Source organism: Nocardia sp. XZ_19_385, assembly GCF_015355755.1.
Taxonomy (GTDB): Bacteria; Actinomycetota; Actinomycetes; order Mycobacteriales; family Mycobacteriaceae; genus Nocardia.
This window is the reverse complement of sequence record NZ_JACVEE010000001.1, coordinates 1137789-2056301: the sequence shown is the minus strand read 5'-3', so window position 1 is coordinate 2056301 and position 918513 is coordinate 1137789. Positions and strand designations below refer to the sequence as shown.

The 918513-nt window shown below is 66.9% G+C and carries 869 protein-coding genes, 16 tRNA genes, 8 pseudogenes and 1 riboswitch (2 of these 894 running past the window's edge); of the genes and pseudogenes, 493 read left to right on the top strand and 400 right to left on the bottom strand.

What is annotated here, in order from left to right:
- Positions 1-426: the final stretch of a M14 family zinc carboxypeptidase gene (locus tag IBX22_RS09735; RefSeq protein WP_194814964.1), read on the top strand. 1050 nt of this gene lie to the left of the window's left edge; the window shows 426 of its 1476 coding nt (coding positions 1051-1476); its start codon lies beyond the left edge, outside the window; its stop codon occupies positions 424-426.
- 55 nt (positions 427-481) lie between these two features.
- Positions 482-1099, top strand: a complete 618-nt coding sequence (locus IBX22_RS09730) for a TetR/AcrR family transcriptional regulator (protein WP_194814963.1) — start codon at positions 482-484, stop codon at positions 1097-1099.
- Between the two features lie 4 nt (positions 1100-1103).
- On the opposite strand, the gene IBX22_RS09725 is transcribed toward IBX22_RS09730, so the two are convergent.
- Positions 1104-1922: a bifunctional allantoicase/(S)-ureidoglycine aminohydrolase gene (locus IBX22_RS09725; protein WP_194814962.1), complete on the bottom strand. Its 819-nt coding sequence runs from the start codon at positions 1920-1922 to the stop codon at positions 1104-1106.
- Between the two features lie 123 nt (positions 1923-2045).
- Positions 2046-3212 carry an epoxide hydrolase family protein gene (locus IBX22_RS09720; protein ID WP_194814961.1) on the bottom strand — a complete coding sequence of 389 codons (1167 nt, stop codon included), beginning with the start codon at positions 3210-3212 and terminating at the stop codon, positions 2046-2048.
- A 103-nt stretch (positions 3213-3315) separates the two neighbouring features.
- On the opposite strand from IBX22_RS09720, the gene IBX22_RS09715 reads away from it, so the two are divergent.
- Both IBX22_RS09715 and zomB read left to right on the top strand, forming a co-directional pair.
- The gene (locus IBX22_RS09715) at positions 3316-3885 is read left to right on the top strand and encodes an ABATE domain-containing protein (RefSeq protein ID WP_194814960.1); all 570 of its coding nucleotides are present in this window, start codon (positions 3316-3318) and stop codon (positions 3883-3885) included.
- Between the two features lie 138 nt (positions 3886-4023).
- The gene (gene zomB / locus IBX22_RS09710; RefSeq protein WP_375540230.1) at positions 4024-5925 is read left to right on the top strand and encodes a flagellar motor control protein ZomB; all 1902 of its coding nucleotides are present in this window, start codon (positions 4024-4026) and stop codon (positions 5923-5925) included.
- A gap of 9 nt (positions 5926-5934) precedes the next feature.
- Here the strand turns inward: zomB and IBX22_RS09705 are convergent, their stop codons facing one another.
- The 9 genes from IBX22_RS09705 to IBX22_RS09670 all read right to left on the bottom strand — a co-directional run bounded on the left by IBX22_RS09705 (position 5935) and on the right by IBX22_RS09670 (position 14455).
- Positions 5935-7449, bottom strand: a complete 1515-nt coding sequence (locus IBX22_RS09705) for a DUF4153 domain-containing protein (protein WP_194814959.1) — start codon at positions 7447-7449, stop codon at positions 5935-5937.
- A 602-nt stretch (positions 7450-8051) separates the two neighbouring features.
- On the bottom strand, positions 8052-8441 hold the full coding sequence (locus IBX22_RS09700) for a hypothetical protein (RefSeq protein ID WP_194814958.1): 390 nt from the start codon (positions 8439-8441) through the stop codon (positions 8052-8054).
- A 58-nt stretch (positions 8442-8499) separates the two neighbouring features.
- Complete coding sequence (locus IBX22_RS37405) at positions 8500-8775, bottom strand: hypothetical protein (protein ID WP_228538274.1); 276 nt, start codon at positions 8773-8775, stop codon at positions 8500-8502.
- A 29-nt stretch (positions 8776-8804) separates the two neighbouring features.
- The gene (locus IBX22_RS09695; protein ID WP_309234510.1) at positions 8805-9503 is read right to left on the bottom strand and encodes an ABC transporter substrate-binding protein; all 699 of its coding nucleotides are present in this window, start codon (positions 9501-9503) and stop codon (positions 8805-8807) included.
- A gap of 21 nt (positions 9504-9524) precedes the next feature.
- Positions 9525-10484: a nitroreductase gene (locus IBX22_RS09690; protein ID WP_194814957.1), complete on the bottom strand. Its 960-nt coding sequence runs from the start codon at positions 10482-10484 to the stop codon at positions 9525-9527.
- The gene (locus tag IBX22_RS09685) at positions 10481-11557 is read right to left on the bottom strand and encodes a hypothetical protein (RefSeq protein ID WP_194814956.1); all 1077 of its coding nucleotides are present in this window, start codon (positions 11555-11557) and stop codon (positions 10481-10483) included. Before IBX22_RS09685 ends, IBX22_RS09690 begins: the two co-directional genes overlap by 4 nt.
- Complete coding sequence (locus IBX22_RS09680) at positions 11554-11997, bottom strand: DUF4188 domain-containing protein (protein ID WP_194814955.1); 444 nt, start codon at positions 11995-11997, stop codon at positions 11554-11556. Before IBX22_RS09680 ends, IBX22_RS09685 begins: the two co-directional genes overlap by 4 nt.
- On the bottom strand, positions 11994-13562 hold the full coding sequence (locus IBX22_RS09675; protein WP_194814954.1) for a phenylacetate--CoA ligase family protein: 1569 nt from the start codon (positions 13560-13562) through the stop codon (positions 11994-11996). The genes IBX22_RS09680 and IBX22_RS09675 overlap by 4 nt, the downstream gene beginning before the upstream one ends.
- A gap of 56 nt (positions 13563-13618) precedes the next feature.
- On the bottom strand, positions 13619-14455 hold the full coding sequence (locus IBX22_RS09670; RefSeq protein WP_194814953.1) for an alpha/beta fold hydrolase: 837 nt from the start codon (positions 14453-14455) through the stop codon (positions 13619-13621).
- Between the two features lie 164 nt (positions 14456-14619).
- Here IBX22_RS09670 and IBX22_RS09665 point away from each other — a divergent pair, with 164 nt between their 5' ends.
- Positions 14620-15306: a L,D-transpeptidase gene (locus IBX22_RS09665; RefSeq protein ID WP_228538273.1), complete on the top strand. Its 687-nt coding sequence runs from the start codon at positions 14620-14622 to the stop codon at positions 15304-15306.
- Here the strand turns inward: IBX22_RS09665 and IBX22_RS09660 are convergent.
- Genes IBX22_RS09660 through IBX22_RS09645 form a run of 4 tightly spaced genes read right to left on the bottom strand, consistent with a single transcriptional unit; the run spans position 15303 to position 19632 of the window.
- On the bottom strand, positions 15303-16646 hold the full coding sequence (locus IBX22_RS09660; RefSeq protein ID WP_194814952.1) for a hypothetical protein: 1344 nt from the start codon (positions 16644-16646) through the stop codon (positions 15303-15305). The genes IBX22_RS09665 and IBX22_RS09660 overlap by 4 nt on opposite strands.
- Positions 16643-17182 (bottom strand): GNAT family N-acetyltransferase, encoded by a 540-nt coding sequence (locus IBX22_RS09655; protein WP_194814951.1) that lies wholly within the window; start codon positions 17180-17182, stop codon positions 16643-16645. The genes IBX22_RS09660 and IBX22_RS09655 overlap by 4 nt, the downstream gene beginning before the upstream one ends.
- 9 nt (positions 17183-17191) lie before the next feature.
- Positions 17192-18313 carry a non-hydrolyzing UDP-N-acetylglucosamine 2-epimerase gene (gene wecB / locus IBX22_RS09650; RefSeq protein WP_228538272.1) on the bottom strand — a complete coding sequence of 374 codons (1122 nt, stop codon included), beginning with the start codon at positions 18311-18313 and terminating at the stop codon, positions 17192-17194.
- Positions 18310-19632 carry a glycosyltransferase gene (locus IBX22_RS09645; RefSeq protein ID WP_194814950.1) on the bottom strand — a complete coding sequence of 441 codons (1323 nt, stop codon included), beginning with the start codon at positions 19630-19632 and terminating at the stop codon, positions 18310-18312. Before IBX22_RS09645 ends, wecB begins: the two co-directional genes overlap by 4 nt.
- 145 nt (positions 19633-19777) lie before the next feature.
- On the opposite strand from IBX22_RS09645, the gene IBX22_RS09640 reads away from it, so the two are divergent.
- Entirely contained in the window at positions 19778-20167 is a 390-nt protein-coding gene (locus IBX22_RS09640; RefSeq protein WP_228538271.1) for a DUF1801 domain-containing protein, read from the top strand.
- Positions 20168-20176: 9 nt separating this feature from the next.
- Here the strand turns inward: IBX22_RS09640 and IBX22_RS09635 are convergent, their stop codons facing one another.
- Both IBX22_RS09635 and IBX22_RS09630 read right to left on the bottom strand, forming a co-directional pair.
- The gene (locus tag IBX22_RS09635) at positions 20177-21181 is read right to left on the bottom strand and encodes a hypothetical protein (protein ID WP_194814949.1); all 1005 of its coding nucleotides are present in this window, start codon (positions 21179-21181) and stop codon (positions 20177-20179) included.
- Positions 21182-21223: 42 nt separating this feature from the next.
- Positions 21224-22147, bottom strand: a complete 924-nt coding sequence (locus tag IBX22_RS09630; protein WP_194814948.1) for a LysR family transcriptional regulator — start codon at positions 22145-22147, stop codon at positions 21224-21226.
- A gap of 131 nt (positions 22148-22278) precedes the next feature.
- Here IBX22_RS09630 and fdxA point away from each other — a divergent pair, with 131 nt between their 5' ends.
- Positions 22279-22632 (top strand): ferredoxin, encoded by a 354-nt coding sequence (gene fdxA, locus IBX22_RS09625; RefSeq protein ID WP_194814947.1) that lies wholly within the window; start codon positions 22279-22281, stop codon positions 22630-22632.
- Positions 22633-22638: 6 nt separating this feature from the next.
- On the opposite strand, the gene IBX22_RS09620 is transcribed toward fdxA, so the two are convergent.
- Positions 22639-23220: a GNAT family N-acetyltransferase gene (locus tag IBX22_RS09620; RefSeq protein ID WP_309234509.1), complete on the bottom strand. Its 582-nt coding sequence runs from the start codon at positions 23218-23220 to the stop codon at positions 22639-22641.
- A gap of 23 nt (positions 23221-23243) precedes the next feature.
- A complete protein-coding gene (locus tag IBX22_RS09615) occupies positions 23244-23873 on the bottom strand; it encodes a TetR/AcrR family transcriptional regulator (RefSeq protein WP_194814945.1) in 630 nt (209 codons plus the stop codon).
- A 72-nt stretch (positions 23874-23945) separates the two neighbouring features.
- Between IBX22_RS09615 and IBX22_RS09610 the strand changes: the two genes are divergently transcribed.
- On the top strand, positions 23946-25382 hold the full coding sequence (locus IBX22_RS09610; protein ID WP_194814944.1) for a carotenoid oxygenase family protein: 1437 nt from the start codon (positions 23946-23948) through the stop codon (positions 25380-25382).
- A gap of 75 nt (positions 25383-25457) precedes the next feature.
- Complete coding sequence (locus IBX22_RS09605) at positions 25458-26315, top strand: nuclease (protein ID WP_194814943.1); 858 nt, start codon at positions 25458-25460, stop codon at positions 26313-26315.
- Between the two features lie 12 nt (positions 26316-26327).
- Here IBX22_RS09605 and IBX22_RS09600 read toward each other — a convergent pair whose 3' ends face one another.
- The 5 genes from IBX22_RS09600 to IBX22_RS09580 form a co-directional block, all read right to left on the bottom strand.
- The gene (locus IBX22_RS09600; RefSeq protein ID WP_194814942.1) at positions 26328-27443 is read right to left on the bottom strand and encodes a hypothetical protein; all 1116 of its coding nucleotides are present in this window, start codon (positions 27441-27443) and stop codon (positions 26328-26330) included.
- A gap of 134 nt (positions 27444-27577) precedes the next feature.
- The gene (locus IBX22_RS09595) at positions 27578-28300 is read right to left on the bottom strand and encodes a hypothetical protein (protein ID WP_194814941.1); all 723 of its coding nucleotides are present in this window, start codon (positions 28298-28300) and stop codon (positions 27578-27580) included.
- A gap of 256 nt (positions 28301-28556) precedes the next feature.
- Entirely contained in the window at positions 28557-28988 is a 432-nt protein-coding gene (locus IBX22_RS09590; RefSeq protein ID WP_194814940.1) for a helix-turn-helix domain-containing protein, read from the bottom strand.
- Positions 28989-29030: 42 nt separating this feature from the next.
- On the bottom strand, positions 29031-30053 hold the full coding sequence (locus tag IBX22_RS09585) for a hypothetical protein (RefSeq protein ID WP_194814939.1): 1023 nt from the start codon (positions 30051-30053) through the stop codon (positions 29031-29033).
- A gap of 4 nt (positions 30054-30057) precedes the next feature.
- Positions 30058-30594, bottom strand: a complete 537-nt coding sequence (locus IBX22_RS09580; protein WP_194814938.1) for a hypothetical protein — start codon at positions 30592-30594, stop codon at positions 30058-30060.
- Positions 30595-30745: 151 nt separating this feature from the next.
- On the opposite strand from IBX22_RS09580, the gene IBX22_RS09575 reads away from it, so the two are divergent.
- The 3 genes from IBX22_RS09575 (at position 30746) to IBX22_RS09565 (ending at position 33012) form a co-directional block, all read left to right on the top strand.
- Positions 30746-31189 (top strand): hypothetical protein, encoded by a 444-nt coding sequence (locus IBX22_RS09575; RefSeq protein WP_228538270.1) that lies wholly within the window; start codon positions 30746-30748, stop codon positions 31187-31189.
- Between the two features lie 62 nt (positions 31190-31251).
- Complete coding sequence (locus tag IBX22_RS09570) at positions 31252-31860, top strand: hypothetical protein (RefSeq protein WP_309234508.1); 609 nt, start codon at positions 31252-31254, stop codon at positions 31858-31860.
- Between the two features lie 57 nt (positions 31861-31917).
- The gene (locus IBX22_RS09565; protein WP_194814937.1) at positions 31918-33012 is read left to right on the top strand and encodes an alpha/beta hydrolase family protein; all 1095 of its coding nucleotides are present in this window, start codon (positions 31918-31920) and stop codon (positions 33010-33012) included.
- 76 nt (positions 33013-33088) lie between these two features.
- Here IBX22_RS09565 and IBX22_RS09560 read toward each other — a convergent pair whose 3' ends face one another.
- The 3 genes from IBX22_RS09560 to IBX22_RS09550 form a co-directional block, all read right to left on the bottom strand.
- Entirely contained in the window at positions 33089-33289 is a 201-nt protein-coding gene (locus tag IBX22_RS09560; protein ID WP_194814936.1) for a DUF397 domain-containing protein, read from the bottom strand.
- Between the two features lie 228 nt (positions 33290-33517).
- Positions 33518-34060, bottom strand: coding sequence for a YaeQ family protein (locus tag IBX22_RS09555; RefSeq protein ID WP_194814935.1), 543 nt, complete (start codon positions 34058-34060; stop codon positions 33518-33520).
- Positions 34061-34081: 21 nt separating this feature from the next.
- Entirely contained in the window at positions 34082-35683 is a 1602-nt protein-coding gene (locus IBX22_RS09550; RefSeq protein ID WP_194814934.1) for an alkaline phosphatase D family protein, read from the bottom strand.
- Between the two features lie 109 nt (positions 35684-35792).
- On the opposite strand from IBX22_RS09550, the pseudogene IBX22_RS38515 reads away from it, so the two are divergent.
- Together IBX22_RS38515 and IBX22_RS09535 are read left to right on the top strand one after the other, a co-directional pair.
- A pseudogene (locus IBX22_RS38515) lies at positions 35793-36113 on the top strand (hypothetical protein); the annotation flags it as partial.
- A gap of 564 nt (positions 36114-36677) precedes the next feature.
- Positions 36678-39884, top strand: coding sequence for an arabinosyltransferase domain-containing protein (locus IBX22_RS09535; protein WP_309234507.1), 3207 nt, complete (start codon positions 36678-36680; stop codon positions 39882-39884).
- A 3-nt stretch (positions 39885-39887) separates the two neighbouring features.
- Here the strand turns inward: IBX22_RS09535 and IBX22_RS09530 are convergent, their stop codons facing one another.
- The 3 genes and pseudogenes from IBX22_RS09530 to IBX22_RS09520 all read right to left on the bottom strand — a co-directional run.
- Positions 39888-41327, bottom strand: a complete 1440-nt coding sequence (locus IBX22_RS09530; RefSeq protein ID WP_194814933.1) for an MFS transporter — start codon at positions 41325-41327, stop codon at positions 39888-39890.
- A 73-nt stretch (positions 41328-41400) separates the two neighbouring features.
- Positions 41401-41859, bottom strand: coding sequence for an SRPBCC family protein (locus IBX22_RS09525; protein WP_194815709.1), 459 nt, complete (start codon positions 41857-41859; stop codon positions 41401-41403).
- 117 nt (positions 41860-41976) lie between these two features.
- Positions 41977-42303 (bottom strand): annotated as a pseudogene (locus IBX22_RS09520) (NUDIX domain-containing protein); the annotation flags it as partial.
- A 94-nt stretch (positions 42304-42397) separates the two neighbouring features.
- Between IBX22_RS09520 and IBX22_RS09515 the strand changes: the two are divergent.
- Entirely contained in the window at positions 42398-42730 is a 333-nt protein-coding gene (locus IBX22_RS09515) for an MmcQ/YjbR family DNA-binding protein (protein WP_194814932.1), read from the top strand.
- A gap of 4 nt (positions 42731-42734) precedes the next feature.
- Entirely contained in the window at positions 42735-43253 is a 519-nt protein-coding gene (locus tag IBX22_RS09510) for a DUF1990 domain-containing protein (protein WP_194814931.1), read from the top strand.
- 8 nt (positions 43254-43261) lie between these two features.
- Here the strand turns inward: IBX22_RS09510 and IBX22_RS09505 are convergent, their stop codons facing one another.
- A complete protein-coding gene (locus IBX22_RS09505) occupies positions 43262-44002 on the bottom strand; it encodes a tyrosine-protein phosphatase (protein WP_194814930.1) in 741 nt (246 codons plus the stop codon).
- Between the two features lie 39 nt (positions 44003-44041).
- Here IBX22_RS09505 and IBX22_RS09500 point away from each other — a divergent pair, with 39 nt between their 5' ends.
- From IBX22_RS09500 to IBX22_RS09480, 5 genes are all read left to right on the top strand, one after another.
- Entirely contained in the window at positions 44042-44185 is a 144-nt protein-coding gene (locus IBX22_RS09500) for a hypothetical protein (protein ID WP_194814929.1), read from the top strand.
- 96 nt (positions 44186-44281) lie between these two features.
- Positions 44282-46144 carry a hypothetical protein gene (locus IBX22_RS09495; protein WP_194814928.1) on the top strand — a complete coding sequence of 621 codons (1863 nt, stop codon included), beginning with the start codon at positions 44282-44284 and terminating at the stop codon, positions 46142-46144.
- The gene (locus IBX22_RS09490) at positions 46141-46314 is read left to right on the top strand and encodes a hypothetical protein (RefSeq protein ID WP_194814927.1); all 174 of its coding nucleotides are present in this window, start codon (positions 46141-46143) and stop codon (positions 46312-46314) included. The genes IBX22_RS09495 and IBX22_RS09490 overlap by 4 nt, the downstream gene beginning before the upstream one ends.
- Positions 46314-46697: a hypothetical protein gene (locus IBX22_RS09485; RefSeq protein WP_194815708.1), complete on the top strand. Its 384-nt coding sequence runs from the start codon at positions 46314-46316 to the stop codon at positions 46695-46697. Before IBX22_RS09490 ends, IBX22_RS09485 begins: the two co-directional genes overlap by 1 nt.
- On the top strand, positions 46694-48016 hold the full coding sequence (locus tag IBX22_RS09480) for a hypothetical protein (RefSeq protein WP_194814926.1): 1323 nt from the start codon (positions 46694-46696) through the stop codon (positions 48014-48016). The genes IBX22_RS09485 and IBX22_RS09480 overlap by 4 nt, the downstream gene beginning before the upstream one ends.
- Before the next feature lie 6 nt (positions 48017-48022).
- Here IBX22_RS09480 and IBX22_RS09475 read toward each other — a convergent pair whose 3' ends face one another.
- The 5 genes from IBX22_RS09475 to IBX22_RS09455 form a co-directional block, all read right to left on the bottom strand.
- Complete coding sequence (locus IBX22_RS09475) at positions 48023-48394, bottom strand: hypothetical protein (protein ID WP_194814925.1); 372 nt, start codon at positions 48392-48394, stop codon at positions 48023-48025.
- 139 nt (positions 48395-48533) lie between these two features.
- Positions 48534-49229, bottom strand: coding sequence for a hypothetical protein (locus IBX22_RS09470; protein ID WP_194814924.1), 696 nt, complete (start codon positions 49227-49229; stop codon positions 48534-48536).
- A 161-nt stretch (positions 49230-49390) separates the two neighbouring features.
- Positions 49391-50713, bottom strand: coding sequence for a serine hydrolase domain-containing protein (locus IBX22_RS09465; protein ID WP_309234505.1), 1323 nt, complete (start codon positions 50711-50713; stop codon positions 49391-49393).
- A 122-nt stretch (positions 50714-50835) separates the two neighbouring features.
- Positions 50836-51900 (bottom strand): hypothetical protein, encoded by a 1065-nt coding sequence (locus IBX22_RS09460; protein ID WP_194814923.1) that lies wholly within the window; start codon positions 51898-51900, stop codon positions 50836-50838.
- Between the two features lie 149 nt (positions 51901-52049).
- Positions 52050-52301: a hypothetical protein gene (locus IBX22_RS09455; protein WP_194814922.1), complete on the bottom strand. Its 252-nt coding sequence runs from the start codon at positions 52299-52301 to the stop codon at positions 52050-52052.
- 50 nt (positions 52302-52351) lie between these two features.
- Here IBX22_RS09455 and IBX22_RS09450 point away from each other — a divergent pair, with 50 nt between their 5' ends.
- Entirely contained in the window at positions 52352-53311 is a 960-nt protein-coding gene (locus tag IBX22_RS09450) for a DNA polymerase domain-containing protein (RefSeq protein ID WP_194814921.1), read from the top strand.
- 50 nt (positions 53312-53361) lie between these two features.
- On the top strand, positions 53362-54534 hold the full coding sequence (locus tag IBX22_RS09445; protein ID WP_194814920.1) for a serpin family protein: 1173 nt from the start codon (positions 53362-53364) through the stop codon (positions 54532-54534).
- Between the two features lie 4 nt (positions 54535-54538).
- Here IBX22_RS09445 and IBX22_RS09440 read toward each other — a convergent pair whose 3' ends face one another.
- Together IBX22_RS09440 and IBX22_RS09435 are read right to left on the bottom strand one after the other, a co-directional pair.
- The gene (locus tag IBX22_RS09440) at positions 54539-56035 is read right to left on the bottom strand and encodes an MFS transporter (protein WP_194814919.1); all 1497 of its coding nucleotides are present in this window, start codon (positions 56033-56035) and stop codon (positions 54539-54541) included.
- Positions 56036-56098: 63 nt separating this feature from the next.
- Entirely contained in the window at positions 56099-57076 is a 978-nt protein-coding gene (locus IBX22_RS09435; RefSeq protein ID WP_194814918.1) for a YafY family protein, read from the bottom strand.
- Between the two features lie 91 nt (positions 57077-57167).
- Here IBX22_RS09435 and IBX22_RS09430 point away from each other — a divergent pair, with 91 nt between their 5' ends.
- The 4 genes from IBX22_RS09430 (at position 57168) to IBX22_RS09415 (ending at position 61911) form a co-directional block, all read left to right on the top strand.
- Positions 57168-59453, top strand: coding sequence for an excinuclease ABC subunit UvrA (locus IBX22_RS09430; protein WP_194814917.1), 2286 nt, complete (start codon positions 57168-57170; stop codon positions 59451-59453).
- Positions 59454-59839: 386 nt separating this feature from the next.
- Positions 59840-60544, top strand: a complete 705-nt coding sequence (locus tag IBX22_RS09425) for a hypothetical protein (RefSeq protein WP_309234504.1) — start codon at positions 59840-59842, stop codon at positions 60542-60544.
- 127 nt (positions 60545-60671) lie between these two features.
- Positions 60672-61106: an anti-sigma factor gene (locus IBX22_RS09420; RefSeq protein ID WP_194814916.1), complete on the top strand. Its 435-nt coding sequence runs from the start codon at positions 60672-60674 to the stop codon at positions 61104-61106.
- Positions 61096-61911: an RNA polymerase sigma factor SigF gene (locus IBX22_RS09415; protein ID WP_194814915.1), complete on the top strand. Its 816-nt coding sequence runs from the start codon at positions 61096-61098 to the stop codon at positions 61909-61911. Before IBX22_RS09420 ends, IBX22_RS09415 begins: the two co-directional genes overlap by 11 nt.
- Here the strand turns inward: IBX22_RS09415 and IBX22_RS09410 are convergent.
- Together IBX22_RS09410 and IBX22_RS09405 are read right to left on the bottom strand one after the other, a co-directional pair.
- On the bottom strand, positions 61908-62678 hold the full coding sequence (locus IBX22_RS09410) for an SDR family NAD(P)-dependent oxidoreductase (RefSeq protein ID WP_194814914.1): 771 nt from the start codon (positions 62676-62678) through the stop codon (positions 61908-61910). The genes IBX22_RS09415 and IBX22_RS09410 overlap by 4 nt on opposite strands.
- 59 nt (positions 62679-62737) lie before the next feature.
- On the bottom strand, positions 62738-62941 hold the full coding sequence (locus IBX22_RS09405; protein WP_194814913.1) for a hypothetical protein: 204 nt from the start codon (positions 62939-62941) through the stop codon (positions 62738-62740).
- A gap of 177 nt (positions 62942-63118) precedes the next feature.
- Between IBX22_RS09405 and IBX22_RS09400 the strand changes: the two genes are divergently transcribed.
- The 3 genes from IBX22_RS09400 to IBX22_RS09390 all read left to right on the top strand — a co-directional run bounded on the left by IBX22_RS09400 (position 63119) and on the right by IBX22_RS09390 (position 65482).
- Positions 63119-64033, top strand: coding sequence for an NADP-dependent oxidoreductase (locus IBX22_RS09400; RefSeq protein WP_194814912.1), 915 nt, complete (start codon positions 63119-63121; stop codon positions 64031-64033).
- Positions 64034-64059: 26 nt separating this feature from the next.
- Complete coding sequence (locus tag IBX22_RS09395) at positions 64060-64821, top strand: MBL fold metallo-hydrolase (RefSeq protein WP_194814911.1); 762 nt, start codon at positions 64060-64062, stop codon at positions 64819-64821.
- 322 nt (positions 64822-65143) lie between these two features.
- The gene (locus tag IBX22_RS09390; protein WP_194814910.1) at positions 65144-65482 is read left to right on the top strand and encodes a transglycosylase family protein; all 339 of its coding nucleotides are present in this window, start codon (positions 65144-65146) and stop codon (positions 65480-65482) included.
- Between the two features lie 66 nt (positions 65483-65548).
- Here the strand turns inward: IBX22_RS09390 and IBX22_RS09385 are convergent, their stop codons facing one another.
- Both IBX22_RS09385 and IBX22_RS09380 read right to left on the bottom strand, forming a co-directional pair.
- Positions 65549-65992 carry a nuclear transport factor 2 family protein gene (locus IBX22_RS09385; RefSeq protein WP_194814909.1) on the bottom strand — a complete coding sequence of 148 codons (444 nt, stop codon included), beginning with the start codon at positions 65990-65992 and terminating at the stop codon, positions 65549-65551.
- Positions 65993-66062: 70 nt separating this feature from the next.
- Positions 66063-68795, bottom strand: coding sequence for a discoidin domain-containing protein (locus IBX22_RS09380; RefSeq protein ID WP_309234502.1), 2733 nt, complete (start codon positions 68793-68795; stop codon positions 66063-66065).
- A 269-nt stretch (positions 68796-69064) separates the two neighbouring features.
- Between IBX22_RS09380 and IBX22_RS09375 the strand changes: the two genes are divergently transcribed.
- Positions 69065-70576, top strand: coding sequence for a bifunctional phosphatase PAP2/diacylglycerol kinase family protein (locus IBX22_RS09375; RefSeq protein WP_194814907.1), 1512 nt, complete (start codon positions 69065-69067; stop codon positions 70574-70576).
- A 27-nt stretch (positions 70577-70603) separates the two neighbouring features.
- On the opposite strand, the gene IBX22_RS09370 is transcribed toward IBX22_RS09375, so the two are convergent.
- The 4 genes from IBX22_RS09370 to IBX22_RS09355 form a co-directional block, all read right to left on the bottom strand.
- A complete protein-coding gene (locus IBX22_RS09370; protein ID WP_194814906.1) occupies positions 70604-71653 on the bottom strand; it encodes an ABC transporter ATP-binding protein in 1050 nt (349 codons plus the stop codon).
- Positions 71650-72501 (bottom strand): molybdate ABC transporter permease subunit, encoded by an 852-nt coding sequence (modB, locus tag IBX22_RS09365; RefSeq protein WP_375540229.1) that lies wholly within the window; start codon positions 72499-72501, stop codon positions 71650-71652. The genes IBX22_RS09370 and modB (IBX22_RS09365) overlap by 4 nt, the downstream gene beginning before the upstream one ends.
- 67 nt (positions 72502-72568) lie before the next feature.
- Positions 72569-73348: a molybdate ABC transporter substrate-binding protein gene (gene modA, locus IBX22_RS09360; RefSeq protein ID WP_228538267.1), complete on the bottom strand. Its 780-nt coding sequence runs from the start codon at positions 73346-73348 to the stop codon at positions 72569-72571.
- A gap of 2 nt (positions 73349-73350) precedes the next feature.
- Positions 73351-73749: a molybdopterin-binding protein gene (locus tag IBX22_RS09355; protein WP_194814905.1), complete on the bottom strand. Its 399-nt coding sequence runs from the start codon at positions 73747-73749 to the stop codon at positions 73351-73353.
- A 184-nt stretch (positions 73750-73933) separates the two neighbouring features.
- Between IBX22_RS09355 and IBX22_RS09350 the strand changes: the two genes are divergently transcribed.
- The 8 genes from IBX22_RS09350 to IBX22_RS09315 all read left to right on the top strand — a co-directional run bounded on the left by IBX22_RS09350 (position 73934) and on the right by IBX22_RS09315 (position 82557).
- Positions 73934-75301, top strand: a complete 1368-nt coding sequence (locus IBX22_RS09350; protein ID WP_228538266.1) for a glutamine synthetase family protein — start codon at positions 73934-73936, stop codon at positions 75299-75301.
- Positions 75282-76013 (top strand): gamma-glutamyl-gamma-aminobutyrate hydrolase family protein, encoded by a 732-nt coding sequence (locus tag IBX22_RS09345; RefSeq protein ID WP_194814904.1) that lies wholly within the window; start codon positions 75282-75284, stop codon positions 76011-76013. The genes IBX22_RS09350 and IBX22_RS09345 overlap by 20 nt, the downstream gene beginning before the upstream one ends.
- Before the next feature lie 86 nt (positions 76014-76099).
- Positions 76100-77461 carry an aldehyde dehydrogenase gene (locus tag IBX22_RS09340; RefSeq protein ID WP_194814903.1) on the top strand — a complete coding sequence of 454 codons (1362 nt, stop codon included), beginning with the start codon at positions 76100-76102 and terminating at the stop codon, positions 77459-77461.
- Positions 77409-78236: a 3-oxoacyl-ACP reductase gene (locus IBX22_RS09335; protein ID WP_228538671.1), complete on the top strand. Its 828-nt coding sequence runs from the start codon at positions 77409-77411 to the stop codon at positions 78234-78236. The genes IBX22_RS09340 and IBX22_RS09335 overlap by 53 nt, the downstream gene beginning before the upstream one ends.
- A gap of 52 nt (positions 78237-78288) precedes the next feature.
- Complete coding sequence (locus IBX22_RS09330; RefSeq protein WP_194814901.1) at positions 78289-78510, top strand: hypothetical protein; 222 nt, start codon at positions 78289-78291, stop codon at positions 78508-78510.
- Positions 78511-78577: 67 nt separating this feature from the next.
- Positions 78578-80038, top strand: a complete 1461-nt coding sequence (locus tag IBX22_RS09325; protein ID WP_194814900.1) for a nitrilase-related carbon-nitrogen hydrolase — start codon at positions 78578-78580, stop codon at positions 80036-80038.
- Positions 80039-80274: 236 nt separating this feature from the next.
- Positions 80275-81639, top strand: a complete 1365-nt coding sequence (locus IBX22_RS09320; RefSeq protein ID WP_194814899.1) for an MFS transporter — start codon at positions 80275-80277, stop codon at positions 81637-81639.
- Between the two features lie 21 nt (positions 81640-81660).
- Positions 81661-82557 (top strand): TIGR03619 family F420-dependent LLM class oxidoreductase, encoded by an 897-nt coding sequence (locus IBX22_RS09315; RefSeq protein WP_194814898.1) that lies wholly within the window; start codon positions 81661-81663, stop codon positions 82555-82557.
- Between the two features lie 8 nt (positions 82558-82565).
- Here IBX22_RS09315 and IBX22_RS09310 read toward each other — a convergent pair whose 3' ends face one another.
- On the bottom strand, positions 82566-83453 hold the full coding sequence (locus IBX22_RS09310) for an NmrA/HSCARG family protein (RefSeq protein WP_194814897.1): 888 nt from the start codon (positions 83451-83453) through the stop codon (positions 82566-82568).
- Positions 83454-83567: 114 nt separating this feature from the next.
- Between IBX22_RS09310 and IBX22_RS09305 the strand changes: the two genes are divergently transcribed.
- Positions 83568-84398: a helix-turn-helix transcriptional regulator gene (locus IBX22_RS09305; RefSeq protein WP_194814896.1), complete on the top strand. Its 831-nt coding sequence runs from the start codon at positions 83568-83570 to the stop codon at positions 84396-84398.
- A gap of 198 nt (positions 84399-84596) precedes the next feature.
- On the top strand, positions 84597-85127 hold the full coding sequence (locus tag IBX22_RS09300; protein ID WP_194814895.1) for a hypothetical protein: 531 nt from the start codon (positions 84597-84599) through the stop codon (positions 85125-85127).
- Here IBX22_RS09300 and IBX22_RS09295 read toward each other — a convergent pair.
- The 3 genes from IBX22_RS09295 to IBX22_RS09285 are packed head-to-tail and all read right to left on the bottom strand — an operon-like array spanning position 85106 to position 86427.
- A complete protein-coding gene (locus IBX22_RS09295) occupies positions 85106-85444 on the bottom strand; it encodes a hypothetical protein (protein WP_194814894.1) in 339 nt (112 codons plus the stop codon). The genes IBX22_RS09300 and IBX22_RS09295 overlap by 22 nt on opposite strands.
- A 30-nt stretch (positions 85445-85474) precedes the next feature.
- Positions 85475-85822, bottom strand: coding sequence for a hypothetical protein (locus IBX22_RS09290; RefSeq protein ID WP_194814893.1), 348 nt, complete (start codon positions 85820-85822; stop codon positions 85475-85477).
- A gap of 35 nt (positions 85823-85857) precedes the next feature.
- Positions 85858-86427 carry a TetR/AcrR family transcriptional regulator gene (locus IBX22_RS09285; protein WP_194814892.1) on the bottom strand — a complete coding sequence of 190 codons (570 nt, stop codon included), beginning with the start codon at positions 86425-86427 and terminating at the stop codon, positions 85858-85860.
- A gap of 99 nt (positions 86428-86526) precedes the next feature.
- On the opposite strand from IBX22_RS09285, the gene IBX22_RS09280 reads away from it, so the two are divergent.
- Entirely contained in the window at positions 86527-86964 is a 438-nt protein-coding gene (locus IBX22_RS09280) for a DoxX family protein (RefSeq protein WP_194814891.1), read from the top strand.
- Between the two features lie 161 nt (positions 86965-87125).
- On the opposite strand, the gene IBX22_RS09275 is transcribed toward IBX22_RS09280, so the two are convergent.
- Together IBX22_RS09275 and IBX22_RS09270 are read right to left on the bottom strand one after the other, a co-directional pair.
- Positions 87126-87875, bottom strand: coding sequence for an SDR family oxidoreductase (locus tag IBX22_RS09275; protein ID WP_194814890.1), 750 nt, complete (start codon positions 87873-87875; stop codon positions 87126-87128).
- A gap of 18 nt (positions 87876-87893) precedes the next feature.
- The gene (locus IBX22_RS09270) at positions 87894-88265 is read right to left on the bottom strand and encodes a hypothetical protein (protein ID WP_228538265.1); all 372 of its coding nucleotides are present in this window, start codon (positions 88263-88265) and stop codon (positions 87894-87896) included.
- A 222-nt stretch (positions 88266-88487) separates the two neighbouring features.
- Between IBX22_RS09270 and IBX22_RS09265 the strand changes: the two genes are divergently transcribed.
- The 5 genes from IBX22_RS09265 (at position 88488) to IBX22_RS09245 (ending at position 95241) form a co-directional block, all read left to right on the top strand.
- A complete protein-coding gene (locus IBX22_RS09265) occupies positions 88488-88976 on the top strand; it encodes a sigma-70 family RNA polymerase sigma factor (protein WP_375540228.1) in 489 nt (162 codons plus the stop codon).
- A gap of 74 nt (positions 88977-89050) precedes the next feature.
- Positions 89051-90337 carry an acetyl-CoA carboxylase biotin carboxylase subunit family protein gene (locus IBX22_RS09260; protein ID WP_194814889.1) on the top strand — a complete coding sequence of 429 codons (1287 nt, stop codon included), beginning with the start codon at positions 89051-89053 and terminating at the stop codon, positions 90335-90337.
- On the top strand, positions 90338-92380 hold the full coding sequence (locus IBX22_RS09255; protein ID WP_194814888.1) for a CocE/NonD family hydrolase: 2043 nt from the start codon (positions 90338-90340) through the stop codon (positions 92378-92380).
- A gap of 214 nt (positions 92381-92594) precedes the next feature.
- Positions 92595-94103: an N-acetylmuramoyl-L-alanine amidase gene (locus tag IBX22_RS38510; protein WP_375540210.1), complete on the top strand. Its 1509-nt coding sequence runs from the start codon at positions 92595-92597 to the stop codon at positions 94101-94103.
- Between the two features lie 100 nt (positions 94104-94203).
- Positions 94204-95241 (top strand): GTP-binding protein, encoded by a 1038-nt coding sequence (locus IBX22_RS09245; protein WP_194814886.1) that lies wholly within the window; start codon positions 94204-94206, stop codon positions 95239-95241.
- A 154-nt stretch (positions 95242-95395) separates the two neighbouring features.
- Here the strand turns inward: IBX22_RS09245 and IBX22_RS09240 are convergent, their stop codons facing one another.
- From IBX22_RS09240 to glp, 4 genes are all read right to left on the bottom strand, one after another.
- Positions 95396-96379, bottom strand: coding sequence for an AraC family transcriptional regulator ligand-binding domain-containing protein (locus tag IBX22_RS09240; RefSeq protein ID WP_194814885.1), 984 nt, complete (start codon positions 96377-96379; stop codon positions 95396-95398).
- Between the two features lie 81 nt (positions 96380-96460).
- A complete protein-coding gene (locus tag IBX22_RS09235) occupies positions 96461-96889 on the bottom strand; it encodes a molybdenum cofactor biosynthesis protein MoaE (RefSeq protein ID WP_194814884.1) in 429 nt (142 codons plus the stop codon).
- A complete protein-coding gene (gene moaCB, locus IBX22_RS09230; RefSeq protein WP_194814883.1) occupies positions 96882-97946 on the bottom strand; it encodes a bifunctional molybdenum cofactor biosynthesis protein MoaC/MoaB in 1065 nt (354 codons plus the stop codon). Before moaCB ends, IBX22_RS09235 begins: the two co-directional genes overlap by 8 nt.
- Positions 97947-97973: 27 nt before the next feature.
- Positions 97974-99167 (bottom strand): gephyrin-like molybdotransferase Glp, encoded by a 1194-nt coding sequence (glp, locus tag IBX22_RS09225; protein ID WP_194814882.1) that lies wholly within the window; start codon positions 99165-99167, stop codon positions 97974-97976.
- 181 nt (positions 99168-99348) lie between these two features.
- Here glp and moaA point away from each other — a divergent pair, with 181 nt between their 5' ends.
- The 4 genes from moaA to IBX22_RS09205 all read left to right on the top strand — a co-directional run bounded on the left by moaA (position 99349) and on the right by IBX22_RS09205 (position 102693).
- Positions 99349-100407: a GTP 3',8-cyclase MoaA gene (moaA, locus tag IBX22_RS09220; protein ID WP_194814881.1), complete on the top strand. Its 1059-nt coding sequence runs from the start codon at positions 99349-99351 to the stop codon at positions 100405-100407.
- Positions 100400-100642, top strand: a complete 243-nt coding sequence (locus tag IBX22_RS09215) for a MoaD/ThiS family protein (protein WP_194814880.1) — start codon at positions 100400-100402, stop codon at positions 100640-100642. Before moaA ends, IBX22_RS09215 begins: the two co-directional genes overlap by 8 nt.
- Before the next feature lie 93 nt (positions 100643-100735).
- Positions 100736-101452: a YciI family protein gene (locus IBX22_RS09210; RefSeq protein WP_194814879.1), complete on the top strand. Its 717-nt coding sequence runs from the start codon at positions 100736-100738 to the stop codon at positions 101450-101452.
- A complete protein-coding gene (locus IBX22_RS09205; protein WP_194814878.1) occupies positions 101449-102693 on the top strand; it encodes an RNA polymerase sigma factor in 1245 nt (414 codons plus the stop codon). Before IBX22_RS09210 ends, IBX22_RS09205 begins: the two co-directional genes overlap by 4 nt.
- 16 nt (positions 102694-102709) lie before the next feature.
- On the opposite strand, the gene nadE is transcribed toward IBX22_RS09205, so the two are convergent.
- Together nadE and IBX22_RS09195 are read right to left on the bottom strand one after the other, a co-directional pair.
- Positions 102710-103534, bottom strand: coding sequence for an ammonia-dependent NAD(+) synthetase (nadE, locus tag IBX22_RS09200; RefSeq protein ID WP_194814877.1), 825 nt, complete (start codon positions 103532-103534; stop codon positions 102710-102712).
- Between the two features lie 6 nt (positions 103535-103540).
- Positions 103541-104197, bottom strand: a complete 657-nt coding sequence (locus IBX22_RS09195; RefSeq protein WP_375540209.1) for a TetR/AcrR family transcriptional regulator — start codon at positions 104195-104197, stop codon at positions 103541-103543.
- Positions 104198-104284: 87 nt separating this feature from the next.
- Here IBX22_RS09195 and IBX22_RS09190 point away from each other — a divergent pair, with 87 nt between their 5' ends.
- The 4 genes from IBX22_RS09190 to nrdE all read left to right on the top strand — a co-directional run bounded on the left by IBX22_RS09190 (position 104285) and on the right by nrdE (position 108174).
- Positions 104285-104854: an NAD(P)H-dependent oxidoreductase gene (locus tag IBX22_RS09190; RefSeq protein WP_194814875.1), complete on the top strand. Its 570-nt coding sequence runs from the start codon at positions 104285-104287 to the stop codon at positions 104852-104854.
- A 450-nt stretch (positions 104855-105304) separates the two neighbouring features.
- On the top strand, positions 105305-105538 hold the full coding sequence (locus IBX22_RS09185) for a redoxin NrdH (RefSeq protein WP_194814874.1): 234 nt from the start codon (positions 105305-105307) through the stop codon (positions 105536-105538).
- A 33-nt stretch (positions 105539-105571) separates the two neighbouring features.
- Positions 105572-106027: a class Ib ribonucleoside-diphosphate reductase assembly flavoprotein NrdI gene (nrdI, locus tag IBX22_RS09180; protein WP_194814873.1), complete on the top strand. Its 456-nt coding sequence runs from the start codon at positions 105572-105574 to the stop codon at positions 106025-106027.
- A 65-nt stretch (positions 106028-106092) separates the two neighbouring features.
- A complete protein-coding gene (nrdE, locus tag IBX22_RS09175; protein ID WP_255526434.1) occupies positions 106093-108174 on the top strand; it encodes a class 1b ribonucleoside-diphosphate reductase subunit alpha in 2082 nt (693 codons plus the stop codon).
- A gap of 64 nt (positions 108175-108238) precedes the next feature.
- Here the strand turns inward: nrdE and IBX22_RS09170 are convergent, their stop codons facing one another.
- From IBX22_RS09170 to IBX22_RS09130, 9 genes are all read right to left on the bottom strand, one after another.
- Positions 108239-109231: an LLM class F420-dependent oxidoreductase gene (locus tag IBX22_RS09170; RefSeq protein WP_194814871.1), complete on the bottom strand. Its 993-nt coding sequence runs from the start codon at positions 109229-109231 to the stop codon at positions 108239-108241.
- Positions 109232-109297: 66 nt separating this feature from the next.
- Complete coding sequence (locus IBX22_RS09165) at positions 109298-109624, bottom strand: ferredoxin family protein (RefSeq protein ID WP_194814870.1); 327 nt, start codon at positions 109622-109624, stop codon at positions 109298-109300.
- Positions 109621-111195 carry an FAD-dependent oxidoreductase gene (locus IBX22_RS09160; protein WP_194814869.1) on the bottom strand — a complete coding sequence of 525 codons (1575 nt, stop codon included), beginning with the start codon at positions 111193-111195 and terminating at the stop codon, positions 109621-109623. Before IBX22_RS09160 ends, IBX22_RS09165 begins: the two co-directional genes overlap by 4 nt.
- Positions 111192-112424: an MFS transporter gene (locus IBX22_RS09155; RefSeq protein WP_339401686.1), complete on the bottom strand. Its 1233-nt coding sequence runs from the start codon at positions 112422-112424 to the stop codon at positions 111192-111194. Before IBX22_RS09155 ends, IBX22_RS09160 begins: the two co-directional genes overlap by 4 nt.
- A 58-nt stretch (positions 112425-112482) precedes the next feature.
- On the bottom strand, positions 112483-113823 hold the full coding sequence (locus IBX22_RS09150; protein WP_194814868.1) for an LLM class flavin-dependent oxidoreductase: 1341 nt from the start codon (positions 113821-113823) through the stop codon (positions 112483-112485).
- A 17-nt stretch (positions 113824-113840) separates the two neighbouring features.
- The gene (locus tag IBX22_RS09145) at positions 113841-114716 is read right to left on the bottom strand and encodes an ABC transporter permease (protein ID WP_194814867.1); all 876 of its coding nucleotides are present in this window, start codon (positions 114714-114716) and stop codon (positions 113841-113843) included.
- The gene (locus tag IBX22_RS09140) at positions 114709-115566 is read right to left on the bottom strand and encodes an ABC transporter ATP-binding protein (protein WP_194814866.1); all 858 of its coding nucleotides are present in this window, start codon (positions 115564-115566) and stop codon (positions 114709-114711) included. Before IBX22_RS09140 ends, IBX22_RS09145 begins: the two co-directional genes overlap by 8 nt.
- Positions 115563-116642 (bottom strand): ABC transporter substrate-binding protein, encoded by a 1080-nt coding sequence (locus IBX22_RS09135; protein ID WP_194814865.1) that lies wholly within the window; start codon positions 116640-116642, stop codon positions 115563-115565. The genes IBX22_RS09140 and IBX22_RS09135 overlap by 4 nt, the downstream gene beginning before the upstream one ends.
- A 316-nt stretch (positions 116643-116958) precedes the next feature.
- Positions 116959-117714: an IclR family transcriptional regulator gene (locus IBX22_RS09130; RefSeq protein ID WP_194814864.1), complete on the bottom strand. Its 756-nt coding sequence runs from the start codon at positions 117712-117714 to the stop codon at positions 116959-116961.
- A gap of 149 nt (positions 117715-117863) precedes the next feature.
- On the opposite strand from IBX22_RS09130, the gene IBX22_RS09125 reads away from it, so the two are divergent.
- The 6 genes from IBX22_RS09125 (at position 117864) to IBX22_RS09100 (ending at position 122329) form a co-directional block, all read left to right on the top strand.
- Positions 117864-118355, top strand: a complete 492-nt coding sequence (locus IBX22_RS09125) for a hypothetical protein (RefSeq protein WP_309234499.1) — start codon at positions 117864-117866, stop codon at positions 118353-118355.
- A gap of 279 nt (positions 118356-118634) precedes the next feature.
- Positions 118635-120014, top strand: a complete 1380-nt coding sequence (gene mgtE / locus IBX22_RS09120) for a magnesium transporter (RefSeq protein ID WP_194814862.1) — start codon at positions 118635-118637, stop codon at positions 120012-120014.
- Positions 120015-120174: 160 nt separating this feature from the next.
- A complete protein-coding gene (locus IBX22_RS09115) occupies positions 120175-120990 on the top strand; it encodes an intradiol ring-cleavage dioxygenase (RefSeq protein ID WP_194815699.1) in 816 nt (271 codons plus the stop codon).
- A gap of 94 nt (positions 120991-121084) precedes the next feature.
- Positions 121085-121354 carry a hypothetical protein gene (locus IBX22_RS09110; RefSeq protein ID WP_194814861.1) on the top strand — a complete coding sequence of 90 codons (270 nt, stop codon included), beginning with the start codon at positions 121085-121087 and terminating at the stop codon, positions 121352-121354.
- 184 nt (positions 121355-121538) lie between these two features.
- Positions 121539-121790, top strand: coding sequence for a hypothetical protein (locus tag IBX22_RS09105; protein ID WP_194814860.1), 252 nt, complete (start codon positions 121539-121541; stop codon positions 121788-121790).
- A gap of 29 nt (positions 121791-121819) precedes the next feature.
- Positions 121820-122329 carry a hypothetical protein gene (locus IBX22_RS09100; protein WP_194814859.1) on the top strand — a complete coding sequence of 170 codons (510 nt, stop codon included), beginning with the start codon at positions 121820-121822 and terminating at the stop codon, positions 122327-122329.
- 70 nt (positions 122330-122399) lie between these two features.
- Here IBX22_RS09100 and nrdF read toward each other — a convergent pair whose 3' ends face one another.
- Complete coding sequence (nrdF, locus tag IBX22_RS09095; RefSeq protein WP_194814858.1) at positions 122400-123362, bottom strand: class 1b ribonucleoside-diphosphate reductase subunit beta; 963 nt, start codon at positions 123360-123362, stop codon at positions 122400-122402.
- Positions 123363-123771: 409 nt separating this feature from the next.
- Here nrdF and IBX22_RS09090 point away from each other — a divergent pair, with 409 nt between their 5' ends.
- Both IBX22_RS09090 and IBX22_RS09085 read left to right on the top strand, forming a co-directional pair.
- A complete protein-coding gene (locus tag IBX22_RS09090; protein ID WP_194814857.1) occupies positions 123772-125895 on the top strand; it encodes an MMPL family transporter in 2124 nt (707 codons plus the stop codon).
- Positions 125896-125908: 13 nt separating this feature from the next.
- Entirely contained in the window at positions 125909-126781 is an 873-nt protein-coding gene (locus IBX22_RS09085; protein WP_194814856.1) for a glycosyltransferase family 2 protein, read from the top strand.
- Between the two features lies 1 nt (position 126782).
- Here IBX22_RS09085 and IBX22_RS09080 read toward each other — a convergent pair whose 3' ends face one another.
- The 3 genes from IBX22_RS09080 to IBX22_RS09070 all read right to left on the bottom strand — a co-directional run bounded on the left by IBX22_RS09080 (position 126783) and on the right by IBX22_RS09070 (position 129750).
- A complete protein-coding gene (locus tag IBX22_RS09080; protein ID WP_194814855.1) occupies positions 126783-127802 on the bottom strand; it encodes a TIGR03617 family F420-dependent LLM class oxidoreductase in 1020 nt (339 codons plus the stop codon).
- Positions 127803-127831: 29 nt separating this feature from the next.
- A complete protein-coding gene (locus IBX22_RS09075) occupies positions 127832-128881 on the bottom strand; it encodes an ABC transporter substrate-binding protein (protein WP_194814854.1) in 1050 nt (349 codons plus the stop codon).
- A gap of 71 nt (positions 128882-128952) precedes the next feature.
- Positions 128953-129750, bottom strand: a complete 798-nt coding sequence (locus tag IBX22_RS09070; RefSeq protein WP_194814853.1) for a VOC family protein — start codon at positions 129748-129750, stop codon at positions 128953-128955.
- Positions 129751-129990: 240 nt separating this feature from the next.
- On the opposite strand from IBX22_RS09070, the gene ctaD reads away from it, so the two are divergent.
- Complete coding sequence (ctaD, locus tag IBX22_RS09065; protein WP_194814852.1) at positions 129991-131730, top strand: cytochrome c oxidase subunit I; 1740 nt, start codon at positions 129991-129993, stop codon at positions 131728-131730.
- 121 nt (positions 131731-131851) lie between these two features.
- Positions 131852-133099: a phosphoserine phosphatase SerB gene (serB, locus tag IBX22_RS09060; RefSeq protein WP_194814851.1), complete on the top strand. Its 1248-nt coding sequence runs from the start codon at positions 131852-131854 to the stop codon at positions 133097-133099.
- 40 nt (positions 133100-133139) lie between these two features.
- On the opposite strand, the gene IBX22_RS09055 is transcribed toward serB, so the two are convergent.
- Positions 133140-133283, bottom strand: a complete 144-nt coding sequence (locus IBX22_RS09055; protein WP_194814850.1) for a hypothetical protein — start codon at positions 133281-133283, stop codon at positions 133140-133142.
- Positions 133284-133358: 75 nt separating this feature from the next.
- On the opposite strand from IBX22_RS09055, the gene IBX22_RS09050 reads away from it, so the two are divergent.
- The 4 genes from IBX22_RS09050 to IBX22_RS09035 all read left to right on the top strand — a co-directional run bounded on the left by IBX22_RS09050 (position 133359) and on the right by IBX22_RS09035 (position 136522).
- Positions 133359-133676: a protease inhibitor I42 family protein gene (locus IBX22_RS09050; protein WP_194814849.1), complete on the top strand. Its 318-nt coding sequence runs from the start codon at positions 133359-133361 to the stop codon at positions 133674-133676.
- Positions 133676-134467 (top strand): aminoacyl-tRNA hydrolase, encoded by a 792-nt coding sequence (locus tag IBX22_RS09045; protein WP_194814848.1) that lies wholly within the window; start codon positions 133676-133678, stop codon positions 134465-134467. Before IBX22_RS09050 ends, IBX22_RS09045 begins: the two co-directional genes overlap by 1 nt.
- 367 nt (positions 134468-134834) lie before the next feature.
- Entirely contained in the window at positions 134835-135668 is an 834-nt protein-coding gene (locus IBX22_RS09040) for an ABC transporter ATP-binding protein (RefSeq protein ID WP_194814847.1), read from the top strand.
- A gap of 83 nt (positions 135669-135751) precedes the next feature.
- Positions 135752-136522, top strand: a complete 771-nt coding sequence (locus IBX22_RS09035; RefSeq protein WP_194815698.1) for an NUDIX domain-containing protein — start codon at positions 135752-135754, stop codon at positions 136520-136522.
- 330 nt (positions 136523-136852) lie between these two features.
- On the opposite strand, the gene IBX22_RS09030 is transcribed toward IBX22_RS09035, so the two are convergent.
- Complete coding sequence (locus IBX22_RS09030) at positions 136853-137680, bottom strand: GNAT family N-acetyltransferase (protein WP_194814846.1); 828 nt, start codon at positions 137678-137680, stop codon at positions 136853-136855.
- A 94-nt stretch (positions 137681-137774) separates the two neighbouring features.
- On the opposite strand from IBX22_RS09030, the gene IBX22_RS09025 reads away from it, so the two are divergent.
- From IBX22_RS09025 to IBX22_RS09015, 3 genes are all read left to right on the top strand, one after another.
- Complete coding sequence (locus IBX22_RS09025) at positions 137775-138551, top strand: enoyl-CoA hydratase-related protein (protein ID WP_194814845.1); 777 nt, start codon at positions 137775-137777, stop codon at positions 138549-138551.
- Between the two features lie 198 nt (positions 138552-138749).
- Positions 138750-139727: a class I SAM-dependent methyltransferase gene (locus tag IBX22_RS09020; RefSeq protein WP_194814844.1), complete on the top strand. Its 978-nt coding sequence runs from the start codon at positions 138750-138752 to the stop codon at positions 139725-139727.
- Positions 139727-141118: a class I SAM-dependent methyltransferase gene (locus IBX22_RS09015; protein ID WP_194814843.1), complete on the top strand. Its 1392-nt coding sequence runs from the start codon at positions 139727-139729 to the stop codon at positions 141116-141118. Before IBX22_RS09020 ends, IBX22_RS09015 begins: the two co-directional genes overlap by 1 nt.
- A gap of 15 nt (positions 141119-141133) precedes the next feature.
- On the opposite strand, the gene IBX22_RS09010 is transcribed toward IBX22_RS09015, so the two are convergent.
- Positions 141134-142438, bottom strand: a complete 1305-nt coding sequence (locus IBX22_RS09010) for a PQQ-binding-like beta-propeller repeat protein (protein WP_309234498.1) — start codon at positions 142436-142438, stop codon at positions 141134-141136.
- A 137-nt stretch (positions 142439-142575) separates the two neighbouring features.
- On the opposite strand from IBX22_RS09010, the gene IBX22_RS09005 reads away from it, so the two are divergent.
- Both IBX22_RS09005 and IBX22_RS09000 read left to right on the top strand, forming a co-directional pair.
- A complete protein-coding gene (locus tag IBX22_RS09005; protein WP_194815696.1) occupies positions 142576-143325 on the top strand; it encodes an acyltransferase in 750 nt (249 codons plus the stop codon).
- Between the two features lie 30 nt (positions 143326-143355).
- Positions 143356-143907, top strand: coding sequence for a DUF1697 domain-containing protein (locus IBX22_RS09000; protein WP_194814842.1), 552 nt, complete (start codon positions 143356-143358; stop codon positions 143905-143907).
- Positions 143908-143917: 10 nt separating this feature from the next.
- On the opposite strand, the gene IBX22_RS08995 is transcribed toward IBX22_RS09000, so the two are convergent.
- Genes IBX22_RS08995 through IBX22_RS08985 form a run of 3 tightly spaced genes read right to left on the bottom strand, consistent with a single transcriptional unit; the run spans position 143918 to position 147533 of the window.
- Positions 143918-145180, bottom strand: a complete 1263-nt coding sequence (locus IBX22_RS08995) for a glycosyltransferase family 4 protein (protein WP_194814841.1) — start codon at positions 145178-145180, stop codon at positions 143918-143920.
- Positions 145177-146739 (bottom strand): glycoside hydrolase family 57 protein, encoded by a 1563-nt coding sequence (locus IBX22_RS08990; protein WP_194814840.1) that lies wholly within the window; start codon positions 146737-146739, stop codon positions 145177-145179. The genes IBX22_RS08995 and IBX22_RS08990 overlap by 4 nt, the downstream gene beginning before the upstream one ends.
- A complete protein-coding gene (locus IBX22_RS08985) occupies positions 146736-147533 on the bottom strand; it encodes a bifunctional 2-polyprenyl-6-hydroxyphenol methylase/3-demethylubiquinol 3-O-methyltransferase UbiG (protein WP_194814839.1) in 798 nt (265 codons plus the stop codon). The genes IBX22_RS08990 and IBX22_RS08985 overlap by 4 nt, the downstream gene beginning before the upstream one ends.
- Before the next feature lie 217 nt (positions 147534-147750).
- Here IBX22_RS08985 and IBX22_RS08980 point away from each other — a divergent pair, with 217 nt between their 5' ends.
- The 3 genes from IBX22_RS08980 to IBX22_RS08970 all read left to right on the top strand — a co-directional run bounded on the left by IBX22_RS08980 (position 147751) and on the right by IBX22_RS08970 (position 150579).
- The gene (locus tag IBX22_RS08980; protein WP_194814838.1) at positions 147751-148536 is read left to right on the top strand and encodes an electron transfer flavoprotein subunit beta/FixA family protein; all 786 of its coding nucleotides are present in this window, start codon (positions 147751-147753) and stop codon (positions 148534-148536) included.
- A gap of 35 nt (positions 148537-148571) precedes the next feature.
- A complete protein-coding gene (locus IBX22_RS08975) occupies positions 148572-149528 on the top strand; it encodes an electron transfer flavoprotein subunit alpha/FixB family protein (protein ID WP_194814837.1) in 957 nt (318 codons plus the stop codon).
- Positions 149529-149628: 100 nt separating this feature from the next.
- Positions 149629-150579: an aminoglycoside phosphotransferase family protein gene (locus IBX22_RS08970; protein ID WP_194814836.1), complete on the top strand. Its 951-nt coding sequence runs from the start codon at positions 149629-149631 to the stop codon at positions 150577-150579.
- Here the strand turns inward: IBX22_RS08970 and IBX22_RS08965 are convergent.
- Positions 150560-151414 carry a LysR family transcriptional regulator gene (locus IBX22_RS08965; RefSeq protein WP_194815695.1) on the bottom strand — a complete coding sequence of 285 codons (855 nt, stop codon included), beginning with the start codon at positions 151412-151414 and terminating at the stop codon, positions 150560-150562. The two genes, IBX22_RS08970 and IBX22_RS08965, sit on opposite strands and share 20 nt — an antisense overlap.
- A 113-nt stretch (positions 151415-151527) precedes the next feature.
- Between IBX22_RS08965 and IBX22_RS08960 the strand changes: the two genes are divergently transcribed.
- From IBX22_RS08960 to IBX22_RS08950, 3 genes are all read left to right on the top strand, one after another.
- Positions 151528-152802 carry an NAD(P)/FAD-dependent oxidoreductase gene (locus IBX22_RS08960; protein WP_194814835.1) on the top strand — a complete coding sequence of 425 codons (1275 nt, stop codon included), beginning with the start codon at positions 151528-151530 and terminating at the stop codon, positions 152800-152802.
- Between the two features lie 231 nt (positions 152803-153033).
- Positions 153034-153855 (top strand): GNAT family N-acetyltransferase, encoded by an 822-nt coding sequence (locus IBX22_RS08955; protein WP_194814834.1) that lies wholly within the window; start codon positions 153034-153036, stop codon positions 153853-153855.
- A 6-nt stretch (positions 153856-153861) separates the two neighbouring features.
- On the top strand, positions 153862-154893 hold the full coding sequence (locus IBX22_RS08950; protein ID WP_228538261.1) for a 1-acyl-sn-glycerol-3-phosphate acyltransferase: 1032 nt from the start codon (positions 153862-153864) through the stop codon (positions 154891-154893).
- Here the strand turns inward: IBX22_RS08950 and IBX22_RS08945 are convergent.
- The 18 genes from IBX22_RS08945 to IBX22_RS08860 form a co-directional block, all read right to left on the bottom strand.
- Complete coding sequence (locus tag IBX22_RS08945; protein ID WP_194814833.1) at positions 154877-155872, bottom strand: YeiH family protein; 996 nt, start codon at positions 155870-155872, stop codon at positions 154877-154879. The two genes, IBX22_RS08950 and IBX22_RS08945, sit on opposite strands and share 17 nt — an antisense overlap.
- A 96-nt stretch (positions 155873-155968) precedes the next feature.
- Positions 155969-156616 (bottom strand): response regulator transcription factor, encoded by a 648-nt coding sequence (locus IBX22_RS08940; protein ID WP_194814832.1) that lies wholly within the window; start codon positions 156614-156616, stop codon positions 155969-155971.
- A complete protein-coding gene (locus IBX22_RS08935) occupies positions 156613-157785 on the bottom strand; it encodes a sensor histidine kinase (RefSeq protein WP_194814831.1) in 1173 nt (390 codons plus the stop codon). Before IBX22_RS08935 ends, IBX22_RS08940 begins: the two co-directional genes overlap by 4 nt.
- A 5-nt stretch (positions 157786-157790) precedes the next feature.
- Entirely contained in the window at positions 157791-158630 is an 840-nt protein-coding gene (locus tag IBX22_RS08930; RefSeq protein ID WP_194814830.1) for an ABC transporter permease subunit, read from the bottom strand.
- A complete protein-coding gene (locus tag IBX22_RS08925) occupies positions 158627-159565 on the bottom strand; it encodes an ABC transporter ATP-binding protein (RefSeq protein WP_194814829.1) in 939 nt (312 codons plus the stop codon). Before IBX22_RS08925 ends, IBX22_RS08930 begins: the two co-directional genes overlap by 4 nt.
- A 9-nt stretch (positions 159566-159574) precedes the next feature.
- Complete coding sequence (locus IBX22_RS08920) at positions 159575-160774, bottom strand: FAD-dependent monooxygenase (RefSeq protein WP_194814828.1); 1200 nt, start codon at positions 160772-160774, stop codon at positions 159575-159577.
- A 25-nt stretch (positions 160775-160799) separates the two neighbouring features.
- Positions 160800-162152 (bottom strand): acetyl-CoA carboxylase biotin carboxylase subunit, encoded by a 1353-nt coding sequence (gene accC / locus IBX22_RS08915; protein ID WP_309234497.1) that lies wholly within the window; start codon positions 162150-162152, stop codon positions 160800-160802.
- Positions 162149-162646 (bottom strand): biotin/lipoyl-containing protein, encoded by a 498-nt coding sequence (locus IBX22_RS08910; protein WP_194814827.1) that lies wholly within the window; start codon positions 162644-162646, stop codon positions 162149-162151. Before IBX22_RS08910 ends, accC begins: the two co-directional genes overlap by 4 nt.
- Positions 162643-164313, bottom strand: coding sequence for an acetyl-CoA carboxylase carboxyltransferase subunit alpha (locus tag IBX22_RS08905; RefSeq protein ID WP_194814826.1), 1671 nt, complete (start codon positions 164311-164313; stop codon positions 162643-162645). Before IBX22_RS08905 ends, IBX22_RS08910 begins: the two co-directional genes overlap by 4 nt.
- Positions 164310-165083: an alpha/beta fold hydrolase gene (locus IBX22_RS08900; protein WP_194814825.1), complete on the bottom strand. Its 774-nt coding sequence runs from the start codon at positions 165081-165083 to the stop codon at positions 164310-164312. Before IBX22_RS08900 ends, IBX22_RS08905 begins: the two co-directional genes overlap by 4 nt.
- On the bottom strand, positions 165080-166177 hold the full coding sequence (locus IBX22_RS08895) for a 3-oxoacyl-ACP synthase III family protein (RefSeq protein WP_194814824.1): 1098 nt from the start codon (positions 166175-166177) through the stop codon (positions 165080-165082). The genes IBX22_RS08900 and IBX22_RS08895 overlap by 4 nt, the downstream gene beginning before the upstream one ends.
- 33 nt (positions 166178-166210) lie before the next feature.
- Entirely contained in the window at positions 166211-168544 is a 2334-nt protein-coding gene (locus IBX22_RS08890) for a beta-ketoacyl-[acyl-carrier-protein] synthase family protein (protein WP_309234496.1), read from the bottom strand.
- A 13-nt stretch (positions 168545-168557) separates the two neighbouring features.
- Complete coding sequence (locus tag IBX22_RS08885) at positions 168558-169826, bottom strand: beta-ketoacyl synthase (protein ID WP_194814823.1); 1269 nt, start codon at positions 169824-169826, stop codon at positions 168558-168560.
- On the bottom strand, positions 169823-170296 hold the full coding sequence (locus IBX22_RS08880; protein WP_194814822.1) for a 3-hydroxyacyl-ACP dehydratase FabZ family protein: 474 nt from the start codon (positions 170294-170296) through the stop codon (positions 169823-169825). The genes IBX22_RS08885 and IBX22_RS08880 overlap by 4 nt, the downstream gene beginning before the upstream one ends.
- On the bottom strand, positions 170293-171546 hold the full coding sequence (locus IBX22_RS08875; protein WP_194814821.1) for a beta-ketoacyl synthase: 1254 nt from the start codon (positions 171544-171546) through the stop codon (positions 170293-170295). The genes IBX22_RS08880 and IBX22_RS08875 overlap by 4 nt, the downstream gene beginning before the upstream one ends.
- Complete coding sequence (locus IBX22_RS08870; protein WP_194814820.1) at positions 171543-171989, bottom strand: 3-hydroxylacyl-ACP dehydratase; 447 nt, start codon at positions 171987-171989, stop codon at positions 171543-171545. Before IBX22_RS08870 ends, IBX22_RS08875 begins: the two co-directional genes overlap by 4 nt.
- 12 nt (positions 171990-172001) lie before the next feature.
- Entirely contained in the window at positions 172002-172400 is a 399-nt protein-coding gene (locus IBX22_RS08865; RefSeq protein WP_194814819.1) for an acyl carrier protein, read from the bottom strand.
- Between the two features lie 32 nt (positions 172401-172432).
- Positions 172433-173227 (bottom strand): SDR family NAD(P)-dependent oxidoreductase, encoded by a 795-nt coding sequence (locus IBX22_RS08860; RefSeq protein WP_194814818.1) that lies wholly within the window; start codon positions 173225-173227, stop codon positions 172433-172435.
- A gap of 304 nt (positions 173228-173531) precedes the next feature.
- Between IBX22_RS08860 and fabD the strand changes: the two genes are divergently transcribed.
- The gene (gene fabD, locus IBX22_RS08855) at positions 173532-174743 is read left to right on the top strand and encodes an ACP S-malonyltransferase (protein WP_309234583.1); all 1212 of its coding nucleotides are present in this window, start codon (positions 173532-173534) and stop codon (positions 174741-174743) included.
- 85 nt (positions 174744-174828) lie between these two features.
- Here the strand turns inward: fabD and IBX22_RS08850 are convergent, their stop codons facing one another.
- The 4 genes from IBX22_RS08850 to IBX22_RS08835 all read right to left on the bottom strand — a co-directional run bounded on the left by IBX22_RS08850 (position 174829) and on the right by IBX22_RS08835 (position 178343).
- Entirely contained in the window at positions 174829-175368 is a 540-nt protein-coding gene (locus IBX22_RS08850) for a PadR family transcriptional regulator (RefSeq protein WP_194814816.1), read from the bottom strand.
- A gap of 246 nt (positions 175369-175614) precedes the next feature.
- Complete coding sequence (locus IBX22_RS08845; protein ID WP_194814815.1) at positions 175615-176613, bottom strand: LLM class F420-dependent oxidoreductase; 999 nt, start codon at positions 176611-176613, stop codon at positions 175615-175617.
- A 30-nt stretch (positions 176614-176643) separates the two neighbouring features.
- A complete protein-coding gene (locus tag IBX22_RS08840; protein ID WP_194814814.1) occupies positions 176644-177435 on the bottom strand; it encodes an ABC transporter permease in 792 nt (263 codons plus the stop codon).
- Positions 177432-178343 (bottom strand): ABC transporter ATP-binding protein, encoded by a 912-nt coding sequence (locus IBX22_RS08835; protein ID WP_194814813.1) that lies wholly within the window; start codon positions 178341-178343, stop codon positions 177432-177434. Before IBX22_RS08835 ends, IBX22_RS08840 begins: the two co-directional genes overlap by 4 nt.
- Positions 178344-178487: 144 nt before the next feature.
- Here IBX22_RS08835 and IBX22_RS08830 point away from each other — a divergent pair, with 144 nt between their 5' ends.
- A complete protein-coding gene (locus tag IBX22_RS08830) occupies positions 178488-179465 on the top strand; it encodes a GlxA family transcriptional regulator (RefSeq protein WP_194814812.1) in 978 nt (325 codons plus the stop codon).
- 87 nt (positions 179466-179552) lie between these two features.
- Complete coding sequence (locus IBX22_RS08825; protein ID WP_309234495.1) at positions 179553-180164, top strand: isochorismatase family protein; 612 nt, start codon at positions 179553-179555, stop codon at positions 180162-180164.
- 41 nt (positions 180165-180205) lie between these two features.
- Here the strand turns inward: IBX22_RS08825 and IBX22_RS08820 are convergent, their stop codons facing one another.
- A complete protein-coding gene (locus IBX22_RS08820) occupies positions 180206-181135 on the bottom strand; it encodes a zinc-binding dehydrogenase (RefSeq protein WP_194814811.1) in 930 nt (309 codons plus the stop codon).
- Positions 181136-181241: 106 nt separating this feature from the next.
- On the opposite strand from IBX22_RS08820, the gene IBX22_RS08815 reads away from it, so the two are divergent.
- Both IBX22_RS08815 and IBX22_RS08810 read left to right on the top strand, forming a co-directional pair.
- Positions 181242-181874: a TetR family transcriptional regulator gene (locus tag IBX22_RS08815; protein ID WP_194814810.1), complete on the top strand. Its 633-nt coding sequence runs from the start codon at positions 181242-181244 to the stop codon at positions 181872-181874.
- Complete coding sequence (locus IBX22_RS08810) at positions 181871-182407, top strand: NUDIX hydrolase (RefSeq protein ID WP_194814809.1); 537 nt, start codon at positions 181871-181873, stop codon at positions 182405-182407. The genes IBX22_RS08815 and IBX22_RS08810 overlap by 4 nt, the downstream gene beginning before the upstream one ends.
- On the opposite strand, the gene IBX22_RS08805 is transcribed toward IBX22_RS08810, so the two are convergent.
- Entirely contained in the window at positions 182398-183324 is a 927-nt protein-coding gene (locus tag IBX22_RS08805) for a MerR family transcriptional regulator (protein ID WP_309234494.1), read from the bottom strand. The two genes, IBX22_RS08810 and IBX22_RS08805, sit on opposite strands and share 10 nt — an antisense overlap.
- A gap of 52 nt (positions 183325-183376) precedes the next feature.
- On the opposite strand from IBX22_RS08805, the gene IBX22_RS08800 reads away from it, so the two are divergent.
- Positions 183377-183997 (top strand): maleylpyruvate isomerase family mycothiol-dependent enzyme, encoded by a 621-nt coding sequence (locus tag IBX22_RS08800; RefSeq protein ID WP_194814807.1) that lies wholly within the window; start codon positions 183377-183379, stop codon positions 183995-183997.
- Between the two features lie 6 nt (positions 183998-184003).
- On the opposite strand, the gene IBX22_RS08795 is transcribed toward IBX22_RS08800, so the two are convergent.
- Positions 184004-184354 carry a hypothetical protein gene (locus tag IBX22_RS08795; protein ID WP_194814806.1) on the bottom strand — a complete coding sequence of 117 codons (351 nt, stop codon included), beginning with the start codon at positions 184352-184354 and terminating at the stop codon, positions 184004-184006.
- Between the two features lie 122 nt (positions 184355-184476).
- The gene (locus tag IBX22_RS08790) at positions 184477-184983 is read right to left on the bottom strand and encodes a MarR family winged helix-turn-helix transcriptional regulator (protein ID WP_194814805.1); all 507 of its coding nucleotides are present in this window, start codon (positions 184981-184983) and stop codon (positions 184477-184479) included.
- Positions 184984-185027: 44 nt separating this feature from the next.
- On the opposite strand from IBX22_RS08790, the gene IBX22_RS08785 reads away from it, so the two are divergent.
- Together IBX22_RS08785 and IBX22_RS08780 are read left to right on the top strand one after the other, a co-directional pair.
- Positions 185028-186218 (top strand): MFS transporter, encoded by a 1191-nt coding sequence (locus IBX22_RS08785; RefSeq protein ID WP_194814804.1) that lies wholly within the window; start codon positions 185028-185030, stop codon positions 186216-186218.
- A gap of 35 nt (positions 186219-186253) precedes the next feature.
- Positions 186254-186496 carry a hypothetical protein gene (locus IBX22_RS08780; protein WP_194814803.1) on the top strand — a complete coding sequence of 81 codons (243 nt, stop codon included), beginning with the start codon at positions 186254-186256 and terminating at the stop codon, positions 186494-186496.
- A gap of 13 nt (positions 186497-186509) precedes the next feature.
- Here the strand turns inward: IBX22_RS08780 and IBX22_RS08775 are convergent, their stop codons facing one another.
- Positions 186510-187154 (bottom strand): SRPBCC family protein, encoded by a 645-nt coding sequence (locus IBX22_RS08775; RefSeq protein ID WP_194814802.1) that lies wholly within the window; start codon positions 187152-187154, stop codon positions 186510-186512.
- 134 nt (positions 187155-187288) lie between these two features.
- Here IBX22_RS08775 and IBX22_RS08770 point away from each other — a divergent pair, with 134 nt between their 5' ends.
- Positions 187289-187930 (top strand): TetR/AcrR family transcriptional regulator, encoded by a 642-nt coding sequence (locus IBX22_RS08770; RefSeq protein ID WP_194814801.1) that lies wholly within the window; start codon positions 187289-187291, stop codon positions 187928-187930.
- A 69-nt stretch (positions 187931-187999) separates the two neighbouring features.
- Here IBX22_RS08770 and IBX22_RS08765 read toward each other — a convergent pair whose 3' ends face one another.
- Positions 188000-190165 carry a catalase gene (locus IBX22_RS08765; RefSeq protein WP_194814800.1) on the bottom strand — a complete coding sequence of 722 codons (2166 nt, stop codon included), beginning with the start codon at positions 190163-190165 and terminating at the stop codon, positions 188000-188002.
- A 284-nt stretch (positions 190166-190449) separates the two neighbouring features.
- Here IBX22_RS08765 and IBX22_RS08760 point away from each other — a divergent pair, with 284 nt between their 5' ends.
- The 9 genes from IBX22_RS08760 (at position 190450) to IBX22_RS08720 (ending at position 200006) form a co-directional block, all read left to right on the top strand.
- Positions 190450-191670: a cysteine desulfurase family protein gene (locus IBX22_RS08760; protein ID WP_194814799.1), complete on the top strand. Its 1221-nt coding sequence runs from the start codon at positions 190450-190452 to the stop codon at positions 191668-191670.
- Entirely contained in the window at positions 191670-192788 is a 1119-nt protein-coding gene (gene mnmA, locus IBX22_RS08755; RefSeq protein ID WP_194814798.1) for a tRNA 2-thiouridine(34) synthase MnmA, read from the top strand. Before IBX22_RS08760 ends, mnmA begins: the two co-directional genes overlap by 1 nt.
- Before the next feature lie 161 nt (positions 192789-192949).
- Positions 192950-193975 (top strand): methionine synthase, encoded by a 1026-nt coding sequence (locus tag IBX22_RS08750; protein WP_194815690.1) that lies wholly within the window; start codon positions 192950-192952, stop codon positions 193973-193975.
- 96 nt (positions 193976-194071) lie between these two features.
- On the top strand, positions 194072-194515 hold the full coding sequence (locus tag IBX22_RS08745; protein WP_194814797.1) for an excisionase family DNA-binding protein: 444 nt from the start codon (positions 194072-194074) through the stop codon (positions 194513-194515).
- Positions 194516-194528: 13 nt separating this feature from the next.
- Positions 194529-195119, top strand: a complete 591-nt coding sequence (locus IBX22_RS08740; RefSeq protein ID WP_194814796.1) for a PIN domain-containing protein — start codon at positions 194529-194531, stop codon at positions 195117-195119.
- Positions 195120-195272: 153 nt separating this feature from the next.
- On the top strand, positions 195273-197348 hold the full coding sequence (gene ligA / locus IBX22_RS08735) for an NAD-dependent DNA ligase LigA (RefSeq protein ID WP_194815689.1): 2076 nt from the start codon (positions 195273-195275) through the stop codon (positions 197346-197348).
- Positions 197349-197501: 153 nt separating this feature from the next.
- Positions 197502-198041, top strand: a complete 540-nt coding sequence (locus tag IBX22_RS08730; RefSeq protein ID WP_194814795.1) for a hypothetical protein — start codon at positions 197502-197504, stop codon at positions 198039-198041.
- A gap of 176 nt (positions 198042-198217) precedes the next feature.
- Positions 198218-198943, top strand: coding sequence for an SDR family NAD(P)-dependent oxidoreductase (locus IBX22_RS08725; protein ID WP_375540208.1), 726 nt, complete (start codon positions 198218-198220; stop codon positions 198941-198943).
- Between the two features lie 34 nt (positions 198944-198977).
- Positions 198978-200006: an S-adenosylmethionine:tRNA ribosyltransferase-isomerase gene (locus IBX22_RS08720; protein ID WP_194814794.1), complete on the top strand. Its 1029-nt coding sequence runs from the start codon at positions 198978-198980 to the stop codon at positions 200004-200006.
- 6 nt (positions 200007-200012) lie between these two features.
- Here the strand turns inward: IBX22_RS08720 and IBX22_RS08715 are convergent, their stop codons facing one another.
- Together IBX22_RS08715 and IBX22_RS08710 are read right to left on the bottom strand one after the other, a co-directional pair.
- Positions 200013-200342 carry a hypothetical protein gene (locus IBX22_RS08715; RefSeq protein WP_194814793.1) on the bottom strand — a complete coding sequence of 110 codons (330 nt, stop codon included), beginning with the start codon at positions 200340-200342 and terminating at the stop codon, positions 200013-200015.
- A 118-nt stretch (positions 200343-200460) separates the two neighbouring features.
- The gene (locus tag IBX22_RS08710; RefSeq protein ID WP_194814792.1) at positions 200461-201015 is read right to left on the bottom strand and encodes a Uma2 family endonuclease; all 555 of its coding nucleotides are present in this window, start codon (positions 201013-201015) and stop codon (positions 200461-200463) included.
- A gap of 246 nt (positions 201016-201261) precedes the next feature.
- On the opposite strand from IBX22_RS08710, the gene IBX22_RS08705 reads away from it, so the two are divergent.
- The 3 genes from IBX22_RS08705 to IBX22_RS08695 are packed head-to-tail and all read left to right on the top strand — an operon-like array spanning position 201262 to position 203439.
- Positions 201262-202506: an ATP/GTP-binding protein gene (locus tag IBX22_RS08705; RefSeq protein ID WP_194814791.1), complete on the top strand. Its 1245-nt coding sequence runs from the start codon at positions 201262-201264 to the stop codon at positions 202504-202506.
- A 23-nt stretch (positions 202507-202529) separates the two neighbouring features.
- The gene (locus tag IBX22_RS08700; RefSeq protein ID WP_194814790.1) at positions 202530-202889 is read left to right on the top strand and encodes a hypothetical protein; all 360 of its coding nucleotides are present in this window, start codon (positions 202530-202532) and stop codon (positions 202887-202889) included.
- Between the two features lie 43 nt (positions 202890-202932).
- Complete coding sequence (locus IBX22_RS08695) at positions 202933-203439, top strand: GNAT family N-acetyltransferase (protein ID WP_194814789.1); 507 nt, start codon at positions 202933-202935, stop codon at positions 203437-203439.
- Positions 203440-203452: 13 nt separating this feature from the next.
- Here the strand turns inward: IBX22_RS08695 and IBX22_RS08690 are convergent, their stop codons facing one another.
- On the bottom strand, positions 203453-204103 hold the full coding sequence (locus tag IBX22_RS08690; RefSeq protein ID WP_194814788.1) for an amino acid-binding protein: 651 nt from the start codon (positions 204101-204103) through the stop codon (positions 203453-203455).
- Positions 204104-204386: 283 nt separating this feature from the next.
- On the opposite strand from IBX22_RS08690, the gene gatC reads away from it, so the two are divergent.
- Entirely contained in the window at positions 204387-204686 is a 300-nt protein-coding gene (gatC, locus tag IBX22_RS08685) for an Asp-tRNA(Asn)/Glu-tRNA(Gln) amidotransferase subunit GatC (RefSeq protein WP_194814787.1), read from the top strand.
- Positions 204683-206155 carry an Asp-tRNA(Asn)/Glu-tRNA(Gln) amidotransferase subunit GatA gene (gene gatA, locus IBX22_RS08680; RefSeq protein WP_194814786.1) on the top strand — a complete coding sequence of 491 codons (1473 nt, stop codon included), beginning with the start codon at positions 204683-204685 and terminating at the stop codon, positions 206153-206155. The genes gatC and gatA overlap by 4 nt, the downstream gene beginning before the upstream one ends.
- Before the next feature lie 141 nt (positions 206156-206296).
- On the opposite strand, the gene IBX22_RS08675 is transcribed toward gatA, so the two are convergent.
- Positions 206297-207181 (bottom strand): SDR family NAD(P)-dependent oxidoreductase, encoded by an 885-nt coding sequence (locus IBX22_RS08675; RefSeq protein WP_194814785.1) that lies wholly within the window; start codon positions 207179-207181, stop codon positions 206297-206299.
- A gap of 111 nt (positions 207182-207292) precedes the next feature.
- Between IBX22_RS08675 and IBX22_RS08670 the strand changes: the two genes are divergently transcribed.
- Complete coding sequence (locus IBX22_RS08670; protein WP_194814784.1) at positions 207293-207880, top strand: TetR/AcrR family transcriptional regulator; 588 nt, start codon at positions 207293-207295, stop codon at positions 207878-207880.
- A gap of 177 nt (positions 207881-208057) precedes the next feature.
- Here IBX22_RS08670 and IBX22_RS08665 read toward each other — a convergent pair whose 3' ends face one another.
- The 3 genes from IBX22_RS08665 to IBX22_RS08655 form a co-directional block, all read right to left on the bottom strand.
- Positions 208058-208501 carry an SRPBCC domain-containing protein gene (locus IBX22_RS08665; RefSeq protein WP_194814783.1) on the bottom strand — a complete coding sequence of 148 codons (444 nt, stop codon included), beginning with the start codon at positions 208499-208501 and terminating at the stop codon, positions 208058-208060.
- 38 nt (positions 208502-208539) lie between these two features.
- On the bottom strand, positions 208540-209988 hold the full coding sequence (locus IBX22_RS08660; RefSeq protein WP_228538260.1) for an alpha/beta-hydrolase family protein: 1449 nt from the start codon (positions 209986-209988) through the stop codon (positions 208540-208542).
- 235 nt (positions 209989-210223) lie between these two features.
- Positions 210224-210997: a hypothetical protein gene (locus tag IBX22_RS08655; protein WP_194815796.1), complete on the bottom strand. Its 774-nt coding sequence runs from the start codon at positions 210995-210997 to the stop codon at positions 210224-210226.
- A 168-nt stretch (positions 210998-211165) separates the two neighbouring features.
- Between IBX22_RS08655 and IBX22_RS08650 the strand changes: the two genes are divergently transcribed.
- Both IBX22_RS08650 and IBX22_RS08645 read left to right on the top strand, forming a co-directional pair.
- Positions 211166-212380, top strand: coding sequence for a sensor histidine kinase (locus tag IBX22_RS08650; RefSeq protein ID WP_228538259.1), 1215 nt, complete (start codon positions 211166-211168; stop codon positions 212378-212380).
- A gap of 84 nt (positions 212381-212464) precedes the next feature.
- Complete coding sequence (locus IBX22_RS08645; protein WP_194814781.1) at positions 212465-213130, top strand: response regulator transcription factor; 666 nt, start codon at positions 212465-212467, stop codon at positions 213128-213130.
- Here the strand turns inward: IBX22_RS08645 and IBX22_RS08640 are convergent, their stop codons facing one another.
- Complete coding sequence (locus IBX22_RS08640; protein WP_309234493.1) at positions 213131-214030, bottom strand: hypothetical protein; 900 nt, start codon at positions 214028-214030, stop codon at positions 213131-213133. It lies immediately after the preceding gene.
- A 220-nt stretch (positions 214031-214250) separates the two neighbouring features.
- On the opposite strand from IBX22_RS08640, the gene IBX22_RS38265 reads away from it, so the two are divergent.
- Complete coding sequence (locus IBX22_RS38265; protein WP_194814780.1) at positions 214251-215525, top strand: serine/threonine-protein kinase; 1275 nt, start codon at positions 214251-214253, stop codon at positions 215523-215525.
- Here the strand turns inward: IBX22_RS38265 and IBX22_RS08630 are convergent.
- The 3 genes from IBX22_RS08630 to IBX22_RS08620 are packed head-to-tail and all read right to left on the bottom strand — an operon-like array spanning position 215426 to position 218989.
- Positions 215426-217915 carry an FtsX-like permease family protein gene (locus IBX22_RS08630; RefSeq protein ID WP_228538649.1) on the bottom strand — a complete coding sequence of 830 codons (2490 nt, stop codon included), beginning with the start codon at positions 217913-217915 and terminating at the stop codon, positions 215426-215428. The two genes, IBX22_RS38265 and IBX22_RS08630, sit on opposite strands and share 100 nt — an antisense overlap.
- Positions 217915-218640 carry an ABC transporter ATP-binding protein gene (locus IBX22_RS08625; RefSeq protein ID WP_194814778.1) on the bottom strand — a complete coding sequence of 242 codons (726 nt, stop codon included), beginning with the start codon at positions 218638-218640 and terminating at the stop codon, positions 217915-217917. Before IBX22_RS08625 ends, IBX22_RS08630 begins: the two co-directional genes overlap by 1 nt.
- A 31-nt stretch (positions 218641-218671) precedes the next feature.
- A complete protein-coding gene (locus tag IBX22_RS08620) occupies positions 218672-218989 on the bottom strand; it encodes a hypothetical protein (RefSeq protein ID WP_194814777.1) in 318 nt (105 codons plus the stop codon).
- A 156-nt stretch (positions 218990-219145) separates the two neighbouring features.
- On the opposite strand from IBX22_RS08620, the gene IBX22_RS08615 reads away from it, so the two are divergent.
- The 7 genes from IBX22_RS08615 (at position 219146) to gatB (ending at position 228593) form a co-directional block, all read left to right on the top strand.
- Positions 219146-220534: a sensor histidine kinase gene (locus IBX22_RS08615; protein WP_194814776.1), complete on the top strand. Its 1389-nt coding sequence runs from the start codon at positions 219146-219148 to the stop codon at positions 220532-220534.
- Positions 220531-221244 carry a response regulator transcription factor gene (locus IBX22_RS08610; protein ID WP_309234492.1) on the top strand — a complete coding sequence of 238 codons (714 nt, stop codon included), beginning with the start codon at positions 220531-220533 and terminating at the stop codon, positions 221242-221244. Before IBX22_RS08615 ends, IBX22_RS08610 begins: the two co-directional genes overlap by 4 nt.
- Positions 221245-221294: 50 nt before the next feature.
- Positions 221295-223637 carry a protein kinase gene (locus IBX22_RS38505; RefSeq protein WP_375540207.1) on the top strand — a complete coding sequence of 781 codons (2343 nt, stop codon included), beginning with the start codon at positions 221295-221297 and terminating at the stop codon, positions 223635-223637.
- Positions 223627-224508 (top strand): hypothetical protein, encoded by an 882-nt coding sequence (locus tag IBX22_RS08600; RefSeq protein ID WP_228538258.1) that lies wholly within the window; start codon positions 223627-223629, stop codon positions 224506-224508. Before IBX22_RS38505 ends, IBX22_RS08600 begins: the two co-directional genes overlap by 11 nt.
- Before the next feature lie 17 nt (positions 224509-224525).
- Positions 224526-225560, top strand: coding sequence for an ATP-dependent 6-phosphofructokinase (locus IBX22_RS08595; protein WP_194814774.1), 1035 nt, complete (start codon positions 224526-224528; stop codon positions 225558-225560).
- 66 nt (positions 225561-225626) lie between these two features.
- On the top strand, positions 225627-227006 hold the full coding sequence (locus tag IBX22_RS08590; protein ID WP_194814773.1) for a S9 family peptidase: 1380 nt from the start codon (positions 225627-225629) through the stop codon (positions 227004-227006).
- A gap of 75 nt (positions 227007-227081) precedes the next feature.
- Complete coding sequence (gene gatB / locus IBX22_RS08585; protein WP_194814772.1) at positions 227082-228593, top strand: Asp-tRNA(Asn)/Glu-tRNA(Gln) amidotransferase subunit GatB; 1512 nt, start codon at positions 227082-227084, stop codon at positions 228591-228593.
- A 52-nt stretch (positions 228594-228645) separates the two neighbouring features.
- Here the strand turns inward: gatB and IBX22_RS08580 are convergent, their stop codons facing one another.
- On the bottom strand, positions 228646-229755 hold the full coding sequence (locus IBX22_RS08580; protein WP_194814771.1) for a sorbosone dehydrogenase family protein: 1110 nt from the start codon (positions 229753-229755) through the stop codon (positions 228646-228648).
- Positions 229756-230006: 251 nt separating this feature from the next.
- On the opposite strand from IBX22_RS08580, the gene IBX22_RS08575 reads away from it, so the two are divergent.
- A complete protein-coding gene (locus IBX22_RS08575; protein WP_194814770.1) occupies positions 230007-230834 on the top strand; it encodes a DoxX family protein in 828 nt (275 codons plus the stop codon).
- A gap of 153 nt (positions 230835-230987) precedes the next feature.
- On the opposite strand, the gene ilvD is transcribed toward IBX22_RS08575, so the two are convergent.
- Both ilvD and IBX22_RS08565 read right to left on the bottom strand, forming a co-directional pair.
- The gene (gene ilvD, locus IBX22_RS08570) at positions 230988-232829 is read right to left on the bottom strand and encodes a dihydroxy-acid dehydratase (RefSeq protein ID WP_194814769.1); all 1842 of its coding nucleotides are present in this window, start codon (positions 232827-232829) and stop codon (positions 230988-230990) included.
- Positions 232830-232962: 133 nt separating this feature from the next.
- Positions 232963-233409, bottom strand: a complete 447-nt coding sequence (locus tag IBX22_RS08565; RefSeq protein ID WP_309234491.1) for a PH domain-containing protein — start codon at positions 233407-233409, stop codon at positions 232963-232965.
- A gap of 423 nt (positions 233410-233832) precedes the next feature.
- Between IBX22_RS08565 and IBX22_RS08560 the strand changes: the two genes are divergently transcribed.
- The 4 genes from IBX22_RS08560 (at position 233833) to IBX22_RS08545 (ending at position 238418) form a co-directional block, all read left to right on the top strand.
- Positions 233833-235752 carry an acetolactate synthase large subunit gene (locus IBX22_RS08560; RefSeq protein WP_194814767.1) on the top strand — a complete coding sequence of 640 codons (1920 nt, stop codon included), beginning with the start codon at positions 233833-233835 and terminating at the stop codon, positions 235750-235752.
- On the top strand, positions 235749-236252 hold the full coding sequence (gene ilvN / locus IBX22_RS08555; RefSeq protein WP_194814766.1) for an acetolactate synthase small subunit: 504 nt from the start codon (positions 235749-235751) through the stop codon (positions 236250-236252). The genes IBX22_RS08560 and ilvN overlap by 4 nt, the downstream gene beginning before the upstream one ends.
- 84 nt (positions 236253-236336) lie before the next feature.
- Positions 236337-237338, top strand: coding sequence for a ketol-acid reductoisomerase (gene ilvC, locus IBX22_RS08550; protein WP_194815683.1), 1002 nt, complete (start codon positions 236337-236339; stop codon positions 237336-237338).
- A gap of 174 nt (positions 237339-237512) precedes the next feature.
- Positions 237513-238418, top strand: coding sequence for a triacylglycerol lipase (locus IBX22_RS08545; RefSeq protein WP_194814765.1), 906 nt, complete (start codon positions 237513-237515; stop codon positions 238416-238418).
- A gap of 59 nt (positions 238419-238477) precedes the next feature.
- Here the strand turns inward: IBX22_RS08545 and IBX22_RS08540 are convergent, their stop codons facing one another.
- On the bottom strand, positions 238478-238897 hold the full coding sequence (locus tag IBX22_RS08540) for a VOC family protein (protein ID WP_194814764.1): 420 nt from the start codon (positions 238895-238897) through the stop codon (positions 238478-238480).
- A 729-nt stretch (positions 238898-239626) separates the two neighbouring features.
- Between IBX22_RS08540 and IBX22_RS08535 the strand changes: the two genes are divergently transcribed.
- Together IBX22_RS08535 and IBX22_RS08530 are read left to right on the top strand one after the other, a co-directional pair.
- Positions 239627-240634, top strand: a complete 1008-nt coding sequence (locus IBX22_RS08535) for a DNA cytosine methyltransferase (protein WP_194814763.1) — start codon at positions 239627-239629, stop codon at positions 240632-240634.
- The gene (locus IBX22_RS08530) at positions 240631-241977 is read left to right on the top strand and encodes a DNA cytosine methyltransferase (protein ID WP_194814762.1); all 1347 of its coding nucleotides are present in this window, start codon (positions 240631-240633) and stop codon (positions 241975-241977) included. The genes IBX22_RS08535 and IBX22_RS08530 overlap by 4 nt, the downstream gene beginning before the upstream one ends.
- Here IBX22_RS08530 and IBX22_RS08525 read toward each other — a convergent pair.
- From IBX22_RS08525 to IBX22_RS08480, 10 genes are all read right to left on the bottom strand, one after another.
- Entirely contained in the window at positions 241949-242833 is an 885-nt protein-coding gene (locus IBX22_RS08525; protein ID WP_194814761.1) for a DUF6339 family protein, read from the bottom strand. The genes IBX22_RS08530 and IBX22_RS08525 overlap by 29 nt on opposite strands.
- Positions 242830-243786 carry a hypothetical protein gene (locus tag IBX22_RS08520; RefSeq protein ID WP_228538256.1) on the bottom strand — a complete coding sequence of 319 codons (957 nt, stop codon included), beginning with the start codon at positions 243784-243786 and terminating at the stop codon, positions 242830-242832. Before IBX22_RS08520 ends, IBX22_RS08525 begins: the two co-directional genes overlap by 4 nt.
- Before the next feature lie 32 nt (positions 243787-243818).
- Complete coding sequence (locus IBX22_RS08515; RefSeq protein WP_228538255.1) at positions 243819-245954, bottom strand: transcriptional regulator; 2136 nt, start codon at positions 245952-245954, stop codon at positions 243819-243821.
- 44 nt (positions 245955-245998) lie between these two features.
- Entirely contained in the window at positions 245999-247816 is a 1818-nt protein-coding gene (gene drmB / locus IBX22_RS08510; protein ID WP_194814759.1) for a DUF1998 domain-containing protein, read from the bottom strand.
- A complete protein-coding gene (locus IBX22_RS38260) occupies positions 247803-250952 on the bottom strand; it encodes a helicase-related protein (protein ID WP_194814758.1) in 3150 nt (1049 codons plus the stop codon). Before IBX22_RS38260 ends, drmB begins: the two co-directional genes overlap by 14 nt.
- Positions 250949-252460 carry an NERD domain-containing protein gene (locus IBX22_RS08500; RefSeq protein WP_194814757.1) on the bottom strand — a complete coding sequence of 504 codons (1512 nt, stop codon included), beginning with the start codon at positions 252458-252460 and terminating at the stop codon, positions 250949-250951. Before IBX22_RS08500 ends, IBX22_RS38260 begins: the two co-directional genes overlap by 4 nt.
- A complete protein-coding gene (locus IBX22_RS38255) occupies positions 252457-257175 on the bottom strand; it encodes a sacsin N-terminal ATP-binding-like domain-containing protein (RefSeq protein ID WP_309234490.1) in 4719 nt (1572 codons plus the stop codon). Before IBX22_RS38255 ends, IBX22_RS08500 begins: the two co-directional genes overlap by 4 nt.
- 503 nt (positions 257176-257678) lie before the next feature.
- Positions 257679-259259 carry an integrase gene (locus tag IBX22_RS08490; RefSeq protein ID WP_194814756.1) on the bottom strand — a complete coding sequence of 527 codons (1581 nt, stop codon included), beginning with the start codon at positions 259257-259259 and terminating at the stop codon, positions 257679-257681.
- A 146-nt stretch (positions 259260-259405) separates the two neighbouring features.
- Complete coding sequence (locus IBX22_RS08485) at positions 259406-259858, bottom strand: hypothetical protein (RefSeq protein WP_194814755.1); 453 nt, start codon at positions 259856-259858, stop codon at positions 259406-259408.
- 97 nt (positions 259859-259955) lie between these two features.
- Positions 259956-260267, bottom strand: coding sequence for a hypothetical protein (locus IBX22_RS08480; RefSeq protein WP_194815795.1), 312 nt, complete (start codon positions 260265-260267; stop codon positions 259956-259958).
- Between the two features lie 297 nt (positions 260268-260564).
- Between IBX22_RS08480 and IBX22_RS08475 the strand changes: the two genes are divergently transcribed.
- From IBX22_RS08475 to IBX22_RS08460, 4 genes are read left to right on the top strand one after another with little or no spacing between them, the layout of a single operon-like run.
- Complete coding sequence (locus tag IBX22_RS08475; RefSeq protein ID WP_194814754.1) at positions 260565-260894, top strand: type VII secretion target; 330 nt, start codon at positions 260565-260567, stop codon at positions 260892-260894.
- Positions 260894-261040 (top strand): hypothetical protein, encoded by a 147-nt coding sequence (locus tag IBX22_RS08470; protein ID WP_194814753.1) that lies wholly within the window; start codon positions 260894-260896, stop codon positions 261038-261040. The genes IBX22_RS08475 and IBX22_RS08470 overlap by 1 nt, the downstream gene beginning before the upstream one ends.
- Entirely contained in the window at positions 261041-261514 is a 474-nt protein-coding gene (locus IBX22_RS08465) for a hypothetical protein (RefSeq protein ID WP_194814752.1), read from the top strand.
- Positions 261511-262086, top strand: a complete 576-nt coding sequence (locus IBX22_RS08460) for a hypothetical protein (protein WP_194814751.1) — start codon at positions 261511-261513, stop codon at positions 262084-262086. The genes IBX22_RS08465 and IBX22_RS08460 overlap by 4 nt, the downstream gene beginning before the upstream one ends.
- Before the next feature lie 43 nt (positions 262087-262129).
- On the opposite strand, the gene IBX22_RS08455 is transcribed toward IBX22_RS08460, so the two are convergent.
- On the bottom strand, positions 262130-262441 hold the full coding sequence (locus tag IBX22_RS08455; protein WP_194814750.1) for a hypothetical protein: 312 nt from the start codon (positions 262439-262441) through the stop codon (positions 262130-262132).
- A gap of 283 nt (positions 262442-262724) precedes the next feature.
- Between IBX22_RS08455 and IBX22_RS08450 the strand changes: the two genes are divergently transcribed.
- The 3 genes from IBX22_RS08450 to IBX22_RS08440 are packed head-to-tail and all read left to right on the top strand — an operon-like array spanning position 262725 to position 266381.
- Positions 262725-264089 carry a DUF2252 domain-containing protein gene (locus IBX22_RS08450; protein ID WP_194814749.1) on the top strand — a complete coding sequence of 455 codons (1365 nt, stop codon included), beginning with the start codon at positions 262725-262727 and terminating at the stop codon, positions 264087-264089.
- A gap of 22 nt (positions 264090-264111) precedes the next feature.
- The gene (locus tag IBX22_RS08445; RefSeq protein ID WP_194814748.1) at positions 264112-264999 is read left to right on the top strand and encodes a MoxR family ATPase; all 888 of its coding nucleotides are present in this window, start codon (positions 264112-264114) and stop codon (positions 264997-264999) included.
- Positions 265000-265019: 20 nt separating this feature from the next.
- A complete protein-coding gene (locus IBX22_RS08440; protein WP_194814747.1) occupies positions 265020-266381 on the top strand; it encodes a VWA domain-containing protein in 1362 nt (453 codons plus the stop codon).
- Here IBX22_RS08440 and IBX22_RS08435 read toward each other — a convergent pair.
- The 5 genes from IBX22_RS08435 to IBX22_RS08415 all read right to left on the bottom strand — a co-directional run bounded on the left by IBX22_RS08435 (position 266367) and on the right by IBX22_RS08415 (position 270120).
- Complete coding sequence (locus tag IBX22_RS08435; RefSeq protein WP_309234489.1) at positions 266367-266849, bottom strand: GNAT family N-acetyltransferase; 483 nt, start codon at positions 266847-266849, stop codon at positions 266367-266369. The two genes, IBX22_RS08440 and IBX22_RS08435, sit on opposite strands and share 15 nt — an antisense overlap.
- A 47-nt stretch (positions 266850-266896) precedes the next feature.
- Positions 266897-267187, bottom strand: coding sequence for a hypothetical protein (locus tag IBX22_RS08430; RefSeq protein WP_194814745.1), 291 nt, complete (start codon positions 267185-267187; stop codon positions 266897-266899).
- A gap of 156 nt (positions 267188-267343) precedes the next feature.
- Entirely contained in the window at positions 267344-268048 is a 705-nt protein-coding gene (locus IBX22_RS08425; RefSeq protein ID WP_194814744.1) for an endonuclease/exonuclease/phosphatase family protein, read from the bottom strand.
- A 14-nt stretch (positions 268049-268062) separates the two neighbouring features.
- Positions 268063-269079, bottom strand: a complete 1017-nt coding sequence (locus tag IBX22_RS08420; protein ID WP_194814743.1) for a Gfo/Idh/MocA family oxidoreductase — start codon at positions 269077-269079, stop codon at positions 268063-268065.
- Positions 269080-269118: 39 nt separating this feature from the next.
- On the bottom strand, positions 269119-270120 hold the full coding sequence (locus tag IBX22_RS08415; protein WP_194814742.1) for a LacI family DNA-binding transcriptional regulator: 1002 nt from the start codon (positions 270118-270120) through the stop codon (positions 269119-269121).
- A gap of 263 nt (positions 270121-270383) precedes the next feature.
- On the opposite strand from IBX22_RS08415, the gene IBX22_RS08410 reads away from it, so the two are divergent.
- The 12 genes from IBX22_RS08410 to IBX22_RS08355 all read left to right on the top strand — a co-directional run bounded on the left by IBX22_RS08410 (position 270384) and on the right by IBX22_RS08355 (position 283372).
- Positions 270384-271298: a TIM barrel protein gene (locus IBX22_RS08410; protein WP_194814741.1), complete on the top strand. Its 915-nt coding sequence runs from the start codon at positions 270384-270386 to the stop codon at positions 271296-271298.
- A gap of 8 nt (positions 271299-271306) precedes the next feature.
- Positions 271307-272284 carry a sugar ABC transporter substrate-binding protein gene (locus tag IBX22_RS08405; protein ID WP_194814740.1) on the top strand — a complete coding sequence of 326 codons (978 nt, stop codon included), beginning with the start codon at positions 271307-271309 and terminating at the stop codon, positions 272282-272284.
- Positions 272285-272299: 15 nt separating this feature from the next.
- Entirely contained in the window at positions 272300-273349 is a 1050-nt protein-coding gene (locus IBX22_RS08400; RefSeq protein ID WP_194814739.1) for an ABC transporter permease, read from the top strand.
- Positions 273346-274131 carry an ATP-binding cassette domain-containing protein gene (locus IBX22_RS08395; RefSeq protein ID WP_309234488.1) on the top strand — a complete coding sequence of 262 codons (786 nt, stop codon included), beginning with the start codon at positions 273346-273348 and terminating at the stop codon, positions 274129-274131. The genes IBX22_RS08400 and IBX22_RS08395 overlap by 4 nt, the downstream gene beginning before the upstream one ends.
- Before the next feature lie 58 nt (positions 274132-274189).
- Entirely contained in the window at positions 274190-275146 is a 957-nt protein-coding gene (gene iolC / locus IBX22_RS08390; RefSeq protein ID WP_194814738.1) for a 5-dehydro-2-deoxygluconokinase, read from the top strand.
- Positions 275147-275179: 33 nt separating this feature from the next.
- A complete protein-coding gene (locus IBX22_RS08385; RefSeq protein WP_194814737.1) occupies positions 275180-276073 on the top strand; it encodes an aldolase in 894 nt (297 codons plus the stop codon).
- Positions 276070-276957, top strand: a complete 888-nt coding sequence (gene iolB / locus IBX22_RS08380; RefSeq protein WP_194814736.1) for a 5-deoxy-glucuronate isomerase — start codon at positions 276070-276072, stop codon at positions 276955-276957. Before IBX22_RS08385 ends, iolB begins: the two co-directional genes overlap by 4 nt.
- Positions 276958-276969: 12 nt before the next feature.
- A complete protein-coding gene (gene iolD, locus IBX22_RS08375; RefSeq protein WP_194814735.1) occupies positions 276970-278820 on the top strand; it encodes a 3D-(3,5/4)-trihydroxycyclohexane-1,2-dione acylhydrolase (decyclizing) in 1851 nt (616 codons plus the stop codon).
- Positions 278821-279053: 233 nt separating this feature from the next.
- Positions 279054-279257 (top strand): cold-shock protein, encoded by a 204-nt coding sequence (locus tag IBX22_RS08370; protein ID WP_194814734.1) that lies wholly within the window; start codon positions 279054-279056, stop codon positions 279255-279257.
- A gap of 97 nt (positions 279258-279354) precedes the next feature.
- Entirely contained in the window at positions 279355-279561 is a 207-nt protein-coding gene (locus IBX22_RS08365) for a cold-shock protein (RefSeq protein ID WP_194814733.1), read from the top strand.
- A gap of 958 nt (positions 279562-280519) precedes the next feature.
- Positions 280520-282118, top strand: coding sequence for a phosphoglycerate dehydrogenase (serA, locus tag IBX22_RS08360; protein ID WP_194814732.1), 1599 nt, complete (start codon positions 280520-280522; stop codon positions 282116-282118).
- A 246-nt stretch (positions 282119-282364) separates the two neighbouring features.
- Entirely contained in the window at positions 282365-283372 is a 1008-nt protein-coding gene (locus IBX22_RS08355) for a 3-isopropylmalate dehydrogenase (protein WP_194814731.1), read from the top strand.
- Between the two features lie 1056 nt (positions 283373-284428).
- On the opposite strand, the gene IBX22_RS08350 is transcribed toward IBX22_RS08355, so the two are convergent.
- From IBX22_RS08350 to IBX22_RS08335, 5 genes are all read right to left on the bottom strand, one after another.
- Positions 284429-284893: a hypothetical protein gene (locus tag IBX22_RS08350; RefSeq protein ID WP_194814730.1), complete on the bottom strand. Its 465-nt coding sequence runs from the start codon at positions 284891-284893 to the stop codon at positions 284429-284431.
- 99 nt (positions 284894-284992) lie between these two features.
- Positions 284993-286432 carry an FAD-dependent monooxygenase gene (locus IBX22_RS08345; RefSeq protein ID WP_228538253.1) on the bottom strand — a complete coding sequence of 480 codons (1440 nt, stop codon included), beginning with the start codon at positions 286430-286432 and terminating at the stop codon, positions 284993-284995.
- A 124-nt stretch (positions 286433-286556) separates the two neighbouring features.
- Positions 286557-287267, bottom strand: a complete 711-nt coding sequence (locus IBX22_RS08340) for an ADP-ribosylglycohydrolase family protein (protein WP_255526419.1) — start codon at positions 287265-287267, stop codon at positions 286557-286559.
- Positions 287224-287634 (bottom strand): ADP-ribosylglycohydrolase family protein, encoded by a 411-nt coding sequence (locus tag IBX22_RS37905; protein ID WP_309234487.1) that lies wholly within the window; start codon positions 287632-287634, stop codon positions 287224-287226. The genes IBX22_RS08340 and IBX22_RS37905 overlap by 44 nt, the downstream gene beginning before the upstream one ends.
- A 72-nt stretch (positions 287635-287706) precedes the next feature.
- Positions 287707-288894, bottom strand: a complete 1188-nt coding sequence (locus IBX22_RS08335; RefSeq protein WP_194814729.1) for an MFS transporter — start codon at positions 288892-288894, stop codon at positions 287707-287709.
- A gap of 391 nt (positions 288895-289285) precedes the next feature.
- Here IBX22_RS08335 and IBX22_RS08330 point away from each other — a divergent pair, with 391 nt between their 5' ends.
- The 4 genes from IBX22_RS08330 (at position 289286) to IBX22_RS08315 (ending at position 291971) form a co-directional block, all read left to right on the top strand.
- Positions 289286-290059 carry a fumarylacetoacetate hydrolase family protein gene (locus IBX22_RS08330; protein WP_194814728.1) on the top strand — a complete coding sequence of 258 codons (774 nt, stop codon included), beginning with the start codon at positions 289286-289288 and terminating at the stop codon, positions 290057-290059.
- Positions 290060-290074: 15 nt separating this feature from the next.
- Positions 290075-291547, top strand: coding sequence for a glutamate--tRNA ligase (gene gltX / locus IBX22_RS08325; protein ID WP_194814727.1), 1473 nt, complete (start codon positions 290075-290077; stop codon positions 291545-291547).
- Positions 291548-291672: 125 nt separating this feature from the next.
- Positions 291673-291744: transfer RNA gene (locus IBX22_RS08320), tRNA-Gln, on the top strand.
- Between the two features lie 154 nt (positions 291745-291898).
- A tRNA-Glu gene (locus IBX22_RS08315) sits at positions 291899-291971 on the top strand.
- Positions 291972-292211: 240 nt separating this feature from the next.
- Here the strand turns inward: IBX22_RS08315 and IBX22_RS08310 are convergent.
- The 3 genes from IBX22_RS08310 to IBX22_RS08300 all read right to left on the bottom strand — a co-directional run bounded on the left by IBX22_RS08310 (position 292212) and on the right by IBX22_RS08300 (position 293712).
- Complete coding sequence (locus IBX22_RS08310) at positions 292212-292403, bottom strand: DUF5302 domain-containing protein (RefSeq protein WP_194814726.1); 192 nt, start codon at positions 292401-292403, stop codon at positions 292212-292214.
- A gap of 73 nt (positions 292404-292476) precedes the next feature.
- On the bottom strand, positions 292477-292977 hold the full coding sequence (locus tag IBX22_RS08305; protein WP_194814725.1) for a PPOX class F420-dependent oxidoreductase: 501 nt from the start codon (positions 292975-292977) through the stop codon (positions 292477-292479).
- Between the two features lie 33 nt (positions 292978-293010).
- The gene (locus IBX22_RS08300; RefSeq protein ID WP_194814724.1) at positions 293011-293712 is read right to left on the bottom strand and encodes an IclR family transcriptional regulator; all 702 of its coding nucleotides are present in this window, start codon (positions 293710-293712) and stop codon (positions 293011-293013) included.
- A gap of 156 nt (positions 293713-293868) precedes the next feature.
- Here IBX22_RS08300 and leuC point away from each other — a divergent pair, with 156 nt between their 5' ends.
- From leuC to IBX22_RS08285, 3 genes are all read left to right on the top strand, one after another.
- Positions 293869-295293 (top strand): 3-isopropylmalate dehydratase large subunit, encoded by a 1425-nt coding sequence (gene leuC / locus IBX22_RS08295; protein WP_194814723.1) that lies wholly within the window; start codon positions 293869-293871, stop codon positions 295291-295293.
- A 35-nt stretch (positions 295294-295328) separates the two neighbouring features.
- The gene (gene leuD, locus IBX22_RS08290; RefSeq protein ID WP_194814722.1) at positions 295329-295937 is read left to right on the top strand and encodes a 3-isopropylmalate dehydratase small subunit; all 609 of its coding nucleotides are present in this window, start codon (positions 295329-295331) and stop codon (positions 295935-295937) included.
- Between the two features lie 157 nt (positions 295938-296094).
- Positions 296095-296727, top strand: coding sequence for an HU family DNA-binding protein (locus IBX22_RS08285; protein WP_194814721.1), 633 nt, complete (start codon positions 296095-296097; stop codon positions 296725-296727).
- A gap of 160 nt (positions 296728-296887) precedes the next feature.
- On the opposite strand, the gene IBX22_RS08280 is transcribed toward IBX22_RS08285, so the two are convergent.
- The 3 genes from IBX22_RS08280 to cofC all read right to left on the bottom strand — a co-directional run bounded on the left by IBX22_RS08280 (position 296888) and on the right by cofC (position 300782).
- The gene (locus IBX22_RS08280) at positions 296888-297859 is read right to left on the bottom strand and encodes a bifunctional NUDIX hydrolase/histidine phosphatase family protein (protein WP_309234486.1); all 972 of its coding nucleotides are present in this window, start codon (positions 297857-297859) and stop codon (positions 296888-296890) included.
- Entirely contained in the window at positions 297856-300033 is a 2178-nt protein-coding gene (locus tag IBX22_RS08275; protein WP_194814720.1) for an RNA degradosome polyphosphate kinase, read from the bottom strand. The genes IBX22_RS08280 and IBX22_RS08275 overlap by 4 nt, the downstream gene beginning before the upstream one ends.
- 71 nt (positions 300034-300104) lie before the next feature.
- Complete coding sequence (gene cofC / locus IBX22_RS08270; protein ID WP_194814719.1) at positions 300105-300782, bottom strand: 2-phospho-L-lactate guanylyltransferase; 678 nt, start codon at positions 300780-300782, stop codon at positions 300105-300107.
- A gap of 43 nt (positions 300783-300825) precedes the next feature.
- Between cofC and IBX22_RS08265 the strand changes: the two genes are divergently transcribed.
- Both IBX22_RS08265 and IBX22_RS08260 read left to right on the top strand, forming a co-directional pair.
- The gene (locus IBX22_RS08265) at positions 300826-301839 is read left to right on the top strand and encodes an NAD(P)H-dependent glycerol-3-phosphate dehydrogenase (protein ID WP_194814718.1); all 1014 of its coding nucleotides are present in this window, start codon (positions 300826-300828) and stop codon (positions 301837-301839) included.
- A gap of 51 nt (positions 301840-301890) precedes the next feature.
- Positions 301891-303003 carry a D-alanine--D-alanine ligase family protein gene (locus IBX22_RS08260; RefSeq protein ID WP_194814717.1) on the top strand — a complete coding sequence of 371 codons (1113 nt, stop codon included), beginning with the start codon at positions 301891-301893 and terminating at the stop codon, positions 303001-303003.
- Between the two features lie 24 nt (positions 303004-303027).
- On the opposite strand, the gene IBX22_RS08255 is transcribed toward IBX22_RS08260, so the two are convergent.
- The gene (locus IBX22_RS08255) at positions 303028-303681 is read right to left on the bottom strand and encodes a DUF3515 domain-containing protein (RefSeq protein WP_194814716.1); all 654 of its coding nucleotides are present in this window, start codon (positions 303679-303681) and stop codon (positions 303028-303030) included.
- Between the two features lie 167 nt (positions 303682-303848).
- Between IBX22_RS08255 and IBX22_RS08250 the strand changes: the two genes are divergently transcribed.
- The 4 genes from IBX22_RS08250 (at position 303849) to IBX22_RS08235 (ending at position 306789) form a co-directional block, all read left to right on the top strand.
- Entirely contained in the window at positions 303849-304820 is a 972-nt protein-coding gene (locus IBX22_RS08250) for a thiamine-phosphate kinase (RefSeq protein ID WP_194815677.1), read from the top strand.
- Between the two features lie 68 nt (positions 304821-304888).
- A complete protein-coding gene (locus IBX22_RS08245) occupies positions 304889-305575 on the top strand; it encodes a uracil-DNA glycosylase (RefSeq protein ID WP_194814715.1) in 687 nt (228 codons plus the stop codon).
- Between the two features lie 45 nt (positions 305576-305620).
- A complete protein-coding gene (locus tag IBX22_RS08240; protein ID WP_194814714.1) occupies positions 305621-305863 on the top strand; it encodes a hypothetical protein in 243 nt (80 codons plus the stop codon).
- Between the two features lie 56 nt (positions 305864-305919).
- Positions 305920-306789 (top strand): alpha/beta fold hydrolase, encoded by an 870-nt coding sequence (locus IBX22_RS08235; protein WP_194814713.1) that lies wholly within the window; start codon positions 305920-305922, stop codon positions 306787-306789.
- A gap of 1 nt (position 306790) precedes the next feature.
- On the opposite strand, the gene IBX22_RS08230 is transcribed toward IBX22_RS08235, so the two are convergent.
- Complete coding sequence (locus IBX22_RS08230; RefSeq protein WP_228538252.1) at positions 306791-307894, bottom strand: serine hydrolase; 1104 nt, start codon at positions 307892-307894, stop codon at positions 306791-306793.
- Positions 307895-308053: 159 nt separating this feature from the next.
- Here IBX22_RS08230 and IBX22_RS08225 point away from each other — a divergent pair, with 159 nt between their 5' ends.
- From IBX22_RS08225 to IBX22_RS08215, 3 genes are read left to right on the top strand one after another with little or no spacing between them, the layout of a single operon-like run.
- On the top strand, positions 308054-308710 hold the full coding sequence (locus IBX22_RS08225) for a DedA family protein (RefSeq protein ID WP_375540227.1): 657 nt from the start codon (positions 308054-308056) through the stop codon (positions 308708-308710).
- A complete protein-coding gene (locus IBX22_RS08220; protein WP_194814711.1) occupies positions 308707-309846 on the top strand; it encodes a sensor histidine kinase in 1140 nt (379 codons plus the stop codon). The genes IBX22_RS08225 and IBX22_RS08220 overlap by 4 nt, the downstream gene beginning before the upstream one ends.
- Positions 309837-310493, top strand: a complete 657-nt coding sequence (locus IBX22_RS08215; RefSeq protein WP_194814710.1) for a response regulator transcription factor — start codon at positions 309837-309839, stop codon at positions 310491-310493. Before IBX22_RS08220 ends, IBX22_RS08215 begins: the two co-directional genes overlap by 10 nt.
- A 7-nt stretch (positions 310494-310500) precedes the next feature.
- Here the strand turns inward: IBX22_RS08215 and IBX22_RS08210 are convergent, their stop codons facing one another.
- Entirely contained in the window at positions 310501-311277 is a 777-nt protein-coding gene (locus IBX22_RS08210) for an enoyl-CoA hydratase/isomerase family protein (RefSeq protein ID WP_194814709.1), read from the bottom strand.
- Positions 311278-311313: 36 nt separating this feature from the next.
- Complete coding sequence (locus IBX22_RS08205; protein WP_194814708.1) at positions 311314-311805, bottom strand: GNAT family N-acetyltransferase; 492 nt, start codon at positions 311803-311805, stop codon at positions 311314-311316.
- Between the two features lie 319 nt (positions 311806-312124).
- Between IBX22_RS08205 and IBX22_RS08200 the strand changes: the two genes are divergently transcribed.
- Genes IBX22_RS08200 through IBX22_RS08190 form a run of 3 tightly spaced genes read left to right on the top strand, consistent with a single transcriptional unit; the run spans position 312125 to position 316197 of the window.
- Entirely contained in the window at positions 312125-313057 is a 933-nt protein-coding gene (locus IBX22_RS08200; protein ID WP_194814707.1) for a glucosyl-3-phosphoglycerate synthase, read from the top strand.
- Positions 313058-313091: 34 nt separating this feature from the next.
- The gene (locus tag IBX22_RS08195; protein ID WP_194814706.1) at positions 313092-314510 is read left to right on the top strand and encodes a condensation domain-containing protein; all 1419 of its coding nucleotides are present in this window, start codon (positions 313092-313094) and stop codon (positions 314508-314510) included.
- Positions 314511-314520: 10 nt separating this feature from the next.
- On the top strand, positions 314521-316197 hold the full coding sequence (locus IBX22_RS08190) for an MFS transporter (RefSeq protein WP_194814705.1): 1677 nt from the start codon (positions 314521-314523) through the stop codon (positions 316195-316197).
- A gap of 55 nt (positions 316198-316252) precedes the next feature.
- On the opposite strand, the gene rpmB is transcribed toward IBX22_RS08190, so the two are convergent.
- Positions 316253-316441: a 50S ribosomal protein L28 gene (gene rpmB / locus IBX22_RS08185; RefSeq protein WP_194814704.1), complete on the bottom strand. Its 189-nt coding sequence runs from the start codon at positions 316439-316441 to the stop codon at positions 316253-316255.
- 319 nt (positions 316442-316760) lie between these two features.
- On the opposite strand from rpmB, the gene IBX22_RS08180 reads away from it, so the two are divergent.
- Both IBX22_RS08180 and recG read left to right on the top strand, forming a co-directional pair.
- Positions 316761-318413, top strand: coding sequence for a DAK2 domain-containing protein (locus tag IBX22_RS08180; protein ID WP_309234485.1), 1653 nt, complete (start codon positions 316761-316763; stop codon positions 318411-318413).
- A gap of 24 nt (positions 318414-318437) precedes the next feature.
- Positions 318438-320708 (top strand): ATP-dependent DNA helicase RecG, encoded by a 2271-nt coding sequence (recG, locus tag IBX22_RS08175; RefSeq protein ID WP_194814703.1) that lies wholly within the window; start codon positions 318438-318440, stop codon positions 320706-320708.
- A gap of 11 nt (positions 320709-320719) precedes the next feature.
- Here recG and IBX22_RS08170 read toward each other — a convergent pair whose 3' ends face one another.
- On the bottom strand, positions 320720-322186 hold the full coding sequence (locus IBX22_RS08170) for an MFS transporter (protein WP_194814702.1): 1467 nt from the start codon (positions 322184-322186) through the stop codon (positions 320720-320722).
- Between the two features lie 170 nt (positions 322187-322356).
- Here IBX22_RS08170 and sigJ point away from each other — a divergent pair, with 170 nt between their 5' ends.
- Positions 322357-323271: an RNA polymerase sigma factor SigJ gene (gene sigJ, locus IBX22_RS08165; RefSeq protein WP_194814701.1), complete on the top strand. Its 915-nt coding sequence runs from the start codon at positions 322357-322359 to the stop codon at positions 323269-323271.
- Position 323272: 1 nt separating this feature from the next.
- Here the strand turns inward: sigJ and IBX22_RS08160 are convergent, their stop codons facing one another.
- On the bottom strand, positions 323273-324694 hold the full coding sequence (locus IBX22_RS08160) for a short-chain fatty acyl-CoA regulator family protein (RefSeq protein WP_194814700.1): 1422 nt from the start codon (positions 324692-324694) through the stop codon (positions 323273-323275).
- 153 nt (positions 324695-324847) lie between these two features.
- On the opposite strand from IBX22_RS08160, the gene prpD reads away from it, so the two are divergent.
- On the top strand, positions 324848-326365 hold the full coding sequence (prpD, locus tag IBX22_RS08155) for a 2-methylcitrate dehydratase PrpD (protein ID WP_194814699.1): 1518 nt from the start codon (positions 324848-324850) through the stop codon (positions 326363-326365).
- Positions 326366-326373: 8 nt separating this feature from the next.
- Here the strand turns inward: prpD and IBX22_RS08150 are convergent, their stop codons facing one another.
- Positions 326374-326553, bottom strand: coding sequence for a DUF1737 domain-containing protein (locus IBX22_RS08150; RefSeq protein WP_194814698.1), 180 nt, complete (start codon positions 326551-326553; stop codon positions 326374-326376).
- Positions 326554-326579: 26 nt separating this feature from the next.
- Here IBX22_RS08150 and prpB point away from each other — a divergent pair, with 26 nt between their 5' ends.
- From prpB to IBX22_RS08135, 3 genes are all read left to right on the top strand, one after another.
- On the top strand, positions 326580-327494 hold the full coding sequence (prpB, locus tag IBX22_RS08145) for a methylisocitrate lyase (RefSeq protein ID WP_194815674.1): 915 nt from the start codon (positions 326580-326582) through the stop codon (positions 327492-327494).
- Positions 327491-328615: a bifunctional 2-methylcitrate synthase/citrate synthase gene (locus IBX22_RS08140; RefSeq protein ID WP_194814697.1), complete on the top strand. Its 1125-nt coding sequence runs from the start codon at positions 327491-327493 to the stop codon at positions 328613-328615. The genes prpB and IBX22_RS08140 overlap by 4 nt, the downstream gene beginning before the upstream one ends.
- Positions 328616-328704: 89 nt before the next feature.
- Entirely contained in the window at positions 328705-329079 is a 375-nt protein-coding gene (locus IBX22_RS08135) for a nuclear transport factor 2 family protein (protein WP_194814696.1), read from the top strand.
- A 26-nt stretch (positions 329080-329105) separates the two neighbouring features.
- On the opposite strand, the gene IBX22_RS08130 is transcribed toward IBX22_RS08135, so the two are convergent.
- The 4 genes from IBX22_RS08130 to metE all read right to left on the bottom strand — a co-directional run bounded on the left by IBX22_RS08130 (position 329106) and on the right by metE (position 333750).
- Entirely contained in the window at positions 329106-330005 is a 900-nt protein-coding gene (locus IBX22_RS08130; protein ID WP_194814695.1) for a hypothetical protein, read from the bottom strand.
- Positions 330006-330310: 305 nt separating this feature from the next.
- Positions 330311-330841: a hypothetical protein gene (locus IBX22_RS08125; protein ID WP_194814694.1), complete on the bottom strand. Its 531-nt coding sequence runs from the start codon at positions 330839-330841 to the stop codon at positions 330311-330313.
- The gene (locus IBX22_RS08120; RefSeq protein ID WP_194814693.1) at positions 330838-331407 is read right to left on the bottom strand and encodes a TetR/AcrR family transcriptional regulator; all 570 of its coding nucleotides are present in this window, start codon (positions 331405-331407) and stop codon (positions 330838-330840) included. The genes IBX22_RS08125 and IBX22_RS08120 overlap by 4 nt, the downstream gene beginning before the upstream one ends.
- Before the next feature lie 90 nt (positions 331408-331497).
- Positions 331498-333750, bottom strand: a complete 2253-nt coding sequence (gene metE / locus IBX22_RS08115; protein WP_309234483.1) for a 5-methyltetrahydropteroyltriglutamate--homocysteine S-methyltransferase — start codon at positions 333748-333750, stop codon at positions 331498-331500.
- 151 nt (positions 333751-333901) lie between these two features.
- Positions 333902-334119: riboswitch (cobalamin riboswitch) on the bottom strand.
- Positions 334120-334371: 252 nt separating this feature from the next.
- Between metE and IBX22_RS08110 the strand changes: the two genes are divergently transcribed.
- From IBX22_RS08110 to coaD, 3 genes are read left to right on the top strand one after another with little or no spacing between them, the layout of a single operon-like run.
- On the top strand, positions 334372-337776 hold the full coding sequence (locus IBX22_RS08110) for a pyruvate carboxylase (RefSeq protein WP_194814692.1): 3405 nt from the start codon (positions 334372-334374) through the stop codon (positions 337774-337776).
- A complete protein-coding gene (gene rsmD, locus IBX22_RS08105; RefSeq protein ID WP_194814691.1) occupies positions 337773-338330 on the top strand; it encodes a 16S rRNA (guanine(966)-N(2))-methyltransferase RsmD in 558 nt (185 codons plus the stop codon). The genes IBX22_RS08110 and rsmD overlap by 4 nt, the downstream gene beginning before the upstream one ends.
- Before the next feature lie 50 nt (positions 338331-338380).
- Positions 338381-338866 (top strand): pantetheine-phosphate adenylyltransferase, encoded by a 486-nt coding sequence (coaD, locus tag IBX22_RS08100; protein ID WP_194814690.1) that lies wholly within the window; start codon positions 338381-338383, stop codon positions 338864-338866.
- A gap of 49 nt (positions 338867-338915) precedes the next feature.
- Here the strand turns inward: coaD and IBX22_RS08095 are convergent, their stop codons facing one another.
- Positions 338916-339428, bottom strand: coding sequence for a GtrA family protein (locus tag IBX22_RS08095; RefSeq protein ID WP_194814689.1), 513 nt, complete (start codon positions 339426-339428; stop codon positions 338916-338918).
- Between the two features lie 201 nt (positions 339429-339629).
- Here IBX22_RS08095 and IBX22_RS08090 point away from each other — a divergent pair, with 201 nt between their 5' ends.
- The 11 genes from IBX22_RS08090 (at position 339630) to IBX22_RS08040 (ending at position 348975) form a co-directional block, all read left to right on the top strand.
- Entirely contained in the window at positions 339630-340376 is a 747-nt protein-coding gene (locus tag IBX22_RS08090) for a DivIVA domain-containing protein (protein ID WP_194814688.1), read from the top strand.
- 109 nt (positions 340377-340485) lie between these two features.
- On the top strand, positions 340486-341091 hold the full coding sequence (locus IBX22_RS08085; protein ID WP_194814687.1) for a DUF177 domain-containing protein: 606 nt from the start codon (positions 340486-340488) through the stop codon (positions 341089-341091).
- Between the two features lie 41 nt (positions 341092-341132).
- The gene (gene rpmF / locus IBX22_RS08080; protein ID WP_014987105.1) at positions 341133-341315 is read left to right on the top strand and encodes a 50S ribosomal protein L32; all 183 of its coding nucleotides are present in this window, start codon (positions 341133-341135) and stop codon (positions 341313-341315) included.
- A gap of 25 nt (positions 341316-341340) precedes the next feature.
- Entirely contained in the window at positions 341341-342063 is a 723-nt protein-coding gene (rnc, locus tag IBX22_RS08075) for a ribonuclease III (RefSeq protein WP_194814686.1), read from the top strand.
- Between the two features lie 31 nt (positions 342064-342094).
- Positions 342095-342955, top strand: coding sequence for a bifunctional DNA-formamidopyrimidine glycosylase/DNA-(apurinic or apyrimidinic site) lyase (gene mutM, locus IBX22_RS08070; protein ID WP_194814685.1), 861 nt, complete (start codon positions 342095-342097; stop codon positions 342953-342955).
- Between the two features lie 110 nt (positions 342956-343065).
- A complete protein-coding gene (locus IBX22_RS08065) occupies positions 343066-343971 on the top strand; it encodes a hypothetical protein (protein WP_194814684.1) in 906 nt (301 codons plus the stop codon).
- Between the two features lie 92 nt (positions 343972-344063).
- Positions 344064-344645: a dihydrofolate reductase family protein gene (locus IBX22_RS08060; RefSeq protein WP_194814683.1), complete on the top strand. Its 582-nt coding sequence runs from the start codon at positions 344064-344066 to the stop codon at positions 344643-344645.
- Between the two features lie 25 nt (positions 344646-344670).
- Positions 344671-345696 carry a PHP domain-containing protein gene (locus IBX22_RS08055; protein ID WP_309234482.1) on the top strand — a complete coding sequence of 342 codons (1026 nt, stop codon included), beginning with the start codon at positions 344671-344673 and terminating at the stop codon, positions 345694-345696.
- An 89-nt stretch (positions 345697-345785) separates the two neighbouring features.
- Complete coding sequence (locus tag IBX22_RS08050; protein WP_309234481.1) at positions 345786-347342, top strand: substrate-binding domain-containing protein; 1557 nt, start codon at positions 345786-345788, stop codon at positions 347340-347342.
- Between the two features lie 63 nt (positions 347343-347405).
- On the top strand, positions 347406-347846 hold the full coding sequence (locus IBX22_RS08045) for a carboxymuconolactone decarboxylase family protein (RefSeq protein ID WP_228538251.1): 441 nt from the start codon (positions 347406-347408) through the stop codon (positions 347844-347846).
- Positions 347847-347889: 43 nt separating this feature from the next.
- Positions 347890-348975 (top strand): winged helix DNA-binding domain-containing protein, encoded by a 1086-nt coding sequence (locus IBX22_RS08040; RefSeq protein ID WP_194814681.1) that lies wholly within the window; start codon positions 347890-347892, stop codon positions 348973-348975.
- A gap of 1 nt (position 348976) precedes the next feature.
- On the opposite strand, the gene IBX22_RS08035 is transcribed toward IBX22_RS08040, so the two are convergent.
- Complete coding sequence (locus IBX22_RS08035) at positions 348977-349450, bottom strand: VOC family protein (protein ID WP_194814680.1); 474 nt, start codon at positions 349448-349450, stop codon at positions 348977-348979.
- A 73-nt stretch (positions 349451-349523) separates the two neighbouring features.
- Here IBX22_RS08035 and IBX22_RS08030 point away from each other — a divergent pair, with 73 nt between their 5' ends.
- The 3 genes from IBX22_RS08030 to IBX22_RS08020 all read left to right on the top strand — a co-directional run bounded on the left by IBX22_RS08030 (position 349524) and on the right by IBX22_RS08020 (position 352034).
- On the top strand, positions 349524-350099 hold the full coding sequence (locus tag IBX22_RS08030) for a YdcF family protein (RefSeq protein ID WP_194814679.1): 576 nt from the start codon (positions 349524-349526) through the stop codon (positions 350097-350099).
- Positions 350100-350418: 319 nt separating this feature from the next.
- The gene (locus IBX22_RS08025; RefSeq protein ID WP_194814678.1) at positions 350419-351252 is read left to right on the top strand and encodes an SDR family oxidoreductase; all 834 of its coding nucleotides are present in this window, start codon (positions 350419-350421) and stop codon (positions 351250-351252) included.
- Positions 351249-352034 (top strand): MerR family transcriptional regulator, encoded by a 786-nt coding sequence (locus IBX22_RS08020; RefSeq protein WP_194814677.1) that lies wholly within the window; start codon positions 351249-351251, stop codon positions 352032-352034. The genes IBX22_RS08025 and IBX22_RS08020 overlap by 4 nt, the downstream gene beginning before the upstream one ends.
- A gap of 4 nt (positions 352035-352038) precedes the next feature.
- Here the strand turns inward: IBX22_RS08020 and IBX22_RS08015 are convergent, their stop codons facing one another.
- The 5 genes from IBX22_RS08015 to IBX22_RS07995 are packed head-to-tail and all read right to left on the bottom strand — an operon-like array spanning position 352039 to position 356905.
- Positions 352039-352908 (bottom strand): potassium-transporting ATPase subunit C, encoded by an 870-nt coding sequence (locus IBX22_RS08015; RefSeq protein WP_194814676.1) that lies wholly within the window; start codon positions 352906-352908, stop codon positions 352039-352041.
- Between the two features lies 1 nt (position 352909).
- Positions 352910-355048 (bottom strand): potassium-transporting ATPase subunit KdpB, encoded by a 2139-nt coding sequence (kdpB, locus tag IBX22_RS08010; RefSeq protein ID WP_194814675.1) that lies wholly within the window; start codon positions 355046-355048, stop codon positions 352910-352912.
- A gap of 1 nt (position 355049) precedes the next feature.
- Positions 355050-356720: a potassium-transporting ATPase subunit KdpA gene (gene kdpA / locus IBX22_RS08005; RefSeq protein ID WP_194814674.1), complete on the bottom strand. Its 1671-nt coding sequence runs from the start codon at positions 356718-356720 to the stop codon at positions 355050-355052.
- Positions 356721-356807, bottom strand: a complete 87-nt coding sequence (gene kdpF, locus IBX22_RS38500) for a K(+)-transporting ATPase subunit F (RefSeq protein WP_194815670.1) — start codon at positions 356805-356807, stop codon at positions 356721-356723.
- On the bottom strand, positions 356804-356905 hold the full coding sequence (locus IBX22_RS07995) for a potassium-transporting ATPase (protein WP_228538250.1): 102 nt from the start codon (positions 356903-356905) through the stop codon (positions 356804-356806). Before IBX22_RS07995 ends, kdpF begins: the two co-directional genes overlap by 4 nt.
- 376 nt (positions 356906-357281) lie before the next feature.
- On the opposite strand from IBX22_RS07995, the gene IBX22_RS07990 reads away from it, so the two are divergent.
- From IBX22_RS07990 to IBX22_RS07955, 8 genes are all read left to right on the top strand, one after another.
- Positions 357282-359840: a sensor histidine kinase KdpD gene (locus IBX22_RS07990; RefSeq protein ID WP_194814673.1), complete on the top strand. Its 2559-nt coding sequence runs from the start codon at positions 357282-357284 to the stop codon at positions 359838-359840.
- The gene (locus tag IBX22_RS07985) at positions 359837-360571 is read left to right on the top strand and encodes a response regulator (RefSeq protein ID WP_305082251.1); all 735 of its coding nucleotides are present in this window, start codon (positions 359837-359839) and stop codon (positions 360569-360571) included. Before IBX22_RS07990 ends, IBX22_RS07985 begins: the two co-directional genes overlap by 4 nt.
- A gap of 72 nt (positions 360572-360643) precedes the next feature.
- Complete coding sequence (locus IBX22_RS07980) at positions 360644-361069, top strand: OsmC family protein (RefSeq protein WP_194814672.1); 426 nt, start codon at positions 360644-360646, stop codon at positions 361067-361069.
- Entirely contained in the window at positions 361070-361345 is a 276-nt protein-coding gene (locus IBX22_RS07975) for an acylphosphatase (RefSeq protein ID WP_194814671.1), read from the top strand.
- A 109-nt stretch (positions 361346-361454) separates the two neighbouring features.
- On the top strand, positions 361455-361994 hold the full coding sequence (locus IBX22_RS07970) for a hypothetical protein (RefSeq protein ID WP_309234582.1): 540 nt from the start codon (positions 361455-361457) through the stop codon (positions 361992-361994).
- On the top strand, positions 361994-363160 hold the full coding sequence (locus IBX22_RS07965) for a glutathionylspermidine synthase family protein (protein WP_194814670.1): 1167 nt from the start codon (positions 361994-361996) through the stop codon (positions 363158-363160). Before IBX22_RS07970 ends, IBX22_RS07965 begins: the two co-directional genes overlap by 1 nt.
- Before the next feature lie 21 nt (positions 363161-363181).
- Positions 363182-363631, top strand: a complete 450-nt coding sequence (locus IBX22_RS07960; RefSeq protein ID WP_194814669.1) for a DUF350 domain-containing protein — start codon at positions 363182-363184, stop codon at positions 363629-363631.
- A 70-nt stretch (positions 363632-363701) separates the two neighbouring features.
- The gene (locus tag IBX22_RS07955; RefSeq protein WP_309234480.1) at positions 363702-364610 is read left to right on the top strand and encodes an endonuclease/exonuclease/phosphatase family protein; all 909 of its coding nucleotides are present in this window, start codon (positions 363702-363704) and stop codon (positions 364608-364610) included.
- Here the strand turns inward: IBX22_RS07955 and IBX22_RS07950 are convergent.
- The gene (locus tag IBX22_RS07950) at positions 364607-364747 is read right to left on the bottom strand and encodes a hypothetical protein (RefSeq protein WP_194814667.1); all 141 of its coding nucleotides are present in this window, start codon (positions 364745-364747) and stop codon (positions 364607-364609) included. The genes IBX22_RS07955 and IBX22_RS07950 overlap by 4 nt on opposite strands.
- 67 nt (positions 364748-364814) lie before the next feature.
- On the opposite strand from IBX22_RS07950, the gene IBX22_RS07945 reads away from it, so the two are divergent.
- Positions 364815-365243, top strand: a complete 429-nt coding sequence (locus tag IBX22_RS07945; protein ID WP_194814666.1) for a hypothetical protein — start codon at positions 364815-364817, stop codon at positions 365241-365243.
- Positions 365244-365338: 95 nt separating this feature from the next.
- Here IBX22_RS07945 and IBX22_RS07940 read toward each other — a convergent pair whose 3' ends face one another.
- Both IBX22_RS07940 and IBX22_RS07935 read right to left on the bottom strand, forming a co-directional pair.
- Positions 365339-365962 (bottom strand): MBL fold metallo-hydrolase, encoded by a 624-nt coding sequence (locus IBX22_RS07940; protein WP_194814665.1) that lies wholly within the window; start codon positions 365960-365962, stop codon positions 365339-365341.
- A complete protein-coding gene (locus IBX22_RS07935; protein WP_194814664.1) occupies positions 365959-367044 on the bottom strand; it encodes an S-(hydroxymethyl)mycothiol dehydrogenase in 1086 nt (361 codons plus the stop codon). Before IBX22_RS07935 ends, IBX22_RS07940 begins: the two co-directional genes overlap by 4 nt.
- 158 nt (positions 367045-367202) lie before the next feature.
- Here IBX22_RS07935 and IBX22_RS07930 point away from each other — a divergent pair, with 158 nt between their 5' ends.
- Entirely contained in the window at positions 367203-368030 is an 828-nt protein-coding gene (locus tag IBX22_RS07930) for an SDR family NAD(P)-dependent oxidoreductase (protein WP_194814663.1), read from the top strand.
- Here IBX22_RS07930 and IBX22_RS07925 read toward each other — a convergent pair.
- Positions 368020-368781, bottom strand: coding sequence for an alpha/beta fold hydrolase (locus tag IBX22_RS07925; protein ID WP_194814662.1), 762 nt, complete (start codon positions 368779-368781; stop codon positions 368020-368022). The genes IBX22_RS07930 and IBX22_RS07925 overlap by 11 nt on opposite strands.
- A gap of 130 nt (positions 368782-368911) precedes the next feature.
- Here IBX22_RS07925 and IBX22_RS07920 point away from each other — a divergent pair, with 130 nt between their 5' ends.
- Together IBX22_RS07920 and IBX22_RS07915 are read left to right on the top strand one after the other, a co-directional pair.
- Positions 368912-369346: a DUF1707 domain-containing protein gene (locus IBX22_RS07920; RefSeq protein WP_194814661.1), complete on the top strand. Its 435-nt coding sequence runs from the start codon at positions 368912-368914 to the stop codon at positions 369344-369346.
- A 35-nt stretch (positions 369347-369381) separates the two neighbouring features.
- Positions 369382-369867 (top strand): hypothetical protein, encoded by a 486-nt coding sequence (locus IBX22_RS07915; protein ID WP_194814660.1) that lies wholly within the window; start codon positions 369382-369384, stop codon positions 369865-369867.
- On the opposite strand, the gene IBX22_RS07910 is transcribed toward IBX22_RS07915, so the two are convergent.
- Positions 369816-370955, bottom strand: a complete 1140-nt coding sequence (locus IBX22_RS07910; RefSeq protein ID WP_194814659.1) for a hypothetical protein — start codon at positions 370953-370955, stop codon at positions 369816-369818. The two genes, IBX22_RS07915 and IBX22_RS07910, sit on opposite strands and share 52 nt — an antisense overlap.
- Before the next feature lie 338 nt (positions 370956-371293).
- Between IBX22_RS07910 and smc the strand changes: the two genes are divergently transcribed.
- On the top strand, positions 371294-374902 hold the full coding sequence (gene smc, locus IBX22_RS07905; protein ID WP_194814658.1) for a chromosome segregation protein SMC: 3609 nt from the start codon (positions 371294-371296) through the stop codon (positions 374900-374902).
- Between the two features lie 3 nt (positions 374903-374905).
- Here smc and IBX22_RS07900 read toward each other — a convergent pair whose 3' ends face one another.
- The 3 genes from IBX22_RS07900 to IBX22_RS07890 all read right to left on the bottom strand — a co-directional run bounded on the left by IBX22_RS07900 (position 374906) and on the right by IBX22_RS07890 (position 376846).
- Positions 374906-375328 (bottom strand): nuclear transport factor 2 family protein, encoded by a 423-nt coding sequence (locus IBX22_RS07900; protein ID WP_194814657.1) that lies wholly within the window; start codon positions 375326-375328, stop codon positions 374906-374908.
- A 68-nt stretch (positions 375329-375396) separates the two neighbouring features.
- Entirely contained in the window at positions 375397-375879 is a 483-nt protein-coding gene (locus tag IBX22_RS07895) for a pyridoxamine 5'-phosphate oxidase family protein (RefSeq protein WP_194814656.1), read from the bottom strand.
- 70 nt (positions 375880-375949) lie between these two features.
- On the bottom strand, positions 375950-376846 hold the full coding sequence (locus IBX22_RS07890) for an NmrA family NAD(P)-binding protein (RefSeq protein ID WP_194814655.1): 897 nt from the start codon (positions 376844-376846) through the stop codon (positions 375950-375952).
- Positions 376847-376961: 115 nt separating this feature from the next.
- Between IBX22_RS07890 and IBX22_RS07885 the strand changes: the two genes are divergently transcribed.
- Positions 376962-377735: a TetR/AcrR family transcriptional regulator gene (locus IBX22_RS07885; RefSeq protein ID WP_194814654.1), complete on the top strand. Its 774-nt coding sequence runs from the start codon at positions 376962-376964 to the stop codon at positions 377733-377735.
- A 33-nt stretch (positions 377736-377768) separates the two neighbouring features.
- On the opposite strand, the gene IBX22_RS07880 is transcribed toward IBX22_RS07885, so the two are convergent.
- Complete coding sequence (locus IBX22_RS07880; RefSeq protein ID WP_194814653.1) at positions 377769-378158, bottom strand: DUF2237 family protein; 390 nt, start codon at positions 378156-378158, stop codon at positions 377769-377771.
- A gap of 156 nt (positions 378159-378314) precedes the next feature.
- Here IBX22_RS07880 and ftsY point away from each other — a divergent pair, with 156 nt between their 5' ends.
- The 7 genes from ftsY (at position 378315) to IBX22_RS07845 (ending at position 387378) form a co-directional block, all read left to right on the top strand.
- Entirely contained in the window at positions 378315-379658 is a 1344-nt protein-coding gene (gene ftsY / locus IBX22_RS07875) for a signal recognition particle-docking protein FtsY (protein WP_194814652.1), read from the top strand.
- Between the two features lie 259 nt (positions 379659-379917).
- The gene (locus IBX22_RS07870; protein ID WP_194815665.1) at positions 379918-381237 is read left to right on the top strand and encodes an ammonium transporter; all 1320 of its coding nucleotides are present in this window, start codon (positions 379918-379920) and stop codon (positions 381235-381237) included.
- A gap of 5 nt (positions 381238-381242) precedes the next feature.
- The gene (locus IBX22_RS07865; RefSeq protein WP_194815666.1) at positions 381243-381581 is read left to right on the top strand and encodes a P-II family nitrogen regulator; all 339 of its coding nucleotides are present in this window, start codon (positions 381243-381245) and stop codon (positions 381579-381581) included.
- An 89-nt stretch (positions 381582-381670) separates the two neighbouring features.
- Positions 381671-384073 (top strand): [protein-PII] uridylyltransferase, encoded by a 2403-nt coding sequence (locus IBX22_RS07860; protein WP_309234479.1) that lies wholly within the window; start codon positions 381671-381673, stop codon positions 384071-384073.
- Positions 384074-384188: 115 nt separating this feature from the next.
- Entirely contained in the window at positions 384189-384503 is a 315-nt protein-coding gene (locus IBX22_RS07855; protein ID WP_309234478.1) for a hypothetical protein, read from the top strand.
- A 90-nt stretch (positions 384504-384593) separates the two neighbouring features.
- Complete coding sequence (ffh, locus tag IBX22_RS07850; RefSeq protein ID WP_194814651.1) at positions 384594-386162, top strand: signal recognition particle protein; 1569 nt, start codon at positions 384594-384596, stop codon at positions 386160-386162.
- Between the two features lie 121 nt (positions 386163-386283).
- Positions 386284-387378, top strand: a complete 1095-nt coding sequence (locus IBX22_RS07845) for an amidohydrolase family protein (protein ID WP_194814650.1) — start codon at positions 386284-386286, stop codon at positions 387376-387378.
- Here IBX22_RS07845 and IBX22_RS07840 read toward each other — a convergent pair whose 3' ends face one another.
- Positions 387379-387978, bottom strand: coding sequence for a hypothetical protein (locus tag IBX22_RS07840; protein ID WP_194814649.1), 600 nt, complete (start codon positions 387976-387978; stop codon positions 387379-387381).
- A gap of 265 nt (positions 387979-388243) precedes the next feature.
- Between IBX22_RS07840 and IBX22_RS07835 the strand changes: the two genes are divergently transcribed.
- Positions 388244-388423: a hypothetical protein gene (locus IBX22_RS07835; RefSeq protein WP_194814648.1), complete on the top strand. Its 180-nt coding sequence runs from the start codon at positions 388244-388246 to the stop codon at positions 388421-388423.
- Positions 388424-388537: 114 nt separating this feature from the next.
- Entirely contained in the window at positions 388538-389092 is a 555-nt protein-coding gene (locus IBX22_RS07830; protein ID WP_194814647.1) for a dihydrofolate reductase family protein, read from the top strand.
- Positions 389093-389096: 4 nt separating this feature from the next.
- Here IBX22_RS07830 and IBX22_RS07825 read toward each other — a convergent pair whose 3' ends face one another.
- Positions 389097-389255, bottom strand: coding sequence for a hypothetical protein (locus IBX22_RS07825; RefSeq protein ID WP_194814646.1), 159 nt, complete (start codon positions 389253-389255; stop codon positions 389097-389099).
- Positions 389256-389528: 273 nt separating this feature from the next.
- On the opposite strand from IBX22_RS07825, the gene rpsP reads away from it, so the two are divergent.
- The 4 genes from rpsP (at position 389529) to trmD (ending at position 391497) form a co-directional block, all read left to right on the top strand.
- Positions 389529-389966 carry a 30S ribosomal protein S16 gene (gene rpsP / locus IBX22_RS07820; protein WP_194814645.1) on the top strand — a complete coding sequence of 146 codons (438 nt, stop codon included), beginning with the start codon at positions 389529-389531 and terminating at the stop codon, positions 389964-389966.
- Positions 389966-390208 (top strand): RNA-binding protein, encoded by a 243-nt coding sequence (locus IBX22_RS07815; protein ID WP_194814644.1) that lies wholly within the window; start codon positions 389966-389968, stop codon positions 390206-390208. The genes rpsP and IBX22_RS07815 overlap by 1 nt, the downstream gene beginning before the upstream one ends.
- On the top strand, positions 390208-390732 hold the full coding sequence (gene rimM, locus IBX22_RS07810) for a ribosome maturation factor RimM (RefSeq protein WP_194814643.1): 525 nt from the start codon (positions 390208-390210) through the stop codon (positions 390730-390732). Before IBX22_RS07815 ends, rimM begins: the two co-directional genes overlap by 1 nt.
- 81 nt (positions 390733-390813) lie before the next feature.
- Positions 390814-391497: a tRNA (guanosine(37)-N1)-methyltransferase TrmD gene (gene trmD / locus IBX22_RS07805; RefSeq protein ID WP_194814642.1), complete on the top strand. Its 684-nt coding sequence runs from the start codon at positions 390814-390816 to the stop codon at positions 391495-391497.
- A 1-nt stretch (position 391498) separates the two neighbouring features.
- Here the strand turns inward: trmD and IBX22_RS07800 are convergent, their stop codons facing one another.
- On the bottom strand, positions 391499-392668 hold the full coding sequence (locus tag IBX22_RS07800) for a PQQ-binding-like beta-propeller repeat protein (protein ID WP_194814641.1): 1170 nt from the start codon (positions 392666-392668) through the stop codon (positions 391499-391501).
- A gap of 106 nt (positions 392669-392774) precedes the next feature.
- On the opposite strand from IBX22_RS07800, the gene IBX22_RS07795 reads away from it, so the two are divergent.
- From IBX22_RS07795 to IBX22_RS07700, 20 genes are all read left to right on the top strand, one after another.
- Entirely contained in the window at positions 392775-394442 is a 1668-nt protein-coding gene (locus tag IBX22_RS07795) for an AMP-binding protein (protein ID WP_194814640.1), read from the top strand.
- Positions 394443-394496: 54 nt separating this feature from the next.
- Positions 394497-396890 carry a Tex family protein gene (locus tag IBX22_RS07790; protein WP_375540226.1) on the top strand — a complete coding sequence of 798 codons (2394 nt, stop codon included), beginning with the start codon at positions 394497-394499 and terminating at the stop codon, positions 396888-396890.
- A 32-nt stretch (positions 396891-396922) separates the two neighbouring features.
- On the top strand, positions 396923-397810 hold the full coding sequence (locus tag IBX22_RS07785; protein WP_194814638.1) for a hypothetical protein: 888 nt from the start codon (positions 396923-396925) through the stop codon (positions 397808-397810).
- A 216-nt stretch (positions 397811-398026) separates the two neighbouring features.
- Positions 398027-398368 carry a 50S ribosomal protein L19 gene (gene rplS / locus IBX22_RS07780; protein WP_194814637.1) on the top strand — a complete coding sequence of 114 codons (342 nt, stop codon included), beginning with the start codon at positions 398027-398029 and terminating at the stop codon, positions 398366-398368.
- Positions 398369-398451: 83 nt separating this feature from the next.
- Positions 398452-399246 (top strand): signal peptidase I, encoded by a 795-nt coding sequence (lepB, locus tag IBX22_RS07775; RefSeq protein WP_375540206.1) that lies wholly within the window; start codon positions 398452-398454, stop codon positions 399244-399246.
- Between the two features lie 44 nt (positions 399247-399290).
- Positions 399291-400055 (top strand): ribonuclease HII, encoded by a 765-nt coding sequence (locus IBX22_RS07770; protein ID WP_309234476.1) that lies wholly within the window; start codon positions 399291-399293, stop codon positions 400053-400055.
- 67 nt (positions 400056-400122) lie between these two features.
- A complete protein-coding gene (locus IBX22_RS07765; protein ID WP_011210678.1) occupies positions 400123-400428 on the top strand; it encodes a DUF2469 domain-containing protein in 306 nt (101 codons plus the stop codon).
- A gap of 148 nt (positions 400429-400576) precedes the next feature.
- Positions 400577-400933 (top strand): YraN family protein, encoded by a 357-nt coding sequence (locus IBX22_RS07760; protein WP_194814636.1) that lies wholly within the window; start codon positions 400577-400579, stop codon positions 400931-400933.
- Positions 400933-402441: a YifB family Mg chelatase-like AAA ATPase gene (locus IBX22_RS07755; RefSeq protein ID WP_194814635.1), complete on the top strand. Its 1509-nt coding sequence runs from the start codon at positions 400933-400935 to the stop codon at positions 402439-402441. Before IBX22_RS07760 ends, IBX22_RS07755 begins: the two co-directional genes overlap by 1 nt.
- A 457-nt stretch (positions 402442-402898) precedes the next feature.
- Complete coding sequence (gene dprA / locus IBX22_RS07750) at positions 402899-404260, top strand: DNA-processing protein DprA (protein WP_228538248.1); 1362 nt, start codon at positions 402899-402901, stop codon at positions 404258-404260.
- A 331-nt stretch (positions 404261-404591) separates the two neighbouring features.
- Positions 404592-405002 carry a hypothetical protein gene (locus IBX22_RS07745; protein WP_194814634.1) on the top strand — a complete coding sequence of 137 codons (411 nt, stop codon included), beginning with the start codon at positions 404592-404594 and terminating at the stop codon, positions 405000-405002.
- A gap of 65 nt (positions 405003-405067) precedes the next feature.
- A complete protein-coding gene (locus tag IBX22_RS07740; RefSeq protein ID WP_194814633.1) occupies positions 405068-405991 on the top strand; it encodes a tyrosine recombinase XerC in 924 nt (307 codons plus the stop codon).
- Positions 405992-406115: 124 nt separating this feature from the next.
- On the top strand, positions 406116-406811 hold the full coding sequence (locus tag IBX22_RS07735; protein WP_194815659.1) for an acetoacetate decarboxylase family protein: 696 nt from the start codon (positions 406116-406118) through the stop codon (positions 406809-406811).
- A 70-nt stretch (positions 406812-406881) separates the two neighbouring features.
- Positions 406882-407238, top strand: a complete 357-nt coding sequence (locus IBX22_RS07730; protein ID WP_309234475.1) for a DUF202 domain-containing protein — start codon at positions 406882-406884, stop codon at positions 407236-407238.
- Positions 407235-407546 carry a DUF202 domain-containing protein gene (locus IBX22_RS07725; RefSeq protein WP_194814632.1) on the top strand — a complete coding sequence of 104 codons (312 nt, stop codon included), beginning with the start codon at positions 407235-407237 and terminating at the stop codon, positions 407544-407546. The genes IBX22_RS07730 and IBX22_RS07725 overlap by 4 nt, the downstream gene beginning before the upstream one ends.
- Before the next feature lie 14 nt (positions 407547-407560).
- A complete protein-coding gene (locus IBX22_RS07720) occupies positions 407561-409459 on the top strand; it encodes an alkyl/aryl-sulfatase (protein ID WP_194814631.1) in 1899 nt (632 codons plus the stop codon).
- A complete protein-coding gene (locus IBX22_RS07715; protein WP_309234474.1) occupies positions 409456-409800 on the top strand; it encodes a hypothetical protein in 345 nt (114 codons plus the stop codon). The genes IBX22_RS07720 and IBX22_RS07715 overlap by 4 nt, the downstream gene beginning before the upstream one ends.
- Before the next feature lie 67 nt (positions 409801-409867).
- Positions 409868-410584, top strand: a complete 717-nt coding sequence (locus tag IBX22_RS38250) for a GAF and ANTAR domain-containing protein (protein ID WP_194814630.1) — start codon at positions 409868-409870, stop codon at positions 410582-410584.
- Between the two features lie 107 nt (positions 410585-410691).
- Entirely contained in the window at positions 410692-411408 is a 717-nt protein-coding gene (locus IBX22_RS07705) for a GAF and ANTAR domain-containing protein (RefSeq protein WP_194814629.1), read from the top strand.
- A gap of 212 nt (positions 411409-411620) precedes the next feature.
- Complete coding sequence (locus tag IBX22_RS07700) at positions 411621-412226, top strand: sigma-70 family RNA polymerase sigma factor (RefSeq protein ID WP_194814628.1); 606 nt, start codon at positions 411621-411623, stop codon at positions 412224-412226.
- Positions 412227-412272: 46 nt separating this feature from the next.
- Here the strand turns inward: IBX22_RS07700 and IBX22_RS07695 are convergent, their stop codons facing one another.
- The 4 genes and pseudogenes from IBX22_RS07695 to IBX22_RS07680 form a co-directional block, all read right to left on the bottom strand.
- Positions 412273-412785, bottom strand: a complete 513-nt coding sequence (locus IBX22_RS07695) for a DUF1990 family protein (RefSeq protein WP_194814627.1) — start codon at positions 412783-412785, stop codon at positions 412273-412275.
- A 733-nt stretch (positions 412786-413518) separates the two neighbouring features.
- Positions 413519-413763, bottom strand: a pseudogene (locus IBX22_RS38495) (hypothetical protein); the annotation flags it as partial.
- Positions 413764-413861: 98 nt separating this feature from the next.
- Complete coding sequence (locus IBX22_RS07685; RefSeq protein WP_228538614.1) at positions 413862-414365, bottom strand: M23 family metallopeptidase; 504 nt, start codon at positions 414363-414365, stop codon at positions 413862-413864.
- Positions 414366-414517: 152 nt separating this feature from the next.
- Entirely contained in the window at positions 414518-415576 is a 1059-nt protein-coding gene (locus IBX22_RS07680; RefSeq protein WP_194814626.1) for a hypothetical protein, read from the bottom strand.
- Between the two features lie 395 nt (positions 415577-415971).
- On the opposite strand from IBX22_RS07680, the gene rpsB reads away from it, so the two are divergent.
- The 5 genes from rpsB (at position 415972) to IBX22_RS07655 (ending at position 420312) form a co-directional block, all read left to right on the top strand.
- A complete protein-coding gene (gene rpsB / locus IBX22_RS07675) occupies positions 415972-416847 on the top strand; it encodes a 30S ribosomal protein S2 (protein WP_194814625.1) in 876 nt (291 codons plus the stop codon).
- A 101-nt stretch (positions 416848-416948) separates the two neighbouring features.
- Positions 416949-417773, top strand: a complete 825-nt coding sequence (gene tsf, locus IBX22_RS07670; RefSeq protein ID WP_194814624.1) for a translation elongation factor Ts — start codon at positions 416949-416951, stop codon at positions 417771-417773.
- A gap of 182 nt (positions 417774-417955) precedes the next feature.
- On the top strand, positions 417956-418696 hold the full coding sequence (gene pyrH, locus IBX22_RS07665) for a UMP kinase (protein ID WP_194814623.1): 741 nt from the start codon (positions 417956-417958) through the stop codon (positions 418694-418696).
- Positions 418697-418764: 68 nt separating this feature from the next.
- Entirely contained in the window at positions 418765-419322 is a 558-nt protein-coding gene (frr, locus tag IBX22_RS07660; protein ID WP_194814622.1) for a ribosome recycling factor, read from the top strand.
- Between the two features lie 48 nt (positions 419323-419370).
- Complete coding sequence (locus IBX22_RS07655) at positions 419371-420312, top strand: phosphatidate cytidylyltransferase (RefSeq protein WP_228538247.1); 942 nt, start codon at positions 419371-419373, stop codon at positions 420310-420312.
- Here IBX22_RS07655 and IBX22_RS07650 read toward each other — a convergent pair.
- The 4 genes from IBX22_RS07650 to IBX22_RS07635 all read right to left on the bottom strand — a co-directional run bounded on the left by IBX22_RS07650 (position 420309) and on the right by IBX22_RS07635 (position 425372).
- Complete coding sequence (locus IBX22_RS07650) at positions 420309-420755, bottom strand: lipopolysaccharide assembly LapA domain-containing protein (RefSeq protein ID WP_194814621.1); 447 nt, start codon at positions 420753-420755, stop codon at positions 420309-420311. The two genes, IBX22_RS07655 and IBX22_RS07650, sit on opposite strands and share 4 nt — an antisense overlap.
- A 124-nt stretch (positions 420756-420879) precedes the next feature.
- Complete coding sequence (locus tag IBX22_RS07645) at positions 420880-422424, bottom strand: long-chain-fatty-acid--CoA ligase (RefSeq protein WP_194814620.1); 1545 nt, start codon at positions 422422-422424, stop codon at positions 420880-420882.
- A gap of 150 nt (positions 422425-422574) precedes the next feature.
- Positions 422575-423789: a lipase family protein gene (locus tag IBX22_RS07640; protein ID WP_228538246.1), complete on the bottom strand. Its 1215-nt coding sequence runs from the start codon at positions 423787-423789 to the stop codon at positions 422575-422577.
- 50 nt (positions 423790-423839) lie between these two features.
- Positions 423840-425372, bottom strand: coding sequence for a class I adenylate-forming enzyme family protein (locus IBX22_RS07635; protein ID WP_194814619.1), 1533 nt, complete (start codon positions 425370-425372; stop codon positions 423840-423842).
- 184 nt (positions 425373-425556) lie between these two features.
- Here IBX22_RS07635 and IBX22_RS07630 point away from each other — a divergent pair, with 184 nt between their 5' ends.
- From IBX22_RS07630 to IBX22_RS07595, 8 genes are all read left to right on the top strand, one after another.
- On the top strand, positions 425557-426744 hold the full coding sequence (locus IBX22_RS07630; RefSeq protein ID WP_194814618.1) for a lipid-transfer protein: 1188 nt from the start codon (positions 425557-425559) through the stop codon (positions 426742-426744).
- A gap of 2 nt (positions 426745-426746) precedes the next feature.
- The gene (locus IBX22_RS07625; protein ID WP_194814617.1) at positions 426747-427205 is read left to right on the top strand and encodes a MaoC family dehydratase N-terminal domain-containing protein; all 459 of its coding nucleotides are present in this window, start codon (positions 426747-426749) and stop codon (positions 427203-427205) included.
- Entirely contained in the window at positions 427202-427612 is a 411-nt protein-coding gene (locus tag IBX22_RS07620) for a MaoC/PaaZ C-terminal domain-containing protein (protein ID WP_194814616.1), read from the top strand. Before IBX22_RS07625 ends, IBX22_RS07620 begins: the two co-directional genes overlap by 4 nt.
- Positions 427613-427627: 15 nt before the next feature.
- The gene (locus IBX22_RS07615) at positions 427628-428458 is read left to right on the top strand and encodes an SDR family NAD(P)-dependent oxidoreductase (RefSeq protein WP_194814615.1); all 831 of its coding nucleotides are present in this window, start codon (positions 427628-427630) and stop codon (positions 428456-428458) included.
- A gap of 8 nt (positions 428459-428466) precedes the next feature.
- Entirely contained in the window at positions 428467-429618 is a 1152-nt protein-coding gene (locus tag IBX22_RS07610; protein WP_194814614.1) for an acyl-CoA dehydrogenase family protein, read from the top strand.
- Between the two features lie 51 nt (positions 429619-429669).
- The gene (locus IBX22_RS07605; RefSeq protein WP_228538245.1) at positions 429670-430854 is read left to right on the top strand and encodes a TetR/AcrR family transcriptional regulator; all 1185 of its coding nucleotides are present in this window, start codon (positions 429670-429672) and stop codon (positions 430852-430854) included.
- A 71-nt stretch (positions 430855-430925) separates the two neighbouring features.
- The gene (locus IBX22_RS07600; protein ID WP_194814613.1) at positions 430926-431822 is read left to right on the top strand and encodes an MOSC domain-containing protein; all 897 of its coding nucleotides are present in this window, start codon (positions 430926-430928) and stop codon (positions 431820-431822) included.
- On the top strand, positions 431819-432937 hold the full coding sequence (locus tag IBX22_RS07595; RefSeq protein WP_309234473.1) for an NAD(P)/FAD-dependent oxidoreductase: 1119 nt from the start codon (positions 431819-431821) through the stop codon (positions 432935-432937). Before IBX22_RS07600 ends, IBX22_RS07595 begins: the two co-directional genes overlap by 4 nt.
- 46 nt (positions 432938-432983) lie before the next feature.
- Here IBX22_RS07595 and IBX22_RS07590 read toward each other — a convergent pair whose 3' ends face one another.
- On the bottom strand, positions 432984-434198 hold the full coding sequence (locus IBX22_RS07590) for a lipase family protein (RefSeq protein WP_194814612.1): 1215 nt from the start codon (positions 434196-434198) through the stop codon (positions 432984-432986).
- Between the two features lie 68 nt (positions 434199-434266).
- Between IBX22_RS07590 and IBX22_RS07585 the strand changes: the two are divergent.
- From IBX22_RS07585 to IBX22_RS07545, 9 genes and pseudogenes are all read left to right on the top strand, one after another.
- Positions 434267-434827 (top strand): annotated as a pseudogene (locus IBX22_RS07585) (23S rRNA (adenine(2503)-C(2))-methyltransferase RlmN); the annotation flags it as partial.
- A gap of 46 nt (positions 434828-434873) precedes the next feature.
- Positions 434874-436391, top strand: coding sequence for a recombinase family protein (locus IBX22_RS07580; protein WP_194814611.1), 1518 nt, complete (start codon positions 434874-434876; stop codon positions 436389-436391).
- 631 nt (positions 436392-437022) lie between these two features.
- On the top strand, positions 437023-437259 hold the full coding sequence (locus tag IBX22_RS07575; RefSeq protein WP_162958354.1) for a hypothetical protein: 237 nt from the start codon (positions 437023-437025) through the stop codon (positions 437257-437259).
- Between the two features lie 148 nt (positions 437260-437407).
- Entirely contained in the window at positions 437408-439360 is a 1953-nt protein-coding gene (locus tag IBX22_RS07570; protein WP_194814610.1) for a ParB N-terminal domain-containing protein, read from the top strand.
- 108 nt (positions 439361-439468) lie between these two features.
- Positions 439469-440590 carry a DUF932 domain-containing protein gene (locus IBX22_RS07565; RefSeq protein WP_194814609.1) on the top strand — a complete coding sequence of 374 codons (1122 nt, stop codon included), beginning with the start codon at positions 439469-439471 and terminating at the stop codon, positions 440588-440590.
- Position 440591: 1 nt separating this feature from the next.
- On the top strand, positions 440592-440849 hold the full coding sequence (locus IBX22_RS07560) for a hypothetical protein (protein ID WP_194814608.1): 258 nt from the start codon (positions 440592-440594) through the stop codon (positions 440847-440849).
- Between the two features lie 42 nt (positions 440850-440891).
- A complete protein-coding gene (locus tag IBX22_RS07555; protein ID WP_194814607.1) occupies positions 440892-441110 on the top strand; it encodes a hypothetical protein in 219 nt (72 codons plus the stop codon).
- Positions 441111-441211: 101 nt separating this feature from the next.
- Positions 441212-441601 carry a hypothetical protein gene (locus tag IBX22_RS07550; protein ID WP_194814606.1) on the top strand — a complete coding sequence of 130 codons (390 nt, stop codon included), beginning with the start codon at positions 441212-441214 and terminating at the stop codon, positions 441599-441601.
- A gap of 34 nt (positions 441602-441635) precedes the next feature.
- The gene (locus IBX22_RS07545; RefSeq protein ID WP_194814605.1) at positions 441636-442127 is read left to right on the top strand and encodes an LPD29 domain-containing protein; all 492 of its coding nucleotides are present in this window, start codon (positions 441636-441638) and stop codon (positions 442125-442127) included.
- A 196-nt stretch (positions 442128-442323) separates the two neighbouring features.
- On the opposite strand, the gene IBX22_RS07540 is transcribed toward IBX22_RS07545, so the two are convergent.
- A complete protein-coding gene (locus tag IBX22_RS07540; protein WP_194814604.1) occupies positions 442324-442569 on the bottom strand; it encodes a hypothetical protein in 246 nt (81 codons plus the stop codon).
- Positions 442570-443676: 1107 nt separating this feature from the next.
- Here IBX22_RS07540 and IBX22_RS07535 point away from each other — a divergent pair.
- From IBX22_RS07535 to IBX22_RS07520, 4 genes are all read left to right on the top strand, one after another.
- Complete coding sequence (locus tag IBX22_RS07535; RefSeq protein WP_194814603.1) at positions 443677-444066, top strand: hypothetical protein; 390 nt, start codon at positions 443677-443679, stop codon at positions 444064-444066.
- An 85-nt stretch (positions 444067-444151) separates the two neighbouring features.
- Positions 444152-444511 (top strand): hypothetical protein, encoded by a 360-nt coding sequence (locus tag IBX22_RS07530; protein ID WP_194814602.1) that lies wholly within the window; start codon positions 444152-444154, stop codon positions 444509-444511.
- Between the two features lie 106 nt (positions 444512-444617).
- On the top strand, positions 444618-445307 hold the full coding sequence (locus IBX22_RS07525) for an NYN domain-containing protein (RefSeq protein ID WP_228538610.1): 690 nt from the start codon (positions 444618-444620) through the stop codon (positions 445305-445307).
- A complete protein-coding gene (locus IBX22_RS07520; protein ID WP_194814600.1) occupies positions 445304-445585 on the top strand; it encodes a hypothetical protein in 282 nt (93 codons plus the stop codon). Before IBX22_RS07525 ends, IBX22_RS07520 begins: the two co-directional genes overlap by 4 nt.
- Positions 445586-445619: 34 nt before the next feature.
- Here IBX22_RS07520 and IBX22_RS07515 read toward each other — a convergent pair whose 3' ends face one another.
- Complete coding sequence (locus IBX22_RS07515) at positions 445620-446042, bottom strand: hypothetical protein (protein WP_194814599.1); 423 nt, start codon at positions 446040-446042, stop codon at positions 445620-445622.
- A gap of 117 nt (positions 446043-446159) precedes the next feature.
- Complete coding sequence (locus IBX22_RS07510; protein WP_194814598.1) at positions 446160-446852, bottom strand: hypothetical protein; 693 nt, start codon at positions 446850-446852, stop codon at positions 446160-446162.
- A gap of 672 nt (positions 446853-447524) precedes the next feature.
- On the opposite strand from IBX22_RS07510, the gene mobC reads away from it, so the two are divergent.
- On the top strand, positions 447525-448022 hold the full coding sequence (mobC, locus tag IBX22_RS07505; protein ID WP_194814597.1) for a plasmid mobilization relaxosome protein MobC: 498 nt from the start codon (positions 447525-447527) through the stop codon (positions 448020-448022).
- Entirely contained in the window at positions 448022-449695 is a 1674-nt protein-coding gene (locus tag IBX22_RS07500; protein ID WP_194814596.1) for a relaxase/mobilization nuclease domain-containing protein, read from the top strand. Before mobC ends, IBX22_RS07500 begins: the two co-directional genes overlap by 1 nt.
- A 68-nt stretch (positions 449696-449763) precedes the next feature.
- On the opposite strand, the gene IBX22_RS07495 is transcribed toward IBX22_RS07500, so the two are convergent.
- Positions 449764-450483, bottom strand: coding sequence for a hypothetical protein (locus IBX22_RS07495; RefSeq protein WP_194814595.1), 720 nt, complete (start codon positions 450481-450483; stop codon positions 449764-449766).
- 311 nt (positions 450484-450794) lie between these two features.
- Between IBX22_RS07495 and IBX22_RS07490 the strand changes: the two genes are divergently transcribed.
- A complete protein-coding gene (locus IBX22_RS07490) occupies positions 450795-451151 on the top strand; it encodes a DUF6907 domain-containing protein (protein ID WP_194814594.1) in 357 nt (118 codons plus the stop codon).
- An 85-nt stretch (positions 451152-451236) separates the two neighbouring features.
- Here the strand turns inward: IBX22_RS07490 and IBX22_RS07485 are convergent, their stop codons facing one another.
- A complete protein-coding gene (locus IBX22_RS07485; protein WP_194814593.1) occupies positions 451237-451992 on the bottom strand; it encodes a DUF4145 domain-containing protein in 756 nt (251 codons plus the stop codon).
- Positions 451993-452531: 539 nt separating this feature from the next.
- Positions 452532-452843, bottom strand: coding sequence for a GFA family protein (locus IBX22_RS07480; protein ID WP_194815651.1), 312 nt, complete (start codon positions 452841-452843; stop codon positions 452532-452534).
- On the opposite strand from IBX22_RS07480, the gene IBX22_RS37900 reads away from it, so the two are divergent.
- The 5 genes from IBX22_RS37900 (at position 452731) to IBX22_RS38245 (ending at position 456761) form a co-directional block, all read left to right on the top strand.
- Entirely contained in the window at positions 452731-453462 is a 732-nt protein-coding gene (locus IBX22_RS37900) for a helix-turn-helix transcriptional regulator (protein ID WP_309234580.1), read from the top strand. The two genes, IBX22_RS07480 and IBX22_RS37900, sit on opposite strands and share 113 nt — an antisense overlap.
- Entirely contained in the window at positions 453459-454259 is an 801-nt protein-coding gene (gene modA / locus IBX22_RS07470) for a molybdate ABC transporter substrate-binding protein (RefSeq protein ID WP_228538244.1), read from the top strand. The genes IBX22_RS37900 and modA (IBX22_RS07470) overlap by 4 nt, the downstream gene beginning before the upstream one ends.
- Positions 454260-454283: 24 nt before the next feature.
- Complete coding sequence (gene modB / locus IBX22_RS07465) at positions 454284-454958, top strand: molybdate ABC transporter permease subunit (protein ID WP_194814591.1); 675 nt, start codon at positions 454284-454286, stop codon at positions 454956-454958.
- Complete coding sequence (locus IBX22_RS07460; RefSeq protein ID WP_194814590.1) at positions 454943-456028, top strand: ABC transporter ATP-binding protein; 1086 nt, start codon at positions 454943-454945, stop codon at positions 456026-456028. The genes modB (IBX22_RS07465) and IBX22_RS07460 overlap by 16 nt, the downstream gene beginning before the upstream one ends.
- Positions 456029-456134: 106 nt before the next feature.
- The gene (locus IBX22_RS38245; RefSeq protein WP_309234471.1) at positions 456135-456761 is read left to right on the top strand and encodes a cation transporter; all 627 of its coding nucleotides are present in this window, start codon (positions 456135-456137) and stop codon (positions 456759-456761) included.
- Positions 456762-456906: 145 nt separating this feature from the next.
- On the opposite strand, the gene nhaA is transcribed toward IBX22_RS38245, so the two are convergent.
- The 19 genes from nhaA to IBX22_RS07360 form a co-directional block, all read right to left on the bottom strand.
- Positions 456907-458049 (bottom strand): Na+/H+ antiporter NhaA, encoded by a 1143-nt coding sequence (nhaA, locus tag IBX22_RS07450; protein ID WP_255526418.1) that lies wholly within the window; start codon positions 458047-458049, stop codon positions 456907-456909.
- A gap of 242 nt (positions 458050-458291) precedes the next feature.
- Positions 458292-458468, bottom strand: a complete 177-nt coding sequence (locus IBX22_RS07445) for a hypothetical protein (protein ID WP_194814588.1) — start codon at positions 458466-458468, stop codon at positions 458292-458294.
- A 115-nt stretch (positions 458469-458583) separates the two neighbouring features.
- Entirely contained in the window at positions 458584-458994 is a 411-nt protein-coding gene (locus IBX22_RS07440) for a MerR family transcriptional regulator (protein WP_194814587.1), read from the bottom strand.
- A 1-nt stretch (position 458995) separates the two neighbouring features.
- The gene (locus tag IBX22_RS07435) at positions 458996-460516 is read right to left on the bottom strand and encodes a SulP family inorganic anion transporter (RefSeq protein ID WP_194814586.1); all 1521 of its coding nucleotides are present in this window, start codon (positions 460514-460516) and stop codon (positions 458996-458998) included.
- 340 nt (positions 460517-460856) lie between these two features.
- Positions 460857-461171 carry a multidrug efflux SMR transporter gene (locus tag IBX22_RS07430; RefSeq protein WP_194815648.1) on the bottom strand — a complete coding sequence of 105 codons (315 nt, stop codon included), beginning with the start codon at positions 461169-461171 and terminating at the stop codon, positions 460857-460859.
- A gap of 281 nt (positions 461172-461452) precedes the next feature.
- On the bottom strand, positions 461453-461830 hold the full coding sequence (locus IBX22_RS07425; protein WP_194815647.1) for a GFA family protein: 378 nt from the start codon (positions 461828-461830) through the stop codon (positions 461453-461455).
- Between the two features lie 177 nt (positions 461831-462007).
- Entirely contained in the window at positions 462008-462304 is a 297-nt protein-coding gene (locus IBX22_RS07420) for a hypothetical protein (protein WP_194815794.1), read from the bottom strand.
- A 573-nt stretch (positions 462305-462877) separates the two neighbouring features.
- Positions 462878-463522: an NUDIX domain-containing protein gene (locus IBX22_RS07410; protein ID WP_194814584.1), complete on the bottom strand. Its 645-nt coding sequence runs from the start codon at positions 463520-463522 to the stop codon at positions 462878-462880.
- Complete coding sequence (locus tag IBX22_RS07405; protein ID WP_194814583.1) at positions 463519-463956, bottom strand: NUDIX domain-containing protein; 438 nt, start codon at positions 463954-463956, stop codon at positions 463519-463521. The genes IBX22_RS07410 and IBX22_RS07405 overlap by 4 nt, the downstream gene beginning before the upstream one ends.
- 61 nt (positions 463957-464017) lie before the next feature.
- Entirely contained in the window at positions 464018-464317 is a 300-nt protein-coding gene (locus IBX22_RS07400; protein ID WP_194814582.1) for an NUDIX domain-containing protein, read from the bottom strand.
- A complete protein-coding gene (locus tag IBX22_RS37365; protein WP_228538799.1) occupies positions 464268-464417 on the bottom strand; it encodes a hypothetical protein in 150 nt (49 codons plus the stop codon). Before IBX22_RS37365 ends, IBX22_RS07400 begins: the two co-directional genes overlap by 50 nt.
- A 31-nt stretch (positions 464418-464448) precedes the next feature.
- Positions 464449-465435: a UDP-glucose 4-epimerase GalE gene (gene galE, locus IBX22_RS07395; protein WP_194814581.1), complete on the bottom strand. Its 987-nt coding sequence runs from the start codon at positions 465433-465435 to the stop codon at positions 464449-464451.
- A 27-nt stretch (positions 465436-465462) separates the two neighbouring features.
- Entirely contained in the window at positions 465463-466269 is an 807-nt protein-coding gene (locus IBX22_RS07390; protein WP_194814580.1) for a class I SAM-dependent methyltransferase, read from the bottom strand.
- Positions 466266-467462 carry an amidohydrolase family protein gene (locus tag IBX22_RS07385; RefSeq protein ID WP_194814579.1) on the bottom strand — a complete coding sequence of 399 codons (1197 nt, stop codon included), beginning with the start codon at positions 467460-467462 and terminating at the stop codon, positions 466266-466268. Before IBX22_RS07385 ends, IBX22_RS07390 begins: the two co-directional genes overlap by 4 nt.
- Complete coding sequence (locus IBX22_RS07380) at positions 467459-467800, bottom strand: cupin domain-containing protein (RefSeq protein WP_194814578.1); 342 nt, start codon at positions 467798-467800, stop codon at positions 467459-467461. The genes IBX22_RS07385 and IBX22_RS07380 overlap by 4 nt, the downstream gene beginning before the upstream one ends.
- Positions 467797-468960 carry a hypothetical protein gene (locus IBX22_RS07375; protein ID WP_194814577.1) on the bottom strand — a complete coding sequence of 388 codons (1164 nt, stop codon included), beginning with the start codon at positions 468958-468960 and terminating at the stop codon, positions 467797-467799. The genes IBX22_RS07380 and IBX22_RS07375 overlap by 4 nt, the downstream gene beginning before the upstream one ends.
- Positions 468957-469817, bottom strand: coding sequence for an NAD(P)-binding domain-containing protein (locus tag IBX22_RS07370; protein WP_194814576.1), 861 nt, complete (start codon positions 469815-469817; stop codon positions 468957-468959). Before IBX22_RS07370 ends, IBX22_RS07375 begins: the two co-directional genes overlap by 4 nt.
- Positions 469810-470568: a ferredoxin gene (locus tag IBX22_RS07365; protein ID WP_194814575.1), complete on the bottom strand. Its 759-nt coding sequence runs from the start codon at positions 470566-470568 to the stop codon at positions 469810-469812. Before IBX22_RS07365 ends, IBX22_RS07370 begins: the two co-directional genes overlap by 8 nt.
- Positions 470553-471737 carry a cytochrome P450 gene (locus IBX22_RS07360; RefSeq protein ID WP_228538243.1) on the bottom strand — a complete coding sequence of 395 codons (1185 nt, stop codon included), beginning with the start codon at positions 471735-471737 and terminating at the stop codon, positions 470553-470555. The genes IBX22_RS07365 and IBX22_RS07360 overlap by 16 nt, the downstream gene beginning before the upstream one ends.
- A gap of 197 nt (positions 471738-471934) precedes the next feature.
- Between IBX22_RS07360 and IBX22_RS07355 the strand changes: the two genes are divergently transcribed.
- On the top strand, positions 471935-473050 hold the full coding sequence (locus IBX22_RS07355) for a helix-turn-helix transcriptional regulator (RefSeq protein WP_194814574.1): 1116 nt from the start codon (positions 471935-471937) through the stop codon (positions 473048-473050).
- Positions 473051-473065: 15 nt separating this feature from the next.
- Positions 473066-473644, top strand: coding sequence for an HD family hydrolase (locus IBX22_RS07350; RefSeq protein ID WP_194814573.1), 579 nt, complete (start codon positions 473066-473068; stop codon positions 473642-473644).
- A gap of 130 nt (positions 473645-473774) precedes the next feature.
- Here the strand turns inward: IBX22_RS07350 and IBX22_RS07345 are convergent, their stop codons facing one another.
- From IBX22_RS07345 to IBX22_RS07330, 4 genes are all read right to left on the bottom strand, one after another.
- Positions 473775-473957, bottom strand: coding sequence for a hypothetical protein (locus IBX22_RS07345; RefSeq protein ID WP_194814572.1), 183 nt, complete (start codon positions 473955-473957; stop codon positions 473775-473777).
- Positions 473954-474208 carry a hypothetical protein gene (locus IBX22_RS07340; protein ID WP_194814571.1) on the bottom strand — a complete coding sequence of 85 codons (255 nt, stop codon included), beginning with the start codon at positions 474206-474208 and terminating at the stop codon, positions 473954-473956. Before IBX22_RS07340 ends, IBX22_RS07345 begins: the two co-directional genes overlap by 4 nt.
- Positions 474205-474582, bottom strand: coding sequence for a hypothetical protein (locus tag IBX22_RS07335; RefSeq protein WP_194814570.1), 378 nt, complete (start codon positions 474580-474582; stop codon positions 474205-474207). Before IBX22_RS07335 ends, IBX22_RS07340 begins: the two co-directional genes overlap by 4 nt.
- An 83-nt stretch (positions 474583-474665) precedes the next feature.
- Positions 474666-475505 (bottom strand): hypothetical protein, encoded by an 840-nt coding sequence (locus IBX22_RS07330; protein WP_194814569.1) that lies wholly within the window; start codon positions 475503-475505, stop codon positions 474666-474668.
- A 129-nt stretch (positions 475506-475634) separates the two neighbouring features.
- On the opposite strand from IBX22_RS07330, the gene IBX22_RS07325 reads away from it, so the two are divergent.
- Positions 475635-476930 (top strand): hypothetical protein, encoded by a 1296-nt coding sequence (locus IBX22_RS07325; protein WP_194814568.1) that lies wholly within the window; start codon positions 475635-475637, stop codon positions 476928-476930.
- Here IBX22_RS07325 and IBX22_RS07320 read toward each other — a convergent pair.
- The 21 genes from IBX22_RS07320 to IBX22_RS07220 form a co-directional block, all read right to left on the bottom strand.
- Positions 476927-477961 (bottom strand): NAD-dependent epimerase/dehydratase family protein, encoded by a 1035-nt coding sequence (locus IBX22_RS07320; protein WP_194814567.1) that lies wholly within the window; start codon positions 477959-477961, stop codon positions 476927-476929. The genes IBX22_RS07325 and IBX22_RS07320 overlap by 4 nt on opposite strands.
- A gap of 19 nt (positions 477962-477980) precedes the next feature.
- A complete protein-coding gene (locus IBX22_RS07315) occupies positions 477981-479117 on the bottom strand; it encodes a M20 family metallopeptidase (RefSeq protein ID WP_194814566.1) in 1137 nt (378 codons plus the stop codon).
- A gap of 60 nt (positions 479118-479177) precedes the next feature.
- A complete protein-coding gene (locus IBX22_RS07310) occupies positions 479178-481427 on the bottom strand; it encodes a hypothetical protein (RefSeq protein WP_194814565.1) in 2250 nt (749 codons plus the stop codon).
- A 62-nt stretch (positions 481428-481489) separates the two neighbouring features.
- Positions 481490-481999 carry a DUF4913 domain-containing protein gene (locus IBX22_RS07305; protein ID WP_194814564.1) on the bottom strand — a complete coding sequence of 170 codons (510 nt, stop codon included), beginning with the start codon at positions 481997-481999 and terminating at the stop codon, positions 481490-481492.
- Complete coding sequence (locus tag IBX22_RS07300; RefSeq protein ID WP_194814563.1) at positions 481996-483777, bottom strand: type IV secretory system conjugative DNA transfer family protein; 1782 nt, start codon at positions 483775-483777, stop codon at positions 481996-481998. Before IBX22_RS07300 ends, IBX22_RS07305 begins: the two co-directional genes overlap by 4 nt.
- Positions 483774-483953, bottom strand: coding sequence for a hypothetical protein (locus IBX22_RS07295; protein WP_194814562.1), 180 nt, complete (start codon positions 483951-483953; stop codon positions 483774-483776). The genes IBX22_RS07300 and IBX22_RS07295 overlap by 4 nt, the downstream gene beginning before the upstream one ends.
- Before the next feature lie 600 nt (positions 483954-484553).
- The gene (locus IBX22_RS07290) at positions 484554-485129 is read right to left on the bottom strand and encodes a hypothetical protein (protein ID WP_194814561.1); all 576 of its coding nucleotides are present in this window, start codon (positions 485127-485129) and stop codon (positions 484554-484556) included.
- The gene (locus tag IBX22_RS07285) at positions 485126-486262 is read right to left on the bottom strand and encodes a C40 family peptidase (RefSeq protein WP_228538242.1); all 1137 of its coding nucleotides are present in this window, start codon (positions 486260-486262) and stop codon (positions 485126-485128) included. The genes IBX22_RS07290 and IBX22_RS07285 overlap by 4 nt, the downstream gene beginning before the upstream one ends.
- A complete protein-coding gene (locus tag IBX22_RS07280) occupies positions 486259-486570 on the bottom strand; it encodes a hypothetical protein (RefSeq protein WP_194814560.1) in 312 nt (103 codons plus the stop codon). Before IBX22_RS07280 ends, IBX22_RS07285 begins: the two co-directional genes overlap by 4 nt.
- Positions 486567-488297, bottom strand: coding sequence for a hypothetical protein (locus IBX22_RS07275; RefSeq protein WP_228538241.1), 1731 nt, complete (start codon positions 488295-488297; stop codon positions 486567-486569). Before IBX22_RS07275 ends, IBX22_RS07280 begins: the two co-directional genes overlap by 4 nt.
- Complete coding sequence (locus tag IBX22_RS07270) at positions 488294-489778, bottom strand: SCO6880 family protein (RefSeq protein WP_194814559.1); 1485 nt, start codon at positions 489776-489778, stop codon at positions 488294-488296. The genes IBX22_RS07275 and IBX22_RS07270 overlap by 4 nt, the downstream gene beginning before the upstream one ends.
- Positions 489775-491235, bottom strand: a complete 1461-nt coding sequence (locus tag IBX22_RS07265; RefSeq protein WP_194814558.1) for a hypothetical protein — start codon at positions 491233-491235, stop codon at positions 489775-489777. The genes IBX22_RS07270 and IBX22_RS07265 overlap by 4 nt, the downstream gene beginning before the upstream one ends.
- Before the next feature lie 59 nt (positions 491236-491294).
- Positions 491295-492152, bottom strand: coding sequence for a hypothetical protein (locus IBX22_RS07260; protein ID WP_194814557.1), 858 nt, complete (start codon positions 492150-492152; stop codon positions 491295-491297).
- Positions 492149-492787: a hypothetical protein gene (locus tag IBX22_RS07255; RefSeq protein WP_228538240.1), complete on the bottom strand. Its 639-nt coding sequence runs from the start codon at positions 492785-492787 to the stop codon at positions 492149-492151. Before IBX22_RS07255 ends, IBX22_RS07260 begins: the two co-directional genes overlap by 4 nt.
- 59 nt (positions 492788-492846) lie before the next feature.
- Positions 492847-493104: a hypothetical protein gene (locus IBX22_RS07250; protein WP_228538239.1), complete on the bottom strand. Its 258-nt coding sequence runs from the start codon at positions 493102-493104 to the stop codon at positions 492847-492849.
- A complete protein-coding gene (locus IBX22_RS07245; RefSeq protein WP_194814556.1) occupies positions 493104-493385 on the bottom strand; it encodes a hypothetical protein in 282 nt (93 codons plus the stop codon). Before IBX22_RS07245 ends, IBX22_RS07250 begins: the two co-directional genes overlap by 1 nt.
- Positions 493382-493984 (bottom strand): hypothetical protein, encoded by a 603-nt coding sequence (locus IBX22_RS07240; protein ID WP_309234470.1) that lies wholly within the window; start codon positions 493982-493984, stop codon positions 493382-493384. The genes IBX22_RS07245 and IBX22_RS07240 overlap by 4 nt, the downstream gene beginning before the upstream one ends.
- A complete protein-coding gene (locus tag IBX22_RS07235; RefSeq protein WP_194814555.1) occupies positions 493981-494169 on the bottom strand; it encodes a hypothetical protein in 189 nt (62 codons plus the stop codon). Before IBX22_RS07235 ends, IBX22_RS07240 begins: the two co-directional genes overlap by 4 nt.
- Before the next feature lie 72 nt (positions 494170-494241).
- The gene (locus tag IBX22_RS07230; RefSeq protein WP_194814554.1) at positions 494242-494973 is read right to left on the bottom strand and encodes a hypothetical protein; all 732 of its coding nucleotides are present in this window, start codon (positions 494971-494973) and stop codon (positions 494242-494244) included.
- A 109-nt stretch (positions 494974-495082) separates the two neighbouring features.
- Complete coding sequence (locus IBX22_RS07225) at positions 495083-495979, bottom strand: hypothetical protein (protein ID WP_194814553.1); 897 nt, start codon at positions 495977-495979, stop codon at positions 495083-495085.
- A gap of 68 nt (positions 495980-496047) precedes the next feature.
- Positions 496048-497721, bottom strand: coding sequence for a cutinase family protein (locus tag IBX22_RS07220; protein WP_228538238.1), 1674 nt, complete (start codon positions 497719-497721; stop codon positions 496048-496050).
- Between the two features lie 535 nt (positions 497722-498256).
- On the opposite strand from IBX22_RS07220, the gene IBX22_RS07215 reads away from it, so the two are divergent.
- From IBX22_RS07215 to IBX22_RS07205, 3 genes are read left to right on the top strand one after another with little or no spacing between them, the layout of a single operon-like run.
- Positions 498257-498745 (top strand): ImmA/IrrE family metallo-endopeptidase, encoded by a 489-nt coding sequence (locus IBX22_RS07215; RefSeq protein WP_162958371.1) that lies wholly within the window; start codon positions 498257-498259, stop codon positions 498743-498745.
- The gene (locus IBX22_RS07210; RefSeq protein WP_194814552.1) at positions 498742-499893 is read left to right on the top strand and encodes a DUF6545 domain-containing protein; all 1152 of its coding nucleotides are present in this window, start codon (positions 498742-498744) and stop codon (positions 499891-499893) included. Before IBX22_RS07215 ends, IBX22_RS07210 begins: the two co-directional genes overlap by 4 nt.
- 2 nt (positions 499894-499895) lie before the next feature.
- Positions 499896-501254, top strand: coding sequence for a cytochrome P450 (locus IBX22_RS07205; protein ID WP_194814551.1), 1359 nt, complete (start codon positions 499896-499898; stop codon positions 501252-501254).
- An 18-nt stretch (positions 501255-501272) separates the two neighbouring features.
- Here the strand turns inward: IBX22_RS07205 and IBX22_RS07200 are convergent, their stop codons facing one another.
- Positions 501273-501665 (bottom strand): hypothetical protein, encoded by a 393-nt coding sequence (locus tag IBX22_RS07200; RefSeq protein WP_194814550.1) that lies wholly within the window; start codon positions 501663-501665, stop codon positions 501273-501275.
- 8 nt (positions 501666-501673) lie between these two features.
- Positions 501674-502345, bottom strand: a complete 672-nt coding sequence (locus IBX22_RS07195; RefSeq protein WP_194814549.1) for a helix-turn-helix transcriptional regulator — start codon at positions 502343-502345, stop codon at positions 501674-501676.
- 332 nt (positions 502346-502677) lie between these two features.
- Between IBX22_RS07195 and IBX22_RS07190 the strand changes: the two genes are divergently transcribed.
- From IBX22_RS07190 to IBX22_RS38480, 13 genes and pseudogenes are all read left to right on the top strand, one after another.
- Positions 502678-502914, top strand: coding sequence for an AlpA family transcriptional regulator (locus tag IBX22_RS07190; RefSeq protein WP_194814548.1), 237 nt, complete (start codon positions 502678-502680; stop codon positions 502912-502914).
- Positions 502915-503053: 139 nt separating this feature from the next.
- Positions 503054-503782, top strand: coding sequence for a hypothetical protein (locus IBX22_RS07185; RefSeq protein ID WP_194814547.1), 729 nt, complete (start codon positions 503054-503056; stop codon positions 503780-503782).
- Between the two features lie 129 nt (positions 503783-503911).
- Positions 503912-505018: a 23S rRNA (adenine(2503)-C(2))-methyltransferase RlmN gene (rlmN, locus tag IBX22_RS07180; protein ID WP_194814546.1), complete on the top strand. Its 1107-nt coding sequence runs from the start codon at positions 503912-503914 to the stop codon at positions 505016-505018.
- 138 nt (positions 505019-505156) lie between these two features.
- Positions 505157-505726 (top strand): annotated as a pseudogene (locus IBX22_RS07175) (radical SAM protein); the annotation flags it as partial.
- A gap of 112 nt (positions 505727-505838) precedes the next feature.
- Positions 505839-506003 carry a hypothetical protein gene (locus IBX22_RS07170; protein ID WP_194814545.1) on the top strand — a complete coding sequence of 55 codons (165 nt, stop codon included), beginning with the start codon at positions 505839-505841 and terminating at the stop codon, positions 506001-506003.
- A gap of 173 nt (positions 506004-506176) precedes the next feature.
- The gene (locus tag IBX22_RS07165; protein WP_194814544.1) at positions 506177-506422 is read left to right on the top strand and encodes a hypothetical protein; all 246 of its coding nucleotides are present in this window, start codon (positions 506177-506179) and stop codon (positions 506420-506422) included.
- Positions 506355-506495 carry a hypothetical protein gene (locus IBX22_RS38490; protein WP_375540205.1) on the top strand — a complete coding sequence of 47 codons (141 nt, stop codon included), beginning with the start codon at positions 506355-506357 and terminating at the stop codon, positions 506493-506495. The genes IBX22_RS07165 and IBX22_RS38490 overlap by 68 nt, the downstream gene beginning before the upstream one ends.
- 67 nt (positions 506496-506562) lie before the next feature.
- Positions 506563-506784 (top strand): annotated as a pseudogene (locus IBX22_RS38240) (hypothetical protein); the annotation flags it as partial.
- 198 nt (positions 506785-506982) lie between these two features.
- Entirely contained in the window at positions 506983-507777 is a 795-nt protein-coding gene (locus IBX22_RS07160) for a hypothetical protein (protein ID WP_194814543.1), read from the top strand.
- A gap of 33 nt (positions 507778-507810) precedes the next feature.
- Entirely contained in the window at positions 507811-508701 is an 891-nt protein-coding gene (locus IBX22_RS07155; protein WP_194814542.1) for a fructosamine kinase family protein, read from the top strand.
- Positions 508702-508775: 74 nt separating this feature from the next.
- The gene (locus IBX22_RS07150) at positions 508776-509984 is read left to right on the top strand and encodes a serine/threonine-protein kinase (protein WP_194814541.1); all 1209 of its coding nucleotides are present in this window, start codon (positions 508776-508778) and stop codon (positions 509982-509984) included.
- A 95-nt stretch (positions 509985-510079) separates the two neighbouring features.
- Positions 510080-510427, top strand: a pseudogene (locus tag IBX22_RS38485) (serine/threonine-protein kinase); the annotation flags it as partial.
- Complete coding sequence (locus IBX22_RS38480) at positions 510426-511616, top strand: hypothetical protein (RefSeq protein WP_339401693.1); 1191 nt, start codon at positions 510426-510428, stop codon at positions 511614-511616. The pseudogene IBX22_RS38485 and the gene IBX22_RS38480, both read left to right, overlap by 2 nt.
- Positions 511617-511625: 9 nt before the next feature.
- Here the strand turns inward: IBX22_RS38480 and IBX22_RS07140 are convergent, their stop codons facing one another.
- Positions 511626-512039, bottom strand: a complete 414-nt coding sequence (locus tag IBX22_RS07140; protein ID WP_194814540.1) for a DUF5997 family protein — start codon at positions 512037-512039, stop codon at positions 511626-511628.
- A 72-nt stretch (positions 512040-512111) separates the two neighbouring features.
- Between IBX22_RS07140 and IBX22_RS07135 the strand changes: the two genes are divergently transcribed.
- From IBX22_RS07135 to IBX22_RS07125, 3 genes are all read left to right on the top strand, one after another.
- Entirely contained in the window at positions 512112-513071 is a 960-nt protein-coding gene (locus IBX22_RS07135; protein WP_194814539.1) for a LysR family transcriptional regulator, read from the top strand.
- Positions 513072-513196: 125 nt separating this feature from the next.
- A complete protein-coding gene (locus IBX22_RS07130; RefSeq protein WP_194814538.1) occupies positions 513197-514360 on the top strand; it encodes a BTAD domain-containing putative transcriptional regulator in 1164 nt (387 codons plus the stop codon).
- Positions 514361-514559: 199 nt separating this feature from the next.
- The gene (locus IBX22_RS07125; RefSeq protein ID WP_194814537.1) at positions 514560-514757 is read left to right on the top strand and encodes a hypothetical protein; all 198 of its coding nucleotides are present in this window, start codon (positions 514560-514562) and stop codon (positions 514755-514757) included.
- On the opposite strand, the gene IBX22_RS07120 is transcribed toward IBX22_RS07125, so the two are convergent.
- From IBX22_RS07120 to dxr, 5 genes are all read right to left on the bottom strand, one after another.
- Positions 514758-516548: a penicillin-binding transpeptidase domain-containing protein gene (locus tag IBX22_RS07120; protein ID WP_194814536.1), complete on the bottom strand. Its 1791-nt coding sequence runs from the start codon at positions 516546-516548 to the stop codon at positions 514758-514760.
- Between the two features lie 63 nt (positions 516549-516611).
- Positions 516612-517475, bottom strand: coding sequence for a GNAT family N-acetyltransferase (locus IBX22_RS07115; protein WP_309234469.1), 864 nt, complete (start codon positions 517473-517475; stop codon positions 516612-516614).
- 56 nt (positions 517476-517531) lie between these two features.
- Positions 517532-518686: a flavodoxin-dependent (E)-4-hydroxy-3-methylbut-2-enyl-diphosphate synthase gene (ispG, locus tag IBX22_RS07110; RefSeq protein WP_194814534.1), complete on the bottom strand. Its 1155-nt coding sequence runs from the start codon at positions 518684-518686 to the stop codon at positions 517532-517534.
- A 129-nt stretch (positions 518687-518815) separates the two neighbouring features.
- Positions 518816-520018: an RIP metalloprotease gene (locus IBX22_RS07105; protein WP_194814533.1), complete on the bottom strand. Its 1203-nt coding sequence runs from the start codon at positions 520016-520018 to the stop codon at positions 518816-518818.
- 158 nt (positions 520019-520176) lie between these two features.
- A complete protein-coding gene (gene dxr / locus IBX22_RS07100) occupies positions 520177-521319 on the bottom strand; it encodes a 1-deoxy-D-xylulose-5-phosphate reductoisomerase (RefSeq protein ID WP_309234468.1) in 1143 nt (380 codons plus the stop codon).
- Between the two features lie 140 nt (positions 521320-521459).
- Between dxr and IBX22_RS07095 the strand changes: the two genes are divergently transcribed.
- The gene (locus IBX22_RS07095; RefSeq protein WP_194814531.1) at positions 521460-521747 is read left to right on the top strand and encodes a DUF2631 domain-containing protein; all 288 of its coding nucleotides are present in this window, start codon (positions 521460-521462) and stop codon (positions 521745-521747) included.
- Positions 521748-521805: 58 nt separating this feature from the next.
- Here the strand turns inward: IBX22_RS07095 and IBX22_RS07090 are convergent, their stop codons facing one another.
- From IBX22_RS07090 to IBX22_RS07080, 3 genes are all read right to left on the bottom strand, one after another.
- Complete coding sequence (locus tag IBX22_RS07090) at positions 521806-522324, bottom strand: peroxynitrite isomerase (protein WP_194814530.1); 519 nt, start codon at positions 522322-522324, stop codon at positions 521806-521808.
- 47 nt (positions 522325-522371) lie between these two features.
- A complete protein-coding gene (locus IBX22_RS07085; protein WP_228538236.1) occupies positions 522372-522656 on the bottom strand; it encodes a helix-turn-helix domain-containing protein in 285 nt (94 codons plus the stop codon).
- Between the two features lie 122 nt (positions 522657-522778).
- Positions 522779-523045 (bottom strand): GIY-YIG nuclease family protein, encoded by a 267-nt coding sequence (locus tag IBX22_RS07080; protein ID WP_228538235.1) that lies wholly within the window; start codon positions 523043-523045, stop codon positions 522779-522781.
- 86 nt (positions 523046-523131) lie between these two features.
- Here IBX22_RS07080 and IBX22_RS07075 point away from each other — a divergent pair, with 86 nt between their 5' ends.
- Together IBX22_RS07075 and IBX22_RS07070 are read left to right on the top strand one after the other, a co-directional pair.
- The gene (locus IBX22_RS07075) at positions 523132-523419 is read left to right on the top strand and encodes a hypothetical protein (protein ID WP_194814527.1); all 288 of its coding nucleotides are present in this window, start codon (positions 523132-523134) and stop codon (positions 523417-523419) included.
- A gap of 140 nt (positions 523420-523559) precedes the next feature.
- Complete coding sequence (locus tag IBX22_RS07070) at positions 523560-524042, top strand: hypothetical protein (protein ID WP_194814526.1); 483 nt, start codon at positions 523560-523562, stop codon at positions 524040-524042.
- Here the strand turns inward: IBX22_RS07070 and IBX22_RS07065 are convergent.
- From IBX22_RS07065 to IBX22_RS07050, 4 genes are all read right to left on the bottom strand, one after another.
- On the bottom strand, positions 524039-524527 hold the full coding sequence (locus IBX22_RS07065) for a hypothetical protein (RefSeq protein WP_194814525.1): 489 nt from the start codon (positions 524525-524527) through the stop codon (positions 524039-524041). The genes IBX22_RS07070 and IBX22_RS07065 overlap by 4 nt on opposite strands.
- Positions 524528-524631: 104 nt before the next feature.
- Positions 524632-526041, bottom strand: a complete 1410-nt coding sequence (locus tag IBX22_RS07060) for an APC family permease (protein ID WP_194814524.1) — start codon at positions 526039-526041, stop codon at positions 524632-524634.
- A gap of 105 nt (positions 526042-526146) precedes the next feature.
- Positions 526147-527007, bottom strand: a complete 861-nt coding sequence (locus IBX22_RS07055; RefSeq protein WP_194814523.1) for a helix-turn-helix transcriptional regulator — start codon at positions 527005-527007, stop codon at positions 526147-526149.
- Between the two features lie 102 nt (positions 527008-527109).
- Positions 527110-528420, bottom strand: coding sequence for a family 1 glycosylhydrolase (locus IBX22_RS07050; RefSeq protein ID WP_309234467.1), 1311 nt, complete (start codon positions 528418-528420; stop codon positions 527110-527112).
- A 672-nt stretch (positions 528421-529092) separates the two neighbouring features.
- Between IBX22_RS07050 and IBX22_RS07045 the strand changes: the two genes are divergently transcribed.
- Complete coding sequence (locus IBX22_RS07045) at positions 529093-529452, top strand: DUF4254 domain-containing protein (protein ID WP_194815638.1); 360 nt, start codon at positions 529093-529095, stop codon at positions 529450-529452.
- 207 nt (positions 529453-529659) lie between these two features.
- Here IBX22_RS07045 and IBX22_RS07040 read toward each other — a convergent pair whose 3' ends face one another.
- Positions 529660-532968 (bottom strand): hypothetical protein, encoded by a 3309-nt coding sequence (locus IBX22_RS07040; protein ID WP_194814522.1) that lies wholly within the window; start codon positions 532966-532968, stop codon positions 529660-529662.
- A 104-nt stretch (positions 532969-533072) separates the two neighbouring features.
- Positions 533073-533801 carry a GntR family transcriptional regulator gene (locus tag IBX22_RS07035; protein ID WP_228538598.1) on the bottom strand — a complete coding sequence of 243 codons (729 nt, stop codon included), beginning with the start codon at positions 533799-533801 and terminating at the stop codon, positions 533073-533075.
- A 136-nt stretch (positions 533802-533937) separates the two neighbouring features.
- Between IBX22_RS07035 and IBX22_RS07030 the strand changes: the two genes are divergently transcribed.
- The 8 genes from IBX22_RS07030 to IBX22_RS06995 all read left to right on the top strand — a co-directional run bounded on the left by IBX22_RS07030 (position 533938) and on the right by IBX22_RS06995 (position 542634).
- Positions 533938-535065 carry a TIGR03364 family FAD-dependent oxidoreductase gene (locus IBX22_RS07030; RefSeq protein WP_194814520.1) on the top strand — a complete coding sequence of 376 codons (1128 nt, stop codon included), beginning with the start codon at positions 533938-533940 and terminating at the stop codon, positions 535063-535065.
- 8 nt (positions 535066-535073) lie between these two features.
- A complete protein-coding gene (locus tag IBX22_RS07025; RefSeq protein WP_194814519.1) occupies positions 535074-535763 on the top strand; it encodes a phosphonatase-like hydrolase in 690 nt (229 codons plus the stop codon).
- A 51-nt stretch (positions 535764-535814) separates the two neighbouring features.
- On the top strand, positions 535815-536870 hold the full coding sequence (locus IBX22_RS07020) for a 2-aminoethylphosphonate ABC transporter substrate-binding protein (RefSeq protein ID WP_194814518.1): 1056 nt from the start codon (positions 535815-535817) through the stop codon (positions 536868-536870).
- Between the two features lie 107 nt (positions 536871-536977).
- Positions 536978-538189 (top strand): ABC transporter ATP-binding protein, encoded by a 1212-nt coding sequence (locus IBX22_RS07015; protein WP_194814517.1) that lies wholly within the window; start codon positions 536978-536980, stop codon positions 538187-538189.
- An 829-nt stretch (positions 538190-539018) separates the two neighbouring features.
- Entirely contained in the window at positions 539019-539915 is an 897-nt protein-coding gene (locus tag IBX22_RS07010) for a 2-aminoethylphosphonate ABC transporter permease subunit (protein WP_194814516.1), read from the top strand.
- A gap of 2 nt (positions 539916-539917) precedes the next feature.
- A complete protein-coding gene (locus tag IBX22_RS07005) occupies positions 539918-540715 on the top strand; it encodes an ABC transporter permease (protein WP_194814515.1) in 798 nt (265 codons plus the stop codon).
- A gap of 421 nt (positions 540716-541136) precedes the next feature.
- Positions 541137-541979, top strand: coding sequence for an EamA family transporter (locus IBX22_RS07000; protein WP_194814514.1), 843 nt, complete (start codon positions 541137-541139; stop codon positions 541977-541979).
- A gap of 52 nt (positions 541980-542031) precedes the next feature.
- Positions 542032-542634 carry a DUF4126 domain-containing protein gene (locus IBX22_RS06995; RefSeq protein ID WP_194814513.1) on the top strand — a complete coding sequence of 201 codons (603 nt, stop codon included), beginning with the start codon at positions 542032-542034 and terminating at the stop codon, positions 542632-542634.
- On the opposite strand, the gene IBX22_RS06990 is transcribed toward IBX22_RS06995, so the two are convergent.
- Positions 542635-543645, bottom strand: coding sequence for an LLM class flavin-dependent oxidoreductase (locus tag IBX22_RS06990; protein ID WP_194814512.1), 1011 nt, complete (start codon positions 543643-543645; stop codon positions 542635-542637).
- Between the two features lie 131 nt (positions 543646-543776).
- Here IBX22_RS06990 and map point away from each other — a divergent pair, with 131 nt between their 5' ends.
- The 4 genes from map to IBX22_RS06965 all read left to right on the top strand — a co-directional run bounded on the left by map (position 543777) and on the right by IBX22_RS06965 (position 549373).
- Positions 543777-544640: a type I methionyl aminopeptidase gene (map, locus tag IBX22_RS06985; RefSeq protein WP_194814511.1), complete on the top strand. Its 864-nt coding sequence runs from the start codon at positions 543777-543779 to the stop codon at positions 544638-544640.
- Positions 544641-544824: 184 nt separating this feature from the next.
- Positions 544825-546735, top strand: coding sequence for a cobyric acid synthase (locus IBX22_RS37350; protein WP_375540204.1), 1911 nt, complete (start codon positions 544825-544827; stop codon positions 546733-546735).
- A 927-nt stretch (positions 546736-547662) separates the two neighbouring features.
- On the top strand, positions 547663-548226 hold the full coding sequence (locus IBX22_RS06970; protein ID WP_194814510.1) for an alpha/beta hydrolase: 564 nt from the start codon (positions 547663-547665) through the stop codon (positions 548224-548226).
- Between the two features lie 100 nt (positions 548227-548326).
- Complete coding sequence (locus IBX22_RS06965) at positions 548327-549373, top strand: hypothetical protein (RefSeq protein WP_194814509.1); 1047 nt, start codon at positions 548327-548329, stop codon at positions 549371-549373.
- 4 nt (positions 549374-549377) lie between these two features.
- Here the strand turns inward: IBX22_RS06965 and IBX22_RS06960 are convergent, their stop codons facing one another.
- Positions 549378-550400, bottom strand: a complete 1023-nt coding sequence (locus tag IBX22_RS06960) for an alpha/beta hydrolase (RefSeq protein ID WP_309234465.1) — start codon at positions 550398-550400, stop codon at positions 549378-549380.
- Positions 550401-550657: 257 nt separating this feature from the next.
- Between IBX22_RS06960 and mqo the strand changes: the two genes are divergently transcribed.
- From mqo to IBX22_RS06930, 6 genes are all read left to right on the top strand, one after another.
- Positions 550658-552154, top strand: a complete 1497-nt coding sequence (gene mqo / locus IBX22_RS06955; protein WP_228538232.1) for a malate dehydrogenase (quinone) — start codon at positions 550658-550660, stop codon at positions 552152-552154.
- A gap of 45 nt (positions 552155-552199) precedes the next feature.
- Positions 552200-552649 carry a GNAT family N-acetyltransferase gene (locus IBX22_RS06950; protein ID WP_194814506.1) on the top strand — a complete coding sequence of 150 codons (450 nt, stop codon included), beginning with the start codon at positions 552200-552202 and terminating at the stop codon, positions 552647-552649.
- Between the two features lie 134 nt (positions 552650-552783).
- A complete protein-coding gene (locus IBX22_RS06945) occupies positions 552784-554874 on the top strand; it encodes a magnesium chelatase subunit D family protein (RefSeq protein WP_309234464.1) in 2091 nt (696 codons plus the stop codon).
- 262 nt (positions 554875-555136) lie between these two features.
- Positions 555137-555751, top strand: a complete 615-nt coding sequence (gene cobO, locus IBX22_RS06940) for a cob(I)yrinic acid a,c-diamide adenosyltransferase (RefSeq protein WP_194814505.1) — start codon at positions 555137-555139, stop codon at positions 555749-555751.
- 259 nt (positions 555752-556010) lie between these two features.
- Entirely contained in the window at positions 556011-557471 is a 1461-nt protein-coding gene (locus IBX22_RS06935) for a cobyrinate a,c-diamide synthase (protein WP_309234463.1), read from the top strand.
- Entirely contained in the window at positions 557458-557874 is a 417-nt protein-coding gene (locus tag IBX22_RS06930) for a cobalamin biosynthesis protein (RefSeq protein ID WP_194814504.1), read from the top strand. Before IBX22_RS06935 ends, IBX22_RS06930 begins: the two co-directional genes overlap by 14 nt.
- 150 nt (positions 557875-558024) lie before the next feature.
- On the opposite strand, the gene IBX22_RS06925 is transcribed toward IBX22_RS06930, so the two are convergent.
- Positions 558025-559146, bottom strand: coding sequence for a hypothetical protein (locus IBX22_RS06925; RefSeq protein WP_228538231.1), 1122 nt, complete (start codon positions 559144-559146; stop codon positions 558025-558027).
- An 8-nt stretch (positions 559147-559154) separates the two neighbouring features.
- Positions 559155-560285, bottom strand: a complete 1131-nt coding sequence (locus tag IBX22_RS06920) for a phosphotransferase family protein (protein ID WP_194814502.1) — start codon at positions 560283-560285, stop codon at positions 559155-559157.
- A 354-nt stretch (positions 560286-560639) separates the two neighbouring features.
- Here IBX22_RS06920 and IBX22_RS06915 point away from each other — a divergent pair, with 354 nt between their 5' ends.
- Positions 560640-562010, top strand: coding sequence for a DoxX family protein (locus IBX22_RS06915; protein ID WP_309234462.1), 1371 nt, complete (start codon positions 560640-560642; stop codon positions 562008-562010).
- 22 nt (positions 562011-562032) lie between these two features.
- On the opposite strand, the gene IBX22_RS06910 is transcribed toward IBX22_RS06915, so the two are convergent.
- Positions 562033-562794 carry an ABC transporter permease gene (locus IBX22_RS06910; protein ID WP_194814501.1) on the bottom strand — a complete coding sequence of 254 codons (762 nt, stop codon included), beginning with the start codon at positions 562792-562794 and terminating at the stop codon, positions 562033-562035.
- A complete protein-coding gene (locus IBX22_RS06905; RefSeq protein ID WP_194814500.1) occupies positions 562791-563582 on the bottom strand; it encodes an ABC transporter ATP-binding protein in 792 nt (263 codons plus the stop codon). Before IBX22_RS06905 ends, IBX22_RS06910 begins: the two co-directional genes overlap by 4 nt.
- Positions 563583-564115: 533 nt before the next feature.
- Between IBX22_RS06905 and IBX22_RS06900 the strand changes: the two genes are divergently transcribed.
- Positions 564116-565030: a hypothetical protein gene (locus IBX22_RS06900; protein ID WP_228538230.1), complete on the top strand. Its 915-nt coding sequence runs from the start codon at positions 564116-564118 to the stop codon at positions 565028-565030.
- Between the two features lie 22 nt (positions 565031-565052).
- On the opposite strand, the gene IBX22_RS06895 is transcribed toward IBX22_RS06900, so the two are convergent.
- Positions 565053-566006: an alpha/beta hydrolase gene (locus IBX22_RS06895; RefSeq protein WP_194814499.1), complete on the bottom strand. Its 954-nt coding sequence runs from the start codon at positions 566004-566006 to the stop codon at positions 565053-565055.
- 171 nt (positions 566007-566177) lie between these two features.
- Between IBX22_RS06895 and cobA the strand changes: the two genes are divergently transcribed.
- From cobA to IBX22_RS06875, 4 genes are all read left to right on the top strand, one after another.
- Positions 566178-567437 (top strand): uroporphyrinogen-III C-methyltransferase, encoded by a 1260-nt coding sequence (cobA, locus tag IBX22_RS06890; protein ID WP_194814498.1) that lies wholly within the window; start codon positions 566178-566180, stop codon positions 567435-567437.
- Positions 567438-567641: 204 nt separating this feature from the next.
- Positions 567642-569126 carry an MFS transporter gene (locus tag IBX22_RS06885; RefSeq protein ID WP_309234461.1) on the top strand — a complete coding sequence of 495 codons (1485 nt, stop codon included), beginning with the start codon at positions 567642-567644 and terminating at the stop codon, positions 569124-569126.
- 32 nt (positions 569127-569158) lie between these two features.
- The gene (locus IBX22_RS06880) at positions 569159-569593 is read left to right on the top strand and encodes a helix-turn-helix transcriptional regulator (protein WP_194814497.1); all 435 of its coding nucleotides are present in this window, start codon (positions 569159-569161) and stop codon (positions 569591-569593) included.
- A 20-nt stretch (positions 569594-569613) separates the two neighbouring features.
- On the top strand, positions 569614-570024 hold the full coding sequence (locus tag IBX22_RS06875; protein WP_194814496.1) for a VOC family protein: 411 nt from the start codon (positions 569614-569616) through the stop codon (positions 570022-570024).
- Here IBX22_RS06875 and IBX22_RS06870 read toward each other — a convergent pair.
- The gene (locus tag IBX22_RS06870) at positions 570021-570944 is read right to left on the bottom strand and encodes a LysR family transcriptional regulator (RefSeq protein WP_194814495.1); all 924 of its coding nucleotides are present in this window, start codon (positions 570942-570944) and stop codon (positions 570021-570023) included. The two genes, IBX22_RS06875 and IBX22_RS06870, sit on opposite strands and share 4 nt — an antisense overlap.
- Positions 570945-571069: 125 nt before the next feature.
- Here IBX22_RS06870 and IBX22_RS06865 point away from each other — a divergent pair, with 125 nt between their 5' ends.
- From IBX22_RS06865 to IBX22_RS06855, 3 genes are read left to right on the top strand one after another with little or no spacing between them, the layout of a single operon-like run.
- A complete protein-coding gene (locus IBX22_RS06865; protein ID WP_194814494.1) occupies positions 571070-571360 on the top strand; it encodes a hypothetical protein in 291 nt (96 codons plus the stop codon).
- Between the two features lie 56 nt (positions 571361-571416).
- Positions 571417-571896, top strand: coding sequence for a nitroreductase family deazaflavin-dependent oxidoreductase (locus IBX22_RS06860; protein WP_194814493.1), 480 nt, complete (start codon positions 571417-571419; stop codon positions 571894-571896).
- 46 nt (positions 571897-571942) lie between these two features.
- Positions 571943-574336 (top strand): excinuclease ABC subunit UvrA, encoded by a 2394-nt coding sequence (locus IBX22_RS06855; RefSeq protein ID WP_228538229.1) that lies wholly within the window; start codon positions 571943-571945, stop codon positions 574334-574336.
- A 107-nt stretch (positions 574337-574443) separates the two neighbouring features.
- Here IBX22_RS06855 and IBX22_RS06850 read toward each other — a convergent pair whose 3' ends face one another.
- The 4 genes from IBX22_RS06850 to IBX22_RS06835 all read right to left on the bottom strand — a co-directional run bounded on the left by IBX22_RS06850 (position 574444) and on the right by IBX22_RS06835 (position 577449).
- A complete protein-coding gene (locus IBX22_RS06850) occupies positions 574444-574851 on the bottom strand; it encodes a PPOX class F420-dependent oxidoreductase (RefSeq protein ID WP_194814491.1) in 408 nt (135 codons plus the stop codon).
- A gap of 38 nt (positions 574852-574889) precedes the next feature.
- Positions 574890-575567: a cutinase family protein gene (locus IBX22_RS06845; protein ID WP_194814490.1), complete on the bottom strand. Its 678-nt coding sequence runs from the start codon at positions 575565-575567 to the stop codon at positions 574890-574892.
- 108 nt (positions 575568-575675) lie between these two features.
- Positions 575676-577166 carry a CoA-acylating methylmalonate-semialdehyde dehydrogenase gene (locus IBX22_RS06840; RefSeq protein ID WP_194814489.1) on the bottom strand — a complete coding sequence of 497 codons (1491 nt, stop codon included), beginning with the start codon at positions 577164-577166 and terminating at the stop codon, positions 575676-575678.
- A gap of 112 nt (positions 577167-577278) precedes the next feature.
- The gene (locus IBX22_RS06835; protein WP_194815793.1) at positions 577279-577449 is read right to left on the bottom strand and encodes a hypothetical protein; all 171 of its coding nucleotides are present in this window, start codon (positions 577447-577449) and stop codon (positions 577279-577281) included.
- A gap of 291 nt (positions 577450-577740) precedes the next feature.
- Here IBX22_RS06835 and IBX22_RS06830 point away from each other — a divergent pair, with 291 nt between their 5' ends.
- From IBX22_RS06830 to IBX22_RS06820, 3 genes and pseudogenes are all read left to right on the top strand, one after another.
- Positions 577741-578367 (top strand): metal-dependent phosphohydrolase, encoded by a 627-nt coding sequence (locus IBX22_RS06830; protein WP_194814488.1) that lies wholly within the window; start codon positions 577741-577743, stop codon positions 578365-578367.
- 26 nt (positions 578368-578393) lie between these two features.
- Positions 578394-579092: pseudogene (locus tag IBX22_RS06825) on the top strand (NADPH-dependent F420 reductase); the annotation flags it as partial.
- A 112-nt stretch (positions 579093-579204) separates the two neighbouring features.
- Positions 579205-579657 (top strand): hypothetical protein, encoded by a 453-nt coding sequence (locus IBX22_RS06820; protein WP_194814486.1) that lies wholly within the window; start codon positions 579205-579207, stop codon positions 579655-579657.
- A gap of 11 nt (positions 579658-579668) precedes the next feature.
- Here IBX22_RS06820 and yaaA read toward each other — a convergent pair whose 3' ends face one another.
- A complete protein-coding gene (gene yaaA, locus IBX22_RS06815; protein WP_194814485.1) occupies positions 579669-580412 on the bottom strand; it encodes a peroxide stress protein YaaA in 744 nt (247 codons plus the stop codon).
- Positions 580413-580514: 102 nt separating this feature from the next.
- Here yaaA and IBX22_RS06810 point away from each other — a divergent pair, with 102 nt between their 5' ends.
- Positions 580515-582263, top strand: a complete 1749-nt coding sequence (locus tag IBX22_RS06810; protein WP_194814484.1) for a proline--tRNA ligase — start codon at positions 580515-580517, stop codon at positions 582261-582263.
- A 196-nt stretch (positions 582264-582459) separates the two neighbouring features.
- Positions 582460-583146, top strand: a complete 687-nt coding sequence (locus IBX22_RS06805; protein WP_194814483.1) for a maleylpyruvate isomerase family mycothiol-dependent enzyme — start codon at positions 582460-582462, stop codon at positions 583144-583146.
- A gap of 37 nt (positions 583147-583183) precedes the next feature.
- Here IBX22_RS06805 and IBX22_RS06800 read toward each other — a convergent pair whose 3' ends face one another.
- Together IBX22_RS06800 and IBX22_RS06795 are read right to left on the bottom strand one after the other, a co-directional pair.
- On the bottom strand, positions 583184-584473 hold the full coding sequence (locus IBX22_RS06800; RefSeq protein ID WP_194814482.1) for an NAD(P)/FAD-dependent oxidoreductase: 1290 nt from the start codon (positions 584471-584473) through the stop codon (positions 583184-583186).
- Between the two features lie 19 nt (positions 584474-584492).
- Positions 584493-584978, bottom strand: a complete 486-nt coding sequence (locus IBX22_RS06795; protein ID WP_194814481.1) for a MarR family winged helix-turn-helix transcriptional regulator — start codon at positions 584976-584978, stop codon at positions 584493-584495.
- Positions 584979-585125: 147 nt separating this feature from the next.
- Here IBX22_RS06795 and IBX22_RS06790 point away from each other — a divergent pair, with 147 nt between their 5' ends.
- Entirely contained in the window at positions 585126-586877 is a 1752-nt protein-coding gene (locus IBX22_RS06790; RefSeq protein WP_194814480.1) for an acyl-CoA dehydrogenase family protein, read from the top strand.
- 116 nt (positions 586878-586993) lie between these two features.
- Here the strand turns inward: IBX22_RS06790 and IBX22_RS06785 are convergent, their stop codons facing one another.
- Positions 586994-587551, bottom strand: coding sequence for a TetR family transcriptional regulator (locus IBX22_RS06785; RefSeq protein WP_194814479.1), 558 nt, complete (start codon positions 587549-587551; stop codon positions 586994-586996).
- Between the two features lie 63 nt (positions 587552-587614).
- A complete protein-coding gene (locus IBX22_RS06780; RefSeq protein WP_194814478.1) occupies positions 587615-588076 on the bottom strand; it encodes a small multi-drug export protein in 462 nt (153 codons plus the stop codon).
- A 73-nt stretch (positions 588077-588149) separates the two neighbouring features.
- Between IBX22_RS06780 and IBX22_RS06775 the strand changes: the two genes are divergently transcribed.
- Entirely contained in the window at positions 588150-588551 is a 402-nt protein-coding gene (locus IBX22_RS06775; RefSeq protein ID WP_194814477.1) for a PPOX class F420-dependent oxidoreductase, read from the top strand.
- 217 nt (positions 588552-588768) lie between these two features.
- Here IBX22_RS06775 and IBX22_RS06770 read toward each other — a convergent pair whose 3' ends face one another.
- Entirely contained in the window at positions 588769-589203 is a 435-nt protein-coding gene (locus tag IBX22_RS06770; protein WP_194814476.1) for a ferritin-like domain-containing protein, read from the bottom strand.
- Positions 589200-589775 (bottom strand): hypothetical protein, encoded by a 576-nt coding sequence (locus IBX22_RS06765; protein ID WP_309234460.1) that lies wholly within the window; start codon positions 589773-589775, stop codon positions 589200-589202. The genes IBX22_RS06770 and IBX22_RS06765 overlap by 4 nt, the downstream gene beginning before the upstream one ends.
- 193 nt (positions 589776-589968) lie before the next feature.
- Here IBX22_RS06765 and rimP point away from each other — a divergent pair, with 193 nt between their 5' ends.
- The 7 genes from rimP to IBX22_RS06730 all read left to right on the top strand — a co-directional run bounded on the left by rimP (position 589969) and on the right by IBX22_RS06730 (position 597256).
- Positions 589969-590598 (top strand): ribosome maturation factor RimP, encoded by a 630-nt coding sequence (rimP, locus tag IBX22_RS06760; protein WP_194814475.1) that lies wholly within the window; start codon positions 589969-589971, stop codon positions 590596-590598.
- The gene (nusA, locus tag IBX22_RS06755; protein ID WP_194814474.1) at positions 590595-591623 is read left to right on the top strand and encodes a transcription termination factor NusA; all 1029 of its coding nucleotides are present in this window, start codon (positions 590595-590597) and stop codon (positions 591621-591623) included. Before rimP ends, nusA begins: the two co-directional genes overlap by 4 nt.
- 80 nt (positions 591624-591703) lie before the next feature.
- A complete protein-coding gene (locus IBX22_RS06750; protein ID WP_194815631.1) occupies positions 591704-592078 on the top strand; it encodes a YlxR family protein in 375 nt (124 codons plus the stop codon).
- A 109-nt stretch (positions 592079-592187) separates the two neighbouring features.
- Complete coding sequence (gene infB / locus IBX22_RS06745) at positions 592188-595211, top strand: translation initiation factor IF-2 (protein WP_194814473.1); 3024 nt, start codon at positions 592188-592190, stop codon at positions 595209-595211.
- A gap of 161 nt (positions 595212-595372) precedes the next feature.
- Positions 595373-595663 (top strand): DUF503 domain-containing protein, encoded by a 291-nt coding sequence (locus IBX22_RS06740; RefSeq protein WP_194814472.1) that lies wholly within the window; start codon positions 595373-595375, stop codon positions 595661-595663.
- 21 nt (positions 595664-595684) lie between these two features.
- Entirely contained in the window at positions 595685-596125 is a 441-nt protein-coding gene (gene rbfA, locus IBX22_RS06735; protein WP_194814471.1) for a 30S ribosome-binding factor RbfA, read from the top strand.
- A gap of 150 nt (positions 596126-596275) precedes the next feature.
- Complete coding sequence (locus IBX22_RS06730) at positions 596276-597256, top strand: bifunctional oligoribonuclease/PAP phosphatase NrnA (RefSeq protein WP_194815630.1); 981 nt, start codon at positions 596276-596278, stop codon at positions 597254-597256.
- 26 nt (positions 597257-597282) lie between these two features.
- Here the strand turns inward: IBX22_RS06730 and IBX22_RS06725 are convergent, their stop codons facing one another.
- Positions 597283-597495: a GNAT family N-acetyltransferase gene (locus IBX22_RS06725; protein ID WP_194814470.1), complete on the bottom strand. Its 213-nt coding sequence runs from the start codon at positions 597493-597495 to the stop codon at positions 597283-597285.
- 315 nt (positions 597496-597810) lie between these two features.
- Here IBX22_RS06725 and IBX22_RS06720 point away from each other — a divergent pair, with 315 nt between their 5' ends.
- Positions 597811-599127, top strand: a complete 1317-nt coding sequence (locus IBX22_RS06720) for an MATE family efflux transporter (protein WP_309234578.1) — start codon at positions 597811-597813, stop codon at positions 599125-599127.
- A 26-nt stretch (positions 599128-599153) separates the two neighbouring features.
- Here IBX22_RS06720 and IBX22_RS06715 read toward each other — a convergent pair whose 3' ends face one another.
- Positions 599154-599621 carry an SRPBCC family protein gene (locus IBX22_RS06715; protein WP_228538226.1) on the bottom strand — a complete coding sequence of 156 codons (468 nt, stop codon included), beginning with the start codon at positions 599619-599621 and terminating at the stop codon, positions 599154-599156.
- 127 nt (positions 599622-599748) lie between these two features.
- Here IBX22_RS06715 and IBX22_RS06710 point away from each other — a divergent pair, with 127 nt between their 5' ends.
- Together IBX22_RS06710 and IBX22_RS06705 are read left to right on the top strand one after the other, a co-directional pair.
- Positions 599749-600750, top strand: coding sequence for a permease (locus IBX22_RS06710; protein WP_194814468.1), 1002 nt, complete (start codon positions 599749-599751; stop codon positions 600748-600750).
- Complete coding sequence (locus tag IBX22_RS06705; protein WP_194814467.1) at positions 600747-601469, top strand: TIGR03943 family putative permease subunit; 723 nt, start codon at positions 600747-600749, stop codon at positions 601467-601469. Before IBX22_RS06710 ends, IBX22_RS06705 begins: the two co-directional genes overlap by 4 nt.
- Before the next feature lie 57 nt (positions 601470-601526).
- Here IBX22_RS06705 and grpE read toward each other — a convergent pair whose 3' ends face one another.
- Positions 601527-602093: a nucleotide exchange factor GrpE gene (gene grpE, locus IBX22_RS06700; protein ID WP_194814466.1), complete on the bottom strand. Its 567-nt coding sequence runs from the start codon at positions 602091-602093 to the stop codon at positions 601527-601529.
- 104 nt (positions 602094-602197) lie between these two features.
- Between grpE and IBX22_RS06695 the strand changes: the two genes are divergently transcribed.
- Together IBX22_RS06695 and IBX22_RS06690 are read left to right on the top strand one after the other, a co-directional pair.
- Positions 602198-603880, top strand: a complete 1683-nt coding sequence (locus IBX22_RS06695) for an Hsp70 family protein (protein ID WP_194814465.1) — start codon at positions 602198-602200, stop codon at positions 603878-603880.
- 6 nt (positions 603881-603886) lie between these two features.
- Positions 603887-606274 (top strand): Ig-like domain repeat protein, encoded by a 2388-nt coding sequence (locus IBX22_RS06690; protein ID WP_194814464.1) that lies wholly within the window; start codon positions 603887-603889, stop codon positions 606272-606274.
- Here IBX22_RS06690 and IBX22_RS06685 read toward each other — a convergent pair.
- The gene (locus IBX22_RS06685) at positions 606267-606611 is read right to left on the bottom strand and encodes a hypothetical protein (RefSeq protein WP_194814463.1); all 345 of its coding nucleotides are present in this window, start codon (positions 606609-606611) and stop codon (positions 606267-606269) included. The two genes, IBX22_RS06690 and IBX22_RS06685, sit on opposite strands and share 8 nt — an antisense overlap.
- A gap of 95 nt (positions 606612-606706) precedes the next feature.
- Here IBX22_RS06685 and IBX22_RS06680 point away from each other — a divergent pair, with 95 nt between their 5' ends.
- From IBX22_RS06680 to truB, 3 genes are read left to right on the top strand one after another with little or no spacing between them, the layout of a single operon-like run.
- Positions 606707-607663 carry a metallophosphoesterase gene (locus IBX22_RS06680; protein ID WP_194814462.1) on the top strand — a complete coding sequence of 319 codons (957 nt, stop codon included), beginning with the start codon at positions 606707-606709 and terminating at the stop codon, positions 607661-607663.
- Between the two features lie 45 nt (positions 607664-607708).
- Positions 607709-608377 (top strand): 4'-phosphopantetheinyl transferase Npt, encoded by a 669-nt coding sequence (gene npt / locus IBX22_RS06675; RefSeq protein WP_194814461.1) that lies wholly within the window; start codon positions 607709-607711, stop codon positions 608375-608377.
- The gene (gene truB / locus IBX22_RS06670) at positions 608377-609291 is read left to right on the top strand and encodes a tRNA pseudouridine(55) synthase TruB (RefSeq protein ID WP_194814460.1); all 915 of its coding nucleotides are present in this window, start codon (positions 608377-608379) and stop codon (positions 609289-609291) included. Before npt ends, truB begins: the two co-directional genes overlap by 1 nt.
- Before the next feature lie 32 nt (positions 609292-609323).
- On the opposite strand, the gene IBX22_RS06665 is transcribed toward truB, so the two are convergent.
- Positions 609324-609956: a TetR/AcrR family transcriptional regulator gene (locus IBX22_RS06665; protein WP_194814459.1), complete on the bottom strand. Its 633-nt coding sequence runs from the start codon at positions 609954-609956 to the stop codon at positions 609324-609326.
- Positions 609957-610077: 121 nt separating this feature from the next.
- Here IBX22_RS06665 and IBX22_RS06660 point away from each other — a divergent pair, with 121 nt between their 5' ends.
- Positions 610078-610506, top strand: coding sequence for a DUF4345 domain-containing protein (locus tag IBX22_RS06660; protein WP_194814458.1), 429 nt, complete (start codon positions 610078-610080; stop codon positions 610504-610506).
- 239 nt (positions 610507-610745) lie between these two features.
- Here the strand turns inward: IBX22_RS06660 and IBX22_RS06655 are convergent, their stop codons facing one another.
- Positions 610746-611552, bottom strand: a complete 807-nt coding sequence (locus IBX22_RS06655; protein ID WP_194814457.1) for an alpha/beta fold hydrolase — start codon at positions 611550-611552, stop codon at positions 610746-610748.
- Positions 611553-611731: 179 nt separating this feature from the next.
- Here IBX22_RS06655 and IBX22_RS06650 point away from each other — a divergent pair, with 179 nt between their 5' ends.
- Positions 611732-612151, top strand: a complete 420-nt coding sequence (locus IBX22_RS06650) for an EF-hand domain-containing protein (RefSeq protein ID WP_194814456.1) — start codon at positions 611732-611734, stop codon at positions 612149-612151.
- A gap of 173 nt (positions 612152-612324) precedes the next feature.
- Positions 612325-613140, top strand: a complete 816-nt coding sequence (locus IBX22_RS06645) for a hypothetical protein (RefSeq protein WP_228538225.1) — start codon at positions 612325-612327, stop codon at positions 613138-613140.
- Positions 613141-613199: 59 nt separating this feature from the next.
- On the opposite strand, the gene IBX22_RS06640 is transcribed toward IBX22_RS06645, so the two are convergent.
- Positions 613200-613856: a metal-dependent transcriptional regulator gene (locus IBX22_RS06640; protein WP_228538579.1), complete on the bottom strand. Its 657-nt coding sequence runs from the start codon at positions 613854-613856 to the stop codon at positions 613200-613202.
- Positions 613857-614101: 245 nt separating this feature from the next.
- On the opposite strand from IBX22_RS06640, the gene IBX22_RS06635 reads away from it, so the two are divergent.
- The 4 genes from IBX22_RS06635 (at position 614102) to IBX22_RS06620 (ending at position 619510) form a co-directional block, all read left to right on the top strand.
- Entirely contained in the window at positions 614102-615070 is a 969-nt protein-coding gene (locus IBX22_RS06635) for a bifunctional riboflavin kinase/FAD synthetase (RefSeq protein ID WP_194814455.1), read from the top strand.
- A gap of 117 nt (positions 615071-615187) precedes the next feature.
- Positions 615188-615457: a 30S ribosomal protein S15 gene (gene rpsO / locus IBX22_RS06630; protein ID WP_194814454.1), complete on the top strand. Its 270-nt coding sequence runs from the start codon at positions 615188-615190 to the stop codon at positions 615455-615457.
- 382 nt (positions 615458-615839) lie between these two features.
- Positions 615840-618116, top strand: a complete 2277-nt coding sequence (locus tag IBX22_RS06625) for a polyribonucleotide nucleotidyltransferase (protein ID WP_194814453.1) — start codon at positions 615840-615842, stop codon at positions 618114-618116.
- 68 nt (positions 618117-618184) lie between these two features.
- Positions 618185-619510 (top strand): pitrilysin family protein, encoded by a 1326-nt coding sequence (locus IBX22_RS06620; protein WP_194815626.1) that lies wholly within the window; start codon positions 618185-618187, stop codon positions 619508-619510.
- A 120-nt stretch (positions 619511-619630) separates the two neighbouring features.
- Here the strand turns inward: IBX22_RS06620 and IBX22_RS06615 are convergent, their stop codons facing one another.
- Positions 619631-619942, bottom strand: a complete 312-nt coding sequence (locus tag IBX22_RS06615) for a helix-turn-helix transcriptional regulator (protein ID WP_194814452.1) — start codon at positions 619940-619942, stop codon at positions 619631-619633.
- Positions 619943-620033: 91 nt separating this feature from the next.
- Here IBX22_RS06615 and IBX22_RS06610 point away from each other — a divergent pair, with 91 nt between their 5' ends.
- Both IBX22_RS06610 and IBX22_RS06605 read left to right on the top strand, forming a co-directional pair.
- Positions 620034-621248, top strand: a complete 1215-nt coding sequence (locus IBX22_RS06610) for an MFS transporter (protein WP_194815625.1) — start codon at positions 620034-620036, stop codon at positions 621246-621248.
- A gap of 110 nt (positions 621249-621358) precedes the next feature.
- Positions 621359-622783, top strand: a complete 1425-nt coding sequence (locus IBX22_RS06605) for a pentapeptide repeat-containing protein (protein ID WP_228538224.1) — start codon at positions 621359-621361, stop codon at positions 622781-622783.
- 3 nt (positions 622784-622786) lie between these two features.
- On the opposite strand, the gene IBX22_RS06600 is transcribed toward IBX22_RS06605, so the two are convergent.
- Positions 622787-623182, bottom strand: a complete 396-nt coding sequence (locus tag IBX22_RS06600; protein ID WP_194814451.1) for a VOC family protein — start codon at positions 623180-623182, stop codon at positions 622787-622789.
- Positions 623183-623379: 197 nt separating this feature from the next.
- Here IBX22_RS06600 and IBX22_RS06595 point away from each other — a divergent pair, with 197 nt between their 5' ends.
- The 7 genes from IBX22_RS06595 (at position 623380) to IBX22_RS06565 (ending at position 628360) form a co-directional block, all read left to right on the top strand.
- Entirely contained in the window at positions 623380-624483 is a 1104-nt protein-coding gene (locus IBX22_RS06595; protein ID WP_194814450.1) for an alcohol dehydrogenase catalytic domain-containing protein, read from the top strand.
- A 138-nt stretch (positions 624484-624621) separates the two neighbouring features.
- Positions 624622-625506 (top strand): NAD(P)-dependent oxidoreductase, encoded by an 885-nt coding sequence (locus IBX22_RS06590; protein WP_194814449.1) that lies wholly within the window; start codon positions 624622-624624, stop codon positions 625504-625506.
- 310 nt (positions 625507-625816) lie between these two features.
- Positions 625817-626140 (top strand): type II toxin-antitoxin system Phd/YefM family antitoxin, encoded by a 324-nt coding sequence (locus IBX22_RS06585; protein WP_194814448.1) that lies wholly within the window; start codon positions 625817-625819, stop codon positions 626138-626140.
- Between the two features lie 2 nt (positions 626141-626142).
- A complete protein-coding gene (locus tag IBX22_RS06580; protein ID WP_309234459.1) occupies positions 626143-626592 on the top strand; it encodes a type II toxin-antitoxin system VapC family toxin in 450 nt (149 codons plus the stop codon).
- 82 nt (positions 626593-626674) lie between these two features.
- On the top strand, positions 626675-627421 hold the full coding sequence (gene dapB / locus IBX22_RS06575) for a 4-hydroxy-tetrahydrodipicolinate reductase (RefSeq protein ID WP_194814447.1): 747 nt from the start codon (positions 626675-626677) through the stop codon (positions 627419-627421).
- On the top strand, positions 627418-627903 hold the full coding sequence (locus IBX22_RS06570; RefSeq protein WP_194814446.1) for a hypothetical protein: 486 nt from the start codon (positions 627418-627420) through the stop codon (positions 627901-627903). Before dapB ends, IBX22_RS06570 begins: the two co-directional genes overlap by 4 nt.
- Positions 627904-627907: 4 nt before the next feature.
- Positions 627908-628360, top strand: a complete 453-nt coding sequence (locus IBX22_RS06565; protein ID WP_194814445.1) for a flavodoxin family protein — start codon at positions 627908-627910, stop codon at positions 628358-628360.
- Between the two features lie 376 nt (positions 628361-628736).
- Here the strand turns inward: IBX22_RS06565 and IBX22_RS06560 are convergent, their stop codons facing one another.
- A complete protein-coding gene (locus tag IBX22_RS06560) occupies positions 628737-628874 on the bottom strand; it encodes a hypothetical protein (RefSeq protein ID WP_194814444.1) in 138 nt (45 codons plus the stop codon).
- A 311-nt stretch (positions 628875-629185) separates the two neighbouring features.
- On the opposite strand from IBX22_RS06560, the gene IBX22_RS06555 reads away from it, so the two are divergent.
- From IBX22_RS06555 to IBX22_RS06540, 4 genes are read left to right on the top strand one after another with little or no spacing between them, the layout of a single operon-like run.
- Positions 629186-629866, top strand: coding sequence for a response regulator transcription factor (locus IBX22_RS06555; RefSeq protein WP_194814443.1), 681 nt, complete (start codon positions 629186-629188; stop codon positions 629864-629866).
- A complete protein-coding gene (locus IBX22_RS06550; protein ID WP_228538223.1) occupies positions 629830-631158 on the top strand; it encodes a sensor histidine kinase in 1329 nt (442 codons plus the stop codon). The genes IBX22_RS06555 and IBX22_RS06550 overlap by 37 nt, the downstream gene beginning before the upstream one ends.
- Positions 631151-632179 carry a hypothetical protein gene (locus tag IBX22_RS06545; RefSeq protein ID WP_194814442.1) on the top strand — a complete coding sequence of 343 codons (1029 nt, stop codon included), beginning with the start codon at positions 631151-631153 and terminating at the stop codon, positions 632177-632179. The genes IBX22_RS06550 and IBX22_RS06545 overlap by 8 nt, the downstream gene beginning before the upstream one ends.
- A 48-nt stretch (positions 632180-632227) precedes the next feature.
- Positions 632228-633430 (top strand): winged helix-turn-helix domain-containing protein, encoded by a 1203-nt coding sequence (locus IBX22_RS06540; protein ID WP_194814441.1) that lies wholly within the window; start codon positions 632228-632230, stop codon positions 633428-633430.
- A 4-nt stretch (positions 633431-633434) separates the two neighbouring features.
- Here IBX22_RS06540 and IBX22_RS06535 read toward each other — a convergent pair whose 3' ends face one another.
- A complete protein-coding gene (locus tag IBX22_RS06535; protein WP_194814440.1) occupies positions 633435-633911 on the bottom strand; it encodes a hypothetical protein in 477 nt (158 codons plus the stop codon).
- Between the two features lie 149 nt (positions 633912-634060).
- Here IBX22_RS06535 and dapA point away from each other — a divergent pair, with 149 nt between their 5' ends.
- Together dapA and IBX22_RS06525 are read left to right on the top strand one after the other, a co-directional pair.
- Positions 634061-634969 carry a 4-hydroxy-tetrahydrodipicolinate synthase gene (gene dapA, locus IBX22_RS06530; RefSeq protein ID WP_194814439.1) on the top strand — a complete coding sequence of 303 codons (909 nt, stop codon included), beginning with the start codon at positions 634061-634063 and terminating at the stop codon, positions 634967-634969.
- Positions 634966-637035 (top strand): RNase J family beta-CASP ribonuclease, encoded by a 2070-nt coding sequence (locus tag IBX22_RS06525; protein WP_194814438.1) that lies wholly within the window; start codon positions 634966-634968, stop codon positions 637033-637035. The genes dapA and IBX22_RS06525 overlap by 4 nt, the downstream gene beginning before the upstream one ends.
- A 55-nt stretch (positions 637036-637090) precedes the next feature.
- Here the strand turns inward: IBX22_RS06525 and IBX22_RS06520 are convergent, their stop codons facing one another.
- From IBX22_RS06520 to IBX22_RS06510, 3 genes are all read right to left on the bottom strand, one after another.
- The gene (locus IBX22_RS06520) at positions 637091-637651 is read right to left on the bottom strand and encodes a hypothetical protein (RefSeq protein ID WP_194814437.1); all 561 of its coding nucleotides are present in this window, start codon (positions 637649-637651) and stop codon (positions 637091-637093) included.
- 61 nt (positions 637652-637712) lie between these two features.
- Positions 637713-638093, bottom strand: coding sequence for a DUF4189 domain-containing protein (locus IBX22_RS06515; RefSeq protein ID WP_194814436.1), 381 nt, complete (start codon positions 638091-638093; stop codon positions 637713-637715).
- A gap of 145 nt (positions 638094-638238) precedes the next feature.
- Complete coding sequence (locus tag IBX22_RS06510; RefSeq protein WP_194814435.1) at positions 638239-638634, bottom strand: DUF4189 domain-containing protein; 396 nt, start codon at positions 638632-638634, stop codon at positions 638239-638241.
- Between the two features lie 181 nt (positions 638635-638815).
- Here IBX22_RS06510 and IBX22_RS06505 point away from each other — a divergent pair, with 181 nt between their 5' ends.
- A complete protein-coding gene (locus IBX22_RS06505; protein ID WP_194814434.1) occupies positions 638816-639439 on the top strand; it encodes a TIGR03085 family metal-binding protein in 624 nt (207 codons plus the stop codon).
- A gap of 103 nt (positions 639440-639542) precedes the next feature.
- On the top strand, positions 639543-642197 hold the full coding sequence (locus IBX22_RS06500; protein WP_194814433.1) for a DNA translocase FtsK: 2655 nt from the start codon (positions 639543-639545) through the stop codon (positions 642195-642197).
- Positions 642198-642215: 18 nt separating this feature from the next.
- Here the strand turns inward: IBX22_RS06500 and IBX22_RS06495 are convergent, their stop codons facing one another.
- The 11 genes from IBX22_RS06495 to IBX22_RS06445 all read right to left on the bottom strand — a co-directional run bounded on the left by IBX22_RS06495 (position 642216) and on the right by IBX22_RS06445 (position 647624).
- Positions 642216-643220: a hypothetical protein gene (locus IBX22_RS06495; protein WP_194814432.1), complete on the bottom strand. Its 1005-nt coding sequence runs from the start codon at positions 643218-643220 to the stop codon at positions 642216-642218.
- Positions 643221-643433: 213 nt separating this feature from the next.
- Positions 643434-643504, bottom strand: a tRNA-Gln gene (locus IBX22_RS06490).
- A 6-nt stretch (positions 643505-643510) separates the two neighbouring features.
- Positions 643511-643583 (bottom strand) — tRNA-Gln (locus IBX22_RS06485).
- Position 643584: 1 nt separating this feature from the next.
- Positions 643585-643659 (bottom strand) — tRNA-Arg (locus tag IBX22_RS06480).
- A gap of 22 nt (positions 643660-643681) precedes the next feature.
- Positions 643682-643755 (bottom strand) — tRNA-Leu (locus IBX22_RS06475).
- 4 nt (positions 643756-643759) lie between these two features.
- Positions 643760-643832: transfer RNA gene (locus IBX22_RS06470), tRNA-Arg, on the bottom strand.
- A gap of 28 nt (positions 643833-643860) precedes the next feature.
- A tRNA-Leu gene (locus IBX22_RS06465) sits at positions 643861-643934 on the bottom strand.
- 4 nt (positions 643935-643938) lie between these two features.
- Positions 643939-644011, bottom strand: a tRNA-Arg gene (locus tag IBX22_RS06460).
- A gap of 31 nt (positions 644012-644042) precedes the next feature.
- Positions 644043-644120: transfer RNA gene (locus IBX22_RS06455), tRNA-Leu, on the bottom strand.
- Positions 644121-644416: 296 nt separating this feature from the next.
- Positions 644417-645766 (bottom strand): serine-threonine protein kinase, encoded by a 1350-nt coding sequence (locus IBX22_RS06450; RefSeq protein WP_194814431.1) that lies wholly within the window; start codon positions 645764-645766, stop codon positions 644417-644419.
- Between the two features lie 25 nt (positions 645767-645791).
- A complete protein-coding gene (locus IBX22_RS06445; protein ID WP_228538222.1) occupies positions 645792-647624 on the bottom strand; it encodes a S8 family peptidase in 1833 nt (610 codons plus the stop codon).
- A gap of 631 nt (positions 647625-648255) precedes the next feature.
- Here IBX22_RS06445 and IBX22_RS06440 point away from each other — a divergent pair.
- The 4 genes from IBX22_RS06440 to IBX22_RS06425 are packed head-to-tail and all read left to right on the top strand — an operon-like array spanning position 648256 to position 650667.
- A complete protein-coding gene (locus tag IBX22_RS06440) occupies positions 648256-648579 on the top strand; it encodes a WXG100 family type VII secretion target (RefSeq protein WP_194814429.1) in 324 nt (107 codons plus the stop codon).
- 56 nt (positions 648580-648635) lie between these two features.
- Positions 648636-648929, top strand: coding sequence for a WXG100 family type VII secretion target (locus IBX22_RS06435; RefSeq protein ID WP_194814428.1), 294 nt, complete (start codon positions 648636-648638; stop codon positions 648927-648929).
- 5 nt (positions 648930-648934) lie between these two features.
- Positions 648935-650302 carry an EndoU domain-containing protein gene (locus IBX22_RS38235; RefSeq protein ID WP_194814427.1) on the top strand — a complete coding sequence of 456 codons (1368 nt, stop codon included), beginning with the start codon at positions 648935-648937 and terminating at the stop codon, positions 650300-650302.
- A gap of 14 nt (positions 650303-650316) precedes the next feature.
- Complete coding sequence (locus tag IBX22_RS06425) at positions 650317-650667, top strand: hypothetical protein (protein WP_194814426.1); 351 nt, start codon at positions 650317-650319, stop codon at positions 650665-650667.
- Positions 650668-651024: 357 nt separating this feature from the next.
- Here the strand turns inward: IBX22_RS06425 and IBX22_RS06420 are convergent, their stop codons facing one another.
- From IBX22_RS06420 to IBX22_RS06410, 3 genes are all read right to left on the bottom strand, one after another.
- Positions 651025-651285, bottom strand: a complete 261-nt coding sequence (locus IBX22_RS06420; protein ID WP_194814425.1) for a recombinase family protein — start codon at positions 651283-651285, stop codon at positions 651025-651027.
- Positions 651286-651598: 313 nt separating this feature from the next.
- Complete coding sequence (locus tag IBX22_RS06415; RefSeq protein WP_194814424.1) at positions 651599-652558, bottom strand: hypothetical protein; 960 nt, start codon at positions 652556-652558, stop codon at positions 651599-651601.
- Positions 652559-653051: 493 nt separating this feature from the next.
- The gene (locus IBX22_RS06410; RefSeq protein ID WP_194814423.1) at positions 653052-654356 is read right to left on the bottom strand and encodes an alpha/beta hydrolase; all 1305 of its coding nucleotides are present in this window, start codon (positions 654354-654356) and stop codon (positions 653052-653054) included.
- Between the two features lie 180 nt (positions 654357-654536).
- On the opposite strand from IBX22_RS06410, the gene IBX22_RS06405 reads away from it, so the two are divergent.
- Complete coding sequence (locus IBX22_RS06405) at positions 654537-660455, top strand: bifunctional trypsin-like peptidase domain-containing/SEL1-like repeat protein (protein ID WP_194814422.1); 5919 nt, start codon at positions 654537-654539, stop codon at positions 660453-660455.
- A 251-nt stretch (positions 660456-660706) separates the two neighbouring features.
- On the opposite strand, the gene IBX22_RS06400 is transcribed toward IBX22_RS06405, so the two are convergent.
- A tRNA-Leu gene (locus IBX22_RS06400) sits at positions 660707-660780 on the bottom strand.
- Between the two features lies 1 nt (position 660781).
- Positions 660782-660854 (bottom strand) — tRNA-Trp (locus IBX22_RS06395).
- Positions 660855-661345: 491 nt separating this feature from the next.
- Here IBX22_RS06395 and IBX22_RS06390 point away from each other — a divergent pair.
- A complete protein-coding gene (locus IBX22_RS06390; RefSeq protein ID WP_194814421.1) occupies positions 661346-662329 on the top strand; it encodes a TerC family protein in 984 nt (327 codons plus the stop codon).
- 51 nt (positions 662330-662380) lie between these two features.
- Here IBX22_RS06390 and IBX22_RS06385 read toward each other — a convergent pair whose 3' ends face one another.
- Both IBX22_RS06385 and IBX22_RS06380 read right to left on the bottom strand, forming a co-directional pair.
- Entirely contained in the window at positions 662381-662668 is a 288-nt protein-coding gene (locus IBX22_RS06385; protein ID WP_194814420.1) for a YciI family protein, read from the bottom strand.
- Positions 662669-662684: 16 nt separating this feature from the next.
- Positions 662685-663194, bottom strand: coding sequence for an amino-acid N-acetyltransferase (locus IBX22_RS06380; RefSeq protein ID WP_228538570.1), 510 nt, complete (start codon positions 663192-663194; stop codon positions 662685-662687).
- Between the two features lie 182 nt (positions 663195-663376).
- Here IBX22_RS06380 and pgsA point away from each other — a divergent pair, with 182 nt between their 5' ends.
- The 11 genes from pgsA (at position 663377) to IBX22_RS37335 (ending at position 673397) form a co-directional block, all read left to right on the top strand.
- Positions 663377-664021 carry a CDP-diacylglycerol--glycerol-3-phosphate 3-phosphatidyltransferase gene (gene pgsA, locus IBX22_RS06375; RefSeq protein ID WP_194814418.1) on the top strand — a complete coding sequence of 215 codons (645 nt, stop codon included), beginning with the start codon at positions 663377-663379 and terminating at the stop codon, positions 664019-664021.
- Positions 664018-664521, top strand: coding sequence for a CinA family protein (locus IBX22_RS06370; protein WP_194814417.1), 504 nt, complete (start codon positions 664018-664020; stop codon positions 664519-664521). Before pgsA ends, IBX22_RS06370 begins: the two co-directional genes overlap by 4 nt.
- Positions 664522-664676: 155 nt before the next feature.
- The gene (locus IBX22_RS06365) at positions 664677-665126 is read left to right on the top strand and encodes a helix-turn-helix domain-containing protein (protein WP_194814416.1); all 450 of its coding nucleotides are present in this window, start codon (positions 664677-664679) and stop codon (positions 665124-665126) included.
- Between the two features lie 204 nt (positions 665127-665330).
- Entirely contained in the window at positions 665331-666149 is an 819-nt protein-coding gene (pspA, locus tag IBX22_RS06360) for a phage shock protein PspA (protein WP_194814415.1), read from the top strand.
- 54 nt (positions 666150-666203) lie between these two features.
- Complete coding sequence (locus IBX22_RS06355; protein ID WP_228538220.1) at positions 666204-667142, top strand: hypothetical protein; 939 nt, start codon at positions 666204-666206, stop codon at positions 667140-667142.
- A gap of 98 nt (positions 667143-667240) precedes the next feature.
- The gene (locus tag IBX22_RS38230; protein ID WP_194814414.1) at positions 667241-667714 is read left to right on the top strand and encodes an MmpS family transport accessory protein; all 474 of its coding nucleotides are present in this window, start codon (positions 667241-667243) and stop codon (positions 667712-667714) included.
- A gap of 140 nt (positions 667715-667854) precedes the next feature.
- On the top strand, positions 667855-668031 hold the full coding sequence (locus IBX22_RS06345; RefSeq protein ID WP_194814413.1) for a hypothetical protein: 177 nt from the start codon (positions 667855-667857) through the stop codon (positions 668029-668031).
- A 79-nt stretch (positions 668032-668110) separates the two neighbouring features.
- Positions 668111-668821 carry a PIG-L deacetylase family protein gene (locus IBX22_RS06340; protein WP_194814412.1) on the top strand — a complete coding sequence of 237 codons (711 nt, stop codon included), beginning with the start codon at positions 668111-668113 and terminating at the stop codon, positions 668819-668821.
- A gap of 772 nt (positions 668822-669593) precedes the next feature.
- Positions 669594-670757 carry a glycosyltransferase gene (locus tag IBX22_RS06335; protein WP_194814411.1) on the top strand — a complete coding sequence of 388 codons (1164 nt, stop codon included), beginning with the start codon at positions 669594-669596 and terminating at the stop codon, positions 670755-670757.
- A gap of 961 nt (positions 670758-671718) precedes the next feature.
- Positions 671719-671910, top strand: coding sequence for a DUF3046 domain-containing protein (locus tag IBX22_RS06330; RefSeq protein ID WP_194814410.1), 192 nt, complete (start codon positions 671719-671721; stop codon positions 671908-671910).
- Positions 671907-673397, top strand: coding sequence for a phosphotransferase (locus IBX22_RS37335; protein ID WP_309234458.1), 1491 nt, complete (start codon positions 671907-671909; stop codon positions 673395-673397). Before IBX22_RS06330 ends, IBX22_RS37335 begins: the two co-directional genes overlap by 4 nt.
- Here the strand turns inward: IBX22_RS37335 and IBX22_RS06315 are convergent.
- Complete coding sequence (locus IBX22_RS06315; protein WP_194814409.1) at positions 673394-673903, bottom strand: CGNR zinc finger domain-containing protein; 510 nt, start codon at positions 673901-673903, stop codon at positions 673394-673396. The genes IBX22_RS37335 and IBX22_RS06315 overlap by 4 nt on opposite strands.
- Before the next feature lie 152 nt (positions 673904-674055).
- Between IBX22_RS06315 and IBX22_RS06310 the strand changes: the two genes are divergently transcribed.
- The 6 genes from IBX22_RS06310 to recX all read left to right on the top strand — a co-directional run bounded on the left by IBX22_RS06310 (position 674056) and on the right by recX (position 678446).
- Entirely contained in the window at positions 674056-674508 is a 453-nt protein-coding gene (locus IBX22_RS06310; RefSeq protein ID WP_194814408.1) for a VOC family protein, read from the top strand.
- A 44-nt stretch (positions 674509-674552) separates the two neighbouring features.
- Positions 674553-674831: a hypothetical protein gene (locus IBX22_RS06305; protein WP_194814407.1), complete on the top strand. Its 279-nt coding sequence runs from the start codon at positions 674553-674555 to the stop codon at positions 674829-674831.
- Between the two features lie 76 nt (positions 674832-674907).
- A complete protein-coding gene (locus IBX22_RS06300; RefSeq protein WP_194814406.1) occupies positions 674908-675792 on the top strand; it encodes a pyridoxamine 5'-phosphate oxidase family protein in 885 nt (294 codons plus the stop codon).
- Between the two features lie 56 nt (positions 675793-675848).
- Positions 675849-676301: a nuclear transport factor 2 family protein gene (locus tag IBX22_RS06295; RefSeq protein ID WP_194814405.1), complete on the top strand. Its 453-nt coding sequence runs from the start codon at positions 675849-675851 to the stop codon at positions 676299-676301.
- Between the two features lie 181 nt (positions 676302-676482).
- Positions 676483-677523, top strand: coding sequence for a recombinase RecA (recA, locus tag IBX22_RS06290; RefSeq protein WP_194814404.1), 1041 nt, complete (start codon positions 676483-676485; stop codon positions 677521-677523).
- A gap of 335 nt (positions 677524-677858) precedes the next feature.
- Positions 677859-678446 (top strand): recombination regulator RecX, encoded by a 588-nt coding sequence (recX, locus tag IBX22_RS37330; RefSeq protein WP_309234457.1) that lies wholly within the window; start codon positions 677859-677861, stop codon positions 678444-678446.
- A 224-nt stretch (positions 678447-678670) separates the two neighbouring features.
- On the opposite strand, the gene IBX22_RS06280 is transcribed toward recX, so the two are convergent.
- A complete protein-coding gene (locus IBX22_RS06280; protein WP_194814402.1) occupies positions 678671-679417 on the bottom strand; it encodes a TetR/AcrR family transcriptional regulator in 747 nt (248 codons plus the stop codon).
- A 137-nt stretch (positions 679418-679554) separates the two neighbouring features.
- On the opposite strand from IBX22_RS06280, the gene IBX22_RS06275 reads away from it, so the two are divergent.
- The 3 genes from IBX22_RS06275 to IBX22_RS38225 all read left to right on the top strand — a co-directional run bounded on the left by IBX22_RS06275 (position 679555) and on the right by IBX22_RS38225 (position 683376).
- The gene (locus IBX22_RS06275) at positions 679555-680970 is read left to right on the top strand and encodes an MFS transporter (RefSeq protein ID WP_309234456.1); all 1416 of its coding nucleotides are present in this window, start codon (positions 679555-679557) and stop codon (positions 680968-680970) included.
- Positions 680971-680997: 27 nt separating this feature from the next.
- Complete coding sequence (locus IBX22_RS06270; RefSeq protein ID WP_309234455.1) at positions 680998-681981, top strand: 2OG-Fe(II) oxygenase family protein; 984 nt, start codon at positions 680998-681000, stop codon at positions 681979-681981.
- A gap of 156 nt (positions 681982-682137) precedes the next feature.
- Positions 682138-683376 carry a cytochrome P450 gene (locus IBX22_RS38225; protein WP_309234454.1) on the top strand — a complete coding sequence of 413 codons (1239 nt, stop codon included), beginning with the start codon at positions 682138-682140 and terminating at the stop codon, positions 683374-683376.
- Positions 683377-683437: 61 nt separating this feature from the next.
- Here the strand turns inward: IBX22_RS38225 and IBX22_RS06260 are convergent, their stop codons facing one another.
- From IBX22_RS06260 to IBX22_RS06245, 4 genes are all read right to left on the bottom strand, one after another.
- Complete coding sequence (locus IBX22_RS06260; RefSeq protein WP_194814400.1) at positions 683438-684328, bottom strand: amino acid ABC transporter permease; 891 nt, start codon at positions 684326-684328, stop codon at positions 683438-683440.
- Complete coding sequence (locus tag IBX22_RS06255; RefSeq protein ID WP_194814399.1) at positions 684325-684996, bottom strand: amino acid ABC transporter permease; 672 nt, start codon at positions 684994-684996, stop codon at positions 684325-684327. The genes IBX22_RS06260 and IBX22_RS06255 overlap by 4 nt, the downstream gene beginning before the upstream one ends.
- 98 nt (positions 684997-685094) lie before the next feature.
- Positions 685095-685928: a glutamate ABC transporter substrate-binding protein gene (locus tag IBX22_RS06250; RefSeq protein WP_194814398.1), complete on the bottom strand. Its 834-nt coding sequence runs from the start codon at positions 685926-685928 to the stop codon at positions 685095-685097.
- Between the two features lie 34 nt (positions 685929-685962).
- On the bottom strand, positions 685963-686691 hold the full coding sequence (locus IBX22_RS06245) for an amino acid ABC transporter ATP-binding protein (protein WP_194815618.1): 729 nt from the start codon (positions 686689-686691) through the stop codon (positions 685963-685965).
- 306 nt (positions 686692-686997) lie between these two features.
- Here IBX22_RS06245 and IBX22_RS06240 point away from each other — a divergent pair, with 306 nt between their 5' ends.
- Positions 686998-687465 carry a hypothetical protein gene (locus tag IBX22_RS06240; RefSeq protein ID WP_194814397.1) on the top strand — a complete coding sequence of 156 codons (468 nt, stop codon included), beginning with the start codon at positions 686998-687000 and terminating at the stop codon, positions 687463-687465.
- Here IBX22_RS06240 and IBX22_RS06235 read toward each other — a convergent pair whose 3' ends face one another.
- Positions 687466-688761, bottom strand: coding sequence for a hypothetical protein (locus tag IBX22_RS06235; protein ID WP_194814396.1), 1296 nt, complete (start codon positions 688759-688761; stop codon positions 687466-687468).
- 153 nt (positions 688762-688914) lie between these two features.
- Between IBX22_RS06235 and miaB the strand changes: the two genes are divergently transcribed.
- The 3 genes from miaB to IBX22_RS06220 all read left to right on the top strand — a co-directional run bounded on the left by miaB (position 688915) and on the right by IBX22_RS06220 (position 691736).
- Positions 688915-690450 (top strand): tRNA (N6-isopentenyl adenosine(37)-C2)-methylthiotransferase MiaB, encoded by a 1536-nt coding sequence (gene miaB, locus IBX22_RS06230; RefSeq protein ID WP_194814395.1) that lies wholly within the window; start codon positions 688915-688917, stop codon positions 690448-690450.
- A 206-nt stretch (positions 690451-690656) separates the two neighbouring features.
- Positions 690657-690929 carry a PASTA domain-containing protein gene (locus tag IBX22_RS06225; protein WP_194814394.1) on the top strand — a complete coding sequence of 91 codons (273 nt, stop codon included), beginning with the start codon at positions 690657-690659 and terminating at the stop codon, positions 690927-690929.
- A gap of 228 nt (positions 690930-691157) precedes the next feature.
- Complete coding sequence (locus IBX22_RS06220; protein ID WP_194814393.1) at positions 691158-691736, top strand: hypothetical protein; 579 nt, start codon at positions 691158-691160, stop codon at positions 691734-691736.
- 1 nt (position 691737) lies between these two features.
- On the opposite strand, the gene IBX22_RS06215 is transcribed toward IBX22_RS06220, so the two are convergent.
- Both IBX22_RS06215 and IBX22_RS06210 read right to left on the bottom strand, forming a co-directional pair.
- A complete protein-coding gene (locus tag IBX22_RS06215) occupies positions 691738-692121 on the bottom strand; it encodes a VanZ family protein (RefSeq protein ID WP_228538217.1) in 384 nt (127 codons plus the stop codon).
- Positions 692122-693563: 1442 nt separating this feature from the next.
- The gene (locus IBX22_RS06210) at positions 693564-695009 is read right to left on the bottom strand and encodes a DUF349 domain-containing protein (RefSeq protein ID WP_194814391.1); all 1446 of its coding nucleotides are present in this window, start codon (positions 695007-695009) and stop codon (positions 693564-693566) included.
- Between the two features lie 287 nt (positions 695010-695296).
- Between IBX22_RS06210 and IBX22_RS06205 the strand changes: the two genes are divergently transcribed.
- The 9 genes from IBX22_RS06205 (at position 695297) to IBX22_RS06165 (ending at position 706174) form a co-directional block, all read left to right on the top strand.
- On the top strand, positions 695297-696145 hold the full coding sequence (locus IBX22_RS06205; RefSeq protein WP_194814390.1) for a class III extradiol dioxygenase subunit B-like domain-containing protein: 849 nt from the start codon (positions 695297-695299) through the stop codon (positions 696143-696145).
- A gap of 58 nt (positions 696146-696203) precedes the next feature.
- On the top strand, positions 696204-697211 hold the full coding sequence (gene miaA, locus IBX22_RS06200) for a tRNA (adenosine(37)-N6)-dimethylallyltransferase MiaA (protein WP_194814389.1): 1008 nt from the start codon (positions 696204-696206) through the stop codon (positions 697209-697211).
- Complete coding sequence (locus IBX22_RS06195; RefSeq protein ID WP_309234453.1) at positions 697208-698086, top strand: TrmH family RNA methyltransferase; 879 nt, start codon at positions 697208-697210, stop codon at positions 698084-698086. Before miaA ends, IBX22_RS06195 begins: the two co-directional genes overlap by 4 nt.
- 29 nt (positions 698087-698115) lie before the next feature.
- The gene (dapF, locus tag IBX22_RS06190; RefSeq protein WP_194815616.1) at positions 698116-698997 is read left to right on the top strand and encodes a diaminopimelate epimerase; all 882 of its coding nucleotides are present in this window, start codon (positions 698116-698118) and stop codon (positions 698995-698997) included.
- 111 nt (positions 698998-699108) lie between these two features.
- Complete coding sequence (locus IBX22_RS06185; RefSeq protein ID WP_194814388.1) at positions 699109-699576, top strand: hypothetical protein; 468 nt, start codon at positions 699109-699111, stop codon at positions 699574-699576.
- A 564-nt stretch (positions 699577-700140) separates the two neighbouring features.
- Entirely contained in the window at positions 700141-701736 is a 1596-nt protein-coding gene (gene hflX, locus IBX22_RS06180; RefSeq protein ID WP_194814387.1) for a GTPase HflX, read from the top strand.
- 1017 nt (positions 701737-702753) lie between these two features.
- Positions 702754-703563, top strand: a complete 810-nt coding sequence (locus tag IBX22_RS06175) for a lysophospholipid acyltransferase family protein (RefSeq protein WP_309234577.1) — start codon at positions 702754-702756, stop codon at positions 703561-703563.
- A 242-nt stretch (positions 703564-703805) separates the two neighbouring features.
- Positions 703806-704870, top strand: coding sequence for an alpha/beta hydrolase family protein (locus tag IBX22_RS06170; RefSeq protein ID WP_194814385.1), 1065 nt, complete (start codon positions 703806-703808; stop codon positions 704868-704870).
- 158 nt (positions 704871-705028) lie between these two features.
- Positions 705029-706174 carry an acyl-CoA dehydrogenase family protein gene (locus IBX22_RS06165; RefSeq protein WP_194814384.1) on the top strand — a complete coding sequence of 382 codons (1146 nt, stop codon included), beginning with the start codon at positions 705029-705031 and terminating at the stop codon, positions 706172-706174.
- Positions 706175-706528: 354 nt separating this feature from the next.
- Here the strand turns inward: IBX22_RS06165 and IBX22_RS38130 are convergent, their stop codons facing one another.
- Entirely contained in the window at positions 706529-707449 is a 921-nt protein-coding gene (locus IBX22_RS38130; protein ID WP_309234452.1) for a hypothetical protein, read from the bottom strand.
- Between the two features lie 479 nt (positions 707450-707928).
- A complete protein-coding gene (locus tag IBX22_RS06155; protein WP_194814383.1) occupies positions 707929-708333 on the bottom strand; it encodes a hypothetical protein in 405 nt (134 codons plus the stop codon).
- 430 nt (positions 708334-708763) lie between these two features.
- Here IBX22_RS06155 and IBX22_RS06150 point away from each other — a divergent pair, with 430 nt between their 5' ends.
- From IBX22_RS06150 to entS, 7 genes are all read left to right on the top strand, one after another.
- The gene (locus tag IBX22_RS06150; protein ID WP_194814382.1) at positions 708764-709489 is read left to right on the top strand and encodes a hypothetical protein; all 726 of its coding nucleotides are present in this window, start codon (positions 708764-708766) and stop codon (positions 709487-709489) included.
- 84 nt (positions 709490-709573) lie between these two features.
- The gene (locus IBX22_RS06145) at positions 709574-710608 is read left to right on the top strand and encodes an iron chelate uptake ABC transporter family permease subunit (RefSeq protein ID WP_309234451.1); all 1035 of its coding nucleotides are present in this window, start codon (positions 709574-709576) and stop codon (positions 710606-710608) included.
- Positions 710609-710693: 85 nt separating this feature from the next.
- The gene (locus IBX22_RS06140) at positions 710694-711752 is read left to right on the top strand and encodes an iron chelate uptake ABC transporter family permease subunit (RefSeq protein WP_194814381.1); all 1059 of its coding nucleotides are present in this window, start codon (positions 710694-710696) and stop codon (positions 711750-711752) included.
- A 28-nt stretch (positions 711753-711780) separates the two neighbouring features.
- Positions 711781-712626 carry a siderophore-interacting protein gene (locus IBX22_RS06135; protein WP_194814380.1) on the top strand — a complete coding sequence of 282 codons (846 nt, stop codon included), beginning with the start codon at positions 711781-711783 and terminating at the stop codon, positions 712624-712626.
- Between the two features lie 116 nt (positions 712627-712742).
- Positions 712743-724211 (top strand): non-ribosomal peptide synthetase, encoded by an 11469-nt coding sequence (locus IBX22_RS06130; RefSeq protein WP_309234449.1) that lies wholly within the window; start codon positions 712743-712745, stop codon positions 724209-724211.
- Positions 724212-724268: 57 nt separating this feature from the next.
- On the top strand, positions 724269-725273 hold the full coding sequence (locus IBX22_RS06125; protein WP_228538213.1) for a Fe2+-enterobactin ABC transporter substrate-binding protein: 1005 nt from the start codon (positions 724269-724271) through the stop codon (positions 725271-725273).
- Complete coding sequence (gene entS / locus IBX22_RS06120) at positions 725270-726529, top strand: enterobactin transporter EntS (protein ID WP_194814379.1); 1260 nt, start codon at positions 725270-725272, stop codon at positions 726527-726529. The genes IBX22_RS06125 and entS overlap by 4 nt, the downstream gene beginning before the upstream one ends.
- Positions 726530-726625: 96 nt before the next feature.
- Here entS and IBX22_RS06115 read toward each other — a convergent pair whose 3' ends face one another.
- Positions 726626-728269, bottom strand: a complete 1644-nt coding sequence (locus IBX22_RS06115) for a (2,3-dihydroxybenzoyl)adenylate synthase (RefSeq protein WP_194814378.1) — start codon at positions 728267-728269, stop codon at positions 726626-726628.
- Between the two features lie 55 nt (positions 728270-728324).
- Between IBX22_RS06115 and IBX22_RS06110 the strand changes: the two genes are divergently transcribed.
- The 3 genes from IBX22_RS06110 (at position 728325) to IBX22_RS06100 (ending at position 730804) form a co-directional block, all read left to right on the top strand.
- Positions 728325-729128, top strand: a complete 804-nt coding sequence (locus tag IBX22_RS06110) for an SDR family oxidoreductase (RefSeq protein ID WP_194814377.1) — start codon at positions 728325-728327, stop codon at positions 729126-729128.
- A gap of 41 nt (positions 729129-729169) precedes the next feature.
- A complete protein-coding gene (locus IBX22_RS06105) occupies positions 729170-729817 on the top strand; it encodes an isochorismatase family protein (RefSeq protein WP_194814376.1) in 648 nt (215 codons plus the stop codon).
- Between the two features lie 117 nt (positions 729818-729934).
- Positions 729935-730804: an AMP-binding protein gene (locus IBX22_RS06100; RefSeq protein WP_194814375.1), complete on the top strand. Its 870-nt coding sequence runs from the start codon at positions 729935-729937 to the stop codon at positions 730802-730804.
- On the opposite strand, the gene IBX22_RS06095 is transcribed toward IBX22_RS06100, so the two are convergent.
- The gene (locus IBX22_RS06095; protein WP_194814374.1) at positions 730718-732643 is read right to left on the bottom strand and encodes a sigma factor-like helix-turn-helix DNA-binding protein; all 1926 of its coding nucleotides are present in this window, start codon (positions 732641-732643) and stop codon (positions 730718-730720) included. The two genes, IBX22_RS06100 and IBX22_RS06095, sit on opposite strands and share 87 nt — an antisense overlap.
- 130 nt (positions 732644-732773) lie before the next feature.
- Positions 732774-733853 carry an isochorismate synthase gene (locus IBX22_RS06090; protein WP_309234448.1) on the bottom strand — a complete coding sequence of 360 codons (1080 nt, stop codon included), beginning with the start codon at positions 733851-733853 and terminating at the stop codon, positions 732774-732776.
- A 213-nt stretch (positions 733854-734066) separates the two neighbouring features.
- On the opposite strand from IBX22_RS06090, the gene IBX22_RS06085 reads away from it, so the two are divergent.
- The 4 genes from IBX22_RS06085 to IBX22_RS06070 all read left to right on the top strand — a co-directional run bounded on the left by IBX22_RS06085 (position 734067) and on the right by IBX22_RS06070 (position 737421).
- Positions 734067-734315, top strand: coding sequence for a phosphopantetheine-binding protein (locus IBX22_RS06085; RefSeq protein ID WP_194814373.1), 249 nt, complete (start codon positions 734067-734069; stop codon positions 734313-734315).
- Positions 734315-735604 (top strand): lysine N(6)-hydroxylase/L-ornithine N(5)-oxygenase family protein, encoded by a 1290-nt coding sequence (locus IBX22_RS06080; RefSeq protein ID WP_194814372.1) that lies wholly within the window; start codon positions 734315-734317, stop codon positions 735602-735604. Before IBX22_RS06085 ends, IBX22_RS06080 begins: the two co-directional genes overlap by 1 nt.
- Before the next feature lie 19 nt (positions 735605-735623).
- Positions 735624-736232 (top strand): histone deacetylase, encoded by a 609-nt coding sequence (locus tag IBX22_RS06075; protein WP_309234447.1) that lies wholly within the window; start codon positions 735624-735626, stop codon positions 736230-736232.
- A gap of 376 nt (positions 736233-736608) precedes the next feature.
- Positions 736609-737421, top strand: a complete 813-nt coding sequence (locus IBX22_RS06070) for a class I SAM-dependent methyltransferase (protein WP_194814371.1) — start codon at positions 736609-736611, stop codon at positions 737419-737421.
- A gap of 2 nt (positions 737422-737423) precedes the next feature.
- Here the strand turns inward: IBX22_RS06070 and IBX22_RS06065 are convergent, their stop codons facing one another.
- Together IBX22_RS06065 and lexA are read right to left on the bottom strand one after the other, a co-directional pair.
- The gene (locus tag IBX22_RS06065; protein ID WP_194814370.1) at positions 737424-737828 is read right to left on the bottom strand and encodes a DUF4440 domain-containing protein; all 405 of its coding nucleotides are present in this window, start codon (positions 737826-737828) and stop codon (positions 737424-737426) included.
- A gap of 93 nt (positions 737829-737921) precedes the next feature.
- Positions 737922-738644 carry a transcriptional repressor LexA gene (gene lexA, locus IBX22_RS06060; protein ID WP_194814369.1) on the bottom strand — a complete coding sequence of 241 codons (723 nt, stop codon included), beginning with the start codon at positions 738642-738644 and terminating at the stop codon, positions 737922-737924.
- Positions 738645-738843: 199 nt separating this feature from the next.
- Between lexA and IBX22_RS06055 the strand changes: the two genes are divergently transcribed.
- The 3 genes from IBX22_RS06055 to nrdR all read left to right on the top strand — a co-directional run bounded on the left by IBX22_RS06055 (position 738844) and on the right by nrdR (position 741217).
- Positions 738844-739296 carry a hypothetical protein gene (locus tag IBX22_RS06055; RefSeq protein ID WP_194814368.1) on the top strand — a complete coding sequence of 151 codons (453 nt, stop codon included), beginning with the start codon at positions 738844-738846 and terminating at the stop codon, positions 739294-739296.
- Positions 739297-739430: 134 nt separating this feature from the next.
- Positions 739431-740678, top strand: a complete 1248-nt coding sequence (locus tag IBX22_RS06050) for a hypothetical protein (protein ID WP_194814367.1) — start codon at positions 739431-739433, stop codon at positions 740676-740678.
- A gap of 71 nt (positions 740679-740749) precedes the next feature.
- Complete coding sequence (nrdR, locus tag IBX22_RS06045) at positions 740750-741217, top strand: transcriptional regulator NrdR (RefSeq protein WP_194814366.1); 468 nt, start codon at positions 740750-740752, stop codon at positions 741215-741217.
- A 117-nt stretch (positions 741218-741334) separates the two neighbouring features.
- On the opposite strand, the gene hrpA is transcribed toward nrdR, so the two are convergent.
- The gene (gene hrpA, locus IBX22_RS06040) at positions 741335-745318 is read right to left on the bottom strand and encodes an ATP-dependent RNA helicase HrpA (RefSeq protein ID WP_194814365.1); all 3984 of its coding nucleotides are present in this window, start codon (positions 745316-745318) and stop codon (positions 741335-741337) included.
- A gap of 137 nt (positions 745319-745455) precedes the next feature.
- On the opposite strand from hrpA, the gene IBX22_RS06035 reads away from it, so the two are divergent.
- The 3 genes from IBX22_RS06035 to IBX22_RS06025 all read left to right on the top strand — a co-directional run bounded on the left by IBX22_RS06035 (position 745456) and on the right by IBX22_RS06025 (position 748046).
- A complete protein-coding gene (locus tag IBX22_RS06035; RefSeq protein ID WP_194814364.1) occupies positions 745456-746091 on the top strand; it encodes a Pr6Pr family membrane protein in 636 nt (211 codons plus the stop codon).
- 93 nt (positions 746092-746184) lie between these two features.
- Positions 746185-746826, top strand: coding sequence for a Pr6Pr family membrane protein (locus IBX22_RS06030; protein WP_309234446.1), 642 nt, complete (start codon positions 746185-746187; stop codon positions 746824-746826).
- Entirely contained in the window at positions 746823-748046 is a 1224-nt protein-coding gene (locus IBX22_RS06025) for an aspartate aminotransferase family protein (protein WP_194814362.1), read from the top strand. The genes IBX22_RS06030 and IBX22_RS06025 overlap by 4 nt, the downstream gene beginning before the upstream one ends.
- A 4-nt stretch (positions 748047-748050) precedes the next feature.
- Here the strand turns inward: IBX22_RS06025 and IBX22_RS06020 are convergent, their stop codons facing one another.
- From IBX22_RS06020 to IBX22_RS06010, 3 genes are read right to left on the bottom strand one after another with little or no spacing between them, the layout of a single operon-like run.
- Complete coding sequence (locus tag IBX22_RS06020) at positions 748051-748638, bottom strand: hypothetical protein (protein ID WP_194814361.1); 588 nt, start codon at positions 748636-748638, stop codon at positions 748051-748053.
- Positions 748639-748692: 54 nt separating this feature from the next.
- Positions 748693-749253 carry a hypothetical protein gene (locus IBX22_RS06015; protein ID WP_194814360.1) on the bottom strand — a complete coding sequence of 187 codons (561 nt, stop codon included), beginning with the start codon at positions 749251-749253 and terminating at the stop codon, positions 748693-748695.
- A 37-nt stretch (positions 749254-749290) separates the two neighbouring features.
- The gene (locus IBX22_RS06010; protein ID WP_228538212.1) at positions 749291-749764 is read right to left on the bottom strand and encodes a GNAT family N-acetyltransferase; all 474 of its coding nucleotides are present in this window, start codon (positions 749762-749764) and stop codon (positions 749291-749293) included.
- Between the two features lie 129 nt (positions 749765-749893).
- Between IBX22_RS06010 and IBX22_RS06005 the strand changes: the two genes are divergently transcribed.
- A complete protein-coding gene (locus tag IBX22_RS06005) occupies positions 749894-751516 on the top strand; it encodes an acyl-CoA synthetase (RefSeq protein ID WP_228538553.1) in 1623 nt (540 codons plus the stop codon).
- A 5-nt stretch (positions 751517-751521) separates the two neighbouring features.
- On the opposite strand, the gene IBX22_RS06000 is transcribed toward IBX22_RS06005, so the two are convergent.
- A complete protein-coding gene (locus tag IBX22_RS06000) occupies positions 751522-752250 on the bottom strand; it encodes an SDR family NAD(P)-dependent oxidoreductase (RefSeq protein ID WP_194814358.1) in 729 nt (242 codons plus the stop codon).
- Between the two features lie 316 nt (positions 752251-752566).
- Between IBX22_RS06000 and IBX22_RS05995 the strand changes: the two genes are divergently transcribed.
- The 9 genes from IBX22_RS05995 (at position 752567) to IBX22_RS05955 (ending at position 762003) form a co-directional block, all read left to right on the top strand.
- A complete protein-coding gene (locus IBX22_RS05995; RefSeq protein WP_309234444.1) occupies positions 752567-753640 on the top strand; it encodes an AraC family transcriptional regulator ligand-binding domain-containing protein in 1074 nt (357 codons plus the stop codon).
- Positions 753641-753754: 114 nt separating this feature from the next.
- Positions 753755-754792, top strand: a complete 1038-nt coding sequence (locus IBX22_RS05990; RefSeq protein ID WP_309234443.1) for an AraC family transcriptional regulator ligand-binding domain-containing protein — start codon at positions 753755-753757, stop codon at positions 754790-754792.
- A 66-nt stretch (positions 754793-754858) separates the two neighbouring features.
- A complete protein-coding gene (locus tag IBX22_RS05985) occupies positions 754859-755899 on the top strand; it encodes an AraC family transcriptional regulator ligand-binding domain-containing protein (protein ID WP_309234442.1) in 1041 nt (346 codons plus the stop codon).
- A gap of 76 nt (positions 755900-755975) precedes the next feature.
- The gene (locus IBX22_RS05980) at positions 755976-757016 is read left to right on the top strand and encodes an AraC family transcriptional regulator ligand-binding domain-containing protein (protein ID WP_309234441.1); all 1041 of its coding nucleotides are present in this window, start codon (positions 755976-755978) and stop codon (positions 757014-757016) included.
- An 87-nt stretch (positions 757017-757103) separates the two neighbouring features.
- Entirely contained in the window at positions 757104-758162 is a 1059-nt protein-coding gene (locus IBX22_RS05975) for an AAA family ATPase (RefSeq protein ID WP_194814355.1), read from the top strand.
- Positions 758162-759979, top strand: a complete 1818-nt coding sequence (locus tag IBX22_RS05970; protein WP_194814354.1) for a hypothetical protein — start codon at positions 758162-758164, stop codon at positions 759977-759979. The genes IBX22_RS05975 and IBX22_RS05970 overlap by 1 nt, the downstream gene beginning before the upstream one ends.
- A 125-nt stretch (positions 759980-760104) precedes the next feature.
- Positions 760105-760896 carry a DUF5134 domain-containing protein gene (locus IBX22_RS05965; RefSeq protein ID WP_194814353.1) on the top strand — a complete coding sequence of 264 codons (792 nt, stop codon included), beginning with the start codon at positions 760105-760107 and terminating at the stop codon, positions 760894-760896.
- 61 nt (positions 760897-760957) lie between these two features.
- Entirely contained in the window at positions 760958-761371 is a 414-nt protein-coding gene (locus IBX22_RS05960; protein WP_194814352.1) for a phage holin family protein, read from the top strand.
- Positions 761368-762003 carry a DUF3618 domain-containing protein gene (locus IBX22_RS05955; RefSeq protein ID WP_194814351.1) on the top strand — a complete coding sequence of 212 codons (636 nt, stop codon included), beginning with the start codon at positions 761368-761370 and terminating at the stop codon, positions 762001-762003. The genes IBX22_RS05960 and IBX22_RS05955 overlap by 4 nt, the downstream gene beginning before the upstream one ends.
- A 65-nt stretch (positions 762004-762068) precedes the next feature.
- Here the strand turns inward: IBX22_RS05955 and IBX22_RS05950 are convergent, their stop codons facing one another.
- From IBX22_RS05950 to IBX22_RS05940, 3 genes are all read right to left on the bottom strand, one after another.
- On the bottom strand, positions 762069-762743 hold the full coding sequence (locus IBX22_RS05950; RefSeq protein WP_194814350.1) for a PhzF family phenazine biosynthesis protein: 675 nt from the start codon (positions 762741-762743) through the stop codon (positions 762069-762071).
- 112 nt (positions 762744-762855) lie between these two features.
- Positions 762856-763395: an alkyl hydroperoxide reductase gene (locus IBX22_RS05945; RefSeq protein WP_194814349.1), complete on the bottom strand. Its 540-nt coding sequence runs from the start codon at positions 763393-763395 to the stop codon at positions 762856-762858.
- Positions 763396-763445: 50 nt separating this feature from the next.
- A complete protein-coding gene (locus IBX22_RS05940) occupies positions 763446-764033 on the bottom strand; it encodes a peroxiredoxin (RefSeq protein WP_194814348.1) in 588 nt (195 codons plus the stop codon).
- A 168-nt stretch (positions 764034-764201) separates the two neighbouring features.
- Here IBX22_RS05940 and IBX22_RS05935 point away from each other — a divergent pair, with 168 nt between their 5' ends.
- On the top strand, positions 764202-765110 hold the full coding sequence (locus IBX22_RS05935) for a hydrogen peroxide-inducible genes activator (protein WP_194814347.1): 909 nt from the start codon (positions 764202-764204) through the stop codon (positions 765108-765110).
- A 7-nt stretch (positions 765111-765117) separates the two neighbouring features.
- Here IBX22_RS05935 and IBX22_RS05930 read toward each other — a convergent pair whose 3' ends face one another.
- Both IBX22_RS05930 and IBX22_RS05925 read right to left on the bottom strand, forming a co-directional pair.
- Complete coding sequence (locus IBX22_RS05930) at positions 765118-765846, bottom strand: PE-PPE domain-containing protein (RefSeq protein WP_194814346.1); 729 nt, start codon at positions 765844-765846, stop codon at positions 765118-765120.
- Entirely contained in the window at positions 765843-766613 is a 771-nt protein-coding gene (locus IBX22_RS05925) for an N-acetylmuramoyl-L-alanine amidase (RefSeq protein WP_194814345.1), read from the bottom strand. The genes IBX22_RS05930 and IBX22_RS05925 overlap by 4 nt, the downstream gene beginning before the upstream one ends.
- A gap of 295 nt (positions 766614-766908) precedes the next feature.
- Between IBX22_RS05925 and IBX22_RS05920 the strand changes: the two genes are divergently transcribed.
- The 7 genes from IBX22_RS05920 (at position 766909) to IBX22_RS05890 (ending at position 774735) form a co-directional block, all read left to right on the top strand.
- Positions 766909-767352 (top strand): DUF4231 domain-containing protein, encoded by a 444-nt coding sequence (locus tag IBX22_RS05920; RefSeq protein ID WP_194814344.1) that lies wholly within the window; start codon positions 766909-766911, stop codon positions 767350-767352.
- Between the two features lie 23 nt (positions 767353-767375).
- A complete protein-coding gene (locus tag IBX22_RS05915) occupies positions 767376-771611 on the top strand; it encodes a TIR domain-containing protein (protein WP_194814343.1) in 4236 nt (1411 codons plus the stop codon).
- 197 nt (positions 771612-771808) lie between these two features.
- Positions 771809-772582: an MBL fold metallo-hydrolase gene (locus tag IBX22_RS05910; protein WP_194814342.1), complete on the top strand. Its 774-nt coding sequence runs from the start codon at positions 771809-771811 to the stop codon at positions 772580-772582.
- 72 nt (positions 772583-772654) lie between these two features.
- The gene (locus tag IBX22_RS05905; RefSeq protein ID WP_194814341.1) at positions 772655-773080 is read left to right on the top strand and encodes a gamma-glutamylcyclotransferase family protein; all 426 of its coding nucleotides are present in this window, start codon (positions 772655-772657) and stop codon (positions 773078-773080) included.
- A gap of 44 nt (positions 773081-773124) precedes the next feature.
- Positions 773125-773715, top strand: a complete 591-nt coding sequence (locus IBX22_RS05900; protein ID WP_194814340.1) for a TetR family transcriptional regulator C-terminal domain-containing protein — start codon at positions 773125-773127, stop codon at positions 773713-773715.
- A 79-nt stretch (positions 773716-773794) separates the two neighbouring features.
- The gene (locus IBX22_RS05895) at positions 773795-774532 is read left to right on the top strand and encodes an SDR family NAD(P)-dependent oxidoreductase (RefSeq protein ID WP_194814339.1); all 738 of its coding nucleotides are present in this window, start codon (positions 773795-773797) and stop codon (positions 774530-774532) included.
- Complete coding sequence (locus tag IBX22_RS05890) at positions 774532-774735, top strand: 4-oxalocrotonate tautomerase family protein (protein ID WP_194814338.1); 204 nt, start codon at positions 774532-774534, stop codon at positions 774733-774735. Before IBX22_RS05895 ends, IBX22_RS05890 begins: the two co-directional genes overlap by 1 nt.
- Before the next feature lie 20 nt (positions 774736-774755).
- On the opposite strand, the gene IBX22_RS05885 is transcribed toward IBX22_RS05890, so the two are convergent.
- Positions 774756-775058, bottom strand: coding sequence for a GNAT family N-acetyltransferase (locus IBX22_RS05885; RefSeq protein ID WP_309234440.1), 303 nt, complete (start codon positions 775056-775058; stop codon positions 774756-774758).
- Between the two features lie 207 nt (positions 775059-775265).
- Entirely contained in the window at positions 775266-776003 is a 738-nt protein-coding gene (locus IBX22_RS05880) for a hypothetical protein (protein ID WP_194814337.1), read from the bottom strand.
- A 380-nt stretch (positions 776004-776383) separates the two neighbouring features.
- Here IBX22_RS05880 and IBX22_RS05875 point away from each other — a divergent pair, with 380 nt between their 5' ends.
- From IBX22_RS05875 to IBX22_RS05845, 7 genes are read left to right on the top strand one after another with little or no spacing between them, the layout of a single operon-like run.
- Complete coding sequence (locus IBX22_RS05875; protein ID WP_194814336.1) at positions 776384-777616, top strand: ATP-grasp domain-containing protein; 1233 nt, start codon at positions 776384-776386, stop codon at positions 777614-777616.
- Positions 777613-779046, top strand: coding sequence for a radical SAM protein (locus tag IBX22_RS05870; protein ID WP_194814335.1), 1434 nt, complete (start codon positions 777613-777615; stop codon positions 779044-779046). The genes IBX22_RS05875 and IBX22_RS05870 overlap by 4 nt, the downstream gene beginning before the upstream one ends.
- On the top strand, positions 779043-780278 hold the full coding sequence (locus tag IBX22_RS05865) for an MFS transporter (protein WP_228538211.1): 1236 nt from the start codon (positions 779043-779045) through the stop codon (positions 780276-780278). Before IBX22_RS05870 ends, IBX22_RS05865 begins: the two co-directional genes overlap by 4 nt.
- Positions 780265-781479, top strand: coding sequence for an acetyl-CoA carboxylase biotin carboxylase subunit family protein (locus IBX22_RS05860; RefSeq protein ID WP_194814334.1), 1215 nt, complete (start codon positions 780265-780267; stop codon positions 781477-781479). The genes IBX22_RS05865 and IBX22_RS05860 overlap by 14 nt, the downstream gene beginning before the upstream one ends.
- Entirely contained in the window at positions 781476-781862 is a 387-nt protein-coding gene (speD, locus tag IBX22_RS05855) for an adenosylmethionine decarboxylase (protein WP_194814333.1), read from the top strand. The genes IBX22_RS05860 and speD (IBX22_RS05855) overlap by 4 nt, the downstream gene beginning before the upstream one ends.
- Positions 781859-783160, top strand: coding sequence for a hypothetical protein (locus IBX22_RS05850; protein ID WP_194814332.1), 1302 nt, complete (start codon positions 781859-781861; stop codon positions 783158-783160). Before speD (IBX22_RS05855) ends, IBX22_RS05850 begins: the two co-directional genes overlap by 4 nt.
- Complete coding sequence (locus tag IBX22_RS05845; RefSeq protein WP_309234439.1) at positions 783157-784179, top strand: methyltransferase; 1023 nt, start codon at positions 783157-783159, stop codon at positions 784177-784179. Before IBX22_RS05850 ends, IBX22_RS05845 begins: the two co-directional genes overlap by 4 nt.
- Positions 784180-784236: 57 nt before the next feature.
- Here IBX22_RS05845 and speD (IBX22_RS05840) read toward each other — a convergent pair whose 3' ends face one another.
- The 4 genes from speD (IBX22_RS05840) to IBX22_RS05825 form a co-directional block, all read right to left on the bottom strand.
- Positions 784237-785439: an adenosylmethionine decarboxylase gene (speD, locus tag IBX22_RS05840; protein WP_194815604.1), complete on the bottom strand. Its 1203-nt coding sequence runs from the start codon at positions 785437-785439 to the stop codon at positions 784237-784239.
- 11 nt (positions 785440-785450) lie between these two features.
- Positions 785451-786551: a type III PLP-dependent enzyme gene (locus IBX22_RS05835; RefSeq protein WP_194814331.1), complete on the bottom strand. Its 1101-nt coding sequence runs from the start codon at positions 786549-786551 to the stop codon at positions 785451-785453.
- A gap of 114 nt (positions 786552-786665) precedes the next feature.
- Complete coding sequence (locus tag IBX22_RS05830) at positions 786666-789164, bottom strand: RNA helicase (RefSeq protein WP_194814330.1); 2499 nt, start codon at positions 789162-789164, stop codon at positions 786666-786668.
- Positions 789165-789218: 54 nt separating this feature from the next.
- Positions 789219-790154 (bottom strand): PAC2 family protein, encoded by a 936-nt coding sequence (locus IBX22_RS05825; RefSeq protein ID WP_194814329.1) that lies wholly within the window; start codon positions 790152-790154, stop codon positions 789219-789221.
- Between the two features lie 399 nt (positions 790155-790553).
- On the opposite strand from IBX22_RS05825, the gene IBX22_RS05820 reads away from it, so the two are divergent.
- Both IBX22_RS05820 and IBX22_RS05815 read left to right on the top strand, forming a co-directional pair.
- Positions 790554-791261, top strand: a complete 708-nt coding sequence (locus IBX22_RS05820) for a sensor domain-containing protein (protein ID WP_309234438.1) — start codon at positions 790554-790556, stop codon at positions 791259-791261.
- 274 nt (positions 791262-791535) lie between these two features.
- On the top strand, positions 791536-792789 hold the full coding sequence (locus IBX22_RS05815; RefSeq protein ID WP_194814327.1) for a DUF4192 domain-containing protein: 1254 nt from the start codon (positions 791536-791538) through the stop codon (positions 792787-792789).
- 5 nt (positions 792790-792794) lie between these two features.
- Here the strand turns inward: IBX22_RS05815 and galE (IBX22_RS05810) are convergent, their stop codons facing one another.
- Both galE (IBX22_RS05810) and IBX22_RS05805 read right to left on the bottom strand, forming a co-directional pair.
- Positions 792795-793775: a UDP-glucose 4-epimerase GalE gene (gene galE / locus IBX22_RS05810; RefSeq protein WP_194814326.1), complete on the bottom strand. Its 981-nt coding sequence runs from the start codon at positions 793773-793775 to the stop codon at positions 792795-792797.
- Positions 793776-793778: 3 nt separating this feature from the next.
- Positions 793779-794465 (bottom strand): metal-dependent transcriptional regulator, encoded by a 687-nt coding sequence (locus tag IBX22_RS05805; protein ID WP_194814325.1) that lies wholly within the window; start codon positions 794463-794465, stop codon positions 793779-793781.
- A 207-nt stretch (positions 794466-794672) separates the two neighbouring features.
- On the opposite strand from IBX22_RS05805, the gene IBX22_RS05800 reads away from it, so the two are divergent.
- The 3 genes from IBX22_RS05800 to IBX22_RS05790 all read left to right on the top strand — a co-directional run bounded on the left by IBX22_RS05800 (position 794673) and on the right by IBX22_RS05790 (position 799032).
- Complete coding sequence (locus tag IBX22_RS05800) at positions 794673-795911, top strand: acetoin utilization protein AcuC (RefSeq protein ID WP_194814324.1); 1239 nt, start codon at positions 794673-794675, stop codon at positions 795909-795911.
- 79 nt (positions 795912-795990) lie between these two features.
- Positions 795991-798681 (top strand): GNAT family N-acetyltransferase, encoded by a 2691-nt coding sequence (locus IBX22_RS05795; protein WP_194815603.1) that lies wholly within the window; start codon positions 795991-795993, stop codon positions 798679-798681.
- 57 nt (positions 798682-798738) lie between these two features.
- Positions 798739-799032 carry a DUF4333 domain-containing protein gene (locus IBX22_RS05790; RefSeq protein ID WP_194814323.1) on the top strand — a complete coding sequence of 98 codons (294 nt, stop codon included), beginning with the start codon at positions 798739-798741 and terminating at the stop codon, positions 799030-799032.
- Positions 799033-799156: 124 nt separating this feature from the next.
- Here IBX22_RS05790 and IBX22_RS05785 read toward each other — a convergent pair whose 3' ends face one another.
- The 4 genes from IBX22_RS05785 to IBX22_RS05770 all read right to left on the bottom strand — a co-directional run bounded on the left by IBX22_RS05785 (position 799157) and on the right by IBX22_RS05770 (position 804000).
- A complete protein-coding gene (locus IBX22_RS05785; protein ID WP_194814322.1) occupies positions 799157-800125 on the bottom strand; it encodes a sigma-70 family RNA polymerase sigma factor in 969 nt (322 codons plus the stop codon).
- A gap of 193 nt (positions 800126-800318) precedes the next feature.
- Complete coding sequence (locus IBX22_RS05780) at positions 800319-801836, bottom strand: methyltransferase (RefSeq protein ID WP_194814321.1); 1518 nt, start codon at positions 801834-801836, stop codon at positions 800319-800321.
- A gap of 233 nt (positions 801837-802069) precedes the next feature.
- Positions 802070-802816 carry a VOC family protein gene (locus IBX22_RS05775; RefSeq protein WP_194814320.1) on the bottom strand — a complete coding sequence of 249 codons (747 nt, stop codon included), beginning with the start codon at positions 802814-802816 and terminating at the stop codon, positions 802070-802072.
- Between the two features lie 176 nt (positions 802817-802992).
- Positions 802993-804000, bottom strand: coding sequence for a GlxA family transcriptional regulator (locus IBX22_RS05770; protein WP_194814319.1), 1008 nt, complete (start codon positions 803998-804000; stop codon positions 802993-802995).
- An 88-nt stretch (positions 804001-804088) separates the two neighbouring features.
- On the opposite strand from IBX22_RS05770, the gene IBX22_RS05765 reads away from it, so the two are divergent.
- The gene (locus IBX22_RS05765; RefSeq protein ID WP_375540203.1) at positions 804089-805402 is read left to right on the top strand and encodes an MFS transporter; all 1314 of its coding nucleotides are present in this window, start codon (positions 804089-804091) and stop codon (positions 805400-805402) included.
- On the opposite strand, the gene IBX22_RS05760 is transcribed toward IBX22_RS05765, so the two are convergent.
- Positions 805399-805818 carry a DUF3099 domain-containing protein gene (locus IBX22_RS05760; protein ID WP_194814317.1) on the bottom strand — a complete coding sequence of 140 codons (420 nt, stop codon included), beginning with the start codon at positions 805816-805818 and terminating at the stop codon, positions 805399-805401. The two genes, IBX22_RS05765 and IBX22_RS05760, sit on opposite strands and share 4 nt — an antisense overlap.
- A 67-nt stretch (positions 805819-805885) precedes the next feature.
- Here IBX22_RS05760 and IBX22_RS05755 point away from each other — a divergent pair, with 67 nt between their 5' ends.
- Entirely contained in the window at positions 805886-806122 is a 237-nt protein-coding gene (locus tag IBX22_RS05755; RefSeq protein ID WP_194814316.1) for a DUF3039 domain-containing protein, read from the top strand.
- Between the two features lie 54 nt (positions 806123-806176).
- Here IBX22_RS05755 and IBX22_RS05750 read toward each other — a convergent pair whose 3' ends face one another.
- Complete coding sequence (locus IBX22_RS05750) at positions 806177-807304, bottom strand: YihY/virulence factor BrkB family protein (protein WP_194814315.1); 1128 nt, start codon at positions 807302-807304, stop codon at positions 806177-806179.
- A 295-nt stretch (positions 807305-807599) separates the two neighbouring features.
- Here IBX22_RS05750 and IBX22_RS05745 point away from each other — a divergent pair, with 295 nt between their 5' ends.
- Positions 807600-809261 (top strand): DEAD/DEAH box helicase, encoded by a 1662-nt coding sequence (locus tag IBX22_RS05745; protein WP_228538535.1) that lies wholly within the window; start codon positions 807600-807602, stop codon positions 809259-809261.
- Positions 809262-809461: 200 nt separating this feature from the next.
- Here IBX22_RS05745 and IBX22_RS05740 read toward each other — a convergent pair whose 3' ends face one another.
- Positions 809462-810040 (bottom strand): TetR/AcrR family transcriptional regulator, encoded by a 579-nt coding sequence (locus IBX22_RS05740; RefSeq protein WP_194814313.1) that lies wholly within the window; start codon positions 810038-810040, stop codon positions 809462-809464.
- A gap of 130 nt (positions 810041-810170) precedes the next feature.
- Here IBX22_RS05740 and IBX22_RS05735 point away from each other — a divergent pair, with 130 nt between their 5' ends.
- Both IBX22_RS05735 and IBX22_RS05730 read left to right on the top strand, forming a co-directional pair.
- Positions 810171-811868, top strand: a complete 1698-nt coding sequence (locus tag IBX22_RS05735; RefSeq protein ID WP_194814312.1) for a nitroreductase family deazaflavin-dependent oxidoreductase — start codon at positions 810171-810173, stop codon at positions 811866-811868.
- 49 nt (positions 811869-811917) lie between these two features.
- Complete coding sequence (locus IBX22_RS05730) at positions 811918-812553, top strand: LysE family translocator (protein ID WP_194814311.1); 636 nt, start codon at positions 811918-811920, stop codon at positions 812551-812553.
- Between the two features lie 6 nt (positions 812554-812559).
- Here IBX22_RS05730 and IBX22_RS05725 read toward each other — a convergent pair whose 3' ends face one another.
- From IBX22_RS05725 to IBX22_RS37315, 3 genes are all read right to left on the bottom strand, one after another.
- Complete coding sequence (locus IBX22_RS05725; RefSeq protein ID WP_194814310.1) at positions 812560-813108, bottom strand: SWIM zinc finger family protein; 549 nt, start codon at positions 813106-813108, stop codon at positions 812560-812562.
- On the bottom strand, positions 813108-814883 hold the full coding sequence (locus tag IBX22_RS05720; protein ID WP_194814309.1) for a DEAD/DEAH box helicase: 1776 nt from the start codon (positions 814881-814883) through the stop codon (positions 813108-813110). The genes IBX22_RS05725 and IBX22_RS05720 overlap by 1 nt, the downstream gene beginning before the upstream one ends.
- A 187-nt stretch (positions 814884-815070) precedes the next feature.
- A complete protein-coding gene (locus IBX22_RS37315; protein WP_228538208.1) occupies positions 815071-815265 on the bottom strand; it encodes a hypothetical protein in 195 nt (64 codons plus the stop codon).
- A gap of 272 nt (positions 815266-815537) precedes the next feature.
- Here IBX22_RS37315 and IBX22_RS05715 point away from each other — a divergent pair, with 272 nt between their 5' ends.
- Positions 815538-815897 carry a DUF952 domain-containing protein gene (locus tag IBX22_RS05715; RefSeq protein WP_194814308.1) on the top strand — a complete coding sequence of 120 codons (360 nt, stop codon included), beginning with the start codon at positions 815538-815540 and terminating at the stop codon, positions 815895-815897.
- Here the strand turns inward: IBX22_RS05715 and IBX22_RS05710 are convergent, their stop codons facing one another.
- Positions 815898-816545 (bottom strand): response regulator transcription factor, encoded by a 648-nt coding sequence (locus IBX22_RS05710; protein ID WP_194814307.1) that lies wholly within the window; start codon positions 816543-816545, stop codon positions 815898-815900.
- 60 nt (positions 816546-816605) lie between these two features.
- On the bottom strand, positions 816606-817679 hold the full coding sequence (locus IBX22_RS05705; protein ID WP_375540225.1) for a calcium:proton antiporter: 1074 nt from the start codon (positions 817677-817679) through the stop codon (positions 816606-816608).
- 93 nt (positions 817680-817772) lie between these two features.
- Here IBX22_RS05705 and IBX22_RS05700 point away from each other — a divergent pair, with 93 nt between their 5' ends.
- From IBX22_RS05700 to eutC, 4 genes are all read left to right on the top strand, one after another.
- On the top strand, positions 817773-818366 hold the full coding sequence (locus IBX22_RS05700; protein WP_194814305.1) for a hypothetical protein: 594 nt from the start codon (positions 817773-817775) through the stop codon (positions 818364-818366).
- A 126-nt stretch (positions 818367-818492) separates the two neighbouring features.
- Positions 818493-819917 (top strand): ethanolamine permease, encoded by a 1425-nt coding sequence (eat, locus tag IBX22_RS05695; RefSeq protein ID WP_194814304.1) that lies wholly within the window; start codon positions 818493-818495, stop codon positions 819915-819917.
- Entirely contained in the window at positions 819914-821326 is a 1413-nt protein-coding gene (locus IBX22_RS05690; RefSeq protein WP_194814303.1) for an ethanolamine ammonia-lyase subunit EutB, read from the top strand. Before eat ends, IBX22_RS05690 begins: the two co-directional genes overlap by 4 nt.
- Positions 821323-822123: an ethanolamine ammonia-lyase subunit EutC gene (eutC, locus tag IBX22_RS05685; RefSeq protein ID WP_194814302.1), complete on the top strand. Its 801-nt coding sequence runs from the start codon at positions 821323-821325 to the stop codon at positions 822121-822123. Before IBX22_RS05690 ends, eutC begins: the two co-directional genes overlap by 4 nt.
- Here the strand turns inward: eutC and IBX22_RS05680 are convergent.
- Positions 822061-822558 (bottom strand): DUF6653 family protein, encoded by a 498-nt coding sequence (locus tag IBX22_RS05680; protein WP_228538207.1) that lies wholly within the window; start codon positions 822556-822558, stop codon positions 822061-822063. The genes eutC and IBX22_RS05680 overlap by 63 nt on opposite strands.
- A 25-nt stretch (positions 822559-822583) precedes the next feature.
- Complete coding sequence (locus IBX22_RS05675) at positions 822584-823768, bottom strand: histidine kinase (protein ID WP_309234436.1); 1185 nt, start codon at positions 823766-823768, stop codon at positions 822584-822586.
- A gap of 108 nt (positions 823769-823876) precedes the next feature.
- On the opposite strand from IBX22_RS05675, the gene IBX22_RS05670 reads away from it, so the two are divergent.
- From IBX22_RS05670 to IBX22_RS05660, 3 genes are all read left to right on the top strand, one after another.
- Positions 823877-824572, top strand: coding sequence for a GAP family protein (locus IBX22_RS05670; RefSeq protein ID WP_194814301.1), 696 nt, complete (start codon positions 823877-823879; stop codon positions 824570-824572).
- A gap of 68 nt (positions 824573-824640) precedes the next feature.
- Entirely contained in the window at positions 824641-825123 is a 483-nt protein-coding gene (locus tag IBX22_RS05665) for a cation:proton antiporter regulatory subunit (protein WP_194814300.1), read from the top strand.
- A 4-nt stretch (positions 825124-825127) separates the two neighbouring features.
- The gene (locus tag IBX22_RS05660; protein ID WP_194814299.1) at positions 825128-826306 is read left to right on the top strand and encodes a cation:proton antiporter; all 1179 of its coding nucleotides are present in this window, start codon (positions 825128-825130) and stop codon (positions 826304-826306) included.
- On the opposite strand, the gene IBX22_RS05655 is transcribed toward IBX22_RS05660, so the two are convergent.
- The 4 genes from IBX22_RS05655 to ppgK form a co-directional block, all read right to left on the bottom strand.
- Positions 826303-827058: a rhomboid-like protein gene (locus IBX22_RS05655; RefSeq protein ID WP_194814298.1), complete on the bottom strand. Its 756-nt coding sequence runs from the start codon at positions 827056-827058 to the stop codon at positions 826303-826305. The genes IBX22_RS05660 and IBX22_RS05655 overlap by 4 nt on opposite strands.
- Positions 827059-827235: 177 nt before the next feature.
- Positions 827236-828366: an MHYT domain-containing protein gene (locus tag IBX22_RS05650; protein WP_309234435.1), complete on the bottom strand. Its 1131-nt coding sequence runs from the start codon at positions 828364-828366 to the stop codon at positions 827236-827238.
- A 217-nt stretch (positions 828367-828583) separates the two neighbouring features.
- Complete coding sequence (locus IBX22_RS05645) at positions 828584-829939, bottom strand: RNA polymerase sigma factor (protein ID WP_194814297.1); 1356 nt, start codon at positions 829937-829939, stop codon at positions 828584-828586.
- A 186-nt stretch (positions 829940-830125) separates the two neighbouring features.
- The gene (gene ppgK / locus IBX22_RS05640) at positions 830126-830884 is read right to left on the bottom strand and encodes a polyphosphate--glucose phosphotransferase (RefSeq protein WP_194814296.1); all 759 of its coding nucleotides are present in this window, start codon (positions 830882-830884) and stop codon (positions 830126-830128) included.
- A gap of 94 nt (positions 830885-830978) precedes the next feature.
- Between ppgK and IBX22_RS05635 the strand changes: the two genes are divergently transcribed.
- Entirely contained in the window at positions 830979-831890 is a 912-nt protein-coding gene (locus tag IBX22_RS05635) for an inositol monophosphatase family protein (RefSeq protein ID WP_194815600.1), read from the top strand.
- Between the two features lie 4 nt (positions 831891-831894).
- Here IBX22_RS05635 and cei read toward each other — a convergent pair whose 3' ends face one another.
- Positions 831895-832569, bottom strand: coding sequence for an envelope integrity protein Cei (cei, locus tag IBX22_RS05630; RefSeq protein WP_194814295.1), 675 nt, complete (start codon positions 832567-832569; stop codon positions 831895-831897).
- 424 nt (positions 832570-832993) lie between these two features.
- Here cei and IBX22_RS05625 point away from each other — a divergent pair, with 424 nt between their 5' ends.
- On the top strand, positions 832994-833296 hold the full coding sequence (locus IBX22_RS05625) for a DUF4193 domain-containing protein (RefSeq protein WP_194814294.1): 303 nt from the start codon (positions 832994-832996) through the stop codon (positions 833294-833296).
- Positions 833297-833345: 49 nt separating this feature from the next.
- Here the strand turns inward: IBX22_RS05625 and IBX22_RS05620 are convergent, their stop codons facing one another.
- Positions 833346-833834, bottom strand: coding sequence for a DUF3093 domain-containing protein (locus IBX22_RS05620; protein ID WP_194814293.1), 489 nt, complete (start codon positions 833832-833834; stop codon positions 833346-833348).
- A 74-nt stretch (positions 833835-833908) separates the two neighbouring features.
- Here IBX22_RS05620 and dut point away from each other — a divergent pair, with 74 nt between their 5' ends.
- Together dut and IBX22_RS05610 are read left to right on the top strand one after the other, a co-directional pair.
- Complete coding sequence (gene dut, locus IBX22_RS05615) at positions 833909-834385, top strand: dUTP diphosphatase (RefSeq protein ID WP_194814292.1); 477 nt, start codon at positions 833909-833911, stop codon at positions 834383-834385.
- A 9-nt stretch (positions 834386-834394) separates the two neighbouring features.
- Positions 834395-835237 (top strand): DUF3710 domain-containing protein, encoded by an 843-nt coding sequence (locus IBX22_RS05610; RefSeq protein ID WP_194815599.1) that lies wholly within the window; start codon positions 834395-834397, stop codon positions 835235-835237.
- Between the two features lie 58 nt (positions 835238-835295).
- On the opposite strand, the gene IBX22_RS05605 is transcribed toward IBX22_RS05610, so the two are convergent.
- Complete coding sequence (locus IBX22_RS05605) at positions 835296-835991, bottom strand: alpha/beta fold hydrolase (protein ID WP_194815598.1); 696 nt, start codon at positions 835989-835991, stop codon at positions 835296-835298.
- A 198-nt stretch (positions 835992-836189) separates the two neighbouring features.
- Between IBX22_RS05605 and IBX22_RS05600 the strand changes: the two genes are divergently transcribed.
- The 3 genes from IBX22_RS05600 to IBX22_RS05590 all read left to right on the top strand — a co-directional run bounded on the left by IBX22_RS05600 (position 836190) and on the right by IBX22_RS05590 (position 838063).
- Positions 836190-836567 (top strand): OB-fold nucleic acid binding domain-containing protein, encoded by a 378-nt coding sequence (locus IBX22_RS05600; RefSeq protein WP_194814291.1) that lies wholly within the window; start codon positions 836190-836192, stop codon positions 836565-836567.
- A gap of 160 nt (positions 836568-836727) precedes the next feature.
- Positions 836728-837312 carry a DUF3159 domain-containing protein gene (locus IBX22_RS05595; RefSeq protein ID WP_228538523.1) on the top strand — a complete coding sequence of 195 codons (585 nt, stop codon included), beginning with the start codon at positions 836728-836730 and terminating at the stop codon, positions 837310-837312.
- A 115-nt stretch (positions 837313-837427) separates the two neighbouring features.
- A complete protein-coding gene (locus tag IBX22_RS05590) occupies positions 837428-838063 on the top strand; it encodes a sigma-70 family RNA polymerase sigma factor (RefSeq protein WP_194814290.1) in 636 nt (211 codons plus the stop codon).
- Here the strand turns inward: IBX22_RS05590 and IBX22_RS05585 are convergent.
- Positions 838053-838724 (bottom strand): TrkA family potassium uptake protein, encoded by a 672-nt coding sequence (locus IBX22_RS05585; RefSeq protein WP_194814289.1) that lies wholly within the window; start codon positions 838722-838724, stop codon positions 838053-838055. The two genes, IBX22_RS05590 and IBX22_RS05585, sit on opposite strands and share 11 nt — an antisense overlap.
- A gap of 2 nt (positions 838725-838726) precedes the next feature.
- A complete protein-coding gene (locus IBX22_RS05580; RefSeq protein WP_194814288.1) occupies positions 838727-839392 on the bottom strand; it encodes a TrkA family potassium uptake protein in 666 nt (221 codons plus the stop codon).
- 204 nt (positions 839393-839596) lie between these two features.
- Between IBX22_RS05580 and IBX22_RS05575 the strand changes: the two genes are divergently transcribed.
- Positions 839597-841609, top strand: coding sequence for an APC family permease (locus IBX22_RS05575; protein ID WP_194814287.1), 2013 nt, complete (start codon positions 839597-839599; stop codon positions 841607-841609).
- A complete protein-coding gene (locus tag IBX22_RS05570) occupies positions 841602-843014 on the top strand; it encodes a class I SAM-dependent RNA methyltransferase (RefSeq protein WP_194814286.1) in 1413 nt (470 codons plus the stop codon). The genes IBX22_RS05575 and IBX22_RS05570 overlap by 8 nt, the downstream gene beginning before the upstream one ends.
- Here IBX22_RS05570 and IBX22_RS05565 read toward each other — a convergent pair.
- A complete protein-coding gene (locus tag IBX22_RS05565) occupies positions 843011-843757 on the bottom strand; it encodes an SIMPL domain-containing protein (protein WP_309234434.1) in 747 nt (248 codons plus the stop codon). The genes IBX22_RS05570 and IBX22_RS05565 overlap by 4 nt on opposite strands.
- 268 nt (positions 843758-844025) lie before the next feature.
- Here IBX22_RS05565 and dxs point away from each other — a divergent pair, with 268 nt between their 5' ends.
- The gene (gene dxs, locus IBX22_RS05560; RefSeq protein WP_194814285.1) at positions 844026-845924 is read left to right on the top strand and encodes a 1-deoxy-D-xylulose-5-phosphate synthase; all 1899 of its coding nucleotides are present in this window, start codon (positions 844026-844028) and stop codon (positions 845922-845924) included.
- A 94-nt stretch (positions 845925-846018) separates the two neighbouring features.
- Positions 846019-846423, top strand: coding sequence for an SRPBCC family protein (locus tag IBX22_RS05555; RefSeq protein ID WP_194814284.1), 405 nt, complete (start codon positions 846019-846021; stop codon positions 846421-846423).
- Here IBX22_RS05555 and IBX22_RS05550 read toward each other — a convergent pair.
- The gene (locus IBX22_RS05550) at positions 846420-847697 is read right to left on the bottom strand and encodes a ribonuclease D (protein WP_194814283.1); all 1278 of its coding nucleotides are present in this window, start codon (positions 847695-847697) and stop codon (positions 846420-846422) included. The two genes, IBX22_RS05555 and IBX22_RS05550, sit on opposite strands and share 4 nt — an antisense overlap.
- Positions 847698-847719: 22 nt before the next feature.
- On the bottom strand, positions 847720-848271 hold the full coding sequence (locus IBX22_RS05545; protein ID WP_228538518.1) for a DUF3000 domain-containing protein: 552 nt from the start codon (positions 848269-848271) through the stop codon (positions 847720-847722).
- A gap of 203 nt (positions 848272-848474) precedes the next feature.
- On the opposite strand from IBX22_RS05545, the gene hemE reads away from it, so the two are divergent.
- From hemE to IBX22_RS05525, 4 genes are all read left to right on the top strand, one after another.
- The gene (gene hemE / locus IBX22_RS05540) at positions 848475-849545 is read left to right on the top strand and encodes a uroporphyrinogen decarboxylase (protein ID WP_228538206.1); all 1071 of its coding nucleotides are present in this window, start codon (positions 848475-848477) and stop codon (positions 849543-849545) included.
- Between the two features lie 69 nt (positions 849546-849614).
- The gene (locus IBX22_RS05535; protein ID WP_194814281.1) at positions 849615-850961 is read left to right on the top strand and encodes a protoporphyrinogen oxidase; all 1347 of its coding nucleotides are present in this window, start codon (positions 849615-849617) and stop codon (positions 850959-850961) included.
- Between the two features lie 220 nt (positions 850962-851181).
- Entirely contained in the window at positions 851182-851877 is a 696-nt protein-coding gene (gene hemQ, locus IBX22_RS05530; RefSeq protein WP_194814280.1) for a hydrogen peroxide-dependent heme synthase, read from the top strand.
- Between the two features lie 48 nt (positions 851878-851925).
- A complete protein-coding gene (locus IBX22_RS05525; protein ID WP_194814279.1) occupies positions 851926-852756 on the top strand; it encodes an SDR family oxidoreductase in 831 nt (276 codons plus the stop codon).
- 82 nt (positions 852757-852838) lie between these two features.
- On the opposite strand, the gene msrB is transcribed toward IBX22_RS05525, so the two are convergent.
- The 4 genes from msrB to IBX22_RS05505 form a co-directional block, all read right to left on the bottom strand.
- Positions 852839-853270, bottom strand: a complete 432-nt coding sequence (gene msrB, locus IBX22_RS05520; RefSeq protein WP_194814278.1) for a peptide-methionine (R)-S-oxide reductase MsrB — start codon at positions 853268-853270, stop codon at positions 852839-852841.
- A gap of 76 nt (positions 853271-853346) precedes the next feature.
- The gene (locus IBX22_RS05515) at positions 853347-854666 is read right to left on the bottom strand and encodes a glycosyltransferase family 87 protein (protein WP_194814277.1); all 1320 of its coding nucleotides are present in this window, start codon (positions 854664-854666) and stop codon (positions 853347-853349) included.
- A gap of 67 nt (positions 854667-854733) precedes the next feature.
- Positions 854734-856296 carry an alpha/beta hydrolase gene (locus IBX22_RS05510; RefSeq protein WP_194814276.1) on the bottom strand — a complete coding sequence of 521 codons (1563 nt, stop codon included), beginning with the start codon at positions 856294-856296 and terminating at the stop codon, positions 854734-854736.
- Positions 856297-856321: 25 nt separating this feature from the next.
- Entirely contained in the window at positions 856322-857083 is a 762-nt protein-coding gene (locus IBX22_RS05505; RefSeq protein ID WP_194814275.1) for a pyrimidine reductase family protein, read from the bottom strand.
- Between the two features lie 35 nt (positions 857084-857118).
- On the opposite strand from IBX22_RS05505, the gene zapE reads away from it, so the two are divergent.
- The 3 genes from zapE (at position 857119) to IBX22_RS05490 (ending at position 859815) form a co-directional block, all read left to right on the top strand.
- A complete protein-coding gene (gene zapE / locus IBX22_RS05500; protein ID WP_194814274.1) occupies positions 857119-858138 on the top strand; it encodes a cell division protein ZapE in 1020 nt (339 codons plus the stop codon).
- Between the two features lie 43 nt (positions 858139-858181).
- Entirely contained in the window at positions 858182-858967 is a 786-nt protein-coding gene (locus tag IBX22_RS05495) for a tyrosine-protein phosphatase (RefSeq protein ID WP_194814273.1), read from the top strand.
- A gap of 92 nt (positions 858968-859059) precedes the next feature.
- Positions 859060-859815, top strand: a complete 756-nt coding sequence (locus IBX22_RS05490) for an alpha/beta fold hydrolase (protein WP_194814272.1) — start codon at positions 859060-859062, stop codon at positions 859813-859815.
- Here the strand turns inward: IBX22_RS05490 and IBX22_RS05485 are convergent.
- Together IBX22_RS05485 and IBX22_RS05480 are read right to left on the bottom strand one after the other, a co-directional pair.
- Positions 859812-860369, bottom strand: a complete 558-nt coding sequence (locus IBX22_RS05485; protein ID WP_194814271.1) for a GNAT family N-acetyltransferase — start codon at positions 860367-860369, stop codon at positions 859812-859814. The two genes, IBX22_RS05490 and IBX22_RS05485, sit on opposite strands and share 4 nt — an antisense overlap.
- Positions 860366-861598 carry an MFS transporter gene (locus IBX22_RS05480; protein ID WP_194814270.1) on the bottom strand — a complete coding sequence of 411 codons (1233 nt, stop codon included), beginning with the start codon at positions 861596-861598 and terminating at the stop codon, positions 860366-860368. Before IBX22_RS05480 ends, IBX22_RS05485 begins: the two co-directional genes overlap by 4 nt.
- 147 nt (positions 861599-861745) lie before the next feature.
- Between IBX22_RS05480 and IBX22_RS05475 the strand changes: the two genes are divergently transcribed.
- On the top strand, positions 861746-863047 hold the full coding sequence (locus IBX22_RS05475; protein ID WP_194814269.1) for a cytochrome P450: 1302 nt from the start codon (positions 861746-861748) through the stop codon (positions 863045-863047).
- Between the two features lie 82 nt (positions 863048-863129).
- The gene (locus tag IBX22_RS05470; protein ID WP_194814268.1) at positions 863130-864674 is read left to right on the top strand and encodes an NAD(P)/FAD-dependent oxidoreductase; all 1545 of its coding nucleotides are present in this window, start codon (positions 863130-863132) and stop codon (positions 864672-864674) included.
- A 4-nt stretch (positions 864675-864678) separates the two neighbouring features.
- Here the strand turns inward: IBX22_RS05470 and IBX22_RS05465 are convergent, their stop codons facing one another.
- Together IBX22_RS05465 and IBX22_RS05460 are read right to left on the bottom strand one after the other, a co-directional pair.
- Positions 864679-865404, bottom strand: a complete 726-nt coding sequence (locus IBX22_RS05465) for a class I SAM-dependent methyltransferase (protein ID WP_194814267.1) — start codon at positions 865402-865404, stop codon at positions 864679-864681.
- A gap of 170 nt (positions 865405-865574) precedes the next feature.
- Positions 865575-866819 carry a hypothetical protein gene (locus IBX22_RS05460; RefSeq protein ID WP_194814266.1) on the bottom strand — a complete coding sequence of 415 codons (1245 nt, stop codon included), beginning with the start codon at positions 866817-866819 and terminating at the stop codon, positions 865575-865577.
- 535 nt (positions 866820-867354) lie between these two features.
- On the opposite strand from IBX22_RS05460, the gene IBX22_RS05455 reads away from it, so the two are divergent.
- On the top strand, positions 867355-868311 hold the full coding sequence (locus IBX22_RS05455) for a hypothetical protein (protein ID WP_309234432.1): 957 nt from the start codon (positions 867355-867357) through the stop codon (positions 868309-868311).
- Positions 868312-868356: 45 nt separating this feature from the next.
- Here the strand turns inward: IBX22_RS05455 and IBX22_RS05450 are convergent, their stop codons facing one another.
- The 3 genes from IBX22_RS05450 to IBX22_RS05440 all read right to left on the bottom strand — a co-directional run bounded on the left by IBX22_RS05450 (position 868357) and on the right by IBX22_RS05440 (position 871349).
- A complete protein-coding gene (locus IBX22_RS05450) occupies positions 868357-869574 on the bottom strand; it encodes a hypothetical protein (RefSeq protein WP_194814265.1) in 1218 nt (405 codons plus the stop codon).
- 102 nt (positions 869575-869676) lie between these two features.
- On the bottom strand, positions 869677-870441 hold the full coding sequence (locus IBX22_RS05445) for a glucose 1-dehydrogenase (RefSeq protein WP_194814264.1): 765 nt from the start codon (positions 870439-870441) through the stop codon (positions 869677-869679).
- Between the two features lie 68 nt (positions 870442-870509).
- The gene (locus IBX22_RS05440) at positions 870510-871349 is read right to left on the bottom strand and encodes a helix-turn-helix transcriptional regulator (protein ID WP_194814263.1); all 840 of its coding nucleotides are present in this window, start codon (positions 871347-871349) and stop codon (positions 870510-870512) included.
- A gap of 124 nt (positions 871350-871473) precedes the next feature.
- Between IBX22_RS05440 and IBX22_RS05435 the strand changes: the two genes are divergently transcribed.
- From IBX22_RS05435 to IBX22_RS05425, 3 genes are all read left to right on the top strand, one after another.
- Positions 871474-872337: a CPBP family intramembrane glutamic endopeptidase gene (locus tag IBX22_RS05435; RefSeq protein WP_194814262.1), complete on the top strand. Its 864-nt coding sequence runs from the start codon at positions 871474-871476 to the stop codon at positions 872335-872337.
- Positions 872338-872397: 60 nt separating this feature from the next.
- The gene (locus IBX22_RS05430) at positions 872398-872769 is read left to right on the top strand and encodes a hypothetical protein (RefSeq protein ID WP_194814261.1); all 372 of its coding nucleotides are present in this window, start codon (positions 872398-872400) and stop codon (positions 872767-872769) included.
- 374 nt (positions 872770-873143) lie between these two features.
- The gene (locus tag IBX22_RS05425; protein WP_194814260.1) at positions 873144-873341 is read left to right on the top strand and encodes a hypothetical protein; all 198 of its coding nucleotides are present in this window, start codon (positions 873144-873146) and stop codon (positions 873339-873341) included.
- A 49-nt stretch (positions 873342-873390) separates the two neighbouring features.
- On the opposite strand, the gene IBX22_RS05420 is transcribed toward IBX22_RS05425, so the two are convergent.
- The 3 genes from IBX22_RS05420 to IBX22_RS05410 form a co-directional block, all read right to left on the bottom strand.
- Positions 873391-873465 (bottom strand) — tRNA-Val (locus IBX22_RS05420).
- Between the two features lies 1 nt (position 873466).
- A tRNA-Cys gene (locus IBX22_RS05415) sits at positions 873467-873537 on the bottom strand.
- A 40-nt stretch (positions 873538-873577) separates the two neighbouring features.
- Positions 873578-873649 (bottom strand) — tRNA-Gly (locus IBX22_RS05410).
- Between the two features lie 410 nt (positions 873650-874059).
- Between IBX22_RS05410 and IBX22_RS05405 the strand changes: the two genes are divergently transcribed.
- A tRNA-Val gene (locus IBX22_RS05405) sits at positions 874060-874134 on the top strand.
- A gap of 432 nt (positions 874135-874566) precedes the next feature.
- Here IBX22_RS05405 and IBX22_RS05400 read toward each other — a convergent pair.
- The gene (locus IBX22_RS05400; protein WP_194814259.1) at positions 874567-875025 is read right to left on the bottom strand and encodes a hypothetical protein; all 459 of its coding nucleotides are present in this window, start codon (positions 875023-875025) and stop codon (positions 874567-874569) included.
- Positions 875026-875202: 177 nt separating this feature from the next.
- Here IBX22_RS05400 and IBX22_RS38220 point away from each other — a divergent pair, with 177 nt between their 5' ends.
- Entirely contained in the window at positions 875203-879033 is a 3831-nt protein-coding gene (locus IBX22_RS38220) for a DEAD/DEAH box helicase (RefSeq protein WP_194814258.1), read from the top strand.
- Positions 879034-879314: 281 nt separating this feature from the next.
- Here the strand turns inward: IBX22_RS38220 and IBX22_RS05390 are convergent, their stop codons facing one another.
- The 8 genes from IBX22_RS05390 to IBX22_RS05355 form a co-directional block, all read right to left on the bottom strand.
- Positions 879315-881459: a DEAD/DEAH box helicase gene (locus tag IBX22_RS05390; RefSeq protein ID WP_194814257.1), complete on the bottom strand. Its 2145-nt coding sequence runs from the start codon at positions 881457-881459 to the stop codon at positions 879315-879317.
- On the bottom strand, positions 881456-882763 hold the full coding sequence (gene brxD / locus IBX22_RS05385; RefSeq protein ID WP_309234576.1) for a BREX system ATP-binding protein BrxD: 1308 nt from the start codon (positions 882761-882763) through the stop codon (positions 881456-881458). The genes IBX22_RS05390 and brxD overlap by 4 nt, the downstream gene beginning before the upstream one ends.
- Positions 882764-882806: 43 nt before the next feature.
- Entirely contained in the window at positions 882807-885692 is a 2886-nt protein-coding gene (pglZ, locus tag IBX22_RS05380) for a BREX-2 system phosphatase PglZ (RefSeq protein WP_309234431.1), read from the bottom strand.
- Positions 885689-889567 carry a phage resistance protein gene (locus tag IBX22_RS05375; RefSeq protein WP_194814254.1) on the bottom strand — a complete coding sequence of 1293 codons (3879 nt, stop codon included), beginning with the start codon at positions 889565-889567 and terminating at the stop codon, positions 885689-885691. The genes pglZ and IBX22_RS05375 overlap by 4 nt, the downstream gene beginning before the upstream one ends.
- A 2-nt stretch (positions 889568-889569) precedes the next feature.
- Positions 889570-893247: a BREX-2 system adenine-specific DNA-methyltransferase PglX gene (gene pglX / locus IBX22_RS05370; RefSeq protein ID WP_194814253.1), complete on the bottom strand. Its 3678-nt coding sequence runs from the start codon at positions 893245-893247 to the stop codon at positions 889570-889572.
- Positions 893244-897836, bottom strand: a complete 4593-nt coding sequence (pglW, locus tag IBX22_RS05365; RefSeq protein ID WP_194814252.1) for a BREX system serine/threonine kinase PglW — start codon at positions 897834-897836, stop codon at positions 893244-893246. Before pglW ends, pglX begins: the two co-directional genes overlap by 4 nt.
- Positions 897837-899172: 1336 nt before the next feature.
- Positions 899173-899505 carry a hypothetical protein gene (locus IBX22_RS05360; protein ID WP_194814251.1) on the bottom strand — a complete coding sequence of 111 codons (333 nt, stop codon included), beginning with the start codon at positions 899503-899505 and terminating at the stop codon, positions 899173-899175.
- Between the two features lie 11 nt (positions 899506-899516).
- On the bottom strand, positions 899517-900686 hold the full coding sequence (locus IBX22_RS05355; RefSeq protein WP_194814250.1) for a WXG100 family type VII secretion target: 1170 nt from the start codon (positions 900684-900686) through the stop codon (positions 899517-899519).
- A gap of 830 nt (positions 900687-901516) precedes the next feature.
- On the opposite strand from IBX22_RS05355, the gene IBX22_RS05350 reads away from it, so the two are divergent.
- Positions 901517-903061 (top strand): UDP-N-acetylglucosamine 1-carboxyvinyltransferase, encoded by a 1545-nt coding sequence (locus IBX22_RS05350; protein WP_194814249.1) that lies wholly within the window; start codon positions 901517-901519, stop codon positions 903059-903061.
- A gap of 109 nt (positions 903062-903170) precedes the next feature.
- Here the strand turns inward: IBX22_RS05350 and IBX22_RS05345 are convergent, their stop codons facing one another.
- Together IBX22_RS05345 and IBX22_RS05340 are read right to left on the bottom strand one after the other, a co-directional pair.
- The gene (locus IBX22_RS05345) at positions 903171-903500 is read right to left on the bottom strand and encodes a hypothetical protein (protein ID WP_194814248.1); all 330 of its coding nucleotides are present in this window, start codon (positions 903498-903500) and stop codon (positions 903171-903173) included.
- 12 nt (positions 903501-903512) lie between these two features.
- Positions 903513-906221 (bottom strand): hypothetical protein, encoded by a 2709-nt coding sequence (locus tag IBX22_RS05340; protein ID WP_194814247.1) that lies wholly within the window; start codon positions 906219-906221, stop codon positions 903513-903515.
- A gap of 289 nt (positions 906222-906510) precedes the next feature.
- On the opposite strand from IBX22_RS05340, the gene IBX22_RS05335 reads away from it, so the two are divergent.
- Positions 906511-907341 (top strand): SDR family oxidoreductase, encoded by an 831-nt coding sequence (locus tag IBX22_RS05335; RefSeq protein WP_194814246.1) that lies wholly within the window; start codon positions 906511-906513, stop codon positions 907339-907341.
- An 8-nt stretch (positions 907342-907349) separates the two neighbouring features.
- Here IBX22_RS05335 and IBX22_RS05330 read toward each other — a convergent pair whose 3' ends face one another.
- The 9 genes in view from IBX22_RS05330 to IBX22_RS05290 are tightly spaced (at most 20 nt apart) and all read right to left on the bottom strand, a layout consistent with a single transcriptional unit that may run on beyond the window.
- Positions 907350-907565 carry a hypothetical protein gene (locus IBX22_RS05330; RefSeq protein ID WP_194814245.1) on the bottom strand — a complete coding sequence of 72 codons (216 nt, stop codon included), beginning with the start codon at positions 907563-907565 and terminating at the stop codon, positions 907350-907352.
- 1 nt (position 907566) lies between these two features.
- The gene (locus IBX22_RS05325) at positions 907567-909774 is read right to left on the bottom strand and encodes a hypothetical protein (RefSeq protein WP_194814244.1); all 2208 of its coding nucleotides are present in this window, start codon (positions 909772-909774) and stop codon (positions 907567-907569) included.
- A complete protein-coding gene (locus IBX22_RS05320; RefSeq protein WP_194814243.1) occupies positions 909756-911585 on the bottom strand; it encodes a hypothetical protein in 1830 nt (609 codons plus the stop codon). Before IBX22_RS05320 ends, IBX22_RS05325 begins: the two co-directional genes overlap by 19 nt.
- A 16-nt stretch (positions 911586-911601) precedes the next feature.
- Positions 911602-913269, bottom strand: a complete 1668-nt coding sequence (locus IBX22_RS05315; RefSeq protein WP_194814242.1) for a phage tail protein — start codon at positions 913267-913269, stop codon at positions 911602-911604.
- 4 nt (positions 913270-913273) lie between these two features.
- Complete coding sequence (locus IBX22_RS05310; protein WP_194814241.1) at positions 913274-915430, bottom strand: baseplate J/gp47 family protein; 2157 nt, start codon at positions 915428-915430, stop codon at positions 913274-913276.
- Positions 915427-915816 (bottom strand): GPW/gp25 family protein, encoded by a 390-nt coding sequence (locus IBX22_RS05305; RefSeq protein ID WP_194814240.1) that lies wholly within the window; start codon positions 915814-915816, stop codon positions 915427-915429. The genes IBX22_RS05310 and IBX22_RS05305 overlap by 4 nt, the downstream gene beginning before the upstream one ends.
- Positions 915817-915836: 20 nt before the next feature.
- Positions 915837-917447: a phage baseplate assembly protein V gene (locus IBX22_RS38215; RefSeq protein WP_194814239.1), complete on the bottom strand. Its 1611-nt coding sequence runs from the start codon at positions 917445-917447 to the stop codon at positions 915837-915839.
- 11 nt (positions 917448-917458) lie between these two features.
- The gene (locus IBX22_RS05295; protein ID WP_194814238.1) at positions 917459-918151 is read right to left on the bottom strand and encodes a LysM peptidoglycan-binding domain-containing protein; all 693 of its coding nucleotides are present in this window, start codon (positions 918149-918151) and stop codon (positions 917459-917461) included.
- Positions 918152-918153: 2 nt separating this feature from the next.
- Positions 918154-918513, bottom strand: partial view of a DUF4157 domain-containing protein gene (locus IBX22_RS05290; RefSeq protein WP_194814237.1) — the 3' end only. The gene runs 504 nt beyond the window's last position; 360 of the gene's 864 nt are visible here — the last part of the coding sequence; its start codon lies off the right edge, out of view — the gene reads right to left on this strand; the stop codon is at positions 918154-918156.

The window sequence follows — 918513 nt, the reverse complement described above, 5'->3', positions numbered from 1 at the left end:
GACACCGCAACCGATGTGCTTGCGCGGGCGGGCGGCCTGCTGAGCCGGACCAATCCCTTCCAGGCACTGGTCGAAGCATCCATCCCCGCAGCACGAGCCACGGCCGCGGCCAAGCGTGCCGCCCGCGCGCTCGAGCGACAAGCCACGCGATCCGAGGTTGCGACCGAGCTGTACGGCTGGTCGGCCACGCTGCGACTACGCATCGCCGGCCCGCTCGCTCGGCTGCTGCGTGAGGAGGCGAGCCGCAGTGGATCGTCCGAACTCCACGCCGAGAGCGCGCGTTTCGACGCGGTCTTCGATCGATGGTGCGCTGAGATCGAACGCGATGCACCCGGGGAGTTGGTTCCGCTGAATCGACTGGTCGCAATACAGGCATCGTCTGTCCTCACGGCGGTGACCCGGTTGCGCGATCAACGGCCGGTGTAGACGGGGCCGTAATGTCGGCCGGACCGAGCTTTTAGCAGAAAGGACAAGGACGCCGATGCGCCTGACCCGGGCCGAAACCCGTCAACGAAAGCGCGAGTCGTTGATCGATGCCGCGATCGCCGAGATAGCGGCCAAAGGCTACGCGGCGGCACGGTTGGACGACATCGCCGACCGCGTCGATGTGACGATCGGCTCGATCTACTCGATTTTCGGTAGCAAGCAACAACTGCTGGTGGCGGTAGTGGACCGGCTCGGCACCGAACTCATCTCCGCGACAGCCGATCTGGAGGATCCGGAGCTGTCCTTGGATCAGGTGCTACGCGGTATCGGCACCGCTTGGTTCAGCGCCGCCACCGCACCGTTGGCGCGCCAGGCTTTCGCGTTCGAAATGGAGCTTCTCAGTACGGTTTTGCGTGATCAGTCGATCAATTCCGTACTGGGCGAGACATTCAGCGCGCGCGACCATGCACGCTTGTCGCAGCTGCTGACCGACCGTGCGGTCACCGAAGACCCCACCGGACCCCGCACAACCACCGACCAGGCGCGACATCTCGCCCTCATCTTGACGGCATGGATGACGGGGCTGGCACAACAGGCGCAACTCATCCCCGAAGCGCTCCAGGAGGACGATTTCGTCCGATCCGCGGCCGCGGCCGTCACACTGCTGCGATAGCCGGTCAGGTCAGCTTGATCTGGCGATTCACGTCCTTGTACAGCAGGTAGCGGAACTTGCCGGGGCCGCCCGCGTAGCACGCTTGCGGGCAGAAGGCGCGCAGCCACATGAAGTCACCCGCCTCGACCTCGACCCAGTCGTCGTTGAGGCGGTACACCGCCTTGCCTTCGAGGACGTAGATGCCGTGCTCCATCACGTGTGTCTCGGCGAACGGGATGACCGCGCCGGGCTCGAAGGTCACGATATTGACGTGCATGTCGTGGGCGAGATCGTTCGGGTCGACGAACCGGGTGGTGGCCCAACCACCGTTGGTGCCGGGCATCGGCGTCGGCTCGACGTCCTGCTCCTGCACCGCGAACGCCCGCGGCGTGTAGCCCGCCAGCGGCTCGTAGGCCTTGCGGACCCATTGGAAGGCCGCCACCTCGGTGGTCTCGTTGGACACCGACCAACTCGCGCCCGCGGGCAGATAGGCATACCCGCCCGGAGTGAGCAGGTGCTTATCGCCCTCGATGACGACAGTCAGGGTGCCGGTCAGCAGGAACAACACCGACTCGACCCCACGCTCGGGCTCGGGCTCCGAACTGCCGCCGTCTGGTGATACCTCGACGATGTACTGCGCGAACGTGGTGGCGAACCCGGCAATGGGCTTGGCGAGGATCCACGCCCGGGTGTTGTTCCACCCGGGCAGGTTGCTGGTCACAATGTCACGCAGGACGCCACGGGGAATGACCGTGTACGCCTCCTTCACGATGGCGCGGTCGGTCAGCAGCGTGGTCTGTGACGGCAAGCCGCCCTGGGGTGTGTAGTACGTCGGCTCGCTCAAGTGTGTGCCAATTCCCATCATGTCGACAGCTCATACGCGCCGTGCAGCGTGTCTGCCACGGGCGTCAGCGAGACCACGGTATTGACCACCGGCAGGTGGGCGCAATCGTAGGAATCGACAGCTTCAAACCCCGGCTACCGCCGCGAGGCCTTCTTGCAGGTCCTTGACGAAAAATTCGGGAACCTCCAGGGACGGGAAATGTCCACCGGTGTCGGGCTCGCTCCATCGGACGATCTGGCGGTATCGCTCCTGTGCCCAGGGGCGCGGACACTTCTCGATGTCGCGGGGGTACATGGTGATCGCGGATGGGACGTCGACTCGAAGTTCGGGGTCGAGGGAGTTGTGGCTTTCGTAGTAGATGCGGGCCGCCGATGCGCCGGTCCGGGTCAGCCAGTACAGGGTGACGTCGTCGAGAACGCGGTCTATGGACAGCGTTTCGAACGGGCTGTCTTCGGTGTCGGTCCACTCGGCGAACTTGTCGAGGATCCAGGCGAGCAGGCCGACCGGTGAGTCGACGAGCGAGTAGCCGATGGTCTGAGGGCGGGTCGCCTGCTGCTTCGCGTATGCCGCGCGGTGGCGCCAGAAATGGCGGGTTTCCTCGGTCCATTGGCGTTCGGTGGCCGTCAGCCCGTCCGTTGTCAGGCCGGGCGGCGCCTCCGCGAACAGGGTGTGGATGCCGAGGACGTGCTCCGGGAACCTGCCGCCGAGGACTGTGGTGATATTGCCTCCCCAGTCGCCGCCGTGGGCTGCGAACTTGCTGTAGCCGAGCCTTCCCATCAGTTCTACCCATGCGGCCGCGATCTTCTCGGTTCCCCACCCGGTGGAGGCCGGTTTGTCGCTGTAACCGAAGCCCGGTAGCGACGGGACCACGACGTGGAACGCCGGCGCGTTCGCATCTTTCGGATCTGCCAGCTCGTCCACTACATCGGTGAACTCGGCAATGCTGCCTGGCCAGCCGTGCGTCAGGATCAGCGGAGTGGCATCTGCGCGCTCGGATCGGCGGTGCAGGAAGTGGATGCCCAGATCATCGATGGTCGTGCGGAACTGGCCGATGCGGTTGAGGCGCTCTTCGAAGGACCGCCAGTTGTATTCGGTGCGCCAGTAGTTCACGACATCGACGAGGTCGGTGCGCGGAACGCCCTGATCCCATCGGCGCGGGTCGGGCGCGGGGCGATAGACCGTCTCAGCTTCTGGTAGGCGTGCCGCGGCTAGTCGTGCGCGCAGATCGTCGAGGTCGGCGTCGGTCGCGTGGGCGTCGAATGCTTGAACGTCGCTGGTCGGACGGGGCATGAGACCTCCTGGTCAATGCGGTATCGGTCGAGACCTTTAGTGAACCGTCATAGACGGTTCTAACACGTCTTCAGGCCGAGCCGCAACCGGCTAAGGTGGTTCCATGCATGCTGGGTTCCCTGACTTTCGCCTCGGTAGCGTGCTGGCGACCAGCTTCACGGCGACTCTGACGGAGCGTTGTGGCGAGGCTGTGGAGCGCATTCCCACACCGCAGCGACTCGTCGACTGGCTGGCGGTGAACGGTCTCGCCGTGGACTCCTGTACCGCCGCTCAACTCGAACTCGCTCGGGGACTGAGGGAATCAATTCACGCCGCCGCTACAGCGGCCGCGATGCAAGACGCTCTCCCTGCGTCTGCTGTCCGAGTCATCAATGACTGCAGCATCCAGGGTCGGGCGGCGGCTGTCCTGACGCCCGAGAACACTCGGCAATGGCGACTGAGCTCGGCTTCCTGCGTAGAAGACGCCCTGGGCGTGATCGCCGCCGACGCGATCAGCATCATCGCGGGCGAACGGGACGGGAAATTGGCCTTGTGCGCCTCGCCGACGTGCCGAGCCGCCTTCTTCGACACCAGCCAAAGTCGCACCCGCAAATGGTGTGACATGAACACGTGCGGGAATCGGCAGAAGAAGGCGCGATTCGCTGCCAACCAGCGTAAAAACGCCAGCGGCTGACACGCCCGGCTGAGTGGTCCACACTGCGGCTGAGCAACACGGCCCGGTTTGCCGTGACCCCAGAACTGCGGTTTTGGGCCCTTGTTGGAGCGCGCGGTATGGTTCGCCCGTGCCAATAATGGGGAAGTTCCGTTGACGCTGACGATCTTGCCCGATGTTGTTGCGAGCGAAGAGATCACGGTCCGCCCGGCGGCGCGGTGGCGGCCACGTCCTGTCTTTGTCGGCGGAATCGTGCTTACCGCAGTGCTTTTCGCGATCGGCGGGTGGGAGCGGCGTTGGATCGCTGACGATGGCTTGACCGTGTTGCGTACGGTGCGGAATCTGCTGGCGGGCAATGGGCCGGTGTTCAATGCCGGTGAGCGCGTGGAGGTCAACACCAGTACGGCGTGGACCTATCTCATCTGGTTCTTCAGTTGGCTGACGCATGCGCGGCTGGAGTATGTGGTGCTGGGTATCGCGCTGACGCTGTCGGTTGCGGCGATTGTTTTCGCGATGGTGGGCGCTGGCTTGCTGTGGGGTGGCGGCAAGTCTCAATTGCTGCTTCCCGCAGGCGCTTTGGTGTTCATCGCGCTTCCCCCGGCGCGCGACTATGCCACCTCGGGGCTGGAGTCCAGCCTGGTCATCTGCTGGCTGGCGGTGTTGTGGTGGTGGCTGATTCGCTGGAGTCGGGCCGAGAAAGTCAGTGGGGGCGGTCTTTTCGGTCTGGTCTTCTTTGCCGGACTGGCGCCGTTGATCCGGCCGGAGATGACGCTGGTCGGTGCGCTGGCGCTGCTCATGGTCTGGTGTGCGCCGCTGCCGGAGATTCGGATGCGGCCGTGGGTGTTCCGTGTCGTGATCGTGGCGGTAGCGGGCCTGGTGCCGGTTGCCTATCAGATCTGGCGCATGGGCTATTACGGTCTGCCGTACCCGAATACGGCGGTCGCCAAGGATGCGGGCGGGTCGAAGTGGCGGCAAGGGTTCGTTTACCTGTGGAATTTCGTTGGGCCGTACTGGCTTTGGGTCCCGCTCGTAATGCTCGCTGTTGCGGCGGCACTGGCGATGCGATCCCGGAGTATTCGTGCAGTCAGCCCGTTCGGCAACAATCCGAAACCCGCTCTCCGTGAACGCGTTCACCGATTCCGCAGATGGTTGCGGACTCCATCGGCGGTGGTCGTACTCATGCTCGGCAGCGGTGCCCTACTAACCGTCTACGAGATCCGCGTCGGCGGCGACTTCATGCACGGCCGCATGCTGCTGCCGCAGCTGTTCTGCGCGTTGCTACCGGTCATGGTGCTGCCGCTGAAATCCAAAGCCGTGCAGGCTGGCTCGCGCCAAGCAGTACTCATCCTTCTGATCGCCGGAACCGTGACCTGGGCGCTGAGTGCGGCGGGGATCACCGCCATCGAGTCCGACAGCAGGATCAGCTCCTCCGGCATCGCGGACGAGCGGCTGTACTACATCCAGGCCACCGGCCGCGATCATCCGATCCGCGCCGAGGACTACCTGGGTTACCCGCGCATTCGCGCCATGGTCCGCGATGTCGCCGCCAGCCCGGACGGTGGCCTGCTCATCAATTCGCCGTCCTTCACCTACTGGCATGTCGTCCCGCCGCCGAAACCGATCCCGGACGGCGGTGCCGGGCACACGGTGTTCTACGTGAACCTCGGCATGATCAGCATGAACATGCCCCTCGATGTCCGGGTCATCGATCCGATGGGTCTGGCGTATCCGCTTGCCGCACATACTTTCCGGTTCCTGGACGCGCGGATCGGCCACGACAAGAACCTCGACTCCGACTGGGCGGTCGTGGACGCCGGAATGGTGAATCGGCATCCCTGGCTGCCTTGGTTCCTCGGCGAGGACTGGGTGACCCGGATCCGGACCGCCATGAGCTGCCCGGAAACTCGGGATGTGCTGGCCGCCACCCGGGAGCCGCTCACCGCCGACCGGTTCCGGCGCAACTTCCAGCAGTCACTGGAGTACGCCGGCTACCGGATCGATCGGGTGCCGGAGTTCGAGATCGAGCGGTGCCGACTGGTCGACCCCATCCCGCCGAACTAGTACTCGGGATCAGCGTGCGGCCGCGCGCGACCAGTTCCAGCCCTGCCAGGTGTCCGCTTCGAGGTCGGCGCGGATCGTGGCGGCGATCTGGCTACGCCGGGGTTCGGGCAAGCGCTCGACGGCGGGCAGGGCGTCGGCGGACAGTCCGCTCAGATAGTCGAGATCGAGGTCGGGTTTGACCTGACGGCCGCCAGTCGTTGTGACGGTCTTGCCTGCGAGCCAGCGATCGATATTGCGTTCTGCGATAAGGCCTTCCGGGTTCACGCCAGCCAATGCGAGCAAGGTTGCGGCGGCCGCACCCACCGCCGCGCGCGGCACCCAGTCGCGGCGCAGCTTCACCAGGCTGGCCAGCACCAGCAGGTAGACGAAACCGATCCACAGTTCGAAAACCTCGACCAGCAGCCGCAGCACGGTGAATCCGTATGCCTGCTGGTAGGTCCACATGCGGTGCAGGGCGGAGGCGACGATCACCAGCGTGAGCACGCTGACCGCCGAGACCAGGATTCGCAGCCACCGGCGGTCGACCGCCGATTCCTGTGCGGCCCAAGCTTGTACGGCCGCGATCACGGCCAGGGTGAGCATGCTGACGATGGACAGCTGCCAGAACCCGCTGCGCGCGTATTCCGCGTAGGTCAGCTCCGCGGTGCGCTGCACATATCCGTTCCCACCGAAGAGTACTGCCAGCTGCGTGGCCACGAACACCGTGAACAGCACCGTCAAAGCGCCCAGCGGCAGCGCCCACTCCAGCCGCGACCAGTGCTTCCGGATCAACCGGGCTGCAACAGAATTCGACTCCCCGGCCGCGAGTGGCGGGGCCGCCAGCAGATACAGCGCACCCGCTACAGCGAGCGCAGCGACGGTGAAGACGAAGACCCATCGCGCTCCGGAAGCACCATCGAACTGCGGAGTCACGCTCTCGATGAGCTGCGCGAACACCGCATCCGCACCGGCCAGCAACGGTATGAACACTGCCAGCAGCAGCACAGTCGCCAGCACCGACCACCCCACCCGCTGTGCCGAGGAGGACTTGCGCACCGGCAGCCGCTGGATCCCGCGGTACAACCACGGCACCGACTCGAACGCCGACAACGGCACCGCGATCACGTCGTACAGCAGCCCACTGGCGGATCGTCGGACCACCGCCAGCGATGCGGTCACCGCCGCGCCGAGTGGGCAAAGAACGAACAGCCATTCCGCCGCGCGAAAAACGCCGACTGCCAAGAGCCCCAACGTGATCGCGGTCCACCACACCACGCCCTTCCAGCGCGATGGCGTCTCCTGCTTCAGCGTGGACGCGCAATCGTCTTTTGGTGTTGCACTGCGTGATTCGTCCTCACCCGGTGCGGGGGACGGCACATCGTGCGTGCGGCGAGCCCTGCGGTCGACCGTGTACACCGCGCCGGCGGCTGCCAAACCGGCCAAGCCCCAGCCGATGCCCGGGCGATCGAGCGGAATGAACACCGCGGCAGCGATTCCCGCGATCACCGTGGCCAGCAGTGTGCCGCGTGGCAGGGGTACGCGCATCGATTTCGGTGGGATGCGTTGCGGCCGTGAGGCTATTGGAAATTGGCGCGGTCGGGGGACCGCTGGGCTTGGGGTGGTGTTGCTACTGACGCCAGGTGCCGCGGGGCCGATCCCGGCGGCGGAGACCGCGGACTCGGGGTGGCGCGACGCAGTCGGGACCGCAGACCTGGGCTGGCGGGCCACAGTGTGGGCCGCGGACCTGGGCTGGCGCGACACAGTGGGGACAGCGCCACCCGGCTCGGTAAGTACGGCCGAATTCGGTGCCAGATCAGTGGTTTCCGAAGGTGTTGCAGAAATCAGCGGCGCTTTGTCGACAACGGCAACCTGGGTTTTCTGATCAGTCGGGGCGACCACTGGCTCGGGTGTGTCGGCTGCCGCCACTCGGGGCGCGAGGCGTCGAATCGGCAGAACCGGCGGGCGTTTTCGCTTGGGCCGAACCGATAGGTTCGGCCCCGAGCTATCGGGATCGTCGGCCGTCGAGGCGTCGGGCATATGTGCTCTCCGTTGGATATGCGGGCCGTTACCGTCTAGATCTAAGCCCGCGTCCGTGGAGAAGATGTGTAGGTGCCGCGCTGACCTCGTAGCTGTTCGAATCCGGCCCGCTACAGGTTGGCGACCTTGGCCTGGCCGGTGATGACGTTGTCGGCGTTGTCGACGAGCGCGATTCGCACCTGCACGGTCTGCCCGGGCGACAGTGACGCCCCGTCCAGGATGACCACTGTGTTGTGCCGGTTTCCGTCGCAGGTGAGGCCGCCTTGGGTGCCGATGGCCGAGGGGCGGTCGGCGTCGGGGGCGCCCACCATCGCCTTGATGGCGGTGACGCCGGCCGCGGGATCACAGCTGTAGTCGGCCGCGATATTGGCCGGGCCGAGGGCGGTGGCATCGATGCTGTTGGCGGCCAGCGCGGGGGCGGCGGTCGCGACGACGGCCGCCCCTATCGCGCCGAAGATGGACATAGCTAGGGCAGGGCGGAAGTTCTGGATTGTTGCCATGGATCTTGGTCCTCCTGAGTCGGCGGAAGCAGATCGGCACCATCCATCGTGCCACTAGTTACTTGAAGCGGCTCGCGAGCAGATCGAGGGTGGCCATGGCGTGGCGGTAGTCGGGACGCTGGCTGGTTGCCGGGAGCTCATAGACCTGGCCCGAACGGAACGCGGGGAGCGCGGCCAGCATCGGGTCGTCCTTCAGCTGGGCGATGCTGCGGCCGCCGTCGAGCTGCACGACGAACAGCGCGGGGGCGTCGACGACAACACTGGTCAGTTCCGGGCTGAACGAGACCCAGTCCGCGGCCGTGGCCCGCGCCGGGTTACCGGCTTTGGTTTCCACCTTGGCGTCGACGGTGAAGCCGACCTCGGTCAGCAGTGCCGCAGCGGGGTGCTGGGTGCGATGACCGAGGGCTTGTTGTCCTTGCGCGACTGGAAGACCGAGACCGCACCCTGCGGCACCTTGATGGCCGCCTTCACCTCGGCGACCTTGGCGTTGTACGACTTGATCAAGCCGTCGACCTTGCCGGACTTTCCGACCACGTCGGCGACCGCTTTCAACTGGTCCTGCCAGTTGGTGAGTTTGGACGAGATCAGCACGGTCGGTGCGATCGCGGACAACTTGTCGTAGGCGTCGATGGACTGCTGGCCCGGGAAGCCCTGGCCGCCGCCGATGATCAGATCCGGTTGCTGGGCGGCGATGAATTCCAGATTGATGTTGTCGGCGGAGGGCAGCACCACGGTGCCCTGTGCTTTGGCGTCCGCGGCCCAGGCCGCCGGGAACTCGCCGGGCGCGAGGGGGACGCCGAGCAGGCGCGGGTCGGCGGCGTTCACCTTCGAACCCAGGTCGAAGAGGTAGCCGGCGAGCGAGCCGTTGACGACGGCGATGCGCTGCGGCTCGGCGGGCACCGCGACCGCGCCGCGGTCGGTTTGCACCTCGCGAGTGCCGGCGGCCTGGGCCTCTTCCGAGCTGGAACTGCTGCATCCCGCGACGACCGCGACCAGCGCGAGAACGAACAGGGCGATGGCGGCGCGCACGCGACCTGCCGTTTGGTTTAGGCTAACTCTCACGAGCCGAAGGTTAGCCTAACTTTAGTTTGCTGGGAAACCTCCGGCGGGACGCCGGAACGACGGCGCGGGGAGCGTGGCGGGTCGTCCGGCCCTGGCGATGTGCAGCATGCTGTCCGGGTCGGCGATGCCGAGGAGGTCGCCGAGGTCGGCGCGGGTGGCGGGGCAGTCGATGATCTGGCTCAGTGGGTGGGTGGTGTGGTCGTGGCGGGATAGTTCCAGCCAGATCCGCAGCAGCACCCGGCCTGCCTCGATCGGGTCGGCAGGGTCGGCTATGAGGACGAAAAGCTCTCCGTCGTCGTCGAATCGGGTTTGCGCGGCCAGCAGCCGTGGCAGGCCGAGCGGGCGCAACACCGGATAGCCGGTGAGTGCGACACGCAAGCCCCGGGATTCGAATCGGGTCAGGCCCAGGGCCGCGGCGGTCAGGCCGTCCCGGCGGTAGCGGGGATGATGCGGGGTGAGACGCAGCCAGTCGCGCAGTTCGCGAACCACTGGAGGAGTGCTGAACAGGTGCCGGTCCGCCTGTCGCACAAGTGAACTCGCGGCGTCGCAGGGTAGGAAGCGGAGTTCGGCGTGCGCCGCGTTGGCGATTCCGGTGAGCCGGGAACGCAGGGTTTTGCTCAGCGGGCCCGGGCGGTATCTGCCGCGGTGGGTGGTCCGGCGGTGCAGATCGTCGCTGCTGTAGGGGGTTTCGTAGGTCACCGGGGCCGCGACCAGGCGGCCGATCCGCCGATCCGCGGGATCGGACTCGAAGGCGATCGCGAGGCCGCTGTCCGCGCAGGCGATCAGGCAGGATTCCACGAACGCGCCGAGGGACATCATGAGATCACGTGCGCCGGAGTCACTTACAGGTAATGCGCGATCCGGCTCCCAGCCGATCTCGACGTGGTCGTCGCGGTAGGTGAGAGTCCAGGGCTGGGTGTTGTGCGCGCTCGGTGCGCGGCAGAACGTGGGTTCGAGAGCGCGCACGGCTTCGATGTTCATCGCAGATCCCTTTCATAAAAGGTGTAGCCGTGCAGCGGACGGCCGCCCATCGCGCGATAGTGCGCCGCCGAGGCGGGATTGGCGTGTTCGACAAAGGTGCTGCGCAGCTGCTGGTAGCCGCCCGCGCGCAGGTTGCGCAGGAGTTCCCGCGACAGGTAGCGCATATAGCCGTGGCCCTGCTGATCGGGGACGGTGCCCTTGATGACGAGCACCGCCTCGCGCCGGTAGCGAGATCTGGTGGCCAGCAAGCGAAGCTGGTTGCGGACACCCAGGTCGCCGCCGATCTTGCCGAGGAACTCGGAGATGTCGGGGACGCACAGGACGAACGCCACCGGGCGGCCCGCCTTGGTGAGGTAGAGCAGCAGCGACTCGTCGAGCAGGTAGGCGAGCCCGTCGGTCTGGGCGGCCAGCTGCTCGGCGGAAATGCTTGTGTAGTAACCCAGTTGATCGAAGGAGGCATTCAGCATCTCGCGCAGGATCGGCAATTGGGTTGCGATGCGCTTCTTGTCGCCGCGATGCAGGCGCAATTGCTCGGTCGCCAGACGGCTGTCGTCGAAGCCGAATACCGCCGACGGCTCGGAGGTGGTCGGGCAGATCCAGGTGTCCGCTTCGAAACGGCGTGTGAATCCGAAGGTTTCGTACTCCAGCGGATAGTGCTCGGGATTCCACGCACTGTCGATGAATCCGCGTTCCTCGAACCCGGAGGTGATGACACCACCCGCCTGGTTCGGCAGCAGCGACACCGGTCCGAAGACCGCGTCGCGCCCGTTTCGGCGTGCGGCGGAACAGATCTCGTCGAACAGCGCGCCGCCCGCTCCGGGCCGGAATTCAGTGAGCCCGAACAACTGCGACCGGCGGCCCAGCTTCGCGTCGAACGCGGCGTCGGTGTGCAGGGTGGTGCGGGCGATCACCCGGCCCGAGTTGTCCCGCAGCAGGTACAGCCCGACGCCGTCGCGATACCACTGCTTGATCGTCTGGTGCGGTGTCGGCACGTACCGGTGGTCGTGCAGCCGTTCCGGCAGCGCCAGGAAGTCCCGCAGCGCAGGCGAATTCGATACTTGCTCGAACCTCATCGCCGCACCACCGGCGGGCCCGTCCGCTCCGTGGACAGCGGCGTGAAGGTCGGGATGTGCGCCATCTGATTGCCCTCGGCGCGCCAGATGCCGTTGCTGTAGCCCGCCGGATCGGCGTAGTACAGCCGGATGAAGCCGCCGGTGGCGTTCTTCGTCTCGTCGGTCACCCAGACCATCAGCTTGCGATGCTGCTTGCTGCGCGCGAAGGTGAGCAGAGCGTCGCGGTCGTCGAAGAAGGCGATCGTGCCCAGGGTAAATGGGAACTCGTAATAGACCTTGTGCCAGCGGTATCCGCGCATGCGCCGCATATCGCGCACCAGCCGGACCCAGGTGCGGGTCAGCGTGAGGATCGAGCGCGGGCCGCGGTAGCGGGTGGCGCCAATGAACATCGCCGACGCCTGCCCCTGCGGCGGGGCCTTGCTGAAATCGGTGGTTCTCATGACGCCTCCACCAGGTACGAGTTCTTGAGTTTGGTCATGGCGGCGAACGGGCCGGTGCCGGGCTCGAACAGTCGTACCCGCAGGTCGGCGGCGCTCGGGTCCTCGCGCAGCGATTCGGCGAAGTCACGCGAGACGTGCGCCAGATGGTTCAGCACGCCGCTGCGGCAGGATTCGGACAGCAGGAGTCGCTCGCCGGTGTCCAGGCCGGTGTCGCGCAGTTCCAGGTTGACCACCGGGCGCGATTCCAGGTCGGGCAATTCCTCGAGGGTCAGGCAGAACCGGGCGATTCGGTCGGCGTACGGATTGCCCTGGTAGAGGCCGTATTCGACGTCCTGCGGGTAGAGGTTCGCGCCCATGTAGGAGACGGTGCTGTCGGCGCGCCCGAACAGGAACAGCAGGGGCAGGTTCATCCGGTCCGCGCCGCGGTGGCGTTCGAATTCGGCCCAGCGCAGCGGATCCCGGCGCAGCGCCCGCAAGACCGCGGGCAGCGTGTGTACCCGGGCCTCGTCGCCGATGTTGTAGCGCAGCTTGGGTTGCAGGCAGTGCCGGGAGGTGATGGTGCACAACAGCTCCGAGTGCGCGTTGACCTCCAGATACGTTTCCAGCGGGTTGTAGTGGAAGATCATCGGCAGCCGCTGCTCGTCGGCGCCCAGTAGTTCGCGCCGCAGCGCGGGATCGGCGGCGAGCTGCTTGCGCAACCAGACGGTGAAGGTGGTCTCTGCGCCGATACCGATCGACAGATCGCTCGCACCGTAACCAGACCGCACCCGGTCGAAGCGCTGCTCCGGGTAGTCGCGCAGCGCTTCGGTCATCGACTCGCCGCCCACCATGCCCTGCAATCGGTATGCGCCCCAGTCGAATCCGAGCTCGTCGAGGCGGTCCCGCAGGTGCTTGAGGAACGGCGGGTACGCGGCGACGATGTAGTCGTAGCGGGGCCCGAAATGCCGCAGCGTGTCGACAATCTTGTCCAGATCCGGCCCGGTGTTCTTCACCATCGCGATCCGCGCCATGGCCGCGCCGGTGGTGGTGCCGGTCGCCCACGCGCCCATCGAGTACGCGTTGATGACGAACAACCGGTCGCCGGGAAACGCCAGCTGCACGTAACCGGCCGCATTCCGGTAGATCGTGCGCAGTTCCTTCGGGCCACGCGCCCAGTTGAACGGTGTTCCGGTCGAGCCCGAGGATTCGTCGACGATCACGCCCGGACGATGCAACCGGCCTTTGCGGCAGCGGCTCTCCTCGTCGTAGCGGCGCGCGTAGGTGATCTTGCCCGTTTCGGGGAAGTTCCTGAGCCGCTTGGCTTTTCCAGCGCCGGATCGATGCAGGAAGTCCCGGTAGGCGGGCACCTCCACAGCCGCCAGCCGGCAGGCCGCTTCGGCGTGCTGGGCTGCCACCCGGGCCAGGCTCGGGTGATAGGTCCGTGCCATCCGCCGCCACAGCGCCGGGTGCACCGACGCCGCATGGTAAGTCCCCGTCAGCAGACCTGAAACTGCCCGCAGCCGAACACTTCTCGCCCGCTCCCGCGCCGTCGCCCGCCGCGTCCCCCCGGTGAAAGTTCTGTTCATGCGTCAAGCCTCGCTGAGCGGCGGCTGCGCCGAATCTGTGCACCTACCCGAGTGGATTAGGTGGCATTACTCATCAGGAATGGAACAAGGTGCGCGGCGACGGCCTCGGGGTCGTCGGCGAACGGCCAGTGGCCGAGCCCGGGCAGGATCTGGATGTCGGCGGCGGGCCAGATCTGGGATTGGCTGTGGGCGTAGCGGGCGGGCAGCCACGGGTCGTCCTCGCCCCAGAGGATCAGGGCCGGGATCTCGCGGGGGATGGCGGAGGCCGATTCGGCCAGCATGCCGGAGGGGTCCCGGGCGGCGCGGTAGAGCTCGAGCACGGTCCGGCGGGTGTACCGGTCGTAGCCGGTGTACATGCGGTCTATGAACTCGTCAGGCAGCCGAGGGTTGGCCCGTTGCAGCAACCAGCGCATTCCGGCGCGGTTGGTCACGGCCTGGGTGAGTTCGCCGAGGACGGGCGTCTGCCAGATCCGGGCATAGGTGTGCCAGTGGTAGTCGGGCAGCGCGCCCGCGTTGATCAGTGTGAGCGAGGCGACGCGCTCGGGTTGGGCTGCGGCCCAGGCCAATCCCCAGGGGACGCCGAAATCGTGCCCGACCAGGTGGACCCGTTCGAGGCCGAGCGCCTCGATGGCGGCGACGAGGAACGCGCGGTAGCCGCCTTCGACGCGGTGATCGAAACTGGGGAAGGTGCGGGCGGCACCATAGCCGGGCATGTCGAACGCGATCGCGCGGGCGAATGCGCCTACCCGCGGCAGGAATTGGAGCCAGTCGGTGGAATTGCCCGGCGTGCCGTGCAGGAAGACGACTGCCTCGGTGGCGCTGCTGTCGCCGGATTGCAGCATCCTGCTGGTGATTCCTGCGGCGCGGAGCTTTCCGGCGGAGATGGGTTGCATGAGTTCGGCTTTCCCTCGGTGCTGGGCTACCAATCTGCCCTGTGCGCGCAGCCGGCGACACCTACCAGGGGACGAAGTTCGCTACCTACCGGAGGCGGAGGCCGCGACACGCGGCCCACGCGGGAGGTCGGCCCGCGCACCCGGTTCGGTGGAGAAAATGCCGGATGACCATTGACGACTCTCGCTTCCGGCTCCGGTCGGTGCTGTGTCTCGCCCTGGCGATGGTGGCGCTGTCGGGTGCACCGGCCCAGGCCGCGGCGTTGCCCGTGCCCTACGACGGCCCGGCCGGACAGGTCGTCACCGTCCTCGCTCCCGGCTCCTCGTCGACCACCGCCGTGCTGGAGGCGTGGGAACGGCAGGGCTCCAGGTGGATTCGCGCGCTGGGACCGTTTCCGGCATTCGTCGGCGCGGAGGGCGTGGGGGAGGCCCGCGAAGCTGTCGCACGCACACCGGCGGGAGTGTGGGCGCTGAGCCACGCGTTCGGCAACCGTCCGGGCAACGGCACCCGCCTGCCGTATCGCCAAGTGACGCCGTGGGATTGGTGGGTCGGCGACTCCCGCTCACTCCTCTACAACATGCCGTTTCTCTGCCCGCCGGGTTTGTGCCCGTTCAACGAAAGCGTCAGCGAGCGGCTCGGGGCGGTCGGCTATGCCTACGACCGCGCGGTGGTCATGGACTACAACCGCTGGCCCGCGCGCCCGGGCCACGGCTCGGCCTTCTTCCTGCATGTGTCTACCGGCGAGCCCACCGCGGGCTGTGTGGCTATCGCCGCTCCCGATCTGGATGCCGTCATGCGCTGGCTGGACCCGGCCGCACATCCGGTGATCGCCATCGCCGCTCAGCAGGGCTAGCGGAAGCCGAACAGCGGTGGGAAGACCAGCACCACGATCCACGCCCAGGCGGCGTAGACCAGGAGGTAGCTGGTCTGCCACCGTTCCAGGCGCGCGAAAGGCGTTCGCCCACGCAGGAATCCGAAAAGCAGCCAGGCCGACCAGGCGAGGTTGGCCAGCAGGATGAGGTTCTCGCCGAGGGCGGCGATCTTGTTGGGGGTGGTTCCGTATTCGGTGATGCGGCCGGTGATGGCGGTCAGCACCAGCAGGTCGACGAGCAGGGCGCTGACCACCAGGGCCAGTTGGAGTTTGTCGAAGAGCTTCGGTTCGTCCGGGCGGTCGGTGGCGGAGATGGCGTAGAGCAGCAGGCCGAGGATCACCGCGAGCAGCAGGTCGAACAGGATCAGCACATCGCGGTCGACTTCGAGGCCGGTGCGGCTCAGTCCGAAACCGATCAGCAGCGCGAGCAGTACGACGGTGAACAGCGGAGTGAAGATCTTCGTCAGCATCGGCGCGATGGTTTCCAGGACGCCCTGCTTGGTCTCCACCAGCCAGGCCGCGACCACCATGGCCGCGACCGCGCCACACGGCACGAGCCACTCGCCGACGAAGGTTTCGACGTCGATGCCGATGGCGTCGAAGGTGCCGGCCGTGATGGCGGTGAGCACGCCGCCACCCAGATAGATCAGGACGAGATAGATGATCCATTCGCCGGTGAAGCGGATGAAGTCCATGCGCTTGGGAGCTGAGCGCCACTCGCCGCCGGCGTAGGCCACGCCCGTTGCGAGCCACAGCGCCAGCGGCAGATGGATGGCCGATAGCGCGATCGATTGCGAATCACTGTCCAGCCCATAGGCGTTGGCGGCGACCGCACCGAGCACGAACAGCCCTGCGACGATCGCGATGGCGGCCGGGCCGAGCCGGCGGCGGAGGCCGAAGTAGACCGCGAGCGGTGTGAGCGTGAACAGTGCGAGGTTGCGCAGGTAGAACTCGGCGCTGTCGTCGAAGTCGGCGCCGAACAGCGCGGGCGCCTTGATCGCGACTGCCGCTCCCACCGCGCACACCAGCATCGTGAGCAGAGCGGGCCGGTTACCTGTGCGATTCGGCTGGTCGGTGAGCACCAGGTCGCGCCACAACCGCGTCGACTGGGTGCGGGCGAATTCGCGCGCCGGACCGTCCTGCGCGGCCAGCCGTTTCAGCGCGATGAGGAAACTCTCCTCGGGCCGCAACCCCGTGGCGGTCAGTTCCTCGATGCTGCCCCGCAGTTGCCCGTCCAGCCCGTCCGCGTCGGCTTGTGAGCCGTGTTTACGCAGGTAGGACTGCCACTGTTCGAGCTGTCCGTCGATCCCGTCCGCGCTCATGTCGTCATCACAGGCTGATCGAAACACAGAATGTTGTAGTTTCTGTGGTCTTTCGGGTGGGGGTTGGTGTAGCCCGCCGGCCGCCAGCCCCAGGCCCGGTAGAGCGCATCGGCGGGAGCGGCCGGGTCGACGGACAGGACCGCGAGCGGTTCGGTGCGAGCCCGCAGCAGCGTGTCCAGCAAGCCACGGCCGAGCCCGCGACCGCGATGGGATCGGCGCACAGCGAGTTCCATGATCGCGAACTTCGGCACCTCGAGTGCACCGGGCGGTGGTGGCGTAGCCGCATTGGGCCACCACGTACCGGCCGCGAGAGTGAACCCATAGGCCATGCCGATGAGCTCGTCGTCCTCGACCGCCCGGACGAGATCGAATCCCGGTTCCGCGAGTTCGGCGGTCAGCAACTCCCGGAACCGGGCCACGTCCCCCGGACGCTCATGGTAGGGCGGCTCCGCGAAAACCTCGGCGTACAAATCGATCAGCGCTTCGGATTGTGCTGCCGCCGAAGTGGAATCGTCACGGATGAACTGTGCGGTCATTCCGCCTATTCAAACACCCACCGGTGCCCGGACCAGGTCGGCACAGTCGGCCGACAGTTGGGTGACGATGCGCCCGGCGGCCTTTCCGTCGCCGAACGGGTTACCTGCCTTCGACATTCGGGTGTAGGTCGCGTGATCCTCGAGGACGGCGGTGGTGGCGGCGACGATCGCGTCGGGGTCGGTGCCGATCAGCTGTGCCGCCCCCACGTCCACGGCCTCCGGGCGTTCAGTAGTGGTGCGCAAGATCAGGACTGGCTTGCCGAGGGTCGGGGCCTCCTCCTGGATGCCGCCGGAGTCGGTGAGGACGAGGTCGCAGGCGGCGAGGGTGGCGGTGAAGTCGAGGTAGTTCAGCGGCTCGACGACACGGATATGCGGGTGACCGGCGAAATGGGGGAGCAAGGCTTCACGGACGGCCGGGCTCTTGTGCAGCGGCAGCAGAATCTCGAGATCGCCGCGGTCGGCGAGGCGGCGGATCGCTGCCCCCATCCCGCGCATGGTGGTGCCCTGGTTCTCCCGGCGATGCAAGGTGAGCAGGACCCGGCGCGAGGCGGTGGCGAAATGGTCGCGGCCCTCGCCTCGGTCCAGCACCCAGCGGAGATTGTCGACGGCGGTGTTGCCGGTGACGAAGACCGAACCCTCGGGCACGCCTTCGGTTTTCAGCTGTTCGGCGGCGCGGGCGGTGGGAGCGAAGTGCCAGCGGGCGACGCGGGCGATCAGGGTGCGGTTGAGTTCTTCGGGAAAGGGATTGTCCACCACGCCGGTTCGAAGGCCGGCTTCGACGTGCGCGACAGGCACGCGTTCGTAGAACGCGGCCAGTGCGCCGGTCAGCGCGGTCGTCGTATCACCTTGCACCACTACCAGATCGGGCCGGTGCGCGCGGATCACCGCGCCGAGGACATCGATCAGCCGGGCAGTCAGCGTGGACAGCTGCTGGCGGGTGCGCATGACATCGAGTTCGGTGTGATCGCAGGCGGGAAAAAGATGCAGCATCTGCCGCAGCATTTCCCGATGCTGTCCGGTGGTGACGAGTAGCGGTTCCCACAGCGGATCGGCGGCCATCGCGCGGGCGACCGGAGCCAGTTTGACGGCTTCGGGCCGGGTGCCGAGGACGAGCATCGCGCGCACGGTCATCCGGTCACCGGGACTTCTTCGGTGCGTTCGGTTTTCGCCCAGTTGACGCGTCCGGTGACGATTCGCCAGGCGGCTCGCCACACGGCGATGAAGCTGACGTAGTTCCACAGGATTTGGGCGTGGGAGTAGAAGAGCGATCGGTACAACGCCAGATCGTCGGTGCGCCGCCAATACACCACCGCCCAGATCACGTAGCCGGAGAAGGACACCAGATACCAGGCCACGCCGCTGAGGACGCGTACCCACAGCGGTCCGTCCGCGAGGGTGAACATGTTGTCGTCCCCGAATATCAAGCGCAGCAGGAGATATTGCTGAATCAGCGACCACGGCAGCGTGATCAGGAACGGGATGAACAGATATCCGGTGAGCTCCAGCCGGGTGCCCAGCCGGATCCCGCGGCCGGTCCACAATTCGGGCAATCGGCTCATCGCGCTCATATGGCCCTGGAACCAGCGGGTACGTTGCCGCAGCAGGCGGCGCGCGTCGGTCAAACCCTGTTGTGACACAAAGGCGCCCATGGTGGAGGTGACCCGCCACCCGGCAACCGCCAGGCTGATGCCGAGATCGAGATCCTCGGTGAGCGAATCCGACCACGGTCGCTCGCCCACCATATCGAGCGCGGACAGCCTGCTGAACTGCCCGTTCCCCGCCATACTCACCGAACCGGTGGCGACCCGGCCGAACTGGCTGAGCGCACTGAGCCCCCAGAACTCCCAATCCTGGAATCTGAGCGCGACGTGTTCGCGACCACGAATCCGCACCGCCAGCTGTGCACCGCCCACCCCCGGATCCTCGAACAGTCCAGCCACTTTCGCGGCCGCGCCCGGTGTCATCCGCCCGTCGGCGTCCAGCACACACACCAGCACCCGCGCCGGGTCCAAACCCTGCTTCCGCACACACGACCGGAGGTGCCGCAGACCCGCGTTCAGCGCCGCGCCTTTCCCGCGCCGTGCGTCAGGCAGGGTCCTCCGCACCACGAAAATCTTTCCCGCACCGGCTTTTTCGGCGAGTTCCGCGGTGTCGTCGGCACTGCCGTCGTCGATGACGATCACCTGCGCGCCGGGCTGGTGCTCGCGCAGGCTGTGCACGGTATTCCCGATGACCTTCGCCTCGTTCAGGCAGGGCACCAGCACGAAGACACTCCAGCCGGGCGGTATCTCCACCGGCGAGCCCGCTTGCAACGCCAACTGTGCCCGCAGCGAGTTGTCCGAGCGACGGGCGAACAGCACGCCGATCACAACGAGTGGCACGGTATAGCCCAGAGCGATCACCATGACGCCGAATGCGGCGGCACGCACGAGTGCATCCAAAGAGGTCACGGGACTGCGAAGACTAAGACGGCAAACGATCGGCTACTACGCATGCACTCATCCTGTTCGCCCGCGTACCGATGACCTGGGCGCGACACGCAGCCCCCGCTGGTGGTCACTCCGGCCCGCGCGGCGATCGGTGAGAATCCCTCACATGACCCCAGCGATGAGTGGTTCGGACTTGTCTCCCTCTCAGCTGATAGACGCGCGAATCAAGGAATTGGGTGATTGGCGTGGGGAGGCCCTCGCTCGGATCCGCAAGCTCGTCCGAGACGCCGACCCCGAAGCGGTCGAGGAATGGAAGTGGCGCGGTGTCCCGGTGTGGTCGCATGCCGGAATGCTTTGCACCGGCGAAACATACAAGGATCACGTTAAGGTCACCTTTCCCAAGGGTGCTCAACTCGACGACCCGTCGATGCTGTTCAACTCCAGCCTCGACGGCAACACTCGGCGCGCCATCGATATCTATGCGGACGACAAGCTCGACGAGGAGGCTTTCGTGGCTCTAGTGCGTGCGGCCGCGGACCTGAACACCGCCGGGTAGGCGGAACTCTCAGCCTGCGGGCTGCAGGATGACGGCGGATTGTTCGAGGCGGGCGAGGGTTTCCGGGGTGGGCCAGCTGCGGATTTCGTAGCGGGGTGGGTCCAGGCCGGGGATCGGGGTGAGGCCGGTGATTTCGGCGGCGGTGGCGAAGGGGACGTCGAAAAGGTGCTCTATGTCGCCGGATTCGGTGTTGCGGCAGAAAGCGATGTAGTCGGAGTGGGGTAGCAGGTATTCGACGTCCTCGCCCCAGGCGGTGACGGTGCACGGACCGTCGGCGAGGTCGGCGAAATTCAGCGCGGCTATGTAGGCGGGTTCCAGGTCGTAGCCGGGGATTTCGTAGTGATCTTCGAGAGTTGCACTGAGCCAACGGGTTTGGGTTCCATACTCGGCGGTGGCTAGGCCGGCGCGGGCGCGGCGGGCGGCGGGAAGTTGCTCGTGCGGCCCGGCGTGGTCGAAGGGGATCACATTGTCGTCGGCGTCGAGGGTGTAGCCCTGTGGAGAGAGGGAACGGGGCGATTGGCGGTATTGCTCCTCGGCCATTTCGTACATGCGGCCCAGCAGTTGCGGGACGTCGGGGACCACGATCAGGGTGTCGATGTCGGGCATGAACGCGACCGGGCGGCGGTGACCGTAGCGGGCGCGGAAGGAGGCGAGCCAGCCGGGAACCAGTGGCCAGGAGGCGAAGTAGGCGTTGCCGTCGTCGACGTAGCGGAGGATGGCGTTGCCGTCGCTGTCGTGCGGGTGGACCATGGCGGCGAGGTTCTCCCGGGCCGCGGCGAAGGCCTCGTCGGCCGAGACGCCCCACCGCTCGAGGGAAGCGGCGGAGATGATGGCGCGGGATTCCGGTTTGTCCACCGCGACAAGCTCGTTGACGAACGGGAAGGCCGGTCGGGCGAGCGGGCGCGAATCCGCGAGCTGGTCGATCCCGTAGGTGACCGGTCGCAGGACCGGGCGCAGTCGGGGACGGACCGAGGGCCAGTCGTCCGGTTCGCCGGAGTCGCGCAAATCCACCACCCGGCCACCGTAGTCCGCACGGCACCGGCGTGCACGGCCGAGTTACCCCGGGCCGCGCTTCTGTTCGAATCGTTCCGCGTAACGGATGAGCAGGTCACCGGGGTCGGCGGGCGGGGACTGGCGGCGCCAGACAGCACGGAACTTGCGGGTGAGAACCGCGTCGGCGAGCGGGATTTCGATCAGCTCGCCGGCGGCCAGGGCGGCCCCGGCGACGAGCCGGCTGAGGACGGCGGGTGCTGTGCCGGTGCGCGCCGTTGTCAGGATCGCCGCGGTCGAACCCAATTCGGCTGCGGGGGAGCGAGGTTCGGATTCGGCCGCGAGCAGCTCCCAGATGGTGTCCCGAGTGCCCGAACCGGGCTCGCGCCACAGCAGGGCGGTGCCCGCCAGTTCGCGCACGGTCAGCGGTTTGCGACGGCGCGACCACGGATGACTGCGTCCGACCACGACCACCAGGTCGTCGGCGCCGAGCACGCGGCTGGCGAGTTCGGCTGGGGCATGGGGTCCTTCGACGAACCCGACATCGGCCTGCGCCTGCTGCACCCAGGCTTCGACCTGGCGGGAGTTGCCCACCTCGAGCGCCACCGTCACCTCGGGCCGGGCCGCGCGCAAGGCCGCCAGCCAGTGCGGCATCCGGTGGTCGGCAATGGTTTTCGAGGCCGCGATGCGCAGTTTCGGCCGGTCGGCGGCGCGCAGGGTGGTGAGGTAGTCGGTGAACGTGCGCGCCGCCGCGAGCACCGGGCGGGCGTGGTCGACGACGGCGCGTCCTGGCTCGGTGAGGACGGAGCCGGTGGGCCCGCGGTCCAGCAACCGCAGCTGTAGCCGCCGTTCCAGCGCGGCGATGCGCATGCTGGCGGCCGGTTGGGTGATGCCGTGCCGGCGGGCGGCGGCGCCGAGACTGCCCAGCTCGGCGACCGAGACGAGCAGATCGAGCACCTCCAGGTCGGGTGTGCCCGGTGGAAGCGTCATGCAGGGATTATGCGCCATGCACCCATAAGGCGGCCTGATGAGGTGGTCGGCATTTGGTGTCTACCGGACGCCGGGACCAGCGGTGATCGTTGAACCGTGCCCCTGCGGGCAGCGAAAACCGAGGAGACATCATGACTTTCGTCATCGGAGCGGCCTGCGTCGACGTCCTGGACCGCGCCTGCATCGAGGAGTGCCCGCTCGACTGCATCTACGTCGGCGACCGCATGGCCTACATCAACCCGGCGGAATGCACCGACTGCTCGGCGTGTGAACCGGCCTGCCCGGTGGAGGCCATCTACTACGAGGACGATATGCCCGCGGGCGAGGAAATCTTCGTGACCGAGAACGCGCGCTTCTTCGACGAGGTGCTACCAGGGCGCGAAGGGGCGCTCGGCGATCCCGGCGGTGCGTCGAGCCTCGGCGCACTGGGTGTGGATACGGCGTTCGTGGCGGCCTATCCGGCAGCCACCCCGAATCCGGCGTAGCGCTGACTATCGTTCGGCGCTCGCCCATTCGTCGCTGAGCATCGCGAAATCCAGTTCTGTGGACCATTCGCCTTTGAAGATCTCGTTGTGCACCAACCGGGCTTCCTGCCGCATCCCCAACCGCCGCGCCACCTTGGCGGAGGCGGTGTTGCGTTCGTCGAGTCGCGCGATGATGCGATGCAGGCCGAGGTCTTCGAACCCGAGGCGCAGCATGGCCTGCGCCGCCTCGGTGGCGTAGCCGTGCCCGCCGGCGTCGGGATTCAGCACATAGCCGATCTCGCCGCCGGCATGAATTCGGCTGTGCCAGAACAGGATCACATCGCCGATCAGGGCGCCGGTTTCGGCGACCTCGATGCCGAGGGTGAGTGCCTGACCTTCATCGGTGAGCCCGGGATTCGCCCACTGCGTTTCGAGCCGCTCCGCGATGGCCTCCCGCGTCATCGGCTCGAACGGTACGTACCGGCAGACGTCGGGCACACTGCGATACGCGTACAGGGCTTCCACGTCCGCAATTGTCAGCGGACGCAACAACAGTCGCTTGGTTCGGATCGGATACGTGGGATGCAGGGCTTGCGAAGCGGACGACACGCCGTCCATCGTGCCAGCGGTGCTCAGGTAAGCGGCCCGGATTGCAGTACGCGCAGGCACAGGCGGGTGCATTCGGCGGCGAGTTCGGCGGTGGACAGGGTGATGGCGCCGTCGAGCCAGCCTTCGATGAGCTGGTTGACGCCGCCGGTGATGAACATGGCCGCGCGGCGGAGTTGGGTGGCGTCGTGGGCGCCGAGAACTTCGGGGGCGTGCTGGACGACGAGGTCGGCGATCATGGCCAGGACGTCATGGCGGCGTTCGGCCAGCCCGGGAACACCGGCGGTGTCGCTGGTGACGATGCGCATGATCTGCGGGTCTTCGGCGGCGGTGTCCAGGAAGGCCTGGAGGGCGGCCTGGAGTTTCTCGGCGGCGCCGCCTTCGGCGCCGAGCCCGGCCTGGACCATCGCGGTGAGCAGTTGGTCGCGCACGTCGTCGGCGACGGCGAGCAGGAGTGCGTCGCGGTTGGCGAACTGCTCGTAGAAGTAGCGGTCGGTCAGGCCCGAGAGAGCGCAGATGCCACGCACTTTCACCCCGGCCGGCCCGGACTCGGCCCACGCCTTGCGCCCGGCCGCCAGCAGCCGGGCCCGGCGTTCGGCCCGCCGGGCCTCGGCGCTGACCCCGCCGTAGGGGCGCATCACCTCAGGCCTCGTCATTGACATCACTCTAGGCCCCTCCGTAAATTGGATGACGAACGTCATCAGATTGTTCGGTTCAAAGGAGAACCCATGTCGATCGACGAGGTCAGGGCGCCCGAAGCGGACCTGCATCACCGCGTGTACGAACCGCTGCTGGATGAGCGTGCCTATCGCGTCGAGCAGATCGACGGGACGCTGCCCAAGGATTTGACCGGCACGCTGTACCGGATCGGGCCCGGCAAGCATCGGGTCGGGAACACGTTGCTGCACAGTCTCTTCGACGGCGACGGCATGGTTTCGCAGTTCGTGCTCGACGGCTCCTCGGTGCGCTACCGCAACCGATACGTCCGCACCCGGCACTTCGAGCACGGCCGGCGCTCGGATCGGATCCGGTATCGCGGCGTCGGCACCCAGATCCCCGGCGGTCCGCTGGCCAATATCGGCCGGTTGCCCGCCAACCTGGCCAACACCAATATCGTCAACTATGACGGCGGGCTGCTGGCGCTGTGGGAGCTGGGCAACCCGCATCGGATCGACCCCGATTCGCTGGATACGCTGGGCCCCTTGGATTTCGACGGCAAGCTCGGATTCCTCGGCGCGTTCTCCGCGCACCCGAAATGGGATCCGGTCACCGGCGATATGTACAACTTCGGACTCGACCTGCTGCCCACGCCCCGGATTCGCACCTACCGGGTAGACCGCTCCGGCCGGCTGCATTTGCTCGCGACGGTGCCGATGCTGGACCTGGTGTGGAATCACGACTTCGCGCTGACCGGGAAATACCTGGTCTTCGTACTCGACCCGCTGCTACCGGACCTGCCCAAGATCGCGCTGGCCAGCCATTCCTTCATCGACTCGCTGCGCTTCGACCGGGCCAAGGGCACCAGATTCCTGTTGGTGCCCAAGGCCGGCGGTCGTCCGCGCATCGTCGAGCACGAGGCACTGCTGCACTTCCATCTGACCAACGCCTACGACGACGGCGCGGATGTCGTCGTCGAATTGGTGCGCTTCGACACCCCTTGGGACGAGGTCCGCGGGGCGACCAACTCGATCAACAGCGGTCTCGCGCAAGTTCCGCGGTTCCCGGACTCGCGCCTGATGCAGTACCGGATCACCCGGGGCGGCACGGTGATCGAACGCGAGCTCTCCGGGCGGTCGGTGGAATTCCCGCAGTACGACTGGCGGCAGAGCACGCGCCGGCACCGGTACAGCTATCTCGCGGGCAAGAGCGCGGACGCCCGGGTCTACGACTCGATCGTCAAAGTCGACCAGCGCTCGGGTATGGAGACGCGCTGCGAGTTCGCGCTCAGCAGTGTGGGCGAACCCCTGTTCGTACCGCGCACCCCTGATGCCGAGGAGGACGACGGCTGGTTGCTGTTCCTCAATCATCAACTCGCCGAACATCGTTCACAGCTGGTCCTGCTCGACGCCCGCGATTTGGAGCGCGGCCCGCTGGCCACGGCGTGGCTCGGCCATCACATCCCGTGGGGTTTCCACGGGACCTTCACCCAGCGGATCGCCCGCTGAGAATCTGGGGAGTTACATCCGAGCTGTCGCTGGCGATAATCGAGTAGGGATCTGCCTATTACCTGGAGTGATGTCATGGTCGAGCTCGGTTTCGTCGGTGTCAGCCGTCCCGCTAACGATCATCGGTTCGTCAGCACGACCGATGGTGATACTCCGAATATCGAGATGGCCGTGCGCATGGTCTCGATCGATACGCCCGAGTCGCAGTTCGGCGGTAGCCCGCCGACCGCCCAGGCCGCGCTCGAACGGGCGAAGACGCGGCTGACGGACGGCACGTTCGACGCGCTGCCCAAGGAGCTCCGCGACTACCTGGTCGCCCGGATCACGCCCGACGCCGCACAGCGCCACCTGGCCGCGGGGAAGGCCGCGGCCGAGGTGCACAAGCAGATGGTCGATACCCGGCTCACCCGGCCCGACGGGAGTCGGCGCAAGATGGCGGTCATCGCGACCGGGGAGCTGATCGAGAGCAAAGGCCGGATGCTCGCCTACACCGCGCCCTGGTTCAGTGGATCCGCGAGCGACCCGATGCCGCCGCGCGACGACCCGCGCCGCCGCACCTTCAACCTCGAGCTGGTCGCCGCGGGCTGGGCCGCCACCTTCATCATCTACCCCTCGATCCCGCGCACCAGCGACCTGAACATGCTGCTCGACGCGGCAAAGCTGGCCTGGGACAACAAGTCCGGCGCCTGGACGCACGGCGGCGCGGATCTACTGCTGGCCTACGAGTACCGGGCGCTGATCAAACTCGGCGCCGCGAACCTCGAGAACGCCGCCGCGACAATGGATGAGGCGTTCCAGCGGGTGTGCGTGGACTTGCGGGATCTCACCGAGGTCGGCCTGCACGGCTATCACGAGGTGCCGCCACCGGACCGGTTGTGGTTCTGGGCCAAGGACATCGAGCAGGCGCGCCGGGATCTCCCGATCACGCACTGAGCCGCCCGGCGCTCATTCGCGCGCCGGGTCGGGTTCCCACGGAACGAACGGCCGCCCCTCGGACGCCGCGGCTTTGCGGGCCGACTGCAGCTGGAACGGTGTGATCCCGCCCGGCTGCCACGCGCTCACCGACCCGGCCGCGACAGCCGAGCCGGCTTTCGGCGCGAGGCCGATCTCGTTGCGCACCACCGTGATCGGCCGATCGGCCAGGGTGAACCAGTCGAGGTCGAGGAAGTCGTGGCTGCCCTGGGTCAGCGCACCGCGGCGCATCGCGTCACCGAGCCGGACCGCCATGCCGCTGGAGCGCAGATGGCCCGCGTTGGCTTCGAACAGTCCCGCACCGGCTTTCAAATAGCCGGTTTCGAACAGCGAGATGACCATGGCGAGCAGGCTGAAGGCGCGCGGGTCGTCGTTGGCGCGCGCCATGAACGCGAACACCTCGATCTCGTTCTCTAGCGTGGTGCCGTAGCCCGCCAGCACGTGCACCCAATCATGTTGTGCCAGTAGGGGCGGCGCGGATCCAGGCAGTCCGGGCGTGACGAATCCGCGATCGCGATAGAAGTCCGCGACACCGCGCCCGAGCGTGCCGACCGGCAAGTCCCACAGCTGCGCCCAGCGGGCGGCCAGCGCCGGATCGTCGGCGACCTGGCCCCAGGAATTGTCCAGCTCCGCGGTGTGCAGCGCGTTCAGCCGATCCGCCTGCAGGCCACCGAGGTAGCCGTTGCGGTCGAAGTCGGCCGCCGCCAGATCCGCTGCCCCGTCGGCGTATTTCTGGGCGACCGCGATCATGTCGTCGTCCACGCCCAGCGCGTCCGCGAACTCGCGCAGCCGCTGCGCCACCGTGGCGGGCAGGGGCCGCACTACCAGCGCGGCCAGCAGCATGGTTTGCACGATCCGTTCCCGGAAGATCCGGTTGCGCCGCGCCAGCTTGTCCGCGAACTCCACGGCCGTGATCGGCGTCAGGGCTTCCAGTTCCACCGCATGCCCGGTCATCGACAGGAACAACGACGGAATCAGTAGCTGTTGCAGGGGCGTCGGGCCTTCTTCGCCGGCCGCGGCGGCGAGCACGCCGCGCGCCAGCGTGCGCACCTCGTCCGCGTCGGGCGGAGTGAGCAGTACTTCAACCATCCGGGCACCCTTCGATCGCTCACGCTATTCTGCGGCCGAATTATCCCCTGCCCGTAGCGATTTCGCTCAGGGCGTGAAAGCGGCGAGGGCCCGGTCCGCCGTAGCGGACCGGGCCCTCGAGATCGAAGCGGTGACTACTGGTTCTCGGGCGCGTTGATCCGGTTGTAGAAACCGATGCCGACCACGATGGCCGCGGGCACACCGGTCAGCACCAGACCGGCGGCAGCGCCGAGCGGGATGCCGACAGCGGCACCGGCGAGGCAGCCGGCGATACCGGTCGCGCCGCCCAGGTCCAGGACCGGCAGGCCCAGGATCAGGCCGCCCGCGCCGCCGATGGCGCAGCCCGCGCCGCCGCCGACGATGGTGCCGACCAGGGTGCCGATGGCGGTGATGATGCCGAACTGGGTGGCCGCCGCGGACACGGCGTCATCGAAGGCGTCCTGCTTGACGACGTCGTGGCGCAGGCTGGACGGGTGCGCCGCGTTGACGTCCTTCACCGGGGTCAGCACGGCGCGCAGGCCGTCGACGCTGGCGTTGATCGGGTATTCGAGATCGTTCAGGGTGTAGGCGAGCGGCAGGCCGACGACCACGTTGCCCGTCTCGTCGTGCACCTGGAACTGGCCGTTGTCGGTGGTGAGCGAGCCTTTGTCGGTCTCGACGACGACGGAGTCACCCTCGATGGAGGTCTTCCAGTTGATGCCGGGCAGCACCTGCTTGACGCCCTGGTCCACGCCGTCGAGGAACGACGGGAGGACCGGCGCCGGGATCGGAGCCGGCTCGGCGTGCGAAGTACCGGTAGCGATGCCGAGAGCCGCGATAACCAGAGCCGAGGTTGCGGCGATCTTGCTGAACTTCATTTATTTGCTTTCCCTCAGTGGCGCGGTCCCTCATCGAGCCCGCGGGTCCTCGACCGAGCACCCATGGTCAAGTGTCCAAGAGATTGTTGCTGAAAAGTAACTTAACGTTTCATAAGCGGACGAAACGGACTGTGATCTAAATCAAACAGTCTTGGCACGGCCGCTCAGGACGGGATTTTTCCGAGCCCGGAGTCGGGTGTGACTCGCACCACAAAAGGCGCCGAGAGCGCTCAGTTGGCGCAGCGGGCGGCGCAGTTCACGATTGGGACTCGGGCAGATCCGGCGGATCGGCGGGGAGGCCCTCCTGGACGCGCAGAAACTTCAGGTAGTCGATCAGCGAGGCCAGCGACTGCTGGGACAGATCGATGGCGCGGAACGCGATGGCTTCGAGGCCGGGCGCGGTACTGAGCCGCAGGTACTCGATTTCCTGGCGACCGCGCTGCCAGGCCTCGTCGTCGGTGAAGAACCGGATGTCGACGCCGAAGGCCGCGGCCAGCCCGGTGGCGTGCTTCAGCGACGGATTCTGCTTCAGGCCCGAACGCAGTTGTGCCACGTAGACGGCCGAGATCGGATGGCCCTGCTCGGTTGCCCGGCGGGCGATCTCGTCGGCGGTGTACCGCCTGCCGTTGGTGTTGGGCATCGTGCGGAACAGGTACTCCAGCCGGTCTGAGAAGGGCGCTCCTCCCATGCCACGCTCCTCACTGACTCGGGCTCAACGTTGAGTTAGCCGTCATGCTACAGCATATGAAAGGGGGGCCTCGGGCCTGCGGAACCGGCGGGCGACAGCCAATTCATATGCGGCACAGTGGTTGTTGTCATGCGCGGTGGCGCGGATCATCTGGTCGCCCAGCCCGTGGGCCGCCGCCAGGGCCGGTTCATCGCGTTGCAGCAGCCGCAGTGCATCGCTGACCTCGATCAACATATCGGTGACCCGGGTTTCGGCGCGCCTGCCCAGCTGCCTGCGGAAACGGACCTGTGGATAGCGCTGCGTCAGCCAGGCATGCAGGGGCGCGAGCTGGTCGATATAGGACCGGGCCAGGCGAGTGCTCCGGAACGCGCCCAGCACGGCGGGTCCGACGCTGCCCGCCACGAGCAGCAGGCTCGCGACTATCTGGAACACCATGGTGAGCACGCGCGCCCACGGCGGCGGCAGCGCGGGCCACGTGACGACCACGACGATCACCCACATCTCGTACACGGTGTACATCAGGACCACGCCCACCAGGATGCTCAGCAGGACGCGCCGCCACTGGCGCTCGCGGACGCTGGCCCGGGCGGCGACCAGGCCCAGCGTGCAACTCGCATGCATCATCAGTGCCGCTTGCAGGATCCAGTAGAGCTGGATGCGCGGGCTGCCGTCGAATTCGCGGGCGAAGCCCGCGCCGTGCGGTTGCTGCGGCGAGGTCAGGAACAAGAAGACGAGCACGATGACGACCGCGCCGTACACCACGCGGGTCGCCAGCACCCGGCGTCGGCTCGACGGCGTGGCCGAGAGCGCGTGTCCCCAGTAGAAGGTGGTCAGGGCGATCGCGGTCAGGCTACAGAAGTGGCTGAACAGATAGGCGGCGTTGATCCGGATCACATCGAACGCGGCCTCGACGGCCGGTGTCAGCGCGAGAAAGCTGAGCGAGAGCAGCACCAGGATGACGATCGGCGCGCGCTGCCCGCGGGCGCCCTGCGGTGTCAGCTGCCAGACCAGAACACCGGCCCCGAGCAGGATCAGCACGGCCATCGCGGTAACGAACTGTGCCACTGGGTTACTCGATTCGGGTGCGGGGAAAGCCCAGTGCCCCACGAATGTTCGCGGATCCACCGGTGTCGGCGTCGCTCCACAGGATGGTGCGCAGGGTTTGCCGGGCGAAGGCCTCGGCCTCGCGTTCGCAGCTGGAGTCGTACGCCGATCGGTATCTGACCATCGCGAAGTTGCCGATGGCGGCCGGACTGACGACCGAACACAGGGCCTGACCGGCGTCGAGCCGGAGCTCGACGCTGGTGTGGCCGTGCAGGATATGCCCGGCTTCGTGCAGCACGGTGTTGATGCGGGCGATGTCCGGAAGGTCGGCGTCGTATTCGATGAGATCCCCCGAGTGGGTGCGCAACCACCGGCCGGCCACGGCGGGCGGCAGTGTCGTGCTGGCGGCGATGCTGACCGGAATTCCGCTGGCGGCGGACAGGATTCGGCCGAACTCGGGCAAAGTGAACGGTTGCAGCTGAGCTGTGCGTCGTTGTACCACGGCCAGGGTGCGGCGCCGGGCGCGTCGGGTCTTGTTCAAATCGGCTGGGTCCTCGGGCATTTCCCCCATGCACGATATTGCCACAGCCTGCCGCCGGAACCGGCATACGGCCGCGCCCGGAATTTCGGGGTCTTGCCCGCAATAGCACAGCGGCACAGCCGGATTCAATATGATCTTGCTGGCCGAGGCGCGTTTGCGGGAGGATGGCGGAATGGGTAGACGCGCGCGTGAGCCGGATGCGCCCACCGGCACCGCGCCGGCGCGGTCTGTCCTGGCCGAGGTGGTGGTGGCGCTGCACTCCGACCTCGCGGAGTGGATGGGCACGGATGCGCCGCCCAAGGTCTTCGATCGGTTCGCCGAGGCGTTGCACGAGCAGTTCGGCGCGGTGACGGTCGTCGCGCAGGTCGTCGACCGCGACACCTTGCTGACCGGGGTGTGGTCGGTGCGCAACGCACAACCAGGTTTGCGGATCGAGATCTCCGAGTTCGAGGAGATCGCGAGCACCGACACCGTGGCGGTGGTCCGGTTCGTCGCGGAGTATCAGCACGAGCAGATGCGCGCGCGCCGGATGGTGACCGCGGTGCTGATCGCCGGCGACCACGGTTATCGCTGGCGCTCACTGCACGAAACCGCGCCGCCGCCCGCCGGGCTGTGACACGCGCAACGCCCCGCCCAGGCCATTCGTCCCCGGGCGGGGTCAGGCGTTAACTTGTTCGGGTGACGAAGAGCGGTGTATCCACGGTGGCGGCAGCATGGCAAGCGGGCGACGGAACTCCGGTGTCATTGAAGGACGCGACCGTGGCCTGGGCGCTGGCCGCCCACACCGAGCTGGCCGAGATCGCCACCGGATACGGGTATTTCATCACCGTGACGGAATTGGCCGAGCGGGTGCAGGAGGTGTCCGGCGTGCACACCGCCGCGCCGACCCGCACCTGGATGGAGGCGATTCTGCGTAAGGTCGCGCGCCGCTGTCACAAGGCGGGGGAGCCGCCGCTGACCGCGCTGTGCGTGCGGCAGAACCACACCGTCGGCGAGGCGTACAAGTACGTCCTCGAATTGGCCGCGCTGCCGATCCCGGACGACCTCGAGCTGCACGCCGCCTACGCGCGCTGGCAGTGCTACCAGTTCCACGGCGCCGAGATGCCCGAGGACTTCTCCGTCCCGCCGCTCACCCCCAAGGTCGCGAACCGCCGCCGTCCGGTCAGCAAGATGACCACGCAGGTCGCGCACACCGGCGCCGAGATCGCGCAGCCGGTGCGTTCGGCGGTGTGCTCGCAGTGCTACATGCAGCTACCCCGCGCCGGGACCTGCATCAACTGCATCTGAGGCCGCGCGAACCTTACTGCGTCGCATCGGAATTCGGGACGTTGTATCGTGCACGCCATGGGGAGAACGCTCAGACATTTCGGGGTGGGTTTCGTGGCGGCGATACTGCTGCCGTTCGGGGTGTCGGCAGCGCCCGCCACGGCGGAATCCAACCCGGAAGCCTTCGACTTCTTCGTCGATTCCAGCATGGGCCAGATCAAGACGCGCATCCTGCCGGCGGCCGACGGCAACACCGATCGCGTGGTGTACCTACTCGACGGTGAACGCGCCGAAGCCGATATGAACGGCTGGGAGGAATACACCAGCATTCCGGCGGCACTGGCCGAGTTCAACATCAATGTGGTGATGCCGGTCGGCGGCCAGTCCAGTTTCTATGTCGACTGGGCCGAGAAGAGCAGCTTCAACGGCGTCAATCCGGACGGAACCGCTTTGCCCGGTGCGGATTCCGGTTCCGCGGTGTCGGGCTGGACCGAGACCTCGGGCAAGACCAGCCGCTATGTCTGGGAGACCTTCCTGACCCAGACGTTGAAAGCCGCGCTTAGTGATCGGCTCGGCTTCAGCCCGAGCCGCAACGGCGTGTTCGGCTTGTCCATGGGCGGGAGTGCGGCGCTGCTGCTCGCGGCCTATCATCCGGAGCAATTCGTCTATGCCGGTTCGCTTTCCGGCTACCTGTACATGTCGGCGCCGGGTATGCGGGAGCTGCTGGGGGCGGCCATGATCGCCGCCGGCGGCTACAACATCGACGCGATGGCGCCGGCGGGCAGCGCGCAGTGGGCGCGGATGGATCCGTACCAGTTCGCCCCGAAGCTGCTGGAAAACAAGACCCGCCTCTACATTTCAGCGGGCAGCGGACGACCCGCGCAGCCGGATCTCGCCTCGGCCGACGCCGTCATCCAGGGCATGCCGCTGGAGGCGATCGCGCTGGCCAACACCCGCTCGTTCGAAGCGCGGTTGACGGCGCTGGGTTACACCGACAACGTCACCTACGACTTCCCGAGCATCGGCGTGCACAACTGGGGTAACTGGCAGCAGGTGGCCAATCGGCTGGTGCCGGACATCGCCAAGAACATCGGGCGGCCGTTGCCGGAAGGCGGCCCGCCGCCACCGGCGGATGGTCAGCCGCCGGTCGATGGGGCGCCGCCGCCGAGATAGCCAGCGCAGCACCTCCGCGCGCTCAGGGCGACAGTTTGTCATCCTGAGCGGCGCGAAGGAGCTCAGCGGGCTGGGTCTACCGATCGAATGTGCCGGACGCGATGGACTCGGTGAAGGCCGTCCACTCGCCGGGATGGAATACCAGGGCGGGGCCGGAGGGGTTCTTCGAGTCGCGGACGCCGACTCGTCCGGTGTCGAGGAAGGCGACCTCGACACAATCCTTGGTGCCACTGCGCTGGCTCTTGAACCACTTGGCGGCGGACAGTTCTGATTTCACAGCTTCTCCTTTGCAGTCCTGCGAATGAGAGTTGGCGCCTCCCCGCCACATCCAACAGTGCAGACCCGAGGGTCTGCGCAGGACTACGATACGACTGGATCCGTGCGTGCACTATCGATTCCGGCGGAATTCCGATGTCGCTTTAAATAACTCTTGTCATTAACAGAATTAACGAGCGAGCTATTGTTATGCGGCGCAACCTATTTCGCTGATTACGCATTTCCGAGATCATCCGATGTGGTGCTCTTCGACCGGCGTGCTCAGGCTCGCCCCGTTCAGCTCCAGGAACAGCTCCCGCTCGGTGATCGACACGGTGGCGGTGTTGCGGCGGTCGATGGCGGGGACGGCGGCATCGATGAAGGCGCGGTCGAAGCTGTAGACGGGGATGTCCGCGCTCCGGTGGATCCGCTTGCCGGTCAGTTGCGCGAGCACCTTGACGGGATCGCGGTGGGTGTAGACGGCGGCCCGCCCGGCCAGCTTGCTGCCACGATGCAGGCGGTCGGCGTCGGGGGCGCCGACCTCGATCCAGGCGGTGGTCCGCCCGGTGAGGTCGCGCACCAGCACGGCGGGCTGGTCGGTGGAGGAGACGCCGCCCTCGCTGAAGGTGATGCCGTCGGTGTATTCCAGGCAGTAGGCCAGCAGCCGGGTCAGCATGAACTCGGCGGTCTCCGAGGGGTGCCGCGCGACCCGCAACTCCAGATCCTCGTAGACGCCGCGGTCGACGTCGGCGAGCTGGACGGTGAAGGTGTGCAGGGTTGCGCTCAGGGCCATAGCTGCGGAGCCTACTGGGTGCTACGTATTTGCCTCGAGGTCGAGCTCGGCGACCTTGATCAGGCCCTCGTCCGGGAGCGCGGTCTCCAGGGTGAACGTGGCGCTCCGGCCCGCGCTGCTGAAGGAGGCGATGGAATTCCCGAAATGCGGGCCGGTGATCTTCTGCCAGTGCACCGGGTCGGGGGAGATCCCGCGTTTGTCGGCGAGCCAGCGCAGCGCCGAGGCGAGCGGGCGGGCCCAGGACAGCGCGAACAGCAGGTGATACTGCTTCGGTGGATCGTTGTGCACCGGGGAGCACACCAATTGCAGCACTTTGGATTTCGTGGGCTGGGCATATTCGGCACGCGCGGCGTAACTGTGGTGCACGTCGCCGGAGAGGACGCAGATGGTGCTCGGCGCGTCCGGTGCGGTGCCCAGGCGGTGGATCAGGTCGGCTAGTCGTTCGAACGAGGCCCGGAACGCGGGCCAGTGCTCCAAATCCGCAACCTGCCTGACTTTTTCGCCCAGCCGGCCACGGCGGCCCGGCAGGCTCGCGGCGCGCTCGTTGAGGGATTGCAGGTGGCTCACGGCATGGGGCATCAGCCACGGCAGCGAGGAGCCGATCAGCAGATGGTCGAAATCGCCGGTGGCATTGGCCTCGATCCAGTCGAATTCCTCGTCGCCGACCATGAGCCGTTCCCCGTCGAGGATGCGGCCGCTGCGAGTGTCGATGACCAGCAACCGGATTCGGCCGAAATCGCGGCGGTAGGACCAGCGGGTGGGTTTGCGGCCGTCGGCCTCCTTGTCGGCCTGCTCGGCGAAATCTTCCAGCAGCTCTTGAACGTCGGTGCCCGCCTTGACGATCTCGCGGTAGAGGTCGTTGCTTTCCAGGTCGTCCGGGCTGAGGTTGCCGAGATGCTGATACACCCAGTAGGAGGCCAGCCCGGCGCGGATGCGGCCACGCCACCACGGCTTCTCCGCCATCTGCTCGCGCCAGATGCGGGAGGTGTTCCAGTCGTCGCGCACGTCGTGATCGTCGAAGATCATCGAGGTCGGGGTGGTCGACATCAGCCAGCGGATCTCCGGGTCGGACCAGGATTCGTGGTACAGCTCGGCGTACTCGCGGAAGGACACCACCTCCTTCTCGGGCTCCTCGCCGTTGCGGCGTTCCGCCAGCCATTGCTCCACATACGGTGTCGGCTGATCGGCGTAGACCTGATCGCCGAGCAGCATCAGCGCGTCCGGCCACTGCTGTTCGGGCAGGTCGCGCATCCGCATCGCATACGCGTCCAGCGCGTCGGGGCCGACCTTGTCCGCCTCCAGCACGCCGGGTGCCGCCTTGGCCGCGCGGCAGGAGCCGAACAGGATCTGCTGCACCGGATGGGTGCGGATGCGGCAGGGTGGGAAGTCGGAATCCGGTTCCGGCCAGACGGTTTCACCATCCAGGGTGACCTGGTAGGGGATCGACGCCCCGGGTTCCAGGCCATCGATGTGCACCAGGGCGAAGTGCAGTTCACCCACCTGGAACGTGCGGGTTCGGTGCCCCAGCACGTCCACTTCACAGGACATATCCGTTTCTACCCAGACCGTCGCCGAGGTCGCATCGACGTGCCGCAACACCGGGCCCAAGACCAACTCCGCCATAGTCTCGAAGGTACGTCGTTGCGAGCCGCCGGGGTTGAGAAAGTTCGAGTCGATTCCGCCAACCAACTCATAAGGAGTTTCCTGGCCGGTATGGCTAGCATCGTCGATCGTGCGTGCAGATTCACCCAGGTTGTCCCGGGTTCGACTGGTCGCCGTCATCTCCGGGGGTCTCGGTCTGCTGCTGGCGGTGCTGGTTCCGCTGCTTCCGGTGCGGCAGGATCGCACGAGCCTGGATTGGCCGCAGCCCCAGGCGATTCAGGTCACCGCGCCACTGGTGGGTTACGCGCCGCTGGCACTGGACTTCACGATCGCGTGCACGACACTGCGGGATCTGCCGAGCGGGACCGTGGTGTCGACGGTGCCCGCGCAGGCGCCGGGGGAGAAGGGGCTGCTGGTTCGGATCGAAGAACGGTCCGGAATCGGGCGCACCCTGGCGGTTTCGCTGCGCGGTACACCGCTGCTGACCGCTGCGATCGCCGAAATCACCGGCGGTGGGCCGGTATTCGATCACACCGACCCCGAACCGGACCCGGCCGAAGTCCCAGTGCCCCCATCGCCCTCCGGCACCGCCCCGGCACCGGACGGAAGTAGCCCGCCGAGGTCCGCGACCAATCCGCCCGAATCGGGGATCAACCCGCCGCCTGGAGCCCCTCTACCGCCGCCTGGCGCACCCTATCCGCCGCTTACGGCGTCGACTCCATTTCCATCGGGGATCAACCCGGCCCCATCGGGAGTCAATCCGCCGCCATCGGGGGCCAGTGCGCCGACGGCTGGGCAAACACCACCGCCCGGAGCTCCTCTGCCGCCGCCTGGCGCACCCTATCCGCCGCCGGGGGTTGAGCTGCCCTCAGGCACTGACCCGGTTCCTGGCTCGGGGACGACTCCAGTGCCTGGGGTGCAGCAGCCGTCCACTCCAGGTCCTGGTACGGATGCGCCGCCAAGCACTGTGCAGCCGGGTCCGACCTCGCCTGCCAACCCGTCAGCGACTGGTGCCGTGGCCCCTGTCGAGAAGCCCGCGGCGACGGGTCTTTGCGGCGTGCTCACCGTGCATTCCACCGCGTCCGGTACGACCGCTGAACTCTCCGGGCTCACCCGTGCGGACGGCACGCCTTTCCGGAAGACGATCGCAGAGGATATCCGGCCCCAGATCGTGGGCCTGTACACCGATTTGGATCGTGCCCAGCTGGGTGACGCTCGGCTGCACGTGGAGATCGACTCCCGCTTCTCGTCCAGCCCGAGCCTGTGGAAGCTCGCCGCGATCATCGGCGCGGTGCTGTGCACGCTCGTCGCGCTGATCTGCCTGCACCTGCTCGACACCACCGATGGCCGCCGCATGCGCCGCTTCCTGCCCGCGCGATGGTGGCGGTTCAACCGCACCGATGGCGTCGTGGGCGGAACGCTGCTGCTGTGGCATGTGGTCGGCGCCAACACCTCCGACGACGGCTACATACTCACCATGGCCAAGGCTTCCCGCGAGGCCGGGTACACCGCCAACTACTACCGCTGGTTCGGTGTCGCGGAGGCCCCGTTCGGCTGGCCGTACGAAGTGCTGGCCTGGATGACCCGGATCACTGACGCCAGCCTGTGGATGCGACTACCCGCACTGCTCACCGGCCTACTGTGCTGGTGGCTGATCAGCCGAGAAGTGCTGCCGCGCTTGGGCTCCCGAGTCCGAACGAACACAATGGCCCGCTGGACCGCCGGTCTGATGTTCCTCGCGATCTGGCTGCCCTACAACAACGGCCTGCGCCCGGAACCGCTGATCGCCCTGGGAGCACTGCTGACCTGGTGCTCGATGGAACGCGCCATCGCCACCCGGCGACTACTCCCGGCCGCCGCCGCCGTATTGATCGCCACGTTCGCACTAGCAGCCGGACCAAGCGGACTGATCTGTCTGGCAGCACTTTTCGCAGGATCGTGGCAGGTGTCCAAAGGGGTGCTTGCGGGCCGCCGCTATTACGCCACGACCTCAGTCGAGTCCGCCATGGCATCTGGTGATTCTGCTGTGCTCTCAGGCGAGTCCGCCATGGCATCTGGTGATTCTGCTGTGCTCTCAGGCGAGTCCGCCATGGCATCTGGTGATTCTGCTGTGCTCTCAGGCGAGCCCGTCACGGCATCTGGTGATTCTGCTGTGTCCTCAGGCGAGCCCGTCACGGCATCTGGTGACTCTGCCGGGTCCTCGGACGAACCCACCACGGCCCCAGACGAATCTGCCATAACCTCAGGCGAATCTGCCGCAATCCGTTTCGGCGCAGGCCAGACCTCGGCCGAGGGTGAGGGGAAGAGTGCATCCCGTCCAACTCTGAGCGACAAACTCCGTGCCGCGCCGAAATTGTCGCTCAGAGTTGGAAGACCAGGGCCCCGTCAGGTCGCGGCCATGGCGGCCGGTCCGATAAGTCGGTTAAGTCTGGGCGATCTCGCGCTGGTGGCGCCGATCCTGGCGGCAGGCAGCCTGGTGCTGGTTGTGGTGTTCGCCGATCAGACTTTTGGCTCGGTGTTGGAGGCTGTTCGCGTGCGGCGGCTGGTTGGGCCCGATCTGGCGTGGTTCGAGGAGACCACCCGCTGGGAGTCGTTGTTCTCGCTTACCCCGGATGGATCCCTGGCGCGGCGTTTCGGGATTCTGGTGATGCTGCTGTGCTTGGGCTTGTGCAGCTTGGTCGCGATGCGCAGGGGTGGGCGAATTCCGGATACCGCGCGTGGTCCGGTGACGCGGGTGCTGGCGGTGGTGATCATGTCGCTGCTTTTGATGGTGTTCACGCCGACGAAGTGGACACATCACTTGGGGGTGTACGCGGGGTTGGCCGCCGCGCTGGCGGCGGTCGCGGCGGTTGTGCTGGGCAGCAATATGATTCGTGCCCGCTATCAGCGCTCGCTGGTCGCCGCTGCGGTGTTGTTTCTACTGGCGTTCTGCTGTACCGGGTCGAACGGGTGGTGGTACGTCTCCGGGTATGGCGTGGCCTGGCCGAACCGGTCGCCGCAGTTGGCGGGGATCGGTGTCACCACGCTGCTGCTGATCCCGGCGGTGGTGTTCGTGCTGGCTTCGGTGTGGCATTACTTCCGCGAGTCACACCGGAATGATTCGGCCCCAAGCCGTTTCGCGGTTCAGCCGCTGGCTCTCGCCGCCGCAGCTCTGGTGCTGTTCGAAGTTGTCACAATGGCTGCCGCTGCCTGCGCGCAGTACCCGGCCTATTCGGTGGCGCTGTCGAATGTGCGCAGCCTGGCCGGGAACCGGTGTGGGATGGCCGATTCCGTTCTGGTGGAGACGAATACCGCGGATTCGTTCCTGCAGCCCTTCACCGGCTCGGCCGCCGAGGGGCTCGACGCGGAGAACACCGGATTCACCGCGAACGGGGTCGGCGAGCTCGTGCCCGATGGCCCGCCGAGCGGCAATCAGAAGAAGGCCGGTCCGCCGCCCGGCAGCACTGCGTTGCCGTTCGGACTGGATCCCACCCGCATCCCGATCCTGGGCAGCTACACCAGCGGCGCGACGCAGGCAGCGCGCCTGACGACGGAGTGGTATCGCCTGGATCTGACTGCTGTGCAACAGGATCCCGCCTATCGGGTACTGATTCTGACAGTCGCCGGGCGCATCGAGGGCTCGCAGTTGCGCATGGAGTTCGCGGATCGCGCCGGCGACGGCACCATCCGGCCGCTGGGCGAACTGGTGCCGCCGCAGGTCGGTGGCGCTCCGATGTGGCGGAACCTGCCGCTCGCGCTGGATCGAATTCCGGAGGGGACCAATGCGATTCGCTTGGTAGCGGCGGTGGACCAGCCTTCCGGGCAGCAGTGGCTGGCGGTCACTCCGCCGCGCCTCCCGCACCTGGCGACCTTGAACTCTCTGGTCGGCAGCACAGCCCCGGTCCTCACGGATTTCCATGTGGGCTTTGCCTTTCCGTGCCAGCGACCGTTCGGTCACCGTGATGGCGTGGCGGAGCTACCGGTCTGGCGGATCACGCCCGACAAACTCAATTCCCGAGTCGCCGAGACCTGGCAGAACGACACCGGCGGCGGCCCGCTCGGCTGGACCGGCCTGCTGACGCGGTCGCGAACCCTCCCGGCCTACCTGGAGCACGACTGGACCCGGGACTGGGGTGAACTGCAACTGCTGACGTCACTCCTCGACGCACCCTCGGCGACACTGACTTCGCGAACCGAAACCGACTGGGGCCTGGAGGATTACGGCCCCATCGGGACGCGATGACCGCTACGCCTCTTTGGAAGCGCTGAGCGGTCGCGCCAGATCCTCGAGCGACCGCTGCTCGGCCTTCACGCCGAAGACCACTTCCACCAGCCCCGCCAGCAGCATCGCCGTAGCGCCGATAGCGAAAGCCAAAGCGATGCGCCCCGGATCGCCATCCTCGGCGAGCTTGGAGAAGACGAGCGGGCCCGCGATGCCACCCGCCGCGGTGCCGATGGCGTAGAAGAACGCGATCGCCATTGCGCGGGTTTCCATCGGGAAGATTTCGCTCACCGTGAGATACGCGGCGCTTGCGCCACAGGAGGCGACGAAAAGCACCGCCGTCCAGCAGGCGGTGAGTGTCACGGCGCTCAGATGCCCGCCGTTGAAAAGCCATGCGGTGCCGAACAAGAGGATCGACGACCCGATATAGCAGCCCGCGATCATCGGTTTGCGGCCGATCGTGTCGAACAGCTTGCCCAGCAGCAGCGGACCGAGGAAATTGCCGAAACAGATCACCGCGAAGTAGTAGCCGACCTTCGCGTTCTCGATGTCGAACGATTTCGTCAGGATCAGCGCGTAATTGAAGATGATGGCGTTGTACAGGAACGCCTGACCGACGAACAACGAGAACCCGAGGACCGCTCGTTTCGGATACAACCGCAGCAGCACCGAGGCGATCTCCCCGAATCCGGTGGCGCGGCGCTGGGTGATTTCCAGCCGCTGATCGGAGACATCCTCGAGCTCCTTGCCGGTGCCGGCGCGGACCTGATCCTCGATGTCGGTGACCGTGCGTTCGGCAGCGTCCTCGCGGCCGTGGATGAACTGCCAGCGCGGACTCTCCGGCACGGTCCGGCGCACAAATAGAATGATCAGGCCGAAGACCGCGCCGAGCGCGAACGACAGCCGCCAGCCGATGTCGGCCGGGAACAGATCGGTGTTCAGCACCACGATCGACAGCAGCGCGCCCGCGGTAGCGCCCAGCCAGAAAGTGCCGTTGATGACGATGTCGATGCGCCCGCGGTATTTACGCGGAATCAGTTCGTCGATAGCGGAATTGATCGCCGCGTACTCGCCGCCGATACCGAAGCCGGTCAGGAAGCGGAAGAACACGAACCACCACATGTTGAACGACAGCGCCGTCATCGCGGTCGCGAACAGATACACCGCGAGCGTGATCAGGAACAGTTTCTTGCGCCCGAATCTGTCGGTCAGCCAGCCGAAGAACAACGCGCCCGCGGCGGCGCCCGCCACATACAGTGCCGCCGCCAGGCCGGAAACCTGTGCGGCGGTAATGGCCAAGCCACTGCCGGGCTCGGACAATCGGCCCGCCACACTGCCGACGACGGTGACTTCGAGTCCGTCCAGGATCCAGACCGATCCCAGCCCGATCACAATGGTCCAGTGCCAGCGCGACCAGGGCAGCCGATCCAAACGAGCCGGAATATCGGTGGATATGGTTTGCACGGGGCACCGCCTTGGATCGCCATCGGTCTGCTGGGGCGATTACCCGCCGATCGCGTTCACAATCGGTAGTGCCTCAGGACTTTTCGGCGAGCTCCGCGAGACGATCCACCGAAGCCTGCAATTTGTCCGGGGTGGTGGCCCGGGCCCGGGGCAGCCGCTTGGCGTCGGTCAGCTTGGTCCAGTCGTAAGTGTGGGTCACCAGGGTCCGCTTCTCGTCCAACGGTTCCAGCTCCCACCGCCACAAATGCCCGGGCGGCTCGTTGCCGGGTTCGGCAGGCAGCCAAGCGATTCGGCGGCCCTCCTCGAATTCGACCACCCGGTTCTCGCGCACATGCCCCTTGGTGGTGGTCATGGCGAAGACCGCGCCCGCTTCGCGCACGCGTTGCCCCGCAGGCGCTTCGGACAGATTGTCGTTGCCGTCCCAGCGCGGCTGCTGCGCCGGATCCGCGATCAGCTCGAAGATCGCCGTGGCCGGCGCGGCGATCTCCCGGCTGGCGATGACTACCTGTGGCACATCGATGTCGTCCGTCATGGAATCCATCGAACCATGCGTTGACCCGGCGTGCGGGGCCGGTTCGAACCAGGTGGGGCCCGCGGTGACGGCGTGCTCGATGCGGAGTTGCTCGTGCGGTGACATATCGGGGAGTGCGTCGAGCGCGAACCAGGCGACTTCCAGCGATTCGTCGTCGTTGACGCGGGCGGTGCCGCCGACGGCGCGGCAGACGAAGGAGATGTCCATGAACTGGCAAATATCGCCGTTGGGGTAGGTGTGCGGCGGCAGCGCCCGCACATGCGCGATACGGACCGGAACGCAGCGAATCGCGGTCTCCTCGAACACTTCTCGCACCGCGCAGGCGGCGGGCTGCTCGCCGGGCTCCGGGATACCCGCGATCACCGCCCACCGCCCGGAGTCCGCGCGCCGGCCCAGCAGCACCCGGCCTTCGTCATCGAAGACGACCGCCGCCACCCCGGGCATCCAGAGCAGCTGCTGTCCCGCGGTCGCCCGGAGCTTGCGGATGAAGTCAGGAGTCGCCATGCGACGACAGTAGAGCTGTTGGAAAGATACGGGTGTGAGTACCACTGGGGAAGATGTTCGTGCGGTCGCACTGTCGCTACCGGAGACGACCGAAGATTTCGCCTGGGGAATGCCGATCTTCAAGGTAGCGCGCAAACTGTTCCTGACCTTGCCGGAAGCGGAGACCTCGATGGCTGTACGCTGCCCGATCCTGGAACGCGACGAACTCGTCCTCGCCGAGCCGGGCAAATTCTGGATCGCCACCCACGAGGCGAACAACGCCTGGGTCCGAGTCCGACTGGCAGCACTCGAGGACCGTGACGAGCTGTCGGCCATCGTCCTGGACTCCTGGAAACAAGCCGCACCTCCCAGATTGGTGGCGGAGTAATCCCGTGCACGACCTCACCTATGGTCCGCCAGGACAGACCCGTCCTGCCGGTGAGGACTGGTCCGTGGATTGCCCCGGCTTTCGCCGCTTCGAGCGAACTGTGGTGATCGGGCACGGCGAATCCGATTGGGTCAGTGCCGCCGAGGCGGTCTTGCGCTGGGGGATCAAGCGCCGGAGCGGTTTTCGCGTCACCCCGTGCGACGGTGCGGACGAGCGGGTCAGCGCTGGTGCGCGATACCGGATCACGGCCGGCTGGGGTCCTTTCGCTGTCCAGGAACCGGTGCGGGTGGTGGCGGTTGTCGATACCGACTCTCGCTGCGGCTTCGCTTACGGGACGCAGCCGGGGCACCCGGTTTCCGGTGAGGAAGCATTCATCGTCCACCGAAATGTCGACGGCACGGTCTTCTTCACGCTCCGGTCCCTCACCCGGCCAGCGTCCAGCGGATTCTGGCGGCAGGTCTTTCCGCTCCTGCTGGTAGCCCAGCGGTTCTTTCGTCGCCGCTATCTGAGGGCACTGGGGTAATCCCGGTTTCACCGATGTGGATCGGGAACCAAGAGGCGGCTTTTCAGTTGGTCGATCACGTCCTCGCCGAGCCCGGCGGTGCCCGTCAGGTAGTCGCGCGCCGAGCCGTAGGTGGTGGTCAGGTCGTGAAGGACCAGGCGCATCACCTCGGCGGGGGCGCGGCCGTAGCTGGGCCAGCGCAGGACGCGATCGGGGTTGGCGGCCTCCCACTCGGTGATGAAGTGGGCGGTGGCGCGTTCGGTCAGGGCGAAGTCGGCGAGGATCTGGTCTTCGGAGATTTCGAGGATGGAGAGGAGCAGGGCTGCGATGAGGCCGGTGCGGTCCTTGCCGGAGGCGCAGTGGAAGACGGCGGGGCCCGCGGCGGTGGCGATCAGCTCGAGGGTTTCGCGGATTTCGGCGACGCCGTCGGTGGCTACCTCGGCGAAGCGGTCGGCCAGGTAGCGCCACGGGTCGATGTCGGGGTCGATGTCGGCCTGGTCGTAGGGGCGGTGTTCGATGCTGCAGTTGGCGTAGCGGAAGCGTTCGGGCTGGGGGATGCGGCCCCTGGCGTCGATTTCCCAGGGGTAGCGCAAGTCGATGACGGTGTCGACGCCGAGTTCGAGGAAACGGTCCCAATCGTTGTCACGCAGCTTGCCGAGGGAATCGGAGCGGTAGAGCAGGCCCCAGGCGACGGTGCGGCCGTCGGCGGATCGGTAGCCGCCGAGGTCGCGGAAGTTGTGCAGACGATCGAACTCGATGTGCCGCTTCATATCTCGCAGACTGTCATAGTCTGCTCGTAACCTCAGGAGATGACTCTGCTGGAGCAGGGGGCCAGGCCGCACACGCTGGTGGTGCTGTTCGCGCCTACCGGCCCGCTACAGGACCTGTCGATCTCCAGTGGCTGGGCCGAGCGATATCTGGAGCTCGCGGCCCGTTTCGACCAGCTGTTCTGACCATTTCGGCCACGTCTGGATTGCGCTGCATATCGACTCGGATCGGGGGCATACGCCCTTACGAGAGACTCCGGGTTACAGAAAGAGCGGTTCAAGATGAGGCCTGTACTCGCGCGCGGACCGGAGGGTGGCGGCGCCGCGCTGGATCAAGTGGTGATATTGACCGGGGCGGCGACATTGATCGCCGCGGGGCTGATGTGGGTGGCCTATCTGCATCGAACGCGGCGGATCACCTGGCTGGGGAACGCGGCGGACCGGCTGGGGCAGCTCGGGAACCGGCCGGGCTGGGTGGCGCTGCCGATCGGGGTGTTCATCACCACGATCCTCACCGCGATGCTCGGGTTCATCTGGGATGTCAGCCTGCACATCGGGCAGGGCCGCGACGAAGGCCCGCTGGCGAACCCGGCGCACTACTTCATCATGGTGGGCCTGTTCTTCCTGTTCATCGCGGGCATGCTGGCGATCATCCTGCCGCTGGACGAGAAGCCGGGCCCGGCCGCGATCCGGATCACGCGCAATTGGCACGCCCCGATCGGCGGCGTGCTGATGGCGGGCGCCGGGTTGTACGCGCTGATCGGGTTTCCGCTCGACGACATCTGGCACCGGCTCTTCGGTCAGGACGTAACCCTCTGGGGCCCCACCCATTTGATGCTCATCGGCGGCGCGGGCCTGTCGCTGATCGGCGTGCTGCTGCTGGAACTGGAAGGGCGACTGGACAAGCCGGACCCGGACCGCACCGACGGCCCCTTCATGTGGATCGCCCGCAGCTTCGCCTTCGGCGGCCTGGTGATCGGGCTGTCGGTCTTCCAGGTCGAATTCGACTTCGGTGTCCCGCAATTCCGGCTGGTGCTGCAGCCCATGCTGATCGTGGCCGCCGCCACCGTCGCGCTGGTGTCGGCGCGCTACACGCTGGGGCGCGGCTCCACGCTGATCCTGGTGGTGTTCGCGTTCCTGGTGCGCGGGGTCATCGCGGTGCTCGTCGGGCCCGGGCTCGGCGCGCCGTACAACGTGTTCCCGCTGTACCTGGGCATCGCGGTGGTGGTGGAGCTGCTGGCCTTGCTGCCGCTGATCCGTAAACCGGTGTGGTGGGGCGCGATCACCGGACTGGTCGCCGCCACCGCCGGTCTCTGGCTCGAATCACTGTGGGTGGATCGGATGTTCGTCGATCCGTGGCCGGCCTCGATGTGGCCGGAACTACTGGCCATGGCGGTGCCGGTGGGTATCGCGGGCGGTGCGCTGGGTGCGCTGCTCGGCATGGTGCTGCGCGGTGAGCAGTTGCCGCGGCCCTCGATCCGGCGCGCGCTGGTGATCGGCGCCGTGCTGGTCACGGCCATCGCCACGGCCAACGGGCTGCGCCACGACATTCCCGAAAATGCCACCGCGACAGTCCGATTGCAGGATGCCGAACCGGTGAACGGCGGCCGGATGGTGAACGCGGAGATCACCCTCGCGCCGACGGATCTGGTCAGCGCCGACCCCGAGTGGGTGCAGTTGCTGGCCTGGCAGGGCGGCACCGGCCAGGTGCTCGGTCGTTGGATCGGCGACGGAACCGAAAGCCCCGGACGGGGTTTGGTGGTCGATCACCTGCGCCGTGTCGGACCCGGGCAGTACGTGAGTACGAAACCGATTCCGGTGTACGGCACCTGGAAGACCGTGCTGCGCTTGCACGACGGCCGCATGCTGACCGCGCTGCCGGTGTTCATGCCGAACGATCCGGGTATCGGGGCCACCGAGGTCGCCGCGGACAACCAGTTCACCCGGCCGTTCGTCAGCGAAGTCACTGTGCTGCAACGGGAACGGACCTTCGACAGTCCGGGGTGGCTGATGCCCGCGGCATCGCTGCTCGTCCTGGTCTGTTCGCTGCTCCTGATCTGGGCGCTGTCCTGGGGCGCGGCGCGCATCAATCTCGCCTACCGCCGGACCGCGCATCCGGAACCGGTGGACCTGGTTCGCCAATGAGATACGAACCGGGAGTAGATGTTCTGGCGGATCACTCGGCCTTGCTGGCCATCCCGGCGTTCGCGCCCGCGTTCGCGATCGTCGGGGTGGTCGTCTACATCGCCATGCGTGATCGGCGGGCGGAGCGGCGGGAGTCCGACGCCGGGCACACGACCAAGGATGACGAGTGATGAAAGCGCAGTGCGCACTCGGGCTGGTCGCCGTGGCGGCGATCGCGTCCGCCTGCTCGACGACGTCCGAATCGCCGCCGCCGACGACCGGCAGTCCGTCAGCGGCCGCACCGGCAGAGACGTTTGTCGCCATCCGAATCGCCTCCGGCGCAGTGACCCCCACGAACAGCCGAACCGAAGCCCAAGTGGGACAGCCGATCGTGCTGAAGGTCGACAGCGACGCGCCCGATGAACTGCATGTGCACGCCGACCCGCCGCACACCTTCACCGTCGAACCCCGTGCGGGCCAGGAGTTCCGGTTCACCGTTGCCATCCCCGGCCAGGTGGAGGTGGAACTCCACGACGCCGGCAAGACCGTGACCACCCTGCAGGTTCGCCCGTGACGGTGCTGGCGCACGGCCTCGGCGGCGCCGACGATCTGCCGATCCCGTTGTCCTACGCGCTGATCGGCGCCGCCTGGGCGTTGACGTTCTCCTTCGCGATCCTGCTGGTGGCCTGGCGGGAACCCCGGCTGGATCCGGAGGCGCCGGGGCGGCGGTTGCCCGCGATCATCGATTCGCGGATCCTCCGGACCGTGATCGCGGTGCCGAGTGTGGCGATCGCGATCTTCCTCGGACTGGTGTTGGTGCTGGGTTCGCCTGACCCGCAACGTAACCCGATACCGGGCGTCTTCTACATCTACCTGTGGGTCGGCGTCATGACGGCCTCGCTGCTGTTCGGCCCGGTCTGGAAGCTCATTTCACCGCTGCGCGCATTGCACCGATTCGCCTGCCTGCTGCTGCGCCGCGACCCACAGCAGGGCGTGCTCGACTACCCCGAATCCTGGGGATACCGGCCGGCGGTCGTCGGCCTGTTCGCCTTCGTCTGGCTGGAACTCGCCGCACCCGAACCGGGTTCGGTCATGGTGATCGGCTTCTGGTTGCTCGGCTACGTCCTGATCACCGCGACGGGGCTGGCCCTATTCGGCACGGTGTGGGCCGAGCGCGCCGACCCGTTCGAGGTCTACAGCACCCTGCTCTCCCGCCTGAGCCTGTTCGGCCGCAACAACTCCGGCGAACCGGTCCTGCGCGCCCCACTGAACAATCTCGCCGCGAGCCCGGTGCTGCCCGGTGCCGTGGTCCTGGCCGCGACCCTGCTCGGCTCCACCGCTTTCGACAGCCTCTCCGCCCTGCCCGCCTGGCAGAATTTCCTCGACTCCCGAAGCGGCGGAGACGTTCTCACCGAAACCGCCACCCGCACTCTCGGCTTGCTCACCGTCATCGCGATCGTCGGCATTCTGTTCATCCGGGCCGCCCGGGCGGCCCCCGGCCTCAGCCGTCCGGACCGCGATCCCCTCCCACGCCTGCTCGCCCACAGCATCACCCCGATCATCGCGGGCTACCTCGTCGCCCACTACCTGACCTTCCTCCTCGAAAAAGGCCAAGCCACCCTGTTCTTACTCGCCGACCCTTTCGACCGCGGCTGGAACCTCGCGGGCCTCGCCGACCACCAGGTCGACTACTTCCTCTCGGCCCACCCGGCCGTACTCGCCACCCTGAAAGTCCTGGCCGTCCTCACCGGCCACATCCTCGGCGTGACCGCCGCCCACGACCGCTGCCTCCAGCTCCTGCCGCGCGCACACCGCGCCACCGGGCAACTCGCGCTGATGCTGGTCATGGTCGGGTTCACCTTCACCGGCCTCTACCTGCTCTTCGGCGGGTGAGGGCTGCTACCGGCGGACGGTGAGCGCGGTTTCCATGCGGGCGTGGTACTTGCAGTAGAACGGGTGCACGCCCGGCTCGGCAGGGGCGGTGAAAGTGACGGTCTGCCGCGGGAGGACCTCGTAGTCGAAGTAGCCGGTGCGCCGACTGGTGATGCTGTGCTTGACCGGGTCGTGGTTGACGACGGTAACGACCGCGCCCGGCAGGATCGGCGGCACGACGCTGTAGGTGCGTTGGTCGATGGTGATCGTCATCGTGTTCACCGGGGCGGGCGCCGGGAGCGGTGGCGGCTCGGCCGGTTCCGATTTGCCGCAAGCCGCCGTCAGGGCCACGGCGAGGGTTGTCGCCGCGAGAGCGATCCGGTGTCTCGGTGCCGTCATGGCTGCCTCCTGCGCGTTCGGCGAGCCTGCTCTCGATGGTAGATCGCGCACGATCGGCACCGCGCATGATTCGGTCCCGGAGCCCGGTGATCGACCGGTGGGGTCAATTCGGGGCGCCGGGACCGAACTCGTGTTCGCCTCAGGCGGGCGGGGCGGCGGTCATGCCCTCGACGGCGCCCGCGGCGGCACCGACGACCGCGCCGACCGCTGCGAACGGGGCAGCGACCATCGCGTACCCCAGGATCGCGCCGATGACGGGGACGATGACCAGCCCGATGGGTGCGAACGGCAAGCCGGCCACGAGACCCGCGACGACGCCGATCAGCGCACCGGTGGAGGCGACGGGTCCGGCGACGACGGTGCCGACAGCCGCGCCGACCGCGGCGGATCCGAGGACGTCATCGGCGACTCGACCGGCCCGCCACGGTTCCAGCCCGGCCAACTGCAACGCGCTGGACAGCGCCGTTTCGGCGCCGCCGGCAGCGTCGTTGATCTGAGCCGCGGTCTCGACGGGCAGCCACTCCGGCCGGTCGACCTCGGTATCGCCGATACGGATCCGATCGGTGTCGATCGGTGCCGGAGGTTCGTCGATGACGGCGGGGATAGCCTCGACCACCGGTGCCGGTGCGGGCACCGGGATGAGGGTCTGCAGGAACGCGAGCGGATCCGGTGCCGCAGGCGCGGATTCAACGACCTCCGGACCGGGCGGTGGATCTTCGGCGGCGGCGGTGCCCGCCCCGAATACGGCGACTGCCAGGGGTAATGCGCAGACCGCGAGGATGGCGGCGCGCCGGCGGAGGGATCTGACCGAGACTTCGGACTGCTGTACGTCCATGGGCTACCTCATTCGAACGACGATGCTTACACACCAACATTCGGAACAGCGAGCGTTCCGGATTGAAATCCGTTCGTAGAGAGCAGTTTTCAAGATCAACAGGACCTGGTGGCGGGTTCTACTCGGCTGATGCCGCCACCAGGTCCTGTTGATCTCGGTGGTTAGCGGATGCCCGGGGTTGCGGGGTGGGTGCCCACGCAGCCCAGGATGTAGCAGCCCGGGGGCCAGTCGCCGAAGGGGGCGGCGAGGGGTTTGCCCAGGCAGGTGGCGAGGTTGCAGCCGGGGTAGGCGGCGGGGCCGATGCCGAGGGCGCCGAAGAGGGCGTCGGGGTTGGAGATCATCGGGTCGGTGACGCTGACGTCGGGGAGTGGGGTGTAGGGGCCCGGGTCGGGCAGGGTGGGTTCGCGGAAGGCCGCGATGACGGCGCGCAGCACATCGTGCGGGAAGCTCACCGAGTCGCCGGGGACGGTTACTCCGGTCCAGCTGACCATCAGGCCGAGGCTGGGGACGATGAAGTTGTCCTGGCGCATCATGCCCGCCATCTCCACCGCATCCGAGGGCAGTCCGGGGAAGGAGATCGCGCAGCCGGGGCCGTTGACGACCAGCAGGAACCCGAAACATGGCTTGGCAGGGGAGGGTTCGCTGGCCAGCCGGATGTACTCCGCCGACACGACCTGGGTGTCGCCGTATGCGCCCTGGTTGCCGATCAGCAGTCCCAGCTTCACGAAGTCGGCGGGTGGCAGCACCAGATGCGCGTACCCGTAGGTGTTTCCACTGCGGTCTCGCGCCCAGTGGTAGTCATTGGCCGCAATACCCAACGGCGTGAACAGCTTTCGCTGCGCGTAGGCCTGGAAGTCCTCGCCCACCGCCTGTTGCACGACATAGACCAGCAGGTCGACCGCGCGCTGACTGTACTGCCAAATCGTGCCCGGTTCATGATCGATCGGCAGCGCCAGCGCCTGCGCCACCACGTTCGGATCCAGCTGCGCCAGACCCGTAATCCCCTCGGAGGCAACGGCAACCCGCATCCCCGAAGATTCGTCCAACAGGTGCCGGACCTTGATCGCGCGGTGCGCTTCGTCCCCGAGCCCCGGTGGCAGGTAGACCCCGATCGGGTCGTCGATCTTCAGCCGCTGCTCATCGACGGCGATCCCCGCGACCAGCGAAACCACACTCTTGGTGCTGCTCCACATATTCCACGCCACCCCGCCGTTTTCGGCGTTGCGCGCTCCGGTAGCGATCAGGCAGTTGTTGCGGAACACATGCACGGTGCGCCGTGAAGGATCGTTCGCGATCCGCATAGCCTCGGCCATCGCGGCCGAATCCAGGCCCACCTCTTCAGGTTTCGCCGTCTCCAAAGTGCGGCCGCTGCTCACCGTGCAGTGCTTCAACCCCTCCGGTTGCGCTTCGGCCACACTCGGCACACCCCACAACACCGCCGCTGCCATGACGACCGACAGCACCAGAATTTCCAGACGACGCACAGCACACTCCGCTCCCGACAACCTCTGCACGGGACATCGGACGGAGGCACCGCCGAATTACGCTCTGACGTGCCCATACTTGTCGGGGCGTAAGTTGTTGGGGCACTTGACCCCACCCTCGATCACCAGCCGAGGTAGCCGACCGTGGCGGCGTACATCACGCCGGTGAACAAGGGCCAGAACACCAATTTCGGTAAGAGATTCTCCCGCCAGGTGACCAGGGGCGCCAGTTTGCCGGTAATGAGCAGGGTCGCGTTCAGGGCGACGATCAGCGTCATCGAATACAGAGCGAAGAACCACCACTCGATGTAGGCGATGCCGGTAGCCGAGATCTCGGCGCGCGTCGCGTTGTCGTTGACCGCGACGACCAGCACGGTGCTCACCGCGAAGCCGATGATCGCGAAGGCGGTGAAGCCGGAGATCGAGCGGCGGTCCGGGTCGGTGGTGATGACGAACAGGGACAGGAACATCAGCACCGCCAGCAGCAGCACCGGGACGATGCGGCCCAGCAGCGGGCCGAGTAGACCGCGGCTGACTCCGATGTTGAAGTAGAGCTCGTCGGTCTTCTGCAGCCCGGTGGCGCGGACCAGTCCGAAGTCCTTGTGCTGCAGGCTGAAAACGGTGTAGTCGGGTTTCCAATCGGCCAGCACCATACCGGGATCGAGGCCCTGCAGCCGGACGGGATCCCAGGGCGGATACGCGACGAAGTCGGGCACCAGCTGAACCGGGTGGTAGGGATCGGGGGAGGCCATTCGCAGCCAGATGTCCTGGCGGTCCAGCGGATAGTCGCCGTAGTCGAACTTCTGGTGCATGGTGGTCGAGAACGACCACACCTTGACTTCGTCGCCGTGGCTCTCGTACTCGATGAACGGTTCCAGCGGGGTCGCGTCGTCGGCTTCGAGCAGCATCACGCCGCGGGTGACGTCCGCGGGGAGATCGGCGCCGTAGCGTTGCCAGATCTTGCCGTTGATCTTCACGTTGTGTGAGTTGGCGAATTCCACGCTGTGGATGAGTACACCGGTCCGGATCCTCGGAATCGAGCCGGCGTCGGGCGGGACCGTCGCCGCGAGCACTTGGTCGACCGATGCTTGGTCGGTGACCAGGCCGCTGACCTGCGCCATCGAGTCTTCCCGGTTGCGGGCGCCGTTCCAGGCGTAGAACGTGCCGGCGACGAACAGCAGCGCCAAACCGATGGAGCCGAGCCACAGCAGGCTTTGCGGTACGCGCCTGTGCTGCGGTCTCGGCTCGGGTTCCGTTGTGCTTTGTCGATCCCGTCCGTGGTCACCACAGACGGAAGATTAGCTAATAGTTTGCTATTTGCGGAGTGGCGCGCGTGTCAGTTGCGCCCGCCGTTCCCGCCGCTCAAACGCTGAGCCAGCAGGGCCTTGCCCTGTTCGGCGCCCTTGCGGCTCTCGCCCTGGGCCTTGCGGAAGAATTCCGCCAGCTGGCTGTCGCCCTGCCGTTCGGCATCGCGGCAGTACTGCTCCATGCGCAGCGTGTTGCTCAGGCACTGCTCGGTGAACCAGATGAGGTTGTAGTCCTTGTCGATCGTGCCGGTGACCTGACCGGTTTCATGCGAGGTTGTCATACCGCCGCCGTACCCTCGGTGTGCCCCGCAAAACCAGGGAAGGCAGGCCGATGGGTGACGAGGAACGCAACGGCGTCAAGCTGACCAATCTCGACAAGCCGCTGTTCGACGGCGCCGAGGCGACCAAACGCGACCTGATCGATTACCTCGAGTTCGCCGGCGATCGGCTGGTGCGTCAGCTGCGTGATCGCCCCTTGTCGGTCATCCGAATCCGCCCCGGCCAGGAACCTTTCATGCAGAAGAACCTGCCGAAGTACACCCCGGAGTGGGTGCCGCGGGTGCGGGTGTGGGCCGAGAGTTCGCACCGCGAAGTCACCTACGCGCTCTGCGAGGATGTCCGCACCCTGCTGTGGTTCGGCAACCAGCGCGCCATCGAATACCACCCCACACTGCTCCTGGCCGACCATGCCAAGGGCCCTACGCATCTGATCCTCGACATCGATCCACCCGAGGGGCAGCCGTTCGGGCAGGCGGTGCTCGCCGCGAAACTCATTCAGCAGGCGCTGACCGACGACGGCTTGGCCGGCGCCGTGAAAACCAGTGGCGCCAAGGGCCTGCACATCTTCGTCCCCCTCGTCGAGGGCCTCCCCATCGACGATGTCGCCGCCGCCACCCGAGCCATCGCCGCCCGCGCCGAACGCCTGGACCCGTCCCTGGCCACCACCGCCTTCATCGTGGAAGACCGCAAGGGCAAGGTCTTCCTCGACTCCACTCGCGCCGGCGGAGCGACCGTCGTCGCCGCCTACAGCCCCCGCATCCGCCCGGGAACCCCCGTCTCCTTCCCGCTCTCCTGGTCCGACCTCGACAACATCACCCCGGCCGACTTCACCGTCCGCACCGCCCCCGGCCTGCTCGGTGCCCGTGACCCCTGGGCCGACGAAATGCCCGCTCCCCAAACCCTTCCCGCCGATCTCCTCGAAGAGGGCCACACCATCCCCATCGCCCGCGTCCAGGCCATGCACGAAGGCAAACGCCGAGCGCGTGCGGCACGAAACAAGAACGACAGCTAGCTCCCCGGCAGGACCGGGGCCAAACGGTCAGAGCAACTATCGTGGGCCCGGTGCCTACCGGAACCACTCCGAATGTCCTCGCCTCCAACCGACTTACCGCCAAATGGTGCCAGGCCACCCCCGCGGGCGACTTCGTCCTCTCCGGGGTCGGCCTGTGGCCACTACTCGCAGTCCTCGCCGACGCTGCAGATGGCCCTGCCCGCGCGGAGCTGGAACAGGCGATCGGGATCCCGGCCGCCGCGGCACGCGAAGCAGCGCTGGAACTCCTTGCGATTCTGGATGATTCGGCATCCGCATCCGCCGCACTCGGCGTATGGGCCAAAGCTGAGCTGCCGCTGAATCCGGCGTGGGTGCAGAGCCTGCCTGCCGGAGTGGTGGAGCGCCTCGCCGGGCAGGGAGCGTTGGACGCCTGGGCGAACAAGCACACCCACGGCATGATCGAAAAGTTCCCGCTGCAAGTCACCCCGGACTCCGTCCTGGTCCTGGCCACCGCCCTGTTCGCCGAAACCACCTGGCGCACACCGTTTCAACCATCCACCCTCGTCCCCCGCACCGGGCCGTGGGCGGGACACAGCGGCGTCGCCTTGTCGCAGTACTCCCCGGACGCGCAAGCCGCCGCGATCCTGGACGGCGACGTGCAGGTCACCCGCGTTATCGTGGCAGGCGACAACGACCTGGACGTGCATCTGTTACTCGGCGACGCCGAACCGGGCGCTGTCCTGGCGACCGGGCTCGGCGCGATGAACGGCGAGATCCCGATCCGAACCGACCTCCCACTCGGCATCGAAGCCCCCGGCTTGACAGTCAGCGAGGAAAGGAGCACCACACCGATCGACCGGCTTGGAATCCTCTTGCGGCCCTTCGATATCCGATCGACCCACGATCTCCTCGCGCACCGCACCCTCTTCGGCTTGTCCGCGGCCAGCACCGAACTCGACAATTTCCCCGCCATCAGCCCGGTCCCGCTCTACATCAGCCAGGGCAAGCAGGACGCCCTGGCCCAGTTCTCCGCCAAGGGCTTCAAAGCCGCCGCCGTCACCGCCTTCGACATACTCGCCGTCGGCATGCCACCCCCGAACACTCACACCATCCGGCTGATCGAAGCCACCTTCGACCGCCCCTTCGGCTTCCTCGCCATCCACCGCCCCAGCGGCCTCGCTCTCGTTGCCGGCTGGGTAGCCACCCCGCCCATCCCACAGCCGGAGGGCGACGCCGACATCTGAGCAACTATCCGAGCGAAGCTGGAGCGGGTGCATTCGCTGCCGTGGCGTCGGCCTGTGCCGGAGCCTTGCCCGGCAGGGTGAACAGCAGAGCACACATAGCGGTGAAGATGGCCGCGACGTACCACAGGGAGCCGCTGAAAGCGGCTGGCATGGCGTGGGATTGGGTGGCCGGGTCGCCGGGTCCGAGGTGGCCGAAGAAGATCACGGAGGACAGCGCTACGCCGATCGCTTGGCCGAGTTGAATGGTGGTGCTGGTCAGGCCCGAGGCGGAACCGGCGTGTTCGTGCGGGACCTCGGACAGGATCAGGTCGGTGAGCGGGGCGATGATCAGGCCCATGCCGATGCCCATCGGAATCAGCGGAAGCATGGTCTGCCACAGGCTGATGCCGGTGCCCTGGGTGGTCGCGAAGAAGCCGAACAGGACCATGCCCCCAGCGGCCAGCAGGGCGCCGGTTTGCAGTACGGCGCGGCCGAAGCGGGGCACCAGTACCTGCATGGACAGGCTGGCGCCGAGCATCATCGCCACCGACATCGGCATGCCGGACAGACCCGCCTTCAACGGTGAGAAGCCCAGGCCCAGTTGCAGATACAGCGTCCAGGCGAGGAAGAAGACGCCCGAGGCGAGACCGAACAGCAGTTGCACGCCCTGGCCGCCCGCGAAGCTGCGGCGGGTGAAAAGGGAAAGTACGACCAGCGGGGAACCGCCTTGCCGGGTGAGGTGGCGTTCCCATGCGACGAAACCGCCCAGCACCGGCAGCGATCCGGCCATCGAGAGGTAAGTCCAAGCGGGCCAGCCCAATTCGCGGCCCTGGGTGAGTGGAAGGACCAGCATCAGCAGACCGAGGGTGACGATGCCGACGCCTGCGATGTCCAGCCGTTGAGCCTTCTCCGCTTTGGATTCACCGATCAGCAGCCAGCCGGCGATCAGGCCCGCGATGCCGAGTGGCAGGTTCACCAGGAAGATCGGCCGCCACGCCAGGTCGAACAGATTCCATTCGACCAGCAGCGCGCCGACGACCGGACCGGCCAGCGTACCCAGCGCCATGACCGCGCCGTAGATGCCGAACACCTTGCCGCGCTCGGATTCCGGGAAGGTGACGTGAATGATCGACAGCACCTGCGGCACCATCAGCGCCGCCATCGCGCCCTGGGCCAGCCGCCCGGCCAGCAGTAGATCGGGGCTCGCCGCGATACCGCAGATCAGTGAGGCGATCGTGAAACCGGCTACGCCGGTGAGGAATACGCGCTTGCGCCCGAAGAAGTCACCGAGCCGGCCGCCGGTGATCAAGCCGAGGGCGAAGGTCAGGGCGTAGCCACCGGTGATCCATTGCACCTGCGACAGCGAGGCGCCGGTGTCGGCCTGGATATCAGGCAGGGCGATGTGCACGACGGTCACGTCGACGGCGTCCATGAACGCCGCGATCAGCACCACGATCAGTGCCGCCCATCGGCGCGGATCGAGCGGGGTCCGGGGTGCCTCCCCGGTCTTGATTTCAGTCATGCGGCCACGTTATGGGCCTAATAGGACGCTAAATGTCCGGACAGAACCACGGAGTGGCGATCATCACGAGCGGCGTCGGCCGGAGGTGAGGGCTCGGCTCGCACGGTCGGTGAGGGCGCGGAGTTCGGCCCGCACTTCGGGTGGGTCGAGGACGGTGTAGTCGACCGGGAGCAGGGCGATGGCGCGGGCCAGATACTGCGGGCTGTCCGGGTAGGTGGTAAGGCGGCAGGTGCGGGCATCGACGGGCTCCAGGATGCCGTTGCGGCCGGGGACCTGCGCCGCGACCTCTTCGATGGGTGCGTGCAGCAGGACCTGCGCGCGCACGGAACCCGTTGCGGCGATGAGGGATCCGGTGAGCCAGGTAGCGGGATCGACAGCGCCGGGGAGGGTGCGGGCGGGGACGCGCAGGCCGGTGCGGTGGACTTCGGCGATGCGGTCCAGGCGGAAGGTGCGCCAGTCGTTCCGGTCGTTGTCGAAAGCGATGAGATACCAACGCCTTCCGGCCGCGACCACGGTGTGCGGTTCGACGAGGCGTTTGGCCGGGCCGCCCTCGGCTTTGGTGTAGGTGAAGCGCACCTTCTCGTTGGCCACACAGGCCGCGGCGAGGGCGGTCAGCGCCTCGGGGTCGGCGGTGGGACCCGCGCCGGGGGACAGGACGACCTCGGCCTGCGACAGCGCCGTGAGCCGGGCACGCAGCCGGCTGGGCAGCACCTGCTCCAACTTGGCCAGAGCCCGCAGCGAGGCATCCTCGATGCCGGTGATGGCGGCGGTCGCCCCGGTGCGCAGGCCGATGGCGATGGCGACGGCTTCCTCGTCGTCGAGCACCAGCGGCGGCATGGCCTTGCCCGCCGCGAGCCGGTAGCCGCCGATATTGCCCTGGGTCGCGTCGACCGGATAGCCGAGTTCGCGCAGCCGGTCGACGTCGCGCCGGATGGTGCGCGGGCTCACGCCGAGCCGTTCGGCCAGCTCGGCGCCGGTCCATTCGCGGGGTGACTGAAGCAGCGACAGCAGCCGCAGCAGTCGGCCGGAGGGATCACGCATGAACTCATTCTCGCAGGCCAATAGGACGCTGGGTGACCTACTGCCCGATTAGCCTCGGGGAACCACTCGTAGAGCTTCCGGAAGGAGCAGCATGGCCACCCGCGACTGGATCGAGATCGAAGGCGCGCGCGAACACAACCTGCGCAACATCTCGGTACGGATCCCGAAGAACGCGATCACGGTGTTCACCGGCGTCTCCGGCTCCGGGAAATCCTCGCTGGTCTTCTCGACCATCGCGGTGGAGTCGCAGCGCCAGCTCAACGAGACCTACCCGACGTTCGTGCGAAACCGGTTGCCGCGCTACGAGAAACCGGATGCGGACCGCATCGACGATCTGACGACGACGGTGGTGGTCGATCAGAAACCGATCGGCGGCAACGCCCGCTCCACCGTGGGCACCGTCACCGACATCTACTCGATCGTCCGAGTCCTGTTCTCCCGCGCGGGTTCTCCGCCCGCGGGCATGGCGACTGCCTACTCGTTCAACACGCCCGAAGGCGCGTGCCCGGGGTGTGCCGGACTGGGTCGCGCCACCACCGTCGACCTCGACGCGATGTTCGACAAGAGCCGCTCACTCAATGCCGGCGCGCTGCGGTTCCCGCTGTTCAACGTCGGGACCGTGCAGTGGCAGATGTTCGCCAAGGCCGATCTGTTCGACCCGGACAAGCCGCTGCGCGAGTACACCAAGACCGAATGGCGCGATCTCGTCGACGGGCCGGGCCGCGAGGTGAAGGTCCGGCTGGGCGGCAGCGGTGTCGTGTACGAGGGCGTGGTCCCGAAGTTCACTCGCCTCTATCTGAACCGGGATCTGTCGACGCTGGCGGCGCGCACCCGAAAAGCGGTGGAGCAGTTCGTGACTCAAGGTGTATGCCCGGAATGCCGCGGGCAGCGGCTCAATCAGGCGGCACTGCGCACCCGGATCGACGGCTACTCGATCGCCGACTACGCGGCCCTGGAGGTCACCGAACTCATCGAGGTGCTCGAAAAGATCGACCATCCGCTGGGCACCCCGCTGGCGGTGCAGGCGATCGCTGGATTGCGGCGGCTGGACGACATCGGTTTGGGCTACTTGAATCTGGGCCGGGAGACGCCGACGCTGTCCGGCGGCGAAGCGCAGCGACTGAAGATGGTCCGCTTCCTCGGCTCCGCCCTGACCGGAATGACCTACGTCTTCGACGAACCCAGCGTCGGGCTGCATCCGCGCGACGTGGGGCGGATGAACAAGCTGCTGCGGCAACTGCGGGACAAGGGCAACACCGTGCTGGTCGTCGAACACGACCGTGACGTCATCGCGATCGCCGACCACGTCATCGATCTGGGTCCGGCCGCTGGTGTGCACGGTGGCGAAATCGTCTATCAGGGAAGCGTTTCCGGGTTGCGGAAGAGCCACACTCGAACCGGAACAGCGCTGCGGCGGCGCAGTCGGCTGAAGGACGAATTGCGCACGCCCACAGGCCGACTGCGCATCCGCAACGCGAACCTGCACAACTTGCGGGACCTCACGCTCGACATCCCCGCCGGCGTCCTCACCGTGTTCACCGGCGTCGCCGGATCGGGAAAGTCCACGCTGGTCTCCGAGGTGTTCACCGCCCAGCACCCCGACGCCCTCCTGGTCGACCAGCGCGGGCTCGGGTCCTCCTCGCGCTCCACCCCGGCGAGCCACCTCGGCATCATGGATGGCATCCGAAAAGCGTTCGCCGAAGCCAACTCCGCCGACCCGGGCCTGTTCAGCTTCAACAGCAAGGGAGCCTGCCGAACCTGCGGTGGCCGCGGGGAGGTGACCACCGACATGGCGTTCATGGACCCGGTGACATCGACCTGTGAACGGTGCGCGGGCACCCGCTACGACCCCGACGTCCTCGCATACACCCTGCGCGACAAGAACATTGTGGAGGTTCTCGCCCTGACCGCGGAGGAGGCCGCCGAGTTCTGCACCGACAATGCCGTCCGCCGCAAAATCGGCTCCTTGATCGAGGTCGGCCTCGGCTACCTCACCTTGGGTCAGCCGCTGTCGACCTTGTCCGGCGGCGAACGCCAAAGGCTGAAGCTGGCAGGCGAACTCGGAAAGACCGGCGGCATCTACATCCTCGACGAACCCACCACCGGCCTGCACATGTCCGACATCCGCACCCTGCTCGATCTGCTCGACCGGCTGGTCGACGCCGGCAACACCGTGCTGGTCATCGAGCACGATCTGGACGTCATCGAACATGCCGACCATGTCGTCGACCTCGGCCCCGGCGGTGGCCGCCACGGCGGCGACATCGTTTTCCAGGGCACTCCCGCCGAGTTGCTCGACGCCGCGAACTCGGCCACCGCCGAACATCTTCGGCGTGATCTGGGCCGCGCCCCGGCCCCAGAGTTAACAGGGCGCTAGCTCACTTGGGCGTGAAGGCGGCAACTGCTGGCTGGCAAGTTGGCTGATGCGTTGCGGGGCAGTCATTTTCGCCCGGCTCACACCGGATATCTTCCGGCGGTGCGGCTCTTCACACCCATTCGCCCTCCATTTCCCGGCGAGTTATGCAATGTTGGTACTGCGCAACGGCATTGAGGAGATGCCGGGGTCGCCGTGAAGGCGTCGGTCAAGGGAGTGTGGCGAACATGTCGTCGGCGTACGCATCCGAGCCAGGTGGCCGCGCTGGCGCGCGTCAGTTCGGGGGGCGCGCCGGCCAGGGCGGTCGAGGCGTCCCGCTGTGGCCGGGAATGATTCCGCTGCACCAGCAAGCCAGGCAAGCGCAGCAGGCAAAACGAGTCCAACAGCGCGTGGAGCCGCCATCGCGCCCCGAACCCGAACGCGGTGAGATCACGCAGCCACACACGTCCCCGCTCCGTCAGACACCGCAGCGGGCGGCCCCACAGCGGATCGAACCGCGGCAGCCGCTACCGGCGCGCCGGGTCGAACCGCATCAGCGGTTGTGGCCCGCCCGGGCGACGCGTCCGCACAGCCATCGCAAACGCACCCGGCACCCGTGGGTGGTGGTCTCGGTGGCCAGCGGCGCCTCCCTGGCGGCCGTCGCGATCGTCGCCGTCTACACCGCGCAGGCCAGCGGGTCGAGCGAATCTTCGCCCACCGTCGCCGGCGCGGCGCTGGGCGGCGGCCCGGGGTGTGAGGCAGCCCGCACCGAACAGTTCGTGCGGGGGAACGGCATCGGCTCCAGCGAAACCGGCCCCGACGCGATCCTGGCGTTCCAGCACGCCTACTACGTGGAGCGCTCCGGCACCGCCGCTCGTGCACTGACCGCACCCGACGCGTCCGTCCCCTCGGCGGCGGTGATCGACAAGGGCATCGGCTCGGTGCCCGAGGGCACCCGGCACTGCGTGCTGATCACCCCGATGCCCGACGGCCGCTTCGATGTCGTCATCACCGATATGCGCCCGGATGCCACGGTCCGCACCTACCGCCAGTTCGTCACGGTGGCGGTGCGCGACGGTGCGATCGTCATCACGAAGATCGCTCCACCGACCTGACCCATCGCCTCGAGGTAGGCTGACCGCCGCGGTCGGCGTGGTCACCCCCGGGGTTGGCAAGAGGCGCCAACCGACGGGGTGGGCGAGCACAGTGCTCGCCGATGACCACTCAGAGAGCGGTGATGGGATGGACGAGAAGATTTCGGAGTCCTCGACAGGAACGACGACGATCGGGGTACGGGTCCCGGCGGAGCTCGAACAGCTGACCATGCTGCGCGCGCTCGCCGAAACCGTCACCCTCATCGCAGATTTCGGGATCGACGAGGTCACCGACATTCGACTCGCCCTGGACGAGATCGCCACGGCCCTGATGCTGGGCGCGGTGCCCGGGTCCGAGGTAGAGGCCGGTTTCAGCTATCGCGACGGCGCCATCACCGTCCAAGTCTCCGGGGTCTCGGCCACCGATACTTCGCTGGACCAGGGCAATTTCGGCTGGCACATCGTCGAGACCCTGACCGACACCATTTCGGTGGCCCAAACCCCGTTCGACGCAACGGTTTCCGGTTATCCTACGGTCGTCGTCTTCACCTGGGTCAGAGGCGGAACCACCGATGAACGATGAGGCGCGTTCGCCTCGCCCCGACCGCGGACCACGGAAACGCGGCAGCGACAGCTACGACAATATCGAGCCCTTGTTCGCCGAGCTTGCCGCGCTCGACGAGGGCGATCCGCGCAGGCACGAGGTTCGGGAAGAGCTGATCCGGCGGTGCCTGCCGCTGGCCGAGCACATCGCCCGCAAGTTCACCGGGCGGGGCGAGAACTTCGAAGACCTGCTGCAGATCGCACGGGTCGGCATGGTCGCGGCCGTGGACCGGTTCGATCCGGCGCACGGGGCGTCGTTCCTGTCCTTCGCGATCCCGACCATCATGGGCGAGGTCCGGCGGCACTTCCGCGACTACGCGTGGGCGGTGCGAGTACCGCGGCGGCTCAAGGAGATTCAGCAACTCATCGGCCCCGCCGTGGAGACGCTGTCGCAGCGGCTGGGCCGGATGCCCAAGGCCAGCGAGATCGCCGAGCACCTCGACGCCGACCTGGTCGAGGTGACGCAGGCGCTGATCGCCCGCAACGCCTACCAGACCTCGCCGATCGACGCCGCCACCGACAGTGACGACGACAACAGCCCGCTCACCCCGATGGACACCCTGGGCACCGACGACCCGGAATACCGCAATGTGGAGGACTACCTCGCGGTGAAGCCGCTCATCGCGGCGCTGCCCGAGCGCGAACGCAAGGTCCTCATCCTGCGGTTCTTCGAGTCGAAAACGCAGACCGAGATCGCCGAGCAATTGGGCGTCTCGCAGATGCAGGTGTCGCGGATCCTGTCGAAGACGCTGAACGCATTGCGTGAGCAGGCGCTGAAAGATTAGGCGCCGTAGCCGCCGTCTACGTCGAGCTTCTGGCCGCTGATGTAGCCCGCGCGGTCGGAGGCGAGGAAGCAGACCGCTTCGGCGATGTCGTCGGCATCGCCGAAGCGGCGCAGCGGGATATTGCCGCGTGCGATCTCCCGGGCGTGCTCGTCGAAGTCGCCGGAGTCGAACAGTCGGATCGCCATGCCGTCGGTGGTCATGCCCGGCCCGACACAGTTGGCGCGAATGCCGAACCGGCCTTCCTCGGCGGCGATGGCCCGGACCAGTGCCTCGACCGCGGCCTTGGGCGCGCTGGAGAGGCTGTCGCGCACCGGGAATCGCGTGGTGGCGGCCGTCGTTACCGCGACGATATTGCCCTGCGCGCTGCGCAGATGCGGCAGCGTCGCGTGTGCGGCGTTGAAGAACGCGGTCGTGTCCTCGGTCAGTTGCCGTCGGAAGTCGGCCGGGGTGATCCGGCTCAGGTGCACCATCGGCACGTGCGGACCGGCGGCGTAGACCAGGGTGTGGATGCCGCCGAACGCCGCGGCCACCTCGGTGACGACCTCGGAGGTCTGGGCGGCATCGGACAGGTCGAGCTGCCAGGCTTTCGCGGTGCGGCCGTGTTCCTTGGCGGCGGCCCGCAGCGGCTCCAGCGTGCCGGCCGAGCGGAAGTAGGTCATCGCCACATCGCTGCCGCGTTCGATCAGCATGCGCGTGATCGTCTGCCCCAAACCGCCGCTGGCGCCGAGCACCAGCGCGGCGCCGGAGCGTTGTGCGAAATCGTCCATCGGGTCATTGTGAACCGGCGGCGTGGAACCAAGCAAGTGCTTGGGTAGAGTCGTGTCGTTCAGGAGGCTTCGCGCTCACACTGGAAGCGGCCCCGATAGATATCGCGGCCGCGCGGACGCGCACCGAACCGATCGTGCGCCCGGGGCGTGGGCTCCGGGGTGAAAACCGCAGGCGGGTAGCGGAATTCGAAATCGCTCAGGTCGGTGTCGGTATTCCGGATCCGGGCATCGTTGGCATCGGAGTTCCGGCGGGGGATCTGCATGGGCCCAGGTTAGGCCCGCGAGGGCGGGTGTGGCACGAGTAGTACTACCCGGCAGGTGAACGTAATGCACACTAGGCCAAGGGTATTCGGCTATCGGCTAGGAGGGCGTCGGGCGGCGGTTGGAATGCCTCCGTGTTGCGCGACCCAAAGGCGGGCCCGGGGCCTAGGGTGGGCTGTATGCGGGCGATTGCGTACAACGAATTCGGTGGGCCGGAGGTACTGCACGTCGTCGAGGTTCCGGTGCCGGAACCGGTCGGCGACGAAGTGCGGGTCGCGGTGCGCGCCGCCGGGGTGAATCCGGCGGACTGGAAGATGCGTTCCGGCGCACTGGTTTTCGGGGAGCCCAGGTTCCCGCAGTTCCCGGGCGGCGAGATCGCCGGATTCGTCGACGCGCTCGGTCCCGACGCGCACGGGCACGCGATCGGTGACCAGGTATTCGGGTGGGCCCGCAGCGGCGGCTACGCGGAATACGCGCTGAGCAGCGCGCTGGCGCGCAAACCCGAGGGGCTGGACTGGGCCGACGCCGTCGCGCTGCCGGTCGCGGTGAGCACCGCCGCCAAGGTGCTCGACATGCTGAAGTTGCAGGCGGGGGAGACGCTGCTGGTCAACGGGGCGTCCGGGGCGGTCGGCTCGATGGCGGTGCAGTTGGCGATCGCCGAGGGGGTCGTCGTGATCGGCACCGCCTCGGTCCGGAATCAGGAGATCGTGCGCGCGCTCGGAGCGATACCGGCGATCTACGGCGACGGTCTCGCCGACCAGGTCTGGGCCCTCGCCCCGCACGGCGTCGACGCGGTCTTCGATACCGCCGGGCACGGTGGGCTGCCCGCTGCCATCGAACTGCGGGGCAGCACCGACCGGATCATCACCATCGCCGATCCCGCGGCGGCGCAGCTGGGCGTCACCTTCGCCAGTGGGGGGCCCGGACCGCGCCCGGTCGAGCTGGCTCAGCAGGTCGCCGAGCGGGTGGTCACCGGCGAATTCCGCCTGCCCGCCGCGGCCCGCACGTTCACTCTCGGCGAGGTCGCTCTGGCGCAACAGGAGATGGAACACGGCCGTGGGCCGGGCAAGGTCGTCCTGCTCATCAACAACTGAGCCGCCGGTCCTCTTAAGCTCCGGGGATGAGTGCGGGCGATCTTGTTCTGACGGTGCTGGGCAGTGCAACTCCGTATCCGGCTGCCGGCAACGCCTGCTCGGGCTATCTCGTCACGCACGGCGATACCCGGCTGTGGCTGGACGCGGGTACCGGCACGCTGGCACAGCTGCAGCGCTACGTCCGCCTGGACGAGCTCGACGCCATCTGGATCTCGCATCTGCATGCCGACCACTGCGCGGATCTGCTCACGGCCTATTACGGAGCGCGCTACGCCGACGTGCGGCTGCCTGCGCCCATCCCGCTCTACGGCCCACCCGGCATCGCCGGCCGGTTGGCGGACTTCCTGACCAACGGGCCGGTGCGCAGTCCCATCGAGTCGGCCTACGAGGTGCACGAGTTGTTCGACGGGCACCAGGCGGACATCGGTGGTCTGCGTGTCCGGGCCGCCGCGGTGGAGCACGGCATGCCCGCCTTCGCGGCCCGTATCGAGGCGGGCGCCACGGCGCTGACCTACTCCGGGGACACCGGCCCCTGCGCGGCTCTGACCAGCCTGGCCGCCGAGTCCGACCTCCTGTTGTGCGAGGCGGACGGCTCGCCGTCGGAGGGCCTCGCAGTGCACTGCACGCCCGAGGACGCGGGCGCCACCGCCGCGGAGGCCGGAGCGCGGCAACTGGTCCTCACCCATGTCAGCCGATTCCTGACCCCGGACGCCGCCATCGCCCGTGCCCGAACCCGGTACGACGGCCCGATCGGTTACGCCGACCCTGGCCGTTCCTTCGCGATCTAGTGCGCCGGGTCACCATCTCGTAGTGATCTCATCCACATAACGCACTGGTAACGACAAAGATGTAATTTCCGCGCCACGCGTGCCGACTTGCGCCGATGCCGGAATGTCGGAAATTCGTGTCGCACATGCGCGCCGATTCGCGATGTGACCGTTCCGTGATTATTGGCTACCGTCATTGGCGGCCCGGATAACGACGGGCTTTGACTCGACCGCCGAATGCCGGAATCCCTGTCCCGCGGTCTGAGGATCCCCGAGTTCCCCTGGGGGCAGGGACCTGGCTGAAGTAGCGCCGGGACGGTAAACGCAGGGCAGGAATTACTTTATGTCGTTTATGCGTAATGTCAGCACGCGTGCCTTCGGCCTGACCGCGGTTGCCGCCGCTCTCGTGGCAGTCCCGTTCGGCCTGTCCACCGCTACCGCGTCCGCCGAGGGCGGCAACAACTGGGATGCCGTCGCCGAGTGCGAAAGTGGCGGCAACTGGGCGATCGATACCGGCAACGGTTACTCCGGTGGCCTGCAGTTCTCGCCGTCCACCTGGGCCGCCAACGGTGGCTCCGGCAGCCCGTCCGCCGCCAGCCGCGAGGAGCAGATCCGCGTCGCGGAGAACGTGCTCGCCACCCAGGGCCCCGGTGCCTGGCCGGTGTGCGGCGCCAACCTCTGAGGTTCGGCCGCTCCGAATAACTGACCGACGCCCACCGTGCTTCGCAGCGCGGTGGGCGTCGTGTTGTCAGAACCCGGGTGTGGCCGGGGTCAGATACATGTAGCTCTTTTCCTCGGATCGTTTCGCGATGCGCCATTGGCCGTCGATGCGGGCGAATTCGTCCAGATACCAAAGGCCGCAGAACATCAGAGTCTGATTGCCGTCGTGGTCTTTGATGAGCATCGGGTTGTGGCAGATGGTGCGGGCGGTCGCGGAATCGCCGTCGACGGTGATCGAGGAATTACTGATGAGGTGTTGGTAGGCGGGGAAATTCGGGAGTGTCGCGGCCAGGAAGGCCTTGGTCGAGGCGAGGTCACCGGTGGCGCCGCCCATGGCGGAGTAGTCGATGTGGGCGTCGGCGGTGAAGATGTCGTCGAGCAGGTCCCATTGCCTGGTGTCGACGGCGTGGGAGTAGCGGACCATCAGGTCCTGAATTTCCAGACGGTCCGAAATCTCCTGCAACGACAACATAGGGCCTCCGATGTGCTTGGTGCGTGTGCGTAATCGGAGCAGGGTGGGGCGGCTGGCGCAAGAGTCGGGTTCACAGCGGGGCAGTGACGTCGAGTTCGCGGACGCCGGGGTGCTGGGTATCCGAACCGGTGACCTCGAGCCGTACGAACCGCCCGGACGCGGGAGTTCCGAGCCAGCCGGTCGCCGGATCGAGTTCGACTGTTGTCCAGTCCTTTTCGTCGAGGGAAACCGCGACGGTGACGGCCGTGGGCGCGGCATCGGTCCAGTGCGGGACCACGGCGCCGATCTCGGTTTCCCGGCCGAGGTCGACGGTCAGGGTGCCCTGTGTGCCGTCCGGCGCCCAAGCTGTCGCCAGCGTGCCGTCCACGGCGGCGTCGCCGTAGCGACCCGATTCGGCGGTACTGGTGCGGACCGGCTTGCACTGCGAAAGATCCTGGGTGGGTGCCAGATCCGGCCGCCGGGTCTTGACGACGAGCGGCGTTCCGGCGCCGGCGAGGTGCGTGCCGGACGGTGTACGGACCTGCATCGGCGCGCCCTTCGAGACCGAGATCCGAGTTTCGTCAGGCCCGATCTCGGCGTCGAAAACGCGCCCCTGCCAATGTATTCCATGGATCTTCAAGCCAGATTCGAGCTGTGGCGGCAGCAGGGGAGCGATCTCGATCTCGCTGTCGTGCAGGCGCAGTCCGAGTAGGCCGTTGGTGAAGGTCTGCAGGAATCCGCCCGCCGCCGTGGTGAAGGTGAACGCGGGCGCTCCCGCGAGCGGGTCGTGTGCGCCCGCCTTCTCCCCGCGCGACTCGGCGAACTGCGCGAACGGCATCCGGATGAACGGGCGCACCGAGCGTTCCAGATAGGTGCCGGTAGCGCAGCCGGGTGCGCCGATCCGGGCGGCGTCGATGGCGTTCACCGAATCGGTCATCGCCGGGCCGTCGGGATCGGTTCGCTCCGAATAGTATTCGAGCACATTGGCCGCGACCTGCGGTGACATCGGCCAGTCCAGCGGATAGATCAGCAGCACGGTGTCGGCCTGTTTGGTGGGTGTGCCCTGGTATCCGTCGTACTGCCGGAAGATCTGGCGCTCCTGGTCGAACGGCATGCGCAGTCCGTTCGCGATCACCGACCACTCCGAAGGCGCTGGCGCACTGACGATTTCGGCGGCCCGCGCCGCATTGCGCAGAGCCAGTGCCGCACCGCCGTTGGTGTAAACCGCGTCGTTCACGCCGTTGCTGTACTCGTCCGGCCCGGCGACATCGAGGATGGAGTAGCTGCCGTCGGTATTGTGATGCACCCGCGCGGCCCAGAACTCGGCGACATTACGCATGATCGGCCAGATGCGTTCGCGCAGATAGTCTTTGTCGCCGGTGCCGAGGTAGTACTGCCAGGCGGCCAGCGAGATGTCGCCCTGCAGATGGATCTGGGTGCGGCAGTGCGGTGGATCCCAGCTGTGGCATTCGTCGAGATCGCCGCTGGTGGCGCTGGTCCACGGATAGAACGCGCCGCGGTAGCCGAGCCGTTCGGCGTTGGCCTGGGCGGCGGGCAGCGTCTTGAAGCGGTACTCGACAACTGATTTGGCCAGGTTCGGTGCGAGTTGCAGCAGGCCGGGGAACATCCAGATGTCGGCGTCCCAGAACACCAGTCCGCCGTAGTTGTCGCTGCTCAGCCCGACCGGTGAAAGGCTGTTGTCTTGACTGGTATTCGTGGCGGAATACAGGGAGTAGAGGGCGCCGCGGGTCCACGATTGGATCTCCGGATCGCCCGGCACCTCGAAGTCACCGCGCCACAGGTCGCGCCAGACGCCCGCGCTCTGTGCGAGCAGTTCCGCCCACCCCTGGCGCGCGGCGGCTCGGGCGGCGTTCAAGGCGGAGGCGGCGGGAACCGTTGCGGTGTGGGCGGTATCGACACCTACGTACTTGGTGATGGCATAGGACTTGCCCGCCTGCACCGGGATTCGCGCTTGCTGGCTCACCGACAGGTCTTTCGCCTCCGGCTGCTGCGCGCGGTCGGGCTGCACCGAGCCCGAGTCGAGCACGGAGACAAGGCTTCCGGCGGTGCCGGTGCCGTCGGTGCGGAATTCGACACCGATCGCGCTGTCGTCGCGTGCGCCACCGCCGGTCTGCGTGATCCGCCGGGCGCCCGCACCGTCCAGCTTGTCGGTCACCACGAGGTCCCCCGACCATCGCGGCACCGCTGTGAGCCGCACCGCGCCGACATGTTGATCGGTGCGGTCGGTCAGCACCTCATAGGTCAGGTCGGTGGCTTTGCCGTCCGCGGTGGTCCAGGTCAACGCCGTGCGCACCAATCCGCAACGCTGATACAGGGTTTGGCTGAAGTTCGAGATCTGCGCCGCCGGTGTAGCGGGGGAGAACTGCTCCGCATCCACACCCACCAGCAGGCCGGACCAGTTCGGAATGGCCGCCGCGACCTGCCGGTCCTCGGCCACGCCCGCTTGATTGCCGTACAGACCGGCGACGAACGCCCCGTCGTAGGCGGGGGTGTAGAGCGGCCAGCCGGTCGCCTCGTTCGACGCGTAATAGCCCATCCCGCGGGGCGGCACCCGCAGCCCCAGATACCCGTTGCCGACGAACGGATGCCGGTCGATCGCGGCATCGATCTCGGTGTTCGAAGGCGTCCACCCGGCCGCCGGGACGGAGTCGCCCGGGCACGCGGCCTCGGTCCGCTTCGGTGATTCACACCCCGCGACAAGAGTTGCACTGGTCACGAGCAGCACGGCCAGCGCCGATCCGAGTTTCCGCCGCCCGGGGGAGCGCACACCGGCTGGTGTCCGTGACTGGGCTTGTGAACGCACCTGGCACCTCCGGTTGTGGACGAACCCGACACCGGCCGCCCACGCGCGCGGAATCAGCGTCGAAAGCGTTGACACCAACAGTGATTCAGGCGCGGCGCCGCTGTACCGGCAATACCCATCGACTTCTTGCGATACCCCTGCGCGCTCAGATCCGCGGCGGCTCGATGATGCCATGCGGGATGCGCCGATCCGGCAGCGGGTTGGCCGCCGCTGACCAGGGTCGATGGTTCTGACCTGGCGGCGCGGATGATCATGGCTAGGCTGGGACGATGCGTGTTAAACGGGATCGCAAGTCCTCCAGACCGCACGGCCTGGCCAGCGCCCTGGATGTGTGGCTGGTCGACCGCAGCGCGCGGGTTCGGCCCTCGCGCGCCGACCGGATGCTGCGCGGTCTGAGCACCAGTGCGAACTACAACCGGTTGTGGATAGGTGCGGGAGCGGCCATGATCCTGCTCGGCAGCCCCGCCGCGCGCCGAGCCGGCGCGCGTGGGCTCGTCGCGGTCGGTCTCGCCAGCGGTATCGCGAATGGTGTAGCCAAACCACTGTTTCCGCGCAGGCGGCCACCGGACGAGTCGGTGCCGTTCGTGCGGCGGCTGGTGAAACCGCCGGTGTCGTCGTCCTTCCCGTCCGGACACGCGGCCTCGGCAGCCGCCTTCGCGACCGGGGTGGCACTCGAATATCCCGCTGCGGCAGTCGCGGTGGTACCGCTGGCCGCGGCTGTCGGATATTCCCGGGTGCATATCGGCGTGCACTGGCCCTCGGATGTGGTGGCGGGCGCGGCGCTCGGATCCGGTATCGCGCTGGCCACGCACCGGTGGTGGGCGGTGCGTGAGGATGAACCGGCCCTGCTCGGGCCCGCCGAGCGGATCGAGCCGCTGCCGCGCGGCCGTGGTCTGCTGATGGTGATCAACCCGAACGCGGGCCTCGGTAGCGGCGTCGGCACCTACGACCCGGCGCAACTGCGGGACCGGCTGCCGGAAGCGGACTTCGTCGAACTGGACCCGGCCATCGGGCTGGACAAGCAGCTCGAAGAAGGACTCAGCCGCGACCATATTCGCGCGATCGGCGTGTTCGGCGGGGACGGCACGGTGTCCTCGGTGGCGGGTTACGCGGCGCGGCACCGGCTTCCGCTCGCGGTGTTCTCCGGCGGCACCCTCAACCACTTCGCCCGGGACGCGGGCGTCGCGGACATCGAGGCCACCCTCGCCGCCGTCGAGACCGGCCAGGTGGCGGCGTGTGACGCGGCCACGGTGCGGTACGACGACTCCGAGTCGCGCACCTTCGTCAACACCGCCAGCCTCGGCGGCTATCCCGACTTCGTCCGCCTGCGGGAGCGCTGGCAGGAGCACCTCGGCAAGTGGCCCGCCGCCGGCATTTCCATGGTGCGCGTGCTGCTCGGCGCCGAACCGCTGCACGCGGTGATCGACGGCGAACCGATGGCCATCTGGATGCTGTTCGTCGGCAACGGACGCTACGACCCGCCCAACCAGATCCCGCGCTCCCGGCCGGAGTTGCACCACGGCACCCTCGACGTCCGCTATCTGCGCGCCGACGTCCCGTTCTCGCGCACCCGCCTGATCTGGTCCACCCTCACCGGCACCCTCGACCGTTCACCCACCTACGTCCGCCACGAAGGCCACCGTTTCGAAGTCTCGGTCACCGAAGCGTCGGTCTCCCTCGCCACCGACGGCGAAGTCGATTACAAGGGCCGCGATTTCGTCTTCGAAAGCCAGCCCGACACCCTCACCCTCTTCCACCGAGATCCCCGCACCGAAGACTGAACCACACAGGAGTGTGCGGAGCGGGGGTCAGGCGGGGTAGGTGTGGGTTTCGGTGGCTTTGACCGCGGCCCAGAGTTCGGTGCCCGGGTGTAGGTGGAGGTCCGCGACTGTCGCCGGGGTGATGTCGGCGAGGACGGGTGGGTTGCCGTCGAGTCGAACCCGGGTGGTGTGGGCGTGCTGTTCGATGCCCGCGATGGTGACCGGCCAGGTGTTGCGGGGGCTGCCGGCGGGTTGTTCGGGGTGCAGGCTTACCGCGCTCGGCGGGAACGCGACATGTACTGTGCCGCTGCCGGGTTCGGCGACGGTGAAGGAGCCGCCGCCGTCGAGGGCGACGTGGGTGCCGTCGGCGGTGCCGCGGTACAGGTTGAGGCCCACCAGGTTTGCGACATAGTCGGAGCGGGGGCGGCGGGCGACCTCGGCCGGTGGGCCCTCCTGGACGATGGCGCCGTTCTCGAGGATGACCAGGCGGTCGGCCAGCACCATCGCGTCGAGCGGGTCATGGGTGACGAGCACGGTGTGGCCGGGGTAGCCGGACAGGTGATGGGCGAGGTCCGAGCGCACGCGCAGGCGGGTGCTCGCGTCCAGGGCGGCCAGGGGTTCGTCGAGCAGCAGCAGCTGTGGGTCGGTGGCCAAAGCCCTTGCCAGTGCGACACGTTGGGCTTGGCCGCCAGACAGGGCGCGGGGTTTGGCGTCGCGGTGCTCGGCCAGGCCGACACGGTCGAGCCACTGTGCGGCGCGTTCGCGGGCGGCGGCCCGGCGGTGGCCGCGGGCACGGAGTCCGAAGGCGACATTGTCGAGTGCGTTCAGATGCGCGAACAGCAGGTAGTCCTGGAAGACGACGCCGACCTCGCGCCGCTCCGCGGGCACGAACACCTGAGGCGGTGCGTCCCAGAGCTTTTCGCCGACTTCGAGGCGGCCCTCGGTGAGCGGCGTCAACCCCGCCAGCGCCCGCAGCGCGGTCGTCTTCCCGGCCCCGTTCGGCCCCAGCAGCGCCACCACTTCCCCGGCCGCCACCTCGAACTCGATATCGAGCCGGAACTGTCCACGGGCAACACCCAATTCGGCGCGCAGTGTCATGCCGCTCCTCGAATCCAGCGCTCGCGCAACGCGACCAGCACGATCACCGACACCGCGAGCAACACCAGGCTGAGCACGATGGCGGCGTCGGGATCGGTCTCCAGCGCGAGGTATACAGCTAGCGGCATCGTGGTGGTCTTGCCGGGGAAGTTACCCGCGAAGGTGATCGTCGCGCCGAATTCCCCGAGCGCTCGCGCCCAGCAGAGCACCGACCCCGCGATCACCCCGGGCAGCACCGAGGGCAGTGTCACCCGCCGGAAGGTCAGCCACCTGGACGCGCCGAGCGTGGCCGCGGCCTCTTCGAACCGCGGATCCGCCGCCCGCAGCGCACCCTCCACCGAGATCACGAGGAACGGCATGGCCACGAACGCCTCCGCGATCACCACGCCGGTGGTGGTGAAAGGCAAAGAAACACCGAACCATTCGTGCAGATATTGCCCGACCAGCCCGCGCCTGCCGAGCACCAGCAACAGTGCGACACCTCCGACCACCGGCGGCAACACCAGCGGAACGGTCACCAGCGCGCGCAGTAGCCCTCGGCCTGGCACATCCCCGCGCGCGAGCAACCAGGCCAGCGGAATCCCCAGCACCAGGCAGATGACCGTGGCCAGCGTCGCGCACACCAGCGAAAGCCGCAGCGCGGTAAGTACTTCAGCGCTGAACAGCCGATCCGGCAGCGTCGCCCACGGCGCCCGCACCAACAGCCCGACCAGCGGGCCCGCCAGAAACAGCAGCCCGGCCACAGCGGGAATCAGCAGCACCAACGGCCGCCGACCCCGCACCGACCGCTTCCGCGCTGCTCGCTGCCACGGCGAGGAGCCCCCATTCGGGCGAATGTCTGCACGCAGCTCGGTCACGGGTACACGTCACCAGTGCAAGCGCCCCCGACCAAGCAGGCTCGCCGGACGACACGGTTCACGGTGCGTCGAATCCGGCCGCGGTGAACACCGCCCGCGCCTTCTCCGAGCGGATGAACTCGACGAAGGCGGCGGCGGTCGCCGGATTGGGGGCCTTGGCCAGCGGCGCGATCGGGTAGTCGTTGACGGCCTTGGTGGACTCGGGGAAGTCGATTCCCTCGACCTTGTTGCCCGCGGCCTGGACGTCGGTGCGGTAGACCAGAGCGGCGTCCACTTCGCCGAGCGTCACCTTCGTCAGCACCGCCTTGACGTCGGTCTCGCGGGTATCCGGCTGCGGGGTGACACCCGCCGCCTGGAAGACGGTCGCGGCGGCCGCCCCGCATGGCACCTGCTCCGCGCACAGCGCGAGTTTCGGTTCGGTCTTGCCGAAGTCGGCGAGCCCGGTGATGCGGGCCGGATTCCCCTTGGGGACCGCAATTTCCAGCCGGTTGCGCACGAAAGTGACCGGGCTGACGGTGATTTCGCCGTTGTCGACCACCTGCTGCATGTTTTTGGGTGCGGCCGAGGCGAATACATCGGCGGGTGCGCCCTGCTGCAGCTGCTGGGCGAGCGCGGAGCTCGCGCCGAAGCTGTAGGCGACCTTTACGCCGGGGTGCGCGGCCTCGAACTGGGCTCCGAGTTCTTTGAACGTCTCGGTGAGCGAGGCCGCGGCGAAGACCGTGACCTTGCCCGTCACCTGATCCCCGGCTGCGGCCGAATCGTCGGATCCACAGCTCGTCACCAGCGCGGCAGCCAATCCGGCCGTCACCATCACCACGCCCGTACGCGTCATCGTCATCGTCAACTTTCCGGTATCTCCACTACGACATGTGTCGACTTCACCGACGCGACGGCGATGCTGCCGACCTCGAGCCCGAGCTCCTCCACCGATTCCGCGCTGAGCAACGACACCAGCCGGAACGGACCGGCCTGCATCTCCACCTGCGCCATCACCCGGTCCTTGACGACCCGGGTCACGATCCCGCGCATCCGGTTGCGGGCCGAGGCCGCCACCGTCACGCCGGGCTCGGGCGCGTCGGCACGGGTGCGCAGGAACTCCGCCAGCTCGCGCCCGCTCAGCCATTTGCGCCCGTTCTCCAACTGGATCGCGGTGAGTTTGCCCTGGTCGATCCAGCGCCGCACCGTGTCATCGCTGACACCCAGCAGCGCCGCAGCCTCGCTGATCCGCAAATACGACACGGGAAGGACTCTACATCCGCATCTGCGGGGAACAATGCTGGTTATCTCCGAACCTGAGGATCGAGCGCGGGGGCGTGATTGGCGGATGCGACAGCCGGGCGGCGGGGAATTTCGTGTCCGTCCTACGGAGCGGCCGGAATTCCTTTAGCGTGAGCAGCGGATTGGACGCCGAGAGGGGCCTGGGATGCGATCGGGGATGCTGGGACTGGCGGAGTTGCGGGTGCGGGTGGAGTCGGGGGAGATCGACACCGTCCTGGTCGCGATGACCGACATGCAGGGCCGATTGCAGGGAAAGCGCTGCGCCGCACAGTATTTCCTCGACGAGGTGATCGGGCACGCGACCGAGGCCTGTAACTATCTGCTCGCCGTGGACGTGGACATGACCACCGTCGACGGATACGCCATGTCCTCGTGGGACACCGGCTACGGCGATTTCGTGTTGCGCCCCGACCTGAGCACGTTGCGGCTGCTGCCCTGGTTGCCCGGGACCGCGCTGGTGCTCTGCGATGTCGAGCAGGTGCAGCCGAGCGGCACGCCGGTATCGGTCTCGCCCCGGCAGGTGCTGCGAGCGCAGCTGGATCGGCTGGCCGAGCACGGCCTGACGGCCTATGTCGGCACCGAGCTGGAGTTCCTGGTGTTCGACGACACCTACGAATCCGCCTGGAACAGCGGCTATCGCAAGTTGACCCCGGCCAACCAATACAACGTCGACTACTCCATGCTCGGCACCTCCCGCATCGAACCGTTGCTGCGCCGCATCCGCAGGGAAATGGCCGGCGCGGGACTCTATGTCGAGTCGGCCAAGGGCGAGTGCAACCCCGGTCAGCACGAGATCGCCTTCAAATACGACGAAGCGCTGGTCACCTGCGACAACCACAGCATCTACAAGACCGGTGCGAAGGAGATCGCCGCGCAGGAGGGCCGCAGCCTCACCTTCATGGCGAAATACGATGAGCGGGAAGGGAATTCCTGCCACATCCACCTGAGCCTGCGCCGTACCGCCGGCGGGTCGGTGTTCGCAGACGACGACGAAACTACCGAGATGTCCGCGCTCATGCGGCATTTCCTGGCCGGGCAGCTGGATTGCCTACGGGACTTCACTTATTTTCTGGCCCCGAATATCAACTCCTACAAGCGATTCGCGGCAGGCAGCTTCGCGCCGACCGCGCTGGCGTGGGGCCGGGACAACCGAACCTGCGCGCTGCGGGTGGTGGGTTCCGGGCCGTCGCTGCGCATGGAGAACCGGATCCCCGGCGGCGACGTGAACCCCTACCTCGCGGTGGCCGCGACCATCGCCGCGGGCCTGCACGGCATCGAGCGCCGCCTGCCGCTGGAACCAGAATTCCACGGCAACGCCTACCGTTCCCAGCGGCCCCGGGTGCCGAACACACTGCGGGAATCGGCTCGGCTGTTCGGGGAGAGCAAGCTCGCGCGCACCGCCTTCGGCGATGATGTGGTGGACCACTACCGAAACGCGGCGCGAGTCGAGCTGGACGCCTACGACGCCGCTGTCACCGATTGGGAGCGCATTCGTGGATTCGAACGGCTCTGACCGGCGTCCGCTCATCGGCCTGCCCACCTACCGGGAGCGGGCCCGGTTCGGCACCTGGGATACCGAAAGCGCCGTCCTGCCCATCGGTTACGCCGCCATGGTCGAGCGCGCGGGCGGTATCCCGGTACTGCTGCCGCCCGTCGGTGTCGCGCGCCCGGAGCTGGTGCAGCGGCTCGACGGTCTGGTGCTGACCGGCGGCGCCGACATCGAGCCGTCCCGCTACGGGCGGCCGCTGGAACAGGCTCTCGGTTACTCCCGGCCTGATCGGGACGAGTCGGAATTCGAGCTGTTCAGCCTGGCTCGTGCGGCGGATCTGCCGATTCTGGCGGTGTGCCGTGGACTCCAGCTGGTGAATGTGGCACTGGGCGGCACGCTGATTCAGCATCTCCCCGATGTGGTCGGCCACGACGAACACTCGGGCGGCCCCGATTCCTTCACCGTGATGCGTGTGCTGACCACGGCGGGCAGCCGTATTGCCGCGCTCCTCGGGCCGGAGGTGAAGGCGCACTGTCACCACCACCAGGCGATCGAGCAGCTGGCCCCCGGGCTGACCGCCACCGCGCACAGTGCCGACGGCGCCATCGAAGCCATCGAGGTCCCCGGCGATCCGTTGTTGCTCGGTGTGCAGTGGCACCCGGAGGCGAACACCACTGATGACCGGCTGATGCGGGCGTTGGTCGAGGCCGCGGTTGCGCGCCGGGACCCTGGGTGAGCGTCCGCGGCCTATCCGGTAGAACACAGTGGCGGCCTGCCAAACGACGAACAGGTAATGGCGAGAGTGCCGAAGGGAGCGGTGTCGTGACGACTACCGAGGTGATCAATCCGGCGACCGAAAAGGTCGTAGCGACAGTCGAGCTCGTGGATGCGGCAGGAACGGACGCCGCGATCGAACGCGCGCAGCGGGCGGCGAAGGACTGGCGTGAGGTGGCGCCGGGAGACCGCGCTCGTATCCTCCGCCGGTTCGCCGAGGCGATCGACGCGAATCTCGAGGAGCTCGCGCAGCTGGAGGTCGCCAACGCTGGGCACACCATCGGCAATGCCCGCTGGGAGGCGGGCAACGCCCGCGACGTGCTGCACTTCGCCGCCGGGATGCCGGAACGTCTGCTGGGCAACCAGATTCCGGTGGCGGGCGGTGTGGACATCACCTTCCACGAACCGCTCGGCGTGGTCGGCGTGATCGTCCCCTGGAACTTCCCGATGCCGATCGCGGCCTGGGGATTCGCGCCCGCGCTGGCCGCGGGCAACGCCGTGGTGCTGAAACCCGCTGAGCTGACACCGCTTACCGCGATCCGGCTCGGCGAGCTCGCGTTGCAGGCGGGTCTGCCGGAGTACGTCTTCCAGGTGCTGCCGGGCAAGGGTTCGGTGGTGGGGCAGCGGTTCGTCACCCACCCCGGTGTGCGCAAGGTGGTTTTCACCGGTTCCACCGAGGTCGGCAAGCAGATCATGGCGGGCTGCGCCGACCAGGTGAAGCGCGTGACGCTCGAATTGGGCGGCAAGAGCGCCAATATCGTGTTCGCCGACGCCGACCTGGAACGTGCGGCCGCCACCGCGCCCTACGGCGTGTTCGACAACGCCGGTCAGGACTGCTGTGCGCGGTCCCGAATTCTGGTGCAGCGCAGCGTCTTCGATCGCTTCCTCGAATTGCTGGAACCTGCCGTGCAGGGTGTCCGGGTGGGCGATCCGGCCGCGGATGCCACCGAGATGGGACCGCTCATCTCGGCCGCCCACCGCGATCGGGTGGCCGGGTTTCTGGAACCGTCGACCAAGGTCGCCTTCACCGGCGCCATGCCCGAAGGCCCCGGATTCTGGTATCCGCCAACGGTTGTGCTGCCGGACGCGCCCACCGACCGCGTGCTCACCGAGGAGATTTTCGGCCCCGTCGTCGCGGTCCTCCCGTTCGACGACGAAGCCGACGCGGTGCGCATCGCCAACGACACCGAGTACGGCCTGTCCGGCTCCATCTGGACCAACGATGTCGGCCGCGCCCTGCGCGTATCCCGTGGGGTGGAAGCCGGCAACCTGTCGGTGAATTCGCACTCCTCGGTGCGGTACTGGACTCCGTTCGGTGGCTACAAGCAGTCCGGCCTCGGCCGCGAACTCGGCCCGGATGCGGCCCTCGCCTTCACCGAAACCAAAAACGTCTTCATCGCCACTCAGTAAAGGAGAAGTGTTGCAGCGCTTACAGGATCGAGTCGCCGTCGTAACCGGCGGCGGCAGTGGAATCGGTCTCGCCACGGTGCGGCGCTTCGCCGCCGAAGGGGCGAAAGTCGTTGTCGCCGACATCGACGCGGGCACCGGGGAAGCCGCCGCCGCGGAAGCGGGCGGCATTTTCGTCAAGGTCGACGTCACCGACGAAACCCAGGTGCAGGCCATGTTCCAGACCGCCGTGGACACCTACGGCGGCCTCGATATCGCCTTCAACAACGCGGGCATCTCACCGCCGGAAGATGATTCGATCCTCACCACCGGGCTGGACGCCTGGCGGCGGGTGCAGGAGGTGAACCTGACCTCGGTGTACCTGTGCAGCAAGTACGCCATCGAGCACATGCTGGTGCGCGGCAAGGGGTCGGTGATCAACACCGCCTCCTTCGTCGCGGTGATGGGCGCGGCCACCTCGCAGATCTCCTATACCGCTTCCAAGGGCGGCGTACTCGCCATGAGCCGCGAACTCGGTGTCCAATTCGCGCGGCAGGGCATTCGCGTCAACGCCCTGTGTCCCGGGCCGGTGAACACCCCGCTACTGCAGGAACTGTTCGCCAAGGACCCCGAACGCGCCGCCCGCCGCCTCGTGCACATCCCGGTGGGCCGGTTCGCCGAGCCCGAGGAAATCGCCGCTGCCGTGGCGTTTCTCGCCAGCGACGACGCGTCGTTCATCACCGCGTCGCAATTCCTCGTGGACGGTGGAATCGCCGGAGCTTATGTAACACCGCTGTAGCGCAACCGATTCCACAAGTAGAAAGGTGAACTACTCGGGGAGGGTTGGCACCATGGCCGTCCGGTTCTGCGCAGGCGACGGCTGCCGTCGCATGCTCTCGATCTCGGTGATCCCCGGCGGCAACCCCGTGGCGCGTGCCGACCCCGAACACTTCGCCGTCCGCTTCCTCACCTGCACGCTGTGCCGCTCCGGTTTCTGCGATCGTTGCCTGCCCGCGGAATCCCCGTTCTACCGGCTTCGTGCCTGCCCGAAGTGCGGCGCGGACCTGCTCTGATCGATGCACGGGGGCGTAATCCCCGGGATCTAGCACTCCAGGGTGATGCGGGCATGCGATTCGCCCCATGAAGATCCCTCCAGGTGATCTGGAGGGACGTGCAATGAAGTGGTGGTGGGCGGCCGGTGCGGCCGTGGTGTCGGCGGTGCTGTGGCGCTTCGGGTTCGGTTTGAATCCGGTGCCTGGCTTGGCGGTCCTCGCGCCGCTGCCGGTGTTGCTGGTTGCGGCGCGGGTGCCGGCGAAGGTGGCGTTCGTCCTCGGGCTCGGGTCCTGGCTGGCCGGGGCGCTGGTGAGTTTCTGGTCGTACCTGGTCGTGACCCTCGAGCAGCCGGTGCCCAATGCCGTTGCGCTGATCGGTATTTCCGCCCTGGTGTACGGCGGGGCCGTGGCGCTGTGGCGTGCGCTGCTCCTGCGCGGGCACACGGGCCTCGCCGTGGCGGCGTTCCCGGCGGCCTGGGTCGCTTACGAATTCCTGCTCTCGCTGACCGGGCTGTTCGGCGCGTGGTGGAGTATCGCCTACACCCAGGTCGGTGTGCTGCCGTTGATCCAGACCGCGGCGCTGACCGGTCCGTGGGGCATCAGTTTCCTGATCCTGTTGGTACCGGCCGCAATCGGCGCGATTCTGACTTCGGGGCCAACCCGGCGGCAGAGGATCCGTGTCGGCGCTGTGGCCGCCGCCGTGCTGGTGGCCGTCGGCGCGTTCGGCATCTGGCAGCTGGCATTGCCGCAGCCCGGGAAGTCGGTGCGGGTGGGCCTGCTCGCGGTTTCGCAGCCGCCGGAATACGTTCCGGTCGATTCGCCCGCGGGCCGCGACATGATCAGCCGCGTCGTCACCGAGGTCGAACGGCTCGCGGACCAAGGCGCGCAAGTGGTCGTGCTCCCGGAAAAGGCCTGGCGTGCCGATGAATCCACACTGCCGGTGCTCGCCGCTCCGCTGACCGAGGTCGCGACCCGCCGGGACATCCATATCGTCGCGGGTCTGATCCTTACCCGCGACGGTCGCAGCGTGAATGCCGCGATCGACTACCCGTCGGGTGTCGAGTACGCCAAGCACTACTTGATCACCGGCTTGGAGGACGAACTCGAGCCGGGCAGCGAGTGGCAGCAGGTTCCTGGTCAACCATGGGCTCTGGCCATATGTTTCGACCTGGACCGGCCCGCTCTGGTCCGCGAGAACGCTCGCCGCGGCGCGACATTGATGTTGGTGCCCGCCCTCGATTTCACCGACGACGCCTGGCTGCACAGCCGGATGGCGGTCCTGCGCGGCGTCGAATCGGGTGTGGCGGTGGCTCGCGCACCCCAGCTCGGCGAACATGTGGCAAGCGATGCCCGCGGTCGTATCCGCGCCACCGCGGAGACCGGAATCGACGTCACCAGCGCCGCACTCGCCACCCTGCCGCTCACCGAATCCAGGACCGTCTACGCCCGTTTCGGCGACTGGTTCGGCTGGCTCTGCGTCGCCCTGGGTGCGGCTGCCGTCCTCGTGGCCGCCGTGGGTCGAAAGCGCCGGCCCAACGCTCGCGATTAGCCATCGGGTCGATCTTCGGGCGCCAGGCTGACGCATTGGTATGACCGGGCTCACATTTGGACTGGACTCGGCAGGTCAGAACGCATGGGATCCAACCCTCCCCGGTGACCCCCGGGTTTGCTATCCAGCAAACCTGGGTAACGGTTGGTTCGGTGCCGTGCACTCTCGAAATCCGGGAGGCCCGGCCGGGGAGAACCGAGTTAGGTCCGCGGGGGAGCGGGCCGAAGGAGGTACGAATGACCGCGTCCATAGCCGCTGAACCGGACAGTCCGGAGTCCAAGCAACAATTGCGCAAGTCCGTCACCGCGTCGGCGATGGGCAACGCCACGGAGTGGTTCGACTACGGCGTCTACGCCGCTACCGCCACCTACCTCACGGACGCGTTCTTCCCCGGCGAGCTCGGCACCCTGGGCACCATGCTCGGTTTCGCCGTCTCCTTCCTGCTGCGCCCGCTCGGCGGCATGGTCTGGGGCCCCATCGGCGACCGGATCGGCCGCAAAGCGGTCCTGGGCACCACGATTCTGCTGATGGCGGCCGCGACCGGCGCGATCGGCCTGATCCCCACGCACGCCTCCATCGGTGTCGCCGCCCCGATTCTGCTGATCCTGCTGCGCGTCGTGCAGGGCTTCTCCACCGGCGGTGAATACGGCGGCGCCGCGACCTATCTCGCCGAATGCGCCACCGACCGCAAACGCGGCTTCTTCGGCAGCTTCCTGGAATTCGGCACCCTGTTCGGTTTCGTCGGTGGTTCGGCCGTGGTGCTGGCCTGTCAGCTGGTCCTGGGTACGGACGCCATGCACGACTGGGGCTGGCGGATCCCGTTCCTGATCGCGGTGCCGCTCGGCCTGATCGGCTGGTATCTGCGCGCCCGGCTGGACGAGTCCCCGGTGTTCGAGGAGGTGGCCGACCAGCCGCATCCGCCGGGTGGCCTGCGCGAGGTGCTGACCACCTACCGGCGTGAGACCCTCACGCTGATCGGCCTGGTCGTGGCCCTGAACGTGGTGAACTACACCCTGCTCACCTATCAGCCGACGTATCTGCAGAACACCATCGGCGTCAGCGACTCCACCACCACCGCGATGATGTTGATCGGTCAGCTGGTGATGATGGTGGTGCTGCCGTTCTTCGGCGCCCTGTCCGACCGGGTCGGCCGGCGTCCGATGTGGCTGGTCTCGCTGATCGGCTTGATGGTGCTCGCGCTGCCCATGTACTGGCTGATGGGTAAGGGCATCGTCTGGGCCGTCATCGGTTTCATCGTGCTCGGGTTGTTCTACGTGCCGCAGCTGGCGACCATCAGCTCCACGTTCCCGGCGATCTTCCCCACGCATGTGCGCTACGCGGGTTTCGCGCTCGGCTACAACGTGTCCACGGCCGCGTTCGGTGGCACCGCGCCGCTGGTCAACGAGGCGGTCATCGAGAAGACCGGCTGGGCCTTGTTCCCCGCGGCGTACATGATCGGCGCTTCGCTGATCGGCCTGGTGGCCTGGACGTTCCTGCGCGAGACCGCCGGAACGTCGCTGCGCGGCACCGAGGTTCCCGATGTGGAGAACATCGACCCCCCGGTTCCCGGCCCCACCGCACCCGCCAAGGCGCTGGCCTGACAAACCTGGTACGACAGTGCCATGAAGATCGGTTTCTCGTTACCGCAGCTCGGTGCGCACGCGCGGGAGGCGGCCCGGATCCCCGAGTTCGCCGCGGCGATGGAAAAGGCGGGCGCGGACAGCCTTTGGGTGGGCGACCGCCTGATGGCGGCGACCGACCCGAAGGTCGGCTACGCCGGGTCCGCCACCATCCCACCGGAATTCAATCAGGTGCTGGACCCGTTCCTGACCCTCGCGCTGGCCGCGTCGGCCACGGAACGGGTGCGCCTGGGCGCGAATGTGCTGATCGCGCCGCTGTATCCGCCCGCGATCCTGGCGCGGGCGCTGACCACGCTGGACGTGGCCAGCGGCGGCAGGCTGATCCCCGGTTTCGGAATCGGCTGGTCGCCTGAAGAATACGAGGCGGCCGGGGTGCCGTTCACCAAGCGCGGCGCCCGGCTGGAGCAGACGCTGGACGCTCTGGAAGCCATCTGGACCACCGATCCCGCCGAATACTCCGGCAGCTTGGTGTCGGTGCCGCGCCACCGCACCGAGCTGAAGCCCGTGCAGAAGCCGCGCCCGCCAATCCATCTCGCCGCCTTCACGCCGGCGGCGATGGAACGCGTGGGCCGCCGGGGCGATGGCTGGCTGCCGGTGGTGCCGGTGCCCGGTCCGCCGGAGTGGGGCGTCCAGCTGCGCAAGCTGCGCGGAGTGGTCGACCACGCCGCCGAGCAGGCGGGCCGTGATCCGGGAGCAATCGAGACCATCGTTCGGGTCAACGTCAAGTCGGGCACTCCGCTCGAGCATGTCGCGGACGCGGTGCGGCGCACCGCCGGGCAGTCCGGCTTCGACGACTTCTTCATCGACCTGACCTACGTCTCCGCCTCGGTGGACAACCTGCTCGACGACGCCCACCACCTGCTGGCCCTGCTCGACTGACCGCACGGTCACGGCTTCCAGTTGTTCGTGCGCAACCAGGTCTCGAGATCCATCAGATCCGTGTGGTGTTCGCGCAGGGGCGCGGTGTCGATGGGCGCGCCAGCGCCTTCGTTGAAGTAGGCGAACATCTTTCCGACCTGCTCATCGAAGGCCTTGACCTGCTCGACCGGGATCTGGTTGCTGTGGGCGGGGAGATTCGTGATCCGGCCGAAGACCTCGGCAATCTGCGGGGGTGTCAGGCGATCGCCGGAGATGGGCACGGTGCGGCCCAGGTAGTCCGCGGGACGGTCGAAGGCGATAGCGGCGAACGCGCCGATATCGTGCACGGAGATCAGTTCCATCGGAATATCGGGCCGCACCGCCAGATTCACCAGGATGTCGCCGTTCTCGTTGCGGACCGGCCGGTTGAAGGTGTTGAAGTTGTCCATGAAGAACACCGGCCGCAGGATGGTCGCGGGGAGCTCGGCCTCGGTGATGTAGCCCTCGATGGCTTCCTTGGCCGCGTAGTACTCCACTCCGGAGTTCTCGCCCGCGCCTTTGAGTGAGCTGTAGACGAAGTGCTCGATGTCGAGTTCCTTCGCCAACTCGACCACCGCCTTGCCCCGGCGCTGTTCTGCCGCAATGCCTTCGGCGGTGATGTGGACGCCTTCCATCATGGTCAGCATCATGAAGACCCCGTATGCGCCGGTCATGGCGGTCCGCACCGAGTCGATGTCGTCGAGATCGCCGACGGACAGCTCCGCACCCGCCGCACGCAGTGCCTGCGCCGCGGGCGCCTCCGGGTCGCGTATGAAAGCCCGCACGCCCCAACCTCGTTCGAGCAGCTGCTGGGTGGTTGCCCGGCCCTGCTGCCCGGTCGCTCCGATTACCAGAACCGGTCCCTTGTCGTTACTCATGTCATGCTCCTTGTCTGTGGTGATCGGTGCTCGATCACCCGATGACTAGAACGTTAGAGACGGGTAGCGGTCTGGTCCTGGCACCAATACTGCTACCCATAAAGGGATCTCGGGATGAGCAAAAACCATCGCGCCGAGCTGGCCGACTTCCTCAAGGCACACCGCTCCCGACTGCGGCCCGCCGACGTCGGCCTGCCCGGCGACCTGCTGCCCGGCCGCCGGCGCACCCCGGGTCTGCGCCGCGAGGAAGTCGCCGAGCTCGCCGGAGTCAGCCTGACCTGGTACACCTGGCTGGAGCAGGGCCGCAAGATCGCCGCCAGCCCGCAGGTGGTCGACGCCCTGGCGCGGGCTTTGCGCCTGGAGCCGGTGCAGCATCGGCAGCTCCGACGCCTCGCCGGGCTGGCCGACCCGGTGGTGAAATATCAAGTCGGAGACGAGATCTCACGACTACAGCGGATGGTCGACGCACTCTGTCCGACGCCGGCGGTGGTGCACGACGCCCGCCTGGACTTCGTCGTCTGGAACACGGCGTTCAGCCGGATCCGGACCGACCCGGCCGCCTTGCCTCCGGAACGCCGGAATCTGCTGTGGTGGATGTACACCGACGAACGTAACCGCGCCATGATGCGCCGTTGGGAACCCGCCGCGCGGGCGATCCTGAGCCAGTTCCGGGTGTTGCTCGGCAACAGCCCGGGGGACCCGCGGCTGACCCAGGTGGTTTCCGAATTGAGCGCTGCAAGTGCGGAATTCCGCACCTGGTGGTTGGAGTATCCAGTGCAGGATTTCCGCCCCACCACCATCGGCATCGATCATCCCGAAGCGGGCCCGATCGATCTGGAGCTGTTCCAGCTACGGCCGGTGGAGAACCCGGAACTGCTTCTGGTGGTTCAGCTTCCGGCAACCGACGACGATCGCGAACGTATCCGCGCCTATCTGAACGCCTAAAGCTCGAAGCAGGCTCCATTGAGAAGACGCGTCATTGACAGATGGTAAGCAAGTGCTTATCGTCATCGTGCGCAGATGATTCTGCGCCTCTTCGGTCACGTATCGAAGGGCCCCATCTGGTGCCGATTCGAAGGCAAGCTCGGAAGGAGGACGGGGGCGATAGATCCGCGCTGCGGATGGATGCGCCCTTGACCGGCAATGGAACTGACACGCACACCCAAGCGAAATCTGCTCGATATTCGGCTGCCATGGCAGACCTGGTGGCGGCGCCGAGCGGCCGGCTCGCCGCTTGCCGATCTAGTGCTCAACAGCGGGTGGAAGCCCGGCCGTGCGATCCCGGCTGGTGGCCCGCTCATGATCAGCATGACCCAGTACACGATAAAGCATCCCACCGATATCCCGGCCATCTGGCGCGCCTCGGAGCGGCTCGGCGATCAGTTGGCCCAAATCGAGGGTGCCGTAGGAGTGCTGACCTATTTCCGGCCCGCCCGACGCCAGGTCGGGTCGCTGTCGATCTGGGCGGATGACAAGGGATTGGCGGAGTTCATGAGCCTGCCCGATCACGTCCAGATCATGCGGAGGTACCGCCCGCGCGGTCTGCCGATCCGATCCGCCCAATGGTGGTCCGAGGAATTGGACATCGGCGCGGCGCTGATGGAGAGCCTGCGGATGCTCGACACCGACCAGGACCGCCGACGGGTTCGCGCTCACCGTCCTTCTGAATCGTAATCGACTGTCACGCAACCACTTCGGTCCACCGTGATGACGAAGCTGTCCCACGGTTCGTAGTCGTCCATCAGTCGATGCAGCGCCATCATGTCGCCGGTGATCGATCTGGCGTCGCAGACGGGCAGCCGGTCGAGCGCCAAAGCGCGGAAAACTCCTGTCCCGTCATCGAATTCGATGGTCGTGCGCGCCCACTCGTCCCCGACGTCGCCGACCGCGCGGATCCGTACGGCCTCGTCCGGCAGCAGAGCGTGCAGGATACGGCCAACCCGATCGGTGATCTCGGCGGCCGGATCCCCGGACGCGGCTGGTGAACTCATGGTCCCCTCCCAATGCCCGCGGTGGCTCGCTCAGCCCCCGGCGGCACCCGGCCATTCGTCCTCGACGATCAGACCATTGTCGGCGAGTGCCGCGCCATAGCGTTCGGCGACGACTGTGACCGGGTAACTCGGCCAGTATGAGACAGCCCCCGTGGCCTTGTCGATGACCGACACCGGCGTCAGTGGGGGTGCGATGGTCTGGTCGGCGGTGCTGCGCACGATCGCCACCACCGTGAAGCAGGAGTCGAATTCGGTGACCACGTGCTCGACGCCGCCTGCCGCATCCCCCGGATCCGATAGGTGGGAGGCGGCGATCCGCTCGGCCTCGGGGAGTTGCACCGGGACGGTGGCATCGGTCGGATAGGCATGGACTTGCATGGTTCTGCCTATCACAGATAAAAACCGCCTGCGGCTCAATCGAGTTGGACGGTGGCCAGCATCTCGCGGGCCAGCGCCTCCGGATCGCCGGTGGTGGCCAGCGCCGAATTCTGTAGCGCCCCTTCCCGCCACAGCGACGCGAAGCCGTGGACCAGCGACCAGGCCGCGAGTTGGGTGGCCTGTTGACGCTGCCGGGTCCGCGCCGGCGCCAGTTCCGCCACCCCCGAGCGCAGGGCGGTACCGGATCGGTTCCGGGCCGCGGCGAGCTCAGGATCGTCGCCGCGCAACAGGTCTCGGCGATACATCACATCGAAGTGCCCGGGATGGCCTAGCGCGAACCGCACGTAGGCGACCGCGACCTCCCGGAAATCGGTTCCCGCGGCGGTCAATTCGGCTCCCAGGAGATCGAAGCCCTCGATCGCCAAAGCGGTGAGCAACCCTGCCCGGTCCCCGAAGTGGTGTGCGGGCGCCGCGTGCGAGACCCCGGCCCGGCGGGCCAGTCCGCGCAACGACACCGCGTCCACGCCCTCGGTCGCGATCTGCTCGGCGGCGGCGGCCAGGATCGTGGCCCGCAGGTCGCCGTGGTGGTAGCTGCTCTTTGCCATGCCTCGATCATGACCGCCAATCTAGCCATTGACAAGTTATGCGCGCCGAGCTTAATCTAGCCACTGTCAAGATCCACTGCCACAGCTCAGGAGAACCCGATGGCACCGCTGCTCGTCCTCGCCGTCATCACCGCGATCGCCCGCCTCACCGGCTGGCTCGGCGACATCGCCTGGCTCGATTCGTGGGCGCACGCCGCCACCGTGGGCTTGGCCGCCATGTTCCTGCTCACCGCCACCGCGCACTTCGCCGAACCGCGCCGCAGCGCCCTGGTCGCGATGGTTCCGCCGCAACTGCCCAATCCCGGGGTGTGGGTCACGCTCACCGGAGTGCTCGAAATCGCGGGCGCGATCGGCCTGTTGATCCCGGCCACCTCGAAGCTCGCGGCAATCTGCCTGGCGCTCATGATGATCGCGATGTTTCCCGCGAACATCCGGGCTGCCCGCGCCGACCTGGGTATCAAGACGATGCCGCTGCCGGTGCGAACCCTGGTGCAGGGCGTCTTTCTCGGCGCGGCAGCTCTGGTCATGCTCGGCTGAAGGGGCCGAAAACAGAAAAGCTCGGCGGCACTGGTTTGTGCCGTCGAGCTTCTCGTTTCCCCGGTGGCCCTGCTCCCCCCTCCTGGAGCAGGCCCTGCCGGTTGATAAGAACAATGCCTTGGGGTACTTGACAGGCCCTTAAAACACCCTTAAAGGAACGATCAGCCCATCCGGGCGATCACCGATCCCGGTAACCGGGGCAGCAGCACGTCGAACAGCCGCCACGGCCATTCCGGCACACACGCCCGGACCTGCTCTTTCTCGATCGCCCGCACCATCGCGCCCACGCCCTTGTCCAGCGGCGCGACCAGTTTCGCGTCGCCGGCCTTGGCCGCCATGTCGGTGGCGATGAACCCCGGCAGCAACGTCGTCACGGCGATGGGGGATTTCGCCAGCTCCACCGCCAGCGCCTCGCCCAAGGCGGCCAGCCCGGCCTTGCTCGCCGAATACGCGGCCTTCTTGCCAGGCAGCCCGCGCACCGCGCTCATCGAGGACACCAGCACCAGATGCCCCGCGTTCTGCGCCCGGAAGATCTCCATGGCGGCCTCGGCCTGCGCCAGCGCGCTCACGAAATTCGTTGTCGCGGTGGCGATATTCGCGTCCGCGCGGCCGCCGCCGATGCGTGCGCCCTTGCCGATGCCCGCGTTCACGATCACCCGGTCCAGTCCGCCCAGGTCGTCCCGGAGCTCGGCGAAGACCCGCGGCACCGCCGCGTGATCGTCGACATCGAGCGCCCGGACGGCGACGGTGATATTCGGATGGGCGGCAGTCAGTTCCGTGCGCAACGCTTCCAGCGCGTCCAATCGCCGTGCGCACAGGGCCAAGTCGCGCCCCTTGGCCGCGAACTCGCGCGCCATGCCCGCGCCGAGTCCGGCGCTGGCTCCGGTGATCAGAATTTTGGTCCTCGTCATACGAGGACCCTAACTGTCTCAGCCGCCGAACGAACCTGTGCTGGGCTTGGTGGGAACCAGTTGCCAGGGCCCGCAGTTGGTGGTCTTGAACGCCACATCGGTCGGTTTGATCACGGTGCGGATCGGCCGGACCCGGCTGAAGTCGTTGCCGATGATGTAGTACTGATTCGTGTTGTCGCCCTCCACCTTCCACAGCCGCCGGAAGTCGCAGCCGTGGGCGAGGTCGGGGGTGCCGGGCGCCTCCCAGGTGCCGGGCACGATATCGACGCCGACCAGGTAGAGGCCGTCCTCGGGCATGGTGGTCGCGGGCTCGGCCGCCGCCACTCCGGACATGGACAGGGTCATCGCGGACGCCATCGCCCCCACGACCACGAACGTGCGTGCACGCATGATCTGTTCTCTTTCTTCGCGAATCGGGCCCGACCTCAGCGGTCAGAAATACCAGAGTTCGTTCATAGCCGCTGTCGATTCGGGAGATTTCGGTCACGTGCACAAGCCCTAACCGGCTCATTTGTGTTCACAACTTCGGTTGTCATTCGGGCGCTGCGCCGCGATATCGATGGCGTGAAGGGTTGTGACACCACCTGCGCCGGCTTGTGTACCGAGCAGGGCATCTCATCGGTATTGAAAGCCGATCGCGCGCTGCTGCATTGGCGCGCCATGCGCAGTCTCGGCGATGCCGGGCTGGCCGAGCAGGCGGTGCAGGAGACGCTGCTGCGGGCCTGGCGCGCGTGCGCCCGCTTCGACGCGAGCAAAGGCAGCGTGCGGACCTGGCTGCTCGCGATCCAGCGCAACGTGCTGATCGATATGGGCCGGGCCCGCGCCGCCCGGCCGGTGGACGCGGAGTGGTCCGAGCACGGGGAACTGATCGATATGCGGCACGCCAGCCCGGACTTCGCGGACGGCCTGATCGACGGCCTGGTTGTCGACGATCTACTGGCCCGCCTGCCTCGGGTGCAACGTGAGGCCGTGACCGAGGTGATCCTGCGTGACCGCGCTTACCGGGAGGTGGCGGCCGAGCTCGGAGTCCCGGTCGGGACCGTGAAAACCCGTGTGTACTACGCCCTGCAGGCCTTGCGTCGCCTCCCACTGGCCGCGTGATCGCCGACATGACGGTTGCCAGTCGATCGCGGTAGCGAGTGTTTCAGAATGCTTGGCCCGGTTAGCCCCGAAAGATGCCGAAGAATGTTTTCGTTCCTGCCCTGACAGACCTGCAACGCGGTGAGATCGGCACGGTCGACATCCCCGGTGGGATGCGGTTGCACCAGCTGCTCGATTACCAAACCTTGGTCGGAGCCGAGGAGTTCGACTTCGAGAATCTGCTCGACCGTGCCCGCGCCGAACTGCGCGCATTCGACGGCGAGGTCGACGCCATCATCGCCCATTGGGACTTTCCGACCAGCGTGATCGTGCCGATCCTGGCAGCCGAATACGGTTTGCCGACGCCGAGTCTGGAGAGCGTGATCCGTTCGGAGCACAAGCTGTGGAGCCGGGTGTTGCAGCGTGAATCGGTCCCGGAATGCGTGCCGGAATTCTGCGCTTTCGATCCCTTCGATCCCGACGCGCTGGACAAGATCGACGTGCCGTTCCCGTTCTGGGTGAAGCCGATCAAATCGCACTCGTCCCAACTGGGTTTCGTGATCTCCACGCCCGACGAGTTCGCGGCCGCGACCAAGCGCATCAGAGCCGAGATCGGCCGGATCGCGGACCCGTTCGACCAGGCCCTGGCCCATGTGGACGTGCCCGAGGAGGTCCGCGCCGCCGGCGCCCGGACCTGCCTCGCCGAGCAGATCGTCACCGGCACCCAGGCCGCGCCGGAGGGTTCGATGTTCCGCGGCGAGTACCAGGTGCACGGCGTGTTCGATATGCGCAAGGACTCGACCGGCCACAGCTTCGCCCACCTCGACTATCCCGCCCGGTCGATCCCGGAGTCGGTGCAGCAGCAGATGATCGACGTCACCGAGCGCTACCTGCGCCACGCGGGCTACGACAACGGCTGCTTCAACTCCGAGTTCATGTGGGACGCCGACACCGGAAAGCTCTGGCTGATCGAGGTCAACACGCGCATCTCGCAGTCGCACAGTGACCTGTTCGCCAAGGTGGACGGTGTTTCCAACCATGCCGTCGCGATCGATGTCGCCCTGGGCCGTCGCCCTGAAATGCCGCAGCGCAAGGGCGAATTCGCGGTCGCGGCGCAGTGCATGGTGCCCCGGTACGAGGACGGTGTCGTCACCCGCGTGCCCGGCCAGGACGAAATCGCCGCGCTACAGCGGCGCTTCCCGGGCACAGTCGTCCAGATCGATGTGGCACGCGGCGATCGCCTGTCCGACTTGTCCGACCAGGACACCTACCGATACAAGCTGGCCACCCTGTACATCGGCGCGGCCGATCACGCCGCGCTCGAGCAGCGCTATCAGGACTGTCTCGGGGCGCTGACGTTCGAATTCGAGGAGGTCGTCTGAGTGCACACGGTCGAATCGTTCCCCTATGAGGTGCGCGTCACCGAAAACGTCTTCATTCCGATGCGCGACGGAACGCGGCTCGCGGCCCGGCTGTGGCGGCCGGTGACCGACGAGGCGTTGCCCGCCGTGTTCGAGTACATCCCCTATCGCAAGCGCGACATCACCCGGGCGCGCGACTCGCTCAACCACGCGTATCTCGCCGGTCACGGCTATGTCGCCGTGCGCGTCGACCTGCGCGGTAGCGGCGACTCCGACGGTGTCCTGCGCGACGAGTACCTCGAGGCCGAGCACGACGATGCCTGTGACGTCATCGAATGGCTTGCCGCGCAGCCGTGGTGCGACGGCAACGTCGGCATGATGGGCATCTCCTGGGGCGGTTTCAACAGCCTGCAGGTCGCCGCGCGCCGGCCGCCCGCGCTGAAAGCGATCGTCAGCGCGTCCGCCACGGAAGATCTGTACGTCGACAACATGCACTACATGGGCGGCTGCCTGCTCTCGGACAATCTGTCCGAAGCGACGGTGATGCTGGCGTTCAACAGCCTGCCGCCCGATCCCGCGATCGTCGGGGACCGCTGGCGCGAGATGTGGCAGGAACGCCTCGCGGGCAGCGGATTGTGGATCGAACAATGGCTCGAGCATCAACACCGCGACGACTACTGGAAGCGGGCCTCGGTCAACGAGGACTACAGCGCCGTGCGCTGCCCGGTCCTCGCGGTCGGCGGCTGGGCCGACGGGTACACCAACGCGATCTTCCGGTTGCTCGAGCATCTGGAGGTGCCGCGTCGCGGTCTGATCGGACCATGGGGCCACAAGTACCCGCATCTGGGCGTGCCCGGACCGGCGATCGGCTTCCTGCAGGAGCTGGTCCGCTGGTGGGACCACTGGCTCAAGGGCCGCGACACCGGAATCATGGACGAGCCGATGTTGCGCGCCTGGATGCAGGACAGCATCTCGCCGCATCCGTCCTATGCCGACCGCCCCGGGCGCTGGGTGGGTGAACCGCAGTGGCCCGCACCGAATGTCGAACCGCGCCGTTTCGGCCTCGGCCGATACTCCTTGTCCGAAGACCCCGGCCCGGAGGAGCGCGGCCTATCGGTGCAGTCACCGCTGAGCGTCGGCATGTTCGCGGGCAAGTGGGCCTCATATGCGGCGACACCGGATCTGCCCTCCGATCAACGCGACGAGGACGGCGGTTCCCTGGTCTTCGAAACAGATGCGCTGGAGCAGACTTTCGAGGTGCTCGGCCTACCGGCGCTCGAGCTCGAGGTGGCGGCCGATCGGCCGAACGCGATGGTGGCGGCCCGGCTGTCCGACGTCGCACCCAACGGCGAGGCGACCCGGGTGACCTACGGTCTGCTCAACCTCACCCATCGGGACGGCAGCGCGTCACCGGAACCGCTCGAACCCGGCCGGGCATATCGAGTGCGCGTGCCGCTCAATGGCTTGGCGCACTCCTTCCCGGCCGGGCATCGGATCCGGCTGTCGGTGTCCTCGTCGTACTGGCCACTGGCGTGGCCCTCCCCGGAGCCGGCGATGCTGACGATCACCACCGGACGCAGCGCACTGACCTTGCCGCACCGGCCACCTCGCGAGGACGACGATCGGCTGCGCCCGTTCGAGCCTCCCGAGGCCGCGCCCGAAGCGCCCGTTACCCGAGTCGAACCGGGTAAGCATCACTGGAAGGTCGAGCGGGACCTGGCGAGCGGCGTGTCGACCCTCGAGATCGAAAACGACCAGGGCACCCTCGCCCTCGACGACGTCGGCACCCTCGTGCGAGGCGCGACCACCGAGTGGTTCAGCTTCCGCGACAACGACGTCACCTCGGTGCGCGGTGAGACCCGGACGCTGCGCCGGTTCGAGCGCGACGACTGGCGTACCGAGGTCGTCACGAACACCGTATTGCGGTGTACCGCCGCGGACTTCGTGCTGGATGCCCAGCTCGATGCCTTCGAGCTGGAGGATGCGCCGGGGGATCCGCGGGCGGTGCGCAAGCGGGTGTATTCGCAGAACTGGCAGCGCCGGATTCCGCGCGATCTGGTGTGATCGCAACCCGGGTACTGGCCGCCTGACCAGCACGGATAGGCAATCACAGTTCGGTAAAGGTGCTTGCACGCTGTGGCGTATGTTGCCAGAGTGAACCATTGAGTCTGGTGTTACTAGTGGGAAGGGAGGGGTGCTCCGTCCCGGGGCACCGACACCGCACATGAAGCCAAGCACTCTGAAAACTGGTCTTTGCACAGGCGTGGCGGCCGCGGTCGTGGCCACGATATCCGGATTGTTGCCCGCCGCCGCGCACGCCGCTCCGGCGCCCGCGGAGATGGCGACGAAACTGCTCGGCAAGACGATCTTCCTAGACCCGGGCCATCAGGGACCCAACCATGGTGAGAACCTGTCGCGCCAGGTAGACAATGGTCGCGGCGGCACCAAGGACTGCCAGACCACCGGCATGGTCACCGTGAACGGCATCCCCGAGCACACCATCAACTGGAATGTTGCCCAGCTGGTCAAGGCGTCACTGGAGAGCCTCGGCGCGCAGGTCGTGCTGAGCCGCAACGACGACAGCGGCTGGGGTGGGTGCGTCGACGACCGGGCCCGGGCCGCCAATGCCTCGGGCGCCGCGGTCGCGGTGAGCATCCACGCCGATAGCGCCCCACCCACAGCGCACGGTTTCCACCTCATCGTGCCGCAGCTGCCGATCCCGGATCCGGCGGTCGAGCAGGCCCAGTCCGCCGCGGGCCTGACCGCGTCGAAGCTGGTGCGCGACGCCTACCTGCACGCCGGCTTCCCGGCCGCCAATTACGCCGGAGTGCAAGAAGGTTTGCAGACCCGCGCCGATGTGGCCGGGCCGGCGCTGGCCACGGTGCCGACGGTGTTCCTCGAGATGGGCAACGGGGCGAACCCCGAGGACGCGTCGATGCTGGAGAGCGAGGCGGGTCAGCTGCGCCACGCCGTCGCGATCACCACGGGCTTGGCGAGTTATCTGCTCGGCGTTCCGCCGGGCGGCACGGGTTCGGCGGACAGCGCGCCCGCCGCCCCGGTCCTCACGCAGCCGCAGCGCGCGCCCATCACAGCTGAAAATGTGCCGCAGGTCGTGCCGGAGGCGTCCCCCTTGCCGCCGGTGCCGGGCACGCCGATGTCGCAGGGTTATGCGGCAGCGCCGGGCAGGCTCGAGGACAAGAGCCCGACCTCGCCGGGCATCCAGAACCAGGGCGAGAGCCAGATCTCGCCGGACGCGCTGAATCAAGGACAGAGTCAGACCTCACCTGGCAGTCAGAACCAGGGTCAGAGTCAGACCTCACCCAGCATCCAGGGCCAGGGCGGGAGCCAGACTTCGCCGGACGCGCTGAATCAAGGACAGAGCCAGAGTCAGACCTCGCCTGGCATCCAGAATCAGGGCCAGGGCCAGACCTCGCCCAGCATCCCGGGGCAGAGTCAGTCCTTGCCTGGCACCCAGAACCAGGGTCAGAGTCAGACCTCGCCCGGCACCCAGAACCAGGGCCAGAGTCAGCAGGCCGCCCCGGGGTGCCCGACGACTCCGGGCGCGGCGAAGGTCCCGGGCTGCCCGGCCCCAGGTACCCAGGGCCAGAACCAGAAGCAGACCGAGCCCGGCACCGAACAGCTGGACACCAGCACGCTCCTGAATGCCGGTATGCAGCTGCTGCTCCCGCTGATCCGCTCGTTCGGCATGGACAACTCCGCGATCACCTCGGAGTTGATCAACCTGGCCTACACCTTGGCGAGCACCCTGCTCGGTCCCGCCAAGTAGATCTGCGACCTGTCCTGGCCGCCCGGACCGCCGGACGCCTCTCGGAGCTCACCCTCCGACCGTGGCGTCCGGCGTTTCTGGTTCTACTAGGCTCTTGCGGGTGGCTGAGCGGATTCCTGTTCTGATCGTGGCCGGTTTTCTCGGATCGGGGAAGACCACGTTGCTCAACCATCTGCTCCGCAACACCAGGGGCACCCGGATCGGGGTGGTGGTCAACGACTTCGGGGCCATCAATATCGACGCCATGCTGGTGGCCGGGCAGGTCGATGCCATGGTGTCGCTGGGCAACGGCTGTGTGTGCTGCGCGGTCGACGTTTCCGAGCTCGACGACATGTTCACGAAACTGTCCGAACCGCGCGCCCGCATCGATGTGATCGTGGTCGAGGCCAGCGGCCTGGCCGAGCCGCGCAATCTGATCCGGATGGTCGTGGCCAGCGAGAATCCGCGCATCCGGTACGGCGGCCTGGTGGAAGTCGTGGACGCCGAGCAGTTTCCGGCCAGCCGGGCCCAGCATCCGGAGCTGGCCAAGCACCTGCGGCTCGCGGATCTGGTGGTGCTCAACAAGGCCGACCGGGTTCGGGCCGAGGAGCTGGCGGGCCTGCGCGGCGACGTCACCGAGCTGGTCGGGCAGGTTCCGGTCTACGCCACCACGCACGGTCGTATCGAGCCCGGTCTGCTCTTCGACGAGCCGTTGCGGGAAACCCGCACGGTGGCAGAGCAATTGAGCTTCGACGAATTGCTCGCCGAGCACGACCACGACCATGACGACCCGGGTCACCGGCATCTGCACGACGACTACACGAGCGTGTCCTTCAGCAGCGAACAGGAATTGGATCCGCGCCGCTTCGTCGACTTCCTGGAGGATCCGCCCGCCGGACTGTTCCGCGCCAAGGGTTTCGCCGCCTTCGCCGTGGCCGGAGAACACCGGAAGTTCTTGTTCCACATGGTCGGCCACCATCTGGTCTTCGAACCGGGCACGTGGTCCCGCGGCGAACCGCGCACTACCCAGCTGGTGCTGATCGGCGCGGGCCTGGACGCCGAAACCGCGCTGAAACGCCTGCGGGACACCGTCCACACCGCCGGCGAACCGCTGGATCCGCAAGCGTTGCTGAGTGTTTGGCGCTACACCCCGCACTGATCGAAAGTTGGCGCGTTCGCCCGGACCCTGGCGCGTTGGTCCCTGTCGAGCCGCTCCGGCGCCGATGAGAATTGAGCTCTGTCCGGCGAGCCGGGGCCTGTGCAACGACGCACAGACCCCGGCGCACCGGACGCTGCGCGAACCTGGACCGGGTTCACCCGGGCTCCGCGTGCGACCAACGGCGCGCGGCCCGGCGCATCGAGTCCGCGTTCGCGTAGCCGAGTAACTGGGCCTGGCGCGCTCGGTTCAGCTGTCCTGCCGTGGTGGCCTGCCGCAGACGGATGCCGCGCGCCCGGTCCAGTTCCGTACGCCACGTGGTGTCCGCTTCCCGCAGGCGACGTTGCAGGGTGCGTGGACTGATGGCGAGCCGGTGCGCTACCAGCTCCAGCGACACCTCGCCCTCGGACAGGGCCTCCTCCAGCGCCTTCGCGACGAGCTGTGACCATCCGGCGGCCAGTGCCGGCGGTGGCGGCAGCGCCTCGGCCAGCGGCCGCAGCACCGCGGCGAGCATCGGGTCGGCGGTGGTGAGCGGTAGCGCCATGTCCTCGGTGCGGAAGGTGAGGCAGTCCTCGTCCGCGTCGAATTCCAGTGCGGTGGTGCCGAATACCTCGGCGCACCGCTCGAGATCGGGCGGTGCCGATTGCCGCAGCGATACCCGGATCGGGGCCACCGGCGTGGCGAGCGTGCGACGGGCGCGGTGCAGCACGCCGGCCAGTCCGAACTGCAGGGTCAGGTCGCGACCGCGGCCCTCGCCTTCGAACATGCTCAGGCGCAGGCTGGTTTCCCGGTCGCCGCTGACCAACTCGAATCGGTGATTGGTGGAGACCGCCGTGATGTACGGATCGCAGGTCGCCAATCCGGCCCCGAGCGTCGGCGCCGAGGAGAACAGATAGTCGTAGAGCCCCAGCCGGTTCAGCTCGTAGCGCTGCCCCACCCACAGCGCGATGTCGGGGCCGGTGCCGTGTTCGGCGAGTTCCCAGAGCCGGGTAAGGATCGCGCTGGGCACATGCAAATCCGGGCCGGTCTCCAGCGCCCATTCGGGGAAGCCGGAATCCCGGACCAGGTGCCCGCGATCCAGCCCCGCGGCAACGAGTTGGGTGATGACGAATCGAAGCAGCAAAACCTGATTGGAACCCATACGCCCTCCTGCCACCACCGGTGGACACCCTGGGACGACGTTAACCCGGCGACCGGAATCCGGCCACCGGATCAAGGGGGGTCAACCGCAGGCGTTGACCCATTCGGAGAGGCCGTCGGCGAACAGCTGGCGCTTCCAGATCGGCACCTCGTGCTTGATCCGGTCCACCAGCTCCGCACAGACGCTGAAAGCCTCGGCGCGGTGCGGGGCGGCGACCGCGACGACGATCGCGAGATCGCCGATGCCCAGCGGGCCGACCCGGTGCACGGCCGCGACCGGCAGCCCGGATGCGGCCGCCACCTCGGCGCAGCACTTGTGCAGGAAGCGTTCGGCATCCGGGTGCGCGGAGTACTCCAGCGCCGAAACCGTCTGTCCGCCATCATGATCGCGGACCTTGCCGGTGAACACGACGACCGCGCCGTGCGCCGGCCCGGTCACCGCCTGCTCCACCTCGGCGGGATCGAGCAGCTGATCGCTGATCCGGGCGACTCTTACGGCTGTTTCACTCATGGTTGCCGCCTCCGGCTACTTGCGCGAGCAGATGATCGAGGAGCGGTTCGAGGACCGCGATGCCGTCCTTCACCCCGCCTGGGGAACCCGGCAGGTTCACCACCACCGAGCGCCCGGCCAGTCCGGCGACGCCGCGGCTGAGCGCGGCCAGCGGGAACTTCGCGGTGCCGCGCTGCCGGATCGCCTCGGCGACGCCGGGCAGTTCCCGGTCGAGCAGGGCCAGGGTGGCCTCGGGGGTGGCATCGGTGGGGGAGGCGCCGGTGCCGCCGGTGGAAATCACCAGGTCCGGTTCGAAGCGCAGGGCGTCGGCCAGGCCGAAGGAGATGTCGGCGTCGGCGTAGACGAGCGGTCCACGCACCGAGAAGCCCAGTCCGGCAAGCCAATCCACCAGCACCGGGCCGGTGGTGTCGTCCCGGGTGCCGGCGGCCGCGCCGGTCGAGGCGACGAGGACCACCGCGGATCCGGCCTCCGGGGTCTCCGGATCGCGGCGGTGCGCCTCGTGCAGCTGCTCCAGCGGGTCACCGGATTCGCTTGCGCTGTCCTCGGATTCGACGGCCTCGGGTTGGACTGTGCCGCTTCCGTTTTCGTCCGGGCGTTCCCAATGTCCGTGCTTGCCGCCCTCTTTGGCGAGCAGGCGGACGCCGTTCAGTGTCGCCGCCGGATCCACGGCCTTGACCATGTCGTGCAGGGTCAGCCCGGCCACCGCGACGGCGGTCAGCGCCTCCATCTCGACGCCGGTCTGGCCCCTGGTCTTGGCCGCGGCCTCGATGGTGATGCTGGTGTCGGTGAACCCGAACTCCACCTTCACCGATGACAGCGCCAACTGATGGCACAGCGGGATGAGCTCGGAGGTCTTCTTCGCGCCCATGATCCCGGCGATGCGCGCGGTGGACAGCACGTCGGCCTTGGGCATGTCGTCGGCCCGCACCAGCGCCACCACCTCGGCGGTGGTCTGCAGCTCGCCCGCCGCGACCGCGATCCGGGTGGTCTCGGTCTTCGCACTCACATCGACCATGCGGGCCCGGCCCTCACGATCGACATGCGACAACTCACTCATAACTTCCAGCCTCGCATAGTCCCGTTGTCATAGCGCACGCACGCTCACCGCTGTCCCGGCGGGCACCTCGGTGGCCTCGGCCGGGACATCGATCAGCACATCCGCCCACGCCATCCCCGCCACCAGATGCGATCCGGGGCCGGACACCGGCTCCACCCCCTCGGCGGTGACCCGGCCGCGCAGGAACTGCCGCCGACCCGCCGGGGAGCGCACCGCTTCCAGCAGCGGCAGCTCCCGGATCTCGATCTCGGGCAGGCCGCCGAGCTTGCGCAGAATCGGGCGGGCGAACACCTCGAACGACACCATCGTGCTGACCGGGTTGCCCGGAAAACTCAGCACCGGGACACCGTCGGAGACGGTCAGGCCCTGCGGGCCGCCCGGTTGCACCGCGACCGGACCGAACGTCCCGCCGAGCGGTGCCAGCACATCCTTGACGACTTCGAAGTCGCCCTGGGAGACGCCGCCGGAGGTGAATACCAGATCGGCGGAATCGGTTGCCTCGTCCAGCAATTCGTGGAACTCGGTGGGGTCGTCGGTGCTGTGCTCGACCGACACCACCGCGACACCGTTCGCGGTGAGCGCGGCCGCCAGGGCAGTGCCGTTGGAGTTGTAGATCTGCCCGGGACGCAAGGTGGACCCGGCCGGGACGAGTTCGTCACCGGTGGTGATGACCGCGGCGCGGATCTGCTCGAACACCGGCACCTCGGCCAGCCCGACCGCCGCGAGCGCCGCGATATGACGCGGGTTCAGCGCGACACCGGCGGGCACCAGCAGATCCCCGGTGCGCACATCGGTGCCCGCCTCGCGGACGAATTCGCCTGCGGCGCGGCCACGTTCGATGGTGACGGTGGCACCGTCGGAGTGCGTGTCCTCCACCGGCACCACGCAGTCGGCGCCCGGCGGGATCGGCGCGCCCGTCATCACCTTCAGCGCGCCGCCCGGCGGCAAGGGCGTCTCGCCGGGATTGCCCGCGGCGACCACACCCGCCAGCGGCAGCGTCACCGGAGCGGACGCCACGGATTCGGCGCGCACCGCGTACCCGTCCATGGCGGAATTCCGGAAGACGGGCAGGTCGACGGGGGAGCGAACCTCCTCGGCCAGCTGCCGGCCCAGTGCCTCGGGAACCGGGACGGACTCGACCGCACGCGCCGCCAAGGGGCGCAGCAGCTGCTCGATGGTCTCGCGGTACTCGTCGACGGACCTGGCTGGTCGGGAACTCATGAGCAAAGCCTAGGGCCAGCAGGTCCGTGCCCGAGAACATCGGTCCGCGTCGCCGCGCGCTTTCGGTGGTTCGGCCGAAGTGAGCTCACCGTTCGACGGCCCGGATCGTGAGATCGTCCGAACCTGTGCTGGATCCCACGCGCCTCTGCCCAGCAGAGGGTATGCCGTACATAATGAAGGCGTGACGTTGGTCGAAATGGGCATCCCCGCCGTGCGATCAGGGCGCCCCTCGCTCGACGGGCGTCCGGAAACGCCGTTCCTGGTGGACAGATTCGGCCGCACCGCGCGCGACCTGCGGGTCTCCATCACCGAGAAGTGCTCGCTGCGCTGCACCTATTGCATGCCGGAAGAGGGCCTGCCGCCCATTCCGAAAGATGAACTGCTGACCGTCGAGGAGATCGTCCGGCTGGTCGTGCTCTCGGTACGCGAACTGGGCATCCAAGAGGTGCGCTTCACCGGCGGCGAACCCCTGCTGCGGCGCGATCTGGAGCAGATCATCGCGGGCTGCCACGCACAGGTGCCCGAGGTGCCGTTGGCGATCACCACCAACGGCGTCGGCCTGAAGCATCGTGCCCGCGCCTTGGCCGAAGCCGGACTGAACCGGGTCAACGTCTCCCTCGACACCGTCGACCGGCTCGGGTTCGCTCGCCTCACCCGCCGCGATCGCCTGGAATCGGTCTTCGCCGGTATTCGTGCTGCCCGCGACGCGGGGCTGGCGCCGATCAAGGTGAACGCGGTCCTGATGCGCGAGACCCTGGCCGGAGCGGCGGACCTGCTGCAATGGTGCCTCGACGAGCAGTGCGAACTGCGCTTCATCGAGGAAATGCCGCTGGACGCGGATCAGGAATGGGCGCGGTCCAATATGGTCACCGCCGCCGAACTCCTCGACGTCCTGGGCACCCGTTTCGACCTGATCGAGGCCGGTCGCGCCGACCCGTCCGCCCCGGCCGAGAAATGGCTCGTCGACGGCGGCCCCGCCACCGTCGGCATCATCGCCACGGTGACCCGCAAGTTCTGCGACACCTGCGACCGCACCCGCCTCACCGCCGACGGCATGCTGCGCTCCTGCCTGTTCAGCGACCAGGAATACGATCTGCGCGCGACCTTGCGCTCCGGCGCGAGCGACGACGAGATCGCCACGCTCTGGCGCGGCGCGATGTGGAACAAATGGGCCGGCCACGGCATCGATGCTGCGGACTTCGTGCCCCCGGAACGGACAATGGGAGCCATTGGTGGTTGAGATCCGCTATTTCGCCGCCATCGCCGACGCGGTCGGTAAGGCGAACGAAACCCTCGACCTCCCGGCCGAGGCTACCGTCGCGGATCTGCGCACCGTTCTCGCCGACACCTACGGGCCCGACCTGGACAAGATGCTCGGTGTCTGCGCCTACCTGGTCGGTGACGAACTCACCCGTGACCCCTCGACAGTGCTGACGCCCCGCGTCGATGTCTTGCCGCCGTTCGCCGGGGGCTGAGCGCGCAGCGCGTCGATGTAGAGAAGACCGCGCAGTGTTCGTCGTCTAGATAGCGTGGGGTAACGGACCCCGCCATTCGAGGGAGAAGGCGACATGCACTATCTGGCGACGTTGGCAGGACGCGAAGACGACAGCGCGGAGCCGGGCAGCCCCGAGTTCGAGGCCGAAGTCCAGCGGTACGCGGATTTCGAAGCGGCGGCGGGTGCCGCGATCGCCGGTGGTGCGGCGCTGTACCCGGCGGAGACGGCGCTGATCATCCGGCGCCAAGCCGGTCAGGCGCTGGTCACCGATGGGCCCTTCACCGAGCAGGCCGAGGTTGTCGGCGGGTTCCTGATGCTGGACTGCAAGGATCTCGACGAAGCCATCCAGGTGGCGCGCAAGAGCCCGGCCGCCGAGTCCGGAACGATCGAGTTGCGCCCGGCCGTCATGTACTCCCCGCACGAGGTCCCGGGGGCGGATTGGTGGATGGCGCTGCTGTGGGAGCAGCCCGATGCGGTGATCGCCCCCGACACCCCGGAATGGGACGCGGCGGTGGCCGAGCACAAGGCATTCGGCGACAAGTACGGTGCCGCGATTCGCGGCGGCGGGGCGGTGCGTCCACCGTCCACCGCCACCACGCTGCGGGTGCGCGACGGTGAATTGCTGCTCACCGACGGGCCTTTCCCCGAGTACGCCGAGGTGGTCGACGGGTTCTATCTGTTCGCCGCTCCCGACCGGGCGGCGGCGACCGAGATCGCGTCGCAGATCCCCTGCGGTGAAAAGGGGTTCGTGGAGGTGCGTCAGGTCGTGGATCTGAGCGCCTGGCAGTGACCATCGACCCGGCCGGAATCGACGCTGTCTACCGCGCCGAATTCGGCCGGGCACTGGCCACGGTGGCCCGCCTGACCGGTGATATCGGGCTGGCGGAGGACGCGGTGCAGGAGGCCTTCGCCGACGCACTGCGCACCTGGCCCGAGCGCGGTCTCCCGTCGAATCCGGGCGCGTGGATCACCACCGCCGCCCGCAACCGCGCACTGGACCGGCTGCGGCGCGAATCCGCCAGGGCGGCAAAAGAACAGGACGCGGTACGACTCGACCGGAATGGGTTTCCCGCGCCGGACGAGGAGCTCGACATGGCCGCGGTCGCCGACGACCAGCTGCGGATGATCTTCACCTGCTGCCATCCCGCGCTGTCGGCGGAATCGCAGGTCGCCCTGACCTTGCGGCTGGTGTGCGGGTTGCGCACGGCGGAGATCGCCCGGGCCTTCCTGCAACCGGAACACACTGTGGCGCAACGGCTCACCCGGGCCAAGGCGAAGATCCGGCAGGCGGGCATACCGCTGCGGGTGCCGCCCGCGCACTTGCTGCCCGAGCGCACCCCCGCCGTACTGTCCTGCGTCTACCTGGTCTTCACCGAAGGCTACTTCGCCACGTCGGGTTCCTCCGCCATGCGAGATGAACTGTGCGACGAGGCAATTCGCCTCGGTCGCCTGCTCTGCGGGCTGCTCCCGGACGATCCCGAAGTCCGGGCGCTGCTCGCCCTCATGCTGCTCAACGACAGCCGTCGCGACCAACGCCGTTCCCCCGCGGGCGAGTTGGTTCCGCTGGAAGAGCAGGACCGCTCCGGCTGGAACCGCGCGGCCATCGAGTCGGGCCTGCGCTGCCTGATCTCGGCCGCCGCGCACGGCCACAGCGGCCCCTACCTCGCCCAGGCCCGGATCGCCGCCGCCCACGCCGCCGCTCCGCGCTGGGAGGAAACCGATTGGGCCGCAATCGTTTCCGCATACGACGAACTAGCGCAGTACTCCCGCTCACCGGTGGTGCAGGTCAACCGCGCCATTGCCCTCGCCTTCCGGGACGACTTCGACGCAGGCTTGGCCGCGCTCGACGCCGTCGCCGACCATCCGCGGCTGGCCGGCTCCCACGTGGTCGCGGCCACCCGCGCCGACCTGCTGCGCCGCGCGGGCCGCGACGCTGAGGCCGCCGTGAACTATCGCGAGGCCGTCGCGAACGCGACCAACGCGCAGGTGCGGCAGTTCCTCACCAGACGATTGGCCGAGGTAGAAGACTGACGGGTGCGAAAGGTGCTCAGCGCCACCAGTTGTCGAGGGGTGTCACCGGAACGGTGCGCTTGTGCCGGGTGTTCAGGAAGACGGATTCCACCTTCTTCGCCACCTCGTCGGTGACGTCCTTGCCTTCGAGGTAGTCGTCGATCTCGCTGTAGCGGAGTCCGAGGGCTTCCTCGTCGGGCAGCGCGGGCCGGTCGTCTTCCAGATCGGCGGTCGGCACCTTGGACCAGATGGTCGACGGTGCGCCGAGCTCCTGCAACAGCGCCGCGCCCTGCCGCTTGGTCAGGCCCGTCAGCGGCGTCAGATCCACGCCCCCGTCACCGTATTTGGTGAAGAACCCGGTTACCGCCTCGGCCGCGTGGTCGGTGCCCACGACCAGCAGGTTCTCCTGTCCGGCGATGGCGTACTGCACCACCATGCGCTCGCGCGCCTTGATATTGCCGCGCACGAAGTCGCGCAGCTTGTCCACCTTCACCGCGGAGGCCACCTCGGCGGCAACGGCATTGGCGCTGGGCCGGATATTGACCACAACCGACCGGTCGGGCTGGATGAAGCGCATCGCGGTCCGCGCGTCCGCCTCGTCGGACTGCACGCCGTAGGGCAAGCGCACGGCGACGAAGGTCGTTTCATACCCGGCGGCGCGCAGCTCCTCGGCGGCCAGCTGACATAGTCGACCGGCCAGTGCGCTGTCCTGCCCGCCGCTGATCCCGAGCACGAAACCCTTTGCGGGAGTGGCGCGCAGATAGTCCTTGAGGAAATCGACGCGCCGCCGTACTTCTTGCTTCGGTTCGATGCTCGGCTGGACACCCAGCTCCGTGACGATCTGTTCGCGCAGACTACCCATGGCAAATCACTCTACGATGCGCCGCACGAAGGCTTCCCAGTTGTCGCCGATTTGCTCGCGGGTGTAGCCGAGGACGTTCATCTGGTGCATGACCAAGGGGGCGCCGAGGACGGCGAGGAGCCCGTCGGTGAGCAACGGCAGTTCCCCGTGCGCATCCGCTGCCCGCAGCAACATCGCCACGTGCGCCTTGAGCAGGCCGTAGGGCGCGCCGGAGTAGCGGTCGTCGCCCTCGCCGATCTCCGCCGCGCGATGCAGTTCGCCCTCCACTTCGATGTCGAGCAGCCGGGCCCGGCCGAACGCGATGAGCCGGTCCAGCGCGGGCGCGCCCGGCCCGAGCGGCGGCGGCCCGAACATGAACGCGCCCTGGAATTTCTGTTCGGAGTGATCCAGCAGGGCCCGCATGAGTCCGGACCGGTTGCCGAAACGCCGGAAGACGGTCCCTTTCCCGACGCCGGCGCGTTTGGCGAGCGCGTCCATGGTCAGGCCGTCGGCGCCCTGTTCCCGCACCAGCTGCTGGGCCGCGTCGAGCAGCAGTTGCCGGTTGCGGGCGGCATCGGCACGTTCGTGGGCCTCGGCGGTCAGGCCGCCACTCAGCGGTAGCAGATTTCGTACGCCGGCCGCATCGCCGGGGAGCGAGGTGCTGTAGGTCACAGTACTTCTCACACTCTCGAAGGAATGGAACCGGACTGCAGTCCGGTTAGTGTCTGGTGAAAGCATCCCACACACACGCTCAGTACATCAGGAGTCATCATGTCGGAGACCCGGATCCTCGCTCTCGTCGGTAGCCTGCGTGCCGCCTCGATCAACCGCCAGCTCGCCGAGGCCGCGGTACAGACCGCCCCGGAGGGCGTCGAGATCACCTTGTACGAGGGCCTCGGCGATATTCCCTTCTACAACGAGGACATCGATGTGGAAGGCGCGGTACCCGCCGCCGCGCAAGCGCTGCGCGACGCCGTCGCTGCTTCGGATGGCGTGCTGCTGGTAACCCCGGAGTACAACGGCACCATTCCCGCTGTGCTGAAGAACGCCATCGACTGGGCGTCCCGGCCGTACGGCGTGGGCGCGCTGCAGGGCAAGCCGTCGGCCGTGGTGAGCGCGTCGATCAGCTCCAACGCGGGCCGCTGGTCGCACGGCGACGCGGTCAAGGCGCTGGGCGTGGCGGGCAGCACGGTCGTCGAATCGGCCCACGCGCACTTCGGTGTCATCGGCGAGCGGTTCGGCTCCGCGCATCCGCGCGACGACGCCGAGGCGCTGACCGAGCTGGGCGCTACCGTGCACGAGCTGGTGTCGGCGGCGCGAGGTGAACTTGTGTCGGCCTGAGTCCCCAATCGTCTGTAGTAGAGGCCGTCCGGTACCCACTGGGCGGCCTCTTGTCATGGGCGTGTCGCGTGCTCTCACATGAGGAAGACGGGGCGGCCGAGGCGGGTGTGACACAAGTGCCAAGAAAAGTTTGCTGAGAAAGAGCTGCGGTACGAAATTGTGATCTAGACCATTGTCGTGTCGGGTTGCGTATCAAGCGTCCAGGTACTTACCGCAGGGGAATTTCATCTTTGTGACTCGCAACATGTCGTGTTGGATGAATCTGTCGGCCACTAGGTGTAGTGTCTTCACTGCTGGAGGACGACGCGAGACACTCTCCGGGGAGCACCACTTCGAGGCGGTGCGAACAGGGGTTTCGCAGTCGGATCCAGGAGTTTGCGCAGCACACGTTGGACCGCACACTGCTCGGATCACTGGCTGTGGAATCAGAGACTTGGAGAGAGGGACACCATGACGATCACCGTGTACACCAAGCCCGCTTGCGTCCAGTGCAACGCCACCTACAAGGCGCTCGACAAGGCCGGGGTGGACTACGAAGTCATCGACATCTCCGAGAACGCGGAGGCGCGTGACTACGTCATGGCCCTGGGCTACCTGCAGGCCCCCGTCGTCGTCGCCGGCGAGGACCACTGGTCCGGCTTCCGGCCCGACCGCATCAAGTCGCTCGCGACTGTCGCTGCTTGATCTTGTAGTTCCTCCGAGGAAGGAGAGCCGACCATGACCGGTCTGGTGTACTTCTCCAGCGCCTCGGAGGGCACACATCGTTTCGTCGAGAAGCTGGGTCTCCCGGCCACTCGTATTCCACTGCACACCGCCGCTGAGACATTGCGCGTCGACGAACCCTTCGTACTGATCACCCCCACCTACGGTGGCGGTCGGCATGTACTGGGGGGCGCCCGAGACGACAAGGAATTCGTACCGCGGCAAGTCGCCAAGTTCCTCAACGATCCGCACAACCGTGCCCTGCTGCGCGGGGTGGTCGCGGCCGGCAACACGAACTTCGGCGATACCTTCTGCGCTGCCGGTGACGTCATCTCACGCAAATGCGGGGTGCCGTACCTGTATCGCTTCGAACTCATGGGAACCGCTGAGGACGTCGCACGCGTCCGCGAGGGATTGGGATTGTTTTGGCAACAGCAACAACAGCACCGGCAGGCAAGTCAGCTCGTTTAGAGCAGCAGCAGTCGGTCCGTAGCACGGAGGCCGGTGAGGCTTTGGATTACCACGCCCTCAACGCGATGCTGAACCTGTACGGCCCGAACGGCGAGATCCAGTTCGACAAGGACCGTGAGGCCGCGAACCAGTACTTCCTGCAGCACGTCAACCAGAACACCGTCTTCTTCCACAACCTGGACGAGAAGCTGGACTACCTGGTCGAGGAAAACTATTACGAGCCGGAGGTGCTGGACAAGTACAGCCGCGCCTTCATCAAGAAGCTGTTCAAGCAGGCCTACGCGCACAAGTTCCGGTTCCCGACCTTCCTCGGCGCGTTCAAGTACTACACCTCGTACACGCTGAAGACCTTCGACGGCAAGCGCTACCTGGAGCGCTTCGAGGACCGCGTCTGCATGGTCGCGCTCACCCTCGCCGACGGCGACGAGGTGCTGGCGAGCAAGCTGGTCGACGAGGTCATCGACGGCCGCTTCCAGCCGGCCACCCCGACCTTCCTGAACTCGGGCAAGAAGCAGCGCGGCGAGCCGGTGTCCTGCTTCCTGCTGCGCATCGAGGACAACATGGAGTCCATCGGGCGCTCCATCAACTCCGCGCTGCAGCTGTCCAAGCGCGGCGGCGGTGTCGCGTTGCTGCTCACCAACATTCGTGAGCACGGCGCGCCGATCAAGAAGATCGAGAACCAGAGCTCCGGCGTCATCCCGATCATGAAGCTGCTGGAGGATTCGTTCTCCTACGCCAACCAGCTCGGCGCGCGTCAGGGCGCGGGCGCGGTCTACCTGCACGCGCACCACCCCGACATCTACCGCTTCCTCGACACCAAGCGGGAGAACGCGGACGAGAAGATCCGCATCAAGACCCTCTCGCTCGGTGTGGTGATCCCGGACATCACCTTCGAACTGGCGCGCAAGAACGAGGACATGTACCTGTTCTCTCCGTACGACGTAGAGCGTATCTACGGCAAGCCGTTCGCCGATATCGATGTCACCGAGAAGTACTACGAGATGGTCGACGACAAGCGGATCCGCAAGTCGAAGGTCAAGGCGCGCGAGTTCTTCCAGACCATCGCCGAGCTGCAGTTCGAGTCGGGCTATCCGTACATCATGTTCGAGGACACGGTGAACCGGGCGAACCCGATCGCCGGCAAGATCACGCACTCGAACCTGTGCTCGGAGATCCTGCAGGTGTCCACGCCGTCGGAGTTCAACGACGACCTGTCCTACGCCAAGGTGGGCAAGGACATCTCCTGCAACCTGGGTTCGATGAACATCGCCAAGTCGATGGATTCGCCGGACTTCGCCCAGACCATCGAGACCGCGATCCGGGCGCTGACCGCGGTGTCGGATCAGACCCACATCTACTCGGTGCCCTCGATCGAGCAGGGCAACAACCAGTCCCACGCCATCGGCCTCGGCCAGATGAACCTGCACGGGTACCTGGCGCGCGAGCGGGTGCACTACGGGTCCGAAGAGGGCATCGATTTCACCAACATCTACTTCTACACCGTTGTGTACCACGCGATTCGGGCCTCGAACCTGATCGCGCAGGAGCGCGGCACCTACTTCGGCGGGTTCCCCGAATCCAAGTACGCCAGCGGTGAGTTCTTCGACAAGTACACCGATCAGGTGTGGGAGCCCAAGACCGACAAGGTCCGCGAGCTCTTCGCCGACGCGGGCGTGCACATCCCCACCCAGGACGATTGGCGTCAGCTCAAGGGCCTGGTGATGGAGCACGGCATCTACAACCAGAACCTGCAGGCGGTGCCGCCGACGGGCTCGATCTCCTACATCAACAACTCCACCAGCTCCATCCACCCGGTGGCGTCGAAGATCGAGATCCGCAAGGAAGGCAAGATCGGCCGCGTCTACTACCCGGCCCCTTACCTCACCAACGACAACCTCGAGTACTACGAGGATGCCTACGAAATCGGCTACGAAAAGATCATCGACACCTACGCCGCCGCGACCCAGCACGTCGACCAGGGCCTGTCGCTGACGCTGTTCTTCAAGGACACCGTCAGCACCCGCGACCTGAACAAGGCCCAGATCTACGCCTGGCGCAAGGGCATCAAGACCCTCTACTACATCCGCCTGCGCCAGATGGCCCTGGAAGGCACCGAAGTCGAGGGTTGCGTGTCCTGCATGCTGTAGGCAGCACACGCTGAAAGGGCGGCCTCCGTTGGGAGGCCGCCCTTTTCGTTGTATCAGGGACGAATCAGCGCAGGGCCGGGGCGATCTCGCGTTCGAAGAGTTCGATGCCGGAGGTGTCGTAGGCGGACTCGGGGAAGTTGAAGATGGCGTAGCCGAGGCCGAGGTTCTGGAGGGCGGTGAGGTTTTCGATGACCTGCTCCGGGGTGCCGACGGCGAGCGAGGTGCGGAACATGCCGTCGACGTAGCTCTTGGCTTGGTCGTCGCCGATCGCCGTGGCCAGTTTGGCCTGGACGGCCGAAAGGCGTTCCTCGACTTCGGCTTCGGTGGAGCCGAGGATGGTGTTGAAGTTCGAGGAGCGGGTGATGGCGTCGAAATCCGTGCCGACCGTGGCGCAGTGGTTACGCAGGATCTCCGACTTCGCCTCGAACTCGGCCGGGTTGCCGCTGAAGTTGGTGTACTGCGCGTACTTCGCCGCGATCTTCAGCGTCACCTTTTCGCCGCCGCCGGCGATCCACAGCGGAATGCCGCCCTCCTGCAAGGGCAGTGGCCGCACGATGGCGCCGTCCACCTGGTAGTACTTGCCGTCCAGGGTGGCCTCGCCCTTGGTCCAGGCCTGCCGGAAGATCTGCACGCCCTCGTCGAGGCGGCCGAGCCGCTCCTTCGCGGGCGGGAATCCGTAGCCGTAGGCCCGCCATTCGTGCTCGTACCAGCCGGCGCCGATACCCATCTCGGTGCGGCCACCGGAGATCAGGTCCACCGTCGCGGCCACCTTCGCCAGGTAGGCCGGATTCCGGTAGCGCATCGCGGTACACATCTGGCCGAGCCGAATCCGCGACGTCGAGGCCGCGAACGCCGACATCAGGGTCCACGCCTCATGGGTCGCCTCCTCGGTCGGTACCGGGACGGTGTGGAAGTGGTCGTACACCCACAGCGACTCCCAGACCTCGGAAGCGTCGGCGCGCTGCGCGAGATCACGCATCACCTGCCACTGCGCGGCCGGTTCGATGCCGACCAAGTCGAGCCGCCACCCCTGCGGGATGAAGATGCCGAAGCGCACAGATATCTCCTTCGTGTGTTTACTCGAACCTAGCGGCTGCCGTTCGGCTCGGCACGTTGTTCCCGGTCAGGGCAGTTCGGGGCCGATCGCGTCGCGGGCGGTGAGGCGGCCGCCGCCCCAGCCGAGGGCTTTGCGGTAGCTGCCGAGCAGACCGTGCTCGATCAGGTGCTGCTCATCGCGTTGCGGGTCGCCCGGTGGCAGCGGTGCGGTGCGCGGCGCGACGAACAGCGCGTCGACGGGGCAGTAGGCCTCGCACAGGAAGCAGGTCTGGCAGTCGGATTGCCGTGCCAGCACCGGGATTCCGTCGGGGCCGCGGTCGAAGACACGGGTGGGGCAGACCTCGACGCACTTGTCGCATTCGATGCAGCGGTCCGCGGAGACGAGTTCGATCATGCCGCCACCAGCGGCCGCCGGCCGCGGAAGACGGGTTCGGGTGTGGTCCAGATGTCGTCGAGGCCGCCGGTGATCAGGCGATGGTGCTGGGCGGGGTCGAGATCCGGAAAATCCTGGCGTCGCGCCATGCCGCGCGACTCGGTGCGGGCCAGGGCGGCGGTGTACATCCAGCGGGCGTGCGCCGTCATCGCGGCGGCCGACCGGGCCCTCGAGGTGTCGGGTGCGGCCAGGCCGGAGCGGGCGTGCCGCCACAGGTCGTTCAGGGTGGCGAGGGCGGGCCGCAGCCGGTCGCCGTGGCGCAGATAGTTCTTGTCGTATGGCAGCACCTCGGCCTGGACCGCCGCGACCAGGTCCGCCGGGCGCAGCTCGGTATCCGGCCGGTCGAGCGGGCGCAGTCCGGCGCCGCCGGCGCCCAAACGGGGGCGTGCCACCGAATCCCGTTGCCGCAGTGCATAACTGCCCGCGCCGGTCCCCGCCCAACTCCCCGAGGACATGGCCCAGGCCGCATTGTGGCTGCCGCCGCCGGTGAAGCCGCCGCAGATCAGTTCGCGGGTGGCGACATCACCGGCGACATACAGTCCGGGCACGCTGGTCGAGCAGTCCCGGCCCGCGACGCGGACGCCGCCGGTGCCGCGGACGGTGCCCTCGAGCAGCAGGGTGATCGGGAAGCGGTCGGTGAACGGATCGATACCGAGCCGGTCGAAGGTCAGGAAGAAGTTCGGCTGACCGCGGCGCATGGCCTGCCGCTGGGCCGCGTCGGCGCGGTCCAGGGTGCAGTACACCGGTTCGGTGAGCAGCGCCTTGGCGATCGGGGTGCGGGCCTTGCCGGAAGCGCCCGCCAGCGGTTCGCCGTCGCCCAGGTAGAAGGTGGCGAAGGAGTAGTAGGCGGTCTTGGTCACCGAGGTGAATTCCGGGGCGATCGCGTAGGCGTTGGAGAACTCCATGCCCGACAGTTCGGCGCCCGCCTCGACGGCCATGAGCGCGCCGTCGCCGGTATTGACATTGCAGCCCAGGGTTTTCGAGAGGAACGCGCAGCCGCCGGTGGCGAGCACGACCGCCGAGGCCGCGATGTCGACCTGGCTGCCGTCGGCCAGACGTTGCAGGCGGGCGCCCGCGACGGCGCCGTAAGGATCGACGAGCAGTTCCACCGCGGGGGAGTGATCGAGAATGCGCACACCGGCGCGCTGCACCCGAAGCCGTTGGCGCTTCATGTAATCGGGGCCTTGGATCCCGGTGCGGATCTGCCGGCCGTCGGGTCCGACGGGGAACGGGTAGCGACCGTCGGTCGCGAGTTCGTTGACCCGGTCGTAGGTTTCGTCGAGCACCCGCGCCATCCATTCGCGGTCGGCGAGATAGCCGCCGAGGCCTTCGCGGCTGGCCATCGCCTGCTCGCGCAACTCAGGTTCTGGCTGGACATACCAGATTCCGGTGCCCGCGGCGGCGGTCGCGCCGCTGCTGCCGCAGAATCCCTTGTCCGCCAGCAGAACCGAGGCGCCGGTGGCCGCGGCCTGGAGCGACGCCCAGGTTCCGGCGGGTCCACCGCCGAGGACGAGCACGTCTACTTCGATCATGAGATCACCTTCTGTGGAAGAGGTTGCGGAACCGGAGGCCACGGGATGTGGCGGGGGATGAACCGGCCCATCACCGCCGCGCCGAGGGCCGCGACACCGCCGATGGTGAGCGCGGCGACAGTCAGCGGTGCGATGCCGGCCAGGACGGCGAGCAACAGTGGCCCGCCGAAAGCGCCCAGGTCGTGGGTGAGTCGCCAGGCGGCCAGGAACTCCGCGCGCGTGCCCGGCGGCGCGACGTCTGCGCCGAGCACCATGATCAGCCCGTTGCCGATGCCGTTGCCGACACCCAGTGCGACCGCGACCGCGCCCAGCGTCAGTGTCGAATACGTCAGCGGCACAGCTATATACGACGCGGCCAGGATGCCGAGCGACGGCACCGCGATCGGCGCGCGGCCGTAGCGGTCCATGAGATGCCCGGCCGGATAGGCGAAGACGAGCTCGAGGGCGGCGGCGATGCCGAAAAGCAAACTGGCGGTGGCGGCGTCGATCCCGATGTGGTGGGCCCACAGCGGCAGAATCACCTCCCGCGAGGCGCGGGCCGCGCCCATCAGCATCGACCCGGCGCCCAGCGTGCACAGCACCAGGCGATGCTGCCGGGCCACGCCGAGCAGCGAAATCGGCGGGGCCACCGCCGGTTCGGTGTAGCTGCCACCCGGCAGCGGCAGCCGCACCATCATCCAGCCGGCGATCAGGAACGCCAGGAACTGCACCGCGAACCCGCCGCGAATCCCGACGCCGAGGATGGCGGCCGCGCCGAGCAGCGGCCCGACGAAGAAGCCCAGCCGCATCGCGCCGCCGAACAGGGACATGGCGCGGGCCCGCAGCGGCAAGGCGATGGCCTCGGCCATGAAGGTCATCCGGGCCAAACCCCAGACGGCATTGGACAATCCGACGATCAGCAGGCCGACGCACAGCACCGGCACGTTCGGGGCGAACATGCACAGCAGCACGCCCACCAGGCCGACGGCCGTGCCCCAGATGGTCGAGGCGCGCTCGCCCATCCAGGCCACCAGCTGACCGGACGGGATTCCGCCGAGCACCTGGCCGAGGCCGACCAGCGCCACCGCCAGGCCCGCCACCGCCACCGACGCGCCGAGGTCGACGGCGGTGAGCGTCATCACCGGTGCGGCAGCGCCCATCCCGATGCCCCGCGCCAAGGTGGGCACGTAGACGGTGAGCACCAAGGGGCGCAGGGAATCGATCGGGGCGGCTTCGGAACATGCCGTCACGCCCGTGGCTCGGCGGCGCTCGCCGTGCCCGCGGCGGGCCGGAACCTGGTTCGCGCGTTCACGCGCTCACTTCGGCGCGGACCGTCGCGAACTGGCTTTCGACGGGGCCGAGACCGTAATGCCCACGCAGGCTGTCGGATTCGTAGTCAGTGCGGAACAAGCCGCGCTCCTGCAAGATCGGGACGACCTTGTCGACGAAGTCCTCCAGCCCGCCCGGCAGGAACGGCGGCATGATGTTGAAGCCGTCGGCCGCGCCGCCCTCGAACCAGGCCTGCAGTTCGTCGGCGATCTGGGTGGGCGTGCCCGCGAACGAGCGGTGCCCGCGCCCGCCGCCGAGCTTGCCGATGAGCTGGCGCACGGTCAGGTTCTCGGTCTCGGCGAGCTCCTTGACCAGCAGGAACCGGCTCTTGCCGCCTTCGATTTCGGTGACCGAGGGCAACGGCGGGAGCGGTGCGTCCAGGGCATGCTGGGTGAGGTCGACGCCGAGCAGGCGGGAGAGCTGGCTCAGGGCGTAGTCGGGGGAGATCAGGTCGGTGAACTCCTGTTCCAGCGCCTTGGCCTCCGCCTCGGTGTCGGCGATGTAGGGCACCAAACCGGGCAGCACCTTCAGGTCCTCGGCCGAGCGGCCGTACTTGGGCAGCCGCGACTTCAGGTCGCGGTAGAACGCCTGCCCCTCCTCGAGAGTGCGCTGTGCGGTGAACACGGCCTCGGCGTACTGCGCCGCGAATTCCTTTCCGGCCTCGGAGGATCCGGCCTGCACCAGCAGCGGGCGACCCTGCGGACTGCGCGGGGAGTTCAGCGGTCCGCGGACCTTGAAGCGCGGGCCGTCGTAGTCCAGGGTGTGCACCTTGTCCGGGTCGGCGAAAACGCCCGCTTCCTCGTCGAGCACGATCGCCTCCGACTCCCAGCTGTCCCACAGCTGAACGGCGAGATCGACGAACTCCTGGGCCCGCTCGTAGCGGCGCGCGTGCTCGGGGATCGAGTCGTAGCCGAAGTTGAACGCCTCCTCCTCGCTGCCGGAGGTGACGATGTTCCAGCCGGCGCGGCCGCCGCTGATGTGATCGAGTGAGGCGAATTTGCGGGCCAGGTTGAAGGGTTCGTTGTAGGTGGTGGACGCGGTCGCGATGAGCCCGACCTTGGAGGTGGCCGCGGCGATGGCGGCCAGCAGAGTCACCGGTTCGAAGACGGCGAGGGTGTTGCGCTTGATGCGCGGGCCGACCGCCAGGCCGTCGGCGAAGAACACCGAATCCAGCTTGCCGCGTTCGGCGATGCGGCCGAGCTCCTGGAAGTGCGCGACGTCGAGCACGTCGTGCGATGCGGTGCGTGGGTGCCGCCAGGCGGCTTCGTGGTGGCCGACGCCCATCAGGAAGGCGTTGATATGGAACTGCTTGGGGGACATGAGTGTTCCTTTGCGGATCAGGAGTTGGACTGGACGCGCCAGCGGGAGAAGCGGCGCTCGAGGGTGACGAGCAGGCCGTTGAAGGTGAGTCCGAGCAGGGAGATGGCGAGGATGCCCGCGTACATGTCCGGGATCTGGAAGTTCTGCTGCGCGGCGGTGATCAGATAGCCGAGACCGGCTCGGGCGCCGACCATTTCGGCGGCCAGCAGCACCAGGATGGAGCTGGCGGCGGCCATCCGCAGACCGGTGAAGATGGACGGGATCGCCGCGGGCAGGATCACCTTCTGGAACAGCCGGATCGGCTTCAGGCCCAGGGACACAGCCGATTTGACGAGCAGCGGATCGACCGTGCGGACACCGGTGATGGTGTTCAGCAGGATCGGGAACGAGCTGGCATAGAAGACCAGCGCGACCTTGGAAGTCTCGCCGATGCCCAGGATCAGCACGAACACCGGCAGCAGCGCCAGCGCGGCGGTGTTGCGGAACAGCTCCAGGATCGGATTCAGCAGCTCCGAAACCGGCTTGTACCAGGCGATGGCGATACCCAGCGGCACCGCGATCGTCAGGGCGAAACCGAAGCCGGTGACCGAGCGGCCCAGGCTGGTGGAGACGTGGTTCCACATCTCGCCGCTGCGCACCAGGTCGGCGAAGGCCTCGGCGACGACGGTGAACGGCGGCAGGAACACCTCGTCCACCAGGCCGGCGGCCGGTGCGAACTGCCACAGCAGCAGGAAGGCGGCAATCGCCAGCACAGGCTTGGTCGCTCGCCAGACCAGGCGACCGGCTAGCGAGAGCGCCCGAAGCGCCACCGAGGGCTCGGATTTCGCGGACGGCAGGTAGGGGATCGTGGTGGTGCGGACGGGGTGTTCCAGGAGTTCCACTGCGCTATACATGGATCGGCCTTTCGGTCCGGGAATCGGCAGAAGTGCCGCTGTCGGAGAGGGATTCGCGTTCCAGGTCCTGTGCGCGTGCTACCTCGCTGCGCAACAGTGACCAGATCTCGTGCCGGTAGGCGCGGAAACCATCGGTGGAGCGGATGTCCTCGGCGTCCCGGTCGATGTCGACGTCGACTACTGCTTTGACCCGGCCGGGTCGGGAGGTGAGCACCGCGACTCGCTGGCCCAGATAGACCGCCTCGTCGATGCCGTGGGTGATGAACAGGATCGTCTTGCCGGTGGCACGCCAGATCCGTAACAGCTCGTCCTGCAACGACTCCCGGGTCTGCGCGTCGAGCGCGGCGAACGGTTCGTCCATCAGCAGCAGCTCCGGATCGAAGGCAAGGCTGCGGGCGATCGCGACGCGCTGCTTCATGCCGCCGGAGAGCTCGTGCGGGTAGCGGTCGCCGAAACCGGTGAGCCCCACCAGATCCAGGTACTCCTCAGCGCGGGCGCGGCGCTCCTTGCGCCGCAGACCCTTTGCCTCCAAGCCGAATTCGATATTGGCCCGGGCGGTGCGCCACGGGAACAGAGCGTACTGCTGGAAGACGATGCCGCGGTCCAGGCCGGGCCCGGTGATGGGTGCGCCGTCCAGCAGGATCTCGCCCGAGCTCGGCTTGGTCAGACCGCCGAGTAGATCCAGCAGTGTGGACTTGCCAGAGCCACTGGGCCCGACCAGGACCAGGAATTCCCCGGCGTGCACGTCGAGCGAGATTTCCTCGATCGCGGTGAACGTCTCGTTCGTGCCTCGGATCGGGAACTGCTTGCTGACCCGATTGATCGCGAGTTTCGGTGTGCTGGTACTCATTTCGCGGCCACCACCTCGCCGGTCGGGCCGCTGGCAGGCTGGTAGGTGCCGTTGGCATAGGGGTTGAACTTGTTGGTGAACAGGTCGGCGGCCTTGAGTTGGTCCTGCTTCAGCTCACCGTTGCGGACCAGCCAGTCGATCCAGACCTGAATCTCCTTGTCCTGGACCACCGCACCGGGTGTCGGGAGACCGGAGCTCTTCCAGTACTTCAGCAGGTCGGTGTTCTCGTTGCGGCCGCGCTTGGCGATGATCGAGGTGAACCTGGCCAGCACCTCCTCGCGCGGGGTGATCTGCAGCCAGCGGGTGGCGCGGGCGGTGCCCTGCACGAAATCCTGGACCGCGTCGGAGTTCTTGGCGAGGAACTCGTTACGGAACACATAGGTGCCGTAACTGGCTTGACCGAAGATCGCGGTGTCGGTGTAGAGCGGTCGGATGCCGCCGCGTTCCAGGGCGGAGTCGCGGAACACCTGGCCCAGGGTCCCGACCTCCACCTGGCCCTTGCGCAGCGCGTCCTCGGTGTTGGCCGGCGGTACCACCAGCAGTTGCACCTGCTTGATCTCGTCCTCGGTCAGGCCCTGCTTGTGCAGCCATTCCCGGGTGATGAACTCGTGGTGCGCGCCGAGCGTGTTGACCGCCACCTTCTTGCCGATCAGATCGCGGGCGGTCTTGATGGGGGAGTCTTCGCGGACGTAGTAGCCGGTGAAGGTCTTGTCATCGGAACCATAGGAACTCAGCACCGAGGTGACCTTCGCGCCGCCCGCGATCAACTTCACGACCGCGCCATTGAAGGCGCTGCCGAACTCGACCTGATTGGTGGCGGCGGCCTGGATATTGGCCGGGCCGCTGGTGGTGTCGCCCTCCCACTGCAGCGAGATCTTGGTGAAATACCCGAGGTCCGCGGCCAATTCGTAGGGAGTGACCTGACCGGTGGAGCCTTGGTAGCGGACGACGGTCTTGCCGTCGGCGGTCGTGCCGGCATCGGACTTACCGCACGCGGCGAGCACGGAAACGCTGGTGAGCAGGGTGAGTGCGACGGCGAACGCGCGGTGTCGTCGCCGGGGTGCGGTGAAACGCATGGGTGTTCCTTCGAGAAATGCCTGCCGCGCGCCGGAAAAGGGCATGCTGCGGCCGAGGTGAGAAGTCGGGGTCTGCTGCGGGGCCGGTGCGCGGAAAGCTGTGGACCGGACGCGGTGTCAGGTCAGAGTCGACAGATCCCGTGCGGAAGCCGCATGAAGTCGATCGCGCGGCGGCGGATCAACGCGGTGGGTGTCAGCACTGGGTACTTCCTGGGGTGGAGGGGAGTTCGGGGCAAAGCCCGTGGCTTTCATGGTGTGGGTGCGCGCGGTGTCAGACAACGGCCATTCCACATTGTGAAAATCACGGTGAGTCCAATTAGGACCCGGGAGAACTGTTTTGCACGACGGAACCGATGCGCACGGCGAAATGCTGCATGGCGGGCAGGATTTCGCGAACGAGTTCGTCGGTGAGCCGCGCCGACCGCGCCTGCACACTGAGCGCGCCCCAGACCTGGCGGCCCGGACCGAACACCGGCACGGCAATGGCCCGTAGCGGGTCGTCCTCGGGGATCTCCGCGAGCGCGAAACCCTTGTGGCGCACCAGGTCCAGATCGGGTCCAAGCCGGTTTCCCGGCCCGGTCGAGCGACCCGGCAAGCGGTCGCCGGCGACGGCCGCGTAGGCGAGCAACGCGTGCCCGGCGGCGCTGGACCGCAGCGGTTGCCGGGGCTGCGGCAGCTGATGGTGACAGAACAGCACCGGTGGGCGGGCCTGCAGAATCGTCAGGGCATCACCGGCATCGATGACGCTGAGGCTCGCGGTGATCTTGATTCCCGCCGCGAGCGCGTACATATGCGGTGCGGCGGAATCGATGCCGAGCCGGGTCAACGCGGGGCGAGCCAGCGTTGCCAGACCTGCGCCGACCCGATACCGATCGGTGGCCGGATCCTGCTCCAGCAGTCGCCCGCGCACCAGCGCCTTGGCCAGCCGGTGCGCGCTGCTCACCGGTACGCCGGCGAGGTGAGCGAGCTCACTGAGCGAGAACTCGGGGTCATCGCCCTCGAAACAATTGAGCAGATGAATGGCCCGTTCGACGGCTTGTGACCCCGAACGTGGCTGATCGGTGCTGGTCATGGCGTAGATCCTCGGCGCTCGCCCGCTCGTTGGAAAGAGTTAGACGCCGGATGCATCTAATGGTGGTCGCCGGAATTCGCTCGCAATGCCGCCCCGCGCGGGTCATGCTCGAAGGCGTTATGAATACAGATGAAATACCGAGGCTCGGAGTGGATTTCGGGCGAGTGATCCAAGGGGTGCTGCTGGAACCGGGGGACGCCGATACGGCTTTTCTCGATGGGGGATTCGACGAGGCGATGCGAACACCGTCGAGTCCCAATGCTTTTCAAGTATTGACGCGGCTGGTGGCGCGGTTCGAGGGCCGGGTCTGGGTGATCTCCAAATGCGGGGCGCGGGTGCAGAAGCGGACGCTGCAGTGGCTCGACCATCACGAGTTCTATGCCCGGACCGGGATGCCGGAGGGCAACGTTCGATTCTGCCTGGAGCGCGCGGACAAGGCGGGGCACTGCGCCGAGTTGGGCATCACCCACATGATCGACGATCGGATCGAAGTGCATCGGGCGCTGCGCGGTCTGGTCCCGCATCTCTACCTTTTCGGTGCGCAGACCCAACCGGTCCCGGACTGGGTCCGACACGTCCGTACCTGGGACGATGCCGAGCCCGCGATCCTCGCGACGCTGGCGGCGAGCGAGCGTGACTGAGCAGAGCGCCCGGTCGTGGCGAGGTTGTCCGCTGATCCATGTATCCTTCTCGGGGATGCATTCGCATTCGTTCTGAGTTTTCCCGGTAGCGACGCGTAGACCGTCAGGTCCGCGGCACGACGAACAGGAGGTGGGTCGCCATGCGCAGCAGCGAACCTCCGAGTCGAAGGCCGCGCGGCGCCGCCCCCTCGCAGTTCTAGTTCCTCGCGACATCTGGGCTGGCGCCTCGCGGTGTGAAGTACTCGACCTCACATCTCACTCCCCGTGCGAGGACTACTCATGTCGCCGACCGATCTGATCGAAGCACGCCCGCAGATCGACAGCCCCACGCTGTCGGAATCCCTCCAGGACATCGTCGACAGCCACCGCGTCGGCGCTGCCCAGGAATGGCTGGACAACCACCCGCCGCACCTCATCGCCGACCAGCTCGCCCGCATGGACGCCGTCCAGGCCGTCGTGGCGTTCCGGTTGCTCGACAAGGACGCGGCGCTTGCGGTGTTCGAGGAACTCGAACCGGTCGACCAGCAGCAGATCCTGCAGGGCCTGCGCGATCAAAGCTTCCGTGAACTCGTCGAGGAGATGGCTCCCGACGACCGCGCCCGCATGCTGCGCGAGGCCCCCGCGAAGGTCGCCAAGAAGGTGCTCGCCGGGCTGAGCCCGCGGGAGCGCCGCATGACCGCGACCCTGCTCGGCTACCCCGAGGGCTCGGCCGGCCAGTACATGACCCCCGAGGTCGTCGCGCTGCCCCGCAACCTGTCGGTCGCCGAAGCGCTGGCCGTGGTCCGCGCCAAGGGCGCCAGCGCCGAAACCGTCTACACGCTGCCCGTGGTCGACGGCGGCCGGCGCCTCACCGGCATCGTGGAACTGCGCGAACTGGTGCTCGCCGAACCCGGCACTATGGTGGCCGAGCTGGTCGTCACCGAACCCGCGTTCGCCCGCGCCACCGACTCCGCCGAGAAGGCGGCCCGGCTGATGCGCGAAACCAACGACATCAACCTCCCGGTCGTCGACAGCGAAGACCGATTGGTCGGCCTGCTCACCATCGACGACGCGGTCGAGGTCATCGAGGCGGCCGACAGCGAGGACGTCGCCCGCCAAGCCGGCTCCGCCCCGTGGGAGGGCCACTACATGGCGGCCGGTGTCTTCCAGCTCGCCCGCTACCGCGCGCTCTGGCTGATGCTGCTGCTCTTCGCGGCGACGTTGACGGTCAGCGTCACCGACTTCTTTTCCGGAACCCTGGAACAAGCCGCCCACCTGGCCCTGTTCATCCCCCTGCTGATCGGCGCCGGCGGCAACGCGGGCGCTCAAGCGGCCACCTCCTGCGTCCGCGCCCTGGCGGTCGGCGAGGTCCGGGTGTCGGACCTGTTCAAGGTCATCTGGCGTGAATGCCGCGTCGGCCTGGTCCTCGGATCCCTTTTGGCCAGTGCGGGTTTGGTCATCGGCGCGCTGTTCGTCGGCCCGGGTGTAGCGGCCGTCGTCGCCATCACCCTGGTCCTCATCTGTGGCTGGGCAGCCACCATCGGCGGCACCATGCCGCTGCTGGCGAAGAAACTCCGCATCGATCCGGCAGTGGTCTCCGCCCCCATGGTGACCACCCTGGTCGACGCCACTGGGCTGATCATCTACTTCACCACCGCCAAACTGGTCCTCGGCATCTGAGCGTTCCCAGCGGACTCCCAGGGAGGTCCCAGGGTTCGCGGAGCGGACCTGCATAACGTCGCCGGTGTTCAGTAGTAATGGCGACTGTTAGGAGTTGGTTGTGGGAGGCGCGCATCGCGGTGACGAGCATGATCTCGGGCTCGCGCATGATCTAAGGGTGATGTCCCGGCGGCGGGCGCTGTGGTTCTTCGGTGCGGCGGGAGCGGCGACCGTCGCGGCGGGATGTGCGGCGGGTGAGACCGGTTCTGGTGCAACGTCTTCCGTGAGTTCGACGGCTGCCGGCACCGTGGGGGCGATCCCACAGGAGACGGCAGGGCCCTATCCAGGCGACGGGTCCAACGGGCCGAACGTCCTCATCGAATCCGGTGTGGTCCGCTCCGACATCACCGCCAGCGTCGGCTCGTATTCCGGTGTGGCCGAGGGGGTTCCGATGACCCTGACCCTGACCCTGAAGGACCTGGCAAACAACGGCGCCGCCGGTTCCGGCATGGCGGTGTACCTCTGGCACTGTGATCGCGAAGGCCGCTACTCCCTCTACAGCGACGGTGTCACCAACCAGAACTACCTACGCGGCGTCCAAGTCGCCGACGCCACCGGCACCGTCACCTTCACCTCGATCTTCCCCGCCTGCTACGCCGGCCGCTGGCCGCACATCCACTTCGAGGTCTACGACTCCCTCACCACCGCCGTCGCAGGCGAAAACGCCCGCCTCACTTCCCAAATCGCTCTACCCGAGGACATCTGCGACCAGGTCTACGCCCACGACCCCGGCTACTCCGCCAGCCCCCGCAACATGTCCAGCGTCTCCCTCACCTCCGACAACGTCTTCGGCGACGGCTGGGACGCCGAACTCGCCACCGTCACAGGCACACCCGCCACGGTCCTGAACGTCTCCCTCACCGTCGGCGTCGCGGAGAAATCAGCGAACACCCAGCCCGCACCTCCCGCAGCCCCCGGGGGACCGCCGCCCCGCTGATCAGAAGTTGGCTGAACCTCTGGCATAAGCCATATCAACTGGCTATGGTTCGGGCATCATTTCGATGTTCCGCCGGATGTAGGAGGGCTCGACCATGGAGGACACAGGCAAGTCGGAGGCTGAACGGTTGGCCGAAATCGAAGAGTGGCAAGCGTTCCGGGGCGAAGTCGACGCCTGGGCCTTCGACGAAATAGAGTCCCGCCTTCGCAACCTGCGGCTAAAACTGCACGAGTCCGACCCCCCGCCGACCATCGCCGGTATCCGCACTGAAGTCGAGGACCTGCAAGCCGTCATGTACCGACGCCACAAACGCTTGCGCCTGTACCAACGACAAGTCCGCTCCTCCACCCGCAACAACCAATAAGTCGCGACGACCCAGGTTTGCTGAAACCGCCTGTCCAGCAAACAGTCTCAGCGTCCAGTTCACCCGCAGCGAACGTCGGCAAGTCGCCGCAACTTTTCCTTCGAATCGCCTGGCATAAGCCAGGGCAAGTGGCTATTGTTCGAGCATCAGTTCGAAGTTCCACCGGATGAAGGAGGGCTCGACCATGAGTAAGGACGGCAAATCGAAGGCGGAGCGGTTAGTCGAGACCGAGCAGTGGCAGGCGTTTCGGGGCGAGGTCGACACCTGGGCGTTCGAGGAAATCGATACGCGGCTCCGAAAGCTGAGCTTGAAGGTGCGGTCGTATGATCCGCCGCCGGACCTCGAGAGTGTCGACTCCGATATCGACGACGTGCGGGGCATCCTCTATCGACGCAAGGAACGCCTGCGTTCGTATCAACGGCAGGCCACAACATGAACAACGGTCGGGATGGTGTACCGCGACGATTGAAGGAGGTCGAGGACAAGGTGGTGAACCTCGAAAGCCGACTGGATTTCGTGATCGTGCTGGATACTGACACCGTGACGTACTTCGACGAGAAGTTCCAGAAGGTGGACTCCGACATCGCTGGCGTCCAAGCCTGCATCGGCGGCGATCTGCACGGCACCCTTGAAGGGCGCTCGGTCGTCACGAGACTGGATTCGATCGCGATAGACGTTCAGTTGATGAACCAGCGACTCGGGTCGATGGACGAGCGTTTCGGCTCGATGGATAAGCGCTTTGAGTCGATGGATAAGCGCTTCGAGTCGATGGATAAGCGCTTCGAGTCGATGGATAAGCGCTTCGAGTCGATCGATGAGCGTTTCGGGTCGATGGATAAGCGTTTCGAGTCGATCGATGGGCGGCTTTCGATCTTGACTGAGGATGTCGGGACGCTCAAAACCGATGTCGGCTCACTGGCTTCGGGTATGGAAGAGGTGCTGCGGATCCTGCGGGAGCGCGGCGAAGATAAGTAGGTCCGACGAGCCGGTGCTGCTGCATTAGCGGCACCGGCTCGGCGGTTGGTGGACCAGTGGGATCAGGGGGTCAGAACTCCCAGTCCTCGTCTTCGGTGTTGACGGCCTTGCCGATGACGTAGCTCGAACCCGAGCCGGAGAAGAAGTCGTGGTTCTCGTCGGCGTTCGGCGAAAGGGCCGACAGGATGGCCGGATTCACTTCGCACTCGTCCTTCGGGAACAGGCCCTCGTAGCCGAGGTTCATCAGCGCCTTGTTGGCGTTGTAGCGCAGGAACTTCTTGACGTCTTCGGTGAGACCGACTTCGTCGTAGAGGTCCTGGGTGTATTCGACCTCGTTGTCGTAGAGCTCGAAGAGGAGCTCGAAGGTGTAGTTCTTGAGTTCTTCGCGCTCGGCCTGGGAGACCAGCTCCAGTCCGCGCTGGTACTTGTAGCCGATGTAGTAGCCGTGCACCGCTTCGTCGCGGATGATCAGGCGGATCATGTCGGCGGTGTTGGTGAGCTTCGCGCGCGAGGACCAGTGCATCGGCAGGTAGAAGCCGGAGTAGAACAGGAAGGACTCCAGCAGGGTGGAGGCCACCTTGCGCTTGAGCGGGTCGTCGCCGTTGTAGTAGCCCAGGACGATTTCGGCCTTGCGCTGCAGGTTCCGGTTCTCTTCGGACCAGCGGAAGGCTTCGTCGATCTCGCGGGTGGAGCACAGGGTGGAGAAGATGTTGCTGTAGCTCTTGGCGTGCACCGACTCCATGAACGCGATGTTGGTGAGCACCGCCTCCTCGTGCGGGGTCAGCGCATCCGGGATCAGGCTCACCGCGCCGACGGTGCCCTGAATCGTGTCGAGCAGCGTCAGGCCGGTGAAAACCCGCATGGTGAGCTGCTTTTCGTCGGCGGTGAGGGTGTTCCAGGAGGGAATGTCATTGGACACCGGGACCTTCTCGGGCAACCAGAAGTTGCCGGTCAGCCTGTCCCACACCTCGGCGTCCTTCTCGTCGGGGACCCGATTCCAGTTGATGGCCGATACCCGATCGATCAGTTTCATCCTGCCTCCACGCCCTTCTTCTGAAATCAACTCTGCGAGCACGCTGCCGTCCGGTATTACTCGCACTGAACACTACTCCTAGTGGGTGACAAGTCCATGCAGCACAACACCTTGTGTCGCCGTGGGTGTATGTCACGCTGCCGTTGCCGGCGGTGACGACCGCGTGCGGCTCCCTATTGTGCGGTACGGGCTCGGGGGTGGATGCGGCGGTCCGGAGGGGTCCGGATCGATCGCCTGCAGTTTGCCGGTTCGCGGCGTCCGGAGCGGGGAGGTGGTCGGTGCGCCGCCTCGCGATTTGCCGAACCCGCGGCAGCGCCTGGGGCAGCCGTAAAGGTGGGTAGACGACGGCCGGGAAATGTCGGATTCCACCCGTAAGATCGGGCCGTACGCAGCACCGAGGGGGACTGTGATGCCCGCACCAACCGATCCCGATATGACGGATCTGCTCGGCAGAATCGCGCGGATTCCGAGCGGTCGCCGGAGCAAATGGGTGGTGCTCGGTGTGTGGATCATCGCACTGCTCGCCCTGGGTTCGTTCGCGGGCAAACTCACCGGGGCCCAGGAGAACGAAAGCGTCAACTGGCTGCCCGACAGCGCCGAATCCACCCAAGCCTTCAAGCTCGCAGAGACTTTCGGCAACAGCGAACACGTACCGGTCGTACTCGTCTACGAACGCACCAGCGGCATCACCGACGCCGACCGGGCGGCGATCGCCGCCGACACCGCCCGCTTCAAGCAGGTCGAGCACATCGTGGCCGACAAGGTGATCGGGCCGATCCAGTCGCAGGACAGCCAGGCTGTGGAAGTGCTGGCCCCGATCGACATGGGCACGGCAGGCTGGAGCCGGCTGACCCCGGCCGTTGCGGACATCAAGGCCGCGGCGGGCGAGCGGCCGGACGGATTGTCCTTCCACGCCACCGGACCCGCGGGCTACGGCGCGGAATTCGGCGAGGCCTTCGAGGGCATCGACGGCTTGCTGCTCTACTCCGCCGCCGCGGTGGTCGTGGTCATCCTGCTGCTCACCTACGGGCCCATGCTGTGGATATTGCCGTTGCTCGCAGCGGGTTTCGCACTGGCGGTCTCGCAGGCCGCGGTTTACGGGGCGACGCAGCTCGGCCTCACCATGAACGCGCAGAGCCAGGGCATCCTCACCGTGCTCGTCTTCGGCGCGGGCACCGACTACGCGCTACTCCTGATCGCGCGCTATCGGGAAGAGCTACGCCGCCACGAGGATCGGCACGAGGCGATGGCGGTCGCGCTGCACCGTGCCGGCCCCGCAGTGGTCGCCAGCGGGGCGACGGTGATCGTCGCGATGCTCGCTCTGCTTGTCGCGGAGATGAATTCGACCCGGGGCATCGGCCCGGTCTGCGCCATCGGCGTCGCGGTGGCCCTGCTCGCGATGCTGACGCTGCTGCCAGCCCTGCTGGTCATCGCCGGACGCTGGATCTTCTGGCCGCGCCACCCCGGTTACGGCACCGCCGACCATACCGAATCCGGCATGTGGGCCAAGGTGGGCCAGTTCATCGCGGGCCGCCCGCGCATCGTATGGATCGGCACCGCGCTGGCCCTCGGCGCGCTGGCGCTGGGCGCGACCGGCCTGGAAGCCAACGGCATCGCCAACAAGGACTCCTTCGTCGGCGCCTCCGAGGCGGTCGACGGAACCGAAGTCCTGGAACGGCATTTCGAAGCCGGCACCGGCAACCCGGTGATCGTCATCGGACAGGCGGCCCGGTCCGAGGCGATCACCGCGGCGCTGAAATCCACGCCCGGCATCACCACGACCACCGAACCGGTGAGTAAGGATGGACTGTTCTACCTGGAGGGCACCCTCGCCGACCCACCGGACAGCCGCGCCGCCGACGTCACCATCGACAAGGCCCGCGCCGCCGTGCACGCCGCCGACCCGGACGCCAAGGTCGGCGGCCAGACCGCGACCGTGCTCGACATCAAACGCGCCGTCGCACAGGACAACCGGGCGATCGGCCCGGTGGTGCTCGTCATCGTGATGGTCATCCTGATGCTGCTGCTGCGCTCGATCCTCGCGCCCGTCCTGCTGACCGCCACCGTGGTCCTGTCCTATTTCGCCGCCCTCGGCCTGAGCCGCTGGATCTGGGACCTCGCCGGCTTCGAGGGCGCCGACGCGGGCCTCCCGCTGATCGCCTTCGTCTTCCTGGTCGCGCTGGGCATCGACTACAACATCTTCCTGATGTCCCGGGTGCACGAGGAAGCCGGCAAACACCGCACCCGTGCGGGCGCCCTCATCGGCCTCTCGGCCACCGGCGGCGTCATTACCTCCGCGGGACTGGTCCTCGCGGGCACGTTCGCGGTGTTCGCCACCATGCCGGTCGTCACCTTCGCCCAGATGGGCATCCTCATCGCCGTCGGCGTGCTGCTGGACACAGTGATCGTCCGCTCGATCCTGGTAACCGCCCTCACCCTCGATATCGGCGACAAGATCTGGTGGCCGAGCGCCCTCTCCCGTCCGGCCGCGGAGCCCGCGGAACGGGAAGTCAGCCTCAGCAAGTCGGAATGATAGGTTCGCCGGCATGCCGCACCGCGACGATAAAACGGTTGGCCTGATCCTCGTGACGTACCAGTCCGCCGAGGATCTACCGCCTTTTCTGGAGTCGCTGCCCGCGGCGGTCGAGCCGTACACGCTCGAGGTGATCTGCGTGGACAACACCTCGACCGACGGCAGCGCCGACATCGTCGAGGAGTTCGGCGGCCGGGCGATCCGCAACAGCGAGAATGTCGGGTTGTCGGCGGCGATCAATCAGGGCGCGGCCGAGACCGACGCCGAATGGCTGCTGGTTGCCAACCCCGACACCCAGCTCAGCCCCGGCTCGATCGCCGCACTGGTCGAAACGGCGCGAGCCGACTATCGCATCGGGATGATCGGGCCACGTATCGCCCGGTTGGACGGCTCGCCGTACCCGAGCGGCCGCCGCTTCCCCTCGCTCCTGATCGGCGTCGCCCACGCGGTGCTCGGCGGCGTGTGGCCCGGTAACCCCGCGACGCGCGCCTACTTCGGCGATCCCGTCACCACCCCCAGCGACGTCGACTGGATTTCGGGCTGCTGCATGCTGTTCCGGCGCGGCGCCTTCGATTCCGTCGACGGCATGGACTCCCGCTACTTCCTCTACTTCGAGGAAACGAAGATGGCGCTGGACATGCACCGCGCCGGTTGGCGGGTGGTGCTGGACCCGAGCGTGGAGATCCGCCACCGCGAGGGCGGCAGCATGCGCCACGCCCCCTTCCGTAAGGTGCGCACGCATCACCGCAGTGCGCTGCGCTTCTACTGTGATTACCACCGGCGCTCGCCGTGGCTGCTGTTCGCACCCTTGGTCGCGGCCGGTTTGGCTGTGCGGGGCACGCTCGCGGTGCTGCGCACCGCTTTGGCGCAGCGGCTGGAGCGTTAGGTCAGTCGATCGCGCGGATGCGGTCCAGCATGGCGCGGAACTCCGCGTCGTCCGCCGGATCCTGTGGGGGTTCCAGCGAAATCCCCTGGCACAGACCCTGATACCACTGCTCGAGCACGTCCGGAAGATCCGCGTAGGTGGCTTGCGGAACCAGCCGGGCCACCATCTCGTCGGTGAGCAGTTCCGGCAACTGATCCCACCGCTTGGCCTGGGCCGCGGCCGCGAGGGCGGTCGCGGTGTCGCCGAGCCCGAGGCGGTCGAGGGTGCCGCGGTAGGCGGGGGTCGAGTAGAGGAAGGCGAGTTCCTTGCGGATCGTCTGCCGCGCGCGGGCGACCGTGGGCTCGTCGCGTCCGGCAATCACCTTGGGCACCACGACAATTCGAGGCAGGCCCCGACCTCTGGATTTCGCACCCGCGTGCAGCGCGGGCAACACCTGCTCGGTCAGCGAAAGCGGGTGCGATCCCGTGGGGTGTGCGACGAATCCGTCGGCGACCGCGCCCGCGAGTTCACACATGCGGTTGTTGACGCCGCCGAGCCACACGGTCGGCGCGGGAACTGCGAGCGGTCCGGGATTGAAGAACGGCTGCAGCCGCGTAAAGGTGTAGTGACTACCGCGATGATCCAGCGGTGTCCCGTGCTGGAACGCGTCGAAGATGGCGCGCAGGCTGTCGGCGTAATCGCCGAGCTGCGCCACCGGATCGGTCCACGGCATGGCGAAGCGGCCGACGATATTGCCGCGCACCTGGGAGGCGATCCCGAGCTGGAACCGCCCATCGGAGAAGCGCGCGAGATCCCAAGCGGCACAGGCGGTGATCATCGGGCTGCGCGGGAACGCCACCACCATGCTGGTGCGCACGGTCAGCCGACTGCTGTGCTCGGCCGCGAGCGCGCACACCGCGAACGGATCGTGCACCGTCTCCGAGACGTGCACCGTGTCGCACCCGAGCTCCTCGATCCGCCGGATACGCTGCGCGACCTGTGACAGCCCCGTGTCGGCGGGCAGTGAGGTCACGATCTCCATACCGACACTGTGGCAGATCGCCGCGGACCTCAGTCGGTGACGTACCCGTTCAACGTGTTTCGCAGGTCGGTGAGCAGCGCCCGCGCGGCGGTGACGCCATTGCCGTGCCAGACCGAGTCCTCGGCCGCGAACACCCGCTTGTCCGTGGCCGCGCTGAGGTCCTTGAACTCGTCGGAGCGAAGGGTCTTCTCGCCGAAGGTCTTTCCGTCCTTGCCATCGAACATGACGTAGACGACGTCGCCCTCGACCGGTTCGAGATCGGCAAGCGGTACGTCGAAGGAGGCGGCGCGCTGCGCGGTGGGCCGCTGCACGCCCGCGTCGGCGAGCACCTGTCCGGCGAAGCTGTCGGTGCCCTGGATCTGGACGGTGCCCGACGTGAAACGCACCACGGAGGCCTGGCTCTGGTTGGCGGCGATCTCGTTGCCGGTGTTCGCGGCCTCGACGCGATAGTCGGCGAGGGCCTGCTCGGCGGCGGTCGCCCGGCCCAAACCTGATGCGTAACCGAGGAATTCGGCTTGCCAGCCGCCGTCGGTGCCGACCAGGACGGTGGGAGCGATCTGCTGGAGTCCGGCGAAACCGGCAGCGGCATCCGGACTTTCGCCGAGAATCACATCGGGGCGCAGTTCGGCGATCTTGGCGAGATCGGGCTGGGCGGCCGAACCGACGGCCGGGATCTGCACCACGCCGTAGCCGAGGTACTGCGGTTGCGGGCGCGGACCGTCGATGGTGACCGCGCCGACGACGCGCTCCCAGAGCCCGAGCGCGCACGCCGCGTCCAGCGCAGCCGTGGACAGCACCACGATGCGCTGCGGATCGGCCGATACCTGCGAGACGCCGGCGGCGTGGGTGACGCTGCGGGTGCCGCCCGCCTGATCGGGAGCGCTGGGCAGCGGGCAGGCCTTGGCGGTGTCGCGTTCCAACCCGACCACGCCCGCTCCGGCGATGTTCGTGGTGGTGCGGACGATCGAACTGGCGTCGTCCGCTTTGCTGCAGCCCGCGACCAGGGCGACGACGGCCACGGCGCACAACACCAAGGTGCGACTGCGATTTCGGGTGCGATCCAAGACGCTCACCGGCATGCCGGAGAGGGTACATGGGCCCGGAATGGCACCGGTCGCGCACCACAGACCCGTGCGCGACCGGCGACTGTTCAGGCCGCGTCGCCGCCGAGGTTGAAGCGGGCGCCGGTCACGTCGGCGACCGTGGCCATGCGGCCGTACGGGGTATCCATCGGCGGCGAAACCACGCTGCCGCCGAGTTCGACGACCCGCGCGACCGCCTTGTCGACATCGTCGGCGCCGAAGTACACCGACCAGGACGCGGGCTGCCCCTCGGGCAGGAACTCCGTGGCATCCATCACCCCGCCCAGCATCGGGCTGGTCGAATGAATGGTGCTGTAGCGGAATCCGGGCGCCTCCGGCATGGCGAAGATGTCGTTCCAGTCGAACACCTCGCGGTAGAAGTCCAGAGCGCGCTGGTAGTCGCGGGTGTGCAGTTCGAACCAGGAGGGCGCGCCCTCGGCATCGGTCCACTTGCCGCCCTCGACCAGCGCGGCGGTCTCGATACCGCCGAACGTGCCGGCCTGCCAGATGCCGACGCCCGCGCCGCCCGGATCTCCGAGCACCGCCATCACGCCCAGATCGGCGACGTCCATGGGCGGAACGACGATGTCGGCGCCGTGCGCCTTCGCCTTCTCGGCGGTGGCGCGGGCATCGGAGGAGGCCAGGTAGACGGTCCATTGATCAGGGCCGTCCGTCTCGGCGTTCATCTTGCCCATGCCGCCCGCGACGGCCTTGCCGTCTTTGCGGAAGGTGATGTATCCGCCGAATTCCTCGTCGGCGCGTTCGGCGGTCCAGCCGAAAAGCTCGGTGTAGAAGGCGATGCTCGCGTCTGGGTCGGCGGTGAACACATCGACCCAGACGGGGTCGCCGGGCTTGGGGTGAGTCATTGGCGCAATCTCCTATCAAGTGGTGGAACACTCTCTGCGGATAGAGACGACGCGGGTGGCCAGGATTCATCGTCGCACGCCAGACGAGGTGCGAACGCTCAGCACACAACAGCGAGACGACGGCCCTCGGCTCGTCGAATACGACACAACGTAGGACCCGTGCGGATGCCTGTCGCAGCACGGTTTACGATCTCAGGAGCGCAAGCGAACTGTCGTTCGTTCCGAAGTTCAGGAGGATCAGTGACTGCGGTAGAGCCCCAGCCAGTCCAGTTGGAAGCGACTCGGCCGTATCCGGCTCGGACCGGGCCGAAGGGTTCGTTCATCTACAAGGCGGTCACCACGACCGACCCGAAGGTCCTCGGTGTCATGTACCTGACTACCGCGATGACGTTCTTCATGATCGGCGGTCTCATGGCGCTGCTCATGCGCACCGAGCTCGCCCGCCCCGGCATGCAGTTCCTGTCGGCCGAACAGTTCAACCAGCTGTTCACCATGCACGGCACCATCATGCTGCTGTTCTACGCGACGGCCATCGTCTTCGGCTTCGCCAATATCATTCTGCCGCTGCAGATCGGTGCCCCCGACGTCGCCTTCCCGCGCCTGAACGCGTTCAGCTACTGGCTGTACCTGTTCGGCGCGACCATGGCCACGGCGGGCTTCATCACCCCGGGCGGCGCGGCCGACTTCGGCTGGACGGCCTACTCGCCGCTGACCGACATCGTGCACTCGCCCGGCGTCGGTGGTGACCTGTGGATCATGGGTCTGGCCGTGTCCGGTCTGGGCACCATCCTCGGTGGTGTCAACATGCTCACCACCGTGGTGGTTTTGCGCGCCCCCGGTATGACCATGTTCCGGATGCCGATCTTCACCTGGAACATCGCCGTCACCAGCGTCCTTGTCCTGCTGGCGTTCCCGCTGCTGACCGCCGCCCTGATGGGTCTGGCCGTGGACCGCCACCTGGGTGGTCACATCTACGACCCGGCCACCGGCGGCGTCCTGCTCTGGCAGCACCTGTTCTGGTTCTTCGGCCACCCCGAGGTGTACATCATCGCGCTGCCGTTCTTCGGCATCGTCTCCGAGATCTACCCGGTGTTCTCGCGCAAGCCGATCTTCGGATACACCACGCTGGTCTACGCGACGCTCGGTATCGCCGCCCTGTCCATCGCGGTGTGGGCGCACCACATGTACGCCACCGGCGCCGTGCTGCTGCCGTACTTCTCGTTCATGACCTTCTTGATCGCGGTTCCGACCGGTGTGAAGTTCTTCAACTGGATCGGCACCATGTGGCGAGGTCAGTTGACGTTCGAGACGCCGATGCTGTGGTCGATCGGCTTCCTGGTGACCTTCCTCTTCGGTGGTCTGTCGGGTGTCATCCTGGCTTCGCCGCCGCTGGACTTCCACGTCACCGACTCGTACTTCGTGGTCGCGCACTTCCACTACGTGCTCTTCGGCACCATCGTGTTCGCCACCTTCGCGGGCATCTACTTCTGGTTCCCGAAGATGACCGGCCGGATGATGGACGAGCGCCTCGGCAAGTGGCACTTCTGGACCACCTTCGTCGGCTTCCACACCACCTTCCTGGTGCAGCACTGGCTGGGCGCCGAGGGCATGCCGCGTCGCTACGCCGACTACCTGCCCTCGGACGGGTTCACCGCGCTGAACACGATCTCCACGATCGGCGCGTTCATCCTGGGCGCCTCGATGCTGCCGTTCGTCTGGAACGTCTTCAAGAGCTACCGCTACGGTGAGGTTGTCACCGTGGACGACCCGTGGGGTTACGGCAACTCGCTGGAGTGGGCCACCACCTGCCCGCCGCCGCGGCACAACTTCTACGAGCTGCCGCGCATCCGCTCCGAGCGTCCCGCGTTCGAGCTGCACTACCCGCACATGGTCGAGCGCATGCGCGCCGAGGCGCACGTGGGCTGGGGCTCGGGCAAGCACTCGCACGCGGTCACCGAGGACGCGGTAGCAACTAAGTAGTATTCACGACGACTACGTGTGCACCTGCTGGTCATCAGCGGGTGCACACGTGTTTGAAGACCTGGTTACGCCCCTTTAGGTCCGCGACAACGGCGACGCAGCACAGGGAGGGCAAACAAATATGGAGCAGGACTTGGCTGACACCACCGTTCTCGTCACCGTCACCGGACCCGACCGGCCGGGCGTGACGTCCGTGCTGCTCGCGGCGATGTCGCGGCATCGGGTGAGCCTGCTCGATGTGGAGCAGGTCGTGATCCGCGGCCGGCTCACCCTGGGCGTGCTCGTCACGTGTCCGAGCGATCCCGAGGCGCTGCAGGACGAACTCGAAGAGGCGATGAACACCGTCGGCATGCATGTCGACGTGGAGGTCGGCGCGGCTATCGGCCGGCAGCCGATGTCGACGCACGCGGTGGTCATCCTCGGCGCGCCGGTCACCGCGCGCGCGTTCAGCGAGGTGTCGCGGCAGCTGGCCACGCTCGGCGCGAACATCGACACCATCCGCGGGATCGCCGACTACCCGGTCACCGGCATGGAACTGCTCGTCACCGCGACCGACACCGGGGCGGACACCGATTCGCGGCTGCGCACGGCGCTGGCCGAGGTGGCCGTCGCCGAGCAGGTCGACGTCGCGGTGGAACGGGCCGGTCTGGCGCGGCGGGCCAAGCGGCTCATCGTGTTCGATGTCGACTCCACGCTGATCCAGGGTGAGGTCATCGAGATGCTGGCCGCGCACGCCGGTGTCGAGGAAGAGGTCCGCCAGGTCACCGAGGCGGCGATGCGCGGCGAGATCGACTTCGCCGAATCGCTGCGCCAGCGCGTGGCGACCCTGGAGGGCTTGGACGAATCGGTGATCGAGGAGGTCGCCGAGCGGATCGAGCTGACCCCGGGCGCCCGCACGACCATTCGCACCCTGCGTCGCATCGGTTTCCGCTGTGGCGTGGTCTCCGGTGGGTTCCGTCAGGTGATCGAACCCCTCGCCCACGAACTGGAACTGGACTTCGTCCAGGCCAACACCTTGGAGATCAAGGACGGCAAACTCACCGGCCGGGTCGTCGGCGAGATCGTCGACCGCGCTTTCAAGGCCACCGCGCTGCGCAAGTTCGCGGCCGAGGCGGGCGTGCCGATGGAGCAGACCGTCGCGGTCGGTGACGGTGCCAACGACATCGACATGCTGAACGCGGCGGGGCTGGGTGTGGCGTTCAATGCCAAGCCCGCCCTGCGTGAGGTCGCCGACGCGGCCCTGTCGCACCCCTACCTGGACGCGGTGCTGTTCATCCTCGGCGTTACTCGTGACGAAGTGGAAGCCGCGGACGCGCGCGACGGCGGGGTTCGCCGGGTGCCGCTCGTCGGTACTCGAGCCGATACCTGAGGAAGCTCCGACACGGCCCGATCGACGGGTTGCCCAGCGGTTACTCGATGCTCGCGGCGGTAGGCTTGGGCGAGTTGGTCATTCGGCGGACGGAGACGTGGTGCGGAAATCCCTGGTGATACTGCTGCTCGGTCTGACGGTCGCCGCGTGCGGTACCGACACCGGTGACGAACACGCTGGTCACTCCTCGGCTCCGCCGGTGACCTCGGCGCCGGTTACCAGCGGCACATCGGGAACGCCTGTGCCGCAAGGAGGTACGGTGACGGTCACGGATGCCGACAACGGCCAGGAGCGCAAGCTGAGCACCGGGCAGCAGCTGGTGGTGCGGCTGGGCTCGAACCCGTCCACCGGCTACGGCTGGCAGTTGACGGCGCTCGACCAGAATGTGGTGCGGCAGGTCAGCGAAAAGGAATATGTCTCCGATCAGCCGGTTATGCCTGGTACGCCGGGGACCGAGGTGTGGACCTTTGTCGGCAATGCCGCGGGAGTCACCGAGCTGCGGATGGAATACAAGCGGCCCTGGGAGCAAGGTGTGGAACCGTCGAAGACATTTACTTTGGTGCTAGTGGTGGTGTGATGAGTTTCCCGGAGACGGGTGGGGTAGATACCGAACTGCCAACGCCGGACCTGGATTTCGGCGTCCGGCACGCGGAGCTGGCGCGTGGTTACGGTGGCGCGGGCGATCCGGCCGATCCGGATCAGGTGCAGGCCATGCAGATGGTGCTGCATCTGCCCAAGGCGGATCCGCCGCCGCGCAGTGTCCTGCTGGCGGCCGCGGCGACCGCGGTGGTCGCGCTGTGCATGGACCGGCGGGTCGGTCCCGAAGGTCCCTGGGAAGAGCGGTATCTCACCTGGAAGCGGTCGCGGATCCGCAAGGTGGCCCGCCGCGCCCGCGGGGCGCAATGGCTGGCCGCGAACGAGGTGGACGGCGTCACCGTCGAGGTCGGCGGTGCGCAGGCCCGGGCGTTCGTACCGAGCGCGGTGAGCGAGGTCGATCCGCGGATCAAACGTTTGCAGATCGGCGGCACGGATCTCGAGCACGACGAGCCCGGTCCCGCCGATCCGGATCTGCCGGTGCTGTGGGTCAATTCGGCCCTGGAGATGACCCTTGGCAAGGCCGCCGCGCAGGTGGGGCACGCCAGCATGTTGCTTGCGGGCGCGCTGCCCGAGGATCTGGTCAGACGCTGGGCCGACAGCGAATTCCACTGCACGGTGCGCGAAGCCGGCGCCGAACAGTGGCGGGAGTTGTCGGCCAGAGTGACCGCCGGTACGGCGGTGGCGGTACGAGATGCGGGATTCACCGAAGTCGCTCCGGGTTCGCTGACTGTCATAGCGATCCCTGCCGAGGCTTGGGAATCACGGACGTAAACCCCGGTATCCAGGCTATTTTCGGAGTTTTGTCCGATTTATCCCCGGAACGTCGAGTGTGGCGCGCGCGAATCTGGGTAAATTTCACGGGACAGGGGCAGCACCTACGCTAGTTGCGGCCCATGCTGGTTCGGAGGACAAGTCATCATGACCATGCTGATGCTGATTCTTATCGGGTGGGTGGGGTTGTCACTTCCGCTGGCGCTGCTCGTCGCCCGGATGTTCCGGACCACCCCGCCCGCCGATCGTCCGCGTCAGGGTCGCCCGACTGCCCGGGCCCGCATCATGCATGGACTGCGCAACCGAATGCCGCGCTCGGCCCGCCCGGTGTGGGTCGGTCAGACATCGCCGGCGCATTTGGTCCAAGATGGAGCGCGTGCCGCAACCGGATCCCGATCTGCTCATTGATTTCACCGATGTGACCGTCCGACGCTCAGGCCATACCCTGGTCGGTCCGGTCACCTGGCAGGTCGAGCTCGACGAACGCTGGGTCGTCCTCGGACCCAACGGCGCGGGCAAGACCTCACTGCTCCGTATGGCCGCCGCCGAAGTCCACCCCACTTCGGGCCAGGCCAATCTGCTCGGCGAGATACTCGGCAAAACCGATGTCTCCGAACTTCGTCCACGCATCGGACTCTCCTCCGCCGCCATCGCATCCCGGGTGCCGAAGGAAGAGAAGGTCAGCGATCTGGTGATGTCGGCCGGTTACGCCGTAGTCGGGCGTTGGCGCGAACGCTACGACGATGTCGACACCGACCGCGCCATCGACATGCTGGAAAGCCTGGGCGCCGAACACCTTTCCGACCGCACCTACGGCACGCTGTCCGAGGGCGAGCGCAAGCGGGTGCTCATCGCACGCGCTCTGATGACCGACCCGGAACTGCTGCTGCTCGACGAGCCGGCCGCGGGCCTGGACCTCGGCGGCCGCGAGGAACTGGTGGAACGTCTCGGCGATCTCGCGGCGGACCCGGACGCACCGGCCATGGTGCTGGTCACCCATCACGTGGAGGAGATCCCGCAGGGCTTCACGCACGGGATGCTGCTCAACGAGGGCGAGGTGGTCGCGCAAGGGCTGTTGAGCGATGTGCTCACCGCCGAGAACCTCAGTGACGCGTTCCGGCAGTCGATCGCGCTGGACCGGGTGGACGGGCGCTATTTCGCGCGCAGGGCCCGGCGCGCGGGCAGGCACCGCCACCGCTGAGATCCCGGTCACCAAGCACGCGTTAGGGTGCAAACGTGAGTGACAAGACTGAGGCTGTGCCGACCAAGGACGCGTCGACGGTGATGCTCGTCCGCGACAGCGCCGCGGGTCCCGAGGTGTTCCTGCAGCGCCGCGTCGGGGCCATGGCCTTCGCCGCCGGTATGACGGTGTTCCCCGGCGGCGGCGTCGACCCGTCCGACGGCACCGCCGACATCGCTTGGGCGGGTCCCGAACCCGCTTGGTGGGCAGCGCGGTTCGCGACCACCGAGGAGCGGGCCAAGGCGCTGGTGTGCGCGGCGGTCCGCGAGACCTTCGAGGAATGCGGCGTGCTGCTGGCGGGCCCGACCGCGGACACCGTCGTCTCCGACACCACCGAGTATCGCGAGGCTCGCGGCAAGCTGGAGCGTCGCGAGCTCTCGCTGGCCGCGTTCCTGGCCGCGTCGAACCTCGTCCTGCGCGCGGATCTGCTGCGCCCGTGGGCGAATTGGATCACCCCGGTCGTCGAGCAGCGGCGCTACGACACCCACTTCTTCGTAGCGGTCCTCCCCGAGGGCCAGCTCGCGGACGGCGCCACCACCGAGGCTGCCGAGGTCCAGTGGCGCACCCCGGCCCAGGCCCTGGACCGCTGGCGCGCGGGCGAGGACATCCTGCTGCCACCGACGTGGGCTCAGCTCGACGCCCTGAACCGATTCGGTTCCACCGCCGAGATTCTCGCCGCCGACGTCGTCATCGACCCGATCATGCCGGTGCTGACCCAGGTCGACGGCGCGCACGTCCTGACGTTCCCGGACAACAAGCGCTACTTTTCCGGCCTCCCGGACCAGAGCAAACTGCGTGGCTCCCTGCGCAATTGAGCCGGCGGCCCTGCGGTCGACGAGTCGGCTGGGAGGCAACCGGGGCGCTCACGGCGCGGCCGACCGAGACCGGCTTGGTCCCCGCCGTGCGCCCCAGCGCCCGGCTGCGCCCGATTTGGCGACCGGCCGCAGGTCGCTCCACATTTGCGGCGCATCGGGAGCGCGGGAGCGCATGGAGTAATCCGCCCGAGTGTGACATGCGCTTCCTTCCAAGTCCGAGCGACAATCAGCGTCGCTGACTCGAATAGTCGCTCAGACTTGGAAGATCGCGATTTAGCACCGAGGAAGGCGCCGCCGCCGCCGGGAAGTAGCTGCTCGGGGTGGGCACGCTCAGACCAGCGGTTTGTAGCGGCTGTATTGGGTTACCTCGTAGCCCAGGGACTCGTATAGCCGTAGCGCCGGAGTGTTTCCAGCGAATACGTGCAACCCGAGGGTGGTTGCCCCGGCTGTGAGCGCTACCCATTCGGCGAGCAGCATCAGCGACCGGCCATGGCCGCTACCGCGGTGTTCCGCAGCGACTTTCACGTCGTAGACGAATGCCCGGGTTTCGTTCGAGCGCGCCACCCAGACGTGGCCGACAACGGTTCCCTCGTATTCGAGCACCCGGAACCAGGTGTCCGGGGTGGCGAGGCCCTCGGGCAGGTTGTCCCGGTCGTCGGCCTCGGCTTTGGCGCGGGCCTGCTCGGGCGTGAGGCCTCGGTCGATCCAATCCTGGGTGTATTCAGCGAGTTCGGCCCGTTGCCACGGCACGAACTCGGCTTCCGTCATCGGTCGCGCAGCGGCGCCGGCGGGCAGTGCGGGCGGTTCGGCCGGGAGTTGTTTGACCATGTTCCGGCTGCGTTCGCGATACCCGAGGGCGGTGCTCAGGCGGAGCCCCGCGGCAGCGTCGGCCGGGACGGTTACCGTCACCTGGGTGCAGCCCCATTCCTGCAACACCTCCTCGGCGGCGAGTACGGCGATTGCCCCGCGTCCTTTGCGCCGCTCGGCCTCGTCGATGCGCAGCGCGCGGATCGTGCCGACGCCGGGCCCGTAGCGCGGCATGGTGGCGATCCGGATCAGGCCGACGCGCCTGCGGTTCACGCACACGTCGTAGGCGCGGGAGGTGGCGCCGTCGGCGTCGTGCTGTAGCGGCTGCGTGGGCCGAATGGTGATGGTCATCAACGCCGTTGTACCGCGCGCGACGGCTCTTGTCGCGGGATGCGCGTAGTCCGTGATGACAGGGTTGTGAGCGGCGGGCGGTAGCGTGCGTCCCATGGCCGAATTCGTGACCCTCGAGCTGCCCGCTGACGACGCCGCGCGTGGTGTGGCCGTGCTGCGGATGAACCGCCCGCCGATGAATCGGGTCAGCGTGCAGCTGGTGCGCGAGGTGGCGGCGGCCGCGGCTGCCGTGGCGGCGGATCCCCGGGTCGCGGCCCTGGTCGTGTACGGCGACGAGCGGGTGTTCTCGGCCGGTGACGAGCTCGCCGAACTGTCCGAGCTGAGCCCGGCACAGGCCGCCGCGATGGCCGCTGACGTGCAGGCGGGCCTTGGCGCACTGGCCAAGGTCCCGCAGCCGACGGTCGCCGCGATCAGCGGCTACTGCCTGGGCAGCGGTCTGGAACTCGCGCTCGGCGCAGACCGCCGGATCATCGGCGACAACGTGAAACTCGGTCTGCCGCAGATCAAGTCCGGTCTCATCCCGCTCGCCGGCATCCGCCGCCTGTCCTTGCTCATCGGCCCGGGTCCGGCCAAAGACCTGGTCTACACCGGCCGTTTCGTCGAGCCGGACGAGGCGAAGGAACTCGGCCTGGTCGACGAGGTCGTCGCCCCGGACGACGTCTTCAACGCCGCCATGCGCTGGGCGAACCAGTTCACCGACGGCCCGACCCGAGCCCTCGCGGCCGCCAAGGCCGTCTTCGAAGCAGGCCCGCACGGCCTGGATCGCGCCCGCACCGAATGGGCCGACCTCTTCACGACCGAGGATGCTCGCATCGGGACGAAGTCGAACCTTGTCGACGGTCCTGGCTCCGCCACCTTCGTCGGTCGCTGATGTATGCAGACTGTGCATTTTTCTGAGTTTCCGCGCAGAGTCGGCAACTTCGGCCCGCGAACTGCACGATCTGCATACCGTCCGCGCACGCAGACCCGCAGATAGGAACACGTTTCAATCCGGCCAGTTGTCCAGATCGATCTCAATCGGTGGCCCGATTGCTGGCCCGATCTGGGGATTTGGGTAGGCTAACCCGCTATGACGGTACGCCCCGACGACCCCGCGCCGAACCCGCACGCCACCGAGGCCGAGGTCGAAGCAGCGCTCAAGGATACGAAGCTCGCCCAGGTCCTCTATCACGACTGGGAAGCCGAGACCTACGACGACAAATGGTCCATTTCCTATGACGAGCGCTGCATCGAATACGCCCGCGGCCGGTTCGACGCCGCGGTCGGCCCGGCTCCGCTGCCGTACGACAAGGCGCTCGAGCTGGGTTGCGGTACCGGTTTCTTCCTGCTGAACCTGATGCAGGGTGGCGTCGCCAAGTCCGGGTCGGTCACCGACCTGTCTCCGGGCATGGTCAAGGTCGCGCTGCGCAACGCCGAGCACCTGGGCCTGGACGTGGACGGCCGCGTCGCCGACGCCGAGACCATCCCGTACGAGGACGACACCTTCGACCTGGTCTGCGGCCACGCCGTACTGCACCACATCCCCGATGTGGAGCTAGCGCTCAAGGAGTGCCTGCGGGTGCTCAAGCCGGGCGGCCGCTTCGTGTTCGCGGGCGAACCGACCACCATCGGCAACCTCTACGCGCGCCGGCTCGGCCAGGCCACCTGGAAAGTCACCACCGAGATCACCAAGCTGCCGTTCCTGGCCGGTTGGCGGCGCCCGCAGACCGAGCTCGACGAGTCCTCGCGGGCCGCGGCGCTGGAGGCGGTCGTCGACCTGCACACCTTCGACCCGCGCGAGCTCGAAGCGATGGCCAGCTCGGCCGGTGCGGTCGATGTGAAGGCCACGACCGAAGAGTTCGCCGCCGCCCTGTGGGGCTGGCCGGTGCGCACCTTCGAAGCCGCGGTGCCCGACGAGAAGCTGACCATGCGCTACCGCCTGGCCCAGTACAAGGCCTGGCTGGCGCTCAGCAAGCTGGACGAGAAGGTGCTGCGCCATGTCGTGCCGCGCCAGTTCTTCTACAACGCGATGATCACCGGCGTGAAGCCGGGCACCGCGGCCAAGTAGTGGGATACGGCTTCAGCCGCGACGACGTCGCCTTCCTGACCAGCGCGGCCGGTACCGCCGCGCTGGCGGAGGTGGACCGGCTGGAGCTCACCCCCGCGACGCACCTGCGCGACATCGGGCGGGTGCGCCGCGACCACGGGGCCCTTACTGCAGCGCTGATCGACACAGTTCGATTGCGCCGCAAGGCAACAGCGAAACTCCTCGATGCGGGGGAGTGGCTGTTCACCGATGACGCGCTGCAACAGGCCACACCGTCGCTGGTAGCGCGGGCCAGGGCGCAGCGCTTGGCCGGACGCGCCGTGCACGACGTAACCTGTTCCATCGGTGCAGAATTGGCCGAGCTGGCCCGCGTTTGCTCGTCGGTCATCGGCAGCGACCTCGACGATGTGCGGCTGTTGATGGCCGCCCACAACCTGGCCCATTCGACCACCGCGCGGCTGGAACCCGTCGCCGCTGACCAGGATTCGTTCCCTGTCAGCTCAGCTAACGACGGGCGCACGGCCGACGACGGGCGCACGGCCGACGACGGGCGCACGGCCGACGACGGGCGCACGGCCGACGACGGGTACGCGGCCGACGGTGCGCGCATGGCCGACGGTGCGCGCATCGCTGAGGTTGCGCAACCACTTGCCAAACGAAACGTGTTGGTGGCCAAAGCGGATGCGTTGGTCCCGATCAGCCGCGACACCGTTGTCGTTGCCGATCCGGCCCGCCGTGCCGACGGCCGCCGAACTCACGACCCGGCCAAGCTGCAACCTCCGCTGCCGGATCTCCTCGCCGCCTATGCTGGCCGCGATATCGCCGTAAAGTGCGCTCCGGGACTGGATTTCGACAGTCTGGACTGGGCGGGGGAGATCGAAGTGGTCTCGCTGGACGGGGCGGTCCGCGAAGCCTGTCTGTGGTCGCCTGGTCTCACCGAACCGGGCGTAACCCGCCGTGCCACCGTCTTGTCGTCCTCCGGCGATGCTGTCGTCCTGACCGACGCTGAGCCCGACGACATCCCGGAACGCGAACCCGGCGACTGGATCATCGATCCCGACGGCGCGATCGTCCGCGCGGGCCTGGTTCGCCATTACGCTGCGAAACATGGCCTCTGGCAACTGGATCCGCAGATCGCCTACCTCACCGGCGATCGCGTCCCCGACGGCCTGCGTGGCTTCCGCATCATCGATCGCCTCGAACTGCGCGAGAAATCGCTCCGCCAGGAATTGGCCCGCCGCGACTGCGGTGCCCTGGAAATCCTCGTCCGCGGCGTCGACGTCGACCCGGACGCCTTGCGTAAGCGCCTGAAACTCCGTGGCACCCAGCCCTACACGCTGGTGCTCACCCGAATCGGCCGCACCGGCACCGCATTCCTGTGCACCGCGCACCGGACGTCCTCGTCATCCTGACCGGCGCGGTGGACCTCACTGCTCCGGTTCGAAGGTGAAGACTTCGCCGATCCGGGTAGCCACGACAACTTCGCCCTCGGCCCCGACCGAAGTTCCGGTGGTGCTGCCCTTGGCCCCGGGCAGCGGATCCGAGTCCTCGGTGGCACCGGTCTTGGTATCGAAGGTGATGAGGTTGAGCCCGTCGCCGATGGCTGCGGTGGTGTACCCGATCCCACCCGCCGCCTGCACCGGCGTGCCACGCAGTACGAGATCTTTACGCTCCCAGGCGATCTCGGCGGTCTCACCCTTGTCCCGCAGGGCCACCAGGTAACCGTCGTCACCGGCGGGAATGATCAAGCCGTCGTTGGACACCGAAATGCCGTACCGGGGCGCCCATTCCAGGTTGTGCACCCACTTGGTGCGGCCGTCCGCGGCGTCGATCGCGATCAACCGGTTGCTGTTGTCGCCGACGTAGACGGTCTTGCCGTCCGCGGACAGGGTGGGGCTGGTGGCGCTGCCCTCGGACAGCAGCTCCGCGCTCCACTCCTGCTGAATCCGGTTGTCGTGGTACCGCATCGCGACCAGCGCGGCGGTCGGCGCGCCGGGCTTCCACAGCGTCAGGTAGAAGCGGCCGCTGGCTTGGTCGACGGCGGAGATGTTGGCGACCGGGCAGTACGGGCCGCCGGTGCCGCAGTCCTCGAGGCCCTGGCCGGAGGCCGGGCGGGTCAGATCCGGATGCGCGAGGAAATCGGGCTCGCCGAGCAGCTGCAGCGTGGAGACGACGCGCGCGCCGGTCTGGCGGCTGAGCACGTCGACCTGACCGGACTGGGTGACCGTCAGCAGGTTCCCGTCGCCGGTGAACTGCACCGAGACCGGCACACCGGCAACCGGTGTGCGCCAGCGCGGCTGGCCGAGATAGTTGAGCGAGTTCACCCCGCCGTCGTCGCCGGCGTAGACATTGGCGGCGCCGTCGACCACCGAGGGCGAGCTGATCGCGTTGGGGCCCAGCTGGTTACAGAACCGCTTGCGCCCGGTGGGCATCTGCAGCGAGAGCAGCGCGCAGTTGTTCGGGGTGCGGGTGGTGAGGAACATCTGCCCCTTGGGGCCGAGGGTGACGGGCTCCTCGATCGGCCCGCCGACGGGGCGAGTCCAGCTCAGCGCCATTTTGCGGGCCCCGACCACGGAGGTGACGCCGCCGTTGCGGGCGTCGTGGTGGGCGGCGGGCCAACCCGATCCCGAGCCGACTTCGATGTCGTCGACGTCGGTGCCGCAACTGGTCACCGTCATCGCGCCGAGGGCCGCGAGCACGGCCATCGCATGCATCCGGGATCGCGTACGCACCTGGTTTTCTCCCCTCGGGTCGATGGCCGCACGCAAGAGTAGTCGGTAGCTGATAGGGCCTGACCCGCACCCCATTAAGCTGTCAGCCGATGGACATCGCAGGGCTCAGCCCTGCGGAACTCGACGGGAGACGGTTCGTGACGAGCATGTGGGGCGCACCGTTGCGCTCGCGGTGGGCGGGTTCGCGCCGCCGGGATCCGCAGCAGGCGCGATTTCTGACGATGGCCTCGCTGCGCTGGGTGCTCGCCAACCGCGCGTACACGCCGTGGTACCTGGTCCGGTACTACCGTCTGTTCAAGTTCAAGCTGACCAACCCGCACATCGTGTTGCGCGGCATGGTGTTCCTGGGCAAGCGCGTGGAAATCCACGCCACCCCGGAGCTGGGCCGGATGGAGATCGGCCGCTGGGTGCACATCGGTGACGGCAACGCCATCCGCTGCCATGAAGGCTCGCTGCGCATCGGCGACAAGGTGGTGTTCGGCAAGGACAACGTCGTCAACACCTACCTCGACATCGAGATCGGCGAATCCACCCTGGTCGCCGACTGGTGCTACATCTGCGATTTCGACCACCGGATGGACGACATCACCATGCCGATCAAGGATCAGGGCATCGTGAAGAGCCCGGTTCGCATCGGCCCGGACACCTGGATCGCCGCCAAGGTGACGGTGCTGCGCGAGACCCGCGTCGGCCGCGGTTGCGTGCTCGGCGCGCATGCGGTGGTCAAGGGGGATATCCCCGACTACGGCATCGCCGTCGGCGCCCCCGCCAAGGTCGTCAAGAACCGCAAGGCCGCCTGGGAGGCGGGCGCGGAGGAACGCGCCAAATACCTTGCCGCCCTGGAAGACATCGAGCGTAAGAAAAATGGCATCACCCAGCAGGCCTAGTTCGTCGGTGGGGTTGGGTACGGTCGGCGCATGACCGGATACGCGGCGCTGTTGCGCGGGATCGCGCCCAGCCTCCCGAACATGACCAACGACAAGCTGCGAGGCGTCTTCGAAAAGCTCGGCTTCGAGAAGGTGGCGTCGGTCCTGGCCAGCGGCAATATCGTGTTCCACAGCTCCGAGACCGACGTGCCCGCGCTGGAACAGCAGATTCAGCAGGCCCTCAAGGCCGAACTGGGCATCGCGGGCGGCACCATCATTCGCAGCCACAAGGAGCTGCGAAAGCTGTTGGACAGCGACCCTTTCCCCGGCCTCACCCACGGTCGCGGCACCTATCTCACCGCCACTTTCCTCAAGGACAGCACCCCGGTCCCCGTGCAGTTGCCCGACCAGCCCGACCCGCTGGTCCAGGTCGTCGGCTTCGACAAGCCCGCGCGCGTCTTCCTCTCGATCGTCGACAACAGCGACCCCGGCAAGACTCCGGACTTCATGGCCTGGCTGGACAAGACCTACGGCAAGGACATCACCACCCGCACCTGGCTCACCGTCCAGCGCATCGTCAAGAAGCTGGAGGGCCTGCAGTAGAGCGTCCGGCTCAGATCGGGTTGTTCGGATCCCGTTCCGGCAGTGGGCGTTCCACGATGACCGGGCGGCCGAGCGGATTGCGGACGCGGCGCTTGGCCGAGTGGTAGACCTGCGCGGTTTCCGCCGCGACCACGTCCCAGGAGAAGTCCGCGGTGAGGCGATCGCGCGCGGCGTAGGCGCGGGACTGCGCGGCGGCCGGGTCGTCCAGGGTGGCGCAGACGGCGTCGACGAGCCCGTTGACGTCGGCGGGTTCGAAGGAGGCGCCGGTGACGCCGTCGATCACCGCTTCACCCAAACCGCCTGCCGTGGAGGTGATCAGCGGGGTGCCGGCGGCGGCGGCCTCGAGGGCGACGATGCCGAAGGGTTCGTAGCGGCTGGGCAGCACGACGGCGTCGGCGCCGTGCAGCCAGCCGAGGAGTTCGGAGTGGTCGAGCTGGCCGGCGAAGTTCACGGCGCGCGCGACGCGGTGCACGCGGGCGCGTTCGCGGAGCCATTCGAATTGGGTGCCGACACCGGCGATCGTCAGCGTGGTGCCCGGGTGTGCGCGGCGGATGCGAGGGAGCGCGGCGATCGCGTCCTGGACGCCCTTCTCGTATTCGAGGCGGCCGACGTAGAGCAGCCGGGGCGGGCCGCTGCGGGGCGCGCGCGGCCGGAAAGCCCAGGCGCCCACATCGATTCCGTTGCGAATCACCGTCATCGGGATGCGCTCGGGACCGTAGAGCCGCTGCACCTCGTCCTGCATGGAGGTCGAACAGGTGATCAGCGCGTCGGATTCGTTGGTCAGCCACCATTCGACGGAATGGACCTGCTTGTTGACCTTGCCCGCGACCCAGCCGCTGTGCCGTCCGGCCTCGGTGGCGTGGATCGTCGAGACCAGCGGCACGTCGTAGTACTCGGCCAGCGCGATACCGGGGTGCGCGACCAGCCAGTCGTGGGCGTGCACCACATCGGGGGTCCAGCCCTCGCCGATGCCGGGCTTGCCGAGCGCGACACCGGCGCGCACCATCGCGTGGCCCATGGCCAGGGTCCAGGCGAGCATGTCTTCGCCGAAGTCGAAGGACGGCGGGTCTTCCGCGACCGCCACCACCAGTACGCCGTCGGCGACGAAGGAATGAGTGGGGTGGGTCGCGGAGTCGGTGCCGGAGGGCCGGCGGGAGAGCACGACCACCTCATGGCCGGCGCTGGCCAGTTCGGTAGCCAGGTGATGCACGTGGCGACCGAGCCCACCGACGACGACCGGCGGGTACTCCCACGACACCATCAAGATTTTCATGTAATTCCTTCTGAAGCGGAGCCTGGTTCCGCAGAGCTGCTGCCCGCATGTCTCCCGAGTCGTCTGGCATCCAGTCCGGGGAAGAGTCCGTCGGCCGCACCCCATCCTGCCGCCAACTGGTGCGCTTTGGCGAGTTGGCCCGCGCCCACGGCAGCCGCGATTTCCCGGACGGCATGCGCATGCTGGTGCGCGCGTTCCCGGGCATAACCGGCCGCGGAGTCCTTGGAGACCATGAACGCCCAGTCGCTCTGCACGGTGAGGATGGCTTCGCGCAGCAACTGGTCGGCGACCGGATCCCGCAGCGCCGGACCGGTTTCGGCGGCCCGCATCTTGTCGACGGTATCCAGGCTCAGCCGGACGATGTCCGCGTTGAGTTCGACCAGGTCACGGACTTGATCACCGGCCCACACGCGCCAGTCCTTGCCGGAGCCCCAGGACGAGTCGGCCAGCTGTACCGGTTCCCCGACATAGCCGTTGGCCCGGGCATCGGCCAGGGTGCCGACCCGCACGCCCGCTTCGGGCAGTTTGCGCAGCACCTGGGCCAGCCACTGCGGCCCCTCGTGCCACCAGTGCCCGAACAATTCGGTATCGAAAGCGGCCACTACCAGCGCCGGACGCCCGATCCGCGCGGACTCGGAGAGGAGTCGTTCGCGCACGGTCTGCACGAAATCGTCGGCATCGCGCACCACAGCCGTGGCCGCGAGCTCGGGGTCGTAGGGAGCCTTGTCCGGACCTGCCACGGTCTTGCCGGTCACCCGCGCCGGTTTGAGTCCGGTCGCGTGATCATAGTGATGGAAATCACGGTAGGCGCCGTGGCCTGGGTAGCCGGATTTCGGCGACCAAACCCGGTAGCTGACATGCAGATCCCGCCCGAAGGCGACCACATCGGAGTCGCGAACCGGCCGGCCGAGGCTGCTGTCGCCGCGCAGGGAGGGTCCGTCGACCATGAAATGTGTCACACCGGCTTCGTCGTATTCGACCTCCATGCCGGGGGTGAAACCACACTCCGGCGCCCAGATTCCGCTGGGCGTGTGACCCCAGCGATGTCGGGCGTCGGCCAGGCCCTCGGCCAGCTCGAACTTGCGCATCCGGGAATCGAGCAGCGGCTGGAACGGGTGCGCCAGCGGCCCGCCGAGCAGCTCGATCGTCTCGGCGTCGACGAGCTGCCGCCACACCGGCGCCGCCCCGTGCCGCCAGTGCTGCTCGAATTCCGCCAAAGCCGTTGCGGCAAGCCGGTGTTCGTGACGTCCCAGGGCGACGTTGCCCGCCATGGCGGCTTCGTCGGCGCGCAGCTGCCAGTTGCCCAGCCAGTGGTGCATGCCGGAGAGGCAGTGCGGGTCATCCAGCTGCGCCGCCAGCACCGGGGTGATCCCGAGACTCAGCAGGTGCGAACGGCCCTCGGCGGCCAGGGTTCTCAGTACCTCGACGACGGGAAGGTAAGTGGCGGCCCAGGATTGGTACAGCCATTCCTCGCCGACCGGCCACCGCCCGTGATGGGCCAGCCACGGTAGATGGGAATGCAGCACCAGCGAGAACTGGCCCGGGACTTGGTCTTTCACGCCGGTTTCACCGCGATGGCGAGCAGGTCGAGGCTGCCGTCGATGTCCTCCGGGAAGATCGCGAAATCGTCGATGGTGACGCCCGCGACGTCGGCGGTCAGCTCGGCCGGCCACGGCTCGCCGGCCAGCGCCCGCTCGATCTGCGCGTCGATGAACGACCCACCGTGCTTGGCGTCCAGCTCTTTCAGGCTCGGCCCGTGGTGCACGCCGGTCATCACCCGCACCTCGAACCCGGCCTGCACCAGCAGCTCGGTGAGCTCGGCGGCGTTGAGTTCCCTGGTGTGGAACGGATTCAGCGGCGTATCGCGACCCGGCGAGAAGGTGATCCGGTTCGGCGTGCTGATCAGCAGCTCCCCGCCCGGCCGCAGCACCCGCAGGCACTCGCGCAGAAACTGGCCCTGATCCCAAAGATGCTCGATCACTTGGAAATTCACCACGACATCGACCGAGGCGTCTTCCAGTGGCAGGTCGGCGAGGTTGCCCTGGATCATCTCCACCCGCGGGTAGCGCGCCCGCACGTGCTCGACGGCGCCGGTGTCGTAGTCCAGCCCGATCACCTTGGCGGCGACCCCGGCGATCATGTCCGCGCCGTAGCCCTCGCCGGACCCGGCTTCCAGCACGGTCTTTCCGGCGCAACGCTCCAGGAGGCGGGCGTAGACGATCTCGTGCCTGCGGAACCAGTAGTTCTCCTCGGCGATGCCGGGGACGGTGCGCTCGCCGGTCAGCGGCAGCGGTTCGACAGCAGGGTCCGCAGCATCGTCCGATAGTGCGGCAGGGATCACAGCCTCGCTCATTCAACTGACGTTAGCCGAGCCGAAAATGGCCGATACCTGCGGCCGGGCGTTGTGGTTCTGGACACGAGGAGGACAGTTGTGGAAGCGAGGCGACTAAGTTACCCACGGGTAACTTAACGTAGGGTAATGTCACGCCCGAGCTCAATAATTGGACGTACGGCCCAGGTCGTGCGGCCACCGGATACACGCCCCCAGAACAGGAGGTCGACGAAGACCGATGCCGAACATCGTCGTACTCATCAAGCAGGTTCCTGACACCTGGTCCGAGCGCAAGCTGACCGATGGTGACTACACCCTCGATCGCGAAGCCGCCGACGCCGTCCTGGACGAGATCAACGAGCGCGCTGTCGAAGAGGCGCTGCTGATCAAGGAGGCGCAGGGCGGCGAGGTCACCGTGCTGGCCGCCGGTCCGGACCGCGCCACCGAGGCCATCCGCAAGGCGCTGTCCATGGGCGCCGACAAGGCCATCCACATCAACGACCCGGCGATCCACGGCTCCGACGCCGTGCAGACCGCCTGGGTGCTGGCCAGCGCGCTGGGCCAGGTCGAAGGCGTCGAGCTGGTCATCGCCGGTAACGAGGCCACCGACGGCCGCGCCGGTGCGGTCCCCGCGATCATCGCCGAGTACCTCGGCCTGCCGCAGCTGACCCACCTGCGCAAGCTCACCGTCGACGGCGACAAGATCACCGGCGAGCGCGAGACCGACGAGGGCGTCTTCAAGCTCGAAGCCTCCCTCCCGGCCATCGTCTCGGTCACCGAGAAGATCAACGAGCCGCGCTTCCCCTCCTTCAAGGGCATCATGGCCGCGAAGAAGAAGGAAGTGCAGACGCTGACCCTGGAAGACCTGGGCGTCGATCCGTCGACCGTGGGTGTCGGGAACGCGGGCACCGCGGTCACCTCCGCCACCCCCAAGCCCCCCCGCACCGCCGGCGAGAAGATCGCCGACGAAGGCGACGGCGGCACCAAGATCGCCCAGTACCTCGTCGGCCAGAAGATCATCTGACCTCGCCGCCCGAGACTGCTTAGGAGAGAACACAAATGGCAGAAGTACTTGTGCTCGTCGAGCACGCCGACGGTGCGATCAAGAAGGTCAGCACCGAACTGCTCACCGCCGCTTCCGCGCTGGGTGAGCCGGCCGCCGTCGTCACCGGCCCGGCCGGCACCGGCGAGAAGCTGGCCGACGCGCTGGCCGCCGCCGGCGCCGCCAAGATCTACATCGCCGAGTCCGACGATGTGGACAACTACCTGGTGACCCCGAAGGTCGATGTGCTCGCCGGTCTGGTCGAGTCGGTTTCCCCGGCCGCCGTGATCGTCGCCGCCAGCGCCGAGGGCAAGGAGGTGTCCGGTCGTCTGGCCGCGCGTCTCGGCTCCGGCCTGCTGGTCGATGTCATCGACGTCAAGTCCGACGGCTCCGCCGTGCACTCCATCTTCGGTGGCGCGTTCACCGTGGACGCCAAGGCCACCGGCGACGTGCCGGTGATCTCGGTGCGTCCGGGCGCCGTCGAGGCGAAGCTGGGCGCCGCCGCGGGCGAGAAGGTCACCGTCGAGGTGCCGGCTCAGGAAGACGGCGTCGTCAAGGTCACCGCTCGTGAGCCGATCGTGGGCGGCGACCGTCCCGAGCTCACCGAGGCGACCATCGTCGTCTCCGGTGGCCGTGGTGTCGGTTCCGCCGACAACTTCGCGGTCGTCGAGGCGCTGGCCGATTCGCTCGGTGCCGCCGTCGGCGCTTCGCGTGCCGCGGTCGACTCGGGCTACTACCCGGGCCAGTTCCAGGTCGGTCAGACCGGTAAGACGGTCTCCCCGCAGCTCTACATCGCCCTGGGCATCTCCGGCGCCATCCAGCACCGCGCCGGCATGCAGACCTCGAAGACCATCGTCGCGGTCAACAAGGACGAAGAGGCCCCGATCTTCGAGATCGCGGACTACGGCATCGTGGGCGACCTGTTCAACGTCGCCCCGCAGCTGACCGAAGCGGTCAAGTCCCACAAGGGCTGATACGCGGCAAGATCAGAGTGGCCCCGGCTGGAAACAGCCGGGGCCACTTGCGTTCTACCCCGGAGAACGTGTGATTCGGCGCGATGAGAAGGTGGGCGGTATGACGCTGCCTGTGGAGGTCTCCGAGAACATTCGCGACATCTTCGCCGAGCGGGGCGAACGATGGCTGGCCGCTTTGCCGGAGGTGATCGAAAGCCGCTGCGCGGCCTGGAAGCTGGAGGTGATCGGCGAAACCTTCGGTGGCGGTACGCATTCCTGGGTAGCGCCGGTGCGCCGCGACGATGGTGGCGTCGCCGTTTTGAAGATCCCGGTGGTCGACGAGGAGAACATCGGTGAGGCCGCCGGGATGTTCTGTTATCAGGGTGACGGGGCCGTGCGGCTCTACGAGTACGACCCGGAATCCGGTGCGCTGCTGCTGGAATGGGCACGGCCGGGGACGCCGCTGCTGGAGCAACCGGGCTTTCCCAGTCTCGAGGGGCACCCGGAGCACGCCGACAAGATCGAGCTGGCCTGCCGTCTATACCGTCGCCTGCGACGAGAGCCGATCGGCATCCCGGCCGGCTATCCCGCGCTGCCCGCGGCCGCGGGCATGGTGCGCCAGTGGGTCGAGATGTTCGCAGATCCCGAACCGGAAGTGGCCCAGATACTTCCGGTTTCGCTGCGCGACGCCGCGGCCGAGTGGTGCGAGCGGCTCGCCGTGCCGGACGGCCCGCTGCTCGTCGTCAACCGGGACACCCACCTCGGCAATATCGTTGCCGCCGAACGGGAACCGTGGCTTCTGATCGATCCGAAGGCGTACCTGGGCGAGGCCGCGTTCGATGCCGGGTTCCTCGTCATGATCCAGGTTCAGAGCAATCCGGTGCTGGAACATGCGCGCGCTGTCGTCGCACGCACCGCCGCCGGGCTGGGCGTCGACCCCGAGCGCGCCCGCGGCTGGGCGACCATGCGGGCCATGGAGGAGATCGTCTGGGCCGTCGAGGACGAGGAGCCCGATGACCTACGCCTGCACCTGGCGGTCGCGCGGGCGCTGGTCAGCGATGCAGGTTCGTGAGCAACGTGGACAGGATCGGGGAGGGGCGGGCATCGCTGCGGACCACCGCCGAAACCGGGATGCGCAGGCGGTGTTCGGTGAGTTTCAGTACGACCAGGCCTTCGGTGGGGCTCTCGGCGTAGAGGACGGTCCAGGCGTCGGGGCGGTTGAGGAGTTCCATCGTCGCGGTGTGGTCGGGTGGGATCGGCGGACCGTAGGTGGGGCCGGTGGGCAGTTCGGCGAAGGCGGCTCGAATGATGTTGTGCAGCAGCACCTGCTCCTGCTCCGGTGGGAGCAGCAGCGGGTAGGGGCTGAGGTCGGCGAGGGTGGCGGTGTCTCGGGTGGCCAGGGGGTGGCCGCTGGAGGTGGCGATGACGAGGTCCTCGACCCATAGCTGTTGCACCGCCAGGCCCGGCTGATCGACGCTGCCGCGGATGAGGGCTAGATCACAATCGCCGTCGGCGACCGCCGTAATGCGTTGGCGGAACGGCTTGATCACATATTCGATTTCCGCATCGGGGTGCGCGGCGCGGGTGCCCGCGATGGCCGACAGCGAGCGGGTCGCGAAGGACATGTTGGCGGCCAGTCGAATTCGGGGCCCGCTGGTGCGGACGGTGGCGCGAATGGCAGACTCCAGGCTGAGCATCTGTTTAGCCAGGGGAAGTAGCCGAGTGGTCGCGTCGGTGGGGATAACGGCCCTGGTGGTGCGCTCGAACAGCGACACACCGAGGTCTCGTTCGAGCCGGGCGATCTGGTGACTGATGGCCGACTGCGAGATGAAGCACCGCGTCGCGGCTTTGCTGAAGCTCAGTTCCTCGCAGACCGCGACAAAGTATGCCAGTTGGCGCAGCTCCACGGCAAGCTCCCGATTCATGAGTGATCTAGATAAGAGTCATCTCCATTATGCGCCCTAACACCTGAAATATCTGCGCTTCGTATGACGGTTGGTAATGAGAGAAGGAGGCTGTCATGGAACACGCAGATGTGGTTGTTGTCGGATCGGGATTCGGGGGCTTGGCCGCGGCCAAGCAGTTGGCAAAGTCGGGAATCAACTTTGTGCTCATCTCGAGCACGCCGGAGCACCTTTTCCAGCCGTTGCTGTATCAGGTCGCGACAGGTGTGCTGGCCTCCGATGAGATCGCGCCGCCGATCAAGACGGTGCTGCGCCGGCACCGCGAAGCCGATGTGCGGCTCGGCAAGGTGCTCGACCTGGATCCCAACACCGCGGTGCTCACCTATGAGGCGCAGGGGGAGCAGCGCCAGATCCGCTACGGCTCGCTGATCGCGGCGACCGGCGCGAGCCAGTCCTATTTCGGCCGTGACGATTTCGCGGCCAAGACGTTCGCGCTCAAGACCATCGACGACGCCAAAGCGCTGCGCGCGCAGATCGAGCGCGTCTTCACTCAGGCCAAGGCGGCCGACCAGGAGACCCGCGAGCGACTATTGAGCTTCGTGGTGGTCGGCGCGGGCGCCACCGGTGTCGAGGTCGCGGGCCAGCTGAAGGAACTCGCGAAAAGGTACTACCACCAAGAGGTTTCGGTAACGCTGGTGGAAGGCGCCGGCGCGGTGCTGCCGCCCTTCGGCGGTGGGCTCTCGGAGTACGCGAAGCGCTCGCTGGCCGGCAGCGGAGTGGAGGTGCTGCTCGGCACCTTCGTCACCGATATCGACGGCGGCAAGGTGACGGTCAAGGACGGCGACGGCGTGGAGCGCCAGATCGCGGCGGAGACCGTGGTGTGGTCGGCCGGTGTGCAGGCGGGCGGATTCGCCAAGATCCTGGCCGAGCGGACCGGCGTCGAAACCGACCGTGCCGGAAGGCTGCTGATCAATCCGGACCTGACTGTCGGCGGCCACGCCGACATCTACGCCATCGGCGATATGACCTCGCTCAACGGCTACCCCGGCCAGTCGCCGGTGGCCATGCAGGAAGGCCGGCACGCCGCCGACATCATCCGCCGCAAGAAGGCGCCCGGCACCCCGTTCAAGTACTGGGACAAGGGCAGCATGGCGGTGATCAGCCGGTTCAGCGCGGTGGTGAAGCTCAACGACCGGATCACCTTCCGCGGCTTCATCGCCTGGCTGATGTGGCTCGCGGTGCACCTGATGTACCTGGTCGGGTTCCGCAACCGGTTTGCGGCGGTGGCTTCGTGGCTGGTCGCGTTCATCGGGACCGGGCGCCCCGGGTTCGACGAGGTGGATCCCGCCGCCAACGCGGAGACTCAGGAATTGCCACGCTTGGCAGCTTGATCTCGTGATCAATCGCGCTCTCGGCTTACGGCTGGGAGCGCGATTTTTGTTTGTCGCTCTGGCAAGGTAGCCGCGAGGCAAGCAATAGATGCAGGTGAGGCACTATTTCGCGAACCAGGTGCGACAGCCGGGTAAACATCTGGTGTGACCGGCGTCTCGTTCATCTGACTGCCCTCGGCCCGACACTTCGGGGTTCCTTCGACGCAGTTTCTAACTGGCTTCATCGAAGCTATGACTATTTCGTCCGTGTTGACCGCTCCGGCTCCGACGGACTCGGGGGTGGAAAAGTCTACGTATTCGCTCGTCGTCTCCTCCGACGCCGAGCACCGTCAGGCGGCGCAGCGACTGCGCTACAACGTGTTCGCCAACGAGCCGGGGTTCCAGATCCCGGACACCGGCACCGGCCTGGATGCCGACCGCTTCGACGACCACTGCGACCACCTGCTGGTCCGCGAAGACCGCACCGGCGAATTCGTCGGCTGTTACCGGATGCTGCCGCCCGACAAGGTGGCCGCCGCGGGCGGTTACTACACGGCCACGGAATTCGATGTGGCGCAACTGGATCCGGCCGGACGGCAGATCGTCGAGATGGGCCGGGCCTGCGTGGTGCCCGATCACCGCAACGGCTCGGTGCTCACCCTGATGTGGGCGGGCATCCTGCACTACATCCAGCTCACCGGCTACGAATGGGTGATGGGCTGCGTCTCGGTGCCGATGCAGGACGCCCCGGCCGACCCGATCGGTGCGAACGTGCGCGGCGTGCGTGATGTACTGCTCGGTCGGCACGCCTCCGATCCGGAATGGCGGGTGCACCCGCTCAATCCGGTTGTGGTCGAAGGCAAGACCCTCGACGAGCTGACTCCGCCCGCGCGCCCGAAGCTGCCGCCGCTGCTGCGCGGCTACCTGCGCCTCGGCGCGGAGATCTGCGGCGAGCCCGCGCACGACCCGGACTTCGCGGTCGCCGACTTCGTCGCGCTGCTGGGCCTGGACACGATCAACACCCGCTACCTGGAACGGCTGCAGAGCGCTGCGGCCTCGCTCGACGGACGGTGAACCCCCATGGTTTTCGACGCCCCGCCCGCGCAAGCGGTGCACGCGTGGATGCCGTCGAGCCCTTGCGGGCCCGGCTGTGTCGAGGCGGCCGCTGAGGTCGGTACCGCTCGAGTGATCGCCCGCCTGCTGGGCGTCACCGGATTGCTCATCAGTTATCCGCTGCTGAACGCCGCCACGCCCCGCCGGCGTCGCGAGTTTCTCCAGCGCCGCTACGCCCATGCCGTACTCGATTGTCTCGGAATCGAATTGCGCGTCGTAGACCAGCGTCCCGGTACCGAATCGGCCCGGTATGCCGAACCGAACCGCGGCGTCATGATCGTCGCGGGCCACGTCAGCTGGTCCGATGTCGTCGTCATGGCCGCGGTGCAGCCGCTGGGTTTCGTGGCACGCGCGGACATGCTCGAGTGGCCGGTGCTGGGCGGACTCGCCAAGCGCCTGCGGGTCATCCCCATCGAACGCGAACGACTACGTGAACTCCCGGGCGTCGTCGACGAACTCGGCGTCCGCCTGTCCGCCGGCGATCGCGTCGCCGTGTTCCCCGAGGGCACCACCTGGTGCGGCCGCGCCTATGGCCGCATGCGCCCCGCCCTGTTCCAAGCCGCGGTCGACACCGGCACTTTCGTCCAGCCGGTGCGGCTGCGCTACCTCGACCGCCACGGCGCGCAGTGCACGGTGCCCGGCTTCGTCGGCGATGACACCTTCGCCGACTCCGCCAAACGCGTCCTGCGCTCGCGCGGCATGGTGGCCGAAGTCGTTCTGCTGCCCCAGGAATACCCCGGCCTGGACCGCCGCGATCTGGCCCGCCGCTGCGAGCGCGCGGTCCGCGGCACCGGACTCTCGTTGCACGGCAGCACCACCGAGTGGATCGAGGCGAGCACCACCCGCGTACAGGACCCCGCTCCTGCCGCACTCCCGGCCGTACCCGAGATCGCGGACGCTCCGATCCATCACGGTGTGGATCGGCGTGGGTTGCGCGGCCGTGCGCTCGCGGTACTGCGGCGCCGGACCCGCGAGAGCCGAATCACGTCCAGCCGGTAGCGGTCTGGAGCGCGAGGCTGCCGACAGCCAGGATCAGGCCGAGCGCGCCGCCGAACACCAGGGGGCGGGCGCCGTTGGCGCGCAGTTGCCGCCAGGTGAGGGCGGAGCCGATGGCGGCGAGGACCGCCGCGATGAGCCAGGCGCTCAGCCCGCCGAGTGGCGCGAGCCAGGTGGGTGGCACGATGCCCGTTCCGGCGACCACCGAGGCGAGCACGAACAGCACGACGAACAGTGGGAAGCTCTGGCGCAGGGACAGTTTCGTTTGACCGGTGCCGCGGCGGGTGAAATGCAGGCCGAGGCACAGGGGCACGATCATCAGGCTGCGAACGAGTTTGACGATCACCGCGAAATGGGCTGCGGCCGGGCCGAATATCACTCCCGCCGCCAGCACCGAGGAGGTGTCGTTGATGGCGGTGCCCGCCCACAGCCCGAAGGCCCGATCCGACAGCCCCAGTAGCCGTCCGAGGGGTGGAAAGACCAGTACCGCAACGATATTGAAGACGAAGATGGTGCCGAGGGCGTAGGCGACCCGCTCCTTCTCCGGCTTGATGACCGCGGTGGCCGCGGCGATCGCGGACGCACCGCAGATCGTCGTCCCGACCGCGACGAGGGTGGCCGAATCCCGGTCCAGCGCCAGCATTCTGCCGAGGATGACCGCGGCGACCGCGCCGAGGACGAGGGTCCCGAACAGGACCACGGCGGTCTGGCGTCCGACCTCGAGGACCGAGCCCACGGGAAGACCCAATCCGAGCAGCACGATCGCGGCGCCGAGGATCCGCTGCCGGGTCAGCGCCAGGCCTGCCGCGAAGACGCCCGCCTCGCTGACCGATCGGCGGCCGAGGACACCGATCAGGGCGCCGCCGCACAGCGCGATGACCGGCGCGCCCACGACCGGCAGCGCCTTGCCCGCGACCGTCGCCACGCTCGCGACAGCGGCGGCGAGCAAGAGGCCTGGAAGATTGCGGCGGAGCCACGTCATGTGTCACACGATCGCGACTCGGTCGCCCGACCGGTAGCTGGCGAAATAGCAGGACCTCATAAGCGGTGCTGATGAGGCGGGTGCGGCCGACGGTCTTCAGCTGGGTTTGATGAGCAGCGTTTCGTAGGCGTAGATCGCGGCCTGGGTGCGGTCGCGCAGTTGCAGCTTTTCCAGTACCCGGCGGACGTGTGTTTTCACCGTCTGCTCCGAAATCACCAGCTCCTCGGCGATTTCGGCGTTGGACAGACCGCGGGCGATCAGGACGAGAACCTCGGTTTCGCGGGCGGTGAGATCGGCCGGTTTCGCGGCGGCGCGGGGCTGGCTGCGGCGGGCGAATTCGGACAGCAGGCGCCTGGTCACCGAGGGGGCGAGCAGCGCTTCGCCGGCGGCGACGATGCGGACGGCCTCGCCCAGAGAGTGCGCGGAGGATTCCTTCAGCAGGAATCCCGCGGCGCCGGCCCGTAGCGCGGCGTAGACGTATTCGTCGAGGTCGAAGGTGGTCAGCACGATCACCTTGGCGGGGCCGGTGGCGGTGATCTCGCGGGTGGCCTCGATGCCGTCGCAGACGGGCATGCGCACGTCCATCAGGATGACGTCGGGCTGGAGCCGTTCGGTTTCGTGGATCGCTTGCCGCCCGTCGGCGACCTGCCCGACCACGTCGATATCGGGTTGCGCGTCCAGGAGGACGGCCAAGCCCTCGCGGATCAGCTCCTGGTCGTCGGCGATCAGTACGCGGATGCTCATCGGTCTCCGTTCTGGGTCGGAAGTGCCGCGGCGACAAGGTATTCGCCGTTTCCGGTGGGTCCGACAACGAGGGTGCCGCCGAGCATCGCGACACGTTCTCGCATGCCGAGGATGCCGTGGCCGGAACCGGCCCCTGTCGAATCCGTTGGTATGTGCTGATTCTCGACGCGGATCCGGATTTCCGCGGCGGTGGTCGCGATTTCGATCCGGACCGGTGTGCCCGGCGCGTGGCGGATGGCGTTGCTCAGGGCCTCCTGCACGATTCGGAACGCGGAGAGTTCCACGCTGGCCGGGACTTCCGAGGTATCACCGCAGAGCTCCAGGGCGACCTGCGCGCCGGTGGCGCGCACCGACGCGACAAGACCGGGAATGTCGGCCAGCGTCGGTTGCGGCAGCACCCCGGTGTCGCCGGAGCGCAGCACATCGAGGATGCGCCGCATTTCGCCGAGCGCGGCGGTGGCGCTGGAGCGGATCGTCACCAGGCTCGCGGCGGTCTGCGGCGCGAGCCCGGGATCGCGGTACTGCGCCGCCTCGGCCTGGATCGCGATGACCGACATGTGGTGTGCGACCACGTCGTGCAGCTCCCGGGCGATGCGGGCGCGCTCCTCCAGCCGCACCGTGCGCTGATGCTGTTGTTCGGCGGCCTCGCGCTGGCTGCGCAGACTCTGACTCGTCGCGATCAGTGCCCGCACCGCCACCACCGTGGTCAGCAGCAGCCCGGAGACCACGCCGGCCGCGATGAGCCCGACCGGCCAGTCGACCGGCCGCAAATACAGGGCGAGCGCGGTGCCGGTGGTGATCGTCGCACCCCAGGACACCGCGGCCGCCCGCGCGCTGGTCCGGAACGCGGCGACACCGAGCACGACGAAGTGGCTGTTGAGCATGGGGTCGACCCACAACTCCGCACCCGACCACAGCGACGCGAGCGCCACCCCGGCCAGCGACAGACCCCAGGCCAGCGCGGGCACCCGCGGCGCGACGAGAACCGCGGCGCCCTGCGCGAGCGCGAGCCCGATCGCCTGCGGCTCGGACAGTTCGGAGGCCGCGATCAGCGTGATCAGGACCACCGCGAACGCCATGACGGCCGCGGCGATCGTGACGGTACGCAGCGGCCAGCGCCCGATCCGAGCAGGCCAGGTTTCCAGCAGGTGTGCCGCGATATTTCGCATGACACCTAGACCAGGTCGCGTCGGCGGATCAGCCAGACGGATCCAGCGATGAACGCGGTCAGGTAAACACCCAGGGCGACAATCGATTCCGACCGAGTGATGGTAGTGAGCACGCCGGGTGTCGTCTCACCCTGCAGGGTGCGCAGGGCACCGGCCAGTGATCCCGCCGCGGTGCCCGGCAGATAGTTCATGACTACGCCTGCGCTGCCGAGCATTTCGCCGAAGAAGCGCAGCACGTTCTCCAGAACCAGCACCCAGACCAGGCCGAGCCCGACGGCGAGCGCGGGCCCGCGGGCGATGATCCCGATGAGCACACCGAGCATCGACCACATCCCGAGAATCGCGATGCCGCTACCGATCCCGGTCAGTGATCGGCCGACCGAGGGCAGGACGATCGGTTGTGACTCGGCCCAGGCGATGGCCGTGGCGACGGTGAGGTCGACGACGAACGCCCCGAGGACCACGCCGACGACGACGGTGAGCACGGCGATCATGGTTCCGGCGAGCGCCTCGGGCCGCGAAGGTCCCTGCGTGAAAACAGTTTTCCAGGTGCCCCAGCCATACCCGCTGCCGGTGGCCAGCGCACCGAGGATCAGCATGAGCGCACCACCGAACACCACCATGCCGCCGGCGAACTCCTCCGGCACCGCCGCGGGCATCATCTGCGCGAGCAGCTGGTCACGCGGCTGCCCTTCGGTCGCGTTGCTGGAATCATCGGAGACATAACCGATGTAGTTGAGCGCGTACATGAACGTCAGGTTCAGCGTGAACCAGACTGCGATCAGGACCCAGAGTGTGGGCCAGCGCCGCAGGCGCAACGCCTCGGCCCGGATGCTCGCCATCATTTCCCTGCCTCCGCCTCGGTCGTGGTCAGCTCGAAGAACACTTCTTCCAAAGATCGTTCGTCGATCCGCAATTCGTGCAGGTCGGCCCCGGCTTCGACAATCGCACGCGCGACCAGCGGGGCGGCTTCGGCGCCCGCGTCGATCCGGATACCGCCCGTGGTCAGCGCTGCCGAGCCGACGGCCGCGCGCACCGCGTCGAACGCGATCGTCTCCGGCTCGGCCCGAACGAAAACTGTGGCGCTGCCCCGCATCTCGGCAACGGTGGATTCGGCGAGCAGCTTTCCGCCGTTGATCACCCCGACCCGGTCGCAGATCTCCTGCACCTCGGCCAGCAGGTGGCTGGAGAGCAGAACGGTATGCCCGTGCGCGGCGAGATCGGTGATCAGTTCCCGCATTTCGGCCATGCCCGCCGGGTCGAAGCCGTTGGTGGGTTCGTCCAGGATCAGCAGATCCGGGTTGCCGAGCAGTGCGCATCCGACGCCGAGGCGCTGTTTCATGCCGTGCGAGTAGGTGCGGAATTTGTCGTCGCCGCGCGCGGTGAGCGCCACCCGATCGAGCGCTTCCTCGACGGCCGAGTCGGGCAGGCGGCGATAGCGAGCCATCACCCGCAGGTTGTCGCGGCCGGACAGGTACGGATAGAACCCGGGGCTTTCGATCAGCACACCCAGACGCGTGAGCGTCTCGGGATCACCTGGTGCGCAACCGAATACGCGGGCCGTTCCACTCGACGGCCGGATCAGCCCGACGAGCATGCGCAGCGTCGTCGTCTTACCGGCGCCGTTCGGTCCGAGGAAACCGTAGATCTCCCCGGCCCGGACGGTCAGGGCGACATTGTCGACGGCCAGCTGGTCGCCGTAGCTCTTGGTCAGCGCGTCGGTGCGCACGATTTCGGTGGTCGTCACGGGCTCGGAGTTCGAAACAGTCGAAGTGATCATCGTGTCCCCTCAGACGACGGCGGGCAGTAGCGACGGGACCTCGATCTGGAATTCCCCCTCGATCTTGGCGACCTGCTTGTGCCCCACGATCGTCTTCATCATCAGATCCCGGGCCTTGGTCATCGCGAAACCGCGCCACGAGGAGACCGTGCCGATCCGCCACGACTCCTGCTGCAAGGCAGTGCTTTCCGGACGCCGGACCGCCTCGTAGTCGGCGAGCGCGGTGGCCAGGGCGGTCCGATCGCGCAGATCGATCGGCACGATCCGGCGCGCGAGCACGATCGCGTCGACGATGGCCTCGCTGGCGCCGCGCCCCAGATTCGGCGTCACGGCATGCGCGGCGTCGCCCAGGAAGACGATCCGGTCCCGGCTCCAGGACGGCATGGGGCCGAGGGCACGGACGTCGTGGTGCAGCATCGCGGCGGGCGGGGTAGCGGCGATGAGATCCTGCACCGGCTGCGGAAAGACCCCGAAGCGGTCCCGCAGATCGTCTTTGACGAGTTCGTTCGGTTCGTCGATCGAGACCGTGGGGTCGCGCAGCGCCGCGGCCCAGAAGATGTGGTTGCTGCCGCAGTCCTTGATCGCGATGCGGGTGCCCCGGCCGAAGAACAGCGTGAAATTGTTCGGCCCGCACGGCGGCTCGTGCTCGGCCACCGCGTGCACGATGCGGTAATTGGCGGTGAGGATTTCGACTTCGGGGAAGATCGCCTGCCGGGTGCGCGAATTGATCCCGTCGGCCGCCACGAGCAGGTCGGCACGCTCCTGACGGCCGTTCGCGAAGGTCACGGTGACGCCGGTGGCGTCCTGCTCGACCGCCGTCGCACGATGATTGAATTCGACCGGCCCGAGATCGGCGGACCCGGCCAGCGTCTCGATCACCTCCGAACGCCTGATCATCACCGGCATCGGCGCGTTGTGCTTGCGGGCGAACTCGGCCAGCCGCGCGTGATAGAGCGGGGTCCCGTGCTGATTGAAGAACTGCTGCCGGTGCACTTCCGCGCCGCGCCGGCGGATCTCGTCGGCCAGGCCCAGTTCGGCGAACGCCTTCATGCCCTTGACCCACACCTGCAGGGAGGCACCGACGGTGCCGAAGGCGGGCGCTTGTTCGTAGACGGTGGCGTCGATGCCGACTTTCCGGAAGGCGATGCTGGCACAGAGCCCGCCGATCCCGCCGCCGAGGATGATGACTCGTCCATTCGATGTCGTCATGGGAACTCCCGATACTCAGTATGGCTCAGTGGATGGTGTGCACGAGGTCGAGATCGAAGTTGCCCGAGCGGAATTCGGGGTTCGACAGGATCGCGTCGCGATGAAAGGCCGCGCAGGTGGTCAGGCCCGGACCTTCCAGCACGAGTTCGTCGAGCGCCCGGCGCATGCGCTCGATCGCGCCGAGCCGATCGTCGGCCCAGACGATCACCTTGGCCAGCAGTGCGTCGTAGTACGGCGAGACCGACATGCCCTCCTCGAGGTGGCTGTCGACCCGCACCCACGGGCCCGCGGGCGGTCGATAGCGCGCGATCCGGCCCGTGGACGGAGCGAAATCCCGCTCGGGATTCTCCGCGTTGATCCGGCATTCGATGGCGTGACCGCGTAAGACGATGTCGGACTGCCGAATTCGCAACGGCTCACCCTGGGCGATCCGCAGCTGCTCGGCGACCAGGTCCACCCCCGACACCATCTCGGTCACCGGATGCTCGACCTGCAGGCGCGCGTTCATCTCCATGAACCAGAACCCGCCGTCGCGGTCGAGCAGGAACTCCATCGTCCCGGCCCCCTCATACCCGACCGAGCGGGCACCGGCCACCGCGGCCGCCCCGATCGCGGCGCGCTGCTCGTCGTTCAACGCCGGTGACGGCGATTCCTCGAGCAGTTTCTGATGGCGGCGCTGGACCGAGCAGTCCCGTTCCCCGAGGTGCACGACATTGCCGAAGCGGTCGGCGAGAATCTGCACCTCGATGTGGCGCGCACCTTCGAGGTAGCGCTCCAGGTACAGCCCGCCGTCGCCGAAGGCCAGGCTCGCCTCGGCTTGGGTCCGGCTGTAGGCCTCGGCGAGTTCACCGGGCTCACGCACGACACGCATGCCGCGTCCGCCACCCCCCGCTACCGCCTTGAGGATCACCGGATAGCCGACTTCACCGGCGATCCGCTCGGCCTCCTCCGCATTGCGCAGCGCCGCCTGGGTGCCGGGCAGCAACGGCAATCCCGCCGCACTCATGAGCGCCCGGGTCACCGCCTTGTCGGCAAGACTCGACATCACCTCCGAGGAGGGCCCCACGAAGACCAGGCCCTCCTCGGCGCACACCGCGGCGAAATCGGGGTTTTCCGAAAGGAATCCGTATCCCGGGTGGATCGCGTCGGCGCCGGTACGCAAGGCCGCGCCGATGACATTCGGAATATTCAGATAGCTGCGGCCGGGTTCGGGCGGCCCGATGCACACCGCGTCGTCGGCCATCCGCACCGGAATCGAGTCGGCGTCGGCGGTCGAATACACCACCACACTGCGCAATCCGAGTTCCCGGCAGGCGCGCACGACGCGCAGCGCGATCTCGCCGCGATTGGCCACCAGGACCGTCTTGATCTCGGTCACGACGCCATCTCCATCGTGGACTCGGCCGGTTCGAAAACGACCAGCCGCTGGCCGAATTCGACCACCGCGCCATCGGTGGGCAGCACCTCCACGACCCTGCCTGCGCACGGCGCGGTGATCTGATTCATCAGCTTCATCGCCTCCACGATCGCGACGACCTGGCCCTCCTCGACGTAGTCGCCGGGCGAGACGAACGGATCGGCGCCGGGCTCGATCGCGCGATAGAAGTGCCCGACCAGCGGCGATTCGATCGCGAAGGTCGTCGTCGCTTCCTCGTCGAGCGCGGGGACCGCCAAGGTGAGCTGGTCATGGCGGGTGTTGACGATCTCGACGCTGTCGGCCCACTCGATGTCGACGTTGTATTCGCCCGCGCGCACCCGCAGGCGGCGTGGTTGCCGGTCGAGGTCGGCCACGATCGCCCGCACCTCCCGCATCATGTGGGTGAGCGAGGTGTCGAGGTGGGTGTTGTGGTCGGGCTGGCGGAAGGCGGTCATGACTGTTCTCCGATCATCGGGGTGGTGTTCGAGCCGAATTGGCGAAACTTGCGGTACCGCGCCTCGACGAGGTCGGGACCGGGCAGCGCGGACAGTTCGGTGAGCGCGTGCGCCACCGCGCCGCGCAGCCCGGCGGCCGCGGAAATGATGTCGGCGGGCACCGATTCCGGGATGACGCCGTCCACGACGCCGAGCCGCAGCAGTTCCGGGGCGGTCAGTTTCAGCGCCTGCGCGGCGGCTGCCGACGCGCTACGGTCGCCCCACAGAATCGCGGCGCAGCCTTCCGGGCTGATCACCGAGTAATAGGCGTGTTCGAACATCAGCACCCGGTCGGCCACGCCCAGCGCCAGCGCACCACCACTGCCGCCCTCCCCGGTGACCACCGCGACGATCGGCACCGGCAACCGGCTCGATTCCATGATCGCCCGGGCGATGGCGCCGGCTTGCCCGCGTTCCTCGGCGCCGATTCCGGGATACGCGCCGGGCGTATCGATCAGGGTCACGATCGGCATGCCGAACTTCGCCGCATGGTGCATCAGCCGTAAGGCCTTGCGGTAGCCCTCCGGTTCCGGCATGCCGAAGTTGCGGGCGATGGATTCCTTGGTGTCGCTGCCTTTCTCGTGGCCGATCAGCATGACTCGCCGACCGGCGAGGGTGGCCGGACCGCCGACCAGGGCGGCGCTGTCGCCGAACATCCGGTCGCCGCGCAGTTCCAGGAAGGAATCGAACGCGACGGCCGCGAAACTCAGCGTCGTCGGGCGCTCCCGTGCGCGGGCCAGCTTGACGATCGCCTCCGCGGGCCGGGCCGCGATCGCCTCGGGGTCGGTGATCGTCGTCGGTTCGGGGGTCAGGTCGACCGTCGTGCCGACCGTATGCGCGGCAAGCACTTTGGTGAAGAACGAGCGCAGCTGCGCGCGGGGGACGACCGCGTCGAGCATGCCGCACTCCAGCAGGAATTCGGCGGTCTGGAAGCGCGGCGGCAGATCCTCGTTGATGGTTTCCCGGATCACGTTGGGTCCGGCGAACCCGATCAACGCGCCCGGCTCGGCCACCAGCACGTCCCCGAGCATGGCGTAGGAGGCGGTGACGCCGCCGAAGGTCGGGTCGGTCAGCAGGCAGAGCACCAGCAGCCCGTCCTCGTGCATACGGGCGATGGCCTGGCTGGTCTTGGCCATCTGCATCAGCGAGATGCTGCCCTCCTGCATCCGGGCCCCGCCCGACGCGCACACCAGCAGCAGCGGAAGTCGTTCGGCCAGTGCGTGTTCGGCTGCCCTGGTGATGACCTCGCCGACCGCGCTGCCCATCGAACCGCCCATGAAGCCGAATTCCATGGCCGCCACTACGAGCCGATGTCCGCCGAGGCTTCCGGCACCGAAGATCGCGGCGTCCGACCCGCCGGTTCGATCGCGCGCCTCGTCGAGCCGCTTCAGGTAGCTCTTGCGGTCCCGGAAAGCGAGCACGTCGCGGGTCTCGATGTCGTCGTATTCGCCTGGGGCCCAAGAACCTTCGTCGAGCAGCAGGGCCAGCCGCCCGGCCGCGCCGATCCGCAGGTGGTGGCCACATGCCGTGCAGACCTGGAGGTTGCGTTCCAGTCGGCGCCGGTACTGATATTCCGAGCAGGCCGGGCATTTCACCCAGGTGGTTTCCTGGGCGAGCACTTGGGTCATCCGATCTCTCCATTCACCGGTGTCTTCTCGACCTGAGCGGCCAGAAATTCCTGCAGCGCGGCGGCGACGGCGGCCGGTGCGTCCGCGTGCACGGCATGCCCGGCGCCGGGGACGTAGACGTGCGTCCCGTTGTCGAGCAACGACATCGCGCGCTCTACATGCCCTGCTGCCATGAGCGCGCCCGCTGCCGGGTCGCCCTGCACGAGTAGCACCGGGCAGTGGAGCCGCGACAGCATTTCGTCGGGGTCCTGCTCGCGCTGATTGCGGCCCTCGACCCAGCGCTGCTTCAACTCCGGGTCGGCCAGCCGCAGCGAGACCGCGATCGAGCGCATCGCGAAGGTCGGATTCGCGTAGAAGGTCATGGCGTCGCGCTGTTCCTGACGCAGCTGATACAACGCCGAGTCCACGATGACCACGGCGCGCACCGATTCCGGCACGGTGGCGGCCACCATCGAGGCGACCCAGCCGCCCAGCGAATGCCCGACCAGCACCACCGGTTCCGCCACGACCTCGGTGAGGAACTCCGTGATGTCGGCCGCGAAATCGGTGAGCGCGTAATGCCCGCTCGCCCAATCGGATCGGCCGTGCCCGCGCAGGTCGGGCGCGTAGATGTTCCAGCCCGGGCCGAGACTGCGCACGAACGGCCGGAACGTCTGCCAGCGTGCACCGAGCCCGTGCAGCAGGCAGAGCGCCGGGCCGTCGTCGCTGATGTGGGCGTAGTTGAGCATGGCCCCGGCGGCCCGGAAACGCCGCGACTCGATGAGCATCATTGCCCGCCGCTCCACACCAGCGTCATGCCGGCGTACTTCCACTTGCTGGTTTCGATGGCGAGCAACATGACGTTGTCGCCGGCGCGCAGGCGCCCGGTGGTCGCGGCCTCGTCCAGCGCCAGTGGCACCGCGGCCGACCCGGTCGCACCCACCCGTGCGATGTTCTCGTAGACCTTGTCCCGCAACGCGAGCCATTCGTCGGTGAGCAGTCCGGCCGCCTCGAGCTCGCTGGTCATGTAGCCCGCATTGCCCTCGGGCACGACCCAGAGCGCGATGTCCTCGGCCGCCAGGTCGCTAGCTCGCAGCAGGGTTTTCAGCGACCGAGTGATCATGTGCGGGATGAACTTTCCGGATTCGACGACGTCGACCTTCAGTTCCACCAGCCGCTTGGCCAGCGCCTGCTGGTGCAGCGGCGCGTGCGTGGCGCCGCCGATCACCTGCATGCCCGGCTTCTTCAGACCGCCCATGGTTTCCAGCACCGATCCGAGCACCCCGGACCGAGTTCCCGGTACGGACTCCTCGGCGCGGAACACCAGCGCACCCGCACCGTCACCGAAGGTGTAGGCCACCAGCCGATCTCGCATGCGCACCCGCTCCGGGTCCACGCCGCGATACAGCGGCACGAGCAACGGCGAGATGGCCTCGCAGCCGACGACGATCGCGGTGCGATAGGTGCCACGCTCCAGGTAGCCGCGCGCGATATCGGCTGCTTCCACGAAACCCGCGCAGCCGGAACGGATTTCGAGGGTGGCACACTCGGCGATGCCGAGATGCTGCTGGACGAAGGTGACGGCCGGGGGCAGCTGGTACTCCGGGCTCGCCGTCGACATCACGATGAGATCGACATCGGCGGGTCGCAGCCCCGCCCGGTCCAGGGCCTGGGCGGCAGCGCGGGCCGCCATCTCCGAATTGGTGATCAGGTGCTCGCCGGTGTCCGGGTCGATCATCCAATGCCGTTGCAGGACTTGGATACCCTCGAGGATGTCGCCGGGCACCGGTCCGACCAGCGCCTCGATCTGCTTGTTGTCGATCGGTTCGCCGTGCAGATAGCTGCCGGTGCCTACCAGGTGTACCGACAATCCGTTCGTAGCCATGCGGTGGTGTCCTTGGTCTCTCGTGTATCTCGATCAGCTCGGCGCCAGCACGATGCTGAAATGGGTGCCGCCGAGCGAAGAGCTGTTCACCAGCACCGCGCCGTCGCGGGGCCTGGAAGGATGGAACGCGGCCAGCGCCGCCGACAGCAGCCCGCCGACGCCGATCTGCTCGCCCAGCGCCCGCTTCGCCGAAACACGCTGCGGCCCAGCGGTACCGAATATCCGGTCCAGTGCCCGTTGTTCCGGTTCGTCGACCGCCTGCCAGCCGATTTCGTTGGTCCACACCTGTGCGATGTCCGAGACCGCCAGTCCGGCGCTCGCGATCGCGGCCCGCATGGCGCGCTCGCTGCCCGAGCCCTGCGGATCGGTCCGGCCGACTCCCAGCGCGTCGGCGGCGGAGGCATGCCCGAGCACCTCGGCGTAGACGGTGGCGCCGCGACGTCGCGCGTTGTCGATGCTTTCGAGGACGACGGTCGCGGCGCCCTCCGCGAGGGTGAAAGCGTCCTGTGGCCCCATCGGCACCCCGAGTCGGCGGTAAGCGTGTGCGACCAGTTCGGTGAGCGTGTCCGCGGCGGTGGCCAGGATCGCGGTGGCGCGACCGACCGACACCAGGTCGTAGCCGTAGCAGAGCGCGTTGGCGCCGGCGGCATGTCCCGCGGTGACGGTCGAGGTCGGGCCGAGCGCACCGAGCAGGGTGGCGACGCTGCCCGCCGCGGCGTTGTACACGGTGTTCGGGAAGACCGCGGGGTTCGCCGCGGCCGCGCCCTCTTCGCGCAGCGGCCGGACGAACTGCTCCATCGCCTGCATGGGACCGAGACCGGTCCCGAAGACGACGCCGATCTGTGTCGGATCGTCGGCGATGAGGTCGGCCCCGGCGGCCTGCACAGCCTGGCTCGCGGCGAAGGTCGACAGCAGGCCGAGCCGATCCATCCGCCGTGCTTCGCGCCGGGTCAGGTGGTCGGCCGGATCGCTGTCGACCCGGCCGAGCCGCATACCGTCCTCGATTCGGGCGCAATCCCGGCCCGTGGCCAGGGCGCGTAGCGCGGCCTCGATGCCGATTCCGGCGGGTCCGACGGCTCCCGCACCGGTCAGCACCACGCGGGTCGCCTTTGCCGCCGGCCGGACGAGACTGGTCGGGCGGTCGGCGAAGGCAACACTCGCGTTCGCGCCGGCGAAGGCGAAATTGTTCGAGATCGCGTTGCGCGGCTGGCAGATGCGAGGCTCGACGGCGACATGGTCGAGCCGGCACTCGGGATCGGGGACAACCAGATTCGCGGTCGGGGGCAGGACGCCGTTGCGTAGCGCGCCCACCGTGATGATCGCCTCCACCGCCCCGGCCGCGCCGAGCAGATGCCCGATCATCGACTTGGAGCTGCTCACCGGGACCGAGTCGGCGGCGGCGCGCAGGGCGAGCCGGGTCGCCTTGGCTTCGGCGCTGTCGTTGCGCGGTGTACCGGTGCCGTGACTGTTGATGTAGCCGATCTCGTCGTCGTCCAGGCCCGACCACTCCATCGCGGCGCGCATCGCGCGGGCGGCGCCGGTGCCGTCGGGGCGCGGTGCGGTCGGGTGATAGCCGTCCGCGGAGAGCCCGTAACCCCTTATCTCGCAAAGGGGTTCGATATCGGCCGCGGCCACCAGGTCGGCGCGCGCCAGCACGAGCATGCCGCTGCCCTCGCCGAGCGAGAGCCCGGTCCGCTTGTCCTGATAGGGCGCGGCCGGCGTCGGGGAGAGCGAGCCCAGCGAGTTGAAGCCCGCGTAGGCCACGTCGGAGAGCGCGTCGGTGCCGCCCGCCAGCACGATGTCGGCGCGGCCGAAGGCGATCAGGTCGGCCGCGTACCCGATCGCGTTCGCCCCCGCCGCGCAGGCGGTGTTCACCGTCAAGGTCGGTCCCTTGCACTGGAATTCGGCTGCCAGCGACTCGGCGATCGCCTGTGGCGGGCCATACATCGCCAAGGCGGCAGCGCCGTTGCCGGTACCGTCGCCGAGCCACTCCATGGTGCTGAGCAGCCCGGCGTTGCAGGTGCCGAGGACGATCGCCCGGCGCTCCGGGGCGACACCGGAGACCAGCGTGTGCGCGGCGTCCATCGCCTCCTGGGCGGCAGCGAACGCGAAATCGAAAGCGCGATCGCGGAATCCGCCGACCGCGGCCGCGATCGGCGACGGCGGCACCGGTGCGCGGACCTCGCCGCCGATCCGCGTCCGATACTCGGCCATCGGCAGGTGCTCGACCGGGCGGATCGCGACGTGGCCGGTGCTGACCCCGTCCCACAGGGCCTTCGCGGTGTCGCCCTGGGAGGTGACGGCCCCGACAGCGACCACGACAACGGTCTGCATCGGCGCGGTGTCGAATTCTTCTCGTTCCTTCACGACGGACTCCTGTTCAGATGCGCTTGAGGGCCAGCGCCGCGGACTGACCGGACAAGCCCCGGCCGATCGCGAGGCTGTAGTCGGCGGACAGGTCGCGCGCGGTGCCGGGTACCCAGTCCAGGTCACAGTCCGCGGCGGCGTGCTCGAGGTTGAGAGTCGGCGCGACCGCGCCGTCACGCAGCGTCGCCGCTGCCAGTGCGACATTCAATGCGCCTGCGGCGGACAGCAATTGGCCGACCGCCGGTTGCACACTGCTGGCCAAGACGGAGTCCGCGCCGGCCCCGAGTGCGGCCCGGAGCCCGCGGGCTTCAGCCGCATCCGCGCGCGGGACGGCGGCGCCGTCCGCGGCGACGTAGCCGATGGCGGTGCCGTCGATCGAGGCTTCGCGCAGCGCCGACCGGACGGAGTTGGCCAATCCGCTGCCGTCGCCCCAGATCTGGCCTGGCGCAACCGGTTCCCAGCCGCCACCGAAGCCGACGATCTCCGCGTGCGGCTGGATCCCGCGGCGGACGGCGGCGTCGTAGTTCTCCAGCACCAGGACGCAGGCGCCTTCGCCGAGGACCGTGCCCGAGGCGGTCCGGTCGTAGGGCCGGACCGCGCCGGGATCGCGGTCCGCGGTGAGCAGGCCGAGCCGGTCGAGCTTCGACGCGCACCACCAGGAGACGGCGTCGTCGAAAGCTCCGGCGACGGCGAGGTCGGTATCGCCCCGCGCGATGGCGCGATAGGCGTTGCCGATCGCGCTGATCCCCGCGTCACCCGCCCCGGACTGGAAGGCGCTCGGGCCGGCGAACCCGAATTCGTCGGACAGAAAGAACATTTCGGCTGACGGCAGCCCCTCGACGAAGAACAGCGGATACATGTCCGCCGCGGCTTTGCCGAGCCGTTCCATATCGATCGAACCGTCGTCGTCGCGCGCCTCGACCGTCGCGTCCAGCACGTGGCGGGGATCGGCGATCTGGTTCTCACTCGCCAGGAACACCCCGACCGTGTCGTTGCCGGGCGTCTCCGGATCGATGCGCGCCTCGTCGGCGGCGAGCCGGACCGCGGCATGCGCCAGCTGGTTCGCCCGGGTCATCAATCGCAGCGACTTGCGGTTGCGCACATAGGGTTTGGCGTCGAAATCGGCGATCTCGGCGCCGAGCTGTGTGCGCAGCGAGGACGGGTCGTAATGCTGCACGCGGCGTACCGCACTGTGCCCGGCGAGCAGCGCCTTCCAGGTCTGGGTGAAGCCGATCCCCAGCGGCGACACCACACCGATGCCGCTGATCACAACGCGATTCATGGGACTTCCTTAGCTGGAGCCGAGTGGTTGATCATGGCCAGCTCCCGGGCGAGCACGACCACGGTGTCGCCGATGGTGATCCGGCCGGACAGCACCGCGTGTGCGCGGTCGTGCTCCCGGATGTCCACCGCCAGCCGGAGCTGATCGCCGGGGCGCACATAGTGGCGGAACTGCACCCGCCGCACCACCGCGAGCTGCCATTGCCCGCCCACGGTCGCGGCGAGCAGGGTGTCGGCCAGATTCGAGATCCCGTGCAGGAGTAGCACTCCCGGCAGCACCGGGAAGCGCTGGAAGTGCGTGTCGAACACAGTCAGCGTGTTCGGTACGTTCGCCAGCGCGACGGCCCGGGTACCGACGTGCAACTCGACGATCCGGTCCAGGCACAGCCCGCCCGCCAAGGCGAGCTCGTCGGGCGGCACCCGCAATTCGCCGTCCCAGCGCGGGGCGGACAGGATGCTGTCGATGGTCATGCCGCCTCCAGCAACAGCGAGGCGTTGGTGCCGCCGAAGGCGAACGAATTGACCACCGCGACCGAAACATCCACCGCGCGTGCCTGATTCGGGACGTAGTCCAGATCGAGCTGGGGATCGGGTTCGGTGTAGTTGATCGTCGGCGTCACCAGTCCCTCGGCGAATCCCCGCAGTGCGGCAAGCACATTGAGCGCGCCCGCGCCCGCCGTCAGATGCCCGGTCATCGATTTGGGCGAGGTGACGAGCAGCTCGTGCGCGTGAGCGCCGAAGACCTGCTTGATCGCCGCGGTCTCGGAGGTGTCGTTACCCGGTGTGCTGGTGCCGTGGGCATAGACACAGTCGACGGCGTTCGGGTCGACACCGGCGTCGGCGATGGCATTGGCCATCGCGGTGATCGAGCCGCCGCCGTCCGGCGGGGAGTCGGTGATCCGGTAGGCGTTCATCGTGGCCGCATATCCGCTGACCCGCCCGAGGATTCGCGCGCCCCGCGCCAGTGCGGTCCGCTCGTCCTCGAGCACCATGAGCACCGAACCCTCGCCGAGCACGAACCCGTCCCGGTTCGCGTCGAACGGCTTGGATGCCCGGGTCGGGTCGTCGTTGTATCTGGTGGTGAGCGCACCCAGCAACGAGAAACCGGAGACATCCAGCCACGTCGTCAGCGCGTCCTGACCGCCCGCGATCGCCATGGTGATCTCACCGGCCTGAATGCGCCGGAACGCTTCCCCGATCGCGTGCGTGGCCGAGGCGCACGCGGTGCTGATCCCGCTGATCGGGCCGCGGCAGCCGCCGACCTCGGCGATGGCGGCGAGGTCGATGCCCTGATCGCAGCGCAGCGTGCTGTCCGGGTCGCGCCGATAGATTTCGGCCCCGTCGCTGAGCCGGCGGGTGCGGCCGATCTCGGCGAGCTCGGCGGGTTCGGGCCGGCCGACGTGGCCGCCCACGAAGACGCCCCGGTGCTGCGGGGCATGGCTGGCGAGGTCACCCGCGTCCGCGATCGCCTCCGCTGCCGCGACAACGCCGAATCCGCCTGCCCTGGTGAGCAATTCCCATCTCTGCGTGTGCAGCAGCTCGGGGGCGGGTGCGAAATCGCGCACCATCCCGGCGATCTGCACCGAGAACGAACCGGGATCGAAGGTGGCGATCCGCCCGACCCCGCTGCGGCCCGCGGCCAGCGCGGACCAGGTCTCCGCCGCGGTGTTGCCCACCGGAGTCACCGCGCCGATGCCGGTGATGACGACCTTGTTGTTCATGAGTGGTCCCCACTTCGCAGGATTTCTTCGCGACCCCGCACCGTCTCGGTGTCCTCGAGCAGGTCGGCGTCGATCAGTGCGCACATCAGGTCCTCGACCTCGAGGACGGTCCGGTCGCCGACCGAGAGCCGGCCCGAGACGACGATGGTGTCCCCGGCCGACTGGATGTCGGCCGCCGCGACGACGTCGTCACCGGGACCCACCTTCGACCGCGTGTGCACCGCGCCCACCGAGAGCAGCACTGCCCGGTGTTTGCGTTCGGTGCTCAGGTAGACCAGCCAGGCCGCGCTCTGCGCGAGCACTTCGAGCTGGATCGGCAGCGGCATGTAGCGGCCGTAATCATCGGTGGCCCAATAGGTTTCGCTGGAACTGGTGCGCTTGACCGCCTCGATGCGGGTCCACGGTTCGAGGGTGTCGATGCGATCGACCAGGTGGAATCTCATGGTCGCACCGCGTCAGCTCGCCGCGCCGACGTGCGGGGACACCATGTCCGCCAGGTTGCGCACCGTGAACAGGTTCATCACGTCCTCGGCGGCCAGCTTCCCGCTCAGTGCCGCCGGATCGATCTGCGGCATCACCCTTTCCAGCTGCGCCAGGCCGACCTCGGAGACGACGCCGTCGTCGGTGCCGAACTGCTCGTCCGGGATGCCGCCCTGGATCCGTTCGCTCAGCTCGTTGGTCGTGATCTTGACGCCGAGCCGGCGTTCGATCCGGAAGAGGATGTCGAGCAGATCGATCGACTCGGCGCCGACCTCTCCGAAAAGGGTTGCGTCGGCGTCGACTTCGTCGATGTCGAGGGCGACCGCCTCGGCCACGATCTCGCGGACGGCGTCGATGACACTGGTTTCGGACATGGTTGTTCCCTCTATCTGTGGTGTTCGGATGGCTAGCGCCGGGTGGTCTTCTTCAGCGGCTTGCCCAAAAGCAAAGTGCCGCCGCCCATTCCGTCGATCGGGATCAGCGCGCCGCTGAGGTGTTTGGTGTGTGTCGCGGCGAGGAAGGACACCAGTTCGGCGACCTCCTCGACGGAGGTGGCGCCGGGCACGGGCACCTGCCCGATGATGCCGTCGCCGTTGCCGCCGCTGAGCACGTCGGCGATCATCTCGGTCTCCACGAAACCGGGGAGCACGGCGTTCACCCGGATGCCGAACCTGGCGAACTCGAGGGCCGAAGCCATGGTGAAGGAGTTGATGGCCGCCTTGGACGCGGCGTATCCGGAGGCGCCGAGCCAGGCCCGCTGGCCCATGACGGAGGAGACGTTCACGATGGCCGCCCCGTCCTGCTGGGTCAGCGCGGCGGAAGCGGCTCTGGTGCAGTTGAACACGCCGCCGAAGTTGACGCGCATGACCTCGAGCCAGTCGGCTTCGTCCATCTGCATGATCAGCCGGTTGCGGGTGATGCCGCAATTGTTGACCAGGATGTCGAGCCGTCCGGCCTGCGCCAGGGTCTCCTGAACCACCGCCTCGGCGTCGCCCGGGAGCGAGACATCACCCTGTATCGCGACGGCCCTGCCGCCGTTGGTCTCGATTTCCGCGACGAGCTCTTTGGCGGCCTGGTCGCCCCGAAAGTAGTTGACGGCAACGAATGCGCCTTCCGCGGCCAGTCTGCGGCATATCGCTTGCCCGATCCCGCCTGATCCGCCGGTTACCAATGCGGCGCGGCCGGTGTGAATTGATGACATACAGCCCTCCCCGGAGCACTGCTCTCGGAAGTGCGGCACCGTTCGGATCGAACGATCGGATCCACACTTTCCGAAACCGATGATCCAGCTCGAACTAACCTTGTGCAACTGACCAAACCGTGACGCTCGTCACATAGATTTGGAAGCGCGAAAAGTCGCCGGCGACGCCATTTCGGACCGATCGCGCACGATTAATTCCGATGAATTCCCAGGCAGTCGGCATTGTCAGGGCTATCGGCTGGGATCGGGCACAAAGTTTGCCGGATGCCGTTTTTCGTCAGGGCACGCGGGAATTCGACATCTGATGTTCACGATTCTGTATCACTCGCTACCGACCCGACACCGTAAAAAAGCAAACTGGGCGGGTGACTTTTTAGGTATAAAAGTGATACAGGCCACTCTTCACGGGAAATTTCGGCCGTCTGGGCGCATAATCGCATCCGTGGGGGTGGCCCCGATGCCGCGACAAACGACGCGGTCAGTCGTGGCCCGGATTCTTTCGGGTTCTTCGTATGCCCGTATTTCTCGATGGAGTTTCGATATGCAAACCTCGTACTTGTTTCCTGGCCAAGGTTCCCAGCGGGTCGGGATGGGACGCGATCTCCGCGCCGCCTATCCGGACCTGATAGCGCCGATATTCGATACCGCCGACGAGATTCTCGGCTTCGAACTCTCCCGGCTGTGCTGGGAGGGGCCCGAGGAGCGGCTGGAGCGCACCGATATCACGCAGCCGGCCGTCTTCGTCGCCAGCTTCGCCGCCTACCGGGTGCTCGCCGAGATCTTGCCGCCGCCGGTGGTCGTCGCCGGGCACAGCCTCGGCGAGTACACCGCACTGGTAGCTGCCGGAGTGTTGGAGTGGACGGACGCGCTCATGCTGGTCCGGCGGCGCGGGATGCTGATGGCCGGGGTGAACGAGTCGACGCCGGGCGCCATGGCGGCCGCGCTCGGGCTGCCCGCCACCGAGGTCGAGCAGATCTGCGCCGCCGTCCGCGCCGAGACCGCGGAGGTGGTCGAGGTCGCGAATTACAACAGCGCTGATCAGACCGTTGTTTCCGGCAGTGCGGCCGGGGTGGCCGGATTCAGCGCCCGGGTGCTGGCACTCGGGCGCGCGGAGGTGAAGGTGAAGCGCATCAAAGTGGGCGCCCCCTTCCACAGTTCGATGATGGCGGCGGTGGAAGCCGAGTTCGCCGCGGACCTGGCCCGGGTGCGTTTCGCCGATCCGGTGCTTCCGGTCGTCGCGAACGTCACCGCGCGTCCGGTGCGGACGGGGGAGGAGGCGCGGGAGGCGTTGCGTACGCAGCTCGCCGGGTCCGTTCGGTGGAGTGACACCCTGACGACCCTGCTCAGATACGGCATCGACACTTTTCTGGAGGTCGGGCCGGGGCGCGTCCTGACCGGGCTCTGTAAACGCGCGTATCCCGACGTGGCCTGCTATTCCGCGGGGGATGCCCGGCGTATCGAGGCCATTATGGGCGCGGCGGACTTCGGCGTGGATGCCGGGTTGCGGGCATCGTGACGGAGTATTTGTGGTCATTTGTCCAGCTTGGTGGTCGGGCGGTAATAGTCGGTTTGCGTCCGGACTGCCGCCGCGCCGCCGCGAGCTAAATCGGGCGGTCCGCGACCGTGTCCCAGAATTCCACGGCGAGCGACTCGTACCGGATGCCGAACTCCAGTACCAGCAATTCGTTGGCATCGCTTTCCGGGGTGCCGGCCAGCGAGGTGTGTGCGGTGCGGTAGCGGTCGAGGCGTTGCTGATGCGCGGACTTCTCGGCTTCGGCGACTTTCGCGACATCCGCCGGCGCCGACAGACTACCGAAATAGAGCTTCAACAAGCCGCTGTCCCGCAGTTCGTGGGTAGGCGCGTCGGCACTGTGTGAGAGCCATTCTTCGAGTCGTGCCCGTCCGAGTTCGGTGATACTATAAATTCGCCGGCGGCGTCCAGTCGGCTCCTGATATCCGGAGAGCAACTTTTTTTCGGCGAGGCGCTCGGGTTCAGCGTAGATTTGGGAATGGGGAAAGGACCAGAAGAATCCGATAGAACGGTCTACATGCTTTTTGATGTCGAATGGTGTACAAGGGCCGGTGCGTGCCACCAGGCTCAATACCAGATACGACGTCGGACTTAGTTTGAAGTCGGACAAGCAGCTCACTCCTCTCGGGTCGAGGGTTAGCCGCGAATCGAAGCGACGGACCCTTTATCGGTTGTTTGTGGATTCGCGCGTTTCGTAATTCACAATGTCCACTGTCTGGGACTCAACCTGTGGGCCGGACTATACATTTCGGACTGTTGGCGAGTCAACCGGTGTGGGTATCGCGCGCGCTTTGCACCGCAATGGTTTTCGGATCGAATGTCCCGGCGCCGCAGCGGCGCCGGGACATTCGCCGTCTCATACAGTTGTCACCAAGGGGCCCAATGTTTTTCCGGCCAGCTCGACGACGCCGGGCTGATGGCCGTTGGCGACCATGTTGATCACCAGACCGTCGACACCGAGGTCGAGAACCTGCTCCTGGAGCTGCCCGGCGACTTCGTCGGGACTGCCGATGAACAGTCGACCGGCCATGCCCGCGCGGACCCGGTCGACCTTGGCCGGATCGCCCACCCGGCGGGCGAACATCTCGTCGACCGCCCGGTGCGCGCGTTCGGACGACTCGTCCATCGCGACGAACGCGAGATAACTGACGTCCAGGGTCGAGCGGTCGCGCCCGGCCTCGTCGCAGCGTTGCCGCAGCGCTTCCAGCTTGCCCGGCAGCTCGACGGCGTCACAGCCGATGCTGAGGTGATCGGCGTAGCGCGCGGCGAGGGCGAAGGTCTTCTTCTCGCCGGCGCCGCCGAGCATGATGGGCAGGTCGTCGCGGACGCGCGGTTCGTTGATGGCGTTCGCGACGCGATACCACTTGCCCTCGAATGTCGGGCGTTCCCCGCGCAGCATCGGTGTGATGATCTGCAGCGCCTCGTCCAGTTTCTCGAAACGCTCGGTGAACGAACCGAATTCGTAGCCATAGGACTTGTGTTCGAGCTCGAACCACCCGGCGCCGATGCCGAGCATGGCGCGGCCCTGGCTGACCACGTCCAGCGTGGTCACGATCTTGGCCAGCAGCGCCGGATTGCGATAGGTATTGCCGGTCACCAAGGTGGACAGCTGAATTCGTTCGGTGGTTGCCGCGATACCCGCCAGGGCGGTGTAGGCCTCGAGTGTCGGCCCGTGCGGCGGGCCGAAGCGCTGGTAGAAATGGTCGGTCAGGAACGCGGTGTCGAAACCGGCCCGCTCGGCCTCCTGGGCCTGCGCGATGACCGTGGGGAAGAGTTTGTCGACCGACGCGCCGAAGTTGAAGTCCGGCATCTGATATCCGAGGCGAACAATCGCTCGCCCAGCTGTTTTCGTCATCTGCTACTCCGATGGTGATGCGCGGATTTCTCACACGTCTTTGCGAATGAGGGCCCGGCGTCCCCCGAACAGCACGCCGAGGGTGAGCAGGATGACCAGCGCCAATCGCGGCCAGCCGCCCAGCGATCCGATGAGATGATCCGCGGCGTCGGCACTTTGGGACAGCTTGCCGACCACGGCGGTCGGCGCCACGAGCGTCATCAATTTGTGCAATTCGCCAAAAGCGGTGGCTGAGGCGGCTTCCGGCAGCACCACGTGGGCGCTCACGGCGGCTACGGCGCCGGCCGAGCTGCGCAGCATCAGGCCGATGGCCAAGCCGAACAGCGCGACGGCGGGAAACACCAGGTAGATGCCGAGCAGACCGGGAAATGGCTGGCCTGCCGCATATTTCGAGGCGTCGATGGTGGCGAGGCCGACCAGGTAGGCCAAGGTGGTCGACAGCAGACCGGCAATGGTGGAGATGGCAGCGGTGGTGATGACCTTGGCCGCGAACACCGTGTCGCGTTGCGGTGTCGCCGAGAGCACCGGCCGGATGGTGCCGGAGGAGTACTCGGTGGTCATGATCAGCGCGCCCCACGCTCCGATCACCGCCACGGGCAAGGTGAGCGCGGTCAACGCGCCGCCGAGCACCGTGTCGTTGGATTCGAGGCTGTCGGAAATCCCGACCAGTAGTGCGCTGGCCGGGCCGATGATCACGGCCAGCAGCGGCAGAAACCAGAGCGATCGTGCGGACCGGGCTTTCACCAGCTCGGACTGCACTTGAAAGCGCAGCGTCGACCAGGGTCGAACGGGAGAGATCAGGGGGGCGGCAGTGCTGATCATGCGGACTCCTGCATTACTTCATGAGGTTCGAAAGTGTGCTGGCCAGTGACCAATTGGGTGTAGACGTCCTCGACCGAGGCCTGTAGCGGGGTCAGTTCGTCGAGCACGATGCCGCGCACGGCGGCGATCTGCCCGATCTCGCGGGCTCGGGTGCCGCGCACGGTGCCGACATCGCCGCGGATCGAGATCCGGTCGCCCAGCGCCTCGGCCAGTTCGGCCAGACCCGCGCTGCGGACCCGCACCGTCGGTTCTGCGACGCGCTCGACGAAGGACGCGGTCGGCTCGTCCGCGATCAGCTTGCCCTTGCTCATGACCAGTAGGTGATCGGCGACCAGCTCGGTCTCGCTCATCATGTGGCTGGACAGCAGCACCGTGCGGCCCTCGTCGGCCATCGCGCGCAATGTCTGCCGGATCCAGCGGATCCCCTCGGTGTCCAAACCGTTGACCGGCTCGTCCAGGATCAGCACCGACGGATCACCGAGCAGGGCCGCGGCGATCCCGAGGCGCTGCCGCATGCCGAGGGAGAAGCCCTTGACGCGCTTGCCCGCGACATCGGACAGGCCGACCCGATCGAGCACCTCCCCGACGCGCCGGCGGGGAATGCCGTTGCTCGCCGCCAGAAAGGCCAGATGCTGGGCGGCGGACCGCGAGGGGAGCACATCGCCGGCGTCGAGCAGCGCGCCGACGGTGTGCAGTGGATGGATGAGGTCGCTGTATTTGCGGCCGACCACCGAGACGTTGCCGGAGGTCGGAGTGTCCAGGCCCAGGATCAACCGCATCGTGGTCGACTTGCCCGAGCCGTTCGGTCCGAGAAACCCGGTGACGCGGCCGGGTTCGACGGTGAAGGTGAGGTCTTGGATGGCGCGAGTCTTGCCGTAGAGCTTGGTCAAGCTACGTGCTTCGATCATGCTTCGAGCCTATGGACGCAGGCAGCGGGGCACATCCCTCCTCCGAGCGAACTTCGGCAGTCACTCTCGAGAGTGATCCGGGTGGCCGAATCTGACAGGTATCCGTCATTGCGGCCATGATCATCGAGCGTCGATGATGGGTGCATGCCACTGATCCATCGCGTTCTGATCGCGGTCTTCCCGGAAGTCGACCTGCTCGACGTCACCGGGCCGGCCGAGGTCTTCGCGTTGGCCAATCGGGAAGGCGGGGTGCGCTACGAGGTGCGGCTCGCCAGTCCCCAGGGCGGTGCGGTGACCACCTCGGCGGGGGTGCGGCTGCTGACCGACGTCGCGTTCGACGAGGTCGACGGCGGGATCGACACGCTGATCGTGCCCGGAGCGGTGGAACCGTCGCCGGCCGGTCCGGTGGCGTTGATCGACCGTGACGTGGTGGCCTGGGTCGAGCGGATCGCGCCGCGGGTGGGCCGCATCGCCTCGGTCTGTGTCGGCGCGCATGTGCTGGCCGCCGCGGGTCTGCTGGACGGGAAGGTGGCGACCACGCACTGGTCGACCGCCGGCCAGCTCGCGGCCGACCACCCGCGGGTCACCGTCGACCCCGACCCGATCTTCGTCCGCTCCGGCCGGGTGTGGACCGGCGCCGGGATCAGCGCCTGCCTCGATCTCGCGCTGGCACTGGTCACCGAGGATCACGGCGAGGAGCTGGCGCTCGCGGTGGCCCGGCAACTGGTCGTGTACCTGAAACGGCAAGGCGGCCAAAGCCAGTTCAGTGTGCCGCTGAGTCGTCCGGCCGCGTCCCGCCGGGACATCGACGACTTGCGGCTGTTCATCGCCGAACACCTCGACGACGATCTGTCCGTCGCCGCCCTCGCGGACCGAATGTGCTTGAGCGAGCGGCATTTCGCGCGAGTTTTCCGTCAGGAGACCGGCACCGGCGTCGCCGCCTACGTGGAAGCGGCGCGAGTCGAAGCCGCTCGGCGACTCCTGGAAACCACCGATGACCCGCTGGCGGCGATCAGCGCGACCGTCGGCCTGGGCTCGGTGGAAACCCTGCACCGCGCCTTCCGCAAACTGCTCGGCACCAGCCCCGGCGCTTACCGCCGCCGCTTCCGCACCATCGCCTGACCCCAGGCGCTCACCTGTGCCGTAGCCGCCTGGCTACGGATTCACCGAGCCTGCGCTCGGTACCCCACCCCATCGAAAGGGATTGTCGTGTCTACTGTTTCGCCTTCGACGACGCTGCGCGAGGTCATCGGCCTGGACAACCAGCTACCCCGCCTGGCCGACGCCACCCTCATCATGATCGATTTCCAGAACACCTACCGCACCGGCGTCATGGCCCTGACCGGAGCCGAAGAAGCCCTCACCGCCGGCGCCCGCCTGCTGGCGGCCGCCCGAGCCCTGGGCCGCCCGGTAATCCACATCGTCAACGACGGCGGCGAAGGCACCCCCTACGACATCCGCGCCGAAATCGGCGCGATCAGCCCCGAAGTCGCCCCGCTCGCCACCGAACCGGTCGTCGTCAAGCAGGTCCCCAACGCCTTCTTCGACACCGAACTCGAAAAGACCCTGAAAGACCTCGCCGCCGGCCCCGACCTCATCCTCTGCGGCTTCATGACCCACATGTGCGTAACCTTCACCGCCCAAGGCGCTTTCAACCTCGGCTACCGCCCCACCGTAGTCGCCGAAGCCACCGCCACCCGCCCCCTCCCAACCCCCAACGGCCCCACCCTCTCCGCCCCCACCCTCCAATCCGCCGCCCTGACCACCATCGCCGACCTCTTCGGCCGCATCGCCCCCACCGTCGACGACCTGATCGGCTGACCGAGGTCACCCGTGGGCATCGGCGTCATCGGCCGATGTCTTCACCGGAGTTCGAGGACGGCTTTGCCGTGCAGGCGACGTTCTTCCAGAAGGTGGGCGGCCTCGGCGAACTTCGACCAGTTGCCGCGCCAGGAGATGCCGGGGTCGAGGGTGCCGGCGGCGACTTGGGTTGCGAGCCAGGACAGGTCGCGGGCCAGGCCGGTGCAGGAGAGGAGGAAGAAGGTGACGATCGAGCGGTCGTGGCGGGCCTGGTCGCCGAAGAAGGCGCCGAAGTCGAAGTGTTCGGGTTGGCCGGAGGAGTGGCCGACGGCGACCAAAGTGCCGGTCTCGGTGAGGGAGTGGAAGGCGGCGACGAGTTGCGGGCCGCCGACCAGATCGATGACGCCGTCCACGGGTGTGTCCAGTTCGGACGGGGTGGAGATGACGCGGTCGGCGCCGAGGGTGCGGAGGCCGGCGCTGTGGGCGGAAGGGTTTGCGGTGGTGGCGATTACCTGGGCGCCTGCCCGGTGTGCCAGTTGGACGGCGTAGCGGCCGACGCCGCCGGTCGCGCCGGTGATCAGCACTGTTCGGCCCAGGATCGGGCCGAGTCTGTGCAGTGCGCGCAGTGCGGTGGCGCCTGCGACCGGGATCGTGCTGATCGCGGCGAGGTCTGCGCCCTCGGGTACCACGCCGATCAAATCGGTGTCGACAGCGCGTAATTCGGCCCACGCTCCGGCGAGGCCCAATGTGACCACGCGGGTGCCGGCCGCCGGACCCGAACCGTCGGCTGCGGCTCGTTCGACGACACCGGCCGCGTCCCAGCCGAGCACCGTGCCTTCGGGTGCGTGTTTCACCCCGAATCTCAATTCCCCGTCGTTCAAAGACGTCGCCGCCACCCGGACCAGCGCCTGATTCGGGCCGGGCTCGGGATCGGGCGCATCGCCCAGCCGTAAGCCGGCGGGCTGGGAGTGGTCGACAAGCAGAGCGCGCATGAGGGGCAACACCTTTCGGAGGAGTTTGCTGGCGAGCAGTAATCTGCCACTCAGTGGCAAACGGCGTCAAGTGGCAAAAGACAACGACAGGCGTTAGGCTCCGTTCATGCCCGATGTCGCCACCCACCTACCGCTGCGTGAACGAAAGAAGTTGCGCACCCGGCAGGCGCTGATCGACACGGCCTTGGACCTGTTCGCCGAACGTGGTTTCGACAGAACGACTCTGGACGACCTGTGCGACGGTGTGGAGATCTCCAAGCGCACCTTCTTCCGCAATTTCGCCAGCAAGGAAGCGGTGGCCATGGCTCCGCTGCAGGACCTGTGGTCGGCCTTCCTCGAGCAACTCGAACGCAGTGAGCCGCGCAACACCTCCTTGCTGGAATTCCTGCAAGAAGCCCTGGTGGCGGCTGTTCGCGCAACGGCCATCGACGGCTGGGCCCACCGCGCGACCCGCAGCCATCAACTGGCCCAGCACACCCCTTCGATGGCCGCGCACAACCTGCAGTTCTGCGACCAAACCACCCGCAGCGCCCTGCTCGTACTGCACCGCGAACTCGATCTCCCCGACGACCTGCGTCCCCGCCTCGCCCTCGATATCCTGGTCGCAGCTTTCCACCGCGCCCTCGACACCTGGACCACGCGAACAACTTTCGACACCGTCGACCTGCTCACCGACCTGCATGCCGCCTTCGCGGCGATCCCCGGCGCGGTCACGATGACTGCGAAGATCTCCAGATGAGCATCCGCACGTTGTCTTCGAGACTGGTGTACGAGAACCCGTGGTTGTCGTTGCGGGAGGACCACATCGAGCGGGCCGATTGCACCCCGGGGATCTACTCGGTGGTCGACGTTCCGAACTTCGCCATAGTGCTGCCGTTCGAGGACAACGGGTTCCACCTCGTCGAGCAGTATCGGTATCCGACGGGGGAGCGGTCGTGGGAATTCCCGGCGGGCTCGTTTCCGGCCGGAGTGACCGGCACCCCGGAGCAACTCGCCGCCGCGGAGCTGGTGGAGGAGACTGGTTTTCGCGCCGCGAAGCTGGAACGGGTGGGCTTCCTGCACCCGGCCAACAGCATGACCGGGCAGGGCGGCGACGTGTTCATCGCGACGCAGCTTTCACCGGGTCCGGCCCGACGCGAGGCCACCGAGCAGGACATGCGCCAACAATGGTTCGCGCGAACGGAATTCGAGCAGATGGTGCGTGAAGGCGTCATCACCGACGGCCCTACGCTCGCCGCCTACTTGCTGTTCACCATCCGACGTCAGGGCTGAATCGACCGGGCTAACGCTTGGTGCAGCCAGAGCTGTGCGGCGCCGCTGGTGGCTGGACCGATGAGTTCGCCGGTCAGGGTCCAGTAGCGGTGGATCCACGGGTTGGTTTCGTCGGAGGCCCGCAGCAGCGTGCGGCGGAAGTCTCCGGTGTCGCGCATACCTCTGGCTCCGGCGTGGGCGGCGACGAAATAGTCCAGGGCGGGGCCTGGGGAGGGTGGGGCGCCGGTCACGACCAGGGGAGCGACCTGCTCGCCGGATTCGGCCAGACCTACCAGCAGCCTGCGTCGATCCTGGATGTCGGCGGGCCTGGAACGCCAAATGGTTTGGGACATTATGGCTTTGGCTCGAGGCGCGGCCAGGTGCGCGACGAGTTCGGCGTAGGTGAGCAGCTGGTGTGGGGTGGGTTCGGTTGGGAGCGTTGGGATATTCATAAAAGCGAACCCGTCGAACATCTGCGGTGGGAGCGGGCCGAGCAGTCGCCGCCAGAATCTCAGCATTTGGTCCTCGGCTGCGCTCCGATCCTGCACGGCGGCAAGGAGTTCGAGGCGAACACGCTCAGTGCCGGGGACGCTGTCCTCGACAGCGCGCAACGCCGAACGCCGCCATGCCAGCGCCGCGAGTTCATTGTCGATAGCAGCGCGCTCGGCGGCGATCGCCTCGGCTACTGGCAAGCTGCCACTGAGAACCTCCGCGACCGCAGGTAATCCGACACCCACACCCCGAAGCCGGCGCAGCAGCACGAGCTTCTCAACAGCCGTAGGGTCGAACATCCGGTGCCCGCCGCTCGTGCGCTCGCACTCCAAAAACCCTTCGTCGCAATAGAAGCGGATGGTCCGAACCGCCACCCCGGTCCGCCGCGACATCTCCCCGATCCCGATCCGTGCTGTGTCCTCGATCACGTCCTCTTGAACCTCCACCCGGCTGGAGTTCCTACCGTACTGCCGACCGCACAAGGAAGGACCGAAGCCGATGACCGAGAACCACACCATGACCGACTCCCAGATCTGGGACGCGGTGGCAGCCGAACGCCGCAGCCTGCACGCCCTGCTCACCGAACTCCCAGAGTCCGCCTGGGACCACCAGTCGCTCTGCGCCGACTGGCGCGTCCGCGACGTCGTCGCCCACGTCGCGCTCTCCGCCCACGCCAACCTGACCTGGATCCTGCGCGAACTCCTCCGCGCTCGCGGCAACCTCGACCGCGCCATCCGTGACACCGCCATCCGCCACGCCGACCGAACCCCCACCCCCGAACTCCTCGCCGAACTCCAAGCCACCATCCCCACCCGAACCACCGCCCTCGGCACCACCCCCGCCGACCGCCTGATGGACCTCCTCGTCCACGGCCAAGACATCGCCGTCCCCCTCAATCTCCCCTACGAAATGCCCACCCCCGCAGCCCAAGTCGCCCTGAACCGAATCTGGACCACCAGCGCCCCCTTCCACGCCCGCAAGAAACTGCGCGGCTACCACCTGTCCGCCACGGACACCGACTGGGCCGCCGGCCACGGCAAGACCATCGCAGCCCCGGCCGCAACCCTCCTGATGCTCGTGACAGGACGGATAGATGTCGAGGCGATAGTCCAGAACTGAAGACGATTAAAGGGCAGGTCCGGTGTCACCGATCGGGAACGGCGCGCTGCGCCCGCGCGCCTCCAACCGCCCGTCGCCCCAGCTCGCACTGCCGTAGGCGTCGACCTCGATGACGTACTCGCCGGGAGGCACGGTGTCCGGCAATCGCACTGTTGCCGAGGGCTTCCCGTCGACGATGTCGAGGTAGGTGCGCTGGGGGTCGCCAGGCGCGACGAGGAAGATTCGCGCGTACTCGAACCGGCTGCGGGCGGCGATCGCGTCGGCGGGGGACCAGGTGATGGTCGGCGATCGGGTTGTGGTGCTGGTGAATTCGACGGTGACCCGCAGCTGCCCCGCGAGTTCAGCCTGGTGCCCCACGGTTCCTCCTCGACTGCCCGGACCGACCCACACTCGGTCGGGCCGCGCCTCTGAATCCAGGCTGGCACGGACACCCGTCCGGGGCAAATATCGTGGTGCGATGCGAAAACGCTGATCTGGGGCTATCGCGGCAACGTCTGGTTCAGTTTGCGCAGCAGTGCGACCAGGGCTTGGTGCTCGTCGTCGGTGAGTCCGGCGAGCAGTCGCGTCTCGTTGCGCAGGTGGTGCTCGATCGCCTCGTCGATGACCTCGCGGCCCCGGGCGGTGAGTTGGATCAGGCGGCCGCGGGCGTCGTCTTCGGCCGCGCGGCGGTGCACCAGACCGGCGCGCTCCAGCCGGTCGACGCGCTTGGTGACCGCGCCGGAGGTCACCAACGTCGATCCGCGCAGGTCGCCCGCGCTGAGTTCGAACGGCGCACCGGCGCGGCGCAAGGTGGCGAGGACATCGAATTCGCCGCGGGACAGGTCGTATTCGCCGAAGACCCGGACCAGATGCTCTTCCAGTGCCCAGTGCAGGCGGCTGATCCGGCCGATCACCTGCATCGGGCTGGGGTCGAGGTCGGGCCGTTCCCGATGCCACTGGCTCTCGATGCGATCGATGTCGTCGAGCTCGGTGGAGGTGCGATCCATAGCCATACATTGACATATCTTCCGTGGAAACTAATCTGTCTTCCATGGAAACTATTTCTGTGGCATCTCCGCGTTCGGCCACGAGATCGTGGCTGAGTGTCGCCGCGATCACGGCCAGCCTGTTCGTTTTCGTCACCACCGAGCTGATGCCGGTCGGCCTGCTCACACCCATCAGCGCGAGCTTGAGCATCTCGGTGGGCGTGGCCGGTTTGATGGTCACGCTGTATGGGCTCTCCGCCGGCCTGGGCGTGCCGTTCATCGTGGCCTGGACCAGGCGCATCGACCGCCGCGTCCTACTGTCGGCACTGCTGGCGATCCTGGCCTTGGGCAACCTGATCACCGCGATCTCACCGAACTATCCGTTGGTCCTGACGGTGCGACTGATCATGGGATTCGCCAACGGCGTGTTCTGGGCGATCGGCGTCAGCATGGCGATGCGCGTTGTCCCGGAACGGCATTCGAGCCGGGCCGCCGCGATCGCGCTGTCCGGAATCTCGATCGCCACGGTGGTGGGCATACCGCTGGGCACTCTGCTGGAAAACCTGACCGGCTGGCGCACCACCTTCCTGATCTGGAGCGCGCTGAGCGCGCTGGTTTTCGTCGCGGTCGCCGTCCTGGTGCCCGCACTGCCGTCGGAGAACGCGGTCTCGGTCCGCGAAGTCTTCGGTCTTCCGATCAATAACGTGCAGCTGCGGATGGTGATGGTCGCCGTCGCGCTCTACGTGCTCGGCCATTTCGGCGCCTACACCTTCGTGCGGCCCTTCCTGGAGGAAAGTTCTTCCGCCACACCGACCTTCATCGCCACACTGCTGATCATCTACGGCGTCGGCGGCGCGGCTGGAAACTTCCTCGCCGGATACACCGTCACCAAGAACTTGCGCGCCAGCTTCGTCGTCGCCTGCACCGGCCTGGTGGCGTCGCTGCTCCTGTTGCTCACCATCGGGCATTCGAAGGCCGGTGCGATCCTCGCCCTCGCCCTGTGGGGAGTGTCCTTCGGCGCTGCCAACCTGTGCCAGATCAACCTGACTCTGGCCGCCGCGCCCAACACCTTCGAAGCCGCCATGTCGATAAACACCCTGGCCTACAACACATCCATCGCACTGGGCGCACTGTTCGGCGGGCTGTTCGCCGACCGAGTGGGCGTGACCGGCGCTGTCTGGTTCGGCGTGGCGCTGATGGCGGTGTCGCTGCTGGTCACCCTCGGGGCGCGCCGAAAAGCTGTCGAGGCCGGTTGATGTCACAGTCGTCCGGTCTACGTCGTCCTCTGACCATGACGACTACACACGAAACCGCGAAAGTGGCTGCACACCAGGCGAAGTGGAAGTTCTGGCTGCTGACGCTGGCCGGTCTCTACCCGCTGCTGACCATTCTGGTGACGGTCACCGCCCCGTTGGTCGAGCCGCTGCCCGCTCCGCTTCGCCTGGCCTGCATTCTGCCGATCGCGGTCGCCGCGATGGTGTGGGTGATCATGCCGTTCCTGACCCGCCGCTGCGCCGCCTGGCTGGCGCGCTGACGCCCGGTTCGAATCAGGACCGGGCTTCGGCGGCGGCCTTCAGGTCCTTCAGCCAAGCTTCCAGGCCGGCGCCGAGGAAGGTGGTGGAGGTGGGCACGTCGGCTTCGACCTGGGCCCCGGACCAGTTCTCTTCGGTGCGCACCAGGACACCGCCGTCGACCTCGGTGAAGGTCCAGACATGGACGCCGTTGTCGATGCGGAGTCCTTCGCCGATCGCGGGGCCACTCCAGCGCATGCAGTTGTTCTTCTGCAATTGGTGCACCGAAGAAGTGATGACCAGGGTGGTGGCCGGGGTCGTGGGGGAAGCGGGCACCGGAGTCGTCCACTCGAACTGCGAGCCGTCCCGCAGCGGACCCTGATCCAGCCGCTTGATGCCGGCGACGGCCTTCTGCCAGGTGGGCCAGCGCTCCACGTCGGTCTGCAGTTCCCAGATGGTGCTCAGGGGCGCGTTGATCACGGTCTCCGTCCGGTACCGGATCTTGGCCGCGTCGTCGATGCCGAGCCCGCCGCAGGTCAGCGCCGCCGGAGGAGTGGAAGCGACGGTCGTCGTCGCCTTGCTGTCCCCGGTGTCGCTGCCGCACGCGGTGACGACTGTCAGCGCGAGTGCGGCGAGGGGGATCAGGAACTGGGCAACGCGGCGGCTGTGCGAGTGGGGCATGATGCTCCTCGTGCTGAGTGGGTATCGATTTGTTTAGACCATATAAGCGCACGACGCCGAGTGTCAATCAAAAATCTGAGTAGGCTTCGATTTGGTGATAGCCTCTAAATAACTGAATGAGGAGGCAGCCGGCGATGGCAGCAGGTAAAACCGGTTCGCGAGAGCGCTACCGGGCCCAGGTACGCGCGGAGATCAAGCAGCACGCGTGGGACCAGATCGCCACAGCGGGGGTCTCGGCCTTGTCGCTCAACGCGATCGCCAAACACGTGGGCATGAGCGGACCCGCCCTGTACTGGTACTTCGCCAATCGCGACGAGCTGATCACCGAGCTCATCCGCGACGCCTACCGAAGCCTCGCCGATGCCGTCCGGTCCGCGTTCGACTCGGGATCCGGCGTGCCCGGTCTGGCCCACGCCGTGCGCGACTGGGCCCTGGAAGACCCGCAGCGGTACCTGCTTATCTATGGCACGCCGGTCCCCGGCTATCACGCACCCGACGACACGACCGCGATCTCCAACGAGGTCATGACGGTCCTCATCGAGGCGTTCGCCGCGCTGCCCGCCGACCAGCCGGCGACACCGTTCGATGCCCACCTCGAAAGCCATCGGCAATGGGCCCCGGATGCGGTCTCGGCCGCCACCCTGCGCCGCGCGCTGACTTTCTGGACTCGGGTCCACGGCGTGCTCTCACTCGAACTTGCCGGTCACTTCACCGGAATGGGATTCGACCCGGCCCTACTGTTCGCTGATGAAGTGGACGCGCTGCTGACGCACTGAGATCCCGGCGCGTCCCCACAGTAAGACGCGCCACAGGCGAAGTGCCTGTGGCGCGTCGAAACATTGCGCTCAGTGTGAATATTCGGCGGCTCGGGCCCAGACCCGATGTTCAGGCAGCAGGGTGGCGAGCGCGTCGAACGCCGCGGCGAGGGTCGGTGCGGTCTGAACGCCCGCGGAGTCCTTGGCGATGCCGGCTGCCTCGACCGCCGCGGCGCCGCCGGGGGTGTAGGCGATGCCTTTGAGATGGCGATGAGCCTCCTGCAGCAGCAGGTTCAGTCGCAGATCGGGGACGGTGCTCGTGATCAGCAACGCGTCGAATTCGATCGAGCGTGCGGTGTCGAGGGTTCGAGAGATCACGACTTGCTTTGCACCCGAACCCAATTCACCGCCATGCGGTGCGATGACCAACGGCGTCATCGACTGCTTGGTGATGGTGGTGACAGTCGCGGCCAAGTCGGCGAGATCGGTGTGCTCGTCGGCGAAGATGCCGATGATGCGGCCATCGGACGGCCAGGTTCCGCCGAGCTGGGAAAGCGCCGGGGAGACAACGACTTTCGTCTTCGCAGCCGCCTTTCCTGAAATCTGGAGCCCCAAACCGGTCGCGACCTTGGCCGCCAGCTGCTCGTCGATCTGGCGCAACACCGTGATAGCGCGCTCCTTGATCACCTTTTCGTAGCATTTGCCGAGTTCGAAGGTGTACGCCTTGGCGACGTGGGCCTGTTCGATCTCGGTGAGGCTGGCGTAGAACATGCGGGCCGAGCTGAAGTGGTCGTCGAAACTGGCCGCGGCGGCGCGCACCTTCTGCCCGGCCACGTGCTCCGGAAATTCGATCTGCACCGTGTCTTTCGCGCCCGCGAGGAACGGGCAACCGCCATCGAGACTGTTCGGCCGGTAGGGCGCGACGCCGGCATGGACCGCGGTCTGGTGCATGCCATCCCGCAGCATGTCGTTGACCTCGGCGTGCGGCCGGTTGATCGGAATCTGCGCGAAGTTCGGCCCGCCCAGCCGGGTGAGCTGGGTGTCGATGTAGGAGAACAGGCGACCCTGCAGCAACGGATCGTTGGTGACGTCGATGCCGCGAACCAGATGGCCGGGGTGGAAGGCGACCTGTTCGGTCTGGCTGAAGTAGTTGGTGGGATTGGCGTTCAGCGTCATCGTGCCGATGATCTGCACCGGCGCCAGTTCCTCGGGCACGAGCTTGGTGGGATCGAGCAGATCGATGCCTTCGAACATCTGCTCCTCGGTGTCGGGAAACACCTGGATCCCGAGGTCCCACTGCGGGAACGCGCCGGCTTCGATGGCGTCGGCGAGGTCGCGCCGGTGCATATCGGGGTCGATCCCGGCCGCGATCTGCGCTTCTTCCCACAGCAGCGAGTGCACGCCGAGCTTCGGCTTCCAATGGAACTTCACCAGCACCGACGCACCGCGGTCGTTGATCAGCCGGAAGGTGTGGACGCCGAAGCCCTCCATCATGCGATAGGAGCGCGGGATACCGCGGTCGGACATGTTCCACAGGGTGTGCGCGGTCGCCTCGGTGTGCAGGGTGACGAAATCCCAGAACGTGTCGTGGGCGCTCTGCGCCTGCGGAATCTCCCGATCCGGGTGCGGTTTGGCGGCGTGGACGACGTCGGGAAACTTGATGGCGTCCTGGATGAAGAACACCGGAATGTTGTTTCCGACCAGGTCGAAAACGCCCTCATCGGTGTAGAACTTGGTGGCGAAACCGCGGGTGTCACGGACCGTGTCGGCCGACCCACGCGAGCCGAGCACCGTGGAGAAGCGCACGAAAACCGGGGTTTCCTTGCCCTTCGCGAACAAGGACGCACAGCAGACCTTCGCGGCCGCGCCATTGCCGACGAACACCCCGTGCGCGGCCGCGCCGCGTGCGTGCACCGCTCGCTCGGGGATGCGCTCGTGGTCGAAGTGGGTGATCTTCTCGCGCAGATGGTGATCCTGCAGCAGGATCGGCCCACGCGGGCCCGCCTTCAGCGAATGGTCGGTGTCGCTGGGCCGAGCGCCCTGTGCCGTAGTCAGGAACGCGCCTTGCTGGGCTACGGCGTCTTGCGGAAGGCCGGTGGACTTCCCGGTCGGTGTGACCGTCTCCGGCCCGGTCTGGTCCGGTTTCGGTGGCAGCGGCTTGCGTGGCTTCGTCGGTTCTTGCACTGTCGCGGCCTCGCTGGACGGCGCGCCGGGAACGGCAGGCTGCGATTTCGAGCGTCGTGCGGATCCTGCCATCGAGCTACCTCCTGTGAGCGAACAAGTGTCTCCAGACAGCTGGGTGGTGCCCACCGTCGGTCGAGGCAAACCCGAAGTCGTTCGCACGGGGCAGGGACTGCCCGCTCGCCGTCGCCGGCGACTCCGTGCTGGCGTGGGGGTGCGTTGGCCCTGAAAGAGGCGCTCGAGCGGGGGCGACGGGAATATCGGAAGCCGCGCACGGCGTTGCGCATCGTGGGTAAATCGTAGACAGCGGGGGAACCCCCAAGATGTGCAGGTCAAGGCTGGGATAGGGTTATTCGGTCATGAAGTCGGCTCTATCGGGCGGTGCTGCGCCCAAGACGGTCTACCTCGATCACGCGGCCACCACTCCGATGCTGCCTGCCGCGATCGAGGCGATGACGGCTGCCCTGGCATTGCCCGGCAACGCGTCCTCCCTGCACGGGTCGGGCCGAGCGGCCCGGCGCATGCTCGAAGAGGCACGGGAATCCATCGCCGCTGATCTGGGCGCCCGGCCGTCGGAGGTCATCTTCACCTCCGGGGGCACCGAGAGCGACAATCTGGCGATCAAGGGCATTTACTGGGCGCGGCGTGACGCCGAACCGCGGCGCACCAGAATCATCAGCTCGTCCATCGAGCATCATGCGGTGATCGACGCGATCGAGTGGCTGGAGCAGCACGAGGGCGCGCACGTGACCTGGCTGCCGGTCGACGCGGACGGGGTCGTGGCGCCGCGGGTGCTGCAGGCCGCGCTCGCCGCGCACGCCGACGAGGTCGCGCTGGTCACCGTCATGTGGGCCAACAACGAGGTCGGGACCATTCAGCCGATCCGTGAATTGGCCTCGGTGGCACAGGAATTCGGTGTGCCCATGCACAGCGACGCGGTGCAGGCGGCCGCGCAGTTGCCCATAGATTTCGCGGCGAGCGGGTTGTCGGCGGCCAGTTTCGCCGGGCACAAGATCGGCGGACCGCACGGGGTCGGAGTGCTGCTGCTGGGCCGGCAGGTGCCGTGTGTGCCGCTGCTGCACGGCGGCGGGCACGAGCGGGACCTGCGTTCGGGGACCTCCGATACCGCGGCGGCGGTCGGTTTCGCCACCGCGCTGCACCAGGCTGTGACCGAATTGCCCGTGCGTGCAATGGAATTGGCCGCGCTGCGCGACGAGCTGATCGAACGGGTGCTGGAAGCGGTGCCGGAGGCGGTACTCAACGGGCCGCGCGACGCGCACCGGCTGCCCGGCAACGTGCACTTCAGATTCCCTGGCTGCGAAGGGGATTCGTTGCTGATGCTGCTGGACGCGGCCGGGATCGAATGCTCGACCGGGTCGGCGTGCAATGCGGGCGTGGCCGAACCCAGTCATGTCTTGATCGCCATGGGCGTGGAGCCGTGGGAGGCGCGCGGATCGCTGCGCTTCTCGCTCGGGCACACCTCGACCCGTGCCGATGTGAATGCCCTGGTGCAGGTCTTGCCCCAGGTTGTGGAGCGAGCCAGAGCGGCTGGTCTTGCCGGTGCGAAAGGTGGTGTGTGATGCGGGTACTCGCGGCGATGAGCGGTGGTGTGGATTCGGCTGTGGCGGCGGCACGCGCCGTCGACGCCGGACATGAGGTGGTCGGGGTGCACCTGGCGCTGTCGGCGAACCCCGGCACGCTGCGCACCGGATCGCGCGGTTGCTGCTCGAAGGAGGACGCCGGCGATGCCCGCCGCGCCGCCGACGTGCTCGGAATCCCGTTCTATGTCTGGGATTTCGCCGACCGCTTCAAGGAAGACGTGATCGACGACTTCGTCGCGGCCTACGCGGCGGGGGAGACCCCGAACCCGTGCCTGCGCTGCAACGAGAAGATCAAGTTCTCGGCGCTGTCGGACCGGGCGGTGGCGCTCGGATTCGATGCGGTGGTCACCGGCCATTACGCGCGACTGGACGACGGCGTGCTGCGCCGCGCGGTCGACGCCGACAAGGATCAGTCCTACGTGCTCGCGGTGCTCACGGCCGAGCAGCTCTCCCGGGCGATGTTCCCGGTGGGCGACACCCCGAAGCCGCAGATCCGCGAGGAGGCCGCCGAGCGCGGGCTCTCGGTCGCGAACAAGCCCGACTCCCATGACATCTGCTTCATCCCGTCCGGGGACACCCGCGCCTTCCTCGGCGCCAAGATCGGTATCCGGCCCGGTGCGGTCGTCGATGCCGACGGCACCAAGCTCGCCGAACACGAAGGCGTGCACGGGTTTACGATCGGTCAGCGCAAGGGCCTCGGGCTGCCCGGGCCGGGCGCCGACGGCAAGCCTCGCTATGTCACCGGCATCGATCCCGAATCGGGTACCGTCCATGTGGGTTCGGCAGAGGATCTGCAGGTGTGGACCGTGCTGGCCGAACGCGCCATCTGGACCTCCGGTGTCGCGCCGGAAGGACCGATCGAGTGCGTCGCACAGGTCCGCGCGCACGGCGGTACCGCGCCCGCGGTCGCCGAAGCGGTCGGCGACGGCCTGCTCGTGCGCCTGCGCGAACCCCTCACCGGTGTCGCGAAGGGCCAGGCGGTGGTGCTCTACCGCCCGGACTCCGAGGGCGACGAAGTGATCGGTAGCGGCACCATCAGCGGCACCGAACGCGACAACAGCACAATCGGCAGCGAAACCAGCTCTGCCGCCCAGTAATTCGGCAGAGCTGGCAAGGTACGGCAGGTGAGTGGCACATCGCTGAGGCAAACGGCGAGTGGCCCCGCCAAGGTGTGCCACTCGGCGCTCCGTTCAGCGAATACCGACTTGGGTAGGGCGTAGTGAGCGAAACCGGAACAGACGCGACCGGGACGGCGGCGATGAAGTTGCTGCCCGGAGGGATCGCGACCGCGGTGGGATCGTGGCCGGGGGCCGATCCCCGGGAGGCGGCGGCGACCATTGCCGGTGAGCTGCCCGACCTCGCGCATCTGGTCGAATTGCCAGGTCGCGGCGTGGGTGCGGACATGCTCGGGCGGGTTTCGGCCCTGCTGGTGGACATGCGTTTCGACACCACCACCCGCGGCTACCGCCTCGCACCGCGACCGGGCGCGGCATCCCGCCGCGCCCGCGACCTGCTGCGCGCGGACCTGGACGCGCTCGAAGAAGTCTGGGAGACAACGGGTTCGGCGGGTACCGGCCGGGTTGTCAAAGTGCAGGCCGCCGGTCCGCTGACGCTGGCCGCTCAGGTAGAACTCCCCGGCGGCCACCGCATCCTCACCGATCCCGGTGCGGTGCGCGACCTTTCGGAATCCCTCGCCGAGGGTCTGCGCGCGCACGTGGCCGAAGTGCGCAAGCGCCTCGGCGCGGAAGTCGTTGTGCAGCTTGATGAACCATCACTCACCGATGTGCTGAACGGTTCCCTACGTGGCGTAAGCGTGCTCAACACCGTGCGCGCAGTCCCGGAGCCGGAGGCCCTCGCGCTCCTCGACGCCGTCATCACCTCGCAATCCGCACCGGTCCTGGTGCACAGCTGCGCCAATCCGCCCGCAATCGGCTTCCTGCGCGCCAGCGCGGCCGCCGCAATCGGTTTCGACATCACCACCATCGCGACCCGCGACCTGGACCGGATCGGCGAAACCCTAGACGCCGGAAAGCAATTGGTGCTCGGACTGGTACCGACCACAGCCCCGGCCATCCCGCCCACCTGGCGCGATATCGCCGAACCAGCCGTACGCCTGGTCGACCGCCTCGGCTTCTCGCGCCGGACGCTGTCGTCCCAGGTCCTCGTCAGTCCGGCCTGTGGGCTGGGCGCTGCGCCGCTGCCCTGGGCGCGCCGCGCACTGAGTCTGGCCGCCGAAACGGCCCGCGCTTTCGCCGACGACCCCGACTCTCTGACCTTCGAATAGTGCCGGCGGTGCGAGCGGCTGAAGCCGGGTTGTTGCGTTTATGGCGTTTAGCGTTCATACTCGGGTCATGACTGGTACGGCGCAGGGAGGTGCCCGATGACCGTGTCTCATCTGGAGGCCAACGTCTCGCCGTCGGTCCGAATCAAGCTCGAAGACGCCCTGACGACGCTTCGTGGCGCAGTTCCAGATGAATCGGCGATCACGATCGATGGTGTGCGTATCGAGGTCCCGGCGAGCGTGCGCACCGCAGTACTCACCGTGCTCGAGCAGTTGAGCGCCGGACGTGGCGTGGTCATCGGTGCCATCGAGGAATTGGTGACGACTTCCACCGCAGCCGAGTTGCTAGGGCTCTCGCGTACCTATGTGTGCCGGTTGGTCGACGACGGGAAACTTCCAGCCGAGTATCGCGGCACCCATCGTCGAATCCCATTGCGGGCCTTGCTCGATTATCGTGATCAGCGACAGCGTGAATCTGGCGCGGCCCTCGACGAGGTCGCGAGGGTTTCCCGCAAATCGGGTCTTTACGACGACGATTTCTGAGTAGAGTCGCTCGGTGCCGTTCCGAGCCTTCCTCGATGCCAACGTACTGGTCCCCGCACGCCTTCGTGATGTCCTACTGACGCTGGCCGAGGTACGGCTGTACGAAGTGCGCTGGAGCGCAGAGGTTTTGGCGGAAGCGGCCCGGCACCTACCGGAATCCATGGATGCTGCCGATCGTGCGGTGCTGTTCTCCGCAATGGCCCAGGCGTTTCCGGACGCGCTGGTCGAGTGGCCCGACGGTTTCGAAGCGGACGTCCCGAAGCTTGTGAATCAGAAAGATCGCCATGTGGTGGCGGCTGCTGTTTTTGCCCATGCCGAGGTGCTGGTCACCTCAGATCGGCCACTGATCCAAGAGCTGGAGCAGGTGCCGGGACTGATCGAAGCGCAAACCGCATCGGCGTTCGTCGCCTACACGCTCGATTCAGATCTTTCGCGGGCGGGCGCTGCCCTGCTGGCTATGGCAAGGCGGCGGTGGCTGCCGGGCGCGAGTGCGGGAAGCAATGTCGAAATACGGGATCGTTTGGGAATCTGGGCGCGGCGGGAGCTCGGCGATGCAGTCGGTGATTTGATCGCCAGGCCCGAATTCCTGCGGAGGGTCGAGTAGCCGAAGGGGGAGGATCAGCGTCCGCGATACGCCGTGCTTCGCTCGTGAACAGGCCGTCTGACGTGCCCGAATGTGTCGGTGGGGTCGGCTAGGGTTCCTTGTGTGAGTGACAGTGTCGAATCCCTCCAGAACCCCGCCGGTGACAGTGCGCCCGTGCAGGCGTCGGCGGAGCTGCGCGTGCGGTGGCAGCAGTTGGCCGATGAGGTGCGCGAGCATCAGTTCCGGTATTACGTGCGGGACGCGCCGATCGTTTCCGATGGCGAGTTCGACACGCTGCTACGGAAGTTGCAGGCGCTGGAGGAGTCGCATCCGGATCTGCGGACGCCCGATTCGCCGACCCAGATGGTCGGCGGCGGCTTCGCGACCGACTTCACCGCGGTCGACCATCTGGAGCGAATGCTGTCGCTGGACAATGTCTTCGACTTCGATGAGCTGCGCACCTGGGCGAGCAAGGTGGAAGCCGAGGCCGGATCCAACCTGCACTATCTGTGCGAGGTGAAGATCGACGGCGTCGCGCTGAACCTGGTGTACGAGAACGGCAAGCTGGTGCGCGGCGCCACCCGCGGCGACGGGCGCACCGGTGAAGACGTCACGTTGAACGCACGCACCATCGAAGACATCCCCGGTGAACTGACACCGACCGCGGAGTTCCCGGTCCCGGCGCTGCTCGAGGTGCGCGGCGAGGCCTACATGCGGCTAGAGGATTTCGAGACGCTCAACGCCGCCATCGTCGCGGAAGGCAAACCGCCGTACGCGAATCCGCGCAACACCGCGGCCGGTTCGCTGCGGCAGAAGGATCCGTCGGTGACGGCGCGGCGACGGCTGCGGATGATCTGCCACGGCTTCGGCCGCATCGAAGGATATGCGCCGACCTCGCAGCACGAGGCCTACCGGGCGCTCGCCGCGTGGGGGCTGCCGGTGTCCGAGCACACGCGGCTCGTGCAGGGCATCGACGCGGTGATCGAGCGGGTCGCCTACTGGGGTGAGCACCGCCACGACATCGAGCACGAGATCGACGGCCAGGTCATCAAGATCGACGAGATGGCGTTGCAGCGCCGCCTCGGGTCGACGTCGCGGGCGCCGCGCTGGGCCATCGCGTACAAGTATCCGCCGGAAGAAGCGACCACCAAGCTTCGCGATATCCAGGTCAATGTCGGTCGCACCGGGCGGGTTACGCCGTTCGCGGTGATGGAGCCGGTGTCGATCGCGGGCTCCACCGTCTCGATGGCCACGCTGCACAACGCGTCCGAGGTCAAGCGCAAGGGCGTGCTGATCGGCGACACCGTCACCATCCGCAAGGCCGGCGACGTGATCCCCGAGGTGCTCGGCCCGGTGGTCGACGCGCGCACCGGCGACGAACGCGAATTCGTCATGCCGACGCACTGCCCCGAATGCGGCACCGAACTCGCGCCCGCCAAAGAGGGCGACGCCGATATCCGCTGCCCCAACCAGCAGTACTGCCCGGCGCAGTTGCGCGAGCGGGTCTTCCACGTCGCCGGCCGCGGCGCCTTCGACATCGAAGCACTCGGCTACGAGGCCGCGGTCGACCTGCTCAAATCCGGCGCGATCTCCGACGAAGGCGACCTGTTCGACCTCGACGAAGCCGACCTGCTGACCACCACGCTGTTCGCCAACAAGAGCGGCACGCTGTCCGCCAACGGCAAACGGCTACTGGAGAATCTGGAATCCGCCAAGGACCGTCCGCTGTGGCGCGTGCTGGTCGCCTTGTCGATCCGCCATGTCGGCCCCACCGCGGCCCGCGCGCTCGCCGCGGAATTCGCCAGCATGGAACGCATCATGGAAGCCTCCGCCGAGGAGCTCGGCGCCGCCGACGGCGTCGGCCCGACCATCGCGAACGCCGCCGCCGAATGGTTCACCGTCGACTGGCATCGCGCCATCGTCGACAAGTGGGCGGCCGCGGGCGTGCGCATGGAAGACGAACGCGACGAATCGATCGAGCGCAACCTCGAGGGCCTGTCCATCGTCGTCACCGGTTCGCTGCAAGGCTTTACGCGGGACGGCGCCAAGGAAGCGATCCTGCTCCGCGGCGGCAAGGCGGCCAGCTCGGTCTCGAAGAAGACGGCGTTCGTGGTCATCGGTGATTCGCCCGGCACCAAGGCGGCCAAGGCCGAGGAGCTGGGGGTGCCGATCCTGGACGAGGACGGTTTCCGGCGGCTTCTCGACGAGGGCCCGGAGGCGGTGACTCCGCCGGTAGCGGACGCCGAGTAGCGCGGTTGGATGTCCTGCGCCGCTGGGTGGCCTGCTGCGGAGCGCGATGTCGACGTCGAAGTAGTCGCGGACCTCCGCTACGCCTCGGGGCGTAGGCGGGCTGTCGCCGCCAGCCGGATTCATCTCGCAACGCGGGGCGACAGGCTGGGACGCATGTGGAAACTGAACCGCCGCTGGCGTCAGACAACGCTCATTGTTCACATCGTCGCCGCGGGCGCGTGGATCGGCATCGACGTCATCGTCGCCGTGCTGGTCGCCGTCGGCCGGTTCGGCTCGGGCGTCGAGACCAGAAGCCTTGCCTACCAAGCACTCGCGGCCTTCGTGGTGTGGCCGATGCTGATTTCCGCGCTGGTGTGCCTGGCCACCGGATTGCTGCTGGGCCTGGGCACCAAATGGGGTTTGGTTCGCTACTGGTGGGTGCTGGTCAAGCTGGTGCTCAACCTGGGGCTGTGCCTGCTCATCGTGACAGCGCTGCGGCCGGGCATGGCCGAGGTCGGAGGCTACGGCAGGGAGCTGCTGACCGGCGCGCCCGATCCGGCGGCGGTGTCGGAACTCTTCTACCCGCCCGCGGTGTCGCTGACCGCCCTTGCGATCGCGACCGTGCTCAGCGTTGCCAAACCCTGGGGGCGTGTCCGACGCGGGTCGCGCCCACGTGGCGACACCAAACGCCAACTCGTTACCGCGCGCCGTTGATGATCCGCGCGTCACGTCGGCGGCTATTGAAAGAAGTAGCGTCAGTTGCTCGCCGGTGTGGAGAAGGCGCTGTGCGCTCCTTCAGTGTTTTGCCGGAGGCTAGCGCGAGCGAACAAGGCGGCTGGGTACGCGCCGGGCGAACGACGCTTGACCTGAACTATCGTTTAGGTATCACGATGGTGGTGACTGAACAGGAGGTCACCATGATTCACCATCGCAATGCTCTGATCACGGGTGCTTCGGCAGGGTTGGGGCTGGCGCTGAGCCGGGAACTTGTCCGCCGCGGATGGCGGGTGGTCGGCACCGGGCGCCGGGCGGGTCGGCTCACGAGTGTTCGGACGGAGCTGGGTTCGGCATTTCTCGCGGTACCCGGGGATGTCGGGGATCCGGCGCATCGTGCGCGGCTGGCGGAAGCTACCGAGGCGCTGGGGCAGCTCGACCTCGTCGTGAACAACGCGAGCTCGCTCGGGTCGAGTCCGTTGCCGCCGCTCGCGGGGTATCCACTCGACGTGCTGGAGAAGATCTATCGCACCAATGTTGTTGCGCCGCTGGCTATTCTACAGTTCGCGTTGCCGCTGCTGCGGGACGCGAACGGTGTCGCGGTGAACATCAGCTCCGATGCCGGTGTCGAGCCGTACCCCGGCTGGGGTGGTTACGGTTCGTCCAAGGCGGCGCTGGACCAGCTCACCGCGATCCTGGCCGCCGAGCATCCGGAGCTCTCGATCTACGCCTTCGATCCCGGTGACATGCGCACCGAAATGCACCAGGCCGCGTTCCCCGGTGACGACATCTCCGACCGTCCGGCGCCGGAGACCGTGGTACCGGCCCTGCTCCGGCTGATCGAGCAGCGCCCCAAGAGCGCTCGCTACACCGCTGCCGATTTCACCGAGGTCGTCCGATGAACAGCACACTGTCTACAGCGGGCGGAGGAGCTCGATGACCGTCTCGGTGGCCGAACGGGCCTTCGTGTTGCCGCCGGAGCGGAACGCGACGCAACCACCGGAAGCACGCGGGCTCGCCCGCGACGAAGTGCGGTTGCTGGTGGCGCAGGATGGGCTGACGCACGCCCGGTTCAACGAACTGCCGCAGCATCTGCGCCCCGGTGACCTTGTGGTGGTGAACAATTCAGCGACGATGTCCGCCGCGGTCGACGGGTTTCTCGGCGACCGGCCGGTCACCCTGCACTTCTCGACCTGGCTGGACGACGGCCGGTGGGTGGTGGAAGTCCGCTCTCCGGAACGGATTCCGTTTCCGCACCGAGCCCTCGCGCCGGGCGTCACGCTGGAGCTACTGGGCGGCGCTCGAGCCACTCTGGTCGAACCGTGGTTGCCACCGGCCCGGCGTTTGTGGAGCGCTGAGCTCACCGGCGACCCGTATCAGCTGATGCGGAGTCACGGGTATCCGATCACCTATTCGTATGTGCCGCAACGCTGGTCGGCTTCGTACTACACGACAGCCTTCGGCCGTATTCCCGGCAGCGCGGAAATGCCGAGCGCCGCACGGCCGTTCACCGATCGGCTGGTATTGGATCTGCTGACCTCCGGTGTCGGCGTCGCGCCGATCACTCTGCACACCGGGGTGTCCTCACCGGAAACCGGCGAACCACCGAGCCCGGAACGCCGCACTGTCCCCGCCGCCACCGCCCGCCTCGTCAACGACACAAAGGCTGCGGGCGGACGCGTGATCGCGGTCGGCACCACGGTGACTCGCGCCCTGGAATCCGCCGCCGATCCCGCCGGCCGGGTTCATCCGGCGGCGGGCTGGACGGAACTCGTACTCGGCGCGGACAATCCGGCCCGCGTCGTCGACGGCCTGATCACCGGCTGGCACGCACCGGGCGCCTCGCACCTGGACCTGCTGGTAGCGGTAGCAGGCGAAGGGGTGGTGTGTGACGCCTACGCGGCGGCCCTGGACACCGGCTACCTGTGGCACGAATTCGGTGACAGCGCACTACTACTGCGCTGACTGCCCTTAGACCGGCGTCAGCACTACCGACGCGGATTTCTGCGCGGGCAGCGGAATCTGCGCGCAGTGCCCGGGATCGAGCTCACGGTTGAGCGGCCTGGCTCCATATCCGCTGTACTCGACACGCACGGTGACCTTTACCGGCCCCACCGAACACACCTTGGACACCCACCGCGGCGACGAGAAACTCGCCGACCCCGCCTGACAATGATTGTCTCCGCCTTCGAAGAAGATTCGCGCGGTGCCATCCGGACACGGCGACCCCGCCACCGCCTGCGGCACGAAGATCACCGACCCGAGCCCCATCGCGGCGATAACCGCGCTCCGAAGTGCCACCCGCCGTACTGAAATTTCCATCGCTACCTACTCGCTCGAAACTTTCGCACCGCATCGCACACGGCAACTACTGCGCCCAGCATGCTAGTGCGACTTGTCCAGCTTGTCCGCACTTCGGTCAGCCACGATCCGGGTACAGCAACTCGTCGACGGCGATGGCGGTGTCGGCGTAGTGCACTGGAATGAGCTGGCCCGGGTGGTATTCCCGGACGGTGCGGTAGCCGGTGGGCGTGGGGTCGGTGTGCTCGTAGATGACGCCCTCGGTGACGACCCAATACACCTCGTACCCGTCACGGCTGTACAACCTCGCCTTGATTCCGAGGTCCTCGCGAACGGTTTCATGTGAGACCTCGACCAGCAACAGCACATCGGCGGGATGCCACATCGAGATCTTTCGTCCGACCTTCCCGATGGCTTCGCTGCCTTGACGTCGAATCCAGCAATCAGGGTCCGGTAGGGAGTCGCCAGTGGGGAGCGACGCGCCAGTCACCACGACCCCTTCGCCGGGAAGTGTTCTAACGACCCGAAACAGGGTTTCACCATGCCAGTCCCCGATCCCCACTGGCCAAACCTCCCCCTCGATGAGTTCGACCCGATGGTCGAACTCACCCGCCTCCCACGCGCGCACGAACTCGTCGCGGGTCCAGCGGCGTTCGATCGGGGCCTCGGTCATGTGCTCAGGCTATCGCTAACTCGGTGGCGGGAACAGGTCGTTCGCGGCGACGGTGTCGTCGGCGGGGTGTGGTGGTCATGAGCACAACCTACGTCGGGCACAAGGCGCGAAGTTCCTCAGCGGGCGACAAATGCGCAGGTAGGAGCAAGTATTTCAGAGTTATACACAACTGTCGCGGAAGGTTGCTAACAGGAGCGAGCTGCCCTGTATGTCGCACACCCGCCGTGCGCAGGCAAGGATGGCAGCGTGTTGCGGAGCTTTCAGGTGGAGAATCATCGGTCACTGGCCGAACGGCAGGAACTGCGGTTGTACCGGGGGAGTGGGCCGGTGGCGGTGCCGGTGACGGCGGTGCTCGGGTCGCCGGCGGCGGGGAAGTCCAGCCTGATCGGGGCGCTGGGGCAGATGCGGGACGCGGTGCTGAATTCGGTGACGGGGTGGGACCCCTATGCCGGGCCGGTGCGATCGCCGCACCTCGGATTCCCGGATCGGCCAACGGAATTCGTGGCCGCCTTCGTCGCGGAGGGGGTCCCCTATACCTATGGGTTCCGGTTGGACAACGCCGATGTGACGGCGGAGTGGTTGTACACCCATCCGCGGAACCGGAAGCGAATCGTGTTCGAGCGCAACGGCGATCAGATCAAGGTCGGTCCGATGTTCGAGGCGGCCCGCTACGGGATTGCCGCGCTGGTACCGCTGGTGCGCCCGAACGCGTTGCTGCTCAGCCTGGCCGGGCAGATGTACGCCGAGGCGCTGGTGCCCGCCTACCGGTGGTTCTCCGCGCTGCTGGAGGTGCAGGCGGGTGCGCCGGACCCGGCCGAGGTGGCGCATCGGCTGGGCGGGCACGTCTCCCGGTCCGCCGAGAACGCCGCGCGACTGCTCCTGCTGCTCCGTGCCGCCGACCTGGGCATCACGGATCTGCTTGTCGCCGAACATGATCCGATGTACGCCGACTACCTGCGGGACCTGGACGGCGACATCGCCGCGACCGCCGAGCAGGCCGACCTGTGCGCCACCTCGCCCGGCCATGCCGAGAATCTGTTGCGGGCCAACGGAATCACCCCGCTGATGCTGGACCGCGAACTCGCCAATCTGCGGGCCGCACGCGACGCGCTCTACTCCCGGATGGTCGCCCGCCGCGGCGCCGGCCTGAATGTGATGCACGAGGGCATAGCGGCCCCCTTCGACATCACCGACGAATCCGCCGCCACCCTGTCCCTGCTGCGGCTGCTCCCGACGATGCTGGACGCGCTCGACGCGGGCCGCGTGCTCGCGGTCGACGACCTCGGCGCGCACCTGCCCGCCGAACAGGCCGACCGCCTGATCCAGCTGTTTCAGAACCCGGAAACCAATTCCCGTGGCGCCCAGCTGATCTACACCACCAGCAACCGAGCGTTGATCGATCGCGGCAACGGCCGCTCGCAGCGCACCCGCACCGCGGTCTGGCAGGTCCGCCGGACCGAGCGGGGAGCCAGCGAGCTCGCCGTGCTCTAGCCGCGCTGACTAGGATGAATGGCATGTTGCAGTTCGTATTCCTCGTGGTCATGGTGGTCGCCCTGGCCACCCTGGTGGTGCCGTTGCTGCGCCGGCGCGGGGCGTCGGGGCTGGGGGCGGGCCAGCGGGGAGTGCCGCCGGAAAGCGGCTCGGTGTATGTCACCGGTATCAGCCCGCGCCCGCTCGACGGAACCGAGGAATTCGTCACCATCACCGGCAATCTGAGCGGCCCGTCGGTTTCGGAGGCGGTCGTGTACGGCCGCTGGGTGTGGGATGTGAACCAGTGGCCGACGGTCGGCGAATTCATCCCGGTCGTCTACCCGGCCGGGAAGCCGGACCGCTGGCAGCCCGTGCATCCCGGTGCCCGGTCGCTGTGGGGGTAGCCGCGCGTCAAGGGCAGTTGCCGCTGGTGGCAGTATTCCCGGTATGGGTGCACACGACTCCGCGGTCGTCATCCGGACGGCAAACCCGGACGAATACGACGCGATCGGCGAGCTGACGGTCGACGTCTACGTCGGCGAGGGATACGTCCAGGCAGACAGCCTCTACGTCACCGAACTGGGCGATACCCCCAAGCGTGCGGCCGCGGCGCAGATCCTGGTGGCCACGCACGAGGATCGGGTGGTCGGCTCGCTCACCGTTGCCCGGCCCGGCACCCCCTACGCCGAGATCGCCCGGCCGGGTGAGCTCGAGTTCCGGATGCTGGCGGTGTCGAAGACGGCGCGCGGTCTCGGCGCGGGCACGGCGCTGGTGCGAACCGTCCTCGATATCGCCGCGGCGGAATCGTTCGAAGCGGTGGCGCTCACCACCATGCCCGCCATGGCTGATGCCCGCCGGCTCTACGACCGTTTCGGTTTCGTCCCGGTCCCCGAGCGGGACTGGCTCACCCCTTCGGGCGAGCAGCTACGCGTGCTCCGACTGCAACTCTCCTGAGTCACAACCTTTTTCAGCCGAGAACGGTGGCGACGATTCCGGCGAGGTAGCCCAGCCGCGCGACCTCCGACGGCCGGAAATCCGGTCCGCCCGGACGACCGAGCATCAGCACCTTCCCGGTATTGCCGAGCGGCGCGGCCGCGAGCTTGGTGTCCATATCGCGCCAGATCTGCGGCACCCAATCGGCCTCGGGATCGAGCACCGCGGGCTTCTCCAGCGGCATCCAGGGCGCCGAAGCCGCCTGGGTCTGCGGCGCGCTCTGGCTGCCGACCACCCGATAGGCGCCCTGCGGGCCCATGTCGAGGATGGTGGACCAGCCCACGCGCAGCACCCGGGGCGCACCGTCGACGAGGACCTGCATCCGGTCGTCGCGCGCGCTGGCGACCTGATCGATCAGCTCGAGTTCCCGATGGGTGTCCAAGACGCCCGAGTACGGGCGGATCGAATCCACGCGCACGTCACCGATGGATTCCGCCGCGGTGATGAGGGTGTCGGGCAGCGCGCCGGGCGGCACCTCCACGACGAGATCGTCGATCGCGAAGCCGGCCCCGCGCTCGACCACGTCGAGGGAGAGGATGTCGGCACCCACCGAACCCAGGGCGAGTGCCAGGGAGCCGAGGCTTCCCGGGCGATCCGGAAGTTGCACGCGGAGCAGATAAGACACGCGCGTTCCTTTCCTCTGGGCCGGCCGAGCCTGGTGATCGGTTACCCGGGTCTGGCAATACTTACACCCCCGGGCGACGGTTATCGAGTCGAACAGCCGCCAGTGACCAACGCCACGCGGCGTTTTGACGGCGCGGCGGCGTGTCACGCTAGGCGGCGGGGGTGTGTCGATCCGCTGCGGGCTGCGGTGGGCGGCGCACCTCGGCGGGTCGGTAGGCTACCGTCTGGCCGAATCTCTTCGAAAATCCCAGCATCACGCTCAACATGCCGAAAGGGGTCCTGCGGTGCCCGCCATCTCCCGCGACGAGGTAGCTCACCTCGCCCGGCTGTCCCGGCTCGCGCTGTCCGATGCCGAACTGGATCAGTTCGCCGGTCAGCTGGATTCGATCCTGAGTCACGTACGGACCATCAACGAGGTCGCCGCCGCCGACGTCCCGCCCACCTCGTCGCCCAATCCGACGACGAACGTGACCCGGCCCGATGAGGTCCAGCCGAGCCTGACGCCCGGGGAAGCGCTCTCGGGTGCGCCCGCGGTGGAGGAACAGCGGTTCATGGTTCCGCAGATTCTGGGAGAGGGCGCATGAGCGACCTGACCACGCGCACCGCCGCGGAGCTGGCCGAGCAGATCCATGCTCGCGAGGTGACCTCGGTCGAGGTGACGCAGGCGCACCTGGATCGCATCGCCGAATCCGACGGGGAGATCCACGCTTTCCTGCATGTCGCCGGTGACCAGGCTCTGGAAGCCGCCGCGAAGGTCGACGCCGACCTGGCCGCCGGCAAGGCGCCCGCCTCCGCGCTCGCCGGTGTCCCGCTGGCGCTCAAGGACGTGTTCACCACCACGGACATGCCCACCACCTGCGCCTCGAAGATCCTCGAAGGCTGGGTCTCGCCCTACGACGCGACGGTCACCACGCGCCTGCGCGAGGCCGGCATCCCGATCCTCGGCAAGACCAATATGGACGAGTTCGCCATGGGCTCCTCCACCGAGAACTCGGCCTACGGCCCGACCCGCAACCCGTGGGACACCACCCGCATTCCGGGCGGTTCCGGCGGCGGTTCGGCGGCGGCGCTGGCCGCGCACCAGGCGCCGCTGGCCATCGGCACCGACACCGGCGGCTCCATCCGCCAGCCCGCCGCGGTCACCGCGACCGTCGGCACCAAGCCCACCTACGGCACGGTGTCCCGGTTCGGTCTGGTCGCGTGCGCGTCCTCGCTGGATCAGGGTGGTCCGTGTGGTCGCACCGTGCTCGATACCGCGCTGCTGCACGAGGTCATCGCCGGGCACGATCCGCGCGACTCCACCTCCCGCAAGGTGCCGGTGCCGCCGGTGGTCGCGGCCGCGCGCGAAGGCGCCAAGGGTGACCTGCGCGGCCTGAAGGTCGGCGTGGTCAAGGAACTGCATTCCGACAGCTACCAGTCGGGTGTCATCGAATCCTTCGACGCCGCGGTCGCGGTGCTGAAGGAACTCGGCGCCGAAGTCGTCGAAGTGTCCTGCCCGAACTTCGAATACGCGCTGTCGGCGTACTACCTGGTGATGCCTTCGGAGGTGTCGTCGAACCTGGCTCGTTTCGACGCGATGCGCTACGGCCTGCGCGTCGACGACGACGGCCGGCACAGCGCCGACCAGGTCATGGCGGCCACCCGGGCCGCCGGTTTCGGCCCGGAAGTCAAGCGCCGCATCATGCTCGGCACCTACGCGCTGTCGGCCGGGTACTACGACGAGTACTACGGCCAGGCGCTGAAGGTGCGCACGCTGATCACGCGCGACTTCGACCAGGCCTACGAGCAGGTCGACGTACTGGTCTCGCCGACCAGCCCGTTCACCCCGTGGAAGCTGGGCGAGAAGGTCGACGATCCGCTGGCGATGTACCTGTCGGACCTGTGCACCCTGCCCACCAACCTGGCCGGGCATCCGGCGATGTCGGTGCCGTCGGGGCTGAGCAAGGACGACGGGATGCCGGTCGGGTTCCAGATCATGGCGCCCGCGCTGGCCGATGATCGCCTGTACCGCGTCGGTGCGGCGTACGAAGCGGCGCGCGGCCCCATCAACTGAGATCAGATAGCGGCGGGGTGGAACCAGGTTTCGGGTTCCACCCCGTTCTGCTGCACCGGCCAGGTGATCCGGGATCCGCAGGTAGTTGTGGCGTCAGGGGCCGGCGGGGTGGAACCGGGCTTCGGGTCCACCCCCGTTCTGCTATGCGGGCCAGGTGAATTCGGGATCCGTCAGGTAATCCTGGCGGCGGGCGTCCAGGGCCATGGTGACCATTTGGTGGGCGCCGGGGCCAATTACCTTGCGGACCGGAGGGTTCGGCATGGCGACCAGGTCGAGGATCGCCGCGGCGGCGACTTCCGGTCCCGGTTCGGTCGATTCGGGGGCCTCCGCAGGCTCGTGCGTGCTCGGCGCGGATTCGTCTGGGGTGTGCGCGGATTCGGCTTGGACGAGCGGGCCCCAGTAGTCCGGCATACCGAAGAGGGCTTGGCGCTGCTCGGTGTAGGCGGGCAGTTCCGTGCCGAACTTCATGCTCGACTTCGCCCAGTCGGTGTCGAAGCCGCCCATTTGGGCGAGGGTGACATGGATGCCGAAGGGCCGCAGTTCGTCGGCCAGCGAAGCGCTGAACCCTTCCAGGGCCCACTTGCTCGCGTTGTACAGGCCGAACAACGGCAGGCTGCCGACCGCGCCGACCGTCGAGATCTGCACGATGTGGCCGGAACCCTGCGCCCGCAGGTGCGGTACCGCCGCCTGCGAAACCCAGAGGGCGCCATAAAAGTTGGTGTCCATCTGGTCGCGGATCTCGGCCTCGGTGAGTTCTTCGAGGGCACCGACAAGGCCATAGCCCGCGTTGTTGATGATCACGTCGATGGTGCCGACCTTGTCGAAAGCGGCGTTCACCGTGTCGATTACGGCGCCGCGGTCGCGAACGTCCAACGGCAGCACCGTGAGTCGCTCGTCCCGCAGATCTTCCATGGTCTTCGGATCGCGGGCGGTCGCGACGACGCGGTCACCCTGGGCGAGGGCGGCGGTGGTGAAGGCGCGGCCGAGGCCGCGGTTGGCGCCGGTGATGAACCAGGTGCGGGTCATGGTGACTCCTTTCGTCGCGAGACGATCCGTCTCGTTGGAACGAGGACGACACTGCCAGCCGACTTCGAAGTTGTCAAGACGAGACGGTTCGTCTCTCTCTAGACTCGGCGCATGCCCGAAACGCCCAGCGCAGCCCGGCGCAGTGAACGCGCCCGCGCCGCGATCCTGAACGCCGCCACCGAGCTGATTCGCGAATTGCCCAACGCGAAGCTCACTGTGGAGGTGATCGCTTCCCGCGCGGGTGTCGGTAAGCAGACGATCTACCGATGGTGGCCTTCCAAGGGCGCGGTGGTGTGCGACGCCATGCTCGAACTCGACTCCGGCCCGGACGGATTGGCCCTGCCGGACACCGGCGATATCCGCGCCGACCTACTCCCGCAGATGCGCGGTTCGGTCGCCGCACTCACCGACCCCGGCTTCGAATCGTTCCTGCGCGCGATCTACATCGAGATCCAGCAGGATCCCGCACCCGGCGCTCTCTACCGCGAGCGCCTCCTGTTGCCCCACCGTGCCGCCATCGCCGAACGCCTCACGGCCGCAATCGTTTCCGGCGAACTCCGCGCCGATCTGAACCTGGAACTGGCCTTGGATCTGCTACTCGGCCCGATCCAGAGCCGGTGGTCCCTCGGCCTCGGCGGCCTCGACGAAGCCTATGCCGACGCCGCGCTGGACGCTGCCCTCGCCTACCTCCGCGCGTGACGTCGCCTCTCAGGACCTCCGCGCGTGATGTCGCCTCTCGGGACCTCCGCGCGTGATGTCGCCTCTCGGGACCTCCGCGCGTGATGTCGCCTCTCGGGACCGCCGCGCGTGACGTTGCCCCTCGCGACCGCCGCGCGTGGCGTCGCTGTCGTTGCTATGCGCGGCCGACGCCTGGGGTCAGCGGCTGTGCTGGGACTCGGCTTGGCGCTGGACGGCCGCGGTCATGCCTTCGAATCCGTTGCGCAGGTGCTTGCCGAGTGCGGCGCGGACGACCGGGTTGAGCCAGCCGTTGAGTTCGAAGTGGGATTCGTAGCGGGTGCGCTCGGGTGTGACGGCGGTGACGGTGTGTGAGCGCAGGCTGTGCAGGGTGCCGAGGGGGACCGGCTTCATGGTGTAGCTGAATTCACGTCCGGGGGTGTGGCTGCGCATGTATTCGCGCTGGCGCAGGCGTTTGGGGCCGAGTTGTACGAGCATGTCGATCGGTTCGCCCGGGATCAGGCTCGTCTTCGCCTCCAGGCAGAAGGGGTTCCAGTCGCCGTAGTGCGCGAAGTCGGTGAGCACCTGCCACACCACCTCGGCGGGGGCGTCGATGTAGACAGCGGCGTCGATGGTCAGTCCCATGCGAGAAAACTAGAACACGTTTCAGGATGCGTCAACGGTCAGCAGGTCCCGAGGTCTGTGCCCTGGTCGGTGCCGTAGCGGTGGCCGTGCCCGGCGGGTGCGTCGAGGGCGGCGAGCAGGTCGGCTGTGGTCTGGACGAAGCTCGCCACCGGAAGCCACTGCGGGACAGGGGCGTCCACGCGAGTTCCGGACAGATCCGGGGCGCGCCACAGCAGCGACGGCGACCAGTGCACCACCGGGTCGGAGCTGTTGGCCAGCACTGTCGCGCCCGACCGGTACACGTGACCGGCCGGCGGTCCCGCCCACAGGACGGCGCAGGTGCGACGGTCCTGATCGGCGTCATCGGTGAAGACCGAACTGCCGCCATATGCTCCGAGACTCTGGCCATAGACGAACAGCCGGTTCTTCCCGCCGAGCTCGGCGCTGCGCTGCTCCACGGCGGCGAACAACGCGCGCGCGGCGGCGATGGCCTCGTCACGGCCGAAGACGAACGTCACCCAGCTCGGTGCGTAGGAGTACTGCATGCCGACCACCGCGGCGTCGTCACCGAACCGCTGCGCGAATCCTTTCATCGCATTCGCGTCGATCCATCCCGATCCGGTCGGAACCGCGACGACGATGTTCGACTTGGCGAACCCGCCGGACCGCTCCAACTCCCGGATCGTCAGCGCCACACGGGAATCCAGATGAGGCGCGGATTCCACTCCGGCATAGACCCGGACCGGCCCCTCGGCTTGGCCGGAGACGAACTTACGCCCCTCCGCGCCGAGTGACCCCCAGCTGACCGCCGACTCGGCACTGCCCGATCTCGCGAATGAAACCGGCTGCACCAGAGCGGGATCCATCACATGGTTCGCCGCGGCATAGGTACTCTGCCGCCACCCTACGAAACTCGGGACCAGCACGAGATATCCGGCCGCCGCGGCCACCACGGTCAACGCGATACTGCGGGCAAGACCCAACCGCCTCAACGCCCACCGGAATCCACGCGCGATACCGGTGCACACTCCGACAAGCAGTGCCGCACCGAGCGCGCATCGCAACCAGTAATCGGGCCCGATCGGCGGGGTCCCCATCGCAGACCGCAGCGCGTTCTGCCAATGCCCCGCCTGCGCCGCCGCGCCGACGATCAGGAGCGTGCTCAACGCGAACAGCGGACGACGTGCACCTGGGAACCGCGTATTGATATCGAATTTCCAGCGCCGCAGCACCATTCGAAGTAGTCCCGCCACCGCGAGGACGATCACGATCAGCAACGCGGTCAAGATGGCCTGCGCCCCAGGGGTTCTTGGCAAGAGTCCTGGCGACAGTGAAACCAGCGCGCCGATCCCGATCGCCGAGGTGGTGCCGACTCGTGGCGCGCTGGACAGCACCTTCCGCGCTGTCGCCTGCACCCGCTGCGAGCGCTTCCCCGGCTCGGACGCCCGTGTCGGCGCGGCAGCCTCCGCGCCGACAGTGTCTGGTCTTTCGAGGGTGGTCGTCATCATGAAACCTCCTGCAACGTGCCGTGTTTCAACAAATTCGCGGGACCCGCTACCGCGTTCGCCGAGCAATCTCCCTGGTGTCCCGGCCCGCTGTCGGCCGTGCCCGAGGCGTCAACGAGACGACGAGGACTCGGCAGCTCGTAGGCCTTCAGTCGAGCTGTAGCTGCGGGCGCTCGGGTGTCGCCGGAACGCCGGGGCAATTGCGGCCCCGTCTTCCGGCCAGAGGAAAGTTCTGACCTCATGCGAGCGCCCCGGCTGCGGCAGGGGTGACGGGTGCGAGCCGCGGTCGGCGCAGAGCAGGCAGTCGCCCGCCGAACAGCGTGCGTGCCAGTGCGAGGAGTGCCGTGACTCCGAGCCCAGCCAGCGCGAAAATGCCGAAATGCCAACTGTTGAGACCGGATTCGGCAACCGGGGCGCCGTAATCCTGACGACGGGAGTTCAGGTCGACGAAGGCGTCCGCGACATCGGCCATGGTGAAGCACTCGGCGCGGCCGACCGCGGTGGTGCGAGTGGTGCAGGCTTCCTGCATGCGGCGGTCGAGAGTGGAGTCGACGGCCTGGCGCGCCCAGGGGCCGAGGGGCGCTCCGCTGCGATCGGCGTAGCGGAGCAGGTCGTAGCCGAGATCGTGGGCCCGGCAGGCCAGTTCGAATTCCGCGGGGAGCGGGACGGGGGAGGAGCAGCCGCCACTCGGGTTGACCAGGAGCCCGCGCTCGGTGCCCGGCTCGTACCCGATGACCGACGCGAAGTCCGCGGGCAGCTGAGCGGCCGAACCGGGGCCACCCGCCGTGAGATTCACGACCGCCGTTGCCGCCGCGGCATTTTCGATGCGGGGCTCGGCCACCGACGCCGCGTGGGTCACCGGGGCGAGCGCGACAGTCGCCGCCATCGTCGTCAGCACGACGGCGGTCACCGCGGCACACCGCTCCAGCTTGGTGCGGCGCGGGTTCGCGGGGGACATCTCATCGGCCGCTGTTTCAGCGCCGGCCTGCCGGGCGGTGGTCGGGAAGCTCATGATCGGTAACGCTAGGAATCGGCAGCGCCCGCCCACCTCACGCCGAAGTGCGGTTTCGGGTCCCGTGCCTGCGGGGGAGCGGGCCGATGATCTCCCACCGGGGTACGGGGTCGCGGTTCACCCGACGGTATGACGCGGTCCAGGCCGCGGGTTTCTACTGTCATAGGTATGAAGCAGCAAATCCGTGCCCGGAAGAAGGCCCTGCCACCGCGCCTGTTGTTCGATATCGGCAGCGTGGCCGTGGCGCTCGTCTTCTATGTGATCGCGTGGCCGACGCTGCACCTCACCCATATGGTGCCGATCGCGGCACAGCCGGGCGTGGCCGCGCTGGCCGCTTTCCCGGTGCTGTTCGTGCGCGTGAATCCGGCGCTGGGCTGGGCGATTTCCGCGGGTTCGGCGCTGCTCATCGCGTTGGCGATCCCGCATCAGTCCGGCAATGACATGCCGTTCCAGGTGATTCACGTGCTGGCGCTGCTCATTCTGCTGTTGGCGGTGGGGGTGCGTGCGCCGATGCAGCTGGTCGCGGTGGCGTGGGCGGGCACAGCGCTGCTGTTCGCCACGACCATGCCGGGTTCGGGCGCGGGTGCGGCCTGGGGTTGGCCGATCGGGCTGGCCGCGGTGGTGCTGGTGGGTCTGCTGATCCGCTGGCTGGTCGCTTCGCGGGCGCAGTTGCTGCAGCAGGAGGAGGCGAACGAGCTGGAGCGGGCGCGGCGCACGATCCTCGAGGAGAAGGCGCGTATCGCCCGTGACCTGCACGATGTGGTCGCGCACCACATGTCGCTGGTGGTGGTGCAGGCGCAGACCGCGCCGTATCGGGTCGAGGGTGTGACCCCGGCCGCGCGTGCGGAGTTCGATTCCATCGGGGCGACGGCGCGGGAGGCGTTGAACGAGATCCGCGGGATGCTCGGGGTGCTGCGCAGTGACGGTCAGCTGCCGGAAACCGCGCCGCAGCCCAAGGCCAGCGATCTGCTCGGCTTGTTCGAGGGTGCGCGCCGGGCGGGTGTCGACATCGACTGGACGGTCGAGGGTGACCTCGTCGCGGTTCCGGAAACCACCGGGCTGGCGCTGTATCGGATCGCGCAGGAGTCGCTGTCCAACGCTTCCCGGCATGCACCGGGTGCACCGGTCCGAGTCGAGCTGATCAGCGGGGCCGACCTGGTGCTGCGGGTCGGAAATGGTCCGGGCGCGACGCCGGCTCGGCCGTCGGCCAATGGCGGGCACGGCATCGCGGGCATGCAAGCCCGGGCGTTGGCGGCCGGTGGCGAACTGACCGCGGGTCCGCGTCCCGACGGCGGGTACGAAGTTCAGGCCCGGTTGCCGCTGGGCCCGCCGCTCCTGGGCACCCCGGATTTCGCAGTGGGTGCGCCGCCGCTGTCGTCCTGAGCGCTGGGGCGGATCCCTGGTCGGCGAGATCTCGCTGACCAGGGACGCGCGCTGCGGGTGGGTGCGCGCGGTTAAGGTGATCCGGTGGCTATAACGGTTTTGATCGCCGATGACCAGGCGATGGTTCGCCAGGGTTTCGGCGCCCTGCTCGCCGCGCAACCCGATATCAGCGTGATCGGGGACGCGCCGGACGGGAAGGCCGCGGTGGCGGAGGCGAAGCGGCTGCGCCCGGACGTGGTGCTGATGGACGTGCGGATGCCCGAGATGAACGGGCTCGACGCCGCGCGCGCGATCCTCGCGGCCGGGTTCGATCCGCCGGTGCGGGTGCTGATGCTCACCACCTTCGATATCGACGACTACGTTTACGAGGCACTGAGCTTGGGCGCGAGCGGATTTCTGCTCAAGGACGCGCCCGCCGAGGAACTGGTGCGCGCGGTGCGGGTGGTCGCCGAGGGGCAGGCGCTGCTGGCGCCCACCGTCACGCGCCGCCTGATCGCCGATGTCACCAGCCGCCGCAACCACACACGCGCGAAACCCACTCCCGCCCTTGCGTCTTTGACGCCCCGGGAACGGGAGGTGCTGGAGCTGATCGCCAAGGGGATGTCCAATACCGAGATCGCCGAGGCGCTGTTCGTTGCCGAGCAGACCGTGAAAACCCATGTCTCCAAGGTCTTCTCGAAACTGGACCTGCGGGATCGGGCGCAGGCGGTCGTGCTCGCCTACGAGTCGGGACTGGTCACACCAGGCTGATCACCGCGGGCATTTGCCCCCGCGCAGTTCGCCGAGGTGCCGATCCAGCAGCTCGGCGAGGTCGTCGAGCATCGCGGTCGCATCTTCGTAGGTGCCCGAATCGGCTTGCGCGGCAACGGCGATGGCGACCCGGCCGGACTTGGTGGGCACCAGACCGAACTGGCGAACGGTGTAGATGCCGGTGTCGTCGTCGGGACCCCAGCCGCCCTTGAACTCCACGTCGTCGAGTTTGCCCAGCCCCCAAGCCTGTTCGGGGGTGATTTCACCCATCAGCTTGGTGACGGTGCCGGACTCGGCCAGGCAGGGCAGCTTGGCGGCGAACTTTACCTGGTCGGTGAGCGTCCATTCGGTGGCGCCGAAGGCCGACAGGTCCAGCTGGGTGTGCGAGGCGGCGATGTCGGTATCGTCGTCACCGGCTTCGTCGAGGACCTCCTGGACGGCCTTCGCGGCTTCCGCCCCGGCGCCGAGGGACGCCCAAAGTGCGTCCGCCGCACCATTGTCCGACCAGGTGATGGCGGCTTCGACGTCGCTCAGCACCCCTTCGGGGTCATGGCGCAACGCGGCGATGGCCAGCGGAACCTTGATGGTGGACCAGGCGATTCCGGAGGTCCAATCGCCGAGCACGGTCATCTTGCCGCCGCCGACCGGCATGATCGCCAAGCCGACCCGGCCACCGAAAGCTGGCTTCAGCAGCGCGAATTCGGAGGCGAGGGACTCGGAGCGGGCGGCCGACCAGGCCGAACGCCACATGCCGTCGGTGGGCAGTACGACCTTCTGGGGCGCGACTTCCATCCGGTGTTCGGGCACCAGGCCACAGGAGGTCAGGGCGAGTGCCGTGACGGCGACGGCGACACCCCGCAGCGCCACCCGGCCCGCGGGCATCGATCGAGCAGACTTCACTACCGTGTCCTCCCCACCACCACGGCACGATCAATTACCTGGTGATGCAAACTACTCCGCACCCCGCCCGGTTGCCACCGGCCGGTGAGAACATCGCCCTGGCTAACTGGCGAGCGACGTCCCACTGTCAGTTTCCCTGATATTCCGGCGGAATTCGAAATCAAGAGCTGGGCGGTCGCCTTGTAGGCTGACTTCCTGTCTTTACCGGAAGGGGGTCGCGTTGCTGAACAGCGGTGACGTGTTCGCCGGCTACACCGTGGAACGCCTGCTCGGACAGGGTGGCATGGGTTCGGTGTATCTGGCCAGGCATCCGCGCCTGCCGCGGCAGACCGCGCTGAAGTTGCTGAACCGAGAGTTGTTCACCGACGCGGAAGTACGGGCCCGGTTCGAACGTGAGGCCGATCTGGCGGCGCATCTGGACCACCCGAACATCGTGGCCGTCTACGACCGCGGCTCCGAGAACGAACAGCTGTGGATCGCCATGCAGTACGTCGACGGGGTGGACGCGGCGACCGTGAACCCGATGACGCTGCCGCCGGAGCGCGCCGTGCAGATCATCGAAGGCGTCGCGGGCGCACTGGATTACGCACACGGCATGGGCGTGCTGCACCGCGACGTGAAACCGGCCAACATCATGCTGGCCAAAGCCGGTGGCGGGCACGGGGAGCGGGTATTCCTCACCGACTTCGGAATCGCCCGGCTGCGTGAGGATTCCACGCACCTGACCCAGGCGGGCATGTTCACCGCCACCCTGGCCTACGCCTCACCGGAGCAGATGACCGGCCGCCCCCTCGACCACCGCTCGGACCAGTATTCCCTTGGCTGCGCCCTGTATTGGCTGCTCACCGGCATCGGCCCGTTCGACGCCGACAACCCGGCCGACATCATCCGGGGCCACCTGCAGATGGCCCCGGTCCCGGTCTGTGTGCGAAGACCTGGCCTGAACCCGGCCCTGGACCAGGTGCTCGCCGTCGCGATGGCCAAGCTCCCGGGCCAGCGGTTCGGTTCCTGCGCCGAGTTCGTCTCCGTGGCGAAGAAGGCTCTCAAGGCCCCGGTCCAGCAGGTCCCGCACACGGTGACCGGCCCCCTGAATCCGCCCTTCACACCGGGGTTTCCGGTCTATCAGGGAGCTCCCCAACCGCCGCCGTTGCCCGCGCAGGTACTGCCCGCCGCACCGCCCGCCGTCGTGCCCGCGCCGAACTATGGTGCGCCGCACCCGATGTCGCGCCCACCCCGGCGCATCGCGGGTCTGGTCGGCTGGCTCGTCATCGCCTTGATCGCCCTGCTGACCCTGGTGATCTTCTTACTCGTGGTCGCCTCGAACGGGCCGCTCGACAACGAGGGCAGCGGTACCGCACACCAGCTCGACAGGCGCACGGAGGCAGCTCCGGCGATTCAGTCCACCGCCAGCGCGTCCACGATCGGCATCCGCGCCGCGCGCACTGCGGGCGGGATCGAACCCAGCAACGCCAAACCGAGAGCGGCGGCGCCGTAGACCAGGATGAGCAGGCTCGGGTCGTAGATCGGATCGATGGTCATGGCGTGTCCTATCGCGACGATGGCCAGATATTGGATGCCGGTGCCGACGACGAGACCTATTGCCGCGCCGATGAATCCGATGCCCGCCGCTTCGGCGAGCACCGACCGGAGCAGGAATTTGCGGTTGGTGCCCATGGCGCGCAGCACGCCGAGTTCGCGGCGGCGCTCCAGGACCGACAGCATCAGGGTGTTCAGCAGGGCGACGGTGGCGACCAGGACGACGATCCAGAGGATGGCCGCGCTCATCGCCGTGCCTTGGCGCAGGCTGCCGGAGATGGCCTCGACCTGCTGCTGACCGGTGGCGACTCGGATATCGGGCGGTAGCGCCGCCAGGATGGCGGACTTGACGGCGGCCGGGTCGGCGCCGTCGGCGACATCGACCCCGAGGATCGTCTCGCCGGGGCGTTCGTACCAGGCGCGCAAGTGATCGATATCCATGATGACCACGCCCGCGACCGCGCTGAAGTACGGAATGACTTGCAGCACTTGCACAGTGTGGTCGCCGGTCGGGGTCGGCAGCGTCACCTGCGAGCCCGCGGTAACGCCGAGTTCCCGGGCCACATCGCGCGAGATGATGACGCCCTCGCCGGATGCCATGCGGGGCAACAGGGTTCGGTCCACTGCCTGGATGTTGATGTCACCCTCCTCGGCTTCGAAGCCCTGCAGCATCACCCGTCCACTGCCGAGGGTCGCGAAGGCCATCTGTGCCGGGCTGACGTCGGCGACACCGGGCACCCCGGCGACCTTGTCCTTGATATCGGCAGGCAGCAGTGGTCCGGTCGGAAACTGTTCGGCCGCGGTGACACTCACGTTCAGGTCGATACGGCCCAGTTCCTCGAACGTCTTGCTCGCCGAATCGACCATGTCGCGGGACGCCCCGCCCATCGCGACGGTCGCCGCCACCCCGATCATCACCGTCATCGCGGTCGCCCAGACCCGGCGTGGCGCCCGCTCCAGTGTGGTGGCGCCGAGCGCGCCGGGCGGCCCGAACTGCCGGGCGATCGCGGCGGCGGCCCGCACGATGGGCCCGGTGGCGGCGAAGCAGAGCACCACGGCCCCGGCATAGGACATCGAAATGGAAACCAATGAGATGCGGCCCAGATCGGCATTCGCGATACCGATCGCGCCGCCGATGAGCCCGAGGCCCAGCACGATGGCCACGATCCGCAACGCCCGGCTGGTGGTGTCGGTGTGCGCCACTCCGACCGGGACCAGCGCCTCGATCGGCTCCACTTTGTAGACCTGCCGGGCGGCGATGGCCGCCGCTATCACGCTGGCCAGTACACATGCCACGACGGCCACGGGTATCGCGTACCAGGGGACCAGGTATTCGGTGCGCGCCTCCACCGACTGCACGATGCCGACCGGAATCCGGTCGATACTGATGCGGCCCATCAGGATTCCGATGCCCGCACCGATCGCACCGCCGATCACGCCCAGCAGCGCGGCTTCGGCGAGGAGGTCGCGCACCATCGGCCCGCGTTTACCGCCGATCGCGCGCAGCAGCGACAGCATCGGACGGCGCTGCGCCACCGCCATACTCATCGCGTTGTAGATCAGGAACGCGGACACGATCAGCGCCGCGAACGAGGACATGAGCGTCGAGTACCGCACGATCTGAATCGCCCCGCCGGCCTGGGCCGTGCGCAGACTCGGGTCGGCGACCACCGCGCGTCCACCGACCGCTGCGGTCAAAGCGGCACGGAGCGTGGGGATATCGGTGCCCGGCGTCGGGATGATCTGCACCGAGTCGAGCCGTCCGGGGCGGCCGGTCAGGGTCTGCGCCAAACCCAGCTGGGTGGCGACGATGTGACCGCCGTTGAGGTGCTTGGAGGATTCGTGATCGAGCACTCCGGCGACCGTGACGGTCTCATTGCCGAGCCGGAAGGTGTCCCCTTCCTGATGGCCGAGCGCCGCACCGACGAGCACGCCATTGCGCACCGAAAGGAGTTTGAGCCCTTGACTTGCCATCGGACCGGTCAGCCGGCTGCCGAGCGCGGAGATGCTTTGATCGGCGCCGATCAGCATCAAGCGGTTCTCGCCCGCACCAACCTGTGCCCGCAACATCGGTACCGCCGTCTGCACGCCGGGCGTGGCCGAAATCCGGGGCAGCAGTTGCTGTTCGAAGCCCGCGTCGGTGATCCCGCTGACCTCCAGCTCGGCCGCACCGCCGAGGGCGCGGGTGAGTTTGTCCACCGACCCCGTCACCGACCCGGAGATACTCAGCACCGCCACCAGCAGCGCGGCCGAAATACTCATCACCGCCAGCGACATGACGGTGCGGCCGCGGTGCGCGAGCAGTTCACCGATATTGAACAGCCGCAACCGATCCCAGATCGCGGCCATCACGCGCGCACCGCGCCGCTGCCGCGGACCTTGCGATCGACGGCGTCGTTGGACCCGATCTGCCCGTCGCGCAGCGTGATCACCCGGTCGCAGTACTCCACCGCGCCCATATCGTGGGTCACCATTACGACCGAATTACCGTCGCCCGCAATGTCGCCCAGCAGTTTCAGGATCGACGCGCCGGTCTTGGAGTCGAGATTGCCGGTGGGTTCGTCGGCCAGGATCAGCGGCGGATCCATGATCAGCGCCCGCGCCACCGCGACTCGCTGCATCTGCCCGCCCGACAACTCCGAAGGCCGGTGCCCCGCCCGGTCACCGAGGCCGACCCGGTCCAGCAGTTCCAGCGCCCGCGGCTTGGCCTTGCGTAACCCGGTGCCGTCCAGCAACTTCGGGATGGCCACGTTCTCCCACGCGGTCAGCGTCGGCAGCAGGTTGAAGAACTGGAAGATGAAACCGACCTGGTGTCTGCGGAATTCGGACTGGCGCTCGTCGTCCAGCGAGCCGATCTCCTCGCCCCGGAACTGGATCGAGCCCGCGGTCGGGCTGTCCAGCGCACCGAGCAGATGCAACAGCGTGCTCTTCCCGGATCCGGAAGGCCCGATGATCGAGGTGAATTCGCCCGGTTCGATGCGCAGACTCACGCCGTCCAGCGCGCGCACGGACTGGCCGCCCACCCGGTATTCCTTGATGATGTCGGTCAGTTCCAACATGGCCGGCTCCGGCATTGTTTTCCCCCACTCTCTTTCGTTTCTGTGGTCAGCGCGCCATGGCTTCGATCGCCTGCCGGCGCGGCGTGTAGGCATCGAGCACCGCCCGCAGCGCGGGCTGCTCGGCGGCGAGCTCGAGATAGGCGTCGACGGCGGACTGGCCCCGGCTCATCGCCTCCTCCAGCTTCACTTCGAGGTGGATCTTCCAGCGGTAGTAGAGCGCTTGCAGCAACCCCGCGGGTCCGCCGAACAGCCGGTCCAGTTCCGGGATCCCCGAGAACAGGTCGGGACTGGCCGGGTCGAGGACCGCGCGGGTGAGCACGGTGTGCACGATTTCGGTTCGCGTGTGCTGATCTTCCCAGGACATTGGCGTGGCCTTCCGTGATTCGATGGAAATGACGCTACGGAGACCACTACGCGCTGTCGTCGTGCCAGAGCAGCGAATTCGCTTCCTACCCCGGTAGGAGAAGCCGACCTTTCGCAGCACGATGTGGCGGCGGGCACAGGCCGCTAACCTGGCGAGATGGATGTGACTCAAACCATCCCGTCGCCGGGGAGCGCCCGCTCGGCGATTCCGCTGCGGGACATCGGGAGCATCCAGGACCGCTGGCTGGACTTCTGGCGGAATCCGCGAGCCGTGTTCCGGCGCTACCTCGAGGGACTGCCGTTCGACTACCCGCCGGCCCTGATGACCGGCTCCTGGATCGCGATGTGCATCATCGGCACCATCGCGACGATTCAGCGGCACAGCTATTTCCCGAATGTGCTGCCGCTGGTCGCGGTCCTGCTGATGCTCACCTCGATGCCGGTCTTCTGCATATTCCGCATTACGCCGCCCCCGCTCGCGCTGGCGGCATCGGGCGTCGCCGGGACCGCGGTCTTCCTGATGCAGCCGGTCCAGTCGGATTTCGCGCCATTCGTGTTGATCGTCGTCGTCGGCGAGGTCGCCGCGATAGTCCCCAAGCGCTGGAGCGTGCTGTATGCCCTTGTGGCGCTGGCAGAGCTGAGCGCCTTCGACTCGGTGGGCCGGGTGATGTGGAGCGGATCCGGCAATCGGCTGGAGGGTCTGCAGATGTACACCGCCGGGCTCGCGCTCGGCTGGATGGTCGGCGTCATGCTGCGCTATCAGCGCAAATTCCTCTATCAGGAGCGGGAGGGCCAGCAGATCCGGGCGATGCAGGCCGCCGACGAGGAACGCCGCCGGATCGCGCGCGAAGTGCACGACGTCATCGCGCACTCGCTGAGCATCACGCTGCTGCACCTGACCGGTGCGCGGCACGCACTGGAAACCGACCGCGACGTCGACGACGCCGTCGCGGCGCTGGTCGACGCGGAGCGTCTCGGCAGACAGGCCATGGCCGATATCCGGCGCACCATCGGCCTGTTGGACGGCCGGCCCTCGAAACCGATGCCGGAACCGGGGATCGGCGATATCGATTCCCTGGTGGGCGATTTCGTGCGCGCCGGGCTGGACATCCGGTACACCGGCATCGGTGACCAGGCGGCGGTGTCCGCGGCGGTCGGGCTCGCGCTCTACCGCATCGGGCAGGAATCCCTGGCGAACGTGGTCAAACACGCGCCCGGCGCCACCGCGACCGTGCAGGTGGTTGTGGACGCGCACACGGTGACGCTCATGGTCGACAACACCCTGCCCGCCGGACTGCCGTCGAAGCCAGGTAACGGGATGGGCTTGTCGGGCATGCGGCAGCGGGCCGAACTGCTCGGTGGCGTGATCACCGCCGGTCCGGGTGCCGACGGCTGGTCGGTGCGTGCGGCGTTCCCGCTTGCCGCACAACGGAATTGCGTGCTGCCGGAGCTGGTGCAGCTGGCGGTGACGACAATGCGTGACGGTGTGTCACGCGAGGAGCCGCGCGGTGCGAAGGCGTGGCCCACGGTGGAGGAGAGTGCGTGAGCGTGGTTGGTCAGAACGGTGTCGTGCCGGCGAGTACGGCCGAGGACCTGGTGACCGTTCTGGTGGTCGATGATCAGGAGCTGGTGCGCGGCGGTCTGCGCCGAATCTTGCGCCGCCGTGACGGATTCGTGGTCGCCGAGTGCGCCGACGGGGACGAGGTGGTCGCCGCGGTGGCCGCCGAGCAACCCGACGTGGTCTTGATGGACCTGCGTATGAAACGTGTCGGAGGTATCGATGCCACGCGATTGCTACGCGCCAAAGACAGTGCCCCGCCGGTCCTCGTGCTCACCACTTTCGATGATGATCAATTGCTATCAGGCGCATTACGCGCGGGTGCTGCCGGATTCATTTTGAAAGACTCACCCGCCGAGGATCTGATCCGCGCGGTCCGCACCGTCGCGGGTGGTGGGGCCTGGCTCGATCCGTCGGTCACCGGACGAGTGCTCTCCGCCTACCGCACGGTCCGCCCGGTAGTAGCGAAAGCGCATAGCAGGCTTTCGGAATTGACCGCGCGCGAGTACGAAGTGCTCGAACTGATCGCCCGGGGGCGGGTGAACGGAGAAATTGCCAGGGAGCTTGGCATCTCCGAAGTAACGGTGAAAAGCCATGTCGGACACATATTCGGCAAACTCGACCTGCGAGATCGGGCCGCCGCGATCGTCTTTGCGTTTGACCACGGGGTGGTCACCCCAGGAGAATCCACTCCTTGACGGAACGCCTTGCTCGTTGACGGGCGTCCGGGATGTGGAGGTTGTACGGCGTGGACGGACCTGGCTGGAGGGTCGGCAGTCGATTCGGTCCGTACGAGTTGCGTGCGTTGCTGGGCAAAGGCGGGATGGGCGAGGTCTACGAGGCCTACGACACCGTCCGGGAGCGTGTGGTCGCGGTCAAGCTGCTGCCCGAGGAACTCGCCAAAGATCCCGTGTATCAGGTGCGTTTCCGGCGGGAATCGCAGGCCGCGGCGCGGCTGGCCGAGCCGCACATCATCCCGATCCACGACTGGGGTGTGATCGACGGCGTCCTGTTCATCGACATGCGCCTGGTGCCCGGTAGCGACCTGCGCACTCTGCTGCGCGGTCAGGGGCCGATGCAGCCGCAGCGCGCGATCGCCATCGTCGAGCAGATCGCCGCCGCGCTGGACGCCGCGCACGCCGACGGGCTCGTGCATCGCGACGTGAAACCGGCGAACATCCTGGTCACCGACGCGGATTTCGCCTACCTGGCCGACTTCGGCATCGCGCACACCGAGGGCGACGCCGCGGTGACCCAGGTCGGGATGGCCGTCGGGTCGTATGTGTACATGGCGCCGGAGCGCTTCGACGTCGGGCAGGTCACCGGCCGCGCCGACATCTACTCGCTGGCCTGTGTGCTGCACGAATGCCTCACCGGTGCAACGCCGTTCCCGCAGGCCAGCATGAGCGTGCTGATCCGGTCACACCTGACCGAGACGCCGCCGCGGCCCAGCGTGGCCCGGCCCGGGGTCCCGCCCGCGCTGGACGACGTGATCGCCCGCGGCATGGCCAAGGACCCCGCCGACCGCTATCCGACCGCCGCCGCGTTCGCGCAGGCTGCCCGCGCCGCAGTGGGCGCCCCCGCCGCACCCGCACCGAAGTTCGTTGTGCACGCCCCGGATCCGTCCCGCTTCGGCAACCCGGACGCGACAGCGACCCGCAACGCGATAGTGCCGCCGGAGGCTACGGGGGAGTTCTCGGTCATCCAGCCGCCCGCGGCAACCGAGGTGAGTCTCACCGACTTCCACTTCACGCCACTACCGCCCCAGGAACCCGCGGACACCTCATCGGGCCCGGTCCCGATCCGCCCGTTCCCGGACGCCCACCTGTACGAAGAAGTGGAGCAGTTCCCCAGCGGGCAATTCGCCGCGGTGCCCGCCGCCCCGGTGACGCAGAAATACACGGCACCGTACGGGTCTGAGCCCCAGCCGTATTCACCCCCGGAGAACTACCACGCACCTGAGCGTTTCGCGGAGCCGCAGGCCTACTCGGAGTCCCAGGGCTACGAGGAGCCCGGCGACCACTCCGGTGCACAGGGTTACGCGGAGCAGCGCGGCTACCCCCAACAGCAGCCGACCTACTCGGAATCCGAGAGTCACTCGGAGCCGCGCGGTTTCGCGGAACAGCAGCCGTATCCGGAGGCTCATGGTTTCGCGGGCCAGGCGGCGTATTCCGAGTCGACGGGCTACGCGGAATCGCAGGCGTATGAAACGCGGCGCTACTCGGATTCGCCGAACCACCCGGAGCCGCAGGCGTATTCGGATTCGTCGTATCAGCCTGCGCGTGGGCGGAGCTCGGATCAGGATCTGACTCCGGCGGCTCGGGCCTACCCGGTCGAGCCGTATGACGAGCAGTTGCCGGAAGGGCAGTACGCGCCCGAAACCAGGCGCTACCCACAGTATGACGCGGAGCCCGACCCGTATGCGGAGCCGCAGCGCCACTCGGAGGATCCGTATCGCCCTGCGGCGCAGGCCTATTCGGCGTACGAGCCGCCTGCCGCGTCGGCCGTCCCGGATTACGACGACGACCGCTACTCCCCGCGCGGCGGCTACGCGCACCCCGATGACATGGACGACCCTTATCGGCAACCGTCCTCGCGTGGCTCGATCGTGGTGCCCATCCTGGTCGGCGTACTGAGCGTGGTGGTGGTCGCGGTTGTGGGGGCGGTGGGCTGGCAGATGTTCGGCGCCGGCAACTCGCAGCCCGCGGCCGACGCCCCGGCCGGAGGCAGCTCCGTGGCGGCTACTCCGCGACCCGCGACGCCGGGAACGCCCGCGCCGCAATCCAGTTCGGCATCCCCGACCACGACCAGCGGCACCGCCGTGAAGCTGCCCGACGGCGCCAAGGCCTGCTCGACAGGTTCGACGACGGGCAATTACGGCCGGGCGGCCACCGGCAGCGAGGTCACCAGCTGCCAGTTCGCCGAAGCCGTGCGCAAGGCCTATGCCGAATCCGCTGCCGCTACCCGGGCACCCAGCTCGGTGGTGGCGACCAGCCCGGTCACCGGCCGGACGTACACGATGAATTGCGCCGTACAGGGTCAGCTGGTGACCTGCAGCGGCGGTGAGAACGCGGTGGTTTATGTCTATTAGTCGTCTGCGAAAAGCGCTGGGCGGCAGTGCTTTCGCGCTGCTCCTGCTGACCTCGTGCGCGCAGAATCCGGTCAACGACGCCGCCGCCGCCGAACCGACCACCATCACCCAGGCGGCGGCCCGTTCCGAGCAGCAGAACCTGCAGCTGACCCTGCCGGGCACCTTGGCGCACAGTTTCCAGCAGTTGCAGGGGAGCTGGCGCGGGCACCTCGGTCTGGCTGTCATGCCGGTCGGCGGCACCAAGATGGTCACTTTCGGCGACTGGTCCACCGGCCCGGCCTGGTCGACCATGAAAGTGCCGTTGACCCTCGCCGCCGTGCGCCGCAGTGCCACCAACGCGGGGTACACCGGGACCACCGCGATCACCCAGTCCGACAACACCGCCGCCGACGCGCTGTGGCAGTCCCTGGGCGGCGCGCAGGAGGCGGCGAAAGCGGTGGAAGCCGTGCTGCGCGAGGGTGGCGACACCAAGACGATGGTGCCGCCGACCCGCACCCGCGCCGAGCATTCGTCGTTCGGTCAGGCGGAATGGTCGCTGGCCGAACAGGTTCGGTTCGCATCCAAATTGCCGTGTCTGCCGCAAGCCTCGACGGTGCTGACCATGATGGGGCAGATCATCCCGACCCACCGCTGGGGTCTGGGCACGTTCACCAGCGCCGAATTCAAGGGGGGTTGGGGGCCGGACACGTCCGGCGGCTACCTGGTCCGGCAATTCGGATTGATCGACACCGCGGGTGGTCAGATCGCGGTCGCCTTTGCGGCGCAACCGGATTCGGGCTCCTTCAACGACGGTATGACCGCTCTGGACAAGATGGCGACCCTGCTGACTCAGCATCTGGATGAACTGGCCGGAGGTAAGTGCGCGGCGTGAGTGGCATGATGGCGGCCATGCGCATCGGAGTCTTGACCGGAGGCGGAGACTGTCCAGGACTGAACGCGGTGATCCGCGCGGTCGTTCGCACCGCGAACGGCCGCTACGGTGACGCGATCGTCGGCTTTCAAGACGGCTGGCGCGGTCTATTGGAAGACCGGAAGTTCACCATCGCCAACGACGACCGCACCGACCGGCTGCTCACCAAGGGCGGCACCATGCTCGGCACCGCCCGCACCAACCCTGACGTGCTGCGTGCCGGGCTCGGTCAGATCAAGCGCACCCTCGACGACAACGGCATCGAAGCGCTCATCCCGATCGGCGGCGAAGGCACCCTGACCGCCGCCAGCTGGCTCTCCGACGAGGGCGTCCCGGTGGTCGGCGTCCCCAAGACCATCGACAACGACATCGATTGCACCGACGTCACTTTCGGCCACGACACCGCGTTGAGCATCGCCACCGACGCCATCGACCGCCTGCACACCACCGCCGAATCGCATCAGCGCGTCATGCTGGTCGAGGTGATGGGCCGGCACGCGGGCTGGATCGCCATGCACGCCGGCATGGCCGCGGGCGCGCACCTCACCCTGGTCCCCGAGGTGCCGTTCGACATCGACGCGGTCTGCGCCATGATCAAGCGCCGCTTCCAGCGCGGCGACAAGCACTTCATCTGCGTCGTCGCCGAAGGCTCGGCTCCCGCACCGGATTCCGGCTTCACCCTGCGCCAGGGCGGCATCGACGAATTCGGCCACGAACGCTTCACCGGCGTCGCCCAGCAACTCGGCACCGAAATCGAACGCCGCATCGGCAAGGAAGTCCGCACCACCGTCTTGGGCCACATCCAGCGCGGTGGCAGCCCCACTCCCTACGACCGCGTCCTGGCCACCCGCTTCGGCCTGCACGCCGCCGAAGCCGTCCACGCCGGCCACTTCGGCCAAATGGTCGCCCTGCGCGGCACCGACATCGACTTGGTCCCCCTCGCGGAAGCCACCAAACAACTCAAGCGCGTCCCCCAAGACCGCTACCGCGAAGCGGAAGCCTTCTTCGGCTGAGGACTCCGCGGTCCGCCGCCGGTAGGTTTCGGCGTCCCGCGGCGCCGCGTCGGTACTGTGGATCCCATGCGGAACGGGCGACTGATCGCGTTGGTGCTGTTCGTGGTTGCCGCGGTGGTGGCGGGGTGTTCGGAGGAGTCGAACCCGCCGGATCCGACGATCGGGGACTGGCAGGGGGCGATCGAGCTGCCGGGGCAGCCGCTGCCGGTCGGGGTGACGTTCAAGGAGGATGGCACCGCCACTGTCGATATTCCGCTGCAAGGGGTTTCGGGGGCTCCGTTGAAGGACGTGAAGTCCGGGCGGGACGGGGTCGAGTGGGCGATGGCGGATATTCCGGGTGATCCGAAGTTCAAGGGGCGCTACGACTCCGGGTCCGACAAGATCACCGGGGATTTCAGTCAGGCGGGGCAGACGTTTCCGCTGTCGTTGCAGCGCGGCAAGGTCGCGCAGCTGAACCGGCCGCAGGAGCCGAAGCCGCCGTTCCTGTACAAGTCCGAGGATGTGAGTTATCGCAACGGTGAGCTCACCATCGCGGGCACCCTGACCAAGCCACAGGGCGACGGGCCGTTCCCGGCGGTGCTGTTGATCACCGGCAGCGGGCCGCAGGATCGCAACGAAGAACTCATGGGGCACAAGCCTTTTCTGCTGCTCGCCGACACGCTGACCCGCGCGGGTTACGCCGTGCTGCGCACCGACGACCGGGGTGTCGGCGGCACCGGCGGCAAACTCGATGACGCTAATTACGACGATCTCGCCGCCGATGCGGCAGCCGGGGTGAACTTCCTGCGCGGGCGCGCGGAGATCGATAAGGCGCGCGTCGGCCTGCTCGGTCACAGCGAAGGCGGCTACCTCGCACCCCAGGTGGCCGCGCGGCCCGACAGCGGAGTCGCGTTCGTCATCCTGATGGCGGGCCCAGCGGTAACCGGCCGGGACGTGCTGATCGAACAGAACCGCGTCCTGCTCGCCGCGGCCGGGGAAACGCCGGAGGCGATCGAGACCCAGGTGCAGTTCGTCTCCGAATGGTCCAGGTTGCTCAGCGCCGGAGACCTGGCCGGGGCAAAAGCGGTGCAGCAGCGGCACAACGAAACGCTGCCTGTCGAGCAGCGGCAATCAGAGGCGGCCCTGGACGCGGTGAACACGCGGTACATGGGCGCGTTCCTGGGCTACGACCCGGGCCCGGACCTGTCCGCGCTGCGCATCCCGGTCTTCGCCTTCTTCGGCGACAAGGACTTGCAGGTGCCGCCCAGCCAGAGCGAGCAGCCGATGCGCGATCGCCTGGCCGCCAACCCGGATGCGACCGTGCAGACCTTCCCCGGCCTGAACCACCTCATGCAGCCCGCCCCGACCGGCCAGCCCAGCGAATACACCACCATCGAGACGACCATCGCGCCCGAAGTTCTGACTTCCATCACCAGCTGGCTCACACAACGGTTCCCGCCGAAGTAGCGCCACCTCCGTCATCCCGGCGAACGCCGGGATCCAGCTTCGTGGCCGCCAACCGGCTTACATAGGATGGTCGCCATGAGTGCAGCCACGGTCGAGTTGATGGATTATGCCGATGTCATCGCCCGCTACGAGCCGGTGCTGGGCATGGAGGTCCACGTCGAGCTGTCCACCGCGACCAAGATGTTCTGCGGTTGCCCCACCGAATTCGGCGCCGACCCCAATACCCAGGTGTGCCCGGTGTGCCTGGGCCTGCCGGGTTCGCTGCCGGTGGTGAACGAGAAGGCCGTCGAGTCCGCCATCCGGATCGGTCTCGCGCTGAACTGTTCCATCACCCCGTGGGGCCGGTTCGCGCGCAAGAATTACTTCTACCCGGACCAGCCGAAGAACTACCAGATCAGCCAATACGACGAGCCGATCTGCGGCAACGGCTACCTCGATGTCCTGCTCGACGACGGCTCCACCTTCCGCGTCGAGATCGAGCGCGCGCACATGGAGGAGGACACGGGTAAGTCGCTGCACGTCGGCGGCGCCACCGGCCGCATCCACGGCGCCAGCCACTCGTTGCTCGACTACAACCGCGCGGGTGTGCCGCTGATCGAGATCGTCACCAAGCCGATCGAAGGCGCCGGCGAACGCGCCCCCGAGGTGGCCCGCGCGTACGTGACCGCGCTGCGTGAGGTGCTGCGTTCGCTCAACGTCTCCGACGTGAAGATGGAGCAGGGTTCGCTGCGCTGCGACGCCAACGTCTCGCTGATGGAGAAGGGTGCGAAGGAATTCGGCACCCGCACCGAAACCAAGAACGTGAACTCGCTGAAGTCGGTCGAGGTCGCGGTGCGCTACGAGATGCGCCGCCAGGCCGCTGTGCTCGCCGACGGCGGCACCATCCTGCAGGAGACCCGCCACTTCCACGAGACCGACGGCTCCACCTCGCCGGGCCGCGTGAAGGAAACCTCCGAGGACTACCGCTACTTCCCCGAACCGGACCTGGAACCTGTTGCGCCCGACGCCGATTGGATCGACTCGCTGCGCGACACCATCCCGGAGTACCCGTGGCTGCGCCGCGCTCGCCTGCAGGCGGACTGGGGCATGTCCGACGAGGTGTTCCGCGACCTGGTCAACGTCGGCGCGCTCGACTTGATCATCGCCACCGTCGACGCGGGCGCCCCCGTCGACGCCGCCCGCGCCTGGTGGGGCAACTCGCTCGCGGGCACGGCCAAGGAGCGCGAGGTCTCCCTCGAAGACCTGCCGATCACCCCGGCCCAGGTGGCCGAGGTGATCAAGCTGGTCGAAGCGAAGACCATCAACAGCAAGGTCGCCAAGCAGGTCGTCGACTTCGTCCTCGCGGGCGAGGGCGAACCCGCGCAGATCGTGGAGGCCAAGGGTCTCGGCATGGTCAGCGACGAGGGCGCGCTGCAGACCGAGGTGGAGAAGGCGCTCGCCGCGAACCCGGACATCGCCGACAAGATCCGCTCCGGCAAGATCCAGGCCGCGGGCAAGATCGTCGGCGACGTCATGAAGGCCACCCGCGGCCAAGCCGATGCCGCCCGCGTCCGCGAACTCGTCCTGGCTGCCTGCGGCGCCAGCTAGCTCGCACCGAACGAAATGGCGTCCCGCCTCGAGCGGGACGCCATTCGCGTTTCTAGTCCGGCGTGCCGCCACCACCGGACGGCGGCGGAATCTTCACCACGCGGTCGTCGAACGGCCCGTGGTTGTCGTCGTTGTTGACCGTCGCCACCCACACCGCGCCATCATTGGCCGCCGCGGCACCGCCGAGCCGTCCGTACTTGTCCTGGCTGGTGAGCGCGGGCTGCGTGGTGATCGCATGCGATTTCGGGTCGACCTCCGCGATCGCGAGCGCCTTCGCACCCGACATCGCGATCGCCACCATCTCCGGTCCGGCCGCGCAGCCCGCGACGCCGGGACGATCGGGCCAGGTCCACCCGACGCTCACCGAGCCGTCTTTGGCGAGCCGCTGCAGGCGGTCCTCGGTGGCGGTGCGGTCGGTGACCCAGGTGCTGTCCGAACCGTCGAAGCACAGGTCACCACCCATCCCCAGCCCCGACATCACGACCTCCGGACTCGCTCCCGGCGCGGGTGACTTGACCCGCAGCACCTTGCCCGCCAGCGACGACGGCGTCGAGGCCAGCCCCGGATTCCCGGCGTCACCACTCAGGATCAGCAGCTCGGTGTCGGACACGAACTCCAGCGCACCGTGATTGCCGGTGGCGCCCTTGGGGATTCCGGTCAGAATGTCTTTCGGCTGCCCGCCCGCCGCGATGCGCACCACCCGATTGTCGGAGGGCGTGGTGATGTAGGCGTAGATCAGGCCGTCCTCGTGATAGGTCGGCGAGAGCGCGAGATCGGTGATGCCGCCGTCACCGGCGGCGTCCACGTCCAGCTTGGCGATCTCGACCGGCGGGACCTGCGGATCGCTCTCGCCCACCGGCACGCTCTTGAGGATCCGCCCGGTGCGCCGTTCGGCGACCAGCGCGGTGTCACCCAGGGCGACGATGCCGCCGGTGGAATCCAGACAGGTCGACACGACCGCCGGGTCCGGGTCGATGCACGGACCTTCCGGTCGCGGCGGCGGTTTCTGGGTGGACTTCGGCGCCTTGGGGTTCGCGGGCGCGAAGGTGGGTTCGGGTGTGAACGGGCTGGCGGCGGAATCATCGAAACGCGCACAGCCGACCAGCAGGACCGAGCCGAGCGCCAGACTCAGGGCGACGCGGCCCGCGACAACCAAACTCATGGTAGAGACGTTACGGAAATACCGGCGCGCCCGCTGCTCCCGGGTACGTGTTGCCGCGATGCTGTGGGCTGACATCGGCGTTCGCGCGCGTAACAGCGTCGCCCGCGGCTCGCCGGGATTGACACGCCGTGGGGTGTAAGTCTCCCGCCGAACGATCGTGCGGCATAGGGTATTGCCGTGAGTGAGCGTGAGCTAACCATGGAGGCAGCCCCACCGGCGACGGCGGAGCCGATCAGGAGCGAGGTGCGGTCGTGACGGACAAGCCGAAGGACGCCTCTGGTGACCCCGACCCGGCCCCCGGCCGCGGTGTGGGCAGCCCATACGATTCGCCGACCGGGCAGTTCCCGCGCGTCGGCGGCGGGCCCGAGCTGCGCAAGGACGTGCCGCGCACCGAGGAGGACCTGGGCCTGGATCCGGACGTTCCCACGGTAGGGGAGCAGACGAGCACGACCCCGCCCTACTCGTACGCCAGCATCCCGCCGGCCGCGAACCCGCCCGGCGAACCGAGCGCCGCGCTGCGCCGCCGGGCCGCCGAAAACCGCCGCGGCACCCTGGATTTCGGCCTGTTCCTGCTGCGCCTGGTCGTCGGCGGCACCTTCATCTACCACGGGCTGCAGAAGCTGACGGGCTGGTTTCACGGCCCCGGCCTGGACGGCACCCGCGACATGATGTCCACCGGCGGCTGGGACCACGCCACCGTGTCCGCGATCCTGCTCACCACCGGTGAACTGCTCGGCGGCATCCTGCTGGTCCTCGGCCTGGCCACCCCGCTCGCCGCGGGCGCGGTCCTCGCCGTGATCCTCAATGCCTGGATGTGGAAGCAGGGCATGATCCCCGGCTTCCAGTACAGCGCCGCAGTAAAGACCGGCGTCGAAATGGACAGCATCCTCGTCGGCGCGGCGGCCGCGATCATCCTCACCGGCCCGGGTCGCTGGTCGCTGGATCGCAACCGCGGCTGGGCCCTCCGCCCGGCCTGGGGTTCCTTCGTAATCCTGCTGCTGGCCGTCGCCGTCGCGATCCTCACCTTCTGGTTCCTGCACGGCGGCAACCCCCTGACCGGCATCGGCCCCTTCGACTGACCCTCAGGTATGCAGATCGTGCAATTTTCCTCCGGATGTGGCTGAAACAGCCAACTTTCACGCAAAATCGCACGATCCGCATACATTGAAGTCAATAGCAAAACGGTGTCCCCTCCGTGGAGGGGACACCGTTTTGCGATGGAGGGTGAGGTGTTACGGCACGTAGCGGACCGCGCCCTTGTCGGCCGAGGTGGCCAGCGCCGCGTAGGCGCGCAGCGCGGTGGTGACCGGACGTTCCCGGTTGACCGGCTGCCAAGGGCGTTCGGACGCGTCCATCTTCGCGCGCCGCTCGGCGAGCACCGCGTCGTCGACCAGCACCTCGAGCGCACGCGAGGCGACGTCGATGCGGATCTGGTCGCCGTTCTCGATCAGGCCGATCGCGCCGCCCGCACCGGCCTCGGGGGACATGTGGCCGATCGACAGACCGGAAGTGCCACCCGAGAAGCGGCCGTCGGTGATCAGCGCGCACTGCTTGCCCAGGCCCGAGCCCTTCAGGAATGCGGTGGGGTGCAGCATCTCCTGCATCCCGGGCCCGCCCTTGGGGCCCTCGTAGCGGACCACGATCACGTCACCGGGCTTGATCTTCTTGCCGAGGATCGCCGAGACGGCTTCCTCCTGGGATTCGACCACCACGGCCGGTCCCTGGAAGGAGAACAGATCCTCGTCGATACCCGCGGTCTTGAGGATCGCGCCGTCCGGAGCGATGTTGCCGCGCAACACGACCAGGCCGCCTTCGACGGTGTAGGCGTGCTCCTTGTCGCGGATGCAGCCGCCGGCGGCGTCGGTGTCCAGCGAGGACCAGCGGTTGTCCGTGGAGAACGGCTCGGTGGTGCGCACGCCGCCCGGTGCGGCGTGGAACAGTTCGATGGCTTCTTCGGAAGCCTTGCCGGAGCGGATATCCCAGGTGTCGAGCCACTCGTCGAAGCTCTTGGTGTGCACGGTCGACACGTCCTCGTGCAGCAGCCCGGCGCGCCGCAGTTCGCCGAGGATGGCGGGGATGCCACCGGCGCGGTGCACGTCTTCCATGTGGTAATCGGAGTTCGGCGACACCTTCGACAGACACGGCACCTGGCGGCTGATCTCGTCGATGGTGGCCAGATCGAAGTCGACCTCACCTTCCTGCGCGGCGGCCAGGGTGTGCAGCACCGTGTTGGTGGAACCGCCCATCGCCACGTCCAGGGCCATCGCGTTGCGGAAGGCCTTCTCGTTGGCCACGTTTCGCGGCAGCACCGAGGCGTCGTCCTCGCGGTACCAGCGGCTGGCGATATCGACGATCACCGAACCGGCGCGCTGGAACAGCGCCCGGCGCGCGGCATGGGTGGCCAGTGTGGAGCCGTTGCCCGGCAGCGCCAGACCCAGCGCCTCGGTGAGGCAGTTCATCGAATTCGCGGTGAACATGCCCGAACACGAACCACAGGTCGGGCACGCGCTGCGCTCGACCTCGTCCAGGCCCTCGTCCGAGACCGCCGGATTCGCGCTCGCGGAGATGGCGACGACGAGGTCGGTCGGAGCCTGTGCGACACCGTCGACGACCACCGCTTTACCGGCTTCCATCGGGCCGCCGGAGACGAACACGGCCGGGATGTTCAGGCGCATGGCGGCATTCAGCATGCCGGGGGTGATCTTGTCGCAGTTGGAGATGCAGACCAGCGCGTCGGCGGTGTGCGCGTTCGCCATGTACTCGACCGAGTCGGCGATGATCTCGCGCGAGGGCAGCGAGTACAGCATGCCGCCGTGACCCATGGCGATACCGTCGTCGACCGCGATGGTGTGGAACTCGCGCGGTACGCCACCCGCGGCCCGCACGGCCTCGGCCACGATCTCGCCGACCTCCTTGAGGTGCACGTGGCCGGGCACGAACTGGGTGTAGGAGTTCGCGATGGCGATGATCGGCTTACCGAAATCGGAGTCGGTCATACCGGTGGCGCGCCAGAGTGAGCGGGCGCCGGCGGCATTGCGGCCGATAGTGGTGGTGCGTGAGCGAAGCGGTGGCATGGCTGGATCCTCGATGGTCGCGGGGGCTGATTTGCGACTGCGCAGAGCGGGTCTACGGCCGCTCCACGGTACTCCCGGGTGTGATTTCCCCGTCATTCAGGCGGGATTTGGGGTCTCAATATGTGAGACGCGCTCAGTCCTCGGTTTCCTTGGCCTTTTCGGCCGCTTCCGCCGCCTTGCGCTCCTCGTACTCCCGCTGCTCGGCCTCCTCGGCGGCCGCGAACAGATCCGGGATCCGGCCCTTGGAGGCCTCGATCAGGGCGCGCAGCCGGTCGTAACCGACGGCGGGCAGCTTCACCTGAGAGCCATCGTTGAGGTGGGCCCGTACGTACCCGCGCTTGGGGATCGAAACGCCTTTCAGCTCATCCCAATCGATGTGCCGCTTGCGGAAAACGGTACGCAAGTCCAGGCCCGCGTCCGAGACCGTCGTCCGCGTGCGCTCGATCCACAGCACGACTGCCAGCGGAATCAATAGCAGCCACCACAGCCCTTTCGGCCATCCGGCGAAGAAGAAGAACACGCAGAAGAACAGCACGACCACGCCGATATAGGTCGTCTGCGGAATCCGAATGACCTTCACTTCGGACCCACCCGTGGCGGATCCTTCGTCGGAGGTGTGGGACGATTTAGCCGGTGGCACGGACTGATGCGGTGATGACACACCACCATCCTCGCATCCTGGTGAACGGACACAAGCAACCGCACTGTCTCACATAATGAGACGCAAGGGTCAGAAGTTTGACTCACCGGTTCACGCCCGCATAACGTCGTGCGCGTGAAACCAATCGAGCTTCTCGTAATCAGTCGGCGCGTCCAGCGTTGAGCTTGACTCCCTGAGTCGACTACGAAGCTCGCGTTGCGACGCGCCACCCTCGAACAGCCAAAGCTGTCGAGGGTTTTTTTGTGTTCAGGACTAATGTCCGACACGGGGCGTTCCGCACAGCACCACGTGTCAAGCAAGGTTTGTCCGGGGTCTAGAACGAAGTAGTTAGGAACGAAGACGGTGAGTGCACCAACCGCACGGCCCGGGCCCTCGGCCCGCAGGCCAGCGCCTTCGGCTCAGCAGGGTACCGCTGCTAGCCCGACGACCGCGGCCAACCGCCGCCAGGTCCCGCCCGAGCGGGTCAACGGCGCGCAGTCGGTCGTCCGCTCGCTCGAAGAGCTCGGCGTCGACACCGTATTCGGCATTCCCGGCGGCGCGATCCTCCCGGTCTACGACCCGCTCTTCGACTCCACGAAGGTGCGCCACGTGCTGGTGCGCCATGAGCAGGGCGCGGGCCACGCGGCCACCGGTTACGCCCAGGCGACTGGCAAGGTCGGCGTCTGCATGGCCACCTCCGGTCCCGGCGCGACCAACCTGGTCACCCCGATCGCGGATGCCCAGATGGACTCGGTGCCGCTGGTCGCGATCACCGGCCAGGTCGGCCGCAGCCTGATCGGCACGGACGCCTTCCAGGAAGCCGACATCTCCGGCATCACCATGGCGTGCACCAAACACAACTTCCTCATCACCGAGGGCGTCGACATCCCGCGCATCATGGCCGAAGCGTTCTACCTGGCTTCTTCCGGCCGCCCGGGTGCGGTCCTGGTCGACATCCCGAAGGACGTGCTGGTCGGCCAGACCACCTTCAGCTGGCCGCCGGAGATGCGGCTGCCCGGCTACCGTCCGGTCACCAAGCCGCACGGCAAGCAGGTGCGCGAGGCCGCCCGGATGATCATGGAAGCCAAGGCGCCCGTGCTCTACGTCGGCGGCGGCGTCATCAAAGCCGACGCGTCGGCCGAGCTGCTGGAGCTGGCCGAGCTCACCGGCATCCCCGTGGTCACCACGCTGATGGCGCGCGGCGCGTTCCCGGACTCCCATACCCTGAACATGGGCATGCCCGGCATGCACGGCACCGTCGGCGCGGTCGCCGCGTTGCAGCGCTCCGACCTGCTGATCACCCTCGGCGCGCGCTTCGACGACCGGGTCACCGGTCAGCTCGACTCCTTCGCACCGAACGCTCGGGTGATCCACGCCGACATCGACCCGGCCGAGATCGGCAAGAACCGGCACGCAGACGTCCCGATCGTCGGCGACTGCCGCGAGGTGATCGTCGAACTGATCGAGACCCTCAAGGCCGACCCGGCCGTCGGCGAAGCACCGCTGCTGACCCTGACCGACTGGTGGAAGTACCTGGACGGCGTGCGCAAGTCGTACCCGCTCGGCTACGGCCCGCAGGAAGACGGTTCGCTCTCGCCCGAGTTCGTCATCGAGAAGCTCGGCGAGCTCGCCGGACCCGACGCCATCTACTGCGCCGGCGTCGGCCAGCACCAGATGTGGGCCGCGCAGTTCATCAAGTACGAAAAGCCGCGCACCTGGCTGAATTCCGGTGGCCTCGGCACCATGGGCTATGCCGTCCCGGCCGCCATGGGCGCCAAGATGGGCGCGCCGGACAAGGAGGTCTGGGCGGTCGACGGTGACGGTTGCTTCCAGATGACCAACCAGGAACTGGCCACCTGTGCCGTCGAGAACGTGCCGATCAAGGTCGCGCTGATCAACAACGGCAACCTCGGCATGGTCCGCCAGTGGCAGACCCTGTTCTACGAACAGCGCTACTCCAACACCGACCTGGGCACCCACACCCTGCGCATTCCCGACTTCGTCAAGCTCGCGGAAGCTCTGGGCTGCGTCGGCATCCGGGTCGAACGGGCCGAGGACGTGGAGGCCGCGATCCGCGAGGCGCAGTCCATCAACGACCGCCCCGTGGTGATCGATTTCATCGTCGGTAAGGACGCCCAGGTGTGGCCGATGGTCGCCGCCGGCACCGGCAACGACGAGATCATGGCCGCGCGCGGCATCCGCCCGCTGTTCGACGAGGACGAAGCGGCCGCCGAGCCCGCCGTCATCCACGAGGCGATGACCCATAGCGAGGGACAGAAATGAGCACGACCCACACCCTGTCCGTCCTGGTCGAGGACAAGCCCGGCGTGCTCGCGCGCGTCGCGGCGCTGTTCTCTCGACGCGGTTTCAACATCGAGTCGCTGGCGGTCGGCGGCACCGAGATCCCCGAGATCTCGCGCATGACCATCGTCGTCACCGTCGAGGATCTGCCGCTCGAGCAGGTCACCAAGCAGCTCAACAAGCTGGTGAACGTCATCAAGATCGTGGAGCAGGACGCCGACACCTCGGTCGCTCGCGAATTGATCCTGGTGAAGGTGCGCGCCGACGCCAGCGTGCGCACCCAGGTCATCGAGGCCGTGCAGCTCTTCCGGGCCAAGGTCATCGACGTGTCCCCGGACGCGCTGACCGTCGAGGCGACCGGAACCCGGTCCAAGCTCGACGCACTGCTGCGGATGCTCGAACCCTTCGGCATCCGCGAGATCGTGCAGTCCGGCGTCGTCGCCGTCGGCCGTGGACCCAAGTCCATCACTGCGACTCGCTAGTAACCCCGTCCTCCCGGCATGCTTTCGGCCGGGGCCTAATACCTAAGAAGAAATCAGAAGGAGATACCCAAAGTGGCAGTCGAGATGTTCTACGACGACGATGCGGACCTGTCGATCATCCAGGGCCGCAAGGTCGCTGTCATCGGCTACGGCAGCCAGGGCCACGCGCATTCGCTGAGCCTGCGCGACTCCGGCGTCGACGTCCGCGTCGGCCTCGCCGAGGGCTCCAAGTCCCGCCCGAAGGCCGAAGAGGCCGGTCTGACCGTCGGCACCCCCGCCGAGGTCTCCGCCTGGGCCGACGTGATCATGGTCCTCGCGCCCGACACCGCGCAGGCCTCCATCTTCACCAACGACATCGAGCCGAACCTGAAGGACGGCGACGCGCTGTTCTTCGGCCACGGCCTCAACATCCACTTCGGCCTGATCAAGGCTCCGGCCAACGTCACCGTCGCCATGGTCGCCCCCAAGGGCCCCGGCCACCTGGTGCGCCGTCAGTTCGTCGACGGCAAGGGCGTTCCGGCCCTGATCGCCGTCGACCAGGACCCGAAGGGCGAGGGCCAGGCCCTGGCGCTGTCCTACGCCGCCGCCATCGGTGGCGCGCGCGCCGGCGTCATCAAGACCACCTTCAAGGAAGAGACCGAGACCGACCTCTTCGGTGAGCAGGCCGTGCTCTGCGGCGGCACCGAGGAACTGGTCAAGATCGGCTTCGAGGTCATGGTCGAGGCCGGCTACGCCCCCGAAATGGCGTACTTCGAGGTCCTGCACGAGCTCAAGCTCATCGTCGACCTCATGTACGAGGGCGGCATCGCCCGCATGAACTACTCGGTCTCCGACACCGCCGAGTTCGGTGGCTACCTGTCGGGCCCGCGCGTCATCGACGCCGGCACCAAGGAGAGCATGCAGGCGATCCTGGCCGACATCCAGGACGGCACCTTCGTCAAGCGCCTCGTCGCCAACGTCGAGGGCGGCAACAAGGAGCTCGAGGGTCTGCGCAAGGCCAATGCCGAGCACCCGATCGAGGTCACCGGCGCCAAGCTGCGTGGGCTGATGAGCTGGGTCGATCGCCCGATCACCGAAACCGCGTAATTCCTACGCCTGAAAAGGCCCGGCACTCTTCGGGTGCCGGGCCTTTTCGTGTCGCAGGCCGGGTGCGCCGAATTCGCTGGCTATGGTGACAGCTAATTCTTGGCTACTGGCGGTGTGCGCCTCGACCTTCGGAGGATTGAGTTGCGTCGGTTCTGGAGTCGTCTCGGATTCGCTGTGACCGCAGTCCTGCTGGTGCCCGCGGGCCACGCCGCAGCACAACCCGAGCAACTGCCGGTGGTCTATTCGGTTCCCGCCTTCGTCGCCGCCGCGCTGAACGCCAAGGCCCCCTTCGATCCGCCCGGCGGCAACGACTGGTCCTGCGTCCCGACCGCGGAACATCCGCAACCGGTGGTCCTCGTGCACGGCGTCCTCGGCAACGGCGCGGGCTGGCCGGCCATGTCCCCGCTGCTGCACAACAACGGCTACTGCGTCTTCTCGGTCACCTATGGCGTCTACCCTTGGCAGTCCGGCGCTCTCGCCGGGACCGGTGGCCTTGCGCCAATCTCCCATTCCAGCAAGGAATTACGCGATTTCGTCGCCCGCGTCCTGGCCGCCACCGGCGCGGAAAAGGTCGACCTCCTCGCCTGGTCCGAAGGCACCTTGGTGGCCGCGCGCTACCTCCTCGCCGACGGCGGCGCCGAGGTCGTCGACCAGGTCTTCAACCTCGCCCCCATCTACGCGGGCACCAACGTCGCCGACCCGATCGTCAACGCCGCCTACGGCCTCGGCATCCAGGACTCGGTCTTCGCCGAACTACGCACCACCTGCCAAGGCTGCGTCGACATGCTCCCGGTCTCCGACAACATCCACGAACTCCAGGCCGCCGGCGTCTACGCCCCCGAGGTGCAGTACACCAACCTCCTGACCCGCGCCGACACCGAAGTCGTCCCCTACACCAACGGCTACCGCGAGGCCCCCAACGCGACGAACATCGTCCTCCAGGACGTCTGCCCGGTGAACCTCGCCGGCCACAACGCCATCTCTGTCGACCCGACCGTCGCCGCCCTGATGCTCAACACCTTCAGCCCGGGCACCGTCGCCGAAATCCCTTGCGCCCCATCCCCAACCCCCTATATCTGATCTCGGAAATAGGTAAGGCCTGGCACTCAGCGAGTGCCAGGCCTGTCGGCTATTTCTGATCAGTCCTTCTGCACCGGCTGACTGAACCGCACCATGTTCCCAGACGGATCCCGGAACGCGCAGTCCCGCACCCCATAGAACTGATCCGTCGGCTCCTGCAGCACCTCGGCCCCGGCAGCACTGATCCGCTCAAAGGTCGCATCGAGGTCATCGGTTCCGAAAATGACCCCGCGCAGCAGCCCTTTCCCGAGCAGGTCCGCGGCAGCCTTCCGGTCGTCCTCCGAAGCATTCGGATCGGCGACCGCAGGCTCGATCACGATCGTGACATCCGGCTGCGCCTTCGGCCCCACGGAGATCCAAAACATCCCCTGAGCCTGCACATCGTTGCGCAGTTCCAGCCCGAGCACCTCGGTGTAGAAGGCCAGCGCCTCGTCGTGATCGTTAGCAGCTACAAAACATTGTGAGAGTGTGAGTTCCATGGGCTCAACGCTAGGCCCGAGCGTGTGACCAGCGCTTCTTGATTCCTGATCGGTGTTGCGCTCACCCCTGATAGGGCTCGACGGTGAACTCGACCTGCCCAGAGGAACCGATGCTCAACGCATTCACAGTGACCGTCCCAACGAACTTCCCGAACCCCGGCTGGAACACAGTCGTCTTGGGATCACTGATCCAGAACCCCGGCCCCGTAGCCTTAGCGGTCCGCGTCCCGGTTTCCCCGGTGTCAACGTTCCGCCAATGCAGCGTGACATCCAAACTGCACGCCCCGAACCCGGTCATATTGGTACTCACCGTGAACGTAGCCGAACTCGGATACCCCGGCCCATGCACCGACGAATCAACCACGGCAATGCAGGGCCCATTGGTCAACGAGTAGATCGTCTGAAACTTGCCACCGTTGGCAGCCGAAGCAGGCGCCGCGGCAAACGTAAGCACCGCAGCCGTAGCAACAGCACCAGCAGCGGGGAGCGTGAAACCTCTTCTAACCGACTTCATCTGAAACCTCTATAAAGTGGGATGAATTTTCGGGGGACGCGCAGCGAACCATACCCGTTGGGATCGCGTCTGGGGCGTGTTCGGAAGCCATTGGCGCACGGAGTCTTCCGTCCGAGCGCGGTGACGTCTGAAGTTCAAGAGCGACACCGAGCTCGTCTTCCCGACGTAGAGTAGACAGGACGTTAAGGCGGAATTGGCCTACGGAAGGCAGGTCAATGACCGGACTACGATTTGTCGACGTGTGTGCGGGGGCAGGTGGATTGGCGCTGGGGTTGGAGGAGGCGGGTTTTACGCCGGCTCTGCTCCTGGACAAGAAGGCAGTGGCATGCGCCACGCTGCGCCTTAATCGTCCAGGATGGCCTGTGCTGGAGATGGATCTGTTGGACTTCTCTCCGCAGCAGCACCGGGATATTTATGACGTCGATCTGCTCTCGGCCGGTCTACCCAGGGTGAAGTCCAGCGCGACTTCGGCGCGAACCGAGACGGGGGACGAACTCCGACTTCTCGATGCCACGGTCTACCTAGCGCATGCTCTCCGTCCCAGAGCACTGCTCATCGAGAATGTTCCAGAACTCGCGCTGGCGCCCAGCTTCAAAGTGACCCGCGAAGCTGTACGTTCGGAGCTGAACCACCTCGGTTACGAATTCGACTGGTTCACACTTAATGCCGCTGATTTTGGAGTGCCACAGAAGCGGCTTCAAGGATTCCTTGTCGCGCTTGATAGGCAACACTTCAGCGCCTTTCGTCGGCCGAGACCGACTACACTCACGCCTCGGTCTGTTGGCGAAGCTCTGCTGGATTCCATGGCCGCCCGCGGCTGGCAGGATGCTGAGCGGTGGGCTGCCGGGGCGCGCAGTGTTGCGCCCACCCTTGTAGGTGGGTCGGAAATGCGGGGCGGCGCAGACCTGGGGCCAGCAGGTACAAGGAGAGCATGGGCGCGAATGGGTGTCGACGGAAGGGCGATCGCAGATGACCTCCCTGGTCCAGATTTCCATTGGCAGCCGGACACCGGGCAGGGCGGGATGGTAAGAATCACAATCGAACAGGCCGCGCTCCTACAGGGTTTTCCGGCCGACTGGAAGTTCGCAGGGAAGAAGACCGCCCGCTACCGCCAGATTGGACATGCTTCCCCGCCGCCGGTAGGGCGGGCGATCGGTCAAGCCCTACGCGCCGCGTTGACCGGTTCGGAAACCTCGCGCGCCGGCTACACTTCGACCCCATGACCGATCCGGAAGTCCTCGCTCGTCACCTCGACGAAGTCCGCATCCTCGACCTCTTTGCCGGACCCGGCGGGCTGGATGTGGCGGCACACTTCCTGGGTCTGAAGAGCTTGGGAATCGAGTGGGACGGTAACGCATGCGAGACACGTTATGCCGCAGGCCTTCCGACAATCCACGCCGACGTCCGGGTAATGCGCGAGGACCGCTTCGACCAGATCCCGAAGTCGGTTGACATTCTCGCAGGCGGTCCCCCCTGTCAGTCCTTCTCCGTCGCGGGAACCGGTGCTGGGCGGCGAGCGCTGGAGACCGTGAAGCGCTTCATCCACCGCTTGGTGGATGAAGACGAGAACGAGGCCGAGATCGATGAGGATCTCCGCGCTCTCGACGATCCGCGCACCGCCCTTGTCCTCGAGCCGCTGCGCTGGCTGCTGAAGGCGATCGACACCGACGACCGCAATCCATACGAGGTGATCGTTCTCGAACAGGTGCCTGCCGTCATGCCGCTCTGGGAGGTATACGCCCAGATTCTTCGGGGGGGTGAGGGAAGGCTCGGAGGCGTGAAGTACGAAGCGGAATGCTGGCAGTTGAAGACGGAGGAGTACGGCGTGCCGCAAACCCGCACGCGCGCAGTGCTTATCGCGCGCCGGCCTGGGCGAGGGGCTGTCGAAGCGATCCCGACCACTCATCGGCCGTTCGATGTACATCGAGGGAAACGCGTTGTAGCTCAGACGGATTCGCTGTTGGCCGAGACTTCGGTACTCGGGCGCAAACAGAGCTGGGTCTCGATGGCAGATTCTCTTCGCGCGGCGAGTCAGCTGAGCGGCTCTTGCGATAGGGTCTCTCGCTTTAAGTCTCAGCAGTCGTCGGACTCCGAATCGGAACCTCAGTTGGACTTCTTTGTTGTGTCGAATTACGGATCTGGAGGTGACCCGAAGAATCGAGGCAGGCGCCAGGCCTCTGAACCTGCGTTCACGGTGACCGGCAAAGTCTCGCGCAACAAGATCTACAAGTCGGAATCCGACCTCGCGGCCGGACGATACGACCGGTTCACCATCGCCGAATCCGGTGTCCTCCAGACCTTCCCACACAACTTTCCTTGGTCGGGGCAGGACCAGGCACAACAGGTCGGCAATGCCGTGCCGCCGCGCCTGGGCATGCACGTACTGTCTGCTGCGGTGCTCGGGGCCCCGCCGTCGGAGGAAGCGCTGGCAGCCGCTCGCTCCTGGCCGAACGTGCCCGCGACTACATCAGACGAGTTGCGCGCCTTGGGATGTGGTGACCAAAGTCAATGTCCTGCGGGTTCCCACAGGAGCATTGCTATTCGGCAGAATCCCGCTGCCCCCTGACTTGCGTATCCGCGAACAACATCGCGAAGTGATCCGCCAGTCTTTCGACAGCGTCTTCGGGAGCCGCCTCGTCTTCCGGACCGTCAGGCAGCGTGCCCCGGGGTGATGGGCGAGCAGATTCGGCACCCGCAATCCAGTCCCGCAACGATTCGTCCTCGCGAGCATTGTCGGGGGCGATCACGTCATACATCAGGGTTGCCGCGGCCGTGTTGACCGCGGTGGTGAGTGCGTTCACTTCCCGGCCTGTCGAGACTACGCCCCGTTCGATGAGTCTGACGAGGGCAAGGGCGGTCGGCCGATGGTCGATGACGTCGAGCCGAAGGGCTGAATTGAGCATGTCCTGGTTGCTGCACGCCAACACGGCCGGTCGGTAGTCGGGCCCATTGCGGAAGAGTTCTGCTGTCCACCAGAGTCGTGCGAAGGCCTGCTTGAAATGCGAGCCGACAAACCGGTCGCGTGCGATGCGGCCGCGCGTTCCGTCTGCCTTCGGTTCTGGCAAATGTCGCCACACGACATAGTCGGGTGCAACGCCGAGGGCAAGATACGTCCAGAGCTCCTTGTCCGCTGCTTCCCGACGAGTCAGCCGCAGCGTCTCGTGCAGACGGGGGGCGAGCCACGAGTCCGCTGCAGTAGGGCGTTGTCCCTGAAAGGTGGTCAGCGCGTCATCGATCAGATCTCGAACACGATGCAGGGCCAAGCGTGCGTCGTCGCCCGGAAACGGCTCCGCAACCTTGTTGATCGCAATGGACGGAACGTCTTCGCGGCCTTCGAGCAGCCCTGTCGAGATGTACTCCGCAGCCTGCGCATCGGAGATCAGCGCAAGCCGATCCGGCAGGTGCTCGGGGCGGGATGTCACGCGCCTGTCTCCTGATCGAGTCGTTCGATGTCACGAATTGTGGTCGCAAGAGCTTTCGGCACCTCGGCGCGGCGTGCCGCTGCGTATTGGATACGCGGTTGTAGGTCCGCCCAACTCCCTTGACCGGTACGGCGAAGGTGCACTTCTCGGAGGGCATCAGTGGCTTCTCTGCCCGGGATGATGTCTGGCAACATTTCTCTCAGAACCGCACCTCGCCAGTCGGCCGGGAAGACCGGCGTTCCATCCTCCTCGATCTCAAGATCGCCTATGGCGGTGTGGAATACGGCGGTCCACACGTCGGCACACATGTGGGCGAGGAGTATCTCTCCCATCATGCTCTCGACTTTCGAGCCTCGCTCTTCCATGAGCGCGGCCAGCCCCTCGAAATCCGAATTGAGTCGAACGGCGGGCATCCGGCCGGACGTCTCCACGATCCAGGGCGCATCTCGGAAGCTCCGCAGCCACTCGGTGCTGCGCGCGAAACTAATTGTGCTTACGTCGAGTTGGCGATCTCGCAAGGGGGCGTCGGCGGTCAGGTCAACGAGCCAATCCTGTTGCGTGGAGGCGATGATCCGACCATCAGTCGCGTCGACCGTGGCCACCACATGCACGGCGAGAGTTGCGCGGTCGAGATGGTCTTCTCGACGGAGCTCGATTTCCCCGACCCACTCCCGTCCGTCGGTTCCACTGGCCGACAACCGTGCGACGGTCCGTACGTTTGTCGCTCCCTCTGCCAAGACAGCGATCACAGAGATGTTGGACCAAACGCCCTTCGTCTCGATCTCCCGGCTGGGTACGGTGGCCCGCAGGGCTAATCTGGCGGTTCGCCAGTCGTCGCGCTCAGCTCTGCCGAGGGCGACGACCTGCTCGACAACCGAAAAGGCTTTGGTGTCCAACTGTTCGCGGCTGTCATCGACGCCGCGGAGCCGAACGGACGTGACACGCACCGTCACAGATCCGGTCAGCCGGGGATATGGGTATGCCCTCATTCGATACCCGCCTTGCTTTCCTGCAGTTCGACGACTAGTCCGGTTAGTGTGGCACGCACCGGATGTGCCGACACATCGGTCACGCCTCTAAACACGGCTCGGCGGGCACCTGGTGTGAATTGCAGTACGCCGTCGAGCAATTCGCAATTGCTGACTGCGATGAGCTCGGCCCATTTCAGAACCGGGCGGGGGCCGGAACGTACGTCGAGCTTGGCCACCGGACTCATGTGCCATGATTCCGCGCCGGGCGAGAGTTTGATCTCACCGGTCACTTGCCACGCACCGGACGGGTCGATCACCGCTTCCAGGTCGTCGAGCTTCGGTGGCAGCAACGGCCCACTCAATTTGGCGGTAGGTTTGCCTGAAATTTTAAGGCGTTTACGGACTTTCGCCGCACCGTCGGATTTTCCGGCTTCCTTTGCAACCGCCACGATTTCCTGCACTGCTTTGTTGGTGGCTGTCGTCAGGGCGGCGATACGCCGGTGAGCTGAAGGGGAGTACAGGGTCCTCAGCTCCTCTGTTTGACTCCACTTGTTGTGCTCCGGGGGTTCTGCGCAGCGCAGAAACTCCTCTGCCACGTCCGCGAAGGGTGCCGCTTTGCCTCCCGCTAGTCCAGCGAGCAGAACCGCCTGGAAGGGATTGGTCCCGATCGGCAGGCCGGGCACCGAGCTGGTCTTCACAGTCATGCGATTGCCGCGAATCGCGGTCACCTGATTGATTCTGCCGTCGCTATCCGAAGCTTCGGTCACGAGCAGCGCTGCACGATGCTCGCCGCCTGTTCCGGTCCGTCCATCGCGATCGGGAACTTTCAACGGCACTGTAGTGAGCGCTACCTGGCCCGACTCGACGAGACGTTCCACGGTGGTGCCATCGAAAAATGCCTTGAGAGCCCGGGTACGTGCGGGCTGATGGACATGCGGATCAACATGCTCCTCCGCCAGATACTCGGTCCCATTACGCAACGTGCGGACGGACGCTTCGAGCAGCGGCGGCTGCGTGCCCCCCGATGTCATTGCGGCCCAGAAGTTTCGACCGAGCGCACTGACCAACCTTTGATGCATGCGCTCCAAGGTGTCCTCATCGTCGATGGCGTCGGGAGCCCGGCCCGGCACAATCTCGGCAAGGCTGGCGACGTCGTGTGCTCCGACGATCAAGAACGATGTCCCGGGAGCATCGTCCTCGCGGGTGAGGTGCAGCTCCGACGTATAAGTTTCGTCCGCCCACCAGGAACGTGCCACTTCCGCGTTGCCTGCGAGGGAATCCGGGCGCCCGAACCAGGCGGGGCCGGCATACCGTCTGCCGTCGACTTCCCGCCATGGCAATTCGAGCCTGCCGATGAGCCGGCGCTCGGTTCGCCCCTCGTGCGGTTCCGAGAGCGTGGAATTCATCAGGACGAGCCCGAGTCGACTCGCCGCCCACAGGGTGGCTTTCCCGAGCCCATAGGAACCGCCTGCCTTCGTGTCCGTCTTATGGCTGTCGAGTTGGCGTCGCACCACTGCGGCGAATCGGCCGTCCTCGTAGTCGTCGCCGGTCAGCCCATTCGCGTTGTAGTCGTCGACGCGTAGTAGAACAAGCCGGTGTTTTTCGTCGAGATCGCGCAGACCTGATCGGACGACTCGTCCGACTTTCTGGTCCTGTGCAGCCGCCGCTTCGTAGTGTGGGCGAAGGTCGTCCCAGCACATCGCTGCGAGGAATCGGGTCAGGGCCTCGCCGGTGAGCTCGTGCAATGTGTAACGGACCGTGACCGGTCGGTCGTTGCGCCGGTCGCGTTCATCCAGGCTGTTCTGGGTTGCTTCACGAGCCAGAATTTCCAGATCGGCTTCGAAGGCGAAGGCCGCTGCATTGCCGAATTCGCGCCCGCCGTCGACATGTCCAGGCCGGTGGTACCAGGAGACCGGCTGTTGAACCTGCTCCGAGCCGAATGGGGTTGCCGCGCGAATCGCCTGCCGGGACACGAATAGCTTCTGTGCTTTGTCGACCAGCTCTGCGCGGGGCTCCGAACGGTTGTCCAGCCAGGCTTCTACGAGTGCGCGGGTGACACCCAGATGGTGAGCCAGTTCAGATGAATTCAGCTCATGCGTTTGCATTTGCTCGGTCAGCCAAAGACCGAATTCCGCACCCCTGGAGGTCAACGGTTCCTCTTTCTGTTGGAAGTGATCTCATCCGCCGACGGCGGTCAGTCTGCGTGCAGTGATCGCCGCACCTCCGGGAGCACGTCTTGCAGGAATCCACGAACCTCTCGGCCGTCACCGAATACCAACTGACGATCCAGCAGACGATTGCTTGTCTCGCAGGAGGTCTCGCTGACGAGTGCACAGCCGTGGCAGGCCGACATATTGAGCGACGACGAACCTTGACGATCGCTCTCGATGCAGACTGGATCGTTCGAGCACACGTCGGCGTCATCCAATGCGGAGATCAACAGCGGCAGAAATCGCTCGGGTTCGCCGAGCCGAACGAGCCCACCGAGTGTTCCTTGGACGTCGCCTGCGGCGGTGTAGATGAGGATGCCAGCCGTACGGTCGGGCCGATCCGAGTTGGCGTAGATGCGCTCTTGCAACGAGGCCGAAGAATAGCCGCTGGTAAACGCGAGCCGACGGATGAGCAGGTGTGCGATGGTGTGAAGCGCGATGAAACGCGGCTCGGGGACGTCGATCCGATGAGCCCATTTCGACGCACGGCGGCGGTCGCCAAGGATCGCGGCACGGGCTTGCACGGCGGGCTCTCGTTCCCACTGGGCGAGCGCGCCTTCATCGAATCGAAGAAAGATTCCCTCACCGAACATCTCGACCGCTGGATATGTCGGGCGACGAATGCGATCGGGCCCTAGATCGGCCTTGATCAAATCTGCGTCCGGGTCGTGGCGGCGGAACCCTTTGAGTGCCCGGACTTCTCGTACCCGTCGCACCTGGCCTACGCCCGACAGGCAGCGAGTCAGAGACATCGGCCCGGCTGCCTGGTCAGGGAGTGCCCATCCGTCGACCACGAACTCTCCGTCGCTGTGATCGCGACCCTTGCCCAGCTTCTCGACGAACGCTGCCCACTCGCCGTCCTTGAGATCGAGAATCACCGGCTCGGCGGGCCCGCCGTCGCCTGCGGCAAGGGCAAGGACCACCTCTCGTTTAACGCCGACTTCCTCGGCGATCCAGCCCGCCACCATCTCGGCCTGGGGGCCGGCGTTGTCCGCCACCACCTTCTCGAAGTACACGTGGCTTCGAATCAAGTCGATCTGTGCTTCGGATTGCGGACGCTCTTCCGGAATATCCAGGGCGGAGATGCGCTCGGCCATGTAGTTGCTGGTAGCACCTCGCTGAACCGCAACCAGCTGGTGCTCGCACGGCTGCTGCACGTCAGTCGGCTCTTCCCATGGCTGGCGGCTGTCGCACCGGATTCCGTCGCGTTGCAGCGAGCTTTTCATGACAAGCTCGGACAGCGGCCGTGCCCGCTTGCACTTGTTACAGCTCACACGCAATGAAGTGAGGCCTTCGCCGTGTTTCATGGAGCGTACGAAACGGAGCTCATCGTAGGCCCGGCAGAATCGAACCTCTTCCGTCACGCCCGCGTCGTGGCCGCGGTGTGCCCATGCGAACCATGGAATGTCTTGGATATGGCTACCTTTCGAGCACCTAGCGACATACCGCATCGGAACGAGGAACCCGCCACAGGTGCACGTATTCGACCACTTGCCCTTGTGCTTGCCGGTGAACTTCGAGAGCTTTGTGCACCGTTCACAGAACCGCCACATGGGAAAGCGCCAGTAGAGGAGTCCTGGGGTGTCGTTGGCGGCGCGGCCCGCGTGGGTGGGCGGCTGGCGCAGCTGACCGGGGCCGAGTCGTGCGAGCAAACGGTCGCAATGGATCTCTGAGCCCGGCTTCTTAGGCCACCACGACGTGTCGGGCGCGATCAGTGATTCGCCGCGGACGTCGACGATGGCGCCGACGCCGAAGGGGGTGATCGTCTCGGACAATCGAAGGTCATGCTTAATTCTTTGCACCAGAAACCTCCTCGTTCGGTTCCTTGACATCAACGGCGACACTGGGTTCTACCGAGCGCATCGAGTCGCCGACTACCCACCCATCGCCCGATTGGCCGAATCGTTTCAGCAGTGCTTGATCCGCCTGTTTCTGACGTTCGTAGCGCAGGCCGGTCTTCGCTTGGCGTGCGCTCTCGGCGCGGTGATCCCATTCGCGGAGGAGGCGCCAGACTGCTTCCCTGGTCTCCTCCTCCTCGATACCGTCCGATCGGCTGACGCACTCCAGGAATAAATCGATGAGTCGCTCGATCGCGCCGGACGTGCGGTCGTCTCCGAGATCGAGCTGATCTGCTGACGTGTTCTCCGCGAGTTTCTGGAATGACTGGCGTATCAGTGCGACCAGAGCGCCCGCCAGGGAACGGTGTCGGGACGCCAAAGACCACGGGGTGACGCTGGTGGGCTCGACACTTCGGTAGAGAGCCTCGTGATAGCCGCGGAAGGTCTCGAAGTGCGATCGGTCACGGGCACGATTGGACCGAAACAGCGTCGCGACGATGCCGTGAATTTCGCCGCGGCCAACGCGACTGGTCGCCTGAATGTATTCAGCGGTTGTCTTCGGCTGCCCAACCATCAACATGAGCGCAAGGCGCGGAATGTCGATGCCGACCGACAGCATGTTCGATGACAGCACCACATCGATCGCCTCCGGGGACTCGTCGGCGTTGGTCCGAAGCTCTCGCAGATCGTTCGGCAGTTCCTCAGGACCGCGACGACTGGTCAACTCGAGTACGCGCCCGGCCCGCACCGGGCGCAGCGAGAGCCCCAGACGTTCTGCGCGGGTCTCCAGACGGCCGTTCACGTCATCAACGACCAGGGTGCCGGTTCGGCCGAGTTCCCGAAGGCTGTTGTGGTACATCACGAGAGTCCAGAACGAATCGCGCAGGTGTGATGTCTGCTCTCTGATGAGTACGGCCGGCAACTCGATCAGCGGCGTAGCTGCAGCGACCAGCGCGGACGCCTGTGGCACAGATTGCGGCATCATCCCGAGGTACAAGCGGCCGGTGCCATTTTTGACCGGACGGGAGAAGAAGGTTCGGTCCTCATCGAGTCCAGCAGGCGGATAGAGGGCCACGTCGCGCCCGTACAGTCCTCTGACCTGTTCCTGCGAAGCTCGGATAGTGGCGGTCGAGGCGATGATCTTCGGTCGCGAACCGTGCTTGGACGCCAACAGTTGGATAACCGCGTCGAACACCGCCACTGTGGTACCGAGCGGCCCGGACAGCAGATGCAACTCATCCTGGATGATCAGCGACGGTTGCTTGAAGTTCGTGTTCAGCCCGAGAATTTTTCCGGCCTTGGTATTGAACTGAAGTCGTGCGAACTTATCGACGGTCGCCAGGAGAATCGTCGGTGGTTCGTCGTATATGACCGAATCGACGACTGCCAAAGGCAATTCGCGGTTGAACTCACATTCCGTGTTTGTGCAGTGCACGACGACATCCGCACCGACCAGACGCATGCCATAGCGGGTCCGGTCCGATGTCCGCTGTTTGGGCACCAGGGGACTGAGGCACCACGGGCAGCTCTCGACCTGAAACTTGTTCGCTTCCTCCGGTCGATCGGCTCTGTGCAAACGATCGAGTGCCTCTTTCGCCTCGGTCGCGTTCACCGGTGTGACCTCGTTGCCCACCCACAGACCGATCGAAAACGGCGCCATGCCTTGCACTCTCGGATCTGACTTGCGCAGTATCTCCATCGCACAGATGAGCGCCGCGGCGCGCTGGAACTGCTGAGCGGTCAACAGGCGCAGGGTGTATCGGGTGATCACCGCGGTGCCACCGCCCGCCACTCCATATCGCAGTCGACGTCTGAATATCTCGACCGCTGCGAGACCGAGATATGCCTCGGTCTTTCCACCGCCGGTCGGAAACCAGATCAGGTCGACCAACCCCCGGTCCTCGTGTGCCTCATCGACTGTGGAAGCCAGCGAGACCAATAGGAATCCGAGCTGAAAGGGCCGCCAAGCCGGTTGGACGGCTTCCTCCCCCCGAATGCGTTTCAGCTGCTCCATTTGGTGGCCCATCGCTGTCATGGCGAGGGCGAACGCGGTCCGGAGTTCTCCTCGCTCCGGATCGCGTAGCAGATCGACGCCCGCGGCCATTCGGCTAGCGGCAGTCCGCGAGCGATCGGTTATCGTGCGGGCGACGGTTGCTTGGTGTGCGAACTCGTCGACCCGGGCTTCCTGATCGGTTACCCACCGCGAAAAGGCCCCTACAAACGCGTCGAGTAGAGGAAGGACGCGGTCGGGTTCGTCGGCGACACGGGCGAGTTCGTCGAGACGAAGGGCCCGAGCCTCCACCGAGGACGCCTCGAAGCCGGTGGTTTCGACGTTGGGAACCACGAACGCCGGCACCGGCGTCAAAAACACTTTGCTACAACGGTCTTGCCCGCATTCCCAATCCGCCGACATGCCGTGTCCGACGGCGTAGACCTTGCGGTTTCGGTAGCGGAGCCGCAGCTCCCTGGCCTCGTGGTCGATATCGAAGGTACGCGAGGTGTCGTACTCGAGGATCTGGGCGTCGCCGTGGGGACGAACTGAAAGGCCCACCTGGAACAGCATCTGGGGGATGTCGAGCTTGTCGTCGCCAGTCGAATCCGTCGTCAATCGAGCGTGCACGGTGACGAGGTATGCGCCGTCGCCGTACGGCCGCCAGCGAGACCCGATTTGAACGGGTACTGCCCCGGCCGTGAGCGATCGCTGCCTTTGTTCTGCGGTCAGTTCGAGCTCTTTGAACTCGAACGGATGTCGTTGCCATCTGGGCGGACCTTCACCCGAGAGTGCTGCGTAGGTTCCTCCGGAGAACTCGCAGACTATGGCGGGGGAGTCGGTGACGAACGAGATTGCGATCGACGATGGACGCCACTCCTTGGCCAGTGGAACGCTCGCGCCGTCTTCTTCGACGTCCCCTTCGGTTACCGCGGCCGGTAGCTCATCGTCAGAAGGCTCGGGTTCTGTCGACTCCACCGGGAACAACATTCCGACGGAGTACACGAGATGAGGTCTGTTGAACAGGATTTCGTCGGCCTCACCTTCCGGTCCGACATAGGCGGAGCGAAGATGGCACAGTGCGGACTGTTGAGCATCGGTGAGGGTCACTTCCGAGTTCCTGCCTTTCGCGTCAGCTCCTGCAGACGCCGTTTGTCTGCTTCCGAGGCGACGATGTGGAGTGCGACTCGAGCACGGGTCACCGCTACGTAGAAGGCCGCCAGCCCCAGACGATCGAACTCCGCAGGTAGATCGCACACGATCACATGCTCGGCTTCCAGGCCCTTGGCGAATCGCGGACTGGTGACGGTTATGCCATCCGCAGTGACTCGCGGAGCGGCGGTCGAAGTGACACTGATGATCCAGATCGCGGACCTGCGTGCCCCATCGGCAATCAGCCGGTGGGCGACCGCAGTCGCATCGGTGACGTCGGCGGCGCCGGACCAGTGCCATCGGATCTTGTCTCCGTGGACAATTCCGGGATCCCCGATATCGGCGCCCAGGTACTCCTGGACCACGTGCACGATCGCCTTCGTATTGCGAACATTGCGATCCAGTTCGAAGAATAACGCTTCAGCGCTCACCAGTTCGTAGACGTCATTGTCGAAGTGCCCGTCGACGTAGGCTTGGTTGTTCGGATCCAGGCACATTCGCCAGCGACCGTCGGCCCGTCCGTGCTTGATCGCGGTGTCCAGGCGGTCCATCGCCTCGGCGTTCATCAGATCCTGCGCTTCATCAACGAGCACGACATCGTATGACTTGTCACCGATTTCGTCGAACGGCTTCAGATCGATCTCGTGGTCGGCCACGAGCGGACCGAAGAAGCCCGCCAGAGCCGGAGAACGGAAGGTGATCAGGACTGAACGCCCCTCGCCGGCTTCTTGTTTGGCCGCCTCCGCCAGTACCAGCGACTTTCCGGTGCCTGCGCCGCCGAGCACCATCATGCGTGGATTTCGTGCGAGTGCGGCAAGGAACCGCGCCTGCGCCTCGGTAGCCCGATTCTGTTCCTCTAGCACCGCACCGCGTTGTGCGTCGATCACAGGCATACGTGTGAACTCACCGAACAGTCGATCGCGTATATCGCGGGTGCGTGCCTTCGGCACGCCGGATGGAGGACTCTCGCTGCCTTCGACAATGGTGTCGAGAGCTTCTGTCATCCCCGCGATGGTCATGTTGTCCTTGGCGAGCCAGTGTGTCGGCTTCCATCCGATCGCCGGCGGGGGTGCGGCGATGTCCGGAGTGACGACGACTGCTTCACGGGCGAACCAGCCGACACCTTCCTGCCGGAGAATGTCGCGCAGCGCGTACATCGCCGAGCGAGCCTGCTCCATCGGCGACTCCAATTTGTGCCAATCCCCGTGGCTGTCCACGGAATACCACACTCCATCGTGATGGCTGACTCCGCCGCCTTTGACCTCCACCACCACTACGACGCCATTCCAGAGGATGACGAAGTCCGCCTCTGCCTGTTGCTTATAGGGATGGGAACGCAAAGTTTGGGAAAAGAAGGCGACGGCATCCGAAGGGCCGTCGATCCGGTCGAGTATCTGCGCGACGCGCCGTTCCGCGCCGCTACGCGATTGTCGGCGGATATTGGTCAGATCAGGAACGAGGATCATGCGCGTTGCTCCCGCCAGAGATGTTCGTATTCACGGAATCCCAAGAGAGAGTTGATATCTCCGAAGTCATCGACCATGTCGACGATGAGGCACTCTTCTTTGCCTCCGTTCGCCTTCCCACGCAGCCCCCGGCCCGCCATCTGGATGTAGGCGTTCGGACTGAAGGTCGGGCGGGCAATGTAGAGGGCTCTGACGCCCGGGGCGTCGAACCCTTGGATAAGTAGGTCACAGTTGGTGAGGACACGGATCTCGCCCCGGCGGAACTTATCGATGACATCGCGGCGTTGCTGGCGTCCGGTTTGGCCGCTGACCGACTCCGCCGCGATCTTTCGATAGCGGAGCGTCGCGGCGAGTATCTGTGCCGACAGAACATTCGGGGTGAACACGAGCACCGGCCAGTCCGGATCCAGAGTCATGATGTGGTCGACGACGATCGACAGCCGTTTGTGGTCCTTGCCGATCTGATCCAGGACTGTCGGATCGATCAGCCTCGAACTCCGTATCTTGGCGAGCTGCGCCGCGGTAAGCGCGACGTCGACACCGTCCAGGACCTGATGTCGGACCCGTGCCAGGACTCCGAGGTCGACGAGCGCCTTGTAAGGATTCGAGTCGAACGCTCGCAGGATTTGATTGCCGAATCGGGCCGCGAGCCGCTGGGTGGCTTCGGCGGACTTGCCTTTGAACGGCGTAGCGGACAACCCGACAAGTGGACGCATCCAGCCGTGGCCGGCGACTCCGAGCCAACTCAACAGGCGGGTGTATCTTTCGGAATCGCCTGCGCGGTGACCTTCGTCGACGATGACCGCGCTGGCATCGCGCAGCCACTCGTATTCGGGCCGCGAATGGACGCTGTCGAGCATCGCATCCGTTGCGACGATAATGCTGAAGGCAGTATCCGGTTCATGGATGACATTGCTGTCCCACAGCCGGCCTACGGTCAGCGGCCGTTCGTCGCCCAGACCTCGCCAGACCATGCTCCAAGTCTGAACGGCCTGCTCGCACAGTTCCTTCGACTGCGCGATCCACAGGACGGGCCCGCTCAGTCTGCCGTCGATGAACATCTCGAGGACGGTCTGAGCCGCGACACGCGTTTTGCCTGCTCCGGTCGGTAGCTCAACCATGGCCTTGGCCGCGCGACCCTTCTCGTCGCGCTGGGTCAGGACCTCCTGCAGCTTGTCACTGATGTCGCGTTGAAAGTCGTGGAGCGGGCTGAGAATGACTGCGCCGGGAACGACGAACTCGGCATCTTCGGACTGTCCACGCTGACCGGCGTATTCGGATCCAAATCCCATTCTTCGCAACCAGGAGATGGTCTGCGTTCCACCTGCCCAAGTGCTCGGAACGTCAGGAAATCCCTTCTGCTGGAACGCCGGACCGAGCTGCTTGATCGAATCCGAACCAAAAACCGTGAGATACAGATCGCCGACAGATGTCGACGTGTCCACCAATCCCTGGGCTTGGAGCGCTTGCCACAGGCCATTTGGCAGTGCCTCGCGGAGGTCGTCGTCGCCTATATAGATTTCGAGGCGGTCCGCATCTGTGACCGCGGCTTTCGCCTCCTGGCGGAGGCGATCGAGGTTATCGTCGATGCCCTGCTGTCGGACTTCCATGAGCTCGTAGTTGGAGAGGCGAAGATCGAAGGCATCGTTGACGATGTCGAGGACGCGGGCCTCCTCGACATCGTTCTGGATGACGAGTTCCAGCCCGAGAGGGTGCCATTCGAGGGATTGGTCTTCCGTGCCCGTATCCAGGGTCACACGTTTGGTCACCCGCTCCGCTCGCGTCATCGTGGCGTTTGTCAGGAGATCCGCGACCGTCGTCGGACGCAGACCGGTGAAGACGTCGAGGACACGCTCACTCGTCTGCTTTCCCTCGATGAGCATGGAGAAGGCGAAGGTGTCTTCGAATCGACTGCACCCGACCAGGTCGACGAGCTCCTCTACCTGTTCCGCTGTCGCCCTCAGGTATGGCCGCTGTCGTTCGTCGAGAAAGGTGCACTGTTCGTCGGTGACTGCCACGAATACCGTTTTCGGCGAGCGTGCTTCGAGCGCTCGACCTACTCGCGCCGGGACTTTAGGAGCCGACGACTTGGGGTAAGCCCGGTTGCACGCGATGAGGATGAACTCGGTCAGCACGGCATCGTTGATTGTCGGTGGCAGCATCGGACTGCCGAGGGCTGTCCGCAGTAGCTGGGCAGGTACGTGCTCGAGCTCATCGGGGAGATGGAGGACATCGGCCACCGCAGTAGGGCCCGTGAACAACGGCAGCAGGGCACCGTACTTGATCAGGGATGGCGCAACGACTTCATGCGGCGCCCGAACACCGTGCTTGGAGTTCACCAACCCTGCGCGTTCGACCGCCCAGCGGACCGGCGATTTGATCGGGTAGGTCGTCCCCGAATCCGCATCGTGGCAACCCCAGTCCTCGTCCCCGAACATCAGGATGTCCTGCGTCCAGGAAATGCGTGTGCTGGGGGTGGCATTCGCATCCCGCAGGATCAGTAACATCGAGAACGGACCTGGCGAAGCATTGGCTTTCGGATAGAGCCGAACGTTGACCACCGGACGCTCGCCCGGCCCGAGGTTCGAGTTGACGGACTTGATCGCCCACTCTTGATACTCCGACGCGAGCGGTTCATCGGCGAGTTCGTAGTCTTTGACCGGCTTTTGAACGACGCCCAGCTCGAGCGCGATGTCGAGATTGCATCGGCTCGGATCCAACAGGATTCCGGTATGCTGGCTGCCCAGCTTCTCATCGATTGCCACCACGTGCCTGGGCCACGCCCAGCCGCCATCGCGAGTCGGTACTTTGACCGCGTGATGTGGATTCGCTCGCAATGTAGCGATCGCATCCGGGGTCCTGACGCCGTCGACCGCGTCCCAGAACTTGACCTGCGATTCGTCGTCGGAGTCCTTGGCCAGGGCGGCGACGCGAGCAGTCAGAATTGCGAGCGGATCGAGCTTGCGAAATCCGTTTTGCTCGAGATTCTTTCGGATTCCGGGGGATGCTAGGAATCCAGGATCCACGAAGGCCGAACCTTCGATCTCGATGTCCTCCTCCTGCTCGAGGAAGACCATGCTCTGATCGATCAGAGCACACAGACCCTTGTCGGTTGGGATGACCTTGGCCTGCTTGATGTGGGGAAGGTTCAAGTTATCGACCACGAACTTGAAGGCCGTCGCGGCGGACTCCACGTCGCCGTCAGCCCACTCGCGAAGCCAGCTGAGAAGTCCACGCTTCGGAATCTTGTCCAGGATGCGCAGGGCGTCCTGACGGTCGAATTCCGCAGCGGCTGAATCTGATCCGGCAAGGAAAAGATCTCGGAGGCGCGTCTTCCGCTGGTCTGTGGTGTAGCACCGCCAATGCGGAACGTCGTCTCCGGTGTTTGGGGCGGACGTCCACGCCTGATGGTGCTTGGCGGCGATATCGATTGTGAAGTCGAGCGGTCGAAGTTCGGACGCGGGCCGGAGGCGTCCGCTCGGGTCCGGAATCAATGCGACCTGGGCCGAAAGGCGCGGGATCTGTGTGGACAGCACCGAGTCGCCGAAGGAACGCTCCTCTTTACCGCGGGCGGGCAGGTAGTCGAAGTGTGCGGCGGGGTCGTCAAGGCTGCTCAGTCGCGGCAGGATATCGACAAACATCTGGCCAAGAGTTTTGAGGATGTCGCGATTGTAGGTATTCCGGAGCAGGGTCGTGCGATCGTCGTTCACGCTCCAAGGCGCATTAAAGAGGGCAGATGCTGTCGTTTCGTCCAACAACGGAAAATACGACCAGAACTGACCGATGCGGCGTTGGCGTTGCTGCCTGGGCACTGCAACGGTGACCTTGACTTTTTCCCGCGAAACGGCTTCGCCGACCTCGCGGCGTGCTGCGGGCGACGAAGTGTGCATTTGGTCCTCGACGATCCACTCGTCGCCGCTTCCGTCTGGTCGCTCGATCTTGAAGACACCGCCGCCCAGATTTCGGGACGAATGACTCGTTTCGAAACCTTCATCCCCAAGAATGCGGAGTTTGACTTCGCGCACGGAACTCACGAAAAGCAGAAACTCCGAGGAGAAGTCCTTGATCTCCTGCCGAAGGCGAGGAACGTGGTTCGTCCCCGGCAGCTTGACGATGGTCACTGCCCAGGCGGCGAGTTCGGCCAGAATCGGGTCGGAGGCGAAGTGGGCATTCGGGTCGATCAAGGTCGCTGTTCGTAGCACCGGCTGCCGAGTTGCATTGGGGGCGACTCGGGCGATAGCAGCCTTGGATTCGGGGGTATTGAACTCGAAGGATACCGATCGACTGAATACCTGAGGCGAATGTGACACTGCCAGAACGGATTTGAAGCCCAGCCCGAAGCGACCGATCTCATCTCCGCGTTTGCCGCTGATGTGTGCGTGTGCGATGGCGGTGAGGCCCGGTTTCGAGAACGGTCGTCCTGCGTTGGCGCAGTAGAGGGTGCCATGAGTGGCGTCGAGAACAATCTCGACGCGTCCCTGCTCAGGGCCGTCTTCGGTGATGCCCGCCATGGCATCGGCGGCGTTCTGCACCAACTCGAGCAGAGTGCGGTTCGAGTAGCCGCCGATCCGGATCGACTCCTCATGGTTCGCGTGCTCGGCGACTAGATGCGGATTCTCTCGATAGGCCGCGATCGCCCGTCGGAACAGTTCTTCCACCTCGGTGCCGAGACCGGGGTCCGTGGTCCACATGCTTCGCACATGCTCGTCAGTCACTTCTGTCCTTCGGGATCTGGTACCAAGAACGGCTCGCTACCCACATCGCTATCCAGGACGAATCGCTACGTGAACGGGTTTCGGGCCGGTGGCGGGTGCGGCCGCCCTAGACGTGGAGCTCGGCTCGCTGTGTGGACGGCGGTCTGAGATCGGAAGCGATTCAGCGGTAGTCAGAACTGCATTCGGCCCTGGATGGGCTCCACGCCCCTCGCCCCGATGGAGCGAACGTCGGCGGTGCTGCAGAATACGCAACGGCTCCCCTGACATGTTGCTCCCCAACCGGTTTCGAGGACCTTACACTGCCGTTTGGAACTACACCAATGTTACTGTGCATCAAAGTAATTGCGGCGTTCGCGACGGTTGGATGGACCATCCGAACGGGCCAATCACGTTACGCGCAAACCGCTGCCGCATCGCTCGCGCTGACCGGATCGTTGCCAAAAAGTAGCGGTTCGCGAGCCGATTACCGGTGGAGGCTGGGAAGTTGCGAACGAGCCTCAGACTCAAGGTTCCAACATGTCGAGCAGATTCCCGGAGGCGGTGCTCGTTGCGGGCGTTAGGTAGTGCAGCTTGGCCGCGGCGCTGGCCGACAGTTGAATCGGCCTGATCTCGTTCTTCAGGCCGGCATGGACGATGCGATCAATACCCGCACCGATCAACGGGGACATCGTTTCGGTAGTCGCGTGCAGTGTGGGGTTGTGGGTGTGGCCGCCGTGCACGATCAGATTGCGCTTGCGATAAAGACGTACGAATTCCCTGGTCAAGATGTCAGCGATGCGCTTGACTTCCCGTCGAGGGTCGGTGAGGATCGGCTGGATCCGCTGCAGGGCGAGTCGGTCCACCTCCAGTGGCAACGTGACCTGTGCGCCCGTTCGCAGGTGCATCTGAAAACGTTTGGCGCGGTCGATGTTCTGCGCGAATCCTTGCAACTCGATGGCCAAGGGGTCATCGTGCGTGCGGGTGTACTCCCAGGCCAGCGCAGTTAGCTCGGCGCGCGGCACGCTCGCGGCCACGATCAGTGAAAAGCGTTCTGCAGCAACGATGTCGCGTTCGTCTGATGCGCCGACCAGTAGCGATTCGATGGCCGACCATCCGCTCATGACCGCGATGTGGGCGGCGCCTGTGCGCACCGGATGCACCAGCGCAAGCGCACTGGTGATGTATTCGGGCATCGTCAGGTCTTGGAGTCGATCGAGTTTCTCGAACGCACGGACATCGAGCATACGGTTCGTGGATTGTGTCGGGAACACATCTCCTTTCTCCCGCGACCACATCTGGGACGCGATCCGCAGCGGATGGCGACCGAAATGGAGCTTGTTTTCGAGGTCTGCGATCTGGGATCGCGCCCGCTCAGCTGCCGAGTTGATGTCCTTGGCGGCGACGGAGAGCAGAAATGCGCCCTGATGTCTGATCGACGGCGCCGCAGAGGCGTAGGTAAGTTTCCATGTCGCGGTGTCCGAGGCGGTCAGCCAGCCGGGCGCCGTGGCCTGGCTGATGACGAACCGCGGTTTCGTGGTGACCGGGACGCAGAAAGTGTACGAGCGATCCGGGCGACGCAGTCGTTGGCTTGCCTCATCGAGGAATTCGGCGAAAGAGATCTCACGTGCGTCATCGTGGGCCGCATGCAGCCAGCTGTACAGGCTGTTTTTGTGGTATCCGGAGTCCAGGATATGCCCCGCGATACGGCGCGCCGCGCCCTCTACATCGATCTTCTTTGCTCTATCGAGCTCCCGTGCCCACGTGGCGAGATAGGACTCCTCCATCCGTTCCACATGCTCGCGCAGGTTCATCCACGCATGGCTCTCGGTGGTGATTCCAGGTTTGATGGCATCGATCGTCGATTTCACTGCCCTGCCGCGGTCGGCGATTCCGGCATCAGAGGTCAACGCATGCTCGAGATGCTTCCTGCAATCCGCGATCGCGGATGCCGCAACGCCAGGCGTGGCACTGTCCTCGAGCAGTTCGTGGGCGATTTGGAGGGTCCCGCTGCGCCACAATCTGCGATGCCACGGCGCGCGGGTAGAAGCAATCTCGAGAATCCGGGCGGTAACGCCTTGCTGATCGGGCCGTTCGGCGATGGTCACGCTGTGCTAGCCTACAAGAGCTAAATGGGCTACCTCGTCTCCTTCCGGAGGCCAGTAGCCCATTCCCTTTTCTGAGGACTCCTACCATGCGTTCTGCGTGTAGTGCTTTGCTTGCTGCACGCAATTCTCAAGCAGCCGAAGGCGTTTCAGCCACCGCTGCCACTGCTGGTGTTGTTCGACTTGCCGAACCCGCCGCGCACGATCTTGCCGCCAGCCGCTGGCACTCCAGTTTCCTTCAGTCGACCCGTGGTTGGCCGGATGAAGGTGCCGGCGCCGATGATGATGGCTGCGCCGATTGCTGGGTACAGCAGGTTTGGGGTGTGGGAGTACCAGTAGTGGCGGTATTTGGAGGTGTCCTCGTTGCATTGATCGTCGGGGACTCGGATCGAGGTTGTCGGATCGACGCATACCGCCACGTCGGTGGGGTCGTCTGTGCTGGCAGCGCTGGTTGTCGCAACCGTTGTCGGCGCTGTTTGGGTGACGGCGCGGTCGGGGCTGCCGCATCCGGCGGACAGTAATGAGACCGCAACGGCGGCGGGCAATGTGTAGGAAACCCGTCGGGATTTCAGTGTGCGTTTTCCTGCGGATGCGCCAGGCATCGCCACCCCCAAGTGCAATAGGTTGAGCGGGCCCGAGGCTAGCAGCAAACCTGTTTTGCGACAAAGGGGTTCGGCGGTGGTCGGCTTCAGAGCTGGGCTAGATGGTGGGCTGTTGGTACGGGTGGTTCGGGTTGGCGGGGTTGGAAGGGTTGAGGGGGCTCAGGGCGCTCATCGGGTTCGCCGGGTGGTTGAGGTTGAGCGGGCTGAGGGGGTTTGCCGGGTTGTCCAGGCTGTCGGCCCAGCAAGGGTCATTGGGGTCGCAGTTGTCGTACTGGCCGATGGCGGTGGCGTTCGGGGCTGTGGGCTCGGCCGAGGCGGGAATTGCCAAGGCGGACAGCGCGACAGTGGCGAATGCGCCCGCGATTGCGATTCGGGTAAGCGTGCGAGAATTCGATGTAGAGAACACCACGGAACCTTCCTGTCAGATCGGTTTGTGCGGGGCGGCGCGTTCGGTGTTGCCGAATGTCCGTCGCACATCTCAACTCTGACCGACGAAAGCCCGAAAAACGCTGTTACCAGCCAACTCCCAGGGAATGTTCATCCTCGAGAATGATCATTCAGACCCCTGGTACTAGGGGTAGTCCCCTAAAGGAGCGCAGGCGGACGCAAGGCCGTGCCGCTTGCTGGCTGTGGTTGCGCTGAGCAGGCAGTTTGTGTGAGGGTGCTTCGAGGTAACTGTGGGAATGCCGGGAGTAGGGGAGGTCTGATGACGGAGACTTTCAAGGTTGATCCGGATGCGGTGGATACGTTCGCCGCGGCGTTGAAGAAGCTGGCCGAGGCCAATGCGAATGTCGCGACCTATCTGGAGAAATGGCTGGTGCTGGACAACACCGTGTGGGGTGACGGCGGTCTCATCCGGACCGGGCTGAGCGCGGTGGCCGAGGCGCACGAGAAGTTGAAGCCCAATTACGAGACCCTGGGCACCCTGACCGCGGCCGCGGCGACCGAGCTGACCAAGGTGGCGCAGGTGTACCGGACTACCGATCAGGCGCGCGCTGACGAGCTGGACCGCACGTACCCCACGGGCGGTAGCTGATGACGAAGACGCCGTCGGAAAACCTGACCGAACCATCGCTCGCGGACCCGCTCAACGACAGTTTCGAATTCGGTGTAGTCGCGGTGGTCGAGTCCGCAGACATGCCGACGCTGCCGCCCGCCAACTACGACCACCCAGGAGCTTGAGTGAACGCGCCTGAGCCGATTCATGATCTGGCCCGCGGTGATGTCGGGGTCTCGCGGCAGCTGTCCCGCGCGCTTCGGGTGCTGATGGATACCGCGACCGACCCGCAGTTGAAGAATCAGTTGCGCGGCATCCTGGAAGGGAAGGGGAGCGCACGCGATTTGATGCACAGCGAGGCGTTCAATCGGGTGCTCGATCGAACGCTGCCGGCCGCCATGCAGCAGTTCGCGGACATGCCGGAGGAGGAGCGGCAACGGCTCGCCGACCAGGGCGAGGCCGAGCTGCAGCGCCTTCGGTCGGAACCGCTCGCAGAGCAGCAGCAGTCCGTGGCACCGCCGCTCGCAGAGCCGCCGTCGGCTCCCCCTGTGGTTCCGGGGACCCGCAAGCCCAACCGTGAGCGCGTCGTCACCCCGGATGACGAGGACGAGGACGACGAGTATTTCCGCGACCGCGGGCAACGTGGATGGCTGGAGTGACGGTGTCTCGCCAACAGGTCGTCTTCAACACCGAGATCAACCCGAAGTGGACGCCGACGCTCGCGTCTGCGCCGACGGAGCTCGTCCTCACCGAGCCCATGCCCGAGCTGTGCAGTGAGCACGGCCAGCCCGCCCTCGAAACTCGCTCCTGCACAGTGAATTCCACCGGCCCACTCTCGGAGCTGCCAACTATGCGGGCCATGTTGCGCTCGATGGGGCGACGGGAGCCTGCGGTGGCGCGCGTCCGGTTCGAATGCCCGGCCTGTGAGTTCTGTCTGCACGAGATCAGGCGCTTCCGGCGGATCGCGCTGGTGGCGCTGCTGGCGATTCCGCTGACAATCGCGGCGATTCTCACGGCGCGGGTGCTCGAACTCCAACCGCTCTATCTGCCTTTGGCTTTCGCGATCGTGCCAGGATGTCTGCCGATCGCGTTGCTGGTGGCGATGCTGACGTGGAGCCGATCGGGCTATTTCGCCGATGTCTGGATGAACGACACAGCCGACCAGCTGATCGTGTCCGCGCATCCCGATTTCGTGGCCGCGGTCGAGGAACGCCGGGCAGGTAAACACTGAACACCCCACCGGAGGTTCCCGGCGGGGTGTGGAACCAGAGCTGCTAGCTGCTGCCGAACATTCCGCTCGGGCGGTGGTGATGCCCGAAACCGGAGAACGGGTCGTGCGGCTTGCGGCGGCGTTCGCACCTGTCCCAGTACCCGTCCCAGGGTTCGTGCCGGTCGTCGAAGAGGCCCTGTTCCCAGGGCTGCAGGCGGCGGCAATCGTCGCCGTGCCGGACCTCGGTGACGCCGGGGACGGCGGGGGTGGCCGAAGCGGGAACGGCCAAGGCGGTCAACGGGATTGCGGTGAGGACGCCGGCGATGGCGACGCGGGCCAGGGTGCGGCGGGCGGTGGACTTTCTCGTCGTGTGCAACGTAAATCCTTTCGGCTCTTCGGCGAACATCCGCGTTCGCGGTGTTCGCACACCTGACACTGTGCCGCACTCGGGCTGAAAGGTCACTGGTGGAAAGGTATTCGAGTGCAGATCTCACTCTCGGGTATGAGACGTCGTCGGGGTGCACCCTGAGGTTTGGGTGGGGCTACCCCGACTTCATCGAATAGCAACCATGGCGGGGCTGTGCCGCGACAGCGAACTGACTTCGCAGGGGTTGGGCGTGTCCTTGCCGGTCTTCGAAGATCCGCGCAAGACTGGGCGAATGACGAGCGCGACGATCACCCGTGCCGATCATTCCGCGGCTGCGGACGGCCGGGCCGAGCGCAAACAGGTCCCGCGGTCCGCGCACGCCGAATGGCGCACGCCGAAGCGGCGCGGCAACCCGGTCGCCATCCTGGAGAAGCAGGCGAAGACTCGCGTCCCGGACCTGGTTCCGATTCGGTACGCGCGCATGGCCACCGGCCCCTTCCCGTTCTATCGCGGCGCGCCCGCGATCATGGCCGCCGATCTCGCGGCCGGTCCGCGCACGGACCTCGTCGTGCAGCTCTGCGGTGACGCGCACCTGTCCAACTTCGGCCTGTTCGCCTCACCGGAGCGCCAGTTGGTTTTCGACGTCAACGACTTCGACGAAACGCTGCCGGGTCCGTTCGAATGGGATGTCAAACGCCTCGCGGCCAGCGTCGTGGTCGCCACCCGCGCGAACGGCGGCACCGACACCGAGGCGCAGGCGGCGGCCCTCGCGGGGGTGCGCGGCTACCGCGAGGCTATGCGCCGCCTGGCCGAGTTGGACGCCATGACCGTTTGGTACGAGCGCACCGACGCGCAAATGGTCGAGGATCTGATGCACACGGTCCAGTTCCGCAAGGGGGCCGCGAAGATGATTGCCGACGCGCGTGCCCGCACCAGCGCTCAGGCGCTGCACAAACTCACCGAGCCGGGCCCGGACGGGATGCCGCGCATCCGCAACCGCGACCCGTTCGTCGTCGAGACAACCGACGCGGAGAAGACCGGCATCGACGTCGCCTACCTGGACTACCGTCGCACCATCGCCGAGGAACGCCGGCCGCTGCTGCACCGGTACCGCCTCGTGGACTCGGCGCGCAAGGTCGTCGGCGTCGGCAGTGTCGGCACCCGCTGCTACATCCTGCTGCTGGAGGACCTGTACACCGGCAGCCCGCTGTTCTTGCAGGCCAAGCAGGCCGAGGCGTCGATTCTCGCGCCCTATCTGAAGCCGAGCCGTTATCGGCACCAGGGCCACCGGGTCGTCTACGGGCAGCGGCTCATGCAAGCAACCAGCGATATTTTTCTCGGCTGGGCCAGCGCGCTGGAGAAACGCCACTACTACGTGCGCCAGCTGCGCGACATGAAAGGCTCGGTCGTGCTCGAAGAGATGCCCGTCCCGGTCCTCACGGCCTACGCCGAGTTGTGCGGCGCCACGCTCGCCCGCGCGCACGCCCGCTCGGGGGACCGCGTGGCGATCGCCGCCTATCTCGGCGGCGGCGACGTCTTCGACAACGCGATCGCGGAGTTCGCCCTCGCCTACGCCGACCAGACTCTCGCCGACCATCAGACCATGCTCGACGCGATCGAATCCGGCCGTATCAAGGCCGCGCCCAAGGCGTACTGAACCAGCTCTACACTGGTTACCGATGAGTAAGTTCTTTGCGTCGGTGGATGAGGTGACCGCGCGGCTGTCCGCGGCGGGATACCTGCCGTCCACCGACATCGCGACCGCCGTGTTCCTCGCCGGGCACCTGGGCAAGCCGCTGCTGATCGAGGGACCCGCCGGTGTCGGCAAGACCGAGCTCGCCAAGGCGGTGGCGGCGGCGACCAGCTCGGAGCTGGTGCGCCTGCAGTGCTACGAGGGCATCGACGAGGCGCGCGCACTCTACGAGTGGAATCACGCCAAGCAACTGCTGCGGATCACGGCCGAGCGCGAGAACTGGGACAGCACCCGCGATCACGTCTTCACCGAGGAGTTCCTGCTCGAACGGCCCCTGCTCGCGGCGATCCGCAACCCGCACTCGACGGTCCTGCTCATCGACGAACTCGACAAGGCCGACGTCGAACTCGAAGGGCTGCTGCTCGAGGTGCTGGGTGACTTCCAGGTGAGCATCCCCGAACTCGGCACCATCACCGCCGTCCGGAAGCCGTTCGTCATCCTCACCTCGAACGCGAACCGCGATCTTTCCGACGCGTTGAAGCGCCGCTGCCTGTACCTCCACATCGACTATCCGACAGCGGAATTGGAACGCGCGATCGTCCGATTGAAGGTGCCGGAGCTGGACGAGGTCGTCGCCGCGTCGGCGGTCGAGATGGTGGGAGCGCTACGTCAACTGTCCCTGCGGAAGTCGCCGTCCATCGCCGAAACCGTGGACTGGGCAAGGACATTGGTGACCCTCGGTGCGCGGAATCTGACCACTGGCGTGGTGCGCTCCACGCTGGGCGTGTTGCTGAAATACCAGTCGGACCATCGGGTGGCGATCGAGCGCCTCGCCTTGCTCGACGCGGACACGGTGGACAAGGACGCGCGGTGACGCGCCTCGGTAGCCGGTCAATGACCGATCGGCTGGTCGACTTCGTCGGAATCTTGCGTGAGCACGGCATCAACGCGGGTCCGAGCGAGACCGTCGACGCGGCCGAGGCGATTATCGCCCTGGGGCTGTCGGACCCGAACCGGATCAGGTCCGGCCTGGCCGCAACCCTGTTGCGCCGCAACGGACAGCGGTCGGTCTTCGATCAGCTCTTCGACCTGTACTTCCTCGGTTCCGAACTGCCGCAGCAGATTCCGGAGATCCCCCTCGACCAGCTCCGAGACCGCTTGGTGGATGCCCTCGCCCAGGGCGACCCCGCCGCTGTCACCGAACTCGCACGCCAGGCGCTCACCACGCTCGGCGGGTACGGCGGTGTCGGTAGCGGCCAATCGGATCGGCCGGTGACCACCGCGTCCGGCGCGGGCTGGTCTTCCTACCTGACCATGAAAAACCTTCGCCCGGAAGACCTTCAGGATCGCATCGTCGAATCCATGGGCGGCTCAGGCCAACTCGACACCGCGGTGCACACCATCGAAGCCCAGCGCCGCCTCACCGATTTCCGCACTCAGGTCCAAACCGAGGCGCGTCTGCGCTCCGCCGAACTCCGCGGCACCGATTACATCGCCCGCCGCGGCATCGAATCCGCCACCGACCAGATCGATTTCCTCGGTGCCCGCGAACAGGATCTCGCTGAAATGCGCCGCCTGGTAAGCCCTTTGGCGCGCAAGCTCGCGACCCGTCTGGCCGCACGCCGGAAGAAGGCGGTCCGCGGTCAGATCGATATGCGTCGCACCCTGCGCCGCTCCATGGCCACCGGCGGCGTCCCCGTCGACCCGGTGCTGCGGGCCCGCAAACACGGCCGACCCGACCTCGTCGTCCTCGCAGACCTCTCCGGCTCGGTCACCGGTTTCGCCGAATTCACCCTGCAACTCGTGCAAGCGTTGCAGGACCAGTTCAGCCGCGTCCGCAGCTTCGGTTTCGTCGACACCTGCGACGAAATCACCGGCTTCTTCACTCCCGGCGAACCGCCCGAGCCGGGCCTGTCGACGCGCATCCTCCGCGAATCCCGCGTTGCCCGTTTCGGTAGCAGCAACTATGGCGATGCGCTGCAGGGCTTCACCGACAATTACCTCGACGCCCTCGGCCCCCGCACCTCTCTGCTCATCCTCGGCGACGCCCGCACCAACCGCACCGACCCGAATCTCGATGCCCTGCAACAGATGTGCGATCGCGCCAAACACACCTACTGGCTCAATCCGGAACCGGCCCGCTCCTGGCCCACCGGCGACTCCGCCGCCCACCGCTACGCCGAGCACGTGACCATGCACGAATGCCGCAACGTGAAACAGCTCGCGGAGGTCGTCTCCCGCCTACTGCCCAGCTGAAAAGCGCAGGATCATCCATTCCTCCGGGCTCTCCAGCGGGTGGAACCCGATCTTCTCGTACACGCCGTGGGCGTCGCCGGTGGCGAGCAGGATGCGCGGTACGCCGGTTGACTCGAGATGGTCGCGAACGACAGCCACCAGCGCGGAGCCGAACCCCTTCCCGCGAACCGACCGATCGATGTAGACATCGCAGAGCCACGCGAACGTCGCGAGGTCGCTCACCACCCGCGCGTACCCGACCTGTGCGCCGGAAACAGTGTCGTACACACCGAAATTCAGCGATCCGGCGACCGCGGCATCCTGCGTCTCCCGGGACCTGCCCATCGCCCAGTACGAGTCGGTGGAAAGCCACCGGTGCACGCGGTCGACATCCAGACGCGCGGTGTCGGTGGACACTTCGTAGCCATCGGGCAGGGCGGCCGCAAGTTCGGTCGTACTGAGCCGCTTCTCTTCTGGTGTCTTCCGCACCCGCCCACGGTAGGGCGGCGCGGGCGCGAAAGCACCCGAATTTCCGGCTAGTGCGCGCTGTGCAGGTATTGCCATGCGGCCCAGCCGGATATCGCGACACCGACCAGCATCAGCGCCACGCCGGAGGCGAGCAGCCGGAACGCGAGGCGCTGGTACAGGCCGGATCGGGACTGGTTGGTGAAGTACGCGTCGGTTGGCAGATCACCATTGATGAAACAGAATTCGGCGGCGCGAGCGGCGCGATTCGCGCGAACATCGGTGATGACGGAAGCCAGCAGGGCGGCGACGGCGGTAGTAATGCACACGATCGACACAGCGGTGGGCAGGACGTGCGACATGGGAACCCCCCCAAGGTAATTCGGACCAGATCAGCGCGGGCACGCCGTCTACCATCAGTATTCCACCCGGGTACGACATCCCACCGCTCCCGAAGAAGCGGTTAGGTGGGACGTGAGCGCGGTGCTTACTCGACGTTCGCCGCGGTGATGTCCCGGTTAGAAGGTGAGGGTGGCGCTCAGGAGGTTGTGATCGGACAGGCCGGGGGCGGGGTGCACGGCGGCGTCGGTCACGGTGGCGTCTCGGACGACGACATGGTCGATGAACTGGGACTTCGTGCTGGCGGTGCGGGGTCTGGTCGGGGCGGAATCCGGCGGAAGCTGAGCGACGGTGAAACCACTGCCGAGCGCGGATTCGACGGTGTCACGATCCACGTTGAAGTCCCCGAGCAGGACGACCGGCCCCATCGTCGAGGCGAGCTTGGTCAGGTGGGCGAATTGCCCGGTGCGGCGATCATCTCCGGTGACATGGGTCGCTATCACCGTGAGCTCGCCCACCTGCACGACGACGGCACCTTTGCCGGGGTCATTGTCGAAGGGCTCGGCGCTGAGCAGTCGACTAAGGCCGTCCACTACGAGGACGAGATGCTCGGTCGGATCGCTGAGTTCGGCGTTGCCGCGTCGTAGTCTCGGGACGCGCGGATACCGCAGGACGTGAATTGCCCGGTCCGGCAACGCCACCCGCAGCGCCGCGAGCTGATCCCCGCTGACCTCCTGTAGTGCGATGACAGTCTCGGGACGCGAGGCAACCCGGGCGGTGATATCGGCGATGCGCTCGCTCTCGTCCGGCCACTGTGTATCGGCGTCCCGCCAGTTCTCGGCATGGACGCGATGCAGAACATTCCAGGTGGCAACCGTGATCACTCTGGCGATGCTAATCAGTGACGCACCTCGTTCCGGCTGACGGGCCGACCTTCGCGGCGGGACAGTTCACAGGCTTCAGCGATATAGAAGGCCTCCAGCGCGTCGGCGGGGTCGCACGGGCTGAGGATTTCACCGGTCACCACCGACAGAAAGGCGAGGAGTTCGTCGGTGTAGGCCTGGTGGAAGCGTTCCATGAAGTTGGGGTAGGCGGGGGAAGTGGAAGGGGGACAGCCGGGTTCGACCGAGCGCAGGGGCGCGCGATCGTCCAGCCCCACGATGGCGTTCCCGAGCGACCCGAGGGCTTCCAGACGGACGTCGTAACCGGCGCCGTTGTAGCGGGACAGCGAGACCGTCGCGAGGGTGCCGTCGTCGAGTGTCAGGAACACGGCGGCGGTGTCGACATCGCCTGCGGTGCTGAAGAATTCGTCGCCGCGGTTGCCGCCGGTGGCGTAGACCTCGGCGACTTCGCGGCCGCTCACCCAGCGGATGATGTCGAAATCGTGCACGCCGCAGTCGCGGAACAGGCCTCCTGAGCGGGCGACGTACTCCGCGGGCGGCGGGGCCGGGTCGAGGGTGGTGGCGCGCAGGGTGTGCAGCCAGCCGAGTTCGCCCGAGGTGATGGCCGCACGGGCGGCGCGGTAGCCGGCGTCGAAACGGCGCTGGAAGCCGATTTGTACTGGCACCTGCGAGTTTTCGAGGTGCTCGATCACCTCGAGGGTGCCGCGGATGTCGGCGGCGACGGGCTTCTCACAGAACACCGGAATGCCGAGATCGACTGCGCGGATGATGAGTTCGGGGTGCGAGTCGGTGGCCGTGGCGATGACCAGGCCGTCGAGGCCGGCGGCGAGCAGCGTTTCGACATCGGGTACGCACTCGGCGCCGAGCTTGGCCGCGGTGACCTGAGCCCGGGCGGTGTCGGCGTCGGCGACGACTACGGAGCCGACGCCGGGCAGGGATTTGAGGGTCTCGGCGTGGGCGGCGCCGATGCGCCCGGTCCCGGCGAGGCCGATGCGGAGGTCGGTTGTGGTCATCGAATCTCCTTGGGTGCGTGCGCTGTCGGTGCGCGCGGCTCAGGTGATGGCGGCTGTGGTGGAGCGAACGACGAGAGACGGTTCGACGCGGCGGCGGACCGGGGCGGTGCGTCCGTCGCGTAGGCGTTCGGCGAGGGCCTCGAGGGCGAGACGGCCCATTCGGTTGCGCGGTTGATCGATGGTGGTGAGCGAGACGTGACGGAGCGCGGCCAGGGAGGTGTTGTCGTAGCCGACGATCGACACGTCCTCGGGGACCCGCAGTCCGGCTTCCTCGAGCCCGGACATCGCGCCGACGGCGTTGAAGTCGTTGCCGCACACCAGGGCGGTGGGGAAGTCGTTGTGCGAGAACAGGTTCCGTAGTCGCTGGACGGCGGCGAGACCGGCGGAGTCGGTGTGCTCGCTCGGGACGACCATCGGCTCCAGGCCGTGGCGCTGCATGGCGGTGCGGTAGCCGCGCCGGCGGGCGGCGGAGGAGAACGCCGCGCCGCCGTCGAGATGCACGATGCGGCGGTGCCCGAGGGACACGAGATGGTCGACGGCCAACGCGGCCCCGGCTTCCCCGTCGTCGTTGACGGTGTCGACCTCGGGCACGGTCGAGCCACGCGACACCAGCACGACCGGACCCTGTTGTGCCGCTTGCCGAATGGCGGCGGCGGGCAACACCGGGGAGAGCAGGATGATGCCGCCGGGCCGGAAGGCGAGCAGGCTCTCCAGAGCGGTGCGTTCGCGGGCGGCGCTGCGGCGGCCGGTGTTGAGGATGAGTTCGAAGCCGAGCTCCTGCGCCGCGCTGTCCATGCCCTCGACCACGTCGGCGAAGAACGCGTTGCGCAGATCGGAGACAAGGACGCCGACGATATTGGAGGTCCGGCTGGCCAGCGAGCGCGCCATGATGTGCGGCTGATAGCCGAGGTCTTTCGCGGCTGCCAAGACGGCGCGCCGCCGATGTTCGCTCACCTTGGGGGAGTCGCGCATGACCAGCGAGACCAGGGCGCGGGATACACCGGCGCGGGCGGCGACATCCTCCATGGTCGGTCGCGCCATCTCGCCTCCGGTCCGCCGGACCCGGCAGGCGATGCACCCGCTCCGGTGTCCGTGCGGCTCGCACGTTACAAGGTCCGCAATGACTAGGCAATAGAGCGCTCTAATGGATCAGCCGTCCAGCTCCGCTTCGGCTGAACGGCAACATCTTCCGAGGTAACGCGGCTTTCCGGGCTGACCGCACACCCCTTGACACGATGTGGCCTGCGTTACATAGTTGGAGCGCTCCAATTCGCGAGCGCTCGCGCACAGGTCGGAGAGTCCTGATGGCCGAACCGTTCCACCCGCTGCGAATCGCGGGCGCGCCGATCTCCTGGGGCGTCTGCGAGGTTCCCGGCTGGGGTCACGTCCTGGACACCCGGACCGTGCTGTCGGAGATGGCCGCGCTCGGCCTCACCGCGACCGAACTCGGGCCACCGGGCTACCTGCCCATCGACCCGGGGGAGTTGCGCGCGCTGCTGGACGAATTCGGCATGCGCGCGATCGGCGGTTTCCTCGCCGTCCCCCTGCACTATCAAGCCGAGCTCGCCCTCGCCACCGTCCAGCGCACCGCCGCGCTGTACGCCGTGGCCGGCGCCGAAGTTCTGGTCCTCGCGGCGGCCACCGGCCTGGCGGGCTACGACACCCGCCCGCCGCTCACCGGCCGGGAATGGCAGACGCTGATCGACACCGCGGCGCGGGCCCGCGACATCGCCGCCGAACACGGCCTGCGCACCGTCCTGCACCCGCACGTCGGCACCCAGATCGAAACCCAGGCCGAGGTCGAGCACTTCCTGGCCGACTCGGATCTGGACCTGTGCCTGGACACCGGGCACCTGCTCATCGGCGGCACCAGCCCGGTGCGCCTGGCGCGCCGCCACCCCGACCGGATCGGGCACATCCACCTCAAGGACGTGCGCAGCGAACTCGCCGACGAAATCCGTGGCGGCAAGCTCGAATACAGCCAAGCGGTGCGCCAGGGGCTGTATGTTCCGCTGGGTGAGGGCGATGTCGATATCGCGGCGCTGGTACGCGGCATGTACGAAACCGGTTACCGCGGTTGGTATGTCATCGAACAGGACACCGCCCTGGCGCCCACCGGCGCGGCCGACCAGCCCCGCCGGGACACCGAACAAAGCTTGCGCCGGCTCGCGGGCATCAGCACCGCACTGGCTTCGAGTGGAAATCTAGTTGGGAAGTGATGACAACGATGTCGATACAGCGCGTACGCCGGTTGGTGCCGTGGATCGCCGCGGCGGCGGTCCTGGCGGCCTGCAGCGGGCCCGGTTCCGATGAGCCCGCCAAGACCGAATCCCCGGGTGGCCAGGGGAAACTGGAGTCGGTCGCGGTCGTCACCCACGGCAGCGCCGGTGACGCCTTCTGGAACGTCGTGAAGAACGGCGCCGAGCAGGCGGGCAAGGATCTCGATGTCCGCGTCGACTACAACTCCTCCGGCGACCCGGGTCAGCAGGCCAAGCTGATCGACAACGCCGTCGCTCAGGGCGTCGGCGGACTCGTCGTCTCCATGGCCAACCCCGACGCGCTGCGCAGCTCCATCGAAAAGGCGGTCGCGGCGGGCATTCCGGTGATCACCATCAACTCCGGGGAGAACGACAGCGCCAAGTACGGCGCCGTCACCCATGTCGGCCAGAGCGAAACTCTCGCCGGGACGAACGCGGGCAAGCGCCTGGCCGACGCCGGAAAGAAGAAGCTGCTCTGCGTGATTCACGAGGCCGGCAATATCGGTGCCAACCAGCGCTGTGACGGCGCCACCAAGGCGTTCGGCAACGGCAGCACGCTGCAGGTCGACATCAACAACCCGACCGATGCCCAGGCTCGCATCAAGGGCGCGGTCGAGGCGGACCGTTCCATCGACGCGGTGCTGACCCTGAATTCGCAGGTCGCCGCGCGCGCCGTCGACGCGGTCAAGGAAGCGAGCTCGGCCGCGACCATCGCCACCTTCGACCTGAATTCCGATGTGGTGGAGGCGATCAAGGCGGGCAAGCTGCTGTTCGCGGTGGACCAGCAGCAGTACGAGCAGGGCTACCTCCCGGTCGTGCTGCTGAAGCTGTATCAGACCAACCGCAACACCCTCGGTGGCGGCGCACCTGTGCAGACCGGTCCGGCGTTCGTGGACAAGAACAACGTGGAAGCCGTCGCCGCCCTGGTATCACGCGGCACCCGCTGAGCAGGAGGCGATGAAATGACCGTTGCCACCCCGGTTTCGGAGCAGTCGAGCGAGGTGGCAGCCGGTCCCTCGCTGCTGCACCGGATCCTCGTGCGGCCGGAGGTGGGCGCTGCCCTCGGCGCCCTGCTGGTGTTCGTGTTCTTCTCGGTCATCACCGAGCGGTTCCTGAGCCCGATGGGCATCGCGAACTGGCTCGACGACGCGTCCACCCTCGGCATCATGGCGGTCGCGGTGGCGCTGTTGATGATCGGCGGTGAATTCGATCTGTCGGCGGGCGTCATGACCGCCTCGACCGCCCTGGTGACCGCCCTGCTGGCGGTGCACGCCGGGTGGAATGTCTGGGCGGCGCTGCTGGTTTCGCTGCTGCTCGCCCTGGCGGTCGGCGCGTTCAACGGCTGGCTGGTAATGCGCACGGGGATGCCGAGTTTCATCGTCACCCTCGGCACTTTCCTTGCGTTGCAAGGCCTCAACCTCGGTATCACCCGACTCGTCACGGGAACCGTTCAGGTGGCGGGCATCCGGAGCGCGCCCGGCTACGAGTCGGCGGGCTCCGTCTTCGCCTCCACCCTGAAGATCGGCGGCACCAGCGTGCAGGCGTCGGTGATCTGGTGGATCGTGCTCACCGCGATCGCCTCGTTCGTGCTGACCCGCACCAAGTTCGGCAACTGGATTTTCGCCGTGGGCGGATCCCTGCCGAGCGCGCGGGCGGTCGGCGTGCCTGCCGACCGGACGAAGATCATCCTGTTCATGACCACGGCGTTCGCGGGCTGGGTGGTCGGCTCCTGCATGATCCTGCGCTTCACCAGCGTCCAAGCCAATCAGGGTATCGGCCTGGAACTGCACTACATCATCGCGGCGGTGGTCGGCGGGTGCCTGCTCACCGGTGGTTTCGGGTCCGCGGTGGGCGCCGCGATCGGCGCGCTCATCTTCGGTATGGCGCGCCAGGGCATCGTGTTCGCCCGCTGGGACAGCGACTGGTTCATGCTGTTCCTCGGTGTGCTCCTGCTGGCCGCGGTGCTGGTGAACAACCGATTCCAGAAGCGAGCCGAGAGGGTACGCCGGTGAACGCGGCACTTATCGAAACCATCGACATCGGCAAGAGCTACGGCGGTGTGGTTGCGCTGCAAGATGTTTCGATGTCCGTGCGGGCGGGGGAAGTGACCTGCGTGCTCGGCGACAACGGCGCGGGCAAGTCGACGCTGATCAAAATCCTCGCGGGGGTGCACCAGCACGACCGCGGGGAGTTGCGGCTCGACGGCGCAGCCACCCGGTTGTCTTCTCCGCGTGCGGCATTGGACCACGGCATCGCGACCGTGTACCAGGACCTCGCGGTGGTCCCCCTGATGAGCGTGTGGCGCAACTTCGTCCTGGGGTCCGAGCCCACCGTCGGAGCCGGGCCCTTCCGCATGCTCGACAGCCGTAAGGGGCGCGCGGTCGCCCGGAAAGGCCTGTCGGACATGGGGATCGAGATCCGCGATATGGAGCAGCCGGTCGGCACCCTCTCGGGCGGTCAGCGTCAGTGCGTCGCCATCGCCCGCGCGGTGCACTATGGGGCGAAGGTCCTCATTCTCGACGAACCGACCGCCGCGCTCGGCGTCAAACAGGCGGGCGTGGTCCTGCGCTACGTCGTCCAAGCTCGCGACCGCGGGCTCGGGGTCGTCCTCATCACCCACAACCCGCACCACGCCTACCCGGTCGGTGACCACTTCCTGCTGCTCAAACGCGGTACGGTCCTCGGCTCCTACGCGAAGTCAGAGATCGACGTCTCCGACCTGACCAGGCAGATGGCGGGCGGCGCGGAACTCGAGGCGCTCGAACACGAGCTCCAGCGCGTGGTGAACCCGTGAGTGGGCAGCAGCGGTGTCGCTGCCCACAAGTCCCATCGGCCGGCGGGGAGGGTGCGCCATGAGTGAGCTCGAGGTGCTGACGGTAGGTCGCGTCGGAGTGGACCTCTACCCGCAGCAAAGCGGAGTACCGCTGGCCGAGGTGGAGACATTCGCAAAGTCGCTGGGCGGCACCGCAACAAACGTCGCGGTAGCCGCCGCCCGGCTCGGGCGGCGCAGCGCTGTGCTCACGAAGGTCGGCCCCGATGGTTTCGGCGATTACGTGCGGTCGGCACTGGAAAGATTCGGCGTCACTTCGCGTTACGTCGCCACCGCTCTGAATCTGCAAACTCCGGTGGTCTTCTGCGCGCTCGATCCGCCCGAGGACCCGCCCCTGCTGTTCTATCGTTCCCCCCTCGCGCCTGACCTGACGCTCGAATCGCGCGATGTCCCTTGGGATGTGGTGGAGCAGGTGCCCTTGCTGTGGGTTACGGGCACCGGTGTGAGCGCCGAGGCCAGTCGCAGCACCCAGCGTGCGATCCTGCATCGCCGCGCCCGCCGCGGTCACACCGTGCTCGACCTGGACTACCGCCCGATGTTCTGGCCGGACCCGGCGCTGGCTCGCCCGGAGATCGCCTGGATGCTCGACCACGTCACGGTGGTGGTGGGCAACCGCACCGAAACCGAAGTGGCCGTGGGAACTTCCGATCCGGACGAGGCGGCGGACCGAATACTCGCAAGGGGTGTAAGTCTTGCGGTCGTCAAACGTGGCGCCGACGGAGTCCTGATCGCCACCGTGGCTGGGCGCTGGACGGTGCCACCCTGTTCGGTGGATGTCGTCTGTGGGCTCGGTGCGGGGGACGGCTTCGGTGGCGCCCTGATCCACGGCCTGCTCTCGGGCTGGGAGCCGGAACGCATCGCCGTCTACGCCAATGCCGCTGGGGCACTGGTCGCTTCCCGGCTGGCGTGTGCGGACGCGATGCCGACGCACGAGGAGATCGAAGCACTGGCGGGCACCGCCGAACGAACACCCCAGTGAGAGCGCAGGTTCCGGCTTATCCGAGGAGGCGTGATGTACCTGACCGACGCGCGCTGGCGTGAACTGCTGCGCATCCGTGCCACCGATCCGGGCGCGGTCGAACGCGCCTATGCCCGCCGCGTCCGCCGCCCGACATTGATGCCGGACAAGCGAACCCTGTTCCTCGTCGCCGCCGACCACCCCGCCCGCGGCGCACTGGAAGTCGGGGCGGATCGCACCGCCATGGCCGGCCGTCGCACTCTGCTCGAGCGCCTGCTCGTCGCCCTATCCAACCCGGCCGTGGACGGCGTCCTCGGTTCCCCGGACGTCGTCGAGGAACTCCTGCTGCTCGGCGCGCTCAACGACAAGGTCGTCATCGGCTCCATGAACCGTGGCGGCCTGGCCGGTGCGGAATGGGAAATAGATGACCGCTTCACCGGCTACGACGCGGACTCGCTGGTGAAGTACCGGCTCGACGGCGGCAAAATGCTGCTGCGCCTGGTGGATTCGGATCCCGGCACGGTACCGACGCTGCACGCCTGCGCCCAGGCCGTCTCCGACCTCGCGGCCCACGGCCTCATGGCCATGGTCGAGCCGCTGCCATACCGCCGCGACGAATCCGGCGCTCTCGTCATGAGCAAGGATGCGCCCGCGCTGTCCCGCGCCATCACCGTTGCCTCCGGCCTCGGCGTGACGTCCGCTTACACGTGGCTGAAAATTCCCGCACCCGACGACAATTCGGTTCTCGACGCCACGACACTGCCGGTTGTCGTGCTCGGAGGAATCCCGTCGGGCGATCCGGCAGCCGACGTCACCGCATGGGGCAGTGCCCTCACCCACGACGTAGTCCGCGGTCTGGTGGTCGGCCGTTCCCTGCTTTACCCACCCGACGGCGATGTGGCCGCGGCCGTCGACGCCGCGGCGCGGGTGCTCGAGGAGGCTCGATGAGCACCACGAAGCTGCATCTCCCCGCGGGGACACTTGCGGACGGCTCCGACCCGGTTCTGCTGACTCCGGAAAAGGCGCAGTGGCGCTACGCAGGGTTACGGGTGCTGACTGTTCCTGCCGGAAAGTCCAGGACCGTCCACACCGGGGAGTTCGAGGCGTTCGTCCTGCCCCTGGCAGGTTCCGGCACAGTGCGTGTAGACGGCATGGCCTTCGAATTGCAGGGCCGTGAAACAGTTTTCACGCGTGTCACCGACTTCGCATACATTCCCCGTGATGCCGAGGTCGTGCTGTCCAGCCGTGATGGCCTGGAGGTGGCGTTGCCGATGGCGCGCTGTTCTCGCCGCCTGGCCCCGAAATACGGTCCTGCTGAGGATGTTCCGGTGGAGGTGCGCGGCGCGGGCCAAGCGACCCGTCAGGTCACCAACTTCGGCGTCCCCGGGGTGTGGGACCACGCCGAGAAGCTCAACGCCTGCGAGCTGCTCACCCCCGACGGCAATTGGTCCTCCTATCCACCGCACAAACACGATGCGGCCACCGACTGCGAGGTCGTCAACGAGGAGATCTACTACTTCCGCATCGCCGACCGGGACGGAATCACACCGTCCCGCAGCGGTTTCGGCATGCACCGCACCTACGACAGCACTCTCGACGAGAACGTCGCCGTCCGGGACGGCGATGTCTTCCTCATTCCGCACGGCTACCACGGTCCGTGCGTCGCCGCCCCCGGCTACCCGATGTATTACCTCAACGTGCTCGCGGGCCCCGCAGAGCAGCGTTCGATGGCCTTCTGTGACGACCCGGCCCACAGCTGGGTCCGCGAGACCTGGAACACCCAACCCCGTGACCCCCGCTGCCCCGTCACGAATCACAAGGGGCGCCTGTAGAGGACGGTTCCGATGAAGTCGACCACCGCACAAGCCCTCGTCTCCTGGCTGATCGCGCAGCGCTCGGAAACGCTCGACGGTCGCGAAGTCCCTTTGTTCCCAGCGGTTTTCGCGATCTTCGGGCACGGCAACGTCCTCGGTCTAGGCACCGCCCTGCAGGAGCGCCGGGACGAAATCCCCACTTGGCGCGGGCACACCGAGCAAGGCATGGCACTGGCCGCGGTCGGCTACGCCAAAGCCACACAGCGCCGCCAGGTAGGTGTCGCGACCTCCTCCATCGGCCCCGGCGCCCTGAACATGATCACCGCGGCCGGAGTGGCGCACGCCAATCGCCTTCCGCTGCTGCTGCTTCCAGGTGACACCTTCACCGGCCGCGCGCCCGACCCCGTCCTGCAACAGGTCGAGCATTTCCACGACGCCACCGCCACCGTCAACGACGCGTTCCGTGCCGTCAGCCGCTACTTCGACCGGATCACCCGTCCCGAACAGCTCATCGCCACCCTGCCGCAGGTGGCCCGCGTCCTCACCGACCCGGCCGACGCGGGACCGGTCACCCTGGCGCTTCCGCAGGATGTCCAAGCCGAGATCTTCGACTTTCCCGACGCCCTGTTCGAACCGGTGCTGCATCGAATCCCGCGCCCCCGCCCCGATATTCGCGTTCTCGCCGAGGCCGCGGCTATCATCCGCGCCGCCCAGCGGCCGTTGATCGTCCTCGGCGGCGGTGTCCGCTATTCGGGCGCCGCATCCCAGATCCTGGAGTTCGCTGAGCACCACGGCATTCCGGTCACCGAGACCACCGCGGGCCGCACCCTCGTCGTGCACGATCATCCGCTGCACGCGGGCCCGCTCGGCATCACCGGTTCGGAATCGGCGAATACCCTTGCCGCCGAGGCGGATCTGGTCCTGGCCATCGGGACCCGCCTGCAGGATTTCACCACCGCCTCCTGGACCGTCTTCGCCCCCGACGTCCGCCTCGTCACCATCAACACGGCCCGCTTCGACGCCATCAAACACGGCGCCCTGGCCATCGTGGGCGACGCCCAGGCCGCGATCGGCGACCTCGCCGGGCATGTGCAGCGAGATTGGCGCGTGGCCGAATCCTGGACCGAGCGCGCCGCCGCCCTGCGCGGCGCCTGGGACGCCCGCATCGACAAACTCCGCGCCCCCACCACCGGCGCCCCCAGCTACGCCCAGGTCGTCGGTGTCGTCAACGACCTCAGCGCGCCCGCCGACTACGTCATGACCGCCTCCGGCGGCCTCCCCGGCGAGCTCATCGGCGGCTGGCGCGCTCACGGCGGGACCCCGGCCATGGACGTCGAGTACGGCTTCTCCTGCATGGGTTATGAACTGGCCGGCGCGTGGGGCGCGGCGATGGCGCACACCCCCGGCCTGGTGACCACCCTGCTCGGCGACGGCTCCTATCTGATGGCCAATTCCGAGCTCTTCTCCGCCGCGTTCGCGGGCCACCCGTTCGTCGCCGTTGTGTGTGATAACGACGGCTATGCGGTCATCGCCCGCCTGCAAGAGGGGCAGGGCGGAGTTTCGTTCAATAATTTCTATGCCGATTGCCGCACGACCCTGCCGCAACCACCGCGCGTGCATTTCGCCGCGCACGCCCGAGCTCTCGGTTGCGAGGTCTATACCGCCACTGACCTGGACGAATTCCGGACTGCCTATGCGCAGGCCCGGGCCGCGGCGCGCGAGCACTCCCGGCCTGCCGTCGTGGTGGTCGGCACCCAGCCCGCAACCTGGACCGAATCCGGCGCCTGGTGGGAAGTCGGTGTGCCGCAACACCTTTCCGGTCGCGCCGAGTATGAGCCCGGCAAGCGTGCGCAGCTCCGCTACCTCGACCCGCGAGGGTGAAATTTTCACAGCTGCGCCAATGGCTTCCCCACGCAGTATTTCCGGATGGAAATGGCCGCTGAGCGGGGGAAATGCCCGGTGCGAGTCGCCCGCCACACCCCGTGGGCGGCGTCGTTTGCCTCACATCGAGGGCAACTTTCTGTGGCCGAATTCGTCGGATCATGGCATCGTTGATGATCGAGACCAGGGCATTCCGTTTGCCAGAATCTGGCTCGTCAACAAGAAGGTATGAAATGGCTCAGGGTGTAGTTAAGTGGTTCAACAGCGAGAAGGGCTTCGGCTTCATCGCACAAGACGGCGGCGGCCCCGACGTCTTCGTTCATTACTCGGCCGTTAGCGGCGCGGGTTTCCGGTCCCTCGACGAGGGTCAGCGCGTGGAGTTCGAGATCGGCCAGGGCCAGAAGGGCCCGCAGGCGCAGGACGTCCGCGTTCTCTGATCTCGCGATCTAAGCTTCGATACAGCCCCCGCACCGTGCACGGTGCGGGGGCTGTATCGCGTTCGGGGGCAGCTCCGGCCCGTTCTAGGATGGTCTGGTGGCGCAGGGCACGGTGAAGTGGTTCGACACGAAGAAGGGTTTCGGGTTCATCGCCGAAGACGGCGGCGGTCCCGACGTCTTCGTCGACTATCTGGAACTCGACGGTTCCGGCTTCCGAAACCTCACCGAGGGGCAGCGCGTCGAGTTCGAGATCCGGCCTGCCAAGGCCGGTCCGGAAGCCGTCGGCGTCCGCGTTATCGACTGAGCACCGCTTGCGGGTAGCCCCGGGGCCGCAGGCGCAGTGTTCGATCGGCCACATCTTTCGGCGCTCGCCTGACGTGGCGCGGTGATCAACAGAAGGCGCGTCGGGTGTCCGATATGTCAGTTATGCGTACGGGTTCGCATGTCCGATTGCGCCGGTTCGTCTGAATGTTCCGGTCATTGGATGCGGACGTGGATTGCCATCAGGTCCGGGTTCCGGCGGTCGCGTCATCGACGCATAACGTGAGTATCACGGGTGCATCACTACGAATTATCCAATAGCGCGCTAGAGCGCTCTGGACCGTCGGTAACGGCGCTAGGGATTCGACTTTCAAATCGTCTACCTGCAATTCTTAGACGGCTGCCAGAGTTCTCACAGGGGATCGCAAAGGGCTCGCGAGCTGGTCATCTGTCCAGCCCGTAGGCGTCCCATTTCCCCAGGTAAAGCCCCTGATTCTAGGGTCATCCAACCTGGCGTGCCGTGTGCCAGGTCACTTCTTTGGTTCGATTGTGTCCTACGTCACTAATCCTTGGAATTCCGTAACCGCATTCATCCGGACCCCGATGTGCCATGTGCAAGCCAGTTCGCTGGAAACATTCCGACCGAAGAGGTATTCAAATGATCCCCGTTATCATCGACACCGGTTCCGCTGCTCTCGACGGCCTGTTCAACACCTTTGGTGCTGCCCTTTCCGGCATCTTCAAGACCCTGTGGACCGGCTCCTTCGGCGGCTGAGTCGAATATCCGATCGAATAATTCGATCGAACCCGCGCCGCCCGATCGGCGCGAAATGTGGGAAGGCCTCACGCCGGCTGGCGCGGGGCCTTCCGCCGTGTCCGGGCCCGTCCGCGCGGTGCCACACTGACGGCGGGTGCCTACCGGGGGGTAAGGGGACCCAAAATCGATCCCACTAAGCTGGGCGGCGGTAAATGCCGACCCCATTCCCCAGGAGTACTCCATCGTGAGCCAAGCAGGCCGTCCCGTTGTCCTGATCGCCGACAAGCTCGCCCAGTCGACCGTCGACGCGCTCGGTGATGGAGTCGAGGTTCGTTGGGTCGACGGTCCCGACCGCCCGGCGCTACTCGCCGCGGTCCCGGATGCCGACGCACTACTCGTGCGCTCCGCGACCACCGTCGACGCCGAGGTGCTCGAAGCCGGTAAGAACCTGAAGATCGTCGCCCGCGCCGGCGTCGGCCTCGACAATGTCGACGTGCCCGCGGCCACCGAGCGCGGCGTCATGGTCGTCAACGCCCCGACCTCCAACATCCACACCGCCGCCGAGCACGCCGTCACGCTGCTGCTCGCCGCCGCTCGCCAGATTCCCGCCGCCGACGCCACCCTGCGTGAGCACACCTGGCAGCGCAGCAAGTTCAACGGTGTCGAGATCTTCGGCAAGACCGTCGGCGTCATCGGCCTGGGCCGCATCGGCCAGCTCTTCGCCCAGCGCCTGGCCGCCTTCGAGACCAAGCTCATCGCGTACGACCCCTACACCTCCCCGGCTCGCGCCGCGCAGCTCGGCATCGAGCTGGTCACCCTGGACGAGGTGCTCGAGCGCGCCGACTTCATCTCCATCCACCTGCCGAAGACGCCCGAGACCAAGGGCATGATCAATGCCGAGACGATCGCCAAGACCAAGAAGGGCGTCATCATCGTCAACGCCGCCCGCGGCGGGCTGATCGACGAGCAGGCGCTCGCCGACGCCATCACCTCGGGCCATGTGCGCGCCGCCGGTCTGGACGTGTTCGAAACCGAACCGTGCACCGACAGCCCGCTGTTCAACCTGCCGCAGGTCGTCGTGACCCCGCACCTGGGTGCGTCCACCTCGGAGGCGCAGGACCGCGCGGGCACCGATGTCGCCAAGTCCGTGCAGCTCGCCCTCGCCGGTGAGTTCGTGCCGGGCGCGGTCAACGTCACCGGCGGTTCGGTCACCGACGATGTCGCGCCGTGGCTGGAGATCGTGCGCAAGCAGGGCGCGCTGCTCGGCGCCATCGCCGACGAGCTGCCGGTCAGCCTGGAGGTTCAGGTGCGCGGCGAGCTCGCCGCCAACGACGTTGCGGTGCTGGAGCTTTCGGCGCTGCGCGGTGTCTTCTCCGCCCTCATCGAAGATGCGGTCACCTTCGTCAACGCGCCCTCGCTGGCCAAGGATCGCGGCCTCGAGGCCTCGGTCACCACGCACACCGAGAGCCCGACCCACCGCAGCCTGGTCGACCTGCGCGCCGTGTTCGGCGACGGCCGCACCCTGAACGTGGCCGGCACCCTGACCGAGCCGCAGCAGGTGCAGAAGATCGTCAACATCAACGGCCGCAACTACGACATGCGCGCCGAGGGCCTGAACCTGGCCGTCCTCAACTACGAGGACAAGCCGGGCGCGCTGGGCAAGATCGGCACCAAGCTCGGCGAAGCCGGTGTCGACATCCTGGCCGCGCAGCTGAGCCAGGACGTGGACCAGGAAGGCGCGACGGTTGTCCTGCGCGTCAACCAGGATGTGGCCGCTGACGTGCTGTCCGCGATCGCCGAGTCAGTCGGCGCGGCGAAGGTCGTGCTGGTCGACCTGGCCTGAGCCAGCCCGACTGAAAGTCTTTGACTCCGAGTCCCTTCCACTGTCGGTGGGAGGGACTCGGCGTATTCGTCAGCGTGTGTTGCGTTCCCGAGCCTCGGCCCCCGGCGCTCCATCAGGCCTGCCGATCTCACTGTGTGAGAGAGGTTTGCCCTGGTGGCAGGGGTATCCGAGGCGCCAGATATCGTGGCTGGTGTTCACGGGCGCACGCGGAATTATCTAAAAGAACCCGAATGGAGCATTGGTTTCATGAAGCTTGCTGTCATCCCTGGTGACGGAATCGGTCCCGAGGTCATCGCCGAGGCGCTCAAGGTGCTCGACGTGGTGCTGCCCGGTGTCGAGAAGACCGAATACGACCTGGGTGCCAAGCGCTACCACGCGACCGGCGAGATCCTGCCGGAGAACGTGCTCCCCGAGCTCAAGCAGCACGACGCGATTCTGCTCGGCGCGATCGGCGACCCGTCCGTGCCCAGCGGTGTCCTGGAGCGCGGCCTGCTGCTGCGCACCCGTTTCGCGCTGGACCATCACGTGAACCTGCGCCCCTCCAAGCTGTTCGCCGGTGTCACCAGCCCGCTGGCCGGTAACCCCGAGATCGATTTCGTGGTCGTCCGCGAAGGCACCGAAGGCCCCTACACCGGCACCGGCGGCGCCATCCGCGTCGAGACTCCGCACGAGGTCGCCACCGAGGTCAGCACCAACACCCGGTTCGGGATCGAGCGCGTCGTCCGCTACGCCTTCAACGTCGCGCAGTCCCGCCGCAAGCACCTCACCCTGGTGCACAAGAACAACGTCCTCACCTTCGCCGGCTCGCTGTGGCAGCGCACCGTCGACGAGGTCGCCACCGAATTCCCCGATGTCGCAACGGCTTACCAGCACATCGACGCCGCCACCATCCACATGGTGAACGACCCGGGCCGCTTCGACGTGATCGTCACGGACAATCTTTTCGGCGACATCATCACCGACCTCGCCGCCGCCGTCTCCGGTGGCATCGGCCTGGCCGCCTCCGGCAACATCGACGCCTCCGGCACCAACCCCTCCATGTTCGAGCCGGTCCACGGCAGCGCCCCCGACATCGCGGGCCAGTCCAAGGCCGACCCCACCGCCGCCATCCTCTCGGTCTCGCTCCTGCTCAACCACCTGGGCCACACCGAGGCCGCGGCCCGCATCGAGTCCGCCGTCGCCAAGGACCTCGCGTCCCGCACCGGCGCCGCCTCCACCGTCGAGATCGGCGACCGCATCGCCGCCGCCGTCTGAACCTGAGCTATAGCGACAGGCCCCGACCACCCGGTCGGGGCCTTTGTCTTGCGCGTGGCCGTGCTTGGGTTCGACGGATCAGCAATGGGGCCAACCGCTTTTGAAGGTAGCGCCGTGATCGGATTGCTGAATGTAGGTGATGGCGGCGCTCTCTGGCTTATGCGCAGTGAGTTGTTATGCAGTGAGCGGAGGTGGGGTCCGGACCACTTACTTCGCATCCGGTGCGGGCGGGCGTGGCGCATCCTGTGGCGGGGTGGGCTTGTCGCTCTGCGGATGGGGGTGCGTCCGCCAAGACATATCCGGGTGCGAAGAGTGGGGCGTCGGATGTGGTGGGGGAGTTTGCCATTCATAGCCGGAGGGGCCATCGAAGTGAGGGCTCTCCGGGGGCGGAGGCCATCCAGTGCCCGGCGGGGGTGGCCACGGTGCGCCCGGTGGCGGCGGTGGCGGCGGCCACGGTGCGCCGGGCGGCGGTGGTGGTCCCCAATGTGGCTGCTGGGTACGGAGATCCGGGCCTTGGTGTTGTGGCGTCGGTCCTGCATAGGACTGCTGGGCAGGAGAATTCGATTCGGGGTGTGGTGGCGTCGTGCCCCAGTGCGGCTGCTGGCCGGGGGTATCCGAGTCGAAGTGTGGTGGCGTTGTTGCCCAATGCGGCTGCTGAGCGTGGGACTCCGAGCCCGGGTGCGGCGTTCCTGGATGGGGCTGTTGGGCGCAGGAATCCGAGCGCGGGTGCGATGGTGTCATTCCCTGGTGTGGCTGCCTGGCAGGGGAATCCGTGTCTAGAGATGGCGCGGCCGGATCCCAACGCGGCTGCTGGGCAAGGGGATTCGCGTCCAGAGGAGGAGGCGCTGGTGGGCTGGGCGGTCGATGTGGTTGCGGTGCAGAGGGATCGGCGTCCGGAGTTGGGTGTGACGGGTGGCCGGTCGGTGGGTGGGGTGTGGCCGCTTGGTCGAAGGGACCGCAGGGCGGTGGGGTAGGCGGCGCAGGTGGGTTGGGTGGGATGCCGGTCGGGTCGTTGGGTTCGGTGGACATTTGTATCTCCCTGTGCTGGAAGGAAGTTCAGAATGGGCGGCCTGGGCCGGGCGGCATTCCTGGGGCTGGTGGGTGGACCGGGCCCGGTGGCATACCGGGGCGGCCCGGGGTCGGCGGCGGTGGCGGGGTGCGGAAGTTGGGGGCGGCCGGTGGGCCGGGTGGGAAGGGGGGCATCGGGGGGTGCGGGAGTGGGCCGAGTGGGGGCATCGGGCCGCTGAAGCGCTGGAAAGCGGCTTGGCGGGAGGTGCCGAGGAGGTCGCCGAGTTCGGCCCAGGTGTGGCCTTCCTCGCGGGCTTGGCGGGCGAGGGTGTGCAGGATGTCGTCGACCAGGCGGCTCAGGTTGCGGGTTGCGGTGAGGGCGGCCAGGACTGGGACCTTCGGGTCGCCCTCGGCGGGGCGGAGGACTTCGACGACCAGGTCGGCGTTGGCGGACAACAACATTCCGAGGGTCGCCCGTTCGTCCTGGGGGTCGGGGCGCTTTTCTTCGGTCATATGTAAAGGCTGCCTTGACGTGAGCCGCTTGTCAAGACTGGCTTTACATGCGCGTGAAAATGGCCGGGTGGTTACCCGGCCATTCGGTGTTGTCGGTGCTCAGGCGATCGAACCGGCAAGCGCCGCAGGGAAATCGAAACTCTGTGCGGTGCCGGCCCAGGCGATGTAGCCGTCGGGCCGGACCAGCATCGGCTGCTGGTCCGGGTCGGCGGGGGTCACGACCTGGACCCGGTCGGCATGGCCGTCGAGCGCGATCGGTGTGTTCGTCACCAGCGCCAGCTTTCCGTCGCGCAGTGCCGCGTACAGCCGGTCGGCCGTGCCGGTGAGGCCGATATCGGCGGCGCGGGTGCCGACGAGGCGGTCCGCACCGTGTGGGCGGGGATAGGTGAAACCGATGCCGGAGATCGACCCGGCCGCCTTGTGTGCGATCGGCGAGAGCGACAATGCGCCGCCCGCAACGGTATTGCGCACCAGCTGGCCGACCTTCGATTCCAGCATGGCCGCGCGGATGATGGCGCCGCTGGTGCGCACAACCTCCTTGCCGACCGGGTGTCGCTCGGCATGGTAGGTGTCGAGCAGGCCCTCCGGCGCCCAACCCTGCACCGCCGCAGCGAGTTTCCAGCCCAGATTCGCGGCGTCTTGCAGTCCGGTGTTCATGCCCTGCCCGCCCGCGGGCGAATGTACATGCGCCGCATCGCCGGCCAGGAACACCCGGCCCACCCGGTAGGTGGTCACCTGCCGCTCATCGCTGTGGAACCGGGAGAGCCACCGCGGGTCGTGCATGCCGAAATCGGTGCCGAGTGCCCGGTGCGTCACCTCGCGCAGTTCTTCGAAGTCCACCGGTTCGGTATCGGCCACCTGATTGCGCCGATTCCAGGCGAAGATCCGGTACCAGCCGTCACCGAAGGGCGCGACAAAAGCGAACGCGTCGCCAACCCCGTTGGCCGCCAGCACGTCCTGCGGCGGTGCGGCCAACCGGACATCGGCCAGCATGATGGACTTCAGCACCGACTTACCCGGGAACGGCAGCTGCAATGTCTCGCGTACCTTGCTGTGGTAGCCGTCCGCACCGACCAAGTACCGCGCGTTTACCTGTGCGATCGAATCCTCGTGCCGCACATCTGCTTCCACCCCTGACGCGGTCTCGGCGAAGGTGACCAGCTCGGCGCCCGGAATCAGATTCGCGCCGAGTTCGATCGCCCGCTTGCGCAGGACGTCCTCGACATGGGTCTGCGGAGTGATCAATAGATACGCGAAGCGGCTGTCGAGCAGTTCGCCCAACTTCACCTCGGCGTGCTCGAACAGGCGCAGGGTGTCGACGGTGGCGCCGCCTTCGAGCACCTGCTCCGCGATGCCGCGGGCGTCGAACTGCTCGAGGGTCCGCGCGTGCACGCCGAATGCCCGGGTGAGGTCGGATCCGTGGGCGCGCCGCTCGATCAGCGTGACCGCCACGCCCGCGCGGGCGAGGTCACCTGCGAGCAGCAGTCCGGTGGGTCCGCCGCCGACGATCAGAACATCGGTCTGTTCGGGAATCATCATGCCCTCCAAGCTCTTCTACCTGCCAACGTTTGTTGGCCAACGCTTGTAGGCAAGAGTATGCCCACATGCGTCGGGGAGTCAACAGTTGTTGGCCAACACTTGTTGGCTAAGGGCTTGCGGGAGATCAGGGCAGGTGGTCGAAGGGATAGCGGTCGGCGAGGCGGGTGCGGTCGTGGTACCCGAAGTTGACCACCAAATCGTCGGCGACCTGCAGGATCACATCGCGGCCTTCGATGTCGGTGACCCAGTCCATGGGGAGGGCGGCCAGGCCGTGGATGGCGCCGAGCAGGTTGCCGGCGACCGCGCCGGTGGAGTCGGAGTCGCCGGAATGGTTCACTGAAAGCAGCAGGGCGGCACGGACATCCTTGGTTTCCTCGGCTTGCAGAGCGCAATAGACGGCGATGGCGAGGCATTCCTCGGCGATCCAGCCCGCTCCCACCTGCTCCACCCCTTCCGCGGCGGGTTCGGTCGAATCGGCCAGGCCGATAGCGGATTCCAGTGCGGCGATGGTTTCCTCGCTGGACGGGAACTGGCTCAGTTGAGTGATGCTCTGCCGCAGTGCGGTTCGCAGGTCCAGGCCGCCGAGGATACGGTCGAGCAGGGCGGCGAAGGCGCCGGCGGCCAGGTAGCCGGTGGGATGGCCGTGGGTGAGCTGGGCGGCGCGGGCCGATGCGTTGAACGCGATATCGGATCCGTATCCGGCCAGGCCGAACGGCGCCGAACGCATCACCGTGCCACAGCCTTTGGAGTTGGTGTTGACCTTGCCTGGTTTACCCAGCGGCACCGGTGTCTCATAGCCCTTCTGCTGCTGACGCAGGCCCCCCCATGCAGGCATTGCCCGGGGCGCGTACGTCGTACAGGAACTGCTGGGTGGCGAGCCAGCCGTCGGGCGTGGGGCCGGGGCCGGGGTGGTATTGCGTGTCCAGCCACCGCAGATAGGCCCGGCGCAGCGACGGTATCGGGTCGGCGCCTGCGGGACAGCGCAGCAGGCCCTCGGCGGTGAACAGCGTCATCTGGGTGTCGTCGGTGATCCGATGCGGTACAGGACGTCCCGGCAGGAAACCGGTGACACCCGCGGGCCCGTACTCCGAGCGGATCTGAGCCAGTGATTGGAACTCGATCGGCCAGCCGAGCGCATCCCCCACAGCCCCGCCCAGCAGCGCGCCCCGAATCTTATCGACGATCTGTGCGTACTCCTCCACCTGGATGATCCTGTCAGGTAACAGAATTCCCGGCCAGCGGTTCCCGGCCGGCCGGGAGATCCTTCGCCGCGCTCAGGAGGGCGGCGGGTCCTTCGGCACCAGCGGCACGGCGGCGGCGGCGAGGACTGCCGCGGCAATGTAGGCCGCCGGAAACCCGGTGGCGGTGATCAGCGCGCCGAAAACCGGTGGGACGGCCGCGATCACCAGGTTCTGGCCGGTGTTCTGAATGCCCAGCCCACGCCCGCTCCAGTAGGGCCCGGCGATCTCGGCCACGGCGGTGAACGCCAACCCGTTGTCGGACACCGTGATCACGGAAGCGGCGACCAGCAGCGGAATCGCGGCCCACCACCAGTGCGTCCACGCCGTGAATCCCAATGCGGCCATGGAGATGACGGCCGCGATCGCCACCGTCCGCAGCGGCCCCATCCGGCTGCCGACCCGATCCGACCAAGCGCCCGCGCCGATGCGCCCGAACGCACCCAGGACCTGGGTGAACGTCACCAGCAAACCGGCCGCCGCCAGCGACCAGCCCAGATCGCGGTGCAGCCACAGCAGCGCGAAGGTCCACACCGTGGCCTGCGGAACCACCAGCAGCACCGACACCGCGTGAATCCGCCACAGCGTCCTATCGCCGCGATAGGGATTGGCGCGCAACGTCGGATCGGCCTCGGAGATCTTCGGCCGCGGCGGGTCGACAATCCCCGCCAGACATCCGAGCGCCGCCACCCCCGCCATCGCCGCAGGCACCAGAACAGCTGCCGCCACGCCGTATTCGGCCGCCACCCACGGAATCGTCAACGCACCGACGCCGACCCCCAGCGGCTGCGCTGTCTGCCGGATACCCATGGCCAGCCCGCGCCGATGCGGCGGAAACCAGCCGACAATGACCCGCCCACTGGCCCCATTGGTACTGGCCGCACCTATGCCACCGACGAACAACAGTGCGCCGAGGGCGATGTCGTTGTGCGTCATCGCCGCCGCGATACCCGCGACGAACATCAGCAGCGGCCCGCCGATCAGTACTTTGCGCTCACCGATCCGGTCGACCACATAACCCCACACGATCAGGGTGCACACCAGCCCAACGGTGGGCATGGCCACCAACAGCCCGGCGGTCGGCAACGACATACCCCGCGCCGTCAACGCGGGCAGCAGAAAGGGCACCCCATGAATGAAGACCGAACTCGAGGCCTGCGCGAAAACACCGAGCCCGAGCATGGACCACCGTCGAACCTCACGGATCTCCGTCACGGTAGCCATCGGCCTCACCTCGATCTCATTATATGGAACTCAAGTCCCACTCTATGAACAACTGATCGATACGCTACACCCCGGGTGACCGGATCCGTTCCCACGCCCAACTGTCACCCTTCTCACACCGCTGGGCCCGGTCCCCGCCGACCAACCGGTCGCTGTGCCCGCCGCCCGCAGCGGGGAAAGGCTTCACCTCAACCGCTTTCACGCCTGCCCGGAAAATCTGTGCGTGACCTCAGGGCGAACGCCGAGCGCAGCCAGGCAAGCCCGAAGCAGCGCGGCACCGGGGAAGCGAAGCGCCCCCGGTGCCCCTCCGGAACCCGCTGATCAGGACGAAAGCCGAGCGACAGCGAGGCTTCGTCCTGGTCAGCCCCACCCCCTCGATAGACTGCGGGATATGCGCCTAGGTCGAGTTGCAAGTCCCGATGGGGTCGCGTTCGTCAGCATCGACGGACAAGGAAGCGACGCCACTGCGAAGGAAATCGCGGAACACCCGTTCGGTACCCCCACCTTCACCGGACGGAGCTGGCCGCTGGCCGACGTCCGCCTGCTGGCGCCGATCCTGGCCAGCAAGGTGATCTGCGTCGGCAAGAATTACGCCGCGCACGCCGCGGAAATGGGCGGGCCCGCGCCCGAGGAGCCGGTCATCTTCATGAAGCCGAGCACCGCCATCGTCGGCCCGAACGCCCCGATCATCCTGCCGCCCAGTTCTTCTCAGGTCGACTACGAGGGCGAGCTGGCCGTCGTCATCGGCCGCCCGTGCAAGGACGTGCCCGCCGCCCGCGCCAAGGATGTGATCCTGGGCTACACCGTCGCCAACGATGTGACCGCCCGCGATCAGCAGCGCAAGGACGGTCAGTGGACGCGCGGCAAGGGCTACGACACCTTCTGCCCGATCGGGCCGTGGATCGAAACATCTTTGGACGCAACGGATGTCGAGATCGTCACCGAACTGGACGGTGAGGTCAAACAGCGCAGCCGGACATCGCTTCTGCTGCATGACATTCCGAAACTCATCGAATGGGTATCCACTGTGATGACCCTGCTGCCGGGCGATCTCATCCTGACCGGCACCCCGGAGGGCGTCGGCCCCATGAAAGACGGCCAGCAAGTCTCCGTCACCATCGAGGGCCTCGGAACCCTCACCAATCCTGTTGCCACCAAGCGCTGATCGCGAAAGAGAGCCATGACTGACGTACGGGTCCGCTTCTGCCCGTCCCCGACCGGAACGCCGCACGTCGGCCTGATCCGGACGGCACTGTTCAACTGGGCCTACGCCCGCCACAACGGTGGCAAATTCGTCTTCCGCATCGAAGACACCGACGCCGCACGCGATTCCGAGGAGTCGTACCAGTCGCTGCTGGACGCGCTGCGCTGGCTCGGCCTCACCTGGGACGAGGGTCCGGAGGTCGGCGGCCCGTACGAGCCGTACCGGCAGTCGCAGCGGCGTGATCTTCATCTCGATGTGGTGCGCAAGCTGATCGAGGCCGGCGAGGCCTACGAATCCTTCTCCACCCCAGAGGAAGTCGAGGCGCGGCACAAAGCGGCCGGCCGCGACCCGAAGCTCGGTTACGACAACGCCGACCGGTTCCTCACGCCCGAGGAGATCCAGGCGTTCCGGGATGCCGGTCGCCCGGCGGTGATTCGGCTCCGCATGCCCGACGCCGACCTGACGTGGCACGACCTGGTGCGCGGCGAGACGACGTTCAAGGCGGGCACCGTCCCGGACTTCGCGCTCACCCGCGGCAACGGTGATCCGCTCTACACACTGGTGAACCCGGTGGACGACGCGCTGATGAAGATCACCCACGTGCTGCGCGGCGAGGATTTGCTGTCTTCGACCCCACGTCAGCTCGCCCTTTACGGCGCACTGCAGCGCATCGGCGTGGCCGAGTTCACCCCCGAGTTCGGCCATCTGCCGTTCGTGATGGGCGCCGGGAACAAGAAGCTCTCCAAGCGCGATCCGGAGTCGAATCTGTTCGCCCACCGCGATCGCGGATTCATCCCCGAGGGTTTGCTGAATTACCTCGCGCTACTCGGCTGGGGTATCTCCGACGATCACGACCTGTTCTCTATGGCCGAGATGGTCGAGGCATTCGATATTTCGAAGGTCAATTCCAATCCGGCGCGTTTCGATCAGAAGAAGGCGGACGCACTCAACGCCGAGCACATCCGATTGCTGGAGCCCGGGGATTTCGCGCGCCGACTGCGTGAGTTCCTCACCGCACAGGGCCATATCGGCGCCGACGTCGACGAGAAGACCTTCGCCGCCGCCGCCGAGCTGGTGCAAACCCGCATCGTCGTACTGGGTGATGCGTGGGAACTGCTGCGATTCCTGTTCGTTTCGCCGGCGGAATTCGCTATCGACCCGGCGGCGGGCGCAAAGAATCTCGGCGCCGACGCGGTACCGGTATTGGACGCCGCCATTGCCGCGCTGCAGCCGCTGACCGAATGGACCACCCCGGCTATCGAGGAAGCGCTGAAAACCGCGCTCATCGAGGATTTGGGGCTGAAACCGCGCAAGGCCTTCGCGCCGGTGCGAGTCGGGGTGACGGGTTCGCACATCAGCCCGCCGCTGTACGAGTCGATGGAGCTGCTGGGCCGGGGCGCCACCCTGGACCGGCTGCGCGCGGCCCGGGACTGGACCCCAACGGCGTAATTTCGCCAAAAATAGGGCTTTGACCAGGCGATTTGTAGTTTACCGGGAGAGGTTTGGTACTCTTCTCCTCGTTCGGAACACGGCCTCACAGTCACCCAGACGGTGGGGTCAAACGTTCTGGTCATTGGGGTATGGTGTAATTGGCAACACAGCTGATTCTGGTTCAGCCATTCTAGGTTCGAGTCCTGGTACCCCAGCTGGAGAATGTTGATCCTCTCGGTTCGCTACCGAAAGTTGTTCAGCATCCGGCGATTTGGTCGCCGAGCTTCGGTCAGCTAAGCTAACCGAGCTTCCTCAGAGCGAAAGCTCAAAGCGGATGATCCACGAGGGAAACCTCGGGAGATCAGTCCTGGCCCCGTCGTCTAGCGGCCTAGGACGCCGCCCTCTCAAGGCGGTAGCGCGGGTTCGAATCCCGTCGGGGCTACACAAGATGGAAGGCGAGTGCTCGCAAAGAGCGCTCGCCTTTTCTTGTTTCGCATATCTTTTGGGGGCGGAGCCCCCAAACCCCGCCCGGAGGGCTTCGCCCCCGGACCCCCTCCCCGGTTCGCGGATCGCCGCTCGGTTGGGGCGCATTGGTTGTCGGATCATGGATTGTGGGCGGGCCTCTTCAGAGCTGAAAAAGGCCCTCGCAGCGTTGCTGGGAGGGCCTTCTTTGGTGTCTTGCTTATCCGCTCTTGCGGCGGAATTCGCGCTTGTGGCTGGCGTTGCTGTGGGCTCCGGAGGCCTTCGAGCGGCCATCCAGATGGTCGTTCGACTGCGCTTGCTGGGACTTCTTGCGGTCCAGCGCCTCGCGGAACTTGCGCTTCACCTCTTCGGCACTGGTATCCGAACTAGCCGAACTATCCGAATCCGTCATCGCCTGCTCCTCCTCGTCGACCTCTATCGAACTACAGAACGCTATACCCGCCCCACCACCGATGTCATTCCGGTCAGTCGAGGGGGTCGGCGGTGGTGCCGCCGCGGGGGAGGGCGGGGAGGCCGAGTTTGCGGTGGTCCCAGGAGCGGGAGCGGTGGGGGGTGATGCGGACGGCTACGCGCTTGTGCAGCATCTGGTCGACGAAGGGGCGCATTTCCTCGGAGTAGGGGCCGGTGTAGCGCTCCCAGACGCTGACGCCTACCGCGAACAGCTTGTCGGGGTCGTCGATGATCTCGGCGGTGCCTTCGAAGGAGACGCCGCGCAGCTGGTCGTAGGTGTCACCGGCTTCGATCATCACGGTGACGCGGGGGTCGCGGCGCAGGTTGACTGCTTTTTGCGACTTGGCCTTGGTCTCGAACCAGATTTCGCCGTCGATCAGGGCGTACCACATGGCGGTGAGGTGTGGTGTGCCGTGCGCGCTGATGGTGGCCAGTGTCGCGACCCGGCTGCGCTGCAGGAACTCGGCGATCTCGGTCTCGGACATGGTGATTTGTGCCCGTTGATTCACTCCCATGGGCCCACTGTAAAGCCCACGGCCTAGAACGTGTTACAGACGCTTGTGCAAAGCCTCGGCGGCGGCGACGAGATCGGCGGCCCAGCGGGCGCCGGGGCGGCGGCCCATGCGGTCGATGGGTCCGGATACCGAGACGGCCGCGACGATGGTGCCGGCGCTGTCGCGCACGGGGGCGGAGACGCTCGCCACGCCGGCCGCGCGCTCGGCCGCGCTCTGTGCCCAGCCGCGCTTGCGCACCTCGGCCAGGGCGCGCTCGCCGAAGACGGCGTCGGCCAGGATGGTGCGCTGCAACTCGGGATCGGCCCAGGCGAGCAGCACCTTGGCGGCGGAGCCGGCGGTGAGCGGGAGGCGGGCGCCGACGGGCACTGTGTCGCGCAGGCCGACGGGCGGCTCCATCGAGGCGATGCAGACCCGGGAATGGCCGTCGCGCACGTAGATCTGCACGCTCTCGCCGGTGATCTCGCGCAGGCGCGGCAGAATGGCCGCCGCTGCCTCCTGGAGCGGATCGGAGGCGCCCGCGGCCAGCTCGGCCAGGGCTGGGCCCGGACGCCAGAGTCCGTTGCTGTCACGGGCCAGCAAGCGGTGCACCTCGAGCCCGACCGCGAGCCGGTGCGCGGTGGCGCGGGGGAGGCCGGTGCGGGTGCAGAGCTCGTTGAGACCACACGGATGTTCGGCGACGGCGTAGAGCACCGCCACTGCTTTGTCGAGAACGCCGATGCCGCTATGCTGTCTCATAGAACGATATTAGCGTCTCGGATGTTGAGATGGTCAACCCTGGGGGTGATCAAACGGCTCCGGTGTCGCGGTTATCCAAACTCTTGGCAGCCGCCAGCCCGCGTAATCAGCCCAGATCGTGGGAATGACGGCAGCACGTCGGAAAGGTGATCGAACATGGCCGACCGCCCACGCACACTGGCCGAAAAGGTGTGGGAGCAGCACGTCGTCGCACACGGTGACGGCGAAGGCGCCGCGCGCGAACCCGATTTGATCTACATCGATCTGCATCTGGTGCACGAGGTGACCAGCCCGCAGGCCTTCGACGGCCTGCGCGCCGCCGGACGCCCGGTGCGCCGGCCCGATCTCACCATCGCCACCGAGGACCACAACGTCCCCACCATCGATATCGACAAGCCGATCGCGGACCCGATTTCGCGCACCCAGGTGGAAACGCTGCGGCGCAATTGCGCGGAATTCGGTGTGCGGTTGCACCCGATGGGCGATCTCGATCAGGGCATCGTGCACGTGGTCGGCCCGCAGCTGGGCCTGACCCAGCCGGGTATGACCGTGGTCTGCGGCGACAGCCACACCTCCACCCACGGCGCGTTCGGCGCGCTGGCCATGGGTATCGGCACCTCCGAGGTGGAGCATGTGCTTGCCACCCAGACGCTCTCGCTGCGCCCGTTCAAGACCATGGCGATCACCGTGGACGGCGAATTGCAGCCCGGCGTCACGAGCAAGGACCTGATCCTGGCCGTCATCGCCAAGATCGGCACCGGCGGCGGCCAGGGTTATGTGCTGGAGTACCGCGGCGCGGCCATTCGCGCCATGTCGATGGAAGCCCGAATGACGATCTGCAACATGTCGATCGAAGCGGGCGCGCGGGCCGGCATGATCGCGCCGGACGAAATCACCTACGAATTCCTGAAGGGTCGCCCACACGCCCCGCAGGGTGATGACTGGGATGCCGCTGTGACCGCGTGGAAGTCGCTCGCGACCGATGACGGCGCGGTTTTCGATCATGAGGTGCACATCGACGCGAACGCGTTGACCCCCTTCGTCACCTGGGGTACGAACCCCGGTCAGGGTGCACCGCTGGGCACCGCGGTGCCGAATCCGGCCGACATTGCCGACGAGTCGGCGCGCGACGCCGCGGAGAAAGCTCTGCGGTACATGGATTTGGAGCCCGGTACTCCGCTTCGGGACGTCGCGGTGGACACCGTATTCGTGGGTTCGTGCACCAACGGGCGCATCGAGGATTTGCGCGCGGTGGCCAGCATTTTGGAGGGCCGCAAGGTCGCCGACGGCGTCCGAATGCTTGTCGTACCGGGGTCGATGCGGGTGCGCGCGCAGGCGGAAAAAGAAGGACTGGGCGAGATTTTCACGGCCGCGGGCGCGGAATGGCGGCAGGCCGGCTGCTCGATGTGCTTGGGAATGAACCCCGATCAGCTCGATCCGGGTCAGCGCTGTGCTTCCACGTCCAACCGCAACTTCGAGGGCCGGCAGGGCAAAGGTGGCCGTACGCACCTGGTTTCCCCGCTCGTAGCGGCCGCGACGGCGGTCCGCGGAACTCTGTCCTCGCCTGCGGATCTGGCCTGACCGGGCGCGAAACCCTACTCAATCAGGAGAATCTCATGGAAGCCTTCACCGTCCACAAGGGCACCGGGGTGCCGCTGCGCCGGTCGAATGTCGATACCGATCAGATCATCCCGGCCGTGTACCTGAAGCGCGTGACCCGCACCGGATTCGAGGACGGGCTGTTCGCAGCATGGCGATCGGATCCCGACTTCATTCTCAACACTGAGCCTTACAAACACGGCAGCGTGCTGGTCGCTGGTCCGGATTTCGGTACCGGTTCCTCACGTGAGCACGCCGTGTGGGCCCTGTCGGACTACGGCTTTCGGGTCGTGATCTCGTCGCGCTTCGCGGACATCTTCCGCGGCAATGCCGGTAAGGGCGGCGTTCTGGCCGCGCAGATGTCACAGAATGATGTCGAAATGCTCTGGAAGTTGATCGAGGAACAGCCCGGCCTCGAATTGGTTGTAGACCTCCAATCCCGCACCGTAACGGCCGGAACGGTCGTGTTGCCGTTCGATATTGATGACTACACGCGCTGGCGTCTGCTCGAAGGCTTGGACGACATCGGGCTGACGCTACGGCGTAGCGAGGTCATCACCGAGTTCGAAAAGGCAAGGCCGGCTTGGAAGCCCGTCACGCTCCCGGCACGTATTTCGCAGGCGTAATCACACCGGACCGATAGCTGGGTACCACGGGAGAGGGTAGCTAGACGTGTGCTAAACCACGATGAATTTTGGCGTGGCACATAGACTCTTGCCCAATGTGGGTTTACCGTGGTACCTAGTCGGTCCGACGACGGGCCATTAGTCTGCGGAGGATTCAATGAACAAGGCGGAACTGATCGACGTTCTGACCGAAAAGTTGGGTACGGACAGGCGCACGGCTACCGCGGCAGTCGAGCATGTTGTCGACACCATCGTTCGCGCGGTTCACAAAGGCCAGAGCGTCACCATCACCGGCTTCGGTGTCTTCGAACAGCGCAAGCGTGCGGCCCGTGTGGCCCGGAACCCGCGCACCGGCGAAACCGTCAAGGTTAAGCCGACTTCGGTGCCCGCGTTCCGTCCCGGCGCCCAGTTCAAGGCCGTCATCGCGGGTAAGCAGAAGCTCGCCGCGAGCGGTCCTGCGGTCAAGCGGGGCGTGAATGCGCCTGTGGCGGCTAAGAAGGCGGCCAAGAAGACGGCGGCGAAGAAGACCACCGCCAAGAAGGCCACCGGACCGGCCAAGAAGGCTGCGAAGAAGGCTCCCGCAAAGACGGCCGCTCGCAAGGCGACTGCCACCAAGACGGCGGCCAAGAAGGCCCCCGCCAAGAAGACGGTCGCCAAGAAGACCGCTGTCAAGAAGGCGCCGGCCAAGAAGGTTGTTGCCAAGAAGACGGTCGCCAAGAAGACCGCCGCGAAGAAGGCTCCTGCGAAGAAGACCACCGCCAAGAAGGTCACCGCTCGTCGCGGTCGCTGATCGCCTCTTCAGGCAACACCGTTCGACAAACGCGGCACGGTTCCTACTGCGCCGCTAGGTAATTCACTGCCGAGGCAGTCGAATCACCTGATGCACCGACTGAAAGTGGCCCTGAGGTTCATCCTCGGGGCCACTTTCGTTTTGTAAGTATGGAGTCGAATCAGCTTGCGGCGTCGGACTTCACGACGTCGGTGGACAGCGATCGGTCCATATGGTCGGCCGCGACCAGCTTCCCGTCGACGAACGACAGCACCCACGCACTACCCTTGCGGTTGCGCGCGGAGGGCAGCGTCACGCCGTCCCGCTCGGCCCACCACGCCAGCAGATCGGGAATCACCTTGCCCTGACTGCACACAACGCGCACCGCGGAATCTGAAACAAGGCTGACCACGCGGGCCCGGGCCTCGTCTTTCGCTGCCGCATAACCGGTTTCGGAAAGCAGGGGTTCCAGAGTTATTGGTACGCCCAGTTTCTCGGCCAACGGCTGCACCGTCTGCACACACCGCGCCGGATCGGCGGAGAACACCTCGGATGCGCCGAACGCCAACAGGTTCGGCACCAGGCCCTGTGCCTGGCTCTGACCGGCCCGCTCCAGCGGTCGTTCGGCATCGGGACCGTCGAACCGATCGCGCCGGCCGGCCTTCGCGTGCCGCACCAGCAGCAGCGTGCTGGTGCGCGCCGGCAGCCGGGTGAACGAGCGCAGGACCTGCCGATCCATCGGATAGGACAGCTGATCCTGCACCTTGTCCAAGGTGTACCAACTGAGCTGGTCCACTTCGGAATTGGCGCTGAAGGCGCCGCCGGCCACCTCGGCGGACCAGTAGTCCACCCGCTTGAGCTTGCGATGGCCGGGAATCGGATAGGTGACGTGCCCGAGGTAGCGGCCGAGCCGGCAGTCCAGCCCGGTTTCCTCGCCGACCTCGCGCACCGCCGCGATCACCGGGGTCTCACCGGGATCGAGCTTGCCCTTCGGCAGCGACCAGTCCATGTACTTCGGACGGTGCACCACGGCGATCTCCACCGCTCCGGAATCCGCCGCCCGGCGCCACAACACCGCGCCGGCGGCGTGAATGTTGGCGCGCACACGGGGATCCCAGAACGGCTCGCCGTTCTCTTCGTAACCGGTCTTCACCGCTGATCAGGTCTCCGCAATCGCATCAGGAACTCTTGGTGGTCACGCACGCGCACGCCGTTGGGGTTCTCCCCGACTCCGGTCGGCCAGGCGTGCCAACTGCCATCGGACTGGAGTACCCAGCAGCGGGTCTCCGGATTCAACGCCGAGTCGAACACATCGCCGAGTTGGTCGGCCAAGCGCCGATCCTTCACCTGCACCATGACTTCCACGCGCCGGTCCAGATTGCGGTGCATCATGTCGGCACTGCCGATCCAGTACTGGTCCTGAGCCTGGAAGTGCATGACCCGGGAATGCTCCAGGTAGCGGCCGAGAATCGAGCGCACCTCGATGTTTTCGCTCATGCCGGGCACGCCGGGGCGCAGGCCGCAGATGCCGCGCACCACGATCTGCACCGGGACACCGGCCTGCGAGGCACGGTAGAGCGCGTCGATCACCTGTTCGTCGACGATCGCGTTGGCCTTCATACGGATTCGCGCCGGCTCGCCCTGGCGGGCCAATTCGGTCTCACGTTCGATTCGTTCGATGATGCCCTGGCGCACACCCTGGGGTGCGACGAGCAGATTGCGGTAGTTCGCCTTACGCGAGTAACCGGTCAGCGAATTGAACAGGTCGGTCAGGTCGGCGCCGATTTCCGGTGCGGCGGTGAGTAATCCGACGTCCTCGTAGAGCCGCGCGGTCTTCGGGTTGTAGTTGCCGGTGCCGATATGGCAGTAGCGGCGGATGGTCGCGCCTTCGCGCCGCACCACCAGACAGGTCTTGCAGTGCGTCTTGAGGCCGATCAAGCCGTAGACGACGTGCACGCCGGCCTGCTCCAGGGCGCGGGCCCATTTGATGTTGGCCTGTTCGTCGAAGCGGGCCTTGATCTCGACCAGCGCCACCACCTGCTTGCCGGCCTCGGCGGCGTCGATGAGCGCGTTGACGATCGGGGAGTCACCGGAGGTGCGGTACAGCGTCTGCTTGATGGCGAGTACCTGCGGGTCGGCCGCGGCCTGCTCGATGAAGCGCTGCACGCTGGTGGAGAAGGAATCGTAGGGGTGGTGCACCAGCACATCGCCTTCACGCAGCGCCGCGAACACATTGCGTGGGGTCTCGCGTTCGCCGAAGGCGGGCGGGGTGGCCGGAACGTAGGGGAAATCCTTGAGATTGGGCCGATCGACGCCATATACCTGCCAGAGGCAGGATAGGTCGAGCAGGCCGGGCACCTGGATGACATCGCCGGGGTCGACGTCCAGCTCGCGCAGGAGCAGATCGAGCATGTGCTCGGTCATGTCGTCGGAAACCTCTAGTCGGACAGGCGATCCGAAGCGTCTGCGTGCCAGTTCGCGTTCCAGCGCCTGTAGCAGGTCCTCGTCGCGGTCCTCGTCGACTTCGAAGTCGGCGTTGCGGGTGATCCGGAACGAATGGTGTTCCACCACTTCCATTCCGGGGAACAGCAGATCCAGGTGCGCCGCGATGAGCGCCTCCATCGGCAGGAAAGCCGCGATGGGAGAACCGGATTCGGTGCGGCGCACGCGCACGAAACGATCTACGTTGTCCGGCACCTTCACGCGGGCGAAATGCTCGCCGCCGGTCGCCGAATCCTTCACCGTGACGGCGAGATTGAGGCTCAGGCCGCTGATGTAGGGGAACGGGTGCGCCGGATCCACCGCCAGCGGGGTGAGCACCGGGAAAACCTGATCCTGGAAATACCCGGACAGGCGCTGGCGCTCGTCGTCGTCGAGATCGGACCAGTCGATGATCGCGATGCCCTCGTCGGTGAGCGCGGGCAGCACCGAATTCATGAAGACCCGGGCATGCCGGTCGGCGATCTCCTGGGCGCGGGTCGCGATCAGCTCCAGCTGCTCGCTGGGGGAGCGGCCGTCGGCCGAACGCACCGTCAGGCCGGTCTCGGCGCGGCGCTTGAGGCCCGCGACGCGGACCATATAGAACTCGTCCAGATTGGAGGCGAAGATCGCCAGGAATTTCGCGCGTTCCAGCAGCGGCAGCGAGGCGTCCTCGGCGAGGGCGAGCACCCGGGCGTTGAAGTCCAGCCAACTCAGTTCGCGATTGAGGTAGCGATCACGGGGCAACCGCTGCGCCTCGGGGTCGGCCGACAGCCGCGTCGCGGCAGGCGGTGGCGTCGGCAGCAACTGCTGCTTGACGATTTCCGTATCACTCACGCTCTCGATCATCCCTTACTTCGGGCGCTGCGTGCAGGTCGACACCCGCCAATGCAGTGCGTCTCACGTCCGTTGGCGATCAACTAGCACACGCGGCGAACAGCTTCGTGAACCTCGGGCGACCAGCTGATTTCACGCAGGAGAGCACGAGTGGCCGCGCCGGCGCCGAGCGCGACGGCGGCGTCGAGATCGGCCGCGGTGTCGACATCCAGACGTAGCCCTGGCCAGTCACCAACCAGATCGATGGCGCCCGCGGCGCGGTGTGCGCGCGCCGAGTCGGGGCCGAAGCGTGGATCCAGTGTCAAGGTGCCGTCGCCGACGAACAGGGCGGCCGTGCCGGTGCCCGCGTGATCGACGACGACAGAGCGCTTTCCGGCGGGGGCGGTGGACAGCATGTCGGCGAGTTCGTCCGGGCACAGCGCGGGTAGGTCGGCCTGGAGGGCGAGCAGTTCGACAGGTCCGTGCTGGGCCCGCAGGGCTGCGGCCGCATCGGCGAGCGCGCTGTTCAGATCGGCCGCCGTCCGCGGCTCCGGATGGACGACCGCGCCGAGGCCGCGCGTCAGGGCCGCGACCGCCGGATCCGGGGTGACCACGGTGACCGAGCCGATCCGCGGCACCGCCACCGCGGCGGTCACGGTGTCGGCCAGCATGGCGAGCACCAGCCGCGCCCGGTGTTCGGGGCGCAGGCGGTCGGCCAGTCGGCTCTTGGCCAGATCGAGGTTCTTCACGGCGATCACGGCGTGCACGGAGTGCGGACGCATAAGGCCAATCCTTCCATGCCATCCCGCATGGCATATTGGGCAGATGACAAGGGCGGCAGTAATGGGTGCGGGTTCGTGGGGGACCGCGTTCGCGAAGGTATTGGCAGACGCGGGCACGGAGGTGACGATCTGGGCGCGCCGGCCCGAGGTCGCGCACGCACTGGCCACCGAGCATCGCAATCCGTCCTATCTCACCGATGTGCAACTGCCCGCGGTCGCTGCGACTTCCGATCACGAGGAGGCGCTCGAGGGTGCGCAGATCGTGGTACTGGCGGTCCCGTCTCAGACTTTGCGGGCAAATCTCGAGAAGTGGAACAGCGCGCTGGAGCGGGCGGTGGCGGGGCAGGACGCCACCCTGCTGAGCCTGGCCAAGGGCATCGAGACCGGCACTCTGCTCCGGATGAGTCAGGTGATCGAGCAGGTCACCGGCAACGATCCGAGCCGGATCGCGGTGCTCTCGGGGCCGAATCTGGCCGGTGAGATCGCGGCCGGGCAGCCCGCGGCAGCGGTGGTCGCCTGTTCCGACGCCGACCGTGCTGCTGCGGTGCAGCGCGCCTGTGCCACCGGATACTTCCGGCCCTACACCAACACCGATGTGATCGGCGCGGAGATCGGTGGCGCCTGTAAGAACGTCATCGCGATCGCGACCGGTATCGCCTCGGGTATGGGTCTGGGCTATAACACCAGGGCCAGCCTGATTACCCGGGGTCTCGCCGAGGTCATGCGGCTCGGGGTGGCGGTCGGCGCGGACCCGGTCACCCTGGCCGGACTGGCCGGGGTCGGCGATCTGGTGGCGACCTGCACTTCCTCGGACTCGCGCAACTATTCCTTCGGATACGTGCTCGGCCAGGGTAAGTCCATGGACGCCGCCCAGGAAGCCACTCATGGCCAGGTCGCGGAGGGTGTGAAGTCCTGCACATCGGTGCGGGCGCTGGCCGAGGTGCACGGGGTGGAGATGCCGCTGACGAATGCCGTGCACCAGGTCTGTCATGAGGGTGTGTCGGTGGCCGAGGCGGTCGGGATCCTGCTCGGCAGGCAGATCAAACCGGAGCGTTAATCGTCTGGGCCAGGAGGATTACGGCCGCCCAGACCGGGTACGGTTTCAGCCATGACGAACCGGATCCGGGTGGCTGTGGTCTTCGGCGGACGCAGCAACGAGCACGAAGTGTCGTGCCGGTCCGCCGGCAGCGTGCTGCGCAATCTGGACCCGGACAAGTACGAGGCGGTGCCGATCGGCATCACCCGCGAAGGCAGTTGGGTGCTGGGCGGTTCCGAGGTCGCCGCGATGGGACTGCCGGACGCCGACGGTAAGGCCGCGCTGCCGTCGGTGAACGCCGCGGGCGCCGCGCTCACCTTGACCACCGACCCCAAGCGGGCAGGTCAGCTGGTGGCCCTCGACGAGGCGCCGGTCGCCGAACTCGGTTCGGTCGACGTGGTTTTCCCGATCCTGCACGGACCCTTCGGCGAGGACGGCACCCTGCAGGGCATGCTCGAATTGGCGGGCGTGCCGTATGTGGGGCCGGGCGTGCTGGCCAGCGCGGCGGGCATGGACAAGGAATTCACCAAGAAGCTGTTCGCCGCCGAGGGACTGCCGGTCGGCGTCCAGGTCGTGCTGCGGCCCGGCACCAAAACGCTCACCGACACCGAGCGCGACCGGCTCGGACTGCCGGTATTCGTGAAGCCCGCGCGGGCGGGGTCGTCCATCGGCATCACCAAGGTCACCGACTGGGACGATCTGGAGGCCGCCATCGGCCTTGCGCGCGAACACGATCCGAAGGTGATCATCGAGGCGGGCATCGTCGGCCGCGAGGTCGAGTGCGCGGTGCTGGAATTCCCGGACGGTCGCATCGAGGCCAGCGTGGTCGCCGAGATCCTGATGCCCGAAGCCGACGCGACCACGCCGGAGTTCTACGACTTCGACACCAAATACATCGATGACGTCTGCGAATTCGATGTGCCGGCCAAGCTGGACGACGAGATGTCGGACCAGATCCGGGAACTCGCGGTGCAGGCCTTCCGGGCGCTGGACTGCCAGGGGCTGGCGCGGGTGGATTTCTTCGTCACCGCGGACGGTCCGGTGATCAACGAGATCAACACGATGCCGGGGTTTACTTCGATTTCGCTGTACCCGCGCATGTGGGAGGCGACCGGAATCGACTACACCACACTGATTTCCACGCTGATCGATACTGCGATCGCGCGCGGAACTGGTCTTCGTTGATCCAGCGCGCGTTCGCGGGGTAGGTCAGTTGGGTATGGGGCCCGGATCGATTGGCTTCTCCGGCATGGCCTTCTTGATCGTGTCCGAGACCTCTTGCAGTGGCGTGGGGCCGGAGCCGTCGGGGACTGTCAGGGCCACATAGGTTTCGCGGTCGACTGCGAACCAGGTGCTGGTTTTTGCGGTTTGGTCGCGGGCTTCGAACCACTGGACGCCGTTGACGATTTGCAGGCCAGAGGCGCGGTTGAAGTCGAGGGGGCGGTCCAGGCCGCAGCGTAGGACGATCGGGTTGCCGCCTTCGGGGAGCTGCCAGGCGCGGGTGCCTGGGGGTTGTGGGTCGACCAGTTGGGAGTGGGTGTAGTCGCCGAGGGTTGAGGGGAGGGTGGGCAGCAGGGCGGTGCAGGCGGGGCCCTCTGCGGCGGGCGCGGGGACGGGGCCGAGTACCAGGGGGTCGCGTTCGACTGGGCCGCGGCTGGCCATGACCGCTGCGACCAGGACGCCGACGACGAGCATGATCGGCAAGGCGACAGCGCTGGCGACCAAGGCGGGCGGGTACGAGTGCGCGCGGGGCTCCTCGGCCGGGCTGTTTTCCGGCTTGGACAAACCGGGGGCCGACTCCGCCTCGTTGGCGGTCTTGTCGATCCTCGGTTCCGAATCGCTGTCCGGCTCCTGCGCCGCCATGTGTGCCGGTCCTTCCCTGCTCGGTAGTCTCGATTGCCCTGGACAATGTACCGTCGTCCGGATTTCAGCCAGTACGACGCCGGAAGGGGCGGGTCATCAGCGACAGCAGTGGAGGATGGCAAGCCGTGGATCCGACGGAGCCGCTGGGCCGGGTGCGGCCGCAGACGGTGCGGGAGCTCGGGGAGTTCGCGCTGATCGAGCGGATCAACGCGGGGCGCGTGCAGGCGCCGGCGGTGCTGCTCGGTCCGGGTGACGACGCCGCGCTGGTGGCCGCGCCGGACGGCCGGTTCGTGGTCAGCACCGACATGCTCATCGAGGGGCGGCATTTCCGGCTGGACTGGTCGAGCCCGCACGACATCGGCCGGAAGGCAATCGCGCAGAATGCCGCCGACGTGGTCGCCATGGGTGCGGCGCCGACCGCGTTCGTGGTGGCGCTGGGGTGTCCCGCCGAAACGCCGGTGGAGGTGGTCGACGGACTGACCGAAGGGATGTGGGCCGAAGCCGGTCGCGCCGGTGGTTCCATCGCGGGTGGTGACCTGGTGCGCAGCCCCCGCCTGGTGATCTCGGTGACCGCGTTCGGTGACCTGCGCGGTCACCCGCCGATCACCAGATCCGGTGCGCGCGTGGGTGATGTGATCGCGGTGGCGGGCCGGCTGGGCTGGTCGGGCGCGGGTCTGGCGGTACTCGCCGCCGGGGCCGAGATCGAACCGTCCGCGGATCTGGTTGCCGCGCACCGCGCTCCGCGCCCGCCCTACGGCGCCGTGCTGGACGAGCCGTCCCGGCCGAACGCGCTGACCGATGTCTCCGACGGACTGCTCGCCGATCTCGGGCATATCGCCGACGCCTCCGGAATCGCCATCGATCTGGATTCGGCCGCGCTGTGGGATCCGGCGCTGGAGGCGCTGGCCGAACGTCTCGCGGTCGAGGTCGCGCTGGATGTCGATGCGGCGCAATGGGTTCTGGCCGGGGGCGAGGACCACGCGTTCGTCGCGGCCTGGCCGCCGGGCTCCGAACTGCCGCTGGGGTGGCGGCGGATCGGGCGGGCACTGGCCGGTCAGGGCGTCACCGTGGACGGTTTGCGACAGCCCGGCAACGGCGGCTGGGAATCGTTCAGTGGGGCGGACTCGGACCGCCGGTAGGCCTGGCCCCACATCGGATGCGGAGTCGGTTGGACTTCGGCCCGCCGCGCCGATTAGGTTGTGCGGTCATGGGCGCGCAGAAACCATTGGCGGAAATCATGGATCCGGGCTGGGCGCAGGCACTGGAGCCGGTCGCGGATCAGATCCGGACCATGGGTGAGTTCTTACGCACCGAGAACACCGAGGGCCACGGCTATCTACCCGCCGGTGAGAACGTGCTGCGCGCCTTCCAGCGGCCGTTCGAGAACGTGCGCGTACTGATCGTCGGCCAGGACCCGTACCCGACGCCGGGGCATGCGATGGGCCTGAGTTTCTCTGTGGCGCCGGATGTTTCGCCGATTCCGCGCAGCCTGTCCAATATCTTCGCCGAACTGGCCAAAGATCTCGGCCATCCCGCGCCGTCCTGCGGCGATCTGAGCCCATGGTCGGATCAGGGTGTGCTGCTGCTGAACCGCGTGCTGACGGTGCGTCCGGGTGCGCCCGCCTCGCACCGCGGCAAGGGCTGGGAAGTGGTGACCGAGCAGGCCATTCGCGCGCTCGTCGCGCGGGACGCGCCACTCGTGGCTATCCTCTGGGGCCGTGACGCTTCAACTTTGAAGCCGACCCTGACCGCGGCCGAGGTGCCGTTCATCGAATCGGCGCACCCCTCACCGCTGTCCGCCTCGCGCGGGTTCTTCGGATCCCGGCCGTTCTCGCGGGTGAACGAACTGCTCGACGAATTGGGAGCCGAACCCGTCGACTGGCGGCTGCCCTGACCACCGCACGATCGCACCACCGATAACCGATTGAGGAGCTCTTTGATGCAGACCCGAACCGCCCTCCGTGGCGCCACCGCCGCCTTCGCCCTGTGCGCCGCCCTGGCCGGTGGTAGTGCCGCCGCGAGCGCCGAGCCACTGAAGCTCGAGCCCGCCGCGCCCGAAACCACGGTCCCGGTCTCGGAGCAGATGACCTCCACCGGCTCGTCCACCATCTCCGCCTCGGTGAACGCCAGAATCGCCTGCATCTTCCAGAACACCCTGAGCGGCCACAAGCTCGACTGCTGAGTTCCATAGGGTGAGGCTCATGTAAGTCTCGATTCTCGCTGTGCGATGCTCAGATTGTGAGTAACGCGAACAATCTGCTCGAGCCGGATCGGCTGGCGCTGACCGGCTCGGGTGGAATCGAGCTGGCCGCCGGCCAATTCGGTCCGGCGGACGGCCCGCTCGTCGTCTTCCTGCACGGCGGCGGCCAGACCCGGCATTCCTGGAAGCAGACCGGCGCGAAGCTCGGTGCGGCCGGAATGCGCGTGGTCACTCTCGATGCCCGCGGGCACGGTGACAGCCAGTGGGCTCCCGACCGCGACTACAAGCGCTCCACCATGGTCGCCGACCTGCTCGCCGTGCTCGATCAGCTCGGCGCGACCCCCGAGAACGGCGCGGTCGTCGTCGGCGCGAGCATGGGCGGCATCACCGGTCTGATCGCCACCGCGGTACCCGGCGCGCCGATCCGCGCGCTCGTCCTCGTCGACATCGTCACTCGCCCGGAGCAAGAAGGCGTTTCGCGCGTGCTCGACTTTCTCGGCAAGCACCGCGACGGCTTCGACACCCTCGACCAGGCCGCCGCGGCGGTCGCCCAGTACCTCCCGCACCGCCCGCGCCCGAAGAGCACCGAGGGCCTCATGCGCAATCTGCGGGAACGCGACGGCCGCTTCTACTGGCATTGGGATCCGGACATGCTGCGTGACCGCGTCGAGGACCCGACCGCGATGATCGGCGATATGGAAGCCGCTGCCCGCGAGCTCACCATGCCGGTGCTGCTGGTGCGCGGCCTGCGCTCGGACGTGGTCAGCGCCGAGGGCGCGGCGCAGTTCCAGGAACTCGTCCCGCACGTCCAGATCGCCGAAATCGGCGGCGCCGCACACACCGCCGCCGGCGACGACAACGACGCCTTCACCGACGCCGTCGCCCAGTTCGTCTTGGACGCCTCCTAGTTCAGGCGAGGCAGAATGTCGCGGTGACGGTCGCGTAGAGGGGTATCGCGTCCGAGGAATGAGCGGAGGCGATGACCATGGACATGGATCGTCCCGCGACGGACCGATAGGCGAAGGCCAGGTAGCCGAGCAGTTCGCCGCCGTGACCCCAGACCGGCTCGCCGCACGGCGGTTCGAAGCGCTGGAGGCCGAGGCCGTAGTGGAATCCCAGGCCCATCGGCACCGTCCGCATCATCTCGGCGAGCGACCGTTCACTCGTCAGCCTGCCGGTGAGCAGAGCACCGAGAAAAGTGTCGAGATCTGCTGTGGTGGACAGCATTTCGCCCGCTGCCCAGTCCAGTGCGGGATTCATCTCCGTGACATCGGCGGTTGTGCCGTCGTCGAGTGTTCGGTGGGCGCGGATCGCCGGGGCCGGTATGGCTGGGTCGGCACCCGGAATAGTGGTGTGGGACAGCTGTAATGGGTGCAGGATTCGGCGGGTGATCTCGTCGCCATAGCCGTTCCCCGTGACGTGTTCGATCAGCGTCCCCAGCACGATGTAGTTGGTGTTGGAGTAGCGGAACCGGCTACCGGGTGCGAAATAGGGCTCCTGGCGAAAAGCCGAGTCCAGCAGTTGCTGTGGCCGGTATCCGGTGAAGCGCTCGGCGCCGCGCCAGCGATTGGTCGACATGCCAGGGTTCTTCATGTAGTCGTACAGGCCGCTGGTGTGGTTGAGCAACTGCCGCACCGTGATTCGCTCCCCGCCGGGAACAACGTCAGGCAATTGGTCGGCAATCGTGCCGTCCAGCGTGATTCGGCCCTCGTCCACCAGTTGGAGCACCACCGTGGCGACGAAGGTTTTGGTGATACTGCCGATTCGGAAGCGGCTGGTATCACCCAGCGGTCCGTCGTGCGTGACACCGGTGCCGTTCGACACCCACACTTGCGATCGGCCCGAATCCGAAACCCGCAGCACCACGTCGGTATTCGTCCATCCGGCCGTACGCCGCACGGTGAAGGCGAGGACCTGCTCGCGCTGCGTGACGAGGACCAGCACAAATATCAGCACCGACGCGAGGATGGCCGCGCCTGCCAGCATCGCGATTCGAAACAGCTTCTTCCGCATGCCTCGACGCTAAGGACCGGCCGCCGCGATGACGATGCGGTAAGCCCCTCGCCTTACTGCGGAAAACCACACCCCGCCGGGTGCGGGTGCACCGCCGGCGCCGGGTGGCTCGCACCAGTGTCCGGGCCGCACGGCATTCGTAGCGTCGAGAACATGGATATGGCAATGGATTCAACCGGTAGCGAACTCTCCGGAATCGCAGGCTGGGCGGTGCGGGTAATGGAGACCATGGGCAGTCCCGGGGCGGGCATCGCGATCGCCCTGGAAAACTTGTTCCCGCCGTTGCCGAGTGAGGTGATCCTGCCGTTGGCCGGATTCACTGCCAGCCGGGGCGAATTCAGCCTGGCCGAGGCGCTGCTGTGGACGACGGCGGGCTCGGTCGTCGGCGCCCTCGTGCTCTACGGCCTCGGTGCGCTGCTCGGCCGCGACCGGTTGCGGCTCATCGTGGCGCGGATGCCCCTGATGCGTGTCTCGGACGTCGACAAAGCCGAGGCCTGGTTCGAGCGGCACGGCACCAAGGCGGTCTTCTTCGGGCGGATGATCCCGCTGTTTCGCAGCCTGATCTCGATACCGGCCGGCATCGAGCGAATGAACCTGGTCCGCTTCACCGCGCTCACGACCGCGGGCAGCCTGATCTGGAACTCGATCTTCGTGCTCGCGGGCTACTACCTCGGCGAGAACTGGGACGCGGTGCAGCTCTACGCCGACGTATTGCAGAAGTTCGTGATCCTCGCCGTCCTGGTCGCCGTCACGATCTTCGTGGTGCGCCGGGTGCGTGGGCCGCGGCGCGGGCGGCACGAGAGAATCGGGGGATGACGACACCGCCCACCGCGATCCCGCCCCGGGGAGCGCGCCGCGCGGGCCAGGTCGCCATGGGCCTGGGGCTGAGTGTGCTGATGATCCCGGTGGACCTCGCCGGCGCACTCGGCGGGTTGTTCTCACCGCGCGCGTCGGGGCCGGTCGTCGCGCTGGAGCAGGCCAGGCTGGCGCAGCTGGCGAGCGCCGGGCTGCGCGGTCGTCCGGCGGGTCCTCGTGCGGCGGGGTACCTGGCGGTGCGCGCGCTGGTCGGCGCGCTGACCGCGATCATTCTGGCGATGATCGGCGCGGGGATCGTGGTCACGGTGAGCGTGCTGATCGGCGCCGCGACGGGCGGCGCGGTCCCGCTCATGGACGCCCCGGAGCCCGGCCGGGTGACGTGGACGACCGTCGCCGTGCTGATGCTGCCCGGCCTGGTGCTGGGCTACCTGGGCGGGCAGGGGCTCGTCGGCCTGGTCGGCATGGAGGTGCGCCTGTGGAATCTGTTCTCCCGGCCGGGTTCTGGTGAATTGGAGCAGCGCGTCGTCCGGCTGACCTCGGCGCGGGCCGAGGTGATCGACGCGATCGACGAGGAGCGACGGCGCATCGAACGGGATATCCATGACGGTGTCCAGCAACGCGTGGTGGCCCTGTCGATTCTGCTCGGCCGGGCCGAACGTGAAACCGAACCGGGGGAGCGGGCCGATATGCATCGCCGGGCCCTCGCGGAGACGCGCAATATCCTCGACGATCTGCGCGCGGTCTCCTGGCGGATCTATCCCGCCATGCTGGACCGCGACGGACTGCGCAGCGCGTTGGACGCCCTGGCCGATCGCACGCCGGTGCCGACGCACGTCGACTACCGGGTCACACAACGGCCGCCCCGGCTGGTGGAGTCGGCGTGCTATTTCACTGCGAGCGAGGCGATCACGAACGTCATCAAGCATGCCGCGGCGCAGCGCGTCGACATCGCGGTCACGCAGGGTGCGGGTCTACTCACCATGGTCGTCCGCGACGACGGCCACGGTGGGGCGGATCCGATGGGCCACGGCCTCAGCGGCATCGCCGCGCGGATCACCGCACTCGACGGGACGATGGCGATCGACAGCCCGGCGGGCGGCCCGACGACTATTCGAGTGGAGGTGCCGTGCGCATAACGCTGGCCGACGACTCCGCGCTGCTGCGCGAGAGCATCGCCCAATTGCTCACCGCGGAGGGCCACGAGATCATCGACTCGGTCGGCACCGCCACCGAACTGCTTGCCGCCGTGGGGATTCGGCAACCCGATCTGGTCATCGCCGATGTCCGGATGCCGCCCGACCATATCGACGAAGGCATCCGGGCCGCGCTGGAGATCCGGGCCCGCTGGCCGGGCGTAGCCGTTCTCGTCCTCTCGCAGTACATCGAAAGGCGTTACGCGACAGAGTTTTTGACCGGCACCGGCGGCATCGGATATCTGCTCAAGGACCGAGTTTCGGCGATCGACGCCTTCCTCGACGCCATCGAGCGGGTCGGCGCCGGCGGCACCGCGTTCGATCCGGAGGTGGTGCGGCAGCTGCTGCTGCACAGCCGCGCCGAATCGCCGCTGAATCGCCTCACCGAGCGCGAGCGCACGGTACTCACGCTGATGGCGGAGGGGCACAGCAATTCCGCGATCTGCGACGAGCTGTACATCACCCGCAGCGCGGTGGAGAAACACATCAACGCGATCTTCACCAAGCTCGACCTGCCGCCGGGCGCCGCGCACAATCGCCGCGTGCTGGCGATCCTGGAGTACCTGCGCGCCGACGCGTCCGACGGCTGAGCCGCGGCTAGTTCGCCTTGGTGTAGTCCGGCTTGCGCTTCTCCACGAACGCGTCGACGCCTTCGGTCCCCGCCGGAGTGCTCGCGGCGGCGGCGATGGCGTCGCGTTCGGCGTCGAGCTGATTGCTCAACGACGCGGAGACCGACTGGGCCAGCAGGGTTTTCATGGTGGCGTAGGTGGAACGTGGTCCGGCGGCGAGGGTTTGGGCCAGGGTCAGGGCCGTGGCGCGGACTTCGTCATCGGCGACCAAGCGACTGAGGAGACCGAGACGCGCCGCCTCGTCGGCGTCGAGAACCGCGTCGGTGAGCAGGATTTCGCGGGCCCGGCCGAGGCCGACGATGCGCGGCAGGGTCCAGGACATGCCGCCGTCGGGGCTCAGGCCGATACCCGGGTAGGCGGGCCGCAGCTTGGTGGAGGGGCCGCCGATGGCGATGTCCGCGGCGCAGACCAGGCTCATGCCCGCGCCGGCGGCCCAGCCCTGCACCCCGACCACCACGGGCACCGGGGTGGCGTCGAGGGCGCGCACGAAATCGTGCAGCGTCGTGGCGAGGGCGTGGATATGGGAGGAGCGGTCCTCGGCGGCGGCGAATCCGCGCACGTTGCCGCCCGCGCAGAAGTTCGCGCCGGTTCCGGTGAGCAGCACCGCACCCACCTCGGGGTCGAGGCCCTTCAGCGCGGCGGTGCCCGCCTCGATCCCGGCGAAGTCCATGGACGTGCCCGCGGCGGAGGTGGCGATGGTGATCTGCAGGACGCCGTCGGCGATCGACACGTATTCGGTGCTCATGTCCTGCACACTAATGGGCCCGAGGTGGGACGGGTTTCAGCGGCCGGGGCGCACCATGCGGACCTGCATGGCCGGGCTGAATTCCTCCACCTTGCGGGCGCCGTCGAGCTCGAAACCGTGTTTGCGGTAGAAGGCTTGGGCGCGCGGGTTCTCCTCGAAGACCCACAGCGAACACGAGGCTGCCGGGTCGACCGCGGCCTGGAGTAGTTCGTCCGCGACTCCGGTGCCGTGCCAAGGGGACCGCACATAGATGGCGTTGAGCTCGATGGCGGCGACTGCGGTTTCGCCGCGGTTCGGTGCGGCTACGGCGAATCCGATGACGGTGTCGTCGACCACCGCCACATGCAGGCAGCCGGGATTCCTGATCCGGTCACGCTCCCACCGCTGGGTCAGCCGCTCCACGTCGAAGGCCGCGAGCACGTGCTCGGGCACCAGCCCCTGATAGGCCGCACGCCAGCACGCGATGTGGCATTCCGCCAGGCCACGCGTGTGCTCGGCCGTGAGCGGGCGGATCTGCCAGCGGTTCATGGCTGAGAAGTATCCCGCACAGTGCGATTGCCGTCACTCTCGCGCCCCGGCGTCCGTGCCCGAATTGCCGGGACTATACCCAAATTGGTTAATGGAAGGTTACTTCCGCCTGAAAGGTTCCTCTCGCAGATATTCAGCCTTGCAAACGAGTTGTAGTGTCCGATCATCGCAGCGCCGCGATTCTCGATCTCCAATTTCACCGGGCGGCGAAGTGATCAGGGCCACTTCCGAAAACCCTTGCCGTGGTTCGCAATGAGTGCGAGTCTGCGGCTCACCCGGTACCTCCGCAAAAGCACTTCTCTTTTGATAGGTGGTCGAAATGGCCGATCTGTTGATGAATGAATTCCACGGCGATATTCGCACCTGGTCCACACCGCATTGGAGCGTGCCGGACCTGATTGCCGCGAAACGCGGGCGAACGGTGTCGGTGGTGCTGCCCGCGCTGAACGAGGAAGCCACCGTGGGCGATGTCGTCCGCGCGGTGCGATGCCTGCCCGCCGGACTGGTCGACGAATTGATCGTGATGGATTCCGGCTCCTCCGATGCCACGATGCGCGTCGCCGCCGCCGCCGGCGCGACCGTGGTGAGCCGGGAGGCAGTACTGCCCGACCATCCACCCGTGCCCGGCAAAGGCGAGGTGCTGTGGCGTTCCCTGGCGGTAGCCTCCGGCGACATCGTGATGTTCATGGATTCCGATCTCATCGATCCGGATCCGCAATTCGTGCCCAAACTCATCGGGCCGCTGCTGCTGGATGAATCCCTCGTCTTCAGCAAGGCCTATTACCGTCGGCCGTTGCTCGTCGGCGAGACATTCGACGAATCCGGCGGCGGCCGGGTGACCGAACTCGTCGCACGGCCCCTGCTGGCGGCGCTGCGGCCCGGCCTGCGCCATGTGGTGCAACCATTGGGCGGCGAATACGCCGCGACCCGGGATGCGCTCGAAAGGCTTTACTTCGCACCGCATTACGGCGTCGAAATCGGTCTGCTGATCGATGTCTACGACACCTACGGGCCGTCGGCCATCGGACAGGTCGATCTGGGTGTGCGTAAGCACCGCAATCGGCCGCTGCACGAATTGGGTGTCATGAGCCGGCAAATTATGGCGACGGCGCTGGAACGGTGCGGACTGCCCGATTCGGGCGCCGGCATCGTCCAGTTCCCGCTCGGCGCAGAAGGTTTCGCGCCGCGAGAATCCGCCCTGCACACCGAGCATCGGCCCCCGATGAACTCGCTGCTGCGGATCGCGTCCTGAACGCCGGCTCCGGAACGAAAGGAGGACTCAACTCATGATGCAGAGCGGGCTCATCGACGACTGGCGGCCCAAGGGCGGCCGGTTGACGATCATTCGTCCCAGCGAGAACGCGCGAGCGGCGGCCATCCGGGCACGCACCGATGACACGCCACCGTCGTTTCAGCAGGACGCCTACCTGGAAATGGCTCGTACCGCCAAGCAGTCGGGCCGCCGATTCGATCGGCTGATCCTGTGCGCCTTCACCCTCGCGGGTGATCCCGATATCGCGGCACTGGTCCGCGCCACCACCGCGGTCGTGCGCCGGCACGACGCCTTCCACAGCTGGTTCGAAATCGATGACACACTCCGGACTCAGCGACGCGTGCTGGCGGCCGAGGATATCGATCTCGTCGCCGATTCCTGGGGCGAGATCGACGGCTTGCTGATCAGCCGCATCGTGCAGCGGGTGACACCGGGCCCGACCAGCTGGGATTGCTTCAGCTTCGCGATCATCGAGCACGGCGGCTCGTTCACCGTGGTCGTGGCCTGCGACCACCTCAACACCGATGCCGTCTCCGGCGGGATCATCGCCGCGGAAGTCGTCCAGCTGTATTTCGACCCGGCCGCCGCGACGCGGCTGGCCGACGTGCCGGTGGCCAGCTATCTGGAGTACTGCGGGCGGGAACGCGCGCAAGCAGCCGAGCTCGCGGCACAGTCGCCGCAGATCACCCAGTGGGCCGATCGTATTCTGGCCAATGGCGGCAAGTTGCCCAGTTTCCCGCTGCCGCTGCGGGATCCGGAGGCCACCGTGACCGCCTCGGCGGCCTCGGATCGGCGCGTGCTGCTGTCGGGTGCATCCGCCGCGGCCTTCGAGGACGAATGCGCTCGGGCCGGAGTGCGCTTGGTGTCCGGTGTGTTCGCCGCAGCCGCCTACGCCGAGTACCAATTATCCGGCCGCACTCGGTATTTCAACCTGTCGCCGAAGAACACCCGCGCCGGTGCGGCCGAGCAGCGCACCGTCGGCTGGTATGCCAGCCTGATCCCGATCGACTTCGAATTCGATCCGGCCGAAGGCTTCGCTGCGACGGCACAGCGCGCTGACGCCGCTTTCACCGCCGGGAAATGGCTGTCGAACGTTTCCCTGCACCGCGTGGTGGAGTTACTGGAAGCGCAGGAGGGTTTCCACGTCCGGCGCGGCTGGGTCGCTCCGATGTTGTCGTTTCTGGACCTGCGGAAGTTGCCCGGCGCCGAGCTTTTCTCCGCGCTCGACTTCTCCTTCTTCGGCAGCCGGGGCACCTCCGAGGAGGTGTACACCTGGGTACAGCGCACCGACGACATGATCTGGGCCGCATCCCTTTTCCCGGACACCCCACTCGCCGCCGGGGCGATGACGCGCTATTGCGACGTGCTGACGCGGGTCATGGAATCGATCGCGCATGCCCGGATCGGCCCGCTCGCGCGGGATGTCGCGTGATGGGCAACCCGTGAGCGCGTTGGCCACCGCCCTCGAAACCCCGCGTCCCACCCGGAAATCGACCGTGTGGGCCGGGGTGGTGGCGGTGTTCATCGCCGTCTTCATGCAGATGGTCGACGCGACGATCGTGACCGTCGCGATTCCGGATATCATCCGGGAGCTCGGGGCGAGCTCGGCCGAATCCTCGCTGATGCTCACCGGGTACACCGTCGCCCTGGCGTGCGCACTGCTGCCGAGTGCGCGCCTGGGGATGCGCTGGGGTCGCGGCGGGTTCTTCACCGCCGCGCTCGCGGTGTTCGTCGGGGCCTCGGTGCTGTGTGGCTTGGCCCCGACTCCGCTCGCGCTGATCGCCGCGCGGGTGTTGCAAGGGGCCGCGGCGGGCGCGGTGTCAGCGCAACCGATCGCGATCATCAGCGCGCGGTTCGCCGATACCGCGCGCCGCAATCTCGCTTTCGCGCTCTACGGTGCGACGGCGGGGACGGCGGCGATGCTGGGACCGCTGCTCGGAGGTGTGCTGCTCGGCACGAATCCCTTCGACCTGTCCTGGCGTTCGATCTTCCTGGTGAATCTGATTCCCGGTGCGGTGGCGCTCGTGCTGGCGGCCCGGCACCTGTGCGGGTCGGTGGTGCGCGAGCGGTGCCCGCTGGACGCGATGGGTGCGGTGCTGGCGACGGCAGGTCTGTTCCTGCTCATTTACGGGCTCTCGATCGGCCGCGAACACCGTTGGTCGCTACCGATTCTCGCGATGCTGGCCGCGGCGATGCTGATCTTCGCCGCGTTCGTTGTTCATGAACGGCGCGAGTCCGCGCGCGGTGGATCACCACTGATCGATCCCGGATTGTTCACCGAGCCAAGGTTTTTCGGCTGGATCATGGCCTGCCTGGTGGTCTACGGTGTCTTCGGCGCGTACCTGTTCACCATGTCGGTGTCGCTCCAGTTCGGGCTCGGCTACAGCGCTTTGCGCACGGGCGTGGCGACGTTGCCGTTCTCGGCGGGCGCGGTCATCGGCGCACTGTCCGCACCCCGGCTGGCCGGGCGGCTCGGTAACCGGATGATCGGGGTCGGCTGTGCGCTGTTCGGTGTGCTGCTCGTCGGCTGGCTGCTGGCGCTGGACTCGTCACCGGCCACGCTGTCGTGGCCGGTCCTGCTGATCCCGTTGATACTCGGCGGACTGGGCGTGGGCGCGGCGGCCGCGCGATTGCAGATCGCGGTCGTCGCGGCCGTCCCGCCCCGGTCCATCGATTCGGCTTCCGGCCTGGTGCCGACCGCACAGCAGGTCGGGAACTCCCTCGGGGTGGCGCTGATCGGCATCCTGTTCTTCCACGCCATCGCCCTCGCAGCGCCTGCGGCCGTGAGCCAGGAGCGTCCCCAGCTGCAGCAGCAACTCACGACGGTCACTCCGTTCGCGCCGAGCATCGCCGACGAATTCGCACGGTGTGCGACGCTCCAGCTGCAATCGCCCACGCCGGAACGAACACCGGACGGCTGTGATCACTCCAACGCCTCGGCGCAGCAGCCCGGCGCGGCCAAGACCGCCGAGCAGGTGACCCCGGTGGTCCAGGCGGCCGCACGAAGTCTCTCGGGAACGGTCTTCGTCACCGCTTTCCGGGCAACGGTGGTCGTCCTACTGGTGCTTGTCTCGCTGACGAGCCTCGGACTGCTGATCCGCCGACGAAAACAGTTGTGAAAAGGGAAACGCCCCGGCACCCATGAAGGGTGCCGGGGCGTTGCCTCGTAAATGCTTAGCGCGTGACCTTGCCGGCCTTCAGGCAGGAGGTGCACACGTTCATGCGCTTGGTGTTGCCGGGGGCAACCTGCGCGCGCACGGTCTGGATGTTCGGGTTCCAGCGACGGTTGGTACGCCGGTGCGAGTGCGAGACCGACTTCCCGAAGCCGGGGCCCTTGGCGCAAACGTCGCAGACGGCAGCCATAGTCGCGAACTCCTTCATGTCTAGTGGGGACCGCTGCGACCGACGCAGCATGTCCGGAAACAATGTCTTATGCCTTGCCGACTTGCGTCGGCCAGCGCGAACCGGCCAAGGCCGCGCGAGGCAACCCTGCAAGGGTAGCTAACGCGGTCCGGATCCACCAAACCGATGGTCCGGGGGTGGGCCGAAGCGGCCGATGTGCGGAAGCCAGTCTAGCGGGCGGGCATTTGCCCGCCGTCACCCCCTCCTCCTGGTCTAGGCCCGGTCGTGTCGGTAACGCCCGCTAACCTGGCGGGGAGCACGCGGCGACAGGGAAAGTGAGGTGACGGTGCCCGGAGCGCGGGATGTGATCGATGGCGCAGTTCTGCTGCGCTGGGGGCGGATCTGCGTCGACGGCCTGGAGTCGCGGCGTGCCGAGATCAATGCCCTCAATGTCTTCCCGATCGCCGACGCCGACACCGGGACCAACCTGCTGGCGACCATGCGCGCGGCGCTATTGGCCGCGGAAACCGTGGCCGCGGATGTGACGCAGATCCCCGCCGCCGAGGTCGCCGCCGCCATGGCGCGTGGCGCGACCTCGGGCGCACGCGGCAACTCGGGCATCATCCTCACGCAGGTGCTGCGTGGCATCGCGGAAGCGGTGCGCGAAGGCCCGCTCACCGCGGAAACCCTGCGGCTGGCGCTGAGGCGGGGCGCGGCCCTGGTCCGCGAATCTTTGAGCGTGCCGGTCGAAGGCACCATGCTTACCGTTCTGGACTATGCGGCCGGTTGCGCGGCGGACTGCCCCGGCACCGCACTGGCCGACGTGGCGGTAGCCGCCGCCGATGGCGCTGCCAAGGCGCTGGACGACACGCCTGATCAGCTCGGTGTGCTGCGCGAGGCCGGCGTCGTCGACGCTGGGGCGCGCGGATTGCTTGTGCTGTTGGACGGGCTGGTCACGGTCGCCACCGGTGAACCGCCGGATCGGCCCGAGTATCTGCCGGGCGATCGCGACAGCGTGGCCGAGCCGATCGGCGAGCCCGCCGCGGAAAGTGCCGCGGACGACCCGCATTTCGAGGTGATGTACCTGCTGGCCGACACCGACGAGGACCGTGTCGCGCGCCTGCGTGACCGCTTGTCCGAATTGGGGGATTCGGTGGTCGTGGTCGGCGACGGCGCCGGAATGTGGTCCTCGCATGTGCACTGTGTCGACGCGGGCGCCGCCGTGGAGGCGGGTCTGGTCGCGGGCACGCTGAGCCGCATCCGCATCGAGAGTTTCGCCGTCACAGCACCCGTCCACACCGGACCTGGCGACTGTGCGGCCGAGTCGGCGGGTGGTCCGGCCGATCGCGGGATCCTCGCGGTCGCCGCGGGCGCGGGCGCCGCCGCCTTGTTCGAGGCGGCCGGTGCGGTCGTGCTCGGGGACGACCCGGTCACCGCGCAGGCGCTCCTCGCCGCGATCCGGAGCATGCCGAACCGGGAAGTCCTGGTCCTGCCCAACGGTGCGCTGCCCGCCCATGAACTCGTCGCCGTCGGTGTCGCCGCCCGTGACGCCCACCGCGACGTGCTGCTGCTCCCGAGCGGATCGATGGTCCAGGGCCTGGCGGCCGCCGCCGTGCACGACCGGGGCCGCATCGCGGTCGATGACGCCTTCGCCATGTCCGAAGCGGCCGCCGCGACCCGCTGGGGTTCGCTGCGCGCGGCCCAGGAGCGTGCCCTCACCATGGTGGGCACCTGCGAGGCCGGTGACGGTCTCGGCCTGGTCGGCCACGACGTGGTGGTGATCGACCACGATGTGCGCGCGGCGGCCCGGACCCTGCTGGACCGAATGCTCAGCTTCGGCGGTGAATTGGTCACGCTGCTGATGGGCGCGGACGCACCGGACGGGCTGGCCGGCGACTTGGCCGAGCACATCGGGCAGGGTTTCCCCGGTGTCGAGGTGACGGTGTATTCCGGTGGGCAGCATGGTGATCTGGTGCAGATCGGCGTCGAATGAATCAGGCACAGACGGGAATGCGGCATGGCGACACTTGGTGACCGGCTGGACCACGTCCTCGGCGTGAAAGCGGCCGAGAAGCTGGGCGAAGCCTTCGATATGAACACCGTCGAGGATCTGCTGCGCCACTATCCGCTGCGGTACGCCACGCAGGGGCAGCCGCTCACCGAGAGCGAGCCCGAGGACGGCGCGCACATCACCGTGGTCGGGCGGATCGCCAAGACCGAGCTGAAGCCGATGCGCAACCGCCGCGGTTCGCTGCTCAAGGTGCAGCTCGACACCGGGGCCGGGAAGCCGGTCGAGGTTACCTTCTTCAATGGTGACAAGGTGAAATACGTTGTCAAAGAAGGTCTTCGGGCGATGATGTCGGGCACCGTCAGCTACTGGCGGCCCGGCAGCTGGAACCTCTCGCATCCGGGATATCTGATCCTGCCCGAGGCCGAGGACGACTCGGTCGGCACGTTCACCAAGGTGCGCGGCGGCGGTGATCTGCGCGGGCTCGCCGAGAGCGCGAAAGGCGCCGGGGGCGTGGATGTTTCGTTCATGGAGCGGGAGTTCATTCCGGTCTATCCGGCGACGGCGAAGGTGCAGAGCTGGGATCTACTGGCCTGTGTGCGGCAGGTGCTCGAACAGCTCGATCCGATCGATGACCCACTGCCGGAACAGGTTCGGGCCGAGCGCGCGCTGATGGCGGTCTCCGATGCGCTGCGGTTGATCCATCTGCCCGAGCGCAAGACCGATATCGACCAGGCCAAGGAGCGGCTGCGGTTCGACGAGGCGCTGGCCTTGCAGCTGGTGCTGGCCGAACGCCGGCACGAGGTGTCCGGCCGGACCGCCAAGCCGTGCCCGCCACGCACCGAAGGCATCGCCGCCGCGTTCGAGAAGAAGCTGCCGTTCGAGTTGACCGCCGGTCAGCAGCAGGTGATCTCGGAGATTTCCGACGATCTGTCACAGGTGCAGCCGATGCACCGCCTGCTGCAGGGCGAGGTGGGTTCGGGTAAGACCATCGTGGCATTGCACGCCATGCTGCAGGTGGTCGACGCCGGTCAGCAGTGCGCCCTGTTGGCGCCGACCGAAGTGCTTGCCGCCCAGCACTATCGATCGCTGCGCAACATGCTCGGCGAGCTCGGCACGGCGGGGGAGTTGGGTGCGGCCGAGGACTCGACCAAGGTCGTGCTGGTGACCGGGTCGATGCCCGCGGCGACGAAGAAGGCGGCGCTGCTGGATGCCGTGACCGGTACGGCGGGCATCGTGATCGGTACGCACGCGTTGATCCAGGACGCGGTGGAGTTCTTCGACCTGGGCATGGTGATCGTCGACGAACAGCACCGGTTCGGTGTCGAGCAGCGAGACGCGTTGCGCGCCAAGGCGAAGAAGGGCGTCAGCCCGCACCTGCTGGTGATGACCGCGACCCCGATTCCGCGCACCATCGCGATGACGACCCTGGGCGATCTGGAAACCTCGACGCTCACCGAACTGCCCCGCGGCCGTTCCCCGATCACCTCGAAAGTCGTTCCGCGCAAACAGCATCCGGCGTGGGTCGACCGGGCGTGGGAACGCATCCTGGAGGAAGTCGAGGCCGGGCGCCAGGCCTACGTGGTGTGTTCGCGCATTGGCGACGATGAGGAAAAGGAAGCGGGCAAGGGGAAAAAGGGCAAGAAGGACGAGGAGAAGGAAGCCCCGACCACCGCAGCCGCCCTCGACGTCTTCGACACCCTGCGCGCCGGTCCGCTGGCGAACGTCCGGGTCGGCCTGCTGCACGGCCGCTTGCCGTCGGACGAAAAAGACCAGGTGATGCGTGATTTCAACGCCGGGGACATCGATGTGCTGGTCTGCACCACGGTGGTCGAGGTCGGCGTGGACGTGCCGAACGCGACGGTGATGGTCATCGTCGACGCCGACCGCTTCGGTGTCAGCCAGCTGCATCAGTTGCGCGGTCGTATCGGCCGCGGAAAGCATGCCGGTCTCTGCCTGCTGATCACCGATGCCTCGCCGGTCGGTTCGGCCATGGCGCGGTTGGACGCGGTCGCCGGTACCACCGACGGCTTCGAACTCTCCGTGCTCGACCTGCGGCAACGCCGTGAGGGCGACGTGCTCGGCGCCGCTCAGTCCGGCACCGCCCGCTCACTGCGCCTGCTGTCGCTGCTCGATGACCTCGAAGTCATCACCGCCGCACAGGATTTGGCGCGCGAACTGGTCGAGGCCGACCCGGGCCTGAAGAAGCACCCGGGCCTGGCGAGCATGATGAGCGCCGCGGTCGACTCCGAACGTCTGGAATACCTGGCGAAGTCCTGACGCGTCACCGCTTATCCAACGACGACCTCCGTGGGTGCCGCGGCGTCATCCTTTTGCTGACCGCGTGCATCCGCCGTCCACATCCCGATGATCGCGGCAGCTATCGCGATAAGGCCGCCGATCAGCAGTGCACGCTGGAACCCGGACGTCATCGCGTCGAGGGGCGCCTGCCCGGCGGCCACCTGCGCGGCGGTGCGGGAGGTCGCCACGGCGGTGAGTACCGCGATACCGATCGCGCCGCCGATCTGCTGGGCCGTATTCAGTAGCGCCGCGGCCAGTCCCGCCTGTTCGGCGGGCACACCGGCATTGGCGGCGGTGGTGTTCGCGACGAAGACCGCGCCCGCTCCGACGGCCACGACGAGCATGCCGGGCAGCACATGGGTCAGGTAGGAACCGTCGGCCGGAATCCGGGACAGCAGGATCAGTCCCAGCCCGCAGATCGCGGCACCCGCGACGATCACCGGCCGAGTTCCGATGCGGGGGAAGAGCTTCGCGGCCAATCCGGCGGCGATGCCGATGGTGAGGCTGATCGGCAGGTAGGCGTTGCCGGCCTGGAGCTCGCCGTAGCCGAGCACCGATTGCATGTACAGGGTGACGAAGAAGAACATTGCCAGCATGCCAGCGGCGATGGTCAGGTGCGTCAGGTTCGCCGCGACCAAACCGCGGATGCGGAAGACCGACAGCGGGACAAGCGGATTCGCGGTGCGGCGCTCATGGGCCACGAAGCCGATCAGCAGGGCCGCGGCCGCACCGAGGAGGGTGATCGTGCGAGCCGCGCCCCAGCCGTGTTCGGGCGCCTCGACCAGGCCGTACACCAGCAGCATCAGTCCACCGGTGCCCAGTGCGGTGCCGAACGCGTCGAAGCCGCCGCGGATTTCGTTGCGCCGATCGTCGGGAATCAGCGCCGGGACGACCGCCAGCACCAGCAGGCAGACCGGTGTGTTGACGTAGAACACCCAGCGCCACCCCGGCCCCGCACTGAGCAGTCCACCGAGGAAAACCCCTGCGGCCGAGGCCAATCCGGCGGCGCCGCCCCACACGCTGAGCGCGGTGTGCCGGTCCGAACCCTCGCGGAAGCTGGTGGTCAGAATCGACAGCGCGGCGGGCAGCATCAGTGCCGCACCGACGCCCTGCACCAGCCGCGCGCCGATCAGCGGTCCAGCGCTGTCGGCGAGCCCGCCGACGGCCGAGGCGACCCCGACGAGCACCGTGCCCGCGATGAGCACGCGGCGCCGTCCGAGCAGATCGGCCAGCCTGCCGCCCAGCAGCATCAGGCCGCCATAGGTGAGCAGGTAGCCGCTGGTGATCCATTGCAGCGTGGCCACCGACAGCCCGAGTTCACGCTGGATGGTCGGCAGGGCGACATTGACGATGGAGCCGTCGACGAAATCGAGAAAGGCGACGGTGCACAGCAACGCCAGCGTGAGCTTGCCGCGGCGGGTCGCCAGATATGACGGTGTTTCGGTGGGTGACTGCACTGCGAGGGTCCTCTCACGGTCCGGACGCCGATTTCGTCCGCTACGAACCCAGAGCGAGTCCGGCCACGGTGGCGTGACATCGTGAGAGTCGGATCACAGGGGGCGCGCAGATGTCACGTTCCGGGCGGTGAGTTCCCTCTAGGGAAGTGACAGCGGAACAAGGAGGCCAGATGTTCGACAGCGCCGACGACGAGGCGACCCGAGTGTTCGCCGACCATCGGGAACTGCTGTTCTCCATCGTCTACAACATCCTGGGCACCGTCGCCGACACCGAGGACGTGCTGCAGGACACCTGGCTGGCCTGGGTGCCGCGCGCCCGCCGCGGCGGTACCGAGGAGATCACCAGCCCACGCGCCTACCTGGTGCGCATCGCGGTCAACAACGCGCTGGCCCGGCGTACGGCGGTGGCGCGGCGTCGCGAAACCTATGTCGGCCCTTGGCTGCCCGAGCCGCTGGTGACCGATACCCCGGAGGTCCGGGACAGCGCCGACGCCGCCGATCCCGCGCTGCGGGCGGAATCGGTGTCCATGGCGATGCTGGTGGTACTGGAGACGCTGTCGCCGCTGGAGCGCGCGACGTTCGTGCTGCACGATGTGTTCGGCTATGCGCACGCTGAGGTCGGTGAGATTCTCGGGCGGGAGACCACCGCGGTCCGCCAGCTCGCGCACCGGGCCCGCGCACATGTCCAAGCCCGGCGGCCGCGGTATCGCGCCGACCCGCAGATGCAGCGCGCGGTGACCGAACAGTTCCTGGCCGCACAGGTGGGCGGCGATGTGAACGCGCTGCTGGAGCTGCTGGCGCCGGATGTGACCTTCTGGTCCGACGGCGGCGGCAAGTCGCGGGCCGCGCTGCGCCCGATCCAGGGCGCGGACAAGATCGTTCGCCTGATCACCAGCCCGATGATCGTCGGCGTGCCCGATCTCGGGATCGAATACCGATGGGTCGGTGGCGATCCGTCCGCGATGATCCTGTCCGGCGGTTCGCTTTTCGCGGTCGTGGTGCTCGATATCGAGCCGGTCACGGCCAAGATTCGCGGGATCTACGCGGTCCGCAATCCCGACAAGTTGACCCACGTCGGCGCGTGACTCACCGGTTCGCTCCGGGATAAGGCAAATCGGTGCTGGTGTGCTCGGCGACCGACATCGGTGCCCCGATCTGCGGAAAGGCGCGCTGCGGGCAGGCGGGCCGCTCGCACACTTTGCAGCCCGCCCCGATCGGCACCGCCGCGGCCGGCTCGTCGAGTTGCAGGCCGGTGGCATACACCAGCCGGTCGGCGTATTCGATATCGCAGCCCAGTCCGATCGCGAAATTCTTTGTCGCCGTGCCATATCCATGCGGACTGGTGGCGGTCGTGCGGGCGATCCACAGGTAGCGGCGGCCGTCGGGCATGGCCGCGACCTGGGTCAGGACGCGGTCCGGATGCGCGAACGCCTCGTGCACCACCCACAGCGGGCAGCTGCCGCCGACCCGGGAGAAGTGAAAAGCGGTGGCGGACTGCCGTTTCGAGATATTGCCCGCCCGGTCGGTGCGGACCAGGAAGAACGGCACCCCGCGCTGCCCCTGCCGCTGCAGCGTGCTCAGCCGGTGGCAGATGGTTTCGAAGCCGACCTCGAAACGCAGGCTCAGCAGGTCGATGTCGTAGCGCAGTTCCTCGGCCGACCGCAGGAAACGGCCGTAGGGCAGCACCAGCGCTCCCGCGAAATAGTTGGCCAGGCCAATCCGGGCGAGTGTGCGGGATTCGCCCGAGAGTGAGGGGGTTTCGTTGAGCACCGCGTCCAGATCCTTGCCGTAGAGCAGGAATCCGAGGGTGGTGGCGATCTGGAAGGCCCGCTGCCCGGGCCGCAGCCGCCGCGCCAGGGTGAGGGTGCGGCTGTCGGGGTCGTAGTGCCGTTTCGGGATGGACGGGTCCGCGCCGTCGCCGCGCACCAGCACGGTGACGCCCGCGCGTTCGTCCGCGATGCGGGCCAGCTGCCGGTCCAGTGAGCCGATGGTCAGCCCGGATTCCTCGAAGAGGTGTTCGGCGGCCAGGTCGAGGTGCGGGATGTGATTGTGGTGGTCGTAGAAGAAGTCCCGGACATCCTCGTAGGGCATCGGCACGCCGGGTGCACCCGTGGGCGCGGACACCCGGGAGGACAGCAGGTCGAGTTGGTCGGTGGCGGCGCGTAATCGCCGGTGCATGGCGACCAGGATGCGTGCGACTTCCGGCTGCCGGGTGGCCAGTTCCTCCACCTCGGTCAGCGGCGCGCTGTCGCCGCCGGCGGCGTCCACGAGCACCTCGTGCAGGTCCGAGACCAGGCGCGCGTCGGAGTCGGCGGCGAAGAACTGCACATCGAGATCGAACGTCGAATTCAGTTTCAGCAGCACCGGAATGGTGAGCGGACGCTGATCGCGTTCGAGCTGATTGAGATAGCTGGGCGAGAGATCCAGCGACTTGGCCAGCGCCGCCTGGGTCATCCGCCGTTCCTCGCGCAATCGCCGCAACCGGGCTCCCGCGTACATCTTGCGCACGAGGTGGATGGTAGTCGTCGAGCTTCGCAAACATCGCAGAATGAGGCGTTCTCGCCCGCAAAAATCTGCTTGTGCAAGGTGTTTTGCCGATGCCGGGGCATGCGTAGCGTGCGAAGTACGGCGGACGACGCCACCGGAGACATCGGAGGACTGATGAAGACTCATATCGTACGCGCACGCCGTGCGGCGGAACAGTTTCCGCGTTCGGAACATCTGGCAACCAAGATCGCGGAGGTTGCTGTGGATCCGGTCGAGGTGCCCGCTGAGGTCTCGGAGATGATCGTGAACCGCATCATCGACAACGCTGCGGTGGCGGCGGCCTCGGTGCTGCGCCGTCCGGTGACAAGCGCCCGCGCCCAAGCGTTGGCACAGCCGTATCAGGCGCGGGAAGGCCGGTCCGGGGCAACGATTTTCGGCCGGCCCGAGCGGGTGTCGCCGGAGTGGGCGGCCTGGGCGAACGGTGTCGCGGTGCGCGAGCTCGACTTTCATGACACCTTCCTGGCCGCCGAGTATTCCCATCCCGGCGACAACATCCCGCCGATTCTCGCGGTCGCCCAGCACACCGGGCGTAGCGGCGCGGACCTGATCCGTGGTGTGGCCACCGGTTACGAAATCCAGATCGACCTGGTGCGCGGAATCTGCCTGCACCAGCACAAGATCGACCATGTCGCCCATCTCGGGCCGTCCGCCGCGGCGGGCATCGGGACGCTGCTCGGGCTCGGGACGGAGACGATCTATCAGGCGGTCGGGCAGGCGCTGCACACCACCACGGCGACGCGGCAGTCCCGCAAGGGCGAGATATCCAGCTGGAAGGCTTATGCGCCCGCGTTCGCCGGGAAGATGGCGGTCGAAGCGGTGGACCGGGCGATGCGCGGAGAGGGCGCGCCCGCACCCATCTGGGAGGGTGCCGACGGAGTCATCGCGTGGTTGCTCGGGGGTCCGGAGGCGGAATACCGTGTGCCGCTGCCCGGTCCGGGGGAGGCCAAGCGCGCCATCCTGGACAGCTACACCAAGGAGCATTCCGCGGAATACCAGAGCCAGGCGCTGATCGACCTGGCTCGCCGGATGGGTCCGGCCATCGGTGATCTCGGCCAGATCGCCTCGATCGTGTTGCACACCAGCCATCACACGCACTTCGTGATCGGCACCGGATCCGGTGACCCGCAGAAGTTCGATCCGCACGCCAGTCGCGAGACCCTGGACCACTCGGTGATGTACATCTTCGCGGTCGCGTTGCAGGACGGTGCCTGGCATCACGAACGCTCCTACGCGCCCGAACGCGCGCGGCGGCCCGACACGATCGAGCTGTGGCGCAAGGTGTCCACCGTCGAGGATCTGGAGTGGACGCGGCGCTACCACTCGAATGATCCGGCGGAGCAGGCCTTCGGCGCTCGCGCCGTGGTCACCTTGCGGAGCGGCGAGACCATTGTCGATGAACTCGCCGTCGCCGACGCGCATCCGCTCGGTGCGCGCCCGTTCGGCCGGGCGCAGTACATCGAGAAGTTCCGGACTCTCGCGGAAGGTGTGGTCGATCCCGCGGAGCAGGACCGGTTCCTCGACGTGGCGGGGCGCACCCTGGACCTGGGGGCGGGCGAGCTCGATCAGCTGACCTGCGCTGTCTCGCCCGAGGTACTCGGCCGGGCGGCCGTGGTGCGGGAGGGGATCTTCTGATGCCCGGACTACTCCATGAATCCGCCCAAGACCAGCGCTTGGGCGGCAATGACATCGGTGCCGTTGAAGGTCACCGCGGGCGGGCCGTGCAGGCGGTAGCCCTCGTCGAGCAGATCGCTGATCCGTTTGCAGAACGCGGCGTCATCCACGCCGGTGATCAGCCGGTAGCGCAGCGGTTGGTCGGGCATGGGATCAGCCTAGGGCGGTGGGGGCGGTGAACGCGCTCTCGACGGCCGCGATCGGCGCGGCGGAGAAGCGGGTGGCGTTCCGGGCCGGGTTGACCTCCGGGCGGATCCAGCGGTTGCCGGGTGCGTTCAACCCGCTGGTGGCCAAACTGATCCAGGAACTCGGATTCGAAGGGGCGTATGTCTCGGGTGCGGTGGTCTCCGCCGAGCTCGCGCTGCCCGATATCGGACTGACCACGCTGACCGAGGTGACCGAGCGGGGGCGGCAGATCGCGCGGGTCACCGACCTGCCGGTGCTGATCGACGCCGACACCGGCTTCGGAGAGCCGATGAACGCCGCGCGCACGGTGAGCCTGCTCGAGGATGCCGGACTGGCCGGATGTCATCTCGAGGATCAGGTGAATCCGAAACGGTGCGGGCATCTCGACGGGAAGTCCGTGGTGCCGGTCCCGGAGATGGTGCGGCGGCTGCGGGCCGCGGTGTCGGCGCGGCGGGACCCGAACTTCGTCGTCTGCGCGCGCACCGACGCGCGCGGCACCGAGGGGCTGGATGCCGCCATCGACCGGGCCAAGGCCTATGCCGACGCGGGGGCGGACCTGATCTTCACCGAGGCACTGGCCGATGCCGGTGAGTTCGCGAAATTCCGTGCTGCGGTCGATATTCCGCTGCTGGCGAATATGACCGAGTTCGGCAAATCCGCTTTGCTCTCGGCGGGCGAACTGGAGAACCTCGGGTACAACGCGGTCATCTACCCGGTCACGACGCTGCGGCTGGCGATGTACGCGGTGGAGCACGGGTTACGCGAAATCGCCGCTACTGGAACGCAATCGGGTCTGCTGGATCGGATGCAGCAGCGTTCCCGGCTCTACGAACTGCTCGACTACGAGCGCTACAACGAATTCGATTCCGGAATCTTCAATTTCACGCTGACGGGCGAAGCATGACCGAGATCAAGAAGGGCCTCGCGGGGGTGGTGGTCGATACCACCGCCATCTCCAAGGTGGTGCCCGAAACCAATTCGCTGACCTATCGCGGCTACGCGGTGCAGGACCTGGCCGGGCACTGCTCCTTCGAGGAGGTCGCATATCTGCTGTGGTACGGCGAACTTCCGCGGGCCGCGCAGCTGGAACTGCTGTGCCAGCGGGAACGTGCGTGGCGGCGGATCGACCGTTCCATCCTGTCGCTGATCGAGAAGATGCCGGATTCCTGCCATCCGATGGACGTCGTCCGCACGGTGGTCAGTTACCTCGGCACCGAGGATCCCGAGGCCGAGTCCGACGAGCCGCGATCATTGTCGGCCAAGGCTTTACGGCTCACTGCGGTGCTGCCAACCGTGATCGCGGCCGACATGCGCCGCCGCCGCGGCCTGGATCCCGTTGCGCCACACTCACATCTGGGTTTCGCCGAGAACTTCCTCTACATGTGCTTCGGCGAGTTCCCGGACCCGCGTCTGGTCCGCGCCTTCGAGATCTCGCTGGTCCTCTACGCGGAGCACAGTTTCAACGCCTCCACCTTCGCCGCCCGCGTGGTCACCTCCACCTGCTCGGATCTCTACAGCGCGGTCACCGCCGCCATCGGTGCCCTCAAGGGCCCGCTGCACGGCGGCGCCAACGAGGCCGTCATGCACGCCATGCTGGAGATCGGCGATCCCGCGAAGGCGCGAGACTGGTTGCAGGGCAAGCTTTCCGCCAAACAGAAGGTGATGGGGTTCGGTCACCGCGTCTACAAGAACGGCGACTCCCGCGTCCCCACCATGCGCGCCGCCCTCGCGGACGTCGCCGAGGTGACCGGCGGCCAACGCTGGCTACGCATGTATACCGAACTCGAACAGGCCATGGCCGAGGCCACCGGCATCAAACCGAACCTCGACTTCCCGGCCGGCCCCGCCTACTACCTGATGGGCTTCGACATCGACATGTTCACCCCGATCTTCGTGATGAGCCGCATTGTCGGCTGGACTGCCCACATCTCCGAGCAAACCGCCTCCAACGCCCTGATCCGCCCTCTCTCGGAATACACCGGCGTGCCCCAACGGGCGCTGCTCACGGCAGGAGCCCGCGACTGACTGCCCGGCGGGTGATCTCGACGATCCGGTATTCAACCAAGCAATTGTTTGGTTGAATCGAGTCTCAGCCCGACGAAAGTGAGCCTCCGATGACCAGCCCTGACGAACTCGTCCGCGCCATGTGCCAGGCCTGGGCCAACCCGGATCCCGCCGAAATCGCGAAGTTCTTCGCCGAAGACGCGGTCTACCACAACATTCCGATGGAACCGGTAGTCGGCCGCGCCGCGATCGCCGACTTCGTCACCGGCCTCCTCGGCCCCTTCACCGCCATCGATTTCGACATCCACCTCCAGGTCTCCAACGGCGCCACCGTCATGAACGAACGCACCGACACCCTCCGCGGCAAAGACGGCCGCGACACCCCACTCCCCGTAGTCGGCGTCTTCGAAGTCCACGACGGCCTCATCACCGCCTGGCGCGACTACTTCGACATGGCCGCCATCACCCGCGCCTTCGGCGGCTGAGCGGCCTGCCCGCAGTCGGCTCCTGGCTAGCTGAACAGCTCTGAGGGATCCGTGATAGTGATCGCGCGGCGCAGCCATGCCTTGAGCTGATCGACATCGCGGCACTCGGTAATGCGCGCGCGGAGTGCATCAGGGATCTCGAACCCTCGCGTGTCGAGGACAGCCAGGACGGCCTGTGCGGCGCTCTCGGCACGGCCTTCGGCTCGACCTGTGTTCAGACCTTCGGCTCGGCCCTCGGCCATGTACTTGCGGGCGAAGTCGCTTTGGTACTCGTACTTGAAGCCGGCTTTCATCATGAGCTCCCTGAGGAGAGGTTGGAGTGCCTCGGGGATCGAGTTCTCCACGAGGTCATAATACATTTTCGCGTGTTCCTCATCGATGCTGCCGAGGCTCGCGGTGAAGGCGGTCAGCACGTCCTCGGCATGCGGACCGCCGCCGTGTGCGAGCGCGGACAGCACCGCCCGTTCGGGCAGTTCCCTGCCCTCCTCGGGATCGGTGACGACAGGCATGCTGTCCGGCCCGAGCACCAAGGGGCAGAGCACGAGTCCGGGATGGCCGAATCGGATCGGGGTGCGGCACTTGGCGGCAATCTGGTTGGTCGTGCAGATAACGAGCAGGAAGACCGGGCATCTCAATCGGGATCTGAACGTGCTGAGGTAGACGGGCCAGGCCCACGTCTTGTCGTCGTCGTGACTCAGCTGGACCTCGACGATGATCCCGAGCACCGGCGTCCCGGAGCTGTCGGCGAACACGAGGGTGGCGTCGCCGCGGTACTCGTTGGGTTTGACATCGGTGAAGTCGCAAGAGCCGGCCCGTGCCTGTTGGTATTCCGGGACGGGAATGCCGAAGGCATCGTCGAGTAATCCCGCGGCCAGGCTCGGGTTTCGGAACATCTCCACGATCACCTCGTGCAGTTGCGTCGGCATGGCCACGGAAGCTACTCCGGGGCACCGACATTCCCGCGAGCCCAACTTTCTGCGGAAATAGCGGAACCGAATCAATCGCGGGTGCGTCGAAGGATTACAACAGGGGACAACCGGTCTCCGGTGGCTGAGGAGCGTGGCGCATGGTTTGTTGTCCGAGGGATCCGAAGTCGTGGCGGCAGGGGCTCAGTGGGAAAGGGCGGATGCGGCCGGTGGTTCGGTCGGGGGAGGCTTGTGAGAGTTATACGTCTCGGCGGATGCGGCAGCCGCGGCCGAAGCCGGAATCCGATGCCGGTGCGGCGGGGTGATCAACGGGTGGCTTCTTCCGGGAGTAGGTGGGCGAGAAGGAGTTTGACCAGGAGGATCGGGGCGAACCAGGCGGCGATATGGGGCACGGTGAGGATGGTGGTGGCGATCGCTATGCCGAAGACGGTGGCGGCGAAGGCGGTTGGGCGGCGCAGGGGTTGCGGGGCGGCGGTGACGGCGAGGGCCCCGAGCAGGGCTATGGCGTAGATGGCAGCCGCGGTGGACCAGGTGAAGCCGGGCAGCGCCCAGGCCAGGATGAACGGTTGAATGTGGATGGCGACGAAGCCGAGGTGATGGAGCGCGGTTCGGCCCGGGCGGTAGTACCAGAGTTTCGCGGCGCAGGTGGAGTTGACCACGGCGCCGCCGAACAGGTCGAAGGCGACCACGGTGAGTACCGCGACGCGCCAGATGGCCAGGTCGGCGAGCAAGCTCAGCACGAAGATGGTCGCGGCGCCGAGGATGGCGGCGCCGAAGCCGCAGACCACCTCGCCTCGGGACGCGTTCGGTGCGATCAGGCGTTCGGTGAGTGTCATCGGCGAATCCCTTCGACGCAGATTTGGATGACCGGGTCGGCTAGATCCCGCAGGGATAGTTCGGGGTCGACCAGGGCCTGCACCAGACAGCCCTCGATCGCCCCCACGATCACCACCGCGTGGTTCGCGCCGATGCCCGCGCGCAACTCCCCTTCGGCGGCGGCCTCGAACAGGAGATCCGCTATGGCGCTGCGGTATTCGCGGTACGTGGTGGCCATATCGATGGGCGGATTCGACGCCCACACGTCCAGGAGTACCCGCGCGTGGTCCGGGTGCGCGGCCAGCATGTGGATGGTCGCACGGATCAAACGGCTCAATCGGTCCAGCGCCGAGCCGGTACCCAGCTCCGCCAGCACCTGTGCCGACTTCACGGCGTAGCTGTCGAAGACCCCGGCGAGCAACGCATTGCGGCTCTCGAAGTACAGGTAGACGCTGCCCTTGGCGATCCCGGCCTCGGCGGCCACGTCCTCGATGCGCGAGGCGGCAAACCCCTTGCGCGCGAACACTTTCGCCGCGGCGTCCAGGATCTCCTCCTGTCGTGCGGCTCTGTCGACAATCTTCGGCATGGTCTAATTATGAATGACTGGTCAGTCATAAACAAGCCCCCGCCGGGGCGAGCCGACCGGCCGCAGACGCGCTGCGGCCGGCCGATCGAATCAACGCACCGCGTGCGCGGCCGCCACCATGTTGCGCAGCGACGCCTCCACCTCAACCGGCCCGCGGGTCTTCAACCCGCAATCCGGATTCACCCAGAGTCGCTCGGCGGGAACGGCTTTCAGGGCCGCGCGCAAGGAGGCAGTGATCTCCTCGACGCTCGGCACCCGCGGTGAGTGGATGTCGTACACGCCCGGCCCGACACCCAGATCGAACCCTGCCGCGTTGAGATCGTCGAGCACCTCCATATGCGAGCGTGCCGCCTCGATCGAGGTCACGTCGGCATCCAGCCCGGCGATCGCGTCGATCACCTCACCGAACTCCGAATAGCAGAGATGGGTGTGGATCTGCGTGGTGTCCGCGACGCCGGAGGTGGCGAGGCGGAACGCCCGCACCGACCAGTCCAGGTAGCCGGGTTGATCGGCGGCCCGCAGCGGCAGCAGTTCGCGCAGCGCGGGTTCGTCGACCTGAACGATGCGGATGCCCGCCGCCTCCAGGTCCACGGTTTCGTCACGGATCGCCAGCGCCACCTGCGCGGCCGAATCGGCGAGCGGCTGGTCATCCCGCACGAACGACCAGGCCAGGATGGTCACCGGGCCGGTGAGCATGCCCTTGACCGGCTTGTCGGTGCGCGATTGCGCGTAGCTGATCCAGTCGACGGTCATCGGCTCGCGCCGGGACACATCGCCGTACAGGATCGGCGGGCGCACGCAGCGGGTGCCATAGGACTGCACCCAGCCCAGCTCGGTGGCGGCGAAACCGTCGAGCTGCTCGGCGAAGTACTGCACCATGTCGTTGCGTTCCGGCTCGCCGTGCACCAGCACGTCCAAGCCCAGCTTCTCCTGCAGCGCAATCACATCCGCGATCTCGGCACGCATCCGGCGGACGTACTCGGCCTGGTCGATCTCGCCCTTGCGCAGTGCCGCGCGGGCCAGCCGGATCGCGGAGGTCTGCGGGTAGGACCCGATCGTGGTCGTCGGCAGGCTGGGCAGGTGCAGCTGTTCGGCCTGGAGTGCACGGCGCTCGTCGGCGGGGGTGCGCCGGTCGGCGTCCGTCCCGAGCGCGCCGAGCCGGGCCCGCACCTGCGGGTCTGCCAGCCGTGGATCGTTGCGCCGGGACTCCAGAGCCGCACGGACCGTGGCCAATTCGGCGGCGACCGCTTCCGTGCCGGATCGCAGCGCAGTGGCGAGCAGTCGCACTTCGGCGACCTTCTCCGCACCGAAAGCCAGCCAGGACCGCAGCTGGTCGTCCAGGCCGGTTTCGACGGCGAGGGTGTAGGGCACGTGCAGCAGCGAGCAGGAGGTCGAAACCGCCACCGACGCCGCGGAACCGAGCACGGTGCCCAAGGTTGTCTGCGCCCGATCGAGGTCGGTACGCCAGACATTGCGCCCGTCGACCACACCGGCGACCAGCAGCTTGTTCGTCAGCGGGGGCACAGCCGCCACCTCGACGGCGGTGAAATCGAGTGCGACGCCTTCGATGTCGGTTTCCACCAGCGCATCCAGCGCCGCCCGCGGCTGACCGAAGTAGGTGGCCACCAGGATCGCCGGGCGATCGTCCCCGGCCGACAGTGCGCTGTAAGTGCTTCGCACCAGCTCGATTTCGGCGTCGCTGAGATCGGTGACCAGCACCGGCTCATCGATCTGGACCCACTGCGCGCCCGCGGCAGCCAACTGCCGCAACAACTCCCGGTACAGCGGCACCAGTTCATCGAGCCGATCCAGCGCCGCACCACCGGTCGCCTTCGCCAGCTTCAGGAAGGTGAGCGGTCCGATCACCACCGGACGGGCCGGGACGCCCAGCGCGATCGCCTCGGCCAGCTCGTCCAGCAGCTTCTCGGTATGCAGCGAGAAGACTGTCTCCGAGCCGATTTCGGGCACCAGATAGTGGTAGTTGGTGTCGAACCACTTGGTCATCTCCAGCGGTTCGATGGTGTCGGTTCCGCGCGCCGCGGCGAAATAGCGGTCCAGCGGATCTTCGACCCCGGCGACCCGCGGCGGCAGCGCGCCGAGCAGTACAGCCGTGTCGAGCATCTGGTCGTAATAGGAGAAGGTGCCCACCGGCACCGAATCGATTCCGGCGGCGGCCAATTCGGCGTACTGCTGACGGCGCAGGTCCGCGGCGACGCTGTGCAGGCCGGCGCTGTCCAGGCGTCCGGCCCAGTAGGACTCGGTGGCGCGCTTGAGTTCCCGTCGAGGTCCAACTCGCGGGAGCCCGAGAACCGTTGCGGTGAACGGAGCAGAAGTAACAGTCACGATGTTCTCCAGTGCTGTGTTTGGTCGTGAACCATCGCCGTTGGGGCGGGCAGCACCGAGCAGACATCTCGGCAACCGCGAAGAACGGAGCCCGAAATGTCAGCACTGGTGGTCCGCGCGCCCATTCCACGAGGCGGTGGCCGCCGGATACGGCGTATCCGGCACAACTGGCAGGTCTTCGGACTTGCGGGCACGGGCCTTCTGGCCGACCCCAGTTAGGGGCTCACCTACTGGCCGTCGCTTCCCGGATCACTCCAGTGCTTTGTTGACGGCGGTCGTTCCTGCATACCGCTGCGGGACAGTCCCGGATTCTCACCGGGTTCCCTCTCGATCCGGACGGATCTCGACTCCTGCGCGTGACGTCGGGGCTCCAACTCGTCGCGCACCGGAGAAACCAGCTGCGTTGTCCAGCATAAGCCGAGCCGCGAATATTCCGTGCAACCCTGCCGATTTCGCCGTGCCGCATGGCCATCGGCGCTGCGCACCACGGCCGTCGCCGCGCGGTGAGATGTGACGCCACGATTTCCGCAACTTCGCAACCGTGCTAGGCCCGCTTGTGAAGATGGCTGCGAAGCCCGTATCCGTGTCGGAGCCGTGCTCTGCGCCAGGTACCTTGGGTCAATGTTCTCGAAAGTCTTGGTTGCCAATCGCGGCGAGATCGCCATCCGCGCCTTCCGCGCGGCCTACGAACTGGGCATCGGGACGGTCGCCGTCTTTCCGCACGAGGACCGCAATTCGGTCCACCGTATGAAGGCTGCCGAGTCCTACCAGATCGGTGAGGAGGGGCACCCGGTCCGGGCGTACCTGTCCATCGACGCGATCATCGACGCGGCCAAGTCCGCCGGCGCCGACGCGATCTACCCCGGCTACGGCTTCCTTTCCGAGAACCCCGACCTGGCCGCCGCCTGCGCCCGCGAGGGCATCACCTTCATCGGCCCGTCGGCCGAGGTGCTCGAGATGGCGGGGAACAAGGCCACGGCCATCGAAGCGGCCAGGGCCGCCGGGCTGCCGGTGCTGAAGTCCAGCGCGCCGTCGGCCGATATCGACGAGTTGCTCGCCGCCGCGCAGCAGCTGGAGTACCCGATCTTCGTGAAGGCCGTCGCGGGCGGTGGCGGCCGCGGTATGCGCCGCGTCGCCGCCCCCGAACAGCTGCGCGAGTCGATCGAGGCCGCCTCCCGCGAGGCCGAGTCCGCGTTCGGCGACCCGACCGTGTTCCTCGAGCAGGCCGTGGTGAACCCGCGCCACATCGAGGTGCAGATCCTGGCCGACCAGCACGGCAACGTCATGCACCTGTTCGAGCGCGACTGTTCGGTGCAGCGCCGCCACCAGAAGGTGATCGAACTCGCCCCGGCCCCGAATCTGGACCCGGCGCTGCGCGAGCGGATCTGCAACGACGCCGTCGCTTTCGCCCGCCAGATCGGTTACAGCAACGCGGGCACAGTGGAGTTCCTGCTCGACGAGCGCGGCAACCACGTCTTCATCGAGATGAACCCGCGCATCCAGGTCGAGCACACGGTGACCGAGGAGATCACCGATGTCGACCTGGTGCAGTCGCAGCTGCGGATCGCGGCCGGGCAGACGCTGGAAGACCTTGGCCTGAGCCAGGATTCGGTGTCCATCCGGGGTGCGGCGCTGCAGTGCCGGATCACCACCGAGGACCCGGCCAACGGTTTCCGCCCCGACACCGGCCGCATCACCGCCTATCGCACCCCGGGCGGCGCGGGCATCCGCCTGGACGGCGGCGCGAACCTGGGCGCGGAGATCGGCGCCTACTTCGACTCGATGCTGGTGAAGCTGACCTGCCGCGGCCGCGACCTGCCCGCGGCGGCCGCCCGAGCCCGGCGCGCGCTCGCCGAATTCCGGATCCGTGGCGTCACGACCAACATCCCGTTCCTGCTCGCCGTGCTCGACGACCCCGATTTCAAGGACGGCCGGGTCACCACCTCATTCATCGACGAACGCCCGCAGCTGCTGACCTCGCGCGGCTCCGCGGACCGCGGCACCAAGATCCTCAACTACTTGGCCGACATCACCGTCAACAAGCCGCACGGTGAGCGCCGCAGCACGGTCTACCCGCACGACAAGCTGCCCGCCATCGACCTGAGCGTGCCGCCGCCGGACGGCTCCCGGCAGAAGCTGCTGCGCCTGGGCCCGGAAGGTTTCGCGCAGGCGCTGCGCGAGCAGAAGGCGGTCGGCGTCACCGACACCACCTTCCGTGACGCGCACCAGTCGCTGCTGGCCACCCGGGTGCGCACCAGCGGGCTCATGGCCGTCGCCGGACACGTCGCCCGGATGACTCCGGAACTGCTGTCCATCGAATGCTGGGGCGGCGCAACCTATGACGTGGCGCTGCGCTTCCTCTACGAGGACCCGTGGGAGCGCCTGGCCGCCCTGCGCGAGGCCGTGCCGAACATCAATTTGCAGATGCTGCTGCGCGGCCGCAACACCGTCGGCTACACCCCGTACCCCGAAAAGGTTACGCGCGCTTTCGTTTCCGAGGCCGCCGCGACCGGTGTCGACATCTTCCGCATCTTCGACGCGCTCAACAACGTCGACCAGATGCGCCCGGCCATCGACGCGGTCCGGGAAACCGGCACCACCCTGGCCGAAGTCGCGATGAGCTACACCGGCGACCTGTCGAATCCGAACGAAACCCTCTACACCCTCGACTACTACCTCAAGCTGGCCGAGCAGATCGTCGACGCGGGCGCGCACGTCCTGGCCATCAAGGACATGGCCGGCCTGCTGCGCGCACCGGCTGCCGCGAAACTCGTTACCGCCCTGCGCAGTAACTTCGATCTGCCGGTGCACGTGCACACCCACGACACCCCCGGCGGCCAGCTGGCCACCTACCTCGCCGCCTGGCAGGCCGGCGCGGACGCGGTCGACGGCGCCAGCGCCGCGATGGCCGGAACCACCAGCCAGCCGGCCCTTTCCGCGATCGTGGCCGCGGCCGCGCACAGTGAATTCGACACCGGCCTGGACCTGCAGAACGTCTGCGATCTGGAGCCGTACTGGGAGGCGCTGCGAAAGGTCTACGCGCCCTTCGAATCCGGGCTTCCGGCTCCCACCGGCCGCGTCTACACCCACGAGATTCCGGGCGGGCAGCTGTCGAACCTGCGTCAGCAGGCCATCGCGCTGGGCCTCGGTGACCAGTTCGAAGAGGTCGAAGCGAAATACGCTGCGGCGGACCGGCTCCTGGGCCGCCTGGTCAAGGTGACCCCGTCCTCCAAGGTGGTCGGTGACCTCGCCTTGGCGCTGGTCGGTACCGGTGTCAGCGTCGACGAGTTCGCCGCCGACCCGGCCCGCTACGACATCCCCGATTCGGTAATCGGTTTCCTCCGTGGGGAACTCGGCACCCCGGCGGGTGGCTGGCCGGAACCGTTCCGTACCAAGGCCCTTTCCGGCCGCGGTCCCGCGAAGCCGGAAACCGAACTCTCCGCGGCGGATGAAGCCGGTCTGACGGGCACCTCGCTGGAGCGCCGCACCACGCTGAACCGGCTGCTGTTCCCCGGCCCCGCCGCCGAATTCGAGGCGCATCGCGAGAAGTACGGCGACACCTCCGGGCTCTCGGCCAACCAGTTCTTCTACGGCCTGCGCCACGGCGAGGAGCATCGCGTCCAGCTGGAGAAGGGCGTCACGCTGCTCATCGGCCTGGAAGCCATCTCCGAGCCCGACGACCGCGGCATGCGCACCGTGATGTGCATCCTCAACGGCCAGCTCCGTCCCGTCGCGGTGCGCGACCGGTCCATCGCCAGCGACGTCCCGGTGGCGGAGAAGGCCGACAAGACCAACTCCGGCCACCTCGCCGCCCCATTCGCCGGTGTAGTCACTCTCGCTGTGTCCGAAGGCGATTCGGTCGCGGCGGGCGACACCATCGGCACCATCGAGGCGATGAAGATGGAAGCCGCGATCACCGCGCCCCGGGCCGGCACCGTCGCCCGCGTCGCCATCGCGAAGGTGCAGCAGGTCGAAGGCGGAGACCTGCTGGTCGAGCTGGCCGTCACGGGGGCCGCCGCCGAATGACGCGCATCGTCGCGGGACAAGCGGGCGGGCGGCGCCTCCGGGTACCGCCCGCCGGTACCCGGCCCACCTCGGACCGGGTACGCGAAGCCCTCTTCAGCGCCATCGACGCCCGCCTGGACCTCGACGGCGTCCGCGTGCTCGACCTGTACGCGGGCTCCGGCGCCCTCGGCCTGGAAGCCCTCTCCCGCGGCGCCACCCACGCCCTGCTCGTCGAATCCGACCGCAAGGCCGCCGCGATCGTGCAGGGCAACATCACCGACCTCGCCCTCCCCGGCGCGGAACTCCGCCAGGGCACCGTCGCCTCGGTCCTCCAACGCGGCGGCGCAGGCGAATACGACCTCGTCTTCTCCGACCCGCCCTACGACGTAGACACCGAAACCGTCATCGGCGACCTGCTACTGCTCGCCGAGCACAAATGGCTGGCCGCCGACGCCCTCATCATCGTCGAGCGTTCCATCCGCTCACCCGAAATCGTCTGGCCGACCGGCTATACCGCCGCCAAGCCGCGCAAGTACGGCGAGACCCGAATCGAACTGGCCGAATTCACGGCGTGAGGCCGGGTCCCGGCGTTCGCTTCCCGGGGAACGCGCGGTAGCGTCCACTCATGGCTGGAGCACTGTGCCCCGGGTCCTTCGACCCGATGACCAACGGGCATCTCGACGTATTCACCAGGGCAGCGGCGCAATTCGACGAAGTCGTGGTGACCGTCTCGATCAACCCGAAGAAGCAGGGCATGTTCACCGTCGACGAACGGATGGAGATGCTGCGGGAGGCCACCGCGCACCTGCCCAATGTCCGGGTCGCCTCCTGGCAGGGTCTGACCGTGGATTTCGCCACGCAGGAGGGCATCGGCGCGATCGTGAAGGGTGTGCGCGACGCGACCGACTTCGTCTACGAACTGCAGATGGCGCAGATGAACAAGAAGCTCACCGGCGTCGACACGCTCTTCATCGCCACCAACCCGACCTTCAGCTACGTGTCCAGCTCGCTGGTCAAGGAGGTCGCGGCCTATGGGGGCGATGTCGCCGACATGCTGCCGCCCCTGGTCCACAAGCGCCTGCTCGCCCGCCTCGCCGAAAAGCGGGGCTGAGACAAAACAAAGCCCCGGTCCCTTGGGAGCCGGGGCTTTGTCGTCGATGTCAGAAGACGAGACCGCGCAGCGCGAGGAACCGCAACCCGCCGACCGCGGCGGTCAAAGCCAGTACAGCTCCGGCCTGCGCCGCGCCACCCAGCCCGGGCGCCCAGATCTCCAGGGCCGCCAATCCCGCTGTGCTGATGCCGAGTCCGATCAGGGCGAGCCCGCCGCCTTCCCATTGCGCGGTGAACCAGCCGACCCGACCGGCCGCGTGGAAGGTGAGCTGGCGGTGCAGTTCGTTGGCGATGATCGTGCTGACGACCGATCCCGCGACATTCGCGACCAGCGGGCCGATGCCGTGCATCGCGAAGAACAGCAGCACGTAGGCGACATTGCTGGAACCGCCGACCAGCGCGAAGCGGATCAACTGGGCGAAGGCCCGATCGCCGCGCAGGTACCGCATCAGATCTTCGAACCGCGCGCTGGTCAGATCGCCCATGGCGGGGTATGCGACAGCCCACGGTGTGTACATGCTCGGGGGCAGAACCACCTGCCGTGGAGCTTCGAGAACCGTCATGGTCATATCCGATCGAACTGTGCTTAAGAAGATCTTTCTCAGGTCTTCCATAAGAATGTAACACCAAGCGGAGGGTGTATCTCCACTTCTTTTGTGTGGCGTGCGAGACACTGTCGCGACACACCGATAGAGGTCTCGGCGTGGGCGGTGATCGGAGGCACACTGGCTCTGGTAGACACGGCAGAGAAGCGGGAGTGATCCATGTATCGCGTATTCGAAGCACTCGACGAGCTGGTGGCCATCGTCGAAGAGGCGCGCGGCATCCCGCCGACCCGCAATTGCATCGTGCCGCGCGGCGACGTGCTCGAGCTGCTCGACGACGTGCGTGACGCGCTGCCCGGCGAACTCGACGATGCCCAGGATGTCCTCGACCACCGGGACAAGCTCGTCACCGACGCCAGATCCGCGGCCGAAACCACCGTGACCACGGCCAACGAGCAGGCCGAAGAGACTGTCAGCTCGGCCCGTGCCGAAGCCGATCGCATCCTCGCCGACGCCAAGGCACACGCCGACCGGATGGTCGCCGAGGCCGGCGCGCACGCCGATCGCCTGGTGGCGAGCGCCCAGGCCGAGGCCGACCGCGTGGTCGCCGACGGTAACGCCGAATACGAGGACGTCACCGGTCGCGCCCGGGTCGAATCCGAGCGCATGATCGAGGCCGGGCAGGCCTCCTACGACCGCTCCGTCGCCGAGGGGCAGGCCGAGCAGTCCCGCCTGGTGCAACAGACCGAGGTGGTGCGGGCAGCGCACGCGGAATCCGCGCGGCTCATCGATTCCGCCCAGGTCGAGGCGGACCGGATGCGCGACGAGTGTGACCACTACGTCGATTCCACCCTGGCCGATTTCGAGGAAACCCTGAACTCCACGCTGCGCACGGTCGGTCGCGGCCGGCACCAGCTGCGTTCGGGCGCGGGCGCTCCCGAATATGTGAGCGAATACCGCCGCTGACCGCCCGTCCGGTCTTCCGGGCCATCGCCTCCATTTGGGACTGAGCCGTCCATTCCAGTACTGTGGAGTGGTTGCCCATTCTCTTTTCCGATCGTGAGGTGAGTTCGTGATGTCCGCTGACAGCGGTCGTGAATCGCGTTCGCGTGCGGCCTCGCGCCGCGAGCCCGACGCTGCCTTCGTGCTCGACACCCGAAGCCTGGGTCGTCGTCCCGGTGACATGCGGGAGGTGCAGCGCACCGTGACCCTCGCGGATCGGATCGGGCTGGAGATGATCGCCGCCCCCAAGGGTGCCGAGATGCGGCTCGATCTGATGCTGCAGTCGGTATCCGAGGGTGTGCTGGTCACCGGCACGGTGACCGCGCCGACCGAGGGGGAGTGCTCGCGCTGCCTGGAGCCGTTCACCGGTGAGGTGCAGCTGTACCTCACCGAGTTGTTCGCCTACCCGGACAGTGCCACCGAGCAGACCACCGAGGAAGACGAAGTGCAACGCGTGGTCGACGACACGATCGACCTGGAACCGGTGATCATCGACGCCGTCGGGCTGGAGCTGCCGCTGCAGCCGACGTGCGCCCCGGATTGCCCGGGACTGTGCGCGGATTGTGGCGTGCGGATGGCGATTGCGGGATCTGATCACTCGCATGAGATACTTGACCCTCGCTGGGCCAAGCTCGCGTCGTTTGCCGCTGAATCGCCCAAGCAAGACCAAGACCAGTAAGTAGTAAGAAACCCCCCGTTTAGACCTTAGGAGAGTCAGTCGTGGCCGTTCCGAAGCGCCGGATGTCCCGTTCCAACACCAGGTCGCGGCGCAGCCAGTGGAAGGCCACCGCGCCGACCCTGATCACCTGCCCGAACCGCGCCTGCGGCGAGAAGACCCTGCCGCACATCGCGTGCCCGTCCTGCGGCACGTACAAGGGCCGCCAGGTCACCGCAGCCGTCTGACGGTTCGATTTCCACACATACCGCCGTGACCGCCAGCAAGGACGCCACCGGAGCAACCGGTGACCACGCGAGCCTGCTCGCCGCGCTCGGAGTCGACGTACGACCGGATCTGCTACGCCTCGCGCTGACGCACCGGTCGTACGCCTACGAGAACGGTGGGCTGCCGACCAATGAGCGCCTGGAGTTCCTGGGCGATTCCGTACTCGGCCTGAGCATCACCGAGCGCCTCTACCACGAGCACCCGGACAAGTCCGAGGGCGAGCTGGCGAAGCTGCGCGCGAGTGTGGTGAACATGCACGCGCTCGCTGAGGTCGCGCGCGGGCTCGGCCAGGGCGGGCTCGGCCCGCACCTGTACCTCGGTAAGGGCGAAGAGCTCACCGGTGGCCGGGACAAGCCGAGCATCCTCGCCGACGGCATGGAGTCGCTGCTGGGTGCCGTGCATCTCGAGCACGGCATCGATACGGCGCGCGAGGTCGTACTGCGGCTGTTCGCCGATCTGCTGGAGCGTGGGCCCCGCATGGGCGCCGGCCTCGATTGGAAGACCAGCCTGCAGGAACTCACCGCCGAACGTGGCATCGGCGTGCCCAGCTACGAGATCACCTCGACGGGCCCCGACCACGACAAGGAATTCACCGCTACCACGGTGATCGGTGGCAGTTCTTACGGTCAGGGTGTCGGTCGTTCCAAGAAGGAAGCCGAGCAGAAAGCGGCGGGCGCCGCCTATCAGGCCTTGACCGCCGAATCTTGATATAGACGCTGCCTGACGCTGGAGCTGACACGTGCCCGAACTTCCCGAGGTCGAGGTGGTTCGGCGCGGCCTGGACGCGCATGTGGTCGGCCGGGTCATCGACTCGGTCTCGATCACCCACCCCAGATCCGTGCGGCGGCATCTGGAAGGCGCTGCAGACCTGGCCGCCCGGCTGCAAGGGCTGCGGGTCGAATCCGCGCAGCGGCGCGGCAAATTCCTGTGGCTCACCTTCGACGACCCCGAGGCTGCCTTGGTCGTGCACCTCGGCATGAGCGGGCAGATGCTGGTGCAGGCCGCCGACGCTCCGGTCGAGAAACACGCGCACATCCGTGCCACGCTGCATGACGGAACCCAGCTGCGCTTCGTCGACCAGCGCACTTTCGGTGGCTGGGCGCTCGCCCCCATCGTCGAGGTGAGCGGCACCCGAGTCCCCGAACCTGTCGCCCATATCGCCCGCGACCCGCTGGATCCCCTTTTCGATCTGGAACTCGCGGTCGCCGCCATCCGTGCCAAGCACACCGAGATCAAACGGGTCCTGCTCGACCAGACGGTGATCTCCGGTGTCGGCAACATCTATGCCGACGAAGCCCTGTGGCGGGCCAAGATCCACGGCAACCGGGTGGCCTCCGGCCTGACTCGGCCCGCCGTTCGCACCCTGCTGACCGATGCGACCGCCGTCATGCGGGACGCGCTGGAGGCGGGCGGCACCTCCTTCGACGCGCTGTACGTCAACGTCAACGGCGAATCCGGCTACTTCGAGCGAGCGTTGAATGTCTATGGGCGCGAAGATGAACCGTGCCGCCGATGCGGCGCCCCGGTACAGCGGATGAAGTTCATGAATCGTTCCTCCTTCTTCTGCGGCCGGTGCCAACCGAAGCCGCGCGGCGTGTGAGCTGAGCTGTGCGGTGCTAGCCTCGGCGAAAACGTTGAGGGGGCAGTACGATTCGCGCGCTGAGAGTGGTTTTCAGGAACGCACTATGTGCTGTGCTCTCCGGTGTCGCAGTGCTCGTCCTCACTGCCTGCTCCGCGCTGCTGACCGATTACCGCGCCGAAGCTGAAAAGCTCGAGCAGGAGATCTCGGCCATGCCCGGGGTGCAGCGCTTCGAAGTGTCGGTTGCCGACGACTTCTTCGAGGGCAACAGCTACTTCCAAATCAGCGCAAACCTGCCCGACGCGACCGAGCCGCAGATCAGTGACGTCCTCACCCGCCTCACCAAGTCCATGGGCACATTCGACGGCTTACGGGAACGACGCTTCTCATTCACCGTCGGCGACAGAGCAGGGATCGGCGCCACCAAAAATCTCGAGGCGGACTCCTTCCTCGCTGCGGTCCGGAACGTCCGCCAGTACACCGCGTCAGTGCCTGATGGCAGGATCTTCTGGGACGTGAGCCCCACACCGCGCATCTCCGTCTCGGACGTGCAGACCAGCACAGCGGAACCGCTCGCCGCGATCCGGGCGATGATCGGCGCCACGACCGCCGCAGAGGCCTTGATTAAGACCACGGCGCATGAACACTGGAACGTCAGCCTGCCGTTATCCGCCGACCGGGAAGCGGAGCTTCGCCGCCAGCTCTCCGCAATCCCCTGGACTCCTACCTTCGTCGTAATCAGCAACAGCCACATCAACCAGCTGACGGTGCGCAACCCGGAGCCGTCGCCGGTCGACCCCGACCTCGCCTACGACCAGCTGGCCCACACCGTCAGGACGTTGGATCCGACCACCACCCACCCCCTGCGCCTGGAGTGGAACTGGTTCTTCTATTACACCGAAGCAAAACGCAACGAAGGCTTCGTCCACGTCGGCGGCTGCGACTACTCGCCCCCCACCGTCTTCGACGACACGCTCAGCCCCCCGGCCCTCACCGTCCAGCACAGGATGCGCGAGGACTTCGACACCTGCCCCTAAGAACAGAAGGCTCGCGGGGTGTGAGCAAACCGAGCTACCGTTTCTCTAAGGGGCCCGGGCATGAGGCCGGGCGCCCTGGGAGGAAGGACCACATGCGCAAGCTCACGTATTACGTCGCGTCGACGATCGACGGTTTCATCGCCACCGAGGAGGGCTCGGTCGATTTCTTCCCGGTGGGGGGTGACCACGGTCCGGCGATCACCGCGCAATACCCGGAGACGCTGCCGACGAAGGTGCGCGAGGCAAGGGGCGTCACCAAGAAGGCCGCCTACTTCGACACCGTGCTGATGGGACGTAAGACGCACGACTTCGGGGTGCGGACCGGCACGTCGAGCCCATACGCGCATCTACGGCAGTTCGTGGTGTCCACCACGCTGCCCGAAACTCCCGACCCGGCAGTCGAATTGATCGCCGCTGATCCGGTGTCGAAGGTGCAGGAGCTGAAACGTGAGAAGGGGCTGGGGATCTGGCTGTGCGGTGGCGGGGAGCTCGCGCAGGTGCTGCTGCCGGAGATCGATCAGATCTTCCTGAAGCTGTATCCGATCGTGCTGGGGCGCGGTAAGTCGCTGTTCGGGTCCGGGCCGCGACTGCCCGATCCGGCGCGGTTCCGGGTGATCACCAGTCGTGTCTTCGAGGACGGAGTCGCCTTCGTGAAGTACAGCCGGATTCGATAACGCTGTGGCCGACCAGGATTCGACCGTGACGGGCCCCGTACCGGGCCCCGTCGAGGCGCTGCGCGAAATCGGGTTCTGGTTGGAACGCAGTCGCGCCGAGACGCATCGGGTGAAGGCGTATCGGCGCGCGGCTGACGTGGTCGCCGAGCTGTCCGAGGCCGAGCGCGCGAAACATGAACGGGCGCACAGCTGGCAGGAGTTGTCCGGGATCGGGCCGAAGACCGCCGCCGTCATCGAGCAGGCGTGCGCCGGTGCGATCCCGGACTATCTGGTCGGCCTGCGGACCGAGGCGAAACCGATCGGCGCGCCGGGCAAACCGCTGCGCTCGCTGCTGCGGGGTGATCTGCACACGCACTCGAACTGGTCCGACGGTGGTAGTCCGATCAACGAGATGATGGGCGTCGCAGCGGCATTGGGGCACGAGTACTGCGCGCTGACCGATCATTCGCCGCGCTTGACCGTGGCCAACGGGTTGTCCGCGAGCCGATTGCGGCGGCAGCTCGAGATCGTGGCGGAACTGAACGAGCAGCTCGCCCCGTTCCGGATCCTCACCGGCATCGAAGTCGACATCCTCGACGACGGCACGCTCGATCAGGAAGCGGATCTGCTCGCTGAGCTGGATATCGTTGTGGCGAGCGTGCATTCGCATCTGCGGGCCGACAGCGATGTGATGACCAAGCGCATGGTGTACGCCGTCGCGAACCCGAATGTGGACGTGCTCGGGCACTGCACCGGGCGGCTGGTGACCGGCGGGCGCGGCACCCGGCCGGAGTCCTCCTTCGACGCCGAGGTGGTGTTCGAGGCCTGCAAGCAGTACGGCACCGCTGTCGAGATCAATTGCCGTCCGGAGCGCCAGGATCCGCCCTCGCGGTTGATGAAGCTGGCCGTGGAGACCGGCTGCTATTTCTCCATCGATACCGACGCGCACGCCCCCGGCCAGCTGGACTGGCAGGGGTACGGGTGCGAACGCGCGGTCGCCAATGATGTTCCCGCGGAACGTGTCATCAATACCTGGCCGCTGGACGAGCTGCTGGCCTGGCGCACCCGCTAGATCGGCCCGGTGGCGATCCGGTGAACTGTTGGCGAACACTGCCGTAGATCATCGTCGCAGCGGCCGAGCGGGCCGACAATAGGTGGCAAGTGCTGCTGCGGCTGCCGGATCTGTGGGGAGTGGGATTTCTGGTGGGCGACTTTCCGCTCGATACCGTTCTGGCGCTTGTCGGTATCGCGGTGCCGGTCGGCGCGTTCCTGTGGGAGTTCGTCGTGGTCGGACGGCGCCGACTCGGTTACCGCGTGCAGATGGATACGCCCGTCACCGGGGAGATCACCTCGGTGTTCCCCGGCGTGCTCGAGCAATTGCGCTCGGACTCCGCGGAATTGCGCGATCTGTCGGTAGTGCTGGTTCGCATCGAGAACAGCGGCGCGATCGCCATCGAGACCGCGGACTATCTGCTGCCGTCGCCGAGAATCGGTCTGCACCTGCGCTTTCCGCAGCGCCGGGTGATCGGGATGGCGGTGACCGAACTCAGTGACCAGGCCCTGGCCGACAGTCTCGGCAGCAATTCCGGCATCGGGGTGCGCGAGGACACCGGCGGGCACATCGGGGTGATCGATCTGCCCAAGGTGCCGCTGGACCGGTCGGACCACTACAAGATCCTCGCGATTCTGCAGCGCTCGGAGGGCAGTGGCGAGTACCCGGCGCCGGTGCTGGTCGGCGGCCTCAAGCGTGGGCGGGTCACCGAAACCGAGAGCCGGACCGGGATTTCGCGCATGATGCTGGCGCTCGTGGCGTTTCTGGTGCTGGTGATCGTCGTGCAGTTCGCGGTCGCGGTGTTCGAGCCGGAACCGGCGCCGGCGGACTGCGCGACGGGCCGGCTCACCCTGGTCGGATCCTCGGCCTTCGAACCGGTCGTCCGGGAGGCGGCGGCGCAGTACGCGAAACGGTGCACGCGTGCGGAATTCGAATTCGGATTCGAAGGTACCGAGCGCGGTCTGGATCGAGTCACGGTGCAGGGCAAGGACAATCGTGAATTGCTGGCGATCAGCGACGGCTCGAAAGGCGTCGCGTATCCGGCGTTGCGGCATCGGGCGCTGGCGGTGGCGCTGTTCTCGGTGATCGTGCACAAGGATGTGGGGGTGCGCGACCTCACCGTCGCGCAGGTGCGTGACCTCTATCAGGATCGGATCACCAACTGGAAAGAGGTGGGCGGCAGGGATATCCCAGTGGTGCTGGTGAACCGGCTGCCCGGCTCGGGTACCCGTGACACCTTCGATCGGCGACTCCTCGACGCCGCCCAGCAGCCGCCGCGTCGGCACGTGAGCTGCACCGGCATCAAGGATTTGATCGGTACGAAACCCGAGCACTGCGACGTGCAGGTGACCAGCGACATGATCGCGGCCGTCGCCGAACTGCCCGGCGCGATCGGCTACAGCGCGTTCGCCGAGGCGAGCAAGGCCGACGTGGTGCCGGTCACCATCGCCGGCGTCCGAGCCGACCGGGATGCCGCGATCACCCGGACCTATCCGTTCTGGGGCGTGGAGTACGCCTACAGCTACGGTGACCCGCCCGGCGACTCGCTGGCGGCGGCGTTCCTGCGGTTCCTGACCGAGCAGACCGGCCAGGAGGTGCTGCGCGCTTTCGGCAACGCACCCTGTGATGACCTGCCCGACCGGGAACGATGCTTGCCGGACTCTTAGGCGCGTGTCACATTTGCCAGGGCTGTGTCGTCTAGCTGGTGAAGACCGACGAAAGGACATCCTATGCCTCGCCTGAACCTGCCCGGACTCGCCCCCGAGGTCTATAAAGGCTGGTACGACGCCGAGATGGCGATTCGCCGCGGGCCGCTCGACGCCACCGTCCGGGAACTGGTCAAGATCCGGGTTTCCCAGATCAACGGCTGCCTGTTCTGCATCGACATGCACACCACCGATGCCCGGCTGCACGGCGAAACCGAGCAGCGCATCTACTACCTGAACGCCTGGCGGGAGTCGGTGAAGTTCACCGATGCCGAGAAGGCCGCGCTCGCCTACGCCGAGGAGGTGACCACGCTCGGGCCGCACGGTGTGACCGACGAGGTGTGGGCCGGCGTCGAGAAGCACTTCGAGGAAGACGCCCGCGCGGGTCTGGTCGCGGTGACCGCCATGATCAACCTGTGGAATCGGATCGGGGTGCCGCTGCGGATGGAGCCGGCCGCGCCCTGAGTTCGACTGCGAATATGTCGGTGGTCTGAGCCAGGATGGAACTATGACCGAACTATCGCTGCGGGAATTGAACCGGACGCTGCTGGTGCGCCAGATGCTGGCCGAGCGGGTCGAGCTCACGCCGCTGGAGCTGGTCCGGCATCTCGTGGCGGTCCAGGGCCAGGAACCGAACTGGCCCTACGTCGGATTGTGGACGCGGCTGGCCGATTTCGCCCACGCCGACCTGGAATCCCTGCTGCAAGACCGGAAACTGGTGCGCTCCACCATGATTCGCCGCACGGTCCACCTGGCCACGGCCGAGGATTTCAGCTGGCTGCGTCCCACCGTGCAGCCCTGGATCGATGCGATGCTGAAAGCGGCCTACTACCGCGAGGAAATCGAAGGCGTCGATCTGGTCCGGCTGGCGGCCACCGGCCGCGAGCTCCTATCCGGTAAGGCGTTGTCCCGCAGCGATTTCGGCAAGCTGCTCGCCGAACACTTCCCGGAGCGGCACGTCCGCAGGCTCGCCGAATCGGTAGAAGTCATGGTCCCGCTGGCGCACAGCGCCGAAACCGGCTCCTGGGGCCGCTGGCGCAACCGCTACGTCACGGTCAGCCTCGCCGACGAATGGATCGGCACGCCGCTGACCCCGGCCGACCCGCGACAAATGATCCGCCGCTACCTGGCCGCCTTCGGCCCGGCCACCGTGGCCGACATGCAAGCCTGGTCCGGCACCACCAAACTGGCCGAGGTCATCGACGGAATGCGGTCGGAACTAACAGTTTTCACCGACGACCAGCACAAGGTGCTCTTCGATCTCCCTGACGCCCCGCTGGCCGACCCCGACCTGGAGGTCCCGGTCCGCTTCCTCCCCGCCTTCGACAACGCGGTCCTCGGCCACAAGGATCGCCGCCGCATCATCGCCGAGGAAGACCGGCAGAGCATCGCGAAGGAAGCCTCGGCCGGTGTTCCCATGTACCTGGTGGACGGCTTCGTGCACGGCCGCTGGGCCCTCGACGGCGCCACCCTGCGCATCACCCCCTGGCATCCGCTGCCCAGCGCCGACGAGGTAGCGGTGCGGGCCGAGGCGGAAGCGCTGCTGCCGTTCATCGCGCCGGGCGAAGAAAGCAAGGTTGTCATCGAGGGGTGATTCACGAAGTGGGGGCGGTCTTCTTCGGGCGGCGGCGGACTTCGCCCTGCTGGATGCGGACTGTGGTGCCCGACGGGTCGCGGAAGGCGGAGTCGCGGGGGCCCCAGGGGCGGTCGACGGGTTCCTGGAGAACTTCGGCGCCGGAGGCTTTGACGCGTTCGAAGGTGGCGTCGAGGTCGTCGGTGGTGAAGACGAGCATCGGGAGGATGCCCTTGACGAGGACGGCCTGCAGGGCATCGCCGTCTTCCTTGGAGCGGCCGGCGTGCGGGCGGGACAGGACGTATTCCAGGCCGGGCTGGGTGGGGCTGGTGAGGTTGACCCAGCGTTTGTCGCCGGAACCGAGGTCGTTGACGAGTTCCAGGCCCAGGGCGTCGCGGTAGAAGGCCAGGGACTCGTCGAAATCGAGGACCGTGATCTGGACGTACTGCAGAGCCAGGGAGGCCGGGCGGGGCGGTTCAAAAGGTGTGTTGCACATGAGAATTACGGTAGGCGCGCGGAGGGTCCCAGGGCTTCTCGATTCCTGATCACTGGTGTGCTTGGCTGATCCGATGCGGAAACGGACTCGGCTGACGGTCGGCGGTCTCGTGCTGGTGCTGCTGTGGGGTGAGTGGGCGAACTGGCGCGCCGCACGCCGCGGAGTGGGGTCCGCTCGCGGTGATTCCGAGGTCGTGGTGGTGCTGGGGTATCGCAATTCGGGTGCGCGGGCCAACGCCATGAACCGGTGGCGGGTGCGGGCCGGTTTGCGCTCCATCGACTCCGGTGCGGTCGATAGCCGGGTCCTGTTCTGTGGCGGCGCGTGCGCGGGGCCGCACAGCGAGGCGGCGCTGATGGCCGCGTACGCCAGAGATATTCGCGGGTACCGCGGCGCGTTCGTGTTGGAGGAGAAGAGCCGAAGTACCTGGGAGAACATCTCGTTCGCGATCCCATTTCTGCAGGACGCGGATCGGATCAAGATCGTGTCGGTCCCGCTGCACGCGGAGAAGGCCCGGCGCTACCTCGCGCGGCAGGACCCTGATCTGGCATCAAGGCTCGTTCCCGGCGCGGAGTATCGGTTCGGTGAGTGGATGCCACTGAAGCCGCTGCTCGCGCTCTACGGATTACGGAAGGACGCCCCGGGCCGCTAGCTCGGCGGCGCCGGGCTGGTTTCCGGCGTCGGGGTTGTCGTGAGTGGTTTGATGACCACCGGGTGGTTGACCCGATACGGGACGTTCTCCTCCGCTGTGTTCGCGAAAGCGACGACGCCACCGATGAAAATCGCGAGGCAGGCGCAGGCCCCGAGTACAGGTCGGAAGGCGTTTGCATGTCGGAGGACGTCGCTGAGGAAACCTTGTGTGGGCGCGTCGGACCGACCGCCTTCGTTACCCATCGCGACTCCCACCGACGAACCCCTATGGATTCGATCGGGCGATGCCCGGCGATAGTTACGGCCATTAGGCTCGGCGCATGAAATCTGTGTTGGTGACCGGGGCGGGACGCGGTATCGGTAAGGCGCTTTCGCTACGTTTGGCCGAAAAGGGCTGGCGGGTATATGCCGGAGTGCGAAAGATCGCCGATGGGGAGGCGCTGGCCGCCGAACACTCGGCGATTGTCCCGATTGTGCTGGATATCACCGACGCCGGACAGATCGCCGCACTCGATGAGGTACTGCCCGCTGAGCTGGATGCTGTCGTCAACAACGCGGGCATCGTGGTCGATGGCCCGGTGGAGACGCTCACCGTGGACGATCTGCGGCGGCAGTTCGAGGTGAACGTCTTCGGGACGATCGCGGTGACCCAGGCCGTGCTGCCGCGACTACGGACGAACAAGGGCCGGATCGTGTTCGTGTCCTCGCTCAGCGGGCGCATCTCGACCCCGGGGACCGGCGCCTACAACTCCTCGAAATTCGCGCTCGAGGGCATGGTCGACGCGCTGCGAATCGAGTTGCGGCCGTGGGGAATTCCGGTGTCGATGGTGGAGCCCGGCCCGACCGAAACCGACATGTGGGGCGGGGCGCTGGACATGGTCGACGCCGGCCTGGAACGTCTGACGCCCGCACAGCGCGAGCTGTACGGGCCGCAGCTGGCGGGCATGCGCAAGATGGCGGCGCAGGTCCAGAAGATCGCGGCCCCGGTCAAGACCGTCGTCGACGATGTGGAGCGCGCACTCACCGCGCGTAAACCGAAGGCCCGCTACGTTGTTGGACTGGCAGGCAAGGCGCAAGTCGTCGCCGCCTCTTTCACACCGACACCGGTGCTGGACACGCTCCTGTCCTTCGCGAGCGGCATCAAGCGCCGATGAGCAACGGGGTCACGATCGGGCAGGCGGCGGCCTTCGTCGGCGTCACGGTCAAGACCGTGCGGCACTATCACAAGCAAGGCCTGGTCGAGGAACCCGATCGCGACAGCTCCGGCTATCGCCGCTACGCCTCAGCGGACCTGTTGCGCCTGGTCCAGGTCCGGACGCTGGCCGCGGCCGGCGTGCCGCTGGCCGAGATCGGGCCCCTGCTCGACGCCGACGCCGCGCAGTTCGCCGCCGCGCTCGCAGGCGTCGAACGGGACCTCACCGCGCGGATCGAGGAACTGACCGCCCGGCGCGACACCCTGCACCGGCTCGCCGACGGCAACCGGGCGCTGCTCCCCGATCGCGCGGTGGCACTGCTGGAGCGGATGCCCGGCCTCGGCTTCGCCCCGGAGGAGGTCGCGGCCGCCCGGGAGGGTTGGGTGCTGGCCAAGGCCCTGGTGCCGGAAAGTTTCGACGAATACCTCACGCACCTCGGGAAAGCCCTGGAAGACCCGCAGTTCGTCGCCATCAGCCTGCGCGGTTCCCAGGTCGCGACCTGGGAACCGGATGACCCTCGCATCCCCGAACTCGCGGATACGATGGCAGACCACTACCTGGCCAACCCGGAGCAACTGAAGATCCTGACCGGGATGCAAGCCCGCACCGAAGCCGCGACCCGGTATCGGATCATCGCCCACCACGGCGAGGAGCAGGAGTCCGCCGCGGCGCAGGTGGTCGCGCTCATCGAAGCCAAGCTCCGCGCCGCGGGCATCTACATCCCCAGGCCGGACACACCCTGACAGCTCACCCCTTGACCGGGTACCGCCGATCCAGCTCCATGTTCAACTGCAGCACGTTCACCCGTGGCTCACCGAGGAACCCGATGGTGCGGCCTTTGCTATGTGCCGCAACGACTTCCTGCACCTGGTCGAAGGTGATCCCGCGCACCTCGGCGATCCGCGCGACCTGAATGGCCGCGTACTCGGGCGAGATGTTCGGGTCCAGGCCACTGCCACTGGCGGTCACGGCGTCGGCGGGGACGGCGGAGTCGGCGGGTGCGGCACCACGAATGGGCACGATCCGCCCGGCCGAATAGTCCTCGCCCGGCTTCGCGCATTCCACCGGAACACCCCGGTAGGAGCCGAGGAACGGCGTTGCCGGGCAGGCCTCGTTCACACTGACCACGCGGGTCGGACGCGAGACATCGCCATCCTTATCGCGCGGCCCGATGACCGAAAGCACGGCTCCGACACCCTCTTCGGTGCAGAACGGCCGGGATCCGTCGACCCCCTCACGGTCGCCGATCTCCTTGCTTCGCGTGCACACCTGCGTCAAAAGGCTTTTGCGCGAATCGGTATCGATGATGTCCTCGGGCCCGAGATTGCTCGCGGAGCTGGACATCGGGTCGTACCCGTCACCCGCCGCGGACGGCCGGCTCTGGAAGTACTGCGGCAGCGCCTTGCCGTCGGAATCGGTGAAGGACTGCCCGATCAGGCTGGAGCCCACCACCTTTCCATCGACCCGCTGCAGTGACCCCTCGGCTCCGTCGTGCAGTCCGGGGAGCTGGGCGAAGGCGTAAACCGCCAGGGGATAGACGATTCCGGTGATGGCGGTGAGGACCAATAGTGCGCGCAGCGCGGCGAGATGCTGCCGGATCCAGGTTGACAGTCGCATTTCAGGACATCCCAGGGAGGTGTTGGACGATCAGGTCGATGAGTTTGATGCCGATGAACGGCGCGACGATGCCGCCGAGCCCGTAGATCAACAGGTTGCGGCTCAACAGCTTCGACGCGTTGGACGGCGTGTAGTTCACGCCGCGCAGCGCCAGCGGAATCAGCGCGATGATGACCAGCGCGTTGAAGATGACCGCGGACAGGATCGCCGACTGCGGGCTGTGCAGCCGCATGACGTTGAGCAGGCCCAGGCCTGGGAACAGCGCCACGAACAGCGCGGGAATGATCGCGAAGTACTTGGCGATGTCGTTGGCGATGGAGAACGTGGTCAGCGCGCCGCGGGTGATGAGCAGCTGCTTGCCGATCTCCACGATCTCGATCAGCTTGGTCGGATCGGAGTCCAGATCGACCATGTTGCCGGCCTCTTTGGCCGCCGAGGTGCCGGTGTTCATCGCGACGCCCACGTCGGCTTGGGCCAGGGCGGGGGCGTCGTTGGTGCCGTCGCCGGTCATCGCGACCAGCCGTCCGCCGTCCTGTTCGGACTTGATCAGCGCCAGCTTGTCCTCGGGGGTGGCTTCGGCGAGGAAGTCGTCGACTCCGGCTTCGTCGGCAATCGCCTTGGCGGTCAAGGGATTGTCGCCGGTGATCATGACGGTGCGGATGCCCATACGGCGCATTTCGTCGAATCGCTCACGCATGCCCTGCTTGACGACGTCCTTGAGGTGGATCACGCCGAGTACCCGGGCGGTGCCGTCGACGGCCTCGCCGACGACCAGCGGGGTACCACCGGATGCGGAGATGCCGTCCACGATCGCACCGAGTTCCGGTGGGACCGAACCGCCTTGGGCACGCACCCATTCGGTGACCGCGCTGGCCGCGCCCTTGCGTAACTGCCTGCTGTCGACGTCCACACCCGACATCCGGGTCTGGGCAGTGAATTCCACCCAGTCCGCATGTGTCAGCTCGCCGGGGGAGCGCTCCCGCAGACCGTAGGCCGCCTTCGCGTAGACCACGATGGAGCGGCCCTCCGGGGTCTCGTCGGCGAGGCTGGAAAGCTGTGCCGCGTCGGCCAATTCGGCTTCGGTCACTCCGGGGACCGGATCGAAAGCCGAGGCCTGGCGGTTGCCGAGAGTGATGGTACCGGTCTTGTCGAGCAGCAGCGTGTTCACGTCACCGGCCGCTTCGACCGCACGCCCGGACATGGCCAGCACATTGCGCTGCACCAGCCGGTCCATGCCCGCGATGCCGATGGCCGAGAGCAGTGCGCCGATGGTGGTGGGGATCAGGCAGACCAGCAGCGAAACCAGCGCGATGCCGGTGATGCCGTTGCCGTCCAGCGCCAGGGCGTCGGCGACGCCGGGGTTGTTCTGCTTGGCGTAGATCGCCAGCGGCTGCAAGGTCACCACCGCGAACACGAAGATCAGCGTCAACGCGGCGAGCAGGATGTTCAGCGCGATCTCGTTCGGCGTCTTCTGCCGGGACGCGCCCTCGACCAGCGCGATCATCTTGTCGATGAAGCTGGCGCCGGGCTCCTGGGTGATCTGCACGACGATCCGGTCCGACAGCACCGTGGTGCCGCCGGTGACCGCGGAACGGTCACCCCCGGATTCCCGGATGACGGGTGCGGATTCGCCGGTGATGGCCGACTCGTCCACCGAGGCAATGCCTTCGACCACATCACCGTCACCGGGGATGATCTGCCCGGCCTCGACCACAACGTAGTCGCCGCGCCGCAACTCGGGGGCCGCGACGGATTCCTCCTGAGCGGACGCACCTGGCGACCAGTTCACCAATCGGCGGGCGACGGTGTCGGTCTTGGCTTTTCGCAACGAGTCGGCTTGCGCCTTGCCCCGACCCTCGGCTACCGCCTCGGCGAGATTGGCGAAAATCACGGTGAGCCACAGCCATACGACGATCGCCCACGCGAAGAAGGACGGCTGCGCGATCGCGAGCACGGTCGCCCAGACGGCGCCGAGTTCGACGATGAGCATCACCGGATTGCGCCACAGCGTGCGCGGATCCAGTTTGCGGATCGCGTCGGGCAGTGACTTCAGCATCATCTTGGGGTCGAGCAGGCCGCTCTTCTCGTTCCGCGGTTTCTGCGCGGTGGTCTCGGCCTCTTCTACTGCGGTACTGGACATTTCAGTGGATTCCCTCGGCGAGCGGCCCGAGCGCGAGCGCGGGCAGGAAGGTGAGCGCGACCAGGATGAACGTGACTCCGACGACCATGCCGACGAACTGCGGCCGGTGCGTGGGCAGCGTCCCGATCGACTCGGGGGTCTGGCCCTGCTGGGCCAGCGAACCGGCCAGGGCGAGCACGAAGATGATGGGCAGGAACCGGCCGAAGGCCATGGCCAGCCCGAGCGCGGTGTTGTACCAGTCGGTGTTGGCGGACAGGCCCGCGAACGCCGAACCGTTGTTGTTCGCCGCGGAGATGAAGGCGTACAACACTTCCGAGAGCCCGTGCGGTCCGGAGTTCAGCATCGCCGCCCGCTGCCCGGGCATAGCCATCGCAACGGCCGTCCCCACCAGCACGATCAGCGGGCTGATCAGGAAATACGCAGCGGCGAGCTTGATTTCGCGCGGCGTGATCTTCTTACCCAGATACTCCGGCGTCCGCCCGACCATCAGCCCGGCGATGAACACCGTGATGACCGCGAGGATCAGCATGCCGTAGAGCCCGGAACCCACACCGCCGGGCGCGATTTCGCCGAGTTGCATGTTGAACATCGCCATCATGCCGCCGAGGCTGGTGTAGGAATCGTGGAACGAGTCCACCGCACCGGTGGAGGTCAACGTGGTCGCCGAGGCGAAGGTGGCTGAATTCGATACGCCGAAGCGCTGTTCCACGCCCTCCATCGCGGCGCCGGCCGCGGTCGGCACGGTGCCGTGGTGCTGCAACTGGAAGACGTTCATCAGCGTCACGCTCAGCAGCGCGAGGGTGCCCATCACCGCCGCGATCGCGTACCCCTGCTTGGGTGAGCCGACCATGCGGCCGAAGGTGCGCGGCAGCGAGAAGCTGATCAGCAGAATCAGGAAGATCTCGATCCAGTTGATCCAGGTGTCCGGGTTCTCGAACGGGTGCGCGGAGTTGGTGTTGTAGAAGCCGCCGCCGTTGGTGCCGAGCTCCTTGATCACCTCCTGGCTGGCCACCGGGCCGCCCGGAATGGTCTGCGTTGCGCCGCCGAGGGTTTGGGCCACCTGATCGTGCAGGTGGAAGTTCTGGACGACACCGCCCGCGACCAGCACGAGCGCGGACACAAACGCGATCGGCAGCAGGATGCGCAAGGTGCCGCGCACCAGGTCCACCCAGAAGTTGCCGAGTTCCCCGGTGTGCCGGCGCGCGAAACCGCGCACCAGCGCCATCGCCACGGACATACCGACCGCGGCCGACACGAAGTTCTGTACCGCCAGCCCGCCCATCTGCACCAGGTGGCCCAGGGTGGATTCGCCCGCGTAGTTCTGCCAGTTCGTGTTCGTCACGAAACTGATCGCGGTGTTCCATGCCAGTCCGGCCGTCATCGGGGTGCCGGGGTCGTCGAGATGCCAGGGCAGGTGGCCCTGCAGCAGCAGGAAGAAGTAGAGGAAGAAGACGCTGATCGCGGAGAAGGCGAGCACGCTGCGCGCGTACACCGGCCAGGTCTGCTCGACCTCGGGTTGCACGCCGATCAGGCGGTAGACGACGCGCTCCGCACGAGAGTGCTTGCTGCTGTTGTAGACCCGGTACATGTAGTCGCCGAACGGCTTGTGCACCAGGACGAGCGCGAGGACCAGCGAAGCGAGGAAGACGATCCCCGCGGTAGTCGTGTTCACCTAGAACCTCTCGGGGAAGAGCAGGGCCGCGACCATGTAGATCGCGACGCCGATGGCCAGAATCAGACCGATCAGATTCGCGATCACAGCCGTTCCACCCCGCGCTGGATCAGGCCGAGCAGCGCGAAAACCGCCACGGTGACCACCGTGAACACCACGACAGACATGAATTCCACAACCTCCATTCGCGCTCCGGAGGGGAGCGCGCCAGGGCGAGTCAAGCCGTTGCAGGCGTCCCGGCCGGGTGTCCTGACGAGTCCTTAGCGCCGTGCCCGCGCGCATTGACGATTTCTTGACACCCGGGTCGAGATAGCTGAAAGGATGCCGTCAAAGTTCGAGGACAATTCGTCAACACACCGTAAAGATCCTGGGCAACTCGCCCACCGGGCCCGACAGTGGAGTGCTCACCAGGTCGGATTGTTCAGAGGGGTTCGTTGTGTCAGCTGTCACCATCGCCGTGCTCGCCGGGTTCATCGCTTGTGCGCTGATCATTCGCGGGCTCGAAACACGCGGGTCGATGCGCGCGAGCCGATCGACCCGGCGACGCGCAATGATGGATCAGTGAAACGCGGTCAACTTCGGATCTACCTCGGCGCGGCGCCGGGCGTGGGCAAGACCTACGCCATGCTCGGCGAGGCGCATCGGCGGCTGGAACGCGGCCGCGACGTGGTGGCCGCGGTGGTCGAGACGCACGGGCGTCCCAAGACCGCCGGACTGCTGGAGGGTTTGGAGCGGATCCCGCCGAAGCTGGTGTCCTATCGCGGCACCGAACTACCCGAGCTCGATGTCGAGGCGGTGCTGGCCCGCCACCCGCAGGTGGTGCTCGTCGACGAGCTCGCGCACACCAACGCGCCCGGCAGCGAGCACGAAAAGCGCTGGCAGGACGTGGAAGAGCTACTCGCGGCGGGCATCGACGTGGTGTCCACCGTCAATGTGCAGCACCTGGAGAGCCTCAACGATGTGGTCGAGCAGATCACCGGCATCCAGCAGCAGGAAACCGTGCCGGACGCGGTGGTGCGCGGGGCGGATCAGGTCGAACTGGTCGACATCACGCCGGAAGCGTTGCGGCGCAGGATGTCCCACGGCAACGTCTACAAGGCCGAGAAGGTCGACGCGGCGCTGCGGAATTACTTCCGGCCCGGAAATCTCACCGCGCTAAGGGAATTGGCGCTGCTGTGGCTGGCCGATCAGGTGGATTCCGCGCTGGCGAAATACCGCGCGGACCACAAGATCACGGAGCTGTGGGAGGCCCGCGAACGCGTTGTCGTCGCGGTGACCGGCGGCCCGGAATCGGAGACGGTGGTCCGTCGCGCCAGTCGCATCGCGACGAAATCGAGCGCCGATCTGGTGCTGGTGCATGTGGTGCGCGGCGACGGTCTGGCCGGGGTGTCGACCGAGCGGTTGCACCGGCTGCGCGAGCTGGCGGCGAGTTTGAACTCCAGCCTGCACACCGTGACCGGCGACGATGTGCCCACGGCGCTGCTGGAATTCGCGCGTGAGGTGAATGCCACACAGCTGGTGCTGGGCACCTCGCGGCGCTCGCGCTGGGCGCGGATCTTCGACGAGGGCATCGGCTCGGCGGTGGTGCAGCGCTCCGGCAAGATCGACGTGCACATGGTGACGCACGAGCAAGCCAACTCCGGCGCTCGACGGTTGCCGTTCTCCGCGAAGCAACCGGTGACCGCGTGGATCGGCGCGTTGCTGATCCCGTTGCTGGTCTGCGGGATCTGCATGCTGCTCGATCGCGTCCTGGAACTCGGTGGGCTCAGCGCCCTGTTCTTCGTCGGGGTCGTAGCGGTCGCACTGCTGGGCGGCGTTGTGCCCGCGGTGTTTTCGGCCCTGCTGTCCGGGATGCTGTTGAACTGGTTCTTCGCCCCGCCCCGGTACAGCCTCACCATCTCCGAGCCGGACAGCTTCGTCACTGTTGCGGTGCTGCTCATCGTGGCGGTGGCGGTGGCGGCGCTGGTCGAGGTGTCCGCGAAGCAGACCCGGCAGGCGCGCAAGGCGTCGCGGCAGGCCGAACTGCTGACCATGTTCTCCGGCGCGGTGCTCTACGGCGCGGACCTGCCGAAGTTGCTGGAACAGATCCGCGAGACCTACGGACAGAAGTCGGTGAGCATGCTGTGCGGTGACCGGGTGATCGCCGGGACCGGGGAGAACCCGCCGCAACGGGTTACCGACGCGGACACCACGATCGAGGCCGGTGACGCGTCCAGCTTGCTGCTGTTGTCCGGGCGGACGATCGAATCCGGCGACCGGCCCGTGCTCAACGCGGTGGCCAACCAGGCGGCCGCGTTGGTGCGCCAGGCGCGGCTCGCCGAGGAGGCCGGTGCCGCCGCGGCGTTGCTGGAAGCGGACCGGTTGCGGCGGGCGCTGCTCTCCGCGGTCAGCCACGATCTGCGCACGCCGCTCGCCGGGGCGAAGGCCGCGGTGTCGAGCCTGCGCAGCGACGACATCGAGTTCTCCACCGAGGACACCGCCGAATTGCTGGAAACCATCGAGGAATCCGTGGACCAGCTGACCGCGCTGGTCGGCAACCTGCTCGATTCGTCCCGCCTCGCAGTCGGGGTGGTGACACCGCAACTGCGGCAGGTGTACATGGACGAGGTGGCGCATCGGGCGCTGGTGAGCGTCGGCATGGGCGCGCGCGGTCTGCGCCGGGCGGCGATGAATCGGGTGCGGGTGGAGGTCGGCGAGGTGTCGGTACGCGCCGACCCAGGTCTGCTGGAGCGTGTGCTGGCCAACCTCGTCGACAACGCGCTGCGGCACTCGCCCCGGGACACTCCGGTCCGGGTGACCGCGGAAACCACCGGCAACCGGGTGTCGATCGCGGTGGTGGACACCGGACCAGGGGTCGCGCCCGGCAGCGAAGAGCAGTTGTTCGAACCGTTTCAGCGCCTCGGCGACCGCGACAACACCACCGGTGTCGGCCTCGGACTGTCCGTGGTGCGCGGCTTCGTGGAGGCGATGGGTGGCACAGTGCACGCCGAACCGACCCCGGGCGGCGGCTTGACCATGCTGGTGGACCTGCCCGCGGACGACAGTTCGGCCGCGGCCGCCACCGGCGAGTTCGTGGAGCTGCGCGGCGGCTCGGTCCGCGCGGCAAGGAACCGGCAATGACGACAGAGGTGAGTGGACTCGCGATGACAGACAAGACCGCGGCGCCGCCGCCGACCAAGGTACTGGTCGTCGACGACGAACCGCAGATCGTGCGCGCCCTGCGCATCAACCTGTCGGTGCGCGGCTACGAGGTGATGACCGCGGGCACCGGCACGGCAGCCTTGCGCATCGCCGCCGACAAACATCCCGATGTGGTGATCCTCGACCTCGGCCTGCCCGACATCGACGGGATCGATGTGCTCGCCGGCTTGCGTGGCTGGACCTCGACGCCGGTGATCGTGCTGTCGGCTCGCACCGACTCCGCCGACAAGGTCGAAGCGCTGGACGCGGGCGCCGACGACTACGTGACCAAACCCTTCGGCATGGACGAACTGCTGGCTCGGCTCCGGGCCGCGGTGCGCCGCGGCGCGGGCGATCCGGGAACGCACGAACCCGTGGTCGAGACCGCGTCGTTCACGGTCGACCTGGCCTTGAAGAAGGTCACCAAGAACGGCGCCGCCGTGCATCTGACGCCCACCGAGTGGGGCATGCTCGAGATGCTGGTCCGCAATCGCGGCAAGCTCGTCGGGCGCAAGGAGCTGCTGCGCGAGGTGTGGGGACCGGCCTACGCGACCGAAACCCATTATCTGCGGGTGTATCTGGCGCAGTTGCGGCGCAAGCTCGAGGACGATCCCGCGCACCCCAAGCACTTGCTCACCGAGGCCGGGATGGGGTACCGGTTTCAGGAATAGGAATGTGTCAGTTCTGGCCGACGTTCCTACGCGTGCACTGGATGACCTCGACGAGATGGCAGGATCGTGACCATGGCTGAAGAAACCCCGACCACCCTGTGGGTCGAACGCACAGGTACCCGGGCCTACACCGGCCGCAGCTCGCGCGGCGCGGAAGTGCTGATCGCGAGCCAGGGCGTGCCCGGCGCGTTCACCCCGGGTGAGCTGCTGAAGATCGCGCTGGCCGGCTGCTCCGGTCTGAGCGCGGACTTCACGCTCTCGCGCCGCCTCGGCGACAACTTCGACGCGACCATCCGCGTCTCCGGCGACGCCGACCGGGAGAACGAGGTCTACCCGCAGCTGGACGAGCAGTTCGAACTCGACCTCAGCGAACTCGACGACGCCACCCGGGACCGGCTGCTGGTCGCGGTGCAGCGCGCGATCGACAAGGCGTGCACCGTCGGGCGGACCCTGAAGGCGGGCACCAAGGTCAACCTGAACTTCGACGTCGACGCCTAGATGGACGGCGTCCGGCTGAGCGCGTGGGTGCACGGCACGGTGCAGGGAGTCGGGTTCCGCTGGTGGACCCGCTCCCGCGCACTGGAACTCGGGCTGAGCGGGTATGCCCGCAATTCGCGGGACGGACGCGTCCATGTCATCGCCGAAGGATCGCGGGCGGCCGGGGAGAAGTTGCTCGGCCTGTTGCGTTCCGGTGAAACACCTGGCCGGGTGACCCTGGTTGTGGAAAGCTGGGAGCCCGCGCGGGGTGATATGTCCGGATTCGAGGAGCGGTAGTGAGGGCGGATCGGTGAGCACGCAAAACCCGGGCGACGGTGAGCCGGACAAGACGGAACCGCAGCGCCCCGAACTCGCGCTGCCACCCGAGGAACCCCGGTTCGGCAGCATTCAGCGCCAGGAACCCGGCCGTACCCAGCCGCGCCCGCCGACCGTGGCCGAGTCGCGCGCCCGGGACAAGGCGCGCAAGAAGGCCGATCAGGAGCGCCGCGCGGCCGAAGCCGCCGAGGCAGCCAAGAAGAAGACCCGCAAACGCGTACTGATGGGCAGCGTCGCCGTCGTCGGCGTCGCCGGGCTCGTCGGCGGCGGATACCTGGTCTACAAGGCTGTCAACAAGCCCGACCAGGTCACCGCGTCCTGCGTGCAGATCGATCAGAACGGCAAGGAAGTCGTCGTCCCCGACGACAAGTGCGGTCCCGGCCGGCAGAACTTCAGCGACAACGACGGCTGGCACGGCGGACTCGGCGGGCTGATCATCCTCGGCGGCTGGCCGCAGTATCGCTACTACTACGGGGGCACACCGACCATCGGGCAGGCGCCCGCCGGCGGCAGCACCGTCAAACCCAAGGGCGCGGAGATCAAAACCAAGAGCGGCACCACGGTGCAGCGCGGCGGGCTCGGCAGCAAGAGCTCGGGCGGGGGGTCCTAGTGCGGCGGGTACGCGGAACGCCCAGGCCTGGATGGAAGAAGATCATCGAGGAGCAGGGCCTCGTCTACGGTTCGCCCGGCCGCGATGCCAGTGGCCAGCCCCGCCCGTATTGGGACGAGTCGGTGCACTACGAGTTCGACATGGACGAAATCCTCGCGCTGGAAGCGGATGTCGAGCTACTGCACTCAATGTGCCTCAACGCCGTCGAGCAGGTGATCCTGACCGAGCGCTTCCGGGATTTCGGTCTGCCCGAATGGACTTGGGCGCCGATCACCGAATCCTGGCGGCGCAGTGACCCTTACGTGTACGGGCGGTTCGATCTGCGCTACGACGCGCGCCGGCCCGCGAAACTCCTTGAGTACAACGCGGATACGCCGACCTCACTGCTGGAGGCGGCGATCATCCAGTGGCACTGGCTGACCACGCAGTATCCCGGCGACGATCAGTGGAATTCGTTGCACGAGAAGCTCGTCGAGCGGTGGACCGAGTTGCGGGATGTGCTGCCCTCGGCGCAGCTGCATTTCGCGTGGTCGTCGGCCGATGGCTCCGGCGAGGACAACGTCACCACGGCTTACATGCAGGAGACCGCTGCCGAAGCCGGGTTCGACACCATCGCGCTGCCCATCGAGGAAGTCGGATTCGACACCGAGCTGGATCGTTTCGTGGATCTGGCCGAGGCGCCGATCGAGTCCATCTTCAAGCTCTACCCGTGGGAGTGGGTGCTCGACGACGACTTCGGTAAGCGGGTGATCGCGAGCCTGCCCGCGACCATGTGGGTCGAACCGCTGTGGAAGACGCTGCTGAGCAACAAGGCCATCCTCGCCGTGCTGTGGGAGATGTACCCCGGGCACCCGAATCTGTTGCCCGCCTACCTCGATCAGCCCAATGAGCTCACCGAATACATTCGCAAACCGAAACTGGGCCGCGAAGGCGCCAATATGACGATCGTCGGCGCGGGGCTGGAAACCGCGACCGGCGGCGTGTACGGCGCCGAAGGGTTCGTCTACCAATTGCTCGACCCGCTACCGGAATTCGACGATATGCGACCGGTCCTCGGTGCTTGGATGGTCGGGGACAGTTCCGCGGGCCTCGGCATCCGCGAGACCGCGGGCTTGATCACCGACGACGGCGCCGCCTTCGTTCCCCACCGCATCCCCACCACTTAACTGTTCCCGGAAGGACTTTCGATGACCACACTTGCCCTCGAGCAGGACTACTGGCGCCTGCTCGGCGAAGGCGTCGGGGCCATCATCCTGTACGCGATCATCGGCCTGGCACTGATGTTGATCGGCTTCTACGCCATCGATCTCACCACCCCGGGCCGGTTACGCGGCCTGGTCGCCGAGGGCAAGCCCAACGCCATCGTCGTCACCGCCGCGGGCATCATCAGCATGGCGTTCATCGTGGTGATCGCCATCTACACCTCCGGCGGCGACCTGCTCGAAGGCCTCATCGCCTCCACCGTCTTCGGCCTCATCGGCATTGCCGCACAGGTCCTTTCGGTGCGCGTGCTGGAGCGTGCCATCGGCATCGACATCGGCAAGGCGCTGCACGCGGATACCTTCACCCCCGCCTCCCTCGCTGTCGCGGCCGCTCATTTCGCACTTGGCCTGGTAGTTGCTTTCGCGATCTTCTGAGTCGCCTCGCGCGCTTCTGAGATCGAAACCGGTCCGGGTCGGCGGCGACCTGCTCGTCTGGGGCGCCACGGTGGCGGGCGCGGCCGGGATCGCACTGCACTTCAGCCGGTCGTCGTGGCGCTGGCTGGTTTTCGCCGCGTCGGTCGCGCCGTACCTGATGTGCGCCGCACTCGTGGCGGCGCTGGCGTTTACGGTCCTCAGGCGCTGGGCCGGGGCAGCGGTGGCGGTCGTGGTGACCGCCGCCGCGGTGTGGACCCAGCTACCGCTGTACGTCAGCGACTCGGGCACCGAGAACGGCCCCGAGCTGACGGTCATGCAAGCCAACCTGCTGTTCGAAGGTGCTGACCCGCGTGCCCTGGTCGAGGAGGTCCGCACCCGCCGCGTCAGCATCTTGACCGTCAACGAACTCACCCCGGCGGCCCTCGACGATCTCACCCGCATCGGCTTGGATCAACTCCTGCCTTACCGCTATGTCTCCCCGGGTAGAACCGCTACTGGCACCGGCATCTGGAGCGCCTACCCGCTCACCGACACCATCGAATACGACGGCTACGTCCTGAATCAACTCTCCGCCACCGCAACACTTCCCGGCACCGGCCCGGTTACCGTCTACGCCTTCCATCCGGTTCCGCCGATCTACGGCACCGACGTCTGGGCCGACGAACTTTCCCGCCTCCGCGCGATTCTCGACCGCGCCCCCGCCGGCCGACCCGCCATCGCGGGCGGCGACTTCAACGCCACCTTCGATCACTTCCAGTTCCGCGCAATGCTTTCGGGCCGCTTCCACGATGCTGCCGAACAATCCGGTGCCGGACATCTGGTCACCTATCCCACGGACAAGCTCTACCCACCCGTCGTAGGCATCGACCACATCCTCCTTGCCGACGCCCACGCCACCGAGGTGGAAACAGTCTCCCTGCCCGGCGCCGACCACCGTGCCCTGGTAGCTCGCCTCCGGCTGGCGTCCCCCTCCGCCTAGCGTGCCTCCCAGGGCAACTCGACCGAACGCCAGTGCGGCGCATCGAAATCGTCTCCGGCATCGATGCGGTCGCGATGCCGCACCACTTCGGTCGTCGAGCCATTGCCCGTGATCGAATTCGGCTGGGCCTGGGTCAAAGGCCGGACGAGTCGGCCGGGCACCTCGTAGCCTGGTACTCCACGGTTATGCGACTCGGGAGTTGCGATGGCCTACGAACTCAGCGCGGTGATCGGCGAATTGGCGTTGCTCGAAGCGATCGGCCGCGAAAACGGCGTCCCCGTCATCCCGCTCGCGCAGGGCTTCGCCCTGATCCCGCTCACCGACGAAATCACGACCGTCCTGCTGGCGCCGAGCCGCCGCTTCGAAGAAGTGCTGCGCAAATGGTCGACCCGCGGCCCGGTCATCTACGCCTGGTCCGAAATGCATGCCGGCCTAGGCGTTCAAGCCGCCACTATCTGGGAAAACGGCGCCGTCGCTTACCACGAAACCGGATACCCCAGCCACGGCCCGATCTCCATCGCCCTGCAACGCCTGGGCGTGGCCGGTGCCACCGACCGCCGTGACGAATTCGACCTCGTCGGCCTGGGTCGCCATCGCCGCACCAGCGCCTGGCTCCCGGCTCCGCCGGACTGATTCCATCTGCGCCGGACTGATTGCAGCTGCGCGCGCTCCCGGCCGCTGCCCCGTGGCACTGCGGGCAAACGGCTAGGGCGCACGCAGGGGTGCCGTCAGTGGCCGCGCGCGAGCCAGTCGGCGAGGGACGGCTTTTCGGTGCCGATGGTCGTGGTGTCGCCGTGGCCGGTGTGGACCGTGGTTTCCTCCGGGAGCGTGAGCAGGCGGTCGCGGATCGAGTCGATGATGGTGTCGAAGTCGGAGTAGGAGCGGCCGGTGGCGCCGGGGCCGCCGGAGAACAGCGTGTCGCCGGTGAACAACGCCGCAAGGTCCGGGGCATGCAGGGAGACCGAGCCGGGGGAGTGGCCCGGGGTGTGCAGGATGTCGATATCGGTGCCCGCCACCGTGATTCGTTGCTTGTCGGCCAGGGATTGGTAGTCGACGTCGGGATGGGTCATGCGCCAGAGGACTTCGTCGGCGGGGTGCAGAAAGACGGGCGCATCGAAGTGGCGGGAGAGGTTGGGTGCCACTGTGATGTGGTCGTTGTGGGCGTGGGTGCAGAGGATGCCCACAACCTGGCGGTCGCCCACCGCGTCGACGATGGGTTCGGTGTCGTGCGCGGCATCGATGATGAGGACCTCGGTGTCGTCGCCGATCAGCCAGATGTTGTTGTCGACGTCCCAGGTGCCGCCGTCGAGGGCGAAGGTGCCCGAGGTGATGACGCGGTCGATGCGACTCACAGGACCACCACCGAGCGCAGGACCTCGCCCGCGTGCATGGCGTGGAAAGCCTTCTCGACCTCGTCGATGGTGATCCGCTCGGAGACGAAGCGATCCAGTGGGAGGCGGCCCTGCCGGTACAGGTCGATCAGCAGCGGGAAGTCGCGTTCGGGGAGGCAGTCGCCGTACCAGGAGGACTTCAGCGCACCGCCGCGGGAGAACATGTCGATCAGCGGCATCTCGAGCGTCATGTCGGGCGTGGGGACGCCGACCAGGACGACGGTGCCGGCGAGGTCACGACCGTAGAAGGCCTGCTTCCAGGTTTCGGGGCGGCCGACCGCCTCGATGACGACATCCGCGCCGAAGCTGTCGGTGAGTTCCTGGATGCGTTCGACAACGTCCTCCGACGACGCGTCGATGGTGTGGGTGGCGCCGAACTCCTTGGCCCACTCCAGTTTCCGGGCATCGCGGTCGATGGCGATGATGGTGCGGGCACCGGCGAGGCGAGCGCCCGCGACGGCCGCGTCGCCGACGCCGCCACAGCCGATAACCGCCACAGTGTCACCGCGCGAGACGTTTCCGGTGTTCATGGCGGCACCGATACCGGCCATCACGCCACAGCCGAGCAGTCCGGCGACGGCCGGGTCGGTGCCGGGATCGACCTTGGTGCACTGCCTTTCGTGCACGAGGGTCTTATCGGCGAAGGCGCCGATACCGAGGGCGGGGCTGAGTTCGGTGCCGTCGGCGAGCGTCATCTTCCGGCTGGCGTTGCTGGAATCGAAGCAGTACCAGGGGCGCCCGCGCTTACAGGCTCGGCATTCGCCGCAGATCGCACGCCAGTTCAGCACCACGAAGTCGCCGGTTTCGACGTGGGTGACCGCGCTGCCCACCGTCTCCACGATGCCCGCCGCTTCGTGACCGAGCAGGAACGGGAACTCGTCGTTGATCCCGCCCTCGCGGTAGTGCAGATCGGTGTGGCACACGCCGCAGGCCTGCACGCGCACCACGACATCGTGCGGGCCGGGATCCGGGATCACGATATCGACGAGTTCGACAGGGGCGCCTTTACTGCGGGCGACGACGCCGCGCACGGTCTCGGACACGAACAACCTCCTCGATCAACGTGCCAACGGCGGCACCGGTCCCATATTGCCGTGCGCATGCCTGCAAGTCACACCAATCGGACCCGACCCGCGGCGGGGCCCGGTCACGGGCACCAAGATGGAGAAAGCACCACAGGCGTAGTGAAAGGAAACCGCTCATGGGAACTCTGGATGGCAAAGTCGCCCTCGTCTCCGGCTCCGGCCGCGGCATCGGCCGGGAGATCGCGCTGAAGCTGGCCTTCGAGGGCGCGAAGGTGGTGGTCAACGACCTCGACGCCGGCCCCGCCAAGGAGACCCTGGCGGCGATCGACTCCGGTGGCGGCCAAGCGGTTTCGTGCATCGGCAGCGTCACCGACGAGGGTTTCGCCGAACGCTTCGTACAAACCGCCGTCGACGAGTTCGGCGGCCTCGACATCATCGTCAACAACGCCGGCTACACCTGGGATTCGGTAGTTCAGAAGATGACCGACGAACAGTGGGACGCCATCCTCGACGTCCACCTCAAGGCACCCTTCCGCATCCTGCGCGCCGCCCAACCGGTAATCAGCGGCCTGGCCAAACAGGCAAAAGAGAACGGCGAACCGGTGCCGTGCCGCAAGGTAGTCAACATTTCCTCACTGGCAGGCACGGGCGGCAATGCGGGACAGGCGAACTACTCCGCCGCCAAAGCAGGCATCATCGGCCTCACCAAGGCAATGGCCAAAGAATGGGGCCGCTACAACGTCACCGTCAACGCCGTCGCCTTCGGCATGATCAAAACCCGCCTCACCGACGCCCCCGCCGGCGGCAGCACCATCGACATCGAAGGCAAAGAAATCAAAGTCGGCGTCAACCCGAACCTGATCACCGCCATGGAACAGATGATCCCCCTGGGCCGCAGCGGCACCCCTCGCGAGGCCGCAGGCGCCGTCTACCTCTTCACCCTCCCCGAATCCGACTACGTCAGCGGCCAAACCCTGGTCTGCGGCGGCGGCTTCAACCTCTGACGTCGCTGCGCTCCCAATCGACGACCTGATCGATGAGCCATTGCGGCTCATCGGTCGGGAGGTCGTGGCCCGAGGTCGGATGCACCCGCAGGGGTGCGCCGGTCTTTGTTGCGATTGCAACCGAACACTTGTGGGAGACAAGGCGATCGCCGGTCGAGGTGATCACCAGCATCGGCGTGGTCGTCGTCGGAGTCATCCGGAAGGTGATCCCGGCGCGTAGCTGATTGAGCTTGCTGGCGCGGGAGGGCGCGGCTTCGCGCTGCCACTGCGCCCATTGCTTGCCGAGCGAATCCAGTTCGGCGTCTGGCTTGTTCGAGGAGATGCCCAGGACGGTGCGTTCGAACTTGTCGGGGTCGCCGAGCTCGCCGCGCGCGACACTGCGGAAAAGCCTTGTCAGGAACGCGGGTTGGGCACGGTCCCACAGTGTGGCCGTATTGCCCGCCGAACTGTTGATGACCACGGCGCGCTCGAATTCGCCCGGGTAGCGGGCGATCCAGTCCAAGGTCACCATGCCGCCCAGCGAGATCCCCATGATCGACCACTTCTCGGCGCCGCGCAGCTCGCCGAAGCGGGCTCGGATGTCGTCGGTGATGGCGGCGATGCGGGCCGGGGAGGTGCGGTGATGCTGGCTGCCGAACCCGGGCGGGTCGATCGTGTGCACCTCGGTATTCATTGCGGCCGCGAACTTCTCGGGGAAATCACCCCAGTGCCTGGCATCGCGGGTGAGTCCGCGGATGAGCAGCCATTTCATCGAGACATCGTCACATCGTCCGGCTGGCCGGGCAATGGGCATGGTGACAGAACCTATTGACATTCCATTGTGGAGGGTTCAGTATGGAGTCACATTCCAATGTGGAATATGGACTCCGAAGGAACCCAACATGGACATCACCTCCGGCACCCGCGCCTCCGACGCCGAACGCGACAATGTCGTAAACCTCCTCGCCCGGCACATGGCCGACGGCCGCCTCGACCTGGCCGAATACGACAAGCGAGTGGCTCAGGTCTACGCGACCACCACCCGCGAAGACCTCGACTCGGTACTCACCGACCTGCCCAAGCTCTCCAAAGAAGCCCCCGGCGGCTTCGCCAAAGCCGCGTCCGCCCGGCGCTACCCGATCTGGCAGCAGATCGAAGCAAGCTCGTGGCTCGGCGTCAGCCTCCTGGTGCTGGGGATCTGGGCCGCCATCTCTCTCGGCGTCGGTGAGTTGACGTACTTCTGGCCAGTCTGGGTAATCGGCCCGTGGGGTGCGGTGCTGGCGTTCCGCATGCTCACCGGCTTCGAATCCGGCAAGTGTCACGCAGTGCGGCGCTGATCGCCTACCGCTCACAGAATTGGTGGTGACCCACCATGCTGGTAATTCATATCGTCTCCGGCACCCTCGGCCTCCTGCTCGGCCCGGCCGTCATGTGGCTGGACAGCAGAGGCCGTGGTCGCCTCGCCGGTTATGCCTACGTGTGGACGGTCGTAGTCATCTGCGCCTCGGCGACCGTGCTGGTACTGACCGTCCGCCACGACCTGTGGTGGCTGATCCCCGTCTCCGTCCTCACCCTCGGCCTGACTCTCCTTGCCCGCCAGGCCCTTTCGCATCGCGGCACCGGCTGGAGCCATGCCTACGTACACGGGCAGGGCGGCTCCTACATCGCCCTGATCACCGCCACGATCGTGGTGAGCTTTGCTCTCGAGGCCGGCCCGCTGACCGGTCCGAGTCAACTCATCGCCTGGCTCGGACCGACAATCATCGGCACCCCACTGATCGAACTCTGGCGGCGCAAGCTGGACTGTCAGCGTCCGTGGCGCGAACGAGACTGGGTTGCGCGAGGGGTGTCGTCGTAATCCACGTCGTAGTCGTGCCGCGAGTCGAGACGATTGAGCGGGACCTGGACCGGGCGGTCGGTGACAGCTTGGCCGCGGCGTGCGGTGCGATCAGGTGCGGGACGAGCGGGTCGATCGGAATCGTTGCGGCTCGGGCGCTCCCGCCGAACCGGCGCCGAGCGGTCGGACGAGCGCTGCGGGGGCAGGTCCGGTTGGGGACGCCGGCTGCGCCGCGGCGAATCTTCGCGCAGGTCCGGGAGGCGTTGCTCGGGTCGAGCACTCACCTCATCCCGTCGGGGCTGTGAACTGCGACGTGAGGGCGCGGGCTGATCGACGGAGGGGCGTTTCCGCGGGGCTCGCGAGGTGGTCTGCTCGAACTCCGGACGCGAGCGCCGGGGTGGAGTCTCCGGCTCGAGATCCGGTTCGACCTGGCGGCGACGCGGCAGCTCACTCGCCGGCTGGGAATTGCGCTGCCGCTCAGCAGCCCCGGCGCGCTGACGTGGCGCTTCCGGACTCGCGATCCGGCTTCGCGGGGACGCCTTGGGTAGACCCAGCTTCATCACCGGAAGTTCGCGGGTGACCTCGGTGGGGTTGTCACCCTTCTCCCGATACGTCGCGGGCACCTCCTGTGCGCGCAACCACGCACCCGGGTCGTCGCGGCCGTTCCGATCCAGTTGCGGGATGGTCTTTTCCAGCAGTTTCAGCAGGTCACTGCCGTCGTCGCCGAGGGCGGCACGGATGGCGGGGAAGGCGGCGGGGCGGAAGGTCCAGGACCATTCGTAGTCGGTCTCCAGGTCGCGCCCGTGCAGGACGAGGTTCCCCGAGCGGGCGATACGACCGCGGATGATCCGCTCCTCGGTTTCGAAATGCAGGCCTGCGGTGCCGGTCTTGCCATTCCGTGCGGACCGCTCGTCGATCATGATCTCGAACCACGCCGCGCCGATTCCGGCCATGCCGAAAGCCGCCGCGAGCAGGATCTCCACCCAGACGTCGGAAAACATCGAGCTCCTGCTGCTTTCACAGGCATAGAGGAACAGCAGGCTCCCGACGACGAGCGCGGCGATCCGAGCGAGCCGGTAGCTGGTGCTGGTCCCGAACAGGGGTGGCATCGGCGGATACTCCCGAATGACTGACCATTTCGAGCGACCTGACAAGCAGTCGCAAACGGTGCGCTGGCAAATCAGGGTGGATGGTATGTGCCCAGGGTGTCCGGTACCGGGATTTGGTGATCACGGGTTGGCATCGAATCTGAATGTGTCAGCTGACCAGTTTCGGCAAACCTTCCGCACACCGAAATGTGCCTGTGCCCGGGCGAACTCGATAGTCTGGTGCGAGTCGCCGCCGTCGAACCCGTGATGCGCTCCCCGCGTACCAGACGGTCGGTGCGGGGTGGATATCATGGCTGGTCGCCCGCCCCGATCATGCCGACTCCCGAAAGGTCGTCGAATTGCATTTGAAGAGTCTGACGTTGAAGGGATTCAAGTCCTTCGCGTCCGCGACGACCCTGCGGTTCGAACCCGGGATCACCTGCGTGGTCGGTCCGAACGGTTCCGGCAAATCGAATGTCGTCGACGCACTGACCTGGGTGATGGGCGAGCAGGGCGCGAAAGCGTTGCGCGGCGGCAAGATGCAGGACGTCATCTTCGCGGGCACCACGGGCCGCGCGCCGCTCGGTCGCGCCGAAGTCACGCTGACCATCGACAATTCCGACGGCGCACTGCCCATCGACTACGCCGAGGTGTCGATCACCCGGCGCATGTTCCGCGACGGCGCCGGTGAGTACGAGATCAACGGCAGCAGCTGCCGTTTGATGGATGTGCAGGAACTGCTCAGTGACTCCGGTATCGGCCGGGAAATGCACGTCATCGTGGGGCAGGGGCAGCTCTCGGCGATCCTGGAATCGCGCCCGGAGGATCGGCGCGCGTTCGTCGAGGAGGCCGCCGGTGTGCTCAAGCACCGCAAGCGCAAAGAGAAAGCGGTGCGCAAACTCGAGGCGATGCAGGCGAATCTGGCGCGCCTGACCGACCTCACCACCGAATTGCGCCGCCAGCTCAAGCCGCTCGGCCGGCAGGCCGAAGTGGCGCGGCGGGCGCAGACCGTGCAGGCCGACCTGCGGGACGCGCGATTGCGTTTGGCCGCCGACGATCTGGTGACGCGGCGCGGCGAGCTGGAAAGCCAGCAGAGTAAAGAGGCCTACGCGCGCGAGCAGCACATCACGGTGCAATCCGAGCTCGACGCCGCCAACGCGGTGCTGGCGCAGCAGGAATTCCAGTTGTCGCGGCTGACCCCGAGCGCGGAGGCGGCGGCACAGATCTGGTTCCAGCTCTCGGCGCTGACCGAACGGGTGAACGCGACCATCCGGATCGCCGGTGATCGGGCGCGTCATCTGGATACCGAAGTGCAGGTCGGCACCGGCCGCGACCCCGACCAGCTGGAAGCCGAAGCCGCGCGGGTGGAGGCCGAGGAGGCCGAACTGCGGGAGACCGTGGAGATCGCGGCCGAAACCCTGGAGGCGGCGCGCGACGCGCTGGCCGAACGCGAGTACGCCGCCAAAGCCGCCGAGCAGGCGCATCTGGCCGCGGTGCGCGCGATCGCCGACCGGCGCGAAGGTCTGGCGCGACTGTCGGGGCAGGTCGATACCTTGCGCACCAAGGCGCAGTCGATGGACGCGGAGATCGCGCGACTGTCGGGAGCGATCACCGAGGCCCGGCACCGCGGGGAGGCCGCGCAGGCCGAATTCGACACGGTGCAGAGCGAACTCGGTGAACTCGATGCCGGTGAGGCCGGGCTCGACGCCCAGCACGAGCACGCGGTGCAGGCGCTGGAGCTGGCCGATCAGCGGGTCAAGGAACTGCGCGAACAGGATCGCGACGCCAGCAAGCTGGTCGCGTCGCTGAGCGCGCGGATCGAAGCGCTGAGCATGGGTTTGGCGCGTCGCGACGGTGCGGCCTGGCTGGTGGAGAACCAGACCCAGGGGCTGCTCGGCCCGCTCTCCGGATTGCTGCGCGTACACAACGGATTCGAAGCGGCCGTGGCCGCGACACTGGGTCCGCTGGCCGACGCGGTCGCCGCCGACGGCGCTGCCAGTGCGCACGCCGCGGTGCGTTCGTTGAAGGAAGCCGATGGGGGACGGGTCGCGCTGGTCTTCGGAGCGGACAAGGCCGGACCGCTGCCGGATGGTGGGCTGCCGGGTTCGGCGCGCTGGCTCGCCGACGTGGTGGACTGCCCGGACTCGGTGCGCGGCGCCATCGCGGCTTTGACCGCGGGCGTGGCGGTGGTCGAGAACCTTTCCGCCGCAACCGAACTGCTGCGGGCCCGCCCGGAACTGCGGGTCGTCACCCGCGAGGGTGACCTCACCGGTTCCGGCTGGATCCTCGGCGGCTCCGACCGCGCGCCCAGTCAACTGGAGATCCAAGCCGATATCGACACCGCCAAAGCCGACCTGATCGCCGCGCAACGCCACGCCGAGGAACTGGAAGCCGCCCTGTCGGGCGCGCTCGACGAACAGTCCGACCGCAAGGACGCTGTCGACCAGGCGCTGCTCGCCCTGCACGAGTCCGACCAGGCGCTGATGACGATCTACGACCGGCTCGGCCGCCTCGGCCAGGCCGCCCGCGCCGCCACCGGGGACAGTGAGCGACTCACCAAGCAGCGCGCCGACGCCGAAGCCGGGCGCACGGAATCCCTCACCGCCCTGGCCGAATTGGAAGACCGGCTGCGCGCCGTCGAAGTCGAGCAGGACGATTCCGAGCTGGCCGCCGCGGGAACCGAATCCGCGGGCCGCGATCGCGAAGAAGCCGCCGCCGCGCTGGCCGAGGCCCGCTCGATGGAAGTGGAAGCGCGCCTGGCCGTGCGCACCGCCGAGGAACGCGCGGAATCGGTACGCGGCAAGGCGGATTCGCTGCGCCGCGCCGCCCGCGCCGAACGGGAAGCCCGCGCCCGCGCCGAACGCGCGCACGCCGCTCGCAGGCAGGCCGCCGAAGTGGCCGCGGCCGTGGCGGCCGCCGGTGCCCGCATCGCCGCCGAACTGGAAAAGGTTGTCGCCGAGGCGAGTGCCCGCCGCGACGACCTGGTGCGCCGTCGCACCGAAGCCGCCGCGCAGGTCGAGCAGATCAAGGAACGTGTCCGCGCGCTTGCCACGCAGCTGGCCCAGCTGACCGACGCCGTGCACCGCGACGAAGTCGCCAAAGCCCAAGCGGCCCTGCGCATCGAACAGCTCGAAGCCAATATCTCCGAGCAGTTCGGCATCGCGCTCAACGACCTGATCGAGGAGTACGGGCCCGCCGTGCCGCTCCCGGCCAGCGACCTGGAATGGCAGGAATACGACCAGGCCCGGGAACGTGGCGAACAGGTCACCGCGCCGACCGCGATGCCCTACGACCGCGCCACCCAGGAACGCCGCGCCAAACGAGCCGAGAAGGACCTCGCCACCCTCGGCAAGGTGAATCCCCTTGCGCTGGAAGAGTTCGCGGCGCTGGAGGAACGCTACAACTTCCTGTCCACCCAGCTCGAAGACGTCAAGAACGCCCGCAAGGACCTCCTGGACGTCGTCGCTGAAGTAGACGCCCGCATTCTGCAGGTGTTCACCGAGGCCTACGAGGACGTGGAACGCGAATTCGTCGGTGTCTTCGCGAAACTGTTCCCCGGCGGCGAAGGCCGGCTCGTGCTAACCGACCCCGCCGACATGCTCACCACCGGCATCGAGGTCGAGGCCCGCCCGCCGGGCAAGAAGGTCAAGCGCCTGTCCCTGCTCTCCGGCGGCGAAAAATCCCTCACCGCAGTAGCTTTGCTGGTCGCCATCTTCCGCGCCCGCCCCTCCCCGTTCTACGTCATGGACGAGGTCGAAGCAGCCCTGGACGACACCAACCTGCGCCGCCTCATCGGCCTCTTCGAGCAACTGCGCGAAAAGAGCCAGCTGATCGTCATCACCCACCAGAAGCCCACCATGGAGATCGCCGACGCCCTCTACGGCGTCAGCATGCGCGGCGACGGCATCACCCAGGTCATCTCGCAGCGCATGCGCGGCGAGAACCTCGTCGGCGCGGCGGCGAACTGACCGCTACGTGCGGTCAGGGGTTTGCATCGAGCGGCGCATCACCGCGGGATGGCGGAGCATCGTCGGGAGCAGTCGCACGGCCACGAGGGTGAGTGCCAGCCATGGGCGCAGGTGTGGGCCGAAGCGGCGGATTCGGCCATCGGCGTCGAGATCGATGATCATGGCGTCGGTTAGCTGAACCGGGCCGATCTTGGCGTGCCCGATGACGACTCGACGGTCGCCGGTGCCGATCGGGGCTTCCCAGCTGCTGTCGGACAGCGCCGAGTAGACCGCGGTGAGCAGGATCCGGAGATCGTCGTGGCCGCGGAACACCGCGCGCCCGGACAGTGGTGAGACCAGCACCGCGTCCTGGGCGACCGCTTTCATCATGGTGTCGAAATCGCGCGCCGCGGAGGCGGCGCAGTACTGAGCCAGGAAATCTTCCATCACACCGAATCTACGCCTGTCTGTCGTTGTGCCGGTGCGGCTTTCGCAGGCGTAGATCCGGCAGGAGCTCAGAGCTTCAGTACCGCGACGCGCGGGGTGAAATTCACGCCGAAGTCGGCGCCGTCGAGGACCTGCACCCGGTCGGGATCCAGGCGCAGGATATCGAAGTCGGGGCTGTCGTGGCTCGGTGCCGCGAACTGCCGTAAGTCGTAGCCGACCGGTGGTGGGGTGGTCATGAACAGATCCCAGACGTGCTTCTTGGTGTCCAGGTCTTCGACCCAGCTCGCGACGGCCTCGCCCTGCACCACACTTTGTGCCGGGCTCCAATACGAGAACGCCACAACCGGATTGGCGGCCAGGTGGCGCACCTTGATCGGGGTCCGGCCGGTGACGATCCAGCCCACCGGACGGCCGTCGACCTGCTCCCAGAGCGGGTGCAGGATCCGGGACCGCGGCCGGCCGTTGCCGTCGACCGTGGTGATCGTGCACCACACCACCTCCGCGGTGAACCGGAAGAAGTCATCCGCGATATCCCCGAAACTCGTTGTCACACCGACTCCTCACGCCTTGGATCCTGTTCTCGCTCGCATGGTCGCACGAGACACCGACAAGTTCGGATGTTCAGCTCGCGAGGATAGCTTTCAGCTGGGCGGATCCAGTTGTGGTGAGCCAGGATTCGAGGGTCGTCAGGCCCGGATGGATGGCGCGCAGGGCGTGGATATCGGCGTGCCAGCCGCCGGTGTGGCGGCTCAGACGCCAGACATTGGCGATCTCCGGGCCGATGGCCGCCGCGTCGGATTCGGTGAGCTCCTCGTAGCGCACCGGTTGGCCGATGTGTTCGCTGATCAGTGCCGCGGCCTCGGTGGGCTTGATTGCCGCACCGGCGATTTCGAGGGTCAGGCCGTGGAAACGGTCCGGGTCGGCGAAGGCGAGGGCGGCGAATTCGGCGACGTCGGCGACCGCGATCATCTGCAGCGGGCGGTCGGCGGGGAAGAGGTGGCGGTGCACGCCGTCGTTGATGCCGTCCACCGGGAAGCCCTGCATCAGATAGTTCTCCATGAAGCGCACCGGCCGCAGGATGGTGTAGCGCAGGCCGCTGGCAATCACGGCCTGTTCGATGCGGCGCTTGCCGCCGGTGCCCCAGTTGTCGTCGTTGCCCATCGAGGCGATACCGGTGAAGACCAGCTGATCGACCCCGGCCGTGCGGGCGAGGCGCACCAGGAGTTCACCGCGCCCGGCTTCCAATTCGAGATCCCAGCCCCCTGCTCCGTAGGCGGCGGGTGGTACGACGAAGACTGCCCGCGTCCCGGCGAGCGCGGCTTCGAGGGTGTCGGGTGCGTCGAAATCCCCGAGGGCAAGTTCGGCCCCGGCGGCCGCCAAAGCCTGTGCGGCCTCGGTGTTCTGGTCGCGGACCAGTGCGCGGACCGCGACACCCGCGGCCAGCAACCGGTGCGCGGTGGCGCCGCCCTGCTTGCCGGTGGCGCCGGTGACGAGGATCGGATTCTGCGGGAAGGACATTCGGTGCCTGCTTCTGTGAGACTGCTAGATTCAATCGGGTCGGACGACCCGCTTCCGGACCATACGGGTGGTGCGGCCCGCTGAACCAGGCACGAAAACGGAAGGCCGTAACGAAATGTCCACTCCATCCACCGCTCTCGGCCCCGTTTCCCGCACCGATGCCCGGCGCAACCGCGCCTTGGTCCTGGCCGCCGCGCAGCAGGCCTTCGCCGAACACGGAATCTCGGTGTCACTGGCCGAGATCGCCCGCCGCGCCGGTGTCGGCGCGGGCACCGTCTACCGGCATTTCCCCACGAAATCCGATCTGCTGGAAGCGGTTATGCAGCAGCGAATCGACCGGTTGGCTCGCTTTGCCGCCGCACACCAGAACACCGCGGACCCCGGCGCCGCCTTCTTCGCCGTGTGCACCGAGGTAGTCGCCTCCACCCCCGGCAACCAGGCTCTTTGCGACATAGTGCAATCCGATGACGGCTGGCCCCGCGCCCTGATCCAGAGCGCGGGCGCCCGCTTCCACCGCGCCCTCGAAGCGCTTCTCGACGCCGCCCAGCAGCAAGGCGCGGTCCGCCCCGACATCGCTCTCGCCGACGTCCTCGACATCTTCACCGGATGCGTTGCCATCCAACGACATCAACGTCCCGACCGCAGCCTCGTCCGCGGCGCCGCCCTGGTCCTCGACGCCCTGCGCACCACCCCCGTAACGAAACCCGCCACAAACCCCAACTCGCAGAACGAAACCCCACCGCGTAACGAAACAAAAGGCCCGCGCTGCCCGATCTGCGCCACCGAACTCCACCGCCCGCCAACCGGCCGCCCAGCCCGCTACTGCTCGGCGGCCTGCCGCCAGAAGGCACACCGCCGCCGCGCCGCCCAACCGCTTCCGCCGCGCTGACCCTCAGGACGCGCGGAAATCGGCCTTTACGACTTACAGCAGGTCGCTTACGTCGTCCGGCACGTCGACGGCGTATTTGCGCAGGATGTCCATGGAGATGACCTCCAGGGCGTTCTCATGTGTGGCGGCCAGCACAACCGGTGCGGCGACGCCGTCCTCGTGGGCGTGCAACCAGCGCACGGCGACCACGCACCATCTGTCGCCGGGTTGCAGGCCAGGGAAGTTGTTGTCCGGACGGGGGGTGGACAGGTCGTTGCCGATGGAGGCCTGGTGCTCCAGGAATTCGGCCGTGACAACGGTGCAGACGGTGTGGCTGCCGAGATCCTCCGGGCCGGTACTGCAGCAGCCATCCCGATAGAAGCCGGTGAGAGGATCGGCGCCGCATTCTTCGAGCGGCCCCCCAAGCACGTTTCGGTCAGTCACGCTGCCGATCCTATTGTCAGTTCGCGAGAAGTTCCGCAGGACAAGAAATCTCGCTGGTTGTGTTCAGTGCACAACTGGCTTCTGCCTGGCTACAAGCCGCCGCTGCCGGACTCGTCCGGTTGTGCCTAGTCGGCGGCGTGTCGGGGTTCTGCAAGGATGGGGCCCGTGAGTGCCGAAGCATGGATTCTGATCGCCGCGATTGCCGCGCTGCTGCTGGTGGTGCTTGTTGCCGGTTCCGTCCGGTACAAGCGACGCCGGGTGTCGCTTGCGCCGCCGACCCCGGACAAGGAGGTGACCGACCGGTCCGGTGGTTATACGGCCCAGGGTGGGTTCAGCTTCAGTCAGGGCGGTACCGACACCGCGACTCTCGAACCCGTTCCTCTCGAGCGGACCGATGACGAAGGCCAGCCGCACGTCGGCGACGACGCGGCGATCCCGCGGGACGCCCCGAAGCGCGGCATCACCAACGTCACGCTGCCGGACGGCGACGTCGAGTCCGTCGAGACTGTCGAGGTCGTCGAATCCGTCGAGGTTGTCGAGGTCGTCGAAGAGGCTCCCGCGCCCACCCTCGACGAGATCGAGCCCACCGAGGGCCGCTTGTTCCGCCTGCGTGGCCGCCTGGCCTGCTCCCAGAACGCGGTCGGCAAGAGCCTGCTCGGCCTGCTCGGCGCCGGCGACCTCGACGAGGACTCGTGGGAGGAGATCGAGGACACCCTGGTCCTGGCCGATCTCGGCACCGCCAGCACCGCGGCCGTGGTCACCCGCCTGCGCGAGGAGATCGCCGCCCACAGTGTGCGCAGCCCTGAAGAGGCCCGCGCCATCTTGCGCAAGGTGCTGATCGAAGCGCTGCGCCCGGAGCTGGACCGCTCGGTGCGCGCCCTGCCGCACGACGACCACCCCGCGGTCCTGCTGGTGGTCGGCGTCAACGGCACCGGAAAGACCACCACCACAGGCAAACTCGCCCGCGTGCTGGTCGCCGACGGCCGCCGCGTGCTGCTCGGCGCGGCCGACACCTTCCGTGCCGCCGCCGCCGATCAGCTGCAGACCTGGGGTGAGCGCGTCGGCGCGGAGACCGTGCGCGGCAAGGAAGCCGCCGACCCGGCCGCCGTCGCGTTCGACGCGGTCAGCGCCGGCATCGATCGCGGCGTGGACGTCGTGCTCATCGACACCGCCGGCCGCCTGCACACCAAGACCGGTCTGATGGACGAGCTCGGCAAGGTCAAGCGCGTCATCGAGAAAAAGGCCGAGGTCGACGAGGTGCTGCTCGTACTGGACGCGACCATCGGCCAGAACGGCCTCATGCAGGCCCGGGTCTTCGCCGAAGTGGTGGACATCACCGGCGTCGTGCTCACCAAGCTGGACGGAACCGCCAAGGGCGGCATCGTCTTCCAGGTGCAGCACGAACTCGGCGTCCCGGTGAAGCTGGTCGGGCTCGGCGAAGGCGCGGACGATCTGGCCCCGTTCGAACCGGGTGCGTTCGTCGACGCCCTGCTGGGCTGATCGATTACCGGGCATTTGCCGCTCACCGAGCCTCACACCTGCGCTTTCCTGAGAGGTCGGCACTACGAAACGTAGATGCAACACAACTGGCTCATCCGTTCACGCACGCGAAACCTCGCGGCACGCCAGATGAAACACCGAGTGAGGAACCTTTCTGTTCAGGTCCATATCGCCGTTGGTCGGCTGGGCCCGAGATGAGGAGGACTTCAAGGTGGCATTTCCCGTAATCGGCGCGCCGGACGCCGGCGATACCGCATGGATGCTGACAAGCGCAGCACTCGTGCTGTTGATGACACCCGGACTCGCGTTTTTCTACGGCGGCATGGTCCGTAGCAAGAACGTGCTGAACATGATCATGATGAGCGTCAGCGCCATGGGGTTGGTTTCCATCCTCTGGGTGCTCTACGGCTTCTCGATGACCTTCGGTGACGACAAGGGCAACTTCTTCGGCGATCCCGCTCAGTACTTCGGTCTGAAGTCGGTGTTCGGCGGCGCTGACCAGTCCAACGTCTTAGCCGACGTCGAGACCGCGGTGCCGCTGGCCGGAACCATTCCGCTGCCGGTGTTCGTCGCGTTCCAGCTCATGTTCGCCATCATCACGGTGGCCCTCATCTCGGGCGCGGTCGCCGACCGCCTCAAGTTCGGCTCGTGGCTGCTGTTCGCCGGTATCTGGGCGACGGTCGTGTACTTCCCGGTCGCGCACTGGGTCTTCGCTTTCGACGGCATCACCGCCGAGTCCGGCGGCTGGATCGCCAACAACCTCAAGGCCATCGACTTCGCCGGTGGTACCGCGGTGCACATCAACGCCGGTGTCGCGGGCCTGGTGCTGGCTGTTGTCCTGGGCAAACGCAAGGGCTGGCCGAAGACGCCGTTCCGTCCGCACAATCTGCCGTTCGTGATGCTCGGCGCCGGTCTGCTGTGGTTCGGCTGGTACGGCTTCAACGCCGGTTCCGCTGTCGGCGCCACCGCCACCGCGGGCGCCACCTTCCTGACGACCACCGTCGCCACGGCTACGGCCATGCTGGCGTGGTTGCTGGTGGAGAAGTTCCGTGACGGCCACGCCACCTCCCTCGGCGCGGCCTCGGGCATCGTGGCCGGTCTGGTCGCCATCACCCCGGCTTGTTCCTCGGTGAACGCGGTCGGCGCCATCGCCATCGGCGCGGCCGCCGGCGCTCTGTGTGCCCTCGCGGTCGGCCTGAAGTTCCGCTTCGGCTTCGACGATTCGCTCGACGTGGTCGGCGTGCACTTGGTCGGCGGTCTGGTCGGCACCCTGATGGTCGGCCTGGTCGCGACCGAGGAAGCTCCGGCGGCGGTCAAGGGCTTGTTCTACGGTGGTGGCATCGAGCAGTTGAAGCTGCAGGCCGTCGGAGCGTTCGCCGTCCTCGCATACTCGCTGGTCGCGACTACCGTGATCGCTTACATCATCAAGTTCACGATCGGGCTGCGCGCTAGCGAGGAAGGCGAGTCGGTGGGCCTGGACGAGTCCGAGCACGCGGAAACCGCATACGATTTCGCTGCTGTGGGTGGCACGGCACGCTCGGCCAGCTCGGTCCCGAGCTCGCTCGTCAAGGAGGCATGACGACTATGAAGTTGATCACCGCAATCGTCAAACCGTTCACGCTCGAAGACGTCAAGACCGCGCTGGAGCAGGCGGGCGTGCTCGGCATGACCGTCAGCGAGGTGCAGGGTTACGGGCGGCAGAAGGGTCACACCGAGGTCTACCGCGGCGCCGAGTACTCGGTCGACTTCGTGCCCAAGGTGCGCGTCGAGGTCGTGGTGGACGATGCCTCGGTCGACAAGGTCGTCGAGGTGATCGTCGAAGCGTCGCGCACCGGCAAGATCGGTGACGGCAAGGTCTGGGTCACCCCGGTCGAGTCGATCATCCGGGTCCGGACCGGCGAACGCGGTACCGACGCTCTGTAAAGCCAGAACGACAATCGAGCGGCGGCCTCGCTCCTACCGGTTTATCCCCGGTCAGGGGCGGGGCCGCCCGCATTGGATGGTGGTGGGTTGTGGGTCAGTCGAATGGAGCGGCCGAACTGGTCGCGGCACGGAAACAACTGCTCGACGGGGGCGTTCCCCGGAATCCGCGCTTGGACTCCGAATCGGTGCGGGCGGCACTGGTCGATCTCTACGAACTGTGGCTGACCACCAAGGGCGCCGAACTCGGCATCACCGCCGACAGCGGGCTGGCCGTGGTGGCCGTCGGCGGACTCGGCCGCAAGGAGATGCTGCCGTACTCGGATCTGGATCTGGTGCTGCTGCACGACAATGTCGATCCGGCCCGGGTTGCCGAGGTCGCCGACCAGCTCTGGTACCCGCTTTGGGACGCCCACATCAAACTCGACCACAGTGTGCGGACCGTGCCGCAGGCGCTGCGGGTGGCCGCCGACGACCTGATCGCGGCCATGGGCATGCTCGAGGCCAGGCACATCGTCGGTGACGCGGATCTGAGCAATCTGCTGATCGGCGGGGTGCGCCGGGAATGGCGGACCGGGATCCGCGGCCGGTTCGACGAGATCATCGCCCAGGCCGAAGCGCGCTGGCAGCGCAGCGGTGAGATCGCGCACCGCGCCGAACCCGATCTGAAGAACGGGCGCGGCGGGCTGCGGGACATTCAGTTGCTGGACGCGCTGGCTATCGCCCAGCTGACCGATGCCATGCCGGGGCTCGGGCCGGATGTGCCGGGTGGCGGCCTGAAGACCGCTCATCGCCGGTTGCTGGATGTTCGCACCGAGCTGCATCGGGTGGCGGGCCGCGCCCGCGATCAACTCCGCGCCCAGGATGCCGACGAGATCGGCAGCGCCCTGCGGATCGGCGATCGCTTCGATTTGGCTCGCACCCTGAGCGATTCGGCTCGGACGGTGAGCTACTCGGTCGATGTCGGCCTGCGCACCGCCGCGAACGCGCTGCCCCGCCGCGGCCTGGCCCGGCTGCGCCGGATGCCGGTGCGTCGACCACTCGATGAGGGGGTGGTCGAGCACGCGGGCGAGGTGGTGCTGGCCCGGGACGCGCGGCCGCAGCGCGATCCCGGGCTGATCCTGCGGGTCGCGGCGGCCTCGGCGCAGACCGGGCTGCCGATGTCGGCGACCACGCTGAACCGGCTCTCCGAGGACGCGCCCGAGTTGCGCGAGCCGTGGCCCAAGGACGCGTTGAACGATCTGCTCGTGCTGCTCGGCTCCGGTCGCGGCCTCATCGATGCGATCGAGGCACTGGACCGCACCGGGTTGTGGGGGCGGTTGCTGCCGGAATGGGGTGCGGTGCGCGATCTTCCGCCGCGCGATGCCATGCACACCTGGACCGTCGACCGCCATCTGATGGAAACCGTCGCTTACGCAAGCGCTTTGAGCACCCGGGTCGCCCGCCCGGATCTGCTCGCCCTCGGCGCCCTGCTGCACGACATCGGCAAGGGCCGTGCGGGTGACCACAGCGTCGTCGGCGCGGAACTGGCCACCCACATCGGCCGCCGACTAGGCCTGTGGCCGCACGACGTTCGCACCTTGTCCGCGATGGTGCGGCACCATCTGCTGCTGCCCGAGACCGCGACCCGGCGCGACCTCGCCGACCCCGGCACCGTGCAATACGTTGTCGACGCCCTCGATGGCGACATTCAGCTGCTGGAGCTGCTGCACGCGCTCGCCGAAGCCGATTCGCTCGCCACCGGCCCTGGGGTGTGGGGTGATTGGAAGGCCTCGCTCATCGGTGATCTGGTGCGCCGCTGCCGTCTGGTGCTGACCGGCGAGCCACTGCCGACACCCGAACCGATTGCGCCGGAACTGATCGCCGAGGCCGAAGCCGGTGGCGTGCACATCGATTTGCGGCCCGCCGAAGGCAAATACACCTACACCGTCACCATCATCGCGCCGGACAGTCCGGGGCTGCTCTCGGATTCGGCGGGCGTGCTCGCCTTGCATTCGCTGCGCGTGCTGTCGGCCGCGGTCGGCGGGGCGGGGGAGTCGGCGATCAACACCTTCGTGGTCTCACCGAAGTTCGGCGATCCGCCGGACCCCGGTTTGCTGCGCCAGGAACTCATTCGCGCCATCGCCGGCGATCTCGATCTGCCCGCGCTGCTGGCGAAGCGGGAACGCGACGCCGGGATCGGCCCGAGTCCCTACGCGCAGGCCGAGCCGCGCCTGATCTGGTCGCACACCAGCACTCCCGGGCAGTTGCTGCTCGAGTTGCGCGCCGAGGATCGGATCGGGTTGCTCAGCCGGTTGGCCGCCGCGTTCTCGGCCTCCGGCGCCAACGTGCGCTGGGCGAAAGTGGTGACCATGGGTTCGGCCGTAGTAGATGCGTTCTGCCTGGACCTCGGGTCCGAGGACGGCCCGGGACGCCGGGAAACCATCGAAATGGCTGTCATGGAAGTGGTCCCGCGACCCGCGCCGAAGAAGCCGGAGGAGACAGCCGCCACATAAAACGGACCACGCTATCAAACCGTTGCACGCGATTTGCTGGAACCCATAGGCAGAGGCTGTCCCGCGCCCTAGTATCAGAGCGTCTGGCTATCGCGAGCATGAGGGGAGCAGGTCGGTGGCGATTGAAGTCGTTTCGGCGTCGATGATGACGAGCAACGAGACAACGCACATGGCGCGCTGTGTCGGCGGTGACCGCTGGGTCGTTTCCTGGCTGCCCGGCCGCACCCTCACCGGGCAGCAAGCTGTGACCGCGATGACCATTGCCGTCACCACCGCCTCCACCGACGCCCCGACCGATGCCGATTACGCCCTGCTCGACGACCTCGCGCTGGAACTCGGCCTCACCGGCCGCGAAGCCATCTTCATGGTGGGTGCGGAAAATCACGACTACCGCAAGACCGTCAAACCGCGTCGCCGCTCGCTGGACTGATCCGCGCCCCGTGCGCGATCACCGGTGTTCTCCGATTACTCTGGGGTGGTTGACGTCCGACACCCCCGTAGAGATTCAGGAGCGCGATCGGTGTTCGAATCACTGTCCGACCGGCTAACCGGTGCCCTCAAGGATCTGCGCGGTAAGGGGCGTCTGTCACCGGCCGACATCGACGCCACCTGTCGTGAGATCCGGCTCGCGCTGCTCGAAGCCGACGTCGCGCTGCCCGTGGTGCGCGGATTCATCGCCAAGATCAAGGAACGCGCCAAGGGCGCCGAGGTTTCCGCGGCGCTGAATCCGGCGCAGATGGTCGTCAAGATCGTCAACGAGGAGCTCATCGCCATCCTCGGTGGCGAGACCCGCCGCATCGGCTTCGCCAAGACACCGCCGACGGTGATCATGCTCGCCGGTCTGCAGGGTTCCGGTAAGACCACCCTGGCCGGCAAGCTCGCGAAATGGCTGAAGGGCCAAGGGCATACGCCGCTGCTCGTAGCCTGTGACCTGCAGCGCCCCGGCGCGGTCACACAGCTACAGGTGGTCGGTGAGCGGGCGGGCGCGGCCGTGTTCGCCCCGCATCCCGGCACCTCCATCGGCGGCGGCGAGAACCCGCTCGGCATTACCGCGGCCGACCCGGTCGAGGTCGCGCGCGCCGGTATCGAAGAGGCCAAGGCCAAGCAGTTCGACGTCGTGATCGTCGACACCGCCGGCCGCCTCGGCATCGACGCCGAACTGATGGCGCAGGCCGCGGGCATCCGCGATGCCGTGCAGCCCGACGAAACCCTGTTCGTGCTCGACGCCATGATCGGCCAGGACGCGGTGCACACCGCCGAGTCCTTCCGCGACGGCGTCGGCTTCACCGGTGTCGTGCTCACCAAGCTCGACGGTGACGCCCGCGGTGGTGCGGCGCTGTCGGTGCGCGAGATCACCGGCGCGCCGATCATGTTCGCGTCCTCCGGCGAGAAGCTCGAGGATTTCGACGTCTTCCATCCCGACCGGATGGCCTCGCGCATCCTCGGCATGGGCGACGTGCTGTCCCTCATCGAGCAGGCCGAACAGGTCTACGACGCCAAGCAGGCCGAGGAAGCCGCCCGCAAGATCGGCAGCGGCGAACTCACCCTCGAGGACTTCCTCGATCAGATGCTGGCCATCCGCAAGATGGGCCCCATCGGCAACCTGCTCGGCATGCTCCCCGGCGCCGGCCAGATGAAAGACATGCTCGCCCAGGTCGACGACAAGCAGCTCGACCGCGTCCAGGCCATCATCCGCGGCATGACCCCGGCCGAGCGCGACAACCCGAAGATCATCAACGCTTCCCGCCGCCTGCGTATCGCCAACGGCTCCGGCGTCCAGGTCTCCGAGGTCAACCAACTCGTCGACCGCTTCTTCGAAGCCAAGAAGATGATGACCATGATGGGCCGCCAGATGGGCCTGCCCGGCGGCAACCGCCGCAACAACAAAAAGGGCGGCAAGAAGGGCAAGAAGGGCGGCCGCGGCCCAACCCCGCCGAAGGTGCGCGGCGGTTTCCCGGGGATGCCGGGTCTGCCCGGTGGAATGCCCGCGGGAATGCCGGATATCTCCGAGATGCCGCCGGGGCTGGACCAGCTCCCGCCCGGCCTCGAAGGCTTCGACTTGTCGAAGCTGAAGTTCCCCAAGAAGTGATCACCCGCGCGCCCGGCCAACCAGCCGGGCGCGCGTCGTTGGTGCGGCTCTCACGTACGAGAAGCGGGGTGGGGTGGCGGGCGGTAGTTTGGATGCTGCCGACGACGTCCAGGAGGTTGCTGTGCATCTGCGTGGTGTGGTTCTCCCTGATGACGAGGTGCGCGATCTGTGGGTGCGCGATGGGGTGGTGTCGTTCGAGCCCCTGGCCGGGGACGAAACCCTGTGTGGCGCAGGGTGGATCGTGCCGGGGCTGGTCGATGCGCACTGTCACGTCGGGATTCGGTACGGCGGGGGAGACGAGGACCGCGCGGGGGCGATCGCGCAGGCCGAGACCGAACGGGATGCCGGTGCGCTGTTGCTGCGCGACGCCGGATCACCGATCGATACGCGGTTCATCGATGACCACGAGGAACTCCCGAAGATCATTCGCGCGGGCCGGCATATCGCCCGCCCGAGGCGCTACATCCGCGAACTCGGCATCGAACTCGACGACGAACGCGACCTCCCCGAAATCGTCGCCGAGCAGGCACGTTTCGGCGACGGATGGGTGAAGATCGTCGGCGACTGGATCGATCGATCCGTCGGTGACCTGCGCCCCCTGTGGAGCGACGCGATCCTGAAAGAGGCCATCGCCGCCGCGCATGCCAACGGCGCTCGCGTCACCGCCCACGTCTTCGGCGAGGACGCCTTGCCCGGCCTGATCAACGCCGGCATCGACTGCCTCGAACACGGCACCGGCCTCGCCGACGACACCATCGAGATGATGGTCGAGCACGGCACCGCTCTGGTCCCGACCCTGATCAACATCGACACCTTCCCCGAAATCGCCGACAGCGCGGGCAAGTTCCCCACCTACGCCGCGCACATGCGGGACCTGCACCGCCGCGTCCGCGACACCGTCGGCAAGGCCCACGACGCGGGCGTCCCGATCTTCGCGGGCACCGACGCGGGCGGCTCCATCCGGCACGGCCGCATCGCCGAGGAAATCACCGCGCTCGCCGGCGCGGGGTTGTCCGCCCACGACGCCCTGGGCGCGGCCTCCTGGAACGCTCGAACCTGGCTGGGCCGCCCCTCGATCGAGCACGGTGCTCCCGCGGATTTCGTTGTCTATCAGGAAGACCCGCGCACCAACCCGGCCATGCTCACCGACCCGCAGTGGGTCGTCCTGCGGGGCCGCGTGGTGAAGACACCGAACCCCGTCACCGGCCACCGGTAGTCAGAACCGCACGTGCAGGTTCGCGTCGTCGAAGACGGTGACCCACTCCGCGCCGACCGGCCGATACCCGAATTCCCGCCGTAGTTCCCGGACCACGGCGGGCATGTGCCCCGCCCCGTACGCGATGCCCACCACCTCGCGCCGATCCTTGCGCTCGGCGTAGATGCCGGCCAGCGCGTCGAGCAGTACCCGGTCGCGCGCGTCGACCACGTCTTTCGACCGGAATCGTGCCCTGACCTCGGTATTGTCATTAACTACGTAGTGCTGCCGCAGCAGCCAGTCCCGCCCGCCCGCGACCATCACGACCGTGTAGAACGGCGTCATCAACAGCACGTCCAACCAGCCCGCGGCGGACCGCCACCAGCTCCGGCGCGGTGTACCCGACCCTTCCGGCCAAGCCGTCGGCTTGCCCAGAACCGCGTAGTCGATGTCCTGATGCACCAGCGACCATGCCGCCCGCCGCCCGGTCAGACGCATCGCGAGGACCACAGCGAAGCCGAGTGAACTGGCATTGTCCGTACCCTCGGCAACGACCAGGTCGCATTCGCTCAGCCGCCGGGTCACATCGCGGTAATACTCCGGGTTCCCGATATGGACCATCGGAAAAAGCCGGAATCGCAAGGGACTGTTGGGTGTTCGCAGATCAACGATCGACGACCGCAATCCGAAAACGCTGAACTCGGTGATCTGCATATCTGGTCCCCCCGAACCGATTCTTCCCGTTCCCCCAGGATAAGGCCGATTTCGCCGGACGCCACCAATACAGTGGACCTCGAGTGATACTCGGTGAGCGAGCAACGCTGGAGGTCGAGTTCGTATCAACGATGTGCGCTGAAACGCGACGGAAGATCGGACGAATGTGACCATGAGCGCAGAGGTTTCGATGATCCACCCTTTGGGGCCGACCACTGTGCAAGACTGGCGATTCGAAGGCTATCGTCTCGGCGAGATCGGATATCGCCAGGAAGTGCGGGCGGTTGCCGGTGAAACAGTCACCGCACCCGGTCCGGTACCGATCGTGGTCGATACCAGTCAACTGCGCTGATCCCAGCCCTCGGTTCAATCCCTCTGCCCTGCGGCACATTCGGAGGCTCCGGTGAATTCCGTGTGGCCGGACCGTCTGTATTGACAGATCTGTCTCCAACGGAAGGGCCGAATCATGCGGGATCTGGTGGTTACCGAGAACATCACCCTGGACGGGGTGATCGACGCGACCGCGGGCTGGTTCACCGTCGGCAACGATGCCGTCGACGACCAAGCCGACATTCTGGCGGAGCTGGCGGCGCATACCGCGGCTTGTGACGCGATGCTGTTCGGGCGGGCGACGTTCGAGGACATGCGGGGGTATTGGCCCGAGCAGGACGACGATCAGACTGGGATCACCGACGACCTCAACCAGATCGCCAAGTATGTGGTGTCACGCACCATGGACGACCCGCAGTGGCAGAACTCCGTGGTGCTGCGCGGCCTGGACGACGTGCGGGCGTTGAAGGAGCAGCCGGGCAAGGACATCGTCAGCACCGGCAGCATCACCCTGGTGCACGACCTGATGGCGGCGGGCCTGGTCGACGAGTACCGGCTGTTCGTCTACCCGGTAGTGCTCGGGCGCGGCGCACGGTTGTTCCAAGACGAGTGGGAAGCGCCCAAGCTCCAGCTGGTCGAAACCAAGCCCTTCAAGTCCGGTGTGGTGTTGCTGCGCTACCGTCCCGCGTAACCGCTCAGGTCAGGGCGTTGAACAGGCCTCGGACAGCGCCACCGACCACCCGGAACAGCGCGGTCAGGGCGAATTCGCCGCCCATCCACGCCGCCTCCGCGACGGCATCGTCGACCCCGGAGTCGCCTCTGCGACGCTTCTTCTTGCGGCGAAAAATCCCCATGCCTACTTCTACGTTCGCCGGCGCTGTCCGGTTCCGAGCGATCATGGTGGCGTGGGTCACATCACCCCCACGGCGGCCCGGTCGGCGACCGATTTCAGGCTGGGCAAACCCGTCTGGCAGAATGAACCCTCGTCCTTCGAAGGACAAGTGTCAGCCCGTCTCCGGTTACGTACCGCGCGGCGGTCACACACTCCAAGCGTGAAACCGGGCTCGCAGGCCATGCGGGTCGCTGAATTGCGCCGTGACCAAACTACTGAAAGAGGCAGATCAGCCATGGCTGTGAAGATCAAGCTGACCCGTATGGGCAAGATCCGTAACCCGCAGTACCGCGTTGTCGTCGCCGACGCGCGCACCCGTCGTGACGGCCGGGCCATCGAGTCCATCGGCAAGTACCACCCGAAGGAAGAGCCCTCCTTCATCGAGATCGATTCCGAGCGCGCGCAGTACTGGCTGGGTGTCGGCGCGCAGCCGACCGAGTCGGTGCAGCGTCTGCTGGAGATCACCGGCGACTGGCAGAAGTTCAAGGGCCTGCCGGGCACCGAGGGCACCCTGAAGGTGAAGGCCCCGAAGCCGTCCAAGCTGGACCTGTTCAACGCCGCCCTGGCCGCTGCCGACAGCGAGCCGCGCGGCGAGGCCACCACCGCCAAGAAGAAGAAGGCCAAGGAGACCGAGGCCGCCGCTGAGGCGCCCGCCACCGAAGCCGCCGAGTAATGTCGGCCGTCGTGGCTGATGCCGTCGAACATCTGGTTCGCGGCATCGTCACCAACCCCGATGATGTCCGCGTCGAGCTGATCACCGGCCGCCGCGGACGCACCGTCGAGGTGCACGTGCACCCGGAGGATCTGGGCAAGGTCATCGGCCGCGGCGGTCGGACCGCGACCGCGCTGCGTACCCTCGTCGCCGGTATCGGCGGCCGGGGTATCCGCGTCGACGTGGTCGACACCGACGCCTAGTGGAACTCGTCGTAGGGCGGGTCGCCAAGTCGCACGGTGTGCGCGGCGAACTCGTCGTCGAGGTCCGCACCGACGATCCGGAAGCCCGGTTCGCCCCCGGCATCGTCCTGCGTGGGCGGTTGCCGCGGTCCAAAGAGGTTCGTGACTTCACCATCGAGTCGGCCCGGGAGCACTCGGGCCGGCTTCTGGTGTTTGTCGCCGGCGTCTCCGACCGCACCGCCGCCGACGCCCTGCGCGGCACCCTGTTCGTCGTGAACAGCGAGGACCTGCCGCCCTCGGAGGACCCGGAGGCGTACTACGACCACGAGCTGGAGGGCCTGACCGTCCAGCTCACCGACGGAACGCTCGTCGGCACGGTCACCGAGGTGCTGCATTCGGCTGCGGGAGAACTGCTTTCGGTCAAGGCGGCCGAGGACAATCGGGAGATTCTGATCCCATTCGTCAACGCCATCGTGCCGACGGTATCGATCGCGGACAAGCTGGTGGTCATCGATCCGCCAGAGGGTCTGCTCGATCCCGAATAGCGAACAACTGACCGAACTCGACCGGGGGACAACAGGTTCCCCGGTCGAGCTGCATCAGGACCGAGTGAAACCGGAGATTCGATGAAGCTCGACGTGGTCACGATCTTCCCGGAGTACCTCGAACCCTTGCGCACCGCGTTGCTCGGCAAGGCCATCGACAAGGGCTTGATCTCCGTAGACGTCCACGACCTGCGCCGTTGGACCCATGACGTGCACAAGGCGGTCGATGATTCGCCCTACGGCGGCGGCCCGGGCATGGTCATGAAGCCGACCATCTGGGGCGACGCCCTGGACGAGGTCTGCCCCGACGACGCACTGCTCGTCGTCCCCACCCCGGCCGGTGTCCCGTTCACGCAGCGCACCGCCGAACGCTGGGCCACCGAAAAGCACATCGTCTTCGCCTGCGGCCGCTACGAGGGCATCGATCAGCGCGTCTTCGACGACGCCGCCCGCCGGGTCCGCGTCGAAGAGGTCAGCATCGGCGATTACGTCCTGATCGGTGGCGAAGCCGCCGTCCTGGTGATGACCGAGGCGTTCGTCCGCCTCATCCCCGGCGTGCTGGGCAATCAGCAATCCCACCAGGAGGATTCGTTCTCCGACGGCCTTCTGGAAGGCCCCAGCTATACCCGCCCGGTTTCCTGGCGCGGCCTGGATGTCCCACCCATCCTGCTCTCGGGCGACCACGCCAAGGTCGCCGCCTGGCGGCATGAGCAATCCTTGCAGCGCACCCGCGAACGCCGCCCGGATCTACTGCCGCCCGACTGAGCTATTCGGCTGGGATGACAGCGAATTCGCCATCCTTCAACTTGATCAGCACACCCCACGGGGACGGTGGCCCGATCATGCCTTGCTGCAGCGTGGCTTCGAACGCAGGCTTTTCCCCTTGGCCGGTGGCGCCGGGGCCGGCCACGACTGTGCGCTCACCGGTCGCCAAATCGTAGGCCAGCAGCCAGCAGTCGTAATTCCCCAGGCGCTTGCGCATCGTCGCCAAGACCACATTGCCGGTGCCGTTACCCAGGAGGATTTCCTCGGTTTCGGGGAACGGGGCGCGCCAGCGCACCCGCCCGTCGGCTTCTTCGAGGCGGAAGTCCTTGTTGTCCTTGACCGTTGAGCTGTCCATGATCAGGGTTGCGGCGTCGGGCATGGTGAACTGCCACTCAGCTGCCGACTTGGCACGCGAGCCCAGCACCCGTCCGGTCCCGCTCTCGATCACCTCGCGGGTGTCACCGGAAGTGACAATCGCCAGAGTATTGGTCGACCGGGCGAAGCTACGGCGGTCGGGTACCGTGCGCTTCCAGATCAACGCTCCGGTGTCGAGCGTCAGTCCGCCGATGAGCTGTTCGCCTTCGAAATTTTCCGGGCCGGGTTTGACCGGGCACCGGAACAGCGCCGCCTCGCGACTCTCGAACACATACATCGAGTCCTCGGGAAGCCCGGCGGCACAACCCAATGCGGTGTAGTCGAGGTCCCAGGCGCGGACCCCGGTGTGCGGGTCGTTGCGGATGAACCGGCCGCCCTTGGTGTCCAGCTCGAACCACTCCGAGTCGGTGCGCCACAGCTCGCGCCCGGTGTCGGCCGCGTAGGCGATCTGTCCTGGCGTATCCAGCCAGGACACCTGCAGGACCTTCCCGTAGTCCGCCTGATATATCCGTTTGGGATCAGGTCGCAGACCCTCGCGCCGCACCGTCCAGCGCCGCTCGCCGGACAGCGGATCGATCCCCCGCAGTTCGCCATCCGCGACGACGTACAGCCCGTTCGCGGTCGGCTTGATGTCGTCGTGCGGCCCCACCGCGAGTTTGCGGATACCGCCGAGATCCAGGATCGGTGCATCGGGTGTGCCGACCGTCGCGGAATTCGAGTCCGAACAGCCAGCCAGCGCCGCCAGCAGTCCCAGCACGATTACGACCCGCAAATTTTTCCACCCCGAGAGTCTCACCGGGCGATCATCGCACGATCTCGGCACCTCCTTTCAGGGGTGGTGCTAAAACGATGTGAGCCACATCATGTTGGGGACAGTGTCGGTCCGCGGAGGAGATCAAGCTATGCCAGTGGTTACTGGGCAGCCCAGCTACGCGTCGGGTGTTTCGGAAGCACCGTTGCTCGGCGACACGATCGGAGCCAACTTCGACCGCGCCGTCGCCGCGTTCCCCAATAGGGAAGCGCTGGTGGACGTTCCGTCCGGTCGACGCTGGACCTATCGCGAACTCGCCTCCGCCATAGATTCGCTCGCGACCGGCCTGACGGCACTGGGTATCGACAAGGGCGACCGGGTCGGCATCTGGGCGCCGAACTGCGCGGAATGGTTCCTCGTGCAGTACGCGACCGCGAAAATCGGTGCGGTGCTGGTGAATATCAATCCGGCGTACCGCACCAGTGAACTGGAATACGTGCTGCGGCAGGCCGGGGTGCGGCTGCTGATCGCCGCGCCGGAATTCAAGACCTCCAATTACGTCTACATGATCGACGAAGTCCGGCCGAATTGTCCGGGGCTGGAACAGGTCCTGATCCTGGGCACCGTGGCGTGGGATGTACTGGTGCGCTATGAGATCGACGCCGCTCGCCTGACCGAGATCGCGGGCACCCTGTCGATGGATGATCCGATCAACATCCAATACACCTCCGGCACAACGGGCTTTCCGAAAGGCGCAACGCTCAGCCACCACAACATCCTGAACAACGGCTATTTCGTCGGCGAGCTGTGCGGGTATACCGAGCACGACCGGATCTGCCTGCCGGTGCCCTTCTACCATTGTTTCGGAATGGTGATGGGCAATCTCGCGTCCACCAGTCACGGTGCGACGGTGGTGATTCCGGCTCCCGCGTTCGATCCCGCGGCCACGCTGGCGGCGGTCGCGGCCGAACGCTGCACCTCACTGTACGGCGTGCCGACCATGTTCATCGCCATGCTCGGTGAACTCGACGGCGGTGCGGCACCCGACCTATCGAGCCTGCGCACCGGCATCATGGCGGGCTCGCCCTGCCCGGTCGAGGTGATGAAGCGGGTCATCGATCGCATGGGCATGTCCGAGGTCTGCATCTGCTACGGCATGACCGAAACCGCACCGGTGTCCACCCAGACCCGCCGCGACGACAGCCTGGACCGCCGCACCGGCACCGTGGGCCGGGTGCTCCCGCACCTCGAGGTCAAAATCGTCGATCCCGCAACAGGTTTGACGGTGCCCCGGGGCGAACCGGGGGAGCTGTGCACCCGCGGCTACTCGGTGATGCTCGGCTACTGGAATCAGCCGGAGAAGACCGCCGAGGCGATCGACGCCGCCCGCTGGATGCACACCGGCGACATCGGTGTGATGGACGACGACGGCTACCTCGCGGTCACCGGCCGCATCAAGGACATGGTCATCCGCGGCGGCGAGAACATCTACCCGCGCGAGATCGAGGAATTCCTCTACACCCACCCCGACATTCTGGACGCCCAGGTCATCGGCGTGGCCGACCCGAAATACGGTGAGGAACTGATGGCTTGGATCCGGCTGCGCGAGGGTGCGGCCGCGCTGGACGCCGACGCGATCCGGGCATTCTGCGCAGGCAAGCTGGCGCACTTCAAGATTCCGCGCTATGTCCACATCGTGGACGAATTCCCGATGACCGTCACCGGCAAGGTGCGCAAAGCCGAGATGCGGGAAATGGCGAAGACGCTGGTCCCGGCGTCGGGGAGTGTTGCTGCGGGCGAAGGGTTCACCCAGGGGTAGGTCCTTTGTCAGCAGGCGGCGGTAGTGTTGGCGGCCGTGACGACAGCGCCCGAGATCGCCAGTTCAGAGACGAACAGCACCGACACGACCGCCGCCGCGCCCACTCCCCTCGCTAGCGTGGGGCGGCGCATCGCCGACGAGCTAGGAGTGCGGGAGAGCCAGGTCCGTGCCGCCGTGGAGCTGCTCGACGCCGGTTCGACGGTGCCGTTCATCGCGCGCTACCGCAAGGAGGTCACCGACGGCCTCGACGACGCGCAGCTGCGTCAGCTCGACGAACGCCTGAGCTACCTGCGCGAACTCGACGAGCGCCGCGGCGCGATCATCGAATCCATCAAGGGCCAGGGCAAACTGGACAACGCGCTGCTCGGGCAGCTGATGCTGGCCGAGACGAAAGCTCGCCTCGAAGACATCTACCTGCCGTACAAGCCCAAGCGCCGCACCAAGGCCCAGATCGCGCGCGAGGCGGGCCACGAACCGGTCGCCGACGCGCTGATCAACGACCCGTCCACCGATCCGGCGCAGTACACCGCCGAGCAACTCGACGGCGCCCGCGCCATCCTGGTCGAGCGTTTCGCCGAGGACGCCGACCTGGTCGGTGAAGTGCGCGAGCTGATGTGGAACCGCGGCCAGATCAAATCCACCGTGCGCCCGGGCAAGGAGGAGGCGGGCGCGAAGTTCTCCGACTACTTCGAGTTCAGTGAACCGTTCTCCAAGCTGCCCTCGCACCGCATCCTGGCGCTGCTGCGCGGTGAGAAGGAAGAGGTCCTCAGCCTCCAGCTCGATTCCGAGACAGAGGAATTGGCGCCGGGCGAGCGTTCCATCTACGAAGGCCGGATCGCGGTCAAGTTCGGCATCGCCGACAAGGGCCGCCCTGCCGACAGCTGGTTGATGGATACGGTCCGCTGGGCCTGGCGCACGAAACTTCAAGTGAGCCTTGGCATCGACACTCGCATGCGCCTGCGTCAGGCCGCCGAGAAGGACGCGGTCGATGTGTTCGCCGCGAACCTGCGCGACCTGCTGCTCGCCGCGCCCGCCGGCACCCGCACCACCATGGGCTTGGACCCGGGCTACCGCACCGGCGTGAAGGTCGCGGTCGTCGACGCCACCGGTAAGGCCGTCGCCACCGAGGTCATCTACCCGCACAAGCCGCAGGGCCAGACCGAGAAGTCCCTCGCGGTGCTCGGCGCACTGGTCGCCCGCTTCAACGTGGAGCTCATCGCCATCGGCAACGGCACCGCCTCGCGCGAGACCGATGCCCTTGCCACCGAGCTGATCTCGCGCATCCCGGAGAACAAGCCCACCAAGATCGTGGTCTCCGAGGCCGGAGCCTCGGTGTACTCCGCCTCGGCCTACGCCACGCAGGAACTGCCCGATATGGACGTGTCGCTGCGCGGCGCGGTATCCATCGCGCGCCGCCTGCAGGACCCGCTCGCCGAGCTGGTGAAGATCGACCCGAAGTCCATCGGCGTCGGCCAGTACCAGCACGACGTGTCCGAGACCCTGCTGGCCCGCTCGCTGGGCGCGGTGGTCGAGGACGCGGTGAACGCGGTCGGCGTCGACGTGAACACCGCCTCGGTGCCGCTGCTGTCCCGGGTCTCCGGCATCACCGGTTCGGTCGCGGAATCCATTGTGGCCCACCGTGATCAGCACGGTTCCTACCGCAGCCGCAAGGCGTTGCTGGAGGTGCCGCGGTTGGGACCGAAGGCCTTCGAACAGTGCGCGGGCTTCCTGCGCATCCGCGGCGGCGACGACCCGCTCGACACCTCCGCGGTGCACCCCGAGGCCTACCCCGTGGTGCGGCGCATCTTGCAGAAGACCGGCAGCGGCGTCACCGAACTGATCGGCAACACCGGCGTGCTGCGCTCGCTGCGGCCCGACGAGTTCACCGACGAGACCTTCGGTCTGCCCACCGTCACCGACATCATCTCCGAACTGGAGAAGCCCGGCCGCGACCCGCGCCCGGAGTTCAAGACCGCCGAATTCGCCGCCGGTGTGGAGAAGGTCGCCGACCTCGAGCCCGGCATGGTGCTCGAAGGTGTCGTCACCAACGTGGCGGCGTTCGGCGCGTTCGTCGATGTCGGCGTGCACCAGGACGGCCTGGTGCACGTGTCGGCCATGTCGCACAACTTCGTCAAGGACCCGCGCGAGGTGGTGAAATCCGGTGACGTGGTCAAGGTGAAGGTGCTCGAGGTCGACGTGGCTCGCCAGCGCATCGGACTGTCGTTGCGCCTGGACGACGAACCGGGCGGTGCGACAGCGAAACCGGAACGCGGCACCGGAAATCGCGGCGGCGCCCCGCGTGGTCAGTCCGGCCAGGACAACCGGCAGCGGCAGAATGGGCAGAACAAGCAGCCGAGTCGCAACCAGGGCAATCAGCGGCGCGCCAACGCACCCGCGCCGACCGGTTCCATGGCCGACGCGCTGCGCCGGGCAGGCTTCGGTAAGTAGGTTTTCACCAGGCGGGAGGTTGGCAGGCGGCCATGCGCAGATGGCTCGAGAACGATGTGATCGCGCAGGGCCGCCTACCGCTGCTGTGCTTCCTGCTCGGGTTCATCGTCGGGTTCCTGTTCATTCGGATCAGCGTCCGGCTGATCCGTAAACAGGTGCGCTGGTGGCCCGGCAACCTCCGCGCCGGTGACACCCATATCCACCACATGGTCATCGGCGTGGTGCTGGTCCTCGGTTCCGGGCTGGGCCTGATCGCGGTGTACGACAGTGGCGGTGAACCGGCCGTGGCGGCTTTCGCGGCCGCGTTCGGCGTCGGGGCCGCACTGGTCCTCGACGAGTTCGCGCTCATCTATTACCTGCGCGACGTCTACTGGGAAGAACAGGGCCGCACCTCGGTCGACGCGGTCTTCGTCGCGCTCGCCGTCACCGGCCTGCTGCTGCTCGGCTTCCACCCGCTCTCGATCCTCGAGATCGGCGACGTGCGCAGCTCCATCGGCCCCGACGCCAAGGCCGTCGCCACCGTCATCGCCCTGTCGAACCTGCTGCTGGCCGCCATCGTCATCGCCAAAGGCAAGATCTGGACGGGCCTGTTCGGCATGTTCTTCCCGCCACTGCTGTGGATCGGCACCCTGCGCCTGAGCCGCCCCGGCGCCCCCTGGGCCCGCTGGCGCTACGCCGAACGCCGCCGCCTGATGTACCGCGCGATCGTGCGCGAACGCCGGTATCGGCGGCCGGTCATCCGTGCGAAGATCTTCATCCAAGACCTCATCGCCGGAAAGCCGGATGTCGAGCACGTCCGCAGCGCCGCCGAGGCGGAGTTGGCCCGCAAGGTCGTCCCGGCCCCACCGGCCCCACATCCGCATCCCCTGTTCTCGCCGGAGCATTCCCTTTTCGGCCCGGAGCACAAGTCCGACCGCTGAGCACGCTCGCCGGTCAGAGCGGGGATCGGGGGTGCTGACCAGGGGGTGATTTCTGCGGGCGACCCGAGGTCTGGCACAATACTCGGGTTGCCCTAGGGAGATTTCTGTCCCGGGAGCACCCCCTAATTCGGAGCATGAACCGGTCGCGCGTCCTCGGCTATGTCGAGGGAATGCCGCCAGGGTCCTCTGTTCGCGCAAACATCGCAAAGGATGAAAATGAACACCCTCGACTTCCTCGACGAAAAGTCGCTGCGCAGCGACGTCCCGGACTTCCGCCCGGGCGACACGCTGAACGTGCACGTGAAGGTCATCGAAGGCTCGAAGGAGCGCATCCAGGTCTTCAAGGGCGTCGTGATCCGCCGCCAGGGTGGTGGCATCCGCGAGACCTTCACCGTCCGCAAGGTCTCCTTCGGTGTCGGCGTCGAGCGCACCTTCCCGGTGCACAGCCCCAACATCGACCACATCGACGTCGTGACCCGTGGTGACGTCCGTCGCGCCAAGCTGTACTACCTGCGCGACCTGCGCGGCAAGGCCGCCAAGATCAAGGAAAAGCGCTGATCTCGTAGCCCGCTCAGCGGCACAGCAGAACTTCGTAGCCCGGTACCCGCCGTCAGGCAGGGTGCCGGGCTACTCTGTTCGGCGTGGCAGACGAAAGTGGGTCGGTGTCGGTGTCGGGTGCGGATGACGAAGGGGCAGAGCGGAAGACCCCTAGGGCGCGGCGCGCCAAGAAGACCAAGAAGCAGCGGCCGTTCTGGCAGGAACTGCCCATCCTCATCGTGATCGCGGCCGTCATCGCCGCGCTGATGGTCACCTTCGTCGGCCGGCCGTACGTGATTCCCTCCCAGTCGATGGAACCGACGCTGCACGGCTGCCCCGGCTGCGTCGGCGACCGCATCTACGTGGAGAAGCTCAGCTACTACTTCAGTGATCCGAAGCCGGGCGATGTCGTGGTGTTCGTCGGCCCGCCGTCCTGGAACACCCGCTACCAGTCGATCCGCTCGGAAAACACGATGATCCGCGGCGTGCAGAACTTCTTCTCCTTCTTCGGCCTGGTGCCGCCGGACGAGAACGATCTCGTCAAGCGCGTCATCGCGGTCGGCGGGCAGACCGTGCAGTGCTGCGACGCCGAGGGCCGGATCCTGGTCGACGGAAAGCCGCTCGACGAGTCCTACGTGAAGAACGACTACCCGTGGTTCGCCGGTAAGCAGAACGCCACCTACCCCGCCGGCCGGGTCTTCGGCCCGATCAAGGTGCCCGAGGGCAACCTGTGGGTGATGGGCGACAACCGCGACCAGTCCGCCGACTCCCGTGCGCACGTCTCCGATTCGCTGCAGGGCACCGTTCCGGTCGACAACGTCCGAGGTAAGGCGGTGTTCAAGATCTGGCCGCCGAGCCGGATCGGACCGGTCAGTTCGGTCGACCCACAGGTGAACTGACACCCTGGCGAACTGAAAGCGCGCGGCGGCAGGATAATTGGATCGTGGGGTACACCCGGAGCACCACTCTTTGGCCGCCGCGCGTCGTGATGCGCAAGGCGGGTGGTTTGCGCACCCTGGAAGCGGCGCTGATCCGCAGCGGGCTAGGCCCGGTCGCCGGTGTCGACGAAGCCGGGCGCGGTCCGTGTGCGGGCCCGCTGGTGGTCGCCGCCTGCTTGCTCGCCCCGAAGGCCTACGACCGGCTCGGCGGGCTCGACGATTCCAAGAAGCTCACCGAGGCCACCCGGGAGGAGCTCTTCCCGATCATCCAGCGGCTGGCCCTGGCCTACGAGGTCGTGGTGATCCCGGCCTGGGAGATCGATTCGATCGGCATCCACGTCGCCAATATCGAAGGCATGCGCCGCGCGGTCGCCGGACTCGGCCGGACGCCGGGCTATGTGCTCACCGACGGCTTCCGGGTGCCCGGCATCCCCGCGCCGTCGCTGCCGGTGATCGGCGGCGATGGCGTGGCCGCCTGCATCGCGGCCGCCAGCATCCTGGCCAAGGTCACTCGCGACCGGATGATGGTCGAGCTCGACGAGCGCCTGCCCGGCTACGGTTTCGCCGCGCACAAGGGCTACAACACGCCCGAGCACACCGAGGCGTTGCACCGCCTGGGGCCCAGCAGCGAGCACCGGCGCTCTTGGCGCAATGTGCGGGAAACGGCGGGTCTGGTGCCCGTCGATCCGGCGCTGGAATACGCCGACGCGATGCTGGCCGAGGATGCGCGGGAAGGCCGAGTGGCTAGCGACGCGGTCCATGCGAGATGATGTGCTCCAACGACGCCGCTAGGGCTGTGTCTCATCAAGGACCGCGAATTAGGAGGACTTCCACCCGATGAGTGCCGAGGACCTCGAGAAGTACGAAACCGAGATGGAACTCTCGCTGTATCGCGAGTACAAGGACATCGTCGGTCAGTTCTCGTACGTGGTGGAAACCGAACGCCGCTTCTACCTGGCCAATTCCGTCGAGCTGCGGCCGCAGAACGCCGACGGCGAGGTGTACTTCGAAGTACGCATGAGCGATGCCTGGGTGTGGGACATGTACCGTCCGGCGCGTTTCGTCAAACACGTCCGGGTGATCACCTTCAAGGACGTGAATATCGAAGAGCTGGAGAAGCCGGACCTGCGGCTTCCCGAGTAGTTCTCGGCTAGCACGGGGGACCGACAGGTTCTTGTGCTAGACGGCTGGGTGGACGCGAGTTGTCCACAGCTGAACGGTTATCCACACCCTTTCCGTTTCCCCAGGTCGGCTCGGCGGCGCTGTCGCGGCCACCCCGCACGCTGTGCGGGTGACGGATAACAAGGCGCTCGGCGCACGAGGGGAAGAGCTGGCCGCAAAGTATCTGCTGGCCACCGGCTGGGAGATCATTGGCAGGAACTGGCGCTGCCGGTTCGGGGAATTGGACCTCATCGCACACGATTCGAAGGTCACCGCCTTCGTCGAGGTGAAGACCAGGCGCGGCTTGGGTTTCGGCCGCCCCGAGGAGTCGGTCACCTTCGATAAGCGCCGCCGCATTCGGCAACTGGCCCTGCTGTGGCTACAAGAACACGACGGCCCCTATCGCACGGTCCGCTTCGACGTGATCTCGGTGCTGGTGCTCCCCGGCCGGGAGCCGGTCGTCGAACACCTCGCGGCGGCGTTCTGATGGCCCTCGGACGCGCACACTCCGTCGCGGTCACCGGAGTAGACGGCCAGCTCGTCGAAATCGAAGCCGACATCGGCCAGGGCCTGCCCTCGGTGCATCTGGTCGGCTTGCCCGACACCGCTTTGCAGGAATCCCGGAATCGAGTCCGCTCGGCGGTCGCGAACTCGGGGGAGAAGTGGCCGGATGGGCGCGTCATCCTGGCCTTGTCACCGGCGACGCTCCCGAAAGTCGGCAGCGTCTACGACCTCGCCCTCGCAGTATCGGTTCTGGACGCGGCAGGCGCTGTTCCGTCCGAGCGGCTGGCCAAGACGGTGGTCCTGGGTGAGCTCGCGCTGGACGGGCGGCTGCGACGGGTTCGCGGCATCCTGCCCGCGGTGATCGCAGCCCGCAATGCGGGCTGGCCCACGGTGGTGGTGCCCGAACCCGCACTGGCCGAAGCCGGTTTGGTCGACGGCATCGAAGTCCTCGGCGCGACCAGCCTGCGTGCGATGGTCGCCTGGTTGCGCGGCGAGGGCACGTTGATCGAGCCGAACGGTGATCTGCCGTCCGCTATGCCGGTCGGCGGCGATCTGAGCGAGGTTGCCGGCCAAGAGGAAGCGCGCTGGGCGCTGGAGGTGGCCGCGGCGGGTGGTCACCACCTGCTCCTCACCGGCCCGCCAGGAATCGGCAAAACAATGCTGGCACAACGACTTCCGGGCTTGCTGCCGCCGCTGTCGGAAGCCGAGGCGCTGGAGGTGACGGCCATCCATTCGATGGCCGGCCTGCTCTCCGGCGACCAGCCGCTGATCACCATGCCACCGTTCGTCGCGCCGCATCACTCGACATCCGCGGCGGCCATGGTCGGCGGTGGTTCCGGCTCGGCCCGCCCCGGTGCGGTGAGTTGTGCGCATCGGGGCGTGCTATTCCTCGACGAATGCGCCGAGATCGGCACCAAGGTTCTCGAGGCCCTGCGAACCCCCTTGGAGGAAGGCGAGATTCGAATCGCGCGGCGCGACGGCGTGGCAAGGTACCCGGCCCGATTCCAGTTGGTGCTCGCCGCGAATCCTTGCCCCTGCGCGCCCGCCCGCGATGTCGACTGCATCTGCGCGCCGATGGCTCGCCGCCGCTATCTGGGCAAGCTGTCCGGTCCACTGATCGATCGCATCGATATCTGGGTACAGATGCGCGCCCACTCGGGTGCGAGCTTCAGCTCGGACAAGGCCGAGCCCAGTGCGGTAGTGCGCGCCCGGGTCGCCGCCGCCCGCCAAGCCGCCGCGGCCCGCTGGCAGGACGACGGCTGGACCACCAACGCCGAAGTACCAGGACACGTGCTGCGCCAACGGTTCCGCTTGCCCCGCGAGTCCATCGACCCGGTCGAAACAGCCCTGCGCATGGGCCGGATGTCGGCCCGCGGCGCCGACCGCGCCATCCGTGTCGCCTGGACCATCTCCGACTTGCGCGGCGCGGACATGCCGAGCGCCCAGGACGTCATGCTGGCACTGAATTTCAGGCAGCGGGGTGCGCAGTGAGTGGACGATGCGATCGAATCGTGTGCCCCTCACGGGCTTCGGCACGCGGCGCCGACCGCGCCATCCGTGCCGCCGGGACTTATCTCCGACTTGCGCGGGGCGGATATGCCGAGCGCCCAGGACGTCATGCTGGCACTGAATTTCAGGCAGCGGGGTGCGCAGTGAGCGGACGATGCGATCGAATCGTGTGCCCCTCGCAGGCGTCGGCCCACAGCACCCAGGTAGCGACGATGACGCAGGTCTTCCGGCAGCGAGGCGAGCGAGCACAGGATGATCGCGATCGAAGTTTGGGTCGTGCACTGGTCTCCCCGCAGCGAGGTGATCGAGCAAGTGACGATGGCGATCGAAGTTTGGGTCGTGTACCGGTCTCCCGGCAGCGAGGTGATCGAGCAGGGGATGATCGCGATCGAAGTTTGGGTCGTGCACGTCAGATCCTCAGCGCTGGCGAGGCGCAGACATGAGCGAGGTGGGGGAGCAGGCTGGGCCAGGCGCGATGGCGCAAGAGGCTGGGCAGCCAGTGCACGGGGCGTGGCTGGCCCGCGCGGCTGGCAGCGGGGCTCGCATGATCGAGCTGGACGCCGGGCCGTCCGGTCTGGTCGGTTGCTCGGGCCGATCGCTGGATCCCAGTGCTGCGGTGCCGGGTTCGAGCAGCGGGTGGCCATCGGCGGCGGATGACGAGCGGCGCTTGGCGTGGGTTTACCTGTCGCGGGTGGTCGAAGGGCCGTGTGCGGCGTTGTCGTCGCTGATCGAGTCGGTTGGGGTGGTGGAGGCGGCGCGGGCGGTGCGGGAATGCGCATTGCCGGAGTCGCTGCGTGGCCCGACGGAGCGGCGACGTGGAATGGATTGCGCGGAAAAGGATCTGGAAATCGTCGAGCGACTCGGTGGGCGGGTGGTGACGCCCGACGATCCGGAATGGCCGGCTTGGCGGATGTTGGGCCTCACGCAGTTGCAAACGGGCCGTGATCAAGACGGGGCTGTGCCCTTGGTGTTGTGGGTGCGGGGCCCGCGGTCCCTGCTCGATGCCAGCGAGCGTGCGCTGGCGGTGGTGGGGGCGCGCTGCAGCACGTCGTACGGCCACCAGGTGACCCGGGACATCGTGAGTGATCTTGCGGTAGAGGGGTGGACGATTGTTTCCGGTGCGGCGTACGGCATCGATGCGATGGCGCATCGTGCGGCACTGGCCAGCGGTGCTCCGACCATCGCCGTGCTCGCGTGCGGCGTGGATCGCCCGTATCCGGTCGACCACGATCGGCTGCTCGCCGAAATCGCCGACATCGGACTGGTCGTCAGCGAGTACGCGCCAGGCACTTCCGCGCGCAAGCATCAGTTCCTCGCTCGCAATCGGCTGATCGCCGCGCTGGCGGACGGGGTGCTGGTGGTGGAGGCCGGGCTGCGCAGCGGTGCACGCAACACCGTGAAATGGGCACGCCGCATCGGGCGTCCGGCTCTAGCGGTCCCCGGGTCGGTCAACTCGGCGTCGTCGGTCGGCTGCCACCACATGATCCGGGACGGGGAAGCACTACTCGTCACCCGAGCGGAGGAGGTGATCGACGAAGCCGGTCCGCTGCGGTTGTCGCTGCCGGGCACTGCGGGCACTGCCACGGGGTCGGCGGACGCGCTGACCGGTGACGAGGCCACCGTCTTCGGCGCACTCCCGAAGCGCGGGTCCCGACAGCCTGTCGAACTGGCCAGTCGCACCGATCTGCCGCTGCCCATCGTGCGTGCAGCGCTGGCCGCACTGGAGTTGGCCGAGCTTGTCGGTGTCGGCGAACGCGGTTGGTACCGGCTCGCCTCCACCCGCAACAAGAACGCACGGTAGGAGGGTCGATCGGAACCACTGATGTCGGCCTCCGCCGCTGGCGCGTTCCCACCGTCTGGTGCGTCGAAGCGGGGGCCTCCGATCGCCCCGCGACCTCACCCTTCGCTGGCGCGTTCCCACGTGTGGTGCGTCGAGGCGGGGCCTCCGATCGCCCGCCACCGCACCCTTGGCATCGGGGGAGGGCCTCGAGTCGGCGGCCACCTCCGACGCTCAATGACCAGAAGGGAGCTCTGCCTTGGGCCAAAATGATGTCAATCGCTGATCCGCCCCGAGACCGATCGCTGCACCGCATAACCTCTGATTTCGGATGTAGCGCAGTAGAATTCGGCAGGTGAATCCGTTCGGGTGGGCCCGGCGACGGGCGGGACGATTGCCGGAGCAACTTCGGTCCGAGCTCGAGGCCGAAGGTGTGCGGGTGGCGGCAGAAGAGCTGGTGGGGACGTTGACGCTGCGCGATTACCGGGCGCCGTGGCGCTATACATCGTGGAGCAAGGAAACCGTGAGCGGTGCGATCGCGGTGACGGAGCAGCGGCTGGTGGTGTGGGCGCAGGGGCGGTCGGTGCTCGATGTGACGCGCGGTGCGAAGTTGGCCGGGCTCGAGGTGACGGTGCACGGGTCGGACGAGGTGTGCTTCGGGTTCGAGGCGGGCGACTTTCACGAGGGACGGTCCGGGCGGGTGGAGTTTCGGCTGCGCACTGCGGAGGCGGTGCGCATAGCCGAGCTGCTCGGGGCCCCTATGTGATCGGAGCGTCCGGGCACGGCGCGGGGACTTGCCAACGAAAGGGTGTGCGCGCGACGGTGGTCCATATGGAAGACCTGCCTGAGGATCTGGAAGCCCTGCTGGCCGAGTATCAGCGGTATCTGCGGCTCGGGCAGAACCGGTCGGCGCATACCGTGCGGGCCTACCTCGGTGACGCCCGGTCGCTGTTTGCCCACCTGTGCGAGCGGGCGGCGGATTCGGCTGTGCGGGAACTGGATTTGGCGCTGCTGCGATCCTGGCTGTCCGCGCAGTCGGCGAAGGGAGCGGCGCGAAGCACCATGGCGCGCCGGGCGTCGTCGGCTCGGACGTTCACGGCGTGGCTGACCAAGAATGGGCATCTCGCCGTCGATCCGGGATTGCGGCTCGGCTCGCCCAAGGCACAGCGCACGCTGCCCGCCGTGCTGGGCCGGCAGCAGGCTGTGGAGGCGATGGAAGCGGCGGAATCGGGTGCGGCGCAGCGCGACCCGATGGCGTTGCGGGATCGGTTGATCGTGGAGCTGCTTTACGCCACCGGTATCCGGGTGAGCGAACTGTGCGGTCTGGATCTCGACGACATCGACCGCGAGCGGCGCCTGATCCGGGTACTGGGCAAGGGCAACAAGGAGCGGTCGGCTCCGTTCGGCGGCCCCGCCGACCAGGCCATCGAACGATGGTTGCGCTACGGCAGGCCCGCCCTGGCGAATCCCGAGTCCGGGCGTGCGCTGCTGCTCGGCCGACGCGGGCGCAGGCTCGATCAGCGCCAAGCCAGAGATGTTGTGCACGAAGTGATTTCGGCGATCCCGGGCGCGCCGGACATGGGCCCGCACGGCTTGCGGCACAGTGCCGCCACCCACCTTCTCGAAGGCGGGGCCGACTTGCGCGTGGTTCAGGAACTCCTGGGGCACGCCAGCATGGCGACCACCCAGATCTACACCCACGTGTCGATCGAACGCCTGAAGAAGGTGCACGACCAGGCACATCCGCGCGCTTGAGCACGGTCGGCCGCAAAGCCTTTGCCGGAGCGCCGTAGCACCCTATTCTGAAACGAGTTCTAGTTTGGGAGGCTTCGTGAACGACGCAGGCGCCGTGCACAACGTGCTCGGCAAAGAGATCCAGATGCCGGTCCGGATCCGGCAGGCCCGCGCCTTCATGGCGTCCTACCTGGTCCCCGCCGATCCGGCACAGCGCGCCATCGATTACTCGGGGCTGCAAGTCATTCGGGTGCCCGGCAACCGGGCGCTGTGCACGCTCGTTTTCGTCCAGTACGTCGACGGCGACCTCGGGCCCTACCACGAGTTCGGGGTCTCGTTCTCGGTCCGCCACCACACCGCCACGGCCACCGGCGCCCTCGCCGACGTGCGCGCGCTGGCCGGCGGCAAGGCGGGCGTCTTCATCCATCGACTGCCCGTCGACGGCGAGTTCACCCTCGCCGCCGGCCGCGGAATCTGGGGCTTCCCCAAGGAGATCGCCGACTTCCGCATGGATTACGAGGGCGTCAACCGGCACGGCGTGCTGCACCACAACGGTGAGCTGGTGGTCGACCTGACGGTCCGCCCCGGTTTCGCCACACCGGCCAGGCGCGGCGCGGGCGCCTCCTTCGACGCCTACTCCCACATCGACGGCGTCACCCGCTGCACCCAGTGGGAGATGGAGCCGGAGGGCATGCACGCCCGGGTGGGCGGCGCGGATCTCGTCCTCGGCGAGCACCCGTGGGCGCGTGAACTGGCCGGGCTCGGGCTGCCGAAGCGCGCCTCGATGAGCTCGACGATCGCCCGGCTGCGGATGACCTTCCAGGACGCCACTCCGGTGTGATCCCCGGGGTCACGGGCTTTGCGCCTTCCGGACGTTAGGGTGAAATCCCCGGCCGGATTGGAGAGGTGAGGTGAACCCCGAGTCGCAGGCACCAGCGGGCGAAACACAGCTCGACTACCGCTTCGACCTCGCCAACGAACGCACCTTCCTGGCCTGGATGCGCACCTCCCTCGGTCTGCTCGCGGGTGGTGTCGCGGTGCACACGCTGGTTCAGCCGTTCAAGACCGCCGGGTTCCGGCGGGCGCTCGCGGTGAGCTGCATCCTGCTCGCCGTCATCGTGGCGGTCGGCGCATACGGACACTGGCGCCGGGTCGGTATCGCGATGCGGCGCGGGGACCGGCTGCCGCGCACGGTGATGGTGCCGATCCTGTCCGGCGGCATCGCCATCATCTCGATACTGGCTTGTATCGCGGTGCTGCTCAAATGACCCGCGATCCCGGGCTGGCGGCCGAGCGCACCGCCTTGGCCTGGCGCCGCACCGCGGTCTCCGCGATGATCTGCGCCGCACTGTTTCTCAACCACGCCGTGGGTAGCAGCTGGCGACCGGCCCAGTTCGCGCCGCTCGCCGCCGCCGTCACCATGGGGGCGCTGGCCGCTCTGTGTTACGTCCGCAATCGCACCTTGCACGAGGGCCGGCACGGCCATGCCCGCGCCGCCGTCGCGACCACCGCCCTCGCGGTGGTCGCCGTAGCCTGCGTCGCGCTCACGCTCGGCGCCACCATGCCACGCCCCTGACCACCACCAGGAGGATGAAGATGACCGAGCCGAGCAGCTTCATCGTCGCGCAGCAACAGCGTGCGGCGGCCGAACTCCCGTTCTCCGATGACGCCGACCGCGCCGACGCGCAGCGCGGGTTCATCGCCGCACTGGAGCCCGGCGTGGTCACCGCCACGGACGGAACCGTGGTGTGGGACAACGACTCCTACGCCTTCCTGCGTGAACCCTGCCCCGCCTCGGTGCATCCCAGCCTGTGGCGGCAATCCGGGCTGGTGATCGAGCAGGGGCTCTATGAGGTGACCCCCGGCATCTATCAGGTTCGCGGCTTGGATCTGTCGAATATGACCCTGATCGAAGGGGATACGGGCGTGGTCGTCATCGATCCGCTCATCTCCGCCGAGACCGCGGCGGCGGGTCTGGCGTTGTACCGGGTGCATCGCGGCGATCGCCCGGTGACCGGCCTCATCTACACCCATTCGCATGCCGACCATTTCGGCGGCGCCATGGGCGTCACCACCGCCGACGAGGTGGCGGCCGGGCGCTGCCCGGTGCTCGCGCCCGCCGGATTCCTGGAACATGCTGTAGCCGAGAACATTTACGCAGGTACCGCGATGACGCGGCGCGCGGCCTACATGTACGGCGCGGTGCTGCCGCGCGGCCCGCTCGGGCAGGTCGGCGCGGGCCTGGGCCAGACCACCTCGCTCGGTACGGTGACGCTGATCCCGCCCACCCTCGACATCACCACCACCGGGCAGACCGAAACCATCGACGGCGTCAAGATGGTCTTCCAGATCACCCCGGGCACCGAGGCGCCCGCCGAGATGAACTTTTACTTCCCGGACCATCGGGCGCTGTGCATGGCCGAAAACGCTACGCACACACTGCACAACCTGCTGACGCTGCGTGGTGCCCTGGTCCGCGACCCGCACGTCTGGGCCAAGTATCTGACCGAGGCGATCACCATGTTCGGGCGCGACTCCGATGTCCTGTTCGCTTCGCACCACTGGCCCACCTGGGGCGCGGATCGACTGGTGGAATACCTTGCGCTGCAACGAGATCTATACGCGTACCTGCACGATCAGACGCTGCGAATGCTGAACCAGGGGTATGTGGGCGCCGAGATCGCGGAGCGGATCCAGTTGCCCCCCGCCATCGAAAAGTCTTGGCATACAAAGGGTTACTACGGCTCGGTGAGTCACAACGTGAAAGCCGTCTATCAGCGCTACATGGGTTGGTTCGACGGGAACCCGGCACATCTGTGGGAGCACCCGCCCATCGAAAATGCCCGGCGGCACGTGGAATTCATGGGCGGCGCGGAGGAGGTGCTGCGCAAAGCGCAGCAGTCCTACGACGCGGGCGACTATCGCTGGGTCGCACAGGTGCTCAACTACGTGATCTTCGCCGACCCGGACAATCGCGCCGCACGGGACCTGCAGGCGAGCACGTTCGAGCAGCTCGGCTACGGCGCCGAGAACGCCACCTGGCGCAACTTCTACCTCAGCGGCGCCTACGAACTCCGCTACGGCTCCTTCGGCACGCCCACCAAAACCAACTCGCCCACCATGCTGGCCGCGCTCACCGTCGACCAGATCTTCGACGCGCTGTCGTTGCGGGTCGACGGGCCCAAGGCCTGGGACCTGCGAGTCGTCACCGAATGGCGCATCACCGACGAAAACCGCACGCACCGCGTCGAATTGGGCAACGGCGTGCTGACCCACTACGACCGGCCCGAGGGGGCCACCCTGCCCGATCCGGACGCCACCTTCACGCTGACCCGCGCCACCCTCATCCGAATTCTGCTGACGGGCGCGGACTTCGGCGTCGCGGTCGCGGCGGGCGATATCGCGATCGACGGCGATCCGGCGGGCCTCGCCAAGCTGGTCGGTGTCTTCGACGAGCCCGACCCGGATTTCGCCATCGTCACGCCGTGACCGGCGGCCTGCGAGACCGGCTGCGTAGCGCGCTGACCGTGGCGATAAAGGCTCGCGACCGTACGTCCGTCGCCGCGCTGCGGTCCGCGCTCGGCGCTATCGACAACGCCGAGGCGGTCGACATTTCAGAGGCGCGTGCGGGCGCAATCGAAGGGTCGCCGGTCGGGCTCGGCGCCGCTGAGGTGGCGCGTCGCGATCTCACCGAATCCGGCATCGCCGCGATCGTCCGCGCGGAGATCGACGAGCGCCGCAGCGCCGCAGCGGAATACGACAGCCGGGGTCGCTCCGAGCACGCCGGAAGGTTGCGGGCCGAGGCCGACGCGCTGGCAGCGCTTTTGTAGGACAAGAGTCGGGTAATTTCGGCTATCCTGACGCTGCCGGTCAAGCGCAAGCGGTTCGTAGGATGGCGTGGCACAGAGCGATCAATTGACCGAGCGGTTCAGCTCGGCACTGCGACTCGGTGGGGGCGATATCTCCGCCGCGTGCCAGGCGTGTGTGCAAGTCCTGCCCGTGCGCGGCGCCGCGATCCTCATCGGCGAACGACATCTCGGCCTATGGCCGTGGTCGGTCACCGGCGCGGACGCCGCGCGGATCGAGGGCTTACAGGCGGTGGCCGCCGCAGGTCCCGCGGTCTACGCGTTTGCCACCGGAGTGCCGGTGCCGCTGCCCGATCTCACCACCCCCTGCCCGCGGTGGCCGGAATTCGCCGCCGCCATGACCCGGGAATCGATCACCGGTGCGATGGTGTCGGTGCCGCTGCGGCTGGGCATGGCCCGGCTGGGCACCCTCGACCTGTTCGACCCGGATCCCGAAATGGCGGCGCCCCCGACCATTTCGGCGGCCCGCCGACTCGCGGAACTGCTCACCGCGCAGCTGGTTTCGGCGCAGTCCACGCGGGCGAAGGGCTGGCTGACACCGCCGCGCGGCAGCGTCCTGATCCACCAGGCGGCGGGTATGGTGATTGCTCACCTGCACGTCGGCGCACCGGAGGCTTATGCGCGGTTGCGGTCTCTGGCTGCCCGCCAAGGCCTTTCACTGTCCGAGGTTGCTGAGCGCATCATCGAGCGCCGGCTACCGATCGCCGCCGCACTCGACGCACATTCGCCGAATACCCACGGCAACTGAAGGTTTCGCAGGAGGCCCATTGGTCCATACCATGGTGAGTTGGGCAGGATGCGGCGCAGGATCTCCGTGGCGGATACCAAGGGTTCGCCGGTACAGGGGTAATTCGGATGTCTGACAGCGAGCTGCTGGTGACGGCACTGGCGAAGCTCGCGCGTCTGATGGCCGCCGACGACACCGCCGCCGTGCTCCAGCACGTGATCGACAGCGCCACCGACCTTTTGGACCTGACCGGCGCTACCGTGCTGCGGGTGTGGGACGGGCTGGAGCTACCGGAGGGCCAACCGGCAGCGATCACCGCGTCCACCTCGCCGCTGGCGGAGCTGGAACGTAGCCAGCTGGACGCGGCACGGGGCCCGGCACTGGAAGCCATGCGCCACGGCGAACCCGCCATCGTCACCGAGATCGGCAAATACCTCGACGTCTGGCCGGAATACGCGAGTGCTGCCGAGCAGCACGGCATTTCCTCGGTGGCCAGCACCCCGCTGCGGCACGGTGACCTCAGCTTCGGCGCGCTCTGTATCTATTCGGCCGAGCGCCGGGACTGGGCAGCGCCGGACCTATCGGTGGGCGAATTGCTGGCCCAGCTGATCGCCGGTCATCTCGTCACCGTGGACCGACTACGCGAAAAGCAGCAACTCGCAGACCAATTGCAGCATGCCCTCGATGCGCGCATCGTCATCGAACAAGCCAAAGGCGTAATTGCCAACGCCCGCAACATCGCTCCCGACGCCGCCTACAAACTGATCCGGGCACACGCGCGGCGCAATCGGATCAGCGTGCAGGCGGTCGCCACCGGAATCGTCGAGTTGCGGCTGCGGATCTGATCGCTCCGGGCTTACCCACTCCGCCGGCTGCATGTCCTCCGTGCCCGAGCAGATCGTGCAAATGAACTAACAGAGCTGTCCACCGCTCGGTAATCTGGCGAATGGCGGATTTCGAAACCCCTGTCCCCGGAGCGGAATCCGAACGCCGACGTTGAGCATCCTTGCCCCCCGATGGTCGGTTCCCACGCCGATCTCGCAGCCATGGGGGCTTCATGGTCTCGCACGTCTCTTCCACCCGCCGCTACCGGCACCGTTCTGTCCATCGCGGCGAAGCCGACAACCTCGTCCAGCTGATGCAGCGCACCGGCGCCGGCGACCGCGACGCCTACGCACAGCTCTACAACCGCACCCGCGACCTCGTCTTCCACCGGGTCCTGGCCATCGTGCGCGATCCCGGCTACGCGGAGGAAACCTGTCACGAGGTCTACCTGCAGGTTTGGCGCAGCGCGGCAACCTATGACGCGCGCCGGGGTTCCGTGGTGACCTGGCTGTGGACGCTCGCGCACCGCCAAGCGGTGGACCGGGTTCGCCGCGAACGCGCCGCCGTCGCCCACAATCTGGCTTGGGCGGTGGGCGATTACGGCCCGCCGGTCGACACCGTCACCGAGGAAGTCCTGCGCCGCCACGAATACCGCAGCGTCCGCCGCGGCCTGGTCGCGCTGACCCCGCTGCAGCGCGAATCCGTCATCCTCGCCTACTACCACGGCCTCAGCTATCCCCAGGTCGCCGCCGAACTCGGCATCGGCCTGGCCACCGTCAAATCCCGTATCCGAGCCGGCCTGGCTCAACTGGAATCGGCGCTCTCCAGCGCCGCCTGAGCTCGCACACCCGTTCTATCCGCTGCCACGACGGGTGTGCGAGCTCCTAGGCGGTCGGCAGCGTGCCGATATACCAACCGGCGACGATCCGCTGGACAACCCGCACCACCGGCCCGCCGAGCCGGGTGTACCAGGTGCCGGGCCGAGAGAAGGCGACAACCACCCCGTACACACTGTCGTCGGCGCAGTCGTACTCCACCGCGAACAGCTCCTCTCCCGACTCGGGATGCCCCGGCAACGTTCCGTACGCGAATCCACGCCGATCCGGCTCATCCAGCACATACACCACCTGGCACGGCGCGATGATCCCCACCGGTCCCACCCCGAGCCGCACCGTCAACACCGTCCCCGGCTCCGCCACAGCCGTACTCGCCTCCCGAAAGATCCTGGTGCCCTTCTGCATCCGATACGCCAAGATCTCCGCCCCGGCCCGCTCGAACAACTCCCGCCCCCGCCCGATCCGCCGCCGCAACCGAAACTGGTGATACCCCTCCGGCATCTCCCCGCGCGTAGCGCCGACCTCGGCATAAGTGAGCGATGAACCACCTGCGTTCTGCATGCCTTGATCATCGCCCCCCGCTCTGCGAGAAGAAAGCCTGCCCCAGCCCATCCGGCGGCCTCACCCCAAACCACACGGGCCCAGTTGGCCTCCCCGCAGCCGCCCTACTCGACAACCCACGCCGCAACTGGCTGGAACATCCACTACGCCACCGCCCGACGGTGACCACCACCCCACCGCTTCACTGAGCCCATCCGTCACGCAATCCATGGGAGTCATTTCGGGGCAATCTGATCTTGTAAGGCCCCGATATGACTCCCGTGGGAATCACCGCCTCGCCCCGTCGGTGGCACCCGGCGCATTCCACTGCGGCAGAACCACGGGCGGACGTCGCTCTGGGGCACCAGCGTGCCCGTCGTAGCGACCGAGTGGGGACGGTCGTGTTGCGTAGAGCTCATGGCGAGCTCAGTCCGGGGGTGCGCCAGGTTTGTCTCGGATCAGCGAAATATGCAGCAGCGTTGGCAGATTCACAATGCCCGAAAACTCCGATATGACGCCGTGGAATCACCGCATCACGCCGCTGGTGGCACTCGGCGCACTCCACGGCAGCAAGAGCCACGGGAGCAGACTTCGCGCCGGTCACCAGGGCGCCGTTCGTAGCGACCAGCGGGCACGGTCGAGTTGCGCAGGGGCTCATGTCAGGTCCAGTTCTGCGAGTGCGGCGGCGATGCGATGGAGCGGCGAAATATGGAGCAGTGCAGGTGGATTCACATCTACCCGCTTGCTGTGAGTGCTCGACTCGCGCCGGGCGCTCGAAAGCCTGGATGCCGAGGCGGTGCAGGGTGGGCGCGCGGTTCAGCAGCACCGGGTGCTCGGCGATGACCTCTTCGAGGACATCCCACACCTGGGGACGCTGACGCTCGACCATCCGGTTGGCGGACTTGATGTTCTGCGTGTGGTTCAGATCGACCAGACGCTTCATGACGACGGCTTGAACAGCTCGAGCGTCATCAGCTTCGGCAGACCACACTGGCGCACAGTGGATCCCTGCCGCGGCTGGGCAGCTCCGGTCGCCGGCCTGCGAAGTGTCGGTTGGAAGTCGGCTCTGTTGGTGTGAAGGGGTTTGCACGGGGATCTCATCGCGAGCTCTTTTCTCCGGGCGCTACCGGTTTCAGGCGGATCGGCGAAATATGGAGCAGTGCAAGGGGATCCACGTATTCGCGCTCGCTGTGGGTGCTCGACTCGCGGCGGGCGCCCCAGTGCAGGCAGGCGGCGACTGTGCAGCCTTCGTGCCCGGCCCGCAGGGTGCCGATCGGGCTGCCGCGCGTGACCCGGCGGCCCACGGTGACCTCGGCTTCGACAGGCTCGTAGGTTGTGCGCAGCCCGCCGGGGTGATCGATCGACACCACGGGTTTTCCTGCCACTTCCCCTGCGAACACCACGATTCCGTCGCCGGCCGCCAGGACCGCCTGCCCGGGTGTGCCCGCCAAGTCGACGCCGCGATGCCCGGGTAGCCAGTTCCGTGGCGGCTTTTCGAAGCGTCGTTCGACTGTCGGTCGAGGATGCAAGGGCCAACCGAACTCGCCCGCCGGGGCTGCTGCCGCCGGTGGCTCGGCGCGATCCGAACAGGTCACCGCCATGCCGGCCAGGATCGCCACGAGCATGCGAATACGCAGGCGGCGGCCCTGGCTGACAGTCGGTGAACCGGTGCGTTCAGCCACCGGCGTCGCTATTGGGGTGGTCAGTGCGAGGGCGATCGGTGCGATCGAGGAGAGATCGGCAACCCCTCGCTTCAGCGGGATCCCCACGACAGCGTAATCAGGACGGTGACCTCCTCCGGCGAACACGATTCGTTCGGCGGGCAGACCGTGACACCCGCACCCGCACCCGCATTCGCGCCTGCACCCGCATTCGCGCCCGCGCCTGCGCCCGCATTCGCGCCCGCGCCTGCGCCCGCATTCGCGCCCGCGCCTGCACCCGCATTCGCGCCCGCACCCGCGCCCGCGCCCGCGCCCGCACCCGCACCCGCACCCGCGTTCGCACCCGCATCCGGATCCGCATTCGGATCGGAGCCGGACAGTCGCAGCACCAGCGGGGGAGACTGGCGAGCCGGTGATGAGGGCTCGCCCGATTTTGACCGAGGGGCCGGAGGCTTGGGGGTGCGCGTCCGAGTATTGGTTGGGCGGGAGCCCGGTTCCGAGTCGGTGGACGGCTGCCCCGTCGTCGGCAGTGGTTGTTCCTGCCGCGGCTGCGTGACCTGTCCGATCAAGCTGCTCACCAGTTCCGCGGTCAGCGGCACCAGCTGCGCGAGCGGCGGGCCGAGCTCCGCGACGAGGCGCTCGATATCGCCTACCTGGACGCCCAGCGCCGCCGCGATGCGCGGGACCAGCTCGGCTGTCAGCGGCACCAGTCGGGCCAGCGGCGGCCCGAATTCCGCGACGAGACGGCTGACTTCGCCGGCGGGGATGCCGAGCGCCGCCGCGAGGCGGGGGACGACCTCGGCTGCCAGTTCAGTCAGGGGCGGGCCGAATTCCGCTATCAAGCGGTTCACCTCGCTCGCGGAAACACCGATTGCCGCCGCGATCCGGGGCACAGCCTCCGCCGTCAGCGGGGCCAGTTGCCACAGGGGCGGCCCGAATTCCGCGACGAGACGCTCGACCTCGGCGGCGGAAAATCCGGGCACGTAAGGGGAGTGGTCGATCCGCCGTGGCGTGCTGCACACCGAGCCTGCGCACTGCCCGGCCACGGGATCGGGCGCATCGGGCACCGCCCGCGCTGGTGCGGCGGTGACTACCGCTGCCGCGAAGGCCAAGGGGACAAGCATGGTCGTGGTGATCGAGGTACGGTTCATGTCGTCGAGATTCGTCTCGCCGGCAGGTGTGTCGTAACCCCCGCTTCGGCGAGTGGGGACAACTTTCCGCACTGTGGATATCCCGCGTTTCACCTGGTCAGGAGAACGGGACCGGGTCGATTTAGAGCTCGGGGCACCCACGCCGTAGACTGATCAAGCGGTCTGTGCCTGGCATCGGCCGACTTCGCGCGCCATCCGTGCTTGTTCGTAACGGCGCTGTTCGAATCAGAGCTCCAGTTCATTCTGTGGGTTCGGTCGCGGCAGCGTAATCGCGAAACAGGGAATCGTCGGCTGGTCCCGAGCTCAACGGCCCGGGTCCGACGGTTCGGAGGCGCCAGGGCTTCGGATCACCGATCCGTAGCGTCAACCGGCAAAGAAAGAAGGATACGGGAGCAATGGCTGTCGTAACTATGAAGCAGCTGCTTGACAGCGGCGCGCACTTCGGGCACCAGACTCGTCGGTGGAACCCGAAGATGAAGCGGTTCATCTTCACCGACCGCAATGGCATCTACATCATCGACCTGCAGCAGACGCTGACCTACATCGACAAGGCCTACGAGTTCGTCAAGGAGACCGTCGCCCACGGTGGCACCGTTCTCTTCGTCGGTACCAAGAAGCAGGCCCAGGAGTCGATCGCGGCCGAGGCCACTCGGGTCGGTATGCCGTATGTCAACCAGCGCTGGCTGGGTGGCATGCTCACCAACTTCTCCACCGTGCACAAGCGCCTGCAGCGCCTCAAGGAGCTCGAGGCCATGGAGCAGACCGGTGGCTTCGAGGGTCGCACCAAGAAGGAAATCCTCATGCTCACGCGTGAGATGAACAAGCTCGAGCGCACCCTCGGTGGTATCCGCGACATGGCCAAGGTGCCCTCGGCCATCTGGGTCGTCGACACCAACAAGGAGCACATCGCCGTCGGCGAGGCGCGCAAGCTGAACATCCCGGTCATCGCGATCCTGGATACCAACTGCGATCCCGACCTGGTCGACTACCCGATCCCGGGTAACGACGACGCGATCCGTTCCGCCGCCCTGCTGACCAAGGTCGTCGCCTCCGCGGTGGCCGAGGGCGTGCAGGCCCGCGCGGGCCAGTCCTCCTCGGACGACAAGCCGGAAGCCGGCGCGGGCGAGCCCCTCGCCGAGTGGGAGCAGGAGCTGCTGGCGCAGGCTGCCCCGGCCGCCGCCGAGGCCCCGGCCGCCGAGGCCGCTGCTGAAGCTCCGGCCGCCGAGGTCGCTGCTGAGGCTGCCCCGGCCGAGACCCCGGCCGAGGCCTGAGTCTCTTAACGCTCTGTTTCAGCGGTGATCATGTTGACGTGTCAGCGTGATCACCGCTGCCCAGTATCCGAATCTTTTCTCCAAAAGGAGGCTCGCCCGAGATGGCGAACTACACCGCTGCCGATGTGAAGCGGCTCCGGGACCTGACCGGTTCCGGAATGATGGACTGCAAGAAGGCGCTCGAGGAGAACGGCGGCGACTTCGACAAGGCTGTCGAGTTCCTGCGCATCAAGGGTGCCAAGGATGTCGGCAAGCGCGCCGAGCGCGCCACCGCCGAGGGACTGGTCGCCGCTCAGGACGGTGTCCTGATCGAGATCAACTGCGAGACCGACTTCGTCGCCAAGAACGCGGAGTTCCAGGAGCTGGCGAACAGCATCGTCGCGGCGGCCGCCAAGGCTCGCCCGGCCGACCTGGATGCGCTCAAGGCTGTCGACCTGGGTGGCAAGACCGCCGACCAGGCCGTGCAGGAAATGGCCGCCCGGATCGGTGAGAAGCTCGAGCTGCGTCGCGTCGCGGCTTTCGACGGCCCCGTCGCCGTCTACCTGCACAAGCGTGCCACCGACCTGCCGCCCGCCGTTGGCGTGCTGGTCGAGTACAAGGGTGAGGGCGAGGGCGCCGAGGCTGCCGCTCGCGCCGCCGGCATGCAGGTCGCGGCGCTCAAGGCCAAGTACCTGACCCGCGAGGACGTCCCCGCCGATCTCGTCGCCAAGGAGCGCGAGATCGCCGAGGCCACCGCCAAGGAAGAGGGCAAGCCGGAAGCGGCGCTGCCGAAGATCGTCGAAGGCCGCGTCAACGGCTTCTACAAGGATGTCGTGCTGCTGGAGCAGGCTTCGGTCACCGACTCCAAGAAGACCGTCAAGGCGCAGCTGGAGGAGGCCGGTGTCACCCTGACCCGCTTCGCGCGCTTCGAGGTCGGCCAGGCCTGATACGCCTGTGAAAGGGCCCCTCACACATTGTGATTCAATGTGTGAGGGGTCTTTTTCTGTCCTGACGCGCCTTGAACGGGGGCTTGTGCCGTGGCGTATTGCGGATAGGGCAGGATAAGAACGCTTTGTGTTGCGCATTCGCGCCCATGTTGATGATCAATCGCCGAAGGAGACGAGCACCGATGACGGACCCGGGGATCGACCGCCCAGGATATCGCCGGGTGCTTCTCAAATTGGGTGGCGAGATGTTCGGCGGCGGCAAAGTCGGCCTGGACCCGGATGTGGTGCAGACGGTGGCGGAGCAGATCGCCGAGGTCGTCTCCGACGGCATCCAGGTGGCCGTGGTCATCGGCGGCGGGAACTTCTTCCGCGGCGCCGAGCTGGAGGAGCGCGGCATGGACCGCGCCCGCTCGGACTACATGGGCATGCTCGGCACCGTAATGAACTCCCTTGCGCTGCAAGACTTCCTGCAGAAGCAGGGCATCGACACCCGCGTGCAGACCGCCATCACCATGGGCCAGGTCGCCGAACCGTATCTGCCGCTGCGCGCCAAGCGGCACCTGGAGAAGGGCCGCGTGGTCATCTTCGGTGCGGGGATGGGCATGCCCTACTTCTCCACCGACACCACCGCCGCCCAGCGTGCGCTCGAGATCGAGGCCGACGTGGTGCTGATGGCCAAGGCCGTGGACGGGGTGTTCGACGCGGATCCGCGGGTTGTGGAGAACGCCACCATGTTCACCGAGATCACCCATCGCGAGGTGATCGAACAGGGCCTGAAGGTCGCCGACGCAACTGCCTTCAGCCTGTGTATGGACAACCAGATGCCCATTCTGGTGTTCAATCTGTTGACTAAGGGCAATATCGCCCGTGCGGTCGCCGGTGAGAAAATCGGCACATTGGTTCGGACCGACCCCGAGGTCTAGGAACTACCCAGGCCAGGGATCAGGACGATGACGACGCTGTGGAGTCGGTGTCAAGGAAGGACACGGTCGTGATTGAAGAAGCGCTCTTCGACGCCGAGGAAAAGATGGAGAAAGCCGTCTCGGTGGCGAAGGACGATCTCGGAGGCATCCGGACCGGCCGGGCCAACCCCGGCATGTTCAACCGAATCGTCATCGACTACTACGGCTCGGCGACCCCGATCACCCAGGTCTCCAGCATCACCGTGCCCGAGCCGCGGATGGTGGTGATCAAGCCCTACGAGCAGTCCACGCTGGGCGCGATCGAAACCGCGATCCGCAACTCCGATCTCGGTGTGAACCCCACCAACAACGGTGACATCATCCGGATCTCGGTTCCGCAGCTCACCGAGGAGCGGCGCCGGGAACTGGTGAAGCAGGCCAAGGGCAAGGGTGAGGACGCCAAGGTCTCCATCCGCAATGTCCGCCGTAAGGCCATGGAAGAACTGGGTCGCATCCAGAAGGATGGCGAGGCGGGTGAGGACGAGGTCGGCCGCGCGGAGAAAGATCTCGACAAGACCACCGCCAAGTACGTCGGCCAGATCGACGAACTGGTCAAGCACAAGGAAGCCGAACTGCTCGAGGTCTGAGTTTCATCGGACGGCGGTGACGGCGGGGGACGAACGGAACTAGACGAGTTGAGCGACGGGACAATCGTGGCCGAGAATGCCGCCGCGACCGGTGCGGCCGAGGAGCCGAGACCGGCCAACGGCACACCTGAAACTGAATACGCCACACCCGCCGCCGCCCCCGCGGCACCCAAGTCGCGGGCAGGTCGTAACCTGCCCGCGGCCCTGGCCGTCGGCTTCGGCCTCGGCTTATCGCTGATCGCGATCCTGCTGTTCGTGCCCAAGGTCTTCATCGCTGTCGCGGCCGCCGGCGTCGGCGTCGCCACCTGGGAGGTCGCCAAGCGGCTGCGCGAAGCCGACGTGCTGGTGCCCCGAATCCCGTTGATCGTCGGTGGTCAGGCGGTGTTCTGGTTCGGCTGGCCGTTCGGCGCGAGCGGTGTCGCGGGCGCGTTCGCCGGCACCGCGCTGATCTGCATGGTGTGGCGCCTTTTCGATCATGGCCTGCATCAGGCGCCGCGAAACTTCCTGCGCGACACCGCGATCACCATCTTCACTCTGGCCTGGATCCCATTGCTGGCGTCCTTCGCGACGCTGCTGCTGCTCGAACCCGACGGCAACCTGCGGGTCCTGACCTTCATGATCCTGGTGGTCTGCTCGGATGTCGGCGGCTATGTCGCCGGGGTCCTGTTCGGCAAGCACCCCATGGTTCCGTCGATCAGCCCGAAGAAATCCTGGGAGGGTTTCTGCGGCTCCCTGGTGTTCGCCGTCATCGGTGGCCTGCTCACGGTAACCCTGTTGCTGCAGGCCAATTCGATGATCGGCGTCGTGCTCGGTGTCGGCCTGGTTGTCGTCGCCACCATCGGCGACCTGATCGAATCCCAGGTCAAACGCGAGCTCGGCATCAAGGACATGGGCACCCTGCTGCCCGGCCACGGCGGCATCATGGATCGCCTGGACTCCATGCTGCCGTCGGCCTTCGTCTCCTGGCTGGTCCTCAGCACCCTGATCTAGCGCTTGACGGCACGCCGCAACTGCAGGATGCGCAGGCCGCCGACGGTGGCCATGAGCAGTGCCCCGCCGATGGCGGACAACAGCACGGCGATGCCGATCGGGAGGTTGAACTCCCAGAAGAGCAGGCCCACGCGCACGCTGTTCAGGTTCTGCAGGATGAACACCAGCAGCACGATCAGGATGAGCGCACTGGCGATCAGCCCGACCCAAGTCCATCCGGTGCGGGTGCCGAGTGACGTCTTGCCGGTGACAGCGGGCGCGGTCTCCGGTGGCAGCGCGGGTGCGTTCGGCTCAGTTCCGGGCTGCGGATCGAATTCCGGACCGTGTTTCTCGGTTTCGGTGTGATACGCCTCCGGCCCGGGCTGGTAGGGCTCGGGCGGGATGCGCTGCGGCGGGGGCTCCGACCGTCGCGGTTCGGGCGAATATTCGGGATTCAGCGACATGTTCCGGGCATTCCCGGATCCGTCCGGGTTACGCACCCGAGTCGGTGACCATTTGATCACCGGAGGCGATGACCACCAGCAGGCCGGTTCTGGTTTCGGTGTCCATCGCCCGTCGGCCGGAAGGTCAGTGCACCTGGCGTTCGGTGTCGCCCCAATACTTCTGGCGAAGTTCGCGCTTCAAAATCTTGCCCGCGCCCGAAACCGGCAGGGCGTCGGTGAGTTCGACTGTGCGCGGGGCCTTGTAACCCGCGATGAGCGTCTTGGTGTGCTCGCGGATCTCCTCGGCGGTGACCGTTGTGCCTGGCATGCAGACGATGACGGCGTGCACGCGCTCGCCCCATTCCTCGTCCGGGACGCCGATCACCGCGCACGCTGCGACATTCGGGTGCGCGGCGACGGCATTCTCCACCTCGACGGAGTACACATTCTCACCACCGGTGACGATCATGTCCTTGATGCGGTCGACCACGAAGACGTAGCCCTGGTCGTCCATGTAGCCGCCGTCGCCGGTGTGCATCCAGCCGCCGCGCAGGGCGGCCGCGGTCTCCTCGGGCTTGTTCCAGTAGCCGAGCATGACGTGGTCGCCGCGCACCTGGATTTCGCCGACGGTGCCGCGCGGAACCTCGTTGTCGTCGAGGTCGGCGATGCGGACCTCGGCGTGCGGCGCGGCGCGGCCGGCCGAGCGCATCAGGCCACCGGTGTGGTCCTCGGGTCCGAGCAGGGTGGCGACCGGAGACAGCTCGGTCATGCCGTAGGCCTGGGTCATGCGGGCATTGGGGAACGCCTTCATCACCCGTTCCAGCACCGCCTGCGAGATCGGTGAGGCGCCATAGAGAGCACGCTCGACGCTGGAGAGATCGTGGTCGTGGATCTCCGGATGGTCGACCAGCATCTGCAACATCACCGGCACCAGCAGCGAGTCGGTCACCTTGTGCGCGGCGATCGCGCGCATGGTGGCGACCGGTTCGAACATCGGGATGATCACGTGTGTCCCGCCGAGGAACACGACGACCGCCCAGCCGGTGAGATCGGCGAGGTGGAACATCGGGGCGGCATGCAGGTAGGTGGCGCCCGGCGCGAACAGGTAACCCGTGGCGACCGAGCCGAGCGCGGAGGCGAACAGGTTGTCGTGGCTGAGCATGACGCCCTTGGGGAATCCCGTTGTGCCACCGGTGTAGAAGACGCCCGCCAGTTCACCCCCGCCGCGCCGGGCATCCGGGATCGGCTCGCTGTTCGCGATGAGGTCTTCGAACGACAACGCGCCCTCGGGCGTAGGTCCGTCGCCGCAGTGGATCACCGCGAGCAGCCCGTCGTAACCCTGCCGGATCGCCGGGAGCATCGCCGCGAACGCATCGTCGACGAAGAGCACGTTGGTGCCGGAATCGACGAAGCTGTAGATGATCTCGGCGGGGCTCCACCGGATGTTGACTGGGTTGAGCACCGCGTTCGCCCAGGGCACCGCGAGCAGGTATTCGCTGTAGCGATCGGAGTTGAGTCCGAGCATCGCCACCCGATCACCGTCGGCGACCCCGAGTTCGCGCAGTGCGCCGGCGAGCCGGGGGACGCGCTCGGCAACCTCGCGGAAGGTCCGGGTCCGCTCACCGAAGACCGTCATGATCCCGTCGGGATTCTGCTGCAATGCCCGGTGTAAGCCCTGGGTGAGATACATCGTCGATCCTCCGTGCCTAACATGTGAATTCGAAAAAGTGTAAGGCCGATCACATTGGAGGTCTTGGGTTCGGCCTACCTGCGTCAAGTGAAAGAGCCTGAGTGCCAAACGAAGCCGAGCCGACCCGGTCGTCGCCGAGCTGCGCGCCCGCTAGCAGCTGCTGGGGGCGGGCTTTCCGGCGAAGCGGTCGTTCAGATAGCCGATGGCTTCGGGGATCGAGATCAGTACCTCGGTGACGTGTTCGCCAACAGGGTTTTCCGCCATGGTGACCGGCGCTCCGCCGTCGCAGTATTTCGCCGCGAGCTGGCGTGCGGGCCCGATCGGCGCTGCCTCGTCGCCGACCGCGTGATAGAGCAGGACCGGTCCGGTCGGGGTTCCGGGGAGACCGAGCGGGCTGGTGTCGTAGATGAGCCGGGACAGTGGCGAGTCGGTGATGGCGCCCGGCCACGCCTCCAGCTGTTCGATCCGCAGCAAGGGGTGGGCGAGCAGATCATCTGCGACACAGGCATTCTGGGCGCCGGTGACTGCTGTCCGTGCGGTTTCGTTGAGGTATTGGTAGACGTTCGCGTCCGGATAGGAGCGGTTCAAGGCGGCGAACGCGAGCGGCGGGACGCCGGTGAGGTTGCTGAAGGCGCGCATGGTGAGGTTGAGATCGGCGACCACCCCGCCGAGCGCGGTGCCGGTCAATGTCAATTCCGGGGCATATTCGCGTTGCGCCTGGATCGCGGTGGCCGAGGCCAGCGCGCCGCCGGAATACCCCCAAAGCCCGGTCGGGGCAGCCTCGTCGATGCCGGCCGGCGCGAACTGCCGGGCGGCTCGAATGCCGTCGAGTATGCCGTGCGCGGAACCGGCGGCTCCGGTGAATTCCGAACGGGGACCCTGATAGTCAGGGACAACCAGGGCCCAGCCTTGTTGCAGGGCGGCCGCGATGACCGCGGTCTCGCTGAGGCTGTTGGCCGGTGGGAAAGTGAGCCCGCCGCGCAATGCGTAGGAGGCCGCGCATTGCGCGCCGACGCCGTCTTCGGCGGTCTGGTAGGACACCAGTGGACGCGGTCCGGGACCGCGCCAAGCCTGGTGTGGCACAAGGACAGTCGCTACGTATGCGCTCGCCTGCCCGTGATTGTCGATGGTTTTGTACTTGACCTGCCACGCGGCGGCGGGCATCGGCGCCGCCAGCAAAGCCTTCGCCTCGATCGGCCGGGAATCGAGCACCGTGCCATTGGGGATGCCGGACAGGCCCGCGGGAATCGCGTAGAACGGGTCCTGCGTCGGAAGCGGTACAGCCGCAGCCGGACCGGGGAACATCACCCCCAATGCGCAAGCCGCCGCGATGATTCCGAGCCGTCGTCTACCGTCGATCGCCATTGATACTCCGGATATCTCTGATGAAACTGAATAGCAACCCGCGCTGATCCTTACGAACCGGCGGGAATGAACTGCTCGCGCAGAGTGCGCTTGAGGACCTTGCCGGACGGATTACGCGGGATCTGGGCCGTGAGCACCAGATCATGGGGCAGCTTGTAACCGGCGATGCGTTCGACGCAGAATTCGCGCAGCGACTCGAGGGTCAGTGCCGCACCGTCTTTGAGCGTCGCGAAGGCGACGATGCTCTCGCCGTATTCCGCGTGTGGTCGCGCGATGACGGCACAGTCCACGACATCGGGATGGGCGGCGATGGCGTTCTCCACCTCGATGGAGTACACATTGCGGCCACCGGTGATGATCATGTCCTTGAGCCGGTCGACCAGGGTCATGTAGCCGTCGGCGTCGAGGCGGGTCAGGTCGCCGGTGTGCAGCCAGCCGTCGCGGATGGTGTCGGCGGTGGCTTCGGGCTTGTTCCAGTAACCCTTCATCACGGTCTCGCCGCGCAGTAGCAGTTCGCCGACCTCTCCGGGGGCGACGTCGGCGCCGTTCTCGTCGACGACCCGGCATTCCATCAGGATGAGGGCCTGGCGGCCACTGGCGTCCGGGCGTTCCCGGACTTGGTCGCGGTTGGCGAAGATGCCGCCCGGGCCGCCTTCGGTCTGGCCGCACAGCTGCGTGAAGTTCACCGTCGGCCAGGTCGTGACGAGTTGTTCGACGACGGTGGCGGGCATCGGCGCGGCGCCGAACATTCCGGTGCGCCACGCGGAGAGGTCACGATCGGCGGCGCCGCGCATGCGCAGCAGGAACTGGTACATCGTCGGCACGCCGAAGAACATCGTGATGCGTTCGGATTCCAGGGTTTCGAGCACTTCGGCGGGATCGAAGCCGCTGTGCACGATGTGGGTCGCGCCGAGCAGGGTGCCGGGGATCAGCATGATGCACAGTTCGGCGGCGTGATAGAGCGGTGCGACGTGCAGGAGCCGGTCGTTGTCGGCCATACCGCAGGTGCCTATGACAGCCGTGGTGACGCACAGGACGCGGTGATGGTCGAACAATGCGCCCTTGGGTGAACCGGTGGTGCCGGAGGTGTAGAGGATCTGCGCGTCGTCGGATTCGGCGATCTCGACCTCGACCGGCGGGCCGTCGTAGTCCGCGGCAAGGGCGAACAGGTCCTGGTGGCCCTCGAGGTCGCTCATGGCGAACAGCTGCAAGCTTCCGGGCAGCCCGATGGCGGCGGCTTTGCGCACGGCCGGCTCGACCACGGCGTCGAAAATCAGTGCGGCCGCGCCGGAATCACGCAGCAGGTAGTCCAGTTCGGGCGCCGCCGACGCCGGGTTGATCGGTACGAAGATGGCCCCGAGCCGATGTGCGGCATAGAACGCGATGACGAAGCGGTCGGAGTTGGTCGCCATCAGGGCGACGCGATCACCCTTGGTGATGCCCCGTTCGGCCAGCACACCTGCCACGCGGTCCACCTCCGCGTCCAGCTCGGCGTAGGTCCGGCGGATGTCGCCGAAGACCAGGGCTTCGCGGCCGGGAACGCGGCGTGCCGTCATCCGCAGCGTTGCGTCGATTGTGGGCATCGATCCTCCAAAGCATTATGTGAATGCGCCGTAGCGTAACACCGATCACAGTGATGGTCACCACTCTTACTTTGAGTCGCAGTACCCTCAGTAAAACGCTGTTCATTGCTGACGTCTGTTGCTTTGGCGGAGCCGATGCTGTCTACTAAGTGAACAGTCAATAGCTTCAATCGTTAGGAACGCTATGAGTAATCGGGTGGTGGTGGCAGGCGTCGGGATGATTCCGTTCACGACGCCGAGCCGCACCGAGACCTACGACGTCATGGGCACCGAGGCCGCACGAAAGGCACTGTCCGACGCCGGGATCGAATATTCGAAGATCCAGCAGGCCTACGCCGGCTACGTCTACGGCGACTCCACCTGTGGGCAGGCGGTGGTCTATGGCCTCGGGCAGACCGGTATCCCGGTCGTCAACGTCAACAACAACTGCTCGACCGGGTCGTCGGCACTGTTCCTGGCGCGCCAGGCCGTCGAGTCCGGTGCGGTGGATGTGGCGCTGGCGGTCGGCTTCGAGCAGATGCAGCGCGGCGCGCTGGCCCTGGGCTACACCGACCGGCCCACTCCGTTCGACCGTTTCAACGCGGTTATGGATCAAATCCAGGAGCGCACCGAGGCGCCGTTCGCGGCTCAGATGTTCGGCGGAGCCGGACAGCAGTACGCCGACAAATACGGCACGGCGCCGGAGACCTTCGCCAAGATCTCGGTGAAGTCGCGCAGGCATGCGGCCAACAATCCGTACGCCGTCTTCACCGACCCGGTCACGGTTGAAGAAGTGCTGGCCTCCCCGCATATCTACGGCACGCTGACCCGGCTGCAGTGCTGCCCGCCCACCTGTGGTGCGGCCGCCGCAGTGCTGGTGAGCGAGAAGTTCGCGAAGGCCAACAACATCGACACCTCGATCGTCATCAAGGCCCAGTCGATGGTCACCGACTTCCCGTCCACCTTCACCGAGCAGGACATGACGAAGATCGTTGGCTACGACATGTCCAAGGCTGCCGCACAACAGGTTTACGAAGCGTCGGGTGTCGCGCCGGCCGATCTCCGCGTCGTCGAACTGCACGACTGCTTCACCGCCAACGAACTGCTCACCTATGAGGCCATCGGGCTGACCCCGGAGGGCACGGCGGAGAAGTTCATCAATGACGGCGACAACACCTACGGCGGCCGGGTGGTCACCAACCCCTCCGGCGGCCTGCTGTCCAAGGGGCATCCGCTGGGTGCGACCGGTCTGGCGCAATGCGCGGAACTGGTGTGGCAACTGCGTGGTCAGGCCGACGCCCGTCAGGTCGAGGGCGATCTGAAAGTCGCACTGCAGCACAACATCGGGCTCGGCGGCGCGGCCGTGGTGACCCTGTACGAGAAAGTGAGCTGAGCATGGCCATCGATCCCGCGCTCGTCGGAACCGAGCTTCCGGCAACCACTTTGACCGTCGACGCCGGTCGGCTGCGGTTCTTCGCGAAGGCGATCGGCGAGACCAACCCGGTGTACACCGATGCCGAAGCGGCCAAGGCCGCAGGTTACCGCGATCTGCCGGTGCCGCCGACGTTCCTGTTCGCGATCGAGCTGGACGGTCCGAACCCGTTCGAGTTCGTCGAAAAGGCCGGTGTGGACCTGCGTTTCGTGCTGCACGGCGAGCAGTCGTTCATCTATCACTCGCCCGCGGTGGCCGGTGACGTGCTCGTCGCGACACCGCGGATCACCGATGTGTACAGCAAGAAGGGCGGTGCGCTGGAGTTCCTGGTGAAGGTGACCGCGGTCACCCGCGTTGATGGTTCGGCCGTCGCCGACCTGAAGTCGATCATCGTCGTTCGCAATCCAGGAGCAGGCAAATGACCACTGCCGCAGCCATCGAGGTCGGCACCGTGCTGCCGCCGCTGCAGATCCGCACTATCTCGCGCACCACGCTCGCGCTGTTCGCCGGTGCTTCCGGTGACCACAATCCGATGCACATCGATATCGATGTCGCCAAGTCGGCCGGCCTGGAGGATGTGTTCGCCCACGGCATGCTCACGATGGCCTACCTGGGTCGGCTGCTCACCAATTGGGTTCCGCAGCAGTCGATCCGAAGCTATGGCGTGCGTTTCGCCGCCATCACACCGGTGCTCGGTAAACCGACCGCCACCGGCAAGGTCGTCTCGATCGAGGAGGTGGACGGCGAACGCCGCGCCACGCTCGAACTTTCCGTCGTACTCGCCGACGGCACCATCACGCTCACCGGCGACGCCGTCGTCGCCCTCTGAAAGGATTTGGAACACATGGGAACTCTGGACGGACAGGTCGCCATCGTCTCCGGCTCCGGTCGCGGCATCGGCCGTGAGATCGCGCTGAAGCTGGCCGCCGAAGGCACCAAGGTCGTGGTGAACGACCTCGACGCCGAACCCGCCAAGGAAACCGTCGCCGCGATCGAAGCCGCTGGGGGACAGGCGCTCTCCTGCATCGGCAGCGTCACCGACGAGGATTTCGCGGAGCGTTTCGTGCAGACGGCGGTCGAGGGGTTCGGCGGGCTGGACATCATCGTCAACAACGCCGGCTACACCTGGGATTCGGTGATCCAGAAGATGACCGACGAACAGTGGGACGCCATCCTCGACGTGCATCTCAAAGCGCCGTTCCGGATCTTGCGCGCTGCCCAGCCGGTGATCGCGGCGCAGGTGAAGAAGGCCAAGGAAGCCGGCGCGCCGATTCCGTGCCGCAAGGTCGTCAACATCTCCTCGGTCGCGGGCACGGGCGGCAATGCGGGACAGGCGAATTACTCCTCGGCCAAGGCGGGTCTGATCGGACTGACCAAGACCCTGTCCAAGGAGTGGGGCCGCTACAACGTCACCGTCAATGCCGTCGCCTTCGGCATGATCAAGACTCGGCTCACCGAGGCCCCCGCCGACAGCGGCGGCACCATCGATGTGCAGGGCAAGGAGATCAAGGTCGGGGTCAATCCGCAGCTGGTGGCCGCGATGGAGCAGATGATCCCGCTGGGTCGGGCCGGCACGCCCAGCGAGGGCGCCGGCGCGGTGTATCTGTTCTGCACCCAGGAGTCCAATTACATCAGTGGCCAGACCGTCGTGTGCGGCGGCGGCTTCAACATCTGAGGATCGACGTGACCACCCCTGTGTACCGATCCGCGTGGGTCGATGACGAAGTCCAGGCGTTGCACGATATGGCGACGAAGTTCTTCGAAGCCGAATTGCTGCCGCACGAAGAGCGTTTCGCCGCGCAGAAGTGCGTAGACCGCGAATTCTGGAACAAGGCAGGCCGACTCGGCCTGCTGTGCGCCGCCATTCCGGAGGAGTACGGCGGGGGCGGCGGCACCGTCGCCCACGACTTCGCGATCTTCGACGCCCAATATCGCTTGGGTGATACTGCTTTCGGAAACATGGTGCACAGCGGGCTGGTCGCGCACTATCTGCTGGCCTACGGCTCCGAGGAGCAGAAGCGGCGCTGGCTGCCCCGAATGGCCAGCGGTGAGCTGGTCGCCGCGATCGCGATGACCGAGCCGGGCACCGGATCGGATCTGAAAGCGGTGCGCACCACCGCGGTTCGCGAGGGTGACGACTATGTCATCAACGGTGCGAAGACCTTCATCACCAACGGCAAGCACGCCGACCTGGTGATCGTGGTCGCCAAAACCGATCCGGCCGCGGGCGCGAAGGGTATTTCGCTCCTCGTGGTCGAGGTAGGGGAGGCCACGGGTTACCGGGTCGGCCGGGTCCTCGACAAGGTGGGGATGAAGGGCCAGGACACCGCCGAATTGTTTTTCGGCGACGTCCGGGTACCTGTCGGCAATCTGCTCGGGTCCGAGGGTGCGGGCTTCGGCTACCTGATGAAGCAGCTGGCCCACGAGCGCATGGTGGTTGCGGTCTGCGCGGCGGCGGCCACCGAGACGGCGGTCGCGCTTACCGTGGCATATACCAAGGAGCGCAAGGCATTCGGAGCGCCGCTGTTCGAGATGCAGAACACCCGTTTCGAACTCGCCGAATGTGCGACGCTGGCGCGGGTGTCGCGGGTCTTCATCGACAACTGCGTCGAACGGCACCTGCGGGGTGAACTCGACGGTGCGGCCGCGTCGATGGCCAAGGCTTACAGCACCGACATCCAGGGCCAAGTCGTGGACCGTTGCGTGCAGTTGTTCGGCGGTTACGGGTACATGCTCGAATACCCGATCGCGCGGATGTACGCGGATGCCCGGGTGCAGCGCATCTACGCGGGCGCCAACGAGGTCATGAAAGAGCTCATCGCGCGCTCGTTGTAGTGGCACAGGCGTCGGTAAGATCATCCGACGTCGACTTTGAGAGAAGAGGGCATGGCAATGGTGAACGGGCCGGACGTGGTCCGTCCGGCCCGTGGCACCCGGCCGGCGAACCGGCGGGAATTGATCGTCGCGGCGGCGAGTGACCTGTTCTACCGCAAGGGATACGCCAACGTGGGCATGGGCGAGGTGGCCGAGGCCGTCGCGATCGGCCCGTCCGCGCTGTACCGGCATTTCCGCGGTAAGCAAGGCTTGCTCGCCACGGTCGTGGCGGAGGCGCTGCAAACGCTCGACGACGCCCTCGCGGCGTCAGGGCAGCGTCCGGAGCAGGTCGCCGCGACGCTCGCGACCTCCGTGCTCGCACACCGTGGGGTAGGGGTGCTGTGGCGGCGCGAATCCCGGCACCTGGTCGACGACGAGCGCGCCGCATTTCGCGCCCAGGCCCGGCGGATCGGCGCGCGCATGGCCGAGGTCATCGCCCGCGCCCGCCCCGAATTGGACCCGGTCCAGCGGGATCTGCTCGCCTGGTCGGCGCTCTCGGTCGCCAACAGTGTGTCGTTCCACAGCCTGTCGCTGCCCGAACCCGAATTCGCCGCACTGCTCACCGATGCGATCCGCCGGGTGCTCGACGCCCAGCTACCTGAACTCGGCACGCACGAGGAACCCGACCGGGCCACGCCCCTGGCGGCCCGGTCCAGGCGCGAGGCCATTCTCACCGAAGCGACAAAACTCTTTGCCGCACAAGGATTTACCGGCGTAAGCGTGGAAGACATCGGTGCGGGGGTCGGTATCGCGGGGCCGAGCGTCTACAACCATTTCCCCGGCAAGGCCGATATTCTCGCCGCGGCAATTTTCCGCGGCGACGAGTGGCTGCGGATGGACATGCATCGGGCGCTGGCCAAGGCCACCGAGCCGCGTGATGCGCTCGCGCGGATTCTGAACAGCTACGGCGAGTTCGTCTTCGAGAATCCGCACTTGATGCAGACGCTGGTCTCGGAGACTCAACATCTGCCGGAGGCCGGACGGGTGCGTGCGCGGGCGGCGCAGCGCGCCTACATCGCGGAATGGGTGCACTTGCTGTGCAAGATCCATCCGGAGTGGGAGCCGGTCGCCGCGCGCGTCCGGGTGCAGGCCGTGCAATCCATGATCAACGACACCGCGCTGACGCCACACCTGCGGGCGCTGCCCGAGATCGACGCGGTGTGCGCCGCAATCGGCGCGCAGATTCTCGGCATCTAGCAACTATCGACACCATATTTCACTAGCAGAGCGCTACGCCGATTCAGAGACGCTCGAATGGAGCAGTAAAAATGGCGACCACTATCGACGCGCTGTGGCGCTTCCCGGTGAAATCCATGGGCGGCGAGCAACTCCAAGAGGCAGTGGTGACGTCGGCCGGGATCGTCGGTGACCGTGGCTACGCGCTGATCGACAAGGAGACCGGGAAGGTGGTCAGCGCCAAGCACCCCGCGCGGTGGCGCGGAATTCTGGACTGCCGCGCGACATACGTCGAGGAGCCGCGGCTGGGCGAGCCGGTTCCGGCCGTGCTCATCGAGCTGCCCGGTGGCACCTCGGTGCACAGCGACGACGCCGAGGTAGACAGGGTGCTCTCGGAATTCTTCGATCGTGAAGTGACACTGTCACTTCCGGCGGGTGCCTACGACACCATCGACGAATACGTTCCAGACGACGCGAACCTGCGCCCGGAGGGCTACCGCGACGAGCTGACCGAAACCCGCATCGGCGCGGCCATGTTCCGGCACCAGGGCATCCCGCCGATGGTTCCGGACGCGTCGTTCTTCGACCTCATGCCGATCAGCGTGCTGACCACCGCCAGCTTGGCGCGGCTGGCCGAACTGGCCCCGGGCAGCGTGGTCGATCAGCGCCGGTTCCGGATGAACCTGATCATCGCCGCCGACGACATCGGGTTCATCGAGAACGACTGGCCGGGTAAAGCTTTGACGATCGGAGCCGGCACGACACTGTTCGGCATCATCCCCACGCCCCGCTGTGTGATGACCAACCTCGGGCAGGGCGACCTGCCCAAAGACGCGAACATCCTCAGAACCACCAATCTGCACAACAGCCGGCAGGTCCTCGAGGTCGGGAAGTACCCTTGCCTGGGTGTGTACATGGTCGTGGCCGCGGAAGGAGCTATCCGCGTGGGTGATTCGGTAGTCGTCACGGATCCCGCGGTGCAGCAGTGAGCGATCCGGTTCTGATCATCGGTGCGGGGCCCGGTGGGCTGGCGGCGGGTGCCTGCGTGCAATCGGCAGGGCGGGAGGTTGTCATCGTCGACAAGGCCGACACCCTCGGTTCGGCGTGGCGCGGCCATTACGAGCGGCTGCATCTGCACACCATCCGGCATCATTCGCACCTTCCCGGGTTCAAATTCGCACGCTCCTACGGGGATTGGGTCGCAAGGGAGAATGTGGTCCGGTACCTGGAGGACTACGCGGCTCATCACGGGCTGTCGGTGCGCACGGGTGTCGCCGTCGACAAACTCGAGCGGGCAGGTGATCGCTGGATCGCCCGGAGTCCGCAGGGCGACATCACCGCCCGTGAGGTCGTCGTCGCGACCGGCTACAACCACACACCACTGATTCCGGAGTGGCCGGGGCGCAACGAGTTTCGTGGTGAGCTCGTGCATTCCGCGCAATACCGCAATCCGCGGCCGTATGCCGGGCGTTCGGTGCTGGTCGTCGGCACCGGCAACACCGGTGCGGAGATCGCCGTCGACCTCGTCGAGGGCGGTGCGGCGCGGGTATGGCTGGCGGTGCGCACCGTGCCCACCTTCGTCCGCCGGGAGGTCGCGCCGGGGATCGGCCAGAGTTCGGTGGGCATTCTGCTGCGCAGGTTGCCGGTGCCGTTCGTCGATCGGTTCATCTCGATCGCCAGCCGGCTCACCACACCGAACCTCAGTTCCTTCGGATTGCCCAGGCCCGCCGCGGACGTCTACACGCGGCTGCTGGCCGACGGCGCGATCCCGATCATCGATGTCGGTCTGATCGATCTGATCAAGGCGGGCAAGATCGAAATCGTCGGTGCTGTCCAGGGATTCGAGGCGGACAAGGTGCTGCTGGCGAATTCGGCGGCAATCGCGCCGGACGCGGTGATCGCCGCGACCGGATTCCAGCACGGCCTGGAAAATCTCGTCGGCCATCTGGATCTGCTCGACGCGCAGGGGCGTCCGACGGTGCATGGCGGGCAGACGCATCCGGACGCGCCGGGCCTCTACTTCACTGGGTTCACCAACCCGATCAGCGGCATGTTCCGGGAACTCGCCATCGATGCGAAGAAGATCGCCGCCGCGATCGGCTGAAAAACCAAGGGGCACGGTAGGTCTCGCCTACCGCACCCCGCTCCGGTCAGCCGCACTGAGTCGGCGCGGTGGCACCGGCGAACCGCTGACCGAGATAGTCCAGCGCCGCGGGGAAACCCGCCACTCCTGAGAGCGCGTGCGCCGAATCGCTCGTCCGCACATAGGTCAATTCCGCACCGGCCCGGCACCACGAAGCGGCGAGCTGATCGGCGGCCTCGATCGGGAGAACGTCATCCTCGGTGGAGTGCCAAAAGTAGGTCGGCGTGGTCGGCGGTGTGGCGGCATCGACGTCGATCTGGCGTGCGATCGCTCGGATGCGCGGCTCGGTCCCGATATCGGGGTCGATCGTGAAGTCGTCGACGTCGGCGAACAGGTAGTTCCGCAGGAAGTCGAATCCGCAGTAGTTCGCCGTTTCGGCGAGCATGCGCTTGCCTTCGCCGTTCAGCAGCGCCGGGATATCGGCAGCCGGGGAAAGCCGATGCATCGCAGCCAGCACCAGGAAGCCGAGTCCGGCGTTCGTGGTTCCGCTCACGTGCCCGACGGTGTCGTCGAGGCCGTACGGCACGCCGCCGACGGCGACACCGGCGAGCGGGAGTTCCGGTGCGTAGCCGGGCTGCGCCTGGGCCGCCCACACGCTGGCGAGCGATCCGCCGGAAAAGCCGGTCAGGCCGAGCGGCGACGACCCCAGCCCGGCGGGAGCGAACGACCGGGCCGCGCGGAGACTGTCGAGCACACTGTGCGCGGCTTGGTCCTTGTCCAGGAAACGCGCCTGCGGACCTTGGTAGTCGGGGAAGGCGACGGCCCAGTTCTGCCGCAGTGCGAGCACCGCGAGCGGCGCCTCCACGTTGCCGTTGTTGAACCGCGCCGCCGACCCCCGCGCGAGGGCGAACGACGGGGCGCATTCGGTTCCGAGGCTGTCCTCGGCCAGCTGGTGGCTGATCAGTGGACGTGCGCCCGGGCCCGTCCACGGCGTGACCGGCGTCACGATCGTGGTGACGCCGGTGGTCGGCCGGTCCTCGGCGTCCAGTGACTTGTATTTCACCTGCCAGGCGCGCACCGGCAGCGGCACACCGAGAAGGTCGATCGACCGCGAGTCGATGACGGACCCGTTGGCCGCCGCGGCCAGGTTCGCCGGAATGGCGTAGAACGGGTCCGACGGCGGAATCGGCTGTGCCGCTGCGGGTCCGGCGACGGCCAGGACGGTGAGTGTGGTCGTCATCAAGGCCGTCGCCAGGCGCCGCCGAACTGGAATGCGGTTCATGCGGCATTCGTAACATGCCTGAGCGGCCGATTCAGGCCAAGATCTCGGTATGGGACACTGGAGGCACTATGACCGCCGTCCCCGTACCCCTTGTTTTCGATGCTCCGCGCCGGGGCATGCCGCCCACGCATCTCGCCGATCTCGACGCGGACGGGCGGAAGAAGGCGGTCGAGGAGCTGGGGCTGCCCAAATTCCGGGCGGACCAGATCGCGCGGCAGTACTACGGACGCCTGCAGGCCGACCCCGAGCAGATGACCGATCTGCCCGCCCCGGTGCGGGAAAAGATCGGCTCCGCGCTGTTCCCGCCGCTGCTCAACGTGGTGAAACACATCACCTGCGATGCCGGTGAGACGCGCAAGACGCTGTGGAAGGCGGGCGACGGCACGCTGCTGGAGAGCGTGCTCATGCGCTACACCGACCGCAACACCCTCTGCATTTCCAGCCAGGCCGGCTGCGGCATGGCCTGCCCGTTCTGCGCGACCGGTCAGGCGGGGCTGACCCGCAACCTCTCCACCGCCGAAATCGTCGACCAGGTGCGCGCGGCGGCCGCCGCCCTGCGCGACGGTGACGTCGCCGGTGGCCCGGGCCGCCTCTCCAACATCGTCTTCATGGGCATGGGCGAACCCATGCCCCCCGTTTGACAAACGCTCTGACCTGCGATGATAATCCCTATCCATGGTTAACGTGCTTTACGCTGAGCGGATCAGCCTCGATCGCAAGGAGCGGTCCACCGACTCGATCGAGAGGCAGCACGCCAAACTGGAGCTGCGCCGCGAAGAGGAGTCCCGGTCGCGTGCTGTGACCGTCGTCGGTCACGCAGTTGATCGCTCGGTCTCCGGCAGCGTCGACATGTTCGACCGCCCGAAGCTCGGTCAGTGGTTGAACGAGGAAGGGCGCGACCGCTGGGATGAGCTATGGGTGACCACCCAGGACCGACTATCCCGAAACGACATACATTTCTTGGCGTTCGTATTCAAGATTCTTGAATGGGGAAAGACGCTCGTCGTTCTCGATGATCCTTCGCTCGATCTTCGCACCCCTGAGGGTAGGTTGATCGCCCATGCAAAAGCGCTCGGCCCGTCCAAGGAACTAGCGCGTATTCGTGCGCGAATCACTGAGAGCCATGAAACTCGACGTTACACCAGGGCGTGGCCCGGCGGAGTGCCGACCTATGGCTACGTGACAACGAAGATAATTTTGGATGGCAAACCCCGAAAGGTGCTCCAGCTCGATGAGTATATGGTCTCGGTTCTTCACGAGATGCGACGCTGGATGGTTGAGGGCGGCGACACAATCAAAGGTGTTTGCACCAAACTGAATGCTCGAAAAGAGCTTACTGCTAAAGACCGGTGGCGCTTGTCCATCGAGCAGCCGATCAAGAACGGCGTTGGCGAAGTTTGGTCACCTTCATCAGTTTCCTACCTGTTGTCTTCCCCGGCATTGCTGGGGCAGAAACTGCACAAGACGAAGCCTATGTTCAACCCGGACGGTTCTCCACTCATCATTGCCGACCCTGTTTTCGATCGCGAGGAATGGGCCACCCTTCAGGCGGCAATCAACGAGCGCCGACGTTCTCCCTATCGGAAGTATGGCGCATCACCACTTCTGGGAGTTACTTTCTGTGGCCGTTGCGAAGCCTCGGCAACACATGTTGCAACGTTCCGGGGTGAAGATGAGGCACCACGATATAGGTACTACAGATGTACCAATCAGCGACAAGAAAAACCGTGCCCCGGTGTCAGTAAAAAGGCTGTCGAGGTCGAGGAAATTGTTGAACGGGTCTTTCTGCAAGAAGTCGGCGATATCAATGTCGCCACCAAATCTTGGACTCCGGGAGAAGATCATGCCGAGGAGTTGGCGCGAGTCCGTGCAGCTATTGCACGGCTGGAGAATGAACGTGATACATCCCTCGGATGGGACGACGAGGACGAAGAAGGTTATCTTTCTCGCAAAGCGCGTCTCGTAGCTCGTAGAAACGAGCTTAAGTCTAAGCCGAGCCGTCCTTCTGGATGGGCGTATTCCGACACTGGTCAGAAATATCGCGATGCCTGGGAAATGGCGGACGAGCAAGGCAGGAGGAAACTCTTGGTCGACGCCGGTGTTCGGTTCGTCATCAATGCGCCGGATGACTTTGACGTCCAAATTCCGGACGACATCGCTGCCCGGCTCCAAGCTGTCTCCCTGGTCGCGTAAGCGACTCCCGTGCACCAACTCCAATTCAACTTCGCCGTTGCTTGCGCGCGACCCAATAGGCTGTGCCATTCGCTATGTCAGCGAGCACTGCCAGGGCACGGACGGCCCGCGGGGCCGGCGGGAGGGGTTTGGGGGCAAAGCCCCTAGGGTCTGGCCGACAAAGGTGGCGATTCAGGTTTGAAATGCCCCTATAGCCGTTCAACGCGACAGATCAGGACCCCGCAGGGCAACGCCCCGGGGCTTCCTCAATCGACGGTTCGCACCCCCGCAGCGTAGATTCTCGCCTTCTCAGGGCTGCGGCGAAAGCGGCGGTTCCCGCCGCTGATGGAAAACGCCCAATATGACCGGCTCCTACGTCGCCGGACTGTGTTGACGCTGGGCGTTTCGCTCAATTCTCTTTATCTTTTTTCCCTTCCGGCTTCGCGATTTTGGGCCGGGAATCCGGCGGTTCGTCAACCCCTGTTCCCGAAAATTTCCGCCCCAAGGGGCCAGCTCGCGCTGCTCGTCGGAATTTTTCGGACAGGGGTTGCGCCCCGACGGATCTCCCGGCCCGAAATCTCTTTCGCCGGAAGGGCAAAAAGAACGGGCGGTCAGGTGGGGGCCGCACTAGCAGTCAGGAGGCGATCTCACGATGAGCACTACCGATGTTTTGACGCGCAGCGAGTACAACGCGAAGCGCCGCAACGAGCACGCCGGGCCGGTATCGGAGTTGATGCCGGAAACCGTGGAGCGGTTCAAGCAGCTGTACCCGGATTGGAAGGGCAAGAACTGGCACGTCTGCGCCGGGGCCTACGGGATGCATCTAGGGCCGGTGAACCTGGTCCGCGACTCCCAGCCCGACGAGGCACCTACGGACGCTACCGCGTGACACCCCGAACACCGCACCGATTCGGCGGACTCCGCTCCGCTGGTCGGCCGGTCACGCACTGACCAATTCTCCGTGCGGCACAACACCACTTGAAAAAGGCGCGTCGGATATCGCGCCGATCTCTCACTCTTCACAGAAAGCGAAGACCATGACTCACGGCACCGAAACCGATATGACCAACACCGACAACACCGAGGTTCCCGACACCGACACCAGCGCCGTCGCCGGTGGTGAGGTGGCCGTGGTCGACTCGCCCGCGCTGGAATCGGCCGAGGTCGTCTACGACGCCGAATTGGTCGAGGAGCAGCCCGAGGAGTTCCGGACAGCCGAAGTCGATCCGGGCGAACTGGACTTCGAGGTTCCCGAGGGAGAATCCCGCTACGACCTGGACAACGACCCCGAATTGGTCGAGTCCGTGCGGGCGTGGGGTGTGCTGGAACCGGTGACGGTCTACCCCGGAGCCGAGGGCCGCTACCGAGTCGCGCGTGGCCGACGCCGGGTGCTAGCCGCACAGTTGACCGGCCGAAAGGTTCCGATCGTCGTGCGCGGCATGATGGGGGACGAGTCCGAGGCGATGATTCAGACCATCGCGGCCGAGATGCACACCAACGACCGCCGCACCGATTACACCGATCGGGAGCGTGCGAACCGGTGGGCTCAGATGTCGCTGTACGGGGCGAGCGTGGCCCGGATCGTGCGTGACACTTCCGCCAAGCGCGACGACGTGAAAGCCGCACTTGCGGCGGTCGATTCAGGCGTGGCTATGGATGCGGTGGATTCCGGCCAGTTCAGTTTCGAACAGGCCGCCGTGATCGCGGAGTACGAACAGGCCGGGGATGTCGACGCCGTGTCACGGCTCATGAGTGTGTCCGCCGAGGGGTTCGCGGTCGAAGCAGGCAGGATCGCGGCCGACCGCGCCCGGATCGCCGAACAGTTCCGTGCATCGCTGGCCTACGCCCAGCGCGGATTTTCGTTCGTGATCCGTGAACCCGGTTCCGCCGGAACGGAATTGCCGGATGGCGAGTACCTGCGCGCCGAGGAACTGCGGACCGCCGAGGGCGGGGAGGTCACTGCCGAAGTGGTGGACGCCGCGCCGGGGCTGTGGTCTATGTATCTGGAGCAGTACCCGGAATCGGTGGCAGTCGACGCCGAGTCCGGCGAGCCGGTCGACTTCGATGAAATCGACTGGGAGACCCGCCACGACCGCAGCAGCGCGGCTTATGAGGGGTTGCGGCATTTCGACAGCATCACTCTGGAAAGCAGCTGGCAGCCCGAGTACTGGCTACCGGTCGAGAACCTGGAAGCGTCCGGGCTGGTCGTAGCCGAGGAGATCGCGCCCGGCCTAATCATGGTCCCCGACACCGCTGAGGAAGCCAGCGAGGACGAGGAGCCCAAGCAGGGCGAGGACGCCAGCGAGGCGGGGGAGGGCGAGGAGCCCACGGAGGGCGGCCAGGACGCTACCGAGCAGGCAGCCACCGAGGAAGCCCGGCGTGCGGCAGGGGAGGCCGCTATCGCGGCGTTGGAGGCGCGTCGTGTCGCCGAGGAGAAGCGCGCGGAGGACACCCGCGAGCGGCAGCGGGTTATCGCGCTCAACATCGAGGGCACGGCGGCGAAAGAGGAGCGGTGCGTGTTCGTGGCGCAGTTGCTCACCCGCAAGACCCTGCCCAGTGATGCCGCCGCATTCATCGCGGAGGCGTTGTTGCTCGAGCCGGATCTGTTGAACCGGCATCGTTCGCAGTCGGGTGCGCTGGAGTTGCTGAACTTCGGCGACCGTGACAAGGCGTGCAAGCACAACGAGGACGCCTCCGAAAAGCGCAGCCTAGTACTGGTTTACGGGCTGGTACTCGGCGCGCATGAGGCCCGGATCGAGCAGGACCATTGGCGGGCCAAGACCGATGGGTTCTGGGGTGACGGGCCGGGCTACCGCCGCTACCTGCGCCATCTGGCCGACCAGGGCCACCGGTTGGAACCGGTCGAGCAGGTCACGGCCGGACATCTGGATTTGGCCGATATCGACATCGAAGCCCTGCGCGCCAAGCACAAGGCCCAGCGCGAGGAGCAAAAGGCACTCGCCGCCCAGGCATTCGCCGCCGCAGCCTGACCAAGCCAACCCCCCCAATCCCGTAAGACTACCGCGACACCGGCCCGCCGAACCAGGCGCGGCGGGCCGGTCGAGCGCGCCGAAAAACACTGTAGGAGAACAAAACTCATGTCCCGCGAGACCAGTGAATGGCTGAACACGCAAACCCTTATCGGGATGACCGATCAGCGCGGCACCGCATGGCACTACCGCGCCGAGCACCAGGGCGAGGAGCCCAACCATTACCCGAGCTATATCCCGGTAGCGGATGTGCGGCGCAGGCTGTTCGGGTGGCGCGCGGAGGCGGTGCCGCCGCATTACCCTGTGCCGTTCGGCGCTACCCCGGAGACTCCAGCCGATCCGGCCAACCCCGGTTATCGGCTGGTCGAAGTGCCGGGGTCGCCGTTTCCGATGATGGCGGATCTGTCCCGGCAGCTGGTTTTCCGCAGCGACACCGGCCGCCCACTGGGCGTGTTCTCGAGCAAATACCCGGTGATGCAGTACGGGGAAATGCTGTTGGACGGACTCGCGGCGCTGGTGACCCCGGACGGTTTGGCCGTCTCGGATGATGCGCTGGGGATCGGGTCGGCCGGGCTGTTGAAGGGCGGCGCGGTCGCGTGGGTGCAGATCGAACGCCCCGACACCGTGACCACGTCCGAAGGCGTTGATTTCCGGACCTCGATTCTGGCCAGCGCGTCGATGGATGGATCGTTGCCGCTGTCGTACGCGGCGGTGAATCAGGTTGTGGTGTGCGACAACACCCACGCGTGGGCGTTGGACGAAGCCGAGCGGTCCGGGCGGATCTGGAAGCTACGCCGCCGCTCCGCGCTGTCGCAGTTCGCTTTCAAGGACGCCCGCGCGGCGTTGCAGATGGTGGTGGAAGCCGAAGACGGTTTCGCCGCTGATATCGCGAAGCTGTGCGATCTGTCGGTGAGCCCGGCCCAGTTCCGCAGGCTGCTGGACGATTTCGCGCCGATGCCCGACGAGGACGCGCCCAAAGCGACACGGACCCGGGCCGAGAACAAGCGAGGCCAGATCGAAAAGCTCTGGGTATCCGACGAGCGCGTAAAGCCCTGGACGGGAACCGGTTTCGGATGGCTGCAAGCCGTCAACACGTGGCAGCACCACATGCGACCCGCCCAGGGCGACCGCGCCGGACGCAACACCACCAACGCCGTAACCGGCAAGACCGCCGATGCCGACACGCTCACTCTGGAACGGATGTTCCATGTACTCACCCCGGCGCGATGACATGGGCCACCGAAGAGACACCGCCGCCATCAGCGCGCTACTCGAGGAACTGGACAACCTAGTGCAATCCGCGCCCGGTGGCCCGATGAGCTTATCTCGCACCGGGATTGCGGCCATGAATGCGTGCACCCGTGCGGTTTTCGGAAACGCCACCGTCGACCCCGCACCGGTCGAGGCATTCGCCCAGCGCTGCACACGCGCGATCGAGATAGCCCACGCCCTCACCGCTGCGATCACCGCGCCCGAGGGCACCGAGTAAACCCGGCCGCCACCCCCAGCTGGCCGAGCAGGAGAGAACGCCATGGGTCGACAGACCAACACCAGCCACAAAGCCCACTACCGGAAGTTGCCGGACGGCGGGATCGGGTGCCACGAGTGCGAGGAGCCCGCGACCCGCTGGATTGATTGGGAGCGCTACGGGATACGGCGCTGGCTGTCCACCGCCTACTGCGACGTACACGGCGACTGGTGGTTACGCGAGTTGTCCGATCCGACGGTCCGTGTTCGCCCGATCCGCTGACCAGCGCGCGGCCAGGTACACGCCAGCCGCGCGCGGTCCGCCGCAACACCTCATTAAATCCGCTGTCTTGCAAACGAATTCGAGAAAGAAAGCACAACGCTATGACCAGCAGCGACCCCCGGAAGGCCGAGTTTCCGCCGATCATCACCGCCGCCGATATCGTCGGCGGGCGCGACCAGGTCAACCACGTAACCCTGTCCGCCAAACATCACCACATCGCACTGCGTTTCGTGCTGCGGGTGGATTCGTATCTGAGCCAATCCCGATTCACGGTAGAAGGTTTCGGCCGGTTGGATTTGCAATGGCGGGTTCTGTGGTCGATCACCCCGGAGACCTACGCCTACGAGTCCGGCCCGGACACCCCCGCCATCACAGACCCGGATACGAACCTGATTGCCAGCCCGTCCAGCCGCACCGACGAGATCAAGGCGCAGAGCTGGCAGAAGATCATCAACACTCTCGCCGCGCACGCCGACCGGATTCTGTCCTGAACACCCCGCGACACCGGAGAAAGGAGCGGAACCAATGATGGAGATTCCCGACGCGGCCAAGCTGTGGAAACGCGCCCTGCAAGCGGAATGGCCGGGCGTCCGGTGGTCGGTGCGTTCGGCCCCGCGCGGATGGTTCTCTGTGATCACGGCATGGGAGGACGGGCCGACCGAAAACGCGGTGGCCGTGTTCTGCCGGGCGTTCAAAACCGTCTACCCCGACGCCGCGAGCTGGGTACGTGACTCCAGTTTCCGGCGCACCTACAGCCCGGCCGGGTACGCCGTCGTGATCGAGGCGATTACCCGCGATATCCCAACGATGCCGATTCCGCGTACCCCGGACGGCGGGCTGGACATCCGCGCCGCGCGTGCGCAGACCTGGGCCGGGCCGGTGAAGGTCGGCGGACGGTTCTACGGACACAAGCACGTGTACGACTTGGTGGCGGTGGTGGAGCTGGTCGCCGCTGACCACGACTACACCCCGAGCCGCGCGACGGAGTCCGGCGGGCCGGACGCTTCGACTGAATAGAGAGCCTGCGCAGTAGGCCCCCGACCCCTAGGTCGGGGGCCTACTGCGCTTGAGCGTGCGGTGCCGCGAGGCGGCTCCACACGCAACAGTGGCCGACGCGCTGACGCGCGTCGGCCACTTTGACGACCCCAGCGCCGCAGGCGCACGCTGGCGTCGCTTCGGGCCGGCGTGGGTGCGGGGGAGGGTCCGCGGGCCGCTATGCGGTCTCTTCGCGCAGGGCGTGGCGGCCGGGCCTAGTGGGTGGTTGCGGTGCGTCGCCGGGCTGCTGTGGATCGAGCGGCAGTGAGATCGTGGGCATCGCCGCCGCGATGCGCGGCAGGCGGTCGGTCGGGTGGTCGTCGAGGGAGCGGCGCAGCGCGCCGACGAAGGAATCCGGGTGCCCGTATCTGGCGGTGACCTGTTCCAGCAGTTTCTGCGCGGCAGCGATGTTCGGTGTGGTCACGTCGTCCTCCGGAGGGGCGTGCGCTGAGTCCGAGCGGGATGGGCGAACAAGAGGTCACCGGCGGGTGGCGAAACCGGGGATTCTGCGGAGTGCCGCCCGCCGGTGGCACCGACCGGCCCCGGCGTCTACCCGTGGTTGCGGGGAGGGAAAGACGCCGGGAACCGATGGGTGCGGCCCCGAACACTCCGCCCTGTTGCCCGTATCCGGGAAGCGAAGTGACTGACAGGAATCGCCCCCCGTGCACCACTGCGGAATGCCCGCGCGTCAGCGTAGGAAAGTACCGCCACTCCGGACCCGCTTTCAGCGGAAGTGGACCGGTTTGTCGTCAATGTCGCAAGCGCGCATCCGACGTCCCTAATCGTTCGAAGCGGTTCGCTCGCGCTCCCAACCGTCCCGGCGGGCTGCGTGCGTGTTCGCTGCCCACGGGACCGTCTGGGGTTCGGCACATGCTGCCGCTTGCCTGTTGACGAAACCCTCACTCGGCGCGAAGTCAGGAGGCGATACCTCCTGGGCCAGGGTGCCGACGCGCTACATCAACCGGCGAGGTCGAAGGCGCGCCTGGAGTTGCTCCAGGGGTGCGGCGCGCCAACGACAGCGGGGCGACGCTGCGTACTGCGCGGCATGTTCGCCCCGGCTGCCCGCCGGCCCGGGTCAGTCTCGCGTGTTGGCCGGGCGGAGTCGCGGCCTCGTCTGCTCGGTGATCGGCGGAGACCGCCGGGTGTCGGCGGCACGGCAGGGGACGGTCGGCTGGGTCACCTCCGGGCACGGCTCGGACGGGTTCGGGTGGCCTCGCGTTGCTCGGGTCCGGGCTGATCCCGGTTGCCCGTGTCGACAGCGGTGTACCCGGGGTGGGCTGTTCGGTTGATCCCCGTGTCTGGTCGGTCGCGCGGACTGTAGTGCGGGCGTCGTCGTCGCCAAACAGGGCTCGCAAATGCTCGACCGGGCGGGGCGAAAACTTTCTTCCCCCGGACAGGCCGGGTCGCTCGCGCGCGCTCGCTGAACAAACTTGTTCGCTCCCTTCCGGCAGACCCCGTTTGGCGCTCCTCCGTCCCGCACTGGGCCACGAGACACACCAGACAAGGGAAACCAACCGAAAGGCACACTCCGATGAGCACCATTGTCAAGGGCAACATCGCCAAGATCAGCGACCCGCAGATTTTCGAGGCCACCCCGACCCAGGCCGAGACCATGGCGGTCTATGTGACCATCGTCGACAACCACCAGCGCCGCACCGACGACGGCGGCTACACCGACACCGGTTCCACCTCCTACGAGGTCCGCTACTCCGGCCCGATGGCCATGCGCGTGCTGAAAACCTTCGACAAGGGCGACCCGGTCAGCGCCGAAGTCCGCAACCTGCGCACCGAGGTCTTCAGCTCCCGCAAAGGCGAAGCACTGGCCAGCATCCGCGCCTTCGGAATCGACCTCTCCATGAGCTGCCGCTACCGCGAGTTCGAGATCATCCGCCCCGCCCGCGAACTCCACGCGGCGGCCTGAGTGCCGGGCACCGGGTGCCCGCCAGCCGGCGGGCATCTGGCCGGAACCTTCCGACTCCACCCCTGACTGCTCGAGGAGCTAGCTCATGTCCGAACACACCCTCTACGCCTGGCGCCCGAACCCCGCGGACTGCCGCTACCAATTCGCCTCCCCGGCGATCAGCGCCACCTACAGCGGCGGCCGGTGGATCATCACCCGCGAAGGCAAAGGCGACTGGCTACGCTTCGGCTCCGCCGGGGGCCTGCTCTACCGCACCCACGAAACCGAACCCGTCGGCACCATCTACATCAACGACGACCCCACCGCAGACTGCGAGCCGTACTACTCGTGGCGATTCACCCGTGGGTGCGAGTGCGGGCAGACCCGCTTCCCCGACTACCGCATCGAATCCTTCCCCACCGCTGCCGAGGCGATCGAGGCGGCAGCGTTCCACTTCCTCTGTTGATCGGCGAACGCCGCTGGGCGTGCCGCGGGCTGATGCGGTCCCGGCACGCCCAGTTCGTGCGCAATGCGCGTGTTCGTGGGTGGTGCCGATTATCTTGCCGGAGGTGATGTTCACCGAGACGACCGCAGGCGTCGCCGGATTGGTCGCGCCGCTGCGCCCCGCGCGCATTTCCGGCTGGCTTCGCGCGGCGTTCCGGCGCCTGGCTCCACTGCCGTCGCCGCTGCCTGTTCCGGGTCGGCGGGCGGGTGTCGGTGAGGTGGTCGCGGTGCTGTTCGACGCGGACAACATCGCGCCGACCAAGGCCGGCGCGGTCCTCGCCTCTGCCGCAGAACTGGGTTCGCTTCGGATCGTGCGCGCCTACGGTGACTTCTTCGGTACTTCGCTGGCGGGGTGGCGGCACGCGATGATCGCGCACGCGATCTCGGGCCGACAGGTCACCACGGTGACAGCGGGTAAGGACACCGTCGATCACGCGATCGTGGCCGATGCGATCCGCCTGGCTTGCACGACTGACGTGAGCACGGTCGTGATCGCCTCCAGTGACTCCGACTTCATCGACTTGGCAATGCAATTGCGCGAGATCGGATGCAAGGTGCACGGATACGGCGAACGCAAGTCCGCGCGGGCGATGATCGCCGCGTGTGATCGTTTCGTCTACCTTGAAGACCTCTCCGCGCGCCCCTCTGCTGCACATGCTTCGGGCCGTGCAGCAACGGCCAAGTCCACCGCGAAGGTGGCAACGCCGAAATCCGGCCTGCCGCGAAGGCAACGGCGAAGCCGAAGCCCGCGCCCGTGAAGGTGGCCGAGTCCAGTAAGGCGTCCAGCGATTGGGCCGCCTCGGTCCGCGACCTGGTGGCCGCGTTGAGCAACGGCGCCAAGGGAGCTGAGTTGCCGAAGGTCTGCCTGCGAATGCACGCGCAGGGCATCACCGCCCGCCTGCCGGAGAGCGCGCGCGCCAAACCGGGCCGCTTCCTGACCACCTGCGGGTTGTTCGAGGTCGTGAAAACTCGGGATTCGAACGGGCGATCCGTCCACACCTATTTGCGCAACAAACCGGCACGCGCCGATCGCTGAACCCACACGACCGAACGGCGGAGCGGCGGCCTGGCTACTGGGCTGCGGGTGGTTCCGGCGTGCTGGCCGGTATCGGAGTCGTGGCCTTGCCCGAGACGGCTTTGCTCGGCGAGGCTGGCGAGGTGGCGGTGACGCGTTTTCCTGATCCTGCTCGAGGTTTAGGCGGGGCAGACTTCTTCGCTGAGGTCTTGCGGGCGGCTGCGGATTTGGGCATGTCGTTGATCGCCCGATAGCCCGCTTCGTTGAGCGCGCGTTCGCTGAATCCGGCTTTCAGTGCTGCGGCGCGGGTTGCTCGGACGGCGGCCACGTTCTCCGCGTCAAGGCCCGCGAACTTCTCGCGGTCGGCCAGCAGTTTCCGGTAGGCATCGGCGAGCGGCTGGACCGCTGCCAGTTTCGCGTCCGCCTCGGCACGCACCAGATCCTCTAGTCGAGCGTATTCCGGTGTCGGTGTGGTCACTCAACCAATGTAAGACCGGACGGTCTCCAGTCTCGGCAGGAACACGAGGTGTGAACGGTGAGTCGCTCTCGCGTGGTCGCACACCGCCGCTGATGGCAGCGGCGGAAAGTGCGCCTCTTATTTCCTTCCTGGGCGCATTTTTCGCGGCCTGTACTCCAGTGGCTTGCCGCATTGGGGGCACGGGTCGTTTGCCTTTACGGACTCCTCCTCATCGCTGGTGCCGGCGACGATCCCGACCAGCGATTCTCGGCAGATTGCTCCGTGCTGGCCGACTCGTTGTATCGGCGGGTGCTGGCGAGTCCATCCGACGTAATGACGGACGGCGATGCCGTCCACGTCGCTGTCGCGTAGTTTCGTCGGCTCATCGAAGCACGCGAAGTAGATGTGCTCGGAATGCTCTCGGCATTCGTTCGAGCATCGGGGCCGGGCGAGCGGTGGGACCTCGCCGAAACCGTGTTCGGGCACGACCTCCCGTGCCGGAAGCTGTGGCAGTTCGGCGACGGGTGCGCCGCTCCAGATGTGATGCGGGTCGGGGCCGCGCACCGACACGTCGGCGATCAAGGTAGCCATCCGTTCCGCGTTCTCAGGGTAGATCTCGAGCAGCGCTGTCCGGTTGAGATACTGGGCTGTCGCCGCGGAAATCCGTTGTTCCCATTCGGTGACGTCTCCGGTCTTGCACCGGCACATCACGGCCAGCGGCTTGCCCTCTCCGTAGGAGCCTTCGTATCCGGCCACTCGGTCTTTGCACCAGAGGCACAGCACGCCGCGCTGTTTGCGCTCCGCCGTGCGCGTGGCGGTATCGACGATCATCGCGTGACAGCTCAAGCACACCATGCACCGCCCGTCGAGCAAACGCAGCAACTCCTCGAGCTGACCCTTAGCGAACCGGTACCTCGAGGTACACCGTGCAATCCGTTCCGGATACTGCTCAAAGCAGCCTTTGAGGCAGGCCCAATGCGGATCGCGGTCTCTAGTCATGCTGTGTCCTACCGTCGCTGCTGGATGCTGCGGCAAGTCCGCCCGAGTGGAGCACGGGCTAGAGAGACGGTATCGCTCATCTGGTACGAGGCGCGAGCACTGGGCGCAAGCCTCCTGCGAAGAGGTGGGGCCGCGCCAGCGGCGTGATGTGCCCTAGAACGGTCACTGTGGCCGTAGGCCCCGAACTCAGCGACCACAGGTTTGCTGAGCCTATCCTTCGTATCCCTGTGCTCGCTGAGCAAGCTGGACGGTTGGATATCCAACCGGTTGTGGCTTCGCTCACCCCGCCGCTCCCGCGGCGGACCTGGACCCGCCTCCCGGCGTGGCGCTGCGCTGGGCATCTGAACGGCTAACGGCAGCTGAGAGGCTGAACGGCTGATGCGAATCGTGGCATTGTTCGAGTTCACCGCCTTGCGGTGGTCTATCTCGATTCCGTACTTTCGTTGCTGTACTGACCGAATCAGTCGCTCGGTTAGTTGGCAGTTAACGAGAGGTGGCCACGTCATGGCTTCGCCGACGGGAGCCAGCCGCTCCAGTTCAGCTACGACCCCTACAGCGGGCACGGCGATGTCCGGTCGCCCGGCCGAGGACGGCGCCACGGTCTCCCCGCTGCCGGTGCGCGCCCGCGCTCGTCGACGGCAACGCCAGGCCAACACAGCCGGCGGGCGAGCGAAAGCGCACTGCGTGAAGGTCACCCCGGAACAAGAACTCGAACTCGTGGCACGCGCTGGCCGGGCGAAAGTCTCGGTGTCGCGCCTCCTGGTGGAGGCCGCGCTGTCGGACGCGGGGACGTCGGTGGGCGCGAGTCGCGACGTGGCCGACCGCCTGGCGGGTATCGAGCGGCTGTTGGCGAACCTGGCGAACAACGTCAACCAGATCGCCGTGGTCGCCAACTCCACCGGCACGATCGAGCGCGAGGCGCTGGCCGCGAACATGGCCTTGCTGCGCCGCCTGCGCGATCGCGTGGATATCGCCCTCGATGGGTGGAGCGCGGCGGCGTGATGCCGAACGTGACCCGTGGCGGTCACATGGGCGGATTGCTGGCCTACCTCGTCGGGCCGGGCCGCGCCGACAAGCACCGCTTTCCCCACCTGGTCGCCGCCGACGAAACAGTCACCGCGGACTACCCTGTCGGCGTCGAGCTCTCCCCGGCGCAAGCGAACTCGATCGCCCGGCGTTTGGATCGGGCGCGTCGGCTTTTCGGTGTCGAGGTCAATGTCCCGAACTACCTGCGCGACGCGGAGGGACGCGTCCGGTTCGACGACCGAGGCCGCAAGGTCAAGGACCCCGCCCAGCCGTTCACTGCCGGGCATGTGTGGCACTGTTCGCTGTCCTTGCGGGCGGAGGAAGGCGAGCTGGCCGACGACACGTGGGGTCGGATCGCGACCGCGTTCATGGACAAGATGGGGTTCACCGCCGACGGTTCCGGTCGCTCACCCGCCCGCTGGGTCGCGGTCCGCCACGGTCTGTCCACCGGCGGCAACGACCACATCCACATCGCCGCCTCCGCTGTCCGCGACGACGGCACGAAAGTCGATCTGTGGCGCGAGCAGAAGCGGTCCCAGCGGGCGGTGGGGGAGCTGGAGCACGAGTTCGGTTTGCGGGTTCTCGAATCCCGGCACACCCGGGTCGGCACGCGCGGATTGACCCGCGCCGAACTCTCGCCCGGAGACGATCACGCGGTCGCGGAGCCAGCGCGGTGGCGACTTGAGCGGGTCGTGCGCGCGTGCGCGGTCGCCTCGCGGGAGGAGGGCGAGTTCGTTCGTCGGCTCCGTCAGGAGAAGCTGATCGTTCTGCCGCGCTACGCAGACGGCGACACCGGTGCGGTGATCGGTTACGCGGTCGCGGAGCCGACACGCAGCCGCAGGCGGCTGGTCTATTACGGTGGTGGGCGGCTCGCCTCGGATCTGACGCTTCCCGCGTTGCGCAATGAATGGGACCGCAGCGTGTCCCTCGATGCCGACGCGGTGGGGGAGTGGCAGGCGGCTCATCGCAATCGTCCGCCGGTCAACCCAGATGGCGCTGAGGTGCTGCCGGTGGACGCGGCCGAGGTTCAGCGTGCGGCGCAGGATCTGCAATGGTGGAATCGCTACCTCGCCCAGATCCCACCCGATGATCATGACCAATGGGCACGTGCTGCGGCCCGCACTGCGGGTGTCATGGCCGCGTGGTCGGTGCGCACGGAACCGGTCCCGGGCCCGTTGGCGACGACCGCTCGGGTCTTGGCGAAGTCCGCGCAGCGGCCCGCTCACACTCGCTGGCACAGACCCGCGCGGACACTGACCGCTGGCGGTGCGGCGCTGATCATGCTCCAAACCCGCCAGCAGTCGACGGCGACTTCCTACCACCTGGTGCTGACCCAGCTCACCCGCGCGGCCCACGCGGTGCGCGATGCTCACACCGCGATGGGTGAGTTGCACCGTGCAGCCGAAATCGACCACGCGCTGCGTTCAGAGTTGGCCGTCGTGCATGCCCGCTACGCACCGGTCCCGGCCGATCACGACCGGCAGCTGTCAGCCCAGATGCAGCGTGTGCTCGACGGTGCACTCGATTTCGGTGTGATCGGGTCCAGCGAATCCGATCGCTCGGCGTCCACGGGCGAACCCCAGCGATTGCCGCCGCAGCACGATCAGGACGTCGGCGATCAGTTCAACGAGCGCGGATATGACCGTTAGAGTTCGGTGACTCGGGCAGTGTCAGTCGAGTTGTCGAAGCTTGACGGGTCGGCGGATATGGACTCGTGCTACTGGCCGGTTGATGGCTGCCGCTGGGCGATGCGCGAGAGTGCAGCACTGAGCGATTCCCAGATGCGCTCAACCCGTCGCCACCACGGATTGGCGCACCACTGCTCGATCTTGGTTCGCAGTGCTGCGATCTCTTCAGCAGTGATGTCCTGCGGCGCACGTGGTTCGCCGTTGCCCAGGCACATATTCAACCATCTCGTCATCCGGAACGCGCTGATTCCACGTGAGACGAACGGCCAGTACGACAGTTCTGGGATGCTCGGGACATCCGAGCGCGCGCCGAGGCGGACATACAGCAGGCGCCGGGCTCGACGACGTTGTCTGGCGTTGATGTATGGCCCGATGCAGAACAGCGCCGCCACGTAGAACGGGATGCCGACGCCAAGCGAAATCGGCAGAAGCCACACGAGGTAGACCGTTCCCAGCAGGGACATGCACATCACCGCCGAGCGGTCCGTGACTCGCTGTTCGTTGGCGTCGGTCGTCACCACGAAGAGGGATTCGAGGTCTCGTTTGGCTGCGGCGAGTTCCTGTTCGATCTGCTGTGGAGGGCTATCGGAACCCAGGTCTTTCACGACTTCCTCGAGCCGCTTGATCCGCCGCTGGCGCTTGCGTGCACCGGGACGTACCTCCAGCCATCCGTCCTGGCGGTAAGTTCGGACCTGAACCAGAAACGCGGGGATGGCGAGCAGTGCCATCGCAATTGAAAAGTAGATCATTCGGCCCCCTTCGACGCTGAGTCCAATCCGTTCTCAGGCCGAACATAGCGACGACTACCGACACATTCCCCTGCGGAATGCGCGCGCCAGAGTAGGAAGGCACCGCCACTTCGTATGCGCTTTCAGCGGAACTGGACCGGTTTGTCGGCGATGTCGCAAGCGTCTGTTCGACGTGCCGAATCGTTCGGAGCGAACTCGATCGCGCTCCCCGAGCGGCCTCGCGGGCTTTGCGTGTATCTGCTGCCCACAGGACCTGACACGCGGAGCGCATCTCCCCAACTTGACGAATCGGATTGACACAATCTGGCGCCATGGACACTTCGACTCAACGCGAACATATCCTGGCGTTCGTCTGCCCTGACTGGTGTGATGGCGGTCATCAGCCCGATGACCCGTACGTGCGATGCCTCGACGATGTACTCCACGTGGGCAGCGGCACCAGCGTGTCCATCCCTTGGACCTATGGCGACAAGTCGATCACGATGGAAATCGCGTTGGCGTGCAATATCACCGCCGACGGGTGGCCGAAGGCCCCTCGGATCGACGTCGATGTCACAGGGTGCGCACAATCGGGGTCGGTGACTACCGCGGCAGAGGCGATCCGCTTGGCGTTCGAACTGCGAATGATGGCAGCCAGGGTCGAAACCTGGGTGAGCGAACTGCCCTGAGCGAAAGAACGCGCGGGCCGGGCCTGATCCCCTGCGGCACCGGCCCGCCTCGGACCAGGTGTCGGGTGGCGCGGCCTGCCACAGTTCATGGAACCAGCTTCTTTGCGGCCAGAATTCGTTGGGCTCGCGCACGAAGCGCGGAGGTGTCTTTTTGATAGAGCAGGTCGAGTGAAAGCTCGATGAATTCGGCCACATCGAGAAAGTCTGTAGCGGCGAGGCCGCCAGGGTGAACGCCTTGGTTTCCGACCCACTTCGTCGCCAACAACAGCTCGCCGACATCAGGGTTGTTCTTCTCGAACTCGGCCAGTCGATGATGCAGCGGCCGGAATCCTCCGCTCGCCGTGGTCGCGGCGATGGCCTGCTCGTCCATCAACCGCTCGACGCTCGATCGCAACAGAGCCACGCCGGCACCAGGGTTCTGCCACGCTACGGCGGAGGCATCGAGCAACGCGCTGCCCACCGACTCAGGAGTTCCCTGCGGTATCTGCACGATCTCAATTGGCGGGTACACCGTGCGGACCTGGTAGTAGGTCTCGAATTGATCGTTGTAGTCGTCGCTGGGGGCAGGCCCGCTGCGGTAGTCGACAGTCATATCGCCACTGACCGCGACCTCGTCGCCGCACTTGGGGGAGGTGCAGGTGAGATGACCGTAGAAGATGCCGTGCAGATCCGTTGGTTCGCCGTCGTCTCGGTCGTACGCGGCGCGGGCATCGGCGCTGGTGTGTGATCCCACGGCACCGGTCTCCGCGGCCAGGAGCCCGGTTCGACATATCGGGCAGGCTAGGTCCGGCCACACATCGCACGGAAACGGCTTCGCGAGCCGTCTGACCTGTTCTCTCATCGGCCCAACTCCCGCGTCTCCCAACGGCCCGCCCAGGCCGCACGATCAACGACTAACGGCCTTGCGGTGAAACGATCAAGCCTACGCACGCACCGATCCGATGATAATTGCCTAGCGATTGCTGTTCCATCACGGTTTGCAGGACACCCAGCGGGCTGCTCATTACAGTTGCTGAGCGGCGTGGCAATCGCGGATTCCCCGCACCTCACCGCCAGGCCGGAAGCACGAGTTCAATTGGTCCCGCCCAGAACAGCTGACGGCATTGGACATGTTCGATGACACCCGAAAACTCGCCGCGTTGCTCTTCCTCCGAATCGGTGCACTCGATCGAGTCGGAGCAACGGCTCTCGGCTGGCCACGGAAATTCGGAAGCTAATGTGCTCAGGGTCGGTGTCGGTAATGAGTTCGGCGCGCTTCATGCATACTGCCTCCCCGTGTGATCACACTCGGTATCAGCACAAGCTGTATCGCACCACTGTGATGTGAGCGCTGTGCCCGTGCCGCGCCGGGGACTCGCCGGGTGCGGCACGGGCAGAGGGTCAGGAATCGACGGTTTCGATCACCGGCAGCCATGACACCGCATTGTCTTTGCAGGACTGGTGAACCGGTGTGATGCCGGTTGCATCATCGAGCGCCATGATCGTGATGCCCATCTGGTCCTGGAACTCGCCCTCGCTGTCACGCGCGGCGACGAGGCTGTGGCAGGTTGGGCAGGACCCGCGCTGTGTGGTGGGGAAGGTGTTGTACCAGTCCGGCTCGCCGGAAATCCACCGGAATTTTTCGTTGGGAAAGCCGGTCCAGGCGACGACCGGGCCGCCGGACAGCTTCTGGCAGTGCGGGCACGAGCACAGTTCCCTGTCAAGTGCTTCTGTTCAAGCTACACAGTGCAGCAGCGGAGTCGCCCCAGGTCATCTCGGATTTGCCCCGGATAACAGGCCATTGTCCGGGCCTCCGACCTGCTGGAATCTTCAGTGGCCACAGCGATCAGGCGACTGTACGAGCCGGGTCTGGTTCTGTCTCTGCAGTTCGGAGGTTTCTCCATTCTTTCCCCGCGTGCGCGCCTGTATTGTACGTTTCGTGCCGAGTTACCGGATCAGTGAAGTCGCCCAGTTGCTGGGAGTCAGTGACGACACCGTGCGGCGGTGGGTGTCCACCGGACGGTTGAGGTCGGAGCTGGATGAGGTGGGTCGCCAGGTGATCGACGGTGAGCAGGTCGCTGCCCTGGCGCGTGAGCAGATCCATCCCGTCGAGGGCGGGGTGTCCGCGCGCAACCAGTTGCCCGGAATCGTGACCTCGGTACAGGTCGATGGAGTGATGGCGCAGGTGGAGATCGCCGCGGGGCGGTTCCGGCTGGTGTCGTTGATGAGCCGGGAAGCGGTGGAGGAAATGGGATTACAACCGGGCGTGGCAGCGACCGCGATCATCAAAGCGACGACGGTCATCGTCGAAACCACGCAGGTGAGGCGATGAGGGCGATGAAACTGCGGGTCCTGGCCGCGATCGTGCTGATCATGGCGGCCGTGGCCGGGTGCGGGAACTCCGATTCCGGTGGCGACGCTAAAACGCAGGTGCGGATCGCGGCGGCGTCGGATCTGAAATTTGCGCTGGAAGAGATCGTGACCGCGTTCGAGGCCGAGCACCACAACATCGACGTGACGGTCAGTTACGGGTCCTCGGGCACCTACTTTCAGCAAATCAGCAACGGCGCACCGTTCGATCTGTACCTCTCGGCCGATCTGAGCTACCCGAAAAAACTGGTGGAAGCCGGAAAGGCCGACCAAGCGGACGTGTTCGGATACGCCGTCGGGCGACTGGCGGTGTGGGTCGCGAAGGATTCACCGGTCGACCCCACCAAAGGTTTGGCCGCGCTCGCGGACCGGGAAGCGCTGAAGGTGGCGATCGCCAACCCCGAACATGCCCCGTACGGGAAGGCCGCTGTCGCCGCGATGCGTACGGCCGGGGTGTACGAGGCGGTCGCACCGAAACTGGTGCTCGGCGAGAACGTCGCGCAGGCAGCGGAATTCGCGCAATCGGGCAACGCGCAAGCCGGTGTGATCGCGCTGTCGCTGGCATTGTCGCCGCAGCTGAAGGACAAGGGCCGCTACAACGAAGTTCCTCTGGAGTCGTTCCCGCGTATCGATCAGGGCGGTGTCGTACTGGGCGCAGCCGTCGATCCGGGCGCAGCGCGGTCGGTGCGTGACCACATGCTCGGTACCCAGGGCCGGGCGGTCCTGGCCCGCTACGGTTTCTACGAGCCCACCAAGTAGTCCCGGAAAGAGGTTGGGGCGCTGATGGATTGGGAAGCGATCGGGTTGAGTGCGCGGTTGTCGCTGGCGACCACGCTCATCCTGCTGGTGATCGCCGTGCCGCTGGCGGCGTGGCTGGCGTTCACCCGGCGCCGCTGGACGATAGTGGTGGAGGCAGTGGTGGCGCTGCCGCTGGTGCTGCCGCCCACGGTGCTGGGCTACTACGCGCTCACCGCGATGGGCACCCGCTCTCCGCTGGGGCGGTGGTGGCTGGAGTTGACCGGATCGCCACTGGCTTTCACCTTCACCGGCCTGCTGATCGCTTCGATCCTCTACAGCCTGCCGTTCGCGGTACAGCCGCTGCTGGCCGCGTTCGCCGGGATCGACCGGCGACTGCTGGACGCCTCGGCGGTACTGGGCCGCTCGCGCGCTGCCACCATTTGCCTTGTCGTGCTGCCGCTCTCACGTGCCGGGCTGGCGACGGCCGCGGTACTCACCTTCGCTCACACGGTCGGTGAGTTCGGTGTCGTGTTGATGGTCGGGGGCAACATTCCAGGCCAGACCCGCACGGTGTCGATCTCGGTGTACGACAGCGTCCAATCTTTCGACTACGCCACCGCCGCCCGCACCAGCCTGGCATTGCTCGCGTTCTCCCTGGTCGTGCTGACCTTCACCTACACCCTGCAACGCCGTGGAGCACCGCGATGGCCACAACCCTGACCGCCCACATCCGCTGCCGCGTCCTGGATGCCGTCCTCGATATCGACCTCGACGCCGCACCGGTCACCGTGCTGTTCGGACCGTCGGGCGCGGGCAAAACCACCCTGCTGCGCTGCTTGGCCGGTCTCGACCGCCCCGAACCCGGCAGCCGCATCAGCCTGGGCGAGCAGGTGTGGGACGGCCCCGGTGTGCATGTCCCCACCATGGAGCGCCGGGTGGGCTACCTGTTCCAGGACCACGCCCTGTTCCCACATCTGTCCGTCACCGGCAACGTCGGCTACGGGCTGCACCACCTGCCGCGCCGCGACCGGACCGAACGCATCCGCGAAGCCCTCACCACCGCCGGTGCAGAGCACCTACACGACCGTCATGCCCGAGGGCTGTCCGGCGGCGAAGCCGCACGCGTCGCGCTGGCCCGCGCCCTGGCCCCACACCCGCAGCTGCTGCTGCTCGATGAACCCCTCGCCGCCCTGGACGCTCCGACCCGCGCGCGGCTGCGCACCGACCTGCGCCACCGGCTGCGCGCCGCCGGTGTGCCGACCCTGTTGGTCAGCCATGACCGCGCCGACGCGCTCGCGCTCGGGGACCGGATAGCGGTGCTCGTCGACGGCCGGATCCGCCAGCTCGACACTGTCGAGACCGTGTTCTCCCGCCCTGCCGACCACCAGGTCGCCGCCGCCGTCGACACCGAGACCGTTATCCCCGCCACTGTCATCAGTGTCGGCGACGGGCTGGTCCGGCTGCGCGCCGGAACCACCGAGCTGCTGGCCACCAGCATCGAGGCCCTCCCCGAGGGCGCGCATGTGTTGGTATGTATCCGCGCCGAAAACGTCTCGGTGTCAACGACTGGGCCGGACACCCACCGCCACGACAGCCCCCGCAACCAGCTCCCCGCCGCCCTCACCGCGCTCACCGACCATGGTCCGCTGCTGCGTGCGGACCTCGATGCCGGATTCCCCCTCGCGGCCTACATCACCCGTCCCACCCGCGACGAACTCGCGTTGCGTGTCGGCGACACCCTCACCGCGATCGTGAAAGCGCCCGCGATCCACCTGGTACCCCGCGACTGACCCACGCGCGGCGTATTGTCGTCGTACCGAAGACCTCCTGTCGCCCGCCACCAGTGCCGAATACCTGCGACACTGCACACCGGCTCGAACCGCTCGGAAAGACTGTGTGACCGCGCCTGCTGTGACCGAATCCGCTACCGGCGGACCGAATGCCGAACGGCGGGCGCTGCTGCGCCGCCGTGGCCTGGGCTTGGAGTACGCCACCCTGGGATGGAACGTCATCGAGATCGGATTCCTGATCTTCGCCGCAGTGCAGGCCCGTTCGGTCGCACTCGCGGGGTTCGCGCTGGATTCGGTGATCGAGATCTTCGCTTCCCTCGTCGTCGTCGGCCAACTCAAGGGCGCCACCGACCCGCAGCGTGAGAAACGGGCGGTGCGGTTGATCGGTGTCGCGTTCTTCGCACTCGCGATCTACATCACCGGCCAATCGGTGCTCACCCTCGCCCTGGGTATCCGCCCGGATTCCTCCCCGATGGGTATCGCCTGGCTCGCCGCCACCGCCGTGGTGATGCTCGCCCTGGCTGTGGGCAAAGCACGCACCGGCACCGAACTCGACCACCCTGTGCTGCGCGCCGAAGCGAAAGTCACGATTATCGACGGGGCCCTGGCCCTCGCCATCCTGATCGGTCTGCTGCTCAACGCCGTGCTGGGTTGGTGGTGGGCAGATATCGCCGCGGGCGTCGTCCTCATCGGCTACGGCCTGCGCGAAGGTTGGCACCACATCCGGCAGTAGTTGCCCCGTTCGACAGAGTCACACGCGACCGTGTGTGGTCAGCGGCAGTTTGGGCCCGGCGACTCCGACCACGATCAGCAGCAGAAATCCCAGCCGTGTCGTGGTGGCGGGCTCACCGAGCACCACGATCTTGTAGATGGCGCGATCACCTATCGACGGTCGCGTTGCGGCGGTACTGGCGGCTGCGATAGCCAAGGAGCACGGTGGCCAGGACTGTGGCGGTGAGGGTGCCGAGCAGGACCCCTCCCTTGGCGTTGTCCAAAACATCGGGAAGGGCGGGGTAGGACAGTTCGCTGATCAGCAGTGACACGGTGAACCCGATCCCGGCCAGTTGCGACATCCCGGCGATATCGACCCACGACAGGCCCGGGTCCAGCCGGGCACCGGTCAGGCGGGTGGTCAACCACGCACCACCCAGGACCCCGACGAACTTGCCGAGCACGAGCCCGGCGATCACCCCGAGAGTGACTCGATCGCCGAGCATCGCCCCGATCCCGGTGAACGACACCCCGGCCGAGAGCAGCGCGAAGATCGGCAACGCCACCCCCATCGCCCACGGGCGCAGCAGATTCTCCGCGGCATGGCTCGGATCAACGGCCTCTCCGGTGCGAGGGCGGGTGCGCATGAGCAAGCCCATCGCGACACCAGCGATAGTGGCGTGGATCCCGGCAGCGTGCACGAAACCCCAGATCGCCACCGCCAGCGGCGCATACACCAACACACTCGGAATACGGGCAGGCAGTCCTGGCCCGTGTTGCAACCAAGCGAACACCCCCAGCAAGGCCGCGGCCGCGCCGAGGGCAGCGAAATCGACCCCGCCGGTGTAGAACACCGCGATCACGAGGATCGCCAGCAGATCATCGACCACCGCCAAGGTCAGCAGCATGGTCCGCAGCGCTGGGGGTAGCCCGCGACCGACCAGGGCCAAGACAGCGACGGCGAAGGCCGCGTCGGTGGCCATCGGGATGCCCCACCCACGCGCGGCGTCACCGTGCCCGACGGTGAAGGCTAAGAACACAGCGGCCGGAACCAGGGCTCCGGTGACCGCAGCGACCATCGGCACCAGCGCTTGGCGGGGATCACGGAACGCGCCGTGGACGAACTCTTGTTTGAGTTCGTTGCCGACGATGAAGAAGAACACCGCCAGCAGCCCGTCGGCAGCCCAGGCGTGCAACGGAAGATTCAAACCGGCCCACGCGGGCCCGAGGGTGATGTCGCGCAACTGCTCGTACACAGGCGAGGCCGGGGAGTTTGCCCACACCAACGCGACCAGCGCGGCGGTGATCAACAGTGCCCGCCGGCGGTGTCGCCTCGCAGGGCCTGCGCGATGCGCGACCACGGACGGGCGGTCACGGGAACAGAATCGGATTTCACAGGAGAGTGCCTCACTCATACGGCCCGAACCCGGGCACGCCACAACCGGCCATCGACAGGACCGAGGCGCGCACCAGGAACAGGTGAAGGAACAGCGGGACCACGACCGCGGACTGCGGGCCGCCTCTCTCATCGGACTGAACGCAGTGGCGGTGGTCAGCGTCCGGGTGGGCAGCCCGAGATACGTCCGTGGGCGCAGGTGCCGAACGAACTCAACCAGCCGTTGGTGCCCGAGTGCCGATCCGCGTCGGCGGGCAGTGCCGGAATCCGGGCCAGAACAGCGGCGTCACCGCCGCGCCGATAGCGCGCACGGAACTGCTGCTGGGAACCCATCCCCTTCACCTTACCTATCCGCTTCAGGAGCGGCACTCGCTCATCTATCTGCCAGCCAGAAGGTACCGGGCCGCGCGGCGGACCCGATTCCGGACGAACCGACGAACCGGATCGGTCATTGCCGCGGTGTCGCGGATGCGCGCGCGGTGAGCAGGTCGGTGAATTCCTCGGCGTAGGCGAGCTGGCGCCGCAGCCGCTCGGCGCTGTCATGGGACTTGTCCTTATAGATCAGCAGCTCTGCGCTGGCTGCGGCGCGCTGCTGGGTGGTGGTGGCCTGGTCGTCGAGCACCTCGATCGCGTCCAGGAGTTGTTTCATCTCCGCGAGGGTGAACCCGAGGGGTTTCATGCGCCGGATCAGTAGCAGCCGGTCCACGTCAGCGGTGGTGTAGAGGCGGAACCCGCCGCTCGAGCGTGCCGAGGGCTGCACCAGGGCGAGCTCGTCGTAGTGGCGGATCGTCTTGAGCGACAACTCGGTGCGCTCGGCGACCTGGCCGATCTGCAGGAACCCGCCGGTATCGGCGCCCATGTCAGTGCCCGCCGGCCAGGTGCCCGGACAGCAGGTCATGGCGGGCTTCGGACGCCTCGTTCAACCCGATGATCTGCACGTTCTTGCCTTTGGTGGCGTATTTGGTGGTGATGGCGTCCAGGGTGGCCACCGTCGAGGCGTCCCAGATATGTGCATCCGACATGTCGATGACGATATTGGCTGGGTCGCCCGCATAGTCGAATTGGTAGACCAGGTCGTTGCTCGAGGCGAAGAACAACTCACCTCGCACCTGGTACACGCGGGTGTCGATAGCGCCGTCGTGATCGGTGTCGGCCTCGGCGACCTGGATCACCTCGGTGAAGTGTGCGACCCGGTGCGCGAACGCGATCATCGCGGTCAGTACACCGGCGATGACACCGTAGGCCAAATTGTGGGTGGCGACGGTGATCGCGACGGTCACCAGCATGACGGTGGTTTCGGCGATCGGCATGCGCCGCAGGGTTTTCGGGGCGATCGAGTGCCAGTCCATGGTCCCGACCGAGACCATGATCATCACGGCCACCAGTGCGGCCATCGGTATCTTGGCGACGAGCCCGCCGAGTCCGACAACCATGATCAGTAGGAACACACCTGCCAGGAATGTCGAGATGCGGGTGCGTGCGCCGGACACCTTCACGTTGATCATGGTCTGGCCGATCATCGCGCAGCCGCCCATGCCGCCGAAGAACCCGGTCACGATATTGGCTACACCCTGGCCCCAGCCCTCGCGGGTCTTGTCCGAATGGCTGTCGGTGATGTCATCGACCAGTTTGGCGGTCATCAGCGATTCGAGCAGTCCGACCAGGGCCATGGCCAGTGCGTACGGGGCGATGATCTCGAGGGTGTCCAGGTTCCATGGCACGTCCGGGATCAGCCATGACGGCAAACTCGACGGAAGTTCGCCCTCGTCACCGACATTGGGCACGTTCAGTGCGAAGACCATGGTGGCGGCGGTCAGGGCGACGATGGCTACCAGTGGGGCGGGAACGACGGTGGTGAGCTTGGGCAGCAACACCATGGTTGCGAGTGCGATCGCGACCATCGGGTATACCAGCCACGGCACCCCGAGCAGGTGTGGCAACTGGGCGGTGAAGATCAGGATGGCCAGGGCGTTGACGAACCCGACCATGACGCTGCGCGGGATGAACCGCATCAGCTTGGCGACCCCGACCACACTCAGCACGATCTGCAACACACCGCCCAGGATCACCGTGGCGATCAGATAATCCAGGCCGTGTTCTCTGGCCACCGGCGCGATGACCAAGGCGATCGCGCCGGTCGCCGCGGAGATCATCGCCCGGCGCCCGCCGACGACCGCGATGGTCACGGCCATGGTGAACGAGGCGAACAACCCCACTCGCGGATCGACCCCGGCGATGATGGAGAACGAGATCGCCTCCGGGATCAACGCCAATGCGACGACCAGCCCGGCCAAAATCTCGATCCGCAGCCGTCTCGGGCTGCGCAACGCACCCCGCACGGTGCCCTCGCCGGTATCGGGTTGATGGGTCATCGAGACCATCGGCACTCCATTTCATTCAGATCGCGCGCACGCGGGCACACCCGCACGAGTGCGAGACACTCGCCGGGCAACAGGGTCGGTAAGGGGTGTTGAGGGGTTGACCCGAGCGGGTCCAGGGCCGGTACCTCTGGCTACCGGTGCCGATACATCATTGTCGGCTACCACTCAGCGATCCGAACTCTACCCTTACGTGAGGGTAGAGTTGCAATGCGGTGTGATGAACGGTGTCGCACGTCTCACTCACACCTCACCGACATCACCACCGCGAACCGGGCCCTGACACCATGAGTGGCCTATCGCAGGCAGACCTCGAGCGTGTCAGGTCCGCTCACGACCGACCTCAATGCAGCAGTTTGAGCCCGGCCACTCCAGCGATGATCAGCAACAGACATCCCAGCCGTGCCGCGGTGGCGGGCTCATCGAGTACGGCGATCCCGTAGATCGCGGTGCCGACCGCGCCGATCCCCACCCACACCGCATAGGCGGTGCCGATCGGGATGGTGCGCACCGCGATCGCCAACCCCAGCATGCTCACACTCACCCCGGCCAGGAACACCAGCGTCGGCCACAAACGCGTGAAGGTCGCCGAACGCTCCAACGCCGCCGCGTACACCGTTTCCACCAGACCGGCGATGATCAACGCCACCCACGCCACCGACACCACAGCCTGCTTCCATACCCCGAAAACCGCCAGACGAACCGGCCCTCACCTGCTCATCCTTGCCGGAGCCAGCAGTGCCCGCAAATTCGCAGGCGTGAACTCCTGAGCCAACCGGCCGCAGGACTCCTTTGCGCTTGCGCGCGGGACGTGCACGACTCGCCAAGCCACGGTTGCCGGACTCTGCTGAGGCAAGCCGCTGTCGGCGTCGCGCCGATCTCGTTGGAGGAGTGCCGCGGCACTGGCAGGAGACTAGACCTAGGCCAGCCTGAAATCGCTCAGTCCTGTGCGCCGACGATCGGAAGCCACGGAACCGCGTTGGGGCGGAAGCTTTGCCGCTCGGGTACCAAACCCGTGTGATCATCGAGGCTCATCATCGTGACACCGACAAGCTCTGCGTCGCTATCGTCCTGGGCCCCAATAGAGCTCCCGCAGACACCGCAGAAGCCACGCTGCGAATCGGGAAAAGTGTTGTACCAGACCGGTTCTCCGCCGGGTCCGGTCCACTCGAATCCCTCGCGGGGAAAGTCGACCCACGACATGACCGGGCTACCGGACAATTTCTGGCAGTGGGGACAGCTACAAATGTGCGGAAATGACAAATCGCCCGAAGCCTGATACCTGATGTTGCCGCATAAGCAACCGCCGGAATGCATGGTGCGCATATCCTTTCACGTGATCCGTCGCCAGCAGAGAAGGGCGTCTGTGGGCGATATTCATCAACGGGATCTACCTCCCGCTGTCGATATCGTGTTCGTCGCTTCAGACCGTTGTCGATAGTAGATGCGGTTGCCCTTCATCGACGGAGGAAGCGGATGAATCCAGCTCCGCGATCAAGACAAATGCCCCCGAGTGCCCTTCGACGGCCGCAGCGGCAGTACCGTTCCGGGCTTTTGTGGGTTTGGTGGGCTGTCGCTAGGTCCATGCAGCAGGACCGCGGTAGCGAGCACGATCTGCTCGGCGCGATGGCGGGATTCTTTTTCGGCGGCTCGTGATTGCTGGAGGGCTTCGGTGAGCCGAGTGACTTCACCGCGCAGGCGTTTCTCGGCTTCCGGGGTCTGGTGGGTTTCGGCTCGCACACGTGCGTAGAACTGCTCTTTCAGGTCGGCGTGGCGCTTCTGCAACGCCATCCGGTGAACCTCGGCCTCCGCCGATCCGATGCGGATTATTCGGTGAGTCACAACGAAATTCGCGGTATGCCCTCAGATCGGTCCGCGTGGTCTGCCTCCACGGCAGACCCCGCTGCCAGAGCCACGACAGCAGCAGCCTGATGTCCGTCGCGTAGTTCCTGCGCGTCTCGCGCTCCAGACCCCGAAACTCTTGCGAGAGGATGAATTCCAGGAGATCCGCATCTACAACGAAGTCGGGGCGGACGAACACCGGATCACCGGGACGAAGCCCCGTTCGGTCCACAGCAGCCGGGAGATCCTGTATCCCCAGAACTCCATCGGGTGGGAGTGGTCCCCACCGGTCCGAATCCGGAACGAACACCAGCCACCACTCGTCCACCCTGCTCCTTCGTGAGTCTTGAACTCACTCAATCATCAGGGAAGCACAGGTGAGGCCAGATCGGGGCCGCCGTGGCGACGAATCGGATTTTTCCGCACAGACAACCACCTTCATGCATTCAGAAACGACTTTTCATTGAATGATGTTGATACCGTTCATCTTTCGGACTCGCCAGGGTAAGAACTTCCGCAGAATTACTGAGCGTAGTGAGACGACAAATGAGCAGACAGCTTATCCAAGAACCGACTGAAGCCGGGATCGAAATCGCCACCTGAATAGCCCTCTGGCGCATCGAGACTCCACCACCGCACCTCGCTGAACTCGCGGGGATCTGGGATCACCGGCACGCTGCGGTCGGCGTCGAAGACGAACCACAACGTCGCATCATGATGGCTGAACGGTGGCACGGTCCATGTAACCGTGAGAAACGCAGGCGCATCGCCAAACGCACGATGGAACTGCGGCGCGATCTGCAATTCCTCCTGCAACTCGCGTAGCACCGTCTCGCGGGGGTCCTCACCTTCGTCAACGTGCCCGCCAGGCATGAGCCATTTCTGGGCCAGGATGTGGGCGACAAGCATCACCGACCGACTTGCCTCGTCGAGCAGAACCGCATAGACCGCAAGGTGCTTCGGCGGCGTCGCAGGCTTCTCGACACGGAACAGCTGCGCCCCGGAGTCGATCCAGTCCAACATCCATGCCCGATGGTCGGCCTCTAGAGCATCGTGCGGAGTCACATCGGTTACCAGTCCACGCACCACCGCGCGCGGGTCTACCTGCTGGGCGATCCCAGAATCAGTCATTGCCGCTTCCTCGGTTCCTCGATTGAGCAGGGTCATCGAAAGAAAAGTCGGCCCAGCAACGCGCCTTGCCCCGATTGCAGGATGTGCGCCGCTTCGACCGGGATCCAAAAGCATTCGAGCAATGTTGGCTCGCCCTGTCCGTCGTGGTCTTCCTGACTGGTCCACCGCTCGGGTGCGGGTTCGCACAGTTCCAGCTCGAATACATGGCGCCGCTGCAACTCCCAGCGATACGGGGACATGTCATAGGTGAACTCGCCGAGGTTGCGCACGACCTTGAAATCGGTCAGCCCTGTCTCCTCACGGGCTTCGCGCAGCGCCGCGTCCTGTGGGGACTCACCGGGCCGGATGCTGCCGGCCGGGACTTGGATGCCGACTTCCTCGTAGGAGTAGTCGGTGTGCCGAAAGACGAGCAACTTGCCGTCGCGCACCACATAGATGAGCACCTTGTCCGTGGTGACTTTTTCGGGCATGTGACGAGTCCTTCCTGACAGCCCTACGTGGATGCGTGATGCCTTTGCCGCGGATTGTCTTTCAGTTGGGCGAAGTAGTCGGCCAGCATCTCGTTTCTTCGAACCCGAGCACGGTGGCGGCTACGTCCCCCTCGCTGAACCAGCGCAGGTCTTGGCCCTCGGTCAGGGTGATGACGTTCAAATCGAGGTCCAGGTGGGTTCGGAAGGTGTGTTCGAGTAGGCCCCAGTGACGTTCGCGGGTGCAGTGGTGCTCGACCTCGGCGGGGTCCAGGTCCACACCGATTTCCTCTTTGACTTCGCGAATCACGTTCTCAAGCGGCGTTTCGCCGGGATCGCGGACGCCGCCCAGGAGCGCCCACATGTCCGGGCAAGGGATCCCCGGCCTTGTCGCGCAGGAACAGCAGTATCTCGCCGCGTGCGTTGCGGATGATGATGTTCGAGCCCTCGTGAGTGATTGCCATTGCGCTGCCTCTCATGACCGTGCTGTCGTGATCAGTTCCCCGCGTACAGCTCCCGATGGAATCGCCAGGCGTCGCCGACGATGGTTTCCAGGTCCGCGTGCTCAGGCTTCCAGCCCAGCTCTCGATGTGCCTTGTCGCTGGCCGCGATACATACCGCAGGGTCACCGGGGCGTCGTTCGGCGAGGTGGACGGGGAAGTCCGAGCCGGTGACCTCGCGGACCGTATCGAGGACTTCCCGGTTGGTGTGCCCGGCGCCGTTGCCGAAGTTGTAGACCTCGTAACGGCCAGGCTCGATGGCGGCCAGGGCGAGGAGGTGCGCGGCGGCCAGGTCGGCGACGTGGATGTAGTCGCGGATACAGGTGCCGTCGCGGGTCTCGTAGTCGGTGCCGAACAGCGTGAATTCCGGACGCTGCCCACCGGCGGCTTGCAGCAGGATCGGAATCAGGTGCGATTCGGGGTCGTGACGCTCGCCGAGGTGGATTCCGTCGGTGGTGAGCACGGACCCGCAGGCGTTGAAGTATCGCAGCGATGCCGCGCCCAACACCTCGGATGCTCCGCATTCTCCGGCGATCAGCTGATCAACGGTCGATTTCGTTGCCGCGTAAGGGTTTTTCGGACAGACCTCGGCGGACTCATCGAAAGCGGTTATGCCGTCGCCGGTGTACATCGAGCCCGTGGAGGAGACGATCAGCCGCGGTACCCCGGCGGCGCGGATCGCGCGCAGCAACGCCAGCGATCCTTCGATGTTGTTGGCCCAGTACTTGTCTGGATTGCGGACCGATTCGGCGACCTCGATGGAACCGGCGAAGTGCAGCACGCCATCGAATCCAGCATCGGGGGTGAGGATGTCGGCCGCCTGATGGATCGACATCCGGTGAAATCGGGCGCGGGCAGGCAGGTTCGCGGCGAAGCCAGTGGAGAGGTTGTCGATGATCTCAACCTCATGGCCCGCGGTGACGAGCTGGTGGGCGACGATGGAGCCGATGTATCCGGCTCCGCCGGTGACGAGCAGTTTCACAGGTCCGAATCCTCCTGGGGTATGGGGCTATTCGACGGTGGCCACGACAGAGATGTAGCCCTTGGGGTCACGCCACACCTGGCCGGGGTTGGCGGCGAACCAGGTGTCGATGTCGGCGGCAACAGCGGCGCGGATCTCGGCGCGGTGCGGGGTGTCGGTATCGACTCCGCAGAAGGAGAACAGTGCCTCGGCGAATCGCAGCAGCGGCGGCGCGCTCGAGAAGATCAAGGCGTTGTCGAAGCGGTGTACGTGGGCGTTGCCGAACACGGCGTCCATCATGTCCGGCAGGGTGGACGAGGTGACGCTGTTAGCCATCTCCTCCACCGGAGCGAGCCCGAACGGGCGGGCATGGCGGGTCACCAATTCTCTTGTGCGTGCGCATGTTCCGGGATGATTCACCGTGACGATGACGCGGCCGCCGGGGCGTGTGATGCGCTGGAACTCGCGCAAGGCGGCCTCGGGATGGGGGACGTGATAGAGCATGTGGCGCGCGGTTGTCAGATCGAATTCACCGTCCGCGAAGGGCAGGTGCTCGGCGTCGGCGAGGCGGGTATCGACTCCGGCGATGGCGGCGGCGGCCGCGACCATGGCCGGCGAGGTATCGACGCCGACCAAGCGGCCACGGTGCCCGCCGTTGGCCAGTTGTGCCAGGAAACGCGCGTCGCCGCAGCCGATGTCGGCGAGTTCTTCGGCGCCGGTCAACTCGAGCAGATCCAGGACCATGGAGGCGGGGTCGTCGGGGTGCTCGCTGTGGCGGGCGTGGGTGTCGATGCGGATCTGTAGAGGGGTCGCGGACGCGTATTCCGACGACAGGGTGGGGCCGCTGGCACTCATGGTCGGGTGTTCTCCTCGGTGGTGTTGGCGGGGTAGTGCAGGTGTCCAGCGGTCGCGACCAGGACAGGCGCGGTCAGTGCGCCGAGATCGCTCGTGGGATCACCGGGCACTGCAATCAGATCCGCCGAACGTCCGGCGGTGAGCGTACCGGTGAGATGGTCGATGCGGAGCGCTTGCGCGGCACTGGAGGTGGCCAGTTTGATGATGTCGCTCGCGCTGTATCCGAGATCGGTCCAGATGGGCAGGGAATGTGCGTACTGGTAGTGCGGAGTCTGCGGGATTCCCGAATCGGTTCCCGGGATCAACCGGACACCGGCGTCGAGCATGACCCGCAACTGCTCGCGGCGCACGGCCCACGGCAATCGTCCTGTCGCTTCGCGCGCCTGGTGATTGATGGTGGGACACACCAGGATTCGCCGATCGGCGATTTCGCGCACCACTTCGTGATCGAGGTCGAACCCATCGGCGCTCATCCAGGTGCAATGTTCGAGGGAATCGACGCCCGCACCGACGGCTTGGCGGATTCCGGCGGTGCCGTGCGCGTGCGCGGCCACCGGCAGCCCGTGAACGCGGGCCGCCGCCACGATCCTGGCGAGTTGGGCATCGGTGAACTGAGGCTCGTAGGGGGATGACCGTCCGCCGGTGGTGAACCCGCCGGTGACCATGACCTTGATCCAGTCGGCACCACGTGCGGCGTTGGCCGCGACGAGCCGGTCGATGTCCGCAGGTTCGGTCACCACGCCGCCGAGCCCGGCGCAGTGGCCTCCGGCCACGGTGAGCGGAATGGTTGCGGTCAGCACCCGCGGTCCCGCATCGAGGTCGCCCAGAGTGCTGGCGTCGATGTAGCGGGGCGCGCCGAGATCGCGAACAGTAGTGATCCCCGCGTCGCGCAGCTGTCGCAACGCGGCATGGATCGTGGCGGCCACCGCCATGCGCGTGGTGGCCAGCAGCGCTACCGGAGGCCGAGGGTCGCCGCCGAAACTCAGATGCACATGCGCGTCGATCAGACCGGGCAGGAGCGTGGCCTCCGGCAGGCCAATTCGCTCGGCCGAGGCCCCGGCCCAGCGTGCGGGCAACCCCTCTGACTGGCCGACCCAGGCGATTCGCTCATCGGCAAGCACCACCGTGCCCGGCGCCAGCGTCGGCCCGCAGCCGGTGAGGATTCGGGCGGCCTCGATGATGTGGATGGTCATGACGCGGGCGGGGTCGGGGTGTGGCGGTCGTGGTCGGCGAAAATTTCGACCACCAGCGTTCCCGGCCCCACGTGCGCCGAGTGCGGTACTTGGTCGCCGAGGGTGAAGCTTTCCCCGGCCGTCACCGTGCGGGTGATTCCTTCCGCTGTCAGCTCCACCGCGCCGGCGACGACGACGCCGATCTGCGGGCCGTGCTGGTGGCGCGGCACCTGCGCGCCGTCAGGAAAGGACCAGAGCACCACTTGCCCGTGCGGGCTCGCGATCAGATACCCGGCACCGCCGGGGTAGGGCGTGGCGAGAGCGGGCAGCGTACGCACCCAATCGGGCCATTCGATCATGCGTTGACCTCCTGCCGAGGGATACCGGTGTAGGGGTCCGGGCCCAGGTAGTTCGGCACCGGTCGCGCGCCGAAGTTGTGGGGACCGAGCCAGCTGTAGTAGTCGCGGCGCAGGGCTTGAAGATGTTGGCGCAGAACATGATTCGGATGCTCTATGCCGCGGCTGAATTCCACCGGGGAGATGCGCGCCAGGGCATCGGCGGCGGCGTGGGCGCTGGGCAGGGTGCCGCGGTCGATCGCGATGACGATCACGTGCAGCGCCGAGGCCGCCGACTGCCGCAACTGGGTCGGCCCGTAGAGGATGATCGTCGCCGCCGCTACCGCGCGTTGGAACCCGTCGAGGACGTGCATCCCGGCGCGGGCGCTATGGAGTGCGGCGATGAGCTCGCGTTCCCCGCTTGGACCGCCGAAGAGTCGGCAGGTCGCCGCCACGACCAGCTCATAGGTTTGACGCGCGGTGATCGGCGAAGCGGTGTTCAGCTCGCGAGCGCGCACCAGTCGCGCGACCATCGCCGGATCGGCCACCGCGCACACCGCCGGATCGTCGGCCAGTGCGCTGTAGCACTGCGGGGCCGATTCGTCGCGGGCCGCGACCGCGCGCAGGGATTCCAACGCTGTCTTGAGCCGCCACGGGGTCGCCCCGGCGGGGCTGTCAGGACAGTAGATCGCCGCCAATTGGTGCGTGATCCCTTCCAGCCCTTCGCGTTTGCCGATGCGAGGCGAAGCGACCCCGGCCACCGGCCGCCCGGACAGTGGCCGGGCGGCAGCGTGGTGCAGGTCGGCCCCGAACCGGCCCGATACCCGCCGCAGATTGCGCCGGTGCACCGCGAACACCGTGGTATCGACCTCGGGATGACGCTCGCGCACACTCCACAAGAACTTCTCCACGCACGCAACGGTGTGATCGTCGTCCTGGTCGAGCACAGCCACCAGATCCACGTCCGAGCCCAGCAGATAACCGCCACCGTCGCGGCAGCGGCACGAAGGCTCCCCCCGCGCAAGCGAACCGGACACGCAGACGCTGGCTTCCCCGCTCAGGTGGGTTCGCGCGCAATCGCGCACCGTGTCGGTGTAGACGGCGAGCTGACCGTTGATCTGTCTACGAGCGGGCAGCGGGGTGGTGGCTGCGCGGGTGAACCAGTCACATTCCGGGCCGGTCATGGTGTGCCCCGATCGGATTCGATGATCGCCGACATTTCGCATTCGCCCAGACCCTGGGCAGCGGCCTGGGCGAATCGGGCAGCGGCTTCCTCGATCAGCGGAGGTACCGGAGTGTCGAAGGCGTTGCGCAGGTAGCGCAGATCCTTCGCGATCACACGCAACGAGCAGTCGGTGAGCGGGTGGTCCCCGGCCCGCATTGCCTCGCCGTAGGCGCTGGTGACCGGCGCGGCCCAACCGTGCCGGGACCACGCGTCGATCAGCTGGCGTTGATCAAGCCCGAATGTGGCGGTGGCGGTGAGCGTTTCGGACAGCGCTGCCAGGATCGCCGCCGCCAAGGCGTTGTTGAGCAGTTTGGCCGTGGCCGCCCCGGCGGCCTGGTCGAAGTGCAGCACCTCGCACGCTACGACCGACAACAAAGGCTCCGCCAGATGCAGCGCGGCCGTGGTGCCAGCGGCGAAAACCAGCAGGGTGCCGTTCTGCACCCCCACGCGGCTGCCGGTCATCGCCGCCAGCACCGGATGCGCCCCGGCCCGCACGGCCTCATCCATCCACCGTTGCGCGGCTTGCGGTGAAAGCGTGGAACTTTCGATGACCAGCGTCCCAGCGGCGGCCCCGAGTGCCCCGCGTGGTCCGAACCAGCTCGCGCGACTGGCGGAATCGTCGTGCACGAAGCTCCACACCGCGGCCGCGCCCTCGGCGGCCTGCGCCGGTGACGCGCACACCACCGCCGGACCCTCGATCGCGTCGGGATTGCGGTTGTAGCGCCGCAGCTGATACCCATGGGCATCCAGGACCCCTGCGGCGGTATTGGCCATGATCCCCGCACCCAGCACGGCCACGATCGGCGAATCAGTCATCACTGCCCGCCTTGCCGTAGAGCAACCACACCATCGTCGGCGCGAACTCGGCCCTTATCGTCAACTCCGCATACCGTTGCGCGACATCGACCGAGGCGATACACGCATCGGCCTCGCCACGCGCGGCGGCGGCCGCCGCCAGCGGCTTGGCGTTCACCGCGATCAGCCGCGCACCCGGAGCATGATGGGCGGCGAATACCCGCGTCGCCGGATGCGTGGCCACGGTCGCGACCGGTCGGCCGCGCTCACCGAGATCACGGTGAGTCGCGAAACACATTGGCTTGGTAGGACTTTCCCAGCACCGTTCGAGCCGAAGAACCCCCGTGTGGGTGAAGTGCTGATCGACCCACGAATCGGTAGCGCGGGACTGCTCATCGAGCGCGAGGTACCCGGCCGCGACCAACGCCCGCACCCCGCCGTCGTCGGCGGCGGTGCGCATCGCCACCGCAAAGGACTCCACCAAGACCACCGCGTCGGAATGCTTCTGCGCTTCAGCCTGCGCGTCTGTTCCGGCCGGTCCCAGCGTGACGATCGGCGCCGCGACCCGAAACCCCACCGGCGCGAGTTCACACACCGTCAGGGCTTCGTTCGGGCAGCACGCCGCCGCCGCGCGCGCCTGGGCGATAGCCAGGATCGTTGCGTCGATGGCGGTGGCGTGGCCGTCGATCAGGCGCAGATGGGGTGCGGCGATCGGCAGGCAGACACCGGTTCCGGCGCAGCGCGTGGTGTCGATGATCAGTTTGGCGTCCACGTGACATCCAATCGTTCGAGGGATCGAACTACCCGGCCTTGCCGCCAGATCCCCGCGTCGGCGGGCTCGGCCAGCCGCAGATCCGGCAGCCGCGTGGTCAGGGTTTCCAGGGCGATGCGGGCCTCGAGGCGGGCCAGGCCCGCGCCGACGCAGTAGTGGGTGCCGTGCCCGAATGCCAGATGCGGCAGCTTCATTCCCCGGTCGAGCATTAGTTCGTCAGGGCTGTCGAACACGGCAGGGTCGCGGCCGGCGGCGTGCATGGCCGGGATCACCGCGTCCCCGGCGCGCACCGGCACCGGCCCCAGCTGCACATCCGCCGTCGCGACGCGCGTGAACCCGCCACCGACCCCGACCGGGACGAACCGCAACAGTTCCTCCACCGCCGCCAGTATCCGGTCAGGGTCTTCCACCAAGTGGCGGTAGTGGCTGCGGTCACGCAGGAGCGCGAATACCGCGCTGGACAGAAACACCGTTGGCGAGCCCCGGCCACCGATCAGGCAGGCGATGATCAGGTTGAGCACGTGCTCATCTCCGCCCGAGGACTGACCGAGCATCGCGAACAACCCGCTGCGATTCTCCGCAGCCATCGCGCGGGCAAGATCTTCACACTCACTGCGCGCGGCGGAAAGGGTCGCCACAGTCGCGTCTCGGGCGGTAAGCGCGTCGCCGAGCGCAAATACCTGTTTCCGGAAACGGGTTGGCACACCGAACATCTCGCACACCACCTCCGCCGCGAACGGCTCAGTGAACCCGGCCACGATGTCGACCGGATGGCCGGTCGAAGGCAACGCATCGACCAGGGCGTTCGCCAGATCAGCGACCGCCGGGGCCATCGCGGCGACCTGGCGCGGGGCGAACATTCCCGCGATCAAGGTCCGCAGCTCGGTATGCCGGGGCGGGTCGGTGGCCAAGATCGCCTCGGCCGGAAGCACTTCGGTCGAGAGCCGGGCCACCTCGGGCCGGTTGGCGTGTTCGCGGGAGAACACCGGATCGGCCAACACCCGGCGCACAAGGGCGTGATCGGTCACCAGCCATGCGTGCTTGCCCGAAGGCAGCTCGACTCGGGCGACCGGCCCGACATCGCGATAGTCCGGCTCCAAATCCAGGGTGTGGGCTTCGCCGAAGGGATACCGGAGTGGACAAACAGCCTGGGTTGTATTGGGATTCATCAAGGCGCGTTCCCTTCGCTGGTGACACGGTTGAAACACCATCTGCGGCTGAGGAATTCGTCGCGATGCCACGGACTCTGATTCAGCCGATTGGATATTCGAGCGGTGGTCCAAAGGTAAGCTGACCAGGCTGAATGCTGAACTGACCCGCAGTACGAGTACCGACGGCCCAGCCGTGCACACGCAGAGGAAAGCCCATGGGCACACCCCGCGAAATCCTGACCCCGAGTCAAGGTGCGCGCTTCGGTGCGGTCTCCGGCTTCCTGCTCAAACTGCTGCGTGAGGCCGCAGGGTTTACACAAGCCGAGTTCGCCGAACGCCTCGGCGTCGATATCTCGACCGTCAGTTCCTGGGAAAGCGGGCGCCGCCCGCTGGCCAACCTGCGCGCCGGGGAACTGACCCGCATTCGGATGCTGCTCACCAGGCACGGCGCACCCTCGCAGGCAATCGCGCTGTTCGACGACGCTCTGCAAGCCGATCTCATCATCGGCGACACCATCGCCGGTGAACCCCATACCATCGGCGTCGAGGAGCACCCGCTGTCGGTCAGCATTCATCAACGGACGCTGGCGAACCTCATCACCTGGCCCATCAACGGCCGTCCGCCCGTGCAGCTGGACGAGCTCAGCGACCGCCGCGGGCGCGGGCCCAGGCCGGCGAGGCCGGTCGTTTCCGCCACCGAGCGCCAGCGGTTCTTCGACCATCTGCTTGTCGTGGCCGACCGATGCCGGGAACCCGGTGACGCCCTGCTGCGCCGCCAGGCCATCTACCTGCTCGGATTCGACGACCGCGACGACTCCGCGGAATGGCTGGCTAGCGAACTGATCCGCGCTCTGCGCTCGGTCGCGCTCACCGACGTGCCCGGCTGGTTGAGGGTCCGGTCCTCGGCAATCGCCTTGGCCACCACTGGTGATCGAGATCCGCTGCGCGCGTACCTGACTCGGATGCACGACGACCAAGCCCAGGAGCTGACCAATCTCACCTATTACGCCTATTGGGTCGGGGAACTGGGGCCGGGCACGCTGACCGATGATGCCTCGATGGCTCGGATCGAACCAGCTGCCTGGTCGGGTGAGCAGCTGTTGCGGCACCTGCTCGAACGTCTGCAACCCGGCACCGAGCAAGCCGACCTCTACGCCCACACCCTCGCTGACCTGCTTGCCAGCCACCCGCACCTGCTCGCGGCAAACCCCGCCTTGCGCGAGGCGACACACGCGGCGGTGGAACGGATGCGCGATGACACCGATTTGATGCCCCAGGCCCGGCAGGATCTGGCTAACGTGGCCTACGCAGTACGCCTTTCCAGCCGATGACGCGAAGGATGAATCATGGATGACGCGCACCAGCTCGGCCCTGACGCCGCAGCCGAAATCGCCACCTTCGCCTACGAATTGGGCAACCTCAAACGCGAACCCCGCAAAGGATGGCGGCAAGCACTTATCGCCAACCCTGAGTCGGTCGCCGATCACACCTGCCGCGTCGCGCAACTCGCGTCCATCATCGCCGCTCTCGAAGGCGGCGATCCCGCATCGGCCGCGCACATGGCGGTCTGGCACGACAGCCAGGAAACCCGCAGCGGCGACAACAACAAGACGTCCAAACCGTTCATGACCGTGGTGGACCACGAGACCATTACCGCCGCGCAGGTCGAACGACTCCCGGAGGCGGTGCGAAACGCGTTGCAGCGCACCGTCACCGAGTTCGAGACCCAAGCGACCATCGAAGCCGTCAGCGCCAAGGATGCCGACAAGCTCGAATGCCTCTTCCAGGCCCTCGAGTACCGCGCTGCTGGCAACACCCTCATGCAGGAATGGATCGACGATTCCTACGAGGCGTTGAAAACTACCACCGCGATACGCATCGCGGACGCGGCGCTGGTGACCTCGCCACTGAAGTGGCGGCAGTGACCCCTTCCAGGGGCCTGCGGCTCGCCTGGTCACGAGCGAGTCCGAGGGAGCACGGCAAGCATGGGTAACCCCTTCGTTGGAACTCAGCGAACGCCGTTGGTGGTGGTCTGGGACCAGCCCATCGTGCGGGCTACTGATTCAGCCATTGCTCAACATCGGTCAACGGCAGGGCGGTGCGAACTGCCTCCCCGTCCTCGGCGTCCAGCAGCTGCCACAGATCGGCTGAACTATCGGGTTGAACAAGCCGATAGCCCAGGCGCGCTGCACGCGCGGTCAGGAACTCGATCCGCAGCGCTGCCTGGCTTTGGGTCATGACGTGCGGAACTCGACGCTAATATCCAACTCCGAAAACGCAGCTATGGACTCCGACATCAGCGCGCGAATGTCCTGCACAGTGCCGTCCTCGTCCTGGGCTGGCGGGTTATCCGTGCCATCCCAACGCTTGAGCCTTTCGACCACGGCCTCAAGCAGTGCTTGCAGCTGCGCCGTGTCGGTCTCCGGTGGCGAATCCTGTGGATTGATCAGCAGGGGAAGTTGCGTGCCGGGGTCTCTACGGCGCATCACGACCGCAACCGCCCGTCCATATCCTGGCCCGCGCTCGGCGCCGCGCCCCCGCGCGGTGGACCACCGGTCACCTCGCCGTGTTGGGGCACGTGCTCCGAACGCCATTTACGGATGGCGGCATCGACTCGATGTTGCTCCTCGGAGTCCGTCGTCCAATCGACATCGAGGAGTGCCGAATTCGCGACGCGAAGTGTCTTCCGTATCTCACAGGTCATCTGTAAATCAGCGACGTGGTCGAGGCTGACCACGTAGACCATCGGATGGTCGAGATAGGTCCACAGGGTTCGCAACCGTTCAAGCGGCGGGAGCTGACCCGACCCATGTGGGTTGTGGATAATGAAGCCGCAGAAATCTCGCTCCTCGGCACGCGCCACCCCGCGGATCATTTGCTGGTGCCACGCGATGTCATGGCCGGACATGCCAGTGTCCAGATACCCGATCGCGTTCCGATGCTCCTTCATGAGCGCCTGACCGACATCTCGCACTCGGAAAGTGCTTCGAGCAGGATTTTCAGGTCGGGCCTGAACGTTGTGAATGGCGGATGCACCCACTTGCGGATCTTGGCTTCTTCCTCATTGCTGTACAGCGAAGGCAGAGCGACGACTTCGCCGACGGGCATGACTCTCGAGTCTGTGCGTCGCAGTGCGCGCCGGTATTGTGCGGATTCTGCGGTCCTCGCTGAGCGGCGGGCCAGGAACGTCCACCGATGCGACCTATGCCAGATCACCGGGCCGAGTTCGTTTCGGCCCTTCAGCAACTCGCGAATCTCTTCACCGAGTTCGCTTGGTGTCGTTAGCCCTTGAGTCTCGTCGCCGATGGTGACAGTGATGCGCCCAGCCGGGTCGAGGCTCGCAGGCAGGTCGCACATGGTTTGCAACCGGTAACAAATGTCTTGATCGCGGTCGCAGAGCATATCGCCGGTGATCATCCGATCCTCTCCCAGCACTTGGTCAGAGCCGTAGTCAGCCACCGGCACCGTGGGGCGGTACTCGGCGGGCAGATCAGGCAGTCCGCATCGGGGAGCGATGAGAACGTCGCCGGAACAGTCGCGGCCCACGATCGCCGTGGCTGCGCAACGCCCGGTTACACCGCCCGCCGTGCACACGGACAGGAACCGGGCCACCTCAGCCGGCGGCGTGGGAGGAGGTGGCGGTAGCGGAGTCATAGCATCACCACGCACTAGTCGAGCAAGATCTTCGAGGCCCATAACGATGCACCCCCGTGCAATCTGCGATGAGTTGGATTCAACCGGCGGCGGCGATTCGAGATCAACCGCCGCCGGAGGTTGTTTGAGCATCGCCTGTATCGGTAGGTCGTTGCATGGGCGTTCGGTGGTCTCTTGTGGTCTCTATCTGGTCTCTTCTACCCGGCGCTCGCTCCGGAGGGTGGAATGTATTTACCGTTGGTCCCGTGGGTGGAGGTTTGGATGGAACTCGAACACAGCTCGCGCACACGCCTGGAACAGCTGGCGTTACAGCAGGGACTCGGATTGTCGGAGTTCAAGCGAGAGTTCGACACCCAAGCCACTGCATTCGGATTCGCGAATCTCGTCCCGTTGTCAACCAGCGCCGCGCAGCGGTGGCTCCGAGGCGTCGCGGTTCCTCGTGACTCAGCACGACGCGTACTCGAGCTTTGGTTCGGGGAGCACATTTCCGTCCTCACCGGCCCACCCTTGGAGAAGATCCTCACTCGTACGGAGCAGGAGCTCGCGGTGAACGCAGCGCACGAATCGGTCAGCCACGCCATCGCGGCGGCAGCCGCGCTCGATCCCTCGGCCTTAGAACATCTACACGCCGCCGCGGATAAAGCTGCCCGCGCGTATTACACGACGCCCACCATGGAGATGCTGACCGATCTGGTGGCCTTGCGTAACCTGATCTACGTCCAGATGGACCGGACCCGCAAACCTCTTCAGGCGGCGGATCTGTATCTGCTGGCTGGACAGACTTGTGGCCTGCTTTCGTCCGTCTCATGGGATCTGGGCTTGCTCGGCGCAGCCGACGAGCAAGCACGTGCGGCATACAGCTACGGCTGCGCGATAGATCACCCCTCGCTCAAGGCGTGGGCTCGCGCATTGCAAGTTACCGCTTCCTTCTGGGCTGGTACGCCTCGCCAAGCCCACAAGATTGCTGCCGCTGCCTTGCCTGATGCGCCCCGGGGGACAGCCAGGGCGCGCCTGCACAGCGTGAATGCTCGTGCCTTGGCTCTCGTCGGAGCCCATGATGAGGTACGCGAAGAGCTGGATTCGGCCAGCACCGAACTCGAGCGGGCGGGCGCCGACGCCTTCCTCGATGACATTGGCGGCGAGTTGGCTTTCGATTTGCCACGCCGGGGACTCTGCGCCGGCGCGGCCTATGTCGTACTCGGAGACGGTGAACGTGCTGAGCAGGAAGCTCAAGCCGCCGTCGCGTTGTTCGCCGAAGTCCCGGATTCAAATCGTTGGGGAGCGGGAGCTTTGAGTGCACAGGTGGATCTCGGTGCGGCCCGGACGCTGCGCGGTGATCTCGCCGGTGCAGCCGATGCGCTGGCGGGTGTTTTCAAGGTGGAACCGAGCAAGCGCACCGAGGCAGTTGCCCAACGTCTGAACGCTCTCGCGAAGACGTTGGGAACCGCGCGATTTCGCGGTGCGGCGGAGGCCATTGAACTCGGAGCCAAAATCGAAGATTTCACGACGATCTCGCTCGCTCGCACGGCGGCGGTGCGTGCGCTCCCGCCAGCCTAAGCCCCGCAGTGGTCGAGCTGGACTGCATCCCAAAGCCCGAGTATCGCTCGCTCTCGGTCAGCGGTGATGCCGAGTTCGGCGGACCGTTCATGTTCTACCGAGGCACCCCCGTCTTGAAGCCAGGCCCAGGTGTCGGCCACGGTATCGCGAAGGGGGCGTGTGACGAGTCCAGCGGCGTTTGCACGCGAGGAATCGACCGCCCACGCACCCGCGTAGGTGCGCCATAACGGCAGTTCGGTCCACTGCCGAACACCTTGCTCGGCCAGCCAATGCTCGTCGGTGACCCATTCGAGATCTGCGTTGTTCCCGGTGATCTCGTTGCAGGACCCGAGAAGATCCGCCATCGTCTCCCTGGCTGGGGTGGCTGTCACGTTGAACATCCCGGACAACCCGGGGACCAGTGCAAAGTCGGCGACATCGCGGACATCAACGGGCTGAATTCGCCGATCGGGCCGTCCTGGCGCTAGCACGCGTCCACCGCGTTGCATGCGCCGCAGCCACCAGTCGAGGCGCCCGACGTATTCGCGAGGACCCAGAATCACTCCGGGGCGGAGAATAGCCGTCCGGGCCGTTCCGAAAGTCTCGAGCACCGCGCGTTCGCAGCCAGCTTTGCCGAAACCGTACTGCGATGGTCCGGGGTCGCCGTCGTAGCCGTAGTCCGCTCCGGCATCAGCAGGGCAATCCAGGGTGGGCGAATCCTCTGTCAGCGGCTCGGTGGGCCACCTCTCGTAGGCCGACACGGACGAGATGAGCAAATACCTGTCCACGACCGGTTCCAGTGCCCGTGCCAACGCCAGCGTCTCGTTCGGTACGTAGCTACTGGTGTCCACCACCAGATCCCACGGACCGCGAGCAGCCAGCCGGGCAACGTCGTCGGCATTGGTGCGATCGCCCCGGATCGAATCGACTCCAGCTACCTCCGACCCGGTCCGTCCTCGCCGGAATGTCGATACAGCGCCACCTTTCCTGATCGCCTGTTCGGCAATCGTCGCGCCCAAGAACCAGGAGCCGCCAAGGATCAGTACTCGCATAGGTTCTTGATACCACCGATCAGTGATCGGCGGAACGAACCGCCAGCCGAGCCAGCAACAGGCTGAGTAGTGCCGCACGTTCCGGCATCGCGGTGACGATCACGTGTTCGTCACGCGCGTGCGGGTGCCCTCCCACCGCACCGAGTCCGTCGAGTGTAGGAATTCCGAGTGCTGCGGTGATGTTGCCGTCCGATCCTCCTCCCGAACGGACCGCTGCCAACTCACCGAGTCCGAGATCGGTTGCGGCTCCGGCCGCTTCGGCGTAGAGCCATCGAGCCATGGGCTCCTCGAATGGGGGCCGCTCGATCCCGCCTGAAACAGCCACTGTGGCACCGGAGAGATGCGCGGTTAACCCATGCATCGCTGAATCCACCCGTTCGAGTTCGGCAATCGTCCACGAACGCGCGTCGACGTGAACCTCCGCGGATTCTGGAACAGTGTTCGACGTCGTCCCGGCCGTAACCCGTGTCGGAACGACGGAAGTCTCACAGCCAGGATCGCCGAACGCAGAGATGCGCAGGATCTGGTGCGCCAGCTCGATTGTGGCATTCACGCCACGCTGCGGTTCGAGGCCGGCGTGGGCCGCGCGGCCAGTCGCCCGCACGGCGTAGTTCGCGATCCCTTTTCTGCTGACCTTCACTGCACCCCCGTCCGCAGTGGGCTCGCATACGAGCACAGCGCCCGCTTCGCGCGCCAACTCCTCGATCAACAGCCGGGAACTCATCGAGCCGATCTCTTCATCGCTAGTCAAAAGAACGCTGACGCGATCCGTATCGGTAAGCAGCTCGATCGCGGTGAGCGCCTGGATGATTCCGCCCTTCATATCGAAAGTGCCGGGGCCAGTGGCAATTCCGGACTCACTATCGACTGAGAACGGCCAACTGTCGATAGTTCCTACTGGCCAGACCGTGTCGAAGTGGCCGAGGATCAGCACCCGAGGGCTCGGCGCGCGGGCAACAAGGTGCACGTTCTCGCCGACCCGGGTGATCGTCGACGGGCGACGGAGAGCCGAACTAAGCCATGGTTCCAAGAGATCTGCGCACTTCTCAAGGTGAGCGGCCGAGTTTGAAGGCGACTCGCAGTGGACGAGTTGAGACAACCGGTCAACCATGGTGGGCAGGCTGCTAACTGCGGCGGTCAAGGTATCCGAAGGCATGACATGATCATGCCTTCGGGTAGGCAGATGTCGATATCTGTTACCACCGAGTCGGCCGGGTCAGAGGGATAGCGCGTCATCGGGGGCGCGGCCGAGATCTTGATCCAGTTCAACGCCTCGTGGCTGGTCGGCGAGCTGTTCCGCAGCATGGCCGACTGGTCTCGCCACGACCGCATGGAGCGGGATAGCGTTGTCTTGCTCAAGGCTCATTCGGATTCGTTGCAGCGCAGGATCAACTCCTCGATTCGCCAGCTGGGTCTGGATCGCGTCGGTGCGTTCCGCGCTGTTGTGGTCAGCTATCGCCGTCGCGCGGGCGCCTTCACGTTCGACTGGATCGGGGCTGGTCGCGTGCCGGTAGCGTTCGACGATGGCGTTTTCGACGCTCTGTCGACCGGATGTGGTGTCGCTCAAGTTGGCGATCTTCCAGTCGCGTACGGCGAGCCATTCCGGATCGTGCTCGGCCAACCAGCCGCGGGCTTTGTCCAGATCCGAAACTGTCCAGGTCTTGGGCTGCGGTCGTGGTCTCGGTTCCCGGCGCGGCGACGCCGCCCGGCCTCGTCTCGTCGGCCGCGAGGCCGGTTGTTTTGGCGCTCGCAGGGATTCGGTCACCGTGTACCGATCTTCGAGAACTCGGCGTACCGCTGCGTGAGGGTTCGATCGCCACGCCTCCAGCCACCGCCGGCCCGCGTCGCCGGTGGCTTCCACAGCGGTGACCGCCTGATCGTGGTCCAGACGTGGAGTGCGGGTAGGTCCGGTGATCTGGCTGTCGTGGAGCTGCTGCACGGCGTCGTGCAGCTGGCGGCGCGTCGGGGCATCAGGGGCGACGAGGACACGGGCGTAGGCGCGGTGCGGGTCGGCGTCGAACTCGCGCAGCCATCGTTGCCCCAGCGGCCCGAGATCGCGTAGCTGATCTTCGGCGGCGCTGATCGCTGTCGCGCGCTGACCGCGTCCGGGATCGCTGGTGTTGCTGCGGTTGTCGCCGTGACTCAGGTACTCGTCGGTGGCGGCCGAATGGTCTGTTACCAGTTTGTAGAGCTGGTCATGTTCGTGACGCTGGTGTTCGTCGGTCTCGGCCTGGGCCGCTGTTACTGCGGTGGGGTCCATTTTGGCGGCAGCTACCCGCCAGGCCGCTTGGTCGAGTAAGCCGCGGACCTGGTCCAGGTCCGTTGCGTGGTCGGCAGTGAGGTCCAGGCCGAAACGTTCGAGGATCTGGCTGTTGAGCCGGTCATGGACGGTGGCGGCCAGGGGAGAGTCCTCGCGCCAGGTTCGGGCCGTGCTCCACGCGTCGAGAATTTCGGCGCGTCCGGCCGTGGCGCACCATTTCTCGGTCCGGCCGCGCAGGAGGGTTTCGGCGTCGCGGCGCTGTGCGCTGACTATCTTCTCGGCTCGGCCTTCCAGTTCCTTGTGGATGTGGCGGTTGTCGAGCACATGGTGATAAGCCGTCTCGGGGTCGGCTCGCCATGCCTCGAGCCACGTGCGGGCGGGTTCGCCGAGTTCTTCGACTACCGCCACCTCGCTGGCGATCCGCGCGCTACGTCCTTGGTCGCTGATCAGCGGGTTGTTCTCGTGGCTGTGCAGCCTTTGGGCGCTGTCGTAGATCGCGAGCCGAGTCGTGGCGTCGGGCGCGATCAGGACGCGTGCGTAGGCCAGCTCGGGCGCGCGGTCGAACTCCCGCAGCCATTGCTGCCCGTGCCCGACTGCCTGCAATCCAGCCTCCGCAACGGCCGCTGTCGCGTCGTGTTGGCCGTCGTCGATGGCGAGGCGGGTTGCGCGGGCGTGCTCGGCGACGAGGGCGTAGAGGGCTTCGCTCTCGGCGCGGCGGGTGGCGGGATCGTCGGCGAGGGCGTCACCGTGGACGGTGTCGTCGGGTGCGAGGGCCTGTCGCCACGCAGCTCGGGTGAGCAGGTGGTGAATCGCGGCCGCGTCGGCGGGTGCGTCGATCGCGATCGTTCTGGTTAGGTCGATTCCGTACCGCTCCGCAATCTGGGCGGTGAGCCGTTTTTCGGCGGTCGCGGCGACGGCGGAATGCTGGCGCCATTGCCGCGCGGTGCACCACGCTTCGGTGACATCGTTGCGGCTGGCCTCGCGCCACCAGCCGGTGCTGGCGGTGGTGCGCAAGTACGCTTCGGCGCTGCGTTGCTGGGCCTGCCACCGGGCTGCGGACTCTCGGGCTCGGGCTTCGTGGCGTGCGGTTGCTGCTTGTGCCTGCGATGCTGTGCGCCGACCCCAGTGCTCGGCCAGCAGGCCCGCGACCTGGAGCGTGGTACGTAGAGCCGCTGCTGTTTCGCGGCCGATTTCATCATCCGCCATCAGCGGTCTCCTTTGTCTGCATGAGTATTTGGATCGCGCCCGGCGGGTGTGCGCGGGAAAGGCTAGGCGGCGCGGTCGATTTCGTTGTCCGTCCACGCGCCGAGGGCGGCGAATGCTTCCCGGTCGGCTTCGACGTGGGGTAGTGGGGCGATGCCGTAGTGCGGGTTTCCGTCGTCGTCGCCGTCTTTGTGGCCCTTCTTGCACAGTTCGAAGGGGCCGTCGACCGACATCAGGACCCGCATGTGAGGGTCGGCGTGCTGGAGCCACCAGTTCGACAGGCCCAAGCCGTTGTCGTCGCGGCGTAGTGCTTCGTAGGCGCGCCACAATGCGAACAGTCGCAGTACGGCTTCGTCGTGGCGCCACCACTCCGGGCACCATCGCCGCGTCGAGCTGTCGGGTACCCGCCGGTAGATGATCACCAGCCGGTTCTGCACGAAGTCGACCAGATTGGTGAACGCGGGTTTCGGTGGGGCCGCCGGTGCAGGACCGGCTTCCTCGGTGTCCGCGGATTCGGGCCGGCGGGGACGGAACTCGATCTCCTCGCCCATCATCGGATCTGGGTCCTCGATCATCGCGGCCCGTCCTTTCGTCTATGGCCTGGGCGCTCCGGAGGCGTTGTCACAGTGAGGGTTTGGGTTGGTCCGTAGTGGGCGCGGGAGGCGGCGACGAGGTTTGCGTAGGGGCGGCGCATCCACGGCACGGTCTCGACAAGCACGGGCCTCATTCCGGCGGTCCAGATCAGCGCGCGCCCGCGCGGGATCGCGGTGAGGTCGGCCAGCGTGAGGATGCGTTTATCGGTGAGCTGCCAGGACCGGGAGACCGAGCCGCTGTGGCGGGTGAGGGTGCCGCGCAGTTGTTCACGGTCGCCGATGCTGTCGGAGCGGCGTCGCAGGAACTCGTTGTCGTCGACGCCGGAGCCGACGACGCGGACGCCGGAGGCCGACCACAGCGCCTCCATTCCTTCCGCGCCCCAGCAGCGGACGCCCTGAGACCACGATTGCAGAATCGTCAGCACCAGAATTCCGCGAGATCCGAAGTGGGAGTATCGCTTCGGCAGATCGCGCCAGCGCACCACGTTGGCCGCTTCATCGAGCACGCAGACCAGCGGCGTCGACAGGCGGCCCATGGGCTGTTTGGAACCGATGTGGGTAGCGGCTTCAAGAACCGAGGCGGTCAGGGCGTTCACCAAAGGTCCGCAGCTGCCCGCGCCTTCCAGTGACAGCATGTAGAGGGTGTCTCGACTGGTCGCCAACGCGGCGGGGTCGAGTTGGGGCCGCTTGTCGTCGGGGCCGTCGCTGGTGACCCATCGCCGGATCGACTCCAGGCGCAGGCTCGCCGCCATCTTGCGCCCGGTCGCGAACACACCGCTACGGGTGCGGCGGTCCAGTTCGTACTGGGCGCGCAGCCCGGTCGCGATCAGCGGCCAGCGCTGTTCGAGCATCCGCACCGGCTGTAGATCATCGGGATCGGAGATCCACTCGTACACCCGCGTGATCGGCTCCCCGGCGACGGCGGCGGCCAAGAACAGTGCGGCCAAAAGGGATTCGCCCTCGGGGTCGAAGAATGCGTCCTTCTTGGCTGACTGGCCGTCGTCGCCGTCGGCGAAGTGTGAGGCCAGCTGGGCGGCGTCGACCTCTGTGCGGACGGAAGCGAGCGGGTTCCACCACCAGTTCGGATCGTCGGAGTCGGCGACGGCCTGGGGGTCGAAGATCCAGCAGCGGCCTTGTTTTTCGCGGATGCCGCGGGTGTCGTCGACGAGATCGCGTTTGTTGCTGGTGACGATCACCGGGCCGGGGGCTTCGCACACCGCCGGTACCGCCCGCGAGGTGCTTTTGCCCTGGCGCGGTCCCCAAATGTCGATATGCAGGGTCTCGAAATCGGCCCACAGCTGTTGGCGGTCGGCGACCGCGATACCCAGCGACAGCCCCGGAACCGAGTCTTCGGGCACCGTGGCTCCGAGCATCGTGGCTTTGGCCGTGACCGCGGATTCGGTCAGCGGCGCCAGGTCTGCGCCGAAGGCGAGTTGCTTGGCCTTTGCGTCGATCCACGTCCGGGCGGGGCGGTGGGCCTTCCACCACCGCGCCGCCAGCACTGTCACGGTCGCCAGGACGAGGAGTTCGGCGACGAGTGCGAGGGTGGCCGTCAACGGCCAGGCGACCCGCCCGGCGGCAGTGGTCACGATCAACACCAAGGGGTTGATCGCGAGTGTGTCGGTGGCCCGGCCGTCCAGACGGTAGCCCAGGTGGGCGGCCAGGGAGATTAGCGTCCCGGCACCGGTCGCGGTGCCCCCCGCGATCAGCAGCCCGAGGGCTTCCCGGTTGCCGAGCGCGGGGTCTTTGTCGCCGTTCACGCGGGGCTCTCCTTGCCGGTCGAGCGGCGGGCCACGCTGCCGCCGGCCACGGCCAGCTCACTGACGACCACCACGGCCAGGGCCGCCTGCCAAGGCATGTACCCCTGAGCGGAGCCGAGCACCAGGATCAATGTCATCGGCACCCGTACACCGAACGCGCGCGCCAGCTGTGACACCGGCGCTACTCGTCCGGCCTCGGGGGCGGGGGGTCGCTGCGTGCTCGCGTGCGTCCTCGGACGCCTCGAGAGCTTCGGCCACGGCGGCGTGGTCGAGGGCGAGAGCGGCGGCGAGATCGGCTTGCCGGAGACCGGTGGTGTAGTCGGTGGTGGCGGTGTGGTGGGTGTGGTTGTCGGGGGTGTGGTTCATGGTGGTGGTCTCCTCGCCTGGGGCGGCTGTCCGCCCGGTGGTGGTGCCGTGGGTGGCGGGGACCTGTGGGGTCGCGTGTCGGGTTGTGGGCCAATGCGGTTGCGGCGCAGTCGAAAAAGTTCCCGGCGAGCGGGTAGCGAGTGTCTTCGGGCAGTTTTTCGGCGGCGGTGTCGAGCCACCGTGTGGTGAGTCCGGATTTGCCAACGACCAGGCCGTGACCATGCTGGTTCTCCGCGCACACGGCACCCCGCCACCGGGTGCCCAGTCGCCTCGGGCGAGAGACCTCACCGTGGCCCCGCCCGCGACAACCCCAGCCAGCGCACCGCCGCGCCGACGCCGCGCCAGCGGCACCGCGGACTGCCCGCGTCGCCTGCCCTCGGCCCGCAGCGGGCCGGAAATGGCGCACGCGTTCATCGGGGCGCGATCAGCGAGACGCGCCACCCGCCGGGGGTGGCGGAGGCGGTGACGTACAGCACCGAGCGGCGTTCGGGTTCGCTTGTGCCGTTGGTCTTTTGGGTCAGCGCCACGACGCGCTGGCGGGTCTGGGCGGTGTCGCCGGGGTGATTGTCGGGGGTGATTACCGCCGTGGCGGTGATCGAGGCGTGTTCGTGTGTCCAGCGTGCCCACACGCCAGCCGGGACGGCTGCCAACCCGGAGGCGGTGGCTCCGAGCTGAGCGCGGTATTGCTCGGTGAGTAGTCCGCTGGCGCGGTCGACTCCGGCCGCGCTGTCGCGGTCCGGCCCCGGGGTCCAGGTGTAGGCGGTCTCGGTAGCCGCGACCATGACCGCCAGGGCGTCGCCGGTGTCGATGCCCGCGACGATCTCCGCGCCCGGTTGGGCCGGAGGCGCGGCGGGCTCGGTCGCTGTCCCACATCCAGCCGCTGCGAGCGCGAGCATGATCAGGCTCGCCGCCACGCCGAGACGTGCGCGGAGGCTTCTCGCGATCGTTGGTGTCATTGCGTCGTCTTCCGTGTGTGCATCGGTCATGGCCGTGAATCCTGTTGCTGGGCATCGAATCTCCGCACGTCCATCCGGTCTGATGCGAAGTCAGAGAGGGGCTGCACCTGCACCGGGATTCCGAAGGTCGGTGCGTTGAGGAGCTGCGGCTCCCCTGTGGCGGGATCGAGCCCCGCATAGATCCCGGTGTGGTGGGAATCGGCCTCACCTGGGGAGGTGAAGTAGATGAGATCGCCGGGTTGCATCCGGTCGAGCGCGACCGGGGCACCTCGGGAGTCTCGTTGCTGGTCGCCGGTGTAGTGCCCCAGCACGATTTGGCCTTCCGATGCCTGGGCGACCGCGAACAACGTCAGTCCCGAGCAATCGAATCCACCGCCGGTGGGGCCGGTGGCGTCGCCTCCGCCCCACACGTACGGCAACCCGATCCCTCGCATCCCTGCCGCGAGGACTCGTTTCCCGAAATCCGAACCACCGCTACCGTTTTGCGGTCCGTCGACTCCCGAGGCCGGTCCCAGCTCGCACATCACGCCCGGGGTCGCCGGGGTTCGCGCGGCGGTGCCGCGGAATTCCCGGTGCAGCGCGTGGGCGGCCTCGCGTTTGGTCGCGTAGGCGTCGGGATACGCCGAGCGTTCCACGGCCTGGGCGAGGTCGGCCGCGTCGCGGGTCTGCCAACCCTGCACGGCAAGGAGCTGGTCGTAGAACCAGCCGATCTGACGCAGCGGGTTCATCAGTTGGGCCATGCCGCCGAGCTGGCCCGACCAGATCGAGACCCGCAGCTGAAATGGGCCCACGGAGTCGTGGTCCGATCCCACAGCGTCATGCGGATACGACAGTGATTCCGGCACACCGGAATTGGCGTAATTCTTGAGTCCCGATTCCGTGCTTGCGGCCATCAGCGCCGCCAGAATCCCGTTTTCGGGGATCTGGCGCTGCTCACCGACCGCGACGATCTGGCGGGCCAGCTCGAGTTGTTTGCTGTCGTATCCGGCCAGGCTGACCGGATCTCGCGAGGTGTCGGTGCCGGAGGTGGTGCCTTGTCCCATCGGAGCCGGGACCGCGCACCCGGGGACTTCTTGCCCGGACACCACGATCACGATCAGCATCACGGCGGTGAGCAGCAGCGCTGAGGCCGCGCTCACCGCCTTCATCACGCTCGCGGTCATCGCTGCACGGCTCGTTCGCGGTCGTGCAGCATCGTCATCAGCTCGCGGTTCAACCCGAGCGCGGCGTGTAGTTCGGCGCGTGCCTTGGCCAGCTCTGCGGCCAGGCGCGGGCTGACCCCGTTGTGCGCGTCGGGGTTGGGGCTGTCGCGAACCCAGTTGCGGACGGTGTTGTAGTGCACTCCTAAACCCGCCGCCACGATTCGGCAGGCGGCGGTCTGGGAAGAGCCCACCGCGATCATGTCGCGACACCGCGCGACCGCCGCCGCGCGCACGTCCTCGGAGACAAGCCGGTATCGGCGGACGCTCATGCGGCCATACCTCCCGCCGCATCCCGGTGAAACTGAGAGAACAACTCTGAAGTGCTGTGAATCCCGCGAATTCGCTCCACGTCAGTGAGGTGGAGCTGGAAGGGGATGCCGGGGCTGCGGTCCTCGCTCACCTTGAGCAAGAATTTTCCGACCCCGGCCGCCATCGGCCGGGGCATCCCCGGGCGCAGGGGTTCACCGGTCAACGCTTGGGGCGCTGACCAACTCGTCACCATGTCGGCCTCGGCGCCGGTGAGTTTCACGATGCCGTCCAGCAGTTCCAGTTCCTCGGCGGGTAGCGCGCCCAGGATCTTGGCGCGGGAGCGCTCGAGGAAACCGAGCGCTCTTGCGCCGGCGGTGCCGCCGATGTTGTGCAGGTCGCGTACGGAGTGGCTGATCAGGATCAGCGACACGGCCAGGGAGCGTTGCAGCCGGGTCAGCTCGTCGACGCGGGCGACCATGAACTCACCCAAACCGAGGACTTGCCATAGCTCGTCCATGACGACCTGGAACACGCGCTGTTTGCCGATTCCATTCTCTGCGAGCATGTTCAGCGCTTCGATGGACCCGAAACCGATCGCCCAGCACGACAGCATCACCGCCGCTTTGAGTTTGGTGTCGCCGGTGGGGATGTGGGAGACATCCACGCACACCGCTGGAGCCTCGAGATCCAGGGCCACGGTGGTCTGCCCGTTGAAGACCTGCCCGAACGGCCCCTGAGTCAGCGCCCGTAGCGAACGGCGCAGCGGCACAATCGCTTCCGCGTACCGTTGTGATGTCGCAGCAGCGGCGTCGAGCATCAATTCCTCACCGCCGCCGGTGATCACCTCCAGCAGGTCGTCCAGGATCGCGGGGGAGTCGACAGTGAAACCGCGACCGCCCTCGGCTACCGGGGTGTTGAGCAGGCGTAGCGCGGTGGAGATCAGCGTGTCTTCGTAGTCGGCGATCCGCTCACCGCGGATCAACTCGACAAGTCCGGCGATGAGATTGGTTTGGCGAGCGCGCAATTCAGCGGCCACGTTCTCGGCCGCCTCGTGCCGCCCGGACGCGCGCAGCTGCTGCATCGCCTTGCCGAGTAGTGCCGGGTCTAGGGGGTTGAGCTGGCCGTGCCCGTAGCCGACATCGACCACCTGGCCGCCGCAGGCAAGCACGGTGGAGCGGTAGTCGGGTTTGACGTCGGCCAGGATCAATGGTGTGACGCCCTGGGCGATGCCGCCCAGCACGATCCGCCGCACCAGTGAGGATTTGCCGAATCCGTTGAGGCCCAACACAAACAGGCTCGGTGCGGTCAGGAAGCTGCCGCGCGAGAACCAATTAAACGGGTCGAAGCACACCGGCGCACCCGTGGTCAGGTGCGAGCCGAGCGGGGTACCCAGCAGCGGCGCACCGGCACCCACGCACCACGGCCATAGCCCCGCGATTTGGGCGGTGGTGCCACGCCATTCGGCCGGGCGGGCGATGCTTCGCCACCGCCCGCCGCCCGCACCGCTGGCCCCCGACAAGGTCACCTGCGGGCCGGTCACATTATCCGGGCGATTGGCGTGGTTGGCATGGCGGTTGTTGTCGGTGCGCAGGCGCAGCCGCGCCCATCCCGACCCCAGGACTCCGCCCTCAGCGGTACGGCGTTCCAGCCGCTCCCGTTCCGCCGTGTCGAGCAAGCGCGGTCCGCCTGCGCGGCGCCGGGCCGGATTCTCGGTGTTGCGGCCGGGGGAGGATCGTTTACCGGTCATGCCGACATCACCCGAGGCAGAGTCGCCATCTGCGGCAACAGGACCCCCACGCCGAGCGAGCCGGCGAACGCGGCGGCCTGGTAGTAGTAGGCACGCCGAATCCGCAATCGAGCCTGGTCGGACAAATCACCGGTCAGGGCGTCGATACGCGGCAGATCGCTGCCAGCGGGAACGGTGACGGTGACCAGGACGCCGAACCGCGACACGCCATGTCCGCGCGCCTGTTCTTCGCGGGCCTGCTCGGTCGCACCGACGCGCAGCATCGCGTGCGCAGAGACCACGCCCTTGCCCGATTGCTGTGCGACGAGGGCGTTTTTGAAATCGTCGTCGACGATGTTCGCCGCGTCGGCAGCCGCGTGCGGACGCAGGACCAGGGCCACCCGCTTGCGCGGTAGGTCCGGTGTCGGGGCCAGCAGCCGCTGCAACACGCGTTCGTCCACCGTGCCCGACGGGGCGTAGTCCATTTCCCACGTGGTCGAGACCACGCCGTCGTGCTCGAGACGTCCGACCCGTTCGTGGTAGTAGATCGGCCCGGCATCATCCCAGCCCAGCCCGTGACCGTCACTGCTCGCGGCGGCGGTTTCCAGGTCGGCTTCGGCGGCGGGGTCGAAACTGCGGCGCGCCGTCGCGGTGACTTCGGCCGCTGTCATCGGCCGGGTCCGCACCCCGGCCTGGGCGAGCGCGGCGACGATGCCGGGTAGTCGGCGTCCGATCTCTACGGCTTGCTCTGCGGGTTCGCGTCGCCGTTCGGCGGTGGTGGCGCGGAAGGTGATCGAGCACCACGCGTCGAGTTGAACTGTGTGCGAGGGCAGGGTGGCGGCGAGTTCGGCCATCATGGCCCGCGCCATCTCCGGCGCGTCCGGCCGTGTCAGTTCGGCGACCTCACCGGCGAGGCGGTGACCGGTCTCGGGGACCGTCGAAAGCACCGGGGTGATCGCGACGATATCGCTGGCACCGCCGAGGGAGGCGACGAATCCACCCCAGGCTGCGACCCATTGATCAATGACGGCCTGATCGACGTTCTCCGCGCCCGAGGGCCATACCCGCAGTAGCACGGTGTAGAGGCCCTGTTTGGGCATGTGGACCATGCCGAACCGGTACTGATCGGCGTCGACGCCTTCATATAGGCGCGAAAGTGCCAGCAGGCCGGGAAGTTTCGCGGTCCCGAACCGTGAAAACGTGCCGCTGCGGTAGATGTTTTCTTTGCGTGCCCAGGTGCGCAACCACTGCGCCATAACCAAAGCCCTCTCATACCCGGTGCGCCCGTTGACCCGAAAAGCCAACGGAGCCCACACGATTGCTTGAAATACCGCCACGACGAGGGCGGCGGTGAAACTGGCGAAAACGGCGGTCACCATCGCGATCACCACGAACACGAACCCCAGAACGGTGGCCTCCCAGGCGAGGCCGAACATCCCTTCCGAGCGGGGTCGTGACCATCCGCCGTAGGTGCGCCGCTGCGACGCGGCGGGGGCGCTCATCGCGGCACTTGCGATCCGGACGGGCCGGAGTAGGGGCGTGTCGGAGGTGGTGCGCCGTTGGGTGCCGCGGATTGCTCGACGGTCGACTGCATCGTTTGAATCCCCTTGCTTGCCAACCCGATTCCTGCGGCGGCGGCGACGCCGACCGGGCCGGCGGCCTTCGCGGCGGTCGCGGTCGCGCCGCTGGCTCCGCCGCTCGCGGTAGGGCTGCGCAGTGGAATCGCGCCCGGGGAGCTACTGCCGCCGCTGTGGCCGGTGGCGGTGGTGGAGATGCTTCCCGCGCCGCCTTTGGCGCTGGCCGCGCCCGTCCCGGCCGATCCGCCGGACCCGCCGGTCATCGAGACCCCGGCGGCGACCGCGGTCGCCGCTCCGGCTGCCGCTGCGGCGCCGGAGCCACCGCTCATGCCCGCGATCGGGGAGACCAAGCGCATCAGGGCGGGCAGAGTGAGCGCGGCCGAGCAGACCAGCACCAGCCCGACCAGGGCGCGCTGCGCCGATTCGGCATCGACGGTTGCGCCGCCGGTGGGGTCCAGGGCGGTGTCCCCGACGGTGGTGAACGCGATCAGATACACCAGCGCGGCGAGAGGCTTGTACAGAAGGAACGCCACCGACCAGCCGATGAGCCGGTCGTAGAGACCGCGCCCGGAGTTCGTGGCCGAGCTGGCAGCCGCCAGCGGCAGCACTCCAGCGACCACGACCAGGAGTCCTTCGCGCACGACGGCCAGCACGATCTGTGCGAGTGCGCCGAGGATGCCGACGCAGGCCAGGATCAGCACCAGACCCGGCGAGAACACCGACAACCCCGCTGTCTGCGCCAACGCTTTCGCCGCCGCCTTCGGGTCACCCCCGGCGGCTTCGCTAAGAATCCAATTCGCCAGGGCATCCGAAGCGTGGGTGCCCGCGACCAGGACCGCGCTCCACATGGTGGAAGCGAAGATGGTGCGCGCCAAGACTTTGAAGGTGTCGTGCGCGGCGTCGTGCATGGCGTGGCGTCGTGCCTGGGCCAGGCGAATTCCGCACAGCATGACGCTCGCGGCGAGCAGGTACCACTGGAGCTGATAGGTGTAGTCGGAGATCTTGGAGAACAGATCCGGGCTGTCGGTGATCGCGGTAGGCAGGTGCGCCCAGAACGAGAGCGATAGCACGATGGCCTGGCTCAATCCCGAGATCAGCGACTCTACGACCTGACCGAACGCGGTACCCCACGCCGCATCCGCCACCGCGGACACCGCCTGGCCCGGATGGGAAGCCACGTTCGCGCCCTTGCAGGCTGCGGAGACAGCGTTGCCCAAATCCAATGGAGTGCCGGGGATTCCGACGCTGGAGAGGGCATCGTGCATGTCGTTGCACGTCTGGTCGAACCCGTACGATCCGCCGGTGTCGGGCGTCGGCTGCGCCGTCGCGGCACCCGCTCCGGCAAGGCCGACGGCCAGCGCGGCGACCAACAGCACGAGCACTCGGAACAGGCTCCGGTGCAGTCGATTGCGGTCCGTGCGACCGCTGAACGCGGTGGCGATCACCACTTGATCCACCCCCCGGTCAGCGTCGAGATGGCGTGCTGGGGAGGTGTGGCGCCGGGCGGCGGTTGCAGCCGCCAGTCCCCGCCGTCCCACACCATGACGATCTGGGTGGCCGTCCACGCTGGTGACCCGTTGTCATCGACGCTGCGTGTGGCGATCGCGACCACGGCCATGTCCTCCGCGTAGCTGTCGATCCGGAAGGCATCCGGGGCGACGAAGTACCGAGTCAGGTTCTCCGGCAGCTGGTCCGGCAGGCGTCCCGCTGCCTTGTTCGCCTCGAATTCTCGTAATCGGTTGGCGGGATTGATGATCAGGCGCTCGCGCACGGTGCGGTTGCCGGGGCGGGCGTTGACCTGGTAGCCGGCGTAGACCGCCGCCAGTGCTGCGCCTTGTGGGGTGTGCGCCCACCCGGCCGCTACACCATCGGCTACCCGGGTCGGTCCATCGGAGGTGGAGAAGGGCACCGACGCCCCGCCGACTCGCTGCCATCCACCCCGGGCAGGCAGCACGGGCGCGCCCGTCAGCCAATCCGAATCACCCGCAGCGCGTCCGGTGCCGGTCTGCGGCAATGGCTGACCGGCCGTATTGCGGGGTGTATCGACGCGCCGACCGAATACATCGGTCGCGGGAACGTCGAAACCGGTGGCGGTCGAATCGCCGTGACCCGGCGCCGAGACCGGCTCGTTCGTCGTCGGGGTGGCGCTGTCGTGGCCGACGTTGAGGGCGGCAACCCCGCCGACGACGACCAGCGCGACCACCGCGAGGGCGGCGATCAATCCGATCTGTTTGCCGCGCCGCTGATCTGGGGGCGCATCGTGGCCGGTGTCGGTGGAGGTGGTTTCGCGCAGCTTCACCGCGTGCCCTCCAACCGCACGAAACCATCGGTCGGAACCGAACCGATCGCGGAGACGGTGGGCGTGGTGGCGGCGGGGTCGGGCAGCTCGAGCCGCCAGTCCCCGCGCTGCCACACCACCGCGATGGCGGTGGCGGCCAGGCTCTTGTCCGGGTAGGCGCTGACCGCGTTGACCGTTGCCCGTTCGGGCTGGTAGCTGGTGATCTGATAGCCGAGGATTCGGGGTGCGGTGGCGGGGTCGGCGGGCCGGGCGATCTTGACGCGTGCCCGCGCCAACGTCCAGGCGTCGCGTGCCGGGCCGGGGGCCACTTCTGCGTTGGTGATGTGTGCCCAGGTGGTGTTGTCGGCCGTGGACAGGCGCACGGTGTGGGCGATGGCCGCCAGCGCCGCGCCTTGCGGCGTCTGTCGGTAGCCGGTCGCGGTCACACCATTCGTGGCCGGTCCGTCCTCCCCGGCAGGGATCGCGATGCCTTGGAAGCTGTTCCAATGCAACCCGGCCGGGACGCTGGTCAGATCCGGTTGCGGCGCACTCGATTCCGAGTCGGACCCGCACCCGGACAGGGCCGCCGCTGCCACGAGGGCAACGGCTAGGCCGCTCAGTGCTGCCCTGTTTTGGGCATGCGAAAGCAGAGACATAGTTGATTCCTTGAGAAAGATTGCGGCGCAGACTTATTGGTGCGCCGAGAGGCGATGCGTCAGAACGGCGACAGCACGGCTGTCGCGACGGCGGCGGCGCTGCTGGCCAGGATCGCGCCGAGCAGACTCATCACGATGCTGTGGGTGCCTTCGGACCAGATCGGTTCGCCGTGGCGGTGTGCCAGCCACAGCCGGCCCGCAGCGGCGATCAGCCAGGCCAGGCAGATGGTCAGCGCGAACCACGCGCCCCAGCCCCACAGCTGATCCAGCGGCCCGGTCACCGAGGCGGGTAACTGCTTGTAGGCGATGGTGGGCATCAGGACAGGACGACGGCGTTCATCAGGCTGGACGCGCTGGTGGCGATGATCCCGCCGACTGCGGCGGCGGCCACCATCTTCGGTGATTCCAGGGTGGCGCCGTTCCATTTCTCCCACCCGAACTTGCCGCCCGCGTAGATGATCGCGGCCACGCCGCACAACATCACGAACCACATCAGGTAGCGGACCAAGCGCAGGATCTGCCCCGAACCGGGCGGCGCTTCGGGCTGGATGTCGTCGACGGCCAAAACGATTGCGTGGTGGACTGTTTCGAGAATCATGCTGCTGTTGCTCCTGGTAGTCGGTCGGTGGTGTCCTCGGTCGCGGTGGCGCTCACGGCGGCCAAGAGGTTTTGGCCCAGTCCGCGCGCGGCGGCCAGGGGGTCGCTGCCACGGCTGGGGTAGGGGCTGTCCGGTGTCCACACCGGTAGGTCGCTGCGTTGGGTCAGCGGCCAGGCGGGTTGCCAGCCCACGCGCCAGCGCCCGCTTTCGGGGACTAGCTCGTCGATGACGCGGCGGTAGCGGCGGATGTCGAGGGGGACGCGTCCGGGTTGGTGGGCGCAGGTGATCAGCCCGAGAACGCGGCTGGGTCCGGCGTTCCCGGCGCGGTGCTGGCGCAGCAGCTCGTGCGCGCGAGCCAAACCGTCGAGTGTTTCCCGTGCGACGACCGCGACGAACGGTGATTCGCCGTCGAGCACGCCGGGCCAACGGCGCTGTGCATCGGCCGCGGGCGCGAGGACCCGTTCCAGGGTGCTCACACCCGCGCCGCCGTGCGCGCCCAGTAGCCACAGCATCGGCGCGCGGCCACCGCTGTATGGGATGGGCCGATCCCAGATCGGCGTCCCACCGTGGGCATCCTGTGCGGGGATCGGCTCGCTCACGCGGCGGCCTGTGTGGGAACGCTGCGCAGGTGGCGCGGGCGTAGCTCGCGCACGATGCTGACCCACACGCCGAGCAGGCGTGCGGCGGCAACGAATGCCTCGATTTCGTGGACGGGGATTCGGTAGACGAAGCGTGCGCCGCCGGGATACTCCACGTGCACGATTTGGGTTGCGGTAGTGGACATGTCGTTACTCCGTTCGAAAATGCAGATGGGCACAGCGATGCCGGGGTTCGGGCGTGTGCCGAGTGGGAAGGGTTAGGAATCGGCGGCGGTGATACCGGTGATTCGGTGCGAGCCGCCGAGGTTCGTTGTGGTGATCAGCTGGGTGAAGTTGCGCTTCTCACCGCCGGAGCCGGTCTCGGTGATCGAGACGCGGTAGAGATCCGGAGCCGCTGGGATGATCACGACGCAGGCAGCGGTCCCGGGTGCGAGGGTGCCGATTCCGGCGTCGATCTCCTGCGCGGTCGGAACGGCGGCATCGGGTGTCGTCGCCGCCCGCGCCGCAGTGCCCGAGCGCTGCGTGTAGTAGGCGTGTTCGAACGCCAGGATGGCGTCCGGGCCGTTGGACAGAGAGCCGGTTCCGTTGCCGCGCAAGAGGTTCGGGGTGCGGGTCGGCTCGCATCCTGGCCCGCCTCCGAGCGTGGGGTCAGGGCGTGGCGCTGCCGGAACGCTGGCGGTGGTGGATACGGATGGGCTGGCCGTCTTCGCGGGCACCGGAACGCTCGACTCGTCAGGCCACAGCAATCCGATCCCGGCGACGGTCGCCGCGACCGCCACACTCGCGCCGATCACCACGGTGTGGCGACGAATCGCACGCGAGACCGATCGCCCCGGATGCCGCGAATTCCGCACTGCGTGCGCGTCATCGCTTACGGTGGAACCGATTTCGGCTCCGTCGTTGTGGGCTTGGCTGATCTGCTCCGGCGCTGTGGGTGCCGGTAGCCAGTCGCTCCAGTGGCCCGCTTGGCCGTTGTTGGGCGTGGACAATATTCTTCACCTCCTCAATAGATGTCGTTGCTCGAATCGCTCTCGGTCGGTGGCGCGGACTGGGCGCTTGTGTGCGCCAGTCCGCGCCACCACCGGGACGAACAGGGGATTAGGAACCGGCTCCGACCGCAGCGCCGATCGCCCCGCCCACAGCGGCTCCAGCCAGGCCGGCGGCGGCACCGCCGCCGAGCGCGCCGAGCCCCGCTCCGGCCACGGCTCCGATCACCGCGCCTGCGGCGATCGCCGTGCCGATCGTTCCTCCGGCGACGATCGGAATAGCGGCGATCGCCGGGATCGCGGCCACGCCACCGGTGGCCAGTGCCGCACCCACACCGGCCGCACCGCCCGCGACCAGCGCCCCGCCGACACCGACCGCGCCACCGGCGACCGCGCCGACTCCGGCACCCACGACCGCACCAGCCGCGCCACCGGCGACAGCGCCGGGAATCGCAGCGGCGACGCCACCGATCACCGCGCCAGCGACCGTTCCCGCCGCGACGCGGTCCGATCGGTTCGCCGGGACACCGACCGAGTTCCACACCTGCGCGATCTGTGCTTCACCCAGTGCCGCACCAGAGTTGATCTGGTCGGCGTATTCCTCGGGGAGCCAGTCCGGGCGGGCGGCCTCGAGGCTGCCCATACGCACGGTGTCGGGCGCGGGGCGGATCGGCAGCACCGGAGCCACCGGCTCGGGGGCGTGCAACTGCGAAGGATCAATCGCGGGCGCTGGAGCCTGCGGGACGGGCTCAGCGCGGGTGGTGTAGGGCTGCGCTGCCGTCGGTCCTTGCACGCCTTCGTCCACCACTGGCGGTGCGGGCGGTGGCGGTGCGGGGGAGGTCACCCCGGCCTGCCCGCCGCCCGGGGTTTGGGTGGTGACTCCGGCCTGCCCGTTCGGGACAGCCGCCGCCGGTGCCACCGCACCGCACAGGATCGCGGCGGTGACCGGCACCGCCGCAGCGGTCATCAGCCACGCACGACTACGGCCGGTCTTCATCGTTGTTCTCACGTTCTCGAATTCCTTTGTATCGAAACCCCTTGTCTGTCGGGGTGTTTGATTGGCTCTTGCTGGCGGATTCATCGGGTCCGCGTCGCGGACGCCGGGGGCGAGGGGGGAGCCGTCGTGCTGGTGGCGGTGGACTCGGCCCCGGGTATCGGCAGGTCTTCGAGTCCGCTCCCGCCGGATGGATCCCAGGGGTATTGCGCGCTGTCGGAAGGGCGACTGGTGCTGGTCGGCGGCACGCTCGCTCGAGGCGTTGCGGTCGTGGTCCCGGTGCGGCTCTGCGGGCTGGGCTGGGCCTTGCCCGCAGTGCTCGGTGCCGCCGATCCCGCGCTGTCGCGTGCGATTGCGGCGAACCAGTCCGCGACATAGCGGGTCGCTGACTGCCCGTCGGCGCTGATCGGGTTCTGCCCGTAGGAGTTGTGCTTGGTGATCGCATCGGAGTACTTCGTCCACACCGCCGTATCGACCAAGTCTCGGTTGTCGCTGATGTTGGTGGTCACCACCTCGAAAGCGCTCTTGACCAGCCCGATTGCCGTTCGTGGAGGCATCAACTGCGGCAATGCACCCAGCAGCTTGACCCCGAAAACAGCTAATCCCGCAACAGGATTCGCCAATCCCGCTGTCGCGACTGACGCGATCGTGTCCGGCGTCAACAGCGTCTCCGCCACGGCGGCAACGGAATTGAAGCCGATTGTCGCGACTTTCAGCACCGCCTGGACCACGTCGCCGGGGGCCAGCGCAGTCCGTGGGTCCGAGGCGTCCGCGATCCGCTGCGACAAGCTCACCTTCGGATTGATCGACAGATTCGCCAGCGAATCACCCTTCACGTCCTCGTTCACCGCGGACGTCGCGGTCTTGATCGTCGTGAACGCCAGCGCTTGGGTCACGCTCCACAGTGCCCGCAACGGATCACCGCCGCTGTCGGCCTGGCCCGCGATATTGGCGACCGCTTCCAGAATCGGAGCGTGCGACGGCGCATCACACGCCAGGTCCCCGGAGGCGCACACGCTCATCACCCGGCCGTCCAACGCGCCGAAACCGCCCGCCTTGTCACGCTCGGGACCGATCCCACCGCCCGAGGTCGGCGCTTGAGGCACCTCGCTCAACTCGCCGACCGCTGCGCCGGAGGTCTCCGGAGCAGGGTCGGGGCTGTCCTGGCCGGCGCGGCCGGGGAAGGTCGGTGAGCCCGGCGCGCGCACCGGGTCACCGAACAACGCGACGGCCGCGACCTGTGACGGAGCGACCGCACCTGAGCCTGTCCCGACCTGTTTGGCCCACATGCTCACCACGTGCGCGCCCTGGCTGTACCCGGCGACCGCGATCCGCGTGGCCGGGCACGCCGCGACGATCTGGCTCGCCATCTTGTCCAGCGACTTGAGGCCGCCGGATACCGATCGCTCATACGATGCGGTGTCCGGATTGGCGGGCCTGTCCAGGCCGCCGAACGACGCGTCGTAGGGGACGTAGGCCCGTGAGATCTTCACCCCGGCTGCGTCGGCGTCGGCCTGTAGCGGCACGAACACTTGCGACAGCATCCCGGTATCGGTCGTGACCGGGGCGTCCGGCGCGGACTGTCCGGTGCCCTGTACGCCCAGCGCGTAGACCGCCGGGCAACCTTGCGCGGTGAGATCCGCGAATGGATCGGCCGCAGACGCCACGGCGGCGCCCGCGCCGACCGTGACTATCGACGCCATCGCTACCGCGCCACCGCGCACGCGGTAGCTCGGGCGTCTCGGTAACTCCCTCATCAGCAACAGCTCCTTCGTGCAATCCAGCGACCGGATTTCCAGCCACGGATCGAACGGTAAGGAGGCTGTCGCAAACGCACAATGTGCAGTTCAGAGGGTTAAATCGAAGTAAAAGCAACTATCCGGCACGGCCAACTTCGACCAACTTCGATGAAGCTCGACCATCCTCGATTGAGTGAGTTAAATCACGTACGGGCCGGATTCGAACCGATATCGGCCCCGAGGGGCGGTCAGTGGCACCGTTTCGAGATCGAAGCCGTGAACGACCGGATGTGAAATCCCGCACGCTCTTGTCCGGATCGTCGCCGCTCTTCATCTCTCGGAGATCGCCAGGTCATCGGTGGGGTGCCGTAGTCGTACCGGATTGCCGGAATCCTTTGTGATCGGGATTCTGCTGTAGACATCGTCAGGGCGCGTCAGCTATGTGCCAGCTATTATGTTGTGGAGCTATTAGTTGAACGGTCACTTCTATATGGGTGCGCTGCGGGTGTGCACAGATGGAGATCGTGTACAGAACTCGGAGGTCGGGACTGCGGTGGATGAGAGCCGGTTACAGAGCATCCTGGACGGAATTCCTCTTACCCCGCCGTGGACGGTCGGAGAGTTCACGAGGTATCTGTCCGGGCGGCTCGGCAAGCGGATCGTCTTGGACCCGTGGCGGGTGCATGTGCCGTCGGTTTCACGGTGCGGTGCTCTGTGGGTCACGCAGCAGGAACTCGTCGTCAAGTACGACCCCGCGCGATCGCCTCGCGGCCAACGGCAAGAGATCATGCACGAGTTCGGTCACGTCCTGCTCGAACACCGAGGCGACGACCAATTCGAAGTGACCGACTCGTTGCTAGCCGAGGGCCTGGACCCCGAACGAGTCCGCGAGATCATGCAGCGCAGTCACTTCGACTCCGTCGCGGAACAGGAAGCGGAATGGTTGGGAACCCATCTCGCGGGCATGAGCCGCGGACGGCCCGACGACATTAGCGGCGCACGCCACCGTGCCGCGTCGGTCATCGAACTGATGTGGCGATGACCCCAAGCCCTCTGCTCGTCGCCGAAGCCACATCCTCGCTATCTGAGCCGCTCGCGGCGGCACTGCTGATCTGGATCGCGGCAGTGGTCCTAGCCCGCATGACGGTGCTCGTCGAACGCCTGAGCCTGGACTGGGCATTGGCCACGCTGGCTATGTCGTTCTGGTTTACCGCGCTGCTGCGCGACCGGGCCGTTCAGTCGGTGCTGACACGGTGGATCGCACTCGCCGATATCCGCCTTGCCACCCACGCGGCGGCGCTGTGCGCGGCCGGCGCTCTCGTGTGGATCGGACTGTTGTGGCACGCGCGCAGACCCGTGCGCGACAGCACCATAGTGCTGATCTGGGTCGGCGTCGCGGTGCTCGTGATCGCGCTCGCGGCGATCTCGGCCCCTGCGCGAGCGGCCAATATCGCGGTCGAAGAGCTATCGGGCTGGCGGCCCGGGGTCTATCTGATGACCTATTCCCTGCCGACCGCGCTCGCTGAGTTGCTGCCCTTGGTCACCGCCGTCAGTTTGGTGTGGCATTGGCGTCAGAGCCTCGCTCGCGCGGTGTTCGCGGGCGTCATCATCGCCTGTATCGCCGTCTCGCAGCTCGACGCGTGGACCCGCATCCTCACCGGCTGGATGATCACCGCAGGTCAGGACGAACTCACTATCGACCGGGCGGGCACCAATGACTTGCTGTTCCTGGCCCCGGTCGCGCTGCTGATGCTGCTGGCCTTACCCTCGATCGCCACATCGCTGGCGATCCGGCTGCGCCGAGACCCCGCCTCGCGCAATATCGCGATACTCGAGCCGATGTGGGCGGACATGATGGACGCCCGTCCGGAAATGCGTCTGCACGTCAAAGCGCGCAAAACGCTGCCCCAGGTGACCGAGCATCGGATGTTGATCGAGATCGAGGACACGATGATCTCGGCGGCTCCCTACCTTGCCGGTCTGGACCCGCGCCCGGACCCGTCCCAGGTGTGCCAGGCGCTACGCGCCGCCCTGGACGAGGGCGAAGAGGGGTACCGCGACCAGGACGCGTGCGCGCCCGCGTGGGTGGGAAACGAAGCGTTCGTACTCAAGATCGCTCGCGAATGGAGCAAGACCCGTCTCGTCCCCGCCCCAGTCACAGAACCGCACCTCAGAGAGGCAACCGTATGACTATGACGAAACCTACTGCGGCGCAGAGCATTCCGCATCCTCCTAAGCGTGTGCCGATTCTGGGTGATGTGCTGGGCATGGATCGCAAACGCCCGAACCAGAAGACGTTGTGGCAGTTCAGCCAGCTCGGGCCGTTGTATCGGCGTACGTTCGTCGGCGGCATCCATTTGACCTTCGCCGGGTCGTCGGACCTCATGCGCGAGGTCATCGACGAGAAGTCCTGGCAGCGCCATTTCGCCCGCCCGTACGAGAAGCTGCGCGCCATCGCCGGTAACGGTCTGTTCACCGCCTCGAACGATTCGATGGAGTGGAAACGCGGCCACGAGGCGCTGATTCAGGGATTCGTTCCCGCCGCCCTCGCCGACTACCACGACGCCTTCGTCCACGTGGCGGAGCAGACCGCGCAGTGGCTCGGACAGGGGCGTACCGTCACCGACACCGCCGCGATGATGGGCGATGCCGCATTGGAGGCCATCGGGCTGGCCGGGTTCGGCTACCCCGTCGGCGCATTCACCGATCGCGACACCGGCCGAAACCCGTTCGCCGACGCGCTCACACGAGTGTTCGCCTACGCCCAGGAGTCGGCAATCCCCGTGGTGGGCAAGCTGACCGGTGGCAAGCGCGCCCGCCAGAACGACGCGGATGTCGCGTTCATGAAGGGCGTGGTGTCCGAGGTGATTGAGGCGCGGCGACAGTCCGGCCAGCGGTACCCGGATCTGCTGGACCGCATGATGTACCCCGTCGAGGGGCCGGCGCTGCCCGACGACAACCTTGTCGAACAAGTCTTGACGCTTTTCGTTGCAGGGCACGAGACCACCGGCAACCTGCTGGCCTTCGTGGCGCACTTCCTGGCCAACGACCCGGAACTGGCCGCGCGCGTACGCGCAGAGGCCAGCGCACTGACCACCGACGGCCGTATCGCCTACGATGACGTGGCCAAGCTCGAGGTCACCGACGCGGTGATCGCCGAAGCGCTCCGCCTATGGCCTGTGGCGCCGGGCTTCTTCCGCGAAGCCCGCCAGGACACCACCCTGGGCGGATACCCCATCGCCGCGGGCGAATGGGTGTTCGTACTGCTGTTGGCGGTACACCGTGATCCGGCGGTGTGGGGGCACGACGCGGACGAGTTCCGCCCTGATCGCTGGATGGGCGGCTTCCGGCCCAAACCCTGGGCATATCGACCGTTCGGCACCGGCCCGCGCGCCTGCATAGGCCAGGCTTTCGCGCTACACGAAGCGAAACTGCTCATCGCGTCACTGGTGCGCGATTACGCCCTCACCGCACACGGCGAACTCGATGTCGAGGAGAATCTGACGTTGCGCCCGGCGAATCTGGAAATCGGGTTCCGTCGCATCGAATGACGCGCAGCCGGAGGCTGACTATCGGGTGCGGACAGGCAGCGCGCGAAGATCGGCGATCAGCTCCCTGAGCTTGTCGCGGGTCAACGCCCGCGCCGCAACGTGCTGCACTCCGCGATCACGCGCCAGGGTCCACAGTTGTAGCCGCAGGTCGATATCCACATCTTCGTCGCCGACCGGCAGCAGGTACGCCACATCGGTGACACCGCACAGTGCGCACAGCGCGTCCGCGACCTCGCGCGTGATCTCCACGACCGAACCGGTGCGCAGAGCCGCGATTTCGCCGGGGTCCACCGTCCGCCCCAGCGCCTCGGTCAGCGCGGCAGCGATCTCGAGGTTGTCCATCGCCGGTTCGTCCCAACGGTGCGAATAGGCGATCATGCGGTTGATCTTTCCAGCTAGCGACAGTGCCATGAGAGTCCTCACCGGTTGATCCGTCGGGTTGCCGAAAGTGTCTGTTCCCTCTGTGACCACCGCTGCGCGAACTCCTCCGCCCGCTCGGACTCCGATTCCGGCAGTCGCCCCAGTAGCCACCGCAGATACATCAACTCTGTGTGGTCGTCGGCGGTGGGTGCCTGCGGCGTACGGCGCAGATAGTGGCCCAACAGCATCTCGATAGTGGCCGCGCTCAATGTCTTATCGAAGCGCTGATGCTCGATATCCGCGATAGTCCACGCCCTCAGCATGCGGTCAGCGATGGTGTTCATGCCCTCCACCAGCGGTGCGAGACGTTCATCATCGCCCGCGACCTCGGTCACCATCTGCGCCATCCGCACCGTGTCCTGAAACAGGTTGGCCGGGATCGGAACGTAGAGCACCTTTGACGTCGGTTGGGGCTCATTAGCGATGTCGATGACCCTCGGCGGCAGGTGCTTGGTGAAGGCGTCCGATGCGGAGCCTTCCTCCCATCCCAGCACCGTGTCCAGCCTGGGCAGGGTGTCATTGCGGATTCGTCCGGCCTCGCCGTTTTCGATCTTGTCGATCGTCCTCGGGTTCAGCCCCACGGCCGCATGAATCGCCTGCTTGGACAGGCCCAGCTCTGCACGCCGTGCCTGCACTACCTGCCCTAGGTACTCGGGGTGTTGTGTAGTCATCGCCTCGACTCTGTGTAGAAGGGCTCGCAGAACGCGCTGCTATACCCACATTGCCGTCGATACTACATGACCTGGCTGCGCATCTCATGCCCACGCGATCTGTAGTTACCTTCGTCATATCCAGACGTTCTCAGGATTTAGTACATGGTCTCACTACCGATTCTATGCACTTAGCAGGTTGAAACCGTGCAGTTAACTGCGTACTGTGGCAGGCGCAGAACAGGTAGCCGCACGTCAGGCCCCATGTGGTGCCCGTGTCGTCGAGCCTGTGCTCGGCACCGAGCTAGCTCACAGACGCCAATCGGCTACCACATCAACTAAGGAAAAAGGCAATGGACAACACCACCGACATCTGGCTGACGAGCAAGGAAGTCGCACTACGCCTCAAGGTCGAGGTCTGCACGCTGGACAGCTGGGCCTACACCGGCACCGGACCCGACTTCATCAAGCCGGGACGATTTCGTCGCTATGCCCTGGCCGACATCCTCGCGTGGGAGGACCGACTCCGGGCCGAAGCGAAACTTCGGCGGCAAATTGCCCAGGCCAACGTCCGTCGCCACGTCGCCTAACCGATCCCGGGCTGAAGGATCAGCAGAGGTTTGCCTGATCGACGCAGGGGCTTCGCGGACGCGCCCTTGCTGGCGCACAAGCGCTAGTCGAAATCACTCGCGCAATCGTCGCCATCAATCCACACAACTCAGGTATGAAATGAACAAGCAGCCCGAAAATAATGTTTCGATCTTCGATCCCAGTCGGCGGAAGCCGAGACCGATCGGCGTCGCCGCAAGCAGAATCGTCCTCGTCATGCCGACGTTGGAGATGCCTCGCCATCACCCGGATGCACTGTTTGCGGCGGTACGCATGATTCAGGAACTCGTGCCTGATGAGGTTGTCCACCTGGGCGATCCTGGCGAGCCATCGCACGTAGAAAATCGGTATCTCAGCACCCTGCGGCGGTCGTATCGCGGAGCGATAGGGTTCCAATTCTCGGCGGGTTTGAACTTCAGTAAGTACGACGTCAGCCCGCTGCCGCCTGCGTATGAGCTTGACGCCAACTGGATCGCGGTAGACCAGCCTGCCGTTCCTGTCGCGATCGGACCGGGTGAAACAGCCCTTCGCGCAGCTATCGCGGCCGGTCGATCGGTAGTCACGGCTGCTACGAAGCGTTGCGGTGTGGGCCGGCAGACTCGGATCTATCCGGACGGGCGTCGAAAGATTCTCATCGGACTCGAAGTCGGCCACATGACAAATTCGTCTTCCGTCGCGCCGGGAGCATCCACCAAAGCGCACAGGGAATCAGTGGCGGTCGCGGCATTCGAGTTTCGTGCCGATGGATCAAGCCAGCATCACATATTGCGCTATTCGCCCCAGGGCTATCATATTCCCGAAGCTCTGCGACAGTTGGCGAGCGTCCGCAATTACCGGACTGCATCCTGATCGAAATTCGTTCTCCGCAAGTCGGCGCGTAAAACCGGCGCTCAATCTCCAACCGTTGTACCAACGGTGAGGGTCGTGCGACAGCGCACCCGGAAGCCCCTGCGTTCCATGTGAGACAATAGACGCACTATGACGTCATTGCCCTTGGTATTCAACGCCCCGACCCGCGGCCTTCCTCCCCGCCATCTAGCGGACATGTCCACGGAGGACCGCCGCGCGGCCGTTGCTGCCATCGGTGAGAAGCCCTTTCGCGCAAACCAGCTTTCGAACCACTACTTCGGACGTCTGACTACGGACCCCGATGCAATGACGGATATTCCGGCATCTGTTCGAACTCGCCTGTCCGAAGAGCTGATGCCTCAATTGTTCACTGAGGTTCGCACGATCTCCTGCGACAGCGGAACGACCTTGAAAACCCTACTTCGCGCACACGACGGGTCGCTTATCGAAACCGTTCTGATGCGATATCCGGATCGGGCGACCCTGTGCATTTCAAGCCAAGCAGGGTGTGGCATGGCCTGTCCTTTCTGTGCGACCGGACAGGGTGGGCTCACTCGTAATCTTTCTACCGCCGAAATAGTCGACCAGGTTCGTCTGGGCGCGGCTGCGATCCGCGACGGTAAAATGAGCGGTGGCCCCGGACGGCTCTCGAATATCGTATTTATGGGAATGGGTGAACCTCTCGCCAACGTGAGCAGGGTCATTAACGCGATTCACCGAATCGCTGATCCTGCTCCGGCTGGTCTTGGAATATCTCAGCGCTCCATTACTGTTTCGACAGTCGGAGTCGTACCGGCTATTAGGCGGCTGTCGGAACAGGGCTTGCAAGTGCGCTTGGCAGTTTCGCTCCATACTCCGGATGACGAATTGCGCAACACTCTGGTGCCGATCAACGAGCGATGGGATGTCGCCGAAGTTCTCGATGCCGCGCGAGCTTATGCCGACCGAACTGGTCGAAGAGTATCGATCGAATATGCATTGATTCGAGATATCAACGATCAGCCCTGGAGAGCAGACCTGCTCGGCAAATTGCTCCGGAAGCATCTGGCCCAGCTCGTTCACGTGAATCTGATTCCTCTCAACCCGACGCCCGGCAGCAAATGGGACGCCAGCCCCAAGCCTGTCCAGGATGAGTTTGTCCGGAGAGTGATCGCATCCGGCGTGAGCTGCACCGTACGCGATACGCGCGGCCAGGAGATCGCCGCCGCCTGCGGTCAGCTGGCGGCCGAGGAATAGGGGTTAAATCCCAACTTCATACGGGGCGGGCTGCGCTGTACTGCATCGAAATCCTATTCGGTGATCTGCGTTACAGAATAGCCCCCTAACCTCGTCTTTTCTGACATAAGTACTGGTCAGGGCATTTGTAAAACGGGGGGCATGGGCGAACCCCTCGCCAACTACAAGCGCGTGGTCGCGGCCGTGCGCCGCATCACCGCACCCGCCCCGGACGGCTTCGGCATTTCCCAGCGCAACGTGGTGGTGTCGACGGTGGGTCTGGCCCCGGCCATCCGCAAACTCGCCGACGAGGACCTGTCGGTGACTTTGGCTGTGTCCCTGCACACTCCGGACGACGAACTCCGAGACACGTTGGTACCGGTCAACAATCGCTGGCCGGTCGCCGAAGTCCTCGACGCCGCACGGTATTACGCGGACAAGTCCGGCCGCCGCGTGTCCATCGAATACGCCCTGATCCGCGATATCAACGATCAGCCGTGGCGTGCGGACATGCTCGGCAAGAAGCTACACAAAGCCCTGGGCTCCCGAGTGCACGTCAACGTCATCCCGCTCAACCCCACCCCCGGCAGCAAATGGGACGCCGCCCCGAAACCTGTCGAACGCGAATTCGTCCGCCGCGTCAACGAACAGGGCGTCCCCTGCACCGTCCGCGACACCCGCGGCCAGGAAATCGCCGCCGCCTGCGGCCAGCTCGCCGCGGAGAACTGACACCAGGGGTTCCGCCCCGCGGGCCAATCGTGACGGCCGCAAACCCGTTGAAGACGAATGTGTTTGGTGCGTAGCGCCGTTGGCTGTTGTCTGACGTGCGACGATGTCGGACGTGCCGGAGACGATCGCCACTATTACTGCCATCCAGGACGGATGGCGGGTCCGCAGCCCCAGCGGGCTGGAAGTTGTGGTCGACGACGTGCGGTTCGCGCGCTACGAGATCGCCAAGCTGATCGACCCGACCGCTGGTACGAGCTGTCCCGCGAACTCGGTCTGATCGATGGCGACAGCGAAGCGGTCCACGACTTCACGGTTTTCTTCGATTGGAACAACGACACGAGCCGACTCGCGGTTTTCGCGGATGCGCCGCCGGAGGGTTGTCGATGGTTTCCCGAAGGGCCGGGCCTGCACTGCCTGCGTCGGGGTGCGAATCGGTGGGACGCGATCGCAGTGCTGGCCGCGGAACTTCGCGAGCGTCACGGTGTCACTATTGATTTCGGATACGAAAAGGACGAGTGGGACGGCGAACCGGACCGCATCGCCCATCTCCTGCTGAATGCCGTCAACCGGGCAAAATCGAGTGGCGTCACCGAGCCCCAGCTGCTGAGCTTCCTCGCCACGATCCTCGGTGGGACCAACAAAGTGCCCAACGGTGCATCCGAACGCGGACGAGTCGGTGATCGATTCAGCCATTGACGAGTGGCTGCAATCGCGACCATATGAACCGCTCGGCGAAGGGCGAGGCCGACCATCGGCCAGGTTCGCGTGAACCCGCTCGAGGCCGCCCTTCGGAAGGCGGCTTCCGATCTCGACCAGCGCGGATGCCACTGGACGACCTAATCGCATTGAAGTTGCTTGCCCGCGACGACGAGAGTCGTCCGCAGGACAGCGCAGATCTCAGGAGCCTTGCTGAGGTCGCGAGCGCGAGGGATCTGACGGATGCTGCCGAGGCGATTCGGTTGATCACGGAGCGAGGATTCAATCGAGACCGTGAACTTGTCCAGCTGCTGGCGGATTTGCCCAGACCGCCGAGCGGCGGCTGGTCAGGCGAACGATGATGACAGGACGTCCCGGCATCGGTCCGTGACATTGCGGCGAACCCACCGCTGCGTGGCGGGATCAAGCCTTTTCTCCAGGTGATCGTGTCGTACTCGCAACCGCAGTAGAGCCTGGGAGGGGGCAGCGGCCGGTATTCTGCGTGGAAAGTACGTCTCGGTCTGTTTTCGCAGCGTCACGCCCGCGCAGAGGAGCACCGTATGACTTCGCCCTTCGATCCCGATCAGCCCTATGACCCGCAAGGGGAGCGGCGGTACGAGGAGTACCCCGGGCAGGGGGAGCAGCAGTATTACGCGCAAGGGCAGCCGGGTGGGTTTGCCGAGCCGGTGCGGTTTTCGGCGAGTAATGCGGTGTCGTTCGCGTGGCAGCGATTCAAGGCGAATCCGGTGCCGTGGGTTGGGGTGACGGCGCTGTTCGGGATTCTGCTGGGGGTGGTCACCGGGGCGACCGGTGGGTTCGATACCGATGTCGAGACGGCCGGTGTGCTGACGTTGAGCGCGGTGCTTACCTGGTTGCTGACCACGCTGTTCTGGAATGTCTTCACGCAGGCGGGGCTGGCGGAGGTGGCGGGGGAGCGGCCCAGTCTCAACCGGTTCACCACGTTGAAGAACTTCGGGCAGTTTCTGATCGCCTCCGTGGTGATCGGCGTTCTCGGGGTGGTCGCGCAGGTGCTGGTCGGGGCCGGGGGTGCGCTGCTCACGCTTCTCGGTGTGCTGTGCGGGATCGCTTCACTGGTGGTTGCGTTCCTGCTGCAGTGGACCTACCTGTTCATCATCGATCGCGATCTGGGCGCGGCGGATGCGATTCGGGCCAGCGCCGCCGCGATCCGTGCCAATGTCGGTCCGATGCTGCTGCTGACGGTCACGCTGGCCGCACTCAATGTCGTCGGCGCGATTCTGTGCGGTCTCGGTCTGCTCGTCACGATCCCGCTGTCGGTTATCGCTTCGGCCTGGGCCTATCGGATGCTCACCGGTAGCGCGACGACCGCAGGCTGACTCTCGGGCCGCACTGCTCGTAGGCTCTGGCGCATGGATCTCGCATGGCTTCGCGCCAACCCGCGGCAGCTGGGAATGATGGTGGAGCATCAGCGTATTCGGGTGACGCCGGTGGCCGGCGGGGACATCTGCGTCGCCGAACGGCTGACCCTCGACGATGGGCATGAGCTGTTCACGAAACGGCGGCCGACACCGCCGCCCGCGGACTTCTTCGCCGCGGAGGCTGCTGGTCTGCGGTGGCTCGCGGTGCCGGGGGGACCGCCGCTGCCGGAGGTGATCGCGGTGGATGCCCGCACCATTGCCATGGCGTGGATCACCCATGGATCGCCCACAGCGGCAGCCGCAGAGGAATTCGGCCGCGGGCTGGCGACACTGCACCGAGCCCCGTGCCCGTCTTTCGGCGCCGAGTGGCCCGGTTACATCGGTACCGAACCGCTGGACAACACCCCAGCTGAAGCGGACGCCACCTGGCTGGAGTGGTATCGCGCCCGGCGGATCGAACCGTATCTGCGCCGCTCCCGAGATGCCGGGGCGCTTACCGCCGGTGATGTCGCGGCCGTCGAGGCGGCTCTCGACCGGGCCGACCCACCGGAGGAGCCCGCCTCCCGGCTGCACGGCGATCTGCATCCCGGCAATCTGTTGTGGGGCCGCGATCAGGCGTGGCTGGTCGACCCCGCCGCGCACGGCGGACACCGCGAGACCGACCTGGCGACGCTGCGCCTGTTCGGCGGTGCGCCACACCTGGATCGGATCATGTCCGCCTACCAGGAGCACTATCCGCTCGCTGCCGGCTGGGCGGAACGAATCGGCCTGCACCAGCTGCATTTGGCGCTCGTGCACACTACCCTTTTCGGTCGCGCTTTCGCGGGTCTGGTGCGTGCCGCCGCCGCGAACGATGGGCCGGAGCCTGAGCCGACCGGGTAGCATCCGAGCAAACCGCCCGGAAGTTCGAAGAGTTGCACGGATCTCCGCCTGCGCTCGAGGGGAAGGAGAGTTACGTGCTGGAGCCTGGTGATGTCTTCGCCGGTTACACCATCGAACGACTACTCGGCCGGGGTGGCATGGGCTCGGTGTATCAGGCGCGGCATCCGCGCCTGCCCCGCCTGACGGCGCTGAAGCTGCTGAGCCGGGAACTGTACGAGGACGAGGAGATCCGGGCCCGCTTCGAACGGGAAGCGGATCTCGTTGCGCAGCTGGATCATCCGAACATCGTCACGGTGTTCGACCGCGGCCTCGAAGACGAGCAGCTGTGGATCTCCATGCAGTACATCGACGGGATCGACGCGTCCTCGGTGGATCCGCGCAAGCTGCCCCCGCAGCGCGCCGCGCAGATCGTCGCCGAAACCGCTGCGGCACTGGACTACGCGCACCGGATGAACGTGCTGCACCGCGACGTGAAACCGGCGAACATCCTGCTGGCCAAGGGCGCCGGCCGGGAACGGGTGCTGCTCACCGACTTCGGGATCGCGCGCCCGCGCGAGGACACCAAACAGCTCACCCAGACCGGAACCTTCACCGCCACACTGGCTTACGCCGCCCCCGAACAGCTCACCGGCGCGAAGCTGGACGACCGCACGGACCAGTACTCGCTGGCGTGCAGCCTGTACTGGCTGCTCAGCGGCTCGGTGCCGTTCGAATCCCCGCACGCCGCCGCGGTCATCCAGGGGCACCTGCAGCAACCGCCACCGCCGGTGAGTGCGTTGCGGCCGGATCTCCCGCAGGCTCTCGATCAGGTGATGGGCCGCGCCCTGGCGAAAAGACCCGCGGACCGCTATGGCTCGTGCGTCGAATTCGCGGCGGCGGTGCAGCGCGTGCTATCCGGCACCAGCGCCGGGCACCGCCCGTCCACCGGCCCGACACCCATGCCGATGCAGGTCGCCGCGCACACGCCGCACCCGATGCCGACCGCGCAACCGAGCACCGGCCAGCAGTCCCAACCGCATCACACGCCCACCCCGCAGCCCATGCCCTACCAGCAGCCGCGGCCCCAGCACACCGGAAATCAGCTACCCGCAACCGGTTACGGCCAGCCCGGCTACCAGTCCGGGCCCGGATATCAGGCTGGGCCCGGGTACCAGCCCGGCGGCTACCGCCCGCCGCAGCAACCGGCGCAGGGAATGGCCTCGAACATGAAGATCCTGCTGGCCATCCTGGGCGCAGTGATGTTCCTGACCATCATCGCCTTGATCTGGGCCATGGCCGCCTGACCGAACGCGGTGCGGGGTAGAAGGGGAGTTACGTGCTGCGACCGGGGGACGTCTTCGCCGGGTACACGATCGAACGTCTGCTGGGGCAAGGCGGAATGGGTGCGGTCTATCAGGCCCGCCACCCGCGCCTGCCCCGGCAGATCGCGCTCAAGCTGCTGAACCGGGAGCTGTTCGCGGACAACGAGATTCGTGCTCGCTTCGAGCGGGAGGCGGATCTCGTGGCACAGCTGGATCACCCGAACATCGTCACGGTGTTCGACCGCGGCGACGAGGACGAACAGCTGTGGATCTCCATGCAATACATCGACGGGATCGATGCGTCGTCGGTGGATCCGCGGACCCTGCCGCCGGTCCGAGCCGCGCAGATCATCGCGGAAACCGCTGCGGCACTGGACTATGCGCACCGGATGAACGTCCTGCACCGTGATGTGAAGCCCGCCAATATCCTGCTCGCCCGCGACGCCGGCCAGGAACGGGTGCTGCTCACCGACTTCGGGATCGCGCCCCCGCGAGGACACCGGCCATCTCACCCGAACCGGAAGCTTCACCGCCACACTGGCTTTCGCCGCCCCGGAGCAGCTCACCGGCGCGCAGCTGGATCACCGGACGGATCAGTATTCGCTGGCGTGCAGCCTGTACTGGCTGCTCAGCGGCACCGCGCCGTTCGAATCACCGCACATGGCAACGGTTATCCAGGGGCATCTGCAACAACCGCCGCCGCCGATGAGCAGTCTGCGGCCCGGTCTGCCCCGCGAGCTCGACGATGTGCTTGCTCGTGCGCTGGCGAAACGCCCCGATGAACGGTACGACTCGTGCACCGAGTTCGCGGCGGCAGTGCAGCGGGTGCTGTCCGGAACGCCTGGGCCGATGGCGGCCGCCGCGCACACGCCACACCCGATGCCCGCGCAGCCCTACGCCGGAAGTCGGCCTCCCGCAGGCGGTTACGCACCCCAGCCGACTCCGGCGCAGTGGCCGGCGAGTGGATACCCGCCGTCCGGATACCGACCACCGGTCCGGCGCCGACGGTCCGGCGGCCGGACCGCGCTGATCGTTCTGGGTGTGATCAGCACCCTGATCGCCGGTTGCGGAATCTGGGTCTGGCAGGACGAAACGACCTGGGTTTCCCAGATCACCGGTCGCTCGAAAGGCCACCAGGATCTGCGCGCGATGGCCGCGGCCTTCCCCCAGATGTTGCCGAGCGACGTCCGGGAGAAGGGTACGGGCTACAACGGAGCCGGGTGCCGGCCCACGGCCAAATGGGAGAAGTCCTATCCCCAGGATGGCGATCTGACAGCCCTGGACCCGTGGCAATCGCGGTGGGAGTGCTCGCTCGGGAGCAAGGGCAAAATGGCGTACACGTTCTACACCTACGAATCGGCGCAGCGGCAGCAACAGGCCTCGAGCGCGTTCGGCGCGAAAGCCCAGCGGTTCGGCGCCCATACCGTCGTCGGGAGCCGCACCGACTTCCGCCTCATCTACAAGAACGGGTCCGGCGACCAAGTCGCGATCGTCGTCTCGACGTTCAGCGAAACCTCCCGCGACCGGTGGCTCCTGACCTTCGAACCACCCGTGCTGGGCGCCGGGGCGATCGAGGACCTGTACAAGGCGGTCCAGGAAGCGCCACTCGGCTGAGGCCCGAGATCAGCCGCGGTTCTTGGCCGGGCGGTTGGAGGCAGCTCGGCGTTCGGCTTCCTTGGCCTTGACGCGCTCCGCTTCGGCCTGGACGGCGACGAAGTTGGCGCGTTCGCGGACCAGCCATTCCGGCGGGTCGGCCAGCAAGGACTCGATCTCGGCGGCGGTGAGAGCGTCGGCGACGTCGGCGCGCTGCAGGCCGCTGTTGGAGATGCCGAGTTTGCGTGCGCTGATGTCACGCGGGAACGGACCGGTGCGGCGCAGTTCGGTCAACCATTCCGGGGGATCGGTGCGCAGGGCTTCGAGCTGGGCGCGGGTGAACGAGGAATTGCGAAACTCCTCGGGGGTCGCCGGAAGGTAGATGCCGAGCTTGGTTGCCGCCGTCAGCGGCTTCATCATCTGCGAATTCTTCTCCTGGCTCACCCGGCCAGCATAGTCGGAGCTACCGGGGGTGGTTCGCAGGTGACCCGGTGGGGGTGCAATACGCTTGTTCGAATGAACCGGTTTTCCTCGATCGACGTCGAGCGTCTGCGCTGGTTTGCCGCGGTTGCCGAGGAGCTGCATTTCGCGCGGGCGGCGAAGGCGCTGCATATTTCCCGGCAGCGATTGAGTCAGACGGTCATCGAACTGGAAGACGAGCTGGGCACGAAACTCTTTGTGCCGGGTGCGTCTCCGACGGAGTTGACCGACGACGGGCGAGAACTGCTGCACGCGGCGCGGGAGCTGATCGTGCGCGCCGAGTCGGAGAGTCAGGAGCAAACCTCGGATGCGCCCGGCGCGCTGCGGGTCGGGTTCGTCCCCGGTGTCACGGTCTCGAAGTGGACCCGGATCTGGAGTGAGCGATTCCCGGATACTCCGCTGCAAGTGGTCGCGCTCACGGCTGCCGACCCACTACCCGCGTTGCAGGAGGGCCGGGTCGACATGTGCTTCGTGCGGCTGCCGATCGACCGGGACGGGCTCAGCGCGATCCCGCTGTATCGCGAGCTGCCGGTGGTCGTGGTGCCCAAGGAGCACCCGATCTCGCTGTTCACCGAGGTCCGGCTGGCCGATCTCGACGATGAGAAGATGCAGGACGCAAGCGATATCGACGAGGCGGCCGTGATCTTCGAGATGGTCGCGGCCGGGGTCGGCCAAGCCATCGTCCCGCACTCCATCGCGCGCTTGCATGCGCGGCGTGATCTGGTCTACCGGACCGTCGCCGACGCTCCGGACAGCGAAATCGTGCTGGCCTGGCCGACCGCGAACACCAACGATCTGACCGAGGAGTTCGTCGGTGTGGTGCGGGGCCGCTCCGAGCGCAGCTCGCGGTCGCCGTCGGGGCAGAGTCAGCCGCAGAAGCCCGGCGCCGCAAAGAAACCCGCGTCCGCCAAGAAGCCTGCCGCGACGCGCAAGCCAGGTTCGGGCGGTAAACCCGCGGCCGCCAAGAAGAAGCCGGTCAAGCGGCGCGGACGGTAGCGCGAGGGCGTTTGTCGACGCGGCTGGCTATGCTGGACGCACTCGCGGAAAGGGCAGGCCGCGAGACAGACTCGCCCTGCGCTGGGCGGATCGGCCACGGTAGCGCGGGTTGGGAGGGAGCTCCGATGGAGTCGACCATCCACGATGGGACGGTGCTGGACGTCCGGGTACTCGGGCCGGTGCGGCTGCTGTTCGGCGGTACCGAGGTCCCGGTACCCGGCGTGAAATTGCGGGCGCTGCTCGCCATCCTGGCCATCAACCGGCGCCGAGCGGTGCCGAAAACCGCTCTGGTGCAGGCAATCTGGGAGGAAGGTCAGTCGGCCCGCTCGGTCGACGGGCTGTACGCCTACATCTCGAACCTGCGCACGGTGCTGCGCGGGGCCGGTGTGGACGATCGAGCGGTACTGCGCACCGTCTCCGACGGTTATCTGCTGGAGATCCGCGACGCGGAATGCGATGTCGGGCGCTTCGAACTGGCCCGCACGCAGGGCGCGATGGCCGCCGCGGCAGGTGATTCCGCAACGGCCGCAAGACATTTCGCCGCCGCTCTGGCGCAGTGGAGCGGCGAGCCGGTCGCCGGACTGCACGAATTGCGGTTCGCGGGCAACTTCGCCACCGATATGGCCGAACGCCGGCTGAACGCGCTCGCCGATCGGCTCGAGGCCGATATCGGGTGCGGACGGGCCGGGGCGGTGATCGGCGAACTCACCGCACTCACTGCCGAGCACCCGGTGAACGAGCGGCTGTGGCGGCTACTGATCACCGCGTTGTACCGGGCCGGCCGCCAAGCCGACGCACTCGCCGCCTGCCTGCGAATCCGCCGCAACCTCGCCGACGAACAGGGCATCGACCCCGATCCCCGCACGGTCGCGCTGGAGGAAGCCGTCCGCGGCCAGCAGCAAATGCACACCGACGCGCCGCGCCCGGGCGCGACGACCCGGGAGGCGCCCGAGATCCGCCGCCGGGCCTGGCTGCGGGTCGGCGAGAACGATCCGGTGCTGATACCGCCGCTCGGTCTGCGCATCGGCCGGGCGCCCGACAACGACGTGGTCCTCGACGACAACCGGGTCAGCCGCAAACACGCCCGCATCCTGCACCGCGAAGACGGCGTGTTCATCCGCGATCGCGATTCCGCCAACGGCGTGTACGTCAATGGCGCGCCGATCGGGTCGGACACGCCACTGTCCGACGGCGACGTCATCCGGGTCGGTTCCACCACGCTGCGTTTCGAGCTGCGCGCCGAGCGCCCGGTCGCGCCCCAGTGGGACATTTACGGCTCGCGGAACTGAGACCGGCGCCGCACCTCGTTTCGCCGCCCCGGTGTGGGGTATCTGCCGAACCATGAGCATCGGCTTGGCCATAGCGCGGTCACGGATCGGGCACAGGTCTTGGCAGCGACAGCAAACGTCTGGCAATCTTCGTGCAAGCTGCCTTCGCGCGGGCACTCCGGACTCTTCTTCCCGACTTCCGAATCAAGGGAGACCGATCATGAAGCGGTACACCACCCTGCTCGCGACCGCCGGCTTAATCGCCGGTGGCACCATCGCCGTCCAAGTGCTCGGTGGTGGTGAAGACGGTGGACCGCTGCCCTTGATCTTGGAGGCACCGAACAGCCGCGTCGAGATGTCGCACACCGAGCAGGCCGACAACCCCCTCCCGGACGCCTGGGGCCTGCTCTACCGCTGACTAATATCCGGTTGGCAATGCGGCGAGCATGTCCCGGGTGACCGCGACCGCGTTGTCCGAACTCCCGCCCTGCACCAGCAGCGTCGCGAACGCCATATCCCCGCGGAACCCGACGAACCACGAGTGCGACCCACCGCCCGCCTCGGCCTCCCCGGTCTTCCCGTAGACCTCGCCCTGATCGGCGATCCGTTCCGCGGTGCCGCCCGTGACCACCTTGCGCATCATGGCCCGCAACCCCTGCACGACCTTCGGCTCGATCGGTGGCGGCGCGTCTTCGACGGCGGTCTCCCGCCCGGCGATCAGATAGGGCACCGGCACCGAACCCCGCGCGATGGTCGCCGCCATCAAAGCCATCCCGAACGGGCTCACCAGCACCCGGCCCTGCCCGATGCCGTCCTCGGTGCGCTGCACCAAACCCGCTGCGGGCGGCACGCTTCCGGTGATCGTCGGAATCCCCAGCACCGTATAGTCCGGGCCCACGCCGAGTTTCGAGGCCGCGACGTGCAGCGCGTCGGCGGGCAACGTGCTGGCCAGCTTCGCGAACGCGGTATTGCAGGACCGCTCGTAGGCGGCGCTCATCGGGGCGTCGCCGATGCTGAACAGGTTGTAGTTGGGAATCATGCGCTCACCGATGGTGATTCGGCTCGGACAGGGCAGCACGGTGTCGGGTGTGGCGGTGCCGGTGGCTATGGCCGCCGCGGCGGTGACGGTCTTGAACACCGAACCGGGCGGATAGGCCCCGATGGTCGCGACCGGCCCGTCCCGGTCGGCTGCCGGGTTCTGCGCCACCGCGAGAATCGCGCCGGTGGACGGCTGCAACACCACCATCATGGCCTGCTCGGTGCGGGCGTCCACCGCGCGCTGGGCGGAGCTCTGCACATTGCGGTCGATGCTCAGCGCGAACGACGGCGCGGGCTGCGCCGGCACCTCGGTGAGCACGTCGTTCTCCAAGCCGTTGGCGTTGCGGGTGACCACGCTCCAGCCCGCCTTGCCGTCCACCTCCGCGATGACGGTCTTGCGGATCTGTGTCATCAGGTCCGGGGCGAACCAGCGGTCGGTGGGCAGCAGATCCCACTGCTCGGTCACGTGGACGCCGGGCAGTGCGGCGAGATCGCTTCGCACCGTGTCGTATTCGGTCTCGCTGAGTTCCGCGACCGGATAGGGTCCCTCGGTGTCCAGCGCCGCGTCCCGGATCGCCTCGGCGGTCAGCTTGGAGTCGAAGCGGCGCAGCGCCGAGGACAGCACGATCGACACCCAGCCCGGATCGGGGGCCTCGGCGGCGGTGAAGGTGATCCGGGAAACCTTGCCCGGCACCAGTACATCGGTTCCGGACTGCTCGTTGACCCGGGCGCGCGGAGCGGGGTTGTAGCGCCACTGCATGGTCTGGGTGTCGCCGAGCTTCGGATGGATATCGGAGGCGGTCCAGCGCACCCGCCATCTGCCTTCGCTGCGGCCCATGTGCAGCTGACCCGTGTAGGTCCAGGTGAGGTTCTTGGGCAGGCGCCAGCGGTAGGTGTAGTCGACGGTCCCGGCGTCGCCGTTGATCCGGACCGCGCCGGTGTGCGCGGTGAGCTCCTCGGCCTGTAGCTGGGTCCAGGCCGAATCCATTGCGGCGGCCGCTTTCTCGGGCGCGCTGGTGATCTTTGCCGCGCGGGTGAGGTCACGCTGGGCGAACGCGGTGACGAAGGCGTCGGCCGCTGCGACCGGTCCCTGCGGGTTCGTCGAGCAGCCGGCGGCGGCCACGGCGATCGCCACGATCGCGGGCAGGATCAGAAGACGTGTCGATGACATCGGCACGAATGGTAGCGCTCTGATTCAGCAAACGAAGGTGGCGCACCGTAAACCGCTTGTAGGTCAGTCGAGCAACACCGTGGCGAAGGTGGCGATCTGCCGGAATCCGATGCGCCCGTAGGCCCGCCGCGCGATGGTGTTGTAGTCGTTCACGTACAGACTCGCGGTGCGGCCCGAGGCCACCACGGCATTGGCGATGGTGGCGGTGCCCGCGGTGCCGATCCCGTGACCGCGGCGATCCGGGCGCACCCACACGCCCTGGATCTGCCCGGTGCGCCGCGACAGCGAGCCCACCTCGGCCTTGAATACCACTTCGCCGTCCTCGAAACGCGCCCAGGCCCGGCCGGATTCGATCAGGCTCTGGATCCGGCGGCGGTAGCCGCGGCCGCCGTCACCGGCGCGGGGGTCGACGCCGACCTCCTCGATGAACATGGCGATCGCCGCTTCGAGGTAGCGTTCCAATTCGTCCATCCGGGCTCGGCGGACCAGCGGGTCAGGGGTGGCCAGCGGCGGCTGACCCAGTGCGAGCAGCGGTTGTTCGCCGCGCAGCTCGCGTTCCGGGCCCCAGCGCACGGTCAGCATCTCCCACAGCGGCAGTGCGAGTTCCTGACTGCCGACCACCGAGGAGGCGATGCGCGGCCAGCGGGCCGCCCGGTCGGCGAAGGCGCGCAGCGCGTCGTGATCGCCGCGCAACGGCACCAGATTGGCGCCGGAGAAGCACAGTGACTCCGCGGGTGCGCCGCGACTCCACAGCTCACCCTGCCCGGCGCGGGTGTCGATGCCGAATTCCTGGAGTCGTGCGGCGACCATGCACGAGGCCACCGGATCGGCATCGAGCACGCGCAGGACCTGAGCCAGGTCACGGTTCGCGAGCTGACGCGCGGGCAGGTATCTCGCCCGACGCGCCGGCTCCAGCAGACTCCGCACAATCGACAGCCTGCCACGTGACAGGCTCATCTGGTACGGCTATGTAAAAACGTGACTTAGCTGATCGTCACACTGGGTTCGCCGGAGGGGACACCTTCCATGCCCTCGGCGATACGCATGGCCTCTTCGATCAGCGTCTCGACGATGAGGTGCTCGGGCACGGTCTTGATGACCTCGCCCTTGACGAAGATCTGACCCTTGCCGTTGCCGGAGGCCACACCCAGATCGGCCTCGCGGGCCTCGCCCGGGCCGTTCACGACGCAGCCCATGACGGCCACCCGCAACGGCACTTCCAGGCCTTCCAGCCCGGCGGACACCGCGTTGGCCAGGGTGTACACATCGACCTGGGCGCGGCCACAGGACGGGCAGGACACGATCTCCAGCTTGCGGGGGCGCAGGTTCAGCGACTGCAGGATCTGATCGCCGACCTTGATCTCCTCGGCGGGCGGGGCCGACAGCGACACCCGGATGGTGTCACCGATGCCCTCGCTGAGCAGCGCACCGAAGGCGACCGCCGACTTGATCGTGCCCTGGAAGGCCGGACCGGCCTCGGTCACGCCCAGATGCAGCGGGTAATCGCACTGCGCGGCCAGCTGCCGGTAGGCCTCGACCATGATCACCGGGTCGTTGTGCTTGACCGAGATCTTGATGTCGCCGAAGCCGTGCTCCTCGAACAGCGAGGCTTCCCACAGCGCCGACTCGACCAGCGCTTCCGGGGTGGCCTTGCCGTACTTCTCCATCATCCGCTTGTCCAGCGAACCGGCATTGACGCCGATGCGGATCGGAATACCCGCCGCTCCAGCTTCTTTGGCGACTTCCTTGACGCGGCCGTCGAATTCCTTGATGTTGCCGGGATTCACGCGGACCGCGGCGCAACCGGCTTCGATCGCGGCGAAAATGTACTTGGGCTGGAAGTGGATATCGGCGATCACCGGGATCTGCGACTTGCGGGCGATCGTCGCCAGCGCGTCGGCATCCTCCTGCCGCGGGCATGCGACGCGCACGATGTCGCAGCCGGAGGTGGTGAGTTCGGCGATCTGCTGCAGCGTGGCGTTGACGTCGTGGGTTTTGGTGGTGGTCATCGACTGCACCGCGATCGGGTAATCGCTGCCGACACCGACACTGCCGACCATCAACTGACGAGTCTTGCGTCGGGGCGCGAGAACGGCGACCGGTGCGGTCGGCATGCCCAATCCGATTGTGCTGGTCACTTTCGGCTGCCTACTTTCCTGCGTTTACGTGCGGGCCGTTCGCCTCCCGAGCTTAGTCGGGCAGGCGTGGCGGGGCTGTGTGACGACGGTGACATGACGGTGGAGACAACCAGTGGCGAGGGTACCGGCTCAGGGGAAGAGCTTCACCGGATTCACGATGTCGGCGGCGAGGGTGAGCAGCATGTACGCGCCGCCTATCACCACCGCGACATAGGTCAGGGGTAGCAGTTTCAGATAATCCACGGGCGCTCCGGGCGCCAGGCCCTTCCAGCGTCGCAGGGTGTTGCGGATCTTCTCGTAGAGCACCACCGCGATGTGGCCGCCGTCCAGCGGCAGCAGCGGCAGGATGTTGAACGCGCCGAGGAAGAAGTTCAGGCTCGCCAGCATCAGGATGAAGACGCTCCACAGCCCGCGTTCGGCGGTCTCGCCACCGATCCGGCTGGCGCCGTAGACGCTGACCGGGGCCTCCGGGTCGCGCGGGCCGCCGGTGACGGCGGTCACCAGCGCCGACACCTTGGCCGGCATCTGCATCAGGGACTGGAAGGTGCGCACGAACATGTCGCCGGTGAAGACGACCGAGGCGGGGATCGCGGACAGCGCGCCGTACTGCACCGGCTCGTAGAAGTCCGGGCCGACACCGACGGCGCTGACCTCTTTGCCGGGCTGGCCTTCCTCGGCGTAGCGCAGGGTGCGCTGCGGTGTGACCGGAACCGTGAGCGTCTGGCCGTCGCGGTCGACGGTGTAGGTGAAGGGCTGGGTCTGCTTCTGGGTTTCGGCCTGGAACTGCTTCCACGTCGTCACCGGGACGCCGTTGACGGCCTTGACCACGTCACCACGCTGCAGTCCGGCCTGCTGGGCCGGGCCCGGGCCGGTGCACTGCTGCAAGGTCAGGTCGGGATTCATGTTCGCGACACAGCCCATGTTGCCGAGCGCGGTCTCCGGCGGCTGATCGAAACGGGGCAGGCCCCAGCCGATCGCGAGCACCACGATCAACAGGAATCCGAGCAGGAAGTTCATCGCGATACCGCCGGACATCACCAGCAGCCGCTTCCAGGTGGCCTGCCGGTACATGGCGCGATCGAGGTCCTCGGGGGCCAGCTCGTCCAGTGCCGTCATGCCCGCGATATCGCAGAAACCGCCCAGCGGCAACGCTTTCAGGCCGTACTCGGTCTCACCGCGCTGGAAGGAGAAGACCTTCGGGCCGAAGCCGACGAAATAGCGGCGGACCTTCATGCCGGTGGCCTGGGCGGCCCACATGTGCCCGCACTCGTGCAGCGCCACCGAAATCGTGATGCCGAGGGCGAACAGCGCGAATCCCAACGCGAACACCATGTGTTTGACAGCCCTCCTGCGTGACGCAGACCTCGATGACAACGGCCCAGGAAAGCCGGACCACGCCCGACCACAGTAACCGCACCCCCGCAAACGCTCACGCAACAGTCTGCCAGGCTCGGTTCGGAGCGCGCGTCGGGATGACGCTGTGGCCAGGATTACCGGCGCGTGACAAGGACCCTTGCGAAGTCGCGCGCCCAACTGTCGGCGGCGAGCACCTCGGCCAGAGTTTCCGGTTCGGCCTGCCACCGGGCTGCGGCGTCGACCGCGCGCTGGACGGTGCGGACGATGTCGGGGAAACGGATGTGGCCGTCCAGGAAGGCCTGCACCGCGATCTCGTTGGCCGCGTTGTAAACCGCGGTAACGCTGCCGCCCGCTTCGCCGGCCTGCCGGGCCAGGTCGATCGCCGGGAACACTGTGCTGTCGACCGGTTCGAAGGTCCAGGTCGAAGCAGTGCTGAAATCGCAGGCCGCAGCCGCACCCGGGACGCGGTCGGGCCAGCCGAGCGCGAGTGCGATGGGCAGCTTCATATCCGGCGGGCTGGCCTGCGCCAGCGTCGAACCGTCGACGAAGGTGACCATGGAATGCACGATCGACTGCGGGTGCACGGTGACATCGATGCGGTCGTAGGGGACGCCGAACAGCAGATGCGTTTCGATCAGTTCCAGGCCCTTGTTGACCAGCGACGCCGAGTTGAGCGTGTTCATCAGGCCCATGGACCAGGTCGGATGTGCTTTGGCCTCGGCCGGATTCACCGATTCCAGCATCTCGGCGGTCCAGCCGCGGAACGGACCGCCCGAGGCGGTGAGCACCAGCCGGTCGACCTCCTCGGCGCGGCCACCGCGCAGGCATTGGGCCAGCGCCGAATGCTCCGAATCGACCGGGACGATCTGGCCCGGCGCGGCGGCGCGCGTCACCAGCGAACCGCCCGCGACGAGAGATTCCTTGTTGGCCAGCGCCAGGCGCGTGCCCGATTCGAGGGTGGCCAGGGTGGGTTCGAGGCCGAGCGACCCGACGAGCGCGTTGAGCACGACATCGGCTTCGGTGCGCCGGACCAGTTCGGTCACCGCGCCGGGACCGCCGAGTTCGAGGTCGAGTTCCTGCGCGGCCGCGGGATCGGCGACCGCCACATTGCGGGTGCCCGTGGCCGCCATCTGTTCGGCCAGCAGCGCGGTGTTCCCGCCGCGCGCGGCCAGCCCGGCAACTTCGAACTTGTCGGGGTTGGCGGCGATCACCTCGAGGGCTTGGGTACCAATGGATCCGGTGCTGCCGAGCAGCAGGACTCTCACGATGTCGGACACGACCCTCATTGTGGCTTACTCGAGACCGGCGCCACTGGCCCGGCCGACTTCCAACGACGCACCGTCGTATGTCACGATAACGGGCAATAGCCCCAATCGATGTGTACCCGCGAGGTACCCGAACCAGCTGAGGAGCGATCGTGGCCGCCACGGAACTCGAACCCACCACTACCGAGCGCCGGATCGTCACCCACGTCGACACCGCCGAGGTCCCCTCGGCCGCCTGGGGTTGGAGCGGCGAATCGCCCCGCACCTTCCGCATCGCGGGCCTGGTCGTCGCGCTGATCCTGCTCGGCATGCTGTTCGCCGGCGTGCAGGGCAGCTCGTCCGGCTCCGGCAATGTCGGCTACATGTTCCTGATCGGGTTCGCCGCGCTGCTGTTCGGGATCCTGATCCGCGACGCGTTCACCAAGAACAAGCCGCGCTAGCACCGCATTCACCCTTAGGTTTCGCCGTCCCGGCCGTGCTGGGGCGGCGAAACTTGTTTCAGGCCGCGGGATCGCGGCGCAGGGTCGCCGCGAGGTGATGCTGCAGCGGCTCGCCGACCGCGGCCATCCGCAGTGTGTAGTCGATGGTGTCGCCGGAGACGCGCAGTGAACGGCCCAGTGCTGTCACGGCTTTCGCGGTGCTGGAGCGGCCGATGCTGGTGGAGTCGAACTCCATGTGCAGTTCCCCGTCGGCGACGGTGAGCCCGCCCTCACAGATCTCGGTGATGCCGGTGGGGTGGGCCAGGATGAGCTCCAGCTGGTCCGGCCGCGGGCAGCGCAGATAGCCGGTTTCGGCATGCATGGGCCGGCTGCCGTCGGCGGCGCGGGTGCGCTGGCGGTAGGTGAGGAACGGCCGGCCGAGGTGGCCGAACCGGATCTCCTCCAGATAGTCGAACGACTCGATGGTCGGATACTCCCCGTGTCCGGCGCCGCGCCAGGTGCCGAGCAGTGGCGCGAGCGGTGCGATATCGGGGTGCAGGGCGACAGACGGCGTAGGTTCGACCACGGCCGACAGCATAGGCGGACGCCCCGGGGTGCGTTCGCGTACCACCGAATTGGTTCCGGTCAGTGGTCGCCGGGATGCGCCTCGCCGAGTTGCGTGGACCAGCGCTCTGACCAGGACCAAACCGACGCCAGCGCGGTGCCGAGTTCCTCGCCCGCAGGGGTCAGTTCATAGGTCTTGTCAGCGTTCTTCGCGATCAGCCCGGCGGATTGCAAATGGTTCAGCCGGGTGGACAGCATGCTGGACGAACACTGCCCCATCCGGCGCCGGAGTTCGAGGAACCCGAGTTTCCCCGGTTCCAGTTCCCACAGCACACGCAGATTCCAGCGCTGCCCGAGCAACTCCATGGCAGCCAGCATCGGCGCATGGGCTGGATCGTCATGCCCCCGAGGCGGTTTCGCTCCACTTGCACTGCGGCCACCGCCGTCATCCCGGCGAACGCCGGGATCCATAGTGGGCCTTCTGGAATTCACGTCAGCAACGTATAGAGGTCGCTCCACTGGGGATTCTGTTGCTCGATCAGGTCGATCTTCCATGCTCGCCGCCAGTCTTTCAGCCGCTTTTCTCTGCGGATCGCGGACTCCATCGAGTCGTGCCACTCATACCAGACGAGGTCATGGACCTGATATTGCTGTGTAAATCCGGCCAACAGGTCGCTCTTGTGCTGCCAGATCCGCGACATGAGATCGCTTGTCACGCCGACGTATAACGTTCCGCGGCGTTGGCTGGCGAGCATGTACACGCACGGTCGTTTCGGGGCCATGCCCGAGATGATGCTCGAGGGCACTGACAGAAAGCCGTCGCGCGATCTCGGTGCGCAGCATGGATCCCGGCGTTCGCCGGGATGACGGTGGGGGGTGCAGCATCGAGTTGCGCGTCGTCTCCGGCGACATGATCGACGGCACCACCATCGTGCTGCTGCTGGAACGGCGCGACCCCGACGCCGTCGCGGCGCGTAAGGATCACGGCGAGCTGCCGACCATCGGGGAGTTCGCGGTCGCGGTGGCCGAAGCGACCACTGGCACAGCGGAATCCGGCCATACGGTCTATGTCGGCGGCGCGGACTATCTCGATGCTGAGGGGTTGCCACCGATCACCGCCGGTCCGTAAAACCGCCTGTGGCCGGGTATTTCGGCGAACTCGGCGTGGTGTGCGGACAATCGGGGGACCATGGAGATGTCAGCTTCCATTCCCGGCGTTGGTCAGAGAGGGTCTAGTCAGAACCTGGTGGTCGGTGGGAGGCCGATGCGATGACGGATGCGAATGACAACTGGATGGTGCCCGGCAAGGAGCTGCTGCTGGCAGCTTGCCGCGGGCTGCCCCACGAAGACCATCCGATGCTGGACGCAGCGGGCGAACTCACACAGCTGCATGTCATTCGGGAACGCACACCGGCTTGCGAGATGGCGAAAGTCGATCGGCGGCGCACCCAGTTGGTGCGGGCCATCGACCGGTGGGTCACGCTCGTCACGCCGGTACCGCTGGACAACGGCTACGTGCACTGCGAATCCGTCGGGCAGGTGGTGGACCGGCTGGCCGAATTGACCTCGCAGGCGATCCCGCTGTCCCAAGCGCCGGATCCGGTGTTCTACGACACCTGGGTACGCGTCGGCGAAATGGCCGACACCTACCAGGATTTGGTGGACGGGCTCTGCGCCGGTACACGCCGACCCCCCGCCCGCGGCTATTGGCTACCTGCGGACCCTTTCGAGCGACCTGCAAGCAGTCACTAGCGGCGTCCGAACAGGCGTAACCCCCGCCCGCGCCGACGCGGAAGCGTCGCGTACACCATCGTCATATCGGCGAACACCTCCGCTTCCTGCTCGCGGTCGACGCCGAATTCGTTGCGGCCCAGCACATGCTGCACCGACAGCGACGGGAGCAGCGCGGCCAGGCTGGGTGGCAGCGTGGCGGCCGGGTCGGACTCACCCTTGCCGTGCCCGAGCAGCATGTGCCCGATCTCGTGCAGGATGATGTGGTCGGCGTTGCGGTCGGTGGCGGCGCCGTCGTAGACGATGATGTCGTCGTGTTTGCGGGCTACCCACAAACCCTTTCCCCGGCAGCCCTTTTCGGCCAGCATCTCCGCCGAAACCGGACGCAGCGAAATGGAGCGCCCGCGGTACGCGGCGACATCGGCGAGGTACGCGTTGAGGCTCCACGGATTAGGTAGTGGCACTGTCCGGGTAGCGTCACCGAAGCGGGCTTCCATGCTGGTCATCGCGGCCCACATTACCCACCCGTACGCCCCCGCGTCACGTCCGTGACCGTTACGTCCGCGATTCGCCTAATGGGTTCGGATTCCCCGCAATTCGGGCGCCGGTTCTACAGCTCCGGAGCCGGGGTGATGTCCGCCTGCGGTTTGTTCGACGGCGGCTCGGACCCGGAGAAGCGCAGCGCGAGATAGTTGACCAGCCACAGCCCGACGCCGATGGCGAGCAGGACGCCGGCGATGGCGTACTGGTCCGGATTGCGGTCGGTGTAGGGGGTCACCAGGAACCCGCAGGTGAGCGCGCCGACGATCGGCAGCACCGTGGGCGTGCGGAAATGGTCGTGCTCCACCGGATCTCGGCGCAGTACCAGCACCGCGATGTTCACCACGGTGAACACCGCGAGCAGCAGCAGCGCGGTGGTACCGCCCAGCTCGGCGACCTTGCTGACGAAGAAGATGAGGCCGAGTGCGAGCACGGTGGTGAACAGGATCGCGATGTGCGGGGTGCGGCGGGAGTGGTTGACATTGCCGAGCTGCCGCGGGATGACCCGCTGCTTGGCCAGGCCGTAGAGCAGCCGGCTGGCCATCAGCATGTTGATCAGTGCCGTATTGGCGACCGCGAACATGGAGATGACGGCGAAGATGTGCGTCGGGAACCCGGGCGCGCCGACCTCGACCACTTGCAGCAGCGGCGTATCCCCCTTGGCGAGGTCCTCGACCGGAACCAGCGCGACGGCGGTGATCGAGACCAGCACATAGACCAGGACGGTGATCAGCAACCCGGTCAGCAGCACCTTCGGGAAGATGCGCGAGGGCTGTTTGCATTCCTCGGCCATGTTCACCGAGTCCTCGAAACCGACCATCGCGTAGAAGGCGAGGGTGGTCGCCACGATGACACCGCCCAGCGCCGAGCGGTCGCCGGTCTCGAACTCGGTGACGCGGCTGAAGTCGCCGTCGCCGAAACCCAAGGCCCACATGCCGATTCCGATGACGATCAGCAGGCCGGTCAACTCCACGCAGGTGAGCAGCACATTGATTTTGACGCCCTCGGAGACGCCGCGCAGGTTGACCGCGGCGAGCAGCAGCATGAACGCGAGCGCCACCAGCGTGACGCCGATTCCGGTGCCGAGATCGAGGTCGAAGGCCTCGGCGAAGTTGGCGGCGAAGGCGCGGGCCGCGGTGGCGGCCGAGGTGATGCCGGAGCTCATGACCGCGAAGGCGACCATGAAGGTGAGGAAGTGGATGCCGAACGCTTTGTGCGTGTACAGCGCGGCGCCGGCGGCCTGGGGATATTTGGTGACCAGTTCCAGATAACTGAGTCCGGTGACCAGCGCGATCAGGAACGCGACCACGAACGGCACCCAGACCGCGCCGCCGACATGGCCGGCGACCTTGCCGGTCAGCGAGTAGACGCCGCTGCCGAGGATGTCGCCTACGACGAAGAGCAGGAGCAACCACGGCCCCATCACCCGTTTGAGCGACGGTTGTTCTTGGGCAGCGGGTTCAGCGGTCACATCGGCCATGAGGGGTGCTCCTCTGTACGACATCCGGACAAAGGAGACTACCCGTTTCTGAGCGAAACTATTCGCAGGTCAGGGACTTTCGTGTCGTAGCGGTGATCTTCAGCCCTACTGCATCCCTTCGGCAATCTTCTCGATGCGGGCCGAGGAGTCGCGCGGGCTGAGGGCCATCGCCCGGAGTTGATCGAAGATCACGCCGAAGCGCCGGATCTCGGCGTGACCTTCGATGAGTTCGTCACCCGCGATGCCTTCGACGTACACCAGCTCCGGGTCCTCCGGCTTCGGGAAGTCCACCAGCGTGAACGAGCCCGCCATCCCCGGGTGCGCGCCCGCGTCGAACGGAAGTATCTGCAGGATAACGTTTTTCCGCTTGCCCTCCAGGAGCAGCTTCTCCAGCTGGCCGTGCATGACCTCCGGCCCGCCGACCACCCGCCGGATCGCGGCTTCGTCGAGGACGACCCACAGCTCCAGCGGGTCGTCCTTGCTGAGCACGCGGGCGCGTTCGATCCGGGCTTGGGCGCGGCTCTCCATGATGGAGGCCTCGACCTTCGGCATGGTGGTGTCGATGACCGCCATGGCGTACTGCGGGGTCTGCAGCAGGCCCGGGATATACGAGGTCTGGTAGTGCCGAGCCGAGAGCGCCTCGGCTTCGAAGTTGATGTACGCGGCGTAGACCTCGGTCAGGTTGCCTTCCCAGGGTCGCGACATTCCTGGTTTCTGCGCGTCCGTCAGCAAATCCAGGGCATACTTACGTCGTTCCTGTTCCACCCCGTACATATCGAGCAATGTCATCAGGGTGCGCCGCTGTGGACGGGCTTGGGCCGCCTCGATGCGATACAGCGTGGTGACATTGATCCCGGTCTTGCCGCTGACCTCTTCCTTGCTGAGCCCGACACCTTCGCGCATCTCGAACAGCAGCGCGGCCAGGCGGCGCAAACCCGCGGTGAGGACGGTGCGCTTGCCCGCCATGTAGACAGTCCTTTCCCAGTGCAAACGTGAGAGCTCACCCAGTGCAGCAGATTTGCGCGGGAAAAGTGGTCAGTTTGTCCGAGCGGGTTGCGGCCGACCCGGTTACGGCACCTTGACGGGGGAGTCGCAGCTGGCGGGCGGGTCGACCAGCGCGCAGTCGGAGGGTGCGCGCACCGGGACGTAGCCGGTGGGGACCCCGCCGGTGGCGATGATCCGGCGGTAGGTGTCGACCGCGTCGGTGGGGCGGCGCTCGAGGCCGGGGTCGGTGCGGACATCGACGGTATAGAGCCCGAAACGGGGTGTGTAGGAGCTCCATTCATAGTTGTCGGTGATCGACCAGTAGTTGTAGCCGACGACCTTCATGCCGTCGGCTTTCGCGCGTTGCAGCCAGTAGACGGTGTCGCTCAAATGGTTGGAGCGGGTGTATCCGTCGGCGCGGGGTTTGCCGTCCTCGGTGGGCATGCCGTTCTCCACGATCCACAGCGACTTGCCCGGGTACAGGCGCGAATAGTGTTGCAGCGCGAAGTAGATGCCCTCGGGGCTGATCGGTAGTTCCCACATGCCGCGGGGGCGATCGGCGGCCACGGAGCCGGGTGGTGTGTGTCCGAAGTAGTAGTCGATGCCGATGAAGTCGAGTTTGGCGGCGATGCGCTGCATGAGCGGACCGTTGACCTCGGCCTCGGCGCCGGCGACATAACCGACATTGCTGGTGACCATCGCGTCGGGCTGCACGCGATGGATGTAGTCGTAGATGGCGTTGTGCGCGTCGGCGACCCGGTTGAGCATCTGTTCGGGGTCGGTGTCGTTCTGCCGTGCCTCGTGCGTGATGTAGGCGACCGGCTCGTTGATGGTGACCCACACCGGATTTCGCTTGGCGAAACGATCGACCACCATACGGGCGCTGGCCAGCCACTGCTCGACCATGCCGGGGTTGCCCCAGCCCCCTTGGTCCTGCACCCAGCCGGGGTACACCCAGTGGTCGAGGGTCAGCATGGGGTGCATGCCGGCGTCGACGATCGCCTTGACCACCTGGTCGTAGAAGACGAATGCGTTCTCGTCCCACTTGTCCGGGGTGGGCTGCACCCGGGCCCATTCGATGCCGATGCGGAACACCTTCGAGCCCAGTCCGGCGGCGAGCTGGATGTCGTGGGCGTAGCGGGATCGGAAGTCCACGGAGTCCGCATAGCGGTCCCACTCCGGATTTGCCCCGATATAGCGCAGCCAGTTCGAGTCGGGTGCGGCGCCCTCGGATTGGAACCCGGACGCGGCCACACCCCACCAGAAGTTCGCGCCGAGCCCGGCGTCGGTGGCCGCGGCCGGTGCGACCGGTACCGCGGTGGTCGTGGCAGTGGGAAGCAGCGTGGCGGCGGTGACGAGCCCCACCAGGGCCAGGCGTTGCAGCCGGATGCGCACCAGAAGCCTCCTCCGGGACGAGAGTGTCGTGAATGTCCGAATGGAGAGTAGCTGGCAATTAGCTGATTTCCGGGGCTGTGCAGCGAGTGTCGCGAGATCTGCCGTATGACCTCTCGGCCCTGCGTCGCCGGAACTGTCCACGGCGTGGGAGTCGGGTGTGCCGAGGGCCGCGGGTGGGCGGTTGGCCGCGTTCAGCTACGGCTCAGCGCTGCTGTCCGTCCTCCGCGGCGCATCCGTGCTCGGGTCCGTCACCGACCACGGATGCGCCTCTCGATCACGAGCCCGGTGCCGCGTCGCTGATCGCGGTGCCGTAGCCTCTCGGATCATGCTGGACGGTTGCTATAGCGGGCAGTAGACGCGGCCGGTGAGTCCTTGAGCGTATCTAATGAGCGTGCCGAAGTTGTTGCTGTACAGCCGATGTCATGGCACCTGCGGTTTGCGAACGCACTCTTGCGTTCTTGCATCTGTAAGAGCATGATTCGGCTAGCGTAGTTGTGAACTACCAATCCGCGACACGGGATAACCGAATCGAGAGCCAATCATGTTGGTACACAGAGCGTTGGTGTCGGGTAATTTTCGGGTGAAGCCATGAGCGCCCCCACGGTGGGGGCGTTGCCAACGGCACCGCAATTGTTGTGCGCATTCCAGGGGCGCCGCTTCCTGGATCGGGAGTTGCTGCGCTCGGCGCACGCACTCGCGGAACTGCACGCACGGCGCAGTCAAGTGCGCGATGCGTTTCTTATCGCTGAAATCGATTGCCGTCGAACCGAACTCGTCGATGACATCAATGATTGGGTCGCGGCGGAGGTGCCGCAGCACCGCAATGGCGCGTCACTGCACACCGAAAGCCTCGGGGCGGTGGTCGATCGCATGGCGCGCAGCTGGGTCGATGCCAACAAGGCCATCGATGCCTCCGGGCCGCGCAGCGACAATACCCATAAACATTGGTACCACCTGGCAGAACTTGTTGACGGCTACACTGATCTGGTAACCGACGTGGCCGGAGGCCGACGTCGATTGCCGGAACAGTGACTCGGCACGACACGTCTTTCGTCCGGACAGTGACACTGCTCCAATAGCGTCACTGCCGGATATGGCGGCGTCCCTGACGGATTCATCCGACCAATGTTTCCGCCAGGATGCAAACGCCGCCGGCATTGACGGCGGGCGCAACGGGGCGCCCCGCCCGGCGTGCCGCGTGGTCGACTGGCGCGGCACGCCCGCCGCTGATTCGGGTTTCTATTCGGCAACCATGAATTCCGCCGAAGCCGCCGCGCGAATATCGATCTTGTTATGCGCGCGCATTCGAAGCAGCAATTCCGTCCAGGTCGGCGACCAGCCGAAATGTTTGCCGCACATGGAGATCAGCGATACTGCGGAATAGGCAGTAGCCAGATCGCTGCTATCGGCCAGGGCTTGGGCGATATCGAGCATGGTGGCGGCGGCAGTCGTTCGCAGCGTCCCCGGAAGTAGGGCGCGCTCCAGTTGCCGTGCCGGATGGCAGACCAGCACGCCGTCGGCGAGCGCGCCTGCCCGGCGCAGCGACTCGATCGTGGATTCCGGTTCATCCCAGCGAATTCCGGCTAGATACAGGTCGATGCCCGACTGCCGCCAGAGCGGTTCGGCACCCAACTCGGCCGCCACGGCCACTGCGGCGTTCCGACCGGCCGCCGACCACTGCGCCGCACCGGACAGCTGAGATACCAAGGCGGACAAGCGTTGTCGCGCGGGCAGGTCACGACCGGGCAACGTGAAGTCGCTCGCCGCCAGCAGCTGGCGCACCGCGGTCAGGAGGGCCGAGGGGTCGTCGGTGACAGTGGCGAGACTGACCAGCGTCTGCCCGCTCGCCCGCCACACACCCAGTTCGCTGAGGTCGCAGACGCGGCGCACCAGCTCGTCCGTCGTCTCGGGCGGACTCCACCGGCTCCACTGCGGCAACGCCGCGATCGCCAAGGACGCGAGCTGGGTATCGGTGCTGCGCGCCATCTCCAGGATCAGACTGGCCATGCGCCGACGCTGCTCGATCGGCAGCAGACGAGGCGCGAAATTCAGGATCTCCCCGGCCACCCCGGGATCGGTGGCGGCCTCGGTCAGCACCTCCCAGGCCACGGCCCGATCCAGCAGGAACCGGCACGCGAACACCACCGCGCGCCGCACATCCCGATGCTGGCCCGGCCGCTGCCAGATCTCCTGGAGCGCGGCCATCGCCTCGGGGGCGTGCAACTCGGCCAGCAGTCGCGCGCCCTCCTTGTTGGCGGTGATCTTGCGCGAGTTCAACAGGGGCGCCGCGGCGACCGCGAGCCGGTCGGGGGCAATGCCTTTCGCGCAGGTCGAGATGCTGCTCACCGCCACGCGGGCCCGATCGGAGTCGACGTGGCCGGCGAGCAGGGGGAGTGCGCGCTCGGGTTGTGCGCTACGCCCCAGCGCGGTCAACGCGGCTTCGGACACAGTGAGTTCGGGATGCTCGACATACCCGGCCAGGCGCTCGAAGCTGTCCGGCAGGCGGCCCAATCGCCGTACCGCCCAGGCTTTCTCCCACATCGAGGACTTGCGGTGGTCGGCGTGCGCGCTCAGCAGTCGCGCGTACTGCTCGACCTGGTGCGCGGTCCAGGCGCCGAACCCACCCGAAAAGGTCGGCACAAAGCGCACTTTCGAGGAAAGGAAGCGTCCCGGCGTGGCCGCGCCGAGCAGCGATTCGAGCAGATCGGTTCGGCGTGCGCCGATCAACCGCTGCACCGGCGGCAGGGTGATCAGGGAGCGGTCCCGCTTCAGCAATGCCGTCAGGCGATCGTCTCGGGTCGCCGGATTGCGCAAGGTGAGGTCGACCGCCCGGCGCACCACGGCGTCGTCGCTGGCCTCGCAGGCACGCAGCACCAAACGCTGCAGGTCCGCGACATTCCAGGCGCGTTTGTCCAGGCCCGAGGCGAGATCCAGGGTGAGGACCCAGTCGTCGCGAGCTGTGTCGTTGTCCAGCCGGCGCCGCAGCGCCTCGAACAAGCGCTGTTCGGCGCCGCGGGGGAGGTTCTCGTGCAGGCCCGAGAGAGGCAACCGGACGGTATGTGCGGCAAGCAGTTCCATCGAGCGCAGTGCGGTATCGGCGAAAGCTTGGTCGCCGGCCGGGCCGACCGCGCGAACCAACAGCAGGCGGGCGAGCGCGCCGACGGTGGCCGTGGTGCCGTACGAGCGGTCCCGCGCCTGCAGCGCGTCACCGCACAGCTGTTCCAGAGCGGGGAGGTGTTCGATGCGGAGCAGGGTCGGGGGCACCGCGGCGAGGGCCTGTAAAGCCTGGGCGCGCACGGGATCCTGTTCATTGCGCAACCGGCGCAGTAGTTCCAGGAGCGCGCCGAGGACCGCTGGGTCCCGGGTACCGAAGGCGGAGGTGATCAGCAGTGGATAGGCGTACGCGCGTTCGTCGGCGGTGGGCCGGCGGATAGCTTCGGCCAGCACGGGTTGTGCCTCGTCCCAAGGCAATCGGGCGGTGAGCCGGTCGCGGACCGCCTGCACCTCGGAGCCGCCCGGCCGGCCGAGCAGTTCCCGCGCGAGCTCGGCGCGTTCCTGCCGGGGGAGCAGGTCGAGCAGGGTCGAGTCGAAGGCGGCCGGATCGACACCCGGGCGGGCGAAGACGGCGCGCACGACAGCGGTCCGGCGGGACGGCGCGAGCGCCCGGAGAAAACTCGCACGGTGGTAATGGGGGTAGACAGCACAGAGGGCGATCAGACGCTCATCGGGCAACTCGCGCAACGCGAGCCACAGGGCCTTTCCGAACAAACCGGCGCCGTGGCCGGACGGGTGCAACACGAGCGCGACCACGGCATCCAGGTCGTGGCGGGCCAGGCGGCCACCGATGGGCTGGAGCTGATGGACCGTGGTGTGCCGGATCGCGCGCGCCGCCAAGGCGAGTAGCCGTCCGGGCTGGTGTTCGGCGGCGGTCCGCGCACAGGCGCCGACCCGCGACCACAGCTCCTGCCACTCGGATTCGGTGGCGGCGGTGGCGAGTTCCTCGGCGTAGTCGAGCACGATTCCGATGTGCCTGCGGCCCAGGGCGGGCCAGTCCGGCACCGCGTATGCGAGCTCTGGCAAATACTTGGCGACTGTCAGGTCGGAGCAATACGGCAGGATTCGCGCGGCCTCGCCATCGCCGTAGAGCCGCCGGATCTCGGGCAGCAGTGGGTCGGCCACATAAGAGCCCTTGGCTCGGGCCAAGGCGCGGTACATCGCGCGGCGGGTCCGATGCGACATCCGAGGTAGGCGATCGATCAGCGCTTCCAGCTCGACTTCGGAGCGCACCAGTGCGTTCACCGCGCGAGCCGCCAACTCCGGGGATTCCGAATCGAGGCGGCGCAGCAGGAATTCCCGCTCACCCGCGACCACCGCCAGATGGATGGCGAGCACCTGTTCGTAGTGCCCGCGCTCGGTCAACTCGGCCAGCAGACCCGTGAGCTCCCCGGTCCCCCGCAGGCGCAGTGCGCAGGTCGCGACCGCGCGGCGCCGCGCAGGTACCGACAGCGCTTCGATCTCCTTCAGCAACTTGGTCGCCGTGGATGCCACTGCGCCACCACCCCCTTCATCGTTTCCCCAGGCCAGGTGGCCTCGAACACCCTGGCGATGCTAGGCGATCCCCTGGCCCGCCGCACCGGCTTTTCGGTCCGGATTCAGCGGCTGAGCTGAGCCTCGAACGAGATGCGGTCGCCGCGGTAGAGGGCGCGGACACGTTCGATCGGTGCGCCGTCCTGGTCGAGGCTGCGGCGGTTCAGCAGCAACAGGGGTAGGGCGGTGGTGCATTCGAGCAGCGCGGCTTCGCGCGGGGAGGCGAGAACGGTTTCGATGCGTTCGGTGGCGGAGGTGTAAACGACACCGGTGGCGCGGACGGCCGCGTAGAGCGAGGTGGTGGGGTCGTAGTCGGCGCGCAGGCCGGCGAAGCGGGCGCGCGGGAGGTAGGTGCTTTCCAAGCCGATGCGTTCACCGTCGGCGAGCAGGACGCGTTCCAAATGCATGACCGGGGTGCCAGGGGTGAGGCCGAGCGCTTGCGCGGTGTCGGCGTCGGCGGGGATGTCGTCGAAGCTCACCACGACGCGGCCCGGGACGCGGCCGAGGCTGATCGCGCCCTCGGTGTAGGACCGCAAGGAGAGGGGCTGCACCATTTTCGGGCGGGACACCACGGTGCCGCGGCCCTGCCGCCTAATGCGTCCCTCCACCAGGAGGTCGCGCAGCGCCTGCCGGACCGTCTCCCGGGCCACCTCGAAGCGGACGGCGAGATCTCGCTCGGAGGGGACGGGATCGCCCTCCTCGAGTTCGGCGAGGATGCGCTCCAGCTCGGTTCGCACCACATAGGACTTCAGCTGCCGCGCGGGGAGCGCCAATTCCTCACTCCCACCTGGCATTTCGGCTGATGCGGCACCCGTCATCTCGGTTGCTTCCATGCCGCCAGCGTACCCGTGATTGGTCTATACCAATTGTTAACCTAGCGTTCGCACAGGAAACACCCGTTGGTCTAGACCATTGGTCACCATGGTCCTCATGCGATTGGTCATCATCGGAGGTGGAATCCTCGGCACCGCCCACGCGCTCGCCGCGGTCGGCCGCGGCCACGAGGTCGTGCAGCTGGAACGGGAGCCGGAGGCGCGGGGCGCCACCGTGCGCAACTTCGGATTGGTGTGGGTGTCCGGGCGGTCCGCCGCCGAACTCGACCTGACGCTGCGGTCGCGGGAGCTGTGGGAAGAGATCGGCGGGAAGGTGCCCGGTGTCGGGTTCCGCGCGGCGGGCTCGATCACGCTGGTGCGCACCCCCGAGGAACTGGCCGTCGCCGAAGCGGCCGCGGGGTCGCCGAGCGCTCGAGCCCGTGGTTTCGAGCTGCTCGACACCGACCGGGTGCGGGCGATCAACCCCGCGCTGCGCGGCAAATTCCTTGCCGGACTGTATTGTTCGACCGATGCCGCGGTGGAGTCGCGCCAGGCGCTGCCTGCTCTGCGCGCATATATGACCGCCACCGGCCGCTACACCTTCCATGCGAGCACCGAAGCGCGGTCGATCACCGATAACGGTTCCACTGCAACGGTTCTCGATGACCAGGGGCGGACCTTCGAGGCCGACCTGGTGCTGGATTGCCCGGGCGCCGCGCACACCGGCCTGACCCGGGAACTGGTCGGCGCCATTCCGGTGCGCCGGGTGCGGTTGCAGATGATGCAGACCGCCCCGCTGGGTGAGCCACTGACCACCGCCATCGCCGACGGCGACAGCTTCCGCTATTACCCGGGCTTCGCCGGGCCGGAAGTGGACGCCCTGAATGCCGAACAGTCCCAGGCCGCGACCGCCGCCGAACACAAGATGCAGCTGCTGTGCGTGCAGCGCCTGCACGGCGGCCTCACCATCGGTGACACGCATGAGTATGCGGAGCCTTTCGCGTTCGACGTGGATGAGGCGCCCTACGAGCACCTCACCCAGGTCGCCGAGGAACTGCTGGGACGCAAACTGCCGCAGGTGGTCCGGCGCTGGGCCGGTGTGTACAGCCAGTCGATCGATCCGAACGCGATCGTCACCCGCGCCCAGGCTTCCGAACGGGTCTGGGTGATCACCGGGCCCGGCGGCCGCGGCATGACCCTCGGACCCGCCCTCGGCGAGCAGACCGCCGACCTACTGAATCTGTGAGGAATACCGTGCCGGACAAGGATATTCAGCTCGCGGTCTTCGATATGGCTGGGACCACCGTCGCAGACGGCGGCCTCGTAGTGCGCGCCTTCGAGGCCGCCGCGACCGCAGTGGGACTCGAAACCGAAGGCCCGCAACGGGATCGGGCGCGCCAGTATGTGGTCGACACCATGGGGCAGTCCAAGATCGTGGTGTTCCGGGCGCTGTTCGGCGACGAGGACAAGGCGCAGGAGGCCAACCGGGCCTTCGAAGCCGCCTACGACGCGTTGATCGAAGAGATCGGCGTCAGCGCGATTCCCGGGGCCGTCGAAACGTTCGAGAAGCTGCGGGCCGCGGGCATCAAGGTCGCGCTGACCACCGGGTTCAGCCGCGGCACCCAGGACAAGCTGCTGACCGCGCTGGGCTGGAACGACATCGCCGATCTCACCCTCGCGCCCGCCGAGGCCGGCCGCGGTCGTCCCTACCCCGACCTGGTTCTCACCGCACTGCTGCGACTGGGTGCCGATGCCGTGGATCGCGTTGCGGTGCTGGGGGATACGACCAGCGACATCGCGACCGGCCTGGCCGCGGGCGCACGGATCGTCGCGGGCACCCTGACCGGCGCGCACGACGAGGAGCAGTTGCGGGCCGCCGGAGCAACCCACGTGGTGCCCTCGGTTGCTGAGTTCGCCGAGCTCATCCTCTCCGAAACCACCTGACCGACCTGTCCCTGCGAACCCCCACTTCACCGAAGCGAAAGTTGTTCAACCGTGCGTACTTCCACAACGCGCCTCTCCAAGCTCGCCCTGCTGCTGGCTGCCGTCTCGACGGTCTCGCTTACCGCGGCCTGCGGTGGCACCGGCACCAGCGGCTCCGGCGAGCAGACCGTGACCGTCTACTCCGCCGACGGCCTCGACGGCTGGTACAAGTCCCAGTTCGAGAAGTTCAAGGCCAAGACCGGAATTTCGGTCAATATCGTGGCCGCGGGCTCCGGCGAGGTGGTCAACCGGGTCGAAAAGGAACAGTCCAACCCGCAGGCCGACGTTGTCGTGACGCTGCCGCCGTTCATCCAGAAGGCCGACGCCGCCGGGCTGCTGCAGCCGATCGGCGTCGACACCTCCGCGATCGCCGACTCCGAGAAGGACCCGAAGGGCAAGTACGTCAGCCTCGCGGGGAACTACCTGAACTTCATCGCCAACTCCACGGTCGACCCGTCCAAGCTCACCTGGGACGACCTGCTGAAGCCGGAATACAAAGGCAAGCTGCAGTATTCGACGCCCGGCCAGGCCGGTGACGGCACCGCTGTGCTGATCCTGCTGCAGGCGCTGCGCGGCAAGGACGGCGCCCTGGAATACCTGAAGGCGTTGCAGGCCAACAATGTCGGCCCGTCTTCCTCGACCGGCAAGCTGCAGCCCAAGGTCGACAAGGGCGAGCTGCTCATCGCCAACGGCGACATCCAGATGAACATGGAGTCGATCAAGTCCAAGGGCTCGAAGTTCAACATCTTCTTCCCGGCCTCGGCCGACGGCAAGAAGCACACCGTCTCGCTGCCCTACTTCATGGGCCTGGCCAAGGGCGCCCCGCACGCCGACGCCGCCAAGAAGCTGATGGAGTACCTGCTCAGCAAGGACGTGCAGGCCACCCTCGGTCCCGACGCCTACGCCGTCTCGGCCCGTAAGGACTTCGCCGAAGTCACCCCGACCGGCACCGGGCCCACCCCGGCCGCGCTGATCAAGGGCGTCGAGGTCGTGCATCCGGACTGGTCGAAGGTGATCAGCGAACTCGATGCCGACGTCGCCGCCTACCAAAAGGCCACCGGCAGCTGATCGTTCAGCCCGATCCCCGTCACCCCGGCGAACGCCGGGGCCCACCGATGGATCCCGGCGTTCGCCGGGATGACGGGGTGAGGGTGACATAGAAGGAGACGGACCTCATGAACGTCGGTGACGCGCTGACGAAATCCACCACCGGTACCCGGGTGTCCTCGGTCGTCGAACCCGCCATTGTGTTCGACCGGGTCGGGGTGCGGTACGGCACGGGCCGCAAGGCCACGGTCGCCCTGGCCGATTTCACCCTGCGCGTCGCCGCCGGGGAGACAGTCGCCCTGCTCGGGCCGAGCGGATCCGGCAAGTCGACCGCGCTCAAGGCCCTGGCCGGATTCGTCCGGCCGACCTCGGGCGCGGTCCGGCTGGCCGGCCGCGACGTCACCGACCTCTCACCCGCCAAGCGCGGGATCGGCGTGGTCGTGCAGTCCTACGCTCTGTTCCCGCACATGACGGTGCACGGCAACGTCGCCTTCGGGTTGAAGGCACATCGGGTGCCGCGCAAAGAGATCGACGCGCGGGTGACCGAAGCGCTGGAAATGGTCGGGATGGGCACGTACGCCAAACGACTACCCCGCGAACTGTCCGGCGGCCAGCAGCAGCGGGTCGCGATCGCCCGCGCCCTGGCCATCCGGCCCAAGGTGCTGCTGCTCGACGAACCCCTCGCCGCCTTGGACGCGCAACTGCGCCAATCCATGCTCGGCGAACTCCAGCAGCTGCGAAAAGCCCTGCCGGACACGGCGATGCTTTACGTCACCCACGATCAGGCCGAGGCGCTGGCGCTGGCCGACCGCATCGCGGTGATGCGAGACGCTCGGCTCGTCGACATCGATACCGCCGAAAACCTCTGGCAGCGCCCACCCAGCGACTTCACCGCCGCTTTCCTCGGCGGCGCGAACCTGGTGCCCTGCACCGTGAACCACATCTCCGGCGACGCCGCCCTCGTCACCGCCGGAAAACACACCCTGCGGGCGAAAGCGCCGAAACCCGGTGTCGGCAAAGCCGCTTGGGCTCCGGACGCCGAAGCCCTGCTCTGCGTCCGGCCCCACACCCTCACCGTCGGCGCCACTACAGACCGGGACGCCCTCCGCGCCACCGTCATCGCCAGCGTCTGGCGCGGTGCCTCGACCCGCCTGCAACTGTCCGTCGACGGCCTGCCCGGCGAAATCGCCGCCGACGTCCCGGGACACCTCGCCGCCGAGCTCGATTCGATTGTCGGCGTGCGCTTCCCGGACCCGACGGGGGTTCTCATCCCCACCGAGGTCGGCACCCAAGCTCCCGCCCCAGTGGCCGGTGCGGATGAGACGGGACCGCGGGCATGAGGGGGCCCGCGGTTCCTCCCACCACCCAGGCGAACAGCGGGAACGACGCCCGCTCCGTCGCGCAGCCTTCTCGGATACCGATCGCGTCCGACGCCCGTCATGCAGACGTGCCCTCGACCGGCGAGCCCGCAGTGCTCCCCGCCCGTGATCCGGCGGTGGTTCCTGCCGGTGGTCCCGCAGTTCCTCCTGCCACCACCCAGGCGAAGAGCGGGCACGACGCCCGCTCCGTCGCGCAGCCTTCTCCTATACCGATCGCGTCCGACGCCCGTCATCCAGACGTGCCTTCGACCGTCGAGCCCGCAGTGCTCCCCACCCGTGATCCGGCGGTGCTCTCTGCCGGTGGTCCTGCGGTGGTTCCTGCCGGTGGTCCTGCGGTGGTTCCTGTTGGTGGTCCTGCGGTGGTTCCTGTTGGTGGTCCTGCGGTGGTTCCTGTTGGTGGTCCTGCGGTGGTTCCTGTTGGTGGTCCTGCGGTGGTTCCTGTTGGTGGTCCTGCGGTACTCCCTGCCGGTGGTCTCGCGGTGCTTCCTGCCCGTCATCCCGGCAGGCTGTCGGCCGGGGTCGAGGCGCGGACCTCGGAGGTGGGCACGGATTCGATTGCGCGCGTTCAGGATCTCGTCCGAGAACGTGCCGCGACGCGGGGGCAACTTTTCCGCCGCAGCGGTCACGCGGGTGAGCAGGGCTCGGCGGCTCCCGCTGTCCCGGGCCGTGGAGCGTTCCTCGATGAGGCCAACCCGCCTTCCCTGCGGGAGCCGGAACCCGGAGAGCCCACGGAACCCCGAGGCGTGAGCCAGGTTTCGGCGGAAGCGCGACGCGAGGGCGAGGAGCGGTCATGAATGCTCCTGCTCTTCTGGAACAGCCGGTCGAAGTGGCCGACTCGCCTCCGCCTGCGGCGCGGCGTAGTTGGCGGCCGGTGTTGTGGACGTTGCCGCCGGTGCTGATCGTCCTGATCATTGCCGTCTATCCGATTACGCGGGTGCTGGCGGAGTCGACTGTCACGCCTACCGGTCGCGGCACCTCGGTGTGGACGGATGTTCTGGGCTCGGAGGCGTTCCGTAAGGCCTTGTGGCGCACCGTTTCCATCGCTGTCGTGTCTACAGCGGGATGCCTGGTGCTCGGGACTTTCCTCGCGGTGGTGCTGGCCTTCGTGCCGTTCCGCGGGTCGGCGGTGGTGGGCAGGCTCATCGATACCGTGCTGACGCTGCCCTCATTCCTGGTGACCTTGGCGTTCACCTTTCTCTATGGCACGGCAGGAGCGGTGAACGCGCTGATCACCGAGATCACAGGCCGTCAGACGCCACTGCTGAACTTTCTCACCACCCCATGGGGCGTGATAGCCGCAGAGATCACCTTCTTCACCCCGTTCGTGGTGCGGCCGCTGCTCGGCGCGTTCGCGCAGCTGCCTCGCGAACAGCTCGATGTCGCAGCGAGTTTGGGGGCTTCGCCGTGGCGGGTGCTGCGGCAGGTGGTGTTGCCGGAAGCCTGGCCCGCGATGGCGGCGGGTGGAAGTCTCGTACTCCTGTTGACGCTCAACGAGTTCGGCATCGTGCTGTTCACTGGTGCGAAGGGCGTCCTGACGCTGCCCGCCATGATCTATACCCGCGGCATCGTCACCTTCGACCTGCCCGGCGCGGCGGTGCTCGCCACCGTGCAGGTGGTGCTTTCCCTCACCTTGTACGGGGCCTACCGAATCGTGTTCGCCCGCTTCACTTCCCGGAAAGGACACTGACCATGCTGGTGTGGACCCGCACCGGTAAAGCGGTGGTGCTCACCGTTTTCGGGCTGGTGCTGACCGTCGTGTTCATCGCCCCGATCGCCACCGTCGTCGCGGCGGCACTGGCAGGCAGTTGGACCGGGCCGCTGCCGTCGAACCTCGGTTTCGCCAACTTCAGCCAGGCGCTGACCGGCGATGACGCGGCCAGCCTGTCGGTGAGTCTGCAAACCGCCCTGCTCTCCGGCGCTCTCGCGCTGATCCTCGGCACCTGGGCGGCACTGGCGGCCCGCGAAGCCCCCGGCTGGTGCCGGCGCCTCACCGACGCGGTGTTCCACCTCCCGGTCGCGGTGCCCTCGGTCGCCATCGGCCTGGGTGTGCTGATCGCGTTCAACGAGCGCCCGATCCTGCTCGGCGGCACCAAATGGATTGTCATCCTGGCCCATTCGGTCCTGGTCCTGGCCTACGCTTTCAGCGCCGTCTCCGCCGCCCTGGACCGTCTCGACCCCGGCTACCGCCAAGCCGCCGAATCCCTTGGCGCAGGCCCGGTCCGAGTCCTCTGCCAGATAACCCTGCCCCTGTTGCTGCCCGCACTCGGCGCCGCGGCGGGCCTCTCGATCGCCCTCTCCATGGGCGAACTCGGGGCCACCATCATGGTCTACCCAGCCACTTGGCGCACCCTCCCGGTCACCATCTTCGGCCAGACGGATCGCGGCGAAATCTTCACCGCCGCAGCAAGTACCAGCCTCCTGGTCCTGGTCACCCTGGTCTCCCTGGTGCTACTCGGCCGCCTGCGCGGACGCGCCGCCGTGCGTTAGCGCCCCGCCGTCCCGGCATGCTTCGTGGCGGGACCCAGCGGTTTCCATAGCTTGCGCCGGCGTCCAGGCCAGTGGCACATGCGCCGAGTGGCACACAGGCGAGGGGCTACTCGAACGTTCCCGCAGCCGTGTGCCTCTCGGCGTCAAAACGGCCTCGCGGAGGCGACGTCCCCGCCGCCTTCGCCGCTGTCGGCGCGGGAGAGGTGATGGTTGCAGGCGTCGCCTGGGCCCAGCGCCGCAAAATCACCGGGGGATGGGGGTGTGGTGGGTGGTTGTAGGTGCCGTGTGGCATTTGGCGGCAGTGGGGGGTGCAGGGATACAGGGGTGGGCGGATCGATGGGCGGGTGGGTGGCGGCCGGACGACGGTGGGCGGGCACGTGTCGCGCTGTTCTTGTTAATCCCCTATTACTGAAGGTGGTTGGTGTCCGACTCACTGCTCGCGACTGTGCTGGCGCTGATTTCCGCGCTGATGCACGCCTCGTGGAATGCCGCCGTGAAATCCGGCACCGACCGGCTCACCTCGATGGGCATGGTCGACGCGACCGCCTTGGTGGTGTGCGCTGTGGCCGTACCGTTCGTGGCGCCGCCGAACAAAGAGGCCTGGATATTTATCGGGATCTCCACGGTGCTCAATACAGTGTTCAGGCTGTTCATGATCAAGGCGTATCAGCTCGGGGACTTCGGCCAGATGTATCCGATCATGCGCGGTGTTCCGCCCCTGGCTGTCGCGGTGCTTTCCGTTGTGGCGCTGAATCAGTCGTTGACTGCGCTGGCGTGGGCCGGGGTCGGCCTGGTGTCGATCGGCGTGGTCAGCCTTGTTCTGTCGAACAAGGTGGGGGCCGTCCGGGTTCTGCCGGTCACCTATGCGGTTCTCGCCGGACTCGCGATCGCCGGATACACCGCCTCCGACGCGGGCGGAGTGCACGCGGTGCACAGTCTGGCCAGCTACCTGGTCTATCTCTTCTTGATCGAGAGCATTCCGATCCCGGCTCTGGCGATCGCTGTCCGCAAGCAGGAAGCATTCACCTATGCCCACCGCAATTGGAAGGTCGGCTTGTTCGGCGGCGTCAACGCGCTGCTGTCGTATTCGCTGATCCTGTGGGCGCTTTCGCTCGCCCCGGCCGCGAAAGTCGAAGCGCTGCGCGAAACCAGCGTCGTGCTCGCCGCGGGTATCGGTGCGCTGGTGTTCAAGGAATCGTTCGGCCGCAGCCGCGTGATCTGCTCGATCGTGGTGGCCGCCGGGATCGTCCTGATCAGCATTTGACCGGTGCGTCGCAGCACCCGCCGCGCCCGGACGCGCAACTAGGATCGATCAGGTGTCCTTGCTCCCGTTGATTTTCACCGCCGGCTGGGCGAGCGGCATCAACGCCTACGCCGTGGTGCTGCTGTTCGGTCTGTTCGGTATCACCGGCTTGTCCGACGACGTTCCGGAAGGCTTGCAGCGCCCCGACGTTCTCATCGCGGCGGGCGTGCTGTTCCTGGTCGAGGCGGTCGCCGACAAGATCCCGTACTTCGATTCGTTCTGGGACTCCATCCACACCGTTATCCGCCCGGCCTCGGGCGCGGTCGTCGCCGCGTTGCTGGCCGGATCGGACGGTTCGTTGCCGCAACTGGGTGCCGCGGCGGTCGGTGGGACGACGGCGCTGGTCAGTCACCTGGTCAAAGCCGGGCTCCGGATGGGGATCAACACCTCACCCGAACCCGCCAGCAACATTATTGTCAGCACCCTCGAAGACCTCGGCGTCGCGGGCGTCATCACCCTGGCCGTGTTCCACCCGCTCCCGGCCGCCATCATCGCCGGAGTCCTGCTGATCATCGGAATCGTGCTGGTTGTCTTCTTGGCCAAGCGAATTCGGCGATCGTGGCGTCGGTTCCGGCAATGGTGGGAGTCCCGGCAGCGCCCGGCACTGCCGGGGTAGTTACCGAACTTGGGGTGCGACCTTCTCCCCGAGCAGTTCGATATTGCGAATCACCTTGTCGTGCGGGAGCGTTCCGACGCTGGTGTGCAGCATGAAACGGTCCAGCCCGAGGGTGTCGCGGATATCGGCGATCTTCTCCGCCACATAGTCGGGCGTGCCGACGAACAGCGAACCGCTTTGGGAGCGAAGGCCATCGAACTGCTGACGGGTCATCGGGCCCCAGCCGCGCTCCCGGCCGATCTGGCTCATCGCCGCCGCGTAGGGCTCGTAGAAATCGGTGATCGCCTGCTCGTCGGATTCGGCGATGTAGCCGTGGGCGTGCACCGCGACCGGCTGCTTCTCATGGCCACCCTCGGCCAGCGCCCGGTGGTACAGGTCGACGAGGGGCTTGAAGCGGGCAGGCTCCCCGCCGATGATCGCGATGGCCAGCGGCAGACCGAGCAGACCCGCGCGGATCACCGATTCGGGACTACCGCCGACGGCGATCCAGACCGGGAGCGGGCGCTCGTCGGTGCGCGGGTAGACGATCGCATCCCGCAGCGGCGGGCGGAACTTGCCCGACCAGGTGACCGGGCCTTCGTCGCGGATATGCAGCAGCAGGGCCAGCTTCTCCTCGAAGAGTTCGTCGTAGTCGGACAGGTCGTAGCCGAACAGCGGGAAGGATTCGGTGAAGGAACCGCGTCCGGCCATCAGTTCGGCGCGGCCGTTGGACAGTCCGTCCAGGGTCGCGAACTCCTGGTAGGCGCGCACCGGGTCGGCGGAGCTCAGCACGGTGACCGCGCTGGTCAGCTGGATCCGCTCAGTACGTGCCGCGATCGCCGCCAGCACCACGGCGGGTGCGGAGGCCGCGAAGTCTTTACGGTGATGCTCGCCGACGCCGTACACGTCGAGGCCGACGCGTTCGGTCGCCACGGCCTCTTCCACCACTTCGCGCAGCCGCTGCCCGGCACTCGGCGCGGGGCGGTCGCCGACCGGCATGACCTCGGCGAATGTCGTCATTCCCAATTCCACGGCGGGGTCCTTGTCTGTGAGTGAGCACCTTGTCCAGCAGCTTAAACGGACCTTGGTCCGTATCTATTCCGGGTGTGGGTTCGCGAGGGTGCTGGCAGGTGCGGCCAGGAACGGACCGATAGTCTGTTCAGATGGCAGTTCGCACCCGCAAACCCCTCGTCCCCGGCACGCAGTCGCCCATCCGTGAGGTGCCCCGCTCCATCGAGCGGCCCGAGTACGCGTGGAAGAAGACCGTGAACGAAGGGCGCGAGCCCTGGGTGCAGACCCCCGAGACGATCGAGAAGATGCGGGTCGCGAGCAAGATCGCGGCGCAGGCGCTCGAAGCGGCCGGTAAGGCGGTGGCGCCGGGCGTCACCACCGACGAACTGGACCGGATCGCCCACGAATTCCTGTGCGACCACGGGGCCTACCCCTCCACGCTGGGCTACAAGGGTTTCCCGAAATCCTGCTGCACCTCGCTCAACGAGGTGATCTGCCACGGCATTCCGGACTCGACCGTGATCGAGGACGGCGACATCGTCAACATCGACGTCACCGCCTACATCGACGGCGTGCACGGCGACACCAACAAGACCTACCTCGCGGGTGACGTCGACGAAGAGGTGCGGTTGCTGGTGGAGCGCACCGAAGAGGCCACCATGCGGGCTATCAAAGCGGTGCGGCCCGGGCGTGCGCTGAACGTGATCGGGCGCGTCATCGAGTCCTACGCCAACCGCTTCGGCTACGGCGTCGTGCGCGACTTCACCGGCCACGGCGTCGGCCCCACCTTCCACAGCGGCCTGGTCATCCTGCACTACGACCAGCCCGCCATCGACACGGTCATCGAAGAGGGCATGACCTTCACCATCGAGCCGATGATCAACCTCGGCGGCATCGACTACGAGATCTGGAACGACGGCTGGACCGTGGTCACCAAGGACCGCAAGTGGACCGCCCAGTTCGAGCACACCCTGGTGGTCACGGCGAGCGGCGCTGAAATTCTCACGCTTCCGTGAGGCGGCGCTCCGAGCGTATGCAGTTCGTGCAAATTTCCGCTGAAATGGGCGATCTGGGCCAGATCGCGGCGAGAAGTGCACGAATTGCATACGGCGACCCCGCTCGGAACGCTGGAGCGCCTGCGCGGTGAAGGGTGCGTTGCTCGTCGCTGGGACTACCTCTGACGCCGGGAAAAGCGTTGTGGTGGCAGGGCTTTGCCGGATGCTGGCGCGGCGCGGGGTCAAGGTCGCGCCGTTCAAGGCGCAGAACATGTCCAACAACTCCGTTGTCACCCTGGACGGCGGGGAGATCGGGCGGGCGCAGGCCTTGCAGGCGCAAGCGTGCGGGCTGGAGCCTAGCGTGCGCTTCAATCCTGTGCTGCTGAAACCAGGCAGCGATCGCCGTTCCCAGCTCGTGGTGCGCGGCAAGGCGATCGGCACCGTCGGCGCGCGGGACTACTTCCAGCACCGGCAGGATCTGCGCAAGGTCGTTGCCGCCGAACTGGATTCGCTGCGCGCCGAATTCGATGTGGTGATCTGCGAGGGCGCGGGTTCACCCGCCGAAATCAACCTGCGCGCCACCGACTTGGCGAACATGGGCCTCGCACGGGAGGCTCAACTCCCGGTCGTCGTGGTCGGCGACATCGATCGCGGCGGCGTGCTGGCCCACCTGTTCGGCACCGTCGCCATCCTGGAACCCGAAGACCAGCAACTGATCTCGGCCTTCATCATCAACAAGTTCCGCGGCGACGTCGAACTCCTGAAACCCGGCCTGGACAGCCTCACCGACCGCACCGGCCGCCCCACCCTCGGCGTCATCCCGTTCGCCGAAGACCTCTGGATCGACGCCGAAGACTCCCTGAGCACCCTCGCCGACGCCCCCGTCGGCCGCCCCCGCCCACCGCTCGGCACCGAATGGCTCACCATCGCCGCCATCCGCCTGCCCCGCATCTCCAACTCCACCGACATCGAAGCCCTCGCCTGCGAACCCGGCGTCGCGGTCCGCTGGGTCACCGAACCCTCCCGCCTCACCGACGCCGACCTCGTCATCCTCCCCGGCAGCAAAGCCACCGTCTCCGACCTGGAATGGTTGCGCCACACCGGATTAGCCGCCGCCCTCCAATCCCGCGCCGCCGCCCATCGCCCCATCCTCGGCATCTGCGGCGGCTACCAAATGCTCGCCAAACGCATCCTCGACCCCATCGAATCCGGCGCAGGCTCCGTCGAGGGCCTCGGCCTACTCGACCTAGAAATAGAGTTCGCCAACCCAAAGGTGCTGCGCCGCAACAGCGGCCACACCGTCACTGGCGACCGATCGATTCGCGGCGCCGCGGCTGCCGGTGGTCGGCCGGAATTTGGCGCAGGCGCTGGCGATCGATCGATTCGCAGCGCCGCGCCCCCTGGTGGTCGGCCGGAACTTGCCACAGCCGCTGGTGACCGATCGATTCGCGGCGCCGCGGCTGCCGGTGGTCGGCCGGAATCTGCCGCAGGCGCTGGCGATCGATCGATTCGCGGCGCCGCGGCTGCCGATAGTCGGCCGGAATTTGGCGCAGGCGTTGGTGACCGGTCGATTCGCAGCACCGCGGCTGCCGGTGGTCGGCCGGGATCTGCCGCAGGCGCTGGCGATCGATCGATTCGCGGCACCGCGGCCGCCGATGGTCGGTCGGAATTTGCCGCAGCCGCTGGCAGCGGGGCGACCGCGGGCCTCGCCGGTGTCCCGGACTCGCTGGACACCGCAGGAATTCCGGTGCAGGGCTACGAAATCCACCACGGCCGCGTCACCCACACCGGCGACCAACCCTGGTTCCAGCTGGCGGGCGAACCCGAGGGCAGCGTCCGCGGCCCGGTCTGGGGCACCCACCTGCACGGCCTGATGGAATCCGACGCCTTCCGCCGCAACTGGCTCCACGAGGTCGCCACCGCCGCCGGCCGCTCAGGTTTCGTTGTCGCCGAAGATGTTTCGGTAGCGTCAGTCCGCTCCGCCCAACTAGACCTACTCGCGGACCTGATCGAGCAGCACCTCGACATCACCGCAATCGAAAAACTCATAGCCCAGGGCGCACCCCCAGACCTCCCGACGATCACCGCTGCCTTGCACCCCGCCGTGCCGCGCTGACCGCCCGCCGCGCCAGTTTCCGTTGCCGCCGAAGATGTTTCGATCGCCGAGGTCGATGCTCTGTCCGGCGTTCCGTCGACGCCGTAGCCATGCCCACCGCCGATCCGGTAGCGTCCGCCGATCCGGCAGCCCCCGCTGATCCGGTAGCGCCGCTGATCCGGCGGTGCCCGCCGATCCGGCAGCCCCCGCTGATCCGGTAGCGCCGCTGATCCGGCGGTGCCCGCCGATCCGGAAGCGGCGGCTGATCCGGCGGTGCCCGCCGATAAAAGTGGGACTGACCGAGGCGGATCGCGAGATGGCCCCTCGCTGGTGTCCCGCCTTTGCAGGCCTCACCCGCTAGGAACGTCTACCCAGCCGCGGTCCCCTGAGTGGCACATGAGTGTGGCATCGGCCGAGTGGCACCCCATGGTGTGCCTCTCGGTGGGCCGGGGTCGGGGCCGGGAAGTGTTCGACAAAGGCTGCTCGAGTTGGATTCCGCCGATGCAGAAGGCGAACTGGCATACGGGCTCTGGGTGCCGTCCTATCCGTGTCGGCCCGTGCGGACCTCGGCCTTCGCGACCTTTGGGCGTATCCGACCCGGGGAAGGCCGCCGCCACAATCTGTGCTGTCGTCCGGGAGGGCACTCGGTGGTGCCCCGCCTTGCCGGCCGGTCGGTTCTAGCTACGGTTCATGCCCTGAGCGGCATCTGAATGTGGGGTCGGTCGAGTGGTCGCTCTATGGCGTGCCACTTGGCGGGTTGCGGTGCGGACTGCGCGACGGTGTCGGGAGGTGTTCGACACAGCGCTGCCCGACTTGGATGCCGTCGATGCGATCGACCAGATGGCCGGCTGTGGGGCGAGGGTGGGGTGGTGGGGATCGGGTGGGCGACCGGCGCGAGGGGGTGAGACGCGCCGCTGTGTTCAGGTTGGCGGTGTAGCGTTCTGCGGCATGAAATCTCGGCAAATCGCGGTGGGGGACCGGGAATGGACTGTGCGGGTCGACGGGCCGGAGTCTCGGCACAGCGTGCTGCTGTTGCCGGACGCCGGTGATCCGGCGGACGTGTTCGATCAGGTGTGCACTCGGTTACATAACTCTGACCTGCGGACCATTGTGGTGGAATCGATCGGCGGACTGGAACCGGCGGGGATCCACGCGATCCTCGACGAGCTCGGTGTGCCTTACACGCATGTCGCCGGGCGTGGTGCGGGTGCGCTGCTGGCCTGGCAGGTGTGTTCGGGCACGTTCGGGCGGTTCATCAGCCTGGTGGTCGCCGATTACGGGCATCCGGCGGTTCCAGGGCCGGACGGCGTCGCCGCCGATCCGGAGTGCCGTCCGATGGAGCTTCCGGTCACGGTGATCGCGACCAAGCGGTTGCCGCGGGCGGTTGCCGACACCTCCGGGCGCTTCATCTACGGCGAGTTCCGGGTCGTGCAGGTCGACGTCGACAACGTGGCCACCGAAGCCGACCATGAACTGGCCACCGAGATCGTCCTGCGCACCAGCCTGTGGTGACGTACACCACCTGAATCTCCGTTTCGCCTAACCGATCCCGTCGTCCTATTGTTCGAGTGCGCGGTGGCACTGAGCCGCGCAGTCTCGAGATGAGGTTTCGATGCGGGGGACGTGGCTGGCGCTCGGGGTCACGGCAGCGCTGCTGACCGGCTGTACACAGTTGGTGCCGGGCAGTCCGGCGCCGGAACCGGCCGCCCGCGCCCCGGTCACCATCGACGACTACGGGTTGGATCTGGCGCCCCGCGATCGGACCGCCCTGCAAACCGCCGCGGTGTTGCGCACCATCGACCCCTGCGGGTTCGTCAGCCACACCCAGCTGGCCGATTACGGTCGAGTCGCGCAGGTGACGCCGTATCTCAGTCCCGAGAGCTGCCAAGTCCGCATCCATTCGGGCGACACCAGGTCGCAGCGCCTGCGGATCGAGTTGAGTATCAGCAAGCCTGCCGCGGCCACCGACTACCCGGTCGACGGGGGAACGGCGCTCCGGGCTGCGGATCCCGGGTCCGATCCGCATTGCGAACTCGTCGTCCCGATGCAACTTCCGACGACCGGGGTGGGCGGAACCGGAATCGGCACATTCACCGACTATGTCCGCGTCACCGCCTCCGGCTTCGAGGGCGACAACTGCGCCCCGGCCGGTGCCGTCGCTTCGAAAGTGCTTGTCGCGGCACGCGATCTGAAGGTGCCCTTGCGCCGCTACGCCGCCGAAACTCTGCCGGGCGGTGACCAGGATCCGTGCGCGCTACTGCGCCGGATGCCGGCGGGCTGGACCGTGTCGTTGCTGACGTCGGTGTCGAACCCGTACGAATGCAAGTTCTATGCCCGGGGCAAGGACCACGCGGACCAGTATTTCGTCCTCCGGCTCGAGGTCGACCGGCCCGACGACTCGGTGCCCGCGAAGGCATCCAGCATCGACCTGGCCGGGCGCACCGCAACCCGCTACTGCCCGAATACGTCCTCGCCGGAGTCGCCACAGTGGTGTTTCATCGACTTCGCACTCGACGGCGTCTTCGACGGAAATGTGCCGGATTCCCCGCTGACCAGCGCGGAACAGTCCTACGGCAAGGCCCGCGCCACCGTCAGCGTGTACGGGCCCGAAGCTGTGGTCCAGGAATTGGCGGTCGCGGCCCTCGCGGTCTACCGCTGAGCGACTACGCGTCCGCCGCTGGTGTTTTGGCCTGGTACTCGGTCAGCCAGTCGAGCCAGTTGTCGAGCTCGGTGAAGGCCTGCGCCAAAGGCTTTGCCGCGGACAGGAATACGTCGTGCCGCGCGCCGTCGACCGGCACGATGTTGGTGCGGTCGCCGAGGCAGCCCGCCCAGCGCTGGATCTGGCGCACATCGAGCACCACGTCGGCGACATCGGCGGCGGGCCCGTACTTCCGGGCGAACTTCGTCAACCGGGAGCGCAGGATCAGCGACGGCACGCCGATGTCGAGGCCTCGCTGCAACTGCGCGTGTCCGGCGCGGATCGCACGCAACCAGCCCAACCGCACCGGGAACCCGGCCAGCGGCTTCCAATCCAGGTTGTAATCCCATTCGCCGGCGACGGTCTGGTGCAGGCTGTCGCCGTAGGTGCTGACTTTCGCGCCCGGCAGTTCGAACATCGCACGGAATCGGCCCACCGCGTTGATGACCGGCGTGCCCACGGTCCGGTAGTAGGACGGGCCCTGCAGGTCGAACCACGGGCTGTTCAGCACCAGCCCGATGATCCCGGAGGCCGCCACCCCGGCCGACTTGTTCAGCCGGTCCAGCCACAGCGGCATGATCAGCCCGCCGGTCGAATGCGCGACCAGCAGCACGGGCGCGCCCGTCTCCTCTTTGACGATGCGCAGCGCCTCGTTGAGTTCCGCGTCGTAGAGCGCCAGATCGGTGACGTAGTGCGGTGTTTGGCCGTCGCGCAGTGAGCGCCCGCATTTGCGCAGGTCGAGCGCGTAGAAGCGATGGCCGCGCTGGGCGAAATGTTCGGCCAGATGCTGTTGGAAGAAGTAGTCGGTGAAACCGTGCAGGTAGAGCACCGTCGCTTCGGTCGCGGCCGCGCCGGTGTCGGGGGTGTAGCGCACGAGTGTCGCTACCGCCTCACCTTCACCGTCCGGGTCCGGACCGAGCGCAATGGTGCGATGCTCGTAACCGGCCCCGAGTACATCGGGGTGCCAGTCGCGAGTGATGTCGGACACGCTAACCGAGGTTTCATCCGTCACGAGACCCAATCTAGGCCAGGTCGGGCCCGGATCGAAGACCGGCGGGGAGGACTTTATCTATGTCACATTCGCCGGGTTCGTTGCAGGTATTCGGGGCGGTGAGGTGCACAATCGGGGGAGGTGACTCGAGGGTAACCTTTTGTTCACCTAGCGCCCGTGCCCACGCTGCCCATCCTTTGCCGGTGGGCCGCGAGAAGTGACAAGGAAGTCGATCAACCGTGCCGAACGCTGCCATGACTGAAAAGACCGATGTCGTTCTCATCGGTGCCGGCATCATGAGTGCCACTCTCGGCGCGCTGCTTCGTCAGCTGCAGCCGGACTGGTCGATCTCCATGTTCGAGCGGCTCGACGCCGCCGCGGCCGAGAGCAGCGACCCGTGGAACAACGCGGGCACCGGCCACTCGGCGCTGTGCGAGCTGAACTACAGCCCGCAGACCGCCGACGGCTCCGTCGATGTCACCAAGGCCATCGACATCAACGAGCGCTTCCAGGTGTCGCGCCAGTTCTGGGCCTACGCGGTCGAGAACGGCATCCTCGGTGACCCGTCGCACTTCATCAACCCGATCCCGCACGTCAGCTTCGTGCACGGCGCCGACGACGTGCAGTACCTGCGCAAGCGCTACGAGGCGCTGGCCGGGCACCCGCTGTTCGAGGGCATGGAGTACGTCGACAGCCCCGACGAGTTCGCGCGGCGACTACCGCTGATGGCCCGTGGCCGCAACTACTCCGACCCGGTCGCGCTGAACTGGACCGACGGCGGCACCGACATCGACTTCGGTTCGCTCACCAAGGAACTGCTCGCCTACCTCGGCGCGTCCGGCGCCGACATCGCGTTCGGCCACGACGTACGCAACCTGACCAAGCAGGCAGACGGCAGCTGGCTGGTGAAGGTCCAGAACCTGCGCACCGGCAAGGCGCGCACCATCAACGCCAAGTTCGTGTTCGTCGGCGCGGGCGGTGGCGCGCTGCCGCTGCTGCAGAAGTCCGGCATCAAGGAGATCAGCGGCTTCGCGGGTTTCCCGGTGTCCGGTCAGTTCCTGCGCTGCACCAACCCGGCGCTGATCGCTCAGCACGAGGCGAAGGTGTACGGCAAGGCTGCCGTCGGCGCGCCCCCGATGTCGGTGCCGCACTTGGACACTCGCGTCATCAACGGCGAGGCCGGTCTGCTGTTCGGCCCGTACGCCGGCTGGACCCCGAAGTTCCTCAAGGACGGGTCCAACGGCGACCTGTTCAAGTCGATCCGCCCAGGCAACCTCGCGCCCATGCTCGGTGTCGGCCTGACCGAGCTGTCACTGGTGAAGTACCTGGTCAGTGAGCTGCTGAAGTCGTACGACGGCAAGGTCTACACGATGGAGGAGTTCATCCCGCGCGCCGACGGCCGCGACTGGGAGATCATCACCGCCGGTCAGCGCGTGCAGATCATCCGGCGCAAGGGCGCGGGCGGCGTGCTCGAACTCGGCACCGCCGTCATCGCGGCCGAGGACGGTTCCATCGCGGGTCTGCTCGGCGCTTCGCCGGGCGCGTCGACCTGTGTCACCGCCATGCTCGACGTGCTGCAGCGCTGCTTCCCGCAGGAATACGCCGAGTGGACCCCGAAGCTGCAGAACATGGTGCCGTCGCTGGGCGTGAAGCTCTCCGACAACAAGGCGCTGTTCGGCGAGGTGTGGGATTGGACCTCCAAGACCCTCAATCTCACCTCGGCGAAGCACACCGCGAACACCGCGAATTAGGCGCAGTCGCTCGCGCCGACGGCTCGGGCGTGGTAGCAAGATGCGATGATGTCAACGGTTGTTCTCAAGCGGTCATGGGCACAGGATCTCGACACCGCCACCCTCTACCAGCTGTTGAAACTTCGCGTCGAAGTCTTTGTCGTGGAGCAGAAGTGCGCCTACCCGGAGCTGGACGGTCTCGACCTGCTCCCGGAGACCAGGCACTTCTGGCTCGACGACGAGGGTGATGTCGTTGCCACCGCGCGGCTCTCCGAGGAGCACAACGACGGTGTGAAGTCCTTTCGCATCGGCCGGGTGTGCACCGAGAAGGCGGCCCGCGGACACGGCTACGCCAACCGCCTCGTCAAAGCCGCCATCGCCGAAGCGGGTTCGGACACCATCCGCCTGAGCGCCCAGAGCTACCTGGTGGACATGTACACCAAGCTCGGGTTCCAGGTGGACGGGGAGGAATTCATCGAGGACGGGATTCCGCACGTCCCGATGCGCAAGGGCTGAATCGCGCCGGGCACCCCTGTTGGTTTCTGAGCGCCCGGCGCAAGGGTGCTCGGGTCCATCGGGGTGCTCGGTCGGTTTGGGGGCTGACCGGGGTGGTGCCGGGAGGGCGGGTCCGCGCGCCTAGAGTTGGGTGCGTGTCCGTGTCCCATGCTGAAGTTGCACTTTCGTCCCAGACCGGCGAGGCGGGGTTTCCGTTCTCCGCTGTGGTCGGGCAGGAGCGGTTACAGCTGGCGCTGATCCTGTGTGCGGTGCATCCGGGGATCGGCGGTGTGCTGGTGCGCGGGGAGAAGGGGACCGCGAAATCGACTGTGGTGCGGGCGCTTGCGCAGCTGCTGCCGCCGGTGGTCGACGAGACGGGAGCGCGACCGGCGCGATTGGTGGAGTTGCCGGTAGGCGCCACCGAAGACCGCGTTGTCGGCTCCATTGATTTGGAACGGGTCCTGCGGGATGGAGAGCAGGCGTTCCGGCCTGGGCTGCTTGCCGCCGCCCACCATGGCGTCCTCTACGTCGACGAGGTGAACCTGCTGCACGACCACCTGGTGGATGTGCTGCTCGACGCCGCCGCCATGGGGCGCGTGCATATCGAACGTGACGGAGTCTCGCATTCGCATCCGGCGCGGTTCGTGCTCGTCGGCACCATGAACCCGGAAGAGGGCGAACTGCGGCCGCAGCTGCTGGACCGGTTCGGGCTCACCGTCGATGTGGTGGCCTCGCGAGAGGTCGACGTGCGGATGGCGGTGGTGCGGCGCAGGCTCGACTACGAAGCCGACCCGGCCGGGTTCGCGGACCGCTACGCCGCCGCGGATCGTGATGTGGCCGAACGGATTCTGGGTGCGCGGGACCGAGTCGGCGGAGTTGCGCTGGATAACGTGGAGCTGCGGCGAATCGCGGCGCTGTGCGCGTCCTTCGACGTCGACGGCATGCGCGCGGATCTCGTTGTCGCGCGCACCGCGACCGCGCACGCCGCATGGCGCGGCAGCGATGTCGTCACCGAGGCCGACGTGCGGATCGCCGCGGAGCTCGCGCTCCCGCATCGGCGGCGTCGTGACCCGTTCGATGAACCAGGCATCAGCGAAGAACAACTGGACGAGGCGATGCGCGAAGCCGCCGACGAAGCCGCCCGAGAGGGTGACGACCTGGGAAAAGGTGAAGCGGTCCCGCAGGATGCTGCGGGACCGCGCACCACGCAGGACGAACCCGGCGACGATCCGGAGTCCGGCTCCGATCGTGCCGATGCCGATGCCGATGCCGATGCCGATGCGGAACCGCCGAGGGATGGAGCGGATTCTCCCGCTGACGACGCGAATTCCTCTCCCGACGAGGGTGATTCATCGCCGCCGGGATCCGATGCGCCTAAACCCCCGAATCCAACTGAGAGCAGCGAGGATTCGCGCGGCGGCGGGCCTGCCCGTGAGCAACGGATCGCCGGGCCGACCGCCGGCCTCGCCAAGCCGCCACGCTGGGAAGTTCCCGGCATCGGCGAGGGCGCGCAAGGCCGCCGTTCGCGTGCCCGCACCCGCAACGGCCGGGTAGTCCACGCCGTCCCCGAGACCAACGCCGGGCTGCACCTGCTCGGCACCATTTTCGCCGCTGTCCCGAAACAGCACTCCCGCGGCCGCGTGCACGGACCCCTCGAATTCCTCCCCGAGGACCTGCGCGGCGCGTACCGCGAAGGACGCGAAGGCAACCTGGTCGTTTTCGTAGTCGACGCCTCCGGCTCCATGGCCGCCCGCGACCGCCTCTCCGCGGTGACGGGTGCCATCGTCACCCTGCTCCGCGACGCCTACCAGAGCCGCGACAAGGTCGCCGTCATCACTATGCGCGGCCAGGACGCCGAACTAGTGCTGCCCCCAACCTCCTCGGTCGACATCGCGGTGCGCCGACTCGCGGACCTGCGCACCGGCGGCAAAACCCCACTCGCGCAAGGCCTTGTGAAGGCCCGCGAGGTGATCCAGCGGGAACGCCTGCGCGATCCCCAGCGCCGCCCACTGATGGTGCTGATCACCGACGGCCGCGCCACCGGCGGCACCGACCCGGTCCTGCGCGCCCGCGCGGCGGCCCACCGCCTCGCCCGCGACAAGGTGACAGCGGTAGTCGTCGACTGCGAACGCGGCATGATCCGGCTCGGCCTGGCCCGCGACCTCGCCGCCGACCTACGCGGCGGATATGTGCCGCTGTCCGAACTCACCGGTGACACGGTGGCAGGCATCGTCCGCGCCGCCTGACGCACCGTGGGTCCGTCGCGGGTACCCGGCCTGCGAACTCGCGGCCGACCTACGCGGCGGGTATGTGCCGTTGTCCGAACTCACCGGTGACACGGTGGCGGGCATTGTCCGCGCCGCCTGACGCACCGTGGGTCCGTTGCGGTACCCGCCCTGCGGGCATCGAGGTCCGAGCACGACCAGGGTGAACGGGCGGTACAGGGATGTGGCACCGTTGGGGGTTCGAAACTCGGCCGGGTGGCCGCCGCGAGAAGGAGCTTGTTGGATGCCCAAGGGTGTGCCGGAGACTGTGCCCGATGACGGGCTGACGACGCGGCAGCGGCGCAACCAGCCGGTGCTCGCGGTGCATACCGGGCCCGGCAAGGGGAAGTCCACCGCGGCGTTCGGGATGGCGTTGCGCGCCTGGAACCAGGGCTTCGACGTCGCGGTGTTCCAGTTCGTGAAGAGCGCGAAGTGGAAGGTGGGCGAGGAAGCCGCCTTTCGCACCCTCGGCACCTTGCACGAGCAGACCGGCGCCGGCGGCCCCGTCGAATGGCACAAGATGGGCGAAGGCTGGTCCTGGACCCGCAAACAGGGCACCGACGAAGACCACCAAGCCGCCGCCCTGGCCGGCTGGCAGGAGATCTCCCGCCGCCTGTCCGCCGAACAGCACCGCTTCTACGTCCTCGACGAATTCACCTACCCCCTGAAATGGGGCTGGGTCGACACCGACGAGGTAGTCGAAACCCTGACAAACCGCCCCGGCAACCAACACGTCGTCATCACCGGCCGCGACGCCCCCCAAGCCCTCCTCGACGCCGCCGACCTCGTCACCGAAATGACCAAGGTCAAACACCCCATGGACGCCGGCCGCAAAGGCCAGCGCGGGATCGAATGGTGACCCGACCCCCGAAAACTGGGACATGGCCGAGGCGAAACGCGAGTAGCACCCTCAGCCACGTCCCACTTATCGACTGCCGCAACGGGTCCACCCTCGGCAGCGTGCGATGGGATGCTGTCCGGCTGAGCGCTGTTGGCCGCCGGGATCAAACCTCCCGAGGCGATGAGACGCCGTCCATGTGCATGGTCCGGCTGCGGCGGCCGGTGTGGCGGATGGCTGGTAGTTCGGCCGCCGGAGCGACCGACCTCGGAGGTGTCCGGTGAATGCGCCCGCCGTGGTTATCGCGGCGCCTGCTTCGGGTAGTGGGAAGACCACGCTCGCAACGGGATTGATCGGGGCGCTGCGTCGGGCGGGGCATAGTGTTGCGCCGTTCAAGGTGGGGCCGGATTACATCGATCCCGGGTATCACGGGCTGGCTGCTGGGCGGCCGGGCCGGAATTTGGACCCGGTGCTGGTCGGTGCGGATCGGGTGGTGCCGCTGTATCAGCACGGCACGCAGGGGTGTGATATCGCTGTGGTCGAGGGCGTGATGGGCCTGTTCGACGGGCGGATCGATGAAAACCATTCCGGCCCAGTCGCGGAGGGGTCGACCGCGCAGGTCGCGAGCCTGCTCGGGGCACCCGTCATTCTGGTGGTGGATGCTCGCGGGCATAGTCAGAGTCTCGCCGCCCTGCTGCACGGATTCGCGACCTTCGACAGTGGAATCCGGCTCGGCGGAGTGATTCTCAACCGCGTGGGCAGTGAACGCCACGACCAAGTACTGCGCGCCGCATGTTCCCGCGTCGGCCTCCCGGTGCTCGGGTCGCTGCCGCGCATGGCCGAATTGGAAGTCCCTTCACGGCATCTCGGCCTGATCCCGGCTGTCGAACATGGCACCGCTGCTACCGCCGCCGTCGCCGCGATGACGGATCTCGTTGCGGCGCACGTGGACCTTGCGGCCATCGCCGCGCTGGCCCGCTCGACAGTCGACGGCCCGGCCTGGGATCCGCAGGAAGCTGTGCGCCCGAGTCGGTCCGTTGCTCGGCGTCCCGGTGTGACGCCTGGTTCTACTGGGGAAAGCCAGGGTCCACGGGCTGACACTGCCGAGCCGAGTGGCGTTGTGATCGCGATGGCGGGTGGGCCCGCGTTCACCTTCGGGTATGCCGAGCATCGGGAGCTGCTGGCCGCCGCCGGTGCGCAGGTGGAGGTCTTCGATCCGATGCGCGATGAATTGCCGACGGGCACGGCGGGTTTGGTGCTCCCCGGTGGCTTCCCGGAGGAGCATGCGGCCGAGCTCGCTGGCAACACGCGGCTGCTCAAAGCGGTGGGGGAGTTAGCTCGGATGGGGATGCCTATCCACGCCGAATGCGCTGGGCTGCTTTATCTCACGCGCTCGCTCGATGGGCATCCGATGGCAGGTGTGGTCGACGCCGACGCGGAATTCGGTCCCCGTCTGACGCTCGGCTATCGCGACGCGGTCGCGCTCGCCGATTCCGTGCTCTGGCAGGCGGGTCAGCGCGTGCGCGGCCACGAATTCCATCGGACCCGGCTGGTCGCCGCCGGTGCCGACGCGCCGGCCTGGGGCTGGCACGGAAACCAGGGGGAGCGGGTCCGGGAGGGTGCCATGGTGCACCAGGTCCACGCCTCCTACCTGCACACCCATCCGGCTGGAAACCCTGAAGCCGTAACCCGTTTCGTGACCGCCGCCGCCGACTATGCCCGGACCCATGCCGCCACGTGAACGACGGCAGCACAGTCTGCGCAAGACAGTGTCGGTGGCCGACCTGGTGGTGGGCATCGGCCTGCGGCCGGGTGCCTCGGCCGCCGGTATTCGCCGTGCGGTCCGGGAAGTATTGGGCAACAACGTGATCCACTGCCTGGCGACGATTGACCGGCGCGCCGCGGAACCCGGATTGCTCGCGGTGGCAGCGGAATTGGGTGTGCCGGTGCGCGGTTACTCGGCGGCCGAGCTGGATCTGATCGCGGTCCCGAACCCGGCCGGGCGAACCCGGGACGCGGTCGGCACGGCAAGCGTCGCCGAGGCCGCCGCGCTGCTGGCGGGCGTGGGCCCGCTGGTGATCGATAAACAGAACGTCGGCGGCATCGTCATCGCCGCCGCCCGCTTCCAGCCCGGTTCGGTCTGAGCCGGAACACTGATCTCGGGCGTATCGCTCCAGGGCATCGGTCGACGCTCGGCGCACGCCGGGTCGAGCGTCGCTCTGCCGCGGCGACGCTCGACCCGGATCAAGACCGGCAGGTGCCTGATCGACCGCAGGCACCTGCCGGCTAGAAACTTACGGCGCGACCGAGGTCCAGTCGGCGAAGCCGGTGGGGTCGTGGCGGCCGAGGCTGGCGTGCTCGAACAGGCCCCAGCCTTCGGCGTCGCCGCAGCGGGCGTGGCCGACGTGGTCGATGACGCCGAACGGGATGCGGCCTTCGATGGCGGGGTCGGTGAGGTCGTAGGCTTGGGAATCGACCCAGCCGCGGCCCTTCCACTGGCCGTGCAACCAGTCCGGGTCCCCGCCGTAGCCGCAGCCGACGTGCAGGGGAATGCCGGTGCCGGCGGTGACCTCGATCTCGAGCGGCTTGCCGTCCGGCGTCGTGCAGTCGAGCCGGACGGCGACGGGAATTCTTGTGCCGGAACGGTACTGGAGCGAGACCCGAGGCCAGCCGAGCTGCTCGACGCGTCCGTCCGGCCACACCCGGGTGGCGTCGTTGAGGGTGCGGGTGCCGTCGGGTTCTTCCTGCACGATGATGATGATCGAGAAATCGTCGAAGCGCAGCGGCACGTACAGCCACCAGAATCCGTCGGCGGGTTCGGCGCCCGCGCGGCCCGCCGGTTCGGGATCACCGACCGGGCGGATACCCCAGGAGCGGTCCCTGGTTCCGGTCCACACCGCCGGATCGACCTGGGTGTCCGTGCCTTCGACAGTCAAAGTGCCTGCCCAGGAACCGACTTGGGCGAAGCGCTGGGCATCGATGATCGGCTTGCCGCCGCGCATGATCAGATGCGGCTGTTCCTGCACGACCGGGAACGCACCCTCCCAGGTCAGGTCGAAGCTCAGATCGTCGTGCTCACAGATCACCCGAAGTTTCTGCAGGGCCTCGACCACCTCGATGCGGTAGCCGCCGACCGACATGTCCAGGCTGCGGTCCCCCAGGGCGTCGGAGAAGCGGACCGAGCGCTGACGGTCGCCGCGCCCGACACAGGCGTAGGCGTCGGTGACACCGAGGTTCGGGTACACCCCGAAACCGGTGACCAGGAAGGTGCCGCCGTCCCGATCGTGGGCGTTGAAATAGCTGCGGTCGTAGAAGTTCCGGTCGCTGGTGGCGACCCGGGCCATGGTCAGCGGCGTCTGGTGGATCGGGTATTCGTCCAACGGTGCGGGCCCGAAGCCCGGAATGCGTTCAGCCATAGTCGTTCTCAATCCCATTGGTAGGTTCCGTCGAGCAGCGCCTCGAGGCTTGCCCGGTGCATCACGTAGTCGTCGCGATCCGCTGTGTCGGTGTCCTCGCCGAAATGCATCATCCGGCGCTTGACCCGGGCCATCACGATCGCGTGCTTGAGCGCGGAGAAGACGACGTAGAAGTCGAGATCGCGCAGTGTATGCCCGGTCAGCTCTTCGTATTTCGCGACGACGTCCTCCCGTCGGCAGAAGTCCGGCAGACCGGGCTGGCCGAACTTGACCGCCAGATCCTGGAAGAAGCGGTGCAGGAAGATGAGCCAGGCCACGTCGAGCTCACGGGGGCCGAGGGTGGCCATCTCCCAGTCCAGGACGGCGGCGGGCTCGAAACCGCGGTAGAGGATGTTGCCGGGCCGGGAATCGCCCCAGGACAGCACATCCGGGCCCGGATCGGCGGGCCAGTGCGCGTCGAGCCAGTCGAATGCCCGCTCGATGATCGGGATGGCGTAGCCGTCGTCGGCCAGGCCCCACTGGTACCACCCGCGGTACCAGTCGACATTCCGGCGCAGCGCCTGGCCCGGACCGTCGAGCATCGGGAATTTCGTTGCCGGATTCGGGATGTCGTGGATCTTGGCGATCGCCTCGACGGTGCCCGCTATCAGCTGGGCGCGCTCCTCGGGGGTGGCCTCGAACAGCCAGCCGAGGAAGACATACGGCGGATTGTCCGACACCACGCGGCCTTCGGACTTCTCCATCACGAAAAACGCCGCGCCGAGCACACTTTCGTCGGTCTCCAGCCAGCGCAGCCCCGGCACCGGCACTTCGGAGGCTGCCGCGACCCCGGCCATCACCTGGTACTGCATCGCCAGGTCGTAGGTCTCGAAGATCGGGAAATCGGCGTCCTGCGGCGCCAACCGGGCCACGAACGATCCGCCGTCCGGCTGGCCGCCGACGCTCCATTGCGCGTCGAAGAACACCGAGGTGCTCGACATCCCCGCACCCTCCGGACGCGACAGCGCCGAGATCTTCGGCGGCTCGTCGGCTGCGACCCGGCCGCCGAGCCAGCGCGACAGATCCTCGGCGAGGCTGTCGAGATCACGGCCACTGACGGTGAGTTGCACACGTTCGGTGGGGTCGGGCCCGTCGGCCATATTTGTCCTCCTGAAACCAGTTAGCTTGAGCGCGAATGTAACCCGCTTACTGCAGCGGCGCAGCGTAATCCCGGCCCGGCGGCGAACCCGCCCACTGCGCGGACGTGCTGGCTCACTGGACGGAATCGATGGTTGACATCTCCGGCCAACACGCGTTCGCTTGCAGCCCTGCCGGGTTCGGGCGGTAGGGCTGGCACGAGGTCGGTGGTGCGGTTGTCCCCCCGGGGGGCTAGTGCTGTCACCCGACGGAGCTAGGGGTGGCACGTAAGTCTCGAGACGTAGGGGAAGACCAGGGATTTCCTGGAGGTGCGCACCCTGGCGCGGCCGATAACTTCGGCTCACCAAATGTTGTCGGTGAGTGAGGTGGGTCGCGTGGGCGTGGTGCTGATGGAACAGGACGACAGGGCGGTGCAGGAGTCGCCGGAGCCCAGGGCCCCGTGGCATCCGCTGGCCCGTGTCGGCTTCCGGTTCTGTGTTGCCTATATCGGCTTGTTCTGTCTGTATTTCGCGCAGATCCTGTTCGTCTTCGCCGGCATCGCGGTCGCCGTGCTCCCGGACGATGCCGTCCAATGGCAGATGCAAAAGGTTGCGCCGCTTGCGGAATGGGTCGGTGAGCATGTCTTCGGTGTCGAGGCCGTGCTGTACCAGAGCGGTAGCGGCGATCAGACGGTGATCTGGGTGATGACCTTCTGCCTGCTGGTGATCGCCGCGGCGATCACCCTGATCTGGACGCTCCTGGACCGCCGGCGCACCGAATACCGCACGCTCGGGACCTGGTTCGTGACCTTCGTCCGGCTCTGTGTCGCGGGTCAACTGCTCTGGTACGGCTGGGCGAAACTGGTGCCCAATCAGATGCCGTACCCGTCGCTGACCACGCTGCTGCAGCCGTACGGCAACCTGACCAAGTTCGACGTGCTGTGGAATCAGGTCGGGGTTTCGCCGGTGTACCAGATGCTGCTCGGCGCCGCCGAGGTGGCGGCCGGGTTGCTGCTGTTTCTGCCCCGCACCGCGACGCTGGGCGGGATGATCGGGCTGATCAGCATGCTGCAGGTCTTCCTGTTGAACATGACCTACGACGTGCCGGTCAAGATCCTGGCCTTCCACCTGGTGCTGATGTCGTTGATCGTGCTGGCGCCGCAAACCCGCAGGATCATGAACTTCCTCGTGCTGCAACGGAATACCGAACCCGCGACGCAACGCCCGCTGTTCCGCAGCCGGCGCGCGAACCGTGTCGCCGCTGTCGTCCAGGCGGCCCTGGGTCTATGGGTGACCACCGCCTGCCTGCATGACGCCCACCAGGCTTGGTACGAATGGGGTTACGGCACACCGAAACCCGAGCTGTACGGCATCTGGAATGTCACCGAATTCGCCCGCGACGGCCAGCCCCTACCGCCCCTGACCACCGATGAAAACCGCTGGCAGCGAATGGTTGTCGATCAGGGCTTCATCGCCCACCAGGAGATGGACGGAACCCTGGTCAAGTCCATGGGCGAGGTGGACGCAGCAGCCCGGACCATTACCCTTGCCGCACCACCGAAGTCCGACGCCGCCTCCGCTCCCTTCGCCCAGCTCGCCTTCGAGGAGCTCGCCCCCGATCGCCTGATCTTGCGCGGCGAAATCGACGGCCACCCGGTGACGGTGTCCCTGCAGAAACAGGACCTCGACAGCTTCCGCCTCCGCGGACCCGGCTTCCACTGGGTCCAGAACGAGCCCGCGCTCAGCTGATCGACTCCCAGCCATCGCGTGCCTAGGAAACCTTGCGGCGATAGATGTTCATGGCGAAGGCGTACGAGACGACGAGGATGCCGACACACCAGCCCAGGGCGATCCAGATATCGGTGCCGACCGGATCCTGCGCGAACAGGTCGCGGATGGCGTTGACGATGGAGGTCGTGGGCTGGTGTTCGGCGAAGGCGCGCACCGGCCCGGGCATCGAGTCGGTGGGTACGAATGCCGAGCTGAGGAAGGGCAGGAAGATGAGCGGGTAGGAGAATCCGCTCGCGCCGTCGGGGGTCTTCGCGGTGAGGCCGGGGATGACGGCGAGCCACGTCAATGCCAGGGTGACCAGGAGCAGGATGCCGGCGACCGCGAGCCACGCGAGAATCCCCGCGCTGGAGCGGAAGCCCATGATCAGCGCGACGAGCACGACGACCACGACCGAGATCAGGTTGGCGACCAGTGAGGTCAGCACGTGCGCCCACAGGATCGACGACCGTGCGATCGGCATGGACTGGAATCGCTCGACGATGCCGTTCTTCATATCCAGGAAGAGCCGGAATGCGGTGTAGGCGATGCCCGAAGCGATCGTGATGATCAGAATGCCGGGCAGCAGGTAGGTCACATACGAATCCGTCCCGGTGTTGATCGCACCGCCCAGCACGTAGACGAACAGCAGCAGGAAGGCTATCGGCATGATCGTGGTCGTGATGATGGTGTCCGGGCTGCGCGCGATGTGGCGCAGGGATCGTCCCAGCAGGTAGCCGGTGTCGCCGAAGAATCGAGTGGTCATCGCTGTTCCTTAGCTGTCGGTGCCGTGGCTTCGTCACCGACGAGGGCGAGGAAGACCTCTTCGAGGCTGGGTTGCTTCTCGATGTATTCGACCTTGGCGGGTGGGAGCAGCCCTTTGAGTTCGGCAAGGGTGCCGTCGACGAGGATCCGGCCCCGGTGCAGGATCGCGATCCGGTCGGCGAGCTGTTCGGCCTCTTCCAGATACTGCGTCGTGAGCAGGACTGTGGTGCCGTTCGCGGCGAGTTCCTTGACGGCCTTCCACACCTCGATGCGCGCCTGGGGATCGAGCCCGGTCGTGGGCTCGTCGAGGAAGATGACCGGTGGGTTCCCGATGAGGCTCATGGCGATGTCGAGGCGGCGGCGCATGCCACCGGAATAGGTCGACACTTTGCGTGCGCCGGCGTCGGTCAGTGCGAAACGTTCGAGCAGTTCATCCGCGACCGCGCCCGGGTTCGCGATCCGCCGCAGATGCGCGATCAGAACGAGATTCTCACGCCCGCTGAGGATTTCGTCGACGGCGGCGAATTGGCCGGTGAGGCTGAAGGATTCCCGCACGTTCGCGGGCTGGGTGGCTACGTCGAAGCCATTGACACTTGCTGTCCCCGCATCGGCCCGGAGCAGCGTGCACAGGATGCGCACGACGGTGGTTTTGCCCGCACCGTTGGAGCCGAGTAGGGCGAAGATAGTTCCTCGCGACACATCGAAATCTACGCCGCGCAGCACATGGAGGTCCTTGTAGGACTTCTCCAGGCCCTGCACGGAGATCGCCGGAGCTTGCTGTGATGTCATCGAACAACCCTTCAGGGCGGTGATCCAGCCATGAGTAGATGTATACGTATGCGAGAACTATAAGTAGATGTATGCGTATATGCAAGGGGTCTGGAGTTCGGCAGAAATGAGGTAGTCCGTGCGTCAGGTCGGCGTTGTGAGTCGGGAGGCCGTCACCGGGGAGCGGGCATCGTGGCATCCGCTGACTCGAATCGGATTCCGGTTCTGCGTCACCTATTTCCTGCTCTTCGGGCTGGTTTTCACGCAAATCCTGTTCATCTTCGCCGGGTCGGTCACCGACTTCCTGTCGGAGGAATCGGTGCTGTGGGGGATTTCCGGGCTGACCGCGGGTCCGGAGTGGTTGGGCCGGAACGTCTTCGGTGCGGATGCGCCGTTGCGGATGAGCGAGAGCGGTGATCAGGCCTATATCTGGGTGTTGGTCTGCTGCCTGCTGGCGCTCGCGGCATTGCTGACGTTCGCGTGGACGGTGCTCGACCGGCGCGCCGAATACGGCAGGCTCGGTGCGTGGTTCGTGTGGGCGGCCCGTATTTGCCTTGGGTGCGCAACTGCTTTGGTACGGCATCGCGAAGCTCGTCCCGAATCAGATGCCGTACCCGCCGCTGACCGCCCTGCTGGAGCCGTTCGGCAGCCTCACCAGGATGGAGGTGCTGTGGAACCAGGTCGGGATCTCGCCGGTCTATCAGATGGCGCTCGGTGCGGTGGAAGTTCTTGCCGCCGTGCTGCTTCTGGTGTCCCGCACCGCCACCCTCGGCGGGATGCTGGCGCTGATATGCCTGGCGCAGGTGTTCCTGCTGAACATGACCTACGACGTGCCGGTGAAGCTGTTCTCGTTCCATCTGCTGTTGGTGGCTCTGGTGGTATTGGCGCCGCAGGTGCGCACACTCGCGAACATCCTTGTGCTGCAACGGCAGTCCGCGCCTGCTGTGCAGCCGGTGCTGTCCTCGAGCGCCCGGACCAACCGCATCGCCAAGGTTCTGCCGCTGGCGCTCGGCATTCTGGCGAGTATCACCTGCCTGCGCGACGCCTGGCAGTGCTGGCACGACTGGGGTTACGGCGCACCGGAACCGGCGCTGTATGGCATCTGGGACGTCACCGAATTCAGTGTGGCCGGGCGATCACTGCCGCCCTTGACTACAGACGAAATCCGCTGGCAGCGCCTGATTGTCGATATCCCGGGCCGGACGCATCAGCGCACAGGCCTGGCATACCAGCGCATGGACGGGACTCTGGTGCCGGCGCGTGGGGAAGTGAACGTCACCGAGCGCGTCATCGCGATGCCGGGGATCGCCGCTTTCACCTATCACGCCTCGACCCCCGACCAGCTGATCCTGCAAGGAGATCTCAACGGTCACCTGATCACGGTGTCGCTGACCCGGCACGACCTGGACGACTTCCGCGTGCGTCGTCCCGGCTTCCACTGGGTTCAGGAATCTCTACCTCGCGACTGACCCCAACGCTCCGCGCCGCAGATCAGTTGAGGTTTGTCGACTGGTTGGACCAGTTCGCGGACGGGGTGGACAGCTCGCCGCCGACAACGAACGCCCGCCGCGCCTTCGCGTCGCCGCGGAGTTGGGACATCAGCCATGCGGTGGGATAACCGAGGTAGCCGTAGACGCCGGTGGTGCACGGGAACGACGCTCCAGCGCAGGTGGGCTGGCCTTGGACATCGTTGTGGTTGGGCCCGTTGAGGGTTGCCCAAACTTTGGGAAGGTGCGCGGGGATCGCTTCGAAAAACGCTTGGTTGGACTGCAATCCGCTCGTCTGCCATGGGAGTGGCTGGTGTGAAGGCGAAATGAGGCTGTCCTCGGAGCCGTTCACCAGGAACACCGAACTCGCTGTCAGGGTGCTGGTGTCGGGGCACCAGTTGCCGGTCAGGCACCAGACTCGCGCGGGCAGTTCGAGCGGCACTGCTGTCTTGATCCGGCCTTGCGCACGCTTCAGAGCGTTGAGCACACCGCTGGCACCTTGCGAATGCCCCATAGCCCCAACAGAATCCGGATCCAACTTGCGGTAGAAGACGCTCGCCGGGTCGGCTGCTTGCTTCAGCAGGAAATCCAGCGATTCGATGATCTCCTGCCCGGACCCGGTCTGCTGATTCTCCGTGGCCACCACCACGAATCCCCACGACGCCAAATGGCGCAGCAGATAGCTGTACTGCTTCGGCACCGCCCCCGTTCCATCGCCCCACACCACGATCGAATGCCGGGCCTCGAGCTCGCTCGGATGCCAGAGGTCGAACTTCGCCCCGGTCGAATCACAGCAACCGAATCCGAGTCGCTCGGTCACCGCCCACGGACCGGGCTGGAAATAGGTCGCCTCGATCCCCGGATTCGGAACATAGGGATCCGAATCGGCCTGTGCGACACCGACTAACAACGGCAGGCAGAGCACTACCGTCGCCAGCAACAGAATCAGTCGGTGCATCGGCTGAGTATAGAAACGCAGGGGCTGCGGACTCGGCTCTGGCGCGCGTGTCACGGGACCGGGTAGCGCCCACAAAGGAACGTGTGGCGCTGTCACTGCCGAACTACCTGGTTGTCGCCGACCGCGCGGCCGGTGCGGGGCCTGACCAGGAGTCCCGTAGGCTCGAACCTTGTGTCGAACACGTCAGCAAACACCGATGAGCACGCGGAAACCACCCCGGCCGGGGATCCGAACTACCTGGTAGGCCTCGATCTGAACGGTCGCCGCGTGGTGGTCGTCGGCGGTGGCACGGTGGCGCAGCGCCGCCTCGGGCTGCTGATCGCCTCCGGCGCCGACGTGCACGTCATCAGCCGCACCGTCACCCCCGCCGTCGAGGGTATGGCCACGTCCGGGCAGCTCACCGTCACCTTGCGCGCCTACGCCGACGGGGACCTGGACGGCGCCTGGTACGCCATCGCCTGCACCGACGAACCGGACACCAATGCGGCCATCGTCGACGAGGCCACCCGCCGTCGCATCTTCTGTGTGCGCGCCGACACCGCCCGCCTCGGCACCGCCGTCACCCCCGCCACCGCCCGCTACGACGGCCTCACCCTCGGCGTCCTGGCCGGCGGTCAGCACCGCCGTTCCGCCGCGATCCGCAACGCGCTCCTGGAAGCCCTGCAATCCGGTGTAGTGACCGATGATTCGGAGCCCGTCGCCCCGGGCGTCGCTTTGGTCGGCGGCGGACCCGGCGACCCCGACCTGATCACCGTGCGAGGCCGCCGCCTGCTGGCCCGCGCCAACCTGGTCGTCGCCGACCGCCTCGCTCCGCCGGAACTGCTCGCCGAACTCGGCCCCGACGTCGAGGTCATCGACGCCGCGAAGATCCCCTACGGCCGCGCCATGGCCCAGGAGGCCATCAACGCCGCCCTGATCGAGGGCGCCAAAGCCGGCAAGTTCGTCGTCCGCCTCAAGGGCGGCGACCCCTACGTCTTCGGCCGCGGCTTCGAAGAACTCGAGGCCTGTGTCGACGCCGGCATCCCCGTCACCGTCGTGCCCGGCGTCACCAGCCCCATCTCGGTCCCCGCGGCCGCCGGCATCCCGGTCACCCACCGCGGCGTCACCCACGAATTCGTCGTCGTCAGCGGCCACGTCGCCCCGGACCACCCGGACTCTCTCGTCGACTGGCCCGCCCTGGCCCGCCTCCGCGGCACCCTCGTCCTGATGATGGCCGTCGAACGCATCGACAAGTTCGCCACCGCCCTGCTCGAAGGCGGCCGCCCCGCCGACACCCCGGCCACGGTCATCCAGGAGGGCACCCTCCGCACCCAGCGCGTGGTCCGCGCCGACCTCGCAACCGTCGCCGCACGCGTCCGCGACGAAGGCATCCGCCCCCCAGCCATCGTCGTCATCGGCCCCACCGCCGGCTTCTCCGCCGACCAGAACTAAACCCCGCCCAGCGCGCATCACCCCTTGGAGAGAGCGGTGCGTCAAAAGCAACGGGTGCTGGGCGCCGACCAGAGCCCTCCCGCTCGGCGAGTGTCACACGCCTGACGCGAGCGGCACATGGTTGACGCAAACGTCGGGTCGGCGGCCGCTCGGCGGTCATCTGGGGGCTGGTGGTTGGGGGTTGGTCGATTACAGTGGCTTCCTGTGCTCCAGAATCCCGCTGCGCCGATGCAGTATCCAGTGACGCAGCGGGCTTTCGGGCTCGCGATCCTCGTACTCAGTGGGATGCAGTTGATGACCGTGCTGGATGGCACGGTGACGATCCTGGTGGTGCCGCGGCTGCAGGCCGACTTCGGGATGACGGCGTCCAGCGCGAACTGGGTGATCACGGCGTATGCGCTGACCTATGCCGGGCTGATGTTGCTCGGCGGCAGAGTCGGTGATGCGTTCGGGCGCAAGCGGATGTTCCTGGTCGGCGTGGGGCTGTTCACGATCGCGTCGCTGCTGTGCGGTCTCGCGATCAACGGCGGCATGCTGATCGGCGCACGCGCGTTGCAGGGTGTCGGCGCGGCTTTCGCGTCGCCGACCGCGATGGCCTTGGTCGTGACGACGTTCGCGCCGGGCAAGGCGCGTAACCAGGCGATCGCGATCTTCGGTTCGATGGTCGGTGTCGGTTCGGTGGCCGGTCTGGTGGTCGGCGGTGCGCTGGCCGACGTGTGGTGGCGCGGCATCTTCCTGATCAACGTCCCGATCGGACTGCTGGTCATGCTCGGGGCGCTGAGATGCCTGAAGGACACCGAACACCACCGCCTCACCCTCGACGTGCGCGGCGCGGTACTGGCCACAATTGGTGTGTCGGCCTTGGTGTTCGGTGGCATGGAGGGCCCCGTGCTCGGCTGGACGCACCCGGCGATCCTCGGTTCGTTGATTACCGGCGTGGTCCTGCTGATCGCCTTCGTCGTCGCGGAGGGCAGCGTGGACAACCCGCTGCTGCCGTGGTCGCTGTTCGGCAGCCGGGACCGGGTGGCGACGTTCCTCGCGGTGCTGCTGGCCGCCGGCGTGATGGGCGGCATCTCGATCTACGGCGCGCAATATGTCCAGAATGTGCTGGGCTACACCGCTTTACAGTCCGGCCTGATCTTCATCCCGTTCACCATCGGCATGGGTATCGGCGGCGGGCTGTCCTCCAAACTGGCCGTCCGTGTGGCGCCGCGGCTGGTGATCGCATTGGGCGCCGGCCTGGCCGCCGCGGCCTTGCTGTTCGGCTCGACGCTGGACCGTTCCGCCCACCTGCCCACGCTGCTGGCGCTGTTCCTGGTGATCGGAACCGGGGTCGGCGTGGTGCTGGTCATCGTTCCGCTGTGCCTGATCGTCGGCGTGGAACAGACCGAGGTCGGGCCGCTGAGCGCGGTCGGCCAGATGCTGATGGCCTTCGGACCGGCTCTGGCGCTGGGTTTCCTCGGTCCGGTGGTGGTCTCGCGCAGCCTGGCGCTCGGCGGCAGCGACACCGTCAAACCCAACGACATGAGCAACACCCAGCTCGACGCCCTCAGCAGCGGCTATACCCTGGCCTTGTTCCTGTGCGGCACCGGCGTGCTGCTGACGCTGCTCATCGCGCTCACCATCCGCTACTCGGCCGCTCAGGTCGCGCAGGCGCAGCACGCCCAGGAAGAAGCCCAGCAGGCCTGACAACCCCGCTCCGACATGGGAAGATCGCGTAGGTGACAAGCAAGCCCACCCCGGCGGAACGCCTCAGCGACCTCACACGGTTGCGCCGGGTCCGCGACCGTATCGACCGGGAATACGCCCAGCCGCTGGACGTGGAAGCCCTCGCCCGTGACGCGCACATGTCGGCCGGGCATCTCAGCCGCCAGTTCAAGCTCGCCTACGGCGAATCGCCCTACTCCTACCTGATGACCCGCCGCATCGAGCGCGCCATGACGCTGCTCCGCCGCGGCGACCTGAGCGTCACCGAGGTCTGTTTCGAGGTCGGCTGTTCCTCGCTGGGCACCTTCAGCACGCGTTTCACCGAGCTCGTCGGGATGCCGCCGAGCGCCTACCGCGAGCAGGAGGCCATGGCTACCGAGGGCATGCCCTCATGCGTGGCCAAGCAGGTGACCCGACCGATCAGGAATAAAGAAGCACAAGCTACCTAGCCGCAATTAGCCTGATCATCATGGAAATCGCCATTTATCAGAGCTATCTTCCGCAGACCGATCCCGACGCCGCCCTGGCGTTCTACCGCGACACCCTCGGCTTCGAATTGCGCAACGATGTCGGCTACAACGGCCTGCGCTGGCTGACCGTGGGCCCGCCCGGACAGCCCGACATCGGCATCGTCCTCTACCCGCCGGCCGCCGACCCGGGCATCACCGAGGAGGAGGGCCGCGTCATCACCGAGATGATGGCCAAGGGCACCTTCGCCAGCGTCAACTTGGGCACCAAGGACCTCGACGACGTCTTCGAGAAGTTGCAGGCCAGCGGCGCCGAGGTGGTGCAGGAGCCGACCGATCAGCCCTACGGTGTGCGGGACTGCGCCTTCCGCGACCCCTCGGGCAACATGGTCCGCATCAAGCAGACGAGCTAGCTCACCGAACGCAACCGCTGCAGGGTGGGCTGATCGAGATCCAGCTCCAATTCGATCGGCCCGAGTTCGGTCGCGATGCGCTTGAACTCCTCGGCCCAGCGGTTCTGCTGCCCGGCCCGTTGGACCAGACCCCAACTCAGCGTGGGATTCTCGTCGATCGGGAGGTACACGGCCTCACCCCGGTCGTAATACTTGATCGCCTGCCCGCACGCGAACGCCACCGCGTCACCGGAACTGATGGCGAACAGGATCTCCTCGCGGGTGGGCTGCGGCGCGTCCGATTCCCGCGGCGGCAGCGGCGAGAACGACTTCTCCCAGTAGTCCGGCATCGGCAACCCGGAGGGCAGGACCTCGTACTCGGCGACCTCGGCCAGCGACACCGAGGCGCGCTCGGCCAGCTCGTGTCCGTGTCCGACGACCAGGACGATGGGCTCGGTGAACGCGGCCGACCCGACCTGCAGGTCGGTCTCCAGCACCGGCATGGCCAGCAGCGCCACGTCGACATCGCCGCTGCGGATCAGCGCGAACGGTTCGTCGATGCGCACCTCGCGCATGCGCAATCGCACGTCGGGACAACGGGTTCGGAACAGCGCGGTGATCGGCGCCAGGTCCTGCCACATCGGGCCCAGCACGCCCAGCGTCAGCGTTTCCGGCCCACCGCGGGCGGCGCTCGCGGCCGATTCGACACCGTCGAGAATGCGGCGATAACCGGCCTGCAGGTCGTCCCGCAGCTGCTCGCCGAGCGGGGTCAGGGTGACCTTGCGACTGGTCCGCTCGAACAGTGGCGCACCGATGCGGCGCTCCTGCTTGGCGATGGTCTGACTCACGCGCGGCGTCGAGATGTGCAACCTCTCCGCGGTCCGGCCGAAATGCAGCTCCTCGGCCAGGGTCAGAAAGATCTCGATGTCACGCAACTCCATTCCGTAATGGTCCGTGATCGTTAACCCCCGGCGCAACCGCCGTTTCGTGATTGCTCATTGTTCGCCCCCTTGCGGGACGGAAAACTAAGAGTCGTAAGGAAAACAAGAACGAGAGGTCAGGGACCATGGCAGTCGTACGGACTCACCGATACACCGTGGTGACCGGCAAGCTGGCGCAGTTGCTCGAACAGCGCACGCGATTGATCCGTGGCCTGCGGTCGGCGAACCCGGCGTTCACCGCCGCCACCTTGATTCGCCAGGAGGACGGGTCCTACCTCGATATCTGGCGCTGGGAATCGGCCGAGGCGCGACGCGGCGCCGTGGCCGAAGCACTCGGATTTCCGTTGGCCGCGGTGACCGCGGCACTCACCACCGACCACACCGTCGTGGACGGCGAGGTGCTCGTCGAACGATGAGGTCCGGCCCGCACCAACTCGATTATTAATCGCAACTAGAACATCGGAGAAAGACAATGACCACTCAGAAGCAGCAGCGTAAGCCCGGCACCCCCAGCGCGTTCTCGCGGTGGATGCAGCAGAAGATGAACACCCGGATGAACCGCAAGATCCGCGGCGGCCACGGCACCTTCATGGGCATGGACGTGCTGATCCTGAATACCATCGGCCGGCGCAGCGGGCAGCCGCGGCAGACCCCGCTCGCCTGGTTCCCCGACGGCGACAACAGCTGGGTGCTGGTCGGCTCGGGCGGCGGCAGCCAGAATCCCGACTGGCACGCCAACGTGATGGCCCACCCGGATCAGGTCACGATCGAACTGCCCGGCGGCGACGCCTTCCCGGTAACCCCGCAGCAGCTCGCCGGCGCCGAGCGTGAACAGGTCTGGCAGCGCATCGCCGCCGCTCAGCCCCGCATCGCGAAGTACCAGAGCAAGTCCGATCGCGAATACCCCCTCGTCCGTCTCACCGCGCGCCCCACCCCCGCCAACCCTTCCTGATCAGGCAAGATCGAACAGCCACCCCGCAGCACAGATGGAGACCACGATGACCACCGCCGCCGACAGCCACGATCTGATCCGCGTACACGGTGCGCGCGTCAACAACCTCAAAGACGTCAGCATCGAGCTGCCCAAGCGCCGGTTGACCGTGTTCACCGGTGTCTCCGGCTCCGGCAAGAGCTCGCTGGTATTCGACACCATCGCCGCGGAGTCGCAGCGCCTGATCAACGAGACCTACAGCACCTTCGTGCAGGGTTTCATGCCGACACTGGCCCGGCCCGATGTCGACGTGCTGGACGGGCTGACCACCGCGATCAGCGTCGACCAGCAGCGCATCGGCTCGGATCCACGCTCCACCGTGGGCACCGCCACCGACGCCAATGCCATGCTGCGCATCCTGTTCAGCCGGCTCGGCAAGCCGCATATCGGTTCCCCGCAAGCGTTTTCGTTCAACGTCGCCTCGATCAGCGGCGCGGGCGCGGTCACCGTGGAGAAGGGCGGCCAGCAGGTCAAGGAGCGCCGCAGCTTCAGCATCACCGGCGGCATGTGCCTGCGCTGTGAGGGCCGCGGCGTGATCAACGACATCGATCTGACCCAGATCTACGACGAGAACAAGTCGCTGAACGAGGGCGCGCTCACTGTCCCGGGCTACAGCATGGACGGCTGGTTCGGCCGGATCTTCAGCGGCTCCGGCTTTTTCGACATGGACAAGCCGATCAAGAAGTTCACCAAGAAGCAGCTCAACGATCTGCTCCACAAGGAGCCGACCAAGATCAAGGTCGACGGCATCAACCTGACCTACGAGGGCATCATCCCGAAGATGCGCAAGTCGATGCTGTCCAAGGACGTGGACTCGCTGCAGTCGCATATCCGCGCCTTCGTCGAGCGCGCGGTCACCTTCGGCACCTGCCCGGACTGCGAGGGCACCCGGCTCACCGAGGTGGCGCGCTCGTCGAAGATCAAGAAGCTCAGCATCGCCGATGCCTGCGCCATGCAGATCAGCGACTTGGCAGTCTGGGTGCGTGGCCTGAACGAGCCGTCGGTGGCGCCGCTGCTGGACAAGCTCGCGCACACCCTGGACTCGTTCGTCGAGATCGGCCTGGGCTACCTGTCGCTGGACCGCCCGGCGGGCACGCTCTCCGGTGGTGAAGCGCAGCGCGTCAAGATGATTCGTCATCTCGGGTCGGCGCTCACCGACGTCACCTACGTGTTCGACGAACCGACCGTCGGCCTGCACCCGCACGACATCCAGCGGATGAACAACCTGCTGCTGCAACTGCGGGACAAGGGCAACACGGTGCTCGTGGTGGAGCACAAGCCGGAGGCGATCGCGATCGCCGACCACGTCGTCGACATCGGCCCGGGCGCCGGTACGGCCGGCGGTTCGATCTGCTTCGAGGGCACCGTCGAGGGGCTGCGCGCCAGCGGCACCGTCACCGGCAAGCACCTGGATGACCGTGCGGCACTGAAGGATTCGGTGCGCGAACCCACCGGCAAGCTGGCCATCCGCGGCGCGAACAGCCACAACCTGCAAGACGTCGATGTCGACATTCCGCTGGGCGTGCTGTGCGTGGTCACCGGCGTCGCGGGCTCCGGCAAGAGCTCGCTGATCCACGGTTCGGTCCCCGCCTCGGAGGGGGTGGTGGCGGTCGATCAGACGCCGATCCGCGGCTCGCGGCGCAGCAACCCCGCGACCTACACCGGGCTGCTGGAGCCGATCCGCAAGGCGTTCGCGAAGGCCAACGGCGTGAAACCCGCACTGTTCAGCGCGAATTCGGAAGGTGCCTGCCCGAACTGCAACGGCGCCGGTGTCATCTACACCGACCTCGGGATCATGGCCGGCATGGAAACCGTCTGCGAGGTGTGCGACGGCAAGCGGTTCATGGCGGAGGTGCTCGACTACAAGCTCGGCGGCCGCGACATCAGCGAGGTGCTGGCGATGCCGGTGTCGGAGGCGGAACCGTTCTTCCGCACCGGTGAGGCGAAAATCCCTGCGGCGCACGCGATCCTGGAACGGCTCGTCGACGTCGGGCTCGGCTATCTCACCATCGGGCAGCCGCTCACCACGCTGTCCGGCGGCGAGCGGCAGCGGCTGAAGCTGGCCACTCACATGGGTGACAAGGGCGGCGTCTACGTCCTCGACGAGCCGACCACGGGCCTGCACCTCGCCGACGTGGAGAACCTGCTCGGCCTGCTGGACCGGTTGGTCGAGTCCGGTAAGTCGGTCATCGTGATCGAGCACCACCAGGCGGTCATGGCGCACGCCGACTGGATCATCGACCTCGGCCCCGGCGCGGGACACGACGGCGGCAAGATCGTCTTCGAGGGCACCCCATCCGAGTTGATCGCCGACCGGTCGACCCTGACCGGCCAGCATCTCGCGGAATACGTTGGGGCACCCGCGAAGAGCACTCGCAAGAAGGCCGCCGCGCGCAGGTAGCCCCCGTCGTCCCGGGGCACATGTGGCCGGGACCCAGACATCAGCTTCGGAACCATCGCGTTCCGGGGCCCGGTGCCTGGGTCCCGGCCACAAGCATGCCGGAGTGACTACAGCTTGCCGACGACCTTTCGCGGCGTGACCCGGACGATGATTCGGGCCGCGTCGTTTACCGATGCCGGGTTGAACTCGGCATAGGGGAGCCCGGTGTACTTGTGCGACAGCTCGTTCGGGAGCAGCTTGTCCGGGTCTTCGGTCACCGTTGCCGCACCACGGATCTCGGCGTAGACGAACGGGTTCTCCGGCGGGTTGACCAGGATGGTGACCCGTGGATCCCGGGCGATGTTCTTGGCGTGCTGGCGTGTCACCGTGGTGGACAACAAAATGTCGTCGCCGTCGCGCTTCACCCAGAAGACGCCCAGGTGCGGTTGACCGTTCTGCCCGGCGGTCGCCACCGTGGCGTAGACCTTGGACTCGTCGAGATACTTCTTCAGTTCGGGTGAGAGCTCAGCCGTCATGCCTCGGTGGAACACCGTGCCTGCCAGCGATATTCCGCTCAGAGCTGAGCGAGCACGAACGCCGCGGCTGCGGGCATGTAGTGGTAGTAGTTCGTGTGGGCGTCGAAATCGGTTCCCGGGGCGGTCAATCCATTGCAGATGGGATCGCCCGGTTCGCAATAGTCGCGGCTGCGGGAGGCGTAGGGCTCGGGCACCGTTTTGCCCTCGGCATGCATGGGATTGCCGAACAACAGGACCGCACGCACTCGCGGTTCGAGCTCAGCCGGAATGGTGACGGCGACCGGCCCGCCTACTGTCGCCGAACTGCTGTTCATGCCGATCGAATTGCCGACCACGTTGGCGCCCTGGGAATATCCCGCCAGAACGAACAGCTGGTTCGGGCAGGCCGCGGCCCGCGCCTCGAGGTGTGCGACCAGATCCTTGCTCCCCATCGGCACACCGACGACCCCGACCAGGTCGGCGGGGTAGGCGACGTTGTACTGACTCCAGCTGCGTTCCGGATCCGCCTCCTGCAGCGCGGCATACAGCGGTTCCCCGACCTTGTAGTCAGGGATCGCGTCCGGCGCGGCGAAGAACAAGCCGTCATCGAAGTCGGTGCCGCGCGCCATGATCAACTGGGCGTCGGTGCAGCCCGGTTCTGCCTGGGCTGCCGCCGGGATAGGGGTGAGCAGTGCGGCTGCGAGCACGCCCGCGGACAACAATCGGCGTCGCGACATGGGCGTTTCCTCCGTGCGGTGCAGATCCGATCGGCTGATCAGCAAAAACCGAACGCTACTCCGTATTGCTGCCGGGTGAAACGGTGCGTCGCTCTCGGTGGGCGCTGCTCACGTGTTCTGCGGGAACCCCAGTTCCAAGCCGCCGTGACTCGGATCGAGCCAGCGGGTGGTGACCGCTTTACCGCGGGTGAAGAAGTGGATGCTGTCGGTGCCGTGGGCGTGGGAGTCGCCGAACAGCGAGTTCTTCCAGCCGCCGAAGCTGTAGTAAGCCATGGGGACCGGGATCGGGACGTTGATGCCGACCATGCCGACCTCGACCTCGTGGTGGAAGCGGCGGGCGGCGCCGCCGTCGTTGGTGAAGATGGCGGTGCCGTTGCCGTAGGGGTTGGCGTTGATGAGGGCGAGGGCGTCGTCGTAGGTGTCGACGCGCACGACCGACAGGACGGGGCCGAAGATTTCGTCGGTGTAGACGGTCATATCGGTGCCGACGTGGTCGAGAATCGTTGGGCCCAGCCAGAATCCGTCGGTGTCGCCGTCGGCTTGAATACCCCGGCCGTCGAGAGCGACAGTGGCCCCGGCGGATTCGCCCGCCTCGATGTATTTCGCCACGCGGTCGCGATGCTCACGGGTGACCAACGGCCCCATGTCGACGCCTCGAGTGCCGTCACCCGTCTTGATGGTCGCGGCACGCTCGGTGATCTTTCCGACCAGTTCGTCGCCGACCGGCCCGACCGCCAGCACCACGCTGATCGCCATGCATCGCTCACCGGCCGAACCGAATCCGGCGTTGACTGCGGCGTCGGCGGCCAGATCCAGGTCGGCGTCCGGCAGCACCACCATGTGGTTCTTCGCACCGCCGAGCGCTTGCACCCGCTTGCCGTTGGAGGTGCCGCGCTGGTACACGTATCGCGCGATCGGGGTCGACCCGACGAACGACACCGCCTTGATCGCGGGATTGTCGAGCAGCTCGTCCACGGCTTCCTTGTCGCCCTGCAGCACGTTGAAAACCCCTGCGGGCAAACCGGCTTCGGCCCAGAGCTCGGCCAGCCACAACGCGGACGACGGATCCTTCTCGCTCGGCTTCAGCACCACGGTATTACCCGCGGCGATCGCGACCGGAAAGAACCACATCGGCACCATCGCCGGGAAATTGAAGGGCGAGATCACCGCCACCGGACCCAGCGGCTGGCGGATCGAGAAGATGTCGACCTTCGTCGACGCGTTCTCGGTGTACGCGCCTTTGATCAAATGCGGTACTCCACACGCGAATTCGACGACCTCCAGGCCGCGACTCACCTCACCCATGGCGTCGGAGCGCACCTTGCCGTGCTCGGCGGTAATCAGCGCGGCCAGCTCTTCCTTGCGGTCGTTCAGGAGTTCGCGGAACCGGAACATAACCTGCGTCCGGCGCGCCAGCGAGGTGTCCCGCCAGTCCGCGAAAGCCGCGGTGGCCGCGGCGATCACCGCCTGCGCATCGGCCCGATTCGCCAGCGCCACCTGCCTTGTCACCACACCGGTCGCCGGATTCGTCACCGGCGCGGTCCGCTCACTCGTTCCCCCGAACGCCTTACCGTCGAGCCAGTGCGCGATTGTCTGCATGATCGTCCTCGATTCGATCGGTGACCCCGGGTTCCGCCTCAATCCTGCCCCCGCACCCGAAGCGCCGCACCGGAATCGCGTCCCCAATTCCCGGAGTCCGCCGATCATCCGATCAGTGGTGCACCGAAGCGCCGAGCGAGGCGGTCAACACCGCGGGCGGCGTCCACCCGGCAAGCAGGTTCGCTCGCTCCTGCGGCGTCAGCCGCTGCCGGCGGCGCAGCAGGTGCACGGCACGGTGGTACACGGTCCGCAGGGTAGGCGCGGAGTGGTTTCGGATGGTCATGGTGTTCTCCTTAGATGACCTATCCAGTCTCGAATGTAGTTGTGCGACAGGCGAGAGCGCCTGCGGAATCATTACGAATTCCAGATGAGTCCGCGTATCCACCCAAAACTGCTTTTGCCGTGGTGGCCAGAGGCTTTGCCCGCCGACGGGTGTCAGGATCCCGAAAATGGGGGGTCTTGCCTTCCCCTGGGAGCCCCGTCGCGAGCCGCATCCCAATTTGGTGCGCGGTGGTGGCGAAACCCACAAGTGGTCGGCATTGTCGGCGGTTCGATGCTGGACGACACTGAGCGGATGGGAGGACAGGTAGATCAGGATCTGGTGGCGCGGTGGGTGGGGCTGGCGGGTGCGGCGGCCGAGCCGGTGGGGGCGGACCTGGTGCGCCGCTATCGCGAACCGCATCGGCGGTATCACACCGTCGACCATCTGGCGACGATGCTCGGCGTCATCGACGAGCTGGCGGCCGACGCGGCAGACCCAGACGCTGTGCGCTATGCGGCGTTCTTCCACGATGCCGTCTACGCCGTCGATCGGCCCGACAATGAGGAACGCAGCGCGGAGCTGGCTGAGGAACGCCTCGAATCACTCGGTGCCGCAACCGAACTCGTGCGCGAGGTGGGCAGACTGGTCCGCCTCACCGCCGGGCACGATCCGGTGCCAGGCGATCGCAACGGCGAAGTCCTCTGCGACGCCGACCTCGTGATCCTCGCTGCCGACGCGCCCGGTTACGGCGCTTACACGGCGGCCGTCCGCGCCGAATACCAGCATGTACCCGACGAACTCTTCCGGGCGGGGCGCGCCGCGGTTTTGCAAGGGCTCGCCCGGCAGCCGCACCTCTTCCGAACCGCCACGGCCCGAGCTCGTTTCGAGTCCGCGGCTCGCGCCAACCTCAGCGCCGAACTCGCCGCCCTCACCGCCTAGCTGGATTAGTCTTCGAGAGAACACCGCCACACAGCTCGGAGTTGGATATGACAACGCTTGGATTGATCGGCAGCGGCCGTATCGGAGGCACGGTGGCGCGGCTGGCCGTGGACGCCGGACTCGAAGTGGTACTGAGCAATTCGCGCGGACCCGAAACCCTCGCCGACCTGGTCGCCGACCTTGGCTCCCGGGCCCGCGCCGCCACCGCCAGCGAAGCCGCCGAAGCGGGCGACATCGTGGTGGTCACCACCCCGTTCCGGGTCTACCGCGACGTGCCGGTCACCCCGCTGTCGGGCAAGGTGGTCATCGACACCACCAACTACAACGCCCAGCGCGACGGCACCATTCAGGAAATCGAGGACGGCACCGTCACCAACAGCGAACTGCTGCAACAACATCTCGCCACCTCGAAGGTCGTCAAAGCCTTCAACACCATCTTCTTCCCGCACCTGGCCGCCCTGCCCCGCCCGGCCGGCGCCGCCGACCGCACCGCCCTCCCCATCGCCGGCGACGACACCACCGCCAAAACCACGGCCGCCGAACTCCTCGACACCCTCGGCTACAACACGGTCGACATCGGCCCCCTCACCGAATCCTGGCGACTGCACCCCGGCACCCCTGCCTACGGCACCCCCTACGCCGCCGGCACCCCCTTCTGGGAGCACGACCCCAGCCCTGCCGACCCCGCCACCATCCGCGCCGCCGTCGAAAAAGCCTCTCGCTGAACCGAGTTCCCTGCTACCTCACGATTTCCTCATAGTCGCCTCGGCATCCTGACTCCCGGCAACATCGTTCCGCGGGAGAGTCCCGCGGCCCGGAAGTTCGAGAGGGACACTCGTGAACCAGAAGTTTGTAGTGGGTTTGGCGGCGGCGGCGATGCTGGGGCTGGCCGGATGCTCCGGTGGCACCTCCGATGTGGTCGCCGCGCCGGTCACCACATCGACGACAGCAGCGCCCGCACCAGTGGATCACGCGGCGGCGACCAAGAAATCGTGCGCAGCAGCCGAACCCGCCCTGACCGCCTTCGGCAACACGAATATCGAGCAGGTCGCGCCCGCTGACCTCGCCGCCTGGAAAGCGCTCTACCAGCCGATGGCCACCGGATTGACCGAAGCCGCCGCCCTGGCGACCGACCCGAAACTGAAGAGCGGCATGTCGACACTGGCGTCCGCCGCCGGCGCGGTGACCAGTTCGTCGACTCTCGACGAAGCCAAAGCCGCGATGGACATGTTCGTCGCCTCACTCGACACCGGGGAGTCCAAAAACGTGGAGGCGCTCTGCGGCTTCTAGCCGATTCCGGGTCAGGTGAGAATGAGAAGTTCGGTGGGGGAGGCGATTTCGGCCCGCAGCCCGGACTTCTCGGCCACACGCGCGACGGCGGCGATGTCGGCCGGGTCGGCGCGGGTCAGCACCAGGGCACGGGCGAGCAGGCCCTTGTGGTGTTTGTTGAAGTGGCTGACGACGGTGCGCGAGCCGTCGGGGTGCTCGGTCAAGACGTTGGCGGTGATGGCGCCGGGGACGCGGCCGAGCTGCTGGTAGGTGCCCGAGCGCAGGTCGATGACGAGGTCGCCCGCGGCTTCGGCGACCAAGGCGTCAGGGAGGGAGTCGCGCCACAGGGCCGAGAGGGTGGGGAGGCCAGGGAGTTTGGAGCCGCCGGAGAGACGGTAGGCGGGAATCGGGTCGCCGGCGCGGACAGCGCCGAACAAGGCGGAGCCGATGCCGAGGCGGGCGTAGGCCTTCTCACGCTGGACCTTGGTGAAGGATTTCGCGTCCAGCGCGTCGTAGAGAACGCCCGTGTAGCGCTCCAGGGCGGGACGGGTGGGGGAGGTGCGCAGGGCGGCGTTACGGGCGATCTCGGCGTCAGCCCCCTTACCGAGGGCGAGGGCCTTGCGGGCGGCGCCGGGATCCTTGGCGAGCTCGATCAGTTCGGTGACCAGCTTGTCGCGGACCGCGCTGAGCTGCGGCATCGCGAGGTCGGCGAGGTCGAGGGGCGCGCCCGCACCACCGTCGGACTTGGTTTCGGAGGGAGGCAGCAGCACCAGCACGAGCGGATACGGTACCGGCGCACGCGACGGCGGTGGCCGGGGCACGCCTGAATCGGTAATGCGCTGGAGCCGTCGAATGGCCAGCGACTACGCTGAGCACCCGTGATCACCCGCCTCTCTCACCTGTTCCTGCGTACCCTGCGCGACGATCCCGCCGACGCCGAGGTGCCCAGCCACAAACTGCTCGTCCGCGCCGGATACGTGCGCCGCGTCGCCCCGGGCGTGTACTCGTGGCTGCCGCTGGGCCTGCGTGTGCTGCGGGAAGTAGAGCGTGTGGTCCGCGAAGAGATGAACAACATCGGCGCGCAGGAGATCTCGCTGCCCGCGCTGCTGCCGCGCGATCCCTACGAGACCACCAACCGGTGGACCGAATACGGCGACGCGCTGTTCCGGTTGCAGGACCGCAAGGGCGCCGACTATCTGCTCGGCCCCACCCACGAGGAACTGTTCGCGCTCACCGTGAAGAGCGAATACAACTCGTACAAGGACCTCCCGGTCTCGCTGTACCAGATCCAGACCAAGTACCGCGACGAGGAACGGCCCCGCGCCGGCATCCTGCGCGGCCGCGAGTTCGTCATGAAGGACTCCTACTCCTTCGACCTCGACGAAGCGGGCCTGAAGAAGTCCTACAACGCGCACCGCGAGGCCTACCAGCGCATCTTCGACCGGCTCGGCGTCAAGTACGTCATCGTGGCCGCCACCTCCGGCGCCATGGGCGGCAGCGCGTCCGAGGAGTTCCTGGCCGACAGCCCCGTCGGCGAGGACACCTACGTGGTGTGCCGCGAGTCCGGTTACGCCGCGAACGTGGAGGCCGTGATCACCCCCGCCCCCGCGGCGCAGCCGGTCGAGGGCCTGCCCGACGCGGTCGTGCACGACACCCCCAACACCCCCACCATCGCGACCCTGGTCGACTGGGCCAACGAAGCGGGCATCTACGGCCGCCCCGTCACCGCCGCCGACACCTTGAAGAACGTCATGGTGAAGCTGCGCCACCCGGACGGCAAGTCCGAGATCGTCGGCATCGGCATCCCCGGCGACCGCGAGGTCGACGACAAGCGCCTCGGCGCGTCGGTCGAACCGGCCGAGGTCGAGCTGCTCACCGACGAGGACTTCAAGAACAACGCGTTCCTGGTCAAGGGCTACATCGGCCCGAAGGCACTGCAGGACAACGGTGTTCGCTACCTCGTCGACCCCCGCGTCGCCACCGGCACCAGCTGGATCACCGGCGCCGACACCCAGGGCAAGCACGTCGTCGGCCTCGTCGCCGGCCGTGACTTCACCCCCGACGGCACCATCGAAGCCGCCGAGGTCCGCGACGGTGACCCGTCACCCGACGGCCGCGGCACCCTGGTCGCGGCGCGCGGCATCGAGATCGGCCACATCTTCCAGCTCGGCTACAAGTACACCGATGCCTTCGAGGTCGACGTACTCGGCGAGAACGGCAAGCCCACTCGCCTGATCATGGGCTCCTACGGCGTCGGCGTCTCCCGCATGGTTGCCGTCATCGCCGAACAGCAGCACGACGAGAAGGGCCTGCGCTGGCCCGCGGAGATCGCACCCTTCGACATCCACGTCGTCATCGCCAACAAGGACGACGCCGCCCGCTCCGGCGCCGAACAGGTTGTCGCAGGCCTGGATTCGCACGGTCTGGACGTCCTCTTCGACGACCGCACCGCCTCCCCGGGCGTGAAGTTCAAGGACGCCGAACTCCTCGGCATGCCCTGGGTGCTGGTCATCGGCCGCGGCTGGTCCGAAGGCAAGGTCGAACTCCGCAACCGCTTCACCGGCGAAGCCGAAGAACTGCCGGCCGACTCGGCTGTGGAGTCGGTCCTCGCCAAGCTGCGCGGCTGATCCACCCACATTCAGTTGCGGTCCCGCACACGTTGCAGCGTGTGCGGGACACCCGCCATGTACCGGGATTCTCCCCGTGTGCGGCGGCGGGGGAGTGCGTTCAGATGGCGCCAGGCTCCGCATAGATGGCGCCAATTGCGGTGTGGGGAAGGCTGATTCCCGCGTAATCCGAGTATGGGTGCGGTTGAATCGGGGGATGGCACCTGACGAGTATCTGGCGTTGTTGCGAGCCGAGCTGGACGCGTTCGGGCACTGCATCGGCGGGGAGCTGGACGCGCCGGTCGAGCACTGCGGTGACTGGACCTTGCATGACCTGATCGATCACATGGGCGGGGGAAACCTGTGGGTGGTTTCCGCGGTGCAGGAGCAGCGCGGCGACTATGACCCGCCTGCGGGACCGAGCGACCCTGCCGCGCTGAAGGATTGGTACAGCGAGACGGCGAACGCACTGGTTTCCGTGCTCGCGGCAGACCCGGACACCCCGGCGTGGACCTTCTGGCCGCCGCACACCGTGGGATTCTGGCGGCGGCGCCGATGGCTGGAGACCCTGGTGCACCGCTTCGACGCCGAGCACGCTCTCGGCATCGACAGCCACATCGACCCCGCCCACGCCGCGGACGGGATCGCCGAGGTCCTCGACGTGTTCGTGCCCCGCATGGTGAAGCGTGGCCTGGCGACAACGCCCACCAGCGCCGTCCGCCTCACCGCCACCGACACCGGCAACTTCTGGGTGCTCGGTCCCGGCGAACCGGTCGCCACCATCAGCGGCCCCGCCACGAAACTGTTTCTGACCTTGTGGAACCGCGCCCCGTCCACCGAACTTGTCTGGTCCGGCGACGTAGCCGCCGCGCGCGAAGTCATGAAAGGCCCGCTGGTTCCCTGACTCACACATCCGTTGGATGGCTGCTGCCGAAGAAGCCTCATGCTCCCAAGTCGGCGAACATCTTTCGCTTGATCGCCGGTACCGCGTTGGCGGTGCGGAAGAACAGCCTGCCGGCGGTGCGGGCCAGGCGGTTGTCGGACACCGACTGATTGGCCGCCTTCAAGGAGGTGCGGACGGCTTCGAAGCCGTAGTCGATCATCTGCGCCTCGTACTCGCGGATCCCCGTCAGCAGTTCCTGTTCGCCCCGCTCAGCGGCAACGAGCTTGCGGCACAGCAGTTGTGCGTCGCGCAGGGCGGTGTTGGCGCCGATGCCGCCGAACGGGGTCATGCTGTGGATGGCGTCGCCGAGCACGGTCACGTTCGTGGTCTGCCACGGCTCGACCGGCACCGAGGTCTTGATCGGGATCAAAGTGACTGTGTCGCTGTCGGTCTCGGCGACCAGACGGCGCAGCGCAGGCGCCCAGCCATCCGTCATCTGCTGTGTGAGGTTGTGCAACTCGCCGGTGCTCATCGATTCCAGACCTGACCCGAAGCGTTCGCGCTTGGCGCCGAAACCCCACAGCACGTATGGCTGGGTGTTGTCGAACAGCGCTCCGGTCAAGCCGTCGTCGTTCCCGCCGATCGGCCCGGAGGTGGGTGCGTCGAAATCATGTGCCGCGACAAACATTCCGCACCCACTCGGCGGAATCACACTGAACGGGTGTGCCGTCAGCCGCGGATCGAGCTCTTCGCGGGACTGCGGCGTGAGCGCGAACTTCCCTGCGATAGTGACGATTCCGGTATCGATCCGCTCCGCGTGCGGCAAGTACTGAGCGCGCACCCGTGAGGTACCGCCATCCGCACCGATGAGCACATCACCGACTTCGGTGGTCCCATCGGCGAAATGGGCGACCACGCGCCCGTCCGCCTGATGCTCGTACCGCTCGAACATGCTGCCGTACCGCACGACCGCACCGAGCTCGGCAAGCAGGATCTGGCGCAACGTGATCCGGCTGACCCCGTAGTGATCGCCACCGGCCGGATCGTGCGCAGGCTCGACCGGCTCGAACTCCAGCAGCTCCTTCAGCTGCTCGGTGACGAACCCGAACCCGATACTGCCCTTGCCGGACGTGGCGATGAACGTCGAAAACAGTTCCGGCGAAAGCAGTTCCGCCAAGGCCCGGCTGCCGTTGGGATTGATATGGATGCGGAACCCTTGCAGCCGATCGGTGCGCTGGGTTTCCCGCTCGTGCACCGACACGCTGACTCCGGCCCGATGCAGCCCATTGGCGAGCGCCAACCCGCCGATCCCGCCACCCGCGATGACTACATGCAAATTTCTGGACATAACTCTGACTCCTGGATAACTAGGTCCGGCTCCAGCCGAACCCTCCCGGCCGACGCTTCGTCGCCCGCTGCTGATGTGCGGCACCGGTGCTGGCCCAGTCCTCGAGCATCCGATTCAGCAACCGATCGAGAGTGGCGACGTCATCGGCGGACCACTCGGCGATAACGGCCGCGAGCACCTGATCGCCGGTCTCCATGAACTGTCGTAGTTCCGCGCGCCCCGCCTCGGTCACCTCGACCAGCACAGCCCGCCGATCGGCCGGATCCGGTGCGCTGGTGACCAGCCCGGATTCGGCCAGCACCTGCACGTGCCGGGTAATGGAGGAGGGGAGCGCGTCCAGTCGTTCGGCCAGCTCGCCGGCCCGCATCGGCCCGGACTCCGCCGTGTGCTGAAGCACGCCGACCCGCACGGGGTCGTAAACCCGGGAAGTGCCCTGGCGAGTGGCCTCGGCGAAACGAATGATCGTCCGTGAGAGCTGCTCCACCAGATTTTTATTTGCTTCCATGAAACAAAAATATCATTTGCTTGCGTGAAACAAAAGAGTCCGTCGAGATCGTTGCGGCAGACCTACGGTTCCGTAGGTCGAATTTGCAGGTCAGCGGTTGATCACACCGTGCCCACGCTGCTGTTACCCGCTGGTAAGTTAACCGGCATGACGAGCACTGACCCGCTGTTGTTCAACCCGGCGACCTACGACCCGGAGCACTTCGACGCCGAGACCCGTCGACTGCTGAAGGCGACCATCGAGTGGTTCGAGTCACGCGGCAAGGCGCAGTTGCTCGCCGACGACGCGCAGGCCACCTGGGTTTCCGACTTCCTGGAATTCGTGAAGCAGGAGAAGCTGTTCGCGACCTTCCTGACTCCGGCCGCCTACGCCGACGGCGACGAGAACCGCCGCTGGGACGCCGCCCGCAATGCCGCGCTCTCGGAGATCTTCGGCTTCTACGGCCTGGCCTACTGGTACGCCGAGCAGGTCACCATCCTCGGCCTGGGCCCGATCTGGCAGAGCGACAACGAGATCGCCAAGCAGAAGGCGGCCGCTGATCTCGCCGCCGGCGAGGTGATGGCGTTCGGCCTGTCCGAGCAGTCGCACGGCGCCGACATCTACAACACCGACCTGGTGCTCACCCCCACCGAACCGGGCAGCGCCGACCACGAGGCCGGAATCCTGTTCCGCGCCAACGGCGAGAAGTACTACATCGGCAACGGCAATGTCGCGAGCATGGTCTCGGTGTTCTCCCGCCGCGCCGACATCGAAGGCGCCGAAGGCTACGTGTGGTTCGCGGCGGACTCGCAGCACGAGAACTATCAGCTGCTCGGAAACGTTGTGCACCAGCAGATGTACGTGTCCACCTTCCGCCTGGAGAACTACCCGGTGCGCGCCGAGGACATCCTGCACACCGGCCCGGAGGCCTTCTCCGCCGCGCTGAACACCGTCAACGTCGGCAAGTTCAACCTGTGCCACGGCGGCGTCGGCATGGTCGAGCATTCGTTCTACGAGGCCATCACGCACGCCAACAACCGGATCCTCTACGGCAACCCGGTCACCCAATTCCCGCACGTGCGCGGCAATTTCGTCGATGCCTACAGCCGCATCGTCGCGATGAAGCTGTTCAGCGACCGCGCCGTGGACTACTTCCGCAGCGCCAGCCTGGAAGACCGCCGCTACCTGCTGTTCAACCCGATGACGAAGTCCAAGGTCACCTCCGAGGGCGAGGTCGTGATGACCCTGCTGCTGGATGTGCTGGCCGCCAAGGGCTTCGAGAAGAACACCTACTTCGCCGAGGTCTCCCGCCTGATCAACACCCTGCCCCGGCTCGAGGGCACCGTGCACGTCAACGTCGGCCAGATCCTGAAGTTCATGCCGAACTACCTGTTCAACCCGAAGGACTACCCGGAGGTCGGCACCCGTCAGGACGCCGCCGACGACGCGTTCTTCTGGCAGCAGGGCCCCGCCCGCGGCGCCGGCAAGGTGCAGTTCGCGGACTGGACTCCGGTGTACGAGAAGCACTCCGACGTGCCGAACGTGGCCCGCTTCTACGAGCAGGCTCAGGCGCTGCGCAATCTTCTGCTGCACGCCGCGCCGGATGAGGCCCAGCAGAAGGACCTGGACTTCATGCTGACCATCGGCCACCTGTTCTCGCTGGTGGTCTACGGCCAGCTGATCCTGGAGCAGGCCGCGCTCACCGGCCTGGACCGCGACGTGCTGGATCAGATCTTCGACTTCCAGATCCGCGACTTCAACGGCCACGTCACCACGCTCTACGGCAAGCCGTCCACCACCGCGGCTCAGCTGGAATGGGCTGTCGGCGCGCTGCGCACCCCGTTGGCCGACCGGGACCGCTTCGACCGCGTGTGGGACCAGGTCGTCGCCTACGACGGCGCCTACGAAATGCGGGGGTAGTCGAGACGACGCCTCGCTGCGCTCGGCTTTCGTCTCGACTACCGGGTTCCGGATGGGCACCGGGGGCGCTTCGCTTCCCCGGTGCCGCGCTGCTTCGGGACCGGCCGACGGTCACATCACAGGAGTCGGCGCACGGCCTCGACGATCGCGCGGCGGCGGTCGTCGGCGCTCTCGGCCTCGGTCGCGGCGGCGGGCATGCTGGTGGCATTGCTGGGGTTCCATGCGAGAGCAATGCTCAGGACAAGGGTCAGCAGCGCGGCCGGTGAGAAGTCGGAGCCGATGCCGCCCTCCTTCTGTGCAGCGGCGAGCGCCTCCAGCTTGGCGTCGCGCGCCGGTGACGCGACGGCCGGGTCCTGGTCGCCGCGCTCCAGCCGGTGCCAGGTGGCTAGCCGGATGACCTCGGGGTGCTGCCGGCAGTAGTCGAAGAGCCGTCCCGCGTACTCGGGGAGGTTGTCGGGGGTGAACGGGACCGAGTTCAGGCCGTGCGTGACGTGGGCGTCGAAGACCGCGTCGAAGAGTTGGTCCTTGCTGCAGAAATAGACGTAGATGAGGTTCTTGTTGGCCGCCGCCGTCTTGGCGATCCGGTCCACCCGGGCTCCGGCGATTCCGTACGTGGCGAATTCATCGGTCGCGGCCTGAAGGATGCGGGCCTTGGTGGCGTCGGCTCGGGACATGTGGGCCATCGTAATTGGGACTAACTGGTTAGTTGTATTCGTGCACCGCGTGGTCCTGGCGGGTCATCCGATCCGGAAAACGGCGAAGGCAGCGTCCGACGCGACCAGCATTACCGTGCACCAGAGCGCGATTCCGGTCATCAGCCAGCCGATCAGCCGCCAGCGCGGGATGCCCAGCGCGGCGCCGAGCAGGGCGGAGCCCCAGGTGCCGAAGAGCGCGGGCCCTACGAGGCCGAAGCCCACCACGCCGTACCGGTCGAGGACTCGCCGTGCCCGCCGCCCCGTAGCGCCGGAGAGCCGGGCGTCCGTTGCGGGCATCTCGCCCGATTTCCGGCGGCCGCGCCAGGACTGCCAGTGCCACCGGGCGCGTTCCATCGCGACCACCGCGAAGACCACACAGCACGCCGCGCCCAGCAGCACCGCGAACAGCGCGACCGGGCCGGGCAGCGAGAGCGAGAGGCCGACAGGGACCGCGGGGGTGCCGAATGCGAAACCTGCGAGCAGGGTCCAGACGAATCGCCCCATGGGATTCCTTTCAGCCGCGTCGTAGGGCGGTTCTTGCGGACCAGCCTGTTAACTAACTGGTTAGTATAGGGCTATGAAGAAGATCGACACGGCGCTGGGCGAGTTGGCTGCCGGAAAGTACTTGCTCCTCACCACGTTCCGTCGGGACGGCAGGGCGGTTCCCACGCCGGTCTGGGTGATGCGCGACGGTCAGGCGCTGGCGGTGTGGAGCGCGGCGGACGCCGGGAAGGTGAAGCGAATCCGCAATGAGGGTCGGGTGACGGTCGCCTCCTGCGACTGGCGCGGCAAGCCGCTCAGCGAACCGGTGCATGGTTTCGCCGAGGTGCTGGCACCCGCCGAGAGTGTGCATTACGTCGAACTGATGAAGCGTAAGTACGGGTTGGTCGCGCGAGTCGGGTTGCTGGGCAGCGCATTACGCGGTGGCCCCGGGCGCATGGCTGGAATCCGAGTCGTAGTCGGGACAAAGCCTCGCTGACGCTCGGTTTTCGTCCCGCCTACTGAGTCCGGAAGGGGTGGTAGTCGGGACGAAGCCTCGCTGTCGCTCGGCTTTCGTCCCGCCTACTGATTTCGGATGGGCACCGGGGGCGCTTCGCTTCCCCGGTGCCGCACTGCTTCGGGCTTGCCTCGCTGCGCTCGGCGTTCGCCCTGATGTACTGGGAAACCCCCAGGTGACGCGGGGGCAAGGGGATTCGTCAGGGCTTCCCGGGTAAGGCGACTGTCGGGGGATTGGTTCCCAGGATTGCCTGCCAAGTGGCTTGGCGCACAGCTGATTCGGTGAGGGCGTCGATGCCGGTGCGGCGGACGTCGGCGGTGTCGGCGCGTTCGACGACAGCGCGCCATGCGATGGTGCAGTCGTTTTCGACGGTGACGGCAAGTTTCGCTGCCGGGATCGGATCGTCGACCGGGAACGGTGTTGTGTATGCGGCGTCCGGGGCGGGGACGGCGACACCAGCGAGTTTTAGGGCGTCGATGGTCGAGTCTCGCCGGGCTCGGTGTGCCGCAACGTATTCCGACACCAGTCGGGATCGGTCGGTGTTGGCGTAGGCCGCGATTACGCCGTAGGCGTACACCGCTGCGTACTCGGCGTCGAGGGCGTCGAGTAGTGCCTGTTGCTGTCCGGTCGTCATGCGAGCAGGACCCCCACTTCGGTTGCGCAGGACGCGCTGATGGATGCGAGGAGGCCTGCGCGGTAGCCGGAGAGTGCGCGGGCCAGGTCGGCCGCCGAGTGCTGGGAGCGGGCGAGTTGATCGCGCAACTGGTCGAGGCTCGGTGGTGCGGTCGGCGGTACCTGCGTACCGGTCGTGCCTGCCGCGGCCGCGCCGGAGGGGGTGGCCGCGGTGCGGGTTCGGGGGACGGGGGTGGTGCCGTCGCCGTAAACGCCGATGACGCGGTCGATTTCGGCTTGCATCGCCTCGGCGTGCGCGGTGCGCTCGGCGGCGATGGTGTTCAGTGCGCTTTGTTTCTGGGGGGCCAGGGCGATCGCGGCGGTCGCGGCCGCGGCGTCGGCTTTCGCCAGGGTGACCTGCGCGGCAAGCGGATCCGGCGCCTGTAGCGGCTCCTCGCCGCAGGCCGTGGTCGCACCGAGCGTGAGCGCACCGAGAGCGCTGCCACCGGCCAACCGGAGTGCGGTGCGGCGGGTGAAGCCAGTACTGTGGCCGGGCGAGCACCCGGCATGCGGGGCGAGGAGGCGGATGGGCACGGCACCATCGTGCCAGATTCCCTCGACCGATCCGGTGGCGGCGCGGGCGCGATAGATCAGGACGTGCGCGTGTGACGCACCCAGCAAACTTGCCTACGGTGGGTGGTCCTTTACACTCTCCGGGCGCGTTACGCTAGATCTTCGGTACAGAAACTTTCTCCCCTCGTCACAACTGAACCAGGAGCCGCCCCAGATGCCGATGCCGACCGAGGAAAGGGTGAGCCAGCTAGTAGCTGGGCTCGTCGAACGCCGAGGGCTCGACCTCGAGGGCGTTGAGATCGCCACTGCCGGACAGCAATCGGAGGCAGGCGATCCGGGTCAGTATCGGGTCAAGGTCGTCGTCGACAGCGACGCGGCGATCGACCTGGACAGCGTCGCCGCGCTGAGCCGCGAGATCTCCGAGGCCTTCGACGCGGCCGGCGACTTCGGCGAGACGGCGTACCTGCTGGAAGTCACCACCCCGGGCATCAACCGTCCGCTCACCGCGGACCGGCACTGGCGGCGTGCGCAGGGCCGCAAGGTCCGCGTCAAGCTACGCGGCGACGCGACCTCGCCCGAGGCCGCCGGCGCCTCGAAGTTCGAGGCTCGCGTCGGTGCGCTCGACGGCGAGAAGATCGCCTTGGTGCTCGGCGGCAAAGTCAAACCGCACCTGGTGACGGTCGCCCTGGCCGATATCGCCGAGGCTGTGGTCCAGGTCGAGTTCAACCAGCCCGGCGCCCAGGAACTGGAGTTGGCCGGCGGCATCGCACCCGGCAAGCCACTACCCGGTTCCGAACCCGAAGACCTCTCATCCGAATCAGCATCCGAAGGGATCGTGGAATGAACATCGAAATCGAAGCCCTGCGCGCGATAGTCGCCGATAAGGGGATCTCGATCGAAACGGTGATCTCCGCGATCGAGTCCGCGTTGCTCACCGCCTACCGGCACACCGAGGGCCACCAGCCCAACGCCCGCATCGACATCAACCAGAAGACCGGGACCGTCCGCGTGATGGCCCGCGAACTCGACGCGGACGGCAATGTCATCTCCGAATGGGACGACACCCCTGAGGGTTTCGGCCGGATCGCGGCCACCACCGCGCGCCAGGTCGTGCTGCAGCGGCTGCGTGACGCGGAGAACGAGAAGTCCTTCGGCGAGTTCGCCACGCACGAGGGCGACATCGTCGGCGGTGTGGTGCAGCGCGACGCGCGCGCCAACGCCCGCGGCACCGTGGTGGTGCGGATCGGCAGCGAACTGCACGGCACCGAGGCGCTGATTCCGTCGGCCGAGCAGGTGCCGGGGGAGACCTACGAGCACGGCGATCGCATCAAGGCTTATGTCTACGGGGTGTCCCGCGGCCCGCGCGGCCCGCAGATCACGCTCTCGCGGACGCACCCGAATCTTGTTCGCCGCCTGTTTGCCCTCGAGGTTCCCGAAATCGCCGACGGCTCGGTCGAGATCGTCGCGGTGGCGCGCGAGGCCGGGCATCGCTCGAAGATCGCGGTGCGCTCGACCGTGTCCGGCGTCAACGCCAAGGGCGCGTGCATCGGCCCGATGGGCCAGCGCGTGCGCAATGTGATGAGCGAACTGGCCGGCGAGAAGATCGACATCATCGACTGGGCCGAGGATCCGGCGACCTTTGTCGGCAATGCGCTGTCCCCGTCGAAGGTGGTATCGGTCACCGTCGTCGACGCCGAGGCGCGGGCCGCCCGCGTGGTGGTGCCGGACTTCCAGCTTTCGCTGGCGATCGGCAAGGAAGGCCAGAACGCTCGCTTGGCGGCGCGTTTGACCGGGTGGCGCATCGATATCCGCAGCGACGCCGCCCCTGACATGGGCGAAAGCGTGCGGTCGGAGGCACAGCGCGGTTGACCGAAACGCAGGACGGCGGCCACGAATCGGGCCGCCGGGATGACATGTTGGTAACTTCCGCAGGGGCGGGGTTCGTCGTAATGACCGGGTCGGCGGTAGAGTGGTCCCAGGTTCAGCGCGAGCCTTCGGTTCCTTTGCAAGAACGCACCAATGAGCAGGCCCCTCGGGCGGCTCCGGTGCGCACGTGTATCGGATGCCGGAAGCGCGAGTTGGCCGTCGATCTGTTGCGGATCGTGGCACAAGATCGGGAAACGTTTGACGGATCCCGTATCGTCGCGATCGTTCCGGATCCTCGGCGCAGACTTCCCGGGAGGGGTGCCTGGTTGCACCCCCTTTCGTCTTGTCTGACCGCGGCAGAGCGACGCCGAGCATTCGGCAGAGCACTACGAGTGTCCGGACATCTGGATATCTCAGCCCTGGAGCATTACCTCGAGAACAGGCACGAGCACTCATGAGCACACCGTGAAGTACCAACGATGAACGTCCGTCGGAGATAACCCGAGGTCGTGCGGGCCGCCGTCCCCTGAAACGGCGGGGCTGCTCGACCTCAGACAGAGGAGAGCAGTGGCAGGCAAGGCCCGCGTGCACGAGTTGGCTAAAGAGCTCGGTGTCACAAGCAAAGAACTACTCGCGAAGCTCAAGGAGCAGGGCGAGTTCGTGAAATCGGCGTCCTCGACGGTGGAAGCACCCGTCGCACGTCGTCTGCGCGAATCGGTGGCGGCGAAGAGCGCCCCCAGCACCGAATCCAAGTCCGGGTCCAAGCCCGGCCCCGCTTCGTCGGCCAAGCCGGCCGCGAAGCCCGCACCGGGCGGTCCGCGCCCGGGTCCCAAGCCCGCGGCCCCGGCTCCGGCCGCCGCGACCCCGGCGGCTCCGGCCGCCAGTACTCCCGCGGCTCCGGCTGCCGCGACTCCGGCCCAGGCTGCCCCGCGTCCGGCCGAGGGCGCTCGCCCCGGTCCGTCCGCGAAGCCGGGTCCGGCCGCCGCTCCGGCAGCTCCGGCCGCCGAAGCGCCCAAGACGGCTCCGGCTCCGGCCGGTCCGCGCCCCACCACCCCCGCGGCCACTCCGCAGCCGGGTCAGCAGCAGCGTCCCGCCGCTGCGGCCCCCGCGGCTCCGCGTCCGGGTGGCCCGAAGCCGGGTCCGAAGACCCCGCGCGTCGGTAACAACCCCTTCTCTTCGGCTCCCGAGCGTGAACGTGCGCCGCGTCCGACTCCCGGTCAGGGCGGTCCCCGCCCCGGTCAGGGTCAGGGTGGTCCGCGTCCGGGCCAGGGTCAGGGCGGTCCCCGTCCCGGTCAGGGTCAGGGTGGTCCGCGTCCCGGTCAGGGTCAGGGCGGTCCCCGCCCGGCCGCTGCCCAGGGTGCCGGTCCCCGTCCCGGTGGTCCGCGTCCGAGCCCCGGCTCGATGCCGCCGCGTCCGAATCCCGGTGCCATGCCTGCTCGTTCGGCTCGTCCGGCTCCGGGCGGAGCCGGTGCGGGTCGTCCCGGCGGTGGCGCAGGTCGCCCCGGTGGCGGTGCCGGTCGTCCCGGTGGCGGCGGCGGTGGCGGTGGCTACCGCGGCGGCGGTGCAGGTGGCGGTACCGGTGCTCCCGGTGCCGGTGCTCCCGCGGCCGGTGGTTTCCGTGGACGTCCCGGTGGCGGCGGCGGTCGCCCGGGTGGTCCCGGTGGCCGTGGTGGCGCGGCCGGTGCGTTCGGTCGTCCCGGTGGCGCGGTCCGTCGTGGCCGTAAGTCGAAGCGGGCGAAGCGCGCCGAGTACGAGTCGATGCAGGCTCCCGCCGTCGGTGGCGTGCGGCTGCCTCGTGGCAATGGCGAGGTCATCCGCCTCGCCCGCGGCGCCTCGCTCTCGGACTTCGCGGAGAAGATCGACGCGAACCCGGCTGCCTTGGTACAAGCCCTGTTCAACCTCGGCGAAATGGTCACCGCTACCCAGTCGGTGAACGACGAGACCCTCGAGCTGCTCGGCGGCGAGATGAACTACGTCGTGCAGGTCGTCAGCCCGGAGGACGAGGACCGCGAGCTGCTCGCCAACTTCGACCTCACCTACGGCGAGGACGAGGGCGGCGAGGAAGATCTCGAGTCGCGTCCGCCGGTCGTGACCGTCATGGGCCACGTCGATCACGGTAAGACCCGACTGCTCGACACGATCCGTAAGGCCAACGTCCGTGAGGGCGAAGCCGGCGGCATCACCCAGCACATCGGCGCCTACCAGGTGCTGACCTCGCTGGAAGGCAACGAGCGCCTGGTCACCTTCATCGACACCCCGGGTCACGAGGCCTTCACGGCCATGCGTGCCCGTGGCGCCAAGGCGACCGACCTCGCGATCCTGGTGGTCGCCGCCGACGACGGCGTCATGCCGCAGACGGTGGAAGCCATCAACCACGCCCAGGCGGCCGACGTGCCGATCGTGGTCGCGGTCAACAAGATCGACAAGGAAGGCGCGAACCCGGACAAGATCCGGCAGCAGCTGACCGAATACGGCCTGGTGGCCGAGGAATACGGTGGCGACACCATGTTCGTCGACATCTCGGCCAAGCAGGGCACCAACATCGACGCACTGCTCGAAGCGGTCCTGCTCACCGCGGATGCTTCGCTGGACCTGCGGGCCAACCCGGACATGGACGCCCAGGGTGTCGCCATCGAGGCGCACCTGGACCGCGGCCGTGGCCCGGTGGCCACCGTGCTGATCCAGCGCGGCACGCTGCGGGTCGGCGACTCGATCGTGGCGGGCGACGCCTACGGTCGTGTGCGCCGCATGGTCGACGAGCACGGCCAGGATGTCCATGACGCGCTGCCGTCGCGTCCCGTCCAGGTCATCGGCTTCACGTCGGTGCCGGGCGCGGGTGACAACCTGATCGTCGTCGAAGAAGATCGCATCGCTCGCCAGATCGCCGACCGCCGCAATGCGCGTAAGCGCAACGCACTGGCCGCGCGTTCCCGCAAGCGGATCAGCCTGGAAGATCTGGATGCCGCTCTGAAGGAGACTTCGGAGCTGAACCTGATCCTCAAGGGCGACAACTCCGGCACCGTGGAGGCGCTGGAAGAAGCCCTCATGCAGATCCAGATCGACGACGAAGTTCGACTGCGGGTCATCGACCGCGGTGTCGGTGGCGTCACCGAGACCAACGTCAACCTGGCCTCGGCCTCGAACGCGATCATCATCGGGTTCAACGTCCGCGCGGAGGGCAAGGCCACCGAGCTGGCCAACCGCGAAGGCGTGGACATCCGGTACTACTCGGTGATCTACCAGGCCATCGACGAGATCGAGAAGGCCCTCAAGGGCATGCTCAAGCCGATCTACGAAGAGGTCCCGCTGGGCCGCGCCGAGATCCGCGCGATCTTCCGTTCGTCGAAGGTCGGCAACATCGCCGGCTGCATGGTGCTCTCGGGTTCGGTCAAGCGCAACGCCAAGGCGCGCTTGCTTCGCGACAACGTCGTGATCGCCGAGACCGTGACGATCTCCTCCTTGAAGCGGGAAAAGGACGACGCCACCGAGGTCCGTGAGGGCTTCGAATGTGGTTTGACCTTGACCTACAACGACATCAAGGATGGCGACATCATCGAGGCCTACGAAATGCGCGAAAAGCCGCGCGACTGATAGCTCTCGTGGTTTAGACGGCGACGGTCCCGACCTCCCCCCGTGGTAGAGGGGCCGTCGCCGCTGGATAGTGGTTCGCACCGCGAACCTGAACGCCGCGCCTCCCGGCGCAACTCCGGGAGCGCGGCGTTCGTCCATCCACACAGCGAACGGGGGTTTCTATGTTTCTTGGTGCGCTCGAATTCGACATCCTGCTCGGCGACGTTCATTCGCTGAAAGAAAAGCGCTCGGTGATCCGGCCGATATTGGCCGAATTGCAACGTTTCGGCGTGAGCGCCGCGGAGGGCGGGGAACAGGACCGCTACCGTCGTTCGTTGCTGGGGGTGGCGTTGGTCAGCTCCGGCATGGACCATCTGACCCAGGTGCTCGATCGGTGTGAACGCACCGTGGCGGCACGTCCGGAGTTAGAGTTGCTGGCAGTGCGCCGGCGTATCTTCGGACCCGAAGACTGAATTTTTAGAGAGGGGATGGCCATGGCAGATCAAGCCAGGGCACGCCGACTCGCCAAGCGGATCTCCGAGATCGTGGCAACCGCCATCGATCACGAGGTGAAGGACCCGCGGCTGCGCTTCGTCACGGTCACCGACGCCAAAGTCACCGGTGACCTGCGCGACGCCACGGTGTACTACACGGTCATGGGTGAAACGGTGAACGCCGAACCCGACTACGCCGCAGCGGCCGCCGGCCTGGAAAAGGCCAGGGGCGTACTGCGTTCGAAGGTGGGCGCGGGCACCGGCATAAAATTCACGCCCACGCTGGCCTTCGTGCTCGACAAGGTTCCGGAGGTCGCGCGCGACATGGAGGAACTGCTGGCACGCGCCAGGGCCCTCGATGAGGAAGTCGCGGCGGCACGGGCGAACGCCACACCCGCGGGCGACGCCGACCCCTACAAGGTCGAGCGCGACGGCGAGTAACGGGCGGGAATGACACTCAGCGAGAGCCCGGCGGGGGAGGGCCACGATCGGATCGGTGCGATGCCGCACGGTCCGGGCGCGGTCGTCGGTGGGGTGGGGATCGGTGCGGGTCTGACCCACGCTGTCGCGGATGGGGCCGCTCCTGCCGCGATGCGATTCGACGCCGCCATAGCGGCGTTGGACGGGGCGCGGTCGGTGACCATCGTCTGTCATGTGCAGCCGGATGCCGACACCGTCGGCAGCGGTCTGGCCATGGCTTTGGTGCTGGAACGGCGTGGGATCCCGGTGTGGGTGTCCTTCGCCGAACCCGCCGAGCTCCCGCTGTCCATGCACACACTGCCGGGGCTGCGGCATCTGGTGCCGCCCGCCGAGGTCCCGGCCGAAACCGACCTGCTGATCGCCGTGGACTGCGGCAGCGCCGGTCGGCTCGGCGCGCTCGCTAGCCGATTGGCCGGCGCCACAACAACTCTGGTGATCGATCACCATCGCTCCAACACCGGTTTCGGCACCGTCGGCGTGATCGACCCCGACGCCGAATCCACGACCGCGGTCATTGCGCGCCTGCTCGACGCCTGGGGTGAACCGATCGACGCCGACATAGCGCACTGCCTCTACGCCGGCCTGGTCACCGACACCGGCTCCTTCCGCTGGGTTCGCCCCGGCACCCACGCCCTCGCCGAACGCCTGCTGGCCACCGGCATCGACGGCCCCGAGATCGCCCGCACCCTGCTCGACACCCACCCCTTCGCGTGGCTGCCGATGCTGGCGCGCGTCCTCGGTACCGCCCGCCTGGAGCCCGCCGTCCGCGGCGGCACCGGCCTGGCCTACGTCTTCGTCCGTCGTGCGGATGAAACCGGCGTCGGTTCCGAGGAAATCGAGAGCGTCATCGACATCGTCCGCACCACCACCGAAGCCGGAATCGCCGCGGTCTTCAAGGAATCCCGCACCATCGAGGACCGCTGGACGGTGTCGTTGCGCTCCCGCGACTCCGGACCCGGCAAGCGGGACGGTATCGACGTCGCCGAAGTCGCGACCGCACTCGGTGGCGGTGGGCATCGCTACGCGGCGGGCTACACCACCTACGGCAGTCCCGACGACATCGTCGCGGCCCTGCTCGCCGCACTCGGTTGAACCGCCGGTCCCGCAACGAAATACGCTCAGCGGCGCATATGCAGTGAGGGCTGGCCGCCGAATTCCTCCACGGTATGGACCTCGAACCCGAGCCGCTCGGCGACGCGGAGTGACGGCTCGTTGGACTCCGTAATATCAGCGGCCACCGGCACGCCGGGCACCTCCCGCTCCGCCCATGTGATGACAGGCGCAGCCATTTCCGCCGCGTAACCCTTCCGCCGCCATGTGGAACGCAGCATCCTTCAACCGCAGGGTCGAGTCCCAGGGTGAGCTCGTTGGGCCGCATCCCGGGCAGCGAGAGGAACCCGGTGAGTCGGTGGCCGGTTGCGGATCGAAGCCGGTGCGGCCGTAGGGCGGAGGCGGGACCGCGCGTCGCGTGGGAATGGGCGGATCTTGTCGGTGCCGGGTGGTTGGGTGGGGGAGTTCGGGTTGTTCAGGCGAGGGCTGGCGGATGGTCCTCGGCTTGCGAGTTGGCGGAGATCTACTTCGTCGGGAGGTTTGGTGTGGGTCAGCAGCGGTCGGTAGCGGATGGCGGGTCTGATTCGGCGGCGGAGGTGGGGCCGCGGCGGATTCTTGGGTTGGCGCTGCCTGCGCTCGGGGTGCTGGTGGCGGAGCCGATCTATCTGCTGTTCGATATGGCTGTGGTGGGGCGGCTCGGGGCGCTGGCGTTGGCGGGGCTCGCGGTGGGCGGATTGATTCTGGCGCAAGTGAGTTCGCAGTTGACGTTCTTGTCCTATGGCACGACGGCGCGGGCTTCGCGGCGGCACGGGGCGGGGGATGATCGCGGGGCGGTGGCCGAGGGGGTGCAGGCAACGTGGATCGCGGTGGTGGTGGGGGCGTTGATTGTCGTTGTGGTGCAGGTGTTCGCGGTGCCGTTGACCAATGCGATCGCCGGTGGGGGTGATATCGCGGGGGAGGCGTTGCTGTGGTTGCGGATCGCGGTGTTCGGGGTGCCGTTGATTCTGATCTCGATGGCGGGGAACGGGTGGATGCGCGGGGTGCAGGACATTATGCGGCCGCTGGTGTATGTCGTTGCGGGCCTAGTGCTTTCGGGGGTGCTGTGCCCGGTGCTGGTGCACGGTTTGCTGGGGGCGCCGCGGATGGGGTTGCCCGGGTCCGCGGTGGCGAACCTGGTCGGGCAGGCGGTCAGTGGCGTGCTGTTCCTGTATGCGCTGGTGCGCGAGCGGGTTTCGCTCGCGCCGCAATGGTCGGTGATCAAGGCGCAGCTGGTGATGGGCCGTGACCTGATCGCTCGTAGTCTCGCGTTCCAAGCGTGCTTTGTGTCGGCGGCGGCGGTCGCGTCCAGGTTCGGGGCGGCGTCGGTGGCGGCGCACCAGCTGGTCCTGCAGCTGTGGACCTTCCTGGCGCTGACCTTGGATTCGCTTGCTATCGCAGCCCAGACGCTGGTCGGCGCGGCACTGGGCGCGGGCAACGCCGTCGGCGCCAAACGGCTGGCGCGGCGAATCACCGAGTGGTCGACGGTGTTCGCGCTCGTCCTCGCCGGGTGCTTCGCGGCGGGCTACAACGTGATCCCGAAGCTGTTCACCACCGATATGGCGGTCCTCGACCGCACCGGCGTCGCGTGGTGGTTCTTCGTCGCGATCATCCCGGTCGCGGGCGTCGTCTTCGCCCTGGACGGTGTTCTGCTCGGAGCGGGCGACGCGGCTTTCCTTCGAACCGCGACGCTGGGCGCCGCACTTGTCGGATTCCTCCCGGCCATCTGGCTGTCCCTGATCTTCGACTGGGGCATCGCTGGAATCTGGACGGGCTTGGTCGCCTTCATGATCCTGCGCCTGGCCGCGGTGGTGTGGCGAGCTCTGTCGGGGCGGTGGGCTCGGGTCGGAGCCGATGTCCCCGCCGGGAGCGCCTAGCGACAGCCGCGAATTGCACGGGCTGTTCAGCTGGGATGATGGTCCGTGACGGCGCCTAATTCGAGGTCGTGCTCGAGCAGGGCTTTCATCGCGCACAGCATGGTGGAGAAGCCGCCGACCGTGTCGTTCACCCACTGGATCAGCTCGTCGCCCGTGCCCTGGAATCCGGTTTCGGTGACTTCGACGAACGTGCTTCCCGTTTCGCGCGGCGCGAATTTCACCTCGACGGTGGTCGGCTGTTCGTAGTTGCCCCACTCGAACCGGATCGAGCGGTCCGGATCGACGTCGAGGACCTTGACGTCGGCGGAGGCCCCATAGGTCTCCCACTCCCAACGTAATTCGGCCCCCGCCACCATCGGCCCGCTGCTCTTGCTGTACCAGAACCGGGAGGTGACAGCCGGGTCGGCGAAGGCGCGGAACGCCTCCGCAACAGGCCTGCGCACGATCATGCAGGCATACGCCGCCGGAGCTTGCGTGAGCTCGAGTCGCTGCATGCACACGATCATGCCCGCTCGCGACCGGATGCGTGGCGTGTCCGGCCAGCCGCGCGTGCGAGTCCGCAGATGAATTCGGTCGGAAGGCATACCTGGAAACGATATTCAGTACTGGCAAGATGTGGGAATGCTCGAGAAGCAGCCGGTGCGCGTGATGTGGGACAGGGTGTCGTCGACCTATGTGCTCGTCGGGTTGCTGGTGGTCGGGGCGCTGGTGCAGACGCAGTTGGCGTCGGCGGTCGGGTCGGTCGCGCGGTTGCAGACGGCGGTGACGGTGTTCGTCGGGGTGTTCGTGCAAGCGGTTCCGTTTCTCGTGCTCGGGGTGCTGGTCAGTGGGTGCATCGCGGCGTTCGTTTCGCCCGCGGTATTGCGGAAGGTGTTGCCGCGCAACGAATCCGCGGCGATCGGGGTGGCCGGCCTGGCGGGCATGGCGCTGCCCGGATGTGAGTGCGGTGTGGTGCCGGTGGCGCGCCGCTTGATCGATCAGGGTGCGCCGAGTTCGGTGGCGCTGGCTTTTCTGCTGTCGGCGCCCGCGATCAATCCGGTGGTGCTGGTGTCGACGGCGGTGGCGTTTCCGGGGGAGCCGGGGATGGTCGGGGCGCGGTTCGTCGGTTCGCTGGCGACCGCGATCGTGATGGGCTTGATCTGGTCGCGCATCGGGCGGCCCGGGTGGATGATCCCGCGTGGCGGACACGATCATTGCGTCACCGGGCGAACTCGGTGGGAGGTGTTCTCCGAGGCCGCGCGGCACGACTTCTTGCAGGCCGCAGCGTTTCTCGTCCTCGGGGCCGCCGCCGCGGCCGCGCTGCACGTGCTGGTCCCGCCGTCCTGGTACGAGCAACTCGCCGGCCAGATGCTGATCGCGATCCTGGTCCTGGCCTTGCTCGCGGTGGTGCTGGCGCTGTGCTCGGAGGCCGACGCTTTCGTCGCCGCGAGCATGTCGAGCTTGCCGCTGCTCCCGCGTCTGGTGTTCCTGGTGGTCGGCCCCGCGGTCGACGTGAAACTGTTCGCCATGCAGGCAGGCAGTTTCGGCCGTTTGTTCGCGATCCGCTTCTCCCCGTTGACCTTTGCGGTCGCGGTCACCTGCGGCACTGTCGCCGGATACCTCTTCCTCGGCGGTGCCCGGTGAAGCGAGAGGCCCAGAACCTGCTGCTCCTGCTCATCGGTGCGGCCATCCTGATGATCACCCTCGACGGCACCTACCTCAACTACGTCAAACCAGGCCTGTACCCGTTCCTTCTCCTCAGCGGCATCCTCATCCTGGCGCTCGCACTGATCGCCATCGGCCGCGACATCCGCAGCGGGCGAGCGACTCCCGGCCACGAACACGGCACCGGCCGAGCCCAATGGCTACTCCTGATCCCGGTCGCGTCCCTGCTCTTGATCACCCCGCCGGCCCTCGGCGCGGGCGCCGCCGAAACCACCGCACCGGTCCGGGTCGCCGATGCGCCTGGCGCACAACCGAAATCCTGGCCCTTCCCACCACTGCCCGCAGAGCCCGCTCCAGCACTGTCGATCTCAGAGCTGGTCGCCCGCGCAACCCTGGACTCCCTGCATTCGCTGGACGAACGGACGGTACTGATCCGCGGCTTCGTCCTCCGCAGCGAACGCTCCGACGGCACCGACCTGGCCCGCGTAGCCATCACCTGCTGCGTCGCCGACGCTCGCTACGTCCGCGTCCACCTCACCGGAATCCCCGAGCAATTCGCCGAGGACACCTGGCTCGAAATCCGCGGCCGAGTGGAACCCGAAAGCGCCCAACGCGACCCGGACCTGACGCCAACTCTCGCCGTCACCGACTATCAGCCGATCGAGCGGCCCGAGCACCCCTACGAACGGGTTCGCTGACGGAGCAAGTTATCCACCCGTCCGGTGGCATTTTCGTGCGGAGTGATCAAGCCACCCTCAGTCAGCGGGACGGTGACGGCGGACGACCACGCTTGCCGGGCGGATCGAGCGGCCGGAGACCGACAGGCCCGGCTGGATCAGGGCATCGATGGTGCGGTCTGCCGCGGGGTCGGCGGTGGGTGCGACGTCGGTGGCTTCCATGGTGAGGGAATCGAAGGGGTCGTCGGGGCGGGGTGTGACGAGGACGGCGCCGCGGCCGGCCAGTAGTCGTTCAACACGGGTAGCGACGGCGGCGAAAGCGTCTCGTTCCCGGTCGGATTCGGCGGTCGAGGCGCACGCCACCGAGTCGTTGTGCAGGGCGAACAGTTCGACCACCAGGGGCAGGTCCGCGCCTGCGCGTTCTAGTTGCGCGCGGGCCTTGGCGTCGTCGGTGAGGCGTTCGATGGTGGCGGCTTGGCGGGCGATCACTCGGGACAGGTCTTCGATCTGTTCCACCAGGCGGGTGAGGGTCTGCTGTACGGGATCGGGTTGCGCAGTGGCGGCTTCCGGTTCGGCGGGTGACCGCCGGATGGGGCTCGTCGGTCCGTCGAATTCCCCGGCGTGCTGCGCGACTGATTCAGACATATCCGCACGATAACGCGCACCGCCCTGGAAGGGGCGGGGCGGCAGCGGAATTGGCTGGTCGGCCGCTGGGCCGGGGTCGGATTCGGCTGCTACCATCGCGTTCCATGGGGGTCTACGGGATCGATCTGGGCACAACGAACTCGGCAATCGCGCGGATCGACGCCGACGGTCGTCCAGAAGTCATGGTTGGGATGAACGGCGAGCCGACGGTGCCTTCGGTGGTGCTGTTCGCGTCCGCGTTCGATCATCTGGTCGGTGAAGGTGCGCGACGGCAGGCCCGGCTCGACCCGGAGCATGTGTGCGCGCTGGTGAAGCGGCGGATGGGCGATACCGACTGGCGGTTCACCGCACATGGTGAAAGCTGGTCCGCGCCCGCAGTGTCGGCGCTGATCCTGAAGAGTCTCGCCGCCGACGCCGAATTCGGCGGTGGCGGCCCGGTGCAGCGCGCGGTGATCACGGTGCCCGCCTACTTCGGCGACGAGGAGCGGCGCGCCACCATTCAGGCGGGCAGTTACGCGGGCTTCGACGTGGCGGGCGTGCTGTCCGAGCCCATCGCCGCCGCCCTGTCCTATGGCTTCGGCCGGCTCGACGGCAGCGTCGACGTCGGGAAAACCGGTGCCCGCGAGACGGTCATGGTCTACGACCTCGGCGGCGGCACCTTCGACGCCACCGTCATCGAACTCGCCGACCGCCGCATCTCGGTGCTGGCGGTGGAGGGTGATCATCAGCTCGGCGGCGCCGACTGGGACGAGCGGATCGCGCTGTACCTGTCCCAGCAGTTCTGCGCGGCCAACCCGGATGCCGAGGACCCCCTAGATGATTCGGCGGGTTCGCAGATGCTGGTGCTGGCCGCCGAACGGGCCAAATGTGAGCTGAGCGAGGTCGAGCGCACCGATGTGGTGGTCGCGCACGACGGCGCCCGCGCGGTGATCTCGCTGACCCGCGACGAGGTCGAATCGATGACGTCCTCGCTCATGCGGCGCACCCTCGACCTCACCAAGGACTGTCTGGCCGCCGCGGGCAAACGCGGTGTCGCCACGGTTGATCGGCTGCTGCTGGTCGGTGGCTCCTCGCGGATGCCGATGGTGGCGCGGGAACTCCAGGCCGAGCTGGGGCTGACCGGTGAGCTACGCGACCCCGACCTGTCGGTGGCGCGCGGTGCGGCGCTCTACGGCGAGAAGCTGGAGTTGGAACGGCTGATCATCGCGGATCTGGTGACGCGTGGCCGGCTCCGTGACGGCTCGCTCTTGACCGAAGCCTCCCCGTCCGATCTGGACCAGGCGGTCGCCCGGGTCGCGGCGTCCTTCGGCCAGCCGGTGGGCCTGGTCCGCCGGATGCTGGAAATCCAAGTCGACACCGTGGTTTCGCGTGGGTTCGGTGTCCTCGCGATGGACGACTTCTACGGACTGTCGGCGGCCTGGCTGGTGCATCGCAATCAGACACTGCCGGTGCGGGTGCGCAAATCCTTCGGCACCATCCGCCAGGACCAGGATCAGATCAAGCTCACCATCGTCGAACAGCAGGGTCAGGCTGCGTCGATGCGGCCCGAGGATGCGAAAGTGCTTGTCGAGGGCCAGATTGCGGGCATCCCGCCGGGATATCCGGCAGGCAGTGAAGTCCGCGTCACCTTCGAGATGGGCTTCGACGGCGTGCTGCACGTCACCGCGCACCACGTCGACGCCGACATGCCGCTGACCATGTCCGCGCAGACCGGCGCCACACTCTCGCAGTCCGAAGTTGCCCGGGAGCTGGATCAGGTGCAGCGTTCCCGGCGCCGCGCGAGCTGAGCCGCCATGGAAGCGTTCGTCCCCAACGACTACCGCAAACGCGTTCTCGCCGACGTCGAACGCCGCGGCGGTATCGAGTTCTCGGATCCGTTCGAGCTCTACGACATTCCGCTCGACGAAGCCGAAACCCTCAGCGATGCCGAGGTTTCCGCGCGAGTCGAAGAAGTGTGGGGCTTCTGGCAGAAACAGCGTGACCATCCGAAGTATCGGGTGCTCGTCGGCCTGCTGGTAGATGGGCATGACCGGCGTTCGGAGTTGCTGCTGTACAGCGGTTCTCGCCGTGCCGAAGCGTTGCGTGTCCGCAACGAACGGGAGCAGCGCGACGCCGAACGATTCGAAATGCTCGACACCGCCATCTCCCGGCTGGTGCAGCGCTACGGCGGGGTGCCCGCCGGAAAAGTGGCCGGTCTCGAGGAGATCGGCGCGATGGGCGGGCTCACCGCCGCCGAGGTCGCCGCACGCCTGCACCGCCACCGCGTCATCGAGGACCAAGCTCCGGCGACACCGACCGTGCTCACCGACCAGCGTCGCAAACAGATCCGCCAGCTTCTCAGCGAATGGGAGCGGCTGCTCGAAGGCCCGCCCACACCAACACTTTTCGCGCTGCTCCAGCTCGATCCGGCGCAGTCGACGCAGACCAACGAGATCCGCCTGCGCGCCGACGCGCTGCGCGCCCGAGCCCGGGAACTGCCGCCCGGCCGCGTCCGAGTCGTGCTCGACGAACTGTTGGTGCACGTCCAGGATTTGCTCGAGGCCGGTCCCGCGGTAGCCGCGGAATACGTTCGGACGATCACCGAAGATGTTGCCGCCGAACTGCGCCCGAAGATCCGCGCCGCGGTCCTGGTGGAAGACCAGCTGGTCGGCGAGGACTACGAATTCCTGCTCGAAGAGGCGATCGAACTCGGGCTCGACCGAGCCGAAGCGATTCGGTTGCTCGCCGAAATCGCGGGCGCGCTCGGTGCCCGCATCGAAAGCGGTGCGCCGGCAGCGCGATCCGCTTCGGCCCCGCCGCCCGTGTCCCATGCCAGAGCGTCCGGGTCCCGAACGGCGCACCGCGCGTCGAGCGCGGGCTCCTCCCGCGAATGGGAAGAGCCCCTCAAAGCCGCGCGCGCCGCACTGCGGTCCGGCCGCCCCCAGGAAGCCGCACGCCACGTCGCCGAAGCCAGACAGCTCGACGCGGGCGCCAACGGTGGCGCCACCCCCATCCGCCCGGTCGCCGACGAAGTCGAACGAGTCCTCGCCGAAGCCGCCAACCACTGGCGCGACGCCACTGCCGCCTGCGCCGCCAAACGCTTCGTCGCAGCCACCGAACACCTGGAATACCTCCAGCGCAACGCCTCCGACGTCCCGCCACCCACTGGCCAGACCACCACCCTCGACCAACTGCTGACCCAGGCCCGAGCAGCCATCGCCACCGCGGACCGCCTTGTCGCCGAAGCGAATTCCGCCCCGCCCCACGACCGCACCCGCGCCCTCCTCGCCGCCCAATCCGCCTGCGCCGACCACCCGGACGCGGCCGCCGCCCTCGCCGCCACCCCGATCGAAGCCCCCGCCAGCGTCCACGCCTCCCGCCTGACCACCGGCTCGGTCCTGGTCACCTGGACCCCCTCACCCACCGGCAACGCCGACTACAAGGTGACCCGCCTCCAACCCGACGGCACCTGGCGCACAGTCGGCCGCACCCGCACCACCGAACTCGAAGACGGCGGCGCCCCACCCACCGGCCAACCGATCTACGCCGTCGTCGCAGCCGTCGCCGGCCGCTACTCCGACCTCACCCGCTCCGACGCCCCACCCCCTGCGCCAACCCCCAACGTCGACGCGAGCCGCCCGGCTCCAGTGCCACAGCCTGAGCAGCCGGTCCAGGAAACCCACCCCGGCAGCACGAATCGGCAGGAGTCGTCGTCGGAGCCCGTCGGTACAACCCAAGACGTTCCAGCGAGCCAGCGGGCCCAATTCCCACCGTTGGTGGGCCGGGTTGATTCGGAACAGCCTGCTCCAGAGGCGGATTCCGCGACGTCGTCTCAGTCAGGCACGTCCCCGCAGTCCGCTGCCGAGCCAGTCGCACTCCCAGACGAGCCGACTCCGAGCGGCATTCCCACCGTCAGCAATCTCGCCATCCACGACGGACGCCTGACCTTCGACTGGCCCACCGGTGTCACCGAGGTCATGGTCGTAGCCCGCCCCGGCACCCCGCCGGTCACCCCCACCGACCCCCAGGCCACCTCCTGGAAAGTCACCAACACCCGCTACGAAATCGATGGTGGCGTCCTCATCCAGCCGACTCTCACTCCGTGTCATCTTGCTGTCGCTTCCTGCCGCCGCCAACCCAACGGCGCTCTCACCATCGCCTCGGGGTTTGCTTCAACAGCGCGACTCCACTGGGCTACGTGAGACCGATCTGTCCTTCGCGGTCACCCCAGGAGCCGCGATCCTGAATGACCGGGTACTCGATATCCGCGACAGCGAGCCATTCGTCGACCTCGTCCGGCGAAGTCATGATGGCGGTGACGAGCCCGTGGACGGCGGCGAGTTTGACGGGATCCACGTGTTCCGCCAGCTCTTGTTCGGTGACGTTGTGCCCGGGTGTCAGCAATTGCCAGCAGAACCGCATCAGATATCGGCATTCCTGCTGCTTGCGGTCGTCGGCCAGGCGTTGATGCACGAACCAGCCGGCGCGACGTCGCTGCGAATCGTCCCGGAACATCTCTGATAGCCCGGTCAGGTTCACCTGTCGAAGGATAGGACGTCGATCTCCCGGGGACGAACCCTTTTCGGAGCCGGTCGGTGCGCGGCTGTAGTCGCGGGTGTGCCAATGTGGGTGTGGTGATACCCAAGTTGATGGCGGTGAGCGATATTCATGTCGGGCACCAGGGGAATCGGCCGGTGGTCGAGCAGATCACGGCGGATTCGCCGGAGGATTGGCTGATCGTCGCCGGGGACGTGGGGGAGAAGACCGACGATCTCCGGTGGGCGCTGGAGTTGTTGCGGAGCCGGTTCGCGAAGGTGATCTGGGTACCGGGGAACCACGAATTGTGGACCACGCCAAAAGATCCCGTGCAGATGCATGGGGCCGCCCGGTACGACTACCTGGTGTCGATCTGCCGGGATCTGGATGTGGTGACGCCGGAGGATCCGTTCCCGGTGTGGGCGGGCGCGGGTGCGGAGGAGTTCGGCGGGCCGGTGACGCTGGTGCCGATGTTCCTGCTCTACGACTATTCGTTCCTGCCGAAGGGCGCCACCACCAAGGCCGAGGGCCTGGCCATCGCCCGCGAACGCAACGTCGTCGCGACCGACGAGTTCATGCTCTCGCCGGATCCGTATCTGACCCGCGACGCCTGGTGCCACGCTCGTGTGCAGGCCACCAAGCGCCGGCTCGACGCGCTGCCGCCGGAAACCCCGCTGGTCCTGATCAACCATTTCCCGCTTGTCCGGCAACCCACCGACGTGCTCTTCTATCCGGAGTTCGCGCTCTGGTGTGGCACCGACCTCACCGCCGACTGGCACACCAGCTACAACGTGGTCTGCTCGGTCTACGGACACCTGCACATCCCGCGCACTTCCTACTACGACGGTGTCCGCTTCGAAGAGGTCTCGCTCGGTTATCCGCGCGAATGGCAGCGCCGCGGTCTCCCCGACCCGCTGCTCCGCCAGATCCTCCCCACCCCCGAATATCCGCCGGGCTCCCTGAACAAATTCGGTGGCCACTTCGAACTCACCCCCGAAATGGAGAAGGCAGCCGCCGAGATGCGCGAACGCGCCGAGCGCCGCCGCGGCGTGTGAACCATGCGAATTGGTGACCAACCGCCTCGACTAGGCTCGTAGCCGATGATCGAGAACATTCTGCCCAGTGGTGTCGCGTCCGCTGAACTGCTGGAGTACCCGGAGGATCTGAAGGCGCATCCGGCCGAGGAGCACCTCATCGCGAAGTCGGTGGAGAAGCGCCGCCGCGACTTCATCGGTGCGCGGCACTGCGCCCGGCTGGCGCTGGAACAGTTGGGCGAGCCGCCGGTGGCGATCGGCAAGGGGGAGCGCGGCGCTCCTGTGTGGCCGCGCGGAGTGGTCGGCAGCCTGACCCACACCGAGGGTTATCGGGCGGCGGCGCTGGCGCACCGGCTGCGGTTCCGTTCGGTCGGCATCGACGCCGAACCACATGCCGAACTGCCGGAGGGCGTGCTCGATTCGGTGAGCCTGCCGGAGGAGCGAGAGTGGTTGCGCACCACCGCATCCGGCCTGCATCTCGATCGGCTGCTGTTCTGCGCCAAGGAGGCTACTTACAAAGCGTGGTTCCCGCTGACCACCCGCTGGCTCGGTTTCGAGGACGCGCACATCACCTTCACCCTCGACGAGGTCTCCGACGGCGCGGGTGCGGGCACGTTCCACAGCAAGATCCTGGTCCCCGGCCAGACCAATGACGGTGGCGCCCCGCTGCTCTCGTTCGACGGCCGCTGGCTGATCGCCGACGGGCGCATCCTGACCGCGATCGTGCACGGCTGATGGCGGGCGGTCTCGGCGGCCTGCTGATCGTCGACAAGGACGGCGGCTGGACCAGCCACGACGTCGTCGCGAAAAGCCGAAGGTTGTTGCGCACCAAGAAGGTCGGGCACGCGGGCACCCTCGACCCGATGGCGACCGGCGTGCTCGTGCTCGGCGTGGACCGGGCCACGAAACTGCTCGGTCTGCTCACCCTGACCACCAAGGCCTACACCGCGACCATCCGCCTGGGGCAGTCCACCAACACCGACGACGCCGAAGGTGAAGTCCTCGCGACCACGTCGGCGCTGCACGTCACCAACGATGACATCGCCACGCACGTAAAGACTTTGACCGGAGACATCCAGCAGGTGCCCGCCACCGTCAGTGCCATCAAGGTCGACGGCGAACGCGCCTACGCCCGCGCCCGCGCCGGCGAAGACGTGCAACTGGCCGCCCGCCCGGTCACCGTTTCGCGCTTCGATGTCCTTGCCCGCCACGACATTCCGGACGGCGAGTTCGTCGACCTGGACGTCGAAGTCGAATGCTCCTCCGGCACCTACATTCGCGCCCTCGCCCGCGATCTCGGCGCGGCCCTCGGCGTCGGCGGCCACCTGACCGCCTTGCGCCGCACCAGGGTTGGCCCGTTCACCCTCGAACACGCCCGCACCCTGGACGAATTGGGCGCAACGGCAGAAGCCGATCCCGAGGCCTCCTTACTCAGCCTCGACATGGACGAAGCCGTGCGAACCGCCTTCCCGCATCGCGACATCGACGACTCCCAAGCCAACGACCTCCGCAACGGCCGCTGGCTCGACCCCGTCGGTATCCCAGGCGTCTACGCCGCCATAGACCAGTCCGGCCAGGCAATCGCCCTGCTCCAGGAAAGCGGTAAACGCGCCGCCTCCGTCATGGTCGTCCGCCCGTCGAACCTCTGACCCGCTCCGCCCCGCATCCGAGGCCGGATGCGTCAGGTGGTGATGCCCTGGCGATTCGATCCGGGCGGCGAGTCACCCTGCCCCGGTTGGGGGAGGACCGATCCGAGCGCACCGAGGAGCGCGCCGACGCCGACGTCGCGCATCTGCTCTCGGGTCATGGTGTGGTGCTCCAGCCAATCGACGGTCAGGACTCGGAAGAAGGTGAGCCAGCTCATCAGGATCGAGGATGTCATGGTGCGTGCGGCGCCTTCGACGCCGATGACATCGAGCAGTCGGCGGCGCAGTTCGTCGAGCTCGCCTGTGATGATCGTCTGAATGGTCGGGTCAGTGGCCAGGACCTTGTTGGCGGCGAGGACCGCGTGGGCGTTGGCCTCGAAGTAGTCCAGGTGGGCGTCCAGCCCTGCGGCCAGCTGTTCGAGCAGCGGCTGCGCGGGGTCGAGTTCGGTGACCACCAGCAGTTGTTCGGCCGCCTGCTGGTACACGGCTACGAAAAGCTCTCGCTTGCTTGGGAAATGCCGATACAGCAGGGCCCGCGATATGCCCGCCGCCGCGGCCACGTCCTCCATGAGCACCTCGTCGTAGGCGCGCTGAGCGAACAATCCCGCGCCGGCTTCCACCAGCAGGCGGCGGCGTTCGTCGGGGGCGAGGCGGCGGCGAGTACTCACGAGACCGATCTTAGTTGACGCGCGTCTACTAATGGTCGTACGATCCCTAAGTAGATGCGCGTCTACTAAGAAGCACCCGCCCGCGCGGCACAGGGGATGTGCCGCCAACAGGAGGAACGCCATGTCGAAACTGCTCAAGATCCTCGCCCTCACCATGGGCATCGCCTGCGTGGCGATCGGCTTCGCGCACATCGCCCTCGGCAACGACTCCGTCCCGGACATGGCGGACGCCGGTGTCACCGCAGACAGCCAGAGCCGCTTCTTCGGCGCCATTTTCGTCGGCTACGGCGCCGCTTGGATCTGGGCTGCCCGCCAGTCCCCGATCCCCGCCCCCGCCATCCGCTGGCTCGCGGGCATCTTCTTGCTCGGCGCCGTCGGACGAGCGGTCTCCCTGGCCGTGCACGGCTGGCCGCACTGGTTCCAAATCGTGCTCACCGTCATCGAATTCGTCCTCCCGCCGCTGTTCTTCTGGCTGGCCACAGCCAATGAGGACCGGGTGCTGAGCGGCCACGAACCATTGGCCCCCAGCCGGTCTCGTTCGGGCGTGTAAGACCTCTGTGCCCTCCTGCAATAACCGGTAGGCTGCGTCGCCACAGCGGGCAGGGCCTCGGTCCGTGACGGTGACCGGCACCGGCGATGGCGCGATACTCGAGTCCGGCTGGGATCTGCAGGCTCCCAGCCAGTTTGGGAGGTCTGCGGGAATTTGGAGATTTCCCGCGGTAGTCGATTGGCCGGACTCGCGCATGGCCCGAGTCCGGCTGGGGCCGGCCGGCTCCAGGCTGGCTTCGATCAGGCCTCGAGGAACTTGGCGACGTCCTCCGGGAACCGGCGGTCCTCGATCGCGGAGTTGTGATTGCGGCCCTCGTACAGCACGAGGGTGGCGCCGGGGATGCCGTCCGCGGTGTCGCGGAACATCTGGGCGGGGTAGGCGAGGTCTTTGTCGCCGCCGAGAACCATGGCGGGGACCTGGATTTCGGCGAGGCGGTCTTTGATATCCCACTGATCCTCGGCCTCGATGACCCGGATGCCGTCGGTGTAATCGCCGTTGGACGGGCGCATCATCGGGTCCAGCATCCACAGCAGGCCGGCCATCATGCGCTGCGCGATCTTCGAGGTGCTGGCGATGGCGGCGAAGGCGGTGGCGGGGCGTTTTCCGGCGGCCGCGCGTTCGGCGAACTGGCGCATTGCGGAGCGGCCGCTCGGGCTCAGGGTGTAGGCGGAGCTGGTAACCACCAGGCGGCGAACGACTTTGGGGTGGCCGAGTGCAAGTTGTTGTGCGACCGAACCGCCGGTCGAGTAGCCGAGCACGTCGACGGGCTCGCCGAATTCGCCTTGCAGCGCCTCGGCCAGATCCGTGGTGATGTCGGACATGGTGGTCCCCGCCGCCAAGCCGGGGCGCCGGTTCACGACGTAGACCGTGTGCCGCTCGCCGAGCGCGAGGAATGGCTTCACCATGAACTTCCGGGCGCTGCCGCTCAGGTTCCCGTTCTCGGCGGTCGAGCCGGGCAGGGCGATCAACGGCGAACCGCTGCCGAAGCTGAGATAGGCGAGCCCGTTGGGGAAGGTGCCTTCGCGGATGTCGAGTTTGCTGGTCATGAGTGCCTCCGGTGCTTCAGTAGCGATGACTCGAGTGTAGTGGAATAAATCATTCCGTTCCAGTCGAATGCCGAACTTTCTCGAGCCCGAACCTGAAGGCCGGTGAGCGGAGTCGCGCGCACGTAAAGTGGCTGGCGTCCGCCGCGGCGACCGGCGGCAGGGCCGATGAGGGGTATGCGATGAGTGGACAGCCGGATTCGTTCGATCTGTGGGACCGGGACCGCGACGGACTGGTATCCGTCGAGGACATCATCATCGGGATCCGTGCCCAGGGCATCGAGGTCGACGACGAGTCGGTCGAGCGCATGGTCGCCGCCGCCGACACCGACGGCGATTTCCTGGTCTCCCGTGCCGAATTCGACGCCGCCCTGGTCGCGGGCAAGATCGAGGTCACCGACGCGGACGCCGCCTTCCAGGTCTTCGACGTCAACCAGGACGGCAAGATCTCCGTCGAGGAACTCGAACAACTCATCCGCCAAGTCGGCCAGGGCATGATCGACGGCCCCGCCGACGTCCTCCTCGACGCCGCCGACGCGGACGGCGACGGCTACCTCTCGCCTCCGGAATTCCGCGCCCTCCTCGACTTCCTCTCCCGCTGAGCGCAAACCGGCAAGATCTGGTCGGCTCAAGTAATTCTGGGGGAAACCTCTAGGTTGCGAGCTCATCTTTGGGGTGTCGGCCCAAGAGTGGGCCGCGGTCGGGTGCCTCTTGTCGCGTGCCTGATCGGCGCGCCGATAGGCCCGGGCATCCTCAGGATTAGAGTGAAAGGGCCATGGCGATGATGCATGGAATCGTCCGGAAGACAGTAGTTCTCGCCGCTTTGGCGGTGCTGGCGGTGGGGTGCGGGAGCAGCACTGAACCCGCGTCGCCCACCAGTCAATTGCCGGAGCTGACGACACCGGTAACCGCAGCCCCGCTGCAACCGGGCCCGACCAATTCCGGTGTGACGGACACGTCCCGGCCGGCCCCGAAACCTGTTCCGCCGCAAGCCGGCACGGGGACCGCGATGATCTTCACCCGGACCCTGTCCAACCAGCCGGTGCCGAACGTCCCGGTCAACCTGCGACTTATCCAGCCCTGCGATCCCAAGAACGACGACATCCCCGACGACGGCAAAGAGGTCCGGCGCTGGGACGGCATCACCGATGGCACCGGGCGTGCGATCTTCACCGTCCCGGTCGGCTGCTACCGGATGGGCATGGGCCAACCACCCGCGGGCACCACACCGGTACCGGAGGGCTACCACCATCTGTTCCTCATCCGCCCCGATTCGACCGTGGAAGGCGCTTTCCGCTTCCAGGACCCGGCGTCGCCCGACCAATGCTCCCCCCAGGCGATCGTCTCCGACCTGGCCGCGCAGGGCCAACTCTATTCGGGACAAGAGGATTGGACGCTGGCCACGGTCCGCGAATGCGCGGGCTCATGGGGCGTGATCAGCTGGAATACCCCCGGTGACACCCAGCGCCTCGTCCGCCGCCTCGGCGACCGCTGGAACAACTACGTCAGCTTCCCGCACGACACCTGCTGGTCTACAGCCTCGAAAGACGGTGTTCCCCAACGCCTCCAGGGCTACTTCAACAAGTGCTGATCCGATAACCGGGACATGACCGCGGCCGCTACTCGCGAAACGCCTCGGTCATGTCCCGTTCAAGCGGTGAGCCAGATGGCTTCGGCGGCAGGGCGGCCGAGGTCGATGGGGGTTTCGGCGGTACCGAGGCGGAGAGCGATGGTGCCGGCGAAGTCGCGGCGTTCGACGACGGTGATGGCCGTGTCGAGGGCGATGCCGACGGAGTCGAAGTAGCGGAGCATGTCCGGGTCGGAGTCGGAAATCCTTGCGACGCGGCCGGATTCGCCCGCCGCGAAGTCGCTGAGCTGACGCGCGGGCGGGGTCGGGACGGCACCGTCGACCGACGGGATCGGGTCGCCGTGCGGATCCCGGTCGGGGTAGCCGAGTTTCGCGTCGATGCGCGCCATCAGCAGCTCCGACACCGCGTGTTCGAGCACCTCGGCCTCGTCGTGCACCTCGTCCCACCCGTACCCGAGCTCGTTGACGAGGAACGTTTCGATCAGCCGGTGCCGGCGCACCATCGCGACCGCGGCGCGCCGCCCGTGCTCGGTCAAGGTGATCGAGCCGTAGCGTGCGTGCTCGACCAAGCCCTGGTCGGCGAGTTTGCGGACGGCTTCGGAGACGGTGGACGCGGACACCCCGATGCGTTCGGCGAGCAGCTTCGTCGACACCTTCTCCTGCGACCACTCCTGCGCGGTCCAGATCACCTTGAGGTAGTCCTGCGCGACAGAGGTCAGCTCCGGGGCAATCGTCGCGGTGCCGCCGGGTACGGCGTCGTCGGCGGGCGTCGGGGCCTGCTCGGCCAGGTCGCGTCGGGTGGCGATGTCTCGTTTACCGGGCACGTACCTGAGCTTATGCACTCCTTCGCCGATACACACATCTCGGCGCGGGAGACGAACGCCTGTTCACCAAGTGGATAACGTCGTGTGACTTGTGGGACGCCGGAATATTGTTCGTGACCCCATTTGCGTACGCTGCAACCGTGCAGAGATGGCGAAGTCTCGACGAGGTGCCCGCGGACTGGGGCCGCTGCGTACTCACGATCGGCGTGTTCGACGGCGTGCATCGCGGCCACGCCCAGTTGATCAGCCGCGCTGTGAAGTCCGCGGCCGCGCGTGGTGTCCCGGCGGTGTTGATGACCTTCGATCCGCACCCCATGGAGGTGGTGCGGCCCGGTTCACATCCGGCGCAGCTGAGCACGCTGACCCGCCGCGCGGAACTGGCCGAGGAACTCGGCGTCGACGTCTTCTGCGTCATCCCGTTCACGCCCGAATTCATGCAGCTGACCCCCGAGGCCTACGTGCACGATCTGCTGGTCGAGCGCCTACACGTGGCCGAGGTCGTGGTCGGCGACAACTTCACCTTCGGCAAGAAGGCCGCGGGCACCGTCGACACCATGCGTGAGCTGGGGGAGCAGTTCGGTTTCGAAGTCGATGGCGTGAAGCTGGTCGGGGAGCACGCGGTCACCTTCTCCTCTACCTATATTCGCGCCTGCCTCGAGGCCGGCGATATGGCCGCCGCCGCGGAGGCGCTGGGCCGCCCGCACCGGATCGAGGGCGAGGTCGTGCACGGCGAGGGCCGCGGCAAGGACCTGGGATTCCCCACCGCGAATCTGGCCCCGACGCCGTACGCCGCGATCCCCGCCGACGGGGTGTACGCGGGCTGGTTCACCGTGCTGGATCCCGACGGCCCGGCGATCGGCCCGGCCGCACCGGGTGTGCCGGCGATGGCCGCGATCTCGGTGGGGACGAATCCGCAATTCGAGGGGGTCACCCGCACCGTGGAGGCCTTCGTGCTCGATGGCGAGGCCGATCTCTACGGCCGGCACGTCGCGATAGATTTCGCCGAGCACCTGCGCGGCATGCGCAAATTCGATTCCCTCGACGAACTGCTCGAAGCCATGGCCCGGGATGTGGAGAACGCCCGCAAGGTCCTGACGGCCGTCGAATAGCCCCGATTGGGTTTGCCGGAATCACTCCGGTACTGTGAATCCTCGGGTTTGCTGCGGTCCGCGGTGGCACCCGTTCGAATCCGAGCGCGGAACTGAAAAAATAGGAGTGGACGCCGCATGGCTCTGACCACTGAGCAGAAGACCGCCATCCTCAAGGAATACGGCCTGCACGAGAAGGACACCGGTTCCCCGGAGGCGCAGATCGCGCTGCTGTCCAAGCGGATCTCGGATCTCACCGAGCACCTGAAGCAGCACAAGCACGATCACCACACCCGCCACGGCCTGCTGGCCCTGATCGGTCGTCGTCGTCGCCTGTCGAAGTACCTGGCGGCCAAGGACATCAACCGGTACCGCTCGCTGATCGAGCGCCTCGGCCTGCGTCGCTAGCACGCCGACACACTGACTTCCATAGGTCGTTGGTAAAAGAGCCAACGGGGAGACGTACAATCTCCCCGTTGGCTATTTGCGTTCCAGGGGTGAACACCTCCCCGACGCACAACCGCACAACACAGCACAGCCGTAAGTACCCGCCCGCGTGGCGTCGGTCTTCGGTAGTGGCCTCCCAGGTGCCGTAGCGACTGCTTGCAGGTCGCTCGAAATGATCGGCACCGGCGGGCTTCGATCGATGATCGCCTCCGCGAAGCCGGCCGGGTCTGCGCGTCGCAACCAGGAAGGTTGCCGCGCGTCCGTGCCAGGTACGGCTGACGAATTGCCGGATCGCGCCTACGAGGCGCGAGATCCGGCGAAGACGAGAGGTTGAGAGAAGAGAATGACCGAAACAACTGAACGCAAGTCCTCGGCCGTAGAGGTCGAGCCCGGTGTGTTCGAATCCGTCGCGCTGATCGACAACGGCAGCTACGGCACCCGCACCATCCGCTTCGAGACCGGCCGGCTGGCCCGTCAGGCCGCCGGCGCCGTCGTGGCCTACCTGGACGACGAGACCATGCTGCTGTCCGCGACCACCGCGGGCAAGCACCCCAAAGAGCAGTTCGACTTCTTCCCGCTGACGGTCGACGTCGAAGAGCGCATGTACGCCGCGGGCCGCATCCCCGGCTCGTTCTTCCGTCGCGAGGGCCGCCCCTCCACCGACGCGATCCTGACCTGCCGCCTGATCGACCGTCCGCTGCGCCCGTCCTTCGTCGACGGCCTGCGCAACGAGATCCAGGTCGTGGTCACCGTGCTGTCGCTGGATCCGCAGGATCTCTACGACGTGGTGGCCATCAACGCCGCGTCCGCGTCCACCCAGATCTCGGGCCTGCCGTTCTCCGGCCCCATCGGCGGCGTGCGCGTCGCCCTGATCGAGGGCCAGTGGGTCGCGTTCCCGACCGTCGAGCAGCTCGAGGGCGCCGTGTTCGACATGGTCGTCGCGGGCCGCGTGGTCGACTCCGGTGACGTCGCGATCATGATGGTCGAGGCCGAGGCCACCACCAAGGTGATCGAGCTGATCGACGGTGGCGCGCAGGCCCCGACCGAGGCCGTCGTCGCCGAGGGCCTCGAGGCCGCCAAGCCGTTCATCGCCCGGCTGTGCCGCGCGCAGGCCGACCTCGCCGAGCTGGCCGCCAAGCCGATCGGTGAGTTCCCGCTGTTCCCGCCGTACGCGGCCGACGTCTTCGAGGCCGTCGAAGGCACCGCCAAGCGTGAGCTGAACGAGGCGATGAGCATCGCCGACAAGCAGGAGCGCGAAACCAAGATCGACGAGATCAAGCTGGACGTGCTCAGCCGTCTCGGCGACGACTTCGCCGGTCGCGAGAAGGAGCTGGGCGCCGCGTTCCGCTCGGTCACCAAGAAGCTGGTGCGCCAGCGCATCCTGACCGACAGCTTCCGCATCGACGGCCGTGGCCTGGCCGACATCCGCGCGCTGTCCGCCGAGGTCGCCGTGATCCCGCGGGCCCACGGTTCGGCCCTGTTCGAGCGTGGCGAGACCCAGATCATGGGCGTCACCACCCTGGACATGGTCAAGATGGCGCAGCAGGTCGACTCGCTCGGCCCGGAGACCTCCAAGCGCTACATGCACCACTACAACTTCCCGCCGTACTCCACCGGTGAGACCGGCCGCGTCGGTTCGCCGAAGCGTCGCGAGATCGGCCACGGCGCCCTCGCCGAGCGCGCCCTGATGCCGGTGCTGCCGTCGCAGGAGGAGTTCCCGTACGCCATCCGTCAGGTCTCGGAAGCGTTGTCCTCCAACGGTTCCACCTCGATGGGCTCGGTCTGCGCCTCCACCCTGTCGCTGCTGAACGCCGGTGTGCCGCTGAAGGCCCCCGTCGCCGGTATCGCCATGGGCCTGGTGTCGGACACCATCAAGAACGACAAGGGTGAGGACGAAGTCCGCTACGTCGCCCTGACCGACATCCTCGGCGCCGAAGATGCCTTCGGCGACATGGACTTCAAGGTCGCCGGCACCCGCGAGTTCGTCACCGCGCTGCAGCTGGACACCAAGCTCGACGGCATCCCCTCGAAGGTGCTGGCCGGTGCGCTGAGCCAGGCGCACGACGCCCGCACCACCATCCTGGACGTGATGGCCGAGGCCATCACCACCCCGGACGAGATGAGCCAGTACGCGCCGCGCGTCACCGCGATCAAGATCCCGGTCGACAAGATCGGCGAGGTGATCGGGCCCAAGGGCAAGGTGATCAACCAGATCACCGAGGAGACCGGCGCCAACATCTCGATCGAAGATGACGGCACGGTCTACGTCGGTGCGACCAACGGCCCCGCGGCGCAGGCGGCGATCGACATGATCAACGCCATCGCGAACCCGCAGCTGCCGAAGGTCGGCGAGCGCTTCCTGGGCACGGTCGTCAAGACCACCGCCTTCGGCGCGTTCGTCTCGCTGCTGCCCGGCCGCGACGGTCTGGTGCACATCTCCAAGCTGGGCAACGGCAAGCGCGTCGCCAAGGTCGAGGACGTGGTGAACGTCGGCGACAAGCTGCGCGTGGAGATCGCCGACATCGACAACCGCGGCAAGATCTCGCTGGTTCCCGTCGAGGAAGCCACCGAAGAGCCGGCCGCGGACGAAGCCGTTGATGCGGCGGCGGCAGCAGAGTAGTACTTGTCTCTGTGACGAAGAAGAAGACGGCCCTCCTGCTCCCCAGCGAGCAGGGGGGCTCGTCACTCCTGAGAGCAACTGACGAATCCCTCTCGCATTCCGTTGATTCCGGTGTGCGTCGTACCGTGCTGCCCGGCGGGCTACGCGTGGTCACCGAGCATGTGCCCGGTGTGCGCTCGGCGTCGATCGGCGTGTGGGTCGGCGTCGGTTCGCGCGACGAAGGCCCGACCGTGGCCGGGGCCGCGCATTTCCTGGAACATCTGCTGTTCAAGGCGACCCCGACGCGGTCGGCGCTGGACATCGCCCAGGCCATGGACGCGGTCGGCGGCGAGCTCAACGCGTTCACCGCGAAAGAGCAGACCTGCTACTACGCCCACGTCATCGACGAGGACCTGCCGCTGGCGGTGGACCTGGTCACCGACGTGGTACTGAACGGCCTGTGCCGGGCCGCCGATGTCGACCTGGAACGTCAGGTGGTGCTCGAGGAAATCGCCATGCGCGACGACGATCCCGAGGACATGGTCGGCGACGCGTTCCTCACCGCGCTGTTCGGCGATCACCCGATCGGGCGGCCGGTGATCGGTTCCATCGAATCGATCGAGGGGATGCACGCCGCGCAACTGCGCTCGTTCCATCTGCGGCGGTATCGCCCGGACCGGATGGTCGTCGCGGTAGCGGGCAATGTCGAGCACGAACGCACCGTCGAACTGGTGCATCGTGCCTTCGAGCACCGGCTCGACCTGTCCGCGATGCCCGCGGCCAGACGCGAAGGCCGATTCCGTCCCGCGGGCGTGCCGGAGCTGCACTGGAGCCACCGCGACAGCGAACAGGCCCACCTCACCTTCGGTGTGCGCGCCTTCGGCCGGCACGAGGGGGAACGGCGCTGGCCGCTGTCGGTCCTCAACACCGTCGTCGGCGGCGGACTGAGTTCTCGTCTGTTCCAGCGCATTCGAGAAGAACGCGGCTTGGCGTACTCGGTGTACTCCAGTGTCGACACTTTCGCCGACACCGGCGCGTTCTCCGTGTACATCGGCTGCCAGCCCGAAAACCTCGGCAAGGTAGCGACGTTGGCGCGCGGCGTGCTGGAAGAGGTCGCCGAACACGGCATCACCGACGCCGAATGCGCCCGCGCCAAGGGTTCGTTGCGCGGCGGCCTGGTCCTCGGCCTGGAGGACTCCGCGTCCCGCATGAACCGCATCGGCCGCAGCGAACTCAGCTACGGCAACCATCGCAGCGTCTCCGAGACGTTGAGCCGGATCGATGCGGTCACCACCGAAGAGGTGTCCGCGGTCGCGCGGACCCTGCTGTCCCGCCCGTTCGCGGCCTCGGTAGCGGGCCCGTATCGCCGTACCAGGGAGCTTCCGGCGGCTGTCCGCCGCCTGGTCGACGCCTGAACCTCCGCTGTCGCACACCCACCGGTCGTGCACGGGCAACAGCCTGTGCGCCACCACGAGTGGGGTGCGGCAGCGGTTCGGTTCTACTGGCAGGCCGCGTTTCCGCACCGGGCCCTGTGGTCAGGTCTGGTTCGCCGCGGTGACTATGGCGGGGAGCAGCCCGGGGAGGGCTTGGTCGACGTCGGCGGTGCGGAGACGCTGGTGGATCTGGCCGTCGATGACGAGGCGTTCGATGAGGCCCGCTTCGCGCAGGATTTTGAAGTGATGGGTGGCGGTGGATTTGTTGATGACGCCGTAGAGGGCGCTGCAGCGGACGGCGGTGCCGGCGTTGCTGAGGCGCCGGACCATTTCCAGGCGGATGGGGTCTTGCAGGGCGCCCAGGACGGTGGGGAGGGAGGCGACCGGGGGTAGCGGTTCGTTAGCTTCGGTCATGATCTACCTCACAGATGGGTTCGATGATTGTCGCGCCGGGCGTAGGGTCGACTGGTTCGATCGACATCAAACTTACCTGATCGGAGCGATGATGGCAGGGACAGCGGTAGTGTCCGCCGACGAGCAGACCGCACAGCGCTGGGCTTACCCGCTGGTGCTGGCGGCCAGCGGTGTGGCGCTGGGGGTGTCCGGTGTACCGGCTCCGCTGTACGGCCTCTACGAAACGCAATGGCATCTGTCGCCGCTGACCACGACCTTGGTGTTCGCCGTATACGCCTTCGCCGCGCTCGGGGCGGTGCTGGTGTCGGGCCGGATCTCCGACGTCGTCGGCCGGAAACCGGTGCTGTTGGCCGCATTCGCCACCATGATCGCCGGTCTCGTGGTCTTCATGCTGGCCGACTCGGTGCCGATGTTGTTGCTGGCCAGAGCTTTACACGGGCTGGCGGTCGGGGCGACCGTGGTGGCCGGCGCGGCGGCGCTGCTGGATCTGCGCCCGCATCGAGGCGCTCGCTCCGGGCAGCTCAGCGGCGTGGCCTTCAATGTCGGTATGGCAGTGGCGATTCTGGGTTCGGCGCTGCTCGCGCAGTACGCGCCGTATCCGTTGCGCACGCCGTATGTGGTGATCACCGTGGTCTGCTTGATCATCGGCGTCGGTGTGCTGGCGCTGAAAGAGCCGCACGGGGCCCGGGTCGCCGGACGCATTCGGATCGCGAAACCGGCTGTGCCGCAAGAGATCAGCGCCGACTTCTGGTTCTCCGCGATCGGTGTGATGGCGGCCTGGTCGGTGCTCGGCGTGCTGCTGTCGTTGTACCCGTCGCTGGCCGCGCAGCAGACCGGCATCCACAACCTGGTCTTCGGCGGTGCCGTGGTCGCCTCGACCGCTCTGTCCGGCGCGACCAGCCAGTTGCTCGCGACCGGAATTCCGGCCCGCCGCGCCGCGATCATCGGCGATACCGGCATGGCGGTGGCGCTGCTGCTGACCGTGCCCGCGCTGGCCACCCACAACTGGGTCGTAGTGCTGGTGGCGGGCGTCGCGCTCGGAGTGACCTTCGGGCTCGGGTTCGGCGGATCGCTGCGGCACCTGTCTAACGTGGTGCCGCACCACAAGCGCGGTGAGACGATGTCGGCGTACTACCTGCTGGCCTACTCGGCGATGGCGTTGCCGACCATCCTCGCCGGCTGGGCCGCGACGACCTGGGGTCTGAGCACGGTGTTCCCCTGGTTCGTCGGCGTGGTCGCGGTGGCCTGCCTGATCGCCGCGGGCCTGGGTCTGCGCGGCGCCCGGCATGCCGACCAGTCGGCCTGAATCTAGGCGCCTGGCTGCTGGATGGGTGACATCTGAAAGTGATTGGGGCACAGGCGTAGCCGATCTTGTCCTATAGGCGCGGCGCGCCGTTCCCGTTTAACATGCCCCTCATGCGATGGGGGACGTTGGGCGAGCGGGTGCGGCGCGCGGCACTATTCTTCGCGGTATCCACCGTCGTGCTGCTCGGGCTCGCCATCGGCGGGCTGACCTGGTGGCTGCTGCGGCTCGGCTTAGGGGTGGAGGCAGAGCGGCCGAATCAGGTGCAGCTCACCGCGATCGCGCTGGCGGTACTCGCGGGAATCGGCGGTGCGGTCGCGGTGACCGTCGCCTACCGGAGGCAACGCGACCTGGAGCGCGGGCGTTTCGCCGAACTGATCGGCGGTGCGGTGCGGCAGCTGGGCGATGAGGATCCGGCGGTGCGGATCGCCGGGGTGTACGCCGTCGCCGTCATCGCCGACGAATGCGCCACGCCGCGCCGGCGGCAGCAGTGCGTCGACGTGCTGTGCGGCTACCTCCGGCTCCCGTACGAACCCGGCGACGGCTCGAATCACCTTGTCTCGCGGGCGGAATCGCTGGAGGAAGCCGGCAGCCGGGTGGAGCGGGTCTACCACATCCGCCGCGACGACCGCGAAGTCCGGCGCACCATCGTCCGGGTTCTCGCCGAACATTTGCGGCGCGCCCCGCAGGATTCCTGGTCCCGGCGCTACGCCGACATCTCCTGGTCGCAGTGCGACTTCGACTTCACCGGAGCGGTATTCGACGACGCCGACTTCCAGGGCGTCGAATTCGCGGGCCGGTGGACCCTTTTCGCCGGAGCGCGATTCGTCGGCGATCTGCGCACCGATTTCGAGCGCGCCCGGTTCACCGGGCGGCACGTCACCTTCCATGGCGCGGTCTTCGGCGAGGCGCCGGTGGTATTCGACAGAGCCGAGTTCCGAGGCGAGCAAACCAGTTTCGACGAGGCGATCTTCAAATCGCCGTACACCTCGTTCGACGACGTGCTGTGCGCCGGCGCCCGAACCGGCTTCACCGGCGCCCGATTCGTCGGCGACGAGACGTCGTTCCGGGCGGCCAAGTTCGGCGCGGAATTGACCTCGTTCGAAGGTGCCACCTTGGATGGTGAGCGCGTCTCGTTCGCGCACGCGGTCTTCAGCGGAGTGCGTGCTGCCTTCAGTGGCGCCCACTTCTGCGCTGCCGGTGTCGAATTCGACGAGGCGCGCTTCGGTGGGCAGAGCCTGCGGCGCAACAAAGCCACCCGCGAAATCGACTTCGCCAAGGCGCAATTCCACGGCGGCGCCACCTTCGCGCGCACCGTCATCGGTGGCCGCAACGCCGATTTCACCGCCTGTGACTTCTTCGGCGATGTGTCCTTCGTCAACGCCCGGTTCGCGGCCGGGCAGATCCAGTTCGACAACCCGACAGCCTGGGTGGGTGTGCGCTTCGACTGGGATGAAAACCCCACGCGCAAACCGAGTTCGGTGAAACCGAATCCGTGGCCTCCGGCGCTGGAAGTCGGGCCGGCGCCGGAGGCTTGACGGTCAGGCCGGCCAACCGCCGTACGGGACGGTGATCAGCTCCAGATAGTGACCGCTCGGGTCCTCGAAATAGACACCGCGCCCACCGTCGTGGTGATTGATCTCGTTGACGCCGTGCTTCTGCGGATCCGCCCAGTGGTCCAGCTTGTAGCGCTGGATTTTGGCGTAGGCCACATCGAATTCGGCTTCCGAGATCAGGAAGGCGTAGTGCTGGGGCGGGATTTCCTCGATGAACGGCGGAACATTCGCCAGATCGAAGGTGACACCGTTCTCGGTGGTCAACGGGATGAAGGGTCCCGCTTCCTTTCCGATTTCCAATCCCAGGATGTCCGACCAGAATTCGGCGGACACCTGCTTGTCGCGACAACCGACAATGGTGTGATTGAACTGAACTGACAAGGGGATTACTCCTTGAAGTCGTGACGGTCCCGACCCTGGGCTCGGTACAAGGCGGCCAACAGGAGCACCGTCACGGTGATGGAGGTTAGTGGGACGGTCGCCAGATTTTCAACCCCCGAGTGACGCAGGCCATGTTCGACGGCTGGGGGATGGCAATCGGCGGAGCCGATGGGGCGGGTGCGGGTAGCGTCGGGCGAATGAAGATTCGTGGTGCGGTTCTGGAGCGGATCGCGGCCCCTGTGCCTTTCGCCGAGTCGGCGCCGATCACCGTCTGCGAGCTCGATCTCGCCGAGCCCGGGCCCGGTGAGCTGCTGGTTCGCATCGAGGCGGCCGGGTTGTGCCATTCGGATCTGTCGGTGGTGGACGGCAACCGGGTGCGGCCGGTGCCGATGCTGCTCGGCCACGAGGCCGCGGGCCGGGTCGAGGCGGTCGGTCCCGGCGACGGCGACATCGCGATCGGCCAGCGCGTCGTGATGACGTTTCTGCCGCGCTGCGGGGAGTGCGCCGGGTGCGCCAGCGAGGGCCGGACCCCGTGCGGGCCGGGCAGTCTCGCCAACAATGCCGGTGAACTCCTGAACGGTGGACGCCGCTTGCGCCGCGACGGCGCGGACGTGCACCACCACCTGGGTGTCTCCGCCTTCGCCACGCACGCGGTGGTCGACCGGCGTTCGGTGGTGCCGGTCGACGACGACGTGCCGCCGGAAGTCGCCGCAGTGCTCGGCTGCGCGGTCCTCACCGGCGGTGGCGCACTGCTGAATTCGGCGAAGCCGGGCCCCGGTGACCGCATCATGGTCGTCGGTCTCGGCGGCGTCGGCATGGCCGCGGTTCTGGTCGCCGTCGCCCTCGGGCGTGAGGTCATCGCCGTCGACACTGTCGCCGAAAAGCTCACCCTCGCAACCAAACTCGGTGCCGCGGCGGCCTACACCCCGGGTAATCTCACGGAGAAGTCCATCCAAGCCGAGATCGTGATCGAAGCCGCGGGCAACATCCGCGCCTTCGAAACCGCTGTCGCCGCAACCGCTCCCGGCGGCACCACCGTCACCGTCGGCCTCCCCGCCCCCGACGCCCGCGCCAGCATCTCCCCGCTCGCCCTGGTCGCCCAGGGCCGCACCATCGTCGGCAGCTACCTCGGGTCCGCCATCCCCGCCCGCGACATCCCCGAATATGTCCACATGTGGCGCGCGGGCCAACTTCCCGTCGAACGCCTCGTCTCCGCCCACATCGGCCTGGATCAAATCAACCACGCCATGGACGAGCTCGCCGCCGGCCACGCCCTCCGCCAGATCATCGTCTTCGACTGAGCGCGGTGCGCTGACCTGGATGCTTACCTCCAGCGGGGGTATTCGACCAAATAGTAGGTACTTGTCGGCGCCCCGCGCGCACCCCAAGACTTGGCCCGCGGGCCTCGAAGCCCGCGGCGAATCGACTTGGGAGGCAGTATGACCAGCACCAACCGCACCCCCGTGACCGTGCTCGGAATCGGCTCGATGGGCCGGGCGGTGGCCTCGGCGTTCCTGGCCGCCGGGCATCCGACGACGGTGTGGAACCGTAGCCCGGAGCGAGCGGCCACACTGGTGGAACACGGTGCCGTGCACGCGGTTTCGATCGCGGACGCGGTCACGGTGAGCCCGGTGATCATCTCCGTTCTCACCGGATTCGACGCGACCCTGGACGCGCTGGCTCCAGCTACCGGCGCACTGGCCGGCCGGACCGTCATAACCCTCAACAGCGGTAGCCCGGCGGGCGCCCGCAAGGCCGCCGAATGGATCACTGCGCAGGACGCCCGATTCCTCGGCGGTGCGATCAAGAATGTCCCTGCGGCAGTGGGGGATTCGGACACCCTGCTGTACTTCGGCGGCGACCGCACCGTCTTCGACGAACACGCCGACACCCTGCGCGTACTGGGCGGTGACCTCGTGCACTTGGGCCCGGAACCGGACCTCGCAGCCCTCTACGAAGCGGCGGTCGGCGCCACCTTGCTCCCCGCACTCCTCGGCTTCGTCGAGGGCGCGGCAGTCCTCGCCGCGCGCGGCATCCCGGCCGCCACGATGGTGCCCTACTCCCGCAAATGGCTCCAGATGATCGAGTCCCTGCTCCCGATGCTCGCCGAGGAGATCGATACCGCGGACTACACCAAGCTCGGCTCCTCGGTCGCCCTGTTCCACGACACCGTCCAGGAGGACGAAGCGCTCGCCGCCGAAACCGGCGTCGACATGTCCTGGCACGCGCCCCAGCACGACCTGCTCCGGCGCGCCGTCGCGGAAGGGTATGCGGAACAGAGCATTACGGCCCTGTTCGAAATGATCAGGAAGCCCGCGGCCTAGTTGAGGCCTGCTGACCGAAACCCGCACGATTGCGGCCGTCGTCGACTACTCTTTGACTAGAGTGGTCACATCGGTCGGAAGGAGTGATCGTGGAGCACGAGAAGAAGCGGCGAGAGGGTAGCTTCGTCGAGTTCATGGCCAGCTCCCCGTTGTCGGGATCTGGTGTGGATCTGGAACTCGGTCGGAAATCTAGTGGGCACAGGCTGGTCCGGCGTATTGCGAACTCGGTTGCTGGGCTATGGCGGAGTAAGCGGCGCGGCCGTAAGCTGAATTGACTAGACTGGTCACAACTAGCGGAAGAGGCGGTTTCATGGCTCGCAAGCAAACTCGACCAGCAGGAAGCGACCAGTCGGCCAGTGAACCAGGTTCGGAGCGCCCAGATATCGCGTGGCCGCTCGCCGATGCGAAGGCCAGGTTCTCCGAATTGGTCGACACGGTGGAACGGGAGGGACCGCAGGTGATCAGCAAGCACGGGCGCGAGGTCGTGGTCGTCGTCCCGATCGACGAGTGGCGACGCAAGAGCAAGCGGCAGGGCAGCTTTGCCGAATTCATGGCGACCTCGCCGCTACGGGGAGCTGAGCTGGAGCTGGAACGGGAACGGAGCGATTCCGCGCATCGCGATGTGGTGCTCTAGTGGTGAGTAGCGAGCGAGTGGTCGAGCGGATCGGCTATCTGCTGGACACGAACGCGATCTCGGAATGGATGAAGCCTCTTCCGGACCCTGGCCTGATGGATTGGTCGCACGCCACCGATGAGGACCTGCTGTACCTGAGTGCCGTGACGATCGGGGAAGTTCGGCGCGGGGTCGAACGGCTACCGGACGGTCGTCGCAAAGCCCGCCTGACCGCTTGGCTTGCCGAAGACATCATCGATCGATTCGGCAAGCGCCTGTTGCCGGTGGACGCTGCTGTGGCGCAGGCCTGGGGAAGGATGCGAGCTCGGGCCGATCGTCAGGGGCAGGCCGTCGACCCGATCGACGGCCTCATCGCGGCGACCGCGGAATCGCATGGACTTACCGTCGTCACCCGGAATCGGAAGGATTTCGCGAACACAGGCGTACCGGTCATCAGTCCCTGGGACGAGTAGGCAGACAGTAGGGCTCCGGTGGGGCCTACTAGGCTGGTCGGGAACGCGGGGTGCCGGAATGCCCCAGGACACAGGAGGTGCGGTGACCATTCGGGTCGGGGTGCTCGGAGCACGCGGGAAAGTCGGACAGGCGATCTGCGCGGCGGTGGCGGAGGCGGCTGATCTCGAGCTGTCCGCGGCCGTCGACAAGGGGGATGCGCTGGAGGCGTTCACCGAGAGCAAGACCCAGGTGGTCGTCGATTTCACGCACCCCGATGTGGTGATGGGGAACCTGAAGTTCCTGGTGCAGAACGGCATTCATGCCGTCGTCGGCACCACCGGCTTCGATGCGGCGCGCCTCGACGAGGTACGCGGCTGGCTGGAGCAGCAGCCCGAGACCGGGGTGCTGATCGCGCCGAACTTCGCCATCGGTGCGGTGCTGTCGATGCGGTTCGCCGAGCAGGCGGCGCGGTTCTTCGAGTCGGTCGAGGTCATCGAGCTGCATCATCCGAACAAGGCGGACGCGCCCTCGGGCACCGCCTACCGCACCGCGGGCTTGATCGCCGAAGCGCGGGAACGCGCCGGTGTCGGCAAGAGCCCCGATGCGACCAGCACCGAGCTGGACGGCGCGCGCGGCGCCGACGTCGACGGGGTGCGAGTGCACTCGGTGCGCCTGGCCGGGTTGGTCGCGCACCAGGAAGTGCTGTTCGGCACCCAGGGCGAAACCCTCACCATCCGCCACGACTCCATCGATCGCTCCTCCTTCGCGCCGGGCGTCCTGCTCGGGGTGCGGGAGATCGCCAAGCGTCCCGGCCTCACCGTCGGGCTCGACCCGTTCCTGGATCTGTGACAGTCCAGGGGCCCGCAGGCAGCGACGTCCGCAAGGTCGTCGCCTTCGTCGCGGTTCTGGTGGTGGTCCTCGGGTTCTATTTCCTGATGCTCGGCCGCATCGGCTTGGAGCTCCTCGGCTCCGGGGAGCTCGCCGCGATGGCCATCGGCCTGGGCGTGCTGATTCTGCCGCTGGTCGGCGTCTGGATCGTCGTCGCCACCGTTCGCGCCGCGCTCGACCACCAGCGTCTGGCCGCGCGGATGCGCGAGGAAGGCCTCGAACTCGACACCTCGGAGCTGCCCCGCCGCCCCTCCGGCCGCATCGAACGCCCGGCCGCCGACGCACTGTTCGCCCAGGTCCAAAAGGAATGGGAGGCAGACCCGGACAGCTGGCGCGTCTCCTACCGGCTCGCCCGCGCCTACGACTACGCCGGCGACCGCACCCGCGCCCGCGAAACCATGCGCCGCGCAGTCGCATTGGAAAAACTCGAACGCGAAAGCTGAGACGGTGCCCCGGCTGCTGATCATCCACCACACCCCCTCCCCGCACATGCAGGCCATGTTCGAGGCGGTGGTCGCGGGCGCGACCGACCCGGAGATCGAGGGTGTGGAGGTCGAACGCCGCGCCGCCCTGGCCGTCACCGCCAGCGACGTGCTCGCCGCCGACGGCTACCTACTCGGCACCCCCGCGAACCTCGGCTACATGTCCGGCGCCCTCAAGCACGCCTTCGACACCTTCTACTACCCCTGCCTCGACTCCACCCGCGGCCGCCCCTACGGGCTCTACATCCACGGCAACGAAGGAACCGAGGGCGCCGAGCGCGGCGTCGAAGCCGCGACCACCGGCCTCGGCTGGGAGAAGGCCGCAGCCGCGGTCATCCTCTCCGGCCCACCGGGCAAAGACGACATCCAACGCTGCTGGGATCTCGGCGCCACCGTCGCCGCCCATCTCATGACGTGAACTTGCGAGTCCCGGGATATGCGAATGGGGTGGTCCTGAAAAGGACCACCCCATTCGATTCCGGTGCACGCGAGCCTCAGGCGAGGCCCCAGGCATGCAGCAGGTAGGTGATGTTGACCGCGAGATTGGTCACGGAATTCGCCAGATCGAGGGTGGCGGAACCCAGATTGAGCAGCGGCACGGTATGTCCTCGGGTTGATCGAAATACTGTCCCTCGACGGTAAGAGCGTCAGCAAACAGATCGCAAACTATCTCGTGACCCCGGGTGTAAGCCGGGCTCGGTGCTGGTCTCCGATTGTTGTTATGCGCCAACAGATTCGAAGTCACATCAGCACTCGGTGCCGCCGCGTGCGATATGAGGCAAGTCACGGAATTGCTAGCTGCGATGGAACGGAACCGCCTGCCCCGCCGCGCTGAACAGTGCGAAAATCCGGGCAAGCTTGGCCTTCGCCGAGGCGGTGGAGGCGACAGGCTCGGCGTGCTGGACGCCGGTGGCGCGGGTGATCGTGGTCATGACTGGGTCTCCCTATCGTCGAGCTGCTTCAGGCCGGCCGCCATCGCGGTCCCGGTGAGCATGGCGAGTGTTGTCAGTACCGTGCCTGCGGCAACGAGTGCGGTGATGGCTTGCATGGCAGTAAGTTTCGCCTAGTAAAGAAACTGCCACCAGTGGCTGTATCGACATAGTTCGCAAATATTCGGCCAAGTAGGTGGCCCCCGATTTTTGGTGTCTGACTTTTCCGGCCACCGGCACGTCATACTCGACGTGACGTTGTAGCGGTGGGGAAGTGTGGACCGGGTTCCGGCTCGGGATGGGAGTGTCGTTTGATGAGCGCCGAAGGGGGCGACGTCGCAGCGCGACGGATCGGACTGGTCGAAGACCATGAATCCGTCGCGATCGGGCTGGCCGCGATGCTGGCCCCGGAACCGGATCTGAATCTGGTGCTGACCGCGGGCACCGTGCCGGAACTGCTGGCCGCCGAGGGGGCGACCGAGCTGGACCTGGTGGTGTTGGACCTGCGTCTCGCCGATGGCTCCTCCCCGGAGGACAATGTGCGCGCCCTGCGCGACCGCGGCATCGAAGTGCTGGTCTTCACCGGCGCCGACAACGCTTTCCTGGTGCGCGCGGCCGCCCGCGCCGGCGTGCTCGGGGTGGTGCGCAAGTCCGAGGACGCTTCGACCGTGGTCGCGGCGGTGCGCCAGGCCGCCTCCGGCAACCAGGTCGTCACCACCGACTGGGCCGCCGCCATCGACGGCGATCCGCAACTGTCCGATGTCGGCCTGAGCCCGCGCCAGGAAGAGGTGCTCATGCTGTATGCCTCGGGTGAGAAGGCGTCCCGGGTAGCCCGGCTGGCCGGACTCTCGGAGCAGACCGTCAACGACTACCTCGGCCGCATCCGGCAGAAGTACGCCGACGCGGGCCGTCCCGCGCCGACCAAGACCGACCTCTACAAGCGGGCGGTGGAGGACGGATGGCTCCCGGTTCCCGAGCGGCACTCCAAGGCATGACCTCGTCCAGCACGCTGGACACCGCCGCCCCACCGAGCGTGAGCGCCGCCTCGCTCGACCCGATTCTGGTCGGACGCTGGCGTCGGGGTTTCGCGTCGGTGTCCCAAGTGAAGGCGTCCGAACCGGCCTCGGATCGGATCCTGCGCCGGCTCGCGCTGGTCTTCGGCATCGCCGGGGTACTCGCCGTCATCGCGGAGATCCCCGAGATCGCCGACCAGAGCCGCGCCGCGCCGCTGGCCTGGACGGTGCTGACGGTGGCGCTGGCGTTCGGGTGGTTCCCGGTGCTCGCGATCGTGTCGATGGGCTTGAGTACCCGCGTCATCCAGTGGGTCGCGGCCGCCGCCGCGGTCTGTTATCTGCTGGCGTTCGCGATCGTGCCGTTCATCTACCGGGAACCGCACATCGACGCCACCGCGGTCTGGCTGTACCGGGTGTTCGCTCTCGGTGTGCTCGCGGCGGCGCTGGCTTGGCGTCCGATGATCGCGGTGGTCTATCTCGTCGTCGGCGCCGCGGCCTCGGCGGTCGCGAACATGTATGTGGTGCCCCATGGTTCGGCGTGGACGCTGGCCGGGGACTTCGCCCGCGCCGCCGGTTTGTGCGTGCTGTTCCTGTGGTGCGCGATCTACGCGCGTGCGGCTGCCTTGCGGGTCGACCGGGAGTCGGCGATCGCCAGCAGCCGCGCCGCAGTCGCGGCGGGTGCGACCGCGCGCGACCGGGAACGTGCCCGTTTCGCCGCGCTCATCCACGACGCGGTGCTGTCGACGCTGCTGGACGCGTCCCGCGCGGGCACCGAATCCCCGGTGCTGCGCAGGCAAGCCGAACGCACTCTCACCCAACTCGACGAGGCCCGCGGCAGCGCGATCGAACCGGACCGGCTCAACGCCAAACAGGCGATCGGGTTCCTGCGCGCCGCCGTGCACGAGGTGAACCCGGGCATCGCCTGCACCGCGCGCCGCTGGTCGGGATTCGACGATCTGCGGCTGCCGGTGCAGGCCGCGGGCACCATCGCCGCGGCGCTGGCCGAGGCGGTGCGCAACAGTCTGCGCCACGCCACCGTGCCGGGTCGCGCCGTGCAGCGGACGGTCACCGTGACTGTGAGCGCCGGCGGCATCCGGGTGGTGTTCCGCGACGACGGCCCGGGTTTCGATCTGAGCCAGGTCCCCGCGGACCGGCTCGGCGTCTCGGTGAGCATTCTGGGCCGGATGCGTCAGCTGGCCGGTGGCGCCGGTTTCGTGGAATCGCAGCCGGGGGAGGGCACGACGGTGACTTTGGTGTGGGGTAGTGATGGCTGATACCGGCAACGAATTCGGCCTGCGCGATCTGCTCGGCCTGCGGGACGGCTCGGCCTGGCTGTTCCTGATCATTCTCGAGCTGACCATCGTGCTGTACATGGTGCGCAATCTGTCGCATGTGCCGCTCATCGCGGCGGCCGTGGCCGCGGCGCTGCTGGTCGTGGCCGGGATCCTGGTGCTGGTCATCCCAGTGGATCCATTGCCTTGGCCCGCAACGGTTTTCGTGACGGCGTCCGGTCCGGTGGCGACGGCCCTGACCACCATGGACGTGCAGAGCGGCTGGTCGCGCCCGGTCTGGACGGCGTTCGCGTCCTCCTACGTGCTGGCCGTGCTGGTGCTGCGCGGACGGCTGGGCGCGGCCTGGCTCGGCGTGGCCGCCATCGCCGTGGTGGTGGTCAGCGCGGGGGTGCTCGGTGAGTTGCGCGCCGGAGTGATGGCCGGTTCGGTCGTTCCGGTCGCCACCGTCGCGGGTGTCTCGGTGTGTGCCGCCCTCATGCGCCCGACCCAGCGTTCACTGCGGTTGCTGCGCGAAGAGGCGACCATGCGCGCCGCCGCCGAAGCCAGCATGGAAGCCGAGAACGGCGAACGGGACCGGCAATTGGCTCGCCTGGACAAGGTGGCCCGCCCGATCCTGGAACGCATCGCCGACGGCGCCGACCTGACCGCCGAGGAACGCGAGCAGTGCCGGCTGCTGGAAGCCGAACTGCGCGACGGACTGCGCGCGCCACAGCTGGTCACCGACGAATTGAGCAGTGCCGCCCGCGGCGCCCGCTCCCGCGGCGTCGAGGTGGTGCTGCTCGACGACGGCGGTTTCGCGGGCGTGCCGCGCTGGGTGCGGGAACGCGTGATCGACGCGGCGACAAAGGAATTGGACGCCGCCAACGCGGGCTCGGTGACCGTGCGGGTGCTGCCCATGGGCCGCCGCATCCTGGCCACCGTGCTGGCCAACGCCCCCGACGCCGATCGCCGCACCGAGATCGACACCGCCGGCGCGGTCAGCGTCATGACCGAGGCCTGCTAGTTGTAGGGTCCGGCGAACTTGTCGTACCCCCGTGGCATCCTTCGACGGGTGCGAAGGATGAGCGCGGCGGCGGCACGCCGGACGGCATTGGCGGCGCAGGGGTTCGGCAGGCGGAAACCGGCGGTCGCCAACCGCCGGGCCATTCAGGATGTGCTGAGCAGAACCCAGCTGTTGCAACTGGATTCGGTGTCGGCGGTGGTGCGCGCGCACTACGCCCCGGTATTCAGCCGCATCGGCGCCTACGACCGGGCATTGCTGGACGAGTTCGCGTGGAGCCACAGCGCGCGCCGGCCGCGGCGGCTGGTGGAGTACTGGGCGCACGAGGCCGCGCTGCTCCCGGTCGAGGATTGGCCGCTGATGCGCTGGCGGATGGCGAAATATCAGCACGGCCGCTGGGCGTCGGCCAAGCGGGTACTCGAGCACAGTCCGACCCTGAGCAAGGACATCCTCGATGTCATCCGCGCGGCCGGTCCGTCGACGGCCGGTGAGGTGGAACGCCACCTCGAGCTGGACAAGCCGCGCGCCAAAGATCATTGGGGCTGGAATCTCAGCGACACCAAGATCGTCTGCGAGCAGTTGTTCGCCACCGGCGAGCTGTCGGTGGACAAGCGGGTCGGATTCGCCCGGCACTACGACCTGACCGAGCGGGTCATCCCGCCGGAGGTGCTGGCGCGCCAGATCTCCGACACCGACGCGTTCCGTGAGCTGATCCTGCGCGCAGCAACGGCTTTGGGCGTCGCGACCGAACCCGATCTGCGCGACTACTACCGCATGCACCGCTCCCAGACCGAACCCGCGATCGCCGAACTGGTCGACGCGGGGGAGCTGGAACCGGTCGAGGTCACCGGCTGGGACAAACCCGCCTACCTCCGCACCGGCGCGAAGACGCCGCGCGCGATCGAGGGCGCGGCCCTGCTCTGCCCGTTCGACCCGCTGATCTTCTTCCGGCCGCGCACCGAACGGATTTTCGACTTCCACTATCGGATCGAGATCTACACCCCGGAACCCAAACGGGTGCACGGCTATTACGTCTTCCCGTTCCTGCTCGACGGTGCACTCGTCGGCCGTGTCGACCTGCGCGCCGAACGCGCGACCGGCCGCCTCCTGGTGCCCGGCGCCTTCGCCGAACCGGGCCACTGCACCCTGGAAACCGCTGCCGCCCTGAAGAACTCGCTGCGTGAAATGGCCGACTGGCTAGAGCTCGACGAGGTGGTGATCGGCGCGAAGGGCGATCTCGCGCCGCTGCTCTAGCGCCTCAGATGTCGGTCTTACCGAACCCGCTGTCCCGGTCCCGCTTGTGCCGGCTGCCGTACCCGCCCATCTGATGGCGCAGCGCATCGCTGACGGTGTTCTGCAGCCAGCCGTTCAACGACATCCCGCTCTGTTGTGCCGCTTCCTCGGCCTTGGATTTCAACTGCTCGACCATCCGCAAGGTGACGCGGCTGATATCTCCGGTCATCTCCTCGAACGTGGGCGGCTCGTCCGAGCCCGGGTTCTTCCGGACGTCCACGGTGGCGTCGGTGCCGTCGACCGAGACGTGCACCGTCCGGTCCCCGAGCTCGGCGCTGACCTCTGCGGCCAGATCCGACAGCGCCGCCAGCAACGCCAGCCGCGCCGAACTTTCCGTGGCCGCCGCCAGTGCGGCAGCGGTGGCCTGCGTCTTCTCGTCGCCCAGGGCGGCGGCCGCGATCAGGTCTTCGCGCAGCCGGGTGGTGTACTTGTTCAGATCCATGACACCAGTGTGACGTCATATCTGGTGTCAGACAAGGGCGGGATTGATGCCATAGATCATCGGGGTGGGAGGTGAATCACCGGGCCGGGCGCGTCGATCGGCGGTCAGGATGTCGTTCCTGATCTCTGGACCGGGTAGCCTTTCTGACCATGACGAACGGTGAATCGACGCCAACACCGCGGAGCGCGTCCGGCACGGTCGGTGTCGCAATGGTGACCCCTTTCAGTGCCGACGGCAAGCTGAATGTCGATGCCGGTGTAGCCCTGGCCGCCCGTCTGGTCGACCGTGGCGTGGACCTGCTCGCGATCTCCGGCACCACCGGGGAATCGCCGACCACCACCGAGTCGGAGAAGTTCGATCTGCTGAACGCGGTCGTCGACGCGGTCGGTGACCGGGCCACCGTGATCGCCGGCGCCGGCACCTACGACACCGCGCAGTCCATCGAGCTCGCCCGCAACGCGCAGCGCGCCGGGGCCCACGGCCTGCTCGTGGTCACCCCGTATTACTCCCGCCCCACCCAAGACGGTTTGATCGCGCACTTCACCGCGGTCGCCGACGCCACCGATCTGCCCATCACGCTCTACGACATTCCACCCCGTTCGGTCGTCCCGATCGCCTCGGACACCATCCGCACCCTCGCCGAGCACCCGAACATCGTCGCGGTCAAGGACGCCAAGGGCGACCTGAACGCGGGCGCCGACCTGATCGCCAGCACCGGCCTGGACTTCTACTCCGGTGACGACTGCCTCAACCTGCCCTGGTTGTCGGTCGGCGCGGCCGGATTCATCAGCGTCATCGGCCATCTCGTGCCCGAACGCCTGCGTGAACTGCACCAGGCCTACAACGCCGGTGACGTGGTGCGCGCCAGAGAGATCAATGTGAGCCTGCTGCCCCTGAACACCGCGATGGCCCGCCTGGGCGGCGTCGCCATGAGTAAGGCCGGTCTGCGCCTGCTGGGCGTGGACGTCGGCGAACCACGATTGCCACAGTTGATGCCGAGCAGCGAGCAACTCGACCAGCTCGCCGCTGACCTCCGTCTGGCGGGAGTTGCCGCATGACCGAGCCCATTTCGCCCCGTCCCGCCCGCCGCCGCGCCGCCAGTCGTGCGGCCGGTGCCCCCGCGCCGGTGCAGCCGGACGCTCCGATGCGCATCGAACAGCCTGCGCCGGAGCCTGCCCCGGCCACGGAGTCGGTCTCCGCTGCCGTGGCGCAGGAGCCGCGTCCCGAGCCGGTGATGCACGCCGAGCCGGACGTCCCACCTGCCCGTAAGAAGGCGAAGAACACCGAAGAAGCCCCGAAGGCCAACCAGGCCAAGAAGTCCTCGCAGGCGCAGGATGCGGGCCAGCAATCCAATGGTCAGTCCAACCGCGGCAACCGCGGGCGGCAGCAGGGCGGTCGCGGCGGTCGTCGTGATCAGGCCCCCGCGCCGGCGCCGGTGAAGGCCGCCCAGGATCGTCTCGGCCCGCCGCCCAAGGCCCCGAAGAACGGGCTGCGCGTCTTCGCGCTCGGCGGCATCGGTGAAATCGGCCGCAACATGACCGTTTTCGAATACGGCGGCAAACTGCTGATCGTCGACTGCGGCGTGCTGTTCCCCGAGGACCAGCAGCCCGGCGTCGACCTGATCCTGCCCGACTTCCGCCCGATCGAGGACCGCGTCGACGACATCGTCGCCGTCGTGCTCACCCACGGTCACGAGGATCACATCGGCGCGGTGCCGTTCCTGCTGCGCCTGCGCTCCGACATCCCGATCATCGGCGCCAAATTCACCCTCGCGCTGATCGCGGCCAAGTGCCGCGAGCACCGGCTGCAGCCGAAACTGGTGGAGGTCATCGAGGGCGAGACCACCATCCACGGTCCGTTCGAGTGCGAGTACTTCGCGGTCAATCACTCGATTCCGGACGCGCTGGCCGTATCGATCCGCACCCCCGCGGGTGTGGCGTTGCACACCGGCGACATCAAGCTCGATCAGCTGCCGCTCGACGGCCGCCTCACCGACCTGGCCGGGTTCTCCCGCCTGGGCGACGAGGGCGTCGACCTGTTCCTGGTGGACTCCACCAACGCCGAGGTCCCCGGCTTCGTCACCCCGGAACGCGAGATCGGCGGCGTGCTCGACACGGTCATCGGCAAGGCCACGAACCGCGTCATCATCGCTTCCTTCGCCAGCCACGTGCACCGCATCCAGCAGGTCGTGGACGTGGCCCAGAAGCACGGGCGGCGAGTGTGCTTCATCGGCCGCTCGATGGTGCGCAACATGCAGATCGCGCAGGATCTCGGTTACCTGCGGGTGCCGCAGGGCCTGGAGGTCGACCTCGAGGTCGCGGCGACGCTGCCCGGCAACCGCCTGGTGCTGATCTCCACCGGTTCGCAGGGTGAGCCGCTCTCGGCGCTGTCGCGGATGGCGCGTGGCGAGCACCGTCAGATCCATATCCGTTCGGACGATCTCGTGGTGCTGGCGTCCTCGCTGATCCCCGGCAACGAGAACTCGGTGTTCGCCGTGGTGAACGGCCTGGCCCGGCTCGGCGCCACCGTCATCACCCAGCAGAGCGCGAAGGTGCACGTCTCCGGGCACGCATCCGCGGGCGAGCTGCTGTACCTGTACAACGCGGTGCGGCCCACCAATGCCATGCCGGTGCACGGTGAATGGCGGCATCTGCGCGCCAACGCCGCGCTGGCGGTCGCCACCGGCGTCCCGGAGGAGCGTGTGGTGCTGGCCGAGGACGGTGTCGTGGTCGACCTGGTCGACGGCATCGCCAGCATCGTGGGCCGGTTCCCGGTCGGGCACGTCTACGTCGACGGCCTCTCGGTCGGTGACGTCGGCGAATCCACGCTGTCGGATCGTCTGGTGCTCGGCGAGGGCGGTTTCATCTCGATCACCGTCGCGATCGACTCCACCACCGGTAAGGCGGTCAGCACACCGGAGCTCAACGGACGCGGTTTCTCCGACGACCCGGCCGCGCTCAGCGACGCCGCCGAGCTGGTCGAGGCGGAATTGCTGCGGCTGGCGGGAGAGAACGTCACCGATGCCCATCGCATCGCGCAGAGCGTGCGCCGCGTGGTGGGCCGCTGGGTCGCCGATGTCTACCGCCGTCGCCCGATGATCGTGCCCACCGTCATCGAGGTCTAGGACATACGAAAAGCGCCGGGAAGCAATCGCTTCCCGGCGCTTTTTCGTGTATCCGTTACTTCGCCTGGCAGGCAGCCGAATCCAGCTTCGCCGCCTTGACGATGTTGCAGGTGAACTGGTTCGACACCTTCCAGCCCTCGGTCTCGGCGACGAACTCGACGAAGGCGTTCTCCACCGGCGCACCGCCGATGGTGACCTTGGCGTCGGCCTTCAGTTTGCCCTCCTTGGGCTCCTGCACGCCGGTGATCTCGACCTTGACGTTGTTCTTCTTCGCGGCGTCGACCAGCTTGTCGACCAGCTGCGGATCCTTTTCGGCATCCTGCACCCAGCTGATCTTCTCTTCCTCGCCGACCGAGGCGTCGAAGGCCTTGTTGATCTTCTCGTTCAGCTCGGCGACGGTCGGCTTGGGCAGGTTCGGCGGCGGCGTGGTGGTCAGCTCGCCTTCGGCCTCGATCGCTTCACCGGCCTTCTTGCCTTCTTCGTACTGACCCGCGGACGTCGCCGTCGCGCTGGGGCTCGACGTGGAGTCGCCCTTGTCGGAACCGCACGCGGTCAGCGTGAGCGCGGAGGCGGCGGCCACGATGGCGACCGCGGCGCGAATGGATCGGAGTTTCACGTATTCCCCTCGATGAAAAAGTGTTCGCCGCACCGGGTTTGCCGCGGCAAAGGTACCGGTTCTAGCTGTAGCCGTTGGTGCAGCGCCAGGTCACGACGTGGCTGCCGGCCAGCCGGGACAGCGCGGCGTCACGGGCGGCGCCATAGTTGGACCGCGAGGAGGCCTGCCAGGTCGTCGAGCGCGGGTTCTTGCGCGCCACCAGCACGGCACAGCCGTTGCGCCAGGACAGCAGGACCGAGCAGCCACCGCCGCAGGTCCGCACCGCGGCGCCCTCGGCCTCCTGGAAGCCGTTGTAGTTGTTGGTGATACTCCAGCGGCCGTTGTTACCGGTCGCGATGGCACCGTAGTAACCACCGCCCTGCGCCTGCGCGGCCGGAGCCGAAACGGCAAGTGCCGCACCGACGGCAACCATTGTGGTGGCTGCGGTGATGAACTTCTTCACGTGTGAACGCCCTCCATTGACTTAGCGATCCGGACCCAGCGGATCGTTGACAACGTACATTTCCGACATCCGAGACGCCAACCTGTAGGTTTCGCGAATTCGGGTGCGCATGAATGCCGTTGCGGGTCGAAAATCTGGATGTCGGCTACAGGGCGTAGCCCTCGGTGCACTGCCAGTGCTCGATGCGGGCGCCCCGGCCCGGATTGTTGGCGATCGCTCGATCGCGCGCGGCACGGAGCGACGGGCCCGAGCCATAACTCCAGTGCGTGGGTGAAATGGCAAGCGCCCCACAGCCATTGCGCCAGGTGAGCACCGGGCGGCAGTCCGGGTTACCGCCGTACTGCAGACAGGCGCGGACCGCCCCGGCCTCCGCGGCGGCGTGGGTGGCCACGTTGTAGGTGAAGCCGTAGTGGTGGTTCGACATCGCCACGGCGATGCCCCCGTAGGACGGGCCCTGAGCGTGGGCCGGAGCCGCAGTGGCAGCTAATACCGTTCCGGCTATCGCCGGCAGGACCGCGGCAAGCGTCGCGAACTTCTTCAAAACTTGATCCCCTCAGTCGACGTCGAGGGCGCGGCCCGCGACGGAACGAGACAAACGTACATTTGCCACATCTCTGACGCCAGCCCGATATCTCGGATTCCAGGCATCTCATAAGGATTCGACAAGCCTCTGTCTGAGTCGGCGGTGTGGCGGACCGGGGAAGTCGGCTATGTTCAGCTTTATGAGCATTGCGCAGCGCGAACGGCAAGCACTGGTGGTCGCGATGTCCGCCGCGGGCCCCGAAGCGCCCACTCTGTGCGGGACCTGGACGGTGCGAGATCTGGCTGCGCACTTGGTGGTTCGCGAGCGCCGCCCCGATGCCGCGCCCGGCATTCTGCTGAAACCCTTTGCCGGATATTTGGATTCGGTGCAGGACAAGACCGCGCGCAAGCCCTTCGACGAGCTGCTGGAGCTCGTGCGGACCGGGCCGCCGTGGTGGTCGCCGCTCAAGCCGGTGGACGCGATGGCCAACCTGAGCGAAATGTTCGTCCATCACGAGGACGTGCGCCGCGCCGCGCCCGACTGGGCACCGCGCGAACTCTCCGATGCCGACGAGGCGAAGTTGTGGTCGCTGGTGCGGCGGATGGCGAAGATGTCCTATCGCAAGTCGCCGGTGGCGCTGGTGTTGCAGACGCCCGATGGTCGTCGAGTCGTCGCGAAAGACAGCTCCGGGGCCGAGGTGACACTGACCGGTAAGCCCTCCGAGCTACTGCTGCACGCCTTCGGTCGCGACGAAGTCCGGCTCGAAACCGGCGGTCCGGCCGAGGCGGTCCGTTCCGTGCTCGAACTCGACCGTTCGGTCTGAATTGGCCGCCCACCTGGGCGAAATCGCGATTTCTGGCAGCTGAGACGGCCGATACCAGTGTTGCGGATGGTCTGGATGGGGCCTTTGCGGTTAGCCTGAAGCAATGGCAGGTAAGTCCCGCAACACCGCGACGCCCCGGTCACGGGCGGGAACAGGGCGGGAACCGCAGCAGTCAGGAGCGGCCAGAGGGAGGACCACCACGTCTCGGACTCGTTCGACCACACCGCGTTCCACCGCCGCACGCCCCGCTCAGCGCCGCACCGGCCCGACGCCTCGCGCCCGGGCCACCCCGCCGCGCCGTCCCCCCGCCCGCACCGCGCGCGGCGGCTCCAGCACCGCGCCGCTCGCGGTCTTCAGCCGGGTGGTCAGCGGCGGCTGGAACATGCTCGCCAATGGTCTCGGCGCCACCACCCGGACGTTGAGCCGGGCCGGCGACATCGAACACGGCCACCGGCGCGACGGGATGGCGCTGGCCCTGATCGCGGTCAGCGCGATCGTCGCCGCCGCGGTGTGGTTGTCGGCGGGTGGCCCGGTCGGCCGCTGGGTCGAGGAGGCCATCCGCTGGGTCGCGGGTTCGGCCTCGGCGGGTCTGCCGTTCGCCTGCGCCGGACTCGCCGTCATTCTCATGCGTACCGAACCGCATCCGGAGATCCGGCCCCGCCTGGTGCTCGGCGGAATGCTGGTCAGCCTGCCGTTCCTCGGCCTGTGGCATCTGGCCGCAGGCGCACCCGACGACGCGCACGGCCGGTCGCGCGCAGCGGGTTTCACCGGTTTCGTGGTCGGCGGTCCGCTGACCGACGGCCTCACCGCCTGGCTGTCGGTCCCGATTCTGTTGCTGGCCATCATCTTCGGCGTGCTGCTGCTCACCGGCACCACCGTGCGCGAGGTGCCGCAGCGCCTGCGTGAGTACTTCGGCACCGGCAGCGGTGGCGACGAATACGGCGACTACCGCGGCGAACACGGCGATTTCGATCCCGCCGATTACGACGCCGACGGCTTCCCGCTGCACCGCGGGCGTTCCCGGCGACGCGGCCGCACTCCTGCCGAGAACTATCCCCCCGACGAGTTCGGCGATCCCGACGCCGTCACCGAGGCGCTGTCCGAGCCGCCGCTGCGGGACGCCAAAACCATTGCCACGGCCGCCGAATTCGGGGCCGAGGATGCCGCTCCGGCGCCGAAGCCGCGCAAGCGCGTGACCCCCAAGGTCGCCGACCAAACGCCGCCACCGCCGCCGAAAGAACCCGATTTCGTTCCGGAACGGGTCATCGAGGGCGACTACACGCTGCCGCCGCTCAACCTGCTCACCGACGGCGATCCGCCCAAGAAGCGCAGCGCCGCCAACGAATCGATGATCGAGGCGATCACCGAGGTGCTGGTGCAGTTCAAGATCGACGCGGCGGTCACCGGTTTCGTGCGCGGCCCGACGGTCACCCGCTACGAGGTCGAACTCGGGCCGGGTGTGAAGGTCGAGAAGATCACCGCGCTGGCCCGCAACATCGCCTATGCCGTTGCGACGGAGAACGTCCGGCTGCTCGCCCCGATCCCGGGCAAGTCCGCCGTCGGCATCGAGGTGCCCAACTCCGACCGGGAACTCGTGCGCCTGGCCGACGTTCTCAAGGCTCCGTCCACCCGAAACGACCACCACCCCTTGGTGATCGGCCTCGGCAAGAACATCGAGGGCGATTTCGTCTCCGCCAACCTGGCGAAGATGCCGCACCTGCTGGTCGCGGGTTCCACCGGTTCCGGTAAGTCGAGTTTCGTGAACTCGATGCTGGTGTCGCTGTTGCAGCGGGCCACCCCGGACGAGGTCCGGATGATCCTGATCGACCCGAAAATGGTGGAACTCACGCCTTACGAGGGCATTCCGCACCTGATCACGCCCATCATCACCCAGCCGAAGAAGGCCGCCGCCGCGCTGGCCTGGCTGGTGGAGGAGATGGAGCAGCGTTACCAGGACATGCAGGCCAACAAGGTCCGCCACATCGACGACTTCAACAAGAAGGTGAAGTCCGGCCTGATCACGGCGCCGCTGGGCAGCGAACGGGTGTATCGCCCGTACCCGTACATCCTCGCCATCGTCGACGAGCTCGCCGACCTCATGATGACCGCCCCGCGCGATGTCGAGGACGCCATCGTCCGCATCACCCAGAAGGCCCGCGCCGCCGGCATCCACCTGGTCCTGGCCACCCAGCGCCCCTCGGTGGACGTCGTCACCGGCCTGATCAAGACCAACGTCCCGTCCCGCCTGGCCTTCGCCACCTCCTCGCTGACCGACTCCCGCGTCATCCTGGACCAGCCGGGCGCCGAAAAACTTATCGGCATGGGCGACGGCCTCTTCCTGCCGATGGGTGCGAACAAACCCACCCGCCTGCAGGGCGCGTTCATCAGCGACGAAGAAATCCACGCCGTGGTCGATTTCGCCAAGAACCAGGCCGAGCCGGACTATCAGGAAGGCATCACCGCCGCCAAGCCCGGCGAGAAGAAAGACGTCGACGCCGACATCGGCGACGACCTCGACGTCCTCCTGCAGGCCATCGAACTGGTCGTCACCTCCCAATTCGGTTCCACCTCGATGCTGCAACGCAAACTCCGCGTCGGCTTCGCCAAAGCGGGCCGCCTGATGGACCTGATGGAAACCCGCGGCGTCGTCGGCCCGAGCGAAGGCTCCAAGGCCCGCGACGTCCTGATCAAACCCGACGAACTCGACGGACTGCTCCTTTCCATCCGCGGCGGCGACGCCCCGGACCCGGACGAGTAATCAGCAGCGGAACCGGACTCAGTAGCCGAGCCAGCGGAGACTGGAATCGCTGGCCGTATCGCAGGTCAGGTTGCTTCCGTCGGCGGCTTTGGCTTTCCGCCCCGCTGTATCGCACTCCGCGCCCAGGGTTGGTTGCCCGTCCGCGGCCGGGGTTTTAGTGGGGGAGGGTTTGGTTGTGGTGGTGCGATCGCTGGCGGACCCGCAGGCGTAGGTGACGCCGTAGTCCTCGGAGTCGATTTCGCCGAGGCAACCGAAGGGTTCCACACCGGCGGAGTTGAGCTGGGCCGCGATGCCGGCGGATTCGTTGACGCAGAACAGCCCGGCTTGATCCATGCGGCAGTCGAATTCGTTGAAGGTGATCCGGCTGCCGTAGTTCAGGGTGGCGCCGTCGCCGTAGGAGAAATCGCCGGGGTCGCCGGCCAGGCGGCCGATGCCCAATTGGGCGCCGTCGAAGGTGGTCCAGTTGCCGACCCAGTTGCCGTGGCTCGGCGCACCCTCCGGGCGCGACGGCGGATCATCGTACTGTACAAGGCAATTCATGCCGGGACGGTCGGCGCTCGCATTCCGGGGGGACATGCAGCGAAGCTTCTGGGAGGGGCTCGTGAAGGCGACAGCCGCGCCCAGATCGGTGACCTTGCCGTCGCTCGAATCGGTCGCCGTGTGGAAGTTCTCCAGGTCGACCGGCGTACCCGCCTTGACCCACGCGGCCACCGACGCCAGCGACGCGCCCGGCGCCGGAACCGGCAGCGCCCGTGCGGAACTGGTAGGCGCCGGAGTCGTCTGCGCCGTCGCCGGCGGCGCTGCGTCACTACCTCCGGAGTTGTTGAAGGCCCCGGTGACGAACAGCCCGCCGACGGTGAGCACACCGCCGACCAGCAACGCCGTCAACCCGATGATCACCCACTGCTTGACCCGCGGCGGCGGGGGTCCGTCCCCCGATGCCTCGTAGTTACCCTGGATCGGTTCGAACACCTCGGTGCGCTGATCCCACGGCTCCTCCGGCTGACGGTACCCCGGTGCCATCTGTCCTCCATCACGATCGATCACGGGCAGGCCGGTACATCGGTCGGTGCCCGACGGGAGCATACGACGCGTCCGGCGTTGTCGCGCAACGATCTTCGGCCAACCATGCGTGGTCGCCGCTGGGGTATCACGGTGTTCGGAGTAGCTCATCGTGGAGTCGAACCACGCGATCGGGCCTTATCAGAGTCCGTCGGCAACCGTGCATGAGCTGTGCTGGAGTGCCAGGATTCGAACCCGGACCCACGGAATCAAAGTCCGCAATGCTGCCCTTACACCACACTCCATCGCAGCTGGGGTGCCAGGATTCGAACCTGAACCGACGGCTTCAGAGGCCGCTGTGCTGCCGAGTTACACCACACCCCAGTGCGCCTGAGAGGACTCGAACCTCCAACAAACCCTGCTTCGTAGACAGGTGCTCTTCCGCTTGAGCTACAGACGCGGACCCGCGCGGACGCGGTTCGTTCCCTCGGCGAGATTCGAACTCGCACCAACCGCCTTCTCGAGACGGTGCCTCTGCCAATTGGGCTACGAGGGATCAGTACCCGCGGGTGGGATCGAACCACCGGCCTACGCCTCCGCAAGACGCCGCTCTCTCCACTGAGCTACGCGGGTTCGGTACCAGTGCGGGGTGCACCGGTTGTTCCCTCGGCGAGGTTCGAACTCGCACTGACCGCCTTTTGGGGACGGTGCCTCTGCCGGTTGGGCTACGAGGGATCAGTACCCATGGGTGGATTCGAACCACCGACCTTCGCCTTCGGAAGACGCTGCTCTTTCCGCTGAGCTACACGGGTTTGTATTCAGTTGTCCGGAAACGGGTTCCGGTGGTTCCCTCGGCGAGATTCGAACTCGCAACAACCGCATACTGAGTACGGCGCCTCTGCCGAATTGGGCTACGAGGGAATGGCTGTGGTGAATACGAAGAAAGGGGCCACTCCAGGCTGGGTAGCCGCGGAGTGACCCCTACAGGTCTGCTCGAAAGAGACCTCAGGGGCGGCTCCGGGACGCCAACAGGCGGGCCTGGATTTGCAACGCCGACAGCTCGACGCGGCCACGCGAAATACCGGCCAGCGAGCTTCGTCGCCGGCGCTGGATCTGCGCGATCATGGCCTCGTCCTTTCTGCTGTGTGGTGCTCTCAACTGTTGTCTATGACGCTAACACCCGGAACGCGGCGGGAAAACCTATTTATTTTCGCTGGTTAGGGGGTGTCGAGCTTGCCTGCTTTGACCGCGACCCAGGCGAGACTTTCGTGCACGATATCGCTGTGCGCGCCGAAGGGCGCCCGGCCGTTCGCCACCGTTTCGGAGGCGTCGATGTTGATGAGTTGTCCTGTGGCGAAGGGATATTCGGTGCCGACCGGCAGCAGCGCGACCTGCGGGACGTCGAAGGCGCCGACCGCACCCATCGCGGTCCACGGGTTGTCGCCGTGGGCGCCCGCGGCGTTGTCCCGGGCAACCTTGGACGCGAGCGGATAGAAGTCGCTCAGTGCGCCGTCGTGCTGGGAGAAGCACACCGAAATGGGTCCGTCGACCCGGCCGGACCGCCCCGCCAAGCCGCCCTTGCGATTTCGGTCGAACGGTAGGGGATCCGCGAACGAGAAACTCGAGAACGCGCCCTGCAGCAACGTGACAGATTTGACCGACGACACCTGCCCGTCGGGAATTCCGTTGAGGGCGTAGGAAACTACCCGAGCACCGAAGCTGTGGCCGATGAGATTGACGCGCAGGCCAGGGAATTCGCCCTGTAGCCGACCGAGAAGGGGCCCCAGTCCCCGCTCACCGACGACCCCCGCGCGGTTCTTCATCTGCCAATACGTCGCGGCCCGCAAGGCTTCCTTGGCGCCGTGCAGCACCTTCTTGAACACATCCCCGAATCCGGCCGCCCCGCCTTCGTCCGAGTCGAGGTCGACGCCGGATCTCCGTAGCTGCATCGCGAATTCGCGGAAGACCTCCGAGGCATCATTGGCCGTGCTGAGCATGGGCGGCACCCCGACGTCCGCGTCGTCCGGACCTTCGGAGTCGGTGTGCCCTTGGAAGGTGGCGATACTGAATTCCCGCATCTGGCTGAACAATTCGTCGACCGTGTCCTGATCCGGCTCTGCTGTCGCCAGCAGTTCCGCGATGCGATCGAGCTGTTGCTCGCCGTCCGGGAAAGTCGTCTTTAAATTCCGCAGGGTATCGGCGTCGAGGGCCGGCGACCCGGCGGCGACAGTTTCCCGCGGACCCGCGCCGGCCGCTCCACCAGGCGCATCAGCCAGCGGGGCACCGTCATCCGGTTCGTCGCTCCAGCGCTCAGAGGGCCAAATCACCCCCACGTACCCGATCCGGCGCGTACCGGCGCGCGGCAACGCGTCGAGTTTCCCGAACCACCGCTGATACAGGTCGACGGCCTTGCGCCGATCGTTGTTCCAGCCGTGGGAGAACAACATCAGATCAGTGACCTCACGCTGCCGCACGCCCGCGATCAGTGCGTCCACGCCTGCCTCCACGGCGCCGTCCTTGTCGAAGGACACGATCCACAGCGGCTTGTCCCCAATGGATTCCGGCATTGCACTTCTCCTTACTTCGCCGCGCTCACACCGACTGCATGGCGCGCATCAGGTCGACGATTCCGCCGCCCTCGAGGTAGTGGTCGCGGCCGAGCGAGGTCGCCGATTCGACGAAGATCCGTTTGACCGAGTCCGGGTCGCCGATGAATTCGCGCCGGACCGACAGGAAGGCCGCGATAGCGCCCGACACGTGCGGGGCGGCCATGCTGGTGCCGCTCTGCTCGATGTAAACGGCAGCGTCCTCCTCGTTTCGGCCCAGCGACCGGAAGGCGTCGGCGCCCAGTTTGCCGGTGCCGGCCGAGGTGATCCGTTCGCCTGGTGCGACCAGATCCGGCTTGATGCGCCCGTCCCCGGTCGGCCCGCGGGAGGAGAAGTAGGAGATGCCGTAGGTGTGTGGTGCGTCGCGGTGCGTGGAGCCGACGGTGATGGCGCGCTTGGCGTTTCCCGGATCGTTGATGGTCATACCGGTGCTGAACCGGGTCGGCGCATTCTGGTCTTCGACGAAATGACTGACGTAGGCGGAGTTGCCCGCCGCGACCACGACGATCACACCGCTGCGGACGAGCTTGTCGACCGCCAGGCACAGCGGGCTGCTGCCGCACGCGTACCACTGCGGATCGAATCCGTACCCGAGGCTGAGATTCACGCCGTGGATGCGGAGCGTGCCGTCACTGGCCGCGTTGACCTTGCGCACGTAGGCCAGCGCTTGAATGACCCGCCCAACCCGCGCCGATTCATTGCCCTTCGCGCCGAGCACTTTCAGGCTGACCAGCCTGGTGCGCGGCGCGATCCCGGACAGGCGTGCCGGATCCACGGCCCGCCTGCGCAACTCGGCCCCGTCGGCGGTGTTGTACCGATTCTCGGTGACGACAACCTTTTTCGCCTTGCCGTCGAGGCCACCGGCGATGATGCCCGCGACGTGGGTGCCGTGCCCGGCTTCATCGACGAGCGCGCCCTCGCGAACGGGCGGACCGTCGCCCGGGCAGGTGCGATGCAGGTCACGCACAGATCGGTGACTGAGGGTGGAATGGGCCCGGAAATGCGCGTGCTGCCCGTCGATGCCCGAATCCACCACTGCCCAGACAATTCCCGTGCCGTAGGCATTGAACGAGCGTTGCGCGGCTTCAGCTTTGATCGTCACGAAGGAATGATCGATCTGAGCGTGCACCTCGAAGTCCGGCCAGATGGCGTGCAATGCCCGGCTACGCAGCGTCGAGGCCACCGCATCCGCCGCGACCAGCCCCTCGATCTGGTCCGGGGTCAACCATCCGGTGGCGTATTCATCGGTGAGATGGAAGGGGACGCCAGTGTCGCAGACCAGCTTCCACAAGATTTTGAGCCGCTTGAAGGCAGCCTTGAGACCACGGCCATGGCTGAAATTGAGCTCGATCATGACGGGAATCGGATCGTCGGAACCGGGAGGCGGCGGAATATTCGCCTCAGCGGACCGCGCCCGTTCTGCACGGCGCGCCTCGAGGAACTTACGCAACGGCGGTGCGATAACTCCGGCGACCGGCACCTGGCTCGGCTCGCCCGCGGTCGCCGACCCGCGCTGGGGAACGTACCGCGCCGCGCGCGCATCAGCCTCGGGTGCCGCCGCCCGCCCGGCCGCGGTGAGTTCGATCGCCGGCTCCGGCGCAACCAACCCCGCCTCCCGCAGCTTACCCAGCGCGGCCGTGACCGTAGCCCACCACATCGGCTCCCCGGCCATCGAATCCCGTTCACCGGCCTCGAATTTGGCAGCAAACCGGGCGGCGATCATGGTCAGCAGCGTCTTCTGATTCACCTGCTTGCCGGCAGGCACAGTGACCAGGACCGCCAACGCCCTGTCCTGCCAAACCTCGATGTCACCAGCCATGACTCCGGCTCCACGTTTCTCTCGCACAATACGTGCGACCATCAGTATTCAGCAGTCATCGCCGCTGGTCATGGGTAGTGCACTACTCGATAGGCAAACTGATGCCATTGGTTCCCTCGACGAGATTCGAACAGCATCCGCAACCACGCGGACGCGGGGTGAACTGGTCGTTTCCGCCGATATCAAGGTTGTTCGGTCCAGTCGTCGCCGATGAACAGCAATCCGATCTCCCGTCGCGTCGGCGTTCCCTGCCTCTGTAGTCAGTGGGAGAGGTGCCGCTACCAAATGAATCAGCGCTCAGGCCGTGCGGGCACGCCATCCCATCAGCGCTCCGGCTCTCCCGGAGCGGCGACGGGGCACGGTCTTTCTGAAGGACTTGGTGTCCCGGTGCTCCGTGTGCTCACCCGTCGGCGACTACCGTTGGGAGCCAACCATGTTCGGTGGAGCTCCGGGAACTGATTGGGTGCTCCAAAACCCTGGAGAATTCAACCTTCGCAAGTCGAATTACCGCAGGTCAGAACATCTTTCGCCATCCCTGGAGGATCGCGAGCCACTACCATGATTGGCCGAGGTTAACCTCGGTCATATACTGTCCGTTTAGTCGCTATCCGAGTTAGGGGGATTGTCCTGCATGTCCACGACCGGTAATGGCGGGTCGGAGCTTTGGGTGGTTCCGACAGAGGTTTCCGATGCGGGGAAGTTCGTTCAAGCAGTGTCGGAGACGTTGGTGACTGGTTTGCATTCGTTGGATGCGGATGTGGATCGGTTGTTGGAGTCATGGCAGGGCGGGCGGGCGCAGTCGTATCGGGAGGGGTGGGATGAAACAAAGCAGGGGGCGCTGAAAGTGCTTGCCTCACTGGCGAAGATGGCGGAAACGTTGGGTGTGACCAGCGCTTCCTACGTCGACACTGATTCTAATAATGCGCAGCAGACCAGTTCGTTGGATCTTCCCTGATCGTCGGAACTGGTGACGCTGCGTGTGGTTTGTGAGCAATCGAGAGGGTGGGGCAGATGGACGGCTATCGGGTTAATCTTGGTGAGCTGGAGCAGATTACGGCGCGGATGCGGGGATTCTCGGGCTTCCTCACTGAAACGTTGCAGGGTCTCCAGCAGCGGATGGCCGCCCTGCATCAGACGTGGTCGGGTGAGGCCGCTACCGCGCAGAGTGAAGCGTTTGCGCAGTGGATGACGGCAGCGAATGAGGTCGCTGAGGGGATTGCAGCGATGCAGGATGCCTCTGCGGATGCGCATGCCAGTTATATCGACGCGGTGGAAACGAACTTGCGGACATTGGGGTTGCGGTAAATTTCGTGGCGCCGAGCGATAAAGAAGTTGCAGTTACCCCGAAAACATTCTACGACGCTGGCACTGATTGCATTAATGCTGCGGGTGCGTTTGATGCTCTTTTCACTCTCGCGATGGGCGGGCTCATAGAGTGTGAGAAGATGGGTGGTAGTTTTGCTGCGGCCAGTGATTGGTCTCGATCGTATGATGATCGGGCCAGTGAACTAACTGCCCTCGCTGCCAATCTGGTGAGCGCTTTGTCGAATTACAGTAACATTGTCACCAATCTGGGTTATGTTCACGCCCTCGCGGACAACAACCCCAATAACGATGACCCACCGAAGGCCCTCCCAATACTCAAAGGTATCGTTCATATTTCGCCTCCTTCAGCGGGCGGTCCAGGGAATGGGTTGATCGACAAGCTTGGGGTGGGGTTGATCGAGCAGCTCGGGGCTAGTGTCCCCGACGGTAATATCGAAAGGCTTGATCTGGCACGCATCGTGTGGGAAACGATGGCCACTGGTGACGTGATTGTCACCAATATCGACAAATTGCAAAAATTGCCCGGCACATTCGAGGAGCAGAAGTCCGACGATGCTACTGCGGTGATAGAGGATTTAAAGCAACTCCACAGCGCTGCGATAGATCTGCAACACGCGTGTAGTGAACTCGCCGGCTCGTGCCGCGATCACCGTGCCGCATTGATACAACTTCGGGATGACATCACCAGGGTGATAGAAGATGTCGCGAAGGATGCCGGGGTTACGGTTCTAGTTGAAGTAGGAGCCGCCGCGCTGATATTGGCGGGCAGGCCGGATGCTGCTGCGAAATTGTCTGCTGATCGGGTCAAGAACATGGCCGATGGTATCGGCAAGATCGTTGTAGAATGGAATAACACCAAGGGTATTGCGGCTGGGGTTAAGAAATCTCGAGACCTCGGTCCAGCACGAACAAATCTGCAACGCATCATAGACCTCAAGCAGAATCCTGTTTCCAAACCAGCCAATGGCCTTGGTGCCCAGTGGAGTAAGGTAACAGGATCTGTTCCGAGTAGCATTTCGATCACTCAGGGACGGAGAATCCATATCCTCGACGGCGATGGCGATGAAGACGGAGGAGGACACGCCCCGGGCACGGGGGCGCCAGGAAAGACCGAGTTTCCTGATACCGACCTATGGGAAGACGACCACATCATCAACAGCATCGTGGATGTTGCTAAGAATCCCGACCAAGTCCCGGTACTCCAGGACAACGGGCGTTGGAAAGTCCAAGGGGTTCGCGACGGTGTACTCATCGAGGTAATCGTGAACTCGGACGGCACTATCCGCACCGGCTACCCGGTCAGCGGGAAAGACGTGTACAAGAACGACGAGAACGGCAACCCGATCAAGTAGGACGGCAAGGAAATATGGAATCCCCCGATCGACCACGCAGGACACGCCAAAGGCCTGGTCGGACACAGGAACAGATCGACCGCCTGAACAAACTGAGCGCGGATTCCCGTGAGCTGCTGGAACAGCTTTCGGACCGGCTTCCGCCGGAGGCGGTGGCCCAGTACCGGACCTTCAGCGATGTCGGCGAGTGGGGCGAATTGGTCGACGGACTGTGTGCCAGCCTTGTGAAGCGGCGAATCCCCATCACCCCCGCTGAGCGCGACAGCTTGGCCGAACTGATGGCGATGTTCACGAACCGTGACGACTACGCGTATCTCCGCGACCCGGCGCGTGTCCTGACGCAGCTTGTTGTTGTGACCGCCTAGTCTAGCTCGGCCTCGATAGTTCAGCTGCCTGTTGTGGCTCAGGTCGATGAGCGTTGCCTGGCTTTGGTCGCCTGCGGTTTCCGCCGCGCCGACGAGGACGGGTGACGGGGCTCGACCCGGTCTTGAGCGGGGACGCGCCCCTGCGTCGGTGAGTTCGGGTGCCTCGCGATGACGCGGGCATCCGCGCGGTGAGGTCGGCGAGGCACACCAGGGCGTCTTCGACGCGACCTACGGAGGTTGAGTCAATGGCGGACACTGCGAAAGCCCGCCGCGAATGTTGACTCGGAGATAGTCGCGTCTGTTATTTCGCCTGGCGTGGAAACGAGTCGCGTAGCTTCGGCGCGCACATGCATGTGGTCAGTGTCGCGGCGCGGGGCGAGCGCTGCGTCGGGAAGTCGATGGACGGCCGAAGCGTTCGACCACATTGGCCGTATTCAACAGCCGCGACACATACGACGGGTACCAGCGCTGGCGTCCGGCTGGTGTCGGAACTCCGTTGGCATTGAGTTCCGAACAGATGCTGCGATAGGTGATGCCGTTGCGGTTCATGGCCACAATGAGCTCCAAGACGTCGTCCGGGCACACGCGCGGGCGTCCACGTCTCCGCCGTCCGTTCATCGACGGCTCCTGCGATCACCGCGAGTCGTGCGCCGAGGTCGACCACCGGGTCGTCTGATCCGCAAAATCGCTGCGATCAGCCACATCAACGCTCTCAGTGCAGCATCGAAGATTGTCATTGCACGTTTGCTGCGGTGTTTGTCTCCGAAGACGGCTATTACGGCGGTTAGCGCAATCAGGAGAGCGAGTAGCGCTATGGGGATGAGGACGGTGGCGGCGAGGATAACCGGTGTGAGGCCCCACGTGGCGTGGGCTTGACCAAAATAGTTCGGCAACGTGCACTCCTAGGGGGAACGGAGCGCGACGCCTCGTGTCAGGGTGTAGACGCGCTCCGTAGGCGATTTCGAATCGACTGGTCACCAGCAGAGTTCGGTCCACGGCACACGCAAGGGGACGATATGACAACTTGTCCGGGGCAGTGGATACCGGAAAACCGGCGGAACCTGTTGTTGCGGAGGCGCGTCCGTGTCTGTCGCTCGGCATCGAGTTGCCGATGCCGAGGAGTCGAGGTGGACAGATAGCCCGCCACCCAGAAGACCCTGAGAGCTCGACGCATGGCCCGTCGTGTCTCGTCATAGGCGCGAGAAAAGGCCGCGACCATCAAGTCCAACAGTGTGGACTTGCCGATTCCGGCGGGCGCTTCAACCAGGTACTTGTTGTGGGTTATCCTGCCCGCGACATCGCCAGCTGTCTCGTAGTTCTCGCGGAAGGTGCTGCCGGTATGTGCCGCAACCGTGAAGCGGCTGTCCATCACATAGTTTCGGCCCGGCTCAGGCAGCAATGGATCATTCCTGCAGTAGGTCGCGAGGGTCGCTTCTACAGCCTCGTGCACCGTCGATACGGCCGATAGGGCCTCGCGCATCGCCGATACCGGGTCGGAGCTGTAGAACGGCAACGGATCAGTGGATGGCATGTCTGCTGAGATCGACAGCGCCCGCTGTTCGACCTCGACAACCGCGATCCGCATCGCGGCCAATCGGAATGAGGGGGCGTCAGGGTTCCACCACCGATTCTCACGCCCCAGCATCAAAAAGTTTAGGAGTGGGACACCTTTCCCGCCCTGGATTATTGGCGTGGTTTTAGCCCATTCGTCATTGAAGGTGTCGGAGGCTTTGCTGAGGAAAGCGGCATCGGAGATGGCCGTATCTGGTGTGAGGCCGATGACTGCTCGCGTCGATTCGCCGGTGTACAGCCGACGGCACCCACACAAGAACGTCAACGTCTTACCGGTACCAGCACCGAGCGTCAGTGTGCTCGTCGTGTTTGAGGCCACGCCGACCAGGGTAGGCGCGGGTACCGCCTGTTCCGTGAATTCCCGACTCTACGTGCAGCGTTCTCCCTGGTCGAAGACCGATCGCAAGCGTTGAAACAGTGAGTCTCTGTGCGGCCCATCGGCTTCCATGCAGACCTACGTCGGATACTCACGGCGACACGGCTGGTCGGTAGCATCCGATGCGATGGACACTCTTACGAAGCCGATTGCAGTGCGTTCGCTGGCAGCTCTGAGTGTTGATAACCAGCCGTTATCGGCATCCAGTTCGGCGCGAGCGCCAACTAGCGGCAGCTTCATAGCCGGATCGTAGCGGGATCGAGCCACCGACATCCAGAACTGCCGTTTCCCGCGCGGTCTGCAGCGGCCGACACTGCCCAGCCGAAGATCGACGGCCCCGGGACATCTCGGGGCCGTCGCCGTGTCAGTACATGCCGATGTTCGTAGACGCCGGCTTGATCAGTCCGTCACAAGCGTCGGGTTCCTGCGAGTTGCATCAGCGGTTTGCCGTCGGGCGAAACACCCAGTGCACACCCGCCGGTGCGACCACCGATCGCAAACCGAATCGCTTGTCCGGCTCCAGTCCGCCGTGGATCAGGTAGAACAGATCACCTAGGACCGAACGATGGTCTCCGATGTACGAGTGACCCATGAAATCGGTGTCGAGTTCGGTTGCATCGATGGTGTCGACGCCGTCTACGACCACTATGCCCGCACCCGCCTGACCCGCACGCGGATAGCGCGCAAGCCGCTGGGACATGCGCAGAGCGCGGTCCTTGTCTGAGGCGTATAGGGTGAATCGTTCGGCCTGTCCGGCGAAAACCTCGGCGCGTCTGCGGAAAACCTCGGCATCGACATCGGGAGCTGCGAAAACTATCTCTGCCAGCCGCGCTGGGCGCGGGCTGGGCGGCGCGACGGCCAGCGCGACGAGCGCCTCAGTGAGCAGCCTGTTGCCCATACTGTGCGCGACCACGTGCACGCGACGAACACCTATGGTGCACAACACCTTCCGCAAGAAGTCGGTGAAATGCGGGGCCGACCATTCCACGGCGACCCCATCGGCGACGTAGCCGGAGACAGATGCGGTGGAGGGCCAGCTGTACAGCATCGGCACACCTTTGAAATCGAGGTCGAAGGCGATCTGCGCTGCCCGTTGCACTGCTGCGGGGAAACCGACGTTGTAGCCGTGTACGAACAGCATCACATCCGGTTCTGGCGCGCGGTGAACCGCATCGGACAAAACCCCCGCGATATCATCGCCACCGTCCGGTTGCGCGGCGGTGATACTCAGATGCTGGCGTCTCTCACTCCGGAACCGCATGGGCCACGGCCGCGGCCCGTCCAACTGGCACATGCGGCGGTCGTCCGGAAGCTGCACCGCCGCAATCCCGTACGAGGGCTCCCCGCGCTTCCCGCAGAACGAATTCCGGGGATCGGACTGACCGGTGGCTCGGCGAGTTGTCCCGTACACCACCTCGATTCGAACGTGTCGATGGTGCCGGACCTCCTTCACCACATCGACGGCAGTCCCGGTGCCGGACACGGACGTGCGCAAACTCTCGAGCTGATCGTCGACTCGGCGCGAGATCGCGGGTACCGAATTCAGCAGCGAGCGAATCTCCGCTCGCACCGCCGGCTGCTCGGCAGGTATGGCGAACTCCAACTCGCGCAGGCATTTCAACAGCTCCTCGTTCAGGCCCTCGATTTCCGGCGGGGGCGCGTCGAGCCAGATGCGCGCGATGGCTTCGGCCAGTAGCGCCGAAGTGCCCGCGAGTTCGTCCGGCGATCCGTCATGATCCATGCCCGGCCCCTGACCTGAAGCGAAGTATCTACGATGGTTATCACCATCCTCGCAGTTAGGCCGCCCGTCATCACCGAAAGCGTATGAGCTTTCGCCCGGCAACACCTAGGCTGATACCCGCGGGCGGTGCAACCCCCGGCGAGCAGCGGCCGTCCGCGCGAGCGCCGATGTGGAGCCGATGTGTTCGAGGAACTGCTGACCGAGTGCACCGTCGCGGTGACCACCGCGAACTCCGAGGGCAGCGGTTTCTTCGTCGGGCCCGCCCTGCTGGTCACTGCTGCGCATGTAGTCGCGGGGGCCGAACGCTGCACCGTCACATGGAAAGACATCAGGTACGAGGCTGCGGTCCTGGACCGTCATCCCGATCCCGATCCCGATCCCGATCCCGGCGCCGATCCCGATAACTTCCCCCTGCCCGATATCGCGGTGCTCGAGCTTCTCACCGCGCTCACCCATCCGTGGGTCGACTTCGAAACGGAGTTGCCGCGACCCAGCGATCGGCTCTTCGCGATCGGATACACCCGCAGATACGATAAGGATCGACTCTGCGAGACTCCCTTCTCTTACGAGTGCGAAGGCATTGTGACCATGGACGGGATGGACCTCGTCCAGCTCCGCGACGGCCTCGTTATCCCGGGAATGAGTGGCGCGCCGGTGCTGAATCAGCGCACCGGTCGGGTTGTCGGGCAGCTCAAACGATCCGGTGACACACGGATTCCCACCGGCGGCTGGGTGGTGCACTGCCGGGCGTGGCTGGATCGAGTTCAAGTCCTGCGCGCAGAGCACGACTCCGCACAGCGACACGATTGGGTATGGCGCGACCTGCGGGCACGCCGCTGGGAGCCGAATCTGCGTCCGGCGCATCGCACCCCGCCATCTGGCGACTTCGTGCCCAGTGCCGCGTTGGCCGCCGAATACGCACTGGTCGACTTCACCGGACGTGATCAAGAATTGGCCACCCTGAACGAATGGTGCTACAGCTCGGCCGATTTCGACGTCCGCCTGGTTCTCGGAGCGGGCGGCGTCGGCAAGAGTCGCTTGGCCGCCGAACTGTGCGCCCGGCGCACCGAGGCGGGGTGGATCGCCGGATTCCTCGATCCCGCCGCACCCGTGTCGCTGCCGGCCGAACTGCGCGCCAATGTCGATCCCACACTGGTCGTGATCGACTACGCGGAGAGTCGCGGCGATCTCGGTGAGCGATTGCGGCTGACGGCGATCGCACCAGCAGGTGCCCCACTGCGAGTTCTGCTGATCGCGCGTGGAGCATCCGAATGGTGGGATGCGCTGCGGGAGGCGCCACAGCGACAGGTGCGTGAGGCGGTGCTGCGGCACGCGCCGATCACCCTGGACAGTGAACTCGACGAGAACCCCGCGATCACGGAGACAGCCGCCGTCGCCGCACAATGTTTTGCCCGCGCCAGACAACGACCAGTCCCCGTGCTGCCCACACTGCCACCCGAAGCCGCGCAGTGGACGGTGCTCAGCCTGCACGTGTGGTCACTGCTGGCAGTGCTGCGCGATGAGGATCCCGGGCATCGGATACCGCAACCGGCGACTGACGCGGCGCTGTGGGAGGAACTACTGGGGCACGAAGCGCGGTATTGGCGCAGTACCGCGCACCGCGCCGAGCTGGCTCAGCTCGATATGACGACGCTGCGCCGCTGCGTCGCCCTGATGGCACTACTGGGAACCTCGACCGAGCACGAGACCGTCCAAGCCTTGACTCGGGTACCTGAGCTCACAGACAGCGACAACCTGCTGCGCTACCGCATCGCCCGCTGGCTCCGCGAACTGTATCCCGCTCCCCCGCCCGAGTGGCTGGGCCGTCTGACACCCGATGTTGTCGCCGAGTTCCATGTCGTCGAACAACTCTGCCACGCACCCAATTTCGCGCTCAGCGCGTTGACGGCACTTCCCGCGGAGCAGTCAACGCACGCGCTGACGGTGTTGGGGCGCGCGGTGACTCACCGAGCCGAGGCGAAAGATCTGATCAGAGCCGCTTTCCACGTCGATCTGGGCGCGCTGGCCCGCCCGGCGGTCGAGGCCGCCCGGCAGACCGGCCCCGGGCTGGGCCGATTGCTCGCCGAGGCCGTGGCATCGGAGTCACCCTCTGGCACCCTGCTCGATGAATTGACCGTCCTCGTACCGCACCGCTCTGAAGCTTTGCGCGATCTGCGGATTCTGCTGCTGCGCCGCCAACTAACCACCGCGCCGGGTGCTTCGATGACCGAAGTCCTCCTGCAACTCTCACTCGGCGAACTACTCGTCCACGCAAAGGCTGCGGACGAGGCGCATGTCCTCGCCCACGCGGCTCTGAAATCCCTAAAGAGTTGTTCTGATGAAGCCGCACCCGGCGCACGTGCGGAGGCTCACGCGCTGCTGGGTTATTCACTGCATGCGATGGGGCATCGCGACAGAGCCGCATTGTCAGTCAATTCCCAAGCTCTTGAACTGTTTCGAGAACAGCTCGACTCCGACTCGACCGTCCGCCCCGACCGCCTCGCGCAAGTCCTCGTGCAGCGCGCGCACATACTGCTCGATATCGACGAGCCTCTCGCGGCCGAGCACGCCGCCTCCGAGGCGCTGGCCAAGCTCGCGGCCCGCCCCTGCGACTCGAACTCGTGGCACTTGACAAAGGCCCGCGCGCAGGTAGCTCGGGCACTCGCCCTGTGGCGCACCGAGCGTCACGGCGAAGATCTCGCGAGTTCACGTGCGGCGGTCGAGACCCTACGAACGCTGGCTTCGCTGGACAGCGACCAGCATCTCGCTGTGCTCGGTATCGCCCTTGATCAGCTAGGAGTGCGGCTGGCGGAAATAGGCATGCACCGAGAAGCAATGGCACGCACGCGGGAGGCCGTGCGAATATTCCGCAGGCTCGCACACGACAATTCCTGGCTGTATTCGAGCCTGCTCTCGGTCACACTGCATAACCTCGCGGTCCGGCTCGGAAACTTCGACCGCCACGATGAAGCACTCGAACTCACAAAGGAGGCCGTCGAGATTCGACGGCGTGCCGGACTGGATGCTTCTCGCATCGCCCATTTGATCAGAAGCCTGATCAATCTCGCCGGGATGCATGAACGACTCGGCCATCGGAGGGAAAGCATCGACGCGGCCAGAGAAGCGGTGCATCTGGGCCGCAGAATCACCGCCGGTCAGGTGACCACCGTGTTACTGGATTTTTCCGACGGCGATATCACTGTGCAACTCGCTGAGGCCCACACGGGATTCATCCGGGACGCCGCCGCCGCCCTTCAAACTCTCGCGATAGTGAGTCACCTCGACTCACCAGAACTGGCGTTGGAGGCTACCGAGGAAGCCCTGGAACTGCTGCGTTCGCAGCCGGAATCGCATGTCGAGTTCAACCGGTCAGCGCTAGCCCGGGTTTTCGCCACCATTGGCACAATTCACGTGTCGCGCCGCGACTATCCCGCTGCGATCGAAGCGCTCACCGATGCGGCGAGGATCTGGTTGGACCTGGCCGAGATCGCCCCGCAGAACCACATCCGCTCGGCCTCAGAGGGGCTGAGCGATCTGCTGGTGATCGCGGAGAACTGGGCCCCGCCGACCAGCGATCCGGCCACCGCGAAACAGGCCGCGGCATGGCTGGTCACCGCGGCCCGCCGCTGTCACGCATTGAACCCGCAAGGCGATCTCGTGGTGTTGGCGCGAGCGCTGCGGGCGGATGCCCAGCGGGCTGCCGGGGCAGGTGAGAGCGAGTACGCGGTGCAGGTCGCGACCGAGGCCGTCGCAGTGGCCCGTGCCGCGATGACCACCGCGCCCGATACCGATCGGGCGACCACGGAACTGCTTCCGCGATCACTGCACACACTCGCGACGGCCCTGATGGCGGCGGACAACCGCATCGACGCGATCGACGCCCTGACCGAGTGCACACGAATCGGACTCGCGGATTCTCTCGCGGACACAGATTTCAAGCACGCGATGAGCCGCAGTCTCGGCTACCTTGGGAGTATCGAACTCGTGCTCGGCCGGAATGCCGATGCCCTGGACCACCTCGGCTCGGCGCTCGCACTGTTCGTGGATCTGCACCGCACCCCGGACGCCGATCTGGACGAGATTCGCGCGGAGCTGTTCGAGACCAGCGACCACTGTTTGCACGCCGCAGCGCGATCCCGCCGTACGGCTATCGCAATCGCTTGCGCCGTAGTCGCATTGGCGAACAGTTCTGGTGCGCCGCTGGACAGAATGGATGCCTGCCTTCAACAGCTGTGCGAAGCTGTCGCCGCCGACCCGGCGGGCACGACAGTGGTCTGCACCGAACTCTTCGGCACCGAACGGCCGTATCTCCTGGCCCGGAACGATCACGATTCCGTGACCGACCTTGACCAGACTCAGGCGGAAGCGGACTCCTGCGTGGCATACGACCGGAAATTCATCGAAATAGCACGGGAATTCGTGGCGGCAGCCTGTCAAGTCATTGCCGCCGGCGAGGCAACGCTCGCAGTATTGACGCCGGACGACGCGCCGCACGACCCCCTGACCATGACGGTGACCCGAATACTGCTGTGCACCGCCGGTTACGGACTTCAACGCGGGGTTCTACGGGCCGACCTCGAGCGGCTGGTCACCCACGTCCGTGGCAGTTTGCCAGACGAAGCCGAGTTCGACGCGGCGATCGCTCAGGCAGTAAGCGCTTCACTTCTGGTCGTGTCCGAAGACCGGCTGCGCGTATCCTCTTACCTTGCGACGGCGGCCCGCCGGTTCGGCGATATGGCGATCTCCACACCGGATCTGTGGTCGCATGTAGTAGAGCTGGCCCACCTGGAGGATCTCGCCAAAGTGGCGACCAACGCCGAGTCCGTCGACCACCCCGACGTCGCCGAAGCCGCCCTGAGGCGCGGCGCTGATCTCGGCGCGGCGAGCGCCACCTACGAACTAGGCTGGTGGCTCCAGCAACGAGGACGAACCTCCGAAGCCCGTGTGCTGTACGAGCGGGCCGCCGCACTGGGCGTCACCGAGGGCATACTCGCCCTCGGTGCGCTGCTCACCGTCGACGGCCGCCTCGAAGAAGCTGAGCCGCTACTGCGTACCGCGGCGCGTCGCGGCCATCCCCGTGCGATGGCATCGCTCGCGGGCTTTTTGAACGCGATCGGCAATGAGTCCGAGGCATACACCTGGGCCGAACTGGCCGCAGACAGAGGCGACGCCGTCGGGATGCTCATCCTCGGCCAGTTGCAATTGGCGGCGGGGAATCTCGCGGGCGAGGACCAGCTCAGGACCGCAGTGGATCGGGGCTCGATCCTGGCCTTGCAGGCGCTGGGCGAGCATCTACTCACCTCTGATCCGATCCACGGCGAGGGCTACCTGCGGCGAGCGACCGCAGCCGGATCCCTAATTGCCGCTTACAAATTGGTGCTGCACATCCTGCAGCAGAATCACTCCCTCGACGAGGATCTGATTCGGTACATGACGGAGTTGAAGAAGATCGTCATCACTCGAGACGGTGCCGAAATGCTGCACACCTCCAAATTCGACGCGATGGCGCACGAGCTACGCACCAGGTCGAAACTCGAACTCCTGAACCGGGCCATCGAAAATCAGAATTTCGATGAAGTCACCAAATGGTTCCTACGGACGCCGTGGGATGACCTCACAGTGTCGCTCGCAGGTTTCGCCAACCACGTGCTCGAACGACTGGACCAGAGTTTCGACACCACGCAACTGTGGCTGAATCTAGCTGAAGCCGGAGATGGCATAGCGATGTACAACGTGGGGCTCTGCTATTCGCTCACGGAACAGTTCGAGGAGGCGGAGCTGTGGTGGCGGCGCGGCGTGACCGCGAACCGAGTGCACCCAGAGTGCTACAACAAGATCGGCTGTATGCGCATGCGTGTCGAGGACCATGCCGAGGCCGAAATCTGGTTCGGCCGAGGCGCTGAACAGGGCGATCCCGTCGCGATGTTCAATCTGGGTATCGTGCTGCATTCGACCGGTAGGGCCGGCGATGCCAAAAGGTGGTTCCGGCGCTCCCACCGGGCAGGACACCAGCAGGCCGCCGAAGCACTCGCGAAGCTCGCCGCGGAACGGCCGCCCAAAGCCAAACGCTCGAAGTCGAAATCCCGGCGGCGACGGTGAGCGTTGCGTGATGCCCGATCCTTGAACTCGCCCTCGCCAAATGAATCGAGGACCGTTCTGACCGCTCTCATACAGGCTGACTTCAGTCAGGACGAGTGAGCGATAATAGCCGCTGCGCGGGCGATCGCCGAGGCTCGCTGGGCGCTGTCGCGATGGCGGAATTATTGGTGTTTTCTTGGTGACGGCCCGATGCAACGGGGTGGGTGAACGAATCCCCTGACCAGTATTGCCTGGTCAGGGGATTTTTGATGTTCCCTCGACGAGATTCGAACTCGCAACAACCGGCTCCTAATGCCGGCGCCTCTGCCAATTGGGCTACGAGGGAGCACGGATGGAGGGACTTGAACCCCCAACGAACAGTTTTGGAGACTGCCGCTCTACCAGTTGAGCTACATCCGTAGGAAAACGAACTGTTTGGAGACGAAAAAAGGGTCACTCCTGGCCGTAGCGCCGGAGTGACCCCTTCAGGTCTGGGGGTTACGAGACCTCAGGGGCGGCTCCGGGTACGCGCAAGGCGGGCCTGGTGGCTGGCCGATAGACGGACGAACCCACGCCAGGCGCCATCGAGCGACTGTTGCCGCTGCTGCATGGTCTGCCGGATCATGGTGTCGCCCTTTCTGGTTGGTCGTCCTCGAAGTTGTCGTCTATGACGCTAACACCCCAAATCGGTACGTGGAAGCCATTTTCCGGCGTGCCGTCTCAGATGTCCGGTCAGGTTTGCTGGCGAGATTTGCTGGCAACCGGTAGCGACGGCGCACTCCTGGCAACCGGTGCGCCCGCCTACCTGCGCCGATGTGGAATTATGGTCAGCAACTATTCGGCTAGCGGACAGAAATGGACAAATCGGGCACTATGGACGCCATGAGATTCCAAGCCGATCGGGCTGACGCATGAATGTGACCACCTTGACCTGGGCGATCACCGTGCTGGTGATCCTCGGACTCTTCATCTTCGACTTCTTCGCCCACGTCCGCACCCCGCACGAGCCGACCTTCCGCGAATCCGGCTTCTGGTCCGCGGTGTACATCGGCATCGCGCTGCTGTTCGGCGGTTTCGTGGCCTGGCAGTGGGGCGGCACCTACGCCGGCGAGTACTACGCGGGCTTCGTCACCGAGAAAGCGCTCTCGGTGGACAACCTGTTCATCTTCCTCATCATCATGTCCACCTTCGCGGTGCCCCGGATCTACCAGCAGAAGGTGCTGCTGATCGGCATCGTGCTGGCCCTGGTGATGCGCGGCATCTTCATCGCCGTCGGCGCCGCCGCGATCAGCACCTTCAGCTGGGTGTTCTATCTGTTCGGCGCATTCCTCGTCTACACCGCCGCCAATCTGCTCAAGGAGAGCGGCCACGAGAAGGAAGCCGAGGAGAAACGCGACAGCCGCATCGTCGCCCTCATCAAGCGGTTCCTGCCGACCACCGACGAATACGACGGTGACAAGCTGATCACCCGCATCGACGGCCGCCGCACCCTGACGCCGCTACTGCTGGCGCTGATCGCCATCGGCTTCGCCGACCTGCTGTTCGCGCTGGACTCCATCCCCGCGATCTACGGTCTCACCGAGCAGCCGTACCTGGTGTTCACCGCCAACGCGTTTGCTCTGATGGGCCTGCGCCAGCTGTTCTTCCTCATCGGCGGACTACTGGACCGCCTGGTCTACTTGTCCTACGGCCTGGCCGCGATCCTCGCGTTCATCGGTGTGAAGCTGGTGCTGCACGCGCTGCACGAGAACACCTTGCCGTTCATCAACGGCGGCGAGCACGTCACCGTCCCGGAGATCTCCACCCCGGTCTCGCTCGGCGTGATCCTCGGCATCCTGGTCGTGGCGACCGTTGCCAGCCTGGCCAAGACCCGCGGTGCGGTGAAGCAGGGCTAGACGCGCACAAAAAACCCGCGCACCTCGATCAGGTGCGCGGGTTTTCGCGTATCAGGCGCCGAAACGCTCGCCGATGGTGGGAGTCCACTCGACCACGCGGATCTCCTCGACGAGGTTCTCGCGCGCGAACGGATCTGCGGCCAGCAGCTCCTTCAGCTCGGCTTCGCTCTCGGCGCGCCAGAGCAGCAGCGCGCCGGAGCCGTCACCATAGGGGCCGCTGCAGAGCATCGGGCCCGCCTCGGCCAGCTCCGCGAGCCACGCCCGATGCTCGGGCCGATAGGTGTCGCGGCCCGCGACGGTGGCTTCGGAGTAGGTGTATTGGACGGCGAAAGTCGGCACTGCGTATCTCTTTCTCTCAAAGGGTGAGCAACATGCGAGTGTTGCCGAGCGTGTTCGGTTTCACATAACTGAGGTCGAGGAACTCGGCGACACCGGTGTCGTAGGACCGGCACATCTCCGCGAATACCTCGGCGGTCACCGGTGTTCCCTCGATCTCGGCGAAGCCGTGGCGAGTGAAGAAATCGACCTCGAAGGTGAGCACGAACAACCGGCGCAGTTCGAGCTGCCGGGCCACGGTGATGAGCCGCTCCACGATCAGTTTCCCGACACCGTGCCCCTTGACGTCGGGATGCACCGCGACCGTGCGCACCTCACCGAGATCGGCCCACAGCACATGCAGCGCACCGCACCCGACGACCCGATCGCCGACCTCGGCGACCCAGAACTCCTGCACCGCCTCGTACAGCGTGACCAGGTTCTTTTCCAGCAGTATCTTGCCGGCGTAGACATCGACGAGGTGCTTGATCTCGGGGACGTCGGAGGTTCGCGCGCGTCGCACCACCGGCGTGGCGGACTGCGCATCCATCGATGCGCCCGGATAGGCGTCGCTGGTCGAACCACCCTGTGGTCCCCGAGAGGTCATGGGGTGCACAGTAGTCGGGTGGGTTACCGATAGGCTGAACGTGTGCCGCACATCCCCTCGCTCCGATCGCCTCGCGCTGCCCGCGTGTGGTTCGAGGTGCGCGTCCTTGGTGTAGAGGCGGGGGAATGAGCGTGCAGCCGGAAGAGATCGAGCAGCCGTTGGTTGAGCCCGTCCGGTCCGGGTTCGTGCCCGTGCACGCCGAACCGAACGTGCCACTGATGAACATCGCGAACGTGCTGACCATGTTCCGTATCGCGATCGTTCCGGTCTTCGTGCTCGCGCTGTTCGCCGGCGACGGCCACCACAGCGGCTGGCGGATCGCCGCGGCGGCGCTGTTCGGCATCGCCGCCATTACCGATCGCTTCGACGGGCAACTGGCTCGCAAATACGGATTGGTCACCGATTTCGGCAAGCTCGCCGACCCCATCGCGGACAAGGCGCTGATCGGTTCGGCCTTGATCGGGCTGTCGGCGCTCGGGGATCTGGCGTGGTGGATCACACTGGTCATCTGCGGCCGCGAAATCGGCGTCACGCTGTTGCGGCTGGTGGTCGTGCGGCGCGGAGTGATCCCGGCCGGGCGCGGCGGGAAGCTGAAGACGCTGGTCCAGTCGGTGGCGATCGCGGTGCTGCTACTGCCGCTGGCGGGCGGTTTTGTCACCGCGGGGATGGCGCTGATGTATCTGGCCCTCGCGCTGACCGTCCTCACCGGTCTCGACTATGTGGGGCAGGCGGCCCGGCTCTGGTTCGCGGGAGCGCACAGCACCCGATGAACTCGGACCCGTTGACTTCCGGTACCCAGACCGCCGACCTGGTGAGCGCGCTGGCTACCCGCGGGCAGACCATCGCCACCGCCGAATCCCTCACCGCCGGACTGCTTTCCGCCACCATCGCCGGCATCCCCGGCGCCAGCGCTGTCCTGCGCGGCGGGCTGATCGTCTACGCGACCGAGTTGAAACACCGCCTCGCCGGAGTCAGTGAGAACCTGCTGACGTCCCAGGGCGCGGTCGCGGCGAGCACCGCCGAGCAACTCGCCGTCGGAGCCCGGACCAGGTGCGATGCCACCTGGGGCTGCGGCCTGACCGGCGTCGCCGGACCCGACTCGCAGGACGGCCACTCGGTCGGCACCGTGTTTCTCGGGGTGTCAAGCCCGTGGCATACCGAGGTGATCCGGTTGCAACTCTCCGGCGACCGGTGGACTATCAGACTCGCCGCGACCCACATCGCGGTGCGGGAATTGCTTCGGTGCGTCCAGGGTGGGCTGACTGTGTAGACGGTGAGATCGCCAGGGCGGGAACTCACCGGGCCGCGTCCGACGTTGTGCCAAGAAGAACGGGTGCGCGTCCGGTGCCGGAGTTGCCGTGCGGGTCCGTTGGAGTGTCGACAGGGCGAATGCCCGGTCGGCGCATACTGGGAGCGAAGGAGAACGTGATGACGCTGCTTCGAGAGGCGATCGGGGACAGTCTGCGGCGTGCACGCCTCGCCCAGCACCGGACCTTGCGCGAAGTGTCCACTTCAGCCCGGGTGAGCTTGGGGTATTTGTCCGAGGTCGAGCGAGGCCGCAAAGAGGCCTCCAGCGAACTGCTCGCCGCCATCTGCGCGGCGCTGGACGTGCCGTTGTCGCGGGTGCTGTGGGATGTGAGCACGATCATGGCGGGCGCGGACGGTATCCCCGTCCCGGCCGAGGCCGTGCCCGCGAGCGAAGAGCGGACCACTGCGACGGAACCCGCGGCCGCACCGGCCGGGGACACCGCCGCCGAGCCCGCCACCGCCACCATGTCCGTGGCCGGCGCGCGTGGTTCGCGCATCGCCGAGGACACCCGAATCGTCATTCCGGCCCCCAAGTCGGACATGCTGATCCTGGTCAAGAGCAACTAACTGAGAAGTTCTGGTGGACAACGGCGCCGCGATGCGGACCAGCGTCCGGAACGGATAGATTTTCTCTGAGATAGGTGGTTCGCTCGGGCCGGGTTCGCCCGGTCCGAGCGCCGCATGGTGGAGGATAGGCACAGACGGGTGCGTGACGGTCGCGCACCGACTACCGCGGGCAGCGGTAGGAGCACATGGAGGCGGGATCAATCGATGGCTAATCCGTTCGCAAAGGCCTGGAAATACCTGATGGCCCTCTTCGATTCGAAGATCGAGGAGCACGCGGATCCGAAGGTTCAGATCCAGCAGGCAATCGAGGAAGCCCAGCGCCAGCATCAGGCCCTCTCGCAGCAGGCCGCGTCTGTCATCGGCAACCAGCGTCAGCTGGAGATGAAGCTGAACCGGCAACTGGACGAGGTGGAGAAGCTCAACGCCAACGCCCGCCAGGCGGTCATGCTCGCCGATCAGGCGAGCGGCGCGGGCGACACCGAGAAGGCGATCCAATACACCAATGCCGCCGAGGCTTTCGCCGCGCAGCTGGTCACCGCCGAGCAGTCGGTGGAAGATCTGAAGGTGCTGCACGACCAGTCGCTGCAGGCCGCCGCGCAGGCCAAGAAGGCCGTCGAGCAGAACGCGATGATGCTGCAGCAGAAGGTCGCCGAGCGCACCAAGCTGCTCAGCCAGCTCGAGCAGGCCAAGATGCAGGAGCAGGTCAGCGCCTCGCTGCAGCAGATGGATTCGACGCTGTCCGCGCCCGGCAACACCCCCAGCCTGGACGCCGTCCGCGACAAGATCGAGCGCCGCTACGCCAACGCGCTGGGCTCGGCCGAGCTGGCCCAGAACTCGGTGCAGGGTCGCATGATGGAGGTCCAGCAGGCTTCCATCCAGATGGCCGGCCACAACAAGCTGGAGCAGATCCGTGCCTCCATGCGTGGCGAGTCGCTGCCCTCCGGCGGCCAGCAGCAGGCGATCAATCCGGCTCAACCGCAGCCCGCGCAGACCGAGGTACGCTACGAAAAAGGCCAGGCCTGAGCATCGGTTCGACGCGCTAGGGAATTCTTCGATGAAGGTTGTGCCGGGGACACTATGAGCCGCAAGCAAACTCGCCCGCAGTCCGGTCAGCGGCTGCCCGCCGTACCGCCGGGTTTCGGTGCGCCGCCGTCGAATCTGCCCGAATCCCTGCGCGAGGTCGGCGAGAACGCGCTGACCGCGGTCCGTAAATGGGCCGATCCGCGGGAACGGGAACTGCGCAAACGCCGTCGTGCGCGCAGGGCCAGTTTCCAGCTCGGCACGGCCTCCGGGCTGACCACCGCGGGTGCTATCGGCCTGGTGGTCATCTCGGCTCCGGTCGGGGCCGTGGTCTTCCTCGGTGGCGTCGCGGTGGCGCTGGTCACCGGCGCCGCCTACACCACCCGCCGCTACCTGCGGTTGCGCGGCGCGCCGCTGCCGATGGCCGCCTACGTGCCGCGCAAGCAACCGCCGCTCGGTTCGGCCGCCCGCCCGGCGATCGCACGGCTGGTTCAGGCCGAGCGGGCGATGCACGGACTGTCCGCCGCGATCGGCCGCTCCAATCGCTTGCCGCAGGACGAATTCGCCGAGATGGTCGAGACGGCCGCCTCCGGTGCGGAGGCCCTGCACGCGCTGGCCGTCGACATCGTGCAGATGGAGCGCGCCCTGGTCGCCGTCGGCTCGGAGGCCGCGCAGGCGTTGCGCGGCAACGTGCAATTCGCGGTGTCGCGCCTGGAATCCGGTGTCGCGGAATACGAGCAGGTGGTCGCGGCCGCCGGCGGCGTCCTCGCGGTCCCCGAAACCCTGGTCGTGGCACACCAATTCGACACCATCGTCGCCGATCTGCGCCATGCCGCCGACCGGCTCGACGGGTGGGCGCAGGCGCTCACCGAGGTCGCCGACAAGCCGCTGGGTGCTTTGCACTTCGGGGCCCCGACGTTGAACATTCAGGCGCCGCCCGGTCAGCAGTGGAACGATCCGACGGTGCGGATGGAACGCCCGCAAGGGCTGTCCTGATTGTGAACTCGCATACCGCGACAGTTGCTTGATCGTCGAAGCTCCAAGGTTTCGCCGAGCCGGTGGGTTCGGGCGGGCCGGGCGCATATCGTTCGGTCGTGGTTGGTTCGAATCAGCGGTGGCCGGGGCAGTTACCGGCGGATACACCCCCGGATCGGCGGCGCGGGACCGTACGCGCCGGGCTGATCGCCGGGTGCCTGCTGACGGCCACCTTCGGGTTGGTGGCATTGGCGGTCGCGGTTGTCGCCGCTACCGAACCCGCGCCGATGGCTCTGGTCGAGCAGGAGCCGCTGCCCGCGGTGGGGAGCGTCTCCTATGAGGTCACCGCGTCCACCGGGTCCGCGCACAGCGTCGCCTACGTCAGCGGTGACAATCTGCTGCGGACCGAGGTGTCCACACCGCTGCCCTGGAAGAAGCGTGTCACCAGCCCCACCCTCGCGCTGGCGCTGAACGCCCAGCGCAACGGCATCGGCGACATCACCTGCCGAATCACAGTCAACGGGCGGACCGTCGCCGAGCAGACGGCCAGCGGGTTGTACGCGGTGGTGAACTGCACCGCCCCCGCCCCCTAGTGCCGCCGGGTGTGCCTGTCAGGGTCTTCCCGGATCTTTCACCGATATCGCCGCTGACCTGGTGCTTTCCTAGGCCGGAGCTGTCAGAGTCGAAGGAGCGGATCGTTGGACGACGGTTCCGGAGACATACGGAGGCAGTAATGCTGTGGAAGATCATCGGTGTGGTCGCGCTCGTCTGGATCGCGTTCATGGTTATCGGTGCGCTCATCAAGGGTCTGTTCCCGATCCTGATGATCAGCGCCATCGTGTTCGGGCTGTACCTGCTGTACAAGGCGGTCACCGGGTCGGAAGAGAAGACCACCATCAACAAGGTCTGATCGCGGAAAGCCAAGGGGCTGTGGTTCGCCGACGCCGGCGGTCACGGCCTCTTTCGTGTTCGAGTGCTTGAATGGTCGGGTGGAGCAGATTCCGGAGGACTGGCAGCGCGGCATCGTGATCGTCGCGCACCCTGACGACATCGAGTATGGCGGCGCCGCCGCGGTGGCGCGCTGGACTGCGCAGGGCAAGGACATTCGCTACGTCCTGGTCACCAGTGGTGAAGCCGGGATGGCCGGGGTGCCGCCCGCCGAGGCGGGCCCGCTGCGGGAAGCCGAGGAGATCGCCGCCGCCAAAGCCGTTGGGGTGCACCAGGTCGAGTTCCTCGGCTACCCCGACGGCCGCGTCCAGGAAGGCTTGGACCTGCGCCGCGACCTGGCCGCCGCGATCCGCCGCCACCAACCGGAAATGGTGGTGCTGTTCAACTTCGGCGACACCTGGGCTCCCGGCTTCGCCAACAGCGCCGACCACCGCGCCGTCGGCCGCGCCGCCCTCGACGCCATCTCCGACGCGGGCAACGAGTGGATCTTCCCCGAGCTGGCCGACCAGCCGCCGTGGTCGGCCCGCTGGGCCGCTGTCGCCGGTCCGAAGGCCACGCACGCAGTCGATGTCAGCGCCCAACTGGACCAGGCCGTCGCCTCCCTCGCAGAGCACCGCCGGTACCTGGAAATCCTGAGCTCCGAACCCCTCGAAGAGCAGGTCCGCTTCATCGTCGACCGGGCCACCGGGCCCTTGGAAGGTTTCCCCGCCGCCCACGCCGTCGGCTTCGAGCTGTATTACTTCGCTAGCTGAGGTCGCGGCACTGCCGAGCGCTGGAAGTTGCCGCCAGCGCATGCGGTTTTGCGGACAGATCCCGGTATCGCCAAGGGCTGGGTGGTGCTGGCGCATGTGGTTCGCGGGTAGATCTCGGTGTCGCCGAGTGCTGGGTGTTGCTGTCGGGGCAAGCGGGTTTCGCGGATATATCGCGGTAGCGCACAACGCTGGGAATTGCTGTTGAGCGTGCGGTTTCGCGGGTAGATCTGGGTAGCGCCGGGTGCTGGGTTTTGTTGGGGCGTGCGGTTTCGCGGGTAGATCTCGGCAACGCCGGGGCCGGGAGTTGTCGCCGGTGCATGCGGTTTCGCGGGTATCGCTGGGTAGCGCAGAGTGCTGGGAGTTGCTGTCGAGCGTGCGGTTTCGCGGGTAGATCTGGGTAGCGCCGGGTGCTGGGTGTTGTTGCTGGTGCATGCGGTTTCGCGGGTAGATCTCGGCAACGCCGTGCCGGATGTTGCCGCCGGTACATGCGGTTTCGCGGGTAGATCTGGGTAGCGCCGGGTGCTGGGAGTTGCCGCCAGCGCATGCGGCTTTGCGGACAGATCTCGGTAACGCCGTGCCGGATGTTGTTGCTGGCGTGTGCGGTTTGGCGGGCGGATTTCGGTTTCGCCGAGTGCTGGGAGTCGCCGCCGGTGCATGCGGCCCGAGGCAGAGGTGGGCGCGCGGGCCACCTGCGAGGTTGCTGCTGCGGCCGCGCCGTGGCTATGACGTACGGCGGCGTTCGCTGGTTGGGGGCGTGTGGCAGGCTGAGCCCATGCGTGTAGCCGTTGTCGCTGGGCCGGATCCTGGACATGCGTTTCCGGCGTTGGCGCTGTGCGAACGGTTCCTGGCCGCTGGTGACGAGCCGGTGCTGTTCACGGGGCCGCGGTGGTTCGACGCGGCGAAGGACGTCGGGGTTCCGGTGCGCAAGCTCAAGGGGCTCGCGCCGCGGGCCGGTGAGAACGACGGGGATGCCGGGCGGCGGATTCATGAACGGGCCGCGCACATTTCGACGGAGATCATGCCCGACTTGAGTGCGATGCTGCCGGAGCTGGTGGTGTCGGATGTGCTCACCGCGGGTGGTGGGATGGCGGCGGAACGGCTCGGGGTGCCCTGGGTGGAACTTTCCCCGCACCCGCTGTATCTGCCGTCGAAAGCGTTGCCGCCCATCGGTAGTGGTCTCGCGGTTGGCGAAGGCTGGCGCGGCAAGCTGCGCGACAACGTCCTGCGTACCCTCACCGCTCGCGATGTTCGCAACGGCCTGCGTCAGCGCGAAAAGGCCAGGGCGGGTGTGGGTTTGCCCGCCACCGACCCCGGTCCCGCCATACGGCTGCTCGCGACCCTGCCCGCGTTGGAGGTGCCGCGACCGGACTGGCCGGACAACGCCCATGTCATCGGCCCGCTGCTGTGGGAACCCACCAAGGAAATCCTGACTCCGCCGCCGGGCGACGACCCACTGGTGATGGTCGCCCCGTCCACCGCCCACACCGGCGTCGCGGGCATGGTCGATGTCGTCTTGGAAGCATTGGCCGGAGCCGGTGTCCGCGTAGCCATTTCGATGCTGGACACCCCACCCGCCGACCTCCCCTCCTGGGCGACCGCCGGCTTGGGCCGCCAAGACGAACTCCTCACCCACGCCGCCGTCTGCATCGGCGGCGGCGGCCACGGCCTCCTCGCCAAATCCCTCCTCGCCGGCGTCCCCGTCGTCACCATCCCCGGCGGCGGCGACCAATGGGAACTCGCCAACCGCGCTGCCCGCCAAGGCAGTTCGATCATCATCCGCCCCCTCACCCCCGATTCCATCCGCACCGCCGTCCACGCCATGCTCGACCACCCGCGCTACACAGCCGCCGCCGAAGCCGCCTCGATGACCCGCGCCGAAGTCGCCGACCCCATCAAGCTCTGCCACCAGGTCCTGGACAACGTCTCGACCCAATAACCCGCCACCACCCCCTGTGTCAGCTCACCCGGCGCGCTCCAATGCCGTCCGCCACCGATCGCGGGGCCCCACAGGCGCCGCCCGGGTGGCAGGCCACCCGCCCTCGTGCCCCACTCCACCACGCGCGGGCGCACAAGATCATCAGGCACTGTTGGCGGATGGCACCCGCAGGATCCCGCCACTATTCCCTGGTGATCTTGAAACTTGTCTCGTGGCGGTCTTGACGCCCAGGCCGGGTACTGGAGTTGATCGAGGCTGACGTGTTCGCCGCTTACGTCCCACACAAGATCATCAGGCAGTGCTGGTGGAGCTACCCGCGGGATGCCGCCACTATCCCCTGGTGATCTTGAAACTTGTCTCGTGGCGGTCTCGACGCCCGGGCCGGGTACTGGGGCTGATCGGGGGCTGACGTGTTCGCCGCTTGCATCCCACACAAGATCATCAGGCAGTGCTGGCGGAGCTACCTGCGGGATGCCGCCACCATTTCCTGGTGATCTTGAAGTAGGGCAGTGCCCCACCTGGCCCAGCCTGCATTCATTCTCGTGCGTCGCGGGTCAAGATCATCAGGCACTGGTGGTGGGGTTTCTCGCGCGATGCCGCCGCCACGTCCTGATGATCTTGAAACATCGAAGCTGACGTCTGCTGTGTTCACGCGGCTCATGGCGCAGAGGCAAGATCATCAGGCAGTGCTGGTGGAGCTACTCGGGCGATGCCGCTACCAGTTCCTGGTGATCTTGAGCAGGGGTGCGCTCGCTCCGACCCGCGTGTCGGTTCTGCCCCTGGCGCGGGGTTGAGGGAGGGAGAGGTGGTTCTCGACGGAGCCGTGGCCGGGTAGGGGGCGGCCAGTTGTCGGGTTGCGCTGCATGGCCTGCTTCGGGAGACAGATTCGCGACGTACATGTCGGGCGAGCAGGGTGGGAGCGGGTGGGGGTGTGGGTGGGGGCGCGAGTATCTTGAACACGGTGCGGTTGACTGAGTTCCAGGAACTGTTGCATACCGAGTTCGGGACGGCGCGTGGTGATGTGTTGCTGCGCGACCATGTGATACCCGGGCTGGGGCGGACGGGCGCGGCTGCCATCGAGGCGGGTGTCGATCCGCGTGAGGTGTGGCGGGCGTTGTGTTCGGAGTTCGATGTACCGAAGGTGCGTTGGTGACGACGGTGTATCGGTTCGATGAGCGGCAGCGGATGATTCCGGTCGATGCGGAGGGGCTGGCGGCGCGGGTGGCTGCGGCCGAGCCGAGCGATTTCGCCGGGTTCCGGCAGACCGGGATCGAGTTGATGCTGCTCGGACGGTTCGAGGAGGCGCTCGCGCATCTGGATCGGGCGCTCGAGTTGGCTCACGCCGACGCGACCGGCGGGTTGGGGTCGGGGGAGCAGCGGCGGATTTCCGTGTGGATCAATCTCGGCGATGTCTACCGGTATCAGGGCGACGTGGCCACCGCCGAACAGTTGTACCGCCGGGCGGTGGACGCGGCCCGGGAGTGTGCGCCCACCTCGGAGCTGCTCTCGTTCGCGGTGCAGCATCTGGGCAAGGCGCTGGCCGAACAGGGCCGGCTGGACGAGGCGCGGACCTTGCTCACCGAGGCGCAGCATCTGCGGATCGTCGAGGGCGATCCCGAGCTCATCGAGTCGACGCGGGTCGCGCTGGAATCCTTGGAGCAGTTGCCGATTTCGCTGCCGCCCGCGGTCGTCGCGCTGGTGGGGGAGACGCCCACGTTCTCCGACGAGCACGAGGGACAGAGCGGCGGAGTCGCTTTCGTCAACGGCACCTATTGGATGAAGCGCGGACCACGAGCCGCCGCTGAACATGACCGCCTGAAGTGGTTGCAGGACAGCGGAATTCGACTACCTGAGATCGCCGCTTTCGAGGCCGATGTGCTGCTGCTCGCCGATGCCGGAGTGGTGAGTCTCGCCGCTCGGGGTCATGACTATGACGACGAAGCGGAGGCGGCCCGCGATGCCGCAGTGCCGAGTCTCGCCGCTCGGGATCTTGACGACGATGAAGCGGAGGTGGCCCGCGAAGCCGGAGTGCCCAGCCGCGCTGCTCGAGTTCATCACGACGACGCATTCGGCCTCGCCGCCCGCGGTTACGGCGGCGACGCGGAGCGGGATGCGGTTGGCGATCCGGAGGTGCCGGCCGCCGGCCGATCGCCCGAGGCCGCTTCGTCTGGCGGGGCAGCCAGACCTTCGGTCGGCACGATCATGGGAACCCTGCTGCGTCGCCTGCACAGCCTCCCGGTCGAGGAGTGCCCGTTCGACGGCAGGCTCGATACCGTCCTCGCCCACGCCCGGAGGATGGTGCTCGAAGGTCTGGTCGATGCCGAGGATTTCGACGACGACAACCAAGGGCGGACTCCCGAACAGGTGCTGGTGCAGCTGCACGACGAGCGGCCCGAAGAGACGGATCTCGTTGTCACGCACGGCGATTTCACCTCCGCCAATGTGCTGGAGGGCGGAATCCTGATCGATGTCGGCGCGCTCGGCGTCGCGGACCGCTACCGAGATCTGGCGCTCGCCGCGCGTGATCTGAGCGGTCATCACAGCCAGGACGAGGTCGCCGCGTTCTTCGCCGCCTACGGTGTGGACACACCCGATCAGCGGCGGCTGGACTACTACCGGTTGCTCGACGAACTGTTCTAGGGCTGCTTGGCGTAGTGTCGTGCCGCCTTGGTGCGGTTGCCGCAGGTCGCCATCGAATGCCAGCGCCGGGTCCCGTTCTTGGACGTGTCGAAGAAGAACAGCACGCACTGCGGGTGCGCGCACTGCCGGACCCGATCGGGGGCGCGTTCGAGCAGTTGCAGCAGGTTGTCGGCGGCGAGCCAGCCGGGTAGCCAAGCGGCATCGGCGACATCCGGAATCCCGGCCGGCCCGGATTCGGTGAGCAGGCGGCGGATTCGCCCGTGTTCGAGGATCTCGTTGAGGGCCGTGTGGTCGGCGTGCTGCACGGTGTCGTAGATGGCGGAGCGGGCGGCGAGGACCGCCTCCAGAGTGCGCTCGTCCGCGGGCGCGGTGATCCCGGCCGTGGTCAGCCAGATCTCCAGGCCGGCCACGTCGGTGAGCAGGTCCTGGGGTCCGTTGGCAATCCACCGGGTGTTGAGCAGGTCCAGCGCGAGCGGTTCACCGAGGTGGGGGCGTGGATCGAGCATGCCTGAGATTAGCGGTCTCCTTCGGGGCGATGCGGCAGCCACCGCGTTCTAACTACTTAAAATCAGTTTACCGGTTGACCGCAAGGAGGCTCCGGGTTAAGTTCTAACCAGTCAATCGACAAACAATGGTTACGCACTCTGGAGGACCGCTAATGACCACCGCCCAGCTCGTCACCGGCCACATCGGACTCAACGTCTCCGACCTGGACCGCTCGGTCGAGTTCTACCGCCGCGCACTGGGTTTCGAGCAGCTCGGCGCCAGCACCGACGACGCACAGCGCTGGGCCTTCCTCGGCGCGGACGGCAAGCTGCTCGTCACGCTGTGGCAGCAATCGGCGGGCGCGTTCTCCACCGAAACGCCGGGCTTGCACCACCTTTCGTTCCAAGTCGACACCATCGAGCAGGTCCGCGCCATCGAGGCCGTGCTGCGCGAGCTGAACGTGTCCTTCGCCCACGAGGGCGTGGTCGCGCACGGTGAGGGCGCGTCCTCCGGCGGCATCTTCTTCACCGACCCCGACGGGATCCGGCTCGAGATCTACGCCCCGGCCGGCGCCGAATCCGCACCCGCGCCGAGTGGCGCCGCCCCGACATGCGGGTTCTTCTGAACCCGTTTTAGTTTGCCGGGCGCTGAGGCGGGCAGATCTGCCTCATGAGCGCAGACGAACAGCAGACCCAGCAACAGCAGCGGGAACAGGACGCGCCGGAGGCGATTCCGGAGCCGGAAGTCCAGGACAAGCACAAGGATCAGGCCGAGGAAATGGCCGAGACCTACCAGGACGAACGGCCGCACACGATCCTGCCCGGCACCGACGGGACGATCGCGGGCACCGCTATCGCCGATTGGGTGGACGAAAAGGATCGTGGCCGGCGCGACAACCCGCCGCCCGAAGATTACGAGCGCGTCCGGGATCGGGAGAGCAGCGAGTAGGACCGGCCGAAATCCGATTCTTCTGGCTGCTCCGCCCGGACGCCGTCCGAACAGCAGGCAGGACAGGAGAATTGGGATGGCTCCCTTCCATTCCGGCGAGCTCGCCGTGCAACAGCGGATGGGCCAGGCGCATATCGCCGAACGCGTCGGCCGCATGATCGCGGTCGAGATACCCGCGGTGGCAGCGGATTTCCTCGCCGCACAGCCCATGGTGGTGCTCGGGGCGGCGGACACGGCGGGACAGCTGTGGGCGAGTCAGCTGGTGGGACCGCCAGGTTTCGTGCGTGTCTACGATGACGAAACCGTCACCGTAGCAGCCGAATTCGAGCCGGAGGATCCGCTGCGCGAAGCGCTCGGCCGACCGAATCGAATCGGCATGATCGCTCTGCAACCGCAGCGCCGCAGACGAATGCGACTCAACGGGCGGGCCGAGCCGATGACCGGCGGGCTGCGGATTGCCACCGATCAGGTGTATTCGAACTGCCCGAAGTACATCTCCCGCAGGCAGATCGAGTCCTATGCCCCGCAGGCCGCACGGTGGCGGCACGGGACTGAACTCGATGCGGCGCAGCAGGCGGCAATCGCCGCGGCCGATACCTTCTTCATCGCGTCCGCCGATATCGACGGCAACGCCGACGCCTCGCATCGCGGCGGGAATCCCGGATTCCTGCAGGTGCTTTCGCCCACCCGGCTGCGCTGGCCGGACTATCAGGGCAACTCGATGTTCATGACGCTGGGCAATCTGGCGGTCAACCCACGCTGCGGACTCCTGATCCCGGACTGGACGACCGGCAGTGCACTGCAACTGACCGGCACGGCCGAATTGAACTGGGAATCCGGCACGTTCGCGGCCGGGTCGCAGTGCTCGATCGACTTCACCCTCACCGAAATCATCGAATCTCGGGGCCCGCTGCGGTGGGGTCCGGCGGAACTCTCGCCGGTCAATCCCGCGGTGGAATAAGCCGCCGACGGCGCAACTCGAGCTTGAAATCCGCTTCCCCAAGTTAAGGACCTGTCATGCGACCCCCCCTGCCGCCATTCGACCTGGACTCCGCCAAGGCCAAGGTCCGCGCAGCCGAGAACGCCTGGAACACCCGCGATCCCGAACGCGTCGCCGCGGCGTACACCGAGGATTCGGTGTGGCGCAACCGCGACGAGTTCTTCACCGGCCGCGCCGCCATCGTCGACTTCCTCACCCGCAAGTGGAAGACCGAGAACGGCTATGCGCTGCGCAAAGACCTCTGGGCATTCGAGGGCAACCGCATCGCCGTGCGCTTCCAATACGAGTGGCACGACGAAACCGGCCAGTGGTGGCGCAGTTACGGCAACGAGCAGTGGGAATTCACGCCCGAGGGCTTGATGTCGCGGCGCGAGGCCAGCATCAACGATGTCCGTATCGAGGCGGCCGACCGCCGAATCTCGGGCCCGCGCCCGCCCGAGGAGGACGATGCTCCGCTGCCGCAGCAGTAACCCAGCTGCGGCTTTGCGTGGAGATTGCCGCGTGTCGGAACTCGTGGCGCGTGTCGTGGGGCGCGTCGCTTGACTCGAACAGGTGTTCGTCTAATCTGGTCGCCAGTACTTGTCGGTGCCGCCCTCTAATGTGGGCGCCAACCAGAGAACAGGCTTACCCACTCGAAAAGGGGATCAGGACATGGCACCACAGGCGTTCGACCGCGACAAGGCACTCGATCTGGCAATGGCTCAGGTGGAGAAGAGCTTCGGCAAGGGCGCGCTGATGCGCTTGGGCGAGCAGGCCCACCAGCCGATCGCGGTGATCCCCACCGGTTCCATCGCGCTGGACGTGGCGCTGGGCATCGGCGGTCTGCCGCGTGGCCGCGTCGTGGAGATCTACGGCCCGGAATCTTCGGGTAAGACCACTGTCGCGCTGCACGCGGTGGCCAATGCCCAGGCCGCCGGCGGTGTCGCCGCGTTCATCGACGCCGAGCACGCGCTCGATCCCGAGTACGCCCGCAAGCTGGGCGTCGACACCGACGCGCTGCTGGTCTCCCAGCCCGACACCGGTGAGCAGGCGCTCGAAATCGCCGACATGCTGATTCGTTCCGGCGCACTGGACATCATCGTCATCGACTCGGTGGCCGCACTGGTGCCGCGCGCCGAAATCGAGGGCGAAATGGGCGACAGCCACGTCGGCCTGCAGGCCCGCCTGATGAGCCAGGCGCTGCGCAAGATGACCGGCGCCATGAACAACTCCGGCACCACCGCCATCTTCATCAACCAGCTGCGCGAGAAGATCGGCGTCATGTTCGGCTCCCCGGAGACCACCACCGGTGGTAAGGCGCTGAAGTTCTACGCCTCGGTCCGCCTGGATGTGCGCCGCATCGAAACCCTCAAGGACGGCACCGACGCGGTCGGCAACCGCACCCGCGTCAAGGTCGTGAAGAACAAGGTCTCGCCGCCGTTCAAGCAGGCCGAGTTCGACATCCTCTACGGCCACGGCATTTCCCGTGAAGGTTCGCTCATCGACATGGGTGTCGAGCACGGCTTCGTTCGCAAGTCCGGCTCCTGGTACACCTACGAGGGCGACCAGCTCGGCCAGGGCAAGGAGAATGCCCGCAAGTTCCTGCTGGAGAACGTCGACATCTGCAACGAGATCGAGAAGAAGATCAAGGAAAAGCTCGGCATCGGCGCCGACGTGACCGCCGAAGCAGCCGAAGTCCCTGCGGACTTCTGAGCCGAAGCGAGCCAAGAGTGGGCACAGCAGCGTCGAATCCGATGTCGTCAGATGCGGCGGCATCGGAGTCGAAGCGCGGCCGGCGACCAGTCGATCCCGTCGCGGATATCCGGCACCGGTTGGCCCAGCTCGGCGTTGATATCGAACCCCCGTCCAACACACGGGAACCCGAACCAGTCCGGTCGGGCGCAGGTGGTAGCGCCGAGCCGGACTCCGCGGGGACCCGGTCGAGCGATCCCGATCCGCAGCGGGCGCGCTCGACCGGGTTCACGCCCCCGGCCCGGCAGAACACCCGGCGTTCGCGCCGGAACCGGGGACCTCACAGCGCGGATCCGGTGGCGGCTGGATCCGAGGGGAACGGCTCCGACCCGGGCACCGGTTCCGATCGGTCCCGCAAGGACCGCACCCCGCAGGGCGGGACGGTCGAGCAGGCAAAGGAGGCGTGTCTTCGCCTGCTCGCCGTCCGCGCTCGCAGCCGCGCCGAACTAGCCCAGCGCCTGGCCGCCAAGGGCTACACCCCCGAAATCACCGAGCAGGCCATGAGCCGCCTCGCCGACGTCGGCCTCATCGACGACGCCGCCTTCGCCGCCGAATGGGTGCACGCCCGCCACACCTTCTCCGGCAAGGGCAAACAGGCTCTCGCCCAAGAACTCCGCCGCAAGGGCGTCGCCCAATCCGACTCCGCCCCCGCCTTGGAAGCCATCAGCTCCGACGACGAAGCCGCCCGCGCCACCGACCTGGTCCGCCGCAAACTCCGCACCCTGCCCGCGAACCTGGACCGCGAGAAGACAATCCGCCGCCTGGTAGGCATGCTCGCCCGCCGCGGCTACCCCCAATCCGTCGCCTTCACCGTGGTGAAAGCCGAACTGGCAGAGCGGGATACCCCCGACTTCGAGCCACCGGACTCGGCCCTCGCCGACTGAATACGAGTCGTGCGCTTACGAACGGCGACCGGAGTGTTGTCGACAGTCGTGTTTGCCTGCACGTTTCCAGTGCACGACGCGGCGGCGCGTGAACCTGATTCGCGGGCGGTGTGTTCACGATCTCCTGCGCCGGGACTCTCGGCGGCAAGCTTCTCGACGGACGAGCCGGAGTCATGGAGTGACCGTGCCGGTCCGGCACTTCACTTCTGCGGCGGCCGTGCTGCTTACGAACCGCTGGTCCCGCCGCGCTCGATTTGCGCTTGGATGCCGTCGAGTAGGTAGTCCAGGCTGCGGGCGAAGGTGCCGTCCCAGTCGTTGTCGAGCATGTAGCCGTGTGCGGCGAGGGTGGGGTAGTGGTCGTGCTGGGTGGACAGGTGCTGTTGTGCCTGGGTCTGCTCGTCGGCGGGCATGAGCCAGCCGGTGCGTGATACCGCGGCGCCCATGACGAGGTTGTACAAACCCCAGGTTGCCGCGGATAAATGTGTGTCGGTGAGTCCGGCGCGCAACAGTGACGACTGCAGGAACTCCATGTGCGCCAGAATGTTCGGTCCGATCATGGGCCGGCCCACCAGGGCGGTCGACCATCGGTGTCGCAGCAGCACGGTGCGCCAGCCGGTGAGCATGGTGGTGATTTCGCCGCGCCAATCCCCGGAGTGCTCGGGCCGGGGGACCTCGCCGTAGATGGCGTCGAGGCACAGGTCGAGAACATCGTCTTTGGTGTCGACGTGCCAGTACAGGGTCGTCGAGCCGTGTCCCAGGCGTTCGGCCAGCCGTCGCATGGTCAGTCGTTCGATGCCTTCGCCGTCGAGTAATGCGAGCGCTTCCTCGACGATCCGGGCCCGGTTGAGCGTCGGTTCGTCCCGTGGGATGCGGGCCGGCTTGAGCCAGACATTGCGTGCGGCGGTATCCGCCTCCGCCCCGCGCCCGCCGACCCTAGCTGTGATTTGCGTCTCATTCGCGCCCGCATTCATGCCCTCACCCTAGTACGTTGATCAAGCACTAGACCAACGTTCTAGAGCTAGATCAACGTTCGAGAGAGGTGGGCATGAGGTCAGCAGAAGGACCAGGAGGGCATGACGGTGGCGGCCATCGTTGGTGGTCATTGGCGGTGATCGCGACAGCGCAACTGATGGTTGTCCTCGACGCGACGATCGTGAATATCGCCCTGCCCTCGGTGCAGTCCGAACTCGGATTGTCCGACGCGAATCGGCAATGGGTGATCACCGCGTACGCGCTGGCCTTCGGCGGCCTGCTGCTGCTCGGCGGCCGGATCAGCGGATCGATCGGCCACCGGCGCGCTTTCGTGATCGGCTTGATCGGGTTCGCGGTCGCGTCGGTGCTCGGCGGCGCCGCCAACGGCGCGGCACCGTTGTTCGCCGGCCGGGCAGCGCAGGGGATGTTCGCCGCGTTGCTCGCGCCCGCCGCCCTCTCGTTGCTGACCATGACATTCGTCGAGGCACGCGAACGGGCCAGGGCCTTCGGTGTTTTCGCGGCCGTCGGTGCCGGCGGCTCGGCGGTGGGCATGGTCGCGGGCGGGCTGCTCACCGAGCATGCGGACTGGCGCTGGTGTTTGTACGTCAACCTGCCCATCGCGGGCGCGGCTTTGGCCGGGTCCGTTTTCCTGCGCGGCGATGCGCCCCGGCGGACCGGCGATTTCGACGTACCAGGCGTGGTGGTGAGTGCCGCGGGCCTGGTGGCGTTGGTGTACGCGTTCACGTTGGCCGAGGGGCGGGGTTGGGGTGATCGAGTCGTGGTGCTGCTGCTGGTGGGCGGCACGGCCCTGCTGGCGCTGTTCGCTCTGATCGAGTCGCGCACGAAACATCCACTGCTGCCGCTGCGGATCGTCGCGCACCGTCTCCGTGGCGGCACGCTGCTCGCCATCGGGCTCACCCAGGTGGCCATGTTCGGCTTCTACCTCTTCATGACCTACTACATGCAGGGAGTGCTGCGGTATTCGCCGGTTCAGGCGGGTGTCGTATTCCTGCTCACCGCAGCGGGTATCGCCGTCGGGGCCACGGTCGTGGCCGGATCGCTGCTCTCCAGGATCACACCGCGGGCGCTGCTTGTAGCGGGACTGGTGGTCACCGCCGCCGGAATGTCGATCCTGACTCGGCTGACCGCGGACACCGACAATGTCTTCCTGCTGTACCTGCTGCCCGCGCAACTGCTCATCGGGCTCGGCCTCGGCTGCGTCATGACGCCCGCGACGAGTTTGGCGACCTCGCAGGTCGCTGTCGCCGAAGCGGGTATCGCGTCCGCGACTTTCAATGCCGCCCAGCAACTCGGCGGAGCGCTCGGTACGGCGCTCCTCAACACCGTGGCTGCCTCGGTCGCAGCCGCCGCACTGGTCTCGCACGGCGGCCCGTCGAATTCCGCGACGGTGCATGGCTTTTCGGTGGCCCTGACGGTAGCCGTCGGCGTCCTGATCGCCGCCGCGCTGATCGCCTGGCTGGTCATCGGCACCGATAGGGAAAGGCGGGCAGCCGATCTCGACGAAACCGAGTTGAAGTCCTTGCAGAACTGACCAGCCCCATCCCTGAAGGAGAAATCAGTGAACACCAGCTCCACACCGAGCACTGTCGTCGGCGACTACGTGCCGGTGATCGACCTGACCTCGATGCACACCCCCGACGGCCGAGCCGCGATAGCCCGCGCCATCGGGGCCGCGTGTGCGACCTCCGGTTTCTTCGTCATCGTCGGACACGGGGTAACCCCCGAACTCATCGACCGCATGTACGCGACCACGCGAGAATTCTTCGAACTGCCCGGCGCCGAGAAGGACCGAGTCCTGGCCACAGACGGAACCGGGGGACTGCGCTATCAGGCCGGCAGCGCCGCCAAGAGCATCGGCCACGACACCCCCGTCGACCTCTGCGAGATCTTCAGCTGCAACGTTCTCGGCGATCGCAGCCCCGAGTTCCGGGCCCAGTTCGCCGACGACACCCTGCCATGGACCAGAGCCAATCTCTGGCCGCGCAGTCCAGCGGCCTTTCGCCGGACCTGGTCGGAATACACCGACGCCATGGCGGGATTGGCGGCGCACCTGATGGAACTGTTCGCCCTGGCTCTCGGCCTGGATCGGGAGTTCTTCGCCGACAAGATCGATCAGCACATCTCGACCATCGTCGCGAACTACTACTACCCGCCGACCACCACTCCGCTGCCCGGTCAGCTGCGCAAGGGAGCGCACACCGATTGGGGCAGCCTCACGATCCTCTACCAGGACGACATCGGCGGCCTGCAGGTGCGCCACGGCGAGAACTGGCGAGATGTCCCGTTCGTCCCGGACAGCTTCGTCATCAATATCGGTGACATGATGGCGTTCTGGACCGGGGGCCGGTGGGTCTCCACGATGCACCGGGTGTGCAACCCTCCGCACGGTACTGCCAACGCCCGGGTATCCATCCCGTTCTTCCATCTCCCGAATTACGACGCGCGGATCGAGCCACTGTTCGGCTCTACCGAGCAGGAATCGGGACCTGGTACCACGCCGGGGCAGTGGTACCAGGAAAAGATGGCTGCGATCTACTCGTGATCCGAGCGCGGCTGACCGTCGACGGCGGGTGCGCCTGTCGTGTCGCAACGGCGGCGGTCAGCCGCGACTGAACTGCGAAAACGGCGGTGTGGCAACGGTTTCTGTAGCGTGGCGGCTGTCAGCGCCTGAGGGTCCGGAGCAGGCGGGAATGGGCGCGTGAGCGAGGTCAGCGTGGGCGATATCGGCATCGACGAACCGATCAAGGTGGTGGAGGGCGATTTCTACGCCGATCCGCATCGGTATTACGAGCGGTGGCGCGAGCACGGGCCGGTGCATCGGGTGCGGTTCTCGCACGGGATTCCCTGCTGGGTGATCATCGGATACACCGAGGCGCGGGCGGCGCTGGCGGATCCGCGGTTGCGGAAGAACGCCGCGGATATGTATGAGCTGTTCCGGCGGAAAGACGCGCAGATCCTCTCCGATGAGAGTGCCGAGGCGCTGGGTTCGCACATGCTCAACAGTGACCCGCCCGACCACACTCGATTGCGCAAGCTGGTCACCAAGGCCTTCACGCCGCGGCGGGTGGCGGCGCTGCGGCCCCGGATCGAGGAGATCACCGCCGCCCTGCTCGACGAGATGGCGGGGCAGGACGAGGTCGATCTGATTCAGGCTTTCACCAATCCGCTGCCGGTCACCGTGATCTGCGAACTACTGGGTGTGCCGTACGAGGATCGTGCCGACTTCCAGGCGTGGACGCGAGTGCTGGTCGGTTCGGGCAACGCCCTGGACGACCGCGGCGCGGCGACGATCGCGATGTCGGAGTATCTGCGAAAGCTGATCGCGGCCAAGCAGAGCCGGCCCGCGGCGGATCTGCTGTCGGGTCTGGTGCAGCCCGCGGAGGACGGTGAGCGGCTCGATGAGCAGGAACTGGTGGCGATGTCGTTCCTGCTGCTGGTCGCCGGGCACGAGACCACCGTGAACCTGCTCGCCAACGGCACCTACGCATTGCTTCGCGACCGAGCGCAGTGGGACGCGTTGCGTGCCGACCCGTCGGGGATTCCCGCCGCGGTGGAGGAGTTCCTGCGCTACGAAGGGCCGGTCGGCTGGTCCACCGTCCGTTACACCTCCGAACCGGTCCGGATCGGCGAAATCACCATCCCCGCAGACGAACTGGTCTACGTCGCGCTGTCCGCCGCCAACCGTGATCCGGCCCGCTACGACGACCCGAGCCACCTCGACATCACAGCCAACGCCTCCGGGCACTTGGCTTTCGGGCACGGCATCCACTTCTGTGTCGGCGCCCCGCTGGCCCGCCTGGAAGCCGAGATCGCCTTCTCGTCCCTGCTCCGTCGTTTCCCCGCACTGGATTTCGCGGATCAGGCGTACGCCCCGGAATGGCAGCACAGCGTCCTGTTCCGTGGTCTGCGCGACCTGCCGGTCCGTCCCGGCGCCTGAACCATCCGAAAAGGCAGCAGCCCCGCCGATTTCGTTCGGCGGGGCTGCTGCGCGTTCGGGCCTACTTCTGGGTGAGATCCACGCCCGGAGCCGCATCGGTGAGGATGGAGTCCGCGGCGACGACCGCGCCACCCTTCTTGCGGCTGCGCAGCCGCTGCTCCAGCTTCGTGGCCAGCACGGTGAGCGCGCTGTTGAACGCGATCATGATGACGCCCGCGACGAGCAGCGCCGGGATGGTGTTCTGCAGGGCAGCGCCCATCTGGAAACTGGAGCGCACCAGCTCGGTGTAGAGGATCAGGTAGCCCAGCGCCGTATCCTTCAGCGCCACAACCATTTGCGAGACCAGCGCGGGCAGCATCGCGGTGACCGCCTGCGGCAGCAGCACCAGCCGCATCAACTGGTTCTTGCGCATGCCGAGCGCGACAGCGGCCTCGGTCTGCCCCTTGGGCAGTGACCGGATGCCCGCGCGCACGATCTCCGCGATCACCGAGCCGTTGTAGATGGTCAGTGCCGTCACGACCGCGGCCAGGGTGCGCTGACTGGTGTCGAAGACCTTGTACTCGGAGAAGATCGCGTACAGGAAGATCATCAGGATCAGCACCGGGATGGACCGCGCGACCTCGACGAGCGTGCCCGCGAAACCACGCATCGCACGGTGCTCCGACATCCGCAGGATGCCGAAGATCATGCCGACGATCAGGGCGAGCACGATCGAGAGCACCGCGGCGGTCAGCGTGCCCTGGATGCCGGGCAGCAGGTAGGTCTCCCAGATCGCGCTCTCGGTGAACGGCCGCCACTTGTCCGCGGTGAACTGGCCCTTGTCCTGGAACTGCAGGAACAGCCACACGCCGCCCGCGAGCACGGCGGCGACCACCACGACCGAGTAGATGAGGTAGCGGACCCGCGCTTTGGGGCCCGGCGCGTCGAAGAGTACGGAAGCGCGTTTGGTCATCGGGCCACCTCGAATCGCTTGGCGAGCCAGCCGAACAGCAAGCCCATCGGCAGGGTCAGCACCACGAAGCCGAGCGCGAAGATCGCGCCGATGGCCAGCAGCGCGGCCTCGTTCTCCAGCATCTCCGACATGAGCAGCGCGGCCTCGGACACGCCGATCACCGCGGCCACGGTGGAGTTCTTGGTCAACGCGATGAGCACACTGCCCAGCGGGGCGATGACGGAACGAAAAGCCTGCGGCAGCACGATGAATCGCAGATTCTGGCTGAAGGTCAAGCCGAGCGAACGGCCCGCCTCGGACTGGCCGAGCGCCACGGTGTTGATACCCGAACGCAGCGATTCGCAGACGAACGCGGCGGTGTAGATCGACAGGCCGATGATGGCCCAGCGGTAGTTGGTGTCGGTGAGCTGGTCACTGCCGAGCGTCCAGCCGAGCGTGGAATACAGGCCCAGCGAGCAGAAGACGATGATCAGCGTCAGCGGCGTATTGCGGAAGACGGTGACGTAGGCGGTGCCGACCGCGCGAGCGATCGGGATGGGGGACACGCGCATTGCGGCGACGATGGTGCCCAGGATGAGTGCGCCGACCGCGGAGAAAGCGGTCAGTTTGATGGTCACCCAGAAGGCTTCGAGGATCTTGGTGTCATACCGCGAGATCAAGTCGAACACGTGGGCGCGGCCCTCCGATCGAATGTGGATTTGCTAATCGGTCTGAAATGAGAGCGGGTGGCTCGAGGATCGCCCGAACCACCCGCGCGAGGAGAACCTCAGTAGCGGTCGACCGCCGGGGCGGCCTGAGCCTTGAAGCCGGAGGGCCCGACGGTGGCGTCGAGCGCCTTCTGCCAGGAACCGTCCTTGATCATCGCTTCGATCGCGTCGTTGATCTTGCCGCGCAGCTCGGTGTCACCCTTCTTCACACCGATGCCGTACTTCTCGGTGCTGAACGGGGCGCCGACCAGCTTCAGCTTGCCGGGCGACTGCGCGGCGAAACCGGCGAGAATGATGTCGTCGGTGGTCAGCGCGTCGACCGAGCCGTTGAGCAGCGCCTCGACGCACAGCGAGTAGGTGTCGAACTCCTGCAGCTGAACGTCCTTGGCGTACTTGGTCTTCACGTTCTGCGCCGGGGTGGAGCCCTTGACCGAGCACAGCTTCTTGTTGCCGCTCAGCGATTCCGGACCGGTGATGTCGGTGTTCTCCTGCTTCACCAGCAGGGACTGACCCGCGATGAAGTACGGGCCGGCGAAATCGATCTTCTCTTTGCGCTTGTCGTTGATGGAGTATGTGCCGACGATGTAGTCGACCTGCCCGTTCTCCAGCAGCGTCTCGCGCTGCGGGGTCGGGGCCTCCTTGAATTCGATGTTTTCCGGCTTCACGCCGAGCTTGTCCGCGACGTACTTGGCGACCTCGACATCGAAGCCGGTGAAGGTGCCGTCCTTGGTGCGCAGACCCAGGCCGGGCTGGTCGTACTTGATGCCGACGGTAATTTTGCCGTCCTTGGCCTTGTCGAGAGCGGACTGCTCGTCGCCGCCGCCACAGGCGGAGGCGGCCAGCGCCAGGGCGATCGCCCCGACGCCGAAGCGAAGTGCACGGTTGATCCTCATCGGGTTCCTAACTCCTCTTGTGAATTGTGGATGCTCAGTGGCTCAAGATCTTGCCGAGGAAATCCTTGGCGCGCTCGGATTTCGGGGCGGTGAAGAAGACGTCCGGAGTGGCGTCCTCGACGACCTCACCGTCGGCCATGAACAGCACCCGGTTGCCGGCGCGGCGCGCGAAGCCCATTTCGTGGGTGACGACCAGCATCGTCATCCCCTCCTTGGCAAGCGCCACCATGACGTCGAGCACCTCGTTGACCATTTCCGGGTCCAGCGCCGAGGTCGGCTCGTCGAACAACATCACCTTCGGGTTCATCGCCAGTGCGCGGGCGATCGCCACACGCTGCTGCTGGCCGCCGGAGAGCTGGGCGGGGTACTTGTCGGCCTGGTTGGCGATGCCGACCCGCTCCAGCAGCTCCATGGCGCGCTTGCGGGCGTCTTCCTTCTTGATCTTGCGCACCTTCATCGGTGCGAGCATCACGTTTTCGAGAATGGTCTTGTGCGCGAAGAGGTTGAACGACTGGAACACCATGCCCACATCGGCGCGCAACGCGGCCAGGGCCTTGCCCTCTGCGGGCAGCGGCACACCGTCGATGGCGATGTGGCCGGAGTCGATCGGCTCGAGCCGGTTGATGGTGCGGCACAGCGTCGACTTACCCGAACCCGACGGGCCGAGCACGATCACGACCTGCCCCTTGGGCACTTCGAGGTTGATATCGCGCAGCACATGCAGGTCGCCGAAGTGCTTGTCCACCGTTTTCATGGAGATCATCGGCGGGCCGCTGGCGGCGGGCCCCGGATCGGTGGTCGAGGCGTCCTTCGTCAGCGTCGGCGGCGCGGAGGTGGTAGCGCCTTCGTCCCCGGATGAAGCGGTCCCGGTCGTGTCGGGCGCGGCAGCGGCGTCGGTCATGGTCCAAGACCTTAAGGGGAAAACGAGCATTCGCCCCGGTTTTCGAAACACGCCACGCCGACACGCCGAGGCGTCACATAGATGTAACAAGCTTCACGGTTCCGGGACATCGTGGTGGCGGTCGCCGGATCCTGCGCCGATAGCCTGGCGCGCCGATACGATCGTGCCGTGGCCGCAGCTGTTTCCGATTACCGTCCGATCGCCACGACCTACGCGTTCGTGCTGGGGTTTGTCGGCGGGTTGGTGACCGCGCTCAGCGTTCCCGGGACCTGGCGGGTGCTGGCCGATGGTTACAGCGCGGGATTCCGGGACACCTACACGGTGGTGCCGCAGGGGTCGTTGCGGATCTACTACTGGAGCGCCGCGATCCTGGATCCGGCCGTCGCGATTCTGCTGATCGGTGGCGCGCTGCTGTTGTTCTTTCGACGGGAGCTGGGGCGGATCCTGCTGACGGCCGGGTGTGCGCTGGTGATCGCGCTGGGGGTCTTCGGGGCGGTGGTGAAGCCCGACCTGTTCGGTGTCGGGCAGGCTGGAGCGATCGACAAGGTGCTTTATCTTGTGCCCCTTGTTTTTCCGGTGGCGACGATCGTCCTGGCGTGGTCGCGCCGGACATCGGAGAGTTCGGTCATGCACTGATCAGCCGCCGCGCAGCCACTGTTCTTTGAGGAGCCAGTGGTTGGCCCACCAGGCGCGGACCAATTCGGGGTCGGCGTTCATGGGTGGGGGTGGGGATTCGCCAGGGAAGAGCCAGTTGCCGTCTGGGGCGCCGACGGTGGTGCGGGGCGCTGGGGGTGGCGGTTCGGTGGGCTCCGGGGTGTCGGTTGGTTGGGTGGGCTGCGGGGTGTCGGGTGGTTCGGTGGGCTGCGGGGTATCGGGTGGGGGTGGGGTGACGGGTCTTTGGGGGGCGGGCGGCGCAGTCGTCCCGATTGCCGCGGGCGGTTGGGCGGTCGTGATCGGCGCGACCGGTGGCGGGGCATTGGTATTCGGCTCGGCCGGGAGCGGGGCATTGGTATTTGGCTCGGCCGGGAGCGGGGCATTGGTATTCGGCTCGGCCGGGAGCGAGGCGTTGGTGGTCGGTAGGGCCGGGAGCTCGGCTGCGGTGGGCGGTGCGGCGGCCGCGGGTGAGCTGGGTGACGCGACCGGCCGATTGCCGGTTTCGACCGGTTGCCCGTCGTGCAGCGCGGCAACGGCGACGGTGGAGGTGCCCAGCACGGTGATGGCGACCGCGGCGGCCAGCAGTCGCCGGTTGCGGCGCTTACCGGGCGATGGTGGGGCCGGGGCCAGTTGCCGAAATTGTTCCGCGGCAACCAAAGCGGCACCGCGGGCGGCGGCGTCGGCGTGATAGGGGATCAGGGCCACCGAGGCGGCCAGGCCGCGGCGCAGTGCCGGGGTGAGGCCGGGGTCGCTGGTGCCCGAACCGCACAGCACGACGGCGTCCGGTGGGGTGGCGACCGCGTTCAGGGCAGGCAGGATGTGACCGGCGGTGTCGGCGTCGACCGAGCCGAAAGCCCAAGAGTCGGAGGCGGATACGGCGTTCCGGTCCGGACCGAGGCAGACGTAGGTGGTGTGCCCGTCCAAGACCTCCAGCACCATGATGTTGCGGAACTGGTCGAATCCGGACTCGGCCCGGGTCAGCGCGGCCAGCGCCGCGCGGTCCGAAACCAAGGACGACGAAGCCCACTTGCCGGTCGACAGCTGCGCCAGGATGGACCGGCGCTCGGGCACCGAGCGGTAGACGATGGCGACGTCGTCGATGCGGGCGCTGTCGCCCAGCTCCGCCGCGAAACCGTCCAGGACACCGGTGATCACCGCGCCCTGCGGGTCGCCCGGTAGCCGGCGTTGTGTCGCACGTAACACGATCTCCGCAGGTTGTGCCGTCAGCACGACCCCTCGCACCACGGTCCGCTCGATGGATATCCCGACTGTGGCCATGCCGAACACCTCTGCTCGAAAACAACTCTCATCGATGGTTCGACACCGACCCCGCCTACGACTGCACAACGGCCGGATTTCTCAGGAAAAGTTTGATCTGTCGCAGGGTGGGCTTGGAAAAGTCCGGTTTGCATACCCCCGTACCCTGGATGGGTGGATTCGAAGGGACAGGCAGTAGCCGACGCGCGCAGTTACGAGGTCCGCACCTTCGGCTGCCAGATGAACGTGCACGATTCCGAGCGCTTGTCCGGCCTGCTCGAGGATGCGGGATATGTGCAAGCCGCGCCCGGCGCGACGGCCGACCTCGTCGTCTTCAACACCTGCGCGGTCCGCGAGAACGCCGACAACAAGCTGTACGGCACCCTGGGCCACCTCGCGCCGATCAAAGCCGAAAGGCCCGGCATGCAGATCGCCGTCGGCGGCTGCCTCGCCCAGAAGGACCGCGACGTCGTCGTCCGCAAGGCGCCGTGGGTGGATGTGGTGTTCGGCACGCACAACATCGGTTCGCTGCCGGTGCTGCTGGAACGCGCCCGCCACAATGCCGAAGCCCAGGTCGAGATCCTCGAATCGCTGGAAGCCTTCCCGTCCACGCTGCCCGCCAAGCGCGAATCCGCCTACGCGGGCTGGGTGTCGATCTCGGTGGGCTGCAACAACACCTGCACGTTCTGCATCGTGCCGGCGCTGCGCGGCAAAGAGGTCGACCGGCGTCCCGGTGACGTGCTGGCCGAGGTACAGGCGCTTGTCGATCAGGGTGTGCTCGAGGTGACGTTGCTCGGGCAGAACGTGAACTCCTACGGCGTGAACTTCGTCGACGAATCCGAACCGCGCGACCGGTCCGCGTTCGCGAAATTGCTGCGCGCCTGCGGCAGCATCGACGGCCTCGAACGGGTCCGCTTCACCTCGCCGCATCCGGCCGAATTCACCGACGACGTCATCGAAGCCATGGCCGCGACGCCGAACATCTGCCCGCAGCTGCACATGCCGCTGCAGTCCGGCTCCGATCGCGTGCTCAAGGCGATGCGCCGCTCCTACCGCAAGTCGCGCTACCTCGGGATCATCGAGAAGGTGCGCGCCGCCATGCCGCACGCCGCCATCACCACCGACATCATCGTCGGTTTCCCCGGCGAAACCGAGGAGGACTTCCAGGAAACCCTGGACGTGGTCCGCCAGGCGCGTTTTACCAGCGCGTACACCTTCCAGTACTCGATCCGCCCGGGCACGCCCGCCGCGGACATGCCCGACCAGCTTCCGAAAGCCGTTGTTCAGGAACGCTACAACCGGTTGATCGCGCTGCAGGAGGAAGTCTGCCTGGAGGCGAACCGCGAGCTGATCGGGACCGAGGTGGAGTTGCTCGTCGCCGAGGGCGCGGGCAAGAAGAACGCCGCCACCGCCCGGATGAGTGGGCGGGCTCGCGACGGGCGGCTCGTGCACTTCCGGCCGGGTGGGACGGACGAGACGATCCGTCCGGGTGACGTCATCGTCGTCGATGTCACCGAGGCCGCGCCGCACTTCCTGATCGCCGATTCGCCGATCAAGTCGCATCGCCGGACGCGTGCGGGGAACGCCCACGAACGTGGCATCACCCCGAAGACGGAACCGATCGGCGTAGGGCTAGGGCTGCCCCGCATCGGCGCGCCGGTTCTGGAACCGGTTGCCGCGGCGGGTTGCTCGACCGGCTGCGGTAGCTGAAACGGCGAGGCGAAGGCTCTCCCCCGCATCGATGGCCGTTGAGCGATGACCGCGAGCATCGGCCCCCACTGCCGCCGAAGCGGTCGGGCGTCACCTTGCTTGGGGACCGGTACTCTCGCCGAAACGTTCGGATGTCGCCTTCTTCGATCGGACTGAGCGCAACCGCTGAAAACCGTTGGGCGCTAGCCTTGATCAGAGGTGATCCGATGATCGAGGTGCCGGATTTCTGTGGGATGCAAGCGCTGGACGCGTGGCTGCTCGGCCACGATCTGGGGCTGCTGCTCGTCGGTCCGGATCCGGACAGTCCCGAACCGCTGATGCACGGCATCGTGACTCAGCAGAAACCGTTGCCGGGGACCACGGTGGCTCGATGGGATCCGGTGACGGTGTGGGTGCGTCGGGATGACTCCGGAGTGCGCGAGCCGTTGCGGCCGCTCCCGCCGCGGCGGGCGGACAGCGCCTTCTTCGACGAGGACTAGGTTGCTGCCTGCGCCGTGTGGTCGCGGGAAGCCCTGTTCTCGGTCGGCCGGGTGTGGTACTACCGGGACAACGCAGGAGGTGACATGAACGGCGGCGCGCAGGGCGACCCGGACGATCGGGACGACGCTACTACTGGACGTAGTGGGTCGGCTGATCAGGCTGCGAGCGGGGATGGCACAGTGGACCCGCCAGGTGCCGCCGATTCAGCCGAAGGAGACGAGGGTTCTGTGAACTCGGTCGAGAGCAGCAAGGACTTCGAAGAGTTCCGAGAGGAGCTCGACGCCGTCGAGCGGCGCATCGCGGGGGAGATCGACCCGGGAATGCGCGCGATGGTGGTGGCGGGCGCGGTGTTCGCGCTGCTGCTGTCGTTCGTGCTGCCGCACGCGGGCGCGGCTCGCGGCTTCGACGTGCTGCTCGGCACGGATGTCACCCGGCTCGAGCACATCGGACTGCCCTCGCGCCTGTTCGTCTGGTTCGCGGTCATTTTCGGCATCGGATTCTCGCTGCTGGCCCTGATGACGCGCCGCTGGGTGCTGGCCTGGATCGCGGTCGCCGGCTCGGCCGTCGGCTGCGCGTTCGGTGTCTTCTCCATCTGGCACCGCCAGACGCCCGGCGTCGGCAACATCACCAGCTCCGGCCCCGGCCTCGGACTGATCCTCGGCACCCTCGCCATCATGGTGCTCACCTTCCACTGGATCCGCGTCGTCTGGAGCCGCACCACTCTGCAGCTGGCCGCCGAAGAACAGCGCCGCATCGCCGCCGCCGAAGCGGAGGAACGCGACCGCCGCCGCCTCACCGGCGAATAGCTCAGCCGATCTTCGCGAGAATCCGGGCGCTGTAGGAGCGCTCGGGTTCCGGGCGGTTGGCATGCAGCCGAGCCAGATACGCCCCGATACCCGCGCCCGCCGCGTTCATGAGCACGTCATCGATCGAGGTGTAGCGCCCCAGATCCAGGACGTACTGCGCGATCTCGAGCGACGCCGACAAAGCCGCCCCGATCAACGTCACCCGCACCACACCCGCCAACCGCGGAAACCGCAGCGGCAGTAGAAAACCCAACGGCAGAAACAACACCGTATTCGCGGTCACCTGAATCACGGTGTTGCTCGACGCCTCGGTGACCGTCTCGAACAGATCCCGCAACGGAACCAGAATCACCTGCTGCTCACCCTCCGCAGGCGTCAAAATCATCCACACCCACGGCAGCGTCCCACCAACCATCCCGGCCTCGGCCACCGTATGCCGAAACGCCCTCTCCGGCTCCTGCCCCCACCGCACCCGAACCCGAAACACCACCCCCGCCCCAACCACCAGCACCGGCACCGCCAACACCCAAACGGTCAGCACGTCCCCCCACGATTCCCACACCTGCCGCACCATGCTGACGTTATCGCCACCACCCCCCACCTCGTTGCGCCCCAACAACACCCACCCAACCCCTCCACACCGACCACACAACTCGCCCCGAAATCAGCCCGCCCCCATGGAAACCAAGATCACCAGGCCCTGGCGCTGTACTCCACTCGGCAATCCCCGCCACCAGCACCTGATGATCTTGAAACTCCACGTGGGGCGCGCGCGTAAACCAGGACCCGCCGTGACCTCTCCACAAAGCCAGGTACCTGTCTTCGCGCGCAAGGGCATGCGTACTTCGAGCAGCACCAAGATCATCAGGCCCTGGTGGCGCTCCCACTCGCGCTATGCCGCCACCTGTGCCTGATGATCTTGGTTGGCTTGCCGGCGCTGGTGCCCATCTGTCGTTCGCGCGGATCTGTGCATGGCGGGGAGGGCCGGGTGAGCAAACCAAGATCACCAGGCGCTCACGGCGTGCGCACTCGCGCTTTGCCGCCACCTGTGCCTGATGATCTTGATAGCTGGGACCGGGGCGAGTGGCTGCCAATGATCAAGATCACCAGGCGCTCGTGGCGGCAGGCATTCGCTCGTTGCCGCCAGCGGTGCCTGATGATCTTGGTTCGCTTGCCGCCGTTGGTGGCCATCTGTCGTTCGCACGGATCTGTGCAGGCGCGGAATCACGTTCAGCGGGAGTGGTGGCATCCACTCGAACGTTGCCACCGTCAGGCTCCGGCTGATCTTAGCGCCGGAGGGTGGGTGTGCCCACCAAGATCACCAGGCGCCAATGACGCACTCACTCGCGCTTTGCCGCCACCAGCACCTGGTGATCTTGATAGCGGGGAGGGCTGGGTGAGCAAACCAAGATCACCAGGCGCTCATGACGCGTCCACTCGCGCTTTGCCGCCACCAGCTCCTGATGATCTTGATTGCTGGGATCGGGGCCGGGGGCTGCCCATGATCAAGATCACCAGGCGCTCGTGGCGGCAGGCAGTCGCTCGTTGCCGCCACCAACTCCTGATGATCTTGATTGCTGGGATCGGGGCGAGTGGCTGCCCACAATCAAGATCACCAGGCGCTGACGGTGGCACGCATTCGCTGGTTGCCGCCAGCGGTGCCTGATGATCTTGAGGAGTGGAGGGGTTGCAGCTGCCTCGGTGTTCACATGTGCGGGTCGGGCAATGCGAGCAAGGGCAGGGGCGTGCGGAAGTGGGGTGGGGAGGGCGCGGATGCCCGCGCGGGCAGGTTTGGGTCTCGGGACCTGTCCGGGCGGGCGCGCGGGGTTAGAGGTTGCTGACGGCGCCTTCTGCGGCTTCGGCCCATTCGCGCCACTGCTGGGCTTGGGCGAGGGCCTTTTCCGCGTCACGTTTGTTGCCGGCGGCTTGGGCTTTGGCGGCTTGCTCCTCGAACTGGGCGACTCGTTCGCGGAATTGGGCGGCGCGGGCCATGGCCTCGGGGTCGCTGCGGCGCCATTGGGCGTCGGCGGCTTCGCGGACGCGCTTCTCGATGGTGCGGAGCTTGCCTTCGAGTTCCTGGATGCGTTCGCGCGGGACCTTGCCGATGGCGTCCCACTTGTCCTGCAGTTCGCGCAGGGCGGCGCGGGCGCCGTCCAAGCCGTTGGCCGGGTCGATGTGCTCGTAGGCGCGCAGCAGCTCTTCCTTGGCGGTGGCGTTGTGGTCGAACTCGGCGTCACGTTCGGAGACCGCGGCGTTGCGGGCGGCGAAGAACACGTCCTGGGCGCTCTTGAAACGCCGCCACAGCGCTTCGTCGGCTTCGCGGGGGGCGCGGCCGGCGGATTTCCACTCGGTCAGCAGGTCACGGAAGACGGCGGCGGTGCCGCTCCAATCGGTGGAGCCGGACAGCTCCTCGGCGCGCACGCACAGCTCTTCCTTGCGGGTCTTCGCGGACGCGCGTTCCCGGTCCAGCTCGGCGAAGTGCGCGCCGCGCCGCCGGTTGAACGCCTCACGGGCCTTGGAGTAGCGCTTCCACAGGGCGTCGTCGACCTTGCGGTCCACCCCGCGGATCGACTTCCACTCGTCGAGGATTTCGCGCAGCCGATCACCGGCGGCCTTCCACTGCGTCGATTCGCCGGCGATCTTCTCGGCCTCCGCGCACAGCGCTTCCTTACGCTCGGTGTGCTCGTGCTTGGCGCGTTCTTTCTCCTCCTTGGCGTGCGCGGCTGCCTCTTCGGAGTGCTCGGCGATGGCCTGCAGACGGCGTGCGAGCCCCTCGACATCGCCGATCACGGCGGCGGTCGGCAGCGACTCGGCGAGGGTGACGGCGGCGGCCTTGGTCTTGCGGGCATCCGCGCCGGCGGCCAGGCGCGCTTCCAGCAGCGCCACCTCGGTGGCCAGATCGTCGAAACGGCGGCCGAAATGCGCCAACCCTTCGGCGGCGTCACCGGCCTGCCAGGAACCGACGACGCGTTCGCCCTCAGCGGTTTTCACCCAGGCGGTGCCGTCCTCGTCGACCCGGCCCCAAGCGCTGGGATCGGTGACAGCGGGCACCACGACGGGATGCGGATGCGCTTGGGCCTGGCCCGGAGCGGGCTTCACCGCATGCGGCTTGGGATGGGGGGTGGGGCCGCCGGGCTTGGGGGCGCCGAACGGGCGCGGACCGGGTGTGGGAGTCGCGGAGGCCTGGGGGGTGGCAGCCGGCGGAGCTTGCGGAGCCGGCGGGGTGGGTGAACTCTGCTGCGTGGCCTTCGCGGTTCCGTTGCTGTCGCTCATTGCTCTCCGTCCTTGCCGCGCGTCACGGCTGCCTGGTTACGCCCTAGCTCATTCCATTGAACCCGGTCCGAGCTCTTCGAGACCATCGATCTGCGCTCTCCGCCGGTGGATTCCGGTGGATGTCAACCCGTGATGACCTGGGTTGTAGCACCTCGAGACTATCAATCCCCGGCTTGGATTGACGCAGAGACACTCGAGCTGGCCGCGCGCCGGGGTCCGCGGGCTCGCCGCGTCGCCGCACACGGTGGTGCGCAAGGCCGTAGCCGGTAACGACTACCGTTTACGGAGTGTTCTCCCTAGCGGCCCTGGTCCCGTCGCCGCCGATCCTGGTTCCCGAGCTCGGCGGGGCTGTCGCGCGCACGGACGCCGATCCGGTGGCGCCGCTGCGCGAAGCGGCGTTGGAGGCTGTTCGCGCGCTGGATGCGGCGGGGGAGTGGGTGGTCGTCGGGATCGGCGATACCGCGGGGAGCATAGGTCCGGGCGGCGGAGTCGGCACATTTCGCGGAATCGGCGATACCGCGGGAAGCATCGGCCCGCGCGACGGAGTCGGCACGTTCCGCGGATTCGGTGCTGATGTGCGGGTGGCGATGTCCGAAGCCGCCCTGCTGGGCCAGGGCGATGCCCTGACGATCACAGGCTCCAGGCCATCCGCGGCACCCGATCCGGCGTGGCCGCTGTCGGCATTGATCGCCGCCTGGCTGCGCGGGCAGGCCGCCCCCGAGGCGCAGGGGACCGCCTGGTTCGTCGAAGCCGACAGGTCCGCTGCCGATTGCGTGCAGTTCGGCGCCTCGCTGCGTGCGAGTTTCGACCGCGACCAGACGCCCGTCGGGGTACTGGTGATCGCGGATGGTTCATCGAAGCTGACCACCAAGTCGCCTGGCTATTTGAATCCGCAGGCGGCCGCGGTGCAAGAAGACCTCGAAAAGGCTTTGGCAGCAGGAGATGTGGCGGCTCTGCTCGCACTGGATCCGGAGCTCTGCGAAGAGGTCGGGATCTCCGGTCGCGCTGCCTATCAGGTGTTGGCGGGGCTGTTCGCCGAGGATCCCGCGGCCCCGACGTCTGAAACCCTGTACCAGGACGCCCCTTTCGGTGTCGGCTACCACGTCGGGCTCTGGCAACCGGGTGGTGCGTCGTGACCTTCGAGTCGCACGTGGGCCGTACCGCCTCGAGCAGCGGCGTCGCGGGAGGTGTGCTGTGACAGCCGGGATCACGCCGATCGCGGTGGTCGGGCCGACCGCCACCGGCAAGTCCGATCTGGGCCTGGAGCTGGCGGAGCGGTTGGGTGGGGAGATCGTCAACATCGATGCGATGCAGCTCTACCGCGGCATGGACATCGGAACCGCGAAACTTCCTGTGGCGCAACGGCGGGGGATTCCGCACCATCAACTCGATGTGCTGGACGTGACCGAATACGCGACCGTCGCCGCCTACCAGTCCGCCGCGATCGCCGACGTCGAGGCGATCATGGCGCGCGGTCATGTCCCGGTGATCGTCGGCGGCTCGATGATGTATGTCCAAGCGCTACTGGACAATTGGGAGTTCCCGGCGACCGACCCGGAGGTCCGGGCGCGCTGGGAGGCGTTCCTGGCCGAACACGGCGTCGCCGCGGTGCACGAGGAGCTGAAGAAGGCCGATCCCGCTGCCGCCGCGACGATTCTGCCCACCGACGGCCGCCGCATGGTGCGCGCCCTCGAGGTGGTCGAACTCACCGGCCGGCCGTTCGCGGCGTCGGCCCCTGTCATCGGCGAACCCCGTTGGGGGACAACGATCATCGGCGTGGACCGCGACACGGCCGAACTCGACGCCCGGATCGAACTGCGCACCGCGCTGATGTTCGACTCCGGCCTCGTCGATGAGGTCCAAGGTCTGATCGGCAAGGGTCTGCGCGACGGTGTCACCGCACGCCGCGCCATCGGCTACGCCCAGGTCCTGGCCTACCTGGACGGCGAATACGACCTGGCCGAGGCGCGGGAGCGCACCCTGATCGGCACCCGGCGTTACGTCCGGCGGCAACGCTCCTGGTTCCGCCGGGATCCGCGGGTGCGCTGGGTGGACGGCGCCGATCCGGATCTGGTCGCGACCGCGCTCGCCGTCCTGGAAACGCCCGAATCATTCAGTACGACAACATCTCTCGCCGCCCCGGCTGGACGTGGCCCGCGCGCCGCCGACCGGCTCGACCCGACGGAACGGACAGTGCAGTGACCCAGAACTCTCGGCACCGGCCGGGCCGCTCCGAGGACAACGGCGGCAGGCGAGTGAGCACCCGCAACGCCTCGGTCCAGGTCTGGCAGGCGTATCTGACCAATCGCAACACCAGGAACCGCGACTCCCGCTTCCTGGTGCATGGCGTGCGCCCGATCACTCAGGCCATCGCCAACGACTGGCCGCTGGAAACGCTGCTGTACCGTCTCGGCACCCCCGAATTGTCCAGCTGGGCAAGGGAATTGCTCGACACCACCGACGTTCCGTGCGTCGGACTGGTCCCGGAACTGATGGCCGAACTCGGCGAGAAGTCCACGGGCACACCGGAAGTGGTGGCCGTCGCGGAGTCCCGGCAGGACAGCCTCGAGACCTTCGAACCCGGCGAGCCGGGAGATTTCCCGATCATCGTGGTATTCGATCGCCCCAACTCACCCGGCAACCTCGGCACCCTGATCCGCTCGGCCGACGCGTTCGGCGCGAGCGGCGTGATCGTCACCGGCCACGGCGCCGACCAGTACGACCCGCAGGCCGTACGCGCCTCCACCGGTTCACTTTTCGCGATGCCGGTGCTCCGGGCCGCGGGCGCCGCGCAGGTCGTCGCCTTCCGAGACCGGCAGATCCAGCGCGGCATCCCCACCCGCATCGTCGGCACCGACGAGCACGGCACGCACGCGATCTACGACCAGGATTTCACCGAGGCCACCATCCTGGTGGTCGGCAACGAGACCAGCGGGATGAGCCAGGCGTGGCTGGAAGCCTGCGACGACCTGTTATCCATCCCGATGGGCGGCACCGCCAGCTCGCTGGGCGCGCCGTCGGCGGGCGCGGTCGCCCTGTACGAAATTTCCCGGCAACGCCGGACGTTTGCCAGATGAGAAGCGAGGAGACGAGGAACGTGGCCGACATCGAGTTCAGCAAGGGACACGGCACCCAGAACGATTTCGTGGTGCTGCCGGACCTTGATGTCCGCCTCGACCTGACCGTCGATCGCGTCACCGCCCTCTGCGACCGGCAGCGCGGCATCGGCGCGGACGGTGTGCTGCGGGTGGCCCGCGCCGGCGCCTTGCTGGACGCGGGCGTGCTCACCGAGATCCCCGACGGTATCGCCGCCGACGACTGGTTCATGGACTACCGCAACGCCGACGGCTCCATCGCCGAGATGTGCGGCAACGGCGTCCGGGTATTCGCCCACTACTTGGCCGCCAAGGGCCTGGAAACCCGCGACCGGTACGTGGTCGGCAGCCGCGGCGGCGCTCGCCCGGTCATCGTGCACGCGGCCGGCCCGGTCGACGGCGAGGTCACCGTCGCCATGGGACACGTCCGCGAACTCGGCCCCTCCACCGCCACCATCGCCGGCGGCGCCTACCCCGGCATCGGCATCGACGTCGGCAACCCGCACCTGGCCTGCGTCGACCCGAACCTGACCGCCGAAGCGCTGACCAAACTCGACCTCTCGGTCTCCCCGGGCTTCGACCCCGAACTCTTCCCGCACGGCGTCAACGTCGAAATCCTCACCCCACTGGACGCCGACGGCGCGGTGGACATGCGCGTCTACGAACGCGGCGTCGGCGAAACCCGTTCCTGCGGAACCGGAACCGTAGCCACCGCAGCCGCCGCACTGGTGCACCAGGGCTTCGACATCCAGGAAGACACCGGCCAGGTACTCGTGCGCGTCCCCGGCGGCCAGGTCACGGTCGCGCTCGCGAACGGCGCGGCCACGCTGCGCGGCCCGTCCGTACTCGTAGCGACCGGTCACCTCGCGGCGGCGTGGTGGGACAGCCTCTGACGCGTCTCCGCTAACGAATCACCGCCCACGACCGACGAATGGAGTGGGGCGGCAAGCGATTGCCGGGGCTCGAACAGTACGTGCACCACACCTTCTGGGAAGGAACACGCCATGTCCAGCCGATCCGCACTTCTCGCTTGTTCTGCCGCCGCACTGGCCGCGGGCCTCTGCGCCACCGCCGCACCGGCCACCGCCGACGGCGACCTCGACAATTACACCCCGGTGAACCCGGCCGACTATCTCGTCTCGGATCCCGCCTACAGAGGCACCGCTTTCTTCAAAACGCCAGACGGCCGCCACTGCGCCATCTACTGGAACAACGGCTACACCGGCTGCGACGCGGTCTCCCTCGACGCACCTCCCGGCACCAACCAACTGCGCGTCGCGCGCTGGGAAGCCGCCAACTTCGTCTACTCGGCCGAGCAGACCTTCACGCACCCCGACGCCAAAGTGCTCCCCGAGGGCCACAAGATCACCCACGACCAAACCACCTGCGGCATCGGCTATCAGGGCACCGTCAACTGCGAGGTCGTCGACCACGGCTTCGTCCTGTCGGCGGTCTACAGCGTGCTGCACTGATCGACAAGAGCGGTAGCCACAGCGGAACCGCGGACCGGAACGTGGTCTGCGGTTCTGCTGGGTGTTCTACCCGGCGTTCATCCTGCCGGTGCTTTTGATGCTCAACTGGATCAAGTCGATGACCGATTCCGCCGACCGCGCCTAGCGGTAGCGAAAATGGGTCGCGGACCGGGTGCGTCGGCGGTACGGTGAGCGCATGTACGGGGAATTCGCAACACTCACCTAGTCGCACGCGCTGTCGCGTTTCGATGAAACGCGCAGGCCGGAACGGGAATCCCAACCGCCCGCGGCCGCTATGCGCTCATCCGGCACCGGACGTCGGTCCGAACCTGGCCATGCCCCGTCGCGTTGACAACGCCGCATCGCCTCGCCCATGCCGCGTGCGCATTCACCAGCCAGCACAAACATCAAGATCATCAGGCCCTGACGGCGGTCGCCACTCGCTAGATACCGCCATCAGGTCCTGTTGATCTTGCAAAACTGACACTCAGTGGCTCGTCGCAGGACGCGCCGCGAATAATCGGTATGCACCACGGCGTGGCAACGTGGCAGCATGGAGGGCGTATGACGAACTCAGAGACTTTTGACATGGCTCAGGCCGACGGGGCGGATTCCGCCGACGAGGCCGCGAGCAGCGCGGATTCCCGCGATGTAGTCGCCGAACACGCTGCCCGGATGGCCGCGCGTGCGGAGCGACTGAAGGGCACCGCCCATTCCGGGTGGGCCAGTGAACCCGCCGGTCACGATCCGACGATCGGTGAAATGCAGGTCGAGGAGCGCAGTTCGCTGCGCCGTGTCGCCGGCCTGTCCACCGAACTCACCGACATCACCGAGGTCGAATACCGGCAGCTGCGCCTGGAGCGCGTCGTGCTGGTCGGTGTCTGGACCACCGGCACCGCCGCGCAGGCCGACGCGAGCATGGCCGAACTGGCGCTGCTCGCCGAAACGGCAGGTTCGGAGGTGCTGGAGGCGCTGATCCAGCGCCGCGACAAGCCGGACCCGGCCACCTACATCGGTTCCGGCAAGGCCGACGAACTGCGCGCCGTGGTTCTCGACAGCGGCGCCGACACGGTGATCTGCGACGGTGAACTGACACCGGCCCAGCTCACCGCGCTGGAGAAGGTCGTCAAGGTCAAGGTGATCGACCGGACCGCCCTGATCCTGGACATCTTCGCTCAGCACGCCACCTCCAGCGAGGGCAAGGCGCAGGTCGCGCTCGCCCAGATGGAATACATGCTGCCGCGTTTGCGCGGCTGGGGTGAGTCCATGTCCCGGCAGGCCGGTGGTCGCGCGGGCGGCAACGGTGGCGGGGTGGGTCTGCGTGGTCCCGGTGAGACCAAGATCGAAACCGATCGCCGTCGCATCCGTGAGCGAATGGCCAAGTTGCGCCGCGAGATTCGCGAGATGAAGACCGCGCGTGACACCAAGCGGGCGCGCCGCACCGGCAGCGGTATTCCGGCGGTCGCGATCGTCGGCTACACCAACGCGGGCAAGTCGAGCCTGATGAACAGCCTCACCGGCGCCGGACTGCTGGTGCAGGACGCGCTGTTCGCCACCCTCGACCCGACCACCCGCCGGGCCGCGTTGGACGACGGCCGCGAGGTCGTCTTCACCGACACCGTCGGGTTCGTGCGGCACCTGCCGACCCAGCTCGTCGAGGCCTTCCGCTCCACCTTGGAGGAGGTGACCGGCGCCGACCTGCTGCTGCACGTCGTCGACGGATCCGATCCGCTGCCCGCGGGCCAGATCATGGCGGTCCGCGAGGTGATCACCGACGTGATCAAGGAGCAGGGCACCGTCGCGCCGCCGGAACTGCTGGTGGTCAACAAGATCGACAACGCGAGCCCGACCGAGCTGACCCACCTGCGCGCCATGCTCCCCGACGCGGTGTTCGTCTCCGCGCGCACCGGAGCCGGCCTGCAGGAACTGCGCGACCGGCTCGCCGAGGTGCTCGGCGGCCTCGACGTGGAGATCAGCGTCCTGCTGCCCTACACCCGAGGCGACCTGATGGCCCGCATCCACGCCGACGGCCGGATCATCGACTCCACCCACGAAGAGGGTGGAACCCGAGTCCATGCCCGCGTGCCGCACTCCTTGGCCGCGGCGCTGTCGGAGTACGCGCACGCCTCCACCAACGGAGCGGACCCCGACCCGGAGTAACCCACGGCGAGTGGCATTTTCGTGCACTGACCCGCGCTGCTGGAGCCGCATGATCGTCGGCTCGAACGCTGGAAAGTGCACGAAAATGCCACTGCTTCCGTGGAACTCACGGGTGGCCTGGCAGCCGGTGGCCCCGCCACAACATGCTGTCCGGTGACCTCACCCGCGCGGTAGAGCCGGATTCGTCAGCAAGCTCTGCGGCGAATTGCCAAGGCTTAGGAAGTTTCATGGTGACGTCGCCGGATTAATCTGGGCGGCTCGTTCTTGGGACTGTGTGATCGTTTATCGGGTGGCGCTGACTTCATAAAGTGCGGTGCCAGGTGCGTCGGCGAACGTTGGCCTTACACCTCCTGGCCACCTCACCAGCGCGAGCACGGTGGTGAGTTTGTGGGCGGCCAGCGTGTGGTCGCCAAGGAGCTTTCCCAGCCGAATTTGTCCTTCAGAGGGTGTGTCCGTGCCCTTGGCGGCTGGCTGAATTCACGGTCTTCAACCACACCCGTGCGATCGCTCTGAGTGGGGCGATCGCCGTGCGTCGCGGCGTGTGCGTGTGCGGTCCTTCGATCGAGGTGGGCGGGCAGGGCGGCGCGCTATTCGGCTCGTCGTGAGCCAATTCGTCTGCGCAGCCGTTCGTTGTTAGGTGGCGGTTGTGGTTAGCAGCGGGCTACTGCCGATCAGACACGGGCGGTCCTCCCTCCTCCGTCGGCACCCCAGGTGTCCGGCCCCGCGAATTCAGATGCGCGACACTGCTCTTCCGTCGCCCATCAGGCCGGTGCCACGCCTGGGCAGCTATCGATGTCACAACCGCATCGGGTTTCAAGCCCTCCTGTCGGGTACCCGACACCTATAACCCGTTGCAGTCACATGCGGTAATCTGTGGCGCACAGGGCCGTATCTATCTGCGGCGCAGGGGAAATCATTCCAATACGACGATGTGCTGGGATCCGACATTCGATGGGGACACCGATGCCTGAATCCTTGCCTGTTAAGGCAGCTCTTTCCGATGGGGCTCCGCTCGAAGTGCAGTTGAGCGAGACCGACAAACTTGTGATCGACGCGATCACCGCGCCCACACGCGCCTGGACCAGTCCGCGTTTCTACGGTCTGGACAACATTCCCGCCGACGGCCCGGTGCTGCTGGTCGGTAACCACACGCTGATGGGCGGCATGGACGCGCCGCTGCTACTGCCCGAAGTGCTGCGCCGTCGCGGCCGGCTGCTGCGCGGGCTCGCCGAGGACGTGCTGATCGCGGTCCCGGGTCTGCGGGACTTCCTGCACCACTTCGGAATCGTGCGCGGCAATCGCCGCAACTGCATGGCGCTGCTGCAGCGCGGCGAGGCGCTGATCGTTTTTCCAGGTGGCGGCCGTGAGGCGGTCGGCCGCAAGGCGGAGCAGAAGTATGTCCTGGATTGGCAGGGCCGCACCGGTTTCGCGCGGATGGCGATCGAGGCGGGTGCGACGATCGTGCCGATCGCGATGATCGGCGGCGACGACGTGTACGACATCGTCTTCGACGGGCAGCATCCGATGATGAGCCCGCTGCGCAAAGTGGTCGAGGCGGTCGGGTTGAAGTCCAACCTCACGCCGCCGCTGATCCGCGGACTCGGACCCACACTGATCCCGCGTCCGGAGCGGTTCTACTTCTCCGCGGGCGCGCCGATCGACCCGGAACCGTGGCGCGACGAGGACAACCTCGACGCTGCCGCGCGCGAGCTGCGGGACGTGGTGCGCAAGGCGCTGGAGGAAGAGATCAAGTTCTTGCTCGCCGAGCGGGACCGGGATCCGGGTCGGACGCTGGGCGGCCGTCTCCGCCAGCTGTTGCCCGTCTAGTCCGGGAACCGCTCTCGAATCGGCCCGGCCGGGCCGATTCGGGCGAAAGCCCACCGGATCGCGCCGCGAGAAACGTGACCCCCGTCGCACTTTCGCAGCCAGCCTGTGGGTTCAGCCAACTGGGTTGTGCCGCCGAAGCATCCACCGAGCACGGCTTCGGCGAAGTGTTACGCCTGCCGCCTGACGGTCCACTGAGAATTGACTGAGCAATCTCTCAGCAATCGTTCCGTACGGTTATCGCCATGGCTTGGATCAGGAAGAAATCGGCGGTACTTGCAGGTGCGGTGGCAGTGGCATGCGGCGTGAGCGTCGCTTCGGCCGGAGCTGTGACCGCCGCGACCCCGATGGACCCGATCATCGCCTCCGGCCAGCTGCTGGCCTCCCCGCAGTCCGCGGACGGCTCGCGCATCGCCGGCTACGACATCAAAGACGACCGCAACCTGGAGCTCCAGGTCTACTCGGCCGCGATGGGCAAGAACATCGAGGTCGACGTCCAGCGACCGAACGACGCCTCGGCGCCCCGCCCGACGCTGTATCTACTCGCCGGCGCGGGCGGTGGTGAGGACAAGGCGACCTGGGAAGCGCAGACCGACGTCCCGCAGTTCCTCGCCGGCCAGGACGTGAACCTCATCCAGCCGGTCGGCGGCAAGTTCAGCTACTACACCGACTGGATCAAGGACGACCCGGAACTCGGCGCCAACAAGTGGAAGACCTTCTTCACCGAAGAGTTGCCACCGCTGGTCGACGCGGCGCTGGGGACCAACGGCGCCAACGCTATTGCGGGCCTGTCGATGTCGGGCACCTCGGTACTGCAACTGGCCGAGGCGAAGCCGGGCTTGTTCAAGTCGGTCGCCGCCTACAGTGGCGCCGCTCAGATCAGCGACCCCGTCGGCTACGACTTCGTCAGCACCGTGGTGCGCGCCGGTGGCGGCAACCCCGACAACATGTACGGCCCCAAGGGCGACCCGATGTGGGCCGAGAACGACCCGCTGCTCCACGCCGAGCGGCTGCGAGGCACTGACCTGTTCATCTCCAGTGGTTCCGGTTTGCCCGGCCCCTGGGACACCCTCGACGGCGAGCACGCCCTGCCCGGCCCGGGCGGTCTGGCCAACCAGGTCACCCTCGGCGGCGCGCTGGAAGGCGCGACCAACTGGGGTTCGCACAACCTGCAGAACCGGCTGAACGAACTCGGCATCCCCGCCACCTACGACTTCACCCCCGTCGGCACGCATTCGTGGGGCTATTGGGAGGACTCGTTCATGAAGTCCTGGCCGGTCCTGGCGCGCGGCATGGGACTGTCTGCCTGATTCGCTCTTCCCACTTCAATTGCTCCATCTGCACGCTTGACGACCAGGTGGGGCATTTGTTCGGCCCCCAGAAGTGAACTGCGGTTCTCATTCGGGGTACCGTAGGTGGCACGACGGGTCGGTGTGGACCGCCCGGGTGTGGTCACTAGGAGGTTGGTGTGGAGCGCACACTGTTCGAGCCCGAACACGATTTGTTCCGGGAGTCGTTCCGCAAGTTTCTCGATCAGCATGTCGCCCCGAACCACGCGAAGTGGGAAGAGCAGGGCATCGTCGACCGCGGCGTCTGGCTGGAAGCGGGTAAGCAGGGCTTCCTCGGCATGGCCGTGCCGGAGGAGTTCGGCGGCGGCGGGGTCAAGGACTTCCGCTACAACGCCATCGTCACCGAGGAGACCGTGAACGGTCAGTACTCGGGCCTCGGCTTCACCCTGCACAACGACGTCATCGCGCCGTACCTGCTGGAACTGGCCAACGACGAGCAGAAGCAGCGCTGGCTGCCCGGTTTCTGTTCCGGTGAGATCGTCACCGCCATCGCCATGACCGAACCCGGCACCGGTTCCGACCTGCAGGGCATCAAGACCCGCGCGGTCAAAGACGGTGACGACTGGATCCTCAACGGCGCCAAGACCTTCATCACCAACGGCATCAACGCCGACATCGTCATCGTGGTCGCCCAGACCGACCCCGAAAAGGGCGCGATGGGCTTCAGCCTGCTCGTCGTCGAACGCGGCATGCCCGGCTTCGAACGCGGCGCCAACCTCGACAAGCTGGGCCTCAAAGCTCAAGACACCGCGGAACTTTCGTTCACCGACGTCCGCGTCCCCGGCAAGAACCTGCTCGGCACCGAAGGCATGGGCTTCATCCACCTCATGCAGAACCTGCCCCAGGAGCGCCTGTCCATCGCCGTCATGGCCGCCGGCGCCATGGAAGCCTGCCTGGACATGACCATCCAGTACGTGCGCGACCGCAAAGCCTTCGGCAAACCCATTGGCGCCCTGCAGAATACGCGTTTCGTCCTCGCCGAACTCGCCACCAAGACCACCGCGGTGCGCCTGATGGTCGACCGCTTCATCGAAGACCTGAACGCCGGCAAGCTCTCCGTCGAAGACGCCGCCATGGCCAAATGGTGGAGCACCGAAGAGCAGGTCGACCTCATCGACCGTTGCCTCCAGCTCCACGGCGGCTACGGATACATGAAGGAATACCCGATCGCCAAGGCCTACATGGACGCTCGCGTCCAGACGATCTACGGCGGGACCACCGAGATCATGAAGGAAATCATCGGCCGCTCGCTGAAGTTGAGCTGAGCGCAGGGGTTTCACCAACGGCCGCACGGGTTACCGTGCGGCCGTTGGTGTTTCAGCTTGAAGCCCGGACGATCACCCGCATGCTCCGGCCTGCTCGTCGGATTTCTGGAACGACAACGTGGTGAGCCCTGACGTTTGTCGACAAGATCCGAGGCCAGCCGACCATCCCACACGATTGGGTGGGCGCGCTTCTGTGGGAATTACAAGATCAGCAGGCTCTCATGGCGGTATCGCGCGAGTACCCGCAGCCACCAAGGCCTGTTGATCTTGGTGCACTTTGGAAGGGTCCCGGGTCGCGGGAGTGGGAAAGGCGCCCGCACCTGTTGGGTGCGGGCGCCTTTGGTGTTGTTGTTGCTAGAGGCTGGCGCCGAGGAGGCCGCCGGCCACGCCACCCGCGACAGCGCCGCCCACGGCGAACGGGATGCCGACGGCGGCAGCACCCGCGACACCGCCGATGACGCCGCCGACAGTGCCGCCCACGGTGATGGCAATGACGGGGTTCGGAATCCAGACGGGGATCGAGGCGACGGTGCCAATGAAGGTGCCGGCCGCTGCGCCCGCGACCCCGCCGACGATGGCGGCCGGGACGCCGACCCCGACTGCGCCGAGGGCAGCGCCGGCGACGACGCCGGCGGCGATCTTGTCGGCACGGCTCGGGTCGATGCCGATGGACTGGCCGCCGGTGGCGATCGCGGCTTCGATGTTCGCGGCGGTGGTGTTCACCGGGTCGAGGAGGTTGTCGGGGACGTCGTCCGGGACCGGCTGGGTGTAGTCGCCGAGGCGGAGGGTGCGCGGCGGCGGGGCGATCGGGGTGACCGGGGCGACCGGGGTCGGCAGGTGCAGTTCCTGCACGTCGATCGGCGGAGCCTGGGTGGGGGCCGGGATCGGGCGGCGGTTCTCCGGGACGGCGTAATTGATCGGCGGGCGCGGCGGTTCGGTGGTGATGCCTGGCTGAACCGGGGTGGGGCGGGAGGTCGCGGGGTCGGGGATCGCGGTGCTCACGCCCGGCTGCAGTGCGGAGTATCGGGGAGCCTGGCGGTCGACAGTCGAGGGAGCTGCCGGGCTCGGAGACGGTTGGGTGGGCGCCTGGAGGGTGGGCGACTGCGGCGTGGCCGGCTGGGAGACCGCCGAGCTGGGGGTCGGCGCGGGGGCCGCCTGCTGCGGGTCGGCGGTGCTGGAACAGGCGACGGCCAGCGCGAGGGGGAGCGCTCCGGCGACCAGGGGACGGATGGCGCGCCGCGACGCGCCGGACTTAACTTCTCGATGCCGAATCACGTCGAAAAACCTCACCAGGATTGATAGTTGAATCAGGTCGGCCGGGAAGGCGGCCGCTCGCCCGGTGATATTAGCTGTAAGAAAGCTGAGTAACGCAACCTGGGTTGCAATGCCCACATCGTGGAACCGGAGGCCGTGCTGATGCGTCGAGACCAGCGCTGATTCGTGACTTCGCTTCGGAAATGAACCGCTCCGATCGGAGCGGTTCGGCTGGCTAGAGATTTGCTTGCGGGAGTAAAGGCGCCCGGCTGGCAGCGGAAAGCACCTTCTTCGAACTGCTAGAAACTGCGCTATCGAGATGCCAGAATTGGGATATGCGTATCAATGCATGGACTCGCTGGCTCCCGAGCGCGGGAGCGAGGGCTGGTGCATGCGGGACCGAGGGTTGCAGCAAAAGCGCAATGACACCAGCCGGATCCACCTTCGGGCTCGAGCCGACGCCATGAGGCGGCGGACTCAAAGCGGTCGGTCCGCGAAGTTCAGAGGACTACGACGAAGGTGTTCATCCCACGCTCGCGATGTCCGCCCACCGAGCACCAGAACTGATAGACGCCGGGCTGCAGGGTGACCGTGAGCTCGGACATCCCGCCGGAGTCGACGACCGCGGTCCGGCCGATCTCCATTCCGGTCAGGGTGGAGATGACCAGGTCGTGGGGTGCGCGACCGGTGTTGTTGGTGGCGAAGGTGTAAGTCCCGGGCCGCAGCCACATGGGTACGGCGACGGAGAATTCGTATTCGTCGATGGTGAGCCGGGTCCCGTCGTGCACGGCGTGTACACCGGATGGTTCGGGTGGAGCGGCCGCGGACTGTGGCGCGGCCAGTATTGCCAAGCTGGAGACAGCGGCCAGGGCGCCTACCGTGTACCGCCTCGTCGTTGATGTCATCGCCCGCCTCCTAGGGGTGCAGGGGCGTAGAGGATTCGCGTTGCGCGGTCTCATTTCGGAGCCTACGCCGGTTGATCCGAAGTCGGAACGGGTTCGATCGGGCTGTGGAATTCGCTGAGTTCGCCGCAGTTCAGTCCGTCGGGTGCGGTTGATCAGGAACGCACTGGCACGGTCTGCGCGTGCTGCTCCGCAGTAGCCTCCGATTAGCTGAAAAACCTTGACTGCGAATGCAATTCGGGGCGGCTCTACATCGCGTCGGCCGCCGTCATCGATCGTCGAGCGATCGGTGACCTCTGTCTCGAAAGCTAGCCTGGAAGTAACCGTCCCCATTGCGCTCTCACTCAGGTTAGGCTAACTTTACCGACGCATGCCGGGTGATAGCCAGGTAAGCGCGGACTGTCGAACCAGAGTTAGGAACAGGTAAAGCACGATGAGGATGAGGGAATTCGCTGCGGCGTCGATGATTACGGTGGCCGCCCTGACGGTCGCGGGCGGCACCGCCGGCGCCGCACCGGCCCCGGCCGCACCGCAGGGCGGGTTCACCGTGCCGATCGTGCCGGGCGTCGTCAACTACACCACCAACAATGACGGCAACTCCGCCGTCGTCACCACCGACGCGGGCAGCCTGGTGGTCAAGGACGGCCAGTTCCAGATCCTTTCCCCCACAGGCGATATCGTCGGCGGCGTGCCGCTCGAGGTGAACGTCGACGACATCGTCTACCCGGTCAGCGCCACCATCGAGGGCAACAAGGCCACCCTGAAGCCGGTCCTGGAGGGCGCCTACTACCGCCCGGCCGCCTTCGCGCCCAAGGAGGTCTCCAACAAGGCCGCCGAGCAGCGTGAGTCGGCTGCCTGGTCCAAGTTCGGCAGCCGCCTGTCGGTGGGTGCCGCGATCGGCGCGATCGTCGGCGCGATCGGCGCCGGCATCGTCGGCTGTGTTGCCGGTGGTGTGCTCGGCCTCGGCCTGACCCTGCCTGTCGCCCTGCTGCTCGGCGGCGGCCCCATCGCGGGCTGCCTCGCCGGCGCCATGACCCTGGGTCCGCTCGGCGCCATGGCCGGCACCTTCCTCGTCGGTGCCCCCGTCGCGATCGCCGCGGCGATCGAGTACTTCAGCACCGTCAACGCGCCGCTGCCGCCCGCGGAGCCGGCCAAGTAGCGTCGTCTGTAGGTGGTTTCGGCCGGTGCGCCCCTTCGGGGGTGCACCGGCCACAGCCGTTTGGTGACGGAGTAGGAGAGGTCAGTGGTCGAAACACCCACGATCGCAACGGTAACGACCGCGGTGGCGGCACGGCGGACGCTCTGGCTGCTGGTGGGAGTCGGGGTGCTCGCCGCGGCGTGTGTGCTGAGTCTGATGATCGGAGCCCGCGATATCCCGATGGGCACCGCCTGGGATGCGTTGTGGCACTTCGATGGCTCCGACGAGCACGTGGTGGTGCGGTCGCTCCGGGTGCCGCGGACCGTGCTCGCGGTGATCGTCGGTGCGGCGCTGGGGGTTTCGGGTGCGCTGATCCAGGCGATGACCCGCAATCCGCTGGCGGATCCCGGGATCCTGGGCGTCAACTACGGCGCGGGATTCTTTGTGGCGCTGGGTGTCGCGGTGTTCGGGCTGACCAGCGTCTGGTCCTACGTGTGGTTCGCGTTCCTGGGTGCGGCCGTGGTGACCGTGGCGGTGTACGCGCTGGGCTCGATGGGGCGGGGCGGAGCGACGCCGATCCGGCTCACGCTCGCGGGCGTAGCGATCGGGGCGGTACTCCACGGCGTCACGGTGGGGATGATGTTGCTGGACCCCAAGACTTTCGACCAGATGCGCTTCTGGAACGCGGGCACGGTAGCCGGGCGCGGAATGGACATCGTGGGGCCGGTGGCGGTGTTCGTGATGATCGGTCTGGTCGTGGCGATGGTCGTGGCTCGCCCCTTGAACACGGTGGCGCTGGGGGAGGATCTGGCTCGCGCCCTCGGTACCGACATCGTTCGAACCCGGGTGCTCGCCGTTGTCGCTGTCACGCTGCTGTGTGGTGCGGCCACCGCCGCCGCGGGCCCGATCGGCTTCGTGGGCTTGATGATTCCGCATGTCGCGCGCTGGATCGTCGGACCGGATCAACGCTGGATCCTGCCGTACTCCATGGTCGGTGCGCCGATTCTGCTGCTCGTCGCCGACATCATCGGCCGCGTCGTGGTGCGTCCCGACGAACTGGCCGTCGGCATCGTGACCGCCTTCGTCGGCGCACCTGTCCTCATCGCCCTGATCCGTCGCAAGAAAGTGAGTTCCCTGTGAACGTACTGCTGCTCGCCCCGCGAGCATCTGCGCAGATTGCCGGGCGCGCACGTGCAGTGCAGACGCGTGACTGGGAGGCCGGACGATGGTGAAGACTGCTCCGCGAATAGATTTCGGACGCCGCATGGTGGTGCTGCGCGCCGGAAACCGGGTTTCGGTGCGGATCGGGTTGCGCACGCCCGCGGTCATCGCCGTGCTGCTCGCCGCGAGCGCCGTGGTCGCGGTCTTCGCTCTCGGCACCGGTGAGTACCAGCTGTCGCCGACGACGGTGGTGCAGGCGGTCTTCGGGGATTCCACGCGCCTGGCGGAATTCGTGGTGATGGACCTGCGGATGCCGCGAGTGCTGCTGGCCTTGCTGCTCGGTGCGGCGCTGGGCGCCAGCGGTGCGATCTTCCAGTCGCTGACCCGGAACCCGCTGGGCAGCCCCGACGTGATCGGCTTCAATTTCGGCGCCTACACCGGCGCGCTGATCGTGATGCTGATCTTCGGCGGCGGTTACCGGCAAACCGCCCTCGGCGCGTTGATCGGTGGAATAGCCACCGCCGCAATCGTTTACATGCTGTCGCTGAAAGGCGGTATGCAGGGTTTCCGGTTGATCATCGCGGGCATCGCGATCAGCACCATGCTGCAGTCGGTGAATGTGTGGCTGCTGATGAAGATGGACGTGAATACCGCCATGGCAGCGGCGGTCTGGGGTTCGGGCTCGCTGACCGGGCTGGATTGGAGTCAGGTCACGCCGGTGGCCATCGCCCTGGTGGCGCTGTTGCCCGGCGTGCTGTGGCTGGCCTACCGGATGCCGCTGCTCGAACTCGGCGACGATACTGCCCGAGCGCTGGGGATCCGGCTGGAGCCGACTCGGCTGGCGGCGGTGCTGGTGGGTGTAGCGCTCACCGCGGTCGCGACCGCCGCGGCGGGCCCGATCGCGTTCTTGTCTTTGGCCGCACCGCAATTGGCGCGCCGACTGACTCGCTCGGCCACGGTCGCCCCGGTGCCCTCCGCCGCACTGGGCGCGTTGTTGCTGCTACTGAGCGACTGGATCGCGCAGCGCGCCTTCGCCCCGACCCAGCTGCCAGTCGGTGTGGTGACGGTCTCGGTCGGTGGCGCGTACTTCGTGTGGCTGCTCGCCCGCGAGGCCCGGCAGTGAAACGAACTGGATGGAAAGGACAGCGCCGATGACAGTGAGTACGCATGTGGAGCGAATCGCCGAGGTTCGAGCCGGGGCCGGTGGGGCGAAGGTGCCGTACCCGATCGGCCTGCGGGAACTGGAGGTAGTGCGGACCGAGATGGTCGGTTCGGCCTTGCGGCGCTTGACCTTCGGCGGCCCGGAACTCGAAGGCTTCGAAAGTCACACGCCGACCGAGCATGTGCGCCTGATCTTCCCGGATGCCGACGGATCCTTGCGCCTGCCGGAGAAGGTCGGCCTGAGCATGAAATGGCCGCGGCCGCTGCCGATTTCCCGGGAGTACACGGTGCGGCGCTTCGACGCCGCCGCGGGCGAGCTGGATATCGACTTCGCCTTGCACCCGGGTGGTTTCGCGGCCACCTGGGCGGCGGAGGTCAGGCCCGGCACGCGGGTCTACATCGCCGGTCCGCCGGGCGGGCTCGTCGTGCCCGACACCTACGACCGCTATTTGCTCGCCGGTGACATCACCGCGTTGCCCGCCATGGCGCGCTGGCTGGAGACCTTGCCGCCGACCGCCGCCGGGTGGGCGTTCATCGAAGTGGCCGACGCCTCGGAAGTGGTCGAACTGACCGCGCCGTCAGAGGTTCAGGTCCAGTGGCTGTTTCGTGACGGCGTCGCCGCCGGGCACTCCGAGGTGCTGGTCCAGGCTGTTCAAGCCGTGCCGGTGCCGGCGGGCGAGCGGGTCTACGCCTGGATCGCCGGTGAAGCTGTCACCGTGCGCCCGCTACGTCGGTGGCTGCGCGGCGAATTCGGGCTGGCGGCGGCGGATCACCTGGTCACCGGGTACTGGAAGCGCGGCGTCGCCGATTTCGAAGAGGCGCACGAACACGAGTGACATTGCGCGGGAACAGGCTCTGTAGGTTCCAGTTTCCGCATGGGATAGTTTAGGCTCATCAAAGTTAGGGTTGCCTATCTTGATGGTGATCGTGTTCGAAGGATGAGGAGTTCGGTGTGGGTGCGCTGCCAGTTGTGGATTCCGAAGCAAGTGGCGTGCGGGTGCTTTCGCTGACCGGTGCGCAGCTGGGCATCTGGAACGCGCAGCGCCTGGATCCCGAATCCCGCAGCTACCTCGTCGGCGAGGTGCTCGAGATCTCCGGCCCGGAACCGATCGACATCGAGCTGCTCGCCGAAGCGATCCGGCGGACCATCGGCGAAGCCGAGACCATGCGCCTGCGGATGCTCGAAACCCCCGACGGGCCGCGGCAATTCGTGAGCGACGCCGCACTCGAACTGCGCCCGATCGCGGACCTGCGCGCCGAAGCCGACCCGGTCACCGTCGCCCACGCCCTGGTCGACGCCGAACGCAGCCGGGCCTCGGAGTACTGCCGCCACATGGTCGACCGCCAGCTCTACACCTATCAGCTGATCCGGTTGACCGACCGTGAAGTCTGGTGCGTGCAGCTTTACCACCACCTGATCGTCGACGGCTACAGCGCGGCCATGCTGTCGCGGCGGGTGGCCGCCCACTACACCGGGCTCGTCCACGAAACCGAGGTCGCGGCAGTCGGTTTCGGCTCGATCGAGACCCTGGTGTCCGAGGACGAGCAGTACCGCGCGGGCGAGCAGTTCGAGCGGGACCGCGCCTACTGGCGTGACCTGCTCACCCCGCTGCCCGCCCTCGACGGCCGCGGTGAGCGGGTCGACGGACCGGCGGAACGCACCATCCAGGCGCGCGCGGTGCTCTCGGCCGCCGATTTGGCGCAGGTGCGTGCGGTCGCCGAGTCCACCGGCACCACCTGGGCCGAAGTGCTGATCGCCTGCTATGCGGGCTTCGTGCATCGTTTGCTCGGTGAATCCGACGTGGTGATCGCCATGCCGCTGATGGCGCGCGTCGGCCGGACCGCGCTGACCACGCCCGCCATGGCGGTGAACGTGCTCCCGCTGCGGTTGACCGTGCGCAGCCACGACACCTTGGCGGCGTTGAGCAAGCAGGTCGCCGACGCGATGCGTGGTCTGCGCGCGCACCAGCGTTACCGCGGCGAGAACCTGGCCCGCGACCTCGGTGCGGCGGGCACGGGTGCGCTGCTGCACGGAATCGGCATCAACCTCAAGGCTTTCGACTTCGCCCTGGATTTCGCGGGCGCGGTGGGTGTGCTGCGGAACGTGGCGGGTGGGCCGCCGGAAGACCTGGGCCTCACCGTAACTCCGATCGCCGACGGTGCGGTGCAGCTCGGATTCGAGGTGGACGCTCGAACCAACAGTCATGAGACCGTGCAGCGGCGCTTGGCCGGGCTGGTTCGAATCATTCAGGGGCTCACCGAGTCCGGGGATCCGGCAATCGGGCGCGTGGAGTTGTCCGCGGCGGGGGCGAGCGAGCGGATTCTCGCCGAGCGGGCCGCGGCGGCGCTGCCCGGTGTCGTCGAGGACGTTCCGGCTGCGCTGAACCGGCTTGCCGAGCAGTCCCCGGACGCGGTCGTGCTGGTGTGCGAGGACGAACGGCTCACCGCCGCCGCGCTCGCGGGCCGGGTGCACCGGCTGGCGCGGTCCCTGCGCGCCCGGGGGATCGGCCCGGACGACCTGGTCGCGATCGCCCTGCCGCGCACCGCCGACCTGGTGGTATCACTGCTGGCGGTGCTCGACGCCGGCGCCGCCTATGTGGCGCTCGACCCGGAACATCCGGCGCAGCGCCTCCGCGCCATCATCGACGACGCACGGCCCGTGCTGGTGCTGAGCTGCGCGGAGCTCGCCGACTCGCTGACCGGCGACGACCGGCCCGAACCTGTTCTGCTGCAATCGGATTCGTTTGCCGCTGAGCTCGCTGCCCGCCCGGACGGTCCGCTCACCGCCGCCGAGCTGGCCGCCCCGCGTAACAGCGAGCACCTGGCCTACGTCATCTACACATCCGGTTCCACCGGCACGCCGAAGGGCGTGCTGGTACGCACCGGTGGCCTGGCGCACCTATTCCACCACCACCGCTCCACGATCTACGCCGACGCCGCCGCACGCTCGGGAAACCGGCAACTGCACACTGCGCACACCGCGTCGTTCGCCTTCGACGCCTCCCTCGACCAGCTGCTGTGGCTGCTGAGCGGGCACCGCGTGCACATCTACGACGCCGAATTGCAGCGGGACGCAGCGGCATTGGTCGCCGCCTTCGCACGCGACGCCATCGATGTCGTCGACACCACCCCGTCGATGGGGGCGGCCCTGGTCGACAACGGACTGCTCACCGCCGCACGCCCGGAGCTGCTGGTGATCGGCGGCGAAGCGGCCCCACCGGCGCTGTGGGACACCATCATCGACGCCGGTATCGCCGCCCATAATCTCTACGGCCCGACCGAGGCCACTGTCGACGCCATCGGCACTCGCATCGCGGACGGCACACCCCGCATCGGCCACCCGCTCGCGGGCACTCGCACCTACTTGCTCGACAGCGCACTGCTTCCCGTCGCCGACGGTGAACGCGGCGAACTCTATTTGGCCGGACCGCAATTGGCGCGCGGCTACCTCGGCCGAGCGGCTGTCACCGCCGACCGCTTCGTCGCCGACCCGTTCGGTGCACCCGGTGATCGCATGTACCGCACCGGTGACCGCGCTCGCTGGGTGCCGGGGCTGGGCTACGAATTCCTCGGCCGCAACGACAAGCAAGTCAAGATCCGGGGCCATCGCGTCGAATTGAGCGAAGTGGAAGCGGTTCTCGGCGCGCTGCCGGGCGTCGCGGCGGCCGCGGCCGTCATCACCACGACCACACCGGCCCAGCTCGTCGGCTATGTCGTTGCGACGGCGGGGATTACGCTGCCGCCCGCCGACGAACTCCGCCGCGCCCTCGCCGCCGACGTCCCCGATCACCTGGTGCCCGCGGCGATCGTGTTCCTCGACGAACTCCCGGTAACCGTCAACGGCAAACTCGACCGCGCCGCATTGCCTGCCCCGCAACTGGATTCCCACGGCCGCGCCCCGCGAACCGAGCGCGAACGAGTGCTGTGCGAGGTCGTCGCCGAAGTCCTCGGCCGCCCCCGCGCCGCCGTCGACGACGACTTCTTCGGCCTCGGCGGCGACAGCATCACCGCCATCAGCGTCTCCAGCCGCCTACGTGGTCGCGGCCTGATCCTGCAACCGAAAGAGCTACTCGCCCAGCGCGATCTGGCGACCCTGGCCGCCCAGGCCACGGCCGTCGACGCCGACGAAGCGCCGCGTGTTCCGGACGTCGCCACCGGGACGGTCCCGATCCCGCCGATCGTGCACGCTTTGTTTGACTGCAACCCCGATCTGACCGTGGTGGCCGGATACGCACAGTGGACAGCGGTTCTCGTGGACGAGTCCGTGGCCCTGGCCGACCTGACGACCGGCGTACAGACGATTCTCGACCGTCACGACGCACTGCGCCTGCTGCTGCGCCGCGACACCGAAACCGGCACCCCGGATCTGATCATCCGTGATGTCGGTGCGGTCGCCGCCGCGGACATAGTCACCGAGGTGTCGGCATCACACGATGCCGCCCGGATCGAGACGCCACCCGCAAGTGCCGGGAAGAGGCTGCCTGGCGGATCCGCTGCTGCGTCAGCGCTGTCCCACCTGGAGGGCACCGAGCCGTCGCAGCACGCGGGATCGCACGTTGAACACCGAACGGCTTCGGCCGGCGCCGGGGCCTCCGGCACCCTTGACGAGGCGGTGCGGCGAATTGCCGAGCAGGCGGCTGACGGACTGGATCCGCAGGCCGGTGACTTGCTTCGCATTGTGCTGCTGCGCAATGAGTCCGGACCGGATCAGCTGATTGTTGTTGCCCATCATTTGGTGGTCGATGGGGTCTCCTGGCGGATCCTGCTGCCGGACTTGCAGGAAGCCGCCGCGGCGGCGCGGGAGCGGCGGGCAGTACCCGCGTTCCCGGCGAGCACCTCGTGGCGGCGGCATGCGACGGTACTGGCCGAGCAAGGGGTGACGGGTACGCGTCGCTCCGAATTGGCTTACTGGCAGGCGGCGCTCGACGCGGGTGTCCCATTGGGTGCGCGGGCGCTGGATCCGGTCCGCGACACGGTCGAGACCGCGGCGCGGACACATACGGTCGTTTCGTCCGACATCACGCGTGCTCTGCTGACGACGCTGCCGAACGCGTATCGGGCCCGGGTGGACGAGGTCCTGCTCGCGGCGCTGATGCTGGCGCTGCGTTCGTGGCGGCACTCGCGCGGGGAGGCGGGCTCGACCGGCCAGCTCGTGTCGGTGGAGGGTCATGGGCGCGACGCGCTCACCGCTGACACCGATTTCGCGCGCACCATCGGCTGGTTCACCAGCGAGTATCCGGTTCAGGTGCCGACCGGGGCGATCGCCGATGCCAACCAGCTGTCCGACGCCTTGGACGGTGGCGACGCCGCGGGGCGGTTGTTGCGGGCGGTGAAGGAAGCCAAGCGCGCGGTGCCCGACGGTGGTGTCGGGTTCGGTGTGCTGCGGTACCTCGACCCCGAAACCGCGCCGGTGCTGTCCCGACAGGGCGCTCCCGAGCTGCTGCTCAACTATCTGGGCCGATTCCCCGCGCTGCCGGGGACCGGGTGGCGACTACCCGAACAGGACCCGTTCGCGGTCTTCGAGCCCCGGACCAAGGCGCTGTCGGAAGTGCTGGCGCTCAACGTTTTCGTGCACGAGTCGACGGCGGGCGAACGGTTGGCGGTCGAATGGACGGCTGCCTCGAACGTGCTGGACGCGACCAGTGTGACCGAGCTGCAGCAGCATTGGGAGCTGGCGCTGGAAGCCCTTGCGGCGCACGCGGTTCTGGCCCCGGGCGGGCTGACGCCGTCGGATTGCCCCGAAGTCGAGGTCGACCAGGACGGCATCGATGAGCTCGAGGCCATCCACGGCCCGCTGGCGGATCTGCTGCCGTTGTCGCCGCTGCAGGAAGGCTTGCTGTTCCACGCGGTTCGCGACGGCGAGAACGATGTCTACACGCTGACAGCGCGATTCGACCTCACCGGCGCGCTCGACGCCGACCGGCTCGTCCAGGCCTTCGACCGCGTGGTCGCCCGGCACTCGAACCTCGGCGCAGCCTTCCACTATGAGCAGTTCGACCGGCCGGTGCAGGCGATCCCGCGCGATGTCCGGGTGCCGTGGCGGCACGTCGACCTGTCGGCGCTGCCCGTGCGCGCCGCACTGCGGTCCGCCGACCGGCTCGAAGACGAAGTGGCGGCACAACTTTTCGACGTGAGCACCGCTCCGCTGTTGCGGGCGTTGCTGATTCGCCTGCCCGGCGACGCGCACCGGCTCGTGCTCAACGCCCACCACCTGCTCACCGACGGCTGGTCCACCCCGATCATGGTGCGGGAACTGCTGTCGCTGTATCACTCGTCGTCCGAACACGAACTGCCCGCGCCGGCGCACTACCGCGACTACCTGCGCTGGATCGCCGATCGCGATCATCAAGTAGCACAACAGGTATGGGGTGAGCGCCTATCCGGCTTGTCCGAGGCGACGCTCGTCGGCGCGCCCGGCGCCCGCGGTACTCGGTCCGCCTTGCGGGTACCCCTGCCGGAGGAGGCGGCTAACGCGCTCGCCGCGCTCGGCCGGTCCCGAGCGCTGACCCTGAACACCCTGGTCCAGGGCGCTTGGGGGGCCGTGCTCGCCGAACTCACCGGCCGCAACGACGTGGTATTCGGCGCGACCGTCTCCGGACGACCCGCCGACCTGCCCGGTGTCGAGACCATGGTGGGCCTGTTCAGCAACACCATCCCGGTGCGGATGACCATCGATCCGGTGCGCCCGCTGCTGGACCAGTTCACCCGGTTGCAGGAAGCGCAATTCGGCATCCAGGAGGTCGAGCACACCGGCCTCGCCGAGGTCGAACGCGTCGCCGGTATCGGCCAGCTCTTCGACACCCTGGTCCTGTTCGAGAACTTCCCGAATTCCGGTCCGGGACAGCCGGAATCGCATGACCTCCGCGTCGCCGGGTTCACCAACCGCGGCGTCACCCACTACCCGATCACCCTGCTCGCGCCGCCCAGCGCCGGGCTGGACCTGATCCTCGATCACGACACCGCCGCTGTCCCAGCCGAATTGGTGCAGCGCACCGCCTCCCGGCTCGTCGACATCCTCACCGGCCTCATCGCCGCTCCGGAGCAAACCGCCGCCGCCCTGCTGACGGCATCCCCGGACCCGACGGTCCTCAGCCACCGCCGTCCGGACGCGGTTGTCGCTGCACCCGACACGCTTCCGCTGGATCCCGGCGCTCACCAGGACATCCGGGCCGAAAGGACAGACGACGGCTCCGCCGAAGTGATCGATGCCGTCCGAACCTGCGCGGCAAAGGTTCTCGAAGTCCCCGAGGTCGGCGTCGACGACGACTTCTTCAGCCTCGGCGGCCACTCACTGACGGCAATGCGCCTGGTCGGCGCACTCCGCAAGCTCGGCCTCCGCATCGTCGTCGCCGACATCTTCGACGCCCCCACAGCCCGAGGTCTCGCCGCCTGCGCGGTGATCGACCCAGTCCGCTGGAACCAGGCGAGATACGCCGGAACTGCCCAGGAGCCGGATCCGCGGAACGGGCTAGGCACCTCGTCCGGCGCTCGGGTTCTCGCGGACTCGGCAGATACCGACGCTGCTCCGACCGACTCGCCGAACCGCGACGGTGCTCGCACGAATCGTGCGGCCGAAGATGACTCAGTGCCCGGGGACAACGGTGCGCTCGCGGTTCAGGCGAGCGCGAGCGCCTCGAGTGTCGCGTCGGACCCGGTGCGGCGCAGCGAAATTCCGCAGGGTATCGCGGTCGGCTTCGCGACGCAGGTGCGCCGCACGCCGGATTCCACCGCTGTCGTCAGCGGGGGAGCAGCCCTGACATATGGGGAGCTCGGTGCTCGGGTGGATGACCTGGCGTGCCGTTTGCTCGCGGCCGGCGCTGGACCCGAACAGGTTGTCGCCGTGGCGCTTCCGCGTTCGGCGGACCTGGTTGTCGGCCTGCTCGCGGTGCTTCGGATCGGTGCCGCCTACCTGCCGCTCGACGTCGACTATCCGGCGCAGCGGCTGGAATACATGCTGGCGGACGCGAAGCCGCGTTGCGTGTTGACCAATTCGGCGGTCGTGGATCGGCTACCTGCCGCGTCTCCGCGCACACTGCTGGTCGACAGTGCGGAGGCGGTCGATACCTCCATCGTGTTGCCCGAGCCGCCGCATGCCGGTGATCACCTCGCCTATGTCATCCACACCTCCGGATCGACGGGTAACCCGAAGGGCGTGCTGATCAGCACCGCCAACCTAGCGGCGTTCGCCGAGACGGTGGTCGCGGACGGGTGGATTCGGCCCGGGGACCGTTTCGTCGCGGTCACGACGGTGTCGTTCGACATCGCGGTGCTGGAGCTGCTGTGCCCGCTAACCGCCGGGGCGACCGTGGTGGTCGCCGACCGTCCGACAGTGCTCGACCCGGATGCGTTGCACGCGTTGATCTCCAACAGCGGCGCGACTGTTGTGCAGGCGACGCCCTCGCTGTGGCGGGTGCTGGTCGAGCACGAGGACGCGGATCAACTCGGCACGGTGCGGGCCCTGGTGGGCGGCGAGGCGTTGCCCACCGATCTCGCCACGGACATGGTCGCCCAGTGCGCCGCGGTGCGAAACGTCTACGGGCCCACGGAGGTAACCGTTTGGGCGACCTCCGCCGAACTGACGCAGGGTGATCCGGTCACAATCGGTGCACCGTGGACCGACGTGCACGTCCGGGTCCTCGACAACGACCTCCGGGAGGTGGCCGAGGGCGAGTTGTATCTCGGTGGCGCACAGGTGGTCCGGGGCTATTTGAACCGCCCGGCCATGACCGCCGCACGCTTCGTCGCCGACCCGAGCCGACCCGGACAGCGGTTGTACCGCACCGGTGACCTGGTGCGTCGCACCGACAGCGGTCTGCTGTTCCGCGGTCGCGCCGACGACCAGGTGAAGGTGCGCGGGTTCCGCATCGAACTCGGCGAAGTCGAAACCGCACTGCGCCAGGTGCCCGGTGTGACGGCCGCCGCCGCCTGCGTCCGCGCCGACTCGGCCGGCACGGGAAGGCTTTTCGGCTATGTCGTCACCGCCGATGGCTCCGCTATCGATCCCGCGGCGGTGCGCGCTCATCTCGCCGCGCTGCTACCCGAATACATGGTGCCGCAATCGATCACGACGATCCCAGCACTCCCGCTGACCCTGAACGGCAAACTCGACCGGAAGGCGTTGCCGACCCCGGGATCCGCGCAGTCCGGATCGACGCGAGTGGCACCGGACACGACTGCTTTCGAACCACTCCTGGCGTTGGACGCCGACGGCAGGGCCCGCTTGGACGCCCTGTGCCCCAACTGGGTCGAGGCACTTCCTCTGGGTCCGCTGCAGGAGGGCATGTACTTCCAGTCCTTGGTGGACAGCGCCGCCGGTAGCGACGCCTACCACATGCAGCCGAGATTCTCTTTCGCCGCAACGGAATCGGGCGCAGCTGCGGTCGACGTTCCCGCGCTGCGCGCTGCCGCCGATGCATTGTTGCGCCGATACCCGAACCTGCGGGCCGGTTTCACCCATGCCGGGTTCGCGCAGCCGGTTCAGTTCATCCCGGCCACCGCGAGCGTGCCGTTCCGTGAGGTCGATTTCACCGCGCTCCCGGAAGCCGAAATCCCCTCGGCGCTGAAGGAACTCGACAACACCGAGTTCACGACACCGTTCGACTACACCGCTCCGCCGCTGATCCGCATGACCCTGGCATGGTTGCCCGGTGACCGGGCGTACCTCGTGTGCACCCAGCACCACCTGCTCACCGACGGCTGGTCACAAACCCTGATGTACCGCGAGCTGTTCGCGCTATATGAACACGCCCGTAAAAGCACCGCCGACCTGGACACCGTGCTGCCCGCACCCGCCGATTTCCGCGACCACCTGCGCTGGCTCGCCGAAACCGACAGCGCCGCAGCGGAATCGGCCTGGTCGACCTACCTCGCCGAACTCCGCCAGCCGACACTGATCGCCTCGAAGCAGGCCGCTGAGAAAGCGGCCTTGCCGGTGTTCACCCGAACCGGCTTGTCCGACAGCACGACTCAGGCCTTGCATGCCTTCGCACGTAAGGCCGGGGTCACGTTGTCCACGGTGGTCTCTACCGCCTGGGGCCTGGCGCTGCGCGCCACCACCGGTACCGATGACGTGGTGTTCGGCGCCACCGTCTCCGGCCGTTCCCCCGAGGTACCGGACGCCGACCGCATGGTGGGCTTGGCCCTGAACACCGTGCCCGTGCGGGTCCGCACCCGTCCGAGCGAACCGCTCACCGACCTGATGCGACGCGTGTTCCGGGAACAGGGCCGCCTCACCGACCACCACCAGCTCGGCCTCGGCCGGATCCAGCGCGCGGCGGGCGTCCCGGCACTGTTCGACACTCTCACCGTCTTCCGCAACGTGCCCCGCGATCACCAGGCACAGTCGGAGATGTTCCAGCGCAACGGAATCTCCGGTTTCGAAGCGATCGACGGCACCCACTACGCGATCACCATCGACATCGAACCGGGCTCGCCCACCACACCGATGGCGATCACCTGCGAGCATCGCCCCGATCTCGTCGCCGACGCCGAAGCCGCCGCGCTGCTCGACCGCTTGGTGGCGGTGCTGGACCTGATCGTGACGAAAACCGGTGCGCACGTGGCCGACACGGTCGTGCCCGCGGCGAGTACCCCGCTGGAATTCGCGCCCGAACGAGTCGACGTACCGCTACCCGGCCAGCCGGGCGGCAGCGTCGACGCCCTGCTGCGGGAACGCGCGCAGGCCACGCCGGACGTGACAGCGCTTGTGTGCGGCCCGGTTTCGCTCACCGCCCGCGAGCTCGACACCCGGGTGGACCGCCTGGCCCGGATCCTCGCGGCGACCGGTGTCGGCTCGGGTGACACCGTCGCCCTGGCGCTGCCGCGTACCGCCGATCACGTGGTCGCGATCTTCGCGGTCATGCGTACCGGCGCGGCCTACCTGCCGCTCGATCTCGCGCATCCGCCCGCCCGCCTGCGGGACCTGATCGCCGACAGCGCTGCCGCGGCGGTCATCTCGACGACCGTCGAGGCCGGTACCCTCCTCGACGACAGCCACCGCGCGGTGCTGCTCGACGACCCGGCCGTCGCCGACGTGCTCGACGGACGCACCGCGCCGCCGCTGCTGCCGGATACCGCGGTGCGCGGCCCGATCAGCGCCGACCAGCCCGCCTACGTCATCTACACCTCGGGCTCGACGGGCAAGCCGAAGGGCGTCGTGGTCGGTCATCGCGGCCTGACCGCGATGTACCACAACCACGTCGACGAAATCTTCAGGCCCACCGAGCAATCGGCGAACCGGGGCCGGTTGCGGATCGCGCACACCGTCTCGTTCTCCTTCGACATGTCCTGGGAGGAACTGTTCTGGTTGCTCGCCGGGCACGAGGTGCACGTCATCGACGAACGGGCCCGCCTGGAACCGACGGCGCTGGTGCGGCACTACCGCAGTGTCGGCATCGACGTCATCAACGTGACGCCTTCTTACGCAAAGGAACTCATCGCGGGCGGCCTGCTCGACGGCGAGCACATCCTGGCCCTGGTCATCCTGGGCGGTGAAGCGGTGCCCGCCGATCTGTGGACCCGGCTGCGCGAACAGCCCGGCGTCGACGGCTACGACCTCTACGGCCCAACGGAATTCACCATCAACGCGATGGGCTCACCCGTCCAGGGCTCCGAGACACCGTGTCTAGGGCGCCCGGTCCGCAACGCCCATGCGCGCGTGCTCGATTCGGGCTTGCGTGAAGTTCCGGTCGGCGCGGTGGGCGAGCTGTACATGTCCGGTGACGGCGTCGCCCTCGGCTACCTGGACCGGCCCGGCCTGACCGCATCCGCTTTCGTCCCAGACCCGTTCGCGGCCGACGGCGGGCGCATGTACCGCACCGGAGACCTGGTGCAGCGCAGGCGCGACGGGCAACTCCAATACATGGGCCGCGGCGACCATCAGGTGAAGATCCGTGGCGTCCGCATCGAATTGGGTGAAGTCGAAGCCGCTTTGGCCGCCTGCGACGGTGTGCGGCGGGCCGCGGCCAACGTCCGCCGCGACGCGACCGGCACGGCCCGGCTCATCGGCTACGTTGTCCCCGAACCCGGCCGGGCCGTCGAGGACCTGCGGCCCGAACTGCGCAAGCGGCTCCCCGCGCAACTGGTGCCCTCGGACATCGTGATCATCGCCTCGATTCCGTTGACCCCCAACGGAAAACTCGATCGCGCCGCGTTGCCCGAACCGCCGGCCCGCACCGCGAGCAACGGTCCGCGCACCGACACCGAACGCGCCCTCTGCGCGGTCTTCGCCCGAGTCCTCGGCGTCGCCGAGATCACCGATGTCGAGGACAGCTTCTTCGACCTCGGCGGCGATTCACTGCGGGTCATGCGCTTGGTCGGCGAACTGGAACGGGAATTCGGCGTCACCCTCGCGGTCGGCGCGGTCCTGGCCCAGCCGACCGTCGCCGACCTCGCCGGACTACTGGAGACCACCCGAGTCTGAGCCCCAGCAAGGGGCTTACCCATCGGCCATCCGTGGCCGAGCACAACTAGGAGAGAAATGAGAGTTCCAAGCATGCCGTCCGGCAGCCGCCCCCGGCGGTCTGCCGCGCTGGTGGCGCTGCTGCTCGTCGCCTTGACGGCGTTGATCGGCTGCGGTTCGGACACCGGTGAGGCGTCCTCGGAGGGCACGACCCGGGTCATCCAGACCGAACGCGGCCCGGTCACCGTGCCCGCGCAGGCCAAGCGCATCGTGGTGCTCAGCGGTGGCCTGGCCGGCTACCTGTACGCGCTCGACGCCCCGGTGGCCGCCACCGACACCCGCGTACTCGGCGTCACCAACTTCGACGGCGGCTTCCCGCCCTCGTGGTCGGCGAAAGCCAAGGAGCAGGGCACCAAGCAGCTGCCCGCCGGTGAGGAACTCAACATCGAGGCCGTCGCCGCAGCCGCGCCGGACCTGATCATCGGTGGCGGACAGGGCATTACCGCCGTGCAGGCCGAAAAGGTCTACGACAAGCTGACCGCGATCGCGCCGACCGTCCTGGTACCCAAGACGGTCGCGGCTTGGCAGGAACAGCTGCGCCAGGTCGCCGACGCCGCCGGACGCTCCGACCGCGTCGAGGCCATGATGACCGCCTACCGCGACAAGGTCGCCAAGGTGAAGTCCTCGATCAAGGTGCCCGCTGGGAACTACGCCTACCTGCTGTCGCTGCCGAACAACAAGCCGTACCTGATCCCGCAGTCCGCGGCCCTGCCCGCGCTGCTGAGCGAACTCGGCTTCGCGGCCGACGACGTGCTGGCCAAGGCGGGCAATCCGAAGCTATTCGGCTCTGGTGACGCCGTCGAAATCAGCCCGGAACTGCTGTCCCAGGTCGCCGGCGCGCCGCAGGTGTTCTTCATCCCGGTCGGCGGCCGTTCGATGGATCAGCTGAAGCAGGATCCGGTGTACTCGAACCTGCCGTCGTTCAAGAACAACACGCTCTATGAGCTCCCGGCGACGAGCTACCGCCCGGATTACGACGGCGTCATGGCCACCCTCGACGTCATCGCGAAGCGCTTCGCATGAGACGGCTGGGTGGGCTGGTCATCGACATCGCGCCGCTGCGATCCAGCCGCGCGTTCCGGTATGCCTTTGCCGCGCGGTTGATTTCGCTGCTCGGCATCGGACTTCTGATCGTCGCGGTACCGGCCCAGATGTATCAGCTCACCCGGTCGAACCTGCACGTCGCCGGCGTCTCGGTGGTGCTGGCGGCGGCGATGTTCGTCGGCAGCCTGGCCGGCGGCGTGCTCGCCGATCGCTTCGATCGGCGGCGCACCATCCAATTCTCGCGCACCGCAGCGGGATTGGGGTTCCTGGTGCTCGGCATCAACGCGGTGCTGGACCATCCGGCGGTGTGGGTGATCTACGCCGCCGCCGGGATCGACGGTCTCGCGGGCGGAGTGAGCAGTACCGCCCTGATGGCGCTGACCCCGGCGCTGGTCGGCCGCGACAAGATGGCCGCCGCCGGCGCGCTCGTCACCCTCACCACCGATCTCGGCACGATGATCACCCCCGCACTCGCCGGTGTGGTCATCGCGGCCGGCGGTGTCTCGTGGACGTATTTCATCGCGGCCGCGTTGACCGCCGTCACGGTCACGCTGTTCCAGGAGGTCGGCCCGTCCGCACCGCCGGAGATGGCCCGGGAGACGCCGCTGCGTGCGCTGATCACCGGCATGCGATTCGCCATGGCGGAGCGGACAATTCGCGGCGTGCTGGTCGTCGGCCTGGTGGTCATGCTGGCCAGCGGCCCGACGGTGCTGCTGCCCGCGTTCGTCGACCAAGTCCTGCACGCGGGCCCGGCGACCCTGGGTCTGCTCTACGGCGCACCCGCGGTCGGCGCTGTGCTCGGCACGCTCACCAGCGGTTGGACCGGAAACATCCGCCGCAGCGGGCTGGCGCTGCTCGCCTCGATGCTGGCACTGCCGATCGGATCCCTGGTTCTCGGCAGCACCGGCAGCGCCGCGACCGGAGCCGCCCTGATGGCCTTCCTGGGTTTGGCCGGGTTCGGCCTCGCCCGCGCGGTCAACGACATCTTCCGTTTCGCGGTGTTGCAGCACAACACCCCGGATGAACTGCGCGGCCGGGTATCCAGCCTGTGGCTGATCCAGGCTGTCACCGGAACCGCTCTCGGGTCGATGACAGCGGGCATCCTCGGACAATACTTCGCCCCGGATACCGCACTGCTGGTTTACGGTCTCGTTGTCGTAGTCATCGGAGCTCTGCTCTTCGCGACCCTGTCCGCGGTGCGATCCGCCACGGCTCCAGAACCTGTCGCCGCCTGAGCCTTTCGCTACATGGTTGTGGCCGGGACCCTGACATCAGCTCCGAATTCGAGGCCGATGCCGGGTCCCGGCCACAATCGTTCCGGGACGACGAAACTAGCGGTTGGCGTGCTCTGTCAGCGCGGCGCGCAACGCCCGGCGACTGGTCTTGCCGACCCCCGTCTCCGGGAAACTGTCCACGACCTCGATCAGATCCGGCAGCTTCCATGCCGCCACCCCGCGCTCCCGAACGAAGCGCCGCAACTCCGAAAGCGTCGGCGCGGCATCGGGATCGGTGGCCAGAATGAACGCGCACGTCCGCTCACCGAGGGCCGGATCGGGCACCGAGACAATCGCGGCGTCCCGCACGGCCGGGTGCTCGAGCAGATGCTCCTCCAGCTCCTCGGCCGAGACCTTCTCCCCGCCACGGTTGACGTGGTCGCCGTTGCGGCCCTTGACCACGAGATTGCCGTCGGTGCGCAACGCCACCACATCGCCGGTCCGGTACCAGCCGTCGGGCGTGAAGGAGGCCGCGTTCGCATCGGGATTGTCGTAGTAGCCGCGAATCGTGTACGGGCCCTTGGTGATCAACATGCCGTCGGTGCCCGGCTCGACGGGCTGCCCGGATTCGTCCACCACGGCGACGTGATCGAGGTCCGACATCGGCCGCCCCTGCGTCCCGACGATGACCTCCTCGGGATCGTCGAGCCGCGTGTAGCAAACCAGGCCCTCGGCCATCCCGAAGACCTGCTGCACGGTGACCCCCAGCGCCGGCCCGATCCGCCGAGCCAGTTCGTCGGGGCAGCGGGCGCCACCGACGAGCAGCACCCGCAGACTCGAAAGATCATGCGGAGTACCGGCTTCGGCGCGTTCGGCCCACACCCGGGCCAGCGGCGGAACCAGCCCGGTGATGGTCACGCCGAACCGCTCGATCGCCGCGAACGCGGTGCTCGGGGTGGGGTCGGCGGCCAAAGCGACCGTGCCGCCCGCCCACAATGCGCCCAGGATGCCGGGCGAACTCATCGGGAAGTTGTGGGCGACCGGCAAGGCCGCGAGATACACACTGCTCGAATCGAGTTCGCAGATCTCGGCGCTGCGGCGGACGCTGTAGAGGTAGTCGTCATGGGTGCGGGGGATCAGCTTCGGAATCCCGGTGCTGCCGCCGGACAACTGCAGGAACGCGACATCGGCGGCCTCGAGTGCCGGGAATTCCCCGGGGGTCCGGCGCAGTTCGTCCAGGGGCAGGAAGCCCTCGGGTGCCGCCGCACCCCGATCCGGCACCACGATCACATGCTCGAGTGCCGTCGCTTCCGCGCGCACGGTCGCGGCCAGCGCCGCGTGATCGAAGAGCTGGTGGTGATGACAGGTCACCATCGCCACCGCGCCGCTGGCCCGCGCGATCGGCACCAGCTCGGCCTGCCGGTGCGCGGGCAGGCAGAACACCGGCAACGCCCCGGCCTGGAACAGCCCGAAGATCACCTCGACGAACTCGGCGATATTCGGCAACTGCACCAGCACCCGGTCCCGCGGCCGGATCCCGAGCTCGCGGAAACCGGTCGCCAGTTCCTGCGCCCGGGACTGCAATTCGGCGTATGACCAGCGGTTCGCGTCGTCGACCACCGCCACGGCTGCCGGGTGGCTCGCGGCCCGCGCCGCCAGCAGATCGCTGAAGGTTTCGCCGGTCCAGTAGCCGAGCGAGCGGTAGAGCTCGGTTTCGGCGAGCGGCCACGGAGTCCAGCCGGGGAGTGGGGAGTCCAACATCGAGCCCTTCCATCGAGCATTGTCATTCGCGAGAAAGTCAGTATAGGCTAACCTTATGTCGCAGAGCTGGGAAGCATGTGGTCCGGTCATCGTCACCGGAGCGGCGGCAGGGATCGGGCGGGCGGTCGCGGAATTGTTCGCGGCGCGTTCGGCTCCGGTATCACTGTGGGACACCGATCCCGCCGTATTCCGTGTGCGCACCGAAATCCGTGCTGCCGAGGATGATTTCGTCGCGCACGCGGCCCGCGTCGATGTCGCCGACGCCGATGCGGTCGCCGAGGCCTTCGCCGACGCGACCCGTGCGATCGGCCCGGCGGCGGTGCTGGTGCACGCCGCGGGCGTGCTGGAAACCGGCGATGCGGCGGATCTGACGGCCGCCCAGTGGAATCGGTGCATGAGCGTCAACGCCACGGGCACGATGAACGTCACCCGGCAGGCCGCCACGGCCATGGCGGCCAACGGCGGCGGCTCGATCGTCGTGGTCACCTCGAACGCCGCCAGCACCCCGCGCGCGGGCATGGCGGCCTACGGCGCTTCCAAAGCCGCCGCGGCCGCGTTCGCCCGCTCGCTCGGGTTGGAGGTTGCCGCGCAAGGGGTTCGGGTGAACCTGGTCTCGCCCGGCTCCACCGACACCCCCATGCTGCGCGGGATGCACGGCGCCGACGCCGAACTCGCCGACATCGCGCGCGAACGCATCATCGCCGGTGATCCCGACCGCTACCGCGCCGGAATCCCGTTGCGGCGCATCGGGCTTCCCGAAGACGTCGCCGAGGCCGCCTACTTCCTGGCATCACCGGCCGCCCGGCACATCACGCTGCACGACCTGCGGGTCGACGGCGGCGCCACCCTCGATATGTAGCAACCCCCCCGAAAACCGTTCCGCCGTAGGAGGATTCTGTCTTGGCTATCCCGCCGATCGCCCCGTATTCGCTGCCCACGCCCGATGAGGTGGACGACAACCGGGTGTCGTGGTCGCTGGATACGTCCCGCGCCGCGCTGCTGATTCACGACATGCAGCAGTACTTCATCGATGCCTACCGCACCGATCAGGAACCGATGGCCACGGCGCTGGCGAACATCCGCCGGCTGCGCCAGTTCTGCACGATGGCGGGCATTCCCGTGATCTACACCATGCAGCCCGGTGACCAGCATCCGTCGCGCCGCGGCATCCTGGCCGACTTCTGGGGCACCGGCCTGGAGAGCGGTCCGCAGGCCGAGGTGGTGGCGGAACTGGAGCCGGGCCCGTCCGACATCCAGGTCACCAAGTGGCGCTACTCGGCTTTCCAGCGCACCGACCTGCGGGAACTGCTGAGTCATTACCAGCGCGACCAGTTGATCATCACCGGCGTCTATGCCCACATGGGCTGCATGCTCAGCGCAGCCGAGGCGTTCATGAGCGATGTGCGCCCGTTCTTCGCCTTGGACGCGACCGCCGACTTCACCCGCGAGGATCACCTGATGGCGCTGAACTACGTGGCGCGGCGCTGTGGCGTGGTGGCGACGACCGAGGAGTTGGAAATGAGTCTGCGCCAAGCGAAAGCGGCCTAACGCGCGGAGTGACCCGGGTCACGTTTCACCGAATCGGCGGCTGTGTGGTTAGGCTGTCCTTACCTTTCCGGCCGGAAGGGTTGCGGTTCGAGAACGCGAGGTGACGCAGCAGTGCCGATGATGACGCGGATCGCTCAGGCGGTCGAGGGGATCGGAAACTCCTTCGACCGGATCGCGGTTCTCGACGATGGCTGCGCGCACACCTATGACCTGCTGGCCGAAGCCGTGGAAGTGCTTGCCGCCGAACTGCTCGCCGCAGGGGTTCGCCCTGGCGAGCGAGTCGCGGTCTACATCCGTTTCGGTTACCGATCGCTACTCGCGGCGCTCGCAGTGAACTACGCGGGCGCCGTGGCCATCCCGCTCGACATTCGTGAAACCTGCACGCTCACCGAACGCAAGCTGCGCGTTGCCGATGCGCACTGGGCGCTGGGGCACGTTGCCGACAACCACATCGTCGAAGACGTGGTGGGCGTGGACGATCCGCCGATGTCCACCGTCGCCGGTGACTACACGCTGGTCGGGTTGGCAAACTCCGCCGCCCGATCGGAGCCGCCGGCCGGCTTCGTCTTCTGTAGTCCGGAGGGCTCGCTGTGCCGCGTCGTGGACGCCGGGGCGCTGACGGCCACCGCGCGGACGGTGGCCGGGCAATGGGGAATCGGGGCGGACGATACCGTCGGCCTCGGTCTCGAACTCGGTGCGTTCGAAACCTTCCTGGCCGCAGTGGCGACCCTGATCTCCGGCGCGACCCTGTCCCTGACGGACCGAGCGGAGGAAGGTGGCGCCGCGTCGGTGCTCGTCCACGCGGACTTCTACGCCCAGACGCTGCCGGAGGGTGCCGGCCGGACCTGCGATGGCCTGAGCGTGGCCCTGTTCGGCCGCCGGACTTCGGCGCTGCTGGAGTCAGCCGGCAACGAGGTCCGCGAGCTCCGTTTCCCCACGCGCTCGCAGGGCCGCGCCGACAGCGGGCAGATCCGTCGCTGGGGGTAGCCACAGCGCCGCCGCGAGCGCGGACCGCAGCTGCCCCTTCGGCAGCCGGGCCGCCGCGGAATGTCCGGTCGCGGCCAGTGCCCGGCGCACCTTGTCGCCGCCCGTGGCCGCTGCCACCGGCACCACGTCGAATCGCAAACCCGTTGCACCGGGCGTGAATTCGAGGAAGACATCGTCACCGGCCGACAATCCGAGGTCGTCGACGAACCGCTTGATGGTGCCGCAGCGCGCCTGCACCGACACCCACAGCACCGCCTGCGGCCCGAGCCGGCTCGCCAACTCCACCGGATGATTCGGCCCGACCCCGACCATGCCCGCCAGTGCCGAGGGCAGATTGAAGGCCGAGCCCTTGAGGTGAGCGGCCGCGATCGTGGTCCGCCAGCGGATCACGTCGCCCTCGCGATACAGCCCGCGCGTCTTGGTGGGCGACTTGCGCGGCGTATAGCTGCGTTCCCGCCGGGTGACCACGCCCGCGCTGGTGACGTATTCGCCTGTCGCGGCATAGGTTCGGACGCTGACAGCGCGCACGTCGAAGCTGCGCGTGACCTGCCGCACCAGCTCTTCGAGCTCGATCTGGCCGCCGTTCGCGTCCAGGATCTCCCCGATCTGCCGATGAATCGGCACATAGCGGGTGCCCCATCGGGTCAGCCCCCAGCGGGTGCGGTCGGCCTTGCCGAACCGCTCGTCGGCCACCATCGCGTTGCGGATGCTCGACACCGAACGGCGTGGCACCACCGCCGCCTGGATCTCGGCCACCGTCATCGGCTCCCCGGACAGCGCCAGCACGGCGGCGACCGCATCGTGCACCGACGCGGAGCGAATCAGCACGTGCGCGTTGAGCACGCGATACCCGAGATAGGCGAGCGCCCGCCCGGTCTCCTCGCCCGGGAGACCGAATGCCTCAGCCGCGGTGGCAATTTCGACAAGGCCCTCCGGGGTCGCGGCAACCGTGAGTATCTTCTGCACGCGCTGGCGGGCGGCCTCGATGGAGGTGTCGGCAATCCAGTCGTCGACGACATCGATGCGATCATCGAGCCGGATCAGCACCTGCCACAGCCGCAGCCCGAGCCCCGGGACCGGGGCGCCGAGTTCCGGCGCGCTGTCACAGATCCGGCCCAGCGCGGCCATCGGACGCGCGGCCGCGGCCAGGATATCGGCGGTGCGCCGCAACTCCCGCGAGGCGTGGAACATCGTCCGCACCTGGTTGCGCAGCCGGCTGTCGAGCTGGTTGACCCGCTCCCGGGAAATACCGAGTTCGATTCCGCAGCTGACGAGCGTCATCGGTTTCGCGGCGAGCACGCGCGCGGTGAGCAGGAACCGGTCGCGGTCGGTGAGCCCGGCGACGAAGGACTCCACTTCGGCGACCGCGGGCGCGGGTGCGGGCGCCGGAATGCTGCAGCGCACCAACGCCGTCCCGATTTCGGTGAGTGCCGCCGGTCCGATGCCGGGCAGCCGGGCCAGCTCCCGCATCGTCAGATTGCCGAGGGCGGCTATGGCGCCGTTCCCGGCCAACGCGATACGGACTTTCGCACTCAGCCGTAAATCGTCGAAATCGGCGGCGGCGAAAGCGAACGGAAATGCGACGGCCAAACGCACATCGCGGTGCTGCTCCAGGAAAACCACCGCGATCCGCCGGCATACTTCGCCGAGGAATTCCGGCGGTACCCCGGCTCCGGCCGGTGTCGACATCCAGGCGTTCGGAATGAGAACATCGTCACCGAGCAGCGATGGTCCGGCGCGGTGCGCGCCGAGCCACGGCAGTATCTCCAGCCAGGACCGCCCCATGGCCGCGCGCGGTTGGGTCGTCACCTTTTCGGCGGCGCCCGGCGACCCACTCACCGACTGGTTCTCCCTCGCTATGGTCGACGCTGTTGAACAGGCTCGATCATAGGCGCACAATCCGAATTCGTTCCGGCTCCGGGACTGTCGCGGACGGATTCGGCGTGTCCGAAACCGAAACGGTTCGGAATCAGTGTTCGGTCGCGCCCAGCGCGGCGAGCATTGTCCCGAATTTCGTTGTGGTCTCGGCAAGCTCGGCGTCCGGATCGGATTCGGCGACAATCCCGCCGCCCGCGTAGGCCAGAATCGAACGGCCGTCGGCGGACAATTCCGCGCAGCGGATACTGACCATCCATTCGCCGTCCCCATCGGCCGCCGCCCAGCCGAGGGCACCGGCGTAGAAGCCGCGGTCGCCTTCGAGTTCGGTGATGAGGTCGCGGGCCGCGGCGGTGGGGGTGCCGCAGATCGCGGGCGTCGGATGCATGGCCAGCGCGAGATCGAGGGCAGTGATCGCCGGGTCACGGACAATAGCGGTGATAGGGGTACCGAGGTGCCACAGCTTCGGGGTGCTGGTGAGTTCGGGGACCTCCGGGATGTTGACCTCACGGCACAGCGGCGTCAAAGCGGCGCGTACCTGGTCGACCACGAACGCGTGCTCGCGCAGGTTCTTGGGCGAATCGAGCAAGGCCGCAGCGGTTTCCCGGTCGATGACGGGATCCCGGTGCCGCGGTGCGCTACCGGCCAGCGGATGGCAGGTGACCACCTCGCCGCTGCGCCGCACCAGGACCTCCGGGGTCGCGCCGACCAGTGTCTTTCCGGCGTAGGCGGGTCCCGCGGCCGTCAGGTCGACGCTGAAACCGTTGCCGAAAGCGTCACCGGCGACGAGCCGGTCCAGGATCTGGGCGGCGGAAACCGGTGTCGAGGCGCTCAGCCGCAGCGCGCGGGCCAGCACCACCTTCTCGAGCTCGGTGCCGGCGTCGGAGAGCGTCGCGATCAACGACTTCAGGCGCTGAAGATGCTGCGCGGCTTCGGGAATCGCGGACTCGACGGTGATCCGGGGCAGCGCCGCGCCGGTGGCGGGCAGCGGGCCCTCCGACATCGACACCGAGGTCGGCGCCCACAGCGCGGCCGGTGCGGCCGGGTCGAACGGCAGCGCCCCGACGATGTGGGTGGCGGCGCCCGAACGCAGTGCGGCGGCGGCCTGGCCGGCATCGGAGAAGGTCGCGCTCTGTCCGTCGGCACGCACCGTGGCGTGCGGACGAGACAGCACGAACGCTGCCCCGGTGGGGGAGAGAGCTGCCTGGGCCTCGCTGCGTGCCGGGCTGAAGATGTTGATGGCGTTGCCTTTCCGTGCACGGCCGTGCTCCCCGAGGCGTTCGACAGCCTATCCCGGCCAATGACCAATATGGTAGAAGTTAGTGTAGCCTAAACAAATATTGGACGGGCTGGGCAAGTGTTCCAGCCGCACGGACCGAGGAGTCGCATGAACGAGGCTTTGACCGCGCTCGACCGGCAGCAGGTGCTCGCCGATATCGCCGCCGCACTCGACCTGCGACCGGAGGAATTGGCCGAGGACACCAATCTGCTCGACGCGGGCTTGGATTCGGTGCGCCTGATGTCGCTGGTCGAGAAGTGGCGGGCCGCGGGCGCCGCACACACCGACTTCGTGACGCTGGCCGCCGAGCCGGTGCTCGGCGTGTGGCTGGATGTGGTCACCTCCGAGGCCGCGTGATGCGCGAGTCCGACCACATCGTCGATATCGCCGGGATCGGGTTCGGGCCGTCGAATCTCGCGCTCGCCATCGCGCTCTCGGAATTCAACGAGAACCGCAGCGCGGGAACCGCATTGACGGCGCGCTTCGTCGAACGCAAGGAACAGTTCGGCTGGCATCCCGGCATGTTGCTGCCCGGCGCGACGATGCAGATCTCCTTCCTCAAGGATCTGGCGACGCAGCGGAACGTGCACAGCCGCTTCACTTTCCTGAGCTACCTGGCCGAACGTGGCCGGCTCAACGACTTCATCAACTATCAGACGTTCTTCCCGACCCGCGTGGAGTTTCACGACTACCTGGAGTGGGCGGCGAGCACCGTCGACGCCGACGTCAGTTACGGGACCGACGCCGAGACGATCACCGATACCGGCGACTGTTTCGAAATCCAGTTGAGCGGCCGGGACGCCGGAGTGCTGCGGGCCCGCAATATCGTTGTGGCAGGCGGGCTCTCGGCCCAGTTGCCGAGTGGCGTGACCGCCGGTGCGCGGGTCTTCCACAACCATCACCTGCTGCCCGGGCTCGCCGCGCTGCCGGACCTGACGCACCAGCGTTTCGTGGTGCTCGGTGCGGGGCAGAGTGCGGCCGAAGTGGTGCAGTACCTGCACACCACCTATCCGGGTGCGGCCGTGCACGCCGTGTTCGCGAAGTACGGGTTCAGTCCCTCCGACGACAGCCCTTACGCCAACCGGATCTTCGACCCCGCCGCGGTCGACGACTTCCACTCCGCGACACCGGAATTCCGGCGCAGGCTGATGAACTACCACCGCGGCACCAACTATTCGGCGGTGGACCTGCCGCTGATCGAGGAGCTCTACGCCCGCGAGTACGCCGAAAGAGTCAGCGGCGCACGGCGATTGTTCATGCACGGCGCGTCCCGTGCGGCGCAGGTCGCCGACACCGGCGACGGCGTCACGGTCACCGTCGAGCACGAGCCGACCGGGCTGACCGAGGAACTGCGGTGTGACGCGGTCGTCTGCGCGACCGGTTTCCGCCCGATGGATCTGCGCGACCTGCTCGGCGACCTGGCCGAGACCGTGGTCGCCGACGTCGAAGGGCCCCGGGTGGCGCGCGACTACCGGCTGGTCACCACGAAGCCGCTGCCCGGCGGGATCTTCCTGCAGGGCGGCACCGAGCACACGCACGGTCTCTCGTCGTCGCTGCTGTCGAATGTGGCGGTGCGGTCCGGCGAGATCGTGCGCTCGGTCGCCCGCGACCCCGCGGTGCGTCCGGTGGTGGCGCGCCAGGGGTGATCGGACGCACCATGGCTGGGTGAGGGTTTGGTACGCGTCCTACGGGTCGAACATGCATCGGCACCGTTTGCGCTGCTATCTGCGCGGCGGCCGCCCCGACGGCGGCGCGCTCACCCTGCCCGGCTGCCGGGACCCCGCGGACCCGGCGCGATCGGTCCCGCTACTGCTGCCGGGCGTGTTGTATTTCGCCACCGAATCGCTGACCTGGACCGGCGGCCGGGCCTTCTACGACCCGCATGTGCCGGGCGAGACCGCGGCGGCCGCGCATCTGCTGACCAGTGCGCAGTTCAGCGATATCTTCGCGCAGGAGATGTATCGCCCGCCGGGAGCCGATCTGGATCTCACCGAAGTGCTCGAGACCGGCCGGATGATGCTCGGCCCCGGCCGATACGAGACCGTCGTGTCCGCGGGCGCGCACGACGGTCATCCGGTGCTCACCTTCACCGCGCCGTGGCGCTATCGCGACCTCCCCGGTAATCCGCCTGCGGCTGCTTATCTGCGGCACCTCGCCGCGGGGTTGCGGATCAACCACGGCTGGGCCACCGGCAACATCGCCGGCTACCTCAGCTCGCGCCCCGGCGCGGATCTGCGCTGGACGCCGGAATCCGTTGCCGCTTTGGTGGCTTGAAGCGGCGGTGTAAATCGCTGCGATCGTCCCCCATCCTTGTGCTCCGCCGCGCCGAATCACTGTCGAATCCGTCGCAGCCACCGTTTATTCGACGGCAGCGTCGATTCGTATGGATCGGCGTAATTCGCACTGTAAGGCAACTAAGACAAGGAAGGTTCACGATGATTCCCAACCTCATCGGCAGCATCCTCGGCGCAACCCATGGCTTCCTTGGCGCCACCATCGGCTCAGTCCATGGTTTCCTTTACCAACTGTTGATGCCCTAGGTCGTGCAGCCCGGAACGGGAGCCACTGCCGTTCCGGGCAATCAGCCCAATCCCTTACCTGAACTCGGTCAGAGGCCAGTCGAACAGTCGGCGGTGGGAGAGGGAAATTCATGAGTTCGGATGTGGATCTGCACGGCGTCCCGCTGACCATGCTCTGGACATTGCACAATCGCGCCTCGGAATCCAAACGCGCCGGCGGGGTTCTACGCGATCCGGATTGCGAGCGGATCTACGATTCGCTCGCCTTCGATTACGAGCGCACCTTCGGAGCGCCCGACGGCACCCATGCGGTGCGTTCCAAGAAATTCGACGATGTCCTCAGGCCGTGGCTCGCCGCACACCCGGGCGGGACCGTTGTCGAACTCGCCGCCGGCCTGGAAACGCAATTCCAGCGTTGCGATGACGGCCTGGTGCGGTGGTTGTGTGTCGACGTGCCCGAAGCCATCGCCGTGCGCGAACGTTTCCTGCCCGCCACCGAGCGCTGCCGGTATCTGCCGATCAGCGCCCTCGACCTGTCCTGGATGGACCGAGTCGATCCGGGGCGCGGCGTATTCGTCACCGCCCAAGGGCTTTTCATGTACTTCCAGGCCGAGCAGGTGCGTGCACTCTGCACGGCCGTCATCGAGCGCTTCCCCGGCGTGGAGTTGATGTTCGACACCATTCCGCCGTGGTTCTCCCGCGAGACCGTGCGCGGTTTCCAGAAGACGCCGCACTACCAGGCGCCCCCGATGCCGTGGGGCATCGAAGGCAGCAAGGTTCCGGCTCTGGTTCGCGGTTGGAGTCCGCACGTCACCGAGGTGCGGATGTCCGGGTTCGCACCCTCGCACGGCCTGCTCGCGACCACCGCGCCCCTGTTCGCGGCCGTGCCGGTGCTGCGCGACATCCCGCCCGCCATCGCGCACGTGCGCACCGCCGCGGGGTAGTCCTAACTGCCGGACGGATTGTCGATCACATACCGCCACTGTCCGTCGAAGCCGCGCCGCACCACGTCGGTGGCGGTGCCGGACATGTCGACGGGGCTGCCGTCGGCCGCCGTGCCCCGCATCGTCCAATCGACAAGCAGCAGGGCGACATTGACGACGGTGTAACACTGGCGGATCCGCGCGGTCATCGGCACGCCGAAACCCACGAGATGTGCGAGCGCGGCCGAACGGCCCGCCTCGCTGACCGCGTGTCCGGGCGTCGGCACCACCACCGCGTCCGGTTCGTAGAGCAGGTCCAGGGCGGCGAGGTCGCCCGCGTTGAACAGTTCCACCCGCTGCGCGATGAGCTGGGTGATCGCTTCGGGAACGGGCGTGGCGGAAGTGGGCAGGTCGTGATCGAGCGTCATGATTCAGGAATCGTAATTCGTTGCCGGACAGGATGATCGCCGGACGTCCCGGAACCGCGTCAGGGGGCGGCGAAACCGGCCGCCCCCGCACGCTTATACCTTGCGGATGACCGTGACGACCTTGCCGAGGATCCGGGCGTCGTTACCCGGGATCGGTTCGAACAGCGGATTGTGCGGCAGCAGCCACACGTCGTTTCCGGTGCGCTTGAACGTCTTCACCGTGGCTTCGCCGTCGATCATGGCGGCCACGATCTCACCGTTGTCGGCCACGTTCTGCTGGCGCACCACGACCCAGTCGCCGTCGCAGATCGCCGCGTCGATCATCGACTGACCGACGACCTTCAGCAGGAACAGCGAACCGTCGCCGACCAATTCGCGCGGCAGCGGGAAGACATCCTCCACCGCCTGCTCGGCCAGGATCGGCCCACCGGCGGCGATCCGGCCCAGGACCGGCACGAAGGTCGGCGTGGGACGGTTCGGATCGACGCTCTCGGAATCATGGTCGGCGTCATGCAAGCTCGTCACCGAACGCACCGTGTCGTTGAGGCCGCGAACATCCACGGCGCGCGGGCGATTCGGGTCGCGCCGTAAATAGCCCTTACGTTCCAGCGCCCGTAACTGATGGGCAACCGAGGACGTGGAGGTGAGGCCGACCGCGTCGCCGATCTCCCGGATGCTCGGAGGGTAGCCGCGCTCGGCCACCGAGGTGCGAATGACCTCTAGGACCTTGCGCTGACGCACGGTGAGATCCGCCCCGGTCAGGGGCTGGTCGGTGCCGACTCCGCTCTCGTCGCCCGTGTCGTCTGTGTGGCTCACCGGAACCCGCCTTCCCTGCGTTGATGATGTGCCTCTTGAATTTAGTCCGGTCACGCCGATGTTTCAAACACCTGTTCGACCTAAGTCGTGTTTCCTGCTGACTTTGTCGGTGCCGCGTGGTAGAAATCGAACACAAGTTCTTCGAACACATGATCGAATAGCGCGTCTCTCCTCAGCATCGACCACGGAGGTTCGTCCGATGAGTACAGCGATCCGCGAGACCACGTCCCCCTCCTTCCACGACCTCGGCATCGTGCCGGTCGACCTCGACGCCGCCCCCCGGCCCGGCACCGTGTCGCTGGTGCGCCGCCCGCACCGAACCGGCCTGCGCACAGTGGATTCGGCGCCGCGCCCGCTCGCGGATCGGCGCCCCCGCGACAGCCGCCCGTCGAGTGCGGAGCAGGTGTACCGGCGCCCGGTGCGGACCTCGGCGATGCGCCCGCCGCACGGCACGCATCCGATGGACACGCGCGTGGCGGAGGCCCAGGTCGGTTTCGCCGTCCTCGCGGTGGCGGCGTTGCTGAGCGCCCTGGTGGTGACGGCGCTGATCCTGCTGGCGCAGTGGCGGGCGGGCACCTTCGGCGTGCAGCCGGCGACCACTCCGGTGGTAGTAGAACAGCTTCCCGCGGCCGAGCCCGGACTCGTGCGATAGCGGATCCGGTGTGGTGGAGCGCCGTTGCGGGGGCGTGGCCGGAAATGTCGATCCAGAATCAGAACGCGTTGCTACGGTGCTGACCTACGTGTCTGAGGCAGTCTCTGCCACGATCGATTTCGGGATTTCACGCGATGACGCATCACACCGCCGGACGTTCGATCCGTGCCGCCGCCGGCTTCCTGCTCACCTGTCTACTGCTGGGCCTGGGCACCATGCCCGCCGTCCAGGCCGAGCCCGGCTACGCCGCCTACCTGGACCTGCCCGCCGTCAACGGTGACGGAGCGGGCGGTGGCGGCCTGAATCCCGCACTGCCCCTGGACGAACCGGTACTGCGCACGGCATTGGAGCAGGCCCGCGCCGACGGCGTCGCCCCAGCGCGCTACGGCACCCTGCTGCATCAGTACTGGCTCGTCGTCGCCACCCAGAACGCCGAAATCGACCTCGCCGCCTGGGATCCCACCCGCGGCGTAGCAGCCAACGAACGCACCTTCAACCAGGTGTATGTCAATTACCTGCGGCTGACCACCCAGCATCCGGAACTCTGGTGGGCTGGGCTGGCCGGCATCGCGGGCGGCTCCTTCGCCTCCGGCTTCTTCGACCTGGGCGACGTCGGCGTCATCCTGGACGTGCCCGGCATCCACCAGCTCGGCAACGCCGTGGCCGACCTGTTGCGGGTCACCCCAGCGGAATTGGTCGCCAAGGTCCCCGCCGACATCAAACTGCTGGCCACCGAAGGATCCCGGCTCAGTGCCGCCGACGTCGCCTGGTACCAGACCCGGCTGATGATCATGCAGAAGCACATCTTCACCGACCTGGTCCCGATGCACGAGGCCTACCTCGCCGAGGGCATGGCAGGCATCGACGAAATGCTCGCCGCCGGCGTGATCGACGACAGCATCCGAACCGCCTGGCAGTCCGTCGCCTCGGGTACCCGCGACGGCTACATCGACGCGCTGATCCGGATGACCGATCGCGAGCAGAACTTCGTCGTCGCCGACCAGTGGGACGCGACCGCCGGCGGGCGCGGCGCCATCGGCCGGGTCCTCACCTACGTCAGCACCCTCGCGGGCAAACCCGCCGTGCCGGGCGTCCGCGCGCCGGGCAACTTCCGCCCGGCCGTCGTCAGCGCGGACGTCGCCGGCCATACCCTGAGCCTGCGCACCCCACTGCCCGCGTTCAACTGGGCCGACCGCGAAGACCGCTGGACCTACATCATGGGCGACCTGAACCCCCGCCACATCGACCTCGAATCCAACCCGGTCCTCGCCGCTTCCGTACTCGGCGAAGCGTTCTGGAACAAGCTCGCTCAGGGCCGCGCCATCGCCCGCCTCCCCGAGTTGATCTCCGATATGACTCAGCAGTGGGCAGTGGTGGAATAGCCACCGAGCGAAATAGGTGGTAGGCGCCGAGTATCCTCGAAGAACTATGGCATCGACGAAGGATCTCTCGGATGCATTGCCCGTACTGCCGACACCCTGACTCGCGGGTGGTCGACTCGCGCGAGGCCGAGGAAGGTGCGGCCATCCGCCGTCGGCGCTCCTGCCCGAACTGCGGCCGCCGGTTCACCACTGTCGAGACGGCGATCCTATCCGTGGTCAAACGCAGCGGCGTCACCGAACCGTTCAGTCGCGAAAAGGTCATCCGCGGCGTCCGGCGCGCCTGCCAAGGCCGCGAAGTCGACGACGACGCCCTGAACCTGCTGGCCCAGAAGGTCGAAGACGCCGTCCGCGCCAAGGGTTCCCCCGAGGTCCCCAGCCACGACGTCGGCCTGGCGATCCTCGGCCCGCTCCGCGACCTGGACGAAGTCGCCTACCTCCGCTTCGCCTCCGTCTACCGCTCCTTCACCTCCGCCGACGATTTCGAACGCGAAATCCACCACATGCGCACGGCCCGCGCCGAAGCCGCCTCCGCCGACTGACCCCACCCACCCCCGAACCGCCGAGCGCACCAGCCCTCGGCGGTTCGCTCATTCCTGCGGTCGGTGTCGCGCCTCTATCGACGGGCACCGATAAGAGCGGAGCGCTGCGGGACGCGGTTACCGGCGGATGGTGGAGATGGCCTTTTCGATGCGCTTGACGGAGATGGGGTAGGGGGTGCCGAGTTTTTGGGCGAAGAGGCTGACGCGGAGTTCTTCGATCATCCACCAGATTTCGGCGACGTCCGGGGCGTGTTTGCGGTGGTCGGGGAGGGCGTTGACGAGGCGGTCGTAGGCGGTGAGGGCGCGGTCGACTTCGGCCATGCCCTGGCGGTCGCGGGTGGCGGAGGCGGGGAGGGCTTCCAGGCGGGTGGCGGCGGCGTGCAGGTAGCGGGGGACTTCGCGCAGGCGGGTTGTGCCGAATTCGGAGATGAAGCTGGGGAAGACGAGTTCGTCGAGTTGGTGGCGGACGTCGTCGGCGATGTCGGCTTCGCGGGTTTCGGCGAGGGCGGAGGAGACGCGGTGTGCCGCAGCGAGAATCGGTACTGCGAGGCGGACCAGGCGGGCGACCGCGGTGGACAGTTGCGGGCGGACGGCGGCGACCAGGGCGTTGAACCGCTCTGGGTCGTTGACGGGGCCGCCCGCGGCGGTGATCAATTCGTCGGCGGCCGCCGCGCGGCAGTCCTCGACCAGGGCGTCGAGCGAACCGTAGGGGTTCTGGCTCAGGGCGAGGCGGTCGGCGGGCGGCAGGCCCGCGGTGACAGTGCGTGGCGAAGTCGGGATGGCGTGCAGGACAAGGGTTCTGGTGCCCGCGCGCATGGCGGCGGCCTGCTCGGCGGGGGAGCTGAGCACGCGCACGGCGACGCCTGCGCCTTCCGGGACCAGCGCCGGGTAACCGGTGACGGTTTGGCCGGCCACTTGGCGGCGCACGGTCGGCTCGACGGTGCCCAGGGATTCCGAGGTCCACACGGTGGCTGCCGAACGTTCCGCGCCCGCGGTGGCGCGCGCGACGGATTCGGAGACCTTGTCGGCCAGTTGGGATTTCAGCTGTGTGAGGCTTTTGCCCTTGGCCAGGACCTTGCCGGTGCTGTCGACGGCGGCGAAGGTCATGCGTAGATGATCCGGCAGCGCCGCGGGGTCGAGTTCGGCGGGGGAGATGGTAGTCGAGCCGAGGCGCGACAGTTCCCGGGCCAGACCGGTGCGCAGGGGTTCGGCGCGCGCGGTGAGCGCGGCCAAGGCGGCGGCGGCGAAATCGGGAGCCGGAACCACCATGCGGCGCAGGGCTTTCGGGAGCGTCTTGATCAGGGCGGCGGCGAGTTCTTCGCGCATGCCGGGCACCAGCCAGTCGAAGCCGACCGGGCGGACATGAGCCAGCTGTTCGACCGGGATGCGGACGGTGACACCGTCGTCGTCCTGACCGGGCTCGAACTGGTAGGTGAGCGGGAAGCTCAGTTCGCCCTGGCGCCAGGCGTCGGGGAAAGCGGTCGGGTCCAGCAGCGCGACACCGTCGTTGACGACCGTCGACTTCGAGAACTCCAGCAGCGCTGGGTCTTTGCGCCTGGCTGTCTTCCACCAGCTGTCGAAATGGCGGACCGAGACGATGTCGGCGGGAATGCGCTGATCGTAGAACTCGAACAGCACCTCGTCGTCGACGAGGATGTCGCGGCGGCGGGCCCGGTGCTCCAGATCGGCGACGTCGTCGAGCAGTTCCCGATTACGGTGGAAGAACTCGTGTTTGGTCTGCCACTCGCCTTGAACGAGGGCGTGGCGGATGAACAGTTCGCGCGAGACCTCGGGGTCGATGCGGCCGTAATCGACCGGCCTGCTCACGACCAGCGGGATCCCGTACAGCGTCACGCGTTCGTAAGCCCGCGCAGCACCCCGCTTCGACGACCAATGCGGCTCGGAGTAGGTGCGTTTCACCAGATCCCCGGCCAGCTGCTCGGCCCACTCCGGCTCCACCCGCGCGGCCATCCGGCCCCATAATCGGGAGGTCTCGACCAGCTCCGCCGCCATCACCCAGCGCGGCGGCTTCTTCGCCAGCGAAGAGCCCGGGAAGATCATGAACTTGGCGTTGCGGGCACCCAGGAACTCGCGCGATTCCGCTTCCCGCACACCGATATGCGAGAGCATGCCCGCCAGTAGCGACTGGTGGATCGCGGTGGAATCCCAAGGCATGCCGTCGGATTCGCCGACACTGGTGGTCAGTGGGGACGAGGTGCTCTCCGCCGCCCAACCTAAGCCCCGCGTGATCGTCCGCAGTTGCCCGTGCAGGTCCTGCCATTCTCGGATCCGCAGGTAGTGCAGGAACTCGTCCCGGCACATCCGCCGGAACTGGTTGGACGACAGCGACTTCCGCTGCTCGGTCAGATAGTCCCAGAGTCGCAGATAGGCCAGGAAATCCGACCCGTCCACCACGAACCGGGCGTGCTTGGTGTCGGAGGCCTGCTGATGCTCGGCCGGACGCTCGCGCACATCCTGAATCGACAGCGCCGCAACGATGATCAGCACCTCGGCCAGACAGCCATTGCGCTGCGCCTGCACCAGCATTCGAGCCATGCGCGGGTCGACCGGCAGCTGCGCCATCTCGCGGCCGATGGGGGTAAGGGTGAGCGCCGCATCGGATTCGGCAGCGGGATCGGTCTCTTTGCGTCCGAGCGCGCCCAGCTCTTCCAGCAGCGCGATACCGTCGCGGATCGCCCGTTTGTCCGGCGCCTCCACGAACGGGAAGTTCTCGATATCGCCGAGCCCGAGCGCGGTCATCTGCAGAATGACCGCGGCCAGATTCGTCCGCAGGATCTCCGGCTCGGTGAAGGCAGGCCGGGATTCGAAGTCATCCTCGGAATACAGCCGGATGGCGATACCGTCGGCCACACGCCCGCATCGGCCGGACCGCTGCCGCGCCGAGGCCTGCGACACTTCCTCGATCGGCAGCCGCTGCACCTTGGTGCGCATCGAATACCGGGAAATACGAGCGGTTCCCGGGTCGACGACGTACCGGATGCCGGGCACGGTGAGCGAGGTCTCGGCCACATTGGTGGCCAGCACGACGCGTCGTCCGGTGTGCGGCTGGAACACTCGATGCTGCTCGGCCGCCGACAGCCGCGCATACAGCGGCACGATCTCGGTGCGGGCCAGGTTCAGGTCGCGTAAAGCGTCTGCGGTGTCCCGGATTTCGCGTTCACCGGAGAGGAAGACCAGCACGTCGCCGTCGCCCTCGTCGAACAATTCGCGCACCGCGTCACCGATGGCATCGACCGGGTCGCGGTCCACCACGCGGGTGTCCTCGTCGTCGTCCTCGGACGCGGAGGGCAGTTCCAGCGACAGCGGCCGATAGCGGATCTCCACCGGATAGGACCGGCCTGACACCTCGACAATCGGTGCGGGCGTGCCCTTTTCGTCAGCGAAGTGCCGGGCGAACAGTTCCGGGTCGATGGTCGCCGAGGTGATGATCAACTTCAGGTCCGGGCGGCGCGGCAGCAGCTGCTTCAGGTAGCCGAGCAGGAAGTCGATATTGAGGCTGCGTTCGTGCGCCTCGTCGATGATGATCGTGTCGTAGCGGCGCAGTAGCCGGTCGCGCTGGATCTCGGCGAGCAGGATGCCGTCGGTCATCAACTTGACCAGCGTGCGATCGGAGGCCTGGTCGGTGAACCGCACCGTGTAGCCGACGACATCGCCGAGCTCGGTGCCGAGCTCCTCGGCGATCCGCTCGGCGACGGTGCGCGCGGCCAGCCGGCGCGGCTGGGTGTGGCCGATGGTGCCGCGAATTCCGCGCCCGAGTTCCAGGCAGATCTTCGGGATCTGGGTGGTCTTGCCGGAGCCGGTCTCGCCCGCGACGATCACCACCTGGTGTTCGGCGATTGCTTTGGCGATGTCCTCGCGGCGCTGGGTGACCGGCAGCTGCTCGGGGAATCGGATCTGCGGTACCGCCGCCCGGCGCGCCTCGACCCGTAGCTCGGCGGCCTCGATCTCGGCCGTCACGCTCGCGAGTTCCTTGCCGCGGGCTCGATCCAGCTTGCGGCGCAGCCGGTACTCGTCGCGGAGGGAGAGGTTCGCCAGTCGGGTGCGGAGCTCGCGCGTTGCGGGGTCGGCTGTCCTGGTCATGGCATCGTCAAGCGTAGCGAACCCCGCATGCGGGCCGGTCGTCACCGGGCGCAATACCTGTCGGTAGGGATCGCCGATAGTGTGCTGCGCGGTGTTTCGGGCCGTCACAGCCGGGCGCGCTGTGCGATCATCGGCTGATGACCGCGAGCTCAGGCACGCCGCAGTGGATCCGGGGCCTTCGTATTGCCTTCGGTGTGCTGAGCCTTGTCGCCCTGGCCTGGATCCCGCTCCGCAATCTCGGCAACGACACCTTCTCCGCGGCGAACTACTTCAGCTACTTCACCATTCAGTCCAACATTTTCGCGATGGTCGTCTTGCTGATCGGTGGACTGCGTGACCCGCGCAGCCACCGGTGGCAGGTCATCCGTGGCGCCGCCACGCTGTACATGGTGATCACCGGAATCGTGTACGCGGTGCTGCTGGCGAACATCGACGTGATGCTGACCGACAAATGGATCAACGTCGTCGAGCATCGGGTGATGCCGATCGTGCTGCTCGTCGACTGGTTGCTGGTACCTGTCGCCTTGGCGCGGACCGCCGGACTGATCGGCAGTTGGCTGCTCTATCCCTTGCTCTACGGCGTCTACAGCTTGGTTCGTGGGCCGATCGTGGACTGGTACCCGTATCCGTTCCTCGATCCGCGTGAGCAGGGTTACGGCCCGCTCACCGTCGGGCTCGTCGTCCTCACAGCGGTGTTCGTACTGCTCGCGCTCGCCGTCGTCACGCTGGGCGCGGTTGCGAGTCGCTGGCGACAGTCCCCCGCAGCAGTCTGAGCAATCCCTGAGCGAATCAAACCGCCCGGGCCGCTGCCATACCCGTCGTGGGAGAATCGCCGGATGCACGCCGTCGAGGTGTCTCCGAGGTCCGTGAGCTCTCCGCGCTGGCTGCGGGCCCTGCGTATCGCCTTCGCCGTGCTGAGTCTGACGGCCCTGATCGCCGGGCCGGTGCAGCAAGCCGGGTCATATGGCTACACCCTGGCCAACCATTTCAGCTACTTCACCGTCCAGTCGAACATCCTCGCCATGGTGACCTTGCTGATCGGCGGCATCCTCGATCCGAGCGGCCGGCGCTGGCAGCTGTGGCGCGGCGCGGCCACGCTCTATCTGGTCATCACCGGGATCGTGTACGCGGTGCTGCTGTCGCACGTGGCGCTCGGCGCGGAACAGCCGTGGGTCAACGACGTCCTGCATCGGGTGCTGCCGATCGTCATGATCGCGGACTGGATGGTGGCGCCGTACGCGCTCGGTATCAGCGCGAAACTGGTCGGGACATGGCTGGCGTACCCGGCCGCATACGGCGCGTATACCCTGTTCCGGGGGCCGATCGTGAACTGGTATCCGTACCCGTTCCTCGACCCGCGCGGCCAGGGATACGTCTCCATGACGATCGGCCTGGTGGTATTGGGTGTGGCGTTCGCGCTGCTCGCCGTCGCCGTCGTCGCCCTGGGCGAACTGGCCGGCCGGTGGTGCGGCGCGGCGGAGTCCGACAAGCAGAGGTGGTTGGAATGACAGCGTTGTGGCATGGGTTCGCCGATATGGGTGCCATCGAGCAGGACGGTGCGTTCGTGGTGGCGCGCGGCGAGGGCGCCTACATCTACGACCAGGCGGGCACCCGCTATCTCGATGCCACCGCCGGCCTCTGGTTCACCAACATTGGGCACGGCCGGGGTGAGATCGCCGACGCCGTCGCCGCTCAGCTGCGCCAGATCGCGCACTACTCCAACTTCGGCGACTTCACCTCGCCCAGCACACAGCAGCTGGCCGAGAAGCTGTCGACCATCGCCCCGATTCCCGGCAGCAAGATCTTCTTCACCTCCGGCGGCTCCGACTCGGTCGACACCGCCGCCAAACTGGCCCGCCGCTACTGGCAGGAAATGGGCAAGCCGGGCAAGAAGATCCTGGTCAGCCGCCAGAAGGCCTACCACGGCATGCATGTCGGCGGCACCGCGCTGGCCGGTATCCCGGTCAACGCCGAGGGTTACGGCGATCTCATGGCCGACACCCGCATCGTCGCCTGGGACGACGCCAAAGCGCTGCTCGCCCTGATCGAGGACCTCGGCGCGGAGCATATCGCCGCGTTCTTCTGCGAACCCATCATCGGCGCCGGCGGCGTCTACCCGCCGCCGGAGGGCTACCTCGCCGAGGTTCGCCGCATCTGCCGCGACAACGACATCCTCTTCGTCGCCGACGAGGTCGTCACCGGTTTCGGCCGCATCGGCGGATCCTGGTTCGCCTCCTCGCGTTTCGACCTCCAGCCCGACCTGATGACCACCGCCAAGGGCCTGACCTCCGGCTACCTCCCGATGGGCGCCGTCTTCATCGCCCCCCACATCGCCGACCCGTTCTTCAGCGGCGGCGTCTGGTGGCGGCACGGCTACACCTACGGCGGCCACGCCGCCGCGGCCGCCGCCGCCCTCGCCAACCTCGAGATCATCGAGCGCGAGAACCTCCTGGACGAATCCAAGCGCCTGGAATCCACCCTCCACGAAAAGCTCGCCCCCCTGGCCGAACACCCCCGCGTCGCCGAAATCCGCAGCGGCCTCGGCGCCGTCGCCGCCATCCAACTGACCGACCCCGCCGAAGGCCTCCCGTTGGTCAAAACCCTCCGCACCCACGGCATCTCAGGCCGCGCCGCCGGCCAGGGCGCCATGCAGATCTCCCCGTCCTTCGTGATGACCGACACCCAGGTCGACGAACTCGTCGAAGGCTTCACCAAAGCCTTGGGCTAGCGACTCACCAAGATGACGTCGAACTGAAGCGGTACCAAGGGCCGTCGAAGGGCGTGTAGCTGGTCGAGGAGCTGTAGTCGCCGCCCTTCGATGACTTGTTCTGCGGGGCGCTGGTGGGGTAGTGGGCGAAGCCGACGCTGTTGAGGAAGCCGGCGGCGGTGCTGAATTCGCAGCCGTCCTTGGTCTTGTCGACGTTGGTGATGGCGTAGATGCCGATGCGCTGTTCGGTTCGGTTTTCCTGGCAGGTAGCGGCGGCTCGCTCCAACGCGCCCTTCGAGATTCGCCATGCGACCGTCTCGTGCACGCCGGATCCGAAGATGAGACCCGAGCCGATGACCATGATCGGCGCGATCAGGGTTGCGATGTAGGTGCGATAGCTGGCGAGGCCGACGATGCCGAAGGCGAACCACATAGTCCCCGCCGCCACCAAGAAGATGGCGCACAGCATGTAGTTGACGGGATCGCCCTCGCCTGCCTGGTTGAACAGCGTCGCCGCGAGACAGAGCGCCACGCCCGCCGTCGAGATGCCCATCCACACGAACCACCATGTCGGTGTCCGGCGGCGCGTCTGCGTGTATCCCCCCATAGTCATGCACACCAATATAAGTCCGCGGGCCGGACGGAAAGTCGTTCGCCCAGTTCAGAACTAGTCCCAGGGTTCCATGAAGCGGTACCACGGGCCACCGAGCGAGGTGTATTGCATGACAGCCGGTGGAGTGGCAGGAGCGCCGCCGGGGAGGTGGGCGAAGCCGACCCGATTGAGGAACCCGCCATCGGTGTAGAACAGGCAGCCGTCGGGGGTGCGCTGAACTCGAGTGATGGTGTAGACGCCTATCCGGCCGCTGTCTCCGTGCTCGTCGCAGGTCGAGGCCGCCCTGCCGAGGGCGTCGCGGGACGCCCACCAGGCCAGTTTCTGGGGAATCTCGGCCCAGGCGAGTCCCATTCCGGTAAGGACGATCAGCGGGGTGATCAGGCTCGCCAGGAAGGTGCGGTAGGCGAGCAAGCCGATGATGGTGATGATGATCCAGACCACACCGAGGCCCAGTAGGGCCAGCAGACCGAACAGCCCCACGAAGAATTCACCCTCCGTGCCCGTGTTCCACAGCAGCACGGCGTAGCAGAGCGTGACCAGCACCGTCACCGCATTGGTCGCGACGAGCCACCACTTGGGGCTGCGTCTCGTACGTGTGTTGCCCCCGGCCGTCATGATCACCAATATAGGTCCGCTGGAACAGGTTTCGTGCTCAGAGCTCCAGCGTCATGAAGATGCTGTGCGGGTCCTCGGTGTAGCCGGCGAAGGGGCCGCAGAAATCGAAGCTGTGGCGCTGGTAGAGGCGGACCGCGGGGGCGAAGAAGTCGGAGGTGCCGGTTTCCAGGCTCAGGCGCGCGTAGCCGCGGGCGCGGGCTTCGGAGATGAGGTGGGTGAGCAGCGTGGCGGCGATGCCGCGTCCGGTGTAGTCGGTGGCGGTGCGCATGGATTTGATCTCGCCGTGGGTGGGGTCGAGTTCCTTCAAGGCGGTGCAGCCGACCAGGGTGCCACCGTCCCGCGCGGCCCAGAAGGTGATCTCTGGTTTGCGGAGTTCGTCCAGGTCCAGGGCGTGCACGCTGTCCTCGGGGGAGTGGGCGTACATGTCGGCGAGGTGCTGGGTGAGCAGCGCGGCGATGTCCGGACCGCTGAGGTCGTCGACGGTGATCTGCAGAGGCGCGTGGCTGGACATTCGTCCATCATTGCCGAGCCGTTCGGCCGGATCGCACGGGGGCATTCGGTCGACGGATCGATGTGGCAGACCCTACTGTGAAGTCATATGCCCGCAGAGTGGCCGTGGAGAGCAGAGGAGGGTCGGGTGATGAAGTTCGCCAACCCGATTGGTACGGCGGTGCGGCGGGTGGCCGACGAGGCGTATTACGCCTCGCTCGCGGTGCGCGCCGGACTCGTAACACCCGAGCGGCCGGACCGGCTGGCGAAAATGGGTGCGGCGGTGGTGCGTTCGGGGATGATGGGCGGTTTGGTCACCGTCGCCGCGCAGCGCTACCGGAATCGCCCGGCCATCATCGATGAACTCGGCACCGTCACCTTCCGTGAACTCGACGAGCGCACAACGGCTTTGGCGAACGCATGGCGAGCGCGGGGTCTGCGCGACGGCGAAGGGGTCGCGATCCTGGCCCGCAACCATCGCGGGTTCCACTACGCGGTGTTCGCCGCCGCCAAGTGCGGGGCCCGAATCGTCTTGTTGAACACCGATTTCGCCGGCCCGCAGCTGCGTGAGGTGGTCAGCCGTGAAGGCACCGACCTGCTGGTGTACGACGACGAATACGCGGGCATCCTGGGCGACCTCGCGCCCGCCCGGGGCCGCTACCGGGCCTGGACCGACAAACCCGGCGTCGACACCTTGGACAACCTGATCGCGAGCGGAGCCCGCACGGCGCCGCGGCGCGCCACCACCTCGGCCCGGATCATCCTGCTGACCAGCGGCACCACCGGCACCCCGAAGGGCGCACCGCGCAGCGAACCGAGTTCCCTTGCCCCGCTGGGCGCGATCCTCGGCCGAGTCCCGTTCCGGGCCCGGGAAATCACCGAATGCCCTGCGCCCCTGTTTCACACGCTCGGGTTCGCGCACGTCATGATGGCGGTCGGATTCGGTTCCACGCTCGTGATCCGCCGCCGGTTCGACCCGCAGGCCGTCATCGACAGCCTCGACGAGAACGGTGCGACCGCCTTGGTCGCGGTCCCGGTGATGCTGCAGCGCCTGGTCGATTTGCCTCCGGAATCCCGTGCCGGAAAGAACCTTTCGCGCCTGCGCATCATCTTCGTCGCGGGCTCGCAGCTGGGTGCGGACCTGTGCCAGCGCGTCACCGAAGCTTTCGGCCCGGTGGTCTACAACGTGTACGGCTCCACGGAGGTGGCCTATGCGACCATCGCCACCCCGGCCGATCTCGCGGAAGAACCCGGTTGTGTCGGCACGCCCGCCCCGAGCACCACCGTGAAGATCCTGGACAACAACGGTTTCGAGCTGCCACCGGGCAAGACCGGCCGCATCTTCGTCGGTAACACCTACCAGTTCGAGGGCTACACCGGCGGCGGCGACAAGGACCGCATCGGCAAACTCATGTCCACCGGCGACGTCGGCCATTTCGACCGCGCCGGAAGGCTTTTCGTCGACGGCCGGGACGACGACATGATCGTCTCCGGCGGCGAGAACGTCTTCCCCGGCGAGGTGGAGGAGCTGCTCGCCGCCCATCCCGCCGTCGAGGAGGTCACCGCCTTCGGCGTCGAGGACCCCAAGCACGGCCAGCGGCTGCGCACGGTTGTCGTTGTGCGCGAAGGTCATTCGCTCACCGAAGACGAGGTGCGCGATCATGTGAAGCAGAACCTGGCCCGGTTCAAGGTCCCGCGGGATGTGCTGTTCGTCGATGAACTGCCCCGCAACCCGACCGGGAAGGTCCTCAAGCGCGTTTTGCGTGATCTGTGAAACCCTCAGACCATGCCTAGCATCCGCCGCATCGTGTGCCTCAGCTGAACGGGGTCCGGAACCGCGGTGCGAAACCACCCGTTGGGCGGCACGACCACTAACCCGGCCCGCTGATGTTCGACACAGTCGACGATGGCGTCGGCCACCGCCTCCGGGTCGGGCGCGTATCCGGGCGCGATGGTGCTGACGATGACGCCCTGTTCGGCGAGACCCCGATGCAGCGCCGTGCCGAGCCCGACTACCGCGTGTTTGGTCGCGGAATACACCGCCGCGCCCAGCGACGCGGTGACGCCGATGGCCGAGCCGATATTGACGATGTGACCGTGCCCCTGCTCGACGAACCGGATTCCCGCCAAACGGGATCCGGTGATCACCGCGCGCAGGTTGCAATCGATCTGGCGATCGGATTCGGCCTGCGATTCGGTGAGGAAGGTCCCGGTCGGCCCGATGTCGGCGGCGTTGACCACCACATCGAGCCCGCCCAGTCTGCGTTCGGCGTGGTCCAGGAATTCGGCGAACCGGCCGCCGTCGGTGACATCCACCGGTAGACCGACCACGTCGGCGCCGTGGATCCGGTTCAGTTGGGAGGTGATCGCGCGTACCTTGCCCGGATCGGCGTCGCCGATAGCGACCTCGGCGCCCGCGGCCAAGAAGGCCAGCGCGGCCTCCTTACCGATCCCGTAGGTGCCTCCGGTGATGGCGACTCGTGTTCCAGCAAGCGTCTTTTTCGGCATTGTGGTTTCGCCTACCTTGGTCTGCTCGACGATAGCTACAACGCTAGGCGTGCGAACGCACAGTTGCCATGCGATTACGGGTCATGACCTTGCGCAAAGCGGTCATATAGCGCACATCGGAGCGAAATCGCTTGGTATTTAGGGGTTTCGGCCACTGATCTGCGAACTTCGGCCACAGCTTTCCGGCCACACTTTCGAACTTCGGCCAGCGGATGCGCCGAGTTCGCGGGAGGTTGCCGAATCTTTGGGCGCCCAGCGCATTCGATGTTCGGCCAACGGCTTGCGGAAAGCGGCCATCCGCGACCACGATGTAGGCGTGGCCCACCTGTCGCCCGACCCCCGCTCTGCGACGCCGTCTCCCGAGGAGCGCCGGCGGTCGGTGGCGAATGCGGCGATCCTCGCCGACGTCGCACAGGCGCATGGCCTCACGTTGTCCGATTGTGTGCATGGCACCGGCATTTCGCCGGAGGCGGTCCGCACGCCCGGCGCGGAAATCGGTGCGGCCCAGGAGCTCGAACTGATCCGCAATGTCGTAACAGGGCTGGGTGATCCGCCGGGCCTCGGACTGGAGGCGGGCTTGCGCAGTCCGGCCACCGCCCACGGCGCGTTCGGGCTGGCGATGGTGAGCAGTCCCACGGTGCGCGCGGCCCTCGACGTGGCGGTCCGATACCACCGGTTGTCGTCCTACATGCACTACTGGCACACCTACCGCGGCACCGAAGCGGTGGTCTGTCTCGACGACAGCAATGTGCCCGAAGATCTGCGCGGATTCCTGGTCGAGTGGGAGATTTCGGCGATCCTGATGAACTGGATGATGGCCCTGGGGGCCCCGCCGCAGATCCTGCGCATCGAGCTGTCGGGTGGGTTGCGGACGCGGTTGGGGCCACTCCTGTCGGAGCAATTCGAGATCCCGGTGGTGGACGGCGCCGGCCCGCACACCGCCGTCATCGATGCCTCCGATTTCGACCAGCCGATGCCGTTCGCGAACCCGATGACCGCGATCCTGGTCGAGGAACAGTGCGCGGAGCTGCTGGAAAGGCGTGGCCTGCGGCAGGGTTTCGCCGGATCGGTGCGCGAGGTGCTGATGCGCCGCATCAACGGCCGGGTCACCCAGGAGGACGTGGCCGCCGCCCTGAACCTGAGCCTGCGCACCATGCGCCGCCGCCTCGCCGAGGAGGGCACCTCGTATCGGCAGTTGTGTGTCGAGACCTATGGCAGCCTGGCCGAGGATCTACTGTCCACCGGACTGACGGTCGAGGATGTCGCCTACCGGATGGGATACTCCGGGGCACCGAGCTTTTCGACTGCTTTCAAGCAGTGGCGTGGCATCTCACCAGGGCGTTTCGCGCGCGATGCGGTCAGCGCTCGGTCGCACGCCGTGGTCCGCTGACTCCGAAAAGCTGTGCCGCGGGCGCGGATGCGGACAAGTAGGACGACATCGTGTCCTTACTATGTCCGGCCAGAAACTTGCGTGTCCCGGCCAGCCGCGCGAAATCATAAGGCGGTGGCCTCATGGGAGTGGCGGCGCTCGGTCGCGAACGCGGCAATCCTCGTCGATGTCGCCGACGATCACGATCTGACCCGCACCGACCTGTTGCGCGGCACCGGAATCGATCCGGTGGTGCTGAAGACTCCCGGTGCGGAGATCTCGGCCGCCCAGGAGCTGAAGCTGGTGCGCAATCTCGTCACGCTGCTGGGAGATCCGCCAGGTCTGGGCTGTGAGGCCGGCGCGCGTACCAGGGTCACTACACACGGTGTGGTGGGCATGGCGATTCTCAGCAGCCCCACCCTCCGCTCGGCCCTGGATATCGGACTCCGGTACATCAGCTTGATGACCTCCTTCGCACGCCTGTGGCATGTCGACAAGGGTGACGAAATCTGGCTGTATATAGACGATTCCGACCTGCCGGCCGACCTGCGCTGCTTCCTGGCCGAACGCGACGTATCCGCACTGCTCACGAACTGGTTCCTGATGCACGGCGAGCCGCCTGCGTTCAAGCGCGGCGAAATGGTCGCCGTGCTGCAACCTCGGATAAAACCGCTGGTGGAGGAGTTCGGCATCCCGATCACCACCGCTGAGAATGTGCAGTTGGTAGTGATCGACACCAGCGACGTCGACAAGCCGATGCCGCACGCGAGCGCGATGACCTCGATGCTGTTCGAGGAGCAGTGCGCAGAACTCCTGCAGCGCCGCGGTTTATGCGAAGGCGTGGCCGGTTCCGTGCGCGAAGTGCTGCTGCGTCAGATGAACGGCCGGATCACCCAGGAAGACGTGGCCGAACGTCTGCACATGAGCCTGCGCACCATGCGCCGCCGCCTCTCCGAGGAAGGCACCTCCTACCGCAGGCTGTGCGTGGAAACCTACGGCGCTCTCGCCGAGGAACTGCTCGCCACCGGGCTCACCGTCGAAGATGTCGCCTACCGGATGGGCTACGCGGGGGCACCGAGCTTTTCGAACGCGTTCAAACAGTGGCGCGGTGTCCCGCCCGGCCGCTACGCGCGCACCTTCGGTGACCGGCAGCGGCCTGCCGTGCACCAATAATTTTGGCGCATACTGAGTTCGGCCAAAACCTTGCGAATCGCGGCCATAGACGAGAAGTATCGACCTGTGGCCTCATGGGAGTGGCGGCGGCCGGTGACGAACCTGGTGGTTCTCGCCGAGGTCGCCCAGGAACACGGTGCCGACCGGAACGAGATCCTGCGTGGCACCGGAATCGACCCTGCGGTTTTCGCAGAGCCAGAGGGGGAGGTTACGGCCGCCCAGGAACTCGCGGTGGTCCGGAACCTGGTCACCCGTTTCGACGATCGGCCCGGGCTGGGTATCGAGGCTGGTTTGCGCACCCGTCTCACCATGCACGGTGTCTACAGTCTGGCGTTGATGAGCAGTCCGAGATTGCTCGAGGCTCTCGGGGTGGTGACCCGTTATTCCGCATTGACGACGTCGTTCGGCCGGATGTGGCCCCAGGTCGAGGGCGACGAATACTCGGTCTTCGTCGATGACACCGACGTGCCGAGCGACCTGCGGGCGTTTCTGCTGGAGCGGGATATGGCGGCGGCACTGACCAATTGGCTGCTGGTGATGGGTGCCAAGCCGCCGCTGGTGCGGCTCGAGTTCGCGGGTGGATTGAGCTCCCGGATGGCGGCGATCTTCGAGAGCGTCGATGTACCGCTTATCGACCGGGCCGACCCGCATCAGCTGGTACTCAATCTCGCCGAGCTCGACGCGCCGATGCCGTTGGCCAGCCCGCTGACCGCCGCGCAATTCGACAAGGAATGCGCGGAACTACTGGAGCGCAGGGGTTTACACAAAGGCGTGGCGGGTTCGGTGCGCGAGGTCCTGATGCGTCAGATGAACGGCCGGGTCAGCCAGGAGGAAGTGGCCGCACTGCTGAATCTGAGCCTGCGCACCATGCGTCGCCGTCTCGCCGAGGAAGGCACCTCCTACCGCCAGCTATCCAGTGAAACCTATGGCAGCCTGGCCGAGGATCTGCTGTCTACCGGGCTGACCGTCGAGGATGTCGCCTACCGTATGGGTTACTCGGGCGCACCGGCGTTTTCGAACGCGTTCAAGCAGTGGCGTGGGATCTCCCCGGGCCGGTTCGCGCGGGAAGCCGCTACCCAGAGTCACAGATCCACCGTGCACCGCTGATCGAAATCCGCGCTCCCGCATGCGATGTTCGGCCAAAACCTTGCGAACATCGGCCATAGCCGGGAACTATGGACGCGTGGACCACTGGGAGTGGCGGCGTTCGGTGTTGAACTCGGTCGTGGTGGCCGAGGTCGGGGAAGCACACGGCCTGGGCCCGGACGATCTGCTGCGCGGCACCGGCATCGACAAGCAACTGCTCTCCGACCCGGCCGGCGAGGTCACCGCCGCGCAGGAACTCGCGCTGATCCGCAATCTGGTCACCCGGCTCGGCGACCCGCCGGGGCTGGGTATCGAGGTCGGCCTGCGCAACCGGCTGACGATGCACGGCGTGTACGGACTGGCGATTCTGAGCAGCCCGACCATGCGGGCGGCGCTGTCGCTGGCGGTCCGCTACATCGGACTGACGACCTCCTTCAGTCGCGCCTGGCAGGCCACCGACGGTGCGGAAGTGCTGGTGTTCTACGACGACACCGAGGTGCCCGGCGATCTGCGCGGCTTCCTGATGGAGCGCGACGCCACCAGCCTGGTCGTGGACTACGCGATGATCGGCGAAGGCCCACCGCCGCTGCGGCGGATCGAGGTCGCGGGCGGCTTGCACGCCCGGCTGCGTCCGATCTTCGAGCCGCAGGGCGTGGTCTGCGTGGAAGGGGCCGATCCGCACCTGCTGGTGTTCGACGGCGCCGGGCTCGAGCGCCCGCTGCCGCTGGCGAGCCCGCTGACGGCGCAGCTGTTCGAGAAGGAATGCGCGGAACTGCTGGAGCGCAGGGGATTACACCGAGGTATAGCCGGAGCGGTGCGCGAAGTCCTGATGCGCCGATTGCACGGGCGGGTCAGCCAGGAAGACGTGGCCGCCGGCCTGCACATGAGCCTGCGCACCATGCGCCGCCGATTAGCCGAGGAAGGCACCTCCTATCGCCAGCTGTGCGCCGAAACCTACGGCAGCCTCGCCGAAGATCTGCTGTCCACCGGCCTGACCGTCGAGGACGTCGCCAACCGCATGGGCTACGCGGGCGCACCGAGCTTTTCGAACGCGTTCAAGCAGTGGCGCGGAGTCTCCCCGGGCCACTTCGCCCGCAACTTCGCCGTGCACAGCCATCAGCCGGCGGTCGCTCGGTAGCCGCGCGACCGGCGAAATTCGCTGGCCGGGCCGATGCCGCCGCGGGTACGGTCGACTCTCCCGAACGTCGAATGGGGGAGGAAAAGGATGGAGGCAACGGTCACGGTAACCCCGGACCAGCTGCCGGAGTTGCTGCTGCACGTTGCTGTGGTGCGGCCGGTATTCCTGTGGGGCGCACCAGGTATCGGCAAGAGTTCGCTGGTGCGAGCGTTCGCCGAATCGCTCGGGCTGGAATGCGTCACGCTGCTGGGCACGCAGCTCGCGCCCGAGGATCTGATCGGTGTGCCGCAGATCGTCGGCGACCGGAGCCGTTTCGCGCCGCCGGAGCTGATCGCGCGACCCGAGCCGTACTGCCTGTTCCTCGACGAATTGAACGCCGCCACACCGGAAGTGCAGAAGTCGTTCTATTCACTCATCTTGGACCGCCGGATCGGCACCTACGAGTTGCCCGCCGGCTCGGTCGTGATCGGCGCCGGCAACCGGGCCACCGACAACGCGCTCGCCCGTCCGATGGCGTCGGCGCTGGTGAACCGCCTCGTGCACCTGCACCTGCGCCCTGATGTCGACGACTGGTTGAAATGGGCCGCGCTCAACGACATTCACCCCTGGATCGTGCGCTACCTGACCCAGCGCCCGGACCACCTGTGGTCCAAGCCGCCCAAAACCGAGGCCCCGTTCTCCACCCCGCGCGGGTGGCACATGCTCTCCGACGCGCTGCACTCTTGCGGTGACGATCTCGACGACATCATGCTCGAAGTGCTGTCCTCAGGGACGCTCACCGTGGGCCACGCGTCCGGGTTCCGGGCGTTCGTGAAGACCATCCGGCACGCCTACGATCTGGAGGCCGTGCTTAAGGGCGACGCGCAGTGGCCGCGTGAGCCGAGTGACCGGGACCTGCTGTACTTCCTATCCGAAGCGTTCCGCGCGCGGTTGATCAAGGAGCTTCCCGGTGCACGCGAACATGTTTCGCCCGCGGTACACCGATTCGTCCTGCGTGCCAAGACGATGCTGATCGAACTCGCCGAGATCTCGGTGGAATGCGCGCAATTGGTGATCGCCTCCGACGATGACGGACTGCCGGTGCTGCCCGCCTGGTTCCTCATCGAGGTGAGCCGCGACCTGCCCCGTTTGGCGGCTCGGCGCTGATGCGCGGCAAGAAACGCGGGCAAGTCGACCCCTGGGAACAGGCTGTGCGAGCGGGGTGGGCGGAAGCGCATTCGCACCTGGCGTTCCGGCACCTGCCCGAATCCCTGTATGTCCTGGACGAAAACACGCCCCGTGAGGTGTGGGCGCGGATCACCGGTGGCGGCATCGCCTATCACCCGAAGCGGCGCGCGGAGGCCGCGGAATGGGCGTGGGTGTTCGCGCACTGTCTGCTGCACGCCGGGTTCGGACATCTGGATCCACGAACCACGGTGCCGGGCAACATCATCGCCGAGCGGGATCGTGCTCGCAGCTGGGACACGGAGCAGGCCGAACCACATCCGGCCTACCGGGCGGCCTGCTGCGCCGTGGTCGACCAGTATCTGTTCACCATGAAGATCGGGCGCAGGCCTTTGGATTTCCCTGCGGCGCCGAATATCTCCGAGGAACACGAAACCGCTACCCGCTGGCGCGAATCCGCCGTGCCCGCCGCCTACCAGCGCGGTGACTGGCCGGACTTCCTGATCAGTAGCGTCGAAGCCGCAAAGCGGGCCGACTATCCGACCAGGTTCGCCGCCGGCCTCGGCGATGCCGCCCGCGCCGCCCTGGACACCGCGGGTGGTCAGCACACGAAAGATGGTCTGCGCCAGAAGAATCCCTGGGATCGGGCACTGAGCTGGTTCGTGTCCTCGTTCCCGTTGCTGGGTGCGCTGGCGGCCGGGATGAAGATCGTCGCCGACACCGATGTCGCTCGCGGTTGGGATATTTCGATCGCCGCGGTCAACGCCGAAGCGGGGGAGATCTACATCAACCCGCTCACCGGCTTCGACACCGAGCAGTGGCGCTTCGTCCTCGCCCACGAAATGTTGCACGCCGCGCTGCGGCACGGCGAGCGGACGAACTGGCGCGATTCCTACCTGTTCAATATCGCCTGTGACTACGTGGTCAACGGGTGGCTGGTGGAGATGAACGTCGGCGAAATGCCCGAGGGCTTGCTCTACGACCCGGACCTGAAAAGCTGCTCCGCCGAAGAGGTCTACGACCGGATCGCCACCGACATGCGCCGCCTGCGCAAACTCGCGACCCTGCGCGGACGTGGCCGCGGCGACATCCTCGGTGAACCCCTGCCGCACCCCGGCAGCGCCGGCCGCTATATCGACCTCGACGAGTACTACCGCAATGCCCTCGTCACCGGCCTCGCCTACCACCAGAACAGCGGACGCGGTTACGTACCAGCTGGTTTGGAACAGGCGATCCGTGCCCTCGACCACCCACCCCTGCCGTGGGACGCCGCCCTGGCCCGCTGGTTCGACGAACACATCCCCACCGTCGACAAGAAGCGCAGCTATGCCCGCGCCTCTCGCCGCCAGGCCTCCACCCCCGACATCCCGCGTCCGGCCTGGGTGCGGCCGGAGGAGAACGTGCGCCTCCCCACCTTCGGGGTAGTCCTGGACACCTCCGGCTCCATGGACACCCAGCTCCTCGGAAAAGCCCTGGGCGCCATCGCTTCCTATGCCACCGCCCGCGACGTCCCCCGCGCCCGCGTTATCTACTGCGACGCGGCCGCCTATGACGCCGGTTACCTCCCCGTGGACGAAATCGCCCAGGGCGCCCGCATCCGAGGCCGCGGCGGCACCATCCTCCAACCCGCCATCCGCCTCCTCGAACGCGCCGAGGACTTCCCGCCCGAGGGCCCCATCCTCATCATCACCGACGCCCAGTGCGACGTGCTGCGCGTCCGCCGCGAACACGCCTACCTGATCCCCAGCGGCGCCTCCCTGCCCTTCCATCCCCGCGGCCCGGTCTTCCGCCTCCGCTGATCGCCTGCTTCGCCGTGCGGAATCGGCAGGGCGGGAGTGGGTTACGGGGAAAGGGTGCCCTAAGGGGTGAGGGAGTGCGAGCATGGTGGGCGGGACCTCGATCGTTGCGATGAGAGGTGGTGGGTGTGGCGCACTTCGTGCAGGAATATGCCGCGTTGCGGTGGTCGGTGGTGGGTGCGTTTCTGGTGGCGTCGGTGATCGTGGTCGGGCGGTTGGCGGCTCCGGCGCGGTGGGCTGCCGGGAGGTGCGGTGGGTGGTCGGCGGCGGGAGAAGGGCTGGGCGGCAGAGAGTTCGGGGGCGGGCGGGTAGTGGTCCAGGGCGGGCAGCGTCGCTGGAACACGGCGGCGCGGGAGGTTATCGGTGACCCGTGCGGCAGGCCTGCCGGTGCGGATAGTGCACGCCGACAAGAGGATTCGGTGCCGTCGACGGTGTCAGAGCAGGACCGTGCGGTTCTGGCGGCAGGCGCCGCACATTACGAATCCGATGCCGCGCATCTACTCATGTGTTTGGTCATGCTGGCGATGCTCGTGTTTCCGGCGAGTGCGAATCCAGAGGCGCTGCGCGGAGTGCTGATCGCGATGACAGTAGTCTTCGCGGCACTGTTGGTAAGCCGGATCACGCAGTGGCGCAAAGGTTCCCGCGAACAAGTCGTCGCGCTCGGCTATCACCTGCTGGCAGCCGCGGCCATGTGGTACGCGATGTCGGGACACTCCGCGGCGGGGCATGCCGGGCCGATGCCGGTGGTCGCGTTCGGGCTCGCGGCGCTGTTCCTCATGGACGCGTTCGCGGTCGCGGCTACCGGTGGCCGGCATTTGCTCGGACACGCGTCCGGGCCGGTGCTGACTTCGGCGCTGGTGCCGCACGTCGTGATGGACCTGGGCACCGCCTACATGTTGGTCGGTGCGGTGCTCGCGTGAACGGCGGCGCGTTTGCCCGGCCCCTCGCCGGGTAACCGGCCGACGATTGGGAGGTACCACCATGACGGAGACACATAGTGTGCCGCCGACCGAAAAGCGGTCGGTCGCCGAACTGGTCAACGATGCCACCGAGCAGCTGAGCCGGCTGATCCGCGACGAAATCCAGTTGGCCAAGATCGAATTGCAGAGCAAAGGCAAACGGGTCGGGCGGGGTGCGGGCTTGGCCGGTGCGGGCGCCGTGCTCGCCTTCTATGGTGGCGCCGCGCTGATCGCGGCGATCATCTTCGCGCTGGCGATCCCGTTGAACGAATGGGCCGCCGCGTTGATCGTCGGTGCGGTGCTGCTGATCACCGGCGCCGTACTCGCGATGCTGGGCAAGAAGGACGTCCAGCAGGCGGTGCCGCCGGTCCCCGAGGAAGCGGTGGCAGGCGTCAAACGCGATATCGAAAGCATCAAGGACGGGAGCAAGCGATGAACGACAACCGGCCGAACCCCGGCGAAGCCGAAACCACACCGGCCCAACCGGCCGTCAGCGTGCCGGCGGACCCCGAAGCCGTGCGCGCCGACCGCGACCAGACGCGAGCAGAGCTGGGGCAGACCGTCTCCGAGCTCACCGACAAACTCGACGTCAAAGCCAACGCCCAGCGCAAGGCCGCCGAGGTGAAAGACAACGCCCGCCACAAGGCCGCCGAAACCGCGGACGCCGCCCGCGCCAAGGCCGTCGAGACCACCGAGACGGCCCGCGTGAAGGCCGCCGAAGCCAAGGTGACCGCGCAGGTGAAGGCCGCCGAAACCATGGCGGCAGCCGCCCGGAAGGCCGCCGAAGCCGAGGAAGCCACCCGGGTGAAGGCGGCCGAAGCTGCCGAGGCAGTGCGCCGCCAAGCCGCCGAGGCGCGGGTCACGGTGGAGGAGAAGACCGAACAGGCCAAGGCCCAGGTCCGGCAGCTTGCCGAAAAGGCCGAAGCCGCCGCGCCGGAACCGGTCGTGGAACGCGGCAAGCAAGCCGCCGACTTCGCCCGCCGCCAACCGGCGGCCCCGGTCACCGCGGCCGCGCTCCTGGCGGCCTTGGTGGTCTGGTTGATTCTGCGCCGCAGACAGCAGCGCTAGCCGAACGGCGAGGGCGATGCGTCTGCACAAGACCGCCCTCGCCCAGGCGCAGTGGGATCCGTCGGCTAGAGGTCGACGATGGTGTCCGAAACGACGCGGCCGCCCAAGCGGACCCAGCCGTCGGAATCCCATTCGGTGAAGATCTGCGACCCCTGGCCCTGGGTGATGGCCAGGCCGCGACGGAGCCGGGCGGTGATGGCGACCGCCGCCGCGCCGGTGGCCTCGTCCTCGGCAATGCCCATGGCGGGGGCGAACATTCGCGACCGCAGGTGCCCGCGGTGCTCATCGGTCCAGGTCCAGAAGTAGTGCTGCCCGGCCGCGAACTCCTCGGGCCGCAGCGCTGCCAGTTCCTCGGCGTCGGCGACCTGGTGGAAGGCGAAATCGGGAGCCCATTCGCCACGCGCGGTAATCCAGGTCAGGGTGTCGGCGTATTCGACCGACAGCGATCCGGCGGGCACCTGCAACGCCCGCACCGGTGTGCCCTGCTGCGCGAACCACCACGCGGTACCGACCGACGGGTGCCCGGCGAAGGGAAGTTCCACGGCGGGGGTGAAGATCCGCACCTTCGCGACCCCGTCGGCTGGGTCCTCGAGAAACACCGTCTCGCTGTACCCCGCCTTGGCGGCCAGCGCCTGCCGGTCCACCTCAGCGACCTCGGCCGCCCGCGCCAGACCCAGCTCGTTTCCGAACCGACCGACCGAATCGGTGAATACCCGCACGACCTCGACCCGCACGCCCATAGTCTCCACTCCTCCTGATGCACCGCTCAGCCCGGAGCCTACCGGCTGCCTGCACCTGCGAAAATGTCTCCGGCCCCATCCCTTTTCGGAACAGGGCCGGAGACCGGACCGACTACACCGAAGCCACGGCCAGCGTCTCGGTGGACTCCACCGCCTGGCCGACCCCGGCGACGATCGCGGCCACCCGCAGCGACTCGAAGATCACCTCACGCGAGACACCCGCCTCACGCAGCGTCTTCTCGTGCGCCTCCAGACAGTGCCCGCAACCGTTGATCGAGGACACCGCGAACGACCACAGCTCGAAATCGGCCTTGTCGACGCCCGGGTTGCCGATGATGTTCATCCGCAGTCCCGCGCGCAGGTCGTCGTAGCGGCCCTCCAGGAACGCTTTGCCTCGGTAGAACACATTGTTCATGCCCATGATCGAGGCGGCGCCGAGCGCGGCGTTGTACGCCTCCGCCGACAGCGTGTCGGCGGCTTCCTCGGCGATCTCACGCAGCGTGCTCGCCGACCGGGTCGCGGCCGCCGAAGCGAGCAGGGTGCCCCACAGCTGCTGCTCGTTCAGCACGGTGGTCCGGCTGATCGAGGACAGATTGAGCTTGAGGTCCTTGGCGTACTCGGGGAGGGAGTTCTTCAGGTTCTCAATGCTCATTCTTGATCAATTCCTTTGCGGTTCACAGATTTTGGATCAGTAGGACGGACTCAGACGCCGGCGGTCATCAGCTCACCGGCGTCGATCGTCGGGTCGCCCTTCTTCCAGTTGCAGGCACACAGCTCGTCGGACTGCAGCGCGTCGAGCACGCGCAGCACCTCGTCGACATTGCGGCCGACCGAACCGGCGGTGACCGACACGAACTGGATCTCGTTGTTCGGGTCGATGATGAAGGTGGCGCGATCGGCGACACCGTCGTTGTTCAGCACGCCGGCGGCGGTCGCGAGCTCACGCTTGAGGTCCGAGAGCATCGGGAACGGGAGGGTCTTGAGATCCTCATGCTGTGCGCGCCACTGGAAGTGCACGAACTCGTTGTCCACCGAGGCGCCCAGGACCTGTGCGTCGCGATCCTCGAATTCCTCGTTCAGCTTGCCGAACGCGGCGATCTCGGTGGGGCAGACGAAGGTGAAGTCCTTCGGCCAGAAGAAGACGATGCGCCACTTGCCGGCGTGATCGTCGGAGGTGATCTGGGTGAAGTAATCGTCAGGCTGCTGAGCGTCGACCTTCGACAGGTCACCGCCGATGACAGCGGTGAGGTTGTATGCCGGGAACTGGTCGCCAATGGTCAGCAGAGCCATGCTTGTCTCCTCGTCCTCTGGGGGATGGTCAGCCGGCGGAGCCGGCGGGGTGGGTAGAACACAGCGGGTGGGGGTTGAACACGGGATGTTTCAGAAGCGTGTGCCGAAGCGATCTTGCCTACGAGCCTGCGAAAGGTAAAGGTGATCGGTCGCACTAGACTGATAGGCGTGACTGATCAGACTTATCAGCCCACACTGTCACAGCTGCGTGCGTTCGTAGCTGTCGCGGAGTATCGCCATTTCGGTACCGCGGCAGCCCGGCTCGGTGTGAGCCAACCCACGTTATCGCAGGCATTGGCCGCGCTCGAAAACGGACTGGGGCTGCAGCTGATCGAGCGCAGTACGCGCCGAGTGCTGGTGACCGCGGAAGGCACGCGACTGCTGCCACAGGCGACGGCGACGCTGGAAGCAGCTGACCGATTTGTCGCCTCCGCCACCGGAGATGGGCTCGGCGGGACGTTGCGGATGGGCATCATTCCGACGGTCGCGCCCTATGTGCTGCCCGCGCTGCTGCCGGAGTTGCGGCGGCGGGTTCCGGCGTTGGCGCCGCAGGTCATCGAGGACCAAACCGCCCGGCTGCTGGACGGTTTGCGCACCGGGGTACTGGATGTCGCCTTGCTCGCGCTGCCTGCCGATGCCCCCGGGCTGACCGAAATCCCCTTGTACACCGAGGAATTCGTCCTGGTCACGCCGCGTGGTCACGAGTTGGCCGGGCGCGAGGACATTGCCGCCTCGGCGCTGGACACGCTGCCGTTGCTGCTACTCGACGAAGGGCACTGCCTGCGCGACCAGACGCTGGAGTTCTGCCGCTCGAGCGACACCCGGCCGGGCTCGGTCGGCGATACCCGGGCGGCATCGCTGACAACCGTAGTCCAGTGTGTCGCAGGCGGATTGGGTGTGACACTGATCCCGGAGATGGCTGTCGCGGCGGAGACCGCTCGCGGAACCCTCGATACGGCGCGCTTCGCGAACCCCGCCCCCGCCAGAGCCCTGGGGTTGACTTTCCGTGCGTCGACCGCGCGCACCGAGGACTATGAACAGCTAGCGGAAATCATCCGCGGGCAGCGTCCGGTATAGCCCGCAGTCAGGCGTTGACGGTCACCTCGTTGTTGATGGCCTCGCCGAGCCGGGCAGCGTGCCCGAAGCGAACATAGTCGTCGGTGTGGCGGCCGTCGAGCAGATAGCCACGCGCGAAAGCGATTGCTCCACCCCAGCTTTGGAAGTTCTCCGGCGACCACCAATCCTGCGCTTGCCGCTGGATCGCGACATCGACCAGGCTCTGCCCCCAGCGCAGCACCGCCTCCGGGCCGGTCAACGTGAAGTACTGCGACAGATCGGCGATGGAGCGCAACGGATTCCCCGGCGGCAACGCGGTGATCGGATCACCCGGCGCCGCGGACCAATACGTGGGGACGCCCTCGATATGGCGTTCCCCGGCGATGCCGTATCCGCCCGGGTTGGGATCGAGGCACCGCCCGGTCGGACGCAGCGGGTCGGCGATCAACGCGCAGGCCAGCACTTCCATCTCGGGCCGGTGCCCCTGCCCGATCTCGGCGGCGAGGTCGCCGGCGATGATCGCCCCCTGCGAATAGCCCGCGAGAATGACCCGGTTGCCGGTGCTGTGCACCGCTTCGATCAGCGCGGCGGTACCTGCCGCGCGACTGTCGGCGAAGGTGGTCTGCCGACCGTAATCCGCTGGGTAGGGCACCATTCGGGTGGTGAACCGGCTCGGATCGAGCACCTGCGCGAACGCATCGGTGACGGGATGACCATGCGGCGCCCAGGTACCGCCGACGATCAGGACGTCGATCATGCGGCACCGCCGTGCTCGAGCTTCTCCAGGCGGGTGCGGATATCGGCGATGGCCTCGACCAGCGTGAGGCCGTCCAGTTGCGGCCACCCCCCGAACTGCCCGCCGTCGCGTTGCCCGTGCCCGCACAGCTGCTCGCGAATGTCCTTGATATCGCTGCCGATCGGTCCGCAGAACGCGGTGATGAATTCCTGTATTCGATTGACTTCCGCCGCACTCATAGGTACGCCCCCTTCTATGAATCCTTGAACAGCCCACCGGAATTCGTCCATATCGATTCCGGCGGGGTCGATCTTTCCCTCGCTGCTGTATTCGCGGTGCGCCACACAATCGCCCGCGTCCCTGCCGATTCGGGCCAGAATCGCCGCCGCCCCACGCTGATACGCATCGATCTGCCGCGGCGTCCAATCGAACGGTTCGCACCCGCTCGACACCGCCTCGATCCCGATGGTGTGGAAGTTCGCGTCGTCGGTAGGCCAGCCGGGCCAGCTCCCGGGCCCGGCATGCCAGCACACCCCCACCGCGATCACCCGGTAGGTGCCGTCTTTCTCCAGAACCAGCTGCGCGAGCGGCCCGGCCAGATCGGCCCGCCCGTACTGCACGACCTGCCAATCATCGGGCCCACCACCGGCGGTGTGGTGGCACAGCACCCCGCGGATGTCCCGGAAGTCGCCATGCCCTCGCTCGCGCCACCCGTCGTGTTCGATCACGCGCAGGCCCGCGGCGCGCAGCACGTCCGCGAGCCAGACCGGATCACCGGTCCAGGACATGACAGTGCCGGGTCGCCGGGCCCTGTAATGGAATAGTCGAATTACGTTGACGCATAGGTCTACACATCCCCCCGGAAGATTTCGAGCTCGCTGCGGCGAACCGCATCGGTGAAAGGTCTATCACGAAAGACGCACGGCTACAGCTCAGTTGACGCATTGCCTAGTCCGACCCCCCGCAGGCCCGCGTGAGTTGTGCATCGACCCAAGACATCTGGACCGGCATCCCAGGTCGTAAAGTCCGGCTCGGCTATAACCGCGCGCACATGCTATGAGTTGTCTTGTGGCGGAAGCGAATATGGCGCGAACGGCGGGGACGCCCGACAGTGACGATCCGGTATGGGCGCGACTGAATGACCAGCTGACCTGGTACCGCGCCAAATCCCTGCGTGCCCAACGGTCCTACAAAACGATGAAGGTGGTGCAGTTGCTGGTCGGCGCGACAGTGCCGGTTGTCGCAGCCATTTCCGCGCCGCCGCTGCTGACCGCGAGCCTCGCGGCCGTCGTGGTCGTCGCGGAGGGTGCGGAGCAACTGTTCCAGTGGCATGCGAACTGGATGCGCTACCGCTCCACCACCGAATCCCTCAAACAGCAGAAGCACCTGTACCTCGCCGGCACGGGCGCCTATGGCGGCGACGATCGCCGACTGGTGCTGGCCGAACGGGTGGAGCGCATCCTGTCGCAGGAAACCAGCGCATGGCTCACCGACACCGAGCGAAGTAGTCAGGCGCCACAGAAATAGTCTGGCAGGGGAGGGGCAGGGCGATGACGCGGATTTTCCTCAGTCATTCGAGCAAGGACAACGCGGCGGCAATCGCCTTGCGGCAGTGGCTGATCGAGCAAGACCCCGGGCTAGCCGAGGACATCTTCCTCGACTTGTCCCACGAAGCGGGCATCCCAGCGGGCACGCGCTGGAAAGAGGCACTGGTCCGCGCCAACGAACGCTGCGAAGCGGTCATCTGCCTGCTCTCGGCGAACTGGCAGGGTTCGCGCGAATGTGTCGTCGAGTACCGCACCGCCGAAAACCTCGGCAAACGCATCTTCAGCGCACGCCTGGAACGCCTGACCGAAACCGACGTCACCCGCGAATGGCAGCGCTGCGACCTGTTCGGTGCCGGGCCACACACCGAAATCGCGGTCGCCGGTTACGATCCCGTCTCCTTCCGCACCGAGGGCCTGCAGCGATTACTGCACGGTCTGCGAACGGCAGGCATCGGTGCTCAGCATTTCCCGTGGCCCCCACCGCAAGACCCCGGCCGCTGCCCGTATCGCGGCTGGCAGCCATTCGAATCCGCAGACGCCGCAATCTATTTCGGTCGTGACGCGCAGATTGTGCGCGGCATGGACTTGCTGCGCGGAATGCGCACCACGGGCAAACCTTCGGTCTTCGCGATCCTCGGTCCGTCCGGCACCGGGAAATCCTCCTTCCTCCGCGCCGGCCTGCTACCCCGCCTGTCCCGCGATGACCGTCAGTTCGCCGTGCTCGACATCGTGCGCCCGGAGCGCGCGGCACTGACCGGAGCCCACGGACTGGCAGCCGCGATCCACGCGACCCGCACCCGGCTCGGCCTGAGCGGCACCTCACTCGGTGACATCAAATCCGCACTGCCACATCGGGTCGACCTGGTCCGGGAGTGGCTGGGGGACATCGTTCAGGCCGCCCACGCTCGCCTGTTCGATTCCGCGGAAGCTCAGCCCACCCTGGTGCTGCCCATCGACCAAACCGAGGAACTGTTCGGAGCGGACGCCGGTGTCGAGGGCGATCAACTACTCGACCTGCTCGCCGAACTTCTCACCGGCCCCGACCGGGTCCCGCTGCTGATCGCCCTGACCATCCGCACCGACCGCTATGAACTGTTCCAAACCGCCCCGCAACTGGCCGACGTCGAAACCCTCGTCTTCGATCACCTGAAACCCTTACCTCGCACCCGGTTCCGTGAGGTGATCACCGGCCCGGCCGCCCGCGCCACCGCAGCCGGTCACCGCCTCGAAATCGAGCCCGCCCTGCTCGACAAACTCGTCGCCGACTGCACCGACGGCGCCGACACCCTGCCGCTGCTGGCCCTCACCCTCGCCCGCCTGCACCAGGACTACGGCGACGACGGGGTGCTGAGACTGGACGAGTACGTCGCCATGGGCGGGATGAGCGTCGTGGTGCGGACGGAAATCGACGCCCTCCTGGCCGGCCGGCCCGCTGAGCGCCGTAAACAGTTGAAAGTCCTTCGCACCGCGTTCATTCCATGGCTGGCAACGGTGAACCCGGAAAACGATCAGCCCCTCCGCCGCATCGCCCGCTGGAGCGACCTCCCCGCCGAAAGCCACGACCTGATCGACCGATTCGTCGACGCCCGGCTCATGGTGAAGGACCACCGCAACGGCGAAACCGTCGTCGAAGTGGCGGTGGAAAGCCTGCTGCGCCAATGGGACGAACTCGCCGCGTGGTTACGCGCAGAAGCCGAGGCCCTGAAAGACGCCGACACGCTGGAACAGTCGGCCCTCGCCTGGGATCGCAACGAACGCGATGACGCCTGGTTACTCCACGGCACCCGGCTGGTCGAAGCCGAAACGCTCACCGCTGCCCCAGGGTTTCGCGAACGCCTGCAGCCGGCCCGCACGTACTTGGCCGCGTCCCGGGTGCGGGAGAACGAACTCGCCGAAGTGGAAAAGCAAAGGCAGCGCGAGGAATTGCGGGTTGCCAAGGAGCGACAGGAGGCCGCGGAGGCGCTCGCGGCCGCTTCGTCGCGGGCGGAACGAGAAGCGCAGCAGTACGCGGAGGCCATTCGCAGCAGATCCCGCGGTCTACTGGCGCTCGCGGTGATATCGCTGGTGATCTCCATGGTTGCGGCGATCGGTTTCGTTCAGGCGCGACAAGCCCGGGACGAGGTCGAGACGCGGTCCCGCGAAGCGACTGCGCTGCAACTCATCGCGCACAGCAAAGCCATGGTGAGCGGTGCACGCAGTGGCGGGCCCGTCCTGGCGTCCCAACTGGTCCTCGCCGCGCTCGAGTTGTCCTCGCACGAGCGGGTGCGAGCCGCAGCGGTCGAATTGCTCTACATGAGTCCGGATCTCCGATGGATGAACGAGTCGGAATCGATCCACCGCGTGACGTTCAGCCCGGATGGCACCCGGGTTGTCGTGGCGGGTACGGACGGGAAGGTAGGTGCCTTGGACGCGCATACCGGCCTGGCCACCGGTGACGCATGGACCGGCGCGGCCGGTCCCGTCATGGACTTCAGTGCTGACGCCACGCGGGTGTTGTCGTGGGCGTCGGACCTGCGGATGTTGGACACCCGAACCGGACAAATCCTGAGGCAACCCCTGGAAGTTCCTGACCCCCTGGGCGATATGGCGCTGAGCCCAGATGGTCTGCGTATCGCCTATCAAGATCGTGAGGGGTTGATCCGGGTTGTGGACAGTCTGACGGGTCAACGAGTGGGCGTGGATATGACCGGCTCCCGCTATGTGATGAACCGTTTGGAGTTCAGTCCCGATGGCAGCCGTATCGCCTCGGTCGGCAACGGGGTACGGGTGTGGGACATCGGTTCCGGGAAAGTCGTGGCGACTGTCGAGGATGCGACCGGGGTTCGATTCGAGAGCAGTGCCTTCAATTCTGACGGTAGCAGGATCATCATCGGTGCGGACGACGGTTCGATCCGGGTCTGGGATGTTGATGCCGATCAATCCATAGGTGTGCGAACAGAGGGGCACACCGGATCCGTCAGTGCTGTTGCCTTCAGCCCGGATGGCAGGCGAGTCGTATCCGGTGGGAATGACGGAACGATTCGCGTGCGGCAGTTGGTAGCGCGAGATGAGCACACGGTAGGTGTACTTTCGGCCGGTCAACCGTTGACTGGTCACGTCGGTATGGTGCGGACGGTTGGATTCGCCCCGGATGGCATGCGGATTGTGTCCGGCGGAGCAGACGGGACGGTCCGGATTTGGGAGCCTCCATTGGAAATGTTCTCAGTCGAGGGAGCGGAGTACCTCGCACGGAATATATGGTCTGTGGCCTTCAGCCAGAATGGCGAGAGGATGGTCACGGGTGCGGGCAACGGCACAGTACGCGTGTGGGATGCGCGAAATGGCCGGCCCGCAGGTCCGCTCCTCGGCGTGCGAAACATCGACCCGAGCAACGAGGCCGTGGCGAAATACTTGGCGGTCAGTGCTGACGGTAAGAAGGTTGCGGCCGCGTCCAACGACGGATCGCTCTATCTCTGGACTGCCGATACGGGGACCCTCGTCGCGGGGCCGGTGAAGGTTCCCGGCGGAGCCTTGCACGACATCGCATTCAGCACAGATGACCAACTGCTGGCCGCTGTGCAATCGGGCGCGTCGGTCCAGGTCGTCGCGGTCGAATCCGGGGAGCCGATCGGCGACCCGCTGGCAGATCACGCCGATGGCTTGGACGGGGTGAGGTTCAGCGAAGACAACAGGTCGATCGCCACAGTCGATGGCGTCGGTGCAGTGCGGATCTGGGATGTAGGGACGGGACGTCGTAAGGGGCAGCCGATCATCCCGGGTCCTGGGCTGGGTTTCCGCAGCGTCAGTGCAGACGGCGAGCGCGTTGCCCTTGCCGGAAGCGACGGCCGGCTGTGGGTGTGGCAGGTGGAGACCGGTCGTGTGGTCGTTGGACCGCTTTCCGGCCACATCGGATATGTAGCCGAAGCCGCCTTCAGCTCGGACGGCAAGTGGCTGGCGACGGTCGGCATGGATGAAGCAGTTCGACTGTGGGATATGCGGACCGGGGGGTCGATGGGCAGCTCGCCACCCAAACCATCCCTGTACGCGAATTCACTGTCTTTCAATCCAGACGGCTCCACATTCGTTACGGCAGGGTTGGACGGTATCCAGATTTGGCGGATGTACGACGCGGTGGCGGCAGAACTCTGCGCCAAGCTGACCTCGAATATCAGCCGGAAGAATTGGCGTGAATGGATTCCGCCCGATATCGGATACCGGCAAGCCTGCCCGGATCTTCCGATTGCTCCGGATGGATCTTGAGCTGAGGTATCGACTACTCGGCTCACCCATGATCGCGCGCGCGGATTCGGGTAGCGGTGATTCGGGCGGCGGTGCCGATACTGGATGGGCGCGGACCTATCTGTACCGGAAACCCTCGGGGAGGGACGGTTGATGACTCGGACTTCGATCGATCTCGATTCATTGACCGGCCCACCACCGTCTGGGACGCTCAGCTTGTGCGGATACATCACCTCAACTGCGGCACCATGTCGATGGGCGTGGTCGACCACTGCATCCTCGTCGACACCGGCGCCGGCCTGGTGCTCGTCGACACCGGCTATGGCCTGGGCTGCGTGCGGGACCCCGGCCGCATGATCGGCCCCGCCCGATATGCTTTGGGCGCCAAGCTGATCGAGCATGAGACCGCGATCCGGCAGATCGAAGCTCTGGGCTACGACCTCGCCGACGTGCGCGACATCATCGTCACCCACCTGGATCTGGACCACGCGGGCGGACTCGCCGACTTCCCGCACGCGACCGTCCACGTCCACGGACCGGAACTGCGGGCCGTCACCGAACCGAAGACACTGTCGGAACGGCTGCGCTACCGCAAACAGCAGTGGTCGCACGAACCGAAGTGGCTCGTCAACGAAACCGGCGGCGGCACAGACTGGTTCGGCTTCCGCGCGGTTCGCGACCTGCCGGGGCTGCCCTCGGAGATCCTCGTCGTCCCGCTGCCCGGCCACACCCGCGGCCACGTCGGCGTCGCCGTCGACACGGGCAACGGATGGCTGCTGCACGCCGGCGACGCCTTCTACCTCGGTAGCGAGATCGACCCGGTGCGCCCGCACACCCCACTGCTCTGGCGGCTCTACGAAACCGGCGCCATCGTCCCCCGCGCCTACCACGAAAACCGCCGCCGCCTGGTCGAACTCAACCGTGCTCACGGCAGTGAGATCACCATCTTCTGCTCCCATGACCCCAGCGCCTTCCGCCGCCTGTCCGCCTGAACGCGTCTGCCCCTACTCACGGCGTCTGTTGCAGGTTGCGCAGGTGCCGGGGTCGCGGGCAAGGTCGAACAGGTGGCGAGACTGGGTGGGCGGCTCGATCGGCTGAGTGGTGACGGGGATGTGCTGTTCGTCTATGGGACGCTGCAGTTTCCGGAGGTCCTGACCGTGCTGCTCGGGCGCTGCCCGGAGCGGATACCGGCGCAATTGCCCGGCTGGCGGGTCGCGGCGTTGCCGGATCGGGTCTATCCCGGGTTGGTGCCGGATCCTGCCGGGCTGGCTCCGGGGGTGCTGCTGGCCGGACTCGGCCCGGACGACTGGGCGATCCTCGACCACTTCGAGGACGACGAATACGACTTGCGTGCAGTTGATCTCGCTACCGGGCAGGCGTGGACCTACGTGTGGACCGCGGGCGTCATGCCTGAGCTCTGGCACTCCGCCGACTTCGCCTCGACGCAGCTGGCCGCTTTCCTTCCGTGCTGCGAGCAATGGCGGCTTTGAGCTGCATGTTTGAGTTTTGAGACGACCGGTCGTATATTGATCGCATGGCTCGACCCCGACGCAGCGACGACACCCGCCAGCTCCTCGTAGAAGAGGGCGCGGCAGGGTTTCTCGCCAACGGCTACCACGGCACCGGCATCAAGCAGGTGCTGGACGCGGTCGGCGTTCCGAAGGGGTCGTTCTACAACTATTTCGACAGCAAAGAGACATTCGGCCAAGCCGTCATCGACCATCACTCGCTGTGCATCCAGCGGAACCTGGCCGCCACGCTCGGCCCCGCTCCGGATCCGGTCTCCGGACTGAAGGCCTTCTTCGGCCGGCAGATGGACGAGTTCATCGAATCCGATTACACGGGTGGATGTTTGATCGCCAACCTCGGTGCGGAACTGGAGGGTAGCGAGGTGCTGCGCGAGTCGCTGTCCTCCGCGTTCCGGATCTGGCGTGACGGGGTGGCCGAGGCGCTGCGCGAGGCCCAGGAGCTGGGCACGATCCGCGCCGACATCGACGCCGTGGAGCTGGCCGACCTGCTGATCGAATCCTGGGAGGGTGCGGTGATCCGGATGAAGATCGATCGCACCCTCGAACCGCTGCACAAGTGTTTGCGGCGACTGCTGGACGACTACTTCCGACCCTGAGAACTCGGCCCACCGAGGGCCGAATTCGACTTGTCCATTCCAAGACGACCGGTCGTATCCACTGATGAAGGAGAGAAACATGTCAGCGAAAACGGTCATCGTGACCGGATCCTCGAGCGGGATCGGCCGCGACATCGCCAGGGCATTCACCGCCCGCGGCGACAACGTGGTGCTGCACGGGCGCGACGCGGGAAAGCTCGCCGCCGTCGCCGCCGAGCTCGGCGCACCGGATCAACTCGCCCAGGTGGTCGGCGATATCGGTTCCGCCGCAACCGGATCCGAGCTGGTAAGCACCGCCGTCGAACGCTTCGGCCGCGTCGACGTCCTGGTCAACAACGCCGGAATCTTCGGCGCGAAACCCTTCGTCGACGTCACCGAAGCCGACCTCGACACCTATCTCGACGGCAACCTGAAGGGCACCTACCTCACCACGCAGGCGGTAGTCCGTCAGCTCCTGAGCCAGGGCGCCGGCGGCAGCATCGTCAACATCGGCACCGTCCTGATCAACCACGCCCTCGCCACCCTGCCCGCCTCCGCGGCCCTGATCAGCAAAGGCGGCGTCCACGCCCTCACCACCAGCCTCGCCGCCGAACTCGCCGCCCACCGCATCCGCGTCAACGCCGTCGCCCCCGGCATCATCCGCACACCCCTCTTCGGTAACGGCGACGAATCCGCCTCCGGCCGCCTGGCATTACTCGACCGCATCGGCGAAGTCTCCGAAACCACCTCGGCCGTCCTCTATCTCGCCGACGCCGAATTCATCACCGGCCACATCCTCCCCGTCGACGGCGGCTACATCTCCGGAAGGGCGGCGTAATGCCATACGTCAACATCAAAGTCACCGACGAAGGCGTCACCCGCGAACAAAAAGCCCAACTGATCAAGGGCGTCACCGACCTCCTCCAAAACGTCCTCGGCAAGGACCCCGACACCACCTTCGTCCTGATAGACGAAGTCGCCCTGAGCGATTGGGGCGTCGGCGGCGTCGACGTAGAGGAGTGGCGACGGCGCAAGTCCTGAGGCGACTGGCCGATCTTCGGCTACGAGTCTGGCGGTCTGAGCACGACCCAATAGCGGCGAGCAGGGCCGTGCTCGGTATCGCGGATGCCTTCGAGCATCCCACCTTGGCGCTCAATGGTTTTCGCTGAGGCGGCGTTGTCAGCCGCACAGACGATCAGGACGCGGTCCATGCCCGCGACGCGTGCTTCGTCGAGCATCCGGCCCAGCGCCCAGGTGGCGAGCCCGCGTCTGCGCGCGGATGGGCGGATGCCGTAACCGACCGGCCCGCCGCACGAAGTCGGTGACGCTGTGCCGCAACGCAATTCCGCCGAGCACCCGGGCACCCTCGACGATCCACCGGTAGGTGCAGCCCTCTGCGCCCGTATCCGAGGTCAGCCGCCGGACCCAGGTGCTGGCGACGATCAGGTCGGGCATATTCGGACGATATCCCTCGGGGCGACCGGATCCGTGACCGGTTTGGCGACACCGAGCAGGCACCTCCACTCGTGCTCGTCGCTAATGCAGGGCAAGCAAATTGGCCGAGTCGGCAGTCAGCGAGGTTCGGTCCGCAACGAGTCCAAGGCAGCGACGGATCTGACGCGAGACCATCCGAATGCTCGACTGACGTCCCCCGGTTTTGCGACGATCATCGTGTCGACGAACTTGGCGACGGCCCGGCGGTCACGTTCCACACGGCTGCCCTGTGCGGGTACCGAGAATGCACGCGCTGTGAGCTCCAAAATGCAGCTGGCCCAGCCTGGCCCGTCTTCGACGCCGTAGTTGGTTATCAGTAGCTTACGGCCCAGCTCAGACAAGGCACGCTCGAATTCCTTGCCTGATAATCCGAGGTCGGCGCGTGCGATTCGCGTCGATGTCGGCCCACTATCGGCCAAAAGAAGCCCAAGCTGGTGCGCTTCTTGTGACAGGTCCGGTGCGGACACCACGTCCTCCTCTGCGCCATCGAACTCATAGAGGTCGGCCAGCAGTTCGGGGGTGAGAAGTGTCTGCTTCCCCGCGATGTAGCGGCCCAGCCATGCCTGCCCCTTGCCCGAGAGCGTGTCCTTCCATGTCCACATCGCTTCAATGTCATCTCCCCAACCCGATGGCCGGCGAAGCACCGATTCGTCCCGTGAAGCCTCGCGCAGGGAGGGGTAACGCACGGTCTTTCCGCCAAAGAGGAGAGAGAATCCGACATCATCCAGATAGTCCCTGGCCTCCTCGAGTGTGCGCAGCGGCAGTCCGGTTCGCCACCAGCGTTCGCGACGGGCCGCAGCAAGATCGTCTGTCATCGTTCTCCAATCCGATCGAGGGCACGCACTCCATCGCGCATCGGGCAGCAGCCAACCAGCTACGGCCAATGCCTGCACTTCCCCCCCGTCTTAGGCCGGCGCGCTCGTGATCGGCGGGCTCGGTTTACGGCGGAGGCGGCATGCGAGTGATGTGGTGTCCACAGGCCTGTGCCCGCCGCCCAGGCAACGTATGGCGATGTACGGTATGCGGCCGGAATATGAAATTCAACTGTTGCGGAATCTTCGGCCGCAGTACATGATCAAGGTTGTTCAACGAACCAATGGCCCTGGGGGCCAACATTTTTGGGGGGGACCCAATGCAAAACGGTTTATTTTCTGCTGCGCCTGAGAGGGTGCCCGAGCCGGGCGCAACTCCGAAGGTGCAGGACACGCTCCTCGGTTCCGACGCCGGCGGCGATGTCGTCCTGGTCGATCCGGTCATGACTGGGCATGCGTTCAAAGAGGCCTGCCGGCGGCGCGGCCTGCCAACGATCTCCCTATACACGCTCGACGAGGAACTGCTCAGCTCCTTTGACCGTGATTACCGCGGCGGCGACCATCACGTGATTCATGCCGCCGATGCCATTCAGGCGATTGCGAAGGTGCCTGGATTGATTCGCGCCGTCGTGCCGACCACCGAGCCCTCGGTCGAGGTCGGGGACGAGCTCGGGGAATTGCTCGGTGTACCAAGCAATCCCAGGGCCACTGCATCGGCCCGCCGATGTAAGGCGGCTATGCGACGTCTGGCATTCGAGCGCGGCCTGCGTATTCCGGCGTTCGAGCTGGTCGGGCTGGACGATGTTGGAATCGCAGCGGCGCGAATCGGGTTCCCGGCAATCGTCAAGCCGCAACGGGGCGCTGGCTCGCACGGCATACAGATCCTCCCGGACGCGGACTCGGTGCCCGACCTTCCCAGCCAAGACCTGTTCGGCGGCGCCAACTCGGAGTGGCTTGTCGAGCGCTACGTCGGCGGCAGGGAACTGGCCGTCAACGCGTTCAGCCAGGACGGCAAGCATCGGGTCCTGGACATGTGGGAATACCGACAGCCCACTGGAGCTGATTACGACCAGCCGTATTGGGACCTCGTTCAGCTACGACTAGAGGATCCGGACTGGGCAACCGCTGAGAACTTCGTCATGGAAGTGTTGGATGCCTTCCAGGTCAGGCTGGGTCCCAGTCATACAGAAATCAAGATAGACGCTTCGGGACCCTGCCTCATCGAAGTGGCTAGTCGCCTGCCTGGTTCCCACACGACCGATCACTGGGAGCGCCACAGCGCTATCCGTCCATACGATGACACTCTCGCCGCGTACCTCGGCGAGGAAACCGGCCTACTGACGCGCGACTTGGGGTTCGACGCAGCACTGGCGATCTGTTGCCTGCGTAACGACGATCGACCCGGCATCTTGGCTGAGCTGGCCGGCCTGGACGAAGTCCTCCGTTTGCCGGGAGTGGATGCCGTCTATCCGTGCGTCGCTCCCGGAGACTTCGTTCCCTTGACTCGCGACCACGAGTCGCTGACCGCGTTCGTGCTAGTCCACGGACAGGACACCGCCGAGGTCGACGCCCTGCTCCGAACTGTCCGCAACAGCGTGCGATTGGAACTGAAGTGATCAATTTTCTGCCTGGAAGAACCCTGATGAAGTTCGACCGTCAGCTTCCTTTCTACAACTGGCTCTACCCGATGAAGGGCCAGGAGCTGGACACGGTCACGCACCATGAGTTCCACTCTGGGATCCGAACCAGTGGCGTACGTTCCCGGGCTCTCTATTTCCACATCCCGTTCTGCGACACCATCTGTACATTCTGCACGCTCAACCGAGGCCTGGGCAGCAGCGGAGACGAGCAGATCGAGGCATACGTCCAAGCCCTACTCAAGGAGATTGCCCTCAAGGGCAAGTACGCCGCAGCAACTTCGGTGCCGATCCGAGCGATCTTTTTCGGCGGCGGTACTCCGACGACACTATCCGCGAACCAGATCACCCGCATCGGCAGGGCGATCCACGATCATTTCGACCTCTCTGAGCTCCAGGAGTTCACCTTCGAAGCTGAGGTCAAGAGCGTTACTGAGGAAAAGTGCACCGCGATGCGCGACATTGGTGTCAACAAGGCGCGCTTCGGTCTGCAGAGCTTCGACCCGCTGTACCGCGAGCTCTTCAATATCACCGCGACGATCGAACAGGAACACGCTGCGGCCGAAATGTTCGCACGGTACTTCGATTTCACCAGCTTCGACATGATCTACGGGATGCATGGCCAAACGTTCGAGCAGTTTTCCCGGGACATCGAGTACGCGACTGGGATGGGCACCGCGACGATGGAGCTGTACCCGATCAGCAATGTCGTCACCCAGGTTCCGCTGCACCACTCCTACGCCCGGCGCGGACTCGCGCCACTGAGCTTTATCGACAAGATGGCGATGACCATCTACTTGAATCAGTATCTGCGTGCCTCCGGATTCCAGCAGCACAACGGACATGGCTTCCTGCGGCTACCCGATGGCCACAAGCCCGGTCCGCACTTCATCTCGCGCGACTACGTGAATCTCTACAACGCCCACACTTGGTCGCACCACGACGATGAGCTTATTGGTCTGGGTAACAGCGCCATATCGCAGATCGCGAATTTCACGGTGATGAACGACGATAATCGGACCACCTACGTGAAAAATCTCCTGGAGAACAATGAGGTAAAGATCAACCTCAGTGTCGGTGACGGCATCCCGTACGAAAGAGGAATCGTTCTTCATCTACCGTATTTCGGCTGGCTGGACAAAAGCCGCATTTCCTGGGAGCAGATCCCCGCCGAGCTCATCGACAAGCTCGGTCAGCTGGTTTCGGAGGGAATGCTGGAGGAAGACCACGCCGAGTATCGGATCACTGAGCTGGGCTGGATTTGGTACGTCAACATGATGTACTTTCTGTCACCTTTCTCGGATCAGAAGGTGCTCGACGAGTTCACTGCGCTGAAGCGTCGCACAAAGGGCCTCACCGACGGCGACGACCGCATGCTGCCGCTGCTGACGATGGGATCGCTCCGTTGAGTCAGCCCGCGCCCAATACTTCCAAGCCGCTGTGGCACCTGGACGGCCTACAGGCACTGCTCACTGCCGGATCGCTGCTCAACGCCATCGCGTTCTTCGCGGCAATGCCGTTCGCCTCGATCTATCTAGCTACCCATACACCTCTGTCCAACGCAGCAATCGGTGCCGTGGTCGGAGGGATCGCGCTCATCGGCTCGGTCGGCGGGGTGCTCGGCGGGGTTCTCGTCGACCGCTTCGGCGCAGTGCCGATGATGTCCTTGGGTTTGGTCGCGTACACCGGCATCTACGTCAGCCTCACAGTTGCGCGCGAGACCTCTGTGATCGTCGCCCTTCTGCTGGGATTGGGAGCCGCCCGGCTCTTTGTCGAGCCTGGCGGGAAAAAGCTGTTGTCGTTGGCGGCAGGCGACGACGGCAGAATCTTCCGTGTCCGCTATATGGTCTTGTGTTTTGGGGCGATCATCGGGCCAGCGATTGGTGGTGTTCTGTACAACGTGAGCGTGACGGCGTTCTTTGCCGTACCAGCCCTCTTCTATGCCGGCTACTTCGTCCTAGTGCTCGTTTTCCGCAAACAGTTGTCATTCCAGGAAAGCTCCGGCATGGAGGCGGGTACCCACTTTCCGCTCCGTGCTGCTGTCCGTGACCGCAAACTGCTCGCAGCGATCGCAGCTGGATTCGCGATCTTCCTAGTATTCTCGCAGCTCGAATCGATGATCCCGCTGTATATAAAGGGCGAGTGGGGCCAGGAGGCGGTCGGCTACTTTGCAGGATTGTTCATCACCAATGCCGTGTTGGCGCTGGCCTTTCAAGTCCCGATCGACTGGCTGTCCAGAAAGGTGTCACACAATCTGCTGATACTTATCGGCTGTGCGGGTTTCGCGTTGTCGTTTGCCTGCTTCATGGCGGCTTCCACACAGGGGCTGGTGATGCTCTACATCGGCATCGTGTTCTGGACCCTCGGGGAAGGAGTGCTACTTCCCTTGCCAGACATTGCGATCCACGAGATCGCGACAGACGACCGGAAAGGTACCTACTTCGGTCTATCCGAGTGCCGCTATCTCGGGTTCTTCGCTGGACCCTTTATCGGTGGTTTGCTGCTGGCCCAGGAATCGGTGTACTTCGTGGTGATGGCCCTCGCCATCTTCATCTGTGTACCCCTGCTGGTGTCCAAGGGACCGGCCATCGCTACGGCGCGTAGTGAAAAGAAAGAGGAGGCCGCTGATGCCGACGTCTGAATCCGGGGCGATCCTGGTGGCGCACCGTCTTCCCGCCCACGTAACTCCGCTCCGCGAATGGCTGTCCGACGTGGCTGAACAAGTTGTGCTCATCACTAGCCGAGAAGTCGAACAGGGGTACTCCGGCCAGTTCGGTGGCCTGATATCGGTTTCCGACTACTCGTCTTCCGATGAGGTGGTGACCCACCTCGACCGAATTTGTTCCGAACAAGCGGTGTCTCGCATCGTTTACGGGACCGAAGACGACATCCTTCGCCTTGCCCGAATACGCGACCGTTATGGGGTCAGCGGATTGTCGGAGGCAGCCGCGCTCGTTTATCGGGACAAGTACAGGATGAAGATTGCCGCAGCCAAGGGCGTTGCTACGCCCGAGTTCCTTGCTCCCTCCAACGCCGCAGACGCGGAAGCGTTTGCGGAGCGCATCGGCTGGCCGGTTGTGGTGAAACCTCGTCTCAGCTACGGATCTCGAGGCGTCGCCGTGGTGCACGAGGGTGCGGAGCTCGCCGCACAACTGAGCGGATATGCAATGAAAGATCTGCTGTTGGAGGAGTATCTGCCGGGCATTGTCTGCCACGTTGACGGATTTATGCAAGGAGGTGAGGTACTTCTTTCCGTTCCGTCTCGCTACGTCAATTCATGTCTGTCCTTCGCTGATGGTGTGAGCCTGGGCAGCGTCCAACTCGACGATCACGATCCTCTGGCCCAGGGATTGACGGACTTTGCCCGGCGGACCGTTGCGCTCTTTCCGGAAACCGATCTCACCCCTTTTCATCTCGAGGTATTCATCCACGAAGACACCCAGGACCTGTACTTCTGCGAGATCGCGGCGCGCCTCGGCGGAGGCCATATTTACGAGACGCTCGGTCTTACCACGGGAGTCAATCCCGTCGAACTCTGGTTCCGGGACCAAGCCGGCCTCCGCGATGGTGGTGCTCGCTTCGCCCGTGGACCGGAGCGCTACGGGTTCCTGCTCGTCCCGCCACGGGAAGGCACCTTGGACGAGATCGTGGCCACTCCGCTGCCCGACTCCGTACTTCAGCACAACCAGCCCGACAAGTTCCCCCGCGGCTACAGCGCGGCGACCGCTTCGACAGACACCGTCGCATCATTCGTCGTGCGCGGTGCCGATGCGGTAGCGGTGGAATCCGCATTACATGCGTGCGCCCAGTGGGCGGAGAAGGCTTTGAGGTGGTCTGCATGACCGAGTACACGTTTACGGGCACACATGTGTTGTGTGATGTCACGGGTATTACTGCCGATCGGGTCAATGACAACAGCTTGATCCTCGAGGCGATCCGCTGCGGCATCGAGGCATCTGGCGCGGAGCTGTGCGGGTTCCAGAGCAAAGAGTTCGTGTCGGGTGGGGTGACTGCCGTGTATGTCCTGTCCGAGTCGCACGTCTCCGTACACACCTACCCTGAGCGGGGGGCACTGTTTCTTGATGCCTTCACTTGCGGTACGCGTTGCGTTCCGCAACGTATCGTGGACGTGCTTCTCGAGGCCCTCGGGCCTTGCGAACATCGCACCAGTGTGATCAGCCGGGGTCAGCCGGTTCGCGTGCTAGCCGCGGAGCGGGCCGCATGATCACCGAGGAAGTGCAGAACGCGGAGGCGGCTTTCGTCCGACATCGTGTGGGCGTGGGCGGATCCAGTATTGCGGCCGTAGACGCGACGAGCGCGCAGCGCTCCGGCTCCGCTGCGCAGTCGGCCCTGGAAGCCTGGGAATCGAGCCCCGTTCGATTCCCTTACGGGGCCGTAATCGCCCATTTCCATGCAGTGGGTCGGATCCGAGCGGAGCCCAACCTGATTGCTCGTCTTGACGCCATCCCCGTCCGGAGACAAGACGTACACCTCGCCGCCTGGCTGCCGATGACCTGCGACCAAGTCGACGGTGGCTACGCTACCTACGCCGGCTTGGGGGTTCACCAGACCGCCGTAGGAATCGGCATCGCAAGCCCTGCTGGCCGGGGCCTGAACTCTGTTCGTGCCGGTACCGACGAGGTGACCGTCGCCGTGCTGGCCGAACTAGTGCGCACCGAAGCAGAAGCGGCCATCGTTGGCGGGGCAAACCCAGCGGCACACGCCCGCCTGCGCAGCGCTGCCCGCCTGTTGGCCCGAGCCAATGATCTCGCACCCGGATACCCGATCGATCCAACAGCCGCTACCGACCTGACTTCGGCGCTGGCCGCTGCCGAGGAGCCGCTGGTCCTGCTGGCGGAGGCGGCCGAGCGAGCGGTAAAAGCAATCGGAGAGCAGGTGTCTCCGGTGGTAGCACAGGCGGTGAGGCGCTCGGTACTACCGGTCACTCGTCTGCACGACGAGTTCATGTTCATCCGATGTATACAGATTTTCGAGGCGCTGTATGAGCAGATTGCCCTGGCGGTCCGCGAAGCGCGGGATGCCGTTGTGGCGGGCAAAATCGGCTACGGCGCCGACGTGATTGCCGCTGCCTCTGAACGGCTCACGGTGCTGCCGGCCTTGTTCCGCGTGCTCGGCACCATGCCACCCAGCGTGTTTGCAGTGATCCGCGGCTACACCAGTGGCCGCAGTGCGGTGCAATCCCGTTCTTACCGCCAGATCGAGAGCGCCTGCGCGCCCCGGCAATTGCTGGCGGGGAAGGATGTCCCTGACGTTCCCTGGAATGGGCCGACCTTGCAGGACGTCTACTTGAGCAACCGGACTTGCCCAGATGCTGACCGGCTCGCCTCAGAGCTGCGGCGACTAGATGAATCATGGCGGAGAATGAAGCGTAGCCACTGGGGCATCACCTTGCGGATCATCGGCGAGGTACCGGGCACCGGCGGCACATCTGGAGCCGCCTACCTGCAGGCCGCAGCAGCAACCCCGCTGTTTCCGGCGTTAGAGATACGGGAACTACAGTGACCGGCAACGGCCATATCGATACCGAGCACAACGAGCGGCTTCGCACGAAAATCATGGCCCATATTGTCTCGCAAGCGATTTCCGCCGTATGTAGGCTTGGCGTTCCAGACCGTCTCGCAGACGGTCCGAAACCCGTCGACGCACTCGCTGAAGCGGTCAACGCGCACCCTGGGGCTCTGCGCCGGTTCCTGCGTGTGCTTGCTGGCGAGGACTTGTTCGTCGAAGTCGAAACGGACACCTTCGCCCTTACCCGACTCGGCAGCCTGCTACGCACCGATGAGCCGGGCTCTCTGCACCATCTCGTCGAGTTGATGAGTGGCGAAGCATATGGCGTCTGGGAGGGGGCGAGTCACTCGCTGCGCACCGGGAAGGCCGCGTTTCCTTACATACACGGGCGGCCATATTTCGATTGGCTCTCCGATCATCCGGACGCAGCACGCAACTTCGACCAGGGTCAAGCCCAACTTGCCGAGTTGCGGTTGCTTCCGCTCTTGTCTTGCGACTGGTCGAGTGTCGGCTCGGTGGTAGATGTAGGGGGCGGCAACGGCACCCTGCTGGGTCGACTTCTCACGCTTCATCCGCATCTGACCGGGACGGTGTTCGATCTACCGCATGTGGCGCGCGCCGCAGATCCAGTGCTGGCGGAGGCCGGCGTTTCCGACCGATCTAGCGTGGCCGGGGGAGATTTTTTCAGTGAAATCCCTGCTGGCGCTGACGCGTACATTCTGTCGCAAATTCTCCACGACTGGCCCGACGACGACGCCGTACGCATCCTAGGGAATTGCCGTGATGCGATGCAGTCCGACGCTCGGGTCCTAATTGTTGAACAGGTGCTGACAGGTAATGCAGGTTCCAGCGCTGCGGCCCTGCTCGACCTGCATATGCTGGTGCTGCTGGGTGGCCAGGAGCGGACGCTGCCTCAGTGGGAGGGCTTGTTGGCGGCTGCCGGTCTCCAGCTCGAATCCATTACGCCGGGCCCACGGTCGTCTGTGATGTGTGCGCACCGATCGCGCAAGTGACTCCACCGGGGATCAGGGCCCGCACGGATTTCCCGCACGGGCCCTGAGAAGCGGTTCTTACTTACGCAGTGCGTACGGTTCGATCGATCCGCGCAGCAGTGCCCGCGCGTCGATGGTCTCCGGACGATACGGCAGCGTCGCCAAACGTTCTGTCATCTGCGCGACCGGATCCGCGATCGGCTTGGCGACACCGAACAGGAACGTCCACTCGTGCTCATCGCTGGCGTAGGGCACCATCGTGTCGAACAACCCGCGGAACCGATCCCAAGAACGTTTCAGAGTTTCGTTGCGCCACATGGTCTGACAGCCGGCCTGGGCGGCGAGCACGCCACCGTCGGCCAGCAGCGACTTGCAGCGCTTCAGGAACTCATCCTCGTAGAGGCGGTTGTGTTGCGCGTCCTCGACCCGTTCGTCTGGCAGATCGATGACGATCATGTCGTACTGCGTGCCTGCAGCCTCGGCGTTGGCCAGGAAGTCCCAGCCGTCGGCGTAATGCATCTTGATCGGGCCCTCGTGGGCGACCGCCGCGGCCAGATCGGTCTCGGTGTAGCCGTAGGGCAGATGCTTGGCACACAGCTCGACCTCGAGCTGATCGATGTCGACGTGATCGACCAGCGACGCGCCCGCCGCCGACGACAGCTGCGAGGCGACACCTTCACCGGAACCGATGATCAGGACCTTTTCCAGCTTCTCGGCCAGCACATACCCGGGCACGAGCATTGCCTCGTGGTAGGTGAGCTGAGAGAACTCGGTGGATTGGCGATCCTCGTCGGAGAACAAGCTGACGCCCTGGTCGGTCTTGGCGATCACCATGTGCTGGTAAGGCGTATGGGTGTCGACGATGACCTCGTTGAGATCCCAGATCCGGGTCAGGCCTTCGCCGACCGGCTCGCGAATCTTCTCGGCGCCGTGCCCGCGCTGGATGACCTGCATCCGAACATCTTTGGGCTCGAGCTTGTCTCGTAGTAGCTCGACGGCCTTCGTCGCGCCCGCACCGATGCTGCCGCAGGTGAAGACGTCGACGAAAATGTCGCCGGACTCCGGATAAGTGTGAATCGAGGCGTGAGACTCCGACAACAGCGCGAGGACGGTCACCCCCTGCGGATCGAACTGCTTGCGTACGACTTCGCAGATGGTGACGCCCGCCGCGATCAGAGACTCTGTCAACGCCGATTCGAGTCGTTCGAGATCGTCGCACAGTGCTGTGTCGACACCACCGAACTCGGCCAGCACATGCCAGCCGGTGAAATCCGCCGTCATAGTTGGCAAACTCACTCTCGCTCAGCGCCCGAGACGTGCACGGTCAGGGGCGGAAAACCATTGAAGGACACCGACGAGTAACTCGCGGTATAGGCGCCGGTATCGAGGATCTGGATACGATCACCGGCACGCAACGAGGTCGGGAGTAAGACCTTCGTGCGTTGGTACAGCACATCGTCGCCGTCACAGGTCGGACCGGCTACTACCGCCTCGTCGACGGGGTCTCCGTCGCGTTCGGTGACGAATCGGTAGGCGATGTACTCGTTCTCTGTCTCGGCCATTCCGTTGTATCGGCCGATGTCGAGATACACCCAGCGCCGGCCATCCGGCGCGATGCGAATGCCGATGACCTCGGCATGGATGATGCCCGCGTTGCCGACCAGGGCGCGGCCGGGCTCGACCACGACGCCGGCGCCGGCGGGCAGGAACTCGGCGACCGCGGTGTTCACCACAGTCGCGATCTCGCCGAGTTCAGGGGCTGCGGTGGCGTACGAAATCGGAAGTCCGCCACCGATATTCACCGATCGGACTTCGATGTCCTTGTCCGCCAACGCCTTCGAGATGGTCCCGGCCTGCTCGATGCCGATCCGCCAGGCGCGGGGATCGGTTTGCTGCGAGCCGACATGGAAGTAGGGCCCCGCGACGATCAGGCCGAGGTCGCGGGCCCGCACCAGCAGCCGCAGCGCCTCGCCCGGCGTACAGCCGAACTTGGTGCCGAACGGGGTGATGGAGGCCGGCGTCGAGGCCAGGAAGCGGCATTCGACCTCGGTTCCCGGCGCGTGATCGGCGATGCGCAGCAGGTCGTCCTCGGTGTCGAAGGCGTAGCGGCGCACGCCGAGCGCGTAAGCGCGCGCGATGTCAGCGGACTTCTTGATCGGGTTGCCGTAACACATGACCGCCGGATCGACCTGTTGCGCGAGGCAGAGCTCGATCTCGCCGATGCTGGCGACGTCGAACTCGGCGCCCTCGTCGTTCAGGAGCCGGATGATCTCCGGCACCGGACTCGCCTTGACGGCGAAGCGAATTCGCGCCGCGGGTAAGGCGGCTCGCAAGGCGCGATAATTCGCGCGGACCCGGTTCAGCTCGATAACCAGACGGGGTGACTCGAGCACGTTTCGATCGGCCAATCTAAGGGAACTCTTTTCGATCGGGCACAGGGGCCGAGGAGAAGGCAACAGTCCGCGACACTACACAAGGTGGGCCCGGAAAAACTAACCGGACGCCGGTCAGCCCGCCGCAACCGTGACCTCGTCGAACACCACTTCGCCGGCGGCGTCGGACTCGGCCAGATCGACTACCGCTTCCAAGGCCCAGCCGTGGTCTCCGGCAGGGTCGTCGAGGGTCTGCCTGACATGCCAGAAGCCAGGGCGGACTTCGATCTGGAACAGCTGCGGGCCGCGGGCGTCGGGGCCGATGCCGATGCGTTCGTACTCGTCGAAATACGGCGCGAAGTCGGCTTCCCAGTCCGGTCCGGTGCCCAGCGCTTCCAGGTCGTACCAGCGGCGCAGCGCGGCCAGTTCGACGCGGCGGAACATCGCGTTGCGGACCATCACGCGGAAGGCGCGTTCGTTGGCGGTGATCGGGCGGATCGACTCCGCGCCGAAGGCGACCTGGGTCGCGTCGGTCTCCGCACCCGGGTTGGTCAGCTGCTCCCACTCGTCGAGCAAACTCGAATCCACTTGGCGGATAAGCTCTCCGAGCCACTCGGTGATGTCGTCGAGCTCCTCGGTGCGGGCCGAATCCGGCACGGTGCGGCGCAGCGCGCGGTAGGCGTCGGCGAGGTAGCGCAGCACGACGCCTTCGGAGCGAGCCAGCTCGTAGTGCGAGATGAGTTCGGCGAAGGTCATCGAACGGTCGATCATGTCGCGCACCACCGATTTCGGCGACGGCGCGAACTCCGAGATCCACGGGTGGCCCGCGCGATAGGTCTCGTAGGCCGGATCGATCAGCTCGGCCAGCGGTTTCGGCCAGGTGACCTCTTCGAGCAGCTCCATGCGCTCGTCGTATTCGATGCCGTCGGACTTCATCTCGTTGATCGCCACGCCGCGTGCTTTGTGCTGCTGCGCCATCAGCAGCTGACGCGGATCCTCGAGCGTCGATTCGATGAGCGAAATCACATCGAGGGTGTAGGTGGGTGACTCCTTGTCCAGGAGGTCGAAAGCGGCCAGCGCGAACGGGGACAGCGGCTGGTCGAGAGCGAAATCACGTTGCAGGTCGACGGTGAGGCGGGCGCGGCGGCCTTGCGCGTCGGGTTCGGGAAGTTGCTGTACGACCCCGGCGTCACGCAGCGCGCGATAGAGACGGATGGCGCGCAGAATGTGCTTGCGCTGGGCCGGGCGCGGCTCGTGGTTGTCCTCCAGCAGATGCCGCATCGCGTCGAAACAGTTGCCGGGCCGGGCGATCACGTTGAGCAGCATGGCGTTGGTGACATTGAACCGCGACACCATCGGCTCCGGCTGCGCGGCGACGAGGCGGTCGAAGGTTTCCTCGCTCCAGGACACGAACCCGGCGGGCGGTTTCGTCCGCTGCACACGTTTCTGTTTGACGGGGTCGTTGCCCGCCTTCGCCATGCGTTTGGTGTTCTCCACCTCGTGCTCGGGAGCCTGCACCACGACCGTGCCCATGGTGTCGTAGCCGGCGCGGCCCGCGCGCCCGGAGATCTGATGGAACTCGCGGGCCTTGAGGCGGCGGGTCCGGACGCCGTCGTATTTGGTCAGGCCGGTCAGCAGCACGGTGCGGATCGGGACGTTGATGCCGACGCCGAGAGTGTCTGTGCCGCAGACGACTTTGAGCAGGCCCTCCTGGGCGAGGCGTTCCACCAGGCGGCGGTACTTCGGCAGCATGCCCGCGTGGTGCACACCGATGCCGTGCCGGATCAGCCGCGAGAGGGTCTTGCCGAAACCGGAGGCGAAACGGAAGTCGCCCAAAGCTGCTGCGATCGCGTCTTTTTCGGCGCGGGAGGAGAAGTTCACGCTGGTCAGCGCCTGAGCGCGTTCCAGGGCTGCGGCCTGGGTGAAGTGCACGACATACACCGGGGACTGGTTGGTGGTGACCAGATCTTCCAGGGTCTCGGTGATGGGGGTGCGAGCGTAGGAAAAGCTCAGCGGCACAGGGCGTTCGGTGCCCGCCACGATCGCCGTCGGGTTGCCGGTGCGGCGCTCCAGGTCCTCGGCGAAGAAGTCGACCTCGCCCAAAGTCGCCGACATGAGCAGGAATTGGGCGTTCGGCAGCTCGATCAGCGGGACCTGCCAGGCCCAGCCTCGATCGGGGTCGGAGTAGAAGTGGAACTCGTCCATCACGACCTGACCGACCTCGGCGGCCGCGCCTTCGCGCAGCGCCAGATTGGCCAGGATCTCGGCCGTGGCGCAGATGATGGGGGCGTCGGCGTTGACGGCGGCGTCGCCGGTGACCATGCCGACCTTGTCCGCGCCGAACACGTCGCACAGGGCGAAGAACTTCTCACTGACCAGCGCTTTGATCGGGGCCGTGTAGTAGGTGCGCAGCCCGCGGGTCAGCGCGAACAGATGCGCGCCGACGGCGACGAGAGACTTACCGGAACCCGTTGGCGTGGCCAGGATGACGTTGGACCCCGAGGCCAACTCCATGATCGCCTCGTCCTGCGCGGGATAGAGCGGGGTGCCCTGTTCGTCCGCCCAGATGGCGAACGATTCGTAGAGGGCGTCGGCGTCGGTCCCCGGTATCTCGAGCAGTTCGGTCAGATCCACTCGTTCCACCCTACGGGCCACCCACCGGGTGGCCCGATCAGGGACGGATCGAACTTACTTGGAGCTGTCTCCGTCGTAGCCGCCCTGCTCGGCGAGGAACTTTTCGAACTCCGCGCCCAGCTCGTCACCGCTGGGCAGTTCCTCGTCGCTGGCCAGCAGCGACGTCTGCTGTTCCTGCGCGGAAACGAAACTGTCGTACTGCCGCTCCAGGGCGTTCACCACGGTCTCGACCTCGGAGTTGCCCGAGACGTGCTCGTTGACCTGATCACGCACCCGCGCGGCCGCCTCGTCGAGCGCGGCCAGCGGAAGCGCCAAGCCGGCGTTGTCGGCGACGTTCTCCAGCAGCGTCTGCGCGGCCTCGGGGTAGGCGGTCTGCGCCAGGTAGTGCGGGACGTGGACGGAGAACCCGACCGACTCGTGCCCGTGCTGCGCCATTCGGTATTCGAGCAGCGAGGATGCGCTGCCCGGCACCTGTAACTCGCCCGGCCAGCGCTGATGATCGCTGATCAGCGAACGATCCGAGGAATGCGCGGTGACACCCAGCGGGCGGGTGTGCGGAATCGCCATCGGGATCGCGGACAGGCCGATGCTGCGGCGCACGCCCAGCTGTTCGGCGAGCAGGCGCACCGCGGTGGTGAACTTCTCCCAGCGCAGATCCGGTTCGATACCGGCCAGCAGCAGGAACGGGGTGCCGTCGGTGTCCTTGACCGCCCACAGGTTGAGCTCGGGCTCGGCGTACTCGCTGAAATGATCGGTCTTGAACGTCATCAGCGGACGACGCGAGCGGTAATCGAGCAACTCGTCGACGTCGAAGGAGGCAACCAGCTCGCTCTCCAAGCTCTCGCGCAGATGCGTGGTGGCCAGCCGCACCGCATGCCCGGCGTCGGTGAAACCCTCCAGCCCGTGCACAAGAACGGGACCCGCGCCGTCGTCGGACGACAGCTGCGGAGCGGGGAACTCCAGTTCGTACATTCGCGACTCGTGCTCCATCGCGTACTCCTTCCTGCGCGGTCCGCTTTCCGGCTTTCCGAGTAGCTCGGACGTCGGTGTCCTCGCGTTACCCGTTGTTGCACTGCGCGGTGCGATCAACCATGTCCATTGTCCCCCATGCCGGTGACAAGCACCGCGCACGGTAGTGGACACCGACCCGTACGTCGAGGCAACAGCGAATTCGCCTGCGGCATTCCCGCGTCACGCAATTGGCGGTGTGCAAGCTGCACCACAGCGTCCCCTGGGCGGGGAATCGGATCTTTGAATGAGGGGGTTCCCGATCGGGGACCGGTTCAAGCGTGGATCGGTGATCCGGCCGAGATCGGGCCTGTTGTCGCCTCGGTCACGAGTCGGCGTGGCAACGTCGGCGGGTGTGGGGAGTTTGGCACAGTGGGCCGGGTGAGTGTGCCGGAGTCGTCACGCGCAGGGTGGCTGGGAGCCGCCTCGGTGGGCGGTGTGCTGCTGCTCACCGGTTGCGGGGCCACCGTGCCCGGGCATCCGGTCGCGGGCGAGGCGAAGACCGTGCAGGCGCATGTGGCCGCCGGGCTCGAGGATCTGCTGCCCACCCAAGCGCAATTTCCCGCCCGGTATTCGGTGGTGGTGCTCCCACCCGAGGCTGCCGCTCAGGCCGCCGGTGATCTGGCCGGGATCGCCCACGGTGCCGTGGTCCATCCGACGGGCTGTGAGCCGCCTGAACAGCGCTTCGGACCTGATCAGACCGCGATCGCCATCGGCACGGACGGGGAGGCCCGGGCCACTGTCACAGTCCAGTTGGCACGGACCCGGCAACCACTGTCTGCCCTGCGCGAGCAGCTCACGCGATGCGGCGAGATCCGAGTCAATCAGGGTGGGGCGATCACCACGGTGGCAACGCAACTCGACCCGGCGCCGCCGATCGATGCCGACGACTCGATCGCCTTGCGCCGCACTGTGATTCCCGATCTGGGCGGGGTCGGGCTGACCCAGTCGATGCAGACGCTGCTCGGGCAGGTCGGGGATGTGCGAATCACGGTCACCTACATGACTTTCGAGGCCTCGTCGAAAGCTGATACCGCGGCGCTGGATCAACTGTTCACGACAACGGTGCAGCAGGTCCAGAGGGGCTGATCGGCCCGCACGACAAGGTGTGGAAACACCAGTGGTTCAGTGGAATTCGGGGAGCAGGATCCAGGCGGTGCCGCCGCGTGGCGGTCGTGCGCGTAATCGGACGTGTCTACGGTCGCAGAGGGCGCACCACGGTTATATCAGGGGTTACCGACAAGTCCCGGCCGCCGCAATGGCACGGGGGCTACCTATCCCCAGATTTCGACCTATCCCCAGGTCAACCGAAAGCCCAGGTCGCTGGGACCGTCGCCGCGACCCGCAGGCGCATGCTCGGCCCATGACCACTTCAGCCGAACTCCCCACCACCCTCGGGCACAGTGCCCCGAACCCCTACTGCGCCAGCGGGCTTCCGCGGCGCCGGATCCGGCCGCCGCTGGCGAATTGCTCCGATCCGACTCCGTTCTATCGCGGCGGGAACTGGGCGCGATCGCCGCTGCGGATCGACGACCCTGGTGAGTTGATCGTGGCGATGCCGCCGATGCTCGGATTCGTTCCGGAGCGCTCGCTGGTAGTCGCCGTGCTGCGGGCGGGGATGCCACCGGGCATGAGCCCCGTGATCGATGCTGTCGCGAGGTTCGATCTGGAACCGCCCGGCGGCCGGCGCGGGATGGCGGCGCGGATCGCGCAGTGCCTGTCCCATATCTGCGCCGCCGAACAGGCCGACGAGGTCCTGGCCGTCGTCGTCGATGACCGGGCCGCCGCACCCGGGCCGCCCGAAGCACACCCGCGCCGGGTTGCGCGGGCCGCGTTGCATACCGCGCTGGTCGCCGCGCTCGACAAACGCCTGGCCACGCACGAGGTGATGCTGGCGGGTGCGTGGGGGGTGCCGGCGATCGACGTCGGCGAGCACTGGTGGCCGCTGCTGGGCGGGCCGGGCGGGGGCGTACTGCCCGATCCCGCGAAGTCGTCGGTGGCGCTGGCGAGCGTCCTCGACGGGCGGCCGATTCACGCCTCGCGCGCGGAGCTGACCGCCGTGCTCGCGCCGGACCCAGAGCTGTGCGAGCGCGTGGCCGCCCACCTCGACGGCGCGTTCGAACGCGCCCGGGACCGTTATGTCCGCGCCATGCGGCACGGAGAACTCGACGGCTATCACCGCAGCCTGCTGGAGAACGTGTTGTGGCAGATCGCGCACACCGCATCCGGTGCGCTGCCCGAACCACCCGAAATCGCGGAACTGGTTGGCGCACTGCGAGAACCGGTGGTGCGCGGGACGCTGTACGCGCTGGCCTACACCGATCACGCCGCGGCGGCGGAACGGTTGTGGGTCCGGATGGTCCGGGCACTGCCGGGCCCGGATCGCGCTGATGCCGCGACGCTGCTCGGATACGGCGCCTACGTGCGCGGCGACGGGCCGTTCGCGGGGATGGCCCTGGACGTGGCGCTGGCAGCCGACCCGTTCCACAGCATGGCAGGACTCCTGGAGTCCGGATTGCGCTCAGGGATGCGGCCGGGACCGCTGCGCCGCGTCGGACGCAGCGGTCACGAGATGGCCGCCGACCTCGGTATCGATCTCGGACCGCTGATCCGATGAAGCCCTTACTTGGCGCTGTGCGCCCGCGCGCCCAGCGACTGGGTGAACTTCCAAGCGTCAGCGACGATTTCGTCGAGATCGTTGTGCTCCGGACGCCAACCGAGGTCGGCGACGGCACGCTCGCTGGAGGCGATGAGCACCGCCGGGTCTCCGGCTCGGCGGGGTGCGTCCACGGCCGCGATCGGCAGCCCGGTGACGCGTTCGCAGGCCGAGATCACCTCGCGCACCGAGAAACCGGTGCCGCTGCCCAGGTTGTAGATGCGGTGCGAGCCGGGCTCGGCGGAGCCCAGTGCCAGCAGGTGCGCCTGGGCGAGATCGCGGATGTGGATGTAATCGCGGACCGCGGAGCCGTCGTGGGTGGGCCAGTCGGTGCCGAACACCGCGATGGACTCCCGATGGCCGAGCGCGACCTGCAACACCAGCGGAATCAGATGGGTTTCCACCACGCGGTTCTCGCCGAGCCCGCCGTAGGCGCCGGCGACATTGAAATAGCGCAGGCTGGTCGCGGCCAGCCCGTGCGCGATGGCGTAGGAGGTGATGGCGTGATCGATGGCCAGCTTGGAGGCGCCGTAGGGATTCGTCGGCTTGGCCGGCGCGTCCTCGGTGATCGGCACCTGCTCGGGCTCGCCGTACACCGCGGCCGTGGAGGAGAACACCAACCGGCGGGTGCCGGTCTCGCGCATCGCCTCCAGCAGCTGCAGCGTCTTCACGACGTTGCCGTGCCAGTACTTCTCCGGCTTCTGCACCGACTCGCCGACCAGCGACTGCGCCGCGAAATGCAGGACACCGTCGAAGGATTCGGCCCGCAGCAGCTGCGCGCCGGCCTCGGCGATGTCACCCTCGACGAACCGGGCCTCCGACGGCACGCCATCGGCGTTGCCGGTGCTCAGATCGTCGACGATGACAACGTCATGGCCTGCTTCGAGCAGCACCTGCGCGCAGACGCCACCCACGTATCCGGCTCCGCCGGTTACCAGAAGTTTCACCGGTCAGACCAGCTTCACCTGGACGGCATGGGCCATCTCGTCGGACAACTCGAACCCGGCATGCCCGGGCACCGTGATGACCACCGAGCCCGGCTTGGTCTCGACCGTGACGCGCGCGTCCGGCACCACACCGGCCTCGCGGAGCTGGCTGATGACCTCCGGATCGGTCTGGATGTGCTCGGCGAGCCGGCGCACCACCACCGCATGGCCTTGGCCGTGCGGCAGATCCGACAGGCGCACCAGCGTCTCCTCCGCAGCCGGGGGAGCGGTGATGCCCAGTTCGTCGAGGCCCGGGATCGGGTTGCCGTAGGGCGAGGTGGTCGGGTGGTTGAGCACCTCGACCAGGCGCCGCTCCACCTCCTCGCTCATCACGTGCTCCCAGCGACAGGCCTCGGCGTGCACGTTCTGCCAGTCCAGGCCGATGATGTCGACGAGCAGCCGCTCGGCCAGGCGATGCTTGCGCATCACCGCGATGGCCATGCCGCGGCCCTTATCGGTCAGTTCGAGATGGCGGTCACCGGCGACCAGCAGCAAACCGTCGCGCTCCATCCGCGCGACAGTCTGGCTCACCGTCGGACCACTCTGCTCGAGGCGCTCGGCGATGCGGGCGCGCAGGGGCACCACGCCCTCCTCCTCGAGGTCGTAAATGGTACGGAGGTACATCTCCGTGGTGTCGACAAGATCCTTCACCTGTTACCCCTTCGTCGGCACGAATTCTACCCACGCGCGGCAGCCGCACCGTGGCCGCGTCACCTGGTGTGGCGCGCCCACGATGCGATGCCGGACTTGTGGGAATCGACTTCGGCGCACGGCGTCTGGCCGTGTTCGCACTTGCTCTCTTTCTACTGCATAGGAACGTCGCGCGGGCGGCACAGCTTCCCAAGTACCGTGGCAAATATGGCCACACCCGTCACTCGGGCATCGGGAACCGTTGTCTGGACCGAGAAGTTCCTGGACTACGCCTGGACGCCGGAGCACCCCATGAAACCGGCGCGCCTGAAGTTCACCATGGCATTGGCCGAAAGTCTGGGATTGCTCGAAGGTGTCGAGCCGGTGCGACCGACGCCCGCCGCCCCCGGGGATCTGCTGCGCGTGCACACCGCGGCGTATATCGAGGCGGTGGAACATGCGGTGCAACCGCCGGGCGCGCCGCTCGCGCCGCCGCACGGGCTCGGCTCGCCGGACAATCCGGTCTTTCCGCGGATGCACCAGGCGGCGTCGGTGATCGTGGGCGGCACGCTGGCCGCGGCCCAGGCGATCGCCGAGGGCCGGACCAGGCGCGCGGTCAGCATCGGCGGCGGCATGCACCACGCGATGCCCGACGCGGCCTCGGGCTTCTGTATCTACAACGATGCCGCGATAGCCATTTCGTGGTTGCTCGACCACGGATTCGACCGCATCGCCTACCTGGATGTGGATGTGCACCACGGCGACGGCGTGCAGCGCGCCTTCTACGGCGACCCGCGCGTGCTCACCTTCTCCATCCACCAGCATCCGGCGACACTGTGGCCGAACACCGGGTGGCCGGAGGAGAGCGGGATGGGCGCCGCCGAGGGCACCGCGCTCAATCTCGCGATGCTGCCCGGCACCCGGGATGCCCAGTGGCTGCGTGGGTTCCACGCGGTGGCGCCCGGTGCGCTCGCCGCATTCCGCCCGCAGATCGTGGTCAGCCAGTGCGGCGTCGACACCCATCGCGAGGATCCACTGGCGGATCTGGAACTCACCGTCGACGGCCAGCGGGCGGCGTTCCTGGCCATGCGGGAACTGGCCGACCGCTACGCCGAAGGCCGGTGGCTTGCGGTCGGCGGCGGCGGATACGGCCTGGTCCGGGTGGTGCCACGGTCCTGGACGCATCTGCTGGCCGCCGCACTGGACCGGGAGATCGCCCCGGAAACCGCGATTCCGCAGGACTGGATAGCGAAGGTCCGCGCCGAAGCGCCCGCCGCCGAACCGCCGAGCACCATGGGCGATGGGGGCGATGTCACATACTCGCCGTGGGACGGACCGGGTGGCACGGGGGAGACTGGAGACGCGCACCTGGACCGCGCCCAGCGTGCCGTCGATACGGCCGTATTGGCCACGCGCCGGGCGACTTTCGGGTTGCTCGGCCTGGATCCGGAGGACCCCCGTGACTGATCCGACGCCCCTTCCGGCTGAAACATTCAAAGACACATCCGACACACCGGCGGAACCGCCGCCGCCACCGCAGCACTGGATGGCCGACGTGCTCGCCGCCGACGGTGGCGTGGTGCGGCTGCGTCCCGTCACACCCGACGACGCGGAGCGGATGCAGGAGTTCCACGCCGCGCTGTCCGACCGCACCCGATACCTGCGCTACTTCGGGCCCTACCCGCGCATTTCGCCCAAGGACCTGTACCGCACCACCCACCTCGATTACCACGACCGGGTCGGGCTGGTCGTCGAGCTGGGCGAGGCGATCATCGGGGTGGGGCGCTACGAACTGCTCGATCGGTCCGGTCCGCGCGCGGCGGAGGTCGCGTTCGTGGTCGCGGACGAGCATCAGGGCCGTGGGCTCGGCTCGATCCTGCTGGAACACCTGGCCGGGGCCGCCGCCGAGAACAAGATCGAGACCTTCGTCGCCGAGGTGCTCGCCGAGAACTCGGCGATGGTCACGGTGTTCCGTGATGCGGGCTATCAGGTCGAGCGCAGTCGCGACGGGTCGGTGCTGCACCTGGAATTCGCCATCGATCCCACCGAAGCGCTTGTCTCGGTGCGTGATTCCCGGGAACGCGCCTCGGAGGCGCGCAGCGTCGGCAATCTGCTCGCGCCGCGCTCGGTGGCCGTCATCGGGGCCACGGTCGGCGCCCGGGTCGGCGGGGTGGCGCTGGCGAATCTGCTGTCCGGTGGCTTCCAGGGCCCGGTGTTCCCGGTGAATCCGAACCGGCAGTCGGTGCGCGGTGTGCGGGCCTACCCGACGGTGCGCGACATTCCGGACGAGGTCGATCTGGCGGTGGTCGCGGTGCCCGCCACGGCGATCGATTCGGTGCTCGACGACTGTATGGCCAAGGGCGTCAAGGGTTTGGTGGTGCTGACCGCCGGATTCGCTGAGACCGGCGCCGACGGTGTCGCCGCGGAACGGGCGCTGGTCGCGGCCGCGCGCGGGCACGGCATGCGGGTGGTCGGACCGAGCGCGCTCGGCATCGCCAATACCGATGCCGCGGTGTCGATGAACGCCACCCTGGCCTCGGTGCTGCCCGGGCGTGGGCGGATCGGATTCTTCTGTCAATCCGGGCCTTTGGGCGCGGCGATTCTCGGTGAGGCGGCGGGACGCAACCTGGGCCTGTCCACCTTCGTATCGGCCGGTAATCGTGCCGACGTGTCCGGCAACGACCTGCTGCAGTACTGGGATACCGATCCCGCCACCGAGGTGATCCTGCTGTATTTGGAGAGTTTCGGTAATCCGCGCAAGTTCTCCCGGATCGCGCGGCGGGTGGCGCGCACCAAACCGATTGTCGCGGTGAGCAGTGGCCGGTTGGCCGCGCGGACGCAGCCGAGCGGCGATATGGATCGCTCGATCGTGCGGGATCTGTTCGCGCAGGCGGGCATCGTTCAGGTCGACTCGATTTCGGAGCTGTTCGACTGCGCCGCTCTGCTCGGTTATCAGCCGCTGCCCGCCGGTCGGCGGGTCGCGGTGATCGGCAACAGCGCCGCCCTGAACTGGCTGGCTGTCGACGCGGCCCACGGCGAGGGCCTGGAAGTGCGCCGGCCCGCGGCGATTCCGGTCCCGGGCGTGCGGCAGCCGCGCCCGACCGAGCGTGCGGTGGACGACCTTCCGGTCGGCGAGCCGGTGGATCTGGGCCCGGAATCAACACCCGGCGCCTACCTGGACGCCGTCGTCGCAGCCTTGCGCTCGGACGAAATCGACTCGGTCATCGTGATTTTCGCCCCGCCGGTGCCGCTGCCGATGGCCGGCTTCGCCGATGCCATCCGCGAAGCCGCGCTGGCGGTTCCCGACTCCGGCAAGCCCATCCTCACCACATTCATTGCCGAACAAGGGATTCCGAACCTGCTGGCGATGCGGGGCGCCGGCGGCACAGCGGCCCGCGGCTCGATCCCGTCCTATCCGGACCCCGAACGTGCCGCGCGGGCCCTGGCCCGGGTGCAGCGGTACGCGCACTGGCGCACCACACCGGTATCGACGGTGGTGCGCCCCGAGGGCATCGACACCGAACGCGCGCGCCGGCTGATCGCCGACTGGTCGAGCGCCGGTGACGGCCGCTGGCTGAGCGACCTGGAAGCAGTGGAACTGCTGGACTGCTACGGCATTCGCGTCGTCGAATTCCGGGAGGTCCGCACCGCCGACGAAGCCGTCGCCGCCGCCGAAGAACTCGGCTACCCGGTCGCGGCCAAGGCGACCGGCGAAATGTGGCGCCGCCGCCCCGACCTCAGCGGCGTCCGCTTGGACCTGTGGCGACCGGAGGCCGTCCGCCAGGCCTACACCCACCTGGTCGATCTGTGCGGCGACCCAGCCGTGCATATCCAGAAGATGGCCACCCCCGGCGTCGGCTGCGTCCTGCGCGTCCAGGACGACCCGTCTTTCGGCTCGGTCATCGAATTCGGGCTTTCCGGCATGATCATCGAACTCCTCGGCGATCGCGCCTACCGCGCCCTCCCACTGACCGCCGCCGAGGCCACCGCCCTCATCGACGCCCCCCGCGCCGCCCCGCTCCTGTCCGGTACCCCCGCCAGCCCCCGAGTCGACAAGGCCGCCCTCGCCGAACTGGCCCAACGCGTCTCGGCCATGTTCGACGACCACCCAGAAATCCGCGAACTCACCTGCGACCCGGTCCTGGCCTCACCCACCTCCGCCGCCATCCTCTACGCCCGAGCCCGAATCGGCCCCGAGCCGAGCCGCTTCGACATCGGCCCCCGCCGATTGGCCTGACGCGCAACACAAGCCGACACCAAGCAGCTGCCAAGCGCCGATACCTACCGTCCGGGTATGAAAGCCACACTTGTCACCGCTGTACCCGTGCTCCTTCTCCTTGTTGCCGGATGCACCTACACCCCGACGATCGAGGAAGCCGACCTGGAGAAGTCGGTACAGCAAACCTTGTCCGAGAAGGTCGGCCGGAAACCGGACTCCGTCGACTGCCCGGGCGACTTGAAAGGCAACGTAGGCACCACGATGCGGTGCACCTTGACCACGGAAGGAACTCAGCTCGGCCTGACCGTGAAGGTCACCGCCGTGATCGACCAGAAGGTCGAATACGAGGTCGAGGTAGACCAGGCCTGATAAAAACAGGCCGACCGGTTCGCGCGAACCCGGAGGGGACAGGACGCGCGGGCACCGGTCGGCGCTTCGAGGTACCCCGCTGCGGGGTACCCGAGTTGGTGCTGCCGGGGCAGCTGGGGGTGGGTCAGCTGGCGTAGGCGCGCAGGCGATCGGCCCGCTCGCCCTTGCGCAGCTTGGACATGACTTCGCGTTCGATCTGACGCACACGCTCGCGGGACAGACCGAACAGCTTGCCGATCTGGTCCAGGGTGCGCGGCTGGCCGTCGTCCAGGCCGAAGCGCAGGCGGATAACCTGTTGTTCGCGTTCGTCGAGGGTGGCGAGCACGCTGCGCACGTCGTGGTGCAGCAGGCCGGCGATCACCGCGGATTCGGCCGAGGTGGCCTCGGAATCCTCGATGAAATCGCCCAGCGGAGCCTCTTCGTCGTTGCCGACCGGCATATCCAGGCTCACCGGGTCGCGGGAGTGGTCGAGCAGATCGGAGATCTTCTCGACCGCGATGCCGGACTCGTTGGCGAGCTCTTCGTCGGTGGCCTCGCGACCCAGCTGCTGGTGCAGTTCACGCTTGATCCGAGCCAGCTTGTTGACCTGCTCCACCAGATGGACTGGTAGGCGGATCGTGCGGCTCTGATCGGCCATGCCACGGGTGATGGCCTGACGGATCCACCAGGTGGCGTAGGTGGAGAACTTGAATCCCTTGGCGTAGTCGAACTTCTCCATCGCGCGGATGAGTCCGAGGTTGCCTTCCTGGATCAGATCCAGTAGCGGCATGCCGCGGCCGGTGTAGCGCTTGGCGAGCGAGACCACGAGGCGCAGGTTGGCTTCGAGCAGATGCGAGCGGGCGCCTTGGCCTTCGCGCACGATGATGGCCAGATCGCGCTTACGGGTGGCCGACAGACGTTTGCCGGTCTCCAGTAAATGCTGCGCATAGAGGCCCGCCTCGATGCGCTTGGCCAGCTCGACCTCGTCAGCGGCCGTGAGCAGGGCCGTCCGGCCGATACCGTTGAGGTACACGCGTACCAAGTCGGCGGCGGGGCTCTGGGCGTCGAGGTCGGAATCGCTGGGGCGCACACGAGTGGTGGCGGGGCTGGTCATGACTTGCCTCCTGTCGGTGGTGTCTCATCCCGAACAACGGACCCGACATAGAGAAAGTTCCCGTTTCAGCCTTTGGTAAACCGTTCTGAGCTGCGGTTTTACCGACTTGCGACTGAGAAGTTCCTGAGAAGGATCCGCGTTCGGAACACCCGTCTTCTGATCCCGCCGCCGACGCCTGCCCGTGGCCGAATGGCTATACGGGCCGCACCAATCCGTGACGCATCAGGCCGGCCACCACAGAAAGCGCGTCGCCCGCGAACTCCGGTGACACTTCATCGCAGCCGTGGGCCAGCGCCAGCAGTTCGATCAGTTCGTACAACGGCAAACCGTCGGCACGCATTCCCGCGACCAGGGAGATCGTCGACTCGTCCACCTCGTGCTGCCAGCGCGGACCGTCGCCGCGATGCAGGCGCGCCACCCGCTGATTCCAGCCTTCTTCGCCGGGCAGGTAGACCCGCTCCAGCGCGGTCGCGGGGTCGACGATGAACCGGGCATTCCAGGCCAGGTCGTTGTCCGCCGCGGCGGCGCGCAGCCAGGCCGAGCGCTCGAAGTACTTGGTGGCCTCGTCGCCCAGCGGGTCCTCGAAACCGTGGGTGAGGTCCTCGGCGAGCAGTTCGGTGGGTCCGTCGATGGCGCGCAGGTAGACGAATCCGAAGCCGATGCCTGCCACGTCGGCGGACTGGAACGCGTCGAGCCACTGCTCGGCGCGGGCCTGTGCGGCGCGATCGCGGGGATCCAATCCGGCGTCGCGCAACCAGGTTCCGACGTAAAGGGCGGGATCGGCGACGTCACGCTGGACCACCCAGGCGTCGACGCCGTGGGCGGGCAGCCAGGACGAGACGCGCTGCCGCCAGTCGCCGTCGTCGGTGTGGACCCACGCGGCGAGCATGGCGGCGGTGCCACCGGGAGCGAGCAGATCGGAAGCCTGTGAGATCACCAGTTCGCTCGCACCGTCCAGGGCGAGCCCGGAGTCGCGGTAGGTGTGTTCGACGCGCGCGGGCCCGACCACGAACGGCGGGTTCGCGACGACCTGATCGAAGCGCCGCCCCGCGACCGGCTCGAACCAGGAGCCTTCGAGCAGTTCGATATCGAGGCCGTTCAACGCTGCCGTGGCCGCCGCCAGCCACAGGGCGCGTGAGTTCACATCGGTCGCGGTGACGGTCTGCGCGTAGGACGCCGCGTGCACGGCCTGGACGCCACAGCCGGTGCCGAGATCGAGCACGGTGCCGACCGGCCGGGTGGGAGTGGCGCGCAACAGCGACAGGGACGCGTGGCCGACACCCAGCACGTGCTCCTCGCTCAACGTGCGCCGCTGCATCGAATCGTCGAGATCCGACAGAATCCACCGGGTGCCCGCGCCCGCGTCCAGCGGCCGCAGGTCCAGCGCCGCGCGAATCTCGCCGCCGTCGCGTGCCAGCAGTCCGGCGGCGATCGCCTGATCGATCCGCACCGGCGCCAGCGCGGCCGCGACTTCCCGTTCGGGCATCGCGTCACCGAGCAGCAACAGCCGGACCAATGTCCCCAGCTCGCCCAGCTCCCGCGCGGCCCGCCGGACCGGCACCGGCTCCGAACGCCCCAGCGCCGCATGCGCATCCACGCCCAGCGCCTCGATCAGGGTGTCGGCGTCATAGCGCACCCTGGTCAGGGCCGCCCGCAGATCAGGGCACAGCGCGGTCAGCAGCGATTCGGTCGTCGTCGGGTTCGTAGGCACGCGGATACTCTGCCACCGCGATCTCGCAGCACCACCACCCGCTCCACGTGTCCCCGACCCCGACTGCCATCCCGAGCGTGGCGATCATCGCCTCAGCATTGGCAGAGATCTTTGGCTGCGCCCATGAGGGCAATGGGGGACGGCAAGTAGCAACGTGCTCAGGGCGAAAGATCCGCGGCTAAGGCGACAAGCAATTCTCCCGTGGCGCCCAGCCGGGGATATCAGCCTGGGGTCTAGGTTGTGGTGCCGTTGGGGTCGCGTGAGGTGACGCAGTAGTAGGCGCCGCCGGGGTCGTTCATCACGATCCAGTGGGGCTGCCGTTCGACGACGGTCGCGCCGAGGGATTCGTGCCAACCGGCGGTGGCCTCGATGTCGGAGCAGGCCAGGTCGATGTGGGCGGTGGTGGGGCGGTCCTCGCCGAGGCGCTGGAGTAGGAATTGGACGGGGAAGGGCACTTTGGGGCGCAGGCGGGAGAATTCGGGGAGGGTGGCCTCGGTGTGATCCCAGCCGGTGAGAGTGGTCCAGAAACGGGATTCGCTGCTGTAGTCGGAGGCCCCGATGTCGAGGCAGACCTGGTCGAGGCGCGACAAGGTGCCGTCGGGGGCGGTGACGGCGGGAGCCGGGTGGCTCTTGGCGGGGCCGGCGGGGGTGAAGCAGAACAGCTGGCCGCCGGGGGAGCGCAGGACGGCGTAGCCGGGGTGGTTGGCGACGAGTTCGGCGCCCAGGTCGAGGGTGAAGCGCACCGCGGACGGGATGTCCTCGACGTCGAAGTCGAGGTGCACGCCGCCGAGGCCGGTGACCGCCTGCATCTTGATGCCGGCGGCGGCGAACAGCGCGGGATCCGGGAGCAGGGTGAGGAATTCGCCGTCTTCGCCGCGACGTTCGGACGGCTCGGTGCCGGTGATGGTGGACCAGAAGGTCACACACTCGTCGAAACGCGCCGCGGGACGGTCGAGGAACGCCCAGACCCACCTGATCATGTTGTCTCCTGAGTACTGCGGGAAGCGGGCCCGCATCCCGGCGCGGCGCTCGGGGCGGAGGGTCCGTCCCCGGCTGCGCTTATCGGTTTCCCGGCACACAGTAAGGGGCGCCGGTAAGGCTGTCGAGCATATTCGGGACGGATTGTGGTGGTAGCGAATTCGCTGCAAGAGTGGCGTCAGTGCACAGAAGCGGTTGTGCGAGAGCCGGATTCGGCGGGGCGGGCGCGGAAGGTGCGGCGGTAGGCCATCGGCGCCACGCCGAGTTCGCCACGCATGTGATGACGCAGTGCGTGTGCGGTGCCGAGACCGGCGGCGTGGGCGACCGCGTCGACCGGCAGGTCCGTGGTTTCCAGGAGGTGGCGGGCGTGCCGCAGGCGCTGCTGCAGAATCCAGGTCCCCGGGGCGAGACCGGTTTCGGCTTTGAAGCGACGGGTGAAGGTGCGCACGCTCATTCGCGCGTGCGCGGCCAGTGTCGCCAAGTCCAGTTCGGCATCGAGGTTGCCCAGCGCCCAGGCGCGGGTCGGAGCGGTGCCCTCGGATCCGGGGTCGGGGACCTGGCGGTCGATGAACTGGGACTGGCCGCCCTCGCGCCACGGTGGGACGACGCAGTAGCGGGCGGCCCGGTTGGCGATCTCGCTGCCGTGGTCGGTCCGCAGGATGTGCAGGCAGAGATCGATGCCCGACGCGAGTCCGGCGGCGGTGCAGAGTTTTTCGTCGTCGGCGATGAACAGCTGGTTGTCGTCGAGATCGACCCGGGGGTACAGGGCGCGGAAGTTCTCGGCGAAGTGCCAGTGGGTGGTGGCGCGGCGGCCGTCGAGGTATCCGGCGGCGGCGAGCACGAAGGCGCCGGTGCAGATGGAGATGATTCTGGTGCCCGGGCGGATCGTCGCGAGCGCGGCGGCGAGGTCGGCGGGCAGGGTGCCGTCGAAGCGCGGGCCGGGGATCTGGGTGCCGGGGATGATCACGGTGTCGGCGACGGCGAGCAGTTCCGGGCCGTGCTCCGGAGTAATGGTGAAGCCACCGGTCGAGGGCACCCGGTCGGTGGACAATCCGCAGACCCGCACGTCGTAAAGCTTTGTGCCGTCCGCGGTTTTCGCCGCGCCCAGCACCATCGTCGGAATGCACATGTCGAACCCGACGACCGGTTCGAGTGCGAGGACGGCGACCAGATGCGGCGCGGTCATGAGCTACCTCCGAGCAGTGGCTAGATATTTACGTATTGTGGCATTCAGGCCACTCGTTCGGAACCCGCATTTCCCGCACGCTGTTCCGGTGACCGAATTACGTACCGACTCCGACTCGCGAGACCCCCTGGGTCCCACCCAGATTCCGCCGCGCCGCGGCCTGCACCCGGCATGGCTCGTCGCCGGCGTGACGTTCTTCACGCTGATCGGCGCGGCCGCCTTCCGGTCGGTGCCGAGCGTGCTGATGACCCCGCTGCACGAGGAGTTCGGCTGGTCACACGGCACGATCGGCACCGCCGTCTCGCTGAATCTGCTGCTGTTCGGCCTGATTTCACCGTTCGCGGCCGCACTGATGGATCGGCTCGGCATCCGCAAGGTCGTCGCGTCCGCCCTGGTACTGGTCGCGGCGGGCAGCGGGCTGACCGTGTTCATGACCCAGGCCTGGCAGCTGGTGGCCACCTGGGGCCTGATGGTCGGCGTCGGTACCGGCTCGATGTCGATGGCGCTGGTGGCCACGGTGACCGGCCGCTGGTTCGTGCGCCAGCGCGGCCTGGTCACCGGCGTGCTGACCGCGGCAGGCGCGACCGGGCAGCTGATCTTCCTGCCGTTGGTCGCCGCCATCGCCCATGATCACGGCTGGCGACTGCCCTCGCTGATCGTGGCCGGGACGGCGCTGGCCGTGGTGCCGCTGGTGCTGCTGTTCATCCGGGATTACCCGAGCGATGCCGGTGTCACCGCCTACGGTGCGGAGCCGGGCAGCAAGGTCGGCGTGCGGACTCCGCCGCTGGGTGGGGCGTTCCGGGCGCTGACGGTGCTGGGGCAGGTCGCGCGCACGCCCGGATTCTGGCTGCTGGCAGGCGGTTTCGCGATCTGCGGCATGTCGACGAACGGGCTGGTCGGCACGCATTTCGTCAGCGCCGCACACGATCACGGCATGCCGCAGACGATGGCCGCGGGCCTGCTCGCGCTCATCGGCATCTTCGACGTCGCGGGCACCATCTTCTCCGGCTGGCTCACCGACCGGGTCGACCCGCGCTACCTGCTGCTGGGCTACTACTCGCTGCGCGGGCTGTCCCTGCTGATCCTGCCGTCGCTGTTCGCGCCCGACACCGAGCCCAGCATGTGGGTGTTCATCATCTTCTACGGTCTGGACTGGATCGCCACGGTCCCGCCGACGGTGATGCTGTGCCGGGAACTGTTCGGCGACGACGGCCCGATCGCCTTCGGCTGGGTCTTCGCCTCGCACCAGGTCGGCGCCGCGATCGCGGCCACCGGCGCGGGTGTCATCCGGGACCTGCAGGGCACCTACGACCTGGCCTGGTACATCGCGGGCGGCCTGTGCGGTATCGCGGCCCTCATGTCGTTCGTCATCCGCCGGCCGAAAGTGGCTGTCGCCGTTTAGCCTTCGATCGACCGGTGCGGCCTGGATTCCAGGGCTGTCTGCTTACGACCGTCCCAGCGGCTGGGTTCGTCCTTGCTGCGCGGGGGGCGGTCGTTGGCGATCAGTACCGCGATCCAGGGCAGCGGGATGGAGACGCCGATGATGAGCAGCGAGATGACCCAGTTCTCCCAGAGGCTGTAGGCGACCGCGGCCAGCACCAGGCAGGGGATGCGGGCGGCCATGATGATCGTGTACCGGCGGACCCGGGCGCGGTGCTGGTCTTCCAGCGAGGGCGCGGCCTCGGTGATCAGGACCGGATGTTTCTCGTCGTTGCCGGGGAAGAAGCCCCGTGACGCTTTGGGCTCGGGCTTGGAGACGTCTGGGCGAGCACCGCTACCGATGTCGTCGGCGTCATGGGTGTCGCCGTACTGCTGCATACCTCGAGTCTTCCACAATCGGCGGGCGCGCTCGGCCGGCCCCGACCGAATGCGGCATCATGGAAGCGTGAGTACCGACACCTTGGTTCGTCCGGATACGACGACCGACGAGACGACGGCCGACGACACTCCGAAGTTCTTCCACTACGTGAAGAAGAACAAGATCGCGGAGAGCGCCGTCATGGGCAACCACGTGGTCGCGCTGTGCGGCGAGGTCTTCCCGGTGACGCGCTCGGCCAAGCCCGGTTCGCCGGTGTGCCCCGCGTGCGAGGAGATCTACAAGGGCCTGCGCAAGGGCGACTGAGCCCCGCATATCTCGGCCCTGAGCACGGCCCCGCCCCGACCGGCGCGGTCGTGCTCAGTGCTGTGCGGGGGTCCTCAGGGCGTGCTCCACCGTGGTGCCGGCTTCTCGGCCATCCCGGGGCTCGCCGTCGGGGTTCTCCTCGGCGATCTCCGATTCCGAGTCCTCCGCCTCGTCGTCTCCGCGCACCTGGTTGGCGAGCCACTCCTTCATCTGTTCGAGCCGGGTCGCCCGCGCGGGCCAGAATTCCTGCACCGTCGCGTTGAATTCGGCGCCGAGGATCACCGCGAATCCGAGGAAATACGTGAACAGCAGGAACGCGATGGGCGTCGCGAGCGCGCCGTACGTCACTCCCGTCGCGTTGATCCAGGACAGATAGCGGCGCAGGACTTCGCTGGCGGTCATGAAGAACACGCCCGCCACCACCGCGCCCCAGAACAGCCGATGCCACGGCAGCGTCCGATGCAGGGCGAGCTTGTAGAGCGTGGCCAGCGCAATGACCAGCAGCAGCCCGACGCCGGGATAATAGAACCCGTCGAGCAGTCGGATGCCGGTCTCGGCCCAGGCGTCGGGCAGCACCCGCCCGGCCAGTCGCGGACCCAGCGCCACCAGCGGCAGGAGGAACACCGACGCCACCAGGAACCCCACGTACAGCAGTAGCGCGAAGATGCGCTGCCACACCGGATGCCGTGCGGCCTGCTGGCCGTGCGCTTCGACGATCGCGTCGACGAAGGTCGCCATCGCCGAGGACCCGGCCCACAGCGACAGCACGAAACCGAAGGAGACCAACGCGCCACGCCCTTGCCCGAGCACATCGTTGACGGTCGGTTCGATCAGGTCGGTGACCACGTCCGGGTCGAAGAATTCCCGGCTGAAGGCGAGGATCTTGGCTTTCACGACGGCGACGGTGTCGGGGCCGAACAGGCCACCGACGTAACCGAGACTGCCGAGCACGCCGAGCAGTAGCGGCGCCATCGACAGCGTCTGCCAGAACGCGGCGGCCGCGGACTTGGCGAAAATCGAGTTGTCCCAGGCCTTGTCGGCCACTCGTTTGATGACCCGCCAGCTTCGGCGTCTGGAGCGAATCAGGGCGCGAGTCAGCCGTGCCGTCCGGGGTGGGCGCGCGCCACCGCCTCCGCTGTGAATCGGCGGTAATTCGCTTTCGGCGGCGCGGGCGTCATCCATGGTGCCTACAGCATCGCGTATGAGCCGCCGCAGCATTGCCTTGTGGTAGAACGCGACTGCGACCCGCAGGGGCAGACACGCCGTGCCGACCGGCGGAACCAGGATGTTGTGGCAGGTAAACATGTGATGCCTATCGCCCCCGCCGCGTCGGTTTGGCAACACGCCGAGTCGGCCCGCTAGGGTCTTCTGCGTGACTGGGTCGGGTGGCGCTGCGGCGAGAACTGAAGCTTCGCCGGGCGATTCGGGAGCATCAGGTAGAGGTGGCGCACCGCTACGCGCCTGGCAGCGGCGGGCGCTGACGAAATATCTCGCGACCAAGCCGCGGGACTTCCTGGCCGTCGCGACCCCCGGCGCCGGTAAGACCACCTTCGCGCTGCGCGTGGCCGCCGAACTACTGGCCGACCGCACCGTCGATCAGGTGACAGTGGTCGCGCCGACCGAGCACCTCAAGCACCAGTGGGCGGAGTCCGCGGCCCGGGTCGGGATCCAGCTGGACTCGCGCTTCTCCAACGCCACCGGCGGCACCTCCGGCGATTATCACGGCGTCGTCGTCACCTACGCGCAGGTCGCCTCGCATCCCACGCGGCACCGGGTGCGCACCGAAAACCGGCGCACCCTGGTGATTCTCGACGAGATCCACCACGCGGGCGATGCCAAGACCTGGGGCGACGCGACCGCCGAAGCTTTCGGCGACGCGACCCGGCGGCTGGCGCTGACCGGTACGCCGTTCCGCTCCGACGACAGCCAGATCCCGTTCGTCACCTACGAACCCGGCGACGGCGGGCTGCCGCAGTCGCGCGCCGACCACACCTACGGCTACTCCGAAGCCCTCGCCGACGGCGTCGTCCGGCCGGTGGTGTTCCTGGCCTACTCCGGCGAGGCGCACTGGCGCGACAGCGCGGGCGAGGAGTACACCGCCCGCCTCGGTGAACCGCTGAGCGCCGAGCACACCGCGCGCGCCTGGCGCACCGCGCTCGACCCGGCCGGCGACTGGATCTCCGCGGTGCTGCGCGCCGCCGACACCCGCCTGCGCCAGCTCCGCGGCACCGGCATGCCGGACGCGGGCGGCCTGGTCATCGCCACCGACCAGGAACGCGCCCGCGATTACGCCGAACTGCTGGAACACATTTCGGGGGAGCGGCCCGCGGTGGTGCTCTCCGACGATCCGTCCTCCTCGGATCGCATCAGCGAGTTCGCCAACAGCACCCAGCCGTGGATGGTCGCGGTGCGCATGGTGTCCGAAGGCGTCGACGTCCCGCGTCTGGCGGTCGGTGTCTACGCGACGAGTGCCTCGACGCCGCTGTACTTCGCGCAGGCCATCGGACGTTTCGTGCGTGCCCGCAAGGCCGGTGAGACGGCGAGTGTGTTCCTGCCCTCGGTGCCGGTGCTGCTGGACCTGGCCGCGCAGCTGGAAGTGCAGCGCGACCACATCATCGGCAAACCGCACCGCGAGAAGAACGCACTCGACGACGAGCTACTCGTCGACGCGAACAAGCAGAAGGACGAACCCGGCGAAGAGGAACGGGCTTTCGTCGCCCTCGCCGCCGACGCCGAACTCGATCAGCTGATCTACGACGGCAACTCCTTCGGCACCGCCACCATCGCCGGCAGCGCCGAGGAAGCCGACTACCTCGGCATCCCCGGCCTGCTGGACGCCGATCAGATGCGGGCGCTGCTGCGCGAACGCCAGTCCAAGCAGGTTTCCGATCGCAGTGCGGCGGCCGCGGCAGAACCGTCCGCGCACGTCGCGACCGCCACCGAACGCGTCGCGACCGCCGACAAACTGGGCGAGTTACGTCGTGAACTGAACAGCCTCGTCGCGATGCATAACCACCGCACCGGCAAACCGCACGGCGTCATCCACGGCGAACTCCGCCGCGAATGTGGCGGCCCCCCCACCGCGCTCGCGACCGCCGACCAGCTCGCCGAGCGCATCGCCGCCCTGCGCCGCCGGTAGTTCGGCCCGCCGAGCGCACACCGCGTTGCGCCGCCGGTAGTTCGGCCCGCCGAGCGCACATCGTGTTGCGCCGCCGGTAGTTCGGCCCACCGAGCGCACATCGCGTTGCGCCGCTGCTGAGTCGGCTCGCCGAGCGCACATCGCGCCGCGCCGTCGCTGAGTCGGCTCGTCTGAGCGCATCAGGCCTCGCCGCCGCTAGCTCAGCTCGCTGCTGTTGCCCTGTGGGTGTGCTGGGCGACGAGTTCGGCCAGGTGCTTGCCGGTGCGTTCCAGCGGGGCGGCGGACCGTGCCGCGAGCGACAGCACTACCGCGCCCTCGACGGCGGCGATGATGGTCGTCGCCAGGGAGCGGGCGGTGTCGGGGGCGACCTGCTCGGCGCGGAGCCGTTCGGCGAGGATCTCCTCCCATTCCGCGAAGGTCCGCTGGGCCGCGTCGGCGGCGGCCGGGGCTTCGGAGCGGCCGAGTGCGGCGGCCACGATGGGGCAGCCCGCGGTGAAGTCGCTGGCGAGCATGGCTTCTCGCCACATGGCGGGGTAGGCCGCGATGCAGGTCGCCACGTCGGCGCCGGCGGTGAAGGTGCGCATGAGGGCGCTGGATGCTTCGCCCGCGACCCGGGTGGCCTCCGCGACGAGCTCGGCTTTGCCGCCGGGGAAGCTCAGGTAGACCGAGCGGCGGGAGACGCCGCTTTCGTCGAGCAATTGCGCGATTCCCGTGCCCGCGATGCCGTAGCGGCGCATGAGGTCGATCGTGCTGGCCACCAGTTTGTCCCTGGCTCCCACAGCGCACCCCTTTCCCGCGTCGGCTGGTGCGGATCAGTCTACGGGTTGTTGTATACCGATCGGTGTACTACCGTCACAGTACACCGATCGGTTTACCTGAAACCGACGCTTCGACGAACGGGGCCCAGCGATGCCGACCCTGCCCGATCAACTGCCGCTTGCCTGCGGCCAGGTGCTTCCCAACCGGATCATGAAGTCCGCCCTGAGCGAGGGGCTGGGCAACGCCGAACTCGCGCCCGACGAGCGCCTGGAACGGCTCTATCGGCGCTGGAGCGCTGGTGGCTTCGGGCTCGTTGTCACCGGCAATGTGATGGTGGACAGTCGTCATCTGGGTGAGCCGGGCAACGTCGCCGTCGAGGACGAGCGTCATCTCGAAGCCCTCACCCGCTGGGCGAAGGCGGGTAAAGAAGGCGGTACACCGGTCTGGGTGCAGCTCAATCACCCTGGCCGCCAGGCCAATCCGATCGTGACCCGGCATCGCCCCGTCGCACCCTCGGCCATTGCGCTGACCATCCCCGGTCTGCCCGCCCCGCGCGCGCTCGCCGAGGACGAGATCCTCGACATCATCCGGCGTTTCGGTGTCGCGGCCCGGGTGGTGGAGTCCGCCGGGTTCGACGGTGTCCAGATCCACGGCGCGCACGGGTATCTGGTTTCGCAGTTCCTGTCGCCGATCTCGAACCAGCGCACCGATGCGTGGGGTGGCGACCCGGAGCGCCGGGCGCGTTTCGTCCTGGAGGTCGTCAAATCCATTCGGGCACAGGTCAGTCCCGGATTCGCGCTCGGAATCAAGCTGAACTCCGCGGACTTCCAGCGTGGCGGCTTCACCGAGGAGGAGTCGCGGGAGGTCGTCGCGCGGTTGGCCGCCGAAGCCGTGGATCTGATCGAGATCAGCGGCGGCAGTTATGAATCGCCCGCGATGATGGGCCGTCCGCGCACGGTCGCGGCCAGCACCCGGGCGCGCGAGGCGTACTTCCTGGACTACGCCGAAACCGTGCGCCGTGTCGCCGGTTCCACCCCGCTCGCGGTGACCGGCGGTTTCCGGACCGAGGCGGGCATGTCTGAAGCGGTCGGGTCCGGCCTGTGCGACGTGGTCGGCCTCGGCCGCCCGTCCGCCGTATTCCCCACCGCCGCAGGCGATCTGCTGACCCGCCGCACCGAGGTGCTGCGCCCGCCGCACATCACCCTGGGTCTGCCGCCCCGGCTGGCCGCCAATGGCAACCTCAAGGCCTTCGACGGTGCGCTCGACCTGCAGTGGCACACCGACCAATTGCACCTGATCGGTGCAGGGGCGGACCCGGATCCGGCGCGTTCGCCGTGGCGCACCGCGGTGCAGATGGTTCGCCACCACGGCGTGGACGCCTTCCGCGCCAAGCGATCCGCCACGCCGGACACCAAGGGCAAGGCTGCCCGCAAGTTCCGCCGCGAGCGCGTACTCGGCCGGTACGTCATGAATCCCACTGTGCGCGTACTGGATCGCGTCGGCGTGCGCACAACATTCGCCACCGAGATCGAAACCATCGGCCGCAAATCGGGTCAGCCGCGCCGGGTCCCGGTGTCGGTGCTGTTCGACGACGACGGCGCGTGGATGATCTGCCAGCACGGGATGCGTTCGGGCTGGGGACTGAATATCGCCGCCAACCCGAAGGTCGCCGTCCGCCAGGGCGACCAATGGCGCACGGGGACCGCGGAATTCCTCCCGGACGACGACGTGGTGGCCCGCGCCACCACCTTCGCCCCACATCCCGCACTCGCGCCCCTGGCCCGATCGATGTTCGCGGTGCTGGAAACCTCACCGGTCACCGTCCGCGTCACCTTCACCGATAGGTAGGCGGACGCAGCGCCTGTTCCGGGCGGCGAGCGGCGGATAGGCTCCGCGGATGGTGCCTGTTTCTCATACCGCCGCCTTCGCGGTCGCCGCGTTCGTCATCATTGTGATTCCCGGGCCGAACGTGCTGTTCTCCATCGGACGGGCGCTGACGCTGGGGCGGCGGGCGGCGGTGCTGTCGGTGGCCGGCGCTGTGGCAGGTTCAGCTGTGCCGCTGGTGGCGGTGGCCGTCGGGCTGGGAGCGGTGCTGATGGCCTCGGCGGTCCTGTTCACGCTCGTGAAGATCGCCGGCGCAGGCTATCTCGTCTATCTCGGCGTCATGACGATTCGGGATCGCAAGAAGCTGGCGGCAGCGCTCGAGGCCGGCCTCCCGGGCGGCGCGGACCGGCGGGTGTTGCGGCAGAGCTTCCTGGTGGGTGCCACGAATCCGAAGACTCTGGTGTTCTTCGGTGCGGTGCTGCCGCAGTTCGCCGCGCCGGAGGCCGGGGCGCTACCGGTTCAGTTGCTCGTGCTGGGCGCCATTTTCCTTGTGATTCAGGTCTTTTCGGATGGTGCGTGGGCGTTGCTCGCCGCTACCGCGCGGGGATGGTTCGCGCGATCCGCGCGCCGACTGGAGGCAGTCGGCGGCGCGGGCGGCGCGATGATCATCGGAGTCGGGGCCAGCGTGGCGCTTTCGGGGTCTAAATGAACCGGGTCAGACCAGTTCGAAATAGGCCGCCGGGTCGAGGGTGTTGATCGGCGTCCAGCGGGGGGTTTCGGTCGGGGCGGCCGGATCCTGGTGAGCCGCTTCGAAATAGCCCTGGAGTTCCAGGGCTACGCGAGGGTTCTCGTCGACGCGGCGGGTCAGGTCGTAGAGCACGGCCAGAAGGTGGACGCAGCGGGGGTTGCGGGCCGAGCAGGAGCAGTCGGTCGCCGCCAGGACCGGGGTGGGGGTCAGGCCCGCGTCGGCGAGGGCGCGGTGCATTTCGTCGGTGAGGACAGTTGCGTCGGGGATCACCTCGGCGATGGCGGTGACCGCGGTGCGGGTCAGGGGCGCGACCTCGACGTGGGTGACCGAGGCCTGGCCGCCGCGATGGATGGCGGCGCGGACGTTGCGGCCCTCGATCGTGGTCTGCACACCGTGGTTGCGGGCGATGCTGCGAGCGCGCGGGAGCAGCGGGTCGGGGCGGGTCTGCTTCAGAGGTTCGGCCAGGCGGAGCCAGTCCTTGCCCCAGGTGGTGTACCCGAATTCGTTGTCCGGCATCAGTTCTCTCGCTTCCGGCGCAGGATTTCCACGAGCTGGTCGTCGTCGAGGCGCGCCAGGGCGGCGATGCCCGCGGTGTCGGACAGGTCGGTGAGGGCGGATTTGCGGTCGTGCATGCCCGCGATGTGTTCCTCCACGGTGGTGCCGGAGGTGAGGGTGGTGACGGTGACGGTGCGGGTCTGGCCGATGCGGTGGGCGCGGTCGGAGGCCTGGGCTTCCACCGCGGGGTTCCACCAGCGGTCGAAGTGGATGACGTCGGCGGCGCGGGTGAGGGTGAGGCCGGTGCCCGCGGCGCGCAGGCTCAGGACGAGAACCGGTGGGCCGTCGGGAGATTGGAAATCGGTGACGATTCGGCCGCGTTCGTCCTGATTCAGGCCACCGTGGAAGAACGGGGCGGTGACGCCGAACTGTTCGGCGAGGTGCCGGACCAGGAGTTCACCGGTCTGCCGGTACTGGGTGAATATCAAGGTGGGGGAGTCGTTTTCGAGATTGGTGCCCACGATGTCGGTGCACAGGTCCAGCTTGCCGGAGCGCCCGGTCAGTTCGCCGAGGTCGCCGGTGATCAGGCCGGGGTGATTGCAGACCTGCTTGAGCGAGGTCAGCGCGGCCAGCACCCGGCCCTGACGCTGCACGCCCGAGCCGAAGCCGTCGTCGATCGCGCGATCGAGCAACTGGTCGTAGAGCTTCTCCTGTTCGGCGGTGAGGTCGCACAGCAGATCGGTGTGGATCTTCGCGGGCAGCGACGCCGCGACCTGGATCTTCTTGCGCGCCAGCACGACCGGTTCGATGGAATCGCGCAGCCGGGCCGCGGCGGTGGCCGAACCCTCCTGGATCGGCCGGACGAAGCGGCGCCGGAACTGGGTGCGATGCGCGAACAGGCGCGGCGCGACCAGGTTGAGCAGCGCGAACAGTTCCTCGAGATGGTTCTCCACCGGCGTGCCGGTGAGCGCGACCTTGGCCGAAGCGGTCAGCGCACGCGCCGCCTTCGACACCTGGGTGCGCGGATTCTTCAAGGCCTGCGCCTCGTCGAAAACGACCGTCGTCCAGGAGGTTCCGGTCAGGTGCTGCCCGTGTAACCGCAGCGTCGGATATCCGGCCACGACGACAGTCCCCGGCTCCGCGGTCACCTCCCCGCCGCGCCACACGACCGGGCGCAGCTCCGGCGCGAACCGCGTGATCTCGTGCGCCCAGTTGCCGACCAGCGAGGTCGGGCAGACGACGAGCTGCGGCCCCTCAGCCGCGCGCCCGACCAGGAACCCGATGGTCTGCACTGTTTTGCCGAGGCCCATCTCGTCGGCCAGAACCGCTCCGCCGAACGCCTCGGTGGTCTCGCGCAGCCAGCTGACGCCGCGCGTCTGATACGGCCGCAGCTCCGCTTTCAGCGTCGAGGCCAATTCCACTGCCGCCGCACGGGTTTCCCGCAGCACGCGAACCGCCCGCTCGGCCGAGACGACCGACGTGCCGACCGCGTCCGGGACCGCGTGGGCGGCGATGGGTAGTTCGTGGACAACGTCGCCCTCGCGCAGGATTGCCTGCCAGGTCCGCAGCGACGCGGCTGCGAGGACTTGCCCCGCGAACTCCGGCTCGGCAGCTGAGCTGTCCGAAATGCGCAGTTCGCCAAGTTCTTCAGAAGTGACCAGCGCGCAGTCGACGTCGACGACCTCGATCGCGTCCAGCGCGCTCGTGGGCACCGCCAGCGGCAGCGTTTCCCGCTCACCGATTCCGGTGGGCGCCCGCCCGGTCGTGCGCCCGCTCCATGTCCACAGTGCGAACATGTGCCGGTCGGGCAGGTAGGTGGCCTGGGTGGAAGACAGATCGATCCCCTCACGTGCAATGTGTTGTGCGCCACAAAAATTGTCCGGAGACGCCGACAGCGGGCGACTGGTGTCGCCCGCTGCCGGTGAAGACTATGTTCTGTTGTTCGATGCTGTTGTGTCGGGACGCGAGGTCAGAGACTGACGCTTACATCGCGGGAGCGGCTTCCGAGTCGATTACGGCTTCCAACTCACGCAAGCGATCCATGTGCTCGTTCGCGTGGTGCTGGCAGAAGAGCAACTCTCCACCTGCGGGAAGGGTGGCACGCACGCGCGCTGCCGCCCCGCAACGGTCACAACGATCGACCGCGGTCAGTGGGGTGCTTGTCAGGGTTCCTGGCATGACTCCTCCGTCCTGGCTCCCGGCACTACAGTCCGTTCACCTGGTGTGGGGCCCGTGGTCACTCCGCGGGCTCGCTACCGCTACTTCCCAGCAGTGGTATGACTACTCTGTCAGACGTTCGGGACGGGGGCTTTGTTCCCGTAAACGATTCGGTGTGTTTTCCCTAACATGACCTGGTATTTCGCTAACGGCGAACAGCTCAGCTCAGGGGCCGTACACGTCCTCGCTCACTTCCTCGAACTTGCCTATCCAGTTGTATCGGGAGATTACCCGTGATCCGTAACACTCACACCCTCGTTCACATTTGTGACCTGAACGAATGGTCGAACGCCCGGCAAACCGGCGAGTATCGCCCGGCGTCGCTGTCGGAGGCGGGATTCATCCACCTCTCCACCCCGCAGCAGGCGCATCTTCCGGCCAACCGGCTCTTCCGCGGGAAGCAGGATCTGGTGCTGCTGCGGATCGACCCGGCCCTGCTGTCGTCGGAGGTGAAGTGGGAGCCCGGAGTGCCGACAGATCCGGAATCGATGCTCTTCCCGCATCTTTACGGTCCGCTGCCGGTGGCCGCGGTCACCGCGGTCGAGGAGTTCCGGCCCGGGCCGGACGGCACGTTCGCGCCACTGGCGCGGTGATCACTGCTCCCGAACTTCGCGGGCGAGGATGGCGGCCTGCACCCGGGAACGCACCCCGAGCTTGGTAAGCACCCGGGAGACATGGGTTTTCACCGTCGTCTCGCCGATGAACAGCCGCGTCGCGATCTGCGCGTTGGTCAGGCCGTCGCCCAGGCAGTCCAGGACCTCCCGTTCCCGCTCGGTGAGATCGGCGAGGCCGACCGGAGCCGGTGCTGGGGTTTCGGTGGCCGAGGACGCGAACGCGGTGATCACGGCCTTGGTCACCTCGGGCGCGAGCACCCCGTCGCCGGCGGCGACCGCGCGCACCGAATCCACCAGCGCCGCACCGGAGGTGGATTTCAGCACGAAACCCGCCGCGCCCGCCCGCAAGGTCCGGAAGACGTACTCGTCCAGGTCGAAGGTGGTGAGGATGAGGACGCGCGCGAGCCTGTCTGCGGTGATCCGCTCGGTCGCGGTGATGCCGTCGACGCCGGGCATGCGCACGTCCATCAGCACCACATCCGGTCGCAGCGCCTTGGTCTGCGCGACCGCGACATCCCCGTCGGCGGCCTCGCCGACCACCTCGATGCCCTCGGCGCTGTCCAGGATCATTCGCAGCCCGGCGCGGATGGCGCCGTGGTCGTCGGCGATGAGCACGCGAATCGTCACCGCCTCATCAGAACACAGGCCCGCGGTCGCGAGGATCCGCCGAAGGAAGGACCGGCGTGCCTACGGGCTGACCGCGAGAAACACGAACGCCGCGAACAACACCAGGTGCACTCCGCCTTGCAGCAACGTGGCCCGGCCGGGGACCACGGTGAGCGCGCCGACCACCACCGTCAACGCCAGCAGCACCATCTGCGTCGCGCCCAAGCCCAGGGTCAGCGGCCCGGAAATCCAGATCGAGGCCAGGGCGATGGCCGGGATGGTCAGCCCGATACTCGCCATCGCCGAACCCAGGGCCAGGTTCAGGCTGATCTGCACGCGGTCGCGGCGGGCCACCCGGACGGCGGCCAGCGTCTCGGGCAACAGCACGAGCATCGCGATGACCACACCCACCGCCGAGCGCGGCAGACCGGCCGCGGCCACGCCGCTCTCGATCGAGGGCGACACCATCTTCGCCAAGCCGACCACGCCGACCAGCGCCACGACCAACAGCACCAGACTCAGCACGGTGGAGCGGACGGACGGGGGTTCGTGGTGCTCGTCGTCGGCGTCGCCCTCCTCGACCGGAAGAAAGTCACCGGGGTGCCGGATGGTCTGCACGGCCACGAACAATCCGTAGAGCAGCAGCGAGGCGACGGCCGCGAAGGCCAGCTGTGAGCCCGAGAACTCGGGACCCGGCTTGCTCGTGGTGAAGGTCGGCAGCACCAGGCTCAGCGTGGCCAGGGTCGCCACCGTCGCCAGCGCGGCGCCCGTGCCCTCGGCGTTGAACACCGCCACGCGCCGGCGCAACGCCCCGACCAGCAGCGACAGCCCGAAGATGCCGTTGCAGGTGATCATCACCGCCGCGAACACCGTGTCGCGCGCCAGCGAGGAAGCGTCGGGACCGCCGGAGGCCATCAGCGTCAAGATCAGTCCGACCTCGATCACGGTGACGGCCACCGCCAGCACCAGCGACCCGAACGGCTCCCCGACCCGGTGCGCCACGACCTCGGCATGTTGCACGGCCGAGAGGGTCGCCCCGGCCAGCGCCAAGACCAGCACGATGATGACCGGGCCGGAGGGATGGGTGAACCATGCGATTGCCAAGACCACGATGGCGAGCAGCGGAACAAAGGTCGTCCAGTGTCGGGTCAGCAATCGCATCATGCCTCCATGATTCCAGCGAATCGGCAGCGTCCAGGCAATGGAGACACGGGTCGCGATCCGGCCGACTGGGAATCACTTGGCCGAGTGGCGCTGGTCGGCCTGGCAGGAGATACTGAAAAGTTAACGCTCGAGCCGGATTACGGGGGAATCATGTCGAAACGATGGTTGTGCTTTGCCGCTGTTGCGGCGGTGTTGGCAGTCACGGGTTGCGGAACGTCGAAAGACTCGCACAGCCGCGCGACGACGAGTCCGCAAACGAGTCGCGTCGTCGCGTCGACGACCACCACGACAACGACACCGCCGCCTCCGCTGCTGAACCGGCGGGGTGAGAACGGCGAGGTCGTCCAGCAGGACGGCCTGGTGGGCTCGGGGAGTCTGACCGTCATCAACGATGACAAATCCGATGTCGCGGTGGTGGTCACCAACGGTGATCCCAAGGCGCCGCAGGCGACGATCTATGTCCAGGGAAACTCCAGGGCCACGCTCAGCGGCATCTCCGGCACCTACTACGTCTACCTGAAGTCCGGCACCGACTGGGACCAGTCCGCCCTCGCCTTCACCCGCAACCGCCAGTTCCAGAAGTTCGACGATTCCTTCGACGAGTCGAGCGACTGGGAAGTCACCTTGAAGCCGTCGATCGGCGGGAACGCCAGCACCAGCGACGTGCCCGCCTTCTGATCCACCCCGTGTGTCCCGGGTCACGTGAGCTGAGAGTTCGCTCGTAACCTCGCTTCACACGCGGGCAACACAGCGTGTCCAAGATCTGACCATTGATTGTTTCGGACACGAGGAGTTGCGCCGAGTATGACGATGGATGAGGCGACGGCGGCGAAACCCGCGCCAGCGCAGGACTATCTGGCCAAACGAACCCTGCGATCGGGGTCCGCGGGCTGGGTGCTGCTGGCCGGGCTCGGCGTCAGCTATGTGATCTCGGGAGACTTCTCGGGCTGGAACTTCGGTGTGGCCGAAGGCGGGTTCGGCGGTTTGCTCATCGCGTTCGTGGTGATCGCGGGCATGTATCTCGCGATGGTGCTCGGCATGGCGGAGCTGTCGGCGGCGCTGCCCGCGGCGGGTGGCGGCTACACCTTCGCGCGGCGCGCGCTCGGGCCATGGGGCGGGTTCGCGACCGGCACCGCGGTGCTGCTGGAATACGCCATCGCGCCGGCGGCGATCGCCACGTTCATCGGCGCCTACGTGGAATCGCTGAACCTGTTCGGGATCACCGACGGCTGGTGGGTGTATCTGGCGGTGTACACGCTGTTCATCGGGATCCACCTGGCCGGGGCCGGTGAGGCGCTCAAGGCGATGTTCGTGATCACCGCGATCGCGCTGGCCGGGCTGCTGGTGTTCGCGGTGGCGGCATGGGGGATCTTCGACGCGGGCAACCTGACCGACATCCCGGCCGACCCGAATGCCGTTGGCAGCTCGTCGTTCCTGCCGTTCGGGGTGTTCGGGATCTGGGCGGCAGTGCCGTTCGCGATCTGGTTCTTCCTGGCGGTGGAGGGTGTGCCGCTGGCCGCGGAGGAGGCCTCCGAACCGGAGAAGAACGTGCCCAAGGGCATCATCATCTCGATGCTGGTGCTGCTCGTCACCGGTGCGGCCGTGCTCGTCCTGGCGACCGGAGCCTATGGCGCGCAGGCGATTTCGACCTCCGGCAACCCGCTCGTCGAGGCGCTCGGGGACGGGGCGGCGGCCAGGGCGGTGAACTACATCGGACTGGCCGGGCTGGTGGCGAGCTTCTTCTCCATCGTCTACGCCTACTCGCGGCAGACCTTCGCGCTCTCGCGGGCCGGATACCTGCCGACCAGCCTGTCGGTGACCAATGCGCGCAAGGCGCCGGTGCTGGCGCTGATCGTGCCGGGCGTCATCGGGTTCGCGCTGTCGCTGACCGGCGAGGGCGCGATGCTGCTGAACATGGCCGTGTTCGGGGCCGCGGTCAGCTACGTGCTGATGATGGTGAGCCACATCGTGCTCCGGGTGCGGGAGCCGAACATGCCGCGGCCGTACCGCACGCCGGGCGGCATCGCGACCACCGCGTTCGCGCTCGTAATCGCGTGCGGCGCGGTCATTGCCACCTTCCTGGTCGATCCGGTCGCGGCGGGCTGGACGCTCGCCGCGTTCTGTGCGTTCATGCTCTATTTCGCGCTGTACAGCCGCCATCGGCTGGTGGCGAGTTCGCCGGACGAGGAGTTCGCGGTCCTGGCGCGCGCCGAAGAGGAGCTGGGATGAGCTGGTACACACAGACTCTCGGCGGCGTCACCTATCGGTTCGACGGCTTGGTCGAGCTGCTCGCGAAGGCGACGCCGCTGCGCAGCGGCGACGAGTTGGCCGGGTGCGCCGCGGGTTCGGATGCCGAACGCGCCGCCGCCCAGTGGGCGCTGGCCGAGGTGCCGCTCACCGAATTCCTGAACGAGCCGGTGGTGCCGTATGAGACCGACGAGGTCACCCGGCTGATCATCGATTCCCACGATCGTGTTGCCTTCCAGCCGATTTCGCAGCTGAGCGTGGGCGGGCTCCGGGATCGGCTGCTGGAGGTGGCGGCAGGGGAGCGGGCCGCGGCCACGTTGCGTGCGCTCGCGCCCGGGCTGACTCCGGAGATGGTGGCCGCCGTCAGCAAGATCATGCGTAATCAGGACCTGATCGCGGTGGCCCGGGCGGTCGAGGTGACCGCCGGATTCCGCACGACCATCGGGTTGCCCGGACGGCTCGGCACCCGGCTCCAACCGAACCACCCCACCGACGATCCGCGCGGTATCGCCGCCGCGGTACTGGACGGGCTGCTGCTCGGCTGCGGCGACGCGGTGATCGGCATCAACCCGGCCACCGACTCGCCGCAGGCCACCGCCGACCTGCTGCACCTGCTCGACGAGGTGCGGACCCGTTTCGACATCCCGGCTCAGTCGTGTGTGCTCTCGCATGTGACCACCACGCTCGGGCTCATCGAGGCGGGTGCGCCGGTGGATCTGGTGTTCCAGTCCATCGCGGGTACCGAAGGCGCGAACGCCGGTTTCGGCGTGAACATTTCGCTGCTGCGGGAGGCCAACGAGGCCGGGCGCTCGCTGGGACGCGGCACCGTCGGCGATAACGTGATGTATCTGGAAACCGGTCAGGGCTCGGCGCTTTCGGCGGGCGCGCACCTGGGGACCGGCGGCAAACCGGTCGACCAGCAGACCCTGGAGGCGCGCGCGTACGCGGTCGCCCGCGACCTGGACCCGTTGCTGGTGAACACCGTCGTCGGATTCATCGGACCCGAATACCTCTATGACGGAAAGCAAATCATCCGCGCCGGGCTCGAAGACCACTTCTGCGGAAAGCTGCTCGGCCTGCCGATGGGGGTGGACGTCTGCTACACCAACCATGCCGAAGCCGACCAGGACGACATGGACACCCTGCTCACCCTGCTCGGCGCGGCGGGCTGTGCGTTCGTGATCGCGGTGCCGGGCGCGGACGACGTGATGCTGGGTTATCAGAGCCTGAGTTTTCACGATGCGCTGTACGCGCGACGGGTGCTCGGTCTACGTCCCGCGCCGGAATTCGAGACGTGGCTGTCGGGGCTGGGGATGCTGGACCACACCGGGAGGATACTTCCGGTCGAGCCGTTGTCCTCGCCGCTACGGGCCCTGGCAGGTGCCCGATGAGCGCTCCCGTGGAAAACGCTGCGGTGCACAGTTTCTGGCAGGAGCTGCGGCGCAGTACCCAGGCCCGCATCGGTCTCGGACGCACCGGCGATGCGCTGCCGACGCGTCAAGTGCTGGAATTCCGGGCGGCCCACGCCGCGGCCCGTGACGCCGTCCACCAGCCGCTGGACGTCGATGCGCTGGCCGGACGGGTCGAGGAACTCGGACTCGGCCCGGCTGCGCACGTGCGTAGCCGGGCCGGTGATCGCGCCGAATACCTACGCCGACCGGATTTCGGCAGACTGCCCGGGCCGGATGCCCTCGCGACGGTCCCGCATACCGGGGCCGACGTGGGATTCGTGCTCGGAGACGGGCTCTCACCGCGCGCCCTTGCCGACCACGGCCCCGCGACCCTCGCTGCGCTGATCAGTGAATTGGCACAACGGTATTCGCTGGCCCCACCCGTCCTCGCGACCCAAGCTCGAGTCGCCCTCGGCGACCACATCGCCGAGGCCATGGGCGTGACGACAGTGGTGGTCCTGATCGGCGAACGGCCCGGGCTCTCGGTCGCTGACAGCCTCGGCATCTACTTGACGCATTTGCCGAAACCCGGCCGCACCGACGCCGACCGCAACTGCATCTCCAACATCCACCCGCCGGAAGGGCTGGGTTACCAGCAGGCCGCGAAAGTGGTGGCGGGCTTGATATCCGGCGCCCGCGAGCTCGGCCGGTCGGGTGTCGACCTCAAGGACTCCTCACGTGCCGAGCCCGTCGAATCTGACCGGGTCGTCGCGATCGCCTCGACGAGTCATCCCTGACTGCGACTGCGAGTGCGTTTCGTAGTACCGGGCCATGAGCTCCCAGTATCCGAGCAACAGCAGCATCAGCGCGCCGATGCCTGCGCCCGCGGGCACCGGACGGCGATGCCACGCCCCGAGTAACGCGATCATCCCCGCACCGGCTGCCGCGGCGTCCACGGCCAAGGCCACATCTTTGGGGCGGTCGACAACCCACAGTTCCTCTCCGAGTATGGCTTTCGTCGCCCAGGATCGTTGGTGGGCAGGTGCGGGGAAGAGCACCGGGTTCACGGCGAACCACGCGCCGACGACGGCCGCGTGTGGCCAGCTCCTTTTCCAGACCGGAACCAGGAGCAAGGGCGCTGTCGCCCAACGGGACCACGCGCTCCAAGGGTTCGAATGCCGGGCGAACACCGCGCTGCGAACTCGGGCGAACCCCCTGTCAGAGGTCTTCATCGGCGTGCTCCCGTCAGTTGGTTCGTCAGGTTGCTGAAATAGGCAGCCTGGCAAGGACTTCCCAGCGCCCGTCTGCGGGCTCGGCGGTGAACGTGCCACCCAGGGCCGCCGCTCGTTCGCGCATGTTCATCAACCCGCGCTGGGCGGAGGCCTCGAAAGACTCCTCGGGGCGGCTGCCGGTGGTCGGATTGCGGACTGTCACAACGAGGCTCGCCTCCTGCTCGCGGACGTCGATGTACACCGGCTGGCCGGGCGCGTGTTTCATGGCGTTGGTCAGCGCCTCCTGGATGATGCGGTAGGCGGCCTGGTCGACCGCGCTCGGCAGCAGGGTTCCGTTCAGTGAATCCTGGACGCGCACACTGATTCCGGCGGCCCGGGCGGCGTCGACCAGGATGGGGAGCTGGGCGAGTTTGCGGGGTGCGGCGATGTCCTCGTCGGCGCCGTCGTCGCGGAGCAGGCCGATCATGGTGCGCATTTCGTGCAGGGCGCTGACGCTGTTGGAGCGGATCGAGGCGAGGATCCCGGTGACCTTCGGGTCGATATCGGATTTGCTCAGGACGCCCAGGGCGGCTTCGGATTGGATGGCGATGGCCGAAAGGTGGCCGGCGATGACGTCGTGCAGGTCGCGGGCCATGGTTTTGCGTTCGTCGGCGATGGCGGCGCGGCGGTCCAGTTCGGCGACGAGCGTCATGGCCTCGGCGCGGGTGTGTTCGGCGGCGGCGATCTCCTTGTGCTGGCGGACCTGCAAACCCCACCAGACCGGCGTTCCGACGAAGGCGAATGCCGCGGCGATGGCGATGGCGAAGGCATGCCAGTCGCCGACCCCGATCCAGACCGCCACCGCGATCGCCAGGGACATAACCGCGCTCGCCACCGCGGTCACCTTGGAGATGGTGCGCGACCCGTAGAGAACCGCCGCGTAGATCAGGTCCGAATAGACCAGCCAGACCGGCACGGTCGACCCGAGCATCGTGTCGGCGACCAGCGGGACGACACCGGCCACCAGTGCGATCCCCGGCATGCGCCGTCGCAGCACGGCAGCTCCGCACAGCGCACCGAGAATGGTGAAACGGACCGCCAGCCCCGACTCGGTGCTCACCCGGGCCATCGGGTAGAGCCCGGACAAATAGAACACCGTGCCGAGGCTGAACAGGAACAGCGCGATCAACACGTCCTGTGCCGTCGCCGACAACGCGTGCCACTGCTTCACCGATCCATCACAGCACACCGCCGCCGGACCGGGGTCCGTCGAAGTGATGACCCGCGATCGGTCCGATGGCCGACGTCCGAATCAGCCCGGTCACGCGACGCTCATCGGGTGATACTGATACCGGCCCTGATCGGTCTGGCCCTGGTGGACTCGACCAGCATCGGCACCCTGGTCCTGCCGATCTGGCTGCTGATGGCCCCGGAACGCCCACCCGTCCGGCGCATGCTCGCCTACCTCGCGGCGATCACCGTCTTCTATTTCCTGGTCGGCGTGGCATTGCTGACCGTTGTCGGCTCGGCGCTGGACCGCTTCGGCGACCTGGCCCGCAGCCCGATCGTGCTGGTCCCGCAGCTGGTGCTCGGCGTAGCGCTGTTCGCGGTGTCCTGGCGGTTCGACTCCAAGAAGCGCCGCGAGCGCGGCGAACCCGACCGCACCGCGGCCTGGCGCACCCGCGCCCTGAACTCGCAATCCACCAGCACCGGCTTGGCGGTGCTCGCGGTGAGCGCGGGCACCCTGGAACTGTTCACGATGCTGCCGTACCTGGCCGCGATCGGCCTGCTGGTCTCGAGCGACCTGTCCACGGTGACCTCGATCGCGCTGCTCGCCGGCTACTGCGTGGTCATGGTGGCGCCGGCGCTGGTGCTCATCGCCGCGCGAAAGCTGTTGCACGCCAAGATCGAACCGCTGCTGGTTCGCATCGACGCGTTCCTGTCCAAGCATGCCGACAGCGCGACCGGATGGGCCTTGGGGATCGCGGGCTTCCTGCTGGTGCGCGGCGCCGTTCCCGGGTTGTTCGGAAACTGAGTTCGACTCGATGCAATCGAGGGCGCCGATACCGGGGAACGCGCTCGGGCAAGCGCTAGGGTGGACCGGTGAACATCGATGTCACCGCCCTCCCGGGTATCGGGGTACGCAAGGATTTCCAGGCGCGTTCCGGGCGCCGCATCGGTGTGGTCGACCACCGTGACGGTGGCATCGATCTGATCGTCTCCAAACTCTCCGACCCGGACGCTTGCGCGGCCCAGGTCCCGCTGAGCACCGACGAGGCGGCGGTGCTGGCCAACCTGCTCGGCGCACCGCAACTGGTGGCGCAGCTGCAGGAAGATCATCGGGATATGCCCGGCATCACCACCCGTCAGCTGCCGATCGACGAGGACTCGCCGTACGCGGAACGCACCCTCGGCGAGACCGGGATGCGCACCCGCACCAAGGTGTCCATCGTCGCGGTGATGCGCGCCGGGCAGCTGGTGCCCTCGCCGGGCCCGGATTTCACCTTCACCGCAGACGATGTGCTGGTAGTCGTCGGCACCCCCGACGGCCTGGACGCGGCCGCGAAGATTCTCTCGCACGGTTGAACCCGTGACGACTACCGCGCTCGCGCTGGTAGAACTCGGAGCGGTGCTGTTCGCCCTGGGCATGCTGGGGCGGGTGGCGGTCCACTTCGGGATGTCACCGATCCCGCTGTATCTGCTGGGCGGGCTGGTTTTCGGGCACGGCGGGTTCATCGAACTGCACGCGGCCATCGAATTCGGCCATGTGGCAGGCGAAATCGGCGTGGTGCTGCTGCTGTTGCTCCTCGGCTTGGAATACACCGCGGCGGAACTGGTGACCGGTTTGCGCCGGTCCTGGGCGGCGGGCTTGTTCGATCTCGTCGCCAATGCCACACCGGGCGTGGTGGTCGCGTTGTTGCTCGGGTGGGGCGCGATCGGCGCGGTCACCATGGGCGGGGTCACCTACATCTCGTCCTCCGGGATCATCGCGAAGGTGCTCAACGACCTCGGACGCCTGGGTAACCGGGAAACGCCGGTGGTGCTGTCCATCCTGGTGTTCGAGGATCTGGCGATGGCGGTGTATCTGCCGATCCTCACCACGATGCTGGCCGGACTGAGCCTGCTGGCCGGAATGAAGGCGCTCGCCATCGCATTGGTCACGGTGACCCTGGTGCTCGTAATCGCGCTGCGCTACGGCCGCTACGTCTCGGCGCTGCTGGAAAGTCCCGACAACGAGGTGTTCCTGCTCAAGCTGGTCGGGGCAGCGCTGCTGGTGGCGGGCGCGGCGTCCTCGCTGAACGTGTCCGCGGCGGTGGGCGCGTTCCTGCTCGGCATCGCGATCTCCGGGGCGACCGCGCATCAGGCCGCGAAACTCCTGGAGCCACTGCGCGATCTGTTCGCCGCCATGTTCTTCGTCGCTTTCGGGCTGACCACCGATCCGACCGCGATCCCGCCGGTACTCGGCTGGGCGATCGCGCTGGCATTGATCACCGTCGCGACGAAGGTGGCGACCGGCTGGTGGGCGGCGAGCCGGCAGGGGATCGCCCGGATGGGGCGGGCTCGCGCCGGCGCCGCACTGGTCGCGCGCGGCGAATTCTCCATTGTCATCGCGGGATTGGCGGTCGGGATGACCGTCGTCGGCAAAGAGCTGGCCGCGCTGGCTTCGGCCTATGTGCTGCTGATGGCGATGCTCGGGCCGGTGGCGGCGCGGGTGGTCGAACCGGTCGTCACGTTCGGGATGCGCCGGCGGCGGCCCGCGGCGGATTAGGCCGCCGCGCGCGCGGTCCGCCGGTGTTCGATCCGGCCCCAGAACGTGGTGGCGATGGTGCCGACAAGCAGTCCGATCAAACCCGCGCAGAGGTGGCCGTAATCGGTGAAGGTCCGGCCGCTGACGCAAGCGGCGATGAGCACGGCAAGCACCAGTGCCGCCCACGCCAGCCGCACACGGCCACGGAACCGGAACGCCATCGCCGCCAGCACCGCGGAGAATCCATAGCTGGTGCCGACATCGGGGGCGATCGCGACCCGCAACGGAATCAGCTGGTGCTCGATGGCGCGGGAGATGCCGTAGACCGTGAGCAGCGACGCCCCGATATGGCCGGTGGCGAACAACAGGATCCAGCGCCCGGTGCCGAGCCAGCGCTCCGCGTACGCCATCACGATCAGGAATTGGGCGATGACCAGCCACGGAAAATTGCCCTCGGTCCAGAACGCCGAAGCAACCAGCACCTGCACCGGATTGTGGTGCATGTTGTACAGATTGGTCGACGCGGACAGGATCAGCCGGCGTTCCTCGACCGGGCCGAGCCCGCGCAGCGTCCACCAGGTGACGAACAGGGTGAACGCGTAGGCGGTGCTGGCCGGGGCGTGGGCCAGATGCCGACGCAACGCCGGGTAGATCCGGTGCAGGAGTCGCGGCCGGCGCAGCCACGCCCAGGCCGCGCGCACTTCGGTCCACAGGTCGACGGTCTGGGTCCACGGTGAGTGGTAGTGACCGTCGCCCGCAGTGGAGGTAACCACAGTGCGAAGTCTGCCGGGCGCGGCACCGCAACCAGGACTGACGCGCCAGGCGCGGGCTGAACTCGCCGGTAATCCACTGTCATCGCAGAGCAGCCCGACGAGATGACGACGCCGGTAAATGGCGGAACAGCTACGGCACCAAGTCGATCTGACCGTGCGGCTCCTGCGCGACTCGCGCTATGAAGGGTTCTGCCACCGCAGCCATCGGTCGCCCGGCTCGCGGGGCAACTCGTAGCCTGCGGATGCATCATCGACAGGATCGTCCTCGATTCCGGCGGCGTTGGCGAGCAGGCGCTGTCGATCGGCGCGGGCGAGGGCTTTGCGGGTGTTGTGCGCCTCGGTAACCCGGGGGCGGCCCGTGTCGTCGCGCGCGGGCGCGGGCCACTGCGCCGTCGAAGAACCGGGCTGCGGCGGCCAGTAGGAGTTGGTGATCTCCGTGGGCAAAGGTTCGTAGGGCTTGCGTTTCGGTTGCGGCCGTTGGGGTTTCAGGCCGACCGCGGCCGGTGGCGCGACCGGTTGCGGCTTTTCGGCCTGCCGCGCCGCGCGCCGTAGCCGGGGCAGGTCGACGATGCTGTCCTCGACGGTGGTCAGGCTGACGCTGATCAGCAGCAGCATGGTGGCGATGCTGATCACCAGCAGTAGTGGCGCCAGCAGCTGCCCCGGCTCCGCGCCGGCGGGCGGCGCGGTGTGGCCGGTGTGCTGCGCGCGCATGGAAGCCATACCGGTGTAGTGCATTCCGCACACCGCCACGCCCATGATCAACGCCGCGGCCACCGTCGCCGGCGCGCCCTTGACGCGCAAGGTGAACCAGAGCGCCACCGTCGCCGCGACCACCGCGATCAGCATGGACAACCCGACGACCGGCAGTTCGTAGCGGACATGCGCGTTCGACTTCATCGCGTACATACCCGTGTAATGCATGGCACCCACCCCGATCCCGGTGATCGCGCCGCCGGACAGCAGCGCGAGCACGGTCGGCTGCGGCCGGATGACGATGAACAACCCGATCCCGACCACCACGACCGCGGTCAGCGCGCTGAACAGTGTGAGCAGCACGTCGTAGCGGATCTGCGCGCCCTCGATCGAAAAGCCGAGCATCGCAATGAAATGCATGACCCAGATGCCGGTACCGCCGATGGCCAGCGCCGCCGCGATCAGCCACCCGGTACTGACCTCGCCTTGCCGCCGCGCGCGGACCGCGCACTGTAGGCCGAGCAGCGAGCCGATGACGGACATGACATAAGCCATCAGGGGAGTGATCCACCCGTAGCTGAAGTGATAGATGTCGAGCACGAGAACCCCACCCACCGAGGCGAATTCGCCTCGTGATTTGAAACAAGTAGCTGTCAGACCATACGTCAGCGACCAGCGATTTATACAGCGAAAGAACCGACCGCCCCAGTGGCTTCGATCACTTTTTGTTTAGCCGCGGGGCGCCTGATTTCGACCCGGCTCGAAAGGGGTTGGCGCGCAACGACAAAGGGCACGCAAGCCGAAGCTCGCGTGCCCTTTGCGCAGGTAACTGTTAGTCCAGGTAGTCCCGCAAGACCTGCGACCGGCTGGGGTGGCGCAGCTTGCTCATGGTCTTGGACTCGATCTGGCGGATGCGCTCACGGGTGACGCCGTAGACCTGGCCGATCTCGTCCAGGGTGCGCGGCTGGCCGTCGGTGAGACCGAAGCGCAGGCGAACCACGCCCGCCTCGCGCTCGGACAGCGTCTCCAGCACCGACTGCAGCTGATCCTGCAGCAGGGTGAAGCTCACCGCGTCCACCGCGACGACGGCTTCGGAATCCTCGATGAAGTCGCCGAGCTGGCTGTCGCCCTCGTCGCCGATGGTCTGGTCCAGCGAGATGGGCTCACGCGCGTACTGCTGGATCTCCAGCACCTTCTCCGGCGTGATGTCCATTTCCTTGGCCAGCTCCTCCGGCGTGGGCTCACGGCCCAGGTCCTGGAGCAGCTCGCGCTGGATGCGGCCGAGCTTGTTGATGACCTCGACCATGTGCACCGGGATACGGATGGTGCGGGCCTGGTCGGCCATGGCGCGGGTGATGGCCTGCCGGATCCACCAGGTGGCGTAGGTCGAGAACTTGTAGCCCTTGGTGTAGTCGAACTTCTCGACCGCGCGGATCAGACCGAGGTTGCCCTCCTGGATCAAGTCCAGGAACGCCATGCCGCGGCCGGTGTAGCGCTTGGCCAGCGACACGACCAGTCGGAGGTTCGCCTCGAGCAGGTGGTTCTTGGCGCGGTTGCCGTCGCGGATGATCCAGTTGAAGTCGCGGCGGGTGGCCACGGGCAGCTTCTCGCCGGCCTCGGCCCACTCGCGCATCTTCTCGGCCGCGTAGAGACCGGCCTCGATCCGCTTGGCGAGCTCGACCTCCTCCTCGGCGTTGAGCAGCGCGACCTTGCCGATCTGCTTGAGGTAGGCGCGCACCGAGTCGGCGGAGGCGGTGAGCTCGGCATCCTTGCGGGCCTGGCGCAGCGCTTCGGATTCTTCTTCGTCCCAGACGAAATCACCGGAGGCCTTGTCGGCCGCGGTGGGCTCGGCCTCCTCGGCGGCTTCCTCGGGGGCGTCGACGACCAGAACCTCGGCGTCCTCGGTGAGGTCGTCCTCGGAGACCTCGAGGTCCTCGAGGTCCTCGATTTCGAGCGACTCGTCTTCGACGGCCTCGTCGGTGCCGGGCTCGCCCTCGGCCCCGGCCTTCTTGGCTGCCTTCTTCGCCGGAGCCTTCTTGGCGGCGGCTTTCTTGGCGGGAGCCTTCTTGGCGGCCGCTTTCTTGGCCGGAGCCTTCTTGGCGGCAGCCTTCTTGACCGGCCGTGCTTCGGTTACATCTGCGGAGTCGGCCTCGGCCGAGTCGGCGGTCTGACGGGTCGTGGCTACCACGTACGCCCTTTCGTGACGGTCTCGTGCGGCGTCACGCCAGAGTGGTGTTCCGGCGGAGCGGTCTGTCGGGTTTCACCGGCGAAGAGCCGGTCGGTTTCTCCGGCTAAGGCCGGGCACGTTCCATTGTAACGATCCTGCCAGGGTACTCATGCCCGCCTTGGCTTGGACGCACGACGCGCAGATCTGTTAAGGCAGCAACCCCGCCTCGACCGCCATGGCGGCGCCGACGATGCCCGCGGTGTTTCTCAGATGCGCGGGCACGACCTGAGTTCGGTTGGTCAGCAACGGAATCCACAGATCGGCGTCGCGGCTGATACCGCCGCCGGCGACGATGACATTCGGCCAGAAGAGATTCTCCAGTCCGATCAGCACGGTGGACACCTCGGCGGCCCACTGTTCGAAGCTGAGGCCGAGGCGGTCCTTCACCGAGGCTGCCGCGCGATGCTCGGTCTCCATGCCGCCGATCTCGAGGTGCCCGAGTTCGGTGTTGGGGACCAGGGCGCCCTGGTAGATCAGGGCCGAGCCGATGCCGGTGCCGAAGGTCAGCAGCAGCACCATGCCCGCGTAATCCTTTGCCGCGCCATAGGTGTCCTCGGCCATGCCGGCCGCGTCGGCGTCGTTGAGGACGGTCACCGCCCGCCCACCGAGCGCGGCGGAGAACAGCGCGCGGGCGTCGGTGCCGATCCAGGCCTTGTCGATATTGGCCGCGGTGCGGGTGACGCCGTCGAGCACGACCGCCGGGAGCGTCACGCCGACCGGGCCGTCCCAGTTCGCCTCGGCGACCACCTTGGCGACCGCCTCGGCCACCGCCTGCGGCGTCGACGGATTCGGTGTCGCGATCTTGATCCGTTCGTGCACCAACTCGCCGGTGGCCAGATCCACCGCGGCGCCCTTGACGCCGCTGCCACCGATATCGATTCCGAACGCGTGCCCCCGAACGGACATGGCTATCCCTCGTTCCGTGTGCTGGCGAATGACGACAATGCCCGACAACTGTAAAGGCAGCCCGTCCGGCGCACCGGAGCGTATCTGTGATGCGATGGACGGCGTGCCCGAAACCACGAGCTCCCCTGCCGAATCCGCATCCCTCCCGCCCGAAGAAGTGGCCGAATTGCGCCGCATCGCGGTCGATCTCGCCGAGACCGCCGCCGCTCACGTCCGCACCCGCCGCCCCGAGGTCTTCGGCCCCGCCGGGCTGCAGGCCGCGGACGCGGTCCAGGCCAAGGGCCACCCCACCGACCCGGTGACGGTGGTCGACACCGAGACCGAGGACCTGATCCGCAAGCTGCTGGCCGAACAGCGGCCCGGGGATCCGATCCTCGGCGAAGAAGGCGGCGGCGACCTCGCGGCCGCCGGTGACGCGGTGACCTGGGTGGTCGACCCGATCGACGGCACCGTCAACTTCCTCTACGGCCTGCCCGGCTACGCGGTGTCGGTGGCCGCGATGCGCGGCGGGCACTCGATCGCCGGCGCGGTGGTCGATGTCGCCCGGGCGGCCACTTACAGCGCGGGGCTCGGGCTCGGCGCCATGCGGGTCGACGGCGACGGCGTGGTCGAGCACCTGCGCTGTAATCCGGTCACCGAGCTGTCGATGTCGTTGGTGGCCACCGGTTTCGCCTACGGCGTGCACCGGCGCGCCCGGCAGGCCGAGATGGTCGGGCAGCTGCTGCCGCGGGTCCGCGATATCCGGCGGCTGGGTGCGGCGGCGCTGGACCTGTGCCATGTCGCGGCGGGCCAGGTCGACGCGTACTACGAACACGGCTTGAACGCCTGGGATTTCGCGGCCGGTGCGCTCATCGCCGCCGAAGCCGGTGCGCGCCTCGCGCTTCCGGCCGCGACCTTGCCGGGGGCGGCGGGCGGCCTGGTGGTCGCCGCCGCACCCGGAATCACCGACGAACTCTGGGCGCTGCTCGCCGAGATCGGCGCGACCGTGGCGCTGCCGGATCAGTAAGAGCTCAGCACCTGGCCGAGCGCGCGGCGCTGAGCAGCTTCGTGTCGATGGAGCTGCCCGGCACCGGATTCTTCAGCGACCGCAGCACCTCCTCGGCGTCGTTGCCCGGCTGGATGTCGCCGCCGAACAGCGAACCCAGCACCAGGTCGACGGTGTCGTCGGTGCGCTGATCCTCGATCAGTTCGGCGCAGGGGGCGACCAGCTGCACCGACGCGGCGGCCGGGCGGCCGTTCACGCCGAAGCGGATCTGCCCGGTGCACTCCAGGTCGCCGTTGACGTAGATCGGATCGTTACCGGCTTGCTTTCCCGGTGCGGTCGCGAAACCGAGGTCACCGAGCTGGCCGGCGATGTGGCCGGCCTGCCCACGCTGGCTACTCGCGTTCAGCACGCGCACTTTGCTGGCCGACAGGGCCGCCGGTTCCACGTCCTGCAGCCTTGACGCCGCGAAGCGCTGCCCGAGCGGCACGGTGGGGGCCGGGCTCGCGCCGGTGGCGGGGCTCGGCGAGTTGCACGCCATCGCGCTACCGCTGTTGTCTGCCGTCGTCAGCGCCTTGATCCACACGATGGTGCAGATCAGCGTCATGATGCCGAGCAGGATGAGCCAGGGCCGCGGGCGCCGTCGGACCCAGGGGCGACCCTGGGGATCGGAGGGGCTGCCTTCGGTGATCAGTGAAACCACCAGCACACTCTACGAAAATGTCTCGGCCATCGGCGACGGCAGGCCGACGGAGTCGGCCCCCGGTGGGTGAATATCGTCCGGAAGGTCTCGGTGAGTTCGAGCGGAGGTGTCGATTCACCCTCGATTTCGAATCGTCTGTGTTTTGATTGCGACTTTTCCGCCGGGGTCCGCTATTGTCTGGCGGCCCAGATCGAATCACCAGCGGCGAAAATCGGTGGTCGGTCGCGGGAACAAGTAGGGCATGTCCTGCGTTTACCGAGCGCTATCCCAAGTGGATCTACCATGATCCGCCCTGATAGAGCACCGGTGCACGTGTGATGTGCACCACCGGCGGGGCGGTGCATGCCACCTCGGTTCCACACCAGGAATCGGTGTAGCGCGAGCCGGTCCGGGATATACGGAGTAAGGACGAGGGGAAGACGACATGGCAACCGACTATGACGCACCGAGGCGTACCGAGACCGACGATGTGTCGGAGGATTCGCTGGAGGAGCTGAAGGCTCGTCGTAACGAGGCACAGTCCGCCGTCGTGGATATCGACGAATCCGATACCGCGGAGTCGTTCGAGCTTCCCGGCGCGGACCTGTCCGAGGAAGTACTGACCGTTCGGGTCATTCCGAAGCAGGCGGACGAGTTCACCTGTTCCAGCTGTTTCCTAGTGCATCACCGGAGCAGACTGGCGGAGGAGAGTGGCGGGCAGTTGATCTGCATGGATTGCGCCGCCTAAGTAAATTCCTGCGGCGGCCGGACACAGGGTCCGGCCGAGGCGACTTCTGTCAGTCCGCGCTCGGCAGGCCGAGCGCGGCTAGGACTTTCTCTGGACGACGGGTGCTTACCAGCCAGTACGGCGTGGGGTCATCCGGGTCGTTCAGGACCAGCAGCACCAACGAGCCGACCCAGGCACGGTGCTGCACGTAGGCGGCGGGGTCGAGCTGACGACCGAGAGCCGCGCTCTTCGCGGTTTTGGGCACGATGGCCGCGCGGGCCACGAAGTTCACCGGCAGGTGGGCGCGGTCGGCGCGCAGTTCCGGCGTCCCCGCCGCATCCCGGGTCACCTCGACCCGATGGCGGCTCAGCCACAGCAGCACCCACACCGGGATCGGCAACATCAACAGGTATGGCAGCCAAGCCCGCAGACCGGGTGCGCCCATGTGGATTTCGGCCGCCAGCAGCCCGGCGATGCCGAGCGCGACCGGCCACCACCACAGCGGCACCCACAGGCGCTCGGAGTAGGTCTGGGCGGTCTGGTTTTCGTGTTCCGTCACTGGGCTGGGCTGGTCCGACACGACTCCAACACTAAGTCACGACGGGCGAGTGGCTGCGCGTAGGCTCTGCGTTTGTGAGCGCACTTTCACCTATTCCGTTGCTGCGGCTTGATCCCGGCATCCCCATGCCCGCGCGCGCCCATCACGGCGACGCCGGCGTGGATCTGTGCACCACCCAGGACGTCATCCTGGAACCGGGGGAGCGGGTGCTGGTCGGCACCGGCGTCGCCGTCGCGCTACCGGTCGGCACCGTCGGCCTGATCCATCCGCGATCGGGATTGGCTGCCAAAGCCGGACTTTCGGTGGTCAACACCCCCGGCACCGTCGACGCCGGGTATCGGGGCGAGATCAAGGTGTGCCTGATCAATCACGATCCGCGCACGCCCATCGAACTGCGCCGCGGCGACCGGATCGCGCAGCTGCTGGTGCAGCGGGTGGAATTGGTCGACTTCGTCGAGGTGGACACCCTCGACGAAACGGCGCGTGGTGCTGGTGGATACGGGTCGAGCGGCGGCCACGCGATCCTGGCCGACGCCGGCAAGGAGGCGTGACAAATGGCGATGTTCGGAAGAAAGAAGAAGTCGGACGACTACGAGTCCGACGAGTACGACGAAGTCGGTTATGACGAGCCCGGCTATGACGAGCCGGTGGACCGATACGACGACGTCGCAGCCGAATACGACGATGACACCCCGCAGAGCGGTCCCTACGACTACGAGGCCGTAGCGGATCTGCTGGCCGACGTGGCCGATCAGCGCCTGGACCTCGGTTCGGTCATCCTGCCAGTGCCGCCGGGCGGTCAGCTACAGGTCGAGATGACCCCCGAAGGCACCCCGCAGGCGGTGCACCTGGCCACCGAGCACGGCCGCCTCACCGTGGCCGCCTACGCCGCGCCCAAGTCCAAGGGCCAGTGGCGTGAGGTGGCCGCCGATCTCGCGGACTCGCTGCGCACCGACGGTGCCCGGGTCTCGGTCGAGCAGGGCCCGTGGGGCCGGGAAGTGCTGGCGCTCACCGAGAGCGCGGATCTGCGGTTCATCGGTGTCGACGGCCCGCGCTGGATGGTGCGCCTGGTCGCGGCCGGACCGCAGGGCGCGGCCAACGACGGCACCCCGCTGGTCGCCGCGGCGCGCGCGATCATGAGCGAGACAGTGGTCCGGCGCGGCACCGATCCGCTGCCGGTGCGCGATCCGCTGCCGGTGGTGTTGCCGCAGGAGCTGGCAGATCAGCTGGCCGCGGCGCATCAGGCCCAGGTCGAAGCCCAGCAGCAGCAGGCCCTTGCCGCACAGGCCGCGCAAGCGGCTGCCGCGCAAGGGATTCAGCCGGGCGTCATCCCGCCCCGGATGCCGGACGAGCCGCGTCGCAACGCGGGCGGGTCGGCCATGCAGCAGCTCGGTCTGAACTGATACCTCGCACACCTGGGTCCCGGCCGAAAAGCCGGGGCCCAGTCTGCGTCAAGGGGTTTCAGTCGAACGCGGCGAGACCGGTGTGGCCGAGGATCGCGGGGTCGGCGCCGAGTTCGTCGAGGGTGATCCGGGCCAGCCCGGACCGGGGGATCAGCGCGGCCCATTCCTCGGCGACGGCCAAGGGGTGCACCGGGTCGTCGACGGCCGTGATGATCACCACGGGGACACCGACAGCGCGAAGGCGCTCGGGGCCCGGCCACTTGTAGTCAGCCGCCTCCTGCAGCGCCTGCGGCAGATTCGGCCACTGTGCCCGCCAGGATTGCGTGAGGGCCGCGGCGAGCCACTCGGGGCTCCCACCGCGCATCTGCTCGATGACCGCGTCCAATCCATGGGCGCGCAGTTGTCCGGCGGTGTAGGCGGCGCTCTGGGCCGCGGGGCAGTTAGCGGTGTCGGCTCCGGTCCAGGCCGGCAGCGCCGCGATGACTCCTGTCACGTCCTCCGGGTGCTCGGCGGCCCATTCGAGTGCCACGGCCGCCCCCAGCGAGATACCAGCGGCCAGCACGGGCCCGCGCTGGGCCGCCGAGTCCAGCGCCGCGCGATAACTGGCAACCACGCCGAGCGGGTCCGGCTCCACCGCCATGAGTTCGAGATCACGCTCCCGGCAAGCGGGTTCGAAACTGCGCCGGGCGAAATCCGCGTCCGACCCGGTGCCCGGCAATGCCACGGCAATCCCGGGGCGGCGGAAAGGTTTCAAGCCGGTGAGTTCTGGGGATTTCCAGGTGATGGTTGGGCGAGCAGTGACCACCGGATGTGGGGAGTCGAACACCGGGCCGAGCGTAGCGGGGCCGGGTGTGGAGGCCTACAGTGGCGGTGTGCGGCCAACAGCCGGTCGTTCGTTGGAAAACACGCTGGCGTGGGACCCACGCCGCGTGCTGTAGCAGGAGAGCGTGTAATGCCATCCGCAGCCTCAGGATATTTTCGCCGACTGGGCCGCAGACTGACCGAGGATCTCGATCAGCTGGACGCCGAGGAACTGGCCGAGACCGCAGAGGCATCGGGAGCTTGCCGGGCCTCGGAGTGTCGCCGCGGCGACGAAGCCACCATGCTGGGTCGTTTACGTAGTGTCGAGGCGTGCCCGAAGTCCTCGGGCGCTAGTGTTCAGGCAGAATTCTTCGACGGCACCGACGCCATCACCCTGGTGTGGATCGGGCGCCGCCGGATTCCCGGTATCGAACCCGGGCGCCGGATACTCGTTCGCGGTCGCGTCGGCGACCGGGACGGCCGCAAGGTGATCTTCAACCCCTACTACGAATTGCGCGGGAACAGCTGACTTGATGCCGAGCAACGACAACGGCGCCGACTTGGGCAAGCCGACCGATACCGGGCGCCGTGAGGTGCTCGATGCCGAGATGCGCGAGATCGAAGATGATCTGCTCGCGCCGCATCCGGGCGTGGGCGCCGCCGCCGCCGAAGAGCCTCGCGAGCAGACCATGCTCGAGCAGATGGGCGGTTTCAGCGGCCTGATCTACTCCACGCTGCCGGTGCTGGTGTTCGTGCCGGTGAACACCATCGCGGGGCTCACCGCCGCCATCTGGACCGCGCTGGGTGTCGCCGCCGCCATCCTGGCCTGGCGCCTGTACCGCCGCAGCCCCGTGCAGCCCGCCATCTCCGGTTTTCTCGGGGTCGGCGTCTGCGCGTTCATCGCCTATCGGATGGGGGAGGCCAAGGGCTTCTTCCTGTTCGGCATCTACACCAGCCTGGTCTACGCCGCTGCTTTCCTGATCTCGATCCTGGTGCGCTGGCCGCTGGTCGGCATCATCTGGGGTTTCCTCAACGGCCACGGCAAGGAATGGCGGAGCGACCGCCGGGTGATCCGGCTCTACGACATCGCCACCGCCACTTGGGTTCTGGTCTTCGGGGCCCGCTACCTGGTGCAGTCCTCGCTGTACGACACCGATCACACCGGCTGGCTCGCCTTCGCCCGCATCGCGATGGGCTGGCCCCTGACCGCCGTCGCCTTCGGCGTCACGGTCTGGGCGGTGCGTCGCGCGGGGCATATGCCGGTAAAGGGGTGATCCCCGGCACTACGGAGGTGGGGTAGCACCCACCCCTGGGGTGCCTGGTTGGCAGGCCCATTTCAGCCGACGATCGTTGCAGAACGAAAAAACGCAACGATCGAAAGGCCCGAAGTTGCCTACCGAGCACAAGATTTCGGCAACGAAGTCTCCCGCCCACCCCAGTCCCGCGCTCTCGGAGAGCAAGCGTGTGGCCGCCGAGCTGGACAAGCTGATCGGCGCCGCCGCGGCAGGTGACAAGCGGGCCATGTCCGAGATCGTGCGACTGGTGAGTCCGCTGGTCCGCCGCTATTGCGGTGCGCGCCTGGGCAATACGTCGCATCTGCACGTCACCGTCGACGACGTGGTGCAGGAAGTTCTCATCGCGACCGTGAAATCCGTTCCGCGCTACCAGGATCAGGGCAAGTCGTTCCTGGCCTTCGTGTACGGGATCTCGGCCAACAAGGTCGCCGACGCCTTCCGCCGCTCCCAGCTGCACCCGGCCTACCCGACCGCGGAGATGCCGGAGGAAGCCTGCAACGAGGCCGGACCCGAGGAGTGGGCGCTGGCCTCCGAACGCCGCGCCGCGACCCGGGAACTGATGAAGATCCTGGCGCCCGCGCACCGCGAGGTGCTGGTCATGCGGATCGTGCTCGGCTGGAGCGCCGCTCAGACCGCCGAGGCCATCGGCACCAGCCCCGGCGTCGTCCGCGTGATGCAGCACCGCGCGCTGAACAAGCTGCGCGCGGAGCTCAACGTGGTCAAGGCTTGACGCCGTGCTGGGCCAGCGCGATGCGCAGATCCTCCTCGGCCTCCAGCGAGGTGACGAACAGCAGTTCGTCCTCGCCCTCGAACGGGTCGTCGGGCTGCGGGACGATGACCCGGCCGCCGCGCAGGATTGTCACCAGCGCGGCATTGCGGGGCAGGGTGAGCGCGCGTACCGGCTTGCCCGCCAGCCCGGTATCGGTGGGCAGCGTGATCTCGACCAGATTGGCCTGACCCTGGCGCAGCGTCATCAGGCGCACCAGGTCACCGACCGACACCGCTTCTTCGACCAGGGAGGCCAGCAGCCGCGGCGTGGACACCGCCACGTCCACGCCCCAGGACTCGTCGAAGAGCCATTCGTTGCGCGGATCGTTGACCCGCGCCACCACCCGGCGCACCCCGAACTCGGTCTTGGCGAGCAGGCTGTGCACCAGATTGGCCTTATCGTCGCCGGTGGCGGCGATGACGACCTCGTAGCTCTGCAGGCCCGCGTCCTCGAGCAGCGCCAGCTCACAGGCGTCCGCATGCACCCAGACGGCGTCCGGGATGGCGGCGGGTTCGATGTGTTCGAGCTTGCGTTCCAGCAGCATCACCCGATGTCCGCTACGTAGCAGTTCCCGGGCGATGGATCTGCCGACAGCGCCGGCTCCGGCGATGGCCACCTTCATGATCAGTCCTCGCTCGCGGGGGGCTTGCCGGCCAGCGCGACGGCCTCGCCGACACTGCCGGAGGTCGCGGCCACGTAGACCAGGTCGTCGGCCTGAATGATGGACTTGCTGTCGGGCAGCACGCCGTTGCCGAAGCGCAGGATGAACGCCACCCGGACGGTCAGGCCGCGTTCCAGATCGCGCACGGTCCGGCCGTACCAGTCCTCGTGCAGGTTCAGCTGGGTGATCGCGACCGCGCCCGTGGGGTCGCGCCAGTTGGTGGTGCTGGAATCGCCGATCAGGGTGCGCATGAAGCGATCGGTGGTCCACGGCACGGTCGCGATGGTGGGGATTCCCAAGCGCTCGTAGACCGCGGCGCGCTTGGCGTCATAGATCCGGGCCACCACGCGCTCGATGCCGAAGTTCTCCCGGGCCACGCGCGCGGAGATGATGTTGGAGTTGTCGCCGGAGGACACCGCCGCGAACGCGTCGGCGCGCTCGATACCGGAGCGCAGCAGCACGTCCCGGTCGAAACCGACGCCGATGATGCGCTGGCCCGGGAACTCCGGACCGAGCCGCAGAAAGGCGCTGGGATCGCGGTCGATCACCGTGACCTCGTGCCCCACCCGGACCAGGGCGCGGGCCAGCGACGAGCCGACGCGGCCACACCCCATGATCACTACGTACACCGTGTAACCCCGTTCTTGGAACCCTGGTGCTCGGTCTGCGTTTTGCTGTCGGCAAACCGTACCGCCGATTCGCGGCGGGCTGTGCCCGAGGGATGGCCCAAGCCCCACGTTCCCCCTGCGGCCCGGCGTCAAACCTGGTGCGCCGCGTGGCGCGTATTCGAACCCCGCGGGTAATCCGGCCTGCGGGGATCTATGCTCGCTCCAGTGTCCAAGTTGACGACGGCAGCCAAGCGCATGCTGCTGGGTAAGCCCTTCCGCAGTGATTCTCTGGGGCATACCCTGCTGCCGAAGCGCATCGCCCTCCCGGTTTTCGCCTCCGACGCGATGTCGTCGGTGGCTTACGCGCCGGAGGAAATCTTCCTGACGCTGGCCGTGGCCGGTATCTCGGCCTACATGTACGCGCCGTGGGTCGGGCTCGCGGTTGTCGCCGTGATGATGGTGGTGGTCGCCAGCTACCGCCAGAACGTGCACGCCTACCCCTCCGGCGGTGGTGACTACGAGGTCGCCACCACCAATCTGGGCCCCACCGCCGGGTTGACCGTCGGGTCCGCGCTGCTGGTCGACTACGTGCTGACGGTGGCGGTGTCGATCTCCTCGGCGGCCTCCAACATCGGCTCGGCGATCCCGTTCGTAGCCACGCACAAGGTGCTGTTCGCGGTGGTGGCGATCGTCCTGCTCACCTCGATCAATCTGCGTGGTGTGCGGGAATCGGGCAAGGCCTTCGCGATCCCGGTGTACGCATTCATCGTCGGCATGTTCGTGATGCTCGGCTGGGGGTTGTTCCAGGTCTATGTGCTGGGCGAGACACTGCACGCCGAATCGGCGGGTTTCGGCATCAAGGCCGAGGACGAGCACCTCTACGGACTGGCGTTCGCGTTCCTGATCGCGCGCACCTTCTCCTCCGGCTGCGCCGCCCTGACCGGTGTCGAGGCGATCAGCAACGGCGTCCCGGCGTTCCGGAAGCCCAAGTCCCGCAACGCCGCGACCACCCTGCTGCTGCTCGGTGTCATCGCGGTCGTGCTGCTGATGGGGATCATCATCCTGGCGCAGAAGATCGGCATCGTGTTCGCCCACGACACCGCCCATCTGATCGGCGCGCCGGCCGACTACCACCAGAAGACCCTGATCGCCCAGATCGCCGAGGCCGTCTTCCACGGCTTCCCGATCGGTTTCTTCTTCATCCTTACCGTGACCGCGTTGATCCTGGTACTCGCCGCGAATACCGCGTTCAACGGCTTCCCGGTGCTGGGTTCGATTCTGGCGCAGGACCGTTACCTGCCGCGCCAGCTGCACACCCGCGGCGACCGCCTCGCGTTCAGCAACGGCATCCTGTTCCTCTCGGGTGGGGCGATCGCGTTCGTGGTGTTCTTCGGCGCCGACGTGACCAAGCTCATCCAGCTCTACATCGTGGGTGTGTTCGTCTCGTTCGTGCTCAGCCAGACCGGCATGCTGCGGCACTGGACCCGGCTGCTGCGCACCGAAACCGACGCGACCCATCGGGCCCGGATGAAGCGCTCCCGGGTGATCAACGCGATCGGGCTCACCATGACCGCGACGGTGCTGGTCATCGTCCTGATCACCAAGTTCCTCACCGGTGCCTGGATCGCTATCTTGACCATGGTGGCGATCTTCATCGTGATGAAATCGATTCGCCGCCACTACGATTCGGTGTCGCGCGAGCTGGACGCGCACGAGTGGGATGGTGTGCTGCCGAGCCGCTCGCATTCCATCGTGCTGGTCTCCAAGCTGCATCTGCCGACCCGGCGCGCGCTCGCCTACGCCCGCGCCACCCGCCCGGACACCCTGGAAGCGGTGACGGTGAACGTCGACGAGGCCGACACCCGGGCGTTGGTGCGGGAATGGGAGCGCAGCGATATCGCGGTGCCGCTCAAGGTGATCGAATCGCCGTACCGCGAAATCACCAAGCCGGTCCTGGATTACGTGAAGCGGGTCCGCAAGGACGCGCCGCGCGATGTGGTGACGGTGTTCATCCCGGAGTACGTAGTGGGTCACTGGTGGGAGCAGGTGCTGCACAACCAGAGTGCGCTGCGGCTGAAGGGCCGACTGTTGTTCGAACCGGGAGTGATGGTGACCAGTGTGCCGTGGCAGTTGAGTTCGTCGACGCGGGCGCGTCAGCCGGGCGACATCAGCGCGCCGGGTGCGGTGCGCCGCGGGTACGAGGACCGGTCGATGAGCTCGGGTACCCGGGATGAGTGACTGGCGCGGAAGTACTTTCGAGATCCGGCTCGGCCCGCCCGGGCACGGCGGATTCTGCATCGGCCGGCACGAAGGCCGGGTGGTGTTCGTCCGGCACGGACTGCCCGGGGAACTGGTGCGGGCCGAGGTGACCGAGGACCGCGGTGGGTCGTTCTGCCGAGCCGACGCGATCGAGATCCTGGAGGCCTCGCCCGATCGGGTGCCCGCCGCCTGCCCGGTATCGGGTCCCGGCGGCGCGGGCTGCTGCGACTTCTCCTTCGCCACACCGCAAGCGCAGCGCGCACTGAAGGCGACGGTGGTCGCCGAGCAGCTGCGTCGACTGGCCAAGGTCGAACGAGACATCGTCGTGGAGCCGATCGCCGGATACCCGGCCGATTCGATGGCCGGATGGCGCACCCGGGTGCGCCTGGCAGTCGACGAGCACGGGCGAGCCGGCGTGCACCGCCACCGCAGCACCGGTGTAATCACGGATCTGCGCTGCCCGCAACCGATTCCGGGCACGATGGACGACATCGCCGAACGCGACTGGACGCCGGGCGCGGAACTGGTGATCGCCGTCGACGGCGACGGCGTGCGCCACATCGTGGAACTCGCTCCGGCGGAGGTGGATCCGCGGGAGGGCCAGCGCCGCGGGCGGGGCCGCGCCGACTCCGACGGACGCGCACGCGGCCGCGACGCCCGGGGTCGTGGCGGCCGACCTGGCCGCGGTCCGCGCGCGGCGGCCGCCGAATGGTCTGGCGCGCAAGGCCCGGAAAGCCCGGGCAGTGAACGCCGCAACGCCGCCGCCCGTCGCGCCGCCAGCCACGCGCCCCGCGAGGAATGGGTGATGACGGGCAGCGGCCGCGCGGTCGAATACGTGGCGGGACGGCGCTGGGAAGTCGCCGCGACCGGGTTCTGGCAGGCGCACCGCGGTGCGGCGCAATGCTATTCGGATGTCATCGCGGAATGGACCGGATTGAAGTCCGGCGACCTGGCCTGGGACCTGTACAGCGGCGCCGGGGTCTTCGCGGCCCGCCTGGCCGATCAGGTCGGCGCCGACGGCGCGGTGCGCGCGGTGGAATCGGCCCGGACCGCGGTCGCCGACGGCAATGCGGCGCTGCACGATCTGCCCTGGGTGGACCTGCGCGCCGACCGGACCGAACGCTGGATCGTCGAACACGCCTCGGGTGCGGCCCCGGCCGCCGTGGTCCTGGACCCGCCGCGGGCGGGCGCGGGTAAAGAGGTCGTCGCGTCGCTGGTCGCGGCCGACCCGGCGCGCATCGTCCACATCGGTTGCGACCCGGCTTCTTTCGCGCGCGACGTCGGCCTCTACCAGAACGCCGGTTACGCCCTGACCGAGCTGCGCGCGTTCGACGCCTTCCCGGGCACCCATCACGTCGAATGTGTGGCGCTGCTGCAGCGTTAGCTCTCGATCAGTTGCCAGGTGACGCGCACGGAGGCCGAGATCTCGCTCTCCCCGAGTTCCACCGGCATCGACGCCATCTCGGAGATCATGCCGACCGCGCCTTTCGCGCGGGCGCCGGTCCGCGGCCGCGAACCGGTGTCCTCGGTGATGACCAGCACGGGCCCGACGGCCCCGCCCGCGCGCGCCGCGTACTGCTCGGCCTTGGCCAGGGCGTTGTCCCAGGCGGCGTCGCGGGCGCGGCCGAGCAGGCTCTCCTCGTCGGCGAAGCCGAGGGTGAGCCCGTTGAGCCGGACCTCGTCCCCGCCTGCCTCGACGCAGTGGGCGATGATGTCGGCCGGGCTGGGATCGGCGTTCTCGCCGATCTCGCGCAGCGACACCGTGAGGTCGGTGCTGGCGACGTAGCCGGTGATCTGCTGGCCCTTGCCCTCGGTCCATTCGGTCTCGGTGCGCACCGACAGGCCCGTGGTCGCGATATCGGCGCCCGGCACCCCGTCGCCGCGCAGCGAGTCGGTGATCGCGGTGACGCGTTCACCGGCCTCGCCATAAGCCAGGGCGACCTTGCTGGCTTTGCACTCGACAGTGACGGTGACCCGCATCAGATCCGGCGCCGCGCTCGCGGTCCCCGCGCCGTAGGTGGTGACCGTGCCCGCCACGGCATCCGGCTCCGCGAAACCGCAGCAACCGGCCCCGCAATCGGCGATCGCGATGTCCTTCTGCTTGTCCTTCTTCTTACCTTTGCTCACGGCGCTCTCCTTGCCTTCGAGGATCACGGTTCAGTGGATCAACGGACGAGATCGCGCGATCGTCCCCGAGCGAAAGCGGGTACCGTGTGGGCCGGGTCAGCGCGCGTAGATTCGTGTGGAGACTCACATTTCGCGGTCGTGCCCGCTGGTGACAGGCTGATGTGGAGCGGGGGCACGGCTACTGCTCCGTAGACTGGCTGCTGGCGACTCTCGCAGGTCGCTCGAAATGGTCGGTATCAGATGCGCTATCCGGAGGGAGCGAGTTCAGGTGGGAGTGCTTTCCCGGGTCGATACGCCCGAAGATCTGCGTGGGCTGACCGTGCCACAGCTACGCGAATTAGCGGTGGAGATCCGTGAGTTCCTCGTCGAGAAAGTCGCGGCCACCGGTGGTCATCTCGGGCCGAATCTCGGTGTGGTGGAACTGTCCATCGCGCTGCACCGGATCTTCGACTCGCCGGCCGACCCGCTGATCTTCGACACCGGCCACCAGGCCTACGTGCACAAGATCCTCACCGGTCGCAAAGACCAGTTCGATTCGCTGCGCAAGGAGGGCGGGCTCTCGGGGTACCCGAGCCGCGCCGAGAGCGCGCACGACTGGGTGGAGTCCTCGCACGCCTCCGCGTCGCTGTCCTACGCCGACGGCTTGGCGAAGGCGTTCGCGCTGACCGGTCAGGACCGTCACGTGGTCGCGGTCGTCGGTGACGGCGCGCTCACCGGCGGCATGTGCTGGGAGGCGCTGAACAACATCGCCGCCGGCACCGATCGCCCGGTGGTGGTCGTAGTCAACGACAACGGCCGCTCCTACGCCCCGACCATCGGCGGTCTGGCCGATCGGCTCACCGCGCTACGCACCCAGCCCGCCTACGAGCACGCCCTGGACGCGGGCAAGCGCATCATCAAGAGCATCCCGCGAGTGGGGGAGCCGGCGTATTCGATGGTGCACGCCGTCAAGGCCGGGATAAAAGACGCGCTCAGCCCACAGGAGCTGTTCAGCGACCTCGGGCTGAAGTATGTCGGCCCGGTCGACGGGCACGACATCGTCGCCCTGGAGGCCGCGCTGCGCCGCGCCAAGGATTTCGGCGGCCCGGTCGTCGTGCACGCGGTCACCCAGAAGGGCCGTGGCTACGAGCACGCCGAGAACCACGTGGCCGACCAGATGCATGCCTGCGACCCGATCGATCCGCTTACCGGCCGTCCGCTGGCGGGCAAGAAGGCGCCCGGCTGGACCTCGGTCTTCTCCGAGGAGCTCATCGCCCAGGCCGAACGCCGCGAGGACATTGTGGCGATTACCGCCGCCATGCCCGGCCCCACGGGGCTGGCGCCGTTCGGGGAGCGTTTCCCGGAGCGCATGTTCGACGTCGGCATCGCCGAACAGCACGCCATGACCTCCGCCGCCGGTCTGGCCCTGGGCGGCCTGCACCCGGTGGTCGCGATCTATTCGACCTTCCTCAACCGCGCCTTCGACCAGTTGCTGATGGATGTGGCGCTGCTCAAGCAGCCGGTCACCGTGGTGCTGGACCGCGCGGGCATCACCGGCCCGGACGGCGCGAGTCACCATGGCATGTGGGACTTCTCGCTGCTCGGCATCGTCCCGGGCATCCGGGTGGCCGCCCCGCGCGACGCCGCCACCCTGCGCGAAGAGCTGGCCGAGGCGCTCGCCGTCAGCGACGGGCCCACCGTCCTGCGGTTCCCGAAGGGCAGTGTCGCCGAGGACATCACGGCGATCGAACGACTCGACGGCGTGGATGTGCTGCGCCTGGCCGCCCCCGACGGCGGCTCCGCGCAGACCGGTCGCGGTGACGTGCTGCTGGTCGCGGTCGGCCCGTTCGCCGAGACGGCGATGCGGGTCGCGGAAGCGCTGGAGCCGGAAGGTATTTCGGTCACGGTCATCGATCCGCGCTGGGTGCTGCCGGTCTCGGACACCATCGTCAAGCTCGCCGAGAACTACCGCCTGGTGGTCACCCTCGAAGACGGCGGCCTGCACGGCGGCATCGGTTCGACGGTGTCGGCGCGCATCCGGGCCGCCGGTGTCGATGTGCCGACCCGGGATCTCGGTGTGCCGCAGCAGTTCCTGGATCACGCGTCCAGAGACGCGGTCCATCAGGAGCTGGGGCTCACCGCGCCCGATATCGCCCGCAGAATCAGCGGCTGGCTCGACGCCAGCTGAGTTCGACAGAACTGGCCGAACGATCGTTCTGAAAACGCCGCGCGCACAACTCTGAAGCCGTACCGTTTCTCCTACCTAGTGGAGGAGAACGGTCATGGCTTGGGTCAAAAAGGAAATCGTCATCGAAGCGCCGGTCGAGGACGTGTGGGCGGTCGTCAGGGACTTCGAACACGGGCCGGCCCGGATGGTGCCGGGCTTTGTCACCGAGAGCAAGCTCGTCGAACCCGACGTTCGCGTAGTCACTTTCGTCACCGGCGCGGTGGTGCGCGAGCGGCTCATCTCGCACGACGACGCCGAGCATCGGTACGCCTTCGCGGTCATCGGCGACACCGTCACCCCGGAGCACGACTCCGCGAGCATGCAGGTGTTCGCCCTGGACAACGGGCACAGCAGATTTGTCTGGATGCACGATGTGCTGCCCGCTGAACTCGCCGACGCCTTCGGCGCGGTCATGGAGCAGGGCATCGCGATGTTCAAGAAGACCGTGGAAAGCGCCTAGCCGGCGGGCTGCGGTGTCAGTGCCGCGGTCAGCGCCGGCACCGACAGCTCCCGCTGCCACGGCCGGGCGCTGCCGGACTTGAGGAAACCGTCGATCGCCGCGGATAGGTCGTCCGCGGTGCCGACGCGGTCGTAGGACGGGAGCCCGTCCCAGCACAGCCGCCGCACCAGATCGGGGGACAGCAGGTTCTCCACCGGGATGGCGTACTCGGTGGACAGTTCACCCATCGCCGCGCGCGCCCGCGTCAGCCGGGCCGCGGCGACCGGGTCGCGCCGTTCCCACCGGTTCACCGGCGGCGGGCCTTCGAACGGCTGGGTCAGCGAGGGTAGCTCGTCATCGGAGAGGGCGCGGGCGCGGTCGATGGCGGCCAGCCATTCCCGGGAGTAGCGGCGCTGGCGCGGTCCGCCGAACACCGGTAGCGCGCGTAGTTGCGCGATGGTGCGCGGATCGGTCGTCGCGGCGGAGACGATCGCGGCGTCCGGCAGGATCCGGGCCGGTGCGACATCGCGGGCGCGGGCCAGGGTGTCGCGCGCGATCCATAGCTCCCGCACCACCGCCAGCTGCCGGGCCTTGCGCAAAGTGTGGATACCGGAGGTGCGCCGCCACCGGTCGGCCTTCGGCCCGGCCGGTTCGGTGATCCGGATGTGCTCGAATTCCTGTGCCGCCCAGTCGGTCTTGCCCTGCTCGTCGAGCGAGGCGGCGACCTCGTCGCGCAGCTCCAGCAGTAGCTCTACGTCGAGGGCCGCGTAGTTGAGCCAGTCGTCGGGTAGGGGGCGGGTGGACCAGTCGGCGGCGCCGTGACCCTTGCGTAGCGCTCGTCCGAGCAGCTTCTCCACCATCGCCGCCAGCCCGACCCGCTCGAATCCGGCCAGCCTGCCGCCCAATTCGGTGTCGAACAGCCGGGCCGGGCGCAGCCCCAGCTCGGCCAGGCCCGGGAGATCCTGGTCGGCCGAATGCAGCACCCACTCCAGGTCGTTGATCGCCTCGGCGAGCGGGTTCAGCGCGTCGGTCACCGGAATCGGGTCGATGAGGAAACTGCCCGCACCGGCGCGGCGCAACTGGATCAGATAGGCCCGGGCCGAATACCGGAAACCGGAGGCGCGTTCGGCGTCGACCGCCAGCGGGCCGGTGCCCGCGGCGATCCGCGCGGCGGCCTCGGCGACCTGCTCGGGTGTGACCAGAACCGGCGGCACACCATCATTGGGAGCAAGCAGTGGTTCCGCTGTGTTTTCTTCCACACTGCGCCCCTCGATGGGCTCGTCAACAACCGGCATAGACGTGAACTTTACGTTGCTGTCAGCTCGGTTCGTTGCTGGTGTGCGAGTCCGGCCGTAGATCGGTGATCCCGGCCGGGGGCAGACCGGCCGAGTAGGCCAGTACTTCGCAGAACGCCTCCACGTGCGGAGCCATCTCGGCAGTGTTCGCGGTCCAGGACGCGCGCAGCTCCAATTGGTGTGCGCGCGGCGGGCCCGCGATGTCGCCGTAGCGGACCGAAGTCGTCGAGGTGACCGTGCCGCCGAGCGCGGTGAACGGTTCGGATCGGGACTCGAGCGCGTCGACCAGCCAGCTCCACGCCACCTCCGGTAGCAGCGGGTCCGCGGCCAGCGAGGCGTCGATGTCCGCCTGGATGTAGGCGACCAGCCGGAACACGCCGTGCCAGGCGTCGTCACCATCGGGATCGTGCAGCAGGATCAGCCTGCCGAACGCGTCGCCTTCGGAATCGACCGGCACGTTCGGGGTTTCGGGGTGTTTGACCTCGGCGCCGACCGCGTAGGAATACGGCGCCAGCCGCTGCGGCGGACGGATGGGCGCGAGCTCGATGCGGGGGTGCACGGATGCGGTGCCCATCGCAGCGACCGCGGCTCGAAATCCAGCTGGTTCGGCGGGGGAGCCCTCGGTCGATGCGGCGCCGTCGCGGATGTCGAGCGGTGTCACGGAAGCGACGGTAGACCGTGTGCCCCCAACCCCGGCGGAGGCGCGCCGTTCGCGAAATGGCGTTCGCGTGGTGAGGGTTGTCTATCGGTGGTTTACGGATGGATAGGATCGCGGTGATGACTACCTACACCCGTCGCCAGTTGACCGATGCCCCGTTCCTGGCCGCCGCCACCGGCGCCACGCCCAGCCGGCGGCCGGTGTGGTTCATGCGCCAAGCCGGTCGTTCCCTGCCCGAGTACCGCGAGCTGCGCAAGGGCGTCGGGATGTTGCAGTCCTGCTTCGACCCGGAGCTGGTGTGTGAGATCACCATGCAGCCGATCCGCCGGCACGACGTGGACGCGGCGATCCTGTTCTCCGACATCGTGGTCCCGCTGAAGGCCGCGGGCATCGATCTCGACATCGTGCCCGGGGTGGGTCCGGTCGTCGCGTCGCCGGTCCGCACTTCCGACGACGTGCGCGCCCTGCCGCGCCTGCACCCGGAAGACGTCGGCGCGGTCACCGAGGGTGTCCGGCTGCTGACGGCGGCGCTCGGCGACACCCCGCTGATCGGTTTCGCGGGCGCACCCTTCACCCTCGCGTCGTACCTGGTCGAGGGCGGCCCGAGCAAGCAGCACGAGCGCACCAAGGCGATGATGCACGCCGACCCGAAGACCTGGCACGACCTGCTCGGCGCACTCACCGACATCACCATCGCCTTCCTGCAGGCACAGCTGGCCGCCGGTGTCGACGCGGTGCAGCTGTTCGACTCCTGGGCCGGTGCGCTGTCGCTGGCCGACTACCGCAGCTTCGTGCTGCCGCACTCCGAGCGGGTCTTCGCCGAGGTCGCCGACGCGGGCGTGCCGCGCATCCACTTCGGTGTCGGCACCGGTGAACTGCTCGGCGCGATGGGCGAGGCGGGCGCGGATGTCGTCGGCGTCGACTGGCGGGTGCCGCTCAACGAAGCTGTGCGCCGCGTCGGTCCCGGAAAAGCGCTGCAGGGCAACCTCGATCCGGCCGTCCTTTTCGCCGGTTCCGAAGCGATCGAGTCGGAAGTGCGGCGCATCTGCCGCGAGGCCGACGAAGCGGTCACGCTGGGCGCGAAGGGCCACATCTTCAACCTGGGTCACGGCGTCATGCCGGAGACCGATCCGGGCGTCATCACCGCGACCGTCGAACTGATCCACAGCCTGCCCGCGCCGACGGCGTGAGGTGAGCCCGGTAACGCCGAGGCGGACCGGGCGGCGGCGCATCCCCGGGCGAGGGTTACCGTCGCAACCATGAGAATCGCGGTCGTGGGCGGGGGCATCAGCGGACTGGTCGCGGCGTATCGACTGCGGATGCTGCTCGGCCCGCGGGCCGACATCCTGGTGACCGACCGCGCCGGCCGAGTCGGCGGGATCCTGCACACCGGCGAAGTAGCGGGGGAGCCTTTGGATCTGGGGGCCGAGGCCTTCGTCGGACGGCGGCCGGAAGTCCCGCAGTTGCTCCGCGAGCTCGGACTGGAAACCCAGCTGGTGCTGCCCGCGGGGAAGCGTCCGCTGCTCTGGTCGGGTGGTGTCGCGCATCCGCTGCCGGAGCGCACGCTGATGGGCATTCCGACGCGCGCCGAGCAGATGCGCGGACTCGTCGACGACGACACCCTCGCGAAGATCGCCGCCGAAACCAAGCGGCCCTTCGCCTGGTACCCCGATTCCGATATCGACGTCTACAGCCTGATCGCCGACCGCTTCGGCGCGCAGGTGGCCGAACGCAGCGTCGACCCCTTGCTGGGTGGCGTCTATGCGGGCAGCTCCCGTTCCATCGGCGTCCGCGCGGCGCTGCCGACCCTGGCCGCCGCACTGGACGGGGGCGCGCCCAGCCTGACCCATGCGGTGGCCGCCGCCACGCCGCCGCCGTCGAAGAGCCCCGTGTTCGGCGGTATCCGGGACGGCTACCGAGTTCTGCTCGACGCTTTGGCCGAGAAGTCCGGCGCGCGCATCGTCACCGATGCGCCGGCCACCCGGCTCGCGAAGTCGACCCATGGCTGGGTGCTCGATCCGTTCGGCACGGTCGACGCGGTCGTCCTTGCGACGCCTGCCCCCGTGACTGCCCGTTTGCTGCGCACCCTCGCCCCCGCCGCCGCGTCGGCCGCGGCCGGAATCGAACTGTCGTCTTCGGTGGTGGTCGCCCTCGCCCTACCTCGCGACACTCCGCTCCCGGACAACTCCGGCATTCTCGTCGCGACCGGAGAATCCTTGCGCGCCAAGGCGTTCACCCTCTCCAGTCGAAAATGGCCGCACCTGGCCGACCGCGAAACCGCGCTCGTCCGCGCCTCTTTCGGCAAATTCGGCGACGATTCGGTGCTGTCCTGGTCTGACGACAAGCTCGTCACCGCGGCTGCCGAAGACCTCGCCCACGTCACCGGGATCGCCATCGAACCGGTCGGCGCGACTGTGCAGCGCTGGCCGGGTGGCCTGGCTCAGTACGCGCCCGGGCACACCGACCGCGTCGCCGAAATCGAATCCGTCACAGCGGAATTGCCGAACTTCGCCGTCGCCGGTGCGTATCTGCACGGCGTCGGCGTCCCGGCCTGCGTCGCCTCTGGTGACGCCGCTGCTCGCCGCATTGCTGCTCAGTTGTCCTAGCCACACCAAGGCTGTCGCAATCCCGTCCGGCATTCGGCTGGAACCCGGACTCTCGTCTCCGAGCAACCCGATCCGCGCACCGCGTCGGCCGCCCCTGCACAGCATCGACGTCGAGCGCCTGACGGAAACCATTGCGGACCTGGATGCACCCTTCTGGTCGCTGGGAGTAGCACGGGGAGCCGGACACCGCCGCCTGGTAGCGCAGTGGCACGATGGGAGCATGGCGCGACTCGATTACCAGGCCCTCAACTCCACCATCCGGTACCTGATGTTCTCGGTGTTCCAGGTGAAACCGGGTGTGCTCGGGGAGGATCGGGCCAAGGCGATCGCGGACGCGCAGGCGTTCTTCGACGGGCTCGAGGACAAGGGCGTCGTGGTGCGCGGGCTCTACGACGTGGCCGGGATGCGCGCCGACGCCGACTTCATGATCTGGACCCACGCCGAGCACGTCGAGGAACTGCAGGCCGCGTACGCCGATTTCCGGCGCACCACCGACCTCGGGCGGGCCAGCACACCGGTGTGGAGCAATGTCGCGCTGCATCGCCCGGCGGAGTTCAACAAGAGCCACGTCCCCGCGTTCCTCGCGGGCGAGGACGCCGGTAACTACATCTGCGTCTACCCGTTCGTGCGCTCCTACGAGTGGTACCTGCTGCCCGACGACGAGCGCCGCAAAATGCTCGCCGACCACGGCAAGGCCGCGCGCGGCTACCCCGATGTGCGCGCCAACACCGTGAGCTCGTTCGCGCTCGGCGACTACGAGTGGATCCTGGCCTTCGAGGCGCCCGAGCTGCACCGCATCGTCGACCTGATGCGCGACCTGCGGGCCACCGAAGCGCGCCTGCATGTGCGCGAGGAGATCCCGTTCTACACCGGCCCGCGGGTCGAGGTCGCCAAGCTCATCGCAGCCCTGCCCTGAGCAGCGCAGGTTGACCTGAACATTGGTTCAGGTAGCAGCATCGGTCCCATGATTCTGGTTACCGGTGCAACAGGCAAGGTCGGCCGCGCGGCCGTCCACCAACTACACGATGCGGGCGTCGACGTTCGCGCGCTGGTCCGTCGCCCCGAGGCGGCGGACCTGCCGCCTGGCGTCGAGGTCGTCCGCGGCGATCTGTCGGATCCGGGCAGCGTGGATACCGCGCTCGACGGTGTGCACGCGGTGTTCCTGGTGTGGCCGACGTTGGAAGCGGACGCGGCCGCACCGAAGGTGGTGCAGAAGCTCGCCGAGCGGGCGCGGCACATCGTCTACTTGTCCGCCAGGGGCGCCGACGAGCAGGCCGGCGCGGTACTCGGTTCGCACGGCTTCCTCGAGCGGCTCATCGACGAAACGGGGGTCGGCCGGACCTTCGTGCGCGCGGGCGGCTTCGCCGGCAACGACCTCGGCTGGGCGGAGTCCATTCGCGCGGAAGGTGTTGTGCGCGAGCACTACGACGAGTGGGCCAGATCGGTCATCCACGAGCGGGATATCGCCGCAGTGGGCGTCCGAGCCCTGCTCGAGGGCCACACCGGCGGCGTCTACGAGGTGACCGGTCCCGAAGCCCTGACCGCCCCGCAGCGGGCGCGGATCATCGCCGACGCGCTCGGGGTACCGGTGCGATTCGAGAAGATGTCCCGGCAGGACACGCTGGCGGAGATGTCCGCTTGGATGCCGGTCGACGACGTGCACAACGCCTTGGCGGGGATGGACGAGATGACCGCACATCCGGAGCCGGTGCTGTCCACCGTCGCCGAGGTCACCGGCGCGCCCGCGCACACCTATCGCGAGTGGGTCCTCGACCATCTAGCCGATTTCCGTTGAGCACGAAGGCATGCCCCGAATTTTCGGGGCATGCCTGATTCGTGTTGCTACCCGTACGCTGCGCACAGCGCGGATGGCCGGTTCACTCCGCTGCGTTGCCCGAGGGGTGCAGTCGCAGCGAGATCGAGTTGATGCAGTAGCGCTGGTCGGTGGGTGTGTTGTAGCCCTCGCCCTCGAAGACGTGGCCGAGGTGGCTGTGGCAGTTCGCGCACAGCACCTCGACGCGGCGCATCCCCAGCGAATCATCCGGGCGCAGAATCACCGCCTCGGACTCGGCCGGATCGAAGAACGACGGCCACCCGCAGTGCGAATCGAATTTCTCGGTGCTGCGGAACAATTCGGCGTCACACGCCCGGCAGACGTACACGCCTTCGGTCTTGGTGTCGGTGTATTCGCCGACGAACGGACGCTCGGTCCCCGCCTCGCGCAGGACCTGGTACTCGTCGGGGCTCAGCTTCGCCTTCCACTCCTGGGGCGTCAGCTGGATCCGCGGCGCAGGAAGATCAGCACTCATGACACTGCCTCGCTAACGCTCGGCACCGCCATGAGCGCTGGGCGCTGTGTTGTTGGTTCGCTCGCTGCGCTCGCTCTCATGGCTCCACGCTAATACGTTTCGCGGTAGAGGGGGTCGAGCCATTGACCGGCTCCGTCACAGGCTGCGGTTCCTCGGCCTGATCCCGCGAGTCCGGCGCATGCTTCATCCAGGCCGGATCCAAGCTCTGCCCGGCCACCAGACGCCCTTCGCGGCGCGCGTTGAGATACCGGTCACCGAGCACGCAGAACACCACGATCAGCATCAGACCCCAGCCGAAGGTGATGCGCAGGTACTCCAGGTCACGCCCGATGCTCGGCCAGCGGTCCGACAGCCATTTGTCGTAGGACAGGAACCCGAATGCCGCCAGCCAGGCCGGCCAGGTCCGCAGCACCGAATTGCGCAGCACCACCGACATCATGAACGGGAACACCATCATCGAGTAGTACATCTGGCCCAGCGAGGGCAACAGCCACGACGCGATCAGCAGCACGCCGGAGGACGTGGTGATGAAGAACAGTTCGTCCTCGCGGTAGTACCGGTACAGGATCCACAGCGTGAGCGCGACGACGACGCCCATCGCCAAGCGGATACTCCAGGTCAGCCAGACGGGCAGGCCGTAGTAGGCCCCGTTGCCCTCGATAGCGCTGTTGAAGTAGTCCCGGGTGTGCCCGAGATAGGGCAGGGTGCGCCGGACGAAGTCCATCGGGTCTTTCACCAACGGCCAGGCGATCACGTTCAACACCAGCGGCACGCCGATCGCGGTGATGAACACCTTCCACTGGCCGCGCACCAGCGCGATCAGCAGCAGCGGCGCGAGTGTCGGTTTCACCGCGATGCTCAAGCCCATGATGGCGCCCGCCCACAGGTCGCGGCGCGAGAGCAGCAGATGGATGAAGAGCAGCTCGCACAGCAGCAGACAGCCGTTGACGTTGGTGAAGATCAGCGTGTTGGTGACGCTCTCGGACATGAACATCGCGAGCAGCAACACCGGCGCCGCAACGGATTTCACGCTGTACTTGAACAACCGCAGCAGCAGATACCAGGCGACCAGGATGGCGGCGACGTTCAACAGGATGAACAGCCAGCGCGCCTTCTCGTAGTCGATGATCGCGACCGGCGCGAACAGCAACGTGCCGCTCGGGTAGTACAGATAGTGCGGATCGACAGAGTCGAAGTTCGCGGTGTAGACCGGGCGCCCGTTGAGGAACGCCAGCGACGCGTCGTACACGGGCCGGAAATCATCGGTGACGAATCCGTTGACAGCCTTGATGAAGACCCGGTTCAGCACGGTCATGACCGCAATCGGCCACAATGCGAACTTGATCACCTCGGCGGTAGTACGAGCGGTGCGCGGCTCGATCTGTCGAAGTAACACTGGCGCACCGTACACCGGATTCGGTCACGGCCGGTTGCCGGGCGGGGTGTTCAGGCGCGGCGGAAGATCAAGCCGGGCAGGCGGTACCGTCCGCCGGCAGCTTCGCCTCGGCCAGATATTCCAGCAGCGCCCGCTGCGCGCACCCGGAGTGCGTGAACACCGGATGGCCCCAGCCCTGCCAGTTCACGGTGGCATGCCGGGCGCCCGCGGAGCCCAGCGCGCCGGTGACCGACGCGGTGCCGCCGTTGCCCTTGACCGGGTCGGCGACCGAATTCAGCACCAGCACCGCCAGATTCAGCTGCTCCGGCATGGGAGCGGGCGAAGGCACCGGCCAGGCCGAGCAATCCAGCAGGCTCAGCGCCGCGGTCCGGCCGAACACCGGATACTTCTGCCCCCACAGGGTGGCGAGTTCGGCGGCCTTGCCGGGCGTGGGCGGCTGCTGGGTGTCGGTGCAGCGGTTGACGAATTGTCCGTCGCTGGCGGTCGCCGCTGACTCGCGCAGGATCAGGTTGCCCAGCGCGGTGCTGTCCCCGCGCCCGGCGGCCGACAGCGCGTCGGCCAATTCGCCGACCCGGTTGGACTGATCGGCGCGCGGGCTGCCGAGGAAGCCGGTGATCGCGGTGAGCAGAGCCTTCGCCGAGACGTCGCCGAGCCCGCCGTTGCCGGCCTTGTTCACCAGGTCGACGATGGCGGCGCGCGGGTCGGCGCCGAGCGAGCAGTTCATGCCTTTGCAGCGCTGGGCGAATGCGGTCAGGGCCGCTTCGGCGCCTTGCAGTCGCTGTTCCTCGCGGGTGACCGAGTCGGTATTGACGGCCTCGGGGGAGTCGAGCACCAGCCGCGACAGGTGGTCGCCGAACTTGCGCGCATAGCTGAGCGCGACTTTGGCGCCGTTGCCGGTGCCGAGCAGGTCGATGTTGTCGACTTCCCACTGCTTGCGCAGCTGCTCGATGTCGTCGGCGGCGTGCGGGGCGTCGAAGAGGCCTTCGTAGGGTTGCAGGAAATCGCGGCAGGAGACGGTGGCCTCCTGGCTCAGCCCCGACACCACTTCGGCGGGATTGCCTGTGCCGGTGCTGAATTGGCCGTTGTCGGCCAGGCCGCGGCGGATCTCGGCGGGCAGGCAGTCGATCGGCTGCGAGGTGCCCAGGCCGCGGCGGTCGACCGCGACGATCGGCCGGGTGGTGAGCAGACCGGCGCCGCCACTGCCGACGGCCAGGCCCGCGAGGGTCGCGGTGGAGGAGCGGTCGGTGCCGGAGGTGAGCACCAGCGGAGCCGCGTCGGGCGGGGTCTGCGGCAGCCGCGCCCGCATCGCGCCGGTGCGGAAACTGCCGATGACGGTGCCCTGGCTGTCGATCGGGGTGGAGAATTCGGCGCACTCCAGCACCAGGCCCGCAGGGGCCGGGCCGAGACCGAGCAGGTTCACCGTGGGGGTGGTGCAGTCGCGCCAACTCAGATCGGTCTTGGGCACCGTGGCGCGCTTCGGCGGAGCGACCGGGGTGGTAACGGGAGTCTTCACGTCGCCGACGGCCGGGCGCTCGACAGCGACACCGGGGCGGTCGGAGGGGCCCGCCCCGCACCCGGTGAGAACGATCGACAGTGTCGAGGCCACTACAGCGGCTCGAGTCCAGCGCATGCGGTACAGCCTGCCACAGGGCGGGTCAGCGCCGGACCCACCGGGTGAGGATGGTGCCGTCGTCGTCGAGCAGCAGCTGGCGGCGTGTCATGGCGGATTGGAACTCGTGGGCGGACAACGCGATTCGCCGTGCGGTGCCGCCGATCAGCAGCGGCGCGGTGGTCAGGCACAGCTCGTCGACCACGTCGGCTTCCAGGAGTTCACCGAACAGGTGCGGGCCGCCTTCACACAGCACGCGGTGCAGTCCGCGTTCGGCGAGCGCCTTCAGCAGCGCCTTCGGGGTGACGGCCACGCCACCGGCTTCGATGACTTCCGCGCCGGCGTCGGCGAGTGCGCGTTTGCGGTCCTCGGGCGCGGTGGAGGTGGTGATGATCAGCGGCGGGACCTCGGTGTCGGTGAACAGGCGGCAGCCGGGTTCCAGTGCGGCACTGGCGGTGACCACTGCGATCGGCGGCGGCGTTCCGTCCCGGTGCCCGCCGAAGCCCTGGTCGTGGAGCGTGCGCCGGCGTTGCGCGTCGGTGCGCGCGCCGCCGTAGTTCTCGGCACGGACGGTGCCCGCGCCGACCAGGATCACGTCGGCCAGATCGCGCAAAAGCATGAAGACCTGTTTGTCGGAGGGCGTGCCGAGCCCTTCGGATTTGTCGCCCGCCGTGGCCGCCCCGTCGATGCTGGCGACGAAATTCGCCCGCACCCAGGGCGCATCGAGGCTGGTCGGGTAGGCGTACAGCTCAGCTAGGCCGTCCGCGTCGAGTTCTGTGAGCTGGATCGCATTGGGGATACGCTGCATGACTACCGATCACACCACGTCCGTACGCTTTGTCCATGCAGGAACGCCTCGTCGACCGTCACCCTGAGGTGCCGGCCGATCAACTCGTCGCCCAGATGGTGCCGCCCCCCATGTTCGATGAGGTCAGTTTCGCCTCCTACATTCCCGACCCGAACGAGCCCAGCCAGGCCGCCGCGGTCGCCAAGGCCGAGCAGTTCGCCGGTCAGGTCGCCGCGATCCACAAGGCGGCCAACAAGAAGAGCCTGTTCGGTAAGAAGAAGCCGGTCACCGGCGCGGGCCTGTACCTCGACGGCGGCTTCGGTGTCGGCAAGACCCACCTGCTGGCCTCGATCTTCCACAGCGCGCCGGCGCCCAAGTCGTTCGGCACCTTCGGTGAGGTCACCAACCTGGTCGGCGCGCTCGGCTTCAACAATGCCGTGGAGCGGCTGGCGGCCAACAGCGTGCTGTGCATCGACGAATTCGAGCTCGACGATCCGGGCGACACCATGCTCGTCTCGCGCTTGCTGACCGAACTGTCGGCGCGCGGGGTGTCGATCGTCGCGACCTCCAACACGCTGCCGGGCCAGCTCGGTGAGGGTCGTTTCGCCGCACAGGATTTCATGCGTGAGATCAAGAAGCTGGGCGCGATCTTCGATCCGGTGCGGGTCGACGGCCCCGACTACCGGCACCGGGATCTGCCGCCCGCCCCGGAACCCACCTCCTCCGAGGTGCTCACCGAACGGGCCGCTGCCACACCGCATTCCACGCTCGACGACTACGACGAGCTGTTGAAGCACCTGAGCACGCTGCACCCGTCGAAGTTCGGTGCGCTGATCTCCGGTGTGTCCGCGGTCTACATCTCCGGTGTGCACCCGGTCACCGACCAGGCGGTCGCGTTGCGCATCGTCGTGCTCGCCGACCGCCTCTACGACGCCAGCATTCCGGTCACCGTCTCCGGTGCCAAGCTGGACGAGATCTTCTCCCAGGAGATGCTGGACGGCGGCTACCGAAAGAAATACCTCCGGGCAATCTCCAGGCTGCTCGCGCTTTCCCGCTTCGAAGCCGCGACCGCGTGAAGTAGTAACTGCCTCAGCCCGAACCGACGTCAGGAAGTCCCGCGTGTCCCGAGATCGTGCCCTCCGCGGCTGTGTCGCCGCGGCCACCGGCCTTGCCATCGCCTTCGGGCCCGTCGCCGGAACGGCCCTCGCCGCCCCCGCCTCGGCCACCGAGTTCGACCGTTCGCTGCATCTGACCGGCGTCCAGAACGGCCGTGACGTGGGCGGCTACCGCACCGCCGACGGTCGCCTGGTGCGCACCGGCCTGGTGTTGCGCACCGGCCAGCTCAACAACGCCACTCCGGAGGATCTGGCCGCGCTGGGCAACGTGCGCGTCGTCGAGGATCTGCGCACGGTCTACGAGCGGACCATCGCCCCGGACCGGGTGCCCGCGGGCGCGACCGAACGCTGGGTCGATGTCATCGGGCAGGCCCCGCCGCAGACCATGATGACCACCCTCACCGGCGGCGATGACCTGTACCGCGCGTTCATCACCGCGCCGGGCGCGAACACCGCGTTCGCCACGGTGCTGCGCGACATCATCGACACCGAAGACGGTGCGGTGCTGTTCCATTGCACTGCCGGTAAGGACCGCACCGGCTGGACCGCCGCGGTGCTGCTGACGATCCTGGGCGTGGATCGCGACACCGTCACCCAGGACTACCTGCTGTCCAACGTCTACCGCGGCGCCACCGAAGGCGACGGACTCAATGGTGTGCAGCAGGCCTGGCTGGACGGCGCGTTCGATCAGGTCAACCAGAGCTACGGCAGCTTCGGCAACTATGTGCGCGATGGGCTGGGGCTCAGTGATTCCGATGTCGCCGCTCTGAAGGCGAAAATGCTGGCCTGACAATGCGGTACGGCGACGTGCCTGCCTGCGGTGGACGAATGGGTGCCCGGCGAACCAGCGGACAATTCGGGCGCCGTCACTATGCTGCGGGTATGACGACGTTCAAGACCTGGGACGGGCTGGAGCTCAGCTATCGCGTGTGGGAGGGCGAAGGCACCCCGGTTGTGTTGCAGCACGGCGTAGTTGCCGATACCGGCGCCAATTGGATCGGGATGGGCGTGGTGCGTGCGCTGCAGGCGGCGGGGCACACCGTGGTCTCGCTGGACGCGCGCGGGCACGGCCGCTCCGAGAAGCCGCACGATGCTGCCCGGTATTCCTGGGCGGCCATGGCCAAGGACGTGCGTGCGCTCTACGACGAGCTGGGCCTGGATGAGGTTGTGCAGGTGGGTTATTCGATGGGCGGGGTGATCTCGCTGCTGGTCACCGCGGCCGATCCGCGGGTCAAGAAGCTTGTCGTCGGCGGCATCGGCTCGGGCGTAATCGATTGCGGCGGTATCGATCGGCGCGTCATCGACGTCGAAGACCTACAGGCAGCGATGACCGGAGACGGGGCCGCCGCACCGCCGACGGCACGGATGTTCCGGATTCTCGCCGACGCGGTGCACGCCGACATCGACGCGATCAAAGCGGTCGCCAAGGGGCTCGACGAGGAACCGATCAAGACGCTGGACGACATCACCGTTCCCGCACTGGTTCTCGCCGGCGCCGCGGACCCGTTCGCCGCGGAACCCGAACGTCTCGCCGCCGCCCTGCCCGACGGTCGCGCGGTCGTCGTACCCGGCGACCACCTCATGGCCGTGGCCGACCCGGGCTTCTCCGCGGCATTGATCGAGTTCCTGAAGGCCTAGCGCCCCTTGCCATCCGAGAACACCAAGCGCATCACGAAATCGTGGTGCGTCTGCCGCCCGACCAGGAACGTCTTGGTCCCGACGCGCTGAAACCCATGCTTGGTGTAGAACCGCAGGGCGCGTTCGTTGCGCTGGTTCACCCCGAGCCAGACCCCGGCAGCGCCCTCTTCTCGCGCCCGCTCCAGCGACGCCCGCATCAGCGCTTTGGAGATGCCACTGCCGTGATGCCCGGGCAGTACATACATCTTGCTGATCTCCACCACCGGGCTCAGGTTCACCGCCGCGGCGACCTCCGGATCGGCCGGTTCACCCGTGTGCAGCATCGCGTAACCGACGATTTCGTCATCCGCGCAGGCTTTGAGCACGGTGAACGCGGGATCGGTCAGGTAGTCGCCGAACCTTTCACCGGAGAGGACCTCGGTGATGAAGATGTCGATGTCATCGGCGGTGGCGTCGGGCGGGCACGCGAGGGGAAAGGTCGCGGCCGCAACGTCACTGAGGGCCTCTGCGTCCCACAGTCCGGCCCGGTCCACGATGACCGGTGATGTGCTCATTTCTCCAGTGAAGCACGTCCGTGATCACCGCCGGGGTGCTTGCCCGCTTCGGCGCGGGAATGAAACACCCCCGCGAGCCCGATCAGGACCGCCGCGAACAGCAGCGGGACCAGGAAACTCACCCGATGACTGAACCCCGCCGCGACCGCGCCCACCAGCCCGCCGCCGATCAGGGTGCCCGCGTAGTTGAACAGGTTCAGGCGGGCGATGAGCGAGTCCAGGGCCCGTCCGCTAGCGAGCCGTCCGGCCTCGCTGAAGCACAGCGGCGCGATCACCGGCAGGCCGATGCCCGCGATGAAGAATCCGGCGATGGCCACGGCCGGTGCGGGCGCGGCGATCACCAGCGCCATGCCCGCGACACCGATCGCGGCGGCCACCCGCACCACTTGGCGTGGGCCGAAGCGCCGCACCCACCAGTCGCCGGTGAGCCGGGCCAGCAGCGAGGCGCCCTGGTAGGCGGCGAGCGCGAGTGCGGCGGTGGAGGCGCCGGCGCGCAGGGTGTCGTCGTTTTCCAAGTACAGCGCGGAGAAGCTGCCCACGGAGAGGTCGATGGCGAAGACCAGCGCCATCGCGATGCCGAAGCCGAGGTAGGCCCGCAAGGCGACCGCGCGGATCGCCTCGGATTCGCTCGGAAGTTGTTCCGCGGGACTCGCTTCGGCTTCGTCGGCGCCGAGCAGGCGTGGCCCCAGCACCAGTCCGGCGGCCAGCACGATCACCGCCGCGGCCAGCAGAGTCTGCCGCAAGGTCACCTCGAGCGCTTCGGCGCCGGCGACGAACAGCGCACCGGTGATCGAGCCCGCGCTCCAGGCCGCGTAGAACGAGGACAGGATGAAAGTGCCGTATCCGTGCTGGATGAATACCGCCTGCATGTTCGTGCTCGCGTCGACCATGCCGAGCGCGACGCCGTAGCTGCACAGCGCGACCAGCAGCCCAACGGTGTTCGGCGCGAACGCGATCGCGCATCCGGTCACGGTGACCAGCAGCAGACCCAGTCGCAACGTGGTCTGGCTCGACCACCGTACGGCGAGCTGCTCGGCCAGCACGCTGCCGCCACCGGCCAGCAGCGACACCACCACGATGGAGCCGGCGATGAGTCCGTCGGATAACCCGAATTTCTCCTGCTGCTGCGGTAATTCGGTGAGGACAACGGCGAAGAAGAAACCCTGCAGGGCGAACGCGAACGAGTTCGCGATCCGGGCGCCGCGCAGGACCGGCGCAATCGAACTCATCATCGGAGGGTAGCGGCCACCTTCGCAGGCTGCGGGGCGAATCGATCAGCTCGGGCCGGGCGGCCGGATCCGCCCGTGGCATGACGCTGTCGCTGCGGCAGTTGTGGGACATTGGCTGCAGTGCATGCCGCACCCCAGGGAGGCTCGATGACCGCGACCTATCCACCAGGGCCGCCGCTGCCCGCGCCGGTGCAGACCTTCCTCTATCTGCGCCGCCGTTCCCTGTTCCTGGGTGCGCTGCGACGGCGCTACGGCGATGTCTTCGCGGTGCGGGTGCCGCCGTTCAACGACAACGTCGTGGTGTTCTCCCGCCCCGAACACATCCGGGAGGTCTTCACCGGTGACCCGCGCACCATGCACGCGGGCGAAGCGAACAACATCCTCGGCCCGGTGATGGGCGAGCATTCGGTGCTGCTCACCGATGAAGCCGAGCACGCGCGGACCCGCAAGCTGCTGCTGCCCGCGTTCAACAACACGTCGCTGCGCGGCTATCGCGAGCTGGTCACCGAGATCGCCGCGGCGGAGGTCGCGCGGTGGCAACCGAATTCCACGGTGGTCACGCTGGACCGGATGAACGCGCTGACCCTCGAGGTCATCATGCGGGTGGTCTTCGGCGTCACGGATGCGGCCATCCGCGCCGAGCTGGTGCCGCGCCTGCGTCACATCGTGAATGTCGGCGCGCTGCAGTACGCCGGGCTGCGGATCCCCGGTCTGCGGCGCTATCGCCCGTGGAAGGCGTTCCACGCCAACCTGATCGCCGTCGACAACCTGCTGTACCGGGAGATCGCCGCGCGTCGCGCCGCTCCCGATCTCGCCGACCGCGCCGACGTGCTGTCGCGGCTGCTGCACGTCGGCTCCGAAGGCGACGAGCCGCCGCTGACGGACGCGGAACTGCGCGACCAACTCATCACCCTGCTGCTGGCCGGGCACGAGACGACCGCCGCGGCACTGTCCTGGGCGCTCTACGAGCTTTCGGTGCATCCTTCGGTGCAGCGGGCGGCGTTCGAGGCCGCGCGGGACGAGGACGACAAAGCGTTGGAAGCCGTGCTGAAGGAGGCGATGCGGCTGCACCCGGTGATCCCGGGCGCGGTCCGCCGGCTCACCACCGAGACCACCGTCGCGGGCTGGACGCTGCCCGCGGGCACCACTGTCAGCTGCTCCATCACGCTGGCGCACCGCAGCCCGCAGAACTATGCCGACGTCGAGGCGTTCCGTCCGGCCCGGTTCCTGGAGGGCGAAGTGGAGCCGCACACCTGGCTGCCGTTCGGCGGCGGAGTGCGCCGCTGCATCGGCGCGGGTTTCTCGATGATGGAGGGGGCTGTGGTGCTGCGGGAGATCCTCACCCGCTACGCGCTCGCCCCGGCCGCCGCGAAACCCGAACGCGGGCGGGTGCGCAATATCACCACGGTGCCGCACGGCAAGGCCCGAATGGTTGTGACCGCGCGGTAAACAGCGTTCTAACCTGTTGGTATCCGCCGAAATCGGGCGCGCGGGCATTACGGGTGCCCGCATACGGGTAATCTCGGTGCCCATGACGAGCGGGAACCGCATCGCGATCGTTGGTGCGGGTATTGCAGGCCTGGCCAGCGCGAAGGTTTTGAGCAGGGAAGGGTTTCCGGTCGAGGTATTCGACCGGGCTCCGGACGTGGGGGGTGTGTGGAGCGCGTCCCGGCGCTATCCGGGGTTGCGCACGCAGAACAGCCGCAACACCTACCACTTCTCGGACTTCCCCATGCCCGAGGACTACCCGCGCGTCCCCGACGGCGCGCAGATGCAGGCCTACCTGGAACGGTATGTGCAGCAGTTCGGGCTGCGGGAGAACCTGCGGCTGGGCACCGAGGTGGTCGCCGCCGATCCGGTCGACAGCGGCTGGCTGCTCGAGGTCCGCGACGAAACCGGGATCCATCGCACCTCCTGCGATCACCTGGTGATCGCCAACGGTGTCTACAGCGAACCCGCCATGCCCGAGTACCGGGGCGCCGACAAGTTCCAGTCGGCCGGCGGTTACCTGTGCCATTCCACCGACTTCCACGACGCCGAATGGGCGCGTGGCCGCAATGTGGTGATCGTCGGTTACGGCCAGTCCGCGTGCGATATCGCCGAGGCCGTCAGCCATGTCGCGGCGTCGACGACGGTGGTTGCGCGCCGCCTGCTGTGGAAGCTGCCGCGCAAGGTCGCGCCCGGCTTCGACTACGAGCGCCTGATGCTGACCCGGATGGGGGAGGCGCATTTCCGCTACCAGCAGCTCGGCTGGTTCGAACGCTTCCTGCACGGCGGCGGAGTCTCCTTCCGCGACAGCAACTTCGACCTGCTGCGCGAACTCGCCACCAAGCAGACTCAGCTGCGGGAACTGGACCTGGTGCCGGACACCCGCTTCGAGGAGATCGCGCAGAGCACCTTCTCCCTGGCCACCGAGGGCTTCTACGAACAGGTCCGCGACGGCCGCATCTTCGTCGCCCGCGACAGCTCGATCACCGAAATGTTCGGCACTCCACAGGGTCCCGCCGTTCAGCTCGATACCGGCGAGCACTTGCCTGCCGACATCGTGGTGTGCGCCACCGGTTTCCAGCAGCGCGTCCCGTTCCTCACCCCCTACATCCAGCGTCAGCTCACCGACGACGACGGCAACTTCCGCCTGCACCGCCACATCCTCCCCGTCACCGTCCCCAACCTGACCTTCGCCGGCTACAACGCCTCACCCGTAGCCACCCTCAGCGCCGAAGTCGGCGCGCACTGGACCGCGGCCCTCCTCAACGGCCGCATCCCGCTCCCGGCCGCCGAAGACATGGCCGCCCAGGTCGAGGACCGCCTCCGCTGGATGGAAGCCGGCACCGCCGGCCACCACGCCCACGGCACCGCCGTCACCCCGTTCACCCTGCACAACATCGACGAAATGCTGGCGGACCTGCACTTCCGACTACCCTTGAGAACCCGCCTCGCCCAATGGATCCGCCCGGTCAAGCCGTCGTCCTACCGCGGCCTCGGCGAGCGCAAACACACCGGCAGCGACAAGCACGCCCCACCCACCGAACCGCTCTACGCCCAACCTCAGCGTCCGCACGCCGACCACCGCTGATCAGCTAGCCGCGCAGCGCGACGAAGACGAACTCGCGGCCTGGACGATCCGGGGCGTCCCGGACGTCCAGCACGCGATATCCGGTTGCGCGCAAACTGGATTCGACCTCGTCGCGGTCGCGAAATCGAAGCGTCGAGTCCGAGCTGATGGCTGTGCCGTCGGCCAGGAATCGGTAGGTGTAGCGGAAAGAGACGAGCGGCAGCTTCACCTCGAGAACTTGCCGACGCTGCTCCACCTGGCCGATTCCGGGAACATCGAGGATCAGGTGGGCGGGGTCGGCGGCCCATTCTTCCCAGGCCCGGCGCTCCGGACGCCTGGTCTCGAATACCAGGTGCCCGCCCGCCCGCAGCGCGGCGTGGACCTCTTCGAGGGTCCGGATCCAGTCTTCGTCGGTGGTGAATGCCTGTGCGACATTTCCGGTCATCACCGCGAGGTCGGCATCGACGCCCGACGCTGCCGCGGCGTCACCGGGTAGCCACGTCACCACGGAGCCGCCAGGTTTCGCTTTCGCGATCTCGAGGGATGCTTCCGCCGGGTCGACTCCTACCACGATGCGACCGCGCGCTGCGAGCCGGATCGCTAAACTCCCTGTCCCGCAGCCGATGTCGAGGACTCGGCCCGCGCCCAGCTCGTCGGCGATGTCGAGGTAGGCGTCCAGATCCCTCCGGGGTCCTTCGAAGAAGTCGTAGAGGGGAGCGAGACGAGGGTGTGCGAAGGCGGGGTCAGGCACCTTTCGACCATATCTACCTTCGACGGGCTTTGCCGATGCTCGGTGTCGAAGCGGACTGTGCAACGTGGACCACTTCGAGCCGTCCGGCGAACCCGACGCCGACTAGGACGCCTATCTGCGCAACATTCCGCCCGAAGCATGGCTTCGGGCGGCGTGGATGGATGGCGTGCTCAGGTCGGTAGCTCGCCGGGTGGGGTGCCCAGTGGGCGGCCGAAGGGGCCGTGCGGGTTTCGTTTGAGTTCGTCGAGCATGGCCTGGAGCTTGTCGACGTGGGCGTTGTCGTCGACGGTCGGCCGTTGCGGGGCGGTGGTGGAGATGTCGGGCTCGGGGCGGGGCGAGGTCAAACCGGATTCGTTGCGGCCGTTGAGGGTTGGCGCAGGGGAGTCGAAGCCGCCGCTGGGCGGGGGTTCGAGGCGGCCGCTTCCGGTGATGTGGGTGGGGGTGTCCGGGCGGCCGGTGAAGTGAGTGCTTTCGGGCCGGGCGGTGGAGTTGGTGAGGCTTTCCAGTCGGCCGTTGAGGCTTGCGGGAGTTTGGGTTTCGGAGCGGCCGGTGATGTCGGGGCTGCCGTTGAAGCCCTCGGAGCGGCCATTGAGGTTCGCGGGCGACTGCGGTGTGCGCGTCGGGAGCTCGGTGAGGCCCGGAGGTCGTGGCGGCTCGTCGTTGCGGGGGCGCGCCGAGGCGTAGTCCATGCCGTGCGGGGCGGTGGTCGGTGCGGCCTCGGTGATGCCCGAGGGAGTGAAACGTTCACTGCGCGGGGTGATTCCGACCGATTCGAGGCGTTCGGCCGACGGTGCGGGGTCGGCGCTCGGCTCGACCCAGTCGTTGAGGGCGGCAGGCACGGTCGGGAGGCGGCGTTCGCTGCTGAAAGCGGTGTCGGCGACCGCGGCGGTGCCGCGAGCGCTGACCGGCTCGGGCTGGTCGGCGCGAGCCGGGGGCTGCGGGCCGCGATTGGCCACCGCGCGCGGCAACGGCCGTTCGCCGCGGGACTCGGCTTCGGTGCGCGGTGGATTGCCGCCGCGCTGCGGGACGGTGCTGCGCTGGGGGAGGTCGGGCTGAGCCGGTTCCGGGGCGGGATTCTCGGCGCGGGCCAACTCCCGGCGTTCGGCGCGGGTCGCGGGCTCTTCCCGGGGCGCGGGCTCGGCTCTGGTGACCGGCTCGGCGCGCGGGCCCCCCTCCACACCGTCGATCCGCGAACCCAGCTTCGAAATGTCTTGGTCGGTACGGAAAGCCCAGGCTTCGAGCTTCGCCAACCGCGCCGCCACCGAGCTCTCGTCGCGCGCTCCGTCGACCCGGGCCGCCACCGCATCCAGCTTGTCGCTGACTTCGCGCAAAATCTCCGCGATGCCCGATATGATCTCGCCGATCGAATCGTCGCCGCTCTGCTGGCCGTGCTCCATCCGTACCTTCTTCCCCATAGAGTGCGCGATCACGCCCGTGGCCCGGGCGATTCTATCTGCGAACCGACGGGTGTGCGGGGCGAGCGCCCAACCTCACGTGCCCGCTGGGACTTTCGCGCGCGCAAAGTTCTCCAGCAACTTGCCCGTCGCGCCGGATTGTCCGGTTTCCCGCACTCTCGATGCTGTGCGCGATGTCGTCCAGGCCATGTCGGTGTTGCCCGGAATTGTCTGGCCCTCGCACCACCGCTGGACTGGGCAATCGTTCGAGAAGTCCACCGGTTCGGGCGGTTTGGTCTCGGAATTATCACTGTGCCGTTTTGCGCGATTGGCGGCAATTGTCAATCGACAGGAATTTCTGTGGTAATCGTCTCGCATGTCGCTGCGAAATCCCTTGTGATGCACCACACATCGGCTGGTCGAGAGGTTTTCAGCAGTTGTGGCGCACCCGGGCGCGGGGTATAGGGGGCTGGCGAGCAGCGGACATCTGACGCACTCTTGATCTATGGATTAGGTCGCAAGACCAAGCGGTGGTTATGGGCAGGGGAGTGATCGCGTGCGAACCAAGCAGCGTGCGGACAAGGCTTGCGGGCGCCGAGCGGTGCTCGCCGAACTCGGTATCGGCGAGGCTCCGGAAGACTCGGGTGGTACCTCTGCCGGCATCTCCCGATACAGCTGCCGGTGCCCGGAATGCGCTGACGCCCAATGGGATATCCAGCGCCTCAAATACTGGCTGTGCGGCCGCCTGCTCGCGATGGGCGCCGACGAGGCCGAAGTGGACCGCCGCATCGGCACCCTGCCGGTCGACATCTACTACCGCATCGGCGACCGCCAGTACGCCATCGAGGTCCGTTCCGGGCCGCTGGACCGCGCGGGCGCGGTCGAGCACACGAGGCGGTTGCGGGAGGCGGGCTGCGAGAGCGTGCTGTGGCTGTGCCAGCCCGGCTACTGGGTCGCGCACCTACCCGCGCTCGGCATCGCCAACTTCGCGCCACCGGCCTGCGACTATCTGATCGAATCCGGCATGCTCACATCCGACGGCAAGGCGCTGGCCACACCGCGCCCCGGCCCGTTCGAGCTACGCGACTTCCTGGAGGGTTTTCTGTCCGGCACGATCGTTTGGGGTTACCGCGACGAACTGACAGGAGGCTGGGGCACCGTGACCGACTGGACGCACCATACGCACGCGCAAGCGATGGTGATCGCCCGCCAGCGGCAGGAGCTGGTCAACCAGCGCACCGCCCTGGCCCTGTCCCGGAAGTCGGTCCGTGACAAGCAGAAACAGATCATGAAGCTGACCAGTCGCCTGGAACGCGCCGAACTCGACACCGAAGACCGGGCCGGTTCCCTGGCCGAGGCGAATCGCAAACTCGCCAGCCACCACCGCGTCGACGCCTCCCTGCGCGCCACCATCAAGGGCCTCCAGGACACGATCAGCCACTGGCAGCTGGTGACCTACTGCTCGATGATGCTGATCGTCACCTTCGTTGCCGGGGCGATGGTGGTGCGCTGAGGGGCTGCTGGTTGGTGAGGCACTGACCCGCACCCCCGTTGGCCGTCAGTCGGTCGAGGCGGCGGTGTTGTCGGCGCGGAGCAGGAATGGTGCTCGATCCCAGCGCCAGTCGTTGCGCAGGACCAGTGCGGTGAAGTCGAGCAGGTCGAGGTCGGTTTCGTCGCGGAGCTGACGGATCGCGGGCCAGAACACCGGTCCGCGGTCGAGCAGCTCCTGTAGTCGCTGCTCGATGCGCGGGTTCACCTTGCGGTGCAGCAGTTCCGGTATGCCGATATGGCTACCCGTCCACACGAGCCAACCCCACCCGTTGCTGTGCGCGTGGGCGCGGGCGGCCGCCGAGGCTGCCCGGTTGACGTGGAAGCCGACGTGACCCAGCGGCTGGACATCGATCAGCGCGACGCGTCCGTCGGTGAATCGCGCGGCGATCACCGGATACGTAACCTGTTCCGCCCCATCGAGTTCGAAACCGACCGCGCTCGGATGCTCCTGGAAGGTGTCGACGAGCTCGCTGGCGTTGAGCGTTTGCAGCAAGCGCGCCTGTAGCGCCGAGTCGAATCGGACGTCCCGGCCGACCTTGTCCAGGTAGAACCGCCCGCGTCCATCGTCGTCCCCGTCGACGGTGCGCGCTGACCGCAACGGCAAGGCCGCGGGTTTTCCCTGGGGCCAATCAATTTGTCCCATAAAGGAATTCACCTGGCTAGTCGCCAGCGGTCCAGCGTCGTGCAACTTGGCCAGCCGCCGGTTCGTTTTCTTCTGCCACGCCATGATCCGCTGCATGACATACCCGGCGACCCGTTTCGCGTCCTCGGGTGCGTGCCCGGCCAGCCGCAGTTTCAGATACGACAGCTCGTTGCCGACCAGATCTGTCTCGGTGGCATACGTTTCGACCAGTAGCGCCCGGGTCAATGCGGGATCGCGCGCGTCCAGCGGATAACGCCGGGTGAATGCCGCCAGCCGCAACCCGGTCAGCGGTGCCTCCCGCAGCATCTGCCCGACCGACCGGGTGTGCAACTGCCGCACCCGATCTCGCGCCAAGTCGTAGCGGGCCCCGATGTGCGCCAGCGTCTCCGGCCGGGCCCCGCTCACCCCGAGCCGCAATCCGAGGATGTCCGCGTCGCGTCTGCTGCGTTCGGCCTGGCCCTCGATCAACTCGGCCAGCACCTCGTTGATCTCCTCCAGGCCGAACGAGACGTCCGTCTCGAGATCGTCGGCGAACTCGAGGTCCGCGCCCGTCTCGGGTGCTGCCTGCGCATCAGCCGTCACCGGTGCCCCTTCCCTCGACTCCGCCACTGTCGGGCAAAGCCTAGTCGCGGACACCGACAACTCGGGCCGTGTGCGGCCCGCGTCCTCCAGGGAAGCGCCCGCCTATACCATCGCCGACGGGATCACCGTGGTCAGACCGCCGTCGACAAGCAGCTCGTGCCCGTTGATGTACGAGGCCTCGGCGGAAGCGAGGAAGGCAACCGCGGCGGCGACCTCCTCGGACGTCCCGACCCGGCCTGTGGCGACACTGGAACCCGCGGCCTCCCGGATTTCAGGGGAGGTTTCGGCGCGGAACGCCGGGGTGTCGATGTAGCCGGGGCTCACGGAGTTGACCCGGATACCCCTGGGCGCCAGCTCGGCGGCGAGGGTCAGGGTCAGGTTCTGTACCGCGGCTTTGCTCGCCGAATACAGTGCGGCGCCAGGCGACCCGCGATGGAAGGCGAAGGACGCGTTGATCACGATGGCCCCGCCGTCCGACAACAGCGGCAGCGACTTCTGGATGGTGAAGAACGCCCCTTTGAAGTTGCTGTCGACGACTCGATAGAACTCGTCCTCGGTGACGGCGTCGAGGGCCTGGAACGCGCCGATGCCCGCGTTCGCGAACACGACGTCCAGTCGCCCGAACCGCTCCCGGATCGCGGTGACCAGGTTGCCGAGATCGGCGAGATTCGCGGCGTCGCCGGGCACTCCGAGTACCCGATCGCCGAGTTCGGCCACGGCGGCGTCGAGCCGGGCCTTGTCCCGTCCGGTGACCACCACCTGGGCGCCCTCGTCGAGCAGCCGCCGCGCGGCGGCCAATCCCATGCCGCTGGTCCCGCCGGTGATCAGCGCGATTTTGCCGTCGAATCGGAAACTGTTGTGCGTCATGGCTTCAGCGTGCCGAGCCACCCCGGCCGCAACCAGTGCTCGCTTATCGTAGGTGCGGCACCACCAGGCTAGGCCGTCAGCCGGATCCGGTGCAGCCGCTCCAACCGGCCGGCGGTCTCGGTGCCCTCCTGCGGGTTGTAGAGGATCATCGACCACTCCGGATGGTGCGCGACCGTCAGCGTCGTCGTCTCGAAATACAGCTCGCCCACCTCGGGATGGCGCATCGCGTTCACCGCCTGCACCGGCGCGGCCACCTCGTGCCGCTCCCACAACTCCTTGAATTCGGGACTCGCGGCGCTGAGTTCCGTTACCACCCGCTCGAATTCGCTGTCACCGGGGAAGTGCGCCGCATCCGCCCGATACGCGCCCACCACCGCCGGCGCGGCCGCGGCCCACACCTCGTGCATCGCCCGATAGCGAGGATTGACGAAGAAGGTCCGCAAGCAATTCTGCGGGCCCCCATCGAATCCGAACACGACCCGCGCAGTGTCGTTGCACGCCAAGATATTCCAGAACCGATCCCGCAACACCGCGGGCCGCTGCCCCCACGCATCCAGCAGATGCAGCACCTCGGCGCTCACCTCATGCCCCGAAACCGGCGTCGCGACAGGCGGATTCAACCCAGCGAGCAAATACAGATGCGCCCGCTCCGCCGCACTCAACAGCAGCGCCCTCGCGACCGCGTCCAGCACCTCGCCCGACACCGTGATGTCACGCCCCTGCTCCAGCCACGTGTACCAGGACACCCCGACCCCGGCCCGCATCGCGACCTCTTCCCGGCGCAACCCCGGCGTCCGCCGCCTGCCCACCACCGGCAACCCGATGTCAGCGGGCGCGATCCGCGCCCGGCGGGCACGCAGGAAATCCCGGAGCTGCTCGCGGCGGTGGGTCGCGGATTCGCTGGTCATATGCCACGTTAACAAGCCAGCAGTACTAACGCCCGTTCGCCTGAGTTCTCTCACCTCTGCGTATGAGCCGAGTGCCGTACTTCAGGTTGAGTTGCGTCGAGATCACGATGCTTACGGTGCGATCATGGCAACACATCGAGCGACCGAACGTGCCTCCCCGGGAACGCGACAGGGGCTACGTCCCGTCACGGTCTTCTTCGCGCTGGCTTTCGCTCTCACCTGGATGTGGTGGATTCCGGCCGCCTTGATCGAACGCGGCACCCTTCCCATCGATGTGCCGTGGCTCGTCCTGATGATCCCGGGTGGCCTCGGCCCCCTGTTCGCGGCCCTGATCTGTGCCAGCACGCCCTTCGGCGGCGCCGGCGTCCGCCCGTTCCTACGCCGTGCCTTCCGATGGCGCGCAGCCCCGCGGCTCTACCTCCTAGGAACTTTCGGCATGGCCGCGATGGTGCTCGGAACCCTCCCCGTCCAGCTCCTCGCGGGCGCAAACTGGGACTCCTCAGGCGCACTCGCAGGGCTGGCGGCCCTGGCCCCGATGTTCGTCTTCACCTTCCTTCTCGGCGGCGGCATCGACGAAGAATTCGGCTGGCACGGCTACGCCCTCCCGCACCTCCAAGCCGAACTCCCACCTTGGTCCGCGAACCTGCTCCTCGGCGTCCTCTGGTCTCTCTGGCACCTCCCGCTGTGGTGGAATCCGGCTGTCTCCCAACACAACCTGAACTACCCCCTCTACTTGTTGTCCACCACCGGCTTCGCCCTCGTCCTCGGCTGGCTCTACAACATCTCTAACGGCAACGTGATGCTGATCGTCACCGCCCACACCTTCTCCAACCTCGCCTACGGCCTCCAATCCGCCGCCATCGACCCGGTCTACCAATGGATCAACGTCACCGTCATGGCCGCCTCCGGCCTGCTCGCCCTTACCCTCACCCGCGGCCGCCTCGGCTACACCCAGCCGCAGTGGGGAAGGGTCGTAACCCCGCCATAGCCAGGCGATCTCGGTGTAGCGGCGGTAACCTGTTGGCGACTGGCGGCTTTGGGGGTTCGGATGGTTTGGTGGGCAGCGCTGGCGTTCGGTGCCGCCGGTGGTCTGGTTGTGCAACTCATCGCCTTCTGGACCGACCTGTCCGCATGGCAGGAAGACCGACGCAACGCCCGCCGAGCCCACCAGAAGTCCCGTCCCTGGGCCGACTACTTCGACCCCGGACCCGACCTCGCCGTCGCCGCAACACGATTGGCGCTCGGCGGCGCCGCAGGCCTGATATTCCACGACCACGTCACCAGCTCGATGGCAGCGATCGCGGTGGGCGCTTCCGCCCCAGCCCTACTCCGCCAGCTCGGAACCTCTCGCACCCTCGCCGAAGTGCCCCGCGCGCAGGATCCTGGCACCACCGCAGAATCGGCGGTGGTGGAACCATGAGCGCGACATCGTTCGGACACCGCTACTGGAGCCGCCTCGCCGGCGGCACCGTGCACTCGGCAACGGCCCCCCGAGGCCGGGCCGGATACACCTTCCCGCAACGCTATTGGGCGTCCCTTCGCGGAGTTCGGCTCCCGATCCAGCCGCCGGTCAGCGAAAAACCTTCCACGGCACCGGCTCCGCCGAGCGCCGCGCCAATCGACGTCAGCTCGCCTGCTCCACCCGAGCCTGAGCAGGGTCTCACCCCTCCCAGTGATCCTCCGCTGTCGTTCTACTACCGGATCCCACCTCCGGCTCCACAGTGGTGGGATCCCGCGTCGGAGGGGCTGCAAAAGGGTAGTCCGCAACCGGCCGGGTCGCAGCCTTCGGGTCCGATGGGGGCGCCATGGGGTGGTCCGCAGCATCAGGACTACTCGCAGCCTCCAGGGCCCCAGCCACAATGGGGCGGCCCGTACCAGCAACCTCCCATCGACCAACATTCGCCGAACTGGCGGCTGGTGGCATTCGTGATCCTCGGGGTCCTCTTGATCACCGCCGCCGTGGTGCTCGTACTGTTCCTCGTCACCACCTGACCCCGAACACAAGAAAGGCCCCCTCGAAAGGGGGCCTACTCGGTACTGCTGGTGCGCGATACTGGGATTGAACCAGTGACCTCTTCCGTGTCAGGGAAGCGCTCTCCCGCTGAGCTAATCGCGCGAGGTGGAGACGGGAATCGAACCCGTGTGCACGGCTTTGCAGGCCGTTGCCTCACCACTCGGCCACTCCACCGTACAAAAAGGGGAAAGGCGTATTACTGCCCTACCTCTCGAGCGGATGACGGGATTTGAACCCGCGACCCTCACCTTGGCAAGGTGATGCGCTACCACTGCGCCACATCCGCATGTCTTTCAGGGCGGCCTCGCGGCTGTCCTTCCGACGAGAGAGAACATTAGCCGACCATCGGCGTATGCAACAAATCGCCTGGTCAAAAGGGGTGAATGACACGGATGTAGTTCGCGTCCCGGTGGCTCTGCGGTACTGGGATCGAACCAGTGACCTCACTCGGGCCCCGCCTCGCCGATCGCACCAACCCTCACTAGTTGCCCCGCACCCATCAGGCGCTTCTACGGGCTGTGGACCAACAAGCCGTCCGCTGAATCCGGCCCGCCCACCGCCTGCTCCGCCGCGCTCACTTGTGCCCCACCATGTTTCACCAGTTCCGGGTGGCGATTTGGTGCCTCCCCAGTGGTACATGCTAAGGTTCCATCTCGTTCGGAACGCCGAGAAACGGCCACCTGAACCCCCCGTTAAGGTCCTATAGCTCAGCGGGAGAGCGCTCGCCTCACACGCGAGAGGTCGCTGGTTCGAAACCAGCTAGGACCACCAAAACCGTCTCATTCGAACCGCCGACCGCTCGCGCGTCGGCGGTTTTGTCTTTTGGCCTGCTTCAACCTGGGAGAATTAGGTCCGCGGCACACTCCTCGCCGCCTCGTGGAGGTCGGCGAACACTGTGGCCTTTCGTCCATGACGAAAAGCTTTCGGCTGTCAACCAGGTCATTGATGTAGAAGCGCTGATAGAACGTCTCGTTCAGAAGCCGCCGCATGTCGCGGCTGGATCGGATGTACCGGGGCGTAGAGATCGGCGATCAGGTCCAGTGTCTGCGGCAGCACGCTGGTCCCGATCGAAGTTGCGCGGAGGTTTTGGTCAAGGCGGCTTTAGACGCTTGCGCTGATTCTTGAAGGCGATGAACTTCATGCGAACAGGTAGATGAGCAGTCGTCTGCCGCAGTCGATCGCAAACGCCGAGATGGCTTTTCATCATCCATTCGGTGTGTGGCGCGGATCCGCTTTAGGGATCCTGCGGGCGGCTAACCGGTTTGGCGGCGCCGCGAGGAAGGCCAGTAGCCGCTGAAGGTCCTCCAACTCGCAGTTGTCCCGCCACGGGAAGCTGTGCTCACGCACGAGCCAGAGCGAGATCGTGCGCCCATCCAGGCCAACTTCGTGCGCAAGGTCCTCAACGGCCCGATGGACTTCGGTTCGGTGCGCGTAATACTGGTCATGCTTGCCGAACCGGCCCGCGAGCGCATGCAAGTGCCAAATGCGCTCGTATTCCTCGCAGGCGATTTCGTAGTCTCGCTCCCTCGCCTTGGGGCCGCCCGGGTATCTTCGGGAGAGATCGAAACGCGGGTCGTCGTAAGGATTGTTTGGCAGAGGGGCCAGTTGTTCGCTCGTGCGCTCGCGACCTGAAGCAGGACCATCGTTACCGCCGCTGCGCATCACGGTCTCCGCTGGTCTGTGCTCGACTCACCACGGCATCATCCCAAACCCTGTGCAGCCCGCCTGCAGTGAGGCAGCCGAAACCGGCTGCGGCAGTGGCGATTGCGGTATCAGGAGGGCGCTTGTAACGTGTCCGGACTGGCAGTCTGACCGTGCTGGATATAGGGGGTGCAGCGAGTGGACGGTGATCTCGAACGGCAAGCGAGGATCCTGCGCTATTGGCGCGCTGTAGAGTACTTCAGCCCACCTAAGGTGGACGCGGTCGCGCCGTCCAAGGGCATCCGGGCTGCATGGGTCGGGCGCCCGCTTCCCTGGGAGCCTGGCTCCGGTCTCTCGGCGCCACGACGTGACTACGTGTGGCGCCATACCGTGTACGCCGGGGTCTTCGAAATCTCTAAGGTCCGCGATGTCCTGCAGGATGCGCTGCGATCTCCCGAAGCTGAGCGGGATTTCGACGGCCGCAATGGTGGGCAAAGCGCGATTGTCAGCCTCACCGTGGATCACACCGGTCGTCTTCTCAAGGAGAGCGTCACTCTCTCCTCCTGCGCATGGGCAGTCGGCAGGACTGTGGTTCCAGGGCCGAGCAGCGACGACTGGCTCGACGGATTCGATGAGGACGCGAAAGATCTCCTCGGCTTCCTGTTCGAGATCGGAGACGGGAAGGTGTCGGTCGTCAGCGAGCCCACAAACCCGCCTGCGGATAACCGGCCGAGTGTACTCGGGGCCATCGCGGGCATGATGGCTCGTGTCGTCGGGGATGTAGCGCTGGATGCGGCAACTGGGGGCATCGCATCTGGCGCAGCGATCGCCGCTCGGGCGTTGGGATCGGTCGTGGGCCCGGTGGCAGGGGCGCTCATCGAGAAGGCCGGTGGGCGGCTGGCCGAGCAGGCAATCGACAAAGCTGTGGACACCGTTGCGGGTGGACGCAGCGCTGAGGCCGGGAGTGCCGCCGATTCTGATACAGAGGAACCCCCTGCTGAAACGGACGATCAGACGGACCAGCCGCCAACCAGGCTTGGTGAGAAAGCATTAGCGCTCGAAGATCTGGTGGCCATCACCCGCTGGCTTGCCGAGGCACTCGTGGTGGATGCAGCGTTGTCGCCGGACACGATCCGTATCAAGAGCTACCAGGTGTGGAGCAAGTCCGCCGACGAGGTGAAGGGCGAGGAGTTCCTGAATAGCTTTTACGCCGACGACCTGGAACATGTGGCCGAAGCGATCAGTGCCGGACAGGTAGGTGCTGCCCTCACCGAGTACCTGTCGGCGGAGGAATCCATTGACACGGTACGGCGAATCGACGTGCGCCAAGCCCCACACGAAGTACTGCGATCGCTGTCGCCGGTCTCGATGCCGCTGGGTCGGTGGCCGGCCAATCCCGCCCACCCATTGACCTTGAGTCAGCAGTTCGCGGTCAACGAGATCATGAATCGGCTCGGCGATAAGACCGCCTGCGGAATCTTCGCCGTCAATGGTCCGCCCGGTACCGGCAAGACGACCATGCTGCGCGATCTGATTGCGGCCTTGGTTGTCGAGCGTGCGGCCCGCTTGGCGAAGTTGGATTCCGCTCGGGACGCGTTCGAGAAGTTTCCCGCCTCGTGGCGCACCGAGCAGGAACCCAACGGCAGGGCCGCATATCCGCAGAAGATCTACCCGCTGATCGGCGATCTGACGGGCTTCGAGATTGTAGCGGCCTCATCGAACAACGGTGCCGTGGAGAACATCACTCTGGAGGTTCCCAACGCGAATGCTGTTGACTTGGAGGCTTTTCCAGATGCTGAATACCTGACAGAACAGGCTTCCATGCTGACCGACGATCCCGCGTGGGGAGCCATCGCCGCTCGCTTGGGGAGACGCTCCTATCGCTCGGAATTCGTCGAACGGTTCTGGTGGGGTGAGGGCGAGTCCGAGGGGGCGGGCCTGCACGAGTACCTCAAGTCCTTGACCGCGCCGGATGCCGATGAGAATCTCGCCCGGCCATCGTGGTCGGACGCGGTTGTCGCATTCAACGACGCCGTAGCCGATGCCGAACACCTCGCGGATCAACGCCGGCGCATTGCCGACATCCTCCAGCGCGACCGTGACGACGATGCAACCCTGAGCGACCTACGTCGTCGCGTAGTTGACGGCCAGGGTTTGGTTGCGCAACTCCAGGATCATCACAACCATCTGACGAGCATCGCCGCCCGCGCGGACCTAGTGCGCAGACAGGCCGCGAGGCCCGAACTTGCGGCACGCACCGCACTCCGGAACGCTGACGGAAGAGTCGAGCGCACGGCGGAGCGGGTCCAGGTGGCCGAGTCGGCGGTGGCAACCCACGACCTCGCGCGGCCGGGCCGTCTCAGGAGACTGATCGGGTCGGCGGACCGCGACTGGATGCTCGAACGGACACGTCTGATGGAGGTGTGCATGGCAGCCGATGAACAGATGCGTCACGCCGAACAGAAGCAATCCGAGCATCAGGCTCAGCTACACGCTCGCCAGCGAGAACTCAGCGAAGCGGGCCAGAAGGCACGACACGCACAAGCAAGGGTCGTAACCTGCCAGCAGGCTCTTGAAAAAGCAACAGCCGCATTAGAATCTGCCGGTCGGTCCGTAGCTGCTCGCCGGTTCGCTATCCAACGGGAAATCGGAGACCTCGCCGCCGCGCGGGAACGCTGGCCAGGCAACGTGCCCGGCGCCGAATGGCACCAGGACAGCCGAGAGGCAATGGAACTGCGCGAGAAGTCCGCACCGTGGATGGATGAGGAATTCGCGGAAGCCCGCAGCCGGGTGTTCCTTGCGGCACTGGACCTGCATCATGCGGTCCTCGTCGACGATCCGGAGCTGACCAGGAAAAGTTTGCTCGGTGCGATGAAGATCGTGAAGGGTGACGCCCCAAACGATCTCCCCGAGGACACGGTTCTGGCAGCTTGGCAACTACTGTTCTTCGTCGTGCCGGTGGTCTCGACGACCTTCGCGTCCGCGGCGCGGATGTTCTCCCGGCTCGGCAGCGAGGCTCTGGGGTGGCTGTTCATCGATGAAGCTGGACAAGCCGCACCTCATGAAGCTGTGGGTGCATTGTGGCGGTCGAAACGCGCGGTCGTGGTGGGCGACCCCCGACAGCTCGAACCCGTTGTCGCTCTGCCCTGGTCAGGCCAGAAACGCTTGGCGCGACAGTTCGAGGTCGACCCGCGGTGGGCACCCCAAGGCATTTCGGTGCAATCGGTCGCCGACCGACTCAATGTTTTCGGAACATGGCTGCCCGATGCTGCCGGTGAAGATCAGACCTGGGTTGGTTCGCCGCTCCGCGTCCACCGGCGATGCGATCGGCTCATGTTCGATGTCAGCAATGAGATCGCCTACGACAACCTGATGGTGTACGGCGTTCCATCCCGCGACGACGGATTCGACCTGCTGGCCGGGAACACCTGGCTCGATGTCAAGGCCCTCTCTACCGGCGAGAAATGGAATCCAATTGAGGGCCGCTATGTATTGGCGACGCTGAACCTGGTACGGCAGCGGGTGCGAGCGGCTATGGAACGTGAACTCGACGACCTCTTCGATGACCCGCCGGTCTGGGCTGAAAACGGAAAGACGCGAGCGGAGGAGCTCCAGAGGCGCGTAGCTGAGGCGGTCTTCGTCGTCAGCCCGTTCCGGGAAGTCGTCCAAGGCCTCGAAAAGACCATAGGTAGACGGTTTCCGATCCAGCCGAAGCGAGTTGGCACCGTCCATACCACCCAGGGCAAAGAGGCAGACATTGTCATTCTCGTCCTGGGTACCACGACCGGACAGCGCGGCTCACGGGATTGGGCTGCGCAGTCACCGAATTTACTCAATGTCGCCCTGACGCGCGCTCGCCGCCGCCTCGTCGTTGTCGGCGATTACCAGAATTGGAAGCAGCACAAGAACTTTCGTGTCCTTGCAGACCAGGTCGACAACGGTGCGTTGGCCGTCGTCGATGTCGCAATAACTTGGCCGCTGCGGGGGCACGAAGACCAGGTCGACTGGCGGAGTTACGCCAGTGGATAGGGCCTTTGCTGGGTAGCGGGGATCGAATCTGCGGCGACGACCCATTGTTTGCTCGGGCAGGATCTCGATACCGTGACGCCGTGCAAGGCAGCGAGCAAGGCGATCGTTGGCAGGGTCTGGGCGTGCAGGACCGCATGTGTCGTGTCGCAGGTGATACTGACAGCAGCGGACAGCGTGAGCGCGCACCAGAACGGCCGATGCAATACATGCGTGACTCCGTTTGGCGTGGAAGGGAATTCAACAACCTGCTGCAGATGCAGCCCGCCGTGATCGACTCGATTTCACGACATGGTGCGGAAGAGCGTGCGCTCCCTGATTATCTCCTGTGCACTAGGCAGATCCGCTAGGCGGGCCGCGACTGTGGCCGCGGCGAGGTGCTCCGGCAGTAGGGCGGCGAACTTCAGTCCGTTGACGGCACGAGGATCCACTTTGGGAAGCACCATGTTGGTGTTCGTGATGGCGGCACGCCACATCTCCGGCGTCAGATCGGGACGGAGTCGGATTGCGAGATCTGTTGGTCGCTGGTCGGGTTCGGCGACCGCCGAAAGGGTGTGTGCGAGAGTTGCGTTGGCGCGATAGCCGGCCCAAGTCCACCAGCGGACGGTCTTTTCATCACGACCGATGACCGTTGCGTCCGTTGTGGTTGTGCGGGCGCGTTTGTCGCGTTGGCCGGCGAGGGCGGCAACGGCACGGCGAGTCAGCAATACCGGTGGGTCGGCGCCGAGAATGACTTCACGCATGGCGCGGGTAAGCGCATAGGACAGGCCCCGCAGACCCGAAGACGACCACTTGGCGATGCCGCCCCCGTCAGTTGGTTCGACGAAGAGGCAGCGGCGTTTCCAGTCGATATAAGTGATGCGCCAGCTGCGCCCGGCGAGTAGCAAGACACGTGGGCCCGGCCGATCCTCCGTGAGAAGCGAGGCGTCGGTTTGCCCGATCTCGTGTCGGCCGGCGAGAACAGTGAACTGCGGCGGGGCGGTGAATGCAGCGGTGAGCTCGAGGAAATTCCTTCGCCCGAAACGCTTTTCGGCCTCGGGCCCGATGAACAGCAGTCCCTGGTCGTCCTCGAGAAAGCCGGCGTTGCGCAGGTGCCGCAGGATCGGCTCGCCGGAGCGGTCGAATGGAGGTAAGCCGTTCCATTCTTGTGCCCAGATTCGGTCGCCGAGTGTCCCCTGTTGCAGGGTCACGGCGAGGATCTGCTGAGCGATCAGATGCCGCGGTTCGGGCGGCGCCGCCACCGGTTCCACCCAGCCTCGTCCCCACAGCAGCAGCAGCCCTGCGGCTTGCAGTATGGAATCGTCACTGGTCGTGAGGAATAGACAGTTGCGCGTGGTACCGGATCGTCGGCCGGTGCGGCCGATGCGCTGCAGGAAGGATGCGACGGTGCTGGGAGAGTCGATCTGAATGACACGATCCAGATCACCGACGTCGATGCCCAATTCGAGGGTGGAGGTGGCGACGATGACGGTGTCGCGGGCCTCCGCGAATGCTTGTTCGGCGCGGCGGCGTTCGTCGGCGGATAACGAGGCGTGCGAGAGGAACACCGTAGTTCCGCGGGCGCGCAATGCGGCGCCGAGTTCCTCTACCTGGCGCCGGGAATCGCAGAATACGAGCCGTTTTTCGCCGCGGTGCAGGGTAGCGATCACCTTGGCGGCGTTGTCGAGTGAGCCGACGTAGTCCAGTTCGACCTCGCCCGGTGGCAGCACCGGCGAAACAGGTTGTCGGGCTGGGGTTGTCGCTGCGTCGAGATCCGGTGTGACGACGCGACCGGAACGGATCCCCGCGCTGGAGCCCTGCAGCCAGGTTAGCAATTCGTTCGGATTGCCGACCGTCGCAGAGAGTCCTACGCGCTGGATCGGTTGTCCGGTCATTCGTTGCAAGCGTTCCAACACCGCCAACAGGTGCCAACCGCGATCGTCGCCGGCAAAGGCGTGCACCTCGTCGATGACCACCACGCGGACCCCGCCGAGCAGATCATCGTGATCGGTCTTGACTCCGATCAGCATGGCCTCCAACGATTCCGGAGTGGTGAGCAGAATGTCGGGTGGTGTGCGGCGGATGCTGTTGCGCTGGGATTCGCCGATGTCGCCGTGCCACATCTCGGCGCGGCGGCCGATCCATTGGGTATAGCTGTCGATCCGGGTGACTAGGTTGTTCAGCAATGCTTTGAGTGGGCACAGATACAACACCGAAACCCCGTGCCAGTCTCGTTGCGCCATCGCGCTGAGAAGGGGGAAGCAGGCTGCTTCGGTCTTGCCACCGGCGGTGGGGGCAAGTAGTACGACGTCGTTCCCCGCCAGCAGGGGTTCGATGGCGGCCTTCTGCAGCGGTCGAAGGTCGGGCCAGCCTAGTGTATTGACGATGTGATGCAGGATTACCGGGTCGAGACGGTCGATAGGATCGGCTCCCTCGCTCTGCTCGATCACAGTTCCAGGTCGATCTCATCGGCGCTGGTGAGGTTCTGCTCCACAGCAGTGAGCTCGGTCGGCGTTACCGTCAGCCGATAGTGCTCTCGTGGATCGAAATCGGGGTACTGGTCGATGCGATCGAGAATATCGTCGACCAACTTCTTCAGGAACAATCGCGGCGCCACACCGACTTTACCTCCGAGCGCTCCGCCTACCGCCTTGGCGAGGTCGGCGATATACGCGTCATCGGCGACGGCTCGGATCCGGTCGCCGTCGGCGGAGTTGTCCGCGTACAGGTCGCGGATTGTGATCCCGAGCTGGGCCAAGGACTCGAGAGTGAAACCGGGCAGCCGTAGTTGCACCGCGCGCGGGTTGTCGAAGCGGGGATCCGTGGTGAAATCGGTGGCCAGCCGCTGTGCTAATGGCGCGAGCCGTTGCACGCCCTGCTGACCGTCGTAGAAGGCGGGCGTCCCGGTGATCAGGAGGTAGAGCCCGGGGAAGCGTCCTGAGTACACCTCGTCGATAAGCTGACGCAGCGCGTTGAGCGCCTTGTCGCGGGCGTCGGACCGCACCCGCTGCAGCGTCTCGACCTCGTCGAGTACCACCAGCAACCCGCGATGCCCGCTGTCGCGGAGCACGACCAGAAGGCCCTGCAGGAAGCCGAGGGCGCCGAAATGATCAAGGTCGCCGCGCACTCCGGCGGCCCGCCGCGCTGCCGCGGCGACATTCGGCTGTCCGCCCAACCACGCCAGCACTGCCGCGGCGGTCGAATCGTCATCGTTCAGCGTGGCCTTGCGGTAACCGCGCAGGGCGGCTGCGAAAGACGGTGCGTGCCTGGATACTTCGGCAAGCCGCGCCGTCATGAGCCGCTCCACCGCTGCGGCCAGTTCGGTGTCGGAGGCGCCGTCGGCAAGCGCGTCCTCCTCCAATGTGTAGAACCAGGCGTCGATCACCTGGCGGAGGGCACTGGGTGGGAAGCTGGAGGTGGTGAGCCGTTCTGTGAGCCGTCGATACACCGTTTCCAGCTTGTGCAGCGGAGTTTCGGTCTCGGAGATCTGGATCTCGGAGACCGCGAAGTTGCGACGTTTCGCGCCTTCGGCCAACCATCGCGCAAAGAAAGTCTTGCCGGAGCCGTACTCACCGCGCACCGCCTTGAACACCGACCCGCCGGAAACCACCGTGTCGAGCTCTGCGTCGATCGCCGCTTCGAACCGATCGAGTCCGGTAGCAAGCAAGTCGAGCCCTGCCTCGGGTACGGCTCCGCGACGCAGTGCGTCGATCACCAGGCGGCGCCGGACCGCGCTCACGGGCAGGGGCTGCACGCTACTCACATGGCCAGTCTCGCACTGAAATCGACCCTCATGGTCATAACCCGAACTGGGTGCGCAACCTTGCAGCGTCCAGTTTCAGCGTGCGGCCGTCGCCCAAGGTTTCCAGCACGGTGATGCCGTCGAAGTTGAGCAGCTGACTGAGAATGGCGGCGAAGCCGCTGGCTCGGACGGATGGGTAACCTACGCGCTGCGCCAGTGCGGTGATGGGGAGCGGGCCCTGCAGCAGGGCTCGGAGGGCTTTCTCCACTGTCACCGGCTGCGGAGGCCGGGCGAGTAAGGCGCGCTGGCCATCGAATATCTCCGACCCGAGCAGCCGCTTGACCAGGTCCCCGTCGACGACATCCGAAGCGAACAGCGGCGTAGCCGAAGGGGTTTCGGAAAGATCGAACATCGGCTCGAGGCCCAGCAGTCGCTCCTTCGACACGCGATCGATAGAGCGGCGTCGAGCGGTGGTTTCCTGCGGTACCTGCACGGCCTGGGATGTAGGACGATCCGACGACCACCAGTACGGGGACTGATCGCCGAGCTGCCGCCAGACCGGGTGCCGCGAGACGACGGGCGGTTCTACGCCGAACGGCAGGAACGCAAGGATCGGAATGGTGACCTCGGCGAGCGAAGCGCCGCCGTGATAGCCCGCCCTACGGGTTGTGTAGCGGGAATCGTTGTCCCACAATGCGACGATAGCCGAGTCGGATTCGCCTACCTGTGGCCACAGGACGCGCGGGCCGGACAGTGCGATTTCGGTATCGGCCAGCGGGTGTGACCTGTCCGGATTGCGATGTCGAGCCGATTGCCATTCGTCCACTTCAACTCTCACACTGTGCCGGTCGATGACATGTCCGTGGTCGCTGGTGATCAGTACCGCCATGCCCTGATCAGCGCCAGCCCGCAGCAGCGCGCGTAGATCGCCGATCTCGCGCAGTTCCCAGTCCGGGTCGCCGAGTTTCAGATCTTTGTCGAGTGCGTTGTCGATGGTGTTCAGTACGACCGCGATGTGCTGGTCGGGGTTGAGTAGGGCGGCGGTGAGATCGTCGCCGAAGGGTTGCCCGTTCTCGCCGCGCAGGTCGTCCAGGTGAAAAACGGTGGCCGTCTTCTTCGAACCCCAGAACCGGTGCCGCGGGAATTCGCGTTTCTCGTCGTTTTGATCCCCCCGCGTCAGTTTTCCGGCGAATAGGGAGGTACGTGATACTGCGGTAAGGCTGGGCAGTGCCGCTGCCATCGCCCGGCGCCGGGGTTCACCACCGTCCGGGTAGGGGTCGTATTCGTTCCAGCCGTTGAGCAATTGGTCGGCCAGTTCCGTGGCGATTGCGGCACTCATTCCGTCCAAGACGAGCAGTAGCACGCGGCGATACCCGGCGATGGGCGCGACCACTCGGGCGAGGAAGGATTCGACGGTGAGCATCCGGCCGGGGGCAGTGCCCGCCGCCGTCCATACCGCGAGGCTGGTCGCGAATTCGCGGTCCAGGTCACGCCGGCGCTGACGGACGTTGTTCACGAGCGTGCGATAGGGAATCTTCAATGCCGGATCGGTGTCACCACCAGCTTCCAGATAGTCCAGGGCCCTATCTACCCAGCATGTTTCGCGCATGTGCCGATCGAGAGCGTCGGCGACCGTGTCCGTAGTGGTCTCGGGATCGTCGGCGAGCCAGCGGGCGAGTCGCTGTGCCATCTCGACCCGGCTGATGCGCACCTCGAGTTCTGGATCATCGGCGAGACGGTGTTCGAATAGCTTTTTGGTTGCGTGGGCGACTGCCGCGGAATCGTTGCGACCCAGGGCATTTCCGACGGCGGTGAAACAGGCGTCGAGTCCGGCCCTCAGCACGGGGCTGCTCTTAGCGGCGGCGTCTGCACCCAGCTCGCGCACCAACTCGCCCGCGCGCCGCAGGATCGGGTCGACGATCTGACGGGCTGCACGGGCGGACTGGGACCAGGGGGTGTCGCCGTCGGGCCCGGACAGGTGGGAGTTCGCTCTGCGGGCGCGGGGGTCGTAGGCGCGGGCCAGCTGAACATCGAAATACTCGAGGCAGGCACGGCCGAAAATCGTTATGCGGCGGTCGAGTTCGTCCGCGCTGACCGCGGGGTGGTCACCCAAACGGCGTTCTGCGCGCCCGCGCGCCTGATAGGTGGCACTATCGGGATCCGGATGTAGCCACAAAGCCGCTGCCACCAGTCCGAAGGCCAGCGCATCGCCACCATGACCGGCGCGGACCAGATCGATCAGCACGGATCCGGCCGCACCGGCCTGCTCGCCATCGGTGAGAAACGTCGTCAGTCCGTCACGTTCCGCATCGCGGAGATCCAGCAGCAATTCAGGACTGCCCGGGGTATGCGACCAGTGCAGCAACGTGGCCGGATCGATGCGGTCGGCGTTCGAGGACGGTAGGCGCAGCCGCCGGGAAGCCAAGGCGGACAACGCCTCTCCCTTGGAGAGCACGCCAGGCACTCGGGGCCAGCCGTCGGGTCCGGCGGCGTCCAGGAGTGCCTCGGCCGCCCACGCTTCGCGTCTGATCCATTCGTCGATTCCGGTGGACCCGAAGGCATTCCGGACGATGTCCCAGCGATCTACCAGGTTGATTCGTTTCCGGTGGGTGCGGGCCAGGATGGCCGGATCGAGGTCTTCGTGCTCGCGATCGGTGAGTATCACAAGCACCTGTGGAGCATTGCCTGTCTCGAGGTGGCGCAGAACTAGTTCGTGGACCGCCAAGGCGGAGGGCGCGGGCGCAACACGGGCGCGACGGTCTCCGATTGTGAGCTCGGCTGGACCCTCCCAGTCAGGTTCGGCCCGCAACAGCACGACAGTCCGCTCGCCGCGGCCGGCGAGCGCGTCGGTGAGGCCGTGCCCGGCCGAAAGATATTGGGCGACATCCGCAGTCTTCAGCCGGGGAAGCGTAGTCGTGCTGTGCGTGGCCGTATTACTCACTCGATCACCTCCCATGTCACCACGATTCGGGCATTGGGCTCGCGGCGCGCGAGGTCCGCTACCTCATGCTCCAGCTCACCGATGGCATTGCGGGCGTTGACGGCGCTGAAGCGGCGCGACCCTGAACGCGCGGGAGTCCTGGATGCTGTATCTGCGTGCACTGGAGGATGGTTCGACTCTTTGCTCAGGTCGATGTCTTCCGAGCGTTGCGTCTCTCCAGGTAGCGCAGGAGTCGACTCCTCCGTGTCGAGCGCGGTCGTGATGGCGTCTGCGGTGTCGGTGAGCTTGGCGACCAGGTCGTCGGTGAACTGGTTGGCACGGGCGGTTGCCCGCAGCGATTCCAGCAGTCGCTCGCCGGAGGCACCTAATCGCTTGTACAGCCGCAGTGTGCCCCAAGGGGCTGTCTCGAGGGCATCGGCGACGGCGCGTGCTTGCTTGAGAGACGCGCCGAGATGTTGCGGTGTTGCCTCACCGAGATCGAATCCGGCGAAGGCTTCCACGGTCTTCTTGGCAGTGGGGGAGCCGCCTTCGTTTGCTGTCGACACAGCTGTCAGCAGGGCGGCGGCCCGGTGCGCCAGCGCCAGACGATCGGAACTGTCGAGGTTCAGAAAGGTGGTGTGGCTCTCCAACTGCCGCACCAGCGCAGCGGCGGGTTCGGCGAAGTCGCGCGCGAAGGTGGTGAGCTGGCGTGCCAGGTGCTGCACCATCGGGCCGCGCAGTAGCGCCGGTGCCTTGTTGCCGGTGATCGCTTCGAGGCGATGCCGTGCTGTGTCCCAGATGGTTTCACTCGGCAGCGGTTGTTTACCCAGCGCATCAACGGGTTTGAGCTGACTCGGCTCGGGAAGAGTGTCCTGCGATACGCCGGCACGCACCCATACTCGATCGTCCATGGCCGCGAAGGCGGCTATGACCAGATTCTTCAAGAACTCGTCCAGACCGCGGGGCGGCCGATCGGTCCATTTGGCCAGTGTTGTGACCGGTAGGTCACCGGTCACGCCGTCGGTGGTCGCGAAACGGCGGAAGTCGTCTGCCCAGCGTCGCGACAGCTCGAAGTACGCCTCCTTCTGTTCCCCCAGCCCGAGTGGGACCGCGATGCGCTGCATTATTTGGCGGTCTTTGGCCGGTATCTCCACGCGGCCGTCCCGAGTTTCTGCGGCTGAACGCACATGGGTGAATACGGTTTTCGCGTCTGCGGATCGCACGGGGCTACCGATATCGTCGGAGAAATCCGGGTGCGCGGGATACTGGTGTGCAAGCATGACGCCCGCGAGATGGCGGATACCGTCGTGCATCGTCGAACCGAACGGAAGCCGCAGATCGGCGATCTCGGGCAGCGGCTGCAGATGGTCGTCGAAGACGTTCTGCACATCAGTCTCGACCTTGGCGTCGAGCCCGTACGCCTTCTTGAACGCCGCTCGCATCTGAGTCATCAACGTATCGCGCTGGGTGCTCAGTAGGTTCCATGCGGTTGCGCGGTTGTCGGCGTTGAGATGGCTCGCGTATTGGGTGTCGAACCGGCCTCTGTCGGCAATTGCCTTATCGATGATGACCAGCTTCTGAAATCCGTCCCAGCGGGCCTTGGACAGGTGGTCCGGCAACCAGGCAACGGTCTGGGTGGGATGGTCCTGCTGTTTGGCGCGCAGCTCACGGACGCGGGTGGCATCCTCTCGGGCAGTGTGGTCGTCCTCGTCGAACGGCAAATCGATCACCAGCCGCCACAGACTGCTGTCATAGGGCTGTAATTGGTTGTCGGGCAGCTCGTCTTCGTCACGGACATTTCCGAACACCACTTCGACAGTCCGGTTCGAGCCGCGCCACACGAAGCGCAGCGGATGGGAGTTCGACACATCGGTGCCGGGATCGATGCCGAATTCCCCGATCAGTAACCGCTTCGCCAAGGCGGCCCGGTTGGCGCGAGTGTTGTTGACGCTGGCGTTGGCGAGCACCATGTCGACGTTGACACCGGTGAGCTCCAGGCGCACGCCGGGATTGGCATCCGGCTCACTGTATTTGATCTCGGCGAACTGGCCCGCCCACTCACGAACCTTGTTCGCAATGACGCCGACTTCCGCGCCCGGGATGGGAGTGGCGATGGAGCCGTGGTTGAGCGCGCCCAGGCTGCGTGCATTCAGGTCGTGCAACGCCGGCGCGCTGGGCGCGAGCGCGGACAACAGCAGTGTGCACAGCAGCTGGTTGTCGGCGGTGAACTGCTTGCAGCCGTTGACGACCTTCGTATCCGTGATCTCCGCGGGCCGGTGCAGGTAGGCGTCGATATCGTCCTCGGTGACCTCGTACAGACGTCGTAGGTAGGGGCGAAGATCGTTGCGGTACAACCGATCGGCGGCCTCGAACATGACCCGCTTGTCCGCGACGAAGGGCCGATCACCGCCCGCGGTGAGAACCTCGTAGAGATCGCCGAGCGGCACCAGCTGACCTAGGAACAGATTGTCGCGGCGCTGTGCCAGCAACTCGCCCATGAGCTTCAGGCCGGTGCGGTTGCGCTGCAGATCAGTGGACATGTGCACCAGCGTCGACAGGAACGCCGGTGAGAACGGGTAGGCGAGTTTGAACGAAGCTTCGTCGGCGCCGGTGGACTGGTCGGAGCCGAGCAGCGCGTCCCACACCTGTGGGCCGACCCGTTTGGTCACGGCGAACGCGGCGTCTATCTGCGCCTGGCCGTCCTTGGTCAGCGGCTTTAGCAGCCGCTCGTGCGCGATCTCCGGAAGGTTGCGGTCCTCGAGTTCGATCACGTCGAACCGACCGGAGGCGAGCTCGAGATTGTCATGGATGGCAGCCGCGTACGCGCCGGATGCCTCGCCGCCCAGTAGTTCTCGTGGATCACGCTGGCGGGCGATGAACGACACGATCGGGATGGCCCGGCGGGTGTCACCGCCCTCCCGGAAGTTGGTCATCTTCCCCGTCTCGCGGGCTACGAACTTGTGGTCGTGCATCTGGGTGTGCAGCCACAGCACCAACTCGTCAAGGAACAGGATGAGCCCGTCGTAGCCAATGGACTTCGCGTGCTCCGCGATCACCGATAGGCCGGCGTCGAGGGAGATGAACCCATGCTCGTCCTCTGCGGCGTCGCGGGTGAATCCGGTGATCAAGGTCGCGCTGGCATCGCCGACCAGCTTGGCGCGCAACTCCTGCGGGGTCTTGGGCTCAACCAGATCGAGTGCGGCACCCGGTTCGTGAGATTCGGGTGCGGCCATGGCGGTGTCGAGCTTGTCCGCCGTCCAGAATATGGTGTCACCCCACTCGTCGCCCTCCGCACCCTCGTAGATCGAGTTGAGTGCTTGGAGGACGAAGTCGTCACCGCCTGGCCGGGCGCGCATTCCTGCGAGACTGTCGAACAGTGCGTCGGTGCGATACACCTGCGGCAGATGTACATTCGGGTCCATTGCGCGCACGTGCTCCACGTACCCGCCGAGTACTCGTTGTTCGAGGGACTTCGCGCCCAGCATGTGGTACGGCACCAGCAGGAACCGGCGTCCATCGGTTTGCAGCCATTCATGTTTGGCCAGCACCGGCGCGAACTCCTTGCGCGCCCGCGCCGCGGAATTGATCGCAGAATCGTTGGACAGCAGCGCATACAAGACCGCCATGAAATGCGACTTACCAGAACCGAACGAGCCGTGCAGATAAGCCGGTTTGGAGGCGCGACCGTCGAGCGCGGACTTGATCAGGGCGAGCGCCTGATCGTAGTTGGCCAGCAGTTGCTCGGTGATCACATATTCGCGCACCGCCTGCACGAAGGTGGCCGGATCGGCAACCGACTCAACCAGGCCGAGCACATAGTCGGACGTGGAGATGTGCTCCTTGATGTGGATCAAGTCCCGCAGCAAGGGTTTTGGAGCGTTCGGTTTCGGCGCCACTTTCACTCCTGTGTCTTGCGCGCTCGGGTGGCTTTCCCAGCGCCGGTGGCTCGGCCGCGGGTGGCGGCGGTCGGACGCCAGGCAACCAGGTCGTCGTCGGTCAATCCGTGCTCATTTTGAATCTGACGGCGGTACCCGGCAAAGAATTCGGCCGGGGATCCGCTGTAGGCGTCATCGAATTCGTTGTGCCACTGCTGCAACCATGGCTGCAACTCCAGCAGACCGGCCAGCAGTGGGGTGATCTGCTGGGTGTCCACGGCGTGGGTCGTGAAATACGTCGCGAGGGCTTGAGCCTGCTCGCGGTGATCCCAGCCCGCCCAGCCGTAGCGTTGCGGAGTGGGGGTGTTGGTGTCGCCGTAGGAGATGAAGCGTTCCTTCGGGACGTCCAGTTTGCCGCGGGCCTGCCAGAACGAGGTGCGCAGGAAATCTGTGCTGGTGTACTTGGGCGGCACTGGGATCGAATCACGAATTTTGAGCTGTTGCTCCAGGTCAGCCGCATTGTCCTCCTGGCGCTGGAGGTCCCAGACGTGCTCCCAGTCGCCGCGCTTGCGCAGGCCAGATGGCTTGTAGCGCAAGGCAGCCAGGAAGGGAACGTGCTCCTCGGTGAGTAGATCCGCTACCACTTTCGTCAAGTCTTGGCGGGGAGCGTAGATCACGGCGACCGAGGTGAAATCTTCATCCTGCGAGAGAAGGTCGGTCAGGCGGGTCAGGGTGCGGATGACCGGTTGGTCGCTCTCGTCATGCCACAGGCCGGGGCGCTCCATTCGACGGAGGAGCCAGGCGCGTAGTGCCTTGTGCTGCAGGGCATCCCAGCCTTCGGTTGCCCAGCGGCGCTTGTACTCTGGGCGCTCGATCATGTTGATGGCGCGGTTATTTTCGATGGCATCGATGCGCCTTTCGACGACAGCCTTGTACGAGTGCGGCCATTGGGATGGGATTTCAGTGATCGGGGTGGAGTTATGGCGGGTGAACCACTCAGATGACGCCTCGCCCCTGCTTGCTCGACGGGCGAGAACAATCTCGAATGCACGCTCCCCCAAGGAGATTTCGGGCACGTCTCGCTCAGGCGTGCGCAAATCCTCAGGGCAGAGGCTATAGAGCGAATAGACCTGCCAGTCGAGTTCCTCCTGCAAAGCGATCATGGTTGCCCGGATGGAACTCCACACTTCCGCTGCTGAACGGAGTAATGAAAGGTTCGGAACAGTAGCCTGATTGGCGACATTCGCAGGCCGTGCGGCTGCCAGCTGGTTTCCTAGGAGATCGAGTTCACTTCCTAGCGCTTCCGTGCGTCCTATAGCAATTGGGAATTTGCCGATGTTGGTTCCGTTGAACTGATAGAAATCTTCGAAAGGTATCGTTGCCTGGCGTGCGCCCCGGGCATCAACGGTACTTCCTTTGTTATGGCACATCATTTTGAGCCAGAAGCATGCAGTGGAGCTGTTGAGAAGACCAAGCAGCAGGAGGTGTTCCTCCTCGGTTGCTTCGCTCGCCAACTTGATTACTGGTGCAGTTCGAGTAAAGACCTTCCCGCCGCGGTCCAAAGTAAAATGATTGTGGGTTGCTATTTCGCCGTATGTGATGGATAGAGGGGTTGCATATCGTTCTCGAACCCATCGGTACCAGGTCCACCACGGCTTGCCGAGATCTTCTTGAGTCTTGCCATTGAAGTCAGTGGTTGAGCGAAGGTGGCTACGAACTGACCACAGGAGACGCCCCCAAGGGCTTCTCTCATCGTATTCGAGCGGCTCTAGCGCGGCATCATATGGTGTTATAGCTTGCTCGTCGGTCTGTGCATCCCAGTCGCGAACAATTTCACCGGTAACGAGCCTCGTGGCCAGGTTGTCTTTAATCCTCTTTCGTTGCAGTGCATCTGGAGTACTCACGAATGCATCGTCGCATCCTGGGAAACTGGCAAAGCCGATATCTCGGGGTAGCAATGACCGCAGGCGACGCTGACCTGTTGTTCCGATCTGCTCCACCATCTCCAGCCCGCCGTCGAGTAGGATCCACGGTTGCTTGCCGAAGTATCGCCTCCGCTCCAGGTCATTCACCGAAACCCATTGCCCCACAAAGCCCGGATTGCTGATTTGCTCGACGATCTCCCGCCATACGAGCCCGTTCTCGGGCTCCTCGGGCGCTTTGGGTTCGCCTCGTACACTTCGCACCGTACGGATGTTTGGTATCCGGATGTTGCCGGATCTCGGTGTGCCGACGAGTATTACCGTCGGTGTGCCGTGCCCCGGAATATAAGCACCGGAGGTGTCGATCACCTCGGTGAGCTCCACTCTCTCGGAGAAATATTCTTCGATGAGCTTAGTCCCGAACTCTCGCTTCATGAATGAATTCGCGGTGATCTGTCCGACCCGTCCGAACCCCCGCCCATCTGAGCCACCGCGCTTGGCAAGTTCGAAGAAGCGGGCGGCGAACGGGACCGACAGCGCGTACTTACCGGAGCAGACGTCGGAGTAGATCTTCCGGTATGCCTCGTTGAGCTTTCTGTCCTTCACGGTAATGTACGGCGGATTGCCGACCACCACGTGATAGCGCTCGTTCTCCAGGATGCGTGGATGTTGGAGCATATCCTCAGTGGCATAGGAGAATCCGGCGAGCGGGTCTCCGCCATCGGCGCCGCTAAAATCTAGTTCGAGTTGCCGGTTCTGGATGAGTGAGTCACCGACCGCCAAGTGAATCGGCCATTCGTAGTTGGCCGCCTTGGCGAGCGTGGCGACCTTCGCTGCCGCCATCGCCGCCACCAGCAGCCGGAAGCGGGCGATGGCGATAGCGAACGGGTTGAGATCGACGCCGTGCACCGAGTCCAGCGCTGCCCGCACCTGCTGATGCAAGCCTTTTCCGCGCGGCTGCGCTTCCCATGCCTCGACCAGCCGCCGGAAGGCTCCGAGCACGAAATGCCCTGAGCCACAAGTTGGGTCGATGACTCTAAGCTCCTCGTGACCAAACTCCCCCAGCGCCGGATTCATGGTGCGGTCGAGGATGAACTCTTCCACGAAGACCGGAGTCTGTCGCAACGCATAGGCTTTACGTGCATTCTCGGAGAGCTCCTCATACAAGTCGCCGAGGAAGCGAGTGCTCCAACCGTCCTTACCGCCCTCCCTCAGCGGGTCGGTGAAATCGTGCACCAGCTGCCCCTGTTTGTCTCGGGCACGCCAGAATTCGACCAGCGCACGCGCACCCTCGTGGGAGAGTTGAACCTGGTAGAGCGGGTTGTGGTCCGGGTCGAACAACAGCTTGCCCGCCTGGCCAGCTGCCAGTTCGGTGAAGGCGCGCAGCAGCCAGCCCCGGTAAGTGGGGTCGGGATCGGATTCGACGTAAGCGTCGTAGCGAGCCTGCGCCAGGCCACGTCGGTCAGCACTGGGCCCAGTCAGGTACGGCTCGGTGATGAGCTGATTGTCTTCGCAGAAGCGGACAAATACGGTGCCAAGCACCCAAGCCGCGGCCACCTGGGGGATACGGCCCGGGTACTTGTCGTCGCCCACAAGCCATGTCGACCACGTGGCGGCGGTACGACCAACCTTCTTAGCCTGATGGTATTCATCGAGCAATTGATCGCGCGCTGTACGGGTGGCATCCGTGCCGGGGCGCTCGACCTGCTGGACCAGGTCCTTCTCAACCGCCACAACCTGCTTGCGAAGGTCGGCCAACAATACGACGCGGTCGATCATGCAGACACCCCTGTGTTGTCGGCGTTGATGTTTCGGCTACCGGATCGGTGAGCGTTGCGGACCCAGTCGTCGGTCAGCACGATCCACTCGCTGAACCCGGCTAGGAAAGGAACAGCGGCCGTGCCCAGACGCGGTTTGCGATGGGGGTCGTCCTGGGGGCAGAGCATCCACAGTCCACGACCGCCGTGCCGCGACTGCTCCGCGAGCCGGTTCAGTACGCCCATGGCGTCATAGCGTGCGTAGACCAGGGTGTCGGTCATGAGCACTGGGCCTGCCGCAGAAGTCAGGCGCGTGCGCACCCTAGGTTCGATGCGGCCAAATGCCGTCCGCACGTACTCCGCGAAGCGAATCGCACGCTTGCTACCCGGTTCGGCGGCGTCGGCCATGAGGATCGTCTCCCAGGTCGGCTTACCACCGGCAGGAATCAGATCATGCATGGCGGAAAGGAAGAGCCCCGTCATCGAAATCGGCTCGGCCGCAAACCGACTCGCGATCTCGTCGGCAGCCAGGTTCGCAAGCGAAGAACGTACCGTCAGCACTCGGAAACCGTCGCGGCCCGCCGTGGCGGTGAGCTGTTCCTCGGCGCGGGACGCCGCGGCGATGGCTGGGTCGTCGGCCCAGCGGCCGTTTCGGATGGTGGTGGCGGTGGATCGGCGGCCCGACCAGACCGACATCGAGCTGAAGGTGTCTATTCCGTGGGTCGGCAAGTAACGGACTATGCCCTCGGAACTGGTCTCCAGCACCAGATCGAAACCGGCATTACGCAGCGCAGCGGTGAGCTCCGAGCCGTCCGAAAGTCCCTGTTCCGCTCCGAGTTCTGGGAAGCGGGCACGAATCCGCTCGTGCACTTCTTCGACCCGTACACCAGGCTGGCGCTGGCGTTCCAGACCCGGGGTCAGGCGGACCAGGCCCGCCTGGGTGAGCCGGGCCGCCCTTACCAGCGGCAGAGTCAGCGGATAAATCTCCAATCGGGGTGTGGCCGCGGCGTGCCGCGATGCGCCCACCGCCATCTGTACCAGCCGGCGCTCGTCCCAACCGAGATCGGACCACTCGACGACGCCCGGTGGCACGTCGATTGCACTCAACCGTTCCAGCACGGTGGCGGGTGTGGGGAGCGTCTCCGAATCCGCCAGCCGATCCGCGGCCGCGCCCAACCGTGCCGCGTAGCCCAATAGTGCCTTCACCGAGGGCGTTTCGGGCGGATCGTTCTCTTCGTCTACCTCCAAGGCCAGCACAACCGGCAGTGCGCCATCACGAGGGCCGTTGCACTCGAAAGCCGCCTCGTCTGGTGTCAGCTGTTCGGCCTCGGCGACTGCGCGCACCACTGCCACCGCCAGTGCCCTCCGCTGTGCACGGCCGTCGAGCCGGGTTCCGCGGCGCAGGATCAGGGCGTCGGCGATCTCGCTGATGGAGGCAACTCGTCCGAATTCCCTTAGTAGCTCCAGGATTTCGTCGCGTACCGCGGACACCGCATCGGATTTGCGCCACTTCTGACGCATCTGCTTGAGCGACTGAGAGATGGCCGGCGAGCTGACGCCCATCGTCGCTGCTACAGCCGACTTCGTCGGCCATACACCCAGGTCGGGCAAGTCGTTTACACCGGGGACCTGAAGCAGCCGGGTCACCATGTCGACTTTCTTGGCGTTGGAACCGTTGTTGTTGAGCTCCGGCACCAGCTGCGACACCAGGGTGTCCAGGCTAAGTGCCCGCAGCACCGTGGCGCCCTGATCCGCTGCAGCTGCCTGTGCTTCGGTCAGCTCCTCCTTGGCGGCGAGGCGGCCTTCGGTGGTGAGCGGGGTTGGCGTAGTGCGGCCCAGCAGTCTGCCCCACTGCTTCTGGCGGCCCTGGATCTCGATGCGGGTGCGCGCACCCAAGCCGGGAGCGTTGATGAGGTTGCGCTGGCTGTAGTCGAGCAGGTCGCCGACCGTGTTGATGCCGAGCCCGTACAGGAACTGCTCGGCCGCCGCCGTCAAACCTGCTGTCGCCAGCGGGGTTTCGCGAGCTACTTGCTCGGCGATCCGATCGCGCTCCTGCTCGGAGGTCTCCGCCTCTGCAGGCGTGAGGTCGGCGCCACCAGTTGCCGTCTCGGAGCCAGGGGCACCTTCGGTCACGTCCACAGCCGGGTGCCGGGTCCGCGGCCGGGACGGCACCGCTCGCGCCATCTCCAGGAAGATCCGCCGCCACTCGTCCCGCATAGGTTTGAGGTCGTCGAACCGCTGTGCGGCATTCCGGTGCAGTGCCCTGCGGAAGAACCCGATCAACCCGTCCCGGATCGACGGATCGAATGCGTCCGTGGCGATCTCCGGGTAGGGGAGGTGGTTCGGATCGGTCTGTCGTGGTGCGACCGAGCCGTCACCCCAGCGCGGAAGTTCAGCAGACGCCATCTCGTGCAAGGTGACCGCCAGCGCGTAGCGTTCCGCGTGCGCGTCGTAATTGGTGCGGCTGATGGTGCCGATGAATGGGTCCAGGTAGCCGTCGGTCCCCGCCTCGGTATCCTTCGCCGGATAGCCGGCGAGCGAGAAGTCGATCAGTACCAGCTGCCGGGTTCGGTTGGGGCGCACGCGGATGGCGATATTGTCCGGCTTGAGGTCTCGGTGCCAGATGCCCTCACCCTCCAGGAACTCGACCGCGCCGAATAGGTATTCGCCGTAGGCCTCCAGTTCATCCACCGTGAGGCGGCCGTTCTCACGAAGGTGTCGCGCCACCGTCTCCTCAGTGCGGCGGCGCTTGCTCCCAGTTTCCGTCGGTGCGTCCAATTCCCGTTCGTCGCCGACATATTCGAGTAGCAGGCCGGTCCGGACGCCGATGCGGACGACCCCAGGATCAACCGATTGAATGATGCGGGCATCCTTGCGCAGCCGCCGCATCACCTCGGCCTCGCGGGTCAGCACGTCGGCGCGGCCGTCCGACAGTGCCACCTTCAGCACTGCGAAGGCTCGCGCGTCCTTTGTCTGCGGGTCTGCGGCCAGATCGCGCACCAGGAATGCACGGCTGGTCGAGCCGGTGCCGAGCCGTCGGCGCACTTCCCAGCGTCGGTCCAGGATGTCGCCGGCGACCGCATCGAGTGGATCGATCTCCGGCGCAACCGGTTCTGGCTCCGTTGGTGTGCGCAATTCGGACTCGATGAGTTCCAGCCACTCTAGGAACTCGTCCACCGAGGAGATCCGGCGCTCGGGCTGATAGGCAGTCGCTGCCTCAACCAGCTCATCGATGTCGGAATGCAATCCGTCCACCACAGCGCCGGGCCGCAACCCCTCACCTGCCTCGAACCTGGCAAGCAACTCAGCCTGGGTCGCGGCCGGTGGACGGCCTGCCACCAACAGGTACGCGAGCATGCCCAAGCCGTACACGTCCATCTCGATCGGCTTGGGTTTGGCAGCGGCCAGCTCCGGGGCTAGGTACACCTCGGTGCCGGGAGCTAGATGCGCCGTCGTGAGATTCGTCGTCGCAAGGCCGGTGCGTCCCGGTCGGCTGGCGGTGCCGTGTTGGGTGGCGATCTGCCAGTCCGCGATCTGCAGGTACGGTGTGCGCCAACGGTCTGGTTCCCCGAGCTCACGGCCACTCCGGTCGCGCAGGCGTGGGATGACGTGGACCGAGTGTGCGGACAGGCCGCGATGGTAGATACGCCCTGAGTGTGCTGCCCGCATGGTCTCGGCAAGCTGACGCACGAGCTGCAGCCGGTCGGTGAGGTCGAGGGTGGACGCATGGCGTGACACGAATTCGTCCAAACGGACCGTGCTTGGGTCGTATTCGAAGATCAGCGCCGGGCCCGCCGGATGCGCTCCGGAGTCGATATCGACGAACCGAACCACACCGGGATGCCGGAATCGGCGCAGTACCGCCGCTTCTCGTTTCGCCGAGTCGTATACCGATTTGCGCGCCTCGGCATCCGCGCCGCGCTCGGAGACGTAGATCCGGACACGCGCCAGCGTACCCAGATCGGCGTGTGAGGCCCGGTAGTCGCTCCAGGTCGGGCCGATGTCGAATGGCTTGTGTTCGAGCCGGTACGCGCCCACCGTGAAATCGGCTTCGCTGCGGCCGATTCCGACCTTCTGCAGAGCCCGAGCGACGGACTTCGCCCGCTGGGCGGTCATCCGGCGGCGTTCGTCGAGCACCGGTCCAGCCAATACTCGCACCAGCTCCGCGATGGTGTGTGTGTTCGCGCGGTCGCCCGGCGGCAAGGTGAATGTCAGATCCTTGTTGGTCAGGCAGACATGGCTGGTCACAAAGACTCGCTCGGCCCCAAGGTGTGGGGCGAGCAACCCGGCCAATTCTTTGGCCTTCTGCTCATTCAAGTGCAGCGGGCTACGGTGATGTCGTCGACCTCTACCGTCCAGCTTCAGCACCCAGTCGCCACGCTCGACAGTGAGTTGGCCGCGCCAGTCCTTCAACTCGATCATGTGAACCCCGTTGGGCGCGATCACCAGCAGGTCGACCTCGCGTACGTGCCCGTACCGCTCGGTGAAGGTGAAGTTCGACCACGCATACCATGGGTCGGCATTAGGTAGCCCTACGCGGATGGCCTCCAGGCCGCGGCGTTCGTGCTCGAAACTTGATTCGGTGACGGACGTCCACCGATCCACTTCCATGCGTCGAGCCCCGTTCTCTGTTGCCATCACGTTCCATCGACGGTCGGTAGCCGGTCAGCTCTTGAAGTCCCCCTCGCTCGTGAGGGTGCTGACTGGGATCGACCTAACTCCAGCGCACTGAATCCTGAAGTGCGGCAATCCTTTCTGATCCCCACCACGCCGCCGAACAGGTCTGCGTACCGTTCCACCCGTTATGTGCTCTCCGATGGCAATCGGCGAGCGCGGGCCGACGTTACCTGCCGATCCGCCGGCGATCGACCGGAAAAGGCCGTTTCAAACCTTGAGATCTGTTGCGGCAGTGTTGATATCGAGTCTCTGCGGCTCGGCGATCAATCGACGATGATGTGTCATCGGGCGAGCCTCGGTGGCCGAAGATGTCCTGCAGCAAATAGATTGGGCGCGCTGGCATAGCTCTCCCTTCGGAGGTGGATCTCCGCGAAACCTACGCTAATTGTCCACTGAATTCGGCTGGTAGACAGCAAAAGACACAAGATTGCCACGAAACTTTGCGTCGTCGACACCCTGCCGGAGCATGGTTCGAAGCTCTCCGCCAGTTACAGCCGAGTTGACTGCGGAATGCTCGTCTGGCCGGTGGCAGATCGTCTGTTCGCCGACGGATTGCTGTTCGATAGAGATTGCTGGCGTGTCGCACTGCGACACGCCAACAACCTCCCGGACTTACGCTGGACGTGTGGTCCGATCTGAGGTTCGAGGGTGTCGACACGTCGGAATAGCTTGGTTGCTATCTCTTTCGGTTGCGGCTGCCGCCCGTAGGGCGCATCGGGGTGCCTCGTTCGCGCAGAGCGTCGCGGATGGTGCTAGCCGGGAAGCCGGTCATCTTGCTGCAGCTGGCGAATGAGTGTCCGGCCAGATAGAGCCGTTCGGCTTGGTCGATGTCGGTTGTGGTCATCGACTGGTATCTGCGCGCTACCCCGCGGTTGGTCAACAGGGCGAGGACAGCGGTCTTGCAGATCCTGTATTGCTTGGCGAGCTCCGTTGTAGAGGTGCCGTCGCGGTAGGCGCCGATCAGCTCGTCGATAGTGGCGCTGGCGAGCCGTTGTTCGATGTTTCGGCGAGCGCGAGACGCAGCCGATGGTGCCGGCTTTCCGTGCATCCGCGGACGTGCTGGTGGCCCGGCTGCCTCAATCTTGGCCGCGCCGCTTTGAACTTCCCCAGCTCAGCTCGGTTCGAATACCGTCCAGCTAGGACCACCATAGGCGTCTTATTGGGACCGCCGACCGCTCGCGCGTCGGCGGTTTGTTCTTTTCGCGCGTTTGACGGGCGTGGTTGACGGTCCTCTCAGCCGACCCTCAACCACGCCACCTGACGGTTACCCTTAACTGCCCAGCCCGGCGCGTACGGCTGCGCTGTTCTCAGATACCGATCGGTCGAAGTTGCTTACTATCAGACCGGCATTGGACGAATCACCAGCGAACATCGCCTGCCAGGTATCTTGCCCGGATGCAACCAAATTCGCGGCTGCCTGCATATCGGCACCGAGTTCGCCGCTCGACGCAGATTCTGATAGTTGCTGGAGTTCAGCTGCGGATAATTCATTCTCCTGCTTGTAGGCAGCAACCTTTCCGGTGAGCTCCGAAAGGTGTGTCCGGAGCTGAGATAGGGCTCCAGATACTGAATCACTGGGATCGGCGGGAGTTACAGCGGCCATCTTTATAGTCCTTATGCAGTCTTAGGGGCGGGTGGCAGTGCGTCTGGCATGAACACTGCCATTGACAAGTTTATGAAGTGCACAATCGTTGCCAAGAGAGTTGCAAATAGGGTGAGCGCCGTTCTCAGCTCGTTGAGAAGAGTCAATGTGTTCTTTATTGATTTGATCAGCTTCCACTGCCCCCACCCGGGTATCGTCATGGCAGACCAGGCGCCCATAACGGTCTGGAAAATTATAAGTAGCGCGTCAACGATGATCTGCGCCATCGCGACGGCCTCGTCTATCGCATGCTTCAGATGATCGGCCAGTGTGGCCATGATCTGTCGTTGCTTCGACAACGACGTGTCCCACTGACCGAAGTACTCGGTCTGCGATGTCGCCGCCTTCCCCAGCCAAGTCTTTTGAATTTCACTCTGCCCTTGCTTCAGATTGACCCGTACCACTTCCATGGACGCCGCAAGATTCCGCCACGCCGACACTTGCGTACCCGCCTTGCCGATATCACCCGCGATCAGATCAGTGACTTCCGCACGGCAGTCGAAGTCTGTAACAGTCTTGATAACTTGAACAGCTTTGTCGAGGATCAAACCGAAGGAGACAACAGGCAATGTTCGAGAGTCGACGGTCGGTGCCACCAACTTGTCCACGGCGGATTCGATATCCTTGAAGCCGTCGACTGATTTATCGTCCTCAACGATGATTGGAGTATCATCAAGCTTAGCGATCGCTGTGGCGAAATTTCTGTCGGTCTTTCGGTACTCGTCGCCGGCATAAATTAGAGCGGTCTCGGCTTCACTAATTCTATCCCCATCCAATTGGAGGGCTGTATGAAGGACCGGGAGAAACTTGGAATAGTCGCCAGTCAGTTTTTCGAGTATCCGACCGAAATTTGCGTCTGCAATTTCGCTGGTTGCGTAGCTATGGCCTTTGCCGAGGGCACTACCTCCGCGTCCCACCTGCTCCGCCCACCCGCCGAGGTCCGCTACCTCCACCGAGAACTGCGCCATCTCATCCCCTCCAAGATTATGGATGTTCAACCATCCATCAACAAACCTTGCACAGTGAACCACGTCGTTGCCGTGGGAGCAACAGGACTGGATTGCTGAAATACGTTCTTCCACATAGGTTCCCAGCCGCACCCGGATCGGATACCCGAGGGCAACAGCCAGCAGCCGCGACATCACCTCTCACCCGAAGCGGTGATGGATTTCGTTCATTGAATGCCCCAGTACGCCGCTATCAATGTCGCGTCCGCCACCAATACCCCGATTATTACCGTCCAATGCCAGACCAAGGACATATGCCGCCGAAACGCGAGGAGAACTAGAACAACTCCCAATAGCCCCGACACGATGTGGACTGCGGTCCACAAAAAGCTATCAGCGGTTAGTCCGATCAAGCCGACGATGACCGAAGTCAGCGCCGCTAGAACAGTCAGCCGCTCACGCGCGAAGCTTTCAGCGAAGGATCCGGCCGCCCTACCGACCGCACGGGCACGTCCCTTACTCGGTTCTTCCGGCCCGTCCGATTCGTCAATGGCATCTGCGTACTGGTTCGCCTTAGGCGACGATGGGCCGTCTTCTCTATCTCCGGACATAAAACCGATCCTAGGGGTTAGTCGCCACACCCGCTGTGCGGCAGGCACTCTCGTAGAGCAGTCTCGGCAAATCGCCGACCGACGATGAAACCCCTCGAAGTCGTATTCCATCTCTCGGCCGTAATTCACCATCCCGTAAGTTGCCAGCCGAGTCTTGATCGAGTCGCCTCGGATCCCGCTGATGCGCCGCGCCATCGCCAGGAGGCTCCCAGTGCAAGCTGCCGGAGAATGAACTCGTCCATCGTCATGGTCACATAGGTTCAGACGCGCCACATCGAGCCACGGTTCCATCCAATTTCCGGAACTCAGAACCGTATCTGACCGTCTGAGCGATAGGGCCACCAGCAACGCCTGCGAGGTGCTGGTCGTCGGGTCGAAGCCGCGACGCAACGTCATATCTGATATTTTCCTCGCATGACGATTACTGCCCCCGAATCGGATCAGCTTGTGCAGCTTGGTCTGCTCGTTCGTGAGTCGCGGAAGTCCAAGGGCTGGACGCAGAGTCAGCTTGCCGCCGCTCTCGGTACGTCGCAGAGCGCGGTGAACCGGATCGAGCGTGGTAATCAGAACGTCAGTCTTGAGATGTTGGCTCGTGTCGGGCATGCGCTGGGGACCGAGCTGGTGTCGGTGGGCTATTCGGGGCCGACCCACCTGCGGATCGTCGGTGGTCACCAGTTGAGCGGCTCGATCGCCGTGAATACCAGTAAGAACGCGAGTGTTTCGCTGCTGTGCGCGGCGCTGCTGAATTCCGGACGTACCGTGCTTCGGCAGATCGCCCGGATCGAGGAGGTGCATCGGCTGATCGAGGTGCTGCGGAGTATCGGTGTCGGGGTGGAGTGGCTCGGTAGCAGCGGCGACCTCGAGATCATCCCTCCGCCGACGTTGGATCTGGCGGCGATGAACGTGGAGGCTGCCCGGCGGACACGCAGCATCATCATGTTCCTGGGTCCGCTGATCCACGATCACGACCGCTTCGAACTCCCATATGCGGGCGGGTGCGCGCTCGGAACCCGAACTGTCGAACCACATCTGGCCGCGTTGGCGCCCTTCGGAATCGATATCGACGCCACCGACGGTACCTATCATGTTGTCGCTGACGAGCGGCGCAGCCCGGCTAGGCCGATCGTGCTCGTCGAGCGTGGCGACACCGTCACCGAGAACGCGCTGATGGCCGCAGCCAGGCGCGACGGGGTCACCGTTATCCGAAATGCGAGCTCCAACTACATGGTTCAGGACCTGTGCTTTTATCTCTGCAAGCTCGGTGTCCAGGTCGACGGGATCGGCACCACGACATTGACCCTGCACGGCAGATCCCGAATCGATGTCGATGTCGACTACGCGCCGTCCGAGGATCCGATCGAGGCGATGAGTCTCATCACCGCCGCGATCGCCACCCGGTCGCAGCTCCAAATCACCAGAGTCCCTATCGAATTCATGGAGGTCGAGCTCGCACTTCTCGAGCAGATGCGGCTGCGGTTCGACCTGAGCAGCGAGTACCTGGCCGAGAACGGTCGAACCCGGCTGGCTGACCTGATCGTGCACCCCTCGGATCTGCGCGCTGCCCGGGACAAGATCCATCCGCTGCCGTTTCCGGGCCTCAACATCGACAACCTGCCCTTCTTCGCGCTGATCGCCGCCACTGCGAACGGCAAAACCCTTGTCCACGACTGGGTTTACGAGAACCGGGCAATCTATCTGACCGAACTGAACAAACTCGGCGCCTCGATCACGCTGCTCGACCCGCACCGCGTCTACGTCGAAGGCCCCACCCATTGGTCCGGCGCCGAAATCATTTGCCCCCCAGCGCTGCGCCCCGCGGTCGTGATTCTGCTCGCCATGCTCGCCGCGAAAGGAACTTCGACCCTGCGCAACGTCTACGCCATCAACCGAGGCTACGAACAGCTCGCTGAGCGACTCGCTCTGTTGGGGGCTCAGATCGAAACCTTCAAGGACCGCTAGCCGGGTCCGTCGCGAAGATCGTGCGCGTGAGCCCCAGTGGCTTGCGTATCGGGTTCTTGCGAATCAGAGCTCGCTACTTCGGCGACGAACTCCCGGACGTCGCGCTACGTCATTCCGCCTTTCCGTCGGTGCTGCGCAGGGTGTCGAGCCCGGGACCGAGGCTGCTCGGCAGAATCCAGGGCAGGCGGTCGTAGCGGAGGTGGAGCTGGGTTTCGGCTTGGTCCGGACTGGGCGTGGCGGGCTCGCCTGCGGTGTCGAGTTCCTGGGCCAGTCGCAGTAGTTCCAGTGGGTCGGTGAGGTCGGCGTTCTCCGGCATCGGCCGGTGGGTGAGCAACTCCGCGGCCAGCCGGGTGTGCGGGGTGTTCGGCTCTTCCGCATCGTGAGATCGAAATACGTTGGCGTAGTACGGGTTACGGCCGGTCCATGCCCAGGGGTTCACCGTGGTTGCTCCTTAATGGTGGAAGCCGAAGCCCTGGTTGCGCTGGTCATTGCGGTTCTTCGCCCAGCGTGTCAGCTCTCGTGCGTTGGTGAGAATCGTGTTGGCCTGGTCGTAGGGGGTGGTGGTGGGCAATCCCAGCTGCTTGGCCCGTTCCAGATGGTCGGCGGCCTCCTCGACGGCCCCGGCCTCGGGTAGGGCGGTGCGCTGTGCGGACACGAAAAGGTAGAGGCCGAGCCAGAATTCGTGGCGGGCCAGTTTTCCAGCGAAGGCGGCGTGATCGTCGTTGGCCGAGGGCGGTATGAGGGTGGCGATCCGTTGGAGTAGTGGCCAACTGGCGGCCGCCCATTTTCCGATGCTGTCGGGTGCGCCGGGTTGGCTTTCGGCGAAACCTATGCCGACGTCTAGTGCCGCTTCGGTGATGCGTGCGCTGTCGGGGTCGATGTGCAACCAGGTCGCCGCGATATCGATCGCGTCGTCGGGTCGGCCCGAGCGGGCCTCTTCCCGGATGAGCGCGTCGGCTTCGTCGCTCAGTTTGGCCCGGGCCGCCGCGGTCGCCGCCGTGGGGAGTTCGGAATTGCGGATGACCTCCATGTGCGCCCGTGCCGAATCGGGGGTGCTGCGCCACAGGGCCCGGATTCGTGTGACATGTGGTTCGAGTAGGTTCGCGGGCAGTTCGGCGCGGGTTTGTGCGACTGCGTCGGCGATTTCCTGGCGCGGCACCTCGGGCAGCACTGTCCCGAGGTGTGTGCGCATGGCGCTCCAGAATTCCGCGTTCTCGTACACCTGCGCCCAGTGGTGCAGGGCTTCGTTCCAATGTGAGAAGGCTTGGTCGTCGTTGTCGAGTTCTGCTTGGTACGCCCGGGCATGTTCGGCGATTGCCGCGTGGTGGGTGGATCCGCCGGCGGCCCGTCCGGCGCGCCAGAGGTCGAGGGCCGATTCGGTCCAAGGCTGGATGGTGCCGTTCACTCGGAGTGCGGCGAGGCCGAGGAGGTCCAACGGAGGTTGGGTGACGGGACGGTTCGGGTGGGCGAAACCTTCGAGCCGGGCGGCTATTTCGCGTAGTTCGTCGGTTCGGGAGTCGCGCACGGTGTCCAGCAACCGGATCGCTTGTGCGAGTGCCACATTCACGGCATCGGTTTGCGAAAGGAGGACGGCCCAAGCGGCTTTCGCAAGCAGGCCCCGGGCCGCCTGGAGGTGGAGAGCTCGGCCGTCAGCGGCGAGCACACCGAGCACCGATGGATCCGCCAGGATCAGGTCCGCCAGAACCAGTGGCCTGGCGGTGACGAGGACGGTGCGCAGGGAGTCCGGGTCGACCATGGATCTGCTCGGCCAGTTGTCCCTGTGTCGGCCCGCGAGCAGACGTAGTCCCGCCGCGACCTGCTCGCCATCCATGTCGAGCACGCCGAGGATGAGATGTGCGTTCGCCACCAGGTCATCGTCACTATCGACAGATGCCGGACCGTCGATCACGGTGCGGAGCTTGGTGTGTGCCTGATCACGTTGTCCCGCACGCAAGTCCGCGAGCGCATCCAGGAAAACGGCGGTGCGGTGCTGCGTGCGGTCGAGTGGCTGCCGCAGTAGCTCTGCCAGACCGGCGGGAGGCTTGCCGTGGATGATGTCCGCGGCGGCGAGCAGGATTCGCCGATTGATTTCGGCGAAGTCGGGCGGTACCGGTTCGGGCGGTTCGGGCTCTGCACGACTGGTCCCGCGATGCACTTCCGGAGGGCCTACCGGCCCGGGATGCCATTGTGCCGGTGCGAGAAACGGGGAATCCGGTTGCTGGAACCCGAAGGCCGGCTTTCCCGAGCCGATGCCGGCCAAGGCGTCCCCGCCACCGATCCGGGGCCCACTGCCGTAGAAGATGCCGTCCCGTGACTCGGCTCTGCGTTGCCCGACGAGCCGATTCCGGTCTGCGTCCGGCGTGAACCGGTCGGCGAGTTGGTGGCGGCGCTGGGCGACGTCTTTCTCGCCGCGGTCGGCGGCGCGATCGCCCATGAGCCGCAGCCAGTCGGCGCGACTGCTCGGACCGAGGGCGTAGAGCACCTGCCAGAGCACCGAAGTGCCACCGACGAAGGCGAGCTTCTCGAAGCCGTCGTCCACCAGTTGCGCGAGGTGCGAGGAGGCGATGGAACGGAACTCGGGGGAGACCGGGGGATCGTCGGACCGGAGCGTGGTGGCGAACCAGGTACAGAGCGTGGACGTGCCGGAACCGCCCGAGGGTGGCTGCATGAGTTCCTCGGCGATGGTCCAGGTTCGCGGGAACTGATCGGGATCGGGACTGCGCAACCAGCTGCCCAAGATGGTCTGGACGACGGTGTCGGCCACCGTGAAACGGCGTCTGGCAAGGGGAATCAGCCGGATGGCGTGGTCGGGGAAGTACGCAGCCGCGTCCGCGAGATCGGTGCAGATCTGCTGGCGCACCTGCTGCATGCCGCCGCGGTGGGCGCGCTCGAGGAAGGACTCGATCAGCGAAAGCTGTTGGCTGGCATGCTCGCGCGTATTCGCCGGTGGCACCGGCCGTGCGAGCGGCGGCTCCGGCCGCAGGGGCGGCGGCTCCGGGTGTGCGGGCTCCGGGTGTGCGGGCGGCAGGTGTGCGGGTGGCTCCGGGTGTGCGGGCGGCGGGTGCGCGGGCCGTGTCGTCTGCTCTGGAAGCCATGGCGGTGGCCACTGCCACGGCTGCTCGGGTGGCCCCGAACTACGTCGAGACCATGGCCATTTCATAACGACCCCCGCGCATGAGCAGCACTGTTCGATGAAGCCAAATCCCCGTCGCCTCCCCGCGAGCCAGGCCGAACCCGAATCCATTGAGATGCCGACCCTTACAGTCCACGGTAACGCCGGGTGCGGATCGATCAAAGGGGATTTCGGGAAGTACTGCTCGGGAAGCGTGAACCGAATCCTGCACGGATGAGTGCGGGCAGTCGGCACACTGTTCGAAGGCGAACCGTGCGAGGTGTGCGGCGGTGAACAGCGTGGGTGTCCAAGCCACCACGCGGAGTGGAGAACCCCGATGAGAACGACACAGCGCGACCAGGTCGACGGGAAAGTTGTCGCCGTCACCGGAGCGGCCCGGGGCATCGGCTATGCCATCGCGCGGGCCGCCCGCGACCGTGGAGCCCGAGTGGTGATCGGTGACATCGATAAGGCTGCGGTGGAGAAGGCCGGGATCGAGCTCGAGGTCGTCGCGTTGCCGCTCGACGTCACCGATCGCGGCTCGTTCACCGCGTTTCTCGCCAATGCCGAAACTGATTGCGGCACAGTGGATGTCCTGATCAACAATGCCGGGATCATGCCGATCGGCCCGGTGACCGAGGTCGACGACGCCGAGGCGGCGCGTTGCGTCGACATCAACCTGCACGGCGTCATGCTCGGCACCAAACTGGCTCTGCAGCAGATGCTTCCGCGTGCCCGAGGCCAGATCATCAATATCGCCTCAATTGCCGGCGTGACACCGGCACCCGGGCTGGCGCTGTACAACGCCAGCAAAGCCGGAGTGGTCGCGTTCACCGAGGCCACCCGCCTGGAAGTCCGCGACCGCGGTGTCCAGGTCGGCGCCATACTGCCGTCCTTCACCAACACCGAATTGATCTCCGGCACAAGCACACCCAGAGGGCAGCGCAATCTGGAACCCGCCGAGGTCGCGGCCGCGGTGCTGGCAATGATCGATCACCCGCGGCCCCAACTGACGGTGCCGCGCAGCCTGGGCGTCAGCGTCCGGCTCAGTGCGCTCTACCCCGACCGACTCCGCCGTGCCATCTATCGCTGGGCCAGGGTCGACTCGGCCTTCCTCGACTACGACCACGCCGCCCGCGCGGACTACGATGCCCGGATCCACGACTGACCAGCGGCTCAGGGAACTCGTAATTCCTCCGGGTCGCGTTGTTCGCCGTTGCTCGGCACATTGTTGTCGACCAGTAACTCCTCGAGCACCTGAATCGCGCCGCTTATGCGAAGCAGACCCTCACGGAGCCCGGCGGCCTGCTGTTCCAGTTGGAGAAGGCGGGTCTGGCCTTCGTCGTAGTCGCGCTTCAGTGTGCGCAATCGGGTTTGGGCTTCGTCTCGCATTTCAGTTCTCCAGGTTGTGCAGGCCCCGCGTGGCGGCGGCGCCGTGTTCGGTGGGGTGCAGGAAATAGTGTTGTTCGTGTTCGGGTTTGGCTTCTTCGACTTCGATGCGGTGGGCGTTGGCCCAGGGGTCTTTGCGTACGCCGGTGACCTGCCAGGAGATTCGTGCGAATGGCTTGTCGGAGCGGATGGTGAAGCTGTTGTCCTTGATCTCGGTGGCGATCGCGGCGGTGACGGGTTCGCCCAGTGGGGTCAGTTGGTAGCCGAACTCTTCGTTCAAGGTTTCGAAATAGTCGGGTAGGTGGACCTGTGCGTTGCCGTGTTCGTCGGTGGTGGCGGTGCCGCGGTAGAGGTTGAGCATTTCGGGTGATTCGACGAAAGAGTGTGAGAGGTACTTGTTTTCGGGGTCGAGCGGATGGTCGATCTTGAAGCCGCCGCCGCCTTTGCTGAGGGCGCCGGTGATTCTGACCTCGCCGAAGAATTGACCGGCGATCGGCGCGGTCGCGATGATGCCGCTCGCGGTGCCGGTCGCCCACACACCGATGTTTCCGGAACAGCTGAGGGCCGACTGGAACGCACCGTTGCCGCCGAGGCAGCGCACCGTGCCGGTGTTCGTGTTCATCCGCAGGCCCCAGCCGAAGCCGCTGCCGTACAGGCCGACCTCGTCGTCGCCGATCAACCCGACGAACCCGCGGTCCTGGCCGTTCTGGAACAGCCAGGTTCCGGCGCTGACGCCGGGACCGCCCTCGGCGCGGATGCGCATACGGCGGTTCACGTCCAGCCCGACCTCGTTGGGGTGGACGTTGATCGAGAGCCGATCCGAGCCGGACCACAGGCGCGCGCTGCCGTTGTGGGCGTACCACACCCAACGTTGGCCTGCGCCTGGATTTTCCACGAGCGTCCCGGTCGCGCGGTCGGCGAAGGACAAGCCGCCGCCACTGCCGCCACTGTGAATTTCGGAGCCTTCGACGTGCAGGGGTCGACGCGCTTGCCCGGCGGCGATTCCGATACCGACATTGCCGGTCTTGTCGACCACGACACGGTCGCCGCCGGACCATAGGCGCGCGCTGCCGCTGTGGGCGTACCACACCCACCGTTGACCGGTGGCGCCAGGATTGTTCACCAGCGTCGTGATGGTGCGGTCGGCGAAGGAGAAGCCGGCGCCATTGCCGCCGCTGTGGATTTCGGTGCCTTCGACGTGCAGGGGCCGGCCCGGTTGGCGGGTACCGATGCCGACGTTGCCGGTTTTGTCGATGACGAGTCGGTCGACCGAGCTGTCGACGTCCACGATATGGAGTTTGGCGTCGCTGCCCGAGTACAGCCCGAAGGTTCTGGCGCCGGCCGAGGTGTTGCGCAGTTGCAGCCCGGAGCCCCAGCCGGGTCCGGCGGAATCGAGCTTCAGCGCGAGGTTGTCGGTGGCGTCCCGGTCGATGTGCAATCCGGCTGTCGGCGTTGCTGTTCCGAGTCCGAGGTTTCCTCCGGTGTCGATGGTGAAGGTCGGTTCGGGCCCGGTTTGGGTGAGGGTGAGGCTGCCGTTCGGCTGGGTGGCGAGTTCGGCGGTCGGGATGTGGGCGACGCTGAGGGTGGGGGTGGTGGCGGCGTGTGGTTTGTGGAACTGGATGCGATCGGCGTGAATTCCGGTGTGGTGGCGTAACTGCGCGGTGAGGGCGCTGACCTTGCCGTTGGCCAGGGTGACATGAGCGAGGACGAGATCGGTGCCGTCGTCGTCGAAGCCGGTGGTGCTCTGAAGTCGGATCCAGGGGGCGTGGGTGAGGGTGGGCGCGTTGCCGAGAAGTCCTTCGGTGGTGACCTCGTGGTAGCGGATGGTGAGGTAGCGAGTGCCGGTGATGTCGGTGGTGGACAACGTGATTCCGGCGCTGCTGACGGGTGTGGTGGGGATGTCGGTGGTTCGGGTGGGGTCGATGTCGGGGTCGGTGATGGCGATGCCGCCGGCAACGAGGGCGATGAGATAGCCGTTTTTGTCGGTGGCGGCACCGGGCGCAATCGTCAGTCCGGGCTGATCGGCTACGGCTGTGGCGGTGAGGCCCGTCGCGATGCCCCACAGGTGCAGGCTCGCCGTCAGCGCGCAGGTATAGGGGATCGCGAAATTCTCGATGTCGGTGACATTTTCGGTGCGGCTCGGGTTGCCGCTGCGGACGGTGTTGGTGACCCGATTCCAGTAATCGGTCCGAATCAATGCTGCGTTGGCCATGACTGGCTCCGTGCTGTGTAGGCCGAGGCGATGGACCGGTCGGCGGGTTCGCCGTGGACGTCGGGGTGGATATACAGTCCGGCTTCGTCGTCCGGTTTCGCGGCTTCGACAACTATCGGATTGGCTTTCGCGTACGCGTCGTGCCGGATTCCGGTGAGCTGCCAGCTGATTCGCAGCCCGGGTGGGCCACCTGCGATGGCGAATCGGCCGTCGCTCAGTTCTCGTGCCACGTGCAGATCGGGTGCGCGCGAGCCGATCGGCGTGAGCTGGTAGCGGAAGTTCTCGTTGAGTGCTTCGAACCAATCCGCCACGGCGACTTCGGCGTTGCCGTCGGCGTCGAGTTCGACGATCCCGTCGTAGAGGTTCTTCAGCTCGTCGCTCTCGATGGCGGAATGCTGCAGATATTTGTTCGCGGGGTCGAGCGGGTGATCGATGCGGAAGTGCAGAGCCGTTTTCGTCAGTGTCCCTTGGACATTCACGTCACCCTCGAAGAGTGCGGCCGGTCCGACGAATCCACCGACCACGCCGATCGGTGCGATGACATGGATGCCGCGGTGAAAGCGGCTGGTCGACTGGAATTCGCCGCCACCGCCAACGGTCAGGCCGATGCCCGTGAAACCGAAGATTTCGAACGGGCCGGGCCTGGGTGTGATGGTGCAGGTGAGCGTGGCCGTGTCCATCTTGAAACCCCATGCGCCCGCGTCGTGGCCCCAGAGTCCGATGTGTGTGTCATCGGCCAGGCCGACGAACGCGCGGTCCTTGCCGTTCTGGAACATCCACGTCCCGGCGGTGGACTCCGCTGACGCGCCGCGAATGCGCATGCGCCGGTGGACATCCAGCCCGACATCATTGGGTGTGACGTTGATCGTGAGCCGGTCGGTACCGGACCAGAGTCGGGCACTGCCGCTTTGGGCGTACCACACCCAGCGTTCCCCTTCGTCGGGATTCTCCTCGAACGCACCGGTGGTGCGATTGGCGAAGGAGAAGCCACCGGCGCTACCCCCGCTGTGGATTTCGTTCCCTTCGGTGTGCAGGACACGCTGTGGCGCGCCGACCCCGAGCCCCAGGTTTCCTTTGCTATCGATCGTGAGGCTGGGTTGGGATCCGGACTGAGTGAGGGTGAGACTTCCGTTGGACTGGGTGCTGAGTTCGGCGGCGGGCCGGTGCGTGACGCTCATGGTAGGTACCAGGCCGCTGTGCGGCTTCAGCAGCTGGATCCGGTCGGCGTGAATTCCGGTGTGGCGCCGAAATTTCGGAGTGAGCGCGGTCGGGTTGCCGTTGCTCAGGCTGACCTGTGCCAGCACCAGATCGATGCCGCTGTCCTGGAAGTCGGTGGTGCTCTGCAGCCGGACCCAGGGGGCGTGGGTCAGGGTGGGCGCATTGCCGAGCAGTCCCTCGGTAGTGACTTCGTGGTAGCGGATGGTGACGTAGTGGGTGCCGCTGAGATCTGCGGGGGTGGGCAGCGTGATTCCGTTGCTGGTGACGGGAATGGTGGGGATATCGGTGGTTTGGCCGGGATCGATGTCGGGGCTGACGATGGCGATGCCGCCGGCGGTCAGGGTGATGAGGTGACCGGCACTGTCGCAAGCGGCGCCCGGAGTGATGAAGACCCCGGACTGGTCGACGATCGCGGAGACGGTGAGACCGATGGCGACGCCCCACAGATGCAGGCCGGCGGTCAGGGCGTTGACGTAGGGAATGGTGAAATTCTCTATGTCGGTGACGTTTTCGGTGCGGTTGGGGTTGCCGCTGCGGACAGTATCGGTGACCCGATTCCAGTAATCGGTCCGCTTCAGTTCTGGTGTGGCCATGCGGGACTCCCTGGTCTCAGCCTGCGGTGATGAGCGTGCCGACGGTGTGCGCCGGGCGGAGTTGGTCGACGACGCTGCGAATACTGGCCGCCACCGTGTTGATGAGCTTGGTTCGGTCGTTGTCGTTTTCGTCTTCGTCCCCGCGCAGCTCGGGCAGGTTGGCGTGCTCGAAATGCACGGTGACGCAGAAGCGGAACGGAGCGAGCCGGGAAAGCACCGGCGCGGCCTGCGGAGACTCGAGCTGGCCTGGATCGCAGATGACGAGCCGTCCGTTGTGGGCGGTCATGGCGGTCGGGAAGACGAGGTTTCCGTACTCGGTCACGCGCCGCACCCTGGGCTCGGCCACATCGACCAGGTAGACACCGGCCGGTTTCGCGACCGTGAGGATGAATTCGCTGGAGGCCCATGGGCGCAGGCCCGCGTCGAGGACGTAGAGACCGCCGCCCTCCGCGGGCACGATCGCGCTGGGTGAGACGAGTGGATTGTCGAACGACGCAGCTGCCGGAAGTAGTGGTTCGGCAACCCAATTGGCGGCGTTGCTGCGGTCGACCCGCAGGATGTTCGCCGGTGCCGTACCGTCCTGTGCGGTGCCGTCGCCGATGAGGATGGTTCCGTCGGCACCCACGTGCATCGAGAGCGGCTCGACCACGGTGGGCAGCGTGCGAACCGGGAACGGACCCGCGGCGCCCGGCCGGACGATGACGATCTTGGTCCGGGAGGGATCGCCGTCGATATTGCCGCGATCGAGGATGAGCAGGTCACCGTTGGTGTCGATCCCCATCGCGATCGGCAGCACAATGGACAGCGTCGCAACGTCTTTCACGGCGGTCCCCTGGTACGGGGCGGCGAGCGAGAAGAGCCGCTTCGACTTATCGAGGATGTAGAGGGTTTCCGCGATGCCACCGCGCGGCGGCGCCACCACCAGGGCGACGATGTTGGTGAAGTCGGAACCCGGCGCCAACGGCCTCGGCAGCGGAATCGGCAGCGGCGGCGTGCCGGTGACGTCCGGCCGTCCCGCCGGATCGAGCCGCCAGACGCACGGCATGAGCGCGGAGACTTGGCTCTTGGCACCGAAGTCGCCGACGAACAGACTCCCGTCGGGTCCCGTTGTCACACACCGTGGTCGCACCAGGCCGTTGATCTGAATCGTGCTCCCGGTGCTGATCGGGCCGTTCAGCGTCGGCGCTTGGGACACGAGCGCGGTGACCGGCACGAGTTCGCCGGGCCGCGGTGCTGTCACGAGCAGTTTGTTGCCGTCGTCGATCGCTACGCGTGGGCGGCTCCGGGTGACGGCGAACAGGTCCAGCGCCAGCGCCATTCCGGCCTTCAGGCCGCGCAGGCGATGAATATCGGTGATCTCGGAGGTGGCCCGGCGCCGCTGGTACTCGTCCCACAGCTGCTTGTCCTGCAACATCGGAAACTCGAGTCCCACCCAGGATGCCAGCCAGGGCAGGAACGAGGACGGCGTGTGCCAGGGGTCGAACAGGCTCGGAATCGCGGCGATCGTCTCGGCCACCGGCGGGTGGGCGCGCACCGCATCATCAAGTCCGGTCAGGAGTTTCTCGAACGCGAGCAGGAATGTGCCCATGGTGAAGTCCGGCGGCGCGAGGGCACTGTTCCAGGTCGCAGGGTCCTCCCACAGGACGGGCGGTAGGTAGCGCAGGTAGCTGCTCTCGGTGTCCATGGCGTCAGTCCGTCCTCTCGGCCTCGACGTCGTGTTCCGTTGCGGCGCAAATCAATTCGTAGTCCGCGACGCGGACTGTCGCACCCAGCTGCCCGATTTTGAACGGGCGCTCGGCATTTGGATCCCAGTTCGCCTCGGTGCCATCGGGTTTGAACGGCGGGAAGTGATACAGCGGTATCTGGGCCTGGATTTGCAGGGTCGCGATGTAGGCGATGTTCTCCGGCGGTGTGATCGCACGGAAGAGATCGGAGGCGAACACGGGCTGGCCGACTGCCCAACCGGTGCCGTCCGGCCCGCCGCGGGTCGGATGCAGATAAGCGTTGATGAGCTTCTCCGTGTCGATCTCCAGCTGTTCTTTGCTGGCGCCCGCGTTGATCGCCGATGCCCAGATATTGAGCACCGCAGTGACTTTCACGGGCAGATAACGCGGCCCGACGACGGCCAGCGCGGCGGTCAGGTCACGGCGACGGTCGAGATAGTCCCGTACCTCCGCGAGCACGACCGGTGACGGAGTGGGGCGCGGTTCGCTCTCGCCCTGGTCGGTCACGACGATCACGTGGACGGTGCCCGGAGCGCGCGTCATGCCCGCGAATGCCCATGGCGTCCCTTTGCGGGGCCCGTTCTCCTCGTGCAACCGCGGCGGCAGGCAACGCGCGCTGACCACGTCCGTCGTCGCCGCCTTCGCGAGATTCTCGTAGTCCTCGACCGTCACGGCACGATCGCGGGTCTTGAGCACTTCCGGTGCGCGGCGCAGGGTTTCGTCGACGGCTTCCTCGTCGGAACCATCCAGGCCGGGCCCGAGGTTGCTGACACCGGTGATCCCGGCGGGATTGGCGCCCGCGATCGTCGCGATGCCGCCGGCGGCGATATTGCCCGAACTGCCACCGGCGACATATCGATACGTGCGCGCCCGGACCAGGGAACCGCCGGGCGGAACCGATCCGTGCCCCTCGCCGGTCTTCTCGTCGAAGTTGCCGAACATGATGTCGCCGGTGACCGGGTCTGCTCGGTAGACCTCGTGTGCACCGGCGGGCATGTCTCCGACCCTGGTCCACGGTCGCCACACCGTGGGGGTGCCGGTGCCGACCTCCACTGCGAGCGGAGCATCGGCTCCGCCGCCCGGCACGTACAGGGGACGGTGCGCGAGCGAGAACTGTTGAAACGGTTGGCCGTTGCCGTTACCGAGGATCTCCGGCGCCGCGATAGTGAGCGCATTGTGCGCGAGCGCCGAGTTGAACAGGAAGCGATCGAAGCCGATTGTAATGGTTCCTTGGGTCTTGTTGACGATGCGCACGCCCAGCCAGTGCTGCGGCTCGGTCAGCGCGGTACCGGTAGCGGAGAAGCCGTTCCAGCCGGGGTTTTCCGCCGGGTCTTCGGTCGGGCGTTGCGGCACCCAGTTCGCGGGCGGTTTCGAGCGCAGTGTGCCGTCATGCTGGAGAGCGTCTGTCCCGTCGAGTACGGCAGTTGCCTTGGGCCATTCGTGCGGGACCTTGTCCTTGGTCGAGTACGCGCACTCGACTTCGACCTGGCCCGCGATCACGCTGCGGTACAGCAGGATTCGCAGCCCTATCTCCTCGGTCGTGGCCTGATCGAAGCCGAAGCAGAGCTGAACCTTCTGGTCTTTCGCAAGCGTCAGGAGGTGTTTGCCGGTCGGCGGGCCGACGAGCAAGCCCGAGACGTCGGTATAGGACAACGCCGGGGAGCCGGCGAACGGACCGACGATCACCGCTTTGCGCAGGGTGATGGGCAGCACCCGCGCCGGCTCGTCGGTTTCGAAGACGACCGGGTGTTCGGTCTCCGACGCGGGCGTCTGCGCCTGCGTCCCGGCCGGGACCGTGACGACACCCGCGCCGGAGGCGAAGGTCAGATAAGTGGACGCCGGAGTCGGCGGATTCCGCGTGATGCCGAGCAGGTTCAGGAACGCCAGATAGTGCTTGTCCGGAACCCGATTCAGCCGATAGATCATGCCCTCGACGAGGAACGCGAACATCTCGATGATCGTGATCGCGGGATCGCTCGGGTTGTGATCGGTCCACTGCGGTGCGTATCGGGGGATCAATGCCCGGATTTCGGTGACGAGATCCTGCCAGGTCCGGTCGTCCAGGTTCGGCGGCTCGATCCGTCCGCGGTTCGAGGCGTAGGCAGCGGGGTCGGGTGTCATGGCCGGCGCTCCAGCGCGAACGGGTACACGAACGTGCGCAGGCCCTTGGTGGCGCGCAACCGGTAGGAGATCGTGATGACCAGCCGGCCGCCCTGGTTGTCGTTCTCGACGGCGATGTCGGTCAGTTCGATGCGGGGCTCCCACGTCGACAGGGCGTCCTCGACGTAGAACCGGGCGAGGTTGGCGGTCGCGGCGTTGTTCGGTGCGAAGACCAGGCTCGACAGGTTGCAGCCGAACCGCGGCCGCATCACCCGCTCGCCGTGTTGCGTGCCGAGGATGACGCGGATCGATTCCTCGATGCGGTCGGTTCCCGCCGATTCGGCGATGCCCGCGAGCCCGAGCCGAAACGGCCACGCTATGCCGCGCCCGTAGATGTCCGAGTCCATGGGGAGCCCCTTCCGATCGTCTAGGTGATGTTGATGCTGGGGGCCTTCAGGGTGATCGGCCCGTTCGCGGTGATCGACAGGTTGGCCATCGCGTTGATGCTGATCGACCCGTCGGTGGAGTCGAGGGTGACCGAACTGCCCAGCTTGTCCTCGATCACCACCTTCCCGACGTCGAGCGTGTCGTCGAAGGTGATGGTGTGTCCCGCGCGACTCTTGATGACGCGCTTGGAGTTCTGGCCGTCGACATTGGTGACCGGCGGCATGGACAGGGCGTTGGACAGGCTGCCCAGGACGTACGGGCTGGCGAGGTCGCCCTTCTCGAAGGCGATCAGCACCTGTTCACCGGGTTCGGGCTGGGCGTAGAAGCCCATGTTCTTGCCGCCCATCGGCCGCGCGCACGGCGCCCAGCCGCTGGTGATCTTGGTCGACAGGCCGGGGTACTCGAGTTTCACCCGGCCCAGCGGCAGCTCCGGCGGCACATCGAGGAGTTCCTTGTTGTCCACGACCGTGGCGACCCATACTCCGAAGAACTGCTCGGGCTTGTTGGGGGAGGGTTCCTCGCTGATCTGCTTGCGCAGCAAGCCCATCAGGCTGGTGTGGCTGCGCTGGGTGATCTCGAAGTCGGTGTGGAACCCGCTGTCGTCCACCCGGTGAGTGACCTTGCGTACCCGGTAGGTGCCGCCGAACCGCTTGCCCACGCCCTGGACGTCGATGTAGTTGCCCGCCTTGAGATCTGGAATACCGATGCAGGTGCCGGTGCCCTCGTACATGCCTTCCAGCAGGTTCGCGAGCATCGAACGCGCGACCGCCATGGCGTCCAGCGGATTACCGATCTTGCCGGTCCGGATGCCCTTGCGTACCAACGATGCGACCATGTCCATGGCCGAACTACCCAGGCGTTCTTCGAGATTGGTGAGGTCGAAGTCGGCGGCCAGGGCGATGCCGAGCAGGGTTTGCGCCAGCTCCTGGTTGTAGCTGCGGATGACCTGGAGTCCGGCGAGACCGGCCGTCGAGATCTTCGGCGCGAAGCTCGACAGATTCTTGCCCCACTCCAGCACATGCGCGGCCGTCTGCGGTCTCGGGAATTGGAAGTGCAGGCGATCCCATTCGACGTAGACGTCGAAGAAATAGCGTTCGGCGCGAGACTTGAGAAACGCCATGTCGCTTTCGGATTGAAGCAACTGCTTGTGGAAACCGGGAGTCGGATCCACCAGCGGGATGAGGCCGTTCTCGACGGCGATACGGGCCGCGACGATGGAGTCGTTGACGTATTTGTACTCCGTCGGTTCGGGCTGGTTGCGGCGCATCTTGTAGGACTTGTCGTAACCGATGACCCGCACGACCGGTGGCCCGTCAGTGGGGAACGAAGGTTCGATCGCGGTGATCTCGCCGAGGAACGCCGGTTCCAGCTTGTTGCCGTAGCCGAGGTGGATCTCCACGGTTTTGCCGAGATCGAACAGGGCCGAATCGAGCAGGACGTTGTCGGGATTGGCCAGCGTCAGGTGGAATGTTCCGGCGAGGTCGAGATTCGTTTCGACGGTCAGGCTCAAGGTTTGGTTGGTCACGTCGGCGGCGACGGTCAATCCGGAGATCCGGATGTCGAATCGCGGTGCGTAGAACGCTTCGGTCACGGCCCGCCTCCCTATGCCGACCAGGACGGGATGACGAGCCGGAGGCCGGCGGGCACACCGTGCGGGTCGTCGATGTCGTTGGCGTCGGCGATTTCCCGCCATCGGGTGGGGTCGCCGAGGAACGCGGCGGCGATACCGCTGAGCGTTTCGCCTTCGACGGTGATGTGCACGGAGGCATCGCCGCGCACCACTGCCGACGCGAGATCGACGGCGGCGTTGGCGACCGCGGACGCGGTAGGGGAGCCGAAGAACAGGCCGCGCTGCACGTCGATGGTCACGCTCACGAATTCCTGGAGCCGGATCGACAGGAACGACCGCACCGGGGTGCCGTCGCGGCGGAACATCGTGAACCGCTGCCCGGCCTCGACCAGCACGCATCGGAATGCCAAGCCGCCCATAGCGAATATCAGGACCGGCGGCGCCTGGGTTTCGGGTTGCTTGTCGAGCAGCCGGACGATCGGCGCGGTGTGCACCCGCACGTCCTGCCCGGTCTCGTAGCTGTCGAAGAACAGTTCCATCGACAGCGTGCGCGTCTTGCCGCGCACATATTGGACCGGTGAGGCGTTGAGCCCGGGGATGCCGACCTCGGCGAAAGTGTTGCCCTGCTCGACTTTTACCTCCTCGGGGTTGTACATCACGGAGACGGTCGCGCCGGTGGTGGTGTTCACGATGGAGGCGCGGGCCAGCTGATTTCCCGTCGTCATGGTCAGCCTCCTCGTTCGAATTCGCTGCGCAGCTGGCGTTTGAGATCGGCAATGATGTTGCGCCGCAGGGACTCCAGGTCGATGGTGGCGGGCGCGGTGAGGTCGCGGTCGATCGCGGCGGTGCGCGGTGGTGCGGGGCCGGCCGGTGTTTCCGGCACCGTGGCGGGAGCCGGGGCGGCGATGGCGGGGGCGGCGAACGATGGGAGTGCCGACGCCGCTGGGTCGATCGGTGCGAGCGCGCGGGTGCCCCGATCGACGAAGGCCTGCGTTGCCGAGAGGGCGGTGACGGCACTGCGTCGCACGGAATCTGTTGCCGTGCTCTCGATTCCGCGGGCGTGCCGTTCGCCGTCGTCGTCACGGCC

Bases quoted from the DNA above. Each gene is read 5' to 3' on its own strand.
- IBX22_RS09730 (WP_194814963.1), top strand. From the start codon at position 482: ATGCGCCTGACCCGGGCCGAAACCCGTCAACGAAAGCGCGAGTCGTTG.
- IBX22_RS09720 (WP_194814961.1), bottom strand. From the start codon at position 3,212: ATGCCCCGTCCGACCAGCGACGTTCAAGCATTCGACGCCCACGCGACC.
- IBX22_RS09715 (WP_194814960.1), top strand. From the start codon at position 3,316: ATGCATGCTGGGTTCCCTGACTTTCGCCTCGGTAGCGTGCTGGCGACC.
- IBX22_RS09705 (WP_194814959.1), bottom strand. From the start codon at position 7,449: ATGCGCGTACCCCTGCCACGCGGCACACTGCTGGCCACGGTGATCGCG.
- IBX22_RS09700 (WP_194814958.1), bottom strand. From the start codon at position 8,441: ATGGCAACAATCCAGAACTTCCGCCCTGCCCTAGCTATGTCCATCTTC.
- IBX22_RS09690 (WP_194814957.1), bottom strand. From the start codon at position 10,484: ATGAACATCGAAGCCGTGCGCGCTCTCGAACCCACGTTCTGCCGCGCA.
- IBX22_RS09685 (WP_194814956.1), bottom strand. From the start codon at position 11,557: ATGAGGTTCGAGCAAGTATCGAATTCGCCTGCGCTGCGGGACTTCCTG.
- IBX22_RS09680 (WP_194814955.1), bottom strand. From the start codon at position 11,997: ATGAGAACCACCGATTTCAGCAAGGCCCCGCCGCAGGGGCAGGCGTCG.
- IBX22_RS09675 (WP_194814954.1), bottom strand. From the start codon at position 13,562: ATGAACAGAACTTTCACCGGGGGGACGCGGCGGGCGACGGCGCGGGAG.
- IBX22_RS09670 (WP_194814953.1), bottom strand. From the start codon at position 14,455: ATGCAACCCATCTCCGCCGGAAAGCTCCGCGCCGCAGGAATCACCAGC.
- IBX22_RS09665 (WP_228538273.1), top strand. From the start codon at position 14,620: ATGACCATTGACGACTCTCGCTTCCGGCTCCGGTCGGTGCTGTGTCTC.
- IBX22_RS09660 (WP_194814952.1), bottom strand. From the start codon at position 16,646: ATGAGCGCGGACGGGATCGACGGACAGCTCGAACAGTGGCAGTCCTAC.
- IBX22_RS09655 (WP_194814951.1), bottom strand. From the start codon at position 17,182: ATGACCGCACAGTTCATCCGTGACGATTCCACTTCGGCGGCAGCACAA.
- wecB (WP_228538272.1), bottom strand. From the start codon at position 18,313: ATGACCGTGCGCGCGATGCTCGTCCTCGGCACCCGGCCCGAAGCCGTC.
- IBX22_RS09640 (WP_228538271.1), top strand. From the start codon at position 19,778: ATGACCCCAGCGATGAGTGGTTCGGACTTGTCTCCCTCTCAGCTGATA.
- IBX22_RS09630 (WP_194814948.1), bottom strand. From the start codon at position 22,147: ATGACGCTTCCACCGGGCACACCCGACCTGGAGGTGCTCGATCTGCTC.
- fdxA (WP_194814947.1), top strand. From the start codon at position 22,279: ATGACTTTCGTCATCGGAGCGGCCTGCGTCGACGTCCTGGACCGCGCC.
- IBX22_RS09615 (WP_194814945.1), bottom strand. From the start codon at position 23,873: ATGACGAGGCCTGAGGTGATGCGCCCCTACGGCGGGGTCAGCGCCGAG.
- IBX22_RS09610 (WP_194814944.1), top strand. From the start codon at position 23,946: ATGTCGATCGACGAGGTCAGGGCGCCCGAAGCGGACCTGCATCACCGC.
- IBX22_RS09605 (WP_194814943.1), top strand. From the start codon at position 25,458: ATGGTCGAGCTCGGTTTCGTCGGTGTCAGCCGTCCCGCTAACGATCAT.
- IBX22_RS09600 (WP_194814942.1), bottom strand. From the start codon at position 27,443: ATGGTTGAAGTACTGCTCACTCCGCCCGACGCGGACGAGGTGCGCACG.
- IBX22_RS09595 (WP_194814941.1), bottom strand. From the start codon at position 28,300: ATGAAGTTCAGCAAGATCGCCGCAACCTCGGCTCTGGTTATCGCGGCT.
- IBX22_RS09590 (WP_194814940.1), bottom strand. From the start codon at position 28,988: ATGGGAGGAGCGCCCTTCTCAGACCGGCTGGAGTACCTGTTCCGCACG.
- IBX22_RS09580 (WP_194814938.1), bottom strand. From the start codon at position 30,594: ATGCCCGAGGACCCAGCCGATTTGAACAAGACCCGACGCGCCCGGCGC.
- IBX22_RS09575 (WP_228538270.1), top strand. From the start codon at position 30,746: ATGGGTAGACGCGCGCGTGAGCCGGATGCGCCCACCGGCACCGCGCCG.
- IBX22_RS09565 (WP_194814937.1), top strand. From the start codon at position 31,918: ATGGGGAGAACGCTCAGACATTTCGGGGTGGGTTTCGTGGCGGCGATA.
- IBX22_RS09555 (WP_194814935.1), bottom strand. From the start codon at position 34,060: ATGGCCCTGAGCGCAACCCTGCACACCTTCACCGTCCAGCTCGCCGAC.
- IBX22_RS09550 (WP_194814934.1), bottom strand. From the start codon at position 35,683: ATGGCGGAGTTGGTCTTGGGCCCGGTGTTGCGGCACGTCGATGCGACC.
- IBX22_RS09525 (WP_194815709.1), bottom strand. From the start codon at position 41,859: ATGACGGACGACATCGATGTGCCACAGGTAGTCATCGCCAGCCGGGAG.
- IBX22_RS09505 (WP_194814930.1), bottom strand. From the start codon at position 44,002: ATGAAGCGGCACATCGAGTTCGATCGTCTGCACAACTTCCGCGACCTC.
- IBX22_RS09500 (WP_194814929.1), top strand. From the start codon at position 44,042: ATGACTCTGCTGGAGCAGGGGGCCAGGCCGCACACGCTGGTGGTGCTG.
- IBX22_RS09495 (WP_194814928.1), top strand. From the start codon at position 44,282: ATGAGGCCTGTACTCGCGCGCGGACCGGAGGGTGGCGGCGCCGCGCTG.
- IBX22_RS09490 (WP_194814927.1), top strand. From the start codon at position 46,141: ATGAGATACGAACCGGGAGTAGATGTTCTGGCGGATCACTCGGCCTTG.
- IBX22_RS09485 (WP_194815708.1), top strand. From the start codon at position 46,314: ATGAAAGCGCAGTGCGCACTCGGGCTGGTCGCCGTGGCGGCGATCGCG.
- IBX22_RS09475 (WP_194814925.1), bottom strand. From the start codon at position 48,394: ATGACGGCACCGAGACACCGGATCGCTCTCGCGGCGACAACCCTCGCC.
- IBX22_RS09470 (WP_194814924.1), bottom strand. From the start codon at position 49,229: ATGGACGTACAGCAGTCCGAAGTCTCGGTCAGATCCCTCCGCCGGCGC.
- IBX22_RS09455 (WP_194814922.1), bottom strand. From the start codon at position 52,301: ATGACAACCTCGCATGAAACCGGTCAGGTCACCGGCACGATCGACAAG.
- IBX22_RS09450 (WP_194814921.1), top strand. From the start codon at position 52,352: ATGGGTGACGAGGAACGCAACGGCGTCAAGCTGACCAATCTCGACAAG.
- IBX22_RS09440 (WP_194814919.1), bottom strand. From the start codon at position 56,035: ATGACTGAAATCAAGACCGGGGAGGCACCCCGGACCCCGCTCGATCCG.
- IBX22_RS09435 (WP_194814918.1), bottom strand. From the start codon at position 57,076: ATGCGTGATCCCTCCGGCCGACTGCTGCGGCTGCTGTCGCTGCTTCAG.
- IBX22_RS09430 (WP_194814917.1), top strand. From the start codon at position 57,168: ATGGCCACCCGCGACTGGATCGAGATCGAAGGCGCGCGCGAACACAAC.
- IBX22_RS09420 (WP_194814916.1), top strand. From the start codon at position 60,672: ATGGACGAGAAGATTTCGGAGTCCTCGACAGGAACGACGACGATCGGG.
- IBX22_RS09415 (WP_194814915.1), top strand. From the start codon at position 61,096: ATGAACGATGAGGCGCGTTCGCCTCGCCCCGACCGCGGACCACGGAAA.
- IBX22_RS09410 (WP_194814914.1), bottom strand. From the start codon at position 62,678: ATGGACGATTTCGCACAACGCTCCGGCGCCGCGCTGGTGCTCGGCGCC.
- IBX22_RS09405 (WP_194814913.1), bottom strand. From the start codon at position 62,941: ATGCAGATCCCCCGCCGGAACTCCGATGCCAACGATGCCCGGATCCGG.
- IBX22_RS09400 (WP_194814912.1), top strand. From the start codon at position 63,119: ATGCGGGCGATTGCGTACAACGAATTCGGTGGGCCGGAGGTACTGCAC.
- IBX22_RS09395 (WP_194814911.1), top strand. From the start codon at position 64,060: ATGAGTGCGGGCGATCTTGTTCTGACGGTGCTGGGCAGTGCAACTCCG.
- IBX22_RS09390 (WP_194814910.1), top strand. From the start codon at position 65,144: ATGTCGTTTATGCGTAATGTCAGCACGCGTGCCTTCGGCCTGACCGCG.
- IBX22_RS09385 (WP_194814909.1), bottom strand. From the start codon at position 65,992: ATGTTGTCGTTGCAGGAGATTTCGGACCGTCTGGAAATTCAGGACCTG.
- IBX22_RS09375 (WP_194814907.1), top strand. From the start codon at position 69,065: ATGCGTGTTAAACGGGATCGCAAGTCCTCCAGACCGCACGGCCTGGCC.
- IBX22_RS09370 (WP_194814906.1), bottom strand. From the start codon at position 71,653: ATGACACTGCGCGCCGAATTGGGTGTTGCCCGTGGACAGTTCCGGCTC.
- modA (WP_228538267.1), bottom strand. From the start codon at position 73,348: ATGACGATGACGCGTACGGGCGTGGTGATGGTGACGGCCGGATTGGCT.
- IBX22_RS09350 (WP_228538266.1), top strand. From the start codon at position 73,934: ATGCGATCGGGGATGCTGGGACTGGCGGAGTTGCGGGTGCGGGTGGAG.
- IBX22_RS09335 (WP_228538671.1), top strand. From the start codon at position 77,409: ATGCGGCCCTCGCCTTCACCGAAACCAAAAACGTCTTCATCGCCACTC.
- IBX22_RS09330 (WP_194814901.1), top strand. From the start codon at position 78,289: ATGGCCGTCCGGTTCTGCGCAGGCGACGGCTGCCGTCGCATGCTCTCG.
- IBX22_RS09325 (WP_194814900.1), top strand. From the start codon at position 78,578: ATGAAGATCCCTCCAGGTGATCTGGAGGGACGTGCAATGAAGTGGTGG.
- IBX22_RS09320 (WP_194814899.1), top strand. From the start codon at position 80,275: ATGACCGCGTCCATAGCCGCTGAACCGGACAGTCCGGAGTCCAAGCAA.
- IBX22_RS09315 (WP_194814898.1), top strand. From the start codon at position 81,661: ATGAAGATCGGTTTCTCGTTACCGCAGCTCGGTGCGCACGCGCGGGAG.
- IBX22_RS09310 (WP_194814897.1), bottom strand. From the start codon at position 83,453: ATGAGTAACGACAAGGGACCGGTTCTGGTAATCGGAGCGACCGGGCAG.
- IBX22_RS09305 (WP_194814896.1), top strand. From the start codon at position 83,568: ATGAGCAAAAACCATCGCGCCGAGCTGGCCGACTTCCTCAAGGCACAC.
- IBX22_RS09300 (WP_194814895.1), top strand. From the start codon at position 84,597: ATGGAACTGACACGCACACCCAAGCGAAATCTGCTCGATATTCGGCTG.
- IBX22_RS09295 (WP_194814894.1), bottom strand. From the start codon at position 85,444: ATGAGTTCACCAGCCGCGTCCGGGGATCCGGCCGCCGAGATCACCGAT.
- IBX22_RS09290 (WP_194814893.1), bottom strand. From the start codon at position 85,822: ATGCAAGTCCATGCCTATCCGACCGATGCCACCGTCCCGGTGCAACTC.
- IBX22_RS09285 (WP_194814892.1), bottom strand. From the start codon at position 86,427: ATGGCAAAGAGCAGCTACCACCACGGCGACCTGCGGGCCACGATCCTG.
- IBX22_RS09280 (WP_194814891.1), top strand. From the start codon at position 86,527: ATGGCACCGCTGCTCGTCCTCGCCGTCATCACCGCGATCGCCCGCCTC.
- IBX22_RS09275 (WP_194814890.1), bottom strand. From the start codon at position 87,875: ATGACGAGGACCAAAATTCTGATCACCGGAGCCAGCGCCGGACTCGGC.
- IBX22_RS09270 (WP_228538265.1), bottom strand. From the start codon at position 88,265: ATGCGTGCACGCACGTTCGTGGTCGTGGGGGCGATGGCGTCCGCGATG.
- IBX22_RS09260 (WP_194814889.1), top strand. From the start codon at position 89,051: ATGCCGAAGAATGTTTTCGTTCCTGCCCTGACAGACCTGCAACGCGGT.
- IBX22_RS09240 (WP_194814885.1), bottom strand. From the start codon at position 96,379: ATGGGTTCCAATCAGGTTTTGCTGCTTCGATTCGTCATCACCCAACTC.
- IBX22_RS09235 (WP_194814884.1), bottom strand. From the start codon at position 96,889: ATGAGTGAAACAGCCGTAAGAGTCGCCCGGATCAGCGATCAGCTGCTC.
- moaCB (WP_194814883.1), bottom strand. From the start codon at position 97,946: ATGAGTGAGTTGTCGCATGTCGATCGTGAGGGCCGGGCCCGCATGGTC.
- glp (WP_194814882.1), bottom strand. From the start codon at position 99,167: ATGAGTTCCCGACCAGCCAGGTCCGTCGACGAGTACCGCGAGACCATC.
- IBX22_RS09210 (WP_194814879.1), top strand. From the start codon at position 100,736: ATGCACTATCTGGCGACGTTGGCAGGACGCGAAGACGACAGCGCGGAG.
- nadE (WP_194814877.1), bottom strand. From the start codon at position 103,534: ATGGGTAGTCTGCGCGAACAGATCGTCACGGAGCTGGGTGTCCAGCCG.
- IBX22_RS09190 (WP_194814875.1), top strand. From the start codon at position 104,285: ATGTCGGAGACCCGGATCCTCGCTCTCGTCGGTAGCCTGCGTGCCGCC.
- IBX22_RS09185 (WP_194814874.1), top strand. From the start codon at position 105,305: ATGACGATCACCGTGTACACCAAGCCCGCTTGCGTCCAGTGCAACGCC.
- nrdI (WP_194814873.1), top strand. From the start codon at position 105,572: ATGACCGGTCTGGTGTACTTCTCCAGCGCCTCGGAGGGCACACATCGT.
- nrdE (WP_255526434.1), top strand. From the start codon at position 106,093: ATGCTGAACCTGTACGGCCCGAACGGCGAGATCCAGTTCGACAAGGAC.
- IBX22_RS09165 (WP_194814870.1), bottom strand. From the start codon at position 109,624: ATGATCGAACTCGTCTCCGCGGACCGCTGCATCGAATGCGACAAGTGC.
- IBX22_RS09160 (WP_194814869.1), bottom strand. From the start codon at position 111,195: ATGATCGAAGTAGACGTGCTCGTCCTCGGCGGTGGACCCGCCGGAACC.
- IBX22_RS09150 (WP_194814868.1), bottom strand. From the start codon at position 113,823: ATGTCCCCCAAGCAGTTCCATATCAACGCCTTCCTGATGGGCGTCGGC.
- IBX22_RS09145 (WP_194814867.1), bottom strand. From the start codon at position 114,716: ATGTATAGCGCAGTGGAACTCCTGGAACACCCCGTCCGCACCACCACG.
- IBX22_RS09140 (WP_194814866.1), bottom strand. From the start codon at position 115,566: ATGAGTACCAGCACACCGAAACTCGCGATCAATCGGGTCAGCAAGCAG.
- IBX22_RS09135 (WP_194814865.1), bottom strand. From the start codon at position 116,642: ATGCGTTTCACCGCACCCCGGCGACGACACCGCGCGTTCGCCGTCGCA.
- IBX22_RS09130 (WP_194814864.1), bottom strand. From the start codon at position 117,714: ATGACCAGCACCGATCAGCCACGTTCGGGGTCACAAGCCGTCGAACGG.
- mgtE (WP_194814862.1), top strand. From the start codon at position 118,635: ATGTCGCCGACCGATCTGATCGAAGCACGCCCGCAGATCGACAGCCCC.
- IBX22_RS09115 (WP_194815699.1), top strand. From the start codon at position 120,175: ATGTCCCGGCGGCGGGCGCTGTGGTTCTTCGGTGCGGCGGGAGCGGCG.
- IBX22_RS09110 (WP_194814861.1), top strand. From the start codon at position 121,085: ATGGAGGACACAGGCAAGTCGGAGGCTGAACGGTTGGCCGAAATCGAA.
- IBX22_RS09105 (WP_194814860.1), top strand. From the start codon at position 121,539: ATGAGTAAGGACGGCAAATCGAAGGCGGAGCGGTTAGTCGAGACCGAG.
- nrdF (WP_194814858.1), bottom strand. From the start codon at position 123,362: ATGAAACTGATCGATCGGGTATCGGCCATCAACTGGAATCGGGTCCCC.
- IBX22_RS09090 (WP_194814857.1), top strand. From the start codon at position 123,772: ATGCCCGCACCAACCGATCCCGATATGACGGATCTGCTCGGCAGAATC.
- IBX22_RS09085 (WP_194814856.1), top strand. From the start codon at position 125,909: ATGCCGCACCGCGACGATAAAACGGTTGGCCTGATCCTCGTGACGTAC.
- IBX22_RS09080 (WP_194814855.1), bottom strand. From the start codon at position 127,802: ATGGAGATCGTGACCTCACTGCCCGCCGACACGGGGCTGTCACAGGTC.
- IBX22_RS09075 (WP_194814854.1), bottom strand. From the start codon at position 128,881: ATGCCGGTGAGCGTCTTGGATCGCACCCGAAATCGCAGTCGCACCTTG.
- IBX22_RS09070 (WP_194814853.1), bottom strand. From the start codon at position 129,750: ATGACTCACCCCAAGCCCGGCGACCCCGTCTGGGTCGATGTGTTCACC.
- serB (WP_194814851.1), top strand. From the start codon at position 131,852: ATGGAGCAGGACTTGGCTGACACCACCGTTCTCGTCACCGTCACCGGA.
- IBX22_RS09045 (WP_194814848.1), top strand. From the start codon at position 133,676: ATGAGTTTCCCGGAGACGGGTGGGGTAGATACCGAACTGCCAACGCCG.
- IBX22_RS09040 (WP_194814847.1), top strand. From the start codon at position 134,835: ATGGAGCGCGTGCCGCAACCGGATCCCGATCTGCTCATTGATTTCACC.
- IBX22_RS09035 (WP_194815698.1), top strand. From the start codon at position 135,752: ATGCTCGTCCGCGACAGCGCCGCGGGTCCCGAGGTGTTCCTGCAGCGC.
- IBX22_RS09030 (WP_194814846.1), bottom strand. From the start codon at position 137,680: ATGACCATCACCATTCGGCCCACGCAGCCGCTACAGCACGACGCCGAC.
- IBX22_RS09025 (WP_194814845.1), top strand. From the start codon at position 137,775: ATGGCCGAATTCGTGACCCTCGAGCTGCCCGCTGACGACGCCGCGCGT.
- IBX22_RS09020 (WP_194814844.1), top strand. From the start codon at position 138,750: ATGACGGTACGCCCCGACGACCCCGCGCCGAACCCGCACGCCACCGAG.
- IBX22_RS09000 (WP_194814842.1), top strand. From the start codon at position 143,356: ATGACCGGATACGCGGCGCTGTTGCGCGGGATCGCGCCCAGCCTCCCG.
- IBX22_RS08995 (WP_194814841.1), bottom strand. From the start codon at position 145,180: ATGAAAATCTTGATGGTGTCGTGGGAGTACCCGCCGGTCGTCGTCGGT.
- IBX22_RS08985 (WP_194814839.1), bottom strand. From the start codon at position 147,533: ATGAGCGAGGCTGTGATCCCTGCCGCACTATCGGACGATGCTGCGGAC.
- IBX22_RS08980 (WP_194814838.1), top strand. From the start codon at position 147,751: ATGCCGAACATCGTCGTACTCATCAAGCAGGTTCCTGACACCTGGTCC.
- IBX22_RS08975 (WP_194814837.1), top strand. From the start codon at position 148,572: ATGGCAGAAGTACTTGTGCTCGTCGAGCACGCCGACGGTGCGATCAAG.
- IBX22_RS08970 (WP_194814836.1), top strand. From the start codon at position 149,629: ATGACGCTGCCTGTGGAGGTCTCCGAGAACATTCGCGACATCTTCGCC.
- IBX22_RS08960 (WP_194814835.1), top strand. From the start codon at position 151,528: ATGGAACACGCAGATGTGGTTGTTGTCGGATCGGGATTCGGGGGCTTG.
- IBX22_RS08955 (WP_194814834.1), top strand. From the start codon at position 153,034: ATGACTATTTCGTCCGTGTTGACCGCTCCGGCTCCGACGGACTCGGGG.
- IBX22_RS08950 (WP_228538261.1), top strand. From the start codon at position 153,862: ATGGTTTTCGACGCCCCGCCCGCGCAAGCGGTGCACGCGTGGATGCCG.
- IBX22_RS08945 (WP_194814833.1), bottom strand. From the start codon at position 155,872: ATGACGTGGCTCCGCCGCAATCTTCCAGGCCTCTTGCTCGCCGCCGCT.
- IBX22_RS08940 (WP_194814832.1), bottom strand. From the start codon at position 156,616: ATGAGCATCCGCGTACTGATCGCCGACGACCAGGAGCTGATCCGCGAG.
- IBX22_RS08935 (WP_194814831.1), bottom strand. From the start codon at position 157,785: ATGCGAAATATCGCGGCACACCTGCTGGAAACCTGGCCTGCTCGGATC.
- IBX22_RS08930 (WP_194814830.1), bottom strand. From the start codon at position 158,630: ATGATGGCGAGCATCCGGGCCGAGGCGTTGCGCCTGCGGCGCTGGCCC.
- IBX22_RS08925 (WP_194814829.1), bottom strand. From the start codon at position 159,565: ATGATCACTTCGACTGTTTCGAACTCCGAGCCCGTGACGACCACCGAA.
- IBX22_RS08920 (WP_194814828.1), bottom strand. From the start codon at position 160,774: ATGACGACATCGAATGGACGAGTCATCATCCTCGGCGGCGGGATCGGC.
- IBX22_RS08910 (WP_194814827.1), bottom strand. From the start codon at position 162,646: ATGACCGCCTTCCGCCAGCCCGACCACAACACCCACCTCGACACCTCG.
- IBX22_RS08905 (WP_194814826.1), bottom strand. From the start codon at position 164,313: ATGACCCAAGTGCTCGCCCAGGAAACCACCTGGGTGAAATGCCCGGCC.
- IBX22_RS08900 (WP_194814825.1), bottom strand. From the start codon at position 165,083: ATGATGCTCATCGAGTCGCGGCGTTTCCGGGCCGCCGGGGCCATGCTC.
- IBX22_RS08895 (WP_194814824.1), bottom strand. From the start codon at position 166,177: ATGGCTACGAACGGATTGTCGGTACACCTGGTAGGCACCGGCAGCTAT.
- IBX22_RS08885 (WP_194814823.1), bottom strand. From the start codon at position 169,826: ATGAATCGCGTTGTGATCAGCGGCATCGGTGTGGTGTCGCCGCTGGGG.
- IBX22_RS08880 (WP_194814822.1), bottom strand. From the start codon at position 170,296: ATGACCATCGACAGCATCCTGTCCGCCCCGCGCTGGGACGGCGAATTG.
- IBX22_RS08875 (WP_194814821.1), bottom strand. From the start codon at position 171,546: ATGAACAACAAGGTCGTCATCACCGGCATCGGCGCGGTGACTCCGGTG.
- IBX22_RS08870 (WP_194814820.1), bottom strand. From the start codon at position 171,989: ATGAGATTCCACCTGGTCGATCGCATCGACACCCTCGAACCGTGGACC.
- IBX22_RS08865 (WP_194814819.1), bottom strand. From the start codon at position 172,400: ATGTCCGAAACCAGTGTCATCGACGCCGTCCGCGAGATCGTGGCCGAG.
- IBX22_RS08860 (WP_194814818.1), bottom strand. From the start codon at position 173,227: ATGTCATCAATTCACACCGGCCGCGCCGCATTGGTAACCGGCGGATCA.
- fabD (WP_309234583.1), top strand. From the start codon at position 173,532: ATGTTCACGATTCTGTATCACTCGCTACCGACCCGACACCGTAAAAAA.
- IBX22_RS08845 (WP_194814815.1), bottom strand. From the start codon at position 176,613: ATGACGAAAACAGCTGGGCGAGCGATTGTTCGCCTCGGATATCAGATG.
- IBX22_RS08840 (WP_194814814.1), bottom strand. From the start codon at position 177,435: ATGATCAGCACTGCCGCCCCCCTGATCTCTCCCGTTCGACCCTGGTCG.
- IBX22_RS08835 (WP_194814813.1), bottom strand. From the start codon at position 178,343: ATGATCGAAGCACGTAGCTTGACCAAGCTCTACGGCAAGACTCGCGCC.
- IBX22_RS08830 (WP_194814812.1), top strand. From the start codon at position 178,488: ATGCCACTGATCCATCGCGTTCTGATCGCGGTCTTCCCGGAAGTCGAC.
- IBX22_RS08820 (WP_194814811.1), bottom strand. From the start codon at position 181,135: ATGCGCGCTCTGCTTGTCGACCACTCCCAGCCCGCCGGCTTACGGCTG.
- IBX22_RS08815 (WP_194814810.1), top strand. From the start codon at position 181,242: ATGCCCGATGTCGCCACCCACCTACCGCTGCGTGAACGAAAGAAGTTG.
- IBX22_RS08810 (WP_194814809.1), top strand. From the start codon at position 181,871: ATGAGCATCCGCACGTTGTCTTCGAGACTGGTGTACGAGAACCCGTGG.
- IBX22_RS08800 (WP_194814807.1), top strand. From the start codon at position 183,377: ATGACCGAGAACCACACCATGACCGACTCCCAGATCTGGGACGCGGTG.
- IBX22_RS08790 (WP_194814805.1), bottom strand. From the start codon at position 184,983: ATGGATCGCACCTCCACCGAGCTCGACGACATCGATCGCATCGAGAGC.
- IBX22_RS08785 (WP_194814804.1), top strand. From the start codon at position 185,028: ATGGAAACTATTTCTGTGGCATCTCCGCGTTCGGCCACGAGATCGTGG.
- IBX22_RS08780 (WP_194814803.1), top strand. From the start codon at position 186,254: ATGACGACTACACACGAAACCGCGAAAGTGGCTGCACACCAGGCGAAG.
- IBX22_RS08775 (WP_194814802.1), bottom strand. From the start codon at position 187,154: ATGCCCCACTCGCACAGCCGCCGCGTTGCCCAGTTCCTGATCCCCCTC.
- IBX22_RS08770 (WP_194814801.1), top strand. From the start codon at position 187,289: ATGGCAGCAGGTAAAACCGGTTCGCGAGAGCGCTACCGGGCCCAGGTA.
- IBX22_RS08765 (WP_194814800.1), bottom strand. From the start codon at position 190,165: ATGGCAGGATCCGCACGACGCTCGAAATCGCAGCCTGCCGTTCCCGGC.
- IBX22_RS08760 (WP_194814799.1), top strand. From the start codon at position 190,450: ATGAAGTCGGCTCTATCGGGCGGTGCTGCGCCCAAGACGGTCTACCTC.
- mnmA (WP_194814798.1), top strand. From the start codon at position 191,670: ATGCGGGTACTCGCGGCGATGAGCGGTGGTGTGGATTCGGCTGTGGCG.
- IBX22_RS08750 (WP_194815690.1), top strand. From the start codon at position 192,950: ATGAAGTTGCTGCCCGGAGGGATCGCGACCGCGGTGGGATCGTGGCCG.
- IBX22_RS08745 (WP_194814797.1), top strand. From the start codon at position 194,072: ATGACCGTGTCTCATCTGGAGGCCAACGTCTCGCCGTCGGTCCGAATC.
- IBX22_RS08730 (WP_194814795.1), top strand. From the start codon at position 197,502: ATGTGGAAACTGAACCGCCGCTGGCGTCAGACAACGCTCATTGTTCAC.
- IBX22_RS08725 (WP_375540208.1), top strand. From the start codon at position 198,218: ATGGTGGTGACTGAACAGGAGGTCACCATGATTCACCATCGCAATGCT.
- IBX22_RS08720 (WP_194814794.1), top strand. From the start codon at position 198,978: ATGACCGTCTCGGTGGCCGAACGGGCCTTCGTGTTGCCGCCGGAGCGG.
- IBX22_RS08710 (WP_194814792.1), bottom strand. From the start codon at position 201,015: ATGACCGAGGCCCCGATCGAACGCCGCTGGACCCGCGACGAGTTCGTG.
- IBX22_RS08700 (WP_194814790.1), top strand. From the start codon at position 202,530: ATGTTGCAGTTCGTATTCCTCGTGGTCATGGTGGTCGCCCTGGCCACC.
- IBX22_RS08695 (WP_194814789.1), top strand. From the start codon at position 202,933: ATGGGTGCACACGACTCCGCGGTCGTCATCCGGACGGCAAACCCGGAC.
- gatA (WP_194814786.1), top strand. From the start codon at position 204,683: ATGAGCGACCTGACCACGCGCACCGCCGCGGAGCTGGCCGAGCAGATC.
- IBX22_RS08675 (WP_194814785.1), bottom strand. From the start codon at position 207,181: ATGACCCGCACCTGGTTCATCACCGGCGCCAACCGCGGCCTCGGCCGC.
- IBX22_RS08670 (WP_194814784.1), top strand. From the start codon at position 207,293: ATGCCCGAAACGCCCAGCGCAGCCCGGCGCAGTGAACGCGCCCGCGCC.
- IBX22_RS08665 (WP_194814783.1), bottom strand. From the start codon at position 208,501: ATGGGACTGACCATCGACGCCGCTGTCTACATCGACGCCCCCGCCGAG.
- IBX22_RS08660 (WP_228538260.1), bottom strand. From the start codon at position 209,988: ATGATGACGACCACCCTCGAAAGACCAGACACTGTCGGCGCGGAGGCT.
- IBX22_RS08655 (WP_194815796.1), bottom strand. From the start codon at position 210,997: ATGAGCTTCCCGACCACCGCCCGGCAGGCCGGCGCTGAAACAGCGGCC.
- IBX22_RS08650 (WP_228538259.1), top strand. From the start codon at position 211,166: ATGAAGCAGCAAATCCGTGCCCGGAAGAAGGCCCTGCCACCGCGCCTG.
- IBX22_RS08630 (WP_228538649.1), bottom strand. From the start codon at position 217,915: ATGGCCGCGATCTGGGATCGGTTGCGGCTGTTCAATATCGGTGAACTG.
- IBX22_RS08625 (WP_194814778.1), bottom strand. From the start codon at position 218,640: ATGCCGGAGCCGGCCATGTTGGAACTGACCGACATCATCAAGGAATAC.
- IBX22_RS08620 (WP_194814777.1), bottom strand. From the start codon at position 218,989: ATGTCCTGGGAAGATCAGCACACGCGAACCGAAATCGTGCACACCGTG.
- IBX22_RS08615 (WP_194814776.1), top strand. From the start codon at position 219,146: ATGGATGTGACTCAAACCATCCCGTCGCCGGGGAGCGCCCGCTCGGCG.
- IBX22_RS08600 (WP_228538258.1), top strand. From the start codon at position 223,627: ATGTCTATTAGTCGTCTGCGAAAAGCGCTGGGCGGCAGTGCTTTCGCG.
- IBX22_RS08595 (WP_194814774.1), top strand. From the start codon at position 224,526: ATGCGCATCGGAGTCTTGACCGGAGGCGGAGACTGTCCAGGACTGAAC.
- IBX22_RS08590 (WP_194814773.1), top strand. From the start codon at position 225,627: ATGCGGAACGGGCGACTGATCGCGTTGGTGCTGTTCGTGGTTGCCGCG.
- gatB (WP_194814772.1), top strand. From the start codon at position 227,082: ATGAGTGCAGCCACGGTCGAGTTGATGGATTATGCCGATGTCATCGCC.
- IBX22_RS08580 (WP_194814771.1), bottom strand. From the start codon at position 229,755: ATGAGTTTGGTTGTCGCGGGCCGCGTCGCCCTGAGTCTGGCGCTCGGC.
- ilvD (WP_194814769.1), bottom strand. From the start codon at position 232,829: ATGCCACCGCTTCGCTCACGCACCACCACTATCGGCCGCAATGCCGCC.
- ilvN (WP_194814766.1), top strand. From the start codon at position 235,749: ATGAGCACGACCCACACCCTGTCCGTCCTGGTCGAGGACAAGCCCGGC.
- ilvC (WP_194815683.1), top strand. From the start codon at position 236,337: ATGTTCTACGACGACGATGCGGACCTGTCGATCATCCAGGGCCGCAAG.
- IBX22_RS08540 (WP_194814764.1), bottom strand. From the start codon at position 238,897: ATGGAACTCACACTCTCACAATGTTTTGTAGCTGCTAACGATCACGAC.
- IBX22_RS08535 (WP_194814763.1), top strand. From the start codon at position 239,627: ATGACCGGACTACGATTTGTCGACGTGTGTGCGGGGGCAGGTGGATTG.
- IBX22_RS08530 (WP_194814762.1), top strand. From the start codon at position 240,631: ATGACCGATCCGGAAGTCCTCGCTCGTCACCTCGACGAAGTCCGCATC.
- IBX22_RS08500 (WP_194814757.1), bottom strand. From the start codon at position 252,460: ATGATCCTCGTTCCTGATCTGACCAATATCCGCCGACAATCGCGTAGC.
- IBX22_RS08485 (WP_194814755.1), bottom strand. From the start codon at position 259,858: ATGCCTGGCGCATCCGCAGGAAAACGCACACTGAAATCCCGACGGGTT.
- IBX22_RS08475 (WP_194814754.1), top strand. From the start codon at position 260,565: ATGACGGAGACTTTCAAGGTTGATCCGGATGCGGTGGATACGTTCGCC.
- IBX22_RS08470 (WP_194814753.1), top strand. From the start codon at position 260,894: ATGACGAAGACGCCGTCGGAAAACCTGACCGAACCATCGCTCGCGGAC.
- IBX22_RS08450 (WP_194814749.1), top strand. From the start codon at position 262,725: ATGACGAGCGCGACGATCACCCGTGCCGATCATTCCGCGGCTGCGGAC.
- IBX22_RS08445 (WP_194814748.1), top strand. From the start codon at position 264,112: ATGAGTAAGTTCTTTGCGTCGGTGGATGAGGTGACCGCGCGGCTGTCC.
- IBX22_RS08440 (WP_194814747.1), top strand. From the start codon at position 265,020: ATGACCGATCGGCTGGTCGACTTCGTCGGAATCTTGCGTGAGCACGGC.
- IBX22_RS08430 (WP_194814745.1), bottom strand. From the start codon at position 267,187: ATGTCGCACGTCCTGCCCACCGCTGTGTCGATCGTGTGCATTACTACC.
- IBX22_RS08420 (WP_194814743.1), bottom strand. From the start codon at position 269,079: ATGACCACAACCGACCTCCGCATCGGCCTCGCCGGGACCGGGCGCATC.
- IBX22_RS08415 (WP_194814742.1), bottom strand. From the start codon at position 270,120: ATGGCGCGACCGACCATGGAGGATGTCGCCGCCCGCGCCGGTGTATCC.
- IBX22_RS08410 (WP_194814741.1), top strand. From the start codon at position 270,384: ATGGCCGAACCGTTCCACCCGCTGCGAATCGCGGGCGCGCCGATCTCC.
- IBX22_RS08405 (WP_194814740.1), top strand. From the start codon at position 271,307: ATGTCGATACAGCGCGTACGCCGGTTGGTGCCGTGGATCGCCGCGGCG.
- IBX22_RS08400 (WP_194814739.1), top strand. From the start codon at position 272,300: ATGACCGTTGCCACCCCGGTTTCGGAGCAGTCGAGCGAGGTGGCAGCC.
- iolC (WP_194814738.1), top strand. From the start codon at position 274,190: ATGAGTGAGCTCGAGGTGCTGACGGTAGGTCGCGTCGGAGTGGACCTC.
- IBX22_RS08385 (WP_194814737.1), top strand. From the start codon at position 275,180: ATGTACCTGACCGACGCGCGCTGGCGTGAACTGCTGCGCATCCGTGCC.
- iolB (WP_194814736.1), top strand. From the start codon at position 276,070: ATGAGCACCACGAAGCTGCATCTCCCCGCGGGGACACTTGCGGACGGC.
- iolD (WP_194814735.1), top strand. From the start codon at position 276,970: ATGAAGTCGACCACCGCACAAGCCCTCGTCTCCTGGCTGATCGCGCAG.
- IBX22_RS08370 (WP_194814734.1), top strand. From the start codon at position 279,054: ATGGCTCAGGGTGTAGTTAAGTGGTTCAACAGCGAGAAGGGCTTCGGC.
- IBX22_RS08355 (WP_194814731.1), top strand. From the start codon at position 282,365: ATGAAGCTTGCTGTCATCCCTGGTGACGGAATCGGTCCCGAGGTCATC.
- IBX22_RS08350 (WP_194814730.1), bottom strand. From the start codon at position 284,893: ATGACCGAAGAAAAGCGCCCCGACCCCCAGGACGAACGGGCGACCCTC.
- IBX22_RS08345 (WP_228538253.1), bottom strand. From the start codon at position 286,432: ATGATGATTCCCGAACAGACCGATGTTCTGATCGTCGGCGGCGGACCC.
- IBX22_RS08340 (WP_255526419.1), bottom strand. From the start codon at position 287,267: ATGCCTGCATGGGGGGGCCTGCGTCAGCAGCAGAAGGGCTATGAGACA.
- IBX22_RS08335 (WP_194814729.1), bottom strand. From the start codon at position 288,894: ATGGCTACCGTGACGGAGATCCGTGAGGTTCGACGGTGGTCCATGCTC.
- IBX22_RS08330 (WP_194814728.1), top strand. From the start codon at position 289,286: ATGCGCCTAGGTCGAGTTGCAAGTCCCGATGGGGTCGCGTTCGTCAGC.
- gltX (WP_194814727.1), top strand. From the start codon at position 290,075: ATGACTGACGTACGGGTCCGCTTCTGCCCGTCCCCGACCGGAACGCCG.
- IBX22_RS08310 (WP_194814726.1), bottom strand. From the start codon at position 292,403: ATGACGGATTCGGATAGTTCGGCTAGTTCGGATACCAGTGCCGAAGAG.
- IBX22_RS08305 (WP_194814725.1), bottom strand. From the start codon at position 292,977: ATGGGAGTGAATCAACGGGCACAAATCACCATGTCCGAGACCGAGATC.
- IBX22_RS08300 (WP_194814724.1), bottom strand. From the start codon at position 293,712: ATGAGACAGCATAGCGGCATCGGCGTTCTCGACAAAGCAGTGGCGGTG.
- leuC (WP_194814723.1), top strand. From the start codon at position 293,869: ATGGCCGACCGCCCACGCACACTGGCCGAAAAGGTGTGGGAGCAGCAC.
- leuD (WP_194814722.1), top strand. From the start codon at position 295,329: ATGGAAGCCTTCACCGTCCACAAGGGCACCGGGGTGCCGCTGCGCCGG.
- IBX22_RS08285 (WP_194814721.1), top strand. From the start codon at position 296,095: ATGAACAAGGCGGAACTGATCGACGTTCTGACCGAAAAGTTGGGTACG.
- IBX22_RS08275 (WP_194814720.1), bottom strand. From the start codon at position 300,033: ATGATCGAGAGCGTGAGTGATACGGAAATCGTCAAGCAGCAGTTGCTG.
- cofC (WP_194814719.1), bottom strand. From the start codon at position 300,782: ATGCGTCCGCACTCCGTGCACGCCGTGATCGCCGTGAAGAACCTCGAT.
- IBX22_RS08265 (WP_194814718.1), top strand. From the start codon at position 300,826: ATGACAAGGGCGGCAGTAATGGGTGCGGGTTCGTGGGGGACCGCGTTC.
- IBX22_RS08260 (WP_194814717.1), top strand. From the start codon at position 301,891: ATGACGAACCGGATCCGGGTGGCTGTGGTCTTCGGCGGACGCAGCAAC.
- IBX22_RS08255 (WP_194814716.1), bottom strand. From the start codon at position 303,681: ATGGCGGCGCAGGAGCCGGACAGCGATTCGGAACCGAGGATCGACAAG.
- IBX22_RS08245 (WP_194814715.1), top strand. From the start codon at position 304,889: ATGGGCGCGCAGAAACCATTGGCGGAAATCATGGATCCGGGCTGGGCG.
- IBX22_RS08240 (WP_194814714.1), top strand. From the start codon at position 305,621: ATGCAGACCCGAACCGCCCTCCGTGGCGCCACCGCCGCCTTCGCCCTG.
- IBX22_RS08230 (WP_228538252.1), bottom strand. From the start codon at position 307,894: ATGCGGAAGAAGCTGTTTCGAATCGCGATGCTGGCAGGCGCGGCCATC.
- IBX22_RS08225 (WP_375540227.1), top strand. From the start codon at position 308,054: ATGGCAATGGATTCAACCGGTAGCGAACTCTCCGGAATCGCAGGCTGG.
- IBX22_RS08220 (WP_194814711.1), top strand. From the start codon at position 308,707: ATGACGACACCGCCCACCGCGATCCCGCCCCGGGGAGCGCGCCGCGCG.
- IBX22_RS08210 (WP_194814709.1), bottom strand. From the start codon at position 311,277: ATGAGCACCGAATACGTGTCGATCGCCGACGGCGTCCTGCAGATCACC.
- IBX22_RS08205 (WP_194814708.1), bottom strand. From the start codon at position 311,805: ATGAACCGCTGGCAGATCCGCCCGCTCACGGCCGAGCACACGCGTGGC.
- IBX22_RS08200 (WP_194814707.1), top strand. From the start codon at position 312,125: ATGGCCGATCTGTTGATGAATGAATTCCACGGCGATATTCGCACCTGG.
- IBX22_RS08195 (WP_194814706.1), top strand. From the start codon at position 313,092: ATGATGCAGAGCGGGCTCATCGACGACTGGCGGCCCAAGGGCGGCCGG.
- rpmB (WP_194814704.1), bottom strand. From the start codon at position 316,441: ATGGCTGCCGTCTGCGACGTTTGCGCCAAGGGCCCCGGCTTCGGGAAG.
- recG (WP_194814703.1), top strand. From the start codon at position 318,438: ATGGCGACACTTGGTGACCGGCTGGACCACGTCCTCGGCGTGAAAGCG.
- sigJ (WP_194814701.1), top strand. From the start codon at position 322,357: ATGTTCGACAGCGCCGACGACGAGGCGACCCGAGTGTTCGCCGACCAT.
- prpD (WP_194814699.1), top strand. From the start codon at position 324,848: ATGAAGACTCATATCGTACGCGCACGCCGTGCGGCGGAACAGTTTCCG.
- IBX22_RS08150 (WP_194814698.1), bottom strand. From the start codon at position 326,553: ATGCCCGACCAACCGCTGCGCTACCGGCTGATCACCGGCGTGGATGAC.
- IBX22_RS08140 (WP_194814697.1), top strand. From the start codon at position 327,491: ATGACCGAGATCAAGAAGGGCCTCGCGGGGGTGGTGGTCGATACCACC.
- IBX22_RS08135 (WP_194814696.1), top strand. From the start codon at position 328,705: ATGACCAGCCCTGACGAACTCGTCCGCGCCATGTGCCAGGCCTGGGCC.
- IBX22_RS08130 (WP_194814695.1), bottom strand. From the start codon at position 330,005: ATGCCGACGCAACTGCACGAGGTGATCGTGGAGATGTTCCGAAACCCG.
- IBX22_RS08125 (WP_194814694.1), bottom strand. From the start codon at position 330,841: ATGACACTCACCGAACGCCTGATCGCACCGAACGCGTCCCGAGGCGAG.
- IBX22_RS08120 (WP_194814693.1), bottom strand. From the start codon at position 331,407: ATGCCGAAGATTGTCGACAGAGCCGCACGACAGGAGGAGATCCTGGAC.
- IBX22_RS08110 (WP_194814692.1), top strand. From the start codon at position 334,372: ATGTTCTCGAAAGTCTTGGTTGCCAATCGCGGCGAGATCGCCATCCGC.
- rsmD (WP_194814691.1), top strand. From the start codon at position 337,773: ATGACGCGCATCGTCGCGGGACAAGCGGGCGGGCGGCGCCTCCGGGTA.
- coaD (WP_194814690.1), top strand. From the start codon at position 338,381: ATGGCTGGAGCACTGTGCCCCGGGTCCTTCGACCCGATGACCAACGGG.
- IBX22_RS08095 (WP_194814689.1), bottom strand. From the start codon at position 339,428: ATGACGGTTCTCGAAGCTCCACGGCAGGTGGTTCTGCCCCCGAGCATG.
- IBX22_RS08090 (WP_194814688.1), top strand. From the start codon at position 339,630: ATGTATCGCGTATTCGAAGCACTCGACGAGCTGGTGGCCATCGTCGAA.
- IBX22_RS08085 (WP_194814687.1), top strand. From the start codon at position 340,486: ATGTCCGCTGACAGCGGTCGTGAATCGCGTTCGCGTGCGGCCTCGCGC.
- IBX22_RS08060 (WP_194814683.1), top strand. From the start codon at position 344,064: ATGCGCAAGCTCACGTATTACGTCGCGTCGACGATCGACGGTTTCATC.
- IBX22_RS08045 (WP_228538251.1), top strand. From the start codon at position 347,406: ATGCCTCGCCTGAACCTGCCCGGACTCGCCCCCGAGGTCTATAAAGGC.
- IBX22_RS08040 (WP_194814681.1), top strand. From the start codon at position 347,890: ATGACCGAACTATCGCTGCGGGAATTGAACCGGACGCTGCTGGTGCGC.
- IBX22_RS08035 (WP_194814680.1), bottom strand. From the start codon at position 349,450: ATGTGCAACACACCTTTTGAACCGCCCCGCCCGGCCTCCCTGGCTCTG.
- IBX22_RS08030 (WP_194814679.1), top strand. From the start codon at position 349,524: ATGCGGAAACGGACTCGGCTGACGGTCGGCGGTCTCGTGCTGGTGCTG.
- IBX22_RS08025 (WP_194814678.1), top strand. From the start codon at position 350,419: ATGAAATCTGTGTTGGTGACCGGGGCGGGACGCGGTATCGGTAAGGCG.
- IBX22_RS08020 (WP_194814677.1), top strand. From the start codon at position 351,249: ATGAGCAACGGGGTCACGATCGGGCAGGCGGCGGCCTTCGTCGGCGTC.
- IBX22_RS08015 (WP_194814676.1), bottom strand. From the start codon at position 352,908: ATGCGACTGTCAACCTGGATCCGGCAGCATCTCGCCGCGCTGCGCGCA.
- kdpB (WP_194814675.1), bottom strand. From the start codon at position 355,048: ATGTCCAGTACCGCAGTAGAAGAGGCCGAGACCACCGCGCAGAAACCG.
- IBX22_RS07995 (WP_228538250.1), bottom strand. From the start codon at position 356,905: ATGGAGGTTGTGGAATTCATGTCTGTCGTGGTGTTCACGGTGGTCACC.
- IBX22_RS07985 (WP_305082251.1), top strand. From the start codon at position 359,837: ATGACGACAGAGGTGAGTGGACTCGCGATGACAGACAAGACCGCGGCG.
- IBX22_RS07980 (WP_194814672.1), top strand. From the start codon at position 360,644: ATGGCTGAAGAAACCCCGACCACCCTGTGGGTCGAACGCACAGGTACC.
- IBX22_RS07975 (WP_194814671.1), top strand. From the start codon at position 361,070: ATGGACGGCGTCCGGCTGAGCGCGTGGGTGCACGGCACGGTGCAGGGA.
- IBX22_RS07960 (WP_194814669.1), top strand. From the start codon at position 363,182: ATGACCACACTTGCCCTCGAGCAGGACTACTGGCGCCTGCTCGGCGAA.
- IBX22_RS07945 (WP_194814666.1), top strand. From the start codon at position 364,815: ATGGCCTACGAACTCAGCGCGGTGATCGGCGAATTGGCGTTGCTCGAA.
- IBX22_RS07930 (WP_194814663.1), top strand. From the start codon at position 367,203: ATGGGAACTCTGGATGGCAAAGTCGCCCTCGTCTCCGGCTCCGGCCGC.
- IBX22_RS07925 (WP_194814662.1), bottom strand. From the start codon at position 368,781: ATGAAATGGCTGCTCATCCGCGGACTCACCCGCGATGCCAGGCACTGG.
- IBX22_RS07920 (WP_194814661.1), top strand. From the start codon at position 368,912: ATGGACATCACCTCCGGCACCCGCGCCTCCGACGCCGAACGCGACAAT.
- IBX22_RS07915 (WP_194814660.1), top strand. From the start codon at position 369,382: ATGCTGGTAATTCATATCGTCTCCGGCACCCTCGGCCTCCTGCTCGGC.
- IBX22_RS07910 (WP_194814659.1), bottom strand. From the start codon at position 370,955: ATGCCACCCCTGTTCGGGACCAGCACCAGCTACCGGCTCGCTCGGATC.
- IBX22_RS07900 (WP_194814657.1), bottom strand. From the start codon at position 375,328: ATGGAAGATTTCCTGGCTCAGTACTGCGCCGCCTCCGCGGCGCGCGAT.
- IBX22_RS07890 (WP_194814655.1), bottom strand. From the start codon at position 376,846: ATGTCCTTCCCGCAGAATCCGATCCTCGTCACCGGCGCCACCGGCAAG.
- IBX22_RS07885 (WP_194814654.1), top strand. From the start codon at position 376,962: ATGTCCACTCCATCCACCGCTCTCGGCCCCGTTTCCCGCACCGATGCC.
- ftsY (WP_194814652.1), top strand. From the start codon at position 378,315: ATGGGGCCCGTGAGTGCCGAAGCATGGATTCTGATCGCCGCGATTGCC.
- IBX22_RS07870 (WP_194815665.1), top strand. From the start codon at position 379,918: ATGCTGACAAGCGCAGCACTCGTGCTGTTGATGACACCCGGACTCGCG.
- IBX22_RS07865 (WP_194815666.1), top strand. From the start codon at position 381,243: ATGAAGTTGATCACCGCAATCGTCAAACCGTTCACGCTCGAAGACGTC.
- IBX22_RS07840 (WP_194814649.1), bottom strand. From the start codon at position 387,978: ATGGTCCATATCGGGAACCCGGAGTATTACCGCGATGTGACCCGGCGG.
- IBX22_RS07835 (WP_194814648.1), top strand. From the start codon at position 388,244: ATGAGCGCAGAGGTTTCGATGATCCACCCTTTGGGGCCGACCACTGTG.
- IBX22_RS07830 (WP_194814647.1), top strand. From the start codon at position 388,538: ATGCGGGATCTGGTGGTTACCGAGAACATCACCCTGGACGGGGTGATC.
- IBX22_RS07825 (WP_194814646.1), bottom strand. From the start codon at position 389,255: ATGGGGATTTTTCGCCGCAAGAAGAAGCGTCGCAGAGGCGACTCCGGG.
- rpsP (WP_194814645.1), top strand. From the start codon at position 389,529: ATGGCTGTGAAGATCAAGCTGACCCGTATGGGCAAGATCCGTAACCCG.
- IBX22_RS07815 (WP_194814644.1), top strand. From the start codon at position 389,966: ATGTCGGCCGTCGTGGCTGATGCCGTCGAACATCTGGTTCGCGGCATC.
- trmD (WP_194814642.1), top strand. From the start codon at position 390,814: ATGAAGCTCGACGTGGTCACGATCTTCCCGGAGTACCTCGAACCCTTG.
- IBX22_RS07795 (WP_194814640.1), top strand. From the start codon at position 392,775: ATGCCAGTGGTTACTGGGCAGCCCAGCTACGCGTCGGGTGTTTCGGAA.
- IBX22_RS07785 (WP_194814638.1), top strand. From the start codon at position 396,923: ATGCGCAGATGGCTCGAGAACGATGTGATCGCGCAGGGCCGCCTACCG.
- rplS (WP_194814637.1), top strand. From the start codon at position 398,027: ATGAACACCCTCGACTTCCTCGACGAAAAGTCGCTGCGCAGCGACGTC.
- IBX22_RS07765 (WP_011210678.1), top strand. From the start codon at position 400,123: ATGAGTGCCGAGGACCTCGAGAAGTACGAAACCGAGATGGAACTCTCG.
- IBX22_RS07755 (WP_194814635.1), top strand. From the start codon at position 400,933: ATGGCCCTCGGACGCGCACACTCCGTCGCGGTCACCGGAGTAGACGGC.
- dprA (WP_228538248.1), top strand. From the start codon at position 402,899: ATGAGCGAGGTGGGGGAGCAGGCTGGGCCAGGCGCGATGGCGCAAGAG.
- IBX22_RS07740 (WP_194814633.1), top strand. From the start codon at position 405,068: ATGGAAGACCTGCCTGAGGATCTGGAAGCCCTGCTGGCCGAGTATCAG.
- IBX22_RS07735 (WP_194815659.1), top strand. From the start codon at position 406,116: ATGCCGGTCCGGATCCGGCAGGCCCGCGCCTTCATGGCGTCCTACCTG.
- IBX22_RS07725 (WP_194814632.1), top strand. From the start codon at position 407,235: ATGACCCGCGATCCCGGGCTGGCGGCCGAGCGCACCGCCTTGGCCTGG.
- IBX22_RS07720 (WP_194814631.1), top strand. From the start codon at position 407,561: ATGAAGATGACCGAGCCGAGCAGCTTCATCGTCGCGCAGCAACAGCGT.
- IBX22_RS07705 (WP_194814629.1), top strand. From the start codon at position 410,692: ATGTCTGACAGCGAGCTGCTGGTGACGGCACTGGCGAAGCTCGCGCGT.
- IBX22_RS07700 (WP_194814628.1), top strand. From the start codon at position 411,621: ATGGTCTCGCACGTCTCTTCCACCCGCCGCTACCGGCACCGTTCTGTC.
- IBX22_RS07695 (WP_194814627.1), bottom strand. From the start codon at position 412,785: ATGCAGAACGCAGGTGGTTCATCGCTCACTTATGCCGAGGTCGGCGCT.
- IBX22_RS07685 (WP_228538614.1), bottom strand. From the start codon at position 414,365: ATGGCGGTGACCTGTTCGGATCGCGCCGAGCCACCGGCGGCAGCAGCC.
- IBX22_RS07680 (WP_194814626.1), bottom strand. From the start codon at position 415,576: ATGAACCGTACCTCGATCACCACGACCATGCTTGTCCCCTTGGCCTTC.
- rpsB (WP_194814625.1), top strand. From the start codon at position 415,972: ATGGCTGTCGTAACTATGAAGCAGCTGCTTGACAGCGGCGCGCACTTC.
- tsf (WP_194814624.1), top strand. From the start codon at position 416,949: ATGGCGAACTACACCGCTGCCGATGTGAAGCGGCTCCGGGACCTGACC.
- pyrH (WP_194814623.1), top strand. From the start codon at position 417,956: ATGACGGACCCGGGGATCGACCGCCCAGGATATCGCCGGGTGCTTCTC.
- IBX22_RS07650 (WP_194814621.1), bottom strand. From the start codon at position 420,755: ATGTCGCTGAATCCCGAATATTCGCCCGAACCGCGACGGTCGGAGCCC.
- IBX22_RS07645 (WP_194814620.1), bottom strand. From the start codon at position 422,424: ATGTATCTCACCCAGGGCTTACACCGGGCATTGCAGCAGAATCCCGAC.
- IBX22_RS07640 (WP_228538246.1), bottom strand. From the start codon at position 423,789: ATGGCGATCGACGGTAGACGACGGCTCGGAATCATCGCGGCGGCTTGC.
- IBX22_RS07635 (WP_194814619.1), bottom strand. From the start codon at position 425,372: ATGCCCACAATCGACGCAACGCTGCGGATGACGGCACGCCGCGTTCCC.
- IBX22_RS07630 (WP_194814618.1), top strand. From the start codon at position 425,557: ATGAGTAATCGGGTGGTGGTGGCAGGCGTCGGGATGATTCCGTTCACG.
- IBX22_RS07625 (WP_194814617.1), top strand. From the start codon at position 426,747: ATGGCCATCGATCCCGCGCTCGTCGGAACCGAGCTTCCGGCAACCACT.
- IBX22_RS07620 (WP_194814616.1), top strand. From the start codon at position 427,202: ATGACCACTGCCGCAGCCATCGAGGTCGGCACCGTGCTGCCGCCGCTG.
- IBX22_RS07615 (WP_194814615.1), top strand. From the start codon at position 427,628: ATGGGAACTCTGGACGGACAGGTCGCCATCGTCTCCGGCTCCGGTCGC.
- IBX22_RS07605 (WP_228538245.1), top strand. From the start codon at position 429,670: ATGGCAATGGTGAACGGGCCGGACGTGGTCCGTCCGGCCCGTGGCACC.
- IBX22_RS07600 (WP_194814613.1), top strand. From the start codon at position 430,926: ATGGCGACCACTATCGACGCGCTGTGGCGCTTCCCGGTGAAATCCATG.
- IBX22_RS07590 (WP_194814612.1), bottom strand. From the start codon at position 434,198: ATGAACCGCATTCCAGTTCGGCGGCGCCTGGCGACGGCCTTGATGACG.
- IBX22_RS07580 (WP_194814611.1), top strand. From the start codon at position 434,874: ATGGTTAACGTGCTTTACGCTGAGCGGATCAGCCTCGATCGCAAGGAG.
- IBX22_RS07575 (WP_162958354.1), top strand. From the start codon at position 437,023: ATGAGCACTACCGATGTTTTGACGCGCAGCGAGTACAACGCGAAGCGC.
- IBX22_RS07570 (WP_194814610.1), top strand. From the start codon at position 437,408: ATGACTCACGGCACCGAAACCGATATGACCAACACCGACAACACCGAG.
- IBX22_RS07565 (WP_194814609.1), top strand. From the start codon at position 439,469: ATGTCCCGCGAGACCAGTGAATGGCTGAACACGCAAACCCTTATCGGG.
- IBX22_RS07560 (WP_194814608.1), top strand. From the start codon at position 440,592: ATGGGCCACCGAAGAGACACCGCCGCCATCAGCGCGCTACTCGAGGAA.
- IBX22_RS07555 (WP_194814607.1), top strand. From the start codon at position 440,892: ATGGGTCGACAGACCAACACCAGCCACAAAGCCCACTACCGGAAGTTG.
- IBX22_RS07550 (WP_194814606.1), top strand. From the start codon at position 441,212: ATGACCAGCAGCGACCCCCGGAAGGCCGAGTTTCCGCCGATCATCACC.
- IBX22_RS07545 (WP_194814605.1), top strand. From the start codon at position 441,636: ATGATGGAGATTCCCGACGCGGCCAAGCTGTGGAAACGCGCCCTGCAA.
- IBX22_RS07535 (WP_194814603.1), top strand. From the start codon at position 443,677: ATGAGCACCATTGTCAAGGGCAACATCGCCAAGATCAGCGACCCGCAG.
- IBX22_RS07530 (WP_194814602.1), top strand. From the start codon at position 444,152: ATGTCCGAACACACCCTCTACGCCTGGCGCCCGAACCCCGCGGACTGC.
- IBX22_RS07525 (WP_228538610.1), top strand. From the start codon at position 444,618: ATGTTCACCGAGACGACCGCAGGCGTCGCCGGATTGGTCGCGCCGCTG.
- IBX22_RS07510 (WP_194814598.1), bottom strand. From the start codon at position 446,852: ATGATCGTCGATACCGCCACGCGCACGGCGGAGCGCAAACAGCGCGGC.
- mobC (WP_194814597.1), top strand. From the start codon at position 447,525: ATGGCTTCGCCGACGGGAGCCAGCCGCTCCAGTTCAGCTACGACCCCT.
- IBX22_RS07500 (WP_194814596.1), top strand. From the start codon at position 448,022: ATGCCGAACGTGACCCGTGGCGGTCACATGGGCGGATTGCTGGCCTAC.
- IBX22_RS07495 (WP_194814595.1), bottom strand. From the start codon at position 450,483: ATGATCTACTTTTCAATTGCGATGGCACTGCTCGCCATCCCCGCGTTT.
- IBX22_RS07490 (WP_194814594.1), top strand. From the start codon at position 450,795: ATGGACACTTCGACTCAACGCGAACATATCCTGGCGTTCGTCTGCCCT.
- IBX22_RS07485 (WP_194814593.1), bottom strand. From the start codon at position 451,992: ATGAGAGAACAGGTCAGACGGCTCGCGAAGCCGTTTCCGTGCGATGTG.
- modA (WP_228538244.1), top strand. From the start codon at position 453,459: ATGAGGGCGATGAAACTGCGGGTCCTGGCCGCGATCGTGCTGATCATG.
- modB (WP_194814591.1), top strand. From the start codon at position 454,284: ATGGATTGGGAAGCGATCGGGTTGAGTGCGCGGTTGTCGCTGGCGACC.
- IBX22_RS07460 (WP_194814590.1), top strand. From the start codon at position 454,943: ATGGCCACAACCCTGACCGCCCACATCCGCTGCCGCGTCCTGGATGCC.
- IBX22_RS07445 (WP_194814588.1), bottom strand. From the start codon at position 458,468: ATGGGTTCCCAGCAGCAGTTCCGTGCGCGCTATCGGCGCGGCGGTGAC.
- IBX22_RS07440 (WP_194814587.1), bottom strand. From the start codon at position 458,994: ATGGGCGCCGATACCGGCGGGTTCCTGCAGATCGGCCAGGTCGCCGAG.
- IBX22_RS07435 (WP_194814586.1), bottom strand. From the start codon at position 460,516: ATGGTCTCGATGACCCATCAACCCGATACCGGCGAGGGCACCGTGCGG.
- IBX22_RS07425 (WP_194815647.1), bottom strand. From the start codon at position 461,830: ATGCATTCCGGCGGTTGCTTATGCGGCAACATCAGGTATCAGGCTTCG.
- IBX22_RS07420 (WP_194815794.1), bottom strand. From the start codon at position 462,304: ATGGCGTTGCAGAAGCGCCACGCCGACCTGAAAGAGCAGTTCTACGCA.
- IBX22_RS07410 (WP_194814584.1), bottom strand. From the start codon at position 463,522: ATGACCCTGCTCAATCGAGGAACCGAGGAAGCGGCAATGACTGATTCT.
- IBX22_RS07405 (WP_194814583.1), bottom strand. From the start codon at position 463,956: ATGCCCGAAAAAGTCACCACGGACAAGGTGCTCATCTATGTGGTGCGC.
- IBX22_RS07400 (WP_194814582.1), bottom strand. From the start codon at position 464,317: ATGTGGGCGCTCCTGGGCGGCGTCCGCGATCCCGGCGAAACGCCGCTT.
- IBX22_RS37365 (WP_228538799.1), bottom strand. From the start codon at position 464,417: ATGGCAATCACTCACGAGGGCTCGAACATCATCATCCGCAACGCACGC.
- IBX22_RS07390 (WP_194814580.1), bottom strand. From the start codon at position 466,269: ATGAGTGCCAGCGGCCCCACCCTGTCGTCGGAATACGCGTCCGCGACC.
- IBX22_RS07385 (WP_194814579.1), bottom strand. From the start codon at position 467,462: ATGACCATCCACATCATCGAGGCCGCCCGAATCCTCACCGGCTGCGGG.
- IBX22_RS07380 (WP_194814578.1), bottom strand. From the start codon at position 467,800: ATGATCGAATGGCCCGATTGGGTGCGTACGCTGCCCGCTCTCGCCACG.
- IBX22_RS07375 (WP_194814577.1), bottom strand. From the start codon at position 468,960: ATGACCGGCCCGGAATGTGACTGGTTCACCCGCGCAGCCACCACCCCG.
- IBX22_RS07370 (WP_194814576.1), bottom strand. From the start codon at position 469,817: ATGACTGATTCGCCGATCGTGGCCGTGCTGGGTGCGGGGATCATGGCC.
- IBX22_RS07360 (WP_228538243.1), bottom strand. From the start codon at position 471,737: ATGAATCCCAATACAACCCAGGCTGTTTGTCCACTCCGGTATCCCTTC.
- IBX22_RS07355 (WP_194814574.1), top strand. From the start codon at position 471,935: ATGGGCACACCCCGCGAAATCCTGACCCCGAGTCAAGGTGCGCGCTTC.
- IBX22_RS07350 (WP_194814573.1), top strand. From the start codon at position 473,066: ATGGATGACGCGCACCAGCTCGGCCCTGACGCCGCAGCCGAAATCGCC.
- IBX22_RS07345 (WP_194814572.1), bottom strand. From the start codon at position 473,957: ATGACCCAAAGCCAGGCAGCGCTGCGGATCGAGTTCCTGACCGCGCGT.
- IBX22_RS07330 (WP_194814569.1), bottom strand. From the start codon at position 475,505: ATGCTCAAACAACCTCCGGCGGCGGTTGATCTCGAATCGCCGCCGCCG.
- IBX22_RS07325 (WP_194814568.1), top strand. From the start codon at position 475,635: ATGGAACTCGAACACAGCTCGCGCACACGCCTGGAACAGCTGGCGTTA.
- IBX22_RS07320 (WP_194814567.1), bottom strand. From the start codon at position 477,961: ATGCGAGTACTGATCCTTGGCGGCTCCTGGTTCTTGGGCGCGACGATT.
- IBX22_RS07315 (WP_194814566.1), bottom strand. From the start codon at position 479,117: ATGCCTTCGGATACCTTGACCGCCGCAGTTAGCAGCCTGCCCACCATG.
- IBX22_RS07310 (WP_194814565.1), bottom strand. From the start codon at position 481,427: ATGGCGGATGATGAAATCGGCCGCGAAACAGCAGCGGCTCTACGTACC.
- IBX22_RS07305 (WP_194814564.1), bottom strand. From the start codon at position 481,999: ATGATCGAGGACCCAGATCCGATGATGGGCGAGGAGATCGAGTTCCGT.
- IBX22_RS07290 (WP_194814561.1), bottom strand. From the start codon at position 485,129: ATGACCGATGCACACACGGAAGACGACGCAATGACACCAACGATCGCG.
- IBX22_RS07285 (WP_228538242.1), bottom strand. From the start codon at position 486,262: ATGACCGCGAGCGTGATGAAGGCGGTGAGCGCGGCCTCAGCGCTGCTG.
- IBX22_RS07280 (WP_194814560.1), bottom strand. From the start codon at position 486,570: ATGAGCGTCCGCCGATACCGGCTTGTCTCCGAGGACGTGCGCGCGGCG.
- IBX22_RS07275 (WP_228538241.1), bottom strand. From the start codon at position 488,297: ATGACCGGTAAACGATCCTCCCCCGGCCGCAACACCGAGAATCCGGCC.
- IBX22_RS07270 (WP_194814559.1), bottom strand. From the start codon at position 489,778: ATGAGCGCCCCCGCCGCGTCGCAGCGGCGCACCTACGGCGGATGGTCA.
- IBX22_RS07255 (WP_228538240.1), bottom strand. From the start codon at position 492,787: ATGTCTCTGCTTTCGCATGCCCAAAACAGGGCAGCACTGAGCGGCCTA.
- IBX22_RS07250 (WP_228538239.1), bottom strand. From the start codon at position 493,104: ATGCCCACCATCGCCTACAAGCAGTTACCCGCCTCGGTGACCGGGCCG.
- IBX22_RS07245 (WP_194814556.1), bottom strand. From the start codon at position 493,385: ATGATTCTCGAAACAGTCCACCACGCAATCGTTTTGGCCGTCGACGAC.
- IBX22_RS07235 (WP_194814555.1), bottom strand. From the start codon at position 494,169: ATGTCCACTACCGCAACCCAAATCGTGCACGTGGAGTATCCCGGCGGC.
- IBX22_RS07220 (WP_228538238.1), bottom strand. From the start codon at position 497,721: ATGAGGGAGTTACCGAGACGCCCGAGCTACCGCGTGCGCGGTGGCGCG.
- IBX22_RS07210 (WP_194814552.1), top strand. From the start codon at position 498,742: ATGACCCCAAGCCCTCTGCTCGTCGCCGAAGCCACATCCTCGCTATCT.
- IBX22_RS07205 (WP_194814551.1), top strand. From the start codon at position 499,896: ATGACGAAACCTACTGCGGCGCAGAGCATTCCGCATCCTCCTAAGCGT.
- IBX22_RS07200 (WP_194814550.1), bottom strand. From the start codon at position 501,665: ATGGCACTGTCGCTAGCTGGAAAGATCAACCGCATGATCGCCTATTCG.
- IBX22_RS07195 (WP_194814549.1), bottom strand. From the start codon at position 502,345: ATGACTACACAACACCCCGAGTACCTAGGGCAGGTAGTGCAGGCACGG.
- IBX22_RS07190 (WP_194814548.1), top strand. From the start codon at position 502,678: ATGGACAACACCACCGACATCTGGCTGACGAGCAAGGAAGTCGCACTA.
- IBX22_RS07185 (WP_194814547.1), top strand. From the start codon at position 503,054: ATGAACAAGCAGCCCGAAAATAATGTTTCGATCTTCGATCCCAGTCGG.
- rlmN (WP_194814546.1), top strand. From the start codon at position 503,912: ATGACGTCATTGCCCTTGGTATTCAACGCCCCGACCCGCGGCCTTCCT.
- IBX22_RS07160 (WP_194814543.1), top strand. From the start codon at position 506,983: ATGACTTCGCCCTTCGATCCCGATCAGCCCTATGACCCGCAAGGGGAG.
- IBX22_RS07155 (WP_194814542.1), top strand. From the start codon at position 507,811: ATGGATCTCGCATGGCTTCGCGCCAACCCGCGGCAGCTGGGAATGATG.
- IBX22_RS07135 (WP_194814539.1), top strand. From the start codon at position 512,112: ATGAACCGGTTTTCCTCGATCGACGTCGAGCGTCTGCGCTGGTTTGCC.
- IBX22_RS07130 (WP_194814538.1), top strand. From the start codon at position 513,197: ATGGAGTCGACCATCCACGATGGGACGGTGCTGGACGTCCGGGTACTC.
- IBX22_RS07125 (WP_194814537.1), top strand. From the start codon at position 514,560: ATGAAGCGGTACACCACCCTGCTCGCGACCGCCGGCTTAATCGCCGGT.
- IBX22_RS07120 (WP_194814536.1), bottom strand. From the start codon at position 516,548: ATGTCATCGACACGTCTTCTGATCCTGCCCGCGATCGTGGCGATCGCC.
- IBX22_RS07105 (WP_194814533.1), bottom strand. From the start codon at position 520,018: ATGGTGTTCGCGTTGGGATTCGCGCTGTTCGCCCTCGGCATCACGATT.
- IBX22_RS07090 (WP_194814530.1), bottom strand. From the start codon at position 522,324: ATGCTGTCGGCCGTGGTCGAACCTACGCCGTCTGTCGCCCTGCACCCC.
- IBX22_RS07085 (WP_228538236.1), bottom strand. From the start codon at position 522,656: ATGGAGTTGCTCGGGCAGCGCTGGAATCTGCGTGTGCTGTGGGAACTG.
- IBX22_RS07080 (WP_228538235.1), bottom strand. From the start codon at position 523,045: ATGCTCGCCAGCCAACGCCGCGGAACGTTATACGTCGGCGTGACAAGC.
- IBX22_RS07075 (WP_194814527.1), top strand. From the start codon at position 523,132: ATGGATCCCGGCGTTCGCCGGGATGACGGTGGGGGGTGCAGCATCGAG.
- IBX22_RS07070 (WP_194814526.1), top strand. From the start codon at position 523,560: ATGACGGATGCGAATGACAACTGGATGGTGCCCGGCAAGGAGCTGCTG.
- IBX22_RS07065 (WP_194814525.1), bottom strand. From the start codon at position 524,527: ATGACCAGCATGGAAGCCCGCTTCGGTGACGCTACCCGGACAGTGCCA.
- IBX22_RS07060 (WP_194814524.1), bottom strand. From the start codon at position 526,041: ATGGCCGATGTGACCGCTGAACCCGCTGCCCAAGAACAACCGTCGCTC.
- IBX22_RS07055 (WP_194814523.1), bottom strand. From the start codon at position 527,007: ATGGCGGGCAAGCGCACCGTCCTCACCGCGGGTTTGCGCCGCCTGGCC.
- IBX22_RS07035 (WP_228538598.1), bottom strand. From the start codon at position 533,801: ATGCCAGGTGGGAGTGAGGAATTGGCGCTCCCCGCGCGGCAGCTGAAG.
- IBX22_RS07030 (WP_194814520.1), top strand. From the start codon at position 533,938: ATGCGATTGGTCATCATCGGAGGTGGAATCCTCGGCACCGCCCACGCG.
- IBX22_RS07015 (WP_194814517.1), top strand. From the start codon at position 536,978: ATGAACGTCGGTGACGCGCTGACGAAATCCACCACCGGTACCCGGGTG.
- IBX22_RS07010 (WP_194814516.1), top strand. From the start codon at position 539,019: ATGAATGCTCCTGCTCTTCTGGAACAGCCGGTCGAAGTGGCCGACTCG.
- IBX22_RS07005 (WP_194814515.1), top strand. From the start codon at position 539,918: ATGCTGGTGTGGACCCGCACCGGTAAAGCGGTGGTGCTCACCGTTTTC.
- map (WP_194814511.1), top strand. From the start codon at position 543,777: ATGGCAGTTCGCACCCGCAAACCCCTCGTCCCCGGCACGCAGTCGCCC.
- IBX22_RS06970 (WP_194814510.1), top strand. From the start codon at position 547,663: ATGAAATCTCGGCAAATCGCGGTGGGGGACCGGGAATGGACTGTGCGG.
- IBX22_RS06965 (WP_194814509.1), top strand. From the start codon at position 548,327: ATGCGGGGGACGTGGCTGGCGCTCGGGGTCACGGCAGCGCTGCTGACC.
- mqo (WP_228538232.1), top strand. From the start codon at position 550,658: ATGACTGAAAAGACCGATGTCGTTCTCATCGGTGCCGGCATCATGAGT.
- IBX22_RS06950 (WP_194814506.1), top strand. From the start codon at position 552,200: ATGATGTCAACGGTTGTTCTCAAGCGGTCATGGGCACAGGATCTCGAC.
- cobO (WP_194814505.1), top strand. From the start codon at position 555,137: ATGCCCAAGGGTGTGCCGGAGACTGTGCCCGATGACGGGCTGACGACG.
- IBX22_RS06930 (WP_194814504.1), top strand. From the start codon at position 557,458: ATGCCGCCACGTGAACGACGGCAGCACAGTCTGCGCAAGACAGTGTCG.
- IBX22_RS06925 (WP_228538231.1), bottom strand. From the start codon at position 559,146: ATGGCTGAACGCATTCCGGGCTTCGGGCCCGCACCGTTGGACGAATAC.
- IBX22_RS06920 (WP_194814502.1), bottom strand. From the start codon at position 560,285: ATGGCCGACGGGCCCGACCCCACCGAACGTGTGCAACTCACCGTCAGT.
- IBX22_RS06910 (WP_194814501.1), bottom strand. From the start codon at position 562,794: ATGACCACTCGATTCTTCGGCGACACCGGCTACCTGCTGGGACGATCC.
- IBX22_RS06905 (WP_194814500.1), bottom strand. From the start codon at position 563,582: ATGACATCACAGCAAGCTCCGGCGATCTCCGTGCAGGGCCTGGAGAAG.
- IBX22_RS06895 (WP_194814499.1), bottom strand. From the start codon at position 566,006: ATGCACCGACTGATTCTGTTGCTGGCGACGGTAGTGCTCTGCCTGCCG.
- IBX22_RS06875 (WP_194814496.1), top strand. From the start codon at position 569,614: ATGGAAATCGCCATTTATCAGAGCTATCTTCCGCAGACCGATCCCGAC.
- IBX22_RS06870 (WP_194814495.1), bottom strand. From the start codon at position 570,944: ATGGAGTTGCGTGACATCGAGATCTTTCTGACCCTGGCCGAGGAGCTG.
- IBX22_RS06865 (WP_194814494.1), top strand. From the start codon at position 571,070: ATGGCAGTCGTACGGACTCACCGATACACCGTGGTGACCGGCAAGCTG.
- IBX22_RS06860 (WP_194814493.1), top strand. From the start codon at position 571,417: ATGACCACTCAGAAGCAGCAGCGTAAGCCCGGCACCCCCAGCGCGTTC.
- IBX22_RS06855 (WP_228538229.1), top strand. From the start codon at position 571,943: ATGACCACCGCCGCCGACAGCCACGATCTGATCCGCGTACACGGTGCG.
- IBX22_RS06850 (WP_194814491.1), bottom strand. From the start codon at position 574,851: ATGACGGCTGAGCTCTCACCCGAACTGAAGAAGTATCTCGACGAGTCC.
- IBX22_RS06845 (WP_194814490.1), bottom strand. From the start codon at position 575,567: ATGTCGCGACGCCGATTGTTGTCCGCGGGCGTGCTCGCAGCCGCACTG.
- IBX22_RS06840 (WP_194814489.1), bottom strand. From the start codon at position 577,166: ATGCAGACAATCGCGCACTGGCTCGACGGTAAGGCGTTCGGGGGAACG.
- IBX22_RS06835 (WP_194815793.1), bottom strand. From the start codon at position 577,449: ATGACCATCCGAAACCACTCCGCGCCTACCCTGCGGACCGTGTACCAC.
- IBX22_RS06830 (WP_194814488.1), top strand. From the start codon at position 577,741: ATGGGAGGACAGGTAGATCAGGATCTGGTGGCGCGGTGGGTGGGGCTG.
- IBX22_RS06805 (WP_194814483.1), top strand. From the start codon at position 582,460: ATGGCACCTGACGAGTATCTGGCGTTGTTGCGAGCCGAGCTGGACGCG.
- IBX22_RS06800 (WP_194814482.1), bottom strand. From the start codon at position 584,473: ATGTCCAGAAATTTGCATGTAGTCATCGCGGGTGGCGGGATCGGCGGG.
- IBX22_RS06795 (WP_194814481.1), bottom strand. From the start codon at position 584,978: ATGGAAGCAAATAAAAATCTGGTGGAGCAGCTCTCACGGACGATCATT.
- IBX22_RS06790 (WP_194814480.1), top strand. From the start codon at position 585,126: ATGACGAGCACTGACCCGCTGTTGTTCAACCCGGCGACCTACGACCCG.
- IBX22_RS06785 (WP_194814479.1), bottom strand. From the start codon at position 587,551: ATGTCCCGAGCCGACGCCACCAAGGCCCGCATCCTTCAGGCCGCGACC.
- IBX22_RS06780 (WP_194814478.1), bottom strand. From the start codon at position 588,076: ATGGGGCGATTCGTCTGGACCCTGCTCGCAGGTTTCGCATTCGGCACC.
- IBX22_RS06775 (WP_194814477.1), top strand. From the start codon at position 588,150: ATGAAGAAGATCGACACGGCGCTGGGCGAGTTGGCTGCCGGAAAGTAC.
- IBX22_RS06770 (WP_194814476.1), bottom strand. From the start codon at position 589,203: ATGACGACCGGACAGCAACAGGCACTACTCGACGCCCTCGACGCCGAG.
- rimP (WP_194814475.1), top strand. From the start codon at position 589,969: ATGCCGATGCCGACCGAGGAAAGGGTGAGCCAGCTAGTAGCTGGGCTC.
- nusA (WP_194814474.1), top strand. From the start codon at position 590,595: ATGAACATCGAAATCGAAGCCCTGCGCGCGATAGTCGCCGATAAGGGG.
- IBX22_RS06750 (WP_194815631.1), top strand. From the start codon at position 591,704: ATGACCGGGTCGGCGGTAGAGTGGTCCCAGGTTCAGCGCGAGCCTTCG.
- IBX22_RS06740 (WP_194814472.1), top strand. From the start codon at position 595,373: ATGTTTCTTGGTGCGCTCGAATTCGACATCCTGCTCGGCGACGTTCAT.
- rbfA (WP_194814471.1), top strand. From the start codon at position 595,685: ATGGCAGATCAAGCCAGGGCACGCCGACTCGCCAAGCGGATCTCCGAG.
- IBX22_RS06730 (WP_194815630.1), top strand. From the start codon at position 596,276: ATGCGATTCGACGCCGCCATAGCGGCGTTGGACGGGGCGCGGTCGGTG.
- IBX22_RS06725 (WP_194814470.1), bottom strand. From the start codon at position 597,495: ATGCTGCGTTCCACATGGCGGCGGAAGGGTTACGCGGCGGAAATGGCT.
- IBX22_RS06715 (WP_228538226.1), bottom strand. From the start codon at position 599,621: ATGCAGCGACTCGAGCTCACGCAAGCTCCGGCGGCGTATGCCTGCATG.
- IBX22_RS06710 (WP_194814468.1), top strand. From the start codon at position 599,749: ATGCTCGAGAAGCAGCCGGTGCGCGTGATGTGGGACAGGGTGTCGTCG.
- grpE (WP_194814466.1), bottom strand. From the start codon at position 602,093: ATGTCTGAATCAGTCGCGCAGCACGCCGGGGAATTCGACGGACCGACG.
- IBX22_RS06695 (WP_194814465.1), top strand. From the start codon at position 602,198: ATGGGGGTCTACGGGATCGATCTGGGCACAACGAACTCGGCAATCGCG.
- IBX22_RS06690 (WP_194814464.1), top strand. From the start codon at position 603,887: ATGGAAGCGTTCGTCCCCAACGACTACCGCAAACGCGTTCTCGCCGAC.
- npt (WP_194814461.1), top strand. From the start codon at position 607,709: ATGATCGAGAACATTCTGCCCAGTGGTGTCGCGTCCGCTGAACTGCTG.
- truB (WP_194814460.1), top strand. From the start codon at position 608,377: ATGGCGGGCGGTCTCGGCGGCCTGCTGATCGTCGACAAGGACGGCGGC.
- IBX22_RS06660 (WP_194814458.1), top strand. From the start codon at position 610,078: ATGTCGAAACTGCTCAAGATCCTCGCCCTCACCATGGGCATCGCCTGC.
- IBX22_RS06655 (WP_194814457.1), bottom strand. From the start codon at position 611,552: ATGACCAGCAAACTCGACATCCGCGAAGGCACCTTCCCCAACGGGCTC.
- IBX22_RS06650 (WP_194814456.1), top strand. From the start codon at position 611,732: ATGAGTGGACAGCCGGATTCGTTCGATCTGTGGGACCGGGACCGCGAC.
- IBX22_RS06645 (WP_228538225.1), top strand. From the start codon at position 612,325: ATGGCGATGATGCATGGAATCGTCCGGAAGACAGTAGTTCTCGCCGCT.
- rpsO (WP_194814454.1), top strand. From the start codon at position 615,188: ATGGCTCTGACCACTGAGCAGAAGACCGCCATCCTCAAGGAATACGGC.
- IBX22_RS06625 (WP_194814453.1), top strand. From the start codon at position 615,840: ATGACCGAAACAACTGAACGCAAGTCCTCGGCCGTAGAGGTCGAGCCC.
- IBX22_RS06615 (WP_194814452.1), bottom strand. From the start codon at position 619,942: ATGACCGAAGCTAACGAACCGCTACCCCCGGTCGCCTCCCTCCCCACC.
- IBX22_RS06610 (WP_194815625.1), top strand. From the start codon at position 620,034: ATGGCAGGGACAGCGGTAGTGTCCGCCGACGAGCAGACCGCACAGCGC.
- IBX22_RS06605 (WP_228538224.1), top strand. From the start codon at position 621,359: ATGCGATGGGGGACGTTGGGCGAGCGGGTGCGGCGCGCGGCACTATTC.
- IBX22_RS06595 (WP_194814450.1), top strand. From the start codon at position 623,380: ATGAAGATTCGTGGTGCGGTTCTGGAGCGGATCGCGGCCCCTGTGCCT.
- IBX22_RS06590 (WP_194814449.1), top strand. From the start codon at position 624,622: ATGACCAGCACCAACCGCACCCCCGTGACCGTGCTCGGAATCGGCTCG.
- IBX22_RS06585 (WP_194814448.1), top strand. From the start codon at position 625,817: ATGGCTCGCAAGCAAACTCGACCAGCAGGAAGCGACCAGTCGGCCAGT.
- IBX22_RS06560 (WP_194814444.1), bottom strand. From the start codon at position 628,874: ATGACCACGATCACCCGCGCCACCGGCGTCCAGCACGCCGAGCCTGTC.
- IBX22_RS06555 (WP_194814443.1), top strand. From the start codon at position 629,186: ATGAGCGCCGAAGGGGGCGACGTCGCAGCGCGACGGATCGGACTGGTC.
- IBX22_RS06550 (WP_228538223.1), top strand. From the start codon at position 629,830: ATGGCTCCCGGTTCCCGAGCGGCACTCCAAGGCATGACCTCGTCCAGC.
- IBX22_RS06545 (WP_194814442.1), top strand. From the start codon at position 631,151: ATGGCTGATACCGGCAACGAATTCGGCCTGCGCGATCTGCTCGGCCTG.
- IBX22_RS06535 (WP_194814440.1), bottom strand. From the start codon at position 633,911: ATGGATCTGAACAAGTACACCACCCGGCTGCGCGAAGACCTGATCGCG.
- dapA (WP_194814439.1), top strand. From the start codon at position 634,061: ATGACGAACGGTGAATCGACGCCAACACCGCGGAGCGCGTCCGGCACG.
- IBX22_RS06525 (WP_194814438.1), top strand. From the start codon at position 634,966: ATGACCGAGCCCATTTCGCCCCGTCCCGCCCGCCGCCGCGCCGCCAGT.
- IBX22_RS06505 (WP_194814434.1), top strand. From the start codon at position 638,816: ATGAGCATTGCGCAGCGCGAACGGCAAGCACTGGTGGTCGCGATGTCC.
- IBX22_RS06500 (WP_194814433.1), top strand. From the start codon at position 639,543: ATGGCAGGTAAGTCCCGCAACACCGCGACGCCCCGGTCACGGGCGGGA.
- IBX22_RS06495 (WP_194814432.1), bottom strand. From the start codon at position 643,220: ATGGCACCGGGGTACCGTCAGCCGGAGGAGCCGTGGGATCAGCGCACC.
- IBX22_RS06450 (WP_194814431.1), bottom strand. From the start codon at position 645,766: ATGCCGGAATCCATTGGGGACAAGCCGCTGTGGATCGTGTCCTTCGAC.
- IBX22_RS06445 (WP_228538222.1), bottom strand. From the start codon at position 647,624: ATGGCTGGTGACATCGAGGTTTGGCAGGACAGGGCGTTGGCGGTCCTG.
- IBX22_RS06440 (WP_194814429.1), top strand. From the start codon at position 648,256: ATGTCCACGACCGGTAATGGCGGGTCGGAGCTTTGGGTGGTTCCGACA.
- IBX22_RS06435 (WP_194814428.1), top strand. From the start codon at position 648,636: ATGGACGGCTATCGGGTTAATCTTGGTGAGCTGGAGCAGATTACGGCG.
- IBX22_RS06425 (WP_194814426.1), top strand. From the start codon at position 650,317: ATGGAATCCCCCGATCGACCACGCAGGACACGCCAAAGGCCTGGTCGG.
- IBX22_RS06420 (WP_194814425.1), bottom strand. From the start codon at position 651,285: ATGAACGGACGGCGGAGACGTGGACGCCCGCGCGTGTGCCCGGACGAC.
- IBX22_RS06410 (WP_194814423.1), bottom strand. From the start codon at position 654,356: ATGGATCATGACGGATCGCCGGACGAACTCGCGGGCACTTCGGCGCTA.
- IBX22_RS06390 (WP_194814421.1), top strand. From the start codon at position 661,346: ATGAATGTGACCACCTTGACCTGGGCGATCACCGTGCTGGTGATCCTC.
- IBX22_RS06380 (WP_228538570.1), bottom strand. From the start codon at position 663,194: ATGGATGCGCAGTCCGCCACGCCGGTGGTGCGACGCGCGCGAACCTCC.
- pgsA (WP_194814418.1), top strand. From the start codon at position 663,377: ATGAGCGTGCAGCCGGAAGAGATCGAGCAGCCGTTGGTTGAGCCCGTC.
- IBX22_RS06370 (WP_194814417.1), top strand. From the start codon at position 664,018: ATGAACTCGGACCCGTTGACTTCCGGTACCCAGACCGCCGACCTGGTG.
- pspA (WP_194814415.1), top strand. From the start codon at position 665,331: ATGGCTAATCCGTTCGCAAAGGCCTGGAAATACCTGATGGCCCTCTTC.
- IBX22_RS06355 (WP_228538220.1), top strand. From the start codon at position 666,204: ATGAGCCGCAAGCAAACTCGCCCGCAGTCCGGTCAGCGGCTGCCCGCC.
- IBX22_RS06345 (WP_194814413.1), top strand. From the start codon at position 667,855: ATGCTGTGGAAGATCATCGGTGTGGTCGCGCTCGTCTGGATCGCGTTC.
- IBX22_RS06335 (WP_194814411.1), top strand. From the start codon at position 669,594: ATGCGTGTAGCCGTTGTCGCTGGGCCGGATCCTGGACATGCGTTTCCG.
- IBX22_RS06315 (WP_194814409.1), bottom strand. From the start codon at position 673,903: ATGCTCGATCCACGCCCCCACCTCGGTGAACCGCTCGCGCTGGACCTG.
- IBX22_RS06310 (WP_194814408.1), top strand. From the start codon at position 674,056: ATGACCACCGCCCAGCTCGTCACCGGCCACATCGGACTCAACGTCTCC.
- IBX22_RS06305 (WP_194814407.1), top strand. From the start codon at position 674,553: ATGAGCGCAGACGAACAGCAGACCCAGCAACAGCAGCGGGAACAGGAC.
- IBX22_RS06300 (WP_194814406.1), top strand. From the start codon at position 674,908: ATGGCTCCCTTCCATTCCGGCGAGCTCGCCGTGCAACAGCGGATGGGC.
- IBX22_RS06295 (WP_194814405.1), top strand. From the start codon at position 675,849: ATGCGACCCCCCCTGCCGCCATTCGACCTGGACTCCGCCAAGGCCAAG.
- recA (WP_194814404.1), top strand. From the start codon at position 676,483: ATGGCACCACAGGCGTTCGACCGCGACAAGGCACTCGATCTGGCAATG.
- IBX22_RS06280 (WP_194814402.1), bottom strand. From the start codon at position 679,417: ATGAATGCGGGCGCGAATGAGACGCAAATCACAGCTAGGGTCGGCGGG.
- IBX22_RS06260 (WP_194814400.1), bottom strand. From the start codon at position 684,328: ATGACCAAACGCGCTTCCGTACTCTTCGACGCGCCGGGCCCCAAAGCG.
- IBX22_RS06250 (WP_194814398.1), bottom strand. From the start codon at position 685,928: ATGAGGATCAACCGTGCACTTCGCTTCGGCGTCGGGGCGATCGCCCTG.
- IBX22_RS06245 (WP_194815618.1), bottom strand. From the start codon at position 686,691: ATGATCTCCATGAAAACGGTGGACAAGCACTTCGGCGACCTGCATGTG.
- IBX22_RS06235 (WP_194814396.1), bottom strand. From the start codon at position 688,761: ATGGCCACAGTCGGGATATCCATCGAGCGGACCGTGGTGCGAGGGGTC.
- IBX22_RS06225 (WP_194814394.1), top strand. From the start codon at position 690,657: ATGATCGAGGTGCCGGATTTCTGTGGGATGCAAGCGCTGGACGCGTGG.
- IBX22_RS06215 (WP_228538217.1), bottom strand. From the start codon at position 692,121: ATGATTTTGACGCCTGCGGAGGGTGAGCAGCAGGTGATTCTGGTTCCG.
- IBX22_RS06210 (WP_194814391.1), bottom strand. From the start codon at position 695,009: ATGAGCGACAGCAACGGAACCGCGAAGGCCACGCAGCAGAGTTCACCC.
- IBX22_RS06185 (WP_194814388.1), top strand. From the start codon at position 699,109: ATGTCCAGCCGATCCGCACTTCTCGCTTGTTCTGCCGCCGCACTGGCC.
- hflX (WP_194814387.1), top strand. From the start codon at position 700,141: ATGACGAACTCAGAGACTTTTGACATGGCTCAGGCCGACGGGGCGGAT.
- IBX22_RS06170 (WP_194814385.1), top strand. From the start codon at position 703,806: ATGGCTTGGATCAGGAAGAAATCGGCGGTACTTGCAGGTGCGGTGGCA.
- IBX22_RS06155 (WP_194814383.1), bottom strand. From the start codon at position 708,333: ATGACATCAACGACGAGGCGGTACACGGTAGGCGCCCTGGCCGCTGTC.
- IBX22_RS06150 (WP_194814382.1), top strand. From the start codon at position 708,764: ATGAGGATGAGGGAATTCGCTGCGGCGTCGATGATTACGGTGGCCGCC.
- IBX22_RS06140 (WP_194814381.1), top strand. From the start codon at position 710,694: ATGGTGAAGACTGCTCCGCGAATAGATTTCGGACGCCGCATGGTGGTG.
- IBX22_RS06135 (WP_194814380.1), top strand. From the start codon at position 711,781: ATGACAGTGAGTACGCATGTGGAGCGAATCGCCGAGGTTCGAGCCGGG.
- IBX22_RS06125 (WP_228538213.1), top strand. From the start codon at position 724,269: ATGAGAGTTCCAAGCATGCCGTCCGGCAGCCGCCCCCGGCGGTCTGCC.
- entS (WP_194814379.1), top strand. From the start codon at position 725,270: ATGAGACGGCTGGGTGGGCTGGTCATCGACATCGCGCCGCTGCGATCC.
- IBX22_RS06115 (WP_194814378.1), bottom strand. From the start codon at position 728,269: ATGTTGGACTCCCCACTCCCCGGCTGGACTCCGTGGCCGCTCGCCGAA.
- IBX22_RS06110 (WP_194814377.1), top strand. From the start codon at position 728,325: ATGTCGCAGAGCTGGGAAGCATGTGGTCCGGTCATCGTCACCGGAGCG.
- IBX22_RS06100 (WP_194814375.1), top strand. From the start codon at position 729,935: ATGATGACGCGGATCGCTCAGGCGGTCGAGGGGATCGGAAACTCCTTC.
- IBX22_RS06085 (WP_194814373.1), top strand. From the start codon at position 734,067: ATGAACGAGGCTTTGACCGCGCTCGACCGGCAGCAGGTGCTCGCCGAT.
- IBX22_RS06080 (WP_194814372.1), top strand. From the start codon at position 734,315: ATGCGCGAGTCCGACCACATCGTCGATATCGCCGGGATCGGGTTCGGG.
- IBX22_RS06070 (WP_194814371.1), top strand. From the start codon at position 736,609: ATGAGTTCGGATGTGGATCTGCACGGCGTCCCGCTGACCATGCTCTGG.
- IBX22_RS06065 (WP_194814370.1), bottom strand. From the start codon at position 737,828: ATGACGCTCGATCACGACCTGCCCACTTCCGCCACGCCCGTTCCCGAA.
- IBX22_RS06055 (WP_194814368.1), top strand. From the start codon at position 738,844: ATGAGTACAGCGATCCGCGAGACCACGTCCCCCTCCTTCCACGACCTC.
- IBX22_RS06050 (WP_194814367.1), top strand. From the start codon at position 739,431: ATGACGCATCACACCGCCGGACGTTCGATCCGTGCCGCCGCCGGCTTC.
- nrdR (WP_194814366.1), top strand. From the start codon at position 740,750: ATGCATTGCCCGTACTGCCGACACCCTGACTCGCGGGTGGTCGACTCG.
- hrpA (WP_194814365.1), bottom strand. From the start codon at position 745,318: ATGACCAGGACAGCCGACCCCGCAACGCGCGAGCTCCGCACCCGACTG.
- IBX22_RS06035 (WP_194814364.1), top strand. From the start codon at position 745,456: ATGACCGCGAGCTCAGGCACGCCGCAGTGGATCCGGGGCCTTCGTATT.
- IBX22_RS06025 (WP_194814362.1), top strand. From the start codon at position 746,823: ATGACAGCGTTGTGGCATGGGTTCGCCGATATGGGTGCCATCGAGCAG.
- IBX22_RS06020 (WP_194814361.1), bottom strand. From the start codon at position 748,638: ATGACTATGGGGGGATACACGCAGACGCGCCGCCGGACACCGACATGG.
- IBX22_RS06015 (WP_194814360.1), bottom strand. From the start codon at position 749,253: ATGACGGCCGGGGGCAACACACGTACGAGACGCAGCCCCAAGTGGTGG.
- IBX22_RS06010 (WP_228538212.1), bottom strand. From the start codon at position 749,764: ATGTCCAGCCACGCGCCTCTGCAGATCACCGTCGACGACCTCAGCGGT.
- IBX22_RS06005 (WP_228538553.1), top strand. From the start codon at position 749,894: ATGAAGTTCGCCAACCCGATTGGTACGGCGGTGCGGCGGGTGGCCGAC.
- IBX22_RS06000 (WP_194814358.1), bottom strand. From the start codon at position 752,250: ATGCCGAAAAAGACGCTTGCTGGAACACGAGTCGCCATCACCGGAGGC.
- IBX22_RS05975 (WP_194814355.1), top strand. From the start codon at position 757,104: ATGGAGGCAACGGTCACGGTAACCCCGGACCAGCTGCCGGAGTTGCTG.
- IBX22_RS05970 (WP_194814354.1), top strand. From the start codon at position 758,162: ATGCGCGGCAAGAAACGCGGGCAAGTCGACCCCTGGGAACAGGCTGTG.
- IBX22_RS05960 (WP_194814352.1), top strand. From the start codon at position 760,958: ATGACGGAGACACATAGTGTGCCGCCGACCGAAAAGCGGTCGGTCGCC.
- IBX22_RS05955 (WP_194814351.1), top strand. From the start codon at position 761,368: ATGAACGACAACCGGCCGAACCCCGGCGAAGCCGAAACCACACCGGCC.
- IBX22_RS05950 (WP_194814350.1), bottom strand. From the start codon at position 762,743: ATGGGCGTGCGGGTCGAGGTCGTGCGGGTATTCACCGATTCGGTCGGT.
- IBX22_RS05945 (WP_194814349.1), bottom strand. From the start codon at position 763,395: ATGAGCATTGAGAACCTGAAGAACTCCCTCCCCGAGTACGCCAAGGAC.
- IBX22_RS05940 (WP_194814348.1), bottom strand. From the start codon at position 764,033: ATGGCTCTGCTGACCATTGGCGACCAGTTCCCGGCATACAACCTCACC.
- IBX22_RS05930 (WP_194814346.1), bottom strand. From the start codon at position 765,846: ATGATCGACGTCCTGATCGTCGGCGGTACCTGGGCGCCGCATGGTCAT.
- IBX22_RS05925 (WP_194814345.1), bottom strand. From the start codon at position 766,613: ATGTCCTGGACCGGTGATCCGGTCTGGCTCGCGGACGTGCTGCGCGCC.
- IBX22_RS05920 (WP_194814344.1), top strand. From the start codon at position 766,909: ATGGCGCGAACGGCGGGGACGCCCGACAGTGACGATCCGGTATGGGCG.
- IBX22_RS05915 (WP_194814343.1), top strand. From the start codon at position 767,376: ATGACGCGGATTTTCCTCAGTCATTCGAGCAAGGACAACGCGGCGGCA.
- IBX22_RS05900 (WP_194814340.1), top strand. From the start codon at position 773,125: ATGGCTCGACCCCGACGCAGCGACGACACCCGCCAGCTCCTCGTAGAA.
- IBX22_RS05895 (WP_194814339.1), top strand. From the start codon at position 773,795: ATGTCAGCGAAAACGGTCATCGTGACCGGATCCTCGAGCGGGATCGGC.
- IBX22_RS05890 (WP_194814338.1), top strand. From the start codon at position 774,532: ATGCCATACGTCAACATCAAAGTCACCGACGAAGGCGTCACCCGCGAA.
- IBX22_RS05880 (WP_194814337.1), bottom strand. From the start codon at position 776,003: ATGACAGACGATCTTGCTGCGGCCCGTCGCGAACGCTGGTGGCGAACC.
- IBX22_RS05860 (WP_194814334.1), top strand. From the start codon at position 780,265: ATGCCGACGTCTGAATCCGGGGCGATCCTGGTGGCGCACCGTCTTCCC.
- speD (WP_194814333.1), top strand. From the start codon at position 781,476: ATGACCGAGTACACGTTTACGGGCACACATGTGTTGTGTGATGTCACG.
- IBX22_RS05850 (WP_194814332.1), top strand. From the start codon at position 781,859: ATGATCACCGAGGAAGTGCAGAACGCGGAGGCGGCTTTCGTCCGACAT.
- speD (WP_194815604.1), bottom strand. From the start codon at position 785,439: ATGACGGCGGATTTCACCGGCTGGCATGTGCTGGCCGAGTTCGGTGGT.
- IBX22_RS05825 (WP_194814329.1), bottom strand. From the start codon at position 790,154: ATGGAGCACGAGTCGCGAATGTACGAACTGGAGTTCCCCGCTCCGCAG.
- IBX22_RS05815 (WP_194814327.1), top strand. From the start codon at position 791,536: ATGACCACTTCAGCCGAACTCCCCACCACCCTCGGGCACAGTGCCCCG.
- IBX22_RS05800 (WP_194814324.1), top strand. From the start codon at position 794,673: ATGGCCACACCCGTCACTCGGGCATCGGGAACCGTTGTCTGGACCGAG.
- IBX22_RS05795 (WP_194815603.1), top strand. From the start codon at position 795,991: ATGGCCGACGTGCTCGCCGCCGACGGTGGCGTGGTGCGGCTGCGTCCC.
- IBX22_RS05790 (WP_194814323.1), top strand. From the start codon at position 798,739: ATGAAAGCCACACTTGTCACCGCTGTACCCGTGCTCCTTCTCCTTGTT.
- IBX22_RS05785 (WP_194814322.1), bottom strand. From the start codon at position 800,125: ATGACCAGCCCCGCCACCACTCGTGTGCGCCCCAGCGATTCCGACCTC.
- IBX22_RS05775 (WP_194814320.1), bottom strand. From the start codon at position 802,816: ATGATCAGGTGGGTCTGGGCGTTCCTCGACCGTCCCGCGGCGCGTTTC.
- IBX22_RS05770 (WP_194814319.1), bottom strand. From the start codon at position 804,000: ATGACCGCGCCGCATCTGGTCGCCGTCCTCGCACTCGAACCGGTCGTC.
- IBX22_RS05760 (WP_194814317.1), bottom strand. From the start codon at position 805,818: ATGCAGCAGTACGGCGACACCCATGACGCCGACGACATCGGTAGCGGT.
- IBX22_RS05750 (WP_194814315.1), bottom strand. From the start codon at position 807,304: ATGGATGACGCCCGCGCCGCCGAAAGCGAATTACCGCCGATTCACAGC.
- IBX22_RS05735 (WP_194814312.1), top strand. From the start codon at position 810,171: ATGCCGACCCTGCCCGATCAACTGCCGCTTGCCTGCGGCCAGGTGCTT.
- IBX22_RS05730 (WP_194814311.1), top strand. From the start codon at position 811,918: ATGGTGCCTGTTTCTCATACCGCCGCCTTCGCGGTCGCCGCGTTCGTC.
- IBX22_RS05725 (WP_194814310.1), bottom strand. From the start codon at position 813,108: ATGCCGGACAACGAATTCGGGTACACCACCTGGGGCAAGGACTGGCTC.
- IBX22_RS05720 (WP_194814309.1), bottom strand. From the start codon at position 814,883: ATGTTCGCACTGTGGACATGGAGCGGGCGCACGACCGGGCGGGCGCCC.
- IBX22_RS37315 (WP_228538208.1), bottom strand. From the start codon at position 815,265: ATGCCAGGAACCCTGACAAGCACCCCACTGACCGCGGTCGATCGTTGT.
- eat (WP_194814304.1), top strand. From the start codon at position 818,493: ATGACGATGGATGAGGCGACGGCGGCGAAACCCGCGCCAGCGCAGGAC.
- IBX22_RS05690 (WP_194814303.1), top strand. From the start codon at position 819,914: ATGAGCTGGTACACACAGACTCTCGGCGGCGTCACCTATCGGTTCGAC.
- eutC (WP_194814302.1), top strand. From the start codon at position 821,323: ATGAGCGCTCCCGTGGAAAACGCTGCGGTGCACAGTTTCTGGCAGGAG.
- IBX22_RS05680 (WP_228538207.1), bottom strand. From the start codon at position 822,558: ATGAAGACCTCTGACAGGGGGTTCGCCCGAGTTCGCAGCGCGGTGTTC.
- ppgK (WP_194814296.1), bottom strand. From the start codon at position 830,884: ATGTCCGTTCGGGGGCACGCGTTCGGAATCGATATCGGTGGCAGCGGC.
- IBX22_RS05635 (WP_194815600.1), top strand. From the start codon at position 830,979: ATGGACGGCGTGCCCGAAACCACGAGCTCCCCTGCCGAATCCGCATCC.
- IBX22_RS05625 (WP_194814294.1), top strand. From the start codon at position 832,994: ATGGCAACCGACTATGACGCACCGAGGCGTACCGAGACCGACGATGTG.
- IBX22_RS05610 (WP_194815599.1), top strand. From the start codon at position 834,395: ATGTTCGGAAGAAAGAAGAAGTCGGACGACTACGAGTCCGACGAGTAC.
- IBX22_RS05600 (WP_194814291.1), top strand. From the start codon at position 836,190: ATGCCATCCGCAGCCTCAGGATATTTTCGCCGACTGGGCCGCAGACTG.
- IBX22_RS05595 (WP_228538523.1), top strand. From the start codon at position 836,728: ATGCTCGAGCAGATGGGCGGTTTCAGCGGCCTGATCTACTCCACGCTG.
- IBX22_RS05585 (WP_194814289.1), bottom strand. From the start codon at position 838,724: ATGAAGGTGGCCATCGCCGGAGCCGGCGCTGTCGGCAGATCCATCGCC.
- IBX22_RS05570 (WP_194814286.1), top strand. From the start codon at position 841,602: ATGAGTGACTGGCGCGGAAGTACTTTCGAGATCCGGCTCGGCCCGCCC.
- IBX22_RS05555 (WP_194814284.1), top strand. From the start codon at position 846,019: ATGGCTTGGGTCAAAAAGGAAATCGTCATCGAAGCGCCGGTCGAGGAC.
- IBX22_RS05550 (WP_194814283.1), bottom strand. From the start codon at position 847,697: ATGCCGGTTGTTGACGAGCCCATCGAGGGGCGCAGTGTGGAAGAAAAC.
- IBX22_RS05545 (WP_228538518.1), bottom strand. From the start codon at position 848,271: ATGGGCACCGCATCCGTGCACCCCCGCATCGAGCTCGCGCCCATCCGT.
- hemE (WP_228538206.1), top strand. From the start codon at position 848,475: ATGACTACCTACACCCGTCGCCAGTTGACCGATGCCCCGTTCCTGGCC.
- IBX22_RS05535 (WP_194814281.1), top strand. From the start codon at position 849,615: ATGAGAATCGCGGTCGTGGGCGGGGGCATCAGCGGACTGGTCGCGGCG.
- hemQ (WP_194814280.1), top strand. From the start codon at position 851,182: ATGGCGCGACTCGATTACCAGGCCCTCAACTCCACCATCCGGTACCTG.
- IBX22_RS05525 (WP_194814279.1), top strand. From the start codon at position 851,926: ATGATTCTGGTTACCGGTGCAACAGGCAAGGTCGGCCGCGCGGCCGTC.
- msrB (WP_194814278.1), bottom strand. From the start codon at position 853,270: ATGAGTGCTGATCTTCCTGCGCCGCGGATCCAGCTGACGCCCCAGGAG.
- IBX22_RS05510 (WP_194814276.1), bottom strand. From the start codon at position 856,296: ATGCGCTGGACTCGAGCCGCTGTAGTGGCCTCGACACTGTCGATCGTT.
- IBX22_RS05505 (WP_194814275.1), bottom strand. From the start codon at position 857,083: ATGCAGCGTATCCCCAATGCGATCCAGCTCACAGAACTCGACGCGGAC.
- zapE (WP_194814274.1), top strand. From the start codon at position 857,119: ATGCAGGAACGCCTCGTCGACCGTCACCCTGAGGTGCCGGCCGATCAA.
- IBX22_RS05490 (WP_194814272.1), top strand. From the start codon at position 859,060: ATGACGACGTTCAAGACCTGGGACGGGCTGGAGCTCAGCTATCGCGTG.
- IBX22_RS05485 (WP_194814271.1), bottom strand. From the start codon at position 860,369: ATGAGCACATCACCGGTCATCGTGGACCGGGCCGGACTGTGGGACGCA.
- IBX22_RS05480 (WP_194814270.1), bottom strand. From the start codon at position 861,598: ATGAGTTCGATTGCGCCGGTCCTGCGCGGCGCCCGGATCGCGAACTCG.
- IBX22_RS05475 (WP_194814269.1), top strand. From the start codon at position 861,746: ATGACCGCGACCTATCCACCAGGGCCGCCGCTGCCCGCGCCGGTGCAG.
- IBX22_RS05470 (WP_194814268.1), top strand. From the start codon at position 863,130: ATGACGAGCGGGAACCGCATCGCGATCGTTGGTGCGGGTATTGCAGGC.
- IBX22_RS05460 (WP_194814266.1), bottom strand. From the start codon at position 866,819: ATGGGGAAGAAGGTACGGATGGAGCACGGCCAGCAGAGCGGCGACGAT.
- IBX22_RS05445 (WP_194814264.1), bottom strand. From the start codon at position 870,441: ATGACGCACAACAGTTTCCGATTCGACGGCAAAATCGCGCTGATCACC.
- IBX22_RS05440 (WP_194814263.1), bottom strand. From the start codon at position 871,349: ATGACCAGCGAATCCGCGACCCACCGCCGCGAGCAGCTCCGGGATTTC.
- IBX22_RS05435 (WP_194814262.1), top strand. From the start codon at position 871,474: ATGGCAACACATCGAGCGACCGAACGTGCCTCCCCGGGAACGCGACAG.
- IBX22_RS05430 (WP_194814261.1), top strand. From the start codon at position 872,398: ATGGTTTGGTGGGCAGCGCTGGCGTTCGGTGCCGCCGGTGGTCTGGTT.
- IBX22_RS05425 (WP_194814260.1), top strand. From the start codon at position 873,144: ATGGGGGCGCCATGGGGTGGTCCGCAGCATCAGGACTACTCGCAGCCT.
- IBX22_RS05400 (WP_194814259.1), bottom strand. From the start codon at position 875,025: ATGCGCAGCGGCGGTAACGATGGTCCTGCTTCAGGTCGCGAGCGCACG.
- pglX (WP_194814253.1), bottom strand. From the start codon at position 893,247: ATGATCGACCGCGTCGTATTGTTGGCCGACCTTCGCAAGCAGGTTGTG.
- pglW (WP_194814252.1), bottom strand. From the start codon at position 897,836: ATGGAAGTGGATCGGTGGACGTCCGTCACCGAATCAAGTTTCGAGCAC.
- IBX22_RS05360 (WP_194814251.1), bottom strand. From the start codon at position 899,505: ATGGCCGCTGTAACTCCCGCCGATCCCAGTGATTCAGTATCTGGAGCC.
- IBX22_RS05355 (WP_194814250.1), bottom strand. From the start codon at position 900,686: ATGTCGCGGCTGCTGGCTGTTGCCCTCGGGTATCCGATCCGGGTGCGG.
- IBX22_RS05350 (WP_194814249.1), top strand. From the start codon at position 901,517: ATGACGATTACTGCCCCCGAATCGGATCAGCTTGTGCAGCTTGGTCTG.
- IBX22_RS05340 (WP_194814247.1), bottom strand. From the start codon at position 906,221: ATGAAATGGCCATGGTCTCGACGTAGTTCGGGGCCACCCGAGCAGCCG.
- IBX22_RS05335 (WP_194814246.1), top strand. From the start codon at position 906,511: ATGAGAACGACACAGCGCGACCAGGTCGACGGGAAAGTTGTCGCCGTC.
- IBX22_RS05330 (WP_194814245.1), bottom strand. From the start codon at position 907,565: ATGCGAGACGAAGCCCAAACCCGATTGCGCACACTGAAGCGCGACTAC.
- IBX22_RS05325 (WP_194814244.1), bottom strand. From the start codon at position 909,774: ATGGCCAACGCAGCATTGATTCGGACCGATTACTGGAATCGGGTCACC.
- IBX22_RS05320 (WP_194814243.1), bottom strand. From the start codon at position 911,585: ATGGCCACACCAGAACTGAAGCGGACCGATTACTGGAATCGGGTCACC.
- IBX22_RS05315 (WP_194814242.1), bottom strand. From the start codon at position 913,269: ATGGACACCGAGAGCAGCTACCTGCGCTACCTACCGCCCGTCCTGTGG.
- IBX22_RS05310 (WP_194814241.1), bottom strand. From the start codon at position 915,430: ATGACACCCGACCCCGCTGCCTACGCCTCGAACCGCGGACGGATCGAG.
- IBX22_RS05305 (WP_194814240.1), bottom strand. From the start codon at position 915,816: ATGGACTCGGACATCTACGGGCGCGGCATAGCGTGGCCGTTTCGGCTC.
- IBX22_RS05295 (WP_194814238.1), bottom strand. From the start codon at position 918,151: ATGACGACGGGAAATCAGCTGGCCCGCGCCTCCATCGTGAACACCACC.